Origin of the sequence: Pseudalkalibacillus sp. SCS-8 (assembly GCF_040126055.1) — a bacterium.
Classification (GTDB): Bacteria; Bacillota; Bacilli; order Bacillales; family Fictibacillaceae; genus Pseudalkalibacillus; species Pseudalkalibacillus nanhaiensis.
Window position 1 is genome coordinate 115,343 of sequence record NZ_CP143541.1, and the last position, 922,746, is coordinate 1,038,088.

The 922,746-nt window shown below is 43.7% G+C and carries 892 protein-coding genes, 41 tRNA genes, 12 rRNA genes, 2 pseudogenes, 8 riboswitches and 4 other annotated features (2 of these 959 only partly in view); of the genes and pseudogenes, 727 read left to right on the forward strand and 220 right to left on the reverse strand.

Features of this window, described 5'->3' with window-relative positions:
* The 69 genes from V1497_RS00615 to V1497_RS00955 form a co-directional block, all read left to right on the forward strand.
* Nucleotides 1-741, forward strand: partial view of a protein arginine kinase gene (locus V1497_RS00615; RefSeq protein WP_349409098.1) — the 3' portion only. Its footprint begins 333 nt before the window's first position; only the last 741 of its 1,074 coding nucleotides appear in the window; its start codon lies off the left edge, out of view; its stop codon occupies nt 739-741.
* A 13-nt stretch (nt 742-754) separates the two neighbouring features.
* Complete coding sequence (gene clpC / locus V1497_RS00620) at nt 755-3,187, forward strand: ATP-dependent protease ATP-binding subunit ClpC (protein ID WP_349409099.1); 2,433 nt, start codon at nt 755-757, stop codon at nt 3,185-3,187.
* 261 nt (nt 3,188-3,448) lie between these two features.
* The gene (gene radA, locus V1497_RS00625) at nt 3,449-4,819 is read left to right on the forward strand and encodes a DNA repair protein RadA (RefSeq protein ID WP_349409100.1); all 1,371 of its coding nucleotides are present in this window, start codon (nt 3,449-3,451) and stop codon (nt 4,817-4,819) included.
* 3 nt (nt 4,820-4,822) lie between these two features.
* On the forward strand, nt 4,823-5,896 hold the full coding sequence (gene disA / locus V1497_RS00630; RefSeq protein WP_349409101.1) for a DNA integrity scanning diadenylate cyclase DisA: 1,074 nt from the start codon (nt 4,823-4,825) through the stop codon (nt 5,894-5,896).
* 134 nt (nt 5,897-6,030) lie between these two features.
* Entirely contained in the window at nt 6,031-7,146 is a 1,116-nt protein-coding gene (locus V1497_RS00635; RefSeq protein WP_349409102.1) for a PIN/TRAM domain-containing protein, read from the forward strand.
* Between the two features lie 27 nt (nt 7,147-7,173).
* The gene (gene ispD, locus V1497_RS00640) at nt 7,174-7,872 is read left to right on the forward strand and encodes a 2-C-methyl-D-erythritol 4-phosphate cytidylyltransferase (protein WP_349409103.1); all 699 of its coding nucleotides are present in this window, start codon (nt 7,174-7,176) and stop codon (nt 7,870-7,872) included.
* Entirely contained in the window at nt 7,865-8,338 is a 474-nt protein-coding gene (gene ispF, locus V1497_RS00645) for a 2-C-methyl-D-erythritol 2,4-cyclodiphosphate synthase (RefSeq protein WP_349409104.1), read from the forward strand. Before ispD ends, ispF begins: the two co-directional genes overlap by 8 nt.
* A gap of 78 nt (nt 8,339-8,416) precedes the next feature.
* Nucleotides 8,417-9,886: a glutamate--tRNA ligase gene (gene gltX, locus V1497_RS00650; protein WP_349409105.1), complete on the forward strand. Its 1,470-nt coding sequence runs from the start codon at nt 8,417-8,419 to the stop codon at nt 9,884-9,886.
* Between the two features lie 48 nt (nt 9,887-9,934).
* Nucleotides 9,935-10,159: a binding site (T-box leader), on the forward strand.
* 74 nt (nt 10,160-10,233) lie between these two features.
* Nucleotides 10,234-10,881 (forward strand): serine O-acetyltransferase EpsC, encoded by a 648-nt coding sequence (epsC, locus tag V1497_RS00655; RefSeq protein WP_349409106.1) that lies wholly within the window; start codon nt 10,234-10,236, stop codon nt 10,879-10,881.
* A complete protein-coding gene (cysS, locus tag V1497_RS00660) occupies nt 10,878-12,281 on the forward strand; it encodes a cysteine--tRNA ligase (RefSeq protein ID WP_349409107.1) in 1,404 nt (467 codons plus the stop codon). The genes epsC and cysS overlap by 4 nt, the downstream gene beginning before the upstream one ends.
* Nucleotides 12,278-12,703 carry a Mini-ribonuclease 3 gene (locus V1497_RS00665; RefSeq protein ID WP_349410713.1) on the forward strand — a complete coding sequence of 142 codons (426 nt, stop codon included), beginning with the start codon at nt 12,278-12,280 and terminating at the stop codon, nt 12,701-12,703. Before cysS ends, V1497_RS00665 begins: the two co-directional genes overlap by 4 nt.
* A 4-nt stretch (nt 12,704-12,707) precedes the next feature.
* A complete protein-coding gene (gene rlmB, locus V1497_RS00670; RefSeq protein ID WP_349409108.1) occupies nt 12,708-13,454 on the forward strand; it encodes a 23S rRNA (guanosine(2251)-2'-O)-methyltransferase RlmB in 747 nt (248 codons plus the stop codon).
* A 2-nt stretch (nt 13,455-13,456) separates the two neighbouring features.
* Complete coding sequence (locus V1497_RS00675; protein WP_349409109.1) at nt 13,457-13,966, forward strand: NYN domain-containing protein; 510 nt, start codon at nt 13,457-13,459, stop codon at nt 13,964-13,966.
* A gap of 72 nt (nt 13,967-14,038) precedes the next feature.
* Nucleotides 14,039-14,689 carry an RNA polymerase sporulation sigma factor SigH gene (gene sigH, locus V1497_RS00680; protein WP_349409110.1) on the forward strand — a complete coding sequence of 217 codons (651 nt, stop codon included), beginning with the start codon at nt 14,039-14,041 and terminating at the stop codon, nt 14,687-14,689.
* 253 nt (nt 14,690-14,942) lie between these two features.
* Nucleotides 14,943-15,092 (forward strand): 50S ribosomal protein L33, encoded by a 150-nt coding sequence (gene rpmG / locus V1497_RS00685; RefSeq protein WP_349409111.1) that lies wholly within the window; start codon nt 14,943-14,945, stop codon nt 15,090-15,092.
* A 164-nt stretch (nt 15,093-15,256) separates the two neighbouring features.
* The gene (gene secE, locus V1497_RS00690) at nt 15,257-15,454 is read left to right on the forward strand and encodes a preprotein translocase subunit SecE (protein WP_349410714.1); all 198 of its coding nucleotides are present in this window, start codon (nt 15,257-15,259) and stop codon (nt 15,452-15,454) included.
* Nucleotides 15,455-15,542: 88 nt separating this feature from the next.
* Nucleotides 15,543-16,079: a transcription termination/antitermination protein NusG gene (nusG, locus tag V1497_RS00695; RefSeq protein ID WP_349410715.1), complete on the forward strand. Its 537-nt coding sequence runs from the start codon at nt 15,543-15,545 to the stop codon at nt 16,077-16,079.
* Between the two features lie 170 nt (nt 16,080-16,249).
* A complete protein-coding gene (gene rplK / locus V1497_RS00700; protein WP_349409112.1) occupies nt 16,250-16,675 on the forward strand; it encodes a 50S ribosomal protein L11 in 426 nt (141 codons plus the stop codon).
* A 110-nt stretch (nt 16,676-16,785) separates the two neighbouring features.
* Nucleotides 16,786-17,484 (forward strand): 50S ribosomal protein L1, encoded by a 699-nt coding sequence (rplA, locus tag V1497_RS00705; protein ID WP_349409113.1) that lies wholly within the window; start codon nt 16,786-16,788, stop codon nt 17,482-17,484.
* Nucleotides 17,485-17,525: 41 nt separating this feature from the next.
* Nucleotides 17,526-17,673: a sequence feature (ribosomal protein L10 leader region), on the forward strand.
* Between the two features lie 39 nt (nt 17,674-17,712).
* Nucleotides 17,713-18,210, forward strand: coding sequence for a 50S ribosomal protein L10 (rplJ, locus tag V1497_RS00710; RefSeq protein ID WP_349409114.1), 498 nt, complete (start codon nt 17,713-17,715; stop codon nt 18,208-18,210).
* 73 nt (nt 18,211-18,283) lie between these two features.
* Nucleotides 18,284-18,646 (forward strand): 50S ribosomal protein L7/L12, encoded by a 363-nt coding sequence (gene rplL, locus V1497_RS00715; RefSeq protein ID WP_349409115.1) that lies wholly within the window; start codon nt 18,284-18,286, stop codon nt 18,644-18,646.
* Between the two features lie 408 nt (nt 18,647-19,054).
* On the forward strand, nt 19,055-19,657 hold the full coding sequence (locus V1497_RS00720) for a class I SAM-dependent methyltransferase (protein WP_349409116.1): 603 nt from the start codon (nt 19,055-19,057) through the stop codon (nt 19,655-19,657).
* A gap of 473 nt (nt 19,658-20,130) precedes the next feature.
* Nucleotides 20,131-23,673 (forward strand): DNA-directed RNA polymerase subunit beta, encoded by a 3,543-nt coding sequence (rpoB, locus tag V1497_RS00725; RefSeq protein WP_349409117.1) that lies wholly within the window; start codon nt 20,131-20,133, stop codon nt 23,671-23,673.
* Nucleotides 23,674-23,708: 35 nt separating this feature from the next.
* A complete protein-coding gene (gene rpoC, locus V1497_RS00730; RefSeq protein ID WP_349409118.1) occupies nt 23,709-27,332 on the forward strand; it encodes a DNA-directed RNA polymerase subunit beta' in 3,624 nt (1,207 codons plus the stop codon).
* Nucleotides 27,333-27,421: 89 nt separating this feature from the next.
* Entirely contained in the window at nt 27,422-27,670 is a 249-nt protein-coding gene (locus V1497_RS00735; RefSeq protein WP_349409119.1) for a 50S ribosomal protein L7ae-like protein, read from the forward strand.
* A 112-nt stretch (nt 27,671-27,782) separates the two neighbouring features.
* Complete coding sequence (rpsL, locus tag V1497_RS00740; protein WP_349409120.1) at nt 27,783-28,205, forward strand: 30S ribosomal protein S12; 423 nt, start codon at nt 27,783-27,785, stop codon at nt 28,203-28,205.
* 78 nt (nt 28,206-28,283) lie between these two features.
* Complete coding sequence (rpsG, locus tag V1497_RS00745; RefSeq protein ID WP_349409121.1) at nt 28,284-28,754, forward strand: 30S ribosomal protein S7; 471 nt, start codon at nt 28,284-28,286, stop codon at nt 28,752-28,754.
* 57 nt (nt 28,755-28,811) lie between these two features.
* Nucleotides 28,812-30,896: an elongation factor G gene (fusA, locus tag V1497_RS00750; RefSeq protein WP_349409122.1), complete on the forward strand. Its 2,085-nt coding sequence runs from the start codon at nt 28,812-28,814 to the stop codon at nt 30,894-30,896.
* 122 nt (nt 30,897-31,018) lie between these two features.
* Complete coding sequence (gene tuf, locus V1497_RS00755) at nt 31,019-32,209, forward strand: elongation factor Tu (protein ID WP_349409123.1); 1,191 nt, start codon at nt 31,019-31,021, stop codon at nt 32,207-32,209.
* Nucleotides 32,210-32,719: 510 nt separating this feature from the next.
* Nucleotides 32,720-33,028: a 30S ribosomal protein S10 gene (gene rpsJ, locus V1497_RS00760; protein WP_221569190.1), complete on the forward strand. Its 309-nt coding sequence runs from the start codon at nt 32,720-32,722 to the stop codon at nt 33,026-33,028.
* A 38-nt stretch (nt 33,029-33,066) separates the two neighbouring features.
* On the forward strand, nt 33,067-33,705 hold the full coding sequence (gene rplC, locus V1497_RS00765; RefSeq protein ID WP_349409124.1) for a 50S ribosomal protein L3: 639 nt from the start codon (nt 33,067-33,069) through the stop codon (nt 33,703-33,705).
* A 17-nt stretch (nt 33,706-33,722) separates the two neighbouring features.
* Nucleotides 33,723-34,346, forward strand: a complete 624-nt coding sequence (gene rplD / locus V1497_RS00770) for a 50S ribosomal protein L4 (protein ID WP_349409125.1) — start codon at nt 33,723-33,725, stop codon at nt 34,344-34,346.
* On the forward strand, nt 34,346-34,636 hold the full coding sequence (rplW, locus tag V1497_RS00775; RefSeq protein WP_349409126.1) for a 50S ribosomal protein L23: 291 nt from the start codon (nt 34,346-34,348) through the stop codon (nt 34,634-34,636). Before rplD ends, rplW begins: the two co-directional genes overlap by 1 nt.
* 28 nt (nt 34,637-34,664) lie before the next feature.
* The gene (gene rplB / locus V1497_RS00780; RefSeq protein WP_349409127.1) at nt 34,665-35,495 is read left to right on the forward strand and encodes a 50S ribosomal protein L2; all 831 of its coding nucleotides are present in this window, start codon (nt 34,665-34,667) and stop codon (nt 35,493-35,495) included.
* Between the two features lie 57 nt (nt 35,496-35,552).
* Nucleotides 35,553-35,831 (forward strand): 30S ribosomal protein S19, encoded by a 279-nt coding sequence (gene rpsS / locus V1497_RS00785; protein ID WP_349409128.1) that lies wholly within the window; start codon nt 35,553-35,555, stop codon nt 35,829-35,831.
* A gap of 20 nt (nt 35,832-35,851) precedes the next feature.
* The gene (gene rplV / locus V1497_RS00790; protein WP_349409129.1) at nt 35,852-36,193 is read left to right on the forward strand and encodes a 50S ribosomal protein L22; all 342 of its coding nucleotides are present in this window, start codon (nt 35,852-35,854) and stop codon (nt 36,191-36,193) included.
* Nucleotides 36,194-36,196: 3 nt separating this feature from the next.
* The gene (gene rpsC / locus V1497_RS00795) at nt 36,197-36,856 is read left to right on the forward strand and encodes a 30S ribosomal protein S3 (protein ID WP_226552413.1); all 660 of its coding nucleotides are present in this window, start codon (nt 36,197-36,199) and stop codon (nt 36,854-36,856) included.
* Between the two features lie 2 nt (nt 36,857-36,858).
* Nucleotides 36,859-37,293 carry a 50S ribosomal protein L16 gene (rplP, locus tag V1497_RS00800; protein WP_226552415.1) on the forward strand — a complete coding sequence of 145 codons (435 nt, stop codon included), beginning with the start codon at nt 36,859-36,861 and terminating at the stop codon, nt 37,291-37,293.
* Entirely contained in the window at nt 37,283-37,486 is a 204-nt protein-coding gene (rpmC, locus tag V1497_RS00805; protein WP_225067063.1) for a 50S ribosomal protein L29, read from the forward strand. Before rplP ends, rpmC begins: the two co-directional genes overlap by 11 nt.
* 21 nt (nt 37,487-37,507) lie before the next feature.
* A complete protein-coding gene (rpsQ, locus tag V1497_RS00810) occupies nt 37,508-37,771 on the forward strand; it encodes a 30S ribosomal protein S17 (protein ID WP_349409130.1) in 264 nt (87 codons plus the stop codon).
* Between the two features lie 45 nt (nt 37,772-37,816).
* Nucleotides 37,817-38,185: a 50S ribosomal protein L14 gene (gene rplN, locus V1497_RS00815; RefSeq protein WP_349409131.1), complete on the forward strand. Its 369-nt coding sequence runs from the start codon at nt 37,817-37,819 to the stop codon at nt 38,183-38,185.
* 54 nt (nt 38,186-38,239) lie between these two features.
* A complete protein-coding gene (gene rplX, locus V1497_RS00820; protein ID WP_349410716.1) occupies nt 38,240-38,551 on the forward strand; it encodes a 50S ribosomal protein L24 in 312 nt (103 codons plus the stop codon).
* A 26-nt stretch (nt 38,552-38,577) separates the two neighbouring features.
* Entirely contained in the window at nt 38,578-39,117 is a 540-nt protein-coding gene (gene rplE / locus V1497_RS00825) for a 50S ribosomal protein L5 (RefSeq protein ID WP_349409132.1), read from the forward strand.
* Between the two features lie 21 nt (nt 39,118-39,138).
* Entirely contained in the window at nt 39,139-39,324 is a 186-nt protein-coding gene (gene rpsN / locus V1497_RS00830) for a 30S ribosomal protein S14 (protein ID WP_225067067.1), read from the forward strand.
* 30 nt (nt 39,325-39,354) lie between these two features.
* On the forward strand, nt 39,355-39,753 hold the full coding sequence (gene rpsH, locus V1497_RS00835; protein WP_349409133.1) for a 30S ribosomal protein S8: 399 nt from the start codon (nt 39,355-39,357) through the stop codon (nt 39,751-39,753).
* A 31-nt stretch (nt 39,754-39,784) separates the two neighbouring features.
* Nucleotides 39,785-40,324, forward strand: coding sequence for a 50S ribosomal protein L6 (gene rplF / locus V1497_RS00840; protein ID WP_349409134.1), 540 nt, complete (start codon nt 39,785-39,787; stop codon nt 40,322-40,324).
* A 32-nt stretch (nt 40,325-40,356) separates the two neighbouring features.
* Nucleotides 40,357-40,719, forward strand: a complete 363-nt coding sequence (gene rplR, locus V1497_RS00845) for a 50S ribosomal protein L18 (RefSeq protein WP_349409135.1) — start codon at nt 40,357-40,359, stop codon at nt 40,717-40,719.
* Nucleotides 40,720-40,740: 21 nt separating this feature from the next.
* Nucleotides 40,741-41,241: a 30S ribosomal protein S5 gene (rpsE, locus tag V1497_RS00850; RefSeq protein ID WP_349409136.1), complete on the forward strand. Its 501-nt coding sequence runs from the start codon at nt 40,741-40,743 to the stop codon at nt 41,239-41,241.
* Between the two features lie 13 nt (nt 41,242-41,254).
* Complete coding sequence (rpmD, locus tag V1497_RS00855) at nt 41,255-41,443, forward strand: 50S ribosomal protein L30 (protein ID WP_226552433.1); 189 nt, start codon at nt 41,255-41,257, stop codon at nt 41,441-41,443.
* Between the two features lie 33 nt (nt 41,444-41,476).
* The gene (rplO, locus tag V1497_RS00860) at nt 41,477-41,917 is read left to right on the forward strand and encodes a 50S ribosomal protein L15 (protein ID WP_349409137.1); all 441 of its coding nucleotides are present in this window, start codon (nt 41,477-41,479) and stop codon (nt 41,915-41,917) included.
* A complete protein-coding gene (secY, locus tag V1497_RS00865) occupies nt 41,917-43,206 on the forward strand; it encodes a preprotein translocase subunit SecY (protein ID WP_349409138.1) in 1,290 nt (429 codons plus the stop codon). The genes rplO and secY overlap by 1 nt, the downstream gene beginning before the upstream one ends.
* Nucleotides 43,207-43,276: 70 nt before the next feature.
* Nucleotides 43,277-43,927, forward strand: a complete 651-nt coding sequence (locus V1497_RS00870) for an adenylate kinase (RefSeq protein WP_349409139.1) — start codon at nt 43,277-43,279, stop codon at nt 43,925-43,927.
* Nucleotides 43,927-44,673: a type I methionyl aminopeptidase gene (gene map, locus V1497_RS00875; protein ID WP_349409140.1), complete on the forward strand. Its 747-nt coding sequence runs from the start codon at nt 43,927-43,929 to the stop codon at nt 44,671-44,673. The genes V1497_RS00870 and map overlap by 1 nt, the downstream gene beginning before the upstream one ends.
* A 16-nt stretch (nt 44,674-44,689) precedes the next feature.
* Nucleotides 44,690-45,010 carry a KOW domain-containing RNA-binding protein gene (locus V1497_RS00880; protein ID WP_349410717.1) on the forward strand — a complete coding sequence of 107 codons (321 nt, stop codon included), beginning with the start codon at nt 44,690-44,692 and terminating at the stop codon, nt 45,008-45,010.
* The gene (gene infA / locus V1497_RS00885; RefSeq protein ID WP_093073147.1) at nt 45,003-45,221 is read left to right on the forward strand and encodes a translation initiation factor IF-1; all 219 of its coding nucleotides are present in this window, start codon (nt 45,003-45,005) and stop codon (nt 45,219-45,221) included. Before V1497_RS00880 ends, infA begins: the two co-directional genes overlap by 8 nt.
* A 171-nt stretch (nt 45,222-45,392) precedes the next feature.
* Complete coding sequence (gene rpmJ / locus V1497_RS00890) at nt 45,393-45,506, forward strand: 50S ribosomal protein L36 (protein WP_003322638.1); 114 nt, start codon at nt 45,393-45,395, stop codon at nt 45,504-45,506.
* A gap of 20 nt (nt 45,507-45,526) precedes the next feature.
* The gene (gene rpsM, locus V1497_RS00895; protein ID WP_349409141.1) at nt 45,527-45,892 is read left to right on the forward strand and encodes a 30S ribosomal protein S13; all 366 of its coding nucleotides are present in this window, start codon (nt 45,527-45,529) and stop codon (nt 45,890-45,892) included.
* 18 nt (nt 45,893-45,910) lie between these two features.
* Nucleotides 45,911-46,306 carry a 30S ribosomal protein S11 gene (rpsK, locus tag V1497_RS00900; protein WP_349409142.1) on the forward strand — a complete coding sequence of 132 codons (396 nt, stop codon included), beginning with the start codon at nt 45,911-45,913 and terminating at the stop codon, nt 46,304-46,306.
* Between the two features lie 181 nt (nt 46,307-46,487).
* Nucleotides 46,488-47,432 carry a DNA-directed RNA polymerase subunit alpha gene (locus tag V1497_RS00905; protein ID WP_349409143.1) on the forward strand — a complete coding sequence of 315 codons (945 nt, stop codon included), beginning with the start codon at nt 46,488-46,490 and terminating at the stop codon, nt 47,430-47,432.
* Nucleotides 47,433-47,476: 44 nt separating this feature from the next.
* Nucleotides 47,477-47,839, forward strand: a complete 363-nt coding sequence (gene rplQ / locus V1497_RS00910) for a 50S ribosomal protein L17 (protein WP_349409144.1) — start codon at nt 47,477-47,479, stop codon at nt 47,837-47,839.
* Nucleotides 47,840-48,419: 580 nt separating this feature from the next.
* On the forward strand, nt 48,420-49,259 hold the full coding sequence (locus tag V1497_RS00915; RefSeq protein WP_349409145.1) for an energy-coupling factor ABC transporter ATP-binding protein: 840 nt from the start codon (nt 48,420-48,422) through the stop codon (nt 49,257-49,259).
* On the forward strand, nt 49,235-50,101 hold the full coding sequence (locus tag V1497_RS00920; protein WP_349409146.1) for an energy-coupling factor ABC transporter ATP-binding protein: 867 nt from the start codon (nt 49,235-49,237) through the stop codon (nt 50,099-50,101). The genes V1497_RS00915 and V1497_RS00920 overlap by 25 nt, the downstream gene beginning before the upstream one ends.
* Entirely contained in the window at nt 50,098-50,895 is a 798-nt protein-coding gene (locus V1497_RS00925) for an energy-coupling factor transporter transmembrane protein EcfT (protein WP_349409147.1), read from the forward strand. The genes V1497_RS00920 and V1497_RS00925 overlap by 4 nt, the downstream gene beginning before the upstream one ends.
* Nucleotides 50,896-50,907: 12 nt before the next feature.
* Nucleotides 50,908-51,657: a tRNA pseudouridine(38-40) synthase TruA gene (gene truA, locus V1497_RS00930; RefSeq protein ID WP_349409148.1), complete on the forward strand. Its 750-nt coding sequence runs from the start codon at nt 50,908-50,910 to the stop codon at nt 51,655-51,657.
* 183 nt (nt 51,658-51,840) lie between these two features.
* Complete coding sequence (gene rplM, locus V1497_RS00935) at nt 51,841-52,263, forward strand: 50S ribosomal protein L13 (protein WP_414703619.1); 423 nt, start codon at nt 51,841-51,843, stop codon at nt 52,261-52,263.
* An 18-nt stretch (nt 52,264-52,281) separates the two neighbouring features.
* On the forward strand, nt 52,282-52,674 hold the full coding sequence (gene rpsI, locus V1497_RS00940) for a 30S ribosomal protein S9 (protein ID WP_349409150.1): 393 nt from the start codon (nt 52,282-52,284) through the stop codon (nt 52,672-52,674).
* 302 nt (nt 52,675-52,976) lie between these two features.
* The gene (locus V1497_RS00945; RefSeq protein WP_349409151.1) at nt 52,977-53,414 is read left to right on the forward strand and encodes a DUF2521 family protein; all 438 of its coding nucleotides are present in this window, start codon (nt 52,977-52,979) and stop codon (nt 53,412-53,414) included.
* Between the two features lie 98 nt (nt 53,415-53,512).
* Nucleotides 53,513-54,208 (forward strand): N-acetylmuramoyl-L-alanine amidase CwlD, encoded by a 696-nt coding sequence (cwlD, locus tag V1497_RS00950; protein WP_349410718.1) that lies wholly within the window; start codon nt 53,513-53,515, stop codon nt 54,206-54,208.
* 115 nt (nt 54,209-54,323) lie between these two features.
* Complete coding sequence (locus tag V1497_RS00955; RefSeq protein ID WP_349409152.1) at nt 54,324-55,352, forward strand: Mrp/NBP35 family ATP-binding protein; 1,029 nt, start codon at nt 54,324-54,326, stop codon at nt 55,350-55,352.
* Between the two features lie 56 nt (nt 55,353-55,408).
* Here the strand turns inward: V1497_RS00955 and gerD are convergent, their stop codons facing one another.
* Nucleotides 55,409-56,032 (reverse strand): spore germination lipoprotein GerD, encoded by a 624-nt coding sequence (gene gerD, locus V1497_RS00960; RefSeq protein WP_349409153.1) that lies wholly within the window; start codon nt 56,030-56,032, stop codon nt 55,409-55,411.
* Between the two features lie 143 nt (nt 56,033-56,175).
* On the opposite strand from gerD, the gene V1497_RS00965 reads away from it, so the two are divergent.
* Entirely contained in the window at nt 56,176-56,763 is a 588-nt protein-coding gene (locus tag V1497_RS00965) for a KinB-signaling pathway activation protein (protein ID WP_349409154.1), read from the forward strand.
* Nucleotides 56,764-56,781: 18 nt separating this feature from the next.
* Here V1497_RS00965 and pdaB read toward each other — a convergent pair whose 3' ends face one another.
* Nucleotides 56,782-57,546, reverse strand: a complete 765-nt coding sequence (pdaB, locus tag V1497_RS00970; RefSeq protein ID WP_349409155.1) for a polysaccharide deacetylase family sporulation protein PdaB — start codon at nt 57,544-57,546, stop codon at nt 56,782-56,784.
* A gap of 135 nt (nt 57,547-57,681) precedes the next feature.
* Between pdaB and V1497_RS00975 the strand changes: the two genes are divergently transcribed.
* The 14 genes from V1497_RS00975 to rocF all read left to right on the forward strand — a co-directional run bounded on the left by V1497_RS00975 (nt 57,682) and on the right by rocF (nt 65,508).
* A complete protein-coding gene (locus V1497_RS00975; protein ID WP_349409156.1) occupies nt 57,682-57,906 on the forward strand; it encodes a hypothetical protein in 225 nt (74 codons plus the stop codon).
* Nucleotides 57,907-58,241: 335 nt separating this feature from the next.
* Nucleotides 58,242-59,793: ribosomal RNA gene (locus V1497_RS00980) — 16S ribosomal RNA — on the forward strand.
* Nucleotides 59,794-59,965: 172 nt separating this feature from the next.
* Nucleotides 59,966-62,902: ribosomal RNA gene (locus V1497_RS00985) — 23S ribosomal RNA — on the forward strand.
* A 200-nt stretch (nt 62,903-63,102) separates the two neighbouring features.
* Nucleotides 63,103-63,218, forward strand: a 5S ribosomal RNA gene (gene rrf, locus V1497_RS00990).
* The 16S, 23S and 5S rRNA genes sit together here with 9 tRNA genes alongside, the layout of an rRNA operon.
* 25 nt (nt 63,219-63,243) lie before the next feature.
* Nucleotides 63,244-63,318, forward strand: a tRNA-Asn gene (locus tag V1497_RS00995).
* A 3-nt stretch (nt 63,319-63,321) separates the two neighbouring features.
* Nucleotides 63,322-63,397 (forward strand) — tRNA-Thr (locus tag V1497_RS01000).
* Nucleotides 63,398-63,411: 14 nt separating this feature from the next.
* Nucleotides 63,412-63,486, forward strand: a tRNA-Glu gene (locus V1497_RS01005).
* A gap of 6 nt (nt 63,487-63,492) precedes the next feature.
* Nucleotides 63,493-63,568, forward strand: a tRNA-Val gene (locus V1497_RS01010).
* Nucleotides 63,569-63,588: 20 nt separating this feature from the next.
* Nucleotides 63,589-63,664 (forward strand) — tRNA-Thr (locus tag V1497_RS01015).
* Nucleotides 63,665-63,702: 38 nt separating this feature from the next.
* Nucleotides 63,703-63,787 (forward strand) — tRNA-Tyr (locus V1497_RS01020).
* 290 nt (nt 63,788-64,077) lie between these two features.
* A tRNA-Lys gene (locus V1497_RS01025) sits at nt 64,078-64,153 on the forward strand.
* Nucleotides 64,154-64,205: 52 nt separating this feature from the next.
* Nucleotides 64,206-64,279, forward strand: a tRNA-Gly gene (locus V1497_RS01030).
* Between the two features lies 1 nt (nt 64,280).
* A tRNA-Ala gene (locus tag V1497_RS01035) sits at nt 64,281-64,356 on the forward strand.
* A 252-nt stretch (nt 64,357-64,608) separates the two neighbouring features.
* Entirely contained in the window at nt 64,609-65,508 is a 900-nt protein-coding gene (gene rocF, locus V1497_RS01040) for an arginase (protein WP_349409157.1), read from the forward strand.
* Between the two features lie 202 nt (nt 65,509-65,710).
* On the opposite strand, the gene V1497_RS01045 is transcribed toward rocF, so the two are convergent.
* On the reverse strand, nt 65,711-65,890 hold the full coding sequence (locus V1497_RS01045) for an aspartyl-phosphate phosphatase Spo0E family protein (RefSeq protein ID WP_349409158.1): 180 nt from the start codon (nt 65,888-65,890) through the stop codon (nt 65,711-65,713).
* A 179-nt stretch (nt 65,891-66,069) separates the two neighbouring features.
* Between V1497_RS01045 and sigW the strand changes: the two genes are divergently transcribed.
* From sigW to V1497_RS01090, 9 genes are all read left to right on the forward strand, one after another.
* Nucleotides 66,070-66,636, forward strand: coding sequence for an RNA polymerase sigma factor SigW (gene sigW / locus V1497_RS01050; protein WP_349409159.1), 567 nt, complete (start codon nt 66,070-66,072; stop codon nt 66,634-66,636).
* 14 nt (nt 66,637-66,650) lie between these two features.
* A complete protein-coding gene (locus V1497_RS01055; RefSeq protein ID WP_349409160.1) occupies nt 66,651-67,283 on the forward strand; it encodes an anti-sigma factor in 633 nt (210 codons plus the stop codon).
* Nucleotides 67,284-67,521: 238 nt separating this feature from the next.
* A complete protein-coding gene (cdaA, locus tag V1497_RS01060) occupies nt 67,522-68,349 on the forward strand; it encodes a diadenylate cyclase CdaA (RefSeq protein WP_349409161.1) in 828 nt (275 codons plus the stop codon).
* Complete coding sequence (locus V1497_RS01065) at nt 68,342-69,649, forward strand: YbbR-like domain-containing protein (RefSeq protein WP_349409162.1); 1,308 nt, start codon at nt 68,342-68,344, stop codon at nt 69,647-69,649. Before cdaA ends, V1497_RS01065 begins: the two co-directional genes overlap by 8 nt.
* Nucleotides 69,650-69,680: 31 nt before the next feature.
* Entirely contained in the window at nt 69,681-71,033 is a 1,353-nt protein-coding gene (gene glmM, locus V1497_RS01070; RefSeq protein WP_349409163.1) for a phosphoglucosamine mutase, read from the forward strand.
* 464 nt (nt 71,034-71,497) lie between these two features.
* Nucleotides 71,498-73,300, forward strand: coding sequence for a glutamine--fructose-6-phosphate transaminase (isomerizing) (glmS, locus tag V1497_RS01075; protein WP_349409164.1), 1,803 nt, complete (start codon nt 71,498-71,500; stop codon nt 73,298-73,300).
* 241 nt (nt 73,301-73,541) lie between these two features.
* Complete coding sequence (locus V1497_RS01080; RefSeq protein ID WP_349409165.1) at nt 73,542-74,885, forward strand: FAD-binding oxidoreductase; 1,344 nt, start codon at nt 73,542-73,544, stop codon at nt 74,883-74,885.
* Between the two features lie 139 nt (nt 74,886-75,024).
* On the forward strand, nt 75,025-76,296 hold the full coding sequence (locus V1497_RS01085) for an MFS transporter (RefSeq protein ID WP_349409166.1): 1,272 nt from the start codon (nt 75,025-75,027) through the stop codon (nt 76,294-76,296).
* An 84-nt stretch (nt 76,297-76,380) separates the two neighbouring features.
* Nucleotides 76,381-76,518 (forward strand): hypothetical protein, encoded by a 138-nt coding sequence (locus tag V1497_RS01090; protein WP_349409167.1) that lies wholly within the window; start codon nt 76,381-76,383, stop codon nt 76,516-76,518.
* Between the two features lie 48 nt (nt 76,519-76,566).
* On the opposite strand, the gene V1497_RS01095 is transcribed toward V1497_RS01090, so the two are convergent.
* On the reverse strand, nt 76,567-77,154 hold the full coding sequence (locus V1497_RS01095; protein ID WP_349409168.1) for a DUF6944 family repetitive protein: 588 nt from the start codon (nt 77,152-77,154) through the stop codon (nt 76,567-76,569).
* A gap of 95 nt (nt 77,155-77,249) precedes the next feature.
* Between V1497_RS01095 and V1497_RS01100 the strand changes: the two genes are divergently transcribed.
* The 8 genes from V1497_RS01100 to V1497_RS01135 all read left to right on the forward strand — a co-directional run bounded on the left by V1497_RS01100 (nt 77,250) and on the right by V1497_RS01135 (nt 83,274).
* Complete coding sequence (locus V1497_RS01100; RefSeq protein WP_349409169.1) at nt 77,250-78,032, forward strand: VOC family protein; 783 nt, start codon at nt 77,250-77,252, stop codon at nt 78,030-78,032.
* 83 nt (nt 78,033-78,115) lie between these two features.
* The gene (locus V1497_RS01105) at nt 78,116-79,060 is read left to right on the forward strand and encodes a hypothetical protein (RefSeq protein ID WP_349409170.1); all 945 of its coding nucleotides are present in this window, start codon (nt 78,116-78,118) and stop codon (nt 79,058-79,060) included.
* Nucleotides 79,061-79,090: 30 nt separating this feature from the next.
* Nucleotides 79,091-79,228 carry a hypothetical protein gene (locus V1497_RS01110; RefSeq protein ID WP_349409171.1) on the forward strand — a complete coding sequence of 46 codons (138 nt, stop codon included), beginning with the start codon at nt 79,091-79,093 and terminating at the stop codon, nt 79,226-79,228.
* Complete coding sequence (locus V1497_RS01115; RefSeq protein ID WP_349409172.1) at nt 79,225-80,739, forward strand: sodium/proline symporter; 1,515 nt, start codon at nt 79,225-79,227, stop codon at nt 80,737-80,739. Before V1497_RS01110 ends, V1497_RS01115 begins: the two co-directional genes overlap by 4 nt.
* A 67-nt stretch (nt 80,740-80,806) precedes the next feature.
* A complete protein-coding gene (locus tag V1497_RS01120) occupies nt 80,807-80,986 on the forward strand; it encodes a hypothetical protein (protein ID WP_349409173.1) in 180 nt (59 codons plus the stop codon).
* A 352-nt stretch (nt 80,987-81,338) separates the two neighbouring features.
* Nucleotides 81,339-81,713, forward strand: a complete 375-nt coding sequence (locus V1497_RS01125) for a GntR family transcriptional regulator (protein WP_349409174.1) — start codon at nt 81,339-81,341, stop codon at nt 81,711-81,713.
* The gene (locus tag V1497_RS01130) at nt 81,710-82,585 is read left to right on the forward strand and encodes an ABC transporter ATP-binding protein (protein WP_349409175.1); all 876 of its coding nucleotides are present in this window, start codon (nt 81,710-81,712) and stop codon (nt 82,583-82,585) included. Before V1497_RS01125 ends, V1497_RS01130 begins: the two co-directional genes overlap by 4 nt.
* Complete coding sequence (locus tag V1497_RS01135; protein ID WP_349409176.1) at nt 82,582-83,274, forward strand: hypothetical protein; 693 nt, start codon at nt 82,582-82,584, stop codon at nt 83,272-83,274. The genes V1497_RS01130 and V1497_RS01135 overlap by 4 nt, the downstream gene beginning before the upstream one ends.
* A 41-nt stretch (nt 83,275-83,315) precedes the next feature.
* On the opposite strand, the gene V1497_RS01140 is transcribed toward V1497_RS01135, so the two are convergent.
* A complete protein-coding gene (locus tag V1497_RS01140) occupies nt 83,316-84,284 on the reverse strand; it encodes an iron-siderophore ABC transporter substrate-binding protein (RefSeq protein ID WP_349409177.1) in 969 nt (322 codons plus the stop codon).
* A gap of 179 nt (nt 84,285-84,463) precedes the next feature.
* On the opposite strand from V1497_RS01140, the gene V1497_RS01145 reads away from it, so the two are divergent.
* Nucleotides 84,464-85,474: an iron ABC transporter permease gene (locus tag V1497_RS01145; protein WP_349409178.1), complete on the forward strand. Its 1,011-nt coding sequence runs from the start codon at nt 84,464-84,466 to the stop codon at nt 85,472-85,474.
* The gene (locus V1497_RS01150) at nt 85,471-86,520 is read left to right on the forward strand and encodes an iron ABC transporter permease (protein WP_349409179.1); all 1,050 of its coding nucleotides are present in this window, start codon (nt 85,471-85,473) and stop codon (nt 86,518-86,520) included. Before V1497_RS01145 ends, V1497_RS01150 begins: the two co-directional genes overlap by 4 nt.
* Before the next feature lie 46 nt (nt 86,521-86,566).
* Here the strand turns inward: V1497_RS01150 and V1497_RS01155 are convergent, their stop codons facing one another.
* The gene (locus V1497_RS01155) at nt 86,567-87,328 is read right to left on the reverse strand and encodes a SurA N-terminal domain-containing protein (RefSeq protein WP_349409180.1); all 762 of its coding nucleotides are present in this window, start codon (nt 87,326-87,328) and stop codon (nt 86,567-86,569) included.
* Nucleotides 87,329-87,559: 231 nt separating this feature from the next.
* On the reverse strand, nt 87,560-88,432 hold the full coding sequence (locus tag V1497_RS01160) for an SDR family oxidoreductase (RefSeq protein ID WP_349409181.1): 873 nt from the start codon (nt 88,430-88,432) through the stop codon (nt 87,560-87,562).
* 140 nt (nt 88,433-88,572) lie between these two features.
* On the opposite strand from V1497_RS01160, the gene V1497_RS01165 reads away from it, so the two are divergent.
* From V1497_RS01165 to V1497_RS01220, 12 genes are all read left to right on the forward strand, one after another.
* A complete protein-coding gene (locus V1497_RS01165) occupies nt 88,573-89,808 on the forward strand; it encodes an argininosuccinate synthase (protein ID WP_349409182.1) in 1,236 nt (411 codons plus the stop codon).
* Nucleotides 89,801-91,195: an argininosuccinate lyase gene (gene argH, locus V1497_RS01170; RefSeq protein WP_349409183.1), complete on the forward strand. Its 1,395-nt coding sequence runs from the start codon at nt 89,801-89,803 to the stop codon at nt 91,193-91,195. The genes V1497_RS01165 and argH overlap by 8 nt, the downstream gene beginning before the upstream one ends.
* Nucleotides 91,196-91,438: 243 nt before the next feature.
* Nucleotides 91,439-91,813, forward strand: a complete 375-nt coding sequence (locus V1497_RS01175) for a metalloregulator ArsR/SmtB family transcription factor (protein ID WP_349409184.1) — start codon at nt 91,439-91,441, stop codon at nt 91,811-91,813.
* Nucleotides 91,800-93,938: a heavy metal translocating P-type ATPase gene (locus tag V1497_RS01180; protein ID WP_349409185.1), complete on the forward strand. Its 2,139-nt coding sequence runs from the start codon at nt 91,800-91,802 to the stop codon at nt 93,936-93,938. The genes V1497_RS01175 and V1497_RS01180 overlap by 14 nt, the downstream gene beginning before the upstream one ends.
* Nucleotides 93,939-94,143: 205 nt before the next feature.
* Nucleotides 94,144-94,404 carry a metal-sensitive transcriptional regulator gene (locus tag V1497_RS01185; RefSeq protein WP_349409186.1) on the forward strand — a complete coding sequence of 87 codons (261 nt, stop codon included), beginning with the start codon at nt 94,144-94,146 and terminating at the stop codon, nt 94,402-94,404.
* Between the two features lie 149 nt (nt 94,405-94,553).
* A complete protein-coding gene (locus tag V1497_RS01190; protein WP_349409187.1) occupies nt 94,554-95,039 on the forward strand; it encodes a DsrE/DsrF/DrsH-like family protein in 486 nt (161 codons plus the stop codon).
* A gap of 67 nt (nt 95,040-95,106) precedes the next feature.
* Nucleotides 95,107-95,415, forward strand: coding sequence for a rhodanese-like domain-containing protein (locus V1497_RS01195; protein ID WP_349409188.1), 309 nt, complete (start codon nt 95,107-95,109; stop codon nt 95,413-95,415).
* Between the two features lie 24 nt (nt 95,416-95,439).
* On the forward strand, nt 95,440-96,006 hold the full coding sequence (locus V1497_RS01200; protein WP_349409189.1) for a sulfurtransferase TusA family protein: 567 nt from the start codon (nt 95,440-95,442) through the stop codon (nt 96,004-96,006).
* Nucleotides 96,007-96,030: 24 nt separating this feature from the next.
* Nucleotides 96,031-96,426 (forward strand): DsrE/DsrF/DrsH-like family protein, encoded by a 396-nt coding sequence (locus tag V1497_RS01205; RefSeq protein ID WP_349409190.1) that lies wholly within the window; start codon nt 96,031-96,033, stop codon nt 96,424-96,426.
* Between the two features lie 20 nt (nt 96,427-96,446).
* Nucleotides 96,447-97,580: an MBL fold metallo-hydrolase gene (locus tag V1497_RS01210; RefSeq protein ID WP_349409191.1), complete on the forward strand. Its 1,134-nt coding sequence runs from the start codon at nt 96,447-96,449 to the stop codon at nt 97,578-97,580.
* Nucleotides 97,581-97,617: 37 nt separating this feature from the next.
* Entirely contained in the window at nt 97,618-97,845 is a 228-nt protein-coding gene (locus V1497_RS01215) for a sulfurtransferase TusA family protein (protein WP_349409192.1), read from the forward strand.
* A gap of 102 nt (nt 97,846-97,947) precedes the next feature.
* Complete coding sequence (locus tag V1497_RS01220) at nt 97,948-98,727, forward strand: sulfite exporter TauE/SafE family protein (RefSeq protein WP_349409193.1); 780 nt, start codon at nt 97,948-97,950, stop codon at nt 98,725-98,727.
* Here the strand turns inward: V1497_RS01220 and V1497_RS01225 are convergent.
* On the reverse strand, nt 98,720-98,884 hold the full coding sequence (locus V1497_RS01225) for a hypothetical protein (protein ID WP_349409194.1): 165 nt from the start codon (nt 98,882-98,884) through the stop codon (nt 98,720-98,722). The two genes, V1497_RS01220 and V1497_RS01225, sit on opposite strands and share 8 nt — an antisense overlap.
* Nucleotides 98,885-98,980: 96 nt before the next feature.
* On the opposite strand from V1497_RS01225, the gene V1497_RS01230 reads away from it, so the two are divergent.
* From V1497_RS01230 to V1497_RS01240, 3 genes are all read left to right on the forward strand, one after another.
* The gene (locus V1497_RS01230) at nt 98,981-99,550 is read left to right on the forward strand and encodes a class I SAM-dependent methyltransferase (RefSeq protein WP_349409195.1); all 570 of its coding nucleotides are present in this window, start codon (nt 98,981-98,983) and stop codon (nt 99,548-99,550) included.
* Nucleotides 99,551-99,607: 57 nt separating this feature from the next.
* Nucleotides 99,608-100,657: a TlpA disulfide reductase family protein gene (locus V1497_RS01235; protein WP_349409196.1), complete on the forward strand. Its 1,050-nt coding sequence runs from the start codon at nt 99,608-99,610 to the stop codon at nt 100,655-100,657.
* An 83-nt stretch (nt 100,658-100,740) separates the two neighbouring features.
* Entirely contained in the window at nt 100,741-101,124 is a 384-nt protein-coding gene (locus V1497_RS01240) for a DUF302 domain-containing protein (protein ID WP_349409197.1), read from the forward strand.
* A 291-nt stretch (nt 101,125-101,415) separates the two neighbouring features.
* On the opposite strand, the gene V1497_RS18680 is transcribed toward V1497_RS01240, so the two are convergent.
* Nucleotides 101,416-101,499, reverse strand: coding sequence for a putative holin-like toxin (locus tag V1497_RS18680; protein ID WP_369010071.1), 84 nt, complete (start codon nt 101,497-101,499; stop codon nt 101,416-101,418).
* Nucleotides 101,500-101,770: 271 nt separating this feature from the next.
* Between V1497_RS18680 and nadE the strand changes: the two genes are divergently transcribed.
* Nucleotides 101,771-102,610 carry an ammonia-dependent NAD(+) synthetase gene (gene nadE / locus V1497_RS01245; protein WP_414703620.1) on the forward strand — a complete coding sequence of 280 codons (840 nt, stop codon included), beginning with the start codon at nt 101,771-101,773 and terminating at the stop codon, nt 102,608-102,610.
* 280 nt (nt 102,611-102,890) lie between these two features.
* On the opposite strand, the gene V1497_RS01250 is transcribed toward nadE, so the two are convergent.
* The gene (locus tag V1497_RS01250; RefSeq protein ID WP_349409199.1) at nt 102,891-103,394 is read right to left on the reverse strand and encodes a hypothetical protein; all 504 of its coding nucleotides are present in this window, start codon (nt 103,392-103,394) and stop codon (nt 102,891-102,893) included.
* 336 nt (nt 103,395-103,730) lie between these two features.
* Between V1497_RS01250 and V1497_RS01255 the strand changes: the two genes are divergently transcribed.
* The 3 genes from V1497_RS01255 to V1497_RS01265 all read left to right on the forward strand — a co-directional run bounded on the left by V1497_RS01255 (nt 103,731) and on the right by V1497_RS01265 (nt 108,122).
* On the forward strand, nt 103,731-104,558 hold the full coding sequence (locus V1497_RS01255; protein ID WP_349409200.1) for a cyanophycinase: 828 nt from the start codon (nt 103,731-103,733) through the stop codon (nt 104,556-104,558).
* Nucleotides 104,555-107,194 carry a cyanophycin synthetase gene (cphA, locus tag V1497_RS01260; RefSeq protein ID WP_349409201.1) on the forward strand — a complete coding sequence of 880 codons (2,640 nt, stop codon included), beginning with the start codon at nt 104,555-104,557 and terminating at the stop codon, nt 107,192-107,194. Before V1497_RS01255 ends, cphA begins: the two co-directional genes overlap by 4 nt.
* A 154-nt stretch (nt 107,195-107,348) precedes the next feature.
* Nucleotides 107,349-108,122, forward strand: a complete 774-nt coding sequence (locus V1497_RS01265; RefSeq protein ID WP_349409202.1) for a glucose 1-dehydrogenase — start codon at nt 107,349-107,351, stop codon at nt 108,120-108,122.
* A 228-nt stretch (nt 108,123-108,350) separates the two neighbouring features.
* Here the strand turns inward: V1497_RS01265 and V1497_RS01270 are convergent, their stop codons facing one another.
* The 7 genes from V1497_RS01270 to motA form a co-directional block, all read right to left on the reverse strand.
* Nucleotides 108,351-108,680: a DUF3905 domain-containing protein gene (locus V1497_RS01270; RefSeq protein ID WP_349409203.1), complete on the reverse strand. Its 330-nt coding sequence runs from the start codon at nt 108,678-108,680 to the stop codon at nt 108,351-108,353.
* Between the two features lie 73 nt (nt 108,681-108,753).
* Nucleotides 108,754-109,833 carry a Ger(x)C family spore germination protein gene (locus tag V1497_RS01275; protein ID WP_349409204.1) on the reverse strand — a complete coding sequence of 360 codons (1,080 nt, stop codon included), beginning with the start codon at nt 109,831-109,833 and terminating at the stop codon, nt 108,754-108,756.
* Nucleotides 109,830-110,921 (reverse strand): GerAB/ArcD/ProY family transporter, encoded by a 1,092-nt coding sequence (locus tag V1497_RS01280; RefSeq protein WP_349409205.1) that lies wholly within the window; start codon nt 110,919-110,921, stop codon nt 109,830-109,832. The genes V1497_RS01275 and V1497_RS01280 overlap by 4 nt, the downstream gene beginning before the upstream one ends.
* A 17-nt stretch (nt 110,922-110,938) precedes the next feature.
* A complete protein-coding gene (locus V1497_RS01285; protein WP_349410719.1) occupies nt 110,939-112,444 on the reverse strand; it encodes a spore germination protein in 1,506 nt (501 codons plus the stop codon).
* A gap of 160 nt (nt 112,445-112,604) precedes the next feature.
* Nucleotides 112,605-113,942, reverse strand: coding sequence for a methyl-accepting chemotaxis protein (locus V1497_RS01290; protein ID WP_349409206.1), 1,338 nt, complete (start codon nt 113,940-113,942; stop codon nt 112,605-112,607).
* A gap of 32 nt (nt 113,943-113,974) precedes the next feature.
* Entirely contained in the window at nt 113,975-114,739 is a 765-nt protein-coding gene (gene motB, locus V1497_RS01295; RefSeq protein WP_349409207.1) for a flagellar motor protein MotB, read from the reverse strand.
* Nucleotides 114,732-115,532 carry a flagellar motor stator protein MotA gene (gene motA / locus V1497_RS01300; protein ID WP_349409208.1) on the reverse strand — a complete coding sequence of 267 codons (801 nt, stop codon included), beginning with the start codon at nt 115,530-115,532 and terminating at the stop codon, nt 114,732-114,734. Before motA ends, motB begins: the two co-directional genes overlap by 8 nt.
* A 291-nt stretch (nt 115,533-115,823) precedes the next feature.
* Between motA and V1497_RS01305 the strand changes: the two genes are divergently transcribed.
* Complete coding sequence (locus V1497_RS01305; RefSeq protein ID WP_349409209.1) at nt 115,824-117,218, forward strand: Glu/Leu/Phe/Val dehydrogenase; 1,395 nt, start codon at nt 115,824-115,826, stop codon at nt 117,216-117,218.
* Between the two features lie 62 nt (nt 117,219-117,280).
* Here V1497_RS01305 and V1497_RS01310 read toward each other — a convergent pair whose 3' ends face one another.
* The gene (locus V1497_RS01310; protein WP_349409210.1) at nt 117,281-119,131 is read right to left on the reverse strand and encodes an LTA synthase family protein; all 1,851 of its coding nucleotides are present in this window, start codon (nt 119,129-119,131) and stop codon (nt 117,281-117,283) included.
* A gap of 298 nt (nt 119,132-119,429) precedes the next feature.
* Here V1497_RS01310 and V1497_RS01315 point away from each other — a divergent pair, with 298 nt between their 5' ends.
* Entirely contained in the window at nt 119,430-119,843 is a 414-nt protein-coding gene (locus tag V1497_RS01315) for a VOC family protein (protein ID WP_349409211.1), read from the forward strand.
* 48 nt (nt 119,844-119,891) lie between these two features.
* Here the strand turns inward: V1497_RS01315 and V1497_RS01320 are convergent, their stop codons facing one another.
* Together V1497_RS01320 and V1497_RS01325 are read right to left on the reverse strand one after the other, a co-directional pair.
* Complete coding sequence (locus V1497_RS01320) at nt 119,892-120,764, reverse strand: hypothetical protein (protein ID WP_349409212.1); 873 nt, start codon at nt 120,762-120,764, stop codon at nt 119,892-119,894.
* Nucleotides 120,745-121,335: a sigma-70 family RNA polymerase sigma factor gene (locus V1497_RS01325; RefSeq protein WP_349409213.1), complete on the reverse strand. Its 591-nt coding sequence runs from the start codon at nt 121,333-121,335 to the stop codon at nt 120,745-120,747. Before V1497_RS01325 ends, V1497_RS01320 begins: the two co-directional genes overlap by 20 nt.
* Nucleotides 121,336-121,496: 161 nt before the next feature.
* On the opposite strand from V1497_RS01325, the gene V1497_RS01330 reads away from it, so the two are divergent.
* Nucleotides 121,497-122,009 carry a DNA-3-methyladenine glycosylase I gene (locus V1497_RS01330; protein ID WP_349409214.1) on the forward strand — a complete coding sequence of 171 codons (513 nt, stop codon included), beginning with the start codon at nt 121,497-121,499 and terminating at the stop codon, nt 122,007-122,009.
* Between the two features lie 35 nt (nt 122,010-122,044).
* Here the strand turns inward: V1497_RS01330 and V1497_RS01335 are convergent, their stop codons facing one another.
* Together V1497_RS01335 and V1497_RS01340 are read right to left on the reverse strand one after the other, a co-directional pair.
* Nucleotides 122,045-122,272, reverse strand: coding sequence for a hypothetical protein (locus V1497_RS01335; RefSeq protein ID WP_349409215.1), 228 nt, complete (start codon nt 122,270-122,272; stop codon nt 122,045-122,047).
* Between the two features lie 23 nt (nt 122,273-122,295).
* Nucleotides 122,296-123,561, reverse strand: coding sequence for a helix-turn-helix domain-containing protein (locus V1497_RS01340; RefSeq protein ID WP_349409216.1), 1,266 nt, complete (start codon nt 123,559-123,561; stop codon nt 122,296-122,298).
* Nucleotides 123,562-123,797: 236 nt separating this feature from the next.
* Between V1497_RS01340 and V1497_RS01345 the strand changes: the two genes are divergently transcribed.
* From V1497_RS01345 to V1497_RS01380, 8 genes are all read left to right on the forward strand, one after another.
* Nucleotides 123,798-124,598, forward strand: a complete 801-nt coding sequence (locus V1497_RS01345) for a hypothetical protein (protein WP_349409217.1) — start codon at nt 123,798-123,800, stop codon at nt 124,596-124,598.
* Nucleotides 124,599-124,841: 243 nt separating this feature from the next.
* Nucleotides 124,842-126,077: a D-alanyl-D-alanine carboxypeptidase family protein gene (locus tag V1497_RS01350; RefSeq protein ID WP_349409218.1), complete on the forward strand. Its 1,236-nt coding sequence runs from the start codon at nt 124,842-124,844 to the stop codon at nt 126,075-126,077.
* A 175-nt stretch (nt 126,078-126,252) separates the two neighbouring features.
* Nucleotides 126,253-126,732 carry a PH domain-containing protein gene (locus tag V1497_RS01355; protein WP_349409219.1) on the forward strand — a complete coding sequence of 160 codons (480 nt, stop codon included), beginning with the start codon at nt 126,253-126,255 and terminating at the stop codon, nt 126,730-126,732.
* Entirely contained in the window at nt 126,725-128,143 is a 1,419-nt protein-coding gene (locus V1497_RS01360) for a PH domain-containing protein (protein WP_349409220.1), read from the forward strand. The genes V1497_RS01355 and V1497_RS01360 overlap by 8 nt, the downstream gene beginning before the upstream one ends.
* A gap of 163 nt (nt 128,144-128,306) precedes the next feature.
* Nucleotides 128,307-128,612, forward strand: a complete 306-nt coding sequence (locus tag V1497_RS01365; protein ID WP_349409221.1) for an antibiotic biosynthesis monooxygenase family protein — start codon at nt 128,307-128,309, stop codon at nt 128,610-128,612.
* On the forward strand, nt 128,609-128,962 hold the full coding sequence (locus V1497_RS01370; protein ID WP_349409222.1) for a hypothetical protein: 354 nt from the start codon (nt 128,609-128,611) through the stop codon (nt 128,960-128,962). The genes V1497_RS01365 and V1497_RS01370 overlap by 4 nt, the downstream gene beginning before the upstream one ends.
* A gap of 35 nt (nt 128,963-128,997) precedes the next feature.
* The gene (locus tag V1497_RS01375) at nt 128,998-129,690 is read left to right on the forward strand and encodes a B12-binding domain-containing protein (RefSeq protein ID WP_349409223.1); all 693 of its coding nucleotides are present in this window, start codon (nt 128,998-129,000) and stop codon (nt 129,688-129,690) included.
* Nucleotides 129,644-130,420 carry a hypothetical protein gene (locus V1497_RS01380; protein WP_349409224.1) on the forward strand — a complete coding sequence of 259 codons (777 nt, stop codon included), beginning with the start codon at nt 129,644-129,646 and terminating at the stop codon, nt 130,418-130,420. Before V1497_RS01375 ends, V1497_RS01380 begins: the two co-directional genes overlap by 47 nt.
* Nucleotides 130,421-130,483: 63 nt before the next feature.
* Here V1497_RS01380 and V1497_RS01385 read toward each other — a convergent pair whose 3' ends face one another.
* A complete protein-coding gene (locus V1497_RS01385; RefSeq protein ID WP_349409225.1) occupies nt 130,484-131,071 on the reverse strand; it encodes a rhomboid family intramembrane serine protease in 588 nt (195 codons plus the stop codon).
* A 137-nt stretch (nt 131,072-131,208) separates the two neighbouring features.
* Between V1497_RS01385 and acpS the strand changes: the two genes are divergently transcribed.
* From acpS to V1497_RS01455, 14 genes are all read left to right on the forward strand, one after another.
* Entirely contained in the window at nt 131,209-131,568 is a 360-nt protein-coding gene (gene acpS / locus V1497_RS01390) for a holo-ACP synthase (protein ID WP_349409226.1), read from the forward strand.
* Nucleotides 131,569-131,850: 282 nt separating this feature from the next.
* Complete coding sequence (locus tag V1497_RS01395) at nt 131,851-132,861, forward strand: outer membrane lipoprotein carrier protein LolA (RefSeq protein WP_349409227.1); 1,011 nt, start codon at nt 131,851-131,853, stop codon at nt 132,859-132,861.
* Nucleotides 132,862-133,208: 347 nt separating this feature from the next.
* Nucleotides 133,209-134,366: an alanine racemase gene (gene alr, locus V1497_RS01400; RefSeq protein ID WP_349409228.1), complete on the forward strand. Its 1,158-nt coding sequence runs from the start codon at nt 133,209-133,211 to the stop codon at nt 134,364-134,366.
* A gap of 141 nt (nt 134,367-134,507) precedes the next feature.
* Nucleotides 134,508-134,777 carry a CopG family ribbon-helix-helix protein gene (locus V1497_RS01405; RefSeq protein WP_414703621.1) on the forward strand — a complete coding sequence of 90 codons (270 nt, stop codon included), beginning with the start codon at nt 134,508-134,510 and terminating at the stop codon, nt 134,775-134,777.
* Between the two features lie 4 nt (nt 134,778-134,781).
* On the forward strand, nt 134,782-135,132 hold the full coding sequence (locus V1497_RS01410; RefSeq protein ID WP_221569017.1) for a type II toxin-antitoxin system PemK/MazF family toxin: 351 nt from the start codon (nt 134,782-134,784) through the stop codon (nt 135,130-135,132).
* 262 nt (nt 135,133-135,394) lie between these two features.
* A complete protein-coding gene (locus V1497_RS01415) occupies nt 135,395-136,219 on the forward strand; it encodes an STAS domain-containing protein (RefSeq protein ID WP_349409230.1) in 825 nt (274 codons plus the stop codon).
* Nucleotides 136,220-136,232: 13 nt separating this feature from the next.
* Nucleotides 136,233-136,589 carry an STAS domain-containing protein gene (locus V1497_RS01420; protein WP_349409231.1) on the forward strand — a complete coding sequence of 119 codons (357 nt, stop codon included), beginning with the start codon at nt 136,233-136,235 and terminating at the stop codon, nt 136,587-136,589.
* Nucleotides 136,590-136,591: 2 nt separating this feature from the next.
* Nucleotides 136,592-136,993, forward strand: coding sequence for an anti-sigma regulatory factor (locus V1497_RS01425; RefSeq protein ID WP_349409232.1), 402 nt, complete (start codon nt 136,592-136,594; stop codon nt 136,991-136,993).
* An 8-nt stretch (nt 136,994-137,001) separates the two neighbouring features.
* Nucleotides 137,002-138,018, forward strand: a complete 1,017-nt coding sequence (locus V1497_RS01430; protein ID WP_414703592.1) for a PP2C family protein-serine/threonine phosphatase — start codon at nt 137,002-137,004, stop codon at nt 138,016-138,018.
* A 65-nt stretch (nt 138,019-138,083) separates the two neighbouring features.
* Nucleotides 138,084-138,419 carry an STAS domain-containing protein gene (locus tag V1497_RS01435; RefSeq protein ID WP_349409233.1) on the forward strand — a complete coding sequence of 112 codons (336 nt, stop codon included), beginning with the start codon at nt 138,084-138,086 and terminating at the stop codon, nt 138,417-138,419.
* Nucleotides 138,416-138,886 carry an anti-sigma B factor RsbW gene (gene rsbW, locus V1497_RS01440; RefSeq protein ID WP_349409234.1) on the forward strand — a complete coding sequence of 157 codons (471 nt, stop codon included), beginning with the start codon at nt 138,416-138,418 and terminating at the stop codon, nt 138,884-138,886. The genes V1497_RS01435 and rsbW overlap by 4 nt, the downstream gene beginning before the upstream one ends.
* A 16-nt stretch (nt 138,887-138,902) precedes the next feature.
* Nucleotides 138,903-139,646, forward strand: a complete 744-nt coding sequence (sigB, locus tag V1497_RS01445; RefSeq protein ID WP_414703622.1) for an RNA polymerase sigma factor SigB — start codon at nt 138,903-138,905, stop codon at nt 139,644-139,646.
* On the forward strand, nt 139,639-140,241 hold the full coding sequence (locus V1497_RS01450; protein WP_349409236.1) for a protein phosphatase 2C domain-containing protein: 603 nt from the start codon (nt 139,639-139,641) through the stop codon (nt 140,239-140,241). The genes sigB and V1497_RS01450 overlap by 8 nt, the downstream gene beginning before the upstream one ends.
* A 173-nt stretch (nt 140,242-140,414) precedes the next feature.
* The gene (locus V1497_RS01455; protein WP_349409237.1) at nt 140,415-142,577 is read left to right on the forward strand and encodes a Tex family protein; all 2,163 of its coding nucleotides are present in this window, start codon (nt 140,415-140,417) and stop codon (nt 142,575-142,577) included.
* A gap of 20 nt (nt 142,578-142,597) precedes the next feature.
* Here the strand turns inward: V1497_RS01455 and cmpA are convergent, their stop codons facing one another.
* A complete protein-coding gene (gene cmpA, locus V1497_RS01460) occupies nt 142,598-142,711 on the reverse strand; it encodes a cortex morphogenetic protein CmpA (RefSeq protein WP_349409238.1) in 114 nt (37 codons plus the stop codon).
* A 136-nt stretch (nt 142,712-142,847) separates the two neighbouring features.
* Here cmpA and V1497_RS01465 point away from each other — a divergent pair, with 136 nt between their 5' ends.
* The 42 genes from V1497_RS01465 (at nt 142,848) to tsaD (ending at nt 179,601) form a co-directional block, all read left to right on the forward strand.
* Nucleotides 142,848-143,297, forward strand: a complete 450-nt coding sequence (locus tag V1497_RS01465) for a SprT family protein (protein WP_349409239.1) — start codon at nt 142,848-142,850, stop codon at nt 143,295-143,297.
* A 171-nt stretch (nt 143,298-143,468) separates the two neighbouring features.
* Nucleotides 143,469-143,543: transfer RNA gene (locus tag V1497_RS01470), tRNA-Asn, on the forward strand.
* Between the two features lie 3 nt (nt 143,544-143,546).
* Nucleotides 143,547-143,637, forward strand: a tRNA-Ser gene (locus V1497_RS01475).
* Between the two features lie 26 nt (nt 143,638-143,663).
* A tRNA-Glu gene (locus V1497_RS01480) sits at nt 143,664-143,738 on the forward strand.
* Between the two features lie 30 nt (nt 143,739-143,768).
* A tRNA-Asp gene (locus V1497_RS01485) sits at nt 143,769-143,844 on the forward strand.
* A 30-nt stretch (nt 143,845-143,874) separates the two neighbouring features.
* A tRNA-Gln gene (locus V1497_RS01490) sits at nt 143,875-143,949 on the forward strand.
* A 6-nt stretch (nt 143,950-143,955) separates the two neighbouring features.
* Nucleotides 143,956-144,031, forward strand: a tRNA-Lys gene (locus tag V1497_RS01495).
* A gap of 8 nt (nt 144,032-144,039) precedes the next feature.
* Nucleotides 144,040-144,125, forward strand: a tRNA-Leu gene (locus V1497_RS01500).
* A gap of 64 nt (nt 144,126-144,189) precedes the next feature.
* Nucleotides 144,190-144,275: transfer RNA gene (locus V1497_RS01505), tRNA-Leu, on the forward strand.
* Between the two features lie 26 nt (nt 144,276-144,301).
* Nucleotides 144,302-144,378, forward strand: a tRNA-Arg gene (locus tag V1497_RS01510).
* Between the two features lie 8 nt (nt 144,379-144,386).
* Nucleotides 144,387-144,463: transfer RNA gene (locus V1497_RS01515), tRNA-Pro, on the forward strand.
* 8 nt (nt 144,464-144,471) lie between these two features.
* Nucleotides 144,472-144,545 (forward strand) — tRNA-Gly (locus V1497_RS01520).
* A 4-nt stretch (nt 144,546-144,549) separates the two neighbouring features.
* A tRNA-Ile gene (locus tag V1497_RS01525) sits at nt 144,550-144,626 on the forward strand.
* 279 nt (nt 144,627-144,905) lie between these two features.
* Nucleotides 144,906-146,457: ribosomal RNA gene (locus V1497_RS01530) — 16S ribosomal RNA — on the forward strand.
* Between the two features lie 299 nt (nt 146,458-146,756).
* Nucleotides 146,757-149,693: ribosomal RNA gene (locus tag V1497_RS01535) — 23S ribosomal RNA — on the forward strand.
* 68 nt (nt 149,694-149,761) lie between these two features.
* Nucleotides 149,762-149,877 (forward strand): 5S ribosomal RNA (gene rrf / locus V1497_RS01540).
* Between the two features lie 661 nt (nt 149,878-150,538).
* On the forward strand, nt 150,539-151,546 hold the full coding sequence (locus tag V1497_RS01545; protein ID WP_349409240.1) for a LacI family DNA-binding transcriptional regulator: 1,008 nt from the start codon (nt 150,539-150,541) through the stop codon (nt 151,544-151,546).
* Between the two features lie 148 nt (nt 151,547-151,694).
* Nucleotides 151,695-153,008, forward strand: coding sequence for an ABC transporter substrate-binding protein (locus V1497_RS01550; protein WP_349409241.1), 1,314 nt, complete (start codon nt 151,695-151,697; stop codon nt 153,006-153,008).
* A 57-nt stretch (nt 153,009-153,065) separates the two neighbouring features.
* On the forward strand, nt 153,066-153,965 hold the full coding sequence (locus tag V1497_RS01555) for a sugar ABC transporter permease (RefSeq protein WP_349409242.1): 900 nt from the start codon (nt 153,066-153,068) through the stop codon (nt 153,963-153,965).
* Nucleotides 153,966-154,012: 47 nt separating this feature from the next.
* A complete protein-coding gene (locus V1497_RS01560) occupies nt 154,013-154,879 on the forward strand; it encodes a carbohydrate ABC transporter permease (protein ID WP_349410721.1) in 867 nt (288 codons plus the stop codon).
* Between the two features lie 14 nt (nt 154,880-154,893).
* Nucleotides 154,894-156,240, forward strand: a complete 1,347-nt coding sequence (locus V1497_RS01565) for a GH1 family beta-glucosidase (protein ID WP_349409243.1) — start codon at nt 154,894-154,896, stop codon at nt 156,238-156,240.
* Nucleotides 156,241-156,259: 19 nt separating this feature from the next.
* The gene (locus V1497_RS01570; RefSeq protein ID WP_349409244.1) at nt 156,260-157,600 is read left to right on the forward strand and encodes a glycoside hydrolase family 30 protein; all 1,341 of its coding nucleotides are present in this window, start codon (nt 156,260-156,262) and stop codon (nt 157,598-157,600) included.
* A gap of 30 nt (nt 157,601-157,630) precedes the next feature.
* On the forward strand, nt 157,631-160,702 hold the full coding sequence (locus V1497_RS01575; RefSeq protein WP_349409245.1) for a carbohydrate binding domain-containing protein: 3,072 nt from the start codon (nt 157,631-157,633) through the stop codon (nt 160,700-160,702).
* A 140-nt stretch (nt 160,703-160,842) separates the two neighbouring features.
* Nucleotides 160,843-161,982 (forward strand): PLP-dependent aspartate aminotransferase family protein, encoded by a 1,140-nt coding sequence (locus V1497_RS01580; protein ID WP_349409246.1) that lies wholly within the window; start codon nt 160,843-160,845, stop codon nt 161,980-161,982.
* Nucleotides 161,983-162,266: 284 nt separating this feature from the next.
* A tRNA-Met gene (locus V1497_RS01585) sits at nt 162,267-162,343 on the forward strand.
* Nucleotides 162,344-162,529: 186 nt separating this feature from the next.
* A tRNA-Asp gene (locus tag V1497_RS01590) sits at nt 162,530-162,605 on the forward strand.
* A 115-nt stretch (nt 162,606-162,720) separates the two neighbouring features.
* Nucleotides 162,721-163,515, forward strand: coding sequence for a hypothetical protein (locus V1497_RS01595; RefSeq protein WP_349409247.1), 795 nt, complete (start codon nt 162,721-162,723; stop codon nt 163,513-163,515).
* 323 nt (nt 163,516-163,838) lie between these two features.
* Nucleotides 163,839-164,741, forward strand: a complete 903-nt coding sequence (ilvE, locus tag V1497_RS01600; protein ID WP_349409248.1) for a branched-chain-amino-acid transaminase — start codon at nt 163,839-163,841, stop codon at nt 164,739-164,741.
* Between the two features lie 18 nt (nt 164,742-164,759).
* Nucleotides 164,760-166,427, forward strand: a complete 1,668-nt coding sequence (gene ilvD / locus V1497_RS01605; RefSeq protein WP_349409249.1) for a dihydroxy-acid dehydratase — start codon at nt 164,760-164,762, stop codon at nt 166,425-166,427.
* Between the two features lie 382 nt (nt 166,428-166,809).
* Nucleotides 166,810-168,519, forward strand: a complete 1,710-nt coding sequence (gene ilvB, locus V1497_RS01610) for an acetolactate synthase large subunit (RefSeq protein ID WP_349409250.1) — start codon at nt 166,810-166,812, stop codon at nt 168,517-168,519.
* Nucleotides 168,516-169,040: an acetolactate synthase small subunit gene (gene ilvN / locus V1497_RS01615; RefSeq protein WP_349409251.1), complete on the forward strand. Its 525-nt coding sequence runs from the start codon at nt 168,516-168,518 to the stop codon at nt 169,038-169,040. Before ilvB ends, ilvN begins: the two co-directional genes overlap by 4 nt.
* 22 nt (nt 169,041-169,062) lie before the next feature.
* A complete protein-coding gene (ilvC, locus tag V1497_RS01620) occupies nt 169,063-170,088 on the forward strand; it encodes a ketol-acid reductoisomerase (protein WP_349409252.1) in 1,026 nt (341 codons plus the stop codon).
* Nucleotides 170,075-171,616 (forward strand): 2-isopropylmalate synthase, encoded by a 1,542-nt coding sequence (locus tag V1497_RS01625; RefSeq protein WP_349409253.1) that lies wholly within the window; start codon nt 170,075-170,077, stop codon nt 171,614-171,616. The genes ilvC and V1497_RS01625 overlap by 14 nt, the downstream gene beginning before the upstream one ends.
* A gap of 33 nt (nt 171,617-171,649) precedes the next feature.
* Nucleotides 171,650-172,765: a 3-isopropylmalate dehydrogenase gene (leuB, locus tag V1497_RS01630; protein ID WP_349410722.1), complete on the forward strand. Its 1,116-nt coding sequence runs from the start codon at nt 171,650-171,652 to the stop codon at nt 172,763-172,765.
* A 95-nt stretch (nt 172,766-172,860) separates the two neighbouring features.
* Nucleotides 172,861-174,273, forward strand: coding sequence for a 3-isopropylmalate dehydratase large subunit (gene leuC / locus V1497_RS01635; RefSeq protein ID WP_349409254.1), 1,413 nt, complete (start codon nt 172,861-172,863; stop codon nt 174,271-174,273).
* Nucleotides 174,274-174,288: 15 nt separating this feature from the next.
* On the forward strand, nt 174,289-174,876 hold the full coding sequence (leuD, locus tag V1497_RS01640) for a 3-isopropylmalate dehydratase small subunit (RefSeq protein ID WP_349409255.1): 588 nt from the start codon (nt 174,289-174,291) through the stop codon (nt 174,874-174,876).
* A gap of 55 nt (nt 174,877-174,931) precedes the next feature.
* Entirely contained in the window at nt 174,932-175,882 is a 951-nt protein-coding gene (gene ilvA, locus V1497_RS01645) for a threonine ammonia-lyase (protein ID WP_349409256.1), read from the forward strand.
* A gap of 106 nt (nt 175,883-175,988) precedes the next feature.
* On the forward strand, nt 175,989-176,963 hold the full coding sequence (thiL, locus tag V1497_RS01650) for a thiamine-phosphate kinase (protein ID WP_349409257.1): 975 nt from the start codon (nt 175,989-175,991) through the stop codon (nt 176,961-176,963).
* A gap of 19 nt (nt 176,964-176,982) precedes the next feature.
* Nucleotides 176,983-177,453: a tRNA (adenosine(37)-N6)-threonylcarbamoyltransferase complex ATPase subunit type 1 TsaE gene (tsaE, locus tag V1497_RS01655; protein ID WP_349409258.1), complete on the forward strand. Its 471-nt coding sequence runs from the start codon at nt 176,983-176,985 to the stop codon at nt 177,451-177,453.
* On the forward strand, nt 177,434-178,126 hold the full coding sequence (gene tsaB / locus V1497_RS01660; protein WP_349409259.1) for a tRNA (adenosine(37)-N6)-threonylcarbamoyltransferase complex dimerization subunit type 1 TsaB: 693 nt from the start codon (nt 177,434-177,436) through the stop codon (nt 178,124-178,126). The genes tsaE and tsaB overlap by 20 nt, the downstream gene beginning before the upstream one ends.
* Nucleotides 178,127-178,135: 9 nt before the next feature.
* Nucleotides 178,136-178,585 carry a ribosomal protein S18-alanine N-acetyltransferase gene (gene rimI / locus V1497_RS01665; RefSeq protein WP_349409260.1) on the forward strand — a complete coding sequence of 150 codons (450 nt, stop codon included), beginning with the start codon at nt 178,136-178,138 and terminating at the stop codon, nt 178,583-178,585.
* Nucleotides 178,585-179,601, forward strand: coding sequence for a tRNA (adenosine(37)-N6)-threonylcarbamoyltransferase complex transferase subunit TsaD (gene tsaD, locus V1497_RS01670; RefSeq protein WP_349409261.1), 1,017 nt, complete (start codon nt 178,585-178,587; stop codon nt 179,599-179,601). Before rimI ends, tsaD begins: the two co-directional genes overlap by 1 nt.
* A gap of 720 nt (nt 179,602-180,321) precedes the next feature.
* Here tsaD and V1497_RS01675 read toward each other — a convergent pair.
* The gene (locus tag V1497_RS01675; protein ID WP_349409262.1) at nt 180,322-182,253 is read right to left on the reverse strand and encodes an ABC-F family ATP-binding cassette domain-containing protein; all 1,932 of its coding nucleotides are present in this window, start codon (nt 182,251-182,253) and stop codon (nt 180,322-180,324) included.
* Nucleotides 182,254-182,414: 161 nt separating this feature from the next.
* On the opposite strand from V1497_RS01675, the gene moaC reads away from it, so the two are divergent.
* From moaC to V1497_RS01705, 6 genes are all read left to right on the forward strand, one after another.
* On the forward strand, nt 182,415-182,894 hold the full coding sequence (gene moaC, locus V1497_RS01680) for a cyclic pyranopterin monophosphate synthase MoaC (RefSeq protein ID WP_349409263.1): 480 nt from the start codon (nt 182,415-182,417) through the stop codon (nt 182,892-182,894).
* A 38-nt stretch (nt 182,895-182,932) separates the two neighbouring features.
* Complete coding sequence (locus tag V1497_RS01685) at nt 182,933-183,577, forward strand: redox-sensing transcriptional repressor Rex (RefSeq protein ID WP_349409264.1); 645 nt, start codon at nt 182,933-182,935, stop codon at nt 183,575-183,577.
* Nucleotides 183,578-183,607: 30 nt separating this feature from the next.
* Complete coding sequence (locus tag V1497_RS01690) at nt 183,608-183,802, forward strand: twin-arginine translocase TatA/TatE family subunit (RefSeq protein WP_349409265.1); 195 nt, start codon at nt 183,608-183,610, stop codon at nt 183,800-183,802.
* Nucleotides 183,803-183,820: 18 nt separating this feature from the next.
* On the forward strand, nt 183,821-184,570 hold the full coding sequence (gene tatC, locus V1497_RS01695; RefSeq protein ID WP_349409266.1) for a twin-arginine translocase subunit TatC: 750 nt from the start codon (nt 183,821-183,823) through the stop codon (nt 184,568-184,570).
* Nucleotides 184,571-185,158: 588 nt separating this feature from the next.
* Entirely contained in the window at nt 185,159-185,659 is a 501-nt protein-coding gene (locus V1497_RS01700) for an RNA polymerase sigma factor (RefSeq protein ID WP_349409267.1), read from the forward strand.
* Nucleotides 185,656-187,188: an anti-sigma factor gene (locus V1497_RS01705; RefSeq protein ID WP_349409268.1), complete on the forward strand. Its 1,533-nt coding sequence runs from the start codon at nt 185,656-185,658 to the stop codon at nt 187,186-187,188. Before V1497_RS01700 ends, V1497_RS01705 begins: the two co-directional genes overlap by 4 nt.
* Nucleotides 187,189-187,224: 36 nt before the next feature.
* Here V1497_RS01705 and V1497_RS01710 read toward each other — a convergent pair whose 3' ends face one another.
* Nucleotides 187,225-187,428, reverse strand: a complete 204-nt coding sequence (locus V1497_RS01710) for a DUF4305 domain-containing protein (RefSeq protein ID WP_349409269.1) — start codon at nt 187,426-187,428, stop codon at nt 187,225-187,227.
* 2 nt (nt 187,429-187,430) lie between these two features.
* The gene (locus V1497_RS01715; protein ID WP_349409270.1) at nt 187,431-188,138 is read right to left on the reverse strand and encodes a CPBP family intramembrane glutamic endopeptidase; all 708 of its coding nucleotides are present in this window, start codon (nt 188,136-188,138) and stop codon (nt 187,431-187,433) included.
* Between the two features lie 271 nt (nt 188,139-188,409).
* Between V1497_RS01715 and groES the strand changes: the two genes are divergently transcribed.
* The 4 genes from groES (at nt 188,410) to V1497_RS01735 (ending at nt 192,113) form a co-directional block, all read left to right on the forward strand.
* Nucleotides 188,410-188,694, forward strand: coding sequence for a co-chaperone GroES (gene groES / locus V1497_RS01720; protein ID WP_349409271.1), 285 nt, complete (start codon nt 188,410-188,412; stop codon nt 188,692-188,694).
* Nucleotides 188,695-188,777: 83 nt separating this feature from the next.
* On the forward strand, nt 188,778-190,421 hold the full coding sequence (groL, locus tag V1497_RS01725; RefSeq protein WP_349409272.1) for a chaperonin GroEL: 1,644 nt from the start codon (nt 188,778-188,780) through the stop codon (nt 190,419-190,421).
* 140 nt (nt 190,422-190,561) lie between these two features.
* Nucleotides 190,562-191,302, forward strand: a complete 741-nt coding sequence (locus V1497_RS01730) for a hypothetical protein (RefSeq protein ID WP_349409273.1) — start codon at nt 190,562-190,564, stop codon at nt 191,300-191,302.
* Between the two features lie 526 nt (nt 191,303-191,828).
* Nucleotides 191,829-192,113 (forward strand): CGEA protein, encoded by a 285-nt coding sequence (locus V1497_RS01735; RefSeq protein WP_349409274.1) that lies wholly within the window; start codon nt 191,829-191,831, stop codon nt 192,111-192,113.
* A gap of 18 nt (nt 192,114-192,131) precedes the next feature.
* Here the strand turns inward: V1497_RS01735 and V1497_RS01740 are convergent, their stop codons facing one another.
* Entirely contained in the window at nt 192,132-192,848 is a 717-nt protein-coding gene (locus tag V1497_RS01740) for a glycosyltransferase (RefSeq protein WP_349409275.1), read from the reverse strand.
* A 161-nt stretch (nt 192,849-193,009) separates the two neighbouring features.
* Here V1497_RS01740 and V1497_RS01745 point away from each other — a divergent pair, with 161 nt between their 5' ends.
* The 28 genes from V1497_RS01745 (at nt 193,010) to purD (ending at nt 226,500) form a co-directional block, all read left to right on the forward strand.
* On the forward strand, nt 193,010-194,092 hold the full coding sequence (locus tag V1497_RS01745; protein WP_349409276.1) for a glycosyltransferase family 2 protein: 1,083 nt from the start codon (nt 193,010-193,012) through the stop codon (nt 194,090-194,092).
* 10 nt (nt 194,093-194,102) lie between these two features.
* Nucleotides 194,103-194,894, forward strand: a complete 792-nt coding sequence (locus tag V1497_RS01750) for a sugar phosphate nucleotidyltransferase (RefSeq protein WP_349409277.1) — start codon at nt 194,103-194,105, stop codon at nt 194,892-194,894.
* Nucleotides 194,884-196,068, forward strand: a complete 1,185-nt coding sequence (locus V1497_RS01755; RefSeq protein WP_349409278.1) for a glycosyltransferase family 2 protein — start codon at nt 194,884-194,886, stop codon at nt 196,066-196,068. The genes V1497_RS01750 and V1497_RS01755 overlap by 11 nt, the downstream gene beginning before the upstream one ends.
* Nucleotides 196,069-196,090: 22 nt before the next feature.
* Complete coding sequence (locus tag V1497_RS01760) at nt 196,091-197,284, forward strand: glycosyltransferase family 2 protein (protein ID WP_349409279.1); 1,194 nt, start codon at nt 196,091-196,093, stop codon at nt 197,282-197,284.
* Nucleotides 197,285-197,514: 230 nt separating this feature from the next.
* The gene (locus V1497_RS01765; RefSeq protein ID WP_349409280.1) at nt 197,515-198,489 is read left to right on the forward strand and encodes a MoxR family ATPase; all 975 of its coding nucleotides are present in this window, start codon (nt 197,515-197,517) and stop codon (nt 198,487-198,489) included.
* A complete protein-coding gene (locus V1497_RS01770) occupies nt 198,486-199,754 on the forward strand; it encodes a DUF58 domain-containing protein (protein ID WP_349409281.1) in 1,269 nt (422 codons plus the stop codon). Before V1497_RS01765 ends, V1497_RS01770 begins: the two co-directional genes overlap by 4 nt.
* Nucleotides 199,738-201,951: a transglutaminase domain-containing protein gene (locus tag V1497_RS01775; RefSeq protein ID WP_349409282.1), complete on the forward strand. Its 2,214-nt coding sequence runs from the start codon at nt 199,738-199,740 to the stop codon at nt 201,949-201,951. Before V1497_RS01770 ends, V1497_RS01775 begins: the two co-directional genes overlap by 17 nt.
* Nucleotides 201,952-201,998: 47 nt before the next feature.
* Nucleotides 201,999-202,100, forward strand: a riboswitch (purine riboswitch).
* Nucleotides 202,101-202,201: 101 nt separating this feature from the next.
* Nucleotides 202,202-203,740: a glutamine-hydrolyzing GMP synthase gene (gene guaA / locus V1497_RS01780; protein WP_349409283.1), complete on the forward strand. Its 1,539-nt coding sequence runs from the start codon at nt 202,202-202,204 to the stop codon at nt 203,738-203,740.
* Between the two features lie 79 nt (nt 203,741-203,819).
* A riboswitch (purine riboswitch) is annotated at nt 203,820-203,921 on the forward strand.
* Nucleotides 203,922-204,131: 210 nt separating this feature from the next.
* Nucleotides 204,132-205,427 carry an NCS2 family permease gene (locus V1497_RS01785; protein WP_349409284.1) on the forward strand — a complete coding sequence of 432 codons (1,296 nt, stop codon included), beginning with the start codon at nt 204,132-204,134 and terminating at the stop codon, nt 205,425-205,427.
* A 632-nt stretch (nt 205,428-206,059) separates the two neighbouring features.
* Nucleotides 206,060-207,611: ribosomal RNA gene (locus V1497_RS01790) — 16S ribosomal RNA — on the forward strand.
* A gap of 155 nt (nt 207,612-207,766) precedes the next feature.
* Nucleotides 207,767-207,843 (forward strand) — tRNA-Ile (locus V1497_RS01795).
* A 21-nt stretch (nt 207,844-207,864) separates the two neighbouring features.
* Nucleotides 207,865-207,940: transfer RNA gene (locus V1497_RS01800), tRNA-Ala, on the forward strand.
* Between the two features lie 167 nt (nt 207,941-208,107).
* Nucleotides 208,108-211,044: ribosomal RNA gene (locus V1497_RS01805) — 23S ribosomal RNA — on the forward strand.
* A 77-nt stretch (nt 211,045-211,121) separates the two neighbouring features.
* Nucleotides 211,122-211,237 (forward strand): 5S ribosomal RNA (gene rrf / locus V1497_RS01810).
* An 828-nt stretch (nt 211,238-212,065) separates the two neighbouring features.
* Nucleotides 212,066-212,593 (forward strand): DUF2179 domain-containing protein, encoded by a 528-nt coding sequence (locus tag V1497_RS01815; protein ID WP_349409285.1) that lies wholly within the window; start codon nt 212,066-212,068, stop codon nt 212,591-212,593.
* 6 nt (nt 212,594-212,599) lie between these two features.
* Nucleotides 212,600-212,803, forward strand: coding sequence for an NETI motif-containing protein (locus V1497_RS01820; RefSeq protein ID WP_349409286.1), 204 nt, complete (start codon nt 212,600-212,602; stop codon nt 212,801-212,803).
* A 76-nt stretch (nt 212,804-212,879) separates the two neighbouring features.
* Nucleotides 212,880-212,981: riboswitch (purine riboswitch) on the forward strand.
* 129 nt (nt 212,982-213,110) lie between these two features.
* The gene (gene purE / locus V1497_RS01825) at nt 213,111-213,599 is read left to right on the forward strand and encodes a 5-(carboxyamino)imidazole ribonucleotide mutase (RefSeq protein WP_349409287.1); all 489 of its coding nucleotides are present in this window, start codon (nt 213,111-213,113) and stop codon (nt 213,597-213,599) included.
* Nucleotides 213,596-214,750 (forward strand): 5-(carboxyamino)imidazole ribonucleotide synthase, encoded by a 1,155-nt coding sequence (gene purK, locus V1497_RS01830; RefSeq protein ID WP_349409288.1) that lies wholly within the window; start codon nt 213,596-213,598, stop codon nt 214,748-214,750. The genes purE and purK overlap by 4 nt, the downstream gene beginning before the upstream one ends.
* Nucleotides 214,747-216,042, forward strand: coding sequence for an adenylosuccinate lyase (gene purB / locus V1497_RS01835; RefSeq protein ID WP_349409289.1), 1,296 nt, complete (start codon nt 214,747-214,749; stop codon nt 216,040-216,042). The genes purK and purB overlap by 4 nt, the downstream gene beginning before the upstream one ends.
* 19 nt (nt 216,043-216,061) lie before the next feature.
* Nucleotides 216,062-216,775, forward strand: coding sequence for a phosphoribosylaminoimidazolesuccinocarboxamide synthase (purC, locus tag V1497_RS01840; protein WP_349409290.1), 714 nt, complete (start codon nt 216,062-216,064; stop codon nt 216,773-216,775).
* A 246-nt stretch (nt 216,776-217,021) separates the two neighbouring features.
* Nucleotides 217,022-217,276: a phosphoribosylformylglycinamidine synthase subunit PurS gene (gene purS, locus V1497_RS01845; RefSeq protein ID WP_349409291.1), complete on the forward strand. Its 255-nt coding sequence runs from the start codon at nt 217,022-217,024 to the stop codon at nt 217,274-217,276.
* Nucleotides 217,273-217,956, forward strand: coding sequence for a phosphoribosylformylglycinamidine synthase subunit PurQ (gene purQ, locus V1497_RS01850; protein WP_349409292.1), 684 nt, complete (start codon nt 217,273-217,275; stop codon nt 217,954-217,956). The genes purS and purQ overlap by 4 nt, the downstream gene beginning before the upstream one ends.
* Complete coding sequence (gene purL, locus V1497_RS01855; RefSeq protein WP_349409293.1) at nt 217,940-220,165, forward strand: phosphoribosylformylglycinamidine synthase subunit PurL; 2,226 nt, start codon at nt 217,940-217,942, stop codon at nt 220,163-220,165. Before purQ ends, purL begins: the two co-directional genes overlap by 17 nt.
* Nucleotides 220,141-221,565: an amidophosphoribosyltransferase gene (purF, locus tag V1497_RS01860; protein WP_349409294.1), complete on the forward strand. Its 1,425-nt coding sequence runs from the start codon at nt 220,141-220,143 to the stop codon at nt 221,563-221,565. The genes purL and purF overlap by 25 nt, the downstream gene beginning before the upstream one ends.
* A 471-nt stretch (nt 221,566-222,036) precedes the next feature.
* A complete protein-coding gene (gene purM / locus V1497_RS01865; RefSeq protein ID WP_349409295.1) occupies nt 222,037-223,074 on the forward strand; it encodes a phosphoribosylformylglycinamidine cyclo-ligase in 1,038 nt (345 codons plus the stop codon).
* Complete coding sequence (gene purN / locus V1497_RS01870) at nt 223,074-223,658, forward strand: phosphoribosylglycinamide formyltransferase (RefSeq protein WP_349409296.1); 585 nt, start codon at nt 223,074-223,076, stop codon at nt 223,656-223,658. Before purM ends, purN begins: the two co-directional genes overlap by 1 nt.
* Before the next feature lie 15 nt (nt 223,659-223,673).
* Nucleotides 223,674-225,209 carry a bifunctional phosphoribosylaminoimidazolecarboxamide formyltransferase/IMP cyclohydrolase gene (gene purH, locus V1497_RS01875; protein ID WP_349409297.1) on the forward strand — a complete coding sequence of 512 codons (1,536 nt, stop codon included), beginning with the start codon at nt 223,674-223,676 and terminating at the stop codon, nt 225,207-225,209.
* Nucleotides 225,210-225,225: 16 nt separating this feature from the next.
* The gene (gene purD, locus V1497_RS01880) at nt 225,226-226,500 is read left to right on the forward strand and encodes a phosphoribosylamine--glycine ligase (RefSeq protein WP_349409298.1); all 1,275 of its coding nucleotides are present in this window, start codon (nt 225,226-225,228) and stop codon (nt 226,498-226,500) included.
* On the opposite strand, the gene V1497_RS01885 is transcribed toward purD, so the two are convergent.
* Nucleotides 226,478-226,585 (reverse strand): EYxxD motif small membrane protein, encoded by a 108-nt coding sequence (locus V1497_RS01885; RefSeq protein WP_349409299.1) that lies wholly within the window; start codon nt 226,583-226,585, stop codon nt 226,478-226,480. The two genes, purD and V1497_RS01885, sit on opposite strands and share 23 nt — an antisense overlap.
* Nucleotides 226,586-226,800: 215 nt before the next feature.
* Nucleotides 226,801-227,061 carry a DUF2892 domain-containing protein gene (locus tag V1497_RS01890; protein ID WP_349409300.1) on the reverse strand — a complete coding sequence of 87 codons (261 nt, stop codon included), beginning with the start codon at nt 227,059-227,061 and terminating at the stop codon, nt 226,801-226,803.
* Nucleotides 227,062-227,199: 138 nt separating this feature from the next.
* Between V1497_RS01890 and V1497_RS01895 the strand changes: the two genes are divergently transcribed.
* From V1497_RS01895 to V1497_RS01925, 7 genes are all read left to right on the forward strand, one after another.
* Complete coding sequence (locus tag V1497_RS01895; protein ID WP_349409301.1) at nt 227,200-228,909, forward strand: adenine deaminase C-terminal domain-containing protein; 1,710 nt, start codon at nt 227,200-227,202, stop codon at nt 228,907-228,909.
* A 46-nt stretch (nt 228,910-228,955) separates the two neighbouring features.
* Nucleotides 228,956-230,050, forward strand: coding sequence for a DUF3048 domain-containing protein (locus V1497_RS01900; RefSeq protein WP_349409302.1), 1,095 nt, complete (start codon nt 228,956-228,958; stop codon nt 230,048-230,050).
* 18 nt (nt 230,051-230,068) lie between these two features.
* Nucleotides 230,069-230,368 carry a YerC/YecD family TrpR-related protein gene (locus tag V1497_RS01905; RefSeq protein WP_349409303.1) on the forward strand — a complete coding sequence of 100 codons (300 nt, stop codon included), beginning with the start codon at nt 230,069-230,071 and terminating at the stop codon, nt 230,366-230,368.
* A 514-nt stretch (nt 230,369-230,882) separates the two neighbouring features.
* Nucleotides 230,883-231,569, forward strand: a complete 687-nt coding sequence (locus tag V1497_RS01910) for a heptaprenylglyceryl phosphate synthase (protein ID WP_349409304.1) — start codon at nt 230,883-230,885, stop codon at nt 231,567-231,569.
* Nucleotides 231,570-231,638: 69 nt separating this feature from the next.
* Entirely contained in the window at nt 231,639-233,864 is a 2,226-nt protein-coding gene (gene pcrA / locus V1497_RS01915; protein WP_349409305.1) for a DNA helicase PcrA, read from the forward strand.
* A gap of 282 nt (nt 233,865-234,146) precedes the next feature.
* Nucleotides 234,147-236,153: an NAD-dependent DNA ligase LigA gene (gene ligA / locus V1497_RS01920; RefSeq protein WP_349409306.1), complete on the forward strand. Its 2,007-nt coding sequence runs from the start codon at nt 234,147-234,149 to the stop codon at nt 236,151-236,153.
* 19 nt (nt 236,154-236,172) lie between these two features.
* Nucleotides 236,173-237,369 (forward strand): CamS family sex pheromone protein, encoded by a 1,197-nt coding sequence (locus V1497_RS01925; protein ID WP_349409307.1) that lies wholly within the window; start codon nt 236,173-236,175, stop codon nt 237,367-237,369.
* A 38-nt stretch (nt 237,370-237,407) separates the two neighbouring features.
* Here the strand turns inward: V1497_RS01925 and V1497_RS01930 are convergent, their stop codons facing one another.
* The gene (locus tag V1497_RS01930) at nt 237,408-237,716 is read right to left on the reverse strand and encodes a hypothetical protein (protein WP_349409308.1); all 309 of its coding nucleotides are present in this window, start codon (nt 237,714-237,716) and stop codon (nt 237,408-237,410) included.
* A gap of 250 nt (nt 237,717-237,966) precedes the next feature.
* Between V1497_RS01930 and pruA the strand changes: the two genes are divergently transcribed.
* The 4 genes from pruA (at nt 237,967) to putP (ending at nt 242,791) form a co-directional block, all read left to right on the forward strand.
* Entirely contained in the window at nt 237,967-239,517 is a 1,551-nt protein-coding gene (gene pruA / locus V1497_RS01935) for an L-glutamate gamma-semialdehyde dehydrogenase (RefSeq protein WP_349409309.1), read from the forward strand.
* 200 nt (nt 239,518-239,717) lie between these two features.
* Entirely contained in the window at nt 239,718-240,197 is a 480-nt protein-coding gene (locus tag V1497_RS01940; protein WP_349409310.1) for a DUF2306 domain-containing protein, read from the forward strand.
* 126 nt (nt 240,198-240,323) lie between these two features.
* Complete coding sequence (locus tag V1497_RS01945; RefSeq protein WP_349409311.1) at nt 240,324-240,494, forward strand: hypothetical protein; 171 nt, start codon at nt 240,324-240,326, stop codon at nt 240,492-240,494.
* Between the two features lie 788 nt (nt 240,495-241,282).
* Nucleotides 241,283-242,791: a sodium/proline symporter PutP gene (gene putP / locus V1497_RS01950; RefSeq protein ID WP_349409312.1), complete on the forward strand. Its 1,509-nt coding sequence runs from the start codon at nt 241,283-241,285 to the stop codon at nt 242,789-242,791.
* Between the two features lie 199 nt (nt 242,792-242,990).
* On the opposite strand, the gene V1497_RS01955 is transcribed toward putP, so the two are convergent.
* Nucleotides 242,991-243,911, reverse strand: a complete 921-nt coding sequence (locus V1497_RS01955; protein ID WP_349409313.1) for a DMT family transporter — start codon at nt 243,909-243,911, stop codon at nt 242,991-242,993.
* A 149-nt stretch (nt 243,912-244,060) separates the two neighbouring features.
* On the opposite strand from V1497_RS01955, the gene V1497_RS01960 reads away from it, so the two are divergent.
* The 6 genes from V1497_RS01960 (at nt 244,061) to V1497_RS01985 (ending at nt 250,806) form a co-directional block, all read left to right on the forward strand.
* Nucleotides 244,061-245,494: a PLP-dependent aminotransferase family protein gene (locus V1497_RS01960; RefSeq protein ID WP_349409314.1), complete on the forward strand. Its 1,434-nt coding sequence runs from the start codon at nt 244,061-244,063 to the stop codon at nt 245,492-245,494.
* Between the two features lie 298 nt (nt 245,495-245,792).
* Nucleotides 245,793-246,083 (forward strand): Asp-tRNA(Asn)/Glu-tRNA(Gln) amidotransferase subunit GatC, encoded by a 291-nt coding sequence (gatC, locus tag V1497_RS01965; protein WP_349409315.1) that lies wholly within the window; start codon nt 245,793-245,795, stop codon nt 246,081-246,083.
* A gap of 18 nt (nt 246,084-246,101) precedes the next feature.
* Entirely contained in the window at nt 246,102-247,559 is a 1,458-nt protein-coding gene (gene gatA / locus V1497_RS01970) for an Asp-tRNA(Asn)/Glu-tRNA(Gln) amidotransferase subunit GatA (RefSeq protein ID WP_349409316.1), read from the forward strand.
* 15 nt (nt 247,560-247,574) lie between these two features.
* The gene (gene gatB / locus V1497_RS01975; protein WP_349409317.1) at nt 247,575-249,008 is read left to right on the forward strand and encodes an Asp-tRNA(Asn)/Glu-tRNA(Gln) amidotransferase subunit GatB; all 1,434 of its coding nucleotides are present in this window, start codon (nt 247,575-247,577) and stop codon (nt 249,006-249,008) included.
* A 229-nt stretch (nt 249,009-249,237) separates the two neighbouring features.
* The gene (locus tag V1497_RS01980; RefSeq protein WP_349409318.1) at nt 249,238-250,146 is read left to right on the forward strand and encodes a diacylglycerol kinase; all 909 of its coding nucleotides are present in this window, start codon (nt 249,238-249,240) and stop codon (nt 250,144-250,146) included.
* A 102-nt stretch (nt 250,147-250,248) separates the two neighbouring features.
* Nucleotides 250,249-250,806 carry an NAD(P)H-dependent oxidoreductase gene (locus V1497_RS01985; protein WP_349409319.1) on the forward strand — a complete coding sequence of 186 codons (558 nt, stop codon included), beginning with the start codon at nt 250,249-250,251 and terminating at the stop codon, nt 250,804-250,806.
* A gap of 24 nt (nt 250,807-250,830) precedes the next feature.
* Here V1497_RS01985 and V1497_RS01990 read toward each other — a convergent pair whose 3' ends face one another.
* On the reverse strand, nt 250,831-251,103 hold the full coding sequence (locus V1497_RS01990) for a hypothetical protein (protein ID WP_349409320.1): 273 nt from the start codon (nt 251,101-251,103) through the stop codon (nt 250,831-250,833).
* A 125-nt stretch (nt 251,104-251,228) separates the two neighbouring features.
* On the opposite strand from V1497_RS01990, the gene V1497_RS01995 reads away from it, so the two are divergent.
* From V1497_RS01995 to V1497_RS02050, 12 genes are all read left to right on the forward strand, one after another.
* Nucleotides 251,229-251,924 carry a DUF421 domain-containing protein gene (locus tag V1497_RS01995; protein WP_349409321.1) on the forward strand — a complete coding sequence of 232 codons (696 nt, stop codon included), beginning with the start codon at nt 251,229-251,231 and terminating at the stop codon, nt 251,922-251,924.
* Between the two features lie 110 nt (nt 251,925-252,034).
* A complete protein-coding gene (locus V1497_RS02000) occupies nt 252,035-253,051 on the forward strand; it encodes a C45 family peptidase (RefSeq protein ID WP_349409322.1) in 1,017 nt (338 codons plus the stop codon).
* Nucleotides 253,052-253,305: 254 nt separating this feature from the next.
* Nucleotides 253,306-253,734: a tripartite tricarboxylate transporter TctB family protein gene (locus V1497_RS02005; RefSeq protein WP_349409323.1), complete on the forward strand. Its 429-nt coding sequence runs from the start codon at nt 253,306-253,308 to the stop codon at nt 253,732-253,734.
* Between the two features lie 133 nt (nt 253,735-253,867).
* Complete coding sequence (locus V1497_RS02010; RefSeq protein ID WP_349410723.1) at nt 253,868-254,380, forward strand: RNA polymerase sigma factor; 513 nt, start codon at nt 253,868-253,870, stop codon at nt 254,378-254,380.
* The gene (locus V1497_RS02015) at nt 254,377-255,657 is read left to right on the forward strand and encodes a DUF4179 domain-containing protein (protein WP_349409324.1); all 1,281 of its coding nucleotides are present in this window, start codon (nt 254,377-254,379) and stop codon (nt 255,655-255,657) included. The genes V1497_RS02010 and V1497_RS02015 overlap by 4 nt, the downstream gene beginning before the upstream one ends.
* A gap of 76 nt (nt 255,658-255,733) precedes the next feature.
* Complete coding sequence (locus V1497_RS02020; RefSeq protein ID WP_349409325.1) at nt 255,734-256,264, forward strand: GrpB family protein; 531 nt, start codon at nt 255,734-255,736, stop codon at nt 256,262-256,264.
* Between the two features lie 18 nt (nt 256,265-256,282).
* Nucleotides 256,283-256,639: a hypothetical protein gene (locus tag V1497_RS02025; RefSeq protein WP_349409326.1), complete on the forward strand. Its 357-nt coding sequence runs from the start codon at nt 256,283-256,285 to the stop codon at nt 256,637-256,639.
* Nucleotides 256,640-256,687: 48 nt separating this feature from the next.
* Nucleotides 256,688-257,209 (forward strand): hypothetical protein, encoded by a 522-nt coding sequence (locus V1497_RS02030; protein ID WP_349409327.1) that lies wholly within the window; start codon nt 256,688-256,690, stop codon nt 257,207-257,209.
* Nucleotides 257,210-257,285: 76 nt separating this feature from the next.
* Nucleotides 257,286-257,912 (forward strand): flavodoxin family protein, encoded by a 627-nt coding sequence (locus V1497_RS02035; RefSeq protein WP_349409328.1) that lies wholly within the window; start codon nt 257,286-257,288, stop codon nt 257,910-257,912.
* Nucleotides 257,913-258,177: 265 nt separating this feature from the next.
* A complete protein-coding gene (locus V1497_RS02040; RefSeq protein WP_349409329.1) occupies nt 258,178-258,498 on the forward strand; it encodes a hypothetical protein in 321 nt (106 codons plus the stop codon).
* A 186-nt stretch (nt 258,499-258,684) separates the two neighbouring features.
* Nucleotides 258,685-259,089 (forward strand): hypothetical protein, encoded by a 405-nt coding sequence (locus tag V1497_RS02045; RefSeq protein WP_349409330.1) that lies wholly within the window; start codon nt 258,685-258,687, stop codon nt 259,087-259,089.
* A 143-nt stretch (nt 259,090-259,232) separates the two neighbouring features.
* The gene (locus V1497_RS02050) at nt 259,233-259,778 is read left to right on the forward strand and encodes a hypothetical protein (protein WP_349409331.1); all 546 of its coding nucleotides are present in this window, start codon (nt 259,233-259,235) and stop codon (nt 259,776-259,778) included.
* A 986-nt stretch (nt 259,779-260,764) separates the two neighbouring features.
* Here the strand turns inward: V1497_RS02050 and V1497_RS02055 are convergent.
* Nucleotides 260,765-260,944 carry a hypothetical protein gene (locus V1497_RS02055; protein ID WP_349409332.1) on the reverse strand — a complete coding sequence of 60 codons (180 nt, stop codon included), beginning with the start codon at nt 260,942-260,944 and terminating at the stop codon, nt 260,765-260,767.
* Between the two features lie 139 nt (nt 260,945-261,083).
* Here V1497_RS02055 and rlmD (V1497_RS02060) point away from each other — a divergent pair, with 139 nt between their 5' ends.
* From rlmD (V1497_RS02060) to V1497_RS02080, 5 genes are all read left to right on the forward strand, one after another.
* The gene (gene rlmD, locus V1497_RS02060) at nt 261,084-262,463 is read left to right on the forward strand and encodes a 23S rRNA (uracil(1939)-C(5))-methyltransferase RlmD (RefSeq protein ID WP_349409333.1); all 1,380 of its coding nucleotides are present in this window, start codon (nt 261,084-261,086) and stop codon (nt 262,461-262,463) included.
* Nucleotides 262,464-262,735: 272 nt separating this feature from the next.
* On the forward strand, nt 262,736-263,776 hold the full coding sequence (locus V1497_RS02065) for a nucleotidyltransferase (protein ID WP_349409334.1): 1,041 nt from the start codon (nt 262,736-262,738) through the stop codon (nt 263,774-263,776).
* Nucleotides 263,777-265,600: a ThiF family adenylyltransferase gene (locus V1497_RS02070; protein WP_349409335.1), complete on the forward strand. Its 1,824-nt coding sequence runs from the start codon at nt 263,777-263,779 to the stop codon at nt 265,598-265,600.
* A 67-nt stretch (nt 265,601-265,667) separates the two neighbouring features.
* The gene (locus tag V1497_RS02075) at nt 265,668-266,078 is read left to right on the forward strand and encodes a Mov34/MPN/PAD-1 family protein (RefSeq protein WP_349409336.1); all 411 of its coding nucleotides are present in this window, start codon (nt 265,668-265,670) and stop codon (nt 266,076-266,078) included.
* Nucleotide 266,079: 1 nt separating this feature from the next.
* Nucleotides 266,080-267,189: an SAVED domain-containing protein gene (locus tag V1497_RS02080; protein ID WP_349409337.1), complete on the forward strand. Its 1,110-nt coding sequence runs from the start codon at nt 266,080-266,082 to the stop codon at nt 267,187-267,189.
* A gap of 320 nt (nt 267,190-267,509) precedes the next feature.
* Here V1497_RS02080 and V1497_RS02085 read toward each other — a convergent pair whose 3' ends face one another.
* Nucleotides 267,510-268,175 carry a hypothetical protein gene (locus V1497_RS02085; RefSeq protein WP_349409338.1) on the reverse strand — a complete coding sequence of 222 codons (666 nt, stop codon included), beginning with the start codon at nt 268,173-268,175 and terminating at the stop codon, nt 267,510-267,512.
* Nucleotides 268,175-269,479: a class I SAM-dependent DNA methyltransferase gene (locus V1497_RS02090; protein WP_349409339.1), complete on the reverse strand. Its 1,305-nt coding sequence runs from the start codon at nt 269,477-269,479 to the stop codon at nt 268,175-268,177. Before V1497_RS02090 ends, V1497_RS02085 begins: the two co-directional genes overlap by 1 nt.
* A gap of 89 nt (nt 269,480-269,568) precedes the next feature.
* Here V1497_RS02090 and V1497_RS02095 point away from each other — a divergent pair, with 89 nt between their 5' ends.
* Together V1497_RS02095 and V1497_RS02100 are read left to right on the forward strand one after the other, a co-directional pair.
* Nucleotides 269,569-269,838, forward strand: coding sequence for a helix-turn-helix transcriptional regulator (locus V1497_RS02095; RefSeq protein WP_349409340.1), 270 nt, complete (start codon nt 269,569-269,571; stop codon nt 269,836-269,838).
* A complete protein-coding gene (locus tag V1497_RS02100) occupies nt 269,816-270,607 on the forward strand; it encodes a hypothetical protein (RefSeq protein ID WP_349409341.1) in 792 nt (263 codons plus the stop codon). Before V1497_RS02095 ends, V1497_RS02100 begins: the two co-directional genes overlap by 23 nt.
* Nucleotides 270,608-271,287: 680 nt before the next feature.
* On the opposite strand, the gene V1497_RS02105 is transcribed toward V1497_RS02100, so the two are convergent.
* Together V1497_RS02105 and katG are read right to left on the reverse strand one after the other, a co-directional pair.
* Nucleotides 271,288-271,653 carry a hypothetical protein gene (locus V1497_RS02105; protein ID WP_349409342.1) on the reverse strand — a complete coding sequence of 122 codons (366 nt, stop codon included), beginning with the start codon at nt 271,651-271,653 and terminating at the stop codon, nt 271,288-271,290.
* 372 nt (nt 271,654-272,025) lie between these two features.
* Entirely contained in the window at nt 272,026-274,266 is a 2,241-nt protein-coding gene (gene katG, locus V1497_RS02110) for a catalase/peroxidase HPI (RefSeq protein WP_349409343.1), read from the reverse strand.
* A 401-nt stretch (nt 274,267-274,667) separates the two neighbouring features.
* On the opposite strand from katG, the gene V1497_RS02115 reads away from it, so the two are divergent.
* A complete protein-coding gene (locus V1497_RS02115; protein ID WP_349409344.1) occupies nt 274,668-275,891 on the forward strand; it encodes an MFS transporter in 1,224 nt (407 codons plus the stop codon).
* Nucleotides 275,892-276,005: 114 nt separating this feature from the next.
* Nucleotides 276,006-276,374, forward strand: a complete 369-nt coding sequence (locus V1497_RS02120; RefSeq protein WP_349409345.1) for a hypothetical protein — start codon at nt 276,006-276,008, stop codon at nt 276,372-276,374.
* Between the two features lie 85 nt (nt 276,375-276,459).
* Here the strand turns inward: V1497_RS02120 and V1497_RS02125 are convergent, their stop codons facing one another.
* Nucleotides 276,460-277,626 carry a DUF4317 domain-containing protein gene (locus V1497_RS02125; RefSeq protein WP_349409346.1) on the reverse strand — a complete coding sequence of 389 codons (1,167 nt, stop codon included), beginning with the start codon at nt 277,624-277,626 and terminating at the stop codon, nt 276,460-276,462.
* 153 nt (nt 277,627-277,779) lie between these two features.
* Between V1497_RS02125 and V1497_RS02130 the strand changes: the two genes are divergently transcribed.
* Nucleotides 277,780-279,831 (forward strand): nitrous oxide reductase family maturation protein NosD, encoded by a 2,052-nt coding sequence (locus V1497_RS02130; protein WP_349409347.1) that lies wholly within the window; start codon nt 277,780-277,782, stop codon nt 279,829-279,831.
* A gap of 54 nt (nt 279,832-279,885) precedes the next feature.
* Here V1497_RS02130 and V1497_RS02135 read toward each other — a convergent pair whose 3' ends face one another.
* Together V1497_RS02135 and V1497_RS02140 are read right to left on the reverse strand one after the other, a co-directional pair.
* Complete coding sequence (locus V1497_RS02135) at nt 279,886-280,818, reverse strand: tetratricopeptide repeat protein (protein ID WP_349409348.1); 933 nt, start codon at nt 280,816-280,818, stop codon at nt 279,886-279,888.
* A gap of 133 nt (nt 280,819-280,951) precedes the next feature.
* Nucleotides 280,952-282,307: a sodium-dependent transporter gene (locus V1497_RS02140; protein ID WP_349409349.1), complete on the reverse strand. Its 1,356-nt coding sequence runs from the start codon at nt 282,305-282,307 to the stop codon at nt 280,952-280,954.
* A gap of 254 nt (nt 282,308-282,561) precedes the next feature.
* Here V1497_RS02140 and V1497_RS02145 point away from each other — a divergent pair, with 254 nt between their 5' ends.
* From V1497_RS02145 to V1497_RS02190, 10 genes are all read left to right on the forward strand, one after another.
* Nucleotides 282,562-282,960, forward strand: coding sequence for a DUF6526 family protein (locus tag V1497_RS02145; RefSeq protein ID WP_349409350.1), 399 nt, complete (start codon nt 282,562-282,564; stop codon nt 282,958-282,960).
* An 83-nt stretch (nt 282,961-283,043) separates the two neighbouring features.
* Complete coding sequence (locus V1497_RS02150) at nt 283,044-283,970, forward strand: ABC transporter ATP-binding protein (RefSeq protein ID WP_349409351.1); 927 nt, start codon at nt 283,044-283,046, stop codon at nt 283,968-283,970.
* A complete protein-coding gene (locus tag V1497_RS02155; protein WP_349409352.1) occupies nt 283,967-285,058 on the forward strand; it encodes an ABC transporter permease in 1,092 nt (363 codons plus the stop codon). Before V1497_RS02150 ends, V1497_RS02155 begins: the two co-directional genes overlap by 4 nt.
* Nucleotides 285,059-285,163: 105 nt before the next feature.
* Nucleotides 285,164-286,648 carry a protein adenylyltransferase SelO gene (locus V1497_RS02160; protein WP_349409353.1) on the forward strand — a complete coding sequence of 495 codons (1,485 nt, stop codon included), beginning with the start codon at nt 285,164-285,166 and terminating at the stop codon, nt 286,646-286,648.
* A gap of 73 nt (nt 286,649-286,721) precedes the next feature.
* On the forward strand, nt 286,722-287,837 hold the full coding sequence (locus tag V1497_RS02165) for a DUF262 domain-containing protein (protein WP_349409354.1): 1,116 nt from the start codon (nt 286,722-286,724) through the stop codon (nt 287,835-287,837).
* The gene (locus tag V1497_RS02170) at nt 287,834-288,484 is read left to right on the forward strand and encodes an MAE_28990/MAE_18760 family HEPN-like nuclease (protein WP_349409355.1); all 651 of its coding nucleotides are present in this window, start codon (nt 287,834-287,836) and stop codon (nt 288,482-288,484) included. The genes V1497_RS02165 and V1497_RS02170 overlap by 4 nt, the downstream gene beginning before the upstream one ends.
* 78 nt (nt 288,485-288,562) lie before the next feature.
* Nucleotides 288,563-291,715, forward strand: a complete 3,153-nt coding sequence (locus tag V1497_RS02175) for a DEAD/DEAH box helicase (RefSeq protein ID WP_349409356.1) — start codon at nt 288,563-288,565, stop codon at nt 291,713-291,715.
* Between the two features lie 50 nt (nt 291,716-291,765).
* A complete protein-coding gene (locus V1497_RS02180) occupies nt 291,766-292,188 on the forward strand; it encodes a DUF6884 domain-containing protein (RefSeq protein WP_349409357.1) in 423 nt (140 codons plus the stop codon).
* Nucleotides 292,181-292,807 (forward strand): hypothetical protein, encoded by a 627-nt coding sequence (locus V1497_RS02185; protein WP_349409358.1) that lies wholly within the window; start codon nt 292,181-292,183, stop codon nt 292,805-292,807. The genes V1497_RS02180 and V1497_RS02185 overlap by 8 nt, the downstream gene beginning before the upstream one ends.
* 86 nt (nt 292,808-292,893) lie before the next feature.
* Nucleotides 292,894-294,060 carry an MFS transporter gene (locus tag V1497_RS02190; RefSeq protein ID WP_349409359.1) on the forward strand — a complete coding sequence of 389 codons (1,167 nt, stop codon included), beginning with the start codon at nt 292,894-292,896 and terminating at the stop codon, nt 294,058-294,060.
* A 76-nt stretch (nt 294,061-294,136) separates the two neighbouring features.
* Here V1497_RS02190 and V1497_RS02195 read toward each other — a convergent pair whose 3' ends face one another.
* The 5 genes from V1497_RS02195 to V1497_RS02215 form a co-directional block, all read right to left on the reverse strand.
* A complete protein-coding gene (locus V1497_RS02195) occupies nt 294,137-294,400 on the reverse strand; it encodes a hypothetical protein (protein WP_349409360.1) in 264 nt (87 codons plus the stop codon).
* A gap of 231 nt (nt 294,401-294,631) precedes the next feature.
* A complete protein-coding gene (locus tag V1497_RS02200) occupies nt 294,632-295,906 on the reverse strand; it encodes an MFS transporter (RefSeq protein WP_349409361.1) in 1,275 nt (424 codons plus the stop codon).
* Nucleotides 295,907-295,910: 4 nt separating this feature from the next.
* Nucleotides 295,911-296,414 carry a winged helix-turn-helix domain-containing protein gene (locus tag V1497_RS02205; RefSeq protein WP_349409362.1) on the reverse strand — a complete coding sequence of 168 codons (504 nt, stop codon included), beginning with the start codon at nt 296,412-296,414 and terminating at the stop codon, nt 295,911-295,913.
* Nucleotides 296,415-296,598: 184 nt separating this feature from the next.
* Nucleotides 296,599-296,856, reverse strand: coding sequence for a hypothetical protein (locus tag V1497_RS02210; protein WP_349409363.1), 258 nt, complete (start codon nt 296,854-296,856; stop codon nt 296,599-296,601).
* 17 nt (nt 296,857-296,873) lie between these two features.
* Nucleotides 296,874-297,584 carry an SgrR family transcriptional regulator gene (locus V1497_RS02215; protein ID WP_349409364.1) on the reverse strand — a complete coding sequence of 237 codons (711 nt, stop codon included), beginning with the start codon at nt 297,582-297,584 and terminating at the stop codon, nt 296,874-296,876.
* A 172-nt stretch (nt 297,585-297,756) separates the two neighbouring features.
* Here V1497_RS02215 and V1497_RS02220 point away from each other — a divergent pair, with 172 nt between their 5' ends.
* Nucleotides 297,757-298,803, forward strand: coding sequence for an alpha/beta hydrolase (locus V1497_RS02220; RefSeq protein ID WP_349409365.1), 1,047 nt, complete (start codon nt 297,757-297,759; stop codon nt 298,801-298,803).
* A 237-nt stretch (nt 298,804-299,040) separates the two neighbouring features.
* Nucleotides 299,041-299,556, forward strand: a complete 516-nt coding sequence (locus tag V1497_RS02225) for a hypothetical protein (RefSeq protein WP_349409366.1) — start codon at nt 299,041-299,043, stop codon at nt 299,554-299,556.
* A gap of 90 nt (nt 299,557-299,646) precedes the next feature.
* On the opposite strand, the gene V1497_RS02230 is transcribed toward V1497_RS02225, so the two are convergent.
* A complete protein-coding gene (locus V1497_RS02230) occupies nt 299,647-300,081 on the reverse strand; it encodes a CHRD domain-containing protein (RefSeq protein WP_349409367.1) in 435 nt (144 codons plus the stop codon).
* A gap of 165 nt (nt 300,082-300,246) precedes the next feature.
* On the opposite strand from V1497_RS02230, the gene V1497_RS02235 reads away from it, so the two are divergent.
* The 3 genes from V1497_RS02235 to V1497_RS02245 all read left to right on the forward strand — a co-directional run bounded on the left by V1497_RS02235 (nt 300,247) and on the right by V1497_RS02245 (nt 302,639).
* Entirely contained in the window at nt 300,247-300,720 is a 474-nt protein-coding gene (locus tag V1497_RS02235; RefSeq protein WP_349409368.1) for a hypothetical protein, read from the forward strand.
* Nucleotides 300,721-300,835: 115 nt separating this feature from the next.
* Nucleotides 300,836-301,753, forward strand: a complete 918-nt coding sequence (locus V1497_RS02240; RefSeq protein ID WP_349409369.1) for an aldo/keto reductase — start codon at nt 300,836-300,838, stop codon at nt 301,751-301,753.
* A gap of 112 nt (nt 301,754-301,865) precedes the next feature.
* Complete coding sequence (locus tag V1497_RS02245; RefSeq protein ID WP_349409370.1) at nt 301,866-302,639, forward strand: DUF1385 domain-containing protein; 774 nt, start codon at nt 301,866-301,868, stop codon at nt 302,637-302,639.
* A gap of 26 nt (nt 302,640-302,665) precedes the next feature.
* Here V1497_RS02245 and V1497_RS02250 read toward each other — a convergent pair whose 3' ends face one another.
* The 4 genes from V1497_RS02250 to V1497_RS02265 all read right to left on the reverse strand — a co-directional run bounded on the left by V1497_RS02250 (nt 302,666) and on the right by V1497_RS02265 (nt 308,223).
* Nucleotides 302,666-302,881 carry a hypothetical protein gene (locus V1497_RS02250; RefSeq protein WP_349409371.1) on the reverse strand — a complete coding sequence of 72 codons (216 nt, stop codon included), beginning with the start codon at nt 302,879-302,881 and terminating at the stop codon, nt 302,666-302,668.
* 455 nt (nt 302,882-303,336) lie between these two features.
* The gene (locus V1497_RS02255; protein ID WP_349409372.1) at nt 303,337-304,263 is read right to left on the reverse strand and encodes an arginine deiminase family protein; all 927 of its coding nucleotides are present in this window, start codon (nt 304,261-304,263) and stop codon (nt 303,337-303,339) included.
* A 665-nt stretch (nt 304,264-304,928) separates the two neighbouring features.
* Complete coding sequence (locus V1497_RS02260) at nt 304,929-306,908, reverse strand: hypothetical protein (RefSeq protein WP_349409373.1); 1,980 nt, start codon at nt 306,906-306,908, stop codon at nt 304,929-304,931.
* Between the two features lie 46 nt (nt 306,909-306,954).
* Nucleotides 306,955-308,223 (reverse strand): ATP-grasp domain-containing protein, encoded by a 1,269-nt coding sequence (locus V1497_RS02265; RefSeq protein WP_349409374.1) that lies wholly within the window; start codon nt 308,221-308,223, stop codon nt 306,955-306,957.
* Between the two features lie 234 nt (nt 308,224-308,457).
* Between V1497_RS02265 and V1497_RS02270 the strand changes: the two genes are divergently transcribed.
* Nucleotides 308,458-309,258, forward strand: coding sequence for a peptidoglycan-binding protein (locus V1497_RS02270; RefSeq protein ID WP_349409375.1), 801 nt, complete (start codon nt 308,458-308,460; stop codon nt 309,256-309,258).
* 95 nt (nt 309,259-309,353) lie between these two features.
* Complete coding sequence (locus V1497_RS02275) at nt 309,354-309,908, forward strand: hypothetical protein (RefSeq protein ID WP_349409376.1); 555 nt, start codon at nt 309,354-309,356, stop codon at nt 309,906-309,908.
* Between the two features lie 244 nt (nt 309,909-310,152).
* On the opposite strand, the gene V1497_RS02280 is transcribed toward V1497_RS02275, so the two are convergent.
* Complete coding sequence (locus V1497_RS02280) at nt 310,153-311,061, reverse strand: zinc-dependent metalloprotease (RefSeq protein ID WP_349409377.1); 909 nt, start codon at nt 311,059-311,061, stop codon at nt 310,153-310,155.
* A 286-nt stretch (nt 311,062-311,347) separates the two neighbouring features.
* Between V1497_RS02280 and V1497_RS02285 the strand changes: the two genes are divergently transcribed.
* On the forward strand, nt 311,348-311,905 hold the full coding sequence (locus V1497_RS02285) for a hypothetical protein (RefSeq protein WP_349409378.1): 558 nt from the start codon (nt 311,348-311,350) through the stop codon (nt 311,903-311,905).
* Nucleotides 311,906-311,936: 31 nt separating this feature from the next.
* On the opposite strand, the gene V1497_RS02290 is transcribed toward V1497_RS02285, so the two are convergent.
* Nucleotides 311,937-313,448 carry a flavin monoamine oxidase family protein gene (locus V1497_RS02290; RefSeq protein WP_349409379.1) on the reverse strand — a complete coding sequence of 504 codons (1,512 nt, stop codon included), beginning with the start codon at nt 313,446-313,448 and terminating at the stop codon, nt 311,937-311,939.
* A 462-nt stretch (nt 313,449-313,910) separates the two neighbouring features.
* Between V1497_RS02290 and V1497_RS02295 the strand changes: the two genes are divergently transcribed.
* Both V1497_RS02295 and V1497_RS02300 read left to right on the forward strand, forming a co-directional pair.
* Entirely contained in the window at nt 313,911-315,116 is a 1,206-nt protein-coding gene (locus V1497_RS02295; RefSeq protein ID WP_349409380.1) for a S8 family peptidase, read from the forward strand.
* A gap of 355 nt (nt 315,117-315,471) precedes the next feature.
* Nucleotides 315,472-318,528 (forward strand): efflux RND transporter permease subunit, encoded by a 3,057-nt coding sequence (locus V1497_RS02300; RefSeq protein WP_349409381.1) that lies wholly within the window; start codon nt 315,472-315,474, stop codon nt 318,526-318,528.
* Between the two features lie 209 nt (nt 318,529-318,737).
* Here the strand turns inward: V1497_RS02300 and V1497_RS02305 are convergent, their stop codons facing one another.
* A complete protein-coding gene (locus V1497_RS02305) occupies nt 318,738-319,448 on the reverse strand; it encodes a DUF1287 domain-containing protein (RefSeq protein ID WP_349409382.1) in 711 nt (236 codons plus the stop codon).
* A gap of 383 nt (nt 319,449-319,831) precedes the next feature.
* Between V1497_RS02305 and V1497_RS02310 the strand changes: the two genes are divergently transcribed.
* The 12 genes from V1497_RS02310 (at nt 319,832) to V1497_RS02365 (ending at nt 332,467) form a co-directional block, all read left to right on the forward strand.
* Nucleotides 319,832-320,080: a hypothetical protein gene (locus V1497_RS02310; protein ID WP_349409383.1), complete on the forward strand. Its 249-nt coding sequence runs from the start codon at nt 319,832-319,834 to the stop codon at nt 320,078-320,080.
* A 99-nt stretch (nt 320,081-320,179) separates the two neighbouring features.
* Nucleotides 320,180-320,458, forward strand: coding sequence for a hypothetical protein (locus V1497_RS02315; protein ID WP_349409384.1), 279 nt, complete (start codon nt 320,180-320,182; stop codon nt 320,456-320,458).
* Between the two features lie 203 nt (nt 320,459-320,661).
* Nucleotides 320,662-321,555: an alpha/beta fold hydrolase gene (locus V1497_RS02320; RefSeq protein WP_349410724.1), complete on the forward strand. Its 894-nt coding sequence runs from the start codon at nt 320,662-320,664 to the stop codon at nt 321,553-321,555.
* 88 nt (nt 321,556-321,643) lie between these two features.
* Nucleotides 321,644-322,918 carry an ATP-binding protein gene (locus V1497_RS02325; protein WP_349409385.1) on the forward strand — a complete coding sequence of 425 codons (1,275 nt, stop codon included), beginning with the start codon at nt 321,644-321,646 and terminating at the stop codon, nt 322,916-322,918.
* 36 nt (nt 322,919-322,954) lie between these two features.
* Nucleotides 322,955-323,734, forward strand: coding sequence for a Na-translocating system protein MpsC family protein (locus tag V1497_RS02330; RefSeq protein WP_349409386.1), 780 nt, complete (start codon nt 322,955-322,957; stop codon nt 323,732-323,734).
* A gap of 192 nt (nt 323,735-323,926) precedes the next feature.
* Nucleotides 323,927-324,124 carry a hypothetical protein gene (locus V1497_RS02335; RefSeq protein ID WP_349409387.1) on the forward strand — a complete coding sequence of 66 codons (198 nt, stop codon included), beginning with the start codon at nt 323,927-323,929 and terminating at the stop codon, nt 324,122-324,124.
* A 98-nt stretch (nt 324,125-324,222) separates the two neighbouring features.
* Complete coding sequence (locus V1497_RS02340) at nt 324,223-326,361, forward strand: ATP-dependent DNA helicase (protein ID WP_349409388.1); 2,139 nt, start codon at nt 324,223-324,225, stop codon at nt 326,359-326,361.
* A gap of 62 nt (nt 326,362-326,423) precedes the next feature.
* On the forward strand, nt 326,424-326,591 hold the full coding sequence (locus V1497_RS02345; RefSeq protein ID WP_349409389.1) for a hypothetical protein: 168 nt from the start codon (nt 326,424-326,426) through the stop codon (nt 326,589-326,591).
* A gap of 209 nt (nt 326,592-326,800) precedes the next feature.
* The gene (locus V1497_RS02350; RefSeq protein ID WP_349409390.1) at nt 326,801-328,117 is read left to right on the forward strand and encodes an S-layer homology domain-containing protein; all 1,317 of its coding nucleotides are present in this window, start codon (nt 326,801-326,803) and stop codon (nt 328,115-328,117) included.
* Between the two features lie 104 nt (nt 328,118-328,221).
* Nucleotides 328,222-329,295, forward strand: a complete 1,074-nt coding sequence (locus tag V1497_RS02355) for an acyltransferase family protein (RefSeq protein WP_349409391.1) — start codon at nt 328,222-328,224, stop codon at nt 329,293-329,295.
* Nucleotides 329,296-329,383: 88 nt separating this feature from the next.
* The gene (locus V1497_RS02360) at nt 329,384-331,351 is read left to right on the forward strand and encodes an LTA synthase family protein (RefSeq protein ID WP_349409392.1); all 1,968 of its coding nucleotides are present in this window, start codon (nt 329,384-329,386) and stop codon (nt 331,349-331,351) included.
* 114 nt (nt 331,352-331,465) lie between these two features.
* Nucleotides 331,466-332,467 carry an S-layer homology domain-containing protein gene (locus tag V1497_RS02365; protein WP_349409393.1) on the forward strand — a complete coding sequence of 334 codons (1,002 nt, stop codon included), beginning with the start codon at nt 331,466-331,468 and terminating at the stop codon, nt 332,465-332,467.
* Nucleotides 332,468-332,523: 56 nt separating this feature from the next.
* On the opposite strand, the gene V1497_RS02370 is transcribed toward V1497_RS02365, so the two are convergent.
* From V1497_RS02370 to V1497_RS02385, 4 genes are all read right to left on the reverse strand, one after another.
* Nucleotides 332,524-332,982: a hypothetical protein gene (locus V1497_RS02370; RefSeq protein ID WP_349409394.1), complete on the reverse strand. Its 459-nt coding sequence runs from the start codon at nt 332,980-332,982 to the stop codon at nt 332,524-332,526.
* A 241-nt stretch (nt 332,983-333,223) separates the two neighbouring features.
* Nucleotides 333,224-333,532, reverse strand: a complete 309-nt coding sequence (locus V1497_RS02375) for a hypothetical protein (protein ID WP_349409395.1) — start codon at nt 333,530-333,532, stop codon at nt 333,224-333,226.
* A gap of 291 nt (nt 333,533-333,823) precedes the next feature.
* Nucleotides 333,824-334,396, reverse strand: coding sequence for a hypothetical protein (locus V1497_RS02380; RefSeq protein ID WP_349409396.1), 573 nt, complete (start codon nt 334,394-334,396; stop codon nt 333,824-333,826).
* 91 nt (nt 334,397-334,487) lie between these two features.
* Nucleotides 334,488-335,906, reverse strand: coding sequence for a sodium:alanine symporter family protein (locus tag V1497_RS02385; RefSeq protein ID WP_349409397.1), 1,419 nt, complete (start codon nt 335,904-335,906; stop codon nt 334,488-334,490).
* 351 nt (nt 335,907-336,257) lie between these two features.
* Between V1497_RS02385 and V1497_RS02390 the strand changes: the two genes are divergently transcribed.
* Nucleotides 336,258-336,389, forward strand: coding sequence for a hypothetical protein (locus V1497_RS02390; RefSeq protein WP_349409398.1), 132 nt, complete (start codon nt 336,258-336,260; stop codon nt 336,387-336,389).
* A 121-nt stretch (nt 336,390-336,510) separates the two neighbouring features.
* Here the strand turns inward: V1497_RS02390 and V1497_RS02395 are convergent, their stop codons facing one another.
* On the reverse strand, nt 336,511-337,095 hold the full coding sequence (locus V1497_RS02395) for an MEDS domain-containing protein (protein ID WP_349409399.1): 585 nt from the start codon (nt 337,093-337,095) through the stop codon (nt 336,511-336,513).
* Between the two features lie 146 nt (nt 337,096-337,241).
* Nucleotides 337,242-338,165: a ketopantoate reductase family protein gene (locus tag V1497_RS02400; RefSeq protein ID WP_349409400.1), complete on the reverse strand. Its 924-nt coding sequence runs from the start codon at nt 338,163-338,165 to the stop codon at nt 337,242-337,244.
* Between the two features lie 230 nt (nt 338,166-338,395).
* On the opposite strand from V1497_RS02400, the gene V1497_RS02405 reads away from it, so the two are divergent.
* The gene (locus V1497_RS02405; RefSeq protein ID WP_349409401.1) at nt 338,396-339,535 is read left to right on the forward strand and encodes a DEAD/DEAH box helicase; all 1,140 of its coding nucleotides are present in this window, start codon (nt 338,396-338,398) and stop codon (nt 339,533-339,535) included.
* A 17-nt stretch (nt 339,536-339,552) separates the two neighbouring features.
* The gene (locus tag V1497_RS02410; RefSeq protein ID WP_349409402.1) at nt 339,553-340,296 is read left to right on the forward strand and encodes a class I SAM-dependent methyltransferase; all 744 of its coding nucleotides are present in this window, start codon (nt 339,553-339,555) and stop codon (nt 340,294-340,296) included.
* Nucleotides 340,297-340,315: 19 nt separating this feature from the next.
* On the opposite strand, the gene V1497_RS02415 is transcribed toward V1497_RS02410, so the two are convergent.
* Both V1497_RS02415 and V1497_RS02420 read right to left on the reverse strand, forming a co-directional pair.
* Nucleotides 340,316-340,525 carry a YwbE family protein gene (locus V1497_RS02415; protein WP_349409403.1) on the reverse strand — a complete coding sequence of 70 codons (210 nt, stop codon included), beginning with the start codon at nt 340,523-340,525 and terminating at the stop codon, nt 340,316-340,318.
* A 62-nt stretch (nt 340,526-340,587) separates the two neighbouring features.
* Nucleotides 340,588-340,965 carry a nuclear transport factor 2 family protein gene (locus V1497_RS02420; protein ID WP_349409404.1) on the reverse strand — a complete coding sequence of 126 codons (378 nt, stop codon included), beginning with the start codon at nt 340,963-340,965 and terminating at the stop codon, nt 340,588-340,590.
* A 158-nt stretch (nt 340,966-341,123) separates the two neighbouring features.
* Here V1497_RS02420 and V1497_RS02425 point away from each other — a divergent pair, with 158 nt between their 5' ends.
* The 21 genes from V1497_RS02425 (at nt 341,124) to V1497_RS02525 (ending at nt 358,782) form a co-directional block, all read left to right on the forward strand.
* Nucleotides 341,124-342,254, forward strand: a complete 1,131-nt coding sequence (locus tag V1497_RS02425; RefSeq protein WP_414703593.1) for a nitric oxide synthase oxygenase — start codon at nt 341,124-341,126, stop codon at nt 342,252-342,254.
* Nucleotides 342,255-342,498: 244 nt separating this feature from the next.
* Complete coding sequence (locus tag V1497_RS02430) at nt 342,499-343,257, forward strand: C40 family peptidase (protein ID WP_349409406.1); 759 nt, start codon at nt 342,499-342,501, stop codon at nt 343,255-343,257.
* Between the two features lie 266 nt (nt 343,258-343,523).
* A complete protein-coding gene (locus V1497_RS02435; RefSeq protein ID WP_349409407.1) occupies nt 343,524-343,871 on the forward strand; it encodes a flagellar basal body rod protein in 348 nt (115 codons plus the stop codon).
* Between the two features lie 24 nt (nt 343,872-343,895).
* The gene (locus V1497_RS02440; protein WP_349409408.1) at nt 343,896-344,543 is read left to right on the forward strand and encodes a PspA/IM30 family protein; all 648 of its coding nucleotides are present in this window, start codon (nt 343,896-343,898) and stop codon (nt 344,541-344,543) included.
* A 100-nt stretch (nt 344,544-344,643) separates the two neighbouring features.
* On the forward strand, nt 344,644-345,375 hold the full coding sequence (gene liaF, locus V1497_RS02445) for a cell wall-active antibiotics response protein LiaF (RefSeq protein WP_349409409.1): 732 nt from the start codon (nt 344,644-344,646) through the stop codon (nt 345,373-345,375).
* Nucleotides 345,372-346,415, forward strand: coding sequence for a sensor histidine kinase (locus V1497_RS02450; RefSeq protein WP_349409410.1), 1,044 nt, complete (start codon nt 345,372-345,374; stop codon nt 346,413-346,415). The genes liaF and V1497_RS02450 overlap by 4 nt, the downstream gene beginning before the upstream one ends.
* A complete protein-coding gene (locus tag V1497_RS02455) occupies nt 346,408-347,040 on the forward strand; it encodes a response regulator transcription factor (RefSeq protein ID WP_349410725.1) in 633 nt (210 codons plus the stop codon). The genes V1497_RS02450 and V1497_RS02455 overlap by 8 nt, the downstream gene beginning before the upstream one ends.
* Before the next feature lie 384 nt (nt 347,041-347,424).
* Nucleotides 347,425-347,532: riboswitch (TPP riboswitch) on the forward strand.
* A gap of 125 nt (nt 347,533-347,657) precedes the next feature.
* Nucleotides 347,658-348,356, forward strand: coding sequence for a thiaminase II (gene tenA, locus V1497_RS02460; RefSeq protein ID WP_349409411.1), 699 nt, complete (start codon nt 347,658-347,660; stop codon nt 348,354-348,356).
* Between the two features lie 2 nt (nt 348,357-348,358).
* Nucleotides 348,359-348,940: an ECF transporter S component gene (locus tag V1497_RS02465; RefSeq protein ID WP_349409412.1), complete on the forward strand. Its 582-nt coding sequence runs from the start codon at nt 348,359-348,361 to the stop codon at nt 348,938-348,940.
* Nucleotides 348,941-348,955: 15 nt separating this feature from the next.
* The gene (locus V1497_RS02470) at nt 348,956-350,395 is read left to right on the forward strand and encodes an ABC transporter ATP-binding protein (RefSeq protein WP_349409413.1); all 1,440 of its coding nucleotides are present in this window, start codon (nt 348,956-348,958) and stop codon (nt 350,393-350,395) included.
* The gene (locus V1497_RS02475; protein WP_349409414.1) at nt 350,396-351,187 is read left to right on the forward strand and encodes an energy-coupling factor transporter transmembrane component T; all 792 of its coding nucleotides are present in this window, start codon (nt 350,396-350,398) and stop codon (nt 351,185-351,187) included. It abuts the gene before it with no gap.
* Nucleotides 351,188-351,239: 52 nt separating this feature from the next.
* Nucleotides 351,240-351,342: riboswitch (TPP riboswitch) on the forward strand.
* 82 nt (nt 351,343-351,424) lie between these two features.
* A complete protein-coding gene (gene tenI / locus V1497_RS02480) occupies nt 351,425-352,048 on the forward strand; it encodes a thiazole tautomerase TenI (RefSeq protein WP_349409415.1) in 624 nt (207 codons plus the stop codon).
* The gene (gene thiO, locus V1497_RS02485; RefSeq protein WP_349409416.1) at nt 352,032-353,156 is read left to right on the forward strand and encodes a glycine oxidase ThiO; all 1,125 of its coding nucleotides are present in this window, start codon (nt 352,032-352,034) and stop codon (nt 353,154-353,156) included. Before tenI ends, thiO begins: the two co-directional genes overlap by 17 nt.
* A gap of 16 nt (nt 353,157-353,172) precedes the next feature.
* Nucleotides 353,173-353,376: a sulfur carrier protein ThiS gene (gene thiS / locus V1497_RS02490; protein WP_349409417.1), complete on the forward strand. Its 204-nt coding sequence runs from the start codon at nt 353,173-353,175 to the stop codon at nt 353,374-353,376.
* Between the two features lies 1 nt (nt 353,377).
* Entirely contained in the window at nt 353,378-354,145 is a 768-nt protein-coding gene (locus tag V1497_RS02495) for a thiazole synthase (RefSeq protein WP_349409418.1), read from the forward strand.
* A complete protein-coding gene (locus V1497_RS02500) occupies nt 354,142-355,161 on the forward strand; it encodes a thiazole biosynthesis adenylyltransferase ThiF (RefSeq protein ID WP_349409419.1) in 1,020 nt (339 codons plus the stop codon). Before V1497_RS02495 ends, V1497_RS02500 begins: the two co-directional genes overlap by 4 nt.
* 16 nt (nt 355,162-355,177) lie before the next feature.
* Nucleotides 355,178-355,987 carry a bifunctional hydroxymethylpyrimidine kinase/phosphomethylpyrimidine kinase gene (gene thiD / locus V1497_RS02505; protein ID WP_349409420.1) on the forward strand — a complete coding sequence of 270 codons (810 nt, stop codon included), beginning with the start codon at nt 355,178-355,180 and terminating at the stop codon, nt 355,985-355,987.
* Nucleotides 355,984-356,661, forward strand: a complete 678-nt coding sequence (gene thiE, locus V1497_RS02510) for a thiamine phosphate synthase (RefSeq protein WP_349409421.1) — start codon at nt 355,984-355,986, stop codon at nt 356,659-356,661. The genes thiD and thiE overlap by 4 nt, the downstream gene beginning before the upstream one ends.
* A 263-nt stretch (nt 356,662-356,924) precedes the next feature.
* Nucleotides 356,925-357,128, forward strand: a complete 204-nt coding sequence (locus V1497_RS02515; protein WP_349410726.1) for a YuzF family protein — start codon at nt 356,925-356,927, stop codon at nt 357,126-357,128.
* An 18-nt stretch (nt 357,129-357,146) separates the two neighbouring features.
* Nucleotides 357,147-358,037 carry a manganese catalase family protein gene (locus tag V1497_RS02520; RefSeq protein ID WP_349409422.1) on the forward strand — a complete coding sequence of 297 codons (891 nt, stop codon included), beginning with the start codon at nt 357,147-357,149 and terminating at the stop codon, nt 358,035-358,037.
* 91 nt (nt 358,038-358,128) lie between these two features.
* The gene (locus V1497_RS02525; RefSeq protein WP_349409423.1) at nt 358,129-358,782 is read left to right on the forward strand and encodes a hypothetical protein; all 654 of its coding nucleotides are present in this window, start codon (nt 358,129-358,131) and stop codon (nt 358,780-358,782) included.
* A gap of 69 nt (nt 358,783-358,851) precedes the next feature.
* On the opposite strand, the gene rarD is transcribed toward V1497_RS02525, so the two are convergent.
* The gene (gene rarD, locus V1497_RS02530; protein WP_349409424.1) at nt 358,852-359,826 is read right to left on the reverse strand and encodes an EamA family transporter RarD; all 975 of its coding nucleotides are present in this window, start codon (nt 359,824-359,826) and stop codon (nt 358,852-358,854) included.
* An 88-nt stretch (nt 359,827-359,914) separates the two neighbouring features.
* On the reverse strand, nt 359,915-360,649 hold the full coding sequence (locus V1497_RS02535; RefSeq protein WP_349409425.1) for a TIGR02206 family membrane protein: 735 nt from the start codon (nt 360,647-360,649) through the stop codon (nt 359,915-359,917).
* 111 nt (nt 360,650-360,760) lie between these two features.
* On the opposite strand from V1497_RS02535, the gene V1497_RS02540 reads away from it, so the two are divergent.
* The 7 genes from V1497_RS02540 to V1497_RS02570 all read left to right on the forward strand — a co-directional run bounded on the left by V1497_RS02540 (nt 360,761) and on the right by V1497_RS02570 (nt 365,012).
* A complete protein-coding gene (locus V1497_RS02540) occupies nt 360,761-361,474 on the forward strand; it encodes a 5-formyltetrahydrofolate cyclo-ligase (RefSeq protein ID WP_349409426.1) in 714 nt (237 codons plus the stop codon).
* Nucleotides 361,475-361,525: 51 nt separating this feature from the next.
* Nucleotides 361,526-361,966: a pyridoxamine 5'-phosphate oxidase family protein gene (locus V1497_RS02545; RefSeq protein ID WP_414703594.1), complete on the forward strand. Its 441-nt coding sequence runs from the start codon at nt 361,526-361,528 to the stop codon at nt 361,964-361,966.
* 102 nt (nt 361,967-362,068) lie between these two features.
* Complete coding sequence (locus V1497_RS02550; RefSeq protein ID WP_349409427.1) at nt 362,069-362,440, forward strand: DUF1992 domain-containing protein; 372 nt, start codon at nt 362,069-362,071, stop codon at nt 362,438-362,440.
* Between the two features lie 458 nt (nt 362,441-362,898).
* Complete coding sequence (locus V1497_RS02555) at nt 362,899-363,876, forward strand: NAD(P)-dependent alcohol dehydrogenase (RefSeq protein ID WP_349409428.1); 978 nt, start codon at nt 362,899-362,901, stop codon at nt 363,874-363,876.
* A 96-nt stretch (nt 363,877-363,972) separates the two neighbouring features.
* Nucleotides 363,973-364,536, forward strand: coding sequence for an HAD-IIIA family hydrolase (locus tag V1497_RS02560; RefSeq protein ID WP_349409429.1), 564 nt, complete (start codon nt 363,973-363,975; stop codon nt 364,534-364,536).
* A complete protein-coding gene (locus V1497_RS02565; RefSeq protein ID WP_349409430.1) occupies nt 364,521-364,760 on the forward strand; it encodes a hypothetical protein in 240 nt (79 codons plus the stop codon). Before V1497_RS02560 ends, V1497_RS02565 begins: the two co-directional genes overlap by 16 nt.
* A 21-nt stretch (nt 364,761-364,781) precedes the next feature.
* Nucleotides 364,782-365,012, forward strand: coding sequence for a hypothetical protein (locus tag V1497_RS02570; protein WP_349409431.1), 231 nt, complete (start codon nt 364,782-364,784; stop codon nt 365,010-365,012).
* On the opposite strand, the gene V1497_RS02575 is transcribed toward V1497_RS02570, so the two are convergent.
* On the reverse strand, nt 364,992-365,213 hold the full coding sequence (locus V1497_RS02575) for a hypothetical protein (RefSeq protein WP_349409432.1): 222 nt from the start codon (nt 365,211-365,213) through the stop codon (nt 364,992-364,994). The two genes, V1497_RS02570 and V1497_RS02575, sit on opposite strands and share 21 nt — an antisense overlap.
* Before the next feature lie 310 nt (nt 365,214-365,523).
* Between V1497_RS02575 and V1497_RS02580 the strand changes: the two genes are divergently transcribed.
* The 6 genes from V1497_RS02580 (at nt 365,524) to V1497_RS02605 (ending at nt 373,836) form a co-directional block, all read left to right on the forward strand.
* Complete coding sequence (locus V1497_RS02580) at nt 365,524-366,300, forward strand: alpha/beta hydrolase (RefSeq protein WP_349409433.1); 777 nt, start codon at nt 365,524-365,526, stop codon at nt 366,298-366,300.
* On the forward strand, nt 366,293-367,882 hold the full coding sequence (locus V1497_RS02585; RefSeq protein WP_349409434.1) for a UDP-N-acetylmuramoyl-tripeptide--D-alanyl-D-alanine ligase: 1,590 nt from the start codon (nt 366,293-366,295) through the stop codon (nt 367,880-367,882). Before V1497_RS02580 ends, V1497_RS02585 begins: the two co-directional genes overlap by 8 nt.
* A 13-nt stretch (nt 367,883-367,895) precedes the next feature.
* Nucleotides 367,896-369,110, forward strand: a complete 1,215-nt coding sequence (locus V1497_RS02590; protein WP_349409435.1) for a D-alanine--D-alanine ligase family protein — start codon at nt 367,896-367,898, stop codon at nt 369,108-369,110.
* Nucleotides 369,111-369,267: 157 nt separating this feature from the next.
* Complete coding sequence (locus V1497_RS02595; RefSeq protein WP_349409436.1) at nt 369,268-369,993, forward strand: M15 family metallopeptidase; 726 nt, start codon at nt 369,268-369,270, stop codon at nt 369,991-369,993.
* A gap of 146 nt (nt 369,994-370,139) precedes the next feature.
* A complete protein-coding gene (locus V1497_RS02600) occupies nt 370,140-372,257 on the forward strand; it encodes a penicillin-binding protein 2 (protein ID WP_349409437.1) in 2,118 nt (705 codons plus the stop codon).
* A 259-nt stretch (nt 372,258-372,516) separates the two neighbouring features.
* Nucleotides 372,517-373,836 carry a lysine N(6)-hydroxylase/L-ornithine N(5)-oxygenase family protein gene (locus V1497_RS02605; RefSeq protein ID WP_349409438.1) on the forward strand — a complete coding sequence of 440 codons (1,320 nt, stop codon included), beginning with the start codon at nt 372,517-372,519 and terminating at the stop codon, nt 373,834-373,836.
* Between the two features lie 38 nt (nt 373,837-373,874).
* On the opposite strand, the gene V1497_RS02610 is transcribed toward V1497_RS02605, so the two are convergent.
* Nucleotides 373,875-374,246, reverse strand: a complete 372-nt coding sequence (locus tag V1497_RS02610; protein ID WP_349409439.1) for a cbb3-type cytochrome c oxidase subunit I — start codon at nt 374,244-374,246, stop codon at nt 373,875-373,877.
* Nucleotides 374,247-374,421: 175 nt separating this feature from the next.
* On the opposite strand from V1497_RS02610, the gene V1497_RS02615 reads away from it, so the two are divergent.
* Together V1497_RS02615 and V1497_RS02620 are read left to right on the forward strand one after the other, a co-directional pair.
* Nucleotides 374,422-374,892 carry a redoxin domain-containing protein gene (locus V1497_RS02615; RefSeq protein ID WP_349409440.1) on the forward strand — a complete coding sequence of 157 codons (471 nt, stop codon included), beginning with the start codon at nt 374,422-374,424 and terminating at the stop codon, nt 374,890-374,892.
* 37 nt (nt 374,893-374,929) lie between these two features.
* Nucleotides 374,930-375,520 (forward strand): HD domain-containing protein, encoded by a 591-nt coding sequence (locus V1497_RS02620; RefSeq protein WP_349409441.1) that lies wholly within the window; start codon nt 374,930-374,932, stop codon nt 375,518-375,520.
* Between the two features lie 463 nt (nt 375,521-375,983).
* On the opposite strand, the gene V1497_RS02625 is transcribed toward V1497_RS02620, so the two are convergent.
* The 4 genes from V1497_RS02625 to V1497_RS02640 all read right to left on the reverse strand — a co-directional run bounded on the left by V1497_RS02625 (nt 375,984) and on the right by V1497_RS02640 (nt 380,744).
* Nucleotides 375,984-376,931, reverse strand: coding sequence for a metal ABC transporter solute-binding protein, Zn/Mn family (locus V1497_RS02625; protein ID WP_414703595.1), 948 nt, complete (start codon nt 376,929-376,931; stop codon nt 375,984-375,986).
* 22 nt (nt 376,932-376,953) lie between these two features.
* Nucleotides 376,954-377,811: a metal ABC transporter permease gene (locus tag V1497_RS02630; RefSeq protein WP_349409442.1), complete on the reverse strand. Its 858-nt coding sequence runs from the start codon at nt 377,809-377,811 to the stop codon at nt 376,954-376,956.
* Nucleotides 377,808-378,554: a metal ABC transporter ATP-binding protein gene (locus tag V1497_RS02635; protein WP_349409443.1), complete on the reverse strand. Its 747-nt coding sequence runs from the start codon at nt 378,552-378,554 to the stop codon at nt 377,808-377,810. The genes V1497_RS02630 and V1497_RS02635 overlap by 4 nt, the downstream gene beginning before the upstream one ends.
* 420 nt (nt 378,555-378,974) lie before the next feature.
* Nucleotides 378,975-380,744 carry a metallophosphoesterase family protein gene (locus V1497_RS02640; RefSeq protein WP_349409444.1) on the reverse strand — a complete coding sequence of 590 codons (1,770 nt, stop codon included), beginning with the start codon at nt 380,742-380,744 and terminating at the stop codon, nt 378,975-378,977.
* A 114-nt stretch (nt 380,745-380,858) separates the two neighbouring features.
* Between V1497_RS02640 and V1497_RS02645 the strand changes: the two genes are divergently transcribed.
* The 16 genes from V1497_RS02645 to V1497_RS02720 all read left to right on the forward strand — a co-directional run bounded on the left by V1497_RS02645 (nt 380,859) and on the right by V1497_RS02720 (nt 392,226).
* The gene (locus V1497_RS02645; protein WP_349409445.1) at nt 380,859-381,407 is read left to right on the forward strand and encodes a hypothetical protein; all 549 of its coding nucleotides are present in this window, start codon (nt 380,859-380,861) and stop codon (nt 381,405-381,407) included.
* A 24-nt stretch (nt 381,408-381,431) separates the two neighbouring features.
* The gene (locus V1497_RS02650) at nt 381,432-381,635 is read left to right on the forward strand and encodes a hypothetical protein (protein WP_349409446.1); all 204 of its coding nucleotides are present in this window, start codon (nt 381,432-381,434) and stop codon (nt 381,633-381,635) included.
* Nucleotides 381,616-381,933, forward strand: a complete 318-nt coding sequence (locus V1497_RS02655) for a YbjQ family protein (protein WP_349409447.1) — start codon at nt 381,616-381,618, stop codon at nt 381,931-381,933. The genes V1497_RS02650 and V1497_RS02655 overlap by 20 nt, the downstream gene beginning before the upstream one ends.
* A 15-nt stretch (nt 381,934-381,948) precedes the next feature.
* Nucleotides 381,949-382,458 (forward strand): GNAT family N-acetyltransferase, encoded by a 510-nt coding sequence (locus V1497_RS02660; protein ID WP_349409448.1) that lies wholly within the window; start codon nt 381,949-381,951, stop codon nt 382,456-382,458.
* Nucleotides 382,459-382,928: 470 nt separating this feature from the next.
* A riboswitch (cyclic di-GMP riboswitch) is annotated at nt 382,929-383,021 on the forward strand.
* 80 nt (nt 383,022-383,101) lie between these two features.
* Nucleotides 383,102-383,467, forward strand: coding sequence for a DUF192 domain-containing protein (locus tag V1497_RS02665; protein WP_349409449.1), 366 nt, complete (start codon nt 383,102-383,104; stop codon nt 383,465-383,467).
* Nucleotides 383,464-383,670 (forward strand): Flp family type IVb pilin, encoded by a 207-nt coding sequence (locus tag V1497_RS02670; RefSeq protein ID WP_349409450.1) that lies wholly within the window; start codon nt 383,464-383,466, stop codon nt 383,668-383,670. Before V1497_RS02665 ends, V1497_RS02670 begins: the two co-directional genes overlap by 4 nt.
* Nucleotides 383,671-383,753: 83 nt before the next feature.
* Nucleotides 383,754-384,269 carry a prepilin peptidase gene (locus tag V1497_RS02675; protein ID WP_349409451.1) on the forward strand — a complete coding sequence of 172 codons (516 nt, stop codon included), beginning with the start codon at nt 383,754-383,756 and terminating at the stop codon, nt 384,267-384,269.
* Entirely contained in the window at nt 384,266-384,649 is a 384-nt protein-coding gene (locus V1497_RS02680; protein ID WP_349409452.1) for a TadE/TadG family type IV pilus assembly protein, read from the forward strand. Before V1497_RS02675 ends, V1497_RS02680 begins: the two co-directional genes overlap by 4 nt.
* 15 nt (nt 384,650-384,664) lie before the next feature.
* Nucleotides 384,665-385,591, forward strand: coding sequence for a pilus assembly protein TadG-related protein (locus V1497_RS02685; RefSeq protein ID WP_349409453.1), 927 nt, complete (start codon nt 384,665-384,667; stop codon nt 385,589-385,591).
* Nucleotides 385,592-385,600: 9 nt separating this feature from the next.
* Entirely contained in the window at nt 385,601-386,281 is a 681-nt protein-coding gene (gene cpaB / locus V1497_RS02690) for a Flp pilus assembly protein CpaB (protein WP_349409454.1), read from the forward strand.
* Nucleotides 386,271-387,110 carry an AAA family ATPase gene (locus V1497_RS02695; protein ID WP_349409455.1) on the forward strand — a complete coding sequence of 280 codons (840 nt, stop codon included), beginning with the start codon at nt 386,271-386,273 and terminating at the stop codon, nt 387,108-387,110. The genes cpaB and V1497_RS02695 overlap by 11 nt, the downstream gene beginning before the upstream one ends.
* 14 nt (nt 387,111-387,124) lie before the next feature.
* On the forward strand, nt 387,125-388,555 hold the full coding sequence (locus V1497_RS02700; protein ID WP_349409456.1) for a CpaF family protein: 1,431 nt from the start codon (nt 387,125-387,127) through the stop codon (nt 388,553-388,555).
* Complete coding sequence (locus V1497_RS02705) at nt 388,552-389,511, forward strand: type II secretion system F family protein (RefSeq protein WP_349409457.1); 960 nt, start codon at nt 388,552-388,554, stop codon at nt 389,509-389,511. The genes V1497_RS02700 and V1497_RS02705 overlap by 4 nt, the downstream gene beginning before the upstream one ends.
* 4 nt (nt 389,512-389,515) lie before the next feature.
* Nucleotides 389,516-390,436, forward strand: a complete 921-nt coding sequence (locus V1497_RS02710) for a type II secretion system F family protein (protein WP_349409458.1) — start codon at nt 389,516-389,518, stop codon at nt 390,434-390,436.
* A gap of 339 nt (nt 390,437-390,775) precedes the next feature.
* The gene (gene rsgA / locus V1497_RS02715) at nt 390,776-391,822 is read left to right on the forward strand and encodes a ribosome small subunit-dependent GTPase A (protein ID WP_349409459.1); all 1,047 of its coding nucleotides are present in this window, start codon (nt 390,776-390,778) and stop codon (nt 391,820-391,822) included.
* A gap of 2 nt (nt 391,823-391,824) precedes the next feature.
* Nucleotides 391,825-392,226: a secondary thiamine-phosphate synthase enzyme YjbQ gene (locus V1497_RS02720; RefSeq protein ID WP_349409460.1), complete on the forward strand. Its 402-nt coding sequence runs from the start codon at nt 391,825-391,827 to the stop codon at nt 392,224-392,226.
* A gap of 547 nt (nt 392,227-392,773) precedes the next feature.
* On the opposite strand, the gene V1497_RS02725 is transcribed toward V1497_RS02720, so the two are convergent.
* From V1497_RS02725 to V1497_RS02740, 4 genes are all read right to left on the reverse strand, one after another.
* Nucleotides 392,774-394,132: a sodium:alanine symporter family protein gene (locus V1497_RS02725; protein WP_349409461.1), complete on the reverse strand. Its 1,359-nt coding sequence runs from the start codon at nt 394,130-394,132 to the stop codon at nt 392,774-392,776.
* 126 nt (nt 394,133-394,258) lie between these two features.
* A complete protein-coding gene (locus tag V1497_RS02730) occupies nt 394,259-395,146 on the reverse strand; it encodes an ABC transporter permease (protein WP_349409462.1) in 888 nt (295 codons plus the stop codon).
* Between the two features lie 4 nt (nt 395,147-395,150).
* On the reverse strand, nt 395,151-396,080 hold the full coding sequence (locus V1497_RS02735; protein WP_349409463.1) for an ABC transporter permease: 930 nt from the start codon (nt 396,078-396,080) through the stop codon (nt 395,151-395,153).
* Nucleotides 396,081-396,231: 151 nt separating this feature from the next.
* Nucleotides 396,232-396,489, reverse strand: a complete 258-nt coding sequence (locus tag V1497_RS02740) for a GlsB/YeaQ/YmgE family stress response membrane protein (RefSeq protein WP_349409464.1) — start codon at nt 396,487-396,489, stop codon at nt 396,232-396,234.
* Nucleotides 396,490-396,644: 155 nt separating this feature from the next.
* On the opposite strand from V1497_RS02740, the gene V1497_RS02745 reads away from it, so the two are divergent.
* The 4 genes from V1497_RS02745 (at nt 396,645) to V1497_RS02760 (ending at nt 400,885) form a co-directional block, all read left to right on the forward strand.
* Nucleotides 396,645-397,112: a YtxH domain-containing protein gene (locus V1497_RS02745; RefSeq protein WP_349409465.1), complete on the forward strand. Its 468-nt coding sequence runs from the start codon at nt 396,645-396,647 to the stop codon at nt 397,110-397,112.
* Between the two features lie 39 nt (nt 397,113-397,151).
* Nucleotides 397,152-397,976, forward strand: a complete 825-nt coding sequence (locus tag V1497_RS02750; RefSeq protein WP_349409466.1) for a YihY/virulence factor BrkB family protein — start codon at nt 397,152-397,154, stop codon at nt 397,974-397,976.
* A gap of 322 nt (nt 397,977-398,298) precedes the next feature.
* A complete protein-coding gene (locus V1497_RS02755) occupies nt 398,299-399,939 on the forward strand; it encodes an acetolactate synthase large subunit (RefSeq protein WP_349409467.1) in 1,641 nt (546 codons plus the stop codon).
* A gap of 481 nt (nt 399,940-400,420) precedes the next feature.
* The gene (locus V1497_RS02760) at nt 400,421-400,885 is read left to right on the forward strand and encodes a VanZ family protein (RefSeq protein ID WP_349409468.1); all 465 of its coding nucleotides are present in this window, start codon (nt 400,421-400,423) and stop codon (nt 400,883-400,885) included.
* A 65-nt stretch (nt 400,886-400,950) separates the two neighbouring features.
* Here the strand turns inward: V1497_RS02760 and V1497_RS02765 are convergent, their stop codons facing one another.
* Both V1497_RS02765 and V1497_RS02770 read right to left on the reverse strand, forming a co-directional pair.
* Nucleotides 400,951-401,391 (reverse strand): redoxin domain-containing protein, encoded by a 441-nt coding sequence (locus V1497_RS02765; RefSeq protein ID WP_349409469.1) that lies wholly within the window; start codon nt 401,389-401,391, stop codon nt 400,951-400,953.
* 125 nt (nt 401,392-401,516) lie between these two features.
* On the reverse strand, nt 401,517-402,686 hold the full coding sequence (locus tag V1497_RS02770) for an MFS transporter (RefSeq protein ID WP_349409470.1): 1,170 nt from the start codon (nt 402,684-402,686) through the stop codon (nt 401,517-401,519).
* Between the two features lie 130 nt (nt 402,687-402,816).
* Between V1497_RS02770 and V1497_RS02775 the strand changes: the two genes are divergently transcribed.
* The 5 genes from V1497_RS02775 to V1497_RS02795 all read left to right on the forward strand — a co-directional run bounded on the left by V1497_RS02775 (nt 402,817) and on the right by V1497_RS02795 (nt 406,849).
* Nucleotides 402,817-403,203 carry an OsmC family protein gene (locus V1497_RS02775; RefSeq protein ID WP_349409471.1) on the forward strand — a complete coding sequence of 129 codons (387 nt, stop codon included), beginning with the start codon at nt 402,817-402,819 and terminating at the stop codon, nt 403,201-403,203.
* Nucleotides 403,188-403,799 (forward strand): YitT family protein, encoded by a 612-nt coding sequence (locus tag V1497_RS02780; protein WP_349409472.1) that lies wholly within the window; start codon nt 403,188-403,190, stop codon nt 403,797-403,799. The genes V1497_RS02775 and V1497_RS02780 overlap by 16 nt, the downstream gene beginning before the upstream one ends.
* A gap of 49 nt (nt 403,800-403,848) precedes the next feature.
* Complete coding sequence (locus V1497_RS02785) at nt 403,849-405,198, forward strand: MATE family efflux transporter (protein WP_349409473.1); 1,350 nt, start codon at nt 403,849-403,851, stop codon at nt 405,196-405,198.
* A gap of 71 nt (nt 405,199-405,269) precedes the next feature.
* Nucleotides 405,270-405,875: an abortive infection system antitoxin AbiGi family protein gene (locus V1497_RS02790; RefSeq protein ID WP_349409474.1), complete on the forward strand. Its 606-nt coding sequence runs from the start codon at nt 405,270-405,272 to the stop codon at nt 405,873-405,875.
* A gap of 182 nt (nt 405,876-406,057) precedes the next feature.
* Nucleotides 406,058-406,849 (forward strand): YfkD family protein, encoded by a 792-nt coding sequence (locus V1497_RS02795; protein WP_349409475.1) that lies wholly within the window; start codon nt 406,058-406,060, stop codon nt 406,847-406,849.
* A 55-nt stretch (nt 406,850-406,904) separates the two neighbouring features.
* On the opposite strand, the gene V1497_RS02800 is transcribed toward V1497_RS02795, so the two are convergent.
* Nucleotides 406,905-407,234: a helix-turn-helix domain-containing protein gene (locus V1497_RS02800; RefSeq protein ID WP_349410729.1), complete on the reverse strand. Its 330-nt coding sequence runs from the start codon at nt 407,232-407,234 to the stop codon at nt 406,905-406,907.
* Nucleotides 407,235-407,456: 222 nt separating this feature from the next.
* Here V1497_RS02800 and V1497_RS02805 point away from each other — a divergent pair, with 222 nt between their 5' ends.
* From V1497_RS02805 to rlmD (V1497_RS02820), 4 genes are all read left to right on the forward strand, one after another.
* Nucleotides 407,457-407,645: an SE1561 family protein gene (locus tag V1497_RS02805; protein ID WP_349409476.1), complete on the forward strand. Its 189-nt coding sequence runs from the start codon at nt 407,457-407,459 to the stop codon at nt 407,643-407,645.
* A 142-nt stretch (nt 407,646-407,787) separates the two neighbouring features.
* A complete protein-coding gene (locus V1497_RS02810) occupies nt 407,788-409,338 on the forward strand; it encodes a fumarate hydratase (protein ID WP_349409477.1) in 1,551 nt (516 codons plus the stop codon).
* A gap of 196 nt (nt 409,339-409,534) precedes the next feature.
* Entirely contained in the window at nt 409,535-410,332 is a 798-nt protein-coding gene (pdaA, locus tag V1497_RS02815; protein ID WP_349409478.1) for a delta-lactam-biosynthetic de-N-acetylase, read from the forward strand.
* An 87-nt stretch (nt 410,333-410,419) separates the two neighbouring features.
* A complete protein-coding gene (rlmD, locus tag V1497_RS02820) occupies nt 410,420-411,799 on the forward strand; it encodes a 23S rRNA (uracil(1939)-C(5))-methyltransferase RlmD (protein ID WP_414703623.1) in 1,380 nt (459 codons plus the stop codon).
* Between the two features lie 253 nt (nt 411,800-412,052).
* Here rlmD (V1497_RS02820) and V1497_RS02825 read toward each other — a convergent pair whose 3' ends face one another.
* The 4 genes from V1497_RS02825 to V1497_RS02840 all read right to left on the reverse strand — a co-directional run bounded on the left by V1497_RS02825 (nt 412,053) and on the right by V1497_RS02840 (nt 415,675).
* The gene (locus V1497_RS02825) at nt 412,053-412,214 is read right to left on the reverse strand and encodes a YfhD family protein (RefSeq protein ID WP_226551670.1); all 162 of its coding nucleotides are present in this window, start codon (nt 412,212-412,214) and stop codon (nt 412,053-412,055) included.
* A gap of 217 nt (nt 412,215-412,431) precedes the next feature.
* Nucleotides 412,432-412,989, reverse strand: a complete 558-nt coding sequence (locus V1497_RS02830; RefSeq protein WP_349409480.1) for a GNAT family N-acetyltransferase — start codon at nt 412,987-412,989, stop codon at nt 412,432-412,434.
* Between the two features lie 321 nt (nt 412,990-413,310).
* Nucleotides 413,311-414,435 carry an amidohydrolase gene (locus V1497_RS02835; RefSeq protein WP_349409481.1) on the reverse strand — a complete coding sequence of 375 codons (1,125 nt, stop codon included), beginning with the start codon at nt 414,433-414,435 and terminating at the stop codon, nt 413,311-413,313.
* A gap of 337 nt (nt 414,436-414,772) precedes the next feature.
* Complete coding sequence (locus V1497_RS02840; protein ID WP_349409482.1) at nt 414,773-415,675, reverse strand: TIGR01777 family oxidoreductase; 903 nt, start codon at nt 415,673-415,675, stop codon at nt 414,773-414,775.
* Nucleotides 415,676-415,830: 155 nt separating this feature from the next.
* On the opposite strand from V1497_RS02840, the gene recX reads away from it, so the two are divergent.
* The gene (gene recX / locus V1497_RS02845) at nt 415,831-416,646 is read left to right on the forward strand and encodes a recombination regulator RecX (RefSeq protein WP_349409483.1); all 816 of its coding nucleotides are present in this window, start codon (nt 415,831-415,833) and stop codon (nt 416,644-416,646) included.
* Here recX and V1497_RS02850 read toward each other — a convergent pair.
* Complete coding sequence (locus V1497_RS02850; RefSeq protein ID WP_349409484.1) at nt 416,633-417,307, reverse strand: SDR family oxidoreductase; 675 nt, start codon at nt 417,305-417,307, stop codon at nt 416,633-416,635. The two genes, recX and V1497_RS02850, sit on opposite strands and share 14 nt — an antisense overlap.
* A gap of 93 nt (nt 417,308-417,400) precedes the next feature.
* Here V1497_RS02850 and V1497_RS02855 point away from each other — a divergent pair, with 93 nt between their 5' ends.
* Entirely contained in the window at nt 417,401-417,712 is a 312-nt protein-coding gene (locus V1497_RS02855; protein ID WP_349410730.1) for a YfhH family protein, read from the forward strand.
* A 100-nt stretch (nt 417,713-417,812) separates the two neighbouring features.
* Here the strand turns inward: V1497_RS02855 and V1497_RS02860 are convergent, their stop codons facing one another.
* Complete coding sequence (locus V1497_RS02860) at nt 417,813-417,971, reverse strand: YpzG family protein (protein ID WP_349409485.1); 159 nt, start codon at nt 417,969-417,971, stop codon at nt 417,813-417,815.
* A gap of 22 nt (nt 417,972-417,993) precedes the next feature.
* Nucleotides 417,994-418,143, reverse strand: a complete 150-nt coding sequence (gene sspK, locus V1497_RS02865; RefSeq protein WP_349409486.1) for a small, acid-soluble spore protein K — start codon at nt 418,141-418,143, stop codon at nt 417,994-417,996.
* A 94-nt stretch (nt 418,144-418,237) separates the two neighbouring features.
* Here sspK and V1497_RS02870 point away from each other — a divergent pair, with 94 nt between their 5' ends.
* On the forward strand, nt 418,238-418,501 hold the full coding sequence (locus V1497_RS02870; RefSeq protein ID WP_349409487.1) for a YfhJ family protein: 264 nt from the start codon (nt 418,238-418,240) through the stop codon (nt 418,499-418,501).
* Nucleotides 418,502-418,595: 94 nt separating this feature from the next.
* Here V1497_RS02870 and V1497_RS02875 read toward each other — a convergent pair whose 3' ends face one another.
* The gene (locus V1497_RS02875) at nt 418,596-419,579 is read right to left on the reverse strand and encodes a metal-dependent hydrolase (protein ID WP_349409488.1); all 984 of its coding nucleotides are present in this window, start codon (nt 419,577-419,579) and stop codon (nt 418,596-418,598) included.
* Between the two features lie 236 nt (nt 419,580-419,815).
* On the opposite strand from V1497_RS02875, the gene mutY reads away from it, so the two are divergent.
* Together mutY and V1497_RS02885 are read left to right on the forward strand one after the other, a co-directional pair.
* Nucleotides 419,816-420,898 carry an A/G-specific adenine glycosylase gene (gene mutY / locus V1497_RS02880; protein WP_349410731.1) on the forward strand — a complete coding sequence of 361 codons (1,083 nt, stop codon included), beginning with the start codon at nt 419,816-419,818 and terminating at the stop codon, nt 420,896-420,898.
* A gap of 3 nt (nt 420,899-420,901) precedes the next feature.
* Nucleotides 420,902-421,660 carry an SDR family oxidoreductase gene (locus tag V1497_RS02885; RefSeq protein ID WP_349409489.1) on the forward strand — a complete coding sequence of 253 codons (759 nt, stop codon included), beginning with the start codon at nt 420,902-420,904 and terminating at the stop codon, nt 421,658-421,660.
* A gap of 211 nt (nt 421,661-421,871) precedes the next feature.
* Here V1497_RS02885 and V1497_RS02890 read toward each other — a convergent pair whose 3' ends face one another.
* Nucleotides 421,872-422,096, reverse strand: a complete 225-nt coding sequence (locus tag V1497_RS02890) for a hypothetical protein (protein ID WP_349409490.1) — start codon at nt 422,094-422,096, stop codon at nt 421,872-421,874.
* Nucleotides 422,097-422,274: 178 nt separating this feature from the next.
* Between V1497_RS02890 and V1497_RS02895 the strand changes: the two genes are divergently transcribed.
* The 9 genes from V1497_RS02895 (at nt 422,275) to V1497_RS02935 (ending at nt 431,979) form a co-directional block, all read left to right on the forward strand.
* The gene (locus V1497_RS02895; RefSeq protein WP_349409491.1) at nt 422,275-422,508 is read left to right on the forward strand and encodes a gamma-type small acid-soluble spore protein; all 234 of its coding nucleotides are present in this window, start codon (nt 422,275-422,277) and stop codon (nt 422,506-422,508) included.
* Between the two features lie 291 nt (nt 422,509-422,799).
* On the forward strand, nt 422,800-423,471 hold the full coding sequence (locus tag V1497_RS02900; protein ID WP_349409492.1) for an SOS response-associated peptidase: 672 nt from the start codon (nt 422,800-422,802) through the stop codon (nt 423,469-423,471).
* Nucleotides 423,472-423,557: 86 nt separating this feature from the next.
* Nucleotides 423,558-424,085, forward strand: a complete 528-nt coding sequence (locus V1497_RS02905) for a DUF402 domain-containing protein (protein WP_349409493.1) — start codon at nt 423,558-423,560, stop codon at nt 424,083-424,085.
* Nucleotides 424,086-424,120: 35 nt separating this feature from the next.
* Nucleotides 424,121-425,920 carry an ABC transporter ATP-binding protein gene (locus V1497_RS02910; RefSeq protein ID WP_349409494.1) on the forward strand — a complete coding sequence of 600 codons (1,800 nt, stop codon included), beginning with the start codon at nt 424,121-424,123 and terminating at the stop codon, nt 425,918-425,920.
* Nucleotides 425,921-426,195: 275 nt separating this feature from the next.
* A complete protein-coding gene (locus tag V1497_RS02915) occupies nt 426,196-427,167 on the forward strand; it encodes an ABC transporter ATP-binding protein (RefSeq protein ID WP_349409495.1) in 972 nt (323 codons plus the stop codon).
* Nucleotides 427,168-427,181: 14 nt separating this feature from the next.
* The gene (locus tag V1497_RS02920) at nt 427,182-428,168 is read left to right on the forward strand and encodes a dipeptide ABC transporter ATP-binding protein (protein WP_349409496.1); all 987 of its coding nucleotides are present in this window, start codon (nt 427,182-427,184) and stop codon (nt 428,166-428,168) included.
* Between the two features lie 27 nt (nt 428,169-428,195).
* Nucleotides 428,196-429,785 (forward strand): ABC transporter substrate-binding protein, encoded by a 1,590-nt coding sequence (locus tag V1497_RS02925; RefSeq protein WP_414703624.1) that lies wholly within the window; start codon nt 428,196-428,198, stop codon nt 429,783-429,785.
* A gap of 242 nt (nt 429,786-430,027) precedes the next feature.
* Nucleotides 430,028-431,002, forward strand: a complete 975-nt coding sequence (locus tag V1497_RS02930; protein WP_414703625.1) for an ABC transporter permease — start codon at nt 430,028-430,030, stop codon at nt 431,000-431,002.
* Between the two features lie 68 nt (nt 431,003-431,070).
* Nucleotides 431,071-431,979, forward strand: a complete 909-nt coding sequence (locus tag V1497_RS02935) for an ABC transporter permease (RefSeq protein ID WP_349409499.1) — start codon at nt 431,071-431,073, stop codon at nt 431,977-431,979.
* 236 nt (nt 431,980-432,215) lie between these two features.
* Here V1497_RS02935 and V1497_RS02940 read toward each other — a convergent pair whose 3' ends face one another.
* Together V1497_RS02940 and V1497_RS02945 are read right to left on the reverse strand one after the other, a co-directional pair.
* Nucleotides 432,216-433,304 (reverse strand): FUSC family protein, encoded by a 1,089-nt coding sequence (locus V1497_RS02940; RefSeq protein WP_349409500.1) that lies wholly within the window; start codon nt 433,302-433,304, stop codon nt 432,216-432,218.
* A 152-nt stretch (nt 433,305-433,456) separates the two neighbouring features.
* Complete coding sequence (locus V1497_RS02945) at nt 433,457-434,746, reverse strand: glutamate-1-semialdehyde 2,1-aminomutase (protein ID WP_349409501.1); 1,290 nt, start codon at nt 434,744-434,746, stop codon at nt 433,457-433,459.
* Nucleotides 434,747-435,072: 326 nt separating this feature from the next.
* Here V1497_RS02945 and V1497_RS02950 point away from each other — a divergent pair, with 326 nt between their 5' ends.
* The 9 genes from V1497_RS02950 to perR all read left to right on the forward strand — a co-directional run bounded on the left by V1497_RS02950 (nt 435,073) and on the right by perR (nt 442,324).
* Nucleotides 435,073-436,086 (forward strand): ATP-binding cassette domain-containing protein, encoded by a 1,014-nt coding sequence (locus V1497_RS02950; RefSeq protein ID WP_349409502.1) that lies wholly within the window; start codon nt 435,073-435,075, stop codon nt 436,084-436,086.
* Entirely contained in the window at nt 436,079-436,870 is a 792-nt protein-coding gene (locus V1497_RS02955) for a daunorubicin ABC transporter permease (RefSeq protein ID WP_349409503.1), read from the forward strand. Before V1497_RS02950 ends, V1497_RS02955 begins: the two co-directional genes overlap by 8 nt.
* A gap of 6 nt (nt 436,871-436,876) precedes the next feature.
* Complete coding sequence (locus V1497_RS02960; RefSeq protein WP_349409504.1) at nt 436,877-437,662, forward strand: ABC transporter permease; 786 nt, start codon at nt 436,877-436,879, stop codon at nt 437,660-437,662.
* Between the two features lie 90 nt (nt 437,663-437,752).
* A complete protein-coding gene (locus tag V1497_RS02965; RefSeq protein ID WP_349409505.1) occupies nt 437,753-439,036 on the forward strand; it encodes a hemolysin family protein in 1,284 nt (427 codons plus the stop codon).
* A 56-nt stretch (nt 439,037-439,092) separates the two neighbouring features.
* A complete protein-coding gene (locus V1497_RS02970; protein ID WP_349409506.1) occupies nt 439,093-439,515 on the forward strand; it encodes an ion channel in 423 nt (140 codons plus the stop codon).
* Nucleotides 439,516-439,614: 99 nt separating this feature from the next.
* Nucleotides 439,615-440,082 (forward strand): thioredoxin-dependent thiol peroxidase, encoded by a 468-nt coding sequence (bcp, locus tag V1497_RS02975; protein ID WP_349409507.1) that lies wholly within the window; start codon nt 439,615-439,617, stop codon nt 440,080-440,082.
* 192 nt (nt 440,083-440,274) lie between these two features.
* Nucleotides 440,275-441,225 (forward strand): D-2-hydroxyacid dehydrogenase, encoded by a 951-nt coding sequence (locus V1497_RS02980; protein WP_349409508.1) that lies wholly within the window; start codon nt 440,275-440,277, stop codon nt 441,223-441,225.
* Between the two features lie 2 nt (nt 441,226-441,227).
* The gene (locus V1497_RS02985; RefSeq protein ID WP_349409509.1) at nt 441,228-441,779 is read left to right on the forward strand and encodes a cob(I)yrinic acid a,c-diamide adenosyltransferase; all 552 of its coding nucleotides are present in this window, start codon (nt 441,228-441,230) and stop codon (nt 441,777-441,779) included.
* Between the two features lie 107 nt (nt 441,780-441,886).
* A complete protein-coding gene (perR, locus tag V1497_RS02990; RefSeq protein WP_349409510.1) occupies nt 441,887-442,324 on the forward strand; it encodes a peroxide-responsive transcriptional repressor PerR in 438 nt (145 codons plus the stop codon).
* 35 nt (nt 442,325-442,359) lie between these two features.
* Here the strand turns inward: perR and V1497_RS02995 are convergent, their stop codons facing one another.
* On the reverse strand, nt 442,360-442,728 hold the full coding sequence (locus tag V1497_RS02995) for a YgzB family protein (RefSeq protein WP_349409511.1): 369 nt from the start codon (nt 442,726-442,728) through the stop codon (nt 442,360-442,362).
* Nucleotides 442,729-442,885: 157 nt separating this feature from the next.
* Between V1497_RS02995 and V1497_RS03000 the strand changes: the two genes are divergently transcribed.
* From V1497_RS03000 to V1497_RS03175, 36 genes are all read left to right on the forward strand, one after another.
* Complete coding sequence (locus V1497_RS03000) at nt 442,886-443,755, forward strand: nucleotidyltransferase-like protein (RefSeq protein WP_349409512.1); 870 nt, start codon at nt 442,886-442,888, stop codon at nt 443,753-443,755.
* 442 nt (nt 443,756-444,197) lie between these two features.
* A 16S ribosomal RNA gene (locus V1497_RS03005) occupies nt 444,198-445,749 on the forward strand.
* 172 nt (nt 445,750-445,921) lie between these two features.
* Nucleotides 445,922-448,858, forward strand: a 23S ribosomal RNA gene (locus V1497_RS03010).
* Nucleotides 448,859-448,982: 124 nt separating this feature from the next.
* Nucleotides 448,983-449,098 (forward strand): 5S ribosomal RNA (gene rrf, locus V1497_RS03015).
* Nucleotides 449,099-449,111: 13 nt separating this feature from the next.
* A tRNA-Asn gene (locus V1497_RS03020) sits at nt 449,112-449,186 on the forward strand.
* 1 nt (nt 449,187) lies between these two features.
* Nucleotides 449,188-449,280: transfer RNA gene (locus V1497_RS03025), tRNA-Ser, on the forward strand.
* Nucleotides 449,281-449,311: 31 nt separating this feature from the next.
* Nucleotides 449,312-449,386: transfer RNA gene (locus tag V1497_RS03030), tRNA-Glu, on the forward strand.
* 6 nt (nt 449,387-449,392) lie between these two features.
* Nucleotides 449,393-449,468: transfer RNA gene (locus V1497_RS03035), tRNA-Val, on the forward strand.
* Nucleotides 449,469-449,474: 6 nt separating this feature from the next.
* Nucleotides 449,475-449,551: transfer RNA gene (locus V1497_RS03040), tRNA-Met, on the forward strand.
* 169 nt (nt 449,552-449,720) lie between these two features.
* Nucleotides 449,721-449,796: transfer RNA gene (locus V1497_RS03045), tRNA-Asp, on the forward strand.
* 4 nt (nt 449,797-449,800) lie between these two features.
* Nucleotides 449,801-449,876, forward strand: a tRNA-Phe gene (locus V1497_RS03050).
* Between the two features lie 7 nt (nt 449,877-449,883).
* A tRNA-Thr gene (locus V1497_RS03055) sits at nt 449,884-449,959 on the forward strand.
* Nucleotides 449,960-450,048: 89 nt separating this feature from the next.
* Nucleotides 450,049-450,133, forward strand: a tRNA-Tyr gene (locus tag V1497_RS03060).
* 3 nt (nt 450,134-450,136) lie between these two features.
* Nucleotides 450,137-450,210 (forward strand) — tRNA-Trp (locus V1497_RS03065).
* A gap of 21 nt (nt 450,211-450,231) precedes the next feature.
* A tRNA-His gene (locus V1497_RS03070) sits at nt 450,232-450,307 on the forward strand.
* Between the two features lie 6 nt (nt 450,308-450,313).
* Nucleotides 450,314-450,388: transfer RNA gene (locus V1497_RS03075), tRNA-Gln, on the forward strand.
* Between the two features lie 5 nt (nt 450,389-450,393).
* Nucleotides 450,394-450,468 (forward strand) — tRNA-Gly (locus tag V1497_RS03080).
* 69 nt (nt 450,469-450,537) lie between these two features.
* Nucleotides 450,538-450,612: transfer RNA gene (locus V1497_RS03085), tRNA-Cys, on the forward strand.
* 11 nt (nt 450,613-450,623) lie between these two features.
* A tRNA-Leu gene (locus V1497_RS03090) sits at nt 450,624-450,712 on the forward strand.
* Nucleotides 450,713-450,741: 29 nt separating this feature from the next.
* Nucleotides 450,742-450,826: transfer RNA gene (locus tag V1497_RS03095), tRNA-Leu, on the forward strand.
* A 1,113-nt stretch (nt 450,827-451,939) separates the two neighbouring features.
* Nucleotides 451,940-456,718 carry an amino acid adenylation domain-containing protein gene (locus V1497_RS03100; RefSeq protein ID WP_349409513.1) on the forward strand — a complete coding sequence of 1,593 codons (4,779 nt, stop codon included), beginning with the start codon at nt 451,940-451,942 and terminating at the stop codon, nt 456,716-456,718.
* 63 nt (nt 456,719-456,781) lie between these two features.
* Nucleotides 456,782-467,548 (forward strand): amino acid adenylation domain-containing protein, encoded by a 10,767-nt coding sequence (locus V1497_RS03105; protein WP_349409514.1) that lies wholly within the window; start codon nt 456,782-456,784, stop codon nt 467,546-467,548.
* 50 nt (nt 467,549-467,598) lie between these two features.
* Entirely contained in the window at nt 467,599-473,286 is a 5,688-nt protein-coding gene (locus tag V1497_RS03110) for an amino acid adenylation domain-containing protein (protein WP_349409515.1), read from the forward strand.
* A gap of 44 nt (nt 473,287-473,330) precedes the next feature.
* Nucleotides 473,331-474,575: an ACP S-malonyltransferase gene (locus V1497_RS03115; protein ID WP_349409516.1), complete on the forward strand. Its 1,245-nt coding sequence runs from the start codon at nt 473,331-473,333 to the stop codon at nt 474,573-474,575.
* Nucleotides 474,576-474,611: 36 nt separating this feature from the next.
* Nucleotides 474,612-479,168 (forward strand): SDR family NAD(P)-dependent oxidoreductase, encoded by a 4,557-nt coding sequence (locus V1497_RS03120; RefSeq protein ID WP_349409517.1) that lies wholly within the window; start codon nt 474,612-474,614, stop codon nt 479,166-479,168.
* A gap of 19 nt (nt 479,169-479,187) precedes the next feature.
* The gene (locus V1497_RS03125) at nt 479,188-483,921 is read left to right on the forward strand and encodes an SDR family NAD(P)-dependent oxidoreductase (RefSeq protein ID WP_349409518.1); all 4,734 of its coding nucleotides are present in this window, start codon (nt 479,188-479,190) and stop codon (nt 483,919-483,921) included.
* Between the two features lie 97 nt (nt 483,922-484,018).
* Entirely contained in the window at nt 484,019-484,954 is a 936-nt protein-coding gene (locus tag V1497_RS03130) for an ABC transporter ATP-binding protein (protein ID WP_349409519.1), read from the forward strand.
* Between the two features lie 11 nt (nt 484,955-484,965).
* Nucleotides 484,966-486,105: an ABC transporter permease gene (locus V1497_RS03135; protein WP_349409520.1), complete on the forward strand. Its 1,140-nt coding sequence runs from the start codon at nt 484,966-484,968 to the stop codon at nt 486,103-486,105.
* Entirely contained in the window at nt 486,102-487,241 is a 1,140-nt protein-coding gene (locus V1497_RS03140) for an ABC transporter permease (protein ID WP_349409521.1), read from the forward strand. The genes V1497_RS03135 and V1497_RS03140 overlap by 4 nt, the downstream gene beginning before the upstream one ends.
* 334 nt (nt 487,242-487,575) lie before the next feature.
* Entirely contained in the window at nt 487,576-488,127 is a 552-nt protein-coding gene (locus V1497_RS03145) for a hypothetical protein (RefSeq protein ID WP_349409522.1), read from the forward strand.
* Nucleotides 488,128-488,145: 18 nt separating this feature from the next.
* Nucleotides 488,146-488,874: a thioesterase II family protein gene (locus V1497_RS03150; protein WP_349409523.1), complete on the forward strand. Its 729-nt coding sequence runs from the start codon at nt 488,146-488,148 to the stop codon at nt 488,872-488,874.
* A gap of 23 nt (nt 488,875-488,897) precedes the next feature.
* Nucleotides 488,898-489,602, forward strand: coding sequence for a 4'-phosphopantetheinyl transferase family protein (locus V1497_RS03155; RefSeq protein WP_349409524.1), 705 nt, complete (start codon nt 488,898-488,900; stop codon nt 489,600-489,602).
* Nucleotides 489,603-489,806: 204 nt separating this feature from the next.
* Nucleotides 489,807-490,532 carry a DUF421 domain-containing protein gene (locus V1497_RS03160; RefSeq protein ID WP_349409525.1) on the forward strand — a complete coding sequence of 242 codons (726 nt, stop codon included), beginning with the start codon at nt 489,807-489,809 and terminating at the stop codon, nt 490,530-490,532.
* A 258-nt stretch (nt 490,533-490,790) separates the two neighbouring features.
* Nucleotides 490,791-499,091 (forward strand): Ig-like domain-containing protein, encoded by an 8,301-nt coding sequence (locus V1497_RS03165; protein ID WP_349409526.1) that lies wholly within the window; start codon nt 490,791-490,793, stop codon nt 499,089-499,091.
* A gap of 39 nt (nt 499,092-499,130) precedes the next feature.
* A complete protein-coding gene (locus tag V1497_RS03170) occupies nt 499,131-499,724 on the forward strand; it encodes a class D sortase (RefSeq protein ID WP_349409527.1) in 594 nt (197 codons plus the stop codon).
* 115 nt (nt 499,725-499,839) lie between these two features.
* Nucleotides 499,840-500,022: a YqaE/Pmp3 family membrane protein gene (locus tag V1497_RS03175; RefSeq protein ID WP_349409528.1), complete on the forward strand. Its 183-nt coding sequence runs from the start codon at nt 499,840-499,842 to the stop codon at nt 500,020-500,022.
* Between the two features lie 118 nt (nt 500,023-500,140).
* Here the strand turns inward: V1497_RS03175 and V1497_RS03180 are convergent, their stop codons facing one another.
* A complete protein-coding gene (locus V1497_RS03180) occupies nt 500,141-500,806 on the reverse strand; it encodes a B3/4 domain-containing protein (RefSeq protein ID WP_349409529.1) in 666 nt (221 codons plus the stop codon).
* Between the two features lie 80 nt (nt 500,807-500,886).
* Between V1497_RS03180 and V1497_RS03185 the strand changes: the two genes are divergently transcribed.
* The 6 genes from V1497_RS03185 to V1497_RS03210 all read left to right on the forward strand — a co-directional run bounded on the left by V1497_RS03185 (nt 500,887) and on the right by V1497_RS03210 (nt 507,026).
* Nucleotides 500,887-502,593 (forward strand): ABC-ATPase domain-containing protein, encoded by a 1,707-nt coding sequence (locus V1497_RS03185; protein WP_349409530.1) that lies wholly within the window; start codon nt 500,887-500,889, stop codon nt 502,591-502,593.
* Nucleotides 502,594-502,627: 34 nt separating this feature from the next.
* The gene (queG, locus tag V1497_RS03190; protein ID WP_349409531.1) at nt 502,628-503,773 is read left to right on the forward strand and encodes a tRNA epoxyqueuosine(34) reductase QueG; all 1,146 of its coding nucleotides are present in this window, start codon (nt 502,628-502,630) and stop codon (nt 503,771-503,773) included.
* Between the two features lie 57 nt (nt 503,774-503,830).
* A complete protein-coding gene (locus V1497_RS03195; protein WP_349409532.1) occupies nt 503,831-504,367 on the forward strand; it encodes a methylated-DNA--[protein]-cysteine S-methyltransferase in 537 nt (178 codons plus the stop codon).
* A 204-nt stretch (nt 504,368-504,571) separates the two neighbouring features.
* Entirely contained in the window at nt 504,572-505,462 is an 891-nt protein-coding gene (locus V1497_RS03200) for an amidase domain-containing protein (RefSeq protein WP_349409533.1), read from the forward strand.
* A gap of 222 nt (nt 505,463-505,684) precedes the next feature.
* Nucleotides 505,685-506,161, forward strand: coding sequence for a tRNA (uridine(34)/cytosine(34)/5-carboxymethylaminomethyluridine(34)-2'-O)-methyltransferase TrmL (gene trmL / locus V1497_RS03205; RefSeq protein WP_349409534.1), 477 nt, complete (start codon nt 505,685-505,687; stop codon nt 506,159-506,161).
* A 301-nt stretch (nt 506,162-506,462) separates the two neighbouring features.
* Nucleotides 506,463-507,026: a DUF5366 family protein gene (locus V1497_RS03210; RefSeq protein WP_349409535.1), complete on the forward strand. Its 564-nt coding sequence runs from the start codon at nt 506,463-506,465 to the stop codon at nt 507,024-507,026.
* 40 nt (nt 507,027-507,066) lie between these two features.
* Here V1497_RS03210 and V1497_RS03215 read toward each other — a convergent pair whose 3' ends face one another.
* Nucleotides 507,067-508,926 carry a transglycosylase domain-containing protein gene (locus tag V1497_RS03215; protein ID WP_349409536.1) on the reverse strand — a complete coding sequence of 620 codons (1,860 nt, stop codon included), beginning with the start codon at nt 508,924-508,926 and terminating at the stop codon, nt 507,067-507,069.
* Between the two features lie 341 nt (nt 508,927-509,267).
* On the opposite strand from V1497_RS03215, the gene V1497_RS03220 reads away from it, so the two are divergent.
* From V1497_RS03220 to V1497_RS03240, 5 genes are all read left to right on the forward strand, one after another.
* Nucleotides 509,268-511,163 carry a PrkA family serine protein kinase gene (locus tag V1497_RS03220; RefSeq protein ID WP_349409537.1) on the forward strand — a complete coding sequence of 632 codons (1,896 nt, stop codon included), beginning with the start codon at nt 509,268-509,270 and terminating at the stop codon, nt 511,161-511,163.
* 241 nt (nt 511,164-511,404) lie between these two features.
* On the forward strand, nt 511,405-511,959 hold the full coding sequence (lepB, locus tag V1497_RS03225; RefSeq protein ID WP_349409538.1) for a signal peptidase I: 555 nt from the start codon (nt 511,405-511,407) through the stop codon (nt 511,957-511,959).
* Nucleotides 511,960-512,013: 54 nt separating this feature from the next.
* Nucleotides 512,014-512,193: a hypothetical protein gene (locus V1497_RS03230; RefSeq protein ID WP_349409539.1), complete on the forward strand. Its 180-nt coding sequence runs from the start codon at nt 512,014-512,016 to the stop codon at nt 512,191-512,193.
* A 254-nt stretch (nt 512,194-512,447) separates the two neighbouring features.
* Nucleotides 512,448-513,617: a sporulation protein YhbH gene (yhbH, locus tag V1497_RS03235; protein WP_349409540.1), complete on the forward strand. Its 1,170-nt coding sequence runs from the start codon at nt 512,448-512,450 to the stop codon at nt 513,615-513,617.
* 109 nt (nt 513,618-513,726) lie between these two features.
* Nucleotides 513,727-514,566: a ComEC/Rec2 family competence protein gene (locus tag V1497_RS03240; RefSeq protein ID WP_349409541.1), complete on the forward strand. Its 840-nt coding sequence runs from the start codon at nt 513,727-513,729 to the stop codon at nt 514,564-514,566.
* Here the strand turns inward: V1497_RS03240 and V1497_RS03245 are convergent.
* Nucleotides 514,557-514,835, reverse strand: a complete 279-nt coding sequence (locus tag V1497_RS03245) for a late competence development ComFB family protein (protein ID WP_349409542.1) — start codon at nt 514,833-514,835, stop codon at nt 514,557-514,559. The genes V1497_RS03240 and V1497_RS03245 overlap by 10 nt on opposite strands.
* Nucleotides 514,836-514,988: 153 nt before the next feature.
* Between V1497_RS03245 and V1497_RS03250 the strand changes: the two are divergent.
* The 6 genes and pseudogenes from V1497_RS03250 to V1497_RS03275 form a co-directional block, all read left to right on the forward strand.
* A pseudogene (locus tag V1497_RS03250) lies at nt 514,989-515,399 on the forward strand (CBS domain-containing protein); the annotation flags it as partial.
* A 227-nt stretch (nt 515,400-515,626) separates the two neighbouring features.
* Complete coding sequence (locus V1497_RS03255) at nt 515,627-516,289, forward strand: HAD family hydrolase (protein WP_349409544.1); 663 nt, start codon at nt 515,627-515,629, stop codon at nt 516,287-516,289.
* Between the two features lie 12 nt (nt 516,290-516,301).
* Complete coding sequence (locus V1497_RS03260; RefSeq protein ID WP_349410732.1) at nt 516,302-516,697, forward strand: VOC family protein; 396 nt, start codon at nt 516,302-516,304, stop codon at nt 516,695-516,697.
* A gap of 16 nt (nt 516,698-516,713) precedes the next feature.
* On the forward strand, nt 516,714-518,261 hold the full coding sequence (locus V1497_RS03265) for a GNAT family N-acetyltransferase (protein WP_349409545.1): 1,548 nt from the start codon (nt 516,714-516,716) through the stop codon (nt 518,259-518,261).
* 273 nt (nt 518,262-518,534) lie between these two features.
* The gene (locus V1497_RS03270; RefSeq protein WP_349409546.1) at nt 518,535-520,271 is read left to right on the forward strand and encodes a phospho-sugar mutase; all 1,737 of its coding nucleotides are present in this window, start codon (nt 518,535-518,537) and stop codon (nt 520,269-520,271) included.
* A gap of 488 nt (nt 520,272-520,759) precedes the next feature.
* The gene (locus V1497_RS03275) at nt 520,760-521,089 is read left to right on the forward strand and encodes a YnfA family protein (protein ID WP_349409547.1); all 330 of its coding nucleotides are present in this window, start codon (nt 520,760-520,762) and stop codon (nt 521,087-521,089) included.
* Here V1497_RS03275 and V1497_RS03280 read toward each other — a convergent pair.
* Nucleotides 521,086-521,664: a YitT family protein gene (locus V1497_RS03280; protein ID WP_349409548.1), complete on the reverse strand. Its 579-nt coding sequence runs from the start codon at nt 521,662-521,664 to the stop codon at nt 521,086-521,088. The two genes, V1497_RS03275 and V1497_RS03280, sit on opposite strands and share 4 nt — an antisense overlap.
* A 76-nt stretch (nt 521,665-521,740) precedes the next feature.
* Between V1497_RS03280 and V1497_RS03285 the strand changes: the two genes are divergently transcribed.
* Nucleotides 521,741-522,244 carry an N-acetyltransferase family protein gene (locus V1497_RS03285; protein ID WP_349409549.1) on the forward strand — a complete coding sequence of 168 codons (504 nt, stop codon included), beginning with the start codon at nt 521,741-521,743 and terminating at the stop codon, nt 522,242-522,244.
* Between the two features lie 314 nt (nt 522,245-522,558).
* Here V1497_RS03285 and V1497_RS03290 read toward each other — a convergent pair whose 3' ends face one another.
* From V1497_RS03290 to proC, 3 genes are all read right to left on the reverse strand, one after another.
* Nucleotides 522,559-523,821, reverse strand: coding sequence for a glutamate-5-semialdehyde dehydrogenase (locus V1497_RS03290; protein ID WP_349409550.1), 1,263 nt, complete (start codon nt 523,819-523,821; stop codon nt 522,559-522,561).
* A gap of 270 nt (nt 523,822-524,091) precedes the next feature.
* Entirely contained in the window at nt 524,092-525,213 is a 1,122-nt protein-coding gene (proB, locus tag V1497_RS03295; RefSeq protein WP_349409551.1) for a glutamate 5-kinase, read from the reverse strand.
* A gap of 248 nt (nt 525,214-525,461) precedes the next feature.
* Nucleotides 525,462-526,265 (reverse strand): pyrroline-5-carboxylate reductase, encoded by an 804-nt coding sequence (proC, locus tag V1497_RS03300; protein WP_414703626.1) that lies wholly within the window; start codon nt 526,263-526,265, stop codon nt 525,462-525,464.
* Between the two features lie 413 nt (nt 526,266-526,678).
* Here proC and V1497_RS03305 point away from each other — a divergent pair, with 413 nt between their 5' ends.
* Entirely contained in the window at nt 526,679-528,091 is a 1,413-nt protein-coding gene (locus V1497_RS03305; RefSeq protein ID WP_349409553.1) for a SpoVR family protein, read from the forward strand.
* Between the two features lie 207 nt (nt 528,092-528,298).
* On the opposite strand, the gene V1497_RS03310 is transcribed toward V1497_RS03305, so the two are convergent.
* A complete protein-coding gene (locus V1497_RS03310) occupies nt 528,299-529,636 on the reverse strand; it encodes a hypothetical protein (RefSeq protein WP_349409554.1) in 1,338 nt (445 codons plus the stop codon).
* A gap of 195 nt (nt 529,637-529,831) precedes the next feature.
* Here V1497_RS03310 and V1497_RS03315 point away from each other — a divergent pair, with 195 nt between their 5' ends.
* The 4 genes from V1497_RS03315 to V1497_RS03330 all read left to right on the forward strand — a co-directional run bounded on the left by V1497_RS03315 (nt 529,832) and on the right by V1497_RS03330 (nt 536,565).
* Nucleotides 529,832-530,599 carry a DUF2087 domain-containing protein gene (locus tag V1497_RS03315; protein ID WP_349409555.1) on the forward strand — a complete coding sequence of 256 codons (768 nt, stop codon included), beginning with the start codon at nt 529,832-529,834 and terminating at the stop codon, nt 530,597-530,599.
* Between the two features lie 564 nt (nt 530,600-531,163).
* On the forward strand, nt 531,164-532,918 hold the full coding sequence (locus tag V1497_RS03320; protein WP_349409556.1) for an ABC transporter ATP-binding protein: 1,755 nt from the start codon (nt 531,164-531,166) through the stop codon (nt 532,916-532,918).
* 2 nt (nt 532,919-532,920) lie between these two features.
* Entirely contained in the window at nt 532,921-534,942 is a 2,022-nt protein-coding gene (locus tag V1497_RS03325) for an ABC transporter ATP-binding protein (RefSeq protein ID WP_349409557.1), read from the forward strand.
* A 342-nt stretch (nt 534,943-535,284) separates the two neighbouring features.
* The gene (locus V1497_RS03330) at nt 535,285-536,565 is read left to right on the forward strand and encodes an MFS transporter (protein ID WP_349409558.1); all 1,281 of its coding nucleotides are present in this window, start codon (nt 535,285-535,287) and stop codon (nt 536,563-536,565) included.
* Nucleotides 536,566-536,601: 36 nt separating this feature from the next.
* Here the strand turns inward: V1497_RS03330 and V1497_RS03335 are convergent, their stop codons facing one another.
* Together V1497_RS03335 and asd are read right to left on the reverse strand one after the other, a co-directional pair.
* The gene (locus tag V1497_RS03335) at nt 536,602-537,525 is read right to left on the reverse strand and encodes a zinc dependent phospholipase C family protein (RefSeq protein ID WP_349409559.1); all 924 of its coding nucleotides are present in this window, start codon (nt 537,523-537,525) and stop codon (nt 536,602-536,604) included.
* 61 nt (nt 537,526-537,586) lie between these two features.
* Nucleotides 537,587-538,441: an archaetidylserine decarboxylase gene (asd, locus tag V1497_RS03340; protein WP_349409560.1), complete on the reverse strand. Its 855-nt coding sequence runs from the start codon at nt 538,439-538,441 to the stop codon at nt 537,587-537,589.
* Nucleotides 538,442-538,706: 265 nt separating this feature from the next.
* Here asd and V1497_RS03345 point away from each other — a divergent pair, with 265 nt between their 5' ends.
* The 3 genes from V1497_RS03345 (at nt 538,707) to V1497_RS03355 (ending at nt 540,839) form a co-directional block, all read left to right on the forward strand.
* A complete protein-coding gene (locus V1497_RS03345; RefSeq protein ID WP_349409561.1) occupies nt 538,707-540,056 on the forward strand; it encodes a TrkH family potassium uptake protein in 1,350 nt (449 codons plus the stop codon).
* Nucleotides 540,057-540,274: 218 nt separating this feature from the next.
* Entirely contained in the window at nt 540,275-540,469 is a 195-nt protein-coding gene (locus V1497_RS03350) for an alpha/beta-type small acid-soluble spore protein (RefSeq protein WP_349409562.1), read from the forward strand.
* Between the two features lie 109 nt (nt 540,470-540,578).
* Entirely contained in the window at nt 540,579-540,839 is a 261-nt protein-coding gene (locus V1497_RS03355; RefSeq protein ID WP_349409563.1) for a hypothetical protein, read from the forward strand.
* Nucleotides 540,840-540,927: 88 nt separating this feature from the next.
* Here V1497_RS03355 and V1497_RS03360 read toward each other — a convergent pair whose 3' ends face one another.
* The 8 genes from V1497_RS03360 to V1497_RS03395 form a co-directional block, all read right to left on the reverse strand.
* Entirely contained in the window at nt 540,928-541,584 is a 657-nt protein-coding gene (locus V1497_RS03360) for an amino acid ABC transporter permease (RefSeq protein WP_349409564.1), read from the reverse strand.
* Nucleotides 541,577-542,353, reverse strand: coding sequence for a transporter substrate-binding domain-containing protein (locus V1497_RS03365; protein WP_349409565.1), 777 nt, complete (start codon nt 542,351-542,353; stop codon nt 541,577-541,579). The genes V1497_RS03360 and V1497_RS03365 overlap by 8 nt, the downstream gene beginning before the upstream one ends.
* Nucleotides 542,354-542,564: 211 nt before the next feature.
* Nucleotides 542,565-543,665 (reverse strand): sn-glycerol-3-phosphate ABC transporter ATP-binding protein UgpC, encoded by a 1,101-nt coding sequence (locus V1497_RS03370; protein WP_349409566.1) that lies wholly within the window; start codon nt 543,663-543,665, stop codon nt 542,565-542,567.
* 129 nt (nt 543,666-543,794) lie between these two features.
* Nucleotides 543,795-544,682: a PucR family transcriptional regulator gene (locus V1497_RS03375; RefSeq protein WP_349409567.1), complete on the reverse strand. Its 888-nt coding sequence runs from the start codon at nt 544,680-544,682 to the stop codon at nt 543,795-543,797.
* A 160-nt stretch (nt 544,683-544,842) separates the two neighbouring features.
* Nucleotides 544,843-545,046: a hypothetical protein gene (locus V1497_RS03380; RefSeq protein ID WP_349409568.1), complete on the reverse strand. Its 204-nt coding sequence runs from the start codon at nt 545,044-545,046 to the stop codon at nt 544,843-544,845.
* 13 nt (nt 545,047-545,059) lie between these two features.
* A complete protein-coding gene (locus V1497_RS03385; protein WP_349409569.1) occupies nt 545,060-546,247 on the reverse strand; it encodes a YheC/YheD family protein in 1,188 nt (395 codons plus the stop codon).
* Between the two features lie 23 nt (nt 546,248-546,270).
* A complete protein-coding gene (locus V1497_RS03390) occupies nt 546,271-547,641 on the reverse strand; it encodes a YheC/YheD family protein (protein ID WP_349409570.1) in 1,371 nt (456 codons plus the stop codon).
* 22 nt (nt 547,642-547,663) lie between these two features.
* A complete protein-coding gene (locus tag V1497_RS03395; protein ID WP_349409571.1) occupies nt 547,664-549,034 on the reverse strand; it encodes a YheC/YheD family protein in 1,371 nt (456 codons plus the stop codon).
* A 100-nt stretch (nt 549,035-549,134) separates the two neighbouring features.
* Here V1497_RS03395 and V1497_RS03400 point away from each other — a divergent pair, with 100 nt between their 5' ends.
* A complete protein-coding gene (locus tag V1497_RS03400) occupies nt 549,135-550,274 on the forward strand; it encodes a DUF445 domain-containing protein (RefSeq protein WP_349409572.1) in 1,140 nt (379 codons plus the stop codon).
* 65 nt (nt 550,275-550,339) lie between these two features.
* Nucleotides 550,340-550,702, forward strand: coding sequence for a YlbF family regulator (locus V1497_RS03405; protein ID WP_349409573.1), 363 nt, complete (start codon nt 550,340-550,342; stop codon nt 550,700-550,702).
* 187 nt (nt 550,703-550,889) lie between these two features.
* Here the strand turns inward: V1497_RS03405 and V1497_RS03410 are convergent, their stop codons facing one another.
* A complete protein-coding gene (locus V1497_RS03410; RefSeq protein ID WP_349409574.1) occupies nt 550,890-551,696 on the reverse strand; it encodes an AAC(3) family N-acetyltransferase in 807 nt (268 codons plus the stop codon).
* A 136-nt stretch (nt 551,697-551,832) separates the two neighbouring features.
* Between V1497_RS03410 and V1497_RS03415 the strand changes: the two genes are divergently transcribed.
* From V1497_RS03415 to cccB, 3 genes are all read left to right on the forward strand, one after another.
* Complete coding sequence (locus V1497_RS03415; protein ID WP_349410733.1) at nt 551,833-552,693, forward strand: Cof-type HAD-IIB family hydrolase; 861 nt, start codon at nt 551,833-551,835, stop codon at nt 552,691-552,693.
* 775 nt (nt 552,694-553,468) lie between these two features.
* Nucleotides 553,469-554,956, forward strand: a complete 1,488-nt coding sequence (locus V1497_RS03420; protein ID WP_349410734.1) for an aldehyde dehydrogenase family protein — start codon at nt 553,469-553,471, stop codon at nt 554,954-554,956.
* A 132-nt stretch (nt 554,957-555,088) separates the two neighbouring features.
* Nucleotides 555,089-555,442, forward strand: coding sequence for a cytochrome c551 (cccB, locus tag V1497_RS03425; protein WP_349409575.1), 354 nt, complete (start codon nt 555,089-555,091; stop codon nt 555,440-555,442).
* 50 nt (nt 555,443-555,492) lie between these two features.
* Here the strand turns inward: cccB and V1497_RS03430 are convergent, their stop codons facing one another.
* Entirely contained in the window at nt 555,493-555,999 is a 507-nt protein-coding gene (locus V1497_RS03430; protein ID WP_349409576.1) for an NUDIX hydrolase, read from the reverse strand.
* A 67-nt stretch (nt 556,000-556,066) separates the two neighbouring features.
* Nucleotides 556,067-556,252, reverse strand: a complete 186-nt coding sequence (locus V1497_RS03435; RefSeq protein WP_349409577.1) for a YhzD family protein — start codon at nt 556,250-556,252, stop codon at nt 556,067-556,069.
* A 147-nt stretch (nt 556,253-556,399) separates the two neighbouring features.
* Here V1497_RS03435 and V1497_RS03440 point away from each other — a divergent pair, with 147 nt between their 5' ends.
* The 9 genes from V1497_RS03440 (at nt 556,400) to V1497_RS03480 (ending at nt 567,582) form a co-directional block, all read left to right on the forward strand.
* The gene (locus V1497_RS03440) at nt 556,400-557,299 is read left to right on the forward strand and encodes an ABC transporter ATP-binding protein (RefSeq protein ID WP_349409578.1); all 900 of its coding nucleotides are present in this window, start codon (nt 556,400-556,402) and stop codon (nt 557,297-557,299) included.
* Nucleotides 557,292-558,551 (forward strand): ABC transporter permease, encoded by a 1,260-nt coding sequence (locus tag V1497_RS03445; RefSeq protein ID WP_349409579.1) that lies wholly within the window; start codon nt 557,292-557,294, stop codon nt 558,549-558,551. The genes V1497_RS03440 and V1497_RS03445 overlap by 8 nt, the downstream gene beginning before the upstream one ends.
* Nucleotides 558,552-558,755: 204 nt before the next feature.
* Entirely contained in the window at nt 558,756-560,000 is a 1,245-nt protein-coding gene (locus V1497_RS03450; RefSeq protein ID WP_349409580.1) for a DNA repair exonuclease, read from the forward strand.
* A complete protein-coding gene (locus tag V1497_RS03455) occupies nt 559,997-562,963 on the forward strand; it encodes an ATP-binding protein (RefSeq protein WP_349409581.1) in 2,967 nt (988 codons plus the stop codon). Before V1497_RS03450 ends, V1497_RS03455 begins: the two co-directional genes overlap by 4 nt.
* 12 nt (nt 562,964-562,975) lie before the next feature.
* The gene (locus tag V1497_RS03460; RefSeq protein WP_349409582.1) at nt 562,976-563,647 is read left to right on the forward strand and encodes a response regulator transcription factor; all 672 of its coding nucleotides are present in this window, start codon (nt 562,976-562,978) and stop codon (nt 563,645-563,647) included.
* Nucleotides 563,644-564,978 carry a HAMP domain-containing sensor histidine kinase gene (locus V1497_RS03465; protein WP_349409583.1) on the forward strand — a complete coding sequence of 445 codons (1,335 nt, stop codon included), beginning with the start codon at nt 563,644-563,646 and terminating at the stop codon, nt 564,976-564,978. Before V1497_RS03460 ends, V1497_RS03465 begins: the two co-directional genes overlap by 4 nt.
* 32 nt (nt 564,979-565,010) lie before the next feature.
* Entirely contained in the window at nt 565,011-566,210 is a 1,200-nt protein-coding gene (locus V1497_RS03470) for an MFS transporter (RefSeq protein ID WP_349409584.1), read from the forward strand.
* A 41-nt stretch (nt 566,211-566,251) separates the two neighbouring features.
* Complete coding sequence (yhaM, locus tag V1497_RS03475; protein ID WP_349409585.1) at nt 566,252-567,220, forward strand: 3'-5' exoribonuclease YhaM; 969 nt, start codon at nt 566,252-566,254, stop codon at nt 567,218-567,220.
* 86 nt (nt 567,221-567,306) lie between these two features.
* A complete protein-coding gene (locus V1497_RS03480) occupies nt 567,307-567,582 on the forward strand; it encodes a sporulation YhaL family protein (RefSeq protein WP_349409586.1) in 276 nt (91 codons plus the stop codon).
* A 257-nt stretch (nt 567,583-567,839) separates the two neighbouring features.
* Here the strand turns inward: V1497_RS03480 and V1497_RS03485 are convergent, their stop codons facing one another.
* Nucleotides 567,840-568,745 (reverse strand): peptidylprolyl isomerase, encoded by a 906-nt coding sequence (locus V1497_RS03485; protein WP_349409587.1) that lies wholly within the window; start codon nt 568,743-568,745, stop codon nt 567,840-567,842.
* Nucleotides 568,746-568,961: 216 nt separating this feature from the next.
* On the opposite strand from V1497_RS03485, the gene V1497_RS03490 reads away from it, so the two are divergent.
* Complete coding sequence (locus V1497_RS03490; RefSeq protein WP_349410735.1) at nt 568,962-569,048, forward strand: YjcZ family sporulation protein; 87 nt, start codon at nt 568,962-568,964, stop codon at nt 569,046-569,048.
* Between the two features lie 95 nt (nt 569,049-569,143).
* Complete coding sequence (locus tag V1497_RS03495) at nt 569,144-569,233, forward strand: YjcZ family sporulation protein (RefSeq protein ID WP_349409588.1); 90 nt, start codon at nt 569,144-569,146, stop codon at nt 569,231-569,233.
* A gap of 132 nt (nt 569,234-569,365) precedes the next feature.
* Here V1497_RS03495 and V1497_RS03500 read toward each other — a convergent pair whose 3' ends face one another.
* Entirely contained in the window at nt 569,366-569,551 is a 186-nt protein-coding gene (locus V1497_RS03500; RefSeq protein WP_414703627.1) for a hypothetical protein, read from the reverse strand.
* Between the two features lie 108 nt (nt 569,552-569,659).
* Between V1497_RS03500 and V1497_RS03505 the strand changes: the two genes are divergently transcribed.
* Complete coding sequence (locus V1497_RS03505) at nt 569,660-570,244, forward strand: YpmS family protein (protein ID WP_349409589.1); 585 nt, start codon at nt 569,660-569,662, stop codon at nt 570,242-570,244.
* Nucleotides 570,245-570,293: 49 nt separating this feature from the next.
* Here V1497_RS03505 and V1497_RS03510 read toward each other — a convergent pair whose 3' ends face one another.
* Nucleotides 570,294-570,830, reverse strand: coding sequence for a DUF3267 domain-containing protein (locus V1497_RS03510; RefSeq protein ID WP_349409590.1), 537 nt, complete (start codon nt 570,828-570,830; stop codon nt 570,294-570,296).
* A 226-nt stretch (nt 570,831-571,056) separates the two neighbouring features.
* Between V1497_RS03510 and V1497_RS03515 the strand changes: the two genes are divergently transcribed.
* The gene (locus tag V1497_RS03515) at nt 571,057-571,416 is read left to right on the forward strand and encodes a DUF1878 family protein (RefSeq protein ID WP_349409591.1); all 360 of its coding nucleotides are present in this window, start codon (nt 571,057-571,059) and stop codon (nt 571,414-571,416) included.
* Here V1497_RS03515 and V1497_RS03520 read toward each other — a convergent pair.
* Both V1497_RS03520 and V1497_RS03525 read right to left on the reverse strand, forming a co-directional pair.
* Entirely contained in the window at nt 571,409-572,032 is a 624-nt protein-coding gene (locus V1497_RS03520; protein ID WP_349409592.1) for an HTH-type transcriptional regulator Hpr, read from the reverse strand. The two genes, V1497_RS03515 and V1497_RS03520, sit on opposite strands and share 8 nt — an antisense overlap.
* Before the next feature lie 328 nt (nt 572,033-572,360).
* On the reverse strand, nt 572,361-572,732 hold the full coding sequence (locus V1497_RS03525) for a YtxH domain-containing protein (RefSeq protein ID WP_349409593.1): 372 nt from the start codon (nt 572,730-572,732) through the stop codon (nt 572,361-572,363).
* 221 nt (nt 572,733-572,953) lie between these two features.
* Here V1497_RS03525 and V1497_RS03530 point away from each other — a divergent pair, with 221 nt between their 5' ends.
* Both V1497_RS03530 and V1497_RS03535 read left to right on the forward strand, forming a co-directional pair.
* Complete coding sequence (locus tag V1497_RS03530; RefSeq protein WP_349409594.1) at nt 572,954-573,151, forward strand: hypothetical protein; 198 nt, start codon at nt 572,954-572,956, stop codon at nt 573,149-573,151.
* A gap of 119 nt (nt 573,152-573,270) precedes the next feature.
* Nucleotides 573,271-573,693 carry a YkvA family protein gene (locus tag V1497_RS03535; RefSeq protein WP_349409595.1) on the forward strand — a complete coding sequence of 141 codons (423 nt, stop codon included), beginning with the start codon at nt 573,271-573,273 and terminating at the stop codon, nt 573,691-573,693.
* 26 nt (nt 573,694-573,719) lie between these two features.
* Here the strand turns inward: V1497_RS03535 and V1497_RS03540 are convergent, their stop codons facing one another.
* Both V1497_RS03540 and serC read right to left on the reverse strand, forming a co-directional pair.
* A complete protein-coding gene (locus V1497_RS03540) occupies nt 573,720-574,241 on the reverse strand; it encodes a tryptophan transporter (protein WP_349409596.1) in 522 nt (173 codons plus the stop codon).
* Between the two features lie 150 nt (nt 574,242-574,391).
* Nucleotides 574,392-575,480: a 3-phosphoserine/phosphohydroxythreonine transaminase gene (serC, locus tag V1497_RS03545; protein ID WP_349409597.1), complete on the reverse strand. Its 1,089-nt coding sequence runs from the start codon at nt 575,478-575,480 to the stop codon at nt 574,392-574,394.
* 104 nt (nt 575,481-575,584) lie between these two features.
* Between serC and V1497_RS03550 the strand changes: the two genes are divergently transcribed.
* Nucleotides 575,585-576,517 (forward strand): hypothetical protein, encoded by a 933-nt coding sequence (locus V1497_RS03550; protein WP_349409598.1) that lies wholly within the window; start codon nt 575,585-575,587, stop codon nt 576,515-576,517.
* Nucleotides 576,518-576,591: 74 nt separating this feature from the next.
* On the opposite strand, the gene V1497_RS03555 is transcribed toward V1497_RS03550, so the two are convergent.
* Nucleotides 576,592-577,014, reverse strand: a complete 423-nt coding sequence (locus V1497_RS03555; protein ID WP_349409599.1) for an HIT family protein — start codon at nt 577,012-577,014, stop codon at nt 576,592-576,594.
* Nucleotides 577,015-577,431: 417 nt separating this feature from the next.
* Here V1497_RS03555 and V1497_RS03560 point away from each other — a divergent pair, with 417 nt between their 5' ends.
* From V1497_RS03560 to V1497_RS03570, 3 genes are read left to right on the forward strand one after another with little or no spacing between them, the layout of a single operon-like run.
* Nucleotides 577,432-578,169, forward strand: a complete 738-nt coding sequence (locus V1497_RS03560) for an ABC transporter ATP-binding protein (protein ID WP_349409600.1) — start codon at nt 577,432-577,434, stop codon at nt 578,167-578,169.
* A gap of 3 nt (nt 578,170-578,172) precedes the next feature.
* Nucleotides 578,173-579,435 (forward strand): ABC transporter permease, encoded by a 1,263-nt coding sequence (locus V1497_RS03565; protein WP_349409601.1) that lies wholly within the window; start codon nt 578,173-578,175, stop codon nt 579,433-579,435.
* A 1-nt stretch (nt 579,436) separates the two neighbouring features.
* Complete coding sequence (locus tag V1497_RS03570; RefSeq protein ID WP_349409602.1) at nt 579,437-580,153, forward strand: EcsC family protein; 717 nt, start codon at nt 579,437-579,439, stop codon at nt 580,151-580,153.
* A gap of 50 nt (nt 580,154-580,203) precedes the next feature.
* Here the strand turns inward: V1497_RS03570 and V1497_RS03575 are convergent, their stop codons facing one another.
* Complete coding sequence (locus V1497_RS03575; protein WP_349409603.1) at nt 580,204-581,403, reverse strand: M20 family metallopeptidase; 1,200 nt, start codon at nt 581,401-581,403, stop codon at nt 580,204-580,206.
* A gap of 151 nt (nt 581,404-581,554) precedes the next feature.
* Nucleotides 581,555-581,989 carry a ferritin-like domain-containing protein gene (locus V1497_RS03580; protein WP_349409604.1) on the reverse strand — a complete coding sequence of 145 codons (435 nt, stop codon included), beginning with the start codon at nt 581,987-581,989 and terminating at the stop codon, nt 581,555-581,557.
* Between the two features lie 170 nt (nt 581,990-582,159).
* Between V1497_RS03580 and V1497_RS03585 the strand changes: the two genes are divergently transcribed.
* Nucleotides 582,160-582,690 carry a type 1 glutamine amidotransferase domain-containing protein gene (locus V1497_RS03585; protein ID WP_349409605.1) on the forward strand — a complete coding sequence of 177 codons (531 nt, stop codon included), beginning with the start codon at nt 582,160-582,162 and terminating at the stop codon, nt 582,688-582,690.
* Nucleotides 582,683-583,018, forward strand: coding sequence for a DUF3243 family protein (locus V1497_RS03590; protein ID WP_349409606.1), 336 nt, complete (start codon nt 582,683-582,685; stop codon nt 583,016-583,018). The genes V1497_RS03585 and V1497_RS03590 overlap by 8 nt, the downstream gene beginning before the upstream one ends.
* Before the next feature lie 390 nt (nt 583,019-583,408).
* On the opposite strand, the gene V1497_RS03595 is transcribed toward V1497_RS03590, so the two are convergent.
* The 3 genes from V1497_RS03595 to V1497_RS03605 all read right to left on the reverse strand — a co-directional run bounded on the left by V1497_RS03595 (nt 583,409) and on the right by V1497_RS03605 (nt 585,589).
* Nucleotides 583,409-584,008 (reverse strand): class I SAM-dependent methyltransferase, encoded by a 600-nt coding sequence (locus V1497_RS03595; protein ID WP_349409607.1) that lies wholly within the window; start codon nt 584,006-584,008, stop codon nt 583,409-583,411.
* Between the two features lie 82 nt (nt 584,009-584,090).
* Nucleotides 584,091-585,002 (reverse strand): diacylglycerol/lipid kinase family protein, encoded by a 912-nt coding sequence (locus V1497_RS03600; protein ID WP_414703596.1) that lies wholly within the window; start codon nt 585,000-585,002, stop codon nt 584,091-584,093.
* 71 nt (nt 585,003-585,073) lie between these two features.
* A complete protein-coding gene (locus V1497_RS03605) occupies nt 585,074-585,589 on the reverse strand; it encodes an antibiotic biosynthesis monooxygenase (RefSeq protein WP_349409609.1) in 516 nt (171 codons plus the stop codon).
* 199 nt (nt 585,590-585,788) lie between these two features.
* Between V1497_RS03605 and V1497_RS03610 the strand changes: the two genes are divergently transcribed.
* Both V1497_RS03610 and V1497_RS03615 read left to right on the forward strand, forming a co-directional pair.
* Entirely contained in the window at nt 585,789-587,924 is a 2,136-nt protein-coding gene (locus V1497_RS03610; RefSeq protein WP_349409610.1) for a PBP1A family penicillin-binding protein, read from the forward strand.
* 144 nt (nt 587,925-588,068) lie between these two features.
* The gene (locus V1497_RS03615; RefSeq protein WP_349409611.1) at nt 588,069-590,105 is read left to right on the forward strand and encodes a methyl-accepting chemotaxis protein; all 2,037 of its coding nucleotides are present in this window, start codon (nt 588,069-588,071) and stop codon (nt 590,103-590,105) included.
* 152 nt (nt 590,106-590,257) lie between these two features.
* Here V1497_RS03615 and V1497_RS03620 read toward each other — a convergent pair whose 3' ends face one another.
* The gene (locus tag V1497_RS03620; protein WP_349409612.1) at nt 590,258-590,935 is read right to left on the reverse strand and encodes a hypothetical protein; all 678 of its coding nucleotides are present in this window, start codon (nt 590,933-590,935) and stop codon (nt 590,258-590,260) included.
* Nucleotides 590,936-591,239: 304 nt separating this feature from the next.
* Between V1497_RS03620 and hemE the strand changes: the two genes are divergently transcribed.
* The 4 genes from hemE (at nt 591,240) to V1497_RS03640 (ending at nt 596,064) form a co-directional block, all read left to right on the forward strand.
* Nucleotides 591,240-592,271 (forward strand): uroporphyrinogen decarboxylase, encoded by a 1,032-nt coding sequence (gene hemE / locus V1497_RS03625; protein WP_349410737.1) that lies wholly within the window; start codon nt 591,240-591,242, stop codon nt 592,269-592,271.
* A 19-nt stretch (nt 592,272-592,290) separates the two neighbouring features.
* A complete protein-coding gene (gene hemH, locus V1497_RS03630; RefSeq protein ID WP_349409613.1) occupies nt 592,291-593,229 on the forward strand; it encodes a ferrochelatase in 939 nt (312 codons plus the stop codon).
* Nucleotides 593,230-593,231: 2 nt separating this feature from the next.
* Nucleotides 593,232-594,626 (forward strand): protoporphyrinogen oxidase, encoded by a 1,395-nt coding sequence (hemY, locus tag V1497_RS03635; RefSeq protein WP_349409614.1) that lies wholly within the window; start codon nt 593,232-593,234, stop codon nt 594,624-594,626.
* Between the two features lie 193 nt (nt 594,627-594,819).
* Entirely contained in the window at nt 594,820-596,064 is a 1,245-nt protein-coding gene (locus V1497_RS03640; RefSeq protein ID WP_349409615.1) for an ATP-binding protein, read from the forward strand.
* Nucleotides 596,065-596,133: 69 nt separating this feature from the next.
* On the opposite strand, the gene V1497_RS03645 is transcribed toward V1497_RS03640, so the two are convergent.
* The gene (locus V1497_RS03645; protein ID WP_349409616.1) at nt 596,134-598,875 is read right to left on the reverse strand and encodes a PBP1A family penicillin-binding protein; all 2,742 of its coding nucleotides are present in this window, start codon (nt 598,873-598,875) and stop codon (nt 596,134-596,136) included.
* Between the two features lie 180 nt (nt 598,876-599,055).
* Here V1497_RS03645 and V1497_RS03650 point away from each other — a divergent pair, with 180 nt between their 5' ends.
* The 16 genes from V1497_RS03650 to V1497_RS03725 all read left to right on the forward strand — a co-directional run bounded on the left by V1497_RS03650 (nt 599,056) and on the right by V1497_RS03725 (nt 613,912).
* Nucleotides 599,056-600,174: a betaine/proline/choline family ABC transporter ATP-binding protein gene (locus tag V1497_RS03650; protein WP_349409617.1), complete on the forward strand. Its 1,119-nt coding sequence runs from the start codon at nt 599,056-599,058 to the stop codon at nt 600,172-600,174.
* A 75-nt stretch (nt 600,175-600,249) separates the two neighbouring features.
* A complete protein-coding gene (locus V1497_RS03655) occupies nt 600,250-600,840 on the forward strand; it encodes an ABC transporter permease (protein ID WP_349410738.1) in 591 nt (196 codons plus the stop codon).
* A 9-nt stretch (nt 600,841-600,849) separates the two neighbouring features.
* Nucleotides 600,850-601,749, forward strand: a complete 900-nt coding sequence (locus V1497_RS03660; protein WP_349409618.1) for a glycine betaine ABC transporter substrate-binding protein — start codon at nt 600,850-600,852, stop codon at nt 601,747-601,749.
* Nucleotides 601,750-602,025: 276 nt separating this feature from the next.
* Nucleotides 602,026-603,357: a S8 family serine peptidase gene (locus tag V1497_RS03665; protein ID WP_349409619.1), complete on the forward strand. Its 1,332-nt coding sequence runs from the start codon at nt 602,026-602,028 to the stop codon at nt 603,355-603,357.
* Between the two features lie 276 nt (nt 603,358-603,633).
* The gene (locus tag V1497_RS03670) at nt 603,634-605,376 is read left to right on the forward strand and encodes a carbon starvation protein A (protein ID WP_349409620.1); all 1,743 of its coding nucleotides are present in this window, start codon (nt 603,634-603,636) and stop codon (nt 605,374-605,376) included.
* Between the two features lie 204 nt (nt 605,377-605,580).
* Complete coding sequence (locus tag V1497_RS03675; RefSeq protein ID WP_349409621.1) at nt 605,581-605,892, forward strand: hypothetical protein; 312 nt, start codon at nt 605,581-605,583, stop codon at nt 605,890-605,892.
* The gene (locus V1497_RS03680) at nt 605,889-606,155 is read left to right on the forward strand and encodes a cory-CC-star protein (protein ID WP_349409622.1); all 267 of its coding nucleotides are present in this window, start codon (nt 605,889-605,891) and stop codon (nt 606,153-606,155) included. Before V1497_RS03675 ends, V1497_RS03680 begins: the two co-directional genes overlap by 4 nt.
* A gap of 33 nt (nt 606,156-606,188) precedes the next feature.
* Entirely contained in the window at nt 606,189-607,124 is a 936-nt protein-coding gene (locus V1497_RS03685) for an ArsA family ATPase (RefSeq protein ID WP_414703628.1), read from the forward strand.
* A 59-nt stretch (nt 607,125-607,183) separates the two neighbouring features.
* Entirely contained in the window at nt 607,184-607,840 is a 657-nt protein-coding gene (locus V1497_RS03690; protein ID WP_414703629.1) for an HAD family hydrolase, read from the forward strand.
* A gap of 72 nt (nt 607,841-607,912) precedes the next feature.
* Nucleotides 607,913-608,449: a GNAT family N-acetyltransferase gene (locus tag V1497_RS03695; protein ID WP_349409625.1), complete on the forward strand. Its 537-nt coding sequence runs from the start codon at nt 607,913-607,915 to the stop codon at nt 608,447-608,449.
* A complete protein-coding gene (locus tag V1497_RS03700) occupies nt 608,446-608,865 on the forward strand; it encodes a hypothetical protein (protein WP_349409626.1) in 420 nt (139 codons plus the stop codon). The genes V1497_RS03695 and V1497_RS03700 overlap by 4 nt, the downstream gene beginning before the upstream one ends.
* Before the next feature lie 106 nt (nt 608,866-608,971).
* Entirely contained in the window at nt 608,972-609,508 is a 537-nt protein-coding gene (locus V1497_RS03705) for a sigma-70 family RNA polymerase sigma factor (protein WP_349410739.1), read from the forward strand.
* Nucleotides 609,509-609,513: 5 nt separating this feature from the next.
* Nucleotides 609,514-610,503, forward strand: a complete 990-nt coding sequence (locus tag V1497_RS03710; protein ID WP_349409627.1) for a DUF4179 domain-containing protein — start codon at nt 609,514-609,516, stop codon at nt 610,501-610,503.
* 174 nt (nt 610,504-610,677) lie between these two features.
* The gene (locus V1497_RS03715) at nt 610,678-611,118 is read left to right on the forward strand and encodes a PH domain-containing protein (protein ID WP_349409628.1); all 441 of its coding nucleotides are present in this window, start codon (nt 610,678-610,680) and stop codon (nt 611,116-611,118) included.
* A 3-nt stretch (nt 611,119-611,121) separates the two neighbouring features.
* Complete coding sequence (locus V1497_RS03720; protein ID WP_349409629.1) at nt 611,122-611,637, forward strand: GNAT family N-acetyltransferase; 516 nt, start codon at nt 611,122-611,124, stop codon at nt 611,635-611,637.
* Between the two features lie 166 nt (nt 611,638-611,803).
* Nucleotides 611,804-613,912: a HelD family protein gene (locus V1497_RS03725; protein ID WP_349410740.1), complete on the forward strand. Its 2,109-nt coding sequence runs from the start codon at nt 611,804-611,806 to the stop codon at nt 613,910-613,912.
* A 75-nt stretch (nt 613,913-613,987) separates the two neighbouring features.
* Here V1497_RS03725 and V1497_RS03730 read toward each other — a convergent pair whose 3' ends face one another.
* The 5 genes from V1497_RS03730 to V1497_RS03750 form a co-directional block, all read right to left on the reverse strand.
* Nucleotides 613,988-614,812 carry a carbohydrate ABC transporter permease gene (locus tag V1497_RS03730; protein ID WP_349409630.1) on the reverse strand — a complete coding sequence of 275 codons (825 nt, stop codon included), beginning with the start codon at nt 614,810-614,812 and terminating at the stop codon, nt 613,988-613,990.
* A gap of 13 nt (nt 614,813-614,825) precedes the next feature.
* Nucleotides 614,826-615,731, reverse strand: coding sequence for a sugar ABC transporter permease (locus V1497_RS03735; protein ID WP_349409631.1), 906 nt, complete (start codon nt 615,729-615,731; stop codon nt 614,826-614,828).
* A 55-nt stretch (nt 615,732-615,786) separates the two neighbouring features.
* Entirely contained in the window at nt 615,787-617,040 is a 1,254-nt protein-coding gene (locus tag V1497_RS03740; protein WP_349409632.1) for an ABC transporter substrate-binding protein, read from the reverse strand.
* A gap of 29 nt (nt 617,041-617,069) precedes the next feature.
* The gene (locus tag V1497_RS03745) at nt 617,070-619,166 is read right to left on the reverse strand and encodes an amylo-alpha-1,6-glucosidase (protein ID WP_349409633.1); all 2,097 of its coding nucleotides are present in this window, start codon (nt 619,164-619,166) and stop codon (nt 617,070-617,072) included.
* Nucleotides 619,167-619,296: 130 nt separating this feature from the next.
* The gene (locus V1497_RS03750) at nt 619,297-620,316 is read right to left on the reverse strand and encodes a LacI family DNA-binding transcriptional regulator (protein ID WP_349409634.1); all 1,020 of its coding nucleotides are present in this window, start codon (nt 620,314-620,316) and stop codon (nt 619,297-619,299) included.
* A 327-nt stretch (nt 620,317-620,643) separates the two neighbouring features.
* Between V1497_RS03750 and V1497_RS03755 the strand changes: the two genes are divergently transcribed.
* From V1497_RS03755 to V1497_RS03780, 6 genes are all read left to right on the forward strand, one after another.
* Nucleotides 620,644-621,630, forward strand: coding sequence for a LacI family DNA-binding transcriptional regulator (locus tag V1497_RS03755; RefSeq protein ID WP_349409635.1), 987 nt, complete (start codon nt 620,644-620,646; stop codon nt 621,628-621,630).
* A gap of 135 nt (nt 621,631-621,765) precedes the next feature.
* A complete protein-coding gene (locus tag V1497_RS03760; RefSeq protein ID WP_349409636.1) occupies nt 621,766-623,061 on the forward strand; it encodes an ABC transporter substrate-binding protein in 1,296 nt (431 codons plus the stop codon).
* A 105-nt stretch (nt 623,062-623,166) separates the two neighbouring features.
* Complete coding sequence (locus tag V1497_RS03765) at nt 623,167-624,477, forward strand: carbohydrate ABC transporter permease (protein WP_349409637.1); 1,311 nt, start codon at nt 623,167-623,169, stop codon at nt 624,475-624,477.
* A gap of 22 nt (nt 624,478-624,499) precedes the next feature.
* Entirely contained in the window at nt 624,500-625,327 is an 828-nt protein-coding gene (locus tag V1497_RS03770) for a carbohydrate ABC transporter permease (RefSeq protein WP_349409638.1), read from the forward strand.
* A gap of 197 nt (nt 625,328-625,524) precedes the next feature.
* Complete coding sequence (locus V1497_RS03775) at nt 625,525-627,219, forward strand: alpha-glucosidase (protein ID WP_349409639.1); 1,695 nt, start codon at nt 625,525-625,527, stop codon at nt 627,217-627,219.
* Nucleotides 627,220-627,350: 131 nt separating this feature from the next.
* On the forward strand, nt 627,351-627,521 hold the full coding sequence (locus V1497_RS03780; protein ID WP_349409640.1) for a hypothetical protein: 171 nt from the start codon (nt 627,351-627,353) through the stop codon (nt 627,519-627,521).
* Between the two features lie 40 nt (nt 627,522-627,561).
* On the opposite strand, the gene V1497_RS03785 is transcribed toward V1497_RS03780, so the two are convergent.
* A complete protein-coding gene (locus tag V1497_RS03785; RefSeq protein WP_349409641.1) occupies nt 627,562-628,203 on the reverse strand; it encodes an SDR family oxidoreductase in 642 nt (213 codons plus the stop codon).
* Nucleotides 628,204-628,350: 147 nt separating this feature from the next.
* Here V1497_RS03785 and V1497_RS03790 point away from each other — a divergent pair, with 147 nt between their 5' ends.
* From V1497_RS03790 to paaX, 16 genes are all read left to right on the forward strand, one after another.
* Nucleotides 628,351-629,088 carry an MBL fold metallo-hydrolase gene (locus V1497_RS03790; RefSeq protein WP_349409642.1) on the forward strand — a complete coding sequence of 246 codons (738 nt, stop codon included), beginning with the start codon at nt 628,351-628,353 and terminating at the stop codon, nt 629,086-629,088.
* A 19-nt stretch (nt 629,089-629,107) separates the two neighbouring features.
* Complete coding sequence (locus V1497_RS03795; protein ID WP_349409643.1) at nt 629,108-630,103, forward strand: lipoate--protein ligase; 996 nt, start codon at nt 629,108-629,110, stop codon at nt 630,101-630,103.
* A 133-nt stretch (nt 630,104-630,236) separates the two neighbouring features.
* Entirely contained in the window at nt 630,237-630,629 is a 393-nt protein-coding gene (locus V1497_RS03800) for a hypothetical protein (RefSeq protein WP_349409644.1), read from the forward strand.
* A 274-nt stretch (nt 630,630-630,903) separates the two neighbouring features.
* Nucleotides 630,904-632,235, forward strand: a complete 1,332-nt coding sequence (gene paaK / locus V1497_RS03805) for a phenylacetate--CoA ligase PaaK (RefSeq protein WP_349409645.1) — start codon at nt 630,904-630,906, stop codon at nt 632,233-632,235.
* 95 nt (nt 632,236-632,330) lie between these two features.
* Entirely contained in the window at nt 632,331-633,299 is a 969-nt protein-coding gene (gene paaA, locus V1497_RS03810) for a 1,2-phenylacetyl-CoA epoxidase subunit PaaA (RefSeq protein ID WP_349409646.1), read from the forward strand.
* Between the two features lie 20 nt (nt 633,300-633,319).
* Nucleotides 633,320-633,694 (forward strand): 1,2-phenylacetyl-CoA epoxidase subunit PaaB, encoded by a 375-nt coding sequence (gene paaB, locus V1497_RS03815; RefSeq protein ID WP_349409647.1) that lies wholly within the window; start codon nt 633,320-633,322, stop codon nt 633,692-633,694.
* A complete protein-coding gene (gene paaC, locus V1497_RS03820; protein ID WP_349409648.1) occupies nt 633,694-634,479 on the forward strand; it encodes a 1,2-phenylacetyl-CoA epoxidase subunit PaaC in 786 nt (261 codons plus the stop codon). The genes paaB and paaC overlap by 1 nt, the downstream gene beginning before the upstream one ends.
* 234 nt (nt 634,480-634,713) lie before the next feature.
* Nucleotides 634,714-635,223 (forward strand): 1,2-phenylacetyl-CoA epoxidase subunit PaaD, encoded by a 510-nt coding sequence (gene paaD, locus V1497_RS03825; protein WP_349409649.1) that lies wholly within the window; start codon nt 634,714-634,716, stop codon nt 635,221-635,223.
* Nucleotides 635,224-635,240: 17 nt separating this feature from the next.
* Nucleotides 635,241-635,549 (forward strand): EthD family reductase, encoded by a 309-nt coding sequence (locus V1497_RS03830; RefSeq protein ID WP_349409650.1) that lies wholly within the window; start codon nt 635,241-635,243, stop codon nt 635,547-635,549.
* Complete coding sequence (locus tag V1497_RS03835) at nt 635,539-636,315, forward strand: enoyl-CoA hydratase-related protein (RefSeq protein WP_349409651.1); 777 nt, start codon at nt 635,539-635,541, stop codon at nt 636,313-636,315. Before V1497_RS03830 ends, V1497_RS03835 begins: the two co-directional genes overlap by 11 nt.
* A gap of 13 nt (nt 636,316-636,328) precedes the next feature.
* A complete protein-coding gene (locus tag V1497_RS03840) occupies nt 636,329-637,102 on the forward strand; it encodes an enoyl-CoA hydratase-related protein (protein WP_349409652.1) in 774 nt (257 codons plus the stop codon).
* A gap of 62 nt (nt 637,103-637,164) precedes the next feature.
* Entirely contained in the window at nt 637,165-638,682 is a 1,518-nt protein-coding gene (locus tag V1497_RS03845; protein ID WP_349409653.1) for an aldehyde dehydrogenase family protein, read from the forward strand.
* A 123-nt stretch (nt 638,683-638,805) separates the two neighbouring features.
* Nucleotides 638,806-639,669, forward strand: coding sequence for a 3-hydroxyacyl-CoA dehydrogenase (locus tag V1497_RS03850; RefSeq protein ID WP_349409654.1), 864 nt, complete (start codon nt 638,806-638,808; stop codon nt 639,667-639,669).
* 2 nt (nt 639,670-639,671) lie between these two features.
* The gene (locus V1497_RS03855) at nt 639,672-640,877 is read left to right on the forward strand and encodes an acetyl-CoA C-acyltransferase (RefSeq protein ID WP_349409655.1); all 1,206 of its coding nucleotides are present in this window, start codon (nt 639,672-639,674) and stop codon (nt 640,875-640,877) included.
* A 20-nt stretch (nt 640,878-640,897) separates the two neighbouring features.
* A complete protein-coding gene (locus tag V1497_RS03860; protein WP_349409656.1) occupies nt 640,898-641,674 on the forward strand; it encodes an enoyl-CoA hydratase-related protein in 777 nt (258 codons plus the stop codon).
* Nucleotides 641,675-641,818: 144 nt separating this feature from the next.
* Complete coding sequence (gene paaX, locus V1497_RS03865; RefSeq protein WP_349410741.1) at nt 641,819-642,691, forward strand: phenylacetic acid degradation operon negative regulatory protein PaaX; 873 nt, start codon at nt 641,819-641,821, stop codon at nt 642,689-642,691.
* Between the two features lie 259 nt (nt 642,692-642,950).
* Here paaX and V1497_RS03870 read toward each other — a convergent pair whose 3' ends face one another.
* Nucleotides 642,951-643,475 (reverse strand): gamma carbonic anhydrase family protein, encoded by a 525-nt coding sequence (locus V1497_RS03870; protein WP_349409657.1) that lies wholly within the window; start codon nt 643,473-643,475, stop codon nt 642,951-642,953.
* Between the two features lie 177 nt (nt 643,476-643,652).
* Here V1497_RS03870 and V1497_RS03875 point away from each other — a divergent pair, with 177 nt between their 5' ends.
* From V1497_RS03875 to lpdA, 9 genes are all read left to right on the forward strand, one after another.
* Nucleotides 643,653-644,600: an NAD(P)H-dependent flavin oxidoreductase gene (locus tag V1497_RS03875; protein ID WP_349409658.1), complete on the forward strand. Its 948-nt coding sequence runs from the start codon at nt 643,653-643,655 to the stop codon at nt 644,598-644,600.
* 153 nt (nt 644,601-644,753) lie between these two features.
* On the forward strand, nt 644,754-646,091 hold the full coding sequence (locus tag V1497_RS03880) for a sodium-dependent transporter (RefSeq protein WP_349409659.1): 1,338 nt from the start codon (nt 644,754-644,756) through the stop codon (nt 646,089-646,091).
* A gap of 309 nt (nt 646,092-646,400) precedes the next feature.
* Nucleotides 646,401-647,120: an SDR family oxidoreductase gene (locus tag V1497_RS03885; RefSeq protein WP_349409660.1), complete on the forward strand. Its 720-nt coding sequence runs from the start codon at nt 646,401-646,403 to the stop codon at nt 647,118-647,120.
* A gap of 235 nt (nt 647,121-647,355) precedes the next feature.
* Complete coding sequence (locus tag V1497_RS03890; protein WP_349409661.1) at nt 647,356-647,751, forward strand: thioesterase family protein; 396 nt, start codon at nt 647,356-647,358, stop codon at nt 647,749-647,751.
* A gap of 81 nt (nt 647,752-647,832) precedes the next feature.
* Nucleotides 647,833-648,933 carry a Glu/Leu/Phe/Val dehydrogenase dimerization domain-containing protein gene (locus tag V1497_RS03895; RefSeq protein ID WP_349409662.1) on the forward strand — a complete coding sequence of 367 codons (1,101 nt, stop codon included), beginning with the start codon at nt 647,833-647,835 and terminating at the stop codon, nt 648,931-648,933.
* An 11-nt stretch (nt 648,934-648,944) separates the two neighbouring features.
* On the forward strand, nt 648,945-650,012 hold the full coding sequence (pdhA, locus tag V1497_RS03900; RefSeq protein WP_349409663.1) for a pyruvate dehydrogenase (acetyl-transferring) E1 component subunit alpha: 1,068 nt from the start codon (nt 648,945-648,947) through the stop codon (nt 650,010-650,012).
* Complete coding sequence (locus tag V1497_RS03905) at nt 650,013-651,011, forward strand: alpha-ketoacid dehydrogenase subunit beta (RefSeq protein ID WP_349409664.1); 999 nt, start codon at nt 650,013-650,015, stop codon at nt 651,009-651,011.
* 15 nt (nt 651,012-651,026) lie between these two features.
* The gene (locus tag V1497_RS03910; protein ID WP_349409665.1) at nt 651,027-652,313 is read left to right on the forward strand and encodes a dihydrolipoamide acetyltransferase family protein; all 1,287 of its coding nucleotides are present in this window, start codon (nt 651,027-651,029) and stop codon (nt 652,311-652,313) included.
* Nucleotides 652,314-653,759 carry a dihydrolipoyl dehydrogenase gene (gene lpdA, locus V1497_RS03915; protein ID WP_349409666.1) on the forward strand — a complete coding sequence of 482 codons (1,446 nt, stop codon included), beginning with the start codon at nt 652,314-652,316 and terminating at the stop codon, nt 653,757-653,759.
* A 194-nt stretch (nt 653,760-653,953) separates the two neighbouring features.
* On the opposite strand, the gene V1497_RS03920 is transcribed toward lpdA, so the two are convergent.
* Entirely contained in the window at nt 653,954-654,508 is a 555-nt protein-coding gene (locus V1497_RS03920; protein ID WP_349409667.1) for a helix-turn-helix domain-containing protein, read from the reverse strand.
* 100 nt (nt 654,509-654,608) lie between these two features.
* Here V1497_RS03920 and V1497_RS03925 point away from each other — a divergent pair, with 100 nt between their 5' ends.
* The 3 genes from V1497_RS03925 (at nt 654,609) to V1497_RS03935 (ending at nt 656,780) form a co-directional block, all read left to right on the forward strand.
* Nucleotides 654,609-655,325: an AzlC family ABC transporter permease gene (locus tag V1497_RS03925; protein ID WP_349409668.1), complete on the forward strand. Its 717-nt coding sequence runs from the start codon at nt 654,609-654,611 to the stop codon at nt 655,323-655,325.
* A complete protein-coding gene (locus V1497_RS03930; protein WP_349409669.1) occupies nt 655,318-655,626 on the forward strand; it encodes an AzlD domain-containing protein in 309 nt (102 codons plus the stop codon). The genes V1497_RS03925 and V1497_RS03930 overlap by 8 nt, the downstream gene beginning before the upstream one ends.
* Before the next feature lie 281 nt (nt 655,627-655,907).
* On the forward strand, nt 655,908-656,780 hold the full coding sequence (locus tag V1497_RS03935) for a Cof-type HAD-IIB family hydrolase (RefSeq protein ID WP_349409670.1): 873 nt from the start codon (nt 655,908-655,910) through the stop codon (nt 656,778-656,780).
* A gap of 33 nt (nt 656,781-656,813) precedes the next feature.
* On the opposite strand, the gene phnE (V1497_RS03940) is transcribed toward V1497_RS03935, so the two are convergent.
* The 4 genes from phnE (V1497_RS03940) to V1497_RS03955 form a co-directional block, all read right to left on the reverse strand.
* Nucleotides 656,814-657,614, reverse strand: a complete 801-nt coding sequence (phnE, locus tag V1497_RS03940) for a phosphonate ABC transporter, permease protein PhnE (protein ID WP_349409671.1) — start codon at nt 657,612-657,614, stop codon at nt 656,814-656,816.
* Complete coding sequence (gene phnE / locus V1497_RS03945; protein WP_349409672.1) at nt 657,614-658,420, reverse strand: phosphonate ABC transporter, permease protein PhnE; 807 nt, start codon at nt 658,418-658,420, stop codon at nt 657,614-657,616. The genes phnE (V1497_RS03940) and phnE (V1497_RS03945) overlap by 1 nt, the downstream gene beginning before the upstream one ends.
* Complete coding sequence (gene phnC / locus V1497_RS03950) at nt 658,404-659,192, reverse strand: phosphonate ABC transporter ATP-binding protein (protein WP_349409673.1); 789 nt, start codon at nt 659,190-659,192, stop codon at nt 658,404-658,406. Before phnC ends, phnE (V1497_RS03945) begins: the two co-directional genes overlap by 17 nt.
* A 135-nt stretch (nt 659,193-659,327) precedes the next feature.
* On the reverse strand, nt 659,328-660,239 hold the full coding sequence (locus tag V1497_RS03955; RefSeq protein ID WP_349409674.1) for a phosphate/phosphite/phosphonate ABC transporter substrate-binding protein: 912 nt from the start codon (nt 660,237-660,239) through the stop codon (nt 659,328-659,330).
* 210 nt (nt 660,240-660,449) lie between these two features.
* On the opposite strand from V1497_RS03955, the gene V1497_RS03960 reads away from it, so the two are divergent.
* The 7 genes from V1497_RS03960 to V1497_RS03990 all read left to right on the forward strand — a co-directional run bounded on the left by V1497_RS03960 (nt 660,450) and on the right by V1497_RS03990 (nt 666,861).
* Nucleotides 660,450-661,289, forward strand: a complete 840-nt coding sequence (locus tag V1497_RS03960) for an HAD family hydrolase (RefSeq protein WP_349409675.1) — start codon at nt 660,450-660,452, stop codon at nt 661,287-661,289.
* A gap of 164 nt (nt 661,290-661,453) precedes the next feature.
* On the forward strand, nt 661,454-662,272 hold the full coding sequence (locus V1497_RS03965; protein WP_349409676.1) for an ABC transporter ATP-binding protein: 819 nt from the start codon (nt 661,454-661,456) through the stop codon (nt 662,270-662,272).
* Nucleotides 662,247-663,020, forward strand: a complete 774-nt coding sequence (locus tag V1497_RS03970; protein ID WP_349409677.1) for an IucA/IucC family C-terminal-domain containing protein — start codon at nt 662,247-662,249, stop codon at nt 663,018-663,020. Before V1497_RS03965 ends, V1497_RS03970 begins: the two co-directional genes overlap by 26 nt.
* A gap of 367 nt (nt 663,021-663,387) precedes the next feature.
* On the forward strand, nt 663,388-663,738 hold the full coding sequence (locus tag V1497_RS03975; RefSeq protein ID WP_349409678.1) for a DUF2200 domain-containing protein: 351 nt from the start codon (nt 663,388-663,390) through the stop codon (nt 663,736-663,738).
* A 209-nt stretch (nt 663,739-663,947) separates the two neighbouring features.
* Nucleotides 663,948-664,207 (forward strand) — a binding site (T-box leader).
* Between the two features lie 60 nt (nt 664,208-664,267).
* A complete protein-coding gene (locus V1497_RS03980) occupies nt 664,268-665,509 on the forward strand; it encodes an MFS transporter (RefSeq protein WP_349409679.1) in 1,242 nt (413 codons plus the stop codon).
* A 129-nt stretch (nt 665,510-665,638) separates the two neighbouring features.
* On the forward strand, nt 665,639-666,085 hold the full coding sequence (locus V1497_RS03985) for a hypothetical protein (RefSeq protein WP_349409680.1): 447 nt from the start codon (nt 665,639-665,641) through the stop codon (nt 666,083-666,085).
* A 383-nt stretch (nt 666,086-666,468) separates the two neighbouring features.
* Nucleotides 666,469-666,861, forward strand: a complete 393-nt coding sequence (locus V1497_RS03990) for a VOC family protein (protein ID WP_349409681.1) — start codon at nt 666,469-666,471, stop codon at nt 666,859-666,861.
* Between the two features lie 78 nt (nt 666,862-666,939).
* On the opposite strand, the gene V1497_RS03995 is transcribed toward V1497_RS03990, so the two are convergent.
* Nucleotides 666,940-667,371 (reverse strand): Lrp/AsnC family transcriptional regulator, encoded by a 432-nt coding sequence (locus V1497_RS03995; protein WP_349409682.1) that lies wholly within the window; start codon nt 667,369-667,371, stop codon nt 666,940-666,942.
* Between the two features lie 117 nt (nt 667,372-667,488).
* On the opposite strand from V1497_RS03995, the gene V1497_RS04000 reads away from it, so the two are divergent.
* Entirely contained in the window at nt 667,489-667,902 is a 414-nt protein-coding gene (locus V1497_RS04000; RefSeq protein ID WP_349409683.1) for a carboxymuconolactone decarboxylase family protein, read from the forward strand.
* A gap of 226 nt (nt 667,903-668,128) precedes the next feature.
* Here V1497_RS04000 and V1497_RS04005 read toward each other — a convergent pair whose 3' ends face one another.
* Entirely contained in the window at nt 668,129-668,677 is a 549-nt protein-coding gene (locus V1497_RS04005) for a cysteine hydrolase family protein (protein WP_349409684.1), read from the reverse strand.
* Entirely contained in the window at nt 668,674-668,880 is a 207-nt protein-coding gene (locus tag V1497_RS04010; RefSeq protein ID WP_349409685.1) for a DUF1272 domain-containing protein, read from the reverse strand. The genes V1497_RS04005 and V1497_RS04010 overlap by 4 nt, the downstream gene beginning before the upstream one ends.
* A gap of 142 nt (nt 668,881-669,022) precedes the next feature.
* Here V1497_RS04010 and V1497_RS04015 point away from each other — a divergent pair, with 142 nt between their 5' ends.
* Nucleotides 669,023-669,442 carry an Lrp/AsnC family transcriptional regulator gene (locus V1497_RS04015; RefSeq protein ID WP_349409686.1) on the forward strand — a complete coding sequence of 140 codons (420 nt, stop codon included), beginning with the start codon at nt 669,023-669,025 and terminating at the stop codon, nt 669,440-669,442.
* 230 nt (nt 669,443-669,672) lie between these two features.
* Nucleotides 669,673-669,834 (forward strand): YfhE family protein, encoded by a 162-nt coding sequence (locus tag V1497_RS04020; RefSeq protein ID WP_414703597.1) that lies wholly within the window; start codon nt 669,673-669,675, stop codon nt 669,832-669,834.
* 10 nt (nt 669,835-669,844) lie between these two features.
* Here the strand turns inward: V1497_RS04020 and V1497_RS04025 are convergent, their stop codons facing one another.
* Together V1497_RS04025 and V1497_RS04030 are read right to left on the reverse strand one after the other, a co-directional pair.
* Nucleotides 669,845-670,177 (reverse strand): hypothetical protein, encoded by a 333-nt coding sequence (locus V1497_RS04025; protein WP_349409687.1) that lies wholly within the window; start codon nt 670,175-670,177, stop codon nt 669,845-669,847.
* A gap of 29 nt (nt 670,178-670,206) precedes the next feature.
* Entirely contained in the window at nt 670,207-670,797 is a 591-nt protein-coding gene (locus V1497_RS04030; protein ID WP_349409688.1) for a hypothetical protein, read from the reverse strand.
* Between the two features lie 185 nt (nt 670,798-670,982).
* Here V1497_RS04030 and V1497_RS04035 point away from each other — a divergent pair, with 185 nt between their 5' ends.
* From V1497_RS04035 to V1497_RS04055, 5 genes are read left to right on the forward strand one after another with little or no spacing between them, the layout of a single operon-like run.
* Entirely contained in the window at nt 670,983-671,633 is a 651-nt protein-coding gene (locus tag V1497_RS04035; RefSeq protein WP_349409689.1) for an RNA polymerase sigma factor, read from the forward strand.
* Nucleotides 671,634-671,690: 57 nt separating this feature from the next.
* Nucleotides 671,691-672,080, forward strand: coding sequence for a VOC family protein (locus tag V1497_RS04040; RefSeq protein WP_349409690.1), 390 nt, complete (start codon nt 671,691-671,693; stop codon nt 672,078-672,080).
* 18 nt (nt 672,081-672,098) lie between these two features.
* Nucleotides 672,099-672,509 carry a VOC family protein gene (locus V1497_RS04045; protein ID WP_349409691.1) on the forward strand — a complete coding sequence of 137 codons (411 nt, stop codon included), beginning with the start codon at nt 672,099-672,101 and terminating at the stop codon, nt 672,507-672,509.
* A 21-nt stretch (nt 672,510-672,530) separates the two neighbouring features.
* The gene (locus V1497_RS04050; RefSeq protein ID WP_349409692.1) at nt 672,531-673,340 is read left to right on the forward strand and encodes a serine hydrolase; all 810 of its coding nucleotides are present in this window, start codon (nt 672,531-672,533) and stop codon (nt 673,338-673,340) included.
* Between the two features lie 21 nt (nt 673,341-673,361).
* A complete protein-coding gene (locus V1497_RS04055) occupies nt 673,362-673,898 on the forward strand; it encodes a GNAT family N-acetyltransferase (protein ID WP_349409693.1) in 537 nt (178 codons plus the stop codon).
* Between the two features lie 21 nt (nt 673,899-673,919).
* On the opposite strand, the gene V1497_RS04060 is transcribed toward V1497_RS04055, so the two are convergent.
* Entirely contained in the window at nt 673,920-674,489 is a 570-nt protein-coding gene (locus V1497_RS04060) for an MEDS domain-containing protein (RefSeq protein WP_349409694.1), read from the reverse strand.
* A 151-nt stretch (nt 674,490-674,640) separates the two neighbouring features.
* Here V1497_RS04060 and V1497_RS04065 point away from each other — a divergent pair, with 151 nt between their 5' ends.
* The 3 genes from V1497_RS04065 to V1497_RS04075 all read left to right on the forward strand — a co-directional run bounded on the left by V1497_RS04065 (nt 674,641) and on the right by V1497_RS04075 (nt 676,516).
* Nucleotides 674,641-674,814: a hypothetical protein gene (locus tag V1497_RS04065; protein ID WP_349409695.1), complete on the forward strand. Its 174-nt coding sequence runs from the start codon at nt 674,641-674,643 to the stop codon at nt 674,812-674,814.
* 174 nt (nt 674,815-674,988) lie between these two features.
* On the forward strand, nt 674,989-676,278 hold the full coding sequence (locus V1497_RS04070) for a M48 family metallopeptidase (RefSeq protein WP_349409696.1): 1,290 nt from the start codon (nt 674,989-674,991) through the stop codon (nt 676,276-676,278).
* A 79-nt stretch (nt 676,279-676,357) separates the two neighbouring features.
* Nucleotides 676,358-676,516, forward strand: coding sequence for a hypothetical protein (locus tag V1497_RS04075; protein ID WP_349409697.1), 159 nt, complete (start codon nt 676,358-676,360; stop codon nt 676,514-676,516).
* A 41-nt stretch (nt 676,517-676,557) separates the two neighbouring features.
* Here the strand turns inward: V1497_RS04075 and proS are convergent, their stop codons facing one another.
* Nucleotides 676,558-677,988, reverse strand: a complete 1,431-nt coding sequence (gene proS / locus V1497_RS04080) for a proline--tRNA ligase (protein ID WP_349409698.1) — start codon at nt 677,986-677,988, stop codon at nt 676,558-676,560.
* Nucleotides 677,989-678,248: 260 nt separating this feature from the next.
* Nucleotides 678,249-678,468 (reverse strand) — a binding site (T-box leader).
* 161 nt (nt 678,469-678,629) lie between these two features.
* Here proS and V1497_RS04085 point away from each other — a divergent pair.
* Entirely contained in the window at nt 678,630-679,196 is a 567-nt protein-coding gene (locus tag V1497_RS04085) for a peroxiredoxin family protein (RefSeq protein WP_349409699.1), read from the forward strand.
* A gap of 130 nt (nt 679,197-679,326) precedes the next feature.
* Here V1497_RS04085 and V1497_RS04090 read toward each other — a convergent pair whose 3' ends face one another.
* From V1497_RS04090 to V1497_RS04100, 3 genes are all read right to left on the reverse strand, one after another.
* A complete protein-coding gene (locus V1497_RS04090; protein WP_349409700.1) occupies nt 679,327-680,658 on the reverse strand; it encodes a DUF2254 domain-containing protein in 1,332 nt (443 codons plus the stop codon).
* A 79-nt stretch (nt 680,659-680,737) separates the two neighbouring features.
* Nucleotides 680,738-682,078: a DUF2254 domain-containing protein gene (locus V1497_RS04095; RefSeq protein WP_349409701.1), complete on the reverse strand. Its 1,341-nt coding sequence runs from the start codon at nt 682,076-682,078 to the stop codon at nt 680,738-680,740.
* Nucleotides 682,079-682,169: 91 nt separating this feature from the next.
* Nucleotides 682,170-682,994 carry a CAP domain-containing protein gene (locus tag V1497_RS04100; protein ID WP_349409702.1) on the reverse strand — a complete coding sequence of 275 codons (825 nt, stop codon included), beginning with the start codon at nt 682,992-682,994 and terminating at the stop codon, nt 682,170-682,172.
* Between the two features lie 272 nt (nt 682,995-683,266).
* Between V1497_RS04100 and V1497_RS04105 the strand changes: the two genes are divergently transcribed.
* Nucleotides 683,267-683,908, forward strand: coding sequence for a hypothetical protein (locus V1497_RS04105; RefSeq protein ID WP_349409703.1), 642 nt, complete (start codon nt 683,267-683,269; stop codon nt 683,906-683,908).
* Nucleotides 683,909-683,997: 89 nt separating this feature from the next.
* Here V1497_RS04105 and V1497_RS04110 read toward each other — a convergent pair whose 3' ends face one another.
* A complete protein-coding gene (locus tag V1497_RS04110; protein ID WP_349410743.1) occupies nt 683,998-684,084 on the reverse strand; it encodes a YjcZ family sporulation protein in 87 nt (28 codons plus the stop codon).
* Nucleotides 684,085-684,388: 304 nt separating this feature from the next.
* Between V1497_RS04110 and V1497_RS04115 the strand changes: the two genes are divergently transcribed.
* Nucleotides 684,389-684,619: a hypothetical protein gene (locus V1497_RS04115; protein ID WP_349409704.1), complete on the forward strand. Its 231-nt coding sequence runs from the start codon at nt 684,389-684,391 to the stop codon at nt 684,617-684,619.
* 213 nt (nt 684,620-684,832) lie between these two features.
* Nucleotides 684,833-685,567: a C39 family peptidase gene (locus V1497_RS04120; protein ID WP_349409705.1), complete on the forward strand. Its 735-nt coding sequence runs from the start codon at nt 684,833-684,835 to the stop codon at nt 685,565-685,567.
* Between the two features lie 70 nt (nt 685,568-685,637).
* On the opposite strand, the gene V1497_RS04125 is transcribed toward V1497_RS04120, so the two are convergent.
* Nucleotides 685,638-686,108: a hypothetical protein gene (locus tag V1497_RS04125; protein ID WP_349409706.1), complete on the reverse strand. Its 471-nt coding sequence runs from the start codon at nt 686,106-686,108 to the stop codon at nt 685,638-685,640.
* 353 nt (nt 686,109-686,461) lie between these two features.
* Here V1497_RS04125 and hutH point away from each other — a divergent pair, with 353 nt between their 5' ends.
* The 4 genes from hutH to hutG are packed head-to-tail and all read left to right on the forward strand — an operon-like array spanning nt 686,462 to nt 691,873.
* Complete coding sequence (gene hutH, locus V1497_RS04130; protein WP_349409707.1) at nt 686,462-687,967, forward strand: histidine ammonia-lyase; 1,506 nt, start codon at nt 686,462-686,464, stop codon at nt 687,965-687,967.
* 19 nt (nt 687,968-687,986) lie between these two features.
* Entirely contained in the window at nt 687,987-689,669 is a 1,683-nt protein-coding gene (gene hutU / locus V1497_RS04135; RefSeq protein ID WP_414703598.1) for a urocanate hydratase, read from the forward strand.
* A gap of 46 nt (nt 689,670-689,715) precedes the next feature.
* A complete protein-coding gene (gene hutI / locus V1497_RS04140; RefSeq protein WP_349410744.1) occupies nt 689,716-690,945 on the forward strand; it encodes an imidazolonepropionase in 1,230 nt (409 codons plus the stop codon).
* Entirely contained in the window at nt 690,923-691,873 is a 951-nt protein-coding gene (gene hutG, locus V1497_RS04145) for a formimidoylglutamase (RefSeq protein ID WP_414703599.1), read from the forward strand. The genes hutI and hutG overlap by 23 nt, the downstream gene beginning before the upstream one ends.
* A 263-nt stretch (nt 691,874-692,136) precedes the next feature.
* Here hutG and V1497_RS04150 read toward each other — a convergent pair whose 3' ends face one another.
* Entirely contained in the window at nt 692,137-692,538 is a 402-nt protein-coding gene (locus V1497_RS04150; RefSeq protein WP_349409709.1) for a PepSY domain-containing protein, read from the reverse strand.
* A gap of 190 nt (nt 692,539-692,728) precedes the next feature.
* On the opposite strand from V1497_RS04150, the gene V1497_RS04155 reads away from it, so the two are divergent.
* Together V1497_RS04155 and V1497_RS04160 are read left to right on the forward strand one after the other, a co-directional pair.
* Nucleotides 692,729-693,439: a response regulator transcription factor gene (locus V1497_RS04155; RefSeq protein WP_349409710.1), complete on the forward strand. Its 711-nt coding sequence runs from the start codon at nt 692,729-692,731 to the stop codon at nt 693,437-693,439.
* A 13-nt stretch (nt 693,440-693,452) separates the two neighbouring features.
* Nucleotides 693,453-694,847, forward strand: coding sequence for a sensor histidine kinase (locus V1497_RS04160; RefSeq protein ID WP_349409711.1), 1,395 nt, complete (start codon nt 693,453-693,455; stop codon nt 694,845-694,847).
* A gap of 49 nt (nt 694,848-694,896) precedes the next feature.
* Here the strand turns inward: V1497_RS04160 and V1497_RS04165 are convergent, their stop codons facing one another.
* A complete protein-coding gene (locus V1497_RS04165) occupies nt 694,897-696,276 on the reverse strand; it encodes a Glu/Leu/Phe/Val dehydrogenase (RefSeq protein ID WP_349409712.1) in 1,380 nt (459 codons plus the stop codon).
* 277 nt (nt 696,277-696,553) lie between these two features.
* Here V1497_RS04165 and V1497_RS04170 point away from each other — a divergent pair, with 277 nt between their 5' ends.
* Nucleotides 696,554-698,269 carry a S8 family serine peptidase gene (locus V1497_RS04170; protein WP_349409713.1) on the forward strand — a complete coding sequence of 572 codons (1,716 nt, stop codon included), beginning with the start codon at nt 696,554-696,556 and terminating at the stop codon, nt 698,267-698,269.
* 98 nt (nt 698,270-698,367) lie between these two features.
* Here V1497_RS04170 and V1497_RS04175 read toward each other — a convergent pair whose 3' ends face one another.
* On the reverse strand, nt 698,368-699,387 hold the full coding sequence (locus V1497_RS04175) for an acyltransferase family protein (RefSeq protein ID WP_349409714.1): 1,020 nt from the start codon (nt 699,385-699,387) through the stop codon (nt 698,368-698,370).
* 201 nt (nt 699,388-699,588) lie between these two features.
* On the opposite strand from V1497_RS04175, the gene V1497_RS04180 reads away from it, so the two are divergent.
* Nucleotides 699,589-700,509: a DNA-3-methyladenine glycosylase gene (locus V1497_RS04180; RefSeq protein ID WP_349409715.1), complete on the forward strand. Its 921-nt coding sequence runs from the start codon at nt 699,589-699,591 to the stop codon at nt 700,507-700,509.
* Nucleotides 700,510-700,796: 287 nt separating this feature from the next.
* Here the strand turns inward: V1497_RS04180 and V1497_RS04185 are convergent, their stop codons facing one another.
* Complete coding sequence (locus V1497_RS04185) at nt 700,797-701,696, reverse strand: peptidoglycan-binding protein (protein ID WP_349409716.1); 900 nt, start codon at nt 701,694-701,696, stop codon at nt 700,797-700,799.
* Between the two features lie 255 nt (nt 701,697-701,951).
* Here V1497_RS04185 and V1497_RS04190 point away from each other — a divergent pair, with 255 nt between their 5' ends.
* The 4 genes from V1497_RS04190 to V1497_RS04205 all read left to right on the forward strand — a co-directional run bounded on the left by V1497_RS04190 (nt 701,952) and on the right by V1497_RS04205 (nt 705,695).
* A complete protein-coding gene (locus V1497_RS04190) occupies nt 701,952-702,443 on the forward strand; it encodes a hypothetical protein (RefSeq protein WP_349409717.1) in 492 nt (163 codons plus the stop codon).
* A gap of 80 nt (nt 702,444-702,523) precedes the next feature.
* Nucleotides 702,524-702,685 (forward strand): YtzI protein, encoded by a 162-nt coding sequence (ytzI, locus tag V1497_RS04195; protein WP_349409718.1) that lies wholly within the window; start codon nt 702,524-702,526, stop codon nt 702,683-702,685.
* 138 nt (nt 702,686-702,823) lie between these two features.
* The gene (locus V1497_RS04200; protein WP_349409719.1) at nt 702,824-704,239 is read left to right on the forward strand and encodes an N-acetylmuramoyl-L-alanine amidase; all 1,416 of its coding nucleotides are present in this window, start codon (nt 702,824-702,826) and stop codon (nt 704,237-704,239) included.
* Between the two features lie 283 nt (nt 704,240-704,522).
* Complete coding sequence (locus V1497_RS04205; RefSeq protein ID WP_349409720.1) at nt 704,523-705,695, forward strand: MFS transporter; 1,173 nt, start codon at nt 704,523-704,525, stop codon at nt 705,693-705,695.
* A 63-nt stretch (nt 705,696-705,758) separates the two neighbouring features.
* On the opposite strand, the gene V1497_RS04210 is transcribed toward V1497_RS04205, so the two are convergent.
* From V1497_RS04210 to htpX, 4 genes are all read right to left on the reverse strand, one after another.
* Nucleotides 705,759-706,223 (reverse strand): BsuPI-related putative proteinase inhibitor, encoded by a 465-nt coding sequence (locus V1497_RS04210; protein ID WP_349409721.1) that lies wholly within the window; start codon nt 706,221-706,223, stop codon nt 705,759-705,761.
* A gap of 66 nt (nt 706,224-706,289) precedes the next feature.
* A complete protein-coding gene (locus V1497_RS04215; protein WP_349409722.1) occupies nt 706,290-706,628 on the reverse strand; it encodes a metalloregulator ArsR/SmtB family transcription factor in 339 nt (112 codons plus the stop codon).
* A gap of 134 nt (nt 706,629-706,762) precedes the next feature.
* Nucleotides 706,763-707,011, reverse strand: a complete 249-nt coding sequence (locus V1497_RS04220) for a zinc ribbon domain-containing protein (RefSeq protein ID WP_349409723.1) — start codon at nt 707,009-707,011, stop codon at nt 706,763-706,765.
* Between the two features lie 101 nt (nt 707,012-707,112).
* Nucleotides 707,113-707,994 carry a protease HtpX gene (htpX, locus tag V1497_RS04225; protein ID WP_349409724.1) on the reverse strand — a complete coding sequence of 294 codons (882 nt, stop codon included), beginning with the start codon at nt 707,992-707,994 and terminating at the stop codon, nt 707,113-707,115.
* A 213-nt stretch (nt 707,995-708,207) separates the two neighbouring features.
* On the opposite strand from htpX, the gene V1497_RS04230 reads away from it, so the two are divergent.
* The 5 genes from V1497_RS04230 to V1497_RS04250 all read left to right on the forward strand — a co-directional run bounded on the left by V1497_RS04230 (nt 708,208) and on the right by V1497_RS04250 (nt 712,564).
* Nucleotides 708,208-708,954 (forward strand): DUF1836 domain-containing protein, encoded by a 747-nt coding sequence (locus tag V1497_RS04230; RefSeq protein WP_349409725.1) that lies wholly within the window; start codon nt 708,208-708,210, stop codon nt 708,952-708,954.
* 119 nt (nt 708,955-709,073) lie between these two features.
* On the forward strand, nt 709,074-710,288 hold the full coding sequence (locus V1497_RS04235; RefSeq protein WP_349409726.1) for a DUF2157 domain-containing protein: 1,215 nt from the start codon (nt 709,074-709,076) through the stop codon (nt 710,286-710,288).
* Nucleotides 710,281-710,787 (forward strand): GDYXXLXY domain-containing protein, encoded by a 507-nt coding sequence (locus tag V1497_RS04240; RefSeq protein WP_349409727.1) that lies wholly within the window; start codon nt 710,281-710,283, stop codon nt 710,785-710,787. Before V1497_RS04235 ends, V1497_RS04240 begins: the two co-directional genes overlap by 8 nt.
* Nucleotides 710,788-710,867: 80 nt before the next feature.
* Nucleotides 710,868-711,209: a cyclic-phosphate processing receiver domain-containing protein gene (locus tag V1497_RS04245; protein ID WP_349409728.1), complete on the forward strand. Its 342-nt coding sequence runs from the start codon at nt 710,868-710,870 to the stop codon at nt 711,207-711,209.
* A gap of 128 nt (nt 711,210-711,337) precedes the next feature.
* Entirely contained in the window at nt 711,338-712,564 is a 1,227-nt protein-coding gene (locus tag V1497_RS04250; RefSeq protein ID WP_349409729.1) for an MFS transporter, read from the forward strand.
* Between the two features lie 23 nt (nt 712,565-712,587).
* On the opposite strand, the gene rnz is transcribed toward V1497_RS04250, so the two are convergent.
* A complete protein-coding gene (gene rnz, locus V1497_RS04255; protein WP_349410746.1) occupies nt 712,588-713,526 on the reverse strand; it encodes a ribonuclease Z in 939 nt (312 codons plus the stop codon).
* Between the two features lie 285 nt (nt 713,527-713,811).
* On the opposite strand from rnz, the gene V1497_RS04260 reads away from it, so the two are divergent.
* The gene (locus tag V1497_RS04260) at nt 713,812-716,190 is read left to right on the forward strand and encodes an immune inhibitor A domain-containing protein (RefSeq protein WP_349409730.1); all 2,379 of its coding nucleotides are present in this window, start codon (nt 713,812-713,814) and stop codon (nt 716,188-716,190) included.
* Between the two features lie 366 nt (nt 716,191-716,556).
* Here V1497_RS04260 and yfkAB read toward each other — a convergent pair whose 3' ends face one another.
* Nucleotides 716,557-717,675 carry a radical SAM/CxCxxxxC motif protein YfkAB gene (yfkAB, locus tag V1497_RS04265; protein ID WP_349409731.1) on the reverse strand — a complete coding sequence of 373 codons (1,119 nt, stop codon included), beginning with the start codon at nt 717,673-717,675 and terminating at the stop codon, nt 716,557-716,559.
* A gap of 205 nt (nt 717,676-717,880) precedes the next feature.
* On the opposite strand from yfkAB, the gene V1497_RS04270 reads away from it, so the two are divergent.
* From V1497_RS04270 to V1497_RS04305, 8 genes are all read left to right on the forward strand, one after another.
* Nucleotides 717,881-718,867 carry a zinc-binding dehydrogenase gene (locus tag V1497_RS04270; RefSeq protein WP_349409732.1) on the forward strand — a complete coding sequence of 329 codons (987 nt, stop codon included), beginning with the start codon at nt 717,881-717,883 and terminating at the stop codon, nt 718,865-718,867.
* 446 nt (nt 718,868-719,313) lie between these two features.
* Entirely contained in the window at nt 719,314-719,505 is a 192-nt protein-coding gene (locus V1497_RS04275; RefSeq protein WP_349409733.1) for a hypothetical protein, read from the forward strand.
* Nucleotides 719,506-719,645: 140 nt separating this feature from the next.
* Nucleotides 719,646-720,533 carry a patatin family protein gene (locus tag V1497_RS04280; protein ID WP_349409734.1) on the forward strand — a complete coding sequence of 296 codons (888 nt, stop codon included), beginning with the start codon at nt 719,646-719,648 and terminating at the stop codon, nt 720,531-720,533.
* 111 nt (nt 720,534-720,644) lie between these two features.
* Nucleotides 720,645-721,586, forward strand: coding sequence for an STAS domain-containing protein (locus V1497_RS04285; RefSeq protein ID WP_349409735.1), 942 nt, complete (start codon nt 720,645-720,647; stop codon nt 721,584-721,586).
* Between the two features lie 248 nt (nt 721,587-721,834).
* Nucleotides 721,835-722,548 (forward strand): DsbA family protein, encoded by a 714-nt coding sequence (locus tag V1497_RS04290; protein ID WP_349409736.1) that lies wholly within the window; start codon nt 721,835-721,837, stop codon nt 722,546-722,548.
* On the forward strand, nt 722,538-722,945 hold the full coding sequence (locus tag V1497_RS04295; RefSeq protein ID WP_349409737.1) for a disulfide oxidoreductase: 408 nt from the start codon (nt 722,538-722,540) through the stop codon (nt 722,943-722,945). The genes V1497_RS04290 and V1497_RS04295 overlap by 11 nt, the downstream gene beginning before the upstream one ends.
* A gap of 282 nt (nt 722,946-723,227) precedes the next feature.
* Complete coding sequence (nfsA, locus tag V1497_RS04300) at nt 723,228-723,986, forward strand: oxygen-insensitive NADPH nitroreductase (protein WP_349409738.1); 759 nt, start codon at nt 723,228-723,230, stop codon at nt 723,984-723,986.
* Between the two features lie 70 nt (nt 723,987-724,056).
* Nucleotides 724,057-724,212, forward strand: a complete 156-nt coding sequence (locus tag V1497_RS04305; protein ID WP_349409739.1) for a hypothetical protein — start codon at nt 724,057-724,059, stop codon at nt 724,210-724,212.
* Nucleotides 724,213-724,245: 33 nt separating this feature from the next.
* Here V1497_RS04305 and V1497_RS04310 read toward each other — a convergent pair whose 3' ends face one another.
* Nucleotides 724,246-724,788, reverse strand: a complete 543-nt coding sequence (locus tag V1497_RS04310) for an NAD(P)H-dependent oxidoreductase (protein ID WP_349409740.1) — start codon at nt 724,786-724,788, stop codon at nt 724,246-724,248.
* A gap of 295 nt (nt 724,789-725,083) precedes the next feature.
* On the opposite strand from V1497_RS04310, the gene V1497_RS04315 reads away from it, so the two are divergent.
* Nucleotides 725,084-727,204 (forward strand): ATP-dependent Clp protease ATP-binding subunit, encoded by a 2,121-nt coding sequence (locus V1497_RS04315; RefSeq protein WP_349409741.1) that lies wholly within the window; start codon nt 725,084-725,086, stop codon nt 727,202-727,204.
* Between the two features lie 46 nt (nt 727,205-727,250).
* Here V1497_RS04315 and V1497_RS04320 read toward each other — a convergent pair whose 3' ends face one another.
* From V1497_RS04320 to V1497_RS04330, 3 genes are all read right to left on the reverse strand, one after another.
* Nucleotides 727,251-727,991 carry an ABC transporter permease gene (locus V1497_RS04320; protein WP_349409742.1) on the reverse strand — a complete coding sequence of 247 codons (741 nt, stop codon included), beginning with the start codon at nt 727,989-727,991 and terminating at the stop codon, nt 727,251-727,253.
* Entirely contained in the window at nt 727,988-728,899 is a 912-nt protein-coding gene (locus V1497_RS04325; protein ID WP_349409743.1) for an ABC transporter ATP-binding protein, read from the reverse strand. Before V1497_RS04325 ends, V1497_RS04320 begins: the two co-directional genes overlap by 4 nt.
* 112 nt (nt 728,900-729,011) lie before the next feature.
* Nucleotides 729,012-730,535 carry a sodium:solute symporter family protein gene (locus tag V1497_RS04330; protein WP_349410747.1) on the reverse strand — a complete coding sequence of 508 codons (1,524 nt, stop codon included), beginning with the start codon at nt 730,533-730,535 and terminating at the stop codon, nt 729,012-729,014.
* 400 nt (nt 730,536-730,935) lie between these two features.
* Between V1497_RS04330 and V1497_RS04335 the strand changes: the two genes are divergently transcribed.
* Nucleotides 730,936-731,835: an EamA family transporter gene (locus V1497_RS04335; protein WP_349409744.1), complete on the forward strand. Its 900-nt coding sequence runs from the start codon at nt 730,936-730,938 to the stop codon at nt 731,833-731,835.
* Nucleotides 731,836-732,095: 260 nt separating this feature from the next.
* On the opposite strand, the gene hpaB is transcribed toward V1497_RS04335, so the two are convergent.
* From hpaB to V1497_RS04350, 3 genes are all read right to left on the reverse strand, one after another.
* Nucleotides 732,096-733,556, reverse strand: coding sequence for a 4-hydroxyphenylacetate 3-monooxygenase, oxygenase component (gene hpaB / locus V1497_RS04340; RefSeq protein WP_349409745.1), 1,461 nt, complete (start codon nt 733,554-733,556; stop codon nt 732,096-732,098).
* A 168-nt stretch (nt 733,557-733,724) separates the two neighbouring features.
* Nucleotides 733,725-734,324 (reverse strand): GNAT family protein, encoded by a 600-nt coding sequence (locus V1497_RS04345; protein WP_349409746.1) that lies wholly within the window; start codon nt 734,322-734,324, stop codon nt 733,725-733,727.
* 274 nt (nt 734,325-734,598) lie between these two features.
* Entirely contained in the window at nt 734,599-735,273 is a 675-nt protein-coding gene (locus V1497_RS04350) for a hypothetical protein (protein WP_349409747.1), read from the reverse strand.
* A gap of 174 nt (nt 735,274-735,447) precedes the next feature.
* Between V1497_RS04350 and V1497_RS04355 the strand changes: the two genes are divergently transcribed.
* From V1497_RS04355 to V1497_RS04370, 4 genes are all read left to right on the forward strand, one after another.
* The gene (locus tag V1497_RS04355) at nt 735,448-736,146 is read left to right on the forward strand and encodes a response regulator transcription factor (RefSeq protein WP_349409748.1); all 699 of its coding nucleotides are present in this window, start codon (nt 735,448-735,450) and stop codon (nt 736,144-736,146) included.
* Nucleotides 736,136-737,548: a HAMP domain-containing sensor histidine kinase gene (locus tag V1497_RS04360; protein WP_349409749.1), complete on the forward strand. Its 1,413-nt coding sequence runs from the start codon at nt 736,136-736,138 to the stop codon at nt 737,546-737,548. Before V1497_RS04355 ends, V1497_RS04360 begins: the two co-directional genes overlap by 11 nt.
* 98 nt (nt 737,549-737,646) lie before the next feature.
* Nucleotides 737,647-738,258, forward strand: coding sequence for a TetR/AcrR family transcriptional regulator (locus V1497_RS04365; protein ID WP_349409750.1), 612 nt, complete (start codon nt 737,647-737,649; stop codon nt 738,256-738,258).
* A gap of 18 nt (nt 738,259-738,276) precedes the next feature.
* A complete protein-coding gene (locus tag V1497_RS04370; protein ID WP_349409751.1) occupies nt 738,277-739,551 on the forward strand; it encodes an MFS transporter in 1,275 nt (424 codons plus the stop codon).
* A 51-nt stretch (nt 739,552-739,602) separates the two neighbouring features.
* On the opposite strand, the gene V1497_RS04375 is transcribed toward V1497_RS04370, so the two are convergent.
* Together V1497_RS04375 and V1497_RS04380 are read right to left on the reverse strand one after the other, a co-directional pair.
* Nucleotides 739,603-739,806 (reverse strand): hypothetical protein, encoded by a 204-nt coding sequence (locus V1497_RS04375; RefSeq protein WP_349409752.1) that lies wholly within the window; start codon nt 739,804-739,806, stop codon nt 739,603-739,605.
* A 63-nt stretch (nt 739,807-739,869) separates the two neighbouring features.
* Nucleotides 739,870-740,553, reverse strand: coding sequence for a hypothetical protein (locus tag V1497_RS04380; RefSeq protein ID WP_349409753.1), 684 nt, complete (start codon nt 740,551-740,553; stop codon nt 739,870-739,872).
* A 138-nt stretch (nt 740,554-740,691) separates the two neighbouring features.
* Between V1497_RS04380 and V1497_RS04385 the strand changes: the two genes are divergently transcribed.
* The 4 genes from V1497_RS04385 (at nt 740,692) to V1497_RS04400 (ending at nt 746,028) form a co-directional block, all read left to right on the forward strand.
* The gene (locus tag V1497_RS04385; RefSeq protein ID WP_349409754.1) at nt 740,692-742,059 is read left to right on the forward strand and encodes a sigma-54 interaction domain-containing protein; all 1,368 of its coding nucleotides are present in this window, start codon (nt 740,692-740,694) and stop codon (nt 742,057-742,059) included.
* Between the two features lie 323 nt (nt 742,060-742,382).
* The gene (locus tag V1497_RS04390; protein WP_349409755.1) at nt 742,383-743,702 is read left to right on the forward strand and encodes a GntP family permease; all 1,320 of its coding nucleotides are present in this window, start codon (nt 742,383-742,385) and stop codon (nt 743,700-743,702) included.
* A 28-nt stretch (nt 743,703-743,730) separates the two neighbouring features.
* Nucleotides 743,731-744,507 (forward strand): 3-hydroxybutyrate dehydrogenase, encoded by a 777-nt coding sequence (locus V1497_RS04395; protein WP_349409756.1) that lies wholly within the window; start codon nt 743,731-743,733, stop codon nt 744,505-744,507.
* Nucleotides 744,508-744,840: 333 nt separating this feature from the next.
* On the forward strand, nt 744,841-746,028 hold the full coding sequence (locus V1497_RS04400) for a DUF6843 domain-containing protein (protein ID WP_349409757.1): 1,188 nt from the start codon (nt 744,841-744,843) through the stop codon (nt 746,026-746,028).
* A 133-nt stretch (nt 746,029-746,161) separates the two neighbouring features.
* On the opposite strand, the gene V1497_RS04405 is transcribed toward V1497_RS04400, so the two are convergent.
* A complete protein-coding gene (locus tag V1497_RS04405; protein ID WP_349409758.1) occupies nt 746,162-746,428 on the reverse strand; it encodes a DUF2524 family protein in 267 nt (88 codons plus the stop codon).
* Nucleotides 746,429-746,602: 174 nt separating this feature from the next.
* On the opposite strand from V1497_RS04405, the gene V1497_RS04410 reads away from it, so the two are divergent.
* The 3 genes from V1497_RS04410 (at nt 746,603) to V1497_RS04420 (ending at nt 747,905) form a co-directional block, all read left to right on the forward strand.
* Nucleotides 746,603-746,776, forward strand: a complete 174-nt coding sequence (locus tag V1497_RS04410; RefSeq protein WP_349409759.1) for a YjcZ family sporulation protein — start codon at nt 746,603-746,605, stop codon at nt 746,774-746,776.
* A 136-nt stretch (nt 746,777-746,912) separates the two neighbouring features.
* Nucleotides 746,913-747,641: an NAD-dependent deacylase gene (locus V1497_RS04415; protein WP_349409760.1), complete on the forward strand. Its 729-nt coding sequence runs from the start codon at nt 746,913-746,915 to the stop codon at nt 747,639-747,641.
* Nucleotides 747,642-747,644: 3 nt separating this feature from the next.
* Nucleotides 747,645-747,905 (forward strand): DUF2164 domain-containing protein, encoded by a 261-nt coding sequence (locus tag V1497_RS04420; protein WP_349409761.1) that lies wholly within the window; start codon nt 747,645-747,647, stop codon nt 747,903-747,905.
* A gap of 92 nt (nt 747,906-747,997) precedes the next feature.
* Here V1497_RS04420 and V1497_RS04425 read toward each other — a convergent pair whose 3' ends face one another.
* Nucleotides 747,998-748,294, reverse strand: a complete 297-nt coding sequence (locus tag V1497_RS04425; RefSeq protein WP_349409762.1) for a hypothetical protein — start codon at nt 748,292-748,294, stop codon at nt 747,998-748,000.
* 226 nt (nt 748,295-748,520) lie between these two features.
* A riboswitch (SAM riboswitch) is annotated at nt 748,521-748,622 on the forward strand.
* 65 nt (nt 748,623-748,687) lie between these two features.
* Between V1497_RS04425 and V1497_RS04430 the strand changes: the two genes are divergently transcribed.
* Nucleotides 748,688-748,849: a hypothetical protein gene (locus V1497_RS04430; RefSeq protein WP_349409763.1), complete on the forward strand. Its 162-nt coding sequence runs from the start codon at nt 748,688-748,690 to the stop codon at nt 748,847-748,849.
* Between the two features lie 10 nt (nt 748,850-748,859).
* Nucleotides 748,860-749,264, forward strand: coding sequence for a gamma-glutamylcyclotransferase family protein (locus V1497_RS04435; RefSeq protein WP_349409764.1), 405 nt, complete (start codon nt 748,860-748,862; stop codon nt 749,262-749,264).
* Here the strand turns inward: V1497_RS04435 and V1497_RS04440 are convergent.
* Entirely contained in the window at nt 749,240-749,761 is a 522-nt protein-coding gene (locus V1497_RS04440) for a GNAT family N-acetyltransferase (RefSeq protein WP_349409765.1), read from the reverse strand. The genes V1497_RS04435 and V1497_RS04440 overlap by 25 nt on opposite strands.
* Nucleotides 749,762-750,035: 274 nt before the next feature.
* Between V1497_RS04440 and V1497_RS04445 the strand changes: the two genes are divergently transcribed.
* The 12 genes from V1497_RS04445 to V1497_RS04500 all read left to right on the forward strand — a co-directional run bounded on the left by V1497_RS04445 (nt 750,036) and on the right by V1497_RS04500 (nt 759,732).
* Nucleotides 750,036-750,599: a GNAT family protein gene (locus tag V1497_RS04445; RefSeq protein WP_349409766.1), complete on the forward strand. Its 564-nt coding sequence runs from the start codon at nt 750,036-750,038 to the stop codon at nt 750,597-750,599.
* Between the two features lie 275 nt (nt 750,600-750,874).
* Nucleotides 750,875-751,252: a VOC family protein gene (locus tag V1497_RS04450; protein ID WP_349409767.1), complete on the forward strand. Its 378-nt coding sequence runs from the start codon at nt 750,875-750,877 to the stop codon at nt 751,250-751,252.
* 156 nt (nt 751,253-751,408) lie between these two features.
* On the forward strand, nt 751,409-751,825 hold the full coding sequence (locus tag V1497_RS04455; RefSeq protein WP_349409768.1) for a hypothetical protein: 417 nt from the start codon (nt 751,409-751,411) through the stop codon (nt 751,823-751,825).
* Nucleotides 751,826-751,842: 17 nt separating this feature from the next.
* On the forward strand, nt 751,843-752,391 hold the full coding sequence (locus tag V1497_RS04460) for a GNAT family protein (RefSeq protein WP_349409769.1): 549 nt from the start codon (nt 751,843-751,845) through the stop codon (nt 752,389-752,391).
* 108 nt (nt 752,392-752,499) lie between these two features.
* On the forward strand, nt 752,500-752,985 hold the full coding sequence (locus tag V1497_RS04465) for a DinB family protein (RefSeq protein WP_349409770.1): 486 nt from the start codon (nt 752,500-752,502) through the stop codon (nt 752,983-752,985).
* A 163-nt stretch (nt 752,986-753,148) separates the two neighbouring features.
* Nucleotides 753,149-753,931 carry an IclR family transcriptional regulator gene (locus tag V1497_RS04470; RefSeq protein ID WP_349409771.1) on the forward strand — a complete coding sequence of 261 codons (783 nt, stop codon included), beginning with the start codon at nt 753,149-753,151 and terminating at the stop codon, nt 753,929-753,931.
* A complete protein-coding gene (pxpB, locus tag V1497_RS04475) occupies nt 753,928-754,653 on the forward strand; it encodes a 5-oxoprolinase subunit PxpB (RefSeq protein WP_349409772.1) in 726 nt (241 codons plus the stop codon). The genes V1497_RS04470 and pxpB overlap by 4 nt, the downstream gene beginning before the upstream one ends.
* On the forward strand, nt 754,650-755,660 hold the full coding sequence (locus V1497_RS04480; RefSeq protein WP_349409773.1) for a biotin-dependent carboxyltransferase family protein: 1,011 nt from the start codon (nt 754,650-754,652) through the stop codon (nt 755,658-755,660). The genes pxpB and V1497_RS04480 overlap by 4 nt, the downstream gene beginning before the upstream one ends.
* Entirely contained in the window at nt 755,657-756,427 is a 771-nt protein-coding gene (locus V1497_RS04485; RefSeq protein WP_349409774.1) for a 5-oxoprolinase subunit PxpA, read from the forward strand. Before V1497_RS04480 ends, V1497_RS04485 begins: the two co-directional genes overlap by 4 nt.
* An 8-nt stretch (nt 756,428-756,435) precedes the next feature.
* Nucleotides 756,436-757,626, forward strand: a complete 1,191-nt coding sequence (locus tag V1497_RS04490) for an NRAMP family divalent metal transporter (RefSeq protein WP_349409775.1) — start codon at nt 756,436-756,438, stop codon at nt 757,624-757,626.
* Nucleotides 757,627-757,653: 27 nt separating this feature from the next.
* Nucleotides 757,654-758,445, forward strand: a complete 792-nt coding sequence (locus V1497_RS04495; RefSeq protein WP_349410748.1) for a putative hydro-lyase — start codon at nt 757,654-757,656, stop codon at nt 758,443-758,445.
* Nucleotides 758,446-759,732 carry a purine/pyrimidine permease gene (locus V1497_RS04500; protein WP_349409776.1) on the forward strand — a complete coding sequence of 429 codons (1,287 nt, stop codon included), beginning with the start codon at nt 758,446-758,448 and terminating at the stop codon, nt 759,730-759,732. It abuts the gene before it with no gap.
* Between the two features lie 43 nt (nt 759,733-759,775).
* Here V1497_RS04500 and modB read toward each other — a convergent pair whose 3' ends face one another.
* The 3 genes from modB to V1497_RS04515 all read right to left on the reverse strand — a co-directional run bounded on the left by modB (nt 759,776) and on the right by V1497_RS04515 (nt 763,190).
* Nucleotides 759,776-760,441 (reverse strand): molybdate ABC transporter permease subunit, encoded by a 666-nt coding sequence (gene modB, locus V1497_RS04505; protein ID WP_349409777.1) that lies wholly within the window; start codon nt 760,439-760,441, stop codon nt 759,776-759,778.
* A gap of 10 nt (nt 760,442-760,451) precedes the next feature.
* Nucleotides 760,452-761,243: a molybdate ABC transporter substrate-binding protein gene (gene modA / locus V1497_RS04510; protein WP_349409778.1), complete on the reverse strand. Its 792-nt coding sequence runs from the start codon at nt 761,241-761,243 to the stop codon at nt 760,452-760,454.
* 414 nt (nt 761,244-761,657) lie between these two features.
* Nucleotides 761,658-763,190: a carboxypeptidase M32 gene (locus V1497_RS04515; RefSeq protein WP_349409779.1), complete on the reverse strand. Its 1,533-nt coding sequence runs from the start codon at nt 763,188-763,190 to the stop codon at nt 761,658-761,660.
* A 138-nt stretch (nt 763,191-763,328) separates the two neighbouring features.
* On the opposite strand from V1497_RS04515, the gene V1497_RS04520 reads away from it, so the two are divergent.
* A complete protein-coding gene (locus tag V1497_RS04520) occupies nt 763,329-763,892 on the forward strand; it encodes a hypothetical protein (RefSeq protein ID WP_349409780.1) in 564 nt (187 codons plus the stop codon).
* Nucleotides 763,893-763,941: 49 nt separating this feature from the next.
* On the opposite strand, the gene V1497_RS04525 is transcribed toward V1497_RS04520, so the two are convergent.
* Genes V1497_RS04525 through V1497_RS04535 form a run of 3 tightly spaced genes read right to left on the reverse strand, consistent with a single transcriptional unit; the run spans nt 763,942 to nt 766,722 of the window.
* Nucleotides 763,942-764,214, reverse strand: coding sequence for an alpha/beta-type small acid-soluble spore protein (locus V1497_RS04525; protein ID WP_349409781.1), 273 nt, complete (start codon nt 764,212-764,214; stop codon nt 763,942-763,944).
* Between the two features lie 54 nt (nt 764,215-764,268).
* Nucleotides 764,269-765,141, reverse strand: coding sequence for an aminoglycoside phosphotransferase family protein (locus V1497_RS04530; protein WP_349409782.1), 873 nt, complete (start codon nt 765,139-765,141; stop codon nt 764,269-764,271).
* Nucleotides 765,142-765,201: 60 nt separating this feature from the next.
* A complete protein-coding gene (locus V1497_RS04535) occupies nt 765,202-766,722 on the reverse strand; it encodes a glycine betaine uptake BCCT transporter (protein ID WP_349409783.1) in 1,521 nt (506 codons plus the stop codon).
* Between the two features lie 369 nt (nt 766,723-767,091).
* On the opposite strand from V1497_RS04535, the gene V1497_RS04540 reads away from it, so the two are divergent.
* The 6 genes from V1497_RS04540 to V1497_RS04565 all read left to right on the forward strand — a co-directional run bounded on the left by V1497_RS04540 (nt 767,092) and on the right by V1497_RS04565 (nt 772,928).
* Nucleotides 767,092-767,301 carry a hypothetical protein gene (locus tag V1497_RS04540; RefSeq protein WP_349409784.1) on the forward strand — a complete coding sequence of 70 codons (210 nt, stop codon included), beginning with the start codon at nt 767,092-767,094 and terminating at the stop codon, nt 767,299-767,301.
* A 786-nt stretch (nt 767,302-768,087) separates the two neighbouring features.
* Nucleotides 768,088-769,746 (forward strand): PhoX family protein, encoded by a 1,659-nt coding sequence (locus V1497_RS04545; protein WP_349409785.1) that lies wholly within the window; start codon nt 768,088-768,090, stop codon nt 769,744-769,746.
* 16 nt (nt 769,747-769,762) lie between these two features.
* Nucleotides 769,763-769,969 (forward strand): twin-arginine translocase TatA/TatE family subunit, encoded by a 207-nt coding sequence (locus tag V1497_RS04550; protein ID WP_349409786.1) that lies wholly within the window; start codon nt 769,763-769,765, stop codon nt 769,967-769,969.
* Between the two features lie 84 nt (nt 769,970-770,053).
* On the forward strand, nt 770,054-770,797 hold the full coding sequence (tatC, locus tag V1497_RS04555) for a twin-arginine translocase subunit TatC (RefSeq protein ID WP_414703600.1): 744 nt from the start codon (nt 770,054-770,056) through the stop codon (nt 770,795-770,797).
* Nucleotides 770,798-770,871: 74 nt separating this feature from the next.
* Nucleotides 770,872-771,021: riboswitch (FMN riboswitch) on the forward strand.
* Between the two features lie 199 nt (nt 771,022-771,220).
* On the forward strand, nt 771,221-771,802 hold the full coding sequence (locus tag V1497_RS04560; RefSeq protein ID WP_349409787.1) for an ECF transporter S component: 582 nt from the start codon (nt 771,221-771,223) through the stop codon (nt 771,800-771,802).
* A gap of 208 nt (nt 771,803-772,010) precedes the next feature.
* The gene (locus tag V1497_RS04565) at nt 772,011-772,928 is read left to right on the forward strand and encodes a DUF6454 family protein (RefSeq protein ID WP_349409788.1); all 918 of its coding nucleotides are present in this window, start codon (nt 772,011-772,013) and stop codon (nt 772,926-772,928) included.
* Nucleotides 772,929-773,020: 92 nt separating this feature from the next.
* On the opposite strand, the gene V1497_RS04570 is transcribed toward V1497_RS04565, so the two are convergent.
* Together V1497_RS04570 and ytvI are read right to left on the reverse strand one after the other, a co-directional pair.
* Nucleotides 773,021-775,222 carry a PAS domain S-box protein gene (locus V1497_RS04570; protein ID WP_349409789.1) on the reverse strand — a complete coding sequence of 734 codons (2,202 nt, stop codon included), beginning with the start codon at nt 775,220-775,222 and terminating at the stop codon, nt 773,021-773,023.
* A 138-nt stretch (nt 775,223-775,360) separates the two neighbouring features.
* Entirely contained in the window at nt 775,361-776,392 is a 1,032-nt protein-coding gene (gene ytvI / locus V1497_RS04575) for a sporulation integral membrane protein YtvI (protein WP_349409790.1), read from the reverse strand.
* Nucleotides 776,393-776,747: 355 nt separating this feature from the next.
* Between ytvI and V1497_RS04580 the strand changes: the two genes are divergently transcribed.
* Nucleotides 776,748-777,032, forward strand: a complete 285-nt coding sequence (locus V1497_RS04580; protein WP_349409791.1) for a hypothetical protein — start codon at nt 776,748-776,750, stop codon at nt 777,030-777,032.
* A gap of 87 nt (nt 777,033-777,119) precedes the next feature.
* Here the strand turns inward: V1497_RS04580 and V1497_RS04585 are convergent, their stop codons facing one another.
* Entirely contained in the window at nt 777,120-777,881 is a 762-nt protein-coding gene (locus V1497_RS04585) for a sulfotransferase domain-containing protein (protein WP_349409792.1), read from the reverse strand.
* A 201-nt stretch (nt 777,882-778,082) separates the two neighbouring features.
* On the opposite strand from V1497_RS04585, the gene V1497_RS04590 reads away from it, so the two are divergent.
* Nucleotides 778,083-780,047 (forward strand): phospholipase D-like domain-containing protein, encoded by a 1,965-nt coding sequence (locus tag V1497_RS04590; RefSeq protein ID WP_349409793.1) that lies wholly within the window; start codon nt 778,083-778,085, stop codon nt 780,045-780,047.
* Between the two features lie 341 nt (nt 780,048-780,388).
* On the opposite strand, the gene V1497_RS04595 is transcribed toward V1497_RS04590, so the two are convergent.
* The 4 genes and pseudogenes from V1497_RS04595 to V1497_RS04610 form a co-directional block, all read right to left on the reverse strand.
* Entirely contained in the window at nt 780,389-781,384 is a 996-nt protein-coding gene (locus V1497_RS04595) for a class I SAM-dependent methyltransferase (protein WP_349409794.1), read from the reverse strand.
* A gap of 15 nt (nt 781,385-781,399) precedes the next feature.
* Nucleotides 781,400-782,722 carry an NAD(P)/FAD-dependent oxidoreductase gene (locus tag V1497_RS04600; protein ID WP_349409795.1) on the reverse strand — a complete coding sequence of 441 codons (1,323 nt, stop codon included), beginning with the start codon at nt 782,720-782,722 and terminating at the stop codon, nt 781,400-781,402.
* A 130-nt stretch (nt 782,723-782,852) separates the two neighbouring features.
* A complete protein-coding gene (locus V1497_RS04605) occupies nt 782,853-783,215 on the reverse strand; it encodes a hypothetical protein (RefSeq protein ID WP_349409796.1) in 363 nt (120 codons plus the stop codon).
* A 190-nt stretch (nt 783,216-783,405) separates the two neighbouring features.
* Nucleotides 783,406-784,552 (reverse strand): annotated as a pseudogene (locus tag V1497_RS04610) (IscS subfamily cysteine desulfurase).
* Between the two features lie 115 nt (nt 784,553-784,667).
* On the opposite strand from V1497_RS04610, the gene nadB reads away from it, so the two are divergent.
* The 9 genes from nadB to V1497_RS04655 all read left to right on the forward strand — a co-directional run bounded on the left by nadB (nt 784,668) and on the right by V1497_RS04655 (nt 794,544).
* Complete coding sequence (nadB, locus tag V1497_RS04615; protein ID WP_349409797.1) at nt 784,668-786,218, forward strand: L-aspartate oxidase; 1,551 nt, start codon at nt 784,668-784,670, stop codon at nt 786,216-786,218.
* Nucleotides 786,187-787,029 carry a carboxylating nicotinate-nucleotide diphosphorylase gene (gene nadC / locus V1497_RS04620; RefSeq protein WP_349409798.1) on the forward strand — a complete coding sequence of 281 codons (843 nt, stop codon included), beginning with the start codon at nt 786,187-786,189 and terminating at the stop codon, nt 787,027-787,029. Before nadB ends, nadC begins: the two co-directional genes overlap by 32 nt.
* Nucleotides 787,026-788,135 (forward strand): quinolinate synthase NadA, encoded by a 1,110-nt coding sequence (gene nadA, locus V1497_RS04625; RefSeq protein WP_349409799.1) that lies wholly within the window; start codon nt 787,026-787,028, stop codon nt 788,133-788,135. The genes nadC and nadA overlap by 4 nt, the downstream gene beginning before the upstream one ends.
* A gap of 341 nt (nt 788,136-788,476) precedes the next feature.
* Nucleotides 788,477-789,103, forward strand: a complete 627-nt coding sequence (locus tag V1497_RS04630; RefSeq protein ID WP_349409800.1) for a membrane protein — start codon at nt 788,477-788,479, stop codon at nt 789,101-789,103.
* Between the two features lie 34 nt (nt 789,104-789,137).
* Complete coding sequence (locus V1497_RS04635) at nt 789,138-789,653, forward strand: DM13 domain-containing protein (protein WP_349409801.1); 516 nt, start codon at nt 789,138-789,140, stop codon at nt 789,651-789,653.
* A gap of 36 nt (nt 789,654-789,689) precedes the next feature.
* The gene (locus V1497_RS04640) at nt 789,690-790,874 is read left to right on the forward strand and encodes a molybdopterin-dependent oxidoreductase (protein ID WP_349409802.1); all 1,185 of its coding nucleotides are present in this window, start codon (nt 789,690-789,692) and stop codon (nt 790,872-790,874) included.
* Between the two features lie 172 nt (nt 790,875-791,046).
* Nucleotides 791,047-791,979: a prenyltransferase/squalene oxidase repeat-containing protein gene (locus tag V1497_RS04645; RefSeq protein WP_349409803.1), complete on the forward strand. Its 933-nt coding sequence runs from the start codon at nt 791,047-791,049 to the stop codon at nt 791,977-791,979.
* Between the two features lie 98 nt (nt 791,980-792,077).
* On the forward strand, nt 792,078-793,115 hold the full coding sequence (locus V1497_RS04650) for an NAD-dependent epimerase/dehydratase family protein (RefSeq protein WP_349409804.1): 1,038 nt from the start codon (nt 792,078-792,080) through the stop codon (nt 793,113-793,115).
* 157 nt (nt 793,116-793,272) lie between these two features.
* Nucleotides 793,273-794,544 carry an MFS transporter gene (locus V1497_RS04655; RefSeq protein ID WP_349409805.1) on the forward strand — a complete coding sequence of 424 codons (1,272 nt, stop codon included), beginning with the start codon at nt 793,273-793,275 and terminating at the stop codon, nt 794,542-794,544.
* Nucleotides 794,545-794,583: 39 nt separating this feature from the next.
* On the opposite strand, the gene V1497_RS04660 is transcribed toward V1497_RS04655, so the two are convergent.
* Nucleotides 794,584-795,597 (reverse strand): S8 family peptidase, encoded by a 1,014-nt coding sequence (locus V1497_RS04660; RefSeq protein WP_349409806.1) that lies wholly within the window; start codon nt 795,595-795,597, stop codon nt 794,584-794,586.
* 184 nt (nt 795,598-795,781) lie between these two features.
* Here V1497_RS04660 and V1497_RS04665 point away from each other — a divergent pair, with 184 nt between their 5' ends.
* Complete coding sequence (locus tag V1497_RS04665) at nt 795,782-796,666, forward strand: hypothetical protein (protein ID WP_349409807.1); 885 nt, start codon at nt 795,782-795,784, stop codon at nt 796,664-796,666.
* Nucleotides 796,663-797,250 carry a hypothetical protein gene (locus tag V1497_RS04670; protein WP_349409808.1) on the forward strand — a complete coding sequence of 196 codons (588 nt, stop codon included), beginning with the start codon at nt 796,663-796,665 and terminating at the stop codon, nt 797,248-797,250. Before V1497_RS04665 ends, V1497_RS04670 begins: the two co-directional genes overlap by 4 nt.
* Nucleotides 797,251-797,801: 551 nt before the next feature.
* Here the strand turns inward: V1497_RS04670 and V1497_RS04675 are convergent.
* Complete coding sequence (locus V1497_RS04675) at nt 797,802-799,136, reverse strand: helix-turn-helix domain-containing protein (RefSeq protein ID WP_349409809.1); 1,335 nt, start codon at nt 799,134-799,136, stop codon at nt 797,802-797,804.
* A gap of 153 nt (nt 799,137-799,289) precedes the next feature.
* On the opposite strand from V1497_RS04675, the gene V1497_RS04680 reads away from it, so the two are divergent.
* Nucleotides 799,290-799,709: a hypothetical protein gene (locus V1497_RS04680; RefSeq protein ID WP_349409810.1), complete on the forward strand. Its 420-nt coding sequence runs from the start codon at nt 799,290-799,292 to the stop codon at nt 799,707-799,709.
* Between the two features lie 231 nt (nt 799,710-799,940).
* Here V1497_RS04680 and V1497_RS04685 read toward each other — a convergent pair whose 3' ends face one another.
* Nucleotides 799,941-800,762 carry a YihY/virulence factor BrkB family protein gene (locus V1497_RS04685; RefSeq protein WP_349409811.1) on the reverse strand — a complete coding sequence of 274 codons (822 nt, stop codon included), beginning with the start codon at nt 800,760-800,762 and terminating at the stop codon, nt 799,941-799,943.
* 131 nt (nt 800,763-800,893) lie between these two features.
* Nucleotides 800,894-801,211, reverse strand: coding sequence for a DUF3870 domain-containing protein (locus tag V1497_RS04690; RefSeq protein WP_349409812.1), 318 nt, complete (start codon nt 801,209-801,211; stop codon nt 800,894-800,896).
* A gap of 161 nt (nt 801,212-801,372) precedes the next feature.
* Here V1497_RS04690 and V1497_RS04695 point away from each other — a divergent pair, with 161 nt between their 5' ends.
* Together V1497_RS04695 and V1497_RS04700 are read left to right on the forward strand one after the other, a co-directional pair.
* Nucleotides 801,373-802,164 (forward strand): SDR family oxidoreductase, encoded by a 792-nt coding sequence (locus V1497_RS04695; RefSeq protein ID WP_349409813.1) that lies wholly within the window; start codon nt 801,373-801,375, stop codon nt 802,162-802,164.
* A 131-nt stretch (nt 802,165-802,295) separates the two neighbouring features.
* On the forward strand, nt 802,296-803,300 hold the full coding sequence (locus V1497_RS04700) for an NADP-dependent oxidoreductase (protein WP_349409814.1): 1,005 nt from the start codon (nt 802,296-802,298) through the stop codon (nt 803,298-803,300).
* Nucleotides 803,301-803,340: 40 nt separating this feature from the next.
* Here the strand turns inward: V1497_RS04700 and V1497_RS04705 are convergent, their stop codons facing one another.
* On the reverse strand, nt 803,341-804,507 hold the full coding sequence (locus tag V1497_RS04705) for a lamin tail domain-containing protein (protein WP_349409815.1): 1,167 nt from the start codon (nt 804,505-804,507) through the stop codon (nt 803,341-803,343).
* A gap of 59 nt (nt 804,508-804,566) precedes the next feature.
* Here V1497_RS04705 and V1497_RS04710 point away from each other — a divergent pair, with 59 nt between their 5' ends.
* The 8 genes from V1497_RS04710 (at nt 804,567) to merA (ending at nt 809,962) form a co-directional block, all read left to right on the forward strand.
* Complete coding sequence (locus V1497_RS04710; RefSeq protein WP_349409816.1) at nt 804,567-804,758, forward strand: hypothetical protein; 192 nt, start codon at nt 804,567-804,569, stop codon at nt 804,756-804,758.
* Between the two features lie 174 nt (nt 804,759-804,932).
* Complete coding sequence (locus tag V1497_RS04715) at nt 804,933-805,133, forward strand: cold-shock protein (protein WP_349409817.1); 201 nt, start codon at nt 804,933-804,935, stop codon at nt 805,131-805,133.
* A 238-nt stretch (nt 805,134-805,371) separates the two neighbouring features.
* Nucleotides 805,372-805,698, forward strand: coding sequence for a four-helix bundle copper-binding protein (locus V1497_RS04720; protein WP_349409818.1), 327 nt, complete (start codon nt 805,372-805,374; stop codon nt 805,696-805,698).
* A 527-nt stretch (nt 805,699-806,225) separates the two neighbouring features.
* Nucleotides 806,226-806,759 (forward strand): RNA polymerase sigma factor, encoded by a 534-nt coding sequence (locus V1497_RS04725; protein WP_349409819.1) that lies wholly within the window; start codon nt 806,226-806,228, stop codon nt 806,757-806,759.
* Nucleotides 806,746-807,792: a hypothetical protein gene (locus V1497_RS04730; protein WP_349409820.1), complete on the forward strand. Its 1,047-nt coding sequence runs from the start codon at nt 806,746-806,748 to the stop codon at nt 807,790-807,792. Before V1497_RS04725 ends, V1497_RS04730 begins: the two co-directional genes overlap by 14 nt.
* Nucleotides 807,793-807,923: 131 nt before the next feature.
* Nucleotides 807,924-808,319, forward strand: a complete 396-nt coding sequence (gene merR / locus V1497_RS04735) for an Hg(II)-responsive transcriptional regulator (RefSeq protein ID WP_349409821.1) — start codon at nt 807,924-807,926, stop codon at nt 808,317-808,319.
* Nucleotides 808,320-808,335: 16 nt separating this feature from the next.
* Nucleotides 808,336-808,554: a mercury resistance system transport protein MerF gene (merF, locus tag V1497_RS04740; RefSeq protein WP_349409822.1), complete on the forward strand. Its 219-nt coding sequence runs from the start codon at nt 808,336-808,338 to the stop codon at nt 808,552-808,554.
* A 4-nt stretch (nt 808,555-808,558) separates the two neighbouring features.
* Nucleotides 808,559-809,962 (forward strand): mercury(II) reductase, encoded by a 1,404-nt coding sequence (gene merA / locus V1497_RS04745; protein ID WP_349409823.1) that lies wholly within the window; start codon nt 808,559-808,561, stop codon nt 809,960-809,962.
* 65 nt (nt 809,963-810,027) lie between these two features.
* On the opposite strand, the gene V1497_RS04750 is transcribed toward merA, so the two are convergent.
* Nucleotides 810,028-810,486, reverse strand: a complete 459-nt coding sequence (locus V1497_RS04750) for an SRPBCC family protein (protein ID WP_349409824.1) — start codon at nt 810,484-810,486, stop codon at nt 810,028-810,030.
* A complete protein-coding gene (locus V1497_RS04755; protein WP_349409825.1) occupies nt 810,479-810,796 on the reverse strand; it encodes a helix-turn-helix domain-containing protein in 318 nt (105 codons plus the stop codon). The genes V1497_RS04750 and V1497_RS04755 overlap by 8 nt, the downstream gene beginning before the upstream one ends.
* Before the next feature lie 188 nt (nt 810,797-810,984).
* Between V1497_RS04755 and V1497_RS04760 the strand changes: the two genes are divergently transcribed.
* From V1497_RS04760 to V1497_RS04815, 12 genes are all read left to right on the forward strand, one after another.
* Nucleotides 810,985-812,472, forward strand: a complete 1,488-nt coding sequence (locus tag V1497_RS04760) for a hypothetical protein (RefSeq protein WP_349409826.1) — start codon at nt 810,985-810,987, stop codon at nt 812,470-812,472.
* Between the two features lie 293 nt (nt 812,473-812,765).
* A complete protein-coding gene (locus V1497_RS04765; RefSeq protein WP_349409827.1) occupies nt 812,766-814,730 on the forward strand; it encodes an IucA/IucC family protein in 1,965 nt (654 codons plus the stop codon).
* Nucleotides 814,727-816,751, forward strand: coding sequence for an IucA/IucC family protein (locus V1497_RS04770; RefSeq protein ID WP_349409828.1), 2,025 nt, complete (start codon nt 814,727-814,729; stop codon nt 816,749-816,751). The genes V1497_RS04765 and V1497_RS04770 overlap by 4 nt, the downstream gene beginning before the upstream one ends.
* Nucleotides 816,744-817,973 carry an MFS transporter gene (locus V1497_RS04775; protein ID WP_349409829.1) on the forward strand — a complete coding sequence of 410 codons (1,230 nt, stop codon included), beginning with the start codon at nt 816,744-816,746 and terminating at the stop codon, nt 817,971-817,973. Before V1497_RS04770 ends, V1497_RS04775 begins: the two co-directional genes overlap by 8 nt.
* Nucleotides 817,974-817,989: 16 nt before the next feature.
* A complete protein-coding gene (locus tag V1497_RS04780; protein WP_349409830.1) occupies nt 817,990-819,204 on the forward strand; it encodes a type III PLP-dependent enzyme in 1,215 nt (404 codons plus the stop codon).
* A gap of 330 nt (nt 819,205-819,534) precedes the next feature.
* The gene (locus V1497_RS04785) at nt 819,535-820,713 is read left to right on the forward strand and encodes an MFS transporter (RefSeq protein WP_349409831.1); all 1,179 of its coding nucleotides are present in this window, start codon (nt 819,535-819,537) and stop codon (nt 820,711-820,713) included.
* A 340-nt stretch (nt 820,714-821,053) separates the two neighbouring features.
* Nucleotides 821,054-822,616 (forward strand): AbgT family transporter, encoded by a 1,563-nt coding sequence (locus V1497_RS04790; RefSeq protein WP_349409832.1) that lies wholly within the window; start codon nt 821,054-821,056, stop codon nt 822,614-822,616.
* Between the two features lie 728 nt (nt 822,617-823,344).
* Nucleotides 823,345-823,905, forward strand: a complete 561-nt coding sequence (locus V1497_RS04795; RefSeq protein ID WP_349409833.1) for a glycerol-3-phosphate responsive antiterminator — start codon at nt 823,345-823,347, stop codon at nt 823,903-823,905.
* A 236-nt stretch (nt 823,906-824,141) separates the two neighbouring features.
* Entirely contained in the window at nt 824,142-824,984 is an 843-nt protein-coding gene (locus V1497_RS04800; RefSeq protein ID WP_349409834.1) for an MIP/aquaporin family protein, read from the forward strand.
* A 25-nt stretch (nt 824,985-825,009) separates the two neighbouring features.
* Nucleotides 825,010-826,500 (forward strand): glycerol kinase GlpK, encoded by a 1,491-nt coding sequence (glpK, locus tag V1497_RS04805; protein ID WP_349409835.1) that lies wholly within the window; start codon nt 825,010-825,012, stop codon nt 826,498-826,500.
* Nucleotides 826,501-826,747: 247 nt separating this feature from the next.
* Nucleotides 826,748-828,421 (forward strand): glycerol-3-phosphate dehydrogenase/oxidase, encoded by a 1,674-nt coding sequence (locus V1497_RS04810; RefSeq protein WP_349409836.1) that lies wholly within the window; start codon nt 826,748-826,750, stop codon nt 828,419-828,421.
* Nucleotides 828,422-828,544: 123 nt separating this feature from the next.
* Complete coding sequence (locus V1497_RS04815; protein WP_349409837.1) at nt 828,545-829,417, forward strand: immunoglobulin-like domain-containing protein; 873 nt, start codon at nt 828,545-828,547, stop codon at nt 829,415-829,417.
* Nucleotides 829,418-829,461: 44 nt separating this feature from the next.
* Here the strand turns inward: V1497_RS04815 and V1497_RS04820 are convergent, their stop codons facing one another.
* Nucleotides 829,462-830,406, reverse strand: a complete 945-nt coding sequence (locus V1497_RS04820) for an arginine deiminase family protein (protein ID WP_349409838.1) — start codon at nt 830,404-830,406, stop codon at nt 829,462-829,464.
* Nucleotides 830,407-830,550: 144 nt separating this feature from the next.
* Here V1497_RS04820 and V1497_RS04825 point away from each other — a divergent pair, with 144 nt between their 5' ends.
* Complete coding sequence (locus tag V1497_RS04825) at nt 830,551-831,870, forward strand: amino acid permease (RefSeq protein WP_349409839.1); 1,320 nt, start codon at nt 830,551-830,553, stop codon at nt 831,868-831,870.
* 11 nt (nt 831,871-831,881) lie between these two features.
* Here the strand turns inward: V1497_RS04825 and V1497_RS04830 are convergent, their stop codons facing one another.
* From V1497_RS04830 to V1497_RS04840, 3 genes are all read right to left on the reverse strand, one after another.
* Complete coding sequence (locus V1497_RS04830; RefSeq protein ID WP_349409840.1) at nt 831,882-832,643, reverse strand: YqcI/YcgG family protein; 762 nt, start codon at nt 832,641-832,643, stop codon at nt 831,882-831,884.
* Between the two features lie 204 nt (nt 832,644-832,847).
* Nucleotides 832,848-833,471 (reverse strand): LysE family transporter, encoded by a 624-nt coding sequence (locus V1497_RS04835; RefSeq protein WP_349409841.1) that lies wholly within the window; start codon nt 833,469-833,471, stop codon nt 832,848-832,850.
* A 258-nt stretch (nt 833,472-833,729) separates the two neighbouring features.
* Nucleotides 833,730-834,359, reverse strand: coding sequence for a peroxiredoxin (locus V1497_RS04840; RefSeq protein WP_349409842.1), 630 nt, complete (start codon nt 834,357-834,359; stop codon nt 833,730-833,732).
* Nucleotides 834,360-834,652: 293 nt separating this feature from the next.
* Between V1497_RS04840 and V1497_RS04845 the strand changes: the two genes are divergently transcribed.
* The 6 genes from V1497_RS04845 (at nt 834,653) to V1497_RS04870 (ending at nt 841,923) form a co-directional block, all read left to right on the forward strand.
* A complete protein-coding gene (locus V1497_RS04845; RefSeq protein ID WP_349409843.1) occupies nt 834,653-836,506 on the forward strand; it encodes a GAF domain-containing sensor histidine kinase in 1,854 nt (617 codons plus the stop codon).
* A complete protein-coding gene (locus V1497_RS04850; RefSeq protein WP_349409844.1) occupies nt 836,481-837,119 on the forward strand; it encodes a response regulator transcription factor in 639 nt (212 codons plus the stop codon). Before V1497_RS04845 ends, V1497_RS04850 begins: the two co-directional genes overlap by 26 nt.
* A 249-nt stretch (nt 837,120-837,368) precedes the next feature.
* On the forward strand, nt 837,369-838,001 hold the full coding sequence (locus tag V1497_RS04855) for a hypothetical protein (RefSeq protein ID WP_349409845.1): 633 nt from the start codon (nt 837,369-837,371) through the stop codon (nt 837,999-838,001).
* A 253-nt stretch (nt 838,002-838,254) separates the two neighbouring features.
* Nucleotides 838,255-840,723 carry a S8 family serine peptidase gene (locus V1497_RS04860; protein ID WP_349409846.1) on the forward strand — a complete coding sequence of 823 codons (2,469 nt, stop codon included), beginning with the start codon at nt 838,255-838,257 and terminating at the stop codon, nt 840,721-840,723.
* A gap of 110 nt (nt 840,724-840,833) precedes the next feature.
* Complete coding sequence (locus V1497_RS04865; protein WP_349409847.1) at nt 840,834-841,373, forward strand: hypothetical protein; 540 nt, start codon at nt 840,834-840,836, stop codon at nt 841,371-841,373.
* A 13-nt stretch (nt 841,374-841,386) separates the two neighbouring features.
* Nucleotides 841,387-841,923: a histidine phosphatase family protein gene (locus V1497_RS04870; RefSeq protein ID WP_349409848.1), complete on the forward strand. Its 537-nt coding sequence runs from the start codon at nt 841,387-841,389 to the stop codon at nt 841,921-841,923.
* 388 nt (nt 841,924-842,311) lie between these two features.
* Here the strand turns inward: V1497_RS04870 and V1497_RS04875 are convergent, their stop codons facing one another.
* From V1497_RS04875 to V1497_RS04885, 3 genes are all read right to left on the reverse strand, one after another.
* Nucleotides 842,312-845,530, reverse strand: a complete 3,219-nt coding sequence (locus tag V1497_RS04875; RefSeq protein WP_349409849.1) for a M36 family metallopeptidase — start codon at nt 845,528-845,530, stop codon at nt 842,312-842,314.
* A gap of 218 nt (nt 845,531-845,748) precedes the next feature.
* Nucleotides 845,749-847,002, reverse strand: coding sequence for an MFS transporter (locus V1497_RS04880; protein WP_349409850.1), 1,254 nt, complete (start codon nt 847,000-847,002; stop codon nt 845,749-845,751).
* A gap of 204 nt (nt 847,003-847,206) precedes the next feature.
* Nucleotides 847,207-847,854 (reverse strand): TetR/AcrR family transcriptional regulator C-terminal domain-containing protein, encoded by a 648-nt coding sequence (locus V1497_RS04885; protein ID WP_349409851.1) that lies wholly within the window; start codon nt 847,852-847,854, stop codon nt 847,207-847,209.
* A gap of 152 nt (nt 847,855-848,006) precedes the next feature.
* On the opposite strand from V1497_RS04885, the gene V1497_RS04890 reads away from it, so the two are divergent.
* Together V1497_RS04890 and V1497_RS04895 are read left to right on the forward strand one after the other, a co-directional pair.
* Nucleotides 848,007-848,639, forward strand: a complete 633-nt coding sequence (locus V1497_RS04890) for a DUF2269 family protein (RefSeq protein WP_349409852.1) — start codon at nt 848,007-848,009, stop codon at nt 848,637-848,639.
* Complete coding sequence (locus tag V1497_RS04895; RefSeq protein WP_349409853.1) at nt 848,636-848,785, forward strand: hypothetical protein; 150 nt, start codon at nt 848,636-848,638, stop codon at nt 848,783-848,785. The genes V1497_RS04890 and V1497_RS04895 overlap by 4 nt, the downstream gene beginning before the upstream one ends.
* Before the next feature lie 172 nt (nt 848,786-848,957).
* Here V1497_RS04895 and V1497_RS04900 read toward each other — a convergent pair whose 3' ends face one another.
* Nucleotides 848,958-849,563: a spore coat protein gene (locus tag V1497_RS04900; RefSeq protein WP_349410750.1), complete on the reverse strand. Its 606-nt coding sequence runs from the start codon at nt 849,561-849,563 to the stop codon at nt 848,958-848,960.
* A gap of 382 nt (nt 849,564-849,945) precedes the next feature.
* Between V1497_RS04900 and V1497_RS04905 the strand changes: the two genes are divergently transcribed.
* A complete protein-coding gene (locus V1497_RS04905) occupies nt 849,946-851,997 on the forward strand; it encodes a catalase (RefSeq protein WP_349409854.1) in 2,052 nt (683 codons plus the stop codon).
* A gap of 40 nt (nt 851,998-852,037) precedes the next feature.
* Here the strand turns inward: V1497_RS04905 and V1497_RS04910 are convergent, their stop codons facing one another.
* Nucleotides 852,038-852,772 carry a hypothetical protein gene (locus V1497_RS04910; RefSeq protein ID WP_349409855.1) on the reverse strand — a complete coding sequence of 245 codons (735 nt, stop codon included), beginning with the start codon at nt 852,770-852,772 and terminating at the stop codon, nt 852,038-852,040.
* Between the two features lie 151 nt (nt 852,773-852,923).
* On the opposite strand from V1497_RS04910, the gene V1497_RS04915 reads away from it, so the two are divergent.
* From V1497_RS04915 to V1497_RS04955, 9 genes are all read left to right on the forward strand, one after another.
* Entirely contained in the window at nt 852,924-853,889 is a 966-nt protein-coding gene (locus tag V1497_RS04915) for a nucleoside hydrolase (protein ID WP_349409856.1), read from the forward strand.
* A gap of 145 nt (nt 853,890-854,034) precedes the next feature.
* Entirely contained in the window at nt 854,035-854,769 is a 735-nt protein-coding gene (locus V1497_RS04920; protein WP_349409857.1) for a 5'-methylthioadenosine/adenosylhomocysteine nucleosidase, read from the forward strand.
* Between the two features lie 163 nt (nt 854,770-854,932).
* Entirely contained in the window at nt 854,933-855,346 is a 414-nt protein-coding gene (locus V1497_RS04925) for a VOC family protein (RefSeq protein ID WP_349409858.1), read from the forward strand.
* 339 nt (nt 855,347-855,685) lie between these two features.
* A complete protein-coding gene (locus tag V1497_RS04930) occupies nt 855,686-856,345 on the forward strand; it encodes a DJ-1/PfpI family protein (protein WP_349409859.1) in 660 nt (219 codons plus the stop codon).
* Between the two features lie 180 nt (nt 856,346-856,525).
* Nucleotides 856,526-857,140, forward strand: a complete 615-nt coding sequence (locus V1497_RS04935) for an HD domain-containing protein (protein ID WP_349409860.1) — start codon at nt 856,526-856,528, stop codon at nt 857,138-857,140.
* Nucleotides 857,137-857,784, forward strand: coding sequence for an SMI1/KNR4 family protein (locus V1497_RS04940; protein WP_349409861.1), 648 nt, complete (start codon nt 857,137-857,139; stop codon nt 857,782-857,784). The genes V1497_RS04935 and V1497_RS04940 overlap by 4 nt, the downstream gene beginning before the upstream one ends.
* Before the next feature lie 114 nt (nt 857,785-857,898).
* Nucleotides 857,899-858,765 carry a GNAT family N-acetyltransferase gene (locus tag V1497_RS04945; RefSeq protein ID WP_349409862.1) on the forward strand — a complete coding sequence of 289 codons (867 nt, stop codon included), beginning with the start codon at nt 857,899-857,901 and terminating at the stop codon, nt 858,763-858,765.
* A gap of 32 nt (nt 858,766-858,797) precedes the next feature.
* Nucleotides 858,798-859,577: a class I SAM-dependent methyltransferase gene (locus V1497_RS04950; RefSeq protein ID WP_349409863.1), complete on the forward strand. Its 780-nt coding sequence runs from the start codon at nt 858,798-858,800 to the stop codon at nt 859,575-859,577.
* Nucleotides 859,578-859,629: 52 nt separating this feature from the next.
* The gene (locus tag V1497_RS04955) at nt 859,630-860,625 is read left to right on the forward strand and encodes an aminoglycoside phosphotransferase family protein (RefSeq protein ID WP_349409864.1); all 996 of its coding nucleotides are present in this window, start codon (nt 859,630-859,632) and stop codon (nt 860,623-860,625) included.
* Between the two features lie 13 nt (nt 860,626-860,638).
* On the opposite strand, the gene V1497_RS04960 is transcribed toward V1497_RS04955, so the two are convergent.
* Nucleotides 860,639-861,055: a DUF1284 domain-containing protein gene (locus V1497_RS04960; protein ID WP_349409865.1), complete on the reverse strand. Its 417-nt coding sequence runs from the start codon at nt 861,053-861,055 to the stop codon at nt 860,639-860,641.
* 136 nt (nt 861,056-861,191) lie between these two features.
* Between V1497_RS04960 and V1497_RS04965 the strand changes: the two genes are divergently transcribed.
* From V1497_RS04965 to V1497_RS04990, 6 genes are all read left to right on the forward strand, one after another.
* Nucleotides 861,192-861,998, forward strand: a complete 807-nt coding sequence (locus tag V1497_RS04965) for an inositol monophosphatase family protein (protein ID WP_349409866.1) — start codon at nt 861,192-861,194, stop codon at nt 861,996-861,998.
* Nucleotides 861,999-862,235: 237 nt separating this feature from the next.
* A complete protein-coding gene (locus V1497_RS04970; protein WP_349409867.1) occupies nt 862,236-862,802 on the forward strand; it encodes a sigma-70 family RNA polymerase sigma factor in 567 nt (188 codons plus the stop codon).
* Nucleotides 862,795-863,553, forward strand: coding sequence for a hypothetical protein (locus V1497_RS04975; protein WP_349409868.1), 759 nt, complete (start codon nt 862,795-862,797; stop codon nt 863,551-863,553). Before V1497_RS04970 ends, V1497_RS04975 begins: the two co-directional genes overlap by 8 nt.
* On the forward strand, nt 863,554-864,441 hold the full coding sequence (locus tag V1497_RS04980; RefSeq protein WP_349409869.1) for an ABC transporter ATP-binding protein: 888 nt from the start codon (nt 863,554-863,556) through the stop codon (nt 864,439-864,441).
* Entirely contained in the window at nt 864,438-865,688 is a 1,251-nt protein-coding gene (locus V1497_RS04985) for a hypothetical protein (RefSeq protein ID WP_349409870.1), read from the forward strand. The genes V1497_RS04980 and V1497_RS04985 overlap by 4 nt, the downstream gene beginning before the upstream one ends.
* Nucleotides 865,689-865,701: 13 nt before the next feature.
* Nucleotides 865,702-866,835, forward strand: coding sequence for a hypothetical protein (locus V1497_RS04990; protein ID WP_349409871.1), 1,134 nt, complete (start codon nt 865,702-865,704; stop codon nt 866,833-866,835).
* A gap of 28 nt (nt 866,836-866,863) precedes the next feature.
* Here V1497_RS04990 and V1497_RS04995 read toward each other — a convergent pair whose 3' ends face one another.
* Nucleotides 866,864-867,349, reverse strand: a complete 486-nt coding sequence (locus tag V1497_RS04995) for a GNAT family N-acetyltransferase (protein ID WP_349409872.1) — start codon at nt 867,347-867,349, stop codon at nt 866,864-866,866.
* Nucleotides 867,350-867,523: 174 nt separating this feature from the next.
* Between V1497_RS04995 and V1497_RS05000 the strand changes: the two genes are divergently transcribed.
* From V1497_RS05000 to V1497_RS05030, 7 genes are all read left to right on the forward strand, one after another.
* Nucleotides 867,524-867,964 carry a nuclear transport factor 2 family protein gene (locus V1497_RS05000; RefSeq protein ID WP_349409873.1) on the forward strand — a complete coding sequence of 147 codons (441 nt, stop codon included), beginning with the start codon at nt 867,524-867,526 and terminating at the stop codon, nt 867,962-867,964.
* Between the two features lie 6 nt (nt 867,965-867,970).
* On the forward strand, nt 867,971-868,636 hold the full coding sequence (locus V1497_RS05005) for a cyclase family protein (protein WP_349409874.1): 666 nt from the start codon (nt 867,971-867,973) through the stop codon (nt 868,634-868,636).
* 74 nt (nt 868,637-868,710) lie between these two features.
* Nucleotides 868,711-869,007 carry a hypothetical protein gene (locus tag V1497_RS05010; protein ID WP_349409875.1) on the forward strand — a complete coding sequence of 99 codons (297 nt, stop codon included), beginning with the start codon at nt 868,711-868,713 and terminating at the stop codon, nt 869,005-869,007.
* Between the two features lie 48 nt (nt 869,008-869,055).
* Nucleotides 869,056-869,697: an MFS transporter gene (locus V1497_RS05015; protein WP_349409876.1), complete on the forward strand. Its 642-nt coding sequence runs from the start codon at nt 869,056-869,058 to the stop codon at nt 869,695-869,697.
* Nucleotides 869,698-869,708: 11 nt separating this feature from the next.
* Nucleotides 869,709-870,260: an MFS transporter gene (locus V1497_RS05020; RefSeq protein ID WP_349409877.1), complete on the forward strand. Its 552-nt coding sequence runs from the start codon at nt 869,709-869,711 to the stop codon at nt 870,258-870,260.
* A gap of 81 nt (nt 870,261-870,341) precedes the next feature.
* Complete coding sequence (locus V1497_RS05025) at nt 870,342-870,533, forward strand: hypothetical protein (RefSeq protein ID WP_349409878.1); 192 nt, start codon at nt 870,342-870,344, stop codon at nt 870,531-870,533.
* A 114-nt stretch (nt 870,534-870,647) separates the two neighbouring features.
* On the forward strand, nt 870,648-871,433 hold the full coding sequence (locus tag V1497_RS05030; protein WP_349409879.1) for a GNAT family N-acetyltransferase: 786 nt from the start codon (nt 870,648-870,650) through the stop codon (nt 871,431-871,433).
* Nucleotides 871,434-871,893: 460 nt separating this feature from the next.
* Here V1497_RS05030 and V1497_RS05035 read toward each other — a convergent pair whose 3' ends face one another.
* Nucleotides 871,894-875,595 (reverse strand): FtsX-like permease family protein, encoded by a 3,702-nt coding sequence (locus tag V1497_RS05035; protein ID WP_349409880.1) that lies wholly within the window; start codon nt 875,593-875,595, stop codon nt 871,894-871,896.
* On the reverse strand, nt 875,588-876,280 hold the full coding sequence (locus tag V1497_RS05040) for an ABC transporter ATP-binding protein (RefSeq protein WP_349409881.1): 693 nt from the start codon (nt 876,278-876,280) through the stop codon (nt 875,588-875,590). Before V1497_RS05040 ends, V1497_RS05035 begins: the two co-directional genes overlap by 8 nt.
* Before the next feature lie 235 nt (nt 876,281-876,515).
* On the opposite strand from V1497_RS05040, the gene V1497_RS05045 reads away from it, so the two are divergent.
* The 3 genes from V1497_RS05045 to V1497_RS05055 all read left to right on the forward strand — a co-directional run bounded on the left by V1497_RS05045 (nt 876,516) and on the right by V1497_RS05055 (nt 878,924).
* On the forward strand, nt 876,516-877,382 hold the full coding sequence (locus V1497_RS05045) for an ABC transporter permease subunit (protein ID WP_349409882.1): 867 nt from the start codon (nt 876,516-876,518) through the stop codon (nt 877,380-877,382).
* Nucleotides 877,382-878,305, forward strand: a complete 924-nt coding sequence (locus V1497_RS05050) for an ABC transporter permease subunit (RefSeq protein ID WP_349409883.1) — start codon at nt 877,382-877,384, stop codon at nt 878,303-878,305. The genes V1497_RS05045 and V1497_RS05050 overlap by 1 nt, the downstream gene beginning before the upstream one ends.
* Nucleotides 878,306-878,369: 64 nt before the next feature.
* The gene (locus tag V1497_RS05055) at nt 878,370-878,924 is read left to right on the forward strand and encodes a GNAT family protein (RefSeq protein ID WP_349409884.1); all 555 of its coding nucleotides are present in this window, start codon (nt 878,370-878,372) and stop codon (nt 878,922-878,924) included.
* A 50-nt stretch (nt 878,925-878,974) separates the two neighbouring features.
* Here V1497_RS05055 and V1497_RS05060 read toward each other — a convergent pair whose 3' ends face one another.
* Nucleotides 878,975-879,277, reverse strand: a complete 303-nt coding sequence (locus V1497_RS05060; RefSeq protein WP_349409885.1) for a DUF3243 domain-containing protein — start codon at nt 879,275-879,277, stop codon at nt 878,975-878,977.
* A 273-nt stretch (nt 879,278-879,550) separates the two neighbouring features.
* Here V1497_RS05060 and V1497_RS05065 point away from each other — a divergent pair, with 273 nt between their 5' ends.
* The gene (locus V1497_RS05065; RefSeq protein WP_349409886.1) at nt 879,551-879,895 is read left to right on the forward strand and encodes a hypothetical protein; all 345 of its coding nucleotides are present in this window, start codon (nt 879,551-879,553) and stop codon (nt 879,893-879,895) included.
* A 15-nt stretch (nt 879,896-879,910) separates the two neighbouring features.
* On the opposite strand, the gene V1497_RS05070 is transcribed toward V1497_RS05065, so the two are convergent.
* Both V1497_RS05070 and V1497_RS05075 read right to left on the reverse strand, forming a co-directional pair.
* Nucleotides 879,911-880,915 (reverse strand): oxidoreductase, encoded by a 1,005-nt coding sequence (locus tag V1497_RS05070; protein ID WP_349409887.1) that lies wholly within the window; start codon nt 880,913-880,915, stop codon nt 879,911-879,913.
* 86 nt (nt 880,916-881,001) lie between these two features.
* Nucleotides 881,002-882,165, reverse strand: coding sequence for a glycoside hydrolase family 18 protein (locus V1497_RS05075; RefSeq protein ID WP_349409888.1), 1,164 nt, complete (start codon nt 882,163-882,165; stop codon nt 881,002-881,004).
* 170 nt (nt 882,166-882,335) lie between these two features.
* Here V1497_RS05075 and V1497_RS05080 point away from each other — a divergent pair, with 170 nt between their 5' ends.
* From V1497_RS05080 to V1497_RS05090, 3 genes are all read left to right on the forward strand, one after another.
* A complete protein-coding gene (locus tag V1497_RS05080; protein ID WP_349409889.1) occupies nt 882,336-882,728 on the forward strand; it encodes a hypothetical protein in 393 nt (130 codons plus the stop codon).
* An 82-nt stretch (nt 882,729-882,810) separates the two neighbouring features.
* Nucleotides 882,811-884,274 (forward strand): methyl-accepting chemotaxis protein, encoded by a 1,464-nt coding sequence (locus V1497_RS05085; RefSeq protein WP_349409890.1) that lies wholly within the window; start codon nt 882,811-882,813, stop codon nt 884,272-884,274.
* 138 nt (nt 884,275-884,412) lie between these two features.
* The gene (locus V1497_RS05090) at nt 884,413-885,420 is read left to right on the forward strand and encodes a vanadium-dependent haloperoxidase (RefSeq protein ID WP_349409891.1); all 1,008 of its coding nucleotides are present in this window, start codon (nt 884,413-884,415) and stop codon (nt 885,418-885,420) included.
* Between the two features lie 845 nt (nt 885,421-886,265).
* Here V1497_RS05090 and V1497_RS05095 read toward each other — a convergent pair.
* From V1497_RS05095 to V1497_RS05105, 3 genes are all read right to left on the reverse strand, one after another.
* Nucleotides 886,266-886,715 carry a helix-turn-helix transcriptional regulator gene (locus tag V1497_RS05095; protein ID WP_349409892.1) on the reverse strand — a complete coding sequence of 150 codons (450 nt, stop codon included), beginning with the start codon at nt 886,713-886,715 and terminating at the stop codon, nt 886,266-886,268.
* Nucleotides 886,716-886,839: 124 nt separating this feature from the next.
* A complete protein-coding gene (locus V1497_RS05100; RefSeq protein ID WP_349409893.1) occupies nt 886,840-887,586 on the reverse strand; it encodes an alpha/beta hydrolase in 747 nt (248 codons plus the stop codon).
* Nucleotides 887,573-888,562 carry an acetamidase/formamidase family protein gene (locus V1497_RS05105; RefSeq protein ID WP_349409894.1) on the reverse strand — a complete coding sequence of 330 codons (990 nt, stop codon included), beginning with the start codon at nt 888,560-888,562 and terminating at the stop codon, nt 887,573-887,575. The genes V1497_RS05100 and V1497_RS05105 overlap by 14 nt, the downstream gene beginning before the upstream one ends.
* A gap of 218 nt (nt 888,563-888,780) precedes the next feature.
* Between V1497_RS05105 and V1497_RS05110 the strand changes: the two genes are divergently transcribed.
* From V1497_RS05110 to V1497_RS05155, 10 genes are all read left to right on the forward strand, one after another.
* Nucleotides 888,781-889,224 (forward strand): hypothetical protein, encoded by a 444-nt coding sequence (locus V1497_RS05110; RefSeq protein ID WP_349409895.1) that lies wholly within the window; start codon nt 888,781-888,783, stop codon nt 889,222-889,224.
* An 18-nt stretch (nt 889,225-889,242) separates the two neighbouring features.
* Nucleotides 889,243-889,551, forward strand: coding sequence for a TIGR04104 family putative zinc finger protein (locus tag V1497_RS05115; RefSeq protein WP_349409896.1), 309 nt, complete (start codon nt 889,243-889,245; stop codon nt 889,549-889,551).
* Nucleotides 889,552-889,629: 78 nt separating this feature from the next.
* Nucleotides 889,630-889,794: a hypothetical protein gene (locus tag V1497_RS05120; protein ID WP_349409897.1), complete on the forward strand. Its 165-nt coding sequence runs from the start codon at nt 889,630-889,632 to the stop codon at nt 889,792-889,794.
* An 11-nt stretch (nt 889,795-889,805) separates the two neighbouring features.
* Nucleotides 889,806-890,852, forward strand: a complete 1,047-nt coding sequence (locus V1497_RS05125) for a DUF2332 domain-containing protein (protein ID WP_349409898.1) — start codon at nt 889,806-889,808, stop codon at nt 890,850-890,852.
* A 5-nt stretch (nt 890,853-890,857) separates the two neighbouring features.
* Nucleotides 890,858-891,865 (forward strand): S66 peptidase family protein, encoded by a 1,008-nt coding sequence (locus V1497_RS05130; protein WP_349409899.1) that lies wholly within the window; start codon nt 890,858-890,860, stop codon nt 891,863-891,865.
* Nucleotides 891,866-891,890: 25 nt separating this feature from the next.
* Nucleotides 891,891-892,511 (forward strand): nucleotidyltransferase domain-containing protein, encoded by a 621-nt coding sequence (locus V1497_RS05135; protein WP_349409900.1) that lies wholly within the window; start codon nt 891,891-891,893, stop codon nt 892,509-892,511.
* 335 nt (nt 892,512-892,846) lie between these two features.
* Nucleotides 892,847-893,314, forward strand: a complete 468-nt coding sequence (locus V1497_RS05140) for a LytTR family DNA-binding domain-containing protein (protein ID WP_349409901.1) — start codon at nt 892,847-892,849, stop codon at nt 893,312-893,314.
* Complete coding sequence (locus V1497_RS05145; RefSeq protein ID WP_349409902.1) at nt 893,301-893,705, forward strand: DUF3021 family protein; 405 nt, start codon at nt 893,301-893,303, stop codon at nt 893,703-893,705. Before V1497_RS05140 ends, V1497_RS05145 begins: the two co-directional genes overlap by 14 nt.
* 137 nt (nt 893,706-893,842) lie before the next feature.
* On the forward strand, nt 893,843-894,535 hold the full coding sequence (locus tag V1497_RS05150; protein ID WP_349409903.1) for a hypothetical protein: 693 nt from the start codon (nt 893,843-893,845) through the stop codon (nt 894,533-894,535).
* Nucleotides 894,536-894,618: 83 nt separating this feature from the next.
* On the forward strand, nt 894,619-894,888 hold the full coding sequence (locus V1497_RS05155) for a hypothetical protein (protein ID WP_349409904.1): 270 nt from the start codon (nt 894,619-894,621) through the stop codon (nt 894,886-894,888).
* 25 nt (nt 894,889-894,913) lie between these two features.
* On the opposite strand, the gene V1497_RS05160 is transcribed toward V1497_RS05155, so the two are convergent.
* Entirely contained in the window at nt 894,914-895,096 is a 183-nt protein-coding gene (locus V1497_RS05160; protein ID WP_349409905.1) for a hypothetical protein, read from the reverse strand.
* 255 nt (nt 895,097-895,351) lie between these two features.
* Between V1497_RS05160 and V1497_RS05165 the strand changes: the two genes are divergently transcribed.
* Nucleotides 895,352-895,864, forward strand: coding sequence for a hypothetical protein (locus tag V1497_RS05165; protein ID WP_349409906.1), 513 nt, complete (start codon nt 895,352-895,354; stop codon nt 895,862-895,864).
* A gap of 144 nt (nt 895,865-896,008) precedes the next feature.
* Nucleotides 896,009-898,048, forward strand: a complete 2,040-nt coding sequence (locus V1497_RS05170; protein WP_349409907.1) for a hypothetical protein — start codon at nt 896,009-896,011, stop codon at nt 898,046-898,048.
* Nucleotides 898,049-898,089: 41 nt separating this feature from the next.
* Here the strand turns inward: V1497_RS05170 and V1497_RS05175 are convergent, their stop codons facing one another.
* Nucleotides 898,090-898,254, reverse strand: a complete 165-nt coding sequence (locus tag V1497_RS05175) for a hypothetical protein (protein WP_349409908.1) — start codon at nt 898,252-898,254, stop codon at nt 898,090-898,092.
* Between the two features lie 22 nt (nt 898,255-898,276).
* A complete protein-coding gene (locus tag V1497_RS05180; protein ID WP_349409909.1) occupies nt 898,277-898,792 on the reverse strand; it encodes a CPBP family intramembrane glutamic endopeptidase in 516 nt (171 codons plus the stop codon).
* Nucleotides 898,793-899,025: 233 nt separating this feature from the next.
* On the opposite strand from V1497_RS05180, the gene V1497_RS05185 reads away from it, so the two are divergent.
* From V1497_RS05185 to V1497_RS05205, 5 genes are all read left to right on the forward strand, one after another.
* Nucleotides 899,026-899,352: a PadR family transcriptional regulator gene (locus tag V1497_RS05185; protein WP_349409910.1), complete on the forward strand. Its 327-nt coding sequence runs from the start codon at nt 899,026-899,028 to the stop codon at nt 899,350-899,352.
* 2 nt (nt 899,353-899,354) lie between these two features.
* Nucleotides 899,355-900,116, forward strand: a complete 762-nt coding sequence (locus tag V1497_RS05190; RefSeq protein WP_349409911.1) for an HAAS domain-containing protein — start codon at nt 899,355-899,357, stop codon at nt 900,114-900,116.
* Between the two features lie 7 nt (nt 900,117-900,123).
* Nucleotides 900,124-900,534, forward strand: a complete 411-nt coding sequence (locus V1497_RS05195; RefSeq protein ID WP_349409912.1) for a hypothetical protein — start codon at nt 900,124-900,126, stop codon at nt 900,532-900,534.
* A gap of 88 nt (nt 900,535-900,622) precedes the next feature.
* Nucleotides 900,623-900,811, forward strand: a complete 189-nt coding sequence (locus V1497_RS05200) for a short-chain dehydrogenase (RefSeq protein ID WP_349409913.1) — start codon at nt 900,623-900,625, stop codon at nt 900,809-900,811.
* Between the two features lie 47 nt (nt 900,812-900,858).
* Entirely contained in the window at nt 900,859-901,107 is a 249-nt protein-coding gene (locus tag V1497_RS05205) for a hypothetical protein (RefSeq protein WP_349409914.1), read from the forward strand.
* A gap of 122 nt (nt 901,108-901,229) precedes the next feature.
* Here V1497_RS05205 and V1497_RS05210 read toward each other — a convergent pair whose 3' ends face one another.
* Nucleotides 901,230-901,358: an FbpB family small basic protein gene (locus tag V1497_RS05210; protein ID WP_349409915.1), complete on the reverse strand. Its 129-nt coding sequence runs from the start codon at nt 901,356-901,358 to the stop codon at nt 901,230-901,232.
* Between the two features lie 342 nt (nt 901,359-901,700).
* On the opposite strand from V1497_RS05210, the gene V1497_RS05215 reads away from it, so the two are divergent.
* The 8 genes from V1497_RS05215 (at nt 901,701) to V1497_RS05250 (ending at nt 907,270) form a co-directional block, all read left to right on the forward strand.
* On the forward strand, nt 901,701-902,879 hold the full coding sequence (locus V1497_RS05215; protein WP_349409916.1) for a S8 family peptidase: 1,179 nt from the start codon (nt 901,701-901,703) through the stop codon (nt 902,877-902,879).
* Between the two features lie 182 nt (nt 902,880-903,061).
* Complete coding sequence (locus tag V1497_RS05220; RefSeq protein ID WP_349409917.1) at nt 903,062-903,901, forward strand: hypothetical protein; 840 nt, start codon at nt 903,062-903,064, stop codon at nt 903,899-903,901.
* Nucleotides 903,902-904,103: 202 nt separating this feature from the next.
* Nucleotides 904,104-904,508: a GNAT family N-acetyltransferase gene (locus V1497_RS05225; RefSeq protein WP_349409918.1), complete on the forward strand. Its 405-nt coding sequence runs from the start codon at nt 904,104-904,106 to the stop codon at nt 904,506-904,508.
* Nucleotides 904,509-904,524: 16 nt separating this feature from the next.
* Nucleotides 904,525-904,962, forward strand: a complete 438-nt coding sequence (locus V1497_RS05230; protein WP_349409919.1) for a hypothetical protein — start codon at nt 904,525-904,527, stop codon at nt 904,960-904,962.
* A 105-nt stretch (nt 904,963-905,067) separates the two neighbouring features.
* Entirely contained in the window at nt 905,068-905,589 is a 522-nt protein-coding gene (locus V1497_RS05235) for an SRPBCC domain-containing protein (protein ID WP_349409920.1), read from the forward strand.
* A 98-nt stretch (nt 905,590-905,687) separates the two neighbouring features.
* Nucleotides 905,688-906,140 (forward strand): hypothetical protein, encoded by a 453-nt coding sequence (locus V1497_RS05240; RefSeq protein WP_349409921.1) that lies wholly within the window; start codon nt 905,688-905,690, stop codon nt 906,138-906,140.
* 35 nt (nt 906,141-906,175) lie between these two features.
* A complete protein-coding gene (locus V1497_RS05245) occupies nt 906,176-906,985 on the forward strand; it encodes a YwqG family protein (RefSeq protein WP_349409922.1) in 810 nt (269 codons plus the stop codon).
* Nucleotides 906,986-907,123: 138 nt separating this feature from the next.
* Nucleotides 907,124-907,270: a YjcZ family sporulation protein gene (locus V1497_RS05250; RefSeq protein ID WP_349409923.1), complete on the forward strand. Its 147-nt coding sequence runs from the start codon at nt 907,124-907,126 to the stop codon at nt 907,268-907,270.
* A gap of 65 nt (nt 907,271-907,335) precedes the next feature.
* On the opposite strand, the gene V1497_RS05255 is transcribed toward V1497_RS05250, so the two are convergent.
* Both V1497_RS05255 and V1497_RS05260 read right to left on the reverse strand, forming a co-directional pair.
* Nucleotides 907,336-907,506, reverse strand: a complete 171-nt coding sequence (locus V1497_RS05255) for a hypothetical protein (RefSeq protein ID WP_349409924.1) — start codon at nt 907,504-907,506, stop codon at nt 907,336-907,338.
* An 81-nt stretch (nt 907,507-907,587) separates the two neighbouring features.
* Nucleotides 907,588-907,785, reverse strand: coding sequence for a DUF2188 domain-containing protein (locus V1497_RS05260; protein ID WP_349409925.1), 198 nt, complete (start codon nt 907,783-907,785; stop codon nt 907,588-907,590).
* Nucleotides 907,786-907,921: 136 nt separating this feature from the next.
* Here V1497_RS05260 and V1497_RS05265 point away from each other — a divergent pair, with 136 nt between their 5' ends.
* From V1497_RS05265 to V1497_RS05275, 3 genes are all read left to right on the forward strand, one after another.
* Nucleotides 907,922-908,098 (forward strand): hypothetical protein, encoded by a 177-nt coding sequence (locus tag V1497_RS05265; RefSeq protein WP_349409926.1) that lies wholly within the window; start codon nt 907,922-907,924, stop codon nt 908,096-908,098.
* Nucleotides 908,099-908,234: 136 nt separating this feature from the next.
* Complete coding sequence (locus tag V1497_RS05270; protein ID WP_349409927.1) at nt 908,235-908,879, forward strand: hypothetical protein; 645 nt, start codon at nt 908,235-908,237, stop codon at nt 908,877-908,879.
* 191 nt (nt 908,880-909,070) lie between these two features.
* Entirely contained in the window at nt 909,071-909,373 is a 303-nt protein-coding gene (locus V1497_RS05275) for a hypothetical protein (protein WP_349409928.1), read from the forward strand.
* A 49-nt stretch (nt 909,374-909,422) separates the two neighbouring features.
* Here V1497_RS05275 and V1497_RS05280 read toward each other — a convergent pair whose 3' ends face one another.
* Nucleotides 909,423-910,559 carry a DUF5050 domain-containing protein gene (locus tag V1497_RS05280; protein ID WP_349409929.1) on the reverse strand — a complete coding sequence of 379 codons (1,137 nt, stop codon included), beginning with the start codon at nt 910,557-910,559 and terminating at the stop codon, nt 909,423-909,425.
* Nucleotides 910,560-910,821: 262 nt separating this feature from the next.
* On the opposite strand from V1497_RS05280, the gene rpsN (V1497_RS05285) reads away from it, so the two are divergent.
* From rpsN (V1497_RS05285) to V1497_RS05315, 7 genes are all read left to right on the forward strand, one after another.
* On the forward strand, nt 910,822-911,091 hold the full coding sequence (gene rpsN / locus V1497_RS05285; RefSeq protein WP_349409930.1) for a 30S ribosomal protein S14: 270 nt from the start codon (nt 910,822-910,824) through the stop codon (nt 911,089-911,091).
* Nucleotides 911,092-911,127: 36 nt separating this feature from the next.
* Nucleotides 911,128-911,379, forward strand: coding sequence for a type B 50S ribosomal protein L31 (locus tag V1497_RS05290; RefSeq protein WP_349409931.1), 252 nt, complete (start codon nt 911,128-911,130; stop codon nt 911,377-911,379).
* 41 nt (nt 911,380-911,420) lie between these two features.
* The gene (locus V1497_RS05295) at nt 911,421-911,801 is read left to right on the forward strand and encodes a hypothetical protein (protein ID WP_349409932.1); all 381 of its coding nucleotides are present in this window, start codon (nt 911,421-911,423) and stop codon (nt 911,799-911,801) included.
* 31 nt (nt 911,802-911,832) lie between these two features.
* Nucleotides 911,833-913,005: an FAD/NAD(P)-binding protein gene (locus tag V1497_RS05300; protein WP_349409933.1), complete on the forward strand. Its 1,173-nt coding sequence runs from the start codon at nt 911,833-911,835 to the stop codon at nt 913,003-913,005.
* Nucleotides 913,006-913,253: 248 nt separating this feature from the next.
* Complete coding sequence (locus V1497_RS05305; protein ID WP_349409934.1) at nt 913,254-915,068, forward strand: putative thiazole-containing bacteriocin maturation protein; 1,815 nt, start codon at nt 913,254-913,256, stop codon at nt 915,066-915,068.
* A complete protein-coding gene (locus V1497_RS05310; RefSeq protein WP_349409935.1) occupies nt 915,065-916,990 on the forward strand; it encodes a TOMM precursor leader peptide-binding protein in 1,926 nt (641 codons plus the stop codon). The genes V1497_RS05305 and V1497_RS05310 overlap by 4 nt, the downstream gene beginning before the upstream one ends.
* 12 nt (nt 916,991-917,002) lie before the next feature.
* Nucleotides 917,003-918,490 carry a SagB family peptide dehydrogenase gene (locus tag V1497_RS05315; protein WP_349409936.1) on the forward strand — a complete coding sequence of 496 codons (1,488 nt, stop codon included), beginning with the start codon at nt 917,003-917,005 and terminating at the stop codon, nt 918,488-918,490.
* On the opposite strand, the gene V1497_RS05320 is transcribed toward V1497_RS05315, so the two are convergent.
* Nucleotides 918,470-919,051 carry a biotin transporter BioY gene (locus V1497_RS05320; RefSeq protein WP_349410751.1) on the reverse strand — a complete coding sequence of 194 codons (582 nt, stop codon included), beginning with the start codon at nt 919,049-919,051 and terminating at the stop codon, nt 918,470-918,472. The two genes, V1497_RS05315 and V1497_RS05320, sit on opposite strands and share 21 nt — an antisense overlap.
* A 125-nt stretch (nt 919,052-919,176) precedes the next feature.
* Here V1497_RS05320 and V1497_RS05325 point away from each other — a divergent pair, with 125 nt between their 5' ends.
* Together V1497_RS05325 and V1497_RS05330 are read left to right on the forward strand one after the other, a co-directional pair.
* The gene (locus V1497_RS05325) at nt 919,177-919,980 is read left to right on the forward strand and encodes an alpha/beta hydrolase (RefSeq protein WP_349409937.1); all 804 of its coding nucleotides are present in this window, start codon (nt 919,177-919,179) and stop codon (nt 919,978-919,980) included.
* A gap of 214 nt (nt 919,981-920,194) precedes the next feature.
* Nucleotides 920,195-921,364, forward strand: coding sequence for an MFS transporter (locus tag V1497_RS05330; RefSeq protein WP_349409938.1), 1,170 nt, complete (start codon nt 920,195-920,197; stop codon nt 921,362-921,364).
* A gap of 49 nt (nt 921,365-921,413) precedes the next feature.
* Here the strand turns inward: V1497_RS05330 and V1497_RS05335 are convergent, their stop codons facing one another.
* Nucleotides 921,414-921,644, reverse strand: a complete 231-nt coding sequence (locus V1497_RS05335) for a hypothetical protein (protein ID WP_349409939.1) — start codon at nt 921,642-921,644, stop codon at nt 921,414-921,416.
* 316 nt (nt 921,645-921,960) lie between these two features.
* Nucleotides 921,961-922,746: the 3' portion of an MFS transporter gene (locus V1497_RS05340; protein WP_349409940.1), read on the reverse strand. The gene runs 375 nt beyond the window's last position; only the last 786 of its 1,161 coding nucleotides appear in the window; the start codon falls outside the window, past its right edge — the gene reads right to left on this strand; its stop codon occupies nt 921,961-921,963.

Here is a 922,746-nt window from a genome sequence, read left to right on the forward strand (position 1 = left end):
GATGAATCAATCAGTATCATGATCAATGAGGAAGATCATATTCGAATCCAATGTCTATTCCCAGGCTTCCAATTGTCAGAAGCACTGACGTTGGCAAGTGGAATCGACGATTGGTTCGAGGAAAAAGTGAACTACGCCTTTGATGAAAAGCACGGCTATCTGACCAGCTGTCCGACGAACGTTGGAACAGGTATGAGAGCTTCGGTCATGATGCATCTCCCGGCCCTCGTCATGACACAGAAAATGCACCGGATCGTGCCGGCCATCAATCAGCTCGGTCTCGTCGTCAGAGGAATTTATGGAGAAGGCAGCGAAGCGCAAGGGAATGTATTCCAAGTTTCCAACCAGATGACACTCGGAAAGTCAGAACAGGATATTGTCGAAGATTTGAGGGGGGTCGTTCTACAGTTGATTGAAGAGGAACGCTCTGCAAGGAAGAACCTCTTCGAAACTTCAAAAATCCAGTTGGAGGACCGTGTCCATCGCTCACTGGGTATCCTGTCAAACAGTCGAATCATACAATCTAAAGAGGCGACGAAATGTTTGTCGGATGTTAGGCTTGGTATTGATTTAAAAATTATAGAAGGTATTTCACGGAAAATATTGAATGAACTAATGATACTCACTCAACCTGGTTTTTTACAACAGTACGCTGGAAAACCATTATCCCCCGATGAAAGAGATATCCGTCGGGCCACATTGATCCGTGAGAGAATGAAGTTAGAGAAGAACAACGAATAGGAAGGTGATCACGATGATGTTTGGACGTTTTACAGAACGAGCTCAAAAAGTACTGGCACTTGCGCAAGAAGAAGCGATCAGGTTGGGGCATAACAATGTGGGTACAGAGCATATCCTGCTCGGTCTAGTTCGTGAGGGTGAGGGTATCGCAGCAAAAGCCCTTTCTGTACTTGGTCTAAGTCCTGAAAAAATCCAGAAGGAAGTTGAAAGCCTTATTGGTAAAGGGCAAGAATCGGTACAAACGATCCACTATACACCTCGTGCAAAGAAAGTCATCGAACTATCGATGGATGAAGCAAGAAAACTTGGCCACTCTTATGTGGGTACTGAACATATACTACTTGGTTTGATCCGTGAAGGAGAGGGTGTTGCTGCTCGCGTGCTCAACAACCTCGGAGTAAGCTTGAATAAAGCTCGTCAACAAGTCCTGCAGCTACTTGGAAGTAATGAGTCTTCCTCATCGGCAGGGGGGTCATCTGTCAATGCCAACACACCTACCCTCGACAGCCTTGCGAGAGATTTGACAGCAGTAGCCCGGGACGGAAGCTTGGATCCTGTTATCGGACGAAGCAAGGAAATCGAACGTGTTATTGAGGTATTGAGCCGTCGTACAAAGAACAACCCGGTCCTTATCGGGGAGCCTGGGGTAGGTAAGACCGCGATTGCAGAAGGTCTTGCTCAGCAAATCATCAACAATGAGGTTCCAGAAACGCTCCGTGATAAGCGTGTCATGACTCTCGATATGGGTACTGTCGTAGCCGGAACGAAATACCGTGGTGAATTTGAAGACCGTCTGAAGAAGGTTATGGATGAGATCCGTCAGGCAGGGAACATCATCCTCTTCATCGATGAGCTTCATACATTGATTGGAGCAGGAGGGGCGGAAGGTGCCATTGATGCATCCAACATCCTGAAGCCAGCTCTAGCCCGCGGTGAACTCCAATGTATCGGTGCTACGACATTGGATGAATACCGTAAATACATTGAAAAAGATGCTGCATTAGAACGACGCTTCCAGCCAATCAGAGTGAACGAACCGACGAATGATGAATCAATGCAGATTTTGAAAGGACTTCGTGACCGGTATGAAGCTCACCATCGGGTGACGATCACGGATGATGCCATTGATGCCGCTGTTAAGCTATCTGACCGGTATATTTCCGATCGTTTCCTACCTGATAAAGCGATTGACTTAATTGATGAAGCGGCATCTAAAGTACGCCTTCGCTCTTACACAGCTCCACCGAATTTGAAGGAGCTCGAACAGAAGCTCGAAAGTGTCCGTAAAGAAAAGGACGCTGCTGTTCAAAGCCAGGAATTTGAAAAAGCAGCATCACTACGGGATTCTGAACAGAAATTGAGAGAAGAGCTTGAAACGACGAAAAACAGCTGGAAAGAAAAGCAAGGGCAGGAGAATACAGAAGTGACTCCTGAAGACATTGCACTCGTGGTTGCGAATTGGACCGGTATTCCGGTATCGAAGTTGAAACAAGAAGAAACAGAGCGTCTGTTGAACATGGAATCCATTCTTCATGATCGTGTCATTGGGCAAGATGAAGCGGTCAAGGCAATTTCCAAAGCAATCCGAAGAGCCCGTGCAGGTTTGAAGGATCCAAAACGCCCAATCGGCTCATTCATTTTCCTCGGGCCTACAGGGGTAGGTAAGACCGAGCTTGCTCGTGCACTTGCAGAAGCATTATTCGGTGACGAAGATTCCATCATCCGGATTGATATGTCCGAATATATGGAGAAGCATACGACCAGCCGACTTGTTGGTTCACCTCCAGGATATGTCGGACATGAGGAAGGCGGACAGCTTACAGAAAAAGTACGCCGCAATCCATACTCAGTCATTTTGCTGGATGAAATTGAAAAGGCTCACCCTGAAGTCTTCAACATTCTGCTTCAAGTTCTGGAAGATGGCCGTTTGACCGATTCCAAAGGACGGACAGTCGATTTCCGTAACACGGTCGTCATCATGACATCCAACGTAGGGGCGAGCACGTTGAAGCGGAACAAGAGTCTTGGTTTCACAGCACAATCTGAAAACCAAGAGTATGAAAATATGAAATCAAAAGTCATGGATGAAATGAAGAAAGCATTCCGTCCAGAATTCTTGAACCGGATCGATGAAACGATTGTGTTCCATACACTTGAGAAGGAACACCTCAAGCACATCATCAGCTTGATGTCGAACCAGCTTCAGAAACGCCTTTCTGAACAGGGTATTGATATTGAACTGACAGAGGCTGCTCTTGATAAGATCGCAGAAGAAGGATATGACCCAGACTACGGTGCAAGACCGTTGAGACGTGCATTGCAACGTCAAATTGAGGATCGTTTATCAGAAGAACTATTGAGAGGGACGATTTCGAAGGGTCAAACTGTCAAAATCGATGTAGAAAACAACGACTTTACCGTTCACACGGTTGGAGCCGGAACGTAAGTCTCGTTTATGTAAAGAAACAAAATGGGTGTCAGGTCCCTTCCAATTTGGAAGGTTACTTGGCACCTTTTTATTATGTATGATTTTTCAGCTTGGAAGTTCGACATCATGTTTTGAAATTATTACAAATGACTTGTTTCACCCATAAGCTTAAGGGTATTGAATACAATAGTTATAAGAGGTGTTCCCTGAGCGGTTTGTGATATGATGACAGTAACTGAGACGATACGGAAACTGTCGGGGAAATGGGGAATAGTAGTAATGGCGAAGAAAAAAACAAAGTTCTTATGTCAGGATTGTGGATATGATTCACCTAAATGGATGGGAAAGTGCCCAGGGTGTAATAAGTGGAATACGATGGTCGAAGAAATCATCCAGCCAGATAAAGGACATAGACGCTCGTTTCAAACTGGCGGTTCCAGTCAGAAGCCCGAACCGATCACAAAGATCAAAAGTGAAAAGGAACCAAGAATTGATACGAAAATCAATGAATTGAATCGTGTTTTAGGTGGAGGCGTCGTGCCGGGATCCCTTGTCCTGGTCGGAGGTGATCCGGGTATCGGAAAATCGACCCTCTTACTTCAAGCCTCTGCAAAATTAGCCCAATCAGATCAGACGGTTTTATATATATCAGGTGAAGAATCGATCAAACAGACGAAATTGAGAGCCGAGAGGTTAGGGATCAATCATGATCGGTTGTATGTCCATGCAGAAACAGACATGGATTTGATTGAAAAAGCTGTACAGGAAGTCAATCCATCACTCTTGATCATCGATTCGATTCAAACCGTATATCGATCGGAAATCGCTTCTGCACCCGGCAGTGTTTCACAAGTACGGGAATGTACGTCCCAATTCATGCGGATCTCGAAAACGAATGGAATTGCCACTTTCATTGTCGGACACGTTACGAAGGAAGGATCCATAGCAGGACCAAGACTCCTTGAACATATGGTAGATGCTGTCCTGTATTTTGAAGGAGAGCGGCATCATACGTATCGAATTCTGCGGGCAGTGAAAAACCGTTTCGGATCGACAAATGAAATCGGTGTTTTCGAAATGAAGGAAGAAGGCCTTGATGAGGTGCAGAATCCTTCTGAAGTCTTTTTGGAAGAACGATCAAACGGGGCAGCTGGTTCTGCTATCGTGGCATCGATGGAAGGCACACGTCCTGTTCTCGTTGAGATTCAAGCATTGGTTTCCCCTACGAGCTTCGGTAACCCGAGACGAATGGGAAATGGAATCGATCATAACCGGGTATCCTTATTAATGGCTGTCCTGGAAAAAAGGGTCGGGTTATTGATGCAGAATCAGGATGCTTATGTGAATGTCGCAGGAGGGGTCCGCCTCGATGAACCAGCGATTGATTTAGCGATTGCTGTCAGCATCGCATCAAGCTTCCGTGACCAACCGACAAATCCGACAGATGTCTATATCGGAGAAATCGGATTGACCGGCGAGGTACGCAGAGTGTCTCGGGTTGAACAGCGTGTACATGAAGTCGCGAAACTAGGATTCAAACGGGTCATACTTCCAGAGAAGAACCTCGGAGGCTGGTCAGCGCCGAAAGGAATTGAAATCGTAGGTGTATCATCTGTCCAAGAAACCCTACGTCACACATTAGGAGGATAACGTATGGACGCTGCAATGAAAGAATTGATCGTGAGTCGAATGCTCCAGTATGTCGCACCTGGCACGCCCTTACGTGATGGGATCGATAATGTTCTACGTGCCGAAACGGGAGGATTGATCGTACTTGGGTTCAATGAAAAGGTCCAAAAGCTAGTAGATGGAGGTTTTTACATCAATTGCAGGTTCTCTCCAGCTTATTTGTATGAGCTTGCGAAGATGGATGGAGCGATTATTCTCAACGATGAGGGGAATAAGATCCTATATGCCAACACGCAGCTGATTCCAGATACCTCTATTCCATCCAAAGAGACCGGAATCCGCCACCGTACAGCAGAGCGAGTAGCGAAGCAGACCGGTAATCTCGTCATTTCCATTTCACAAAGAAGACGTGTCATAACCTTGTATCAAGGAAATATCCGTTATTCCCTTCAAGATATCGGTGTTATTTTGACAAAGGCGAACCAGGCCTTACAAACGCTTGAGAAATATAAGTCTGTCCTTGATCAGAGTATGACTGATTTGGGTGCACTCGAATTTGAAGAGCTGGTCACTTTCCAGGAGGTAACTCAGGTCATCCATCGAATTGAAATGGTACTCAGAATCCGGAATGAAATCGTCAAATACGTCAACGAGCTAGGATCTGAAGGACGCCTGATCAGTATGCAAATGGAAGAACTTGTTTCCAATATTGAGGCGGAAGCGGCCTTGATCATCAAGGATTATGCGAAAGATCCAAAAGTGGATCCTTTCTACATTCTCAATGAACTGAAAAAGCTGACAAGTGAAGAACTTTTAGAAGAAAATGCAATCGTGCGGTTATTAGGTTACCTCCCTTCGACGAATATATATGAAGAACCGGTGAAACCAAGGGGATACAGAATCCTGCACAAGATTCCTCGTTTACCGTCATTAATCATCGAGAATTTGGTCAATCATTTCGATCACCTTCAAAAAACATTGAAGGCATCAATTGAAGAGCTTGATGAAGTAGAAGGGATCGGGGAAATCCGTGCCAAAAAAATCAAGGATGGGTTGAAACGCATCCAAGAACAATTATTTCTCGACCGTCACATTTAATCCTTATGAAATTGGAAAATGACACTATATCCTGAAAACGACTGTATTTTACTTGTTATTTTATGTAAAATTGAAGATAAGCAGGTTTCAAAATCGTTCAAATGTCTATAATGATGAGAAGGAGGTGAACAATTTTGTTGAAGCGAATTGTTCAATTATTTTTTATAATCGTTGGTGGAACACTAGGTTATTTATATATACCTGATCTCATTCTAATATTAAATAATCTGATTAATCTTGGAGAATTACCTGGGTTCATCACATCACCTTATATCGGAATCATCATCGGTGCTGGTCTTTTCTATGTAAGCACCTTCTGGTTGGCGGATTATATTGTCGGCTTTATCCAGTGGATGGAAGAGTCATTGATGAAAGCGCCTGTTGCAGATGTTTTATTCGGTTCTTTTGGACTTATATTTGGTTTGTTCGTCGCTTATTTAGCCATGTTTGCTTTGAACAGCATGGAGCTCAGTATCCTCGTTAATGTAATTGGTTTCTTCTGTACAGCGCTATTAGGTTATATCGGCTTTCGTTTTGGATTCAAGAAACGCGAAGAGCTCGTCAACGTCTTCACGTCAGCTAGATTCGCAAACAAGAAGAAAGAAGCAGAGGCAGAAGCGGAGAGCAAGTCTGGAAGCGGAACTGTATTGAAAATCCTTGATACGAGTGTCATAATTGACGGTAGAATCGCAGATGTTTGTCAGACAGGATTCTTAGAAGGTCCGATCGTCATTCCGCAATTCGTTCTGGAAGAGCTCCAGCATATCGCTGACTCATCGGATGTATTGAAGCGTAACCGTGGACGAAGAGGTCTTGATATCCTCAACAGGATCCAGAAGGATTTAGCAGTGAAGGTGGAGATCTACGAAGGGGACTTCGAAGATATCCATGAAGTTGACAGTAAGCTAGTCAAGCTTGGTAAGCTGGTATCTGGCATGGTTGTAACCAATGATTACAACTTGAATAAGGTTTGTGAATTCCAAGGAGTACCCGTCCTGAATATCAATGACCTTGCCAATGCTGTCAAACCGGTTGTCCTTCCTGGAGAAGAGCTGAATGTACAGGTGATTAAAGACGGAAAAGAACAGAATCAAGGTGTCGGTTACCTTGATGATGGTACGATGATTGTCGTAGAAGATGGACGAGATTATATTGGTAAGACAATTGAAGTCCTCGTCACGAGTGTCTTGCAAACATCTGCTGGACGAATGATCTTTGCCAAACCTAAGCTATTGGAAAAGGCATTGTAATCCTATCGTGAAAGTAGATGAAAAGCTGTGGATTATGTTGTAGTTATACCTGCTGCTGGTCAAGGCAAAAGGATGCAAGCGGGTAAGAATAAACAATTTCTGATGTTACAAGGAATACCACTTATCGTTCATACCTTGAGAATTTTTGAAAAGGATGATTGGTGCAGTGGTATTATCCTTGTTGGTAACAAGAACGAACTGAATGAACTTGAACAGGTTGTACGACAGTATGATGTGCAAAAGGTGCAGAAAATCGTCCCTGGTGGAAAAGAACGCCAACATAGTGTTTATGAAGGGTTGAATGCGGTAGAGGGAGCGGATCTCGTCTTGATCCATGATGGGGCAAGACCGTTCGTATCTCAAGAATCAATCCATCAGCTTGTCAGGGAAACGAGTGTAAGCGGGGCAGCCGTTCTTGGGGTACCAATAAAAGATACGGTTAAACAAATCAAAGGGAAGAAGGTCGTCAAGACCGTCGATCGAAACAGCTTGTGGGCGGTGCAAACCCCACAAGCTTTTCATCTTCCCCTTATTTTGCAGGCCCATAAAACCGCTATGGAGAAGGGCTGGTTAGGAACGGACGATGCCAGTCTTATGGAGCTTGTCCATCAAGGTGTTTCCATAGTAGAAGGGGATTATCTGAATATTAAATTGACGACACAGGAAGATTTGTTGTTTGCTAAAGCGATCATCCTAGAGAGGGAGGAGCAGCAGAACAATGTTTAGAATTGGACAAGGCTTTGATGTACATCAATTGGTTGAGGGGAGACCCTTGATTGTCGGAGGAGTGACCATTCCTTATGAGAAAGGGCTACTCGGCCATTCAGATGCAGATGTCCTTTTACACGTCATAACCGACGCTCTGCTCGGGGCGATCGGGGAAGGGGACTTAGGCAAGCACTTCCCTGACACAAGTGACGATTTCAAGGATATCGATTCGAAAATCCTATTGGAAAGAGCCTATACGTTAGCAAAAGAAAAGGGTTTTTCCCTCGGAAATGTCGATGCCACGGTCATTGCACAAAAACCGAAAATGGCACCGTACATCGAAGAGATGCGTAAGGTGATAGCTGAACAATTAGATGCTGACATCGAGCAGGTGAACGTCAAGGCTACAACTACAGAGAAGCTTGGCTTCACGGGCAGAGGGGAAGGCATCGCAGCTCAAGCCGTCATTTTGATGGAAAAATAATCCCTGCCATAAGGATAGGAACGCTGATTTTAATTATGATAGAATGATGAAAGAATAAGTGGAAGGTGAGATGAACAAATGTCTGACAAAGTAAGAGTACGTTATGCGCCTAGTCCGACAGGCCATTTACATATCGGGAATGCTCGGGCTGCGCTTTTCAACTATTTATTTGCTCGAAGCCATAATGGAACCTTCGTCATCCGGATCGAGGATACAGATCAGAAGCGGAATGTCGAGGGTGGAGAGTACAGCCAGCTCAATTACTTGAAGTGGCTCGGAATCGACTGGGATGAAAGTGTTGATGTCGGAGGAGATTACGGTCCATATCGCCAAATGGAACGTCTCGACATTTACAAAGAGCATTATACCGACTTGCTTGAGCGCGGTCTTGCTTACAAGTGTTATTGTACGGAAGAAGAATTGGAACAAGAAAGAGAAGCCCAGCAAGCGAAAGGTGAAATGCCTCGTTATTCAGGAAAGTGTCGCCACTTGACAGTAGAGGAACAAGAAAGGCTTGCAGCAGAAGGCAGAAAGCCAAGTATCCGTTTCGCCGTACCACGTGATAAAGAGTATTCATTCATTGATATGGTAAAAGACCGGGTAACATTCGAATCAAACGGTATCGGGGATTGGGTCATCGTGAAGAAGGATGGCATTCCAACTTACAACTTTGCCGTTGCGGTCGATGATCATCATATGGCAATCACCCATGTCCTGCGTGGAGATGATCACATTTCCAATACACCGAAGCAATTGATGATCTATGAGGCATTAGGATGGGAAGCGCCGAAATTCGGCCACATGACGCTGATTGTAAACGAACAGCGCAAGAAGCTCAGTAAGCGAGATGAGCAAACAATCCAGTTCATCGAGCAATATGAAGACTTAGGTTATCTTCCGGAAGCATTGTTCAATTTCATCGCCCTGTTAGGCTGGTCTCCGAAAGGCGAAGACGAGTTGTTCTCAAGGGAGCAATTCATTGAAATGTTCGACCCGGATCGATTATCGAAAGCAGCAGCTGTCTTCGATACGAAGAAATTGGAATGGATGAACAACCAATACATGAAAGCGGCTGATCTTGAGCGTGTCATGGAATTGACAGTGCCACACCTCGAAAGAGCTGGACGAATTCCAGAAGATCGTTCACCAGAGCAGCAGGAATGGGTAAGAAAGCTTGTCTCTCTTTATCAAGAGCAGCTCTCTCATGGTGCAGAAATCGTAGCTTTGACAGACTTGTTCTTTAACAAATCGATTGAATACGATGAGGCAGCAGCGGAAATTTTAAGTGAGGAGCAGGTTCCAGAGGTTCTCAATGGTCTTAAGGATCAAATCAAGGGCATGGAAACTTTCGAACCAGCAGAGATTAAAGCTGCCATTAAAGCGACGCAAAAGGAAACGGGTCATAAAGGGAAAAAACTCTTCATGCCGATCCGTGTCGCTGCCTCGGGACAAACTCACGGGCCTGAACTGCCGGATTCCTTATCCTTGTTAGGAAAAGAAACGGTTCTTTCAAGGCTGGAGGAAGCTGTCCAGCAATTTGGAAAGTAAATGATACACATTTTGCAAAAAATATAATATAGTAAAGAAAACATGAGTGATAAATCGTTGAAGAGGAGAAGTAAGGAACCCCTTTTTCTTTTTAGAGAGGACCATCATCGGCTGAAAGTGGTCTAAGAAGAGGATCCTGAAATGCACCTCTGAGACCCTTGTTGAATACGAGTAGATAAGGGCGGTTCTTCCACCGTTAGAGGAAGCCTGAGGGAGAAGAACGCTTGTAGGTTCTTCTAAACAGAGTGGGACCGCGCTGAAAGCGTCTCTGTGAGTAATCACAGAGGCGTTTTTTTATGTTTTAAAAAGCTGAAATAAAAAAGCATTTGAGAGGAGGAGTGGCGTATATGTTCAAGACCTTGAAGGAAGATATTGATGTCGTATTCGATCAGGACCCAGCTGCCCGCAGTTATTTTGAAGTCATTTTGACGTACTCGGGCTTACATGCGATATGGGCGCATCGGTTTGCGCATTTGTTTTGGAAAAAGAAGCTTTTCTTTTTGGCACGTGTCATATCTCAGATCAGCAGATTTTTGACAGGAATTGAAATCCATCCCGGAGCGAAGGTGGGCAGGCGTTGTTTCATCGACCATGGAATGGGAGTCGTAATCGGGGAGACATGTGAAATCGGTGATAATGTCACCCTGTTTCAGGGAGTGACATTAGGAGGGACCGGCAAAGAAAAAGGGAAGCGTCACCCGACCTTGGAAGACCATACGTTGGTTGCAACAGGTGCGAAGGTGTTAGGGTCCATAACGATTGGACGGAATTCTAAGATTGGCGCAGGCTCGGTCGTCTTGCAGGATGTACCGCAAAACTCCACAGTCGTAGGGATTCCAGGTAAGGTTGTCGTCCAGGACGGCGTTAAGGTAAGAGGAGATCTTGACCACCGAAACCTGCCTGACCCTGTTTCTGATAAATTTAAAATAATGGAAAAAGAGATTGAGCGTTTGAGGGAAGAAGTTGAGAAATTGAAAAGGAGTGGGCTCAGTTGAGTATTCAAATCTACAATACATTGACTCGACAAAAGGAACCGTTTAAACCGATTGAAGAGGGCAAAGTGAAGATGTATGTGTGCGGACCGACAGTTTATAATTACATCCATATTGGAAATGCCAGGCCCCCGATCGTATTTGATACGGTTCGCCGGTACCTTCAGTATCGAGGCTATGAGGTTCATTTCGTCTCAAACTTCACCGATGTAGACGATAAGATCATCAAGGCTGCCAACGAACTCGGGGAAGAGGTTCCAGTGTTAGCGAATCGATTCATCCAAGCTTATCATGAAGATACATCAGCCCTGAATGTGCAGAAAGCGGATCTCCATCCAACCGTCACAGATACAATGGATGATATTATTCGTTTCATCGAAACCTTGATTGAAAAGGGATACGCGTATGAAGCAGGGGGAGATGTCTACTTCCGTACGAAGAAGTTCGAAGGGTACGGGAAACTGTCCCATCAATCGATTGAAGAGCTTCGTTTAGGCTCCCGCATACAGGTCGGAGAAAAGAAAGAGGATCCTCTCGATTTTGTGCTGTGGAAATCAGCGAAAGAAGGAGAGATTTTCTGGAAGAGTCCCTGGGGAGAAGGAAGACCCGGGTGGCATATTGAATGCTCGGCAATGGTAAAGAAATATTTGGGAGATACGATTGATATTCATGCAGGCGGTCAAGATCTATCCTTCCCGCATCATGAAAACGAGATTGCCCAATCCGAAGCACTTAATGAACAGACGATGGCTAATTATTGGATGCACAATGGCTATATCAATATCAATAATGAAAAGATGTCGAAGTCATTAGGGAATTTTATTCTTCTGCATGACTTGATTCAGAAATACGATCCACAAGCGTTCCGCTTCTTCATGCTCAATGTGCATTATCGTCATCCGATTAACTTTACGGATGAATTGCTCGAGAGTGCGAAAACAAGTCTCGAGCGGATCCGTACAACAGTCGAAAATCTTGAACACCGCCTTTCCCATAGTGTAGACCTTGGGACCGACAATGAGATGTGGCTGGATAAAATCAATGCTCATAAAGACAGGTTCATTCGTGATATGGATGATGATTTCAATACATCGAATGCGATTGCGACATTATTTGATCTTTCGAAAGATGCAAACGTCTACCTGCAAGGGGAAAACACCACCGTTGAAGTTTTGGAGCGGTTCGTTGCCCTATTTGAAGAAATCGGTCATGTGCTCGGGTTGGATCTGAAGCAGACAAAGGAACTGCTTGATGAGGAGATCGAGTCGTTGATTGAAGAACGAAATCAAGCGCGTAAAGAAAAGAATTTCCAGCGAGCAGATGAAATTCGTGATCAGCTTGCTGATGAAGGGATCATCCTTGAAGATACACCTCAAGGAGTCAGGTGGAAAAGAAAATCATGATTGAGCCTTTCAGCCAGGTCGTTACACAACCAAAATTGTTAAAATCTGCAGCACTTGCTTATATTGGCGATGCTGTATACGAAGTCTATATCCGCTCTTACCTTCTTGGAAAAGGTGAAGTGAAACCGCATCAGCTTCATAAGCAAGCTACCCGTTACGTTTCTGCTAAGGCTCAAGCAACGGCTGTGAGATCGTTGCTTGAGCAGCAGGAAATTGATGAGGACGAGCAAGGGGTCGTCAGGCGGGGGAGAAATAGCAAAATGGGGGCAGTACCCAAAAATACCGATATCCAGACTTATCGATATGGGACGGCCTTTGAAGCCTTGGTCGGTTACCTATACTTGTCAGGAAATCAGGAGCGTTTGAATGCGATTGTCGATAAATCCATCAAAATCATAGAACAATCAGAAGGAGGGAAATGAGAGAATGAGCAATGATATCGTTGTTGGACGGAATCCGGTACTGGAAGCCATGCGATCAGGACGTGATATCAACAAAATCATGATTGCAGAAGGTGCCCAGAAGGGTTCAATCGGACAGGTCATCAGTATGGCGAAAAAAGAACGTATACAAATCCAATATGTACCGAAGAAAAAAATTGACGCGTTGGCGGACGGAGCAAACCATCAGGGTGTCGTGGCTCACGTTGCAGCATACGAATATGCCGACATTGAGGATATCTTCAAGCTTGCAGCTGATCGGAATGAAGAGCCATTCTTCCTCGTACTGGATGAAATAGAAGACCCGCATAATTTAGGGTCCATTTTAAGAACGGCGGATGCGACAGGTGCCCACGGAGTCATCATTCCGAAACGAAGAGCGGTCGGACTGACATCAGCGGTTGCAAAGTCTTCTACAGGAGCCATTGAATATATCCCAGTCGTCAGGGTAACGAATCTCGCCCGCACAATTGAAGATTTAAAGGGAAGAGGTGTCTGGTTCGTCGCGACAGATGCGAAGGGTGATCAGGACTATACCCAGGCGCAATACGACATGCCGATCGGTCTGGTCATCGGCAGTGAAGGGAAAGGTATCGGGAGACTGGTGAAAGAGAAGTGTGATTTTCTCGTTTCCTTGCCGATGAAAGGTAAGGTTACATCACTCAATGCCTCCGTCGCTGCAGGCTTACTTATGTATGAGGTATACCGACAACGTCATCCTAAAGGGGTTTGACGATGGAAATACTTCTTGTAGATGGGTACAACATGATCGGGGATTGGCCAGACCTGAAAGTGTTGAGAGATCACGATCTTTCTGCTGCACGAGACCTTTTAGTCGAAAAGATGGCAGAATACCAAGCATATACAGGCATGAGGGTTATCGTCGTATTTGATGCGCATTTCGTTCCTGGGACAGAGACGAAATTCAAAAATTATCGCATTGAAGTCATCTATACGAAAGAAAACGAATCTGCGGATGAAAGAATTGAAAAACTCGCGAAAGAATTGAAGGATATCCGTACGAAGGTCCATGTCGCGACCTCCGATTTCCTCGAGCAATGGGTCACGTTCGGGCTCGGCGCATTGAGGAAATCCGCACGAGAGCTGGCGATTGAGGTCAATCAGATCGAAAAACGGATCACTCGGAAAGTCGATGATATAAAAAAACAAAAACGCCACTCAACGTTGACATTGAGCGATGAAGTTGCTGAAATTTTTGAAAAATGGCGCAGAGGGGACCGTTGAGCGGTTGACGCTTGTCGAATGGGTGCTGTATAATATTTCTATATATAGGTCGCCATGGTCGGAGGGATTCTCGTGAGCACAGAACTCAAAGAGATTGTACACCCGGAATTTGACGAGCTTGAAGATGAGTCGATAGTGGAGCAGGTTCACGAAGGACAGAGTGCCGCACTTGAATACTTAATCAACAAGTATAAGAATTTCGTCCGCGCAAAAGCCCGGTCTTATTTTTTGATTGGAGCAGATCGCGAAGACATCATTCAAGAAGGTATGATCGGATTATATAAAGCGATCCGTGATTTTAAAGAGGACAAGCTATCTTCTTTCAAAGCTTTCGCTGAACTCTGTATCACCCGCCAGATGATCACCGCCATCAAAACCGCAACCCGACAAAAACACATTCCACTTAATTCCTATGTTTCACTGGATAAACCGATTTATGATGAAGAGTCTGATCGGACGCTATTGGATGTCATATGTGGATCAAGGGTTACAGACCCTGAAGAGCTTATCATCAACCAGGAAGAATTTGATGATATCGAGCTTAAGATGGGAGAACTGTTAAGTGATCTGGAACGGAAAGTGCTGATGCTCTACCTTGATGGAAGGTCTTATCAGGAGATATCAGTGGATTTGAACCGTCATGTCAAATCAATCGACAATGCCCTTCAAAGGGTGAAACGTAAGCTTGAACGATACCTAGAATTAAGAGAAATAGGTTTGTAGGCGCTTTAAAAAAACAGAAGAAAATGTTGGAACATTCGACAGGGAATCCTTCCCTGTTTTTTTCTTGCATCCGTTCCGAAGTGAAGGATCAATCATTCCGAAACAGGAGCAGAATCCTTTTGTTACAAGGCTGTGGCGCGTTGACAGGACTATACCCCTGTGATAAAGTGAATAGCATAAAATGGACAAAGTATGGATAAAACTCGAAAAATGTGGATTCGGGTTCCAATGGTATTTCTGGAGATGGTCACCAATGCGCACAAAGGTCGTATTAGCATGTGAACAATGCAAACAACGCAACTATTCTACGATGAAGAACAAACAACAAGATGAAAATCGAATCGAAATGAAGAAGTTCTGCAAGCATTGTCAATCACACACCGTACACCGGGAAACAAAATAATCCGATTAAATAAATAGAACCGTGTTGCCTGTATTCAGCAAAAAATCAATGGAGATTATTCTTCTGACCTGTTATTTCATAACGCGACATCATGTAACGATGAAAGGCAAAACGGCAAGTTTCATGAGTTTTTATCATAACCAATTTATTCTGGGGGTAAAATGATGGCTGGAATTGTACAAAAGACAGGTAGATTTTTCTCAAATGTAGGAAAGGAATTGAAGCGTGTCTCATGGCCGAACCGTAAAGAGTTGACACGCTACACGATCACAGTCCTTACGACGGTGTTGTTCATCGTCTTGTTCTTTACAGTGATCGATCTAGGTTTGTCCTGGGTGATTGAAACATTCCTGGAAAACTAAAACAAGCTGATTAAGCTGAAATACAAATGGCTACAATGGTAAAGTAAATCCGTTTGGGAGGGAAAGGACGACCATGTCCTCACAAGTTATGGAAAAAAGATGGTATGTTGTACACACGTATTCTGGATACGAAAACAAAGTGAAAACGAATCTGGAAAAACGCGTTGAGTCAATGGGTATGGAGGACAAGATCTTCCGGGTGCTCGTCCCTCAAGAGGAAGAGACTGAAATCAAGAACGGCAAAAAGAAAACCGCAATGAAGAAAGTCTTTCCGGGCTATGTCTTGGCTGAAATGGTCATGACAGATGATTCGTGGTATGTAGTAAGAAACACACCAGGTGTGACCGGGTTCGTCGGATCGACAGGATCAGGTTCCAAACCGACACCGTTACTACCTGAAGAAGTGGATCGGATCCTTTACAGTATGGGACTCGAAAAACCGAAGGCAGACGTGGACTTCGAAATTAAAGAAAGCGTCAAAATCAAGGAAGGTCCTTTTGCGAATTTCGTAGGTTCTGTGGAAGACATCGATGTCGACAAGCAGAAGCTGAAAGTTCATGTCAACATGTTTGGACGTGAGACCCCTGTCGAGGTCGGTTTCACACAAGTTGATAAGCTAACTTAACAAAACTTTCGCGAACCCATTGAAAAAGCAATAAAGAAATGATAGAATTTTAATGTTTGAAATAACCCGATAAACAAAACGGGGAGCTTTCACACGTGGAAGCTCGTTTTAATGAGTGGGAGGGCCAAGGTGCCCAATATACCACATCACGGACTAAGGAGGTGTGTCACGTGGCTAAAAAGGTAATTAAGGTTGTTAAATTGCAGATTCCTGCAGGGAAAGCTAACCCAGCACCACCAGTTGGACCGGCTTTGGGTCAAGCAGGTGTAAACATCATGGGATTCTGTAAAGAATTTAACGCTCGTACTTCAGATCAAGCTGGTATGATTATTCCGGTTGAAATCACGGTTTTTGAAGACCGTTCATTTACATTCATTACAAAAACTCCACCGGCTGCTGTATTGTTGAAAAAAGCGGCAGGAATCGAGTCAGGTTCTGGTGAACCGAACCGTAACAAGGTTGCGACGGTTAAGCGTGATAAGGTGAAAGAAATCGCTGAAACGAAAATGCCAGACCTTAATGCTGCCGATGTTGACTCTGCTATGCGCATGGTAGAGGGAACAGCTCGCAGCATGGGTATTGTAATCGAAGACTAATCATGCATAGCATATAAGGTTGCGATCTTCGCAACCTTTCTTATGGCGCTGGCAACGGCGCAAAAGTGGGAGGATATTCCGTAAAAACCACATTTAAGGAGGAAATTAAATTGGCTAAAAAGGGAAAGAAGTATCAAGAAGCTGCGAAGCTTGTTGATCGTTCCGTTCAATATGATGCAAACGAAGCAATCGAACTTGTGAAAAAAGCAGCTCCAGCAAACTTTGATGAAACAGTTGAAGTTGCTGTACGTCTTGGGGTAGACCCTAAGAAAGCTGACCAACAAGTACGTGGAGCAGTTGTACTTCCTAACGGAACTGGTAAGACACAACGTGTTCTTGTATTCGCAAAAGGTGAAAAAGCGAAGGAAGCAGAAGCTGCAGGAGCTGACTATGTTGGAGACTCAGATTACATCAACAAGATCAACCAAGGTTGGTTCGAGTTTGACGTAATTGTTGCTACACCTGACATGATGGGTGAAGTAGGGAAGCTTGGACGTGTCCTTGGACCGAAAGGCTTAATGCCGAACCCGAAAACTGGAACAGTAACTTTCGAAGTTGAAAAAGCTGTTCAAGAAATCAAAGCAGGTAAAGTTGAATACCGTGTAGACAAGCAAAGTAATGTTCACGTACCAATCGGTAAAGTATCTTTCGAAAACGACAAGCTTGTAGAAAACTTGACTACGATCATTGATACGTTGGTTAAAGTGAAGCCGTCTGCTGCGAAAGGAACGTATATCAAGAACATTGCGATCGCTTCTACAATGGGACCTGGAATCAAAGTTACACCAAACAGCTTCAACGTAAAATAAGCTGTTGACTTTCTCACACACTCGGGTTATAATTACTTTTGGAAATTTAATAGGTCATACCGTAGACAGTAGGTGCGAACACTAATCGCTTAATTTCCTGCCGAGGTGTGTTGGGATTTCATACATTGCTATGAGTTTATAACACAAAGCCTTCATGTCTACAAACATGAGGGCTTTTTTCTTGAGTTATGAAAATAACTACGGTATGAAATAACAGGAGGTGTAGAAATGAGCGTACTTGAGCAAAAGAAACAGTTGGTTTCAACAATTGCTGATCAATTCAAAAACAGCAAGACGTCAATCCTTGTTGACTACCGTGGTCTTGACGTATCTGAAGTTACTGAACTTCGTAAGCAGCTTCGTGAAGCTGGCGTCACTTTCAAGGTATACAAGAACACAATGACTCGTCGTGCTGCTGAAGAAGCTGGTCTTGCTGAGTTGAACGAAACTCTAGTTGGTCCTACAGCGATCGCTTTCAGTGAAGACGAAGTTGTAGCTCCAGCGAAGATCTTGAACAACTTTGCAAAAGAGCACGAAGCACTTGTGATCAAGGCTGGTGTGGTTGAAGGTCAAATCACATCTGTTGAAAACATCAAAGCACTTGCAGAACTTCCATCTCGCGAAGGACTTCTTTCCATGTTGCTTAGCGTACTTCAAGCACCGATGCGAAACTTCGCATTGGCTACGAAGGCTGTTGCTGATCAAAAAGAAGAGCAAGGTGCTTAATCTGAATCTCAGATTAACCGTATCGTTTGTTTAAATAAAATCTCAAAAACAATTAATAGGGAGGATTTTCACAATGAGTAAAGAGCAAATCATTGATGCAATCAAAGAAATGTCTGTACTAGAACTTAACGATCTAGTAAAAGCAATCGAAGAAGAATTCGGAGTAACTGCTGCTGCACCAGTAGCTGTTGCTGGCGGCGCTGCTGAAGGCGGAGCTGAAGAAAAATCTGAATTTGACGTAATCCTTGAAAGTGCTGGATCTTCTAAGATCAAAGTTATCAAGGTTGTTCGTGAAATCACAGGTCTTGGACTTAAGGACGCTAAAGAACTAGTTGACGGAGCTCCTAAGCCACTTAAAGAAGGCGTAGCGAAAGAAGAAGCTGAAGAAATGAAAGCTAAGCTTGAAGAAGTTGGAGCAACGATCGAACTTAAGTAATTGTACAATTACTTTACAAAAGAAGCTCGCGTGATACGCGGGCTTTTTTCATGTAAAAGAATAAGAGCCTATAGTTGTTGATTTTTGCGGAGCTCACTCCCTTTCCGCGGGCATTAGAAAAGCGCATGCGACCCGTTTAGTCACGTAGGTCACTGGAAGACTGACGAGGAGGCTGTTGCCGCCACAGGAAGTTTGAAGTGATCCAAGTGACTGGGAGCTGAGCTAGACATTGCTTCCTCGGTCTCCCCTGGCTCGCTTTTCCTGCAGGGCTGTCGTGAACTCCGCTACAAAGTCAACTTCTGGTTCAAGAATGTTTTACTATGCTTCTTTTACGAGGTATATGAAACCTTGAAAAGAGTTATAAAGAATATAGAAGATTATGATCGAATTGTCTAAGGAGATGGCAATATGGGAGATCATTACTACTCGAGTAAACCGACATCTGAACGGGATGTCAGAGATTGGTCCTTTACCTTGAAGGGACGATCTTTCCGCTTTTACTCAGATGCAGGTGTGTTCTCGAAGGACGAAGTCGATTTTGGAAGCAGGTTATTGATTGAAGCGTTCCGAAAGCCTGCTGTCGAAGGACCGATTCTCGATATGGGTTGTGGGTATGGTCCGATCGGCATTTCGGTGGCTGCGGCATTTCCAGAGTCAAAGGTGACGATGGTGGATGTGAACGAACGTGCAGTCGAATTATCGAAGAAAAATGCTGAGCGAAATAAGATCGACAACGTAGAAATCTATCAGAGCAACCTGTTTGAAGAGGTAAAGGAAAGAGGTTTTTCTGCGATTCTGACAAATCCTCCGATAAGAGCTGGAAAAAGCGTCGTCCATACGATTTTCGAGAAAGCGTATGAACACCTGAAGCCTGAAGGAGAGTTGTGGATCGTTATCCAAAAGAAGCAAGGAGCTCCATCAGCAATGGAGAAACTCCAATCTATATTCCAAGAAGTCGAACTTGTTGAACGAAAAAAAGGTTATCATATTATTCGTTCTATTAAATGTTGACTCGAATTTGGGTCTATGGTAATATTATAAAATGCCAAAGATACGTGTATTTTCACCGAGCTGATTTTTTGTGTTTTTTACCACGTATAAAACCTTTCGGTGAGGGAAAAATAGTATAATCATTTGTTATTTTGGAAAAAATGTGGTTATGTGACCCTTTTTTTCTTTTTGCACTATATGAAAGTAGTGAGAAACTATTTTCAAAAATTACGTGCAAGAGCCTTTAGGATAAGCCTTTAGGAGTCAAGGCTATTGCCGCTTTTTAAGCTTGGCACTAGCCAAGTTTTTCTTTTTTTGCTCTGGTACATAAGTTCGTTTCGGATATCAATAAATCCTTTCAGGACTTCATGGACTAGAGTGGAAGATAGATGGAGCCGATCACCAACATATAAATGGGTGCTTTGCTCTAGTTTTAATCTAGTTGTTTAACTAGATGTATTACGATACTATGCTGGATTTGAGGGGTGAATCAGTTGACAGGTCAACTCATTCAGTTTGGACGCCACCGCCAACGGAGAAGCTATGCAAGAATTAATGAAGTTTTGGAACTTCCAAACCTCATTGAAATCCAAACTTCCTCCTATCAATGGTTTCTTGATGAGGGTTTGAGAGAGATGTTCCACGACATTTCTCCAATTGAGGATTTCACAGGTAACTTAGTGCTTGAATTCATTGATTATAGTTTAGGAGAGCCTAAGTATTCTGTCGAGGAGTCCAAAGAAAGAGACGTAACGTATGCGGCACCACTCCGTGTCAAAGTCCGCCTGATCAATAAAGAGACAGGTGAAGTGAAAGAACAAGAAGTCTTCATGGGTGATTTCCCATTGATGACGGATACGGGTACTTTCATCATTAACGGAGCAGAACGCGTCATCGTCTCACAGCTCGTTCGTTCACCGAGCGTGTATTACAATAAAAAATTGGACAAAAACGGCAAGAGAGGTTTCACAGCTACGGTAATTCCAAACCGCGGCGCATGGTTAGAACTTGAAACAGATGCTAAGGATGTCGTGCATGTTCGGATCGACCGTACTCGTAAAATACCAGTAACGGTCTTGTTGCGTGCATTAGGGTTCGGTTCTGATCAAGAAATCATCGATTTGCTAGGGGAAGATGAATACCTTCGTAACTCTCTTGAAAAAGACAATACTGAAGGTACAGAAAAAGCGCTTCTTGAAATATATGAGCGTTTACGTCCAGGAGAGCCCCCTACCGTTGATAATGCAAAGAGTCTATTAGAATCTCGCTTCTTTGATCCGAAACGATATGACCTTGCAAATGTCGGTCGTTACAAAATCAATAAGAAGCTTAACATTAAAAACCGGCTCTTCAATCAGCGCCTGGCTGAATCAATTGCAGATCCGGAAACAGGCGAGGTTATCGCAGAAGAAGGTACGGTCCTTGATCGTCGCTTGCTTGAGCGTATCCTGCCAATCATCGAAAACAAAAATACATTTAAAGAAGTAACGCCGGCTGGAGGCGTGATTGAAGATGAAACGATTGGTCTTCAATCCATCAAAATCTATTCTCCAGTTGAAGGTGAAACCGACCAGGTGATCAATGTAATCGGAAACGGTGAGGTTGATCGTTCTATAAAGAACATTACACCTGCAGATATCATCTCGGCAATCAACTACTTCTTCAACTTGCTGCATGGAGTCGGCTTGACAGATGATATCGATCATCTCGGTAACCGTCGTCTTCGTTCAGTCGGAGAATTGCTGCAAAACCAATTCCGTATCGGATTATCCCGAATGGAGCGTGTGGTCCGCGAGAGAATGTCCATCCAGGACACGAACTCCATCACACCACAGGCGCTCATTAATATCCGTCCGGTAATTGCATCAATTAAAGAGTTCTTTGGAAGCTCACAGCTCTCACAATTTATGGATCAGACGAATCCATTGGCAGAGCTGACGCATAAACGTCGTCTGTCAGCATTAGGACCAGGTGGTTTGACGCGTGAACGTGCTGGATTCGAAGTACGTGACGTCCACTATTCCCACTATGGTCGTATGTGTCCGATTGAAACACCGGAAGGTCCGAACATCGGGCTGATCAACTCGCTTTCCAGTTATGCGAAAGTGAATGAATATGGATTCATCGAGACACCTTACCGTCGTGTTGATCCGGAAACAGGTAAAGTAACCGAACAAATCGATTACTTGACGGCTGATGAACAAGATAACTATGTTGTTGCACAGGCAAACGCGAAGCTGGGTGAAGATGGTTCATTCCTTGATGAAGAAGTCATTGCACGTTACCGTGATCAGAACACGATTGCAAAACGTGACAAAATCGACTATATGGACGTATCACCTAAGCAGGTCGTATCAGCAGCAACTGCATGTATCCCATTCCTTGAAAATGACGACTCAAACCGTGCATTGATGGGTGCGAACATGCAGCGACAAGCCGTACCATTGATGGTGCCTGAAGCTCCGATCGTCGGTACAGGAATGGAGCACGTTTCTGCGAAGGACTCCGGTGCTGCAGTCATCTGTAAGCATGAAGGGATCGTCGAGAAAGTATCAGCTGCGACAGTGTATGTACGTCGTATCGAAACAGTAGATGGTAAAGAGATCAAAGGTGATCTCGACCGCTACAACCTGATGAAGTTCATACGTTCCAACCAAGGAACTTGTTATAATCAAAAACCAATTGTAAGCCAGGGCGATCGTGTAACGAAAGGCGAAATCCTTGCAGACGGACCTTCTATGGAAAAAGGAGAGCTTGCACTTGGCCGTAACGTTCTTGTAGGGTTCATGACCTGGGATGGTTATAACTATGAGGATGCGGTCATCATGAGCGAGCGCCTTGTGAAGGATGATGTATATACTTCGATTCACATCGAGGAATACGAGTCTGAAGCACGAGACACGAAACTTGGACCAGAAGAAATCACAAGAGACATTCCAAACGTCGGAGAAGACGCACTTAAAAATCTTGACGAGCGCGGAATCATCCGGGTCGGTGCTGAAGTGAAAGACGGAGATATCCTTGTCGGTAAAGTAACGCCTAAGGGTGTAACAGAACTTACTGCAGAGGAGCGTCTCTTGCACGCGATCTTCGGTGAGAAGGCCCGTGAAGTAAGAGATACTTCACTCCGTGTACCACACGGTGGAGATGGAATCGTCCATGATGTGAAAGTATTCAATCGTGAAGATGGGGATGAATTACCTCCAGGCGTCAACCAGCTCGTACGTGCATATATCGTGCAGAAGCGTAAGATCCATGAAGGAGATAAGATGGCTGGCCGTCACGGAAACAAAGGTGTTATCTCAAGAATCCTTCCTGAAGAAGATATGCCATATCTTCCAGATGGTACACCGATCGACATCATGTTGAACCCTCTAGGGGTTCCATCACGTATGAATATCGGTCAGGTATTGGAACTTCACCTTGGAATGGCAGCAAGAGAATTGAACCTTCACATGGCTACGCCAGTATTCGATGGAGCACGTGAAGAAGATGTTTGGGAAACATTAGACGAAGCCGGTCTATCAAGAGACGGTAAGACAGTCTTGTACGATGGTCGAACAGGGGAACCGTTCGATAACCGTATTTCGGTTGGAGTCATGTACATGATCAAGCTTGCTCACATGGTAGACGATAAGCTACACGCACGTTCTACTGGACCTTACTCGCTTGTAACGCAGCAGCCACTTGGTGGTAAAGCGCAGTTCGGTGGACAACGTTTCGGTGAGATGGAGGTTTGGGCGCTTGAAGCATACGGTGCAGCCTACACACTTCAAGAGATCCTCACAGTCAAGTCAGATGATGTTGTCGGCCGTGTGAAGACTTACGAAGCGATTGTCAAAGGTGAAAACGTTCCTGAGCCTGGTGTTCCTGAGTCATTCAAAGTCTTGATCAAAGAGCTTCAAAGTCTCGGTATGGATGTCAAGATGCTCACAAGTGACGAACAAGAAATCGAAATGCGTGAGATTGATGAAGACGAGGAAAACCCGAACGATAAATTGAACTTGAACGTAGAAACCCAAACCGTCGGTGAATAAGGGTATAGCAGCATATCATAAGGGAGGTAGACCCCTTGATCGATGTAAATAACTTTGAGTATATGAAAATAGGTCTTGCTTCACCAGACAAGATCCGCTCTTGGTCACGCGGTGAAGTCAAGAAGCCGGAAACGATCAACTATCGTACGTTGAAGCCTGAGAAAGACGGGCTATTCTGTGAAAGAATCTTCGGTCCTCAAAAAGACTGGGAATGCCACTGTGGAAAATACAAACGCGTCCGCTATAAGGGCGTCGTTTGTGACCGCTGTGGAGTAGAGGTAACTAGAGCGAAAGTTCGACGTGAGCGCATGGGACACATCGAACTTGCCGCTCCTGTTTCTCATATTTGGTATTTTAAAGGTATTCCAAGCCGTATGGGTCTCGTATTGGATATGTCGCCGAGAGCGTTGGAAGAAGTCATCTATTTCGCTTCTTGGGTCGTAACAGATCCTGGTGAGACACCACTTGAAAAGAAACAATTGTTGTCTGAGAAGGAATACCGTTCCTACCGTGAAAAATACGGTCAAGGATTCACGGCACAAATGGGTGCGGAATCCATCAAGAAGCTTCTTCAAGATATCGATCTTGATAAAGAAGTCGACATGCTAAAAGAAGAGTTGAAGACCGCTCAAGGTCAAAGAAGAACACGTGCGATCAAGCGTCTTGAAGTTTTAGAAGCTTTCCGTCACTCCGGAAACTTGACTTCTTGGATGATTCTGGATGTACTTCCTGTCATCCCTCCAGAGTTGCGACCTATGGTCCAGCTGGATGGTGGACGTTTCGCTACGTCTGACCTGAACGACCTGTACCGTCGTGTCATCAACCGTAATAACCGTTTGAAGCGTCTCTTGGACCTTGGTGCACCGAACATCATCGTCCAGAACGAAAAGCGTATGCTGCAGGAAGCTGTAGATGCACTGATCGACAATGGTCGTCGTGGTCGCCCAGTCACTGGGCCAGGAAACCGTCCATTGAAGTCTCTTTCCCATATGTTGAAAGGGAAGCAAGGACGTTTCCGTCAGAACCTTCTCGGTAAACGTGTCGACTACTCTGGTCGTTCCGTTATCGTTGTAGGTCCGAACCTGAAAATGTATCAATGTGGATTACCGAAAGAGATGGCTCTTGAATTGTTCAAGCCATTCGTCATGAAAGAATTGGTAAGCAAAGGCCTGGCACATAACATCAAGAGTGCCAAGCGTAAAGTTGAACGTGTTCAGCCTGAAGTCTGGGATGTCCTTGAAGAGGTCATCAAAGAGCACCCGGTTCTATTGAACCGTGCGCCAACACTTCACCGTCTTGGTATCCAAGCATTTGAACCTACGTTGGTGGAAGGACGTGCAATCCGTCTTCACCCACTCGTATGTACAGCTTACAACGCGGACTTTGACGGTGACCAAATGGCCGTCCACGTTCCATTATCTGCTGAAGCACAAGCAGAGGCACGATTACTGATGCTTGCTGCTCAGAACATCCTGAATCCTAAGGATGGAAAACCAGTCGTAACACCTTCCCAGGATATGGTACTAGGTAACTATTACCTGACTCTGGAACGAGAAGGCGCGATTGGTGAAGGTATGATCGTCAATGATACGAATGAAGCATTGACTGCGTATCAAAATGGCTATGTACACCTTCATACGCGTGTTGCCATTCCGGCTAAGGCGCTTGGAAAAGGCTCCTTTACGGAAGAGCAGAACCGTAAATTGTTGATTACAACGGTAGGTAAATTGATTTTCAATGAAATCCTGCCTCCGTCATTCCCATATATCAATGAACCGACTGAATACAATCTGGAAGTAGCAACACCAGAGAAGTATTTCGTTGATCCAACTGTTGATGTGAAGGAAGAAATCAAAAATAGAGAAGTCATCACGCCATTCAAGAAAGGCATCCTTGGTAAGATCATCGCAGAGGTCTTCAAGCGATTTAAGATCACTGAAACCTCCAAGATGCTTGACCGTATGAAGGATCTCGGATTCAAGTATGCAACCAAGGCGGGTATCACTGTTGGTGTATCTGACATCGTTGTCCTTTCCGAAAAGAAAGAGATCCTTGAGGAAGCGGAAGAAAAAGTAACGAAGGTTATGAAGCAATTCCGTAGAGGTCTCATTACAGAAGAAGAACGCTATGACCGCATCATTGCGATTTGGAGTAATGCGAAGGATGTCATCCAAGAAAAACTGATGGTTTCCTTGGATCCGCATAACCCAATTTACATGATGAGTGATTCCGGAGCGCGTGGTAACGCCTCAAACTTCACTCAGCTTGCCGGTATGCGTGGACTAATGGCCAACCCGGCTGGACGAATCATCGAACTACCGATCAAGTCCAGTTTCCGTGAAGGTCTGACAGTACTCGAGTACTTTATTTCAACGCACGGTGCACGTAAAGGTCTAGCGGATACAGCCCTTAAGACGGCTGACTCAGGTTATCTGACCCGTCGTCTGGTCGATGTCGCACAAGACGTTATCGTACGTGAAAAAGATTGCGGCACAGACCGTGGACTTACTGTAAAAGCGATCAAAGAAGGTAACGAAGTCATCGAACCACTTGATGAGCGTTTGATTGGACGTGTGGCGTTTAAGACGATCCACCATCCGGAAAACGGTTCTGTCATCGTTGGTCGAAACGACTTGATCACTGAAGATATCGCGAAAGAAATCATCGACCTTGGTATCGAAGAAGTCGTCATCCGTTCTGCGTTTACATGTAACACACGCCACGGAGTATGTAAGCTTTGTTACGGACGTAACCTAGCTACTGGTTCAGAGGTTGAAGTTGGTGAAGCAGTTGGAATCATCGCTGCTCAATCAATTGGTGAGCCTGGTACACAGCTTACGATGCGTACGTTCCATACAGGCGGAGTTGCCGGAGACGATATCACACAAGGTTTACCGCGTATCCAAGAATTGTTCGAAGCTCGTAATCCGAAAGGTCAAGCGGTCATTTCTGAACTTGACGGAACGGTTACAGCAATTAACGAAGTTCGCGAGAAACGCGAAATCACTGTTCAAGGTGAAGCTGAATCGCGTAACTATACAATTCCATATGGCGCACGTATCAAAGTGAAAGTAGACGACCAAATCGTTGCTGGTCAAGAACTCACGGAAGGTTCCATCGATCCGAAAGAATTGATGAAAGTTTCCGGTGTCGATGCCGTTCAAAACTACTTGCTACGTGAAGTACAAAAGGTATACCGTATGCAGGGTGTTGAAATCGGCGACAAGCACGTTGAGGTAATGGTTCGTCAAATGATGCGCAAGATCCGTGTGATTGAAGCTGGAGATACGAGTGTCCTTCCAGGATCCCTTATCGATATCAACCAGTTCACGGATGTCAACACGAATGTACTCCTGCAAGGTGGTCAACCTGCAACAGGCCGACCGATCCTGCTTGGAATCACAAAAGCATCACTTGAAACAGAATCATTCTTGTCTGCTGCATCCTTCCAGGAAACGACACGAGTACTTACAGACGCAGCTATCAAAGGTAAGCGTGATGAATTACTCGGATTGAAAGAAAATGTCATCATCGGTAAACTAGTCCCTGCAGGAACAGGAATGTCGCGATACCGCAACATTGTTCCGACCGGTGAAAGTGCCGAAGTGGAAGCGAATGAAGAAGCAGTCGTTGCAGAAGAACTCGTAACACAAGATTAAAAAAGTCTTGTTGACAACGTTATACGATTTTGATACTATTACGTAGTGCTTCCATCAAAAACCTGTAGCTTTGGAGGATATCCACTGAAATGTCTTATGAAAAAGTAATGCAGGCGACAAATATTATTGTTGGCACAAAGCAAACAATAAAAGCCCTTCAGAATGGGGAAGTGAAAGAGCTAATCGTTGCAGATGATGCAGATCAGCGTGTAACGAATAAAGTCGTTCACATCGCAAAAGAAAAAAGCGTTCCTGTCTCGAATGTCGAATCTATGAAAAAGCTTGGAAAAGCTTGTGGAATCGATGTAGGGGCTGCAACGGTTGCGATAATAGGATAAAATGTTTTTGCCAGGGCGTTTTCGCCCTGAGCAAAAACTTTATTTTGTCCAAAAATGAACCACCTGGATGTGTGGGCTAGGAAGATTACGCAAGAAGGGAGGAAAACAAAAGATGCCTACTATTAACCAATTAGTACGTAAAGGACGTCATTCAAAAGGTAAAAAGTCTGACTCACCAGCATTGAACAAAGGTTACAACAGCTTCAAGAAAGCTCATACTGACCTTTCTTCTCCGCAAAAACGCGGTGTTTGTACTCGTGTTGGTACGATGACGCCTAAGAAACCGAACTCTGCACTTCGTAAGTATGCGCGTGTTCGTTTGACTAACCAGATTGAAGTTACAGCTTACATTCCTGGTATCGGTCACAACTTGCAAGAACACAGCGTTGTACTAATCCGTGGAGGTCGTGTTAAGGACTTACCAGGGGTACGTTACCACATCGTTCGTGGTGCGCTTGACACTGCTGGAGTCAATGACCGTCGTCAAGGTCGTTCCAAGTATGGAACGAAGAAACCTAAAGATGAGAAAAAGTAATAGAGCCCTTTCAAAAGTAACGGCTAACTTTTGAAGCTCTGACATAAGATACAACAACTTTGGAAAGGAGGGGACCACATGCCTCGTAAAGGACCTGTAGAACGTCGTGATGTATTACCTGATCCGATTTATAAATCTAAGCTTGTGACACGCCTAATCAACAAAATCATGGTTGATGGAAAAAGAGGTGTCGCACAGAAGCTTCTATATAATGCATTCAACATCGTTCAAGAGAAAACAAACCAAGATCCAATGGAAGTACTTGACCAAGCACTTAAGAACATCATGCCAGTTCTTGAAGTAAGAGCTCGTCGTGTTGGTGGTGCAAACTACCAAGTACCAGTCGAAGTACGCCCTGAGCGTCGTACGACACTTGGACTTCGTTGGTTGGTAAACTATTCTCGTCTTCGTGGTGAAAAGACCATGGAGGAGCGCTTGGCTTACGAAATCATGGATGCAGCAAACAACACTGGTGCATCTGTTAAGAAGCGTGAAGACATGCACAAAATGGCAGAAGCGAACAAAGCATTCGCTCACTACCGTTGGTAATTTCCAAACAGCGAAATTTAATCTATCAATCACAATTTGAGGAAGGAGAAAGACCCAATGGCAAGAGAGTTCTCCTTGAAAGAAACACGTAACATTGGAATCATGGCTCACATCGATGCTGGTAAAACAACTACGACTGAGCGTATTCTATTCTATACAGGACGTATCCACAAAATTGGTGAAACTCACGAAGGAGCTTCACAAATGGACTGGATGGAGCAGGAACAGGAGCGCGGAATCACAATCACTTCCGCTGCGACTACTGCTCAATGGAAAGGTCACCGTGTTAACATCATCGATACACCTGGACACGTAGACTTCACAGTTGAAGTTGAACGTTCATTGCGTGTATTGGATGGCGCGGTAGCAGTATTGGATGCACAATCCGGAGTTGAGCCTCAAACTGAAACAGTTTGGCGCCAGGCTACAACTTATCATGTACCTCGTATCGTATTCATCAACAAGATGGATAAAATCGGAGCAGACTTCATCTACTCACTTGGAACACTACGTGAACGCCTAGGTGCTAACGCACATGCGATCCAGCTTCCAATCGGTGCTGAAGACAACTTCGAAGGAATCATCGATCTTGTTGAAATGAAGGCTTACTTCTATGAAGATGACCTTGGTACACGTACAAAAGCTGGTGAAATTCCAGACGAGTACAAAGAGCTCGCTGAGGAATATCACGGCAAGCTAGTTGAAGCTGTTGCTGAACTAGATGAAGATCTCATGATGAAGTATCTTGAAGGTGAAGAGCTTACAGTCGACGAACTGAAAGCTGGAATCCGTAAGGGTACAGTAAACGTTGAGTTCTATCCTGTTCTTTGCGGTTCTGCATTTAAGAACAAGGGTGTTCAACTCGTACTAGACGCAACACTCGACTATCTACCATCTCCATTGGATGTACCTGCAATCAAAGGTTTCATCCCTGGTGATGACGAAGATGAAGAAGTAACGCGTGAAGCTGACGATAACGGTCCATTCTCTGCCTTAGCATTTAAGGTTATGACAGACCCTTACGTTGGTAAGCTGACGTTCTTCCGTGTGTACTCTGGTACACTTGATTCTGGTTCTTATATCAAGAACTCTACGAAGAACAAGCGTGAACGTGTAGGTCGTATCCTTCAAATGCACGCGAACTCCCGTGAAGAGATTTCAACTGTTTACGCTGGAGACATCGCTGCTGCAGTAGGACTTAAGGATACGTCAACTGGTGACACGCTTTGTGATGAGGGCGACCTTGTAATCCTTGAGTCTATGGATTTCCCTGAACCAGTTATCTCCTTGTCTGTTGAGCCTAAATCCAAGGCTGACCAAGACAAGATGGCAATCGCTCTTGCGAAATTAGCTGAAGAGGATCCAACTTTCAAAACTGAAACGAACCAAGAAACTGGACAAACGATCATCTCTGGTATGGGTGAACTTCACCTGGACATCATCGTTGACCGTTTGAAGCGTGAGTTCAAGGTTGAAGCAAACGTTGGTGCTCCTCAGGTTGCTTACCGTGAGACGATTCGCAAAGGTGCGAAGGTTGAAGGAAAATTCGTGCGTCAATCTGGTGGTCGTGGACAATACGGTCACGTTTGGATCGAGTTCGAACCAAACGAAGAGGGCGCAGGATTCGAATTTGAAAACAAGATCGTCGGTGGTGTTGTACCACGTGAATACATTCCAGCGGTACAAAACGGAATCGAAGAAGCTATGCAAAACGGTATGATTGCAGGATACCCTGTCATCGACGTTAAAGCTACAATCTTCGACGGTTCTTACCACGATGTCGACTCCAATGAAATGGCGTTTAAGATTGCTGGATCCATGGCATTGAAGAACGCTAAACAACATTGTAGCCCAGTTCTTCTTGAGCCGATGATGAAGGTTGAAGTCGTCGTTCCTGAAGAATACATGGGAGACATCATGGGGGATGTTACATCCCGCCGTGGTCGAGTAGAAGGTATGGAAGCACGCGGTAACGCTCAAGTAATCCGTGCAATGGTACCTCTTTCTGAGATGTTTGGTTACGCTACGACTCTACGTTCTAGAACGCAAGGTCGTGGAACGTACACAATGCACTTTGAAAAGTACGAAGAAGTACCGAAGTCGATTTCTGAAGAAATCATCAAAAAAGTAAGCGGCGCTTAATCGCTTGCGACTTGTACAAGCAAGTACATTTATTGTAAGCTAAGATAGGTGACAGTAAATCTATCACCTATCTTACAAATAAAAAAATCCAAATTTCTTATATTTAAAGGAGGAACATACTCATGGCAAAAGAAAAATTCGATCGTTCCAAAGCCCACGTCAACATTGGTACAATTGGACACGTTGACCATGGTAAAACTACACTAACTGCAGCAATCACTACAGTACTTCACAAGAAGTCTGGTAAAGGTGAAGCTCGTGCATACGACCAAATCGATGGTGCACCAGAAGAGCGTGAGCGTGGAATCACAATCGCGACAGCACACGTTGAGTACGAAACTGACAACCGTCACTATGCTCACGTTGACTGCCCTGGACACGCTGACTACGTTAAGAACATGATCACAGGTGCTGCACAAATGGACGGCGGAATCCTAGTTGTTTCTGCTGCTGATGGTCCAATGCCACAAACTCGTGAGCACATTCTACTTTCTCGTCAGGTAGGTGTACCTTACCTTGTTGTATTCATGAACAAGTGTGACATGGTAGACGACGAAGAACTACTTGAACTAGTAGAAATGGAAGTACGTGACCTTCTTTCTGAGTACGACTTCCCTGGTGACGATGTACCAGTAATCAAAGGTTCTGCTCTTAAAGCTCTTGAAGGAGATGCTGATTGGGAAGCTAAAATCTTTGAACTTATGGACGCTGTCGATGAGTACATCCCAACTCCAGAGCGTGACCACGACAAGCCATTCATGATGCCTGTTGAGGACGTATTCTCAATCACAGGTCGTGGAACAGTTGCTACTGGTCGTGTTGAGCGTGGTAAAGTTAAAGTTGGAGACGAAATCGAAATCCTTGGTTTAACTGAAGAGCCTAAGAAAACAACTGTAACTGGTGTTGAAATGTTCCGTAAGCTTCTTGACTATGCTGAAGCTGGTGACAACATCGGAGCACTACTTCGTGGTGTATCCCGTGACGACATCGAGCGTGGACAAGTTCTTGTTCAACCAGGAACTGTTAAAGCACACACTAAGTTCAAGGCAGAAGTTTATGTTCTATCTAAAGAAGAAGGTGGACGTCATACTCCATTCTTCGCTAACTACCGTCCTCAGTTCTACTTCCGTACTACGGACGTAACTGGAACAATTGCACTTCCAGAAGGAACTGAAATGGTTATGCCTGGTGACAACATCGAAATGACAGTTGAATTGATTTCACCAATCGCGATCGAAGATGGTACTAAGTTCTCTATCCGTGAGGGTGGACGTACTGTAGGTGCTGGTGTCGTAGCATCTATCATCGAATAGTCGATTGATTATCAATTAAAACACCCCGTTTTTACGGGGTGTTTTTTATTTAGGCTTTGTTAGCTATTAGGGTAAAGAAACACTGTTTAAATGCCCTGAAAACTTGTCCATAGTAAAATGAGGGTAAAGAAACCAGAGACATTAGTACACGCTGCCTGCGAAAAATTCTGTCGCATCTGTCCAAACGATAAAACCATCTATCTGTCCTCACGATCTATATAAGAAATTTCTCGCTTAAAAAATCCACTATCAACAAATTTTAATCCTATCCAAAAATCCCTTGCAAAACATAGGCGAAACCTTTATAATAGATCAAGTGTGGCTGAGTACTGATCATTGCTTGAGGCATTGCAAAACCCTTGCGTCTCTAGTATAATCAGTAATGTTGGTCATCGAAATGCGATGAAGTAGAAGGTTGCGGACACACCCGGCCCCTTTGCCATGGCGGGTACGTTCGGTAAATTTCTACTGAGAATTGTCTATATTAATGGACGAGAAGGAGGGGAAATAATGGCAAAGCAAAAGATTCGTATTCGTTTAAAGGCTTATGATCACCGTATTCTAGACCAATCCGGTGAAAAGATCGTTGAAACTGCAAAGCGATCTGGTGCAAAGGTATCGGGACCAATCCCACTACCAACTGAAAAGTCTGTATACACAATCTTGCGAGCTGTACACAAGTACAAAGATTCTCGTGAGCAATTCGAAATGCGTACGCACAAGCGTTTGATCGACATCATCGAGCCAACGCCTCAAACTGTTGATTCGCTAATGCGTTTGGATCTACCGTCTGGCGTTGACATCGAAATTAAGCTATAAAACAAATTAAATTTTTCATATTTTAGGAGGTGTGACGAATGACCAAAGGAATCTTAGGTAAAAAGATCGGTATGACACAAATCTTTGCAGAAAACGGTGAAGTGATTCCAGTAACTGTTGTTGAAGCTAGTCCGAACGTTGTTCTACAAGTAAAGACTGCTGAAAACGATGGCTACGAGGCGATCCAGATCGGTTATGCTGACAAGAAAGAATCTCGTACCAATAAACCTGCAAAGGGCCATGCTGAAAAAGCAAACACAAACCCTAAGCGCTACGTTAAAGAACTTCGCGGAGCAGAGCTCGGAAGTTATGAAGTTGGTCAGGAAGTCAAAGTAGATATTTTCCAGGAAGGCGATACAGTAGACGTCACTGGAACATCAAAAGGTAAAGGGTTCCAAGGTGCAATCAAGCGCCACGGACAATCACGCGGACCAATGACTCACGGTTCTCGTTACCACCGTCGCCCTGGTTCTATGGGTGCTGTTGACCCAATGCGCGTATTCAAAGGTAAAAAGCTACCTGGACGCATGGGCGGAAAGCAAGTTACTGTACAAAACCTTGAAGTCGTCAAGGTCGATGCAGAACGCAATCTACTAATGATCAAAGGTAACGTACCTGGAGCGAAGAAGAGCTACGTTACTGTTCAATCTGGTATCAAAGCAAAAGAAGCTAAGTAAGAAAGGAGGATACACCGGTGCCAAAAGTAACGCTATACAATCAATCCGGTTCTGAAATCGGAGAAATCGAATTAAATGACAACGTATTTGGAATTGAGCCAAATAACCACGTACTTTTTGAAGCAGTTGTGATGCAACAATCATCAACTCGTCAAGGAACACACGCTGTTAAGAACCGTTCTGCGGTAAGAGGCGGAGGACGTAAGCCTTGGCGTCAAAAAGGAACTGGACGTGCTCGTCAAGGATCAATCCGTTCACCACAATGGGTAGGCGGTGGAACTGTCTTCGGTCCTACACCAAGAAGCTACAGCTACAAGCTTCCGAAGAAAGTACGTCGTTTGGCTATCAAGTCTGCACTTTCTTCTAAAGTGCAAGAAAACAACATGATTGTCTTGGAAGATCTTAAATTTGATGCTCCAAAGACAAAAGAAATGGCTAGTGTATTAGCAAACTTCTCTTCAGCATCTAAAGCTCTTATCGTTACAGCTGACTATAACGAATTTGCTGCTTTATCTGCTCGCAACATCCCTGGAGTTACACTGATCACTGCTGACGGTGTAAACGTCTTGGATGTGTTGGATCATGACAAGGTATTCATGACGAAAGATGCTGTAGAAAAGGTAGAGGAGGTGCTCGCATAATGGCAGACGCACGTGAAATTATCAAGCGCCCCGTTATCACTGAACGTACTACAGAAATCATGGGTGATAGAAAGTACACGTTCGAGGTTGACCCTCGCGCGAACAAAACCCAGATCAAAAACGCAGTTGAAGAAATTTTCGGTGTGAAAGTCGAAAATGTAAACACTCAAAACTATAAAGGAAAGAAGAAACGTGTAGGTCGTTACTTCGGATTCACTGCAAAGCGCAAAAAAGCGATTGTCCAGTTGACTTCCGATAGTAAAGAACTCGATTTCTTCGAAGGAGTATAAAGCTTACTCGTAAAGGAGGGACCGTAAAATGGCTATCAAAAAGTATAAACCAACATCAAATGGCCGTCGTCACATGACGTCATCTGATTTTAGTGAAATTACAACAGACCAGCCCGAAAAGTCGTTGCTAGCTCCATTGAACAAGAAAGCTGGCCGAAACAACCACGGGCGTATTACTACTCGTCACCAAGGTGGAGGCCACAAGCGTAAGTATCGTATCATCGACTTCAAACGTGATAAAGATGGTATACCAGGACGCGTTGCTACGATCGAATATGATCCAAACCGTTCTGCAAACATTGCGCTAGTCCACTATGCTGACGGAGAAAAGCGTTACATCCTTGCTACTAAAGGCATGGAAGTTGGACAAGAAGTAATGTCAGGACCAGATGCGGACATCAAGAATGGTAACGCAATGGCTCTAAAAGACATTCCAGTGGGTACAACAATCCACAATATCGAAATGAAGCCTGGACGCGGAGGACAGCTTGTACGTTCTGCAGGTGCTGAAGCACAACTTCTTGGTAAAGAAGAACGTTACGCGCTTGTACGTCTTCGTTCTGGAGAAACTCGTCGTATCCTATTGACTTGCCGTGCAACAATCGGTCAAGTAGGAAACCTGGAGCACGAACTTATCAACATCGGTAAAGCTGGACGCTCTCGCTGGTTAGGTAAGCGCCCTACAGTCCGTGGTTCTGTTATGAACCCTAGTGATCACCCACACGGTGGTGGTGAAGGACGCGCGCCAATCGGACGTAAATCACCAATGTCACCTTGGGGCAAACCGACTCTTGGATACAAGACTCGTAAGAAGAACAAGCCAAGTGACAAGTATATCGTACGTCGTCGTAAAAAATAACGGGATTGAACTACGGTTCAAACGAACCGTAGCGCAATCGCGAAGGGAGGTACTAGAATGGGTCGTAGTTTGAAAAAGGGACCTTTCGTAGATGAGCATCTAATGAAAAAAGTTGAAGCACAAGGTGAAAGCAACGACAAGAAAGTCATCAAGACTTGGTCTCGTCGCTCTACTATTTTTCCACAGTTCATCGGACACACAATTGCCGTTTATGACGGACGCAAGCATGTGCCAGTGTACGTAACTGAAGACATGGTCGGACACAAGTTGGGTGAATTTGCACCAACACGTACGTACAAAGGCCACGCTGCTGACGATAAGAAAACAAGACGTTAACAAGAGAGGAGGTACTCCGAATGGAAGCTAAAGCTGTTGCAAAACAGGTTCGAATTGCTCCTCGTAAAGCTCGCCTAGTCGTCGATCTCATTCGAGGAAAGGAAGTTGGAGAAGCGATTGCGATCTTGCGTCATACGCATAAAGGTGCATCTCCAATTGTAGAAAAAGTGTTGAACTCTGCGATCGCAAATGCAGAACACAACTACGAAATGGAGCCAAACAACCTAGTGATCAAATCTGCTTATGTTGATGAAGGTGTAACAATGAAACGATTCCGCCCACGTGCTATGGGTCGTGCAAGCCGTATCAACAAGCGCACAAGCCACATTACAATCGTGGTATCAGAAAAGAAGGAGGGATAAATCGTGGGTCAAAAAGTAAATCCAGTAGGACTTCGTGTCGGTGTCATCCGTGACTGGGAATCAAAATGGTACGCGGACAAAGACTACGCAGACCTATTACATGAAGATATTAAAATTCGTGAATATATTGAAACTCGATTGAAGGATGCTGCTGTATCTGCAGTTGAAATCGAGCGTGCGGCAAACCGTGTGAACATTACTGTTAAAACTGCTAAGCCAGGTATGGTCATCGGTAAAGGTGGTTCTGAAGTTGAAGCACTTCGTAAATCCCTTAACGATCTAACTGGCAAGCGTGTACACGTAAACATTTTCGAAATCAAGCAAGCTGATCTTGATTCCAAGCTTGTTGCAGAAAACATTGCTCGCCAACTTGAAAACCGTATTTCGTTCCGTCGTGCAATGAAACAAACAATCCAACGTGCAATGCGCGCAGGTGCGAAAGGTATTAAAACGGAAGTATCAGGACGTCTTGGCGGCGCTGATATCGCTCGTTCTGAATCATACAGCGAAGGAACTGTTCCGCTTCACACGCTTCGTGCAGACATCGACTATGGAACTGCAGAAGCAGACACAACTTACGGTAAATTGGGAGTTAAAGTCTGGATCTATCGTGGTGAAGTCCTTCCAACGAAAGGAACGAAACAAGAGGAAGGAGGAAAATAATTATGTTGATGCCAAAACGTGTTAAATATCGTAGAGAACACCGTGGTAAAATGCGCGGACGCGCTAAAGGCGGCCAAGAAGTCGCATTCGGTGAATACGGTCTACAAGCAGTAGAAGCGTCATGGATCACAAACCGCCAGATTGAAGCAGCACGTATCGCGATGACGCGTTACATGAAGCGTGGCGGTAAAGTATGGATTAAAATTTTCCCTTCTAAGCCTTACACAGCGAAGCCTCTAGAAGTCCGAATGGGTTCTGGTAAAGGTGCTCCTGAAGGATGGGTAGCAGTTGTAAAGCCTGGGAAAATCATGTTTGAGGTAGCTGGAGTATCTGAGGAAGTAGCTCGTGAAGCTCTTCGTCTTGCATCTCACAAGCTTCCAATCAAAACGAAATTTGTAAAACGCGAAGAAGTGGGTGGTGACACAAATGAAAGCTAATGATTTCCGTAACTTAACCACTGCAGAAATCGAACAGAACGTTAAGACTCTTAAAGAAGAGCTATTCAACCTTCGCTTTCAATTAGCAACTGGCCAATTAGAAAACCCTGCCCGCATTCGTGAAGTCCGCAAAGCCATTGCACGTGCAAAGACTGTATTGCGCGAACGTGAGCTCGGAATTACGAACGCTTAAATTGAAGGGAGGACTTAAAAAATGAGCGAACGCAACCAACGTAAGGTATATGTAGGTCGTGTAGTATCCGACAAAATGGATAAGACGATCACTGTACTAGTTGAAACTTATAAAAATGATCAATTGTACGGAAAGCGCGTTAAGTACTCTAAGAAGTTCAAAGCGCACGATGAGAACAACACTGCTAAAATGAACGACATCGTTCGAATCATGGAAACTCGTCCATTGTCTAAAGACAAGCGTTTCCGTTTAGTAGAAGTTGTTGAAGAATCTATCATTATCTAATAAAAGTTCGGATCGATATCTTCAGTCCGAAAGGAGGTACACGTAATGATTCAACAAGAATCACGTTTAAAAGTTGCTGACAACTCTGGAGCTCGTGAACTACTAGCTATCAAGGTCCTAGGTGGATCTGGACGTAAGTATGCAAACATCGGTGATATGGTAGTGTGTTCTGTTAAATCTGCAACACCAGGCGGCGTTGTTAAGAAGGGTGAAGTTGTTCGTGCGGTCGTAGTACGTTCTAAGCGTGGTGTGCGTCGTCCGGACGGTTCATACATCCGTTTCGACGAGAACGCTGCAGTCATCGTACGTGATGACAAGAGCCCGAGAGGAACTCGTATTTTCGGACCAGTTGCACGTGAACTACGTGACAACCAGTTCATGAAAATCGTTTCACTAGCGCCAGAAGTTCTTTAAAAATAGAATTCAAGCTATGTCTTGTAAGGAGGTGCGCAAGTCGCTATGCCTAAAATGCACGTGAAAAAAGGCGATAAAGTTCAAGTTATTTCAGGTAAGGATAAAGGGAAGCAAGGTGTCGTCCTTCAAGCATTACCAAAGGAAAACCGTGTAATCGTTGAAGGAGTGAACGTTGTTAAGAAGCACGCTAAACCTTCTCAAGATAATCCACAAGGTGGAATCCTTAACGTTGAAGCTTCCATCCATGCTTCTAACGTTTTGCCGATTGACCCTAAGTCTGGAGAACCTACTCGTGTAGGTTATGAAGAAAAGGACGGAAAGAAAGTACGTATTGCTAAGAAGTCAGGAGAAGCTCTTGACAAATAAGCAAAGGTGAAAGGAGGTTACCTAGAATGAATCGTCTACAAGAAAGATACAAAGAAGAAATCGTTCCTTCTCTCCAAGAGAAGTTCGAATATAGCTCAGTAATGCAAGTACCAAAAATCGAAAAGATCGTTATCAACATGGGATTAGGAGATGCTGTTTCCAACGCGAAAGCACTTGATGTTGCAGTTGATGAATTGACTCAGATCGCAGGTCAAAAGCCGGTTGTAACAAAAGCGAAGAAATCCATCGCTGGATTCAAGCTTCGTGAAGGAATGCCGATCGGTGCGAAGGTTACATTACGCGGTGAGCGTATGTATGATTTCCTTGACAAGCTAATCAGTGTTTCTCTTCCACGTGTGCGTGACTTCCGCGGTATTTCTAAGAAATCATTCGACGGTCGTGGAAACTACACACTTGGTGTGAAAGAACAGCTAATTTTCCCAGAGATCGATTATGATAAGGTCAACAAAGTGCGCGGTATGGATATCGTTATCGTAACTACTGCAAACTCAGACGAAGAGGCTCGTGAACTACTTACTCAAGTAGGTATGCCATTCCAAAAATAATGAGCCAAAGGAGGGAAAACTGTGGCGAAAAAATCAATGATCGCTAAACAAAAGCGTAAGCAGAAGTTCAAAGTACAAGAATACACACGTTGTGAACGCTGCGGACGTCCGCATTCCGTAATTCGTAAATTCAAGCTTTGCAGAATTTGTTTCCGCGAACTTGCATATAAAGGTCAAATCCCTGGCGTCAAAAAAGCTAGTTGGTAAACCCCATTGACGGGAAGGAGGTAATTAGTAATGGTCATGACAGATCCAATTGCAGATATGTTAACTCGCATTCGTAATGCGAACACTGTAGGTCACGATAAACTTGAGGTTCCTGCATCCAAGTTGAAAAAGGAGATCGCAGAAATCTTGAAGAACGAAGGTTTCGTACGTGACGTAGAGTTCATCGAAGATAACAAGCAAGGTGTTATTCGTATTTTCTTAAAATATGGTCCGAACAACGAACGTGTTATTACAGGCCTTAAGAGAATCAGTAAGCCTGGCTTGCGTGTCTATGCGAAAGCATACGAAGTACCACGTGTACTTGGTGGACTAGGAATTGCACTAGTTTCAACATCTAGAGGAATTATGACAGACAAAGATGCTCGCAACCAACAAGTGGGCGGAGAAGTCTTAGCATACGTTTGGTAATAAAAGAAAGAAAGAATGGAGGTGCAGCTGAATGTCTCGTATTGGTAACAGAAGATTACAAATCCCTAACGGCGTAACTGTCGAGAACAAAGGTAACAACGTCGTTACTGTTAAAGGACAAAAAGGTGAATTGACTCGCTCTTTCAGTCCTGATATGAAAATCAACATCGAAGAGAATGAAGTGACGGTTGAGCGTCCAAGTGAGCACAAAGAACACAAATCTCTTCACGGAACTACTGTAAGCCTGATCGACAACATGATTCATGGTGTTTCCAACGGTTACGAAAAGTCTCTTGAACTAGTCGGTGTCGGATACCGTGCAAACAAGTCTGGTAACAAACTAGTCTTGAACGTAGGTTACTCCCACCCAGTTGAGATCGTACCTGAAGAAGGAATTGATATCGAAGTTCCTGCGAATACGAAAGTAGTCGTTAAAGGTATCGATAAAGAACGTGTTGGTGCTGTTGCAGCGAATATTCGCTCTGTTCGTCTTCCTGAACCGTATAAAGGGAAAGGTATCCGTTACGAAGGAGAATATGTTCGTCGTAAGGAAGGTAAGACTGGTAAATAGTAACGTAAGATTACGGAAAGGAGTGGCGTAGGATGATTACAAAGCCAGATAAGAATGTTGCGCGCAAAAAACGACATGCACGTGTACGCCGTAATATTTTCGGTACAGCAGAACGTCCTCGCTTGAACGTATTCCGTTCATCAAAACACATCTACGCTCAGTTGATTGATGATGAAAACGGAGTAACGTTAGCGTCTGCTTCTACACTTGACAATGATGTAGAAGTTGAGCAAGGCGGAAATGTTGAAGCTGCTAAAAAAGTCGGCGAAACAATCGCTAAGCGCGCAGTTGAAGCTGGGCACAAAGTAGTTGTATTCGACCGCGGTGGATATATCTATCACGGACGCGTAAAAGCATTAGCTGACGCAGCTCGTGAATCAGGACTACAATTTTAATAAAAGGAGGGAAACTCAATCATGCGTGGAATCGATCCAAACAAACTAGAACTTGAAGAACGTGTTGTTACCGTAAACCGCGTAGCGAAGGTTGTAAAAGGTGGACGTCGCTTCCGCTTTGCTGCGGTTGTGGTAGTAGGAGATAAGAACGGTCATGTTGGATTCGGTACTGGTAAAGCACAAGAGGTACCAGAAGCGATCCGCAAGGCTATCGAAGATGCGAAAAAGAATCTTGTAAGTGTACCGATCGTCGGTACGACAGTTCCTCACCAAATCAACGGACGATATGGAGCAGGAAACGTATTGTTGAAGCCTGCATCTGAGGGTACAGGAGTTATCGCTGGTGGACCTGTACGTGCTGTACTAGAGTTGGCTGGAGTTGGTGACATCCTTTCAAAATCATTAGGATCTAACAACCCAATCAACATGGTACGTGCTACAATCGAAGGATTAAAAAATCTAAAGCGTGCTGAGGACGTTGCGAAATTGCGCGGCAAATCAGTAGAAGATCTTTTAGGTTAAGGAGGGATTTTGAATGGCTAAGAAATTAGAAGTCACCCTCACTCGTAGTTTAATTGGTCGTCCTGAAAACCAACGTGTTACAGTTAAAACACTTGGTCTTCGCAAGATGCACCAGACAGTCGTACACGAAGATAATGAAGCAATTCGTGGTATGGTGAACAAGGTGTCTCATCTTGTAACAGTAAAAGAAATCAATGCGTAACAAGACGATATAAATCATGAGGAGGTGCCGATAATGAAACTTCATGAACTAAAACCATCTGAAGGTTCTCGTCGCGAACGCAACCGCGTTGGACGTGGAATTGGTTCAGGTAACGGTAAGACAAGTGGACGTGGTCACAAAGGGCAAAACGCTCGTTCTGGCGGTGGAGTAAGACCAGGATTTGAAGGTGGACAAAATCCACTTGCACGTCGTTTGCCGAAACGTGGATTCACAAACCCGACTCGCGTTGAGTATGCGGTAGTGAACCTTGAAACATTGAACCGTTTTGAAGAGGGAACAGAAGTAACTCCTGAACTTCTTCTTGAAACTGGCGTGATCAGCAAGTTGAAAAACGGAGTCAAAATTCTGGGTAACGGTAAACTTGAAACGAAGCTAACTGTTAAAGCTCATAAGTTTTCTGCTTCTGCCAAGGAAGCGATTGAAGCAGCAGGCGGAAAAACTGAGGTGATGTAATGTTCCGTACAATCTCCAATATTATGCGCGTAAGTGATATAAGAAACAAAGTGTTGTTTACACTAGCAATGCTTGTCATCTTTCGAATTGGAACATTCATTCCAGTTCCGAACGTAGACAAAACAGCAATGGATATTCAAAACCAAATGAACGTATTCGGATTCTTGAATACGTTTGGTGGCGGAGCCCTGCAAAACTATTCCATTTTTGCAATGGGAATCATGCCATACATCACAGCATCAATCATCGTACAGTTACTACAGATGGATGTTGTGCCAAAGTTCACCGAATGGTCCAAGCAAGGTGAAGCTGGGCGACGTAAGCTCACTCAATTCACCCGTTACGGTACGATCGTACTTGGATTCATCCAAGCGATTGGGATGTCGATCGGTTTCAACAACTTGTTCCCTGGACTCATTCCAAATCCAAGTATTCCGACGTATCTCATGATCGCCCTCATTCTTACTGCTGGAACTGCATTCTTGATGTGGTTAGGTGAGCAGATCACTGCTCATGGTGTAGGAAACGGTATTTCAATCCTGATTTTCGCTGGTATCGTAGCCGCGGTTCCAGGTGCGGTGAACCAATTCTATGCCCAACAGTTTGAGGGAACGGATCAGTCAATCTTCATCGGAGTTGTGAAAGTTCTCTTGCTAGTACTCGCTGTTATTGCATTGACGGTCTTCGTAATCTTCGTTCAGCAAGGTTTACGTAAGATACCAATCCAATACGCAAAGCGTGTGGTCAACAACAAGCCGGTTGGAGGACAACAAACACATCTTCCGATCAAGGTGAACGCTGCAGGGGTAATTCCGGTCATCTTCGCAATCTCTCTGATCATTGCACCGCCAACAATTGCGGGATTCTTTGATGAGAATGCAGTGACCCGATTTATCAATGAAACTTTTGATTATACGACGCCGGTGGGAATGATCGTTTACTCGGCCTTGATCATCGGATTCACGTATTTCTATACATTTATTCAGGTCAATCCTGAGCAAATGGCAGAGAACTTGAAGAAACAAGGCGGATACATTCCGGGAATCCGTCCAGGAAAGAACACGGAAACGTACATTGTACGTATCCTGTATCGCCTGACATTCGTCGGTGCAATTTTCTTGGCGCTTGTTTCGATTCTGCCGATCTTCTTCATCAAGTTCGCCAATCTTCCACAAGCACTTCAAATCGGCGGTACCAGCCTTTTGATTGTGGTCGGTGTAGCACTTGATTCAATGAAACAAATCGAAAGCCAATTAATTAAACGTCATTATAAAGGCTTCATTAAATAAAGAGAATAGGGGATACCAGTCATTCCCGTTCTCTTGACAATGTACGTTTGTGACCGTATGGAGGGATTAGATGAATCTAGTACTCATGGGTCTGCCAGGTGCCGGAAAGGGAACCCAGGCTGCCAAGATCGTTGATAAATATGGTATCCCCCATATCTCAACAGGTGACATGTTCCGAGCTGCAATTAAAGAAGGAACCGATTTAGGTATGAAAGCCAAGTCCTATATGGATGCGGGCAACCTAGTACCTGATGAGGTCACGATTGGGATCGTCGACGAGCGATTAAGCAAGGATGACTGTCAAAAAGGGTTCCTGCTTGATGGTTTTCCAAGGACAGTTGCACAGGCTGAAGCGCTTGAAAACATCCTTTCCAAAAGCGACCGTTCAATCGACTATGTCCTGAACATCGATGTCGATAAGGAACAGTTGATGGAACGATTGACTGGCCGCAGAATTTGCAAACAGTGTGGAGCGACGTATCATGTGATCTTCAATCCACCGTCTGAAGAAGGCGTTTGTGATAAATGTGGCGGGGAACTTTATCAGCGTGAAGATGATAATGAAGAAACAGTCAAAACACGGCTTGAAGTTAATATCGAACAATCGAAGCCACTGCTCGGATTCTACGAACAGAAGGGCTATCTCCGTAACATCGACGGAAATCAGGATATCAACAAGGTATTCGAAGATATCGATCGACTGCTCGGAGGGTTGAAGTAATGATCATCTCAAAGACACCGCGAGAAATAGAGATCATGCGGGAAGCTGGGAAGATTGTTGCCTTGACGCATAAGGAGCTCCAGAAACACATCAAGCCAGGGGTGACGACCAAAGAACTCGACGCCATCGCCGAAGAGTTTATTCGTAAGCACGATGCAATTCCTTCTTTTAAAGGCTATAATGGTTTTACAGGAAGTATATGTGCATCCGTAAACGAAGAGCTGGTACATGGCATCCCGGGTAAGAAAGTGTTGAAAGATGGAGACATCATTTCCATCGATATCGGTGCGAAATACAACGGATATCATGGAGATTCAGCTTGGACTTACGGTGTCGGGGAAATTTCCGACGAGAACCAACATCTTTTAGAGGTAACCGAACAATCGTTATATAAAGGTCTTGCGGAGGCGAAACCTGGAGAAAGACTTACGAACATCTCCCATGCGATCCAATCGTATGTTGAAGCTGAAGGCTTTTCCGTTGTACGTGAATACGTCGGCCACGGAGTCGGACAGAATCTTCACGAGGATCCGCAAATCCCGCATTTTGGACCGCCAGGAAAAGGACCGAGGTTAAAACCAGGAATGGTTCTAGCCATTGAACCGATGGTAAACGCAGGATCACGATATGTTCGAACATTAGCAGATAACTGGACCGTCGTAACGCAGGATGGTAAGAACTGTGCGCATTTCGAGCATACCATTGCCATTCTTGAAGATGGTTATGAAATCTTAACAAAAGCCTAAGTGAAGGTGATAAATGGTGAGTGAATCCGAGCCGATACCGCAAATTGGACAATTCGTTCATATCTTGCGGGGGCGGGACGCTGGTCAAATCAATGTAATTGTGGGAATCGTGGACGAGAAATTTGTCCTCATTGCTGACGGTGATAAACGAAAATATGACCGAGCTAAAAAGAAGAACATCAATCATCTTGAGCTGTTTCAATATATTTCGCCCGAAGTTAAGCGAAGCATCGATGAAACAGGACGTGTAACAAACGGTAAATTGCGTTTCGCCGTGTCGAAATTCTTGAATGATCAAGCGAATATGCTTGAGAAGGGAGAACAAATCGATGGCTAAAGAAGATGTAATCGAGGTTGAAGGTACCGTTATCGAGCCACTGCCGAACGCTATGTTCCGAGTAGAGCTTGAAAATGGTCACAAAATCTTAGCTCACGTTTCTGGTAAGATTCGTATGCATTATATTCGCATTCTGCCAGGCGATAAAGTTACCGTAGAATTGTCTCCGTACGATCTATCTCGTGGACGTATCACGTATCGATATAAGTAAGACAATTATAGGTAATCGCCTAGCGCTTGTTTGAAGGCGTATGAATTAGTCCACACTGAAGTGAGTGAAACGGTTTAGCGAATTGAAGTGCCTCGCTCAATAGGATTTTCGATTATTGTCGTCGAAGTCAGCACATTTTGTGCAAGTCCGTGGCATAAGGAGGTATTTAGGATGAAGGTAAGACCATCAGTCAAACCAATCTGCGAAAAATGTAAAGTTATTCGTCGTAAAGGAACCGTAATGGTAATTTGCGAAAACCCGAAGCATAAACAAAAACAAGGTTAAAGAACAGGAGGTGCACATACATGGCACGTATTGCAGGAATTGATATCCCTCGTGACAAACGAGTTGTGATTTCACTAACGTATATCTATGGCATCGGAAAATCTACTGCTCAGGACATTCTTGCTGAAGCTGGTGTTTCTGAAGAAACGCGCGTAAGAGACCTGACAGAAGAAGAATTGACAAAGATCCGTGATATCGTTGACCGCTTCAAAGTTGAAGGTGACCTTCGTCGTGAAGTATCCCTTAACATCAAGCGTCTAATCGAGATCGGAAGCTACAGAGGTATCCGTCACCGTCGTGGTCTTCCAGTTCGCGGACAAAAAACGAAAAACAACTCTCGTACGCGTAAAGGCCCACGTCGTACAGTTGCGAATAAGAAGAAATAGTAAGGGAGGTATACTCACATGGCTAAGCAACGTAAAACAAACACTCGTAAGAAAAAAGTGAAAAAGAATATTGAGAGTGGAATTGCACACATCCGTTCCACTTTCAACAACACGATCGTTACAATCACTGACACTCACGGGAATGCAGTTTCTTGGGCTTCTTCCGGCAACCTTGGATTCAAAGGCTCTCGTAAATCCACTCCATTTGCTGCGCAAATGGCAGCCGAAACAGCTGGGAAAACTGCACAGGAACACGGTATGAAAACCCTCGAAGTTACAGTTAAAGGCCCTGGTGCTGGACGTGAAGCGGCTATCCGTGCACTTCAAGCTGTAGGTCTTGAGGTAACAGCGATCCGTGACGTAACACCAGTTCCTCATAATGGATGCCGTCCACCAAAACGTCGTCGTGTCTAATGCTTGAGGTTTAATTCCTTAAGTATTACAATTTGGAAACCTGTCTATAATGGTTATGTATGAACGATATTTGATCATTGCATAATAATAGGTTACTGATAAGAAACACCTATTTATGGGAATTTCGGTTAGATCGACGGGGTCTAGCCGAGGTTCGACGTTTTGAAGGAGGGTTTGTTGAATGATTGAAATCGAAAAGCCAAGGATTGAAACGGTAGAGCTCAGTGACGATGCAACGTATGGGAAATTTGTTGTTGAACCTCTCGAGCGTGGATACGGGATCACGTTGGGCAACTCGTTACGCCGTATTCTTTTGTCTTCCCTACCAGGGGCAGCAGTAACCTCCGTACAAATCAACGGAGTATTGCATGAATTCTCAACGATTGATGGTGTCGTCGAAGACGTTACAACTGTCATCCTGAGCCTTAAGAAGCTTGCGTTGAAAATCTACTCTGAAGAAGAGAAGACCCTTGAAATTGATGTTCAAGGACCAGGAACCGTTACTGCAGCAGATATTACGCATGATAGTGATGTAGAAGTGTTGAACCCTGATCTTCATATCGCTACTCTTTCTGAGGACGCACATCTTCAGATGAAAATCACTGCTGTACGTGGACGTGGCTATGTACCTGCTGAAGGAAATAAGAGTGAAGAACAAGCTATCGGAGTCATTCCGATCGACTCGATCTTTACACCTGTTTCCCGCGTGAACTATCAGGTTGAGAATACCCGTATCGGCCAAGTCACAAACTATGACAAACTAACCCTCGATGTTTGGACAGATGGTAGTATTCGACCTGAAGAAGCTGTTTCGCTTGGAGCTAAGATCGTTACTGAACATTTGAATATTTTCGTAGGATTGACAGATCAAGCGCAAAAAGCAGAAATCATGGTTGAAAAAGAAGAAGACCAGAAGGAAAAAGTTCTCGAGATGACGATTGAGGAACTCGATCTTTCCGTACGCTCTTACAACTGTCTAAAGCGTGCTGGCATCAACACGGTTCAAGAGCTTACACAGAAGTCTGAAGAAGACATGATGAAAGTTCGAAACCTCGGTAAGAAGTCATTGGAAGAAGTCCAGGAGAAGTTAGAAGAGCTTGGACTTGGTTTGCGTAACGAAGAATAAGAGCGAAGAGATATAAAGAATATTAAAAGAAGGAGGGACCTCTCATGGCTTACCAAAAGTTAGGTCGTGTATCATCAGCACGAAAAGCTTTACTCCGTGATCTAGCAACAGATCTAATCATCAACGAACGTATTGAAACAACTGAAGCTAAAGCGAAAGAGCTTCGTTCAGTCGTTGAGAAGATGATTACACTTGGCAAACGTGGTGACCTTCATGCTCGCCGTCAAGCTGCTGCATTCGTACGTAATGAAGTAGCGAACGAAGAGTCTGGAGAAGGTGCAATCCAGAAGCTGTTTACAGACATCGCTTCTCGCTATGAAGAACGCCAAGGTGGTTATACTCGCATTCAGAAGATTGGTCCTCGCCGCGGCGATGGTGCACCAATGGTTATTATTGAACTTGTTTAATCAACAACAAATTCATGTGCAATAACATCGACGAAAAGGGCGGGACAGAATCGACTTAAGATGCTGCTTCTATGCCCTTTTTTTCGTACCTTTAAAATATTGGCTTTGTTAATGAATGTTGAGAATCTTTTTAATCGCTACAGGCGGACGCTTTCCGCGGGCAACACTTCAGCCTCACTTCCACAGGATGTGGTGACTTCGACGTTCACCATAGGACGTGGTGGCTTTTAGTCGAAGATCCTTAATGCCTAGCCCGGCGGGGTCTTCAGTTGTTGCTTTTCCCGCAGGAGTCGCCGCCCTACGCTCTTAAATATTCTCTGTAGTGTAACCGAGCCAATATATTATTGAAACGTTCAAAGCGACAAAGGTTCCATTCCGCTTGGCATTCCCTTGCAAAGGCATGGTGAATGCCTTGTTTTCTTTAATAGATAGACTTGAAATCAAATAATTTTAAGATAAATTTCAGAAGACATCTCATGGGATGAAACGGTTTAGATCCTTGAGGTCGATTGAACAAAGATACAGCAAGAGATGAGTGGAGGGCGCGTTCTTTGTGACGGGCTAAGAGGAGGATTCAGCAATGAAAGAATTGATTCGCGTCCAGGATGTTTCTTTCCAATACGATGCGGATGGACCATACCAGTTAAAGGATATCAATTTGACCATTCAACGTGGCGAATGGGTTTCAATCGTCGGCCATAATGGATCAGGGAAGTCTACACTGGCTAAACTCCTGAATGGTTTATTGATTCCAAGGCAAGGCAAAGTGACAATTGAAGATAAAGCAACTGATCAAGAAGAGCTCCTATGGGAGATTCGAAAAGAGGTCGGGATGGTCTTCCAAAATCCAGACAATCAATTCGTCGGAACAACCGTCAAGGATGATGTAGCATTCGGTTTAGAAAACAACGGCATTCCGCGCGAAGAAATGATTGAGAGGATTGAAAAGGCCCTTCGTAAAGTACAGATGACTGGGTATGAAAACCAAGAGCCTCATCAATTATCTGGTGGGCAAAAGCAAAGAGTGGCGATTGCAGGGGTACTCGCACAGAAACCATCTGTCATCATTCTGGATGAGGCAACCAGCATGTTGGATCCGAGAGGACGTCGTGAAGTCCATGAAACGATCCGTGAGTTAAACGAGAAGGATGGGATAACTGTCCTTGCCATCACTCACGACTTGGAGGAAGCGATCCAGTCTGACCGGATCATTGTCATGAAGCAAGGGGAAATCATCTCGACTGGTGAACCTCGGAAAGTTTTCCGAGACACAGACTTATTGATGGATGCTGGTCTTGAATTGCCATTTTCATTAAAGGTCCAGGAGAAATTGTTGGAGAAAGGGATCCGATTACCTGAACCAACGTTAACTCAATCAGAATTGGTGGATGCATTATGGAACTATCGACAAAGCAATTAGCACATATCTACAGTGAAGGTACCCCGAAAGAGCACCGAGCCTTGTATGATGTTTCAATTGATGTTCCACCTGGAAGCTTTTACGCGATCATCGGTCATACTGGATCCGGTAAATCGACACTGATCCAGCATTTGAACGGACTGTTGAAGCCAACCGCTGGGTCCGTTCACATTGGGAAAACAACCATCAGAGCAAATGAAAAAGCCAGTCGGTTGAAGGATGTCCGTAAGCGTGTAGGGATGGTATTCCAATACCCTGAACACCAGCTTTTTGAAGAAACGATAGAAAAGGATATCTGCTTTGGACCATTGAACTTCGGTGTAGGAGAGAAGGAAGCAAAACGTCGGGCGAAGGAAACTCTTGAGCTCGTTGGACTCAACGAAGAGTTTCTCCAGCGTTCTCCCTTTGAATTGAGCGGCGGTCAAATGCGACGCGTCGCGATTGCAGGAGTCCTTGCGATGAATCCGGAGGTATTGATCCTGGATGAGCCGACAGCTGGTCTTGATCCAAGCGGGCAACGTGAAATGATGGAACTGTTCATCGGCCTACAAAGAGAAAAGAATATCACGATCATACTCGTGACACACAGCATGGAGGATGCGGCAAGATATGCCGATCATTTGATTGTCATGGCAAGCGGAACGATATACATGCAGGGAACACCAGCAAAAATCTTCCGTCAAGGGGACAAGCTCCATGAAATCGGTCTCGACATTCCAGAATCGACCTTATTCATAAAAAAACTTCAAGAGCGTTTCGGTACCACATTTGATGAAGGCTACACACTTGAAGAAGCGGTCGATCTAGTGGATCGTGTTTTGAAGGCGGGGACACCATCATGATGGAAAACGTAATCATTGGTCAATATATTCCTGGACAATCCTTGATTCATCGAATGGATCCGAGAGCAAAGCTTATTGCGGTATTCTTTTATGTCATCATCGTATTTCTTGCGAACAATTGGCTCACTTATGGCTTATTAGGTGCTTTTACAATCGGGACGGCACTTCTATCACGTGTACCGATCTCTTTTTTGATTAAAGGCTTGAAGCCGATATTATGGATCATTCTCTTTACGATGATTCTCCATTTATTCATGACGAAAGAGGGTCCTGTCTTATTCGACCTCGGATGGACGACCATTCATGAAGGGGGAGTCGTTCAAGGTGTTTATATTGCAATGAGGCTATTATTCCTTATTATTCTTACATCGTTACTAACCTTGACGACGACACCGATTGATATCACGGATGGTATTGAGAGTGTCCTGTCTCCATTGAAAAAGCTGAAGTTCCCGGTACATGAATTTGCATTGATGATGTCGATTTCCTTGCGGTTCATCCCTACTCTTCTTCAGGAAACCGAGAAAATCATGAAAGCCCAATCAGCAAGAGGGGCTGAATTTTCAAGTGGACCGATTAAGGAAAGGGTGAAGGCTTTTGTGCCTTTGCTGGTGCCTTTATTCGTCAGTGCATTTAAACGGGCTGAGGACCTGGCACTAGCTATGGAAGCAAGAGGATACCGTGGAGGAGAAGGACGGACGAAGCTCAGGCTGCTCCAGTGGCAGTCAATTGATACACTCGGTCTCGCAAGCATAGGATTATTGATTATCCTTTTATTCATATTTCGATCATAGAAGGTGACAGTATTGAAACGAATGAGCGGCATCCTCAGTTATGATGGAACGAATTTTTCAGGCTATCAGGTCCAGCCGGATCAACGAACGGTTCAAGGAGAATTGGAGCAAGTCCTGCAACGTATGCATAAAGGGCAGATTGTGAAAACAACTGCCTCCGGGAGGACGGATACGGGCGTCCACGCGATGGGACAGGTCTTCCATTTCGATACGCCGTTGTCAATTGAACCCGATGGTTGGAAACGTGCTTTGAATACGTTGCTTCCGAGTGATATCCGTCTCGTTTCAATACAGGAAGTCAGCCCGGATTTCCATGCCCGGTTCGATGTGGATGCAAAAGAATACCGTTATCGGATTTTACGATCATTGGACGAAGATGTATTCCGCAGAAATCAGACGTACCATTATCCTTATCCGTTAGATGTAGGGAACATGAGGACCGCTGCCTTGGAGTTAATCGGTGAACATGATTTTACGTCTTTTTGCTCAGCTAAAACTGAAGTTGCGGATAAGGTCAGGAAGATCTTTGAACTGGAGCTTATAGAATCCGGAGATGAGCTCATTTTACGTATCAAGGGAAACGGCTTTCTCTACAACATGGTCCGTATTATCGTCGGTACATTGTTGGAGATCGGGAATGGACACCGTCCACCTGATGAGGTCGTCGAAATACTTGAAGCGAAGGATCGAGATGCCGCTGGAAAGACTGCACCTGGACATGGATTGTATCTTTGGAAAGTCTTTTACAAAAAAGATGAATAATTTAGGAACAAATAAAAAGGACACACTTGACATCGTTGTCTAATTATTATAAGATATTCTTTGGTATTTCTGAAATCCACTAGCCCCGGATGAGGAAATCGTCGAAATGAAAACACGAATCGTAAATCAAATAGATTGATTAGCAAGCGAACGAAACAGGAGGGAAATGAATTGCGTACCTATATGGCAAAGCCTAAAGAAGTAGAACGTAAATGGTATGTAGTAGATGCTGCTGGTAAGACTCTTGGTCGTCTTTCTACAGAAGTAGCTTCTATCCTACGCGGTAAGCATAAGCCGACTTACACACCACATGTTGACACTGGTGACCACGTAATTGTATTGAATGCAAGCAAGATCGAATTGACTGGTAAAAAGATGTCTGACAAGCTTTACCACCGTCATACTGGCCACCCAGGTGGACTACGTACAAGAACTGCACAGGAAATGCGTGACACGCGTCCTGAGCAAATGCTCGAGCTAGCGATTAAAGGAATGCTTCCTAAGAACAGCCTTGGTCGTAAGATGAGCAAAAAGCTTCATGTGTATGCTGGAAACGAACATCCACATCAAGCACAAAATCCTGAACAATACGAACTACGCGGATAATAATAAGGAGGGTTTAACTTGGCTCAAGTACAATATTACGGAACCGGCCGTCGTAAGCATTCTGTTGCTCGTGTACGTCTTGTACCTGGTGACGGACGTTTCATGGTAAACGGTCGCGACCTTGACGAATTTTTCGGACTTGAAACATTAAAAGTTATCGCTAAACAACCGTTAGTTGAAACGGAAACAGAAGGCAAGTACGATGTACTTGTAAACGTTGATGGCGGTGGATACACTGGACAAGCTGGTGCAATCCGTCACGGTGTTGCTCGTGCACTTCTAGAAGTGGACCCTGAGTTCCGTCCAGCTCTTAAGAGCGCTGGATTCCTAACTCGTGACGCACGTATGAAAGAGCGTAAGAAGTACGGACTTAAAGGCGCTCGTCGTGCACCACAATTCTCAAAGCGTTAATTTCATTTATACGCACACAAGACTCTCAACCATTTATGGTTGGGGGTCTTTTTTTGCAGAAGTTGTGGAGGTGTGGAAGTGTCAGGCACCACTTCAAAACCGTTGGTACATAAGGGTGCCGCTGAAGTGTCAGGCACTGATTTGGAACCGTTGGTACATAAGGGTTTCACCGACGTGTCAGGCACCATCTCATTATTAGCTTTGCTTTGTTTCATTTGCCTATACATACTGTCTTTTACCAAAGTTCCCATGGTATGTTTCACTTTTGTGGTCGAACACTATTGGTAAAGGAGGCGAAACCAATGAATGTAATCACCACCTTTAGAGACAGACAATATAAGAAGCGCGTTACATTCGAACGAAAAGTCCTGCGGGAACTTTCTTTAAATGGAATCAAAACGGAATTCCAACGCTTGTTCTTTCCGTTTTTTCAATATAGTTTATTGTTTCAGGATGAAATTCAAGATACGTGTATCGATATTGCGATTGAAGCCTTTCTCCTCGGAGCGGAATACAGCAAATTCGGATACCACGGTGAATCCCTTGAGAGTATTAAAGAACGAAGTGCCGAAACTGAGAAAAGGTTGACTGACACACTTTTTGAGTACTGGCAATTCTGGAGTTATACACCCGATCACGTGCTTGAGTCCCTTCACATGTGTTGTGATGCATTCGTCCAACGCTGGTGGCGGGAAGGATACGAAAAGGGACAACGCCGTTACAAGATGAGACTTCATTAAATCTGTCATGGCATATTTTCTTCCCTTGTCCCATACATATATACAAGTGATGGGAAGCGGGAGGGAAGAGCGTGTTACGGAAAAAATGGCTCTTATGGATGCTTATCGGGTTTTGTGCTGCACTTTTATTATATGTAATCAATCAACAGATCCTTTCGAATAACTCATGGTCAACGTGGAACCTTCCCTTGACAGGTAAAATCATCGTACTTGATGCAGGTCATGGTGGTGTAGATGGTGGAGCTGTCGGTGAAGGGAATGTCCATGAAAAAGAAATTGCCCTCAATATATCTTTGATGCTGAGGGATTACTTACAGCAAGCTGGTGCACTTGTTATCATGACGCGGGAGACGGATAAGGATCTTGCGGGTGAGGAAACGAAGAGAATCCGTCATCGGAAAACAGAGGATCTGCTGAAACGGACGGAAATCGTCAACAACTCAGGAGCAGATATGTTCATCAGTATACATTTGAACGCCATACCTTCTTCAAGATGGTATGGAGCCCAAGTGTTTTATAATCCAGCGTATGACGAAAATGAAAAAGTGGCGAAGCTGATTCAACATCAAATCCGATCGAATCTGGAGAATACGACACGAAAAGCAAAGCCGATCGGGAATGTGTATATGATCCGGAAAGCAGAAATACCAGGTGCATTAGTAGAGGTCGGATTCTTATCCAACCCGAATGAACGTGAACTGCTGAAGACGAAGCTGTATCAAACTAAACTTGCTGCCTCTATTTATCAAGGCATACTACGTTTTTACGCAAATGAACCTGCTCCGAAAGATTGAGGAGCAGGTTTTTCTTCATGCGCTACACCTTAACCAAGTGGTTTGTTTCAAAACCTTGAATTCAGTGTGTTATACTAAGGAATGAAAGCGATTAAAAAGGATGGTGACGTCATTTATGATGACTGAAGAACAAGTTCTCGAATTGCTAAAGCCCATACAAGAACCTTTTTTACATAAAAGCATTGTTGATGCGGATAGCATAAAAGAAATTAAGGTGAAGGAGAATTATGTAAGCTTAAAGATCGCCATTACACAAGCGAATTCTCCTGAACAAATGCAGCTTCAACAAGAAATCGTCAACACCTTGAAAAGTGCAGGTGTCGAATCAGTCGGCCTACGATTCGAGCAACGACAGGAACAAGGCCAACAAGGCCAGCCCCAACAAACTGCAGAAAAAGGTGTGTCTAATCAAACGACCTTTATTTCTGTTGCGAGTGGAAAGGGAGGCGTTGGGAAGTCAACGGTTTCAGTGAACCTTGCGACCAGTCTTGCACGTGAAGGAAAGCGTGTTGGTCTAATTGATGCTGACATATACGGTTTTAGTGTTCCGGATATGATGGGAATTGCGGAAAGACCGAAAGTTGCAGGCGAGCAGATCTTCCCGGTTGAACGATTTGGAGTCAAGGTCATTTCGATGGCATTTTTTGTAGAGGATAACGCACCTGTCATTTGGCGTGGGCCGATGCTAGGGAAGATGCTGACGAACTTCTTCAACGACATCGAATGGGGCGATCTCGATTACATGATCCTAGACCTGCCTCCAGGAACAGGAGATGTCGCGTTGGATGTCCATAAAATGCTACCGCAAAGTAAGGAAATCATCGTAACGACACCTCATCCTACGGCTGCATTCGTCGCAGCGCGTGCTGGAGCGATGGCATTGAAAACCGACCATGATATTTTAGGCGTGGTTGAAAATATGGCGTATTACGAAAGCAAAAAGACAGGAGAAAAGGAATATGTCTTTGGCCAAGGTGGAGCGGATAAATTGACGGAAGAACTTCAAACAGAAGTGCTCGGTCGCATACCTCTGGGTCAGCCTGAAATGCGTGAAGATGATTTTGCACCATCCGTATACTTGGAAGATTCAAAAATCGGGAAGATCTACCAAGAAATCGCCCGTAAAGTTATCCAAAAAACATAAACGTAACCAAAAATGTCTGACAGACCTAAAAGGTTCTTGTCAGACATTTTCTTTCGTTAACCTTGACTACCTTGTGATCCTCCACCTTCGGAGCCTTCTTCAGATTCTCCATCCTTCTTCAAAGAATCACCGCTCTTGATTTCTTCTTGTACCGCTTTTTTAATCATGTCAGCAATCTGAGCTTTCATCAAAGGACTCTCAAACGTCTCCATTAACACTTTCTTTTGTTGCTCGCGATATTTCTGGGAGGTGAACAGGTCCATGACGTCCTTTTCAATTTCAGGATCTTTCATCAGTTCAATCATTTTCTTTCGGTAATCTGGATCATCCATCATTTTTTTAAGCAATTCTTCATTTTGCTTTTTCATACCCTTGGCTAGTGCTTCAGCTGCCTTCGGGTCCTTAATCATCTCTTTCCAGAACTCTTGTCCCTTTTTCGATGTCAGCGTCTCTTCAATCGTTTTCTTGACGAATGCTTGATCCATGATGATTTCTTGTTTTATTTTTTCATCAGTCAATACCTCTTTAATGGCTTTCTTTCCATCATCTGTTTTCAAGAGGTCCATCAACATCTTCTTCGTTTCTTCATATGAGCCTTTATCTTCAGCAGCCGCCGGCGTACATCCCTGCAAGTATAAAAATCCTAAGGAAATAATAAGGACGAACATCCAGTTTCTCATCCAGAGTGCCCCTTTCAGTATTCAATCTTACCCTTAGCGTTCGAGAAAGTTGTGACAAATATGCGGACTAAATAAAGGAAACTAGCTTTTTTTGAGGTGAATTTGATACAATCGATAAGAGCAAATTTAAAGGGGATCATCACGTGAATATAAAGAAATGGATTTATTTGTTTTTTACAACTTTATTTATAGGTGGATTGAGTTCGGTCGTTGTCGGATTACTTTTACGTTGGCAGGATATTAATGATGCATCGAGCTTTTTCGTCATGATCGCTTGGCTGATGGGATTCGGTTTCATTTTCAGCATCATCAGTCAAATGGGATATTTCGCTTATTTGACCATCCATCGCTTCGGGTTAGGTATTTTTAAGTCTGTAAAGCTTTGGAGCTGGGTCCAACTACTCGTGCTTGCTTTTGTCGTATTTGATTTGTTTTATTTACGCTATATCGCATTCAAGGATAGTGGCCTGCCATTCTGGAATTACCTATTCGTTCCGCTTGCCCTGCTTGCTATAGGTGCTTTAGTCGCTTATATCAAAATGAAGGAGACCAATAAAGCAGCATTCGTCCCAACCTTATTCTTCATGGTTGCTGTCACGACAATCGAATGGATTCCAGTATTAAAGCAAGGTGAGCCACTATGGTTATGGTTATCCATCGTACCATTATTAGCTTGTAACGCATGGCAAATATTAATTCTGCACCGATTGATCGATAAGAAAAAAAGTTGAGCGATTCGCTCAACTTTTTTATTTGATTTCATTCTTTTTACTGTCGGTGTTTGCAATCAACTGTCCAACTGAAGTGAAGGTATAACCGTCATCCTTCAACTCTCTAAGGATATCCTGGAGTGCATCCCTTGTTTGTTTCACTGAATCAGATGCATGGAGCAGTACAATGTCTCCGCCACCTGCTTTTGAAAGGACGGTTTCTGTAATCCTGTCAGCTCCTGGATTTTTCCAATCATCCGGGTTGATGCTCCACTGGACGATTGTATGATTCATCCTTTCAGCAATCTTTAGAGTGTTCTTATTAAAGCTGCCATTCGGTGGCCTTAACAATTCAGTTGATTTTCCTGAAACCTTCCTGATGGCCTCCTGCGCTCTCGCGATATCGCGTCGTATTTCATTATCTTCAAGCTCGGTATAGCTTTTGTGCCGATAACCGAGACTTCCGATTTCATGACCATTCTTAACAATCTTTTCAACGATATCCGGATGACGTTCAGCCCATTCTCCTGATAAGAAGAAGGTCGTATCTTTCACTTTTTCCTTTTCAAGCAGGTCAAGTATTTCATGGATCCGCTTTTCTCCCCAGCTCACGTCGAATGTCAACGCAATCTTCTTCCCTTGCTTCTCACCTTTATAGATCGCTCTCGGTTCTCCTTCTTTCGTTTTGAACACCTCTAAATCCTTGCCTTCAACAAATGCAATCAGTGCAGCGAAGAAAGATGCGATGAGAATAATTAAATATTGTTTAAAACGCTTCCCATTAATCACCCAGAAAAAATTCACGAATGCCGCCTCCCGTCCATTACTCGCTATTACATATATATGAAAGCTTGGACAAGATAGAACAGCGTTGACAGATTGAATAGAAAATGGAAAAAGAAGGGATAATGGTAGAAAAAACATGAAGGATTTGATTCCATGCTTGGTTTTGTTCTGAATGATAAAGAAGTGAAAGAAATGGAATACCTTTTGAAGAAGGAACTTGAAGAACTATTGCATGATTTAGAAGATCATCGAATCGATGGGATCATCAAGCGCGCGATGGAAGAGCGGTATCAGCTCATCTTTAAAATCTTTCAGCGCTTTTCAAACCCAGCAGATTGCGTCAAATATATGCGTCATCGCATATCCAATCAAAAATAAAAATGTTATTGACAGAAAACCTGAAGCTTGATATTATATTTTCTGTTGCCGCAAAAAACGGCATCAAAACACAACATAAACATGTGAAAAAAGTTATTGACATAAAATTTTGAGCATGTTAAATTGTTTAAGTCGCTTCAAAACGACAAAACAAAAAACGAGTCGCATTATGCGGTTCGAAAGCTCTTTGAAAACTGAACAAAAGCCAAGCGTGAAACGGACCTACATGGTTATGTTCTTCGACTAAGAACGTCACGTCCTGTGACGACGTCGAAGTTAGCACATCCATGTGCGTCAAATTTCGATTTACATTTATGAGCAAGACAAACTTTACTTTATTGGAGAGTTTGATCCTGGCTCAGGACGAACGCTGGCGGCGTGCCTAATACATGCAAGTCGAGCGGATCAATGGGGAGCTTGCTCCCCTGAGATCAGCGGCGGACGGGTGAGTAACACGTGGGCAACCTACCTGTAAGACTGGGATAACTCCGGGAAACCGGGGCTAATACCGGGTAACACCTACCTCCGCATGGAGGAAGGTTAAAAGATGGCTTCTTGCTATCACTTACAGATGGGCCCGCGGCGCATTAGCTAGTTGGTGGGGTAAGAGCTTACCAAGGCGACGATGCGTAGCCGACCTGAGAGGGTGATCGGCCACACTGGGACTGAGACACGGCCCAGACTCCTACGGGAGGCAGCAGTAGGGAATCTTCGGCAATGGGCGAAAGCCTGACCGAGCAACGCCGCGTGAGCGATGAAGGCCTTCGGGTCGTAAAGCTCTGTTGTTAGGGAAGAACAAGTACCGTTCGAATAGGGCGGTACCTTGACGGTACCTAACCAGAAAGCCACGGCTAACTACGTGCCAGCAGCCGCGGTAATACGTAGGTGGCAAGCGTTGTCCGGAATTATTGGGCGTAAAGCGCGCGCAGGCGGTCTCTTAAGTCTGATGTGAAAGCCCACGGCTCAACCGTGGAGGGCCATTGGAAACTGGGGGACTTGAGTACTGGAGAGGAGAGTGGAATTCCATGTGTAGCGGTGAAATGCGTAGATATATGGAGGAACACCAGTGGCGAAGGCGGCTCTCTGGCCAGTAACTGACGCTGAGGCGCGAAAGCGTGGGGAGCAAACAGGATTAGATACCCTGGTAGTCCACGCCGTAAACGATGAGTGCTAGGTGTTGGGGGGTTCCACCCTCAGTGCTGACGTTAACACATTAAGCACTCCGCCTGGGGAGTACGGCCGCAAGGCTGAAACTCAAAGGAATTGACGGGGGCCCGCACAAGCAGTGGAGCATGTGGTTTAATTCGAAGCAACGCGAAGAACCTTACCAGGTCTTGACATCCTTCGCTACTTCCAGAGATGGAAGGTTCCCCTTCGGGGGACGAAGTGACAGGTGGTGCATGGTTGTCGTCAGCTCGTGTCGTGAGATGTTGGGTTAAGTCCCGCAACGAGCGCAACCCTTGATCTTAGTTGCCAGCATTCAGTTGGGCACTCTAAGGTGACTGCCGGTGACAAACCGGAGGAAGGTGGGGATGACGTCAAATCATCATGCCCCTTATGACCTGGGCTACACACGTGCTACAATGGATGGTACAAAGGGCAGCAAAACCGCGAGGTTGAGCGAATCCCATAAAGCCATTCTCAGTTCGGATTGCAGGCTGCAACTCGCCTGCATGAAGCCGGAATTGCTAGTAATCGCGGATCAGCATGCCGCGGTGAATACGTTCCCGGGCCTTGTACACACCGCCCGTCACACCACGAGAGTTTGTAACACCCGAAGTCGGTGAGGTAACCTTTTGGAACCAGCCGCCGAAGGTGGGACAGATGATTGGGGTGAAGTCGTAACAAGGTAGCCGTATCGGAAGGTGCGGCTGGATCACCTCCTTTCTAAGGAGTCCTTTATGGACATAACACGCTTTGGCTTTTGTTTAGTTTTGAAAGAGCTGAACCTCTTTCAAACACCATGTTCCTTGAAAACTAGATAACGAAAATCTTGAAAACAAGACATCGAAACGTCATTTTAAATGACAAGAAATAAGTGTAAGTTCATTCATAACGTGGTTAAGTTATGAAGGGCGCACGGTGGATGCCTTGGCACTAGGAGCCGAAGAAGGACGGGACGAACACCGATATGCCTCGGGGAGCTGTAAGTAAGCTTCGATCCGGGGATTTCCGAATGGGGGAACCCACTATCCGTAATGGGATAGTATCCATACCTGAATACATAGGGTATGAGAAGGCAGACCTGGGGAACTGAAACATCTTAGTACCCAGAGGAAGAGAAAGCAATCGCGATTTCCTGAGTAGCGGCGAGCGAAACGGAATCAGCCCAAACCAAGAGGCTTGCCTCTTGGGGTTGTAGGACACTCTATACGGAGTAAGAAAGGAACGGCGTAGGCGAAGCGGTCTGGAAAGGCCCGCTAGAAGAGGTAACAGCCCTGTAGCCAAAATGTCGTTCCCTCCAGAGTGGATCCTGAGTACGGCGGGACACGTGAAACCCCGTCGGAATCTGGGAGGACCATCTCCCAAGGCTAAATACTCCCTAGTGACCGATAGTGAACCAGTACCGTGAGGGAAAGGTGAAAAGCACCCCGGAAGGGGAGTGAAAGAGATCCTGAAACCGTGTGCCTACAAGTAGTCGGAGCCCATTAACGGGTGACGGCGTGCCTTTTGTAGAATGAACCGGCGAGTTACGATAACGTGCAAGGTTAAGTTGAAAAGACGGAGCCGCAGCGAAAGCGAGTCTGAATAGGGCGAAGGAGTACGTTGTCGTAGACCCGAAACCGAGTGATCTACCCATGTCCAGGGTGAAGTTCAGGTAACACTGAATGGAGGCCCGAACCCACGCACGTTGAAAAGTGCGGGGATGAGGTGTGGGTAGGGGTGAAATGCCAATCGAACTCGGAGATAGCTGGTTCTCCCCGAAATAGCTTTAGGGCTAGCCTCGTGGTGAGAGTTCTGGAGGTAGAGCACTGATTGGACTAGGGGTCCCCACAGGATTACCGAATTCAGTCAAACTCCGAATGCCAGGAACTTGTCCACGGGAGTCAGACTGCGAGTGATAAGATCCGTAGTCGAGAGGGAAACAGCCCAGACCATCAGCTAAGGTCCCCAAGTATACGTTAAGTGGAAAAGGATGTGGAGTTGCTTAGACAACCAGGATGTTGGCTTAGAAGCAGCCACCATTTAAAGAGTGCGTAATAGCTCACTGGTCGAGTGACTCTGCGCCGAAAATGTACCGGGGCTAAACGTATCACCGAAGCTATGGATTGTACCGTTGGTACAGTGGTAGGGGAGCGTTCGAAGGGCTGAGAAGCGAGACCGGAAGGACTCGTGGAGCGCTTTGAAGTGAGAATGCCGGTATGAGTAGCGAAAAGAGAAGTGAGAATCTTCTCCATCGAAAGCCCAAGGTTTCCTGAGGAAGGCTCGTCCGCTCAGGGTTAGTCGGGACCTAAGCCGAGGCCGAAAGGCGTAGGCGATGGATAACAGGTTGATATTCCTGTACCACCTCCTTTCCGTTTGAGCAACGGGGGGACGCAGGAAGGTAGGGAGAGCGCGCTGATGGATATGCGCGTCCAAGCAGTCAAGGCCGGTGGATAGGTAAATCCGTCCACCATACGGCGGAGCTGTGATGGCGAGGGAATTAAAGTACCGAAGTCCCTGATCCTACACTGCCAAGAAAAGCCTCTAGCGAGGAAAGAGGTGCCCGTACCGTAAACCGACACAGGTAGGCGAGGAGAGAATCCTAAGATGCTCGGGAGAACTCTCGTTAAGGAACTCGGCAAAATGACCCCGTAACTTCGGGAGAAGGGGTGCTCTGATAGGGTGTATGCCCGAGAGAGCCGCAGTGAAAAGATCCAAGCGACTGTTTAGCAAAAACACAGGTCTCTGCGAAGCCGTAAGGCGAAGTATAGGGGCTGACACCTGCCCGGTGCTGGAAGGTTAAGAGGAGGGGTTATCCCTTACGGGAGAAGCTCTGAATCGAAGCCCCAGTAAACGGCGGCCGTAACTATAACGGTCCTAAGGTAGCGAAATTCCTTGTCGGGTAAGTTCCGACCCGCACGAAAGGTGCAACGACTTGGATACTGTCTCAACGAGAGACCCGGTGAAATTATAGTACCTGTGAAGATGCAGGTTACCCGCGACAGGACGGAAAGACCCCATGGAGCTTTACTGTAGCCTGATATTGGATTTTGGTATCGTTTGTACAGGATAGGTAGGAGCCTTAGAAGCCGGACCGCCAGGTTCGGTGGAGGCGTCGGTGGGATACTACCCTGACGGTATTGAAATTCTAACCCAGAACCGTGATCCGGTTCGGAGACAGTGTCAGGTGGGCAGTTTGACTGGGGCGGTCGCCTCCTAAAGTGTAACGGAGGCGCCCAAAGGTTCCCTCAGAATGGTTGGAAATCATTCGCAGAGTGTAAAGGCACAAGGGAGCTTGACTGCGAGACCTACAAGTCGAGCAGGGACGAAAGTCGGGCTTAGTGATCCGGTGGTTCCGCATGGAAGGGCCATCGCTCAACGGATAAAAGCTACCCTGGGGATAACAGGCTTATCTCCCCCAAGAGTCCACATCGACGGGGAGGTTTGGCACCTCGATGTCGGCTCATCGCATCCTGGGGCTGAAGTAGGTCCCAAGGGTTGGGCTGTTCGCCCATTAAAGCGGTACGCGAGCTGGGTTCAGAACGTCGTGAGACAGTTCGGTCCCTATCCGTCGCGGGCGCAGGAAATTTGAGAGGAGCTGTCCTTAGTACGAGAGGACCGGGATGGACACACCGCTGGTGTACCAGTTGTTCCGCCAGGAGCATCGCTGGGTAGCTACGTGTGGACGGGATAAGTGCTGAAAGCATCTAAGCATGAAGCCCCCCTCAAGATGAGATTTCCCATCGCGTCAAGCGAGTAAGATCCCTCAGAGATGATGAGGTTGATAGGTCTGGTGTGGAAGCGTGGTGACACGTGAAGCTGACAGATACTAATCGATCGAGGACTTAACCACAAATTAATGAACGCTGACTAACAACGTCACGTCCTGTGACAACGTCAGCACTAGCACATCCTGTGCGTCGTGTTTTCAAGAAACGTTATCTAGTTTTGAGGGAATATTTATTAAAAAAAGCCCTTGAAATTCTGTTTAGAATTTAGTATTATATATCTTGTCCTTACTAAGGATTGTGATTGTGGATCATTTTGAAATGGTCTGGTGATGATGGCGAAGAGGTCACACCCGTTCCCATGCCGAACACGGAAGTTAAGCTCTTCAGCGCCAATGGTAATTGGGGGCTTCCCCCTGTGAGAGTAGGACGTCGCCGGGCCAACCTATTTTATTTCAATGAATATTCCACAGTAGCTCAGTGGTAGAGCTATCGGCTGTTAACCGATCGGTCGCAGGTTCGAGTCCTGCCTGTGGAGCCATATGCTTCCATAGCTCAGCAGGTAGAGCACTTCCATGGTAAGGAAGAGGTCAGCGGTTCGAACCCGCTTGGAAGCTCCATCATATTAAATAATGGCCCCTTGGTCAAGTGGTTAAGACACCGCCCTTTCACGGCGGTAACACGGGTTCGAATCCCGTAGGGGTCACCATCTATCGGAGGATTAGCTCAGCTGGGAGAGCACCTGCCTTACAAGCAGGGGGTCGGCGGTTCGATCCCGTCATCCTCCACCATTGAAACACATGAATATTACGCTGGCCTAGCTCAATTGGTAGAGCAACTGACTTGTAATCAGTAGGTTGGGGGTTCAAGTCCTCTGGCCAGCACCATCTTTACTTGAAAACAGACTATTTAGTCTTTTTTTATTGGAGGGGTAGCGAAGTGGCTAAACGCGGCGGACTGTAAATCCGCTCCCTCCGGGTTCGGCGGTTCGAATCCGTCCCCCTCCACCATTTTTATTACAATACATCGATGAGTAAGATTCATTCATAACATGAGCCATTAGCTATGAACGATACAACGTTGAGCTAACGGTGAATTGTCCTGACGCAGCCTACTACGATAGTATAGATTGTAGAGGAAAGGACACAGTTTGAATAATCTACGGGAGCCATTAGCTCAGTCGGTAGAGCAACGAACATAACTTCATTGACTTAGCTATGAGTTGTCGCGACACAGCCTTCTACCATGTGTTGCTTGTAGAGGAAGGGACATAAAGGTAAGTAAACTTCATTCATAACATGAGCCATTAGCTCAGTCGGTAGAGCATCTGACTTTTAATCAGAGGGTCGAAGGTTCGAGTCCTTCATGGCTCACCAGTTTAATCCTTCTGAGTTTAGAAAAGATGCGTTTGGTTATAATTGAAAATATGCGGGTGTAGTTTAGTGGTAAAACAAGAGCCTTCCAAGCTCTGGTCGTGAGTTCGATTCTCATCACCCGCTCCATGGGGCCTTAGCTCAGCTGGGAGAGCGCCTGCCTTGCACGCAGGAGGTCAGCGGTTCGATCCCGCTAGGCTCCACCATTACATATCATACACAACTCTTTGACATTAAACGTCAAAGAGTTTTTTGTTTATAAGATCAATCGAGATTGAAAGTACAAATCCTGAATAATGGTTACCCTATATTCAAATAAATGTAAGCGCTTAATAATTATCCATGATTCAATTTAAAAAGCCAGATATGTCGCATAAGTATACAGGTTTTTGTCCAGTTGAACCACTTGGAAGGAAACCCTACAATTATAGGTAGAGTGAAAAATGAGGAGGAAAAGTATGAACAAGAATATCGGAATATTAGGAGTCCCAATGGACCTTGGGCAAATGCGCCGCGGGGTAGACATGGGACCTAGTGCAATGAGATATGCTGGTCTGATTGAACGCCTCGAAAGCATCGGTTATGAGGTAGAGGACCATGGTGATGTTGAAATTCCTCAAAGAGAAAAAGTAGGAAGTCCTGATACGAACTTAAAAAACCTGCAAGGTGTTATTGAAGCAAGTACACGTCTTGCTGAGGGTGTGGACAAGATTATCCAGGACGGACATTTCCCGCTTGTATTAGGAGGCGACCATAGTATTGCCATCGGAACGCTTGCAGGTGTATCGAAGCATTATGAGAACTTAGGTGTCATCTGGTATGATGCCCATGGTGATTTGAATACAGGGGATACTTCTCCTAGTGGTAATATCCACGGCATGCCATTAGCAGTAAGTCTCGGCATTGGTCATGAGAAGCTGAAAGACATCGGAGGATATGGCCCGAAGGTTAAGCCTGAAAACATCGTCATCATCGGCGCCCGTTCTCTTGATGAAGGTGAGCGTGTATTGATTCGGGAGAAGGGAATCAAGGTCTATACGATGCATGAGATTGATCGTATGGGTATGTCCAAAGTTATGGAAGAAGCGATCGAGTATGTTTCTAATGGAACAGATGGTGTTCACTTGAGCTTGGACCTGGATGGACTCGATCCTTCTGAGGCACCTGGTGTCGGGACACCAGTGCTAGGCGGTATCAGCTATCGTGAGAGCCATCTGGCAATGGAGATGCTTGAAGAAGCGAAAATCATCACCTCAGCGGAGTTCGTTGAAGTGAATCCGATTCTTGATGATAAGAATAAAACAGCTACTTGTGCAGTAGGTTTAGTCGGCTCACTGTTCGGCGAGAAATTGATTTAACAATTTGGCTCTGTTTAAAAAGAATGTTGTTGATTTTGAACAGCTTCAGGCGGACGCTTTCCGCGGGCAACGCTTCAGTTTTTCTTAATAAAAGCTAACAGAGCCAACAATTTATAAAGGGTGATCATTTATTTGGTCATCCTCTTTTTTGTTTTCCCAACCTAACAAAAAGACAGCCCCCTTATGAGAGCTGTCCTTCTACCTACGAAACCTCTTTTATCATTTCACTCTTGATTCCATCGTAACGGTTCAGTAAATCATCAAGGTATTGACTAATTTCAACTACTTCTGATGAGAACAACGGTTTTTCTTTTGCCAGTGACAACATTTTCTTTCTGGAAGTTTCAATTTCACTTAAAAGGAACTGCTCTTCAGCTGACAAAACGCCCACCCGCTTTCGCTCGTAATAGTTGTTAATCATAATACCCGTTATATGAAATCATAAACCTATTTTTAACAAATTTATTCATCACTTGGGAGAATTCCCGTGTTAGAATAAACAAGGGGTATATAACTTTAGTAGTATATCGCTTGTAAAAACGCAAAATCGGGGGTTCCTATATGGATATAACGGTGAAACGTTTGGTCCGATTAGTGAAAAAAGGGGATCAAAAGGCTTTTGAAGAATTAGTCGAGATTTATAAAGACAAAGTGTATTACATCGTCTTCAGGATGTTAGGTAATACACATGAAGCGGAAGATATCGCTCAAGAAGCATTTGTAAGAGCGTATGTACATATCGAAAAATTCAATGAGAAACATAAATTTTCAACTTGGCTGTATCGTATTGCAACCAATTTGACAATTGATCGTATACGTAAGAAGAAACCTGATTTTTACCTGGATGCAGAGGTGCCGGGTGGAGATGGATTGACACTTTATTCACAAGTTGCCGTTGCAGAACAATTACCTGAAGAAAAAATTGAAACCTTTGAGCTTCAAGAACGTATACAAAATGAGATTCTGCAACTTCCTCCCAAATATCGTTCTGTGATTACGCTGAAATATTTGGAGGAATTATCTCTAAAAGAAATCAGTGAGATCTTGCAAATACCTGTTTCAACAGTCAAGACACGCATACACCGAGGGCGGGAAGCCTTAAGGAAACGGTTGAAGGATCTGGATTGATAGGGGGATATGACATGAAATGTGATGAAAAATATTCATCCTATATGCATAAATGGCTAGATGAATCGATTGAACCACTTGAAAAGATCGAATTATTTCATCATATAAAAGAGTGTACAGGTTGCCACCAAAAGTTTGAAGAATTGAAAAAGACCGATCGGATGCTGCAAAGTCATCATTCGATCAAGGCGCCCAATGGTTTTAGTTCAAAAGTGATGGACCGATTACCGAGAGAGAAATCCTCTTCAAAGATGCGCAGATGGTTTAAACATCATCCTCTCCTGACAGCAGCTGTCGTGTTTCTGATTCTCATGTCCAGCTCCATCTATAGTGAGTGGGGGAGCAATATGAGTGATCCGATTTCCGTCACAGCTAGCGGCGCCCATGTGAAGATCGATCAAGAAAGCAAGAAGGTGATTGTACCTGAAGGGGAAACGGTCAAAGGGGACCTGGTCGTTCGGAATGGTGATGTAGAGATCGCCGGTAAGGTGGAAGGGAATGTAACGGTCATCAATGGGAAGCATTACCTCGCTTCAGCTGGACATGTTGCAGGAGAGAGTGAGGAAATCCATAAGATCACGGAATGGGTTTGGTACCGGTTGAAGGAAGGGCTGAACAGCATTAAGAATCTATTCATATCTGAATAAAAAAATTCAGGATATATGCGAGCCGGAGAGTGAGAAAGCGTCCATACCTGTATGATAGGACGGGTTTTTTTCCTTCCGGCTTTTTCATTCGTTTCCGAACGGACGGAGACATTTAGACAGCTGATGTCGAAAAATAGAAATAGCAACAAATTATGATATAATAAAGAAGTTACACAAGTAACAAACTGACCATTGTTGGAAACAATGATTCTAAGTTGATCAGTTTGGAGGATGCTGCATGTTTCCCGTAGGAGACTTTAATGTAAATGTACTCAACTACATAAATGACATCATTGATATCCTCTTAGTCACCTATGTGATTTATAAGCTCATCATGCTTATAAAGGGCACTAAGGCGATTCAGTTGTTAAAAGGGATTACAGTCATTGTCGCTGTCTGGTTCTTCAGTGGAATTTTCGAATTGAACACGTTGAACCGATTGATGAATGAGGCGATTACATACGGAATCCTGGCTATTATCATCATTTTTCAACCTGAATTGCGTCGAGCACTTGAACAGCTCGGTCGAGGCAGGTTTTTCTCGCGTGGCATGATTGCGGAAGAAGAAAAGAAAAAGCAAACCATTGAGGCGTTGTTGAAAGCGACGAACTACATGGCGAAACGACGAATTGGTGCGCTGATTACAATTGAACGAGAAACAGGGCTTGAGGATTACGTTGAAACAGGAATACCGATCAATGCAAATCTAAGCTCTGAGCTTCTCATTAATATATTCATACCGAATACGCCGTTACATGACGGTGCTGTCATCATCAATGACAATCAAATTCTTGCGGCAGCGAGTTACTTGCCGTTATCCGAAAGTCCTTTTATCTCGAAAGAGCTTGGAACACGGCATAGAGCGGCATTGGGAATTTCAGAGGTTACAGACGGTTTGACTCTCGTCGTTTCTGAAGAAACAGGCCATGTTTCACTTACGAAAAACGGGGAATTATACCGTAATTTAGATGAAGAAATGCTGCGCAAGCTTTTAGAGGCTGAAATTATGAACAAATCAAAAGAAACTTCCTCGAAGTGGAATTGGAGGGGGAAGAAGGATGGATAAACTGCTTAGAAGTCCATGGTTTGTGAAGATCACAGCGTTTTTGATTGCCTTGATGATGTATACAAGCGTCAATATCACCAATCAAGATGCTGAACAACAGGATGAAGGTTTTCGGACAGACAGTGGCACGTACTATAAAACCGTTTCCCTTGAAGCTGAATATGATGATGATAAATATGTTTTGATGGGTAAACCGGATACAGTGGATGTGAGGATTATCGGTTCACAAGCCGACATTACCAATATGAATCTACAGCGAGCAAGAAACGCATACATCGATCTTTCTGGGAAAGGTCCCGGACAGTATGAGGTTCCGGTAAGAATGGATAATGTCCCAAGAGGTGTAGAACTGAAATTCGAACAGGAAACCGTAACGGTCACGCTGCATGAAAAGAAAACGGAGACGTTCCCTGTCACTGTCCAGTTGCTGGATGAGGAAAGCTTACCTGAAGGATATGTCGTCGGGACTCCGAAAGTACAGCAAGAGGAAATTGAAATTACCGGAGCTAAAGAAATCATTGATGAAATTGCCTACGTCAGGGCTTTTGTGAATGTCGGAGAAGCGAAGAAGACCTTTACAAGAGAAGTGAAAATCCAAGCACTGAATAAGAGTTACGATCCAATTGATATTGCAATCGATCCACCTACTACAGAAGTGACAGTACCGATTGAGAATCCCAGTAAGAAGATCTCGCTTTCCCTAAAGGAAAGAGGATCTTTGCCGGATGGGTTTGAACTGAAAGAGATTAAAGCAAATACAGATGAAATTACAATCCATGCTCCGAAGGATATATTGGATAGGCTCAACACAGTCGACATTCCGGTAGATTTAAGCAACATTACCGAGGATGAAGAAATAGAAATAGATGTACCACTGCCAGACGGAGCTTTCTATTCAACTCCCGATAAAGTGAAGGTCAAAATCGATGTCGAACAAGTGGAGGACTCCTCAGGAGAACCGTCGAGTGAGACCGCAACGAAACCGGAAGAAGAAAATGAAAGCAAAGAGGCAACAAGTACGAAAACATTTAAAGATTTACCGATCGCCATTCGAGGACTTGGTGAAAACCAACAAGCCAGCTTCGATTCACCAGTAAATGGTGTAATGGATGTGACGATCAAAGGGCCTAAGGAAAATGTAGAGGATTTGTCAGAAGAAAAAGTCACGGCGTTCATAGATGCAGAGGGCTTATCAGAAGGAACACACGATGTTGAAATCAACGTGGATGTACCTGAAGCCGTTACATATGAACGTAACATTACGAAAGCGACCTTAACCATCAGCGAAGGAACTGCTTAATGTGAAAAGGGAAGAAGGAGCGAATAAATCAATGGGTAAATATTTTGGAACAGATGGAGTCAGAGGTGTAGCCAACACTGAACTAACACCTGAATTAGCATTTAGACTAGGACGTTTCGGCGGATATGTTCTGACTAAAGAAACCCAAAAACCGAAAATCATCATCGGACGTGATACACGTATATCCGGGCATATGCTTGAAGGAGCACTGGTAGCTGGACTGTTGTCGATCGGTGCAGAAGTCATGCGGTTAGGTGTGATTTCAACTCCTGGTGTTGCCTATTTGACGAAAGCACTCGGAGCACAAGCAGGAGTTATGATTTCAGCCTCCCACAACCCTGTAGGAGATAATGGAATCAAATTCTTCGGCTCAGATGGATTCAAGCTTCTGGATAAGCAAGAACAAGAGATTGAAGAGCTTCTTGATCTTGGAAAAGATGAACTGCCTAGACCGACAGGAACAGATCTCGGTCTTGTAAGCGACTACTTCGAAGGCGGTCAGAAATATTTACAGTTCTTGAAACAAACGATTGATGAAGATTTCTCAGGCTTACGGATTGCGCTTGATTGTGCGCACGGTGCAGTCTCATCATTGGCACCTCATTTGTTTGCGGATCTCGATGCAGATATCACAACGATCGGTTCTTCACCAAACGGATTGAATATCAACGATGGAGTCGGATCCACACATCCTGAAAAGCTGGTTGAGCTCGTCAAAGAAAAAGGAGCGGATATCGGTCTTGCTTTTGATGGTGACGGAGACCGTTTGATTGCAGTTGATGAAAACGGTTCAATCATCGACGGTGACCAGATCATGTATATTTGTGCGAAACATATGGCCAGTGAAGGACGTCTGAAGCACGACACGGTCGTTTCGACTGTAATGAGTAACCTCGGATTTTATAAAGGGCTTGAAGAAGCGAACATCGCTTCTGAACAGACAGCTGTAGGCGACCGTTATGTTATGGAGCGTATGCGTGAGGGAGATTTCAACCTTGGTGGAGAGCAATCCGGTCATATTATCTTCCTGGATCACAGTACGACAGGAGACGGTCTTTTATCCGCGTTACAGCTTGTCAATATCCTGAAGCTGACGAAAAAGCCATTATCGGAGCTTGCTGGTGAAATGAAGAAATTCCCGCAATGCTTGAAAAATGTAAAAGTGACCGACAAACATAAAGTAATGGAAAACCCGAATGTGAAGGAAGCGATCGAAACAGTGGAGGAAGAGACAAACGGCAACGGGCGTGTACTTGTACGTCCATCTGGTACAGAACCTCTTGTCCGTGTTATGGTCGAAGCTCCGACGGAAGAACTTTGCGAAGAATATGCCAATCAAATTGCACGTGTAGTAGAAAGTGAAATGGGGTATATCCAACAATAAGGGACAGAAATGGTAAAACGGTACGAATACTATGCAGGGCAGCTCGCACACACGATCCGAGCTGCTTTTGCATAAATTTGAATATAGATTTTTTAGCATTTAGGAAAAGCTAGTAGTAAGAAAGTTTTAGATTGACGCTACTTCTTTTCTGGTGTATGATATTTCCATTCGATTAAAGGAAGGAGGATAGCAAGAGAAAGATTGCAACAAAAAAAAGCGCCTGGACTATTTCATTCGGTATAATCCGACACCGCGGCGGTGATAGAAATAGTTGACGAGGAAAGAGGTTTATCGAATCTGATCGGCGGATGCCTCTCGGTTTACATCGACCGGAAGATTCATATTTAAACCACTGAGGTGACTTGGTGAACAAAAATATGAATCGGATGTAACAAAAAATATAGACGTTGGGGGCTCGAGAACCCCTATTGGCGATTCGCCCCCCAACAGGGAGGTTTATTTCAATGTGTGGAATTGTTGGTTATATTGGAAATGAAGATACGAAAGAGATTTTATTAAAAGGGCTTGAAAAGCTTGAATACCGTGGTTATGATTCAGCTGGTATCGCTGTTATGAACGATGATGGTGTTCATGTTTTCAAGGAAAAGGGACGTATCGCGACATTGCGTGAAAACGTCGATGAGAATGTACCAGCATCAATCGGGATCGGTCATACACGCTGGGCAACACATGGTGCACCTAGCAAGATTAATGCACACCCTCATCAAAGTGCGTCCAAGCGTTTTACACTCGTCCACAACGGTGTTATCGAAAACTTTACGCAAGTACGAAAAGAGTTTTTGAAAGATGTGGAATTGGTCAGTGAAACCGATACAGAAATCATCGTCCAGCTGATTGAACACTTTGTAAAAGAAGGACTGGAAGTGGAAGCGGCTTTCCGCGAAACACTCTCCTTATTGAAAGGTTCATATGCACTGGCGTTACTTGATAATGAAAACCCGGATGTCATCTATGTCGGGAAAAATAAGAGCCCGTTGCTTGTCGGACTAGGAAACGGCTATAACGTCGTAGCGAGTGACTCAATGGCAATGCTTCAAAAGACAGATCAATTTGTTGAACTGATGGATGAAGAGATCGTAATCGTGACGAAAGAAGACGTAACAATTAAAAATCTCGATGGCGAAGTGATGGAACGTGATCCGTTTACAGCCGAGCTTGATGCTTCAGACATTGAAAAAGGAACGTATCCACATTACATGCTCAAAGAAATTGATGAGCAGCCGATCGTCATCCGTAACATCATCAATGAGTACCAGGATAAGGATGATAAACTGAAGCTGGATGACGACATCCGTAAAGCGATGAAGAAAACGGATCGTATCTATATCATCGCATGTGGAACATCTTATCACGCTGGCCTTGTCGGCAAGGAATTGATTGAGAAGGTCGCTCAAGTGCCTGTCGAGGTACACATCGCAAGTGAGTTCTCTTACAACATGCCAATGCTTTCTGAAAAGCCATTATTCATCTTTATTTCACAAAGTGGTGAGACAGCAGACAGCCGTTCAGTACTCGTACAAATCAAGAAGCTTGGCCACAAGGCGCTGACGATCACAAACGTTGCTGGTTCGACACTGTCCCGTGAAGCGGATTACACATTGCTTCTCCATGCTGGACCGGAAATTGCAGTAGCATCGACGAAAGCTTACACAGCTCAAATCGCAGTATTAGCTATTCTTGCTGCGGATACTGCGAACTCGAAGGGCATTGATATGGACTTCGACCTGATTAAAGAGTTGAGTGTCGTCTCCAATGCTATTGAAGCGCTTTGCGACCAGAAAGAAGAGTTTGAAAAGATTACACGCGAATATCTATCTGTCACGCGCAACTGCTTCTTCATCGGACGTGGCATGGACTACCATGTTGTCCTCGAAGGTGCATTGAAGCTGAAGGAGATTTCCTACATCCAGGCAGAAGGATTTGCTGGCGGAGAGCTGAAGCACGGTACAATTGCGTTGATTGAGGAAGGCACACCGGTCATTGCTCTAGCGACACAAGAACACGTGAACCTGAGCATCCGCGGAAACGTGAAAGAGGTCGCTGCACGCGGCGCTTACACTTGCACAATCAGTACAGAAAGCTTATCGGATGAAGAGGATCGCATTGTCATTCCAGATGTGCATCCACTTCTAACACCACTTGTAAGTGTCATCCCGATGCAGCTAATTTCCTATTATGCTGCACTACACCGTGACTGCGACGTCGACAAGCCACGTAACCTTGCGAAGTCAGTAACGGTTGAATAAGATCGAATTAATAGAAATAAATAGAAACGATAACAAACCAGTAATAGCGAAATACCGCTATTGCTGGTTTTTTGTATATAACGAAGCTCATACGTCCTCGAAAACGAGGAAAACGCCAAATGGAGGACGCATAATGAGCATCAGAAGCCTTTCCATAACCCAACTACAGGTGTATAAGTTCCATCAACCCTGTCTCTCCAATAAGATATAGTAATTTTTCATGTTGTTAGGAGATGAACAGATGCCATCAAGAACTGGATTGACGGGTAAGGTAATCTTTCAAGGGGAGCCGGGGTATGAGGAAGCGCGTAAGAACTGGAATCCTTATGTAGATACATTCCCACTCGTCTTTGTTTTTGCACAACGTACGTATGATATACAAAATGCGATATTATGGGCTCGGAAACATGATGTTCCGATTCGCTTTCGAAGTGGCAGACATGCTCTCGATAAAAGCCTTTCTGAAGTAAAAGGCGGCATTGTCATTGATGTAAGCGATATGAAACGGATCAAAGTTTATGATAAGAAAGGCATAGCACTTGTTGAAACCGGGAATAACGTAGGTCCTCTTGTCAAAACATTAGCGAGCCAGGGTTTCATGGCCCCATTTGGAGATAGTCCGACTGTCGGGGTCGGTGGGATTACGATGGGCGGAGGAATTGGACTTCTTCAACGCTCTATCGGGCTCATCAGTGACAATCTTGTAGGTCTTCAAATGGTCGATGCAAATGGAAGGATCGTAACAGCTGATCATCAAAGGAATTCTGATTTACTTTGGGCTTCGCGTGGTGGGGGTGGGGGTAATTTCGGCATTAATACCCATTATGTATATAAATTGCACCGTGCCCCGAAAGAAGCGACTGTATATAAGATAACGTGGCCTTGGAATCAGTTGGAGGAAGTATTCAAAACGTGGCAGAAATGGGCTCCTGATGTAGATCGTCGATTAGGGTCTATTCTCGAGATTTTCAGCAGAAGGAATGGATTGCTTCAGTCAACAGGTCTGTTTCTCGGTTCAAAGAGAGAGCTGGAGCAATTATTAAAGCCACTAAAGAGTACAGGAACCCCGACGGAAATCTTCGTCAAAACCTTTACTTACCTGGGGGCGGTCAATTATTTGATTCCATCTCAACCGATACCCGGGCGATCGGATGATAATAAGAAGTTCTCTTCCAATTGGGCACCTCACCTCCTTCCAGAGGAAGCCATTCGAATTATGCGGCGATTTCTGGAAGTATCGCCGGGTATGAGTTCGAATTTCTTCTTCCTGAACAGTGGAGGAGCACTCAATCAGCCTCAACCGAATGAAACGGCTTTTTACTGGCGGAACTCGAAGTTTTATCTTGAATGGAATGCATCCTGGAATAGTCCTTTTGAGGAACAGATTAATCTTGCACTGGTCGAAAAAACGCGCAAACGATTATTGCCGTTTGTTGAAGGCTCTTATGTCAACGTTCCAGACCAGAACATCAAAGATTTCGGAGCAGCTTATTATGGCACGAATTTTGAGAGACTTAAGCAAGTGAAAGCGATGTATGACCCGAACAATGTGTTTCACTTTCCACAAAGCATCCCGCCTGCTTAATACAGTGTGCACGGCCTCTTGCTATTGTTTGCAAGGGGCTTTCTTCTTGGTAAAAGAACATTCTTATTGCCGTTTGATTTATCGGTGTGAAATAATCATTTTATGAAAGACAATCATGTCATAAATTACGGGTGAGGAATTGAAACGCGTTCACTATAGTTGGATAATCCTGATCGTTACGTTCTTTTCGATCATCGTAGCGGGCATCATTCGATCTTCATCGGGGGTTTTCATTGATCCGTTTGAGAATGAGTTCGGTTGGAACCGTTCCATCATTTCGCTTTCGTTTGCGATCAGTTTATTTCTATATGGGATCTCAGGTCCTTTCATGGCTGCATTAATCGAAGTGCTAGGCTTGAAGAAGATGATGGTCATTTCCATGTCGACCCTCCTCACAGGAATTCTGTTGACCTATTTGATGCAGGATTCCTGGCAGCTGATCCTGATTTGGGGGATCATCATCGGATTAGGTTCGGGGTTGTTTCTGACGGTATTGAGTCCATATGTTGCTAATCGTTGGTTCGAGAAACGGAGGGGGCTAGCTGTTGGGATTTTGACGGCGAGTACGGCAACCGGACAGCTGATCCTACTGCCGGTTCTCGCCGTTGTGATTGAGAATTACTCATGGCGCTGGGCCGTCGGTCTCATTTTCGTTTTGTGCTCGATCATGCTGGTCATCATTATGTTCTTCATGAAAAACAGTCCTGAAGAAGTCGGAGCTCTGCCATACGGTCTTGAGGAAGCCGAGGATCAGCCGGAAATCATACATAAACGTAATCCGATAACAATTGCCTTTCAAGGACTTTTTGAGGCGGTCAAGGTGAAGGAATTCTGGTTATTGGCAGGCAGTTTTTTCATCTGTGGACTGTCGACGAGCGGGTTGATTGGGACCCATTTCGTCTCCTATTGCCTCAGCTATGGGATACCACTTGTCACTGCAGCCTGGATGCTTTCCTTCATGGGGGTCTTTGATCTGGTCGGTACAACCATTTCAGGGTGGTTGTCCGATCGGTTCGACAACCGCTGGCTGCTGTTCTGGTACTATGCTTTGAGAGGCGGCTCCCTCGTTTTGCTGCCTTACGCACTAGCAGAAGGATCGCTCATGCTGCTCGCGATTTTTTCAATCTTTTATGGTTTGGATTGGATCGCAACCGTTCCACCGACGATCAGTATTTCAAGACAAGTCTTCGGTGTTCAGAAGAGCGGTATCGTATATGGCTGGATTTTTGCTTCCCACCAGGCAGGAGCGGCAGTGGCTGCTTTCAGTGGTGGAGTCATCTATAATATCTTCAACTCTTATACGTGGGCCTTTTTCCTGGCAGGCATTTTCTGTCTCGTTGCGAGCCTGTTCGTCATCATCATCAAAAAGCAGCCAGCACAAGTGCCAGTGACAATGAATTACAATTCTTGATTATTTTTTTGAAAAAAAGGTTTAACTGAGTAGAAAAAAGGGTATTAAAGAGATTACTAAATTAGGGTAAGGAGGCGAGCGGGTATGAAAGTGAAACAATATGAGGAAAAAGCCAACAAATCCATGTACTCATCAAATCCCCACCACAAAAACAAGCCAACGATCGAAACGGCAACAAACAAGAAGCGTGAATTCAAACAGACGTTTCTCAATCCGTGTTAATCTGCTTAACAACTTCATAAACACTTGATTTTGACCTGGACAACCAGGTCAATTTTTCTTTTCAGAGTGGATCCATTCTTTCGTAAAGGCGATTGCTGTGATGGTTGCACCAGCCAATTGGGCATAGCTTCCGAAGGCTTGTATCTGGATACCTTCCTCCATCTCATCATTCAATATGTATAGAACACCAATCGCCTCAATCATTGCACCAAAAGATTGGAGAAGTTGTCCTTTTGAGGCAAGGTCAGCAAACTCGGAATGGTCAGTTGAAGAAGAAGCTGCCTCAAAGAAAGCCCCAATCGATTGGATGGAATCCCCGATTACATCAAGTCGAAGCCCGTCTTCTTCAAATCCTCTAATCATAAGGTAGGACGCTTTGGCGTTTGTTATATTTCCACCAGCTTGGAACCATGCGCCTAAAATGCCATCGACCTGGCTATCTTCCTGTTTCGTTTTGCCGATTGCTTGCACGGAATTTCCGAAAGCTTCGACACTGTTTCCGGTCAATGCTAAGGCATTCCCTTCGAAGCTGTTTTCATTGTTTTGGAGGACGATGATGGTTTGTCCGGAGGCATTGATGAACGTACCTAATGTTTGTATCCATGTGCCTGCAGCTTCCAAGAACTTTGATAGCATCTTCATCGACCTCCATTCATGGCCTTTTATACTATATACACCGACGTTTCATAGTGTTCAATAATGCAAGGAAATAAGAAAAGGAAGTGGTGCTTTTGATTACAGAATTCGATCATCTTGTACATTTGACAAAGAATCCTGAAGAAGCGAAAAACACATTCATCGAGAATGGATTCAATGCGGTCAAAGGAGGTAGACATCCGAATTGGGGAACACACAATTGTTTGAGCTTCTATCGAAGGTTACGATATATCGAGTGGATCGGGTTGGAGGATCTCGATAAGGCTGAAGAGTCAAACAATCCGTTGATTCAACAGATTGTCCATGATGCTGGTGAGGAAGGTCTATCGCAGGTCGCCCTCCGTGTCGATGATTTGACTTCATTTTCCGATAGGTTAAACGAAAAGGGACTCCGAACAATTGGTCCGTTAAAAGGTGAAAGGAAGAAGGAAGACGGTTCGTTATTACAATGGGCGATGCTCTTTATTGATGAAACGGAGGAAGGTCCTGTACGTTATCCGTTCTTTATCCAGTGGGGTAATTCAGACCACGAGCGTGAAAAGGAGATGGCTTCATTGATGGAGCACTCTGTCGGAAAACCTTCGCTTTCGTATATCGGATATAATGTGAGAAATCCTGAAGTGGCATTTCAGAGATTTGCGGCATTGTTCCATAAAAGTGTTACAAAAAGGCAGGATACAAATGAATTCGGCTTTTATCTCGAGCTGCCGATCGGTGATTTCGCCTTCCGTTTCTATGATCATGCGACATCACATTTCGAGGATATTTCGCGAAAACCGGTAATCTGTGGCATTAGGGGCTACAGGGAGAAAAAAGCGGAGACCATCAAGGGCGGCGTGTATCAATTTACGCGTTAAGGCATAAAAGAACAAAAATAGACTTAATTGTTTGAAAAATCGAGCACCTTTTTATAAGATGGTGAAACAGAAAGGAGGGTATCATGAACTTTTTAAGTGGTGAAGACATTAGCAAACAAGTCACAGCTGGCTCACTCATTCAAGAGCTGGAACGCTTTTTTCTCGAAAAGCAGAATGTGAAAATGCCGGAACGGATCCACATCGACGATGAAAAGAACACGGTCCTAATCATGCCTGCATTTGATGCTGATTATTATGCGATCAAGCTTGCTGGCGTTGCACTGGATAACAAAACTGTGGGCAAACCGACGATTCATGCCAACGTCATTCTTCATGACAGGAAAACACTAGAGCCACTAGCCTACATGGATGGGAACACCGTCACAGCCATGCGGACCGGGGCAATCGGAGGCTTGAGCATGAAGTGGCTTGCAGATGAATCCGCCCGAAGCATCGGGATTATCGGGACTGGAATTCAGGGGTGGAGTCATTTGGAAGCGGCCATGTCGGTCCGAGATATACGGACAGTCTATTTACATAACCGAAGTCCTCAGAAATTAGAGGTCTTCAAAGAACGGGTCGAAACGACTTATCCTCAACTGAAAGTCGTATCTGCAAGTGTAGATCAACTCGTGGAAGCATCCGACATCATCGTTACGACGACAACTTCTCCAACACCCGTCTTACCTGATAAAGGGCGAGAGGATTGGAACGGCAAACACATCGTAGCGGTCGGGTCGTTCAAGCCGGATATGCAGGAGCTGCCAGATACGTTGCTGAAGGAAACGAATCCAATTTTCGTCGATACGCCGACAGCGTTGACTGAATCTGGTGACATGCTTAGAGCGAAAGAGCTCCAGGGTGAAGATGCTCGATTCATGACCTTGGAGGAGATTGTCGGGCATTCAAGCATTTCAGATAAACAGCGCTACACCGTATTCAAGTCCGTCGGTATGGCATTATTCGATCTGATTGCGGCTAAGACCATTTACGAGAAAAATATTCGGAATTTTCAGCACGCAAAATAACTAGAAGAATGCAAAAAGGGGTTGTCATGATTGAATGTAGAAATTTTCATGGGATTGATTGGCGTACCGTCAGGGATCATCTTGACGGCGATCATTTGTTACATCGTATTAGGAAAAAAGGATAAAGCAGAAGTTGATGTGAAGCACAAAGGGGGGATCTCCCAATGACCGCACATCCTATGACGATTACGGTGCTCGTCATCTATTTATTGCTCTTGCTCCTCATCGGGGTCGTGAGCTCGAAGAAAAGCTCGGGCGGATTGACGGATTTCTTCCTTGCTGGACGGGGTCTCGGTAAATGGACGGTCGCCTTAAGTGCAGTTAGCTCAGGACGGAGTGGATGGCTCGTTCTTGGTGTGACAGGGATGGCCTATGCCAGCGGCCTGCTCGCTGTTTGGGCATTGGCAGGCTTCATTACGGTCGAAGTGTTCATGTTCTTCTTTGTGGCACGAAGGTTTCGAAAGTATAGTGAAAGTACTGACAGCATAACCGTTCCGGATATCCTTGAAACCCGTTATCAGGATAAGACGAACATTTTACGTGTAACGAGTGCACTGATCATCGCATTTTTCATGGTTGCGTATGTAGGGAGTCAAGTTGTTGCAGGGGGAACAGCCTTCTCATCAACCTTAGGGTTCTCAACGACTGGCGGGATGTGGTTTACCGCGATTATCCTGTTGGCTTATACCGTATTAGGTGGCTTCCATGCTGTAAGTAAAACAGATGTCCTTCAAGCGGGCTTCATGTTTTTATCTCTCGTCGTTCTTCCGATCGTCGCGATTATCGGACTAGGCGGATTCGGTCCCATCTTGGATGCGTTAAATGCGCAAGGCCCGTCTTACTATGGCATCTTCAGCTTCGGTTTCGGGGTTGCAATGAGCCTGGTCGGAATCGGATTCGGAAGTCCAGGAAACCCGCATATCCTCGTCCGTTATATGTCGTTGAAAAATATTAAAGAGATGAGACAAGCTGCTCTCATCGGATCCATCTGGAATGTTGTGATGGGTTGGGGTGCGATCATGGTCGGTTTAGCGGGCCGTGCATACTTCCCGAACATTTCTGATCTTCCGAACGAGAATCAGGAAGCAGTGTTCACGACACTTGGAAGCGAATTGCTGAATCCTTTCTTCATGGGGATCCTGCTTGTCGCGATCTTAGCTGCGATCATGTCGAGCGCAGACAGTCAGCTCCTCGTCGGTTCAAGCTCCCTTGTCCGTGATGTCTATGACCGGTTGCTTGGTAAAGGGAAGACGCTGGATGGAAAGAGACTGGTCCTGTATAGTCGTATATCAATTGGTATTCTTATGCTTCTTGCAGTGTGGCTTGCCTTTTCTGCACAAGAATTCGTCTTCTGGATGGTGCTTTTTGCATGGGGAGGTCTAGGTGCCTGCTTCGGACCCGCACTCCTTCTGTCCTTTTACTGGAAAGGGACAACAAAGTGGGGCGTGTTCTCAGGCATGATCGTCGGCTTGATTACGGTCATCCTCGTTAAACAGCAGCCAGAATGGACACTGAAGTACATTCCTGACATGAAGGCACTTTTCTCTGATTTGTTGTTCGGCATCACGTATGAGGCAGTCCCAGGCTTTCTCATGTCGTTGATCGTAACCGTTGGAGTCAGCCTGTTTACGAAAAAACCTTCAAATGCTGAAGAAACGTTGGAAGATTTAGCGTCCTGAGGTTTACAAACATGATTGAAACAGCTTGTCTGTCGTGTCACACTGTCTGATAGGGAGTGTGAAGAAAGTGAAAATGACAGGACGCATGTGGTTGAGCGCTGTGCTAGGGTCAATCATGCTGTTCAGCATCGTATCTCTCCTTTTAGGAGAGATCCATTGGTATTTGCTGAACATCTTTTGGATCACTGCGCTGCTCATCAACTTCACCATATCGTACAAAGCACATAGAGATGCGAAAAAGAACTGACCTATCGTCAGTTCTTTTTTTGCCCTCTTTTAACCATGATATTTAAAGAAGCGTAAGGCGGCGACTCCAGCGGGAAAAGCAACAGCTGAAGACCCCGCAGATCCGAGGAATTAAGGTTCTTCGACTAGAAACCACCACGTCCTGTGGTGAACGTCGAAGCCACCACATCCTGTGGAAGTGAGGAGGCTGAAGCGTTGCCCGCGGAAAGCGTCCGCCTGAAGCTGGTCAAAAAGCTTTTTTACAAAAAAGCTTTACTTTTTATGGAAAAGGTAGTATGGTTAGTTACATAAGTAACCAACCAACTAGCATATGCATATAAATACATCAGCAGTATTTGAAAGGAGGTTGCGGGTTGAAGCCTACATTAGATGAATCTCAACCCATTTTTCATCAAATCGCTTCCATGATCAAAAATGATATCATCGATGGACGATTGCAGGAGGGAGAACGCGTACCTTCTACAAATGACTTGTCCCGCTTCTACAACATCAATCCTGCCACTGCCCGGAAAGGCCTGCAATCCCTTGTGGATGCAAACATCATTTATAAACAAAGAGGTGTCGGTATGTTTGTGAAAGAAGGAGCTAGACATCAATTGCTTGATCAGCGGAAAAAAGAGTTTTATTCAGAGTATGTGGCACCTTTGCTGCAAGAAGCAAAGCGAATCAACTTAAGCACGGAAACGGTCATTGAATTGATTTCAAAACATAAGGGGGAAGAAGGATGATTGAGCTAAGGCATGTAAGCTATGGATATAATGCAGAGCCAGTATTGAAAGAGATTGATTTTAAAGAATCAGAGCCGATCATTACGTGTTTATGGGGGCGGAACGGTGCGGGAAAAACGACGTTGATGAAGCTCCTCGCCGGACTTTATGCCCCAAATGAGGGAGACATTTCTGTCATGGGAGAATCCCCATACAACAATGATCGTGCACAGAAGCACATTTGCTTCATGCAGGAGAATCACCCACTGAATCCCGATTGGAAGGTACCGATGGCTTTGAAAATCGCGGAGGCTTATCATCCGAACTGGGATCAGGAAACGGCAGACCGACTGCTCAGCCTTTTCCAACTGCCTCACAACAAGAAAATCAAAGCACTCTCTAAAGGAATGAAAACGGGTCTTCAGCTCATCATCGGGTTATCAAGTCATGCGGACGTGACGATTTTGGATGAACCGACCAATGGATTGGATGCGGTCATCCGGAAAAAGTTTTATAAATTCCTTTTGGAAAGCTATGAAAATCATCCTCGCCTCATTTTACTTTCAACCCATCATATCAATGAAATCCAGCCTTTGTGTGAATCCATCGCAGTAATCGACAACAAGAAAATGATGCTCCATGAGCCTATGGAAGTGTTACGGGAACGAGGAATCCTGCTGACTGGAGATAAAGAAACGGTCGAGATGCTCACGAAACAGACGGAGGTATTGGAAAGAGAAGAGCTCGGGCATGTTGTCAGGGTCATGATCGATGACATGTACACCGAAGAATGGCAGAGGAAAGCGGTACAACATCATGTAACCATTGAAAAAGCAGATCTCCAAGATTATTTGATCAATCGGACGAGTGAAAAGGAGGAGGTGCTCCAATGAGTACGTTTCGCGGAACAGCAAGGCTGATTTACTTTGATATTTATGCCATTGCGAAGATCATGTGGCTTGTGACGTTATTGATTGCTGTTGGATGGGTCATCTTGGGCTTGGCCTTCGATCTTTCAGGCTTTGAAACAACGATCGCAGGTCCCTTGTATGTCGGATTGTTCGTCGTTTATCCAATCTTGGCTGTGTCGACCAGCTTCCGTTATGCGACAGGCTTCGGGAGCACGCGGGTTCAATTTTTGAAGGTATTTTATCTCAGTGGAGTCGTGATGGTCATTGCCAACGTGGTCTTGTTCAATCTCCTTTATCGTGTTTTGGATGCGTTGACTGCAAATGGAATTCTGGGCTTCGGTTTCATGCATACTGCTGACATGACTTCATATGACTCTCTACTAGCCTATGTATGGATTGATTTGATGGCGGGACTTTTCCTATTCGGAATCAGCTTCCTTATCGCTTCCATTTGGTTCCGATTTGGATTCATACGTTTCCTCGTAGGCAGCACTGCAATTGGCTTTATCTTTTATTTCCTCCACGTCACAGGGGGATTAAAGACGTTCTACGAATGGACCTTGACCCTGTCAGGGCTGACAGGATTCACATTGCTTGGTGGCATAGGGAGCATCCTATTACTTGCGACTTTCCCAGTTATGCGCCATGCACCGTTGAAAGAGAATACATGAGTATAAAAAAGACGTGCAGCCTCGTTGCACGTCTTCTTGCATTATTTGATTCCGAAATACTTTTCAATGTCGTCTAGTGTAAGGTTTGCTGCACGTACGCCGCCTGCTGTATTCCAGATTGCGTCACTTACGCGGTGTGCATTTCCTTCTTTCACAACCTCAAGGTTCTTCCATAGTGAATCGTTCGTCCATTCTTTTTCAGTTTGCGTCGCGTCACCTTCGCCTGTTTCAAATGTGAAGTAGAAGAGGATATCGCCATTCATATCCGGAATACGTTCCTTCGTCACTTCATCAGCGAATTTAGCTTGGTCCTGAGATTCAGGTCGTTTGAAGCCGATTTGCTCAAGGATGACACCCGAGAACGAATCCTTCATGTACATACGGACTTTTCCAGGGAGGAAGCGGACAACAGATACTTCCTGGTTCACTTTGTCGCCAAGCTCACCTTTGATGTCTTCAACACGCTGGTCGAAGTCTGCCATGACCTTGTTTCCTTCTTCTTCTTTATTCAACGCTTTTGCGTAAAGCTTGAAGTTTTCTTTCCAATCGCCCTTCAACGTTTCAGAAAATACAGTTGGTGCAATTTCGTTTAACTGATCATAGAACTTCTCCTGGCGGAGCTTGTTCCCGATGATAAGGTCTGGTTTTAATGCTGCAATCGCTTCAAGATTGATGTCGGTTTCCGTTCCGACAACCTTCACATCTTTCATATCCTCTTTAATGTGATCGTACCAAGGATCACCTAACCAGGATTGGACAGCGCCGACTGGTGTTACGCCCATTGAAAGGAGCGCTTCAGTCCCTTCATTCGTCAGGATGACGACTTTCTCAGGTGTTTCAGGAATCTCAGTCGTACCCATTGCATGGTCAACCGTATAAGCAGTTGATTCCCCATTATCCTTTTCTTTCTCTTTATCGGATCCTTCATCCGTGGATCCACCACAAGCTGCAAGTGCAATGACAAGTGCAAGCATCAGTGCAGCGAAACGGAAGCCTTTCCATTTGTGCATGTTTGTTCCTCCTCATTTATGTATGATTGATAATGAATCTCATTCACAATTAGTAGTGTATAACCGATTTCGGCCATTGTCAACGATAAATTGATAATGATTCTCATTGACAGTTAGTGGTTACACTTATAGACTTGAATAGGAAACGTATATTTGGAGAAAGTGAAAGGTCCTTACATATGAAAGAGCTATTGAATACTAACGCAAAAAAAACAGCGGGAATTGTCCTCGGTTTCCTTCTCGTCATCGTTTTCATCGGAGCCAGTATTGTATATGGCTATACGAAGGTAGACTGGGGGATGGTCTTGGACGCCTTCCAACGCTTTGATGGATCGAATGAACATATCATCATATTAGAAAGCCGCGTGCCGCGAGCGTTCATCGGGGCTGCAGTCGGTGCAAGCCTTGCAGTTGCAGGTGCATTGATGCAGGGGATCACACGTAACCCGCTCGCATCTCCGAGTATTTTCGGAATCAATGCAGGGGCAGGCTTCTTCATTGTCTTAGCGGTTACGTTCTTTTCGGTATCTTCCATTCACCAATTTGCATGGATTGCGTTTTTCGGTGCGATGCTGACGTCACTTCTTGTTTATTTCTTAGGTACGCTTGGCAGGGACGGTCTGACCCCCGTCAAACTGACGCTGGCTGGAGCGGCAATGGCGGCTATGTTCGCTTCCTTGACGCAAGGTATGCTGGCTCTCAATGAAAAAGCATTGGATGAAGTCCTGTTCTGGCTGACCGGTTCTGTAGAGGGAAGAAAGCTTGAAATCCTGACTGCAATGCTGCCGTATCTCCTCATTGGGTGGATCGGTTCATTGCTTCTTGCTCGTCAAATGAACATTTTATCGATGGGAGAAGAGGTTGCAGTAGGTCTTGGTCAAAAGACAGCACTTGTAAAAATAGGGGCTGCAGTGGTCATCGTCCTGCTCGCTGGATCGTCTGTTGCCATCGCGGGTCCTGTCGGCTTCATCGGAATCGTCATCCCACATATCGCAAGGGGTCTCGTCGGTATCGATTATCGATGGGTCATCCCTTACAGTGCGCTGTTAGGGGCAATTTTACTGCTCATTGCAGACATTGGTGCCCGTTACATCATCATGCCAAAGGAGGTTCCGGTCGGCGTCATGACTGCCTTGATCGGAACACCATTCTTTATCTATATTGCGAGAAGGGGGTTGAATAAACTGTGAGACATTATCACCCCTTACGTACAAAATGGTTTTCGTATCTCGTCGATCAAAAAGCAGTACTCAGCATACTCGGTCTTCTTGTCGCAGCATTTGCGCTGCTCGTGATCAGTGTGGGTATCGGTGAGATGAAAATCCATCCTGTTGACGTTGTAAAAACATTTGTCGGTATGGGGACTGAAATGAATGAGCTCGTCATCATGTCTTTCCGTTTGCCGAGAATCATATTAGCCCTGTTGGCGGGGATTGCACTGGCCGTATCAGGAGCGATCCTTCAAGGAATCATACGGAATCCGCTTGCTTCACCTGATATCATCGGTATTACAGGAGGAGCGTCATTAGCAGTCGTAACCTTCCTGACTGTGTTCAGTGCACGAGGAACTGCACTGACTGTCAGTATCAAGTGGCTCCCGGTTGCTGCATTTCTCGGAGCATTATTACTTGGTGTACTCGTCTATCTATTATCTTGGCGAAATGGCGTCACACCTGTACGACTCGTTTTAATCGGGATCGGTCTTGCAGCGGCTATGCAGGCCCTTACGAACATGATGATCCTGTTCGGTCCGTTGTATCTTGCATCACAAGCTCATATTTGGATTACAGGCAGTGTGAACGGGGCCAATTGGAGCCAGATCTCGACGCTTGCTCCTTGGGTGTTGCTGCTGTTGTTCCTCGTATGGATATATGCCCGCCGGTTGAACATACAGGAATTAGGAGAAGAAGTCGCGAAAGGCTTCGGCAGTATCGTCCAGCGAGATCGTATGATCCTTCTCCTGTTTAGTACCGCACTTGCTGGTGGCGCAGTCGCCTTCGTTGGTGGAATCGGATTTGTCGGTCTGATTGCGCCTCATATATCCCGTAAACTTGTCGGCTCGTCGTTTGGGGCATTGATCCCTGCCTCGGCTTTGGTTGGCGGTATCCTCGTAATGGGAGCGGATCTCATCGCAAGGACGGCCTTTTCACCTTTAGAGATCCCAGCCGGTGTGTTCACTTCGGCAATTGGTGCACCATACTTCATTTATCTCCTGTACCGGTCAAGGAATCAATAAAAAGAAGCAGCCTGCGAGGGCTGCTTCTTTTGCTGTCGTGAAGGTCTTAAATGTGCACTTTGATGTCTGCATCCTTTTTCAATTCTTTCACGACTTTTTTCAGTTTTTCTTGTTTTTTCTGGTCTTCTAGTTGAGTTTTGATGTGTCCTTTGACCTCTTCGTATTTCGGTGCTTTATCACCTTGAGCTTGTTTCAGATTGTCGTAGAACTCCTTGATTTCTTTCTCTGAAGCTTCTTCGACACTGATTTCTTTTTCGACATATGTCGTATAGAGGATGCCTTTTGCAATCTCTTTCTTCAATTCTTCTTCAGTCAGATCATATTGCTTAAGTGCTTCTTGATACTTCTTGTCGTCTTTGAAGTTACCTTTGAAATCTTTGAACTGTTTGTCCACTTTTTCAGCAGATGCTTCATAGCCTTTCTTTTCTGCTTCCTGAAGGATGATTTCATATTCTACCATACTGTTTATGACCTGATCCTTCAGCTTTTTCGCTGTTTCCTCTTTGGTAGGATCCTGTCCCATTTGCTGATATTGCATTTGAGAACGCTCTAGAAGTCGATTGTAATCAGTACCTTTAATTTCAGTGTCATTAACGGTAACGACAACTTTATCCTTCTCAACATGCTGTTCTTCAAGCTTCTTTTTCATTTTTTCAGGATCTTGCTGCTGGGGTTGTTCCGTTTTTTCACCAGCATTTTGCTTGTTTTCTGTATCTTTACCTTTATCTTTGCTTTCTTCTTCACCGCCACATGCAGTCAATGCAATAGCGAATAGGGCAGCGATCAGCCCATACATGATTTTTCTCAAGGAAATTCTCCTTTCGAGTTTTGTATTGTCGAGCATCATGCATCATGTGATGTCGATGCTTCTGCCTAAACCTTTCGAAAGAAGGTATAGGGTTTGCTTCCATATGGTAGATTTTACAACTCAAGGTGTGTAACCCCAATTAGTCATTAATGGTAATACAAATACGATCATACGTAAACCCCGGCACCAAAAAAGAAAACAGCGTCTACCGTTAGACGCTGTCCCTGGTGGTTAGATCAGGTTCATTTTCTCGATATATTTACCCCAGTCGGGCTTTCGGCCATCAATGTCAGTGAAAGGATATTCTCTCGAAAGTTCCCAAGAACTAAGCGCTTTTCCCGTTTTCTCATGAACACTCGGATCACCTGCAAGAGCTGCAATCGCCCGCCCGATATAAAAGGGCGTTTCTGAAGCGATGAAGTGCGGGTCCTGGTCAGCGCCTTCACGCCAGTTTTCTTCCGTTACACCGAAATGATCGAGCATGGCTTCTGAGCGGAGGAAGCCTGGACTGACGGCTACACAGGTGACACCATGTTTTTGTAGATCTTTTGCCATTGCTTCGGCTAGGTGGATGGCAGAAATTTTTGCGAGGCTGTAATAAAGGTTTCCTCTGTAACGGTAATCCACCCCATCTGTCACTTCAACGATCAATCCCTTTTTGTTCTTGACCATAAGAGGGGCACCATAGAAGCTTGTGATCATATGTGATTGGACAGCTTGCTTTTGGATTTTGAGCCCGTTCTCCAGGCTGTGTTCCCAGAAGGGTACTTCCCAATCGGTTAGAGGATCACCGCCCCAGATGTCATTCACGAGGATATCAAGCTGACCCTTTTGCTCACGCTCAACTTGCTCGAACAGAGCACGTACGTCGTCTTCGACTGTGTGATCCACTCGGACAGGTATGCCCGTACCGCCTTGTTCGGTGACGAGTTCAGCGGTTTCTTCAATTGTTTCAGGGCGATCCATTTCGGATCGGGCTTTTCGTGTGCTCCGTCCTGTCACATAAACCGTTGCCCCAGCCTCACCCAACATCATGGCGATTCCTCTTCCTGCACCACGAGTCGCACCTGTGACCACCGCAATCTTACCTTCTAATGGCTTCATGCTCATTCCCTCCAATTTTTCAGTTCGATTCATTATAACTTTTTGTAAAATGTGTTGACAATGCAGTGGGATTGAAGTAACTTATTTGAATAAACATACAATACAATAAATAAAAATACACAAAGGGAGAGTGGAGTGGAATGAGTAAAGGGAAAGTGGTTCTAGCCTATTCAGGTGGTTTGGACACGTCGGTGTCGATTAAATGGATACAGGAAAAATACGGTTATGATGTCATTGCGCTCGGTCTGGATGTCGGGGAAGGTAAGAACCTTGAACAGATCAAACAGAAAGCACTGGACGTTGGAGCGGTCAAATCAATCGCAATTGATGCAAAGGAGATCCTTGCAAAGGACTATCTTCTTCCGGCTTTAAAGGCGAATTGTCTATATGAAGGGAAATATCCTCTTTCTTCTGCGCTCTCACGCCCTCTTATCTCAAAGCTTTTAGTAGAGGTTGCTGAGCAGGAAGGGGCTGTGGCAGTTGCTCATGGATGTACGGGCAAAGGGAATGACCAAGTTCGTTTCGAGGTATCGATCCAGGCGTTGAATCCGGAGCTTCAAGTCATCGCTCCCGTACGTGAATGGGGGATGACAAGGGACGAGGAAATTGCCTATGCTTCTGAAAAAGGAATCCCAATCCCTGTCGACCTCGATAATCCTTTTTCCATAGATGCAAACATTTGGGGACGTGCCTGTGAGGCAGGAGTGCTTGAGGATCCATGGGGAGAAGCACCTGAAAATGCATTCGCGTGGACGAATCCGATTCACCTTACCCCAGATGATGCTCAGTACATTGAAATCGATTTTGTGGAAGGTGTCCCAGTATCATTGGATGGTGAACCTATGCCGCTTGTCGCGCTGATTGAGAAATTGAATGAACTGGGAGGCATCCATGGCTTTGGCCGAATCGATCACATTGAGAACCGACTAGTTGGTATCAAATCACGTGAGGTGTATGAAAATCCGGCTGCCCTCATGCTCATCCAGGCTCATAAGGAGCTAGAATTTCTGACGCTTACTCGCGAGGTGACGCAGTTCAAACAGCAGGTTGAGCAGCAAATGACGAAGCTCATCTATGAAGGATTATGGTTTTCACCATTACGTTCCTCATTAGAAGCGTTCGTTGATGAAACCCAAAAGTCCGTTACAGGTACCATTCGAATGAAGCTGCATAAGGGGAATGCGACCGTCGTTGGGCGTAAGTCAACGTACAGCCTCTATAATGAAGAGCTGGCGACATACTCGAAAGGTGACCTTTTCGACCATCATGCTGCGGTCGGTTTTATAAAGCTGTGGGGTCTTTCAACAAAGGTTCATGCAGAAGTGGTGAAGAAAGGACAGAAACAACAAACAAATGAGGAGAAACAGCATGTCTAAGCTTTGGGGCGGACGTTTTACGAAGGACACGGATAAACTGGTGGAGGAATTCACAGCATCCATTGAATTCGATCAGCAGCTGGCGTTAGAAGATATTGAGGGCAGCCTCGCGCATGTCCAAATGCTAGGGGAATGCGAAATCATCTCGTTGGAGGATGCCAAGACAATCACGAGCGGCTTGTATACCTTGAAAAAGAAAATTGAAGCTGGGGAGCTTTCGTATACCGTCGAGGACGAAGACATTCATATGAATTTAGAAAAGCATTTGATTGAAGAAATTGGTCCAGTCGGTGGGAAGCTGCATACAGGCCGAAGCCGGAATGATCAAGTAGCGACAGATATGCATCTTTATTTAAAAAGAAAGACAATCGAAATGATTGGATTGATCGAGGACGCTCAAATCGCCATCCTTACACAATCCAAAGAGAATGTAGATACAGTGATTCCAGGCTATACACACCTTCAAAGAGCTCAGCCGATTTCATTTGCCCATCATTTGATGGCGTATTTCTGGATGCTTGAACGCGATAAAGAACGAATGATAGATAGCTTAAAAAGGGTGGATGTTTTGCCACTCGGTGCAGGTGCTTTGGCAGGAACGACGTTTGCGATCAACAGAGAAAGAGTGGCAGAACTACTTGGATTCGACTCGATTTATCCGAACAGCATGGATGCTGTCAGTGATCGTGATTTCATATTGGAATTCCTTTCAGCGGCATCGATTTTGATGACACACATCTCCCGGCTCTCTGAAGAATTGGTGATCTGGTCGAGTCAGGAATTCGGATTCATCGAGCTGGATGATTCCTTCTGTACAGGTTCAAGCATCATGCCTCAGAAGAAGAACCCGGATGTACCGGAATTGCTTCGTGCGAAAACTGGCCGGGTCTATGGAAATCTGATCGGACTGCTTACGGTTCTGAAAGGACTGCCGCTCGCCTACAACAAGGATATGCAAGAAGATAAGGAAGGAATGTTCGATACGGTCAAAACGCTGGAAGGTACATTGAAATTACTTGCTCCAATGATTGGATCGATGACCATAAATGAAGCAGCGATGAAAAAAGCGGTCACGCAAGATTATTCCAATGCAACCGACCTTGCGGATTACCTCGTGACAAAGGGTATGCCGTTCCGTGAAGCGCACGCTGTCGTCGGCCAAATCGTGCTGCATGCCATCCAACAGAAACAATACTTACTCGACCTGGAATTTTCGGTCTATCAGCAATACAGCAGTTTATTCGAAACTGATCTCTATGACGTGCTAGCACCTGAAAATGTAGTAGCTACCCGTGCGAGCACCGGAGGAACCGCACAAACCCAGGTCAGGAAACAAATCGAGATGGCCGAATCAAAACTCCTCAAAAAACAAACCCTAACAAAGTAAAGAAGAAGAGCTCGGATGCCCGAGCTCTTCTTTATTGTCGAAATTGTCGCAGTGTCAGGCACCATTACAAAACGTTGATATACCGGGCTTCTCTGGAAGTGTCAGACACCCTCAAAAAATGCTGTCATACTGCGTTTCTTTGAAAGTGCCTGACACTTCAGACACTTTCTCTTTGACAGAAGGTTTGTCTAGTCTTTATACTAATATTCAAATGAACGTTTGAATGAATAGAGGTGTTCGGAATTGGCGAAAGAAGATGTTTGTAAAGTAACGTGTGTGCATGAAGATAAGGTTGAACGGATAAAAGCGGATTTGGTTCAGAAAGATACGATGTCTGCGGCGAAGATCTTTAAAGCTCTATCGGAAGATACACGGATCAAGATCGCTTACGCATTATCGATTGAAGAGGAGCTTTGCGTATGTGATGTTTCCAACATTGTCGATTGTACCGTCGCGACGGCTTCCCATCATTTGAGACTTTTACGCAACATGGGTCTTGCGAAATATAGAAAAGAAGGAAAACTCGTATACTACTCATTAGATGATGATCACGTCAGACAAATCATCCAGACCGCATTTTCCCACTTGGAGGAGGGGAAGCACATTGCAACAAGTTAAGGCTATTGAACCGAAGCAGCATGTCTATCGCATATCGGGTTTCACCTGAGCGAACTGTGCGAAAAAGTTCGAAACGAACGTTAAGCACCTGGATGGTGTTTATGATGCAAAAGTAAATTTTACAGCCTCGAAACTTACGGTTACAGGCGAAGCGGATATCAAAGAGATTGAGAAAGCAGGCGCATTCGAAAATCTGAAAGTACGGCCTGAACACGAAGAGGAAGAAGAAACGAAAGTGCCGTTCTGGAAAAAGCACTTCAATGTGATTTTATCCGCCGTTCTTCTCCTTCTAGGTTGGTCAGTCGTACTCGCGAATGGGGAGGATTCATTCCTTTCAAATGGTCTCTATGCCGGCTCAATTCTAATCGGTGGATACCGGCTGTTCCAGACGGGGCTAAAGAACCTCAGCCGACTGGATTTTGACATGAGAACCCTGATGACGATCGCGATCATCGGTGCTGCAATTATCGGCGAATGGGGCGAAGGTGCGATGGTCGTCATCCTATTCGCCATCAGCGAGATTCTCGAAGCATACTCCATGGATAAAGCCCGCCGTTCCATCAGAGGGTTGATGGAGATTGCACCGAAGGAAGCGACGATCCGTCGAAACAATACAGAAATGACGATTCCCGTGGATGAAGTCCAGATTGGAGATACGATGATTGTCCGTCCAGGTCAAAAGCTAGCGATGGATGGAATCGTGACGAGCGGAGCATCCTCGGTCAATCAATCGGCCATTACCGGAGAGTCCGTCCCAGTAAGTTTATCAACAGGTGATGAAGCATTTGCCGGTACCCTGAATGAAGAAGGGTACTTGGAAGTGGAAGTCACAAAACGTGTAGAAGATACGACATTGGCTAAAATCATTCACTTGGTCGAAGAGGCACAGGAAGAACGTGCCCCTTCCCAATCGTTCGTCGATACGTTTGCAAAATACTATACGCCGATCATTATCCTTGTCGCTATTGGAGTTGCGACAATTCCTCCATTGTTAGGAGCGAGCTGGGGAGAATGGATTTACCAGGGCTTGGCTGTGCTTGTTGTCGGTTGCCCGTGTGCACTCGTCATATCAACACCGGTTTCAATCGTTACTGCGGTTGGGAATGCAGCCCGAAATGGTGTTCTTGTAAAAGGCGGCGTCTACCTTGAGGAAGCTGGCAAGCTGAAGTCCATCGCTTTTGATAAAACAGGAACGTTAACAAAGGGCATCCCAGAAGTGACCGATTTCGTGAACCTATCGGATATGCCAGATGAGCATGTGCTCCGAAGGTTATCTCTTCTGGAGAGTCGATCCCAGCACCCTCTCGCGTCTGCCATACTGAACAAAGCAAAACATGCTGGAATTCATACGGACGTGGATGAATTGGTCGACTTCCAATCGATTACCGGTAAGGGTATCAAAGGGACAATCGATGACAAACAATGGTATGCAGGAAGTCTCGGTTTATTTAAGGAAGAACTGCGTATAGACATCTCTGATGAAACTGAAAAAACAATCGATCAACTCCGTGAAGAAGGTAAAACCGTCCTTGCCGTAGGAACTAACGAACAGATCTTCGCGATCGTCGCAGTGGCAGATACGATCCGGGACGAAAGTGCTGCTGTCGTCAAAGCGCTCCATTCCATGGGGATTAAAAATACGATCATGCTGACAGGCGACCATGAACGGACCGCCCAAAGCATTGCAAAACAAATGAACCTTACTACGGTAAAGGCTGAGCTTTTACCTGAGGAGAAATTGAAGTATATCAAGGAATATGAGCAACGGTACGGAAAAGTTGCGATGATTGGCGATGGGGTCAATGATGCCCCTGCCCTTGCAGCATCAACAGTAGGCATCGCCATGGGTGGTGCCGGTACCGATACAGCCATTGAAACAGCAGATATCGCTTTAATGGGCGATGACCTCAGAAAACTTCCATATACAATCAAGCTCAGTCGCAAAACGCTGAATATTATCAAGCAGAACATCAGCTTTGCGATCGGGATTAAAATTTTAGCACTATTGCTTGTCGTTCCCGGCTGGCTGACGTTATGGATTGCGATTTTTGCGGATATGGGCGCTACACTACTTGTTACATTGAATGGTTTACGCTTATTAGGCGTTAAATCTGAAGAAAATTAAGTGGACCGATTTTGCGGATAAGAAAGCTTAGATGGGGAGCTGCAAATACAGCTCCTCTCCTTTTTTTATTTAGATTGGAATAGTTGCTTTAAATAAATTCACGCTTTAAAATCGAAATAAGAAGAGATGGATTTGCATAAAACTGAAATCTGTTGTATTATACCCATAGGGGTATTAAGAGTAAGCAAAAAGGAGGGACATCCTCATGGAATATACAGATCAAATGAAGAACCGCATGAAGCGGATTGAAGGACAAGTCCGAGGCGTTCTTAAGATGATGGAAGAAGAAAAGGACTGTAAGGATATTGTGACACAAATGTCTGCGATCCGTACTGCGCTTGACCGTACGATTGGTCTGGTTGTAGGAACCAACCTTGAACAATGTGTACGAGAGCAAATGGATAAAGGCGAAAAAACAGAAGATGTTATCCAAGAAGCCGTCAATCTTCTTGTGAAAAGCCGATAACAAAAAATATAAATCAAAGGTGTTGACATATTCGTCAATGTGTCATAGTATACCCATAGGGGTATCGAAAAGAACACCTTTTTATTTTTAAAAACTTTAATACCCATAGGGGTATGAGTATACAATAAAAACATTAGGAGGTAGTCGACATGACTGAACAAAAGAAAGACAAAACAACGATCGTCCTTTTCAGTGGGGACTTAGACAAAGCAATCGCAGCGTACATCATTGCAAATGGTGCTGCTGCTTATGACCACGAGGTGACAATCTTCCATACATTCTGGGGATTGAACACACTCCGTAAAGACGAGCAAGTTCCAGTGAAAAAAGGAATGCTCGAAAAAATGTTCGGACGAATGATGCCACGCGGAACGAACAAACTCGGTTTGTCTAAGATGAACATGGCTGGTATGGGTCCGAAAATGATTAAGAAAGTCATGAAAAAACACAATGTATCTACACTTCCAGAACTTGTGGAAATGGCCCAAATGCAAGGCGTTAACCTCGTCGCATGTACGATGACGATGGATCTACTCGGTCTTCAAAAAGAAGAACTTCTGGATGACATCGACTATGCTGGTGTTGCAGCATACCTTGGGGAAGCAAACGAAGGCAAAGTAAACTTATTCATTTAATTTTACGTTTAAAAATATACCCTAGGGGCTATTGTAAAAATGTAATTCCAACAAGGAGGATTTACGAATGGTTAAAACAATCGAACCGAAAAAAGTTGAAGAAAAATTAGCAAATAGCGAAAAGCTAAGCATCATTGATGTTCGTAAAGATGAGGAAGTTGCAAAAGGGATGATTCCTGGCGCTGCTCACATTCCTCTAGACGAGATTCCAGAGCGATTCAATGAAATTCCGAAAGATGAAGAGCACGTGATGGTTTGCCGTTCAGGCGGCCGCAGTGGGAAAGCTGCTCAGTTTTTACAAGAAAAAGGCTATTCCGTCCTTAACATGTCAGGCGGCATGTTGGAATGGAACGGTCAAACAGAACCTAAAAAATAACCTGCTAAAAGGAGGCACATTCTCATGATCAAAACAGACAAAGTATTAGATGCAAAAGGGCTTGCATGCCCAATGCCAATCGTAAAAACGAAAAAAGCAATTGGTGAAGTAGAGCCTGGTCAAGTACTGGAAATTCAGGCAACTGACAAGGGATCTACTGCAGACCTTCAAGCTTGGGCAAAATCTACAGGTCATCAATATCTTGGAACAAAAGAAGAAGGAGATGTATTGAAGCATTACCTTCGTAAAGCAAGTGAGGCAGAAACGAAAGAAGAATCAAGCTATCCGCATACTGTCAATAACGATGAATTGAAAGCTAAGCTTGAAGGAAACGAAGACATCGTCGTACTTGACGTACGTGAACCAGCAGAATATGCGTTCAGCCGTATTCCTGGAGCGAAATCGATCCCTCTAGGTGAGCTTGAAGAACGTATGAGTGAATTGAATGAGGAAGACAATATCCATGTTGTCTGCCGAACAGGAAACCGCAGTGACCGCGCTGCTCAAATCCTTTCAGATAAAGGATTCAAGAATGTATTGAATGTTGTCCCTGGCATGTCCGGTTGGGAAGGCGAAACAGAAAACGACTAATTTAAAAATCAGGAGGTTTTTCAAATGGCAAGAAAAGTAGCAATCATTGCAAGTAACGGAAGTCTATTCGACGCTTATAAAGTTTTCAACGTAGCAACAGCTGCGGCAGCATCTGACTCAGACGTTGCGATCTTCTTTACATTTGAAGGATTGAATTTGATTCATAAGGAAGGGCACAAGCAATTGCCGATTCCAGAAGGGAAAGAGCATTACGAGGAAGGCTTCAAGAATTCCAATGTACCTTCCATTCCTGAGCTTGTTGAAATGGCGAAAGAATTGAACGTTAAATTGATTGGATGCCAAATGACGATGGATGTCATGGGACTAGAGAAAGAACACTTTGTAGATGGAATTGATGTTGGTGGAGCTGTGACATTCCTTGACTATGCAGAAGACGCTGATGTCACACTCACCTTTTAATAAAGGAGGAGAGAGAAATTATGGCACTTAAAGAAATGACGGCAAAAGAAGTTGCACAAAAAGTAATCAACAATGAAAAACTATTCATTCTTGATGTTCGTAACGAAGAAGCTCACCAAGACTGGAAAATTGAAGGTGAGTCTATCGAGATCATAAACGTACCGTATTTTGACCTACTTGAAGGAGTCGATTCGATCCTCGATCAACTCCCTGATGATACTGAAAAACTCGTTGTCTGTGCGAAAGAAGGTTCATCCAAGTTCGTTGGTGAACAGCTCGTAGAAGCAGGTGTAGAAAATGTTTCTTATCTCCAAGGCGGAATGAAGACGTGGAGTGAACACCTAGAACCGGTTAAAATCGGTGACCTTAAAGATGGCGGTGCGATTTATCAATTCGTCCGCATCGGTAAAGGGTGCTTGTCATACCTGGTTGAATCCAATGGAGAAGCAATGATCATCGATTCAAACCGTATGACTGAACCGTATGAAGCATTTGTGAAGGAAAAAGGATTGAACGTGAAGCATATTGCAGATACGCATCTTCACGCAGACCATATCTCTGGTGGCCGTGCGCTTGCGGAAACCTTCGGAGCAGACTACTATCTACCACCGAAAGACGCAACGGAAGTCACTTTTGACTATAAGCCACTTGAAGAAGGAAATGATTTGACGGTCGGAAATACGAAGATCCAAGTACAACCGATCTACTCACCTGGACACACAATCGGAAGTACGTCTTTCATTGTCGATGATCAATATCTACTGACAGGAGACATCCTGTTCGTAAAATCAATCGGTCGTCCAGACCTTGCTGGTAAAGCAGAGGACTGGGTCGGTGACTTGAGAGATACACTTTATCGCAAGTACAAGGAGCTTTCAGACGAACTCGTCGTTCTTCCAGCACACTTCTCTAAGATGGAAGAATTGAACGAAGATGGTTCTGTCAAAGCGAAACTTGGCGATCTATATGCGAAAAACTCTGGATTGAATGTGGAAGATGAAGGAGAGTTCCGTAAGCTCGTTACAGAAAACCTTCCACCACAACCAAACGCGTATCAAGAAATCCGTGAAACGAACATGGGTAAAATCAACCCGGAAGATGAAGAACAACGTGAAATGGAAATTGGACCAAACCGCTGTGCGGTAGAAGGATAAATCGAATTTCACAAAATATATTCAGGAGGTCATAACTATGAATTCAGATAAAGTATTAGACGCAAAAGGACTAGCTTGTCCAATGCCAATCGTAAAAACGAAGAAAGCAATCGATGAGATCAACTCTGGTGAAGTACTAGAAATCCATGCAACGGATAAAGGTGCAAAAAGCGACCTTACAGCATGGGTGAAATCCGGAGGACATGAACTTCTTCAAGATACAGAAGAAGACGGCGTGTTCAAATTCTGGATCAAAAAAGCGTAACGAACAACTAAAGGGGCTGTGAAATGCAGTCCCTTTTCAATTAAAATTTTTTCGAATTCATTAAGCAATTTTTTATCAGCAATGCAGAAGGAGATGTAGACCATGGATATTGCATTTATTATAACCATTTTCATGATCGGGTTCGTCGGGTCATTTGTTTCCGGTATGGTCGGGATCGGCGGATCGATTATTAAATATCCGATGCTCTTGTATATCCCCGCACTACTTGGTTTCTCTGCCTTTACTGCCCATGAAGTTTCAGGCATCAGTGCCGTGCAAGTGTTCTTTGCGACCATCGGCGGTGTCTGGGCATATCGAAAAGGCGGATACCTGAACAAAACACTCATCATTTATATGGGTACAAGTGTATTAATCGGTAGTTTCATCGGCGCATACGGTTCAAGATTCCTATCCGAAAGCGGTATTAACATCGTATATGGAATCCTAGCAACCATAGCTGCAGTAATGATGTTCATTCCTAAAAAGGGATTGGATGATCAGAACTTAGATGACGTAACCTTCAACAAGTGGTTAGCAGCGGGCCTTGCATTTGCGGTCGGAGTAGGGGCAGGAATTGTCGGTGCAGCCGGTGCATTCATTCTTGTGCCAATCATGCTCGTTGTATTGAAAATCCCGACGCGGATGACAATTGCGTCATCTCTAGCAATCACTTTTATTTCATCAATCGGAGCCACGGTCGGGAAAATTTCAACAGGTCAGGTTCTGTTAGTACCAGCTATCATCATGGTTATTGCAAGCTTAATCGCATCACCACTGGGTGCACATGCAGGTAAAAGAGTAAATACGAAAATCTTGCAATGGATATTGGCCTTGTTGATCGTAGCTACATCCATTAAGATCTGGCTGGATATCTTCAGCTAACCTTATACGTTTCAATATACGTCTCGAGGGCAGGGTGGAATTCTTTTTCGAAGTGTTGATCAGGACATTGCTTGATCGTCTTCAGATTAAAGAACCCCTGTCCTTTTATATTTAATGGTTTGGCGCATACTGGGCATTTATCTTTAAGAAGGCTCATTAAAGTACACCTCCACAAATTTATTAATTCCCATCTGATTACTATGAATTATAACATGAGGAATGGCACGTTTCCAACAAAAAGGAGTGGTATAATATGACAGACAAACGTTTCAATCCAGAGCTAGCACAAAAATTATTTAGTGACGAAAGACAAAAGATGTTGCGAGCCAATGAAATTATTGAGGCGATCGGAGTCGATCAAAATGATGTCATTGCAGACCTCGGGGCTGGGAACGGATACTTCACCATCCCTTTTGCAAAGACTGCTAGACACGTATATGCTGTCGATATTGAGCCGAAAATGCTTGCGTTATCGGAAGACTATGCAAAAAAAGAAAAGGTTACTAATATAGAGTATGTCGTTAGCGATCTATTGGATATTCAATTGGACAGCGGACAGGCAGATGTTGCGTTTGTAGCATTTGTCATTCATGAGGTCGAGCCAATGAAAAATGCTTTAGAGGAAATCTCCCGGATTTTAAAGCCTGGAGGTAAATTGGTGCTACTAGAATGGAAGCCTGAAGATCATCCGGATATGGGACCACCTTCCCTCGAGCGGATTGCACCTGATAAGCTACAAGACATCCTGCAGCAACACGGGTTTGAAACGACGCTTTTCTATGAAAATGAGAAGATGTATGGTATCTCAGCACATATTACGTAGAAATAAGGGGGGGCGTTGTCCTTCCACCTAACTTACATATCGATGAGGAGAGAAACGATGAGTTATTTTCAAATTGGCTCCATCATTATCCGGACGGAGTGGATTATTCTTTTCGTTGCAGTCATCCTCGGCTTCATAGCTGCAAGGTATCGCTTACGTACATTTGCAGAGAGGAAAATGCTGCTTGATTTATTGTTCAATGCCTTTTTAATTGGGTTGATTGTGTGGAAATTAAGCGTTTTCCTCTTCCAGCCGTTGGCTGTCATCGAATATCCGATGTCATTGTTGTATTTTACAGGCGGCAGTAAAGGGGTTGGATTAGGATTGATTGTGGCAATCCTCTACCTCTTTTATCAAACGAAGAAAAAGCAACTGGACTGGTTTGTTGTCGTAGACATTGCTTTGATCGGATTTTTGACGTCAATGGTCTCGATCATTTTCTTTACACTGGTCATAGGGAAAGACGTATCCAACATGATGCTCTTGTTCTTATTAATCGGGTTCATTAGCTTTATAGCTATTATTTTCTTTAAAAAGGGAGGAGCACAAGCCGGTAAGGTGTTCGCTATTCTTCTTGTGATCGGGTTAGCAGGCTGGTCGGTCTATGACCATGTCTTACAAAAGGATGCAGAACAAGTTGAGGCTCCAGACGTAGAGAACATCCCGATCGGTACAAGTGTAGGAGAGAAAGCTCCGAGCTTTGGCCTTGAAAGGCTTGATGGACAGGAAGTCGAATTGGCTGATTATCAAGGCAAGGTCGTCGTGCTTAACATTTGGGCGACATGGTGTCCGCCTTGCCGCGCAGAAATGCCGGAGATGGTGCATTTCTATGAAAAATATGCTGAAGACAATATTGAAATCCTCGCTGTAAATATGACGAATTCAGAGAAAAGCGCGGAGGACGTTGCAAATTTTAAAAAAGATTATAAGATTAATTTTCCGATATTATTAGATGTGAATGGGGAAGTTGCAACGACTTACCAAGCCTTCACGATTCCGACGACTTACGTAATCGATGAAAATGGCATCATCGTTGAAAAAATCGCCGGACCGATGTCATTCGAATGGATGGAAAATCACATCCTTGAATACGCGTTTAAGAAATAACTGAGGCGGGAATGCAAGAATACGTAGCAGGGTATATCTATGTTAGAGTATAAATAGAACATTACCAAAGGAGATGATTTTACATGTTTCACTACACGGTCATGACGGACAAGGATATCAACGAAGCTTGCGAAACGCTTGAGGCGCAATTGAAGGAAGAACAGTTCGGCGTACTTTGGGATTTTGACCTGAAGAGTAAATTGAATGAAAAAGGTCTCGATTTCAACAAGGAATTTCGAGTGTTAGAGGTCTGTAATCCAAAGGAAGCGCAACGTGTATTGAATCAAAATCTGATGGTAGGTTATTTCCTGCCTTGTAAAATGGTTGTCTATAAAGATGGCGATCAAACGAAAATCGGAATGCCTAAGCCGACTTCCCTGGTAACAATGGTTGATGATCAAGAGATCACAGCGATGGCAGAGGATATTGAGAAGCGCTTAGTTGCTTGTATGGATAAAAGCGTCTAAACATTCATTTTAAAGCATAGGATGGAGGGTAGGGGATGTCATATTACAGTAACATGACATTTCCTTACCAGCGTTTGACTTGATAAACAGCAGGGAAAAGATATATTACAAATTTCAACTTGTGAGGATTTTTACAATGACATCATTCGCCGGTGGTGTTATAATAAAAAAAGATTTCAATTAAAAACGCAGGTGCGGCAACACCTGCGATTCATACGATAAGCTTATCCCCGTTGGGATCGGCTAGGACGTATTTTAGACCGTGACCTAAGTGCTCAGCTCAAGGACGGTCTATTTTTTATACGGGAATGACAATACGCTGATAATCAACGTGGCAAACGAGATGGTAACCATCAACGTTTGAAAGACTGTCATCTTTAACACCACCCCTCTCGAGTGTAGTGCCGACCGCCCTTGAAGGGAAACTCATCGTATTTATACAATTTTATCACTTATGGAAAAAATTCTCATGATACATATGGACCACTTATACAAGCTCCAACTGCCTGTTGTCCTGTTTATCGGTTCGTTTCATCCCGTTAAATGTGATAAAAGTAACAGGTTTGGTGTACACACGAAAAATTGGGGTACAGTAGATATAGATTATTTTTAATGAGGATGGAGGGGAATTATGAGCTTACAAACGTTGCAAAACGAAATTATTCGAAAATTACATGTCGAACCGGAAATATCACCGCAAGAAGAAATCCGCAAACGTGTCGACCTCTTAAAAGATTATGCCAAAACGACTGGAATGAAAGGGTTTGTCCTTGGTATCAGCGGTGGACAAGACTCCAGCCTGGCAGGGAAGTTAGGTCAATTGGCAGCAGAAGAACTTCGCGAAGAATCAGGAGAGGAATATACATTTATAGCGGTTCGTCTTCCATATGGCGTCCAGAAAGATGAGGATGATGCTAAGAAGGCGTTGGCGTTCATCGACCCGGACCGGACACTGACGGTAAATGTAAAAGATGCTGTCGACGCTTCGTATCAAGCATTCCGCGAAGCGACCGGGGAAGATTTGAGTGATTTCTTGAAGGGGAACACGAAAGCCCGCGAACGTATGAAAGTTCAATATGACATAGCTGCACATTACAATCTGCTTGTCATCGGTACCGACCATGCAGCCGAAGCGGTCACTGGGTTCTACACGAAACATGGAGATGGTGCTTGTGATATCGCACCGTTATTCGGATTGAACAAACGCCAGGGGAAAACGCTTCTGAAGGAGCTGGGTGCCCCGGAATCCTTATATACGAAGGTTCCGACCGCAGATTTGGAGGACGATCGTCCGGGTCTACCTGATGAAGAAGCCCTCGGCGTGACCTATGATGATATTGACGCTTATCTCGAAGGAAAAGACGTCGATTCTGATGCGAAAGAGAAGATCGAGAACCACTATATGAAGACGCGTCACAAGCGTGAAAGTGAAATTACACTCTATGATGACTGGTGGAAAACACAAGAAGAACATGACGATATGTAAATATAAGCGAGAGCTGCCCTGCTGAAGGACAGCTCTTTTTGTGTGGAATGGGCGGTTCGGCAGCGTCGCCGGCGTTTGTTCGTGAAATTGTGAACTGGGTTCATAATTTGTGAACTAGGTTCATAAATCGCAAACTGGGTTCATAATTTGTGGAATTGGTTCATTATTTCTGATCTAGGTTCATAATCGGCTGAGACGATAAAACTGAGGACCTTCCTGAAAGAATTCAATGCTTCAATACGGAAAAAAGAGCTGGATCACACAGCTCTTTCCTTATTAATCACATAAAAACATGGAAAAATACGATGATGAGAAAAAGGTAAGCGGTATATCGATGGAATCTTCGTCGTCTTCCCGAAGATTTCCTCTTCCGTAAGTAGCCGGTGAAGAGAAGGGCGGCTAACGCTATCAGTGCAACCATGCCCGTCTTACCAGTGAGCGTAGCTGCCCAGCCGGTTGATAACATATAGCCTGCATGCATGAGGAGTGCCCCGACGCCAAGTATGGCAGATGCGACATGAAAACGGATATATACCCTCGTAAAAATCACAAGTCTTCTTCGTGCTTCCGATCTCCCTAACCGTCCGATCAATCTCAGAAAAAGATAAAGGATGAATGCAAGAATGAAATACACGAGCGCAGTGTTAGCCCATAGAATGGCCGTCGCATGATCCATCGGCCGCCAAAGTAGATATAACAACCACGGAGATGACACAGCAAGGGCAATCCCTGTACTCTTGCGCACATCCAACCGAAATAAAAATCGTAAAATCCGCTTTCTCATCACCACATCACCACCCCTATTGTATCAGTGTCAGGCACTTTCAGAGAAGCCCGCCGCATCACGGTTCGTGGGAAGTGTCAGACACCTCCAGAGAAGCCCGCCGCATCAAGGCTCGTCAAAAGTGTCAGGCACTCACACAAAACCCCGCTGTAACAGCTTCGCTGGTGAGTGCCTGACACTTACCTCACACTCCCTCTGACACTTCCTGTATAATTTTCACACTTTCTGAATAAAATAGTAAAAATCACTCATTTTAAAAAGTGGGTGATTTTTCGGTTTTGAACCTGGAAAAGTTGGGTAAAAGATATCACTTCATGTTAAAGGGTGAGATAGAGCGTGACGAACATCGGTAGCGGAGATTTATTCATCATCGGTGGGAATGAAGATAAAGAAGGCGATCTAGAGGTCCTCTCGATATTTGTGGACGATGCGAAAGCCAGAGGTGGAAACATCGGTGTGCTTACGACTGCGACTGGTTATCCGGAAGAAGTCGGCGGAGAGTATCGGGATCTATTCCTGAAGCTAGGGGCCTCCAAGGTAGAACTGTTACATATTGATACCCGTTTGAAAGCGGAAGAGGAAACATTCACACAAGTCGTTGGGTCATTGTCTGCCCTCTTTATAACTGGAGGCGATCAGAACCGGCTCTCTAGCATCATCGGAGGTACGACTTTCTTCAAGGAAGTACAGAAGGCCTGGCAAAACGGCTTGATCATAGCGGGTACGAGTGCAGGGGCAGCCATCATGAGCAGACATATGATTGTCTCAGGAAAGACGAAAGTGAAGCATGACAAGATCAACGTCGAAATCGGAGTAGGTTTTGGATTTTTGGAGGACGTCGTCATCGACCAACACTTTTCGCAGCGAGCCCGCTTCGGAAGACTTTTGTATGCAATCGCACAGAACCCTCAGATCATAGGTGTCGGGATTGATGAAAACACAGCGATTTGGGTGAAAGAAGGCGGAAGATACTTCGAAGTGATCGGAGAACATTCCGTAACCGTCATTGATGGATGTAAGCTTTCATTTGTGGATATTGCTGATGAAGCCGAAAGTGACGAGGTCACGATCGCAGGTGTACAGCTTCATTCCATTGCTAAAGGCTACCAATTTGACATGGAGAATCGGCAGTTGATTATGAAGGAGAAGGGAACAGCCCAATGAAAATTAACAAAGTGAAATATCTTACCGGGCCGAATTACTACAGTTACAAACCGACCATCTGGCTCGAGTTGGACATTGAACATTTTGAGGAATTACCTTCCAATAAAATTCCGCATTTTACAGACCGATTGTTAGAAGTCATGCCATCCTTATATACGCATACGTGCTCACGAGGGTATGAAGGTGGATTTGTCGAGCGGTTGAAAGAAGGAACGTGGATGGGGCATATCCTCGAGCATATGGCGATTGAACTCCAATCGCTTGCAGGAATTGATGTAAAAAGAGGAAAGACGATCACCAGTGAACGTAAAGGCATTTATTATGTCACCTATCGTTTTGAGGAAAAGAAGTCTGGCATTTTTGCATTTGAAGCTGCAATGGAAATAGTAGAAGCAATCGTTGATGGACAAGCCATTTCAATCGATCCTTACGTTGAAAAAGTCGAACAACTTTACTATAAAAATAAATTAGGTCCAAGCACTGAGGCTGTCTATAAAGCAGCTTATGAACGAAAAATCCCTGTTGAACAAATCGGCGATGACAGTATTCTTCGTCTAGGAACAGGCCGCAAGCAAAAACGGATGGAAGCGACAATGTCGAGTCAGACAAGCTTTCTCGCTGTCGAGTATGCGTGTGATAAGGAAATGACAAAATCCATGCTTCAAGCTGTCAGCATTCCTGTACCAGAAGGAAGTGTTATTTCCAATGAAAAAGAACTTCTGGAAGAGGCGAAGCGTTTAGGCTTCCCATTGGTTATCAAACCGGTCAATGGCAGACAGGGACAGGGTGTTTCGACCAATATCACCTCGACGAAAGGGTTGCTGGATGCGTATCGACAACATGTTGATACAGATAAGCTCATCCTCGAACGTTACTATGCGGGTGACGACTATCGATTTACAGTCATCGACGGGGAATTAGTTGCCGCGAGCTTACGCTTACCATCTTACGTAATTGGAAACGGCAGCGATACGATCCTTGATTTGATCGAAATCGAAAACCAGAACCCGTTACGTGGTGACGGACATGAAAAGCCGATGACGAAAATTCCAGTCAATGATCATGTACGCCACTACCTAAAACAAAGCGGGCTTGAATTGGAGACGGTCGTCCAATATGGACAAATCATTCCGCTTTTAGGAAATGCGAATCTTTCCACTGGTGGTTTGGCGATTGATGTGACTGATCAGGTCCACCGTTCCTATCGTGAAATTGCAGAAGGGGCAGCGAAAGCAATAGGCCTCGATATCGCTGGAATCGATATGATCATTGACGATATCACGGCGGAATATAAACCGGAACGAGCAGCTGTATTAGAAGTGAATGCAGCTCCGGGTATCCGCATGCATCATTACCCGAGCTCAGGAACACCACGAGATGTTGGAGGGGCAATTGTCGATTACCTTTTCAAGGATTACCGCGAGGCAGCGATACCGACTGTTGCCGTTACAGGAACGAATGGAAAGACGACCACCGTCAGACTGATCTCCCACTTTCTGCAGGAACAAGGGAAAACAATCGGTATGGCCCATTCCGATGGAGTATATATCGGAAATCGCTGTATCGACAAAGGTGATTGCAGCGGACCGGTCAGTGCGAGGAAAGTTTTGCATCACCCAGAAGTAGATGCAGCGGTCTTAGAAACCGCACGAGGCGGGATGCTAAGAGAAGGGACAGCTTTCCGTTATTGCGATGTTGGCATTGTAACCAACGTATCAGAAGACCACTTAGGGTTGGATGGCATTGAAACAATGGAGGAATTGATCAAATTGAAACGATTGATTCCAGAAATCGTCCATCCTGAAGGCTCGTGTGTCTTGAATGCAGATGATGAGGCTGTAGCTGAAATGGCGGGGTATACGAAAGGATCTGTCGTTTTCACTTCCCTTCAAGCAGATAATCCGATCATCGAGAAGCACCAATCACGCAATCAGGAGTGCTGGTTCGTCCAGGATGAATGGATCATTCATGCAAAAGATGGCCGAACAGAACGGTTCATGCAATATGCGGATATTCCGATCACGTTTAATGGGTACGCCCAGCATAACGTAAGTAACCTATTACAGGCGTTAGCGTCAGCGCACAAGCTTGGCGTTTCGATTGACGTATTGCGGAAAAAGGCGCTCACATTCTTCCCTGATTTCCTGCAAAGTCCAGGGAGGTTCAACAAGGTCGATCAAGACGGCAGGACGATCGTCGTAGACTATGCTCACAATACGGCAGGTCTGAAGGCAATCTACAATACAATTCGTGCAATTCCATGTGATCGCCTCATTACAGCCGTTTCCGCACCAGGAGATAGGCTTGATGAGGACATCCGGAATATTGCGGACATCGTCGGGAAAGAAACAGATATCGTCATCATCAAGGAAGATGAAAATTTACGGGGAAGAAAGAAGATGGAGGTTGCCTCCATGCTGGATGAAGTGCTTGCAAACCAGCTTCCTTCGAAAAACCGATTCATCGAGCTGGATGAGCGTAAGGCCTTCCAGGTAGCATGGGAGCTTTCCCAGCCAGGTGACCTTCTGTTATTCCTTTACGATTCCTTCAGCTCAGTCGAAAGTTTCTTCAAGGATAATAAAAAGAAAAAACGATCTGTACTGGACCGAAAGTATCGCAGAACGTCTTCGCTATAAAAAGCATAAAGAAAAACGAAAGCCGGGATATCTTATCCAATGGATATACACCAGGAATCACTTGGTGTAACCTTGAAGTAAGATGCACCTGGCTTTTTTAATTTGGCCCAGTTAGCTTTTATTGTTGATATACATAAGAATGGAGGAATGGAGAATGAATGTACTACCTAGCTTTCGTTTAGATGGAAAATTGGCGGTTATTACAGGGGCAGGAAGAGGGATTGGAGAAGCGATTGCAATCGGGTTTGCCGAAGCCGGAGCAGATGTCGTCCTTCTGTCGCGCACCGAATCCGACCTTCACAATACTGCAGAAACCATTCATTCATTAGGTCAAAAAGCTTATGTCTACCCGACGGATGTAACAGAATCCAAACAGATGGATGATACCATCAATAAAATCATCTCAGATCATGGCCAAATCGATGTTCTCGTCAACAATGCTGGAATGAACATACGTACACCAGCCTTTGAAGTGACTGAGGAAGAATGGCAGTCGATTATGGACACGAATTTGCGGTCTGCTTTTTACCTTTCACAGAAGGTAGGAAAACAGATGAAGGAAAACGGTGGGGGAAGGATCATCAACATTGCTTCGGTAGCAGGAACGACTGCACTACGTACAGGTGTCGTCTATGCTGCTACAAAAGCCGCAATGGTACAAATGACGAAGAATCTTGCTGTAGAATGGGGCGAGCATGGCATCCAGGTCAATTCAATCGGACCGTGGTACTTCAGGACACCACTGACTGAAAAGCTGCTTTCGGATGAAGCCTACCTGAATGATATCCTTGCACGTACGCCATTAAAGCGGGTAGGAGAATTGCCTGAGCTTGTCGGACCTGCAGTTTTCTTGGCATCCGACGCATCATCCTATGTTACAGGTCAAACGTTATTCGTAGACGGGGGCATGACCGTATACGGCTTTTAGAAAAGAAGAGTGATCTGAAGCGTACATGACTGTACATCAGATCACTCTTTTTTATTGGCTCTGTTAAAGAATGTTCTTGATTTTGAACAGCTTCAGGCGGACGCTTTCCGCGGGCAACGCTTCAGCCTCCTCGACCCTCAGTCTGCGGGGTCTTCAGCTGTTGCTTTTCCCGCTGGAGTCGCCGCCTTACGCTTTTGTCTTTAAGAGCTAACAGAGCCTGTTTATTGATCAGTCACGAGCGTAACTGACATCCTTCGACGGATGCATGAATTGGCTTTTCGGAGCTTGATTTTTCTCAGCGAGCTCCCTGTTCTCAGAAGAGTTCCAACCGATATCGTTGTAAGGATGAACCCACTGATCACCTGCCATGATAGCAGGGTCGACTTCATCGCTCCAATTTTCCAACGGGGAATTTTTTGATTCGTAGTGGCTATCCCCGATCGTCACGCCACATTGATTGACGAAAGGCTGGCGTTTATCTTCGTCAACATTTTTAAAGACAGGCGCATTCGCTTGGTGCGGCAGCGTCCCTTCCATTGATGGATTATTTGAATCCATGCGTTTTCACCTCCAAGAGAGGATACTCTTAGTTTGAACGTTTCCACCGTTGTTTATGTCAGTAACATCGGACTTATCGTGTTACGCCCGATTCCAGGATGTCGGCCTTCACTGCTACTTTGATGTCAAGATCAGGATAGATCTCCTGCCATTTCTTTTTATCCCAATTACGGATATGAGCCTTCGTTGATTTACCAAACCCTACTGGATCGATACCCTGCTCTTGGAATGAGCGGATCATCTCTTCTAATTCCTCGGTCACTTGTTTGTTGATCGCTTTTTCAAGCTTTGTGATTCGTTTTTCAATTCCTTTCACATCTCCATAGAATTCATTGATGACCCCTTTTAATTTCAAATTGAGTTTAATTTCAGGGGCTTCCATCGTACCTGATATGTTCATGTACCTTTTTGAAGCGATATGAGCCATTGAAACGCCAGCATTCATTTCCTTCAGTTTGATGATCAACTGGCCATTCGAGATCGGGTGTCGGAGCATGGTGAATCGATAGATGTTATCTTCATCAATCTCATCTACAAATTTGTCACCTTTGAACAGGGCAAGACCTTTCATTTTTATTTTCCCGTTCTGGATTGTGAACAATGGCAGAAACGGATCCATCCCTTCAGCATAAAACGATTGGAAGAACAAATGGATGTTCGTTCGAGGGATGGTTTCAGTCATGATGTTCTGTTCAATGATTTTTGAGACATAAATACCAAGGTCTTGATTTTGTACATTTTGAAGCTCCGTAAACTCTTTCACTTTTCCATCATAAACAGCCAATTTCAGGTTGGAGCTTATACTTGGATCACGCTGAGCGACATCCAGTGGCTCTTTAATGCCTTTTTCAGCAAATTTGGTTCCGAACACGGTGACTTCGAGTTTCCCATTCCCTAATGGTTTAGGGGTATTCAGCATGAAATTCTTCTCTAAGTCCTTTCCGAATTCTCCAGTCGATGTAAAAAACTCATTGCGGATATTACCCTGAGCTTCAAAGATTGGCACAGCGATTGTCGCCTCAATCTCTTCGTCGTTTTCCGCTAAGTCATATCCGACAAAGGTGACTAACGTAATATCATCAAGAATTTTTCGGCTGACCGAACACCCTGATATGAGAAGAATACAAAGAAAAACAACGAAAAATCGTCTCATCGTAATTGACTCCTTCTATAACGCAGGTGATAAAGGATAAAGAGTATGGGTATATAAACATACAGCGTGTAAAGCCCCATTTGAGAAACCGAATTAATAAACAAGTCAATGTATTTACGATCCTGGAAGGTCATGTTGATGATGAAGCATAGCAAAAGCATCCAGATCAGGCTCCACCTCTGACTCAGAGGAAAGATCCGTTTAACAGTCCTGCTCGCACACCAGAAAGCAATACAGATATTCGGAAAAATGATTAAAGCCCAGGTTGCGATTGCGATATATTCGAATCGTTCGACAAAAGGAAACTCTACAATTTTGAACATGCTTAAGGTGGACCAGATCGTCCGTTGTAGTTGTTCTTCACTGAAATACACAAATGCAGCAAGGGCGACGGCAACATAGATGAACGTCGAGAAAAAGATTCCGAGATGGGCCCACTTTTGCGATTTCTCTCCGTTCTTAATAAAAGGATAAATGATCAAAAGGACTTCAAATCCAACGTATTCAAGTACAGCAACTTTGGAGGAAAGTAAAATTTCTTTTATCGAATGGTTCATGACGGGTTGAAGGAAGTCCCAATCCCCATATCGGAAAGGAAAGTATAGAAAAAATATTAAAAAAAGAGGGATCAGTACGCCGAAGTAGGCAACACCTGCGACGACCCGGAATCCTGCAGAAACCGTGTAATACGTCAGTAAGAGGAAGACGATCAGGAAAATCGCCAAGTTCAAGTTCGGAAACATCCATACTTGGACGACTTCTACGTAGCTCCTTAATACAGTAATACCCAATGCAAGGAAATAGAGGATGAAAAAGAAGCTGAATAAATTGCCTAATTTCTCACCAAACACTCTTTTGTGAATGCTGAGCAGATCACCTTTCTCCTTGTTCAACATGCTGTACATCATCCAAAGCAAGATATGAATGGTGATGCCCGTAATAATGATGGAAATCCATGAATCATATCCGGCGTCCCGTGAGATATACCGTTCATATCCAAGGACGCCGATACCGATCTGCATCGTATGTGTCAGATAGAATGCAAGGCCTGCAGAGACGAGGAATCGGTCTTTTATCGGTGTACCCATACGATGCTCCTTTCTACTTATTCATCAATGTCCTTTTTCTGTTTCGCTTTCTGCTTTTTAAACCGTTCTGTCTTTTTCGTTTGTAGATTTAACGGGCGAAGGGACTGAGTTGAAAATGGCAAGCGAATAACAGTGTCTTTGAAATCTGCAACCCTGGGCGGATAGAGGGGTTGTAAATACGGACGCCCGAGAGATTCAAGCCTCAATAGGTGAACGAGCACAAATGAAAAGCAAATGATGATGCCCATCATTCCCCATAACTGAGCGAAGAACAGAAAAGGAAACCGGATGAGGCGGATCGTGTTACCCATTTTATAGACGGGCGTCGTAAATGAGGCGAGAGCGGATAAGGCGACGATGATGAGTAGGACGTTACTCGTCAATCCAGCTTCTACGGAGGCGGTTCCGATAACGATACCTCCAACGATACCGATCGTCTGACCGACCTTTGTCGGCAGGCGGGCTCCGGCCTCGCGTAACAATTCAATGGTCAATTCTAATATAAGAGCTTCTAAAATCGGTGGAAAGGGGACTGTGCTTCTTGATGTAATCAACGTACTAAGAAGATCCTTCGGAATCAGTTCATAATGAAAGGTCATCACCGCAACATAGATCGGTGTGGCAAGAACTGAGAAAAAAACAGAAAACATCCGGATCAACCGAAATGTTGTCGCGATATGCCAATTTAAGAAGTAATCTTCAAATGCAGAAAAGAACTCAAGTAAGTTGGTAGGTCCGATCAATACTTGAGGTGAACCGTCCACAAGTATTGCGACTTTCCCTTCACCTAAGACGGAAGCAACACGGTCAGGTCTTTCAGTATCGATAAGCTGAGGGAAAGGTGAATTTTGATTGTCTGCAATTAGTTGGGTAATGAACGAGCTGTCACTGATCTGATCGAATTCAATATTTTCGATGCGTTGGATGACTGTCTGGACATTTTCCTCATTCGCAATATTGTCCATGTATAACACGTTAATCCGTGTTTTGCTCGTTGAACCGATTCTCATCTCCTTCGTGTTCAAGTGGATACTCGGTAATTTCTTACGGATGAGATGGATGTTCGTATCCAGTGATTCGACAAAGGCTTCTTTAGGACCAAGTACGCTGAATTCAATCTCCGGGGCAGCTACTTCACGGCCAGTGCTGGATAACGCTTTTATCAATAAGCATTCATCATCCTTTTTGTCCAGCTGAATGATGATGTAACCCTTGAGGAACTTGTCCATGATGAGATCGAAATCTTTTGTAATAGTAAGCTTTTCAATCGGAATGATCCCTTTGATTTCTTTTAAGGAATATTTCTGGCATTTCTGTAAAAAAGGAAGCACATCCCGGTGCAATGTTTCCATATCGACGAGTGTCTTAAAGTAAGAAATCCACAATGAACCATGACTGTTGACGAGCTCGTAGTGGATAAAGTCCTCAGATTTCTGAGCAGAATCGAAAAGTTCAGTAATGTTCTGTGGTTCTTCCTTGGATTTCTTAGAGGAATCACGCCACTTTTTCAGCCATTTTTTCATCATACGAACTTTCCTTTCAGAGCAAGACCTGTTTTGTTTTACGGTTACCATTTCTAGTAGTAAGTATGCGAAACTAAGTAAATAATTGGTAGGTTGACAAAAAAAGATGGCTCCATCCGGAACCATCTTTAGTGTTTACCTCTTTATTAAAGAAACTACGTTATTTACTTTGCTTGTATGTGAAGGATTGGACTGACTTCAATAACGCTCCTGCTGTGTTCGTCAGCTTGGCAGCGTGTGCATTCACTTCGTCCATCGTATTCAGCTGTTTATCTGTCGTCGCAGCTACCTGTGTTGTCCGTTCAGCTGATTCCCTCGCAATTTTGGCTGTGTCCATTGTAGAAGAATGGACCTGCTCAGAGCTAGCAGAGATTTCTTCAACTGAGGCGGAGACATCCTGAATTTGTCCTGCAACCTCCTCAATAAGGTCCGCAATTTTTTCAAAGGCTTTTTCAGCATCACCAATGACGATCGTTCCGTTGTGGACTTCCTTCTTTCCATCCTTCATAACCGATACAGTCTGGGCTGTATGGGAGTGAATGCGTTTCACAAGAGACGAGATTTGTAAGGCGGATTGCTCAGACTGCTCTGCAAGCTTTTGAACTTCCTTAGCTACAACCGCAAAACCTTTGCCATGCTCTCCAGCACGAGCAGCTTCTATTGAGGCATTCAGAGCGAGAAGGTTGGTTTGATTCGCGATTTCGGTGATCACATTGACAATTTGATTGATTTCCTTGGACTGGTTACTTAAGTCTTGGATTTCAGCTGCCACGTGATCGGTAACGCGATCAATCGACTCCATCTGTATACGGGCTTTCTGGATGAAGGTCTTCCCATCATCGACTTCTTCTGTTGCTTTATTCGACATCTCGGCGACCATTGATGCAGATTCAGCAATACGCTGGATACCGACCGTCATTTCGTCCATGATCTGTGCTGTTTGTTCTGTGCCAGTCAATTGCGTATCAGCTCCGCTTGCAACTTCACGTAACATCATGCTGATTTCCTTTGAAGATGCACTCGTTGTTTGGACGTGATTGATGAAGAGCTTTGAGGTATCTGCCACATGCTCTCCGTTCATTTTAATGTCGTGTATAAGAGCTCTTAAGTTCGTTGTCATCTGATTGAATGCTTCCGCTAATTGGCCGAATTCATCCTTCCGATCAATCTCCAGCTTGGCATCCAGGTCACCTTTTGCTACACTCTTCAGAGCTCCCACAGTTTTGTGAAGGGGACGAAGGATGATGAAGCGGATGGAGACCATTGTCAAAGCGGTTGTAATGAGAAGCGAAACGATTGTATTTATAGCAACAGACATGAATTGATTTGATTGTAGGCTGCTAGAAATCAAATTACTTAGAAAAGCGGATATCGGTGAACTGATTAACAAGGATAAGATGATGACAATGATCAGCTTCGTCCAAACCTTCTTAATACTGCTGAAAATTGTCGACTGTCTTGCTGGTTGGTCTGTTTTGACGGTCTTCATGTTCGACATCGAAGAGAGCCTCCATTCTTCTTTACACTAATTTAATTTACATCGTTGAATGGAAGGATCTTAACTTCCACACGTCTATTCTTCGCCCGACCTTCACGCGTATCGTTAGATGCTACCGGTTGATACTCACCGAAACCTGCCTGACTGAACTTTGTCGGATCCAGCTTCTTATTTTGCAGCAGCAGCTCCATGAAGTTAATTGAACGGTGGGCACTCAGTTCCCAGTTGGAACGGAACGCTGCATTCTTGATTGGTACATTATCTGTGTGACCCGCGATGACAATCTGTCTCGGAGGGTCAGTGACGAGAAGCTGTGAGATTTCCTTCGCAAGTCCAACAGCTTCTTTTTTAACGTGGGCGCTTCCCGAATCGAATAAGGCTTTATCAAGTATCGTGATAATCAGTCCACTTTCCGTCAATTGCGTCTTCAAGCTTTTGTTCAGGTTATTCTTATCAATATAATCGTCGATCTTTTCTTGTAACGCCTTCAATTGCAGGCGATCGAGCTCCCCGTTATCTTTCTTTTCATCATCAATTGGAATCAGGGCATTTTCACTTGTCGGGATGCTTGTTTGCTCAATAATGCTTTCCGGACTTGTATATTCCAACGGTCCTGTACCGCCATTCAACGCAGTCTTGAACGAATTCGCCATATTTTCGAATTTCGCTGCATCAACCGTACTGACCGCAAACAAAACGATGAAGAGCGCCAGTAATAGTGTCAACATATCGGCATAAGGAATGAGCCATGTTTCGTCTATATGCTCCTCTTTCTTCTTTCTCCTTGTTTTAAGCATTTAACCCCTCTCCTTCCTGTACGACAGGAGGCTCAGCATTTCTTTGGTTAGCTGGGATGTATATTTTCAATTTATCTTCAATGACTCTCGGAGAAGCACCGTCTTGGATGGATAAGATTCCTTCCACCATCACTTGCTTTACCATCATTTCTTGTTTCGATTTCCGCTTCAATTTATTAGCGAACGGATGCCAGAGGACATACCCCGTGAAGATACCGAACAATGTAGCGATGAAGGCTGCAGCAATGGCATGACCAAGGGCTTCGATATCTTCCAGGTTCCCTAGTGCTGCTATCAGTCCGACAACCGCACCGAGAACACCTAACGTCGGAGCGTAGGTTCCTGCCTGTGTGAAAATAGCAGCTGAGCTTTCATGACGTTCTTCCATTGCGACAAGATCTTCCACCATGACATCTCTTATGAATTCAGGCGTTTGGCCATCAATGACCATCTTCATTCCATTTTTCAAGAAAGGATCATCAATCTCCTCTGCATGGGCTTCAAGGGCTAGAAGACCTTCCTTTCGAGCGATGGTCGCCCAATCTGTAAAGATGGGTACCAATTCTTCGACTGTCGTCACTTTTCGATCTGTAAACAGAATTTTGAACAGTTTAGGTAATTTTTTGATTTCGTCAAGCGGAAAGGCGATGAGAATCGAAGCCGCCGTTCCTGCAAAAATGATTAATAACGCCGCTGGATTGAATAGGGACATAGGATTGACCCCTTTCAAAAACATACCGACGCCAATCGCAATAATACCGAGAAAAATCCCGATTACTGAAGCTTTATCCATATAAAGGTCATCCTCACTTTTGTCATTCTAAGTCATTCATTTTACTGATTTGACGTATGTTTCCGTTATTATTCATATCGACATACTGCACCTGATTGTTTAATAGGTAATTGGAATTAATGCATACTGCTTTGGTATGAGGAAAGGTCATCCTCACCTCATCCTGGTAAGAGACGATTAGAAATCCTTTTTTGAAGGACATACTAAGCAATAGTTGGCAAATAGAGGTTTCATGGAAAAGGGGAACAGGAATCATAGGTATTAAGTACTGTCGAAATGGGAGGTTGTCAGATGTCAGCAAACAAAAGCATCGAAGAAATTGAAGATCTAAAAGATTTAGTAGATGAAGATTTGGTCAAAGAAATGGCCGGGAAAATCAAGTCTGAAATGCCCGCAAAGGAAGAGAAGGATGGAGAGGAGATTACGAATCCATACCATATTGCCCAGCGTCTGATTGAACGTGCAACGAAGACACTGGACCTTCAAGAGGGTGTTTACGATATCTTGAAAAAGCCAAAAAGAGTCATGAAGGTTTCCATACCTGTTCGAAGAGATAATGGGGATGTCGTGAACTATACGGGAATTCGTGCTCAGCATACGGATATTCTCGGTCCGACGAAAGGCGGGGTCCGCTTCCATTCGAATGTCAATGAAGATGAAGTGATCGCCCTTTCAATGTGGATGTCCTTGAAAACTGCGATTGTCGGAATTCCATTCGGTGGTGGAAAGGGAGGAATCATCGTCGACCCTGAGGATCTGTCTGAACGTGAAATTGAAGAATTGAGCAGAGGGTTTATCAGGGAATTGGAACCGATTATGGGTCCGGAAAAAGACATCCCGGCACCAGATGTAAACACGAGTCCTAAAATCATGGGATGGATGCTTGATGAATTTGACCGGTTGAGAGGGCATAATGTCCCAGGATTCATTACAGGAAAACCGTTGATCATAGGGGGTTCTGAAGGTCGGGTGGAAGCGACTGGCCGAGGAGTCGTCATAACGATTCGCGAAGCAGCGAGACGACTTGATCTTGACCTATCGAAAATGACCGCCGTAATTCAAGGGTTCGGAAATGTCGGCTCCATCACTGCGAAATACTTGGAAGAAAGCGGCGTGAAAGTAATTGGTGTAACCGATGCAAAGGGTGGCGTTTATAATGCCAACGGTCTTAACATAAAGGAATTGATTGACTATGTGAACGAAAAGGGAACAGTGAAAGGCTTCCCTGATAGTGAGCATTTATCTAATGATGATTTGTTTTCACTGGAATGTGATATCCTCGTCCCGGCTGCCCTTGAAAACCAAATCACAGGAAACAATGCAGACAGTATTAAAGCGAAAATCGTCGCGGAGGCTGCAAATGGACCGACTACGCCTCAAGGCAATGAGATTTTAGAGAAGAAAGGTGTTTTTGTCATTCCAGATATTCTCTGTAATGCCGGTGGGGTGACAGTTTCTTACTTCGAATGGGTGCAAAATGCGATGCATTATTCCTGGAAAGAAAAAGAAGTCATGGAAAAGCTGGAAGAAAAGATGAAAGAAGCCTTCAAAGCGGTTTACGATATGCGAGATGCTAAAGATGTAAAAATGAGAGAGGCAGCTTACCTTGTAGGAGTCGGTCGACTAGCAAAAGGGATGATTGCCAGAGGTTGGATAAAGAATTGGGAAATGCCGATTGATTGTTGAAGGAGCATATAGAAAGTGTGACCTGAAGGACAACAAGTCCTTTCAGGTCACTTTTTGTTTAGCTATTCATTTTCCTTCGCATAAGGAGAGAAACGAAGTAAATCTCCGTAGATGACACTATCAGACAAATCTAATTCCATCTGATATTTTCGAGCTTCCTCACAAGATTCTACTGGAATTTCGTTTCCTGTTTTCCGATCGTAACAGGTATCAGAGGTGTACACATACTTGTCTGTGACAACACTCCGGTCTCTAAAGACAACGACATTCTTGTGCTCTTTGGAGAAGAGGTCCGTACCAAAGTGAATGCCTTCCGTTTTAATACCAAGCAGGTGAAGGATCGTTGGCTTCAAGTCGATTTGCCCACCGACCTTGGATATCGTCTTCCCACCTTGACCAGGTATGTGGATGACGAGAGGTACTCGCTGTAACTGTACATTCTCAAAGGGTGTAATTTCCTTTCCTAGCACTTCGGCCATAGCATCATTGTGGCGCTCTGAAATGCCATAATGATCGCCATAAATGATAATGATGGAATCCTCATAAAGGCCTTCAGCTTTTAAACCTTCAATGAATTCTTTAATTGCTTCATCTGTATATCGGACTGTCACAGGATAACGATCGACAATTGGGTCTCCCGTTTCAAATGTGTTGATCATCTGATCATCAAGAGTGTACTTATACGGGTGATGATTCGTGAGTGTAATGAAGCGCGCATAGAAGGGCTGAGGCATTTTATTCAAGTGATCCATCGATTGCTTAAAGAAGGGACGATCCTTCAGCCCATAATTGATTTGATTGTCTTCGGTAATCGTATAATAGGCCTCTGAAATAAAGTCATCGTAACCCAGTGTATTGTACATGATGTCTCGATTCCAAAAGCTCTTATTATTCCCGTGGAAGACGACGTTATGATAACCCTCACCCTTCAAAATTTCTGGTGTAGCATAGAACTCGTTCAACGCATGAGTCTGGAAAACGGCTCCACGAGGAAGAGGGTATAATGAGTTGTCGAGCAGGAATTCAGAATCGGATGTCTTACCTTGACCTGTTTGGTGGTAGAAGTTATCAAAATAATAACTTTCCTCAATCAAGTCATTCAGATACGGTGTGATTTCTTTTCCATCTACTTTCTCCCCGACGACGAACTGCTGTGTCGATTCCATCGAGATGAGGATGACATTCTTACCTTTTGCAATGCCAAACAGTTCCTCATTCACAGGAACATCATTTTCTTTCACATACTCATTTACTTCCACGATATCGACATTATCCGCTAAGGCTTTTTGTGCAGTTGTCTTTGATTGCAGTAATAAATCATAGAGATGGAAGTTATAGGTTCCGAGATTTTTAACGAGCAGTTCTCTGTCGAATGTACGTGTCAGAAGTTGAGGACGCTCGGATTCCGCAAGACCAAGGTTGATGACCAGCACGGAAGTCGCCACGATTAAGAATTTCGTCAAATCACGTTTCGTATAAGTTGCAGCTTTAAGAAATCCTCGCTTAACAAGATAACCGATCAATAGAATATCAAGGAAAAAGAAAATGTCATACCAATACGTTTGAGCAATCAGACTGTGTCCGATATCACCGACGTTATTGGTCTGGAACAAGACAGGGACAGTGATGAAATCATTGAAGAATCGATAGTAGAGTGTGTTGGAATACAATAGAATAGAGAAGAGCAGGGCAACAATCCACGTCATCCGGTTGTGGAACCGTTTCGGGAAGAAGTAAATAAAGGCAAGCGTAAATAAAACGGAACTTAACGGATTGATGACCAGGATCAATTCTTGTTTCCAGTTTGAAACAGGTAGATTGAAGCTTAATTTATATACAAGATAGGTTTTGATCCATAGTAATATGGCGGTGATGATGATGGTATTCTTTACGAAGCTTTCTCGCTCTTTCATGCAAGCTACCCTCCCGGTTGACGGAAATACATATAAACATGTGGTAAACACATATATTTTATAGACGATAGAAGTTAAGAAAAGTTCCATTTTAATTTATAAACGTCAATTGAACATTCAATATATTAGCAAATTATTGAAAGAAGAGGAAGCTGCAAATGCGGTAAACATCCTTCCTTCCTACTCTTTACCCGTTGCTTCAAGCATTTACTCAAGTTGACAGGTTTATGATTAAATTTTACCAGTAAATAGAGAAGGGCGTACTTCTCCGTACAAAAATGGAAAGAAGGTGTAGAGAATGAAAAAGAGGAAGGGTCTTATCCATCATATTGAACTCTATGTATCCGATTTACAGAAATCCTTGCATTTGTGGGAATGGTTGCTCACTGAGCTGGGGTATAGTGAATATCATAAGTGGGAGAAGGGAAGAAGCTATAAGCTCCTTGACTCCTATATCGTAATCGTTCAAACCGAAAGGAAGTATCTCGATGTGCCGTATCACCGATGTCGAGTGGGATTGAATCATCTTGCCTTTCATGCAGAGTCTCGTAAACAAGTGGATGAATTGACGAGAACGCTGAAGAAAAGAGGCGTTTCAATCCTTTATCCGGAGCGACATCCCTATGCAGGTGGCATGAATCATTATGCTGTTTACTTCGAGGATCCAGACCGGATCAAAGTGGAAATTGTAGCACCTAGCATCTCAGAATAAAAAGGTTGACCTGCAGGGCAACAACCTGTCAGGGTCAACCTGATGAATTTATTGGTTTGCTTGATAGGATACAGTCCATATCTTTTGCTGAGGATCTTTGATCAACCGGAAGAATTTCATATCTTCTCCAGTTCCTCCCCAAGTCACATACGCTTGCTGTATACCGCTGATATCTTCTTCATACGTGACCTCAAAAGAATCAACCGATTTCAGCTCTCTCATTTTCTTTTCCTTAACAGCAGGGCTCACTGGGTTCGATTCAACCTGATCCAAATACATCTTCTTGCTTGGCATTGAACCCGCGGGATTCTGATAGTACATCATATACTGTGTTTCATGGTCTCCCAGCTGCTCAGCATGATAATAAATTTGCATGACCTGAAAGGGCTGAAGATTTGCCAGTGCCTTTTGATTTCCGGTCTCCTTCAAATTTTCATAGACCGATTTCAGTGCATCATCAATTGGTAAGACAGGTTCATTGATTTGAGCCTTCACCACGTCTTTATCTAGAGGAGGAGTGATATTTTCATGTCCACTTCCATTGGTGCTATCCTGATGGAGTTTTTCTTCTGGGACACTTGCATCAGCACCTTCATCCGATTCAGCGTCTTCTAATTGACTTTTTTCTACTGTTAATCCAGCACTTTCTCCTGATTCTGCTTTATCTGCACTTTCACTCGACATCGAGTAATCAGATTTCATATTATCCATCGCAATCTGTACGATGGCGAGAATGAGAAGCAGACTGACGGCTGTACTGAGCACCGGTTTCCAATTCGCTCGTAAGGAAGCGGGATTTTTAATTCGTTGCTTCGCTATTTTTTGACGGATCGCTTGGCGGTGCTTTTCAGTAAACCGTTCTTCACCGTCCATCATCTGATTCATTGAGTTGTTGAGTTCCTTAAGTCGTTCTTCCACCATCGTCACTCCTTTCTGATGAAATGACATCTTTCAGTAGCTGCCTGCCACGATGAAGACGTGTTTTAACGGTCGATTCATTAATGAGCAGCATCACACTGATTTCCTGGACAGACAATTCTTCAAAGTAATAAAGGAGAAGCATTTCTCTGTATTTTATCGGTAACGAAAGCACTTGCTTTGCCACCATCTGCTTTTCATCCTTCGCAATAAGATCGCTCTCAGGAGTGTGCAAATCTCCTTTCATCATACGGGAAATCTTATCGGTAAAAAGGAGGTTCCGAAAAGACCAGGTTCTATGGTAATCATGGCAACGATTTATTGTAATACGATAGATCCAAGTCTTCACTGAGGATTCTCCACGGAATGTATCCAGCTTTGTATAACATGTGACGAACACCTCTTGGACGATGTCCTCTGCTTTCCCCCAATCCTTTACATACGTGTAGGCAAGGCGTGTCAATTTTTCACCGTATTGGTCCATGAGAAGTTCAATGACTTCGTCTTTCGGATAACGTCCAATCACATTATCAAGCTGAATTTTGGACCGTTGCCTGGGTTTCTGTTCTTCCAACCTGTCGACCTCCTTTTATTTGTCTTTATCTTTTCGACGTAAGACATCGATATTACGTTTCATTTACCATGGATTTTATTTGATGGAGTCAGTAAAGTAGTAAGTAACAAAGTATCGCTACACCCATTATATATGGGAATGGGCATGAGAGGAGCCGGAAAATGGAAACGACAAAAAAGGTGACACGATGCAAGTGGTGTGAAGAGGATCCCTTATTGATTACCTATCATGACAAGGAATGGGGACAGCCTGTATATGGAGATGACGACCTGTTTGAAGCGTTGACACTCGAAATCTTTCAAGCAGGGTTGAGCTGGAGAACGATTTTACATAAGCGGGAGAACTTCCGAAAGGCGTTTGATTCCTTTTCCATTTCGTCTGTAAAAAACTATGATCAGGAAAAAGTTGAGCGGCTTTTAGATGATGCAGGGATCGTTAGACACCGAAGGAAGATTGAAGCGACCATCCATAATGCGCAGGTAGCAGAGGAGCTCATCCAACAATACGGCAGTTTGAAAAGGTATTTCGATACTTTGCCTGACGAAATACTGGACAAGCAGAAACAAATCAAGAAGACCTTTAAACACGTCGGGCTCACAACAGCCGAAAGCTTCTTAATGGCAGCAGGATTCATACAGCCAGATCATAGCGAAGAGTGTTATATGGGGAAATAAAAAAAAGAGAAGATTACTCTTCTCTTTTTTTAGGTTTAAAGTTCAGGTCTGTCATCGATGTTTGGCTTTGGAGCAGGCTCAGGTCTGTCGTCAATGGCTAACAGATTATTTGAAGAGTTTAATTCTGGACGGTCATCAATTGCAAAACCATCATATGTAGGAGATGGTTCAGGTCTATCATCTATTGCATTAAAATTTTGTGCAGAAGCAAAACCTGAAACCAACAAACCTACTAAAGCTAATGAGAACATGATTTTTTTCATTTAAAACAACTCCTTATTTTAATTTAACTGAAATTACTTCCGGCTTGTAAAGCCAGCTTATAATATTCACTTGAATTCTTATATTGTGAGTTTTCATAATAATACTCGGCTAATAATGTAGCGTACTTACAAACAAACTCCATGATATTCTTATCTTGGAAATATGGTATGACCTCCTTTTTAAGAAAAGACTCATATTCCTTTCCTGTTGCATTGTTAAGTCGCATTTTTAGAACATTATAATGAATTAAATTGTCCTTTTGTCTAAGTTGTTGGATGGTCTCAAGGTGTTTATCCATTTTTTCCAACCAGGATCTCGACTCTTCAAATTTGTTTAAATTGAAAAACTCCATGGCTAACAAATAATAGGTAATAAAAATCGTTTTATCTTCTGAACCTTCTTTGATAGAGGTGCTTTTCAAGTAACACTCTATCGCTTTTTCAGATTCTTTTTTGTTTGAGAAAACTAACCCTAAGTTATGATAAATGATACCCAGTGTGCGCTTATCATTAAATGACTCTGCAAATTTCAGAGCTTGTTTGAAGTGGTGAACCGCTTGTGAGTAGTTGTTAATTCTTCTATTTACAATCCCTAGTAATATCTGACAGTCCGCACTTCTCGTATAATTGTACTCTTTATCGAATATTGTAAGGGATTTATAAGCATAGTTAATTACTGATGTATTGTGATAAAGAGCTGTATGAGTTAATGCAAGGCTGTAATAATAGGTTGCAAGCTCTAGTTGGGTTAATGGTGTATATTGCACAAAATGTTCGGCTTCCTCAAAGTATTTTAATGATTCATTGTACTCGTTGATTATATAGTTATATAAGCCTTTTATAAGGTTATAATAAAATTTTAAGGGGCCATCAAAATGTGTTTTATCGAGTTGATCGAGCTTCTTAATAATCTCGTTTGCCTCTTCAATCTTCTTGTGGGTTATATAATATCGGGCCAAAAACAAATCGTACCGAATTAACAATTGGGGATCTTCAATAATCGGTAGATAATCATCTATTTTTTCTTTCATAACGGTTACTTCATCATGTTTTCTTTCAACCATCAGATGATTCCATTCATTGAGCATCCCTATGATATTCACATCTATTTGTTTATCCTTCGGAGAAATCCCGAGGCGTTCACAAAGTAGTTCGATCACATCTTCACTAGATTTCGCGTCTCCGTTTTCAATTTTACTAAGGTAGGAAACCGAGCAAATTCCCCTGGCTAATTCTTCTTGAGTGAGGCCATTTGTCTTTCTGTAATATCTTATTCGCTGTCCTATCAAAATATCCCCCCTCCCAAACTTGGGAAAATTGACCCGAAAAACCCTCAAATATTGTCTATCAAAACTACCATTTTTCCCAATACAGGACCATATGTTCCTTTGATAAAATTAATATAACACAAAAAGGAAATCTCAGTTAGTCTTTTAAACTAGATTTTCATTCAATTGAGAATATTGCCATATCGGAAGTAGTAAGAAGTTCTTGTTTATTATGACATGAATGGGAGGATAGAATAATGGGAAATAAGAACAGTTTATTTCAGCACACCTACGAATCGAAAGACCCGCTATTTGCTCCTGGTGGATGGCTTCAGGATGTTACAACGAGGACTACAGATCGAAAAACGCATCCAATGACCCAAACAAAGAAAAAGCTTCTGACAGACGATGCGAACAATAAATGGTACTATTATCCGATCGATAAAAATGACAGATATGATCTCATTGCTGTAAACGATAAGACAGGCATCATCATGAAGAAGAGAATACATGGTACGCCGAATATATATGAATTTGAAGAACATATCATCATCGCGTGTGAAGGCGATGGGGAAGAAGGGTTTGTTTATCAATTTTCCAAACAACATTTAGAAATATTGAATGAATGGGAGATTGACGGGTTCATCTGGGACGTCAATGAATTCAACGGTGCGGTTTGTGTATCTGCGTATGTCGTGGACCTAGATATAGCACGCTTGTATATTCTAAATGGTAAATCCATTGATTTTGAAGAGCTTGGCACGCATTTTGCCCCTGCTGACCTCCTCGTCATCCAAAACAAACTGTACATTTCCGCCTATCCACTTACAGAGAACAGTCCAAAGAAGATCCTGATGCTGGACGAGCGGTTTGTGGTTGACCGGGAGTATGAGGTGAGTATTTGTCCGAGATTCCTTTATGAAAATGGAAAGGATATCTTAATTCAAGAGCTCGATGTGAAGACGGGGAGATCGGATCGTTACGTTTCTCTCAATCTTCAAAACGGAAAAGAAGTCATCACCCAACGAAAGAAACCAGTTAGAAGTGTGAACTTTTAAAATAGAAGAGATGTAATGAAGAAGGCTGTTCCATCTGTCAGTTCTGACAGGAATGGGGCAGTCTTTTTATTGTTGTAACTCAATCAACGAAAGGAATTATGGAAATAAGGTCTTATATGGGAAATAATGTTTTGCATTACTGCCGTTCTTTCTTAGAAAATGGGATTAGGTCAATAATCCTGTCAAATTGCCCACACTTTACGAATAATATAGATACAACATAACGAATTAGGGGCTAAGAAAATGAAACAAAAAAAGATTTTTTTACTTACACCCTTCCTGATTGTCTTCCTCTTGCTGATGCCGCTTCATTCCTTTGCTGAATCTGAAAGGCCTGATGATCTTTACAGTGAAACGTTTGTAATCATGGATGCTGTAACTGGAAAAGTGTTAGCAGAAAATGATGCAGATCGGCGTATGTATCCTGCGAGTATAACGAAAATCGTCACAGGAATCCTTGCCATCGAATCCGGGAGAATGGATGAACAGGTAACGATATCGGGAAACGCCGTAAGAGTGGATGGAACCCGCGTTTATCTCGTTGAAGGTGAACAGATGTCATTGAGACAGCTTGTCCAGGGCCTGATGATCAACTCTGGAAACGATGCGGCGATTGCAATTGCTGAACACTTATCAGGTAGTGTGGAAGAATTCTCTAAAGAAATGAACGCACTTGTGAAAGATCGATTAGGATTAGAAGGAACCCACTTCGTTAATCCGAGTGGCCTTTATGAAGATGATCATTATACGACTGCAGCAGACATGGCTCGTATTACGCAATACGCGCTCGAAAATAAAGAATTCCGAGAGATCGTCGGTACGAAGAAAATGGATTGGATAGGGAAGAGTTGGGAGACGACCCTTTATAACCACCATAAACTTCTTTGGCGATATGATGGCACCTTCGGTGTGAAGAACGGGTATACCAATCAGTCGCAGCATACTCTGGTGACGGCTGCAACCAAAGAAGACACATCACTCATCGTCGTCACAATGAAAAGTGACACTTCCGAACAAGCGTACAGCGATACAACCGAGCTACTGAATTATGGTTTCGATCATTTTGAAACGAAAAAGCTTGAAAAAGGAACGGTGTATGTTGATGAAAATGGCAATGAATACACCTTAAAAGAAGATAAGTTCTTTACGGTGAAAATTGGAGAAACGTATGAAACGATGGTCAATGAAGAAGGGACCCTGCTCGTTCATACGGATACAGACGAAGAAATCGCTTCATTCCCATTGTTACCTGATACCAAGCAAGTAATGGATGAAGAGCCTGCTGAAGCGGTGATGGGAAAAGTGGAGGTCGATGAAACGGAAAAGAACGGCTTCTCATGGGTATCCATCCTTTTCGGTGGATTAATCATTCTGTTCCTTTTAGCTGTAATAAGATGGTATAGAGTGAAAAAGAAGCGAAAACAGAAGAGGCTTCGAATGGAACGGATGAAGGATGAAATTCACCGTTTCAGGAGATAAAGAGGATGAATACACCGTCCCATACTTCCTATAGGTGGAAGTACAGGCGGGGTGTTCATCTTTTTTTCTAGATGCTCTTCGTTCTAAAGGTTGACGGAAGTAGGAAATAAAAGGGAGATGCGATATAATACATGAAGAGTAAAAGCCAATACAGCTCGGAAAGGATAAATCATTTATGCGCGATGAACCATCACAACAAATTGCACCACGAGCGCTGACCGTTTGGCGCATATACGGAGCATTGAACAGTTTGTTCCTCGTTATTCTTACAATTGTAAGCTTTGTCATAGCGTTTTTAACGCCAATCCCGTTATGGATTTCGTTTGTAATTTTATTGATTGCCATCATAATCATTTACCTTCTCGTCTATTTGCTGCCCAAGATTCGATATCGAGTATGGCGGTATGAAGTACGTGAGTTTGAAATTGAATTGAAATATGGTCTCTTCATAATTCGAAAAGTGTTGATCCCAATGGTCAGGGTGCAGCATGTCGATACGAAACAAGGACCTATACTGCGACACTTTGATTTATCTTCCGTAACGATATCCACTGCTGCAACGGTTCATGAGATCCCAGCTTTGGATAATGAAACGGCAGACCAGGTAAGAGATTACATATCCAAAATGGCCAGGGTGACTGAAGAAGATGTTTGAACCGACTCGATTACACCCATTAGCTGCAGGATTATCTTTTTTGAAGATGTTGAAAGAATGGCTGGTTCCGTTGGTTATCTTCTTTTTCGTTGGGCCCGGGAATGAAGGCGGACTGGTATGGATGAGAATCGCTCCATTCCTTTTCATTCTTTTATTAGGGATATATGGGATCATCCATTGGCTTCGCTTCACCTACCACGTTGAGGGTGAGGAATTGAAAATTGAATATGGTGTATTTGTCCGAAAGAAACGATATATACCGAAAAAAAGGATTCAATCCATCGATTATACACAAGGAATCTTCCACCGTTTCTTCAATGTCGTCAAAGTGAGCATTGAAACAGCGGGTGGTGCAGGTGGAGGCGCAGAAGCATCGTTAGCGGCAATACGAAAATCAGATGCAGATGAACTTGCTTCCATATTGCGTGAGGATAAAGAGACAGAGCAGGGAGAGAGTGAAAAGGGAGAGGAACCGATTTATACGTATTCCCTGCCCTTAAAAGATCTGGTCATCGCTGCTTCTACCTCAGGAGGTCTTGGTGTGCTTTTACCGCTTGCGGGTACATTCGGGTCGCAATTCGATACCTTCATTCCGGAGGATTTCTATGTTCTAGCATTCAACTGGTTAAGCGGATTCAGTTGGGTCATTATCGCGGCGATGGCGTTCATTTCTGTTTTCATCGCCTGGTTCATTTCCTTTATAGGCGTCATTTTCAAGTATGCGAACTTCCGGTTGAAACGCTATGAGGATCGGATCGTCATAACGAGAGGTCTGTTGGAAAAGAGGGAACTTACTTTTCCGTTGCAACGGGTGCAAGGGTTGAGGGTCGTTGAAAACATTCTTCGGCAACCGTTCGGCTATGGAACCGTCCACGTCGAAAGCGCAGGTGGGGCTGGTCCGGAGCTTGGGGTGTCAGCTATGCTCTTTCCAATCATTAAGAAGTCGCGGTTGAATGAAGAATTGAAGCATATCCTGCCTGGTTATGAATTACCTGAGGATATGCATGCTTTACCAAAGCGCTCGTTAAGAAGATATATCCTTCGAGCTTTATTACCTGGGCTTCTTCTTATTCCGACTTTTTGGCTTGTGCCATCGAGCTTTTGGTTCCTCTATCTGGTTCCAATCATTGTACTGATCTTTTGGGGAGTCATCCGCTTTAAGGACAGCAAATGGTTGATCGAAGGTAAATCCTTTTTTATGCAAGACCGTTTCATTTCAAGGACGTTATTGATAACCGAGAAGAGACGTATGCAGGACTTTGAAGTTCAACAGTCCATTTTTCAAAGGCGCTACGATTTGGTAACGATGAAAACCGCCATACTCTCTGGAGGAGTCGGAAGAACATACGAACTGAAAGACATTGATCGGAATGCAGGTAAAGACAATTTCCATTGGTTTATTCGAAGTTAGTGAAAGGAAATGATATTATAGAAGAAAAGCACCCTGAACAGGGGGCTTTTTTATTTTGGTCATCATTCATTATTGATTTTAATATAAATATTTCCTATTAAAACAGGAAACCGCCAACGAACGACGAAAATTGTAAAGACTATGATTTGAAATGGGGAATAGCATGTTCATTGTTCATTCAACGGTACAGGTCCCGACGGAAAAAGCTGATGAAGTCATCGATATCTATCGGAATCGTTCGCGATCAGTTGATCAAGCAGAAGGATTCTTATCCTTTGAGCTCCTACAGAACGATAAATCACCTGAAGAGCTTACCGTCCAGATTAAATTCGAGGATAAGCAGAGCTATTTGAACTGGGTCAGAAGTGACGACTTTAAACGGATTCATGAATTGGAGAAGAAATATCCAGATAAAGAATTAGCTGGAATCATCCCGAAAGTCCAGATGTACAGTGTGGTCGCTACATGAATGAGGCCATGACCAATCAACAGATGATTGATGAAGTTGTACATAAGATTTATGAGAAATATCCTCAATTAAAAGAACAATTCGGTGAAAAAGGCCTCCGGAAGTGCAGAGAGGATAATGTCCATCACTTCAGGCACCTGGACACAGCTTTTGAATTGACTGACGTCCAATTCTTTGTCGATTACGCTCATTGGCTCAATGGGATTCTGCAGAAACACGGCATGACGGTTGACCATTTATGCGTCAACTTCGAAATCATCCAGCAAGTAGTGGATAATTGGATCGATGCTGATCGTAAGGTCTTTTATGATAAGGCGATTGATCAAGCTGTCCTAGAATTGAGGGCATAACCCGAAGACACAAATAGACATGGGTGGGTGAAGCTATGAAAGAGGACATACAAAAGTTCACGCATTATTTGCTTGAGGGTGATGAAGTAAGCTGTGAATCATTTATTAATGAAATGCCTGATAAAGAGGATGTTATCAAGGTGTTTCACTTCCTTACAACAGCGATGCAGCATATAGGTGAGCTATGGGAGAATAATGAGATTACCGTTGCGGATGAACATCTTGCTACAGCTACCTGTGATTATGTCCTATCGCAGTATAAGTACAACCATATTACGCGTAAAAAAGGAAAGTCCAATGGTCTGAAAGCCATGTTTTTCTGCCTTGAGAATGAACAGCATTATCTCGGTACAAAAATCGTATCTAGTATCTTCGAGTACTACGGTTGGGAAACACGATTATTCGGAGCAAACCTGCCCTTGGAATATGCCGAGTCTCAAGCAAAAGAGTGGAAGCCGCAATTGATTGGCATTTCTGTTGCGATTTTATATCATTTACCTAAACTAAAGGGTTATCTCGATGCACTCAGTCGAATTCCAAATGCACCGATCATGATGGTTGGAGGGCGACTAAGTGGATTGTACGACCTTCGACAGTATAGTACTGAAGAGACGATCATCCTTAAGAGCATACAAGATGTCCAACGCTGGATAATGGAGCATCGTACTGAGGGGAATAAATATGGTGAAAACAACAAACATTCCAGTTCCTTATTTTCAAATCAATAAGGACTATGAAATTATAACGCGCTCCAAGCATACAGAAGAACAGTTTCCACAGGTGGATAACTTCTTGGAGCTTGTTGATGGAGACAGCATGGTAAAAGCGGAACGGAACCTGGGGAAAAAGCATGGGACAGCAGTCTTTGAGCTGGTCATGAAGACGTTTCAAAACCCATTTTCTTTATATGAGGTACATGTCTCTTGGAATTTGGATCGTTCAGCGGAGATTGTTTGCGTGGAAAAGAGTACGGCGAATGAGAAATTGTTCAATCAAATTGATCGCCTAAGAGGAAGGCTTGAAAACACGAATTTCGAGTTGTTGGAAAAAAAGAATGAACTAGAAGCAGCGATGCATAAAATTAATGAGCTATCTGGCCCATTCATTTCTCTGACTGACGATACTGCCCTCGTTCCATTGTTCGGGGATCTTACAGAAGAGAAAATGATGTTGATTTCGAAGAAGATCCTAGACAATGCACATCACAAAAATCAAGACCGTCTGTATTTTGATTTTACAGGTGTGAGTGAAATAAATGAGGATGGATTCAAAGAACTGCAGCAATTATTCAAGACCTTATGGTATATGGGAGAAATTGAAGCCATCATCATCGGTATTTCACCTCAACAGGCCGTCACTCTGAACAATCTGGATACGGAATACCACTTGAAATTTGTCTCGACTCTGAAGGAAGCACTCAAAGGTTTATATACGAAGAAAACAGGAGTTGACCCTTGATGTCCACGCTCTGAATGAGAGTTGTGGTAAAGCGGGTCCTCCTGTTTTTTGTATTGAGGTATTTCAATAACGTTTTCCTATTCCCATCAAGAGGATGGGTCCAAGTGCAGCTCCCCCAACCAAGCCGAAAAGGTGGCCAAGAATATTAATTCTAGGAGTGACGAATGTCATGACTAAGCTCAGTACCAGTATGGTCATAACAATTTGGGTATTCTGTTGATCAATGAGGTCTCTTCGTGCATAAATCAAGTACACATATAAGCCGAATAATCCAAAGATTGCACCCGACGCACCGATGTGCGAATAACCCGGCCCTTGTAAAAAGAGTGTCGCCACATTCGCAATCACCCCTGCACCGAGATAGCCGATGATGAATCTGAACTTACCGAGCATCCTCTCTAAAGCAGGTCCGAATAGATATAATGAAAAGGAATTGAACAACATATGTGGAAATGCTTCGTGTATGAAGATCGGTGTTAACAATCTCCAATATTCTCCTGCAAGGATATAGATGTTGATTCCTGCTGTGAGCCGTAACAAATCAGGAATGACATTTACTCCAATGAAAAGGAGGATGTGTATGGCGATAATTGTGGTGATAATAGGATAGAGACGGATGAATGAACGAAGGCTTTCCGTTCGTACAAACACTTGGATTCCCCCTTTGTAAACTGTCTTCAATAAGAAGTATGATATGTTTCTAATACTTCTATAGTTTACCATATTCGGTTGAGGCAGTATGAATGTTTGGCTTAAGTTCCATAGTATAACGAGGAGTTGAGATAGAAGTGATTACGGGTATTGGAATTGACATCGTAGAAATAGAAAGGATAAGAAAGACGCATGAGCGCCAGCCGAAATTTGCGCAACGGGTGTTAACCCGCCTGGAGCTGGATCGGTTTCAATCTTTTAAAGGAAGAAAGAGCATGGAATTCCTCGCAGGGAGATTTGCCGCGAAGGAGGCTTATGCGAAAGCGGTGGGAACGGGTATCGGAAAGCATTTAAGCTGGCAGGATATCGAAATCATGTCCGATGAAAACGGCAAACCGACCATACATAGTCAGTATGATGGCGTTATTCACGTCTCCATTTCACATAGTAACGAGTATGCAGTAGCCCAAGTCATTCTCGAAAGCTCGTCAAGCTAGTCTGCATATTGCAAGAAGTTGTCTCATATATTTGTAGTGCGGTTAGAGGGAATGCTGATGCATATGTACGGATGGTCGTGTGGATGCAACCGCTGAAGGTTTCTTAACAAGGGGGTGTAGATATACAAAGAAATGCTTGCATTCACGGTATCTAAAAAGGGTGTCGATTCATTTTTTCGTATATTCTTGTAAATCCATCCCGTGGCCGGAAACAGCCGCATAGACCATCCTTCCATTACGTATGTGACGTCCCTCTTTTGTCATCTATATGAGGCAAAGGAGATGAAAAATTTGAAAAGAACAATCTCGCTTCTTGTTATCGCGCTTTTAGTTATTTCTTTGACAGCTTGTGGCTCCAAAAGCCAAAAGGACGTCCTTTCCGATCTGGATAAGACGATGAGCAAGATGTCCAGCTATAGGGCTGAAGCAACCATGACTTTGCAGACAGGCGAACAACCGATCACTTATGAAATTGAAGTGTGGCATAAAAAGCCGAGCTTCTACCGTGTTAGCCTGAAAAACGCTGAGAAAGACCAAAGCCAGATGATTCTAAGAAACAGTGACGGTGTGTTCGTACTGACCCCGGCATTGAACAAGAGCTTCCGTTTCCAAAGTGAATGGCCGGAAAACAGCAGCCAGGTCTACTTGATTCAATCGTTGATCAAGGATATTCTGATGGACGACGATCGAAACTTCAAAGCCGGTGAAAAAGGATACGTATTCAACACGAAAACCAATTATCAGAACAAGAATCTATACCAGCAGGAAATCACACTCGACAAATCCAACCTGATGCCGACCAAAGTGAAGGTCATGGATAAGGATATGAAGGTATTGGTTGACGTGAAATTCAAGAATACGAAGCTGAATTCCAAATTTGACGATGGTGCTTTCGATATGGAGCGTAACATGGAAGGGGCTCAACTCGAGGTTCCGACCATGGCGACAGGAGATAAAGGCTTCAAGCCTGTATTCCCGAGCGTCGTCCCTGAAGGTACGACATTACTTAACCAGCAAGCTAATGAAGAAGGCGATCAAATCATCCTCACTTATGCAGGGGAGGACAAATCATTCACGATCATTCAGCGCCAGGCTGAAGTTACACCTGCAACCAAGATGTTGACCATGGACCAAGGTGAGCTGGTCGATCTAGGTTTCGCCGTAGGTGTCCTGAATGGAAAGACATTGAATTGGTCCGCAAACGGTGTGGATTACTTCCTGGCATCCCATGATCTGACGCCAGAAGAAATGGCAACCATTGCATCATCCATGAGTACCACGCAAGGCAAATAGCAAGAAGTGAGGCTGGGAGAATAAGCACGCTATTCTTTTCAGCCTTTCTTGAGTGTCAGGCACTTTTCATAGATGCAGTGATGCCAAGGGTTGTGGGGGAGTGTCAGGCACTTTTCATAGAAGCAGAGCTGGTAAGGGTTGTGGGGGAGTGTCAGGCACTTTTCATAGAAGCAGAGCTGGTAAGGGTTGTGGGGGAGTGCCTGACACCACTCATAGATGCAGCACTAGCAAGGGGTTTGGAAAAGTGTCAGGCACTTAAGCTGACACTCCGCCACGAGGTTTCATGTTTACCCTCTCGGATGCGTTCATGTACAATAGAAGGAAAAGAACGTTTGGGAGTCGTTTTCATGCAATATTTCAGAGATACCTGGGTTGAAGTAGATTTAGATCATATTGTGGATAACTACCTTCAGATACAGAACCATCTGACAGGTGGTACGAAAGTAATGGCGATTGTCAAAGCCGATGGGTATGGACATGGAGCTTACCAAGTTGCAAAGGAACTCGTTGACAATGGAGTAGATTATCTCGGTGTAGCCCTTCTGGATGAGGCGATCGCTTTGAGGCGTAATGGCATAGAGGTTCCGATCCTGGTTCTAGGATGGGTATCTCCAGAATATGCTTCAATAGCTGTGAGATATGGCATTACGTTGACGGTTTTCCAAAAAGAATGGCTTCAAGCCCTCGGAAACCTGGAGCAACCATTAGCCATCCATATCAAATTTGATACGGGTATGGGACGATTAGGTATAAATGATCCAAATGAGGCAAAGCTAATCATTAATCATATTAAACAAAATGAAAGTCTGAAGTTAGAAGGAGCTTTTTCCCATTTCGCAACTGCAGATGAACTAGATTCTGAACTTGTGACGAAGCAAATGAATCGTTTCTCTCATTACCTTGCATTATTGGAGGAGGAAGGCATAAAGCCTGATGTGATCCATTTCGGGAACAGCGCAGGTGCCATTCGCTTTCCGGATTATGACCAACATTATGTAAGAGTGGGGATATCCATGTATGGCCTAGCCCCGTCAGAGGAAATGAAACAAGTTCTGCCCTTCCCTCTTAAGCAAGCTTTCTCGTTGCATAGCAAACTGTCCCATGTGAAACAGATCCAACCTGGGGATACTGTAAGTTACGGTGCAACCTACCGAACAACCGAGAAGGAATGGATCGGGACGGTCCCGATTGGTTATGCAGACGGCTGGATACGAAGATACGCCGAAAAAGGTTCCGTCTTAGTCGACGGCCGATTCGCTAAAATCGTAGGCCGAATCTGTATGGACCAACTGCTCATAAAGCTGCCTTATCAAGTGGATATCGGCACGAAGGTGACGCTGCTCGGCCGGCAGGATAATCAGGAAATAACCATTGATGAAGTTGCGATGCAAAATGATACGATCAATTATGAAATACCCTGCTTGATCTCTTCCAGAGTACCGAGAATTTATAAAAAAAATGATGCAATCATCGAAACCATGAATCAAATATTAAATAAATCGTAAATTATTAAAGGATTTCCACTAATTTTGACGAATGGATTATACGAAGATAGCTTTGCAATATTCTGTCTGTATGATACTATTAATAGGGGATTTTTCAGAGAGATCGTAGCAGTTAGCTGGAGGTGGATTTTTGTGTCCGACATGCACAAAAAACGTATCGTTATTAGCTTGCCAGAGCAACTGATAAAAGAGGTGGACGGAGCGATTATGAACGAGAACTTGAATAGAAGCGAGTTTATTCATCAAGCAACCGAAATGTATCTGCGAGAACGGGAAAGTCGTCATATCCGTGAATCTATGCGACAAGGTTACATGGAAATGGCTAAAATCAATTTGAACATTGCATCAGAAGCCTTTCTTGCTGAGGAGGAAGCTGATCTAACTTTGGACCGCTTAGTAAGCGGGGTGTAATGATTTGATAGTCAAGCGTGGCGACGTTTACTTTGCAGATCTTTCTCCAGTAGTAGGGTCGGAGCAAGGCGGTATCCGTCCAGTATTAATCATACAAAATGATATCGGAAACCGGTTTAGTCCAACAGTGATCGTCGCGGCCATTACAGCCCAGATTCAAAAGGCTAAACTACCTACTCATGTTGAAATCAGTGCGAAGAAATATAAATTTGAACGTGACTCAGTGATCTTACTGGAGCAAATTCGTACAATTGATAAACAACGACTAACAGATAAAATTACACATTTGGATGATGAAATGATGAAGAAAGTCGATGACGCTCTACAAATCAGTTTAGGGCTCATTGATTTTTAATATCCATATGTGAAAATGAGCAAGCTGCTGAAATTAAGCGGCTTTTTTTATTGTCCAAAAAGGATTGGTTTTTATTAGGAGCACGACCGTTTTTCACAAGAGTGCATCGAAAATATATATAAGTCCAATCATGCACCACCAATACTTTGAAATGGCATATAATCTGTAAAAATGTGGCTAAGAAACCAAAACCATTGAAAGATTTGGATAATAATGAAATAATATTTCTATGTATGACTATCGAAGGAACGGAGGCACACGGATGATATCAACCGTATATGAAGTGATGAAGGAGAATCGGTCTTCCATAGAAGAGCAATGGCAAGATCGGATGCTCAACTTCAGAGAAGAAGAACGTGAATTGACGACGGTTACGAAAGATGTATTTCTAAATTCAAATACAGAATTTATAGATAGCCTATTGAATCATGTTATCGAACAACGGGATGACATTGGTCCTGATTTGCAAGATTTTTTCGAAAGGACTGTGCAAATCGGTTGGCCGTTGAGTTATGTAACGAAAGGGCTACAAGTTTTCCGTCGGGTAGGTTTGAAGACGATCATCAATGAAAAGGAAGACTTAGATGATGCGATGGACACGTTTGAGTACTTTGATCATTCGATAGACAAGCTTTTAGAAGCGGTCGTGTCCTATTCAACACAAAATTGGCGGAATACCGTATCCGTCCAGAAGAAAGCATTGCTGGAGTTGTCCGCACCACTGATTCCTGTTTTTGAGCACATAAGTGTCATGCCATTGATCGGTACGATTGATACGGAAAGAGCCAAGCTGATCATGGAAAATTTATTGGATGGTGTTATCGAGAACCGCTCCCAGGTGGTATTGATTGATATTACGGGTGTACCAGTTGTAGATACGATGGTTGCACACCATATCATTCAAGCAGCCGAAGCAGTTCGTTTGATCGGTTCGAAATGTATTCTGGTTGGTATCCGTCCCGAAATTGCACAAACCATTGTCAATCTAGGCATCGACTTGAGTGAATTCCCTACAAGAAGTACGTTGCTTAAGGGTGTTGAGTCGGCATTAGAGCTTACGAACAAAAAAATTGAATCCTTATCCTAGGAGGGCAGCACGGATGAGAATACCAATTCTTAAGCTTCATGAATATTTATTGATTTCAATACAAGTTGAATTAGATGATAAAACTGCGCTGGAATTTCAAGAAGACTTATTGAGCAAAATCCACGATACAGGTGCAAAGGGAATCGTCATCGATCTAACATCCGTAGATATGGTCGATTCCTTCATCGCTAAAGTGTTGGGTGACGTTGTGAAGATGTCAAATCTAATGGGTGCTAAAGTTGTGCTGACAGGTATTCAGCCACCGGTTGCGATTACACTAATTGATTTAGGCATCAACATGCGGGATGTACCTACAGCTTTAGATTTAGAACAGGGGTTAGATAAATTACGACTGGATTTGGAGGGATGAACATGGCCGTCCAATCCTGTGTAGACGTTCGAAATGAATGGGATATTGTCAGCGCAAGACAACTTGGAAGAGATTTAGCGAAGGAGCTAGGCTTTTCAAGTGTTGATCAGGCAAGAATTACAACAGCGATATCCGAACTAGCGCGTAACATATATTTATATGCAGGGAACGGAAGAATTTGCATCGAACCGATTGAAGAGGGAAACCGTAAAGGACTCCGAATCAGTGCTAACGATACAGGACCAGGCATACAGGATATTCGTAAAGTAATGGAAGATGGATACACGACATCTGGTGGACTAGGAGCTGGTCTACCGGGAGTGAAACGACTTATGGATGAATTTAATATTCAATCTACAGTTAATGTGGGAACTGAGATCATGATTACGAAATGGCTCCGTTAGGAGGATAGATGATGTTGGGGGATAGAGGAATACTGGTAGAACGATACGAACAATTCCTCTCCGCCTATTTAAGCGGAAGGACAGAACAAGCATTATATAAAGCACAACAGTTCAGTAGAAAAATGATTGAGCAAAATATCTCCCCTGAAGAGGTAATCAATATCCACTCTACAGTTTTAGAATCCCTTAATGGTGATATACCTGAGCAAGTCAGGGATTCTTTTGACTTTTTAATTGAAGTCATGATGGGTTACGGAATGGCATATCGTGAACATCAGATCTTGAGGGATAAACAGATGGCCCTTGAATCTGAGATTGAAGTGGCAGCAAGCATGCAGCAAACACTCCTTCAAGGGGAGATTCCGAACATTGAAGGATTAGAGATCGGGGTCATAAGTAAAGCAGCAAAGAAAATGAGCGGGGACTATTATCACTTTGTTCAGAACGGTCCTGATTCAATCAGCGTAGCCGTAGCGGATGTCATTGGTAAAGGAGTGCCGGCAGCTCTTTGTATGTCCATGATCAAATATGCAATGGACAGTTTGCCCGAACAACAGAATAACCCGAGTGTCGTGCTGGAGAATCTCAACCGCGTTGTAGAGCAGAACGTCGATCCTACAATGTTTATAACGATGTTCTATGGTCATTATAACAGGACCCATAATCGGTTCTTCTATGCTGGGGCAGGCCATGAGCCTGGCTTTTATTATAATGCGAAATCAGATAGCTTTGATGAATTCATGGCTAAAGGTCTTGTGTTAGGGGTATCGAGAAGTACGAAGTATATCCAATATGAAAAAACCGTAGAGCCGGATGACATGATCATCCTGCTTTCAGATGGTGTAACAGAGTGCAGGACGAGCAGCGGCTTTGTCTCAAGAGATGAAGTAATTTCATTAATACGATCCTATATGCATTTGCCACCTCAGGAAATCGTCAATCATGTATACGCTGACCTTGAGCAATTACAAGAATTTGAACTTAGGGATGATTTTACCTTAATTATATTGAAAAGGTCGGTTTAACATTTAAGCGTCTGTGGTATGGATATAATATAATGCACGCCTATTTATCCAAGGGGGAAAGAGCGATGAACTTACAGATTCATAAAGAAGATGTCGAAAACAATACAGAACGATTGGTGCTGAACGGTGAAGTTGATGCCTATACAGCTCCTAAATTGAAAGAAACTTTGATTCAAATGACCCAAAAAGAAGGCCATGAAGTCTTAGTGGACTTAAGTGGTGTTGATTATATGGATAGCACTGGACTAGGAGTATTTGTCGGTGCCTTGAAATCCTCTCAGCAGCATGGAAGCAAGCTTACTCTGACAGGTATGACGGACCGTGTTCAACGTCTATTTGAAATCACTGGGTTGACGGATGTCATGAACATTGAGCATACCACAGAGGAGGGGGCGCGATGAGTGATCTTATCGAAATGGTGATCCCTGCGAAACCGGATTATGTTGGTGTCGCTCGTTTGACTGTATCCGGTATCGCCTCTCGAATGGGATATACGTTTGACGAAATTGAAGATATCAAGATCGCGGTTTCAGAGGCGATTACGAATGCAGTGAATCATGCGTATGGTGAAGATGAAGGTGAGATCCGTTTATCATATGGCATGTACGATGATAAACTTGAAATTACAGTCATGGATAAAGGTAAGAGCTTCGACGTCGAGGAAATCAAGCACACAACCGGCCCCGTTAATGGTAAACCTGTTGAGCAGATCAACGAAGGAGGGTTGGGGTTATTCTTGATCGAAACGCTGATGGATAAAGTCGATATCAGCGATGATGCTGGAGTGGTAGTCATGATGACGAAATACCTGAATAGAGATGGGGTGGATGAGAGTGTCGACCAATACAAGCCAGCCCCCTCACAATAAAGACTACATTTACGAATTGCTTGAGCAATTAAGAGATGATCCAGAAAATCAAGAAATCCAAACCATTCTCGTGGAGCATTATCAGGATTTGGTCCATTCTCTCGCTCGTAAGTTTTCAAAAGGGAAAAGCATCCACGATGACTTAGTGCAGGTTGGCATGATTGGTCTGCTGGCTGCTTTTCGTCGTTATGACCCGGAGTTCGGGAGAAGCTTTGAATCATTCGCTGTCCCGACGATCATTGGTGAAATCAAACGATTCATCCGAGATAAGACATGGAGTGTCCATGTCCCGAGAAGAATCAAAGAATTAAGCCCTAGAATCAAAAAGGCGGTCGAAGTACTGACGAATGACTTGCAACGCTCACCTAAGGTTGCAGAGATTGCGGATTATCTGGAATCAACAGAAGAAGAAGTTTTGGAAACGATGGAAATGGGCAAGAGTTATCAGGCATTATCCGTCGACAGTTCCATCGAGGCAGATCAAGAAGGCAGTACGGTAACCTTGTTAGACTTGGTCGGAAGTACAGAAAGTGGCTATGAACAAACTGACCAACGAATGCTCCTGCAAAAAGCATTCAGTGTCCTTTCAGAACGGGAGCAGGAGATCCTTCAATGCACGTATTTCGAAAACCTGAGTCAGAAGGAAACAGGGAAACGGTTGAATATATCCCAAATGCATGTGTCACGATTGCAACGTAGAGCGCTTGAAAAATTAAAAGATGCGATACGCGTCGATCCTGCGGAGGCTTTTAATGATTGAAAAATATGTACATCAACGAGTGGACTTGAGTACATTTCAACGATCAAAAATTGAAGGTCAGTGCAACGGCGACAGCTATTTCACAAAGGAGACGAAGGACTATTTCGTTTGCCTCGTAGCTGATGGTCTGGGTAGCGGTCAAGCTGCTCATGACGCATCCGCTAAAGCTGTCAAAGTCGTAGAAGACAACCACCATGAGGACGTCGATACGTTGATCCAGCTATGTAATGATGCTCTCTTCAATACACGTGGTGCTGTTTTGACCTTGTTTAAAGTATACTTCAAGGATCAGATTTTGGAATATTGTGGTGTAGGGAATATTCGACTGATTATTGGACTACCATCCGGTAAGATCGTCCATGCCATTCCTAAGTCCGGATTCCTTTCAGGAAAACCCATGAAATTTGATGTTCGACAAGTTTCCATTCAAGAAGGCTCTATGTTTATCGCCTATTCGGATGGTGTCGAGCTTAGTTCTCCTGATAAACGGAATGTCATGCGTGCAAAAAGTCCAAGAGTCGCATCCAGCTACTTAAAGCAAAAATGCCTCCAGGCAGTAGATGATATGACATGTGTAATTGGAAAGGTAACATAGAAGAAGGTGACTTTTATTATCCAGTCACCTTCTTTTTTATGGAATCCATTCATAGCCTATGGAATCACAAGCCTGGAGCGATCCTTCTCGACAACCTTCCTCTGCAGATTTCATCGACTACGTTTATTTGGTAAACTTGAGTCTATAGCGTAAAAGTATGAGGAGGAACATAATTGGAATTGAATAATGAACTCATAAAGCAAGTATCCACTGAAACAAAGCTATCTATAAAGAACGTAACCAATATCATCAATCTTCTTGAAGAAGGAAATACCGTCCCCTTTATTGCACGTTACCGAAAAGAGCTGACGGGTGCAGCTGATGAAGTGCAGATCCGTGACGTCTCAGATGCGTGGGAATATAAACGCAACTTGGAAAAGCGGAAGGAAGAAGTCCTTCGACTGATCGAGGAACAAGATAAATTGACGGATAACCTGAAAGAGGAAATACATAAAGCGACGAAACTTCAACAAGTGGAGGATCTCTATCGTCCATATAAACAGAAGAAGCGGACACGAGCGACGACAGCGAAAGAAAAAGGACTCGAACCTCTTGCCGATTTGTTGATGGAGCAGCGGAAGAATATTGAAGTAGCCTCGGAAGCCGAGAAGTTCCTATCTGAAGAAAAAGAAGTTCACTCGATTGAAGACGCTCTTCAAGGCGCAGAGGATATCATCGCAGAGCGAGTCTCTGACGATTCCGACAACCGGACATGGATTCGAACGCTCACCTTTCAAGAAGGGATCGTCGAAACGAAAATAAAAACAAAAGAAGTTGAGGGAGAAGACGCAAAGACGTACGAAATGTACCATGACTATCAAGAACCGGTGAAAAAAATCGTCCCTCATCGTACACTAGCCGTTAATCGCGGGGAAAAGGAAGGTGTATTAAGAGTAGCCATTACAGCTCCCGTGGATAAAATCCTAAGGAAGTTGAGAGAAAAATACATCAAGCTTGATACGCCTTCAAGTGAATACATCGAACGAGCAATCCAGGACGGGTATAAACGTTTGATCGCACCGTCCATTGAACGGGATATTCGTAACGAATTAACGGAGCGTGCTGACGAGCAAGCCATTCGTATATTCTCTGAAAATCTACGCCACCTTCTTCTTCAGCCTCCATTGAAAGGGAAAATTGCTCTTGGAATCGATCCTGGATATCGGACGGGTTGTAAAATTGCAGTCGTGGATGACACGGGTAAAACCTTGGATATTGATGTCATGTATCCGACGCCGCCACGATCTGACATCGAAAACTCGAAAGCGATCCTAAAAAGGATGATTGAAAAACACGATGTCGAAATCATTGCAATCGGTAACGGAACAGGCTCTCGTGAAACAGAACAATTCGTTTCAGACCTGATTAAAGAACTTGACCGTAAGTTAGCCTATATTATCGTGAATGAAGCTGGTGCAAGTGTGTATTCCGCATCTGAGATTGCACGTCAGGAATTCCCTGACCTTAAGGTTGAAGAGAGAAGTGCTGTCTCAATTGCAAGAAGACTGCAGGATCCTTTGGCCGAGCTGGTCAAAATCGATCCGAAATCCATCGGAGTCGGCCAGTACCAGCACGACGTCTCGCAGAAGGAACTGAATGATTCGCTGACATTCGTCGTAGAAACGGTCGTTAACCAAGTCGGTGTTAACGTAAATACAGCTTCACCATCCTTGCTGCAATATGTCGCTGGTCTTTCCAAGACGGTTGCCAATAACATCGTGAAACAACGAGAGGAAGAAGGAAAATTCACGAGCAGGATACAACTAAAAAAAATACCGCGTCTCGGAGCGAAAACGTATGAGCAATGTATCGGATTCCTCAGAATCATGGAAGGGAAGACGCCGTTGGATCAAACACCGATTCATCCGGAAAGCTATTCGGATACACGTAAGCTCTTGGATTCATTAGGGGCGTCGGAGCAGGAAATCGGAACGGATGAAATGAGAGCGAAGCTGCAATCATTAAATCTATCTGAAACAGCTGAGGCGCTTGGTATCGGGGAATTGACACTCAAGGATATCGTTGATGCACTCGTCAAGCCATCAAGAGATCCCCGTGATGAAGTAACCAAACCTCTATTAAAAACAGATGTATTGAAGATGGAAGATCTCGAAGAAGGGATGGAACTTGAAGGGACAGTCAGGAATGTCGTTGATTTTGGAGCCTTTGTCGATATCGGAGTGAAACAGGATGGACTAGTCCACATTTCCAAGCTGAGTAAAAACTACGTCAAACACCCGATGGATGTTGTACACGTTGGCGAGGTAGTCAAAGTGTGGGTGGAGCAAGTTGATTTGAATAAACAACGGATTGCGCTGACAATGGTAAATCGATAAGACATAAAAAGCACTGCTTGCTAAGAGCAGTGTTTTTTTCTGTAAAAGAACCAACATTGGTTAAGAAGTTTGATTTGGTATCTGTCTTTATTGAGATAAGCATTCCTCAGCTGTTTTTTGAACCAGTAAGGCATGATGAGCCTCTCCTCACTTTCCTTAATGGTGGTTATTAGTCTATGTGTGATGGCTTGCCCTTGTTCGTGATATACCGATAACTTTTCTTTTCATTGTAAATTTGGCAAAATAGATTAGGGAGATAGGTGAGGATAAATGAAACAAAGCGAGCTGCAAAAACTCGTCGAAAGCATATCATTGGAATACTTCCACCGACCGTTCAAGCATTCGGCAAGCTTCAATAATCGCTTAAGAACGACAGGCGGCAGATATCTCTTAAAAAGCCACAATCTCGAATTCAATCCGAAACAATTGGAAGTTCATGGGATGGAATCCTTCATTGGCATCATTAAGCACGAATTGTGCCACTACCATCTTCACCTTCTAAAGAAGGGTTATCGGCATCGGGACCAAGATTTCAAACAGCTGTTACAGAAGGTTGGAGGAAGCAGGTATTGCCAGATGATCCCTGGACAGCGAAGGGAAGAAACAATAAAGTATCTTTATCAATGCAAAGTGTGCGGACAGACCTATCCGCGAAAGCGGAAGGTAAATATAAAGAAGTATGGATGCGGCAAATGTAGAGGGAAGTTAATTCTGAAATAATTGTTGACTAAAACGATGGTGTGTGTTACTTTAATAAAGTCGCTAAGGGGACGAGCGCTCCTGCGATAACAGGAAACAAAAACAGATAAAATTATTTCGAAAAAGATATTGACTTCACTTTTTATCTGTTGTAAGATACTTATTGTCGCTAAAAAACGAATCACACTTTATTCCACAGTAGCTCAGTGGTAGAGCTATCGGCTGTTAACCGATCGGTCGCAGGTTCGAGTCCTGCCTGTGGAGCCATACGGAGAAGTACCCAAGTGGCTGAAGGGGCGCCCCTGCTAAGGGTGTAGGTCGTGTAAGCGGCGCGAGGGTTCAAATCCCTCCTTCTCCGCCATTTAAACAAACTTTTACTTTTTATCTGGCCCCTTGGTCAAGTGGTTAAGACACCGCCCTTTCACGGCGGTAACACGGGTTCGAATCCCGTAGGGGTCACCACTTTTTATTGAAGAAACACATAGATAAGATGGACCCGTGGTGTAGGGGTTAACATGCCTGCCTGTCACGCAGGAGATCGCCGGTTCGAATCCGGTCGGGTCCGCCATTTAATCTGAATATTACCCAGTTAAAACGATGGGCTATAGCCAAGCGGTAAGGCAACGGACTTTGACTCCGTCATGCGTTGGTTCGAATCCAGCTAGCCCAGCCATTTAACGAGCCATTAGCTCAGTCGGTAGAGCATCTGACTTTTAATCAGAGGGTCGAAGGTTCGAGTCCTTCATGGCTCACCACTTTCTTTGCGGGTGTGGCGGAATTGGCAGACGCGCTAGACTTAGGATCTAGTGTCCTTGCGACGTGGGGGTTCAAGTCCCTCCACCCGCACCATTATTAAAATAATTGGTGCAACACGGATTAACGGAAGTGCATCGCTAGTTTAAATATCCATTTAGCGGTCGTGGCGGAATGGCAGACGCGCTAGCTTGAGGGGCTAGTGGGTGTATACCCGTGGAGGTTCGAGTCCTCTCGACCGCACCATAAAATAAATACTTCATTATTACTTTGCGCCCGTAGCTCAATTGGATAGAGCGTCTGACTACGGATCAGAAGGTTAGGGGTTCGACTCCTCTCGGGCGCGCCATTCATTTACGGGAAGTGGCTCAGCTTGGTAGAGCACCTGGTTTGGGACCAGGGGGTCGCAGGTTCAAATCCTGTCTTCCCGACCATCACATATGCGGGTGTAGTTTAGTGGTAAAACAAGAGCCTTCCAAGCTCTGGTCGTGAGTTCGATTCTCATCACCCGCTCCATTATGGGCCTATAGCTCAGCTGGTTAGAGCGCACGCCTGATAAGCGTGAGGTCGGTGGTTCGAGTCCACTTAGGCCCACCATTTATACAACTCCTTCGAAACATAGAGCCTTTCAATTCACGTTGATTCTCTTTATGATCGATTACAAAACAAGACAAAAACTTTCTCAAATAAGTTATTGACATTGTTGTTGTGAAGATGGTACATTGTTTAAGTCGCTTCAAAACGACAAACAAAAAACGAGTCGCATTATGCGGTTCGAAAGCTCTTTGAAAACTGAACAAAAGCCAAGCGTGAAACGGGTTTTTAATAACCCTGAATCAATTTCGATTTACATTTATGAGCAAGACAAACTTTACTTTATTGGAGAGTTTGATCCTGGCTCAGGACGAACGCTGGCGGCGTGCCTAATACATGCAAGTCGAGCGGATCAATGGGGAGCTTGCTCCCCTGAGATCAGCGGCGGACGGGTGAGTAACACGTGGGCAACCTACCTGTAAGACTGGGATAACTCCGGGAAACCGGGGCTAATACCGGGTAACACCTACCTCCGCATGGAGGAAGGTTAAAAGATGGCTTCTTGCTATCACTTACAGATGGGCCCGCGGCGCATTAGCTAGTTGGTGGGGTAAGAGCTTACCAAGGCGACGATGCGTAGCCGACCTGAGAGGGTGATCGGCCACACTGGGACTGAGACACGGCCCAGACTCCTACGGGAGGCAGCAGTAGGGAATCTTCGGCAATGGGCGAAAGCCTGACCGAGCAACGCCGCGTGAGCGATGAAGGCCTTCGGGTCGTAAAGCTCTGTTGTTAGGGAAGAACAAGTACCGTTCGAATAGGGCGGTACCTTGACGGTACCTAACCAGAAAGCCACGGCTAACTACGTGCCAGCAGCCGCGGTAATACGTAGGTGGCAAGCGTTGTCCGGAATTATTGGGCGTAAAGCGCGCGCAGGCGGTCTCTTAAGTCTGATGTGAAAGCCCACGGCTCAACCGTGGAGGGCCATTGGAAACTGGGGGACTTGAGTACTGGAGAGGAGAGTGGAATTCCATGTGTAGCGGTGAAATGCGTAGATATATGGAGGAACACCAGTGGCGAAGGCGGCTCTCTGGCCAGTAACTGACGCTGAGGCGCGAAAGCGTGGGGAGCAAACAGGATTAGATACCCTGGTAGTCCACGCCGTAAACGATGAGTGCTAGGTGTTGGGGGGTTCCACCCTCAGTGCTGACGTTAACACATTAAGCACTCCGCCTGGGGAGTACGGCCGCAAGGCTGAAACTCAAAGGAATTGACGGGGGCCCGCACAAGCAGTGGAGCATGTGGTTTAATTCGAAGCAACGCGAAGAACCTTACCAGGTCTTGACATCCTTCGCTACTTCCAGAGATGGAAGGTTCCCCTTCGGGGGACGAAGTGACAGGTGGTGCATGGTTGTCGTCAGCTCGTGTCGTGAGATGTTGGGTTAAGTCCCGCAACGAGCGCAACCCTTGATCTTAGTTGCCAGCATTCAGTTGGGCACTCTAAGGTGACTGCCGGTGACAAACCGGAGGAAGGTGGGGATGACGTCAAATCATCATGCCCCTTATGACCTGGGCTACACACGTGCTACAATGGATGGTACAAAGGGCAGCAAAACCGCGAGGTTGAGCGAATCCCATAAAGCCATTCTCAGTTCGGATTGCAGGCTGCAACTCGCCTGCATGAAGCCGGAATTGCTAGTAATCGCGGATCAGCATGCCGCGGTGAATACGTTCCCGGGCCTTGTACACACCGCCCGTCACACCACGAGAGTTTGTAACACCCGAAGTCGGTGAGGTAACCTTTTGGAACCAGCCGCCGAAGGTGGGACAGATGATTGGGGTGAAGTCGTAACAAGGTAGCCGTATCGGAAGGTGCGGCTGGATCACCTCCTTTCTAAGGAGTCCTTTAAGGACATAACACGCTTGAGTTTTTGTTCGGTTTTGAATGAGCTTAACCTCATTCAATTCTATTGGCCTTTGCGCCTGCGTCTACTAGAGAACGCTTTGTAGAAAGCTTCCTCGGCGCATGGCAGCAATGATGCTACTTCGTGTAGTGGCCATGTTTAGTTTTGAAAGAGCTGAATCTCTTTCACCACCATGTTCCTTGAAAACTAGATAACGAAAATCTTGAAAACAAGACATCGAAACGTCATTTTAAATGACAAGAAATAAGTGTAAGTTCATTCATAACGTGGTTAAGTTATGAAGGGCGCACGGTGGATGCCTTGGCACTAGGAGCCGAAGAAGGACGGGACGAACACCGATATGCCTCGGGGAGCTGTAAGTAAGCTTCGATCCGGGGATTTCCGAATGGGGGAACCCACTATCCGTAATGGGATAGTATCCATACCTGAATACATAGGGTATGAGAAGGCAGACCTGGGGAACTGAAACATCTTAGTACCCAGAGGAAGAGAAAGCAATCGCGATTTCCTGAGTAGCGGCGAGCGAAACGGAAACAGCCCAAACCAAGAGGCTTGCCTCTTGGGGTTGTAGGACACTCTATACGGAGTAAGAAAGGAACGGCGTAGGCGAAGCGGTCTGGAAAGGCCCGCTAGAAGAGGTAACAGCCCTGTAGCCAAAATGTCGTTCCCTCCAGAGTGGATCCTGAGTACGGCGGGACACGTGAAACCCCGTCGGAATCTGGGAGGACCATCTCCCAAGGCTAAATACTCCCTAGTGACCGATAGTGAACCAGTACCGTGAGGGAAAGGTGAAAAGCACCCCGGAAGGGGAGTGAAAGAGATCCTGAAACCGTGTGCCTACAAGTAGTCGGAGCCCATTAACGGGTGACGGCGTGCCTTTTGTAGAATGAACCGGCGAGTTACGATAACGTGCAAGGTTAAGTTGAAAAGACGGAGCCGCAGCGAAAGCGAGTCTGAATAGGGCGAAGGAGTACGTTGTCGTAGACCCGAAACCGAGTGATCTACCCATGTCCAGGGTGAAGTTCAGGTAACACTGAATGGAGGCCCGAACCCACGCACGTTGAAAAGTGCGGGGATGAGGTGTGGGTAGGGGTGAAATGCCAATCGAACTCGGAGATAGCTGGTTCTCCCCGAAATAGCTTTAGGGCTAGCCTCGTGGTGAGAGTTCTGGAGGTAGAGCACTGATTGGACTAGGGGTCCCCACAGGATTACCGAATTCAGTCAAACTCCGAATGCCAGGAACTTGTCCACGGGAGTCAGACTGCGAGTGATAAGATCCGTAGTCGAGAGGGAAACAGCCCAGACCATCAGCTAAGGTCCCCAAGTATACGTTAAGTGGAAAAGGATGTGGAGTTGCTTAGACAACCAGGATGTTGGCTTAGAAGCAGCCACCATTTAAAGAGTGCGTAATAGCTCACTGGTCGAGTGACTCTGCGCCGAAAATGTACCGGGGCTAAACGTATCACCGAAGCTATGGATTGTACCGTTGGTACAGTGGTAGGGGAGCGTTCGAAGGGCTGAGAAGCGAGACCGGAAGGACTCGTGGAGCGCTTTGAAGTGAGAATGCCGGTATGAGTAGCGAAAAGAGAAGTGAGAATCTTCTCCATCGAAAGCCCAAGGTTTCCTGAGGAAGGCTCGTCCGCTCAGGGTTAGTCGGGACCTAAGCCGAGGCCGAAAGGCGTAGGCGATGGATAACAGGTTGATATTCCTGTACCACCTCCTTTCCGTTTGAGCAACGGGGGGACGCAGGAAGGTAGGGAGAGCGCGCTGATGGATATGCGCGTCCAAGCAGTCAAGGCCGGTGGATAGGTAAATCCGTCCACCATACGGCGGAGCTGTGATGGCGAGGGAATTAAAGTACCGAAGTCCCTGATCCTACACTGCCAAGAAAAGCCTCTAGCGAGGAAAGAGGTGCCCGTACCGTAAACCGACACAGGTAGGCGAGGAGAGAATCCTAAGATGCTCGGGAGAACTCTCGTTAAGGAACTCGGCAAAATGACCCCGTAACTTCGGGAGAAGGGGTGCTCTGATAGGGTGTATGCCCGAGAGAGCCGCAGTGAAAAGATCCAAGCGACTGTTTAGCAAAAACACAGGTCTCTGCGAAGCCGTAAGGCGAAGTATAGGGGCTGACACCTGCCCGGTGCTGGAAGGTTAAGAGGAGGGGTTATCCCTTACGGGAGAAGCTCTGAATCGAAGCCCCAGTAAACGGCGGCCGTAACTATAACGGTCCTAAGGTAGCGAAATTCCTTGTCGGGTAAGTTCCGACCCGCACGAAAGGTGCAACGACTTGGATACTGTCTCAACGAGAGACCCGGTGAAATTATAGTACCTGTGAAGATGCAGGTTACCCGCGACAGGACGGAAAGACCCCATGGAGCTTTACTGTAGCCTGATATTGGATTTTGGTATCGTTTGTACAGGATAGGTAGGAGCCTTAGAAGCCGGACCGCCAGGTTCGGTGGAGGCGTCGGTGGGATACTACCCTGACGGTATTGAAATTCTAACCCAGAACCGTGATCCGGTTCGGAGACAGTGTCAGGTGGGCAGTTTGACTGGGGCGGTCGCCTCCTAAAGTGTAACGGAGGCGCCCAAAGGTTCCCTCAGAATGGTTGGAAATCATTCGCAGAGTGTAAAGGCACAAGGGAGCTTGACTGCGAGACCTACAAGTCGAGCAGGGACGAAAGTCGGGCTTAGTGATCCGGTGGTTCCGCATGGAAGGGCCATCGCTCAACGGATAAAAGCTACCCTGGGGATAACAGGCTTATCTCCCCCAAGAGTCCACATCGACGGGGAGGTTTGGCACCTCGATGTCGGCTCATCGCATCCTGGGGCTGAAGTAGGTCCCAAGGGTTGGGCTGTTCGCCCATTAAAGCGGTACGCGAGCTGGGTTCAGAACGTCGTGAGACAGTTCGGTCCCTATCCGTCGCGGGCGCAGGAAATTTGAGAGGAGCTGTCCTTAGTACGAGAGGACCGGGATGGACACACCGCTGGTGTACCAGTTGTTCCGCCAGGAGCATCGCTGGGTAGCTACGTGTGGACGGGATAAGTGCTGAAAGCATCTAAGCATGAAGCCCCCCTCAAGATGAGATTTCCCATCGCGTCAAGCGAGTAAGATCCCTCAGAGATGATGAGGTTGATAGGTCTGGTGTGGAAGCGTGGTGACACGTGAAGCTGACAGATACTAATCGATCGAGGACTTAACCACAATACTTAAATGTCTACTTCAAGAAACGTTATCTAGTTTTGAGGGAATAGGATTCCCTAACAAAATAGTCTGGTGATGATGGCGAAGAGGTCACACCCGTTCCCATGCCGAACACGGAAGTTAAGCTCTTCAGCGCCAATGGTAATTGGGGGCTTCCCCCTGTGAGAGTAGGACGTCGCCGGGCAAACGAAAGAGTAGTCGAAAGACTACTCTTTTTTGTGTTCAAGTAAATGTCCGTAAGGGGGCTTCCAGCAAGCTTTTTTCATTACGGATAACGGCGGGAATCCTTTTTTTGTAGATAATTACTGTGTTTTCGTAGATAATTCGTCGTTTTTGTAGATAAATTCTAATTTCCGTAGATAATCGCTCATTTTTGCAGATAATTTCTGATTTTTCGTAGATAATCATAAATTATCTTTGATTTCTGCAGATTCTTATTACATAATCGAAAAAAGACGTTTATTTTTTCCAAAAAAGAACATCCACACCCTATTTTTCGTTTCAAAGTGCACGTTTTTACTGATATAGAGTCGTCAGCCTGAGAACAGTCGAAAGACTGTTCTTTTTTGTGTTTAAACATATGGGAGTGGAGGGAAGCAGACGATGAGATCCGTCATTCATTGTAAAAATAGGGGTAAAATACTACTAACTTCCACAAGTAAGCATGAAAGTTCCCCAAGTGAACAGGTAAGTTCCACAAGAGAGAACCAACATCTTCTTACGAAGGAATTTCGAAGATATCATTTTAATTCAGAAATTTTCCATGTAAAAAAGTGTTGCCAAGCAAATTTAGGTCATATATAATTAGCATCAACGAAAGCGCTTTCGATTCAGAGGAGATACGAATGATTACAATCTATGACCTAGCAAAAAAAACAGGATTTTCGAGTACGACAGTCTCTAAAGCACTGAATAATTACCCTGATGTTAGTGAGAAGACGAAAAAAGCGATTCTTCAGACAGCTGCAGACATGGGGTACTTACCAAATTCACATGCTCAATCTCTTTCCACGAAGAAATCTTGGACAATCGGCGTCATGTTTTCAGAAGACAATGAAGTCGGGATGAAGCATCCATTCTTCAACGCAATTATTGAAAGTTTCCGTAAGCATGTCGAGAAAGAAGGTTATGATCTTATCATCGCCTCAAGAAACCTTCGTAACAGAGACACGAGTTACCTTGAACACTTTCTTTATCGCGGGGTCGATGGAATTATCGTCATTTGTTCAGATCCGAAAGATCCACAAGTACAAGAAATGACCAAAGGTAACATTCCAATTGTCGTAATCGACATGAGCAATCAGAATTGCAGTGTTGTCCTTTCTGACAACCTTTCTGGAGCTGAACAAGCTATCAATTACTTATACTCACTAGGGCATACAAAGATTGCTCACATATCAGGAGACCCGACAACCCATGCTGGAAAGGTAAGAATTGAAGGATACATACAGGCTATGGAAAAACTAGGATTACCTTTTAATGAAGCCTACCTTGTGAATGGTGGATTATTCTCCATTCAGGAAGGTAAAGTCGCAATGGGAAAACTGCTTGATTTAAATGATCCGCCTACCGCTGTATTCATAGCAGGGGACCATATGGCAATAGGAGCGATGGAAGCTGCTAAATCAAGAGGAATCAGAATCCCGGAAGACATTTCAATTGTAGGGTACGATGATATTGAAATGGCTAGATATGTCACTCCAAAACTGACAACGGTTCGACAAGATACGGATGTCCTTGGAGTACGTTCAGCCAAGATGTTGATTAAACAAATTGTTCAAGGCAAGAAAATTGTCACTGAGGAAGTTATTCCAGTGAAACTGATAGAGAGAGAATCTTGTAAAGCTCTATAAAGGAAATTCATTTTACAACCTAAAATGAAACCGCTTTCGATTTCGAATTTATTTTTTTGGAGTTATACGAAACCGGTTTCGAAATATCTTTTGAGGTTTTCGAAACCGGTTTCGGGATACTAATAAAATCCTTTGAAAGGGGAAAATCATGAAAAAAATAGCAGGTCTATTAATGTCACTTGTTTTAGTAATTGGGGTGTTTGCAGGTTGTTCCAATAAGGAAACGTCTGGAGACGGTAAAGACGGTAAGAAAGTGGACTTGAAGGTTTGGTCCTTTACGGACGAATTGAAAAAGCCGATTAAGACGTTCGAAGAAAAAAATGGAGTAAAGGTTGAACTGACCATTGTCCCTATTGCCGATTATCCTACAAAACTGAAGCCTGTATTGGAAAGCGGAGTGGGTGCACCGGACGTTTTTACTGGAGAAATTGCGTTTCTGAAACAGTGGGTTGATGCAGGATACTGGGAAAACCTATCGGAAAAACCTTATAACGTGGATGAGTTAGCAGAGAACTATGTGCCTTACGTATTCGATTTAGGAAAAGACAAGGATGGGAATGTCAGAGCATTGTCATGGCAAACCACTCCTGGTGGACTTTACTACAAGCGAAGCATCGCGAAGGAAGTACTAGGTACGGATGATCCTGACGAAGTAGGTAACATGCTTTCTTCAATGGATAAGGTCTTTGACGTAGCAGAAAAGATGAAAGAAAAAGGTTACCGAATGTTCCCGGATGAGGGATCAATCAGATGGTTCTCACAAGGCGACAATCCGAAGCCATGGGTAAACGAGAATAACGAAATTCAGCTTACGGAACAGAAGATTGCGTTCTTAGATACTGCTAAGAAACTACGTGAAAGCAGTTATACCGCTCTAGCTCCTGAATGGTCTCCTTCATGGTTTGAGGCGATGGATAAGCCGATCACTGTAAAGGAAAATGGAAAGGAAACCAAAACAGAAGTATTCTCATATGTTCTTCCAACTTGGGGTCTTCACAGTGTACTTAAAACAAATGTAGAAGATTCTTCTGGAGACTGGGCTGTAACAAATGGTCCGAGTCCTTACTTCTGGGGTGGTACATGGCTAGGTGTTTATAACAAATCGAAGAATAAAGAGCTTGCTTACGATTTCGTGAAGATGATGACCCAAGACGATGAATTCTTGACAGATTGGGCGAAAGAGACAGGAGATGTCCTTTCTTACCTGCCTGTAACAAATGAAATCAAAGATGACTTCAGTGATGAATTCCTTGGTGGTCAGAACAATTATAAATTCTTCCTTGATCAAGCGAAGAGTATCGAGCCAGGTATTGTTACGAAGTACGACCAACAGCTTGATACCTTCTATGGAAATGCAGTTCAAGAATATGTAGATGGAAAGAAAACGAAAGAAGAAGCCATCAAAGAATTTTACAGAAAAGCACAAAATGCTTACCCGGATTTGAAAATCCCTAATAAGTAATAAACACGTAAGCGGTATAAGTCTTATACCGCTTATTCTTTTGAAAGGAGCGAGGAAATGAAGAAACTGGATCGTTATGGATATTTTTTCATCGCACCATTCTGGGTGATCTTTCTCGTTTTTAGTATATATCCTGTCATTCTTACACTTTATTATAGCTTTACGAATTATAGCGGTAGTGGGACCGCCGAAGTGGTGGGACTTGCGAATTATAAGCGTCTTATTACAGATACGTATTTTGTAGAAGCTTTCGTCAACACCTGGAAGATTTGGGGGATCAACTTTGCACTCCAAATCACCGTCGCGTTAATATTGGCAGCCATCTTTTCTGATATGAGAGTGAAAATGAAGGGTCTGGCATTCTTCCGATCCATCTTTTACCTTCCGAATTTGATTACAGTTAGTTCTGTTGCGCTCTTGTTCGGTATATTGCTTGATTGGCAGCATGGATCCCTCAATATGGTCCTACTGAAGATCGGCCTGATCTCTGAACCGATCAATTGGTTGAATGAACCGGCTACTGCTCAACTTTCTGTTTCCTTGATTCTTACATGGATGTGGTTCGGTCACTCATTCATTGTTGTTATGGCAGGAGTATCAGGTATCTCCAAGGACTATTACGAAGCTGCTCTGATTGATGGTGCGAGCCGCGTGCAGACATTTTTCAAGATTACTCTTCCATTACTTAAGCCGATCCTTTTATACATTATGATTACATCGTTAATTGGAGGGCTTCAGCTCTTTGACCTACCAATGCTACTGACCGATGGAATCGGATCGCCTGAAGGCTCACTTAATACGATGGTTTTATATTTATACAACCAAGCTTTCAAGTATAGCAACTATGGATATGCTTCTGCTGTTGCTTATGGTTTGTTCCTTATCACCGTGATATTCTCAGCAATCGTATTCAAATCCATGTATCGCAACGAGCGTAAACAAGCGAGGCAGGTGTAGTTATGTTAGATAGAACTGAAATTGAAAAAGGTGTCTCAAAAGAACGAATGGTCCGAAAGAAAGCTGTGCCTGAGAAATCAGATAGTAAAAAACGCCGCACAATCGTTAAGGGAGTCATCTATGCCCTTCTCATCCTGTTGGCGATTGTCTGTTTCATCCCTTTCTTGATGATGCTTGTGAATGCGACTCGTACGAATGATGTAATCTTGACCGGTTTTACTTTGATACCTGGCAGTGCATTGATCGAAAACTACAATACGATGATGGAATATGTGAACATATGGAACGGATTTAAAAACAGCTTATTCATATCCGTTCTCGTGACCGTATTGTCAGGCTACATATCTGCCCTGACGGCTTATGGTTTCGCTTTTTATACCTTTAAGGGCAAGAACTTTCTGTTTGTATTCATGCTTGTGATGATGATGGTCCCAGGCCAACTTGGTTTGATCGGTTTCTATGAGTTGAGCAAGGTACTTGGGATACTGGATACATTCATTCCTCTAATTGTGCCTGCGGCAGCAAGTCCATTTGTCGTGTTCTTCTTGCGGCAGTATATTAAATCGACACTCCATCCTAGCTTAATCGAAGCTGCAAGAATTGATGGGGCAAGTGAGTGGAAAATCTTCCACACCGTTGCGATTCCAATCATGATGCCGGCTGTGGCAACAATGTCGATTTTTACGTTCATAGGTTCTTGGAACAATTACATCATGCCATTAGTCATCCTATTCTCACCTGAGAAGTATACCTTGCCTGTTTTGATGGGCTTCTTGAAGGGCTCCCAGGTGGCTCAGAACCTAGGATCGATGTATCTAGGCATCGCCATTTCTGTTGTTCCGATCATGATCGCCTTTTTGTTCTTCTCTAAATACATCGTTAATAGCATCTCAGCTGGAGCAGTTAAAGAATAAAGGAGTGGAAGTTTATGAAATTCGATAAAACATTTACGTTTGGTACCGCAACATCTTCTTATCAAATCGAAGGGGCTCATAATGAAGGTGGAAGAACCCCTTCCATTTGGGACGTGTTCTGTGATGAGCCGGGAAAAGTACATGAACAACATAATGGGAATGTCGCATGTGATCATTACAATCGCTACGAAGAAGACATTCAAATTATAAAAAAGCTCGGGGTTGATTCTTATCGCTTTTCAATCGCCTGGCCTCGTATTTTCCCTGCAAAGGGTGAGTATAATCCGGAAGGAATGGCGTTCTATAAAACGCTGGCAAGAAGGTTGAAGGAAGAAGGAATCAAGCCAGCTGTCACGTTGTATCACTGGGATCTCCCAATGTGGGCACATGAAGAAGGGGGTTGGGTGAACCGGGATTCAGTGGACTGGTTCCTTGAGTATGCAGAAACTTGCTTCCGTGAGCTTGATGGGCTGGTTGACTCTTGGATCACCCATAACGAACCGTGGTGTGCAGGTTTCTTAGGATATCATCAGGGGGTTCATGCACCAGGTCATACGAACCTTGATGAAGCTGTCCGGGCAGTCCATCATATGCTCCTTTCACATGGCAGAGCTGTTAATATGCTAAAGCAAGATTTCAATTCGAAGACACCGATCGGGATTACATTGAACCTAGCCCCGATCTATCCGAAAACGGATTCAGTCAATGATCAACTTGCCGCAAACAATGCTGATGGTTATTCGAATCGATGGTTCCTCGATCCAGTGTTCAAGGGTAGCTATCCTGTCGATATGATGAATTTGTTTTCTAAATATGTGCACTCCTATGATTTCATCCAAAAAGGTGACCTAGAAATCATTTCAACGGAGTGTGACTTCTTTGGAATCAATTATTACAGCCGTGGAATCGTCGAATTTAGTGCAGCTAATGACTTTTTGACAAAAGGAGCTCATTCCGATTATGAAAAGACGGGTATGGGCTGGGATATCGCACCAGATGAATTTAAAGACCTGATTAGACGATTAAGAAACGAGTATACGAACCTCCCTATTTTCATCACGGAAAATGGAGCGGCGTATGATGATCAACTCGTAGAAGGTAAAGTGCATGACGAAAAGAGAACTGAGTATATCGAAAAGCACCTTCAAGCGGTTTATGAGTTGAATGAAGAAGGAATGAACATCCAAGGTTATTTCCTTTGGTCTCTCCTTGATAATTTCGAGTGGAGCTTTGGGTATGATAAACGGTTCGGAATCATTTATGTGAATTATGAAACCCAAGAACGAATCTGGAAAGATAGTGCGCTATGGTATGCCGATGTCGTCAAGAATAGAGGGACAGTCCTTCCCATTGATGCATAATCCGAAAGGAGGAGACGCGATGTTAACGAAAACCGTTACGCACATCCAGACGGCAAAAGACACGGGGGACAGGCTGCAAGTGAAAAGCCCGTCTCCTGTTGAATCCGGTTCAAGAACGATAGAGGTCCAGATCAATCCAGATCGGACCTTTCAAAAAATCCTAGGGTTTGGCGGTGCTTTTACAGAGGCGGCCGCTTATTCCCTTTCACTGATCAGTAAAGAGAAGAGGGATGAAATCATCCATCGCTATTTTCATCCTGATGAGGGACTTGGCTATAATTTCGGCCGGACCCATATCAACAGCTGTGATTTTTCCTTAGGAAACTATACGTATGTTGAAGATGGAGATATGACGTTGGACAGTTTCTCAATTGAGCGAGAGAAAGAGCTTGTTATTCCGCTTATTAAATATGCGGAAAAAGTAGCTGGCCAAAGCCTGAAGATCGTTTCTTCGCCATGGAGTCCCCCTCATTGGATGAAGAGCAATAACGAAATGAATCATGGTGGTAAACTGTTGGAGGAGTACCAACCCGTCTGGGCGGAGTACTACTTAAGATACATTGATGCGATGGAAGCAGAAGGGATTCCAATCTGGGGAATCACGATTCAGAATGAACCAGAAGCAAAACAAGTTTGGGACTCATGTCTTTATACAGCAGAAGAAGAACGCGATTTCATCAAAAATCATCTCGGACCATTATTACATACAAGAGGGAAAAGCGATCTCAAGGTCATCATCTGGGATCATAATCGAGACGTGGTTTACGAACGTGCAAAAACTGTACTTTCTGACCCGGAAGCAAGCAAGTATGTTTGGGGTACTGGCTTGCATTGGTATGTGTCTGAAGAATTCGAGAATCTCTCAAAAGTTCATCACGAGTTTCCAGATAAGCATTTGATTTTTACAGAAGGTTGTATTGAAGGCGGTGTTCAGCTGGGTGCATGGCATACAGGTGAGCGATATGCCCGCAACATCATTGGAGACTTGAACAATTACTTGGAGGCCTGGATTGACTGGAATCTGGTCCTAAACGAGCAGGGTGGACCGAATCATGTCGGAAATTACTGTGATGCCCCGGTAATTGTAGATACGAAGAAGGATGAGATTCATTATAATAGCTCCTATTTTTACATTGGCCATTTCAGTAGATATATCAAACCTGGTGCGGTAAAAGTGGAATGTAATGCCTCGGATGACCGTCTTCAAACGACAGCCTTTCGAAACCCGACTGGAGAGGTCGTTCTTGTACTGCTGAACGAGCATGAAGAGTCATTATCAGTACAATCAAATGTCCTTGGTCAGATGATAACGATTGAAATGCCCCCTCACTCAATTTCGACCTTGCTTATTGGAGAATAACTGCCAAATAAAAGGAGGATCACATTCGATATGCGTAAAGCCTTGTTTGTATTTTTAACTGGTCTGCTTGTGCTTAGTTCTGCTGTAACCGTCACTGCCGAAAGTAGAGAAAGCAAGAAGGAAAACAGGAGTGAAAACGTGAAACATGTGCCTTTCAATCCAGTCGCCACAAAAGGAAAGATACATGGTACAACGAGGATCAAAGCAAACGTTCCGGATGGATTGCATCTTGCAGCAAAGATCTCACATCAACCGATAAAAGCTGAAGTCGGACAAGCTGTACCCGAAGATCGAACCGTAACCAACCCCTATAAATCTGGAATGAATCTATCAGGGGTAGATGCGGGAGTAAATAAATATGTCATGGTTTATTTGGTGAATGAAAATCAAGAGATCATTGATTTTCAGCAATTGGTTTTAACCAAAAACGACATTCGAGAAGAAAGCTGGAACATCGTCTGGGAAGATGATTTCAACGGAGATGAGATCAACCGCGATAAATGGAACTTTGTTCAGGGTGGTGGCGGCTACGGAAATAATGAGCTGCAGAACTATACAGACAGGGAGAAAAACGCACGAGTGAGCAATGGTTCTTTAGTGATTGAAGCCCATAAAGAAAGCTATGGAGGCAATGAATATACGTCAGCGAAGCTCACCACTCAAAATAAGGGTGATTGGACGTATGGCCGTTACGAGATACGTGCAAAGCTTCCAAAGGGTCAGGGAATGTGGCCGGCGATTTGGATGATGCCGACGGATTATGATCTTTATTCGGGTTGGCCGGCTTCTGGTGAGATCGACATCATGGAGCTTTTGGGTCATGACCCTGATACCGTTTATGGAACATTACATTATGGCACGCCATGGAAGAACACCGGCGCCTCTTATGACCTTCCAAAAGGAGATTTTTCTGAGGAGTTCCACACATTCACGCTGGATTGGGAGCCTGGGGAGTTCCGCTGGTATGTAGATGGCATCCTCTTCGCAAAACAAAATGATTGGTATACGAAAAATGAGAACGAGGCTGCTCCATACACGTATCCAGCTCCTTTTGATCGGGATTTTTACTTGCAGTTGAATTTGGCTGTGGGAGGGAATTGGCCAGGATATCCGGATGAGACGACCGTCTTCCCGAACCAGATGATGGTGGATTATGTGAAAGTCTATGAGCTTGACGGTGAATACCGTGAAGCAGGGACTCGTCCAGTAAAAGAGGAAGCGGTCAGTAATTTAAGACCGCCAATCGATGGAAACTACGTCTACAATGGAACATTTGATTCTGGTCTCGACTATTGGGATTTCCAACCTTTTGAACCGGAAAACTTATTTGGTGGAGAAGGAACGGCAACGGTACAAAATGGTGAAGTGAAGATCGAAATTCAAAAACCTGGTGATCAGCCATGGGCGGTCCAGTTCGTCCAACCATCCATTCCAATGGAACAAGGTGAGCGATATAAGCTTTCTTTTGAGGCACGATCTAGTGGGGACCGTGATATGAGCATCAATATTTCAGGGCCTGATCGTGGGTATTCAAGGTACTTATCTGACAAAAATGTTTCTCTTTCATCCGTTGATAAAACCTACACCTTCGAATTTGAAATGGAGAATAACACAGATCCAAATGCTCGAATCGAATTCAACATGGGGCAAGGATCGGATCTTCCGATTTGGATTGATAATGTCACCCTTGTTAAGCTGCCGAAGGATCCGAACGCATCCAAAAAAGTGTTGCCATCAGGTAATTACATTTACAATGGGACATTTGACCAGGGTGAAAACCGCATGATTTTCTGGAACCTGGATCTCGAAGATAAGGTGAAAGCGAACGCATCTGTAAACGAAGAGGTTTATATGCGTGAAGTGAAAGTGGACATCAAGAAATCTTTCAAATTGGAAGACGTCCGTCTTACCCAGGATAAGCTGGATATGGAGAAGGGTGTCTATGTTCTTACCTTTGACGCAAAATCCTCGGAGGATCGTGATATGGGTGTCCGTGTACGAAATGAAAGTGGGAATGCAAATTTAGCTTATGAAGACAACATAGCGTTGACTACAGAGATGAAAACGTATCAACTGACACTACGGATGAATGATTCAGATCCGAAGAGTGTCTTCGAGTTTCTGTTAGGCGGCTCTCGTTCTGCTGTAACCATCGACAATGTCAAAATGAAGCGTGTTTCTCCTCCAGTTGTCTTGGATGGAATGACGAAGATTGAGGCAGAAGATTTTCAGGATATGTATGGTGTACAAGTAGGTGGAGATGGCAGCAGTGTTGGTTGGATTGATGAAGGTGATTGGCTACAGTACGCAGTCGATGTGAAGGAAGGCGGTACTTATGTCGTCCATTACAATGTGGCATCAGGACGAGATGGTGGGAGCGTAACGCTGTTAAGTAAGATGGGGAATATATACAACGGTACCCTTGGCACGGGAGTAATTCCTCTTGAAGAGGCAGATGAACGGACTACTATCAACGTACCTCAAACAGGTGGCTGGGGTACATGGAAGACGTTCACCGATACGATTGAATTAAGTGAGGGGCTGCAAACCCTCCAAATCTATGCCCCTAATGTGAATTTGGATTGGATCACGTTCGTTCCCGAAAGCGAAGCAAAAGACTCAATCGTGAAAAATGGAGATTTTTCAAATGGTGATATCCACTGGGCAACTTGGTGGGGAGATCAATGGAGCGGTGTAGCTGAAGGTGACGCGAAGGTTGTAGATGGAAAGATGCAGATCGATGTTCTGAAAACAGGATATCAACCATACAGCCCTCAACTTTTTCAGGAAAACCTATTTTTGGAGCAAGGAAAAACATATGAGATTTCGTTTGATGCAAAATCTACTACGGCGAGACCTATGAATCTCCAGATTGGAGAACCACTGACTTCAGACCCGTGGTTCATTCCATTTGCTGATACGAGTACGTTTTTCATAGGAGAAGAGATGGATTCCTATACGGTTCGTTTTGTCATGAATCATCAGACTTCGATGAATGGAAAGCTTGTATTTGAATTAGGTGCGATCAACGGTGAGTCTGTACCAGCGACGATCACATTCGATAATGTGAAAATAACAGCCGTAGATCCTACAGTAAAATAATACGAGAACGAAGACAAGGAAAGTGTTTCTCTTGATATCGATCAAGTGCACTTTCTTTTTCTTTTTTCCAGATACCTATCCGTATAGTCATTCATTTATCTGAAGATTTATTCGTGGTATATTTACTGATAATGGAGGCGATGAGTGTGGAAAATTTCCGTTTTGATTCCAAAGCAGTACATTTTCATAATAGGCTAAAATCAGAGTCAACGAGTAAAGCACAGCCGATCTACCAAACTTCTGCTTTCAAGTTCGAGAACTTGGAGGAGCTGGAAGGTTTTTTTGAAGGCAAGTCCCCATACATCTATTCGAGGGTGAGTAACCCCAATACGGATGACCTTGGAACAGGTGTCGCTCAACTAGAAGGCGCCCCGAAAGGGATTGCAACCTCTTCAGGGATCTCAGCCATACTCGCAGGAATCTTAGCAGTTGCCGAGCAAGGTTCACATATTGTCGCTTGTGAAGACCTATATGGTGGTACATATCAGTTACTCGCAAAAGAGCTGCCATCTCTGGGGATAGAAGTTTCATTCGTTTCTTTTGCTTCAGAAGAGGCGATTCGAGAAGCGATTCAATCGAACACGGTTCTACTTTACACGGAGTCCGTAACGAATCCGTTCTTACGTGTTGAAGACATTGAACGAGTCGTGGAGATCGGCAGAGAGTTTAATGTGAAGACAATGATTGATAATACATTTGCGACCCCATATCTTGTCCAACCGTATTTAAAAGGTGTTAATATCGTGGCACATAGTGCGACCAAATATATTGGCGGACATTCAGACATAACAGCAGGTGTTGTAGTCGGAGATCTGCCGCTGATCGAAAAAGCGAAGAGTAAAGTGATGAACTTCGGGAGCAACTTGAGTCCGTTTGAAGCGTGGCTTACTTGTAGAGGACTGAAAACCCTAAGTGTAAGGATGGAAAGGCACACGAATAATGCTCAGAAATTAGCAAACTATTTGTCCGAGCATCCGTCGATCGAGAAAGTATATTATCCTGAATTCGTGTCGAAAAAAGGGAATGGTGCGATTGTGTCGATTCTTCTGAGTGAAGAGGTGGATCCGAACGCGTTTTGTGAAAAATTAGATTGGATCGGTGTCGTTCCTACACTTGCAGGAGTGGAAACCACCGTGTCCTATCCAATCGGAACATCCCATCGGGCACTTCCTCCGGCCGAACAGGAACGATTAGGAATAACGAAACATCTTATCCGTATTTCGGTCGGGATTGAAGACTATGAAGATATTTTAGAAGCGTTTGAAAATGCGTTAAATTAAGAGGGGGTGCTGCCTATCATTTGGCGGCACTTTCCTATATTAGAAAAAAGATCAGAAAAGGGTTGCATGTCATATTCAAGCATGGTATATTAGTAATTGTCCGATTGAAACGGGACAAGCCGAAACATCGGCGACATAATTATATCGGCGCGGGGTGGAGCAAGGAGCATAAGCTTCTAGTGAAATCACGTCGACTTGTCCTGACGCAGCTAGCAACGATCAGCATTAGCTAGTAGAGGAAAGGACGACAAACAGGACGATCATCGTCCATAAACTAATATCGGCGCGGGGTGGAGCAGTCTGGTAGCTCGTCGGGCTCATAACCCGAAGGTCGTAGGTTCAAATCCTATCCCCGCAACCAATTTAAAACTAACAACGTCGAATAAACATCGAAGCTAGTTTTAGATCGTGGTGCTATGGTGCAACCAAATTAATTTCATTGTACGACGTCGAATTGACTTCTTGCTCAATGAATATATGGAGTACCCGAAGGGGTGCAACCAAACTTACAAATTAAATTTATTGGACTACATAACTATACATAAAAGGACCCGTGGTGTAGGGGTTAACATGCCTGCCTGTCACGCAGGAGATCGCCGGTTCGAATCCGGTCGGGTCCGCCATTTTACATGAAACAGAAGGTTTCGTGTTTTTTTTTATGTCTAAAAACAGTTCTACAAATTACCGTTTTCATATAAAATAAAGCCATTAAAAGTAAATCAGGATGGAAGTGTGTCTATGAAAAAAGGGTTTGTGGTAATACTCGCATTCATGCTTCTTGCTGCTTGTAGCGCTAAGCCGTCAAATCAACCAGAAACCGAAAAACCAAAGTCGGAAATCACAGACAAGGGCAATGCTACAGATAATGAGTCTGAGGTTGATAGTAGCCAGGAAGAAAATACAACTGACACAACAGAGGAAAATACGGAATCCACTGAAGAAACAGATAACGAAACAGACTCGGAAGGTGAAGAGCCTCAAGAAGGAGAAGAGGGAGCGGCGATCCACATTGATTTCGAGCCCTACACCGAGTCTTTTAGTGTAAATGGTGTTCTTGTTGGTGATACAAGAAAGCATGTGATTGAAACACTAGGAGAGCCTTTCAAAAAATACGAAGGTGACGTTCGGTATGATTATACGTTCCAGGATGTGTGGTATGGGGAGACGCTTTCCATCGATTTTGATGATCCTGGTGTAAATTACATCCAAGTAGAATCCATTACTGAAAAAGGGAAGTTACTTGAAGATGCTTTTATTCAGTCTTTCGCTCAAGATTTCAACGGGCAGATTTTCAAAGCTACAGATCAAATGTTGAAGGATTTCGGCGCAACTTCATTGTTTGTCTTCTTTGTTCATGAAGATTCCATTCTGGTCGCTTTGAAAAGAGCAGACGATAATTATGGCGTTGCTCGCACCTATATGGTGACACATATTCACCGTTGGGCTTGGTCAAGAGGGTGGAACATGGAAATGTTCGAGAATGATACCCTCTTTACGAAAGTCACTGCGGACATCGCAATTGCTGACCAATAACATAAGCTTAAAGACCCGATTCGTTCGGGTCTTTTTTATTGTCTTTAAGTTGAGTCGTAGGACCTATACCACCAAGCCAGTCTTACCATTTCAAATTCTTCAATTTCCTCCCTGAAAAAAATTTTTAAAACGTGAAGATGCTTGTTCCAAATATCATGTAAGCGTTTACGAATAAACTGATTAGTCGGAATTGTCAAAAAACATGGTTGACCTTTTCAAAGAACGGGCGTAATATTGTCGTCAACCAAAACAAAACGGTGCTGTGACGCGGTCTAGCTTTACAGTACTAACCTATCAAATTTAACGAGAAGGGAGCGATCGACATGAGCGAACAATGGATTTACCTGAATGGCCGCTATGTCAATAAAAAGGATGCGGTTGTATCTGTGTATGATCATGGATTTCTATACGGAGATGGGGTGTTCGAAGGTATTCGTATGTATGACGGTAATGTGTTCCGACTGAAAGAGCATGTTGATCGCTTATACGATTCAGCGAAATCCATCATGCTTGAAGTACCGTACATGAAGGAAGAGCTGACTGAGATTATTGCAGAAACGTTAAGACGGAACGAACTGACGGATGCATACGTACGTGTCGTTGTTTCGCGAGGTGTAGGAAACCTCGGATTGGATCCAACGCATTGCAGGGAACCACAAGTGATCGTCATCGCAGAACAGCTTGCCCTCTTTCCAGAGAAGCTGTATGAAACCGGAATCGAGATCGCGACGGTTGCAAGCAGAAGGAATCGCGCAGATGTTTTATCACCTAAAGTAAAATCATTGAATTATTTAAATAATATCCTCGTCAAAATCGAGGCAAACCTCGCTGGTGTAAGTGAGGCTCTGATGCTGAATGATCAAGGGTATGTCGCAGAAGGATCGGCAGACAATGTGTTCATCATCAAAGGGAACGTCATCAAAACACCACCTGGCTATGTTGGTGCCCTGGAAGGCGTTACACGTAATGCCATCATGGAAATCGCCCGGCTGTTAGGATACGAAATGCGTGAAGAAGTGTTTACGAGACATGATGTATACACTGCGGATGAGGTGTTCCTGACAGGGACAGCAGCTGAAGTCATCGGAGTCGTAAAGGTAGACGGAAGGCAAATCGGTGAAGGGAAACCTGGTGAACTGACGAATCAGCTCCTCGAAGCGTTCCGTAAGACCGTGACAGAAGATGGCTATAAAGTTTACACACATGAAAAAGTCCAAGCAGGGTAAGCGATAGGTGGTGAGAAAATGCGAAGTGACATGATCAAGAAAGGAATCGACCGTGCGCCGCATAGAAGCTTGTTGCGGGCGACGGGCGTAAAAACACGAGATATTGAAAAACCATTCATTGGCGTATGCAACTCTTATATCGACATCATCCCGGGTCACATGCACCTGAATAAATTTGCTGAAGTGGTAAAGGAAGCGATACGTGAAGCAGGAGGAATCCCGTTTGAATTCAACACGATTGGGGTGGATGACGGAATTGCGATGGGACATATCGGGATGCGGTATTCCTTGCCAAGCAGAGAAATCATTGCAGATTCAGCCGAGACCGTTATCAACGCACATTGGTTCGATGGGGTCTTCTTCATACCGAATTGTGACAAGATCACACCGGGGATGCTGATGGCAGCAGCACGGACGAACGTTCCATCGGTGTTTGTCTCAGGTGGCCCGATGGAAGGCGGAACGTCGAAGGACGGAAAGCCTCTGTCCCTCGTTTCTGTGTTCGAAGGAGTCGGTGCGCACCAATCGGGTACGATGACAGCTGAAGCGCTGCTTGATATCGAACAGAATGCATGCCCGACATGTGGATCGTGTTCAGGGATGTTTACAGCGAATTCAATGAACTCGATGATGGAGATGGTCGGATTAGCCCTGCCAGGGAATGGGACGATCGTGGCCACATCCGATGAACGACATCGATTGATTCGTGAAGCAGCCCATCACCTCGTAGACATGATTAAAAAGGACATCAAACCGAGGGACATCATCACGAAAGAAGCGATTGACGATGCTTTTGCGTTGGACATGGCGATGGGCGGATCAACGAATACGGTTCTTCACACACTTGCCATCGCAAATGAGGCAGAAGTCGAGTATGACCTGAACAGGATCAATGAAATTGCGGAGAAGACACCTTACTTGGCGAAAATAAGTCCAGCTTCCGACTATACGATGGATGATGTCCATAAAGCAGGTGGGATCAGCGCGATCATTAAAGAGCTCTGTCAAATTGACGGGCTGGTCAACAAGGAAAGGATAACCGTCACAGGCAAGTCGCTCTATGAAACGGTTGAACCGTATGACATCAAAAATGACCAGGTCATCCGAAGAAAGGATAACCCTTATAGCAAAGTCGGAGGACTCTCTATCCTGAACGGGAACATCGCTCCAGAAGGCGGCGTCATAAAAGTAGGCGCAGTCGATCCATCGATTAAGACATTCCTTGGAAGGGCTGTCTGTTTCGACTCACAGGATGAAGCCCAAAAAGGCATAGATGACGGAACTGTTCAAGCGGGAGACGTGGTAGTCATCCGATATGAGGGACCAAAGGGTGGTCCTGGAATGCCGGAGATGCTCGCTCCAACCGCCGCGATCGCGGGACGGGGATTGGATAAAGAAGTTGCTCTCATCACCGATGGTCGCTTTTCGGGAGCATCGCGAGGAATTTCGGTCGGACATATCTCTCCAGAAGCAGCCGAAGGAGGTCCGATTGCATTCGTCGAGGATGGTGACTCGATTTTCATCGATCTTGAAAATCGCTCTATCAACCTGATGGTATCTGAAGAAGAGCTGGAGGAACGTAGACGGAACTTCGAGCAGCCTCCACCTAAAATCAAAAAAGGGTATTTAGCCCGCTATGCGAAGCTCGTTACCTCTGCGAGTACAGGTGGAATCATGAAAGTCTAAATTTAATATAGCAAAGCGTCGACGAGGCAAAAGCGGATGGAAGACGTATTCCCAGAGAGCCGGTAATGGTGGAAGCCGGTAATGCATCTATTCGTGACATCCCCTCCGAGTACTGCTCTGAACGAACCTTTAGTAGGTGTGGTCGGGTGTTGCTAATACCCGTTATCAAATCAAGAGTTTTGAGAAATTGATTTGCCTCGAAACTCAGTGAGAATGCATCTGCGAAGGTGCGTTGAACGAAGGTGGTACCGTGAAAAGCAGCTTTTCAGCCTTTTCACCCTTACGAAACGATTCTAGTGTCGTAGTGGGTGAAAGGGCTTTTCTTTTTGCAGTTTAGTTAAAAGTATTCTGAAGAAATTTCACAAACAGGGAGGAGATTGAAATGAAGGCTAAAGTAAAGGCTGAACCTCAAGAGCAACGGCGGACAGGAGCCGAAACTCTTATTCATGCCTTGAAGCAGGAAAACGTCGAAGTTGTATTCGGTTATCCAGGAGGGGCAGTATTACCAATCTACGATGCACTGTACCGAAACCCGATCAAACACGTCCTTGCCCGCCATGAACAAGGCGCGATCCACGCAGCAGAAGGCTATGCGAGAATTTCTGGAAATGCTGGCGTTGTTATCGCAACTTCTGGGCCTGGAGCGACAAACCTGATTACTGGCATTGCTGACGCGATGATGGATTCCTTGCCACTCGTCATTTTTACCGGGCAGGTCGCCTCCGGTGTCATCGGCACTGACGCCTTCCAGGAGGCAGATGTAACCGGCATTACGATGCCGATTACGAAACACAATTACCAGGTTCGAGATGTGAAAGACCTCCCTAGAATTGTGAAAGAAGCTTTTCATATTGCGACAACGGGACGTCCCGGACCCGTTCTCGTCGATATCCCGAAGGATGTTTCAGCGCTTGCAGGAGATGTCCGGTTCGACGAAGAGGTTCACCTGCCTGGCTTTCAGCCGACGAAGTCACCGAATTTGCTACAAGTCAAGAAGCTGAACGAAGCCATTGCGGCCGCAAAAAAGCCTGTCATTTTGGCAGGGGCAGGTGTCCTGCATGCGAGGGCATCGGATCAGTTGCAGGTTTTCGCGGAAAAGAAAAACATCCCGGTTGTCCACACCCTTCTCGGGTTAGGTGGTTTTCCTGCTGACCACCCATTATACCTCGGTATGGGTGGCATGCACGGATGTTACGCAGCCAACATGAGCTTGTATGAGAGCGACTTGCTTATCAGCATCGGTGCGCGTTTTGATGATCGGCTTACCGGTAATCTGAAGAACTTTGCTCCACACGCGACCGTCGCCCACATCGATATCGATCCTGCTGAAATCGGTAAAAATGTGGAGACCCATATTCCGATTGTTGCAGACGCGAAAGAAGCGCTGCACAAGCTGATTGATGAACCAGGTGAAAGCTCCATGTGTGATGAGTGGCTGATGCATCTTCATCGCTATAAGGAAGAGTTTCCTTATTGGAGCAACGAGGTAGGCGGTTCCATCTCCCCCCAAAAGCTGATTGCGGAAATTCATAAGCTGACAGATGGAGATGCGATTGTGACGACAGACGTCGGGCAGCATCAAATGTGGGCCGCACAGTATTACACGTTCAAAAATCCGCACAGCTGGGTCACCTCAGGTGGACTCGGGACGATGGGATTCGGCTTCCCGGCTTCGATTGGCGCCCAGCTTGCAAAACCGGATAAGCGGGTCGTCAGCATCGTGGGAGATGGTGGATTCCAGATGACCTCTGAAGAGCTGATTCTTTTAAAAGAGATGGAACTTCCAATCAAAATCGTCATCGTCAATAACGGTTCACTCGGAATGGTGAGGCAGTGGCAGGAATCGTTTTACGAAAAAAGGTATTCGCAATCGGTGTTCATGACGCAGCCCGATTTCGTCAAATTGGCGGAATCTTATGGTGTCAAAGGCTATAAGGTCTCGACGATGGAGGAGGCACGCTTCCTTTTATCTCAGGTGTTGAACGATGAGGAACCGGCGTTGATCGATTGCCGGGTGTGTGCTGAGGAGAATGTTTATCCGATGGTGGTACCAGGTACCGGACTTCATGAAATGATCGGGGTGAGACCATGAAACGGAGGATTGTAACCGCAACGGTTCTGAATCATAGCGGAGTGTTAAACCGGGTTACCGGGTTGTTTACGAAACGACATTTCAACATTGAAAGCATTACGGTCGGTCACACCGAATCAGAAGGGGTCTCCAAAATGACCTTTGTCGTCAATGTCGAGGACGATCGCCAAATTGAACAGCTGTTGAAGCAGTTGAATAAACAGATTGATGTGCTGAAGGTGTCGGACATCACGAACCAGGCGATTGTCGCACGAGAGCTGGCTTTGATCAAAGTACTGGCAACGGGGCAGACGCGATCAGAAATCAATGGAATCGTTGAACCGTTTCGGGCTCTGATCATCGATATGTCAAGAGATACACTGACGGTTCAAGTGACAGGCGACACGGAAAAAGTGGAAGCCCTCATTGAGCTTTTGAAGCCTTATGGCATAAAAGAACTCGCTCGGACAGGTTTGACTGCTTTTACCCGCGGATTCCAAAAGTCCGTCACCGATCTGAAGCAATATACGTTATTAAAATAAAAACCAGGAAGGATGATGAAAGATGGTCAAAGTCTACTACAACGATGATGTGAAGGATGAGGTTCTAAAAGGGAGGAAAGTGGCAGTTGTGGGATACGGTTCGCAAGGTCATGCCCATGCGCAGAACTTGAGGGAGAGCGGATTTGACGTTGTTGTCGGCCTTCGGAAAGGGAAGTCTTGGGATCAGGCAGAAGCAGATGGTTTTCAGGTCAAATCGGTGAAAGAAGCGAGTGCCGAAGCGGATGTTGTCATGGTCCTTTTGCCGGATGGATGGCAGCCGAAGGTATACAAAGAGGAAATCAAGCCAGGGCTGACACCAGGCAAAGCGCTCGCTTTCGCTCATGGGTTCAATGTCCATTTCCATCAAGTCGTTCCCCCGGCGGATGTCGATGTGTTTCTTGTCGCTCCGAAAGGACCAGGTCATCTTGTAAGACGGACGTTTGAGAGTGGTGCAGGTGTTCCGGCATTGTTCGGTGTCCATCAGAATGTTACAGGTCGGGCAGATGAACTGGCACTTGCCTATGCGAAAGGAATCGGCGCAGGTCAAGCAGGAATTCTCCAAACAACGTTCCAGGAGGAAACAGAAACGGATTTGTTCGGTGAACAGGCGGTCCTTTGCGGAGGACTCACTTCTCTAGTGAAAGCAGGGTTTGAAACGCTCGTTGAAGCCGGATATCAGCCTGAAGTCGCCTATTTTGAATGTCTCCATGAGCTGAAGCTGATCGTCGACCTCATGTATGAAGGTGGCATCGAAGGAATGAGATATTCCGTTTCGGATACCGCACAATGGGGCGACTTCGTTTCAGGACCGCGCGTCGTAAACGAAGAGACGAAGGCAAGGATGAAAGAGGTGCTTGAAGACATCCAATCCGGTTCATTTGCAAAAGGATGGATCCTTGAAAACCAGACGAACCGACCTGTTTACAATGCGACGAACGAACGGGACAAGAACCATGAGATCGAGGTGGTCGGACGCAGGTTGAGAGAGTTGATGCCGTTCATCAAGAAAGACGAAAAAAAGGAAGTGGTGTTCAGTGGCAAAGATTGATGTCTTCGATACGACGCTTAGAGACGGTGAACAATCGGCTGGTGTGAACTTGAATCTATTAGAAAAGCTGGAGATTGCCCATCAACTGGATAGACTGAATGTCGACATTATCGAAGCGGGTTTTCCAGCAGCCTCCAAAGGCGATTTGCTATCGGTCAAACGAATTGCGGAAGCTGTAAAAGGAAGTTCAGTCACAGGTCTCTCTAGAGCGAATGAGAAAGACATCGATGCAGCGTGGGAAGCGCTGAAAGGGTCGACGGAGCCGAGGATTCACGTTTTCCTCGCGACGTCACCGATCCATATGACCTACAAGCTGAAAATGACGACCGATCAAGTGCTGGACACAGCAGTACAATCGGTGAAATATGCGAAAAAGAGGTTCCCTCATGTTCAATGGTCCGCAGAAGATGCTTGCCGATCTGACCGACATTTTCTCGTAAAGATCATCCAGGAGGTGATTAATGCGGGCGCGACGGTCATCAATCTTCCGGATACAGTGGGATATATGACGCCAGAGCAATACGGCGACCTTTTTCGGTACGTAAAGCAACATGTGCCGAACATCAATCGAGTCAAACTGTCTGCCCATTGTCATAACGATCTTGGGATGGCGACCGCCAATACACTCGCAGCGATTGAAAACGGTGCAGATCAAGTTGAAGGGACGATCAATGCAATCGGTGAACGGGCAGGTAATACAGGTCTTGAGGAAATCGCTGTCGCGCTTCACATTCGGGAGGATTTTTATGGAGCGAAAACCAGACTCAAGCTGGATGAATTGAAGCGTACGAGCAATCTGGTCAGCAAATTGACCGGGATGAGCGTACCCGCGAATAAAGCCGTTGTCGGGAACAATGCGTTCGCACATGAATCCGGTATTCACCAGGACGGTGTGTTGAAGGAGAAGTCCACCTACGAAATTATCAGTCCTGAACTGATCGGTGTTCAAACGAACCGCCTCGTTCTCGGAAAACATTCCGGACGCCACGCCTTCAAGATGAAGGTGAAGGACATGGGCTTCAAATTCACCGATCAGAAGCTGAATGACGCATTCCAGATGTTCAAAGATCTAGCCGACAAAAAGAAAGAGGTTTCAGATGAAGACATTTTCGCAATCCTTATGGAGAAACAGACCGAAGCTGAGGGGCTGCCGGTTTACCAGTTGAAGAGTCTACAAGTCCAGTATGGAATGGACAACATTCCAACTGCGACGATTGCGGTTGTTCGGCCGGATGGTATCTACTCGCAGGAAGCAGCAACCGGTTTTGGTAGTGTCGAAGCCATCTACAATACGATTGAGAAGCTCGTAGAAGATTCGGTGGTCCTTTTAGATTACAAGATTCATTCGGTCGGTGGAGGAAGAGATGCATTGGCAGAAGTGTACGTTCAGGTGAAGTGCAACGAGGTTCAATCAAGTGGAAGAGGGACCGCTCAAGACGTATTGGAAGCTTCGGCGCGAGCTTACCTTGACGCTGTCAATCGGGTTCGTAGCGTCCGCCAGCATGATCAACAGAAAGCAACAGTTTAACGTACATTTTTCTTATAAATTGGAGGGATTATGATGAAAAAGCAAGTGGCAGTACTACCTGGAGATGGCATCGGACAAGAAGTGATGAACGCAGCATTGGATGTATTGAAAGCCGTCGAAGAACAATTCGGACATCAATTCAAGGTTGTCCAAGGGGACATTGGTGGTGTTGCCATTGATCGTCAGGGCACTCCATTACCTGAAGAAACCCTTGAGCTTTGCAAATCGAGCGATGCTGTCCTGCTTGGGGCAGTTGGAGGCCCGAAGTGGAACGACAATCCTGTCCATTTGAGACCTGAAAAGGGCTTGCTCGGGGTCCGGAAAGAACTTGGACTCTTTGCCAATTATCGACCGATTAAAACCTTTGAAGCGCTGAGGGATGCTTCGCCATTAAAGCGCTCTGTCGTGGATGGTGTGGATTTTGTCATCGTACGGGAGCTTACGGGTGGATTGTATTTCGGCGAACCTCGCGAAAGAAGAGGAAAGCATCAAGAAGTCGCCGTTGATACCCTTCAATATGAGAAAAAAGAGATCGAAAATGTTGTACGCAAGGCGTTCGAACTTGCAGCTACACGTAGGAAGAAAGTGACGTCCGTCGATAAAGCGAATGTACTGGAATCGAGCCGGATGTGGAGAGAGGTTGTCGAGCAGGTGGCTGAAGAGTATCCGGAGGTTGAAGTGGAGCATTTGCTCGTAGACGTAGCGGCTATGAAACTCGTTTATCAGCCGAAGCAGTTCGACGTCATCGTCACAGAGAATATGTTCGGCGACATCTTGAGTGATGAAGCGTCCATGTTAACTGGATCTCTTGGAATGCTGCCCTCTGCAAGCCTTCGGGCAGACAGCTTTGGATTATATGAGCCGGTGCACGGGTCCGCTCCGGATATTGAAGGTCAAAATCGGGCGAACCCACTCGGTATGGTGTTGTCTGTCGCGATGATGCTCCGCCATTCCTTCGGTTTGGAAGAAGAAGCTGCTCAGGTGGAGCGTGCAGTTCAAGATGTGCTCAACGCCGGCTATCGAACCGGTGACCTGGAGGGGCTTGAGAAAATCGGCCCAGTATGTACGACGAGGGAGATGAGCGAAAATCTGGTGGAGCATTTCAAACCGAATCACGCCATGTCTGGAATCCTAGCAGCCTATATGTGAGGTATCTGAGGTTGTATGAGTGCACGAAACAGCGGAAACCGGAAAATGGTGCACTCATAAAGTTCATCCAATAAATCGAAGTGGAGGGAACCGTCATGAAGCCGAACAATATCATAGAAAAGCTTTGGGATCAGCATGTTGTCTATCAAGAAAAAGGGAAGCCAGATTTGTTGTACATCGACCTCCACCTTGTACATGAAGTAACGTCTCCTCAAGCGTTTGAGGGATTACGGATGAAAGGGAGAAAGGTGAGGCGGCCTGACCTCACTTATGCCACGATGGATCATAATGTGCCGACCATCAACCGATTGGTCATCAATGATCACGTATCTAAAACCCAAATGACGAGGCTTCAGCAAAATTGCGAGGAATTCGGAATCGAGCTGGCGGACATCCATCATCCAGATCAAGGAATCGTCCACGTCATCGGACCTGAGCTAGGATTGACCCAGCCTGGAAAGACCATCGTATGCGGGGATAGTCATACGTCTACACATGGTGCCTTTGGGGCACTCGCATTCGGTATTGGCACGAGCGAAGTGGAACATGTCCTTGCGACGCAAACGCTCTGGCAATCCAAACCGAAAACCTTACAGATCCATGTGGAAGGTAGGCTCGGTTACGGCGTAAATGCAAAAGATCTCATTTTAGCGATCATCGCCAAATTCGGCGTCAATATCGGTGCTGGTCATGTTATCGAATTTACCGGGGAGGGAATCCGGAACCTCACAATGGAAGAGCGGATGACGGTATGCAATATGTCGATTGAGGCAGGGGCTCGTGCTGGAATCATCAGTCCTGATGAAGTCACAATCAATTATTTGAAAAAGAAACGTCACGTACCAGATGGAGAGGAATTTCAAGCGTCTACTGAAAAATGGCGGGCCCTCGCTTCTGATCCAGGAGCAGTGTACGACAAAACGCTGACGATTAACGGAACAGAGATCGAGCCTCAAGTGACGTGGGGGACGAATCCTTCGATGGGCATCGGAATCAGTGAGACGGTTCCATCCCCTGAACAATACGAGAACAGCACTGAAAGAGACGGCATTCAACGAGCTTTAGCTTATATGGATATTCCAGGGGGTACGAAAATCTCCGATGTCACTGTCGATTATGTGTTCATCGGTTCGTGCACCAATTCCAGGCTCAGTGATTTACGGGCTGCGGCCGAAGTTTTAATAGGGAAGAAAGTGAAGGAGAAGGTTACCGCACTCGTCGTTCCGGGCTCCCAATCGGTCAAGCGGCAGGCGGAGCAAGAAGGATTGCATCACATTTTCCAAGAGGCTGGTTTTGAATGGCGGGAGTCAGGTTGCAGCATGTGTCTGGCAATGAATGAAGATATCGTTCCTCCTGGTAAACGATGTGCTTCCACTTCCAACCGGAACTTTGAAGGACGTCAGGGAAATGGTGCCCGTACGCATCTCGTCAGTCCGGCAATGGCTGCAGCGGCTGCGGTGGAAGGACGTTTTACAGATGTGCGCGAACTGATGGCAGTACCAAACTAGAGGAGGGGGTACCGAATGAACGGAATCCAACAAATTGCGGGTCGGGTTTTCCCACTTGAACGGGATCATGTGGATACCGATCAGATCATTCCGAAGCAATATTTGAAAAAGATCGACCGTCAGGGGTTCGGTAAGTACCTCTTTTATCATTGGCGCTTTGATGATGACGGTCTGCCGAGAAAAGACTTTCCTCTGAACGAATCGCAGTATGAACAAGCCGTCATTTTGGTCGGTGGAGAGAATTTCGGATGCGGTTCTTCAAGGGAACATGCCCCTTGGGCGTTGCAGGACTTTGGCTTCCAGGTCATCATAGCTCCGAGTTTTGCAGATATCTTTTACAACAATTGTTTGAAAAACGGCATGTTACCAATCCAGCTGTCCGAGGAGAGCGTAAAGCAGCTGCAAAAGAAAGCTCAACAAAAGCCATACGATTTGAAAGTAGATTTACAACAGCAAACGGTTCAAGACGCAGGAGGATTTGAGTCCACCTTTGATATCGATCCTTATTGGAAGCAGATGTTATTGAATGGCTGGGATGAGATTTCAATTACTTTAACGTATGAAAATCAAATTGAACAATATGAAAAAATGAGACAGGAGTGAGTGTGTTGGGAATTTTTTAAAAGGTCATAAGGTCGTTGAAGCCGCGGAGAATTTGATGCACGATGTCCACCGTACGCCGCTAAAACAATCAAGCACGTTGAATCATGTAACAGGACATGAAGTGTTTTTGAAAATGGAAAATCAACAGCGGACGGGTTCTTTCAAACTGAGAGGGGCACTAAATAAAATTTGTTCGTTAACAGAAGAGGAGGCGGCAAAAGGCATCGTTTGTGCATCAGCCGGCAATCACGCTCAAGGCGTGGCGTTCGGGGCTTCTCAACGGTCGATCACGGCCAAGATTTTCATGCCGAAGAAGACACCTCAAGCGAAAGTTCAAGCCACGGAATCCTACGGTGCTCAGGTCGTCTTGACAGGTGAAACGTATCAGGAGGCATACACGGCTGCAACCGAAGAGATGCTTGCGACAGGAGCGACCTTCGTCCATGCCTTTGATGATGAAGAGGTTATTGCGGGTCAAGGGACGGTCGCGCTTGAAATGCTGCAGCAATGTTCCGATCTTGATACGATCGTGGTCCCCGTTGGCGGAGGGGGATTGATATCCGGAACCCTGATGGCGGTCAAAACGTTCAGCCCCCATGTAAAAGTGATCGGCGTGCAAGCGAGTGGTGCTCCTGCTACTTATGACCGCTTTAAAGGAACAGATACAGTTCCGCTAAGCGGTGTGAAAAGCATTGCTGATGGAATTCTCGTGAAAAAACCAGGGAAACGGACGTATCCAATCATTGAACGACTTGTCGATGATATCGTCACGGTAAGTGAGCAAGAGATTGCTTCGTCCATCCTGTTCTTATTGGAACGTGAGAAAACGTTGGCAGAAGGAGCAGGGGCGGCGGCCGTTGCATCTGTGCTAGCCGGGAAGTTGACAGGACTTCGCAAAAAAATCGGCTGTATCGTCAGCGGAGGGAACGTGGATGTCAGCCGCTTAGCGGAATATCAGAAATTGAGCGAACAGACGGAAGGGAAGCAGTCGATCGCTTCTGGGTGAGTAGAGTGGGATTTTTCATGAAAATAGGATAAAATATGAAGAAGAAAAACCTTAGGGATAGACCTAAGGTTTTTATATATGAAACCGAGATTAAGGGGGTCGTACGATGAAGGATGAATTCGATTGGATCAAGAGCATAACGCCGAGCAAACATTTCCAATCCTCATTAATAGAAGGGATCGGAGACGATGCGGCGCTTGTCAGAACTGAAGCGGGTATGGATGATATCCTCTGTGTCGATACGATGGTTGAGTCGGTTCATTTTTCTCGTCAGACGATGACCCCATACCATATTGGATACAAGGCACTCGCGGTCAATATTAGTGATGTGGCAGCCATGGGCGGGGCTCCTAAATTCTACCTCGTCTCCATCGGCATTCCTGACAAATGGTCAGAATCCGAACTACAACAGATTTATCAAGGGATGGCTGCCATTGCAGAGACGTATGAGGTCGATTTGATCGGTGGTGACACCGTTTCGACTAAAGGACCTTTAGTCATCTCTGTCACAATAGTCGGTCGTGTCCAGGAAGACAGGAAGCTGCTGAGAAAGAATGCCCGTCCCGGCGATATCGTGTTCCTCACCGGACCTGTCGGTGTGTCTGCTGCCGGCCTCGAATGTCTGTTGAACGATGAACAGCCTTCCCGTATAAACAAAAAGTTGATCCGAGCGCATCAAATGCCTATGCCCCAAGTCGAAGCGGGGTTGCTTCTCTCTGAGAGTGGGTATAGAATTGCGTTAAATGACATAAGTGATGGACTTGCAAGCGAAGCGCATGAAATAGCAGAAGCGAGTCAAGTCGGTATCAAGATCGATGCGGAACGACTTCCGACGATTCAAGAGTTTAGATCTTTTTCAAAAGCACAAGTACTCGATTGGATGCTGTATGGCGGCGAGGATTTCCAGCTGGTCGGTACGGTTTCCTCAAAGGATTGGCAGTCATTGAAAAAGTTATTTGATGAAAATGATCAGTCGATCTATCGAATCGGTGAGGTTATAGAGGGTCCTTCCATGGTCAAACTGATAAGAGGGAAGGAAGTCTATGAGATTGAAAAGAAAGGATTCAACCATTTCAAGTGATTGTGATAGGTGAGCGCAAATGAAACAATACCAAATGATACTGAATAGTCCTGAAGAAACGATGGATACAGCCGCACGATTGGCTGATTACCTGAAGCCTGGGGACGTGATTACGTTAGAAGGCGACCTCGGTGCAGGGAAGACAACGTTTACGAAGGGACTCGCAAAAGGATTACAGATCAATCGGGTCGTCAAAAGCCCGACGTTCACAATTATTCGTGAGTATCAAGGTCGACTTCCTCTTTACCATATGGACGTCTATCGATTAGAGGATAGTGATGAGGACCTTGGTTTTGACGAGTATTTTGAAGGGGAGGGTGTGACGGTCGTCGAATGGGCACATCTGATCGAGGAGTTCCTCCCGGAAGAACGATTGGCCATAACAATCCGCCGTCAGGGTGATGACGTGCGTGAATTGACACTTGAACCAAGTGGTGAACGATTTAACAGGTTATGTGAGGAGTTTATGTATGAAAGCACTGGCAATTGATACGTCCAATCTCGTAATGGGGATTGCGGTGATCGAGGATGATAAGATCGTAGGCGAATTGACGACGAATATGAAGAAAAATCATTCGGTCCGGCTGATGCCAGCAATCCAAAGCCTTTTAAAAGAAGTCGATATTGAGCCGAAGGAGTTGGACCGGATCATCGTTGCGAAGGGGCCAGGTTCCTATACGGGTGTACGGATCGGTGTCTCTGTCGCGAAAACGATGTCATGGTCGCTGAACATTCCGATTACCGGGGTTTCGAGCCTTGAGGTTGTCGCGCAGAACGGAAAGTACTTCGATGGCCTCGTCTGTCCGTTGTTTGATGGTCGAAGAGGACAAGTTTACACCGGTTTATATGGAAAGGTTGGAGACAGCTTTCAATTGGTACAAGATGAGCGGATCATCCAACTCACAGAATGGCTTGGTATGCTGAAGGAAGATTCCAAAAAGGTTTTATTCCTCGGTAACGATTTGCCGTTACATCGTGAAAAGATTGAAGAACTGATGGGTGAGAGGGCTGTTTTCGGTCAAATTGCGGATCACAGTCCTCGACCAGCTGAGCTTGCAGCCCTTGGAGTGATCGGTGAAGAAGAGGATCCCCATACGTTTACCCCAAGCTATTTGCGTTTGGCTGAAGCAGAGGCGAAATGGATCGCCAACCAGGAAAAGTAGGTGCCAGACATGGTGGAAAATTTAATGTTCCGGATTATGACCTTGCATGACATTGATGATGTGATGCAAATCGAAGAAGCTTCTTTTCCGAATCCTTGGAGCAAGACAGCTTTTTATAATGAGATCGTGAACAATCAATTTGCGACCTATCTGATCCTTGAAGTGGATGGTAAGCCGGTTGGCTATTGCGGCCTGTGGGTGATCATTGATGAAGCCCATGTGACGAATATTGCCATCATCCCTTCATATCGTGGCAAAAAGTATGGCGACGCCTTGATGAAAAAGGCGATGGAGCAGGCACGGATCATGGGTGCCAAGACGATGACCCTCGAGGTAAGGATCAGTAACGAAGTCGCACAACGCATGTATCGGAAATACGGTTTTGAAAATGGCGGAATCAGAAGAAATTATTACACGGACAACGGAGAAGATGCTTTAGTAATGTGGGTGAATTTGTAATGAAATCAGATGAAATCATACTAGGAATTGAAACGAGCTGTGATGAAACAGCAGCGGCAATCGTCAAAAATGGAACGGAATTGCTTTCGAATGTCGTTGCCTCACAAATCGAGAGTCATAAACGTTTCGGAGGGGTCGTACCTGAAATCGCTTCACGTCATCATGTGGAGCAAATTACGATCGTAATAGAAGAGGCGATGGATCAAGCAGGTGTAACCTTTGAAGATCTTTCAGCCATTGCGGTAACGGAAGGACCGGGACTCGTCGGCGCATTGCTTGTCGGGGTGAATTCTGCGAAAGCCCTGGCACTTGCCCATGACATCCCGTTGATTGCCGTCCACCATATCGCAGGTCACATTTATGCGAACCGATTGATGACGCCGATGGAATTCCCGCTGCTCTCATTGGTCGTATCAGGCGGACATACCGAGCTCATCTACATGAAAGAGCACGGTTCGTATGAAGTAATTGGCGAAACACGGGATGATGCGGCTGGAGAAGCCTATGATAAGGTTGCCCGAACGTTGAAGCTCCCTTATCCGGGTGGTCCGCATATTGATAAAATGGCGCAGGAAGGAAGCTCGTCCATCGAGCTTCCACGCGCTTGGCTCGAGCCGGATTCCCTGGACTTCAGCTTCAGCGGGTTGAAATCGGCCGTCATCAACACATTGCACAACGCGAAACAACGGGGAGAAGAGATCAACCCGAATGACCTGGCTGCCAGCTTTCAGGAAAGTGTCATCGACGTATTGGTCGAGAAGACGTATCGAGCAGCAGAGGCTTATGAGGTGAAGCAGGTTGTCGTCGCAGGCGGTGTAGCGGCTAATAAAGGGCTTCGTGCCAGGTTGACGGAGCGTTTTGACGGGACAGGCATTCAGCTGGCGATTCCACCGTTATGGCTTTGTACAGATAATGCGGCGATGATTGCTGCAGCCGGATCGATTGAATACAACAAGGGGAAACGTGCAACGATGAAACTGAACGGAAACCCTGGGCTTGATTTGGAAGCATTTTAAAATGGAGAAAGCTGATTCTGAAGTGGACGACACTTCGGGATCAGCTTTTTTTGTAGCTAATCAGGCGTACAGACCAGTAGATTCGAATTATGAACCTAGATGTGAAAAAACGAACCAATTTTGAGATTTATGAACCCAGATGAGAAATTATGAACCTAGTTTGAGATTTTTGCACCAAATGCGACTCAACGATTTTTAATAACTGTCGAAAAATGAAAGCGGACTATAGTCTTTCTGCACCCGAACCGTGTCACCAAACGTCTGGTGTAAAGTGTAGCGCAGTGAATGGAATCGTCGAAAGGAATAGAAAAAGAAAAGCCTGCGTCGTACATGTCCAAGCATGTACGTGCAGGCGATTAACGCGAATTATCCCGTTTGCATATCAAGCAGAATACCTTATATAAAAACGTTCCTTTTGGTAAAAAGTCGAACTTAGTCGAAACATGGTGTGGAAAACCTATTATCCACAAGATGTGAACAGTGTGGATAACATTAGCACACAGTCAAAAAATCTGTATTTGTGGATGTGTATAAAAATCTGTGGATAACTTCGGGTTAAACTGTGGATATTGTGGAAAATACGACAATAAAGCCGAAAAACTCCCATTTTTCGTGTGTATAACTCTGTGGAAACTGTGAATATGTCGCTTATTTCCATAAAAAAGTGGGTTGACATCCACAAAGTGTCAGACACTTGCGGTCAACCCATAGATACCCCACTTAATTTATTTGTAAACTTTCCCATTCTTCAAGAAGGCCTTCAAGCTCACTGTTCGCAGCTTCAAGCTCCTGATTGAACGACTGGCTCTTTTCGTAGTCCTGAAAAACTTCCGGTTTGCTCAGTTCGTTTTCGATCTCTTCAATACGGTTTTCAGTGGCCTCGATCTTTTCCTCGAGATCGTCAATCCGTCGGAGACGTTTCCGTTCGTCCTTCTTTGCTTGTTTATCTTGTTGGAATTGCTCTTTCTGATCCGTAGACGTTTTAACGGATGAACGTTGCTCTCTTTCCTCACGTTCAAGTCGTTCAAATTCGGCTTGCTCTGCCTTTTTATCAAGGTAGTAATCATAATCGCCTAAGTAATTTTCCAATCCAGATGTGGATAACTCAATTACTCGAGTGGCGATTCGGTTGATAAAGTAACGGTCGTGAGAAATGAAGAGGATGGTCCCCGGAAAATCGATCAACGCATTCTCGAGCACTTCTTTACTGTCCAGGTCCAGATGGTTCGTCGGCTCGTCCATTACAAGGACATTGGCTTTCTTCAGCATCAATTTCGCAAGAGCCAGGCGCGCCTTCTGTCCACCGCTCAGCTCATTAACACCCTTCAATACATCATCCCCGCTGAACAAGAAGTTACCGAGGACGGTACGGATGTCTTTTTCCTGATGGTTCGGGAATTCATCCCATAGCTCATGAAGGACGGTTTTGTTGCTGTTCAGATCAGCTTGCTCCTGATCGTAATAACCAATCTGGACATTGGATCCGAATTGAATGGTACCGTCCAGCTTCCGATCTGGGTGCATGATCGTCTTGATCAGCGTGGACTTCCCAATTCCGTTCGGTCCTACGAGCGCAATGCTTTCCTCCCGCTGGACATGGAGGTCGATGCCATCAATCAACACCTGATCATCGTAACCGATCGCAAGTCGATTGAGCTTTAAAACATCATTTCCTGTCTGACGGTCGATCCTGAAGCCGAACTGCGCGGATTTTTCACTGCCATCAGGCTTCTCCAGCTTTGTCATTCGATTCAGCTGCTTCCGTTTACTTTGAGCACGTTTCGTTGTAGAAGCACGTGCAATATTCCGTTGGACGAAATCTTGGAGTTTCGCAATTTCGGATTGCTGCTTCTCATATTCTTTCATTTCCTGCTCGTATAACTCCGCCTTCTGCTCAAGGTACTTGGAATAGTTTCCAAGGAACTTCTTACTCTTCGTCCTCGAGATTTCATAGACTTGATTGACCACCTTATCCAGGAAGTAACGGTCATGCGAAACGATGAGCAAAGCACCCGGATAGCCCTGCAAGTAGTTTTCCAACCAATTCAAAGTCTCGATATCCAAATGGTTGGTCGGCTCGTCCAGAATCAATAAGTCTGGCTGGGTCAATAACAGCTTAACGAGTGCGAGTCTCGTCTTCTGACCACCGCTTAGAGAGGAGACAGCTTTTCCATAGTCTTCTTCATAGAAACGGAAGCCGTGGAGAACAGATCGGATATCATTCTCGTATTTATATCCACCTTCTAATTCGAACTTCTGCTGAAGTGCATCGTATTCGGCGAGAACTTTGGAATAAAGGGTTTCATCGTTAAGGACGTGTTCCTTGCCCATTTTTTCTTCAAGAGCACGGATGTCTGCTTCCATCTCACGCAGGTGAGAAAAGACACTGAGCATCTCATCCCAAATGGTATTCTCTGTTTCAAGACCAGCATCCTGAGCCAGATAACCGATTTCAATCTCGTTTGGCTTCATGATTGCACCTGAATCATAGGAAAGATCACCGCTGATGATCTTTAACAGTGTCGATTTACCGGCTCCGTTTCTTCCAACGAGAGCAATTCGGTCCCGGGATTGTACTTCAAGTTTAATATTCGATAAAATAAGGTCAGCACCATAGTATTTTGTTATGTCTTGAGCTTGTAAAACAATCATGTCGTCACACCTCATAATTTACACATTATTATAAGTGTAGCCTATGAGGGAAAGGTCAAGCAACAGTGCAATCGTCAACGTTTTGTGATAATTTCACCGCAATAACGCCTTACTTTTAAACAAAAATGGTGTATAGTCTCTCTTAGGTGGTGTTTGTAGCAATGGGGAAGTTTACACACTTCAATGAACAAGGCCGTGCACGGATGGTCGATATCTCTGAAAAAGAAGAAACGGTGAGATCGGCACGCGTACGGAGCAGTGTTCAAGTAACGAAAGATATATATGAAGCGATTCAAGGGAATCATATTAAAAAAGGCGATGTATTATCTGTCGCTCAAGTGGCCGGGATCATGGCCGCAAAGAAAACACCAGAAATCGTCCCGATGTGTCACCCATTGCCACTTAAAGCAGTCGACATTTCCTTTGACTGGAATGTGGAAGACGATAACTATGAGCTGATGATTGATGTAATTGTGAAAACGAAAGGGAACACTGGTGTTGAAATGGAAGCATTGACAGCAGCATCAGCGACCGCCCTTACGATCTATGATATGTGTAAAGCGATTGATAAAGGAATGGTGATCGGGCCGACTTACCTGTTGGAAAAGACAGGTGGGAAAAGCGGCGATTACCGTAAATGATTTAAAGAAAGTTGTTCAATCCTGAGGGGAGGGACTTTATGAGCGTTGATGATCAGAAAATACCACAAGCCACCGCTAAACGGCTGCCCTTGTATTACAGGTTCCTGAAGAACCTATCTACTTCCGGAAAGCTTCGCGTTTCTTCCTCAGAGCTGAGCGAAGCGGTTAAAGTCGATTCTGCAACGATACGAAGAGATTTTTCCTATTTCGGTGCTTTAGGTAAGAAGGGGTACGGTTACAACGTGAATTATCTTCTGACCTTTTTCCGTAAAACGCTCGACCAGGATGAAGTGACGAAGGTCATGCTTGTCGGGGTCGGAAATTTAGGGACAGCCCTTCTGAACTACAACTTTTTGAAAAACGATAATACACGCATTGAACTGGCTTTTGATGTGGATAAAAATAAAGTAGGAACAGAAATTAGTGGTGTGCCGATCTATCACCTGGATAATCTGAAGGATTACGCAAACAAGGTCGTTTCCGTAGCAATCCTCACAGTCCCTGCCCAGACGGCACAGTCCGTTGCAGACCGGCTTGTGGAAATCGGAGTGAACGGGATTTTGAACTTTACACCTGCCCGTTTGACAGTACCCGACCATGTCCGGATCCATCACATTGATTTGGCAGTTGAACTGCAATCCCTGATCTATTTTTTGAAGAATTACCCGCTCGACCAGGAATAGAACATTCATGTTATTGAGGAGGTGACCAGTATGCTTGGTCCAGGAAGTTGGATTATTATCGGTGTCGTAGCTTTGTTGATCTTCGGTCCGAAGAAATTGCCTGAGCTCGGTAAAGCAGCCGGTAAAACATTACGCGAATTCAAGAACGCGACAAGCGGTCTTGTAGACGACGATGACAACAATGATAAAGATAAGAAAAACAAGAAGAATACGGATGAGGACTAGATAGAAAGGTAGTTTCGTATGACGGATAGACAAATGACGCTTCAAAAACATATCGAAGAGCTTCGAAAGAGGATTTTCATCGTCATATTGGTTTTCGTTGGAGCGTTCATCGCCGGTTTCTTCCTCGCCATGCCGTTGATTCAATATTTGAAGCAAACACCTGAGGCAGCAGGGTTGGAGTTGAATGTTTTCAACCTGACAGACCCACTCAGGGTTTTTCTTGATTTTGCCTTTCTAATCGGCATATTGATTACGTCACCGGTTGCCCTTTATCAGGTATGGGCTTTCATCAGTCCAGGTCTTTATGAAAAGGAACGTAAGGTGACATTGATGTATATTCCACTCACTTTTATTTTGTTCGTGGGTGGCTTATCGTTCTCATACTTCATTTTGTTTCCTTTCGTCATTGATTTCATGAATGGCTTATCGGACATGCTAGGGGTCGAAGAAGAGTACGGCATCAACGAATATTTTCATTTCCTTTTCCGGCTGACGTTGCCGTTCGGGATTCTGTTCCAATTTCCAGTTGTTATCATGTTTTTGACGAGACTAGGATTGGTGACACCGGATGTGCTACGTAAAATCCGGAAATACTCGTATTTCGTGCTCCTTGTGTTGGCGGGTCTGATTACACCGCCAGAATTGATTTCACACTTGATGGTGACCGTACCATTGATTATCCTATATGAGGTCAGCATCTTCATTTCACGATTTGCCTACAAGAAAGCGATGAAAACAGCTGAAGAAGCGGAAGAAATAGAAGATTGATTTGATAAAATGAAGCGACTGGAGCCCAGTCGCTTTTTTTGCGTAGGTGGAGGAGATGGGATCGGTTATCGTGCCCTCAAAAGAGCAGATCTCTGTTTTTGGGGTAGGATAGAGCGGTTATCGTGCCCTCAAAAGAGCGGATTTCTGTTTTTGGGGCAGGATAGATCGTTTATCGTGCCCTCAAAAGAGCGGTTTTCTGTTTTTGGGGCAGGATAGAGCGGTTATCGTGCCCTCAAAATGAGCGGATCTCTGTTTTTGGGGTAGGATAGAGTGCTTATCGTGCCCTCAAAAGAGCAGATTTCTGTTTTTGGGGTAGGATAGAGCGTTTATCTTGCCCTCAAAAGAGCGGATTTCTGTTTTTGGGGTAGGATAGAGCGGTTATCTTGCCCTCAAAATGAGCGGAACACTGTTTTGGGGGGAGGATAGAGTGCTTATCGTGCCCTCAAAAGAGCAGATTTCTGTTTTTAGTGTAGGATTAGCAACTTACACTTCATGATCAAGAAGAAAACCCAAAGGAATTTTTTCCATACTTGTAACTTTCTCCGGCTTCATCAGTCTACATATTTAGGAAGGGGGGATGAATGGAGCATGTCGGAGCCGTTCAGTGATATATATGAAACATACAAAACAGCGATCTATACCTATCTTTACCGCAGTACATACGATACTCATATTGCCGAAGAGTTGACCCATGACACCTTTATGAAGGCGTTCAAGAACATCCGATCCTTCCGGCAAGAAAGCTCACTAAAAACCTGGTTGTTCACAATCGCCAGGAATACATACCTTTCCTATAAGGAAAAAAGCGCGACCAAATACGAAACAAGTGACGAGTGGCATGAACGCTGGGAGAGTGGCACCAACGATGTTGAAGCAATGATTGAACGGGACAGCGTTCTGTTCGTCCTTTCCACACTTACGGAGAAGGAACGGACCTATATCATACTCAGGGATCAACAAGACATGACCTATCAAGAAATCAGTGAGATTTTAGATGAAAAAACAGGAACCGTAAAGGTCGGGATTTTTCGAGCACGGAAAAAGTTCAAGGAAACGTATCGTGATGAGTTTGGGGGGATTCAGAAGTGAAGGACAATTGTCGGTTGATAGAAGACCTGTATCCGTTATACATAGAAGGAGAGCTCAGCCCGTCCGTCAAAAAAATGGTGGAAGAGCATCTCGCAAGCTGTCCGTCCTGCGCGGCCATTTATGAAAGCGGCGAAGGGTTTAGTGAAGAAGTGGAAAGCAACGCAACAATGGAAGAAGTACCGAAATCGCTTGATGATCGGGTGAAAATGAAGATCAAGCTCAGAAGGGTCAGTTACATTGCCGCAATTCTTGGCGTCATCCTTGCCATGATGCTCTTGAACAAATATGAGAATTCGAGACAAGAAGTGTTCAAATGGAGCGATCAAATGTATGGTGAAGCGGAGGCTCTCATTGATTTAGTCGAAAAAGCGAAGTATGCAGATATTGATTCACTACGATTTAATAATCAAATGTACGTAGCGCGCTGGGACACGGATACGGAAGCATTCAATTGGTTCGAAAGAGAGCGGTTGGATGACACCGGGTCGCACCTGATTATACAAAAAGGGTCCTTATACACCACGCTTGAAACGTTACAAAAAAGGCAAAAGGATGACCGGTGGGACGATGTAGACCAAGAGGTTTACAGGAAACTGAAGGAATATAGTTATCAATACTCAAATGTAGTAGGAGATGAATATCAAAAGTTTCACCACGGTTATAGTTCCTATTTCCAGCTTGTCGATTTCAAGGCGCTTGATCGACCTGTTGAATCGATCAACGAGCTTACTTATCATTACAACCGATTCCACAAGCTCCCGGAGAATGTCAAACGTCTATCCACTGACGAGATAAAGGAACGGATTGGATCAATGTTAAAAGTCAAAAGCTCAGAGATCCAGGTTGAGACACACCATCGGTTCGAGGATATGGGCATGTACCCTTTCCATGTGAATCGAGATATCTCAGGTGAAATCGACATTTACACCGGTAATCTTGTTTCATACCGTTATCATGATGGTGGGAAACGAGAAAGCGAACAGGAAGGCGAGCGGATCAGTGAAGACGAAGCAAGAGAACAGCTAACCACTTTCCTGAAAACCGCTTATGGGAAAGGTGCTGAACTGTCCCTTGAATACAAAGGGATGAATCGATATGGAACGTCAGGCCATGCGTTTGTATTTACCCTAATGAATGACGGATACCCGTTGTTAAGTGGAGAGCATGAAAATTTCATAGCAGAAGTCAATGCGTTTACTGGACGTGTGGAAAACATCAACGTTAATCGCACATATATTGCTGATTCATTCTTCACAAAAGACTTTAAGGAAAACCTTTCACCGGAAGAAGGCCTCAAGCTACTCCACAAACGGGTAGAAGAAGAGGATGGCATCTTCACGGTTAAACGACGATACGAGCACACAGGAACCTTTGTTATACCGAGTACGACAACCGGGGATTATGAGCTTGTTCATGAGTACGACCTCGTGAATGAGGAAGAGGTCAACCATAAGAATCGAGACAGAAGCAGACGCTATATTAACGCTGAAAACGGTGAGGAAGAGTATCGCTACGAACCTATGCATTAATAACCATTAAAAAAGGATTGACGCTCACGTCAATCCTTACTTCTTTTTCATCTTTTTTACTTTCTTACGCAGCTCGTACATCCGATAGGCGTTGAAGAAGTCGTAGGCTGCGAGTGCCATGTTGAGGATCGGCCAGAATGACCAGACACCATCCTCTCTTGCATAGAAAATCGCTAAATACGTAAAGATGACGCCTAGTATCAAATAGGCAAATATCCAAAAAGTTGGTGAAAATCTCATAGTTATCCTCCAATAATGAGTTCGATGCTCTTCAGTTGTTTTTCCAGCTCCTGAATCTCGTCTCTAAAGACGACTTGGACGAGCATGACCGTCGAGTTTACAGCCACGTGAGCGATTATCGGAACAATCAATCGTTTCGTCTTTACATATAGGAAACTGAGCGTAAAGCCGATTGCTGTATAGACGAGTATATGGCTGAAGTCCCGATGGACGATAGCGAATATGACGGAACTGATCAGTGCTGCTATTACAAAATTCGTACGTTTATATAATGTGCCAAAGATGATTTTACGAAAGATAATCTCCTCTAATATCGGACCAATCACGGACACGACGAGAATAAGAAGCGGTACCGAAAGCGTCAGCTCCACGATCATCTTCGTATTTTTTGATCCAGGCTCTACACCTAAATACTGCATTTCAATGGTTGCAGCTATAATTTGTGCAATGAAGACGAGCGGTATCCCGATAATGGACCATCCGAGTGTACGGGAGAAATTCGCCCTCTCTTCGCGATGCGCCGGGTTACGGAATTCCGGCAACAGAATCCATAGGATGATGATCAATCCGATTGAAAAGCTGATGACGTTCCACAAGCCAGGAATTTTGTCCCGTGGAACATCGAGCGCAATCAATAACGGTCCACCGATGACTCCTGAAAGAAGGGTTGCTATATACGTTATTAAAATCCAACCATATCGTTTATTCAAACTTTTCTCCTCTTTCGTGAAAGAATCTTCATTTTACTCAATGTCCCATTTTAACATACAATGCCCTGAAAAACCTTTCTTATGATTCGGATAAGAGCCTACAGTTTGTATGGAATAGACCATAACTCACATTTACATATTCATAACAAAAAAATTTCGAGATAAGTCTTGCAAAAAAAATGAAACTTGATTAATATTATAAATGGAATTAGCACTCACCTGATAAGAGTGCTAATAATTAAAACATAATTCCTTGAGGAGGGTGTTTCACTTGTTAAAGCCGTTAGGTGATCGTATTGTAGTTGAGCTTGTAGAAAGCGAAGAAAAAACCGCAAGCGGAATCGTACTTCCAGACTCTGCGAAGGAGAAGCCGCAAGAAGGGAAAATCGTTGCAGTAGGTACAGGCCGAGTAACAGATAACGGAGAAAAAGTTGCGCTTGAAGTATCAGAAGGCGACACTGTTATCTATTCTAAATACGCTGGTACTGAAGTGAAATATCAAGGTAAAGAATACTTAATCTTACGCGAATCTGATGTACTAGCAATCGTAGGCTAATTAAATCAAGATTCTTTTAAACGATTCAATCGATAGGGAAATCTTTTCCCTACATATAACCATTCAAGGAGGTTCTTTATACAATGGCTAAAGATATCAAGTTTAGTGAAAATGCACGTCGCTCCATGCTTCGTGGTGTTGATGCACTTGCAGATGCTGTAAAAGTAACTCTTGGACCAAAAGGACGTAACGTGGTTCTTGAGAAGAAATTCGGTTCTCCACTTATCACGAACGACGGTGTGACAATCGCAAAAGAAATCGAACTTGAAGATGCATTCGAAAACATGGGTGCAAAGCTTGTAGCAGAAGTAGCAAGCAAGACGAACGACGTTGCTGGTGACGGTACGACTACAGCGACAGTTCTTGCTCAAGCAATGATCCGTGAAGGATTGAAGAACGTAACATCTGGTGCGAACCCAATGGGTATCCGTAAAGGGATCGAAAAAGCGACTGCAGCTGCAGTTGAAGAGCTTAAGAACATTTCTAAGCCAATCGAAGGCCGCGACTCAATCGCACAGGTTGCTTCCATTTCTGCTGCTGACGAAGAAGTCGGTCAATTGATTGCTGAAGCAATGGAGCGCGTTGGTAACGACGGCGTTATCACAATCGAAGAGTCTAAAGGATTCGCTACAGAGCTAGAAGTCGTTGAAGGTATGCAATTCGACCGCGGATATGCTTCTCCTTACATGGTTTCTGACTCTGACAAGATGGAAGCAGTCCTTGAAAACCCTTATATCCTTGTAACTGACAAGAAGATCTCAAACATCCAAGAAGTACTTCCTGTTCTTGAGCAAGTGGTACAACAAGGTAAGCCGATCTTGATCATCGCTGAAGATGTTGAAGGTGAAGCTCTTGCAACACTTGTTGTGAACAAACTTCGCGGTACATTCAATGCAGTAGCTGTTAAAGCTCCTGGATTCGGTGACCGTCGTAAAGCGATGCTTGAAGATATCGCAACATTGACTGGTGCAGAAGTAATCACTGAAGACCTCGGTCTTGATCTTAAATCTGCAAACATCGGTCAACTAGGTACAGCTTCTAAAGTTGTCGTAACGAAAGAAAACACAACAATTGTTGAAGGTGCTGGAGACACTGAGAAGATTGCTTCTCGTGTAAACACACTTCGTGCACAATTAGAAGAAACAACTTCTGAATTTGATAAAGAAAAATTACAAGAGCGTCTTGCGAAGCTTGCTGGTGGCGTAGCTGTCATCAAAGTCGGAGCTGCGACTGAAACAGAATTGAAAGAGCGTAAACTTCGTATCGAAGACGCATTGAACTCAACTCGTGCAGCAGTTGAAGAAGGAATCGTTTCTGGTGGTGGAACTGCACTTGTAAACGTGTTGAAAGCTGTGAAAGGTGTTCAAGCTACAGGTGACGAAGCTACTGGTGTCAACATCGTCCTTCGCGCACTTGAAGAGCCGATCCGTCAAATCGCACACAACGCTGGTCTCGAAGGATCTGTTGTTGTTGAGCGCTTGAAAGGCGAAGATCTTGGAGTTGGATTCAACGCTGCAACTGGCGAGTGGGTCAACATGATCGAAGCTGGAATCGTAGACCCTACAAAAGTTACACGTTCTGCACTACAAAACGCTGCATCCGTATCTGCAATGCTTCTTACAACAGAAGCAGTCATCGCAGATAAGCCGGAAGAAAACAACGGCGGCGGTGGCATGCCTGACATGGGCGGCATGGGCGGAATGGGTGGAATGGGCGGCATGATGTAATTCATGCGCCCCACCCTTAAAAGACTACTCCTAACGGGAGTAGTCTTTTTTTATGCGATATTACAATTATGTATCGCTTGCCGATATGTCTTGCATTTAATGTCGAATACCCTCATATTTAATAATAGAGGAGGGCCGATATGCGACGCGATATACAACCGAATGAAAGAGCATTTACAACGAAGGAAGTAGCAGAAGAGGTGGGAATCGCCACCCCTACTGTAAGAAAGTATGGTCAAATATTAGAGCGGAACGGTTATGAGTTTTTGAAAGATGGCGATCGACGTATCTTTGTCCAGACAGACATCATAGCGCTCATAGCGCTACGCGATACGGACAAGCCCCTTGACGATACAGCGAAGTCCCTTGTGGATCAACAAAAAGAGAGATTGAAAGTCCCCGATGAAACAGACATAGCGCTACCCGATACATATGAAAATCTCCCATTCGATCCGAATCAATTAAAAGAGGTATTACGAGCTGTAGTCAATGAGCTTGCAGCTACCCGAGAAATGAATGTCCAACTGAAAAACGATATGTCCCAGCTTCGATCGACTGTTTCCCAGCTTCAACAGGATCATCATGCGATCAGTTCGAGTATTGGAAATGCTGCGCAAAAAACGAATATTAAGATCGAAAACCTGACGAAACAGCAAAGGACGCAATACGAAGAATTGCTGCAGCAGGAAAAAGAAAACTATGAGAAATTACTGCAACAAGAGAAGCAAAGAAGTGAACAATTGCAAAAAGAAATGAAAAGCATGAGGGAAGAGCAAATAAAAGAGTGGCGCTCACAAAATGATTTCAATAAGCGCCTAGAAGAAGCGATACAAAAACCTAAGGGCAAATGGAGCGGGCTTCTTTCCTTGTTCAGAAAATAAGGTGCTACATAGCGGATATCTCTCAAAGCGATATGAGTTAAAAGCAGTAACTGTACAAATAGAATAAATCGTTCACGAGCTGGTCAAAGAAACAATTGATCGGTTCTTTTTTTAGAGTCATATCGCCTGGCGATATGAAGGACAAAACGACATGAAAAAGTACTTCAGATGTTTTTCATCCGACCCGATATATCTGCCATACGGTATAGCGCTACCCGATACACCCGACAAATAAATTGCACAATGTTTCAAATCTCAACAATTTCCCGAGGAATATCTACAAATTTTTCATGATCGATGACTATGAGAAATCATTAATTTTATAAGAACTGAGTTTTATTTAAAAAGGTTTCCTTTAAGTTAAAGCCCTTATTGGAAGTCTTTTTTCTTTGTACCGATTCGGTTTTTGATAAATGTGGATGAATATCCCTTTTTTTCAATTGGGCGAATATCCATATCAAAATTCTTGTTTTTAAATATAGTGTAAAGGAATGGGTAAAACACCTTATAGGGGAGGATGGATTACTTGAGCTTATTTGAAGATGGTTGCTGTGAAAAAGATGTGGAAAAGACGGAAGATAGATGCAGGGGTTGTATTTGTGAGCAATTAAAGAAATTGGATCCAGGTACTCAAGTCGAGATAACCGGAAAATCAGGGAACATTTTAGATGGTAAATTCATTGAGCTTGATAAAAAAACATGCTGTGTGAAGTTACTTGCTTCTGAAGTTGTTTCCCCATTTGAGCCTGAGATGTTCGTTATCATTTCTTGTGAAGATATCGAAAGTCTAGGATTCCCAAGAACAAGCTGATTTTTCAGCTTGTTCTTTTTATATCAATCCGTGGTCCAGTATCGTTCTGAAGTCTTTATTACGATAAACAATTTTACAACGTGATAGCAGTCGTTTATTGGAGGCATCAGAAGTATGGTATTTCGGCTGTTCATTTCTAAAATATACATAATTACTTCTCGAGCCTGAGTAAATTGGAATATTACGATTGAGGCATGAATGGACAAACCCTGTATCCTCTCCAAGGTTTAAGTGAGGGAACTGTATGTGCGGGAATATAGATTTATTGAAAACAAGGGTAGATCCAGCTACAACGCGGTTTTTAATACTGACCTGATGGTTGATGAATCTGTTTTCACAGTTTGGCATATAGATGCCAAGCAGGTTTCGGGACGTGAAATAGATGTAAATGGATCTTTTCCCAACAACTTGTGCATTTGTTGTGGCAAGGATTGTTAGTGATTCAGTCAAATAATCCGGTCCGTAGTAATCGTCATCATCGAACTTCGCAATGATATCGTATTTGGCTTTTTGTAGGGCGAAATTCAAACATTCCCCTAACGACGTAGCCTCAGAAAGCTGGTAAATGATAACGTCCTCATACTTTTTTGCTTCTTCTTCCCATTTCTCTTTATTCATTTCATCTTTATTCAACACAATGATGAGTTCCTTCTCTTCAACTTTTTGTTGCTCATAATTCTGAAAGATGTTGGCCATACAGTGATCCCTGAAGGTACAGGTGATAACTGAAACCATATGAATGACCTCCCTGAATTTACAAGTCACAGGACATTAAGGGGCTCCATATCATGTAAAAGTATATATGAAGGATATGCCAGACAGGGGAAATAAGTACGATTGTTCAGGTGTTTTGGATATTTTTCGGAGTCTCAACATGGTAAGGGGTTAATTGACTTATGGAAAGTAACCAGAAAAAAGTGAGCGTCGTTCTCACCACTTATAATGCGAAAGAGCGGCTGATCATGGCGCTTACTTCATACAAGTATCAACGTTATCCGAAAGAAAAATTTGAAATTGTCGTAGTAGATGATGGCTCCACAGATGGGACATATGAGCATATTAATGCGTTGTCCTTTGATATAAATTTAAAATTGGTCCGTAGTGATAAAAATCTCGGAAGAGCTGCTGCAAGAAACCGCGGCATAACTGAAGCAGCAGGGGAAATAATCATCTTCAGCGATAGTGATATGATTGCTGATCCATTCTTTATAGAGAAGCATGTACAACATCATGATGAACATGACAATGTTTTTGTCGGTGGATGCTTCTGGAATCGGATTGATAAAAATTATGATTACGAAAAGAACATCTACAACCCACCGATTAAGACAGAAGACGTTGAAACGGGAAGTGTCTTTCAAGAGACCTCCAGACAAATATTTGCAGATTTTTATGAGCAATTTCTAAGTTACTTTGGAAATGAACTCGAGGGATTCCAGTTCCCCTGGATGTACTTTGTCGTAATGAATTGTTCGGTCAAATCCATTCATTTGAAGGAAGCAGGTCTATTTGATGAACAATTACAAGGGTATGGCGGGGAAGATGAAGAGATGGGTTATCGATTATGGAAACGTGGGCTTAAAGGAATCGTAGATCCTACGATCAAGAATTTTCATCAAGAACATGCCCGCTCAAATAAACAGCGTAATGAAAGTGCACAAAATATCAATTACATCATTCAAAAGCACCAGGATATCAACCTCATCATGTATTACTATATAAATTTTGTTAATCAGCTTTCGAAGAGTAAATTATTGAGGGATATCCAACGTGCCTTTGAAGAGGAAATCATTTCACCTTCATTCCACCAGGAGTGTTTAAATGAAATATTCCATTATTGGAAAAAGCCTCAAAAAAGGAATAGAAAAGATAGGGTCCACCGTTATTTTATAAAAGAAATCAGAAGCTTGAACAGAACAGATCAGTATCGACAACTTGCGTTTTTCCTTAATCGTTTAGTACTTAACAACAGAAGGTAAGGGGAACGATATGAAACGTTATGGAATCATACCTTCCGCCGGTTTGGGATCGAGATTATCACCACTGGCATTCTCGAAAGAAATGTTTCCGATTGGATACCAGATACATGAAGGGGAGCTTAGACCTTGTCCTCTTTCTCAATATTTGGTGGAGTCAATGATGAAGGCGGATATACGGAATGTCTTTATGATCATAAGCCCTTCTAAGACCGATATCCTTTCTTATTATCAAAATGGCGACCGATTCAATATGGATCTCTCTTATTTGATTCAACCTCACCCTAAGGGAATGGTGGACGCACTTGCTCAAGCGACGCCGTGGCTTCCTGAAGAGGAAACATTTATGATCACATTCGGTATGCCGGATACTTTCTTTCAACCATCTACGTTATACAGTTCATTGATCCATTATATGGAAAACCATTCAAATGTTGATATTGTGCTCGGTGTTTTCCCGACGAAGTCATGGCATAAGCTCGGAATGGTCATGTTGAACGAGGAAAAGGAACGTATACAGGTTACCGATATCATAGATAAGCCGAAGATCAAACCTGATACGGACTATGCCTGGGGAGCGGCGGTTTGGAACGCAAACTTCCAACAATTCCTTACAGCGTATTCCAAGGACTATTCTGATGAAAAAGAGTTAGCGTTAGGAAACGTTTTTTTAGCAGCTATGGAAAAAGGGTATGAAATCGATGCAATTAAAGGGGAATTATACTACGACCTAGGAACAGTGGAGGATTTGTCGGAAGCAATCAATCTACTGAATCAAGGTAAGGGGGAAGCGTATGGGGATTGAAGTTAGTATCATCATTCCATCATTCAATAAGTACCCCCAAAATCTCCTCACACTCCAATCGCTCCAAAGCCAGGATTTTGATCATGAAGCGATGGAGGTCATTCTGGTGGATGATGGATCTACGGACAATACAAATGAAATTCCAAATGAATTCACAGCGAAGTTTCAATTTAAATACATCCGATTAGAGGAAAATATGGGACGCTCAAAAACAAGGAACATCGGTATTCGTGAAGCTGAAGGGGAACTTCTCATATTTCTCGATGCTGAAATGGTTGTGAATCCGGATTTCACTCAGAGACATTATATGTATCATAAAATGCATGAAAAAGCCGTCTTAACAGGGGGACTCGGATTTTACAACTTGTATTCCTTTGTTTATCCGGATTTTGATAAGTACACGATAAACAAGATTGCTAAACTTGTACGTAATGACAGAGTGTTGAAAAGACGTTTCCGAAGCTTTACTCGAACAAAGCAACCAACGCAACTGATCTACCCGGAAGACATTGCTTCTGGACGATACAAAAAACTGTCCTATTTTTCTCAAATTCCACTTGATAAAAGGACGATCGAGTTGTTTGGTGAAGACTTATCGGAATTTCAGACCCCTTGGATGGCCTTCCTTACCGGGAATGTTTCTGTAAAGAAGGATGATTTAGAGAAAGTGGGTTATTTTGAGGAATCATTCGAAGGATGGGGATTTGAAGATTGGGAGCTTGGTTATCGTCTCTACAAGTCCGGTGTTACTTTTGCATACAAGCAAGAAGCAGCCAGCTTTCATCAAGAGCACCTCACAAATGGGAAAAGCAAATCAACAGAGGCGTACAGAAACTTTCATTTATTCCAACAAAAACATATGACGATGGATGTATTGGTTGTTGTATTTATCCTAACTGGAAAATACAACCGGATCGGATGTCATGAGATTCTGAAGCAATACCGGAAATTAGAAACAGATTATCCTGATCGATTTGAAGCATTCAAAGCTTCGTTTCCACTTCTATTACAGAACGTTTCTCAAGCATTGGCAGAAGGAAAACCAATTGACAAGATACAGGTTTATTCAGATGATCAGCGTATGGAAAAGCTTATATGTGACCGGGAGTGTATTCAATCTTTGGGGGGGTTCCAATCCTTGACCGAGGCATTTGATTACCTGATTGATAGTTAAAATGGTTGGAAGGATGATGATAATGAGAAAGGAGATCAGCATCATAATTCCTTCGTATAATCGATATCCCCAAAACTTACTTACACTCTATTCACTGCAAAATCAAACCTATGATCCTGATAAGTTTGAGGTCATCTTCATCGATGATTGTTCCTCCGACAAGACTCCGATTATTCAGCATACATTCCAACCTCCTTTTTCATTTAACTATATACGGAATGAAGAGAATCTAGGACGTTCAAAATCAAGGAACTTAGGAATAAACGAAGCGACTGGAAGGATCATCATCTTCTTAGATGCTGAAATGATTGTAGAACCCGATTTTGTACAAAATCATGCCAATCATCATGATACGGAGAGTAATAAAGTCGTATCGGGCGCTCTCTTTCTGAAGAGAGTATATACAATTTCAAACAAGCTATTCACAAAGCAGCAACGCCTTCATATGGATTATTTATTGAAGATGAATCGAAAAATATTCAAAATAAAAAGGTCGCAAATAAGAAGGGGATATCCAGAAGTTCAGTTTATTACTAAGGAGGATATCCTGAATGGTCATTACAAGCTGTTGTCGTATGATTCTCCTTATTTCCAGGATGTAAAGAATCATTACGGTGCGGAATTGAATGGGCATCATTTGCCTTGGATTCTCTTTATAAGTGGAATTGTCTCAGTCCCCAAACAATTGCTTCTAAAGAGTGGAGGATTCGACGAGAGCTTTGTTGGTTGGGGGTTTGAGGATTGGGAGCTAGGATATCGCCTTTATCAAAATGGAGCGGAATTCATATCCGCCTCGGACGTCACAGGCTACCATCAAGAACATCCGATTTCGGTTATTGATATTGATCAATCAATGTTTGAGAATTATCTGAGATACCAAAGGAAACATCCCAACTATGAAACGTGTATTCATACCTTATTCTTGATGGGCGAAATTACACGAGTAGAAGAAAGTATCATAGTTGGTGAATATAAATCCCTCTTATGTGAACATCCGGATCGTTTCAACCAGTTTAAAGAAGGTTATCTAGCGCTCTTACAACAATGTGCTGTTCTTCTATCTGAGAATAAGGCTATAGAAGATTTGTGGATCGGAATGGATTTGAAGGATCCGACCAGCCTGAAGGAATTAATACGTTCTGAGAGGGATGAGGTCGCTTCTCTGAACCAGTACCCTCAACTTATTAGGTCGATGAACATCTTGCTTGAGAAATGATGAAGATATATGGGTCAGTAAAACGTTACAGGCATACCTGTAACGTTTTTATTTTGTTATGCCGTTCCTTCCTATAATTATTAAAACCTTCTCACAATCGTATCGATCACCTTGCCAGTTTGTTACAATATGAGTGAATATTGCAAATTAACAAGGAAACTGTCAATTTAGTTCGAATTAATAAAGGATTAGGGTTGTTCGTGTCAGGGATTATAATGGGGGGAATTGTAATGGCAGCTAATGATATCAGATATGAAACCTATCATTCACAGTTGGAGAAAATCATAGAAAATGTCGAAAAGGTCATGGTTGGAAAGCGTGAAGCAACAGAGCTGAGTGTCGTTGCTTTGTTAACTGGGGGACATATTTTACTTGAGGATGTACCTGGAGTCGGTAAAACAATGATGGTCCGTTCCATCGCCCAGTCCGTTGGAGCGAAGTTCAATAGAATCCAATTCACACCAGACTTGCTACCATCCGATTTGACGGGTGTATCGATCTACAATCAGAAAACGATGGAGTTTGAGTTTCGTCCAGGCCCGTTGATGGGGAACATCGTGCTTGCGGATGAAATCAACCGGACCTCACCAAAGACGCAATCCGCGTTACTTGAAGCAATGGAAGAAAACAGCATTACCGTTGATGGTATCACGCATCAATTACCGGAGCCGTTCTTTGTCATGGCGACGCAGAACCCGATTGAATATGAAGGGACGTACCCGTTACCAGAAGCACAGCTTGACCGTTTTTTGCTGAAAATCAAAATGGGGTACCCGACAGCAAATGAAGAGATGCAAGTGTTATCTCGTAACGAGAAACAGCATCCGATTCATGAGCTGACGAGCGTCTTGACGATTGAAGACTTACTCGAACTCCAATCGAAGGTAAAATCCGTTTATGTCGAGGAGTCTGTCAAACAGTACATCATCGACCTCGTACTACGAACTCGAACACATAGTGGAATCCACCTTGGAGTGAGCCCGCGTGGATCACTCGCGCTGATGAAGACCGCTCAAGCCTATGCACTTTTACTCGACAGGGACTACGTGATTCCTGATGACATCAAATACTTAGCGAAATCCGTGCTTTGCCACCGGATGATCCTGAAGCCGGAAGCCCGTTTTGACGGATACACCCAAGAAAAGATCGTTGATGAAATATTGAAACGGACCCCAGTGCCGGTCCTTAGGAAAGAAAACGTATGATCAAGAAACAGCTTGCTCGATACCGGACAGCGTTGGGGATCATCGGCGTCATCCTGCTGATGGCCAGTACGTTTTCCTATGCGATGTTCCAGGGTGGTTTCGTCAGCTGGTTCTTGTTCTATTCCGTCGTTCCGCTTGCGCTATATACCTTTTTCATCTTTATTGTGCCGTTGTCTAGATTGACCGTAGAACGTCATATCGAAAAAAACACCTTCATCGCAGGGGAACGGGTCGAAGTGAAGGTCACTGTGAAAAGCAGGATTCCGCTTCCGTTGTTCTATTTGGTCGTCTATGATCATTTGCCGAAACGGTTTGCTCAATTTACAAGGGAAAAAGAGCCGGAATATCAAAATCAAGCGAAAGCGTTGCTGTTCCCTTTATTTAGGAAAAGCGCATCTTACTCGTATGTGATTGACCCGATTCCGAGAGGTATTCATACATTTCAATCCGTTACGGTGGAAACGGGAGATTTATTCGGATTTCTTGCAAAATCTACAGAGATTCCATTAGAAAAATCGATTCAGGTTTATCCAAGGACGCAGCCTCTTTCCGGGTGGAATATGTTTGATACTCACCCATCAGGTGTGAAAAAAATAGGAAAGCAAGCTCAACAGGACTTTACCTCAGCGGTCAGCATCCGCGATTATACACCAGGAGATAAGCTGTCATGGTTGCACTGGAAAGCGACCGCGCGTTCAAACAAGCTGGTCACGAAGGTGTTCGAGACGCAACGGAACGATGATTTCCTGGTTTTCTTGGATGGGAGTCACCCCGGTTTTCAACGGAATGGACAAGAGATGTTTGAGCGAGCGGTATCACTTGGTGCCTCTCTTTTGAAGCATGCCGTCAGCAGTGGAACAACGGTGGAATTCCATACGGTCGCGAACCAGCATACGAAGCTGACCTTCCAATCCGGTCAAAACTTCGAGGCAAAGTGGATGCACCATCTGGCACGGATTGAGCCAGATACCAGTTCTTCTTTAACGGGTGTTTTGAAACATGAAGTCCACGAGATGGGGAAGGGCGTTTCGGTTCTGATCATTACATCGGATCTTTCCGACTCTTTCATCCATACGATTGAGCGGATGGCTGCAAACAAGATCCAGACCATGTTCTTTTACATGATGAACAAGAAAATTCTTACAAGCGAAGAACAGTATGTGATTACGAGATTAAGAGCTCGGAACATAGTTGTCTATCCAGTGAATATGGACGACTTCAGCGAGGTCGTCAAGGCAGGTGCACAAAATGCCACAAGCTCATGACAAACAGAAATTCACGATGGGTTCATTTTTGCTATACATGCTAGGGTTCCTATTATTCTGGGAATGGCTGCGGCCACTTTCGACGTTTACCGATACGCATTACTTATCGATTTTCGTTCTATTTGCGGCCTTTTTATTTACCATTTCTTATTTCGAACTGCCAATCTGGTTATCCTTCCCGCTCAAACTGCTCGCACTCGCTTATGCGATCCATACGATCTACTTCCCAGTCTCATTTTTTGATCTGGAGTGGGTAAGTTATCTCATAAACGATTTAATTGCAGGCTTTGACAGGGCCTTGGCGAGAGATTGGAACGGTCTGAGTAACTTAAGCCGTACATTCTTATTTTTAGTCCTGTTATGGCTGATCAGCTACTTGATGCATTACTGGCTGATCCAGGCACGACGAATATTCTTATTTTTCCTCATTACCGTCCTGTATGTGACGGTTGTTGATACATTTACGCCTTACGATGCTTCTGCATCCATCATCAGAACGGTCATTATCGGCTTTGTCCTGTTAGGCATACTCCAGTTCATCCGGATCATTGAATTGAAGGGATTCAACGTCTATCGGAACAAGTTCCCGTTGATGTGGATCATACCGCTCGTCCTGCTCATTTCTTTTTCATCCGTTCTAGGCTATCTTGCTCCTAAAGCTGCCCCGCAGTGGCCGGATCCTGTTCCTTTCTTTACCGCAACAGGTAGTCAAATCGGAGAAGGTGAAGGAGATGCGCCGGGTAGAGGCGGAGGGGTACAAAGAATCGGGTATGGGACGAATGACAGCCGCTTAGGTGGACCTTTCATTTCTGATGAAACACCTATATTTAAAACGACCATCGAAGAATTGCATTACTGGCGCGTGGAATCCAAAGAAATCTATACAGGACTTGGTTGGGAGACGGCAACCGGAAATCCGAACGAGCAGGTGGACCCTGACAATATTCCGAAGGATTCAATTCATGCAATGCAATTTAGTGAGAAGGTCAAAGCCGAACAATTGAGTGCGAAGGTCGAAGTGTTGAAAAAAGGGCTCTACCCGTTCATCGTGTATCCTGGTCAGCTTGATGCCGTACAAGCAGAAGAACCACGGGACTATGAGATGAATACGATCACGAGGAAATTGATGACGCTTGAACAAGGAAGAGAATCCGGACTTAAGGAATATTCATTGGATTATACGTATCCGGAGTTCTCAGAGGCGATGCTTGCTAAGTCGAGCATGAATTATCCGGAAGAGATCACGAGCCGCTATCTCCAGCTTCCGAAAGATCTTCCACAGCGTGTTCAAGATCTATCCGAAGAGATTACGGCTGAGGCAACGAATCCATATGAAATGGCGAAAGCAGTTGAAGAATACTTTGCGAAAGCCGGTTTTTCCTATAACACGAGAGATACAGCCGTGCCCGGTAAGAATGATGATTATGTCGATCAATTCCTTTTCGACACTCAACTTGGCTATTGTGATAACTTCTCAACGTCGATGGCAGTTATGCTCAGAACCGTCGGAATCCCGACACGTTGGGTAAAGGGTTTCACACGTGGAGAATATGAAGATACGCTTGAAGACGGCGTTCGTGAATATGTTATTACAAATTCCAATGCTCACTCTTGGGTTGAAGTCTATTTTGAAGGAGTAGGCTGGGTCCCGTTCGAGCCGACTCGTGGCTTCCAGGCACCGGATCAATTTGTCGACAACTATCAGGATGAGACGGAAGAGGATGTACCTGTTGAGCAAAACGACCAGGATCAACAAAAGACGGATAAGGATGCAGGTGAGAAAAAGTCCTCCTTCACGTTGCCATTTGATGTTGATAAGGTCCTTAACTGGGTAAAGTGGATCTCCATTACAATCCTTTCCGTTGCGTTGGTCGTTCTCATCACAGCTTATTTGACCCGGAAGAAATGGTTGAATAAATTTTTCTTATGGAAGTTCAGGAAAAGAAAGGATGACCATGCTTTTCAGGATGCTTACCATCGATTGCTCTGGTTATTGGAGCAATACGGGATTGAAAAGCAGCCGCAACAAACGTTAAGGGAATATGCCGTCGATGTCGATCGCTCGCTCGATACGGGCGATATGAAGCTGTTGACGAAGAAGTATGAAAAGGCGAGATACAGCCCAGGTCATCAACCTGTCGATTGGCAGGATACAAAGGAATTGTGGGAAAATTTAATTAAAAGGATACGTCCTTGACCGCTTAATAGGCTATTGGTAGAATAAGTCCATTAAATCGATTCGTAAATGGATTATTCGACTTCCTTCATATATGTTTGGGAATATGGCCCGAATGTTTCTACCAGATCACCGTAAATGATCTGACTATGAAGGCAGGAGCTGTTATGCATAAAACAGGACCCTGCCTTCTATAGGTATGGGTTCTGTTTTCTTTTTTGTAAATGGAAGATTAATCCAAGGGATAGAATATAGAGAGGTGGCTGACAGAATGAATGCGACGGAAGAAATGATTATCGTCCTGGACTTTGGTGGGCAGTACAATCAATTGATTACACGACGAATTCGGGACTTGGGCGTGTATAGTGAACTCCACTCCCATAAGATTACGGCTGAGAAAATCAAGGAACTGAATCCTACAGGGATCATCTTCTCTGGAGGTCCGAACAGTGCGTATGCAGAGGATTCTCCGAAATGTGATGAGCGGATCTTTGAATTGGGCATTCCGATCTTAGGGATCTGCTATGGTATGCAGCTGATGACCCATCACTTTGGTGGGAAGGTCGAAAAGGCAAACCACCGGGAGTATGGGAAGGCGACTGTAGCCGTCCGACATATGAACGACCTTTATAAGGAATTGCCAGAAGAGCAGACGGTATGGATGAGTCATGGTGATTTGGTTGTTGAACCTCCTGAAGGCTTCCAAACTGATGTAACGAGTCCATCTTGCCCAGTGGCGGGGATGAGTGATCCATCTCGTAACCTCTACGGCGTTCAATTCCATCCGGAAGTTCGTCATAGTGAATATGGAAACGAGCTGTTGAAGAACTTTGTTAGGAACATCTGTCAATGTAAAGCGACCTGGTCGATGGAAAACTTCATTGAAGAGGAAGTCGAAAAGATCCGTAATATGGTCGGAGATGAGAAAGTCCTCTGTGCGTTGAGCGGTGGAGTCGACTCTTCTGTCGTCGCAGCACTGCTCCATAAAGCCATTGGGGATCAGCTCGTCTGCATGTTCGTCGACCATGGTCTCTTGCGTCAAGGGGAAGCGGACAGCGTCATGAAAACGTTTGGTGATGAATTCGACATGAATGTTATCAAGATTGATGCGAAGGATCGTTTCCTCGGTAAGCTTGAAGGGGTGACCGACCCTGAACAGAAGCGAAAAATCATCGGTAACGAGTTCATCTATGTGTTTGATGAAGAAGCTGCAAAGCTACAAGGGATCAAATACCTTGCTCAAGGCACCTTATATACCGATATCATCGAAAGTGGAACAGATACAGCGCAAACCATCAAGTCTCACCATAATGTCGGCGGTCTTCCAGAGGACATGCAGTTCGAATTGATTGAACCGTTGAACGCCTTGTTCAAGGATGAGGTCCGTAAAGTTGGAACTGAGCTTGGATTGCCAGATGAGATCGTGTGGCGTCAGCCGTTCCCAGGACCAGGACTCGGTATCCGTGTACTTGGTGAAGTGACGGAAGAGAAGCTGAAGATCGTGCGTGAGTCCGATGCAATTCTACGAGAAGAAATCAAAAATGCTGGACTCGATCGAGATATCTGGCAATACTTTACCGCGCTTCCGAACATGCGGAGTGTTGGCGTCATGGGAGATGCACGTACGTATGATTACACAGTTGGTATCCGGGCAGTGACGTCCATTGACGGGATGACATCCGATTGGGCAAGAATCCCGTGGGATGTATTGGAACGGATTTCTACTCGAATCGTAAACGAGGTCGATCACGTTAATCGAATCGTGTATGACATCACTTCTAAGCCACCTTCCACAATCGAGTGGGAATAACACGAACATTAGATTGATTTATAATAATAATGTTCGGAAAAACCATTGACAAATTTCGTCAATACACGTACACTTTAGAAAAATAACAGCACAGAACCATCGTATAATGTCGAGAATATGGCTCGAAAGTTTCTACCAGGCTACCGTAAATGGCTTGACTACGAGGGGGATCTAAGAAAGAACGCACGTCCATCTCTTTTTGTAGATGTTCCGTTTTCATTCGTTCTTTTCCCTATATTCGTTGTCAAAAGCTCCAGGTGACCTGCCTGGAGCTTTTTCTGTTCAATTCTTTTCAGGCAGCCTAGATGTTGAATGAAAGGAAGACGGTAGGCATTATTCACGATACTCAGCACCGTTTAATAGATTCAGAGAATAATAGGAGTGAGAAGGAATGGAACGATTTTTCGGCTTCAAAGAGTATGGAACAACTTATCGTAAGGAATTCATAGCAGGTCTTACAACGTTTTTATCTATGGCTTATATTTTATTCGTCAACCCGGCAATCCTAGGCGACGCAGGGATGGACAAGGGAGCGGTGTTCGTTGCGACAGCACTTGCTGCAGCAATCGGTACATTAATCATGGGGCTTCTTGCCAACTATCCGATCGCACTTGCACCAGGAATGGGGCTTAACGCCTTCTTCACATACTCGGTCGTCATGGTCATGGGTATTCCATGGCAAACGGCTCTTGCCGGTGTTCTCGTTTCCGGTCTTGTGTTCATCGTTATCACGTTATTGAAAATCCGCGAAACAATCATTAATGCGATCCCGCAGGAACTGAAATACGCTGCGGCAAGTGGTATCGGGCTTTTCATTGCATTCATTGGACTGCAGAATGCCGGAATTGTTGAAAACAACGATGCTACACTCGTCCAATTGGGGAATCTGACGAACGGATCAACATTGCTTGCAATTTTTGGATTAATCATCATCGTCCTTTTCATGGTCCGTGGCGTGAAAGGCGGTATTTTCTACGGGATGCTCATTACGGCTATCGTCGGTATGGTGTTCAAGCTGATCCCGCTTCCAAACGGTATCGTTGGTGCTGTTCCAAGCTTGGAGCCGACGTTCGGAGCTGCCCTTACACATTTGGACCAGATTACGACCATCGACATGCTCGTCGTCGTTTTGACATTCTTGTTTGTCGATTTCTTTGATACAGCAGGCACGTTGATGGCAGTTGCCTCCCAAGCTGGTTTGATGAAAGACAACAAGCTCCCAAGGGCAGGTCGTGCGTTAGTAGCTGACTCATCAGCAACAGTCATCGGTGCAGTACTAGGTACATCAACGACTACAGCCTACATTGAATCATCCTCAGGAGTTGCAGCTGGGGGACGTACAGGGTTCAGCTCGGTTGTCACAGCAGGATTCTTCCTGCTCGCCTTGCTTTTCTCTCCGTTACTAGGGGTCATCACCCCGTCCGTAACTGCACCTGTTCTTATCATCGTCGGTGTACTCATGGTTGGTGTGCTAGGGAAAATTGAATGGCACCGATTTGAGATTGCAGCACCAGCTTTCTTGACGATCATTGCCATGCCGCTAACGTATAGCATCGCAACAGGTATTGCGCTCGGTTTCATCCTATATCCCATCACGATGATTGTAAAAGGGGAAGGAAAGCGCGTCCATCCAATCATGTACGGAATGTTTTTCATCTTCATCTTGTATTTTGTGTTTTTGACTTAACCTACAATAATAGAAGAAACCAAAAAATCAGCCGAATAAAACGGCTGATTTTTTGTACATTATTATTGTTAGTTATCAAATTTATGTCTTCTATGGTGCGATTATTCTTCTTTCCCTCTGATAGGAATGAGCCATCCGGCAATCATCGATGCGAAAGGAACGCCCATAACGATGGCCAAGCAGATATGTACAATATCAGCAAATGCACTATAAGGAATAAAGACGTGGAAAACCAACTTTATTAATTGTAAAAACCCATAAAAGGAAAGTAGAAAAATAATGAAATAGAGGATTCTGTACACGATTGATCACCGTCCTTTACAGCACTTTCTTACTATATAGAATAGATTCACTAAGGCAGTTTAAATTCCTTTTAAAACTTTTTTGGAATTATCCTTGACCGACTATTGTATGGATGGTATATTAGAAAAGTCGCTTCGGAGAGAGGCGAAAAACAAGCCCGCAAGTCGGGTTATACAGCTCTTTGAAAACTGAACAAAAGCCAAGCGTGAAACGGACCTACATGGTTATGTTCTTCGACTAAGAACGTCACGTCCTGTGACGACGTCGAAGTTAGCACATCCATGTGCGTCAAATTTCGATTTACATTTATGAGCAAGACAAACTTTACTTTATTGGAGAGTTTGATCCTGGCTCAGGACGAACGCTGGCGGCGTGCCTAATACATGCAAGTCGAGCGGATCAATGGGGAGCTTGCTCCCCTGAGATCAGCGGCGGACGGGTGAGTAACACGTGGGCAACCTACCTGTAAGACTGGGATAACTCCGGGAAACCGGGGCTAATACCGGGTAACACCTACCTCCGCATGGAGGAAGGTTAAAAGATGGCTTCTCGCTATCACTTACAGATGGGCCCGCGGCGCATTAGCTAGTTGGTGGGGTAAGAGCTTACCAAGGCGACGATGCGTAGCCGACCTGAGAGGGTGATCGGCCACACTGGGACTGAGACACGGCCCAGACTCCTACGGGAGGCAGCAGTAGGGAATCTTCGGCAATGGGCGAAAGCCTGACCGAGCAACGCCGCGTGAGCGATGAAGGCCTTCGGGTCGTAAAGCTCTGTTGTTAGGGAAGAACAAGTACCGTTCGAACAGGGCGGTACCTTGACGGTACCTAACCAGAAAGCCACGGCTAACTACGTGCCAGCAGCCGCGGTAATACGTAGGTGGCAAGCGTTGTCCGGAATTATTGGGCGTAAAGCGCGCGCAGGCGGTCTCTTAAGTCTGATGTGAAAGCCCACGGCTCAACCGTGGAGGGCCATTGGAAACTGGGGGACTTGAGTACTGGAGAGGAGAGTGGAATTCCATGTGTAGCGGTGAAATGCGTAGATATATGGAGGAACACCAGTGGCGAAGGCGGCTCTCTGGCCAGTAACTGACGCTGAGGCGCGAAAGCGTGGGGAGCAAACAGGATTAGATACCCTGGTAGTCCACGCCGTAAACGATGAGTGCTAGGTGTTGGGGGGTTCCACCCTCAGTGCTGACGTTAACACATTAAGCACTCCGCCTGGGGAGTACGGCCGCAAGGCTGAAACTCAAAGGAATTGACGGGGGCCCGCACAAGCAGTGGAGCATGTGGTTTAATTCGAAGCAACGCGAAGAACCTTACCAGGTCTTGACATCCTTCGCTACTTCCAGAGATGGAAGGTTCCCCTTCGGGGGACGAAGTGACAGGTGGTGCATGGTTGTCGTCAGCTCGTGTCGTGAGATGTTGGGTTAAGTCCCGCAACGAGCGCAACCCTTGATCTTAGTTGCCAGCATTCAGTTGGGCACTCTAAGGTGACTGCCGGTGACAAACCGGAGGAAGGTGGGGATGACGTCAAATCATCATGCCCCTTATGACCTGGGCTACACACGTGCTACAATGGATGGTACAAAGGGCAGCAAAACCGCGAGGTTGAGCGAATCCCATAAAGCCATTCTCAGTTCGGATTGCAGGCTGCAACTCGCCTGCATGAAGCCGGAATTGCTAGTAATCGCGGATCAGCATGCCGCGGTGAATACGTTCCCGGGCCTTGTACACACCGCCCGTCACACCACGAGAGTTTGTAACACCCGAAGTCGGTGAGGTAACCTTTTGGAACCAGCCGCCGAAGGTGGGACAGATGATTGGGGTGAAGTCGTAACAAGGTAGCCGTATCGGAAGGTGCGGCTGGATCACCTCCTTTCTAAGGAGTCCTTTAAGGACATACACGCTTTGGCTTTTGTTTAGTTTTGAATGAGCTGAACCTCTTTCAATTTTATTGGCTTTTGCGCATACATGTTGCATATTGCAATTGTGTGAATGCAAACAGCTTATTTTTATACAACAATATGGTTGTTTGGGCCTATAGCTCAGCTGGTTAGAGCGCACGCCTGATAAGCGTGAGGTCGGTGGTTCGAGTCCACTTAGGCCCACCATTCAACATCATAATTCCATCCGGGGCCTTAGCTCAGCTGGGAGAGCGCCTGCCTTGCACGCAGGAGGTCAGCGGTTCGATCCCGCTAGGCTCCACCATTATCCTATTGACATAATGTTGGTAGGGTTTTATAATCCAAAAATATCACCCTTTACTAGAGTGATAGACTGTTCCTTGAAAACTAGATAACGAAAATTCTTGAAGACAAGACATCGAAACGTCATTTTAAATGACAAGAAGTAAAGTGTAAGTTCATTCATAACGTGGTTAAGTTATGAAGGGCGCACGGTGGATGCCTTGGCACTAGGAGCCGAAGAAGGACGGGACGAACACCGATATGCCTCGGGGAGCTGTAAGTAAGCTTCGATCCGGGGATTTCCGAATGGGGGAACCCACTATCCGTAATGGGATAGTATCCATACCTGAATACATAGGGTATGAGAAGGCAGACCTGGGGAACTGAAACATCTTAGTACCCAGAGGAAGAGAAAGCAATCGCGATTTCCTGAGTAGCGGCGAGCGAAACGGAAACAGCCCAAACCAAGAGGCTTGCCTCTTGGGGTTGTAGGACACTCTATACGGAGTAAGAAAGGAACGGCGTAGGCGAAGCGGTCTGGAAAGGCCCGCTAGAAGAGGTAACAGCCCTGTAGCCAAAACGTCGTTCCCTCCAGAGTGGATCCTGAGTACGGCGGGACACGTGAAACCCCGTCGGAATCTGGGAGGACCATCTCCCAAGGCTAAATACTCCCTAGTGACCGATAGTGAACCAGTACCGTGAGGGAAAGGTGAAAAGCACCCCGGAAGGGGAGTGAAAGAGATCCTGAAACCGTGTGCCTACAAGTAGTCGGAGCCCATTAACGGGTGACGGCGTGCCTTTTGTAGAATGAACCGGCGAGTTACGATAACGTGCAAGGTTAAGTTGAAAAGACGGAGCCGCAGCGAAAGCGAGTCTGAATAGGGCGAAGGAGTACGTTGTCGTAGACCCGAAACCGAGTGATCTACCCATGTCCAGGGTGAAGTTCAGGTAACACTGAATGGAGGCCCGAACCCACGCACGTTGAAAAGTGCGGGGATGAGGTGTGGGTAGGGGTGAAATGCCAATCGAACTCGGAGATAGCTGGTTCTCCCCGAAATAGCTTTAGGGCTAGCCTCGTGGTGAGAGTTCTGGAGGTAGAGCACTGATTGGACTAGGGGTCCCCACAGGATTACCGAATTCAGTCAAACTCCGAATGCCAGGAACTTGTCCACGGGAGTCAGACTGCGAGTGATAAGATCCGTAGTCGAGAGGGAAACAGCCCAGACCATCAGCTAAGGTCCCCAAGTATACGTTAAGTGGAAAAGGATGTGGAGTTGCTTAGACAACCAGGATGTTGGCTTAGAAGCAGCCACCATTTAAAGAGTGCGTAATAGCTCACTGGTCGAGTGACTCTGCGCCGAAAATGTACCGGGGCTAAACGTATCACCGAAGCTATGGATTGTACCGTTGGTACAGTGGTAGGGGAGCGTTCGAAGGGCTGAGAAGCGAGACCGGAAGGACTCGTGGAGCGCTTTGAAGTGAGAATGCCGGTATGAGTAGCGAAAAGAGAAGTGAGAATCTTCTCCATCGAAAGCCCAAGGTTTCCTGAGGAAGGCTCGTCCGCTCAGGGTTAGTCGGGACCTAAGCCGAGGCCGAAAGGCGTAGGCGATGGATAACAGGTTGATATTCCTGTACCACCTCCTTTCCGTTTGAGCAACGGGGGGACGCAGGAAGGTAGGGAGAGCGCGCTGATGGATATGCGCGTCCAAGCAGTCAAGGCCGGTGGATAGGTAAATCCGTCCACCATACGGCGGAGCTGTGATGGCGAGGGAATTAAAGTACCGAAGTCCCTGATCCTACACTGCCAAGAAAAGCCTCTAGCGAGGAAAGAGGTGCCCGTACCGTAAACCGACACAGGTAGGCGAGGAGAGAATCCTAAGATGCTCGGGAGAACTCTCGTTAAGGAACTCGGCAAAATGACCCCGTAACTTCGGGAGAAGGGGTGCTCTGATAGGGTGTATGCCCGAGAGAGCCGCAGTGAAAAGATCCAAGCGACTGTTTAGCAAAAACACAGGTCTCTGCGAAGCCGTAAGGCGAAGTATAGGGGCTGACACCTGCCCGGTGCTGGAAGGTTAAGAGGAGGGGTTATCCCTTACGGGAGAAGCTCTGAATCGAAGCCCCAGTAAACGGCGGCCGTAACTATAACGGTCCTAAGGTAGCGAAATTCCTTGTCGGGTAAGTTCCGACCCGCACGAAAGGTGCAACGACTTGGATACTGTCTCAACGAGAGACCCGGTGAAATTATAGTACCTGTGAAGATGCAGGTTACCCGCGACAGGACGGAAAGACCCCATGGAGCTTTACTGTAGCCTGATATTGGATTTTGGTATCGTTTGTACAGGATAGGTAGGAGCCTTAGAAGCCGGACCGCCAGGTTCGGTGGAGGCGTCGGTGGGATACTACCCTGACGGTATTGAAATTCTAACCCAGAACCGTGATCCGGTTCGGAGACAGTGTCAGGTGGGCAGTTTGACTGGGGCGGTCGCCTCCTAAAGTGTAACGGAGGCGCCCAAAGGTTCCCTCAGAATGGTTGGAAATCATTCGCAGAGTGTAAAGGCACAAGGGAGCTTGACTGCGAGACCTACAAGTCGAGCAGGGACGAAAGTCGGGCTTAGTGATCCGGTGGTTCCGCATGGAAGGGCCATCGCTCAACGGATAAAAGCTACCCTGGGGATAACAGGCTTATCTCCCCCAAGAGTCCACATCGACGGGGAGGTTTGGCACCTCGATGTCGGCTCATCGCATCCTGGGGCTGAAGTAGGTCCCAAGGGTTGGGCTGTTCGCCCATTAAAGCGGTACGCGAGCTGGGTTCAGAACGTCGTGAGACAGTTCGGTCCCTATCCGTCGCGGGCGCAGGAAATTTGAGAGGAGCTGTCCTTAGTACGAGAGGACCGGGATGGACACACCGCTGGTGTACCAGTTGTTCCGCCAGGAGCATCGCTGGGTAGCTACGTGTGGACGGGATAAGTGCTGAAAGCATCTAAGCATGAAGCCCCCCTCAAGATGAGATTTCCCATCGCGTCAAGCGAGTAAGATCCCTCAGAGATGATGAGGTTGATAGGTCTGGTGTGGAAGCGTGGCGACACGTGAAGCTGACAGATACTAATCGATCGAGGACTTAACCACAATACTTAACATCGAAGATGTTTTCAAGAACGTTATCTAGTTTTGAGGGAATGGAAAATTCCTTTAAAATTACATAGTCTGGTGATGATGGCGAAGAGGTCACACCCGTTCTCATGCCGAACACGGAAGTTAAGCTCTTCAGCGCCAATGGTAATTGGGGGCTTCCCCCTGTGAGAGTAGGACATCGCCGGGCGTAAAAAGGTGAAACGTACAACATGTCGTTTCATCTTTTTTTTGTGTTTTTGAAGGTGTTTTGGAATGCATCAAAGTGAAATACTTCCTGTTAAAGTTGATTTTTGTAGAAATTCACGACACTCCTGCGGGAAAAGCGAGCCAGGCGAGACCCCACAGCTACTTAAATTAAGGTTCTTCGACTAAAAGCCACCACGTCCTGTGGTGAACGTCGAAGTCACCACATCCTGTGGAAGTGAGGCTCGCGGAGATGTCTAGCTCATCGCCTAGTTGCTCGAGGTCGCTTCAATTCCTTTTAAACACAAAGAACGTGTTTTTAAAGGAATCTCCAGCGCTTGCACTACAAGCATAAGGGCAACTAAGGCTCAGCCTTCGCTAAGGCTTGTCATCGCCAAGTTTTCTTTATCGCACCTGTTCAGGCGATTCCGCTTTTCTTCAGCCCGCGGAAAGGGAGTGAATTTCGGAAGAAATCAACTTTTACTACCTAAAACAGAGCATTTACTATCCACAACAGAGCATTTACTATCTAAATTTCCCCCATTACTATCCAAAACCTAGCATTTACTATCCAAAACTCCTCATTTACTATCCGAAACCCCTCATTTACTATCCAAAATGACGGTTTTACTATCCAAACCCCCAGAACACTCCCACCAAACGAAGATTTTTGTCCCAAAAATCAACTCAATCACCATCCCGATCATCCTGCACAATCAATTTTTCCTCAAAATCCTAGCTTCTTAGGCTTTTCCTCTTTTTCTTTCACAATCATTCGTGCTATCCTAAGAGTTACAAAAAATGAAAACTCGATTTTTGGAGGTATTACATCGTGCTTGAAAACAGCTATACATTAATTGCGATCATACTTGTCATCAACATCGTATATGTAACCTTCTTCACCTTACGTATGATCCTTACCTTGAAAAACCAGCGCTATCTCGCAGCTGCGACAAGTGTAATCGAAGTCCTGATTTACGTGATCGGGCTCGGAATCGTACTTGAAAATCTCAATGAAATCCAAAACCTGATCGCCTATGCAGTCGGTTATGGAATTGGTGTCATTGTCGGAATGAAGATTGAGGAAAAGCTTGCGTTAGGCTACATTACCGTAAACGTGATTACGAAAGAATTCGACTCGGACATTCCGTCAGCCCTTCGTAATAAAGGATACGGCGTTACGAACTGGCTTGCAGATGGACGAGATGGTCCACGTCTGATGATGCAGATTCTGACTTCTCGAAAATCGGAATTTGATCTCTATGAAACAGTAAAGAAGATGGACCAGAAAGCGTTTATTATTTCACATGAACCAAAAGCCTTTCATGGAGGGTTCTGGGTCAAGGCTGTACGGAGGTAACCGAAAATGGATAAGAAGAAGCCGAAAAAGAAGAAATTCGAAGTTCAGGAAAATGAGAGTATCGCTGACTGCCTCGATCGTATGAAGGAAGAGGGGTACATGCCGGTGAGGCGGATGGAAGAGCCCGTTTTCCAAGAATCGAAACAAAAAGGTAAAAAAGACGTAGAATATTTGCGTCAAAAAGTCGTATTTGAAGGAAAATTACAGTAAAATCCGAACGATTAAAACGTAAAATATTACAATGTTCGATTTTTCGTTGACATTCGTGAATTTACGTTGTTACAATATAACTGAATCAAACAGCTCTCATATAATCTTGGGGATATGGCCCATAAGTTTCTACCCGGTAACCGTAAATTGCCGGACTATGAGGGAAAGCGAATGGTATGCTGAATGAGCAATAGACGTATGCCCAGGATTTCTGTGCTTTCTCACATTAAAGAGAAACAGATAAGATCCTGGGCTTTTTTACGGTCAAAAAACAGATTTTACATAAAACGAAAGGGTTGGTGAATCCATGCAGCCGTTAGTTGGTGTCATAATGGGAAGCACATCCGATTGGGAAACGATGAAACATACGTGTGAGATTTTAGATGAGCTTGACGTTCCGTATGAAAAGCGAGTCGTATCCGCTCATCGTACGCCAGATCTCATGTTCGAGTACGCTGAAGAAGCACGTGATCGCGGAATCAATGTGATTGTGGCAGGTGCTGGTGGAGCGGCCCATCTGCCTGGGATGGTCGCAGCGAAAACGACCTTGCCTGTTATCGGTGTTCCAGTTCAATCGAAAGCTTTGAACGGATTGGATTCCTTACTATCGATCGTACAGATGCCTGGTGGTGTTCCTGTTGCCACGGTGGCAATCGGGAAAGCGGGAGCAACGAACGCTGGACTTTTAGCGGCACAAATAATCGGTACGACTTCAGAGAAAGTCGCAGCTCGGCTTGAAGCTCGTCGGGAGCAAACGAAGGAAAAAGTACTGGAAAGCAGTGGTGAGCTCGTATGACAAAACCAATCGTACCCCCGCAAACCATCGGGATCCTTGGAGGCGGACAGCTTGGCCGGATGATGGCGATCGCTGCAAAAGAGATGGGATTCAAAGTCGCTACCGTCGATCCGACAGAAGGTTCACCGTGTGGACTGATTGCAGATATTGAAATTGTCGGTGATTATGCGAGTGAGGAAGCTCGTTCGAAATTGGCAGAAGTAAGTGACATCATTACGTACGAATTTGAAAACGTCGACTTGAAAACAGCGCAATGGCTCGAGGAGAATCATCATCTTCCGCAGGGCAGCAATCTACTAAGGGTGACTCAGGACAGAGCGGAAGAAAAACGGACACTTGAGGCAATCGGCGTAAAAGTCGCTCCTTATGAGCTTGTTTCCGATCTGGATGAGCTTGAACCGAAGCTCGACATCATCGGCTACCCGGCGATTTTGAAAACGACGCGTGGCGGTTATGACGGGAAAGGTCAGGTCATGATTGAAGCACCTGAAGATTTAGAAGCTGCGCAAAAATTGCTTGCCAACGGAAACCAATGTGTATTGGAAAAGAAGATCGATTTTGCAAAAGAGATTTCAGTCATTGTGGCTCGGAACGCAGGTGGGGACACAGAAACGTTCCCGGTCGCGGAGAATATCCATAAGGATCATATTTTATATCAATCAATCGTACCGGCGCGCATATCGGATGTTAGCTTGGAGAAGGCAGAAAACCTGGCACGGCAGATTGCAAGCGGCTTGGAGCTTGTTGGCACCTTGGCGGTCGAAATGTTCCTGACGAATGACGAGGGCATCTATATTAACGAATTGGCACCTCGTCCGCACAACTCAGGACACTACACGATTGAGGGCTGTAGCTTCTCGCAATTCCAGCAGCATATCCGTGCAATTTGCGGCTGGAAGCTCGGGAAACCGGCCTTGCTGAAGCCGAGCGTGATGGTAAACCTGCTTGGAGAGGATGCTAAATCAATTCTTGAAGTCGCACCACTGTTTGACGATGTCCACCTTCACCTTTATGAGAAAAAAGAGATCAAGGCGCAGCGGAAGATGGGGCATTTTACGCTCATAGATGATTCATTAGAGGATGCAGTTGATAAAGCCGAAACAATCGTAGCAAACTTACAACAAAAGGACAGCTTGGAGGAAGTAAAATGATTGAACGTTATACACGACCTGAAATGGGCGCAATTTGGACAGAGGAGAATAAATTCAAGGCATGGCTTGAGGTGGAGATCCTTGCTTGTGAAGCATGGGCTGAGCTCGGTGACATTCCGAAGCAGGACGTTGTTAAGCTTCGGGAGAATGCCGGCTTTGACGTCAACCGGATCCATGAAATCGAAGCGGAAACACGACACGATGTCGTTGCATTTACCAGAGCGGTTTCTGAAACGCTTGGGGAAGAGCGTAAATGGGTCCATTACGGACTGACTTCAACAGATGTCGTCGACACGGCGCTTTCCTATTTGATTAAGCAGGCGAATGAAATTTTACTAGCGGATGTGGAACGGTTCATTAACATATTGAAGGAAAAAGCATTGGAGCATAAGCACACGGTGATGATGGGCAGAACCCATGGTGTCCATGCTGAGCCAACAACGTTCGGATTGAAGCTTGCACTTTGGTACGAAGAGATGAAACGGAACAAGGAACGTCTTGAGCAGGCGGTGGAAGGGATCCGTTTCGGAAAGCTTTCGGGCGCAGTCGGCACGTATGCGAACATCCCTCCATTCGTTGAGGAGTATGTGTGCGAGAAGCTTGGCTTGAACCGAGCGCCTGTCTCGACTCAGACGTTGCAGCGTGATCGTCATGCGCATTATATTTCTACGCTTGCGTTAGTGGCCACATCAATCGAAAAGTTTGCAACAGAAATCCGCGGTTTACAAAAGAGTGAAACGCGAGAAGTGGAAGAGTTTTTCGCAAAAGGTCAAAAAGGATCCTCCGCGATGCCGCACAAGCGTAATCCGGTCGGCTCCGAAAACATGACAGGACTTGCGCGTGTCATCCGAGGTCATATGGTAACAGCGATGGAGAACGTGTCGTTATGGCACGAGCGTGATATTTCGCATTCTTCCGCTGAGCGGGTGATCATTCCCGACAGCACGATCTTGCTTAATTACATGCTGAACCGGTTCTCGAATATCGTGAAGAACTTGACGGTGTTCCCGGAGAACATGAAGCGCAATATGACGAGGACGTATGGATTGATCTACTCCCAGCGCGTATTGCTTTTCTTGATTGATAAGGGCATGAACCGTGAAGAAGCATACGATCTTGTACAGCCGAAAGCAATGGAAGCTTGGGAGAAGGGAATTCAGTTCAGAGAGTTGATTGAATCGGAGCCGCGTGTAACGGACATGCTTTCTCCAGAAGAGATCGACGATTGTTTCGACTACAACTATCACTTGAAGGAAGTTGACAACATTTTCAAACGCGTTGGACTTGAATAAAAGGTGAGGAGGAACGAGGATGGAAAAACGGTCATTGCTGTATGAAGGGAAAGCGAAGCGGATCTATGAAACAGATACTCCTGAAGTCGTCTGGATCGAATATAAGGATGAAGCGACAGCCTTCAATGGAGAAAAGAAGTCGACGATTGCTGGAAAAGGGAAGCTGAACAATGAGATATCTGCTTTATTGTTTGAAAAACTTCGTGAGAACGGAATTGAATCGCATTTTATCAAGAAGCTTTCAGAGACAGAGCAGCTCGTGAAAAATGTACAGATCATTCCACTAGAGGTCGTCGTTCGGAACATTGCAGCTGGCTCCCTTGCAAACCGATTGGGGATGGACGAGGGAGAAGTGCTGCAGGAGACGATTGTCGAGTTTTATTACAAAAATGATGATCTCGGAGATCCTTTGCTTACACGTGACCACATCCGAATTCTTGGGCTTGCCGAAGAGACAGAGCTGAAGCTTTTACGTGAAAAAGCGATTGCTGTAAACGAAGTCCTCGTTCCTTACTTCAAATCTTTGGGTATCGCTCTCGTTGATTTCAAGCTTGAGTTCGGGATCGGTCCTGAAGGGGATGTGTTGCTGGCCGATGAGATTTCACCGGACACATGCCGATTATGGGATGCTGAAACGGGAGAAAAGCTCGACAAAGACGTGTTCCGACGCGATATCGGCAGCCTGACAGAAGCGTATGCGAAGCTGCTGGAACGATTGACGATTGCACCTTAAGGTTTGTTTAGGGGCGTTTTGTAGATAAAATCTCATTTTTGTAGATAATTTCAGATTTTCGTAGATAAGTCCGTATTTTCGTAGATAATTTCAAATTTTCGTAGATAAATTCACTTTTTGGGTAGATAAAGAGGGTTCCGGACCATTTCCGGAACCTCTCATAACTCAAATTTTAAGAATGTTGTGTTTTTTCACAGAAAAAGCATTCGATTTTCATAAAAACAACCACTCGGGGAGGCCGATTTCATGTATAACGTTAAGGTTTTCATCACTTTGAAGGAAAGTGTCCTGGATCCACAAGGAGCTGCTGTGAAAGACTCGCTCCACCGTCTTACGTACAACACTGTTGAAGATGTCCGCGTAGGAAAATACATCGAATTGACGCTGAAAAAGGAAGACGGCGACATCGATCAGCAAGTCCGTGAAATGTGCGAAAAGCTCCTAGCCAACACCGTCATTGAAGATTACACGTATGAAATCGAGGAGGTCATCCCTCAATGAAGTTTGCGGTAGTCGTTTTCCCAGGATCCAACTGTGACATCGACATGTACCATGCGATCAAGGACGAGCTTGGCGAAGAAGTCGAGTACGTCTGGCATGACGACAAAGAGTTAAAGCAATTTGACGGCATCCTCATCCCCGGTGGATTTTCTTACGGAGACTATTTACGAAGCGGATCCATCGCCCGTTTCTCGAACGTGATGGAGTCCATTTACGAAGCGAACCAGGCTGATAAGCCGATTCTGGGCGTCTGCAACGGGTTCCAGATTTTACTCGAAGCAGGACTGCTTCCAGGAGCGATGCAACGGAATGAAAAATTGAAATTCATCTGTAAGCAGGTCGAGCTTGAAGTAGCCAACAATGAAACGATGTTCACCTCTCTATATGAAAAAGGGGAAAAGATTACGATTCCGGTCGCGCACGGCGAAGGGAACTACTATTGCGATGAAGCGACGTACGCAAAGCTCGCAGAAAACAACCAGATCGCCTTCACCTACACGACAAACATCAACGGCTCGAGACACGGAATCGCCGGCATTACGAACGAAAGAGGGAACGTCCTCGGAATGATGCCGCATCCAGAGCGGGCGGTCGACGAGTTGCTCGGAAGCGCTGACGGACTGAAGCTGTTTCAATCAATCGTGAAATCTTGGAGGGAAGCACATGTCGTATCTTCATGAACCAACCGCAGAAATGATCAAGGAACAGAAGCTGTATCAGGAAATGGGCTTGAACGACGACGAATTCGCGATGGTCGAGTCGATCTTGGGACGCCTTCCGAACTATACGGAAACCGGTCTGTTTTCCGTCATGTGGTCCGAGCATTGCAGCTATAAAAACTCGAAGCCTGTCCTACGAAAGTTTCCGACAGACGGCGAACGTGTCCTTCAGGGTCCTGGAGAAGGAGCGGGAATCGTTGATATCGGTGACGATCAAGCGGTTGTTTTTAAAATTGAAAGCCACAATCATCCCTCCGCAATCGAGCCATACCAGGGGGCAGCAACAGGTGTCGGCGGAATCATCCGTGACGTGTTCTCAATGGGTGCCCGCCCAGTCGCGTTGCTCAACTCGCTCCGTTTCGGAGAGTTGACATCTGACCGTGTGAAGTATTTGTTCGAGGAGGTCGTCGCCGGAATCGCAGGCTACGGGAACTGTATCGGAATCCCGACGGTCGGCGGTGAAGTGCAGTTCGATGCGTCTTACGAGGGCAATCCACTTGTGAACGCGATGTGTGTCGGTGTCATCGACCATAAGGATATCCAAAAGGGTCAGGCGAACGGAATCGGCAACTCGGTCATGTACGTTGGGGCAAAGACGGGCCGTGACGGGATCCATGGTGCGACGTTCGCGTCCGAGGAGCTGAACGATGCGTCCGAGGAAAAACGTCCAGCTGTCCAGGTCGGCGACCCGTTTATGGAAAAACTTTTACTAGAAGCGTGTTTGGAGCTCGTCCAATCAGATGCACTTGTCGGTATTCAGGACATGGGGGCAGCAGGTCTGACTTCGTCCTCAAGCGAAATGGCGAGTAAGTCAGGTGTCGGAATTGAAATGAACCTTGACCTGGTGCCTCAGCGTGAAACGAATATGACAGCATATGAAATGATGCTTTCAGAGTCCCAGGAGCGTATGTTGATCGTCGTAAAAAAAGGACGAGAAGACGAAATCAAGAAGATTTTTGAGAAGTGGGGATTAGAGGCTGTGACGATCGGTCAGGTTATCGAGGAAAAAGAACTCCGCTTGCTTCACAACGGTGAGGTCGTCGCAAACGTGCCGGTTGATGCGCTAGCAGAAGAAGCACCGGTATACCATAAGCCGAGCGCTGTGCCTGCCTATTACGAAGCCTTCCAATCACAAAATCCATACGTGCCACAACTTACCGATTACAAAGAGACATTGTTGAAGCTGTTGGCTCAACCGACAATTGCAAGCAAGTCATGGGTATTTGATCAGTACGATCATATGGTCCGCACGAGCACGGTCGTATCTCCTGGTTCTGACGCAGCTGTCGTCCGAATCCGTGGTACACGAAAAGCGCTAGCAATGACAACAGATTGTAATTCGCGCTATCTGTACCTAGATCCTGAGGTCGGCGGAAAAATCGCAGTCGCTGAAGCGGCACGGAACATCGTCTGTTCAGGTGCTGAGCCTCTTGCGATTACAGATTGCTTGAATTTCGGAAACCCTGAGAAGCCGGAGATTTTCTGGCAGCTAGAAAAAGCGGTTGAGGGGATGAGTGAAGCGTGTCGTACACTTTCGACACCTGTCATCAGCGGAAACGTGTCCTTATACAACGAAACGAAAGGCGTAGCGGTCTATCCGACACCTGTAGTCGGGATGGTCGGGCTTGTCCATGACCTTGACCACGTGACGACTCAGGTCTTCAAGGCGGCTGGCGACGTCATTTACATGATCGGTGAAACAAAGCCTGAATTTTCCGGAAGTGAGCTTCAGAAACTACTACAGGGATCGATTTCAGGGAAAGCGCCAGAGCTTGATTTGGAAAAAGAAGCCCGCTATCAATCTCAGCTTTTAAAAGCGATTCAGAAAGGGTTTGTCCAATCTGCCCATGACATTGCAGAGGGCGGTTTGGCGGTCGCACTTGCTGAGTCGATGATGGACGCTGAACTAGGCGCATCCGTCACGCTGGCTGGAGATGAAGCAGCTGCTTTATTCAGTGAATCGCAATCTCGTTTTCTCGTATCTGTGAAGCCTGAGAAGGCCGAGCATTTTGAAAGTCTCGTAGATGCGACGAAAATCGGTGTCGTACTTCCTCGCCCGATTTTACGCATCGATACACCAGAAGGGAAAGAGCTCCTTTCAGCTACGAAAGAAGAGCTCGAGACAGCCTGGAAGGGAGCTATTCCATGTTTGCTGACATCAAAGGTTTAAACGAAGAATGTGGCGTGTTTGCGATTTGGGGACACGAAGACTCCTCCCAGCTTACGTATTACGGGCTCCACAGCCTTCAGCATCGCGGGCAGGAGGGTGCTGGTATCGCGGTGACAGACGGTGAAAAGGTGAAGTTTCATAAAAACAGCGGGCTCGTGACCGAGGTGTTCAGCCGAGGCGAATTGTCTTCGCTTACGGGTAAAGGGGCGATTGGACACGTACGCTATTCGACGGCCGGTGGGACGGAGTACGCAAACGTCCAGCCCCTCGTCTTCCAATCCCAGCGTGGCGGCCTTGCCCTCGCGCATAACGGAAATCTCGTGAACGCGAATATGCTCAAGCAACAGCTCGAGGCACAGGGGAGTATTTTTCAGACGACCTCTGATACGGAAGTGCTCGCGCATCTGATCAAGCGCAGCGGTTTGTATAACCTGCGTGACCAGGTGAAGAACGCCTTGTCGATGATCAAAGGGGCTTACGCATTCGTAATCATGACGGAAAACGGCATCATGGCAGCTCAGGATCCGAACGGATTACGTCCATTGTCAGTTGGTAAAATCGGCGACGCGTATGTCGTCGCCTCAGAAACGTGTGCATTTGATGTCATCGGAGCAGAGTATATCCGTGACGTACGTCCTGGCGAGCTGTTGATCATCAATGACGACGGGATCGAGAGTGATTCGTTCACCTCTTCGACGAACCGGGCAATCTGCAGCATGGAGTACATTTATTTTTCCCGTCCAGACAGCCATATTGATGACATTAATGTGCATACAGCTCGTAAAAATTTAGGAAAACGCCTGGCGGCAGAAGCGTTTGTGGAAGCGGACGTTGTCACCGGTGTTCCAGATTCAAGCATCTCAGCGGCCATCGGTTATGCCGAAGCAGCAGGCATTCCGTATGAGCTCGGATTGATCAAGAACCGGTACGTAGGCCGGACGTTCATCCAGCCGTCCCAGGCCTTACGTGAACAAGGGGTCAAGATGAAGCTGTCTCCTGTGCGCGGGATTGTGGAAGGGAAGCGCGTCGTGATGGTGGATGACTCGATCGTCCGTGGAACGACGAGCAGACGTATCGTGCAGATGCTGCGTGACGCGGGTGCGACCGAAGTCCATGTCCGCATCAGCTCACCGCCGATCGCCCATCCATGCTATTACGGCATCGACATTTCATCGACGGACGAGCTCATCGCATCAAATTACTCAGTGGAAGAGATCCGTGAGATCATTGGCGCCGATTCTTTGGAGTATTTGAGTGTGAACGGGATGCTGGAGTCGATTGGACGCAATCAGGACGAACCGAATTACGGACAATGCCTCGGGTGCTTTACAGGCAAATACCCGACGGAGATTTACCCAGATACGGTTTTACCACACGAAAAAGAGCTCGTTTTTAAGTAAAAGTACGAGGTATGAGTGGTTGAAAACGGTGATGTGGCGAAATGAGCACCTTATAGAGGACGTATGAGTGCACGAAAACGGTGGAGTGGTGAGATGAGCACCTCATGGAGGGTGTATGAGTGCATGAAAATGCTGAAATCGCGAAAAGAGCACCTCATAGAGGGGGAATGAGTGCCCGAAAATGATGAAATCGCAAAATGAGCACCTCATAGAGGGCGTATGAGTGTACGAAAATGATGAAATTGCAAAATGAGCACCTCATAGAGGGCGTATGAGTGCACGAAAATGCTGAAATGGCGAAAAGAACACCTCATAGAGGGTTTTAAATGCCCCGAAATCGCTGAAAACGTAAAATGAGGGTAAAGAAAAGGGTTTTAAATGCCCTGAAAACCCCGAAAACGCAAAAATGAGGGCAAAAAGGGGCTCTATCTGAAAAAGGTTTTTCATTCGTACCATTAGGGAGGCAATAGGATGGCACAAGCATACAAGCAAGCTGGAGTCGATGTTGAAGCGGGATATGAGGCGGTCAAGCGCATGAAAAAGCATGTGGAGGGAACGACGCGCCCAGAGGTACTGGGGGGTATCGGAGCGTTCGGTGGCATGTTCGATCTTTCCAAGATGGATATCAAAGAGCCTGTCCTTATTTCAGGAACAGATGGAGTCGGGACGAAGCTGATGCTCGCTTTTCAAATGGACAAGCATGATACGATCGGGATCGACGCAGTCGCCATGTGTGTGAACGATATCGTTGCACAAGGTGCGGAGCCTCTCTATTTTCTCGATTATATCGCCTGCGGAAAGCTCACACCCGAAAAAATCGAGCAGATCGTAAAAGGGATTGCGGAAGGCTGTAAGCAGGCTGGTGCTGCTCTCATTGGAGGCGAAACCGCTGAAATGCCAGGAATGTATGACCCAGCGGAGTATGATCTTGCCGGCTTTACAGTCGGAGTCGCGGAGAAATCCAAGCTGATTACACCAGATAAAGTCCAAAAGGATGACGTGTTGATTGGCATCGCTTCAAGCGGAATCCATAGCAACGGCTACTCGTTGGTCCGTAAAATTTTACTGGAGAATCAAGGGTATGAGCTTAATCAAACGCTTGATCAACTCGGAAAAACGCTTGGAGAAGAGCTTTTGACACCGACGAAAATCTATGTGAAGCCTGTCCTTGAAGTCATCAAGAAATACGACGTACATGGTATCGCCCACATTACAGGCGGCGGGTTCATTGAAAATATACCGCGCATGCTACCAGAAAGTCTAAAGGCTGAGGTGGATTTAGGCTCATGGCCGGTCCATTCCATTTTCAACCTCTTGCAGGAAAAAGGGGATCTAACCCTGGAGGACATGCTGGGAACGTTCAACATGGGAATCGGGATGGTGCTCGCTGTAAAAGAAGAAGAGGCGACGAAGGTCATCCGTACCTTGATTGAGCAAGGCGAAAGAGCATATCAAATCGGACGAGTGAAAGAAGGGGAAGGCATCACGTTTGAAGGGAGCGAGCTTTAGTGAAGAATATCGCTGTATTTGCATCAGGTTCAGGCACGAACTTTCAAGCGATCATAGACGCGGTCGAATCCGGCGAGCTTCAAGCCGAGATTTCCTTGCTCGTTTGCGACAAACCGGGAGCGATGGCGGTCGAAAGGGCCGAAAAGCATGGCATCCCGACCTTCGTTTTTTCACCTAAAAGCTACATAAATAAAGAGGCGTTTGAAGCAGAGATTTTAAAGGAGCTGGAAGAGGCAGATGTGTCGTTCATCGCGCTTGCCGGATATATGCGATTGATCGGGCCGACTCTCCTTTTCAAATATGAAGGGAAAATGGTGAATATCCATCCTTCTTTATTACCGGCGTTTCCAGGAAAGGATGCAATCGGGCAAGCGATTGCGGCGGGGGTTACGGAAACAGGCGTTACCATCCATTTCGTTGATGATGGCATGGACACAGGGCCGATCATCGAGCAGGTTCCGGTTCCCATTGAAGAAAACGATACAGCAAATCACATCCGGAGGAAAATCCATGACGTCGAGCATGCGCTTTATCCAAGGGTGCTTCAGAAATTACTACACGAGACAAAAATCGAAACATACTGAGAAAGGAGCAGGTTCATGAAACGCGCATTAGTGAGTGTATCCAACAAAGAAGGATTGATCCCGTTCGTCCAAGGGTTGATTGAGCAAGACATCGAAATCGTCTCAACAGGAGGGACGAAGAAAGCGATTGAGGAAGCAGGACTACAGGTGACGGGCATTTCAGAGGTGACAGGGTTTCCTGAAATCCTTGATGGTCGTGTAAAAACTCTTCATCCGAATATCCATGGCGGGCTGCTTGCCGTGCGAGCGAACGAAGACCACCAACGTCAAATCGCTGAACACGACATCAAGCCGATCGATTTCGTCATCGTCAATCTTTATCCGTTCAAGGAAACGATCTCCAAACCGAATGTTGCGTTTGCAGATGCAATCGAGAACATTGATATTGGCGGGCCGAGCATGCTCCGTTCCGCTGCGAAAAATCATGCATCCGTAACCGTAGCAGTCGATCCAGCGGATTATGGACCGATTCTTGAAGAGCTCCAGACGAAAGGTGACGTATCCGATGAAACGAAACGCCGATTGGCGGCGAAGGTGTTCCGTCATACCGCGGCGTACGATGCGTTGATCGCCCAGTATTTGACCGAACAGACGGAAGAGGAATTCCCGGAATCCTACACGGTCACCTATACGAAAAAGCAAGCTCTGCGCTACGGGGAGAACCCGCATCAAAAGGCTGCTTTTTACGAGGTGCCGATCGGAAACCCTTCTACAGTTGCAAAAGCGAAGCAATTGCACGGGAAGGAGCTTTCCTACAACAACATCAATGATGCAGATGCAGCGCTTCAAATCATCCATGAATTCGACGAGCCAGCGGTTGTGGTGGTCAAGCATACGAATCCGTGTGGTGTCGGCGTCGGAAAAACATTAGCGGAGGCATACAAGCTTGCTTATGAGGCAGACCCAATCTCCATCTTCGGCGGAATCGTCGCGACGAACGAGGAAGTGGATGCAGAAACGGCTCAAATGATGCGTGAGATTTTCCTTGAGATTATCATCGCGCCATCCTTCTCAGAGGAAGCACGTTCGATTCTCACACAGAAAAAGAATTTGCGTTTACTCCAGGTCGAGCCGAAAACGATCGCAACGGATGTGGCGAAGCGAATCCAATCCGTCTCAGGTGGGGCATTGATTCAGGAAGAGGACCACTTCGGTTTCGATCATGCGGAGCTGAAGGTCGTTACGAAGCGCGAACCGACTGAAGCGGAATGGGCAGACCTGAAGCTAGGCTGGCAGATCGTCAAGCACGTCAAATCGAACGCAATCGTCCTAGCGAAGGAAAACCGGACAATCGGAATCGGTGCTGGTCAAATGAACCGGGTCGGAGCGGCGAAGATCGCCCTCGAACAAGCGGGTGAACACGTTCAAGGATCTGCGATGGCGTCTGATGCGTTTTTCCCGATGAGCGATACGGTAGAAGCGGCAGCAAAAGCAGGGGTCACGGCAATCATCCAGCCAGGTGGATCGATCCGCGACCAGGAGTCAATCGATAAAGCGGATGAGTATGGAATCACGATGGTCATGACAAGCGTACGTCATTTTAAACACTAAAAAGCGGAGGGATTCGATGAAGGTTCTCATTGTTGGAAAAGGTGGCAGGGAGCACGCAATCGCCTGGAAGATGGCCCAATCAGAGCGTGTGACACAGGTTTACGCAGCACCGGGGAACATCGGGATGACAGACGTTGCAGAGTGTGTCGCCATTCCTGAAACAGATCACGAAGCACTCATCCAATTCGCAAATGATCAGGACATCGCTTTGACGGTGATTGGACCGGAACAGCCGTTGCTTGATGGTCTCGTCGATCGCTTCCAAAAAGCCGGGCTGCGAGCGTTCGGGCCGACGAAGGCAGCAGCGTTGATTGAGGGAAGTAAAACGTATGCGAACGAGCTGATGGAGAAGTACCAGATTCCGACCGCTTTTTCCGCCTCCTTTACGGATTATCGCGAGGCAAGGGATTACTTGATGAAACGAGGCGCACCGATCGTCATAAAAGCCGATGGCCTTGCGGCGGGTAAAGGTGTGGTCGTCGCGATGACGATCGAGGAAGCAGAGGAAGCCCTTCATGCGATGATGGTGGAGACGAGGTTCGGTGAAGCAAGTCAACGTGTGGTCATTGAGGAATTTTTACAAGGTGAAGAATTCTCGTTGATGGCGTTCGTGAACGGGTCAACAGTATTGCCAATGGTCATCTCGCAAGACCATAAACGGGCGTTCGATGGAGACCTCGGACCGAATACAGGTGGCATGGGGGCTTATTCGCCTGTCCCACACATCTCCGATTCAATTGTGCAGAAAGCGACGGAGACGATCCTCCAGCCGATGGCCGAAGCGCTCGTCCAAGAGGGGGCATCCTTTACCGGTATTTTATATGCAGGGTTGATGCTGACAGCGGAAGGGCCGAAAGTGATTGAATTCAATGCACGATTCGGGGATCCGGAAACTCAGGTCGTCCTGCCACGCCTCCAATCGGACCTCTTCGATGTAATGGATGGGCTGTTGGATGGTAAGGAGCTGGAGCTTGAATGGTCGAACAACGCCTATGTCGGGGTCGTCCTTGCTTCGGGCGGTTATCCGAATGCGTATGATAAAGGTGTTCCAATCAAAGGATTAGAAGCGGTTTCGAGTGAAACGCTCACCTTTTTTGCAGGTGTAAAAAAAGACAGCGAAGGTGAACTCGTGACCGATGGCGGGCGGATCCTATTGCTTGCTAGCGAGGCTTCAGACATTGAAGCGGCGCAGCGTCTCGTTTATAAAGAGATGAACCAGATCCATTGCGAGCAAAGCTTTTATCGGTTGGATATCGCAGATAAAGCGATCAAGTCCGTTTCTTCTTCGTAAGGAAGTAGATGAAGGCAACGATTGCGCCAATAATCATGACCAGGACGAACAGCATGTCTGTCATGTACTCCATTAGGACGTTCATTTGAAAATCACCTCGATTTTGGTGGGTTATTTTAAAGGGTGCTCGCTTTCCACGGGCGGTTCGGGAGCCTCCTCACAAAAGAGTTGCGGGGTCTCCCCTGACCCGCTTTTCCCGTAGGAGTCTCGCACCCTTCGTCACAATCAAAAAATATGGATGATAAAACGATAGTGCAAAAGCTCCCAGGATCGGGAGCTTTTTTGTTTTGTGGCAGTGGTCTATGATGGGTTGATTGGAGAGCCTTCTTTCGTCATGGATGCAAGGTCCATATGCTGAAGCTCCTGACCACGCTTGTAGAGATCGGTCATCGGGCAGTATTTTGTGATGCCTTCTCCGACCTTCATCGAGCCGAGCAGCATCATCCATAAATAGTTCTGGCGGTGTGGCTTACGACCGAGACGGGCAGCTGACCACGCAATCATCGTCAAACCGACCGTTATACGGATCAACGCATTGGCAGTACCGATATTCGGCTTCATAGCTTGGTTCCTCCTTGTTATAAGTACTGTTGGGATGTGTTGGATTATGGTAAGATTGAATTTACGTATTGTACAAAAAATCTGACTTTTCAATTTGATGAATACATACAAGACTACATACTCCGGGGTGATGAAATCATGAAATGGACGAAGCAGCAGCTCCGTACACATATCGATGTTATACAGGGTGAAACACCACCCACGCTCGTACTGAAAAACGCGACGTATCTCAACAATGTATTGAAAAAATGGATGACCGCGAATATTTGGGTTTATCAGGATCGGATCGTTTATGTCGGCAGTAAAATGCCGAACAACAAGGATGGCTGTGAGATCCTCGATTGCGAAGGTAAATCAATCGTTCCTGGCTATATCGAGCCTCATGTCCATCCATTTCAACTATATAATCCCCAGACGTTTGCTTCTTATGCAGGAAAACGAGGGACGACGACGTTCATCAGCGACAACCTGATGCTTTTACCATTGCCATTAGAGAAAGCGCTTTCTTTCATGACTGAAATCAATGAATTGCCATACTCCTTTTTCTGGTGGTGTCGATACGACTCGCAGACGAAGCTGCAAAATGAGGCAGAGGTGTTCTCGGACAAGATGTTCGACCAATTCCTCGATCACCCGTACGTCCTGCAAGGAGGGGAGCTGACGAACTGGCCGCAGGTGCTGAAAGGGGACGATCACACGCTTCATTGGATGCAGGAAACGAAGCGACGCGGCTTGAAGGTCGAAGGGCATATGCCGGGGGCTTCTGAGCGTACGTTGACGAAAATGGCAGCTTTTGGCGTTGACTGCGATCATGAAGCGATGACCGGAGAGGAAGCGGTCCTTCGCATGTCACTCGGGTATACAACATCGCTCAGGTATTCATCGATCAGGCCGGACCTTCCGGAAATCCTTGAGGAGATGCTTGCGCTTGGGGTCGAAAGCTTTGACCGGGTGCTCATGACGACGGATGGCTCGACACCAACTTTTTATAAAAACGGTGTCACGGACGAAGTGATCCGGATCGCCCTTGAAAAAGGTGTGCCGGTCGAAGATGCATATGCGATGGTGACCTACAATGTCGCACGCCACTATGGGTTCGATCATTTGTATGGCATGGTCGCGCCTGGTCGTTTCGCCAACTTGAACATATTATCGGATCCGCAAAATCCAACACCTGAAGCTGTCCTCTCGAAAGGCGTGTGGGTGACGGACGAGCCGAAGACTGAAGTGGATTGGGAAAGGTACGACATTAAGCCGTATACGTTTGACTGGTCCTTGAATGAGGAAGATTTGAGTTTGACGGCACGTGCGAGCATCGATATGGTGAACGCGGTCATTACAAAACCGTACGGGTCTGAAGTTGATTTTTCGACCGACGAGCTATCCACGGACCATGATGAATGCTTTTTCGCATTGATCGATAAGGATGGGAAGTGGCGGATCAGTACGATGCTGAAGGGCTTCGCCACCCATGTATCCGGGTTTGCGAGCTCTTACTCCAACAGTGGAGACATCCTCTTAATCGGAAAAAGGAAGAAGGACATGATTGCCGCATTCAATCGCATGAAGGAGCTTGGAGGTGGAATCGTCCTTACCGAAAACGGGAATGTCGTCACGGAAATTCCGTTGAGCTTGAATGGTGGATTTTCCACCGAACCGATGGAGACGGTCATGGAGCAGCAGGAACAGCTCGTCGAGGCTTTGAAAGCGAGAGGCTACACATTCGTAGACCCGATCTACAGTCTATTGTTCTTTTCATCAACTCACCTACCGTATATCCGGATTACACCGAGCGGGATGGTCGATGTGTTAAAAAATGAGGTACTCTTTCCTGTCGTAATGCGTTAAACTATAAAAGAGAGGGAATTTGGGAAAACTAGGGGTGTTAGTACGAATGCATAAAAAAGGATGGCTTGTTACGTTGCTCGTAGCACTTTTCCTGATTTTAGCCGCTTGCCAGGCGAAAGAAACGGCAACGGATGAGAAGAAACCGGAAGAAACGGAACAAAAGGATGAGAGGCCCGTAGAGGAAGAACCTGAGGAGCCTGAAAAGCCAGAGGAACCGGAGCCTGCTTACACATTTCCGCTGACGGGTATAGGTACGGATGAAGCGCTGCACCCGAGGGTGATCGGCGTCATGATCAATAATGCACCTGAAGCTCGTCCTCAATCCGGACTCCATAAGGCGGATCTCGTTTATGAAGTGCTTGCGGAAGGACGGATTACGAGAATGCTTGCTTTGTTCCAGAGCGAACAGCCAGATCAGATCGGTCCTGTCAGGAGTGCTCGTGATTATTACGTCCGCCTGAACAACGCTTTCGATGCAATTTACGTATTCCATGGCTGGAGCCCATCGGCAAAATCGATGCTCACATCAGGCAATATTGACTCATTGAACGGGTTGTATTACGATGGGTCATTGTTCAAGCGTGTAGGCTTCCGAAAAGCACCGCATAACTCATATATCACGTATGACAACATTATAAAAGGCGCGAAAAAGAACAATTTCGAGCTGAAGCAGGAAATCAAACCGTTCAGCTTCATGCCGGAAGAGGATATTACGAATATCGAGGGTGATCCTGCGACAAAGATGACCGTTACATACGGCAAATACCAGGTCACCTACCGTTATGATTCAGAAAAAGGCATTTATCATCGTTATACAGGAAATCAACAGTCGGTCGATCGGGAAACAGGAACACCGATCGAATTGGAAAACGTCTTTGTGGTCGTCGCTGATCACCGAATCATCGATAGTGCAGGCCGACGCAACATCAACCTGACGAGCGGCGGAGAAGCGCTTCTTTTCCAGGAAGGGAAAGTACAGAAGATCGCCTGGATGAATGACAACGGCCGGATCATACCCGTTGAGGCGGTTATGAATCCTACGAAGGATGCTAAACCGGCAGAAGTCCCGTTGGTTCCGGGAAAAACGTGGGTCAACGTTGTGCCATCATCTGAATACAGTTCGAATGTAAATTGGGAGTAGTTTTGAAGGAGTGATAGGATGCAAATCGATAAACTAAGAGGGAAAACGCTCGATCAACTTTTCGACGCGATCCTCACGTTGAAAGACCGCGAAGAATGCTACCGGTTCTTTGATGATCTCGCAACGATCAACGAGATCCAGTCATTGGCTCAGCGGCTGGAGGTAGCGCGAATGCTTCGTGAAGGGTATACGTATCATAAGATCGAAAACGAAACAGGCGCAAGCACCGCGACGATTTCGCGCGTGAAGCGTTGCTTGAATTACGGCAATGACACCTATGAAATGGCGCTGGATCGTCTAAAAGAAAAACAAGATTAATAAGGAGAACGTCTGCAGCTGCAGACGTTTTTTCTGTATGAGGTGGTGGAAATGGAGAAGTCGCGAAATGAGCACCTTAAACGAGCATTATGAGGTGCTGAAATAGAAGAAACAACGGAATGAGCACCTCAAACAAGCGCTATGAGGTGCCAAAAATGGAGAAGCGGCGAAATGAGCACCTCAAACGATAGCTATGAGGTGGTGAAAATGGATAAGCGGAGGAATGGGCACCTCATTGGAGCGCTATGAGGTGGTGAAAATGGATAAGCGGAGGAATGGGCACCTCATTGGAGCGCTATGAGGTGCTGAAAAAGAAGATACAGCGAAATGAGCACCTCATACGAGCGCTATGAGGTGCCCAAAATCGAGTTGTGACAAAATGAGCAACGCAATCCACTGAACAATGCTCCATCCGTCATCATTTTGTCAACATACACCAATGTGTCCTTTGTTTTTCCGCCTTACCATTTCTGTTATAATCCTTAAAGGAAGTGTAAATTGAGGAGGACACACGATGTTCGAATATAAAGAGTGGAAGCACGTCTTCAAGCTCGATCCGAATAAAGAAATCACGCCGGAAGCATTGGATCAGATTTGTGAATCTGGTACAGATGCCGTTATTGTCGGCGGCAGTGATGGGGTCACAATCGAGAACACGATCGACCTTCTTTCACGCATACGGAAATATACGGTGCCTTGTGTGTTGGAGGTTTCAAACATCGAATCGATCACACCAGGATTCGATTTTTATTTTGTACCGAGTGTGATGAACAGTAAAAACCCTGACTGGATCGTCGGTCTGCACAGAAAAGCGCTGAAGGAGTATGGTCATCTCATCAATTGGGAGGAGCTCGTAACCGAGGGCTACTGTATCGTCAACGGTGATTCGAAGGTTGCCCAGCTGACCGAAGCGGATACAGACCTGGACCATGAGGATGTCCTTGCCTATGCGCAATTGGCGGAGAATATGTTCCACCTGCCGATTTTCTATCTTGAGTACAGCGGTACATACGGAGATGTCGATCTTGTAAAAGATATCAGTACAGTACTCGATAAGACGCATTTCTTTTATGGCGGGGGAATCAAGGATCAGGAGCAGGCCCGTGAAATGGCGCAATTCGCCAATACGATCGTCGTCGGAAATGTCATTTATGAAGACCTGGACGCAGCATTACGAACGGTGAAAGTCGTCAAAGGTTAAATTGTATTTCAGGAACCGATAAGGTAGAATAAAAAGTAAGAACATACGTTTGCTTAGGTGGTGTTGAACTTGCAACAAATCGTTGAAAGGCTGCTCTCAGGTCTAAATCCTGAGCAGAAGAGAGCCGTCAAACATACAGAAGGACCATTATTGATTATGGCAGGAGCGGGAAGTGGAAAGACCCGTGTGCTTACGCATCGGATTGCGTACCTGCTCATCGAAAAAGGAGTCGCGCCGTGGAACATCCTTGCGATCACCTTTACGAACAAAGCCGCACGAGAAATGCAGAACAGGGTGGCATCCATAACAGGACCGGCTGCGGACAACATCTGGATTTCGACGTTCCACTCGATGTGCGTACGGATTTTACGTAGAGATTCCGACCGGATCGGAATTAACCGGAACTTCACGATTCTCGATTCGACGGATCAGCTGTCTGTCATCAAACAGGCGTTGAAGGACTTGAATCTCGACACGAAAAAGTTCGATGCGAGAAGCATCCTCGGAACGATCAGCTCTGCGAAGAACGAACTGAAAACAGCATCGGATTTCAAAAAGACCGCGGCAGGCATGTATGAAGAAGTGGCTGCAGACGTGTACGAGGTGTACGAAAAACAGCTTCGTAAAAACCATGCGCTCGACTTCGACGACCTGATTATGTCGACGATCAAGCTGTTCCAGCGTGTGCCGGAAGTGCTGGAGCATTATCAGCGCAAATTCCAATACATCCATGTCGATGAGTACCAGGATACGAACCGTGCCCAGTACGTGCTCGTCAACATGCTTGCGGACAAGTACCGCAACCTTTGCGTCGTCGGTGACTCGGATCAGTCAATCTATCGCTGGCGTGGAGCCGACATTACGAACATCCTTTCATTTGAAGAGGACTATTCGGATGCGGAAGTCATTTTGCTTGAGCAAAATTACCGCTCGACGCAACGGATTCTACAAGCGGCGAACGAGGTCATCCAGAACAATACAGGCCGGAAGCCGAAGAACCTTTGGACGGAAAATACAGAAGGTAAGAATATCCACTACTATCAAGGGGATAGTGAACATACAGAGAGTTATTTCGTCGTCGGTAAAATGAAGGAGATGCTCCAGGAAGGACGCAAGCCTTCAGATATGGCGGTCCTGTACCGAACGAATGCCCAATCCCGTGTCATTGAGGAAGCGCTTCTCAAATCGAACATTACGTACCAGATCGTCGGAGGCACAAAGTTCTACGACAGAAAAGAAATCAAGGACATCCTCGCATACTTGCGTCTGATTTCTAATCCGGATGACGACATCAGCCTAAGCCGGATCATCAATGTACCGAGACGTGGAATTGGATCAACTACGCTCGATAAAATTGTCCAATACGCAGCGATGCATGACCTTTCCGTTATGGAAGCTTTGGGTGAAGTCGAGCAGATGGGTTTGAGCGCACGTTTCGTGAACCGTCTCACGGAGTTCCGCGATCAAGTGATGAATTGGTCAAAAATGCAGGAGTACCTGTCTGTTACGGAATTGACAGAAGAGGTGCTTGAGAAGACCGGTTATAAGGATGAGTTGAAAAAAGAGAAAACGATTGAATCACAAAGCCGTCTCGAAAACCTGGATGAATTCCTATCGGTTACACAGGAATTCGAAAAGCAGAACGAAGACAAGAGCCTTGTGTCGTTCTTGACGGACCTCGCCCTCGTTGCTGACATCGATAAGATGGATGATGACGAAGAGGACAAGAAGAAGGACGGCGTCGTGCTGATGACGCTCCACTCTGCGAAGGGTCTTGAGTTCCCGGTCGTCTTTTTGATGGGATTAGAAGAAGGCATCTTTCCGCATAGCCGTTCCATTTTCGATGACGATGAGATGGAGGAGGAACGCCGGCTTGCCTACGTCGGGATCACCCGTGCTGAGGAAGAGCTCTATTTGACGAACGCGAAAATGCGGACGTTATACGGGAAAACGACGATGAATCCACCGTCCCGTTTTATCAACGAAATTCCGGAAGAACTCATCGAAACGCTGAACGAGGAAAAGGAGACGCTTCCTTGGATGCAGACGTCTGGTGGTGGCGCAGCGCCTCGAGCTGGAGCACCACAACGTGCGCATCGTAAAACGCCTGTCCGAAAAGGCGGCGAAGGGCTTGATTGGAGCGTCGGTGATAAAGCGAAGCACGGCAAATGGGGTGTCGGAACGGTTGTGAGCACGAAGGGTGAAGGCGATTCCCTCGAGCTCGACATCGCATTCCCACAGCCGACAGGCATCAAGCGCCTGCTCGCGAAATTCGCCCCGATTGAGAAGGCATAAGATAAAACCTTAAGACGATTGGCTTTGTTTACGATTTGAAAATTTCAAGGAAATACACGACACTCCTGCGGGAATAGCGAGCCAGGCGAGACTGAGGAAGTGATGTCTAGCTCAGCTCCCAGTCACTCGGATCACTTCAGACTTCCTGCGGCGGCGACAGCCTCCTCGTCAGTCTTACAGTGACCTGCGTGACTAAACGGGTCGCTTGCGCTTTTCTTTAGCCCGCGGAAAGGGAGTGTATTTCATAGAAATTTTTATCAGATATAGAAAAGAGGTAAAGCGATGACCGAGGAACAAGCGAAGACCAAGATTGAAGAACTGAGTACAGTCTTGAACCAATATAATTATGAATATCATGTATTGGATAAACCATCCGTACCTGACGCGGAGTATGATCAGAAGCTGCATGAACTCATGAAGCTTGAACAGGAATACCCGCATCTGCGCACGGAGGATTCACCGACCCAGCGTGTTGGAGGCGAACCGATCGATGCATTCCAGAAGGTCGAACACCGTACTCCGATGCTCAGTCTCGGCAACGCGTTCAACGAACAGGACCTTCGGGATTTCGATCGACGCGTCCGTGAAGGGGTCGGTGGAGAAGTCCGTTACGTGTGTGAGCTGAAGATCGATGGTCTCGCTGTTTCACTCCTTTATGAAGAGGGTCGTTTCGTCAGAGGGGCAACCCGTGGCGACGGCACAATAGGAGAAGACATCACGAATAATTTAAAGACGATCCGTTCCATTCCACTTTGCTTGAAGGAAAATGCGACGTTAGAGGTGCGAGGCGAGGCGTTCATGCCGAAAGCATCGTTTACGAAGCTGAATGAGGCTCGGGAGGAAGAGGGCGTCGAGCAATTCGCCAACCCTCGGAATGCCGCAGCCGGTTCATTGCGTCAGCTTGATCCGAAGATCGCCGCAAGCCGTAACCTGGATATTTTTGTATACGGTGCCGGCCAGTACGATGGTGTGAACATCGACTCACACAGTGAAAGTCTTGACTATTTGAGCAAGCTCGGTTTCAAAACGAATCCGGAATGGAAGCGGTGCGAGACGATTGAAGATGTGATTGAATACGTGAATGGCTGGGTTGAGAAGCGCCCAGACCTTAACTATGAAATCGACGGGATTGTCATCAAGGTCGATTCACTCGATCAACAGGATGAACTCGGCACAACGGTGAAAAGCCCTCGCTGGGCCGTGGCGTACAAATTCCCGGCTGAAGAGGTCGTGACAAGGCTCAATGACATCGAGCTCACTGTTGGACGGACAGGTGTCGTCACACCGACCGCCATCCTCGAGCCTGTACAAGTTGCTGGTACGACTGTGAAACGTGCTTCCCTTCATAATGAGGATCTGATTCGTGAGAAGGATATCAAGATTGGGGACTATGTAATCGTCAAAAAAGCAGGCGACATCATCCCTGAAGTCGTGAATGTCATTGAAGAGAAGCGTACAGGTGAAGAAAAGGATTTCCATATGCCGACGCACTGTCCGGAATGTGAAAGTGAACTCGTCCGCATTGAGGATGAGGTAGCGTTACGCTGTATTAATCCGACCTGTCCTGCCCAAATCCGTGAAGGATTGATCCACTTCGTTTCACGGAATGCGATGAATATCGACGGACTCGGCGAGAAGGTCATTACACAGCTTTTCAATGAAAACCTGATTAAGGATGTAGCAGACCTTTATGAATTGAAGCGCGAGGAGCTGCTTCAGCTTGAACGGATGGGTGAGAAGTCCGTTGATAACCTGTTGAAAGCGATTGAAGCATCCAAGGATAATTCATTGGAGAAGCTTTTGTTCGGTCTCGGGATCCGGAATGTCGGTGCGAAGGCAGCGAGGACGCTTGCCGAGCATTTTGAAACGATGGAGAACCTTCAGAAGGCGACACGTGAAGACATTACGTCCATTCATGAATTCGGCGAAATCATGGCGGATTCGGTAGTCCTCTATTTTGAAAAACCTGAAGTATCCGATTTACTTGACCACCTTCGCCGTGTAGGGGTCAACATGGAATACAAAGGGCTGAAGCGCAGTGAAACGGAAAACATCGATTCCCCGTTCAGCGGGAAGACGATCGTTTTGACGGGTAAACTGTACCAGCTCTCACGGAACGATGCGAAAGCAGAAATCGAACGGCTTGGTGGGAAAGTGACCGGCAGCGTCAGTAAGAGTACGGACCTGTTGATTGTCGGAGAGGATGCAGGTTCTAAGCTTACGAAAGCGGAAAAACTCGGAATCGACATCTGGGACGAGGAAACTTTCGTCAGTAAGCTCAAAAATTAAGGAGTGTGCAGATTAGGGGATGTTAAAAAAGCTTTTAGTAATTGTGAGTGCCTCTTTAATCCTGTTGTCTGGCTGTCTTCCATTCGACAATCTGAAAAAGGATCCCGTCGTGGAAGAAGAAAATAATGATAATGAAAAAGCGATTCCGTTACAGAACATCAACACAACGGAAGATAAATACTATAAATCCCTGAAGAACTATGAACCGGGGGCAGCACGTGGAGAGATCAATTACGGTGTCGATAACCGGATTGATATCGATGAGATGGAATTAGGTTTGATGCGTCTTTCAAAAAAGACGTTCGACGTTGATGAGTACTACTTCCAAGAAGGGCAGTACATTTCAAAGGATACGATCCGTAACTGGTTGAAGCGTACCAGCCAGGATGTCGGGAAGGGGAAGGATGCCTTCTTGCAGGAAGGCTTAAACCCTGGGTTGGATGAGAAGGCGTATGAGAATGCCGATGTCAAAAAGAAGATCGACATGCTGAAGAAGGATCCGAAAATCCTTTCCTATATCCTTGAGCAGAACTATTTGAAGGATAGCGGAAAGGACAGCGTCAAGCTTGGCGGGATTTCCATCGCGCTCGCCTTCAATTCGACGTATTATTTTACCGTCAAGGATGAGAAAGGCCGCCTTCATCCGGGTGAAGAGGATCTTACCGCAAGTGAGGTCAAAAAATACGCTGCGAAAACCGGGCAGGAGGTCATTAACCGCCTCCGACAGCATCCTGAGCTGAAGGATGTTCCGATCGTTATCGGACTTTATCTGGAAGAAAAGCATGGTTCAGTCGTTCCGGGTAATTATTTCGGAAAGGCTGTCGTGAAACCAGGTGAGACGAAGGTGGATTGGGAGGACGTGAATGAGAAGTACTATTTCTTCCCGTCCAAGGAAGCAGAAGAGGATCATCGCGAGGACTACAATACGTTCATCCAGTTTGAATCGAAGATCAAGGAGTACTTCCCGAATTACATTGGTGTGATTGGTGAAGCGATTTATCGTGAAGACCAACTGTCGAAGCTGTCGATAGAAATTCCGATGCAATTCCAGGGTAAGGCTGAAGTGATATCGTTCACGCAATATGTGAACTATCTCGTGAAGCAGTACTTCCCTGACGAAGTCGTTGAGGTGAATATCAAATCCTCACTCGATCAGATTGAAAGCTTGATTGTCTCTGATCCATCGAAGGAAGATTCGATTGTTCATATTTATTGATGATATGTTAAAACCCCTAAAAGCGTATTACGCGCTTTTCAGGGGTTTTCTTTATGATCTCGGTTCAGTTGTCTGCGTCTGATTAGGAACGTGGTGAGTAGGATGATAAGGCCGAGGACGATGCCGATCAGACCGATATAGGTCCAGAGAATCGCGAAAATACCACTTCCGATCGGAAAAGCGAGCTTGAAGAAGATGGCGATGATGATCGCCTCTTCAATGACGAATAACGTACAGATCAACCACGCAGATACTGTGGGCCTTTTTATGACGTAAAGAAGGGAAAGACCGAAAACCATCAGGAAGATGAAGATATAAGCTGGAATTAAGATATCGACATTTGACACAGTGACCCCCTCCTGAACCAATGGATGATGTACGGTATCTTATTCCCTATTTTGCGTGATTATGAACATCGGATCGTTGCCTGAAAATGGTTGAAAAACAAGGGATTCCTGTTGTTTGTTAAAGGGAATATTCTGACTATTGCTCAATGTTTGAAAGCGGAGATTTTATAGGTTAGAATGAGGTTGTAATTGAAAACTATGTATGCGTTTTCAATACTACTCTATTGGGAAATTGGAGGGGTTCATACTTATGGTAGTACCTTACAAACACGAGCCATTTACCGATTTTTCCGTTAAGGAAAATCGTGAAGCTTTTGAAGAAGCTTTGAAAAAAGTCGAGAAAGAACTATTAGGTAAAGACTATGACCTAATCATCAACGGAGAATATGTCTCTACTGATGAAAAGATTGTTTCGTACAATCCAGCGAACAAAGAAGAGGTCATCGGTCGTGTTTCGAAAGCGAACCAAGAGCTTGCTGAAAAAGCAATGCAATCTGCGGACAAAGCTTTTGAAACTTGGCGCAAGGTAGACCCTGAGGAGCGCGCGAACGTATTATTCCGTGCTGCTGCAGAAATCCGCCGCCGTAAGCATGAATTCTCTGCTTTGATGGTGAAAGAAGCAGGTAAGCCGTGGAAGGAAGCAGACGCTGACACAGCTGAAGCAATCGACTTCCTCGAGTATTATGGACGTCAAATGCTCGAAATCAAAGACGGTAAACAGATCCAAAGTCGTCCAATTGAGCACAACCAATACAAGTACATTCCATTAGGAGTCGGCATTACGATCTCTCCATGGAACTTCCCATTTGCGATCATGGCTGGAACGACTGTTGCACCGATCGTAACGGGTAACACAGTCATCCTTAAGCCGGCAAGTGCGACACCAGTTGTTGCGGCTTGGTTTGCTGATGTGATGTTGAAAGCTGGAACACCAGCAGGCGTATTGAACTACTTGCCTGGTAGCGGTTCTGAAGTGGGAGACTATCTCGTCGATCACCCTAGAACGCGTTTCATCAGCTTCACAGGATCACGCGACGTCGGTACACGTATTTGGGAACGTGCTGCAAAAATTCAAGACGGTCAGAAATGGCTGAAGCGTGTCATCGTTGAAATGGGTGGTAAAGATACAGTATGTGTCGACGCAGACGCTGACCTTGATCTAGCTGCTCAATCCATCGTATACTCTGCATTCGGATTCGCTGGACAAAAATGTTCTGCCGGTTCCCGTGCAGTCGTCCATCAGGACATCTACGATGAAGTCTTGGATCGCGCAGTCAAGTTGACGAAAGAGCTTGTTACTGGTGAACCAACAGACCATAACACGTATATGGGACCAGTTATCGATAAAGGCGCATTTGACAAGATCATGAGCTACATCGAAATCGGTAAAGAAGAAGGCCGACTCATGGCAGGTGGAGAAGGTGACGATTCCAAAGGTTACTTCATCCAACCTACGATCTTTGCTGATCTTGATCCGAAAGCTCGTATCATGCAAGAAGAAATCTTCGGACCAGTTGTTGCATTCAGTAAAGCGCGTGACTTCGATCACATGCTTGAAATTGCAAACAACACAGAATACGGTCTTACAGGTGCACTTCTTACGAACGACCGTGAGAAGATCAAGCGTGCGAAGGAAGACTTCCACGTTGGTAACCTTTACTTCAACCGCGGTTGTACAGGTGCAATCGTTGGATACCAACCATTCGGTGGATTCAACATGTCAGGTACAGACTCCAAAGCTGGAGGACCAGACTACCTCGTACAACACATGCAACCGAAGACAACATCTGAAGGATTGTAAGAAGAATCGATTTAGGTGCAGAACCCCCTCACTGGTTGAGGGGGTTTTTTATATTGGAGCGTGTTTTTGGTTGTTCTTTAAGAAACAAGAGTAGCTGAACCTTTTTTATGTAAAATTCTGTTTTACAGGTCGCACAACGCTTATAGTATGGTAATGTAAAAACATTCCATGAATGCATGGGTGAAGGGTTGTGAGGGTTGATGGACTATTTCTTGATTGTACATATCATCACGGGGATCATCTGTATCATTGTAGGCGGACTGGCAGCAGGTGTGCGAAAAAGGAAAGGGAAACACACGCTGTACGGTGAAATCTACCACGGTTCGTATGTGTTGGTTTTTATCACCGCAGTCGTCATGTCGATCTGGAATTGGAATGAAAGCGCGTATCTGTTTTATATCGCACTGTTTTCATACGGGTTAGCTCTGATGGGGTACTTAGCGCGTAAACGGATGTGGAAAAATTGGATGAGAATGCACATTGGGGGAATGCTCGGTTCTTACATCGGCATCATCACAGCGACCATCGTCGTGAATATAAGCAAAGTTCCCGTGTTGAACGAATTGCCTGTTTTGATTTTCTGGTTCTTACCGACGATTATCGGTACACCAATAATCGCTGCAGTCAGCCGAAAGTACATTCCAAAGAAGAAAAAAGCAGGACCAGACGTCGTTTCCTGAAGGCCGACAAATGCATACCACATGCAATTGGAGAAACACCGCTTACCGCGGTGTTTTTTTATTGGTGTCATTTCTTTGGTGTCAGGCACTTTCAGAGAAGCCTTGCTGGAGAAGAGGTCGAGAGAGGTGTCAGGTACTTTCAGAGAGGCCTTGATGGAGAGGGAGTTGAAAGAGGTGTCAGGCACTTTCAGAGAAGCCTTGCTGGAGAAGGGATCGAAAGATGTGTCAGGCACTTCCGAAGGAGGCTGTGATGCCAAGGGTTGGGGGAAGTGTCTGACACTGGATGAGGTTTTGTAGATAAAATCGCGTTTTTGTAGATAATCCTGAATTTTCGTAGATAATTTCTTTTTTTCGTAGATAAATCCAAATTTTCGTAGATCATTCCTCATTTTTGTAGATAATGGCCTCGTCGGACCACAATTATCGTTTCATTACAGCTCTTCCACTCAAAAAAGAGAGGATAATCCGCTTTTTCAGTGAGATCTACCCCGATTTTTCCGTCTTCCTATTCATTTTGGACTGCAAAAGCTATGATCAAGACGAAAAACACCGCCGTGACGGTGTTTTTTTCATTATTTAAAGAGTTGTAGAGGTTTATTTTGGGTATAAGATTTATAGTGCGTTATCTAGGTCTAAAGAACGTTTCGTGCATAATATTTTTTGCGCCTGGGGCAAAATATAGGAGGGATGACATGCTGTAAAAATAACCAAATGGTAAAAATATCCTTAAATTAATCTTCATAAATTTTTTTGAATAGATATTATTTTATTACCGAGAAAAGGCTTTCATTTCCAATATATACGCATAAATATACATTCCACTTGTAATTTAATAATTATCACAATGTTCTTAACATTATATTATGTTATCCTCTTTAACGGTGGCAACAAGTGCGGAGTATCGCGGAAAGCGAGTAAGATTTCAATTTGCATAATGATTGTATATAAACGTACAGGAGGTGCTCATGTGGAAGAATTCAGTCTATCAGCAGCAACATGGTTTTGGTTGCTTGTACCTATGCCATTAGTCGTCATACTATCAGTCATATCATTTTTCGTAGAATCGAAGGGAGAGAAATAATTCAATGGATTTACCTACGTTAATAACGTTTATAATCTATCTAGTCGTTATGTTGACGATCGGGATCATCTCGTATCGTCTGACAAGTAATTTATCTGATTATGTTCTTGGTGGAAGAAGCCTAACTCCAGGAGTTGCAGCATTAAGTGCCGGAGCCTCTGATATGAGTGGTTGGCTCTTACTCGGATTGCCGGGTGCTATGTATGCAAGTGGTATGAGTGCAGCATGGATCGGTATCGGTCTATCTGTCGGTGCATATCTGAACTGGCAATTTGTTGCGAAACGTCTTCGTACGTATACCGAAGTATCAAAGGATTCCATCACGATCCCGGATTACTTCGAAAACCGTTTCCGCGACAACTCAAAAGTTTTACGTGTCATTTCAGCGATTGTTATCCTATTCTTCTTTACCGTTTATACGGCTTCAGGACTTGTAGGAGGAGCAAAACTATTCCAATCTTCATTTGATATGACGTACACGTCCGCATTGTGGATTGGCGCAATTGTCATTATCTCTTACACGTTCCTAGGTGGTTTCCTAGCGGTAAGTTGGACAGACTTCATTCAAGGTATCTTGATGTTCTTAGCCTTAATCATCGTACCAATCGTTGCAATCAACGAGCTTGGTGGTTGGAATGAAACAATCAACCAAGTTGGTAACATGGACCCTGCATATGTTGATATCATGGCAGGTATGGGTGGTGCTGCAGGATTCTTCGCAATCGTGTCATCACTCGCTTGGGGACTTGGTTACTTTGGACAACCACATATCCTTACTCGTTTTATGGCAGTAAAATCTCCACAAGACATTCCGAAAGCACGTGTGATCGGAATCGGTTGGATGGTTATTTCCCTATTCGGTGCGATTTTCACTGGTCTAGCAGGTATCGCATACTTTGCGGATAACCCACTTCAAGGTGCAGACACGGAAACAGTCTTCATCTTGTTCACTCAAGTATTGTTCAACCCTTGGGTATCAGGAATCTTACTTGCAGCAATCCTGGCAGCGATCATGAGTACTGTCGACTCTCAGCTACTTGTTTCATCAAGTGCTCTTGCAGAAGACTTTTACAAAGCGATCCTACGTAAAGATGCAAGTGAAAAAGAACTTGTATGGATCGGTCGTTTCGCTGTACTTGGAATCGCATTGATTGCACTCTTCATCGCATCCGACCCAGAAAGCCAAGTACTGACACTTGTTAGTTATGCTTGGGCAGGATTCGGTGCCGCATTCGGACCTGTTGTCATCTTGTCACTATTCTGGAAGCGCATGACGCGTAACGGTGCGCTTGCTGGAATCATCACAGGTGCTGTAACAGTTGTCGTTTGGAAGCTGCTATCTACTCCACCAGAAGGAGCAGAGCAATCTGCAGCAGTCATTCCATTCAGCCTTTACGAAATCGTACCTGGATTCATCCTTGCTACGATTGCCATCTTGATCGTAAGTATGATGGGTAATGGACCGAAAGACGCTGTCGAAACTGAATTCGACGAAGTTGCTGACGAAATTTAAATAGCATTGATTAAGTGACTGAAGGACTGGCCTCATTGAGGGGCCGGTCCTTTTTTTGTTTTACTATCCGATTTGTGCGATTTACTATCCGAGTTTCGTGATTTACTATCCGTTTTTTGCACAATACTATCCGGTTTTCCTGATTTACTATCCGAATTCAGCAAAATACTATCCGAATCGCCCGAAATACGATCCAAAGCTAAAAATCCGAGCGTGTCACTTGGCCGTTCCGCACGAGCTTCAAAATTGAATGGCGGTTTGAGAGCAGTACGCCGAATATGATGAAAAACGCACCAAGAATCATGATCGGTGAAACCATTTCTTTTAAAAAGAGATAGCCGACAGTGATTGCGATGAGCGGTGATACATACAGCCAGGTCGAAGGGAAGACAGGATTCGTCTTCGAAATGAGCCAGTAATAAAGCCCGTGCCCACCGATAGAACCGACGAAAATTAAATAAACCATCGCCACCTGAGCATTTGTGTTTGCGATGAGTGAAGAGAAGCTAGGATCCTCAACAATCATCGAAAAAGCGATTAGCATTAGTCCGCCGTAAAACATTTGCACCCCGTTCATGAGAAAAGGAGAAAACCGTTGTTCCGTAGCAAAATACCGCTTGGAAAAAACGGAGCCGTACCCGTAGCCGAATTCACCGATCAACACAACGATACAGCCAATTACCCACATGTAGGACAGCGCGCTGCTAAACCCGGGTAACGAGATGAAAACGACACCGGCAAGCGCAATCAGCAGGCCGAGAATCTGGACTGAATCCAATGAAGCTTCCTTCCTTTGCCGCTGAATCAAGAGAATCATCAATGGTCCTGTTGCGGAAAGGACAGCCGCCAGCCCCGACGTGATGTACTGCTCTGCCCAATACAAGGTCGAGAATGTCATGAACGTGATACAGAAACCGACGACGACCAGCGGTTTGGACAGGAGCGCTTGCTTGACCTGTTCCCGTTTAATTGCGAAATAAACGAGAACGAGTAAGCCGGCGATCGTGAACCGGACACCGCCTGAAAGAATCGGCGTCGCACCAGCCTCGATACCGATTTTTATGAACAAAAAAGTCGTGCCGAATATAACACATACGAGCAAGTAGTTTAGAAAAATCATATGCAAACCTCCTTCTATGCTTAAGAGGAGTATAAGGCGTGATATGTATAACAGTTGCGCGTAGTGTATAACACTTCTTCTTGAAAAAGGATGTAGGGTGCGGTTTACTTAGAGTATATGAGAGACGACGAAAAAGGAGGTGCACATTCGTGAAGCTCGTACTGCAAAAGGAATCCGCCACGCCGATCCACCAGCAGATCTATCATCAAATTCTGAACCGGATCCAGACCGGGGCACTTCCGGACGGTGAAAAGATGCCCTCGCTACGGAAGCTGTCCACTGAATTGAAGGTCAATTACCTGACCGTCAACAAGGTGTATCAGCGGCTGGAGGAGGAAGGCCATATCGAGGTCTTTCAAGGAAAGGGTGCATTCGTAAAAAGTAAGCATAAAACGAAGCCTTTTACGGAAGAGGAAGCTGAGCAAGAGGTGTTTTCAACACTTCTTCAGCGCTCGCAATATCTCGTAAACCGTTCGAAGTATCATTACGATTTTTCAAAAGCAGTCGTGTCACCCGGCCTGCTGCCGAGCCATTTCCTTGCTCAGCAGACAAAAGCGATTTTAGATGAAAATCCGATGATCCTGACAACCTACGGGCCTGTCGAAGGGGATGAGGAACTCAGAGAAGAGGTATCAACGTATGTGGAACAGCAGCTCGGCTATCAGACGTCAGCGGATAACATCCTGATCACGAGCGGCGTCCAGCAAGGGATCAACATTGTCGCGAATACGTTTTTGACACCAACGGACACGGTAGCAGTGGAGAGTCCTTGCTACGGAGCGGCGATTGACACATTCATGAACCGTGGAAATGCGATTGTGCCGATTCCGATCGACGAAGAAGGGATGCGGATGGACGTTTTGGAGGAGCAATGCCGAACCGCACCTCCTAAGCTCGTGTACGTAAATCCGACGTTTCACAACCCGACGGGCGGGACGATGAGTGAAAAGCGACGGAAAGAGCTGTTGGAGTTAGCGGAGACATATGGCTTCTTGATCGTTGAGGATGATTCGTTCAGTGAGATTTACTTTGATGGCGTGCTGCCGCCGAAGCCGATTAAGTACTTCGATGACGCGGGTCATTGCATCTATTTGAAGGGCTTCAGCAAGACGATGGCACCCGGAATCCGCCTTGGGGCGTTGATCGCCGATGACTCGCTTTATGAATCGCTCTACATCTCGAAAGCGTCGATGGACGTAGGTAGTCCGCTCTTGAACCAGAAAGCGCTGTTGCCGTTCATGCGGACGAAGCGAATGAAGGACCACCTCGAGAAACTGCGGATCGCCCTGCAGATCCGTCGGGACATCACATCTGAAATCCTCGATGTCTACTTGAGCGGGAATGTCCGGTACACACTACCGAAAGGCGGACTGAACCTCTGGGTCGAGCTGCCTGAGGGGATCGACATCGATGAGCTTCGGAAACGCGCCAACGAACGGTCCATCAGCTTCCTGCCAGGCAGCGCCTGCTTCGTCGGTGACGCACCGACGCCAGCAATCCGACTCAGCTTCTCAACGCTCAGTGACCGCGAAAACACCGAAGGCATCACCCATCTCGCCCAGCTGATCGCATCGTTGGTGTAGACTATCAGTAGTGTCAGGCACCATTTCGCATCCTAAGGGGCGCAACGGTTCTTAGGAAGTGTCTGACACCAACCAGCAACCCTTGCCCTGCAACGGGTCGCAGTTGGTGTCAGACACCCTCACAAACCCCAACAGCCCCAACGGTTGATGAGAAGTGTCAGGCACCGACACAGAACCCGCTCTGCCGTTGACTTCTCGGTCGGTGCCTGACACCTCCGTGGCTTTTGTTGATTTGGCGGGGGGCTTTTTGGTATCATCAGTATATTGCAATACGTACGATTTTTTGGAGGTGGATGATTTGTCTCGAATTTCGAAAGAAGAAGTGAAGCACGTTGCCAAGCTTGCGCGCTTGAACATGACGGACGAAGAAGCGGACATGTTCTCTAAGCAGCTTGACGACATCATCGGCTATGCCGAACAGCTGAATGAACTCGATACAGATAATGTGGAACCGACCACACACGTTTTAGATATGAAGAATGTTCTTCGTGAGGACGAAGTGAAGCCATGGCTTTCCAACGAAGAAGCGCTCAAGAATACACCAGACAAGCAGAACGGCCTGATCAAGGTCCCAGCTGTTTTAGAGTAGGGAGGGAGAAAACGGACGATGTCTTTATTTGATAAGAAGATTTCAGAGCTACACGAGCTCTTACATAAAAAAGAGATGAAAGTAAGTGAACTCGTAGATGCTTCCTTCTCTCGCATCCAACAGGTGGACGAGAAAGTGAAAGCATTTTTGACGTTGAATGAAGAAGAGGCACGCGAACAAGCGAAGTACCTCGACAGCAAAATGGGGACCGACGAAATGCGCGGACTCCTATTCGGTCTGCCAATCGGGATTAAGGACAACATCTCGACGAAAGGCCTCCGCACGACGAACGGAAGTAAGCTTCAAGAGAATTTCGTGCCGGTTTACGATGCAACGGTCATCCAAAAGCTGAAAGAAGCGGAAACGATCACAGTCGGAAAACTTAACATGGACGAATTCGCGATGGGCTCCTCCAACGAGAACTCCGGCTTTTTCCAAACACGTAACCCATGGAACACAGACCACGTACCAGGCGGTTCCTCTGGTGGATCAGCTGCATCCGTCGCTGCTGGAGAAGTCTTGTTCTCATTAGGATCTGACACAGGCGGTTCCATCCGTCAGCCAGCGGCATTCTGTGGCGTCGTCGGTCTAAAGCCGACGTACGGCCGCGTGTCCCGTTTCGGACTCACAGCATTCGCTTCATCCCTTGACCAGATCGGACCAATCACGAACACGGTCGAAGACAACGCGTACTTGCTACAAGCGATCGCAGGTCACGACCCAATGGACTCGACGTCTGCAAACGTAGACAAGCAAGACTATACAGCAGCTCTTACTGGCGACGTCAAAGGTCTCAAGATCGCCGTGCCAAAAGAATACATCGGCGAAGGGGTAGACGAAGACGTCAAGAACCGCGTCATGGAAGCCCTCAAAGTGCTTGAAGGCATGGGGGCTGAGTGGGAAGAAGTATCCCTTCCACACTCCAAATATGGTGTAGCGACGTATTACCTGCTTGCATCATCGGAAGCATCCTCTAACCTCGCACGCTTCGACGGTGTCCGTTACGGCGTAAGAGCAGATGACGCGAAGAACCTGCTTGAGCTTTACAACAAAACACGTAGCGAAGGGTTCGGAGACGAAGTGAAACGCCGTATCATGCTTGGTACATTCGCGTTGAGCTCCGGATTTTACGATGCGTATTATAAGAAAGCCCAGAAAGTACGGACGTTGATCAAGAACGACTTCGATCAAGTCCTCGACAAATATGATGTGATCCTTGGACCGACAACACCGACACCAGCGTTCAAAATCGGAGAGAAGACGGACGATCCACTCACGATGTATGCAAACGACATCCTGACGATCCCTGTGAACCTTGCAGGCGTACCAGCGATCTCTGTACCATGCGGCCTTTCAAACGGCCTGCCAGTCGGACTACAAATCATCGGAAAAGCGTTTGATGAAAGCACAATCTATCGCGTTGCCCACGCCTATGAGCAAGCGACAGACCATCATCAAAACAAGCCGAACTTGTAAAGGGGGGACGAAAAGATGCATTTTGAAACGATCATTGGACTTGAAGTCCACGCTGAACTGAAAACAAACTCGAAGATCTTCTGCAGCTGCTCCACGGAATTCGGAGCACCGCCGAACACGAATGTGTGCCCGATTTGTCTCGGTCACCCAGGTGTCCTGCCTGTCGTGAACAAGCAAGCGGTTGATTTTGCGATGCGTGCTGCCATGGCACTCAACTGTGAAATCACACGCGAAACGAAATTTGACCGTAAAAACTACTTCTATCCGGATAACCCGAAGGCGTACCAAATCTCGCAATTCGATAAGCCGATCGGACAAAACGGCTGGATCGAAATCGAGGTCGACGGATACAAGAAGAAAATCGGCATCACCCGTCTCCATATGGAGGAGGACGCTGGTAAATCGATGCACGCCGACGACGGAACCCACTCGCTCGTGGACTTGAACCGTCAAGGAACGCCACTCGTCGAAATCGTATCCGAGCCGGACATCCGTACACCGCAAGAAGCGTATGCTTACTTAGAAAAATTGAAAGCAATCCTTCAATATACTGAGGTTTCCGACTGTAAAATGGAAGAGGGATCGTTGCGTTGCGACGCGAATATCTCACTCCGCCCGGTCGGACAGGAGAAATTCGGAACGAAGGCTGAGCTTAAGAACCTGAACTCATTTGCCAATGTGCAAAAAGGTCTCGAACACGAAGAAGTCCGTCAGGAGAAAGAACTCCTCAGTGGTGGAGAAATTCTTCAGGAAACACGCCGTTTTGACGAACAGACGAAAAAGACGATCCTTATGCGTGTTAAGGAAGGATCGGATGACTACCGTTACTTCCCAGAGCCGGATCTCGTCGGTCTTTCCATCGACGAAGAATGGATCGAACGCGTTCGCTCCGAAATCCCTGAGCTACCAGACATACGGAAGCAGCGCTATATCGAAGACCTGAAGCTGCCAGCGTATGACGCGATGGTTTTAACCCAGTCGAAGAAAATGTCCGATTTCTTTGAGGAAGTGCTCGCACAAGGTGCTGATGCGAAAGCGGCATCGAACTGGATGATGGGTGAAGTGTCTGCGTACCTGAACGCAGAATACAAAGAGATTGATGAAGTCGCCCTCACGCCGGAAGGCCTTGCGAAAATGATCGACCTCATCGAAAAAGGCACGATCTCCTCGAAGATTGCGAAGAAGGTGTTCAAGGAACTCATCGAAAAAGGCGGCGATCCGGAAGTTATCGTCAAAGAGAAAGGACTCGTCCAAATCTCTGACGAAGGTGAGCTTCGCAAGATCGTGACCGGCATTTTAGATGAAAACGAACAATCAATCGAAGACTACAAGAACGGAAAAGACCGCGCGCTCGGTTTCCTCGTCGGCCAGGTGATGAAGGCGACGAAAGGAAAAGCGAACCCGCCGATGGTCAACAAATTGCTCGTCGAAGAAATGGATAAACGATAGAGAAGCTAGAAGGAAGCCCGTGAGATGGGCTTCCTTTCTGCATGGGTCCAGGATTTTGATCAGATTAGATAGTTAGGACTTTGCATTTTGCATTTAAGGTCTCTATAATAAGATGAGCTAGAAAAATTTACAATTCAACTTTGTCTAAAATGATGCACATGACAACGGACGACGAATGCATATAATAATACGTATTACCAATTTGAACGTTAGATAAAAGGTGATTTATATGAAACGAGCACGATTGATTTATAACCCGACATCAGGGCGGGAGCTAGTGAAACGTCAATTGCCTTACATATTGGAGAAGCTCGAAAAAGCAGGCTATGAAACGTCTGCCCATGCCACATGCGCAGACGAAGGCGATGCAACCCGAGCAGCACGACACGCCGTGGACCGGGAGTTCGACCTCGTCATTGCCGCTGGTGGAGACGGAACGATCTATGAGGTCATCAACGGAATCGCGGAGCAGCCGAACCGCCCGAAAATGGGAATCATCCCAGCCGGGACGACGAACGATTTTGCCCGCGCTCTTGGCGTGCCACGTACCATTGAAAAAGCGGTCGACGTGCTATGCGAAGGTATCGATATACCCGTCGATATCGGACGCGTAAACGGGAAGTACTTCGTCAACATCGCTGGCGGCGGGAAGCTTACGGAGCTTACTTACGCCGTACCAAGCCAACTGAAGACGATGATCGGCCAGCTCGCTTATTATTTAAAAGGGGTAGAAATGCTGCCGTCGATCCGCCCGACGAACGTCAAGATCGAGTACGATGACAAGGTGTTTGAAGGCGACGTCATGCTTTTCCTTGTGGCGAACACGAACTCCGTCGGAGGCTTTGAAAAACTCGCACCACTCTCTGAATTCAACGACGGCTACTTCGACCTCGTCATCCTGAAAAAGACGAACCTCGCTGAGTTTATCCGCATCGCGACTCTTGCGCTCAAAGGGGACCACATCCGAGATGAACACATCATTTATGAAAAAGCGAGACGCGTGAAGATTCATACAGATGAAAAAATGCAGCTGAACCTCGACGGGGAATACGGTGGACTGCTTCCAGGCGAGTTCGTCAACCTAAGACACCACCTGCAAATGATCGTCCCGAAAGAACGCTTTGAACACGACCGATAAAACGCAATAGGACCAACCCTTAAGAGGGATTGGTTCTTTTCTTTTGTTGCAAGCTAAGAGGAACAACTGGTACAATCCGATTTTAAGAGAGGAGTGGAGGCTTTGGAGAAAATTCTTGTCATCAATGGACACGAATACTATGAACATTCAAGAGGCGAGCTCAATAAGACTCTTTTTAATGAAATCGTGGAAAAGCTATCCCCTCAATACGAGGTAAAAACGACCGTACTTGCGGACGGATATGAGAAAAGTGAAGAACAGGAGAAGGTAAAATGGGCCGATGCGGTCATTTATCAGACGCCGATCTACAATTACAGCGTCCCAGCCCTTTTCAAGCGCTATTTCGACGAGACGCATGAGCATGGCGTTTACTTCCGCGGGAATACACCAGAGTACGGAACAGGCGGAGGACTGCTGACCGGTAAAACGTACATGTTCTCGACCACATGGAATGCGCCTTATGAGGCGTTCAACGACCGAAACAAGTTCTTCGAAGGACGGAATGTCGAGGATGTCCTTTTCCCGTTACACCTCGTCCATAAATACGTCGGTATGAAAGGGTTGAAGACCTTTTCCTGCTTTGATGTAAAGAAGAATCCGGACATTGATTACTACCGGAGCTCCTTGCATCAGCATCTTGCACGTTATTTTCATGTATAAAAAAACGCTTGGGGCCAGCAGACCTCAAGCGTTTTTCGTATGGTTGTTGTGTTTGTTTACCTTTACGATCACAAGGAGGAAGATTGAAAGTCCGATGAGGGCGACTCCAAGACTGCCATACCCGATATTCTCCCAACCCGATACAAAAACGACACTGTAAACAATCAGCGTCTGTCCGAGCTGGAACACGAAATAGGGAAGCAAATACCAACGCACCTTTTTCGGATAATAGATGGCGATCCAGCTGAAAATGATCCAGCTGAAGCTGAGCAATGTCAATAAAACGATGGGTAACATGGACGGCGCCTCCTCTTATAACCATTATATACCCGATTTTCCTACATAGCACTAGCCCAATTGGAATGATAAAAGAAAAAATTGGGAACCAATAGGAAGACGAGTGTGAAAGGGTTGAGACAGGCATGAACTATACAGATTTGACGATTCGATTGGCATTATCATTCATTGCGCTATTGGTGCTCACTAGGGTGATGGGACGGAAGGAACTGAGTCAAATCACGTTCCACAACTTCGTTTCCGCCGTTGCGATCGGAAACATCGGAGGCTCGTTGGCGACGGAGGGTAAACTGAGCATCGCACAAGGCCTCTATGCGTTAGCCGGATGGTCCCTGTTCACGATCGCGCTGGGATTAATCGACCTCAAATCCAAAAAGGCACGAAAGCTGATCAACGGAGATGCCCTGATTGTGATAAAAGGCGGTAAGATCATGGAGCGTGCGTTACGAAAAGCCCGGCTGGATATGGACTCCCTCAACCTGATGCTCCGGAAAAAGAACGTGTTTTCGTTGGCGGACGTCGATTACGCCATCTTTGAAACCGATGGCACGCTCTCGGTCATGAAAAAAGAACCGAAACAAACGGTAACGAAGGAAGACGTCGGGTTGTACAAGCTCGGTGGGATCATTCCAATCGGCACCGAAGTCATATCAGACGGGAAAATCAATTATAAGAACCTCCAGCTCTTAGACTTGAAGCCGATCTGGCTCGAGCAGCAGCTACGTAAGGCCGGTGTAGGCTCAGCAGCAGAGGTTTTCTTCGCAGAAGTCCAAAAAGACGGCTCCCTCTATATCGACCGAAAAGACGACCAAATCCATTGAAAAGTGTCAGGCACCATTTTCAAGCCCTTGCGGCTCTAAGAAGAAAAAATGGTGCCTGACACTTCTTTATTTGTTATGCTTATGGAAAAGAATGTAAGAGGGGATTCGGGATGGAAGCGTTCAAGGTGAAGGTGCTGGAATTACGGGGCAGCACTTATGAAATTGGCAGACAGCAGGGAGAGCAGCTAAATCGTAAACATATGCGTTGGATGGAGGACATGCTCACAGAGGAAATCGATGTGAATGAAGCAACCGCTGTGTTCAAAGCCTTTGCACCGCATCTTCTCGAGGAGATGGAAGGCTTGGCGGACGCGCTTGAGCTGCCGATTGAAAAGGCGATGCGTTATTTCAGTGGCTATGGGCTACCGAAGCTCGAAACGATGGGGTGCTCCTCAGTTGTGACGAAGGAGTACATCGTACGGAATTATGATCTTTCTCCAATCATCTATGACCACCAGTTGGTGTTCTCACAGCCTGAGGAAGCGTTCGCAAGTGTAGGATACAGTTTGCATCAGCTTGGTCGTCATGAAAGTGTGAATGAACATGGTGTGGCGATAGCGTTACACTTCGTGAATAACGCCCATCAAGTGACAGGGTTGATCAGCACAACGATTACCCGAATGATGGCTGACATGTGCAAAACAACCGATGATTGTATCCAATTGTTAAAGGAGTTGCCTCATGCCTGCTCCTACAATTATTCGATTGGAGACAGTAGCGGTCATCACGTCGTTGTTGAAGCATCACCAACGAAGGTAGAAGTTCGTTCTGCCGAAACACCAATCTCCTGCACGAATCACTTCCAGGCTCCACATATGAACGAATTTAATCGGGAGCGACTTGGATCCTCATTAGATCGTAAGGAAGCGATTGAAACGAAAAAGGCAGACGGAGAAGAATTGTTCAACTGGTTCAGTGATTCGACCTCTCCGATGTTCTATGAAGATTACGAGATGTTGTTCGGAACCTTACATACCTTTGCTTATTTCTTTGAAGAGGACCGATTCATTACGAAGGTGGCGAACGGTACAGAAACGATGGACCTCAAATTCTCAGATTGGGTGAACGGAAAGACAAACTTAGCAGGAGAATTAAAAGGCTCTTTGAACATGAAGAGAAGTGTTTGAGTGCATCGACAAATTTCACAAATTATCAAACAAACATTTGATTAAACGGGCTAAACACCTGATATAACAACGATTATCTTTTCAAACAAACGTTTGAACAAAAGCAGAAGTGTCAGACACCAATTCAACTTTCAGTCATACCAACGGTTCTGAATTGGTGTCTGACACCATCTCAAACGCGTTGGGGGAGAACGGTTTATTTTCAGTGCCTGACACTTCAAAAAGAAGCGGCACTTCAATAAAGGGGGATGCGTGTGGAGCCGGTATTGGTTACGGAGATTTTGATGGCGGTTGGGGTTGTTGCAATTCCGCTGGCTATCATGTTGTTTGTTCCGAAGCATAGGAAGAAGAAGTGGCTGATTGTTGCCATTGCAGTCGCAACATCTGTATTTCTATTCTTCACAGTGAGACCGTTTTGGGACGACTATCAAACAGAGAAAAGCATGGCGCAGTTGAGAGAGCACCTGAAAGAAACGTATCCGAACGAAGAATGGCAGATTGAGAGACGGGCGCCAAGGCATCACTCACCTTACCAGTTAAATGTGAGCTTCAAGAATGATGAAGGCTACACGTATACGTATCTCGTCGACGGAGAACGAATCTGCCAGGTCGCATGGATGACAGATAACGATCTGCCGCCAAGCAGCGGCAAGCATTATCATAATCATTGCGAAGAATCGTAAACTGGTAATAGTCGTTAGGACTTCCTTTATGGAAGTCCTTTTCAACATGAATAAATTTTTTCAAAAAAAGATGTGAACCTTTCGGGGTGCTCATGACTCTAACAGATAGATAAAGGGGGGACTTCCATTGCAGATGAAGAAGCGGGTGCGCCAAGCACAGCGTGGAGATAAGGAAGCATTACTGCAGCTCGTTTTCGAGCGGAAGGACGAATATTTCAGGCTGGCATACAGCTACTTACGACATGAAGAGGATGCAATGGACGTCCTCGAGGACATGATCGTGATTCTATACGAGAAGATCGACAGGCTGAAAAAGCCTGAATCGTTTTACAGCTGGAGCAAAACGATTCTCGTCAACCAGTGCCATGATATGTTGCGAAAACGGAAGAAACTGACCGTCACCGATGAGATCCATGAACAATCTGACGATCAAGAGGGTGCCAACACCGTCCATAAACTCGATGTGCAAAAACATCTCGATCAGCTCAACAACGAGCAACGAGAAGCGATTCAACTGCGATATTGGCTCGATTATGATTATGTAACAATTGCGCAGCTCACAAAGGTACCGATCGGAACCGTCAAATCGAGAATCTCATTCGGCTTGAAGAAGCTGAAAAGCTACCTTGGGGGTGAATACCTATGAGAGATATCGAGAAAGACTTGAAGGAATACGCAAAAAAGATGCAGACGAAGAAAGCACCAGCCAATTTTGAAGACCGAATGAGAAACAGGCTCTACAACCAACCGCCGAAACGAAAAGGCCCTAACAAGAAATTCATGCTAATCGCGGCTTCTTTCATGGTGTTTTTCTTATTCGCATACCAGTTTGATACGATCGCTTATTACGGGAAGAAAATCCTCGGGTATGACACCGTCCTTACCGATTCCATGGCTGAGCTTAATAACGAGGGAAAGGGTCAAGTCATCGGGAGAAGTGTGGATCTGCCTGATGGAGGAACCATGACCGTCGATGGGCTGATGCTTGATGATAATCAGCTTGTGATTCTTTACACCTTATATGACCCGGATCAAAAGGTTGAGGACCTCCATTTGAACACGAGTGTATCGTTACACAGCTTTTTCGGTGAAATTCATATGGACTCAGGGAGAGGGAGCACGAGCGAAGATGGAACGACCATGACAAAAGCTTATTCGTTTGAACCGCCTAATCCTTTCGTGAAGGAGCTGACTCTTCAATTAACGTACGATAACGACCCGGAAAAGTTTGCAGAAGTAAGCTTTCAGCTAGACCGTTCAAAGGCATTAATGACGAAATACAAACAGAAGATCAATCAGACGATTAAAACGAACACGGCCGATTATATCGTAAAAGAATTGGTCGCTACACCGACCCAAACCGTCTTCAAAGGAAAGATCCATGTGAAAGATCGCAGCGCATGGCAATCTGAAATGGTGACTTCTATGTTCGAATTTTCGTTAAAAGCAGATGATGAGCCTGTCCAACAACAAGGGCTAGGCTATGGAACAGAAATGCTGCATTACTACTTCGAGGTCGAATTCGATGCGTTGAAAGGAAACCCTGAGGAACTCACCCTGAAACTTGAAAAAGGACTTGAAACCCATCAAGCAGACAGTAAAACCGATCTTGATCAGGAAAAAATCAATCTCGCCAATCAAACGATCGCGATCACCAATGTCACCGAGAGCAAAGGAAAAACCGAAATCACACTAAATGCTGAAAATGAATTCGATATTTTAGAAGCGGAATTGATTGGTTCAAACATCTTTGCCAAGCTCGAAAAGGCCTATATAGGTGACTATTTCAAAGCAGAAGATGGCATGCGGAAGGAGCTCGTCCTTGTATTTGACGGCACCATAGAAGGAAAGCGTACGCTCCATATCACCAAATACGTAACGATAGATCCGGTGGATAAAACGATTACGATTCCGGTTAAATAAGGATTGAAGGAAGGAGATTTGGACCACACCAAGAAATGGATGAGGATGCCAATTATACTTTTTATGGAGGGATTCTGTGCTTGGAGTGAATAAAGGGCGAGTCGTTCTTGCCAGCCACGAACAAGATTGGAAACGATTATTTGAAGAGGAGAAACACTTGCTGGAATCAATCATTGGTGACCACATCATCGACATACAGCATATCGGAAGTACCGCCATCAACGGCATTCAAGCGAAACCGATTATTGATATCCTTGTTGGCGTATCAGACATGGAGGACGTCGAATCATTCGACCTTGAAAAATTGAAAGCACAAGGCATTTATCGGTTGAAGGTCAAGAGGGAGGGAAAGGTCGTCTTCGCGAAGTTCTCAAGCCTAGAGGACAAGACGAAGACCCACATCCTTCATGTTGTGGAGCATGGCGGTACCTGGTGGCAGGAGCATACCTTTTTCAGAGATTATTTGATTCAGCATACAGACACTGCACACGAATACGAACGATATAAAGTACAGCTCGCAAACAAATACCCAACCGATGAAAAAACGTATACAGACGAAAAGAAAGCATTCGTCGACCAAATCTTAAAGAAAAGAGTATCGAGCTAAATGTCGGGATATTGGAAGTTGAACAAGAAATTGAGCGTGTTACTCTTTGGTGTAGTCGTCATCCTAGGATTTATATATTTCGTTTATTCAGCCTTCAATGAGATCTCAGAAGAAGATGCGATTCAAATTGCCACAGATAATTATATAAACTTTGAAGGGAAGTCGATTCAAGTAAGAAAATACGAGAGTAATAGACCTGAGCTCCAGTTTTTCTTTCAGGATAAGACACCCATCTATTCCGTTATTTTTTACAGTCATACCGAATTGAAAAACTGGGAGGGCTGGGTGATGATTAATACGCAGATTAATGCAAGAAATGGAGAAATCATATTAACTGAGGTCCAAAGTAGAGACCCGGAAAAAGTGAAATGGTAAAACGACAGTTACTTTGAATGGAATAGATTTTAGCGAGAAGGAGTACCGATGAAAAATAAAAACACGATCCTGATTCTATTAAGCATTTTGTTAACCATCTCGGCGGGATTTCATATCTATCAGCAACAACAAATCAGGCAGCTAAACCACCAGATGATGCAGCAAGCCCATCAGTTCCCAGTTATGATGAATCATTTGGTAGAGGTTAACGAACGAATAAATCGACTAACTGTGGAGAACGCAACAAGTGACGACATTGAGGATCTTTATCTATATCTCAGGCAATGTATTGCCATGAATGAACAAGCGCTACACGCCGTTTCCTATTATTACGAAGTAGATACCCAAATACTCAATCATGTGTTGCTTCAGGATGTATTTGAAATGATCAATCTTTTGCCGCATAACAAACAACTCGATGATGAGACCCTCTCATCATTAAAAGAAAAGAATCAAAGGTTGTCGCTCATACTCAATACGGTCTACAAGGCTGGTGGAGAACCTTATTACCAGAATAAATTTGATCAGATACAACGCTATTTCGAAGAGCTGAATAAGCAAGAGCTATAATACCAAAGCTTGCCAAGGTTAACGTTCCTCTTTTTAGGGAATGAACCCTATACGAACAAATTGAAGGAGGAGAACCATGGCAAACTTACACGCACTAGTCTTGAACTGTTCATTGAAATCGAGTGATGAGACATCCAATACGCAAGCGCTGATCGACCGGTCGCTTGAGATCCTGAAAAGTAAAGACGTGACAGTCGATATCGTCCGTCTAGCTGACTATAACATCGAGTACGGCATCACCGATGATGCCGGAGAAGGAGACGACTGGCCGCAAATCTTTGAAAAAGTGAAAGCCGCGGACATCGTGATTTTCGGGACTCCTCTATGGCTCGGTGAAAAAAGCAGTGTTGCAGCTCTTGCGATTGAACGCCTATATGGAGCAAGTGGATTCACGAACGACAAAGGACAATCCATTTTCTATAACAAAGTGGCAGGTGTCGTCATCACAGGAAACGAGGACGGTGCGAAAAATGCGGCATGCTCCATCCTTTATGCCCTTTCCCATATCGGATTCACCATCCCGCCGAACGTCGATCCATACTGGGTAGGAGAGGCTGGACCAGGACCATCCTACATAGAAGCAGGCGGTGAAGATCATGAATTCACGCAGAAAAACATCAAAACAATGAGCCACAACCTCGTCCATTTCGCCCGCATGCTGAGAGAACACCCAATTCCAGCAGAAGGCAATACGATGGAATAACGAACAAACCATAAGAGTCTACTGCAAAAAAATATCGAAGCAAAACGCACTGGATTTCACAAAGAAATTCACAGTGCGTTTTTTCATTGTTAAATATAGATGTTAATAAGCATATGGATTCATATCGTGTTGTGATTTTGTCGGATGTCCCAAGAGAACTAGAAATATATGTTAAAATTCAGGTGTGCTATATTGATGATTGTTATTCAACAAAAGGTCAGTTTCGTTGAATAAGAAAAGATGAAAAACGAAAGGAACATATATTATGGATTACGGTTGGCTTAACATTGCTAGTCTCATACTTGGACTTATTGCTTGGATACTTCCTGTTATTAACCTCATAAGTGATAATAAACAGGAGAATAAGAGATGGATAGTTTTTACTTTTACAAGCATTAGTGCTTGTGCTGGTTCAATATTTTTTCAACTCTACTATAATTATCATCTGGTAAGAATTGAGGATTGGTCTGCACTGATGGATACAACTGGTGCTGTTGTTTTCATTTCAGCATTACTACTTATTGTTACGATCATATCCAATGCAATTACTTTAGTCGTATATCGTCGCAAAGCGGTTACGAAATAGAGGGATCATAAATATCATCGAACATAGAAAAACCATAGGGATAGATAGCACCAAAATTAATGTTCATTGCGATTGCCCTCATATCGTTACCAGTGAAGTTTTGGTATGGGCAAACAATAGTTAAATATTATCCTTTTGATATCTTTCTTTACTCCTCAACAGAGACAAATTTGGGAGGTGTATTACATGTTAAAAAAGAAAGTTAGAACATTAGAATATAAACAAATGGACTTTAACAATCCAAGAAATAATCACCAAAAATTCTTTATTAGATATATGAAATTTATGCATATATTTTCATTCTTTACTAGAGGAATTACTCAGTCGGTTGCAAGAGGCGACCACACTTATACATTATTGTTCTTTTTTCAGAGAGAAGATTATGCAAATGGGAACTTTATTGAAATTACCAATGTTGAAGGGAATGGAAAAGACTCTTATATTTACTATCAAATAAAGAAAGTTGAGGATTGTGAAAAGGGTATATTAAAAATTAAAAATACTAGATATGTTTATGGACTTATTGAATATGATCAAGGCGTTAACATGAACGGTGTATACGATTTATGTGATATTAGAGAAGATAACTAATAAAAATATTGTTGATTACTCTAGAAACGGGGCGTATCCAGAATAGGATGTGTCTTTTTTTTCTTATTAAATTAATGATTGAGTTAGGTCTAATATTTTGAAATAATTGGTATTAAGTAAAGGGAAGTTTTATGGGGGCTTGTATGCTTATAAAGAATAAAAAATTGGTTGTCATTATAGTTACTGTGTCTTTATTAGGGGTTATATTTCTTTATATTTATTTGAATAGTTCATTTTATCTCAATGGTAATGATAAAGAATCTATAATCAAAACAATACAATCTATAGATATGCATAAGAATTCAACTATTGAATTAATAGAGATTAAAGATATAGGGGAGCAAAGGATAGTTCCATTTGTAGATAATGGAAGACCTGGTTACATTCACTTTGTAAAAAATAAATATGGAAATTACGAGTGGAAGGGTACCGAAAGAAGTGGAGGACCTCTTTCTGATTTTTTAATTCACAATAGAAATGGCGAAGAAGGTAAATTCAACTTATTACTTCTTATAGTAACTACCAAAGAAAATAAAGTTGCTAAAATGGAATTAAATGTTAATGGTTATGTTTTTGTGGAACAATTTGATATGAATAAGAACTCGGCAACATGGATTGAGTTACCAAAGGAAAAAGAAATGAGATTTACTTATAATTACTACGATGAGAACGGCAACTCAATAGAATAACACAAATTCTTTGCTGCTCATTCCATAATAAGAGGCGATAATCCAGGAAGAAAGTTTAAGGGGCTTAAGCCGGTATTAAAAAGTAATAAGGAGTGTTTATTATTGACTTTCTTCAACGAATTTTTAATCTGGACGTTTTTAGCTTTTATTCTATTATTTTTAACAGTAATCGTATTATTTAGGGGGATTTCCCAGAGGTATAGTGAACCCAATAAAGAATTGAAAGAACGTGTTCGTAATTTAGAAAGACAGGTTAATGAACTAGATAATAATAAAAAATAGTAATCCATAATCGGAGCATTGTAAGTTAGCATCGAAAATAACTGGAAATTAAGGGGACAACAACGATATATGCACTACAAACGATACCATTAATATATTTTGCTATTATGCTAGGGATAATCGCGCTATATAGAATCGTAATGCTATTTTTGAGCAGATCAAAATCAGATAAGATTACTGAATGGCTTGTTATTACTTTATGTATATTCTACTCGATAACTTTCTTCTTAATCGATTTAGAAATCTTTGAAGCATCTGTACACTTATTTTGGGGAGTAGTTTTATTAGTTGTAGGTGGAATTTTTAAACAAATATATCTGTTTAGTAACGGAGCACATGATCAGCGTGTAGATGCAGGTAAAAGACTGATAAGTGTAGTAGTTATAGTCGCTGCAGCATTGCTTGTCATTGGACTTGTTGCATTAACTGCATAATGAGATTGAACAGCTTTTACAAATATCCGAAGTTCACTAAAATTCTTTTCTACCGCTTAGTGTCCTTATTTTTAGAAGTCAGATAATATCCGAAATATCCTCCTGCTAACATGCCAAGTCCTGACAAAATGCCGCTTCCAAGACCGCTGAAAAAATATGCGACGATAAAAGCGGTAACGGACATTATAACGGGGAACCAAACGAGCGCATCACATCACCTCAAAAGGAATCATCATACTTCCATGATACCAAAAAACAAGCCCTGAGCGACTAACGCTTAGGGCTGACGTTTTTCACGTTTTGAACAATCAGATGACGAAGTACTCTGTACAGAAACCCGCCAATGAAAAAGCCGATTCCATAGCTGAGGGCAGTTGGAAGACCTCCCTGGACAAAACCTGCAAAGAACCCGACGACTGCCATCATGAACGGCGCTGCAACAAATTGCATGCTTACCACCTCTTCTCCTATCGTTACGATTCAGTATGCCCAAAAACATCCATGGAAAAATCATCAGCCAATTTTGTTTGCAGACCGCTATTTGTGCTACAATCAGATAAGAATTTTACGAGCGGAAGAAGGAAAAAACATGTCCAAGAAAGCATTACCCGTCCAAAAAAACGATATCGTGAACGTCACGTTCCAGGATCTCTCCCATGATGGCGCAGGTGTAGCGAAGGTCGACGGCTATACCCTTTTCGTACCAAGAGGCTTACCAGGGGAAGAAGCGAAAGTGAAGGTCATCAAGACGAAGAAAGGCTTCGGGTTCGGCAAGCTGCTGGAGGTGACGAAGGAAAGCGAGCACCGTACAACACCACCATGCCCAATTTACAAGCAATGTGGTGGCTGTCAGCTTCAGCACCTGACGTACGAAGGACAGCTCGAATACAAGCGCAAGCAAGTCCAAGACGTATTGGAACGGATCGGGAAGCTGAAGGACGTGAATGTACTGCCGGTCTTAGGTATGGACGACCCGTGGCGCTACCGGAACAAAGCGCAAGTCCCGGTCGGTGAGGAAGAAGGCGGACTGATCACTGGTTTCTATCAAAAAGGAAGCCACCGCATCATCGACATGAAGGAATGCCTCATCCAGCAGGAAGCGAACGACCTTGTCGTCCAGACGGTAAAAGAGATCGCCAACCACTACGGCATCCGGGCATATGACGAACGCTCCCATAAAGGAACGCTCCGTCACGTCGTCGCGAAATACGGCCAAAACACCGGACAGATTATGGTCGTGCTCGTTACGAAAGGAAAAGAACTACCGAATAAGAAGAACATTGTCGCAGACATCGTCGAGCGCATTCCGAATGTGAAATCGATCGTACAAAACATCAATCCGAAGAAAACGAACGTCATTTTCGGAGACAAAACCGAAGTCCTTTGGGGCGATGAGTATATTTACGACACGATTGGGGACATCAAATTCGCGATTTCTGCCCGTTCCTTCTATCAAGTAAACCCGACCCAAACGAAAGTACTTTATGACAAAGCACTAGAATACGCACAGCTCGAAGGAAATGAAACGGTCATCGATGCCTATTGCGGCATTGGTACAATTTCGTTGTTCCTCGCGCAAAAAGCGAACAAAGTGTACGGAGTCGAAATCGTTCCAGAAGCGATTGAAGATGCAAGACGAAATGCAGAACTGAACGGAATGGAAAACGTGGAATTTGAAGTAGGGGAAGCGGAAACCGTCATCCCAGCCTGGTATGGAAAAGGAATAAAAGCCGACACCATCGTCGTCGACCCACCACGAAAAGGCTGTGAAGAATCTCTGCTCAACACTATTCTCGACATGAAACCGAACCGCGTCGTCTACGTATCCTGCAACCCAGCAACCTTAGCCCGGGACCTCGCCATTCTAGAAGAAGGCGGATACGAAACCCAACAAGTTCAACCTGTTGATATGTTTCCACATACTACGCATGTGGAATGTGTAGCGCAAATCATAAGAAAAGTCAACTAAATATATAGGTATTATTTTATTGTTTGTTATTAGGACTTTTAAAATACTTTATAATCTTATTAAGTAATTGAGTTGGCAGTGGGGATTAATAAACCCGCTGCCTTTTAATTAGAAAAATAAGGAGATCTTTCCTATATTAATTCACATTTTATACTTTTATATATTCCTCCTTATTAACATTTCTCATTGAAATATTACAATAAAATCTCTAATTCGAATAAAAGTTGTGTTACAATATAGAAAATTATGTAAATTTTAGGAGGGTGTTCCATATGGTGTTATGTAAAACCCAATTCAATGAATTTCACAACAAAATTAGGTTAAAAGAAGAAAATGAATTACTTAAGAGTAAACGAGATATAATCATAAAACGTATTAAGGAACATATGCCAGAAGGAAACTATAAGTCTTTTGAAATCTTTAACCAAGGATCGTATGCAATGCATACCGGTATTAAACCAATTGATGACGATTATGATATTGATGTTGGATTATATTTTGATATGTCAAAAGATGACATAACACCTCTAGAAGCAAAACAATTGGTGTTTGATGCTATTGGTGATCATACAAACAATGTGAAAATTAAAAAGCCTTGTGTTACAGTCACTTATTCAGCAGGATATCACGTTGATATTGCAATATATGCAGCATCTAACAGTGATGGAAAAACATATCTTGCAAAAGGAAAGCCTACTAGTAATGAAGATGATATCTTTTGGGATTTATCTAATCCTAAAGATCTGATCAAAGAGATAAGAGACCATCTTTCTGATGTAGATGACCGCAAACAATTTCGCCGTATAGTAAGGTATTTAAAAAGGTGGAAAGATGAAAAATTCACAAAAGGAAATGGTATGCCTACTGGGATTGCCCTTACATCCTGTATATATCATTGGTTATGTATTCAAAAAGATGTCGATCCATTTACCGGAGCAAAATCTTATAGAGATCTAGATGCATTAATTAATGTTGTGGATCAAATACTTTCTCGGTTCACGTATGATTTTGTGGAGATTGATGGAGAATATGTTTCTATGCCTAGGCTATACGTAAATCTACCAGTTGAACCTTGGCCAGAATTATTTGAGAAAATGACCTATAAACAAATGACTACTTTTAAGAAGAAGTTAGAAAATCTTTTAGAAGCACTGAAAGAAGCAAGAGGGAAGTCAGATCCTACAGATGCTGCAGAAATTTTACAGCAGCAGTTTGGTAATGATTTTCCTGTCCCCCCAAGACCTGCTACAGGAAAAAGATCAGCAGCAAAAGCAGTGATACCAAGTTCAGAATCTGCGAAAGAGTGGGAATAGATGCCTTGTTTAATTCAAAAGATAAAAGAAGAGTTAGAGTACATTGACCAAAGTATTATAAATAATATTGATTTGATAAGTAATATTGATCCTGGAAAGTATAGGGGATGTGAAACTGTAGCTAATTTATCAATAGAAGTAAATGGCGAGCCCACTGTAATAAAGGTGGGTTTTCCTAATTCATTTCCAAATATGCTTCCGATGTTCTTTGATAAAGAAGACCATTTTGGCATAATACCTCACAAGGAACTAGATGGTTTCCTTTGCTTTACAAGAAGCGAAACATTAATTATTGATGAAAGGTATCCTGCATCAATTCTATTAAACTGCTTAGAGAAGGTAATTAGTGTAGTCGAAGACGGTGTAAGAGGTGACAATAAAATAGATTTTCTCCTGGAATTTGAAGAATATTGGAAGAGAGGCGTACCCACAGTTCTATATAGTCATATAGATACAAAAAACCAAACCGTACGAATGCTGGAACTTTGGTGGAACAAGTTAAAAGAGGATAGTTCTTTATTGATTGCAGGAGAAAAAAATCAACCTTTAAAGCAAGTAATTAAAAAAGTATTTCATATAGATATTGATAAAGCAGACAGATACCGTTGTATTTACTTTCCTTTAAATCCTGAGACCTTTTTGAAACCACCAATTAAAGAAGAATGGAATTTTAAAACACTTAAGGATATAATTTTTGATAATTTAACACCGTGTAATGAAAGGATCTTTCGAAAAATTCTCAAAAGTCCTGATAATAATGTTAAAGCTGGAATAGATTTTATTGTAATAGGCTTGCCTCTTCCTAATGAGAATACAGCATTGTTTGGTTACGTAATTAGTGGACATCTGCCTAATGCCAAAAATAAAGTTATGGGAAAAATACATCCTTTTACATTAAAGCCCAAAGACCCAAAGCTGTTAAAATTAAAAATACATCGATGGCACCCCAATCATATGATAAATCGAACCGGAGGAAATACATTATTATCTAACAAACACGTCCTTATAGTAGGTGCCGGTTCAATTGGTAGTGAAGTTGCAATTAGATTTGCAAAATCCGGTGTAGGAAAAATCTCTCTAATTGATGATGATGTACTTGAATTGAACAATATACACAGACACGCATTAGGTTGTGATCAAGTATTTGATGTGGATGAAAAATTAGGTTTTTATAACAAACCTAAAGTACAAGGTATTAAGGAAGAAATAAATCGGAAATATCCTTTTACACTTGTTAAATCCTTTCCAAACGAATATATGAAAGTATGGGAAGAAGGAAAGATTGATTTAAATGAAATAGATTTAGTAGTAGTAGCCATAGGTGCTCCAAATCAAGAAATGCTTATTAATCGAAAAATGATACAACAAAATAACCCACCTCCTGTACTATACACTTGGGTCGAACCATTAGGAATAGGGGGACATACGCTTGTTACGTTAAATTCTGTAAAAGAAGGTTGTTATCAATGCTTGTTTAAGGCGGATGGAGAACAACCTATTTTCAATAGATCTGCCTTCGCTAAACCATTTCAAGAGTTTTCGAAAACTGTAACCGGATGTGGATCGGTATTTACTCCTTATAATTTTATGGATAGTGAACGTACAGCGATGTTAACTGTAGATACGGGGATTAAAGTGTTATTGGGAAAATTAGATGATAATCCGTTACTCTCCTGGAAAGGGGAAATTGTAACATTTAAAGAACAGGGATTTGAAACAACCACTCGTTATTCATTTAGTCTAGAAGATTTGTATAAATCAAGATATCTCTACAAGGACGAAAATTGTATAGTCTGTTCAATAGAAAGGAAGGATTCACATTAAGGAGGAGCTATTATATAAACTACCAGATGGACGAATCTTATTTATCCGACCTGAAGCAGAAGCAAAAATGCAGAGGTACCGACAACTCAGTCAACTTGACAAAGAAGCCGGAGGAATCCTAATTGGAAGGATTCTTTTGGAGAATGAAAACTTTATTATAGATGATACTTCAGAACCTATGCCTACCGACACAAGAAAAAGATATCGTTTTATACGGACTCCAGAAGGTCACCAAGAATATTTTAATAATATTTGGCAAAAGGCAGAAGGTCGATGCTTCTACTTGGGAGAGTGGCATACTCACCCGGAAAGAATACCTACCCCTTCTTCTATTGATAAAAAAGATTGGATGAGAATATTAAAATTAGATTTTGAGTCGGATATTTTATTCTTTTTAATTGTTGGAACTAAGGAAATAAAAGTTTGGTATGGTCAAAAAAAGAATAAAAGAATAGTAGAGTTACCTAGGAGGGACTAATTTGAGTAGGAGACAATTAACAAGTGCAGAAAATTATCACTTATGGATGGTTTCTGGTGGAATATGTTCATTTGAAGGTTGCTCAAAAAGGTTAATTGAAAATACAAATGGTTCATTAACTAACATAGGAATTAAAGCCCACATAATTGGTCACGCTAAAAACTCTGCTCGACATCAATATATGGAGGAATACGGTTACACACAAGCAACCTTAGAAGATGTATCTAACCTTATGCTTATGTGCTATTATCATTCAAAATTAATAGACGATGAACGTACTAGAGATCAATTTCCACCTGATCGATTATTTCAGATGAAAAAAAACCACGAAGAATGGGTGTCGTCTTGGTCAGCGGCAGAAAAGAAAAAAAGTGTTGCATTAATTTATAAAAAATTAGGAAATCCGATAACTGAAATAAGATACGACGGAGAAATCCCATACCTATTGGTTGAAGCCTTAGAGGATCAAATCGAGTTCGTAGATTCATCTACTGAAGGTTGGAATAATGCCAAAAGAAATAATGAAGAATTACTGGATGACTTTATGGAACTCGTAAGAGAAAGAGATGTGGATGTAGCGGAAGTATTTCCATTGTCTCCGATTCCATTATTGATACATATGGGCTTCCTTCTTACAGATACTATCTCCCTTTGTGTTTATCAATTTGATAGGGAAAATGAAGTTTGGGTGATGAATAAACCAGAAGAAACTAAGAATGAAGAAATAAAAGTAGAGCAAGAATCAAAAATAAATGGGGTAGAAGACCTAGCTGTTTTGGTATCAATAAGTGGAAAAGTCAAAGTGAAAGATGTAGAAGAGGCTATAAGCAATAACTTTGATTATCTATCTTTTACTATTAATAACCCTGGTGTAAAACGAGTACTATATCGTAATGATGTTAAATCAATTCAATCAATAGTAAAGGAGCAAGTTGAATCCTTAATACAAGATCTGGACTATGAGAGAATTCATTTGTTTTTAGCTGGTCCAGCTGGATTAGCTCTAGAAATTGGTAGAGGTATAAACCCAAGAATTTGGGGAGAGGTACGGTTATATCAGTTTGATAGAAGGGTAAAGCCTCGATATCAATATGCCTTTTCATTAAATTAAGTTGTAAATCGTTAGAAGAAAATAATCTGGAGTAAATTATAAATATACTAAATGTTTCTGACTATATAGGAGAAAAAAGTTATTAACATCATTATTTATTATTAAAAAGAATTGGGGGTTTAGAAAGAATACATGAAAATGTTGTAATGTGATACTAAAACTACTCCGTTTTTTGTTACTTCAATTTTCTTAATTAACTTGTGAAGCGTCTAGCAAAAAGTTCTTCGTCAGTTAGTTCTTTGGAAATATTTATTAACTTCATGTTGAAAAGAATCTAAAAAAGAAACCTAAATTAATTAGGTTTCTTTTTTAGAACTAACTTATCTAAGATAACAGGAAACAGAGTGGATTAATGCACTGCTTTTTCTTTCATATTCTCTATATTTTTTGGTAGCATTTATTACTCCATTCGATATGGAGTCCTGTTCGTTAATTAAATGAACAGGAATATTCAAAGACATAAGAACATCTTCATTAAATCTAGGGTGCTGGCTACCTTCAACAGCGTTGGAGAGAACTTGTTGAACTTGCGGTGATAGCAAATAAGGAACTAAAAATGCGATTGACTCTTTAGTGTCAATTGGTGAAAGTACATAAAACTCAGTTGAACAAACATTGGTAATCTCATCCATATTTTCATGTATATTATCCACATAAGCAACTTGCCTTAGGTAAGGCCTTAATCGGGATATTATTATATCCCCCTGTTTTATAATTTTTTTTGTACTATTAATGTTATTTGTTAAAGGTTTGTTACCGATAATTTTTCCATCAACTACATCTCCTGTATTTATTAAATACAATTTACTTTGGAGGTTTTTTAAATTCTTTTTACTAAAAAGCTCATTTGATATTTTGGCCACCTTATTTAGTGGTATATACTCTGATGCTTTAATGGTTATATTTCTTCCAGGATGGTATCTCTCAGCAGAAAGGATAAAACCATTATCTAAATTAGATACCTGTATTGTTGTGGAAATTGCCATTATTCGTTCACCCAACTTGAATAATTTTGACTAATGAATTGTTTAAAGTCTTTATATATCTCATCAAGATCATGATCAACATTTTCAAAAGCTTGGTCATCAGTTTTATATTGAAGATTACCTCTACTATCTTTTCCGGCTAGTTCACTGATACCGAAGAAAATCTCTTCGTTAGGAATATTTGTTACTGAATTCTTTCTCTTCTGAAGGAAGAGTATCCCTGTTTTAACTGGAGTATGTGGCATAAACACATTTCTTGGTAGTCCGATTACTCCAACGATCTTTGCATGATGAAGAATCCACTTACGTAAATAAGCCCAATTATTAGATCCAAACTTATTGTTTGGTAATATTATAGCCATCCTACCACCAGGGTTTAGCAACTCTATACAACGTTCAATAAATAACGCATCTCGTTGAATTCTACTTTTCCCTTTTGCTACTACATAATTGTCAAGGAATTTACTTTCATTAATTTCGCCCGCAAATGGGGGATTGGTAACAATTATATCAAATTTTTTAAAGCCACATTTATTTATTCTTAAACAATCCTCTATAGATGTTATACTGGCAACATTCTCTATAAATAAATTCTCTTGTAACTCAGGAAGGATCAGGCTATTAATTTTATGCACATTAGCTTGTGAAACACCTGAAATATACATAAGTGCTTTAGAAACACGTACGGCTTTTTCATCAAAATCAAATCCCCATAAGTTATGCCCTGTTGAATTATGGTGGTCATTATAATAGTTATAGGAGTGAAGAAGAAATGCGCCTGAACCGCTTGCAGGATCTAAAATATTTTCATGGTAACGTGGTGCTATAATCTTAATACAAAAATCTATTATGTATCGTGGAGTGAAAAATTGTCCTTTCGATCCCTTAGAGGTTCTTGAAACAATAAATTCGAAAAAAGCATCTAAGGCTTGAAAGCTATATTCAGACAACTTATAGTTATTTAATAGTTTTACGCAGACATCAACATGTCCAGGGCTTAATTTTGTTCTATCTTCATGTAATACACCTTTCCAATGTTTATTCATCTCAAATAACAATTTATTTACTCTAGCTACGGTGTCATCTGATGTGCCAGAATCAATATAATCTTCAGTTTCATTTTTTTCACACCAAAGCTTTGCCATGATAAGCTTTAGAATTTCTTCGAAATCATTCTCACCAGAATTCGCTAGAACAATCTCCTCTAACCTAATGAAGAGTCCTTCTAATTTATCAGGAAGGGTAACATGTCTTTTCCCCAATAGTATCACCTCAAAAACATCATAGCATGCTTCCAAATCCATTTCAAGACCACGGTCTAAATTAATGAGAATATTCGATTTTTGAATATCGGAGTATGAGAAATAACATAAATAATGAGGGGATGGAAAATATGAACAATATCCATAATGAAGATTACATAGAAATAATTACACGCTTACGCTTAGCTAGGATTTCAGCTGGCATAACTCAAAAAGAATTGTCAGAGAAACTTAATATAAACCAATCCATTATTTCAAAGGTGGAAAATTGCGAGCGAAAAATTGATGTTCTGGAATTTTTTATATGGACAAATCAATTAAATATTTCATGGAAGAGTATTATTCCAAATAAATACTTAAAATTAGGAGATGATAATTGTGAAAGCGGAATCAATGAATGATTCAAAAACAGTAACACAAGAAGAATTAGCCGAACTTAGAAAGATGTTAGACCCCCTAATAGGGGTGCAATTTGACATATTAGCAGTACCTGAATCTGTTCTTTTAGGATTAGAGCCATCTCAAGTTGGTACTATGGTTGGTACTTTAATGGATTCATGTATCCCGGTACTTCATACTATTCCAACAACCGAACAAGGCAAGGAATTCCCTAATATTGGAATAACGAAACATGATGGAATCCTAGGCAATAGAGAGGGGTATCCAGATTTTTTACATGAATCAGGAAAGAGGTTGGAGTTGAAACTATTGTTTGTTGATAACCCAGAGGTGAAAATGAAAAAGCCACCAACTCCAAGAGAGCCCTCTGCTAGATTAACACAAAAGGTCACTGTGAAAAATGTAATCCCTGATAGAGATGTATTACTAGTTCTTGCCTACCAGCTGGAAGAAAATAAACAAAGGAAAGGGTATTACTCTCCTACAATTATGGATATAGGGTTGTTTCCAGTAATAGAATGTATTAATGCAAGAGATAAAAGGATGGAGGATTGTGGGGGCAGATGGTTTGGAAATTACGATACGCCTACTATACTCAGTAGAATTGGTAAGGAGAAGTTAAAGAAGAACGAAAAACTTAATTTCTCTACTTACGGTAGAAAAGAAGAGGAAGGTTTAGATTTCAATGAGGATACAAATTTCGGTAAATTGAAACGAATTCCTTATCTTCCGCTACAAAAATTTATAGCACTTCATAAACAGAAAAACTGAACCAATTAACCTTATTTAGATATACAGTGGTTTGTAGCTTAATAGATTAGCTTTTTAGTAAGGCTTTATTTGATATGAAGAAGTGTAAATAAGAGAACTTATAATAAGCAAAATAAAAATTTCGAAAAAACATTGGTCAAATTACAGATCGAGTTATGTCAAAATCACATAGAATACTAAGTTAGTTGCAACAGGTTTTCATAGCGTCAATTATAATAAACAGTGTCATATCGGATTTTTATTAATATAAAGCTGGGATATTTCTAACCCAGCTTTTCTATAATAATAGAACATATTATTATTTGTCCTTTATTTAATCAAAAAACATACTGACTTTGATAATCAGTTCCTCTTCCTCAAACATAGGTTTAAAATCATCATAATTATGTAAAAAACATGATGGGACTCTTCGGCAAGGATTAATCACCTTTAATGATAAAATATGGAATATTCATTGCTATAGAAGAGTAGATAAATGCTTTTTAGATACTATGTTATTGTGAAGTTCAAGAACAAAAAAATTATTAAAATCTAGCAAACAAATCAGGATATGTCCATTAATACAGATAGATTAAAAATATTTGTGGCTGCATTATTATTCCTTATTTGGAAGATATAAAGTGCTCAAAACCCTCATGGTGTGAGAGTAAAGTGAACCACTAAATACTAAGTCATACCTATCATGTTTTTATAAACTTTTTACGTTTAACGATAGGTTGCTTAATTACAAATTTATAGCATTTCTTTAAGAGTTCGTAATCAGTTTGAGATATTAAATGAGTATGGGCGATTTTATTTCTTATGGGAGTTAATTGCTGAAGCAATATTAATTGTTCTGTTTTAAAATGTGATAGTACTTGAGGGTATCTTCCGAAAAAAGCTACAAGTTCGTGGAAGTAAGAATTATGTTCATCTCGTTTTTCGCAGAGTATGGAGACCCAATGGTAGCCATACTGTTTTTGCATATTTGTTTTTACAATTATACGTAAGTGATTTTCGATTTCATACAGCATTGAATAAGCTTCTTTCATTACAGGTGTATTCATTTTAGGAGTACTCCTTTCGAGGTTGATATTGGGGATGTAATAAATTTCTACCTTAATACATAATACCCTTTAAATCTTTTTGTAAAAAAATAAATAGGGCACAATATGCCACCCTGTAAGGGTAGTTAATTGTGCGTTTACATGCCTTGGATTTAAATAACTATGTGTAATACTTTAGGTATACCTATTATCGAAAAATTGTATAACTAAAAATTAAAGAGGTATATATTAATGGTAGCCTTGTAATTACGAAGGAGGTTCCTTGAGACTATAATGGATGAGGTATTTCTAAAAGAGTATAGCTGAAAAAACACCTTACCTAATGCCTTTTAGGCATCCCTGGAAAGGTGTTTTTTAACATTAGTTTATATCTTACGCATACATCTCCGAAGACTTCTTAGCTTTCAAATCAAATCTATCTGCATTCATAACCTTGGTCCATGCTTTCACAAAGTCTTTCACAAACTTCTCTTTGTTATCATCTTGTGCATAAACTTCTGCTAGGGCGCGGAGTTCGGAGTTCGATCCGAATACAAGGTCGACGCGTGTTGCGGTGCGTTTGACTTCGCCTGTTTTGCGGTCGCGTCCTTCGTAATGGTTGTAGCCTGCTGGCTTCCACTCGATGTTCATATCAAGCAGGTTGACGAAGAAGTCGTTTGAGAGTGTGCCGACCCGGTCTGTGAATACGCCGTGTTCTGTGCCTTTGTAGTTGGTACCGAGTACACGCATACCACCGATCAAGACGGTCATTTCCGGTGCTGTCAGTCCGAGCAACTGAGACTTGTCCACTAACAGTTCCTCTGGGCTCAACGTGTATTCCTTTTTCTCATAGTTACGGAATCCGTCTGCCATTGGCTCAAGTACTTCAAAGCTTTCGACGTCGGTTTGCTCTTGTGATGCATCACCACGTCCAGCTGCGAATGGAACAGTTACGTTAACGCCTGCATCTGCTGCTGCTTTTTCGATAGCGGCACTTCCACCAAGCACAATTAAATCAGCAAGACTTACTTTTTTATCAAGCTGGCTTTGGATTTCTTCATACACTGAAAGCACTTTAGCCAGGTGCTCTGGCTCGTTTACTTCCCAATCTTTTTGAGGAGCAAGACGGATACGTGCACCGTTTGCACCACCGCGCATGTCTGATCCACGGTATGTGCTTGCTGAAGCCCAAGCCGTTTTCACGAGCTCACTTACGGATAGGTCAGAATCTAAAATCTTCGTTTTTAGTTCTTCTACTTCAGCCTCTGACAATTCATAATCCACTTCTGGAATCGTATCCTGCCAGATCAATTCCTCTTCCGGTACTTCAGGTCCGAGGTATCTTGACTTAGGCCCCATGTCACGATGAAGAAGCTTGAACCATGCACGAGCGAAGGCATCTGCGAACTCATCAGGATTCTCATGGAATCGGCGGGAGATTTTTTCATAATCAGGGAACATGCGTAATGCCATGTCGGCTGTCGTCATAAACGTCGGAACTTTTATAGAAGGATTCTCAGCATCTGGCGCAAGATGCTCTTCTTTCGGGTTGATAGGTTTCCATTGGTTCGCACCTGCTGGACTTTTCGTCAATTCCCATTCGTAGCCGAACAACATGTCGAAATAACCATTGTCCCATTGCGTCGGATTCGCCGTCCAAGCACCTTCAACACCACTCGTTATCGTGTCACGGCCTTTACCGCTTCCGTAAGTGCTCTTCCAGCCGAAGCCTTGATCTTCAATATCGGCAGCTTCCGGGTCTGGTCCGACATGGGCTTCCGCATCGCCAGCACCGTGCGCTTTACCGAATGTGTGTCCACCGGCAATCAGGGCAACCGTCTCCTCATCGTTCATTCCCATGCGGGCGAACGTTTCACGGATGTCGTGCCCACTGGCAACTGGATCCGGGTTTCCGTTCGGTCCTTCAGGGTTTACATAGATAAGCCCCATCTGAACGGCAGCAAGCGGACTTTCAAGCTCGCGGTCGCCAGAGTAACGGTTGTCACCGAGCCATTCAGTTTCATTACCCCAGTAGACGTCTTCTTCCGGTTGCCAAACGTCTTCACGTCCACCACCGAAACCAAACGTTTTCAAGCCCATCGATTCAATCGCGACGTTACCTGCTAGGACAAGTAGATCGGCCCATGAAATCTTGTTTCCGTATTTTTGCTTGATCGGCCATAGCAAACGGCGAGCCTTATCAAGGTTCGCGTTATCCGGCCAGCTGTTCAGCGGTGCGAAACGCTGTTGTCCTTTTGCGCCACCACCGCGTCCGTCGCCTGTACGGTATGTACCGGCTGCGTGCCAAGACATGCGGATAAAGAGGGGACCATAGTGTCCATAGTCAGCAGGCCACCAGTCCTGGCTGTCCGTCATCAGGTCATGAAGATCCTGCTTCAATGCGTCATAGTCCAGCTTTTGGAACGCTTCTGCATAATCGAAGTCTTCTCCGAGAGGATTCGACTTCTTGTCATGCTGGCGAAGGATGTTCAAGTTCAACTGATTTGGCCACCAGTCCTTGTTCGTCGTACCAACCTTAGTCGTCGTGACGGCAGTTTCTTCCTTCGTTTTCGCGCCAGTGAATGGACATTGACCAGCACCCGCTTTACTGTCATGCATTTCATTCTTATCCATCTAGCATGCTCCTCTCATATAGTGAAATTCATTATAATTTATATTACATTATAATAATACTAAAGTAGGAATCATTTGAAAAGAAAAATGTTTTTCATCTATTTCCTATTATAGTAAAAATTTTCAGAAAAATAAAATGATAGATTAAAACATTCAGAGAAAATAATCCACTCTAGGTTAACCGTGTGATTTATGTTGACGAAAAACGAAGGACGTTGGAAAAATTTGTTGAAATAGAGATGTAGAACCTTAATTGTTTTTTAAAAAGAAGCCGTAGATGAATGCCCTGATAGATGACCTGACCTAAAAATGATAGAGGATGGTAAAGCGATGTAATTTAATCGGTTGGTTTAAGTAACTTCATAAACGTTTAGCAGGAATCTTCGTAAGAGGTGTTAGCAATGTTCAAAGAAAGAAACTTCCTTATTTTATGGTTAGGTCAACTTGTTTCAATTTTTGGAGGTCGGTTTAGTGATCTCGTTATTCCGTGGGTTGTTCTACAAGTCACGGATTCACCGCTAAAAGCAGCTATTGTCGCAATAAGCACGCAAATTGCCCCATTATTGTTTTCTTTACCAGCTGGTGTTTGGATAGAGAACAGATCTAAGAAGAAGATAGCAATGTTATCAGAAATGATCCGTACAATCATGATGACCTTGCTTGTTGTAGTTATTTTATTCGGTGAATTCAATCTCTTAGTTATCTGCTCTATTCTATTTGTAACGAGTTTAGCAGGATTATTTTTTCGCATTTCACTTAACGCTTTATTGCCAGGGATAACAGGTAGAAAACGTCTTGTTGATGCACACAATTATTTAGAAGCTGCTGATGCTGTTAGTACGTTAATAGGGCCGATCCTGGCAGGATTCCTACTCTCAGCAATCGGTGCTGCTGCAACGCTAGGGATTGATGCTTTTACATTCCTATTATCCTTTGCGAGTATTGGGTTATTAAAATTAGGGGAAAAGTCCTTCTCTAAAAGCAAAGAACGTAAAATCGACAAGAAACAATCCCTGCAAGACGGATTAGAAGGGGTAAAGCTTCTATTTTCCACGAAAATACAACGCTTTATTTCTTTCAACCATTCTGTTCTGAACTTTTCTACCCATGCAGTAACACTACTTGTGGTTATAACAGCCAAACAGGAATTAGGCTTGTCCGCTTTTCAAACAGGCATATTACTTTCTGGAGCAGGTATTGGAAACTTGATTGCTATATTTGTGATGGCACGACTGAAAGAAGCTCATTGGAACAAACTCTATGGTTCAATAATGCTTTGCTCTGGTATGGGCGTATTTCTAATCGCTATTTCTTCTACGATGTGGGGAGCATTTGTAGGCATGATCTTGTTTGATGGAGCACTTTCAATGGCCTTTGTGGTAAACGGTGCAGCAAGGCAAACGGTTACGACAAATCAATTTTTAGCGAGGATAAGTAGTGGAGGGATCCTGTTAAGTGGAATTGTTGTGATACTAGCTAATGGATTTGCGGGATTGATATCGGAAGGGTTCAATCCAATCCTCGGCTTACTGTTTTGTGCAGGTCTATTGTTGATTAATAGTGGCATTTCATTTGCTCAACTACACTTGAAAAGATCGATTTCTTCATTAGGTTTTGAGGAATAAAAATTTCATATCTTCATAGAGGCGTTGATCTTTGAAGGATTACGCCTCTTTTTGTTTAATACCTTACTAGGAAGTATTTGGGATAAATTGCTATGTTGTACTGGGGGATTTAAAGTGAAATATGCAATAAACCTATTAATGATTTCTCTTCTATTCGTATCGGGGTGTTCAAATTCACTCTCAAGCTCGTTGCCAGAAACACAAATCATTGCAGAAGAACCGATCATAATCGGACATATAACGAGGATTAATAATGAAGACCAGGTTTTTCAAGTCGTTGAAAACATATCGAAAAAGAAAGCTCTAAATGGTGTAGCAAAAGATGAAGGCTATTGGGTACAGTTAAACGGCATAACCATTGATCAAAAACTTGCTATCGGAAACAAAGTAGCCGTTTGGGACTCTCCGACTGATAAAAGTCACAGTATAGAAGAAAGAAAAGCAGCACCAATAGGGAAGCATATTGTGCTGTTGGAGAAATAGCCTAAAAGCTATTAGTAGAGTTTAATGAAGAGAAAAAAGCTTAAAGGAAGTTTCCTTTAAGCTTTTTTGATGTTCCATCTGTTACTTATTCCCCAAACGCCTCCGGCAGCATTTTGAACCCTTCGATCTCTGCATCTTCCTCAATTTCGATCATGATGCAGCGTTTTCCTTTGTAGTTGACTTGTCTTACGTATTCGAGGTCTTGCGGGCTGATGGAGATGTTCGCGACTTTCGTTTGGATTTTGATAGACTTCGATTTATATTTCGGTACGACGCTGCTTGCTTTCAGCTCATATGATTCGTTAGCGGTAATCCGTTCAAAAGCGGCTTTTACTTTTTCCGATTCGACTTTCTCGCTGCCGCCGCTTTGATTCAGGACGCGTTCGACGTTCTTGTAATCGAGCTTCGGTTCTTCATCCTCTTCGTTTTCCTCGACCATCGTGTTGATTTCCCGGTAGACGTTCGCGAGGGTAGAAGGGGTGAGCTGGTCGCCCATCACATCCTTGATTACTTCCTCAAACACCTCTTTGTCCTCTTTCGCGGTGATCGTATGTTCACTGTTCAACACGTCTTCGGTAAAACGATGATCCGGTTCATTCGCTTTCTTTGCCGAATATAAAACATGGTTCACATCCGATGCGCCATTCGAAAAGCAAGGGAAGAGGAAACCGGTCATCGGGGTGTCGAGGTCAATGACGGAGTCGACGTCGATGTTGTACTTGAACGCCTTTTCCACATAGTCGAACACCAACTCCCGTTTCGCTTCTTGTGTTTTATTAATGCTGCACAGGATGAAGGGGTGGGAGTAAACCGCGTCCCGTTCACTTTCCTCGGCTTCATCATTGCGCTTTTTCATCGGCTTCAGGTATTCGGCCTTAATGAAGGTGATCACGACATCCTTTTCATACGGATTGTCCTTGATCATTTTTTCCGTCATCAGAAGCATTTGATCCATCCAATCCTCAACACCGCTGCTCAATAAGCCTTTATGTAAAATGAGCTGGCTTTCGGCTTCACGCTTGAACTTCAGCTCAAACAGCTTCTCGTTCAACTGACCGGTAAGCAGCTTTTTGAAATTCTTGATGAAAAGCTCCTGCTGGTCCCGATCGAGCATTTCAAACGGCTGGCTCTGGTAGTGATAGATGTCTGTTGTTTCCTTCATGATATATACGTTAAAGATGTCTGAGATCTTCAATAAATCGTTATCGACTTTCAGTTGTCGGCGAAGGCCGGCAATGTCTTTTTTGTTCATCAACCATCCACTCCTATAATGCATTCTCATAAACAACGATTCTTCTATTTTAACACCGTAGAGCTGTTTTAGGTATAGACACAAACATGTGAGCGTTCAGGACATACACTGGTACAAGTATAATGAAAATACTTTGAGAAGGTGCGAAAAAATATGTCCGATGCAAAGCTAGACCCGAGCTTAAGGAAGCTGTTCAATGACTGGAACGCTTCAGTATTAGACTATCGAAACAGCATTCCAACAAAAACAAAGAATAGTACCGAAACGAATCAAGTGCGCGTCATCCGTGTGCCGAAGGATTTTACGACAATTATGGGGGCGGTAGAGGAAGCTTCATCCGGTGATACGATTCTAGTATCCGATGGCACGTATCATGAAAGCATTTCTGTTCCCTCGACGAAAACGTCCCTACGAATCATCGCGGTGGGAAGCGAAGTCATCCTGGATGGGAAGAGCCGATTGGATACAGGCTTCACCTTATCGGCTAACAACATTGAAGTGAACGGCTTCTCAATCCGAAACTTCGTAAAAGCTGGGATTGAAGTCGCGGGTGTTTATGGTGTGAAGCTGATTGGCAATACCATTTCGAAAGTAATTGAAGGTCACGGCATCCAACTGGATCAGCGGACGTTCTCTAATTTGATATGGAAAAATCATGTTACACATGCACGGCTGGACGGGATTAATCTCCAATCGAAAAACGTGTGGGTCGTTGACAATGAATTCAGCCATAACGGTCAAAACGGTGTTCATATCCAAACGATCGGCAATCATATCGTTGGGAATCGGATACGGAACAACAAAGAGAATGGTGTGCTAGAGGACCAAGGCTTCAACCTTGTTTTTAATAATAAAATTGAAGGGAACGGGAAAGAGGGCCTCAGTCTACCATCCGGTATTGGGGGTTCGATGTCGATCGGCAATCAGCTTGATCGGAATAAACGAAATGGCGTGCATGTTAAGACGATCGGAAACACGCTTCTCGACACTTATGTCACGGAAAATAGCAAGGCTGGGGTACGGATCGATTCAGGTTTTAATGTGATGACGTTGAACGACGTGAACCGAAATCAAAATAACGGAGTCGTACTTTCAGAGGATGCGATGAAAAACCTCCTTTTACGGAACCTGTTCAAAGGGAACCGACCAGAGGACATAGTCGTTAAAAATCCAAACAATACCCTTCTCCAGAACCATATCATCACCTCGCCATTTCTTCCTGCTGAAAAGTATACATCCCGCAAGGTAGGTGTCCTTCATGTCCCGAAAGACTTCACAACGATTTCGGATGCGGTGAATGCTGCAGCTCCAGGGGATACAATCCTTGTGGAAAATGGGACCTATCGAGAAGAAATTACGATCCCGTTAGCGAAGTCAGGCATCAACATCATCGCCAATGGGGACAGGGTTATTCTCGATGGGGAAGGGAAGCTGAAAACGGCGCTCGACATTTCCTCCAATCTCATACAAATCCAAGGATTGAAGATCCAAAATTACACGCAAACCGGAATCAGTGTAAAAGGAATCGGGATATCCCTTGCGGAGAATACGATTCATAATATAACGAACGGGAACGGAATCGAGCTGTCACTCGCGTTTTCAACGTTAATGTGGAAAAACCGCATCAGCAAAGCGAAAAGTCACGGGATCACGATCAAAGCGATGAACACGTGGATTGTCGACAATGATATATCGGCGAATGGCGGGAATGGCATTAACTTTGAAGGGAGTACGACCGTCGGCAGCACGATCACGCATAACCGGATCCAAAACAATGCTCAGAGTGGAATCGCCGACAATGCCGGCTTCAATTTTATCTATAACAATGAAATGATCGGGAATAGACAGAACGGGGTGTATGAAGTAGCGGGTCTAGGGTCTGGTGCGATCATTGAGAATCTGTTGTATGCGAACGGAAATGGCGTCCGACTTGATAATGATGGAGCGGAGGTAGCGGGGAATACAATCCGCTCGAACTCGAAGTCCGGTGTTCTCATGAATAGCGATTTCAATAATCTTCAGAAAAACACGCTCGCACAAAATAACGGCAGCGGAGTGAAGTTGACTGTGGAAGCGACCGGCAACCTCGTTTCCAACAATACGATCGTGGAAAATAGTCCGGTCGACATTAAAGCGGAAAACCCGAACAACACGTTTCTTGATAATCGCTGTATGAAAAGCGATCCGCCTGACATATGTAAGTAAGAAAAAACGGTCCTCCTGCTCATTGGCAAGAGAACCGTTTTCGTATTTTGTACGTCATTCTGTGTATTCAGCTACAAGCTCTCGGAAGCCTTTGCTTGCTTCAATCGATTCGAATAATGGATCCGAAAACGCATATTTGCTGTACTCAGGACCATAGAAGAAAGAATATCGCAAATTGGTCAGGGCTTCTGCCGTTTTGTTTTGTACCGATAGAACCTGTGCTTTTCCGTAATAACCATGAGGCGTTTCCGGATAAAGATCAATGATGTCTTCGAAAGCCTCTATTGCAGACTGATAGGCTTGCTTTTCAAGAAGTAATTCACCTTTATAAGCCATAGCTTCAATGTCGGTTTGATCCGATTGAATGAGATCATCAAGTGTCATAATTGCACTTTGAATATCACCGTTGCGCTCGTGGGCAATTGCAACATACCACAGGGCGGCAGGATCATTAGGATAATAGTCAAGATACTTGTTGAAATTCTCTATTGAAGGTTCGTAAAATTCTTGCATGAATGTGGTGAGACCTAATCCATAATAAGCATCTGCTGTTTCATGTGTGATTTCATATTGGATCGCTTGTTTGTATGAGATCATGGCTTCTACATATTCCTCCAACCAAAGGTGAGCATCCCCAAGGATGATATATTCAAAGGCATCGTTTGGTTGGATCTTGATACTCTTTTCCATTACTTCAATGGTCTCTTCAAAACGTTCCAATTGATTGAGGGCAAAACCTTTATTAACTAAAGCTGCGTTATTGTCCGGGTCTTTTTCAAGGATCACTTCTACAAGCTCTAATCCTGCTTCATAATCCTCATTGTCCAGCATAGCAACAGCTTCCTCGTTCAGACTCACTAAGTCATCCCCGTCCGAAGAAAGAGCATTGAAACTTACAAGGACGAAAATAATAAATAACGGAATAATCGTAGAGTTTAATTGATAATTTCTAATCACATTGCTGCGATTTTTTATCGGATTCTTCATCTTGGACTCCTTTATCGGCTGATAGTACTTATTTCGGTAAAGGAGAAAGGATTTTTAGTGAAATTCGAAAACTGCTATAAAAGTAAAAAACGGTCCTCCTGCCCAAGGCAAGAGAACCGTACTTTTTTGTTGGTTAAATAAGCTTCAATGCATTTAGCATGACAATGATGATAAGGACTGGAGCGACGAATCGCAAACCTAAAATCCAGAGCTTACCCCAAATGCTAGCTTCGCTAAGTCCGCCGATTTCAAGGGACTTCTTCTTGCCAAGTGCCCATCCGACAAATAGAGCAGTCAACAATCCACCAAGTGGAAGGAGGATGTTGGATGCTAAGTAGTCGACAGCATCGAAGAATCCTAAACCGCCGATCGTGAATCCGCTCCATGCTCCAAGTGAAAGAGAGGATGGAATTCCGAACAACGTGATGATGATTCCAAGAATCCATGTTGCCTTCTTACGTGACCACTCGAATTTGCGCATGAAGTATGCGACTGGAACTTCAAGGATCGAGATGGCAGATGTTAATGCTGCCATTGAAATCAACAAGAAGAACAAGACAGAGAAGAATTGACCAAACGGCATCATTTCAAATACAGCTGGTAGTGTGATAAAGATCAACCCTGGTCCATCGCCTGGGTTCATTCCGAAGGCGAACACTGCAGGGAAAATCGCCAATCCAGCTAACAATGCAAATCCTGTATCGGCCAAGGAGATGCCTACTGCCGCTGTCGGAAGCTTAACGTCTTTCGGTACATAACTTCCGTACGTGATCATCGTACCCATCCCTAAACTGAGAGAGAAGAATGCGTGCCCTAAAGCGACCAGGATCGCACTGGCAGTCAGTGATGAGAAGTCAGGTGAGAATAGGAAGGAGATCCCTTCACCTGCACCAGGTAATGTGACGGAACGAATCACTAGGATAAGTAAGAGAACACCTAGTGTCGGCATCAAGATCTTATTCCACTTCTCAATACCTTGTTTAATTCCTTTTACAACGACGATGATGACAATCGCCATGAACAACAGCTGCCACAAAATCGGACTCAGTGCTGTACTGATGAACCCGACGAAATGATCAGCCATCTGATCAGCAGGTACGGCTAGTAAATCCCCGCTCATCGCTTTTGTCGTATACGATAATGCCCAACCTGCAACGACCCCATAGAAGGAAAGAATGAAGAATGCAGCTGCGACACCAAAAATACCGGTGATGAACCATGGTTTACCAGGAGTCAATTCCCTGAATGATCCTACAGCATCCTTTTGTGTATTTCGACCTACTGCAAATTCTGCGAGCATGATCGGAATACCGATAAGTGCGATACAAATTAAATAAACGATAATAAATGCGGCACCGCCATTTTCCCCCGTGATGTAAGGGAACTTCCAGATGTTACCCAACCCGATTGCGGAACCCATCGCTGCTAGCATAAAGCCAGAACGCGTTTTCCATTGTTCACGAGATTGTTGCTCTAACCCTTGACCCATTACAAATCCCCCTTTACATAGAATGCATTTAGTAGATTTCTACTATTTATATAATACATTAACTTAATAGGAATATGACACAATTTTCTTAACTTTTAAAAATTTTGTTTGAAATCCTCTTTTTAAAGGGGTTTCTGCTATTTTTTTCGTTCTATTTTCCTGGCATGGACAATATACTTATAATTGGGTTAAACAAGCATTCAACACTAGAGGAGGTCTTCACTATCAAACCACAAAACTATCAAAACCATGCCATGATCGATCCGAAGTACCATGTTGTCTTAACACTACTCGTTCTAACATCCCTTATCTTATCGATTGCGTTCGTTGTTCAGAACATTGGCAGTCAGCTTCTGCTTAGCCTTGTCGTTATTTTTATGGTCCTTACAGTCGTCTTAATCGCCGCAATCGTCCGGATCTATGCGTTAAAGCTTCAAGACCGGATCATACGGAGCGAGGAAAATTTCCGCTACTACCGGTTAACAGGGGAGCTATTAGACCCAAATCTGAAGATCAATCAAATCATCGCGCTACGCTTTGCGGAGGATGAGGAATATGTGGAACTCGTTGAGCGCGCGAAGCAAGAAAACCTCTCCACAAAGGATATTAAAAAAGCAGTGCGAAATTGGCGTGCCGACCACCATCGCGTATAATAAAAGTAGAACCCAACAGCTCGACGAGGGCTGTTTCTTTTTTTCGTTATAAAATGATTGGAACGGCTAGTAGGAGGATAGACATGCAAAATGAAACAATGGTAGATGTGAAAGGGCTTGTGAAGCGCTACGGGTCTTTTGTCGCAGTGAACGGCGTTGAGTTTCAAGTACATAAAGGTGAGATTTTCGGTCTGCTCGGACCAAACGGGGCCGGTAAAACGACGACGATCGAGATGCTCGTCGGTCTCCGAAAGCCGGATGAAGGAACGGCATCGCTTGCTGGCTTTGACGTACGAAAGCAAGTGAATCAGGTGAAAGAAGTCATCGGCGTTCAGCTTCAGTCCACCTCTTTATTTGAGCTGTTGAAGGTGGACGAGATTTTACACATGTATGCGAGCTTTTATCCGAAGAATGTAGACATTGATGAATTGGTCAGCGATATGCTTTTAACGGAAAAAAGGAGAGATCGGATCAAGGGGCTTTCTGGCGGACAAAAGCAGCGCCTCGCGATAGCGCTCGCGCTCATTCATGATCCTGAAATCGTGTTCCTTGATGAGCCGACGACGGGTCTCGATCCGCAAGCGAGAAGAACGCTCTGGGATATTGTCCTGCGCTTGAAGGAACGGGGGAAAACGGTCATCCTTTCGACGCATTATATGGATGAAGCCCATGTACTTTGTGACCGGATCGGCATCATGGATCAAGGCGAATTGATTGCGCTCGATACGCCGACCAATCTTGTGAAAAAGTTGCAGTCGACAAGCACGGTAGAATTCCGTCTGAGCAATCCACCGGAAAAAGCGTGGTTCATGGAGATGGATGGGGTAGAGGAAGTGGCGATCCGAGATACGCTCGTACAGCTTTACACCGATAATCTCCAGCTCGCACTCACTTCGCTCATTCAAGTATCCGCTGAACACGATTTAAACATTGAAGACTTGCAAACACGAACGGCGACATTAGAGGACGTGTTCATCCATATGACAGGAAGGAGTTTACGTGAATCATGAGAGCATATTGGCAGCTAACATTGGCGCAGCTCCGGATTTTCGGGCGTAACCGCCAAGTCTTGTTCTTCACGCTCATCTTTCCGGTCATCTTAATGCTTGCCCTCGGATCGTTTGTCGGCGGCGGAAACTCCCTCTCGTTAACGGTCGGAATCGTGGACCTCGATCAGACCGATGGATCGAAGACGTTAACCGGATTGTTTGAGGAAAATGAAGGCGTCCAAACGGAACCATTTGAAAAAGTAGCGAGTGGAAAAGATGCAGTGGAAAGCGGCGACATCCAGCTTTTGATCGAAATTCCTAAAGGCTATGAAGCGAGTCTGGACAACCCTGATCAAGCCTTTTCCATCCCGGTTTATTATAATGAGAAAAACCTGACGACCGCCGAGCTCGGGATGACGGTCGTAAACGGGATCATCGATCAATACAGCAAAGAGCTTGTCGACTATCAACCATTAGTGATGGTCGAAAAAGTCGGCATTGAAGCACTCAACATCCGCTACATCGATTTCCTCGTACCGGGAATCGTCGCAATGATGATCATGAGCAACAACATGAACGGGGTCGCAGGCCAAATTTCTGCCTGGCGTGAGCGCGGCATTTTACGAAGGATGCAGGGAACGAGACTGAAAGCTTCTACGTTTATCGCTGCTCAGATTACCGCACGGTTGTTTTTGAACGGGACACAAGCGTTGTTGGTCGTCCTTATCGCGGACCTTATTTTTGATATCAATGTGGTCGGCTCCTGGCTTGCCGTCATCTTTTTCATCACGTTAGGAACGCTCGCCTTCATGGCGATCGGATTCATTATCGCCGGAATTGCGAAAAACCCGGAGAGCGCTGGGCCAATCGCTGGATTCGCATCCTTCCCGATGCTGTTCCTCGGAGGCGTGTTCTTCCCAATTAGCAACATGCCGGACTGGATCCAACCGATCGTGAAAACCTTGCCGATCGCGCACTTAAGCTCCGCGTTACGTGAAACGATGAACATCGGAACACCGATTTTTCAGCTGGGTATTGAAACCCTGATCCTTGGTGCCTGGCTTATAGGTGGTTTTGCACTCGCGAGCTATGTTTTTAAATGGGAATAGAACGAAGACTGAGTTGAGCAATCAACTCAGTTTTTTTAAATGTGTTAGAGTATAGGCAAACGGTAAAAAGTAACACTAAAGACGTTCTCATAAAATGATTGAATAATGAAAGGAGAGATGGAAGTGACAAATGCAGGATGGAACTTTGATAACAGTTACGCGAAACTGCCGGAATCCTTCTACTCCAAGATAGAACCGAACCCTGTACGCGACCCAAAATTAATCCTTTTTAATGAAAAATTAGCAGAATCACTCGGACTTGATAAAGAAGCGCTCCAAAAGGAAGAGGGAGTTGCGGTGTTTGCCGGAAACGAAACACCTGAAGGAGCATTGCCACTCGCACAAGCTTATGCTGGCCACCAGTTCGGAAACTTCACGATGCTTGGCGACGGACGAGCGATGATGATCGGTGAACAGATCACCCCAAACGGCAAACGATTCGACATCCAGCTGAAAGGCTCAGGTCGAACGCCTTATTCTCGTGGAGGAGATGGGCGAGCAGCACTTGGACCGATGCTACGCGAATACATCATCAGTGAGGCGATGCATGCGCTTGGAATCCGGACAACCCGTAGCTTAGCCGTCGTAACAACGGGAGAACCGGTCTATCGGGAGACAGCACTACAAGGCGCGATTTTAACCCGAGTGGCGGCGAGCCATATTCGTGTCGGAACATTCCAGTACGTTGCCGGAAAAGGCGATGATGTGGATGAGTTGAAAGAACTTGCAGATTATACGATTAAACGCCATTACCCGTATATTAAAGGGGAGGGCGGAGATCGCTACCTTACCTTATTGAAGGAAGTAATCAAAAAACAAGCGGAGCTCATCGCCAAATGGCAGCTCGTCGGCTTCATCCATGGCGTCATGAACACGGACAACATGACCCTCAGCGGTGAAACAATCGACTACGGACCTTGTGCGTTCATGGACACATTCAACATGGCAACCGTCTTCAGCTCCATCGATACTCAGGGACGCTATGCGTATCAAAACCAACCAGCAATCGGCGCCTGGAACCTGGCACGATTTGCGGAAACCCTGCTGCCGCTTCTGCATGACGAGCAGAAGGAAGCGATCAAGATTGCGGAAAAGGAAATCGGCCACTTTGCCGACTTTTACTATGCACACTGGCTCGATGGAATGAGGAAAAAGCTCGGTTTGTATAATGAAGAAAAAGAAGACGAAAAACTGTTTGAAGACCTGCTGAAGCTCATGCAAGAGAATGAAGCCGACTATACAAACACATTCCTGTCATTGACATTTGATAAGGAATTTGAAGGTACAGAGGAACTGCTGAAAAGCGCCCAATTTGATGAATGGAAAAAACGCTGGAATGAAAGACTCGAACGCCAAGAAAAGTCCAAGGAAGACGCACATCAACTCATGAAAAACAACAACCCAGCAGTCATACCACGTAACCATAGAGTGGAAGATGCGTTAAAAGCAGCTGTGGAACAAGGTGACTATAGCGTTATGGAGAAATTACTTGATGCTCTATCAAATCCATACGCTCATACAAAGGAACAGGAAGCGTATTGTACACTACCAGAAAAGGTAACGCCATACGTGACGTATTGTGGGACCTGAAAAATTAGTGGGTAACAGAAAAATTTGGTAAAATATTTAATTAAGAATTCAAATGTATTTGGGAGGAAATCTAATGAGTTTACAGGAAGAAATAGATGCTAAATCCAAAGAAATTTTTTCTGATGGATACCCTATGTCAATAGGAGAAATAATCAGTTTATATAAAGAAGGTGATATAGATATTCATCCAGAGTTTCAACGATTTTATAGATGGAATCATCTTCAGAAGACTAAATTAATTGAATCTATATTATTGGGCATTCCTATTCCATCAATTTTCGTATCCCAAAGAGAAGATGGTGTTTGGGACGTGATTGATGGTCTTCAACGTCTTTCAACCATTTTTGAATTCCTAGGAATATTAAAAAATGAAAAAGGTGAGACTCTGCCACCTTTGGAATTATTAGAAACTGATTATTTACCTTCATTAAAAGAAAAATTATGGGAGAGTGAAAACGAAGAGAAATCGTTTACCAATATACAAAGAAGACTTTTTAAACGCCAAAAGATAGATATTAAGATAGTTAATAAGGAGAGTGACAAAGATACAAAGTATGAATTATTTCAAAGATTAAATACTGGCGGAACTGCCTTAAGTAGCCAGGAAGTAAGAAATTGTTTATTAGTGATGATTAATAAAGAATTCTATTATTGGATTAAAGAGCTTGGGGAGTACCAGCCATTTTTAAATTGCATTTCCATTTCTGAAAAATTAAAAGATGAACAATTTCATTTAGAATTATTACTGAGATTTTTTGCATACAAAAATTCAAGCTCTGAAGAATTAAAACGATTTAAAGACTTAGATGATTTTATTACTAGTAAGATGATTGAATTTACCAAGGAAGGTAGATTTAATAAAGAGAAAGAAGAAAAAATTTTCAAAAATACTTTTAACATGTTAAATAATACTTTAGGAGAAGATTCTTTTAAAAGGTATAATTCAGATATTAAAAGATTTCAGGGTCAATTTTTGATTTCGGCTTTTGAAGTAATAGCCATAGGTATTGGGTGTAACTTAGGAGGAGATTCAAAAGCATATTCTCAATCATATACAGATAAACTAACCAATAAAATAAAGAACTTATGGACAAACAAAACATTTAGAAATAATTCTGGGAGCGGGAGTAACGCAAAAAATCGTCTTCCTAAACTAATTCCTCTAGGTAAAGAGTTGTTTAAACTATGAGGAAAATAAGAACCATAGAGGAATTGGAACAAGCTCTAGATGAAGATTTTGCTTGGAGAAGAAAAGAACTAACATCATTAAAAAATGAAGTTAAAAAATCAAAAGATCCAATATTAAAAACTAAGATTAGAACAGGTATAACACTTCTTTATGCTCACTGGGAAGGGTTTATTAAGAATTCAGCTGATTTATATTTACAGTATGTTTCTTTAAGAAGATTATCCTACCAAGAATTAAATACTAGTTTAATGGCCTTATCACTTAAAAAGAAAATGAACGAGTTTGTTGAAACAAATCAATCATCAATTCATTCTCAATTTATTGATTATATATTAAATAACTTAAATGAACGAGCACATCTTCCTCACCAAGATATTATTAATACTCAATCAAACTTAAGTTCAAAGGTACTGAAAGAGATTATGCATACAATTGGATTAGATTATACTGAATTTAAACTAAAAGAGAATTTAATAGATTACAAACTGCTGAATTCTAGAAACAACATAGCCCATGGTCAGTATTTAGTTATAGGTAAAGATGACTATTTAAACTTGCATGATGAAATAGTCTCTCTATTAGTCTTATTTAAGAACAAGATAAACAATTGTGCAATTAACAAATTATATTTAAATAAATCAAGTTAAATTATAATCAACAAATACGCAAAACCTATTAATTCGGTATAATTACCAATAATAGGTTTTTCTTTTGGGGTGATGTGTTTGTTTAAAGAGGGTTTGTATGAAGAGGTTATTAGTCAGAAGTTAAGGGAAAGTTTAACGGAGCTCGAACGGGAGCAGTTTGATATCGGTACGGAACTGATGGATGTTGAGGAAGCACGTAAAAAGCTGGCAGCCTATATTTCCTACATAACAAGGAAAGCATTAAAATTGGCTCGTGATACTGAATCAGATGATCAAGAGGCGCTGCTTCGGCAAATTCGGGTTTGTAACGAAATCATTTCTTATCTCAGTACATATTTAGATGATCAAGAGTTTCAATCCTTACAAATTGCGGAGGAAGGGGAGATCCTGACTTCCGTTTATTCAAAATTGAACACTATTAAAAGCTTGAAAAAGGACAAACCGTTACGGCCTGTGACGCCTTTGTCGGAAAGCTCTTTGTTTACGGGTTCCAACTATGAACCCAATATGCTCAATGAATTGAAGAAAGAGATTTTGACATCCAATGAGATTAACATGCTTGTGTCGTTCATCAAGTGGAGCGGGCTTCGTTGCATTATGGAGGAGCTTCGGGATTTTACAACTCGAAAAAATGGTCGGCTTCGTGTTATCACAACTTCTTACATGGAAGCGACCGATTTTAAAGCGATTATGGAGCTCAGCAAGTTACCGAATACAGAAATCAAGATCTCCTATGATATCAAGCGGACGAGACTGCATGCAAAAGCGTACATGTTCAAGCGTGATACAAAATTCAGCACGGCTTATATCGGCTCCTCTAATCTATCGAATCCTGCTTTGACTTCCGGGCTAGAATGGAATGTGAAGATTACCGAGAAAGATTCATTTGACGTCATGAAGAAGGTCGATGCTACCTTTGAAACGTATTGGAATGATGAAGAGTTCGTCACCTTTAATCCAGAGGATGAGAACGACCGAAACCACCTTAGAACCACACTGAAAAAGTCTACGAAAGAAGAAACACCCATCCATTTTTCTTTTGAAATCAGACCTTACCATTATCAAAAAGAAATACTCGAAAACCTTCAGGTCGAACGAGAAGTATATGGCCGTAACAAAAATCTTCTTGTTGCTGCGACAGGTGTTGGAAAGACGGTCATCTCAGCTTTCGATTACCGGCGTTTTGTAAAAGAGCACGGGCATCCGCAGAGGCTTCTGTTTGTTGCCCACCGGGAGGAAATTTTAAAGCAGAGTCGTGATACGTTCAGGGCGATTCTTCAGGACTTGAATTTCGGGGATTTGCTCGTTGGAAAAGAAAAACCTGAGGATCTCGACCATCTTTTTATCAGTATTCAAAGCTTTAATAGTACTAAGCTGTATGAAAAGACGACGCCTGATTATTATGACTTCATCATAGTCGATGAGTTTCACCATGCTGCAGCAAGTTCCTATCAAAAGCTACTGGATTATTACGAGCCGAAGATTTTACTAGGATTGACGGCGACCCCAGAGCGTATGGATGGGAAAAGTGTGCTGTCCAATTTCGACGATCGAATTGCCGCTGAAATGAGATTGACTGAAGCGATTAACCGGAAGTTACTCAGTCCTTTCCAATATTTCTGTGTGACTGATGAAGTAGACCTATCAAAGCTGAAGTGGAGCCGAAGAGGGTATGACTTGCGTGAGCTTGAGAATGTGTATACCCACAATACGAAGCGTAGCTATCAAGTTTTGAAGAGCATCTATAAATACGTGACCGATATGGATGATGTGAAAGGACTTGGCTTCTGTGTCGGAGTAGACCATGCAAAGTATATGGCGAAGTTTTTCAATGAACAAGATGTACCTTCTATTGCTTTGCACGGGGGAACGGATACGGAAACAAGACAATCTGCGAAACATCGGTTGTTGTCTGGGGAAATCCGGTTTATCTTTGTCGCTGATTTATATAATGAAGGTGTCGACTTACCTGAAGTAAATACGGTCTTGTTTCTGCGACCGACAGAAAGTTTGACGGTATTTTTGCAACAGCTAGGGCGGGGGTTACGTTTAGCAGAAGATAAAGAGTGCTTAACGGTGCTCGATTTTATCGGACAAGCGCATAAAAATTACAACTTTGAAGAAAAGTTCCGTGCATTGATGGGGAAAACAAAACATTCAGTAAAGCATTATGTTGAGAATGGCTTTTCGAATTTGCCGAAGGGCTCTTTCATCCAGCTTGAAAAGCAAGCGAAGGAATACATCCTACGGAACATCAAATCTACTGCGAATACCCGGTCGAACCTTATTCAAAAGATGAAATACTTTCAGGAAGACACAGGGGTGGAGCTAACACTAGAAAACTTCCTCAATCATTACAACCTGACACTGTATGATTTTTACGGGAAAAGTGGAGATCGATCCTTTTTCCGAATGAAAGCAGAAGCTGGATTAACAGATGAACGAGTAATTGAAAATGAAGCAATCTGGACGAAACGATTTCCAAATCTCTTCCACTTGGATTCCAAGAGGTTGTTGGAATTCTACTTACGGTATATAGATGGGTTCAGGCCACAAAGTGAAGAAGAGAAGCTGATGGTCAATATGCTGTACTATTCGTTTTACAATGGCCACCCTGAAAAGGAAGGATTACATTCGATAGAAGAGGGATTGGTGAAGATTTTCGCAATTCCAGTGATAAAAGAAGAAATCCGAACCATCCTTATCTACAACTATAATCTCATCAAGTTACTAGAATACGAGCATGACTTTCCGTTTGCCAATCCATTAGGTGTGCACAGCAATTATACAACTGCTCAGGTTATGGCATCTTTCGGCTATTTTAACGAAGAGAAAAGTCCTGCATTCAGAGAAGGTGTGAAGCATTTTCAAGAAAAGAATCTCGATATCTTCTTTATCACGCTGAACAAGTCTGAAAAGGATTTCTCACCGTCTACACTTTATGAAGATTATGCGATTAATGAGAGGCTGTTCCATTGGCAATCTCAAAGTACAGTGTCTGCTACGAGTAAAACGGCACAACGTTACATCCACCACAGAGAAAACGGTCACCAAATCGCGTTATTTATCAGAGAGTACAAAAAAGAGAACGGCTATACTTCTCCATTTACTTTCCTTGGTACAGCGGACTATGTCCAACACTCAGGAAGCAAGCCAATGAGCATCACCTGGAGACTAAGACGCGAAATGCCACCAATGTTAGTACCGAAAGCGAATAAGAATGTGTTGTAATCCGACATGAATTTCAAAGCAATCACTCTAATGGGAATGGGGGAAAGTATATGAAAAAGGTGGTTCTACTTTCATGTGTAAGTAAGAAAAAGGATACAGCAACCAACGCTGAAAATATGTATGATAGTACTCTTTTTAAATATGCATTAAAGTACGCTCAATCTCACAACCCAGACAAAATATTTATATTGTCTGCACAATATGGATTATTAGAAACTTCAGATGTGATAAAACCCTATAATAAAACATTGAATAAAATGAAGAAAAATGAACAGCTAGAATGGAGTAACTTAGTTCTAAGACAAATGATCGTTAAGAAGTTGGATTTAAAAAAAGATCATTTCATTATTCTTGCTGGAAACCGTTATCGAAAATATCTCTTAGATTACATTACACATTATGAATTACCGTTAGAAGGAAAAAGAATAGGTGAACAGTTGTCTTTTCTAAAGGGAGCTGTTATCAATGAGTAATAAATGTAAGGATCTACATTATTATTTTAACGAATTGAAAAGACTTCATTTTCCTTATAAGGAAGAGCAACTTCCTGATAACGGTATTTATATTCTGTTTGAAAAAGGTGAAAGTGCTCATAACGTAGATCGAGTTGTAAGGGTTGGTACACATACCGGTGTAGGTAAGCTTAGGTCAAGACTGAATGAACATTTTCTTGTTGAAAACAAAAACAGAAGTATCTTTAGAAAGAATATTGGTCGTGCAATCCTGAATAAACAAGAAGACCCATATCTGAAGTTATGGGAATTAGATACAACAACAAGGAAAAACAAAGAACGATATCAAAAACTGCTTGATATGGAGTATCAAAAAGAAATAGAAAAAGAGATAACCAGGATAATACAGAATAACTTCTCGTTTGTTGTTTTGGAGTTGACCGATAAACAGGTGAGATTAAATTTAGAAGCAAAAATTATTTCAGAAATATCGAACTGCAAGATATGTAACTCTAGCAAATCTTGGTTAGGAAATTATTCGCCGAAAGAAAAGATACGTGAAAGTGGCTTGTGGCAAGTAAATAACTTGTATAAACAAGGGCTATCAACTGGAGATTTAAACATCTTAGAGAGTTGTTAAAAATATAGGACACTATATTTATTTTTAGATTTCAGCATGTCTCAATCCCACCCTCACCTCATACACTTTAGGTGGGGGTGTTTTGTTTGGGTGAGAGGCGGAGGGGCATTGTAGCGATTTACGTTGTGTTGTTTTTGTTGTCGTTGAGTTTACATATACAGTTTCCGATCTTTACGCCTTATGCGGTGGCGCTTGGGGCGACGAGTTTTTTCATTAGTATCTTGATGAGTGTGTCTTCATTCGCAAACCTTTGTGGCAACCTGATTGCTGGTCCGCTCATCGATATGTTCGGCAAGAAACAGTTTATCGTCGTACCGCTATTTATCTCAGGGATTCTAATGGCGGGCCATGGATTTGCGACGGGGCCTGACGGTTTGTTGGTGCTGCGCTTGGTCAATGGTTTGGTGCTTGCTTTTATGACGCCTGCTTGTTTTGCGCTTTTATCGGGATATGCACGGAACAGCCATGAACAGGGGAAGAACATGGCGTTCAATGGGCTGCTCATTACGATTGCGAACATTTTAGCACCTTTAATTGGCGGCCATTTGGTTGAGCACGTGGACTTTCGTGGGGCGTACTTCGTCATTGGATCGGCCCTTTTATTGACTGCGGTTTTCGCGCTTCTCTTTATTAAGGAATTTGAACCGATTACGGTCCATCGTAAAAAGGTGGAGAGTGGAGGGAGATTCAGGTTTGACCAACAGCTGGTTGCAGTATATTTTGTCAGCTTCACCTTGATGTATGTGCATGGCACCCTGATGTATGAGCTGCCTTTTTTAATGGTTGAAGAAGGGGTGTCGATGAGTCATGGGGGGAAGTTGTTCAGCATCATCGGGTTAGGCACGCTTGTGGTGGTATGTATGACGTGGATCCACCGCATATCCGCCTCGATTCGGACGATGGTGGGAATGCTCGTGTTAGGGTTTTCCTTCTATCAAATGGTTATGCCACTCGTTCCGATCACCTTCCATCAGCTGTTGTTCCTGATTGGCATGGGACTCGGAGTATTGTTTCCAGCCGTTACGACCTTACTCACAGAGAACACGGATAAAAGCAAACACGGCACAGCTTTCGGCATCCTGTCAGCCGTTTTCTCACTCGGTATGATTACGAGCTCACTGATCGCAGGTGCCTTCAGAGATATGATTTCGCCTTATTTCATTACCTTTGTGGTCATTGGTATAGCCGTCACGGTCATCGGAATGAGCCTGATTCATGTGAGGTGGAAGCCTGTACTGCATAAGAAACACTAGCAAACTCGTTTATCGTTTTTTCGGTAGGCTCTTTTCGCATAGATTGTTGCTATTTTGACCATCCTTGTTTTACCTTTTAAAAAACCAGCTTCAGCAAGGAATATAGCCCCAGTTCAGACTGAAATAACCAACTTTTCCTTTTCATAATGCTTTTATTTGATTGTACTTGTTTTATAGCACGGAAAGGTCCCCCAGGAACGACTATTACATCAAATTCGGGTGCGTTTTCGAAAAAGAAATCTGGTTGGATTATTAAACCGTTATGTACCCTTATGGCTCCAGTTTGTTCTGACACAGTATTAACTAAAAACGGCTTATCTTTAATGTCTAATTGATTCATAAAACGTCTTCATCTGTATTAGTAGACAAGTTAAACACTTCATAGGGACCTGCAAAGTCTAATGCATCTCCATCATCAAACAACAATATACCAATGTGATATTACTTCATATCAACCCCCTCCTTTTTTCTCAGATTATACCAGTAGTGGGTATTTATAAAGAGGATTTACCAGTTAGACTAATTTACCGATAAAGATTTCTATAGTTAATCAATGAGCCACCATCATTTTTTAATTTCCTATAGCTTTTGGTATTGGTTTAATAAATGTTGTTTCTGTAACATCTTCTGACTTAGGTAGTGATTGGGTAACTTTATCAAACATCCAAAAGATTCCAACTAAGAAAACAACTATACCACTAATTAAAATGACATATACACTTCCAATAATAACTCCTAATAAACCACCTAATAGTGAACCTAACGGCATTGCAATACCACTTATGCTGAAAGATGCTGAAAATACTCTCCCCAATAAATGCTTTGGTATTCCTCTTTGCATACAAGTATTTATCAATATGTTTGTAACCCCGCCTGGAAACCAAGCTAGACCGTAAATCGTTATCAATAACCAAGTCCAAGGACTAAATACGGATATAGCCCATAATAGTCCGCTAATGAAAAATGCAGTAGCATATACCTTTCCTATTCCAAATCTTTCTAGACTTAAATATGGAGCTAATAGCGCTCCTGCAAGACTCCCCAATGCCTGTGCCATTAATAAGAAACCAAATACTTCTGCTCCTCCTTGTTGTTTACTAAATTCAGGGAGTACAACAAAAGTAGCTCCACCAGCCAGATTAATGGCAATCACACCCAATAATAGTCTAGAGAAAGTCTTATTCAGAAGAATGCTAAAGCCTTCTTTTAAATCAACTCCATACTTTTTGACGTAAGCTAAAATTGATTCCATATCCGTTACTTTTTCTTTTCTAGATTGCTTGGGTAAAATTATCAGTGAAAAAAGTAATGCGCCTATCAGAAACATAACTGAGTTTAAAAGGTAAATAGAAATTGGACCTATAGTTACCAGTAAAATCCCAGCAATTGCATTACATCCCGTTTCGATACCCTGATAAGCAAAGGTGAATAAAGAATTTGCTTTTGTTAATTCTTTTTCATCAACAAACGTAGGTAAAGCAGCCATTTGTGCAGGGTAAACTAACATATTAAAGGTTGTAATAATCGGTGATATGATTAAAACGAGTGAGACACTTAACAAGTCGAAGTAGTATGCTATCGGAATTATTAGTAACATAAAGGACTGAATGCATTGGGTGATAATTAACAAAGGACGAATTGGAATTCTGTCAATTAATGGTCCTCCAAAGAATTGAATAAATCTTGGTATAATTGTGAGGAATCCTGCTAATCCCGTATAAAAAGTTGAGCCACCTAAATCAGAAACCAACCACATGGCAGCAACAGCATATAACGTGTCACCAATATTTGTAACAATCCTTCCTAAAAACATATATAAGAAATTCTTGTTAAAGAATATGGTCATAACTTCACTCCTGCTCATCTTCTGTCTTTTGTTTAGCTGAGACAATTTTTACACCAATACTGAATTCATCTGCTTCGGAATAATCACTAACAGATGTTTTAACAACCCATTTTTCAAGAAACTTTCTAAATTCTTCTTTTATCTCCTCTTGTTGGTCAGGAGTTAAATTTAATCGAAGGCTTAATAAGGTTGAATCTCTAGAAGGAAAATCATCATTTAATACTGGATCAATGGATGTGTCGCCTTCAGAGTTAAACCACTTTGCTTTTGATTTATAATACTTTTCTGTAACTCCTCCAAATTGTCTTTCTTCAACTAACTCAATTAGTCCACCATCATATAACTTTTTTATATGATAATGAACATTCCCAGGTGACTGACCTAATAGTTCTGCTACTTGCTTTGATGTTTTTGGTTTATCGATTAGCTGACTAATAATTTTTATTCTTAATGAATTTCCGAGTAGTTTTGCTTGTTCAACCGAAACATTTAAAGGTTTGTCGTACATTGAGTATTCTCCTTTTTATGGCAATCTATTTTTTTAGATTATCAATCTGTAAAATTAGATTATCACATCCGTCTGTATTTGTATATAACTTCCAATATATTTATGCCAAAGAAAAAAAGCCACCATTCAGCAGCTTTTAAACCTTTATCCAACTAGCTTCTAAAATTCTTATTCCCAAAGAGCCTTACGGTAAAAAGAAGAAATTGAGCAGCATGAGGACGAGAAAGGTTGTCAGGAACAAGGCAGGAACCATGATGAGTGATCCGCCATCTTTCGCTAGCTCGCCAAATAGGCTGCCGATTACGGCTGAAACAATAAACTCTCCGATTAGGATGGGGATGAGCAAGAGGATCGATAAGCTGGTTCGTAAACGGAAGAGGATTGCCAGGACAATACAAATAATTAATGGAATTACGATATATATGGGGTCTACAATACTCATCAATGCATGCTCCTCATCTAATTAGCGATCTCATTCAAATAGGCCTCTGCCTTATCTCGACTTGCGAACGTTTGATGTGGTCCCATTTCCTCAAGGCGTGATTCCATATAAGTTTTCAGATAAGGAGAACTCGTATAGGTGGCGATGGCTTTCAGGTCTTTTTCGGCAATCAGTTTACGAAGCTCCTGCATATCGCTTTCGACATCAGGCGTGTTCACTTGTTCGTCGGTCATGTCCATTAGGATGGTGAAGCCAGGTCTCGTTTTGGAAAGGTTCTCTATAATCATACTCTTATAGATCTCGACGTTTTCTTTTGTGATGAGTTCCCGAAGCCGGATGTGGATCCGGTTTTTTTCTTGGTCGTAATGGACGAGGAATTTGGATTGATAATACCAGTCGGAGAGTGCCATCTTTATCGAAGGGGCCTCTGTATCGACTCGGATGAACGCTTCGTTTTCTTTCCCCTGAAGGATCATTGACTTGAAAAGCTCTAGCTGGATGTCCTCTACGTTTTTATGAAAGGTGATGGACGAAGTATTGCCGCGGCCCTTCCCAGGTTTCCACGTAATCCAGCCGAGGGTCTCCATTTTCTTGATTACAAGGCGTAGGCTGCGCATCGTGTAAAAGGAAATATCCGCTAAGTCCTGAAGCTGGATGTCGATCGGTTTTTCATTCGGTTGCTCCGAAAAATGCGTACGGATCCGGATATACAGTTCCTCAAGCTTCATCCTTGTCACCTCCGAAAACAGGAAATCTCCACTCGTTACTTTTTCCTCTTTAAATCACATCGACCCTGCTATACTTTTCTTAACTTCATCATAATGTTGATGGTGGATATTACTCACAATTATACCATAGGACGGCTGTTGTCTTGGTCTAGAGGAAGAGGAGGAAGAAGAGATGGATGTACTTGAAACGAACATTGAGTTGGATGGTGAGATGAGAGTTTGTGGCACATTGGCCGTACCGAAAGCAAAATTGCGTGAAAAGAGTCCGGCGATTCTCATCATTGCTGGAAGTGGACCTCTGGACCGGAATGGGAACGGTCCGAAAGGGAAATATCCGACCAACTTGTATAAAGACTTGTCCGATTTCTTCACTTCTCTCGGATATATCGCGTTCCGATATGACAAGCGCGGCACGGGTGAAAGTGAGGGCAATTGGCGGAGCACAGGTTTTGTCGATTTAGTCTGTGACGCGAAACGGGCTGTTGATTATTTGAAAACGAGAGATGAAGTTGATGCAGATAAAATCATCGTTGCTGGACACAGTGAAGGGGTAACGATTGCGACCAAGCTGGCTGAGGATGTGCGTGTTGCTGGGCTGATGTTCCTGTCCGGAGGTGCGGATAATTTGGAACAGTCGTTAAAGCATCAGCGTGAAAATGCGTATGAAGAGCTGCTTTCTCAGAAGGGCTTCAAGGGCTGGTTGTATAAAAAGTTGAAAGTGGATGAAAAAGGCGAAAAGCAAGTGAACAAGATGATGAAGAAAATCTTTTTATCGGATAAAGATGTGATCAGGTACCAGTTTGCGAAGGTGAACGCCCGCTGGTTCAGGGAGCACTTTACGTTTGATACGCGAAAAGCGCTTCGTACGATTGACATACCGATTCTCGCGCTCGTTGGCGATAAAGATCCGCTCGTAAACTCGGAAACATTGCCTGAATTGGAACACCTCGTGAAAGGCGAGTGTGAAACGTATGTGATTGAGGATATGGAGCACGGCTTGAAACAACAGGGGGCGGACAAATCGATTTTAAATAGTAAAAAGCTGCTGAAAGAAAGCATGGGGAAACCGATCCACGAGCATGCTCAGCTAATCATGCAGAACTGGCTCGCTCGGGTGACCCATCCAAAAAAGGGAGTGGAACGGCATGGCAGAAGACAAGAATATGAAGAACCGGACAGTACGTCAAATCCTCTTCACGCTTCGATTCCGACATTATAAATTCATTTTTGCCAGTATGTTCGTTTTGAAGCGGGTGGATGAGGATGAGCGTGAAAGGGAAAAAGCAAAAAAACGGGTAGTGAGGTGGAATCCGATTGGTTTTTTCAGACGGGATGCTCGAAGTAATTCTGGAGATTATCTAAGCTTTCTCAACATTCGACATTAGGTTCCTACAAAGTCTTCTCTCTTTTTGTGGTAAAATAAACGTCAAACTTCTGTTGCGAAAAGAGGGTTGCCATGTACGATCCAACGATTTTTGAGAATTTGAAGGTTGCGGTTGAAAATTACGTGTATGATCTGGATAACCTTGCGAGTGAAATCACGATTACGAACCGTGTAGACAATATGGAGATGGCAACGATGTCGAGGTCATTCCAGCTGCAGTTCGTGTTGGCGGATGAGCCGGGTGTCGAAGCGGAGGTTGTATTGGAAGCGTCGCTTAAAGATCTTGCTGCTGAGCTGTTGGAAGTGGAGGGAGAGAATCCTGGCTGTACGTTACTCGTCCGCTTTTACATGCAGATCGATGACGTGGAGGTCGAGTGTGCGCAGATTGAAGAGCTGCTTCATTCGATTTGGGACCAGGAGAAGCCGCCGACCCAAACGATTTCATATGTATACGGGCAAGGGAGCAACGTCCTAATGAATAAGATTGAAGTCACGTTCAACCAGCGGATCAATGAGGATCAGATGGAGGATATCCCGAGCTTGATTGACCATGTGATTGAATCGCTCCAGCATTTGAATGATCTATAAAAAAGACACCTCCTGCCGGGTGGATAGCAGGGGGTGTTTCTATTTGGTCGTGCTGCATACAACTTGTCCTTCATTTATCAAGATGACTTCCTACAACAGTACAGGCTTGATTTGCCCGCGGATTTCTCCAGCAGGGTTTTGCTCTGTATGGACGTTGACGTAAGTCTTCTTTTTTGACATCAGTCTAAGGAGGTCTTGTACATTCCTTACACCGACATTGTTTGGAACGATGTCATCATCCGTAATTTTACCAGTCACGACACCACGACGCGTCGAGATCCCGTTTTGCTCAGCAAGTGTTGCCAGGTCAGCCCCGAATAAAAAGGCTAACACCGGACCGTTCACACCACGCTCTCCAAAATGGATATGGGCTTGGACGAAGTCACGGATGTCGTTGACTGTCATTTCGAATTTGATGCAGTTTCCATAGTCATCTGCAACGAACTTCGCCATTCCATTTGCATTCGTTCTGACCGGGGGAACTTCTTGACCGCCTGTTAAATCAGCCACAAAAAATTTATACATACCTTCACCTCCTCGCACGTAACTATAGTAGTTTATTCAAGTAGAGTAGGATTGGTATAGATGAAAAACTAGAATCGATGCTAGATTTCAAAAACTAGATTTGTCACAACCGCCCAGATTGCTCATATATTGTTTGAAAGGCTATTGGAACGGGGGAGAGTAACGGTGAAATTCACGGTCCAGTACATTCCGTTGAGCAAAATCAAACCCGGTCAGTCCGTTAAAATGACAGAGCGTTTGAAGCGCCTGCAAGGAATTGTTTGGGATTGCATGTATTTGCTTGTCGTCAAAGAGCAGCGGAAGGACGGCACGTACGTCCTCGTAAGTGGTTTGGAGCGCTTCGAGTATTTGAAAAATTTCACAAAGCATGTGTATGCCCCGTGTCTTGTCGATGAGAGTGAGCCGAAAGGTTGGAAGGGCTGGGTGAAGCGGATGCGGAACAATCAGCCGGTGGACGATTATCCGTTGATCCCGAAGAGCTGGTCGATCGTACGCACGTTTTTGAAAAAGGAGCCCCGTTTCAAGGAGCTGTCCCGCTTCCAGCAAATCAAAGTCCTCTATTTGGGCGCCCGCTATAAACGAACCGTCATCCTATCCATGCAAAACCGCGTCAACCAACTGATGAAAGAAAATCCGTAACCGATGGTAAGTGTCAGGCACCGATTTGGAACTCAGCTGTACCAAGGGTTCTGAATCGGTGCCTGACACTTTTTCATGTTAGTATATTGGTAGCTTGCGGGAAGAGGTGTTGGACGTGAAGAAGATCAAACTTGGAAATAGTGGGATAGAGGCAGGCGAGATTGCGCTCGGTTGCATGCGGATGAGCGGTCTTTCGACGAAGGAAGCTGCGGAAGTGATTGAAAATGCGTTGGAGCAAGGTGTTACGTTATTTGACCATGCGGACATTTATGGCGGGGGTGCGTCTGAGGAGCGCTTTGCTGAAGCGGTCGACATGAACTCTTCTCTCCGTGAAAAGATGATCATCCAGACGAAGTGTGGAATCCGTAAAGGCTTTTATGACTTTTCGAAGGAACATATCCTTCAATCTGCTGAACAGAGCTTGAAGCGGTTGAACACGGATTACATAGACATTTTCATGCTGCATCGACCGGATGCGTTGATGGAGCCGGATGAGGTGGCGGAAGCGTTCAATGAGTTGAAGGAGAGCGGAAAGGTCCGTCATTTTGGTGTGAGCAACCATAACCCGATGCAAATTGAGCTGTTGAAACGCAGTCTGGATCAGGAGCTGATCATCAACCAGATGCAGTTCAGTATCATGCATACACCCATGATTGATGCTGGCGTGAACGTGAACATGCAGCACGAAGGAGCGAATATGCGGGACGGCAGTATGCTCGAGTACAGCCGGTTGAACAACTTGACGATCCAAGCGTGGTCGCCGTTCCAGTATGGCATGATTGAAGGAGCTTTTGTCGGAAATGACGATTACCCAGAAGTGAACGCGAAGCTGCAGGAATTTGCCGATAAATATAGCGTGACAGATTCAGCGATTGCGATTGCCTGGATTCTCCGTCATCCAGCGAATATCCAACCGGTCGTCGGAACGATGAACCCGAAGCGGATGACTGACATTGCCAAAGCTTCTGACATCAAACTGACACGCCAGGAATGGTATGAGCTATATAGAGCGGCGGGGAATGATCTGCCTTAACTTTTGTTAGAGTGGATTCTTATGAATCTACTCTTTTTAAATTGTTAAAATATTCGGAATATGTGGTATGATAGAAGAATAACATGTCGGTAGTATCGAGAGGAGGAGTTGGGTGAGTAGTATTCAAGGTGGTATGGCCGGGCTGAATTCGGTCATGTATTTTGGAAAGTCCAAGAAAGTGAAGGCGTCGCGGGATAAGAAAGGAGAAATCGTACTTAAGGTCGAAAAATTCATCCCGGATCGTCTGATGAAGTGGAAGCAAAAGATCGAGAAGATTCCTTTTCTTCGTGGCATCTGGATGATGGTGAGAACGGTGTTGATGAACTGGAAGGCGTATTTGGGCATCCTTCTCATTTTCATGCTGCCTAAAGTGACGGGCGGTAAGGTGGATGTGTTCAACAACGCGCAGGCCAATGGCTTTTTACAGAAGGTCTTGGCGATTTTTCCTGAACAGGTTCAACACATTGTCGTATTCGGTTCATTCTTTCTTCTTTTCGCATTGATCGTTAAGCTGACGCCACTCGGGAAGTATCATGGGGCCGAGCATATGGTGGATAATGCGTATGCTGCTTCTCGAAATCTATCAACAGAGAACGTCATGCAATACACGAGAATACATAAGAACTGTGGGACGAACCTGGTTGTGTTCATCTTCTTGTTCTACTCTGTTCTTTATCTCATGTTTGGCGGATTGTTGGCGGTATTACTTGCATTCTTACTCGGGTATGAAGTGTTCATCCTCCGGAACAAAACGGTGAACAAGCTGTTGAAGCCGATTTATCTCGTGGGATATGCGTGTCAATATTTATTGTTCACATCTCAACCGAGCGAACAGCACATTGAAGTTGCGGTCGCTGCGTACGATGGTGTTTTATCTGGAAACTAAAAAAAGCAGGCGGGAAGCCTGCTTTTTTATTTTGCCGTTAATGATTGAACAAGCTTGACGGTTGTGATCAGGGAAATGAGGAACCATAGGATGACAATCGTCCCCATGTAAACGAGCTGGACGGCTGTTGGATTCGGAAACCATAGCGGGACGACGTACGTTTCTAATAATGTGAAAATTTGATAGTACACGAACAAAATGATGACAAACATTCCCCAAAACAAAATTCTACTCCGGTTCATCTTCTAACCTCCGAATTCCGACCTTCTTTCCTTTAACTATCATATCATGAAAAAAGAACCAATCTCTTACATATAGTCAAAGGATTTGGAAGGTGTCATCGATGGTTATTGGACATTCTAAGAAGAGTAAGAGGCAGCAAAAGTTGAGGAGAAGATGAATCGGGTGATCCTTTCTGAGGAAAGGATCTTTTTTTGTATGTGGGGAGGACTGTGGGAGAGTCGGAGGATGATTATGAACCTAGATCAGGAGTTATGAACCTATTTTGAGATTTATGAACCCAGATTAGAAATTTTGAACCTAGATCAGAAATTATGAACCTATATGGTCAAAAGATGAACCTGTTTCGATTTTCCGCTCCTACCATAAGTAAGATTTTTGTCCAAAAATCGTCGTCCACCAATCGCAACAAAAAAAGATCCAAAGGCGCGCGAAGTCACACCTTCGGATCATTCGATTAATCCTCCCGTACAATCGGCAGGGTCATGCAACGGATGCTACCTGCACCGTTTTGGAGTTCATCAACATTCGCACCGATGAAATCGTGTTCTGGGAACCATTTTTCGAATTGTGCTCGCGCATTTTCGTTAATGAGCGCTGTATTTTTGTCCAGATTAATGAAATTGGTATAGTCGAGCAAATACGGTTGATCCGGTAACCAAAAGGTTTCAAAGCCATATCTGCCGACAAACTGATCAACCGTCTCGAAATGAGGGTCCACAGCATTCTGTTTCACTACTTCCACAGGGAAAAACTTCATGGCTGGCGCTGCTAAGAATCGGTTTTCACCTAAGATGTTACACATCACATCAAGGTGCAGGGATTCCACCGATTGTGGCAATGAAACGAAGCCGATTTCCTTAACACCAAGGTCAAGCAGGTATTCCGCAAGCTTCTCTTTATTTTGAGAACGATGACCGACATTGACTAGAACACAATCTTGATTCAGGATCATGAAATCGCCGAATTCAAGGGCAACGGATTCAGGCAACGAGCTGAGATCCTTCGTCTCGAACAGTTCCTTCATGTAAGATTGCGAGCATTGGAAGTCTGGACTCCTGATCTCGGCTTCAGATTTACCTAAGATGATTTTATTGCCGAACACTCCTGCGATATCTCGGACAAAGATCCGGTTTACCAGGCGCCCCCATATCTCTTCATCGCACCCTGAGCTTATATCATGAACATGACAGCCGAATGCTTGAAGCTTGGATTTCAGCTCTTCGTGTTGGGCATGTGCTTCCTCACTATGATACTCGTTTACGAATCCGACAGCGTCTGCTGCAGATTCCGGAACATCATACGAAGTAGGTGCACACACGATTACTTCTCTCAGTGTTTTATTCTCTGAATCACAAAATGGCATCAGCTTATTCTTTAACAAGGCCCAACATCCTCCTTTATATATGTACATTGTGATAATTAAACGTAAGGGTGTTTTTCCCGAATTTGTTGCTGTTAAACCTACCATTTGTAAATAAATAGAAACGGGAGTGTCAGACACCATCTCGGACGCCTTGTGACACGTGCATTTGCAGATGGTGTCTGACACTTTTCAGAACCGTTGGGCCCCAGGGGGTGAATTGAAGTGCCTGACACTTATTTTTCTAAATCTAGTAGATGGGTCTATGCATTTTGTGTGCGAGTTTAATAGAATATAGTATTCCCTTTTAGAAAGGAGGGAATACGAATATGAGTTGTTCATGTTCTCAGTCTTATTCGTGCTCATGTTCTTGCAAAAAATCTAGCTGTAATTCTTGTTCCAATTCCCACCGTCACTCCAAGTGTAATAAATGTACAGGCTGTGCGTGTGATACGTTCCGTAAATTGACGCCTGGGACTCAGGTGACTGTCATGTTCAATGGCTCGTCAGTAACAGGGAAATTTTTGTGCTTCGATCCTAAGACGTGTTGTGTAACGATTTATCAGACAATTGGTACGTCAGTTATGACGATTGACTGCCGTGACGTAACTGCCATCAGCTTCTCATAGCTTTTGCACGAAATAAGAAAAGGACTGTCCGTTCTAAACGGACAGTCCTTGTTGATTTTATAGGTTCACCCACGTATATTCAGCTCCCCAGCTTTCTCGTGCCAGGTTTTCAATCCGAGCGACGATTTCATCTTCAACCGCGAATGCATCCCCTTGTTCGTACGGGTTGTAATGGAACGCATACAACCGGGAGACGAACTGGTCGAATGGAAGGGAGGATTCCCCTTCGCGTTCGCCGTTTCCAGAGACACTTGGCTCGATGCCCTGGCCCCAGTTTTGCGAGCCATCGTTATTCGGGTTGTAGAAGTAGATCCGATAATCGCCGGTCGGAACCTGTGCGATGCGTAAGATCGACACGGCGTGGAAGCCGAGCAATTTACCGTGTACATTCGTAATGAAAATGCCGACTGGGTTCGGATAGATCAACTCGTAATCGTCATTGTAATCCGGGTGGTGCGTCGCATAGAACAGGCGGACATACCCTTGATAATCGGTCACGGTGCCGGTCACAGGTTCAATGACGGAGCTGAATCCACGCTGGACCCATGTTCCGTAAAACTCCGGGTTCACCCATTTATGACCGTCTTCGCCTCGTAAGGCGACACGTGTCATCATCTCGTTATAAATCCGATCAAGATGTGGAACGAGCACGAGCGAAACTGGATCGAGCTCCTTGTGGAGTTCTGGTGCCAATCCACCCTTCAAGTCCTTCGAATGGATTGCCGTTCCTTCAAATGTCAGATCGATATCCCCATCACGTGCAGCACGCGGGATCAACTCTAGGAGATAACCTGGTGCGTGCTGAGCCCAAAGGCTTATGCCCCTTGCGGACTGACAGGTCGGGTTCAAACCTTGGCCGACGCCGAGCGGCTGACCTAACACGCTGATCACTCCGGAAACGAGGATCGAGTTGGCTGTCAGGCCACTCCGATACTCATACGCATTGAAAAGTTCTTTGCGAACTTCCGGTCGGATATCAAGTTCGACGAGGCGCCGCAATCCAGGAGCAACGGGTGTTGATGACAACACACCACGGTCGAGCATTTTTGCGAGTCCATAAATGGTCTGTGCTGTCGCTGGGTAGATCGCCACTTTGATCAGTTGTTTGACGAGCTCGATATGCTCCTCAAGATTCGCTTTCCCTTTGTCTGTCACCTTCAACGCGACCGGAAGCAACTCAGGCTTTGTTTTATTCAATGCACGCAAAAGGATTGCGTGGTGCGGAGCGACGATTCCAGTCCGTTGCATTGAATCGGCAAGTGCCTCTGCTTCGGTGACAAGGTCATCACCATAGACGTTTTTCAGCTCTTTCCGGTAGTCGTTCAAGTTCGGAAACTTTTTACTTAATGGAGAGGGCCCTTCAACAGCTTCGACATATTGCTGAAGATCCTCCGGTTTATTTTCAGGTCCTTCCGTTTCCAACAATCGCTTTGCTGTCCGGATCATGGATATGATCCGTTTTACGATAATCGGGCGTTGGGCGGTCAACTGGTCAATTTCGACTAGAAGTGTCTTTGATAACGAGATGGAAGAGAGCTGCGTGAACAGGAACTGGAAGAAACGCTGGGCACGATCGTATTGCTCGGCATTTTCAGCCTGTTCGATCCGTGATTCCTCTGAACCGCTCGGAAAGAGCAGGTCAAGATTCAGTGCCATCACTTCGTTCAAGAATTCTTCAGCATCCTGTTGGGTAACGGCAGGGTGGCTCACTCTTCCTTTTGCGATGGCGAGCATCCGCATATCACTCATCACTTCGATGATCGAAGCGAGTCCCTTGGATTTCAAAGATCCGCTTACGAGAGGAGCCTGCAATTTAGCGGCTTCTTCCCACGGACCTGAAGAGAAGACGCCGGCCTCATCAAAACGGTCGGCGAATCCGTATAAGGTTTCCATGCCATCCACCGTTTCCATCAGACGCCCAGCCTCCTGGTAAACGTCGGTCTGGTACATGGACTTGGCGAAGGTTGCGGATTTTTCCAAATCGTCCAGTGCTTTGGCGAAACGTTCAACTTTCTTTTCGGTCAATTCTGAAGTCATTGTCCAACTCCTTTTCTAGTAAAATGGCATCACTCCGTACCAGGTTTTATCGATAGAAATCGTACTTCTCATACTGTTTGAGAAGGCCGCGCATTTCTTCGCTATCTTTTCCGTAAAAGAAAATCGTACCGTAATGGTTTCCGAAACCGACCCGCTCGGATACCTTTCCTTGTTCTGGGGTGAACATATCATGTTTTTCAAAGTACGGGTGTTCTTCAAGTTCTTCTGGAACGTTCAAGTCTTGGATGTAGTTGATGTGAGGGTGGACCATTAAGCAGCCGGCATATCCTTCTGGTTCCCGTTCATCGGAAGGGAAAAAGTTGCGGAGTTCTTCTTCGGTTGTGTTCGGATCGCTGCAGAGAATCTGAGCTTGATAGGCATTGAAGCCGTGTGCGCGTTCAATCAAATCGAAAATGTGGCCTCCAGGGACACGGGCAGCAACTTCACCGAAATGGAGTGTGCCGTCTGGGGTGATGAAATATTCAGGGTGGATGACCCCGTACTCGATTTCAAAGGCATTAATCAGTTGTTCAATCGCTTTACGGATTTGTGGGCGTTTTTCTTCGAGGCTTGGTGAAGCAGGGACGAAGTTTGAATAACCGAGCTTCACGTATTCGGTGATGTTCAAGAATTGGATTTTACCATTATGGACGAAGACTTCACAGGAAAATTCCTGACCGTCCAAATGACTCTCCATCAGTAGTGGGAAATCGTTATCCGTCAACGCATCAATTTCTTCCGGGTCCTCAATGGCACGGTGACCGACAGAGCCAGCTTTATCGAGCGGTTTCACGTGAATCGGGTCGTTTTTATCACCTTCAACCTTCAATAACGCTTCGTTTACGCGTTTTAAAAATCGTTTTACATCATCTTTACTGTGAGCTTCTTCAAATACACCAACCTTGATGCCGGCGATTTGTGCTTTACGTTTCATCATCCCTTTATCTCTAAGGAGTAGGGAACGGTTGAATACCCTTGGTTCTTGTCGGAAGCGGGAATTTAAAGCACCAGCCCATTCAACACATTCTTCATATAAAGGGACGGCGACTTCAGCTCCGAGCGCCTTCAATTTTTTGAAGAGCAAGTCCGAGCCTTCATTCAAACGATCGAAATTCCATCCGATGAATGTGATGTCGTTCTTTTCTGCAAAATGTTCAAAGTCCGGGGGTCCAACGACGACAAACGGCTTATCCAGCTTGGCACAAGCCTCAATCGCTGGGAGACTCCAACCGATCAGAGCGGTTAGATACGGTTTCGTTTGGTCATCTCCATCTTTCTCCAAAGTTTGTGGAAGATCCATCTGTTCCAATTCCAAAGTCATCGCTCCTTTACTAGTTTGGTAGTTTTTTCCTCGTAAAACCACCTTTCAAACCCATTATCACAGTAAAATTCTGAAAATTCAAATGTAAGCTTGTGAGGGTCCTAGTACAAAAACCATTATATGGTCGAATCGTGGTCTAAACGTTGTGAATTCATCTATTATCCTCGAATAACATCATTTTCCCCCGAATCCATTTTAGGTAAGCACATGAAAGGGGAGGAATAAATCATGAAACATAAAATGAAAGCGTTAATGATGGTCTTTGTTGCGGCAGTTGTATTGATTGCAACACCATCATTCGCATCCGCAGAACTTGGAGATCGTACGTTGAGCGAAGGCGATCGAGGTTCTGATGTTGTAGAATTACAAGATTACTTGATGACTAAAGGAAAGTTTCCTTATCATACGTCAACAGGCTATTACGGACCAATTACTGAAGAAGCGGTCAAGGATTTCCAAGCATCCCGAAACCTGAAGCAGGATGGGATTGCAGGACCGAACACGAATCACGCAATCCAGGTGCTCCGTTACGGGGACATCGGAAAGCAAGTCATACATATCCAGAGTCAATTGAAGAAGACAGGCCATTTCAGCGGCAATCTGGATGGAATTTATGGAAGCAATACGAAGAGTGCCGTCAAGAGCTTCCAACGTGCTTATGGACTGACAGTAGACGGGATTGCAGGCCCGAATACACGCGCGAAGTTGGATAGTAAAGCGTCGAAAAGTACAGCTGCAGGTAAGACTCTGACCGTTGAAAGTACAGCGTATACAGCAAATTGCGAGGGCTGTTCAGGCGTTACGAAAATGGGGCTTGACCTGAAAAAGTATCCGGATGCGAAGGTCATTGCGGTAGACCCTCAAGTGATTCCACTTGGATCCATCGTAAAAGTTGAAGGCTATGGCACAGCGATTGCCGCTGACGTGGGTGGAGCTGTGAAAGGTAACCGCATCGACGTTTTCATCCCGAACCAAGATGACGCGATGCAATGGGGCCGTCGTGACGTAAAAGTAACAGTTGTAGAATAAATATGGAAACTCCCACAGCTGATGAAGGCTGTGGGAGATTTGATTACTTATTTCGCCTTCCTTCTATATAATGGAAAAAGAGAGGGAGGAGCGAAATGAAAAAGAAGAAGGTTTTAATCGTTGCCATTGTCGTGTCGATGGTCTGGCTCTTCTATGAGGCTTTTTATCCGATTTCAGATATTGAGCAGTTTGCTGAAGAATTAAATGGACCGGGTGGAGTGGCTGAGGCGGCTGAGTATATTCAAACGGTACATATTGAAGGGACCAATCGTTATCTTGTTTTCTTAAGGACGATTGAGGGGTCTTCACGTATCCAATATTCTACGTTCAAAAAAGCTCCGCTGCTGAACCGCTATGAATATAAAGGTACATATTCGGGATCTAACCCAATCACACACCAACCGGTTCAAACCGATCAAGGGGAGTACACGGTTCTAGTCGGTGAAAATATCAATCGGAAACTCGATCATATCGAGTTCACCTTATATGATGAAGTTTACCAAATTGATGTAGCAGACGAAGATTTCTTCGTTTGGTATCAAAAAGAGCCTGGAATCGAAGAAAAACGCACAAAAATGTGGGATAACGTGTATGAAATGAAGCTTTTTGATCGTAATGATGAAGAATTGAAGTACGAGGATTTTGAGTGAAGGGCTAGAAAAACCTCCTAAATACTTCGGAAAACGTCTCATTTACTTAGAAAAATCGCAAAATACTTCGAAAAACACCCCAAATACTTAGAAAACCATCCCAAATACTTTGAAATCAGTAAAATCCTACTACCGGTGCCTGACACTTAGGAGCGTTCCAGTCATACCAAGGGGTTGAAAACAGTGCCTGACACCGACAAAAAAGAGCGACCTGCAATTGGGTCGCTCTTTTCCTTATATATTCTTAATTTCCGTACCAGCCTTTATTTGATTGGATCTGGTCGTCGTGGCTTTGGTGCCAATAGTCGACACTGTAAGAGTAGTCATAGTTCATGATGCACTTGACGCCACTTCCTTGTTGAACGTGACCGAGACCGTAGTTGTGAGAGAACTCATGTTGTGCTGCGTGCCATGTGTTCGTCGCACCTTGATCAAGGTTGACGGAAACCGCACTACCGTATGGGGAAGAGCTGTATACGTACGCAATTCCACCTGCGTTGAAGTTCGAATCCTTCGTGAAACCGACAAGGAAGTCATGTCCTGTACCGTTCCAGTCACGGTCTAAGTCTTGTAGGATTTCAGAAGCATTTGCACCTTGAGAAGACCATTCACCGAATGCTTTCACCTGAAAGTCGATGTTGTGGTCACGTTGGAAGCCGTTGTCTGCATTCTCAACGATATTTTGGGTCAATGTCTGCCAGTCGCTGTGAGCCGCACGATATTCTTCGTCTACTGCAACGAATACAGTTACGACACGAGCTGCACCTGGATCGGTACCGCCGTCTCCATCGCCAGGGTCACCGCCTCCACCACAGAAGAGGATGCAAAGTTCGCCTTCTTCATTTTTCTTGTTTTTCTGCTTATCTTTTTTCTCAGCCTTATTCTTCTGTTCTACGTTTTTCTCAAACTTCTTTTGCCCGATCTTTTTACCCTTTTCATTGAAAACGTCTGCGACAGTCGTGTTTTCAATTTCTGCTGGCTGATCGAATGTTTCTTTTCCTTTTGTTTTTGCTTTCGGAAGTTCGTGACCGAAGCTCACTTCATTTCCTTGTGAGTCAACCATTGTCTTCTCGGAATTGGCTGCATCCGTTAGTCCTGGAGCTAATGTTAATGATAATGCTAGAGTGAGCGCTGCAAAGCGTTTACCTTTCATTCCTTTTACCCCCTAAGGTTTTTTATTGTGCGTCTATTAATCTAGCACAACATTGACTCTCATTTCGGGGGGCTTTTGGTTGATTTTTGTCAATTTATGTCTGAGAGAAAAGGACTTAGTTTCTTAACAAAAAATTTATAAAGCCAGAAGAGAATGGTGATTAAAGGGACAACCACAATGTTGAATAGGTCTGAAGTTGTGGATTTATCGTAAATGATAAAAGGGATTCCAGAGCTTGGAAGAGAAATAGTGAAACAGCATATCGACATTGGAAAGAGGGGAGTCTATGAAACCAAAAGGTAACCTCAAGAGGATGAAAAAGCCTGACTTTTGGCCTAAGTACGGCGCGAAGGTTCCATCAAAGATCAAAGAGCAAATTTATCAACAGTATTATAGTAGGGATACGCTATATGTTTACTGTGACATGTCGATGCTTGCAGGTAACAGTTCAATGGCGGTAGCTTGCTCGTACGTTTCGAATGCTTCAGTTATCGTTAAACGGCAGTTCGTCTACCCACTGAAGGATAGTCTGATGGTGAATCTTTATGGAGAACTGAAGGCTGTGACTTTCGCATTGACACATTTTGAAAAATATATCGGCTTCAACCAAAACGTGGTGATTTATTCCGATGTGAATTATATTGATGAGGTGATAAAGGAAGGGATGAATTTCAAAAAAAGACCTTCCTTAAGAAAAGCGCAGGAAGAGTTAAGTGTCCTATATAAAACACAACAAAGGAACCATCCAGGATTGATCACGGTCGAGTATCTACCTAGTGACCTAAAGAGTTTCAATCCATTTTATAAAAGTGCACATAATGCAGCTAAGAAAATGTTTCACTAAACAGGCTTCCGTTGCAGGGGCTTTTTTCGAATTAGGGTCGCTCGTTAACCTCGTATGCGGCTCTCACTCCTGATTGGACGGCACCTTCAATCCACCCGTGGAAGTCTGATGTGTGTTCTCCGGCAAAATGGATACGTCCTTCAGGTCTCCGGATGACTTCAGGAAATACGGATGCTTGATTTGGTTTATATAAAGTGAAACAACCGCCTGAAAAAGGATTTTGACTCCAGCTGAATGATGTACCGTTTATAAATTCATCATAGACTTGATTTCCATGGACTTTTGCTAAATCCTGAAGGGCCTGGCGAATACGCTCCTCATTCGTTAAACTATTCCAGAGCTTCGCATTATCGCCCCAGCTATAACTTGCAAGTACGACACCCGTCTGTTTCTTCTTATTTAGGCTGGGTGTGTAGGTGAACCGATTTGGAAAATCCGTAATAAGGTTGGCACCCTCCAAGCCTTCCTCTTCCCAAAATTTCTTTTTGAATTCAACACCTACTTTAACAGAAGCGACATAATGCAATTCTCTAATTACCTTCCACTTATCAAATGAAAAGGTATGATAAGGGATTACCTCTATAAATTGAAACACCGAAAATGGGATGGCCACAATCAACAGGTCTCCGGAAAAGAGATGGATTTCTTCATCTTTCATATTCAGTGTTTCAACTGTAACCTCATCTTTTCCATGAGTGATGGACTCAACCTTTTCGTTATAGTGAATATCGTCGCTGAGTTCCTTTAAAAAAGCTTTCGGTAATTGATCATTCCCACCTGTGATTTCATAAAATTGCAGATCCTCATTAAATACATTGTTAATGATGTCAAAAAGAATATCCGTAAAGGAAAGCTCTGCGAACCCTTCAAAACCCAGCATGACTTTTACCATACGTATGGCATTTGGGGATAAAGATGGTCCAATCGGATTGAATCGTAAAAAATTTTCCATCGAGTAACGATCGAACTGTCTGAGGATTACTTTACGTTGTTCAGGGCTGCTGTTTTGAAAGAGGGTCAAGAATGGAGTAACGGCCATCATCATTAATTCTGTGGCTGTTTTTCCTTTTTCATGAGGCTCAACAGGGAATCGGAGGATATCCGGATTTTTTTTGTATTCCCCTCGGGTGGTCTTCACCCCATTGGTATAGATGATATCTTTTTCAGTGGTATTTATAAACGTATTGATAGGAAGGTTGAATTTTCTTATAAGCTCATTCACAAGGTAATGGTTTTCCGGGATTCTCATGGCACCCATGTCTAGATAATTCTCTTCTGTAAAAGGCTCACGAACCGTATATACTCTCCCGCCTACACGGTCATTCCCTTCAAGGATCGTTACTTGATGGCCGGCTTTTTTTAATAGATACCCTGTAACAAGGCCTGCCATTCCCGCGCCGAGGATGATTACGTGTTTAGGATTTTTCGTAGTCGACAGTCCGTTCTGTAGGATGGAAAGCATATCTTCGGGATACTTAGGCGAACGGTAAGAATACGATCGGTAAAATCTTGGATAGTACCTTCCATAGGGCAGATATCTCATGAGATCCCTCCATTGAGTTACATGCTACAACTAAAGTATTAGGGGGATATAAAAGATATGTGGGTTGGTTATATGTGGAAGTTAAGGGGGTTTATATTTTTTTGGCGGATTACCCAAAAAAATAGATGAATCATTAACGGAACATAGAAAGCAGACTATAGTCTGTTTCCTGACAGGTTTTGTCGCTTCTTTAGCGCACGGAAGACAGAATCATGGTGAATTTTGGAGAGTATTCCAGAAATAGAACCTTGATACCAGAAAATTCAGTCAATAAGGTAAAGGATTAATTATACATGGAGACAATGTAAAAAGAAACGTTTAACGGGTTGGGAAATTTGGCGTGTCGAATGGGGCCAAAAACCCACCCCTTTTTCTAGAAGTTTCCCAATATCCCATTAGCAGGAAAATCCCTCCGAATCACTGAATCTGTTAAGTAATCTTTGTGAGGGAGGAATTTGTAGGATGAAATTCAAGAAGCTTGCTACACTGTCACTGGCTGCAACAATGGCACTGTTTCCAATGGTAGGTGAGGCTGCGACCAGTAACCAATTGGAAGGGCCGAAGAAAGTCGCAAATCTGGATGCGCCTAGCATCGCAGGAGATTATGTGAAAGGGGAAGTCATCGTCAAGTTCAAAGACGGTGTCGGGAATTCTCAAAAAGAGAATGCTCTTAATAAAGTAGGGGCAAAAGAGGTTGCGGATACCGATGCTGTCAAATCGAAGTTCAAGGTTCTGAAGGTAGGAAACGTAGAAGCAGCTGTTAAAGCTCTATCGAAAAATCCAAATGTAGAATATGCAGAGCCGAATTACAAGTTTCAATCCACCTGGACACCGAACGATACGTATTATAACGGTTATCAATATGGATTGAAGACAACATATACGAACTTGGCTTGGGATATTACAAAAGGTAGTAGCGGACAGGAAATCGCGATTCTCGATTCCGGTGTTGATTACAACCATCCTGATCTTGATGGAAAAACGATCCTTGGATATGACTTTGTCGATAACGATTGGTACCCGATGGACTTGAATGGTCACGGAACACACGTTGCAGGAACAGCGGCTGCTGAAACAAACAATGCTCGTGGTATTGCAGGAATGGCTCCGAATACGTACATTCTTGCTGTCCGTGTATTGAATGCTCAAGGTAGCGGATCTCTAGCAGACATTGCTGATGGTATCGAATATGCCGCAGACGCAGGTGCAGAAGTCATCAACTTGTCTCTTGGATGTGACTGTAATACGACGACCCTTAAGAATGCCGTCGACTATGCATGGAACAAAGGTGTAGTCGTTGTCGCAGCTGCAGGTAACGATGGTGTGAGCACGACGTTTGAACCTGCATCTTACACGAACGCGATTGCTGTTGGTGCGGTCGATAGCAATGACCAAAAGGCATCCTTCTCGAACTGGGGATCCTGGGTTGATGTAGCGGCCCCTGGTGTTAGTATCGCCTCCACTTATCCTGGTAACCGTTATGTATACATGGATGGTACATCCATGGCCTCACCTCACGTAGCTGGACTTGCAGCATTGTTAGCAGCACAAGGACGTAGCGCTTCACAAATCCGCGCAGCGATCGAAAACACAGCTGACCCAACTAGCGGAACAGGAACATACTGGACGCACGGACGCATCAACTCCTACGATGCAGTGAACTACTAATATCGTAGAAGGCTAGAAAAATAGAAAACACGTAAATGAAAATAAGAAAGAGGCTGATGACAGAGGAATTGACTCCTCCTCCTGTCATCAGCCTCTTTTTCGCTTTAAAGAAATGCTGGAGTGTCAGGCACTTCCACGGAAGCCTTGCGGGGGAAGGGATTCAGATTGGTGTCAGGCACCGACAAAGAACCGTTGGTGCCCAACGGGTTCATTTCGGTGCCTGACACTTTAAAAAGAATATCTTTATTTTTCTGTAAATATACTACTTAAGGTTGTGGGGTCTAATACAAAAGTATTACAATGGAGTTGGGGTAAACATGGAAAAATATGAAAAACGTGATAAGGGGGAAACGATATGAGGTTGTTGCAGTTATTTTTGAAACGGAAGATCATTGTTGGACTGCTATTCGTATTCGTCTTGATTACCGGAACGTTCGCAACGATGAAGCTGGACAAAGAATTGATGCCACCCGTTGATTTTGATGGAGCATTCATCGACATCAAGGCAGGGGAGATGAATGCTGCTGAAGTGGAGCGGCTCGTCACCAATCCAGTTGAACAAAAGCTGGCAGGGATTGAAGGTGTAGAGAACGTCAATTCCCAAACGAACATTGGTCGAGTAAGTATGGACCTCTCCTTCGAAAGCGGTCGTGGAGATGAAGTGTATCGAGAGGTCGAGTCTGCTGTAAAGGGGATGCAGCCTGAACTGACGGGTGTCGAGGATATCTTTACATATAAAATGTCCACGAACCAACCGTTTGAATTCTACATGGACCTTTCAAACGGGTCTATGGAAGAAATGACAGCATTTGCTGAGGATGTGTTAAAGCCACGGCTTGAGGCATTACCAGAGGTTCGTGAAGTCGACTTCATGGGGCTTGAGAAAAACGAAGTCGTAGTCGAATTAAACCGGGATAAATTGCTGGAATACCAGCTGAATCCTAGTCAGATCATTGGTTTGATTCAAAATGAAAATGCCGAATCCTCACTTGGGACATTATCTGGTGAGGAAAATGAACCGACTCTACGTTGGGACACAACCCTGACAAATGTAGAGGAGCTTAAAGATTTACGTATCGCGACATCTAATGGTGTGGAAACGCTCGATACGTTTGCAGATATCAGCTTACAACCGGCTGAAAATAATTCTTCCGTCTGGAAGGATGGCTCGAAAGACTTCCTTTTCATCCAAATCGGTCGTGTTTCCGATGCGACACAAATTGAAATGGCAGAGGCCGTTCGTGCCGAGGTCGAAGAAATTCGTAAGGACAATCTCATAAAAGGTTTTGAACTGAATGAAGTGGTTGCACAAGCGGATTATGTTGAGGACGCCATCAGCGGTGTATCAGACAACATTTTGATTGGGGCAGTGGTTGCCCTGGCGATTCTGTTGATCTTCCTCCGCAACTTGAGGGCGACAATCATTATCGGACTATCCATTCCAACATCCGTCCTATTGACCTTCTTGTCCATGTGGCTCCTGGACTACAGCTTTAATATGCTGAGCCTCATCGCGCTAGGTCTCGGTATCGGGATGATGGTCGATTCATCCATCGTCATACTTGAATCGATATATCGGAAAAAGGAACAAGGCTTAGAGAATGTGAAGGCAGTATTAGAAGGAACGAGAGAAGTTGCGACTGCAGTATTCGCATCTATGCTGACCACAATCGTCGTCTTCCTTCCAGTCGGTCTTATGGGTGGCGAAGTAGGGAAGTTTATGATCATCCTATCCGTCGTCATCGCTGTAACGCTCATAAGCTCCGTCTTGATCGCGTTTACACTCATCCCGACCCTTTCTGAAAACTTTTTACGATTGAAAAAGTCGAAGGTTGGGAAGAAAGAGAGCGGACTTGTTCGAGGGTATGGTAAGACCGTTTCCTGGATGGGCCGAAAGAAACGGAATCGCTTTGCTATGCTCGGGCTGTTCTTCGTCGTACTTGTCGGTTCAATGTTCCTCGTGACAAAAATTCCGATGACGATCATGCCGGATATGTATAACCGTTATACAGAGCTCATGGTCAACCTTGAACCGGGGATTTCAACGGATGATCGTGAAGCCATTGTACAAAGTACGAATGAGCGACTTGAAACCGTAAAAGATGTGAAAAGCCACTTTGTCATTGATAATGGCAGCTTCTTCTTCATTCTGATCAATATGACAAAAGGGGAAGAGATAACTCGTGAGCAAGCTCAAGTAAACGAGGATATCATGAAGGTTCTCCGTGGTTTATCCGATGATCTCCCGGTCAAAAGTGTAAGTGGAATGATGGGGGCAGGTGCCGGATCACCCGTTCAAATCAATGTCAAAGGGGAAGAATTTGGTGAACTACAAGCGATCTCTGATGATTTGATCAAGAAATTGAACGAGATTGAAGGCATTGTGGGAGTCACAAGCACGAATGAACGTCAATCACTCGAACAACAAGTTGTATTAAAAGATGAGGCAATTGAAGAGGATGGATTGACCTCACAACAGATCAAACAATCCATCGAACAGCTGTCCATGGCACTCCCGATTGGACAGATGACCGTAGACGGGGAGAATGTTCCGATTAAACTTAGTCTGGATGAAAAGCTTACGACCACAGAAAAGTTGTCAGACTTAGAAATCCTGACACCAAAAGGATTACAAAAGCTTTCAAACTATGTTGAATTCAAACAAGCAGAAGTACCGAATCAGATCTCACATAAAGACGGCGAACGATATATCACCATTTCTGCCGATATAGAAGAACGTGATTTAGGATCAATTAACCGGGATGTTCAGAAAGTCCTGGAATCGTATGAGGCACCTGCAGGCTACACGGTGTCCACAGCTGGAGATTTGGAACAGCAACAAGAGTTGATCCAGGAAATGCTGATGATTCTGTTCATCGCGATTTTCCTTGTGTATGTCGTTATGGCTGTTCAGTTCAACAGCCTCGTTCATCCGTTAGTCGTCATGTCGGTCATTCCGATGACAGTCGTAGGGGTCATCATCGGATTGTTCATCACCCAAAGCGAGCTCAGTACGATGTCCGGTATGGGTGTTATCATGCTAATCGGGATCGTCCTGAACAACGCAATCCTATTGATCGACCGTACGAAACAATTGCGTAACACAGGCTATTCGGCATCTGAAGCACTTGTTGAAGCCGGTAAAAACCGTATGCGTCCGATCTTCATGACAACATTGACAACAGCAGGAGCGATGCTTCCGTTAGCATTCGCATCCGGAGCATCCGGAAACTACCAAGCACCACTGGCGATCGTCGTTATTTCTGGTCTCTTGTTTGCAACGATGATTACGCTCGTCCTGATTCCTGCCGTTTATATGCTGTTTGCAGATATCGGAAGAGGTTTCAAACGAATCTTCAGAAGAAAAAAGAAGAAAAAACAATCTGAAACGCTTGAAGAACAAGCAAGCTGATCCAAACAACAAAGCTGGTCGAAACCAAACCTCGGCCAGCTTTTTCTTTTTCCAAATTGTGTTAAGATGTTGAGGGAAGGTCACATAAATTGGAGGGGATCGTACATGGTATTTGAAATGACGACGCAGTTTCGGGTTTCGAGCCTGGAAGACATAAGAAAGGGGGAGTCGAGTTAGTCGATTTCCCCTCTCTTAAATACATCAGCTAATCAACTACCGCCTCCGAAGTTCCACCGATAATGACCAGCAATTGGCGTACGGAAGGAGGAGAGCTTCACTTCTGCAGCAAACGGATAATTGTTATGAATCACATAAGGTGTTCCGTCTTTGGCGCGCTTATCAGAAACCAGCGCCACATGATGGAAGCCGTCCAGGAACACGACGATATCACCAGGCTGCCATTCCTTTAAATTTTCAACGTCACCAGGGATGAGTTCTGTGGTCAGCGATTGGGTAAACCGTTGGAAGTAGACGTTCTGGTTCGGAACACGTCTGAAGTCGATGTTTGGATCCGGCTTTCCATTCACCCGTGGATAAAGGTCCGTATTCGCTTCAATATCTTCGTCCATCAAATCTTTCAATGATATGTCTGCACCTAATAATCCTCGCCAAATGACATCTGTACAGACGCCTTCCTCGTCAGGAGGATAGCCGCCAGCATAATACGTACTTTTATAAGCGGTACGGTTCTCGACCTCTACTCTTGCCGCATGAACGACATCAAGCGGATCGGCTACTCCATTTTTGTTTCGATCCACTTTTGCATATAACTCCGGGACTTCCACCTTGTTCATGAACGGTACGCTAAAATGAAGACCCAACGTATCAAAGATCAATCCATCACGAAACAAAAGTACAAAGGAAAGAAGCCCGACAAGAACGACACAGAACATAACCGTCAATCTCTTAAACCACTTCACCCAATCCCACCCCTGACAACCACGTTTGTTCCATTATAATCCAAATTGGAAGATTTCACTCGTAATCTTTTATTGTTAAAGAATCTTGTTGATATTGAACAGCTTCAGGCGGACGCTTTCCGCGGGCAACGCTTCAGCCTCCTCGATTTCGTGCCTCAATCTGCGGGGTCTTCAGCTGTTGCTTTTCCCGCTGGAGTCGCCGCCTTACGCTTCTGTCTTCTTTAAATAGCAACACTAAAGGCTAACAGACCCTTAAGAGCCCTATGTAAATAAATCCTCACAAATCTAGCAAAAATAATCTATTAATCTAGTGTTTCTGCCGTTCCCATATCTTATCTCGCAACTATACTAATACTAGTCAGGACATAAAGGAGGCTTGAAGTATGAGTCATGGGTATCATAAGGATGAAGTCCGTGCTGTCATCGATCGTGCGGTAGACGAGGCGATGGAATCCATAAAAAAGGGGTCCAACACGTCTGCGGCTGCGGTTCAAGAAGAAAATATCACAGCGGCAGTATCTGTGGGTATCGGTGTCGATGCAAGTGCTGCAGCTGCTGCGGCAGCAGCGAATGGAACGATTCCACCATATTGTCTTAATGTCAGAAGGCTCACCGCGCCCCCTCGTCTCTAAGAAATCTATCAAATAAAAGACCATTTTTGGTAGCTTTGGACAAGCGCCGTTTCTATTAAATTTCCCTTCAATATACTAATAGAGCAAGGAGGTGATTGTATGGGTTACCGAAACAATATGGATCAAGTTGCTGGAGAAATGACGAACAACAATAACAACAACAGACGTAAAGGTGCAGCAGCAGCGGCGGCAGCGGCAGCAGCAGCAGGTAAAGGTGCAGCAGCAGCGGCAGCGGCGGCGGCAGCAGCAGGTAAAGGTGCAGCAGCATCTGCTTCAGCAGCGGCAGCAGCAGGTGGTCGTCGTAGAATGATGGAAGATGAAGAAGATTCTTTGGATATGGATATGCTGACAGCTGAAGATTTTGATTTTGACGCTTAATATAAATGTACAGTAAGGACTGGCTCTCTATGAGTCAGCCTTTTTTGTTTAGGTAGTCTTGCTAAATTTCTGCCTGTCTGAAAGGTTTTTTTCAATACGATCGGCATACTGTTTAAAGATGACAATATTTGAGGAGGCACAATGTGAACCCCCATTCTCTTAAGAAGACTCCGCTTGTGTTCGTCCCAGGCTTGTTTGGATCGATGAGTAAAGTAATCATACCTGGGACTGGCAGTTGGGGCTTTGGATTGGCAGGTATGGTTTACGAGCCTTTTGTTTTGATGCTGGAGACGATGGGCTACAGACGGAATCAGAATTTATTCATCTGCTTCTATGATTGGAGCGATCGAATTGAACATTCTGCACGTTATCATTTAATAAAAACGATTCAGGAAGCAAAATTATCTACAGGTGAAACGAAGGTGAATATCGTGTCCCACAGCATGGGAGGCCTTGTTGCGCGGGCTTATGCACAAAGTAAGGAGTATGAGGATGATATTGATCAGCTTGTCATCCTTTGTACACCAAACGCAGGCTCGCCACCGAATTACAGTTACTGGACAGGGGGAGAGCTGCCGATTGTCTCCCCGAGCAAATTCAATTTTGTCCATTTTTATATGAAAATGTACATTGCCTATTTGACGAAACGGTACAAAGGAAACAAGATTGATGTCATTCATCAGCATTTCAGAGGACTGCAGGATATTCTGCCGGGTAAGGACTATGGGAACTATCTGATCATGAACAACGGTGGTTCTCGGTCATTCGTTGAGTACCAGACGATGAATGCCCAGAATTCTTGGCTCGATCAGTTAAATGCGAACCGGTCGATCATTGGTGAGCGGAACATCCGAACGACGGTAATTGCAGGTACGGAGGAAGAATCTATTAAGTACCTTGAAGTGCTCCCATCTCAATCCATCATCCAGTGGTCCGATGGGAAGGTGAAAGGAGCCGCTTATACGAACAGTGGAGATGGGGATGCCGTTGAAGAGAGTGTCTTTCTTTTAGCAGGAAATCACTATACGGTAGCGGGTACCCACATCGAAACCTTGTATAAAAGTGAAGCCATTCTAAGGAGTACATTGCGAGGATAAATTGGTATAATTTCCTAATTTCCGAGAGAGGAAAATCATGACCTATGTCGTAATTATAGTTGGATGTACATTTTTTTAGGAGGTTTCCATGCTTGCCGAGAAACTGTTACTTCATGTCTTGATTTTTCTCGCTCCTGTCTTGATTTATGGTGTTTTGTTTGAAAAACGACGCAATGAACATATGCCCTATATATATGGTGTTTTGCATGGTATCGCTGCTTGCTTATGTATGGTTTTTGCCTATGACAGCTACGGTCTTTTTTGGGATTTCCGGTACGTTCCACTTGTTCTTGCTTGTTTGTATGGTGGACCGATTGCAGGATCGATCGTCTTTGTCGTCATCATGGTCACACGAACCGTTTTGGGTGGGGATGCCCTTGTCTTCGGATACATAAGCGGAACAGCTGCAGCATTGGTTCCGTTTCTATTCTCAATGAAATTCAGGCAGTATAAACCCAAAAAAAGAGTGCGTATGGCACTCCTGATCGGAAGCTGGCCTGCGTTTGTTATGCTGTGCATTTTACTTTCTTATCTATTTACAGTGGGCTTCTCAACGAATAAAGAAATCTGGGTAAACATTACGTTGTTCGGTGTGATCCAAATTCTTGGCATTGGTCTCGCGGCACGATTATATGAAATGGTCATTGAGAGGAATTTGATGAAGGCGGAAATACAACGTTCGGAAAAAATGAACACGTTAGGTGAATTAGCGGCTTCGATTGCACATGAAATCCGCAATCCGTTGACTGTCGTAAAAGGCTTCCTCCAGCTTATGAGAAATGAAAAACAGGGAGATGACAGCTATGAATACATCCCTCTCGTTTTGAGTGAACTTGGACGAGCTGAAGCGATCATCAGTGACTATTTGAATTTTGCCAAACCAGAATTCAAGAAGATCGAGGAGTGCAAGCTATCGGATGTCATTTATGAAGTGCTGTTCCTTATGGAACCTCTCGCATTGAAGCAGGGGATCATCCTTGAAACAGATTTGAATACGAAGAGCACGATTCGGACAGACCGGAACCAGCTGAAGCAAGCGATCGTAAATTTTGTCAAAAACGCAATCGAAGCGACGGAAGACGGTGGTACCGTTACGATTAAGCTAACGCCTTATACGGACTATGCCGTGTTGACGGTAAAAGATACGGGAAAAGGGATGACGAAGGAACAGCTTGATCGGATCGGCACGTTATTTTATACCACTAAGGATCGCGGAACAGGTCTAGGGACGACGGTTTCGTTACGGATCATTGAATCAATGGAAGGGACAGTCAATTACGAGAGCGAACCGAATGTCGGCACGAAAGTCACCGTCTATCTTCCAATCGTCAATAAAATGAATATGTCAGTTTCTGTTAATTGATCGGTTTTTAATTGTTCCAAACAGGGTATGGTATATATGGACAAGTCGATGAAATCCACTCAAGGTCTTTTCAAATCCATACATAGCCTTTACACTGTAGAAAGGATGGAGGAAATGACGCTTCCGTCTTCAAATGAAATGAAAACAAAACAATCCGAAATATCCAGTTATGTCGGCAAGGTCCTCCGGGATCACTTCGGAAAAGGACCAGGGTCGGTCTACGTATCGATTGCCGAGCCATTCGTAACGATTTATGTGAAAGACTTCTTGTCAGCTACTGAGCGTGTTCTTTATAGCGGGAACCATGAGAAGACGCTGAAAAAGACGAGAGAATTCGTTATGGATGAAATCAGCGATCAAATCATGACCTTCATTAAGAAGACGACTGAAATCGATATTGAGAAGCTGTATTATGATTGGTCATTTAAAAACCAATCAGGTGTTTTCCTTGGTGTCGGTCCGATTTCACAAACGAAGCAGCTTGAACCTTATAAAGGGCAAGACACTGTTCATGATGAAGTCATCATAATGAGTGAACGGGTTGAGAAGAAACCGGAGAAAATAACTTCAGCAAGGATCAATTCGAGGACATTGATTGTGGTCCGAGATGGTATTTTGGTTGAAATTGAAAAACAGCTTATTGATGATGGGCATCAAGAAATCTTACGTAAAGCAAAAGGAAAGCTGGAAAAACGTTTATTGAACGTAGAGAATATTTCCTCACATATCGAGGGCGAAATCGATGAGTATTTCATTGATTGGGACTTTGATCGAGATCGAAGCTTTACAATTTTCATATTGAATCCGAACGAATAAATGGTGGAAATGAGCTAGACAATAGAGCTAGACATAAGCCGGAAAGGATTAATCCTTCCCCGGCTTTTTTTATTTGTTCAAATACGTCAACATCCACACTGTTGAAGGGAGTGGTTTGATGAAAGATAACACAACGCGAGAAGGAGAACGGCAATAGATAGGAAGATTAACAATTGAAAAAAGGGGGATATTATGGCGAAATATTTAATTGACCATAAACACCGAAGAATTCACCGCAGTGCATTCGTAGGGGATAAATGTGATCTGCCTCGAATACCATTGAATGAACGATCAGGTGAAACATTCGATAAAAATATCGAACGACTGATAAGTGAAGGATATCGTCGCTGTCAGTTCTGTTATGACGGTCCATCCCTTCCAATCAGATAAATAAGGAGACCAAGTGTATGTTAGGGGCGATACACTTGGTTTTTTTATTGACCGTTGGACGAACGTTTGTTTTCAGGTAAACTGAAGATAATTGGAAAATGATCGGTAAGGAGTATGCTCATGACCAGACAGATTCGCATGTCGGTGCGTCCAGATGTGACGGACTTTTAAAAACAAAAGACGGGCTCACCACGGTTGACGAAATCAAATCAACCCGGGGTGATCTGGCTGATATCCAGGAACAGAGCTATCCTGTCCACTGGACCCAGGCGAAGTTTTACGCGTATATGTATGCGATGGAGCATGAGATGGACGAAATCAATGTCCAGCTGACGTATGTTCACGTTGAAACGGAGGAAAGGAAGCAGTTCGTTCAAACGTGTACGTTCGAGGTCTTGCAAAACTTTATCATGGAGGTCATCGGGGCATTTGAGCCGTATGCTTCTTTACTTTTGGATAAAAAAGAAAAGCGTAATCAAAGCATCAAGCAGCTGGAATTTCCTTTTCAATCGTACCGCGCGGGACAACGGAAATTTGCGGGAACGGTCTATAAATCGATCCTTGATAAACGGGATCTGTTTGCGAATGCGCCGACTGGGACAGGTAAAACGGTTTCGACGATGTTTCCTACCATAAAAGCGATCGGTGAGGGGCATATCGAGCGGATGTTTTATCTGACGGCCAAGACGATTACCCGTACGGCAGCAGAGGATACCTTAAGGCTGATGAAAGAACAAGGGCTGGAACTCAGCTCAGTCACCATTACAGCCAAGGATAAAGTATGCTTCAAGGAGAAGACCATCTGTCAGAAGGAATACTGCGAATATGCGGATGGTTACTATGACCGCTTGAACGGCGGCATTCTGGATATCCTGGCCAACGAAACGTTGATGGATCGAACGACAATCGAGACGTATGCACGAAAGCATAAGCTTTGTCCATTCGAGTTTTCGCTCGATTTGTCTTATACAGCAGATGCGATGATCGGGGACTATAATTACATTTTCGACCCACGGGTTTCGTTGAAACGGCTGCTTGATGAACAGAAGAAGCAGACGGTTCTGCTCGTTGATGAAGCCCATAACCTGGTTGATCGAGCCCGGACGATGTTTTCAGCTGAGCTGTTCAAGTCCGATTTCCTGAAATTGACGCGTACGTTCAAAACGATGAATACAGGAATTCACCAAACGGCAAAAGCCATCAATGATGAAATGCTTGCGATGAAAAAACGATGCAAGGAAGGTGATCGCTCGTTGGTTGAAAAGGAGCTTCCTGAGGATTTCATCGTTCAGCTTGATTCGTTCGTGTCGGAAGCAGAAAAGGAACTGCTCGAACAGAAAACGGGGGAAGAGCAGGGTAAGTTGCTTGAGGCCTATTTCAATGCGAAAAATCTTGTGCGGATTGCCGAGCTCTATGATGAGCGGTATGTCACGTTTATCGAATATCAGCAAAGTGAAGTGAAGCTGAAGCTCTTTTGTCTGGATCCTTCCCACTTACTCAAGCAGTTCGGAAAGGGCTACCGGTCGAAGGTCTATTTTTCAGCGACCTTATTACCATTAGCGTACTTCAAGGATATGCTTGGGGCGAAGGAGGAGGATTACGCGGTTTCGATCCCATCCCCTTTTGCGAAGGAAAATGCGGAGGTGTTCATTCAGCCGCTGTCAACGCGATACCGCGATCGTGACCGTTCGGTAAAACCCATTCTCGCTATGCTGAAAAATTTAATTGAAACAAGACCTGGGAATTATCTTGTGTTCTTTCCTTCCTATGCGTATATGCGCCTCGTTTTGGAACAGCTGGAAGAGGATGAGATTGAGGCAGATGTTCTCACCCAGGAGGGGAATATGGCGGAAGAAGAGCGTGAAGAGTTCCTCTCGAGGTTTGAGGAAGGGCTGAAAAGAGCGTTGATTGGATTTGCGGTGATGGGGGGAATCTTTTCAGAAGGCATTGATCTGAAAGGGAACCGGTTGAACGGTGTCGTCGTTGTCGGTGTCGGCCTGCCTCAGCTGAACGATGAACGGAATATCATCAAGGATCATTTTTCGGAACAAAACAAGAATGGATATGATTATGCCTATGTCTATCCGGGGATGAACAAGGTCCTGCAGGCGGGTGGCAGACTAATTCGGACCGAAGAGGATCATGGGACGATCGTGCTTGTCGATGACCGGTTCCTCACCCCAAAATACCAGAAGCTTTTACCGCCGGAGTGGATGGATTATAAAGTAATCCGATAAAGGAATTTTGAAACGGATGGAAAATTATATAAGGAAATAGGTTCGTTGAAGGGGGACATTCAGTGCTGAACATCTTTCAAGTCCTGATCATTGGTGGAGCGGTCTATGTGGCCTACTTAATCATCATGTATCTTCGGGATATCAAGGAACTGTTGACTGAACAGAACGAGCAGAACGACCAGATCATCGAATTGTTGGAAGAGAAGATCGGTGCTGAAGAAAAATGGTAGCGCTAAAGTGGGATTTCCCGCTTTAGTGCTTTTTTGTTGAAATTCAGTTCAAGGGTATAGGAGGAGAGGATCACGCATATCCTAAGTTGTTCACTTTTATTCATTTTAGATTTGCAAGTTTTTCTCCATTTCGTTTACAGGAAATTACATATCTAGGTCGAATTACATAAAGGCAGTACATATAAAAAAGCGGAAGGAATGGTAAATGGATGGTGTTCAGTAAGGTGCGGGTTGTCCTTTTGATGTTGGTTGTTCTCTTGCTCGGTTCAACACCTCTTGCACCCCTCGTACAGGCACAAGGAACGGAGAAGCTGGACTATGTCGCGTTAGGTGATTCGTTAGCAGCAGGCGTCGACTATAAGGGTGATATTGGGAAAGGATACGCTGATTTTTTAGCGATGCAGCTCTTCCAGACCGAATATTTAGGGGATTACACGAAGCAGTATTCGTATCCCGGTTATACAACCACTGACGTATTAGCGGATCTTCAGAACAATGTATTCAAGCCGAATATGGATGGCAGCGAGGATAAGGTTGGCATTCAACAAACGGTAAGCAATGCGGAAATCATCACACTTGATGCAGGGGCAAATGACCTACTCGCAGTCATCAAAGTTGATGAAAAGACAGGTGTTGTATCCTATGACCAGAAGGAATTCGCACAAGCAATCGCTACTGTCGGTGCGAATCTTGGAAAGACGATCGGGATCATCAAAACGCTGAACCCGGATGCAGATGTTTATGTGATGGGCTACTACAACGCTTTTCCCTATCTGCCTGATACCGAGCAGCCGAAGCTTCTCGGTGCATTGGATACATTGAACCAGGCGATCCAGTCAGCTGCACTCGCGACAGGTGCAACATACGTACCAACAGCCGATACCTTCAATCCGAACGGAAAAACGTATTTACCAAATCCAAAAAATATCCATCCGAACGAAGCCGGCTACCTTGTCCTTGCCAATGCTTTCTGGCGTCAGATGAAAGTGAAGGATGCTCGGTCATTTAACGATGTAAATGACGATATGTATTCGTTTGAGGCGATTCATGTCCTTGTGACTAAGGGCATTATCCAGGGATACGGCGATGGGACATTCGGTCCTGAGGATGCTGTAAGACGTGACCATGCGGCTCAAATGCTGACCAGAAGTATCGTCTATAATCCAGAGGTACCACCAGCGTCATTCACTGATTTGCCACCGAATTACCCGGGATTTGTAGAAATATCAATTCTTGCTCATAATGGGGTTTTGGACGGTTACAAAGATGGAAGCTTCCAGCCTAAGAAGGAACTGACACGTGCGGAAATGGCGAAGATCATCGTCACGGCTTTCGATCTGAAAGGAACAGGCAAACACTACTTTGACGATAATACGAATTGGGCTAAGGATTACATCAATATTTTAGCTGAAAATGGTATTACAATTGGTGTCGGGGACAATAAATACGCCCCAGAACGTAATGTCGAACGTGAAGAATTCGCGATGTTCATCTATCGTGTTCTTCAAATGCAATCGGGTAAATAATCCATTCAAGCTGGTAAAACGGGGAAACCTGGTTTATCAGCTTTTTTGTATGCTTACGTACACGTTCCGCATACTAAGCTGTAAAAAGGGAAAAGGACTGGCTTATGAAGGCATCGAAGCGGGTTTTCATCAATGAAATATTTCTGATCAGAGCAGTGGCGTGTATCGCAGTCGTGGTCATCCATACATTGACGGTTTCGGTCATGAATTATGATCTTCCATCCACGACGGAAGGGCCGATCCGGTATGTCCAGCTTCTCCTCATGTTTGCGACACCGACCTTCATTTTAATATCAGAAATCCTCGTTTCCCATTCGTATCGGGAAGGGACGCCGAAAGGTTTTCTCGTAAAAAGGATGAAATATATCCTCCTTCCTTATCTTTTCATGGGGACGGTGTATGCGCTATATGACCTGATCGTCTATTCCATGACAGCTGCCGACTTTTTCAACCATTTGAAGGATATCCTTCTTCTTGGAAGGTGGCACGGGTACTTCATTTTGATCATTATGCAGTTCTATCTGCTTCATTTGTTTTTTCAGCGTTTTCTATTGAACTTCTCACCCGGGATCGTCTTGTTCGTTGCGGCAATCCTCAATTTTTCATATCTTGGTATCGTCAATTTCGTCAAACCATTCGGCTTTTCGAATGCCTTTTATATTTGGTATGACTTTTCCCGCATTCCATTTCTCGGATGGATCCTCTATTTCACTGTCGCCTTTTACATTGGACGAGATATCGAACGATTCCGGCACATCTTATCAAGATGGAAAATTCCAGTATTGATCGGAACGATTTTCATGGGAAGTTTGCTTCTTTATTTCAGACGAGAGAAAATCTTGACGATGATTTCATCAAATCGGGTAGATGTGATCGTCTATACGATCCTCGTCTTATTGCTTCTATTTGTGATCGGAACATGGTTGGAGCGGATCCCTCGGATCATTGTCCTTATCAGTCAATATTCATTCGGCATCTATCTCCTTCATCCGTTCTTCCTTCAGCTCCTTAATCTTTATTACAGTAAAACAGGTGAAGTGAGCTTGTTAACATACAGCATTACAAGCTTCATTGCAGGAGTCGCCGGACCGATCGTCGTCACCTTTTTATTGAATTTGACCCCGGTCGGTGCATTTACAGTCGGTAAAATCGGTGTAAAGCCAAGGCCGGCGAATTGACAGAGATTTTGGATAATCGTTCTCGAAATGTAAATTTTATGTTACGTTTACATAAAGATTGTAAATTACGTCGGGGAGCGCTTATTTCATGCAGTTTGATTCATGGTTAGACAAGGGGAAGTTGATACTTGAAAAGGTCTGGTATTATACGGACTACATTATTTTCGTACTATTATTGATGTTCAAAACCTATTTGTTAGCAGACCTCACAGGAACGGTTTTTTACAAAGAAGGGGTCGGCGGATACATAAAAAATCTATTTGCCTTTCTATTTGATGGCGGGAGCTTTAACGCAATAAGGGGCGGTTTATTGATGATCAGCCTCGGTTATATCCTCGTGCTCTCGTTCTGGACATTGTTCTTGACGAGGCGTAAACGGATCTATGCGCTAATCATTCTGAATGCGATCGTGTCATTTGTCCTGTTTGCGGATGTTGTGCATTACAGATATTTCGAGGGCTTCATTTCGGTCGCTTTACTTTTACAGGCTGGGCAGGTAGGCAACTTGACCGACAGCATCATCAGCCTGTTACGGGTGAAAGACCTCCTATTCTGGATTGATGTTTTCCTCAGTATTCCGCTTTTCATCTTTATATGGAGGAACAAATGGTTCAAGGAAAAGAAGCGGGCGATTATAGCTGGACTGCTTGCCTTCGTTGTTGGATGGTTCTGTATCATGCAGCCTTTGCATGTGTTCTATCAGTACGGGGGAAAGAAGATTCTTGAAAAAATGATTGCCAGTGAAAGCATTTATAAGTTCACGGGGATTTATGGCTATCATTTCTTTGATATGAAACGAAATTTCGAGGATTATGTGTTGAATAAGAAAAGAGTTTCAAAGGAACGGGCAGAAGAAATCCAACAATGGTTCGAGGTCAATACGGGTAAGACGAATCCAGATACCTTTGGCGTAGCTGAGGGCAAGAATTTGATCGTCGTCCAGCTTGAAGCGATTCAGGACTTCGTCATCAATCGGGAAGTGGATGGTCAAGAAATTACGCCATACTTGAATGAGTTGATCAAAGACAGTGCGTACTTCCCGAATTTCTATCACCAGGCGGCACAAGGGAGGACGGCGGATGCGGATCTGCTCGTCAACACATCGCTCTATCCGTTGGCGACAGGGTCTGCGTTCATCCGTTACAGCCCAAATGAATATGACAGCATTTCAAAAACATTGAAGGATGAAGGCTATAAGGCTACTGCCCATCACGCGTTTAAAGGGAGCTTTTGGAACAGGAACTCGATGTACAGCTCACTTGAATATGATGAATTTTACACGAAAGAGGATTATAAACCAGAAGAGTCAATCGGATGGGGGGCTTCTGATCTCGATTTCTTCAGGCAATCGGTCACGTTCATGCCTGAGGAAGAGCCCTTCTATTCCTTCCTAATTTCATTGACGAGCCACCATCCATATCCGATGCCTGAAAAGCATAAGGTGCTCGATTTGGACAGTGTGGAGCATGACTTGATGGAAAATTACCTGCATTCCGTTCACTATGTGGACCAGTCGATTAAAGTGCTTGTCGAGGACTTGAAGCAGAAAGGACTGTGGGACGATTCAGTCATCGTCTTCTACGGAGATCATGATGCGAAGGTGATGGAGAAGGGGACGAATGCAGAAACATTCGTCACAGGCGATAAAAATGACTTTGAGTACTACAAGGAGTATGATCAGGTACCCCTCATCATCCATCTACCGGAAGGGAAGCTCGCTGGAACGTATGAAAAGACAGGTGGACAGCTTCATCTCGCACCGACATTGTTACATTTGCTCGGAGTTGATACGAAGGATGAATACTTTATGGGCACCGATCTGTTCGTTGAGGGGAATCGACTTGTGGCAATGAGGAAAGGAAGCGCCACAAACGGTGAAGTTTGGTATCAACAGGCGAAGGATGGTATTTTCAGTAACGGCTCGTGCTACGATTTCAAAACAGGTGCCCCGCTAGCCATCAACGATTGCAGTCAGGTTCATAAAGAAGCTCAAGAGCATTACCGCATTTCAGACGATATCATATTCGGAAATCTGATCGAGAAATTCAACGATTGATATTTAGGGATCATTTCATCTTGTGGGTGAAAATGGTCCCTTTTTCCTGTTTTCTTCCTCATTCGACAAAAGGTAAGATGGTAGATGTAGGAAAAAGAGAGGGGATAAAAGAGAATGAAAAAGATCTTAACAGGACTGCTTGCCATTGTTATTGCGATGACAGGACAGTCTACGTTTGCGGCCGAGGGAGCCTTCGAAGATTTAGTGACGGTTCCATGGGCTGAAGAGCACATCTATTATTTGACGGACCGTTCAATTATCCGTGGCTACAGCGACACAGAGTTTGGCCCGAACGACAAAGTGACGCGTGAACAAGCGGCCGCTATGATTGTAAGGGAGCATTTTCCGAATGAACAATACTCAAAGCTCGACTATGTCGACGTATCGAAAAATAATTACTTCTATAATGATATTGCAGTAGCGACCAAGCACGGTATCCTTACAGGTTATCCAGATAATACGTTCCGACCAAAAGATCACCTGACAAGGGCGGAAGCGACGAAAATTCTTGCGAATACATATTATCCTGGTACGGTGGAAACGGCACCTTATTTCCAGGACTTGAGTAAAGCACCATGGGCGGAGGATAAAATTAACACACTTGCTCTCACTGGAATCATTGCCGGCTATCAAGACGGTACATTCAAGCCGAATAGCCCAGTAACAAGAGCTGAATTCGCTGTGTTGCTTGCAAGAGCGATCCACGATCCATTCAAGCTGAAAGCGCATGGTGATGAAGAACTTCAGGTCATCCAGCTGGTCAATGAGGAGCGTACAAAACGCGGATTGAAGCCGCTAAAAGCTGACCCATTGCTTGGCCATGTCGCAGGAATCAAATCAATGGACATGATTTACAACCGCTATTTCGCTCATGATTCACCGAAGTACGGATCTCCATTCACGATGATGCAGGATTTCGGTGTCGAGTATTATGGCGCGGGAGAAAACATTGCAGCCGGCTACTTTTATCCTGAGGATGTGATGGACGCATGGATGGAAAGCCCGGGCCACAAAGCGAATATCCTATCTGAATCGTACACCCATATCGCTGTTGGTTTGGCGAACGGTGGAGCTTATGAGTACTACTGGACACAAATGTTCATTACAAAGAAATAAAGAAAAGAAAGAGGAGCAAGCCCACTGAGGCTTGCTCCTTTAACATGATAAATTAATTAATGCTTTCGTGGATCCTTTAACTGGAGATCCATCCGCTCTTCTTTTCCATTCCACTTGATGATAGCATATACAGACTCAATTTCTTCAATACTGGGTACTTCATTCTTCTTTCCACCAAAAACTTCATTCCTTATTCCGCCTAAATGTCCTTGCGATTCAAAGGTAGAACCTTTACTGCTAAAATACGATTTGTTCTGCTTATCATAGAAAGTAACTTCATATAGGATGTTCATAGCTCCATTGGAATCTTTTGTATAGGTTAGAATGCCATCACCCTCTGACATTTCCTCCGGCGAATAGAATACATGATGATCATCAAGCTTCCAATGCTCCGATTCCCCTTCGAGATATGCATACAAATAAGACGAATGGTCATCTTCATCAGTCCAAATAAAATAAACAGCAAGCAAATTAGTGAGTAGCAAGAGAATAATGATTCCATTTCTTAGTTTCAAGGCAATTTTCACTTCATTTTTTTATTTAATTTCCATGCGGTATCGGTCGTAAAAAGTGGTAAGAGGTCGACTGTGAATATAGTTGTACCTAAAATCATTTTATAAAAGACTTCCTTATAACTACCCCACGATCTTTCACTCCATAATAACATAATATGGAAAATAAATAAGAGAACAAAAAAGACTGTCGAAAAAGTTTCGACAGCCTAAAAAATTCAAATAAATATTTTGCATATAACTATTAATTATAGATGTAGTATGGTGAATAAGTTACGTCTTTTACATAACCATATGTAGTTGTAACTCTTCTTTCGATTACTTGATACCATTTACACGTATAACTATAGCTGCTAGAAATAGAACTACCATAGTCGTATACCGCATTTTTGCACTTATATGCTAGGGTACCCCAATTGGCAGAAGTCAGCTCATACCCTTTAAAAGTAGTATAGTATGGGCCATATGTGTGTGGATTATCAGATGCACTTGCGTAGTTGGTTCCTGTAAAAAGTAGACCAATAAGTACAAATGCCATAATCAATTTTCTCATGTAGTTTCCCCCCTTTATTACACAAATAATTGGAACTACCTCACTCTACCATAAGTTAACAAACAGTTGTTACCTAAAATTAGAAAAAAAGGGTGTGTAATACAAATTGACTCGTAATACCCAATTAGTAGTAGTTTTGATTAGGTAAAAAATTCTATTTTCATCACAGATATATAGTTCTATTTGCTTAGTTAACGACTTTTAGTTCCTAATAAGAAATCCGACACTCTCAAAAAACAGTGTCTTTAATAAGAAATAATGACAAAGATAAAAGACCTCAATCGAGGTCTTTTATCTTTGCCCAGAATAGGTTTCGAAAAACGTTGTAAAGAGATTAAAATTACTTATGAAACTCATATGAACGTTGCCCATTACATTATCAAGTTCTTGTCTCGTATGGTGTTCAGAGTGAATAAGGTAGCTGATTCGCTTTTCTAAATCCAGAGTGTCTTCTAAAAGAATTTTTAAAAACATCTTGGTTTCTTTATCATAGGACTCCTCAAATGTGAGTTGAATCAAGAGTCTTCGTGCTTCCTGGACTTCAGACAGTATTCCATCCAAATCAAGTTTAGATAGACTCATTGATTCCTTACTCAACAACCATTCCTGCTCATACATTTGGAGAATATATTGGATACGATCTGTCGTCAAGTCTTGATGGAGCCCTCCCTCGTCGACATGATTTTGATACTTTTTCTTGAACTCTTTTAGGCCCTTATTATACTGCTCCACTACAATCGGATCCGATTTATATGGAACTGAGCCTGTCACACTCAATGCGGAATATGGATATATCCAATTAAAGAACAATATGAAGACTAAAAAGAGTGCAAAGCTCAAGCCTATGAGTTTCTTTTTTTTCATTCAAATCCCCCTAATCTCATCTAATCTACTAGTTTTATAATAACATAATATGGAAATAGGAGGGCGGAAAAAGAGCCTGCAGTAGCAGACTCTATTGACTGATATCTTTCTCTTGATCTGAGAAAAGCTGAACAGACGGCTTTCCTTTTTTGTTGTGGTAAATCCGTTCGATGTAGTCATCTGTCATTGCACGGATTTCTTTGTGGAGGAAGAGCAGTGGGATGATGTTGCAGACGAGTACGAAGGCAAGCAGGAGATCAAGGAATTGCCACACGAACTGCAGGCCACCGAGTGCACCGACATATATGGCGCCGATATAGACGAATCTCATAATCTTTGAAAACTTTAGGCCGAAAAGGTACTCGGCTTGTTTCTCCCCGAAGAAGATGAGTACGCCAACTGTCGTAATGACGAAGAAGAAGAGGAAGATCGCAATGAAGCCTCCACCGAGGGAATCGCCCAAAATCGTTCCGAACGCGTTTCCAATCATGTTTGAAGCATTGTCAGGCTTTACTTCGGTCCACGTTCCTGTAACGAGCACGGCGAGACCGGAAATCGTACATATGACGATCGTATCAACAAATACACTGAAGATGCCCCATAAACCTTGGCGGGACGGATGGTCTGTCTGTGCTGCCGCATGTGTAATCGGCGCTGTCCCTAATCCGGCTTCATTTGAATACAATCCACGGGCAATCCCCCAACGGAGGGCTTGAGCGAGTCCTGCACCAGCAAATCCACCAGTTGCTGAGACAGGTGTAAAGGCGTGTGTGAAAATCAACCCAAACACGCTCGGGATCTGTTCGACGTGTGCAAAAATGACGACCAAAGCAACAGAAAGATATGTAAGAACCATGAAGGGTACCATTTTGTCCGTTACTTTCGCAATCCGTTGGATACCACCGAATACGACGAGTGCGACCAGCACAGCCATGATGATTCCAGTGATTTCAGTCGGCCAGCCGAAGGCGCCTTCGACTTGTGTCGTAATGGAGTTCGATTGCACCATCAAGCTTGGAATCGCCTCAATCATAAGGAACAGGGCGAAGGCGAATGCAACTTTGTCCCATCCAAGTGCCTTCTTGATGTAATACTGTGGCCCTCCGACCCAGGTCCCTTTTTTGTTCTTTTCACGGTATTTGACCCCAAGCATGATTTCCGAGTATTTGGTCGACATCCCAATCAGGGCGACGATCCACATCCAAAACAATGCACCAGGTCCTCCTAAGGCGATCGCGACAGGGACTCCGACGATGTTTGTTGCGCCGGCAGTAGAAGCGAGTGCAGAGGTGAATGCCTGGAAGGGTGTAATGGTCCCCTCATGTTTATCCTTCTTGAAGATCTGCCCAACGGTTTGACTGAGTACATGCCCGAAAAAGCGAAATTGGAAGAATCTCAGTCTGACAGTAAAAAAGATTCCAGCTCCGATCAAGAGAGCTGCTAGTAAATAAGTCCAGAGGAAATTGGAAATGTTCGCAACCCATTCCTCAATGAATGCTAAGATATCCATTATTTCTCTCCTTTCAAACCTTTTATGTAAAATAGCTTTTTAATCCATACCCATTTTAGTTCTAGTTAAAAAGTCAAATAAATTAACTCCCATAAAATAGTAAATATGTATGAATTGTCGTTTTGGAACAAAAACGGCTAAGAAAATTCGAATGCATTGGTGTATGATAAAATTAGAGAAAAGTTGAAACTTTTATGATGTGTTGGACGTATGTAAGAGAGAAGAAAAAATAAGAAACATCAAAAAAGCAGGGTTAATGAACAGGATTTAGGGAATAGAACCACTAGAAGGTAAATTCGGACGACAAAGACGACAGATCTGATAAAAAATTGATTGGAGTGTTTGAGTGGCATGACGAGTACAGACATTCATATCGAAAACCTGCGGAAAAAGGGAATTGATGTTCAAAAGGTCATCTCGAAGACAGTCAAATTTGCGAAAGAGTATTCGGAGAAACGGAAGAAAGAGAAGCCTCAAACATAATCGAATAAAAGAAGCTGTCCAAGGTCGGAGCGATAAGAAGAACTATCGTCCAACTCGGTCAGCTTTTTTTGTTGTCATTAATAGACAGGTGATTCGTCCCAACGAAAAAGAAAGAACCTTCTCATTTACGAGAAGGTTCTTTTTCCATTGTTCCTTTATATTGGTCGGAAACGACTACATCATCCTCCAGCAATATATAGGGGTGTGTCTCCATTAAGATCCTTCGAAGGTAGTCAGGCATTCTTTCACCCTGATAAGCACAGATCAATGGAAATGAAATTTGCTTTACAGCTTCATCGACTGGTTTCTCCAAATCTTCGATGATATGCAGAGGTTCACTCATGGTTGCCCACTCAACATGGGCCCATGCCCGGAACGAGAGCTTTTTTTCTAGATAAGGTTGAATCATTTTACTGAAATACTCGATTATGGCTGGTGGATGGTAGCTGCCACTTGAAAAATAAAAGTCGAAGCTGTTTACCCAATGAACATATTCCATTTCCTTTTCTGACAATCGTTTGTTCAATTCTTTCTCGATCTTCTTGTAAACAGGGTCATTTTCAATAAGAATGACGTAATCACCATCACGAATGCCGTCCTGGGTATACTTCACAACCATGTTGACGTAATTCTCCAGGCCATAATACTTGTACAAGATGTGCACACTCTTCTGATCCCGGAATAAATCGTTCAAAACAATTTTCAAGCCCATCACCCCTTTATCCTAATCCTTAATTAATAGGTTCGAGGGGGATGTCGAAAAACCTTTAAAATGCAGGGGGTCAATAAAGTGGCTCTTAGTCAACAAAAATACGGTTTAAAGATGAGTTTGCGTCAACCACACCCTTCAAGTTATTTCATTTCCAGCTCATACGGTTTGACGAGCGCATAAAGGGTTTCAATATGAGGGAGCTTCAAGCCTTCTTTTTCAGCGAGTCGTATAGCTCCTCCCAGTAAGTGGTCAGCCTCGATCTGCATGCCTTTTCGTCGATCCTGATTCATTGAGGACGTCGCTTCATCAGGGAATTGACTTAATAACTCTTTCGCTTTTTCGACATGTCCATTATTGAGATTGACCCCTTGAGCGATGGCCAGGAGCTTCATTTCATGTAAAACTTCCTCAGCAAGCTTCATCGTGTTCGATGTTTCCTGAATCGTACCAAGTGTCAGGTTCCCGGCAGTCGTCACTCCGGCAAAAGCTGTGATGATCATGTATTTATTCCATAGCCCAAGCAAAATGTTGCTGCTCAATACACCTGCCATATTCGCTTCGTCGAATAGATCCTCCAGCTCGTTGCATACCTTTTCTTGGGACGGGTGAAGCGGTCCGAAGATCAGGTCATGCTGGTGGCTATTGTGGATGACGTGCCCATTTTCGTCCAAGGTGGAAATGATGTAGCACAAACCACCCATCACATGCTCTTCACCCAGTTCATCCTGAAGTGCCTCAATATGTTCAATACCGTTCAATAGTGGAAGGATCATCGCGCCTTTTTCGACCAATACTTTCAAGTCGTCCATCAATTCCGATGTAAGGTGATACCCTTTAACAGCGAGAATGACGACATCGACTTGTTCAATCTCTTCTGGACGTTCTGCTAAATGAAGGTTCTGTATTTCATAATCGCCACATGGACTATACAATTTCAATCCGTTGTTCCGTAATTGCTCTGCCCTCCCTGAACGGACGAGAAATTGTACGGAATGGCCGGCTTCTTCACATCTTCCTCCGAAATAAGCTCCAATTGCACCTGCGCCTAAAACAACGATATTCATAGCCTTCCCTCCTTTTGGTTTACATGTACCCGATGTGTGATTCCTTGAAAACTCATTTCATTTTTGTTGAAATGGAGTGCTTAGAATCGGCGGAAGATGAAAACTCGACAGAATGGACACTATTCAATGACAATGTCATGGTGTAGGCTAGTAGAGAGAGTTGTTGTATGTGAACGTACATAACTGACGACACTAAAAACTGGAACGAATCCTTTCAAAGGAGAATGATGATGACAACTACATTAGATACATTGAATATAACGAAGCCTTTCTTACAAAAGGCTTGGGAAAAATCCCAATTTGAACATCCCACGCCGATTCAGACGGATGCGATTCCTGCAATCCTGGATGGAGAGGATGTTATCGCAGAATCACCGACCGGTACAGGGAAAACGTTAGCCTATCTTTTGCCGATCCTCGAAAAGGTTGATCCAGCGAAAAAAGATCCACAGGCTTTGATCATGGCGTCCTCGCGTGAGCTTGTTATGCAAATTTTCGAAGAGGTCCAGAAATGGGGAGAAGGAAGCGGCATTAGCGGTGCAGCACTGATTGGCGGTGCGAACGTAAAGCGCCAAATCGAAAAGCTGAAGAAGAAGAGCCCGCAAGTAATTCTTGGTACACCTGGTCGTGTCGAAGAGCTGATTAAAATGAAAAAGCTTAAGATGCACGAGGTGAAAACGATCGTTTTAGATGAAGGGGATCAGCTTCTCGTAAAGGAGCACATCCAGACAGTGCAATCTATCATCCAATCAACGTTAGCAGATAGACAGGTCCTTCTTTTCTCAGCGACCATGCCGGAGAATACGGTGGAGATCGGTCGTACGCTCATGAAAGATCCACAAGTTTTGAAGGTAGGACGTACACCACAAAAGCAATCAAAGGTCGATCATGTTTATGTCGTGAGTGACCGCAGAGATAAAGTGAAGAATCTTGAAAAACTATCCCGGATCAAAGGGGTGAAAGGTCTCGCATTCGGCAAGGATATCGGTGAACTCGCGGTGTTGACAGATAAGCTCGAATACAATCGTATTCCGGTCGGATTGCTCCATAGTGAACTGAATAAGAGTGAGCGGCAGGCGGCATTGAAACAGTTCAGAGAAGGGAAGTCGAACCTTCTCTTGGCGACCGATGTGGCAGCCCGTGGTTTGGATGTGACCGGTCTTTCCCACGTCATCCAAGTTAATATTGCAGAGGATGAGAACCAATACCTTCATCGTGCTGGTCGTACAGGACGAGCGGGTGCAAGCGGTACAGTCGTATCCCTCGTCACACCTTCTGAGGAGAAGGCGTTGATCCGAATCGCGAACAAGCTTAACATCAAGCTGTCTAAGAAAACCTTTTATGCAGGAGAAATGGTTGACGCAGAATAAGGACCAGGGGGATGGAGATGGAAAATAAGTTTTCGGTTATCGCACATCGAAACCACCAGATCTGTAATCCGTTCAGCATGGAAAAGCTGATGCGTGTTCTCACACAGATTCCTTGGAGGAAGGGCAATCGTGTACTGGACATTGGAGCGGGGAAGTGTGAGGTATTAATCGAGCTGATCAATCGATTTGAGGTCGAAGGAACTGCAATCGAGCTCGAAAAAGCCTTTGTGGAAGATGCTTGGCAGAATGCGGAAGGCAGGATCCCCTTCGAGCATCTGTCGGTGATAAATGAAGATGCGAAAAAAGTGCTGCCGCGCTATGACCAGTCCTTTGATGTCGTCATGTGTCTCGGGGCGAGTCATGCTATCGGAGATTATCGTACAACATTAGCGGCGATGAGCAAGGCGGTGAAGCCGGGCGGCTACCTTCTGGTCGGTGAAGGGTACTGGAAACGGAAGCCTGATGAGGCGTATTTAGAAGCTCTCGGTGCGAAGGAAGAGGAATTGCTGACCCATGCTGAAAACATCAAGGAGGGGGAAGCGCAAGGATTGATTCCGATGTGGGCGACCGTCACGAACGAGGATGAATGGGATAATTACGAGTGGCTCTACTCTTCTTCGATGGAAACGTATTGCCTCGAAAACCCGGATGATCCTGACGTCGCTTGGATGCGGGAGCGGATCCGAAAGTGGCGCACAACCTATCTCCGCTGGGGAAGAGACACTCTCGGTTTTGGACTTTATCTGTTTTATAGAAAGTAAAAAAAGCTGGCCCTGAGGGTCAGCTTTCCTTGTTAGAAGTGATGATCTCTTGTACACGGCCGACTTGCCCGTCCTGGAGACGTACTTTGATTCCATGTGGGTGGAAGCTTGAATTTGTCAGGATATCTTTTACCACGCCTCGCGTTCTTTTACCTGACCGTTGATCCTTTTTCAAAACGATCTCGACTTCTAGACCAGACCGTATATCCTTTCGATTTTGCCCGTTCATATCAATGGCACCTTTCTTTTTCCAATTGAAAATATGTAAATTCTCTAGGAACAGTATATCATTTATCGCTCCAATTCGATAAATTCTCGTTGTAAGTGCCAATCACCCTCTGATTTCCGCCAAACGAACATGCATTTTGCCGGGTGAGGCACATCGTTTATGACATTGACTTCCGTTCCGATGACAAGATATTCCTCATTCGACTTCCGTTCTGTAATCGACATTGGCTCGAAATGTTTTTCCGCATGGTCATATTGCTTAAGTACACTCTCAATATCATAAAAGCTATCGTACACCATCGGTTGTTGAATATCTGAATGCCCCCAATAGCCGATAAAATCTTCAGATAAAAACTCTCTAATTTTCTTTCCGTCCTTCGTTTTGAAGCCTTCATTCCAGCATTTGAAATAGTCATCCATCACCTTGTGAATCGTATCCATCTCGCTTTCGCCTCCTTCTTTAGGTACGCTTCGATACAGCGGGACGGTTTCCTCCAATGCTTTTAAAAAGTAAGGCAGAGGTAGAGGGGTAAATTTTCCAACTCCTCCCTAAGTCCTGTCAAAGGATGATGGACCAATGTTCGTGATATACTGAAACAATGACTGACTGGGTCGATGGACCTGCATCATTGGAGGGTACATTCGTGGAAAATACGTTGAAACAGGAAGCAATCACGTTTATTACGACGTGTTATACAGAGCTCGGCAAACCGGAAGAGGTCATGCAGGAGCGGATAAATGACGTTACGAAGGAAATAGATGCGACAGGACATTACGAGCATACATATGAAGAGCTTGAATACGGAGCACGTGTAGCGTGGCGGAACAGCAACCGGTGCATCGGCCGTTTGTTTTGGGAAAGCCTGAAGGTGCTCGATGAGCGCGAGGCCGAGACGGCTGGACAGGTTCGCGATGCGTTGTTCAACCATATCGATTATGCGACGAATGACGGGCGAATTCGGTCGACGATCACCATTTTTAAGCCTCGAAAAAACGGTGAGAATCCTGTCAGGGTGTGGAATCATCAGCTGATCCGATATGCCGGATATGAAACCGAACACGGTATCATCGGTGATCCAGATTCGATTGATTTCACGAAAAAATGTAAGGAGCTTGGCTGGGATGGTGAAGGAACTCACTTTGATGTTCTCCCTCTCGTTATTCAGGTGAATGGGGAAGAGCCGAAATGGTATGAAATTCCGAAGGAGAAGGTGCTCGAGGTACCGATTCGCCACCCTCTTCATGAGGCATTTGAGGACCTGCATATCAAATGGTATGCGGTTCCGATGATTTCGGACATGAAGCTCGAGATTGGAGGCATTGAATATGTCGCTGCACCGTTCAACGGCTGGTACATGGGGACAGAGATCGGTGCGAGGAATCTCGCCGACCAGAATCGATATGACTTATTGCCGAAAGTCGCTTCCATTCTCGATCTCGATGTGAGCACGAATACGACGCTCTGGAAGGATAAAGCCTTGGTAGAGCTGAACGTAGCCGTCCTACACTCTTATAAAACGGATGGCGTAAGCATTGTCGACCACCATACGGCAGCTCAACAGTTCAAGAAGTTTGAAGAAAAAGAAGCAGCAAGCGGCCGAGATGTGACAGGGAACTGGGTTTGGCTCATCCCGCCAATGTCTCCAGCGACGACCCATATTTTCCATAAACCGTATAAGAACAGAACTGTCAAACCGAACTATTTTTATCAGGAAAAGCCATATATATGACAAAATGCGAACCCATCACATACTGTGATGGGTGTTTTTTATATGTGAAAGAGAGCCCTTAACTCGATTTTACCTAGTAGAAATGGGCTTTTTCTTGTGTAAACAGAATATCAAGCTCCTTTAATACACGTGCAACCTCTTTACAGAGCGTGTCTGGTAGACTGGATGCATGCTTGAAGGAACAGAGTTTTTTCAGGCAGGTACAGCACGATTGTGAAACAAAGATTCACTGAGGAGGAATGAAATGTTTACATCAAGAGTGTCTGCACGAAAGTATGTGATTTCATCGGCTCTGGTAACGTCATTAGCCCTTTCGCCGGTCATGAGTGACGGTGCACTGGCGAATGCCGATTCGAAGCCGGTGGAACAAAGTGATTCTACTAATCACCAAGTAGAGGGTCTGCTTGAAATAGGAGATCGGGGCCAAGAAGTAGAAATGCTGCAAACGGAGCTAGAAAAGCTGGGTTATTATACATATAACCTCGATGGCATTTTCGGACCGATTACAGAACAAGCGGTGGAAGATTTTCAGGCGGATAAAGGTCTGACGACTGACGGCATTGCAGGGCCTAAAACGCTTGAAGCACTGTCCGAAACAACGAATTCCGTGGAGCTCCAACCTAGCTCGGATGAAGAAGGATCGGAATCCAATGTCGTGGAGATTGCAGAAAGTTTGATCGGAACACCTTATGTTTGGGGAGGCACAACACCAGACGGCTTTGATAGCAGCGGTTTCATCCAGTATGTGTTTGGTGAAGTCGGTGTTGATTTACACCGAAAAGAGAGCGACATGTGGAAATACGATGGGGAACAAGTCGATTCTCCTGAAGTCGGAGATGTCGTCTTCTTCGAAGGCACGTATGACACGGAAGGGGCTTCTCACAGCGGAATCTACATCGGCGACAATAAGATGATCCATGCCGGATCTGACGGTGTAGAAGTGAGCGACCTGACCATTGATTATTGGCAAGACCATTATTTAGGCGTGAAGTCGTTTAAATAAAGTAAAACCTTACAATTAAAATCAACCCATATGATCCCCCTAATATATACCCACCCGCCACAAATTGTGGCGGGTGTTTTTTTATTGAGAAGTGCCTGACACCATTTCAAAACCCTTGCTGGACAAGGATTCGAAAATGGTGTCAGGCACCGTGCGCATTTGTTACTACGTCTCAGGTCTGAGTGAAAGTTAAAGCTGAGGCTCCTTATAGGGAAACGGGATTACAGGTACGATAGAAACATGAAACAGAAGGAGGGAAAGAAACGATGAAAAAGATTGGACTCTTCATCCTGGGAGCAATCGCAGCGATCATCGCGATTGCGAATCTCGGACCAATGATTGGACTTGCGATCAGTCTGGTCATCCTCTACTACTCAGTCAAGCAGTTCACCAAGACGGATCAGACATCTAAGAAAGTGCTCTGGGCGGTAGTCGGATTCATTGCACTCAGCATTGCAGCTTCAAACGTTCCAGCCATCCTCGGTATAGCTGCCCTGTACATTTTATATATCGTGTACAAGGAATGGAAAAAGGACGACTCAGTCGAGGAACCGAAAGACGATGATCCGTTCACGAACTTTGAGCGTGAATGGGCTGAACTGAACCGAAACTAATTTTTCAAAAGGAGAGAATGAACGATGGCAAAGCTTTTCAGACGAATCAAAGATACGATTGAAGCGGATTTCCATGAAATCCTGGATGAGAAAGAACGGAAAAACCCGATTAGTCTGCTGAATCAGTACCTTCGGGAATGTGAGAAGGAGGTTGAAAAGGTAAGGAAGCTTGTTGAACGTCAATACTTGTTGAGTGAAGAGTTCACCCGTGAGTATGATAAGGCAGCGAAACTCACTGAGAAGCGCAAATATCAAGCAGAAGTGGCATCGAAAGCTGGAGAAGAGGAGCTTCATCAATTCGCTCTTCAGGAATACGAGCAATATCAGGCTCGTGCCTCTCGACTGAAAGCATCCAAAGAGCAGGCGACGAAACAGCTTGAGGAATTGGAGCAGAAATATGAGGCCATGAAGCACAAGCTGAAGGACATGTATATCAAGCGGATGGAGCTGATGGGTCGTGAGAACATGACTCGCGCGCATCACCGCATGGATAAGGTGATGACGTCGAACACCTTCTCGGATAAGACATTCAACCGTTTTGATGAAATGGAGAAGTACCTCGACCGTCTCGAGCATCAGGTCAATACCGGATACCACCGCCAAACAATTGATGCTCGGATTGCCCAGCTTGAAAAAGAAATGGAAAATCAGGAAAAGTCTACGACGGTCTAAGCGAATAATGGTATCCTAGTAAAAAAGGCGTGGTCCAGCTGCGCCTTTTCACCATCTGAAAAAATAGAATTAGAGTTGTAAGGGGAGGGGGACTTGTCATATGAATCGTTCAAAAACAGACCACGTCAGCTGGTTGATCATCATCGGGGTTATTTTGCTGTTGCTTGAAATTTCATTTCATGGACCAGGTCCCATCTTCCTTTTAGCCATAGAGGCCGCTGCCATCTATATCGGCCGGAAAAAATATACGAAAACGATCGGCAAGCTGTTGTTCTGGTTCGGGACGATCGGGTTCATCGTAACGATCCTGAACACAATGGCATTCAAGTTCCTACTTTTTGCTGTGTTGATTTATGCGGTCATCCGGTTTGCCCAGTCGAAGCAGGTGCCGAACTATATTGAGCCGGATTTTTACGAAAGCCAAACGGTTGCGAACGATGGACCGACGCTCAAGCGTCAACCATTCTTGAAAAATACCTTGTTCGGAAGGCAGACGACACCAGACCATACGTATGAATGGAACGACGTGAACATCCAGGGGGGAATTGGGGATACTGTCATCGACCTCGGTAATACGGTGTTACCGAAAGGCGAATCCGTAATCGTCATCCGAAGCTTCATCGGAAACGTCAAAATTCTTGTCCCGTATGAAATGGAGGTCAGTGTCAGCCATTCGGTTTTGGCAGGTACGGGTAAAATCTTCGAGCATCATGAACCGAAAATGATGAATCAGACCGTTTCGTTCCAATCGGAAGGCTATGACCAAGCCCAGCAAAAGGTGAAAATCATCACCTCGATGATTGTCGGAGATCTTGAGGTGAAGCGGACATGAATACTGTAAACCGTCAAATCGTACTCGGAATTGCCCTTTCGATAACGGTATTCATCAGCATGTTGAGCCTGTTTTTACTCGCCTATCCGCTAGATAGCTGGTCTTTACTGTGGAAGCGGAAAATCCTCGACTTGCCGTTCATTCTTTTTGCCCCTGCAGTCAGCATTTTGATCGGTGTTGCATTCGGCTTCATTTCAGGGTTGTTTTGGCGGAAACAGCTGGAAGGCGTGATGGATGCGCTCAGCCAAATGGGACAAGGTCGACCGTTTGAGGAGCAACAAGCTGCAACCACGCAGGAAATCCAAACGATTTGGACACACCTTGAAAAAGCTCAACAGCATCTCACAGAACAGACGAAATTGTCACAGAAGCTCGCGAATGAACGAGCAGAAGATCAGGAAAAGAGGATCCAGAAAGTCGTAAGTGAAGAGCGGAACCGTCTTGCGCGTGAGCTACATGATTCGGTAAGCCAACAGCTGTTCGCCGCATCGATGCTCATGTCGGCTGTCAATGAATCGGAAACCGAGAAAAGTGAAGGGGAACGAAGACAGCTCCAGCTTGTGGAGGAAATGATCCATCAATCCCAGCTCGAGATGCGTGCCCTGCTTTTACATTTGCGACCAGTCGCCTTGAAAGGGAAAACACTGGAAGAGGGCATTCAGGAGCTGTTGGGGGAACTGGTGCAAAAGGTTCCGCTCGAGATCAAATGGAAGGTCGAATCGATTCCATTGCAAAAAGGCGTGGAAGACCATCTTTTCCGGATTTTACAGGAATCGGTCTCGAACACGCTTCGTCATGCGAAAGCAACGTCCTTGGAGGTGCTTTGCCTCGAGCGTGAAGGTACGGTGCTTTTACGAGTGGTGGATGATGGCGTCGGTTTTGATGTTGAAAAAAGTAAAACGGGTTCATACGGACTGCAAAACATGCACGAGCGGGCTTTGGAGCTTGGCGGAACGTTAAAAATCGTCAGTGTACCGGGCAAAGGCACACGTCTTGAGGTGCGGATACCTGTCATTCGGGAGGAGGAGAATGATGATTAGAGTTGTGTTTGCGGATGATCATGAAATGGTGCGGATTGGGGTGTCTTCCTATTTGTCCAATCAGCCGGATATTGAAGTAGTGGGTGAAGCTAGCGACGGGGCAGATGCGGTCGACCTCGTATTGGAGCTGCGGCCGGATGTCATTCTGATGGATCTCGTAATGAAAGAGATGGACGGGATCGAGGCGACGAAACGCATTATTGAAGCATGGCCGGAAGCGAAGATCATCATCGTGACGAGTTTCCTTGATGATGAGAAGGTGTACCCAGCCCTTGAGAGCGGTGCGACAAGCTATATGTTGAAAACGTCGAAGGCGAGCGAAATCGCCGATGCTGTGCGCGCTACTTTTAATGGAGAAATGGTGCTGGAGCCCGAGGTCACGGGAAAAATGATGACGAAGATGCGACGCGGCAATGCGCGGCCTCCACATGAGGAGCTGACGAACCGTGAGCGCGAAATCCTCATGCTCATGACGGAAGGAAAGACGAATCAAGAAATTGCTGACGAGCTCGTCATCGCTTTGAAAACCGTAAAAACCCACGTGAGTAACATTCTCGAAAAGCTCGAGGTCCAGGACCGGACCCAGGCCGTCATTTACGCATTCAAAAATTCATTAGTGAAATGATAAGATCTGCTCGAGAGGCGGGTCTTTTTTTTAGTAAAAAAGGATTGAATTCCCCAAGTAGGAGCGGAAATTCCCCAAGTCGGAGCAAAATTTCCACCAGCTGTTGCAAAAATTCCACAAGCTCGCGCGAATTCTCTTTCAAGTACAAAATCGGTAGAAAATGTTTTAACATTTTCTCTTCGTTATTTCCGTAGTAATTAAGACCCGAATTCCAAGAAAAGAGGGCAACTTTCCGGAAATGGCTACGAGGTTTCCAAAATTATGAGCGGCTTTTCTAGGATTACATGAATTTTTTCCGCGAAAAATTGGTCCTGCTCCACTTTCTGTTTGACATTCAGAATAAACGTGTTACGATAACATCGAAATCATAAAAAAATTCAATAGACGATCCACTAGGGGTGCCTTCTCAAAGGCTGAGATTAAAGTGTAGCTTTAAGACCCTTGGAACCTGATCTGGTTGATACCAGCGTAGGGAAGTGGTGGTTGGAAGTTACATAAACCGACTATGTGCCGATGCATACGACCACTTTCCTCAATGGAAAGTGGTTTTTTTATTTACTGGGAGCGATTTTGCTCCGGTAATAGTGGGTCGTCTGGAAAAGGAGAGGATTGACACGATGACTTTTTCTAAGCACGTAAGGGAAGCGGCGGACCCGATCTGGGAGGCAAGCTTCAATCATCCATTCGTAACAGGCATTGCAGACGGCTCATTACCGCTTGAGAATTTCCGCTATTACGTTCTGCAAGACGCATACTACCTGTCTCATTTTGCAAAAGTGCAGGCGCTGGGTGCAGCGAAATCCCACGACATGGCGACGACCGCAAGCATGGCAGCCCATGCGCAAGGGACGTACGAAGCAGAGCTCTCCCTTCATGAGAACTTTTCAAAACAACTCGGCATCACAGAAGAGGAGCGCCGAAATTTCAAACCTGCACCAACCGCATACGCGTACACGTCCCACATGTATCGCGCAGCTTATAACGGACATCTCGGTGACATCATCGCAGCGATTTTACCATGTTATTGGTTGTACTATGAAATTGGTCAGCAGCTGAAGGGCTCTCAACCGGATGAGCCAATCTATCAAGAATGGATTGAAGCGTATGGCGGTGATTGGTTTGAAACGCTCGTCAAAGAACAGATCGACCGACTCGATGAGCTCGCTGAAACGGTCACTGCTGAAGACCGGGACCGGATGAAGGAGCATTTCCTCATCAGCAGCCAGTATGAATATGATTTTTGGGAGATGGCTTATACGCTCGAACAATGGCCGATTGATATCAAAAAACGAGTTCCACTAGGAAAAGGAGAATGAACATGAACAAAGGATTAAAGCTGACTGATATTCTAGTAACAATCGTCATTGCCATCGGTTTCGGTATCATCTACAAGCTCTGGGGACCGCTCTACTATTTCGTCAAACCGTTCGGACTGCACCTCGACCAGCTTATCTACGGCATGTGGTTCATGGCAGCAACCGTTGCATTCTTAATTATCCGAAAGCCTGGTGTCGCCTTTCTTGCAGAAGTAGCAGCTGCCTCAGGTGAATTCCTCGTCGGTTCGGAATGGGGGCTGGAGGTTCTCCTCTTCGGTGTCATTCAAGGGCTTTTTGCTGAGCTCGTGTTCATGGCGTTCCGTTATAAGCGGTTTGACGTTACTGTTGTCAGTCTTGCCGCGGTCGGGTCAGCAATCGGCTCGATCATCATGGATTTCTACAAAGGCTACATCGATGATCTTGCACTTTGGAACCTGTCGCTATTTCTCGGATTCAGGATCATCGGATCGATCCTGATTGCTGGAGTCGCTGCTTACCTCTTGGTAAAAGCGCTTGAAAAGACCGGGGTGACAAACCAGCTAAGACCTGCAGCTGAAGAGGATTATGAGGCATTGAACCAATAAATGAGGTGATGAAGGATGCTTCAACTTGATAAGCTACGTTTAAAGTTTCCGGGTAATGCTGAGTTATTGTTCAAGGACCTTTCCATCCAGATTGAAAAAGGGGAAAAGGTCCTGCTCCTTGGTCCCTCGGGCTGTGGGAAATCGACGCTTCTCCAAGTCCTTTCTGGAATCATTCCGGATTCAATCGAAGTTCCGATTAAAGCAGAAGTGATCGAGCGGCCCGATTCCTGGGGCTATGTGTTCCAGGATCCTGATACGCAGTTCTGTATGCCTTATGTCGATGAGGAGCTTGCATTCGTCCTTGAAAACAGGAGGATTCCGCGGCATGAAATGAGAGGCGAAATTCATCGGCTCCTTCAGCTTGTCGGGCTTGAGCTTCAAGACATCCATACAAGCCTCAACACGTTATCCGGCGGGATGAAGCAGCGGCTTGCGATCGCTTCCGTTTTGGCCCTCGAGCCAGAAGTCCTTTTTCTCGATGAACCGACGGCACTTCTCGACGATCAAGGGACGGAACAGGTTTGGGACACGGTCAAAGAGATCAGTGACGACAAAACGCTCATCATTGTAGAGCATAAGCTGGAGCATGTTCTCGACATCATCGACCGGATCATCCTTTTTGATGAGAAAGGGGTGGTCCTGGCTGATGGGGATAAGGAAAAGATTTTCGCTGACTATAAAAAAGTCATGAGAGAGCAGGGCATCTGGTATCCGGGTGTTTGGGATGACTATATCGAAGCAAAAGCGAATGAAAAGCTCCCTACGTCGATTGGTGAAGAGATCCTCCAGCTCGAGGGATTTCGCGGATATCGGAAAAAAGAGATGAAAATCGAGGTCGAGGAGGCGACCGTCCATCGTGGCGAGTGGATTGCCATCACCGGCGAAAATGGAGCAGGAAAGTCGACACTCTTACATGCCCTGATGCAGTTCATCAAGACAAGAGGGACGTATGTGCTTCAAGGTAAAGCGGTAAAAAGAATGCCTCAGGAGCTCACCTTCGTTTTTCAAAATCCCGAGTTCCAGTTCGTGACCAATTCCGTCTATGATGAAATCGCCTTTGGGTTGAAGTTGGCGCAGCACTCGGAAGAAGAAGTGAACGAGAAAGTGGAGGAGCTGTTATCGCGCTTCCACCTGAAAGCGTTCAGGAACCACCATCCTTACCAGCTTTCGATGGGACAGAAACGTCGCTTAAGTGTTGCTACATCGCTTGTGAATGACCATCGGATCCTGTTGCTCGATGAGCCCACATTCGGTCAGGACTCGAGGAATACGTTCGCCCTTCTTGAAATGCTGCAGGCGTATCAACAGGAAGGAACGACGATTCTGATGGTGACGCATGACCAGAAGATTGTGGAGCATTTTGCAACAAGGGTGTGGAAAATTGAAGATGGCTCATTGGTGGGGGATCACCTCGTTGAGCAGGAAAACCGTGAGCCGGTTTTGGAGTGTTTATAGATGAATCTGTCGTTTGATTTTCAGGAGACGTGGCTGCACAAAACCAACCCAACCTTCAAATTGTTCATCATGGTCGGGATGTTCATTTTCGTGTTGTTCGTCCATCGTCTGAATTGGATGATCTACCTGACAACAGGAGCGTTTCTCTTATTCTGGTTTTTTAGCGGCCATCCGAAGAAGCGGCTCATGTTGATCCTAATCCCGTTTCTGCTCGTCTTCGTTTCGACGGGGACGTCGATGATCTTTTTCGGGAAAGGTGAGACGACATGGTTCAAGTGGGGTCTGGTGCATATAACGGAAGAAAGCTTTTACAGAGGCATCCACCTCGGGTTCAGGGCGCTGATTTTCGCGATACTCGGTCTTACGTTTACGTTGACGACACGGCCTGTGTACTTATTCTATTCATTGATGCAGCAGGTGAAGCTGAAACCAAAGTACGCATACAGCTTCATGGCGGGCATGCGTTTAATTCCAATCATGGTGGAGGAATTTTTCACGATTCGGAACGCCATGCGTGTCCGAGGTGTCGGAAAGCAGTCCTTATACTTCAAGCTGAAATCGTATACCATCCCACTCTTATCGCAAAGCATCCGTCGGGCGCACCGGATCGCCATCGCGATGGAGGCAAAGCGCTTTTCAGGAGACGGAGAAAGGACGTATTATTACCAAATCGGGTATTCGGTTAAAGATGGGTTCTTTCTTCTCACAATTTTGAGCCTTATCCTTTTAACCTACTATTCTGCTAGTTGGTGGCCATTGTTCCCGGTGGAGGATGTTCGATTTGGCGTTTGAGTTTAGGAGAATCAAGTGTTACATTAGGTATAACAAGTAAATTAAGGAAATTATGATTCACTAGGGGAGTCGACCGACTGAGATGGAAGCTGCATTCCAGACCCTTTGAACCTGATCTGGTTGGAACCAGCGTAGGGAAGTGGCTTGAGGTAACGTATATCCGAAGACCACTCTCTAGGCATAGGGTGGTCTTCTTTTTGTTTATTTAATGGCTCTTTTTGAAAGGTGTGATGCGCTTTGCAGCCACAGATCCATGTCATTTCAACTGGAACACAGACGATTGAGCATTTTACAAAAGTGATCGGGAGGATCCATCAAGAGGTCGATTTCATTCATATACGTGAAAAAGACCGCCCTGCTCGCGAATTGGTAGAAATGGTCAAGCAATTAGCTGAACATGAGGTCCCACTTGAGAAGATCATCATCAATGACAGGGTGGATGTTGCAGCAGTCTCAGAAGCTAGCGGTGTCCAGCTGGCCCATCATAGTTTACAAGTTTCAGAAGTTAAGAAAGCGTTTCCGGACCTGCTTATCGGTAAATCCGTTCACTCCATTGATGAAGCGCGAGCTGCTCAACAGCAGGGAGCGGACTACCTCCTTTACGGGCATATCTTCGAGACAGCCTCCAAGCCAGGACTCGAGCCGAGGGGGTTGGATGGTTTAAAGGAGCTGACCCGAAGTATTGATCTTCCCGTTGTCGCAATTGGCGGAATCGCTCCTGAGAACACGAAGGAAGTGATCCGTGCAGGTGCGAGCGGGGTCGCTGTCATGTCAGGCATTTTAAAAGCGAAAGATCCACAGGTCGCGGCAGAAAAATACAGGAAACGGATCAAGGAGGTACACAATGCATACACAGTATGATGCAATCATCGTCGGTGCAGGTGTTATCGGATGTTCCATCGCGTACAACCTCTCGAAAAGAGGGCGGAAGGTCATCGTCCTGGAGAGAGGGAAAATCGCTGGAAAGGCATCGAGTGCAGCGGCTGGCATGCTTGGGGCTCAAACGGAGCTCGAAGAAGACAGTCCGTTATTTCAGTTCGCAAAAGCAAGTCGTGCCATGTTTCCTCAGCTTGAAAAAGACTTGAAAGGGCTGAGCGGAATCGACATTGAATTTCAGCAAAACGGCATCTATAAAGTGGCCATGACCGAAGAGGAAGTGTCCCGGATTCAAAGATTGATCCCGGCGCAACAAGAGCTCGGTGAAATGTCAGAATGGATTCCGGCTGCTGAACTTCATGTGAAGGAACCGGCTTTATCCAAGGACACGCTCGGTGCGATGTTCATCCGGAATGACGGTCAAGTATCCTCTCCAGCTTTAACGATGGCATTTGCAACCGCTGCAACTACTTTAGGCGCAGAAATCCATGAATATACAGATGTCCATCATCTCATAGAGGAGAATGAGCGGATAACCGGTGTGAAAACGAATCAAGGCAGCTTCCATGCCGACCATGTCATTGTCGCAGGCGGAGCATGGAGTGAGCAGCTGCTGCAGGAAGCGGGTGTGGAACTTCCTACATACCCGGTGAAAGGTGAGTGCTTTTCTCTTAAAACGAAACGACGTCTCGTAAATGGAACCATTTTTTCAAATGAGGTTTATATCGTACCGAAACCCGGTAACCAGCTGATCATCGGTGCGACTGAGAAGCCGGGAACGTTCGATGAAAGTGTAACAGTCGAAGGGATCTCCAGCTTGATGGAAAAAATGCAACAGGTCGTACCGGCGATTAAAGAGGCTGCTTGGGAACGGGCATGGGCTGGAATCCGCCCACAATCGGCAGACAGCCTGCCCTACATGGGCACTCATCCGGATAAAGAAGGGTTATATATCGCCACAGGGCATTACCGGAACGGAATCCTGCTTGCACCGAAAACAGGTGAACTTATCGCGGATCTAATCGATGGGAAGCAGGTCCAGGACGATTGGTTTTCTGCTTTTCAGACGAAGCGTACCTCTCTTCATGTATGATAGGAGTTGATAAACAATGAAGCTGATTATAAATGGTGAACGTGTGACCGTGCCTGAAACGGTCAATTCGATTACAGATCTTATTGCGCATTTCCAATTGGACAAGCGGGTAGTCATGGTGGAGCATAATGAAGAAATCTTGGAGAAGGACACTCATGGTGATCGGAAAGTTGAGGACGGCGACAAAATTGAAATTGTACAATTTGTAGGAGGCGGTTGAGATGTTGAAAATCGGAAAATATGAATTCCAGTCAAGACTGTTGTTAGGAACAGGAAAATACCCGAACTTTGATATACAAAAGCAAGCTGTCGAAGTGTCAGATACTGAAATTCTGACGTTCACAGTACGCCGCATGAATATTTTCGAGCCGAGCCAGCCGAATTTTTTAGAAAAACTGGACCTTGAACGGTATTCCTTGCTGCCGAACACAGCAGGGGCAAAAACGGCTGAGGAAGCGGTGCGTCATGCGAAGCTCGCTAAAGCATCGGGATTATGTGACATGGTCAAGGTCGAGGTGATCGGCTGTGACAAGACGTTGCTGCCTGACCCGGTTGAAACGTTGAAGGCGACAGAGGAGCTTTTGAAAGAAGGATTCACGGTCTTGCCGTATACATCAGATGACGTCGTGCTTGCAAGAAAGCTTGAGGAGCTCGGTGCGCACGCAATCATGCCTGGTGCATCACCGATCGGTTCCGGCCAAGGAATCATCAACCCGTTGAACCTGAGCTTTATCATCGAGCAATCCAGTGTACCGGTCATTGTGGATGCAGGAATCGGATCACCGGCTGATGCCGCACGCGCCATGGAGCTTGGCGCAGATGGCGTTCTTCTGAACACGGCCGTTTCTGCAGCTGAAGATCCAGTGAAAATGGCAGAGGCGATGAAACTAGCGATTGAAGCTGGACGACTCGGCTATGAAGCGGGACGGATTCCGAAAAAACGGTATGCGACAGCAAGCAGTCCGATGGAAGGAATGAGCATAGGGTGAGTGACCGTTATTCCCGCCAAACTCTCTTTGCACCGATCGGAGAGGAAGGACAACAGAAGATCAGTCAGAAGCATGTCCTCATCATCGGCGCTGGTGCGCTCGGGACAGGTAATGCAGAAGCGCTTGTACGTGCGGGTATCGGTACGCTTACAATCGTGGACCGTGATTATGTGGAGTGGAGTAACCTCCAACGCCAACAGCTTTACACCGAAAAGGATGCGGATGAACGGATTCCGAAAGCGGTGGCGGCGCAAAACCGATTGCGAGATGTGAATTCAGATGTCGAGGTTCGTGCTCACATTTTGGATGCAACACCACAAGAGCTTGAGCAGCTTGTTGATGGGGTCGATCTCATTCTTGATGCGACGGATAATTTTGATACCCGGATGATGATCAATGATGTTTCACAAAAGCATGGCATTCCATGGATCTACGGGGCATGTGTAAGCAGCTATGGCATCAGCCTGACGGTCATTCCAGACGAAACACCATGTCTCAATTGTCTGCTCGAGACGGTGCCAATCGGAGGCCTGACATGCGACACGGCTGGGATTATCAGTCCGACGGTGCAAATGGTTGTCGCATACCAGACAGCAGAAGCGTTGAAGATTTTAGTGGAGGACTGGTCAGCACTGCGGACAAAGCTTGTTTCCTTTGATTTGTGGCGCAATCAGCATACGTCTATTAATGTGATGAAGGCGAAAAAAGAGGATTGCCTGTCGTGTGGAAAGGAGCCGACGTACCCTTATCTGTCTTATGAAAACCAGACAAAGACAGCGGTGTTGTGCGGTCGGGATTCCGTTCAAATCAGGCCTCCGAAACGCCAGGAATGGAATCTGGAAGAGATTGCAAAGCGTTTATCAACTCAGGGCGGTAAAGTCGAGCAAAATCCTTACCTTTTGTCGTTCAGGATTGGCGAGCATCGAATGGTCCTGTTCAAGGATGGACGCGCCCTCATACACGGAACGAAGGACATTGCAGAAGCAAAAACGTTGTATCATCGCTATTTAGGCTAATGGAGGTGGACGAACGATGACGTACAAAGCATTGACGATTGCAGGATCGGATAGCGGAGGCGGCGCTGGGATCCAGGCAGATCTGAAGACGTTTCAGGAGCTTGAAGTATATGGGATGTCTGTCATTACAGCTGTTACTGCCCAAAACACACTTGGTGTACAAGGCGTGTACCCGATGACCGTTGAAGCGGTAAGGGAGCAACTGAAGTCGATTGCGACCGATCTTGAACCGGATGCAGTGAAGACCGGCATGCTGTTCAGCCCAGAAATCATTGAAAGTGTTGCGGAAGCGATTGAAATATACGGATGGCGGAAAATTGTCGTCGATCCGGTCATGATTGCAAAAGGTGGGGCTTCTCTTTTACAAGAGGAAGCGGTTGAAGCATTGAAATTGAAATTGCTGCCACACGCATTCGTAGTGACCCCGAATATTCCGGAGGCAGAAGCTCTGACCGGTATTACGATCGAATCTGTCGAGGACAGGATGAGAGTAGCAGAAATGCTTCATGGGATGGGAGCACGGAATGTTGTCATCAAGGGCGGCCATTCCGACGACCCAAAGTGTGCCAATGACCTTTTATATGATGGGGATCAGTTTTACGAGTACAAAGGGGTCCGGAAGCAGACCGAAAATACCCATGGAACAGGTTGTACGTTTGCAGCAGCAATAACAGCCGAACTGGCTAAAGGAAGAACGGTTCAGGAAGCGGTGCGTGTCGCCAAAAAATTTATCACAGCTGCTATTGATGATAATCTCAGAATCGGCTCTGGACATGGACCGACGAATCATTGGGCGTTCCGTCATGCTGGAGTTTCAATCCAATGAAGAACGTGAAGAAGGCGATGAAGCTTTACCTAGTCATGGGGAGTCTGAATTGTGAGCGTGATCCGCGAGAAGTATTGAAGGAAGCGATTGAAGGAGGAGTAACCCTTTTTCAATTCCGGGAAAAAGGGTCAGGGTGTTTGAGTGGGGCTGCAAAACGTGAGCTTGCCCTGGATCTCAAAGCAATTTGCCATGCATCAGGCATCCCCTTCATCGTGAACGATGATGTCGCACTCGCACTTGAGCTAGACGCAGATGGGGTTCATATCGGCCAAGAGGACGGTTCAATTGAGGAGATCAGACATCGGGTCGGAGATAAAATCCTTGGCGTCTCAACTCATGATGTAGTGGAAGCGGAAGCTGCTGTCAGGGCTGGAGCTGATTATATCGGCGTCGGTCCGATGTTCATGACGAAAACGAAAACCGACATCCAGGAAGTAAGGGGTCCTATCGTTATTGAAGAGATTTGTAGAGGTGGTCTTGAGGTCCCCCTTGTCGGTATCGGCGGGATCAATACATCCAATGTAGAACAAGTTATGGAAGCCGGAGCTGATGGAGTAGCGGTCATTTCAGCGATCAGTCAGGCTGACAACCCACGTGAGCGCGCACAACAATTTTTTAACATCGTAAAACGTTCTAAACAGATGTATCCCAGTCATAAAATAAACCATTCATGAGTAACTCCTGGAAAGAACTGTAACGGTCGTCCGTTACAGTTCTTTTTTTATTGTTTTAGTGTCAGGCACTTTCAACGATGCCACGTCTGATGCGGGTTCGGAGAAGGTGTCAGGCACCAATCAAAACCCCTTGCTGCGCGCGGGTTCCAGATTGGTGCCTGACACTTCGAATTCTTCTCGTCTATGACAACCTCTGGCGTGCGTACGCTAGTATAGTGAGAGTTTTCATGCGAAAGGAGAGGTGTCGAGTGGTAGATGAAAGGATGCCACAATTGTTCAGCCTCATTGATCCATACGTGTATCAAACGTTGTGTACAGTCGTGGGGAAAATGTTGACGGTGGAGACGACTCGGGGTTCGTTGAGAGGTAAGCTGACCGATGTCCAGCCGGATCATATCGTCCTTCAAGTCAATGGCACGATGTTTTTCGTACGGATCCAACAAATCGTCTGGGTATTCCCAAACTAGACAGGCGGGAGGACGACTATGTTTAAACGGATCAATCAACAATTAATCGAGCTCCCTATACCTGAACACGGCGATGCGAATGCTGCAGCTGCTGTCCAGGCGTTACTCGGGGGGCGTTTTGGCGAGATGTCGACGCTGAACAATTATATGTTCCAATCCTTCAATTTCCGCGAAAAGAAGAAGCTGAAGCCTTTTTATGATTTGGTGGCAAGTATCACCGCCGAAGAATTCGGCCACGTTGAGCTTGTATCAACCTCGATCAATCTGTTGACGAAAGGAAGCTCGTTCCCGGCACCACCCGATCTTACACCACTCCAGAATGGAAAGGACGCCCGAAACGCCGATCAATTCATCGCAACGGCCCAAACAGCGCTCGGTGCAGATGCGATGGGCAACCCATGGCGGGGTGATTATGTATTCAATAGTGGTAATCTCGTCGTCGACCTTATCCATAACTTCTTCCTGGAAGTTGGAGCGAGGACGCACAAAATGCGGGTGTATGAAATGACAGACCACCCGACAGCAAGGGAAATGATCGGATATTTACTCGTCAGAGGCGGGACGCATATCCTCGCCTATGCGAAAGCGATCTATATTGCGACGGGGACCGACCTGACCAAGATGCTCCCTGTTCCGAATCTATCGAACACGAAATTCGATTATGCCCGAAAATTTGAAGAGAGAGGACTCGCAAACGTGCTTTATACGTGGAGTGATGGCGAGTATCAAGGCATCAGGCAAATATGGAAAGGGACGAATCCGGAAAACGGGCAGCCATTACGTGTGGTGGAAGGTGCTCCTCAAGGGGCGAAAATCCCGGATTTGGATGGTCTCCCTGAAGAATTCGCTCCTGGCATTACGAAAGACCATTATGAACAGATCATGAAACGGCTTTTGCGTGACTTATAAAATAAGCACCAGAACTCTGTAGAGGAGTCTGGTGCTTTTTACCATATTATTGATAAGATAGAGAGGAGTGTTTTCAAAGGGGGAATTGAGGTTGTTCAAAAAACAATGGATGATCGTCGTTTTCGCATGCTTAATGCTAGCCGCATGTTCACAAGGTGAAGCAGTAAAAAGCACGAGCGGAAAAATGACGCTGGAGGCTGCTGATTTAAGTGCGAAAGAAAAAGGACTGTTGGGAGCCACAGGTGTATCGCATTCTTTTATCTATGATTTAACCGAGCTTGATGAGTCCGTCAAGTTCATGAGGCTCTATATCGATCATTATGAAAAAGGAATCAAAAAAGAAGAAGCGTCGAGTGTAGGCGTAGGTATCATGGAAGATGAAGAAGAGGGCGATTTGCATCGCATCGCTTTTTTGATGACAGATGGAACGAACGCTGCTGATGAAAAAAACTTCAATATATCGTACATATATGATACGGGAAACAGTACCGGTCACCATAAGCTCAAGCTTGGTACTTCATCTATCGCATCCATGTCCCTTCCTATCGATGAAAAGCACGAAATTCAGATTGGGAAGCCGATTACGGTCGGGGCAATGGTTGCAGATGAAGGAGATGGAGTCCATTTATCTGGGGACTTGTTCCAAAATGAGGAACAAGCGATAAAAGATGGGATGGCAGATTATGACCATGTATACCTCTTCAAAGTGGAGCTGTTAACGGAAGACCCACATAAAGTGAATTAACTAAAATTAGGGCGATGAAGGACAAAACAGCACAAAAAGCAAGCAGAAATGTCTTTCATAAAAGCCGGATCATCCCGCATGGGAGTCCGGCTTTTTGTTTGCATGTTCATACGCTTTCGCTTTTTTCGAAAGCCTTGGTTCGAAGCGTGCTAGAAGCTTCGTGTTGGCTAATGTGAAAATGCTCAAAGCAATCCAGATGAAGATGAACGAAATCATATGGACCTGAGAAAACGGTTCGTTGTAAAGGAAAACACCGATCACGAGCATGATGGTCGGTGCAATGTATTGCAGGAACCCGATCATCGTTAACGAAATGCGGTTGGCACCAGTTGCGAACAGTAACAATGGTACAGCAGTAGCGACTCCTGCTCCGAACAAGAGCAATGCTGTATTCGGATCAGCCATGACGAATGAATTCGATCCATCGTTGACGAGAAAACTCACGTAAATCAATGCGATCGGTGTAATGAACATCGTCTCAATCGTCAAACCGGTCAATGCCCCTAGTGCTGTCATTTTCTTCAGCAAACCGTAAAGCCCGAAGCTTAGCGCCAATGAGATCGCAACCCACGGAATCGACCCGAAGTGGAGGGTCAGATTCAACACACCGATTGTGGCGAGAAGAAACGAGATGATTTGCCAAAATGAGAGTCGTTCCTTCAAAACGATAATACCGAGCAACACGCTGACAAGCGGATTGATGTAATACCCGAGACTCGCTTCAACGACATGGTTGTTGTTGACCGCCCAGATGTACGTGTACCAGTTTATTGTGATGAAGATTGATGCGAAAATCAAACCGAGCAGCTTTTTCTTGTTGGTGAACAATTCCTTCAATTCACGGATAAACTTATTGATCCGCTTCATCACCATCAAGACGCCTAACATGAAAACGAACGACCAAATCATACGGTGGGCAAGGATTTCTTCGGATGGCACGTGCTGAATCAGCTTCCAATAAAGCGGCAGGATTCCCCATAGGATGTAAGCGCCAGCGCCAGCTGCGACACCGGCAAGATGTTCTTTTCGTTGTGCTTCAGTCATTCATAAGGACCTCGATTCAGGATTCAGATAGAACAATTTTAGTACCATTCACGTGAAAAGACAATCGGAACGTCTTCCTTTTATCCCATTACATTTCGACTTCTTTTTTTGCCTTTATTTTTCCGCTCATAAAAGGTAAATAGGTAATCAAGAACGCGACAAACATGACAATTTCAAGGTTGATGATATACCAGTACCCGGTTCCGAACCAGCTCAACAACGTGTCACTTGCAGGAGGCCCTTCAAGGAACAAATAATTGGAACCGATCGAACGATTGAGATAATGCAGCGGCAGCGCCAGGATATTGATGAAAAAAACAGCTTTGAAAATGGAAGCGAATTTCGGACGTAAACGTAAAATCAGAATGGCATAAAAGACGGTCACCACAAGTGTCATGTGATGGATGAAAAACTGGAAAAAACGATAATGAGGATAGCCATACAACAAGTCTGGCGTCACTATCGCAAGTACCGGTGGTAAAAAGGCGATGAAATAGACGAGCTGAAAACGGGATTCGTTCGGCTTCAATAAAAAGTAGAGGATCGCAAGCGAACTGATCGAGCAGAGGTGGAATGGAAGATGGATGCGTAAATCCCACACGCCATTCATCAGACTCCACAGCTGATAGCTTAATTCCGACAACACTAAAACTGTAAAGAGCGTCCATCGAATGTGGTGCTGGTACTTCGTGTTTTTCCGGATCCTACTCCCAAAAAGAAAAAGGGTCACAATGAGAATCGTGAGGACGCTGATCATGATGAAATGGCTCGTGGAAAACAGCGTGAAGTTTCTATAAAGCTCCGGATAAAAAAATGTACCCATCTTCATCTCCCCTTATCTGGCATTCGTCTATCCAATCAATGTCTGCTATAATGTTTCCATATTTTAGAACCGGAGTAAAGAGCGATTTTTATTGAAAGAGGTGTCGGTATCGTGAAGAACAAACAAGAAATTCGAGAACGTGTATGGGAGACGATGACGGAAGAGAAGGTAGGGCGTTTCCCTTTTCCATTGAAGGGAAGGATTCCGAACTTTAAAGGGGCCGAGAAAGCTGCAGCGTTCGTGACAGAAATGGACACGTACAAGAACGCGAAGGTCATCAAGGTCAATCCCGACTCGCCGCAGCTTCCAATACGAAAACAAATCTTGATTGATGGAAAAACGTTGCTTGTCCCGACACCACGATTGAAGGACGGCTTCATCATGGTCAAGCCGGAATGGGTGCCTGATGGAGAGGAGAAGAAAGCTGCTAGCCTAAGCCACATCCATTCCTACGGAAAAGTTATCCCACTTTCTGAAATGCCGACGATTGACTTGATCGTCGTCGGGTCAGTCGCAATTCATCGTGACGGTCGGAGGCTCGGAAAAGGAGAGGGGTATGCGGACCGGGAGTATGCGATTATCCGTGAGCTTGGAAATCCAGCTGTCCCCGTGATTACTTCCATTCATTCAGTCCAGCTGGTTGACGATGATTTGCCACGAGACGCCTATGATTTAACGGTAGATTACATCGCAACAGAAAAGGAACTGATCCAGACAAAAAATGATTATGAGAAGCCGACAGGCATACTCTGGGACCAAGTGACCGATGAAGAACGAGAAGAGATGCCAGTATTGGAAGAAATCTATCGTCTCACACATTCTTAAACACAAAGTGCTTTGTTTAATTTCAACTTCTATAAGGAATATTACTAAAGGATGCCGATTAAGGAGTTGATCTTCGTGAAAGATTTGAAGGAAAAAGTACTGAACGTTTTAGATGATAGTAAATATGGAACACTTGCGACCGTGAAAAATAACAAGCCTCATTCACGCTACATGACATTTCACCATGAAGGTTTGACGATGTATACCCCGACGGATAAGGATACGCATAAGACGGAAGAAATCGATGCAAACCCGAACGTCCATATCTTATTAGGCTATGATGGAGACGGACTTGGGGATGCATACGTGGAAGTCGAAGGAACGGCTGCCATCAAGGATGACCCTGAGTTGAAAAAGAAAATCTGGAACAAGCATATGGAGAAATGGTTCAAAGGGCCAGATGATCCTGATTACATCGTATTAGAGATTCAGCCAACTCTGTTCAGGCTCATGAACAGTGGCTCGGAATCACCACAAGTGTTAGAAGTATAAATAGAAGGTGAGGGCAGCTGCTCTCACCTTTTTCGATATTGCCACAAATCTACCATACATTATCTGGTAAAATGAACATAACAATGACAATGGGGTGATGGAATGGATTTTTCAGCCGGTATTGCGGAGGAACGGATTCGAGCAGCACTGGAGAAAGGGACGTTTGATAACCTTCCTGGGAAAGGAAAGCCGTTACCAAAGGACGAAATGGCTGGTGTGCCTGATGAGCTTCGTCTGAGCTATAAAATCCTCAAAAACGGAGGCTTTGTGCCACCCGAAGTTCAGCTGAAAAAGGAAATGGTCACGCTTGAAGAACTGATCAGCTGCTGTAAGGATGAAAAAGAACGTTCAGAGCTAAACAAACGTTTGAATGAAAAAATCATCCGGTTCAATCAGTTGATGGAAAAGCGGAAAATAAGTCATTCCTCAGCCTATCGTTCTTATCAACACAAAATTTTTAACAAATTGTATTAAAAAACTTGTTTTAGCAATAAAAATAAAGGAATTTCGACACATTTAGGGAATAGTAACAATAGCTTGTAAATCCATTGTTAGGTGGTGACGAGATTGAGGCTTGTCAAACACTTAAATGATTTTCAACACCTTAAGAGACAAGGAACAGGATACTTCATTGTCTTGGATCATCAATCAACCAAAATTCATTCTGTGCGTTGTGCTTGGATTAGGGAAGAAAGCTTTATTCAGAAAGTCATCACGAACAAAGGAACGAACGGAAGCTATTACTGGGTCCAGATGTGGAATTCGCTTGAACCGACCTTTGATGAAACACCCTGTCAAAAATGCATGTGCTAACACGTTTGACCTCTCGTAAAACGGGAGGTTTTTATTTTCCCTATTTTTCGTATGGATTCTTACGTTTTTTCGTATAGATGAATTGTGCAGTTATTTACAACGAACGGAGGAGAAAATTCATGAAGACTGTTACGTGTCCAAAATATGGGCCACCAGAGGTGCTGCAATTTCAAGAGGTGGATAAGCCTGTTTTGAAGGAAGATGAACTTTTGATCAGAGTCCATGCGACGACTGTGTCATCAGGGGATTCACGAATACGGAACGGTTCGAGAAAATCATTGCCCTTGTGGCCGATTTCCAAGATGGCCCTTGGACTAAGGAAGCCTAAAAAATCAATATTGGGAATGGATTTCGCAGGAGAAGTAGAATCCGTCGGTGATGCTGTTACCAGCTTCAAGAAAGGGGATCAGGTATACGGATTTTGCGGCAAAGGTACATATGCAGAATATATAACGATGCGTGCAGAAGGTTCTGTTACATTGATGCCTGCCAATTTGACCTTTGAAGAAGCTGCATCCGTCCCCTTTGGAGCAGTATCGGCATTGGACTTTCTTCGAAAAGGGAAGATCAAAAGCGGACAAAAAGTATTGATATATGGTGCGTCTGGTAGTGTAGGAACCTATGCCGTCCAGCTAGCAAAGTACTATGGTGCAGAAGTGACAGGTGTCTGCAGTACTGGAAATGTCGATCTGATCCAGTCATTGGGGGCAGACCGTGTCATTGATTACACAAGAGAGGATTTTACGGAGAATGGGGAAACATACGATATCATTTTTGATACAGTCGGAAAAACCTCGTTCTCACGTTGCAAACGTTCTTTAAACGAGAACGGTCATTATCTGTTAGCCGTGTTTGATTATCCTCAGATCGTTCAAATGCTTTGGACGTCAAAGGTTGGCACGAAGAAAGTCATTGGCGGGATAGCAGGCGAAGATTCGAAAGACTTGCTGTTCTTAAAAGAAATCATTGAAGCAGGAAAAATCAGAACCGTCATCGACCGACGATACCCGATGGCAGAAATTGCGGAAGCCCACCGTTATGTAGACCTGGGTCACAAAAAGGGAAATGTCGTCATTAACTGGGTAAACAAATCATAGCAAGACGCTTTCCTGTAAAGCGTCTTTTTTTCACGCCAAAAATATTTTCCAAAGTAAAAGGATAGCGTAAATCCTTATCGAATAGGATGATGGAAGATGTTGGAGAAAGTGGGGGATACAATCAAAGTCGCTTTTTTCGATCGGGACGGGACGATCATAAAGGATTATCCAGACCATGACTGGAGTGAAGTCGATCAACCGGAGTTTATAGAAGGGGCCTTTGACACACTGAAGGAAGTCCAAGCAAGGGGTTATGCAATCATCATCGTGACGAATCAATATCTGATTAATGAAGGCTTCATCAGCTTTGAACGTTATCAAAGCCTATCAGACCAGATGCTGAAAAGATTAGCTGAAAATGGCATAGAAGTGAAGGATATTTTCTATTGTCCTCATCGCCGGGATGAAGGATGTCGTTGTATGAAACCGAACCTGGGGATGATTGAACAAGCCATCGAGAAATACCCGGATATCGATTTGAACCGTTCCTTCATGGTTGGTGATTCAGCGTGTGACATGGAGCTTGCTGAACGGACCGGCATGGCAGGGTATTGGATTACCGAGGAACATACATGCAAATTCAACAATGTGAAAACAGTGAAATCAATCATTGAAATAACAGATATCGTAAAGGGGGAATTTGTTTGGAGAAAATCATGAAAATGACGATGCAAGCTGGTTTATTCAGCTTTATTCTGTCGTTCTGTGTCCTGTTTGCCGCGTATCCAGTCGGGTACATGCGTTATTCTGATCTGTTATATACGATCACACGCTACAGTAGTATCGTGTTTATTATTGTGACAGTAGCGGTCGGGTTATATTTATTTCAAGAGCAGCGTGATAAGGCCGAAACTGAGCAAGAAGATGAGAATCAGGCAAGCTGAAGCGTATTAGGGGGAAAACACGTGGAGAAGATCCTATTGAAAACCGCACTTTATAGTTTTGTCCTTTCTTTTGTTGTGTCCTTTATTTTCTACCCGAGAGAAGTCCCTTTAGGGTCTGGTGCATCAGAGATGATTCCTTACACCGAATACTTTTTTATTATTGCCAGGTATTCTGCAATCAGCATGTCGGTTTCATTACTTGTCGTGTTTGCATACCTGATGGTGTTGCGGTCAAACAAACAGAGTGTTTAAACAGAAAAGGCCCTTATCATGATCGTTATTCCAATCTGATAAGCGGCCTTTATGTTTGTGCTGGTCGAGTCTGTCTTTTTTCGTTTTGGTCTTACGGGTTTGCAGGTCAATCATTGCATATTGGCTTCTGTTCAATACAGGGTTACGTCTTCCTTCACGCTCAAGTTTCTTTCGCTTTTTCCAAGCGTTGCTTTTGCTCATTTGAATCACTCCTCATATTGATATACTACTATTATAGCATTCCCTTCATATTTGTTGAAAAAGTGTCAACCTATACTCCTTGAAATGATCAGTGAAATACGAACATTATAGAATGGAATACAATCAATAGGTTTTGTTGTAGCGAATTTAGGCTATTGAAATATATTGGGGATGAGGCGGAAATTCGCGCCAGGGTTGTCCTTAAAAGCTTCAGGTATGATAATATGTATTAAGTATATGTATAACGTTAGAGGATTTATTTTTATAGATTAACAAAACCATTTTGTCATTGTAAGGAGCGTTAGAATCAATGAAGATTGATATTGGGGGCATAAGCGTCAATTATCGTGTTTCTGGCGAGGGCCGGAGCATTTTGCTGTTGCACGGCTGGGGCACAAGCCTTAAGAGCTTTGAACCAGTCCATAACTTTTTAGAGAAAAATTTCAAGGTGTATTCGATTGATCTTCCGGGGTTCGGGGAAAGCGAAGAACCTCCTGAAGCCTGGGATGTAGAAGCGTTTACGAATATGCTTCGTGAATTCATTACAAAATTGAACATAAAAGATCCAATACTGATGGGACATTCTAATGGTGGTAGGGTGTCCATTCGTTATGCAGCGCATTATCCTGTGCACAAGCTTGTCTTAATTGATAGTGCAGGGGTGAAGCCGAAACGTACGATGAAGTATTATACGAAGGTGTATACGTACAAAACGATCAAAAATGTATTGAACCTTCCGGTATTACGAAACTATAAAGAGGATATCCTCACAAAGGTGAAAGGGAAGGTCGGCTCTGCGGATTATAAAAACGCATCAGGGGTCATGCAGCAGACGATGGTCAAGGTGGTCAATGAAGACCTGCAGCACTTGATGCCGGAAATCAAAGCTCCGACACTCCTTATTTGGGGAGAGAATGACACAGCAACACCGGTATCGGATGCCAAGATCATGGAACAAGCGATCCCGAACGCCGGTCTGGTCGTCCTCGATGGTGTCGGCCACTATTCCTACTTGGAGAAATTGAACCAATTCCTCGTAATTATTGATAACTTCCTTGAAAAAGATAAGGAGTGGAAAGATGCTTAGTCTCTTATTTGCTATCGGAATCGTATTTTGGGGGCTTTATACGTGGTCAAGACTTCGTAAGGCCATTCATATGCTTCAACAGAACTCATATCGAAACGAACGTTTCACGAGATGGATGAAAGAAAACCTTGGGAAAGTATTCAAGAAGCGCGATTTTATCCCGCTCATTACAGCACTGATCGCGTTCATCGAGAACCTGGATAACGTCGCAATTTTGTTATTCATCGGCCTTTATTTGATCTTATATCTTCTACGTGAAACAGGAAAAGAAAAGAAGAAGCTGGTCGTAACCGCACGGGTAAAGCGGCTTATGGGGACGGTCATCATTCTTGTTGCGGTCATCGCAGGCTTCAGTTTCTATTTTGAATTGATCAATACTTATGCACTTGTACCACTGTTATTTACGTATGTCGGTCTGACGATTCTTTCCTATTTTGTTGTTCTCGTTGCCAACACGATCAACCTGCCGATTGAAAAAAGGATTGCGCAAGGGTACTTCAATGATGCTGAGCGTATCATCAATGAGGCGAAGCATACTGAAGTAATCGGTATTACTGGCAGCTACGGGAAAACAAGCGTCAAACATATCCTGCATACGATCTTGTCATCGCATAAAAACGTTCTGATGACTCCGGAAAGCTATAATACAAAGCTCGGCGTAACGATTACAGTCAGAAATATGCTCCGTCCTTTCCACGATTATTTCATTGCGGAGATGGGAGCGAAGCAAGAAAACGATATTCAGGAGATCTGTGACCTTGTGCACCAGAAGTATGGGATTCTGACAGCCATCGGTGAACAGCACTTGGATACGTTCAAAACATTGGAAAACATTAAAAAGACGAAATATGAAATCATCGACAGTCTTCCGGATGATGGAATCGGTTTCCTGAACAAGGACGATAAGAACATCATGTCCCGCAAGCCTCAAAGTAACGCACGAATCGTGTATTACGGTATCTATGCGGATGATCTCGATTACCGAGCTGAAAACATAAGCTTTTCCAACAAGGGGACAAAGTTTGATGTCGTGACCAAAGATGGAACGAGGATCGAAATCCAGACGAAGCTGTTAGGTGAACATAACATTTATAATATCGTTGCAGCAGTCGCGACAGCTTATGAGCTTGGCGTTCCTGCGAAACGGATTTCCACAGCGGCGAAGAAGATCCAGCCTGTCGAGCACCGTATGGAGATCAAAAAGCATTCCGACAAGATTACAATCATTGATGACGCGTTCAACTCGAATCCGGTCGGTTCAAAAATGGCACTTGAGGTGCTCAGTCAGATGGATGGCTATAAAGTGCTGATTACACCAGGAATGATCGAGCTTGGTGACGAAGAGTACGACTTGAACAAGAGACTCGGTCAGCATGCTGCGAAAGTCTGTGATTATGTCATCCTTGTCGGGAAGAAGCAGACTGTGCCGTTGCAGGATGGATTGGCAGAGGAAAAGTATCCAGAAGACCAATATTATGTCGCTCGTAATCTTGACGATGCGCTAGCGAAAATGAACGAAATCGCAAAGGAAAAAACGGTCGTCCTGATCGAAAACGACCTGCCTGATACATTTAACGAATAGGGGTTGGAAATAGATGAAGGTAAAAGTTGGCGTCTTTTTTGGCGGTGTATCGGTCGAACACGAAGTATCCGTCATATCCGCATTACAAGCAATCAAAGCGATGGATCGCGATCAATATGAACCGATTCCAATCTATATCAGTAAAAACAAAAACTGGTATACCGGGGAAGCGTTGTTGGATATCGAGAATTACAAGGATACCGATGAGCTGTTGAAGCAATGCGAACGGATCATCATTACGACGAATGACCAGGGTCGTCCGGTCATCCATCGTCACACGACAGGTATGTTCGGCAAGAAGCTCGTTTCTGAGATTGATGTGGCATTCCCTGTCATCCATGGTACGTATGGTGAGGATGGTATTTTACAAGGATTCTTTGAATTGCATGATATTCCGTACGTAGGTTGTGACGTCTTTTCATCAGCGGTAGGCATGGACAAAGTGATGATGAAACAAATCCTGCGTGATTCTGGTGTTCCGATCCTTGATTATGTTTGGTTCTATGCGTCCAAGTGGTTGAACGATCAAGATGCGCTCGTTGAAAAAATCGAGAATGACCTCAGCTATCCAGTCATCGTCAAACCTGCGAACCTCGGATCCAGTGTTGGTATAAGCAAGGCGACAAACCGTGAAGAGCTGGAAGAGGCGGTTGAACTAGCGACCGAATTCGCAATCAAAATCGTAGCAGAAAAGATGGTCACGGACTTGAAAGAGGTCAACTGTTCTGTACTCGGCGATTATGAAGAAGCGGAAAGCTCGGTCTGTGAAGAAGTGTTGAGCAGCACCGATATTTTGACCTATCAGGATAAGTATCAAAGTGGAGGCGGCTCAAAAGGCGGTGGTGCGTCCAAAGGTATGGAAAGCACCAACCGGAAGATTCCAGCGGAAATGTCTGACGAGATGACCACCCAAGTCCAACAGCTTGCCAAGGATACGTTCCAGATCCTCGGTTGTGCCGGTGTGTCTCGTATCGACTTCTTGATTGATAAAAGCACGAATCAAGTGTATGTGAACGAAATCAACACGATTCCTGGCTCTCTTTCCTTCTACCTGTGGGAGCCGACAGGAAAATCATTTAAAGAGCTGACGTCAGATATGATTAAAATTGCTCTGAAGCGCAAGCGTGAAAGAGAATCACTCACGTTCTCTGTCGACACGAACCTATTCGCTATGCACAGCGGTGGTGCTAAAGGTGGAACGAAAAGTAAATTAGGATCGAATTCATAATGATAGAGGAGCCTGGCTAGATGCCGGGCTCTTTTTGCAGAATAGAATGTGCAAGCATTCCAGTGATTTCCTTAATCCAGGGTTTACGAACAAGTTCAGACACGATTCATCGAATACTTTACTAAGATGACTTTATTTTAAGAATGGAGGCTTTTCAATGAACCGAAATGACTATCCGTTACCCTATATCCATCCCATCAAGGATTGGAAGGAGATTCCGATTCAAGAGAACAAGGAAGAGCTCGTGTCCATCCAGAGCATGAACACGGCTTTGTTAGTCGTGAAACCTCGTTATTATGCGATGGGCCTTCCGGGTGCCATGAGTGATTGTTATGTGCGAAGAGAGGTGGCACTTAAACTTGTGGAAGCAGCTCGTAAACTGCCAGATGGGTATAAGCTGTTGATCTGGGATGGGTGGAGACCCTTTTCGGTTCAGAAACTCCTCTATGAAACGTATTTGAACGAGTTGAAAGACGAACATCCGTATTGGTCTGAGGAACGTCTGCATGAAGGGGCGCGCCAGTTCGTCTCTTACCCTACTGTTGACGAGGATGCTCCCCCGCCACACAGTACTGGCGGTGCAGTGGATCTCACCATTCTTGATGAAAACGACGAACCGCTTGACATGGGAACAGGATTCGATGAGTTTTCGGATCGGGCGTGGACCCGTTATTTCGATGAGAAGAAAAAGAACGAAGGGACGCTCAACGAGAAAGAAGAAACGTACCTGCAGAACCGCAGACTTCTCGTTCATGTTATGACAACCTCGGGCTTTACCAATTACTCTGCAGAATGGTGGCATTTCGACTATGGCAACCAATGGTGGGCGAAGCAAAGCGACGAACCCGCCGCCAAATACGGACTTGTAAACCTGGAAGTCTAGTAAAATCCCCTTCCCCCCAACCGACTCAAATTTGTTAAAAACTGCTCGGAAAGAGCAGTTTCTTTTATGCATAACATATGAAATAATTGGAATAGATAACAAATTCTTTATGTGGGGCATCAGGAGTTAAAAAGGGGAGAAGTACTATGGATAACACGGAGCATAAGAAACAACAACGGAGGTCTTTGGCAAGCAGAATGAATCTATTGTTTTTGTCTGTGTTTCTGTTATTCACGCTGCTGATCATCAGGTTGGGCTTCGTACAAATCGTCCACGGAGAACACTTCCGCTCCCAATCTGAACTGACGAAGAATGTCGTCGCTTCTGTACAGACCGAACGCGGGAAAATGTTCGATCGAAATGGAAAGCTGATCGTCAGTAATATTCCTTCCTTTGCACTGACCTACATCCGTGTTCAAGGTGCGGGCCATGAGGAACACTTAAGGTATGCGAAAAAAATCACCTCGCTCATCGAAATGAATACAAAAAGAATCACTGAGCGGGATCTGCAGGATTATTGGATTCTGAAACAAGGCATGGAAGAAGCTTATAAAATGAAGCTGACCGAAGAAGAAATCAATTCGGAAGAGTTAGATGATAAGGAGCTCTACCGTCTGTTGCTTGATCGGATTACAGAGGAGGACCTCCAACCGATTAAAGAAAGCGAAGAAGACATGCAGATCCTCGCTGTCAAAAGGGAGCTCGACTCAGCTACAAACATGGATGTTACCTTCATCAAGAAGGGCTTGACTGAAAAAGAGGTGGCGATCATCGGCGAGCATCTGGATGAGCTCGAAGGTCGCTTCGGTATTTCATCGACAGCTGAAAGGAGCTATCCCGAGGGAGGACAGTTCTATTTCGGGAACACAGGTCAAATCCCTGAAGAACAATTGCGCAGTTACTTGCTTAAGGGGTACGCACGAAATGATTTTGTCGGAGTATCCAATCTCGAGCAGCAGTATGAAGGAGTTTTAAGCGGTAAGGATAAAACCTACACCTTTACGACAAAAGGAGGGACGCCGGTCGGTTCACCACGTATCCATCAAGGAGCACGCGGGCATGATCTCGTCCTGTCAGTTGACATTGATCTAAACAAAAAAATCGGTGAAATCCTCGAGGAGAACATCTTGAAGGCCCGTAGTAACGGGGATGGACCAGTCACAAGTGCTTATGCAGTCATGATGGAGCCGTATTCCGGTGAAGTGTTGGCCATGGTCGGCAGAGAACTCGACGGTGGCAAATTCATGGACCGGTCGTACCGGACACTTCAAAGCTCGTTTGAAATGGGTTCGACAGTAAAGGGAGCTACGATCCTTGCCGTCCACCAAATGGGAGAAGCACCTTGGATCAATGATATGCCGATCGTATTGAGGGGAAGCGGGGTCAACCTGACGTTCAGTTCCTTCGACAGAAACCGGATTGGTACCGTTAATGACATCCAAGCACTGGAGCAATCGTCAAACATTTATATGGGTATGGCCATTGGCCAATTCGCTGGATTCCGGTTCGTCAATAATGGAAGCTCCTATCAAGCAATCGTGACGAATGGGCAGCAATTCCAACAAACGTTCCAGAAGCTGAGAGATGTGTACAGCTCAGTGGGACTTGGCGTGAAGACCGAGATCGATCTTCCGAATGAAGCGCTTGGTTATCGTGGAGGTATGCCGATAACGGCTCCTGGTATGCTGCTTTACTATACAATCGGCCAGTTTGATACCTATACGCCGATTCAGATGGCGCAATACGCTTCGTTGATTGCGAATGGCGGCTACAGGGTCCAGCCTCATCTGTTGAAGGAAGTCCGCTATTCAACAGGTACAGATAAGCTGGGACCGCTCGTTTCCAAGTATAAAACGAATGTCATCAACCGTGTAGATAACACAGCTGACGAAATCGAGCGTGTACAAAAAGGATTTTATGAAGTTACGCATGGTCGTAACGGTACAGCTACGTATTATTTGCAAGATACGAAGATTGCAGGGAAAACAGGTACAGCCCAGATTAGCGGACCTGGAAAGTACAACCTGACATTCGTTGGTTATGCACCATACGATAATCCAGAAATCGCGTTTTCTGTAGTCGTGCCGAATGTAAATGGGGGATCGATCAACAAAGAAATCGTTAAACAGATGGTCGAAGCCTATAATGACCGGCATAAGCCTGAAGAGAAGCCGGAGGATGAAGAAGAAGGTACAGGAGAAGGTGCAGAAGGCGACGAGGTACCCGAAGAAGAATCAGCAGACGAAAATGCTGCAGGTAACTAAATCGTGTATGAACAGATCGACCCTGGTTGAGAAAGGATCGATCTTTTTTTGATGTGACCTGCCCAGACCTTTTTGTTTAACAGTGTCATTTTAGGTGAAAGTAGATAAGAGGATAAGCAACGTCAACATGATACGAAATGGATCAATTAAACGTTTGTTTTAAAAGTGAAATCCAGTATCGGTAAGCATTCAGAGTGATTAATCAAACATTTGATTGAACAAATGAAAAACTTGTCGACGAGGGAAAGGACGAAGTTGGATGAGTGATGAGAGGATTTATGATGTCATTGGAGTTGGAATTGGACCATTTAATCTAAGCCTTGCCGCCTTACTCGATCAGGTGGAAGAGCTTGATGCGTTATTTTTCGATCAGACTTCGAAATTTGAATGGCACCCAGGTATGCTGATTGAAGGAAGCGACCTGCAGGTGCCTTTCCTTGCCGATCTGGTTACATTGGCAGACCCGACCAATCCGCACTCCTTTTTGAATTTTCTACGTGCTCAGAACCGTTTGTACAAATTCTACTTCTTCAATCGGTTCGATATTCCGAGAAGAGAGTATAGTGACTATGGTGCATGGGTTGCAAACCGCCTGGACAACTGTTTGTTCGGAAAAAGGGTCGTCGATGTGACGTATTTTGCCGAGGAGGACGTACCGGTCTATGAAGTGGTGGTTCATGATACGGAAACGCAGGCAATGGAAACGTTCTACACGAAACACCTCGTTATGGGAACGGGGAGTGTTCCGCTCGTCCCTATGGATACAGAAGGGTGTGCGGCAGAAGATGTATTTCACTCGAGCCAGTTCCGCTTTTATGAAAAGAATGCGAAAGATTCAAAGTCAATTACGGTAATTGGATCAGGCCAAAGTGCTGCAGAATTGTTTTATGAATTGCTTGAAGATCAACCCGACTATGATTATGAGCTGACTTGGTATACAAGGTCAGCAGGCTTCTTACAATTGGAGTCCGCCAAGCTGGGCCAGGAAGTATTTTCTCCGGATTATGTCGCGTATTTTCATCAACTATCCTTCGAGGAGAGGAAGGATGCGTTATCCACCTTAGGACAGCTTCGCAAAGGTATTGATCCTGAAACGCTGAAACAGATTTATGACCTATTGTATCATCGTTCTGTTGATGCGAATGCGAAGAAAGTGACGATTCAGCCGTTGACGGAAGTGAAAAAGGTTAAGCTTGTTGAAGGAAATAATGTGTATGAATTGGATTGTCACCAATGGCAGAAAGGGGAATCGTTCAAGCATTATTCTGAGAAAGTCGTATTGGCAACTGGGTACAAGCCACATATCCCCGATTGGTTCGAGAACTTTAGCTCTGATATTGAATGGGAGGACGAAAAGCGTTTCAAAGTGAGCATGGATTACCAGCTTTGCTTTAAAGATGACCGGAAAAATCACATTTTCACATTGACGAATCTCGAGCATTCACACGGTGCTGGAGCGACGAACCTGGGGTTGTCCGTCTATCGGAACCAACAAATCATCAATAAGATCGCTGGGAAGGAAATCTATCCAGTAAGTGAACAGACGGTATTCCAACAATTCCAACCGAAGAACGATTAATAAGAAAAGGTTGATCCCCCTGGATCAACCTTCATTTTTTATTCAGGTGCATTAACATTTTTCAGGATGTTGATGACGAATAAGAGGATGCTGATGACTGTAATTGTGGCACCGATACTAATGCAGAGTAAAAACTGTTCATGTCCATACACGACGAGCACGAGTGCAAGCATCATGATTGGAAGTCCGATGTTATGTCCCCAGAAGTGAATTTTCGCTAACGTCGATTCAGCCGCCTTCGGGAATAAATGATAGATGATACCTGCCAAAGTCAGTGCAGTCCAGCCGAGCAAGTTCAAGTGAGCATGAACTGGTGTAAGGCTGAAATTATGAGTCATTGACATGAACATTCCCATCAGAGCTCCAATTCCAAAATACACCGCAGAAATTTTAATTAATTTAATGCTCATAAATGCGCTCCCCTCCATTCAAATTCAGTGCATTATAGTAATCTATACGTCTTAGTGGAAACATTTAGCACATATGACTCATAACAAAAGCAAGAGTTTGTACATATCCTATGTTTAGTGGACAACTTATGAAGAAATACTTTAAACATGACATGATGATAAGGAGGTTGTAAGAGTGGATGTAAAGCTTGAAGTAGGACAAGAAGCACCTGATTTTTTGTTATCCTCGACTTTTGGAGATAAAATCCGGCTTTCCGATTACAGGGGGAAAAAGCATGTTCTCGTCGCCTTTTACCCGTTGGATTTCACCCCTGGTTGAATTAAGGAAATCACCTCTTGGAAAGAGGATTTCAAAACCTTTGAAGATAATGAAACAGCCGTTTTGGCTATTAGTGTCGATCATATCTATGCACATAATGTGTTTGCCGCAAGTTTAGGTATGCTGCCATACCCATTGCTATCGGATTGGCATAAAACAACCGCAAAGGATTATGGTGTGCTAAATGAGGAGGACCAGGTAGCGGAGCGCTCTGTTTTCCTTATCGATAAAGATGGCATCATCCGTTATATGAATACGACTTTTGATGCGAATGACCGTGACCAATATCTCGATGTATTCAAGCAATGTAAAGACCTTTGTGTATAATAGGGATGAATATGTAGTACAAAGGGGATTATGAAGCTTGGACATTAAACGGTTGCAAAAACAGATGGCTTTCCTGCTGGAAGTCGACGAATTGAAGAACGTATTGCGTCAAACCTATGTGACGAATGGTTCGCGGCAAGAAAACGATGCTGAGCATTCCTGGCACTTGGCAATGATGGCGATCATTCTGGAGGAGTATGCGAATGAGAAACAGATCAATACTCTTCATGTCATTAAAATGCTCCTCATTCACGATTTAGTGGAAATCGATGCCGGAGATACGTTCGCTTACGATGAAATAGGCCACGCTGATAAAGCGCAGCGCGAAGAAGAAGCTGCTGAACGTATCTTCTCGATGCTGCCTGAGGATCAAGCGGATATGATCTATCAGTTGTGGCGGGAATTTGAAGAGCGGAAGACACCTGAAGCACGGTTTGCTGCGGCACTTGATCGTCTTCACCCGATGCTGCTGAATCATCAAGCGAAAGGGAAGACATGGAAAAAGCATGATATCCGTCGCGAGCAAGTGTTGAAGCGGAATGAAACGATTGCCGAGGGATCTGAGGACTTATGGGAATACGCCCAGGCAATTATTGAAGATGCTGTGGAAAGTGGTTATTTGCGGTAAAAGAGCCAGGTGAGGTGCTGAAAACACGGTAACGCGGAAATGAGCACCTTAAAGAGCCGGAATGAGGTGCTGAAAACACGGTAACGCGGAAATGAACACCTCAAAGAGGCGGTATGAGGTGCTGAAAACACGACAACGCGGAAATGAACACCTCAAAGAGGCGGTATGAGGTGCTGAAAACACGGCAACGCGGAAATGAGCACCTCAAAGAGCCGGAATGAGGTGCCGAAAACACGACAACGCGGAAATGAGCACCTCAAAGAGCCGGAATGAGGTGCTGAAAACGCAGGAACATGGAAATGAGCACCTTATAGACACTATTATGTGCCCTGAAAAGAGCAGAACCGCAAAATGAGGGCAAAGAAAGGTATTGGATTTGTCCCTAGAAACACTGCTCTACCATAACCACCCCACCCAAATCAGAAAAGGGATGACCAGAACCTGGTCATCCCTTCCTTATTATTTATTTTGCGTGTTTTTGGAGTTGTTCTTTAATGATATTGATGTTCCACTCCATCATCTTGATGTAAGTGTCTCCATCTTCACCAGGAGCACCTAGGGAGTCAGTGAAGACTTTTCCTCCGATTGGTACACCAGTTTCACGAGATACCGTTTCCATACTACGTGGGTCGATACTTGTTTCGAGGAACAGTACCTTAATATCTTTTTCGCGGATCAAGTCGACCACTTGGCGGACTTGGTCAGGAGTACCTTGGTTCTCGGCGTTGATTTCCCAAATGTAACCTGCTTCAATGTCATAAGCATCACTGAAGTATTTGAAGGCACCTTCACTTGTGATAAGGTAACGGTCTTCTTTCGGAATTTCACTGAAGCTGTTTTTCGCTTCTTCATGCAGTTCAGTCAGCTTTGCGATATATTCCTCTGCATTCTTTTCATACGTTTCTTTGTTATCCGGGTCGACCTTAATCAAGCCGTCACGGACATTCTCAACATATTTGATGCCGTTTGCTACGTTCAACCAAGCGTGAGGATCTTCTTCACCCTCTTTGCCTTTCGTCGTTAAGTATTTTGGTTCTACGCCTTCACTTAGACGAAAGACAGGTGCATCTTCTCCATCTTTGCCAGTTGTGCCTAGTAATTTTTCAAACCATGAGTTACCAGCTTCTAAGTTCAAGCCGTTATAAAATACTGCGTCAGCGTCTGCTGTCTTTTTCACATCTTCAGGTAGTGGATCATATTCGTGCGGGTTGTTTCCGATTTTAACCATGCTGTGAACCTCGACTTTGTCTCCACCAACGTTTTTGATCATATCATACAAAATCGAATACGTTGTGACGACTTGAAGCTTTTCGCCGTCTTTCTTTTCTTGTGCTTCTCCGTCGGTATTACAAGCGGCAAGCAAGAATACCATCAACACCCCTATGAATAAAGCGTACATCTTTTTAAACATCTCTTACATTTCCCCTCTCTTGTTAGTTAGCTATTGTTGCTCTTTTTCTGGATTTAACAACTTTTCGTACGAAACCGTGTTTTGGTGAAAACAAGAACACAGCAATGAACAAAATGGTAGACGTCAATACGATCGTCGCTCCTGATGGGAGGTTATACGTAAAGCTGTAATAGAGCCCGATCACGGAAGCGACGGAACCGAATCCCGCAGCGAGATAGATCATCACCCAGAGTCGGTCGGTCAGCAAGTAAGCTGTTGCTGCCGGTGTAATCAGCATCGCAACGACAAGGACGATTCCTACGGTTTGTAGGGAGGCTACGGTTACCATCGTCAACAACGTCATCAACAGGTAATGAATGATCTTTGTCGATAAACCGTAAGCTTGCGCCATTGTCGAGTCGAAGGAGGTGACAAGCAGTTCTTTGTAAAAGAAGTAGACCCCTGCAATGACAAGGATTCCAATCGCCAATGTCACCCACATATCGGATGGGCGGACCGCTAAGACATTCCCGAACAGGATGTGGTACAAGTCGGTACTGCTTTTCATGAATGTTATCAGGATGATCCCTGCGGCGAATGCTGACGTGAACAATATGCCGATGGAGGTATCATTCTTCAAGCGGCTGTTCTGACTGACGAATCCGATTCCAATCGCTGTCAGCACCCCGGTGAAAACCGCACCGAAAAAGAAATTGATGCCGAGAAAATAGGATATGGCGACACCTGGCAGAACGGCGTGTGAAATGGCGTCTCCCATCAAAGCCATTCCCCTGAGGATGATGAAGCATCCGATGACCCCGCAGATGATTCCGACCATGACGGACGTAATCAATGCTTTCTGTAAAAATTCATATTGAATGATCGCTTCTATGAAGTTCATGCCTGATTCACTCCCATATCATTCATGAAGGCAAGTGGATTTCCGTAAGCTTTCTGGATGGTTTGTGAATCCAAGACTTGACGCACCTCACCCTTTGCAATGAGCTCTTTGTTCAATAGAATCAATTCATCGAAATAAACATTCGCTTTACTCAAGTCATGGTGGACGACAAGGATCGTCTTCCCTTCCTTTTGCATTTCCTTAAGGATCTGAATGATCGTGTTTTCACTGGAGACATCCACTCCGACAAACGGTTCATCCAAGAAAAAAATGTCGGCCTGTTGGGCGAGCGCTCTTGCAAGGAATACACGCTGCTGTTGACCACCGGATAATTCGCCGATCTGTCGCTTACTGAAGTCCTCCATCCCGACACGTTTCAAGCATTCATATGCCCATTCCCGATGTTTTTTCTTCGGTCTTTTGAACAAGCCTAAGTGTGGATACGTACCGATCAGGACGGCGTCCAAAACTTGAATCGGGAAATCCCAATCTATGTCATTCCGTTGTGGAACGTAGGCAATTTTCTTCCGAACCTTTTTGACAGGGCTGCCAAGGATTTCAACTTTCCCTGCTTCTGATGGGATGAGATCCATCAATGCTTTGATCAGTGTCGATTTCCCGGCGCCGTTCGGACCGATGATGCCGACCAGACTGCCTTGTTGCACTTGAAACGAGACATTCGTCAAGGCCACGTTGCCGAGATATGACACGTTCAGATTATTGACGGATAATACGTCCGACATTCTATACACTCCTTTCCATATGCATTTTGTAAGTAGTATTCACCTTATAAACAAAAGTTGTACATGCGCAACATTTATTTAAAAAGAAAATGACCTTTTTAGTAACAGTCATAATATATGCCCAGTTATAAAAATGTTTCCTATAGACAAAACTTAAATCATTCCATCTTTTTTGTCAATAAGAAATGACTGTTCTTTAAAGGTTTTTTTATTGGATTTACCTTTCTGTTTTACCCGTTATAGGAGGGGACTATGCGTGAAAAAGAGGCGGAATAGGAAAGGACCATGAAATAATTACCAGTGGATTTTCTTTAAAATGGTGCTTGCTTTCCCGCAAGAAATTCGCACCTTTACACTAATCATCACGATCAGCTTCCATAAAAAAGCCCCTAGCGAATTATCGCCAGGGGCTATTTACAATTATTTAACTGTAATGTTTTTCGTGCTTTTTGCAGGAACGGTCAGTTCAACTTCGATATATTGCTTATCGCCAGACGTGACATTCTGCTTAACAGTTCCTTCTGATACGTCATAGTCACCTTTTACGAGGTAAACAGGCACAGTGACCGTCATCGGCTTGTTCAAACGGTTGTGGATCGTGACCGTTTGTTCACTTGCATGTCCGTCATTTGCATTCTTATATTGAGATTCGAGGGACATGACGCCGCTTTCTGTATCGCCGTTCTCATAAACAGGAACGGAGCGTCCAGGTTCTTCATAATTGTAAGCTGTCACTTTTCCGTCCTTCACTTGTAGTGGACGGAATCCGACCCAAGGCTTACCGCTAAGCTCGACGGAAGTTGTTGTCGTATAAAGGATGCCGTCTTTTTCAGTGACATTATCAATGTGCGTGTGGCCATGCAAGCTCAAGTCAACGTCGTGTTGTTTCATGACGTCAATCAATGCATGTGCATTTTCACCGTGCCATTGTTGGTCGTACTGAATACCAAGCTTCTCTCCAAGGATGAGTGTTTCAAGACGTCGTGGGTTGTGCTGTTCATCATATTGCTTCCAATACTTCTGAACATCAGGGTCATCCTGTGGCCAGATGTCGCGGTCACGCCAGAGTGGATTATGGTGTGAGAACAAGCCTCTCACTTGATCTGGCTGAGCTGTTTTCGCATTTTCAGCGAGGTCTTTCTTGACCCAGTTCAGTTGTTCTTCACGGATTTGTCCTCCCCAGGTCGGGACGGAAACGGTTCCGTGTCCGCTGCGGTCGAACTTATGCCAGTCGAAGGAGTTGTATCCGATGAAGTGAGCATAAGGACCGTAATCAAATGAGAAGTATTGTGGGCCGAAATACTGTTCCCAATACTTCGCACCATCCGCTAGTGTCGCGTCCTGTGCATAATAATCATGGTTTCCTGGTACAAGGTAAACAGGTACATCAAGCTTTTGCAGCATTCGATATGTTTCTTCATACTCGTAAATATATTCTTGCGGGTTCATTTGACCATACATAAGGTCTCCTGTGACAACGACGAAATCAGGGTTCTTCAGGTTGACTTCCTTGATTGCTTTTTGAAGGTAGAGCCAACGTTTTTCAGGATCAGCATCCCACATGCCGGCTTCTTTTAGACGGCCAGGATCGATCGTCGATACCTCATCATGGTTACCGAGGTTACGAGGTGAACCAACGTGTGTATCTGTTAGATGAAGAAATTCGAAATCCTTCTTGTATTCGTCCAATACTTTGACAGAATGAGGCTGTTCGTCTGTTTTGCGTTGTCCATTTGCTGTATATGAAACTTCAAGGTCATATAATTCCTCTGGTATATGTTCAGGGATTTGAACGGTTACATCATAAATTTTCTCAGCATCCTTCCAATGAGAATCTCCCATTGAAACCTTTTGAACAGGTAAATCGTATGTTTCAGTAAAAGCTGAATGGTTTGTCGGCTTGAGTTTGACGTCCCATCCCGCTGCTTCTTTTCCTTGACTGTCAATCTGAACAGTCAATGATTCGCTTTTTTTCTTGATTGCTGGAGTTGCAAATAGAGGATAGATGATGTCGTTCACTTTCGGGTCAACAGAAATGTTCGGAGCTTCATCTGTATAGTGGGTCGTATTTCCGATTCCACCATCTTGTTTACCGGTTGTATTCAACGGTCCATTAACAGCGAATGCTGAAAAAGGAACGATCATAACAGCAGCTAACACTGCAGCGATTGCTTTTTTACGATGCTTCAATTCAGTCTCCTCCTTTGAAGTAGTCAAGTACATCCTACCAGCCGAATGTAAAACCGTTGTTAATTTTTAATTACAAAACGAATCTGGAAAAAGTTGCAAAGGGAGGCGAGAACCATGCAATCTCATGTCTTATTTGAAATTGCTGAACAGTTTAACGCACTTGGAATACGATGGGGCGTCGGGGGATCGAATGTACTTGCCCATCACGGAATCATTGATTCTCCTAGGGATCTGGATCTGATTGTTCATCTCTACGATGCAAAACCTGCGTTGGAAAGGTTAGAACAGTATGGGACCCGGACACGTGCTGAAACGTCTTATCCTTTTCGTACCAAGGTATTTCAAACATATATCAAGGACGATACATCCATTGATTTCATGAGTGGATTCGCTATTGAACACGATCAAGGAATCTATACCTTCCTTTTAGACGAACACGCAACCATGGAATCTGTAAGAAAGGATGGAAGAGTGATCCCATACACCTCCCTTGAAGATTGGTATGTGCTTTATCAATTGATTCCGAATAAAGGAAGAAAAGCTGATCTTATCGAATCTTACTGGTTAACAAATGGAATTGATCAACCTGAACTTCTTTCTCGGGCTGCTAATCAACCATTACCTTCAGAAGTCCGTTCACGTATCAATCGTTTTATCTTATAAGTCGTTTTTGATTGGAGGGATTGGATGGGGAAATATAAAAGCTTCGTCTTATTACTGACTGTCATTTCTCAAGGGGCTGCCATCGTTTTTCTTTTCATTAACTTCTGGGTATCCATTTTCCTGTTCATTGTATATGGTCTAACCATTGTGGGGTTGTTCGTATTGTTGATTGTGGAACGAATCAAAGAAAAAGAGGAGGAGAAGGACAATGATTATCGTGACTACTGATGCTGTACCAGGTAAAGAGATTTTAGAGTTAAAAGGGTTTGTGAAGGGGAGTACGATCCAATCCAAGCATGTCGGTAAGGATATTCTTGCAAGCTTAAAGACGATTGTTGGAGGAGAAATCCAGGAATATAACGAAATGATGGAGAAGGCAAGAAAAATTGCAATTTCCAGAATGGTAGAGGATGCAAAAGCGAAAGGCGCAAATGCAATCGTAGCATGTCGATTGCAAACCTCGTCAGTGATGGCAAGTGCATCCGAGATTGTTGCATATGGAACGGCGGTGACCATTAACGAATAGAGAGGAGAAACTGGCATGATCGAAATTCGGAAACTCAGACCAGAAGATGCATCAGAATACCAGCGGATCCGCGTAGAAGGGTTGAAAGAATTTCCGGAGGCGTTCGCTTCCTCCTATGACGAGGAGGCTGACCGTTCGATTGAAGATGTCAGCAAGCGCTTGGATCATAAGCAACCATATACCCTATTCACTGCAGGGGCCTATTATGGAAGAGAACTCGTTGGAATTGGAACCTTTGTCCAGCATTCCAAAAGAAAGACGAAACATAAAGGTGAGATTTTCGGTGTATATGTCACACCTCATGTCCAACGGAATGGGATCGGCTTCAAGCTGATGGAATACCTTGTCGAGGAGTCAAAAAAGGTAGAAGGTCTCGAACAAATCCAATTGACGGTCATGACTGAGAATCGATCCGCAATCCGGACGTATGAAAAGCTAGGCTTTGAATCTTACGGGGTAGATAAACAATCCCTCAAGGTCAATCACTATTATTATGATGAACTGTTGATGAAGCTTTTCCTATAAGGGATGCCTCACCAAGGGTAGTAAAACGTTCCAGCATCCGAATGGACTAGGAACGTTTTTTTGTATGGTTTTTGATGCTTGATCGGATTACCATAACCCAATTTAGTCACGGTAAAATGGAAAAATATATCTGATGAAAGGTCGCTGGTAATGGGTCTTTGGACCTTTATTCTGTATATGGGGGTGTCTTAGTGCCTGATATCAGATTGATTATCGGCTTGGCTCTGAGAAAGTTTAACTTGAAGTTGAATAAATAGGACTTTAATAAGCCGAAGGTCCCTGAAACGTTTAAAATTTTAACTTAAAACCTTTAACACGCAAAGGCTATGGACCCATTATTTTTAATGCGATAGTTCCAATTATTCACTAAATATTCAGAAAAATATAATAATAACGACTGATGTCTAATACTCTTGTATTACGTATGATGGAACTACAAGATATCGGATTCAACGACAATCTTTGCTGAATCTCGATAAAGGCAAACCTGGTGAAAGCCAGCGGCGCAAAGCTAAAGGGGCTAAGGTGCACGATTCAATGCACTAAGCCAGCCAGTTACCGAAAGATCCGGGGCATGGTCGTTCTTTAATTGTACCCTCCTTTCGGTAAAGGCAGGGTATTTTTTGTTGAAAAAGGAGGTGTCATGTTGGAACTGATTAACCTTTCAACCGGAAAAAGCATCGCCCATACCGTTATTCCAGCTTACTCATTCTTTAAACGTTTGAAAGGCCTCATGTTTACTTCTTATTTTTCGGAAGGTTATGCGGTTCATATTCGACCCTGCCGTTCGATCCATACGTATTTCATGAACTATGAGATTGACATCCTGTACTTGAATCAGGCAAATCAAATCATCGCAGTCGACTGCAGCGTCCCTCCTAAAACGATTGGAAAGCATTACAAGGGGACCCATTCCGTCATCGAGTTGCCTGCAGGTACGATCCAAAGGACGAATACTGAAATCGGACAAGCTGTCCAAATTCAAAAAACAAAGGAGCGAGTATCATGATGGAAAAAGTTAAAGGACTTATCGTTGAAGAGCAAGGTCAAGGGATGACTGAGTACGGCTTGGTATTAGGTGTCATTGCTGTAGCGGCAGTTGGTGCACTTGCATTGTTACGTGATGAAATCGTCTCGATGTTTGACACAGTAAAGGATATGGTCATCAATCGTGAGAATGGTGGAACATCATCAGGATCTACGGGTGGTTAAGCAGAAATAAATCTAGAAGGCTGATTCAGGGGGTGTACTTCTGAGTCAGCCTCGTATTTTCAAGGGGAAGGAGGTAATGCGGGTTGGTCTTCAATGTCATCCTTTTAATCGTATTAGCTATTTGTGTCATAACGGACCTGAAAAGTCGACTCATATATAATAAAGTTATTTTTCCTGCACTCCTTCTTTCCATCCTCTTACATATTTTCTTTGACGGTTTATCAGGCTTAGGCTTTTCATTACTTGGATTTTTAGTCGGCTTCTCAATCTTACTGATTCCCTACTTTTTAGGAGGGATGGGAGCAGGGGATGTGAAGCTGCTTGCGTTGATCGGGGCTGCCAAAGGACCAATGTTCGTTTTGCATACATCCATTTACATGGCATTGATTGGTGGCGTTCTTGCCCTTTTCATCCTAATTTTCAGCGGGGGAGCGTTTAAACGTTTCAAGTATTATGTGTATTGCTTATTCGTGCGGAAAAACGGCGTCTATGTACCGTTCGCTCTTACAAAGGAATCGATGAAAAAGACGTATCCATATGGCGTGGCGATTGCTGGGGGCGCAGTCATCAGTTTGATCGGAAAGGCTTGGATTTTATGATCAAGAATGAGAAAGGACAATCTCTCGTTGAAATGGCGCTGGCGCTTCCCGTGCTTTTACTCCTATTGATGGGGATTTTCGATATCGGACGCATCATGTATACCTACATGCATCTTCAACTTGCGACACAGGAAACGGTGCGATTAGGTGGCTTAGGGCGGGATGATGCTGCCATAACAGAGTTTGCACGTGATTACATCCATGTCGGTGACCCTGACCTTTTGGAAGTATCCATTACTCCAGGGGATACAACGAGACGTTCGGGTGATTATTTACAAGTCACGCTTGTTTATCCACTTGAATACGTTACCCCTTTCATTTCAAAAGTTTTGCCTTCCCCCGTACGGGTGAAAACCGAGTCGACAATTCGAGTAGAGTGATAAGGAGACGGTCTCATGTACGGACGTGTTCATCGTTTAAGTGAAGAAAAAGGAAGTGCCATCGTCATGATTGGATTAGCAATGGTTGCATTACTGGCAATCCTTGGACTGGTCATTGACGGTGGTTCCTTGTATATGACGAAAAGTCATCTGCAAAAGGTGGCCAATGCTGCAGTGCTGTCAGGGGCACAAGAATTGACCACAACTGAGAATGAAGTACGCCAAGTTGTGCAGTCGATTCTTACGGATCATGATGAAGGGGAAAGTCTCGAAACGATGACGATCAAAATGGGAGATGAAGTAAGAGTAAACCTCCACAAAAATGTCCCATTATTCTTCTCAGCGTTATTCGGTGTCGATACCACCCCGGTTGAAGTGGAGGCTGCAGCTGAAATCAAGGAAATGGGGGAAGCTGTTGGAGCGGCGCCTTTAGGCATCGATGATTCGGTCCCGCTAGAATTTTACAAGGAATACAAATTGAAGGTGGGTCCTCATGAGAATGAATCAGGTGTTTTCGGCATTCTTGCCCTAGGGGGAACAGGCGCGAAGACTTATGAAGAGAACCTGAGAAACGGGTATCAATCCTCCATAAAGATCGGTGATATTATTGATACCCAGACTGGTAATATTGCTGGGAAAACAAGGTCGGTCGTCAACGAATTGGTGAATGCTTGTACGATATCAGAAGAAGAAATGAAGGCAGGAGCGAACCCGCGTAGCTGTGAACGAATCTTGCTCGTACCCGTGTATACCCCGTATGATGCAGATCAAAATCAGATGAAATCCATCAAGGTGACTGGATTCGCCTATTTCTATCTCAATGAACCGATGGATAAGAAAAGTACTGAAATATCAGGCATGTTCATCCGTAGGGCTGGGACGGGATTTGTAGATGAATCACTTGAGAATAATGGCGCTTATGCAATCAGATTAACAGAGTAGGTGAACAGGGTGAGGTCAAAACTTGTATTGACATTGGCAATTGTGATGGGTTTGATAACAACGTTCTTATTCTTCGATTATATGAAACAATTCAATGCTGAAACAGTTGCCACGAAAACGAAAATGGAGGTTGTTGTCGCAGCTCAGGAGATCGAGCGGAATACGGCGATTACAGAGGACATGCTGGAAATCAGGTTGTTACCCGAAGAAGGGGTTCATGAAAACGCCGTGACAGATATCAAGCTTGCTATCAATCAGTATTCAACTGCTGATCTAGCAAGTGGGGAACCGGTCCTCTCCCACCATCTGCAAAATGGAAAGGAAGAGACACTGTTCGTCTCACGGAAAATCAGAGACGGGTACCGAGCCGTTTCCATCGGTTTGAACTTCCCACAATCCGTCTCAAATCTCATCGAGCCAGATGACCAAGTCGATGTCATTGCAACAAAGAAAAATGGCGAAAAAATCGAAACGGAATTTGCGGTCGAAAATGTAAGGATTCTCGCTGTTGGAAGAAGAATGATCGAAACGACGGAGGGTGAGCCTTATGTCGAATATACCTCCGCAACAGTCGAAGTGCAGCCGCATCAAGCAGTCGAGCTTGTGAATGCCATGGAATCGGGAACGGTCCATATTGCACTACGGACTCGCGTCCAGTCTAAAGAGGAGGCGGATTCCGATGACAAGTAGGCTCGAACAACATGAGACCAAGGAAACCGATCGACGGGGAGAAATGATTTGCATAGCGAGTGCAAAAGGTGGAGTTGGCCGTACAATTATGACGGTCAACTTAGCCGTTGCTTTATGTAAGAAGAATATGAAAATCGCCATTGTGGATGGCGATTACATGTTCGGTGATGTCGGGTTAGCAATGGATTTGCATGCTTCATTCACGATGAAGAATGTGATGGAGGATATCGATGACTTGGATGAAGTAACCCTCCCCAGTTATCTAAGCTCGCATGAAAGCGGGGTGAAGGTCCTTGTCGCTCCCGATCGTCCCGAGTATGCCGAGCTTGTTACAAAAGAGCATATCCATAGGGTTTTGGATTTGATGCTTACCCAATTTGATTATGTCATCGTCGACACAGGGGTCGGTCTCCATGAACAGACGCTTCCCTTGATTGAAAAAGCGGATCAGATTCTTATGCTGACGAATCTGGAAATGGCTACACTCAAGAACACAAAGCTTATGCTTGAGACGCTTGAAACACTCGATTTAAGAAGGAAAGTGACCACACTCATCAATCGGTCCACAATGGATAGTGTCATCAAAGCATCCGATGTCCCTGAGATCCTTGGCGATTTTGAACCGCATTTCATCCCGAATGATTTTCAAGTCGCCTCCCAATCTCTCAACATAGGAATTCCATTTGTCGTCAATCAGGGCAAGACTGAGCTTGCAAAATCCATATACAAGATGGCAGAACAATTAACGTCCAGGCGAAATATTAAAGTCTTTGAATCTGAACAGCCATCATTCCTTTCGAAATTATTCCAAAGGTCAAAACGTAGTTAGGAGGGACGAATGAAATGAGTTTACTCGAGAAGGTCAATGCGAAAAATCAGGAAAAGCAACAAACGAGTTTACCTGAAAATCCAAAGGACGAAACAGCCAGCAAGGACGATATCCTGACGAATTTCCGGCCGAAGAAGAAGCCTGTTGAATCCGAGCCACATACTGAAAAGGAACAAGAGAAGTTCAATAAACACCTTGAATTGAAGAATCTATTACATAAAAAGATATTGGAAGATATGAAAGATAAGGAAGACTTGGACGAAATCATCTCTCAATTGGATCCGATGGCGATCGATATCATTAAAGGGGACGAGCGGTTTCGAGGGGCCATTGATCGTAAGAAGGTCATAGAGGAGCTTATCCATGATTTGACCGGCTTCGGCCCGATCAATCCGCTTCTCATGGATCCTGAAGTGACGGAAGTGATGGTCAATGGACCTGATATGGTGTACATCGAACGTAAAGGCAAGCTGATGATGTCCGGAGTCCGTTTTCGAGATGATGATCACGTCATGAACATCATCGAGAAAATCGTCTCCCCGATCGGCAGACGGATTGACGAAAGCTCGCCGATGGTCGATGCTCGATTACCGGATGGGTCTCGTGTCAACGCGATCATTCCCCCCCTTGCTTTGAATGGACCGACGATTACAATTCGGAAATTCTCTAAAGATCCTTTTAAGATTGAGGATCTGATCGGCTTCGGCACATTAACGGAGGAAATGGCTGTTTTTATTGAAGCTTGTGTTAAAGCCCGTTTGAACATATTCGTCTCCGGTGGGACAGGTTCAGGTAAGACCACGACTTTGAACGTCCTCTCCTCCTTCATTTTCGAGGATGAGCGGATCGTTACGATTGAAGATGCTGCCGAATTGCAGCTTAGCCAGCCTCATGTCATATCACTCGAATCCCGCCCGCCGAATATCGAAGGGAAGGGTGCGATTACGATCAGGGATCTTGTCCGGAACTCCCTTCGGATGAGACCAGACCGGATTGTCATTGGTGAGGTACGTGGAGCGGAGGCATTGGATATGCTTCAGGCGATGAACACGGGGCATGATGGATCACTTGCTACCGGACACTCGAACAGTCCGCGGGACATGATCTCCCGACTTGAAACGATGGTGCTCCTTGCCGGTGTCGAGCTTCCAGTTAAAGCGATCCGTGAACAAATCGCCGGGGCAATCGACTTGATCATTCAACAATCAAGGCTGAAGGATGGCACCCGAAAAATCACGAAGATTACGGAAGTTCAAGGGTTGGAAGGAGATGTTATCGTTCTTCAGGATATTTTCGAGTTCAGACAGGAGGGGACCGACTCAGAAGGACGGATCATCGGCAAGCTTGTTCCTACAGGCGTCAGACCTAAATTTTATGAGCGGCTCGAACGTTCTGGATTGAACATCCCTCCAAGCGTGTTCGTATCAGAGGAGGATTGGCGATGACGCAATATTACTTGGGGATCATGGTAGCCATCAGCTCCTTCTTGCTTTTTTATGCGATTCTACAGCTCACCCTGTTGTCCGATAAACGGTTGAACAAGCGCATGAATTACTATCTTTTCAAAAATAGCGACAAGCTGGACAAAAGGAAATTCAATCTCGTCCTTCATATCCAACTCTATAAACAGCGAGTAAGAGCAAGGCTTTCCAAAAAGAAAAGCCGAAAGCTTGAACAATTGCTTCGCAGGTCCGGAGTGCCATTGACAACAGAGGAATTCATTCTCTTCCGATGGATTCTTACGGCCCTCGCAGCATCGTTTCTCTATCTTATCTTCGGAAAGATCCTCATGGTTTACATCGGAGCTTGTTTCGGTTACTTTTTCCCGATCATGTGGTTGAAGAAAAAGGAGAAGAAACGGATTCAAAAGTTCAATGATGGTTTAGCGGATATGATTTCAACTGTCGTCGGATCCCTGCGAGCCGGTTTCAGCTTCCCTCAAGCACTCAAGACTGTCGTTGAGGAGTCGGATGATCCGATTCGGACGGAGATTGGTCATGTTTTGAGAGAAATGCAATACGGAAGTTCATTAGAGGACGCGCTGAATGAGTTGTATGAACGAATGCCGAGTGAAGACCTGGAATTGATGATTCAAGCGATTCTCATACAGAGACAGGTTGGAGGGAACTTAGCAACTGTGCTGGACAAAATTGTTCTGACGATCCGTGATCGAACGAAAATTCAACGCCAAATCACTACGCTGACAGCCCAAGGGAGATTGTCTGGTATCGTCATCGGCCTGCTGCCGATCATCCTCGCATTCGTACTCTATGTAATTGAACCTGAGTATATCGGGACATTATTCACGAGCGCAATCGGTATGGCTTTACTTGGTGCGGGCCTCGTATCTGGTTTCATTGGTTTCGTCCTGATCCGAAAAGTCACGACGATCGAGGTGTAAGAAAATGATGTATATCAGTTTTTTTGCAAGTATTACGCTATTCATTTATTTCATATACGTCTTTAGAGGTGAACGGAAGCAACGTCTTAAAAGAAGAATCGATTCCTTTGTCCATCAGAGTAGTGAGGGGATGGACACCTTCAGAAAGGATGAAACGTCCAAATCCCTTATGAAACGGATGCTTTTACCGCTATGGAAGGAATTTCGCAAAGGGTTCAATAAGAAGATGGAAGGCGGGAAACAAGCGAAACTTGCGGTGAAGCTGTTGCAGGCTGGAAGTCCATTCGGTATGACGACATTCGAATACCGGATGATCCAGTTAGCCTTATTTGTCGTCGTGCCTCTCCTGGTTGGTGGGTGGGGTGCGCTGATGGAATTCCAACTCGGCGGCATTCTCTTTTCAAGCTTTGTTGGTTTCATCGTAACGCTCATCCTGCCGCCGTTTTATATCAAAAGCAAAATAAAAGCACGCTCCAAGTCTGCTTTAAGAGAGTTGCCGGATGTACTCGATCTATTGACCGTCAGCCTGGAGGCGGGTCTCGGTTTTGATGGGGCATTGAGTAAAGTCGTTTCCAAAAAAGAAGGGGTCCTATCGAGGGAGTTTCACCGTTGTCTAGAGGAGATCCGTTTGGGGAAGACACGTAGGGAAGCCCTTCGCGGTGTGCGGGAACGTCTTGTTGTTGATGAAATCAATATCGTCATCAGCAGCATTCTTCAGGCGGAAAAACTCGGAATCGGACTCGTCAATGTCCTTCGTGTCCAATCAGAGGAGGTGCGCGATCAACGGAAGCAGCGTGCAGAACAAGAGGCGATGAAAGCCCCGGTCAAGATGCTGTTCCCACTCGTCCTGTTCATTTTTCCAAGCCTATTCATCGTCCTATTAGGACCTGCAATCATACAATTTGTTGAAAGCTTCAGCAAATGATATTTACAATCCAAACACGTTAGCATATAATGGTAACAAATCAAAGCATCTTAAAGGAGGTCATGCATTATGTACGCATTCAACTACACATTCGATACGTTAATTGTATATCATGCACAGCCCTTTAAGATGAGCGGGAATTAAGAAAGACGGCATCATCTGATTTTGAATTCAATCGTTCGTGAATTCCATGGGCTGTGCAACACATGCCTATGGTTTTTTATTTTAGATATTTGTTAATTTTTTCAATGTCTAATAAGAGTCTATTGTACTGAAAAGACCGTTGGTTGATACCGGTGGTCTTTTTTATTATTGAATTCAAAATTGGAGGAAACAAGATTGAATATACAACAATTAGGTTTTGATCGTAACAGGAAAGAAGAAGCAAGAGAGTGGTTAGCGTCAGGGTTTGTACCTGCTCGTGTGGCCCAGGAGCATAAAGGGATGTACACGTTGTTGACCGAACATGGAGACATGTACGGCACAATCTCTGGCAAGATGAATTTCGAGTCTTATAAGCGGGAGGATTACCCTGCTGTCGGGGATTGGGTAATGTGTCAGGCTCGTCCGACGGAAGCAAGGGCGACGATCCATCATATTTTACAGCGGACGAGTAAATTTTCTCGAAAAATGGCCGGTGTAACCACAGAGGAGCAGATCATTGCAACGAACATTGATACGGTCTTTCTAGTGAATGCCTTGAATAACGATTTCAACACGCGACGGATTGAACGCTATCTCCTGATGGCATGGGAAAGCGGCGCCAACCCTGTCATTGTTTTGAGTAAAGCAGACTTGTGTGAAAAGGTTGAGGAACGGGTAAAGGAAGTAGAAAACGTTGCTTTAGGAGTTCCGATCATCGTTATCAGCTCAGAAACCGGTGCCGGACTCGAGCAGCTTTCTCCATATCTTAGGGAAGGTACGACTGTTGCATTGCTCGGTTCATCTGGAGCTGGCAAATCAACGCTGGTCAACCGTCTCTATGGGAAGGAGATCCAGAAGGTTAAAGAAATTCGTGAAGGGGATGACAAAGGAAAGCATACGACGACGCATAGAGAACTCTTTCTGCTTCCACATGGTGGGGCTTTAATCGACACGCCAGGTATGAGAGAACTGCAATTGTGGAATACGAATGATGGGTTATCTGAAAGCTTTCAGGATATTGAAGCATTAACAGATCGCTGTAAATTCCGTGATTGCCAGCACGAAGATGAGCCTGGCTGCGCTGTCAAAGCGGCTATGGATTCAGGTGAGCTGGCGGAGGAACGTTTCGAGTCGTACAGGAAATTACAAAGAGAGCTCGCTTATCTCGAACGAAAAAGTGATCAGAAAGCGAAACTGGAAGAAAAGAAAAAGTGGAAAACGATTTCGAAAAGTAGGAGGTAAGAATGCTTTATAAACAATCCATCCAAACAAATGACCATGATGAGATGATTGATGTGACGTCAACAGTGAAAGAGCTGATCAAGAAGAGTGGCGTAGCAAACGGCGTTGCTTACGTTTATTGCGCACATACGACAGCAGGCATTACGATCAATGAAAATGCGGATCCAGATGTTAAGCATGACATGCTGATGAGGCTTGATGAAGTCTATCCTTGGAACCATGTAAAATACAAGCATGCTGAAGGAAATTCTGCTTCCCACTTGAAAGCGAGTACGGTCGGAAGTTCTCAAGTGCTGATCATTGAGCACGGTGAAGTGATTCTCGGCACATGGCAGGGCGTGTATTTCTGTGAGTTCGATGGACCACGCACACGTAACTACTATGTAAAAGTGATTGAAGGGTAAGATGAAGAAAGGAAAGGGTGCAGCGGCACCCTTTTGAGCTGTCGAGAAACGTCTCGACAGCTTTTATTTTAGGCTCTGTTTAAGAATGTAGTTGATTTTGAACAGCTTCAGGCGGACGCTTTCCGCGGGCAACGCTTCAGCCTCACTTCCACAGGATGTGGTGACTTCGACGTTCACCATAGGACGTGGTGGTTTTTAGTCGAAGAACCTTAATTCCTTGGTCTGCGGGGTCTTCAGCTGTTGCTTTTCCCGCTGGAGTCGCCGCCTTACGCTTCTTATTTTCTTCCGTATCAACAATAAAAGCTAACAGAGCCTTATTTAAGGAGATCTGAGGAAAGCATGTGGATGATTCATTTTTGTAGATAATTTGAAGTTTTTGTAGCTAATCTCATTTTTTCGTAGATCAATCTTCGTTTTTGTATGAATTCTTTAATTTTTGTAGATAAATCTCATTTTTTCGTAGATATGCACGTTTCTAACGACCTTACTTTCATTTACAAAAGGGAAAACCTCCAAATACATGGAGGTTTTTCGATTTCATATGAAATTAAGCCGAAAACGAGTTGTCTTTTTGCTGTTCAGCCTTTTTTGCTTCAAGGAAACGCTTCGTTTCTGCCACGACCACTCCGGAAAGACCAAGGAGTCCGATCAAGTTCGGCACAGCCATCAATCCATTGAAGATATCAGCGAGGGTCCACACAACGTTTAGGGAAACCGTTGTTCCGACAAACACTGCCAGGACGAACATGATGCGATAAAGCTTCACCGATTTGTCACCGAACAGGTAGGAGAAGCATTTTTCCCCATAATAGGACCAGCCAAGTACGGTGGAGTATGCGAACAGGATAATTCCGATTGTGACGATCAATGCACCCGGATCCCCAAGGAAGCTCCGGAATGTTTCCGTCGTCAAGGCAGCACCGTTCAGGTCCCCCTTATACATGTCTCCCATGACCAAGGTGATTCCAGTGATCGAACAGACAATAATTGTATCAATGAAAACCTGTGTCATCGAAACAAGGGCTTGTCGCGCAGGATAATCTGTCTTCGCCGCAGCTGCAGCAATCGGTGCTGAACCGAGACCGGCCTCGTTCGAGAATACACCACGCGCAACACCCCAACGGATGACTGCACCTAAAGCACCCCCTGCAACAGCTTCACCAGTGAAGGCATCACTGAAAATCAATCCGACTGCATCAGGGACCAGATTGAAATTCATAACGAGAATGACCAATCCACCGACAACATAGAAGAGGGCCATGAATGGAACGAGGTAGGCTGTGACACGCCCGATACTCTTGATTCCACCTAAGATAACGAGTCCTGTCAATATCATCAAGACGAGACCAGTCGCCCATTCAGGAATCGCGAACGTCGTTTCAACCGCATCAGCAACGGAATTGGACTGGACCATGTTACCGATACCGAAGGCGGCAAAAGCGCCAAAGAAGGCGAACAAGACGCCGAGCCATTTGGCATTCAATCCTTTGTCCAAGTAATACATCGGTCCGCCGGACATTTCTCCGTCTTTGTTCTTCACACGATATTTCACGGCTAGGATCGCTTCCGCATATTTCGTCGCCATACCGAAAAGGGCACTGAGCCACATCCAAAGAACGGCTCCAGGTCCACCTATGAAAACAGCTGTCGCGACCCCTGCAATATTACCTGTTCCAATCGTCGCAGCCAATGCTGTCATCAGAGCCTGGAAGTGGGAGATATCACCTTCTGATTTCTTATCCTGTTTCTTCGTGAACGCTAACTTTAAAGAGTAAGGAAGTAATGAAAACTGTAAAAAGCCAATACGGATGGTCAGGAAAATACCCGTTCCAACGAGCAAAATGAGCAACCAGGGTCCCCACACCCAACCACTGATCGTTCCTAGAACATCTTCAAAACCCTTCATCTCCATTCCTCCAATCAAAGAGTGTTCACTAAACTAAATATTCGATTTGTCCCCAAACATGCTTCTTTCTTTTCGGGAAAGGATGATAAAAGACTCGACAAAGGTAAGAAATGACCGATTGATGAATCAGATGGATCGGTGATGAAACCATCTTCTGAGGCCTTCACCAGTCAGGTTGAATGCAATGATGGTCAAGGTAATTGCCGCAGCAGCAAATAACGGAATCCATGGTGCAGTCAACAAATCGCCTCGTGCTTCTCCTAATAGGGTCGCCCAATTCAAGCTCGTATTCTTTATCACCCCCACAGTAAAATCGGTTTGGATCCATGCTTGAGAAATGAAAATGCTCAACATCCCAAGCTGACCGATCAACAATGCGACTCTTCCAAGATCGATGAAAAACATGACAATCAATTCCGGAAGTAAATTCGGGAGGTAATCCCGGGAATAACTCTGAAGTGGTGTGAAGCCCATCGTTTTTCCAGCTTCAACGTATAGTTCCTTAGAAAGGGAATAGGATTGCTCCTGGACGATTTCGGCTACTCGTCCGACCTCAATAAGGGCAATCAGAAGGATGGACCACAAGAGTCGGTTTTCGCTGAAAATCAAGAAAGGTAAATTCAATAAAATGATGGCAGAGAACAAGGTAGGAATGGATGTGAACACTTTGTTCCATATGTTTACGATCCAGGATGTGCCTCCGACTTTCCTAGAAGCAGCAAAGCCTAACGGGACGGCAAATATGTATCGAATGACGGTGACTGCAAAAATGATGAGCATCGTATCCTTCGTCCCTAGGACAATCAAACTCAGTAAATCTTTACCGCGATGATCTGATCCTAATAGGTTTTTCTCTGAAGGGGGATAAGGTGGTGCTTCAATTGTTCCAGTTTCCATGCGGATCAGTTCTTCTTGCAGGTTTGAATCGACGAAAGGCAAATAAGGGCCGATCGTCATGGCCACAATAATTAACATGAGTATTGAAAATCCAATGAATAATGACTGTTGTTTCAATATGCTACCTCCTACGCGGGTCCACATAAACTTTCACGATTTGGCTGAACCATAAGGACAAGGTGACAAGGATCATGAAACAGGTTGCAATCGCGATGATCAGTTCAGCTTCAAACTTCGCTTCGTAACTTGCTGAGATACTGTTTGTATAATTGAATGCTTTAAAGAGCCGGTATGCTGCTCCCTTATAATCTAGAAGGTATTCCACAATCAACAAGTTAGATAGGATATACAGCATAACTGTTGAGACATGGCCTAAAATCGTTGGCCAGCAATTCTTGAGAACATGCTTATAAAAAACCATTTTCTTCGTCAATCCCTTTGCTCTCGCAAAATGTGTGTACGGTTGGGATTCCTGGTTTGAAATGGTGAGGGATGTGATTCGGGCGATATACATCATCGGGTAGATCGAAACGAGAATTGAAGGAAGTAAAAAACTATACCAATGATCATACCCGAACACGTTGATAACCGGTAAATGGAAAATAATGATCCACTGTAGACATAGGATGATGAAGAAATCCGGTATGGAAAGCATAAAAGATGTAAGGCCTTGTCCTAAGATGGAACGTTTGCGGAATTTTGCTTGAAAGTCGAATATGCCTTTCAAAATTCCGAAAATTAAACTAAGGAATAATGAAGTAACGATGATGGTTAAGCTTCGAGGGAAATATTCATGGATGATCTGTGACACAGGCACGCCCGTTAAGGATTCTCCAAGACTTTTTTCGACAAAAAGGGTTTGAAGGTAGGTTGAAATATTGACATAATATTGAGTCCAATCGAAACCATATTCAAATTCGATATTGGCTCCAATCGTTTTACCTACGTCGACGGCCTCCATATTTCGAGGAAACAAGACGATAAGTACGATAACGATCAGAACGATCAGATTAATGAAAAAAGCCTTTAATAGTGCATGAAAGAACAGCATGTCACTCTCCTTGAAGGATTAGAGGATAAGAATACAGAATATTAAGTAAATAGTAGTACGGAAGTAAAAAATTGTCAAATATTGAAAGGGATCTTTTTTACACAAAAAGATCCAGCCGATTTGGCTGGATCTCAGAAAGCTTAATTGAAAATTAAGTACGTGTTCTGCGCATGTTTTTCATGATGAAGCTGATAATGAGTACGACGAGGATTGCACCAATCAATGCTGGTACAAGTGCCATGCCTCCGAGGGATGGTCCCCATGATCCTAGGAGTGCGGTACCGAGCCATGCACCGATGATACCGGCAATGATATTACCTATGATTCCACCTGGTACGTCACGTCCGACAATGAGACCTGCAAGCCAACCAATAATTCCGCCAATAATGATTGTCCATAAAATACCCATATCTGATTTCCTCCTCGTTTTTTTGATTTATTTGAAATGTATTTCTGTGATACCCGAACAAAATCAATCGTAAACAAATGTCGTAAAATGTTTTGGTTTTTTAATAACAGGGGAAATTAACTACTATTAAACGAACGAATAAAGGAGAGATTCAAATGACACAAGCTGTACACACACCTGAAAAACAAGCTCAACGAACACCGACAAATATCAATGCCCATAGACAAAGGGAAGGCTCGTTTCTTTGGAAAGGGATTGTGATTGGAGCACTCGTCGGAGGACTGGCAGCGATGATTGACAAGAATACACGACGCAATATCCAGCAACGTTCAATGAAATTGAAAGATCAAACGTCTTCTCTTTATAGCACTGTAAGAGAAGATCCTTCTGTCATTATCAATACAGTCAAGCATACAATGGATACGACATCAAAAGCGTTGAACGAGCTTTCTCGTGAGGTGAAGGAAGTCGTCAGCAAAATTGATGAAGTGAAACAAAACTCGCTTGAAACGTATTCCAGTGTACGTGAAGTGGGCGGAGAACTGAAGGATGTTTCCAGTAAGCTGAGGGAAGCAGGCAGAGAAATCACTGACCTGGATTATGAGGACGATGAGCATAAATAAGTAAGCTGTTCAATCTGAGGGAGAGAGGTGAGAGTGACCGTGGGGAGACTTAAAGAACCTTCGAAAAAAGCATTTTGGAAAGAGCTGATTGATCGGATAAAAGACGACAGAGTAACCGGATTAGCTGCACAATTAGCTTACTATTTTCTACTGTCACTTTTTCCTTTTCTGATTGTTGCTGTCACCATTGCAACGGCTGTCGTGGATCAAGGTGAGATGTTCACTTTGTTGCAAAGATATGCTCCAGGTGAAGTGATGAACGTAATCAATGAGAATTCAGATCTGATCAATAATCAAGGCGGTGCCATCCTATCGTTAGGGATCATCGGGACGTTGTGGACCGCCTCAAATGGTATGAATGCTGTCATCAAGGCTTTGAACGAGGCTTATGATGTCGGGCAGAGCAGAAACTTCCTTAAAGCGAGAGGAATTGCGATTTCTCTTACGTTAGGGATGCTCTTAATCATCATGGTCGCCATGGTATTGCCGATTTTCGGAAAGATAATCGGAGACATCTTCGCCTATATCGGATTACCGAATGCTGAGATGGTCTGGAATGTTCTTCGGTGGGTGTTAAGTACATTCATCATTGCTTTGGTGATTGCAATCATTTATTACATTGCTCCGAATAAGAAGCTAAGGATGAAGGATGTATGGATTGGAGCAATTGTGGCGACGGTCGGCTGGCAACTCGCTTCATTGGCTTTCTCATTCTATATCAATAATTTTGCCAATTACAATGAAACATATGGCAGCCTTGGGGGCGTCATTGTGTTGATGCTTTGGTTCTATGTTTCAGGATTGATGCTGATCATCGGCGGTGAGGTCAATGCAACCTTCAAAAAGATGGAAAAGGCCGCATAGTCTTGGTTTTTGCATGGAATAGATAAGGGCTCCAAGGTAAAACTAAGGATACTCTTCTTGAAAAGGAGCCTTCTAATGAGCAATAACAAACAGAACCACAATGTGAAGAACCACAAAAAGCATACAAGCGATAGTAAACATAAGACGAGCAGTTCAGCAAATAAGAAAAACCAATATCATTAATCTTCAAATGCCATCCATTACGGGTGGCTTTTCCATCTTTATAAAGTGTGTTTGTCGTTGATTCACGTTTGAAGACCGCTCGGAAAAAGGTATTACTATAATAGTCCTACTTGTAGATCGAAAAATTGGAGGGATACATGTGCGCGTTTCTGAACTATTTGTAAAGTGTCTAGAGAATGAAGGGGTCGAGTACATTTTCGGGGTTCCTGGAGAGGAAAACATCGACTTCCTTGACGCCTTGAAGGAGTCCTCAATCACGTTCATCACAACCCGACATGAAACAGGGGCAGCATTCATGGCAGGTCATTATGGCAAGCTGACAGGGAAACCAGGCGTATGTCTTACAACACTTGGACCTGGTGCGACGAATATGGTCACAGGTGTTGCGGATGCCAATATGGATCTGGCTCCGTTGATTGCGATAACCGGGCAGGCAAGCATGGATCGACAGCACAAGCTTTCCCATCAATATTATGATCTTGTATCCATGTTCAAGCCAGTGACCAAATGGAATGCTTCGATTCGGGATAAAGACATTGTGCCTGAAGTTGTTCGGAAAGCTTTTCAACAGGCAACGAGTGAAAAACCTGGTGCCGTCCATATTGAACTCCCCGAAGATATTGCTGCCATGGACGTAGATGGCGAGCCGTTGGAGGCGATGGCCAATGAATTACTTCCGAGAGCGGTGGAACAAACCGTCCAAAATGCAGCTTCCTTGATTAATGACGCGAAGCGCCCGATCGTACTTGTCGGGAACGGAGTGACCAGAATGAAAGCTTCAGAAGCGCTGCAACGGTTCGTCGAGAAATTAAATGTTCCTTTTACAAGTACCTTCATGGGAAAAGGGGCTATTACGTGGGAACATCCGTTGAACTTGCAAACCACTGGACTACAGGATAAAGATCATATCGCATGCGGAATCGATCAAGCCGATCTAATCATCACGGTTGGATATGATTTTACAGAGTATCCTCCTTCAGCATGGAATCCAGATGGGTCGAAGCCGATTGTTCATATCGACACACAAGCGGTCGAGGTCGATGCCCATTATCCGATGAAAGTCAGCTTGATCGGTGATATAGAAGAAAACCTTTCACAGTTGACGGAAAAAGTGGAACAGCGGGAAGCGATGGATGAGGAATACCAGAATCTCAGAGAGAAGCTTATGGCGGATCTTCACGAGAAAGAAGACGATGAGTCTTATCCAATGAAGCCGCAAAGGATCTTAGCGGATTTAAGGGAGATTTTATCGGATGACGATATTCTTATTTCAGACGTCGGGGCCCATAAAATGTGGATTGCACGTCACTATCATTCCGTAAAACCGAATACGTGCTTGATTTCCAACGGATTTGCCTCAATGGGGATAGCAATGCCTGGGGCAATCGGAGCAAAAATTGCTGAGCCCGAAAAAAGGGTCGTCGCTGTTGCAGGAGATGGCGGTTTCCTTATGACTGTTCAAGAGCTGGAAACGATGGTGAGATTGAATTTACCGATCGTAGTCATCGTCTGGACCGACAACCGTTATGGCTTGATTGAGTGGAAGCAGATGAATGAATTTGACCGGAGTGCCAACATAACCTTCTCTAATCCAGACTTGGTCCAGCTGGCTAAATCATTTGGAGCAGAAGGCTTGAAGGTGCTCCGTACTGAGGAATTTAAGCCGATCGTCGAACGTGCTCTTGAAATGAACAAGCCGGTCGTCATTGATTGTCCTGTCGACTATAAAGAGAACATACGGATGACAGAACGACTCGGGAATATCATTTGCAGCAACTGATGAGCAACTAACTGGCAGAGAAGACGGTCATAACACGAATGCCGAGCCGAACGATATGATAAAGGGGTGTCTCTCTCAATGGCCGAGAGATGCCTCTTTTTTGTCTTTTTTATATGGAATGGTTCGGGCAGAGAGGCGTTTGGTTTATAAATTTGTGAAATTGGTCTATAAATTCATAAATCGGGCTATAAAATTTAAAATCTGTTTATAATTTTCGAAAATAAACGGATTATCGCTAAAATCTGTTTATAATGGAACATTTCCACCAAACGAACTTTTCTCAGAATGAATCCATAATTGGAAATCATAGACTAGTACTGTATGGACAACCGATATGGTACACTAAGGTGTCTGACACTTTCCACGACGTCAGCCGTACCAACGGTTGTTGGAAAGTGTCAGACACCATCAACAACCTCAGACAGCTCAACACTTTTATAAAAGTGTCAGACACTAAATCAAAAGAAGGAGTACAACGTGTATGGAGATTCAGAAGGCACCTGGAGATCAAAAGCATAGAAATGTAAAATGGCTTGGCACGATTCTCTTCGTCGCTTATTTAGCTGTGCTCATCTATACAACGTTGTTCACATACAATTATTACGTCTATGGAAAATCGTTCAACCTTGTATTGTTCGACAGCATCCAGCTGATGTGGCGAAGCGGGGATTATTGGCTCATCTTCAAAAATGTAATCGGCAATATCCTATTGTTCATGCCTTTAGGGTTTTTATTGCCATTGATTTCACGGAGGCTGGCATCTTTCAGAGGGATGTTCTTCATTTCATACGGGATGAGTACAATGATTGAATTGCTTCAATTCAACTATGCCAACCGGATTTTTGATATTGATGATATTTTCTTGAATGGATTAGGCGGTCTCGTCGGGTTGATCATGTATAAGATCATTGCATTCGTTTACCGTCTCTATCGACGTAACAAATAACCATAACTATGAGCATATAAAAAAGACGGATTCCAAAATGGAATCCGTCTTTTCTCTACTTATTCTTATTTGCCTAGCACGCGATTTACACGCTTTGTCAACATTTTCATGCCGTCTCCGCCAGCCTGGAAGTGACGAAGCTTACCTTCTGCATCAAATACATAGTAAGCTGGAACATATTGATTTTCATAAGCATCTGTCAGCTTGTGCTTGTTATCCACGAAAATCGGTTGTGTAATCCCGTGTTCAGCTGCGACTTCTTTCACTTGATCCACATCAAGATCTTTTTCAGAACGTGGCATATGAACAGCGATGACATTCAACTCATCTTTATAGTCATCACGGAATTGATTGATGTTCGGCATCGCATCTTTACAAAGCTGGCAGCTGACCGACCAGAAATGGACAAGTGTCGGTTTGTCTCCAACGAGATCATCCTTCGAAACCTCACCATTCAACCATTCTGTAGCACCTTCAAATTCAGGCATTTCGGTACGTAAGCGCATGTTAGATCGACTCCTTATACGTTAATTTTATTTAAAATTATTATTATCTAATTGTGATTTTAAAATTTATGGACAAAAACGTCAATTAATCTGTCTCAATATAGTATACCTTTACCTTAGAACGGTTAAACGTTACCAGATCGGACTTCAGCCCTCTTAGGGTTGAAGAAGGAAACGCTAATGAACAAGACGAGCATCATACCGCCAATCGTGTAAAAAATACTCCCTTCAGCAAATACCTGGATGGCCAAACCTCCGATAAGCGGTCCGAAAATACTGCCGAGACTGAAGCAGATCCCCGCCAGGATGTTGCCAGCTGGTAAATGCTCTTTCGGAAGCAGGTCGGCCATGAATGTGATTCCCATTGAAAAGAGTGAGCCTAGGAAAAGTCCGGCAATCAAGAACATGACTGCTAAGAAAACGAGGGACGAGCTTAACGTCATCAAAAGAAAACAGATCCCCCCGATTAAGAGAGAGCCTACTAAGATCGGTTTTCGTCCTAATCGGTCACTTAATAGGCCGAGAGGAACCTGGAATACAAGTGCTCCGACTGCGAAGGCCGGTAATAGGATCGACACAGCATCAACGCCGAGCCCTTGACGGACCGCATAGACCGGAAAATTACTATGGACAGTTGTTTCAATAAATCCATAACCGAATGTGCCGAGAAGACCCGGCCAGGACAAACGGAAGACCTTTCCGTATCTTTGCCACGTACTCTGAACGTCTGCCGTGTGGATATTTTCAGGATACGCATTATCAATGCGAATAAGAAGAAGCAGCGCCAATACGCATAATAGGGCTGCGACCGCGAATGGCAGTGCATCATGTATTTCAATCAATCTTGTCATGATCGGACCGACTCCGAAGCCTAGACCGAAAGAGACGCCATAAATGGAGATGTTCCGCCCTCGATTTCCTTCCACACTCATTGATGTCAGCCATACTTGTGTAGCAAAGTGGAAAATATGGTCACCAATACCGATAATTAATCTGAGGATGAACCAAAACCAGATGGCCTGCCATAGGGGAAAGACGATCAGTGAGACGGCTGTCAGAGCGATCCCCGCAACAATCATCCGCTTATAACCAAAATTATGTAACGGTTTTTCAATGAATGGTGAAATGACTAGAATTCCGATATAAAAAGCAGATGCACTCAAGCCATTGATACTTGATGAGACACCAGCATCTTCTAAAAGAATCGCCAGAAGGGGAAGAAGCATCCCTTGGGCAAATCCTGAAACGAAAACGACTGCGATCAGGACGTTGAAACGATAACGGGCGGAGCGCATAACTTGTACTTCCTTTCATTAGTTGATACATTTTACTATATCTGTTACTACTGAAATCTTACTTATTCTTATCCATCTCAAAAATCTTCATCCATTATAACAGAGCATAATCATTCAAGGAGTGACGAAAATGGAATTTAAAATGAATGACGGTGGATTCACAGCTGAATTCGAATACGGAACATTGAACATTTCTGGAAACGAGGAATATGGATTCCGTCCATATCAATTATTAGTGTCTTCCGTAGCGGTTTGCAGCGGCGGCGTGTTAAGAAAAGTACTAGAAAAAATGCGATACCCATTCGAAGATATCAAGGTGAACGCAGAAATTGTACGAAATGAAGAAGAAGCGAACCGGGTTGAGAAGATCGAGCTCACCTTCCATATTGAAACGGATGAGTGGGATGAAAAGAAAATCGAGAAAGCGATGCAATTGACCCGTAAAAATTGCTCCATGGTACAATCGGTGAAAGACAGCATAGAGGTTGTGGAAAAAGCCGAATGGGTCAAACGATAAAAACGCTCCTGACACTCGCATTCGGAGCAATCATTCAGGGGTTGGGAATGGGATTGTTTCTATTCCCGCATCATATTCCTTCTGGGGGCGCAGCAGGAATTGCTGTCCTTAATGAATTTTTCTGGAATATACCGCATGGGTGGTCTTTATGGCTCGTCAATGTCCCACTGTTGATTGTTGCCGTCAAATTCCTTGGAGCAGGATCAGCAGGGAAGACGATTTTTTCCGTAACGGTGACTTCCATAACGGTTGATGTCATTGCCTTGATTTTACCAGGACCTGTTTCAATTCCATGGATTGACCTCTTGTTTGGGGCTTGTCTATTTGGAATCGGTGTCGGTATCCTGTTCAGGCATGGCGCTTCATCAGGTGGGATGGCGATCCTTGCACAGATTTTCGCTAAGATTTTCAATCGTCCACCGGGTAAAATCATGTTCTGGATTAACGGCGTCATCTTTTTTATAACGGCTTTTGTAATTGGTTGGTGGATCTTCTTATTCGCCATTTGTACACAATGGATCGGTACAAAAGTGCTGGATCAGGTTTATAATGGACAGCTCACTATAGTGAAACTCCGGAAAGCACTCCATATGTAAGGGGTGTTTTTCTTAAACTTCATTTTGACGAGAGAGGGAGGTGGAGAAGATGGCCCAACAAATGGACTTTACAACGGGATCTGTACCGAAACAGATGATCACCTTTTCTGTTCCGATTTTCCTGACGAACATTTTGCAAACCTCGTTCCAATTCATCGATAGTGTTTGGGTAGGAAATTTGTTGGGATCTGCTTCCCTTGGGGCCATCTCGATATCTGCTACCCTGATTTTCACAATCCTTTCGTTCATCATCGGCGTGAATAGTGCTTCCCTTACTGTCCTTTCACAGAAAAAAGGGGCAAACGATGAACAAGGGTTGAAGGAATCGTTGAATGCGTTCGTGTTTGTGCTCGGAGTACTAGCGATCAGCCTCGGACTCGTCGGGTTCTTTTTAGCTGATTGGTTATTAAAAATACTTGGAACTCCTGCAGAAATCTTTCCGCTTGCCAAGTCGTACTTGCAGGTCAACTTTCTTGGAATCGTATTTTTATTCGGATACAACTTTATCGGAACTGTTTTACGTGCTTTAGGAGATAGTAAAACCCCGATCCGCTTTGTTTTCATTGCGGTCGTATTGAATACGATTCTTGACCCGATCTTCATCAGCTGGTTTGACATGGGAATTGTCGGAGCTGCTTATGCGACCATTGTTTCGCAAGGCTTTGCATTCGTTTACGGAATCTTTTACTCGGTATGGAAAGCCGGTGTTCCGTTTTCTGTACCGTATCTGCCGCCTCGCTTTTATTTCATGACGTTATTCAAGCTCGGGGTTCCGGCGGGACTTCAGATGATGGCAATCTCAGGTGGAATTGCAGCAATCATGGGGATTGTCGCATATTTCGGTACGGATGTTGTCGCAGGATTCGGCGCTGCACAACGGATCGACAGCATCATCATGCTGCCGGCTTTTACGTTAGGGTCTGCAGTGAACAGCATGGCAGGTCAAAATATCGGGATTCGTTCATGGGATCGTGTCGAGGCCATTTCCCGGAATGGGATCTATCTGATTCTGCTCGTCTCCTTTTCAATCAGTACAATTGCTTATTTCACGGCGGAATCCTTAATCAGGCTATTTGTGAATGACGAAGAGACAATTGAATTCGGTGCGACATATTTAAAAAGTGTTGCCTTCTTCTACCCGTTCCTCGGCATCAATTTCGTATTGAACGGGATTGTGAGAGCAGCAGGTGCAATGGTACAGGTACTTATTCTGAATCTCATTTCGTTCTGGGTGCTGCGTGTCCCACTGACCTATTTATTCTCGAGGTGGCTCGGTGAAGAAGGAATCGCTTTTGGAATTGGAACAAGCTTCATCATCAGCAGTATCATTGCATACGGATATTATAAATTCGGCAGGTGGCGCGAGATCGAAATCTTCAAGGAAGAAAACGAGTCTTGAGGAGGACACATAATTGAACAGACGCTTGTACACCCTTTCTGTTAGGAAGAGCTGACAGAAGGGTGTTTTTTATGCAACGATATTATTCTCGTATTTATTGGCATTTCACAGGGTCTCCTAAGGGCGGTCATGAGCCGGCTTCCAGTCCGGATGAGCTTTTGAAGAAAAGCAACCCGAAACCAGAAGCCGAATCGGTCGAAATCCTACTGTCGATTCTCGGCTCTAGGGTCCTCGAAGCGACCAGTACGGAGAAGGTCGGGGCGTATGAAACGAAGGCTTTTTGCAGTACGACGGATATTCCCTTCAAGGATCTGTTGGATCACGCAGATTATTATGGTAAAGCAGCAATTGGATTCAAGGCAGAAGCAGTTCATGATGTTTTCCTTCCTGTCCTCTATCTCTCCGCTACACATCAATTGAGGAATGAGCTTATTGATGGAAAAAAGCATCCTTTGATGGATTTCATCAAGATTACGGATTTTCATCCTGAGGAAGGTCATACCTTTTATCGGGAAAGGGAGTGGCGGAGCACAGGGGATTTCAAATTCACCAAAGAGCAAGTGGCGGCGATTGTCGTGCCGAATCAAGCAGTGAAGGACGTCCGGAGCTTTCTGATGGAGCATGCTTATCCTGAGGATATTTCGATCCTTTCATGGCGGCTGATTGAAGAAGCCTGAGCTCAAATGTAGTTCGACATTCTTTTCATTTTGTCAATCAAACATTTGTTTAACACGGTGAATCAGGCATCCTTTCAGGCTTTTGCCTTTCAATCAAACATTTGTTTTAACAATATGAAAAATTTGGCATGTAGATTTTATCTGTACTAGAAAAAAATAAAGGAAAGAAAGGAGCATGTCCGATGAGAAAGTTGGGAATTTTGATTGCCTGCATAGGTCTCTTGATTTGGCCGGACCAGGCGTATTCAGCAGAGAAATCGAAAAAATCCGAAAGAATTTCCATTCCGGATTCAACTGTGTCCATTTCAAAGGAAAATACGTACCCGAATGCGACACAAGACTTACCTGATTTACAGCCGAGTGAATTGACAAGAGAGATGTTTTCAACAACTGATATCAAAATTGAAAATCCGGAACTTATCCGCCTCTTTAATGAATCACATATTTCACCCACGAAAACCGCAATCGGTTATCGTGCAAGCATCTTTTTAGGACAATGGCCATTGAACTATGAATCATCAGAAACAAATGTGAACTGGGAATATCATAAGATCAACGTGAATCAATTGAACAATCGAGGCGGAACAGCCATTCAGCAATTGAGGTACCTTCAAGAGAATGAACAAAAGGTTTCCGGTGGTTTGACTGCAAAAATCGAGAGCAGTGATGATGTCCAGAAGATGATGATGATCAAGGCTTCTGAAAAGACAATGCTGCCACTCTCCTTCACTACAGTCATCGGAAGAGGGACGAAGAAGGAGAACGTCTACAACATTCCTCCGAAAAAAGTCGGTTACTTGTCAGGATATGTACCTGCAGTCAATGAAAAAGGCCGCGTCACTTACGGCGAGGTATATATCGTACTAAAGGGGAATAAGAAACGCATCGAAGTGCGAAACGTGACACACCAAGGAATCGGTGCTTGGATCCCCGTCCAGGATTACATTACATTCCGGTTCAATATGACGAACTAACGATAAGGAAGACACGAAAAAAGGACTGACACCTTGTTGTCAGTCCTTCTATCATTCATCGCCTTGATTGATCGAGCTCGATCCAATGGTCACTCCATCGCTGAATTTCACCAATCACTTCTTTCAGGGATTTCCCTTTGTCGGTTAACGCATACTCGATTCTTACCGGGGTTTCCGGATATACATCACGTTTGACGATTCCGACGGATTCAAGTTCTTTCATACGTTCTGTTAGCATTCGGTCACTCATATCAGGAATTTGTTTTTTTATATCTTTAAACCGTTTCGGTCCAGACAACAGTACGCGAATAATCAGACCTGTCCACTTCTTGCCGATGATTTCAATGGCAACCTCATATTTCGGGCACATGTTTTCATAATTCATGCTCATGTTTCTTCACCTCAACTCTTTCCTTTCGGATCAACCTTAAGGACTAAAGTCAAGCCAGTCATATCGTGGCTTTTGTTCGTTTTTTATGATTGTCTCTTACATTAAGTGTAAAGTTTAAGCTTACTTTTGTAAAGCAATACCAAAATCCATTAGTTCCAATAATCGTTTGAAATCTGTTATGATATTAGAGGAGAAAGAAAGGAGACTAACTCTATTATGGGTAATGACATCAATGATAAGTCGACACAAATGAATTATATTCAAAATCGCATTGATATGCTGCTGAAAGTCTTAGATACGATCGATCCTGAAACAGCAGGAGTCGAGGAAATCGATCGGATCATCGAAATGCTTGATGAACTTGAGGAGAAATGCAAGCAATTCCGCTACAATTGGGAGGAGTAGTAAGCTCTTTCTGAGAGGCGATTATGCTAGCTGCTTCAGGTAAGCAGATATGTTTGCGCTTACACGATTTTTTATATAGATGAGCCTGGACATGGTAAGGGAGCACTGTGTTCAAAAATTTTCATATAAAGGGGTCGGGGAAATGGAGAAACTGAAAGAAAGCATGTATCAACTGATTGTTGAAACGTCCACAAACTTACCGAAGGACGTTCGCCGTGCGATTGCGAAAGCGAAAGCACAGGAAAATGCCGGAACGAGAGCAGCGATGTCTTTGGACACGATCAGCGAGAACATTTTGAAAGCAGATGAGAATGTATCGCCGATCTGCCAGGATACAGGACTTCCTACTTTTAAAATCAAAACACCGGTCGGAGTCAACCAATTGAAAATTAAAGATGCGATTATCGCTGCAATCAAGGAAGCGACGGACAATACGAAACTAAGACCAAATTCTGTTGACTCCATCACAGGAGCGAACAGTGGGGATAACCTGGGACCTGGAACTCCAGTCATCAAATTCGAGCAATGGGAAGAGGATTATATCGATGCACGCCTGATTTTGAAAGGCGGCGGATGTGAAAATAAAAACATCCAATATAGCCTGCCGACAGAGCTGGAAGGTTTAGGACGCGCGGGCCGTGATTTGGACGGGATCCGTAAGTGTATCATGCATTCGGTGTATCAAGCACAAGGACAAGGCTGCAGTGCCGGTGTTATCGGTGTCGGGATCGGTGGCGATCGTACATCCGGTTATGAACTAGCGAAAGAGCAATTGTTCCGCACACTGGAAGACACGAATCCGAATGAAGATCTCCGTAAGTTAGAAGAGTATGTGATGGAGAATGCGAATAAGCTTGGAATAGGTACGATGGGCTTTGGTGGAGAGGCGACGCTTCTCGGATGTAAAGTCGGCGTTATGAACCGTATTCCTGCGAGCTTTTTCGTATCGGTCGCCTACAACTGCTGGGCATATCGCCGCCTTGGAATCAAAATGGATCCGAATACAGGTGAGATTACCGAATGGTTGTACCAAGAGGGTGAGAAAATCGACTTCAAAAAGGAAATGGAAAAAGCGGCAGCTTCCCTCGACGAAGAAGTGAAGGATGAAGTGCGTGAAGTCGTATTGGAAGCACCGATCACTGAAGAACAAATCCGTGAGCTGCGCGTTGGAGATGTTGTTCGAATCAACGGAGTCATGCATACAGGAAGAGATGCAATCCACAAGCACTTGATGAGTAACGATGCACCGGTCGACTTGAATGGACAAATCATCTATCACTGTGGACCGGTCATGATGAAGGACGCAAACGGCGAATATCACGTCAAGGCTGCAGGGCCGACGACGAGTATCCGTGAAGAGCCTTACCAGGGCGATATCATGAAGAAGTTCGGAATTCGAGCTGTCATCGGTAAGGGCGGCATGGGACCGAAAACGTTGAAAGCTTTGGAAGAACATGGTGGGGTCTACTTGAACGCCATCGGTGGAGCGGCACAATACTACGCTGAATGTATCAAGAAAGTGGACGGTGTCGATCTACTGGAATTTGGAATTCCAGAAGCGATGTGGCACCTTCAAGTGGAAGGATTCACAGCAGTCGTGACAATGGACTCACACGGAAACAGCCTTCATCACGACGTTGAGAAATCATCCCTCGAAAAGCTCGCTCAATTCAAAGACCCAGTATTCAAATAAAGAAAAACGCGGAAAGCCGGGAGCAAATCCCGGCTTTTTTGAATTGTAGAGAATTGTTGGAGTGTCAGGCACCTTTAAGGAACCCTTGCTGGACAAGGGTTCCAAAATGGTGCCTGACACTGGTAATCGATTCCTTGTATGGATAAGATCCTAGGTTTCAAACTAATACTAAGGTTACGTAAAGGAGTCGATTTCGATGTGGAAGAGAATCGCCATCTACCTGCTGGTCATCAGCTTTGCTCTGTCGATACCGGTTGCAGGTCAAGCTTACTCGAATGAAAAACACAATTGGTTTTTCAAACGAAGTAAAGACCACCAACCTGCGACAACTGAACCTGAATTCATCGAGCTATTAAAAAAATACAACGGCTATTTCATCGGTGATACAAGTGAAAAGAACCTGTATCTGACTTTCGATAACGGGTATGAGAACGGATATACCATTAAGGTACTGGATGTTCTCAAGGATCGTAAGGTTCCGGCAGCCTTTTTCGTTACGGGACACTACCTGGAAGATAAGCCAGAGCTCGTCAAACGGATGGTCAAGGAAGGCCATATTGTCGGGAACCACTCGTGGCATCATCCTGATTTGACTACTGTAAGTGAAGAGCGTTTGAAGAGAGAGCTTTCCAGGGTGAAAGTGAAATATGAAGAGCTGACTGGTCGTAAGGATATGATCTACTTACGTCCTCCGCGAGGCATCTTTAGTGAAAGAACCCTTGCCTTATCCGAAAAGGAAGGCTACATCAATGTGTTTTGGTCGTTGGCCTATATGGACTGGGTGACGGATAAACAACGCGGTGCAGATTACGCATACAACAGCATCATGAAACAAATCCACCCTGGATCAATCCTGTTGCTGCATTCCGTTTCAAAGGATAACGCTGATGCTCTCGGACGTGTTATCGATGATTTAAGAAAACAAGGATATACGTTCAAAAGCTTGGATGATCTCGTCGCAAACGAACGAATCCCGAATCCCTTGTCACGATAAAGTCTTAAAAGACAGCCGGTCAGGTTGTCTTTTTCCTTTTAAAGCGTGATATAATGGAAGCCGATTCTATTAGGACGGAGTGTAATGATGAAGACGAAAGCAACAGAGCTAAAATCAGGAGACACCATTCGAGTCACCATCAAAAGGCTTGGCATAAATGGGGAAGGTATCGGTTTTTTTAATAAAAAAGTGACGTTCGTGAACGGCGCCCTCCCAGGTGAAACCGTCATAGCGAAAGTGACGAAGCCTTTACCGAATCGTATTGAAGCTGAGCTCGTATCCATCAAGGAAAAATCAAAGGATCGCGTGAAACCGCCTTGTCCGATCTACGATAAATGTGGCGGGTGTCAGTTACAGCATTTAAGCTATGAAGCACAGTTGCGTGAGAAGAAGGACATTGTCCGCCAAGCGTTCGACCGCTATACGTCCTATGACTCGCACCATCTCCCACTCAAGGATACGATCGGCATGGAGGATCCTTGGTATTATCGGAATAAGAGTCAGTTTCAGGTTGCAAAAAAGGGCGCCAGCGTCATAGCAGGCTTGTACGGAATTGGATCCCACAAGCTGATCGACCTGACAAATTGTATGGTGCAGCATCCGAAAACAACGTCGATCACGAACACCGTTAAATCCATTCTGGAGGATTTGAATATCTCCATCTACAATGAACGGAAGCGCACCGGGCTCATCAGGACGATTGTGACACGTGTAAGCTTTGAAACGGAAAAGGTACAGCTCGTGTTGATTACAACGCAAAAAGAACTGCCGAAAAAGGAATTGCTTTTGGCTGAAATTAAAAAGCGCCTTCCAGAAGTGACCTCGATTTTACAAAACGTGAATGGTAGAAAGACCTCCGTCATATTTGGAGAGGAAACCATCCACTTAGAGGGTGAACATACCATTCAAGAAACACTCGGCGATTTGTCATTCGAATTGAGCGCACGGGCATTTTTCCAGTTGAATCCTGTCCAAACCGTGAAACTATACAATGAAGTAAGGCGCGCCGCTAAGCTGACTGGAAAAGAGAAGGTCGTGGATGCCTATTGTGGCGTTGGAACAATTGGTTTATGGCTCGCTAAAAAAGCAGGAGAAATCAGAGGCATGGACGTCATTGAGGACGCCATCAAGGATGCAAAAGATAATGCCGCCCGTCATCGGATAAAAAATGCTCATTATTGGAGTGGGAAAGCAGAGCACCTACTTCCAAAGTGGCTGAAGGAAGGCTGGAAACCGGATGTCATCGTCGTCGATCCACCAAGAACCGGCTGTGATCAAACATTCCTTTCGACCGTCAAAGACATCCAGCCTGAACGTATGGTTTACGTATCCTGTAATCCATCCACATTAGCCAAGGATATCGAGTATCTCTCCAAGCACGGATTCAAAATAGAACGACTACAACCTGTGGATATGTTCCCGCACACATCCCACGTTGAAGTCGTCGCAACGCTAGTAAGAAAGTAATATGGTGTCAGGCACCGTTAAAGAAGCCGCTTCTCCGTAGGCGCTTCAAACGGTGCCTGACACTTTTCATCCCCAGGATATCCACAGAACCGGTGGATAGTAAGGTTGGGCAAAACAAGTTATCCAAGTTATTGTCCACATTATCAACAACCCTGTGTATAAGTTATACACATATCCACATTCATCCACAAATCAATATGTAAAGGAGACTTGCCGGGGAAGGGACAAGTCTCCTTGTTCAGTCTTACAGAGGTTACTTACGTCGTGCGCGACGATCAGCTGCTCGTGCTCTTTCCTGCGCTTGCAGATCCTCAGAGTCGGCAAGCTCTTGGGAAAATTCGACGTCACGGCCGTCAGAAGGGGCCATGTTTTGTTTGTTCTTTGCTTGTTTGCGCGAACGATTGTCTTTTCCCATGAGTGAACCCTCCTTAGACATTAAGTGAGAGGATGACCTCTCGTTTATTATGATGTACAAAATGGTTTGAACTATAAGAGGAAAGAATGGGTAATCAAGTGAAAAAGTGGCCTGAAATTCTTTATCCACATGTGAATAACTTGCCTGCGCAGTTTAACCTTCACAGAACAGAAAATGCCCACCCCAGTTAAAAGGCAGGCATTGATATCGTTTTTTGTTAAGCTTCCAGAATTTCTTCCACAGGTGTATGAGCCATTTCGCGGACAGTATGCATGTAATAGCTGTCTCGCTCGATTTGGAATAGGTTATAAATGTCTTCGTTCGCGTTCAATTGTTGGTAAATGTCTGGACGTGTTTCGTTTGCCAGTGAGACATATGGAATTTTCAACGCAGCGCGTTCTGAACGTACATTCGTTTTACGAATCCGCATGAAGATCGTCTGAATGTCCTTTTCGAAAAAGAGTTCATTGAAGAACGCTTCTTTTGCCGGCTGATTGTACCCTTTACCGTGATAAGGCTTTCCGATCCAAGTACCTAGGAAGCCGCAGCCATCCTGGACATCGAATAAGTTGATCGTTCCGATCGGGTTGCCCCATTCATCTAAAATCGTTCTGGAAATCAGCTCGCCATTTTCTTCGGCTTCCATCGTCTGTTTCGTAAGGAAAATGAATTCCTCAACAGAATAGGCTTTATGACGCACAAAAGGAAAGACCGCTGGATCCACCATTAATTCATAAAGAACATGACATTCTGTAAGATCACGTTTCTTTAGCATAATATACATCCTCCCAAAGAGGGCAGTACGATTCCTACCCTCGAATTAAAAGTTCTAATTCGGGGTGGGAATCGAACCCACTAAGACCAGATGTACTGGTGGCGCACCAATTGCCTTCCCTTAATACCATTGATTTTATTTAATTGGTCAATTCTTCTTTATCATAATCGATTTTGTTCCAAAAGGGAACGAACATTTTTTGTCAAAAAGTACTATTTTTTCTATCCTCAAAAATGGGTCTCAAATAATGATTTGTCCAAAAATCTTCATCCCCATATCATATGTGGTAAGCACTCGAAAAGTGCATCTTCATCCGCTCTTTTAGTTGAATTTTTTATAAACAATTTCTCCACCGATCATCGTCAAATTCGGCAATGCAGAGAATTGGAAGGGGTGGTCATTCCATAGCGTCAGATCCGCCTCTTTACCGATTTCAAGACTTCCGACACGGTCGTCAATTCCGAGGTTTCTAGCCGGATTAATCGTAATGCCTTCCAGCGCTTGTTCCACTGATAGTCCTTCCCGGATCGCAATGGCTGCACAGACATTCAAATACTGGATCGGGATATATGGGTGATCGGTTGTTATGGAAACTGACACACCATGATCGTTCAATACTTTATAGGTCTGCCAGGTCTTGTTCTTCAGCTCGATTTTCGATTTACGCGTGAGAGTCGGGCCGACGGAAACCTGAAGATCTCTTCCTTCAAGTTCTGAAGCAATCAGGTGTCCTTCTGTACAATGTTCGATTCGCAAATCAAGGTTGAATTCATCAGCAAAGCGAACAGCAGACAATATATCATCAGCTCTGTGGGCATGGATCCTCACGGGCATTTCCCGTTTCAACACAGATAGAATCGGTGCAGTCCGTAAGCATTCTGGATTGTCGGTATTCAACGCTTTGTAAAACTCTTCACGGAGCATTCCCATAATCCCCATACGTGTAATGGAGTCGTTATGGCGCCCACTGTGGATCCGCTTCGGATTTTCCCCAAGGGCAATTTTTAGTCCCGCCTTCTGCTTCATGATCATCTTCTGGATGTTTTGTCCATATGTTTTGATGACTGAGGTTTGACCGCCGATTACATTAGCACTTCCTGGCATAACGTGGGCGGTGGTGATCCCGAATTTAATTGCATCATTGAAGGCGATATCCAATGGATGGACACCATCAATCGCCCGTATATGGGGAGTCAACGGCTCGTGCGTCTCATTGGCATCGTTACCGGCCCAGCCTGTTCCTTCATCATATAATCCCAGATGAGTGTGGACATCAATGAACCCGGGCAGCAAGTGCATACCTGAGGCCTCAATCACTTCCATTTCATCATTTCGCTGAATTTCTGTTGAAATATTTATGATTTTACCTTCACTGATCAGAAGATCACCTTTAAATGGTTCTGATGTGACAGGGTAAAGTGTGGCATTTTTAAATAACGTTTTCATTCCATACCTCTTCCTCTTTATTTCAAGATAAGTATAGCTTTGCCAGGGTGAAAAAGGAAGTTTATTTTTAAAAAGGATTTGTTCAGCTTTAGGCGGACGCTTTCCGCGGGCAACGCTTCAGCCTCACTTTCACAGGATGTGGTGGCTTCGACGTTCACCATAGGACGTGGTGGTTTTTAGTCGAAGATCCTTAATGCTCAATCTGCGGGGTCTTCAGCTGTTGCTTTTCCCGCTGGAGTCGCCGCCTTACGCTTCCATTTTCTTAATCCACAACATTCTTTAACAGAGCCTTTAAATAAAAATCATTCTAAACTTTTCCCATTAAGAAACAAAAACTTCATCGTTCATAAATAGCTGTCAGGGCTGAATTTAATGTTGGGTAAGTGAACTTATAGCCATGCTTCAATGCTTTTTCAGGAAACACCTTCTGTCCATCCAGAATCAAGGTGCTCATTTCCCCGAGTGCGGTCCGTAAAACAAATCCAGGGAGTGGAAGCCAGTGAGGCCGTCCAAGTGCTTTTCCGAGGATCCGTCCGAAATCGTCCATCTGGACAGGGTGTGGGGACGTCGCATTCACAGGTCCTTCAATCGTTTCTTGATGCAGGATATAGTCCATCAATCCGACTACATCGCGTATATGTATCCAAGAGTACCATTGATCACCTGACCCTAATGGTCCTCCGGCATAAAGCTTATAAGGTAAAGCCATGCGGGGAAGTGCTCCTTCGTCTTTATCCAGGATGATTCCGAAACGGGTAAGCACGACTCGTACACCATATTGTTCAGCTTTCTGTGCTTCACTTTCCCACTCTTCCGTTACTTTGGCGAGAAAATCGTCGCCGGACCTCGTTGTATTTTCATCGAATTTTTCGCTTTCCGAAGTACCATAATAACCGATTGCTGATGCATTTATGAGGGTGTGGGGCTTTGATTCCATGCTTTCAATAATCTTCAGGATTTCACGGGTGGCTTGAATTCGGCTGGAGAGGATTTTCTCCTTCTTTTCTTCCGTCCAGCGCCCGTTGATCGTTTCACCCGCCAGGTTTATGATTGCGTCGATTCCAGTAAGCTGATCGGTTTCTGCATCATCTGTCAGCCACTTCACATAGGTGACATGCTCCTTAACTGGCTTTCCAGATGGATTCCGTGTCAAAATGAATACGTGATGACCCTGGCTCGTAAAATGGTCAGTCAATGCTTCGCCTACAAATCCTGTTCCCCCTGAAATCGCGATTTTCATACCAATTCCTCCTCAGCAAGGTTACTTACACTATTCTTCCTTTTATAGGGCATTCCCTTTTTGTCAATTAAAGAACCGTAACTTTTTCAGTGGTAAAGTTTCCTATTAAAATCGAGGCCAGTGGTTGTGCTAAAATGGGGAGAGAGGTGATCCAATTGAAAATTACGAAGATCACAGTCCAGAAAAAGAACAAAAGCCGCTTTAATGTATTCATAGATCGTGGCAATGGGGAAGAGTTCGGCTTTGCCATCCATGAAGAGGTTTATATAAAATCCGGTATTCGAAAAGGCATGGAGCTGACAAACGAAGAGATGGAAGAAATGAAGCTTGAGGATCAGTTCCAAAAAGGGCTGAGCCAGGCGATGAATTTCCTATCCTATCGGATGAGGTCAGCCGAGGAAATAAGGGCTTATCTCCTCAAAAAAGAAATCGAGCCTTCAACGATCAAAGCGATCATCCAGCGATTAGAGGAAAACGGATATGTGAACGATCTTGAGTTCGCTAAAATGTTCATCCGAAGCAAAATCACAACGACCAAGAAGGGTCCATTGGCATTGAAGCAGGAACTGAAAAAGAAAGGCGTTTCTGATTCACTCATTGAACAAGCGATTGAAACGTATTCAGTTGAAGAGCAGGTAGAAGAAGCAACGAAACTTGCAACAAAGAAAGCGAAGCAGGATAAGAAATTGAGTGAGAATGCACGTAAGCAGAAGGTTGCTCAGTTTCTGCAGCAAAAAGGGTTTCCATGGGGTGTGGTGGAACAAGCGATAGAAAATGCCTCCCTCGAAAAGGATGAAGATGAAGAGAGGGAGGCTTTGGATATTCAAGCTATAAAAGCTCATAGAAAGTATCAGAAATACGAGGGCTGGGAATACAAACAGAAAATGAAACAATTCCTCTATAGGAAAGGTTTCCCGATTACGCTCATTGAAGAATGGTTGGATGAGAACGCTGAACTCATCGATCGATGAAGATTTCCGCTTGTCCTACATTTTGTTCAACAATCATACGGGCAACCGTTTCTGAGCTCTTAAGGCGGGAGCGGTCCTTGATATGGTCGGTTTCATTCCAGAATGGGGTATCCATTCCACCCATGTAGACAGCAGTGATTTTGATGGACGTGCCCTCAAGCTCTTTAATGAGACTTTCGGTAAAACCACGGACAGCAAACTTGCTTGCTACATAAACGGATTCGTTTTTCTTTCCTCGCAGTCCGGCAGTCGAGATGATGTTCATGATTTGTCCGTTGCCTTGTTCAACAAGTGAAGGCAGAGCAGCACGGGTCATGTTAATGGTCCCTTTGACATTGGTTGCAAGGACTTGATCGATTTCGTCATCACCATAGCTTTCTAGAGGTCCGAAAACACCCGTCCCAGCATTATTGATGATGAGATCAAGTGAGATATCTTCAAGCTTCTTCGTAAAAAGGTGTTGTTTTACATCTTCATAATCGGTGATGTCACATGTAATAGGTGTCGCTTGTCCTCCAGCTTCTTGAATCTCCTGAGCGACTTTTTCAAGCGGTTCAAGACGACGGCCGATCAGATAGACATGATTACCGTCTTTTCCATATTGGAGTGCAAGACTTCTTCCTAATCCTGTGCCAGCTCCGGTTATCAGAACATTTTTCATGATGTAACACTCCTTATCGTGGATTCGTATTCATGCTAGCACAACTTGTACGCCATTTCGAGAAAACATAAGCTACGCTAGGAGGTATGTATGATGAGCAGATTGTATAGTGAAATGTCAGAGCACGAGATTAACCAAGAGATCAGGGAAATGACGGAAAAAGCGAGAAAAGCTGAACAGCTCGGAATTGTAAACGAAGTAGCTGTCTATCAACGGAAAATTATGATGGCGAAAAGTTATTTATTGGATCCGGCGGATTATAAGCCGGATGAAGTGTATGAATTAGAAGGGGACCCTGGCAGCCGTTTCAAGATTTCTTATATGAATGGCATTTTTGCATGGGGTTACCGTAATGAATCAGATGAAATGGAAGCATTCCCGATTTCTATGTTGATTAAGTTTTAAAGGTTAATCAGAAATTCATTAACTATTCCACATGAATTATAAAAAGGATGTCCTGCGGTCCGTGAAGGACGTTAGGACATACCTCTCGGATTGAATGAAACTAGGAGCGTTTCCGTGTTTCGACCTTTAGAACATGGTTGTGTAAGCTCCGTTGTGTTTCACCATTTACCTGGTTGAAGCTATGCTTCGGGTTCGCACGAGGCGATTGGAAAGGATCTTCATAGTTAGGATGCATTTTATCTCGATTATCTTTGCCCAAGAGTCGGCACCTCCTAACAAGGTTATCCCTGGGTACGGTTGGAGCGACTCATCCGTTCTTGAGGGTGAGTCTGGGTCGTACCATTTGCACGTTTAGACGCATATTCATCCTTCGCACGGGCTTCGCCGTTTGGAGACATGCGATTAGGAAAGTTCTTTGCTTTATTACGCATCGGTAAGCACTCCTTTCTAAACGATACTCTTAGTATGAGATGAACCAAGAAACGATATGTTGTGAAATTATTGACAAGGAAGGAGAGAAATACAATGGAAGAAACGTTTCATAAATTAGCCCTGAAATTGCAGGAAAAGAACCCTTCATTGAGCTACGAGGAAGCACGTAATTGGGTAGAGGCACTTTGGGAAGATTTCGAGTCGACCAGAGCACGTGCCGGAAGAAGTTATAAAGGGCAAGAAGTGACCGAACGGATCGTTACCGAGTGGGTCAATCGTTTTGGAGACAAGCTTCATGAGTATTTCAGTTCCAATCCCAAATTTCAGCATTTACTCAAAAAAGGACCGAAGCATTGATTTTATCGTGAGCAAAATCGATTCATGGACTGAAAAGCATCTCCTTTATCCCATAAAAAAGGGTGCCCGTTCTCATGAACAGGCACCCTTCAACTTAGTTGGATGTTGCGACTTCCAATTTACGACGTAACGTTTTTTCGCTGTAAACCCATCCTGTATATGAGCTGATGACATTCAGTTCGTCATCCAGCTTCACCACTGCGACGAATGGGTAATGACCTTTTGAACGATAACGCAAATCAATGAAACGGACTTCGTAGCCTTCCTCCGCTTCTTCCACTTCCCAACGATAAACGGGGGAGAAGGAGAGGAATGCTGCGAGATTGTCATCTTTTACCGCCTCATTCAAAATCGGATTGTTCGGAACAGGCTTCCGGTCGTACACGTCATGAATGGTCAAGGAATTTCCTTTTACTTCAATGACGTGGAATTGTCCTGGACTCATGACAGCGACATGCTTTTGGCTCCACCTGATCGTCGGGCAAATGATGACCTTGGTCGCATCAGGCACTTCCTTTTTAACGAGCTTGATGGTCTGGTGTTTATCGATGTACCGCCAAATATAGTATCCGATCAATATCAGGTAGATGCCCAGGAAAGTGTATCCTGGATGGAATCCTTGATACCAAAGGATGAAACCGATGATATGGGCGGTGAAAATGAACGGGTCAAAAATATTGATCATGCCGAGCGCAACCCACTTTTTGGAGAAAGGGTGCACGGCTTGTGTCCCATAGGCATTGAAAATATCGACAAACACATGCAGGAACACAGCTAAGAAGGTCCATAACCAAACATGGAGCATTTTCGCTGCAGGTATGAACAACTCCAATCCACCGGCTATCAGAATCGGCCAAAGCAACACAGCAGGGATGGAGTGGGTAATACCCCGGTGATTCCGTATATAGACAGCATTATTTCTTAATTTGAGTACCGTATCAAAGTCAGGCGCATTCGATCCGATGATTGTCCCGATCAATACAGTCTGCGTCGTGATGGGATCCTGTGCAATGACTGGATCCAAGGTGGCAAGCCCACCTAAAGCGATACCCATAACAATATGTGTACCCGTATCCATTAATTGTCAAGGCCTCCTCAATTAAGCATTTTTCATAGTCCGGATTCGGATCTTTCTAACCATAGTGTATCCAATTATGTCAGGTTCGATGGGTAGACAACCCATAAATATCGTTTTTTAATACACATCCGTTATAGTATAGTGTTAAACGAGTTCAGTCATTTTGAAACAAAATAGCACGTTTCAAACAGATTATCAAAGTATTGAAACATGTTGGAGGATTTATTGTCATGTCAATGCCATTACATACAGAACAACGAGTTGATATTGAAACGTTCCAGTCTGATCTGATCTCATGGTTCGAACGAGAAAAAAGAGATCTTCCGTGGAGAAAGGAACGAGATCCATATAAAATCTGGGTTTCAGAAATCATGCTACAACAGACACGTGTGGATACTGTTATTCCATATTTTGAACGCTTTATGGAGCAATTTCCCACCGTCAGTGCGCTAGCTGAAGCTGAGGAAGAAAAAGTACTAAAAGCGTGGGAAGGTTTGGGCTATTATTCACGAGCTCGCAACCTCCATGCTGCTGTAAAAGAAGTAAAAGAGAAATATGAAGGGATCGTACCCGATCGCCCGAAAGAAATTCAATCCTTAAAAGGTGTAGGACCTTATACAGCAGGTGCTATTGCGAGTATCGCTTTCAGCCTTCCTGAGCCAGCAGTCGATGGAAATGTCATGCGAGTACTCTCGAGAATCCTTTTGATTGATGATGATATTGCCAAGCCTCAAACCCGTAAAAAGTTTGAAGAAGCAGTGCGACAATTGATTTCTGAAAAAAATCCATCGTATTTCAATCAAGGGCTCATGGAGCTCGGTGCGACGATTTGTACACCGAAAAATCCCTCCTGTATGTTATGCCCAGTGCAGCGACATTGTGCTGCGTTTGACGAGGGTCTACAGACTGAGCTGCCAGTGAAAAAGAAAAAAGGGAAAAATAAAATCGTGCCGATGGCCGTTGCCCTTCTCCAGAATGAAAAAGGCGAGACGATTATCGAAAAACGACCTGAAACGGGTCTACTGGCAAACCTGTGGCAATTCCCGAATGTAGAAGTTAATGAAGCAAACGGGAAGCATAAGGAACAATTGAAAACCTACTTAGAAGAAAAATACCCTATCCATGTTGAATTAAACGAGCATCTTCTTGATTTTCGGCATATCTTTTCTCATTTAACCTGGGAAATCGCTGTTTATCATGGGAGCTTTACGGTTAAGGAACAAATGGATGCTGGAAAAGTCGTTCAATTGCAAGAGTTGGAAGCCTATCCTTTGCCGGTTCCGCACCAAAAAGTAGCAGCTCTCTTGAAAGGAGAATAAATCATGGATTTGAATTTGAAAGGGAAACATGCTCTTGTTACAGGAGCTTCCAGAGGAATTGGAAAAGCTATCGCTTTAGGATTGAAAGAAGAAGGTGTAACAGTAGGTGTTTGTGCAAGAGGCGCAGCGGACTTGGAGAAATTGAAGCATACGTATCCTGAAATCTCCATCTATCAAGGAGATTTGATGAAGGATTATGATCGTGAAGCGATTTTCAATCAATTCATTCAAGATCACGGGTCCATCGATATACTCGTGAATAACGCTGGAGGAAGTCACGGTGGGGTTGTAGAAGAAACCTCTCTTGATCAATTCAGGGAGGCAATGGAGCTGAACTTTCATGCTGCTGTACACTTCAGCAAATTAGCTGTTGAACAGATGAAGTTGAACCAGAATGGCTCAATCATTAACATTTCAAGCATTTATGGAAGAGAATCTGGTGGAAAGCCGACCTATAACAGTTCTAAATCTGCATTGATCAGCTTTATCAAGTCTCTTGCAGGAGAAGTGATTTCCTCTGGCATTCGAGTCAATGGTGTAGCTCCTGGAGCAATTCTACACCCACAAGGAAGCTGGCAGCGCCGATTAGATGAAAATCCGGAGAAAATCGAACAATTTGTAGAAGAGGAAATTCCAGCAGGCCGATTCGGGAAACCAGAGGAAATTGCCGATGTCGTGACCTTCCTAGCATCTGAGCGTTCAAATTGGGTCGTAGGAGCGACCTTGAATGTCGACGGTGGACAATCCTATTCGAATTTTTAAAAATGGAAGAGGCTGTTCAAGCAGCCTCTATTTGTTTTGGCTGATTTCTACTTATGGACCGATTTGGGACAGAATCGTATAAAATTTAGAAATTATAGCCCGATTTGAGAAATTATAAACCAATTCGGCCAAATTATAGCCCAATTTCCGATTTTATAGCTCGATTTCAAATTTAAAATAAAAAAAGCTGACCCTAAGGCCAGCTTTTCCCTCATTCGTAATTCGGTCTTGTCCCATGACTCCAGTCTGCTTCATCTCGGTGCAATCCACCGCGGTCTTCGATTTCCTTGATAATCTCCTTATGCATGGAAACACCTTCAGAATTGAGAAACTGAGTCATCTGTTGTAAGCCGTGGTGGAAATAGGCAAGTTCTTTATCAGTCCATTCATCCATTGAAAGGGTTGCGAGTTCAGTCATATCTCTACCAACATACATGGTTTGAAAACCTCCTTGCTAAACAGGCTTTTTGATTCTTCATCATTGTTTTACCCTGTGTATATTGAATTTAATCTTTCCTTTTGAAACATCATTATGTCTGGTAAATGGTACATCTGAATTTGTCGGATAACACCTTTGCATGGTGGTTAAATTAACTCATGTGGAGGTGAGACTCATGGCAAAACAACAAAAGCCAGGACAACAACAAGCTGGTGCTAACATGGCGCAACAGCAAAATGCTCAAGCTCAACGACAAGCACAACAACAGCAACCTGCTCAAGCTGGTCAATACCAAGCAGAATTCGGTCAAGAATATGCACAAGAGGTACGCCAGCAAAATCAGCAATCGCAACAAGCGATGCGTGCGAAGCAGGGACAACAACAGCAACAACAAAACAACCAGCAGTAACTCCACAAACACTCTCGACTTCATAGTCGAGGGTGTTTTTTTATACAGCCTCCTCGTCGGTCTTCCAGTGACCTGCGAAGCTAGCCAGGGCGATTCCGCTTTTCTTGATTGTCCAGCTCCATCACCCAGCTTCTTGGATCACTTCAGACCTCCTGTGGCGGCGACAGCCTCCTCGTCGGTCTTCCAGTGACCTGTGAAGCTAGAGAAGGCGATTCCGCTTTTCTTCTTATGTTATGATTAAAAGAAGATGTTGTAAGGTTACACTAGTACGGACGGAAGGATTGAATTCGTATGTGTGGAAGATTTACACTGACTGCAGAAATTGATTTATTGATGGATTGGTTCGAGATTGATGAATGGGCATCAGATTTAGAATTCCAGCCTCGCTATAACATTGCACCCTCTCAGGATATCCTTGCAATTGTCGGCTATGAGGGCAAGCGAAGAGCTGGTTTCCTGAAATGGGGACTGGTTCCATTCTGGGCAAAGGATCCATCAATCGGTAATAAAATGATTAATGCACGAGCGGAAACGGTACCTGAAAAACCGAGTTTCAAGCATGCATTCCAAAAAAGAAGATGCATCATCCCTGCTGACGGATTTTATGAATGGAAGAAGGAAGGGAAACAGAAACAGCCGAAATACATAAGAATGAAGGACGCTCAGCCATTCGGCCTCGCAGGGTTATGGGAAAAATGGAAAAACGAGAACGGAAATACAATCCATACATGTACGATCCTCACGACAGAACCGAATGAACTGATGGAAGACATCCACAACCGGATGCCAGTCATTCTACAGAAAGAGGATTATTCGAAGTGGCTTGAATGGGAGGGTGAACAGGACGTGTTGAAGGATATGATGAAGCCTTTCGACCCTGCTGTAATGGAAGCGTATGATGTCTCCACGATTGTCAATTCGCCAAAGAACGATACCCCTGAATGTATCGAGGGACTTGCATGATGGAGATGCACATCCTTTTTCATTTACATGGAGAAAGGATATAATAGATAGAGAAATTTTTTAGTCGTTTATGAAAGGAGTCTCGTATGTCTTTTCCGACCACTGGAAGTTCGATTCAAATACAAAGCTATAAACATAATGGCCAGCTTCACCGTGTATGGGAAGAAACCATCATACTAAAAGGAACTTCCTCAGTAGTAATCGGCGGAAATGACCGGATCATCGTTACGGAATCTGATGGAAGACAATGGCGTACAAGAGAACCTGCTATTTGTTATTTCAATTCAGAACAATGGTTTAATGTCATTGGTATGTTAAGAGAACAAGGGATCCATTACTACTGTAATCTTGGCACTCCTTTTACATATGATGGGGAAGCATTGAAATATATCGATTATGATCTGGATGTGAAAGTCTTTCCAGATATGACGTATACAATACTGGACGAAGATGAATTTGCTCTTCACAAAAAAGAAATGGATTATCCGAAGGAAATCGGAGAAATCCTTCAGCGGAATTTAGATGAATTATGTTCGATGATCAACCAGCGCAAAGGCCCATTTGAGCCATATTTTGTGGAAAACTGGTACGAAAGATTTTTAGAATATCGTTAGTGATTCTTTGAAAAGTTCGACTGGGGTCGGGCTTTTTGTTTACTTTTCACCTGGGAACGGTATTCTCACTCTTGGAGGTGAGTATTACGGATAGTATCAAGCGTTATCTGCATTTTGTAAGGCCTTATACCAAACAGATTGTCTTCACGGTCATCATTGGAATTTTCAAATTCGGAATTCCGTTGTTGGTTCCGTTGATCTTAAAATATGTCATTGATGATGTCATCAACGCAGAAATCAGCATGGATGAAAAGTTCAGCCGCTTAAGCTGGGTTTTGGGCGGTGCTTTTTTTGTGTTTGTCGTATTGAGACCGCCTATTGAATATTATCGTCAATATTACGCGCAATGGACAGCGAGTAAAATTCTTTTTGATATTCGGGATTACCTGTTCAGTCATATCCAAAAGCTGAGTCTCAAATATTATTCGAATACAAAAGTCGGGGAGATCATTTCGCGTGTCATCCATGATGTGGAACAGACGAAATCCTTCGTCGTGACAGGGCTGATGAATGTCTGGCTCGACATGATCACCATCCTCATCGCTATCGGTATCATGTTTACAATGGATGGCTGGCTTACTCTTGTAGCGATATCACTTCTTCCCTTTTATGGTCTGTCGGTCAAATACTTCTACAGCCGGCTGAGACAGCTGACGAAGGACCGTTCTCAAGCCCTTGCTGAGGTACAGGGACATTTGCATGAGCGAGTCCAAGGGGTAAGTGTCATCAGGAGTTTTGCTCTTGAGGATTATGAACAAGACCAATTCAATGTTCGTAACTCCCATTTCTTGAACCGTGCGTTAGATCATACGTCCTGGAATGCCAAAACCTTTTCGGTGGTGAACACAATCACCGACATCGCTCCGATGCTCGTAATCGGTGTGGCAGGTTATTTCGCGATTACAGGAAAAATAACAGTCGGTGCGATGGTTGCTTTCGTCGCTTATATGGACAGGCTGTACAACCCGTTGCGAAGACTTGTCAACTCCTCAACGACATTGACCCAGGCGATTGCCTCGATGGATCGTGTATTCGATTTTATGGACGAAGCCTATGATATCGAGGATAAGCCTGGTTCGAAGAAGTTGAAGCATGTGGATGGAAAAGTTACGTTCGATCGAGTTTCATTCCGATATGATGACGAAGAAGAAGAGGTGCTCAAGGATATCCGTTTGGATGTGAAGGCGGGAGAAACGATCGCTCTTGTCGGGATGAGCGGAGGAGGAAAGTCTTCGCTAGTCAGTTTGATCCCACGCTTTTATGATGTCACGAGTGGCCGTATCCTTTTAGATGGAAGAGATATCCGAGAATACCAGGTCAGATCCTTGAGAGATCAAATCGGCATGGTTTTGCAGGATAATATCTTGTTCAGTGAATCGGTTGAAATGAACATCAAAATGGGTAATCCTCATGCAACGGAGGAGGAAATGATTGCGGCTGCAAAAGCGGCCAATGCACATGACTTCATCATGAAGCTTCCGCAAGGCTATCAAACGAAAATCGGAGAACGCGGCGTCAAGCTGTCGGGAGGCCAGAAGCAACGTGTTGCGATCGCTAGAGTATTTTTGAAAAACCCGCCATTATTGGTACTGGATGAGGCGACATCCGCTTTAGACTTAGAGAGTGAACAGTTGATCCAAGATTCGCTTGAAAAGCTTGCGAAGGAGCGGACAACCTTTGTGGTAGCGCACAGACTGGCTACGATCACGCATGCCGATCGAATCGTCGTTGTGGAAGACGGAAGAATAACAGAGGTTGGATCCCACGCTGAATTGATGGAGAAGAAGGGCAGTTATTACAATCTGTTTACAGTACAAGCATTAGATGAAATATAATAAATTTGCAGAGAGTGACATTGTTCACTCTCTTTTTTATTGGAAAAGAGATGTCGAAAAAGATGGTCGACTGTGAAAAAAGAATGGGAAAAAAGCAGGTATTTCGGGCTTTTAAGCGAATTAGTACATAAGTTGTATATTTAAAACTTTCTAAATATTTCGTGTTGTCAAACACCGACAACGATGGCATAATAATGAACAAACGTTCAGATTCGTAACAATTTTGTAAAAAATATAACATCAGGGATAACTAGACAGGAAGAGAGGTGGGGCGAATGGATGCTCCAGTACTGGACGTTAAGGGATTAAAGACCTATTTTTTCACTGACGATGGTGAGGTACCCGCTGTAAATGATGTCGATTTTCATGTAAAACGCGGTGAAGTCCTCGGAATCGTAGGTGAATCAGGCTGCGGAAAGAGTGTAACTTCACTATCCGTTATGGGACTCGTCCCCAACCCTCCTGGGAAGATCGTCGGAGGAGAGATCCTTTACAAAGGTGAAGATTTAACAAAAGCGACGGATAAAAGGATGAGGCAAATCAGAGGGAACGATATCGCGATGATTTTCCAAGAACCGATGACATCCTTGAATCCGGTTTATAAAATCGGAAACCAGTTGATTGAAGCCATTCGATTACATAATAAATGGGATAAAAAGAAGGCCTGGAAGCGAGCTGTAGAAATCATGAAGCTTGTCGGTCTTCCACGTGCGGAAGAGCTTATGGAGAGTTATCCCCATCAGCTGTCAGGCGGTATGAGACAGCGTGTAATGATTGCAATGGCTATGGTATGTGAGCCGGAAGTCCTCATTGCCGACGAGCCAACGACGGCACTTGATGTCACAATCCAAGCTCAAATTCTCGATTTGATGAAACGTCTGAACAAAGAAACGGATACATCGATCATCATGATTACGCACGACCTCGGTGTCGTTGCGGAAATGTGTGAACGGATCGTCGTCATGTACGCCGGTAAGGTGATTGAAGAAGCAAGCGTTGCAACAATCTTCAAGGAGCCAAAACACCCTTACACGGTAGGATTGATCCAATCTGTTCCTGACATGAGAACAAAGAAAGAAAAATTATATTCCATCCCAGGTACTGTACCCAAGCCTGGGTCCATTCAAAACGGGTGTCAATTCGCGCCCCGCTGTGAACACGCCTTTGACCGCTGTTTCTCCGAAACGCCAGAACTCGAAACTCAAGAAGACGGAAGCCGCGTAAGATGCTGGCTTCATCACAGCTAGGAAGGGGTCAGAGCATGTCACAACCATTATTAGAAGTAAAAGATTTGAAGAAGCACTTTCCGATTACAGGTGGTGTGTTCGGCAAGAAAGTCGGATCTGTAAAAGCTGTCGATGGTGTTTCCTTCAGCGTTAACGAAGGTGAAACACTCGGTTTGGTTGGTGAGAGTGGTTGCGGGAAATCCACGACCGGACGTATGCTCTTACGTCTATTGGAACCGACTGAAGGTGAAGTGCATTTCAATGGAAAAGACCTTACGAAGCTTTCTGCTTCAGAGATGCGGAAAATGCGCCGTGATATCCAAATGGTCTTCCAGGATCCATATGCTTCACTTAATCCGAGACATACAGTTGAAAAAATCATCGAAGAACCGATGATTGTCCATAACATTGAGAAAGACAGCAAGAAAAGGAAAGAACGTGTCCGCGAGTTATTAGAAACCGTTGGACTAAGCAGCTATCACGCAAAGCGTTATCCCCACCAATTCAGTGGTGGACAACGTCAGAGGATCGGTATTGCCAGAGCTTTGGCAGTGAAACCGAAGCTGATTGTTGCTGACGAACCCGTTTCAGCCTTGGATGTTTCTGTACAGGCACAGGTTCTTAATTTGCTGCAGGATTTACAGAAACAGTTTGACTTGACGTTCCTTTTCATCGCCCATGATTTAGGCGTTGTCCGGCATATCAGTGATCGTGTCGGGGTCATGTACTTAGGAAGGATCGTCGAATTGGCGAACAGTGAGAAGCTTTATGAAAAGCCGCTGCATCCTTATACACAAGCACTATTATCCGCAGTACCAATTCCGGATGTCGATTATAAGAAGGATCGGATCATGTTGGAAGGGGATGTGCCAAGTCCATCCAATCCGCCGTCAGGCTGTCCGTTCCATACGAGATGTCCAGAAGCGATGGATGTATGCAAGCAGGTTGTTCCGAAGTTCCAAGAAATCGAAGAAGGTCATTATGTCGCTTGTCACCTTTATGAGGATGACAAGTCCATATAAAATTTATCAAATCAATAGGGGGAGTAACTGATGAAAAAAGGTTTTCTATTAGCTCTAACCTTTATTATGCTTTTGTCTACCGCCCTTGTCGGATGTAATTCCAATTCCGACAGTGGAGACGGAGATGGAGACAACAAAGAACAAGCGTTAGTATTTGGACGCGGTGGTGACTCTGTCGCCCTTGACCCTGCAATCGTCACAGATGGTGAATCGTTCAAGGTCATTAAAAATTTGTATGACACGCTTGTAGAGTATGGTGAGCAGGATACAGAAATCAACCCGAGTCTTGCTGAAGATTGGAAGGTTTCTGATGATGGATTGACTTATACGTTCATGTTGCGTGAAGGAGTCAAATTCCATAACGGTGAAGAGTTCAACGCTGAAGCAGTTGTGAAGAACTTCGAGCGTTGGATGACGAGTGGAGATTCTGGTAAATTCGCTTACTATGCATCCATGTTCGGTGGATTTAAAGGTGACGAAGGACACGTTATCAAGAGTGTTGAAGCGAAGGATGACATGACTGTCGTGTTCACATTGAACCGTCCACAAGCACCATTCTTGAAGAACTTGGCTATGACGCCATTCTCAATTGCAGCGCCTGGCGAATGGGACAAGCTTGAAACAGAACCTGTAGGTACTGGACCATTCAAATTCGTCGACTGGAAGCGTAACGACCGAATTACTCTTGAAAAGAACGAAAACTACTGGAAAGAAGGACTTCCAAAGCTTGATAAAGTCATCTTCCGTGCAATTCCAGACAACTCCAACCGTCTGAATGCATTGAAGACTGGTGAGATTCACTTGATGGATGGCGTGAACCCAAGTGATGTTGAAGAAATCAAGCAAAATGAAGATCTTCAAGCATTCTTCCGTCCTTCCATGAACGTTGGATACCTTGGTTTCAACACTGAGATGGAGCCATTCAACGACAAGAAAGTACGTCAAGCATTGAACCATGCTGTTGATAAAGAATCTCTAATCAAAGCGTTCTACGAAGGACAAGCTGAGCCTGCGAAGAACCCGATGCCTCCAGTAATCGCTGGATACAATGAAGAAATCGATGCATATCCGTTTGACCTTGAAAAGGCGAAGCAACTATTGGCTGAAGCTGGCTATCCAGATGGATTCAAAACGGAACTTTGGGCTATGCCAGTTCCACGTCCATACATGCCAGACGGTAAGAAAGCTGCTGAAGCAATCGCTGCAAACTTTGAAAAGATTGGCGTAGAAGCTGAAATCGTATCGTATGAGTGGGGTACTTACCTCGAAAAAGCACAAAAAGGTGAAGCACCTATGTTCCTATTAGGTTGGACTGGAGACAATGGTGACGCTGACAACTTCCTTTACACGTTGCTTGATAAAGATACGATCGGATCAAACAACTATTCTCGTTTCTCAAATGATGAGTTGCACAAAATCCTAGTTGAAGCTCAATCTACTCCAGATCAGGATAAGCGTGCTGAACTTTACAAGGAAGCGCAAGTCATCCTTCACGAAGAGGCTCCATGGGTACCACTCGTTCACTCTGAGCCAGCACTAGCAGGTGTGAAGACAATTGAAGGATTCAAGCCGCATCCGACTGGATCTGACAAGCTGACTAACGTTTCTTTCAAGTAATGATGGAAAAGTAATGAAGTAGGGGGAGTGTACTGCTCCCCTTTTCTTTTAGGCTTTTAAATTTGAAAGAATACTGTGAACCGGATCCATTCGAGTAAATCTTGTTCGCAAACAGCAATAGCACAGCCGGTTTGCATAGCATTGGCTTATCTAGACGAATAAGCAGCTATGAACAACGAATTAAGCCAGTATGCTGAAGAGGTGAGAGAACAGTGTTTGCATATACAATACGAAGAATCCTGATGCTGATTCCTGTATTGATTGGAATGTCCTTGATTGTGTTCTTCCTGATTCGTGCCATTCCAGGGGATCCAGCTCAGATCATTTTAGGGCAACAAGCTTCGGAAGAGGCCGTTGCACAATTACGAGATACGTTAGGTTTGGATGAACCTTGGTATGTCCAGTATTTCATCTACATGAAGGATCTCTTGACTGGAGATCTTGGGAATTCGATCCGAACTCATGCGCCAATCAGTGAAGAGATTTGGCCATATTTTGCTGCGACATTAGAGCTTTCCATGTTCGCAATGATTATCGCAGTCGTAATCGGTGTCAACGCTGGTATCATCAGTGCATGGTTCCAGAACTCTTGGTTCGACTACGTTGCGATGCTTGGAGCGCTTATCGGAGTTTCCATGCCGATTTTCTGGTTAGGTTTGATGGAGCAGTGGGCATTTGCGGTCGAGTGGAGACTTTTCCCGACTTCAGGTCGAGAAAGCATCTTGAACCCTGTGGAGTCGATAACCAATCTTTATGTCATCGATACGATCATACAAGGTCGGTTCGATCAGCTTCAAATGGTGCTGCGCCACCTGACATTGCCGGGGGTTGCACTAGCGACGATTCCTATGGCGATCATTGCCAGGATGACAAGGTCCAGTATGCTTGAAGTCATGCGCTCCGACTATATTCGTACGGCCCGTGCAAAAGGGCTGCGTATGTTCTGGGTCGTGTACAAGCACTCCTTGAAAAATGCGTTCATCCCAGTCTTGACGGTCATCGGTCTACAAATGGGCTTATTGCTCGGTGGAGCGATCTTGACAGAGACGATCTTCAGTTGGCCTGGTATCGGTCGATATATCTATGATGCAATCGGATTCCGTGACTATCCGGTCATCCAATCTGGTATCCTTGTCATCGCCTTGGTTTTTGTAACGATTAATCTTCTAGTGGATCTCTTATATGCTGCAATCGATCCTAGGATTAAATATCAATAAAAGCTGATGTTCAAATAGCTTATTAAATTGGGCATTTGGACGCTTATTGTAAAAGGAGAGAGTATATTATGGCGGAACTAGCACGAAATGAAAAACCGATTGAGCCAAAGCAGCAAGAAAAGCCTGCTTCGCCATGGAGAGATGCCTGGAAGAACTTTCGCAAAAACAAATTGGCGCTGTTAGGGCTTGGAATCGTCAGCTTCTTCATATTCTTAGCTGTTTTTGCTCCACTCATTGCTCCGGAAGGAATTAACGAGCAGAAGATTTCATCTGATAATTATGTGAAGCTTGAAGCACCTTCTTCAGAATATTGGTTAGGTACAGATGATTTTGGTAGAGACGTGTTAAGTAGAATCATATATGGATCTAGAATCTCATTAACTGTAGGATTCTTTGCTGTTCTTGGTTCAATTATCATCGGATCGACACTTGGCATTTTAGCTGGGTATTACGGAAGATGGGTCGATACGATCATCTCTCGTCTGTTCGATATCATGCTTGCATTCCCTAGTATTCTTTTAGCAATCGCGATTGTGGCTGTGTTAGGGCCATCCTTGAAGAATGCTTTGATAGCAATTGCGATTATCAATGTTCCAAACTTCGGGCGACTAGTCCGATCAAAGGTATTGAGTATTAAAGAGGAAGAATATATCATGGCTGCAAAAGCCGTTGGTATGAAGGATCGGAGAATCTTGTTCCAGCACATCCTGCCGAACAGCTTTGCTCCTATCATCGTTCAAGGAACCTTGCTGATTGCGACGGCGATCATTGAAACAGCAGCCCTAGGATTCCTTGGTCTTGGTGCGAAAGCGCCGACTCCGGAATGGGGTACAATGCTTGCGGATGCTCGTTCCTACATTACGGACGCACCGTGGACAATGATCTTCCCAGGTCTTGCGATCATGCTGACAGTCCTCGGGTTCAACCTGATGGGTGATGGTTTACGTGACGCACTGGATCCGAAGATGAAGAGTTAAATTAAGTATAAGGAAATCGTGAGTGACCATGTTAGGTCACTTGCGATTTTTTTGTGCTCAAAATCTTGAAGGACGGATTGAAGCGGAGTGGGGTGAAATGTATTTTTCTAGTTAGAAAGTTTTTGATTATTAGTTTGTATTTATCTAAATCTATGTTATTTCCCATTAAGCGCCTCTCCCCTTTTTAAATATTATATAAGCAAAAAACTGCCCTTTATCCAAAAGGGCAGCTTTCATTATTCATCCTGCGCATAGGCGTCTGTAATTTTAACTTCATTTTCTGATGTGTGATACGTATGGAAGCTTTCAACCAATTTATCGAGGTGGACGAGATGGTGATTATAATCAATAATCAGACCGATTAACGGGAAGACGTTCATCCACTGATCTCGTTCCACTTGGTTATGGTCATAAAGCTCCATGAAGTATTCCGTCAATTCCTTTTCGTCTTGCTCAAGCTGATCAACAACCTCATCTGGTGATTGATAACGAACCTTACCGATATATTTCATCAAAATACGTTGGTGATAGTTTGTTAAATGATCCAATTGATCTTGTATCAAGCGCTGGATCGTTTCCGGCATTTGATAGATTTTATGATCGTGTTGATCAAGGCTCTTCAGAATCGCTAAAGCTTTATACGTGGTTGAAATCATATTTCGGAATAATACCAGTTTGCGGTTCTTGGTGTACTCGGATCCTTTGAAATAACTTCGCTCTTCCTTGAACATCAAATAATAATTATCCGCCTTGATCATGCTTTCATTGATCTTCAAAAGGTCATCCTTCAATATTTTACGTTCTGCATCATTTCTTGTTGCGAGACGGATCCACTGAGAGATCTGTTCCATATTCTTGACGTTTTTATGATACAGCCTTGTTTCATATTTCGGCGGTAAAAAGGCAAGGTTTACAAGGAATGCACAGAATACCCCGATCATGATGACTGAAAAGCGTGTAATGGCGAATGTCAAATAGTCATCCCCTGGGTTGACCATGAGGACAATCATCGTGACGATTGCTAACGGAATGGTGGATTCGATCTTCAATTTGATATTGATCGCGATGATCAGCACACTGACTAGTCCGATTACAATCGGTGCGTTACCGAGTGTTTGTACTGCTACGATTGCGAGTGTCGCCCCGATTAAATTGGATTGAACCTGTTCAATGATCGTTTGATAGGAACGATAGATCGTCGGTTGAATGGCGAATAGGGCAGCAATCGCTGCGAATGATGCCGATTCTAGATTTAGAAACAATGTGATATATAATGCAAGTGCAATTGCAACTCCGGTTTTTATGATACGTGCACCGAATTTCATTGGGAATTCAAAACACCTTTCATTGTGCATTGATTAATGATGAACGTACTATACACCCAAACTGGTAAGAAAGCAATAGAAATCCTGAATTTGTAATTTGACGAAATAATGAAGTAATTCAAGCTTTACAATAACGAAATAAAAGACTCTGTTTATAGCTGTTTGAAGGCTGATTCGACAGCCTTAAGCGTATCCTCAATATCTTCCTCTGTGTGCGCAGTCGTCAAGAACCAGGCTTCATATTTTGAAGGCGCAAGGTTGATGCCTTGATCGAGCATCAGGTTGAAGAAACGGGCAAACATTTCTCCATCACTCTGTTCAGCTTGATCATAGTTGGTAACCTCCTCATCGGAACCGAAGTAAAGGGTAAGTGCGCCTTTCAAACGGTTGAGAGAAAGAGGGACCTCATATTGGGAAGCGAGCTTACGGATGCCGGCTTCTAATTTTTCGCCTAATGCATCGAGTTGGTCATATACTCCGTCCTGCTTCAATACTTCAAGGCATGCTATTCCAGCTGCAATCGATGCAGGATTCCCTGCCATTGTTCCTGCTTGATAAGCTGGGCCTAATGGAGCGACCTTCTCCATAATTTCTTTCTTTCCACCGTATGCCCCGATAGGTAGTCCACCACCGATGATTTTACCGAGAGCGGTCATATCCGGTTCGACGTTCAACAGATTTTGAGCGCCTCCATACATGAAACGGAACGCGGTGATCACTTCATCATAAATGACGAGTGCACCAGCCTCATGTGCAATTTCGTTGACTGCTTCCAGGAAGCCTTCCTTCGGTTCGACGATTCCGAAGTTGCCTACAATCGGCTCAACGAGAATACCCGCAACCTCATGACCCCATTTGTCGATTGCTTCTCTGAAGGCTTCAACATCGTTGAACGGGACGGTGATGACTTCCTGGGCGATGCTCTTCGGTACACCAGCTGAATCCGGGGTTCCGAGTGTAGATGGACCGGAACCTGCAGCGACCAAGACGAGATCGGAGTGACCATGATAGCAGCCGGCGAATTTGATAATCTTGTCACGTCCTGTAAAGGCACGAGCTACACGGATCGTCGTCATGACAGCTTCTGTACCAGAGTTGACGAAACGGACCTTCTCCAGTGAAGGAATCGCCTCTTTAAGCATGACCGCGAACTCGTTCTCAAGGCGAGTCGGCGTACCATAAAGGACCCCAGTTTCGGCTGCCCGAGTGATCGCCTTTGTAATGTGAGGGTGGGCGTGTCCAGTAATGATTGGACCGTAAGCAGCAAGATAGTCGATGTAGCGATTGCCATCAACATCCCAGAAGTACGCTCCTTCAGCCTTTTCCATGAAGACCGGTGCGCCGCCTCCAACGGCCTTGAAGGAACGGGAAGGGCTGTTCACCCCTCCTACAATATGCTCAAGTGCCTCATTATATAACGAAGTAGATTGATCTCGATTCATAACAACAATACCTCCTGATTGTGAGTGGAAGTGTCAGTCGAAGTGTCAGGCACCGTTCCGGAAGCCAACTGTACCAGGGTGTCCTGAACGGTGCCTGACACCACCTCATCCTGGGGGGTGCCTGACACCATTTCAGAATCGTTATGTACCAATGCTTCGTAGGAAGTGCCTGACACCAGGACAATTGACACCACGACAATTTCATCCCATATTGTAGCAAAGATTCGTCGTGAGCGCAGAATTATAGGGGGGAGAGGAAACACTAGAGTTGAGTTTTCCAGCTTGGGTTGTATACACTGTTAATGGTGTAAATGGAGGGAACATATATGAATAAGATGATACATGTAGAAAATCTGACGAAAGAATTCAAGTCATACTCGAGTCGTTCAGGCCTGAAAGGGGCTTTCAGAGACCTGCTGACACGTAATTATAAAATCCATCGTGCGGTTGATTCGATTTCATTGGATGTTAAGCCTGGTGAAATGATCGGGTATATCGGAGAGAACGGTGCAGGTAAGTCGACTACGATTAAAATGTTGACCGGAATCCTCACCCCGACATCTGGCGAGCTGTCGATCAATGGAATGAATCCGCATAAGGAAAGGGAACGGTTCGTCAAGACCATCGGGGTCGTATTCGGTCAACGGTCCCAGCTCTGGTGGGATATCGCTGTACAGGAATCCTTCAGGCTGTTGAAGAAGGTGTATAACGTTTCCGATGAAGACTATAACGAGCATATGTCGATGGTGATTGAAGCGCTCGACATCGCTCCCCTACTGGACAAGCCCGTGCGGAAGCTATCCCTTGGGCAAAGGATGAGGTGTGAACTAGCAGCTGCACTGATCCATAATCCACCGCTCCTATTCTTGGATGAACCGACGATCGGATTGGATGTGCTCGTCAAGCTTAAAATCAGAGAGTTTTTGAAGGAGCTCAATCAGCGCTACAACACGACCGTCATGCTGACGACACATGATTTATCTGACATTGAAGCGTTGTGTGAACGGGTCGTTATGCTGGATGAAGGGAAAATCATTTACGACGGTGCATTGAACCAGCTGAAAACGAGCTGGGGAGAAGGGAAGCAGATCGAGTTCCATTTCAAAACGGCGAAGTCAAGAGAAGAGCTAAACGCCGCTACCGGCAAACAATTGGTCGTCTGGGAGCCTGGGGAAAACGCGAATACATGGACTGCGAATGTAACGAACGATGAAGACATCATATCTCAAGTCATCGGCGATGTCGTCTCCAACCATCAAATCCTTGACCTGAAGATTCTGGAAACGTCGACGGAGGAAATCATCCGTAATATTTACGAAGAAGGCGTTATCCATGGCTAAGTACATTGAAATGATTCGTATTCGATTTTTGATGATGCTCGCTTACAGGACGAATTACTACAGTGGCATCATCATCTACAGCATCAATATTGCTGCTTATTACTTTTTATGGAGTGCAATTTACGGTGGGAAAGAGGATATCCAGGGACTTTCAGTCATCCAGATGACGACATACATAGCCGTTGCTTGGATGGCGAGAGCGTTTTACTTCAACAACATCGATCGTGAAATTGCGCTCGAAATAAAAGAGGGAAAAGTAGCAGTCGAACTCATTCGACCTTATCAGTATCTGAATATGAAAACGATGGCGGCGCTCGGTGAAGGGATTTTCAGGCTGTTCTTCTTTTCCGTACCCGGTATGTTCATCGTCTCGCTCATCTTTCCGATGGAATTTTCAGCGAACCTTTCCACTTGGGGTTTTTTCGGCATTTCAATTTTATTCAGCTTCATCATCAACACGCAAATCAATTTAATGACCGGAATCATCACTTTCTTCCTATTTAACAATGATGGATTGATGCGTGCAAAGAGAGTCGTCATCGACCTATTTTCTGGATTGATCCTGCCGATCAGTTTCTATCCAGGCTGGGCCCAAGCCGCTATGGAGTGGTTTCCGTTCCAATATATTTCCTACGTTCCAAGCATGATCTTTTCCGAAGGGTTTGTCGGAAGTGAGGTCTGGAACGCCATCATGATGCAGGCGATCTGGTGTTTGATCCTACTCATACCGATTCAGGTCTTATGGGGACTAGCGAAAAAACAAATGGTCATACAAGGAGGTTGATTGATCATGAGACATCTATCCATATTTCTTCAATATGTCGGTCAATATATGAAGACACGATTGACCTATCGTTCTGACATGGTCGTCGAGCTCTTGTCTGACCTGCTTTTCCAGGCGGTCAATTTGATTTTCATACTGGTCGTTTTCGGTCATACCGACTTGCTGAGTGGATGGTCACGGGATGAAATCATCTTCATTTATGGATTCTTTCTAGTCCCATTCGCTTTCTTCTCGACTTTCTTCAATATATGGGATTTCAATGAACGCTATATCGTAAAAGGTGAACTTGACCGGATCCTTACCCGTCCGATTCACAGCCTGTTCCAGGTAATCTTAGAGCGGATGGAACTGGAATCGATGTTCGGTGTCATTACCGGTCTCGCTATCATGTTTTACGCGGGAAGCAACCTCGGTTTAACGATTGAATGGTACGACCCGATTCTTTTCATCCTGTTTGTGATCGGAGGCGCGCTCGTCTACGCCGGAATCTTTATCAGTTTGGCAACCGTCAGCTTCTGGTCGGACAGCCGTACGGCGATCATGCCGATGATGTATAATATAGGGAACTTCGGACGTTACCCCGTGGATATATACAACCAGGTCATCCGGTACGTCCTTACATGGATCTTGCCATTCGCGTTCGTCGGCGTTTATCCGGCAGCTTTTTTCCTCAACAAAACAGAATGGTACGGCTATGCATTCTTGACGCCCTTCATGGGAATGCTGTTCTTCACTCTGTCGATTTTCCTGTGGAATGTTGGAGTGACGAAGTATCGAGGAGCTGGAAGTTAATTTGATGTTATGAATTGCCCCGTTCGAGGGAACATACTAATAAATCATTTTGTATCGGAGGTGAAGCCTTCCAAATAGGGAAGGCGAACCGTGGCCATCATTAATCTTATTTTAGTCGCTATTTTAATTGCAGCTACTGCTTTTTTCGTCGCAGCCGAATTTGCAATTGTAAAAGTAAGATCCACAAAGATTGACAAGCTTGTAGAAGAAGGAAACAAACGGGCGAAAGCCGCTCGGAAAGTACTCGATAATCTGGATGGGTACCTTTCCGCTTGTCAGCTCGGAATCACCATCACTGCGCTCGGCCTTGGTTGGTTAGGGGAACCGACGGTTGAAGAACTGCTGCATCCTGTATTTGTGCAGTTCGAAATATCACCGACCCTTGCAAGTACACTATCGTTCATCATAGCGTTCTCTTTGATCACATTTTTACACGTCGTGTTAGGGGAGCTGGCACCAAAGACCGTTGCCATCCAGAAAGCGGAAGCCATCAGTTTACTTTTAGCAAGACCATTGATTTGGTTTGCAAAAATTATGTATCCATTCATATGGTCCTTGAACGGTTCTGCTCGTTTAATTATCAGGATGCTCGGATTCAGCCAAGCTAACGAGCATGACATGGCGCACTCGGAAGAGGAACTGCGCATCATTTTATCGGAAAGCTATAAGAGTGGAGAAATCAACCAATCCGAGCTCCATTACGTTAACAAGATTTTCGAATTCGATGATCGTACCGCTAAAGAAATCATGGTACCTCGTACTGAAATGGTCTGTATGTTCACGGATGATCAGATGGATGAGAACGTAGAGGTCATGAGCCGCGAAAAGTATACGCGTTATCCTGTAGCTGACGGGGATAAAGATCACATTGTCGGAATCGTCAATATTAAAGAAGTGTTCAATTCGTTGTTGAAAAAAGAGGACAGACCGATTGAGGATTTCATTCGTCCTGTTTCAAAAGTGATTGAAACGACCCCAATCAAGAAGCTGCTCGTCCAAATGCAGAAGGAACGGATCCATATGATGATTCTAGTGGACGAATACGGTGGAACAGCTGGTCTCGTAACCGTAGAAGACATCCTGGAAGAGATCGTCGGAGAAATCCGTGATGAATTCGATGTCGAAGAACAACCATTGATTAAGAAGGTGGATGGGAACCAGGCAATTTTGGACGGGAAAGCACTGATCGCAGATGTCAACGAGCTTTTCAGCATTGATATTGATGATACAGAGCTGGATACGATCGGTGGCTGGATTCTTTCTCAAGCATCCGACATCTCAATTAATGATCAATATGAGTATGAAAATGTAACCTTTGAAGTTACAGATGTAGAAGACCAACAGATTAAACGAATAAAGGCGACAGCCCAGTAAATTCATCTTGTCCTATCTCTGCACACTTCTGCATAAAGTGTGTTGAGGTGGATAAGATGGATTTTCTTTTTGTCATTTTCGTCATAACAACCGTTTTCTTCATAGTACAGAAGAGCATTCGGTCATTCTTCCTAAGTCCTCGTCATAAAGCGAAAAAATCTCGGGCATTCATTTCATTTGATGACTTGATTGCCTTATTCGTCGTATACTCCATCATTATCCTCGGATTCGGTTCAATATATTTCAGTCTTACAATTACAGGGGTCCCCGTTCTGATGGAGGGGGGAGCACCGATTACGGGTACGTTCATACAGTTAGGTGAAGCGGTCTCTTATTTCAGTGCCGTCACCCTCCTTTCAGTTGGATATGGGGACATTACCCCAGTGGGGCTCGGAAGGTGGATTTCAATCATTGAAGCATTAGTCGGATATCTTCTACCTGCAGCTTTTGTCCTTTCGACTGTCGTGGATAACGAATAGGAATCGTATCGGTTGTAACAGATGGGAAGATTGGGTACCCTTACATTAGAAGTAGTCCAAAACGGACTCGTGGAATTTTCTGTAGGAGGGTATTGAATCATGACTGTTCAAACAGGTGAGAAAGCACCAGATTTCACATTGGAAGCGAATACTGGAGAGAAAGTAAGCCTTTCTGATTTTAAAGGGAAGAATGTCGTATTATATTTCTACCCAAAAGACATGACTCCGGGATGTACGACTGAAGCATGTGACTTTAGAGACCGGCACAGTGAATTCAGTGATCAGAATACGATCATTCTTGGCGTTAGTCCAGATCCAGTGGAACGGCATAAGAAGTTCATTGAAAAACACGACCTTCCGTTCTTGCTGTTGGCAGATGAAGATCATAAAGTTGCAGAACAATATGGTGTTTGGCAATTGAAGAAGAACTTCGGGAAAGAATACATGGGAATCGTCAGATCGACGTTCATCATTGATAAAAATGGTGAGCTCGTGAAGGAATGGCGAAAGGTCCGCGTCAAAGACCATGTAGAAGAAGCGTTAACCTATATTAAAGAGAACATGTAACAGCAAAATCCTGCCCGAAAGATCGGGCGGGGTTTTCTTTATATGCTGTTGAATATTATTGTTGATTTCCTCTTTAAAAGTGCTCGCTTAACGCTACAATCAACAATGAATATACCATTGGGCTTTCACTAAGCCATATTTTTAATACTGTGATAAAATCGAAATGTCAGATTATTCAGAGGTGGCGTTTACATGTACATATTATCTTCAGCAAAACTTAAGACGAGAATAAAAGAAGAGTTGCAAAATGAATATCCAGAAATCGAGTTTCAATTTTGCCAAAATATCAATGAGGCTGAAGGCTTTTTACATAAGGCTGATGTGCTTTTGTCTTATGGAGAAGATCTCACGCCTCAACTTATCCACCAAGCAGAAAGACTGAAATGGATCCATATCCTGTCTGCGGGGCTGGACAAAATGCCATTCGAAGCAATCGGTGAACGAGGCATTCTCGTTACGAACGCCCGTGGAATCCATCAAGTGCCTATGGCCGAATATACAATCGGTATGATGCTCCAAGTGATCCGTAACCTTGCATTGGTCCAACAAAATCAAAAGGATAAAGTATGGGACCGTAGGATAAAGATGGATGAACTGCATGGTAAAACAATTGGCGTACTGGGTGCAGGAGCAATTGGGCAGGAAATCGGGAGGCTCGCGAAAGCATTTCAAATGAAAACGATCGGGATGAACAGGAGCGGAAGCCCAGTCGAGCACTTCGATGAAATGTTCACTCAAAATGAGTTGGAAGACAATTTAGATCGTGTCGACTTCCTCGTAAATGTATTACCGAAAACGGATGAGACGAGCCAACTGTTGAAAAAAGAGCATTTCGAACGGATGCAGGATCATGCAGTATTCATCAACATCGGGCGTGGGACGACTGTAGATGAAAAAGGTTTGATTGAGGCATTGAAGGAAAACCAAATTGCTCACGCTGTATTGGACGTTATGGAGACAGAGCCTCTTCCTGAAGAAAGTGTTCTTTGGAACATGGAAAACGTAACAATCACGCCTCATATTTCGGGCATTACACCAAAGTATCAGGACCGCGCGATTGAACAGTTTGAAGCGAATCTGCACGTATTTCAGACCGGAGAAGGAAACTATATGAATAAAATCGACGTTAATAGGGGGTATTAAGAATGAAGATTTATACGAAAACAGGAGATAAAGGAACGACTTCCTTAGTGTATGGTGACCGCGTCCAGAAAAACGATCCAAGAGTAGAGGCATACGGAACGTGCGATGAAGCGAATTCCATGATCGGTCTCGCAATAAGTCATCTACAGGCCAATGATCGGGAGTGGAAGGTGGAATTTGAAAAGACCTTACGACGTGTCCAGACCGTACTCTTCCATGTCGGAGCTGAACTAGCGACACCAGCTGGGAAAAAGGTAGGATGGACGCTGGAGGAAAGTGATATTTCTTTTTTGGAACAAGCGATTGATCGCTGGGACGAGAAGCTGACACCATTGAAGCAATTTGTTTTACCTGGGGGATCTGCAGCTGCCTCTGCCTTGCATGTTGCACGAACGGTTTCGCGAAGAGCGGAACGTCAAGCCGTAGCGATCGAAAAGGTCAATCCTTTAGTCCTTTCCTATTTGAATCGACTATCCGATTTTCTTTTCGTAGCAGCAAGATATGCAAATCATCAAATGGAAGTCGCAGAACCGATACTGCATGAAGAAGAGTGAAGTCAAGCATGGTAAGGGTTTGCATTGACAAAAATCAGCTCTTCCGTGTACACTAATTATAAATATTATAAAGTAAGAATGTCTTTTCGGAAGAGAGGTGCATGACGATGTCACAAGAAGAAAACCGATTACAAACAGCGGTTGAAACATTGAAAGATGCGGGAGTTCGCATAACGCCCCAACGTCATGCGATTTTAGAATACCTGATTCAAACGCTGTCTCATCCTACAGCAGATGAGATTTATAAAGCACTTGAGGACAAATTCCCAAATATGAGTGTTGCAACGGTTTATAACAACCTCCGAGTTTTTAAAAACGCAGGACTGGTCAAGGAACTGACCTATGGAGATGCATCCAGCCGGTTTGATTGCGTCACGACAGATCACTATCATGTTATCTGTGAAGAATGCGGCAAAATCGTCGACTTTTCATACCCTGGTCTCGACGAAGTTGAACATGTTGCTGAACATGTTACCGGGTTCCGGGTCAACAATCACCGGATGGAAGTATACGGTACTTGTCCAGATTGTCAAAAAGTCCATTAAAAAAGCTGAGGTGGCTGCCTCAGCGTTTTTTATGTTCAATTTTCCTCATCTGTGCTTTTCTTCTTATGATTGTATTTCTCATCAAATTCAACACCTTCAAGCGATGGATCGAGCGTAAGTGGCTGCTTACAAAACATACATGCGTCTACACGTCCTAACACTTTCGTAACCTTGTGGCAATTTGGACATTCTACCTGAACTGCCTTGGTGGAAAGCATTCCAATCCATATGTAGACAGCTGCACTTGATAAAGTCGCTAGAAAACCAATCAACATGAAGATCGTCATCACAAGAAAGCTTGCTTTGAAATAGAGACCAAGATACATGATGATGATCCCGATAAAAACGAGACTTAGTGCAAATGTCCTGATTTTATTTATTTTACTTGTATATTTTAGTTCCATAATATACATTCCTCCTGCACACAGTATAGCAAAGAACAAATTCGAAATCATGAACATTCTTTTAACTTTCTATATTGTTAAAGGAAAAACAGTTGGAACATGGAATAGATTACATTGAAGAAGTACGACGGAGATTCATACAGGAGATGATTGTACGATGGAAGATATATTACGGCCTCTATATCAGGAGAGGGCAAGCCGCGAGGAGACATTGGGTGTATTATTGGTAGAGAAGCATAAAGCATTCAGTCCATCTACCGACCATTTTGATGTCATCCTGTTCATAATTGTAGAGAAAGCAGAGTCATCCTGGCAGGTGAAACATTATGAATTTGAAAATAAAAAAGCAGCCTTACATGTTGTTGACCTTCAACAATTAAATGAATGGCTTATGCTCGGTTCCCACAGACGTGTAGTGGATTGGGTCGTGAACGGCAAAGTGTTGTTCGACCGAAATGAATTTGTTGATGCATTGAAGAAGCGCATTAATGATTTTCCGATTGCGGAACGAAAAAAGAAGATCGGTATCGAATTTGCCAAGCTCGTCCGTAGGTTTTCAGATGGAAAAGAACTCTATTATGCTGGTCACTTTTTGGATGCTTACAATAACATCATACATGCACTTCATCATTTGGCCCGGCTATCTGTCATTGAGCATGGTTTCTATCCGGAAGTGACGGTATGGAATCAAGTGAAGCAAATTGAACCAGAGATCTACAAGTTATATGAAGAATTGACCTCAAGTGATGAACCAATTAATAAAAGGATTGAATTGCTCATTCTCGCAAACGAGTTCTCATTGTCTTCAAAAACTGCCCTTGGTTCTCGTCACCTGAAAGATGTAATGGAGACAAAAGCAGAATCCTGGTCCTTTTATGAATTGATGCAGCATCCAGAAATGGCTGATTATAAAATTGATCTAGGAGCGGTCATTGAACATCTCATTGAAAAAGAATACATTCAAGTCGTCCGACACGAAACGAAAGGGAAGGGGATTTTCCACAGGACTTATTCATTTAGAAAATAGAACGACGTTAACGCGCATGTTCAAGTGAGGGTCACGGTGAAGTGGAGTAAATGTTGAAAGAATAAACAAAGATGTCCTCTATATAAGTGAAATCTCGGTTCTTTAAAGTGAGAGAAAATTAATTGCAAAATCATGTTGACACTTCTTTTCGAACCATGGTATATTATATCTCGTCGCTGCGAAAGCGGCGGGATGTTTTGTTTAAAACGACAACGAAATTCAACAAAAAAGTTGTTGACAGCAAAACGTTCAAATGATATTCTATAAAAGTCGCTGTTAAGACAACAGCAAACAAAAAACTTCGATAACAGACAACGCATTTTGTTGATTCTGATCGAAAGAACCAGTTCTTTGAAAACTGAACAAAAGCCAAGCGTGAAACGGGTTTTTAATAACCCTGAATCAATTTCGATTTACATTTATGAGCAAGACAAACTTTACTTTATTGGAGAGTTTGATCCTGGCTCAGGACGAACGCTGGCGGCGTGCCTAATACATGCAAGTCGAGCGGATCAATGGGGAGCTTGCTCCCCTGAGATCAGCGGCGGACGGGTGAGTAACACGTGGGCAACCTACCTGTAAGACTGGGATAACTCCGGGAAACCGGGGCTAATACCGGGTAACACCTACCTCCGCATGGAGGAAGGTTAAAAGATGGCTTCTCGCTATCACTTACAGATGGGCCCGCGGCGCATTAGCTAGTTGGTGGGGTAAGAGCTTACCAAGGCGACGATGCGTAGCCGACCTGAGAGGGTGATCGGCCACACTGGGACTGAGACACGGCCCAGACTCCTACGGGAGGCAGCAGTAGGGAATCTTCGGCAATGGGCGAAAGCCTGACCGAGCAACGCCGCGTGAGCGATGAAGGCCTTCGGGTCGTAAAGCTCTGTTGTTAGGGAAGAACAAGTACCGTTCGAATAGGGCGGTACCTTGACGGTACCTAACCAGAAAGCCACGGCTAACTACGTGCCAGCAGCCGCGGTAATACGTAGGTGGCAAGCGTTGTCCGGAATTATTGGGCGTAAAGCGCGCGCAGGCGGTCTCTTAAGTCTGATGTGAAAGCCCACGGCTCAACCGTGGAGGGCCATTGGAAACTGGGGGACTTGAGTACTGGAGAGGAGAGTGGAATTCCATGTGTAGCGGTGAAATGCGTAGATATATGGAGGAACACCAGTGGCGAAGGCGGCTCTCTGGCCAGTAACTGACGCTGAGGCGCGAAAGCGTGGGGAGCAAACAGGATTAGATACCCTGGTAGTCCACGCCGTAAACGATGAGTGCTAGGTGTTGGGGGGTTCCACCCTCAGTGCTGACGTTAACACATTAAGCACTCCGCCTGGGGAGTACGGCCGCAAGGCTGAAACTCAAAGGAATTGACGGGGGCCCGCACAAGCAGTGGAGCATGTGGTTTAATTCGAAGCAACGCGAAGAACCTTACCAGGTCTTGACATCCTTCGCTACTTCCAGAGATGGAAGGTTCCCCTTCGGGGGACGAAGTGACAGGTGGTGCATGGTTGTCGTCAGCTCGTGTCGTGAGATGTTGGGTTAAGTCCCGCAACGAGCGCAACCCTTGATCTTAGTTGCCAGCATTCAGTTGGGCACTCTAAGGTGACTGCCGGTGACAAACCGGAGGAAGGTGGGGATGACGTCAAATCATCATGCCCCTTATGACCTGGGCTACACACGTGCTACAATGGATGGTACAAAGGGCAGCAAAACCGCGAGGTTGAGCGAATCCCATAAAGCCATTCTCAGTTCGGATTGCAGGCTGCAACTCGCCTGCATGAAGCCGGAATTGCTAGTAATCGCGGATCAGCATGCCGCGGTGAATACGTTCCCGGGCCTTGTACACACCGCCCGTCACACCACGAGAGTTTGTAACACCCGAAGTCGGTGAGGTAACCTTTTGGAACCAGCCGCCGAAGGTGGGACAGATGATTGGGGTGAAGTCGTAACAAGGTAGCCGTATCGGAAGGTGCGGCTGGATCACCTCCTTTCTAAGGAGTCCTTTAAGGACATAACACGCTTTGGCTTTTGTTTAGTTTTGAAAGAGCTGAATCTCTTTCAAACACCATGTTCCTTGAAAACTAGATAACGAAAATCTTGAAAACAAGACATCGAAACGTCATTTTAAATGACAAGAAATAAGTGTAAGTTCATTCATAACGTGGTTAAGTTATGAAGGGCGCACGGTGGATGCCTTGGCACTAGGAGCCGAAGAAGGACGGGACGAACACCGATATGCCTCGGGGAGCTGTAAGTAAGCTTCGATCCGGGGATTTCCGAATGGGGGAACCCACTATCCGTAATGGGATAGTATCCATACCTGAATACATAGGGTATGAGAAGGCAGACCTGGGGAACTGAAACATCTTAGTACCCAGAGGAAGAGAAAGCAATCGCGATTTCCTGAGTAGCGGCGAGCGAAACGGAAACAGCCCAAACCAAGAGGCTTGCCTCTTGGGGTTGTAGGACACTCTATACGGAGTAAGAAAGGAACGGCGTAGGCGAAGCGGTCTGGAAAGGCCCGCTAGAAGAGGTAACAGCCCTGTAGCCAAAACGTCGTTCCCTCCAGAGTGGATCCTGAGTACGGCGGGACACGTGAAACCCCGTCGGAATCTGGGAGGACCATCTCCCAAGGCTAAATACTCCCTAGTGACCGATAGTGAACCAGTACCGTGAGGGAAAGGTGAAAAGCACCCCGGAAGGGGAGTGAAAGAGATCCTGAAACCGTGTGCCTACAAGTAGTCGGAGCCCATTAACGGGTGACGGCGTGCCTTTTGTAGAATGAACCGGCGAGTTACGATAACGTGCAAGGTTAAGTTGAAAAGACGGAGCCGCAGCGAAAGCGAGTCTGAATAGGGCGAAGGAGTACGTTGTCGTAGACCCGAAACCGAGTGATCTACCCATGTCCAGGGTGAAGTTCAGGTAACACTGAATGGAGGCCCGAACCCACGCACGTTGAAAAGTGCGGGGATGAGGTGTGGGTAGGGGTGAAATGCCAATCGAACTCGGAGATAGCTGGTTCTCCCCGAAATAGCTTTAGGGCTAGCCTCGTGGTGAGAGTTCTGGAGGTAGAGCACTGATTGGACTAGGGGTCCCCACAGGATTACCGAATTCAGTCAAACTCCGAATGCCAGGAACTTGTCCACGGGAGTCAGACTGCGAGTGATAAGATCCGTAGTCGAGAGGGAAACAGCCCAGACCATCAGCTAAGGTCCCCAAGTATACGTTAAGTGGAAAAGGATGTGGAGTTGCTTAGACAACCAGGATGTTGGCTTAGAAGCAGCCACCATTTAAAGAGTGCGTAATAGCTCACTGGTCGAGTGACTCTGCGCCGAAAATGTACCGGGGCTAAACGTATCACCGAAGCTATGGATTGTACCGTTGGTACAGTGGTAGGGGAGCGTTCGAAGGGCTGAGAAGCGAGACCGGAAGGACTCGTGGAGCGCTTTGAAGTGAGAATGCCGGTATGAGTAGCGAAAAGAGAAGTGAGAATCTTCTCCATCGAAAGCCCAAGGTTTCCTGAGGAAGGCTCGTCCGCTCAGGGTTAGTCGGGACCTAAGCCGAGGCCGAAAGGCGTAGGCGATGGATAACAGGTTGATATTCCTGTACCACCTCCTTTCCGTTTGAGCAACGGGGGGACGCAGGAAGGTAGGGAGAGCGCGCTGATGGATATGCGCGTCCAAGCAGTCAAGGCCGGTGGATAGGTAAATCCGTCCACCATACGGCGGAGCTGTGATGGCGAGGGAATTAAAGTACCGAAGTCCCTGATCCTACACTGCCAAGAAAAGCCTCTAGCGAGGAAAGAGGTGCCCGTACCGTAAACCGACACAGGTAGGCGAGGAGAGAATCCTAAGATGCTCGGGAGAACTCTCGTTAAGGAACTCGGCAAAATGACCCCGTAACTTCGGGAGAAGGGGTGCTCTGATAGGGTGTATGCCCGAGAGAGCCGCAGTGAAAAGATCCAAGCGACTGTTTAGCAAAAACACAGGTCTCTGCGAAGCCGTAAGGCGAAGTATAGGGGCTGACACCTGCCCGGTGCTGGAAGGTTAAGAGGAGGGGTTATCCCTTACGGGAGAAGCTCTGAATCGAAGCCCCAGTAAACGGCGGCCGTAACTATAACGGTCCTAAGGTAGCGAAATTCCTTGTCGGGTAAGTTCCGACCCGCACGAAAGGTGCAACGACTTGGATACTGTCTCAACGAGAGACCCGGTGAAATTATAGTACCTGTGAAGATGCAGGTTACCCGCGACAGGACGGAAAGACCCCATGGAGCTTTACTGTAGCCTGATATTGGATTTTGGTATCGTTTGTACAGGATAGGTAGGAGCCTTAGAAGCCGGACCGCCAGGTTCGGTGGAGGCGTCGGTGGGATACTACCCTGACGGTATTGAAATTCTAACCCAGAACCGTGATCCGGTTCGGAGACAGTGTCAGGTGGGCAGTTTGACTGGGGCGGTCGCCTCCTAAAGTGTAACGGAGGCGCCCAAAGGTTCCCTCAGAATGGTTGGAAATCATTCGCAGAGTGTAAAGGCACAAGGGAGCTTGACTGCGAGACCTACAAGTCGAGCAGGGACGAAAGTCGGGCTTAGTGATCCGGTGGTTCCGCATGGAAGGGCCATCGCTCAACGGATAAAAGCTACCCTGGGGATAACAGGCTTATCTCCCCCAAGAGTCCACATCGACGGGGAGGTTTGGCACCTCGATGTCGGCTCATCGCATCCTGGGGCTGAAGTAGGTCCCAAGGGTTGGGCTGTTCGCCCATTAAAGCGGTACGCGAGCTGGGTTCAGAACGTCGTGAGACAGTTCGGTCCCTATCCGTCGCGGGCGCAGGAAATTTGAGAGGAGCTGTCCTTAGTACGAGAGGACCGGGATGGACACACCGCTGGTGTACCAGTTGTTCCGCCAGGAGCATCGCTGGGTAGCTACGTGTGGACGGGATAAGTGCTGAAAGCATCTAAGCATGAAGCCCCCCTCAAGATGAGATTTCCCATCGCGTCAAGCGAGTAAGATCCCTCAGAGATGATGAGGTTGATAGGTCTGGTGTGGAAGCGTGGCGACACGTGAAGCTGACAGATACTAATCGATCGAGGACTTAACCACAATCAATGAACGCTGACTAACAACGTCACGTCCTGTGACAACGTCAGCACTAGCACATCCTGTGCGTCGTGTTTTCAAGAAACGTTATCTAGTTTTGAGGGAATAGGATTCCCCAACAAAATAGTCTGGTGATGATGGCGAAGAGGTCACACCCGTTCCCATGCCGAACACGGAAGTTAAGCTCTTCAGCGCCAATGGTAATTGGGGGCTTCCCCCTGTGAGAGTAGGACGTCGCCGGGCTATTTTATAACGATCCGCAGTAGCTCAGTGGTAGAGCTATCGGCTGTTAACCGATCGGTCGCAGGTTCGAGTCCTGCCTGCGGAGCCACGGAGAGCTGTCCGAGAGGTCGAAGGAGCACGATTGGAAATCGTGTGTACGGTTTTAACCCGTACCGAGGGTTCGAATCCCTCGCTCTCCGCCATTAAAGAAATTATGTTACATAAATTTATATCGGCCCCTTGGTCAAGTGGTTAAGACACCGCCCTTTCACGGCGGTAACACGGGTTCGAATCCCGTAGGGGTCACCATCTATCGGAGGATTAGCTCAGCTGGGAGAGCACCTGCCTTACAAGCAGGGGGTCGGCGGTTCGATCCCGTCATCCTCCACCATATCGTCGCGGGGTGGAGCAGACTGGTAGCTCGTCGGGCTCATAACCCGAAGGTCGTAGGTTCAAATCCTATCCCCGCAACCAATTTAAGTTCATTGCACAACATCGATTTAACATCCTAGTTCAATGAACATATGGAGTACCCGAAGGGGTGCAACCAAATTAAAACTTACAACGACGAATAAACTTCATTGTTAGTTTTAGATCCTGGTACCCGTAAGGGTGCAACCAAATCAAACCTTAATTCTAAGATGGACCCGTGGTGTAGGGGTTAACATGCCTGCCTGTCACGCAGGAGATCGCCGGTTCGAATCCGGTCGGGTCCGCCATCTTGGCTCGATAGCTCAGTCGGTAGAGCAGAGGACTGAAAATCCTCGTGTCGGCGGTTCGATTCCGTCTCGAGCCACCATTGGTTTGCTGGCCTAGCTCAATTGGTAGAGCAACTGACTTGTAATCAGTAGGTTGGGGGTTCAAGTCCTCTGGCCAGCACCATTTTCTCTTTTAGGAATAGATTGGTTATGATTCCTGAATTTACACTTGAAACAGAGTGAAATCTGTACTACAATATTAATTGTCTCTTTGGAGGGGTAGCGAAGTGGCTAAACGCGGCGGACTGTAAATCCGCTCCCTCAGGGTTCGGCGGTTCGAATCCGTCCCCCTCCACCATTTAGGGGTATAGTTTAACGGTAGAACAGAGGTCTCCAAAACCTCCAGTGTGGGTTCGATTCCTACTACCCCTGCCAATTTTTAAAATTCATGTGATGGCGATTGTGGCGAAGTGGTTAACGCACCGGATTGTGGTTCCGGCATTCGTGGGTTCGATTCCCATCAGTCGCCCCATTGCGTTGGGCTATAGCCAAGCGGTAAGGCAACGGACTTTGACTCCGTCATGCGTTGGTTCGAATCCAGCTAGCCCAGCCAATTTTGCGGAAGTAGTTCAGTGGTAGAACACCACCTTGCCAAGGTGGGGGTCGCGGGTTCGAATCCCGTCTTCCGCTCCATTAAGTTTCCAAAAAAGAACTGCCGAAAAGTGGTACTCGAATTAGCCTATAAAACATAAAGTAGAGTACGGCGGCATAGCCAAGTGGTAAGGCACGGGTCTGCAAAACCCTTATCCCCCGGTTCGAATCCGGGTGCCGCCTCCATTAACTACCCAGCCGGGGTGGTGGAATTGGCAGACACACAGGACTTAAAATCCTGCGGTAGGTGACTACCGTGCCGGTTCAAGTCCGGCCCTCGGCACCATAAAAACTTGATATCATTTTTAGACACATGCCGGTGTGGCGGAATTGGCAGACGCGCACGACTCAAAATCGTGTTCCTCACGGAGTGTCGGTTCGACCCCGACCACCGGTACCATTACATATTATATTGACAAGGAATTTCACAAGAAATTGTGAAGTTCCTTTTTTTGTGAAAAAGTTTAAGCTAGGACTAGGTTTAGATAATATCTACGTACAAAAGTATGTGTAAATTTCATTTAAAATTAAGTGTCTCTTATACTGAAGGATGATGAGATCATCTCAGCTACACTAAACCAGTCACAGGTAAAGAGTTAAGAAAAAACGAATGAGGTAGGGCTAGTAATATTAGTACACCAGCTGAAACGCCCAGGATGCCTATAGATCTCAGGCTGCATAAAAGATAAAAAGTCTCAGAAAAAAATCACCCGTTCATATGGGTGATTTTTTGACTTTAAAATACAATTTCATTTTATATATTGAAATAAAACATAGGTAACTCACCTGAAAGTTTAGGAAAATATTTTATATTCGGTATGTATCTTCAAAAATATACTTAAAACTTTGAAAGATAGGCATAAACTTAGTATTAAAAATCCATAAATAATGTTGAATTTAGAAAGATGTTTGAAGCTTATAGGATTTGAAGGATATTTTTAAATTGCATTTGAATTTATATCATATTCGTGTATATAGGCGTTAAGATGTATAAAGGAGTGATACTCAGTCCTTATTTCCTTTAACAAGCTTCATAAAATGAACTTCTAAAGAAAGCTAGATGATTAGTTAGTGGTTCTATCATGTCAGGTTAAAGCCTGGCTTTTTGTATGGGTTTTAAATGTATTTTTGATTTACTATAACGACAAACTTTCACAAAGGAAAAATCATTATTCCACTAAAGTTCATGATAAACCATCTCTAGGATACATATTTCAAGCGAAAACGTCGAAAAACCTTTAATTGGTTCATTAGACTTACAAATGACCTTTAGTCTGGTTATATAGAACTAAATTACCAAAAATGGATTTACTTTACAGTTTATAGTTAATATAATGGGTTCAAAGTTAGACAATTTGGTAAATTATTCATCTTTATTCAACAAAATATTAGTTAAATATCCTTATTTACGCACTTAAAGTCCTATAAAAGGCAATTTATTTACTACTTTGGGACCTACGAAATGATTAGTTAATATATATTACAACTTGTTGAAGTCTATTGGGAGGTTTGTATGAGTAATCCTTATATGATGAGCATAATAAATAAGACAAAAAGTGATTATCCAGCTCATAAAACAATTACTGAACTATTTGAAGATCAAGTGGCGTTAAACTTTCATAAAACAGCTCTGGTTCATAAGGATAGAAAGGTATCATATGGACTACTCAACAAAATGGCTAATCGCGTTGCCAGATATTTATCAAAGAGAGGAATTGGTCCAGAAAAAGTAGCAGCATTTATGCTGGATCAAGGTATAGATAGGATTGTTACCATACTAGGAATACTGAAGGCGGGAGGCGCTTATCTGCCCATAGATAAGACTTACCCTAAAGAACGGATCGAGTACATGCTTCAAGACAGCGGGGCACAATTCCTGTTGACTGATGAAGCTCTCTCAAATGAATTTACTACAGAGTATATAAGGATTGATGAGGTAGACTTTAGTCTTTATGAAGATTCTGACCTTCACTTAATGTCGAATAGCCAACAACTAATGTATGTAATCTATACCTCGGGATCAACTGGAACACCTAAGGGGGTTATGGTCGAACACAGAAGTGTAATCAGGTTGGTTAAGTCAACTAATTATATTGACTTCCTTAAGGATGACAGGATGCTACAAGGTTGTTCAATACAATTTGATGTTTCCATCTTTGAAATTTGGGGTGCACTCTTAAATGGAATTGAGCTTCATTTAGTTGAGAAAGATTTGTTAATTGAAGCAGATTCCTTAAGTGAATATTTGAGGTCTGAACAAATCACAATTGTCTGGATGACGACACCACTGTTCAACAATGTGGTTGAACAAAACCCTCAACTGTTTTCTAATCTAAGATGTTTGTTAATCGGTGGCGATGCTTTATCACCAAAACATATCGAATTAGTTCGAAGAAATTGCCCGGATGTAACACTGATTAATGGATATGGTCCAACTGAAAATACGACGTTCTCTACATTTTTTGTAATTGACAAAGAATATAAGAATAATATTCCTATCGGAAAGCCAATAAGTAACTCAACTACATACATAATGAATGATGAACTAGAAGTTTTACCAGTAGGTACAATAGGAGAATTATGCGTAGGTGGAGATGGTGTAAGTAGAGGTTACATAAATAAACCTGAATTAAATGCAGAAAAATTCAAGTACATATCTGATGAGATCGGTAGGGTTTACAGAACAGGAGACCTTGCCAGAATGCTTCCAGATGGGAATATTGAGTTTTTAGGTCGAGCTGACAACCAAGTGAAAATAAGAGGTTTTAGAATTGAATTAAATGAGGTAGAAAGAGCAGTTGCAAGTCACAAAGACATTTTGGAAACGTTGGTAATGGTTAAAGGGGATAAAACCAAACAATTATACTGCTTTTACAAGCCTTTAAAGGAATTAGGCACGAAAGAGCTTAGAAAATACCTCCAAGAGAAACTACCTGAGCATATGATTCCCACCAAAATGATACAGATTTCCCAGTTTCCATATAATGCAAGTGGTAAAATTGACAGGAAAAAGTTAATGGATTATACCGAAAACAGAAAAGACAGAGATGAAAAAATCACTCCTATACAGAAAGAACTCACTGATATTTGTAAAGAAGCAATGGAAATTGCTTCGATTTCTATTCATGATAATTTTTACGATGTGGGACTGGATTCCCTATCAGCGGCAAAAGTGCTTAACAAGATCCGAACGAATTTTAAAGTTGATATAAAACTCAGAGACGTTTTGGAAAATTATACAATTGAATCGCTTGGTCACATCGTTGAAAACTCTTCACCAAGGGTGGTCGAAGCAGACATTATACCTACAATAAATCAAGACTACCACGAAATTTCTTCTGCTCAGAAACGGATGTATTTATCTAGTTTAGTTAAAGGTGATTTAACCTACAATATTCCAATAATTGTTTATTTCACCACCAAAATAGATATTTCTAAATTAAAACAAGCTCTAGTCAAATTAATGGAAAGGCATGAGTCGCTAAGAACCACTTTTCATTTTGTTGATAATTCAATTTACCAAAGAATACACGATCGAGTTGACATTGAAATTGAATCTTTAACAGAAAACAATTATGAGTTAGTTGATTACGACGTCTATAAATACTTAGAGCAATTCGAATTAGAAAAAGCACCACTATTCAGTGTCAAAGTCATTTCATTGCTTAATAACAAGGATGCACTCTTACTCAACATCCATCACTCGATATTTGATGGATTATCTGCACAAATTTTTCTGGATGAATTAATGGCACTTTATCATGGAAGAGAATTAAGGAAGTTACCTTATCAATATAAAGACTTTGCAAAGTGGCATAATGAACACAGTTCAAATGAAGCTCAAAGAATGATTATTGAAAGAGTGTGGAGTAATAAATATCAAACGTTACCTCAGCCAGCTGTACTTCCATATCGAGAAAGCGAAAAAGAAGATGAAACGGAAGAAAACTTTGTAGATGTAATTGTTGATAAACAGACAATTGAGGCTGTTAAAAGTCATATTAAAGAAAACCAATGTAGCATATATATGTTTTTTATTTCAATTCTCGGTGTACAGTTAGCAAAATACGCAGATGATGGCGACGTGGTCATCACTTCGGTGTCAGATAATCGATCATTGGAAGAGTTCCGGAACATTATAGGGATGTTCGTTGAGACATACCCAATTCGTTTCAATGTAAAAGAATCACAAACGTTTCATGACTTACTCCGAGTTGTACGTCAAACACTATATGAAGTGCGTGAACATCCCTACCCATTTGATGAACTAATGAGCTTCTTATCTCAACAATCAGGAAAAAATCATAGTGAAGTGTCAAAGTTATTCAATATCTTGATGGTATTGGATACTCCAATTGAAGTAGATCAGGAAGAGATCTACGAGGTCAATAGCCTAATTTCTACGAAAACTTCTAAATTCGATCTCACTTTGACTGCAATGGAAACTGAGGCGGGGTATAAGTTCAGAGTTGAGTTCGATAATAAGTTATTTAGTAAATCATCGATGAAGAAATTTATCAATCATTATACAGAAATGCTTTCTCATTTTGCACATAACCCATATGACAGGATAGCTGATTATATGCTGATGGATCTTCATGAAATGGGTCTTACCCAACAGGAAGGTTCACAAAGAAAGCAATCTGATTATCAATCGCCAAGCAGCAACATTGAAAAGATCCTTGTGGACGTTTGGAGAGAGGTCCTAAACGAAGAGAACATTGGAACGAATAATCGCTTTTTTGAAATGGGTGGAGATTCAATCAAGGCAATCCAAATTGCATCCCGATTACAAAAGAGAGGATTCAAACTAAAGGTTAATCACATTCTGATGCACCAGACTATTTCAAAAATTAGTAAGCATGTGGTTGAGAAAAACGTAACAAAAAACAATAACTTGGTCACAGGAGAAGTTCCGTTAACCCCCGTACAAAAATGGTTTTTCAATAAAGACATGAAGAATATGAATCATTTTAATCAATCAGTGGTTTGGAAAAGTAAAACAAATCTTGAGTTGAAGCATGTAAAACATGTTTTTGACAAGCTTGTAGAGCATCATGACGTGCTAAGAGCTACTATCACTGAAATAGATGGTAACTTTACGAAACGTATCACAGGAATTAGAAATGACGCTTTTACCATTAATCAAGTATCTATTAGTGAAGTTGAAGATATTACCTCCAAAATATATGAAATAGGCAATCAATATCAAGAACAACTAGATATTACTAAAGGAAAGTTGATGCATGTGGTAGTCGTCAATCATGGCTCGGAGAATTATCTTATAGTAATCATACATCATCTTGTGATCGATGAAGTTTCCTGGCATGTATTATTGGAAGATTTCACAATCGGTTATGATCAGTTGATTAACGGTCAGCAGATTTCATTTGGGGATAAGACAGATTCGTACAAGTCGTATAGTGAACAATTAATTAAATATGGATCAGATTGCAAAGTACGCTCTGAAAGAGAGTATTGGACAGATGTAATTAACAAAATCAATGATAACAGTTCTAGTGATAGACAGCCTTTGGAACTTACATATGAGAAAAATTTCAATAACCATTTCAGTATAGGTGAAAATCACACGAATTCCCTTCTCAACAAGGCAAACCAAGCGTACAACACACAGATACAAGAATTATTACTCACAGCATTAGCTATGACTATGAACAGCCGTGATCATAAATGTGTTTTTTCATGTGATATGGAAAGTCATGGACGAGAATCTCTATTTGAAGATACGGATGTCACTAGAACAGTGGGATGGTTTACGTCAATTTATCCGGTAGCGATACCGATGGATCCGAAGGATGATGTGAAGAAGAACATTATTCAGGTAAAGGAGACTCTCAGACGTATACCAAGTAACGGTATCGGATACGGACTATTCAGATATGGGCATAAAGATCCTTCTTTCCAACATCCAAGACCAAAGATATGTTTTAACTATCTCGGTGTTATAAACGACGTTGGGCAGGACAAGAACCGCTTTGTCATTTCCTCTTTACAAGCAGGAAATGAAATCGGGATCGATTATAAAACAGATTATAAACTCGAAATGAATTGCAGAGTTATAAATAACCGCTTAGACGTTATTTTTAGTTTTAATGAGTCGGTATTTACAAAAACAGAAGGCGCGCTTCTTACAGAGAATTATAAAGATAATTTATTGAGCATTATAGACCACTGTTTAACAAAAGAGCAAACTGAAATAACCCCTAGCGATTTAAGTACTGAATCAATTGATAGTGATTTTATGGAAGAAATTTATGAGGCTCTAAAATAATGAGAGCGTGTTTTCGATTACTTTCTTCTGAAGAATAAGGTTGCAAATGGGAAGGGTGAAGAGATGTTTTCGAAAGATGAAATTCAGGATATGTGCTTACTTACTCCAATGCAAGAAAGCATGATTTATTACAAAAGAAGAGCGGAGTCAGATAACAATCATGCTTACTACCAACAAATTCATTGTACTTTGGAAGGTCAGTTGAATATTGACCGATTTAGGGAAACTGTTAATCATATCGTAAATAAATATGATATTTTAAGAACTGCTTTCTTATATAAGAATGTAAGTAAACCTGTTCAGATTATTTTGAAGCAACGGAATATTGATGTCATGTATGAAGATTTGACGAATTCTAAAATTAACATTTCGAAACGTTTAAATAATTATAAATGTGAAGATAAGGAAAAAGGTTTCGATTTGTTGAAAGATCCATTAGTGAGAATCTCAATTTTCAAAGAGAGCATGAATACCTTTTCAATAATTTTTTCTTTCCATCATATTATCTTAGACGGTTGGAGCCTATCGAACCTCCTATCGGAATTGAAGAGCGTATATACAGATCTCACTCTATATAATCGAATTACTTTTAAGGATGTTGAACCGTTTACAAAGTTTTTGAAATGGCAGGAAAAACAAGACAAAGATACTGCGTTGAATTTTTGGAAGGAATATCTTGATGGTTATAGTAAAAAAGCTTCCATCTTCCAAAAAAATCAACTTGAAGAGACAGATAGCAACAAATATCAAAAAGTGGTTCATATCATTGGAAGAGACAAAACAAAAAAAATGGGTGCTATAGCTAATCGTTTGGGCGTTACCCCGGCATCTATGTTTAATACAATGTGGGGAATTGTATTACAAAAATATAACCAAACGGATGATGTGGTTTTCGCAAATGTTACATCAGGTCGAACAGCTGATATAGATGGAATTGAAGAAATTGTTGGTATGTTCATCAATTCAATACCGGTACGGATAAGATCTGAAAAAGATATGTCATTAAAGAATTTATTGTTGAAAATCAATGAAGAAAGCTTGATTCGTACAGAGAATAGTCACGTATCCCTATCTGAGATACAATCTCTTACAGAAATGAAAAACAATTTGATTGATAATGTGGTCGTGTTTGAGAATTATCCATTCAATAAAGATATGTTTGAAAGCACGGATGATAGACTTCGTTTTACCGTAAAGAACTTTGAAGTAACCGGCCATTCCAACTATGATTTTAACCTGACAATTTATTCAGGAGAAGAAATTAAACTCTCTGCCAATGTGAATACAACTTTATATGATCCAATCTATATAGAAAATGTGCTTAACAGTTTTGAACGCATAGCAGACGCAATGATAGAAGATTTAAACCAGCATGTAGAGGAGATTGATTTATTATCTGGTGAACATAAAGATTTATTGTTGGAATATTCATGTTTTTCCAATATACAAAGAACACAAAGAGAGAAAGATGATGCAACTTTTAATCAACTCTTTGAAACTGTGGTCGAAAAAAATCAATTCAGACAAGCAGTATCTTATAAGGGAAGATCCATTACGTATGACCAATTAGATAAGTATGCGAATCAGTTAGCATCAAGAATGATACAGTCCGGGTGTAAGCCAGGGAATGTGATTGGTGTATATGCAGAACGTTCAGTAGAAATGATTATTGCAACTGTAGCAATTATAAAAGCTGGAGGCGTATATTTACCTCTTAACCGTTATTACCCTGATGAGGTGCTGCAAAACATCTTAGAGGAGAACAAAGTCCAACAAATCTTAGTATACGATGATATACAGGATACATTTAAGAATGAACATCACACGAAAGTAGTTAATATAAGTCTAGAGAATAATGAACTTTATTCTGATCAAAATGTACAATGTGTTCCCAATATCAACAAAAGTTCGAGCCTCCTTTATATGCTCTATACTTCTGGTACTACTGGAAAGCCAAAAGGCGTTGCAGTAGAGCATAATCAGTTGATTAATACAATAAGAGGATTGGAAGAAGAAATTTACAGGAATTATGCTTCCCATTTGCGAGTAGGCTTAGTTGCACCGAATTTCTTCGATGCCTCAATTAAACAAATCTTTGCATCATTATTGCTCGGACATACTTTGTATATTGTGGATGAGGAAACAAGATTTAATGGACAGAAATTGCTTGAATACATCATTAATGAACAAATTGAAATAATTGATGGAACACCTGCCCATTTAAAAATGATGAGTGCTGCTATAGAAAATTCTCAAGAGGAAACATTGTCAGGACTGTTTTTGAAAGGAATGTTGGTAGGAGGAGAAAAGTTAATTGCAGAAGATGCACGCGACTTTCTACATAAGTATGAAAACGATGATTTCAATCTATATAATGTGTATGGATTAACGGAATGTGCGGTTGATACAACAACTTTTAAAATTAATCGAAAAAATATAGATCAATTTAAACAAGTTCCAATTGGTAAGCCTCTACAAAATCAATCTGTTCTTATATTGGATAAGAATCAAAGACTTGTACCAGTTGGAGTAGAGGGTGAAATATATATAGGTGGGAAGTCCGTAGCTAGAGGATATATCCATGATTCTACCCTACAAGCAGAACGCTTCGTTTCACTCCCAGACTTTGATGCAAACCTATTCTATAAAACTGGGGACCTTGGACTGTGGGGAGATGATGGAAATATTCTTTACCGCGGCAGATCTGATTTCCAGGTGAATATAAGAGGATATCGAATTGAGTTACAGGAAATTGAACATGCGATTCAAGGCTTTGATGGCATTCGTGATGTGGTTGTTTTGGACGTAGACAAAGAAGATACAGAACATTTGTGTGCTTTTTTTGTAGCTGAGGAGAGTATAGATGTTTATAGGCTAAGAAATTTCTTGATTGAAAAGCTGCCACAATATATGGTGCCTTCTTTTTTCAGTCAGATAGATCAAATTCCTCTGAAGACTAACGGTAAAGTTGATGCCATCAAGCTCAAGAAAAGGGTTGGAGATTCTCATCGGATATTTGATTTTGTAGCACCTAGAAATCAAACAGAAGCGAAATTGGCTGATTTATGGAAGAATACACTTAAATTAAATAAAGCAGGTGTGAAAGATAATTTCTTTAGTATGGGTGGACACTCTCTAAAGGCAATGGAATTAATCATGCAGATTGCAAAAATATTTCGAGTAGATATTTCTTTCAAGTATTTCTTTGGACACCCAACGATACATGAATTGGCAGATTATATAACGAGAAGCCAAAAAAGCCACATAGAAATCAATAAAGTTGGCAAAAAAGATTATTATCATGTTTCTACTCAACAAAAACGTATGTATACCTTCTTCAAATATGATCCAAATAGCACGGTATACAACATAATAGATATTTACAAAATAAAAGGTGAAATTAATCGTCTGAAATTCCAAAATGCCTTAAATCAGTTGGTTGAAAGGTATGAAATACTGAGAACGATTTATGATGAAGTTGATGGTAAAGTTGTACAACGAGTCTTAGACCAAACTCAACTTCAAATCAAACATGAAAAAGTCGAAATGTTCAACGCCAAAAAATACTCAGAGATAACCAATAAAGTTGTAAGACCTTTTAATTTGAATGAAGAAATCCCATTTGAAATACATTTAGTTGAAAGCCCGCTAAATGAGAGTGTGCTAATACTGAATATGCATCATATCAGCTTCGATGGAATTTCAATTTCTGTATTTTTAGAAGAACTCTTCTCGCTGTATTTAGACAAAAAGCTTCCACCAGTATCTATAAATTATAAAGATTATGCAGAATGGGAAATAGAAAACGTAGATAGGGGACGAACGCAGGTCCTTGAAGAATATTGGCTTGAAATGTTCAAAGGTGAAATACCTACATTAAATTTTCCTCTCGACAATGCTAGACCACCTTTAAGAGATTATAGTGGTGATCATATTGATTTCGAGTTGGATCAAGATACACTTGCAGCTTTAAAAAAAATAACGAACGAGACAGAAACCACTGTATATACCGTATTGTATAGTTTGTTCAATCTTTTGCTCTACAAATATACAGGACAAAAAGATATTGTTACTGGGACGATAACGTCTGGTAGGTTCCATCCAGATATCAAGCGGGCGTTGGGCATGTTTGTGAATACGTGCGCCATGAGGACATCAATTGATACAAACCACAATTTAGAGACCTTTTTCAGGAATCAGCGTGATACCATACTAGAAATGTTTGAATACCAAGATTATTCTTTTGAAGCTTTAATTGAGCTGCTTGATATTCAATCGGAAAAGAATCGAAATCCTTTGTTTGATGTTCTGTTTTCCATGAATAATTATGACGAATTCGAATTACCGAATTCAGATAAGGATCTCTCTATAGAACCTGTAGAGATCGAGTTTCCAATATCAAAGTTTGATTTAGCCTTAATTGGAGCAGAAAAAAAGGACACCATTTCATTTAGGCTGGAATATAGTAATATCCTTTTCAAGCGTGATTCAATGGTTGCATTTATTGATCATTTTATAAACCTAATAAAGAATTCAGCAAGCGGTCTTCGTAATCAATTATCAGAAATAGAAATCATTACAAAACAGGAAAGAAACTTAATTCTAAATGAATTTAACGCTACAACCACCTTATATCCAAGAGAAAAAACGTTGAAAGATCTATTTGAAGAACAATGCGTTATCAAACCTGATAAAAAAGCATTGGTCTACAATAACCAAAGTATGACTTACAAAGCTCTCAATGAAAGGGCCAATCAAGTTGCTAGATATCTAATCGATGAAGGCGTTAAACATGAGACGGTTGTGGGAATTTCCATGATTCAAGGTTTTGATAGAGTTGCCGCTATTTTGGGCGTCATTAAAGCCGGAGGAGCCTTTCTACCGATTGATGAAACTTACCCTGATGAACGAATTGATTTCATGTTAAAGGATAGTAATGCAAGAATCGTTGTATCTGATACCAGTCTGACAAACCTTGATTATACGGGTAAGGTTGTGAACATCCAATCTCAGGATATCTATAAGAGGGAGATTTCAGATGTGCACACACTTTCAGTATCTCCAGAAAGCCTAGCCTATATCATGTACACATCAGGATCGACCGGAAATCCGAAAGGGGTTATGGTTGAACACAAGAACGTTATCAGACTTGTAAAGGAAACCAATTATATTGATTTTTTAGAATCAGATAGGATCCTTCAGGGTAGCACGATTGTGTTCGATGCTTCCACATTTGAGATTTGGGGAGCCCTGCTAAATGGTATTCAGTTACATCTTGTAGATAAGGAAACTATTCTTCATCCTGAAAAATTAAAACGAGTGATTGAAAAAGAAGATATAACAATTATGTGGATGACTGCACCACACTTTAATGTAGTTAGTCAAGGTGATCCTGAGATTTTCAAAAATCTTCGGTACCTCCTGGTTGGTGGGGATGTCCTTGCACCAGGTCCAATTGAAAAGGTTAGAAAGGCATGTAAGGGTGTAAAACTATTAAATGGGTATGGGCCGACGGAGAATACCACTTTTTCAACAATACATCCTATTGAAGATAAGTATTCAAGAAATATACCTATCGGAAAGCCGATCTCCAACTCTACAGTCTACATACTAGATAGTCATCGACAACTCCAAGCAATTGGGGCAGTAGGTGAAATTTATGTTGGGGGAGAAGGCGTAACACGAGGTTATCTAAATAATGACGAATTAACAGAACAAAAATTCGTCGACAATCCATTTATACCGGGCGAACGACTGTATAGGACAGGAGATTTCGGAAGATGGTTATCGAATGGTGCTGTTGAATACTTAGGTAGAGCAGACCAGCAAGTAAAAGTACGTGGATTTAGAATTGAGACAGGAGAAATCATCAACACTATTCTGGATCATCCGCTTGTAAATGAGGCAACAGTACTTATTAAAGAAAACGATGAATCAGAAAAATACATCGCGGCTTATGTTGTATTGAAGCAAACGAATCAATCTTATCTCCTTAATTCAATTAAACAATTCGTCATAGATAAATTGCCGGAGTATATGCAGCCTGCTTTCATTTTTGAAGTCAAAAAAATTCCTTTAACTCTGAATGGAAAGGTTGATAAGAAATCTCTATTAAGCATATCTGAGAGTACAGTGACAGAATATCATTGTGAAACACCTTCAAACCGGACTGAAGAGAAGTTGTTGTCGGTTTGGAAAGAGGTGTTCGGAAGAAATGATATCAGAACTACCGATGGATTCTTTGACCTTGGAGGAAATTCGTTGCTAGCCATAAAGCTGCTGGCAAAGATAAAAGATGAATTTGGAGCCGATGTATCAATCAAGGAATTATTTGTTCAATCTTCTATAAAAAACTTAGCGAACTATATACAGAACAATCAAGGAGTCTTATTACAGAAAATATCTAAATCAACTGAAAAAGAGTTTTATGCCGTGACTCTAGCACAAGAAAGGCTTTACGCGTTATCTATCGTTGATGAGCATAATCTTGCATATAATATGCCGCGTGTGTTTATTGTAAAGGGCAACTTAGACATTCAAAGACTAAAAGAATCATTCATGAAATTACACGAACGACATGAGGCGTTCCGAACTTCATTCCATACGATGAAGAACAAGATCGTACAAAAGGTCAATAAATATACTGAAATTGATTTTGAGTATGTGAAATTGCTAAACGGGAATTTACAGGAACAATTGCAAGCCAGCATCCAACCTTTCAACCTTAGAACAGCTCCTTTAGTAAGAATGAAAGTTATTCAGTACGATGAGACGGAATATGCAGTATTCATTGACATGCATCATATTGTTAGTGATGGTGAATCACTAAATCTCTTTTTGGAGGAACTTTTCAAGCTATATTCAATTGACAAAGATAAAAAGCTTGAAGACATTGAAATACATCAAAAAGATTTTGCTGAATGGCAAAAATCATTATATGAAAAGCCTGAAATGGTAGAGAAAGAATTGTACTGGTCTGAATTCATTAATGATTTCCCATTGTTCACTTTTCCTTATGATTACTTGAAACCTGACAACAAGAAATTTAATGGTGCTACAGTTGAATGTCAATTAGGTGAAGGTTCTGGACAGAAAATAAAGGATCTAGCCATAGCATTTGAATGCACACCATATGTCGTTTTACTTACCATTTTCAAGATCATCCTATCTAAAAATACACAACAGGAAAACATTGTAGTTGGTACATCTCTCAATGGAAGGAAATATAAAGAAATACAAAATACAATCGGGATGTTTACAAGGACAGTTCCACTTCAAGCAAGTGTCCATCATGATAAAACTGTTGAACAATTAATGAAGGAAGTAAAAGAGGATATCTTTAATGCCATAGACCATCAGGAATATGAGACTGAAAATCTATCTGATAAGATTGAGGCTTCTACTGATGGGCCTAATAACTCCTTATTCAATGTCGTATTTACGTTTGATCATAAAGAAAAGCTCCCAGAATATGTAGAAGGTTTGAAAATGAGTGAATATCCGATTCGGTTTGATTATTCCAAGTTCGACCTTGTGTTCTCCGTAATCGAAATGGATGGGGAATTTTCTTTAAATCTTCAATATAACGGAGACCTCTTCAGGGATCGTACAGCTCATCAAATCGTTACCTCCTTTACAAATGTTTTTAATCGTATACAGAGTAACCAAACGATTGGTGAGATTGAACTCATAACTGAAGAAGAGCGAAAGAAAATCTTAGAAGATTTCAATCGTACCACTGTCAACTATCCATTTAAGAATTCACTGATGGATCATATTGCAGAATCAGTTCGAAAATTTCCAGATAAGAATGCTGCTGTTTTCAAAAATCATGTATTGACCTACAAACAGCTTGATGACAAAGCAGCTGATCTAGCGGTTGAGCTGATGGATCGAGGCATCGGTAAAAATGATATCGTGGCGATATTAATGGAGTCAGAGTTGGATCTTCTTGTTGCCATGTTAGGAACAATGAAAGCAGGTGCCGCCTTTTTGCCGATTGATCCAAACTACCCGGATAAACGGATACAATACTTGCTTGAAGATAGTCGAAGTAAATTGCTTATAACCAAACGTAATTGGATCAAAGAATTCCAACCTTTGACTTCGTATCTATTGCTGGATGAGAGGTTAGTAAATCGTAAGAGGAAAAACATCGTTTTCCCATCATTACAAAAAACGGATTTAGCTTATGTGATTTATACGTCAGGAACCTCAGGTAAACCCAAGGGAGTAATGGTTGAACACCATGCATTGATGAATCTATGTTTCTGGCATAACGAACAATTTGATGTGAGCGAGAATGATCATGCATCGAAGTATGCAGGAGTTGGGTTTGATGCCACTATTTGGGAAGTATTCCCATACCTAATTAAAGGTTCCACGATTTATTTTATTGAAGACAAAGATAAATTAGATACGTATCGAATCAATGAATTCTTTGAAAGAAATAACATTACTATCGGTTTCTTACCAACACAGATCGGAGAACAATTCATTAAGTTGAAAAATGACTCTCTTAGGATGCTCTTACTTGGTGGAGATAGGCTAAAAGAATTTATTCCGAAGCCATACAGCATTGTAAATAATTACGGACCAACTGAAAATACTGTCGTAACTACAAGCCATTTTGTAGAAGAAAAGTCTGCTAACATACCAATTGGTAAACCTGTAGCAAACAGCAAAGTTTATATTTTGGATGACAATCGAAAGGTTGTACCTATTGGTCTTCCGGGCGAATTGTGCATTGCAGGCAAAAGTCTTTCAGCAGGTTATTTGTACAATCCTCAACTGACAGCCGAAAAGTTCGTGGAAAGTCCATTTGATAAGTTTGAGAGGATGTATAGGACCGGAGATATCGCTAAATGGAATGAAGATGGAACCATTACATTCCTTGGTAGAAAGGATAACCAAATAAAAATTCGTGGAAATCGTGTAGAAATATCCGAAATTGAGGCAGCTCTCTTAGGGCATGAGGATATTGGATCAGCTATTGTCGTTCCGAAGGATGATGTTCAGAGGGATTTGGTAGCCTATATCACTACGAATAAGGAAATAGATGTGATGGAGTTAAGAAATGAACTTAAGCTGGATCTTCCACTATTTATGGTTCCTTCTCATATCATTGTCATTGATAGATTCATATTGAATGCTAACGGCAAAATCGATTTGGACAAGCTGCCTAAGGTGAGTGGGAGTAAAGAGATCGGAAACCAACCAATACGCTCTAGATCATCTTCTGCTATTGAACAGCAGGTCTATGATATGTGGAGTAAAGTTTTGAACAGAGAAGATTTTAATTTTGATGATGATTTCTTTGAATTAGGTGGGGATTCATTAAAGTGGGTTTATTTGCTTAGTGATATAAGAGAGAAAATGAACCTTGACTGTACATTTACAGAAATCTATGAAAATAGCACTTTGGAAGCCTTCGCAAAAGTATTAGAGACAAAGCAGCCCGTGGAGATTTCAACAGATAGTTATGAAAGACTCAATGATATTTACCCACTAGGCACAGCTCAGAAACGAATTTTCATAGTGGATTATTTTAAAGAAAATTCAACTCTTTATAATATGCCAACGATATATGAAATAAAAGGTCAATTAGATGTTGATCGGGTCAATAAAGTAATGAACCAATTGGTTAAAAGACACGAAAGCTTACGAGCATCTTTTTCATTTGTTGATAATGAACCTGTACAAAAGATACAAGATGAAATTGAATTTCAAGTGGATTATATCCAATTGAAAAATACGGATGAGAAATCCCTCATTCAATCATTAATCAAACCATTTGATTTACGAACGGCACCATTAATTAGAACAACCGTGATTGAAAAGACTGATGGTGAATTCCTTTTGTTCTTAGATATGCATCATATCGTATGTGATGGGGTGTCTCTGGAGGTTCTTTTACAGGAATTCTTAGAATTGTATCACGGCCAGACGCTACCTGATTTAAACCGGAGTTATACAGACTATATTTCCTGGCAGAATCATAACTACAGTACAACATCAGTGATCAGGCAAAGAGAGTTCTGGAGTGAGAAACTGGCTGGTTATCATAATCAAGATGTCTTACCAGTAGATTTTCCAAGAGACAAGCAAGAAATAGTGGAATCTAATGTTGTAGAATTTTCGTTACCTTCTGAACTTCATGAGCAATTGACCGTGTTGACAAAGAAATTCAAGTGTACAATATCTGTTTTATTGACAGCCATTTATGCTGTCCTGCTCCATAAATATTCGAATCGTAATGACATAATTGTAGGGTGTGTATCTGCAGGAAGACAATATCCAAATGTTAAACAGATTGTCGGAATGTTTACGAATACACTTCCAATCCGGTATTCCATCGATAAAGAGCTTGAATTCAATGAATTTTTATATTCAGTAAATCAAGAGATGATGCGTGCTTTTGATAACCAAGACTTCCAATTTGATGACATGATTGACACACTGAATTTTGATCGGGTTATTGGGAAGACGCCTTTGATTGATTCACTATTTCAATTCCAAGGTCTCCATTTAGAAAATAGAACTTATCGTCATTTACAAATGGAACCATATCAAGTTGGGGTAACAAGTTCGAAGTTTGATCTTGAGATATATGTACAGCAGAAAAATCATACTCTGGAGTTTTCTATCAATTATCGTAAAAGCCTTTTTACAGAAGATACAATTTCCAATCTGGTTCAAGATTACCAACGACTAGCAGAATCTATAACATGTAATCCTTTTACAAGAATTAAAAATCTAGATCTCCTTGATTCTGAGGAAGTGGAAAAAAATACGGAAAATTTATTTGAAATTGTTGATCTCGACGTTTAAGGATGTTCCATTAAGGCTTGAAAATTGTGAAACGAGGATGATGAAAATATATGGGCTTAAGTACATCAAGAAAGAACTTATTGTTAAGCAGTGAACGTTATGGTGAGGAGAAGAACTTTTGGAAGGATTACCTAATAGAATCAGAAAACTTGAACACCCATTTACCATACGACGAGAACAACGATAGCAATAAAGCTTATAGTAAATCTTCTATAGAGTTCACAGTGCCTGCAAATACGGATCGTAGTATACAAAAAATCGTTAGTAATTCGCAAATGGGCTACTATATGATTCTAGTTTCAGTCGTTAACATGATTTTAGAAAATCATGTTAACGGCGAGCATATTGGATTAGGTATTCCAGTCGTAACCAAAGGGACTGGTAACCAAGAATACTTAAGTAAAATGTTACCGATGGTGAATCCAGTATTAAGGTTTAAGGAAAAACGCTACATTGAATATCTTAAAGAGTTGATGTCTAATCTAAGATCTATTGATCAAAACAAAAATATCCCGTTTGCGTATATTACTGAATGTTTGGGCGAATATGGAACAAAAACATATCGTGATGTTTATGGTGCTGCAGTAGTCTTAGATGGGATTCAAGATAAGAATGAAATAGAGAAATTACAATTAGACAGCATCTTCTCAATAGATACAAATGAGCGTTCTACAAAGATAAAAATCACATATAATTCAAAACTTTATAAGAAATCGTCGATACAAAATATAGGAGAGAAAATTCTGAATATATTGGAGCAGGTCTCTTCTCATCCAAAGAAAAAAATCTCTGAAATTGATTTTTTAAATTCAAAGGAAAAGGAAATCATACTGAATCAATTCAATGACACGACCAGAGAATATCCAAAAGAGAAATCAGTCAAGGATCTTTTCGAGGAACAATGTCGACTTGTTCCTGGGAAACGGGCACTCGTCTATAACGGAAAAAGCATCAGCTACCAGGAATTGAACGAAAAATCGAACCAAGCAGCTCATTTACTAAGAAAGGAAGGCGTACAGGAAGGGACTGTCGTCGGTCTTTCACTGAAGCAAGGGTTCGATCGGTTCGTCGGTATTCTAGGAATTATAAAAGCCGGTGGCGTGTTCCTTCCAATTGATGACGAATATCCAGCTGCACGAAAAGCATTCATGTTAAAGGATAGTGCAGCCCAACTCCTTATCTCTGACACTGAGAACCGAGAAACCCTCAACTTTGATGGGAAGATCATCAGTCTTACAGATGAAAGATTGGAAGCGGAAAATAAAGCAGATCTTAAAACCGCCCTGGAAGCGAAGAATCTAATCTATATCATGTACACGTCAGGGTCTACAGGTACCCCGAAAGGGGTTATGGTGGAACATCGGAATGTTGTAAGGCTTGTCAAAGATACGGAATTCATCCGGTTTCAAGACAGGGACAAAATGCTCCAAGGGAGCACGGTTGTATTTGATGCTTCCACATTTGAAATCTGGGGGGCATTGCTGAACGGACTGGAGCTTCACCTCGTCGATAAAGAGACGATGCTTGATGCACGGAAATTGGAAGAAAAGTTGAGACAAAACCAGATTACCATCATGTGGATGACGGCACCTCTCTTCAATCAAATCAGTAAAAACGAGCCATCGATGTTTCAAGGTCTGAATTATTTACTTGTTGGTGGAGATGCCCTTTCGTTGGAACCGATTGAGAAGGTCCGGTCAGCTTGTCCAGATTTGAAAATATTGAACGGTTACGGTCCAACGGAAAACACGACTTTCTCTACGACACATTTAATTGAAAAGGGATATACAAAAACCATCCCGATTGGTAAACCCATTACGAACTCAAAAGCCTATATCGTTGACAAGGACATGAACCTACAGTCTATTGGAGCAGTTGGCGAGATATATGTCGGAGGAGACGGTGTCTCCAGAGGGTATATCAACAATGATGAGCTAAGCCGGGAAAGATTTATAGACAGCCCATTTATAGAAGGGGAAAGGTTGTATCGGACAGGCGATCTCGGGAGATGGTTAGAGGATGGAAGCATCGAGTTTCTGGGAAGAACCGATCATCAAGTAAAGGTTAGAGGATATCGGATTGAGGTTGGAGAGATAGAAAACGTGTTGAACTCCCACCCGCTTGTCAAGGAAGCTACAGTGCTTATCAGGGAGAGGGGGGAAAATGAAAAATATATCAGTGCTTATGTCGTACTGAATGGAGATGATACGGACGGTATAACTTCTGTAACGGATTATGTTTGGAGGACGCTTCCGGACTACATGCAACCCTCCTTCATCGTACCAGTGGATAGGATACCATTGACGATTAACGGGAAGATCGATAAGTCTGCACTGATAAATAAAGAGAACGAAATAATAGCAAATAATTTTGAAGAACCTAAAAACGAATTAGAAATGAATCTATCAGAAATCTGGAAAGATTTATTTCAAAGAAAGAAAATCAGTATCAATCATAGTTTCTTTGATTTAGGTGGTAACTCATTAATTGCAATAAAACTGATTAATATGATCAGGAACCAATTCAAGTGTAATCTCGAATTGGCAGATATATTGAGTAATGTCACCATTAAGACACTTGCTAAACATATTAATAAGCAAAGGAACAAAGGTATTACGGAGAAGCTGGAGTCTCCAATAATCCATGATAGCTCATTACCTACCCTATATGAGGCATCTCCCTTACAACGCAGGATCTATATGGCAGATGTGATGACTAAAGCCAGTGTAAGCTATAATATTCCAATCTTCCTGAAATCAAAAGGTATTATGGATGTATCTTTATTAGAAAAGGCAGCAAATCTTCTAGTGAAGCGACACGAGTCACTAAGAACAAGATTTAAATTTAAAGAAGACAAGTTATATCAAGTAATTGATCCTTATAAGAGCTTCTTACTCAATGTTAAACATGTCCTAACTTCTGAAGCTGAAGAGTTAATGAAGGCGTTCATTCGACCATTTGAAATCGAAACAGGTGGAAATTTATTTAGAATAGAAGTGCTCCAAGTATCCAACAAAGAAACGATTATTATGATGGATGCACATCATAGCATATCAGATGGTCGATCGACAGAAATATTAATCGATGAACTTATTAAAGCCTATCAAGGCCTTACTCTACCAGAATTGAAGTATCAGTATAAAGATTTTTCGAACGTTCAGAATGATTATTTGACGACACATCGTAACCTTTCTTGCGAGGAGTATTGGGAAAATCAATTGAAACACGGGGATACTTTAATTGAACTTCCCTTCGATTACGAAGTGAATACCCAATTGGAGGGTGCTGAACTGAGGCAACCTCTAGGTAATCAATTGGCCGTAAAAGTGGAGGAAATCAGTAAAGAATTGAATGTCACCAACTACGTCACATTCTTAACTATATTGAAAATCCTATTTGCCAAGTACACTCAAAAGGATAATGTCACGATAGCATCTCCTGTCACTCATAGAGATATTACAGAATGGGAACATGTGGTAGGAATGTTCGTTAACATGTTACCAATAACTAGTAAAGTTAATCCAAATAGTAGCTTTGTGGAGCTCGTAAAAACAGTGAGTGAGAGAGTACTCGATGCGCATAAGAATAAAGATTATCAATTCGATAAGCTTGTAGAAAAACTGAAGCTTACTAGAAACTCTAAGGATAACCCAATCTTCAATGTAACTTTCGATATGCATCATCATGAAATTGGACATGACCTGCATAATTCTAAAGACATTACTTTTGAAATTTTGGAAAGTGAAAGTGGTATTTCAAAATTCGATTTAAGTATTGTGGCCATAAAAAAAGGAACAGGAATTAGCTTGGTGTTCCAATATAATACAAAAGCGTTTAAACATGAATCAATTAAAAGAATTGCAAAATCTTTTGTAAACATTCTTAAACAAATCATTATCGACCCTGAAGTAAAGTTATCCAAGATAACCTTGAACAATATTGAAGATAAGGAAATCATACTGAATCAATTCAATGACACGACCAGAGAATATCCAAAAGAAAAATCAGTCAAGGATCTTTTCGAGGAACAATGTCGACTTGTCCCTGGGAAACGGGCACTTGTCTATAACGGAAAAAGCATCAGCTACCAGGAATTGAACGAAAAATCGAACCAAGCAGCTCATTTACTAAGAAAGGAAGGCGTACAGGAAGGGACTGTCGTCGGTCTTTCACTGAAGCAAGGGTTCGATCGGTTCGTCGGTATTCTAGGAATTATAAAAGCCGGTGGCGTGTTCCTTCCAATTGATGACGAATATCCAGCTGCACGAAAAGCATTCATGTTAAAGGATAGTGCAGCCCAACTCCTTATCTCTGACACTGAGAACCGAGAAGCCCTCAACTTTAATGGGAAGATCATCAGTCTTACAGATGAAAGATTGGAAGCGGAAAATAAAGCAGATCTTAAAACCGCCCTGGAAGCGAAGAATCTAATCTATATCATGTACACGTCAGGGTCTACAGGTACCCCGAAAGGGGTTATGGTGGAACACCGGAATGTTGTAAGGCTTGTCAAAGAGACGGAATTCATCCGGTTTCAAGACACGGACAAAATGCTCCAAGGGAGCACGGTTGTATTTGATGCTTCCACATTTGAAATCTGGGGGGCATTGCTGAACGGACTGGAGCTTCACCTCGTCGATAAAGAGACGATGCTTGATGCACGGAAATTGGAAGAAAAGTTGAGACAAAACCAGATTACCATCATGTGGATGACGGCACCTCTCTTCAATCAAATCAGTAAAAACGAGCCATCGATGTTTCAAGGTCTGAATTATTTACTTGTTGGTGGAGATGCCCTTTCGTTGGAACCGATTGAGAAGGTCCGGTCAGCTTGTCCAGATTTGAAAATATTGAACGGTTACGGTCCAACGGAAAACACGACTTTCTCTACGACACATTTAATTGAAAAGGGATATACAAAAACCATCCCGATTGGTAAACCCATTACGAACTCAAAAGCCTATATCGTTGACAAGGACATGAACCTACAGTCTATTGGAGCAGTTGGCGAGATATATGTCGGAGGAGACGGTGTCTCCAGAGGGTATATCAACAATGATGAGCTAAGCCGGGAAAGATTTATAGACAGCCCATTTATAGAAGGGGAAAGGTTGTATCGGACAGGCGATCTCGGGAGATGGTTAGAGGATGGAAGCATCGAGTTTCTGGGAAGAACCGATCATCAAGTAAAGGTTAGAGGATATCGGATTGAGGTTGGAGAGATAGAAAACGTGTTGAACTCCCACCCGCTTGTCAAGGAAGCTACAGTGCTTATCAGGGAGAGGGGGGAAAATGAAAAATATATCAGTGCTTATGTCGTACTGAATGGAGATGATACGGACGGTATAACTTCTGTAACGGATTATGTTTGGAGGACGCTTCCGGACTACATGCAACCCTCCTTCATCGTACCAGTGGATAGGATACCATTGACGATTAACGGGAAGATCGATAAGTCTGCACTGATTAATTCAGAGTCATCGTTTCTTAAAGATCCTGATTTGGAAGAGCCAAGTAGTGAAGTCGAAGAAAAGTTATATGAGATTTGGCAAGAAGTACTAAAAACATCAAGCATCGGAGTAGATGATAACTTCTTTGAAGTAGGTGGAAATTCTATATTGTTAGTCTCCCTGCATCAAAAATTAACAGAAGCTTTTGAAAAAGATATTGAGATAGCGGACTTATTTTCCAATCCATCCATAAGTAGCCTAGCTCAATTTATTGAAGAACTAGCATAAGTTGATTCAGCAGAAGTCAAATAAAATGTTGAGGAGTGAACATAATGCAAAAAGTGTTTTTCTTAATGCCGGGTCAAGGTGCCCAATATGTAGAAATGGGTAAGGACATATGTGAGAAATATCCAGAGGTTGAGCGCATTTATGATACGGCTAATCGTGTTCTAGGAGAAGATATTAAAAGAATGTGTTTTGAAGCTGATATTGACGAATTGACGAGAACAGAAAATACACAAATAGCAGTGTTTTTGAACAGTGTGGCAATGTATAAAGCGTTGTCAAATCGTTACAACCTAGAACCTGTAGGATTTGCAGGACATAGTCTAGGTGAATTTTCAGCTTTAGTATGTGCTGAAAGCTTGGACCTCGAGTCAGCTATTCGATTGGTTCGGAAAAGAGGACAGTTCATGCAGGAAACGAGTGAACAGTTCCCAAGTAAAATGGTAGCTCTCCGTAATATTTCCGTTCAAGAAATAGAAAATCATTGCAGAATGATTTCTGAAAAGGGCTCACATGTTGCAATTGCCAACTATAATTCACCTAATCAAGTTGTCATTACAGGTTATAAGAACGCTGTTGATGAGGTAGTCGAAAAGTTGACGAAGCTCGGAGCAGATGAAATTGTTGTAAATGTAAAGACACCTTTTCATACTGAATTAATGCAATCTTCCGCAGATCAATTCATGAAAGAAATTGAAAACGTTGAGATCAAGCATCCAAAATATGAGGTGATCGCAAATTTAACTGGGGAACCTTATCTTAAGTCTGACGACATATCAGACATGCTTGTCAAACAAATTATTAGCCCTGTCAAATGGATCCAAACAATGGAATATGTCAAGAGCTTAAATGTTGATCTAGTGATTGATATCGGACCTAAAGATATTGTTAAGAAACTGGCTAAACAAAATGGTATCAAGACTCCGACGTTTGCAGCTTCAGTGAATGACGACATGAAGACGTTGACACAAAAGTTTTTATCCCCTAAAACTGTTGTGAGCTTTTTATCTAAGGCTTTGGGGCTGGTTGTATCCTTGAAAAATTACAATGACAATATTGAGGAATATAACGAAGGCGTTGTTAAACCGTATAAAAGAATAGAAGAGATGAAACGTACATTCCAGAACCAATCGTATGAGCTATCGGAAATGGAAGTGAATGAAGTTCTTTCCTTACTAAATACAATCTTTGAAACGAAGAAAACACCTCTACATGAACGAGAAAAAAGAATTCAAGATTTAATGAAAGTTGCTCCTTCACCTCAAGAAAACAAAGATTTAATAACGCAATAATCCATTTATGAATGAAGAGGTGAAAGGAGTGAAAATGTGCATAACGAAGATATTGCAATCATAGGCATGAGTGGGAAATTAGGAAACTATGAGACGATTGATGACTTTTGGGAAGGCTTGATAAAAGAAGAGAGAATTGTAGAAGATGTCTCAGAAGAACGGAAAAATATGATCAGCCCCTATTTGAAGTATCTATTGGGCGACCGTTCTGAGAGTGTTGAGTTTATTAAAGGGGCTTATTTGAAAGAGATTGATCAATTCGACCATCAATTATTTAAGCTATCCAAGAAAGAAGCCTCACTGATGGATCCTATTCAAAGGTTATTTGTCGAGGTAGCCTGGAGCACTTTAGAGGATGCAGGATATGGGGGGGCAAAGCTTCGCGGTAGCAACACAGGTATTTATTTAGGACTTAGTAATACAAATGGTATCGACTATATTGATCTGATAGAAAGATATGCCCAGGACGATAAAGATATTGCCACTGCTGGGAATTTAAAATCAATCACTGCGAGCAGAATCAGTTATTTACTAGACTTGAAGGGTCCAAGTATGTTGCTCGATACAGCTTGTTCGTCTTCATTATCTGCCGTTCATGTAGCATGCGAAGCATTACGTAGCGGAGATTGCGATTATGCGCTAGCAGGAGGGGTAAAAGTCAACATCATCCCTGGAGTGAAACAAGAAACTTCAGACCTTGAAATCACATCAGGGGATGGTTTTACAAAAACCTTTGATCAATCAGCAGATGGCACAGGTCTAGGTGAAGGAGTTGCGGCAATATTACTGAAACCTGTTAAAAAGGCTGTAGAAGATAATGACAACATCTATGCTGTTATAAAAGGGAGCGCAATTAATCAAGACGGTGCTTCATTGGGCATTACAGCTCCTAACTCGAAAGCACAAGAAGAAGTGATTTTAAAAGCTTGGAAGAAAGCTGAAATAACACCCGAATCGATTTCTTATATCGAGGCACATGGGACAGCAACCAAGTTGGGAGATCCAGTAGAAATAAAGGGAATTACAAATTCATTCAGAAAGTACACTGATAAAAAGCAGTTTTGTGGGATTGGCTCATTAAAGAGTAATATTGGTCATTTAGATGCAGCAGCTGGCATTGCTGGAGTCATAAAGACCGCACTCGCAGTCAAGAAAGAATTAATACCAGCTACGGTGAACTTTGTCGAACCAAATAGTATGATTAATTTTATTCAGTCACCAGTATTTGTCAATAATCAAATGTCCAGATGGAATGGAAATGATACACCAAGAAGAAGTGGTGTTAGCTCTTTCGGATTAAGTGGCACAAATGTCCATGTGATTATTGAGGACGCTGATCGCCTGAACCAGGATATTTCAGAAACAACTGATGATATGAAAATATTGACTTTATCAGCTTTATCTGAACGAGGTGTTAGAAAATTACTTGAAGATTACCAGTTATTATTGAGGGGTAGTACGGATATCCGAATGGATGATCTATGTTATACCGCTAATACAGGAAGAGGAATGTATTCTCATCGTCTAGCTATCATTTTTAAGTCTGTGACTGAACTTAAAGAACTGATTGAAAAGCTAATACATAAGGATACGTGGAATCATTCTGGCTCCTCATTTTATAACACGATTAAAGTAGTCAGGTCTGAAAGGGATAGGACATCCAAACAGGATTTGACAACAGGTCAGCAAAAGAAATTAACAAAAACTGTCAAAAATTTAATAACCACGATGAACGACTCATCAACAGAAAAGAAAAAAGAATTAATTATGCAGCTTGCAGAATTATATGTAAATGGAGCCGAGGTAGATTGGGAGCTCTACTACAGTGAAAGTGTCTATCGGAAAATCAGCCTGCCTGTCTATCCGTTCCAGAAAGGTTCATGTTGGATTGACATGGATGAATGTAAAGAAGAAAAGAACCGTATTCATCCACTCATTGACAAGAGCCATGTAAAATCATTGAAAACAGATATATACACTTCCAAGTTAACTACGGATCATTGGGAAATCGGAGAGCATATGCTTAGAGATAAATTCTTGTTGGTCGGTATGGCATATGTTGAAATTGCAGCTTCTTTGGCAAAAATATACTGTAATACATCCGAGGTTCGGCTAATGGACCTGGTTTGTGAGTCACCTCTATTTCTAAACCAGACTGAAGAAAAAGATATTCAGATTGTAATCAATAAACATTCTGAAGACTTTGAATTCGTGATACTTGGAACAAATAAAGAAATGAATCAGTTCGAGGTTTACAGTAGAGGTAGCTTTAAACCGGTCAATAAAAAAAGACCACAGATGGAAGAAAGTATAAATGATGTCATAGAACGTTGCGATCATATTCGTGTTAAACCCGAATCCTATTTATATGGGAACATTAGAACGAGCGAAAGGTGGATGAACCTACAAGAACTCCATATCGGGGAAAAAGAGGTTGTAGGAAAAATTCAACTTCAACAAAAATATAAATCAGACAAGGAAAACTATACGCTATACCCTGCATTGCTGGATTCAGCTTTGAACGCTGCTAATAGTATAACGGGAGAAGGAACTTTTCTACCATGGTATTATAAGCGAATTAATATATACGATAGTCTTCCAGATTCATTTACGAGCTATATCAAGTTAAAAAAGGTGATCGACGAGAAAGAAAAAGTATTGACCTTTGATATCCTTCTCATTGATGAACATGGAAATACAGTGGTAGAAGTTGAAGACTATGCAGTAAAACAAATTGATGTCATTTCAAAGTATTTTAATACGAGCAAACGTAATAATTTATTTGAATTGACATGGAAAAAAGAAGAACTTAAATCAGTTTCCATTCCTTTTGATAAAGAAAGAATCATGCTCCTTAGAAATGATGATAGATTAACGGACAGCATTATGAGAGAGCTTAGATCCAAGGGCGCAGAAGTAATAGAGATCCAGGTAGGAGACAAGTTTGAAAAAGTAGATAATCATTGCTACCTGATCGACCAGTCGGAAGATTCTTATAATGATTTGCTTGAAGAAATGGTTTCATTCAATCCGACTCATATCATTCATTGTTTATCCATTATTGATTCTGACAATACTCACCTAAGTCAATACGACGAACATATGGATAGAGCCATAAACAGTATGTTCTTTTTGATGAAAGAAATTATGAAGAGAAAAGAATATGTGAACTCTCAAATATCCGTTATTTCTAATAATGTTAATGAAATATATGAAGAAAGGTTTTTTAACACATTTGGCTCTGCTTTGTTTGGAATGGCCAAGTCTATATATAAAGAGTATAAAAAGATGGATTTAATTTGCGTGGATACTGATGAATTCACCCAGGTCTCCCAATTGATTGAAGAACTTTACAGAAAAGATAAGAATGTATCGGTGGCTTTTAGACAAAATCTTAGATATGTCCAACAACTTAAACCAGTAAATATAAACGATGTAAACACTATAACTACCCCTAATAAAGAAGCCGTCGTTTTGATTACTGGGGGGGCTGGAGGAATAGGACTTACTTTAGCAAAATACTTGGCTTCAAAGGGGTATAGGAACATTGCTCTTACTGGTCGTAGTAAAACGATACCTCCTAGTGTCCAACAACAAATAGATGAGCTTGAATCAGAAGATGTCAATATGGACTATTACCCTGTGGATGTTACCAACAAATTGAAGCTTCAAGATTTACTCATAAAATTGAGAGAAACATATGGAGAGATTGAAGGAGTCATCCACAGTGCTGGGGTTGCGGGCAGTGGCTTACTAATAACAAAGGACAAAGCTGATTTTGAGAAAGTGATTGATCCGAAAATTTCAGGAACTTTACTTCTTGATGAATTATTGAAAAACGATGATTTAAAGTTTTTTATAACTTGTTCATCATTGACAGCTGAATTCAGTTCCGTCGGCCAAGCTGATTATGCAGCTGGAAATGCTTTCTTGGATGCATTCACCTATCAATTGAATCAAAGAGGCGTGAAGGCACTTACCATTGATTGGTGCGGATGGAATGAATCGGGTATGGCACTTAAGTACGGGATTAATGAGAAAGATAATCTTTTTAAAACAATCAACGACGCTGAAGCAGTAGAGATATTTGACTCCCTATTTCTTAAAGATTTAAAGAGGGTCTTGATAATAGAGCCGAATAATAATATTTCCCATGATGAGCTACTCCTTTCTTTAAATTATAGATCGAAACAACCACCAATAGAGAAAGAGACCGCACTTACTACCTCTAATCAGAGGAAGGATGTCGTTTTGACAGGCAAAAGGGAAGAAGATATTACAGAAACAGAACGAGAAGTCGCATATATCTGGTATAAGACATTAGGCGAGGCAGAAATCAATGTCCATGACAAATTCTTTGAAATCGGTGGGGATTCCATCCTTTCAACATATTTACTAAGAAAAATTAACCACAAGTGGCCAGAGGTTATGGATATTACGGATATATTCAATTACTCAACAATTGCAGAAATGGCCCAATTTATTGAAGAAAAGACAAACCCAGTTGAAATGAAAGATGAATTCCAAGATACGTTAAGTAAGTTAGCAAGTGGAAAAATCAGCATTGAAGAGGCTCTATTAAACCTAAAGTAAATGAGAAATTAGGAGGAAGATGATGGATAAATTAAAAAAGTACATTTTAGAGCAAGTTGCTAATAATGATATACCAATTACTGATGCAGAAGAGTATCTAAAACAGATGAATAAAGAAAAGAACAAGGATATTGCTGTTATTGGATTAGATTGTAGGCTTCCAAAAAGTAACAATGCCCAAGAATTTTGGAATAACCTAATTGAAAGAAGAAATTGTCTGGGTGCGTTCCCTGAAAGCCGCTACGAATATGCTGAAACCTTCCAAAAGCATCTTGGTGGTGCGAATGACGACGCTGATTTAGAAAGCTTGAGAAAGAATTATCCATTTAAAGCGGGGTATCTGGATGATATCGATAAATTCGATGCGAATTTCTTTAATATACCTCCTCGAGAAGCGAAGCATATGGATCCTAGGCAGCGGTTCTTCCTTGAAGTTGCTTGGTCTGCGATAGAGGACGCTGGATATAATAAAGAGACATTTTATGGTTCAAAAACTGGGGTGTTTGTTGGCGAAGATAAGACCGGATCCACTTTTTACCGAATGATTGTAGAGGATGATCCACTAATTTATACCGGTACTTGGGAAGGGATTTTAGCTAGTCGATTATCCTATATATTCAATTTGAGAGGACCTGCTCTTGTTGTTGATACTGCATGTTCGGCAGGGTTAGCAGCCCTTCATCAAGCCGTTAAATCTATTAGAAATGGCGAATGTGAAATGGCTGTTGCTGGTGGTGTTGCTATGGGAACAGTACCACAAAGACAGTCCAGTGAATCAGATGATGTAATTGCATCTGTACAATCCATTGATAACAATGTCCGTACATTCGATAAAGATGCTTCCGGTACAATCTTTGGTGAAGGTGTGGCGGCTGTATTGGTCAAAACGCTAGATAAAGCAATTGAAGATGGAGACAATATCTATGGAGTAATTAAAGGTACAGCTATTAATAATGACGGTGCTTCCAATGGTATTACTGCACCTAGTGTTAAAGCACAGGAAGAAGTTATTATAAATGCCCTGAAGGATGCTGAACTTCAACCAGAAGATATTGATTATATTGAAGCTCACGGTACAGGAACATTATTAGGAGATCCGATTGAGATAAAAGGTATTACACAAGCATTCTCTAAATTCACAAATAAAAAACAGTTTTGTGGTGTTGGAACTGCTAAGACCAATATCGGGCACACAGTAGGAACGTCGGGGATTGCCGGATTGATTAAAGTTCTACTTTCAATGCGTAAGGAAAAAATTCCACCGATGCGGGAATTCAATGAAGCGAATCCACATATCGATTTCGTCAATTCTCCTCTATATATGGCATCTGAGGCCATTGATTGGTCTAAAGGGAAAAATAATAAAAAAAGGACCGCAGCTGTTAGTGCATTTGGATTCAGTGGAACAAATGTACATGTAATTGTAGAAGAACCACCTGAGCTCGAAAGTGCATCTTTAAATCGAGGAACAGAGGCTATTACATTCTCTGCAAAAACTGAACAGTCTCTTTGGAAGAACTTACAGAATTTCAAAGGTTTCCTGGAGAGAGAAAAGGATATCAATCTATCACAATTAGCCTATACGATGAATGTGTGTAAAGGCCATTATGAATATAGATTAGCTATGATCGTATCTAGTATTGACGAAATTAAAGAAAAAATAGATTCCATATTGCACACTGGATTGGATCTAATTGAAGAAGATCGTGTATATTATGGAATCCATAAAGTAGTGTCTGACAAGAAACAATCCAAGCAACAACATGATTTAACAGAGAGTGAGAGAAGAGACCTAACTACAGCTGCAAATGAAGGAATTGGAAAATGGAAAGAAGAAGTTGAAGGTGTTCCGTTTAATGTAATAATTGGTATCTGTAAACGATATGTAAAAGGAGGAACAGTAGATTGGGCTGAATTATACAAAGAAGAGAAGCTGCGTAAAATCAGTGTTCCGACATACGCATATGAAAAGAAATATTATTGGGGGAAACCTAAGGAAAAACGATCTGCTAAAAAGGCATATGAAAAATCATATGATCATCCATTTATCGAGAACTTAGTAATTAGTACATCTGAGGTAGACATTTATTCTGTTAAACTCAGTATAGAATCTCATTGGGCTGTAAAAGATCATGCAATCTTAGGGAAGAATATGATGTCAGGTACTAGTTTTGTAGAAATGATCAGAGCTGTCGGTGCTTTGTATTACAAAAACGAGAGTATCGCCATTAACGATGTTATGTTCCAGGTACCTTTGATTGTGGAAGAGGATGAAGTGAAGGAAGCACGTGTCCTTGTAAAGAAATTAGTGGATCATCATGAAATTAAAGTAGAAACAAGAGTTGGCGATTCAGAGTGGATTACACATGCTACAGGATCTGTGTCTGAGTTTGAGAGCGCGAGTAAGCGTATCAATGTATCCTCATTGTTAGGACGAAACGATTTCAAGCACTTAGAAGTCGAAGAAGGTTTTATGCAGGCTTCGTCAATGGGTGTTATTGGATTTGGTGAAAGATGGGATGTAGTTAAAGGAGTCAGAAAGAATGAAAAGGAAGCGATTGCAGAAGTCGAGTTGGATAATAAATTCCGCGATGATCTAAAGATGTTCCACTTACATCCATCGTTATTAGATAATGCAGTTAATAATCTAGGTACAGTAACATTTGGAGAAGGAATGTTTTTACCGTTTTCTTATAAAAAGATTCGCTTCTATCGACCAATGACAAAGGAAATCATCAGTCATGCAATACTAGCAGATGATCATATTGAAAAATCAAAAAGAGAAATGCTCACATTTAATATTACCCTTATGGATACAGAAGGAAACATCATCGCTGAAATTGAAGAATATCGCACTAAAAAAGTTAAGAAACCAAGTGAGATCAGCGGTAAAACCACACAATACCATAAAGTAAGATGGGTGAAAGGCGAACAAGAAAGCTTTCCAATTTGGAATGGCAAGACAGCACTAATCTTTACTGATGGAACGGGTGAATACCAAAAAATAGTTAAGAAAATTCAGGATTTTAACGGAGAAGTAATTGAAGTCCACGAAGGCGATTCCTTCAAACAATTAGATGACAATGTGTTTACTATCGATAAATCTGAGGCTTCATTCACTCAACTTGCAACAAACATCAATGTTTCTGCAATTACACATGTCATCCATATGGCCTCAATAACAGACCGATCTGACTATCTTGACATGGAACAATTCCAAGACGAGAAAGTGAAAAGTGTCGATTCAATCTTCAATCTAACAAAAGCACTGATTAATAACGGTATGCGAAATAAGGTGGAATACAATCTAATTACGAAGAATGCATATGACATAACTGGAGAGGAAAAGTATATTTCACCACTAGCAACTGCTATGGCATCCCTAGGGAAAGTCATACCGTTAGAGTACCCGAATATTGTTTGTAAAGGGATAGACATTTCACATAATGTACCAACAGATTCAATATTTAATGAAATTTGTAAAGAATTAAATGGTGATGATGAGTTACAACACATTTATCGTGTTGCTTTGAGAAATGAAGAACGGTATTTTGAGAAAGTTTATAAGTTAGATAAAATCCAAGATTTTAAGAAGCTTGAAACAGATATAAAAGAAGAAGGCACATACATCATTACTGGAGGAACTGGGGCGATCGGAGTACAAGCTTCAAAATATCTAGCGAGCGAAGCAAATGTAAATCTATCCTTCCTTGTTCGATCGAAGTTGCCTGATAGAGTCGAATGGGACGCTATTGTAGAAGCAGGAATAGATAAGAAAACAATTGGTATCATCAATAACATTCGTGATATTGAAAGTACAGGATCAAAAGTTCAAACGTACTCTTGTGACATTTCATCTTATGATGATGTAAAACGAGTAATAGATGAAATCAAGCAGACACAGGGGAAAATTAATGGCATCGTCCACTGTGCTGGGGTCCCTGGAGAAGGATATATAGTCCGCAAAGATAAGAAGATCTTTGACAGTGTAATCAGTCCAAAAGTTGAAGGGACATGGATTTTGGATAGCTTGACTAAAGATCAGGATTTAGACTTCATGGTCTTATGTTCATCAATGATGACTTTTATTGGAGCGCCAGGGCAAGCTGATTATGTCGTCGGAAATACCTTTTTAGATGGCTATGCGCAAAAACGTAATAAGGAAGGCAGACGCACGATTACCATCAATTGGACTGCTTGGTCTGATGCTGGTATGGCAGCTGCCAAAGATATAAGAGGAGGAAAAAGCCTGTTTACACCTTTAACCTCAGAAGAGGGACGGGAAGTATTTGGGGAAATCATCCAAAGTGATATAACGAACTTGGTAACAGGTGATCTAAACCATGACATCGCCTTACAAACAGGATTGCATTATGAATACATGATGAAATTGTCTGACGAGGTGAAAGCACCGATCCAAAGGTTAATTAGAAAAATGGAAAATGAAAGTCATAAAGAAGAAGTTAAGGAAAATAGTGAAATTTTAATCGTCGGAAAGAACGATGGTAATTACACTGAGATTGAAAAGAAACTGGCCATCATCTATGGCAGCGTTTTAAATCTCGATGAGATTGATATCTATGACAGCTTTAGTGATATGGGAGGAGACTCCATTGTCGCTACCCAATTATTGAAAGGAATTGATCATGAATATCCAGGAATAGTCGACATTACGGATATTTTTTCAAAAGCGACAGTAATTGAAATGGCACATCATGTGGAAGAAAGAACCGTCGAATCCGTAAACGCTTAGTATGCAACCAGGGATTTGGAGCTGTCCAGAAACTTGTAACCAGGTTTACATGGACAGCCCCATTACCTTAAATCATTTAATACTGGAGGGATAAAGGTTGGCTATTCAAATAGATCGATTAACAAAAAGGTATAAAGATAAAGTAGCGGTCAATGAAGTCAGTTTACATATTAAAGAAGGGGAAATGTACGGAATCATTGGACCCAACGGTGCAGGGAAGACAAGCACCATCAAAGCGATTTGTGGTATTTCCAATTTTGATTCTGGAGAAATCAAAATTTTTGATAAAGACATTCAAAAGAATGGTAGAGAAATCAAGAAGTTAATAGGGGTCGTTCCCCAAGAGATCGCACTCTTTGAAGATTTAACTGCATATGAGAATGTACAATTCTTCGGAAAGTTATATGGCGTACCAGCTGATCAACTTAAGGAAAAAATCAAACAGGCTCTTGAATTTACAGGACTTTTTGAAAAAAGAAAGCATTTACCTAAAACCTTTTCAGGCGGAATGAAAAGAAGGTTAAATATTGCTTGTTCCATTGTTCATGAACCCAAATTGTTAGTGATGGATGAACCAACGGTAGGTATTGATGCACAATCCAGAAATCATATACTGAATTCAATCAGAAAGTTGAATGAAAAAGGCACTACCATTATTTACACCTCCCATTATATGAAGGAAGTAGAAGAGATCTGTAATAGAATCTGCATTTTAGACCACGGTGTTGTTAAATTGGAAGGTAGTTATGACGAAATTAGAAATGATGTGTTTCTTGGGCAGAAAATCATTCTCACCTTATCAAAAGTGAATGATGACATCTTGAAAGATATCAATAATATTCCAAGTGTAGAGTCCTCTGAATTTAAAGGAAATACCTTAACTGTAGCATGTAATAGAACTGATGGTGAAATTCTAGGGAATATCATTGGAGTTGTAAAAAGCCATAACTCTGACATTACAAATGTAGACATAGAAGAAGTTTCTCTAGAAGGGGTCTACCTGAAAATCACTGGAGAAGGAATCAGGGACTAGGAGGAAATTGAATGACTAATATTCTTACTATAGCGTGGAATAACATTAAACGAAATGCTAAAGAAAAACGAGTCATTATTATGATGGTTATCTTCCCGATTGTGCTCATCCTAATTCTTGGCAATGCACTTAAAACTTCGTTTGAACCAACCAGCATGGGAGAAATTAATGTAGGGTTTTTAAATAATGACAATGAAGAAATCTCAAAACAATTTGAAGAGTTCTTATATAGTGATGAAGTAACCGACATTGTTGATATTAAAAAGGTAAGTTCATTCGAGGATGGAAAAAGCCAATTAGATGAAAATAAAATCGATTCCTTTATTTATATCAGCGAGGGCTATACAAGTGCTGTGGGATCTAGTGATAAAAAAGCAGAAATCGAAGTTGTAAGTTCTGATGTAGCCGGTTATAAATCAACAGTGGTAACAAGTATCGTAGATTCCTTTATTAATGGTGCAAATGTGACCAGCGCACTGAATCAGTTAACAAATGAGGGTAGTACTGTTTCAAGGTATGAGGGAGAAGATGTCGTCAAGGATGTTGTCATCACGGCATCGGGTAATAAACCTAGAGCTATAGATTACTATGCTATCACCATGTTCGTCATGATTTTGATGTATGGAATAGCATTTGTTTCTGAAAGTCTAAGTGAAGAAATGTTTGGTACTATGAAAGAACGATTTAGAAGTCTACCTGTGAAAACGCATGAAATGTTTATAGGGAAGACCCTGGGATCCCTCGTGTTATTATTCATGCAAGGGCTGATAATCTTTGGAATAACGAAATATGGATTCAATGTTGATTGGGGAAATAATTTTGGGTTTGTATTGTTAATGCTCTTGATTATCAGTTTATTCGCAACAGCTTTTGGAATCATGTTGTGTACAGTTGCTAAAAATGTCGACCAAATACGTGGTCTGATCAATATGCTGGTTCCTCTGTTCACTTTTATTGGCGGAGGCTATTTTACAATCGACCTTGGGTTTTTGAAATATCTGTCACCAAATTACTTGATGCAGTCTGCATTCTTTAACAATATATACGGCGGAAATGCAGGAACTACACTGACTTACATTCTTGTATTAGTTGGATTAATTGGAGTAATCAGTCTATTATCCGTCATTCAAGGAAGGAGGAAACTCGCTTGATTTTGCTTCGTAATAATTTTAAAAGGATACTAAAGAAGAGAAGCAACTGGTTTTTCATCATCGCTTTGCCTATTGTTTTGATGACGGTTTTGGTGATGTCAGGAACAGTATCAAACACCTATTACTTAGGAGTTAGTGATAATGATGAAACGAAATTCACACAAACATTCATCAATGAACTAAGTAATAAATATGACATTGTAGAATTAAAGGAAAATGAGGTAAGAGATGCTGTCATTAATTCAGAAGTCGATTATGCTCTCGTCATAAAGGAAGGGACTACTGAAAGTATCATCAATGGTAAGCTACAAGAAGTTGAAGCCTATAGTATCCAGGAATCTAATATTTCTGTACCGTTAAGGATATTTGTAAATAGCTACTTATCTGCTGCAAGGGGCATCGGAATGGAAGTTGCAGGAGATGAAAAAAAGTTCTATGAAGGTATGAACTTCTATCTGGATGGAAAATTCGAGATGAATGATTCGACGGTTTCATCTGATTCTGCGAAAAAAGAAGATATCATGAGAAGTTTAGGGTTCTTGGTGTTATCCATGGTCATACTATTAACCTTTTCAACTACAAGCACTTTAAAGGATAAGATGTCCGGCTTATACACAAGAATACACACTGGTCCCATCACAAAAGCAAGTTATGAAATCCAGACGTTTCTAAGCTATGTATTCATAGCGGTGTTTCAGTTGTTCATCGTATTTTTGATAATGATGTATGGTTTGGGTATGGACATCGTAGATATCTTTGTTCCACTATTCCTAGTCATGCTTTTGTTTGCAATAGGTTGTGTTGCATTGGGTACCTTTGTTACAAGCATATCGAATAATCCCACACAAGCAGGTGCGGTCTTAAATGTCGTTAATATACCGATGTGTATGTTAGGTGGAGCTTTATGGCCGGTAGAGATAATGCCGGAAGTGTTAAGAAACATTTCTGTGTTATTTCCTACAACCTGGGTTCTACAAGCATCTGAGAAGATTCTTGAAGGTGAAGCCCTTAGCTCACTCGGTATAGAAATTTCTATATTATCTGGATTCATATTGGTATTTTTAGCTTTAAGCATCATTGAGTTCAAGCTGCCGAAAGTCATGCGTACAGCGAAAGTAAAGAGTGTTGATATGTAACCTCTGACGGTACGGTAGCATCTATCCGTCTGATGAATCAGTTGGGGATGAATAGGTCTCCAACTGATTATCGGATTGGGAATAATTTTAATCGAGGTGCAATATGCCGAAAAAAGTAAGTAATACCTATCATTCTTGGTTGCAAGGAAATCAAAAGAATCATAGTTTCACTGATTATTTTATTCGATACAGTTTAATTATTTGTGCAATAATTTTAGGGATTACTTTATTTGCAAGTATTTTTAAAGTGGACATTTACATATTTCCTCTGTTTTATTTTGGTAAACTTACTATTCTTTCTTTTATCATAGGTATTCTTGCTGTATGGGTCCATTTGAGAATCTATACAATCAACAATGATATAAATCGGTTGATTTGGGTTCGAAGAAGAACGACTCGAAAGATAGATCGAAAAGGAAACATGATTGGAATTATTTTTTTATTGGCTTTAATGTTCTCAATTATTTACATGTATACAAAACATGGAACCTTGTTTTTCTTTGGATTGAAGCAAGGGGATGGAAGCTATCAGATATCTAGTTGGTTAGATCGGGATGTCGAGAAAAGTATATTTATACTTGTGATTGTACTGATTCTTATTGCTATCTTTGATTTACTCGTTCAAGCTTTCTTAAAGAGTTACAGTTTAATGGCATTGATGTCCTGTGTTCAAATTATTATCCTTTTTCTCATCAATAATCGTGTATTTACTGAGCCAGTCGTGATGGATTTCTCTCATTATTCCATTGAAGACTATGTGTACATAGGTCTATTTATATTGTTCATTTTCATTATGCTTCAATTAATCATTACGCTTATCATTCGTTTAATTAATTTCATGCTGTTCATACATGACAGAATGTTAAAAGAAGACATGCAACTCTAAGTAGGAAGGGTGAGAGCTATGAGTAAAATCAAGTTTTTTTGTTTACCACATGCAGGAGGATCTGCATCTGTTTATTTACCTTGGTCAAAAACAATTACACACAATGTTGAATTCAAACCTATTGAATACCCTGGGAGAGGGTACTTGGCAAAAGAGCATTTATGTTCCACGATTAATGAGATTGTAGATGCTGTATTTGAAACAATTATCAGTATGCTGGATAAAGACGAAGAATATGTTATATACGGACATAGCATGGGAAGTTTAGTGACATACGAATTAACTTATAAACTGATGGAAAATGGTTTTAAGAAACCCTTGCATTTAATCTTATCAGGTGGGAAAGCTCCTCAGAGGAGAACAAAAAAGAAAGACGGTCATGCTCTCCCTCTTGATGAATTTGAAGAATTTGTCTCACAGTATGGTGGAAAACAAATCGATATGATATTTCAGAATGAAGAGTTGAAAAATTATTTCATTCCCATCTTAAGGTCGGATATTAAAATCGTAGAGGAATACATTTATCAACCACCTGAGTATCTGTTAAATACGAATATATCTATATTAATTGGTGAAGATGATGAAAGTACATCTTGGGAAGACATAAAAGAATGGAGTGATATAACCACAGGTGAGTGTCAATTCTATTATTTTAAAGGCGGACACTTTTTTGTCCAGGAGTACAAAAGTGATGTATTAAAAGAAATCAATAACATTATAGACTCAATAACGGAATATTCTTATTAAGTAAATAATCATTGGAGGACTTAATGACCCCAGGAGTGTACGCTGTAAAGATCCCTAATAAGTTGGAAGAAAAACAGTTTTCTGCACTTTTATCTTTTGTAGATAAAGATAAGAACAAACGCATTAATAAGTTTATGAATAGGAAGGACAAAATCCGATCGTTGATTGGGGATACTTTAATTCGCTGTTTAATATCTAAACATTTAAACATTCCGAACAAAGCAATTAATTTTGAAGTTAATGAGTATGGTAAGCCGAGTTTAAAAGCTTGGAATCAATTTCACTTCAACATATCTCATTCTGGAGATTGGGTGGTAGCAGCAATTGATAATAAACCCATTGGAATTGATGTTGAAACTATGGGCTCAATCGAATACATAGAGATTGCAAAAAGTTTTTTTAGTCAGAAAGAATATCAATGGTTACTTTCTCAGGATGATAAAAGGAGAAAAAAGTGTTTTTACAAGCTTTGGACTTCGAAAGAAAGTTACATAAAACTAATGGGAAAAGGTTTGTCCATACCATTAGAGTCGTTTTCAGTTCTATTTGAGGGCGATGATCTATACGTAAATATAGATAATGATCTAGATATGAAAAAAAACCATAGGTTAAGGGTGTTTTCTATCGATTCTGATCATTTATTAGCTGTTTGCTCCAATAAAGATCTGTCTCAAATTAAAGTAGTATTTAAAGACTATAAAGAGTTATTTTCTTGTTTAGGAAGCTGAAAAAGCATTCCAAAAACAATAACATAAAGATGTACGCACCTTACTTTTTTACACACAATGTTAAGAGACTTCCAAATACTTAGAGAGGTCTCTTTTTTGTGTGTTGTAAAACCTAAATGTCCAGTCTCTTCTTACTTTGTTTGCTTGTATAGGAACTCTTGGGTTTGTAAACGCTAAGTTATCATGTATGTGACGGAGGAATGAATGTTGGAGCTGGCAAGAGACTTACTCATCTTAGTTGGGAGAGTCATCACGATTCTTCCTTTGCTATTAGTGGTGGCCTTGTTCATGGGGAAGCGTTCCATAGGCGAACTCCCTGTATTTGATCTACTGATCTTACTAACATTAGGTTCAGTTGTCGGAGCAGATATAGCGGAGCCGGACGTAATACATATTCATACGATTGTAGCGATTATCCTAATTGGATTACTTCAAAAGCTTGTGGCGAAATGGAAAATCATGAACCGGAAGTTCGGGAAACTGGTGACATTCGAACCGACAGTCGTCATTCAAGATGGATCCTTCATCATCGAAAACCTGAAAAACATGCAGTATTCCATCGACAATATTCTTCTCATGTTACGAGAGAAAGATGTTTTTGATATATCAAACGTAAAACTAGGAATCATTGAGGCAAACGGACAATTGACCGTACTGAGGAAGCCTGAAAAATCACCGGTCACCATTGAAGACTTGCAATTGTATAAATCGAAGGTCGATTTGGCTTACCCCTTAATTGTCGAGGGAAACCTCTATCGAGAGGTGTTTGAGGTCGTCAATATAAATGAAAGATGGTTGAAAACAAAGCTCAAAAACCTTGGATTTACAGATTATGAGGAGGTCTTCTTTGCATCCATTGATGAAAGGAAAAACCTTCATGTATCTAAGAGGAACATGGATGCCACACAAGTCCCACCTATCTATCATTGAATATTTACTCGAATGTGAAAATACCCCTCTGAGACTGGGGGTATTTTTTTGTTGTAGATAAAATGCATCTTTAGGTACCGAGGTTATATATCGAAAGTAGTATTCGACACGAAAAGAGGTAAATACCTTCAAATTCTCCCTCGCTTCGACGATAAAACCAGTAGTACGGAGCCATTCATGTAATGTTTTTATCGAAGTAATTCAGCTATTTGAGAGCCTAGAAAGATATTGAACTGTGAATGGTAAAGGAGAGAATTGATGAGTAAAAAAAGATTGGCAACAATCACGAAAGCAGGAATTGTCTCAAGCTTACTGATTACCCCTTACAACAATATCGGAAATGCTGCAGAACATAGCGGATCTCCAGTTGTAAATTGGGAATCAGTTTCATTTGTCCCTTATAAAAAGAGTGATGGGACATTGCTATTCGATCCTGCAAATGAACCTGGAATCAGTCCAGATGAAGTGGATTTTGTAAGTGGTTATTCAAAGGGATCTGGAGAGATGCCTTCTTTCTATGTAGGCAGTGATGGATCTCATATGTTCTTTCGAATGAGATTACTTGAAAGCCCTTATGATCGAAAAGGTGGATTCCTATCTTCTGTTTGGTTTGTCCAAATTGCTGAAAACGGTGTCCATAAAGCAACTGTTGGTATTAATGGGAAGTCACCGCATGAGGATTATATTTATGTATCAAATGAGAAAGGGACTGTTGTAAATAAAGTGAATTCGACAGATGGTTCAGGAAACAATGTGCCAGGCACACGGATTGTCGAAGCTGAGAACGGTCAATTCTTTTTGGATTTTCAAGTGCCAATCAGCAAAGTGAATGAGGTGGCACCATCCATTACGGCAAATTCGAATGTCCAGTTTTTCTTTGGAACGTCTAAGGCAGCTAACCTATCTGTTATTAACAAGGATTATATGGGACCTAATGATGGTGGATCCTTCGAGGATTCTGCAAGCGTCACTTTAAGTCCAGAATTATCTTTTGTCATACCTTCTGTAGAAATTACAAGTCCTGCTGGTTTTGATACGAATACGTTAACGTTTACTGGTACAACAACAAAAGCAGCTGACGGAAGTACAGTTGAAATGACGATCAATGGTCAAACGTATGAAACGACAGTTGTGAACAACACGTGGAGCTATACTTTGCCTGAACCGTTGAATGACGGGAGCTATACGCTGACGGTTAAGGTAAAGAATGAACACAATAATATTGCGACGACCAAGCAAGGAATCCAGGTCGGTAATCCGATTTCCATTGACGGGGGATCTACGATTCAAGTGAGTTCATTCCCAACAACAATCTCTGGGACGTTTTCAAATGAAAATGGCGGCAGTAAGAAAATCGAATTGTTCATCAAAGACGAGGCTGGGAACGTACTTCATAATATTAGGAATATCCAGGTGAATTCTACGACTCAGAAGTGGAGTAAGGATGTTTCTTTTAGTTTGGGAAAAGGCACTTATACGATTGAAGCCGTAGAAGATGTTAAGAATAATGCCGGTTTGCCGAGAGCAGCCCAAACAGTCATAATCGATAATCAAATCGATGTATCGATCTCAAGTCCAAGTAACAATACGAGCTCAGAAGATCCAATGCCGACGATAACGGGTAGCGCTGACCCCCATGCAAAAGTGGTCGTTTTTATTGATGAGGTTTTTTATCGTGAAGTAACTGCGGATTCAACTGGGAATTGGACGTTGGAAATAGGGAAGGCTTTATCACCTGGTACCCACACGTTCAAAGCGAGAGCAACAGATGAAATTGGAAATACAAAAGAAACATCATCAATAAATTACACCGTAACCTCTTTAGATATCAGCATAGCCAATGGGAGTAACGTTCAATTGAATGATAATATCCCAACGATTCGAGGCCGTACGACTGCACCAGATGGGAGCGTTGTGGATGTTCAAATCGGTACGCGAGAGACCATGAAAGCCACTGTTAAAAATGGCAGATGGTCAGCCGACGTACTGAATCCGTTAGACGATGGGCCACATACGATTACTGCGAATGTGTCCAGTGGAGGAATGACAGCAACAGCTACTCAACAACTGACGATTGATTCCTCAACCTTCGTCACCATTACCACACCGGAAAACCAAAAGGTGACGGAGAATAAACGAGAACCGATCCAAGGTACAGCAGAACCGAATGCCACCATCGGGATCAATCTAAATGATGGTGAGATTGTACGGACAGCATTTGCAGATGGAACTGGAAATTGGTCATTTGTGCCTTCCGAAGATTTGGAAGTGGGGCAATACGATGCGAGGATTACCGCTTCAGACGTAAATGGGAATGTTGCGACAGAATCGACTTCTTTTTCCGTAAATGCCCCTGGAAACCAACTCCCGTCAACACAAAACTACACCCTGACAACGGTTAAAAATGAGTTGCTTAGCGGTACGGTTGAAGGAACGGATCCAGATAATGATCCACTATCCTTTAACCTTGGAACAGAGGCAGCCAACGGGACAGTCAATGTAAACGTAGACGGAACATGGACATATACACCAGACACAGACTATACAGGAAGCGATCAATTTACGGTAAAAGTATCAGATGGTAAGGGTGGTGTCGCTTATTCCACGGTTGTGATTGAGGTGACAGAACCACCGAATCAACCACCTACGACCGTAGACTATGAGATAGAGACTTTAATGAATACGCCTGTAAGCGGAATAATCTCTGCTGAGGATCCAGATGGAGATGTACTCACATATAGATTGAAAACAACTGCAACGAAAGGGACAGCTACCGTCACTTCTGAAGGGAATTGGGAATATACCCCTAATGAAGGTTATGTAGGGCCCGATCATTTTGTGGTAGAGATTGATGATGGAAACGGTGGAATAACCACTTCTACTGTCTCAATTACAATCAAAGAACCGCCTAATCAGCTCCCTGAAGTCGGTAATTACAATGAATCCACTGTTAAAAATACGCCTGTAAGTGGAAAAGTGTCGGGTACGGATGCTGATGGGGACACGTTGACATATAGTATGAAAACTAGTCCAAATCATGGAAGTGTAGAATTTCAATCAGATGGAAATTGGACATACACACCTGGAGCAGATTATGTCGGTCCAGACAGCTTCACGGTGGAGGTTTCAGACGGAAAGGCTAGTGTCATTTCAGAAATATCCTTAAATGTGATAGAACCTGAAAATAAACTACCTATCGTAGACAATTACAATGTTAAAACTGAGCAAAACCAAGCTGTGGATGGGGCTGTGGAAGCAACCGATCCAGATGGAGATCCATTAACGTACACGATCGGTGAAGTACCAGCACATGGGACGGCGACCGTTAATGAAACAGGAAACTGGACGTACACTCCAGCTACCGATTACATCGGAACAGACCAGTTCACAATCGAGGTAGCTGATGGAAATGGTGGTACAGTTACTTCGACCATTTCCGTGAATGTGACGGAACCGATCAATCAGTTGCCTGTAGTTGACAATGCCAGTGTGGAAACCGAGCAAAACCAAGCTGTGGATGGTGTTGTGGAAGCAACCGATCCAGATGGAGATCCATTAACGTACGCGATCGGTGAAGTTCCAGCACATGGGACTGCTACCGTAAACGAATCCGGACACTGGACCTACACTCCAAATGACGATTATATCGGTACAGACTATTTTTCTGTAGAGGTATCAGATGGAAAAGGTGGTATAGTTACCTCAACCATTTCTGTGAATGTAATGGAACCAGTCAATCAGTTGCCTGTTGTCGACAATGCCAGTGTAGAAACGGAACAAAATAAAGCTGTCGCAGGTCTCGTTAAAGCTTCGGATCCAAATGGCGATCCATTAACGTACGCGATCGGTGAAGTTCCCGTTCATGGAACGGCTACCGTAAACGACTCCGGAAACTGGACGTACACTCCAGATGCCGACTATATCGGTATGGACCAGTTTTCAGTAAAGGTATCAGATGGGAAAGGTGGGACAGTAGCTTCAACCATTTCTGTTAATGTGACGGAACCGGTCAATCACCTTCCAACAGTGAGTAATTACAGTGAAGAAACTGAAATGAACCAATCTGTTGGTGGGAAAGTAATCGGAAATGATCCGGATAACGATGCGCTTTCCTACAGAATGAAGGAAGCACCAACAAACGGGACAGCTACTGTAAATGCAGATGGGAGCTGGACGTATACACCAGCGACGGATTTTACTGGAGCAGATCAATTTTCAGTAGAGGTATCGGATGGTCGAGGCGGTACAGTTACATCCACCATATCCATCAATGTCCTTGAACCAGTGAACCATATTCCAACAGTGGACAACTACAATGAAAAGACCGAACAGAATACGATGGTTAGTGGCAGAATAACTGGAGCGGATCCGGACGGGGACTCATTAAGTTATATGAAAAATAGTGATCCGAGTAATGGAACTGCCACAGTAGATTCGGATGGAAACTGGTCATATACACCGCATACAGATTTCACTGGTATGGATCAGTTCACTGTACAAGTGTCGGATGGTCGAGGTGGTACAGCCATTTCAACTGTATCCATCAATGTGGCGAAGTCCAATCAATTACCTGTAGCGGACAACTACAATGAACAGATCGAACAAAATACTTCCATCAGTGGAAAAGTAGTTGCAACAGATCCGGATGGGGATAGTCTGATTTACAGCATAAATCGTGCAGCAAGTCATGGTACAGCAGTCGTTAAGGCTGATGGAACTTGGACCTATACACCTAACACAGGTTATGTTGGAACAGATCAATTCACTGTAAAAGTTTCCGATGAAAAAGGCGGAGAAGTAATCTCGACAATCTCCATCAATGTACTTGAGCCAGTGAACCAGTTACCGACAGTCGAAAACGAAAATGTCCAAACGGAACACAATCAGCCTGTAGAGGGGAAAGTAATCGGCCATGATGAAGATGGCGACACACTGACGTATAGCAAAGAAAGTGAACCTGCTCACGGGACAGCCGTCTTGTATGCAGATGGAACTTGGAGCTATACACCAGAGACAGGATACGTTGGAACAGATCAGTTCACTGTAAAAGTCACCGATGGAAAAGGCGGGGAAGCTATTTCCACAATCTCCATCAATGTTCTCGAGCCAGTGAACCAATTACCGACTGTAGACAACTATAATGTGAAAACAGACCATAATATGCCTGTAGAGGGGAAAGTAATCGGCCATGATGAAGATGGCGACACACTAACGTATAGCAAAGAAAGTGAACCTACTCACGGGACAGCCATCTTGAATGCAGATGGAACATGGTCTTATACACCTAACACTGGTTACGTAGGGACGGACCAATTCACAGTAAACGTTTCCGACGGAAAAGGCGGGGAAGCCATTTCCACAATTTCGATCAACGTTCTGGAGCCAGTGAATGAGCTGCCAGTAGTAGATAACTATAATATACAGACGGAACTAAATAGATCTGTTGAGGGTGTTGTAAAAGGAACGGACCCAGATGGAGATCCAATATTCTATAAAAAAGGAAGCGATTCTGTACATGGAATGGTTGAAGTCGGTGAAGACGGCAGTTGGATTTATACACCGAATACCGGATACATCGGTACAGATAGCTTTACAGTAGAGCTATCAGATGGTCGCGGGGGCTTGGCCACATCAACGATCTCGATAAACGTGATGGAACCTGTCAACCAGCTTCCTGCTGTTGACAACTACAATGTGGAAACCGAGCAAAACGTAGCGGTTGAAGGCCGGGTAATGGGAGAAGATCCGGATGGGGACACAGTAACCTACACGATTGGGACAAATCCTGCTCATGGAAAGGTTTCTTTGAACACAGATGGAACGTGGTCGTATACCCCAGAATTTGATTATATCGGCTATGACAGCTTTACTGTTGAAGTTGCGGATGGAAAAGGCGGCGTTGTGATCTCAACAATCTCCATCAACGTGAAAGAACTGGTAAACCATGCTCCGACGGTAGGAAACTATACCGAGACGACTGAAGAAGATACGCCGCTTACAGGTAAGGTTACAGGTGAAGATCCAGATGACGATACGTTGACATATAGTATGGATCATCCACCAGTCCACGGGACTGTCGAAGTGAAAGAAGACGGAACATGGACGTATACACCTGAAGCCGACTATGTCGGTGTCGATCATTTCCGCGTGCTTGTTACGGATGAACAAGGTGCCACAGCTGTATCAACGGTCACAGTAGAAATTACAGAGATGGTCACCAACATCAACATTGATGGCGGGGATGAGCGTAAAACAGTTGACCGTACACCATTAATTGTAGGAGAAGCGGATGCCCAGGAGTTCTCAGATGTATCTGTACAAATTGTCGATGAAAGTGGAAATGTCATTGAAGAAGGTAAGACAAGCCTTGTGGATGGCCGTTGGAGTTATCAGGTCACGCAAGTATTGAAACCTGGCACATTTAAAATTGTTGCAATATTAAAGGGGAAGAATCAAGAAAAGCTGAATCGTGATGAACAAATTCTTGAAATCGAAGCTGCGGAACTGAACCTCGAACTTGTTTCAAGTCCTGCTACTATTGTCGGTGACGGAAAGACAAGGGCGATCTTGACAGCGGTCATTAAGGACTCGAATGGAAAGCCGATCAAGGGAGAAAAGGTTTCATTCTCTACGGAAGCTGGAACACTTGCTTCCAGTGAGTCCTATACGAACGAGAAAGGTGAAGCAATTGTAGAACTTATTTCACCGGATATGAGCGGAACAATCGAAGGACAACGGAAAGTGATCAAGGCTTCGGTTTCCAACCCAGATAAGAACCTTTTCGGAGAAAGTGAAATTGTGGTCCATTTCGTCCCTGCATCTGTGAACGGAGTCATTATGGATTCCAATTTGAATGAACCGATACCAGGCGCGTTGATTGAAATTGAAGAAGATTTCAATCAAGATGGGATCATTGATTTTTCCATTCAAACCTATACCGATGAAAATGGAGCGTATGATATTGCAGTACCATATGCAAATTGGGATTATACGTTGAACGTAACAGCTACGTCCACAGTGGAAGGTCACACCTTCCCGATTGAATATAGCATGACGGCTAAAGTGGGCGAAATCTCAGGAGTCGGCGAAAAGATCAAATCTCAAAAAACAGTATCCGGCCAATTGTATATTTTCGATCAGGTTACCAACTTACCAGAAGGAATCAGCTCGTTTGCAAATGGAGCGAAAGTGAAGCCTGTTGTACTGAATGATGGTTCTGGCAACTTGAAAGTGGATGTAGACGATTCAGGTAAATATACGATTACTGGCGGAGAAGCAGGCCAAACCTACGATATCCTTTTGAACGTAGAAGTAACGGATAAGAATGGAGCTTCCCACTTACTTGTAGGGAAAAAAATCAGTGTCAAGGTTCCGGAAGATGGCGTGTCAGAAGTTCAAACAACATTGATTGATCCATATGGGATCATCATCGATGATGAAACAGGCTTACCGATTGAAGGCGTCAACGTACAGTTATACTGGGCTGATACAGAACTGAACAGGAATAAAGGGAGAACACCTCATACCTTAGTAAATTTGCCGATTCTTGAGGGCTTTGCACCAAATGATAATCGGGTTCCTCAATTTTCTACTGCTGGAGGAGCTTATGCATGGATGGTCTTTCCAGATGGCGATTATTACATTGTTGCTGAGAAAGACGGCTATGTGACCTATGACAGCCGCACTGAAGGCAGAGACCGGGAAGCGGGGCCTGGTGAAGACAGCTATATCCGAGAGGGAATCATTCATGTGGGACAAACGATCGTCGAATATGATTTCTCGATGACAGCAATCAATGATTCAGAGGAGCCGGCTAATCAGGCACCTACGATTCGGGATTATCAGTTCAAGGTGAAACAAGATACCGTATTGAGCGAGAAAGTGACTGGAAACGACTTGGATGGTGACGCCCTTACTTACAGATTGCTTACTCTACCGAACAACGGTACGATAACGGTTCAACCAGATGGATCGTTCACTTACACACCATTGCCAGGTTTTAAAGGTAATGATCAGTTTACGATTGAAGTATCAGATGAACATGGAGAGACAGCTCGTTCCACAATCAATATCATCGTTGAGGAAAATGCCACAGATGACAGTACGACCAATTTCTTGGTCGAAACGTTTGAAAACCGTTCCATCAGTGGAAATCTAAAAGACTTGAATGTTGTGAATCCGAAGGATATTCAAGTGAAGTCTCCGGATAACGGGAAGGTAGATGTCGACCTGAACAACCTGAACTGGGTCTATACACCGGATAAGGACTTTACAGGTAAGGATCGCTTTACAATCCTGTATCATGACGAAGCGGGTGTGCTTTATACCATTTATGTAGATGTTGTCGTTCATGAAAGCAATGTACCTATCGGCCATGACCCAGGTGAAGACAATTCGAACGATCCGGCTCCAAAGGTAGGAGAGGATTTGACAGAGTTACCGAAAACGGGGTCTCTTCTCGATCGTAATCTATTAGTAAGCCTGGCTAGCCTGTTGGGAGTTTCAGGACTATTAATGAGAAGATTTGGTCGACGAAATGAGGATGAAGAAACAAGGTAACAGCTAGCGTTGATTTGACTCTAAAAATGGGGAATAGCAATGAAATTGATGGGGAATCTGTTGATCGGCCTAGCACTTCTGATTGGCGGTTATGTAGCTTATGAACAAATACATGCGTTTTATTTAGAGAAGAAATTAATCGCCAATACAGAGGAGCTTTCGGAGAGCTTACGTACGGAAATTGTAAATCGGAATGATGGAATAGTTGAGGAAGGAATGAAAGAAACCGTTCCTTTAAAGAATCTCCACATATCCATTCCGAAAATCAATTTGAAAACGAAGGTTCTGGAAGGATCGAGTACGGACATCCTAAAAGTTGCAGTAGGCCACTTGGAGGGGACAGGTCGACTTGGTGTAGAAGGGGAGAACTTTGTTGCCTTAGGGCACCGGTCTCATGTGACCGGAAAGTTTTTCAATAGATTGGATGAGCTGTCGGTAGGCGACCAAATCGACTTCATTGCGGACAATCAAGGCTTCCACTATAAAGTGATCGATAAGAAGATCATCGAACCGACTCAATTGGAAGTGCTGGAGCCTGTGAAAAACAAATCTATTGTTACCCTTATTACGTGTCATCCGATGTATTCCAATAAACAAAGACTCGTAGTTGTTGGAGAGAAAGTTCCCAATTAACTTGATTTAATGAGACATCCATTGTTGTGGATGTCTCTCTTTCATTTAAAGTGAGTTTTGTTTAAACACTGATTCATGCGGGTATGTCTAGTATTACACCAGACAAAGGAGGAAGATGAGAACAATGATGTATCTATTAGGCCTTTTACTTCCGCCTCTTGCAGTATTTTTATCAGGGAGTAAAACGCAAACACTCATCAATATCATTTTGACGATGATCGGATGGCTTCCTGGTGTCATCCATGCGTTCTTCATCATTCACCAGAAGCGTTCGGTCGGTAAAGGAAGCCTCGCGTAACAGAAAAAACCTCCAAGTGGAGGTTTTGTACATAATTTTCTCTGAATCATCCTATAATGATAGAAACTTATTTAACGCAGTGCTTCGTTTCAGGAAAACGGAGTGTTGCGTTTTTTATTTACTTTATAAGCTTTAACTCTGCCTCGCCACCATGGATTTGGATGAACATCTTTTCAATCGCTTGCAGCATTTCTAGAGCATGTTCATCGGTTAAGGAAGGCTGGAAGTAGACGATATGGAGAGCCTGTGTTGTATTCTCAGTGACCATCGTCCGTTTTGAATCGACGATCGGGCTTCCAAAAGCACCTTGTCCATCCCGGGTTAGTATTTTATTGCTCATGTCCATTTCTCGACCGTTGATTCCTTCATAGGAATCTTCAGCCGAACCGATATCTACAATCACATCTCCCGTAATTTGAAATGTGTCATATATCCCAAGTGGAATCTGGTATTGAAGAGAAAAGAAATTGTTCGTATCAACGGCGGAGTGTACTGAGCCAAGTGCGGAACCTTTATATATCCGGCGTAATAACGCCTCAGAGGATGGACGGTATCTCGAAGGGTCTGTTCCGACCAGCTTGAACAATTTGCGCCATTCTTGGATGGGCTCAATAGCTGAGATCGGCTTCTCGTCAGCCTCAAGCATTAATGATTCCTGAAACAACTGTAGTCGCCCTGCTAACATTTTAGGTGGCTCAGCAACCGTGATATCATGATAGTGGATAGCTCCGACCTTGAATTCGGGGATCGATTGTTTAAGTTTTTCTGAAATGGTGATATTCATAATGTCACCTCTTGTAATAAGGTATTTGAACTTAGTTTACCATATCAAAATCAATAACTGGAAAGGGAGTGCTTACGTATATGGACAAGCTCAGGGACATATTGAAACGGATTGATGGAAAAGGGTATAAAGCGTATAAGGATATCCGGGGAAAGTATCATTTTAATGAATTCACCCTTCACATCGATCATGTACAAGGAGATCCGTTTGCAGCTCCTTCTAAAATAAGGGTAGAGGTTCCAAAATCAAAAACGATTTTACAGTCTGATTGGGAGTCGACACCTTCACGTAAAATCAGGGTTGAGGACACGATTGCTCGAAGTGTCGCAAAAGCGATCCGTCAAAGTGACGATCGTGCAGGAGGTTCTGGTAAAAGTGGTGTCATTACGATTGATAAGCCAGCTCAGGAAATTCTTGAAAGGACAGCTGTTCAGTTGACTGACAGCTCTGTTATCATCTGCTTATCAGTCGGTCTACCTGCAAGAGGCAGAAAAGTGCTGGGTAGACAAGCGGAAAAGATGCTGATGTCGATCATCCCTCAAATTTTAAAGGATTCCATATTCGCCATCGAAGAGGAAACGATTGTCGCTGCAGTCGAGTTGTGCGATCAACAGGATGCGATTCGCGAATTCATGGCAGGGAACAGCCTCGTTGCATTTATCGCGAATGGTTCGGTTTTACCGAGGGAGAGTGGGATCAGTGACCGTCCTCTTCAATCCGATGATGTGGTCTCATTTGAAGCCCCACAGTCGTTGAGTGTTTCCATTCCCGTCCCTCATCGAAAAGAACCTATTCAAGGGATGGGGATTCAGAAAGGCATTACGTTGATCGTCGGTGGTGGATACCATGGGAAAAGTACGATGCTCGAAGCGATTGAACGCGGCGTTTATGATCATATCAGTGGGGACGGCCGCGAGTTTGTGTTGACCGATCCGAATGCGATGAAGGTACGTGCAGAAGATGGCCGGAAAATCACGAATGTCGATATTTCTCCTTTCATTCAAAACCTGCCGTTCGGCAAGGCTACGACCAACTTTACATCAGAGGATGCAAGTGGTAGTACGTCTCAGGCGGCAACAATCATTGAATCGCTTGAAGCGGGGGCAAGTGCTTTGTTGATTGATGAGGATACAAGTGCTACGAACTTCATGATTCGTGATGAACGAATGCAACAGCTCGTTTCGAAAGAGAAGGAACCGATCACGCCTTTTATTGATAAAGTGAGACAGTTGAAGGAAGAGCATGATGTCTCGACCTTGCTTGTCATGGGCGGCTCTGGAGACTATTTTGACGTTGCGGATACGGTTATTTTAATGGACCAGTACGGTCCGTTTGATGTGACGAGTGAAGCGAAAGACATTGCACAGCATGCCGTTTCGAACCGTCAAAGGGAAGGCGGAGAACGGTTCGGAGATATCCAGTCAAGGAAGCCACAACCATCCAGTCTCGACAGCCGAAAAGGGAAACATTCGAAAGTAGCAGCGAGAGGGCTTCATACAATCCAGTATGGAACGACAGATATAAGGATTGACTTTGTCGAGCAGCTGACCGATGCAAGCCAGACGAGGGCGATTGCAGAAATCCTCCATTATATAGAAAAGAAGAAGTGGCTTGGGTCATTACCTGTATCAGAATTGCTCTCAAAAGTTGAGCGACAATTGGATGAGAAAGGGCTTGCATCATTTACAGAATTTCCTAACCAGCATCCTGGTGACTTGGCACGGCCCCGTGTGTTAGAATTAGCTTCAGCATTGAACCGTTTACGTACGTTGAAGATTGAACAGTGATTAAACCACATTTTAAAAGAAAGGGGGTCAAACGATGACAGGTGCCCAGTTGAAAGAAAAGGTCATTGCATATAGTAAATCAATCGGCATTGATAAAATTGGGTTTACGACGGCAGATCCTTTTACAGAATTGAAGGAACGCCTTCGTACTCAACAAGAATTGCAGTATCAATCGGGTTTTGAAGAACCCGATATCGATAAGCGGACAGAACCGGATCGGTTGTTACCGAATGCAAGATCCATCATTTCAATAGCGCTTGCCTATCCGTCCAAAATGAAGGATGCACCTCGGAGCACGAAAGAGGAGCGAAGAGGAATCTTCTGCAGAGCTTCCTGGGGGAAGGATTACCATGATGTCCTTCGCGATCGTATGGAAAAGCTTGAAGCCTATATTGCAGAGCTTGTGCCGGAAGCGAAAGTTGTATCAATGGTCGACACCGGAGAATTATCCGACCGTGCTGTAGCTGAAAGAGCTGGAATCGGATGGAGCGGAAAGAACTGTGCAACGATTACACCTGAGTTTGGCTCCTATGTTTATTTAGGGGAATTGATCACCACAGTTCCCTTTCCGCCTGATCAACCGATGACAGATCAGTGTGGTTCATGTAACAAATGTGTGGATGCCTGTCCGACAGGTGCTTTAGTTACCGGAGGACAGCTTGATTCGAATAAATGTATCGCATTTTTGACTCAGACGAAAGGGTTTTTACCAGAACGTTACCGTGAAAAGCTAGGTAACCGTTTGTATGGTTGTGATACGTGCCAGCAAGTTTGTCCTGAAAATAAAGGGAAGGATTTTCACATCCATCCTGAGATGGAACCGGATCCGGAAATTGCAAAACCGAAGCTTAAGCCATTGCTCTCCATAAGTAACAGGGAGTTCAAGGAGAAGTTCGGCCCTATCGCAGGTTCATGGAGAGGGAAAAAACCAATTCAAAGAAATGCGATCATTGCATTAGGTAATTTTAAGGATAAAACAGCCCTACCGGATTTGATTCGTGTGTTGAATGAAGATCCTCGTCCAGTCATCCGTGGGACGGCGGCTTGGGCACTTGGAAAAATCGGTGGTTCAGAAGCTGAAAAATCCCTTAAATCAGCGAAAGAGAGAGAAAATGACGCAAATGTCCTATATGAAATTGAGAGAAGCTTGAATATGGCTGATAATCACGTGAAATCGTGATGGTTAAATTAATTTACGTTAAGTATGATAATGCAAAAGGGTAAAAGAAGGGATAAGATGGAGACGACACTTGTTGTACAATATGGGGAGATGGAAAGTCCAGTCGGTCCCCTGACGTTACTGAAAACTGAAAAGGGATTATGCCGGATTGATTTCGGATCGGCAGAGGAAAATCTTCCTCTTATCAATGCCTGGTTGAAGAAACAAGCTCTAAAAGCTGAATTGACCTTCGATCATGCGTCGTTTCAACCTTTTATCGAACAGATTAATGAATACTTCAATCGAGAACGGACGCACTTTGACATTCCGATCGCACTCTTCGGTTCTACTTTCCAAAAGAAGGTGTGGGAAGGACTGGTGAAAATTCCTTATGGAGAAACTTACTCCTATAAGGATGTGGCGACGATGATTGGTTCCCCTAAAGCAGTAAGGGCAATTGGAAGTGCGAACAACAAAAACCCGCTCCCAATCATCATACCTTGCCACCGAGTCATCGGAAGCAATGGCTCACTTGTCGGTTACGGTGGTGGACTTGATAAGAAAGAGATTCTTTTGAATCTTGAACAAGAAGAGCCATCTCAGATCTGTTCATAACTATAATTAATTGAAAAACCTACGAGCATGTAGGTTTTTTTCGTGCTTAGAACTCTGTGTACAGGGTTCTTTTTTTTTATGTCCAGCCATAGACATGAAAGGAGAATGTGATGGAAGTGTCAGGCACTTTTTCAAACCTGTTGGTATGTCTGGATTGTGAAAAAGTGCCTGACACCATCTGCGATGAATAGGGGAGGTTGTGGAATGGATTGGCTGACGACCTTACAGAAATTTATTGAAGAACATAATGCCTCCTTCACTACAGACTATATGAGAGATGAACGGATCAATACGCTCGAAAGTGAAGCATTGGTGCGGAGAGCGAAAAGCATGAAAGAGCGTAACGCCGTCATCGTCAATGCACAGGTGAAGGCGAAAATACTCGATAAGACGACGGTTGATGATACTGAAGAAGTCATCTATTTGATACAACGTTCTTATTTGATCAAACAGACAATGAAATTCTATGTGGAAGAATGTCTTGAAAAGCGGAAAGCGACCATCGGGAACGGTGAGATCACAAGAGACGTTTCCTTGGTCATGGAGGGAAGGGAAAAATCGGATCCTCCATCAATTGAGCGGGACGAAGAAATCATATCGATGCCGAGGTATCGTTATAATCGATTGGAAGCGGTGAAGTACGCTGAACGTTGGTGGAATTCGCACAACCCAGCCTATCGTCTATTTGAAAATGATTGTACGAACTTCGTATCTCAATGCATGCATGCAGGAGGAGCACCGATGAGGGGGTACCCGAATCGGTCTAAAGGCTGGTGGTACCGTAGCAATAATTGGAGTTACAGCTGGGCTGTCGCTAATACACTGCGCTGGCATTTAAGTGGATCAAAGCAAGGGTTGCGTGGCCAGGAAGTGCGATCACCCGAGCAGCTTATCCCAGGTGATGTCATCTGTTACGATTTCGATGGAGATGGGCGCTGGCAGCATAACACGATTGTCGTAGCCAAGGATGAGATGGGGATGCCGCTGGTGAACGCCCATACTCATAATAGCAGGATGCGGTATTGGGATTATACAGACTCAACAGCTTATACCCCAAAAATCAAATACAAATTCTTCCGCATTGTGGACGGGTGAATTGAGGAAGTGTCAGGCACTCTTTATGAAGCCTTGGTAGAGTGGGCTTCATGGGAAGTGCCTGACACCATTTCAGGAGCGTTGGGAGAGTAAGCGCTGTGGCAAGTGTCAGACACTGTTCCGGAAGCCTACATAGAGTAAGCTTCTTTGAAAGTGCCTGGCACTTTGGGACATGCTATAATGGATGGTGGATTTGTATTATGATTTAGAAGTTAGAGGTGAATGGTTTTGTCGGTACACATCGTTTTGTTTCAACCTGAAATTCCAGCTAATACAGGAAACATTGCAAGGACTTGTGCGGCTACAGATACGTCGTTACATCTGATCCGTCCTCTAGGGTTTTCAACTGATGATAAGATGTTAAAAAGAGCAGGACTGGATTATTGGGAGCATGTCAACATATCCTATTATGATTCGATAGATGAGTTCTTCGAGAAGACGGAGGGGGAGTATTTCTACCTGACGAAATACGGTAAGAAGCCTCATACAACATTTGATTACAGCAATCCTGAAGAAGATTATTATTTCGTATTCGGTAAGGAGACGACCGGTCTTCCGGATGAAATCATCGAAGCGAACATGGATCGGTGTCTTCGGATTCCAATGACCGATAATGTGCGTTCATTAAATTTGTCGAATACCGCGGCAATTCTCGTTTACGAGGCGCTGAGACAGCAAGACTTTCTACATTTGGAATAGAACATAAACATACAAAAAAACGACTGATTCTCGAGAATCAGTCGTTTTCCGATTGTGGTATGTAAGCCACTGTTATTTTCTTGTACCGGGACGATCATTGTATCCGGCAGTGAAAATTGCTGTTAAAAAGGCCAAAATAACACCTAAAATGAGGATAAAGCTCATATGACATCCTCCTTTAAAGCATAGTATATCCATTCATACATACCATTATAGCAAATCATACAAAAATGTGTATGAAAAACTGTGACAAAAATGTAATAATAGACAAATAAACACTAAGAATTGGGAGTTTGTCATCTTGGGGAAAAATACATATTTGACTGGCTATTTTCCGTTGTTTTCGATTATCTTGTTCAGTTCGTCTTTTGGATTTTATACGGAAGTCTATCTCGTTGAGCAGTTAGAAAGACTTGGGATCTATCGTGGTATGACGGAGCTTTTTTCTGTCATACAAATACAGCTGGCTCTATGGTTCGTCTGTACATTGTTGTTTTTCATGTTGTTCGCTGCCTTGAAATTGATTTCAGACACGCTGATTGAATTGTCGTTATACTTCTTTTCCAAAGAGAGCGAGGGGGAGACACTTCAGAGGGTCCGTTCAGGCAGTTGGATTTTCCTGATCGGAAGCCTTTGTTCAATCATCGTTGTGAAATCAAGCTTCCTTTTACCGTTCATCTTTTTATTATCCTGTTTTGTCTATTTCTTCTACTTCGTATTCAAAGCTAGTGAAACATTAAGTACTGCTGGAATGTTCGGCTTGATCTTCATGCACATCCTCTTTTGGATTTGCTTTTTCATCGGTGTATCCTATGCCGTTTTGAAAGTATATAAAGCCTTCATGTCTGGAATCATGCCGACCTGAAACATACAAAAAAGAGACGCCTTACGAGGCGTCCTTTTTGTTAGGGCTGCGCTTTTTGCATGATATCCTTCCAAATTTTCAAATGCAGGAGTTGACTGGCTTGGATAGGGGCTGGTTTGTCCTTGCCCATCCAAATACCTGCTGTGTAGCGGTCTGTTATGCCGACAAACCATAAATCTTTGATTGCATTCGACGTACCTGTCTTTCCGCCAATATATGGCGTTGGTAAAGTGGCTACTCGACCGGTACCGTTCGTCATCACATAATTTAAAAGGGTACGCATTTTGATATTCGTATTTTTCGACCAGACACGTGTAGGTTTGTCTTCCCATTCATAAAGGATTTCACCTTTATGGGAAAGAACGCGTTTAATCGCTCTCGATGGCTGGTAATTCCCATTATTACTGAATGTTGTATAAGCATTGGTCAGCTCTAAAGGTGTCATACCATAATCGAAGCCTCCTAAAACCGATGGGAGGTGGCGATCATTGTCAGACACTTTCTGAAACGAGAAAGGTTTGAGATATTCAAATGCTTTATCAATCCCGATCTGCGATGTAAGGCGAACGGCTGCCGTATTGATGGATTTGCCGATCGCACTCTTCATGGAAACGGTATTGAAGATTGCATTCCCGTAATTTTGTGGACAGTAGTCCTGTTTACAAAGCGGGGATGCATTCACCGGAACACTGATGGATGAACCTGTCACTTCTAGATAAGGAGCAAATGAAAGTAATGGCTTGATCGTGGATCCTGGTTGACGATATGCCTGGTAGGCACGATTGAACTCATTGGCTTTCATCTGTTTTCCACCAATAAGCGCTTTGATCTTATGATGATTATGATCGATGATGACGAATGCCCCTTCAACTTTATGAGGGATTCGTTGGATATTCTTCTGTGCATGTTTTTGAAGATCGGTATCTAAAAACGTTTCGATTTTGACTCCCTTATCGTAAATCAAGTTATAGACGACTTCATTCAGCTGAGCGTGAATGTTCTCTTTTTCTTCAGCAGTTGCAGCCTTCGCTATTTTTTCATCAAAGCCATCCCTCACCTTCACTAGTTCTTTTAGTTCGTGGATGACGTATGAGGTATAGTCTGGATATAACTGTTTCGTTCGTGTCACTTTTAACCGGATAGGCTTGGCTTTTGCCTTGTCGAATTCCGCTTGTGTTATGTATTGGTTATCAAGCATTTTTTTAAGAACATACTGCTGGCGTTTTTGTGCAGTGTCCATGTTTTTGATTGGATCATATTTGTTCGGGCTGTTTGGAATTCCGCACAATAGTGCGATTTCAGCCAGCGTCAGATCGGAAACTGATTTTCCAAAATAAAACTGGCTCGCCGTTTCGATCCCATAGACGCCATTTCCAAAATAAATGGCATTGCTATATAGCTCCAGTATCTTTTCCTTAGAGAACTCTTTCTCAAGCTGGTATGAAAAGAGCGCTTCATTCAGCTTCCGTTTATACGTCTTTTCATGGTTCAAAAATAAGTTTCGGGCCAGTTGCTGGGTGATGGTACTCCCACCTTGTTCAGTGGATTGGGACCGTGCATTCACAAGGAAAGCACGAATGATAGCAGAACCATCAATACCTGTATGTTCAAAGAAATGATTATCCTCTGCTGCGACAAACGCATGGATAACAGAAGGGGGCAATTGTTCAAAGGTTATATAAGTGCGGTGTTCAGTTCCGTGTAACGTTTGAATCTTTTTCCCATTTTCGTCATGGATCGTTGAACTTTGGACGAGCTCGTAAGTATCAAGGGTCACTTGCTTTTCGATCAATTCAGAAGGCGTCTGTACCTGTTGGATATCCGCCCAGACATTGTCAGCAAGAAAACAAATCGCCAACAGCATTGCGGCTGAAATGATAAAACCTGTAATCAGTTTCAAAATAAATCCTATCCTTATGTAATCTTCTGTGTTTGCACTTTCAGTATAAGTGCGACTAGGATTCGGACTTCGCTTTCGCTTGTCTTCATCAAGTCTTCTTTACACTTCCAGTATAAGTGCGACTAGGATTCAGACTTCGCTTTCGCTTGTCTTCATCAAGTCTTCTTTACACTTCCAGTATAAGTGCGACTAAAGTTCAGACTTCGCTTTGCTTGTCTTCACTAAGTCTTCTTTATTTTACCATGTTTGTGAGTGTTTGGGTTTAAAAGAACATCGAATGTTACGGAATGTCCGAGCATACGATGTATTACATGTACGATTATTCCTTGGAGGGGGTACTCATGGATATTTTAGGTAAATTGCAACGGCATAGGGAAGAAGAAAAAAGATTGGCTTGGGAAGGTACCTTCGCTGAATATTTGGAGATTTTACGAGAGCGTCCTGAAGTTGCTCAGTCTGCCCATTCTCGTGTATATAATATGATTAAAAGTCACGGAATTGATGAAGTGAATGGTAAGAAACGATTCAACTTCTTTTCAAATCAGATTTTCGGGCTAGAAGATGCAGTGGAGCGGCTTGTAGAAGAATACTTCCATCCATCAGCTAAACGTCTTGATGTACGGAAGCGGATCCTTTTATTGATGGGACCGGTCAGTGGAGGTAAATCTACAATCGTAACGATGCTGAAAAGAGGTTTAGAGGAGTATTCGAAGACGGACGAAGGTGCGGTATACGCTATTAAAGGATGCCCAATGCATGAAGATCCATTGCATTTGATTCCGCATCACATCAGAGAGGATTTCTATAATGATTATGGAATCCGGGTGGAAGGCTCGTTATCCCCATTGAATATGATGCGTCTCGAACAAGAGTACGATGGACGTATTGAAGATGTCATGATTGAGCGTATCTTTTTCAGTGAGGATAAACGAACGGGTATTGGTACGTTCAGCCCATCCGATCCGAAGTCGCAGGATATTGCGGATTTGACGGGAAGCATCGACTTCTCGACAATCGCCGAATTCGGCTCTGAATCGGATCCGCGTGCTTATCGTTTTGACGGAGAACTGAATAAGGCGAATCGTGGGATGATGGAGTTCCAGGAAATGCTGAAGTGTGATGAAAAATTCCTATGGCATTTACTTTCGTTGACGCAGGAAGGGAACTTCAAGGCTGGAAGGTTTGCTTTAATCAGTGCGGATGAGTTGATTGTTGCTCATACGAACGAAGCTGAGTACAAATCTTTCATTTCGAATAAAAAGAATGAGGCACTGCATTCAAGGATCATTGTCATGCCGATCCCTTACAACCTAAAAGTTTCTGAAGAAGAGAAAATTTATGAGAAGATGATCAAGGACAGTGACATTGGAGATATCCATGTTGCGCCACATGCATTGCGGGTCGCTGCAATCTTCTCCGTATTGACGAGATTGAAGGAATCCTCGAAGCAAGGCGTCGATGTGGTTAAGAAGATGCGCCTATACGATGGAGAGAATGTCGAAGGCTTCAATACAGCGGATGTAGAGGAAATGAAGAAGGAATTCAACGATGAAGGGATGAGCGGGATTGATCCGCGTTATGTCATCAACCGGATTTCATCTGCCATCATCCGTAAAGAAGTTCCAGCCATCAGTCCGCTTGACGTCTTGCGGTCATTGAAGGACGGTCTGGACCAACACGCTTCCATTTCGAAGGAAGATCGTGACAAGTACATTAATTTCATCTCAATTGCTCGAAAAGAATACGATGATATTGCGAAGAAGGAAGTTCAGAAGGCATTCGTGTATTCGTATGAAGAGTCGGCGAAAACATTGATGGACAATTATCTGGATAATGTTGAAGCTTATTGTAACAAGAACAAACTACGCGATCCGCTTACAGGTGACGAAATGAACCCAGATGAAAAACTGATGCGTTCGATCGAGGAGCAAATCGGAATTTCTGAGAATGCGAAGAAAGCCTTCCGTGAAGAAATCCTTATCCGTATTTCGGCGTATGCCCGTAAAGGGAAGAAGTTTGATTATAATTCACATGAGCGGTTGCGCGAAGCGATTCAGAAGAAGTTGTTCGCTGACTTGAAGGATGTTGTCAAGATTACGACTTCTACGAAGACGCCAGACGAGTCCCAGCTTAAGAAGGTGAATGAGGTCATCGCCCGCTTGATCGATGAGCATGGCTATAACTCGATTTCGGCAAACGAGCTGCTCCGTTATGTCGGCAGTCTGCTCAACCGTTGATCCAAAATCATTAGAAACAAACAAAACAAGGCGTCCTCCAACGCCTTGTTTTTTGTGGTTCCAAACGTAATGAACTGCTTACTGAAGTGCCTGACACTTCCGCAGAGTGTTGATATACGGCGCTCGGGAAGAAGTGTCAGGCACTTTGTAACAAAAGTTTAACTGCTTGTATACTTGCGGGGAAATTGTATAAAATGGTAGATTAAACATAACAAAGAAGAAAAAGGGTGTGTAAGTGTACATGGCCAAAACGAAGAACAGCTTTTTGGAATGGGTGAAAGCAATCGGAATTGCTTTGCTCATTGCATTCGTTGTACGGCATTTTCTCTTTACGAACTATGTCGTCTACGGTGAATCAATGATGCCCACGATTCAAGAAGGGAATCGTTTAATCGTAAATAAAATCAACTATGACATTTCTAAGCCGAATCGTTTTGATTTGATTGTATTCAGAGCGAATGAGGAAGAGGATTACATCAAGCGGATCATCGGTCTTCCGGGGGATAAGGTCGAGTACCGGGATGATAAGCTCTTTATCAATGGAGAGCCTGTCCCTGAGCCTTACCTTGAGCGTTTCCGAGATGAGCTGCAGCAGGGCTCCCAATTGACCGGAGACTTTACTTTGAAGGATATAACGAAGAAAGAGAGAGTTCCTGAGGGAACGGTATTCGTTCTCGGGGATAACCGTCTTCACAGTATCGACAGCCGTCACATCGGCTTTGTACCATTTGAAAATATCGTAGGTGAAGTGAACCTGCGCTATTGGCCAGTATCTGAGTTCAAAGTCATCCAGTGATGTTTACGACTCACAATTTCTGGGTAAGACTACTTTCAGAAAGGGTGGTTACCAATGGCTAAAGGTAAAAATGCCGATCCAAAGAACAGTTCAATGGTAAGCAATGAAAAGGAACTGAAAGAACATAGCAAGGTTATGGAAAATGTATCTCCCAACGAAGATGTGAAGAAAAGCGGAAAAGTACCGGACCCTGTCCAGCATGAACGTGAAGAAGACGATAAAGATAACGAATAATGATACAGAAGGAAGCTTGCTACCAAGGGCAGGCTTCTTTTTTTTACCTAATTGTCCCGTTAATGAACAGGTTAATTGGTTGTCCCCTCCTATATCAAGAAATCAATCACAGTGATAGTGCGGAATTTGCAGACAAGCATCTTTTTGTTCGAATTTATTAGCAATTCTGAACATTTACTGCATAGGATAAAGTAATCCCCAAAAGTAAACGTGCTCTACTACTGAAGGGGAAATCAAATAAGGAGGGGAACACAATGACCGTCAACAAAAAAAATAATTTCGTCGTGTCACAGGAGAACTGGTCCCTCCACCGTAAAGGTTATCAAGACCAACAACGTCACATGGAAAAAGTACAAGAAGCGTTAAAAAACAATCTACCGGACTTGATCAGTGAGGAAAGCATCATTTTATCCAATGGTCACGATGTTATCAAAATACCGATCCGTTCCCTGGATGAATATAAAATCCGTTACAATTATGATAAATCTAAACATGTCGGGCAGGGAGACGGAGACAGCCAAGTCGGTGATGTCATTGCACGAGAAGGAAAGTCGAATGGCAAAAAGGGAGCAGGCAAAGGTAAAGGAGCCGGCGACCAAGCAGGTGATGATTATTATGAAGCAGAGGTTTCATTATTAGAGCTTGAAGAATTACTGTTCAAAGAATTGGAACTGCCGAACCTGCAACAAAAGGAACAAGACAACATCATTCGTGAAAAAGTGGAATTCAACGATATTCGAAAAACAGGTTTGATGGGGAATATCGACAAAAAGAAAACGATTCTGACAGCGTATAAACGGAATGCACTGAAAGGCGACCCTGCGATCACTCCGATTTTTCCTGAGGACCTAAGATTCAAGACGTGGAACCAAATTGAAAAGCCCGAATCCAAAGCAGTCGTCCTTGCAATGATGGACACCTCAGGATCAATGGGGATTTGGGAGAAGTATATGGCGAGAAGCTTTTTCTTCTGGATGACACGATTCCTTCGCTCCAAATATGAAACTGTAGAAATTGAATTCATTGCACATCATACAGAAGCGAAAGTTGTATCTGAAGAAGACTTTTTCTCTAAAGGCGAAAGCGGCGGTACAATCTGTTCATCAGCCTATCGTAAAGCACTTGAACTTATCGAACATAAATACCCACCAAGCCGATATAACATCTATCCGTTCCATTTCTCGGATGGCGATAACCTCACAAGTGACAACGCACGTTGCATCAAACTCGTAAACCAAATCATGGAAGTATCCAACATGTTCGGCTATGGCGAAGTGAATCCATACAATCGACATTCCACTTTGATGAGTGTTTATAAAAACATCAAGAATCCGAAGTTCTATCACTACATTTTAAAAGAAAAACGAGATGTGTATCATTCGATGAGAAGCTTTTTCAATAAAGGCGAAAAAAATCTGGCATAGCCTGATTTACCCTTCATCAATGGATGGAGGGATTTTTATGGAAAAATAATCTCCCCGTGCCTACATAAACTAATTCCAAACAAAAGAAAGGGGAGGCTCATGAATAAGGATGCGACAACTCATTATACTCTTTATTGTTCTTGTGCTCTTTCCACAGCCTGCCGAAGCCCTTTGGAAAACGAACCTCGAGATGCATGTGATCGATGTCGGGCAGGCGGACAGCATCTATATCGAAACATCGAACGGGAAACACGTATTAATTGATTCAGGTGATGAACACGATGGACATAAAGTCGTTTCCTATCTCCAAAAACGAGGAATCCATCAAATCGACTATTTAATCGCCACTCACCCTCACCATGATCATATCGGGAGTATGGAGGACATTTTCAAAGCATTTGAAATTGAGACAGTTTACATGCCAGACGTGAAATATCACACGACCTACTATAAAAAGCTGATGAAATCGATATCCAAATCGGGTGTGGAACGTAAAGAAGCGAAAGCGGGGGTCAAAGTCAAACTGGCAAGGAACATTTCAATGGAATTTATTGCCCCGGGGAAACAGCATTATAAGTCGTTGAACGATTATTCTGCAGTGGTCCGACTCGAGCATGGCAAGAAACGTTTTCTCTTGATGGCCGATGCTGGCATAACATCTGAAAATGAACTGTTGAAAAGAATCGACCAGGAGAAAGTAGATGTATTGAAGGTGGCCCATCATGGTGCTAATACCGGGACAGGTCATGCTTTGTTGAAAAAGACTGATCCGGATTACGCCATCATATCAGTCGGTCGGAAAAATAAATATGGCTATCCATCCAAAGATGTTCTGAAAAGGTTGAAAGCCCATGATATACGTGTGTTCCGTACCGACAAACTCGGGACGATCATTACAAAAAGTGACGGAAAATCTGTAAGGTTCTTTACCGAATTCCCTCAATCGTGATTAGGGTTCTTACGGACGATATGTATGGCGCTGATGATATGTTTGTTCAACATTGTACGCATGAAGTTCTGATTAAAAAGACGGAAGACGATTTCACGCTTCTCCGGTGATGTAATGTAGCGGGGCGGGATGCTGTTCAAAGTCAGTGCAATGATATCCGTGGTGCAGGTGCGACAACGACAGACAGTTTGGTAATCCGGGCTGTTCAGCAGGACATTCACGACAGTGGGGACAATTTCCTCGAGGACGTTGTAATATTCTTTAGCCATGGCTTTTCCCTCAACTTGGTCATTTTTTTCTTGCTCCTCTCAGTGTAGATGATTCAAATGCAAATTGAAATACTATTCTGGCCTGAAAATAAAGGAAAAATAATCTTTTATGTGGTCGGCTAAACTATGAGGGAAAGGAGGAATATGCTTATTATGAATGAACAACAATTACGCTCAATCATGTCCAATAATGTCGCATCTGTCTCTCCTCAGCAATCCTTACGTGAGGCAGCTGCTTTAATGAATCAATACAATGTCGGTGCAATTCCAGTTGTAGAGAACGGCCAAGTCCGAGGAATCATTACGGACCGTGACATTACTTTGCGTTCTACTGCTCAAGGGTTGGATGGAAATACTCAAGTAGGCCAATGTATGTCATCCAACATCATAGCTGGAAACCCGAATATGAGTGCTCAGGAAGCTGCCCAGTTGATGTCGCAAAACCAAATCCGTCGTTTACCGGTTGTTGAAAACAATCAGATGGTCGGAATGGTTTCACTTGGTGACCTTGCAACGAAGGACGGCGACCCGAATAACGCTGGTCAAGCTCTTTCAAGCATTTCTTCTCCTTCTGCACCAGCTGCAGGTGCAGGTGCTCAACAAGCGCAACCGACCATGCAACAAAATGCGCAGCAGCAATATCCACAACAATAACGTGTCAAGCACCTCATTCGGGGTGCTTGTTTTTTTATGAGTCCATTACATATACAGCCTTTTATCATGGATTGTGCTTGCCAATGAACCGATTTTCTGCATATAGTGAGTTTAGAGTCTATAAAGGATGTGAGCGAATGATAAAAGCGGTAGTATTTGATTTTGATGGCACGATTTTAGATACGGAATCGTGTGAGTATGATGTTCTCCAGAAGATCTACAAGGAACATGGAGCTGAGCTTCCGATTGAAGTGTGGGGAGAATGTATCGGAACACACTCGAATTTCTTTGATGCGCATGAGTATCTTGAAAAACAGATCGGCAAAAAGCTCGACCGCGATACGATCAAGCAACAACGCTTGAACCTATTCCAAGAATTGATCAAGGACCGTGACGCACTTCCGGGTGTAATTGAATACTTGGAAGCTGCACGCCATCTCGGCTTGAAAATCGGGCTTGCATCGAGTTCATCCTATAAATGGGTATCGAAGCATTTGAAAAATCTAGGGATCGAGGAATACTTCGAATGTATCCGAACCTCAGATGATGTAGAAACGGTAAAGCCGGACCCGGCTCTGTTTTTGAAAACCGTGGACTGCCTTGGTGTAAAACCAGAGGAAGCCATTGCATTCGAGGACTCCGTCAACGGCGCAAAATCAGCTAAGCGAGCAGGTCTTCACACGGTCGTCATCCCGAACATGGTAACCCGCCATCTTACCTTCGAGGACTTTGACTTGAAGCTGGAATCATTGGCTGAGCTTGAATTACAAGAAATGATCGATCGGTTTACAGACCAATAAGGAACGGGAATGATGGAGATAACGGGATTCAACCATGTTACGTTGAATGTAAAGAGTCTCGATGAATCTTTGGCCTTTTATGAAGGTGTTCTGAATATGAAAAAGGTCCATCATGGAAATACCGATGCTTATTTGGAGAGTGGTTCGGTCTGGATTTGTCTCCTCGAAAAAGGGAATGATGAAAAAGAAATCAATGAGAAATCTCGAGGAGTCGACCATATCGCTTTTTCAATCAACGAACGAGGTTTTCATGAAATGGTAGACGTACTGAAACGACATCAAGTCCCGATCGTCCGTGGACCGATCGAGCGAGGTGGCGGATTGGTCGTCAACTTCTTGGACCCGAATGGGATTCAATTCGAACTCAATACGTCTGATTTAAAGACAAGGATGAAAGATTGGCAATGAAGAAAGGTGATAATGGATGTCCATGATAGACGAGTCTAAATTTGAAAAGAAGATCATCCTTCGTAATATCGAACATCAAGATATTGACGAGATACTTGCTCTACAGAAGATTTGTTTTCCGAATATGGACCCTTGGAAAAGGGAGCACCTTGAAAGTCATCTTGAGATTTTCCCTGAAGGTCAATTCTGTGTTGAATACGATGGACAAGTCATTGGAACTTGCTCAAGTCTGATCGTGAACTTCGACGAGTATGATGAGAAGCATACGTGGGATGAAATAACAGACGAAGGATACATCACAAACCATGACCCTGAGGGCTACAATCTATATGGGATTGAAGTGATGGTCCACCCAGATTTCCGACGTATGAAGATTGGACGTCGATTATACGAGGCACGTAAAGAACTTGCTGAAAAGTTGAACCTGAAAAGCATCATCATCGGTGGCCGGATTCCCAACTATCATAAGTATGCTGATCAGATGACGCCTCGTGAATACGTCAAGGAGGTCGTCCATCATAACATTTATGACCCGGTATTGACGTTCCAATTGATGAATGGATTCACGCTGATGCGAATCAATCCAGATTATCTTCCAGACGACAAAGCTTCCAATGCCCATGCCACGTTGATGGAGTGGAACAATATCGATTACCGGGCGACATCGAAGCGTCATTTCAAAACGTCGTTCCCTGTCAGGATCACGACAATCCAATACATGATGAAGCAGATTCATTCGTTTGATGAATTTGCTAATCAAGTGGAGTACTACACAGATGTCGCATCGGACTACGGATCAGACTTCGTCGTGTTCCCGGAAATTTTCACGACCCAATTGATGTCCTATTTGGATGAAAAAAGTCCAAGCCAGGCGGTTCGTAGACTGACCCAATATACAGAGGACTACATTGAATTGTTTACAGAATTAGCTGTCCGATATAATGTGAACATCATAGGAGGTTCCCATTTCGTTGAAGAGGAAGGAACGATCTATAATATCGCCTATCTCTTCCGTAGAGATGGAACGATCGAAAAACAATATAAGCTTCATATTACCCCGAATGAACGCAAATGGTGGGGAGTAAGTCCAGGAGACAAGGTGAATGTCTTTGACACAGACTGTGGGAAGATCGCCATCCTCATTTGTTATGACATCGAGTTCCCTGAGCTTGCCCGCTATGTGACGGATAAGGGTGCCCGGATCATCTTCACACCATTCTGCACAGATGACCGCCAAGGGTATTTGAGAGTCCGGTACTGTTCACAAGCGAGAGCGGTGGAAAATCAGGTCTACACTGTATTGTCGGGTACAGTTGGGAATTTGCCTCAGACTGAAAACATGGATATCCAGTATGCCCAGTCAGGCATTTTCACCCCGTCTGATTTCACTTTCCCGAGAGATGGAATTGTCGGAGAATGTAATCCGAATATTGAAACTGTCGTAGTCGGAGATGTCGATTTAGAGATTTTAAGAAGACATCGACGCTCAGGAAGTGTCATGCAGCTTAGGGACCGTAGACGGGATCTTTACGAAGTGACGATGAAAAAACAGGATGAGCAATGATTCTACAAGGGAAAGGCAGGAATTCGACCTGCCTTTTTCCTTTGGTCATTATTTTCCAGGGAATAATGACAGTAAACGGGAGCATTTTTTGTTAAAAGGCGGAATCGACAGCATGTAAGAGGATCGGGCAATTTCTATACGGCGAGGGAAGGAAAAAGAGGAAAATCTGTTGAATGAAAAGATAGGGTCGATATAAGAATGGATATAGTGGAAAGATCAGACTTCATATACAATGGGAGATAGAGACAGAAAATATGGATTGAGGAGGCAACTATGAGTTGGAAAAATAGTTATGAGCGTTGGGTAGCATTCGAGGATTTGGAGCCTGAGTTGAAAGAGCAGCTCCAGTCGATTGAAGGGCATGAAGAAAAGCTGGAGGACAGCTTCTATAAGAACCTTGAATTCGGTACTGGGGGCATGCGAGGGGAAATCGGACCTGGAACCAATCGGATGAACACATATACGATCAGAAAAGCCTCAGAAGGGCTTGCACGATACATAGAACAATTTGGTGAACAAGCGAAGCAGCGAGGGGTTGTCATCGCTTTCGATTCACGTCACAAATCTCCTGAATTCGCTATGGAAGCAGCAAAGACATTAGGGAATCATGGTATCCAAACCTATGTCTTTGAGGAATTACGACCAACCCCAGAGCTTTCATTTGCAGTACGCTATTTGCATGCTTTCTCAGGCATTGTCATTACAGCCAGCCATAATCCTCCGGAGTACAATGGGTTTAAAGTTTATGGCGAAGATGGCGGGCAATTGCCGCCACAAGCAGCAAATGAAGTCATTGAATATGTGAATGCGGTGGAGAACGAGTTGTCCGTCTCAGTCGGTGATGAAGAAGAGTTGAAGGCGGAAGGATTGCTGAAAATGATTGGCGAAAGGGTTGATCAGGCATACCTTGATAAGCTGACAAGCATTGCTGTTAATAAAGAATTGATTAAGGAACAGCGTGATTTGAAGATCGTCTTCACTCCTTTACATGGAACAGCAAACAAGCCAGTAAGAGAAGGTTTGGCAGCCCTAGGGTTCAACAATGTAACGGTTGTCAGTGAACAGGAATTGCCAGACCCAGAGTTTTCTACAGTACAATCACCGAACCCTGAAGAACATGCGGCCTTTGAACGTGCAATCGCCTATGGCGAGCGGGAGAATGCTGATGTATTGATGGCGACGGACCCTGATGCCGATCGCGTAGGGATAGCCGTGAAAAACCTTGAAGGAGATTACGTCGTTTTAACCGGGAACCAGACCGGAGCCCTTATGCTTGACTATTTGTTGAGCCAAAAGCAGAAACAAAACGAGCTTCCTGAAAACGGAGTCATTCTGAAAACGATCGTTACCTCTGAAATCGGAAGAACAATTGCAGAAAAGTATGGTTTGGAGACAGTCGATACATTGACAGGCTTCAAGTTCATCGGTGAAAAGATGAAGGAATACGAGGAATCCGGGCAATACAAATTCTTATTCGGTTATGAGGAAAGCTATGGCTACCTCATCGGTGACTTTGTCAGGGACAAGGACGCCGTTCAAGCTTGTCTCATGGCAGCGGAAGTCGCAGCGTATTATAAATCCCAAGGGAAGACCCTTTATGAAGGCCTGATGGATCTATTCGAAACATATGGCTATTACCTAGAAGGATTAGAGTCGTTAACGTTAAAAGGGAAAAAAGGAGCAGAAGAGATACAAGAAATCCTTTCTACCTTCCGTTCCCAAGCGCCTTCAGAATTTGCCGGAATTCCTGTCACAATCATTGAGGATTACTTGAGCCGTGAACGCTCTTTCATCAATCAGACGGGCATCGAAGAAATCACCCTGCCGCCTTCCAATGTCATCAAGTATACGCTTGAGGATGGTTCTTGGGTGTGCCTTCGCCCTTCAGGTACAGAGCCGAAGATCAAATTTTATTTCGGTGTACAAGCGACAACTTATGAATGGAGCCAAGAGCAATTGAAATTGTTGAAAGAGGACGTCATGAGTAAAGTCAAGCATATAAAAGTATAATGAAGGAGGGGGGACATGAAGGGACCGATAGAAGGTCCTGAAACGTCTCCCTTTATTTGGATGGAAAGCGTTAAAAACAAAAGGCTCAGTTAGCTTTTAGAGGTGTTTAAGAAAAATAGAGAAGCGTATGGCGGCGAATCTTAAACAGCCATACAAAAAAGAACTACCCCGCTTACTGTTGACCTTCTTGGGGAAGTTCCTTCCTGATAATTCGTTTTGACTTGATTTTACCGGAGCCGTTGCAGGATGGGCATTTCCTTTTTTTTAGTGAAAAGATGGAGGAGATGTTGCCAGAGCCTTTGCATTTGGGGCATAGAATCAGAATCGCCATCAGGATCCCCCACCCAGATGGAAGCATACGAGAAAGTGCACGTTCGTCACCGCTCCTTTCGCCAAAAGGGGTTTATTCATATAAATCTATTCTATGTTTTTAACTTCCAACTTAAACGTAGGAATGACCACGACTTATCTATTCAGGAGGATTTTACATGATACAAGCGATCGTTCTTTTTATAGTTGCAGGTTTAGCCGAAATAGGAGGAGGATATCTCTTCTGGTTATGGTTGAGGGAAGGGGCTCCCTACTGGTTTGGAATTGCTGGCGGGTTTGTTCTGCTTATCTACGGAATTGTACCGACATTCCAGACCTTCCCTACGTTCGGTCGAGTCTTTGCCGCATATGGTGGTGTCTTCATCGTTCTTGCACTATTATGGGGGTGGCTCATCGATAAGAAGACCCCTGATCAGTATGATATCATCGGAGCCGTCATCTGCTTAATTGGTGTATCCGTAATGATTTGGGCCCCGAGAATGAATTAAAGAGCATGGGAAGGCCGTTTCGTGATCGTGATGAAGGTCGTGGTGATGCCGACAGCTATGATTGTAATCAAAGAATAGAGGAAAGACTCTCCACCTAGAAGGAGACCTCCAAAGAGGATGACGAGACCATCAATGAAGAAGATGATGATTCCTACATTCACACGCGTCATTTTCGATAGCATTTGTGCGAGCAAATCCGTTCCACCCGTACTCGTCTCCTGTTGGAGCATGATCCCGATTCCTGTCCCTACTAGAAAACCTCCTACCAATGCACAGAGGAGGAGCGGAGGGTGTGTCCATTGCCTGATTGGAGAAAACGCATCAATCGCAAACGATGAAATCAGCATCCCGTGCAGGCTGTTATAAAAATAGGAGCGATGAAAAAACCAGGCCAGTCCATAAAGTGGCAAGCTTAATAGAATGATGACAAGTCCGGGCTGAAGTCCCCACGTATAGTTGGCGATCAGGCTGATTCCGATCATCCCACCATCGAGTAGATGATGAGGTGCTAGAAGCCCATTTATTCCGACTCCGATAAATATGCTGCCGATTATGATAGCCCACCACTTTTTCATTTCGTCCACTCCTTGCAAAAGCACATGTAATACAACATATGTACAAGTCTAACGTTATATGAGAAAGGATCTTGCCATGAAAGTTCGTATCCGGAATGCAAACGAAGGAGATCTTATTGCGATATTAGAAATTTATAATGAAGTCGTTCGAACATCACCTGTAACGTTTGATACGAGTGAACAGACGTTAATAGAACGGAAAAAGTGGTTCGACCAGTTTGATGAACACGATCCACTCCTTGTCGCAGAAAACGATGGAGAAATACTGGGTTATGCTTGTCTCACCAGGTTTCGCCCAAAGCCTGCTTATGCTTTTACGGGGGAGGATTCAATCTACATAAAAAAGAAGGCACGTGGGAACGGAATAGGTTCAATGCTGTTAGCCAAACTGATCCGTCATGCGAAGGATTACAACTATCACTCGATCGTTGCCGTGATTGCAAATGATGATCCATCAAGTGTGAAGCTTCACAAGAAACATGGATTCGAAAAAACAGGAACCATCTACGAGGCAGGCTTCAAGTTTGAAAAATGGCATGATATTCATTTTTATCAATTGAAGCTGGATGCGGACGGGTGATGGAGGACTTTTTGATCTGAGAAGAAACAGGTGGGGTGGGGGATTCGTTTTTGTAGATAAATCTTCATTTTTGTAGATAATTCTTCGTTTTCGTAGATAAAATTTTATTTTCGTAGATAATTTTCAATTTTTGTATGAAAATCTTCATTTTTTGTAGATAAACACTGCTTTAACCTATTTTTAATGCCAGAAAGGGCTCATGAACAGGATATTGCACGCTATAATCAATAAAAATTCAAGAAAATGATCAAAAATAGCGCAGAATGATCAAAAAAGAAGAGGAACAGCGTTTAGCTCTTCCTCTTTCCGTTTATTTATCGGATTTGGCCTGTTCCAGTCATTTGATATTTCACGGTTGTAAGGGCTGGTAGACCCATAGGTCCGCGTGCATGCAATTTCTGAGTAGAGATTCCGATTTCTGCACCGAATCCGAGAGCACTACCATCGGTGAATCGGGTAGAAGCATTGTGATAGACAGCAGCTGCATCGACTAGTCCTAAGAATGTTTTTGCCGCCGTATCATCTTCGGTGATGATGGATTCAGAGTGCTTCGTTCCATACGTTTCAATGTGCTCGACAGCCTCTGTAACATCTTGTACTGTTTTGACAGCAATATGCTTCGAAAGATATTCATTCGCCCAATCCTCTTCACCCGCAGGAGTAGCACCAGGGATAACAGAGACAGCATATTCATCGCCATGTGGCGTAATTCCATGCTCTTCGAATGCTGCAATCAATTGATCTTTGTTGGCATCGAGCCACTCTTTATGAATGATAACGGTCTCTGCGGCATTACAAACCGCTGGACGATCGGTTTTCGCATTCACAAGAATATTGAGTGCTTTCTCCACTTCAGCAGCTTTATCGATATAGATGTGGCAGTTTCCTACACCCGTTTCAAGAACAGGAACAGTTGCGTTATTTACGACTGCTGCAATCAATGAGCCGCCTCCACGAGGAATCAATACATCAATGTGCTCTTTCATCGTGAACAGTTCCTGGGTTGCAGAACGGTCTGTACTTGCGATGAATTGTACAGCTTCTTTCGGTATTTTTGTCTTTTCAAGGCCACGGTGCATAACTTCGACAATCGTTTCGTTAGAAGAAAGGGCAGAAGAGCCACCTTTCAAGACGATTGCATTTCCGGATTTCAAAGCAAGTCCTGTAGCATCGACGGTCACGTTGGGACGAGCTTCATAGATCATTCCGATGACACCTAGTGGTACCGTTACTTGCTTCACATTCAATCCATTATCAAGATCCCAGTCGGACTTCACGATTCCAGTCGGGTCTTCAAGCTCTGCTACTTCTCGTAGGCCTTGAGCAAATTCGAATACGCGTTCCTTAGAAAGGGCCAAACGATCCATGAATGCATCGTCATAACCTTTCTCTTTTCCTTTTTCAAGGTCTTTCTCATTCGCTTTTAAAATCAGTTCGTATTCGGTTTCAAGCATTTCTGCAACAGTAAGAAGAGCTTCGTTCTTTTCTTCTGTTGTCAGCATGGATAATGTTTTTGCGGCTTTCTTTGCTTTAATCGCTTGTTCTTCGACGTTCGTTTTTTCAACTGTTAACGTCATTGTATCCCTCCAGTAATATAATTGAGTGTCGTTCATTTATCATTGTGAGACTTTAAACCTTGAAAGTCATTGATTTCCGCTCCAGGATGCTCGCTTTCCGCGGGGCGTGCGGTGAGCCCACTCGTCGCTTTGCGACATTGATTGGTCTCACCTGTCACGCTGATCCCGCAGGAGTCTCGCACCTTGCTCTCCAATCAACTTGCACAAGGTAAGTTTTTAAAGTGACTCAAGAGCAACAAACTTCATTAAATAGCCCAATGAAAAATCTTATTAAACGCCAACCGGTACGGCTACATCGAGGTGACAGACAAGGTCTTCACTTTCGACAGCCGCTGTTTGGAAATCTTGCAGCTTGATTTCTTTTTGATTGATCAGTCGTTTCAATTCGTTAGCCGAATAATTCATTACACCAAGGCCGATATCTTCGCCGCTGATGTTTTTGATACGGATGACCGCACCTTTGTCGAAGCGTCCGCGCACGCTGTGCACATCGAGTGGTGAAAGGCTCTTGTTGTTTTCTTGGATTGATGCACCAATCTTATCGTTGATGGTCACTTCACCTTCAGGTCCAGAGTTGAACGCAATCCATTGCTTCTTCTGGTTCAAGTTTTCATTTTCACTTTTCGGTTCGAAGTACGTTCCTGTCGCTTCATGATTGACTGCATCATAAACGATATTCGGTGTACTTGCTTTCCCTAAGAAAGATGAAATGCCGGATGCTAGTGAAATCTTGAATGCATCAATCTTCGACTTCATACCACCTGTACCGACCGCGCTGCCAGGATCTCCGGCTACCGCTTCAATTTCAGGAGTAATTTCGTGAACCTGATTGAGAAGCTGTGCATTTTCGTTCTTTCGAGGGTCATCGTCGTACAATCCGTCGATATCGGATAGTATGATGAGCTGATCTGCGTTGACGAGACCTGCAACTTTTGCAGAAAGTGTATCGTTGTCTCCGAACTTCAAGAAATCCATCGTGATTGTATCGTTTTCGTTCACAATCGGGATGATTCCGCGTTCTAATAGTACGGTCAATGTGCTTCTCGCATTGTTGTATCGGTTCTCATCAGAGAAATCATCACGGGTGATCAGGATTTGAGATCCGACGTAACCGTGAGAGATGAAGAGATCCGAGTACGTTTCAATAAGAAGTCCTTGGCCGATTGACGCGGCCGCTTGTTTTTCTGGCAACGTATCTGGTCGGGAAATGAACCCGAGCTTTCGGTAGCCCGCTGCAACGGCTCCGGATGATACGAGCAATACTTCATGCCCATCGTCTTTCAGTCGGACGACTTCATCGACCAGCTTTTCAATTTTTCTACGACTCAATTCTCCGTGTAAGCTTGTTAATGAACTGCTTCCTATTTTGATGACAATTCGTTTTTTATCCATATCAGGTGTCACATTCACTCCTATAATTTAACGTTTTTTGAAGATTTCTTTTGAAATTTACTCCCTTTCCGCGGGCAAACCGCAAGCCTCCTTGTTCACTTGCACAGGATGTGCTGGCTTAGACGTTCACCACAGGACGTGGTGGTATTTAGTCGAAGTTCCTTAATCACTGTGGGGTCTTGCCTGGCTCGCTATTCCCGCAGGAGTGTCGTAAATTTCAGGCGTAAAATAACAATTTAAATTACCAGTTACTGCTGTACTGCGAATACTTTTTCGAGTTCTTCGCGTAGTTCTTTTGAACGGGATGCTGCACCTTTTACGGCTTCGGCGATTGCTTCGCCTCCTCCGTTTTCATTAAGGGCTTCAAGTCCTGCAGCAGTTGTTCCGTTCGGGGAAGTGACGTTCTTTCTAAGCTGAGTTGGTGTTTCTTCGCGCTCAAGCATCATCGTTGCTGCGCCTAAGATCGTCTGTGCACCGATTTTCCGTGCCATTTCACGATCCATTCCACCTTCTACACCAGCTTGCTCGATGTGTTCCATCAAGTTGTAGAAATATGCTGGGCCACTTCCTGCAATACCGGTGAAAATATCCATCTGATCTTCTTCAATGAGGTAAGCTTCTCCGATGCATTGCATCAATTCTTTTGTGAAGACCACTTGATCCATCGTCACATGCTTACCAGGTGAGATTGCCGTCGCGGACTCACGAAGCATGCTAGATGTGTTCGGCATCACTCGAATGACTTGTTGATCTTCATTCAGGTTTTCTTCCATATAAGAAGTAGAGATGCCAGCCAAGACTGAAATGAGTACTTGGTCAGGTCGCAAACGGTCTTTCAAGTCTTCCAATACTGATTCGATGTCTTTCGGTTTCATAGCAAGAATGAAAACATCAACTTCATTAAAGTCCAATTCATTTTTCTTTATTGCTTCAATTCCATATTTCACTTTCATTTCATTTAAACGTTCTTGGTTACTACGGTTGGTGACGATGATTTGATCAGAATCCAATTTTCCTGATTCGACGATTCCTGAAATCATCGCTTCAGCCATATTACCAGCGCCTAAAAAGGCAACACGTTGTTTTAACAAAGTAACCACTCCTATATGCCGTCCTTTTTTCAACGTTTTTAATCGTAACATCCAGGCAAATTAATTCAACAGTATAACCCAAATAGGTTGAATAAGGTCGAAAAACCCTAAGTAAGCGTTTACATTAAGTTTTATATGTTTCAAATCCCTTCTAAGGATGTGTCATCTGGATACAGGGTGTTATATGCTAGCTGGAATTTTCGAAAAATGAATTTATCAAATAAATCGGAAAATTCCGTTATATCAATATTCATAAGGACGAGCATGAGTAAGACGATGAGATACAGCTCCAAGGTTTACGCTTTCGTATCATGAAAACCGAATTGCGACATACATTGTCTTATACAATCCTTTTTGATTTGGGAGGGGCCGGAATGAGCATCGACGAACATAAAGAGTTGATCAATGCCATACATGAAATCACGGAAATTGCTGAAGGGTTCGGTCTTGATTTCTATGAGATGCGATATGAAATCTGTCCTGCTGATATCATTTATACATTTGGTGCTTACGGTATGCCGACACGTTTTTCACATTGGAGCTTCGGTAAACAGTTCCATAAGATGAAGCTTCAGTACGATCTAGGTTTGAGTAAAATCTATGAGCTCGTCATCAATTCAGATCCTTGCTATGCCTTTTTGTTGGACAGCAATACCTTGATCCAAAATAAACTGATCATTGCGCACGTGCTTGCCCATTGTGATTTCTTCAAGAACAACATACGGTTCTCGAATACACGCCGGGATATGGTCGAAAGCATGACATCAACTGCAGAACGGGTTGCACATTATGAGCATTTATATGGGAAGAAAGAGGTCGAGCATTTCCTGGATGCAATCTTGTCCATCCAGGAGCATATTGATCCATCCATCATGAGACCGAAGCTCAATTACCATTTGGATGCAGATGAGACGGAGCTAGAGAAGAAGGCAACACCTTACGATGATTTATGGGATATCGATGGGTCTAATGAAAAGAAGGCTAAACCAAAGCCGTCATCAAAACGGAAGATTCCGCCACAGCCTGAAAAAGATATTCTATTATTCATCGAAGAATATAGCCGGGAGCTGGACGATTGGCAGCGGGACATCCTTTCCATGATGCGGGAAGAGATGCTTTATTTCTGGCCGCAGCTCGAAACCAAGATAATGAATGAAGGATGGGCTTCCTACTGGCACGCACGTATTTTGAGAGAGATGGATTTGACGACTGACGAAGTGATTGAATTTGCAAAACTGAATGCGGGCGTGGTCCAGCCATCACGCACATCCATCAATCCGTATTACCTTGGGTTGAAAATCTTTGAAAACATAGAGGAATGTTATAACGATCCATCTGAAGAGTTGATCAAGCAAGGTGTTAAGAAAGGAGATGGACGTAGCAAGATTTTCGAAGTGCGTGAAATTGAATCGGATATCTCGTTCATCCGTAACTACCTGACGAAGGATCTTTGTGAGAAGGAGGATTTATACCTTTTCCAAAAGCAAGGGAAGGATTACCGGATCACAACGAAGCAATGGGAGGAAGTCCGGGACCAATTAGTGAGCAGCAGGGTGAACGGAGGGTTTCCATACATCACGGTAAATGATGGGGATTATTTAAAGAATGGTGAGCTTTATCTTGAGCATCACTTTGAAGATATTGAGCTGGACTTGAAATACCTCGAAAAAGTACTTCCTTATATCTACGATTTATGGGGAAGAGCTATACACATGGAAACAGTGGTTGAAAGCAAGCCTGTTGTCTACACCTATGATGGAAAAGGAATTCATAAACGGAACCTATAAGAAAAACCGCTCAGATGAGCGGTTTTTTTAATTGTTTATTGTAGCGTAAAGGTGCGAGACTCCTGCGGAATCAGCGAGCCAGGCAAGACCCCACAGTGAGCCAAAAGCGAACGAGGAGGCTTGCGGATCGCCCGCGGAAAGCGAGCAACCTTGAAGCGAAAATCAACACCTATTTTATAACAAAAACCGCTCAGATGAGCGGTTTTTTTAGCCTTCATAATAGTAGTAGGATGGGTCGTTTACCCATTGGTCATAGATTTGATTGCCGGTTGGACTGGCTATTTGATGATACGATTCGACCGATAGTGTTTCGCTTGGTGAATGGTACCGAAAATCATCAATATACCAAGTACCATCAGCATTGGAATAATTGAACGTTTGAATCAATGAATCATCGAATACTTTTATGCCGTTTTCTACGAAGTAGAGTTCGCCATATTCTGAATCGACGTTCCTCACAGCTTGGATCTTACCGTTCTGAATATGATAAAGATTGCCGGATCGGACATTACTTGACTCCACACTGCTGATCAGGAGCCAGCGATTCGACAGCATGCGTACATCATTACGATTAAGGTTGAATTCGTGTGTGCCAATGATAAGCTGGTCGAGCTGCTCGTCAGTGGCGAGATTGACCAGAATGAGTTTATATTTGCCGTGTGTAATGAGATCCCCGGCATCAGCACCTGCCCATCCGTTTTCTTCTCTATGTATGCCTTCTTTTATTGCGTACACCAACAAGCGATAGTCCGTATTCCCTTCTTTTGCTAGAAACTCAAAGGTAATATTGTCTTCATTAATGGGTGGTTGGGTTTTCTTTGGTTCCTGTTTTTTCGTTTCTGGTTCCTTTTTCTTTTCGACAACCTTCTTTTCTGATGAAGCTTTTTCTGCTGTACTCTTTTCCGGTTTTTCCTGTGTATCGTTTTTACTCTTATCTTTTTTTCCATCTGCGAGAAGGACAGCTTCCAGCTCTTGATCAATCTCTTTTTTCAGTTTGGAGATCTCTTGTTCGATTTCCTTGATCGTCGCGAGAAAATCCTCTTCTTCTGAATAGATGTAATTCCGATGATGATCAAATAAGAGAAAGTAGGCTTTCGAATAGGCCGTCAATGTATCCTGGAAAGCGTTGAATCTTTCAGGCTCTACCGTATTATACTGATCTGTCAGAACTGCTGTTAAACTCATTTCTTCTGCCTGATTGGGATCCGTTTCAATTATGTCTTCGATCGTTTTCAATAACTCCTCAGAATTCAATCCGTACTTTTTGGCCTGTTCAAGCTGAATATGATAATCCCGGAGGCGCTCAAGCGACTTCTTGACAAAGGATTGATAGTCTTTATCGTTTGACCTGTCTTCCGGAATGGCGTTTGCCTCAATCACCACTAATTGATTTTGCGTCGCCTCATTTAAATACGTGAAACAATCATCGATTGCAGCACAGAGAGGATTACGATTCTTCTGATTCGCCACATCTTCCTTAACATTCCCAAGTGAACAACCTGTTGTCATCAATAGAATGCTGACAAAGCATCCCCATTTTTTCATTTTGCAATTTCCCCCTTACTTACAGTATAAACGTTCTCTGGGCAAAAATGGATAAAAAAGTTAATGATGTTATTCTACAACATTTCTTCAAGATGTCCGCTTATTTACGAACAAAAGTAAAAGTTGTTGATATTATTTAAACATTTCTATAAAATGTTCCTTAGAGGATAAACAAAATGATGGAGGGTTTATAAAATGTCTGGTCAAGATGTGTTTTGGGAAGCAAATATCGAAGAGCTGAAGCAAGGTTATCGATACGAGGAATTGAATGAGCAATACGTTTGTCTGATATGCAATAAAACCTATCAAAAGGGCTACATATATCCGTGTACAGAGGAAAGGCTGATGGAGGCTGAACGGGCAATCCAAGCTCATATCGTGAATGAACACGGTTCAATGCTTGATTACCTGCTGAACATGAATAAAAAGTATACAGGTCTTACCGATGCGCAAAGGAATATTCTCGCTGGAACGAAAGAAGGAAGATCGGACAAAGAACTTGCCAAGCAAATTGATGTTGGAAGTACATCGACGATCCGGACCCACCGTTTCAAGCTGAGGGAAAAAGAAAAGCAAGCAAGGGTATTCCTTGCGATCATGGAGCTGATGAAAAATTCAATTCCAAAGGAAAAGGATGAATTTGTCCAAATTCATAAGGGGGCGACGCAAGTGGACGAACGGTATGCTGTCACAACGCAAGAACGGGAGAAGGTTTTAACGACTTATTTTAAAAAAGGATTGGATGGTCCGTTATCACAGTTTCCAAGCAAGGAAAAACGCAAAATCATCGTCCTTCAGCAAATTGCAAGTCGTTTTGACCCGGAGAAAGTGTATAAGGAAAAGGAAATAAACGATGTGCTGAAACCGATCATCGAGGATTATGTCACGATCAGGCGCTACCTGATCGAATATGGATTTCTCGATCGGAACAAAGATTGCAGTGAATATTGGATAAAAAAATAAGCTTTAACAGAAAAAAGTAGGCATATTGATTTAAATTGTAAAAAAATTTAAAAAATAGGCAAAAGTCTATTGCCAAATGGAAACCCTTGGTATAAACTTTTTAGAGAAATCATAAACCAATGAAAAGGAGGTAGCGTCATGCAAAACATTGTAGGAATCATTAAACAAGCAGGCATCGTTTCAAATGCATCTAACTTCATACAGCATGGCGTGAACCGTTAACCACCTTTTCACATTCGACTTTTGAAGTCACCTCTTTGTCATTTCAGCTCACGCCGTACATTGCGCGTGGGCTTTTTATATTTCACTCCATATTTCCTGGAAGAAGTATGCCGTTTACGTGCGGCATACTTTTTTTGTTCGAAAAAAGACTTTTATCACAACTGGATAAAGACAGACCGGGTGCCAAAGCGCTCGGACTGCTTTATATAAAAATGAATGTGCATGCATGAAGGGAGTAATGTAGATGTTTGTAAAACAGAAAATGAACATTAAGACGCTGGATCGGAAAGAAGGCGGCTGACAGCTCGAACGAAATAGCTTCATCAGGAGAGGAGATATAGCATGTTTTCAGTATTAGTCAAACTAGGTTGGTTTTTTAAGAAGCATTGGAAAAGATATGCGATCGCCATTTTCTTATTGCAGATCGTGAATATTATTGAAGTCGTCCCTCCGAAATTGATCGGGATGGCGATTGATGAAATGGCCATCGGTTCACTGACGAAAGAGCGTTTGTTTCAATTCGTCGGAATTTATGTCGTGTTATTAATTACGAATTATGGTCTCAATTACGTGTGGATGTACCAGCTTTTCGGGGGTGCATTCCTCGTTGAACGCACAATGCGCTCAAGCTTCATGCGGCATTTGCTCAAAATGACTCCGACCTTTTATGAAAAGCATCGGACGGGTGACTTGATGGCTCGGGCGACCAATGACTTGAAGGCGATTTCGATGACTGCCGGGTTCGGTATCCTGACATTGATCGATTCGACGTTCTTCCTGATTACGATTCTGTTCGTAATGGGCTTTCTTATCAGCTGGAAGCTTACACTGGCAGCTCTGTTGCCATTACCGATCATGGCAATTTTGATGAACCGGTACGGTAAGCTGATGCATAAGCGTTTTACGACAGCTCAGGATTCATTCGGTGAGCTGAATGACCAGGTGCTGGAGTCTGTTTCGGGGGTAAGGGTCATCCGGGCTTATGTGCAGGAGAAGTCCGATCACAAGCGATTTGAGGATCTTGCTCATGATGTTTATAAGAAGAACGTTTCGGTTGCACGTGTCGATTCTTTGTTTGAACCGACGATCAAAGTATTAGTCGGAATCAGTTACATGATCGGTTTAGGGTATGGGGCATATCTTGTGTTCCATAAGACGATCACTCTCGGGGAATTGATCTCCTTCAACGTCTATCTCGGGATGCTGATCTGGCCGATGTTTGCAATCGGAGAATTGATCAACATCATGCAACGGGGGAACGCCTCGTTGGATCGTGTCAACAATACACTTGATTATGAGCCGGATGTGAAGGATAAAGAAGGGGTTCAACCAATCGATCGTCCGACGGAAATCAAGTTCGACAACGTCACGTTCCGTTATCCTAGCTCTCAAGTGGATAATCTGAAAGGGATCTCCTTCACTTTAAAACAAGGGCAAACTCTTGGAATTGTCGGGAAAACAGGAAGTGGGAAGACGACCCTCATCAAACAGCTGTTACGTGAATATCCTTCTGGGGACGGTTCAATCACCATTTCTGGAACGGAAATCGACAACATTCCGATGGATCAACTGCAAAGCTGGCTGGGCTATGTACCTCAGCAGCAGATTCTTTTTTCCAGATCCGTCAAGGAAAATATCCTTTTCGGGGTAAACGATACGAGCCAAAAACGATTGGATGATGTGGTTGATCTTTCCTCGCTTAAAAATGACATTGAAAACCTGCCACAAGGAATGCAGACCCTCGTCGGAGAGAAAGGCGTGGCCCTCTCAGGTGGTCAGAAGCAACGGATCTCGATTGCACGAGCACTTCTTGTGAATCCTGAAATCCTGTTGTTGGATGATGCGATGTCTGCAGTCGATGGAAAAACCGAGGCGAAGATCATTCAGAGCATCCGTAACGAGCGGGCAGGGAAGACGACGTTCATTACGACTCATCGTCTGTCTGCTGTACAGCATGCGGATTGGATTCTCGTCATGGATGAGGGACGCGTGATTGAAGAGGGTACACATGATGAATTATTGGAAAACGGAGGCTGGTACAAAGAGCAATATGAAAGACAACAATTAGAAGACGGCCTCTCAGAAGGTGTGGTGTAAGTATGAGCGTAGGTAGAAGATTGGTTGATTACGCATTGCGATATAAAAAGATGATCATATTTGCGCTTGCGATGTTGACGGTTGCAATTACGGCTGAATTGACCGGCCCGTTCATCGCAAAGAAAATGATCGATAATCATATTCTCGGGATTGAAAACCCTTGGATCCAAGTAGAGGAGCCAGGTGAAGATACCGTTGAGTATAAAGGAGAGCATTATGTCCGGACCGCTTATTTTGAAGGGGATGCATCAGCATATCCTGAGGTCCGGATCCTCCAGGTGGAACGTGAGTATTATTTTATTGATGAAGCCGTTGCCTTTGATGGAAAACGTTCGATTGAAGGAAATACGCTTGTTATCAAGAAAGGCGATCAGACCGCTACTTATGGTGCAGAAAAATTGACCACGGACCATTTGTTAGCGTTCTATCGTCCTGAAGTGAAATGGCTCATCTATTTGAGTGCATTTTATCTAGGCTTGTTGCTCGTATCCGCTTTCTTCACATATTGGCAAAAATACTTGCTGCAAAAGTCAGCGAACAGGATCATACAGGATATGAGAACGGATGTCTTTGGTCAGATTCAAAGGTTGCCTGTGAATTACTTTGATAACCTTCCAGCAGGGAAAGTCGTCTCAAGGATCACCAATGATACGGAAGCGATTCGGGAGCTGTACGTCACGGTATTGGCGCAGTTTTTCACCGGAATCATTTATATCATAGGGATCTTGACGGCACTCTTTTTCCTGGATGCCCGGCTAGCGTTGATTTGCTCGGTCATCATCCCGATCATGTTCGTTTGGATCATCATGTATCGGAAATATGCATCGAATTATAATCACCTGATCCGTCAACGCCTTAGTGATTTGAATGCGATGATCAACGAATCGATTCAAGGGATGCCGATCATTCAAGCTTTTCGTAGACAGAAGCAAACAACTCAAGAGTTTGAAGCGATCAATGAAGAATATTTTCAACATCGGAATAAGCTGTTGAGCTTGGATGCTCTCATGTCCCATAATCTAGTCGGCTTACTTCGAAATGTGGCATTCGTTGTGCTGATCTGGTATTTCGGTGGTGCCTCTCTTACGGCTACAACCGCAGTAACTGTCGGTGTGCTTTATGCATTCGTCGATTATCTAAACCGTTTGTTCCAGCCGATAACAGGTATCGTGACACAGCTTGCGAACCTAGAGCAGGCGCTTGTTTCAGGAGAGCGCGTATTCAAGCTCCTTGACCGTGAAGGGGAGGATGTTTCTGACACCACTGTTCCAAGGTACGATGGGAACGTCGTTTTTGATGATGTGACCTTCGCGTATAAAGAGGACGAATACGTGTTGAAAAACATTTCCTTTGAAGCGAAGCAAGGTGAGACGGTCGCATTGGTCGGTCATACCGGATCCGGAAAAAGCTCGATCATGAATTTGTTGTTCCGTTTTTATGACATTGAACATGGGAAGATCATGATTGACGGTCAGGATATCCAGAAGATGACCCGACAGGACTTGAGAAAACATATGGGCATCGTCCTTCAGGATCCATTCCTGTTCTCGGGTACGATTGCGTCCAATGTAAGCCTGGATGATCCGTCCATCACGCGTGAGCAAGTTGAAAAAGCACTGAAGGATGTCGGTGCTGAGCCGTTCATTCAACAGCTTCCGAAAGGCTATGATGAGCCTGTCATCGAGAAAGGGAGCACATTGTCAGCTGGCCAGCGGCAGTTGATTTCTTTCGCAAGAGCACTTGCTTACAATCCAGCGATATTAATCTTGGATGAAGCGACTGCGAATATTGACACTGAAACGGAAGCGATCATCCAGAAGGCTCTCGACGTGTTGAAGAAAGGGCGAACGACATTCATCATTGCCCATCGTCTTTCAACGATCAAAAATGCCGATCAGATACTCGTCCTAGACCGCGGACGAATCGTGGAGCGAGGCTCACACGATGAATTAATGGAAGTGAAAGGTAAGTACTATCAGATGTACCAGATGCAACAAGGAACAAAACAATCTCAAGCTGTTTGAAGGATTGGAGAGGACTGACCTACCCAGGTCAGTCCTTTGATCTTTTATGGTAAAAAAGGACTGAATTCCGGAATTCGCTGTTGATATTCAGGAATTATGATCATCAATTCCGGAATTAAGCTTCAAATTTCCGGAATAATGCTCAAAAATCAGGAAACAGCACCAAAAATTCCGGAATTCACACAAAAGAGTCCACAAACCACGCTCAAAACGCCAGGAGCTTTTACAAAAAATCAAAAAAGGTCTCCCCACAACCGAAAGCGAATATAGAACTGTAAGTAAAATGGCGGACATACAATGAATATAGAGCGTTTATCTGTCTTTAAAAAGAGGGGGCTCGTTATGAAGAAAAAAGAGGTCTATGCATGGACGATGTACGATTGGGCGAATTCAGCCTTTGCGACGACGATCATGGCTGCGGTGCTGCCGATCTTTTATTATGATGTTGCAGCAAAGAATCTTGATAAGACGACAGCAACGGCCTACTGGGGGTATTCGCAATCAATCGCTGTATTGCTTGTTGCATTACTGGCTCCGATCTTAGGTGCAATTGCCGATCATTCGAGCTCCAAAAAGAAATTTCTACGCTTTTTCGCGTACATGGGGATCATCGCAAGTATCCTACTTGCTTTTGTTGGAGAGGGAGACTATATCCTTGCCTCGGTATTATTAATTTTCGGGACGATCGGTTTTTCAGGAGGAAATGCCTTTTATGATGCGTTTCTGCCAGAGATCGCACCAAAGGATGAGATCGATCGGATCTCTGCACGTGGATATGCGTTTGGTTACATAGGAGGAGGACTCCTTTTACTTGTCAATCTGATGATGATCATGAACCCTTCATGGTTCTTCCTCCCGAATTCATTGATTGCGACGCAGCTCTCGTTCGTCACTGTCGGAATATGGTGGTTCGTCTTCTCGCTTCCATTATTCAAGCACGTCAAAGACCGGAAGCATGAACAACCACCACTGAAGGGGTCATATGTTGCGATTGGCTTCAAACGGGTGAAGACGACCTTCAAAGAAATCAATCAGTTCAAACAGCTCTTACTTTTTCTCGTGGCTTTCTGGTTGTTCAATGATGGAATCTCAACGATCATCAAGATGGCAACGATCTATGGGCGTGATATCGGAATTGGATCGAACGATTTGATTGCTGCCTTATTGATTACTCAATTCGTCGGCATACCTTTCGCCTTTTTGTTCGGTTTCCTCGCGAAGAAGATTCAAGCGAAACGCGCGTTATACATCGCACTATGGACGTATGTCGTCATTGTCATGCTCGGCTACTTCATGGAAACGGCCGTCCACTTTTACGCTCTGGCAATCATGGTCGGCTTTGTTCAGGGTGGGGCACAGGCCTTGAGCCGATCCATTTTCGGCAGTATGGTACCTGACCACAAGCATGCTGAATTCTTTGGATTTTATGGAATTTCCGCAAAGTTCTCTGCTATTTTTGGTCCGTTCGTGTTTGGAATCGTCGGACAGTTAACGGGATCAACTCGCATGGGAATCATATCGTTGGTCTTGTTCTTCCTTGCAGGCATTTTCTTATTATCAAGAGTGGATGTAGAAAAAGGAAAGAAAGAGGCGACCACAGCGAGTCAAGAATTGATGATGTAAAAAGAAAAGCGACCTGCGAGGTCGCTTTTTTTTCGCCTATAATATCGGATCAAAGTGTCTATTCTCTAAGCCGAGAGCAAGGTCTTTTCCGGTATCATAACAGATGTTTCCGAGTTTTTCTTTCAAGTTTTCAAATGCCTCGTTGTCATCCTTAAACCAATAGGCGCCCAGGTCTTGTAAAAGTGAAACGCCTTCTTCCTCAGCCTGCTCCATCAATTCCAGGAACGTTTCTTCATGACGCTCATCTGGCTGTGCTGGGTGGTACCAGGCGGTTTTTTCCTCGTTCAAATAATCGGCTGGTGCAATCTCTTTTTGATAAGAAAATGGATGAATACGGTGCTTCAACAGTTTATTTTTCCAGCCGGAGGGATCATAAAGGACTTTCAGGGCTTTTTGCATATGCTGATAAGATTGTTGTACATATCCGGATGGCATTTCTTTATGTAAGTCTGGGAAGATCGTATCTACCGCTTTTTCGAGCATGGTTTCGATCGGCTTGTGCAAGGTCTTACCAATCGCCAGTTCTTTATAAACCGGGGTTTTCCAGGTTTCTATGGACTTGAATCGTTTCATCAACAAGGTGTCGATGATGATTTCAAGCTTCTGATGTCGATTGTCTTCCGTCCCTGAACGGTAATTGATATAAGGGTGCGTGTTCCGATCAAGGATATGATGGGTGATGAAACCTGTCGTAAAAGCGACTAATCGTTCATCCTGGAGATGTTCTTTCGTATAGTTGATCAATTCAAGCAGAAAAGCGCCGCATGAAGCGTGATGGATCCGATCTCCGACTTCTGTAACTTTAGAAGATTTCCAGGGCCAGAAATTATGATAAAAGAATGGATCCGGTCCCTGGGTTCCGAAGTTGAAATAGGGCGTGGTCTCTTCCGTCAGTTCAATGATCCCCGTCTTGTCTAATACGCGTTCACCGAAAAGAATGTGTGTCCAAACGTTAGGCATACCAAATCCCCCTCTTGTTCTACTTCCATTATTCCATATCGACCTGGATTGTCGGCATCATCTATTCGACCTTACGCTTCAGCTGCTCCATTTTGTACCCGATCGGCTCGCCCACTTTGATGTCCGTTCCTGGTTGGATCGATTGAAGAAGGTCAATCTGGTCCTCTTCAAATAGAAGGATAACCGTCGAGCCAAATTCAAAGTGTCCCATTTCTGTTCCCTTATGAATAAAGGGAGAGCCCTCTAATGCTTCTGCATACTGCTTCCCTTTATGGACACGTTCAATCTGTTTTTTGTAAGCTAATTGAACACTCCCGACGATCAAAGCTCCGACCTTTACGACTGCGACTTGTCCCACTGGTGTACGCATGAAGGTTGTCAAACGTTCGTTTTTTGAATAAACGCCTTCAATCGACTCTACACCATGGTCATTCACAGGGTAGAGGCGTCCTGGGATATAGGAGAAGTCGGTAATTGTACCATCAATCGGAGCATGGATACGATGATAATCTTTCGGACTCAGATAAATCGTCATGTATGTGCCATTCTGAAAGAATTTTGCTCTTTCTTCATCGGCAAGCAATTGGTCAACCGAATAGGAGACACCCTTTGCCTGTATGATTTGGCCATTATCAATACGTCCGACCTGCTTGATTAGACCATCGGCAGGGCTAATGAAGGTATCGTTATTTTGATCAATGGGTCTTGCATATGGTATAAGTTTCCGCTTAAAAAACTCGTTAAGGCTTCTATATTGTTCAACCGGTTTTTCGACGTGTGACAAATCGATGTTGTACCACTTTACATAAGCGGGAATCGCAAAACGGCTTATTTTCGACTTCATGAACAAACTGACCAGATTTGTGATTGCATGGTGTGGCAGGCACTTTAATACGTATTTCATCATTACATTCATAATCTTCATTCCAATCGAGAGTAGACACGGACTCTTTATAAGTGTAGTTCCGTATCGGTTTTTAGTTGCTTAATGAATTTTTGAAAACAATACCAATATTATACTTCTTATTTCTCATTGTGTTAATACTAAGAACAGGACTATTTCTACACCCAAGTTTTGCAAAAGAAGGGTAAACTATTTTAAGAATTAGGGTTTTCAGTTATGTTTAAATTAGGTACGATAGATTCATTCGAAATACACTCTGACTAAAGGTTGTTAGACGATGAAAAAAAATCGACGTTATCGTAAAATACGCTTAACATCCGTACAATTGATCATCTTGTTTTATTTAGGGGCTGTCGTCATGGCAACCTCCTTATTAAGCTTGCCATACGCCCATAGGGATGGAATGGAGTGGTCGTTCATCGATGCCTTGTTCACAGCTGTAAGTGCGATCAGTGTGACGGGTCTGACCGTCGTGAATACAGCGGAAACCTTCAATGAATTCGGTTACTTCCTGTTGGCTTTCGTCTTGCAATTCGGTGGTATCGGCATCATGACGCTCGGTACATTCATCTGGCTATTGGTCGGGAAACGGATCGGTCTGAGGGAAAGGCAATTGATCATGACAGACCAGAACCTTTCAACACTTCAAGGTCTTGTCCGATTGATGATTCAAATTCTCTATCTGATCTTACTTATTGAAGCAATCGGTACAGTGATCCTCGGGGTCTACTTCCTAAATTACTTCGATACATGGCAGGAGGCCTTCATGCAAGGTTTCTTCGCAGCTGTCAGTGCCACGACGAATGGTGGTTTCGACATTACCGGTCGGTCACTTCATCCTTTTGCTGCAGATTATTTCGTCCAATTCATCAACATTCTATTGATGATCCTTGGAGCAATCGGGTTCCCAGTGTTATTGGAGGTAAAAGAGTATATCGCCTCCAAGAAAGGGAAGTATCAATTCTCTTTGTTCACGAAGCTGACGACGGTTACGTTCTTTTTCCTGGTCGTTCTGGGGACATTTTTAATCATTTTACTCGAATTCAACCTGTTTTATGAAGATAAAAAATGGCATCAAATCTTGTTCTATTCCTTGTTCCAATCTGTTACGACCCGGAGTGGCGGATTGTCGACGATGGATATCAACCTGTTTTCAGAGCCGACCCAGTTGCTCATGTCTGCTTTAATGTTCATTGGTGCCTCCCCAAGCTCCGTCGGTGGAGGGATCCGTACGACGACGTTCGCCATTGTCGTATTGGCGATCATATCGTTCGCAAAAGGGAATCAGACCATTAAAGTCTTTAAACGTGAGCTTTTGGTGGAAGATGTCCAAAAGGCGTTTGTCGTACTGAGTGTCGCTTTCATGATGTTCGGTACTTCAGTCATCATACTGATGTTTACAGAGTCAGCACCATTGATGACGGTCATTTTCGAGGTTGCCTCTGCGTTCGGTACCTGCGGGTTATCCATGGGACTGACGCCGGATTTGAGTACACCTGGAAAGGTCCTCGTCATTTTGCTCATGTTCATCGGTCGAGTAGGAATCTTATCCTTCCTGTTCATCATCCGAGGAAAGATCGTCAAAGAAACGTATCGCTATCCAAAAGAACAAGTCATTATCGGTTAAAACGATTGAGCCTAGCGCTCAGTCGTTTTTTTATTTGGCTTAGTTTATGCAGCTTCAGGCGGGCGCTTTCCGCGGGTATCGCTTCTATTTACTTGATATAGCTAACAAAGTCTTTTATTAAAACAATTTTTCATTCGTGAAATTATTTCCATGATATTTATATGAATAACGCATTCTCAATAACGCAAACTATGTGTACCAAGGAGGAGGTGAGATACATGGCTCAAAACAACAGCAATCAATTAGTAGTACCTGGTGCTCAAGCAGCATTGGATCAAATGAAGACTGAAATCGCTTCTGAATTTGGAGTACAACTAGGACCAGACACAACTTCTCGTGCTAACGGATCAGTTGGTGGAGAAATCACTAAGCGTCTTGTTCAACAAGCTCAATCACAGCTTGGTGGAAGATAATAATTATAATAATGGCTTTGAGGGGGTGGACTTGTTCCACTCCTTCTTTTCACGTTTTTCAGTAGCTTACACAATCAATCGAGATTTTTGACAAAAGGAGAGAGGTTTTATGTCAATTTGCCCTGTTTGTAATCAATTGAGTGCTACCCAATATCGATGTCCGTCTTGCTTAGGGATGATGGAGGATAGTGGCAGGGTAATGGATTACTATGATGATTATAGTCCTTACCTCGAAATTGATTCGTTGAAAATGGAGGATGGGTACCCAGATGATGAGCGGGATAAGCAATGTCCGCATGTTTTCTATTGTACGTCCTGTCGTGCTGAAAATGTGTTATTGATTCATGAGTGGCGGTCCGAATGCAATTAATCTGTCGACTGACGCAGAAAGGTATTTTATATCAGTCACATCCCCTATAAAAAAAAAGCAACAGCTGTAAAGCCATTGCTCATGAACACTATGCGCCTACGTCTAATTTTCTTTCCAGATAGGTCTGGACCCAGCTTAACATTGTCGTAAGTGCCCAGTACATAAAGAGGACGACGATAAAGATGACAAGGACATCGAGGTTCAAGGCGGCAATCTGTTCCGCTCTTCCTGTAAGTTCTTCTACGGCAAGAACCGAAGCGAGGGAGGATGCCTTCACGATATCAATCAACGAATTCCAGACGGGTGGAATCGAACGTCTCCACGCCTGGGGGAGGATCACTTCCTTCATGACCTGGGCGGTGTTCATGCCTAGAGAATACCCCGCCTCCCATTGGCCCTTCGAAATGGAATGAATCGCTGCCCGATAGGATTCCGAAATATAGGCACTAAAATGTAAGGTAAGTCCTAGAATGGCAGCTTGCCATCCTTCGAACGTATATAGCCACGTCAATCCATAATAAAGGAGCAACAATTGTGTCAGCAACGGAGTCCCTCGAAAGAACGATACATAGAACCGTGCGATTCCGGAAAGGATCTTCGAGTTCGAAATCCGCATCAACACGATGATCAGTCCTAGGATCAAGGACAGAAATATAGCTGCGACACTCAAATAGACCGTCATTTTGGCTCCCTCGAGTAGAAAAGGGAGCCAGTTAAGGATGTATTCTAACGTTTCATTATTCACTTACATCTTCCCCAAAGTATTTTTGGGAAATTTCCTCGAGAGTGCCATCTTTCTCCATTTCCTTCAACGCTTTATTGACTTCCTCGATGAGTTTCTCCTGGTCTTTACGGAAAGCGAATCCCATTTTCGTCTCGTTAAAAGGATCACCGACTGCTTTTACATTATAGTTGTCACCTTTCAATTCTTGTTGGATGAAAAGGCGATCGTTAAGTGCTGCATCAATACGTTTAACATTCAAATCGGTCAGGGCTTGAGCAATCCCTTTATAGAATTTAAGGTTTGCACCCGCTTCTTTTGCTGCTTCAGCATAATTACTGCCCTGCGTTGTTCCTACAGTCTTACCTTCCAGATCCTCAAGGCTTTTGATGTCATCGTTGTCTTTATGGACGATGACCTGACCACCAGAAACGGTATAAGGTTCAGAAAACGAGTACTTTTTCTTACGATCATCCGTTATCGTTACCTGATTGGCAATCATATCGATACGCTCTGAATCAAGCGCTCCGAACATCCCTTTCCATTCAGTCGGAATGAATTCCGCTTTCATACCGATACGCTTTGCGACTTCTCTTGCGATTTCAACATCATAGCCTGTCACGTCATTTGTTTCAGAGTCACGGAAGCTGAATGGGGGATAAGTCGCCTCTGTTCCAATCTTCAATACCTCACGTTCATCACCAGTTGTTTTTTCTTTATCATCCGTTCCACATGCTGCGAGCAGTCCGACTGTCAGAACGAGAATAAAGGAATAAATCCATGTTTTTTTCATGTATGACCCTCCTGATAGGTTATGTTTATTTGGTTTAATCCCGACAAAATCAATGGGATAACTTAGCCACTTATTCATTGTAGTGAGCAGCACATGTAAAGTCAATCATGAACTATTATGTGCTTTTTTTGCCAAAACATTACACCTCTGGTAAAGAGCTGAACGAAACAAAAAAAGAGCCGCCACAATGGCGACTCTTGAAAATCCTATTTTACGCACGAATGCGTTTTTCATTTTCTGCATCAAAGAAATGACATTTGTTCATGTCGAATGCAAGTTCAAGCTTTTGTCCGTTTTGGATATCAGTTCGAGAATCAACACGGGCAATGAAGCTTTGCTCGGCAACCGTCGAGTAAAGGTAGGTTTCCGCACCCATAAGCTCAGCAACATCAATGGAAGCCGTGATTTTCGTTCCTTCAGAAGCTTCTGTAAAGACCGGCTCATCATGGATGTCTTCAGGACGGATTCCAAGGATGATATCCTTTCCGGCATATCCTTGGTCACGAAGGAGCTTCATTTTTCCTTCCGGGACACTGAGACGGATGTTATCCATGACAAAATAATTATCCTCAAGCTTTCCGTGTAAGAAGTTCATCGCAGGAGATCCGATGAATCCACCAACGAACACATTTTCAGGCGTATCATAGACTTCTTTCGGTGAACCGACCTGTTGGATGACACCATCCTTCATAACGACGATCCGTGTTGCCATCGTCATCGCTTCTGTCTGGTCGTGTGTAACATAGATCGTAGTCGTTTGGAGACGTTGATGCAATTTCGAGATTTCCGCACGCATTTGTACACGTAGCTTTGCGTCAAGGTTGGACAATGGCTCGTCCATCAAGAACACCTGAGGATCCCGTACGATGGCTCTTCCGAGTGCGACCCTTTGACGCTGACCACCAGATAACGCCTTCGGTTTACGATCCAAATAGTTCTCAAGTCCGAGGATTCGGGCCGCTTCATTTACGCGTCGTTCGATCTCGTTCTTATCAAATTTACGTAGCTTCAATCCGAAAGCCATATTGTCATAGACGTTCATATGCGGATAGAGGGCATAGTTCTGGAAAACCATCGCAATGTCTCGATCTTTCGGTGCAACATCATTGACACGTTTCTCGCCGATGACCAAGTCACCCTCTGAAATTTCTTCAAGTCCTGCAATCATACGTAACGTAGTGGACTTTCCACAACCGGATGGTCCGACAAACACGATGAATTCTTTGTCCTTGATGTTTAAATTGAAATCCTGTACAGCAGTAACCTTATTATCATAGCGCTTCACAATATTTTTCATTTGAATATCAGCCATGAACCTTTTACCCCTCTCTGTATGTAAACGTTTTCGTAATACTTACAAGTGTAGTTGGAAAGGGAGGCACAGTAAATTGGAGAGATGCACAAAGATTCAGGCATTTTTTATAAATCTTGTACAAAACGTCTATTCATTGTTCGAAATCAGCAAATGACATGTTACGGCATCGGAGAAAGTTTTCGGATCAAGACCTGTAAGATCTGTGAACTTTTCAATTCGATATTGTAGGCTGTTGCGATGGATGAACAGGCTTTTAGCAGCAACCGTATAGTTCAAATCACTTTCAAGGAAGGTCTTAATTGTCCTTACAAGTTCAGGGTCCACATCTTTCATGATCCGTTCGTGAATATAGAGGAGGTCCTCATGATTCGCCTGGTGCAAGAGCAGTGAAGGCAATGCAGAAGCGATTGTATGGATTCTGCTTTTGCTCGGGTTTTCCGAACTGATTTTATAATAGGCAGATTCTTTGTCAAACTGTTTCTTAGCCTGAGGGATCGATGTGAATGTTGAACCGATAAATACTGAGGATTTCATGTAAAAGTCACTTTCTATCGTATGAATCAACTCGTCCAATTGGTTCTTGCTTACGTAATCATAATCTGCAGGTTCGACAAACACACCCGAATAGCGATCCTTCCAGACTGGGATGATATGCGGGGATAACATATTTTTAAAGGCTTCTACATAAAGTTCATGCTCGACATCCTGGCTGTTGATTTGAAAATGCAGCAGTCTGCCTTCTTGTACGCTAAAATGTTCGGAGGTGCGATCCTTGAACAACAGCTCATACCATGCGTGCTGTTCTTGATCTTCTTTCATCGGTCGGGCGGATAGAGGCGTTAGAAAGACTTCGAGTAACTTTCTTGTATCTTCATTCAAGATTGTTTTCCGAATGCCGAATTCTTCACCATTTGCATTCCGGTACCAAGTATAATCGTTTACATCATGTTCTTCATCATGCTGGATGACATGATCCTTGCCGAAAAATTTCTGTAGCTTTTTCAATTCTGACATGAGAGGATGATCCTTTCGTTCTGGTGTTAGTAGTATTATAACAATTCCTTGTTTTAGACCCGAGGGATAATGCCTGTAAATGAAAATAGACCGTTCCCACCTCAATGGTGCCGTCATCATAAGACGGTAAAACCGAGCGGGAGCAGTCTATAGGAAGGCTTTAATGTTGAGGACGTCGTTGAACCGTTTCTTCTTTTACATATTCAATGGGCGGTTCTTCTTCGTCAAGCGGCAGGCTTTCACTGATTTGTTCATGGTCATAACGACCTGTCACTGTTCCTCCAGCCATACCTTCGTTGATCATCCGGTCTATATCCATATAGGACTGATCTCGTCCTTCATACTGTGACCCTTTATCTCTCATGACATGACCCTCCTTACTGGATAGTATGGGTGAAGGGAAAGGGATTTATGTCTTGAGAGGTGTATCCAGAGATTTCTAAAACATGAAGGAACCATCGTTTTTCCGCTTCTATACGAATATGATCCTCGTCAAATACCATCGGCTTCGAATTCACTTCGAAAATCCAATACTGATTGTCATCGTCGACACCCAAATCAATGGAGAATTCAGAAACCGGTCCTAATGCTTCGTCAACGGTCGTACCGATCTCGTGCGCAATCACATCAAGACGGTTCTCGTCCAATGGTGCAATTTGTGGAGAAAGGAGGCTCCCGCCGGAAGGAACATGGGTAGTAAGCATGTCAGGACCAGAGCAACGGATGCCGTATCCGGTGACAGACCAACTTTCCTTCACCTTCTGCACAAGAATTCGATAATCAAAAGGTTTCGATTTGTAGGCCTTTCTTGAGACATAGGGCTGTATGATGAAGGAATATGGCTTTAAAGCCAATGCATGCCATGCTTCATAAACATGGTTGAATGTGTTTTGCTGTTTATTGGAGAAAGCGTTGATGGTATGCTGCTCATTCTGTTCCAGCAAAGTGACTCCGGATCCTTTAGAGCTTAAAATCGGTTTGATGATGATACGGTTGAAGTCTTTAAGCAAGTCTTTAAGCATGTAAGGAGAAGAGATCAGCCTTGTTTCCGGCAGAAAGGATTTGATGAGAGGATTGTCATTTAAGAGCAGGTAAACGTCCCATTTTGAAAAGAAGCTTCTGTTGAAAAAGGGGATACCCTCACTTTCCAGCCTTTCAATCATCTGTGCGTATTCCCTGGTCGCTTCCATTTCTGGACTTGGGATTCGGTTATAGACGACATCCGGAAGGGGTGCTTTTATCGCAAACCAACAGTCACGTTTATAATCATATGTGAAACCATTCATCACGGAGGTATCGTTTTGAGGGCAGAAGACGTAGGCAAAACCGGCTCTTTCATGCACGTAGCGAATCAACCTGGTGAATGTCTCCATATTGCCGATGAAAGGAAGACCTTTTCGGGTGGAAGTCAAGATGCCGATTACTGGGCCTACATTGTTTTTGTCTCCAGGTAAAACAGATATCGAAAAAGGCATATTCGATTTCTCAGCCGAATAGGGGATCGGTTGATTGCTCCGTCCCCATTTGTAGGTTTGATTCTTTTCATGATGGTGCCATTGCTTCAATATTGGATCCCAACAAATAGAAATCATTGTTTCATCGGAACCTGCCTTTGGACGATGTTCTCAAATAAGTAAAGACAAAATTCAAAAGGCATAATGACAGTTTTTTTATCATACGCATTCAGGTTCGGATTACTGAAAATGCTTCTTCCGGGTTTTGCATTGGCCTCAAACATCCATATATCCCCTTGTTCATCAACGCCAAGATCAAATCCGATCTCTCCGATGATGCCTTCCATCTGTCCGGTCAATGCCTTGCTGATCTTTATCGCAGCTTCCTTCAATTGAAGGACCATCGTGCTCGACTTTCCTAAATCGTGGATGAGCTCTGAGAGACTCAATGTCTTGCCGCCGCTCGTAATGTGGGTCGTTATGCTATTTGATCCTGCCAATTTCGCCGCTAACGCACTGACTTCCCACTCGCCTTCCCTGTTTCGATTCGTATGAACTCTGAAATCGATAGGATCTCCATTCCAGCTGAGGAGTTGGATGCCTTGCTGGGCCAAATAATCTTCTAAACCTGCAGGGAATTGTTTACGGATCAGTCTTTTCAAACTGGAGTACCGACGCAAGCGGTTCGTATCCTCTTTTCTGAAACGGATGTAGTAGTAAGGGTCGTTCCTCCGTTTGATGATTTGCTGGATACCGTTGCCCAGACTGCCATCCTTCGGTTTAAGATAAATGCTCTGGTACCGTTTCAGAAGGGTCTCCAATTCATCCATCCCAGGCGATTGGATTGTCATAGGCAGATAATGTTTGACGGAGGGGTCTGTTTTTAACATTTCATGAATAGTCCCTTTGTCGAAAAAACCTGGATTGAACCAGATGACGTTTTCAGCTTGCAGTTTGCTTTTCGTTTCGACTGAGAGAGCTAACCTTTCGATTCTCCGATTCGGAAGGCGATCGTAGACAATTGCAGGGAAGGGGAAGTCATGTCGTTTCCATCCGCTATCATCATACACATACCCAGAAATGCTCTTCCTGTCCCAGTCGATATGATGAGAGCCAAAGACATAACAGGTCACGCCTGTGCGGCGGGCTGCCTTCAACATCTTGGCGAACATTTTTGTGCGGTCGCCGAAAGGGTGATGTTGATTGCTCGTGAATCCTGCAGTGTATATCCCCACTACCGGACCGATTTGTATTTCTTGATCGCCCTCAATGATATGATGAGATTGTTTTTTCAATAGCCCAAGCTGATGGTAAAGCCCCTTGGTCATCATATAATACTCTTCCTGATCCGGATGAGGTTGGATAGAGAGTGGAATCACCTTCTGTCCATACCTGATCTTCGTCGGGAAAGATCGGTTCTGCACCCATGCACGAAACTGGGAAACAGGGGCAAATAAAACGGTCCCCGCCTCATCTCTGATTGGAATGAGCTGAGCTGTACCCATGTTCATTCTCCTCCCACACAATTTATTCTGGAATTGAAGCCGTATATAAGTAATTCAAAAACGCAAATACGCGTTTTGCAGACGGACGGATATCGGATGGACAAGGGGAAAGTAGAGCCTTAGAGGGCTTTGTGTTGACCTCAAGGATCCAAGGATGACCTTCACCGTCCACACCAAAATCGATACCAAATTCCCCATAAAGCCCATCAAGATTGGATGCAATCCATTCACACACTTCAATGGACAAATCATATAGCATGGAAAGGATGAGCTTCGCCTTCATTCGGTCGAACCTGCTTTCAAGGACATCTATCGGAGAAGAGGTCGTCGCTCCTTTTGATACATTCGTAACGATGTGTTCTTCCTTCCCGATCCTTGCCAGGCTTGAGGTGATACACCATATACCGTATTCGTTGCGATTGCAAAGTATACGGAAATCAACATTTCCTCCCCGGTATTGAATTAAATCGATGCCTTGCTGCAAAATATAGTGATCAGATGGAACATATTCGTCGATAAACTGGATCAACCCTTTGTCAGTGAGAGAAGGTAATGGGGGCTCAATTCTGTCCGATGCTTCAAGCTTAAGTTTTTCGTCCAGTTGTTTCGTGATCCTGACGATTCCCCTTCCTTCGTGTCCGTCAATGGGTTTCAAATAGAGAACAGTGAAGCGGTAAATCGTTTCAAGTAAGGCTTCTTTATCACTTATCCGGACCGTTTTCGGCAAATGGGCAGCAACAGCATCGTTTTCTAACAGAAGGGAAAAGACCTCCCATTTGGAAAGATACCGGTCATTGAAAAACTGGATCCCCCAATCGTGACAATGGTTGAAAAAACGAGTGTATGCTTCGGTCCGCTCCAGTCTTCGATTCGTTATCCGGTTGTAAATGACATCCGGATAGGGAAGCGGCTCTTGAATCCACTTCCCCTCGACATACGTGTATCCATTTATGCCATCCGGTTCGACATCTTCATATGAAAACACGTAAAACACGATGTTGAACTTTCGACTTAACTCATTCAGTTCAACCGCAAACTGGGTCATATTCCCGAATGTACCTTGGTGTTTTTCGTGTCGATCTACAAATAAAGAGAGGATGGGTCCGATTCTGATTTCGTTCTTTTCAATTGAATATAGAAGCGAATGGTATTGGTTGGTTGGTGGTAGGCGATGACTGTTTTTAAGCGAATCAGGTATTTCCACCATTCCGTATGTGTCGTCCAACTTGACCTCACACTTGACGAGGAAACGCTCATTCCCATAACGGAACCATACCTTCTCCTTAGGCTGGAGTCGGAAACGTGTCATCAGGTGATTGCTGAGCCAAACGACATACGGGTTAGAGGAAGAAGCAAGTATATACTTGATTTGGACGGTCTCTCTCGTGTTCATTTGACTCCCTCTTTTGTATTGCTTTTATAGGCAATAGCGGATATCGTATACTATGGTAAGAAACAAAATTTGGTGACATCAGTATGGAAGGTTGAGATTGATGGAAGTGTTATGGGTGCTCGTGTTGATGGTCGTGATTGGAGCTGCAATCGGAGGTTTTACGAACTCACTTGCAATCAAGATGCTCTTCAGACCTTACAATCCAATATATATAGGACGTTTCCGGATTCCTTTTACACCCGGTTTAATCCCGAAACGAAGGGAAGAATTGGCTATACAGCTTGGAGAGATGACGGTTAATCATCTCATTACCAAGGAAGGTCTCCAGAAGAAACTGAATCAAACCGAATTCAAGAATGAATTGGTTGAATGGTTGAAAAAGGGCCTTCATACGCAATTGGAGAAAGAACAATCTATAAATGATTTGGCAGCAGACCTATTAAAGAATGACGCCTTAGACAAGGCGGTCGAAGGAAAGCTGAAGCAATTCCTTAACGAAAAAGTGACAGAAAAAATCGGGAAGGCGAAAGGACAGCCTCTTAAAGAACTGATTCCTGAAAAGCTGGATACCCGGATAGAAGCTGAGATTCCTGCTACGACCAGGTTCATCCAAAATCGGTTGATTGCTTTCATACATAGTCCAGAGGGAAAAATGCAGTTGAAACAGCTGATCGACGATTTTCTCGCTGAGCGTGGCATGCTTGGAAACATGATTAATATGTTCCTTGGAAATGAGAGCCTGATCGATAAAGTGCAATCTGAACTCATCAAGCTTCTTCAAAGGGGTACCGTCTCAACGATGCTGGAGAAGATCCTCAAAAAAGAGTGGACGGCTATGAAAGAAAAGCCCGCTTCGGATATCATTGCACAACTGGGAGTAGAGGACAGCCAGGAAGCCATGATCGATTGGGTGATCGATCAACTTGATGTAAAGGTAATCCTCAATAAACCGATTCATGAGTGGGCAGCTCCTTACATACCTTATATGGAAGATGAGCTGATCCCTCGTATGACGGACCATGCACTTGATTGGCTGGGCTCAAATGTTGAACAGATCATGGAAAAGATGAGGCTGTCCGAGCTCGTACGTCAGCAGGTCCAGACGTTTTCTGTACAACGGTTGGAAGAAATGGTGCTTTCAATTTCAAGAAGGGAATTGAAGATGATCACGTACCTTGGTGCCTTGTTAGGTGGGATGATCGGCTTCATTCAAGGGCTGTTGGTTTACTTCATCACCTGATTCTTGTTATAGTGGAAGAGGTGCTTAATAGTAACGGCATGAATGTAAATTTTAGGAGGCTAAATATGAGTAAAAATGTCCATGATGCGGCATACAATCTAGAAACAGCGTTGCGTGAAAGTGACGACTTCCAGGAGCTTAAGAGCTTGTATGATCAAGTGAATGCGGATGAGAACGTCAAGCAGATGTTCGACAACTTCCGTAACTTGCAGGTTGAACTTCAACAAAAGCAAATGCAAGGTCAACAAATCACTGAGGAAGAAGCTCAAAAAGCACAGCAAACGTTTGAACTTGTTCAACAGAACGAAGTGATCTCTAAGCTAATGAATGCTGAGCAACGCGTAAGCATGCTTATCCAGGACATCAACAAGATTGTTACGAAGCCTTTGGAAGAATTGTACGGCAATCCAGAGGAACAACAACAATAACTCATGATAAAAAGCTGACACTCCGGTGTCAGCTTTTTTTATTGCGTACTAAGTGGAATTTTTGCCATTTGGATAGTAAACGTGTGAGTTTGGATAGTAAATCAACAATTTCGGATAGTAAATGTACAACTTCGGATAGTAAATCCTAAATATCGGCAAGTAATCTCTAATCCTAGCCAACTTGACTTTACTTGGATTTATGCTCCTTCAACCACTGTACCCCGAAGTCGACAGATGGCCGTAGCTTGAACAGTTTACTGGTTGCAGAACCGATCTTTCCAATCCTGACATCATGCTTTCCTTCAAAAGCTTTTCCGATCTCACCGAAACACTCATCATCATAATCGATTTCTAGATAGTTCCGCCATACCCTTTTCCCGTCCATGAGAATCGGAGCTCCTTTTGCAACGGTATTACGCACGCCTGCACGATGCTCGGAGAGATGGAATGAAGTATGAGAGTCAAAGTCCGTTCCTAAGAATAATACATCTGCATCCAGTTCATAGGCCTTGGCAATCGGAGAACGCTCACCGAGACCATTGTCTAAAGAATGGTTCTCTGTAATGTATGCAGCATGCTTTCCCCATGCTGCCATGGACATGTTCGGATGATTACTCCTATATACGCCTGGATAGGATCTGAATCTTTCCGGAATCAAGCCCACTCCCCAAGTCGGTGTGGTCGTAGGATTGAAAGGGGGCATCGATTCCTTGATCGGCTCCCACCAATCTTTCGGAACAGGGGGGTTCTGCCAATCGGCAGGGTCAGAGAGGACAGCCGAATGGGCAGGCAGGATCAATGTCCCTTCCTCCGTGACAGCATCCATCAACGCCTGGATGACTGCCTCACTCTCCCCACATACCCACCCTAGTGATTTAAGGGAGGAGTGGACGAGCAATGTCATGCCTTGCTCGACACCTAGTGCACGGAGGTCCGCCATTAGCGTTTTCGTCGTTCTTGGTTGATCTGTTCCTTGGATGATACTTTTCTTCATAAGAAGTCCTCCTATTTATAATCACCAAGGTTCCTATTCGATATTGGAGTGGGAAATCCTGTTTCAGGGTGGTTCTATCTTAAAGGGACTGCTCATAAAGTTGATATGAGGAGAACTCTAGATTGGGGGGATTATCCTGGTTTATCGACTACTAGCTTTGGACATCGATGGGACCTTGCTGAAAAGCAACTTTAAAATCGATCGGTCCACAAGAGAAGCCATTCGATACGTAAAGAAAAAGGGTGTATATGTTACATTGGCAACGGGCCGTAACTTTCCGTCTGCCAAAAAGATCGCGAAGGAACTGAAGCTTGATAGCATTCTGATTACCCATAATGGAGCGTTGATTGCCTCTTCAATTGATGAACCGCTCTATGAAAGAAGGATTTCAGCTGAGCAGGTAAGACGGATCGTGGAGGTCATCGAGCCGTATGATGCCCATATCCGGTTGCTTCATGAACGTTATGCGTTGGGGAATCAGGTTCAGCAAAAGTCTCAGCTTATTGCAAAAATGACGATGGGCGTTGGGGACCCGCTTTTTTATCCGGTTACGTTCACTGATCATCTAAGTGATCATCTCGAAACGAAACCGATGTCTGTACCGAAAATCGATGTACAATTCTTCAATGCTGAAGAACAGGAAGAAGCCTATCATCAATTGATGGATGAAGTTGAAGACATTGATGTGACGGCATCCACACGCTGTGGATTCGAAATCATCCCCAAATCGGTGAATAAGGCGTCAGGGCTCCAATTCCTTGGCAAGCATTTAGGCATATCCATGAAGGAAATGGTCGCAGTAGGTGACTTCGTGAACGATCTGGAAATGATCCGCCATGCCGGACTAGGTGTAGCAATGGGGAATGCACCTGAAGAGGTACAACAGGCAGCAGATTGGGTAACCAGGTCCAATGATCAGCATGGACTTGAATACATGGTTCGGGAAGTATTCCGTAAACAGATGAAAATGCAAATTGAACTTCCAGTCGAACGATAAATCATCCTAAGGGAAAGCCGCTCATCTTTGGGCGGTTTTTTATTAGGAAGGCTCTGTTAGCTTTTTTTTGTTGATTGCTTAAAGAAGACAGAAGCGTAAGGCGGCGACTCCAGCGGGAAAAGCAACAGCTGAAGACCCCACAGAACGAGGAATTAAGGATCTTCGACTAAAAACTACCACGTCCTATGGTGAACGTCGAAGCCACCACATCCTGTGGAAGTGAGGAGGCTGAAGCGTCTGTCCAGCTCCATCGCCTAGGTGCTCGAGGTCGCTTCGATTCCTTCAAAACACGAAAGGTGTTTTTTATAAGGAATCTCCAGCGCTTGTCGCCCCTGAACAAGGCGATTCCGCATTTCTTAACCCGCGGAAAGCGCCCGCCTGGAGCTGTTCAAATTCAACAACGTTCCTTAACAGAGTCATTAATAAAAAGTGCTCAGTAAAGTCCCACAAGAACTGAAAGGAGTTTCTCGAACAGCCCCAAAAGTAAGCCCCTTCCGTCAGCGTAATGTTACAATTGTTACAAAATTTGAAAACCCTTTCATTTTTTTAAAATTCTTCAGATGAAGTTCTGACAAAATGTGAGACGAATCGAGGGGTCCTTAAAGGTGAAAATCCCCGTAATTACAGCAAATTTTTATATGGAAAATGCAGGGTCCGCGATTTTTGTAGAGAGAACTCGATAGAAAGAATGTTAAAAGAATGTTAAGCGGTAGGGAAAATCATTCTCCTTCGAGAAATAGTGACATGCATCTTAAAATTTGAAGGAGGATTTATGATGGAAAAAGTAATGGACACTCAATTGAAGCCGAAAGTCGCTGAATTCTTGAATGGTACGAAGAAGTTGTATATTAACGGGAAGTGGCAGCCGTCAGTTTCCGGCAAAACATTCAACACATTGAATCCTTCCAATGGAGAAGTCCTAGCAGTTGTAAGTGAAGCTGGACACGAAGATGTAGATCGCGCTGTAAAAGCTGCCCGCAAAGCATTTGACGATGGACCTTGGTCAAAGATGAGTGCAGCATCCAGAAGCCGACTGATTTATAAGCTTGCTGATTTGATGGAAGAACATAAAGAAGAATTAGCGCAATTGGACACGTTAGACAACGGAAAACCGATCCGTGAAACGACAAATGCTGACGTACCACTTGCAATCGAGCATTTCCGCTATTATGCAGGTTGGGCGACAAAAATCGTAGGACAAACAATCCCTGTTTCAGGTAAGTTCTTCAACTACACCCGTCATGAAGCGCTCGGAGTCGTTGGACAGATCATTCCTTGGAACTTCCCGCTCCTCATGGCAGCTTGGAAGATGGGAGCTGCTCTCGCAAGCGGATGTACAATTGTATTGAAGCCAGCAGAGCAAACACCACTTTCAGCATTATACTTAGCGGAACTGATTGAAGAAGCAGGATTCCCAGAAGGTGTCGTCAATATCGTAACTGGATATGGCGAAACAACTGGAGGACCATTACTCGAGCATAAACTTGTCGATAAGATTGCATTCACTGGTTCGACGGAAGTCGGAAAGCATATCATGCGTACAGCTTCAAATGACTTGAAGCGAGTTACGCTTGAGCTTGGTGGTAAATCACCGAACATTATCCTTCCGGATGCGGACATGTCCAAAGCGATTCCAGGAGCGTTCTCAGGAATCATGTTCAACCAAGGACAGGTTTGCTGTGCAGGATCACGTCTTTATATCCAGAAAAAGGCGTTCGACAATGTTGTCGCTGACCTTGTCTCCCACTCTGAAAAGCTGAAGCAAGGACCTGGATTGAATCCAGATTCAGAAATGGGACCACTTGTTTCTGAGGAACAACATAACCGAGTATTGAATTATATTGAAAAAGGAAAGAGCGAAGGTGCTGAGCTGTTGACAGGAGGCACTAAGCCTTACGATCAAGGTTACTTCGTATCACCGACGATCTTTGCTGACGTGAATGATTCAATGACAATCGCGAAGGAAGAAATCTTCGGCCCGGTTGTATCGGCTATGCCATTCGATGATTTGGATGAAGTAATCGATCGTGCGAACGATTCCGATTATGGTCTGGCTGCAGGTCTTTGGACAGAGAATCTGAAGAGTGCACACTATGTGGCGAACCGAATTAAAGCAGGTACGGTTTGGGTGAACTGCTACAACGCTTTTGATGCTGCTTCACCATTCGGAGGATACAAGCAATCCGGTATCGGACGCGAAATGGGATCCTATGCGCTAGATAACTACACGGAAGTCAAGAGCGTCTGGATCAACATGGGATAATTGGTATAAAGAAAAGCAGGCTAGCTGAGCTAGCCTGTTTTTTTGTTCATACGGAGTGCAAATTCATGTTTTTATAACGAATGAGCAGGGAAAATAATGGTATCATAAGAAAAAAGCTGAAGAGGTGTAAACATGTTACGTAGCTTATCTGTACTTGTACTTTCACTATTGCTTATTGTCGGCCTTGCCGCTTGTGGAGGCGGCAGTGATGAAGGCCAGGATGGACAGAGTGCGGAAGAAAATGGTGGTTCAAACGGGACAGTTGATGTCGCTGCTGCTGAAAAAACGTTCGAACAAAACTGTGCCAACTGTCATGGCCAAAACCTCGAGGGAAGAAACGGTCCTAAGCTTGAGAACATCGGATCCAAGCTCAGTAAAGAAGAAATTCTCACAATGATAAAAAAGGGTGGCGGTGGAATGCCCGGAGGCCTCATCCGTGGTGAGGAAGCAGAAAACGTCGCCGCATGGCTTGCGACAATGGAATGATTAAAAAAAGCTGACGAAAGAGAATGCTTTCTGTCAGCTTTTCCTATTCTTTAAGTAGGTTTTATCAATCCTCGTACGATGCAGAGGAATAGCGCATACCCCAATTCTCCATCCTTATAGTGGCCCGCCCTTATTGAATCCAGTACTTCTTTAACGGGCATCATCATAACTGAAATGTCTTCATCCTCATCCAAGCATTGATCACCTGTTGAAGCCGTATCAGTCGTAAAAAACAGATGAGAAAACCGATTGGTGAAATAAGGCTGTGGATGAAAGCTTCCTATATAAGTCATCGTGTCCGCCTTTATCCCCGTTTCCTCCAGAAGTTCTCTTTTTGCCCCCATTTCCGGGTCTTCATCATCCTCCAAACCACCACCAGGAAGCTCGATTGTTTCTCCTTTAAGCTGATGACGGAATTGCCGGACAAGAACAAGATGCTCTCCACGGATTGCGACGACGGCTACCGAAGTTGGATTCTGCTCTTCAATATACAAAGAACCAGTCTCTGTCTCGAGAACCTTTGTATTTTTGTGAATCAATCTTGGATTGCTATCCATGAAAAGCCTCCTCGTTTTTTACTTATAGAATAGGAAAACAAAAACGGCGCCATTATGGCGGCCGTTCTTATCGATGGAACAGGACTAGTTCACCTGCAGGGGATGTTACCCGGCTTGTATGATTCTCGTAGTCGTTTTCCTCAAGGATGCTTTGTCCGATTTTCTTTGCCTCATCGTTATTAGGTGCTTCAAAGGATTCTTCATATAATTTGGAGCCTTTTTTATCAAATACTGTAATAATGTACATTTTCATGTCGTTTTTCAGCCTCCCTTTCCATGGTTATATTCTAGAGGTGTCCACAAAGTCCTTCTTTTTAAAAAAGTTGGATTTTTCTTCAAAACATTGAAACCTTCACCTCCTCTATCCGTTAGTACTAAAGGAGAGGGAAGGGGAGATACCATGACGCTACATATTGAACATGTATCAAAGAGATTCGGGAATTTTACAGCAGTGGATGATGTGTCATTCCAAATACCTGAGCAGCAAATATTCGGTCTGCTCGGTGCAAACGGAGCGGGTAAAACAACAACATTCCGTATGATGATCGGCTTGCTGACACCAACTGGCGGCCAAATCAAATGGAATAATGCACCACTCTCGCAAAACGATTCCGAATTGATCGGGTATTTGCCGGAGGAGCGTGGGCTATATCCTAGCTTGAAGGTATCGGATCAATTGTTATACCTTGGACGCTTGAAAGGTATGAAGAAACCGGAAATTATTTCAGAAATGAAAAAGTGGCTGGAACGGTTCAATGTTCCAGAGTATGAGAATAAAAAAGTTGAAGAATTGTCCAAAGGAAATCAACAAAAAATTCAATTCATTGCCGCCGTTCTTCATAAGCCAAAAATCTTGATCCTTGATGAACCATTCAGCGGCTTGGATCCAGTAAATGTTGAGATGCTGAAGGATGCCGTGATCGAGCTGAAAAAGCAAGGGACGACGATCGTCTTCTCAAGTCATCGTATGGAGCATGTCGAGGAGCTTTGTGAGAACTTATGTATTCTTCATAAAGGAAGACCTGTCGTACACGGATCATTAAAGGAAGTTAAGCGATCCTTCGGCAGGAAGAACGTTACCGTCCACGCTTCATTCGACTTATCCTTTCTCAACGACGTCCCTGGTGTCGTGAAATATAAGGAAACGATGGAAGGGGTCACACTCCAGGTTGAGAGTGAGGAAACGTCACAAAAGATCTTCGAGATGATCACTGGCAAAGGCTTCGTCCGAAAATTTGAACTGGAAGAGCCATCCTTGAATGACATCTTTATTGAGAAAGTAGGTGCATCTTATGTCTAAATTGTGGATCGTCATGGCCCATACTTATAAATCCAGAATCCGGACGAAAGCATTCATCATCACAACGTTGGTTTCCCTACTGTTAGTGGTAGGTCTTGCAAATATGCAAACGATTCTTTCTGTTTTTGATGAAGAAGAAGCGAAACAGGTAGCCGTTCTAGATTCTTCAAATAAATTTTATGAACCATTGAAGCAACAGACAGAGTCGCAATCCGATGAGGTAGAGCTTGTTAAAGTGACCGATTCGGAAAAGTCTGTTGAAGGAGAGCTGCGAGAAGGAAAGTACGATGGCATGTTGATCATTTCTGAGACAGACGATGGGTTACCAGCTGCTGTCTTTAAGGCGGAGAGTGTCTCAGATGCTGGTTGGATCGGAAAGATCGAGCGGGGTTTACAGCAGACTAAGGTTATGACTGCCACAGCGAATCTAGGTGTCGATCCTTCTGAGCTGTCGGAGCTGTATGCGCCTGTTTCTTTTGAGAAGGAAGCTTTGAAGGAAAACGCGAAGACAGCTGAGGAATTGAACCAGGCACGGGCTGTGGTTTATGTGATCCTGTTTATGATTTATTTTGCGGTCTTATTCTATGGTTCAATGATTGCAACAGAGGTTGCGACTGAGAAATCGTCCAGGGTCATGGAAATTTTGATTTCGAGTGTTTCCCCGGTTAAGCAGATGTTCGGTAAGATTTTCGGAATTGCACTGCTCGGGTTGACCCAATTTGTTCTGATTTTCGTTGTCGGGTACATTTCGTTTAAAAATGCACCCGATCGTCCATCCCCTACAACCATTAACGACTTTTCAGATTTTATCCAGATCGATCAACTGCCACTATCGACCATTATTTACGCATTGATCTTTTTCCTGTTAGGGTTCATGTTATATGCGACCTTGTTGGCGATGCTCGGTTCACTCGTCAATAAAGTCGAAGAAGCGAGCCAGGTCATCACACCTGTCATTCTGATCATAGTCGTTGCCTTCATGATTGCGATGTCCGGGTTAGGGAACCCCGATGCTGGGTTCATCACGGTGACGTCTTACATTCCGTTCTTCACACCGATGATCATGTTCCTTCGAGCGGGGATGTTGAATATTCCGATGTGGGAAGTACTTCTTGGTATCCTTATCATGCTGGCGACAATCGCTTTATTCGCTATCATTGCAGCAAAGGTATATCGTGGAGGCGTCCTCATGTATGGCAATGCAACGTCATTGAAGAATTTCAAAAAAGCATTGATGTTTGCGAAAAAATAGATGTTTAATAGAGTGTTGAATTCTTAGCGGATTCAGCACTCTATTTTTTCGTGAATAGGAGTTAAAAAGGGAAAAAGAAGGTGTTAGGACGTTTCCTCAAGAAAGAATCTTCTTCCATGAGGCAAAACGAACAAACGCTCGTATGGATATGATAAAATGCCTATAAGGATACTAGAGAGCGGATTCGCAGAAAGGGGAGAGGTTATGCAAAAACTCACTTTCATCCATACAGCTGACTTACATATTGATACACCTTTTAAAGGATTGGGACACTTGCCGGGTTCGATTTTCCGACAAATACAAGACAGTACCTTTCAGTCCTTTGAACGAATTGTCACTGTTGCAATCAATCATCAGGTCGACTTTGTCTTGATTGCAGGGGACCTCTATGATGGAGCAAATCGTAGTTTGAAAGCACAATTGTTCCTTAGGAACCAGTTTCAGAGATTAGATGAAGTGGGGATTGAGGTGTTTGCCATTCACGGGAATCATGATCACCTCGGTGGTGAATTCGTTTCGTTAACATGGCCGGAGAATGTCCATTTTTTCGATGGAGAGAAGCCTGGTATGATCCCTTTTACCAAAGAAGGAGAAACCCTCGCTCACATCTATGGATACAGTTACCCAAGACAGGCTGTGACGGAAAATGTCGCTGCAACCTATTCCAAGATAGAAGGAGCCCCTTTCCATATCGCACTTCTTCATGGGACGAACGGCACTCACCATGCTCATGATACATATGCTCCTTTCTCTCTTAGCGATTTAAAAGCGAAATCATTTGACTATTGGGCGCTTGGGCACATCCATAAACGAAGTGAACTGGCTATGGATCCTCCAATCATCTATTCAGGAAATATACAAGGATTGAACAGAAAAGAAAGTGGGGCAAAGGGCTGTTACATGGTGGATATGTCTGCCTCTACACCGGAGCTTACTTTTATTGAAACAGCGCCAGTCCGTTGGGAAACCGTCACTGTTGAAGGTGAGAGTCTGAATCAAGCAAATGACTTGATCCATCATCTGGAAGCGTTGAAAGAGAAATACCGAAAAGAAGGTGTCCATACGCTTTTAACCATCAAGCTGACGCTGGAGGGTTCTGTTGGCAATGAAATGCAACAGGATGCTGTGATGGAGGATATTTTGCTCCATCTGCAGGACGGGGAAGAGGAGGAGGAACCGTTCATTTGGATCGATCGTATCGACCTCGATTGGAAGCAGGAAGCGTTACTTGAAGAGCTGGGTGACGCCCATTTTGTTAAGGAAATTCTTCACGTATTCGATGATTTGGATGACCTGATACCGGTACTGGAGCCTTTATTGAACCATCGAACCAGCAGACGTTTCATTCCGAAAGAAATGTCAAAGGATCAAGACATCATCGAGGCTGCTGAAAAGCTGCTGGTCGAGCTGATGATGGAAGGACCGGAAAGGCAGGGATCGGTCAAATGATCATTAAACGCCTACATATATATGGATTCGGACGTTTTGAAAATTACGTAATGGAGCTTGAAGACAATGGTGTCCAGGTGATTCTTGGTGAAAATGAATCTGGTAAATCAACAATAATGGCGTTCATCGAATATATGCTGTTCGGCTTTCCGAAGAAAAGTGAGAAGCGGCTGCGATATGAACCGAAAACGACCCAGGCATACGGAGGTAAGCTGCAATTGCAAACATCCGAGCATGGGCTCCTTACAATTGAACGAAAAGGAGGCGCTTCAGGCACAGTTGATTTGTATAACGATAACGGCGAAAAAGTGGATCCAGGCTTTTTACGTAAAATCCTTGCTGAAGTGAATGTAAGTACCTTCCGAAATGTGTTTTCCTTCAACTTAGACGGACTTCAGAAGGTTGGAGAAATCAAATCTGAAGAGCTGGGAGAGTACCTTTTCAATGCAGGTTTGACCGGAGCCCAGCAATTGAATGTCATTTCAGATCGCCTGGAAGAAGAACAACAAAAGCTTTTCAAGCCAAACGGAAAGAACCCGCTGATCAACCAGAAAGCGAAAACGTTAGTGGAATTGGATCGCCAGGTCAAGCAGTGGGGCAAAAAGCTGGATGACTACAATACCATGAAAGCCGATCTTGAACAGAAAAAGGTCAGCATGCTTCAGTACGAAGAGAGAAAAAGGGAGGTTCGAGAAAGGCTTACCGCCCTTCAACACTATCAATCAATCAGACCATTGGTGGAAAAGGAAAAAATGCTAAAGACACAGCTAGATGAGCTGCCGACGGCCCTTCCTTTTCCAGAAGAAGGGTTGGAAAGGTACCGTCGTTTGAAGGACCGTTTGGTTGATCTTGAAAGCGAACATCAACATATAGCAGATCTCATCCAAGAAAACGAAGAATCACAGAAATCGATTGAGATCGATGAATCATTGCTTGCTAAATCAAAGGAAATTCGAGAGACGGATTCCTCCCTCCGGTTGTTCAAAGCTAGACAGGCGGACCTCAATCGTCTTCGAGAACGTGCAGCAAATGTCCGTCAAGAAATTGAAGCAGAAAGAGAATCAATTGGTACAGAGTGGACAGGGGAGAAAATTCGATCGACAAACACGGATCTGGTGACGAAACAGCAGCTGCTGGCGATAACCAAACAGCTGGATGAGCTTGAAGGTGAACAAAAACGTTTGGATCGTGAGCTTGAGCAAGCTCGAATGAAACTCGAAGAGAATGAGAAGAAGCTGGAAAAAATGGAGAAGCAACGATTACCTGAGGAAGAAATCCAAGCTTACCGTGAGAAGTTAACCAGGTTATCTCATCAGTCACCACAGCAAATCCGTGAACAGATCCAGGCATTGAAGGATATTCAAAAGACCACAACACAATCGTCTAACAAGTGGATAGGCTGGTCCATGATCAGTCTAGGAATGGTTGTCGCGCTCATGATGATGATCTTGGGTGATCGGCTGATCGGTCTTGTCATCGGGGTCAGTCTCATTGGCCTCGGATTTATCCTGCAGACCAGGAAAGAGACGAAGGATGATGGAATCAGCGGTCGAATACGTGACCTGAACAAACAACTGGATCAAGTTGATGAGATGGACGTTGAGGAAGAATCGAAAAAGTTGAATGACTTGCTATTGAACCAGCAACAGATTACGTTGCAAATAAGATACGCAGATGACCAAACGGAAGAACTTGAACGGAACTACCAACAAATTGCTCGACGTTATGATCAATGGGAACTGGATTATCATCGCACACAGGATCAATTGAATGAATGGCGAGAGCGTTTCTCTATGCCAAAGCATGTCCCCTATCACATGCTGGTTGAAATTTTCGAGCGGATCGACCGTATAAAGCAACGGTATAAAGAAAAGCAGAAGTTGGAAGCAGAAATGCGTCAAATCGAACAATCAAATCTACATTTTATAAAAACCCTAGAACAATTACTCGGATATGATCTTGAGGGAAGTGAATCGATTGAGGTTGAAGTTGCTCAACTGACTGCAAGGCTTGACAAGGAAATGGAACACCAGAAAAATCTTCTTCAACTTCAACACGATCATGAGGAGCTATGTAGACGAGAAGAGGCGATGAAGAAGAAGCTGGAGCATTATTTAGAAGAAGCTGACCGATTGTTCAAAACAGCTGAGGTAGATGATGAAGAAGCTTATTGGGCAAAAGGGAAAGCAAATGTAACCTATCACAAATTAATGGAAGAACTGAGAACAGTACAAATTCAACTGGACCAAATGTCTTCTGATCGTTTTCAAGTGGATGCGTTTCTTGGGCAGGGTGTAAATGAAATCCAATCTGAAATCGAGGAACTTGCAGAAGAGCTCGAGAAGGTGGAAGCCAATGTTGATCAGTTGCGGGATGAAAGTTCTACGTTACAAGCGAACCTTGCCTTTCTAGAGGAAGACGGAACCTATTCTGAACAGCTTCATCAATTGGAAGCGGCGAAAAGTGAATTTGCTCAGCTTACGAGAAAATGGTCAATATATCGGACAGCGCAATATGCCTTGAATAAAGCGAAGCAAAACTACCAAGCAGAAAGGCAGCCGAAGGTCATCCAACGAGCCGAAACCTATTTTAGCAACCTAACAGAAGGACGATATAGCCACTTAATTCCCCCAAATGGAGAGGAAAGCTTCCTTGTCGAAAGGAAGGATACCCTCCTGTTCAATCCGGAAGAGCTGAGCCGGGCGACGAAAGAGCAGCTCTATTTAGCTCTACGCTTCGCTCTTGCTCAAGAGTATGAATCACAAGGGGTCTTTCCATTTGTTCTTGATGACATACTCGTAAACTTCGATGTGAAAAGAAGAACGCTTGCAGCCAGGTTGATAGAGGGTATAGGGAAAGAGAGACAAATCCTGTATTTCACTTGTCATGAGGAAACGGCAGGACACCTCACAAACCACCCCTACCGGTTAAAAGCGGTCATACAGGAGACACAACCGAATTAGGAGTTGATTGCTTTGGGTTCTTACAAGATTTATATCGTAGAAGATGAAGAAGACATGTCTCTATTATTGAAGGCTTATATGGAAAAGGAAGGCTGGCAGGTTGAGATTTTCCATGACGGTGAAAGTGCCTTGAAGGCAATGGAAAAACCGCCGCATCTTTGGGTGCTTGATATTATGCTCCCGGATATTGATGGGTATGAGATTTTGCAGAGGATCAAGAAAACAGCAGAGACACCTGTCATATTCGCTTCAGCTCGTGATCAAGATCTCGATCGCGTCCGGGGTCTTGAATTAGGAAGTGATGATTATCTTTCAAAACCGTTCCTGCCGAAGGAACTGGTGATTCGTGCAAGGAAGCTTCTTGAAAGGGTGTATGAAGGTCCGACCGGTAAATATCAACCACGGATGATCAATGAATATGAGCTTCTCCCGATCGAACGGAAGGTTTTTCATAAGGATGAAGCAATCGACCTGACGACAAAAGAGTTCGATGTGCTTTTATATTTAAGTGAACACCTCAATGAAACACGTTCACGGGCTGAAATCCTTGAGGGCGTATGGGGTTCGGACTACTTCGGTTCAGACCGGGCAGTTGATGATGTCATACGGCGGATCCGTAAGAAAATGCCGCGCTTGAACCTTGAAACATTATATGGAGGCGGCTATAGGATTGAACATCCATGAAAAAGTTAAGCATCGCCCAACGGATATGGCTTTCGTTCTTTTTACTCGTATTTGTCGTTGGCGTGTCTGTCCTCATTATTTATCCGTTGTCCATGCGTGAGGCGTTGACGGAGGAGACGTATCGATTGATTGAGGAGCAGCAAATGAGGATCATGGCAGGATCAAGCCCTGAAGAAGACCTTCCTGAATCGGACCTTAACTTCATTGAAAGAAGGGAAGCGACGAGATCCGTAGGTCATCTTCTTCTTAGAGAGCAGGCTTTTTTGTTAAAAGGGGATGATGTACCTGACCCGGTATTGAACCGCTTCTGGGAAAAGGCGATCTCTTTTCGAGGTGAGAAGGGTGAGTTCCAGCTCACATACAGGGATGCTTCCCTTTTCTATATCATTCGTCAGGTTGAAGTCAATGGAACGCAAACATTCTTGGTCTCCTATATGTGGGATACGTACCGTGATCAACTCGTACAAAGGCTTTGGGAACGCTTGATCTGGATATTCATGATCGGGATGTTGATCAGTATCATCCCAGCGATCTGGTTATCAAATTATTTGAGAAAACCCCTTCAGGTACTCGGGGAGCGTTTTGAACAAATCGGAAACCGGAACTGGCAGGAACCGCTCCAACTGAAAGGGGACCAGGATTTCGAGTTATTATCTAACCAGTTTGAACGGATGCGACAAAATCTCATCCGTAACGACCAGACCCAGAAATCCTTCATCCAGCATGCCTCTCATGAGCTGAAGACGCCGATCATGACGATCAAAAGCTATGCACAATCAGTCAAAGATGGCGTCTTACCTGAAAAGGACTTGGAAGAAATGATGGATGTTATCCTCAACCAATCCTCCAGAATGGAAGAACGGGTCAAGGATATGATTTATTTTTCAAAGCTCGATACATTACAGGATATAGACCCTCATACAGAGCCAATCCGATTCGGTACACTGATGGACGAGGTGTTGGATCGTTTCCGTTACCAACGGGAGGACTTGGCTATCCTGTTAAAGGGAGAAGAAGTGATTTTCCAAGGTGATCGAAAACAATGGGAAGTCGTTTATGAGAACTTGATTCAAAATGCCCTCCGTTATGCAGAATCGTATATTGAAGTGAACGCATATGAAAAGGATGGCAAAACCATCATGGACGTCAAGAACGATGGAGAGCCGATCCCTGATGAAGACCTTGAGCATGTATTCGAACCGTTCCAGCGGAGCCATAAAGGTCAATTCGGACTTGGTCTGGCTATTGTCAAACGTATCGTGGAACTTCATAATGGTACTGTAGAGGTCCAGAATCAAAAAGATGGCGTCATCATCAGGATGATCATCTGATTCGGGCCAGACGTCGGTAGAAGGATGATTGGATGGAAGAAGTTAAAAAAAATAAAACAGCGCCATTACTTTTATTGATGATCAATTTATTCATCATCATGGTCGGAATCGGATTGGTCATTCCGATTCTTCCTTATTATGTCGAGGCATTTAACGCGACAGGAAGGGATCTGGGTCTCCTTGTAGCTTCGTATGCGTTCATGCAGTTTTTACTTGCCCCAGTGTGGGGAAGGTTATCAGATCGAATCGGTCGTAAGCCTCTGATCACATTAGGTATGTTCGGATTCGCAGTCGCAGAGTTCATTTTCGCATTTGCAACGGATCTATGGATGCTCTATGCATCGAGAATCCTTGCAGGAACTTTCGGGTCTGCGATCATGCCGACAGCCATGGCTTATGTGGCTGATGTGACCTCTGAAGAAAACCGAGGAAAAGGGATGGGGATGTTAGGCGCAGCCATGGCATTAGGAATCGTCATCGGACCCGGTATCGGAGGATGGCTTGCAGAGATTGAATTATCCCTCCCATTTTTGATTGCAGGTTTTGCAGGGACTGGTGCAGCGATCGTTTCGGTTTTCTTATTGAAGGAAACCCTTTCCGATGAAGCAAAAGAGGAAGCGAAGCGCGAGGAGAAGATGAATCATTTCGTCCGCATGTGGAGGGCATTGAAGAGCCCCGTCGGTTTTCTGCTCATACTTGTATTTGTGATGAGTTTCGCGCTTGCGAATTTCACCTCCATCTTCGGTTTCTATGCACTGAAACGTTACGGATATGACCCGGCAGAAGTGGGGATCATCGTGGCTGTAACGGGAATCATCGGCGCAGTCGCTCAAGGGACGCTTGTCGGGCGATTGACGAAGCGGTTTGGTGAGAACAAAGTTGTAACAGGCGCTTTATTGTGGAGTGCCATCGGCTTTGTATTGATGGTCTTTGCGTTCAATTATGTGACGGTCATGCTCACGGTCTCCATCTTCTTTTTAGGGAATTCGTTGTTACGACCATCCCTTAACGCATTCATTTCAAAATTAGCAGGTAGGCAACAAGGGACGATTATGGGGATGAATAACTCGTTCCTCAGTCTCGGTAATGCAGTGGGACCGGTCCTTGCGGGGTTTTTATTTGAAGTCAACATACATATCCCCTATTTGCTCGGAGCAGTCGTGTTGGTGCTGGCACTTGTAGCACTGAAAATATGGACAAAAACGAGTGCACAATTGACAGATGCAACTTGATGAAAGTTTTTTGGCACGTTTAATTAAGAGGAGGTAAAGAGATGAAAAGAGGAATCCAGCAATATGATGTCGGTGATGTGTTTGATGATTATCTATTGATCAAGTCGGCTTCCAAGGGAATGACGAGTACAGGCAAACCCTTCATGACACTCATCCTTCAGGATCATACAGGAGATATCGAAGCGAAGCTGTGGGACTCTTCACCAGAAGATGAAAGGCTCTATCTGCCGGAACACATCGTTAAAGTGACGGGTGACATCACAAGCTACAGAGGAAAAAGTCAGCTGAAGGTGAAGCAGATCAGGCTTACCAATGACCAAGATGGTGTGAACGTCCATGATTTTGTCGAAACAGCACCGATTCCCCAAGAAGAGATGATTGAAGTCATCACTCAAGCGATGTTTGAAATGGAAAACCCGAATATCCAACGAATTACAAGACACTTGGTGAAGAAGCACCAGAGGGCTTTCTTGGATTATCCAGCTGCAACGAAAAATCATCATGACTTTGTTTCGGGACTCGCGTATCATGTCGTTTCCATGCTTCGTTTGGCAAAGTCGATCGCTCAATTATATCCAACTCTTGATAAGGACCTCTTGTATGCAGGTGTGATTTTACACGATCTCGGAAAAACGAGGGAATTGTCGGGTCCGGTAGCACCGAGCTATACGATTGAAGGCAATCTGCTCGGACACATTACGATGATGGTCGAAGAAATTAAAGAAGCCGCTCAAGAACTCGGGATCGAAGGGGAGGAAGTCGTCATCCTGCAGCATATGGTGTTGAGCCATCATTCGAAAGCAGAATGGGGAAGCCCGAAGCCACCACTTGTAAGGGAAGCTGAAATCCTCCATTACATCGACAATATCGATGCGAAAATGAACATGATGGACAGGGCCTTAAGTAAAGTAGCACCGGGTGAGTATACGGAACGCGTTTTCGCATTGGACAACCGTTCATTCTACAAGCCGCTATTTGAAAAGAGCGAATCAGTCCAATCGAATTCATAAGAAATCCAACATGTTCTGAATAGGCATAAACAACCGTTCTCTTACATACTTTGTAATATCTATGCTTGTCTACAGAGGAGGAAGAGATGATGCGTCGCCTTTACGTAGTCGCAACGGTTGTTTTATTTTTTGTCTTGTTACAGTGGACGGGTATGTATAGCAGTCTCCAGCCAGTCCTTTCGGATGTACCGTGGTGGATGTATTTCGTGTTAGCCGGAATCGGATACTCGGGATATCGAGCCTGGTACTATACGATGGAGGATCGAAAGCTAGACCGGGTCCACATTGAAGAAGAAGGTAAGATCTACATGGAACGGATTGAGGAAGAAAAGAAGCGGAGAGATCAAGCCTCTGGTGAATAAGAAGAAAGCTGATTCTGACAATCAACATCTGTTGATGCAGAATCAGCTTTTTTTCGTTGGGGGATGTGTTGTGGAATCGGTGCTGAGCGTGTTATAGACGTATTCAGATGATTATCACATTAATTCATAAAAATATGCTCATATTTCAGAAATTATACGTATATTCCCAGAATTATAGCTCGATTTTAGAAATTATAGCTCAAAACACGTTGCCAAAACAAAAAGCTGACTCAATTTCTTGAGTCAGCTTCACTTTATTACTTATCTTCGCCTTCTTCAGTCTTGAACAAGTCCTTGTATTCTTCAGCCTTCACGTCAATGTTGGCATCTTTCATAGCATCTTGAATTGGATTCATATCCGGATTCTTCTGTTGACGCTCTTGTACCTTTTGCTGAAGGATTGCTTTCTTGATTTGATATTTAGCTTCTTCATAAGATTGTTTCTTCTGGTTCAATACTTCGATGATGTGGTAACCGTGCTGGGATTTGACTGGCTCAGAGATTTTTCCTGGTTCAAGCGTGAATGCAGCATCTTCAAATTCAGGTACCATTTGTCCGCGCTTGAATGTGCCAAGGTCTCCGCCACTGTCTTTTGATCCAGGGTCTTGAGAGTATTCTTTCGCTAATTTAGCGAAGTCTCCACCGTCTTCGAGCTTCTGTTTCACTTCTTTGGCTGTTTTTTCATCTTTTACGAGGATGTGGCGAGCTTCTACTTCCTCGACCTTGTATTCTTCTTCATACTTTTTCTTCATTTCCTTTTCGGAAACTTCAAGACCCTCAGATTGGGCTTTGAAGAATACGAGATTACGCTTTACAACTTCGCGTAGTTCTTCTTCACCTTTAATTCCGCTTTGTTCGAGTGCTTTCTTAAAGCCATCTTCGCCGCCGAATTGCTTTTTGAGGTATTCGATTTCTTTATCCAGTTCTTTGTCAGTCACTTCGTATTTCTCAGAAAGAACTTTATATTGAACGAGATCTTTTAGGATTTGTTCTGATTGAGGTTGATTTTTCAACTCTTGGTAAAAGTCCTCTTGTGTGACTTTTCCTGCACTGGTTTCAACTAGGACTTCGCTATCTCCTGATGCGCCGCCATCATCATTACTGCAAGCAGCAACACCGAAAATAGTCGTAGCTGCAGCAATGGATAGAATCCACTTTTTCATCGACATACACTCCTATGATGTAGAAATTTTTTCACATGTTCTACTATAGCATATCCCTCCTCCAAAAATACACTCTGTACCTTAAATATGAGAAAAAATACACATTTATTGGAATTGTGTGTGCAGGAGCCCGTTTTCAAAAATAAGGGCATCTGTCTAATCAAACTTTGCATTGGACTTATACACTATATTGTACACCAAAGGAGGGGGTTGCAAATGGGCTACGGTTATGGAACCGGTTTTGCAATAATCGTCGTACTGTTCCTTTTGTTGATCATCGTAGGAGCATGCTGTGCTTACTAAGCAAAAAAGGAATTTTTAGAGATTGAGGATAGCAGCCTATGCTTCGACTGAACTCGATGCATAGGATAAAGCAACACCGGATAGGGGGTGACATCATGGGTGGATACGGATATGGTAAAGGATTTGCGATCATCGTTGTATTGTTCATCCTATTGATTATCGTAGGCGCAGCTTGCTTCTGCTAATACGTAATAAAGGAGAATGACAAGAGGCTGACCCCCGAGGGTCAGCCTCTTTTTACAAACATAATTCCTATTCCTGATGATTTCTCGCACCTTCATGTTTTTTTCATATCTTCTCTGGGGAATAATGAGTTATTATGATACATAGATGACTTCAATGTATGAACTTACGAGTAGAATCGTAATCATGATATTAATCCAACGAAAGACGTTCACTTGCTTTTCCGCAGGAATGTTTTTCTGAATGCACAAGCGATTGGTCAATGTATTGAACAAGAAAAGGATAACGCTTGCGAATGCTATATAGTAGATTGCGATCATTGTCATAAATGAACCTCCAACATTTAGAGATTGTATATTAAACATACCAAAAGATGAGGGAAATGAACAGTAACAACCATTATAGAAGAGTAAGAGAGGGAGAGAATCATGAATAAAAGGTGGAAATCAGCTTTCTTCATATTGCTCACGATCATGATCATCGTGCCGATTGTGGTCGTTGCCTTGATCTTTGCAGAAAATGATTCCATTGATGATATAACACAACAAAAGCCAAAGCAAGGTAAGCCGATTTTCGATATCGAATCTTCAAAAGAACAGTTGAATTTCTTAATTAAAGAACAATTGGAACAGCTTAAATCGGACAAGAACTCGAAATTCGATTATCATGTGCGCCTGAAGGATAACGTTCAAGTAACCGGCTATTTTACTTTTTTCTCTAATAAAGTGGATTTTACAATGGATTTCGAACCTCAGGTGTTGGAAAACGGGAACCTTCTCCTGAAAGAGGAATCCATCAAGTTAGGAGCATTGAAGCTGCCCGGTGAAAAGATCCTGGAATTCATCAAGGGAAGTACGAAATTGCCACCTTGGGTCGAGATTGATGATGAAGAAGAAACGATTCTTGTCAAGCTTCCAGAATACAAGTTCCAGGATCAATTGTTCCTCAAGGCAGAATCATTCGATTTGGAAAAAGACAATATTCGTTTCAAGGTCTATTATGTAACGGAATGAACAAGAAAAGGGTGCCATTATCAAGGCACCCTTTTTTACAATATCACCATTAGAAGGTTCGACGAACGATGATTTGGAATCCGTTAGGACTATCTTCCAGATAAGAATCCCTTGGAGAATTCCAGAGATGGAAAATGTAGATCATGTCCTTTAGGCAAAGATACATGTTCAACGTTGAGATAATGGCAAATACATGGAGATACTCTGGGAAAAACAACGGTCCTGCAAAAGCGATACCGGTAATGACGACCATCGGAAAAGCAACCGCAATTAGGGCTGTCCGCTTCGGCAAGATCCCAGGTATCCGGCAAAAAAATGAAAAACGATTGTCCGCCAAGATCATCCAGGCTTTATGACCTGAAAGCCAAATCGGGATACAATGCAAAAGTGTGTGCATTGGAATCACCAAAATGGATAACAGAACAATCGGTACTAATCCTGTTTGCATATAGATCGTCTCTGGATGGAACATGCGAAAAAGCATAAAATAAACGATAAAGTACGTGAGGCTGAATAGAACAGATAACAACCCAAGGCGTAGTTTACCGTAATCCTTCGTTAAATTTATTGACTTAAAGCAATTCATGATGGATCACCTTCTTTGACAAAATGTGATGAACATGTGGAAAAAGGTGAAAAGCTTACTTTTCGAAAACCACGTACATACATTACGATTTTTTCTCGGAAAAATCAATAGGTTTTACAAAAAAATAATAAAGCATTTCTAATGGATTTCCATTACGATGCAGAGAAGGTACAATGTTGTTGAAGAGCTGGGGTTGTAAGATTTGAATGAGACAGGAAGTGGTAGCATGAATAGCGTTGAATCTTCCAAACGAATAGACCGTCTTTCCTTTTACCAGGAAATCCTGTTGGATACGATCAATCCCATCCGTTTTCCGTGGTATCGGATCATTATTGAAAAGGGGATGGAACGAGCAGAGGTAGAGGAAGTGTACGCGCTTTTTGAACAGCTGGAGGAAAGAAAAGAAAATATAAGAGAAGCCGGTATGCTAGATATGACTCCTCTTCTTTTTCATTATGTAGGTATGTTAAATTCTGATCTGGATCCGTTCATGACGGCAAAAGCCCTTCACGATCAAGGAATCCATAAGAGCTTAACGGCAGAGTTGATTGAACTTATGAAAGAGAAGGAAGGGGCATTTAAGTAGTTGCCAATTCTTCTTCTGATTCAAGACCATCTTGTTGTATTTCTTCCGTATCTTTGTTCTTTCGAATCGGTTGTAGCTGACCATCAACTTCTACGAACTCTTGATCAATCTTTGTGACTGTCGTATCAAGGATCGACATGAATTCATCGCCATAAACACTTCGAATGACCGCCATCAGTTCATCAAATTCCGGGAACTTTCCATACAGATCACGAATTTTTAAAGATGCGCCGAAAATGCCATATTGCTCAGGCTCATAAGATTCCATCGTTCTAAGTAACAGATTTTCGCCAGTTTCTGTAAGCTTGACATACGTATTCCGCTTGTCATTTTCCTTTTTTGAGAACGTGAGGTAACCTTGCTCTTCCAGCTTCTTGGAAAAATTGAACGCTGTCGAGACGTGCATCACACCATATTTGGAGATATCAGATATTGATGCGCCCTCCAGGTGAAAAGCGATCCAAAGAATATGATGCTCATTGATATTCAGACCAAATGGTTTGATCCATCCCTGCCAATCTTTTTCGACACATTTCCACATGGCTTTGCTGATCTGAGCAACTTTGTGACTAAACATCATTGCTTCTTTCATTGAAAAATCTTTCTTATTTTCCATATCGAGCCTCCATTCTTATTTTATTATGACAGGAAATGTTAGAATTATAAAGCTAAATATCCAACTGTTTAAAACTTCTTAACAGTAAGAATGGGCTAAATATTCCTATCATGAATAGGGCAATTTTCTTCAAGGCTTGCAAAACGAAATTTCCAAGAAAATCAATGTGCTTCAGAATAACGCTCCTATTCTATTATTGTACGATAATATGTAAATCACCTTATTATTATCGACAACTTGCTCAATATGTTTAGGGTGTGGCACACGATTGCCACAAAAAGTCAAAAAGAAAGAAGCTTGGACAACATCCAGCTTCTTTCGTAGTTGTTTATTCTTCTTTTGGTTTTTTTGTTTCTTCTTGCATTTCTGTAACCGTATTTTGGAGGGTATCCACATCTGTCTTGATGTTCTCGATATTCGGCTCGATGTCTTTTCTCCAGGATTTGATATCTTCTTTCAAATCCGTCGCTACTTCTTTAAATGCTTCGACACCTTCTTTAGACACTTGGACAATCTGCTCTTTCAAGCTGATTCCTTCTTTCTTGACATCCATCATCGTATCCTTCAATTTATTGGTCGAATCCTTGATATCTGAACGGAGTTCTCGACCTGATTTAGGTGTTGTCAATAAAGTTGCTGCTGCAGTGACGATACTTCCTACCGCAAAGCCGATCAATACTGATTTTTGAGTGCTTTTCATAATGGATAACCTTCTCCTTTCGTGATCTTTCTTATTTGCCATTGGAATGCCTAGACAAACAAGATAAGTCTGTTAATACATAATTCGAGAGCGACTCTCATAAACCTCTAAAAAACTTTCGACGTATTCTTCAAAACATTCCCATGAAATCGACATATTCAAACAAAAGACGGTGAATAAATTGGTTATGCCATTCATAGGATGGTATGGGGTGATGAGAGATGATCTATGGAATTATCGTACTGGCTCTGCTTGGATTATTAATGTTATGGATCATGACCAGGATGTTTCTGGATACGAAGAGGTATTCGTTCAGAAATGTAAGTGTGCATAAGAAGCGGGCCCTTGGACGGTTATTAGGTCTGGCGGGAAGTCTTTGCCTCTTATTTGTCGTTCTTTTCTTCGTCTTCAATTATTAACGTCATTATTCTAGTTTCTCCAATTTTTCATTTGTATTCGAAAAACCGCTTGGCAAGCCTCCCTTATCGGATTAAGATGAAGGAAGATGTGGAAAATAGGTAAGAAGGAGGCGGTCAAGATGTGGAAAAAGGTAAAAGCATTCATTTACTTCAGAAAGATGCTTAGACGAGCACGTACTTTAATCGGTAACCGTGAACAAAGCGGTGAGATGGTCCAAAACGTCCGTGCCAAGCTCCAAAAAGACGATATACAGGAATCATTAAGAGGTTTCTTGGATAAAATCCAGGCCTTAGTCCGGCTTGTTGATCGCTATCGTCTCGGAGAGTATCGGGAAATCTCAAAGAAATCCATGGTGACCGTATTGGCTGGTTTGCTATACTTTCTGAGCCCTGTCGATGCCATACCTGATTTTATCGCTGGACTTGGCTTGATTGATGATATGGCGATAATCGGTTATATATGGAAGACGGTAGATGAAGAGCTGCAGCAATTCTTGAAATGGGAGAAACACGATACAAAGAAAACCGATACCATTGGATAGGCATCGGTTTTTTTCATTCTATATATTCATGTTTGTTGATAAACGAAATTGGATCGTTTCGTGACGGTCTTTACGATCGGAAATAAAACAGTCATGGCAATAGTGTTGATGACGGCTGTCGGCAAGACGACGGTCAGGAATAATGCCACAAATGATCCGGGCAAGTCGATCACGAACGATGCGGAAGCTAAGAAAATCGCACCACTGATGATGGTTCCGACTGCTGTCAGTCCTGATGCAAGGATCACATTTCCTTTATACTTTTTCAAAGTAATGTATAGACCGAAAACGATGAAAGCTGTGATCGGTTTGTCAATCAGATTAGCGATCTGTCCCCCAGGAAACGTCGTTGTCAATGCAGCGATGACACCTGTTGCAAGTGCTGTTACCGTTACGCTTTTCACGTTCGGGAACAGGATGATCGCCAAGAACATCATCGTCAGAAGCATATCAATCTTCATCGGTCCCAAAATTCCCGGGATCACGGCATGGAGAACGAACCCCGCTGCCAGTAGTACACCAATTAATGCTAACTGAATCGATTTCATATAAAATCTCTCCTCTTCTCAACTCTTCTCGTCTACTCCAATAGTGCACTTTTGCCTATTGCGAGTAAAAACGGATGTGATTATCTTATCAAGAAATCGAAGAGATGGGAAGGGATTCAGCTTATACACTTTTTGGCAACATCATAATCATCAGGAGTAGTTTCGCTTGAATGCCTGCATAAAATCGACAAGACGTTCACAAGCTTCGATTCCAATGCCGTTATAAAGCGATACACGGCATCCACCCATGGAACGATGGCCATTGATTCCGATGATCCCGGCTTCGTTCGCTTTCGAAAGGAACACCTTCGTTAATTCTTCATCTTGTAAACGGAAAGTTACATTCATCGTTGAGCGGCTGCTCCTCTCCGCATGACCGATATAGAAGTCATCACTGCGATCAATAACGTCATAAAGGCGTTTGGACTTATCGAGACTCCGTGCTTCAAATGCCTGCAACCCGCCTTGATCATTCAACCATTGCACCATTAATTGAAGGACAAAGATATTGAAAGTCGGCGGGGTATTGTAAAGTGACCCTTTCTCCGCATGTACACGATAATCAAGCATCGCAGGTAAGCCAGTCGAATCACCGGTCAAGAGATCCTTTCGAATCACCACGACTGTCACACCGGCTGCACCTAAATTTTTCTGTGCACCAGCATAAGCGATGTCAACGTTTTCCCAAGGAATCGGTTTTGTTCCGATGTCGCTTGACATATCAACAACAAGTGGCAAAGAAGACACATGAGGGAGCTCTCGCCATTGGGTTCCGTAAATCGTGTTGTTGCTGGTAATATGAAGATAGCCTTGGGCGCTTTCAGGCACAGGCTTCCACTCTGATTCCGGAGGGATATATGCGAAATCTCTTTCCTTGCTGCTTGCGAGTATTTCAGTTGGGCCGATCTTCTTTGACTCCTTGTAGGCTTTTTTACTCCATGAACCTGTTACGATATGGTAAGCGGTTTTCTTCTGTCCTAGGAGATTCATCGGGACCATCGTGAATTGCAGGCTTGCTCCGCCTTGGAGCAAGAGGATGTCATGGCTGTCGGGTATATTCAAATAAGCAGCGAGGGACTTCGTTGCATTGTCATGTATAGATTGATACGCTTGACTACGGTGACTGAGCTCCAAAATGGAGAAGCCGGTATCGGCAAAATTGCTCAAGCCTTCCTTCGCTTTCTGTAGGACTTCCAAAGGAAGCGCGGTTGGACCTGGGTTGAAATTCAGTTTTCCCATTTCGGACATCACTCCTTTCATCCATTGGTTTGGAGATAAAGTTCGTTTTACGTCTGAAAATTCATTATACTTTACTTGCAGCATAGATTTAAGGGGATGAAGTTATGTATAAAGAAAATAAACCTGTTGATGTCAGTCCTTATGATCATCCAGATATTTATCCTGGACCTCGACCTGATTCATCTTTCATCTATTTTGAAGGAAAAGCACACCGCATTATCGAGCAAAAAGGTGTGTCGTTAGAGGATTTAAAGGTGGAATACTCAGATGCAGACTCTTTGCAAGGATCCTTTAAAGAGCCGTCTGATTACATCCTCTCGATCGGAGATTTTTTACACGAGAACGAGTTGCTCCCTTTAGAAGAAAGGGTTCCGTTGATTGCATATGGTTCAAACATATGTCTCGCTCAGCTGCGTTATAAGTTCAACCTGAATAAAAATTTGAACGATTTCGTATTATGTGTTCGAGGTTCGATGCTTGATTCGGATATCGTATACGGATCGTTCTTGGCTCCATATGGCTCATTACCTGCAATCGTTGCGCCGGTTAAAGGCGCAATGACTGAAATTTGGCTGACCTTTGTCGATCCGGAACAATTGGAGCATATGAACCGAACAGAAGGTGGATATGTGTTGCGTGAACATGCTGGGCAGAAATTCGTCACAATGAACGGGGAACGATTTGAGTCGGTTTACGCCTATTACTATCCGCATGCTCTCAGCATCAATCAGGAATGGTTCAGATTCATGGATATTAAAGGAGAATCGTGTTTGTCAGCAGTATGGCAAGCGGAAATCCTCAACAGAATGAAGGATCTATATAAGTTCCAGGGGACTCGTGAGGAATTCATCCATCATCTCCGTTGGAACATTCCCTTCTATAAAGAGTTTCAACAGTGGCTGAAGCAATTTGATGCTGAATTCGATCATCCTGATTGGACGGAACCAAAAGTGATTCGGAAGGTCGGTGAGATGAAGCGGTCTGTCTCAAAACATCTCGATCCGGAAATTGAGAAGCTGTTATCCATCTATCTATGAAAAGTGAAGTTGTGAAAAAAGGATTGACCAAATTGGTCAATCCTTTTTGATTGATTAGCCAGGTAAAGTCAAGATTACAATATCGGCTCACCGATCTTATTTGCGATTTCTTGAAGTTCCTCGGAGCTGTATTCACTTTCGTGGGTTTTCCAAACTGCGCCGAATCCATCACCTTTCCCATAGCGGGGAAGGATATGTACATGGTAGTGGAATACCGATTGACCAGCAGGCTCTTCATTGTTATTCAATAGGTTCATCCCGATTGGCTGATAAGCCTCCTTGATGGAGTTTGCAATCTTCGGGACCACAGAGAAGACTTTCTCAGCTGCCTCTTCGGGTAGTTCATAAAGGTTTTTGTGATGTTCTTTCGGAATGACGAGGGTGTGCCCCTTTGTCACCTGGCTTATATCCAGGAATGCAAGTACATGCTCATCTTCATACACCTTCGCTGCCGGGATATCCCCGTTTACGATTTTACAAAAGATACAATCTTCCATGGATGGTCCACACCTTTCAAATTGATTTATTGTTGTCATTGTATCATAGCTTTATTTCCTCTTAGAAAAATGAAGCACAAAAAATAGGAAGAGCCCCATCCAATTGATAGGGCTCTCCGGAGAGGTCAGAGAAGAAAAGAGAAACAAGAGATCATAACAATGGCTTGGGAAAGTGGTCATTGTCAGGAGAGTTGTCCGAAAACTTGAAATGGCATCCCGCCAATCTACTCTCCAATGAAGTTGGATTAAACAACAGAAATCTCTTTCTCTTTTCTTTTGAAGAAGAGGGGATACCTTCTTCACTACCATCTTAGCCAAAAGTCTATGGAAACATACTACTTCTGTCGATTTTAGGCGTTGGCAGCAGGAATCTGATATGATAGGAAAAAAAGAGATACAAAGAGAAAGGGGTCCAGTATGAATCGCGTATTAGATGTAGAAAAACTTACTGGAGGATACAGCCAACAGCAGCCCGTCCTTCACGGGGTCGATTTTCACGTGAATGAAAAGGAAATCGTCGGGCTTATCGGATTGAACGGAGCAGGAAAAAGTACATCAATCAAGCATATTTTAGGTTTGATGGAGCCGATTTCCGGTTCAATCCAAGTAAAGGGAAAGACCATTCACGAAGGGCCTGATACGTACCGTTCACAAATTGCCTACATACCTGAGACACCGATCCTTTATGATGAACTGACATTACGAGAGCATCTTGAACTGACAGCGATGGCATATGGAATAAAGAAAGATGAACTGGATGCCAGGGTTCAACCATTATTGAAGGAATTCAGAATGGAAAATAAATTGAAGTGGTACCCGAGCCAGTTTTCAAAAGGGATGAAGCAGAAGGTGATGATCATGTGTGCCTTTTTGATACAGCCTTCTCTCTTTGTCGTGGACGAGCCTTTCGTCGGTCTTGATCCTTTAGGCATCCAATCCTTCCTTGATTTATTGATACAAGTACGGGAGAAAGGGACAGGCATCTTACTTTCCACCCATATTCTTTCGACGGCAGAAAGGTACTGTAATCGATTCATCATTCTGCACGAGGGACGCGTTCTTCAACAAGGTACCTTGTCTGAGATTCAACAAAGGATGGATATGCCAAATGCGACATTGGACGAAATTTATGTTCACATCACTAGAGGTGCTTGATGTATGAATGTACAAACTCTTTGGAAACAACGTGCAAATGACTACTGGAGTATGGCGATCAGGTATTTGCGGTACATCGGGAACAGCGGCTTCCTTTTCACCGTGTATGTAGCGATTCTCGTAGGAAGCTTCTATTATGGTAAACTCCTTAAAATCTTGCCTGAAGTGTTCCCGGCTGCTGAAGTGATTACGATCCTATTATTTCTCCTCGTTGGAAGAGGAAAGATTCGGACGTTTATGAAAACGGCTGATGCTAACTTTCTTCTTCCAATGGAGGATCGGTTACGGTCCTATATCCAAAAATCGTTGATGTACAGCTTTGTTACCCAAAGCTTCAATGTCGTGCTCATCATGCTCGTGTTGGGACCTTTGTATTTTGCGCGGATTTCGTCAGATCGGGTCACCTTTCTTGCTGTTCTCGTGCTGCTCATCCTGATGGTCGGCTGGAACTTGATCGTAAAATGGGAAGAACTTCGAGTGCCGAACGGTATGAAGCGTAACCTATTGCCAGTCATCCGCCTTCTGATGATCCTTTTCACCATCTATTCACTCGTCTCGCAACAATGGATTCTGGCAGGTCTTTTCATTCTTGGCTGTGCTGTCCTTTATCTTGTCGTTTATCGACCTCTTGCAACGAGACATACGATGAAGTGGGAACGGTTGATTGAGCTCGAAAACAATGCACTAATGCACTTTTATCGAGTAGCGAATATGTTCGTAGAAGTGCCCCAGTTGAATCGGAAGGTAAGAAAGAGGACATGGGCATCGCCTTTAATCAATCTCCTATCCAAGGACAAGGAGAATGTTTACGGTTATATGTATTCAAGAGCGTTCATACGTTCCAATGATTACTTCGGTATTTTCATGAGACTGACGATCATTGGCATTGTCCTGTTGCTCTTCTTACCAGAAGGAATGGTGCTGTGGATCGCCAATTTGCTCCTTCTTTATATGACCGTGATTCAATTGACGACCTTGTGGCCGCACTATGACTTGAAGGTATGGGTCGATCTTTATCCAGTCCCAAGAGAAAACCGGTTCAAGATTTTTCAGCTGTTGCTGTTGAGGATCATGCTTTTACAAGTCGGGCTGTTCACGGCTGCGAGCTTCCTAAATCACTTTTCCGTCTTCCAGTCCGGTGTTGTTCTGATTACGGGCACCCTGTTCGTTTTCCTTTTCAACAACGTGATGCTTTATAAACAATTAAGTAAACGGTTCAACGTCATAAAGCTTGATCCCCTGAAAAGTGGAGGAGAGGGAAGATAGGATGAAACCAAAGATCGAGGAAGAATTGAAAGCGTGGGAAAGACGGATCCTTAAACGCTCACCTCTTTATAAAAGAGCCGCAAATAAAGTGCAGCAACGCATTAATGAACGGATTCCTGCAAAGGTCCATGATGTGGTTACAAACAGTATCCGCCATATGATCCGAGCCACACTTACAGGATCGGAATATACAACGAACAGACCGCCGCTTCTAGGCCGGACGATCGAGGAGCGGGATGACTTGCTTCGTGAAAAATTGAAAGCTTATAAACGGACAGCAATGGCTGAAGGAGCAGGGACAGGCGCTGGTGGCATATTGCTAGGGTTAGCTGATTTCCCGTTGCTGCTCGGCATTAAAATGCGGTTCTTATTTGAAGCGGCTCGGATCTACGGATATGATACGAGGAACGTCCAGGAACGTATTTTCCTGTTGCATGTATTTCTTTTGGCTTTTTCAAATGATGAAGTTCGTAAAGAAACCTATATGGTTATCAAAAATTGGGATGAGGAAAAAAAGAAATGGGGTTCCTATGAGGATTACGATTGGAAGACCTTCCAGATTACGTATCGGGATCACATCGATTTAGCGAAAATGCTCCAGATGATTCCGGGTTTCGGGGCGATCGTAGGTGCGTATGCGAATTACCACTTCCTCGATCAACTTGGTGAAACCGTAATGAATGGCTATAGGCTGAGGTATCTCCAAGAAAAGAAATAGGGGAATAAAGCAAAGGAGGGTGACCGTATCAATGGTCATCCTCCCGTTTTTTATTTTGATTCAACCTTTGAGTCTACAGAAAAATTCAGATGAGACAAAGTCGCTTCCCCGAGTAGTTTTGCGGCAATTGGAAGAGAGCGCTCGTCGATCATGAATTTAGGATGATGATGTGGAGCGACATCGGACGCATCCGGATCCTTCGCGCCGACGAATGCGAAGCTTCCTGGCACGTGCTGGAGGAAATAACCGAAGTCCTCTCCGCCCATTTGAGCAGCCTTTTCGCTGACACCGAGTACACCAGGGATTCTTGAAGCTACTTCCTTCAAGTGCTCGGTTTGCTCCTTATGGTTCACCAGTGGCGGATATCCTCGTGTGTAGTTGAATTCATAATCAGTGCCACACGACATGCAGATCCCTTTGACGATTTCCTCCATCCTTGCAATCACTTTTTCCCGGACAGATTCCTTAAAGGTACGAACCGTCCCGCTGAGCTGAGCAGTGTCGGCAATCACATTGAAAGCATTGTTCGCGACAAAGTTTCCGACAGACAGGACCGCTGATTCGAGTGGATCGACGTTTCGGCTTACAACCTGTTGCAGTGCGACAACCAGCTGGGAAGCGGTCAGAATCGAGTCTCTCGTCAGGTGAGGCTGCGCACCGTGCCCACCTTTGCCGACGATCTTGATCTGGAACTGGTCTGCAGCAGCCATGAATGGACCTTCACGGTAATAGACCTCACCGACATTATCTGTCGCCCAGAGATGGACGCCATAGATATAATCGACTCCATCAAGACAGCCATCTTCAATCATTGAAATGGCTCCTCCTGGTACGAGCTCCTCTGCGTGTTGATGAATCAAAACGACATTTCCTTCCAACTCATCCTTCAGTTGATTCAACACTTTCCCCAGTACAAGTAATGTTGCTGTATGACCGTCATGTCCACAAGCATGCATCACACCGTCATTTTTAGAGCGGAACGGCACATCTGCTTCCTCTTTTATCGGCAACGCATCGAAATCTGCACGGAGAGCGACTGTTTTGCCAGGTTTTTTCCCTTTAATCGTAGCAACAACGCCATTGCCACCAACGTTTTTCCGATAAGGTATCCCTAATTTCTCATAATACTCGGCTATGTATGCGGACGTTTCGACCTCTTCAAACGATAATTCTGGATACTGATGAAGATAACGGCGGATTTCCACCATTTCCTCGTAGTGCTGATCAATGAGCTCATAAAAACGGTTCATTTCGCTCCTCCTCATAGGTTAAATGTTTGAATTGTCTGTCTTTTACACAGTATAGCACGATACCTGGCGACATGCATTCAGGAGAACCCGCGTAACAAAAATAAAAAAGGACATCTCCCGGAGGCGATGTCCTTCCATGTATTTATTCAGTTTAGGAAAGGCGTGGGTCACTTAACAGACGATCCATTTCTTCCATATGGTGCGTTTCGTCAGCAATTAAATCTTCCAATTTGACGACGAGTTCCGTCATATTCAACTCTGCCGCTTGTTTTTTACGCTTTTCGTAGCGTTCAATCGTATCCTTTTCCGCTCTTCTCGCTTCTTCAAGCATTTCACGGACATCAGTCAGCTGCTTGACTTCAGCAGGCGTTGTCGTTGGTGTCCCTCCGAGCGTGCTGATTTTTTCAGAAAGGTACATAGCGTGCCCCTGCTCATCAGTGATTTCCGATTCGAAGAAAGGCTTTAGGATTTGTCGATACATACCAGAAACGACTGCAGCATTGTATGTGTACATGATGACAGCTGCATATTCATTTGCAAGGTCTTCATTTAGTCCATCAATTAGTTCTTGGCGTTGTTGGTCCATTAGTCAATCATCCTTTCAATGAAATTCTGATACATCATTCACTTGTTTAATGTACCCTTTGACTTCCATAATTAAACTTCTTAATGCAGGACCTTTATGTTTAAACGTGACGATAACGGGAATAAAAAAACCAGTCTAGTCAAGAATGAGAGAAAGGTTGTGAATACGAAATGAGTAAGATCGCAGTATTAATGACCGACATGTTTGAAGATGTGGAATACACGGACCCTGCAAAGGCGTTTAAAGAGGATGGACATGAACTGAGCGTCATCAGCACAGATAAAAAAGAACTTAAAGGTAAACAAGGGGAGGCCACTGTACAGGTTGACCAACTAATCAACCAAGTGGATCCTGACGATTACGATGCCTTATTCATTCCAGGTGGTTTTTCACCAGACATATTGAGAGCTGACGAACGGATCGTAGAGTTTGCCAAGAAAATGGTTTATCGTCAAAAGCCAGTGTTTGCAATTTGTCACGGTCCACAAATTCTCATTACTGCAGATGTCCTTAAGGGAAGAAACATAACAGGCTTTAAATCCATTCAAATGGACTTGAAGCTTGCCGGTGCCAATGTATTCGATGAGCCGGTCGTCGTATGTGGCGGGACACTCGTTACGAGCCGTCAGCCTGATGATATCCCGGTATTCATAGAAGAATCCAAAAAATTACTAAAACAAGGAGTGACCTCGAATGTCTGAACGACATCACATGGTTGATAAGAATGAACGTCTTCATGAAGAGGAAGTCAAATCGACAGTGGACAGGATTCCAGAAGAAGAGCGCGATCAAATTTTACAAAATTTCGATGTCTTCAAGGAGTACCTCGGAAAGCGTGTCCGAATTGGTGAAAAGATGGGAATGTCTGAAGAGCAGTTAGCGAAAACGGCAGAGAAGGTAGCCGATTATCTTGCGGAAAATGAAGAGCCTCGGAACCGTGAAGAAAAACTCCTGAAAGAGCTATGGAGTGCCGGGACACAAGAGCAGCAACATATGCTTGCTCACATGCTCGTAAGAATGGTCGATTAATGTGAAATTGAAAAAAGACAGCCTCCAGGGCTGTCTTTTTTAGTTTGTTTAGAACGTTTTGGCCATATGGGAGCTCTAAATGAGTAAAAACGTTCATTTTGAGAAGAGAAAATAGGATGTAGAGGTTCATTTTTGAAAAAATGAACGTCATTATACGATTATTTACTAAAAATCTGCAGGAATCATTGATGCTCGAATGATTATCTACGAAAAATAAGAAATTATCTACAAAAATAAGCGATTATCTACGGAAATTCAAGATTATCTACGAAAATAACGAATTATCTACAAAAAACAGAAATTATCTACAAAAACGAAATTCCGCACCGTTATGCTTAATGAAAAAAGCTTGCTGAGAAACACAAGGTTTCTCAACAAGCTATCCCTGAATCACGGCTTGGCCCATATGTAATAGAGAGCACCTGCTAAAGCTCTTTCCACCTTTTCGCATTTTAGGTTTGATTCAGCCAGGTACCCTTGGATGTCACGATCCTGATGGCAGCCGATCAACCTGAAAGCTAGTGGGTCCACTTGTTTTTGCAACCATGCGATGGTTTTGACGGAACTCACGCCGTGTTCCATTAAAAGAATCTGTCCATTGGGTTTGCACCATTTCTGGAAACGGTTCAATAGGTCCACGGGATTGTTGTACGAACAAAATGACAAAGTGGAAACAACCGTATCAAAGCTACCCGCTTCAAACTCTATCGTTTCCACATCCGCTTGTTTGAGGTTGACCGGGAAGGGAGAATAATCAGCCATTTTTCTGGCACCCTTCAGCATTTCTGGACTGAAATCGATGCCGACCAATTCTGTGACATTTTGATAATGAGGCAGGTTCAATCCTGTGCCGATCGCCACCTCTAATATACTTCCTGAAGCATAAGGAATGATTTTTCTTCGAAATCGCCTGGTAGGATCCTTTCTCTGCATTCGTTCATACTTCTTCGCCTGTTTATCGAACATTCGAATATGGGATTGCTGATCCATTAAATTCCTCCTGCGAAGACCATCGTTCAATGAACATATTCCACTGCCTTATGATGATTCCTGCAAGAACGAGTGACCGCTCCTAAGGTTTGACAGGATAGTCTCCTACTGCAACCTTTATATGACCCGGTAAAACGGTGATTGTAGAGGGCGTTTCAAAATCCCTTTCTCCATCACAATCGATTGTCTGATCAGGTTCGGTCTCGATGGAAATGTGATCGGACTGAAAATAGAGGATATCCTCACTGTTCGGAACATTATCCATCACTTTTGCCCGGAGCATATCCCAAAATGTTTGGAATCGGTTGCTTTCAATCACAAGAACCTCTAGTTTTCCGTCCTCAAGATTCGATTCAGGAAAAAACGCTCGTACCCCTCCAGTGAAAGGACCATTCCCAATCAGTACCATTGCGGCATTCCCTTCGTAAGCGCATTCATCAGATTCAATTTTAAGCTGGAAGTGCCGTTCCTGACTGATGGTTTGGAGCGTACTCAAATAATAGGAGAGGCGACCGAAGCTCTCCTTCATTTTTGGATTAATATTGGATGAAACTTCCGTAATCAGACCGATGCCCCAGAAATTCAAAAAGTATTGATGATTGCATTTTCCAACATCAATGGAACGGAAATTCTTTTCACAGATCTGTTCGGCTGCCTGTAGCGGATTTTGTGATATACCTATCGCGCGCGAGAAATCATTGCAGGTTCCGCCAGGGATGATTCCGAAAGCAGGCCGTTCCTCTAACGGGCCAAGAGCATTGATGATTTCATAAATGGTTCCGTCGCCACCTCCTCCGATGATCAGATGAGGCTGTTCTTCCTTCATTGAGTGGATATAATCGGATGCGTCTCCTGGTTTTTCGGTTTGAAAAACGTTCACTGTGTCAAATTGATCCTCTAGTATTGTGACGATGTTCGGTAATTGTTGCTTAAGACGGCCATTTCCGGCCTTGGGATTTACAATCAATTCCACTCGATCGATTTCCAAAGTCATTCTCCTTTCTACAGGTTAAGAAAGCCATCATGTCAAAATTGCTCTGATTTACGCCTCAGATAACTGATGGATTAACCCATTTGATGCTGGAGATGGTAGGACTTGATGTACGGTTTTCCGGTGAAAATGGTTTGAGAGAGACCTTCACTGGTTCCGCGGTCTTTATGAGCTTTTTCATATGAGGAGGATTCCTTCCAATTCTCAAAATCACGTTCATCCTTCCACATGCTAGAAACGATATAGGTTTCTTTATCCTTTGGTCGGAGGATGAGGATTCCTACGCAGCCTGGCTCATGCTCGACAAGTCCTGCTCGTTGTTTGAAGCGGTCCTCGAAAACAGGACGGCCTTCTGAAGAAACAGGAATGTTATTGAATACGATGAAACCTGCTCCATCAAAACCACCCGTTTCTTCAATTGCTTCATAGGAGTTGGCTGTCTCGAACAAGCTCTCACCAGAAGTTTTATGTATGAGAACAGAATCTTCAGCACCTTCCAGCAAATAAAAGCTGCCATCCTCATCTTTATGCTTTTCCATTAGGCTTTCCAGATAGTCTGTAGTCCCATAGGCGAGATGATAATTCATCATAGATCATCCTTTCCATAGTAAAAAGTATTTGAAAGACGAACGTGCAAAGGTTTCGTTATCTTTACATTATGGACAAAAATAGTTTTATTCATGATTTACCCTGGCTGGAGAGATACTAAACGAAACGAATAAGTGGAAAAACACGTAAAGATTGGGTACATTGGAAAAGGATTTCAACTTAGTGAGGAGTTGATGCGTTGTGTGGAAAAAAGCAACGCGCATTTCGCTTTGGGCAGCAGCTGTCGTCTTGTGTTCCTTGCTCGTCTTCATCGCGATTGTGTTTGCCGGCAACTATGTAATCGATGAAAAGGATCTGGTAATGAGTTCGGCATCCTCTCTTGTGGATGAGGAGGGCAATACGATCACGAAGCTCTATGCCCAAAATCGTGAATTAGTCGATATAAAAGACATTCCGGATCACGTGCAAAAAGCATTCGTAGCTGTGGAGGATCGCCGTTTCTACAGCCATCCCGGGATCGATTTTCAAGCCATTCTACGTGCTCTATATAAAGATATTTTATCAGGAAGTAAAGTTGAAGGTGGAAGTACAATTACGCAACAATTAGCCAAAAACATCTTCCTTTCGCATGAAAAAACCTGGCTGAGAAAAACGAAAGAAGCCACAATCGCCATCAACCTGGAACGAAAATATACGAAACAGAAGATCTTGGAGATGTACTTGAACCAAATCTATTTTGGACATGGGGCATATGGGATCCAGGCTGCTTCTAAGCTTTATTTCAATAAGGAAGTCAATGAGTTGACTGTGGAAGAAGGGGCGTTGCTAGCAGGTCTACCAAAAGCGCCGAGTCGCTATTCTCCGATCGAGAATCCTGAGGGGAGCAAAGAACGCAGAAACACAGTGTTGTCCTTGATGGAGCGACTCGATTATCTGACACCTGAGGAAGCGGTCCGAGCACAAGGCAGAACAATTGCGCTTGATGTCAACCGGTTGGAAAAGAACCCTGCCTATTCCACGTACATCGATATGGTACTGGAAGAAATCAGGGAGGAGTATGCACTCTCTACGATGGAGGTCCTTCAGGGAGGGTATGAAATCGTCGTACCAATGAGCCCTGAAGCCCAAGAGGCGTCATACGAAGCGATCCAGAACGACATCTATTTCAAAGGGTCAGACCCATCTCATTCACCCCAAGGAGCATTCGTCTTGATGGATTCCAAAACTGGCGGTGTTATGGCTGTCCAGGGTGGAAGAGATTATGTGCGACAGGGCTTCAACAGGGTGAACGCGAAACGACAGCCGGGCTCGACCTTCAAGCCGCTTGCGGTTTACGGTCCTGCAATGGAGTCTGAGGAATGGGAACCTTATTCCCTCTTAGTCGATGAACGCCTTAAGTATAATGGCTATACACCTGAAAATTATGATGGTCAATACCAGGGGACAGTGTCCATGTATGAAGCGATCGAGGACTCGTTGAATGCGCCTGCTGTTTGGCTCTTAAATGAAATCGGATTATCAAAATCTCTTTCCTTCATCAAAGAATTAGGCATGGACGTAGAGGAACGGAAGCTAGGTATTGCGCTAGGCGGGCTTGATGAGGGAGTAACCCCGCTTGAGATTACCAGGGCATTCTCAGCTTTTGCTAACGACGGTAAGATGGTTGAACCATATTTTGTCAAAGCGATTTATGATCGTGAAGGGAAGCTGATCGGCAAGTCGAAGGTGGAGACCAACAAAGTCTTTTCAAAACAAAATGCATGGTTTATGACGAGAATGCTTCAAGCGGTGGTAGAACAAGGGACTGGCCGGAAAGGCTCGGTGAATACCGCGTTAGCCGGCAAAACCGGAACGACAACCTATGATGAAGTTAGCGGTGGAAACAAGGATCTCTGGTTTGCAGGGTACACCCCGGATGCAGTAGGTGCGGTTTGGATCGGCTATGACCGTACGACTAAACAGCGTCATATTGTCGGGACAAGCTCGGATGCAACCTTGATGTTCAAGGATATCATTAATAAGATTCCAGACCTTCACAACAAAACGTTTAAAAAACCAAAGGGTGTCAAGGATCTCGAACCTCCAATCGACTTGATTAAGATTGATGATCTGCAGGCGCAGTATGCGTTTGGCCGGTTTGGTGTACCAGGCGTCAAACTGTCCTGGACTCCTTCAGAAGATGAACGCTTAATGTATAAAGTCTATATGCGGACGGATAATGGAGTTGAGAAGGTGGATACAGTTGTTGGCAAAGGTACGTATACCGTCGTATCACCGAAGCTCTTCACATTTCCTGATTTCTTCATCGTTCCCTACGACCCACTTACAAAGAGAGATGGAGAACGCTCCAATATCATTTCAACATCGATCTTCTAAATCAGTGATTGACCGGACATATGTCCGGTCAATTTTCGTTAAATGAGACTATTTTATTATTTGGATTTTAAATATAAACATTTATAGGTGGGAGGTCGATATTGAATATGGACAGATGGTCATATACACACAGGGGGTAAAACGATGTTTAAGAAATTACAAACCAAGCTTATGCTCATCATGGCTTTGATTCTTTTTGTTTCCCTTTTCTCAGTCGCTTTCTTAACCTATGATCGCGTAAAAGGGACGATGGAAACAAATGTCGAAGCTCAAACAGAAGCGAAAGTAGAACAAATGTCAAGCTATATAAGCACGTATTTAAGTGGCATTGAGGAGACGTTGAAACGGTATAGTCAGGATGAGCGGGTCATTACTGCTCTGGAGTCCGCAAATGAAGAGGCCGAAAATGAAGACAGCACCTGGAAGGTTGTCGATGAAGACTTCGCCAACTACCTTGAGCTGAACAAAAACGTGGCCTATCTTTACATCGCGAGTCCAAATAAAAAAATGAAGATTACACCAACTCTTGAGCTGCCGGAGGATTATGATCCGACCTCACGTCCTTGGTATCAAAGCGCTACCAAGGATAAACAATCGGTCATCTGGACAGACCCTTATGAAGATGCAGCAACAGGAGAATATGTCTTAACAGTAGCAAAGACGGTTCTAGATCCAAAGACAGAAGAGGTTTTAGGCGTATTGGCGATGGACATGAGCCTGAATAATCTCGCAAATGTCGTATTGAACACGAATGTGGATTATGATGGATTCCCATTTTTATTCGATAGCACCGGATTAGCGATGGTCCATCCAACTGCTAAAGGGGAAAAGCTGAGCGAATCGGAAGCTTATGTCAAAGAAATGTATGAAGGCGATCAAAATGTAGTTAAGGATAACGGAAACGATCACTTCGTCAATTACGATACAATTGAACTTACAGGCTGGAAGGTCGGAACCTCGACACCTAATGAGGCACTGACGAAAGATGCGGGTGAAATCCGGAATGCGATCCTATTCACAGCTCTCGTTATCGTTTTGATTTCAATCATCATTACTTATTTCGTGGCGAGAGGCATTACAAGACCGGTCAAACAGCTAAGGGATCAGCTTACGATGGTTGCATCAGGAGATCTGACCGTCAAGGCGGAAACGAACGCCAAAGATGAAATCGGAGAGCTGACGAACCATTTCAATTCAATGGTTGATAAGATGCGTTCCCTGATTCAATCTGTACAAAGCTCTTCTTATCAAGTGACGGAGTCTGCTGAGAGCCTAAGTGCAGTCGCCGAAGAAACGATTGCTTCGAGTGAGGAAGTGGCACGCGCCGTTACTGACATTGCAAAAGGCTCCAGTCAACAGGCGACGGATGTCGAATCCACCCATCTACGTGCAATCAACTTATCAGAAGATATTGAGCGCATTAACGAACAGACGAGATCAATGCTGAAATTATCAGAAGGTGCCAATGAAGCCAACCAAAAAGGCATGGATCAAGTGAAAACGCTTCGTACAAAAAATGAAGAATCGAACGAAGTATTAGAATCGGTTGGATCTGTAATCAAGGACCTGAACAATAAAATAAAAGAAGTAGAGGAAGTCATTTCAACGATTACCGAAATATCCGAAAAGACCAATTTACTTGCATTGAATGCAGGTATTGAGGCAGCACGAGCCGGAGAAAGTGGCAGAGGCTTTGCGGTCGTAGCGACTGAAGTGCGAAAGCTAGCTGAGCAGTCCGCTGTAGCGACAGAACGTGTGAAGGATATTTTAAAAGGGATTGAAACCGAGTCGAAGCGTGTAGGGGTTGAAATGAATCATACGAAAGCGATCTCCGCAGAGCAAAACAAAGTGGTCGAAGGTACGGAAGAAGCGTTTACTTTATTGGCGGATTCCTTGAACAGTATGATTACCTCCATATCTTCCATCGGAAACGATGTCACCAACCTGAACAGTCATAAAGAAGCTGTAATGGAATCGATTCAAAGCATATCAGCTGTCGCTCAACAAGCAGCTGCCTCTTCGGAAGAAGTGAGTGCTTCGACAGATGAACAGCAACGAGCATTAGAAACGGTCGGTGATTCAGCAGAAGCTCTGAATACAGCGAGCAGTGCGTTGATTGAACTTGTTAAACAGTTCAAGGTTGAAGCAGCAAACCAACAAGAAATCGAAAAAGAGGATTAAACAAAGAATGACCTGCCAATGATTCATCAATGGCAGGTCATTTATCCTTTTTGGATGCTTAGCTTTTATTGTTGATCGTTATTGAAAATAGAAACGTCCGCCTGAAGCTGTTCAAAATAACAACATTCTTTAACAAAGCCAAATGAAAGAAATTACTCTTCGTCTTCGTCTTCTTCTTCTTCAGTAGCTTTCTTATTGCGATGCGATTGATATCGTTCGACGAGCAGCAATCCGAACATTAGCATCACCAACCCGTTCCCGATGAACTGGAAGACAAGCTGATAGGCCGGTTGGAATTTGAATACGATCAACACACCGATATAAAACAGGATGAACGGCAGGAAGATCAATTGTTTCGTTCTCGTACGGGTGATCAAGAAGAAGCTTGCAAGTCGATCAACAGTCAAAAAAGCCACTGCCCAATAAAATAATGAATAGGATAAATTCAGTGAGCCACCTGTATGCTTAATGAATAGGGTCGTGAAGATCAGATGGATGCCTAGAAGCGTTAAGATGATCATGAAATAGATGAACGTATAAAGGATCATCCGCAGCATGAACAGGTTTGGAAGCTGATTGAACAAAAGCCTTTTCTTATGTCGTAATTGTAGCTTCGTGTACGTGAACATAAAAATGATCGTACCGGCAATGATACTGAATATGAACGATGCATCCAGATCGTGTAAATAAAGCCGGGATATGTCTTCAATCGATAAAGATGAAAAGAATAATTTCTTGATGAAGACCAACAGATAAACGATCCCATATCCGATGAAAAAGATAGAGGCGAATTTGTACCACTGTGGTCCACTCATTTCTTTCTGACGCATTGTCTTTCTCTCCTTACGTAATGAACTCATCGCAGGATCCTCACTTTCAACCCTTCGAACACACGAAAGGAAATTTGGGTCAGTTTTCAAGTATACCCTACATTTGTACTATTGAAACCGTAGGTCAATTTTACGACTAATTTATGACAGTTCCTTTAACACCCTATACATCTTGAAGCATAATAAGTATAGTTATAATGGTTATAAAATGACAATGTTTTTATTTTCTTTTACAATGAGGGTAATTCATTGACAATAAACGGACGACTGAAATTATAGGTTTCTTGATGAAAGGTGATAGATGATGACGAAGCAATTCAACGACCAGTTTCTAAGAGCGTGCAGAGGGGAAGAAGTCGACCATGTACCGGTTTGGTATATGAGACAGGCTGGACGTTCTCAACCAGAATACCGAAAGATCAAAGAAAAATATTCTCTATTTGAAATTACTCATCGCCCGGAACTTTGTGCAGAAGTGACGCGTCTTCCTGTGGAACAATACAATGTAGATGCAGCGATTCTCTATAAAGACATCATGACTCCATTACCTGCTATTGGTGTAGACGTGGAAATCAAATCAGGCATTGGACCTGTAATCGACAATCCGGTTCGAACAAGAGGAGATGTCGATCGACTTGGTGAAATCGATCCAACACAGGATGTCCCTTATGTCCTTGATACGATCAAGCTATTGCGTGAGCAGCTTTCAGTTCCTTTAATCAGCTTCAGTGGAGCTCCTTTCACCCTTGCAAGCTATATGATTGAAGGAGGACCTTCTAAAAACTATTATAAGACGAAAGCGTTCATGTATTCTGATCCTGAAGCGTGGTTCAAATTGATGGACAAGCTCGCAGATACGACGATTCGATACGTGAAAGCTCAAATTGCTGCAGGAGCACAAGCAATCCAAATATTCGATTCCTGGGTTGGCGCATTGAATGTAGCGGATTACCGTACATTTATCAAGCCGGTTATGGAAAGAATCTTTACTGAGTTGAAAGAAGAAAACGTACCATTGATCATGTTCGGAGTCGGGGCAAGTCATCTTGCTAAAGATTGGAATGACCTGCCACTGGACGTCGTTGGTCTGGATTGGCGACTTCCAATCAAGGAAGCGAGAGCCCTAGGTATCGACAAGACTGTTCAAGGTAATCTTGAACCGGCATTGTTATTGGCGCCATGGGATGTTATAAAGGAACGGACGAAGGAAATCCTTGACCAAGGAATGGACTCTTCTAAGTTCATCTTCAACCTTGGACATGGTGTGTTCCCTGATGTGAACCCAGAGACATTGAAGAGATTGACAGCATTTGTTCATGAATACACTTCGAAATAATTGAGACGGGGTGAATGTTTTGCAAAAGAAAAAAATTGGAGTCCTCGTAATGGCTTACGGTACACCGAGGCATCCAGACGAAATCGAATCTTACTACACGCATATCAGACGCGGGAAAAAACCACCCCGAGAAGACCTACAGGATTTGGTTAATCGTTATGAAGCGATTGGAGGCGTTTCGCCCCTCGCGAAAATTACGAATGACCAAAAGGAAAAGCTTGAGGAAAAGTTGAACGAATGGCATGACGATATCGAATTCAAGACATACTTAGGTCTGAAGCATATCGATCCTTTTGTCGAGGATGCTGTGCAACAGATGAAGAAAGATGGCATTGAGGAAGCGGTCAGTATCGTCCTTGCTCCACACTATTCGACTTTCTCGGTTAAATCCTACAATGGTCGTGCGATAGAAGAGGCTGAAAGAATTGGAGGACCTTCCATTACACCTGTCGATTCGTGGTATGACGAACCTGGCTACATCCAGTATTGGGCCGAACAGGTTAAAAAGACGTATGAGCAGATACCTGAAAATGAACATAAATGTACGATTGTGATTTTCTCTGCGCATAGCCTTCCACAGCGGATCATTTCAATGGGAGATCCATATCCAGAACAGCTTGAAGAGACAGCACGCCTGATTGCAGAAGCCGCAGGAATCCAAAATTATACGACAGGCTGGCAAAGTGCAGGAAACACACCTGAACCGTGGATCGGTCCAGATGTACAAGATTTGACGCGCGACTTGTTCGAGCAAGAAGGCTTCAATCATTTCATTTATTGCCCTGTCGGATTCGTCGCAGAACATTTGGAAGTACTCTATGACAACGATTATGAGTGTAAGGTCGTAACGGATCAGCTCGGTGCAAATTACTATCGTCCTGAAATGCCGAATGCGAAGCCTGAATTCATCGAGACATTAGCGAGAGTCGTTTCTAAAAAGCTAGAAAGCCGGGATTGAATATGAAGCGCGTTGTTATCATTGGCGGAGGGATCACTGGTCTTTCTGCCGCTTTTTCTTTACAAAATAAAATAGATGAAGAACAATTGCCAGCAAGTGTGACGCTTGTTGAAGCAAGTGAGCGGTTGGGTGGTAAGATTGAAACGATTCATCGCGATGGTTTCGTTATCGAAAGAGGACCAGACTCCTATTTAGGACGAAAGAAATCGATGACAAAGTTGATCGAGCAGCTAGGAATGGAAGATAATCTTGTTCATAACCATACTGGACAAGCCTATATCCTTCACGGCCGAAAGCTCCATCCTATGCCAGAAGGTGCGGTCATGGGGATACCGACGAAGTTGACCCCATTTATTTCGAGTGGGCTTTTTTCTATGCGGGGTAAAGCCCGTGCAGGACTCGATCTCATTCTTCCAAAAAGTGATGCACAAGGCGATCAGTCAGTAGGTGCTTTCTTTAAACGGAGGTTAGGGAATGAAGTGGTCGAAAACCTGATCGAACCGTTGTTATCAGGTATTTACGCAGGTAACATCGATCGGATCAGTCTTCAATCGACTTTTCCTCAGTTCAAGAATATCGAGTCCGAGTATCGAAGCTTGATTCTTGGGATGAAACAGACACGTCCTCCGAAAAAGAAGAATCATTCATCCAAGGGTGTCTTCATGACATTGAAAACCGGTCTCTCTTCCTTAGTTGAAGAGCTTGAAAGAAATCTTGGAAAGCGAATGGAAATCAAGAAGGGGACGGCTGTTACTCATCTTCAAAAGGGAGAAAATGATTATTTGCTACAATTGGAGGACGGTTCCTCGATACAGGCAGATCAAGTGATCGTCGCTGCTCCAGGAAGAAAAGCAGGCAGCTTCTTCAAGAAGGAAATTCGTGAGCGGATCGGAAACGTGCCAGCTACATCTGTAGCGACGATCGCGATGGCTTTTCCGGCTTCAGCAATCCCGCATGATCTGAACGGCACTGGTTTTGTCGTTTCCAAAAAGTCTCCCTATACGATTACAGCCTGTACATGGACCCATCAAAAGTGGCCTCATACGACCCCGACAGGCTCTGTCCTGTTACGGTGTTATGTCGGTCGGGAGCACGAGCAAGCGATTGTGGAGGAATCCGATGCGTTCATCCTGTCTAAGGTGCTCGATGATTTAAATCAAATCATGGGCGTCCAAGGAAAGCCGGACTTTTATTATGTTACAAGATGGAGAAAGGCGATGCCTCAATATATCGTCGGACATCAAGAAAACATCGCGCATGTCCAATCATTGCTTGAAAAGGATTATCCAGGCGTCCAATTAATTGGCGCATCATTCGATGGAATCGGTCTGCCGGATTGTGTCGTAGCAGGAGAGAAAGCGGCAGAACGTGCCGTTAAGATGATCCGGACATGTTGAAGATTAAATACACACGAAAGAGAAGGTTCCTCAACTCTTGCTGACATCCAATTGCTATACATTGGAGGCGAGCAGTTGAGGGACTTTTTTTGTGGAGGAGCTACTGAACAACTATAAGGAATGATGTAGTTCTGCTATAATGACAAATGGGAGATTTCGGACTATTGGAAGTCAGAATGCAGAGGGATAGTAGATGTCAGAGCTTATTAGACCAATCTTTGTAAACGTTTCAATTATCGTATCATTAACGTTCTTAGCAAACATGATTTTTCCTTTCAATCACAAGAGACCGAGAACATTGAAGGAGAATTTGTTTTTTGGACTGATTGGTTCGATTGCAGCGATTTTATGTATGATCTATCCCATCGAGGCTCTTCGATCCACGGTTTTTGATCTGAGGACGGTACCATTAATGGTGATTACACTCTATGCAGGACTGATTCCTGGGAGCATGTGTGCTTTGGTCATCATCCTCGCACGTCTATGGATCGGTGGAGAATATGCCTGGGTTGGTGTATTACTTACAATCATCGCGTTATTGACGGCTTTCAGTTATGCAAGTCTGTTCAGGGAAGCCTCGAAGAAATGGAAGCCCGCCCTGGTAGCAGGACTTTTATATTTCCTTTTCTATATCATGATTATTAATATGTACGTCGATTTTCTACCTAATTCCTTTTATGTGGCGTACTTCGTCCCATTTTACATAACGTATTTTCTGGTTCTGTTTCTTATTGACCGTTTGATTCAAATAAACATGCAGTTGGATGAAACGATTTATCTTGGAAAACTATCGATTCTTGGACAAATGGCTGCATCCATCGCTCATGAGATCCGTAATCCATTGACGACCGTAAGGGGAATGATCCAATTCATTTCCGACGATACCGAGGATCGCCAACTGAAACAATACGCTCCTCTCCTTATTGAGGAGATGGATCGGAGCAACAAGATCATCTCTGATTATCTCGCTCTTATTAAACCGAATGAAATGACCTTGAATCAGATCAATTTGAAAAAAGTGGTTGAAGATACCCTCGCTCTATTATCGCCTCTTGGTGTCTATCATAATGTCATCATCACCTCTGAAGTGAGTCATGACAAGTACGTAAAGGCGGATGAACATCATCTGAAGCAATGTCTGATCAATTTGATCAAAAATGGTATAGAAGCGATTGAAGAGGGTGGCACAATTTCCATCAAAGAAAAGCTCTCTTCACCCGGACATATCGACCTGATCATAACAGACGATGGAAAAGGGATGACAACAAAAGAATTGGAGCAGATCGGTCTACCGTTCTATACGACGAAAACAAAAGGGACGGGTTTAGGCACAATGATCACGTACAAGCTGATACAGAATATGAAAGGCTCCATATTCTACAAGAGTTTTCCTGAAAAGGGAACCACTGTTACGTTAAGGCTCCCACTTATGAAATGAGGCTCAAATATAAAAATCAGCTGACCAATGCACAATTTGATTGTGTTAGGTCAGCTGATTTTTATCGGATTAGTCGTCCCCTTTTTCTTCTGAATCACCATCGTCATCTCCTGAACCAGATCCTGATTGATTTCCATCACCACTACCTGAACCACTTCCGCTCTTATTATCGGAGCCATCACTACCGGAGTCCCCGGAACCGGACCCGCCGGAGCCATCGCTTCCGGAATCACCGGAACCGGACCCGCCGGAGCCATCGCTTCCGGAATCACCGGAACCAGATCCGCCGGAGCCATCGCTTCCGGAATCACCGGAACCGGACCCGTCGGAGCCATCGCCTCCGGAATCACCGGAACCGGAGTCACCAGAGCCATCGCCGCCGGAGTCACCCGAACCGGAGTCACCAGAGCCATCGCCGCCGGAGTCACCGGAACCGGAGTCACCAGAGCCATCACCGCCGGAATCCCCGGAGCCGGAGTCACCAGAGCCATCGCCGCCGGAATCATCAGAGCCGGAATCTCCAGAACCATCGCCGCCGGAATCATCAGAGCCGGAATCTCCAGAACCATCGCCGCCGGAATCATCGGAGCCGGAATCTCCAGAACCATCGCCACCGGAGTCACCCGAACCTGAATCCCCTGAGTTATCGGAGTCAGATCCATCGGATTCGTCATCTGAATCGGATTCTTTTTTATCATCCGATTCTTGCTTCCGTTTCTTCTCTTTTTCTTTTTTCGAATCGTCATCTTTTCGTTCTTTTTTCTTATTGGAGTCATTCTTAGATTTATTTGTTTCTGGTTTATACGCACTTGGAATATCTGTACCTTTAACGAACAATTCCGTAATGATGCTTGAGGAAGGCGTATAACTGGATGCTTTTTGACCGTTACGTTTGTCGATTTTCACCTCTTTAACGGTGGATGGCTTTTCAAAATCCTTTACGTCTTGACCTTTTGAGACATGTTCCATAATGGATTTGAAAAGAAGCTTGGATATCTTCGAATCTTCCTTGGTCACATATTGTTCTGTGGTTGTTTTCTCGTATCCTGTCCAGACTGCTGCCGTATATTGGGTTGTATAGCCCACAAACCAGGCATCCATCGATCCATCTTCAACGCCTTCAGGAGGGTTTGTCGTGCCTGTCTTACCAGCTACAGGCAAACCTTCAATGTTTGCTAGAGTACCCGTTCCTTCTCGAAGGACATCCTTCAACATATCTGTAATCATGTATGCTGTATATTGATTCATGACTTCCTTCGGTTCTGATTTGAACGTTTTGGTTTCGCCATTCGGATATTCGATTTTCTTCAACGTATAAGGTTTATTGTATACGCCTTTGTTTCCGAACGCCGCGTAGGCACCTGCCATATGGAGAGGGGATACGCCACTTTCAAAGCCACCGATCGCATAAGCAGGGTAGGCGTGGTCAACAGGGACACCAAGCTGGTTTGCGAATTTTACAGCTCGATCGCCTCCGATTTCCATGAACGTTTTGATTGCTGGGATGTTATAGGAATGGATGAGCGCTTCCCTCATCGATACCATACCATGGAATTCCTCATCCCAGTTCTGAAATTCCTTTCCGTCGATTTCCAGCTCTTCATCTTCAATCTGGTGATACGTCGACCATTTTTCGTATTCAATAGCTGGAGCATAATCCAGTATGGGCTTGATCGTTGAACCAGGTTGGCGCTTAATATCCGTTGCATAGTTGAAGCCACGCTTGACTTGTTCACCCTCGGACTTGCGGTTTCCTCCGATTGCACGAATCGCACCTGTTTTCGTATCCAATAAAACGATCCCTGCTTTGAATTGATCATTAGGGTATGGAATCTGTTCATTCTCTTCAAGCATTTTCTCTGTGAAGGCTTGTGCGTCTGGATCTAGGGTTGTATAAATTTTCAATCCACCAGTATAGAGCTGGTCTTCTTGAATACCCTTTGCTGTAAGTTCTTCGATGACATGATCGATGAACGATTGATAGATCGGTTCCTCTGAAGGCGTGTAAAGGAGGTTTTCCAGTTTTGTAGCTTCTGCTTTCTTTTCTTCCTTTTTCGAAATGAACCCATGCTTTTCCATGAGAGATAGGACAATATTACGGCGTTCAAGAGCTTTGTCAGGATATTTCTTAGGGTCATAACCGCTTGGGCGTTGAGGGAGGCCCGCAAGCAATGCTGCTTCTGCAATGGTAAGTTCATCGACACGTTTATTGAAATACACGTCAGCTGCTGCACCTATCCCATAAGCACCATTACCGAAATAAATTTTGTTCAGATACATTTCGAGAATTTCGTCTTTTGTATATTTGCGTTCCATTTTAATAGAAAGGTAAGCTTCTTGGATCTTCCGTTTGATCGTTTTTTCAGGGGATAAATATGTATTCTTCACAACCTGCTGGGTGATCGTACTTCCACCCTCTGCTCCCCAACCTTCTTTAATATTCGCGAGTGCAGCACCAGCAATCCGTTTAATGTCGATGCCGCTATGTTCGTGAAAACGAGCATCCTCTACGGCAATGAATGCTTTTTTTACATGCTCAGGTACATCTTCAATCTGCACCGGGATCCGATGTTCACTCCCAGCCAAATCTGCAATCTTTTCTCCGTTCATATCATAGATTGCCGACGAATGTGCATTCTTCAGCTGTTCCTCGGATAAATTTGGTGCATCTTGTATGAAAGCGAATCCTGTCACTCCACCAGTTACGAGTATCATTAAAAAGACTAAGAACGTTGCCAGGACAACCTTTATATAGCCGCCTTGTCTACTTGTGTTCTTAGATGTATCTGGATTTTTCGTTTTCTTTTTCATCAGACTCAACCCCTCTTTATACTTCGACATATTTTCAATTGAAAAGTACCCGCGAAAACCCTTTTGTAAACATGGATAAGCAGTTTGCTTGATTTTAATGGTCATGGTTTATTTAATAGAACAGAGGGTATTCTAAGATGGCGGTAGTAAAAAAGACGCAAGTATAAAGGGGGGAAAGCAATGATTGAATTCAAGCAAGTGAATAAAACTTTTGCTGATGGTTTTCAAGCTTTGAAGAATATCAATCTACATGTACATAAAGGGGAGCTCGTGACGTTGATTGGTCCAAGTGGATGCGGCAAGACGACAACGATGAAGATGATCAATCGTCTTTTGGAGCCAAGCAGCGGAGAAATCTTGGTAGATGGAGAGAATATCAAGAATCATAATCCTGTCGAGCTTAGAAGAAATATTGGGTATGTCATCCAACAGATCGGTCTTTTCCCACATATGACGATAGAGGATAATGTCGCACTTGTCCCGAAGCTCAAGGGCTGGTCGAAACAAAAATATATGAAGCGGGTCGACGAATTATTGGACCTGGTCGGATTAGAACCGGATGTGTTTAAGAAAAGATATCCCTCTGAATTGAGTGGAGGACAGCAACAACGGATCGGCGTCATCCGAGCACTGGCAGCAGAACCGCCTGTCGTTCTAATGGACGAACCCTTCAGTGCCCTGGATCCGATCAGCCGAGAGCAGCTGCAGGATGAATTGGTTGCGCTTCAAGACAGCATCCAGAAGACCATCGTATTCGTGACCCATGATATGGATGAAGCGCTTAAGATTGCCGATCGAATTGCGATCATGAATCAAGGTGAAATTGTCCAACTGGACACACCTGACCAAATCCTAAGACATCCAAAAAATCAGTTCGTAGAAGACTTCATCGGGGAAGAACGGATGAACAAAGAAACGGATATGAAGACTGCGAAAATGCTGATGATGGCGAAGGTTGCGACTGTGAAAGCCAATCGTGGACTTGCGGAAGCCTTGAAGATCATGAAAGGGTACACCGTGGATAGCTTGATGGTGACCAATAGTAGTGGCGAATTAGAAGGCGTCTTGGAGCTTGTCGATCTCGAAGAACATTATGGTGATGAAACTCGGAAGGTGAAGGACATCATGAATGAGGTGAAACATCCAGTAAAGACTGAGACACCTTATACAGAGATTGCTGAAATTTTCGCCAAGCATGATATTAAAACCATTCCTGTTGTTGATGATGGAAAACTCGTCGGTCTCATTACTCGATCGAGCATGATGCGAGGACTTGCGGGGATGAAACAGACCGTGTAGAAAGGGGGAGATGTAGTGGATTGGAATAAAGTCATAGATACGTTCATACTAAGATGGCCGACAATACTCGAAGCAATGCAGGAGCACTTGTATCTTTCCTTTATCTCGATCTTGTTCGGCATATTGATTTCTGTACCATTAGGCATTTTCATATCACGATTGAAGAAAATCGCTGAATTTGTAATCGGTGTCACGGCCGTATTCCAAACGATTCCCAGCCTGGCATTATTCGGTTTCTTGCTTCCTGTGTTAGGTATTGGAAGTAAACCAGCGATTATTGCACTGATGGTCTATGCATTATTACCGATATTAAGAAATACATATACCGGAATTGTCGGAGTGGATGATGCTTTGATCCAGGCCGGCAAAGGGATGGGCATGACCTCGGCTCAAATCCTTTGGAAAATTGAACTTCCTCTCGCATTACCGGTCATCATGGCAGGAATCAGGACCGCTACTGTCTTGACGATCGGGGTCGCCACACTGGCAACCTTCATCGGTGCAGGTGGTCTGGGCGATATCATCTATCGAGGACTTAGTACATTGAATAATGAATTGGTGTTGGCAGGAGCTGTTCCCGCCGCGTTATTGGCAATCTTCTTCGATTCAATCTTGAAAGTGATTGAGCGGATTGCGACACCTAAAGGACTTAAAAAAACCGACTAGGAGGCAGTTATGTTAAAGAAAACGCTTATACCCCTATTAACGTTGATGCTATTGATTGCTGGATGTGGAGGAGCTGACGGAGATGGAGGCGACACGCTCGTCATTTCAGGTAAGAAGTGGACCGAGCAATACATCCTACCTCATCTTCTTGCTGAATACATCAAAGGGAATACCGATTATGATGTGAAAGTGAAAGAAGGTCTAGGAGAAGTTGATGTTTTGACGAAAGCGATGCAGAACGGTGATATCGATATGTACGTGGAATATTCAGGAACAGGATATCTCGCTGTGTTGAAAAGAGAATATAACCCGGACCAGACTGCTGAAGAAATTTATGAAGCAACGAAAGAAGGCTATAAGGAAGAAATGGATCTCGTTTGGCTTTCACCGCTAGGGTTCGAGAACAACTACGCTCTTGCAATGACTGAAGAAACGTACAAGGAGGTTGGTGCTGAAACGACTTCCGAGTTGGCGGAAAAGTCCAGTGAACTCGTCTTCGCTGCACCACCTGAATTTTATGAAAGACCAGACGGATTTGATCCATATGCAGAAAAATACGGTTTCAATTTTAAGAGCAAGGAAAGCCTTGACCCGAACTTGATGTATCGAGCTGTAAAGGACGGAGAGGTTGACCTGATCACTGCATTTACAACTGATGGACGTATCCCGCGCTTCAATTTAAAAACGGTTGAGGATGATAAGAACTTCTTCCCGCCATATTATGCTGCACCAGTCATTCGACAGGAAGCATTGGACAAGTTCCCTGAAATCGAAAAGGTGATGAAAGAGTTGGAAGGAAAAATCTCCTCTGAGGAAATGGCACAGATGAATGCAAAAGTCGATATCGACAATATGGAACCAAAGCAAGTTGCGATTGAATTTCTTAAAGAAAAAGGCTTGATTGACTAATCATCGATAGCGTGAGCCCCCTGAATATACTTTCAGGGGGCTTTTTTCTATGAAGTATGAGGTAGTTTCTATTGGCCAGTTTTTATCGAGGACCTATTTATAATAGAAGGAACTAAGTATTTTATCGTATAGGATATATCGTTGGTACTAGGTTTTTCGTGTTTGGACCTACTTAAAATATGTGTCGAAGGCTTGATTGTTATCAGCTTGCTTTTCCTTGAAAATGGGAATTGTAAGAAAAGTTAGACATTAGACAACTTTGGGGAGGAAACGAACATGAAGAAACTAAGCTCCATCATTTTAAGCTTATCGCTCATTGTCGGCTTGTTCTTTGCAGCGCAAACCAACAACCGAGCAGAAGCTTCTTCAATTGAAGTAGGCGAAACATTAAGCACTGTACTGGATTCAGCTGGAGATAAATTCCAAGTCGAAGCGGTCGTAACCTATCCGACAAAGCCGACCAGCACTCAAGTACAGGATTTGAAAGATCTTGGGTTATTGACGAAGACGTACAAGCATCTACCAATGGTAGCTGTGCAAGGGACTGCCGTAGAAGTTGAATCAATCCTGTCTTCTGGGATCAATGCGACATCCCTTTACTACAATAAAGAGCTTGAGTTCAAACTTCGTGACTCCAGACAATTGATCGGAGTCGAGAAGGTTTGGAACGAATTGGGCTATACAGGAAAAGGAACGACAGTCGCGGTTATTGATAGCGGAATCGATGCAACACACCAGGATCTTCCTTTCGGTGATAAAGTTGTACAAAACGTTAAATTCATCGCTGGAAGCATCTTTTCTGGTGGCGGGACATCGTTGTATGAAGAGAATGTATTGAATACGGATACGTCCTCTGGACACGGTACGCATGTAGCGGGCACGATTGCAGGACTTGGAACAGCAAGTGACGGGCTCTATAAAGGTGTAGCGCCTGACGCCAAGCTTGTTGGTTTAGGTACTGGAGAAGCAATCAGTGTACTATGGGCTCTTGAAGCATTTGATTATGTACTTGAGCACCAAGACGAATATGGAATTGATGTTATCAGCAATAGCTGGGGAACGACAGGAGATTATTCTCCAAACGACCCGATCAATGTAGCGAGTAAGAAAGCACATGATGCAGGTATGTTCGTTTCATTTGCTGCGGGTAATGAAGGTCCTGACAATGATACGTTGAACCCTTATTCTGCAGCGCCATGGGTCATTTCTGTAGCAGCGGGTACGAAGGATAAGAAATTGGCGGACTTCTCTTCTAGAGGAATTCCGGGAGATAGCCTAGTCCACCCTGATATCACAGCACCTGGAGTGGATATCGTGGCGACGAAATCTTCTACAGGACTTGTGATGAATACACTAGGTACGACGAAGGATGTCAATTACATCGCGCTTGAGCACCTGCCTTTCTATACGACGGCAAGTGGTACAAGCATGGCTACCCCACATATCTCTGGTGTAGCAGCGTTGATGCTTGAAGCCAATCCATCGTTGACGCCAGACGACATTTTGAACACAATGGTCAACACGGCAGATCCGATGCCTGGATATGAGCTTCATGAAGTCGGTGCAGGATATGTAAACGCATATGAAGCTGTGAATACAGTCAAATAAGGTTGATTCGATAAGTATTCAACCGAAATGAGGGGCTGACTCAAAAGGGCGATCATCCACCCTTTTGAAGTTAGCCCCTTTTTAAGTGCCTGACACTTCTAAGAAACGTTGATATAGCAATGATTGTAATAAGTGTCTGACACTTCCAAAGAAACCCGGTACAACAGCCTTCGGAAAAAGTGTCAGACACCACTTAACATTCTGAATTTTCTTGACAGCATATTTCGGATTCCGTATATTGATGTTAACTAGTCGAATTGGAGGGGTTAGGTCGAAATGAATAGTCTCGTGTTAGCATTAGTTGGACTTTCTATCTTTTTCTTAGGTTATCGCTTTTATTCGAAGTTTATTGCGGAGAAAATCTACCGCTTAGATCCGAATTATGTGACCCCAGCTCACAAATACAAGGATGGTGTCGATTTCGTCCCGACAAACCGTTTTGTGTTATGGGGACACCATTATAGCTCTGTTGCAGGTGCTGCACCGATCATCGGTCCGGCCATCGCGGTTTACTGGGGCTGGCTGCCAGCTGTACTTTGGGTCATTTTAGGTACGGTTTTCGCGGCGGGTGTACATGATTTTGGAACACTGGTCTTATCGGTCCGTAACAAGGGACAATCAGTTGGTACGATCGCCAGCAGGCTGATTGGAAAAAGGGCCAAGGTCTTGTTCTTATTCATCATTCTTATTCTGGTCCTCATGGTCAACGCTGTCTTTGCTTGGGCGATCGCGAAGTTGTTCGTATCATTCCCGGCATCGGTGTTGTCGATTTTCATCCAGATTCCACTCGCGATCTGGATCGGTTACTCGGTTTATAAAAAGAAAGGCAGCATGCTGTTGCCATCCATCATCGCTTTGGCGTTCATGTATGGAGCAGCTGTAGTAGCATCCAAAGTACCTGCCCTTCAAGTCGACCTCGTCAAATGGTTCGGGGGAGAAGAAAACACTGTCATGTTCGGACTCAACGGTGTTTCGATGGCATTCTTTGTATGGATCGTCGTTTTGATGGTGTATGTGTATATCGCTTCAACACTCCCAGTTTGGAAGCTATTACAGCCGAGGGATTACATCAACTCGCATCAGCTTGTGATCGGATTATTGATGCTTTATGCAGGGGTATTGTTTGCTGCACCTACAATTACAGCACCAGCAACGAATCCGGATGCATCGATGTCAATCTTCCCGTTATTGTTCATTACGATTGCGTGCGGCGCGATCTCAGGCTTCCACGGGCTCGTTTCATCCGGAACATCGTCCAAGCAGCTCGATAAAGAGACAGATGCCCGCTTTGTCGGTTATGCCGGTGCGGTAGGAGAAGGGATGCTTGCGCTTCTTTCCATTATCGCCGTAACGACATTATTTTCTACTGGTGCTGATTTTAAAAATGCGTACAGCAGTTTCGCGGCAGCGAGCAGTGGCGGTTTAGGGAACTTCATCAACGGAGCAGCTCAGCTTGCAGCAGGGATCGGAATTCCAGCAGAAATCGCAGCAACGATCGTTGCGGTCATCGTCATCAGCTTCGCTGCAACATCCCTTGATACATCCGTCCGTTTGATGCGTTATATCATTTCCGAGCTCGGAACGGAATATAACGTCCCAGCTTTGACAAAAGCACACGTGGCAACGACGATTGCAGTCGGATCAAGTGCAGCGCTCGTCTTGTTACCGGAAGGACCGAATGGATTCGGTTCCGGTGGATACCTGCTCTGGCCTCTGTTTGGAACATCAAACCAATTGTTAGCCGGAATCAGCTTATTGCTTGTATCCATCTGGTTGAAACGACAAGGTAGAAACTTCATGCCGACCTTCCTTCCGATGGTCTTCCTGTTATTCATGACCATCTGGGCAATGACGAAGCAAGTCGTGTTCGAATGGTCAGGATTAGGTGAAGCAGATGCAAACATGCTGTTGTTCATCTTCGGTGCAGCGATTCTCGGATTTGCCATTTGGATCATCCTGGAGGCATTCAGCGTCCTTTCCAAGAAAACATCACCTGAAGACCTGGACAAGTCAGCTTAATCAACAATCACCTTTACTAGAATGAACAATCAAAGAAGGTCGGGCGTCCGGCCTTCTTTTTATACAAAGGAAGGGGAACCTGAACGAATATTGTTATTTTGAAAAGGAGGCACTAAGATGAGGAAAGAATTGATGATCATCCGTGTTTGGCCTGAAGTCGGTGGAGGTTGATGTGGCGGCGTTTCTGGTGACGGGTTCATCAGCATGAAGGAACAATTTGAAGACGATTTGGACGAAATGCGTGAAACGGGTAAGATTTATCAGCTGGTCGGAGAACGTTTCGGTGACCGGGTAAACGTGACATTCGTCGATCCTCGAAATATCCTCACTATCATGAGCTTTATGTTCCGGCATTTGATGAAAAGGGAAATTGGAATCGGTGCAATGCTCAAAAATACGTTTTGGGGATCGAGAAGAGGTGCAATGTTCCTGAACGGTCATTGGATTAATCAAAATACACAAACCGACGAAGAGATCATCAATACGTTACAACAGGAATTAGGTGTAGATGAATGAGTGATAAAAAATGGTCAATCAAAAAACTGATTGAATTGTATGATGAGATATTGAGCCATCCTCACAAGACGGAGATCAAGAGGGAGCTGAGGGATGAGGATGATCTGTTCCTCCTTTTATGTCTTTCGGAGTTACTCGGTATTCCGAATCCGGTCTCGTATTACACGTTAGAAATCTACCCCGTCGTCATTGAGCGATTCCATGAATGGCATTTGAGGATGGGGATGGAAAAGTCACCGTTAGAAGGCATACGTTGTTGCTAAACAGAAGGGTTGTGGTCTCACATGAAAAAAATTATGAATAAGAAAATCGTCTTTTTCGGAGGAAAAGGCGGAGTCGGAAAATCTACTTCTGCTTCGGCTTTTGCACTCACTCTCGCAAGACAAGGTAAGCGAACTTTACTCGTATCAACGGACCCTGCACATAATGTAGGCGATATCTTCCATAAAAAGCTAACAGGTAAGCCGAAGACGTTGACGGACAATCTCTGGGCTGTGGAAATCGATCCAGATGAAGAAACGAAGCGGTATTTGGACGTGGTGAAGAAGAATCTGAAAGGGCTCGTCAAATCCAAAATGATTGAAGAAGTCCATCGGCAGATCGACTTGGCGGCTGGGTCACCAGGTGCTGATGAAGCAGCCCTGTTTGACAGGCTTGTCTCAATCATCCTTGATGAAAAGGATGCCTACGATACGATCGTGTTTGATACTGCCCCGACAGGTCATACGATTCGACTTCTTACATTGCCTGAATTGATGGGTGCATGGATTGATGGAATGCTGAAACGTCGTGAGAGTATGAACGAGAACTACTCCGAATGGATGGGGGATGGCGAACCAATCGAGGATCCGATCTATGACATCCTCCATAAACGGAAAGAACGGTTTGCTGCTGTCCGCAAAGTCTTGCTGGATGATCAACAATCCGAATATGTTTTCGTCCTGAATCCTGAACGTCTTCCGATCGTTGAAACGGAAAAAGCAGTGGAAACGCTAAGAAAGCATGATATCCATGTGAGAACATTGGTTGTGAATAAGCTGCTTCCAAAGGGTGAGGCCAGCTCCTTTTTCCAGAAGCGAATCGAGCAGGAGAAAGAATACCTACGTTGGATTGAAGACACATTCAAGCAAGAGAAAATCCTTATTCCGCTCCTTGATGGAGACGTTTCCTCACTTGAAGCCCTCCATCAAATCAGTGAAAAGATGGAGAAGGAGCTCTATGTCGAAAAATAGAATTTATCTAAGAATCTTTTATTAAAAGGCTGTGGAACTAGTTGAGAGAGTATGAGGCAATCCTATTTGATTTAGATGATACCTTACTTGATAGGGGCAAGGCAGTAGAAACGATGTTTTCACTTATTTTAGAAAAGTGTTATGAGGATAGTAAGCCTTTAGCCAAAAGAGATATGCTGCACAAATTCAAAGAATACGATAAAAGAAGCTATGGCATTCGTGATAAAACAAAAGTCTTGGAATCATTTTTTGATGACTTCCCACCTAAATACAGATTGCCTCGCAAGAGTATCCAGGATTTTTGGAATACTCATTTCCCTAATTGTTTTTCGATTAACCAAAATACTATAGAGATCCTCCATACGATAAAGAGGCAAGTTAAAGTTGCAATTATTACAAACGGCACAACTCATAGACAAAAAGCTAAAATAATGAACACGCATTTAAATCGTTGCTTTGATACAATCATTATCTCTGAAGAAGTGGGAGTATGGAAACCTGACAAACGCATTTTTGAATTAGCATTAAAAAAGCTTAATGTACAACCGGAAGCCACACTATTCGTAGGAGATGACTTGGAAAAGGATATCCATGGTTGTCAAAGTGCAAATATAAAGGGGATCTGGTTCAACCCTCATCGGATTGAGAATGATACAGAAATAAGACCACATTCCGAGATTCATTCTTTTGAGAGGTTATTACGTTATACTACATAATAAGCAAAATAAGAGTTGCTCAATATACGATTAATCGGTTTCGGATTAATCAACAGAAAATGGTGGATGGTAATGGGAATAAGGATTGAGAAGTTAAAAACGACGGATGCTGAAGAATTATATACGTTTGAACTGGAAAATCGAGCTTTCTTTGAAGAAATGGTACCGACTCGAGGAGAGGACTATTATAAGCCAGCGTTTTTCCAAGAAAGGCATACTAGCTTGATCGAGGAACAGGAGCAATCGAGTTCTCGTTTCTATTTGATTAAAGACCAAGCCGGGTCAATTCTGGGTAGAATAAATGTTGTATTGGATGAATCACGAATGAACGCGGATATCGGCTATCGAATTGGACGAGCCCATACAGGTAAAGGGATTGCAAAACAAGCTTTGAACTTAGTATTGCAAGATCTGATTCCAAATGACGTAAAACATGTTCATGCTAAAACGACCTCTACGAACATCGCTTCTCAGAAAATTTTGGAGAAGAATGGGTTTGAGTACGTTGGTATGGATGATAAGTGTTTTGAAATGAATGGCCAAGAGATGAAGTTCGTTACCTACACTTGGAAGAATGGAGCTTCCGTTTCAAAGGAAGGATTGATTTGAAAGGGTGTCTATGTGTCCAAAAAAGCATGACAGCGTTGTTGATTTTTACTTTATCCCTCTTCATGTTAATAGGTTGTGAAATGAAAGAGGCTGCTAAAGGGCCAACCACAAAGGGTGAATATATTCATACATATCAGAAACTGATTAATGAAGGCTATGCGATCCATATGTTTATCAAGAACGACCGTGTACCTGAAGTTGTCGATGAGGTTTTTATGGATTTACATAAGTATGAAGGCTTTCATTCATTTTCCCTGCATCGTAGTATGGTGGAGGGGAACGATAAAGTAATTGATTATAAAGGAATATTTGGAGAGGAAAACTATCCATTTTTTCTCGTCATATCGAAAGACGGGATTGCATTACAAACAGATTCAGCTGTTGAAGTGGAACAATACCTCGATCAAACAGGGTGACCAGCAAGTAGGCAATGGTCACTCTTTTTTTAGTGAATGATAGGAATGGCGAAGAACGGACGTATTACTAAATAGATCGCGGTTAAAGGGGGGAAGAGGTTTGGCATTGGGAATAACAGAAAAGAATGTGGTCGAACAGATCAAGCTGAGAAATGAAGAGAGCCTTTCTTTCATACTGAAAAGCTATGGAGGCTTGCTACACGCCGTCATCCGGAAATATCTTCAGGGTAACCAACAGGATATAGAGGAATGCTTAGCAGATGTGCTTGTCTCGATTTGGTACAACATACAATCTTTTGATCATGAAAAAAACGAGTTCAAACAATGGATGGCTGCAATCGCAAAGTATAGGGCGATCGATTATGTGCGAAAGTCTGAAAAAGAAAGACGACGGTTGAAAAAGTATGAATTGAATGAAAGAGCCTCTGTTCAAGGCGGGTCCGAGCAATCCTTGGTTGATTTCTCTGACGTGTTTAAGGACCTATCCGATGTCGAGCGTGCAATTTTTGAAAAATATTATGTCGAAGGTGTGCCCTCTAAAGAAATTGCGACTCAATTTGATGCAAAGGATTCATGGGTGCATAACAAGCTTTCGAGAGGTAGAAAGAAATTGAAGCGTATCCTTTTACGAAACGAGGTGTAGCCGGAATGTCATTATATAAAGAGTTGAATGATGTAAAGATGGATTTAAGCGAATTTGAACAAGCCGAACTCTCTGACCATGAACAGAAAAGAGTATTAAAGCGAGTGAAAAAACAGATCTCGTCCAAAAAACACACGACAAACTGGTATAGAGCAGGTATCGCGACTGCACTCATATGTGTAATCAGTGTCGCACTTACACTGGATAAAGATCGAGGCACGATCGCCAGTATGCCTTTTATCGGAGAAGCGATTGAGAAATATATCAGTCAAATTGAAACGCTTGATTATTCCTCCTACAAAACGGCGATTGGTGAATCCGCTGAGAATGCCTACGGGAAATTGACATTAAATGAAATCATGATGGACGACCGACGGATTTATTTAAGTGCGACCTATGAGCCGGCAGACCATATTGATTTCGATTACAGAACATACCTTGCACCTACCGTCAAAATCAATGGCGTCGATTATACGGATACAATGGGGGGGCAATCCATCGAATTAAACAGCAGCATGTTTACAATCTATAATGAATTGGTTCTGAAGGAAGAGCTGGATGAAGAGAACCTCCAGTTGGAAATCAGCTATGATACGTGGGATTTTGACGAAATGATTGACCAACCGTGGACGTTTGATGTGGATGTATCACAAACGGAACTCATAAAAGATAAAAAAGTATTTGAAATGAATCAAAACGTTACGCTGATTGACGGAAACATGGTTACGATTTTAGAGGTGGTCGTCACACCGATTTCAACAACCGTTTACTATGACTTATCAAAAAGTAAAAGCGAAAGCGTTGGTTTCCAGATTCAATCCGAGGACGGTCGTATTATCAAGGATGGAGGACAATCGTTCAGGAGCACGGAGACGGGAGAGATCTCCTATGTCCAGTTTAATAAGGGATTGACCTTTGAGAGCGAGGACTTTTACCTGGTTCCGGTCGATTCAGACGGAAAGCAATTGAATGACGAGCGGATCAAAATCAAATAAACGGTTGAGGAGTAGAAGGTAATTTGAAATAATTGGAATAGAGGTATGGTATGGAAAGAGAGCTTGAGCAGGATTTAAAAACAGGGTCTGTGTTTAATAGCCAGGCCCTTTACTTCATTATCGTTATTTCTTTTTCCATAACCGAGTATAAGAAAGCAAAAGGAGGGGATGATTTTGTATTTTCCTTCTAGGAAAGATTGGTGGGTTACAGTTCTAATTTGGGGATTAGTAGGAATCAGTTTACTAGACATATCATTAGGTTTAGGCTGGGGAGTCATGATGGTGCCGTTTTTAGGAGACTTTTATTTCTTCCGACTGGTCGTACTTGCCCTTTTCAGCAGTCTTCTCTTGTGGATTTGGTTCAGGACAGGTTACCGGATTGAAAAAACTACATTAACAATCTTTTACGGACCTTTTAGAAAGTCTCTTGAATTAGAAGACTTGAATTCTGTGAAAGAGGTGAAAGACCCGTTTGTCGCTCCAGCCCTTTCCATCCATCGGTTGGAGTTGAATTATGGTACCCATCATACCGTAAGAATTTCGCCAGTGGATCAAGATGAGTTTATTACATACTTACAATTAAATTCTAAGATAAACAGAAAGAGTGGAGGATAACGATTGGTTATACCTTATACGATAAGATCAGCCCAACAATCAGATGCGAAATGCTTGGCTGAGGTAAGGATGCAAATTGATGGCGAAACCGAAAATTTAGATCGGGAAAAAGGGGAGGCCTACCTCGACGAATCTGGCTTCAAGGAGATTATTAAGATAGATACAGAGCGACGTACAAACCTATTCCTGGTAGCTGAAGTTAACGGTGAAATAGCAGGATTTGCAAGATGTGAAGGGTCTGAGCTGAAAAGGATGGCTCATAAAGTTGAGTTCGGAGTAGGTGTACGAAAAGAATATTGGGGATATGGAATTGGTAAAGCATTTTTAGAAGAAGTTGTACAATGGGCAGATACCAACAACATCACGAAGATCTCATTGAAGGTATTAGAAACGAATGAAATAGCGATCGTACTTTATAAGAGGTATGGCTTTGAAGTTGAAGGGCTTTTAAGAAAGGACAAAAGGCTTTCAGACGGGCGTTACTACAATACGATCGTGATGGGCCGAATAAAAGAATAATCAAAACCCATGTGGCGCACTCTATGTATTTTTAAGGGTGCGCTTTTTACATTTAAAAAGATATGATTTGTGATTGCTTAAAGTTACAAACTTTGGTAAAATCAATATTCTGTCTTATTTTTCTGAAAATTAAACGATGAGGAGGTAACTGAACTTGAAGAATGAGATTCAAAGTGCCTTTGAAGAGGAGAAGCAGCAACTCAAAAAAATCGCTGCGGAAATTGAAGGTCAGCTGGAAAGGTTAGAAAAAATTCCTCGCTACTATGGGGACGATATTACGGAACAAGCGATTGATGATAGCAGGGAACAAACACGGAGCAATTTGAGGATTGCAAAGGATGAGCCATTTTTTGGGCGATTGGACTTTCATGAAGACGGTAAGGGGTCACCTGATGAACTTTATATCGGTAAAGTCGGTATCTCCAAGGACTTGACCAATGATGTGATGGTGATTGACTGGCGTGCACCTGTTGCAAGCTTATTTTATTCTTACAGTGGTGGTGAAGAAGACATTTATTATGCTTCCCCTGATGGTATAGTCGAGGGCGATATTCATCTGAAACGGAATGTGGTCATCAGGAATCAAAAGCTCCAACGGGTTGTGGATACGTATGTGAAGGGAAGCGATGAAACTGCGGGTACCGACGAATTTCTTCTCTACAGGCTCGGTGATAAGAAAGACAATCGGTTAAGGGATATCGTCTCGACAATCCAAGCGGAGCAGAACCACATCATTCGTGCAGAAAAAAATAGGCCGCTCATCATCCAAGGTGTTGCGGGGTCAGGGAAAACGACTGTCGCCCTCCACCGACTGGCCTATCTCCTTTATCACTATCGTGATCAATTGAGTGCGAGTCAAATGGTTATTTTTGCGCCGAATCGGATGTTTTTGGATTATATCTCAAATGTTCTGCCAGAACTGGGAGTCGGCGGCATCCAACAGACAACGTTCACGGAATGGGCGAAAGAAATCCTTGGTACAAAGATGACCGTTCTGGAAGAAGATCATGACTTGGATGCTTATTTCTCTAATGGACCTGAAGGGATCAATGGTGAGCTAGAACCTGGAAAAATAAAAGGTGCTCTAGCTTATAAAGATGCGATAGATGAGGCGATCCAGCGCTTTGAGAATGATGTTGTTCCAAATCAGGACCTTATTTTGTGGGAGGATTGTAAGTTAAGTGCAGCTTCAATTAGAAGCTGGGATAAGGGACAGATGCATTTTCCGATCTCCGTCCGACGAAACCGGATGATGAAGAAGTTGAAAAAATGGGTGAAGGAACGGGTTGATGAAACGTTACCCCATGAGCGGAAGAATCGGAAAAAACAAGCCGATCAGAAGCTGAAGCAGTTTATGAAGGCCTGGCCTGATCATAATGCGTCCACCTTTTATAAAGAATTGTTCCGGAAGACGGAAATTCCAAAGTTTGCAGAGGGAATTCAGGAATATCTGCCTGATGATGTGGTTTCTGATACAAGAAAATTCTTGAGCAAAAAGAAGGTGAGAGCGGAAGATTTACCGGCATTGTTGTGGATCCATCAGAGGCTTGTAGGAAAGGATAAGCACTTCACCTATCAGCATATTGTCATCGATGAAGCCCAGGATTTCTCACCATTCCATATTGCTGTGTTGAAATCAAATGCACTGGAGGACTCCTTTACGATCTTAGGCGATATCTCCCAAGGGATCCATTCCTATAAAGGAATCGACAGCTGGGAGGAATTCGAAAACGTGTTTGAAGAGCGGAAAAGCAAGTACGTCCAGTTGGAGAAAAGCTATCGATCCACGTATGAAATCATTGAATATGCGAACCGGATCCTTGAAACGATGAAGCACACAGGCGGTCTTGCAAAGCCTGTTTTCAGAAGTGGAGAGCCAGTAAAGGAAGTCAGCTACAGCGGACAGGACCGCATAGAAAAGATCGTGAATGTGTTAGAGAAAGTGATGGATTCAGAGTTTGAGAGTGTCGCTCTAGTCGGAAGGACAGCGGAGGATTGCAGAAGACTTCATGACGAATTAGTCAAAAGAGGAATTGACGCCAAGCTTATAACAGCGGATCAATCCGAGTACGAAGGCGGATTATCCGTCATTCCTGTGTATCTGACGAAGGGTCTTGAATTCGATGCGGTATTGATGATTGATGCAGATCCAACCCGTTACCGGTTGAACGATCACGATGCCAAACTCATGTATGTCGGATGCACACGTGCCCTTCACCAGCTATGGGTCATGTATGAAGATACGCTAACCCCGCTTGTTCATAAAGCTGAATAATCATAAAACAAAAGTGTCAGACACTTTCCAGAACCCGCTCGGGATGAGGGGGATTGGAAAGTGCCTGACACTTCTTCATTTTCCACCAGTGAAGGAGATTCCTTTAATGAAGAATCTGTTGAAGAACATGTAGATCACCAGCACCGGGAGTGTAAAGACCATTGAAGCGGCCATGATGTAATTCCAATAGCTGATAAACTGTCCTTTAAAAGAATTCAATCCCAGTGGAAGAGTGAACATCTCAGGACTAGAAAGAATGATTAATGGACGCATGAAATCATTCCATAACGCCATGAAAACAAAGATCGCTTGAGCAGCTAATGCTGGTTTGGCGAGCGGTAGTACGATTCTGAAGAAAATACCGAAACGGCTTAAACCATCGAGCGCGGCAGATTCTTCGAGCTCTTTTGGAAAGTTGATGAAGAATTGTCTCATCATGAATATAAACGTTGCATTCACCATCGCAGGTATGATCATGCCATGATACGTATCGAGCCACCCTAGGGATTTCAAAATCAAATAATTTGGTATCATTGTCACTTGCATCGGGATCATCAAGACGGCCAGAATGATCAAGAAAAGACTTTTTCTCCCTGGAAAACGGAGACGGGCGAGAGCGTAACCAGCCATCGAATTGAATAACAGGTTCAAAGCTGTTCCAATTACGCCTATGATGACACTGTTTAGCAACCACCTCGGAAAGAGTTCTTGATTGACGAAGATTTCCTTATAATTATTGAGCGTAAAGTTTTCCGGTATAAAAGATATTGTCCCTCTTACAATTTCTTCTAACGTTTTGAAGGAGGAGGACAAAGCCCATAAAAAGGGTACCAAGGTTATGACCGCATAAATACAGAGCACGACATACAGCAAAGTTTTCTTAAAATTGAAGGAGCGCAAGTAAAATCACCACCTAATAAAGAGATTCTTCTTTATCGAATTTCCGCTGTATAATAGTAGCGACGAAAATGACGATTGCAAGAGCGATGGCTAATGCAGCGGCATATCCCATCGTACCTAAAGATTTGAATGCATATTGGTAAATCAATAGCACGACTGTAAGTGTGGAGTTGTTCGGTCCACCATCGCCTCCAGAGAAGATGTAAGATTGGTCAAATAATTGGAAGGTACCGATGATTCCCATGATCACGACAAACGAAGTGACTGGTTTCAAATAGGGAACGGTAATGAACCAGAATTTTTGAATCGCATTCGCCCCATCAAGTTCAGCAGCCTCGTAGAGTGATTCAGGAATATCCTGAAGGGCTGCTAAATAGATGACCATGAAAAAGGGAGCAGTAGCCCAAATGTTCATAATCATGATTGCTTTCAAGGCAATGGCCGGATCCCCAATCCAATTGTAAGTCGGAAGTCCTACAATCTTCAGAAGTTGATTGATCAGTCCATTTTGGTTATACATCCACATGAAGATCAATGTAAGGACAGCGGATGATGTTAAGGTCGGCAAGAAATAGACGATACGGAAAAATTTTTGTCCCTTCAATCCAGCATTCAACGTTGCTGCTAGAACCAGGGCGAGGATTGTTTGAGATGGCACAACAATGGCCACATAGAAAATCGTATTCTTTAGTGAAACTTGTGCACGATAATCAGAAAAAATTTCTTTGAAGTTCTCGAGACCTACGAATTCATAGCTTGTTCCACCTAATAGTTGAACATCGTTAAACGAGAGGTAGATGGCATAGAGAATGGGTCCGATGACAAATAGGCCCAGAGTGAAAATGACTGGAAACATGAAAGTATAACCTTGACCGGCTTCTCTCAACATCCTTTTGCTAAATTTCCGTGAATTCCTCATTCAAAAGTCCCCTCCAAATTGCTTTAAAAGAATAAAGGGAGCGAAATCGCTCACCTTAATTCTTTTTTATTTCTTTGTTCGCCTGTTTTTGTGCATCTTTTAATGCTTCATCCAATGGGCGCTCTCCTAAATAAGCTGAAATGAACTGGTTGTTGAAATTGTTCGTGATGATTGGCAGGTTAGGGCTGTCTTGCCAAACTGTCGCATAAGGAGCACCAGCAACCAGTGCAGAACGAAGAGGGTCCTCATCATAGCCAAGTTTTTCAGCGACGGATTTACGTGTAGGGAGTGCAAATCCTTTGCTTGTCCAAGTTTCCATACCTTCCTTACCTGTCAAATAGGAAATCAATTCCCAGGCAGCTTCTTTATGTTCAGATTGCTTGTTCATCACATATGCCACTGTGTAAGCCATCGTGGATTGCTTTCCGTTGATTTGGGGGACTTCTGCTGTGCCATACTCCAATTCAGGGAAGGTATCCTCTAAATAAGGAATCGCCCAGTTCCCTTCAATGACCATAGCCGCTTTTCCTTGACCGAACATTTCTCCTCCCCAAGAAGCGCCCACTTCTGAAGGTTCAGCTAACGTTTTATCTTCCAAGTGCTGGTCGACAATTGGTTGAAGGGCATCGATGACCGGTTCAGTTGCAAAATTGGCTTTCCCTTCCTTCACGACATCTCCGCCATCTGATTCTGCGATATATTGGAGACGTGCAAGCTCAGGCGCTACTCCAAATCCAAAGCGATCTGTTCCATCCGTTAATTGCTTAGAAACCTGGCGTAATTCTTCCCATGTTTTTGGAGGTTCGGAGATCCCAGCTTCTTCAAACATTTTTTTGTTATAAAAGAGAGCGAGGGTAGAGTAGTCCTTTGGAAAACCGTAATACGTCTCGTCCTTCTTAAAGGCTTCCAGCATCGGTTTTTCAAAATCCTCTATATCAAACTCATCCGTAACATACTCGTTAAGTGGTTCGAGCACTCCAGTTTTGATTAGACCTGGAGCTTCAAATGCGTCTAGATAAAACACATCGGCCGCTTCGCCACCGATTAAACGTGTTTTCATTACATCCATGTATTGATCCGAAATGATGTCCAGTTTGACATCAATATTCGGATGCTTTTCTTCAAAGTCATCAAGAGTCTGCTGGAGAAGTTTTTTCTCGGAAGGATTTCCGCCCCAGCCGCTAAGTGTGATTTCAACTTTCTCTCCATCATCACTGCTGTTTTTATCGTTACTGCTGCAACCTACTAACACACTGCTGAATACAATTGCGGTGATACTTAATGTACTGACCCACTTTTTTGCTTTCATTATGATTTACCCCTTTCAAATTTTTGAATTCAGTTATTGATGATGATCTCCAGACCGGTTGTATTTTGTAGAATGTGGACATTGTTTTTGCCTTCAGCTTTCTCAGCCCTTAATGAAAGAACACCTCCTGCTATCGATAAGTCTTCAATCAATATGGAATTCAATGAATCTGGTAAAGCTACATTAAGACTGATATGGCCGCTCAGGCTATCCGGGAATAGGCCAAGCATAGATTGGATGAACGTTAGTGGTGTCCCAGCAGCCCAAGCTTGTGGTGAGCAAGCGACAGGATACTTGATCGGCTTGCCGCGCCCATTGTCATAGCCACAAAATAGTTCTGGTAAACGATGATATTCAAATGATCTTGAAGCATCCATCAGACCTTCGATGACCTTATTGAACGGGTCTATATTTTTGGTTTTGCTCATACCTAAAATGACTAAGCTATTATCATGTGGCCAAACACTGCCATCATGGTAGCTCATCGGATTATAGGCTGCTTCGCCTTCTCCCATGGTACGGATGCCGTAACCACTAAACATCGAAGGGGAGACGAGCTTTTCGCTGACGAGATGAGCTTTATCAGTATCCAGGATACCTGTTAACAAGAGGTGCCCTGGATTGGATGTTATGGTACCGACTTGTTTTTTATCTTTATCTAAGGCGATGGCGAAAAATTGGACATCCTCCATCCAAAACGCACGGTTGAAGTTCTCTTTGAGCAAAGCTGCTTCTTTTTCTAATCGGTTTGCTGTTTCTTCATCATTTTGATAACGGAATAGTCTAGCAATCTCGGTCTTTGCTTGATAAACATAGCCCTGCACTTCAGCCAATGCGATCGGCGATTGTGCAAAAGTTCCGTCTCGATGGACAACGGAATCTGCAGAATCTTTCCACCCTTGATTGGCGATCCCTTTTGAAGATTCTTGGTGATATTCCACGAATCCGTCCCCGTCCCGATCACCGTACTCATCAATCCATGTTAATGCCGCTTTCACATTCGGAAGTAATTCCTTGAAGGTATCGATGTCCTTCGTCCATTTCACATAATCTGCAAGTAATACAAGAAAGAGTGGTGTCGAGTCAATGGATCCATAATAAGGTGTGAATGGAACCTGATTCGTATTAGCGAGCTCACCTTTCCGTAATTCATGCATGATCTTACCCGGTTGCTCATCACGCCATTGATCATGATTTTCACCTTGGAAAGCTGCCATGGTCTTTAGAGTTCCTTTAGCCACCTTAGGTTCATAAGGCAACATTTGAAGAGCTGTAATTAAACTATCCCGACCGAAAGGAACTCCAAACCATGGTAAGCCGGCAACAGGGAATGACCCATATCCGATATCGTTCAATAAAACTCTTAAATCTTTCAAACTACGGTCTAGTAGATTTTGAAGTTCACTATTGTCAGTAGTCACTTTAGTCGTCGATTCGTCCCACGATTGGTACGAAGACTCTAGTTGGCTCAATGCTTGTTCAGGATTAATTGGCTGAACGTTTTCATTTCCAGTAATCGGGCAAACCGTTAACTGGATCGATTCACTTTCACTATGGGAGAGTGTGAAATCAAAATGGATATCTCCAGCTTGGTGCACTTTAGATGGTTTTTTGTCCCACATGACTTTCGTCTTTCTCTTTATGGAATCGGCTCCTTCATACGCGATTGATAAGGAGTGGTCGTCTGCCATGTATTCTGAGATACTGCCGACTTCTCCATGCTGGAAGCCCCGAACGATGAACATATCCTTGAAATCAGCATCCATATGTAAGCTTAATTGGAAGGTGACAGTCTGTGGATTATAATTTTTCACCACGATGTTCTCATAAAGCACACCATCAAAAATAAAGCGTTTACGCATAATCTCAATGGACTCTCTCCATAATTCGACCTCTCCATCATTTTCGATATGAGGATTGGTTAGGAGTAGAGTTGAAACGTAGTTCTCATTGGCATCGGAAGAGAGGAGAATGGGATCCATGCCATTGATTTTCATTGAATATTGACTTAAGAAACGTGTGTCTTTCGTATATAACCCTAGACCATAAGGGTGGTCTGTGGGGATGTTTCCGCTTTCATTTGTTAGTAGAAATAAATCGTTTTCTTTAATCACGCGATAATCCATCTGTGACCTCCTGTTGTTGGTTAATCTTTACGGAAAGCTACTGTACCGAAACCGAAACGTTTTGGAAGAAGTGTTCAAGAGATGTCCCGAAACGTTTCGGATAACGTGGTAAATAACAGGGATCCTCCTGTTATCGTGATGATGCGATATCAGTTGATTCCCTTTTGATAAGTTTAGTCGGTAATATGCGTTGTTGGGGCGATGATTGGCGATCCAGCATATCAACTAAAAGACTGGCCGCTTCATAGCCCATTTGGTAGATATCCTGAGATACCGTTGTCAGTGAAGGGGTTGCATAGTTGGCCAAGATGATATCATCATACCCAGCCACCGACAGGTCGGTGGGAACATTTAGTTCCAATTCTTTAGCAGCACGTAGTACACCTAAAGCCATCAAGTCACTAGCACAGAAGATGGCGGTGATTTCAGGATACTTCTTCAACAGCTCAATGGTTTTCTCTTTGGCAATATCCTCGTCGAACTGCCCATTTATGACCCATTCATCCTTGTAGGGTATGGATGCATTGTCTAATGCATTTTTATAGCCTGTTAATCGTTCTTGGCTGACAAAAGCTTGACCATGCCCGTTAATCATAGCGATGTTTCGGTGTTTTAGTTGAATTAAGTGTTCAGTTGCGGATTTTGCACCATAACGATTATCAGTCGTAATAGAGCCTACACGATCATGTCGAATCGGGATGTCAATCAGCACACATGGTATATCACTTTCCAACACTTCCTCTAGATAAGGATCGTCTGTCTTGATTCCCTGAAGAATGACCCCATCTACCTGACGTTCCCTGCAAAGCTGGGTGTATGTCTTCAGCTTCTGTTCGGCTGAGCTTGTACTGAATAAAACCAAGTCATAACCAGATTTGCTTGAGAAATCATTGATTCCACACAGGATTTCAAAAGTGAAGTTGTCCTTCGACCCTTGCCGATTCAACTCAGAGACGAGTAAACCGATTGTATGGGTGCGGTTCATTACTAAGCTTCTGGCGACACCATTTGGACTATAAGAAAGTTCATTTGCGATTTGTTTGATTTTTGCTCTTGTTTTTTCACTTACATCTGAATAACCATTTAAAGCCCTCGATACTGTAGTTACAGATACTCCGGCAGACTTTGCAATGTCTTTAATCGTCGCCAATTGTAAAACCTCCAAAACGTTTCGGATAATGCGTTAGTTAAAACCATAACTGAAAATGAAAACGATTACAATACATTTTTGAAATGCATTTCCTAAGGAGGTGTCAGGCACCAATAATAAATGTTGATGTACTAAGGCCTTTTAGAAGTGTCAGACACCGTCAAAAAATCCCGATATAACAGGGGTTTGAAAAAGTGTCTGACACTTTCGCGTTTAGGGGTTGTCATTATTCTGACATTTCACTATAATCGCAGTATGAAAACGATTTCATAAATCGTTCATCTGCAACATTTTGAAAGGGGGCATATCCTATACGTAGGAGATGATATGGCGACGATATCAGATGTAGCCAAGCTAGCTGGGCTTTCACGGACGACTGTATCGAGGGTGATCAATCAGCATCCTTATGTCAGTGAGAAGAAAAAGAAACTTGTGGAGCAGGCGATGCTCGAATTGAAGTATGTTCCGAATTCGAATGCACAGAAGCTACGTAAGCAAAGTACAGAAACCATTGCTGTTTATGTACCGAGACTTACTAATCCTTTCTTCAGTCAATTGGTTGAAAGAATGGAAGAGGTTGCAGTCGAAAAAGGTTTTCAGCTTTTATTATGTCAGACAAGATACAATAAACTGCAAGAATTGAACTATTTGCAGATCCTGAAAGGGAAACAGATCGATGGATTGATTCTTACATCGATGGAAAACGATTGGAAGGAAATTGAACCATATTTGGTATATGGACCGATTGTCCTTTGTAATGATTATGATTATTCAGCCAAGGTTCCGACAGCTCATCTTGATCAAGTGATGGGAGGCTACATCGGAACAAAGCACCTGATCGACCGAGGTCACACATCGATTGTTTTTTGTAGTTCTGAGCCGGGTGTCAGTCGTGTCTCAAAAGACCGCGAAGAAGGATACATAAAAGCGATGCAGCAGGCAAACCTGAAGATTCAGCCAGAATGGATGTTTTCAAATCAATTCTCTATCGAGGGTGGTAAAAGACTTTTTTACCGGATCATTCATCAGAAGGATCGACCGACTGCAGTATTTACGGGTAGTGATGAAGTGGCAGCCGGTTTGATTCATGAAGCAAGGAAGAACGGTTATAAGGTTCCAGAAGACCTTGCTGTCATTGGGTTCGATGATCAACCGATTGCTGAACTGATGGGCATTACAACTGTGAAACAGCCTATCAATCTACTTGGCAAAACCGCAATGGAGCTGATGATCGATCAGATCCAATCAAAAGACTTCACAAAATACCGTCGAGTGGAGCTGCCATTCGAATTAATCATCCGACAATCGACATGACTTGGAATCTATCATTTTGATTAAAACGAACAAAATTCATATACAAACTTGGGCAGCCAAGTTTCTTTTAAAACCGGATGTGGAATCGATTCCATTTCATCCATACGATGAAACAAATCAAGGGGAGGATTCGTAATGCGTAAATCTAAATGGACTAGCTTGTTTTCACTGATGCTCGTCTTTGTGCTCGTTCTTGCAGCATGTTCTGGGGATGAGTCCGGAGAAGATGGAGCTGACGAGAAGGATTCAGATGAAAAGGTGAAAATCGTATATGCAAGAGGTAAGGATGCTACAAAGGCAACTGACAAGATCATCGAAGCATTCGAAAAGAAGTATCCGAATATTGATGTTGAATTCCGTGACATGCCATCCGATTCCGGTGCGCAACACGATGCATATGTCACTGCACTAAACGGAAAATCAAGCGAAATCGATGTGATGGACCTGGATGTCGTTTGGCCGGCTGAATTTGCACAAGCCGGGTATGTCATGGCATTGGATCGCTTCATCCAAAAGGATAATATCAATCTGGATGATTACAACCAGGGTGCTCTAAGCGCAGCAAACTTCAATGCAAAGCAATGGGCACTGCCTAAGTTCATCGATGCGGGTATGTTGTTTTATAGAACCGATATTGTGGAAGAAGGTAATGTACCACAAACCTGGGATGAATTGATCACAAAGGCTGACGAGCTCCAAGGTGAAAAAGGAACGAAGTTCGGCTATTTGATGCAAGCCAAGCAATATGAAGGACTTGTTACAAATGCTGTTGAGTTCATCGCCTCTTACGGTGGAGAAATCGTCAATGAGAACGGTGAAGTCGTGGTCGATAGCGAAGAGGCTATCCAAGGAATCAAGAAAATGGTTGAAGTGGCGAACGCTGATTTCGTTCCAGAAAACATTACAACCTTCACAGAACCAGAATCGCATACTTCTTTCATTGAAGGTGAATCTCCTTTCATCCGTAACTGGCCATATCAATATGCATTGGCGAATGACGAAGATCAATCTGAAATCGTCGGCAATGTAGGTGTCGCACCACTACCGAAGGGTGATGCTGGATCAGCTGCAGCTCTTGGCGGATGGATGACAGCAATCAATGCATACACAGAGCACCCTCGAGAAGCTTGGGAATTCTTGAAATTTATGACGGGACCAGAAGGGCAGAAGATTTCTGCGATTCATGGTGGACTAGCTCCTACACTTCCATCCTTGTTTGAGGACGAAGAAGTACTTGAAGCAAATCCGTTCTTTAAAGAAGAAGGATTCGTGAATGCACTGAACAATGCGGTTTCTCGTCCGGTTGTACCGAACTATCCTGAAATCTCCGAAATCATCCAGATCGAAATTTCGAAAGCAATTACAGGTAAAGTGACAGCTGAAGAAGCAGCAAAGAACATGCAGAAGAAAATTGATGCAGCCATGCAATAATGAAATTTGAGAGGTTGACTCCATGTCGTATCACACGTTCTTTATTCAAAGGAACGCACAGATCCGATAGAGTCAGCCTCTATCTTTGAAAGGTGTGAAGGTCGGTTGAGTGAGAACACTTCAAAGCCGAAGAAGAAAAGAAAATTATCGGAAAAAACGATCGCCTATCTGTTGATTGCACCTTCTCTGTTATTGATCCTTACCATCGCCATTTGGCCGGTGCTGCAATCCTTCTATTTTTCCATGTTTGATATGAGATTGAACGACCCGACCAAATCAGAGGTACATACGAGTTATACGCTTGATTTGAAGCGGTACCTGGATAACTATCCTTTTCTGCAAGGTGCGTTGGATAAAGAACTGAATCAAGTGAGTGGGGAAGAAGCAGAGAAACTGAAATCTGTCCAAGAAGATTTGAATCAATTGGATGCAACACTTCTTAAAGATAAAGAAATTGCAGCGAGATATGAAGCTATTGACGAAAAGCTCATGAACTTTGAAAAGGTCGGTTCAGATGAACGGATGATTGATGTTAAAAAGGAAAGGGCCATTGAAATTCAACAGATCTTGAATTCCGTCAAAAAGGAATTGAAAACACTGGATGATCTTGAGGATGCAAATGCAGTCCAGGGGTTGAGTTCTGCTCTTTCAGAATCCGTCATACAACCGAACTTCATCGGATTCGATCACTATGCGAAAAATCTGACCGATAAACGGATGTGGCTTTCGATTTGGAATACGGTCGTTTTTACCGTTGTATCGGTTGCGTTTGAGCTTGTCCTCGGTCTTATGATTGCTCTATTGATTAACAAAGCCTTCTTCGGAAGAGGTCTGGTCAGAGCGTCAATTCTCATTCCGTGGGCCATTCCAACCGTCGTAGCGGCCCTCATGTGGAAATTCCTCTATGACGGACAAAACGGTATTGTCGCAAAAATATTTGAAGAAATCGGGATCATTGAACGTATGGCGACACTACTGACGAATGATACCGGAGCGATGTTCTCGGTGATCTTCGCAGATGTTTGGAAAACGACACCATATATGGCGCTTTTACTTCTCGCAGGTCTTCAGACGATTCCAAAGAGCATGTATGAAGCAGCTGCGATCGATGGTGCCGGGAAGCTGAAGCAGTTTTTCACGATTACGTTGCCGTTATTGAAGACAAGTATCCTAGTTGCTTTGTTGTTCCGTACGTTGGATGCCTTCCGGGTATTCGATTTGATTTTTGTATTGACAGGTGGAGGACCAGCCAATTCAACGGAAACCATCTCCCTCCTTGCCTATAAGGTCATGATCGCACAATCGAACTTCGGAGAAGGTTCTGCACTTTCTGTCATCGTGTTCATTTGTGTCGCGATCATCTCGATCATCTACATTTCGTTACTTGGTAAAGACCTGTTGGATGATAGGAAATAAAGGAAGGGAAAGGGTGAGTTGAATGCAGAAGAAAGCTGGACCATTATTTTATATAGGATTGTTCGTGTTCATTTTTCTGGTCATGTTTCCGTTCTTATGGATCCTGATCAGTTCGTTCAAGCCGGTATCTGAATTATTCGGTGAGAAAGCATTCATACCCTATACTTCAGATCCGACTCTGGAAAACTATCGATCTGTTTTCGTGAACCATCCATTTCTGGTTTATTTGAAAAACAGTTTGATTGTTTCGGGTGTGACGACGATTTATACCGTGTTCATCGCATCCTTTGCAGCCTATGCGATTGCGCGGATGCAATTCAAAGGGAAAACGATCATATTGGGCCTTGTCCTATCCGTATCGATGTTCCCTCAGGTTGCGACAATTTCACCGATTTATATTATTTTGAAAAACCTTGGTCTGACCAATAGTTATATTGGTTTGATCATTCCATATACAACCATCACACTCCCATTATCCATCTGGATTCTGGTTACATTCTTCCGGAAGATTCCATTTGATCTTGAGGAAGCAGCAAGGATTGATGGTGCGAGCATCATGCAGACGTACTGGAGGGTCATCCTTCCTTTAGCGGTTCCTGGAATTTTCACAACAGCGATTCTCGTCTTCATTGCGGCATGGAACGAATTCCTATTTGCGCTCGTTTTGAATACGGAAGAGGCGTATAAAACCGTCCCTGTCGGTATCGCGATGTTCCAAGGACAATTCACGATCCCTTGGGGAGAAATTTCGGCAGCTACAGTCGTCGTTACGATTCCATTAGTAATCATGGTACTCATGTTCCAACGACGAATCGTATCCGGATTAACATCTGGAGCGGTGAAGGAATAGTTACTCTTTTTAACAGTAAAAGTTTTTTTTGAAATTTACGACACTCCAGCGGGAAAAGCGAGCCAGGCGAGACCCCGCAGCGAACATTTACATGTAGCGCTGCTCTGTAAGCGAGGAGGCTCGCGGTTCGCCCGCGGAAAGGGAGTGAATTTCATTTCGAAAATAGGAAGAACAGCTTTACAACTTAGGAGGCAATTATGGCGAAACAATGGTGGAAAGAAAGTGTCGTATATCAAATCTATCCTCGCAGCTTTAATGACAGTAACAATGATGGAATCGGGGATTTGAACGGCATTATTGAAAAGTTGGATTATTTGAAGGACTTAGGCATCGATGTTGTCTGGTTATCGCCTGTCTATGAATCTCCTAATGATGATAACGGGTACGATATTTCGAATTACCGGGCGATCATGGATGAATTCGGGACGATGGAAGATTGGGACCGGTTGCTCGAAGAAATGCATAAGCGTGGCTTGAAGCTTGTCATGGATCTTGTCGTCAATCATTCCTCAGATGAGCATGCCTGGTTCGTTGAATCGAGAAAATCGAAAGATAATCCGTATCGTGATTACTACATCTGGCGTCCAGGCAAGGATGGCAAGGAACCGAACAACTGGGTATCCTTTTTCAGCGGCTCAGCTTGGCAATATGATGAAGCGACTGATGAATATTACTTGCACCTTTTTACGAAGAAGCAGCCTGACTTGAACTGGGAAAATCCGAAGCTTCGTGAAGAAGTGTATGACCTTATGAAATTCTGGCTTGATAAAGGGATTGATGGTTTCCGGATGGACGTCATCAATGTTATTTCAAAAACACCTGGATTACCGGATGCCGAAGTGACAACGGATAGCAAGTATCAGTGGGGTGGCGAGCACTTCGTCAACGGACCGCGTTTCATGGAATTCATGAAGGAAATGAACGAGAAGGTGCTCGATCATTATGACGTTATGACGGTCGGTGAAACACCGATGGTAACGCCAGAGGATGGCGTCCGTTTTACAAATGAAGAAGACGGGATCTGCAGCATGCTGTTCCAATTCGAGCACATGGATGTGGACAGTATCCCAGGAAGCCATCTTGGGAAATGGAAGATCAACCCGGATTGGAAACTGACTGATCTGAAGAAAATCATGACGAAGTGGCAAGTTTCCATGCAAGAGGGGAACGGATGGAACAGCCTCTACCTGGAGAACCATGACCAGCCACGTTCCGTCTCTCGCTTTGGGGATGATGGGAAGTACCATGAAGAATCAGCCAAAATGCTTGCGACCTGGCTCCATATGATGCAAGGTACACCTTACGTCTATCAAGGGCAGGAGCTTGGGATGACGAACGTTACATTTGAGCGTCTCGAGGATTATAAGGACGTTGAGATTCATAATTTCTATCGTGATGTCGTTGAGAACGGGAATGAAGATCCGGATATGATCATGGAAGCGATTCGTGCGAAAGGCCGCGACAATGCACGTACACCGATGCAATGGAACACCGATACGAATGCTGGTTTCAGTAACGCAGAGCCATGGATCAAGGTGAATCCAAACCATACGGAAATCAATGCCGCGAATCAAGTGAACGACCCGAATTCGGTTTACTCGTACTATAAGCAGCTCATCCAGCTGAGAAAAGAGCATGAAATCATCGTTTATGGTGACTACGAGCTGATTTTGGAAGAGGACGAGCAAATCTATGCCTACACGAGAACGCTAGGAGATGAGAAGCTTCTGGTCATCACGAACTTTAGTGGTGAGAAGCCTGTATTCGAACTTCCTGCCAGTCTTGATGGTGATCGACCAGATTTGTTGATCTCAAACTATGAGGTTCGCGACCACAACCTGGAAAGATTGACCTTGAAGCCATATGAGGCGCGTGTTTATAAGTTGGGATAACATCATGGAACAGAGAGTGACCGGGGGTCTCCGGTCACTCTTTTTGTAGATAATTTCTTGTTTTCGTAGACATATAACAAGTTTTAAAACCTCCAAGAACGGATATGAGGTCTTAAAAGGAGGTTTTATCCATGCCGAATGATAAAAAGAAGAATAAAGAGCCTGATCATACACTTCATGAAGACGAAACGACAGATCCGATACCGTTAGAGGATCATAGGGAAGAATTAAAGGAAGAAGAAAAGAAGGAAAAGTCGAAAGACGATTCTTCCAGTGAGCGTAAATACCGGAAAGGCGAATAAAAGAAGCGGCCTCTCAGAAGGCCGCTTTCATTATTTTCAATTAAATCGTTTTCAATGCATCCGGTATGCTTTGATCTCCGGATAGAATCTCGAAAGACTTACCGTAAGTGTTCTTAAGGTTCAATGTCTCGACCATGACTTTCGCGACATCTTCACGTGGGATGTCTCCTTCATAATTGTCGAGCTTTTCAGCAGCGCGGATTTGTCCGTTTCCAGCATCATAGGAGAGTCGTCCTGGTCTGACGATGGTATAATTGAGGGAACTGTTACGCAGAGCATCGTCTGCTTTTCCTTTTGCCTCGAAATAATGCTTCATTTCATCAGAACCGTATTCAGGGTTATCCGCACCGACAGTACTTAGCATGATGAAGCGTTTTACGCCAAGTCGTTCAGCACTCTCAATCAAATTGATTGCGCCTTCCTGATCAACGGAGATCGTTTTATCAGGTCCAGTTTTGGAGCCGGAACCTGCTGCGAATATGATTGCATCACAACCTTTGACTGCATGATCCACTTCATCCTCCAAATCAGCAAGCGCTGTTTCCTTTGCGCCTAATTGTTCTAACTCTGCTGACTGGGTGATGTCTCGGATCATCGCCACCGGTTCATGACCATTTTCTGATAAAAGTTGTATTATGCTGCGGCCAGTACCGCCATTTGCTCCTGCTACGAGTACTTTCATGTTTATTCCATCTCCCTTCTGAAAACATAATTATTATGTTCCACAATAACAAAGAATATAAACGATTTCGAATATGACGCAGCGGTATACTAGAAGATGTGTACAATGTCCTATACAATAGGAGTAAAGTCGAGAAGGGTGATATTTGTGAAAGTGACAGTGGTTGGCTGTTGGGGCGGTTTTCCAAAGAAACTGGAAGCAACCTCAGGCTATTTGATACAAGAGGACGGGTTCAACTTATTGGTGGATTGCGGCAGCGGCGTGCTTTCTCAGCTCCAAGCTTACATAGAAGTCGAAGACCTGGATGCCGTCATTCTATCGCATTATCATCATGATCATATTGCGGATATTGGTCCACTTCAGTTCGCAAGGCTCGTGAAATCACATACAGGTACAACCATGCCTGAACTTCCGATATACGGACATCGGTTCAATGAAACGGAATTCAAAAGACTGACCTATAAGAATCATACGGTCGGTCAAGAATACAACCCAGCTGTACCGATTACAGTAGGTCCTTTTAAAATATCGTTCTTACAAACGATGCACCCGGTTCCTTGCTATGCCATGCGGATCGAGGGGAAAGACAAGACTGTCGTTTACTCGGCAGATACAAGTCATCAAGAGGGCTTTTATGACTTTTTCCGTGGTGCCGATCTCCTGCTGATGGAGTCAAACCTCTATAAGGGAATGGATGGTGCAAGCATCGGTCATACGACGAGTGAAGAAGCTGGTCTGATTGCGAAAGAATCGAATGTCGGCCATCTTGTATTGACTCATCTTCCTCATTTCGGGGAGCTTGAGCAGCTCGTTACAGAAGCGAAGGAGCAATTCGATGGACCAATAACCCTGGCAAAGAGCGGTTTTGTCTGGGAAGAAGAATAAATTAAGAGGAGGAATATATGTGCTATTATTCATCGATAACAACAACATTACAGATCCAAGAATTAATCTGGCTATAGAGGAATACGCGTTGAAACACCTCGATATCAACGATACGTATCTGCTGTTTTACATTAATGAACCATCGATCATCATTGGAAAGAACCAGAATACAGTAGAAGAAATCAACTCGGATTATGTAAAGGAGCATGGAATACACGTTGTCCGTCGTCTTTCAGGTGGCGGAGCGGTTTATCATGATTTAGGAAACTTGAATTTCAGCTTCATTACGAAGGACGATGGAAACAGTTTTCATGATTTCAAGAAATTCACCGAACCCGTGATTAAGGCGCTCCATCGTTTAGGTGTACCAGCTGAACTTAGTGGGCGAAATGATATTTTAGTGAATGGGAAGAAGATTTCCGGAAATGCACAGTTTTCAACAAAAGGAAGAATGTTCAGCCACGGCACGCTCATGTTCGACTCTGAAATTGAGAATGTCGTATCTGCCTTGAACGTGAACATGGATAAGATCAAGTCGAAGGGGATCAAATCGATCAGAAGTCGCGTGACGAATATCCGAGAGCACTTGAATGAAGACATGACAACGGAACAATTCAGGGAGACACTGTTGAACTATTTATTTGAAGGGCAAGAGGAAATCCCTTATTATACGCTGACGGACGAAGATTGGGAGAACATCCATAAGATTTCCGAGGAGCGCTATCAGAATTGGGACTGGAATTACGGGAAGTCTCCTAAATTCAACGTCAAGCATTCCCATCGATTTGAAGGAGCAGGACAACTCGATGTACGGTTGGATGTAGTGAAGAATACCATTGAACACTGTAAAATTTATGGTGATTTCTTCGGTGTTGGTGACGTCGAGGATATTGAGAAGCGTCTCATTGGGGTCCGATATGACCGTGATGAAATTGAGAAAGCAATCAGCGACCTTGATATCAGTCACTATCTCGGCAAAATTACAAGAGAACAGTTTCTGGATTTAGTACATTAATCGATTTTAGAGTGGAGGCGACCGATTTTCAGGTCGTCTTCTTTTTGTAGTGTAAATGACTGGTCCAAGAAAAAAGTAGGCACATCACTCCACTGGGTGAATATCATGGTTATGGGAGAAAGGAGTGATGATGATGTCTGAACAAAAAAGGCCAACGAACTCGATGAATTCTGCCGGCAGCCAGGCTAGCGGTGCACGAGAAGATGAGCGAGCGAAGCATATGTATAACAAGTGTAAGGAATATATGAAATACCATGTGTTTATTGAAACGAAAGATGGAAAGAAATTCGACGCCATCATTATGGACGTGAAAAAGGATAAAGTGGAATTGCTTGTCCCGGAGATGATGGAACCGGAATCCTATGGACAGATGGAAGATCGAGGATACCGACAGCCACGGTATAGAAGATTCGGTGGATTACTGCTCCCGCTTGCAGCCATAACCGCCTTATCGCTCATCCCTTATTACCGGCCATACCCGTATTACCCGTACCCATACCCTTATCCATATCCATACCCGTACTAAAAAAACTCCCTTAGGCAGGGAGCTTTTTTTATGGAAGTGTCAGGCACTTTTTCTGAACCGTTGGTAATACAGCATTGTGAAAAAGTGCCTGACACTGCCTTCAGCGTTAAAGTGCCTGACACCATCTGCCATTCCGCTGCTGGCAAGGCTTCTTTGAGAGTGCCTGACACTTCCAACCCCTGAATTGACAAGAAAGCGCTTTCCTTATAAGCTTTTTATATATCATATTTCTAGGAGCTCGATTTATTTTCGTTATATCCAAGGAGGGGAAGCAGTGATTTACAATGTCGAGAAAGAAACGTTGGGTGTTCGTGAAAAGGAGCAGTTGCAGCTCGAACGATTGAAGAGAACTGTTCAGACAGTGTATGAGAAGGTCCCTTACTACAAAAAGAAGTTTGAAGATTCGAACATTGGTCCAAATGATATTAACAGCTTAGAAGATGTGAAGAAGCTTCCGTTTACAAAAAAGCAGGACTTGCGTGACCATTATCCATTTGGTCTCTTTGCGGTAGAGCAAAAGGACATCGTACGTCTCCATGCTTCATCTGGGACGAGTGGAAAGCCGACCGTTGTAGGATATACGAAGGGTGATATCAAGGTTTTCAGTGAGGTTGTCGCACGTTCGATTGCAGCTGCTGGCGGGGAACCTGGACAGGTGCTCCATAATGCATACGGGTATGGTCTTTTCACTGGTGGCCTTGGGCTTCATTATGGTTCGGAGCAGCTTGGTATGGCGACCGTTCCGGTTTCAGGCGGAAACACGCAACGACAGATCCTCCTTATTGAAGACTTTAAGCCTCAAGTGATTTGCGGAACACCATCTTACATCCTCAACATTGCCGAAACGATGGAAAAGATGGGGAAAGATCCGAGAAATACTAGCCTAAAGTACGGAATCTTCGGTGCCGAGCCATGGTCGGAGGAAATGAGACAGACGCTAGAAGAGAAGCTCAATATCAAGGCAGTCGACATCTACGGCTTAAGTGAGATCATCGGACCCGGTGTTTCAATTGAATGTCATGAAGCTCAAGATGGACTACATATCGCAGACGATCACTTTTTCGCCGAGGTCATCAATCCTGAAACACTCCAACCACTTCCAGACGGAGAATACGGTGAACTCGTATTCACAAGCTTGACGAAAGAAGCGTTCCCGATCATCCGCTATCGAACAGGCGATATTGCAGCAATCAACCGTGGAACGTGTCAATGCGGACGCACATCCATCCGGATGACACGCGTGAAAGGGCGGATTGATGACATGCTCATCATCCGTGGGGTGAACGTATTCCCATCTGAAATTGAAAATTGCCTTTTACAGCTAGAAGAAATCGTCCCGCATTACCAGATCCAATTAAAAAGAAACGGCACGATGGATCAGGTCGTTTTGCAAGTTGAAGTAAGTGAAAAAGTTTTTGAAGAATGTGCACAGGACTTGTCTCATCTAATGATGGAGGGCTTGAAGAGCAAGATTCAGCATACGATCAAAACGAATTGCCTCGTTTCCATTGACGTTGACATACAAAAGCCGAATTCCGTTCCTCGTTCGGAAGGAAAAGCAGTCCGTGTCGTCGATCTGAGGAAAGAAGAAGCACTACAGAAGTAACACTTTCTACCTGATTCGGTAAAAAAGATTGAATTAATTATAACGATATTCTATAATGACGTTAAATAAACGTAATACTCGGAAGGTGATAATAGATGACTATCGAAACATCGTTCGATCAGTTGACAGAGGAAGAGAAATACGAACATTTCCTTGCCCGTATTGATGCTGGTGAGAAGATTGAGCCTAACGATTGGATGCCTGATGATTACCGTCAATCGCTTATCCGTCTGATCTCCATGCATGGAATCAGCGAAATTATGGGAGCGCTTCCAGAAAAGGAATGGGTCCCGAAGGCACCGACATTGCACCGTAAGCTGGCGATCATGGCGAAGGTTCAAGATGAGATGGGACATGGACAGCTGCTTTTACGTGTTGCAGAAGACCTGATGGAACCGCTTGGAATGAACCGTGAAGACATCATGCAAAACCTGTTCTCAGGAAAGCTCAAGTTCCACAACGTGTTTCATATGAAAGCGCCTACATGGGGCGACGCTGGCATCATCGCGTGGCTCGTCGACGGCGCAGCGATCATTTCACAAAGCATGATGCTGAATTCTTCTTACGGCCCATATGCAAGAGCATTGAAGCGAATTTGTGCAGAGGAAGTCTTCCACGCACAGCACGGTGAGAGCATCATCATGGCTTTAGCGGAAGGTACACCTGAGCAGCGCGAACTTTTACAGGATGCACTGAATCGCTGGTGGACGGCACTTCTCATGTTCTTCGGTCCGAAAAGCAAAGAGAACGCATCCACTTCTCACGTTGATAAGAACATGCGCTATAAGATCCGTGAAAAAACGAATGAAGAACTCCGTCAGGAATTCTTTACGAAATATGTACCGAGAATCTGGTCGCTCGGCCTGACGATTCCGGATGAGACGATCCACTTCGACGAAGAACAAGGCCTGTGGATCTATCAGGATCCGGATTGGAATGAATTCAAGGAAATCGTTACAGGGAACGGACCACAATCAAAAGAACGTCTCGAGCTTCGTAAGACTTCATATGAAAACAACCGTTGGGTACGCGAAGCATTGAATCCTGCAGCAAAAGCGATTTAACCGGAGGAGGAGGGAAATCATTGAGTGAAAAAGGAAAAGACGGCTTCTACAGCGTCTACGAAGTATTCAGTAAAAAGACAGACAAAAGTCCGCTACAACATCAATTCAGTCTATTAGCACCAAATGAAGAAATGGCACTCATCATGGCCCGTGAAAACTTCTTCCGCCGTGAGCCTGTCGCCGACATCTGGGTCGCAAAGCGTGACAATATCCGTGTCATGACACAAGAAGAAAAGGAAATGCTGAAGCGACTGGACGATAAAGAATACCGTGAAACGAAAGGTTACGGTTACTTGAAGAAAAAGTGGCGTAAATACCAGCAAGAGCAATTCACTGAAAAAAACCTGCTCAGCAACAGTAGCAGTAAGAGTAAGAGCAAGGGAGGATCCAAGTAATGGCACAAGACAAAGCATTGGTTGAGCTTCTCTACACACTTGCTGATGATGATTTCATTTTGGCTTACCGCGGCTCTGAGTGGCTCGGTCTGGCACCGCACATCGAAGAGGATGTTGCATACTCTTCGATCAATCAGGACATGATGGGACACGCAGCAAAGTATTATCACCTTTTAGAAGAGTTGGGCGAAGGGGACGCAGACGAGTTGTCGCACTTGAGAGCACCGGAGAAGTTCCGGAACGCTGTCCTTTTAGAGGAAAAGAACGGAGAAGGGACGTACCTCGAGCAGCCTCAATACGATTGGGCATTCGCGGTTGTGCGTAACTACTTCTATTCCATCCATAAAAAGTACCGCATGGACTCTCTCAGACAATCAAGCTATGAACCTCTCAGTGACACAGCTAAGAAAGTGAGCATCGAGCTTCAGTATCATCTCATGCATTGGGAAACTTGGTTCAAGCAACTGATGACAAGTACAGACGAAGCGAAGCGTCGTATGACAGCTGCAATTGAACGCTGTTGGAACGAGATGGGTGGAGTGCTTTCTCTCGGACCGATGGCAGATGAAATGGCTGAAAAAGGCTATATCGCGAGCGAAGAAACGATGCGCACGAAATGGCTCGACCATATGAAAAAGACATTTGAGCAAATCGGCGCTGACTTCCCAGGAGAGATCGGCATGACTAAAGGAAACGGCCGTCAGGGAGAGCATACAGAAGACCTGACACAAGCTTTGGAAACACTATCAGAAGTGTACGAAACAAATCCAAAGGTAGCTTGGTAGACGAACGATAAACTTCGAATTACTGCGTTATTTGGTTTTTGGCGGTCCTCCGACGTACAGGATGTACTAGGATCGGCGTTGTCACAGGACGTGACGCTCTTAGCCGATTTCAATGTATAAGGAGTGTCCGGTCCGAAAAAACCTGCATGCCTTGTACTTCTCGTTTCTAGTTCGTCTACCAGGATGTAATTAGTACGAAAATTCGTAGATTTTAAGATTGAAAGGAGGATTACGATGACCGGAATCGAATCGAAACAATTGGTAGAGACGGTTTATCAAGTGCTTCAAGATGTCACTGACCCTGAAATTGATTCTGTCAGCATCCGTGATCTTGGAATGGTGGAGAAGGTCGATGTGGACGGTTCAAAAGCAACGGTTTCGGTTTTACCGACGTTTACCGGCTGCCCGGCACTTGACATCATCCAACGCGACATCGTCAATGCGGTCATTGAAGTGGACGGCATCGAGGAAGTCGAAGTGATTTTCCCATCCAAACCGATCTGGACGACAGACCGGATCACCGATCAAGGGAAAGAGCAACTGAAGCAATTCGGCATATCGCCTCCTCCGGCCAATCATACATCAGGAGAACCGTGGGAGATCCCGTGCCCGTATTGCGGGTCGGTCTATACCACGATGGAGAATCTGTTCGGCCCGACAGCGTGCCGCTGCATTCTCTATTGCAGAAGCTGTAAAAATCCATTTGAAGCTATGAAACCCGTTGCCAACATCGGTGACGAATAAGAAAGGGTGTTTATTTAATGGTAAAATTAATCGCACTTTACAGAAATCCTGAAAACAAAGAAGAATTCGACGAGCACTATTTCAACACACATTCACCAATTACAGCTAAGATACCCGGACTTCGTAAAATGGAAGTGACGAAAATCGTAGGTTCACCAATGGGAGCAAGTGACTATCACCTTCTATGTGAAATGTACTACGACGATCACGATGCTTTGAAAGCAGCAATGAAAACAGATGAAGCAAAAGCTTCTGGAAAGGACCTCATGGGATTTGCAGGTGACTTGGTAACACTGATGATCGGTGAGGAAGTCGATGGTGAGTAAAGAAACGATTAAAACGTGGACAGAAGCTGGTGTTGGTGTCATCCAACTGGATCGTCCAAAGGTTTTAAACGCACTGAACCGCAAGATGGTAACCGAAATCCTCGAAACGATGGAAGCGTGGGATCGTGACGATGACGTCGCAGTCATGATCGTTACTGGCGGCCCGAGAGTGTTTGCGGCAGGCGCCGATATTGATGAAATGGCAGAAGACGATGCCATTTCACTCGAGCTGTTGAACCAGTTTGCTGAGTGGGACCGCCTTGCCTGGGTAAAAAAGCCAATCATCGCTGCTGTTAACGGCTATTGTCTCGGTGGAGCATTTGAACTAGCGCTCAGCTGTGACCTGATTGTGGCAGCCGAAAATGCTCAGTTCGGCTTTCCGGAGATCAACCTCGGCGTCATGCCGGGTGCAGGAGGAACGGTTCGACTGACGAAATTGATGGGCCGTGCCAAAGCACTTGAGTGGCTCTGGACAGGGGACTACATGACGGCGGAATTTGCAAAAGCGAATGGCGTCGTCAACCGAACGGTTGCACCAGAGCTCGTTTTTGAAGAAGCGATGAAGCTTGCTCAAAAAATTGCGAAGCAGGCACCATTGTCTGTCCGCATGATAAAAGAAGCGGTCAACAAGTCCGTTGATCATTCCGTTTATGAAGCGATGCAGTTCGAGCGTAAGAACTTCTACATGCTATTCGCTTCAGAGGATCAGAAGGAAGGCATGCGAGCATTCGTCGAGAAACGGAAACCACAATTCAAAGGGAAATAAGGAGCGGTTTAGTATGTTTGAAACGATCGAATATAGTACGGAAAACAATGTCGCTTGGCTTCGACTGAACCGCCCGGATAAATTTAATGCATTCACCGAACAGATGAACCTTGAAATTACCAAAGCATTAAAAGAGGCGGAAAGAGACCAAGAAGTCCGCTGCCTCGTCATCACCGGTAACGGAAAAGCATTTTGTTCAGGAGAAGACCTAGCGGGGGTCAAAGAGGATACGGATCATGCGGAGATTTTGAGAAAGAGATATAACCCGATGGTTGAGAAGCTGGCAAGCTTCGAAAAACCAGTCGTCGCAGCAGTCAATGGTGTTGCTGCTGGAGCAGGAATGAGTCTCGCGCTTGCGTGCGATTTCCGGTTGATGTCAGAGAAAGCGAGTTTCATAGAAGCGTTCATCAACGTCGGACTTGTACCGGACTCAGGTAACCTGTTCTATCTCCCGAGGCTCGTAGGACATGCGAAAGCACTTGAGCTTGCGATCATGGGAGACAAGGTGTCAGCTGAAGAAGCGAAGGACCTTGGCCTTGCGAACAAGGTGATTCCATTGGACAGTTGGGAAGAGGAAGTAACCGCTTACGCGGAAAACCTGGCGAAGAAACCGACGAAGGCGATCGGTCTGATCAAGCGCTATTTGCGTAAAAGCTGGGATGCAGACTTGAGTGAGATGCTCGAAAATGAAGCATACGCTCAACGAACAGCTGGAATGACAGAAGACCACGCTGAAGGAGTCAAAGCTTTTATCGAAAAAAGAAAGCCTGAATTCAAAGGGCGCTAATTTAGAAAAGCAGAAGACGCATCAATGATTGACCTAAATTTACTAGAAGGAGTGACTGAACAATGAGTACAACAAAGGAACAACAACAAACAGCTACAGAAATGAAGCGTGACGCATATAAGATGATCATCAACGGTGAGCAAGTCGACAGCGTATCTGGTGAAACGTTCACGACATACAACCCAGCGACAGGCGACGTACTAGCTCAAGTTGCAAAAGCTGGCACCGAAGATGTTGACAAAGCGGTAGAGGCAGCACGTAACGCTTTCGAAAAAGGAAAATGGCCGAAGTATCCGGTTGGAAAGCGTGCACGCGTATTGAACAAAATTGCATCCATCATGCGCAGCCGTTTCAACGAACTTGTCGAGCTTGAAGTATTGAACAGCGGTAAATCATTGTCAGCTGCTCAAGGACAAGTCATGCAAGCCGTTGAGAACTTTGAATTCTACGCAGGTGCAATTGTAGGTCACCGCGGTCATGTGAACAATATGCCTGGACCTTTTACAAATACAGAAACGAAAGAACCACTAGGCGTTTGCGCACAGATCATCCCTTGGAACTATCCAATGATGATGGCTTCCTGGAAGGTTGCTCCGGCAATCGCTGCAGGTAACTCGATCGTATTGAAGCCAGCAAGCTTGACGCCACTTACTGCAATCATTTTGACAGAAATCTGCCACGAAGCAGGCGTTCCTGAAGGTGTCGTAAACATCGTGACTGGACCTGGTTCTACAGTCGGAAACCACTTGGTGGAGCATCCTGGAGTCGATAAAGTCGCATTCACTGGTGAAACTGGCACTGGTAAAGACATCATGGCAAAAGCTTCTGAAACGTTGAAGCGCGTAACGCTTGAGCTTGGAGGAAAATCTCCTAACATCGTATTTGAAGATGCGAACATGGACGCTGCTGTTGACGGCTCCCTTTTCGGAATCTTCTACAACACAGGTCAATCCTGTGAGGCACGTTCTCGTCTCTTCGTCCACGAAAACATCTATGATGAGTTCATGGAAAAGTTCGTTGAAAAGACGAAGAAGCTTGTACTTGGAAACCCGTTGGATCAAGGCACGCACATCGGCTCCATCATCAGTGAGAGCCAGGTCGAAGTGATCGACGGATATGTAAAAGAAGCTGAAAAGCAAGGTGCGAAGGTACTTGTCGGTGGTGGACGTGCTCAAGTTGAAGGGTATGAAAACGGACACTGGTACCTGCCGACTGTCATCACAAACGTAACGAACGATATGAAAATTGCACAAGAAGAAATTTTCGGACCGGTAGTCGTTGTTATGAAGTATAGCGACGAGAAAGAAGTGCTGAAGCTTGCGAACGATACGGTATTCGGACTTGCAGCTGCAATCTGGACAACGGATCATGCGCGTGCGAACCGCGTCGCTACTAAGTTGAAAGCAGGAACAGTCATGGTGAACTCACCATTCTCAGCATTCCCTGGAACGCCGTTCGGTGGTTACAAGCAATCTGGATTCGGAAGAGAGCTTTGCATCGAAACACTTGATCTCTATACTGAAACAAAAAGTGTCATCTCCTATGTTGGAGGCAAGCCGCTGAATCCTTTCGGAGTGTAACCATAATCATCAAATAGGCGAGCACCTTTTCAGGTAGCTCGCCTTCAAATTTACAAACAAGCCAATACGAAAATGAACGTGAAAAACATACCATTACATATCCATTTAAGGGAGTGGAAGAGCATGATCAACCATATTACAGTCATCGGTTCAGGTGTCATGGGAAGAGGAATCGCCTATGTCGCTGCTGTTGGAGGATACAAAACGACGCTAGTAGACATATCCGAGCAAGCGCTCGCTAGCGCAGAAACAGAGATTCATTCAATATTCAAGAAGGGGATTCAGCGTAATAAAATCACCGAAAATGATGCGAATGAAAGCATGGAGCGTATGAGCTTCTCTCCGAACCTTGAGGAAACCGTAGCGAGCACCGACTTGGTCATTGAAGCCGTCCCTGAGAACATTGAAATCAAAAAGAACGTCTTCGAAACGATCGACAAGCATGCACCGGACCATTGCTATTTTGCAACGAATACGTCTACAATGAGCCCGACCGAGATCGCTTCCTTCACAAACCGACCAGGAAAAGTCATTGCAATGCACTTTTTCAATCCGGTCCATAAGATGCCACTCATTGAAATCGTCAAGGGTCTTGATACAGAGGATGAGACGGTGAAGGTGGCAAATGAGGTTGCTGCAAAAATGGGGAAAGAAACCGTTACGGTCAATGAATTCCCTGGCTTCGTTACGAGCCGTATCAGTGCTCTTGTCGGAAATGAAGCGTTCTACATGCTTCAAGAAGGCGTAGGCTCACCAGAAGATATCGACAAAGCGATCAAGCTAGGTCTTAACTATCCGATGGGACCATTCGAGCTTGGCGATCTTGTCGGTCTCGATACGCGATTGAACAATCTGAAATACCTTCATGAAACACTTGGTGAGAAATATCGCCCTTGCCCGCTGCTTGTCAAATACGTAAAGGCAGGACGACTGGGACGCAAATCAGGCATGGGTGTTTATGATTACAGCGAACGAGGAGGAAAATGAACATGCGTGAAGTCGTCATAGTTGATGCAGTACGCACACCGATCGGTCGATATAAAGGAGCACTGAAAGAGGTCCGTCCGGACGACCTCGGAAGCATCGTCATAAAATCATTGCTTGAACGTAATCCTGGTTTACCTAAGGAACAAATTGAAGAGGTCGTTTTCGGCAACGCAAATGGGGCTGGTGAAGAAAACCGAAACGTCGCCCGTATGTCGGCGTTGCTAGCTGACCTACCTGTTGAAGTCGGCGGTACAACCATCAACCGTCTGTGTGGATCGGGTCTTGACGCTGTCACTTACGCGGCACGTGCCATCATGGCTAATGAAGGGGATATCTTCATCGCTGGCGGTACAGAAAGCATGACGCGGGCACCTTACGTAATGGCAAAGCCGGAGAAGGAGTTCCCGCGTGGCAACATGGAAATGTTCGACACGACGATCGGCTGGCGCTTTGTAAATCCGGCTTTGGAAGAAAAGTTTGGTACAGACAGCATGCCGGAAACAGCTGAAAATGTAGCGCAAGACTACGGTATTACACGTGAGGAACAGGATCAGTTTGCGTATGAAAGCCAAATGAAAGCGAAACGCGCAATGGAAGAAGGACGATTAAAGGATGAAATTGTTCCGGTTGTTTACAAGGATCGCAGAGGAAACGAAATCGTCGTCGATACAGATGAGCACCCTCGTCCGAACAGCTCTTTGGAAAAGCTCAGTACATTAAAGCCGCTATTTAAAGATGGTACCATTACAGCCGGAAATGCTTCAGGCATAAACGACGGTGCATCGGCCCTGCTCATCATGAGCAAGGAAAAAGCAGAGGAACTCGGTTTGAAGCCGATGGCGAAATACGTCACTTCTGCAACAGCTGGCCTTGAGCCTCGTGTTATGGGTCTTGGACCGATTCATGCTTCCCGTAAAGCATTGAAGCGTGCGGGACTTTCTTCAAGCGATCTTGGACTCATTGAGTTGAACGAGGCATTCGCTTCACAGTCTCTCGAATGTATCCGTCAGCTTGAATTGAATCCATCCAGGGTGAACATCAATGGTGGAGCGATTGCCTACGGTCACCCGCTGGGAGCGAGCGGCGCACGAATACTCACAACGCTTTTACATGAGATGCGTAAACAGAAAACCCAATATGGACTGGCTACGATGTGTATTGGCGTCGGTCAAGGAATCGCAGCAATCGTAGAAGGATACAACGACTAATCATACTAGGAGGCGTTAGGATGTCATCGATTTTATATGAAGTGAAAAATCATATCGCATACGTAACTTTGAACCGACCGGATGTGTTGAACTGTTTTAATTACGAAACGTTGAAGCAGCTTGGTGAGATCGTAGAAGAGATCCATCATAACCCTGAAGCACGTGTCGTCATTTTCACTGGTGCTGGAGAGAAGGCATTCAGTGCAGGTGCTGATTTGAAAGAGCGTAAAACATTGACTGAAAATGAAGTGCGACGTAATGTCTCGAAAATCAGAGACGTGTTTACGGCTGTCGATAAGCTGCCTCAACCGACGATTGCCGCAATGAACGGTTATGCATTCGGTGGTGGCTTCGAGCTTGCGCTTGCATGTGACTTCCGTATCGCAGTCGAGGATACGAAGATGGGCTTGACGGAGCTTGGCTGGGCGATCATCCCAGGAGCTGGCGGTACACAGCGTTTGCCGCGTTTGATCGGACAAGCGAAGGCGATGGAACTGATTTTGACAGCGAAAAAGCTCTCTTCAGAAGAAGCATTACAATACGGAATTTTGAATGAGGTCGTTTCTTCCGATAAATTGATTGAAACGGCTGAACAATGGGCAGAAAGAATGTTAAGCAATGGTCCGATTGCCTTGAAACAAGCGAAGTTTGCTATCAAGCAAGGCATGAACGTCGATTTGGAAACAGGGTTGAACTTAGAAGCGAAAGCATACGAGGTGACGATCCCTACAAAGGACCGTGTTGAGGCGTTAGTTGCATTCGGTGAAAAGCGTCCGCCTGAATTCAAGGGAGAATAACACGAACAGAATGGCCATCCTTTTCACCGTTATAGAGAGAAAGATTGAGAGGGTACATGATATTTAGTATCATAAAGGGATGATTTTGTTAGATTGAACCGGAAAAGGATGAGCACAGTGCAGAACAGTTTGAACACACGTTCGATGATTTTTACGTTATATGGAGATTATATACGCCATTACGGCAATGACATATGGATTGGTAGCTTGATTCGGCTGTTAAAAGAGTTCGGTCATAACGAGCAGTCTGTCCGTGCTGCGATTTCACGCATGAACAAGCAGGGCTGGGTGACAGCTGAACGGAAAGGGAATAAGAGCTACTACCGCTTGACGGAACCTGGCGTTGCTCGGATTGAAGAAGCGGCGAAGCGTATTTTCAAGCTTCAGCCTGAGAGCTGGGACGGGCAGTGGAGGATGTTTACGTATACGATTCCTGAAGAAAAAAGGCACATCCGGGACGAACTGAGGAAAGAACTCGTGTGGAGCGGGTTCGGACTTTTGTCCAATAGCTTCTGGATCTCTCCGAACAAGCAGGAGAAGCAAGTGAAGCAGATGATCGAGAAGTATGAAATCGGGGATTATGTGCATTTCTTCGTTTCTGAATACAAGGGACCGCATGAAAGCGAGAAGCTCGTTGAAGAATGCTGGGACCTGAATGAGATCAATGCGAAGTACGATGAGTTCATCAAAACGTACAGCCAGAAATATGTGATGGATAAGAACAAGATTGAAAAAGGTGAGATGTCGGACGGTGAATGCTTTGTCGAGCGGACGAAGCTTGTCCATGAATACCGTAAATTCTTGTTCGTCGATCCAGGACTGCCTGAAGAATTGTTGCCGAAAAAATGGCTCGGGGATTATGCGGCTAGCCTGTTCAGTGATTATTACAAGGCACTCGCCCAACCAGCCAGCCGTTTCTTTGAGGATGTATTCAGTGAAGGAAACGAAGTGAAAAACCGTGATAAAAAATATGATGCGTTGAACCACCCGTTAATCATTGATCATACCAACAAATGAGGGACTGACAATTGTCAGCCCCTCATCTATGAAACTAGGGTTACCAGTATAAGTGCACAAGCTTGAAGCTTCGAAAGCATTTACATCGCACGAAGCAAAAGTTCCCTTTTTCGAGGAACTAAGGCTCAATCGCTTATAGATTGATTTCGCCTAAGTTTTCTTTACACTGGTTATCCGATTCCTTTTCAGCAGGTTGTCATGTCGACGTTGTTGAAAAGGGTGGATACCAGTATAAGCGCAACTAAGGTTCGATCGGCGCTTACAGCTTGATCTCACCTAAGTTTTCTTTAAATTCTTTGCCCTTTTGTTCGTACGTATCAATTGTTAGTTGGATGAGTTCCAAGTCTTTGTCTGTCAGCTCCCGGATGACTTTGCCTGGTGAACCCATGACCATCGTCCGCGGGGGGATTTTTTTGCCTGGAGGAATCAATGTATTCGCTCCAATGAAGGCAGATTCTCCGATTTCAGCACCATCGAGGATCGTCGCACCCATCCCGATCAGGGCACCTTTACGAATCGTGCAACCGTGGAGGATGACATTGTGCCCGACAGATACTTCGTCTTCCAGGATGAGCGGGAATTCTTCGTAGAGATGACACGTGCAATTATCCTGGATGTTGCACCGTTCCCCGATGATGATCGGAGCTTCGTCTCCACGGACGACAGTGTTGAACCAAACACTCGAATTCTTGCCGATTGTTACATCACCAATAATATGTACTCCAGGCGCGATAAAGACGGAATCATCGACTTTCGGATTTTTACCGTTATATGGGTAAAGCATAATAAACCTCCTTGAAAACGTTTTCTAAAGTATAACATAAGTGACAGAAGTGTCAGACACCTTAACAAAACGTAGATGGATCAAGGGTTTCTAAAAAGTGTCAGGCACCATTTTCAACCCCTTGAGGGGACTGCGTTTTGAAATGGTGCCTGACACCATAGAAAGGATTTTCATTTTATGAACCGATTATATGATTTGCTTAAGATTAAGTATCCGATCATCCAAGGCGGGATGGGGAACGTTTCGAATGCACCGCTGACAGCTGCGATATCTGAAGCTGGCGGGCTTGGTACATTAGGTATTGGAACGATGCTGCCCGACGAAATTGAAGGACTGATCAAAGACACGAAAGAGCGGACCGACAAGCCTTTTGCGGTGAACATCCCGTTGAGTGTTTCGCCTGCTGTGAAGGAGACGGCAATGCTGCTGTTCGAATATGAAATTCCTGTCGTCGTTCTGTCAGCAGGGAATCCAGCACCGTTCATTCCGAAGTTCAAGGAAAGAGGGCTGACGGTCATTTGTGTTGTTGCATCAGTCAAGCATGCAAAAAAGGCTGAACAAGCTGGGGCTGATATCGTTGTTGCCGAAGGGTATGAAGCAGCAGGGATCAATGCAACCGAGGAGTCGACGACTATGACGTTGATTCCACAGATTGTCGATGCTGTTGATATCCCTGTCATTGCGGCTGGTGGAATCGGTGACGGAAGAGGCCTGGCGGCTGCTCTCTCACTAGGAGCTTCCGGAGTCCAAATGGGGACACGTTTCATTGCAACGCAGGAAGGTGCGTTCCATGAAAACTACAAACAAAAGTTGATTGAGGCGACAGATACAGAAACGACGATTGTTGGTCGTTCTTACGGAAAAATCCGCCGCCTTATGAAAACACCTTATGCATTGGAATTGTTGAAAGAGGAAGCCTCAGGAGCGGATGTGGAAGTATTCATCAACAAGACGACAGAGGATTATCACCGTAAAGGCGCTGTTGAGGGTGATTTTGACAAAGGCTTCATCAATTCCGGTCAAATCGCAGGCCTGATCAACGACATCCCGACTGTGGAAGAGTTACTCGAGCGCATGAAGAAGCAAGCGAAGGAAACGCTCAACAAGACGCAACAGTTGCTTTAATCCTGTTGAAAAAGATCGTTATCGTTGTTTGAAAGAAATCACTTTAACACTTGAAAGCTTTGGTGCGAAAAAATTTCCTCTTGCCTTATAAAGAATTGTTTGTTACAACTAAACATTAACTGAAACTCTTTTACTTAGAACCTGGAGGTACTTATGGCACAACAAGAGCAATGGACATCTAAACTCACATTCATACTAGCTGCAGCAGGATCCGCAATCGGACTCGGCGCCATTTGGAAATTCCCTTATGTTGCTGGGACAAGCGGGGGAGGAGCCTTTTTCCTTGTATTCTTACTCTTTACATTCCTTGTTGGTTTCCCACTGTTGCTCGCTGAATTTGTGATTGGACGAAGTACACAGAAAGAAGCCATATCTGCCTATCGATCCATAGCCCCTGGTTGGGAATTCATCGGTCGTATCGGCGTTTTCACTGCATTCATTCTATTATCGTTTTATAGCGTCATCGGAGGTTGGATCCTCCTCTACTTCGGTGCCAGTATCACGGGATACGTTTCTGGTGTCGACAATTATGAACAATTATTCGGAACCATCATTTCCAACCCATGGACGGCTGTGGGTTCTCAGCTTGCATTTATCCTTTTGACAATTTTCGTGGTTGCCAAAGGCATTAAACAAGGTATTGAAAAAGCAAGCAAATGGATGATGCCAGCCTTATTCATTCTTTTCATCATCCTCATTGCACGCTCTCTGACATTGGAGGGAGCAATGGAAGGGGTCCAATTCTTCCTTCAGCCAGACTTCTCGAAGCTGACGTCTGAAGGAGTGTTGTTCGCACTTGGACAATCCTTCTTCTCTCTGAGCCTTGGTGTCTCAGTGATGGTGACATACAGCTCGTACTTGTCTAAGACGGAAAGTCTCGGTCGATCAGCAACATCCATTGTTCTTATGAACATATTCATTACGGTCCTTTCCGGACTTGCGATCTTCCCGGCAGTCTTCTCATTTGGATTTGAGCCAACTGAAGGACCAGGACTGTTGTTCATCGTACTTCCATCGGTCTTTTCGGAAATGCCAGGAGGGACACTCTTCTTCATTGTATTCTTGGCTCTGTTCCTTTTCGCGACATTGACATCAGCGTTCTCGATGCTTGAAATCATTGTTGCATCCGTATCGAAAAACGCAGGTCAACGCCGTTCGAAGTCTTCCTGGATTGTCGGTCTGACGATTTTTGCCGTAGGTATCCCTTCTGCACTTTCTTATGGATTACTTGCAGATGTGAAACTGTTCGACAAGACGATCTTCGATTTAATGGACTACCTGGTCAGTAACATCATGCTACCGATTGGTGCATTATTGATTTCCATCTTCGTACCATTGAAGATGAAGCGTGAAGTATTGATTGAAGAATTGACTGACGGCAGCAGCCGCGGCAAGAAGCTTCTTGCGCTATGGCTCCTCGTCCTTAAATATTTCGTGCCGTTCTTGATCATCATCGTCTTCCTGGATGCACTCGGTGTATTCGGAGGATAATTGAAGATTGGATGTGTAAAAAGCAGCTGGCGATCAGCTGCTTTTTTCTTTTATGAGAGTAGTAAATAGGTACTGAATTCAGGAATTATCTGCACTGTTTCAGGAATTCGTACAAAAATTCAGGAATCCCATGCACGTTTTCAGGAATCCCGACCAAAATTTCAGGAATCCGCTCCATATTTTCAGGAATTCACAGCCACAGGCCGGGTTGCACCTCCAAATTTAGCTCAGGATTCGAATGTTTGGGTAGACTTGTAGTACAATAAGGGCGACAACATAGAATGTAGCCCGAGAAAGGAGAATTCATTGATGCTAAATGAAAAGGTAGCCGTTGTAACTGGTGCATCAAGAGGTGCTGGTAAGGCCATCGCAACAAGATTCATGTCAGAAGGTGCGAAGCTTGCGATCATCGGCTCTTCCGAACAAATCCATGAAACCGGAAAAGAGCTTGAGGAGAACGGTGCAGAAGTACTCAGCCTCCAGGCAGATGTTTCAGATGAACAACAAGTCGAACAAGCGATGAAACAAACGATTGAGAAATACGGAAAAATAGATATTCTCGTAAACAATGCTGGAATTGGATTCTTCAAAACCGTCGAGGAAACGACTGTAGAGGAATGGGACAAGGTGTTTGCCGTTAATACGAAAGGGGTCTTCCTTACAACCCGTGCTGTACTCCCATACATGAAAAAGGAGAAAGCAGGTACGATTGTTACGATTTCATCGGATGTTGGAAGAAGAGCGATAGCGAACGGCTCCGCCTATACGGCGACAAAATATGCGGTCCAAGGCTTCATCGGATCGGTCGCTCAGGAAGTGAAGGAGTATGGCATCCGAATGGGAACGGTCAATCCAGGAGCAATCGACACCTATTTTGGCGGTTCTAAACAAGGTGAGACCCATAAGGAAGATTGGTTGAAGGTTGATGACATCGCAGAGGCTGTTTGTTATATGGCATCTGCCGGGAAGCATATGGTCGTTGACGAGATCATGCTCCACCCACTCTCCCAGGAATATCCAAGAGCATAACGGAAGAATTTCATACACATCAAGGGATGACCCAAGCTGTACGTTACGTACGTTCAGGGTCATCTTTTTTTATGGCAATCCTTTCATGACAAGGGCTCAAACGCCTGGGGCAGCCTTTCGTTACATTGCTTTTTATTTAACAAAATGATATTATATCGTTAAATAAACGTCATATTGTATAAGAATGATACGCGTGAAATAAAACGATGGAATGAAGCAAAAGGGGGCGGAAAATTTGAAGCCAGGAATGGAAGTCGGGCAAAAAGCGACAATAACCGCTAAAGTGACACCGGAAATGTTTGCGCAGTTTGAAGGTAACGTTGTCCATCCAGCTTATTCGACGGTCTCGATGGTTTATCACATGGAATGGGCGGCGCGACAGATCATCCTTCCGTATCTTGAAGATCATGAAGAAGGAATCGGTGGGGGCGTTTCAGCGAGACATCTGAATCCGACACCGGAGGGCAGTGAAATCACGGTAACAGCGACTCTACGAGAACTAAAGGGTAAAGCTGTCATTTGTGACCTCGAGGTCCGAAACGAGAAAGAAAAAATCGGTGAAGGGGAAGTTACACAATACATCCTGCCGCGAGAGATGATCCAGGGAAAAATCGAATCCATGAAAGTTTGATCCACGTTTTTTATTTGTGATTTTATGAAAGCGTTTACTAGTTAGAAATTTTGAAAGATTAATAGTATTGGGGGATGCAGCATGTTTGAACGCATTAATGAGCATGAGCAATTGCTGTTTTGTAATGATGAACATACAGGGTTGAAGGCGATCATCGCCATACATAATACGACACTCGGTCCGGCATTGGGCGGTTGCCGGATGCGCCCGTATAAATCCACGGATGAGGCGATTGAAGATGTCTTGCGTCTGTCAAAAGGGATGACGTACAAGTGTGCGGCAGCAGACGTCGATTTTGGAGGCGGTAAAGCGGTCATTATCGGTGATCCTCTCAAAGAACGTTCACCGGAATTGTTCCGTGCGTTCGGTCAATTCGTCGACTCGCTGAATGGACGCTTTTATACAGGAACGGACATGGGGACAACGCCGAATGATTTCGTTCATGCGTTAAAAGAAACGAACTGCATCGTCGGTGTTCCTGAGGAGTATGGTGGGAGCGGAGATTCTTCTGTCCCGACAGCTGAAGGGGTTTTATATGGTCTGAAAGCGACGAACAACGTGTTGTTCGGGTCTGAGGACCTTTCAGGTAAGACGTACTCCATCCAGGGTCTCGGAAAGGTCGGCTTCAAGGTTGCTGAACAGCTTCTAGAAGCGGGAGCAGATATCTACGTGACTGACATCAATGAAAAAGCGATCCAGCAGATCGTTGATAAAGCCGAGCTCATGAAAGGCAACGTGAAAGTCGTTGAAGGAGACGAGATTTACAGTGTTCCAGCAGATGTCTTCATTCCGTGCGCGTTGGGCGGGATCATTAATGATGAAACGATCGAACATCTGAAAGTGAAAGCTGTTGTCGGATCAGCGAACAACCAGCTGCTGCGAAACGAACACGGGACATTTTTACAAGAAAGAGGCATTCTTTATGCGCCTGACTATATCGTAAATGCGGGTGGACTCATTCAGGTATCGGATGAGCTTTATACGCCGAATAAAGCCCGTGTCCTGGCAAAAACGAGAGCAATCTATGACACGCTTTTGGAAATCTATCAACAGTCCAGGGAAAAATCCATTTCCACTGCGGATGCAGCTGATGAGTTTTGTAAGAATCGAATCGAGAGCAGACGTAAGCGAAACAGCTTCTTCAGTCATGATAAACGACCAAAATGGAACGTACGTTACTAAGGAGGGGTCTTATGGAAACGCAATTTCCGATGAAGCAGATCTTAAATGAAGATGGAATCGTCGTCAATTCCGAGTATGAAAGCCAAATGACGGAGGAACTGACGAAAGAGCTTTATGTCATGATGTTACGAGCACGTATGTTTGACCGAAAAAGTGTCAACCTGCAGCGTCAAGGACGGATCGGTACGTATGTCCCGTTCGAGGGTCAAGAGGCAGCACAAGTCGGAAGTTCACTCGTCCTGGAAGAAGGCGACTGGATGTTCCCGACATACCGTGACCACGGAGCAACGTTGACTTACGGTCACTCTGCGCGAAATCTGTTTTTATACTGGAAGGGCTATCCGATGGGCTGTGTGCCGCCGGAAGGAAAGAACATCTTCCCGCCAGCTGTACCGATCGCTTCCCAGCTCCTTCATGCGACAGGTGCGGCATGGGCAGAGCAAATGAAAGGAACAGATCGCGGCTCGATCGTCTATTTTGGTGACGGAGCGACTTCCGAAGGAGACTTCCATGAAGGGCTCAATTTTGCAAGCGTATACAATGCCCCGGTCGTCTTTTTCAACCAAAACAACGGGTTTGCAATTTCAGTACCAACCGAAAAGCAAATGAAATCGAAGACGATTGCACAAAAAGCAGTCGCATATGATATCCCAGGTGTCCGCCTCGACGGCAACGATATCTTTGTCGTTTATTTTGAAACGAAGAAAGCGATGGATCGTGCACGACGCGGTGAAGGGCCGACGTTGATCGAAGCGGTGACATACCGTTACGGCGCGCATACGACAGCGGACGATCCAAGCAAATACCGTGACCAGGAAGAAAGCAAGCGTCGTCGGGAAACGACAGATCCACTTCTTCGTCTCGAGCGCTATTTGCAAAACAAAGGATACTTCGAGGAGTCATGGAAAGCACAAGTGGAAGAAGAGATTACGAAAGAAATCGAGAAAGCGGTCGAGGATATGGAAGCATACGGACCAGCAGAACCGTCCGATATGTTCACCCATGTGTTCGAAACGCCTACTTGGTCGGTTCAGGATCAGTATGATGCATTCAAGGCTCGCGTAAAGGAGGAAGTATAGATGAGTACAGCCGTTAAAACTCAGAAACTGACAATGGTACAAGCGATTACGGATGCGATGGCGACGATGATGCGTGAGCACGATGACATCCTTGTCCTCGGTGAAGACGTCGGAAAGAACGGAGGCGTATTCCGTGCAACAGATGGACTGGAAGCTGAATTCGGTGAAAAGCGTGTCATCGATACACCACTCGCTGAATCCGGAATCATCGGTACGTCAATCGGCCTTGCGATGAATGGCTTCCGTCCGATAGCGGAAATGCAGTTCCTTGGATTCATCTATCCTGCATTCAATCAGATTATGACGCATGCTTCACGAATTCGATCTCGTACGCTAGGGACTTTTACGGTACCTATGGTCATTCGTGCGCCATTCGGAGCTGGTGTACGTGCACCTGAAATCCACTCAGACAGTGTTGAAGCACTTTTCACACATATGCCAGGTATCAAGGTCGTTATTCCATCCAACGCATATGATGCGAAGGGCCTTCTCATTGCGAGTATTGAGGATCCTGATCCAGTGCTGTTCCTTGAGCCGATGCGCTGCTACCGTTCTCACAAGCTGGAAGTTCCGGAAGAGAAGTATACCGTTGAAATCGGTAAAGGTGCTCGTCTACAGGAAGGTGACGATATCACGTTGATTGCCTGGGGAGCGATGGTCGACGTGATCAAGAAGGCAGCGAAGGAAATTGAAGAGGAAGAAGGCATCCACTGTGACGTCCTCGACCTGCGCACACTTTATCCGATGGACCGAGATCTGATTGCCGAATCCGTTCAAAAGACGGGACGAGCAGTCATCGTACACGAAGCGCCAGGCACAGGCGGTGTCGGGAACGACGTTGTTTCGCTCATCAACGATACGTCATTCTTATACATGCGCGCACCGATCAAGCGTGTAACCGGACACGATACACCCGTACCGATGTGTGCGATTGAAGATGACTATTTACCGAATGCAGACCGAGTCAAGCAAGCGATTATCGAAACTGTACGTTTCTAAGATAGGAGGAAGAAAATGATTGAAGTAAAGCTCCACGACATTGGCGAAGGAATTACGGAAGGGGAGATTACACACTTTCATGTTTCTCCGGGGGATGCTGTCAAGATCGACCAACCACTCGTCGAGGTCCAAACGGACAAAGTGACAGCAGAACTGCCGTCTCCTGTCGCAGGTACGGTAAAAGAAATCAAAGCTTCGGAAGGAGAAGTCGTCACAGTCGGAACGACGATCATCCTTATTGAAAAAGAGGGTAGTGTCTCTGGCGGAGGTGGATCTTCTGATGCTCCTAAGGCGGAAGAAAAGCCGAAGAGCACGCATGCTGAAGAAGTGAAAAAGCAGCGTACCCATACAGCTGTCCAAACGATGGAACGCCTGACACGTCGTGTGCTGGCGGCTCCATATACACGAAAAATCGCAAGGGACAATAACGTCGATATCGAGCAGATTGAAGGAACAGGCCCAGGAGGACGCGTGACCGAACAGGACGTATACACGTTCATCGACGGTGGCAGCAAGTCACAGCCTGTGTCTGAACCAGTGGCGGAAGAAACGGGCGGAAATTCAGTGGCTCAACAGCCTGTCTATAAGTCGCTTGAAGCGAAGGAAATTCCGTTCAAAGGCCGCCGCAAACAGATTGCGCAGAAAATGACCCAATCCTTGTATACGATTCCGCACGTCTCTCATTTTGACGAGGTCGACCTTACGAATCTATTAGACTTGAAAAAATCGCTAAAAGCAGCGGATCCAGATGGATCAAAAGGCATGAACGTCTCTCTTGCAGCGTTTTTCGTAAAAGCCCTTCAATTGGCGTTGCGTGACTATCCGATCTTCAATGCGAAGCTCGATGAAGAGAACGAAGTCATCCGACTGGAAGGCGAAGTGAACATGGGTATTGCAACAGATGCAGATGATGGTCTGATCGTTCCAGTCGTGAAAAACGTCGAGCAAAAGTCGATTGCGACAATCAACAGTGAAATGAAGGATTTGATCCAGAAAGCGAAGACGAATAAGCTGAAGCCTTCTGAAATGAAAGGCGGAACGTTCACGATCAGTAATGTCGGACCGCTTGGCAGTACTGGAGCGACGCCGATCATCAATCATCCTGAAGTCGGCTTGATGGCCTTCCATAAAACGAAAAAGATGCCAGTCGTCATCAATGATGAAATCGTGATCCGTTCAATCATGAATGTCTCAATGACGTTCGACCACCGAGTAGCGGACGGTGCGACTGCTGTCGCCTTCACGAACCGTTTCATGCACTATATTGAGAACCCTGCAGCAATGACATTGGAGCTGATATAGATGGTTGTAGGTGAAGTGATTCAAGAACGCGAGCTAATCATCGTGGGAGGCGGACCTGGTGGCTATAACGCCGCCATCCGTGCCGCACAGCTCGGTTTGGAAGTGACATTGATTGAAAAAGGAGAACTCGGTGGCATCTGTTTGAGTAAGGGATGCATTCCGTCCAAGCTATTCGCTCATACAGCGGATAAGCTTTCGGATTGGAAGCATATGCAGCAGCTCGGAATTGAAGCCGGCGAGCCGAACTTCAACATGGAACAGCACCGGAAATATATGAACCAGACGGTCTCTGGCTTGCAAAAAGGCGTCGAGGCGCTCTGCAAAGCGAACAAAATTGAAGTCATCAACGGTTCGGCATCTTTTATGACGGGTAACCGTATCGGAGTCGAATCCGGTGATACGTTCGAAATGTACAAATATGAGAAGGCGATCGTTGCAACAGGTGCATCTGTCCATGTTCCTGATGGAGTCGATTTGAGTGAAGAACGAGTCTACACCGCCCAAGACATCTACTCGATTGAAGCAATTCCGGAGCATCTCGTCATTTATGGGTCTGACTACATTGCGCTTGAAGCGGCAACGAGCTTCAATGCACTTGGCGCAAAAGTGACGATTGTGCTGGATGGTGAAAGTGATCTCGGATTTGATCCGGACATCAACAAAGAGCTTAACCGTGTCTTGAAAAAGTCCAAAGTGAAGGTTGTTAAAGACAGCAGTTTGGATTCAGTGGAATCAAATGCAGATCAAGTCACACTCCACCTCATAAAAGGGGAGGAAAAAGTGACATTGGAAGGCAGCCACCTCCTCGTATCCGCTGGCTTCAGACCGAATACGAAGGAGTTAGGACTGGACGCATTGAAGGTTGAGACCGATGACAACGGATTCCTTGTCGTGAACGAGCATAGTGAAACGAGTGCGCAAGGTGTATATGCAGTTGGGGATGTCACGATCGGACCTGCTTTAGCGGTCAAAGCGATCAAGCAAGGGAAAGTAGCAGCAGAACACGCAGCTGGTCAGTCAACAGAATTGAATCTCCGCTATCTTCCGACTGTCGTCCACACGTCGACACCGATTGCTTATGCTGGTTTGACGGAAGAGGAAGCAAAGGCTGAAGGATTCGACGTGACTGCCGGTCAGTTCTCGATGTCCGGAAATGGTTTTGCGAGTATAACAGGTAAAAAAGAAGGCCTCGTCAAGATCATCAAAGACAGTAAGACGGATCTCTTGCTTGGGGTTCATATGATCGGGCAAGGTGCGGTAGAAATGATTTCATCTGGCGTTACAGCATTAGAAATGGCAGCACGGGACGAAGACATCCTGTATCCATTCTACCCGCATCCAAGCTTCAACGAAGGATGGTTGGAAGCGCTCGAAAGCATGACTGGAACCGCAATCCACGTACCACCGAACAAACAACAGAAAAAAGACGCTCAACCGGTTGGATGAGTTGAAAAAGAGGGTGGCGCAGGCCACCCTCTTCATATTTAAAATGTAATTGGTCTATATTTTAGCGAATATACGTATAATTCTCGAAATATACGTATAAATCTCAGAATATGTTTATAATTTCTGTATTTTAATGGATTATCGTCAAAATAGGCTCATATTTGCGCAGCTCCATTAAATGATACTGTACTCCATTACGAATAATGAACGATCAGGAACAAATTACATGGATCCGCTGATGAATTCTTATATGTATGTTCATAATCGGCTGAGAAACGGAATGCTTCCCCGGCTTTTAGATGGTGGACGGAGCCTTCAATCTCTACCGTCATCTCCCCTTCATGCAAAAAAAGATATTCCTCGACGCCATTGATGTGAGCTGGGCTCGTGTACTTGCAGCCAGGCTCCATCGTTACGGCATAGACCTCAAAATTCCGCTTCGGTTCAGTCGGAAACAACGTATGAACGAGATAGCGGCCTTCATCCTCAAGCAAAGGATTCACTTCATCAATCTTCACTTTTGAAAATTTCGGTGTATCTTCCTCAACGAACGAGGAAAATGAAATGCCAAGGCCGGTAGCAATTTTCCAGAGTGTACTGATGGTCGGACTTGAGGTTCCCCGTTCAATCTGCCCTAGCATCGCTTTACTCACCTGTGTTATTTTCGACAATTCATCCAAGCTCAGTTTACGTTCAGTGCGGATTGCTTTTAATTTATCACCGATCATTTGATTCACATCATGGGCCATAAGAAATTCTCCTTGACTAGAAATATGTTATAACATACAATACATACAATATATCATACATAACGTGCCACGTACAAAAGAAGCGGAAGGTGAGGATCCCATGAACATCGCTATAGCAGAGCGGCTTACATCATCGGTTTTCAGGCGAGGACTGCAGAAGGGGAGCAGTATTGCAATCGGCTATATGCCAGTCGCCTTCACATTTGGCCTGTTAGCCAAAAGCTCTGGTCTGAACCTATTCGAAACAATCAGCATGAGTGTTTTTGTCTTTGCAGGTGCAGCACAGTATATTTCGTTGACTTTGTTTGCAGCAGGAATAAGTGGCTTTGAAATCATCCTTACCACCTTCATCGTCAACATCCGTCATTTATTGATGAGTGCATCAGTCGGTGAGCAGTCTGCTGATGAACCCAAATGGAAAAAAGCGATCTATAGCTTTTTCATCACAGATGAAACCTTTGCATTAGCGTCTATCCAAAAAGATAAAATTCAATCAGCGTTTATGATTGGACTTGGTCTCAATGTGTGGACCAGCTGGGTCGTCTTTTCTGGTATAGGCTTCATGATTGGTTCAGGATTGCCATCGATTTTACAAAATAGTATGGGCATCGCCTTATATGCGTTGTTCATCGGACTACTCGTCCCGACTGCGAGAAAGTCTGTGAAAGTGATCCTGTTAGCTTCTATCGCTGCGGTGTTGAATAGTATTTTAACCTTTACAACTGGCTTGTCAACCGGCTGGACGATCATCCTTTCCACGTTGATTGCTTCAATTGTCGTAGAGGTTATATGGAAAGGGGAGAAGGCTGATGAGTGAAACCTATATTTGGATCATCCTTGGTATGGCGATTGTAACCTACATTCCAAGAATGCTTCCACTAGTCGCCTTAAACACGGAGTCCATCCCGCCATTTTTACGTGGCGTATTGAAGAATGTACCGTTTGCAATACTGGGTGCGCTGATCTTTCCAGGCATCCTTACGTTCAACGGGGACATGTGGATGGGTGTCGTCGGGGCAGTGACCGCCTTCATAGCAGCTTATTTTGGAGCGAGTCTGATCGTCATCGTCATTTGTTCCATTAGTGTTCTCAGTGTATTGAGCCTTCTTTTCACATAACAATAACTTAACTTTCAAATCCTTGGAAATCGTGCTATAGTGGACCTACTCCAATGACTGAGGTGAAGGAATAGATGAACGCAATTCAGATTTTATCTGAAAAAGGAATCGATACGACCAAATCACTTCCAGTTAAGTGGAGAAAAGAATACAATAAAGCGTTTTCATAAAAAGAGCTGACATCGAAGCTCTTTTTCTTTTTGCCTTGTTTTAGACAACGGTGTTTCCATCTTGTTAAAATGGGAAAAATATTAAAAAAACATAGAAAAGGACTAGATAGAATGAAATTGATTGCAATCGATATGGACGGGACATTAGTAAATAACAATACGACGATTAATGAAGAAAATGTAGAAGCGATCAAAAAAGCGCAGAAAGCCGGCATTCATGTCGTTGTAGCTACTGGACGCTCTTTTGAAGAAGCGGTCAATCCGATTGAAGAAGCTGGATTGAATCTTCCAATCATCGCGATCAACGGCGCACAATTCCGAAATAAAGAAGGCGAAATTAAAAACAGTATCACACTCTCTAAAGAGACGTACTATAAAGTGGATGAATTGCTGAATCATTATTCCATGTATTATGAGCTTTATACGAATAAAGGGACCTACAGCAACGATTTAGAAATGGCCATTGATATTATCGTCGACATCATCAAGAGTGCGAATCCCGAAGTAACCGATTCTCATGCACATAAACTGGCGGACTATCGTGTGAAAAACGGACGTATTCATTACGTAGAGGATTACCACGATATTGTGAAGGATCCTGAGGTGGAAATCTACAAACTATTGAGCTTCTCCCGCAATGAAAAGAACCGAACAGATGCGATGAACGATTTCCTCACGTTCAACGATTTAGCGGTGAGCCGTTCGGCTGAAGCAAACCTCGAAATAACACATAGGGACGCACAAAAAGGGATCGCTGTGAAAAATTATGCCGATCAACTCGGTATTCCAATGAAAGAAGTTATGGCGATCGGAGATAATTATAACGATGTGTCCATGTTTGAGCTCGCAGGTATCAGTGTGGCGATGGGCAACGCTGAGGAAGATATCAAGCGTTTGTGTTCTTTTACAACAAAAACGAATGATGAAAGCGGCGTAGCACATGCCATTCATACGTTCATGCGTAAAATTGAAGTAAGCAAATAAAGAAAAGGAGTGACGGCGAGTCACTCCTTTTTTCTATACGATTCGTTTACGAATTGCAGTACTGATGTAGTCGATGATGCTGACGAAGATGATAATGACAAGCAGGATCATACCAACTTCATCCCAGTTACGGTTTCGGGATGAAATGACGAGCAACGTTCCGATACCACCGGCACCGATGATCCCTAGGATCGTGGAAGCACGTACGTCGATTTCAAACCGATAGATCGCATAGGACATGAACTCAGGAATGACCTGAGGCATGATGCCGTAGAAGAAGATCTGGATCTTGTTGGCCCCGTTCGCTTCCATCGCTTCCACCACATGCATATCAATCGACTCGATCACCTCGGAATAAAGCTTACCAAGCATTCCAATCGAGTGGATGGCAATGGCAAGGACCCCTGCAAAAGCACCAGGCCCGATTGCGACGACGAAAATCAATGCAAGAAGGATCTCAGGGAATGTACGGTCTGCATTCAGAATCCATTTCCCCATCGTGTTCAAAAACGGATTGCGATTGATGTTCGATGCTGCAAAGAAGCCGAACGGCACAGCAAGAATCGCTGCCATGAAGGAACCTGTAAACGCGATGAATAACGTTTCCATCATATAATCCAACACTTTCTCAGCAAACGTGAAATCCGGACTGAACAGCTTCGGGATAACACGGTCGAAGTTTGCAATCGTCTTTTCGCTGAAAATCCGCGCCCATGGGATCTCGATCGTCGCAAATGCCCACACATACAAGGCGATAAGACCGATCCCGATTCCGATGTTGCGGACAATGATCATCGGTTTACGATTTGTTTTAGGAGGTACTTGTGTGTTCATTAAACGAGTCGCCCCCTTAGTTTATTACTGATATAGTCGATGATGACGACGACTACGAACGTAATGACGATGATCGTGCTGACATTTTGGTAGCTCAAGAAACTCATCTGTTGACGCAGAATCAATCCGATTCCACCAGCACCGACGAAACCGAGTACGACAGAAGCACGTACGTTGATTTCAAATACGTACAAAGTAAAAGAAACAAACTGAGGAAGCACCTGTGGAACGACCGCATACCAGATAACCTGTAACGTATTCCCGCCGGATGCACGGATTGCCTCTAACGGATTCATATCGATTGCTTCAATCGTTTCACTGATCAACTTCGCAAGAATACCGAGTGAGAAGATGATCAAGGCAAGGATCCCCGCGAAAACACCGATTCCGAATAGACCGACAAAAACGACTGCCAAAATGAGCTCAGGAATGGTACGCATGATATTCAAAAACATTTTTGTCGCATTATACAACACTTTATTTTGAACGATGTTGTTTGCTGCAAGCAGACAGAAGGGGATACAAAGGATCCCGGCGATCGTGGTAGCGATGAGCGCCATCTTGATCGTTTCCAGCAGCTTCTCCCAAACAACTCCGGTATAGCCCCAGTTAGGTGGAAATAGTTGAACGACCATTTCCCAAACGTTTATAAAAAAGGCACTATCAAAACGAGTTATTGAAGATTGCGTCATGAAGGAGCTGAATAAATAAAATCCTAAAACAACGAGCATGATGATGTTCATCCGAACCTTGGCTTTACGGGATACCAAGCTAGTAGGAACTTCTGAATTAAGGGGTTTGGTCATTATCTTCCTTGCCCCCTCGGATATCGTCTTCTTTAATCGGACGTCCGTAGATTTGTTCGAAGGTCTGTTCATTCACTTCGCTTGCAGGACCATCAAATACGATTTCACCTGCTCGCATGCCGATGATACGATCCGCATACTCCATCGCCATATCGATGAAATGCAGATTGACGATCGTTGTAATGTTGTCTTCCCGATTGATTTTCTTCAAGTATTTCATGACTTGATGGGAGGTTGGCGGATCAAGACTTGCAACTGGTTCATCCGCTAAGACGACAGAAGGCTGCTGAGTCAGAACACGTGCAATTGATACACGTTGCTGCTGACCACCACTCAATTGGTCTGCACGGGAATACACTTTTTCTTCAATATTGACACGCTTCAAGCTTTCATAAGCGAGTGCCATATCCTTCTTCGGATAAAGGTTTAAGATACTTCTCAATGTCCCTGTGTGACCAAGTCGGCCTGAAATGACATTTTTCATGACGGTCGAACGTTTCACCAGGTTATAGTTCTGGAAGATCATCCCGATTTTCGTACGAAGCTTCCGCAAATCTTTTCCTTTATAATCCAGGATATTTTCATCGTCAACCAGGAGTTCACCGTGGGTAGGTGTAACAAGACGGTTGATGCTGCGGATGAAGGTGGATTTACCTGCACCGGAAAGACCGACGATGACGACGAATTCTCCTTCGTTGATTTTTACATTTACGTTTTTCAAGCCTTGTGTCCCGTTCGGGTAGACAAGTGATAAATCTTTGAATTCAATCATAGTAATTCCCCTTACTATTCAATAGAGTTATATGCCAGTAGATTAAGAGGATCGTTCTCTTCTACCTGAATCGTTTTATATAGAAAAAAAGGGAGAAGGCCAGCTTCCCCCGAGAAGTTTCTGTTGTTACTCTAATTAATTGTCTAGCAAGTTTTGATCCTTGAATTTCTCATAAGTACTACGAACGACGTCATATTCGCTATCTTCTGCTTCAATAATTGCATCCCAGCTATAGACATCCTTCATGATTTGGATCATTTCTTCATCATCGTTGAACGAAAGGAATGTTTCTTTGATTTTCTGTTTCCATTCATCAGAAAGCTCTTCCGTTACAGAGATTGTATCGTTTGGAATATCAGACGTGTATTCAATTACTTTCAACTTATCTTTTACATCAGGGTAGTCATCTTCAATCGTGTTACGTGCATCATCAAATGTCGTTGCTACATCAGCATTTCCGTCGTATACAGAAATCAATGCGTTATCGTGACCACCTGCTTCGATCGTGTTGCTGAAGAAACCGGATTGGACATCTTCCACGTTGAACTTGTCCATGATTTGAGCTGCAGGGAATAAGAACCCACTCGTAGATGCTAGGTCAGGAATCGCCCAAGTCTTACCTTTCATATCTTCAAGGGACTCGATGCCGGAATCTGCACGGACGACATATTGTGCACGATATGTACCACTGCCGTAACGCTCAGACTTAAGGATGACTTCAACATTGTGTTTTTCGTTTGCAAGAACATAACCGAATGCTGGTAAGAAACCGATTTGTACTTTGTTGCTTCCCATTGCTTCAACAAGAGCGGAGTAGTCTGTCATAAGCTGTCCTTCGACTTCAATCCCAAGCTCTTCACTCAATTTGTCAGCAAGAGGCTTGACCGTATCTGCAATTTCATCAGAGTCTTGTGATGGAACAAACCCCATGATGAGCTTTTCTGGATCTCCGTCTTTCCCATTACTTCCAGAATCACTGCTTGTACCACAAGCTGTCAGCCCGACTGCAAGAAGGGCAACAAGCAATAACGATAAAACTTTTTTCATTCCTATTTCCCCCTAAAAAAGTTTTTGTTCAACCTCTATATTATCCTATAAATCTACAATCTTTTCCATACTCATTTACAAAATATTTGTTATATTTACATATTATTTACATCGGGACCCCTTTACACCTTTTGCCAAAGGGGAGAGGAACATTTATAATGACAGATAGTTCTAGCGTTGATAAATATTAGTTTGAGAGGGATGCCATATATGAAACAGTTCTATCCGGATTGTAAATTAGTCATCTTCGATTTGGACGGTACGTTGTATGAAGATACTGACCACTTTGACCACTATGCCTCTTTATTAAAAGAACGGGTTGCACCAGAGCATCAGGCAGATTTTCTGAATGATTACGAAGCGATGAAGAAGGGTGATCATACCGTAAGTATCGGAAAAGCATACGATGCTGACCATGATGCGATTCTCACACTCGATCCTTTGACATTGAAAGTGACCCATGTACAGCAGTGGGACGGGAAAGAATGGGACCATACCCGCATTCAAGGTACATATTCGGAGGATATTACGTTCGACTTCGAAAAGATCATCGCGATCGGTGATGGCTGGTGGCTTCCTTATACAGCGGCACGCCATCATGGGGTTTCCATTGAAGAAACCTATCAATGTTATACAGAAACGAAGGAGTACATGGTAACGGATGCGTTTGAACTGACGAAAACGCCAGGACTTAGGGATGGACTTCTGAAGCTGAAGGAAGAAGCTGAAGTGGTTCTCGTTACGAATAGTGAGGAGGATGACGTTCAAAGGCTTTTGAAAGAGCTGGAGCTTGATGATATTTTTCCTGAAATCGTTCCGTTAGCCCAAAAACCGGTCCAGACGAAGAAAATCTTCCTGGATTTAATGAAGAAGTACAACGCAAAGCCTGAAGAGACCGTATCGATCGGGGATAACCTGATCAATGAGATTGCGCCAGCACTCGTGTTGGGAATGAGGACCATTTACATCCAGCCGACAGGAATCGAAATGGAACATGAGAATTTGAAGGTTGTCACAGGCCTCGCGGAAGTATTCAATACACAGAAATAAACCATGCTGCTTACCCATAAACATGATAGAGAATGTTGCGGGTAAGCTTCTTTTTTGCAATTTAGTGATAATGATTCTCAAAATCATTGACACTCATTCTCACTTGCCATAAAATTAAGGAAGTGACTCTTACCGTGTATCGGTACAAAAAGGGAGAGAAATCGATGTTTTCTCTTGAAACGAAGAATATTACATTAGCTTATCAAGATACACCAATCATAGAAAATTTAGATTTTAAAATACCTAAAGGAAAAATCACGGTCCTGATCGGAAGTAACGGTTCAGGAAAATCAACATTGTTGAAAGCGCTTGCCCGATTATTGAAACCGAAATCAGGCAACATCCTCATCAACGGGAAGGATATCCATCAATCCTCTACGAAAAAGGTTGCAAGACAGCTGGCGATTTTACCCCAGTCCCCAGTAACCCCAGAAGGATTGACGGTCATCCAGCTCGTCAAGCAAGGGCGCTATCCTTATCAAAGCTGGCTCCAGCAATGGTCAGCGAAGGATGAAGAGGCGGTCCGTTCTGCACTGGAAGCGACAAACCTGATCGACCTGCAGGATCGTCAAGTTGACTCGTTATCAGGTGGACAGAGGCAACGTGCCTGGATCGCGATGTCACTCGCTCAGAATACGGAAACCATTCTGTTGGATGAGCCGACGACGTATCTGGATCTTGCACACCAAATTGAAGTGCTCGATCTGTTATATGATTTGAATCAAAATGAACAACGTACGATTGTCATGGTACTACATGATTTGAACCTTGCATGCCGCTATGCTGATCATATCGTTGCGGTGCATAATAAAGGGATCTATGCGGAAGGACCTCCTGAACAGATTGTAAGTCCACAAATGGTGCATGATGTTTTCGGCTTGCAGGCACAGATTTCTTACGACCCGATGTTCGGTACACCAATGTGCATCCCGTGCGGGAAAGGCAGGAAGATAAACCATGATTTACGACGTGCAAATGCCTAACTATATCGATTTCATACAACAAAATTATCGGCTTGCAGAAAAAGGATCTTCTGATGAATCTTTCCTTTCCTCAGAAGATCTGTTGGATACATATGCCACAGAAAAGTTCGTCAATGAGCAGCTTAAACCGTTGTTGAATGCGCCGAACGGATTGGTAACAGCTTCTCAATTCTCAAAGCGCTATGCGTTTTCCGTCATCACCCCTTTTTTTGCAAGCCTGACATTGTTTGATCGTGTCTTGAATATGAATCCTGATAACTGCGAACTGCATCGAGACCCGGATAAAGGGATACTTTTGCCGCGACTCAGCTTGAAGGATGAAACGACTGATATAGTAGGAAGTAATCGAGAGGCTGAAATTCATCGAGCACTTGAAGCTGTGTTCAAAGGCCATATAAAAAAGGTGTGGCAGACGTTGAATGCTTCTGCATCAGCACCTCTTCCAGTGTTATGGGAGAACACGGCCATATATTTCTACTGGTTGTATGAAACGAACTTTTACAATCATGAATTGAATGTGGCGGATGACAAGATCGAACAGGATTTTGAAATCATCCTTAACGCACCGGGAGAATGTTTTGGTGAGAATGACAACCCATTAGCGAAATTCCATCACCCGAAACAAACGCTATTACAAAGCAATCCACCAGTACGCGTTCGGAAAACATGCTGTCTATATTACGAAGTGAACCAAGAGCGAAACTTCTGCAAAACCTGCCCAAGATGCCTATCAGGCTATACAGAATAAAAACAAGTGACTTTCAAAGGAAAGTCGCTTGTTTTTTGATTTTGGCTAGGTTAAAGAATGTTGTTGATTTTGAACAGCTTCAGGCGGACGCTTTCCGCGGGTAACGCTTCAGTCTCCTCACTTCCACAGGATGTGGTGGCTTCGACCGTTCACCATAGGACGTGGTGGTTTTTAGTCGAAGAACCTTTATCACTCGCTCTGTGGGGTCTTCAGCTGTTGCTTCTCCCGCTGGAGTCGCCGCCTTACGCTTCTGTATTCTTTAAATATCAACAATAAAAGCTTGATTTTAGATGTGCCAGCTTTTTAAGAAGAAAAAAGGATTTTAGGCAAGAGTATTGAATGCCTAACGAAAAAAGGAGGATGTGTCATGACGAAACATAAAATATATACAATGAGCTTTGCAAACGTCTATCCCCATTACATTACGAAAGCAGAGAAAAAAGGACGAACAAAGGCAGAAGTTGATGAAATTATCCGTTGGTTGACAGGCTATAGCCAGGAGGAGTTAGAAGATCAACTTGAAAACCAGACAGACTTTGAGACCTTCTTTGCGGAAGCTCCCCAAAAGAATCCTTCAAGGAATCTAATCAAAGGTGTAGTATGCGGTGTCCGAGTGGAAGATATCGAAGAACCAACGATGCAAGAAATCCGTTATTTGGATAAGTTGATTGATGAGCTGGCAAAAGGTAAGACGATGGAGAAGATTTTGCGGAAATAAAAGAAAAGATATTAAGAAGGCTTATCTGTAATCAAAATAAGCTTTTTTCATTCAATTGGTTTGAGTTTGGTTTTAGAGTTGTATGTGCAGGAGAGAAAAACATAGAAGAAATTCATAAAGCAGTAAAGGTGTTAGAAGCACGGAAAGATTAAATTATTTCATTTAAGTATTTACAAGATTGGTAACAATATGGATAATGGTAAGAAATATAAACTGCGTTGAAGAGAAGAGTACGTAAACATTAATTCTTGTCAGAGAGCTCCGGTTGGTGAAAAGGAGTAAGAATTGGTTTACTGAACCAAGCCTCAGAGCATCGCATTGGAACCTTAACAGGGGATAGTGTGACGGGTTCTCCCGTTATTGAGATAAGGTATAAACAAACATGGTTTGGCGTACCTGATAAGATTAATATGGTGACATATTAATAAACTGGGGTGGCACCGCGATGAAAGTGAATCTCGCCCCCAAGACAACAGTCTTGGGGGTGGGATTTTTTTATTTTCTAGGCACTGATTAGGGAGGATAACTGATGGAGTTTAGAAGAAACGATCACTCGTGGAAAAACCCAACGCTTTTATTATCTGCAATTGGTCTTTCAACCATAGGGGATTGGATCTACTTGATTGCACTGAATCTAATTGTATTGGATATGACGGGATCACCTTTGGCCGTTGCGGCTCTTTATATTTTAAAACCTGTATCAACCTTATTCACCAATTTTTGGGCAGGATCAATAATTGACCGGTTGAATTTAAGGAATTTTATGGTAGTCTTGGATGTGTTCAGGGCGGCTCTAATTCTCATTGTGCCTTCATTATCTTCAATCTGGCTTATATACTTGGTTGTGTTTTTCATTAATATGGGTAGCTCCGTCTTTGAGCCTGCTTCTATGACTTATATCACAAAATTGCTTCCTCCTGCGAGAAGACAAAGGTTTAATGCCTTGCGAGGTCTGGTCGATTCTGGAGGCTTCCTTCTCGGTCCTGCGGTAGCTGGAATCCTATTCATGATAGGAACACCTTATACAGCCATCTATGTTAATGCCTTTACATTTCTCGGTTCTGGATTAATAATGATGTGTTTACCTCAATTTAATAAAAGTGCATACAAGATAGATGGTGGTTTTTCAATCGGACTTTTGAAAAAGGATTGGCAAGTGGTTCTTCAATTTACCCGTGTCCATACTCACATCATTACAATTTATTTTCTATTTAGTCTCATGATGGTAATGGCAACAGCACTAGATTCGTTAGAAGCTGCTTTCTCAAAAGAGGTATTAAAGTTATCCGATACAGAGTACGGGTTTCTTGTAAGCATTGCAGGAGCAGGAATCGCTGTGGGGTCCATTTTTAATGCGTTATATTCTAAGAAGTTACCTGTTACATTTCTTATCGGTGTGGGCTCTCTTTTCGTTTCTGCTGGTTATATCATTTATGCTTTTTCCAGTAATTTTACGATTGCTGCATTAGGGTTCAGTGTGCTCTCTTTTTCCCTAGCTTTTGCAAATACAGGTTTTTATACCTTTTACCAGGACAATATACCAGTTGATGTGATGGGGAGAGTAGGAAGTTTTTTTAGCTTCATAGAAGCGATTTTCATCATTGCAGCCACAATTATCATTGGAATAGCTGCTCAAGTATTTACCATAAAGGGGTCTGTTATAGTTGGCTCATTCTTCATGTTACTTATTACGGTTGTTCTAGGCGCTATGAGTTATTTACACAATGAAAAAATTCACAACCCAGCACATAAAGAAGGTGTTATACCTTAACTAACTTAGGAACAGATTGAGAAACTTAGGTCTAACATTACAAACCCAAGCCAATGCCTTTAAATTGTGGTTAACAAAAGATATTCTTAAAATGCAGAAGTCTCATTTTTAAAATTAAAGGATGATACAATGAGTAAATTTCGTAAAATATTGCTTTCCATCGCTGCCATTTTCACCATTGTTGCTCTATTTTTGTATGGGGTTTATGGGGGTACGAAGATGGAACGGAATTTTGCAAAGTATAAAGATGAACGACTAGAGATGATCGAAATGCTGAAGAATGGTGAGATCAAAAAAGAGGGAAGTCTATTTTATCCAACACCTCCGGAATATAGAGGTGCCAATGTAGATCCATATATTCATGCCAAGATGTATGAAAATCGACATTTTGTTTTTTTTCAATGGGTGGATTCACCGAACTTTGGACCTGGCTTGATAGAGGGATTCCTCTATACGTCGACAGGAGAACCGCCGACCATTAAAGAATTCTCTTATTTAGCTGGCTGCGAGTTCAAAAAGATTGAAGGAGAAGAAAATTGGTATTTTGCTTCGGATGACAGTGGATATTATGATTAATTATTAATGTCGGTTTTGGTGTGATAAAAATGAATTTTGATGGATTGTATGAATTCTTCTTTCCTTTTCTACTATTAAGCCTTATCGTCTTTACTACGATCTATTTAAGGGATAAAGAGGATTTTAAAAGACAACTGCAAATGATAAAGGCACATAAGTGGAAAATTACACTAACAATTTTGCTTGTTTTACTGATTCCACTTGGCACTTTATTAGTAGTTTATTTGCTTAAAAACATAGCTGAGTTGTTAAATATATAACGATGTAGGCTTGTCCGATTTAATTGGACAAGCCCTTTTTTATGAAAGTTCGTATTGAATTACAAATGGTAATTTGAAATAATTGGAAGTAGGTTTATGAAACGTGAAAAGAGGAGGGGTATAATGAGTAAATCCGTTTCTAAGAGTAAATCGTATTTGAATCAGGTACATTACATCCGTATTCCAGTCCGTGATAGTGATCAATCTGTTAAATGGTACACTGAAATCCTAGGATTGGAATTGCTTACAATCACTGAGGAGAGCTATGCAGTTCTAAAGATGAATGAAGGACCGATGTTGCTCGTATTAGTACCAACTGAGGATGATACATACGCCCATTTCTCAGTGAAAGACGAATCTGCATTCAGTATTGGATTCACAAGTCCTTTACTGAAAGAATTCCATCAATATCTCATCGAGAATGATGTTAAAGTAGATGAGATTACAGAAGACCACGGTCACTATTACTTCCACTTCTATGATCCTAGTGGGAATAAATTGCAGGTTCATTGGTAGAACCATATGTGAATAGAGGAGAGTTGGATGGAAGATTGTCCGTAGCATCCATCTCTCCATATCTATATTAAGAAATGCTTATAACGTTTGATTTGTCTCTACGTTTGAAAAAATGATATGAGTGACTGTATGTGCCAGGTCTGAAAAATCATTTATGAATATTTCTATTTCAGCTAGACTTCTAAAGTGTAATTTCAGGATAAAACAAGCTTGGCCTGCGATACGGTGACAATATTCCACATTGCCCTGATTTTCAATTTTCTTTTTAAAGCGTTCGTATTGGCCATTTTTTATAGTGGCTTCAATCATACAACTTATCGGATAACCCGCTTTCTCATAATCAATCTCTACTGTATACCCTTTAATGACCCCGAATGATTCCATTTGTCTTACCCTTTCAGTAACAGCAGGTGCAGACATATCTACCAACCTACCTAATTCCCTCATGGAGACTCGGCTATTTTGAAGTAAATGGTTGAGGATTCTTATATCTTTTTCATCTAATTGCATATGTAAGGTTTCCTTTCAGTTTTCCTTTATACTGACATGTATTTCTTTGTGTCCCTTTACATTCGCTATGTGTAAAAACATAAACACCTATTATGATTATGACAAGGGGGGAGAGGAATGCCAAGAATAACTTTTTCACAAAATGGCAACAGTCCATTCCAACAACTGCTTGGACATAATCAGGAGATCATGGAAAATTGGAATAGACTCGGGGACGTGTTGGGTTCAGACGGAGTGTTATCCAATCAATTAAAAGAACAAGTGAGAAGAACACTCGCACAACATAATGGGTGTGAGTATTGCAAAGCGAAGGGACGTCCTTCAGATGATCAGTTTGATGAAAAAACATCAGTCGCAGTAGGTTTTGCTGAAGCGTTTTTGAAATATAAGGGCGAGTTTCCTTCCAATGTATTTGCGGTTTTGCATGATACATTCGATGACAAAGAAATTAGTGAGCTTTGTGCGTTTATCTGTTTTACAACAGCATCCCAGTATTTTGGTGCGATTACAGACCTGAAACCTATAGAATAAAGGAAAAAGGGGGAGAATTATCCCTTTTTTTAATGCAATTTTACCTTTTGAGGGTTAAAAATAGATTGTAGTAGTCGTTATCTACGAAAAATTAGGATTTTCATACAAAAATTTAAAATTATCTACGAAAATATCAGATTATCTACGAAAATAAGAAATTATCTACAAAACTAAAGAATTATCTACAAAAACGAAAGGAGCGATTACGGTTAATCGCTCCATGCCATCAAAAGTACTTTTCCAGATAATCTTCGGTTGAACAGACCGTTGCGAACTCATTATGGATCGTAGCCAGTGAAACATCATGAATGGTTTGGGGATCGACAGCTTTTCCATTGTGATCGGTTAATTCGAATGCTGCCGTTGCATCAGAAATCAAGAAGGTGTGAAAGCCTAAATTTCCACTCATTCTTGTGGTAGTAGAAACGCAATGTTGGGTGGTCAATCCTGTTATGACAACCTCCTTAATTCCCTGATCGTGTAAAAAGTGCTCAAGGGATGTACCGATAAACGCGCTGTTAACTTCTTTTCGAATCACCATTTCATCATCCAGTGGCTTTACAATTTCTTTGATACGGTATCCAGGGTGATCGGGATGGAAAACCGAGTCATGATTTTGAGATTGATGTTGGATGAAAATAACCTCTTGTTGCTTTTTTCTCCATTCCGTTAGCAAACGTTTGATATTCTCTTCTGCATCATGGTTATTCCGTTCTCCCCATTTCGGGTCGTTGAATGCGTCCTGCACATCGACAATTAGAAGAGCCTTTTTCATAATACATTCCCCCTAACGGTTATTGGGCATGCTCCCTTGGTGGCTCTTGGTCTTCTGACAAGCTCACCACTGCAGTTGGGACAACGATTTGACATCGCACTAGTGCAACCCTTACAAAAGGTACATTCATGTACACAGATATAAGCCTCGTCATAGACCTTTGATTCGCATCTTTCGCATACCGTTTTCATTTCCAACCCCATATATGTAACCTCCTTCTTTTCTTAACGTTAAGTTTATTTGAAAGAAACAAAGGAACCCATACTTTTTTTAAGGTGTTCATACTGGTATTCTTTAAGATGGAAGGAAATAACTGGCGTTAGAATAAAATATGAAGGTGGAATCATGGACCCTATCAATCGAAAAATTTTAGAGGTTTTACAAGTGGAAGGACGAGTCTCAATGACTGAACTAGGAAAGAAGATTTCAATGTCTGTACCTGCAGTGACAGAGCGGGTGAGAAAGCTTGAGGAGCAGGGTGTTATTCAGGGATACAAAGCTCAGATCAATCCCGATAAGATCGATAAATCGGTCAAAGCTTTTGTCTTGGTGAAAACCCATCGATGCAAGGCATTCAGAGAATTTTGCAAAGAAAATCCTCTTGTCATTGAGTGTCATCGTCTAACAGGTGAATATAGTTATCTCGTAAAAGTCATAACCGAATCCTACGAACTGCTGGAGGAATTCATTGATGCCACGATGGAATATGGAGAGCCGTACACGATGATGAATCTCTCTTCGCCTGTTTTGAACAAGATTATTTAAACTTAAGGGGTCATGTCCTGGAATACTTTACGTCGATCAGTGGAAAAGAGGATTTAAACGTTTCCAAAAGGCGGAGAGTCCATTGGGCTAATGTGAAAACACCTTACGACCTTGTGTTGGTGGACCGTGAGTTTTGGGAGATATCGTTCTGATTCACGGTCATGTTTATCAAGTTTCGTGAGTGGGTACGGCATAACTATAACCCAATTCCAATTGAAAGGATGATTACTTTGAGTAAAAATACACAGTATCAACCGATCCGAGGAATGGAGTTATCCGATGCTCAAGAAGTCGCTTATGCCAAAGAATTCAAGAAAGCGGACATGGCCGGCGGATACCGAAAGCCTAAAGTAAAAAAAGCGAAAAAAGAAAATCCAGATTTATTGAAATAGTTAGCGTCAACTAAAAGCAGCCATGTGGCTGCTTTTTTACATTTTTGTAGAGAAGGAAAGCCCACCATAACAATAAAAACAAATAGCCTATGATGGTGAAAATCGACCACACAGCACCTTGCTGCAATTGACTTACGAAATGCTCGAACTCATTTATTCCTTCGGCTCTTCCAATACTATTAATAAGGCTAATTATTGGAATTGTAACAGTGAATAAAATAGCTACAACTGACAAAAACATAACCTTCTTTTTCGCTACATTAACGATAGCAGTTCCTAATGTTGCAAATAATAGAAAGTAATAGATTAGCCAAAACCAATTAGGCAGCGGTTCCCAATGCATAATCCCACACCGTCTCATTTTTAATACGTTCAATGATTTTCTTTTGTATATTCTCTAAAAAAAATAGTTAAATGGTTAAAATGGAGCATTACACTCACGTGTATATCCTTGTATTTCGTACTTAATGTTTCTCTTGAGTAAAAAGTAGGTTTTTTTAATTCTTCAATTTTTTCTTCTATTCCTATTGTACTTTCCAACAATATTTGTAACCTTCTTTTATTGCTAATCGAATAATTTTCTTGAAAAGATAATTCTATCACAAGCTCTCTAATTTCCTCGACACGGAAAAGGAGCGTATCTAAATCTTCAATGCTAATCGTTGTAGGTTCTTTACTTATGAAAGATGGTTGATCGTATAATCTCAGTATGTATTGGATTCGATCAGTAGTTAAGTCCATTTTTTTGGTGCCATTAAGAGAGTTATAGATGTCTTCGTATTCACTTTTGAACTGAGTTAATTTACCTTTATACTGATCAACCACCTTATTATTCGCATCATATGAAAATGATTTCACAAAGCTAAAGTATGAGTAAGGATAAATAAGGTTATTACCAATAAAGATTGTAACGAATATAAGTATAAAAAGTATAAAAAACTTCTTTTTTAGCGTTATCTTCACTTCAGTCCCCCTCCAGTTTTTTCCGATAATTAAATAATATCACAAATAAATTGATTATTTTCAAAAAAATGGAAAAAGTGCAACTATGTGAAGGAGTTGTCTTTTTTCATCCAACTCAAGGAAGGATAATGACTCTATTTTGGAGTAGTCTTTACGTAGTGATGATGAAAAGAAGAAGGGATTCCATGCTACATCCAATGGTCGATACATATTTATCTGACTTGAAGAAGTATTGCTACCATCTGACAGGTACGCCCTGGGATGGCGATGACCTGTTTCAGGATACAATCGTAAATCTTATGAAGCGATCTGCTCAATTGAACGAGCATCCTAATCCCAAAGGATATCTGTTTCTTACGGCCACCAATCAGTGGCGGGATACGCTCCGTAAAAAGGGGCGTGACGGAAAGCCCTTATCTGGAGATTTGGACGTCCCCATAACCGATTTAAGTTTATTCGATTCCATCGAGGTCCTCATTGCCTTACTTCCTTTTAAGCAAGCAGCAGTTATCTTGCTTACAGAATATTATGGGTTCACCTCGAAAGAGATTGCTGCAATGCTGGGGATGACAAGTGGTGGTGTGAAGGCAGCTTTAAGTAGAGGGAGAACCACCTTAAAAGCCATGCACAATGGAAAAACAGAACGTATAGAAGCCTTACCCGTACTAGTCGATCGTCTGTTGTCAGCTCTTAGAAAAGATGATCCCCGTACCATCATAACGACATATCACATTTTGGTCTCTCGAGGTGTTCGAATTAATCGGGACGAGCAGTTTTTTATTTTTGAGTTGAAAGACCCTGACGGTCATATTTATCAAGTCAAAGAAAAAATATAACAATTTCGTATCCTTTTTCGTTCTAGTTTCGTTAGTTTAGTGAGGAGGCGATAATTTATGAAATCTGTTAAACGAATTGATTCTGTATTTGTTCCGGTAACCGATATGGAAAGATCGGAGAAATGGTATAAGGAGGTCTTCCCTTTCGAAGTGGTTTATCGCAGTAGTGATGGGCAATATGTTGGTTTCAGGTTTGCTGAAAAAGGCGAATTGAAGACGGCGTTAACAATCTATAAAGTTGAAAAACTACCAGAACGCAATCATATGGCATTCAATTTTTATGCGGAAGATGTGGATGCTTTTCATTCTTACCTCACCAGTAATGGATATGAGGCGAGCGAAATCCATGCAGCGGATGGTATGCGGTTCTTTGATTTTTACGATCCCGACCAAAACGAACTCGGTGTCGTCACCTTTGAAGAAGTTCCGATGGATCAAATCAAGTAACCAACCTAGGAGGATAGTATGACGATAGCGATTCAACGAGTAGGGACGACCTATATCCCTGTTTCAGACCCAGAAAAGGCGTCAAAATGGTACCAAGAGAAGCTCGGAGCAATTGAGAATTATTTCGATCAAGACAAGGCGATTTTAGATTATGCGAATCAAAGCTTTTTCCTTGTTAAGGCGAAAGAGGGGGAGCGTTCAGGTTTTGTTGATTATAAAGGTGACGAGCAATTTTCGATGACCTTTGAGGTGGACGGCCTCGAGCAACTCGAAGAGCTTCATACATTTTTAAAAGAAAAGGGAGTCAAAGTCGGAAAGATCGAGGACCGTGGACACCCTGGTAAAAACTTTGTTTTCAGTGACCTTGATGGAAATCGATTTGATGTATGGAGTGAGCTGAGTCCATCCTTTAAGGAAAAGACGCTATAATATTGAGGGGAGGCGTTAAGGATGGAATTTCTTAAACTTAAAGATGAAATTGAAAATATGGCAGACAATGTCACTGGTCGGTTATCGTATTATATAGAATATAATGGAGAGACCTTATATAAGAACCCACAAGTAAAAATGAATCCCGCCAGCATCATTAAAATTCCTATTGCGGTAGCCGCTCTCTTGCAAATTCAGAACGGTGAAATTGATGCTAACAAAGTCATTACGGTCACTGAGACTGAAAAGATTGGCGGTACAGGCATTATTCACTGTATGAAGGGTGAAGTAGCGTTTTCGTTTCAGAATTTAATCCCCATAATGATTAGTGTTTCAGATAACACAGCAACAAATAAGATCATCCAAGAAATAGGGATTCCGACGATCAACAAGGTGATTGAATCTTTAGGGTGTGTAAATAGTGCGGTCAATAGAGAGATCATGGATGTTGATCCAAACCTTGTTGAATTGAACAATCATATGACCGCTCAAGATGTAAATACCCTATTAAAGGACATCAACAGCGGAGATCGATTAACGAAAGAACATAAAAACTTTCTCTTGGGTTGCTTAGAAAAACAACAATTCAACCACAAACTTCCTTTATTCATCAAGGATACCTTGTACTCCCCATATGCACATAAGACAGGCGATGATATCGGAATGGAGCACGATGTCGGAATTCTAAATATCAATGGTGAGACCTTATACGTATCTATCATGTCAAACGAGGTACATAACAATTTGGATGCACAAATGTTTATCAGTGGTGTGGGAAAGCTGTTATATGACTTTGCAACCGCTTCTTCTCTCTCAAATTCGAATGCTTGAACGATTAAGGGGAAACGGATTATGGCTCAAGTTCAACTGGTTAAACATAAATTAGAATACAGTGAAAGGATCTACGAACTGTCCTCAGCACCTCAGGTGAAAGATGCTTTAGCGCTTCCTGATGGGACGGTAGCGGATACGAAACGATTCATTGCCTCGATCCTCCAGGAAGAGGACGAAGGGAAGACGGTTTCAAGATTGATTCTTGATGAAGAGCAGCGTGTCATCGGAATTACGACATTAATGTTTATAGACCGGGAAAACAAATCATGCCATATCGGTACATGGATCGGTCACGAATACTGGGGAAAAGGGTATAACCAAGTCTCAAAGGTTGCGATGTTACGTATCGCCTTTCAGGAGTTGGGGCTGCAATATGTCTTTGCTGGTGCGAGAAAGACAAATACACGTTCTCAAAAAGCCCAGGAGAAATTACCTTTTATCAAGCTCCATGTTGAAGAGGAGTTTCCTGAGGAGCATCTGGCTTTAGAGAAAAAGGAACAACAGCCGTGTGTACTGCATGTATTCAAGAAAGAGGATTTCCAACAATACTTTTAATAGAAAACACGCCTAGAATCTTTAGGCGTGTTTTTTGGGTCGGTATTGTTGCGACTCAATGAATTCATCTTCGGATAGTACATAAGGGTGGGTTTCCATTAATAGCGTTTTTAGATGATTAGGCATCAGTTTTTTCTCATAAGCGCAAATCAATGGGAACGAATATTGATGCACAGCTTTATCCACAATACGTTCAAAATCCTCTATGATATGGAGTGGACCTTCCAATGATGACCATTCCACGTGTGCCCAGGATCGGAATGGTAACTCTTTATCTACGTAGGGCTGAACCACTTTATTGAAGTACTGTACAATGGCTGGCGGGTGATAACTGCCGCTTGAAAAATAGAAATCGAAATTGTTTACGCGATGGACGTATTCCAACTGGTCATTCGTCAACCGGTTGTCCAATTCCTTTTTAATCATATGATATACAGGGTCATTTTCAATAAGGATCACGAAATCTCCAACAGATATCCCCTCTTCAATAAAACGGACGACTTGTTCAATATAGTTCTGCATATTTTCATATTCATAGAGCACATGAACGGTTCTTTTTTCCTCAAATAACTGGCTCATCTTCCTTGTCAATTTCATCACCCCTTTGATCTGAAAATCCCCCTATAACAAACATTCTAGGAAAGAAGTATAATTCCTTTATTAATTTAAAGCGATGCGGACCTGGTGAATCTTTTCCATAATAAAATCGTATGTAATAGTGAGATCAGAATCAGGGAGGTTAATGTTGGATACCAAAAAACTTCATTACATAATTGCAATCGTTACATACCCGATCACCATGCTGCATTTCTTGTTTACCCCTTACACAACAGAGGATCGAATATCTGGAATCGTGTTTTATACGGTTGCTTTTGCAGTGTATGTAGGACTCGTCCGATTGTTCTGCAAGAAATGATCTGTTGCTCTGAAGCAGCAGATTTTTTTATGGAGGAGTGTTTTCTGCAGGGTCTTCTAAATTTTTTAGGTAAAGCTTATGTGGCTAAATAGGATAAACTTAAGAGTAGAACGGTTCTAAACGTGGACAACGCTCATTACAATAATAATGGACAAATCCGAGAGGGGTGAAGATATGAAAAAATCAATGTGGATCGGAGCGGGGTTCATATTGTATGCCGCCTTGATATCATGGTATCTATTCCTGGGTGCGGACACATCGATTCCAACTCAATACGAAGGGACTGAAGCCGATCCATCGGTATTCATGACGGAACGCCAATTAGAGCTGAGCCATGATTTCTCGCGCATAAAACAATGGTTATACTTCCTATCTGTTCCATTTGAGTGGCTCATTTATCTTATTGTATTGGGTGTTGGACTTTCGAAGTGGTTCAGAAATCGTGCCAGTGAGGTTACGCGTTTCCGAATCGTCCATAATGCGATTTATGTTGTGCTGCTTTCGTTGATCGCTTTCCTATTGACCTTACCAATAAATTATTACAGTTATACGGTTTCACTCGATTATGCAATCTCAGTCCAACCGTTTGCTGATTGGATGAGGGATAAAGTCATTTCCTTCTGGGTCAATGTGTTATTCTTGTTCGTTATCGTACAAACCTTGTATTGGCTAATGAACAAATCGGAAAAACGCTGGTGGTTGTATGGCTGGCTGTTATCCGTTCCGTTTACGTTATTCATCTATTTCATCCAGCCGGTTTGGATCGATCCCCTTTACAATGATTTCTACCGTTTAGAAGATAAAGCTTTGGAAGAGAAAATCTTAGCGTTAGCAGACAAAGCGGACATTGAAGCAGACCGGGTCTATGAAGTGAATATGTCGGAAAAGACGAATGCTTTGAATGCATATGTGAATGGCATCGGCTCGAACCTGCGCATCGTTCTCTGGGATACGACCCTCGAAAAGCTGAGTGATGAAGAGGTCCTCTTCGTCATGGCGCATGAGATGGGGCACTTCGTCAAACACCACCTGTACTGGAATCTGATCGGATCGATCGTATCCTCCTTTTTTGGACTATGGATCGGATCGAAGCTTTTTGCCGCGATGATTAGGCGATGGGGAAAACAGTGGGGTGTAGAGAAGCCGACGGACATAGCATCACTACCAGCCCTTTTGCTCGTATTCTCCGTGTTGGCATTCCTGGCGAGTCCTGTAGAGAATGCCATATCAAGGAACGCTGAGCGTTCTGCAGATGATTACGCAATCCAGATGACAAAGGATCCCGAGGCGGCAGTCGGGTCTTTCCAGCAGCTTGCTGTATCTGGACTTAGTGAAGTTCATCCACCTTGGCTCGTAAAAATTTTCTTGTATGGGCACCCGACGATGCTTGAACGGATCACGTTCCTGGATCAATGGGAGGAAAGGGTAATCAATGATGAACAGGATATGGATGAGGAGAAATAGAAAAGAATCCTTCACATGTTTTCAGGTTCAGAAAGAGGGGAATATCCACATGTAAGAACCTGATGAGAGGGGTGATCCTATGGATCGTCACGATGAAATGGATGTGCGCGAGAGGAAGGTTGAGAAGAAAGAGGATTCCAGTATGGTTGCATCAACCTTTATCAAGTACGCGACTTACTTGATCATCTTTTTCGGCATACTGTATTTCCTCATCAACTATATACTTCCGAAGTTCTAATAAAGAAGGCACCCGATCGGGTGCCTTTTTTAGTGGGGCAATTAATACGCCTTTGCCCAGTAGACCATGTGCTCTGCTTTTTCTTTACAGCAGACACATTCATCAGATAAATGCTCTTGTTCAAATGGGATGCAGCGGGAGGTTGCAGATGTCTTCTCCTTGATTTGATCTTCGCAGGAGGTTTTGCCACACCACATAGCCTTGATGAAGCCTTGTTGCTCATTCAGCTTCTCTTCAAATTCTTCGAAGGTCAGGGCGACGGACGTGCGTTCATTACGGAGCTCCACCGCTTTGTTGAACAAGTTCTGATGGATGTCCTCTAACAATTGGGATAGCGTCTGATCAAGCTCCGCCATCGGCACGAATTGCTTTTCTCCTGTATCACGTCTAACGAGTACAACCTGTTCTTTTTCGATATCTTTCGGACCGACTTCAAGACGGACTGGGATTCCCTTCATTTCATATTCGTTGAACTTCCAGCCCGGCTTTTTGTCACTAGCATCGATGCCGACACGGAAAGATTCTGCAAGTTTCTCTTTCAAGTCATAAGCAAAATCAAGGACCCCTTCCTTATGCTGAGCGATTGGGACAATCATCACTTGTGTTGGTGCGACCTTTGGTGGGATGACAAGCCCGCGGTTATCGCCGTGGACCATAATCATTGCCCCGATGATACGAGTGGTCAATCCCCAGGATGTTTGATGGACATACTGGAGATCGCCGTTTTGATCGGAATATTGAATGCCGAATGCCTTCGCGAAACCATCACCAAGATAGTGGGAGGTACCGGACTGGAGTGCTTTCCCGTCATGCATGAGGCTTTCAATCGTGTACGTGAAATCAGCACCTGCAAACTTCTCTTTTTCAGTCTTTTTCCCTTTGATGACTGGGATCGCTAAGGTGTTTTCGCACAATTCGGCGTAGACGTCCAGCATCTGGGTCGTTTCTTTCTGAGCATCTTCGGCATCAGCATGGCACGTGTGTCCTTCTTGCCAAAGGAATTCAAGCGTTCTCAGGAAAGGACGGGTCGTTTTTTCCCATCGGACGACATTCGCCCACTGGTTGTAAAGCTTAGGTAGATCCCGATAGGAATGGATGATGTTTTTATAGTGTTCACAAAACAGGATTTCGGATGTTGGACGAACACAAAGGCGTTCTGTCAACTCCTCCTCACCACCATGGGTGACCCAAGCAACCTCAGGCGCGAACCCTTCAATATGATCCTTCTCTCGTTGGAGCAGACTTTCCGGTATGAAAAGTGGCATATAAACATTTTCATGACCCGTTTCCTTGATGCGTCGGTCCAATTCATTCTTGATATTTTCCCATAATGCATACCCGTATGGACGGATAATCATCGATCCACGAACGCTCGAATAGTCAATCAGATCTGCCTTCTTGACGACATCGGTATACCACTGCGCAAAATCCTCTTCCATTGCGGTAACATCTTGAACAAATCCTTTACCCATTATCATCACCTCATCATTTTTATTAAAAAGAGTGCGTTTTTTGTCAAGCTCTTAAAACAAGGCTCTTTTAAAGAGCAGTGCTGATGAACAGCTTCAGGCGGACGCTTTCCGCGGGCAACGCTTCAGCCTCCTCGAACTCGTTCTGCGGGGTCTTCAGCTGTTGCTTTTCCCGCTGGAGTCGCCGCCTTACGCTTCTGTTTTCTTTGAATATCAATACTAAATGCTAACTGAGCCAAAATAAAAAAGCCTTGATCCCCTAAAAAAGGGACCAAGGCTTGGCGGTACCACCCTACATTCATGAAGCGTTCAATGCTTCATGCTCTCAAACGGATAACGGTCCGGCAACCGCTGTATCTTAGTATGTAATCGATACAGAACTCGAAGGCAGGTTCAAATGGCGGTCAATGGAAGCCTTGCACCAGATGGCTTCCTCTCTAAAAATGACTTCTCCATTTTACTAGTCCTTTTCATCGCTTCAGTTTTGATATGTAATATATGATGCTTTTTCCTTTTTGTCAAGAGAATATCTACAGGATGCCCATGAAGAAAGAAATTTATAAGAATTCGGGGAGCTTGTTCATTTTTGTGACGTTTACGACCTATATATAGTAATGGAGTAGGAAAAAAGGGGAGGATGTATCGTGCAACGTCGGTTGAAATTTACCGTGCTTATCGGACTGATTATGATCCTGGGGGCATTGGCGTGGGTGGTTCCGAGTAAGACCGAGCAATCAAAACAACGAGTGGATGCCATCAACGCGTCTGCTGATGCAGTGCCAGTCATTGCGCAGATGGGGAAGCAGGCCCCTGATTTCAAGCTGAAGGATTTGTCCGGCAAGGATGTCCAATTATCTGACTTCAAGGGGAAGACGGTCGTCTTGAATTTCTGGACTACTTGGTGTTCGTATTGTAAGAAAGAGATTCCTGAGCTGATCAATTTTCATCTTTTGCACCAGAAAGAAAATGTGGTCGTCCTCGCGGTCAATTTAAGTTCGGAAGAGGAAAATGTTGAGCAGGTTTCGTTTTTTGCCGAAGAATTTCAAATCCCGTTTACGGTTCCATTGGATCAGGAAGGAACAGTAGGTGAGGCGTATCAGGTATTCATGATTCCGACTACCTACATCATCGGACCGGATGGCTTGATTCAAAACAAGATTATGGGACCAGTAAAACTCGATCAGCTTGAGCAGCAGCTGAAATCGGAGTAACGAAATGACCATTGGCGAGTAAATCGACCATTTCGGATAGTGAATGCCGAAGATCGGATAGTAAATACTCAATTTTGGATAGTAAACACAAAAGTTCGGATAGTAAATGCCCGATTTCGGACAGTAAACGTCACAAATGATAGTTCTCTTTTGTATGTCCAGTTTGTTTTGCAAGTTCATCGAGCTTGCTGTTCAAATAGATGTAATCGAGATCAATGAGGGCTGAACGATCGATTCCGGAGCCGACAGCTTTAGCGAACTTCCAAACAGCCTCCTTCAATGGACCTTCACTCTTCTCGGCGATCATTGTCAAAGCATCAATAATCGTAGCGATGACTGAAACGTCCTGCCTGCTGTAAAAGCGGATCTGATAAAAGGTTTTGTAAAGCACATGGGCGAATGTCGTGGTTTTCAAGATGACCCTCAAATTCTTCTCACGGTCATAAAGGTAGGGTTCTTCCATTGAGCGTTCGGCAAGGCGAGCAAGGATTTTCCCAAGCCTCTGGATACAATTGATTGCTGTTTGAGGATCATTGATACCAGGTGAAATCGCACGTAAGGCGATTTCCGTCAGCTTTTGGATGCCGAATTCAAGATCCTGTTCGGTTGTCCGCTGGCCCCCGATTTGGATGTGCTCGATGTACTCATCAATGTGATAGGAACCGTCACTGAGAGACCAATAGGTAAATAAGCCGGTTCCTTCATCCACATAATCACCGATCTTTTTGTCCAGACGGATGAGGAGATCGTCCTCTGCCGCTTTTTTCACAAAAGCATCAATGTCAATGAATTGGATGAAGCCTGAACGTTTGGAGGAAGCAACGCGATGGACACTCATCTTCAGCTCGTCGCTTTCCCAGCTTGACCAAGGCGAAGTTTCAGATGCATTCAAGTGGGCTTTGCCTGCTTCCTTCGTTTGTAAAATGGCTAAACAGTTATCCGTAATGTCCTGGATCAGGTTGCTCACTTGGATCCAATTCCCGACATGATGAATGAAATAGACGAAAAATCCTAAACAAATCGCAGAGAGCAGGACAGATAAAGTAGGGACAAGCATGAACATCGGCTGATCCGAAATGTTCATCCATAACAGTACAAGCACGAAATACAAGAAAGAGCCGATGAATATGCCGAGCACCCTTCTTGTCACCGTGTCGCTGATGAAGTTCGTTAGCGTTCGTGGAGAATATTGGGACAGGTAAGTGGATAGCAAGACCATGATGGATGAGAAAGTGATCGCCGTCATCGTTAAAATCGAGGTTGCTAAAGCACTTAAAATAACCCTTGTGTTCTCACGGTCCGTCACCATGAACCGAGGAAATTGATCTTGAGCACCGACGCCAGCAAGAAAATGATCCATTTCAACGGAGGCGTACGCAAGCAACAGGGCGAAAACACTGTAAAATGCCGGGAGATACCAAAAGCTTTTGTGGATTTTACGGAACATCGGTTTGATATACATCGTCTCGCCACCTGTTGATTATTGTCCATATTCTTCCACGTTATGTCCCATTCTATTACGCACTACAATCCAGGTGACCTTATATTTTAATCTGTTCAAAATCCTCCTCACAGCCGACTGAACTGGCGATCCGTTTGATTTTTTCGTTGATGAAATCCTTGTCCCACTCGAGAAGGACACTTTTCTCGATACCGTCGATGAAGTATAACGTAAAATCCCAAATCGCTTTATGGATGGCACGGTCATCCGTCCGTTCAATGATTCCATGTAAAACAGATAAGGTCGATGCACAGACAGAAACATCCTCTTTGGCATAATGGCGCAGCTGGTAGAACGCTTTATATAAAAGCTCTCGATAAGTCTGGATATCAATGATGGCCCTGAGTTTGTCGTCCTTATCATAATAATAGGGGCGAGGGAATGAAATGGCTCCCAATTCGGCAAGGATGGAACCGATTCGATTGATGCTGTTGATGGCCGTGTGTGGATCATTGATGCCGGGCGAAATCGCACGCAATGCAATTTCAACGAGCTTCTGGATGCCGAATTCCACGTCTTGGACTGTGTTCCGTTCTGTACCGATGACGAAATATTCATTGTATCGTTCTTGATACGTTTCCTCTTTATCTTTTGCACCGATGATGGAATATAACGGTGTATCCTTCAGGATGTAGTCTCCGATCCGTCTTTCCGCTTTTATGACGTCATCATTTTCTTGAGCCTTTTCAAGGATGGATGGGAGCTTGATCATTTGCAGGTATCCTGCAGAATCTGCCGTAATGGTCAATTTTTCAGACTGATCCATTTCATCAGCTTCGTAACGCCCTTGGAATTTTTCACTCTTCGTACTGTTATCGAGTAGATGAAAGCTTTCATTAACAGTCTTTAATGTACGTTCCAGAATTTTATCAATCAGGTTATTCACTTGGGTCCATGTGGCGACATGATGAATGAAGAAAACGAAGAACCCGAGTGAAACGATCGCCCAAATTACCGCAATACCGGGGGCGATGAAGAGCTTCTTATCACTTACATCCTTTAAAAATAACAGGATGAGTAATGCATAAATGAATGCGCCAGTAAATACGCCGAGTACACGCTGGGTGACCACATCGCTGATGAAATCCTGTAACGTCCTTGGCGAGAACTGGGAGGAGTAGGTAGTGAGTACGACCATGATGGATGAGAAGGTGATGGTCGTCATCGTCAACACCGATACTGCGATGGCATTCAATAATGTTTGGCCCAGTTTGACGTCCGTAAGCAAGGCATCTGGTACGTACTGGCTGATCATCTCGATTGTCACGTTCTTTTCGATTACGATGCTTACGATGGAAAGTAAGAGTGCGAGGGTTCCGTAGAAGGATGGAAGGAACCAAAAGCTGTGTCTGAATTTTATCCAATATTCATTGATTTTCATGTGCTTCATCCTTTGCGTTCTATATCCTTCTTATTCCCAAAAAGAAGAAGCATCAACCCAAATGGGTGATGCTTCTTCGTGAACATTCAACTTACCCTGTGAAAGCTTGTGTGAACATTTTGCCGTATGGTCCGCCATCAACGATACCAATACCGATCTTCGTATATTGGCTGCCAAGGATGTTGGCACGGTGACCATCAGAGTTCATCAGGGATGTGTGTGCGCCTTGAACAGAGCTGTTTCCAGCAATGTTCTCTCCAGCCGTATTATATTCGATTCCGAATTGGTCCATCATTTCGAAAGGAGAACCATATGTCGGTGAATTATGGCTGAAGTAATTGTTGTCAATCATGTCTTGTGATTTGACACGCGCCATTTTCGTCAACTCAGGATCTGCCTTCAACGGCGCAAGACCTGCTTTTTGACGCTCTTCATTGACGAGATTCAGCATTTGCTGTTCATCTGCAGTCAATTGGAATTCAGCTTTAGAAGATGTTTCATTTGTTTGCTTTTGTTCAGGCTGTGGTTGTGGCTGAGGTGCAGCCTTCTGCTCTGGAGCAGGTTGCTCTGCTTTCGGTTGCTCTTCTTTTGGTGCTGGAGCAGGCTGCTCAGCTTTCGGCTTTTCAGCTTCTTCTTTCGGAGCTGGCTCTTTCACTTTTGGTTGTTCAGCCTGTTTCTCTTGTTGCTGCTGATCCATGTTTGTATTTTGAATGTCTGTATTCAGTTGGATGTTGTATTTCTTAAGGATGTCCTGGATGAACGTATTCACTTGCTCCTGGTCAATTTGGCCTTGACCGTATTGTTTATAGACATGTACTTGTGCATCTGCTTGCGCTGTTGAAGCTTCACTGATTCCAGCGTTTGCTCCAATAATTGAAGCAGATAGTAGAGAAGTAACAAGAATTTTCTTAATCAATGTTCCTACCTCCTAATTTGTGGTTACATAAACACGTTTCGGCTTAATCGCCATTCAGGTGGGGGTTAGGAAACATTTGGAAGGTATAAGGAGGGACACTTTATTACATAGGGAGAAGAGGTCAAACCAAAATCGAGGTTTTGCAAACTCCAAATGATTTTTACGAACCTGTAGCCCTTATTGAGGTATCATTATATTGATTTATGAAACGAAAACAGGAATCTTGGTACGAAGACTATATGTAAGATGGTGAATTAGAGGAGGGGTTCAGTTTGTATCCTGAACTTATGAAATATAAACAAATCAAGAAACAATACGAGGACCAATTGAACAAGTTGAAGTTGGAGCAAAAGGACTTGGAAGAAGAAAAGGAAACCATGCTCGAGGAGTATGAGAAGCTTTTATCACAGATCACTTCGCATCAGAAGGCGAATTCACCGGAACGTGTCAGCTTGACTGGGTTGAAATCCGAAATTCAGCAATTGACGGAAGAGCTTGGTGATGTGATGGAGGAAAGCTCACATCTCTCCAGATCCCAAAAGGAACGACTGCATGAATGGATGAAGCCATTACGTGAAGGGATGGATCGTGAGGTGATGGCGGCTAAACAGCACCTGAGACTTAAAAAAGAGGAATTTCAGCGATATCGGATGGAATTGTTATTGCTCTTGCAGCAGGTATATGAAATGGAGGACTATATCCAGGACATCCATTATTCCTATACAGAGGCTTGTAACGAATACCTTTCCGAGCAGGATAAAAAGACCCTGCAGCTGCAAGCCATCAATGTAAGACGGGAAGCGAAGCATATGCTCTCAGAGCTTCAACAGGATCTTGATTATGTAATGAAGAATGGGAAGACCCCTGAATGGTTCCAGGAAAAAGTGAAAGCCACAACTGGGGGGGAGTTGTGACTTTCGTCCGTACAGGATTGGAAGGGTAATAGTGAATTACTTGTAGCGTTCGCAATTAACTATTTAGACATAGGGGAAGTACAATAGGATTAACATACAAACGCTGTACCTACTATTAATAACAAGATAAACAATACTACGATTAACGCAAATCCGGCATCGTAAGAGTAACCCATGTTAACCCCCCCATCGAAACATGTCTCCAGTGAGAGTTTCCTCACAATACTACAATATGCGTCGGAAGTGGGGTTGTATGGACAAGTGAATTAGGACAATAATGGAATTTTCGCTTAGGAAAAGCCTAGTTCTTGAATTCGCGTATCGAGCTGACTTGGAGAACCCTATGAACGAGGCTTCTTATGTACTATAGCAATATATCGATGTCTAGGCCTATATGCCCTTTTTGCTTAAAAATGTTTCGTTTTCTTCTTATACGTGAATAGTTATACTAACAAACATTTCACAAAGGGGAGACATCTAATGAAACAAATCATTACTGGAATTGCATTGATTGCTTTAAGTTTTGTCAGCTTTAACTGGTGGGACGCAGTAGTGGGGTCAGCTAGTATCGCGGAAGCGCAATCTTCTCTTTTCGTATACATATTGCCTTATGCACTATCGTTCGTTTCAGGGATGATCGGAATCACATTCGTGCTCAATGGAATAAATGAAGTCCGAGCAAATCAATCGAAATTCGAAGAAACAGCCTGATAAAAAGGGCTGTTTTTATTTTGTGTTAGAAAGAAGAATTCATTCAATTCCCTTTTGCCAATTTTGGCTTATGACTAAAGAAATGGGAGAAGCGGTCGATATAAAGGATAACAAAACAGAAGGTTATTGGCGTATTTACCAGTAAGACATACGATTCGTCTTCTCTGACTACGGTTACGCTAAACATACATCCCAAGAAAATGGGGTATGATAATGAAGAAAACGTCGACAATTTTAGTCATTGCCGCACTTCTCACAGGATGTTCAGATTCAATAACGGTTTCGAAAAAGTCGTTCGAATCGGCTTCGTACGTCAATTATTCAGAAACACAATCCACGGTAAAAAGCCAAATGAAGCTGAATGCACCTTTGGTCAAACAGCTGCCTGAGTTGCCAAGAGGTTGTGAAGTGACCAGTCTTTCCATGCTGTTGCAGCATGCAGGGGTCAATGTGGATAAGATGACATTAGCGAAGCAGGTCAAGAAGGATCCGACTCCTTTTACGAGAAAAAATGGGCAAGTTTACTTCGGAAATCCAAACCATGGATTCGTTGGAGATATGTACACGAAGAGAAATCCTGGATATGGTGTCTATGATCAGCCGATTGCTGAACTCGCAGAGAAATACCTGCCAGGTAGAATCATCAACTTGACAGGCTCTTCATTCGAAGATGTCATGAAGCATGTGGAAAATGGAAAGCCGGTCTGGGTAATCAATAATACAACCTTCTCCCGTTTACCTGATAAGTATTGGGAAGAGTGGAACACACCACAAGGGAAGGTGAAAATCACGTATAAGGAGCATTCGGTCCTTATTACGGGATATGATGAGCGTTACATTTATTTCAACGACCCTCTTCTAGGGATCAAAAATCATAAAATTCCAAAGCAACAATTCCAGCAAGGCTGGGAGCAGATGGGAAAAAGGGCCGTCACGTACAAGGATTGATTCTGTCATGTCGGTTCATAAAAAATAAGAAGGCTGTCCGTTCATTAAAGTAACGGGCAGCCTTTTTTGGTTAGTGGTTGTTTGTCTGTCTGCTGAATCGAGAAAGTTGGACCCTTATAGATTCCTTCACTTCTTCAGATTCCGCGGTTGCATAGGAATCAAGAAGCTCGTTGATCTGATCCTGCCGGATACCATTGCTCCACATCACATAGGATCGGTATTCGGTACTCTTCAAATATCTTCGCAGCATGTTGTATTCCGGTCCGAAATAATAAGTGAGATCGCAATGGAACTCGTTGAAGTCCTTCAGATCGACAGCAAGGATGGTGTCATCGAGCAGATACATGCTGGATTGCTTCTTCCTCATAAGGATCGGTACGGCATAAAGTTCGTTATCTTCTAATACACCATGAGCAGTCGGTAAGAATAAGTAGGGTGTGTGATCGATATCGAACCCTACGAAAAAGTCAGCAGCGGATTCCTGAAGAGTAGGCTGTCGCAACATTGTACATTGAACCATTAATCGTTGAGTATCAATCATTTCGGTTCCCCCTCAATTTTTCGATTAAGTATCAACAGAATGTCCACATACACGGCCTTTTATACACACAATTGGAAGTTTAATAGAATTCAGATACAGGGCTTGTCCGACTTTGGATTGACATTGACAAATGATTGAAAGAACCTTTACACTAAAGATACTATTAAAGAATTAAGAAAATTATGAAAGAAGTTGACCAATATGCGAGATTTATTTTTGCATTGGATTCCGACATTCATGAGACAAATGATGGATATAGAGCCGTTGTCCTTACAGCAGTAAGGGGCAACGGCTTTTTTAATTGTGGATTTTATCTCGCTAAATTGGTAGTGCATTAGGAAGGGGGAATCATCTTGATAACGTTGACAGGAAATACACTCACCCTGAAAGACATCTATCACGTTCTATATGAAGGGGAAGAAGTCCAAGCCTCAAAAGATAGTCTTGAAAATGTAAAGGTGAGCAGGAGGTCGGTCGAAAAGATCGTATCCGAAAACCAGGTTGTTTATGGCATTACCACTGGTTTTGGAAAAATGAGCGATGTCTGGATTGATCATTCGGAGGTGGAAGCACTTCAGCTTAACCTGATCAGAAGCCATGCCTGTGGCGTAGGGGAGCCATTTCCAGAGGTCGTAAGCCGAGCGATGTTGCTTTTACGAGTAAACGCATTATTGAAAGGGTTTTCAGGCGTAAGAGTGGAAGTCATTCAGCAATTGATTGACTGTCTCAATAAAAAGATCCACCCGATCGTCCCGCAGCAGGGTTCTCTCGGAGCAAGCGGAGATTTGGCGCCATTGTCCCATCTCGCCCTCGTTTTGATTGGGGAAGGAGAAGCCTATTACAAAGGAAGCCGCATGTCAGGGAAAGAGGTCCTTGAAAAAGAAGGCTTAGACCCGATTGTACTGAGTGCAAAGGAAGGCCTGGCTTTGATAAACGGTACACAGGCGATGACAGCGATGGGAGTCGTTGCATACCTGGAAGCCGAGAAGCTCGCCTATCAGAGTGAACTCATATCGGCTATGACCTTGGAAGGATTGAGGGGGATCTCCGATGCCTTTGATGAAGATATCCACTTTGCTCGGGGGTATCCAGAGCAAGTCGGTGTCGCCCAACGGATCCGCATGTACATCAAGCAAAGCGGGCTTGTGACGAGCCAAGGGGAAATCCGCGTCCAGGATGCCTATTCGTTAAGGTGTATCCCGCAGGTACATGGGGCGACGTGGCAAACGTTGAATTATGTAAAAGAAAAGCTTGAGATTGAAATGAATGCGGCGACGGATAACCCGTTAATCTTCGACCTTGGAAAGAAGGTCATCTCGGGTGGTAACTTCCACGGTCAGCCGATCGCGCTGGCGATGGATTTCCTAGGAATCGCCATTGCTGAGCTTGCCAACATATCGGAACGGCGGATCGAGCGGATGGTGAATCCACAGCTAAGTGACTTGCCTGCCTTCCTTTGTGCCAACCCAGGTGTCGAGTCAGGCGCGATGATTCTACAATACTCGGCTGCGTCTCTCGTTTCAGAGAACAAGACGTTAGCTCACCCGGCGTCAGTCGATTCGATTCCATCCTCCGCAAATCAGGAGGATCATGTGAGCATGGGGACAATCGGCTCAAGACATGCGTATCAAATCATCCAAAATACAAGGAATGTGCTTGCAATCGAGTGGTTTTGCGCGATGCAGGCCGTCGACATCAGAGGAGTCGACAAGATGGCACCTCGCACAAAGAAAGCCTATGAGCTGGGCAGAAAACATGCCGAAAGCATTACAGGCGATCGAGTATTCTCGACGGATATCGTAACCCTTTCAAATCAAATGAAAGAAGGTTCATGGAACGGAATTTTGATTGAACAATAAAATTCTACAAATTGGAGGAATGAACATGAAGAAAATCCAAGCGCCAAGAGGAACCGAATTGAATACGAAAGGATGGATCCAGGAAGCGGCCCTGCGTATGTTGATGAACAACCTCGATCCGGAGGTTGCTGAGAATCCGGATGAACTGGTCGTTTACGGGGGGATCGGGAAAGCCGCACGAAATTGGGAAAGCTTTGATGCAATCGTGGAATCATTGAAAACTTTGGAGAACGATGAAACATTGATGGTCCAATCCGGTAAACCGGTCGCGATCTTCAAATCTCATGAAAATGCGCCACGCGTGTTGATCGCCAACTCCAACCTCGTTCCTGCTTGGTCGAATTGGGAAACATTCCGTGAGCTCGAGAAAAAGGGGCTTATGATGTATGGCCAGATGACAGCAGGAAGCTGGATTTACATCGGTACACAAGGCATCTTACAGGGAACGTATGAAACGTTTGCCGAAGCTGCCAGAAAGCATTTCAACGGGTCCCTCGCTGGTACGTTGACTGTCACAGCAGGTCTTGGCGGCATGGGAGGCGCTCAACCTCTCGCTGTTACGATGAACGGAGGCGTTGTCATCGCAATTGAATGCGACCCGCACCGTATCCAGCGCCGGATTGAAACGCGCTACTGCGATACGAAGGCCGATTCTCTCGATGAAGCGTTGAAACTTGCAAAAGAGGCAATGGAGAAGAAGGAACCGTTATCGATCGCATTGCTAGGAAATGCAGCTGAACTTTTACCAGAACTCGTGAAACGGAACGAAATCCCGGATCTTGTTACGGATCAGACTTCAGCACATGATGTGTTGAACGGGTACTTGCCGGTCGGCTTCACGTTGGAAGAAGGAGCAGAGCTGAGGAAGCGAGATGCGGACGCTTATATCGCGAAATCTAAAGAAAGCATCAAACAGCATGTTGAAGCGATGGTTGATTTACAAAAAGCTGGAGCAGTCGTTTTTGATTATGGAAACAACATCCGACAAGTCGCGAAGGATGAAGGATTTGAAGATGCATTCGCATTTCCTGGCTTCGTTCCGGCGTTCATCCGACCGATGTTCTGTGAAGGGAAGGGACCATTCCGCTGGGCAGCCTTATCTGGTGATCCAGAGGACATTTATGCAATCGATGAAGCGATTCTCAAGGAATTTTCACACGATGAGCATTTGTGCAAATGGATCAAAATGGCTCAAGAGAAAGTCGCGTTCCAGGGCCTTCCTTCCCGTATTTGCTGGCTAGGCTATGGCGATCGTGCTAAGCTCGGAAAAATCATCAACGACATGGTCGAAAGTGGAAAAGTGAGTGCACCGATCGTTATAGGTCGTGATCACCTTGACTGCGGATCGGTTGCATCACCGAACCGAGAAACGGAAGCGATGAAGGATGGAAGTGATGCCATAAGCGACTGGCCGATCTTGAATGCGATGATCAACGGCGTGAACGGTGCGAGCTGGGTATCGGTCCACCATGGCGGTGGTGTCGGCATGGGTTATTCACAGCATGCTGGGATGGTAATCGTAGCCGATGGAACGAAAGAAGCAGCAGCACGGCTTGAACGCGTATTGGCTTCCGACCCGGGCATGGGTGTTGCCCGCCACGCCGACGCAGGCTACGAGCTCGCTATCGAAACAGCAAAGGAAAAAGGAGTTCGCATTCCGATGCTAGAAGTGGAAAGTGTGAGTGAAAGGAGTGGCAAATAAAGTGAAAGCAGAATTAGTATTGAAAAATATCGGACAATTATTGACGATGGACGGTTCAGACGGAATCCGAAAAGGCGAGGCGATGAAGGAAATCGGCCTTGTTGAAGATGCTTTAGTCGCTGTAGATGGAGGAAAAGTGGTGTATGCCGGACCTGCTGATGGCGCACCTTCCATCGAAGCTGCTGAAGTCATCGACTGCGAAGGGAAGCTGGTGACTCCTGGTTTGGTTGATCCACATACCCATCTCGTATTCGGTGGATCCCGTGAGCATGAGCTGGCGCTTAAACAGCAGGGTGTACCCTACCTTGAGATTTTGAAGCAAGGTGGCGGAATCCTATCGACTGTCCAAGCAACACGTGAAGCGGATGAAGAAGAACTGTTCGAAAAAGCCTCCTTCCACCTGGATCGCATGCTCAGTTACGGAATCACCACTATGGAAGCGAAAAGTGGCTACGGCTTGGACGCCGATACAGAACTGAAGCAATTGCGAGTGATTAAACGCTTGAATGAGACGAAGAATGCCGATATCGTCTCCACTTACCTTGGTGCTCATGCAATTCCAAATGAATATAAAGGACGTTCCCAAGCGTTTTTGGACGAAATGCTTGAATTGATGGAAACCGTCAAAGAGCAGGAATTAGCTGAATTCGTCGATATTTTTTGTGAAACAGGTGTGTTTACCGTTGAGGAGTCCCGCGAGTATTTGACGAAAGCTAAGGAAATGGGCTTTGACGTCAAAATCCATGCGGATGAAATTGATCCGTTGGGAGGGACTGAAATGGCATGTGAGGTCGGGGCAATCTCCGCAGACCATCTCGTCGGTACGTCTGAAGAGGGAATCCGTAAGCTAGGTGAAACGGATACGATTGCCGTACTGCTCCCAGGAACAACCTTCTACTTGAATAAAAATGAATTTGCGAAAGCTCGAGAGATGATTGAAGGGAATGCGGCTGTCGCGCTGGCCACCGACTTTAACCCTGGCAGCTCGCCGACAGAGAACCTCCAGCTGATCATGAACCTGGCAGCCCTTAAGCTGCGAATGACGCCAGAGGAAATCTGGAATGCGGTCACCGTCAATTCAGCCTATTCAATCGGACGAGGGGAGCAGGCTGGTAAAATCCGAGAAGGTCGAAAGGCAGATCTTCTTGTCTGGGATGCTCCGAACTACTTATACGTCCCTTATCATTACGGTGTGAACCACGTTCGTACAGTGATCAAAAATGGAAAGACCCTTTTTGAAAGGGGAGAGCGGGTTGGTAAAGTTTCCGTATCTTAAGCCGTCAGGTGAAGCAGGGTTCAAAGACAGCTACGTCGTGAAAGCACATGAAATCGTAAAAAAGTGGGATGGGGAAGAAAAGGTGAAGGGCATCGGATTACTCGGTGCCCCTTTATCCAAGCCATCCATCAGTTTATCTGGAGCCTCGCAGTCTCCAGGAGTCATCCGGTCGATGTTTTCTTCACTTTCGACATACGCGATCGAAGAGGAGCGTGATCTGGAGACTGAACGGATCACCGACTTTGGTGATGTGGAAATGCATTTGACGGATATTCCGGAGTGTCATAAGCGGATTTATGAAACGTTCTCGGAGGTTTTGAAAGGACAGCCTGAGATGATACCGGTCGTACTTGGTGGGGACCATTCAATCAGTTATCCAAGTATCAAAGCCTTTTCTGAACAGAAGGAAAAGGTCGGCATCATCCAGTTCGACGCCCATCACGATCTCCGTAACCGTGAGGACGGAGGGACAGGAAACGGTACACCTTTCCGCGCGTTGATTGAGGAAGGCATCATTAAGGGAGACCAGCTGATCCAAATCGGAATCCGGAATTTCTCGAACAGCCGACCTTACCATGATTATGGAAAAGAGCATGGAGTAACGGTTTATACGATGAAGGATGTGCGGCAGCAAGGAATCGAGGAGCTGATCCAGAAGTCGATTGCGCAGCTGAAAGAGCATGTCGATGTCATATATGTATCGCTTGATATGGATGTGCTGGATCAAGCGTTTGCTCCAGGGTGTCCTGCAATCGGACCAGGAGGCATGTCGAGTGATGATCTTCTTGAAGGAATTCGCATGCTAAGCAGCGAACCGATCGTGAAAGGAATGGATATCGTAGAAATCGATCCGAGCGTCGATTTCCGCAATATGACGACAAAACTAGCAGCCTTCGTCATTCTGACGTTCATGCTGCACCGTCAATAAGTGATGTTTGACCTGAGAATGGGGCTTCAGCAGCCTTTTTCTTGGGTCTTTTTTTATGGGAGCGGACGTTGTTGGCAGATTATGAACCTAGTTTGCATCGTTTCGCACCATTTTTTGAAATTATGAACCCAGATTGAAAATTATGAACCCAGATCGAAAATTATGAACCTAGATGAAAAATTATGCGTCATATCATAAGAAGCATAGCTAGAACGAAAAAAACCTGACTTGATGGTCAACCCATCAAATCAGGAAGTTCGCTCTTATTGCTTTTCTTTCTCTTCATCATCGTCGTCTTCAGATTCATTCTCATCATCGTCATCATCATCTTCATCGTCCTCAGCTTCTACCTCGAGGATTTCGCCAGTATTCGCATCCAGTTCAACTTCTTTCAAACTTTGATCTGATTCAGATTTGATCGTGACCTCATAGACGAGCTTTCCGTCTTCTTTTTCAATTTCTGTTTTCCCTGTCACTTTACCGGGAACTTCTTCAAGAGCAGCCTTTTCTGCTTCTTCAATCGTTAGATCCGCTTGTTTGATCAACTCACTCTGGTTGGAGTTTGCAAAGGCATCCAATCCTTGAGTGCCAAAGAAAATGCCTCCACCTAGTAATAAAATCGCGAGACCGCTTATGAAGAGTGTTTTCTTACTGAACCGTTTCATAATGATTTACCTCCTTGAAAAGTATTGATCTTATGATTCAAGTCTATCAATTCAAAATGAAAAAATAAGAAAAGCAAAATGAGAATTTGATGAGAGATTTATCATCGATTTCTAATAAGTATAATCCAAACATTGCTAGGAATAAAAGGTTAAACTAGGGAGTAGAAAGAGTTGATTGGGAGGGAAGAACATGCCGGTTGCAGAAAAAATGTTGATTGTAGAGGATGATTTCCATGTTGCGCAATTCATACAGCTTGAGATGGAGCACGAAGGGTATACGGTAGATCTTTCAACCGATGGAGAAGAAGCGTTGAAGAAAGTAAGAGAAGACAGCTTTGACCTGATCATATTGGATTGGATGCTTCCGAGCTTGAGCGGATTGGAGGTATGCAGGAGGATTCGTAAATCGAGTCAAATTCCGATTATTCTCTTAACAGCTCGTGAAGATATTGGTGACAAAATCGCAGGTCTTGATACGGGTGCAGATGATTACATCACGAAGCCGTTCGAGATAGAAGAATTACTGGCACGGATCCGCGCTCTTTTAAGGAGGCACTCTTATAGTCGAGATGCAGAAGTGCAAGAGGATCATACACTTTCCATAGAAGGTTTGAGCATTGATATAAAGAAGCGGATGGTAAAACGGGAAGGAAAGGCAATCGAATTGACACAACGGGAATTCGACTTGCTCGTTTATATGATGCGTCACGAAGGGGAAGTATTGAATCGCGAGCAAATCCTTTCAGCGGTTTGGGGCTATGATTTTGTCGGTGAAACCAATGTCGTTGATGTGTATATCCGATACTTACGGAACAAACTGGATCGGAATTATGAACGACCTCTTATTCATACTGTGCGTGGAGTCGGATACACCCTTAGGTCTCCTGAAGAATCAAGTTAGGAAGTGATGGAAGATGAATTTTTTCAAGAAAACAGAGCGGAACGCTTCCATCGTCTTTCAATTTACATTATGGCATGTGGTGGCCGTTACATCGTTGATCTTCGTACTCGCTACCGCTATTTTCATCTTTGCTGGCTACTTCCTGATGGAAAACTCGAAGCAAGAGATACTTCATGTTCAAAACAAGATCCTTGCAACAGTTGAAGAGAAGGACCCTTCCATCCAGGAAAATTTGGATGATACGCTTTATCCTGATTATCCAAATTACTTTGTGAAGATATTGGATGAAGAGGGAGAAACGCTAGCGAAAACACGCGGGTGGAGTAAAGAGTTTGAAGAAGAAGTGGAAGAGGACATCACCATTTTTGGATTTCCTCATTTTATGTGGAACGATGACAGAGGATTATTTTATCGGGATCAGCTTAGCTGGAAAGGACCTGAAGAGAACGGAGTCATATTCTATGAAGTCGAGCTGAATCATATCAATCAATTTATGATTCTGCTTCTTAAAATTTTTCTCATTACGTCACTGCTGAGTCTTATTGCGACACCGCTCATCATCTATCAGGTGACCAGGCGGAAAATGAGGCCTCTTTTAGAAATTATCCAATCTGTGAACAAAGTGAAGTCCTATTCAGATTTGAAAGAAACGATAGCTGTGCCGCATTCTCCGAAAGAGTTGACGGATTTAGCTGAATCAATCAACATTCTTCTCCATCGACTGGAAAAACAGCTAGAGCGTGAAAAACATTTCATCGCTAATGCTAGCCATGAGCTCAGGACACCGTTGACCTCCTTCAATGGATATATCAATCTCATGAAACGATGGGGTAAGAATCAACCGGATGTGCTAGAAAAGTCCATTTCAGCACTAGATTCAGAGAATCGAAGGATGCAGCGGTTGATCGATCAATTGATGATGCTAGCTAAGTCTGAACAATCGGACCTTCAATTTGAAAAAGTAGATGTAATCGAAGTGTGTAAGACTGCAGTCCAACAGGTGTGGAAGGCTGATGGACATATTTCCCTAATAGAGGAATACGAGGACCAAGTGATAGTCCAAGGTGAGGAAGGCTACTTGACACAAGTGCTAGTCATCCTATTAGACAATGCCCAACGGTACTCGAAAGACGGGGGCACCGTCCTATTACAGGTTGTTGAAGAAGATGGAAAAGCAAGAATTCGTGTTAAGGATACTGGGCCAGGAATTCCTGTGGAGGATCAGGCAAAAGTGTTCGATCGATTTTATCGGGTGGATAAAGCGAGGTCTCGGGAAACCGGTGGAACAGGCCTGGGGCTTGCAATCGCAAAGGAATTGGTGGAATTGCACGGTGGAGAAATCGTGTTGGAAAGTGAAGTCGGGAAAGGCAGTACATTCACTGTTGAACTCCCTATTCTGAAGCGATGATGAGCAAACGAAAAAACGCTTGGCGAACCAAGCGTTTCTTTCTGCGTTCTTAATACAGCTTTCCTTGTCGATAAAGGATGGTGGAGAGCTTCATGACGGCATGGATGTAGCAATTTTGTCTCAGTGGAAAAGGGTCTCCGAAAAATTGCGGCAGGATTGTATCCATCGTCCCTTTCATCTTCTTAAGCAGAAGCTTGTTTACTTCTTCTTCGGTGTAAAACTGTGTTTCACGTCCTTGCAGCCATTCAAAGTAAGAGACGATGACGCCCCCAGCGTTTGCCAGAATGTCAGGAACGATGATGACCCCGCGGTCGCTCAAATATTTGTCCGCCTCTCCTGTTACAGGCGCATTCGCCCCTTCTACAATGACGTTCGCTTTTATTTTATCGACATTGTCTTGATGGATCTGATCCTCTAAAGCGGCAAGCACAAGCACATCGACATCCAGATACAAAACCTGTTCCCTGTCTAAGATCTGTGCTTTAACATTCGCCTCACTCAGCTGTTTTTCATCTACCGGTAAGTCCCCTTGGTTTTTCGAGGTGTATTGGATCAATGCAGGGATATCAAGACCGTCTTCATGATAAAGCGTAACATTACGATCACTCACCGCTACGACCTTATTGTTCAGATGCTTACATTCAAAGGCTTCGAGAGCAGCGATGGATCCTACATTACCAAACCCTTGCACGGAAAGGGTCAACGGGCGATTCCGATAACCTAGAGCGGTTTTTGCAAATACATTATCGACCGTACGCAGCCAATTCTTCTGTTCGTTCAAGAAATCATAAAGCATATAACGCAGCGTGAAGTAGACGCCCTTCCCAGTAGCTTTGCGCCTGCCTAGCGAACCTCCGTTTACGACACTTTTCCCCGTAAAACTTCCACGATAGGGCATGCCAGGACGGATGCTTTTGTATTCCGCCATCATCCAATCCATTTCGCGATCGCCAGTGCCAACGTCAGGAGCAGGGATATCCTTATCTGGTCCGATGACATCACTGAAATAATGCACATATTTTTCACAGATAAGATGCAGCTCCTTGACCGAGTAATCTCTCGGATTCATCACGACACCGCCCTTACCGCCGCCGAATGGAACTTCGTGTAGGGCATTTTTGAGTGTCATCAGAGCGGCCAGGTTTGCCACCTCTTCTTCGTTGACGGATTCATGAAAACGGATGCCTCCTTTATAAGGACCTAAGGCATTATTGTGTTGCACCCGGAATGCAGGGATCCTTACGACTCTACCATTTTCCAGCGCGATCCTTAGAAACGACTTATGTATTTGATTCGGTGTTGATAGAAGCGCGGCTAATGAAGTGAATGCTTGTTTACGGGTCTGATCTTTTAAATCGGGTAGGAAGGATGAGTCCTCCAATAAAGCATCTAATGAATGTTGTACGATTTCTCCAGTCTGACTTGCCATAACAAACGACCTCCTCGGACGATAGTTTTTTCCTTCTCTCCATTATAACAAGAAGTTCGGAATCATCAGAAAAATACGGTTTGGACTGTCGAAACTTTAGTAGGGACGCCATCTTCAAAATACTTTTATAACTAAATAAATAGGTCGTTGTACTCGAATTAGAAAGAAGGTTAGATGGCTCCTTCTGCTCATTCCAACCTAGTACGTTTGTATTACGATAAATATACAGAAAAATTTAAACATTCAAAATGTAACAAAAAATGAGGGAGGAAAAGGAATGAAAAAGAAACAAATTGTCGCTTCAACAGTATTGGCGACGAGTATGCTGCTCGCATCATTCGGAGGCGCAAGTGGTGCGGACTTTGAGAAAAAGGCGTCTAAAAACATCGAAATGGCTCCTGCCATGGTGAATTTGAACCATAACAAGGTGTTTGACAACCTGGAGTCGATCATGAAGGATAAGGCAGAATCTGAGACGATCGATGTCATCGTCCAGTTCGATAAATCCATGGCGAGTGAAAAAGCTCATAAAGCAGTGATGAAGCACCTTGGAAAATTCAAAACAAAGCATGTTTTTTCCAACGCATTGAATGGTGTTGCAGCAACTCTTACGAAGAAACAAATTCAAAAGCTCGAAAAGCTTCCTTTCGTTAAAACGATTGAATATGATGCAGAAGTCAAAACGTTGAACGGAACGGCAAATTATTGGTTCGGAACAGAGAAAGCTCGGGGTGACTTCGGGCTTACCGGAAATAGTGATGGTAACGAAAATACGTACTCAAAAGATGACCAGGTCGTCGCGGTCATTGATACAGGAATCGATGGAAGCCACGTCGACTTGGACGAAGGGAAAGTCATCGGTTGGAAGGACTTGGTGAACAACAGAACGACACCTTATGATGACAACGGACACGGTACCCACGTAGCAAGTACGGTTGCAGGGGATGGAGATGGAAATCCAACTCATAAAGGAGTAGCTCCTGGTGCAGCGCTTGTTGGGATAAAAGTTTTGGATGCCCAAGGTAGCGGAAGCATGAGTAACGTTACGGCTGGTATCGACTGGGCAGTAGCGAACAAAGATGTTTATGGTATTGAAATATTGAGCTTGAGCTTAGGAACTTCTGGAAGCTCAGATGGGACAGACTCTACTTCCGTTGCAGTCAATAATGCTGTTAATGCTGGTCTTGTCGTAACGGTTGCTGCTGGAAACGACGGCCCAGGTAAAAAGACGATCGGATCTCCTGGTGCTGCTGAAAAGGCGATTACAGTTGGAGCAGGTGCTGACCTTGGTGAAGGTGGTTTCTTCCTGGCAGACTTCTCAAGCCGTGGAACAACTGCAGATGGTCGAATCAAGCCGGATATCTTTGCACCAGGCTACAATATCACTGCTGCACAAACAAATACAACTAGCGGATATGTTACCTACAGTGGGACAAGTATGGCGACTCCATTCACGGCAGGGACGATTGCATTGATGCTTGATGCAAATCCAAGCCTGACACCGACTGATGTGAGTAACATCCTTACGAATACGGCGGAGGACTGGGGTCCAGCTGGTAAGGATATCGATTACGGACATGGTCGCTTGGACGGTTATGAAGCGGTCAAGAGCGCTGGCAACTTCAGCGGCACAAACATTGCAACGCCAAATCACTTTGCTAAACAAGATTCACTTGCGGGCACTGGTAGCGAAGACACATTCCAGTTCACAGTCGACAATACTAGCTATCCTACTGCTGTGACAATGATCATTGCAGATTGGAAGTCCAGCTGGTGGTTCGGTGGATCTCCTGACTTTGATGTCTACTTGTATGACCCATCCGGTGTACAAGTTGCAAAGGCTGAAGGTACAAAGCGTCAAGAGACGATCACCTTCACACCAACATCAACGGGTACGTACACGCTTAAAGTATCTTCATACAGTGGAAGCGGAAACTACTACCTGGATCTCAGTGCTGGAACGAACAGCCTGACACGTACCTCTAATCAATAAAAACGAACAAAAAGAGATGATCCTGAAAGACGGATCATCTCTTTTTCTATGTCGAACGACACATTATTTCCCAGGTAATTGACGAATTTCGTCATCCGTTATGACGCATCTGCAGTATTCCGTGAACGTGCCATATATTTTTGCAGGAGGCTCGTTCTCAATTCAATGAGAGGTTGAGCTACCGTCATAATCGGTTTTGAAGCTAATAATAACGTTACACCTGCTGCGAGACCAAGAAAGAGGATGTAGTTTCCTGTTTCTTGAATGGCGTCGTAGAACGGTGTGATTGAGAACAGTTTTACGACGAAACCGTGCAATAGATAGACATAGAGGGTACGGGACCCCATGTGTGTAAAGAAAAGCTCGCGTTTTGGTACTAATGCCATAAAGCTGAATGTTGCGATGAACATTAAACCATACATCAACAGGCGGATAAAGACCGCTTGTTCAACTTCCACTCCTAGTTCTTCATACGAAGACGATGCGAGTAACCATTCTTTTGCAGTTTCCGGGAAAAAGAAGTAATAACTGATTAGCATCGCTCCGAATACCACACTTGCGGCAATACGGATATTCGGTCGAAGTAATGCGTAAAAGTGTTCCTTTTTCAAATAATAGCCTAATAGGAAAACCGGGAAGAATACGAATGTCCTTGAAAGACTGAGAAAAGTCCCGATATCTTGTACATAACCGGCAATCAAGCCTAAAACGAGTGCAATCACCAAAGGATATTTCATTCTTGCAAAGACGAACAGCAGGACATTCCATAGAACGAGACTCAGCAAGAACCACAATGTCCAGTAAGGATCAAATAACGTAAAGGTTTCACTGCCATTTTTGACTGTATAGAAAGCAAAATAGATCAACTGGAAAATGAAATACGGAATCAGGATTTTCTTGAAGATCTTTTTAAGATAGCCTTCCTTCAGGATACTCTTCGAGAAGAAACCGGCAATCATGATGAACGCTGGCATATGGAACGTATAGATAAAGTTGTATACTGTATATAATACATCGCTGTTTGACTTATGCGGACTGATGAAATGTCCGAATACCACTAGGAAAATCAGAATGAATTTTGCATTATCAAAATAAAACTCGCGCTTTTGCTTACTCATAACCTTGGCCTCCAAGTTGTCTCGATTAATTTGTATGATTGAAAACGAGGTGTTCTGGGAACTAACATACCCCGTAAGATTATGAATAAATCATAAGTCATCTAATTTATTCGAAATTGTCATCTGTTTTTGGAGGTTTGTAAATCACTTTTAACATCAACGGTCATTTTGTAATAAATGTTATGGAAAGAGAGGGAAACAATGGAAAAGTCATATCATCTACTTACGATTGAAGGACCATTTTCATTTGAACATACGTTTCAAAGACATCACCGTACAACGGATACTTTGAAATCCATGATTGTGGACCATGAAGAAAACCGGTTCATCAAGTGGATTTATGTCGGAGAGACACCGTACCTGTTGGATGCCACGATACGTACTGACAATGAAAAGACCGAGGTCCACTTGAATGGAAGTGTTGATGAACACCTGAAAGCAGATCTGCGGCATTACGTCCGTCGAATGTTCGGGGTGGACAATCCGTTACCTGAGTTTTATGAGCATATGGAAACCATCCCCAGAATCAAGCAGCTGCTGGAACGTTTCCATGGGATGAGGATTATCACAAACCCTGATTTGTTTGAGACGATGGTGGATACGATTATCGGCCAGCAGGTTAACCTAAAATTTGCAGCCACGTTAAAAGAACGTCTTGTACGTTTTGCAGGTGAGATCAAGAAGCATGACGGGGCCGATCTGTATCTTTTCCCTACAGCTGAAAAGGTGGCGAAGCTTGAGTATGAACAACTTCGGGAGCTTTCGTTCAGCCAAAGGAAATCCGAATATATCATTGATTTTGCTCGGATGGTTGAGAGGGAGGAAGTCGATCTGAATGCGCTATGGTCAATGTCGAATCAGGAAATCATTGACCGGTTGTTGCCACTGAGAGGAATTGGTGTGTGGACGATCGAATGCCTCATGTTATTCGGGCTGAATCGTCGGGACGTGCTTCCAGCTGCTGATATCGGCTTACGGAATGCAGTAAAATCGTTATATGAGCTTGAAGAGCAGCCACAAACAGACGAAATCCGAGCCCTGGCAAGTGAAGAAGGATGGCACCCATGGGAAAGCTACATCACCTTTTACATGTGGCAATATTTGAATACATTAGGGAAGTAGGTTTATGGGACAGAAAGGGTACCTTTCTGTCCTTTATATTTTGGAAAAATTCAAATGAGGGACAGAAAGAAGCCGATTCTGTCCTCTGTGCTTCCAATTATACGACTTGAAATATTAACTAATAGGCTCTATTAGCTATTAATGTTGCTATTTAAAGAAATTAGAAGCGTAAGGCGGCGACTCCAGCGTTGCCCGCGGAAAGCGTCCGCCTGAAGCTGTACAACATCAACAGCTTTCTTTAACAGAAAAAAGAAAGAACAGCTTAAATAAGCTGTTCTCTCAATCGATTAATCAATGATTGTCACTTCAACGTCTTGTCGTCCGAATTCGATTGCTTGTTGTTTAGACTGCATGTAAATGTCGATTCGGTCACCGTTAATGGCACCACCTGTATCGCCAGCAATTGCACGACCATAACCTTCTACGTAAACCTCAGTTCCGAGAGGGATGACATTCGGGTCGACTGCAATGACTTTCTGATCAGGATTTTCATTCAAATCAATACCTGTAGCGGTAACACCTGAGCAACCATCACAATTTGCCGTGTAAGCCGTAGCTTCCATTGTCATTGTCTTTCCTTCAGCTTCTGGAGCTTCTTCGGCTTCATCTTCTTTTTCTGCTTGCTTCGGTTCTGCTTCTTGTTCCGTTTCTTCTTTTACAGGTTCTTCAGCTTTCTTTTCTTCCGTTTCTTTCAAGTTAAACAACTCTGCCTTCGTTTCAGGACCTGCTATACCATCAACTTGCAAATTGTTTTCTTGTTGGAACTTTTTGACGGCCTTTTCAGTCAATGGACCAAAAATTCCATCAACCTGATAGGAGTAAAGCTTCAATTCAGCTAAATGCTTTTGGAGATGCTCAACAGCTTTTCCTCGATCGCCTCGTTGGATAAGCTCTGTTGCTTCTTCCAATACATCAGCTGTCTTTTCGTCTACTTTTCCAGTAGGTGTAAGGCCGTAGTCTTTTTGGAAGGCTTTGACACCTTTATGGGTAATATCACCGAAATAACCGGTTGATTTATGGTAATCGAAAAATCCTAGTTCCTTCAGGTCCTTTTGGATGGAGTGGACATCTTCATGCCACATTTTCTTCTTCAACGGCGTTTCTACTTCAGCCGCTTGGGTTGCTGCTGTAGGTGCGAGGACCGCTGATCCTGCCAGCGCTACAGTAAGTGCTACTTTCTTGAACATATAGAAGGTTCCCTCCTTTTTAATTAGGACGTTCTACCTTTATCACGTCCTAATTGCACATTGTACTAGCCTAATATGACATGAGAATAATAGACCAGTTACAAGGAGATTACGATTTAAATACAGAGGGGGTCTTTTTTGTCATCATTCCTAAAATAAGTTAAAATAAGATATAATTTACCAGATAAATCCATGTCATTCCTTGGAGGGATTACCCTGAAGATATCCAAGCGGTCTTTAAAGTGGATCGTCGTCATGGCATTGATCAGTCTAGTCGTAGTTGGGACAAGCAGTTTTATAGGGATTTATGTGCTAAGCGAAGCGGATGAAGGTCCTTTAACACTAGGGGAAGCAAGACAGAATGGCTCAGTGCGGCTGGTGGCGAATGAAAGCCTTCTCGTCAATGAACGGAAGGAAGAGGAATTGATGAGAGAGGTCCATGCGATGCATATGTACTGGAATGAGTTACTCGGCTGGGGTGCATGGAAAACCTTTAAACCATCTGAAAAAAAGGATGCTTTGGAGAGTAAAATGAAGTACATCCGAACCATCCTCGTACCAGAGACACAAGGGAGTTTGAAAAAGGATTTGAACCGTGCAGCTGATATGATCGAGGAGGCATTGAAGGAAGACCACACTGAGAAACTTCGAACCACCCATCGAATCTTCCATGACCTTGATGTCGTCATGAATGATATTGTCGTAGATGTCGTTTGGGGTGTGACGGAAACGTACGGGAAGCAATAATGGAAGCAGCCTGTCATATTCAGCTAGATTCCCATCTTCATTTTATGATAAATTGGTAGTTGGAAGGATGGGATTTCAACATGTTCAAAGTAATGATTGCCTCCGTTCTCATCATCATTTTCGTTCTAGTCATCTTTACAATAGCGATAACAAAGGGATACTCTTACAAACATACAATTGATCCAATAGAAAACAACCCTAACCTTAAGGGAAATGATGAAGACGAGGAAGAAACAAACTAATAAATGCTCCATTTCACAAGTTTTCGGCTTGTCAGGTTGACTGTATAATTCAGTCAACCTTTTTAATTTGTACAAGCAAAATCTGGAAATCTGCATAGGTTGTAGTAAGGAACGAAAACTTATGAAAGTGGTGAATTAATGGTTACTGTTGTATTAGATCCAGGTCATGGTGGTTCTGACAGTGGAGCCGTTTATAAGCAGTATCGAGAAAAAGATTTCAACCTGAAAGTGGCATTGATGGTAAGAGAGTTTCTTCTTGAATCGTATGTTGTCAAAGTGTTGATGACGAGAGCAAAAGATGAAACGGTCAGTCTTAAAGAACGGACTGATTTTGCAAACAAGAAGAACGCAGACTACTTCTTTTCCATCCACCACAATGCTGCTGGAGGAAGTGGATTTGAAAGTTTTATTTATAACGGAAACATAAATAATTCAACAAAAGTCATCCAAGGAATCATCCACAAGGAAATCGTCTTTACGATGGACAAGTATAACGTATTCAATCGAGGGCAAAAACGAGCAAACTTCTATGTATTACGGAATACAAGAATGAACGCAATGCTCATAGAGGTTCTTTTTATTGATAATGAAAAGGATCTTAAACTCATGTTGAATGATAAATTCCTGAGAGATGTTGCAATGGCAACAGCGACTGGTATCGCTAAAGCACTCAACCTACCGCGTAAGGAGAAGCCGAAACCGAAGCCAGAGCCTGTTCCAGGAACCATTTATAAAGTAATTGCTGGTTCATTTAAAGAGGAAGAGAATGCAAAAGACCGAGCAGAGATGTTAGCTTCTAAAAAGATTGATTCTTATATCTATCCGGTGAAAATTAATGGGACAACATTCTATCGTGTACAAGCAGGTGCATACTCGGAAAGAAAAAATGCAGAAGAACAAGTCGAAATGCTAGTGAAGCTAGGAATCAGTGGAGCTTTCATCGTAATAGAAGGGCCGAGTGAACCTGAGAAGCCTGAAAAACCGGAAGAACCTACTCCAGAGCCGATTAAAGGTTTCACGATTCAGGGTGAAAGTGTCCTGACAGCGGATACGATGAATCAGTTTGTCAGAAATGTTAATCCGAAAGCTCCAGCATTGGCACAGCTTTATTTGAACATCGGTAAACTTTATGGCATTCGAGGAGATACAGCTTTTGCTCAAGCAATCCATGAAACGAACTACTTCAAATTCACAGGAACTGTAAAACCTGAGCAGAATAACTATGCTGGAATTGGGACGACGGGACCATCCGTACCTGGTGCTAGTTTCAAAACACCTCGAGAAGGGGTTCTCGCTCATATCCAACATCTATATGCCTATGCGACAAAAGCGAAATTACCTGATGGACAAGTATTGGTTGATCCTCGCTTCAATCTGGTGGCGCGTGGTTCCGCACCAACATGGGTGATGTTGAACGGAAAGTGGGCAGTACCGGGTACGACTTATGGCCAAATGATCCTTTCCATCTATGAGAAGATGATCAATCTTGAGGTTGAGAACGTAAATAAGCTGTTAGATGATTTAGAGAAGACCAAGCAACAGCTTGATGAGTAAAAAAGCTCCATGGCCGGAGCTTTTTTTGTGTGAGGAGAGAGTGCAGTGCATATTAGAGGTGTTTCTTTGCCCTCAAAACCAGGTATTTCGCGATTTGAGGGCAGATAAAAGGAGTTTCTTTGCCCTCAAATCAGGTATTTCGTAATTTGAGGGCATATAAAAGGAGTTTCTTTACCCTCAAAAGAGCAATCATCCAACAAGCAGGATCTGAAAGGTTTTTCGCTCAAAGTGTTACAATAATGGATAGCTCAATAGCGATACTCATGAATTAGGATGAAACGTTATGAAGAATTGGAAGAGAAGTGCGCGCTTTCTCTGGCTTTGTAATTTCATAATTGTAGCTGCGATGACGATGATTCTCCCGTTCCTCCCCTTATATTTGGAGGTGCTTGGTGTAACGGATGAAAAGGCACTGAGTCTCTGGACGGGTGCAATTTTTTCAGCGGCATTCCTATCGGGAGCGTTTATGGCCCCGATCTGGGGAATCTTTGCGGATAAGTTCGGTCAGAAAGCGAACCTAATTCGTGCAGGAATCGGTATGGGAATCCTGACCTTCTCGATGGCCTTTGTGACTGGCCCCTGGATGCTTCTCGCCTTGCGCTTTTTCATGGGATTCTTTTCTGGCTTCATCACCGTTTCCTTTTCGTATTTATCGAGGATAACACCTAAGGAACATACTGGAGCCGCACTCGGTTTCCTGCAAACAGGAGGAATTTCAGGCGGAATCATTGGACCGTTAATCGGCGGTGCATTATCTGATTGGTTCGGCTTCAGACCTGTTTTTGCGATGACCGGTATCAGCATTTTCCTTACGTTGATTCTTGTCATCCAGTTCATTCCGAAAGATGCTCCCATGCAGGAGACAGTGGAAAAGCAGGGGACATTTAAAGATGTGTTGATGAATAAACAGCTTCTTGTTTTGTTCATTGCTACCTTTTTATTGCAAGCAGCGATGTTGAGTACGAATTCAATGATGACGATCTTCGTTAAGACCTTCGTCGACAACCCGGAAAACCTCGCCCTGTTAGCAGGATTTGCAGCGTCGATCCTCGGTATCGCCACGATCATCGGTTCACCTTATTTAGGAAAGTTAGGAGATCGAATCGGCCATTTAAGGATGTTGCCTGTCGTCATGTTCGCAAGCGGTGTCTTATTTTTACCGCAATTATTCACGGACAACATTTATGAATTGTATGTATGGCGATTTATTCAAGGGCTTGTTTTAGGCGGTGTTTGGCCGGCAATCCAGACATTGATCCATAAAAAAACACCTGCCGATATTCAGGGCAGGGCATTTGGTGTGACTGCAAGCTGCCGGTTCCTTGGTAACCTGACCGGTCCGATCATCGGAGGGTGGATTTCCGGAAGCTTTGCGACAGCCTATGTTTTTGGATTTGCAGGTGCCATACTGATGGCTGGTGGAATATTAGTCAGACTGGGCGTACAAAACCGATGAGTTTCAGACAATAATAGAGGGATAAACCCGTTACGGGTTTATCCCTTATCTTATTTATCTCGTTTAGATCGTTTGTTTGAACGTCGTTTCGAATGATGGAACGGATGTCACTTTGAAACGGACGTTGTAGGTTCCAGGATCTAATTCCGGTATGGCAACGGTAAATGTACGTTTACCGCCCGGTTCGATCGTCTCCTTTTTCAATGCTTGGGTGAACATTTTGCCCTCACCCCAGTGAAAGACGGTTTCTCCACTTTCATTCTTGATCCACATGTCATATTGCTGGCCGCTCGTAAACTCTAGTTCTAAGGGTTTTTCTGTTTGGTTTTGCAGTTCGATCACTGCCTGATCATTTGTAAAAGAAACGACCTTCAGTTCAACTTCACCTGCCACATTCTCATTCCCTTCTGATTTCTCTTCTTGCGCTTGTCCATTAACCGGTTCAGCAGACGGCGATTTCGTTTGTTCACCAGACCCACAAGCTGAAAGTATGATGACCAATCCAATAATGGTTGCTATCCGTACCATATAAAAGCCCTCCTAACGCTAGCACTGTTGTTTTGTAGTATAGACGTAATCAACTGGGCTTATGTTTCATTCCTCATCAGCTGTTTCAAAAATGCACTCTGATTCAATCACCTTCACGAGTTCCTTCAACTGTTCGAGTGGCCGTTCCACTTCCAGCCGATAATAATTTTGTGTCCCTTTCTTTTCAGAAGTGACAAGATGCACTTGCTTCAAAATTTTCAAGTGATGGGAAATGGTCGGACGAGACATTGGCGAGTACTCGGCAATTTCATTTACATTTAAACGTTCATTTTCAGCTAATAAAAGAATTAGTTCTTGTCTGACGGGGTCAGCTAGCGCTTGAAATAATGGAGTTGCATTACGGAACGATTCCAGAAAGCGCTCTTTTTCATTTGATTTTGTCATCTCTATCACCATTCGTTCAATAGTTTAAACCTATATGTATATAGTATATCAGCAATTGGAAGTTGGCAAATTCAGATAAAGGGGAAATCTCCACAAAAAAGACTGGCTTCACCCAATGTGCCAGTCCAATCGAATCATCCACCGAAAAAGATATCGAGAAAAGTACTTAATTCTTTGCGTTTTCCTTCGAGGATCTCTGGGTCAAAGACTTCTACATATCCACAATTCATGCAGCTGACAAAAAGAAATTCAGTATGCTGGACATCGAACATTTTACTGAATCCTGTTCCAGTCATTGCGCCTTTTTTCGTCATGCAGTACTCATGCTTACACTTTACACACGTGAATTTCTCTCGAATCGAGTCTTCAATTGAGACTTTCAAACAATCAACCTCCTTATATGTACATACGGACGACTCATACATACGTTTCAACAATCTAATAAAAAAAGGAACAGACGCTGTGGTCTGTTCCTTCAGTCTCATTATTTTGCATGCAGACGACGAATTCGCTCATCAATGTCAGGGTGAGTAGAGAAAATCATTTTCTTCTTCTTACCGCCACTGATTTTCATCGTTGCCAATGTGTCTTGACGTGTATCAACGCGATTGATATACGCGCGTAGTGCTTCTAGAGCGTGAATCATCTTATCCTTACCAGCGAGGTCTGCGCCTCCACGGTCTGCATGGAATTCACGATGACGTGAGTATGCCATGATGACGATGCTTCCTAAGATGGAGAACGCAATCTGGAATACAATGATTGAAATCAGGTGGACGATGGCCGCCTTGTCTTCATCAACAAGTTGAGCGACTGCCCACGCAGCAATTCTTGATAGGAATACGACGAATGTGTTGACGATACCTTGAAGTAAAGTCATCGTTACCATATCCCCATTGGCAATATGGGCGACTTCGTGTGCGATGACGCCTTCAATTGCATCATCATCCATATTTTCAAGTAATCCCGTCGAAACAGCGACAAGAGAACGACGTTTCGATGGACCCGTAGCGAATGCATTGACCTCAGGGGAGTCGTAGATCCCTACTTGTGGCATTGCAGAAAGTCCTGCAGCACGGGACAAGCGGTGTACACGTTCAACAACATCCTGTTCAACTGCTGATCCAGGACGGTCAGGATCAATGACTTTCACACGCATGATCGTCTTTGCCATCCAACGGGAAATCGCTAATGAAATGAATGCACCAGTGAAACCGATGACAGCACTAAATGCAAGCAGCGTTCCAAATTGGATGTTTCCACCTGGTCCGATATACGTATTCAGGTTCAACAACGACAATACGATCATGATTGTCGTAAGGACCAAAACGTTGGTTAAGATAAATAGAAAAATCCGTTTTGCCATTTTTCATACCTCATTTCAAGTTCATTTGAACTTAATATTGTATAAGCTGAGTATAAATTATCCGAAAGTTTTTATCAAGACAGTTGCTTAACAACTTTATGAATTATTTCTCTTTTTTGAATTTCGAAAGGACGCATCACTAAAATTAAATTGACGCAGGGAATTTTGTTGCGTATGATAAGTTCAAATGAACGGATGAATTGAGGTGAAATCATGCCTTTATTGACGTTAAGCCGAAAACAGATGGCAGAGCTCTTGTTAGCCTTGCATTCAAATGAAGGAGATAAGCCTGCTCTGATTTTGAAGGAAGCTTGGCTCGAACTAAATGATATTGAAGATGAATCCTTGATCAAGGGGTTAGGAGAGGGATCTCTTCCTGGCATTTTTGAAAAGATCATGAAAGGGACAAACAAGGAGCTGGGCTTTTCCATCAATGAGATTGTCTCTTTAGGCAACCAGATCGAATATAGCAGCTTCTCGACGACTGCGGTCCAAAATTGGGTGAAGCGTGATGTGCGCAACTTGATTGGATCTCCCCATAAAGGGAAAAAATACTCCCTTGAACAGGCGGCTATTCTTTTCATTGTAGAGGATTTGAAAAGCACGCTTGATTTCGTTTCCATCCGCAACTTATTAATGTTGATTTTCAATAACATTGAAGATCGGCATGATGATTTGATTGATCCTATCCATTTCTATCATACATACGCAACAGTATTTGAAGAATTGGACTTGAACGACGACAATGTGGTGGACGTCGACTTCAGGGTGAAGGATGGCAAAAAGGCGGAGTCATTGATCTATCAAAAAGCGGATGAGAAAATCACCGAGTTCAACACTTTGACAGAAAAGCAGAGATCGATCGTCAAGAATGCGCTCGTCATCGCGACACTGTCTGTCCAAACCTCCTATTTCCAGTCCGTATCCCGGCAATTCTTGAACTCGACCTTATTCATTTAATACTGCAAAAAGTTCAAAACGACCAAAGAACAGTGCTCAGCACTGTTCTTTTTTTATGAGTGAAAGGATAGGAAAGAGGATTGTAGAATAAAGTTTTTATAGGTGGAAGGGGGATTTACATGAATGAGCGGAAGTGGCTGAGAAAAGAAGGACCGAAATGGGTAGAACAAGGTTATATTCAAAAGGAACAGCTGGAAGGCATTTATTCAATGTATGAAAAGAAAAGGAACAATCTGTTACCGATCCTTGCAAGTATCTTGATCGGTCTCGGAATCCTTACGTTTATCGCTTCGAATTGGGGGCAAATGAGTGATTGGTTCAGATTGACCTTGATCTGGGTAGCAATTGCAGGCTTCCATTTAACAGGTGGTCATTATATCCAGAAGGGGTCTGAGCATTTAGGGAGTGCCTTGATCGGAATCGGGACAATTACCTTCGGAGCAGGGATCTTTCTGGTTGCGCAAATGTTCCATATTGTTAGTTATAATGCTACTGCGTTCATTTTATGGACGGCTTCAGCAATCCTCACGTATTTTGTATTTCCAAACCGTTATTTCTATCTGTTGTCACTTTTCATCGGAACCTCCGGAATCCTTTACAGCTTCATTTCTTTTCAAGCTTTCAGTCATGTGCTTGCGTTTCTTGTCATTGTTGGTATTGGATACCTCACCTTCAAGGAAGATAGCAGGCTCCTTTATTATCTCTACTCAGCCGCTATCATCATAACGAGTATCACGTTCATCGTCGTTTACGAATACTCTTACTTCTGGATGACAATCGTATTCTTGATCCTATATGGGATAAATGAGCTTATGAAGAGCGAAAAAGCGCACCATAGCTTTAAGGATATCGGTATTCTTGGGATTCTTGCTGTTACGTTCATCCATGTTTTTATAATGGAAGAATACCTCCGTTACAATGATCTTCTGGTTGAATCTGTTCCTTATTTGATTGTCCTTTTCGTTCTGGTCAGCTTGATCGGAATGATGAAGAAAATGAAATCTTCAGGGGGCTGGACGGATTTGATTCTGTTTACACCACTGTATTTGCTTGGTGAGACAGCAGATGTCTTATACTTGCTGCTAGCCTTCGGTTACTCTCTTTATGTACTCATTCAAGGTTATCAAAGGGAAGAGCCTTCCATGATCAACCGAGGGACACTCTTATTCCTAATCAGCACGTTAGTGGCCTATATTCAGCTCGCATGGGCATTCTTGCCGAAGTCTCTATTCTTCTTAGCAGGCGGGATTTTGTTGTTCCTCTTAAGCTGGTATTTGGAAAAAAGAAGGCGAGTTATGATTCATAACGCGAAAGGAGGCCGCCACGATGCGTAAGGGATTATTATATTTCGTTTTGGTTCTTCAAGTCTTTGTGCTCGGCGGAATAGCGGCTTCCCACTATATGACGCTTCAGTTAGGGGAACGGATCGTTCTGGAAACGGAACCGATTGATCCAAGAGATCTTTTTCATGGGGATTATGTCATTTTGAATTATGATGTTTCCACTTTATCTACCAATCTGATCGAAGAAGGAACTGAATTGGATGAAAGAGATCGAATCTATGTTATTCTCGAGCAATCCGATTCGGTCTCGAAAGCCGTCCGTATTGTTAAAACGAAACCAGAGCTGAAGGATGGACAGGTCGCTCTTAAAGGAATCGTCCGATATATTGATTCTTATCAAAGGAATGTCCGAATCGATTATGGACTGGAGAGGTATTACATTGAAGAAGGGACCGGAGCGTCTTATGAACGTGATCCGGCAGACAAGGTTGCGATCCGGGTTTCTTCGTGGGGACAATCGACGATTGAAGAACTCATTTATTCCCAGTAGAACCATATATTTTAAAAGGTGTGGGGTTTATATCCTTTCCGTGTTATACTCGTAATAAGCCAGCGGGAAGGAGACAAATATTGTCAAAAATTAATGTTTTTCTAGACGATGTCCGTCCATGTCCCGATGATTATTTTTTGGCTAGTGATATGGAAGAATGCATTCAATTCTTACGCAGAGGAAATATCAAGCATCTGTCACTAGATCATGATTTAGAGAACAAAGCCCGAAATGGTTTCATGGTCGTTGAATACATGGTAAGACATAAACTTTTTGCGGAGACCATTACGGTCCATTCTGCCAACGCTGGGGCTGGCAAAAAGATGTTTTACTATTTGAAAGATGCTCAAGAACAATTCATTATTCCACAGACTGTTGAAATTTATTATCATCCATTGCCGTTGAATATATATAAGAGATAAAGCATCCACTGGGTGCTTTTTTCTTATGCATTCATTTTGAAGCGAGATTGGATGGTGAAGAGGAATTCCTTTAGAAAATCTTACGAAGGACGTATAATAGATGGGGTTTAGAAAGGATGCGATCCCCCATGACTACGTTGAAACAACCGTTATGGACAAGTAAATTCATATTGCTATGCGCGAGTAATTTCTTGTTCTTCATGAGCTTTTTTCTTTTGTTGCCTACACTACCGGTCTACTTGGTTGAAAACCTTGGTGCAAGTGAAGATCAGGTAGGTTTAATCATGGGGATTTTTACGATTGCGGCCGTTTTCGCAAGGCCCATCACAGGTTATTTGATGGATATGAAAAATCAGAAAGCCCTCTTCCTGATTGCAATAATCGTTTTTGTCGTCGCAACTTTCGGTTATTTGATCGCTCAAACGGTATTGATGATCTTTCTGATTAGGTTCATTTATGGATTCGGATTCGGGATGTCAACCACGGCCGGAGGGACGATGGCAGCCGAATGGATACCGGAGGAACGTAGAGGAGAGGGGTTAGGGTATTATGGCACATTCATCATGGTAGCCATGAGTATCGGACCCATTGTCGGGGTTTTTGTCGCGGACTATACAAGCTACCAGGGCATGTTCTGGTTTTGCTTCTTTTTATCTCTCATAGGACTGATTATGGCGAGCTTTCTTCCAAACTATAAAACAACGAGGAAAGCCCCTGAAAATCAACGGAAATTTTCAATTAAACATAAAGAAGATCTGGCGTATTGGTTCAATGAATTGATTGAAAGAAAAGCCCTCCCCGTTTCCATAGCGATGAGCATGATTGCCATCGTATTTGGGGGGGTCATCAGTTTCGTGTCACTATATGCAAAAGAACTTGGTGATGCCTCAATCGCCGGAACGTATTTCACCTTATATGCCATTGCGATCGTGATCAGTCGTCCTTTTGCAGGAAAGTGGTTTGATAGGAAAGGTCCAAACCAACTTATCGCTTTCGGTACGTCCCTTTATTTCATCGGTATGATCGTGCTTGGCCTGGCAGCTTCCAGCTGGATGGTGTATATCGCTGCATTAATCATTGGATTCGGCTATGGGATACTTCAGCCAAGTTACCAAGCACTTTCCATTCAAATGTCACCTAAACATCGAAGAGGGGCAGCGACGGCAACGTTCTTTACGCTATTCGATATCGGTGTTGGCGTAGGATCGTTCTTCTTAGGTTGGGTCGTCGTCCAGATCGGTTACGGAAACATGTACTTATTGTCGTCCTTGTTTCTGCTCGTCTCTTATTATGTGTATTACCGTACTGCAAAGCCAAAAATGCGCGTATCACAGCATGTCCAACAGAATTATTGATAGAAAAAAGGTGTGACTGCATGTCACACCTTTTTCGTGTTCTTCTTTGTCAATTGAAAAATGGCGAAATCCTCAGCAAGTTCCGTGTTCGGAAATATGTTCACGGCACTTTCTGTTAATTCATCTGCTTTATCGTAATAGCGGGAGCTGATATGAGTGAGAATCAACCGTTTTGCTCCGGCTTGTTTCGCAAGCTCTGCCGCTTGGTTCGTTGTAGAATGAAAATATTCGATTGCCCGCTCATCCATTCCCTCTGCAAATGTGGCTTCGTGGACGAGTAGGTCGGCATCCCTTGCAAGTTCGATAGTTTTTTTTGTAGGACGGGTATCTCCGCAAATCGTCACGACCCGACCAGGTTGAGGTGGAGTGGTGAAATCTTCTCCACAAATGGTTCGACCATCTTCAAGCGTGACGGTTTCTCCAGCCTTCAGTCTACTGTAAACTGGACCTGGTGAGACGCCGATTTCCTTCAATCGCTCCACTTGAAGCCGACCCGGTTGTTCAGGCTCTGTAATCCTGAAACCGTATGAGGGGATGACATGCTCCAATAAAGCAGCTTCAATTTGATAGCCTTCGTCCAGCTCATGAAATCCATCCTCGATCTCAATGATTTCAAGTGGATATTTCAAGTAGGTCCTGCTCGTCTCAAGCGCAACAGTAATGAATTCTTTGATTCCTTTTGGTCCATATACTGTTAAAGTATCTTCAGCACCCTGGAAGGATCGGCTGCCAAGTACCCCTGGCAAACCGTAGATATGATCGCCATGCATGTGTGTGATGAATATTTTCCTGACCTGCCATAGCTTGATCGTAGTATGTAAGATTTGATGCTGGGTCGCTTCACCGCAATCAAATAACCAAATTTCCCCTTGACGGTTCGTCATGAAACGGAGTGCCATTGATGAAACGTTTCTTCCCTTTGACGGTATTCCCGCACCTGTACCTAGAAAATGAAACTCCATATGATTCATCCTTTCCTCCCTAGTATACCATCCATAGGTTTTCCTAAAACCATATCGTAACCACTTCTACTGACAGTCAGACCCCCTCAAGAAAACCGAGACTTAAGTCACGAATAACGTTATGCTGAAAAAATGTTATTTGGGTCAAAAATCCCCTTTTTCCGTCAAACAGGCGATAAAAAGGAACTTTTTTCACCATAATATTTACAATTTTCAGTCATATTGGTAGTATTGTAAAAGTATTGCAAACTAATTTTTTACAGGAGAAGGGGAGGACATCAATAGATGAATAAGAGAAAAATAACATCTACTGCTTTTGCAGTCATGATGGGATTGAGTACACTTACATATGGCGCAATTGCTACTCCACAGATGGCAGATGCAGAAAAAGCACGTGAAAGTGTCACTCATCAATATGCCGGTACACCAGTTGACTTGGGTATCGCGAATGATGAGCGATTAATCGAGATGCTCAAGAAGGAAGGGAAAATCAGCCCGAATACGAGTGCAGCTGAAGCGGAGAAAGCATTGAACAACTACCTGAATGAAAAGGCTGCTGCTTCTGCCCATGCGCATGATGAGGGGGCCCTGCATGAGCAGGAAAAAGAAGCGAAGAAACAGCTTCAAAAGGATATGAAGAAAAACAGCCTGACTTCAGGAAAAGGGAATAAAGTAGGACAATCCGAAACAGTAAATGGGGTAGAAGAGGAAGCCTGGAACGGCGGAACAAGAACCGATAAAGTGCTTGTCCTTTTGATTGAATACCCTGACAAGCCACATAATTCGATGTCAGCTGATGAGACGGATATGTATTATGAAGGTGAAAATGCCTATTCTCGTGCCCATTATCAGGACATGCTTTTCGGTAACGGAGGCTGGACTGGTCCAGACGGGAAAAACTACGTCTCTATGAAACAATATTATGAAAAGCAATCTGGCGGAAGCTATTCCGTAGAAGGTGAAGTAGTAGGCTGGTACCAAGCCAAACATAACGCTGCTTATTATGGTGGAAATGATCCTGTGTATGACAGCGATGTCAATGCTCGTGCACTTGTTAAAGAAGCGTTAAATGCAGCGGCAGCCGATCCATCTGTAAACCTTGGTGAGTATGATGAGTGGGATCGTTACGACCTAGATGGTGATGGAAACTATCTTGAGCCGGACGGTCTCGTCGACCACTTGATGATCATCCACTCTGGTGTTGGTGAAGAAGCTGGTGGCGGATCCCTTGGCTCGGATGCGATCTGGTCCCACCGCTGGAACCTGGGCTTACCTGTATTCTCGATTGAGGGTTCTCCAGAACCAGCAGTCGATTATTGGGGAGCTGGAACTATGTATGCCTATGACTATACGATTGAGCCTGAAGATGGTGCAGTCGGTGTTATGGCACATGAATTTGGACATGATCTCGGTCTACCGGATGAGTATGACACGCAGTATTCAGGAGCAGGAGAACCGGTCAGCTACTGGTCCATCATGTCAAGCGGAAGCTGGGCTGGTAAAATCCCTGGGACGATGCCGACTGGATTCAGTCCTTATATGAAGGAAATGCTTCAAGCATCTGTAGGCGGGAACTGGCAAACAGGAACGCAGATCGATGTGAGTGAAGTGGATGAAAACGGTTATGAAGTTTTACTTGATGAAGCTGTTACAAAGGGAACGAATAATGATGTCGTGAAAGTGACGCTTCCTTTGAAAGAGACTGTCGTCAATACACCAGCTAGCGGGAAGTCCGAGTATTTCTCAGGAAGTGCAGATGATCTGCACAACGTGATGACGAAAACAGTTGACTTGACGAATGCTACGACAGCATCCTTCAACTTCAAAACATGGTATGACATTGAAACGGATTGGGATTATGCCTATGTAACCGTAAATGGTAGCCCGATCCCAAGCGATATCACAACAAATGAAGATCCTCATAAAAGCAATGCGGGTAATGGGATCACTGGCTCTTCGAATGGTTGGATCGATGCTTCCTTCGACCTGAGCGACTACGTTGGTCAAGAGGTTGAAATCGCGATTGAATATGTAACAGATGTCGCTGTTTCAAACCCAGGATTGTATGCAGACGATCTTTCTGTCGTCGTTGATGGACAGCAAGTATTCTTTGATGATGCAGAAGCTGAATCTATATTCACATTGAATGGATTTACGAAAAGTGACGGAATTAAACGGTCTGAGCACTATTACCTGCTTGAATGGCGCAGCCACAACGATGTTGACCGAGGTCTTGAAAATATCCGTCGTGGTGCAAGCTTGATGGAATTCGACGAAGGTCTAGTCGTTTGGTATGTGGATGAGAAGTACAGTGAAAACTGGACAGGTGCCCACCCTGGAGATGGTTTTGTCGGAGTCGTCGATGCGGATCAGCATATCAACACGTGGAGTGATGGTTCGGTCGCTTCTACCCGATTCCAGGTACACGACGCAGCATTCAGCTTGAATAAGACTGAGAAGATGTTCCTTGATTACAGTGAATTATTAGGAAAAACGTTAGAAGACAACCATACAGCACGTAACCCATTGTTTGACGACAGTGCAAATTACATGAACGAAGGACTTGAAGATGCTGGACGTAACGTTCCGAACTACGGTCTGAAATTCCGTGTAATTGGACAAAGTGCTGATGGTACAGTTGGTAAAGTATTAATCTTCAAATAATCGTTAATGAAGGATGACCCATTGAGAAAATGGGTCATCTTTTTCTTTTACTAAAGCAGCTCACCTGTAGTTTTTGTACTCACAAGCTGTCGAGACGTCTCGACAGCCTCCTTTTTAGAAGATTTTCCTTGATTTTCGTGTTGATTTTCTCAAAAACAGCTCGAAATCGTGCCGTTCGAGGGATGAAAATCGACTGTCGAGGTGTTTATCTACAAAAAATGAAAATTATCTACGAAAATGCAAAATTATCTACAAAAATGCGAAATTATCTACAAAAACGATTGAGCTGCTAATCCGAACAAGAGATGACACTCAATAAAGAAAGCGTCGAGTCAAAACTAAAGGTGCCCTCAACAGGGCACCTTCCTATATGTTCGTTTTCCTTTTTGTAAAATCAATTTCAGGGTAATACGCATCTTTTACAAGTAAGTTCGGGCCGAGGCACTTCACTGCCGGGCAGTGACAGTTTACCGTGCTTGCTAGTTTACTAGTCATCCAGCGTTCGTAAACCTCTTCAAGCCGGTCTTTCTGAATGTTACCTAGAGCCCCGTCATCGCCAAAGTCCGTTACGATGACATTTCCATCGAAGATATTGACGTTCAAGCGGGACCGCCCATCCGGATCATTTCGCACGGTGACATTCTTCTCTTGATAAAGCCGTTTCAACAGCGTCAAATCATCTTCGTTATCACTGCACGGATAAAAAGGCAATGTACCAAATAACATCCAGGTTTCTGCATTCTTCGCATCCAATAAACGATGGATCCCCTCGCGAATTTCAGGAAGTGTTGCCACTTCTAAACCACTTGCAAAATCGCTCGGGTACATCGGATGAACTTCGTGGCGCTGACAGCCCATTTGCACGATTTGTTCATGGATTGCTTCCAGATGTGGAAGCGTCCTTTTGTTCAACATCGTTTCAGCTGAGACGATCACGCCTTCAGCTGTCAGAGCTTTTGCATTTTCCACCATTCGATCGAAATAATGCTTCCGTTGATCAAGTGTCGGTTTTCGCTCCATCATGGCGAATCCGATTTCTGTAAAATCTTCAACTGAACCGTAATTATGAGAAATATGTAAAACGTCTAAATAAGGGGTGATCATCTCATACCTTTTTAGATCCAATGTCAGGTTCGAGTTGATTTGCGTCCGTACGCCACGTTCATGTGCATATTTGAGAAGAGGGACCACATATTGCTTAACGGATTTGAGGGAGAGCATCGGCTCGCCACCTGTGATGCTGATCGAGCGTAAATGAGGAATCTCTTCTAGTCTTTGGATCATCAAATCAACGGGGAGTGCATCCGGGTCCTTTGGCTGCAGCGTGTATCCGACTGCGCAATGCTCACATCTCATGTTGCAAAGGGTTGTCGTGGTAAACTCGATGTTACTCAGCACCATCCTTCCGTGCTCTTCAACATCCATATATGCTTCCCACGGATCATATTGTGGGGTGATTTTTCGTAGATTTGTTTCTTTTATCATAGGAAACTCCTTTATTTTAGAGCTGTGTATAAGTTTGAGTGTTTTCCTTTCCTACTATAACATGAACGAAAGTGGGAAACCGCGGTATCATAATTTTCTTTTAATTAACCATTCGATTTCGTAAGGTATTTGAATATTCAGAAGCAATATATGTGAATGAGCCTGATGGTTATGCCATAATAAGAGCAAAAAGGAGGAGAATACGATGAAAGCATTAATACATACGAGCCCGAAAGGCAAGGAAGGATTGAAGCTTCAGACAGTTGATTCGCCGAACGTCAATGGTGGGGAAGTCAAAGTCCAGCTGAAAACAGCAGGCCTTAATCATCGGGATTTATTCGTACTTCACCGGCATGAAAATGAACCACCGTTCGTCGTCGGATCCGATGGGGCAGGAGTCATCATCGAAGTTGGAGAAGGTGTGCAGAATGTAAAGGTCGGAGATGAGGTCATCATAAATCCTGGATTGAATTGGCCGGAGAAATCGGCTGCACCTCCTGAAGGCTTTGATATTCTCGGTTTCCCTTCGAACGGAACGTTTGCGGAAGAAGTGGTCGTTTCAGCAAACCAAGTTGAACCGAAACCAGAACACTTGGATTGGATTGAAGCGGGTGTCTTGCCTTTAGCTGCCCTGACAGCTTACCGGGCACTGTTCACGAGAGGGAATTTGCAGGAAGGACAGCATGTCTTACTGCCTGGAGTCGGTAGTGGCGTCATCACGTTCATTCTTCAATATGCAAAAGCTGCTGGAGCGAAAGTGACGGTCACTTCCCGGAGTGAGGAAAAGCGGAAGGCAGCTTTGGAATTAGGAGCTGACCACGCCATCGATAGTGATGGAGATTGGGAAGAGGCCATGAACGGCGAAAAAGTCGATCTCGTCATTGAAAGTGTCGGAGCGGCAACCTTCCAGAAATCACTAGGCGCTGTGAAAAAAGGTGGGACGATCGTGACTTTCGGTGCTTCTGCAGGAGATGAAGTATCAATCAACATCAGGCAATTCTTCTACGGTCAGTATAACCTTCTAGGAACGACGATGGGCAGTCATGAAGAGTTTCGTGAGATGTTGGCATTCATACGTAAATATGAAATCAAGCCGGTCATCGACCAAACCTTCACTCTTGAAGACGCACACGAGGCCTTTAACCGGATGGAGGAAGCGAAACAGTTCGGTAAGATCGCTTTTACAATATAAAAAAAGGATTGATTCGCATCAATCCTTTTTAGGAGACCATATTCCAAAGCGATAAGACAACGAAGAGAAACGCGACAATGGCAATTGTCCCTGCCAGCAACGGACGAAGTAAATTCATGAATGTGTTCATATGGAATTCCCCCTTGAATAGTACTGTTACTTATATAGACGAATGAATCGTTTGAAAGTTTCATATCTATTACAAATATTACACAAATATTACGGAAGAACTAGATAAAAAATACCTATATTTTTTAAATTTTTATGTTTAAAAAAGATAGAGGCGGGTATCCTTATACTAACAACCTTTTATCCCCCTAACCCCTAAACCCTAAGAAAAAACCTTTCCCGAATTCGGGTAGGGTTTTTTCGTGTTTTACGATCCTTACTCGGTTAGAAAGGAGCAAAAACGGGTATGAGGAGGTCAAGAGGGAGGTGTTACTGGAATGTGGATGCTGATGCTCGTTCCTCTGTTAATCGTTTTAGCAATCGCAATTTATTTTGAGTACCAACATAAAAAGAAGTCCGATGTTCATATGAATTCCAACGAATATAAAGAAAGACAATCACAGTCCCAACAATCCCGAAGTTATCAAAGTCAGGCCGGTCAAGAAGGCAGTCAACCTCCACCGACATGACGATTGTGATAAGAATCATGAAAGGCTACCCAATGAGTTCTCATCTATGGGTAGCTTTTTTCATGTCCACGATTTATTACTGCAGACTCTTGCGAATATTTGATAAACTGGAAATAAGCTGTAAAAAAAGAGGTGTTTCAATGTTGAACCGTACTGGACTGGTACTGGAAGGCGGGGGAATGCGAGGAGTCTACACCGCTGGAGTACTGGAATACTTTCTGGAGAAGGATTTCTATTTACCGTATGTGATCGGTGTATCAGCAGGAGCATGTAATGCAACCTCCTATTTAGCAAGACAACGTGGTAGAAATAAGAAAGTGACGATTGGCTTTTCTAAGCATCCAGATTACATATCCTTCAAAAACCTTTGGAAAAAGCGGCAGTTGTTCGGAATGGATTTGATATTTGATGAAATTCCGAACAAACTAGTACCTTTCGATTATCATACCTTTCATGAAGCGAAGGAAAGGTTCGTGATTGGAACAACCGACTGTCTGACAGGAGAACCGGTTTATTACGACAAATCCTCCAGTCCTGAAGAGATTCTTTCTGTTCTTAGAGCTTCGAGTTCCTTACCTTTCATGGCCCCTATCATTGAATTGGAGAACCGTTTTCTGATGGATGGAGGCATTTCAGATCCTATCCCAATCCGTAAATCCGAGTTGGATGGAAACCGAAGAAACATCCTGATCTTGACGCGTAATGACGGATATATCAAAAAACGTTCACGAATGAACTGGCTTACGAGGAAAGTCTATCCGAAATATAACGGTCTCGTCGAAAGCATGGACAAACGTTACCAGGTTTATAACGAAACGATGGCTTATATCAAAGAGAAAGAAAAAGCAGGTGATGTGTTCGTCATACGCCCCATGGAACCGCTTGAAGTCGGTCGGGTCGAACGAGATCCTGCGAAGCTGACAGCCTTATATGAGCAAGGGTACCAAGATGCAGCCCATCGATTTGAAGCATTGCAAGAATGGCTTACAATGGCACCCGAAAAGGAAGAAACAATTTCCAATTTATGATCTGGATTTCATCTGAATAAAAATTTCGACATTTTTTTCAAAAAACAGGTTTAAATTATTTTTTTTAGGGTATTCAAGTTATGTTAAACATAATCCCAGGGGGGGAAGGTCATGAGTATTCAAACAGTTGCTGAACGAATCGATGTTGAAAAGGAAGCCATTGCTCAGAAGACCGCCGATGTACTGTCTGAAACGACGGGAGAACAGACAAATAGTCGAATTCTTGAAGTACATGCCATGTTAGCAAAGTATGTTAGCAAGGGATTGATTGCTGAAAGTGAAGACGACGCGAAACGCTTGATCATTGAATGGGCTGAAAAAACGAGCTCCAATGCGATTGATGAAAAGCGTCCTTTCAACCAATCATTTAAAGCTTTTCAGTTTTTTAAAGAGCAGCTCATCGACATTGTCGAGCTTCAATCTGAAACAGATCCCGTTTCCAATAAGGAGCTTCTCACAATCATCCGAAAGATCGAGTCAATGATGGACCATGCGGCATATCGATATGTACGCTCATTAATTGAAAGCTTTGAAGGCCGGATTGATGAATCAGAGCAGACGATGAAAAAAGATAAGAAATTGATAGCAGATTTGTCGGTTCCGATCATTCCTTCCATTGTGCCAAATACGATTCTGGTTCCAATCGTAGGAATGCTTACCAATGAACGCTTTGAAATTACGAGGGATAAACTGCTGCATAACCTCACCGTCCAAGATGCCGAATCGATTGTTTGCGATTTTACGGGAGCGATTTTACCTGATAATGGTCATTTCCAAATGGATGATATGGCCCATCAAATTGAACAATTGACCAAATCGGTATCCTTGATGGGGGTTGAGATCATCTATGTAGGCTTTTCTTCTCGACTTGTACAGGAAATCGTCCGAGCTGGAGTTAAAATTGAAGCAGAAACCTTTTCGACGTTCCGGACAGGTCTCCGATATCTCGCTAACAAGAAGAATTGGGATTTAAGCCATGAAATCTATGAAGCTCCAGAGTCTGAAAAGGTCTTAGGCGCCGCCGGGCTTTCGATCCCTTCCGAGAACCTATAGGGGCATGACGTAAACTTCATAACAAGGCAATAATAAATTCATACCTTTTGTAAATTTTCCAAAAGGAGGACCTGGTGAACCCAGGTCCTTTTTATTGTAGCTTAATGTTGATTTTAAGGAAAAAAGCATCATTAAATAGGTCTATCGTTGTGGTTAATGGCTTTTACCAAAATGTTCAAACCAGTTGATTGACATGAGCTTTATGATTGATGAAAATGAGAGGTAGTACATATTTAGGAGGACCACATATGGGAAAGAAAAAGAAAACGGTCTATAAGCCGCCGAAAAAGAACAACAAAGGATTCATCATCTTGATTGGTGTCATTTTCGTAGTAGCAGCAGTATTGTTATTCATCATCAGTAACCAAGAAGCTGGGAAGCAGGATACAGCATCAGGAGGCGAAGGTACGCAAATTGATGTGAGTTATGAAGGTCAACCGACCATTGGAGAAGAAGATGCACCCGTCAAGCTAGTCGAATTCTTCGATTTCCAATGTCCGCACTGTGCTTCCTTTGCACAACAGGTTTATCCGATGATCAAGAAAGACTTCATCGATACAGGTAAAGCGAGCATGACACTCATCAACAAGCCATTCCTTGGCCCGGATTCGAAAACGGCCGCATTAATCGGAGAAGCTGTCTATGCTCAGAAACCTGAGGCTTTCTTTGCGTATTATGACGCTGTCCTAGCTAACCAGGGAGAAATGAATTCAGGTTGGGCGAACGAAGAATCCTTGCTTGCTCTTGTAGAAAGTGAAGTGGATGGTATTGATCTCGACCAACTGAAAAAAGACCTCGATTCTGATGCAATCAAGCAGGCTGTGGAACAAGATGTAGAAATGAGCGCTCCAATCGAAAGTACGCCGACCATTCTCGTGAATGGCAAGCTAGTTGGATTGGAATATGAAACAAGTATCAAGCCAGCGATTGAAGAGGCGCTAGAGGAAGCGAATGAGCAGTAAACGAATGATTGCAGCATGGCTCGTTGCGCTGACCGCTGTACTGGGTAGTCTTTATTTCAGTGAAATTGCAGGCTATGTTCCGTGTCAGTTGTGCTGGTATCAACGGATATTGATGTATCCATTAGCAATTGTGATTGGTGTCGGTCTTTACCTGGAGGATGAAAAGCTTCCGTGGTACGTACTCCCGTTCAGTGTGACGGGGATCTTCGTGTCCAGCTATCATTACTTGCATCAGAAGACAGACTTGTTTTCGAAATCTGCCGCATGTTCACAAGGAGTGCCATGTTCAGGCGAGTACATCAATTGGCTTGGATTCATCACGATACCATTTTTGGCGCTAACAGCCTTTGTTGTCATCACCCTTTTGATGATCAGTCGATTGAAAAGCGGAAAATAAGCTTTATAAGAGCGTTGTCCCCAGTTGGGCGACGCTCTTTTTTTGTGTAGAGGGAAGGTAGTGTCGGCTGTGGGAGGGGAAGATACACACATTTTCCGAATTTCACATAAAATAAAAAATTTATGGACCGATTTCGGAAATTATACACATATTTTAGAAATTATACGTCTATTTCACAAAATTATAGCTCAAACGATTCAAAGCACAATAGTTGTCCTTGCACCTCACGTTGGATACGATAAAAATAGTACAACTGAAACTTACAGAGTAAGGGTGAAGGAAATGAACGAAACCATTGAAACGATACTGAATCATCGAAGCATCCGAGCCTTTAAGGATGAACCGTTGACAGAGGATCAGATTACAACGATTGTCAAAAGTGCTCAAGCTGCAGCAACTTCAAGCTACCTGCAAGTCTATACCATTATCGGTGTTAAGGATCCGGCTAAGAAGAAGAAGCTTGCAGAGCTCGCTGGGAATCAGGAATATGTAGAGAAGAACGGGCATTTTTTCGTCTTTTGTGCTGATCTCAATCGTCATAAGATCGCTGCCGAAATGGAAGGGCTGACTGAGGATGAAGTCGTCGAGTCGCTCGAATCTACCGAAAAATTCATGGTTGGAACAATCGATGCGGCACTTGCAGCTCAAAATGCCGCGCTGGCAGCAGAATCAATGGGTCTTGGGATTTGTTACATCGGTGGATTACGGAACAATCTTGAGGAAGTATCCGAGGTACTGAAGACGCCTGATCGGGTCATTCCATTGTTCGGAATGTGTGTCGGTGTTCCAGATCAGAATCCGGATAAAAAGCAACGTCTGCCAATGGAAAACATTTATCACGTAGACGAGTACCAGCAGGATGAAACAGAGTTCATCGAGCAGCTGGCCCGCTATAATGAAGATATCGCAGACTACTATCGAGTACGGACACAAGGAGAGCGCACACACACATGGACGCAGATCATCGCGAATAAGATGAGCAAACCGATGAGGCTCTATATGAAAGATTTCTTGAAAAGCATCAAGATCCCGTTGAAATAATTTCAGGTGCATACAGTCGGCGCGCTCCGTTCAAACTATAAACAGAGTGAAAAAACAGGAGGGCGTTCCGATGACAAAGCGTAAGCAATTGAATGATAAGACGAAGCATCATAACCAGACACCTAAGGAAAGTTTGCCGGACATCGAGATAGCAGAGGAATTGGCAAAGGGTGCAAACAAGTTGCGAGATGAAGACTTACCTGATCGAGAAAAACAGGAATTCTAAATAAGGAAAGGACAGCCAAATGGCTGTCCTTTTTTACGTCTGCTTCAATTGTTTATTTAGCTCTAGGGCTTGCTGGTTTGCGAGATTGTCTTCAGATATTTCACCAGGCTTGACTGCTTTCCCGATGATATAACCGCCGAATTCCAAATCGATGAAATCAAAAATGTAATTGAACTGTTGGATGAGTGGCAAGGCTTTGATTTTTGGGTCGTCCCCTCCACAACAAATGACATATGCCTTCTTTTTTCGTAATTCAGCTTTAAAATCGTAGCGTTCGTCCCGCAAATTCTGAGAGAACCGATCGACGAGGTCCTTCATCAAACCGGACATCCCATACCAGTAAACAGGCGTTGAGAAGACGATGACATCGTGGTCAAAAATCATATCGACAATCTTATCATTATCGTCATCAACCGGTTGGAACCCACCAGGCTCATGGCGGAGGTCATCAATCGGTTGGATCGTGTAATCCCTTAAGTGGATGTGTGTCGCGTCCAATCCTTCCAACGCTTTTTGTGTAAGCTGTTCTGTATTTCCGTTCGGTCTTGCACTACCGTGTATCGCTAAAACCTTCATATTATGTACCTCCTAAAAAGCGATTCTGCTCTTTCACTATATCGAAGACCCTAGGTCATTGCGAGTAACTAGCCTCGGATAAGCACGTTCTTTGCATACATCCCATACATCTTGTTACCATCAAAAAACCATCAAAAATTGGCAAAAAAAAGTGAAACAAAATACTTGAAAGTCAAAGAAGGTCAAACTATACTATAGACAAAGGTCAAAGATAGTCAAAGTCAATTTTTGATAAAAGTTAAGGGTTCATAAAAACTTCAATCAAAAACTCTACATGAACAAGGAGGTCATTATTATGCGTTGCCAACACTGTCAAGTAAACGAAGCCAATGTACGAATGACTCTTCACATAAATGGAATTACGAAGCAGATCAGACTCTGCCCGAAATGTTATAAAGAAATCCAAAATGAAATGAAGCAGCCTAGCAATATGAATCCTTTCATGGGCAATAACATGGGCGGATTCAATATGAATGATTTCATGGGACATCAGGAACAAGCTGGACAAGCTTCACCTGGTAAAGGTCAAAATGGAGGCGGTCTACTAGACGACCTTGGCCGTAATCTGACAGATGCAGCAAAAGCTGGTCTCATCGATCCGGTCATCGGTCGTGACAAGGAAGTAGAACGCGTCACAGAGATATTGAACCGCCGAAACAAGAACAACCCTGTTCTAATCGGTGAACCGGGTGTAGGTAAAACAGCGATTGCAGAAGGACTTGCGTTGAAAATCGCAAACCAAGAGGCACCGAAGAAGCTGTTGAACAAGCAAGTCTATATCCTGGACGTTTCTTCACTCGTTGCCAACACTGGAATTCGAGGTCAATTCGAAGAACGTATGAAACAGCTCATTTCAGAAGTAAAAGAACGCAAGAACGTGATCCTTTTCGTAGATGAAATCCATCTCCTAGTTGGTGCTGGATCTGCGGAAGGTTCCATGGACGCAGGAAACATCCTGAAACCTGCGCTTGCACGTGGAGAGCTGCAAGTCGTTGGTGCAACAACGCTTAAAGAATATCGTCAAATCGAAAAAGATGCAGCTCTTGAACGTCGTTTCCAACCTGTAATGGTCAAGGAGCCGACAGAAGATGAAGCTGTGGAAATCCTACAAGGGTTGAAAGAGAAGTATGAAAAGTACCACGAAATCCGTTACACAGATGAAGCGCTCAGAGCTTGTGTAACGCTATCAAAACGCTACATCCAGGATCGCTTCCTACCAGACAAAGCGATCGACCTCATGGATGAAGCAGGTTCTAAAATGAACCTAAAACATTCAGGTACAAGTGAAGATGAAGTGGAAGAACGTCTCGCAGAAATCGCGAAAGAAAAAGAAGAAGCAACCCAACAAGAAGATTATGAGCGAGCTGCAAAACTGCGTGATGAAGAACTGAAGCTTCAAAAACAAACAACGACAAAGCCGGAGGATATGCCTGAAATCACTGTGGAAGATGTGCAATACATCGTCGAAGAAAAAACAGGTATTCCAGTCCGCAAGCTCCAAAACGATGAGCAGAACAAGCTGAAGAACTTTGCACAACGTCTTGAATCCAGTGTCATCGGTCAAGACGAAGCCGTACAAAAGGTGGCGAAAGCGATCCGCCGAAGCCGTGCGGGGCTGAAGTCCAAGGTTCGACCAATCGGTGCATTCCTGTTCGTCGGACCGACTGGGGTCGGTAAGACCGAACTGACAAAAACGCTGGCGAAAGAACTGTTCGGTTCCAAGGATGCGATGATTCGACTCGACATGAGTGAGTATATGGAAAAACACTCAGTCTCTAAGCTTATCGGTTCACCACCAGGATATGTCGGTCACGATGAAGCAGGACAGCTCACAGAGCGTGTGCGCCGTAATCCTTACAGCATCATCTTGCTTGATGAGATTGAAAAAGCACACCCGGATGTCCAGCACATGTTCCTTCAAATTATGGAGGATGGTCGACTTACAGATAGTCAAGGACGTACGGTAAGTTTTAAAGATACAGTCATCATCATGACAAGTAACGCTGGAACAGGCGACAAGAAGATTAAAGTCGGATTCGAAAACCACGGATCTGAAGCAGTATCCGTACTTGAAAGCTTAAGTGCTTACTTCAAGCCTGAATTCTTGAACCGTTTTGACGCAATCATTCCATTCAACGAGCTGTCTCAAGAACACCTTGTACAAATCGTTGACCTCATGCTGGATGATATCCGTGAAATGGTGAAGGATGAAGGTCGAGAAATTGAAGTGACAGAAGAAGCGAAGAAACAGATCGCTTCAATCGGATACGATCCGCGATTCGGTGCCCGACCAATCCGTCGCGTTCTTCAAGAAAAAGTAGAGGACGGCATCGCCGATCTACTGCTTGATGAAGACGACGTAACGAAAATCAAAGTGGATTTCGTGGATGACGAAATTGTCGTAACAAGAGGATAATTCAAGAAAAAGACCCAGAACTCTTTCTGGGTCTTTCTTACATATCTTATTTCTCACTCCATCGAAAAAATCGGGAGGCGAGGATGATAGAGACCACAGCTATTCCGAGCAAGACGCCAACTTCGAGTGGGTAGTCAGTAATTGGTGCTTCATTCCAGGTGCCACGCAACAATTGGATCACATAGTAAAGGGGCAAGACTTTCGCGACATATTGTAAAATCGTCGGCATGAAATCAAGCGGAAAGGTGGCTCCCGATAAAAATAACATCAAGTTCAGGAACAAAGAACTGATCGCTGCTGCAGCTTGTGTGTTTTTCGCAAGAGAAGTCAAAAACAGCGCAAAAGGGAAAAAGGCGAGAATGCTGATCAATAAAGCGAGTAACGTACTACCGATGTAACTGGGTAGCGTGAGGCCATACATCAACATGCCGAACACCATCAAGAGGACTGCTGAAATCAAAAAGATGACCGTTCCCTGGAACGTGTGAGCGGCAAGGATTTTCCAGGGCTGTAAAGGAGTAGATTGATAGCGGCGCAGCACACCGGTCTCGCGGTAGCCTGCCAACACCGTTCCGAGAGTGAAGAACGAGGTTGTCACGATATTGACCCCGATCCAAGAAGGGACGTATAACTCAGCAAAGGTCATACCGTTCATGTCATTGCCGTCGAACATGGAACCAAACAGCCAGATCATCAGCACAGGGAATAAGAATGTCCAAAATACACTCAAGCGATCCCTGAAGAACATTTTCGTCTCTAGACTAGCAAGCTTCACCATCGCCGTCATGCGGATCGCTCCTTTTCCAGGTAGTGGACGAACAGATCGTCAAGCGAGCCTTTTTCAAATTTGAAGTCTTTTAAGGTGAGGCCTCTTTCGTGACAATAGTTGAAGATATGATAAGCGGTGTTCTGCTGGTCATCGCTGAACACTTTGTAGGTAGGTTGATCTCGCTCAACCCTAATGACATTAGGAAGGGACAGCAAATAATCATATTCCAATCCATCACATTCGAACGCCAGATAGTGGACCGCCATTTCATCCAAGAGCTCTTCTGGTGTGTTGAGTGCTTTCAATTGACCTCCATAAATCATAGCCACCCGGTCACAAAGCTTTTCTGCTTCTTCCATGTAGTGCGTCGTAATGACGATGGTACAGCCCTGGTCTTTCAGGAGTCGAATCATCGACCACATTTCCCTTCGTGCATGGGGATCGAGCCCCATGCTGGGTTCATCCAGAAACAGGATTTCGGGATGATGAAGCGTAGCAAGCGCCAAGGTTACTCTTTGCTTCCAACCACCGGATAAATCTTCAAAATGAGCATTCAGCTTTTCGCCTAATCCTAATAAATCGATCAGGTAATCTTTTTGGGTCGGTTTGTTGTAAAAAGATGAGAACAGGTCCAGCGCTTCCTTCACTTTCATTTTCTTCTGAATGGAAGTCGCCTGGAACTGGACACCAATCCGTTTGTTCAACTCTCTCAGTTGTTTGCTTGGAACGAGCCCTAGAACATCGATCGTTCCGCTGTCTGGCTTTCTGATGCCTTCTAGCATCTCGATTGTTGTTGTTTTTCCAGCACCGTTCGGTCCGATGATCCCGAAAATTTCCCCTTTACGCACGGAAAAAGAAATTTCCTGAACAGCCTGTACCTCTCCGTACTTTTTCGATAAGCCTTCAACCGTAATGACGTGATCCATAATTTCCCCTCCTCTAGATCATGCTTTCATAAGTTATACGTTATGATGATGGATTAGTTTCATAAAAAAAGTACGAACTTTTTTGCAAAGTTCGTACGAAGTAAGAAGGGATTTAGCGTTCTTCCGGTTTTAGGAGCGGTTGTGGTGGTGATGCTTTCTGTGTCAATTCCGATACGATGAAGATGGTGATGAACCCAGCGACCATAGCAAGTGTCCGGAACGGGAATAGAACAACCCCTTCTTCTACCATCGGATAAGGCAGGAATTTCGGTAGACCGATAATCGGTTCGCCGCCTCCGATTCGTAAGAAGAACGATACGATCAGCCCTGCAATCGAGCCGTATTTTGTCGCCCGCTTATAAAAGAGGGCCAGCGTCAATTGAGGGAACAGGATGACATAGACCAGATCGGCCGCCAAATACCAGAGGGCATAGACGCTTTTGATACTCAGTGCGATGATGGTTGCTGCAACTCCGACCAGGATAATGGTCCGTTTGATAACCTTCTTCAATTCTTCTCCAGAAGCTTTCGGTTTGAACAAAGGACGATAGACGTTCCAGGATGCCATTGATGAAGCTGATAATATTGAAGAATCCATGGACGACATGACCGCTGCTGCCAATGCGCCGAGACCGATGGCCGCGACGATCGGCGGGGTCATGTATCGTAGAACATAAGGTAAAATCATCGCCGGATTTTCAGGTTCTGCAACCCCAAGACTCGCCCAATCGACTGCAAATCCTGCCATGCCGATCAACACGGCTGGAACTGCTGCAATGATACAGATGAAGCCTGCAGTGATGGATAGCCACATCGCCGTTCGAGGTGTGTTTGCTGATAAGACCCGTTGGAAGTACACCTGCCAAGGAATACCTCCAAAAATCAAGAGAAGGGCATAGTCCCACCAATTCCAGTAGTAGTTCCCCCAGTCAGGGTGATTCCATCCATCGATGGGAGGAAAGAGATTCGCCAACGTGCCCATCTCTTCTTTATATGTGTCCCAGGTCGCATCCAATCCACCAGCATGGCCTAAGGCAAATGGGATGACGACGAACAATCCGAGGAGTACGATACTCATCTGGATGACATCCGTGAAAGCGACCGACCACATTCCACCGACAACGGTGTAGGCGATTGCGATTGCTGCCGAAACAATGATCGACGTCTGAAAATCAAGCCCAAGGATCGTTCCGAATGTCGTTCCGAGTGCTGTAAGTATCGCGCCACTCCAGAAGACTTCACCAAGAAGGGCAGGGATGTAGAGTACGCCGGCTACTCTTTTACCGAAACGCTGTTCGATCGGATCGATCATTGTCATGAATTCATAGCGTCTCATTTTTCGGGCAAAGAAGATACCACCGATGATCAAGCTGAGCGCATATCCCCAAGGAGCTTGAGCCCAAGCGATCCCGGAAGAGTAGGTGTATTCCGCCGTTCCTGCTATGTAACCTCCACCTACCCAGGTTGCTGCCATCGTGAACATGGCAATCCATAAAGGGAGGGATCTTTTTGCTACCATCATATCGGACATGGACTCGGATTTCTTAGCTGCCGAATAGGCGCCGATATAATAAATGATTGCATAGAAAATGATCATCGAAATGAAGCCGCCCCAGTGGATATTTGGATTGGTCATCGCTAAATAGATGAAGACGATCAGAACCAGGGTTGCAAATATGCCTTGTTTAAAAAAACGATGCTTTGTAATGTTTGCCACGCTTCAACCTCCATTCAAAATCGTATTTTAAATAGAAATTTGGTGTTATTTTACTGCTAATGAGTTCAGGGATGTAAAGCTTCTTTTAGTTTGGCTTAAAGTAGAGGAACTAATCATTTGGGACACATTTTTCACAGGGAGGTAGGTACATTGATTACATAGCCTCAATATTTGGAAGTTAAACATAATCGGTGACGATGGCCGTCTTCACGTACAAAATGTTAGAGTGGCAAAAGGCATATCATTTTAAAAAAGGAATTTCAGAGAGCTTCTCGAAGTTTAGGGGAGAATTCAACATAAAACGTTAGGAGACATATATGTGAAGACATCGGCTTATGTATTCATTGCAATGGGGGCAGCCCTATGGGGATTGATCGCCATCTTTGTTGAAGGGCTCTATACTTACGGATTCACAGCACTACAGATCGTTGCCATCCGTGTGATCGTCGCTGCTGCTCTACTCATCCTGTTTGTCTTGCTCAAAGACCCGAAGCTGTTGCGGATTCATTGGCGAGATAGTAAATATTTCATTGGAACCGGCATACTCAGCATAGTCTTTTTCAATTGGTGTCTGTTTACTGCAATTAAAGAAACGTCAATTGCAGTGGCAGCGATTTTACTCTATACCGCGCCGGCAATCGTGACGATTCTTTCGCGCTTCCTGTTCCACGAATGGTTTACCAAGCGTAAAATGATTGCTTTAGGTATGACCTTCATCGGATGTATGTTCGTAATTGGAATCGTACCAGGAGGGGCAAGTGCTTTTTCGTTATTTGGTGTCTTAACAGGTCTCGGTTCAGGGCTAGGTTATGCGCTGTACAGTATTTTTGGGAAGTACGCCCTGGCGAAATACTCTTCACTGACAGTCATCACATATACTTTTATCATAGCGTCTATTGCGCTCATTCCGTTTACAGGTCTTTGGCAAATGACGGATCAGTTGCTTGAAACGGGGGTGCTGATCAATGCAGGAGGGATCGGATTCGTTTCGACAGTCCTTGCTTATATGCTTTACACAATCGGTTTGCAGTTCGTCGAGTCCAGCCGAGCATCCATCACAGCAACAGTCGAACCGGTCGTGGCGACGCTTGTCGGTGTCACGTTATTCCATGAAAACCTCACGATGTGGCAGATCATTGGCATTCTTCTCGTCATGAGTGCGGTCATCATCGTGCAAGAATCAAAGAAATGGAAGGTACAGCAATCCTTAGCGCAATAGGACGGAAGACACGCGTTCTGGGTTCTAGTCTGAGATGAAAATCAATCCGGAGACTGAAGAAAATCCAATCTGCTGACCGTTAAGAAAGAACGTTGAAAATCGTACACTGATAGTACCTTAAAACTTGAAGGAGCGATTTTCATGTATAACTATTATGAAATCGAAAGAATCATCATCGAAAATGTTAAAAAGCCCAATCGCAAATAGAATAGCTGGAAACGAAATTCCATGCTTTCATTACAAAAAGGCAGCTGTCCGATTCAGCTGCCTTCTTCTTTCTTCTCGTTTTCCAGTTTCAAGAAATCTCTGACCCTGTTCATTTGGTTATCTCGTCGATAGCCCATATATAATCGTTTGGATAAACTTAAAGGACCACCGAAGAAATATTGTTCATAGAGAGATTGTCTCGTGCCGAAAGCACTCATGGATAAATCCCATGCGAGCCGGAAGATTTTCACGCGATCCTCCGCACTTGCATTTGCACCTTGGAGATACTTGTCGATGTCCTCACGAATCGGTGAATCGAAATCCTTTTCCCCTGGAATCGATACAAGTCCGCTTGCGCCAAGCTTTTGAATGATATCATTGAACATTGGATAGATCTTTGCATAATAGGTGAGAGCTGCATGAAGTGGCTCTCTCGCAGGTGTCATTGTACCCCATCGATCCTCTTTCGCTTGGATTTCTGATGAAAGGACAAAGGCTTTCATTGCTTCCAATGCGATGATGACATCAGCCACTTTTTCCTGCACATGGTCATATCCTCCAATATTGATTGCTTCGACCATGAGTTGAATCGTACCGAGCAGAAATTCTGTTTTGACGATGCAACGGTTGGCGACCTGGTGGACCGTATGCTGGAAGAAGCTTGATTTATCGTATATAGCCCTTGATAGCTCCAGGTTCTCATAAAAGAAGATTTTCTCCCATGGGACGAGGACATCATCAAATACGACAATCGAGTCCAATTCGTCGAACCTGGATCCGAGCGGGTGATCGAATTGGGATTTCCCATAGTCAAATGACTCCCTTGCTATGAAACGGAGTCCTGGTGTATTTGCTGGAATCGAGAAGCCGTTAGCGACACTGAACTCGGTTATGCCACCCTGTGGAAAGACCAATATTTCATCTGTCAATCCGCCTTGGGTAGCCAACAAGCGAGCTCCTCGAATGATGATCCCGTCTGTCGTCTTTTTCGTAATATGGGCGGCAACCCTCTCATCAGCAAATTCAATATGAAAACGCGCTCTGTTCGTTTGTGGATGTACGAATGTATGTGTAAAAGATAAATCCTCTTTTGTCGCTTTTTCGTATAAATCAAGCATGTTCTGGCAAAATCTCGGGTCCTGTGATTTCAGCATATCTGCAGCCTGGGTGAAGGTCATCAGAATGGTGTTCAAATAATCAGGCGATCGACCCAGCAACCCTCCGCACGTGCGTGCCCACTCTTGAACCGCAACTCTTCTTCTCGCCAGATCCTCTTTCGTCTTTGGAGGAAGGAAAGCCATCCCTGCGCGTTCACCGGGTGCCAATTCAAACGACATCTTTTCAATCTTATCCTTCTGGTTCTGAAAGTCATATAGAGCAGCCTTGCTTTTCATGATTCCTTTTAAAGCAGGGTGATCTGACAAATTCCCCTTCACTTGTCCGCCATCGACCCAAATTTCCGGTTTCAAGTTGTTGATGCGATCAATGTATTGTTGCCCATTGATAAGTGCCATAGACTAAACCCCTTTAGTAAAACCGATCATACTTTTACCATATGCAGGAAGGGACATGAAGGTACGGAAACTAGTACCAATTCATGGCCCATATGAACGAGCTGAAAGCTCCTCCCAGACACATGTAATTGTATAACCGGTTTTATTTGGGGTTACAGTTATGACGTTTTACAAGGACATTCGATAATCAAGCATCGTACGTTCCAGCTTTTCCTTCACCTTCGGCCATTCTTCCTCAAGGATGCTGTAATACACGGTATCTCGCATATGGCCATCCGGCATCATAACGACCTTGCGCAAAACGCCTTCACGAATACCACCAATGCGATCAATGGCATTTTGCGATCGGATATTCCGAGCATCTGTTTTTAATTGTACCCTTACAGCAGCAAGGTTTTCGAAGCAATGCTTCATCAATAAGTATTTACATTGTGTATTGACACTCGTTCGCCAAACGGACGGGGATAACCATGTCCAGCCAATTTCGAGATGTCGGTCTTTCTCAGAGATATCAAGAAAACGGGTGCTGCCGACCAGCATTTCCTGCTTGTGATCGTAGATGACGAACGGGAATTCAGAGCCTTGTGCTTTTCGTTTCAAAGCCTCATCGACAAGCATTTCCATATCTTTTAAAGACTGAATATTCCTCGGCATGTAAGTCCAAATTTGAGGGTCTCGTCCTGCTTCGTACAAGTCCTTAACGTCTTCAGCTTCCATCGGTCGAATGGTTACACGCTCACCTTCAAGTGTGACGGGTTGTCCCCACATTTTCTTACCCCTCCATGGAATTCAATTTTCATTCTACTTACATATTCCATCTGGATGTTAGGATTCCTCTCGATATTCAGCTGAAGCTTTGTTTGATTTTTCACTAAAAAGGAAAGCTTTTTTCGCATTTATTGGAACAGAAGCGTAAGGAGGCGACTCCAGCGTTGCCCGCGGAAGGTGCCCGCCTGAAGCTGTTCAACTTCAACACTTTTCTTCTACAGTGCACAAAAGAACCCTTGCGGAAATGGCAAGGGTCTTCATCTGATAAAATTGCTCAGTTTATCCGTTCTTTGATGTCAGAATGGACTTTTTTCATTTCGGCTTTGAACTCTTCTTTGTCGAGGTTGAAGTGTTCAGCAAACTCTTCACGGGTATGACCTTCTTTCTTATAATTCAAGACTTCTGTGAGGTCTGTACCACTTACTTTCGAAATGACGGCCGCTCCAATCAAATGCCGAAGTCCGATTTCGTCTACCAAATAACCGTTCAATTCCTGGACCTCTTTACCTGTATACGCACTCAAGTATTCCAAGATTTCTCCTTTATGGGCATCCAGCTCCGCCTGCCATTTTTTCCACTTATGCTTATGCTTGTGCTTCCTCACCTTTTCTTCATCGACGCCGAAGTGCTCCGCGGTTTCTGTCCATGAGCTTGTTTCCTTATAAATGTTCAGTACATCTTCGATTGGTTTCTCTGCCAGGTGGGAAATATGAAGACCCTTGAAAATCTCTCTTTTCGTATAACCGTCATCTAACAATGCTTGGAATTCTTCTTTAATGAAATGTTTTTTGAAATGGTGATGACCAAACCGGTTCATCTCACCGTCATGTTCTTCCATTACGATTGTCGGTGTATCTCCTGAATCAGATGAGGCTCCTGCCCATTGAGGTAAAACCATGCTTAATGCAGCAATTCCGATTACACCTGCCCATACTCCTTTTTTCTTCATATCCAACTCACTCCTTATCGGTTCGTTACAAATAGCTTATCCATCAATTATGAACAAATTATGAACGAACCTTGATGAAACCATTAATAATTTAGAAATCTTTACAAAATCCCCAAAAAGGCTTGTGCAACCAGTAAGATAGACATAAGTATCTTTGACGAAGATGGTGAAAAGGTGAACATATTAGTGATCGAGGACAACGACAGTGTCTGTTCCATGCTTGAGATGTTTTTTTCAAAAGAGGGATATAATGGCGAATTCATCCAGGATGGTTCAAAGGGTTATGCACGCTTTCAACAAGGTGATTGGGACCTTGTCATTCTGGATTGGATGCTTCCTGGTATGGATGGTGTGACGATCTGCAGGAAAATCAGAGAAGAGAGCAGGGTTCCCGTTATCATGCTTACTGCAAAGGACAGTGAATCCGATCAGGTGCTTGGATTGGAACTAGGGGCTGATGATTATGTTACGAAACCGTTCAGTCCGCTTGCACTGATGGCAAGAATTAAAGCAGTTGCCCGCAGGTACCAGATGAAGACTGAGCCAAATCATCTCCATATCATCGAAACGAACCATCTCTCCATCAATAAGGATACACGGGATGTTTTCCTCGATGGGGTGCGGGTTGACGATCTTACTCCAAAAGAGTTCGAACTCCTCTATTATCTAGCTAAAAATCACCGACAAGTTTTCTCGAGGGAACAGCTGCTCGAGCGAGTGTGGGGCTATCAATTTTACGGTGACGAACGGACAGTGGATGTCCATATCAAGCGCTTGAGGAAAAAGGTCGGTTCTAAGGCTAATCCTGTCATTCATACCGTTTGGGGGGTTGGTTACAAATTCGATGAGACGGTGAGTTCAAATGAGGATTAAGTACTTCCACCAGCTCCTTGGAAGCCATATCAGCATATTGATCATTGCGTTTTTACTGCTTAGTATCCTTTTTACTCGTTTTGTGGAAGGGTACGTGTTTCAGAACAAAGTGAATGAATTGAAAAGCTATGGGAACCAAATTGTGTATGAGAGCCCAGTCTTTGATGAGAAACCAGGGGCGAAAATGGCTTTTGCAGCGTATGTGGAATTATTACGTGCAAGAGACGTACGGTTTGTGAAGTTCGATCAAAAGGGAGCCATCCTTTCTCCGAACAAAGCGATTTCAGGCTTGAGACTTTCGGGCGCAGAGTGGGCAAAGCTTCATGAGGGAGAGGTCGTGTCTGTAAAACAAGATTTAAGACGTTTCGATCAGGACGTGACGATGGTCGCGTTCCCGAAAATGAATGGGGACGAGCTCGTGGGTGGAGTACTGCTTATATCACCAATTAGTGGAACGAGGCAGTTCATCCAACAGTTGAATAAGTATCTTACCGTTACGATGGTTGTTTCGTTAGGCGTTGCGTTCCTGATAAGCTGGTTCTTATCCAAGTATCACGGCAGAAGAATTCTACGGTTACGGAATGCAGCTTCTGAAATTGCTGCAGGCAACTATGAGGTTGAAGTCCCCTATAAAAAGTCAGATGAAATCGGTGAGTTGACGAAGGATTTCAATGCAATGACGAAGCAATTGAAGGCGTCCAATGAAGAAATCTTGCGACTGGAAGCACGAAGGAGAAAATTCCTGAGCGATGTATCCCATGAAATGCGGACTCCTTTGACGACGATTCGTGGCGTGATTGAAGGGATCCGAAACGAAATGATACCGGATAAAGATCGGGATAAGTCGATGGAGCTTGTGGAAAAGGAAACGAGAAGGCTGATCCGGCTCGTTAATGAAAACCTTGATTATGAAAAAATCCGTTCAAGTCAGGTCGTCCTTGAAAAGGAATCGATCCCTTTACGCGAGGTTTTTGAAGTCATTAAAGAACAGCTGTCTTTTCAGGCGGATGATAAAAAAAATGAAGTCGTGTTATCGGTGGCTGGTGATTTGACGGTATTCGCGGATTACGATCGGCTTGTCCAGATTTTATTGAACATCACCCAGAACAGTATGCAATTTACGACGGACGGTAGGATTGAATTGCGTGGGAAGAAAGGCAATGGGGAAACGGTCATTGAAATTGAAGACACAGGCATTGGTATCGACGCAAAAGACATCGAATCGATCTGGGATCGGTTTTATAAAGCGGATTTGTCTCGTAAGAATAATCCTTTAGGGGAATTCGGACTTGGATTATCCATCGTGAAGCAGCTCGTCGAATTGCATGATGGGACAATCGACGTTGAAAGCTCGAAAGGGAAGGGGACGAAATTCAAGATCATCCTACCAGACTCGAATTAAAGAAGCGGTTCATCCGCTTCTTTTTTTAAACTTTACAAATGGAAAATAGTGACGTAAAATATTGATTGATTAATCAATCATTTTTTGAGGTGATAGAAATGACAGCACAAATAGGAAAGAGAGAAGCAGCTAAGCAAGCGAAACGAAAACGTATTTTGGAGGAAGCGACCTACTTATTTTCTAGCAGAGGATATAAAGAAACGACCATACAAAAGATTGCAGAGGCTTCAGAAATCAGTTTCGGAAGTGTGTTCACCTATTTCGAGACAAAGGAAAAGCTACTGGAAGCGGCTATCTTGGAACCCCTTGAAGAAGTCAGAAACCATCTGCTTGTCATTGACTATGAAACAGAAGATGTATTAGGCGAGCTCAGACGTTTAATATCGAGGAACATTCAATTGTTTTCTACAAATCGAGTCTATCTCCAGCTCATCCAGCAAGTGTTGGGAAGACCTGAAAGTCATGAAGAATACGAAGAAATTGCGAGGGTATTGGATAACTTTTTCAATGAATTTGTACAAAAAGTGATTCCTCTCATTGAGAAAGGTCAACAACAAGGACGATTGAAAACACAAGATCCCGAGGTGATCGCCATGGCTTATTTCGGTTTTCTCAATGGAATCCGGTTAACGATGGGACTCGATGAAGATCACATTCTATGGGAAAAGTTCATTGAGCCAGCCTACCAATTATTTGGTCCGATTGAATAGGAAGGAGTTTTTCTTTAAATGAAATTCCGTGAGCTACATCCGAATATCCAATTGAGGATCATCGTACAATTTCTTTCAATGCTAGCTACTACGTCCATCATTCCCTTTCTAGCCATTTACTTTGCCAAGACGATTGGTGAAACGTTGACAGGAATCTTTTACGTCGTGGTAATTCTATCTGGAGTTATCGGAGGTTTGATCGGAGGACACCTGTCGGATCAGATCGGACGTAAGAAATTGATGGTGGTTTCAGAATTGATGGTAATGCTCACCTATATAGGGATAACGATGGTGAACGCTCCCTGGCTTGAGAGTCCTTATGCTACCATCGCCCTCTTTATCGTGAATATGTTTTTCAGCGGTATATTCATTCCTGCTGCTCAAGCGATGATCATTGATGTAAGCTCGACGGAAAATCGAAAATACATCTATGCGATCTCTTATTGGGCAACAAACGTAGCGACTGCACTAGGTGGAATGATCGGAGCCTTCCTTTTTGCGGATTATAAATTTTATCTGTTCATATTCATCTCAACTGTTACTGGACTTTCATTTTTAACGACCCTATTATTCATCAAGGAAACACATACCCCCAGAAGAATCCAACCTCATGAACGGAAGCCTGTACAAAAGCCTTCCATTTTACACACCTATTCCCGGGTATTCAAAGATAAAGTTTTTTTACTATACATCACAGCTAGTATTTTTATCTTATCGATTGAATTGCATTTAACGAATTATATTGGCGTCCGACTGGAAAAGCAGATGAACGTACAGACTTTGTTTTCTTTTCAGGATTGGGAGTTTGCAGTAGACGGAATTCGAATGCTCGGCTTTCTTAAGACGGAAAATACAGTCCTCGTTGCTTTATTCGCTGGTGCTGTGACGCTCATCATCAAACGATACCACGATCGGTTGAATTTTAACCTTGGAGCTTCTTTATTCGTGGGTGGCTTTACAGTAGCGAGCTTCAGTTTAAACCCATGGGTGCTATTATTGGCGATCGGTCTTGCCTCCTTTGGAGAGCTGATGTACATTCCGATCAAGCAGTCTTCGTTAGCCAATCTGGCACCTGATAACGCGCGGAGCTCTTATATGGCGATTGATGGATTCACCTATTATTTCGCTTCCATTATTGGAGCGTTGTTCATCACACTCAGTACATTCGTCAGTCCTGTCATGATGTCACTCATCATTTTCACTTCCGGCCTCGCAGGAATGTATTTCTTCAACAAGGTCATAACGCAAGTGCAACTTAAAACAAATACAAGTAGTCAGGAGAAGGCGGTTTAATAAAAGCTGTCATATAACGTAAAAGAGGCTTTCAAGCTTGGAGCCTCTTTTCTACACATTCCGGAATGGTACGTATGGATAACCGATATATTGGATGTTGAGTGTGCCGTTCTCGTAGGTTGTCGGTCCGAGGTTTCCGACAACCGTAATCGGATTTGAAGGGTTTGGTGCAGATTCCTTGAACATCGCCGACTGAAATATAATGATCAGTAACAAATACAAGACCAAGATGATATAGATCGACGACGCTTTCATTCCGAAAACCCCCATTCGTCTGTTATAAGCCAATGTATGAGGTGAAGTCGGGAAAAGTGTCTGTCAATATCCACTATAATCCATAACCGCTCCATCCTTTATTAATTTGATAGGGATGGACTGGCTTCCACCACTTTGAATATATTGATCCTGTTTCAAATCCCTGACATCGATTTTTGCTTTGATTTGAAAGGTTTTACTCATATGAGGTTCCAAGACGAGCGTGTACGGTCCTTCCATATTCATCAGGCCATCGGTCAAAGAGTGGTTATCGTTCTGATCAATGAATTCCAAATCGAATTGAACTTCATCATTACTATGGTTCGTTAAAGGAATGAAACACTCTGCATCTATAGTTTTTGTTTTCTCGTCCAGCTGATAGGTACACTCACTGTCTTCCTTGTTGTAGGTGATTGCGTGAAGACCACCAGCAATCGTAGTTTGATAGGCTTGAACGAGCATAGTAGGTCCCGATGTAAAGAATAGGAACGAGATAAGTAATGCCCTCAACCGGAATTTCTCTAGAGCATAGAAGAGGCAGGTGATGCCGCATGTTAGAATCACAATCAATCCAAGGTTTGCATAATGAAGGCCTGTTTCCGTCTCAGGGTTGGAATGCGCAGGTATTCCGAGTGCGTGGAGCAACTGCTCACCTAATGGCTTTCCATATGGAAAAGATAAGCCTAGTAAAAAGCATAGTGATAGTAGCATGATTGAAATATAGAATAAACGTTTATGTCGAATCATTTTCATCCACCTTCCCAACTCCCATTATATAGTAATTTTACCGATAGTAGGTTATTGATTTGCGTCAGAATTATCTTAAAACTCTCCTTGTGCTTATGGTAAAGTGGAAAGAGACAAAGGACGAGAGGACGAACAATCATGCTGGAAACGGACTTTCAAATCGAAAATCAAATTCTTGAAGCAATCATCGATAATGCTTTTGAATGGGTCGTCGTCGTCGATAAAGATGGCTTCATTCGTTTTATGAACAAAACCTATTGTGCGTTCCTTGAAGTTGATCCGGAAGCCGTTATCGGAATGCATGTGACAGATGTCATCGAAAACACAAGGATGCACATTGTCGCCCGAACAGGAGAAAAGGAAATTGCGGATTTGCAATTCATCAAAGGGAATTATATGATTGCGAATCGCATTCCAATTCATCATGATGGGAAAGTCGTCGCTGCACTCGGAACGGTCATCTTCAGAGATACTGAGCAATGGAAAAAGATGAACAGCCATATAAAGAGCCTTTTTTCAGAGCTGGACTATTACCGTAAGGAGTGGTCGGCAAACAATGGCGCAAAGTACTCCCTTTCAGATTTGGTCGGAACCTCTGACTCGATGCTTGAATTGAAAAGCAGGGTGAAGCAGATCTCTTCAGGAGACATCTCAATTCTGATTAGAGGTGAAAGTGGAACGGGAAAGGAGCTGTTTGCTCATAGCATTCATCAGCTTAGTGAACGTAGTAACGCTCCGTTTGTTAAGGTGAACTGTGCTGCCATCCCTGATCACTTACTGGAGTCTGAGCTGTTCGGCTATGTCGAAGGGGCGTTTACCGGTGCGAAGAAAGGCGGTAAGGTCGGCAAGTTCATCCTGGCGAATGGCGGTACGTTGTTTTTGGATGAAGTAGGGGACATGCCTTTGAGTATGCAGGCGAAATTACTCCGAGTACTGCAGGAGAAGGAAATTGAACCGATTGGTGCAACTGAAACGGAAAAAGTCAACGTGCGGATCATTGCAGCAACGAACCGTCCTTTAGAAAAAATGGTGCAGGAAAAGCTGTTTCGTGAAGATCTCTTTTACAGGATCAATGGGTTCCAGCTGTACATTCCATCCTTAAGAGAACGGAAATCGGATGTAGAGCCTTTAATTGAACATTTCCTCGAAAAAGTGACCCGAAGGACGGGCAAGCGAATCCATGCGATTGAAGAGAGCGTAATGCAAGTGATGTTGAAGCATAACTGGCCAGGTAATATAAGGGAGCTCGAAAATGTGATTGAAGCTGCTGTGCATCTAACCAATGATGAAACAATCCGTTCGGATTCACTTCCCGATTATTTGACGGACGAAGAAATGCTCCCGATCCGGAACAAATCACTAAAGCAGCTAGTTGAACAGACTGAACGCCGAGCGATTGTGGAAGCCCTTGATCGGCATGATGGGAACAAAATCGCAGCATCGCAGGCGTTAGGCATTGGCAAGTCCAGCCTTTATGAAAAATTAAATAAATATGATTTGTTATGATCGTTGATCGATTCCAGATATCCGGAAAACCGTCCGGAAACCTGGAATTTTTCTTTTTTTAGGATAAGGTGATTGAGGAGAACTGGCATAATGTTGCCTCACGTGGTGGATACGAAGAAACATGAACAGCAATGTAAGCTGGATAGAAGAGAGGAAGACATTCCGGAATTCTGGAAAAGCGGAAGAGGCATGTGATGGGGAGTGTAGAGCCTGTCAGCATTTTTGAGGTTGGCATGATCCTTGCAATATTAAAAGGAAATGCTGGAATCCCGCTTATTTTGTAAGCGGTTCCAACTACGTGTCAACGAAAGGGAGGATAAAAGATGTTAAGCATGATTGGTTTGCTAGGGGGCCTCGTCTTATTGATCATCCTTACGATGAGAGGGATGAATTTGTTGGTCGTTGCTCCGTTCTGTGCATTATTGGTTGCCGTGCTAAGTGGACTTCCACTTTTTCCGCAGCTTGCTGGCGAAAATGAAGCGAATCTCGTCAGTAATTACATGGGAGGATTTTCAGGTTTTGTCGCTGCCTGGTTCTTAATGTTCCTTCTCGGTGCAATTTTCGGGAAGGTGATGGAGGATAGCGGAGCAGCAGATAGCGTTTCGAAATGGATCGTGGAGAAGCTTGGCATGAAGCAAGCTGTTCTCGCCATCGTATTAGCTTGTGCGATTTTGACATATGGCGGAGTTAGCTTGTTCGTCGTCGCGTTTTCGGTCTATCCGATGGCAGTAGGGCTTTTCAAGCAGGCAAATCTTCCGCGACGGTTCATTCCGGCGGCACTCGCGTTCGGCTCTGTCACATTTACGATGACGTCCGCAGGCTCTCCGGAAATCCAGAACTGGATTCCGATCGAATATTTGGGTACGAGTCCATATGCCGGCTGGGAGGTCAGCGCAATCGTAGCTTTATTCATGGCCGGCTTTGGTTACTGGTGGCTGAGAAAAATGATATCAAGGGCAGTTGCCAAAGGGGAAGTGTTCGAAGCTAGGGAAGACGATCCGAAAGTCGCAGAAAAGGAGCTGCCTCATCCGGTTGCAGGGATGCTCCCGCTTGTCGTCGTCCTGATCATTTCATACCTTTTCCACGATTCGCTTGAGCAGTCCGCATTGATTGTCGCCCTGCTCGGTGGAGTCGTTGCCGCTTTCCTGTTAAACCGGAAATATTTCACGGATTTCTGGGAAGCGGTTTCTGCAGGTACGCTCGGTGCATTGATTGCTATTGGAAACACGGCCGCTGTCGTCGGATTTGGCGGTGTTGCGAAAGTCGTCCCGGCCTTCGATACAGCGGTGGAAGCGATGACGAACATTCCGGGAAGTCCGCTCATCGGTGGAGCGATTGCTGTCAGTGTGATTGCTGGTATGACGGGCTCGGCTTCCGGTGGACAGGCGATTGCGTTGCCGATACTAGCACCGCATTACATTGATGCGGGTGTCAATGCCGAAGCGCTCCATCGAACCGTAGCGATTTCATCCGGTGCACTTGATTCATTACCGCACAATGGTTATGTCGTGACGACGATCCGTGCGATTTGTGGGGAAACACATCAGGCAGCTTATGGGGCAGTTGGTGCATTGACCGTAATCGTACCCCTACTCGGGCTTGCTTTAGCGGTCATTTTATTCTCAGTCGGTCTCGGTATTTAAGTTTAGTTAGGTTGAAGGAGGTTTTATCGTGGTTCAAGAGAAAGTCGTTTATATCACAGGAGCTGCTAGCGGCATCGGTTATGAGCTGGCAAAGTCTTTTGCAGAACAAGGCGCAAAGATGGTGTTGACCGATCTGAACGAAGAAGGTGTGTTGAAGGCTGCAGAAGAGCTTGTTGGGAAAGGATATCAGGCAGTCGGCATGAAATGTGATGTGACGAAAGAGGATGAAGTGAAATCAACAATCGAGAAGACCGTCGAGGAGTTTGGTCGGATTGATATTCTCGTCAACAATGCGGGTCTTCAGCATATTGCTTCGGTTGAGGATTTCCCGACCGAAAAATTTGAATTGCTTACGCGTGTGATGCTCGTCGCTCCTTTCCTGGCGACGAAACATGCGCTCCCATATATGAAAAAACAGAAGTTCGGGCGCATTTTGAACATGTCTTCCATTAATGGATTGGTTGGTTTTGCTGGAAAAGCGGCCTATAACAGTGCGAAGCATGGCGTCATTGGTCTGACGAAGGTGACGGCACTCGAAGCGGCAGAGTATGGTGTGACGGTGAATGCGATTTGTCCAGGATATATCGATACGCCGCTTGTCCAGAATCAATTGGCGGATTTAGCGGAGAACCGCGGTGTATCCAAGGAACAAGTGATGGAGGATGTCATTTATCCGCTCGTGCCGCAAAAACGGCTGCTATCTGTGAAAGAAATTGCTGATTACACGTTATTCCTGGCAAGTGACCAGGCAAAAGGTGTTACAGGCCAGGCTGTCGTAATCGACGGGGGTTACACTGCACAATAACAGATGTTCAGTTTAAAGCTGCCCTTTTGGTCGAGGTGGAACTCGACTTCGACCGGAGGGCAGCTTTTCGTTGTTTGAGGCTCGATTTTGTGCAGTTTGGTGCATAAATGTAGCATCTAGGTTCATAAATCTGCATCTAGGTTCATAATTTCTGGATTTGGTTCGAAATCCGCTCAACTAGGTTCATAATCGAGTCGCTCAAATTACCAGGCTTCAATGGAAGTGTCAGGCACCGTTCAGAAACCGTTTATTCCCAACGGTTCTGTAACGGTGCCTGACACTCACACAATTATGGTAAAATTAAGGGAGTTCTTTTTAGGGGTTGTTGCGCTCATGTTTGCGATGTTTTGGAGAAAAATTGTTGTAGGTATTGTGACGACTTTTGCGACGTTATTAGTTTTAACGCCTTTTATTATTGCGGCTCCGATTACATTTGTTATCTTTTTTTATGTGTTGCTTGGTATTGGGGTTTATGGATTGTGGGTCTCGATTTTTTCAGACGTCGTCGTACCGGAGGAATCCAAGCTAAATGCGCTTTACACATTCTTGGTCCATGTAGGTTTTGTCATCATGCCTGTCTTCATCCTTCAAATCATTGAGCCGAGGACAGAGCTTCCTTTTTATTTTTACTTCGCAATTCCAATTTCGATCTTGTTCTGGATGTTTGACGAAACGTTAAGACGACAAAGGAAAATGAAATGGTCACCGGTATTGAATCAAAAAGAGAAATGGATTTGCGGAAGCATTAGTATAACGATACTGATTGTAGTGTTAAGCTGGTTCAGCTATGGGACGCTCGATAAGGTCACTCCTTTGACAAGGCACTATATACCGGAAGGATACGAAGGTTGGACATATGTTTTTTACGATGTGGAAGATTACCCTGCATTAACAAAAGAGGGTGACTACCGCGTCATAAAGTATAATTCGGAGGGTGTAGCATGGACATCATCTTCTTATGAGGGCTCAAGCGTTGACGACAATGAATTCTATTACATAAGTGAAAGTGGCGATAAAAGGATTATCCCAATGGATCATGTTCATTTCGGTAATCTATCAAGTTTTTCTTATATGGATACTGATGAAAGCAGGGTTATCCATTATGATGCCATTGATCTGATTTTCATCGGAACAGAAGAAGAATTTCGTAATAGTCCGGAACCCGATTACAAGAAGTTTATTCCTGATTATGATCCAGCAAGAGCCGAATTTAAGTTTGAAATCCCAAATGAGTATACAGGGTGGGTTAAGCTAGACCTCACTGCTCATTCAGGCGAATTGACTGACCGAACAATACGCGTCGATCAGAACGGGGAAGCAACTTTTTCTTATCCGAACGTCTCCTTTGATAAGGATTATGACGACTTCCATTACGTAACGGATGATGAGGAGAAACGGGCGATACCCCAAGAGCTTCTTTCCGACTTTTACTATTATCCAGATTTGATCGTTTTTTACATAGGACATCGGGAAGATGAGGACTTATTTCCATACCAAGAGTACAAAAAGAAAAACGAATGAAAGTGTCAGGCACCGTTCAGAAACCGTTCATTCCCAACGGTTCTGAAACGGTGCCTGACACTCATACAATTAATGAAAAAGACCCGTCGATGCTCTGGTTGAGCCGTAATACGGGTCTTTTTTTATCTGATTCTTAGTGGTCGTTGATGATCATGTCACTTTGCAGCTGCAGGATTTGTGCCATGACGCGCTGAATTTCTTCGCGTTGCTGGGGAGTTGCACTGTTGGAAACCTTCTGTAGATCGATATAAGCCTCTTCGAGTTGTTGTTGGGCACTGGAATAGACCTCTTGATCAATCTGCGGTTCTTGTCGGTTATAGAGCTCATTCTGCTCAGTTGCATAGTCGATGACTTGATGGGCACGATTCAGGAACATTTGCAGGGATTCATGTTCAGTCATGTCGTGTTTCCTCCTCATGAAGTTGTGCTTATAGTGTGGCATAGCTCACGAAATAGTATGTGTAAAATGGGGGAGGACATCCGCATAATTTTCTGGACTTCCATATTTGTCCCTATCATGGTTTTTCGTACATACATAGAGTATTAGTGACCAGACAAAAAGGAGGATGAAAACATGAGTGATGGATACAAGAAGAAGCGTGGAAGTGGGTTTACGCTGATTGTTGTTTTGTTTATCCTGCTAATTATCGTAGGAGCAGCTTGCTTCTGTGGTGACGATTACGGCTATGGCTATGGCGGAGGATGCTGTGACGGCGGATACGGCGGATATGGCGGGTACGGCTGGTAATAGATGAGGAAACAGATGGGGGGATGCCGCCATCTGTTTTTATATAAACGATGAGTCTGTTTTGACATGCGGTCTCCATTTTCATCATATATGCTATAATGTAACCACTTCTCGGAACGGATAAAAGGAGGAGTCTATGATGGAAAGACAGAATGTAGAACAGTTGGCAGAATGGATGAGGGAATCGGAAAAAACAGTCGTGTTGACAGGTGCTGGAATGTCTACGGAAAGCGGAATTCCGGATTTTCGGTCTAAAAAAGGCTGGTGGAAGAAAATCGATCCAATGTCGGTTTCCACGACAGAGGCATTGGAGAACGAATATGAATTGTTCCACGACTTTTACCAAGTGCGTCTGACCGATTTAAATGCTTGTCGGCCTCATTCCGGTCACCATGTACTAGCTGATTGGGAAAAGCAAGGACTGTTATCTGCGATCGTGACTCAGAACGTCGATGGATTCCACCATGCTGCAGGGAATGAAAAGGTGTTTGAATTACATGGCTCACTACGCTCCATTTTGTGCTCCGAGTGCGGCAGAGGAGCCGATGAAGAGTCGTTTCTTAATCATAAAGCATGCCTAAGCTGTGAAGGGAACTTGCGGCCTGACATCGTCCTGTTCGGCGAGATGCTACCACAGGATGTATGGGGAGAAGCCATCCGTGAAATTGAGCAGTCGGACCTGTTGATTGTAATCGGTTCAAGCTTGAAAGTAGCCCCAGCGAATGAACTTCCATTTTTAAGTACAGGGAAGAAAGTCATCATCAACAATGAAGAAACGTATTTACATAATGCCTTTGATTTGCACGTTGATGGGAATGCTGGGACGGTTTTAGAAACGTTACAAGAATTAGTTAAGGAGGGTTAGTGTATGAAAGTGATAAAAATTTCAAAGGAAGATCGTGAACAGCTCATTGAAAACATACAAGGCTATTTTGTCGATGAACGTGGAGAAGAAATTGGGGAATTGGCAGCTGGGTTGTTGTTGGATTTCTTCCTAAGCGAAGCGGGGCCATTTGTCTATAATCAAGGTGTTCAGGACGCTAAGCGATTGATGTTCGACAAAATGGAAAACATGGGAGAAGATCTCGATGCTCTGCAACGCCCCATCCAATTACATAGACGCTATTAGACCGACCACTCTAATGGTTCGGTCTTTTTTATATCGTTATAAAAAAGAAAGGCTGATCCCAATGAGTGATGGGGTCAGCTACATTACCAATTTTAAGGTTTCACTTCACGCAAAAATGCAATCTTTTCGCATGGAATCCAAACTGGTTCAACAAAAGGCTGTCCGGTGTTCGGAATACGGTCGAAAAATTGTGCGCAACATTCTTCTTCATCTAAGCAAGTAAAAACAAGACGAATATTCTCATCAGCTGGTGTACCCGAAAATTTTACATCGACCGGTGTACCAGGTTCCATTTTTTTTAACACATTGCATATACATCCACAATTGCATTTTCGCTTCTTGTTTGTATCTTCAAATTCAACATTAACCTGATCCTCAAATAAGCTCATCTATCCATCCTCCTTTTTAATAATTGACACATTAATAAAGTGTTTGTCCAATAGTATATTGTCCTTGTGGGACAAAGGCATAGGTAAGTAACCTGAATCCACATAAATTTGGGGATTGTCCTATAAAAGGCGGGATTAGGGCGAAAGGAAAATAGGTGAAAAGTATGGACGGAAGTGTATTGACTTCACCTTCTTCCCGTCATATAATTGCGTAAATTTAATAAACATTCTATCAAGAGTGGACGAAAGAACTGGCTTAATGACTCCACAGCAACCTGATGAACGACAAGGTGCTCCAACCAGCAAAGGGAACTTTGGGTGATAAGGGTCGATGGTGGAACTCTTTTTTTGCATCAAAGCAGAAGGGTTTTTTTATTAGAGGAGGGACGAAGATTGGTAAAAAAGCAGTCCAATCAATCACAGAACGCCGTGCCAAGTGACCAAGAGCATATTCGCGCAATGTCTGAAGAAGAAATCAAAGCATTTCATCGTAAGACGTATGAAAAATATATCCGCAGCTACGTGCGTGAGCGTAACCGGATGAGGAAGAAGTAGGGGCATTGCTATGAACGTGGTATTCGTATATGGAACACTTCGAATAGGGGAAAAGAATCACCATTTGCTGAAAAATGCGAAGAGGGTGTCCGATCAAGCGTGGATTGGGGGAAAGCTGTTCGATACAGGATTGGGCTATCCAGCACTATCCTTACAGCAGTTTGGAAAGGTTTACGGAGAACTGTATGAAGTGGATGATGAAATGCTGAAAAGCTTGGATTTATTAGAAGGGTACACGGTTGGTCGCCAAGACAATTTGTATGAGCGGGAAGTCAGGACAATTACAACTGTCAAAGGATCGTGTGAAGCATACATCTACACAGTCGATCATAATCTCTCCTTATGTAAAGAATGCATTCCGAATGGTGATTGGGTGAAGCGGGCTGAAACCTATGATGATTTTTCCATTTCATGAAGGGAAGTGCTGTATACATCAATCCGTTTACCCCATTTTTCAATATGCTCATTCTTCTTCATACCGATCCTCGTTGCTACAGCAATGGAGGGTAAATTATCCGGAGTAATCAGAGAAATCATCTTAGGATATCGACAAGTATGTAATCCATAATTCAGACACGCAGACGCCGCCTCTGTTGCAAAGCCATGTCCCCAATAGTCTCTTATGAACAAATAACCGATCTCCATCATCATTTCGCCATTGACCTTTTGGGGGACGATCCCACATTGACCAATGAAGGTCCCATCCTGCTTTAATTCCACTGCCCAAAGGCCGACATTGAATGCATCGTAATTCGCAATGTTCCAATCGATCCATTCTACAGCTTCATCCTCTGACTTCGTGCCAGGATAATAATTCATAGCCACCGGATCACCGAATATTTTCATCAAATTCGTGACGTCGGTTCGGCGTAAAGGTCGAAGCCTCAAACGTTCCGTCTGTATCTCAAACAATCCTCATCACTTCCTTTTCTTTCTACCCTTACATTCTATCCTATGATGCAACCTCGAATCTCATCCAAGTGTCAGACACCATTTACAATCCCAATCGTACCATGGGTTTGAGGTAAGTGTCAGACACTTCAAAGGAATGCAGATGTACCAACGGTTCGTGAAAAGTGCCTGACACTTAAAAAAGGCACTAGAGGAGTTTGGGGAATAGTCGAGAATATAGAAACTGAAATGATGCAGACTGAACTTTGATTTTTGCAGCAGAGGAGACCAGTACATGGCCTATGATTTGAAGGTTGAAACAGAGCGGCTAACCATACGCCCATATCATCAAAGAGACTATTCGAATTGGTTGCATGAGCACAAAAGGCGACAGCCGGCTCAGCATAAGTATGATCAAGGTTCCACCGATATGAGTGAATGCACGGAAATTTGGTTCCATCAGATGGTGGAGAGTCAGCAGGAATTGATCGCCAAGGATGATTGCTATATCTTTGGGGTGTTTCATAAACAGACGGGTGTTCATATTGGGACAATCGATCTTTCTACACTAATGCGTTATGACTTCCAATGGGGCAGGATTGGCTATATGATCCACAATCATCAATGGAGGAAAGGATTCGGTCGGGAAGCAGTCCAAGCGTCGTTAAGCCTTGCTTTCAAAAAGCTGGATTTCCATCGGATCGAGGCACATATCAATTTAGACAATGAGGCTTCAATCAAATTAGCTGAAAGCGTCGGAATGCAATTTGAATGTATCCGGAAAGGATTCATATTTGAGTTCGGAGAATGGACAGATAACTTGATTTATTACATAACCGCTGACACCCCTCTAAAATAAGAATCGGGATCTACCAAACCATCCGAACCAAGCAAAAAAAAGAGGGTGACCTCAGCCTATCAAATACAGGCAGATCACACCTCAATGTAAGGGGAGGTAGGAAATTTGCAGGAGAACTAAGAAGTTTCACCTTTAAGATTCCTCCTACTCTTATAGACGAATGAATTTGAAAAAGGTTGCAGGTTTTCGTCAATTTTTCGCGAAAAAAGGAAAAACATTCCTTTTTAAAGGGGGGCAGTAAAACTATTCGATAAAATGACGTAAGGAGGAAGAAAGTGAAGGGAACAAAGAGTCCGATTAACCGTGTAGGCACGCCATTCGTCCATGTCAAGGATCTGCAGAAATCAGCTGCTTGGTATGCAGAATTACTGGGGAAAGAGTCCCCGAAAGTCGACCCTGACCATCCCGTACATTATTACGAATTAGAGGGAGGCGGTGGTTTCCTCCTGGATGATGATCGCAACAACGCTCCGGGTACGGAAGCCTCCATCATGCTTCATACAGAAGATATAGATGCAGCTTATTCCTTTGTGAAGGAAAAAGGCGGCATCATCGTCAGGGAGATTGAAAGACATCCGGATGTCTCCTTCTTCAATTTCAAGGACCCAGATGGAAACGTCCTCATGATTTGTGAGCAGCACGAAAATAGCTGATTTTCATCGATCAGGTGGACAAAGGTTCCACATTCATGGTGAATGAATGGAAGGAAGAATAGGTTGAAAGGGAATTGCACACAAATGCAATTCCCTTTTTCGTTGAATTTGTGGTAGTATACGAACAGATTATACATAGAAAGCAGGTGCAGGCCTATGAATAAAAAGCTCATCATGATTTTCGTCAGCGCCTTCATTACAGGGATAATATTGGTCGTCGTCGCTTCCATATTAATCAAGACCCCTGAGGAGCATGCGAATGAATTCGTTGAACAATTAAAAGCAGGAGAAGTAAAGGATGACTCAGTCAAAGACAAGGCAGATGATCTGAAACAATTCATCGAATTCCCCACCGTCAAAAAACTGGATCAGACCAGGATGATCATTGATTCAGCAGAGAATCTAGACAATGCCTATGAAGTCCGCGTACGTTTTCAAGCTTATGAATACAAGGATGAAAAGGATAGCGAAGACGTGATCGAATCCTATGACGGCAGTCTCTACATCAAGATGAAAAAAATCGGATTTCGTGATTGGGACATCATAGATGTAAGAATCGATCCTTATCAGTAAAACAAGGAGGTTTTGGAATGTTCATCTTTCCGATTGATCAAGATCTGTCACTGAAGCTACTAGAAAAAAAGGATATTCCAGAGCTGTTTGCTCTTGTCGATCAGTCCAGGAATCACTTAAGAAAATGGCTGCCCTGGGTCGATGGAATGGAAAAGGAGGAAGACTATGAGCCGATCATTGAGATGTGGTTGAAGCAATTTGCTGCCAATGACGGTTTTCAAGTCGGAATTCTTTATCAAAATCAATTGGCAGGAATGATCGGTTTTCATCAGATCGACCATGCAAACCGAAAAACTTCAATTGGTTATTGGTTAGCAGATCACTATCAAGGTAAAGGCATCATGACAAAAGCAACGGAAGCACTAGTTGACTATGCATTCCACACACTTCATCTGAACAGGGTGGAAATACAATGTGGTACCGAAAATAAGAAAAGTGCCGCCATACCAAAACGATTGGGCTTCAAAAAAGAAGGGATCATAAGGGATGCGGAATACTTATATGACCACTATCACGATTGTGCGTTGTACAGTATGTTGAGAAAAGAATACATAAAGGAAGGGTGACCTGACATAGCAGGTTCACCCTTTTTTTAGTTTAAGGGAAATTCGACTATTAATTCATAGAAAAATAGGGAACAGCATATATAACAAGCAAAAGGTGGAGGAGGAACAATGACTAAAACAGAAATTACATTGCGGTTCGTCCGTTTCAGCCAGTGGGTACAGAGTCTCGAATCCCTCAGTGATGATGAATGGTTCCAGCCGCTCCGACATGGAAAGTGGTCCGTTTCCGAAATCATCGCTCATCTGACTTATTGGGACAGATACTTCCTTAAGGAAAGATACCCTAAGATGAAAGCAGGTGCGAAGCTCCCTCGAGCGATTGATGTCGATGTCATGAATCAGCGCGCTTCCCTTTATGCAAAGAGTGGCGTTAAGAAGGATGACCTTATCAAGGAGTTTCTGGAAACAAGAGATTTGATCGTAAAAGCCATCAATGCCCGCTCCGAAGAGGATATGGATACGGTGTTTTTCAATCGAGGGCATGAAGAAACGTTAAGGGATTACTTAATCAATCTATGTGAGCATGACAGGCATCATAAGCTTCAAATTGAAGAATTCCTCAATCGAAAATATGAAACAGAAGAGATGAATTAATTTGTAAAAAGCATATGGCAATTGCCGTGTGCTTTTTTTATTGGAGAAAAGGACTGGATAATATAGACATTGTAAATTCAGTCTATTCCCACTACACTGAATGTAAGCGTTTAAATTCGGAATGACCGTTCCGAATATCGGAACAAATGATGGAGGTGAAGGTATGAGAGAAAAGAATATTACAGTCATCAAAGCGATGGAAATTCTAACATTCTTTAAAGAGCATCAATCTCTATCATTGAAAGAACTGACACGATTGACAAGAACACCAAAGACTACGGTTTATCGGATGATTCTGTCTTTAGAAGATGCGGGCTTTCTTCGGAAAAATCAGGATGGTGAGTATGAGTTAGGATTCTCGTTTCTCGAGTACGGTCAACTCGTCAAGTCGCGGTTAGATATCAGAAGAATGGCACTGCCCATTATGAAACGACTGAAGGATGAGCTTGGGGAAGCGGTGAACCTGATTGTTCGTGAAGGGGAGGAAGCCATCTATGTGGAGAAGATCGATACCGATAAACCCGTCCGGGTATACACAGGAATCGGTCGGACAGCCCCATTATATGCTGGAGCTTGCCCTAGGATTTTACTAGCTTACATGTCACCAGAAGAACAAGAATCCTACTTGGAAAACGTGTTTCTGAAACCGTTTGCAAGGGGAACGATTACAGATAAGAATCGATTGATTACGAGATTGGAAGAGTGCAAGGAAAGCGGATATACCATCAGTCATTCAGAACTGCATGACGATTCTTCTGCAATAGCAGCACCGATCTTTGATCACGAAAATGAGGTTTATGCGGCCATCAGTATTGTCGGCCCAGAGACACGCTTCCGGGACATGGAAGCATTACCTTATCTGATTGAAAAAGTGAAACAAGCGGCAGAAGAGATATCAAAAGCGCTTGGATGGAACCGAAATACGATATTTGAGGTGATCTCTTGAATTATGAATTAAGCCCATTAGGGGACGCAGCAGTCATCATCCAGCTTGGTACGGATATCTCATTGGATACACACCATGCTGTAAGAAGCTTGACTCGTTACTTGGAAGACCACCCGATTCCAGGGACATTGGATCTGGTTCCTGCATTCACGTCGGTTACATTGTATTACAACCCGATTCAGGTCCAGGACCATAACGATCATGATAGCCAAGGAGAACACTCTCCATATGAAAGCATGTGTAAAAAGCTGCACAATATCTTGGAACGATTTGAGCCTTCGTCTGAAAAAGAGGCACGGACCATTGAAATCCCAGTCTGCTATGGGGGAGAGTTGGGGCCAGACCTGGAAGAGGTCGCAGATCATAATCAATTGAGTGTGGACGAAGTGATCGACATTCATTCCAACGGAGATTACCTGGTGTACATGCTTGGATTTGCACCTGGCTTCCCTTATATAGGAGGAATGTCTGAAAAGATCGCAACACCAAGGAGGGATGATCCACGCACATCCATACCTGCAGGATCAGTCGGGATAGCGGGATCGCAAACAGGTGTATATCCAATCGAGACACCTGGCGGTTGGCAGCTGATCGGCCAAACTCCTCTCAAGCTGTTTGACCTTGATCAAGACCCGCCGACATTGCTTGAAGCAGGGGACAAGATCCGTTTCAAGCCGATTTCCCTGTCCGAATTCAAGGAACTGAAGGAGGGGCAATCATGAGAATCATCAAATCAGGATTACAAACGACCATCCAGGATGCTGGCCGCTATGGTTATCAGCGCTTCGGTGTCATTGTCAGTGGTGTTATGGATCAAATGGCGTATCGAATCGGGAACATACTCGTCGGAAATCAAGGGAATGAAGCGTCGATTGAAATGACGATGAAGGGTCCTGAGATCGAATTCGAGGAAGATGCATTGATTACCATTACAGGTGGCAACCTCTCCCCGACTATAGATGGTAACCTGATCAAGCTATGGAGACCGATCTATGTTAGGGCTGGTACTGTACTGAAGTTCGGTGGATGTACCTCAGGGTGCCGCGCTTATCTCGCAGTAGGGGGAGGAATCGATGTCCCGGAGGTCATGGACAGCCGATCTACTTATATGCGCGCTGGAATTGGAGGCCATGAAGGAAGGGCATTGAAGGATGACGATTGCCTCAAGCTCTGTAAACCAGGTGAAAGGTCAAACGAAATTCTCAAATTGTTAAAGGATCCGGATCAACCTTATGTCGAATCGGATTGGTCCTCAGCTTCGGAATGGAGTACGGAAGAGAGCGATGAGAACATAATACGCTTCATTCCTGGAAGAGAATGGTCACTGTTCACTCAAGAAAGCCAGGAAGCGTTTACTGGGGAGGAATTTCAGCTGACCCCCCAATCAGATCGAATGGGATTCCGATTCAAAGGTGCACAACTCCAATTATCTGAGAAGATCGACATGATATCTGAGGCTGTTGCGTTCGGGACGGTACAGGTCCCTTCTGAAGGGAACCCGATCATCCTTTTAGCAGATCGTCAAACGGCGGGAGGTTACCCGAAAATCGCCCAGATTGCGACCGCTGATTTCTCTAAGGTTGTCCAGCTGAAGCCGGGGGAAAAGGTCCGCTTCAAGAAGATCACACACAAAGAAGCTGAAAAATTGTTCATTGAACAAGAAGAACACGTACAACAGATCGAGCAAGGCATTTCATTGAAACTGAGAGAAGGAGGCTATAACGGATGAAAAAGGTCGATTTGAATTGTGATCTCGGGGAAAGTTTCGGGACCTATCAGAAAGGAAGAGATGAAGAGATTCTTGATTTCGTTACGTCCGCAAACATTGCTTGTGGCTATCACGCTGGAGATCCCTCTGTCATGCGGAAGACGGTGAAGCTCGCTTTGGAAAAAGAGGTAGGGATTGGTGCACATCCGGGCCTTCCAGATCTGATGGGATTCGGTCGACGTCCGATGCAAATCTCACCAGAGGAAGCGTATGAAATGGTCGTTTATCAAGTCGGTGCACTGTATGGGTTCGTAAAGGCAGAAGGTGGGACGATGCAGCATGTGAAGCCGCATGGTGGTCTGTATAATATGGCTGCAAAGGATGGAAAGATTGCAGATGCCATCGCTGAAGCCGTCTACGATATAAATCCAGACTTGATTCTATTCGGTTTGTCAGGAAGTGAATTGGTAAAGGCGGGAGAGCGAGCGGGTCTTCGGACAGCTAGTGAGGTTTTTTCGGATCGGACGTATCAAGAGGACGGCTCATTAACATCCCGGACACTTCCGAATGCGCTGATTGAGGAAGAGGAACAGTCAGTCGAACAGGTCGTGAGGATGGTTCTAGAAGGGAAAGTGAAATGCCTTCAAGGAATGGACATTCCAATCAAAGCCGACACAATTTGTATCCATGGTGATGGACCACACGCACTTCAATTTGCCCGGACCATCCAGAATGGATTGAAGGCATCAGACATCAAGATCGAACAGATTCGTAATATAGAGGGGTAAGGTGGGATATGATGAAACAGTCTAATCGCAGTATTTTATTAGGCGCGGCGTTCCTTATGGCAACGTCCGCAATCGGACCAGGATTCCTGACACAAACAACTTATTTTACAGAGGCCTTATTGGCGAGCTTCGGTTTCGTCATCTTGATCTCGATCATCATCGACATTGGTGCACAATTGAATATCTGGCGAATCATTGCGGTCGCTGAACGACGGACCCAGGATATTGCAAATATGGTACTTCCAGGGCTCGGGTACTTCGTCGCATTCTTGATAGTTCTTGGCGGACTAGCGTTCAACATCGGGAACATCGCCGGTGCAGGCCTAGGCTCCAACGTCATCTTCGGGGTCTCTCCGGAAATGGGTGCGTTCTTGAGCGGACTCATCGCGATCGGTATTTTCCTGTTACGTGAAGCGAACAAAATCATGGATCGTTTCACACAGGTGCTAGGGTTCGTGATGATTGCGCTCACGGTATACGTTATGTTCGCTTCGACACCTCCGGTAGGAGAAGCGGTGCAGAAGACGTTCATCCCTGATACGATTGACGTCATGGCGATCATTACACTTGTCGGTGGTACAGTCGGAGGGTACATCACGTTCTCCGGTGGACACAGATTACTTGATGCAGGTGTAAAAGGGGTCGACTCCTTACCGGAAGTGACGAAAAGCTCCGTCTCAGCAATCGGTATCGCATCCATCATGCGTATTTTCCTTTTCTTAGCGACATTAGGTGTTGTCGCCCAGGGATTGACACTCGATCCTTCCAACCCACCTGCTTCTGTATTCCAGCTGGCAGCAGGAAATATCGGGTATAAGATGTTCGGGGTCATCATGTGGTCTGCAGCGATCACCTCCGTCATCGGTGCAGCGTATACGTCTGTGTCATTCATACGGACAATCAATCCGAAGCTTGAGCAATATCACAAATATTTAATCATTGCTTTCATCGCATTATCGACACTTGTCTTCGTATCCATCGGTAAACCGGTCAACGTCTTGATTCTTGTGGGAGCATTGAACGGATTGATTTTACCGATTTCATTAGGTGTAATGCTTATTGCTGCTCACAAACCGAAAATTGTCGGGGACTACAAGCATCCGATCTGGCTGACGGTATTCGGAGGGATCATTGTCGTTGCGATGTCCTATATGGGCGTACTCACGATGATTGATCAGATTCCGAAGCTGTTCCAATAGTTCAAGGGGTAACAAGGAGGAGTAATGATGGCGAGCTATGGTGATTTGAAGCCTGCTGAAGCAAGAGAATTGTGTCGGTTGAATGAATGGAACAAACCGACATCAGGGATGGCAAATGGCTATACACAGACCAATCTTGTAGTCCTACCGAAGGAACTCGCGTTTGATTTCATGTTATTTTGCCAGCGTAATCCGAAGCCCTGCCCAGTATTGGATGTGACAGAGCCGGGTTCGCCGATTCCTATCATGGCGGCACCTCAAGCTGATTTACTGACTGATCTGCCTAAGTATCATGTGTATGAAAAAGGTGTCCTTACCGAAAAAAAGATGGATATCACCTCTCTTTGGAAAGACGATATGGTCGGATTCTTGCTTGGTTGCAGTTTTACATTTGAAAAAGCTCTTCTCGATAAAGGGGTGCCAGTCCGACAGATCGAAGAAGGTAAGAATGTTCCGATGTACCAAACGAACATCCCATGTGAGAAGGCGGGTCCTTTTGAAGGAGAAATGGTTGTCAGTATGAGACCGATCCCAGCCAAGGATGTCGCGAAAGCTGTCCAGATTACTTCGAAATATCCTTCCGTCCATGGTGCTCCAGTTCACATTGGTAGTCCAGAGCAGCTTGGTATCAAGAACCTGGATCAGCCTGACTTCGGGGATGCCGTGACGATTAGAGAAGGGGAAGTGCCAGTGTTCTGGGCATGTGGGGTCACACCACAGTCGGTGGCAATGAAGGTCAAACCTGATCTGATGATTACGCACGCCCCTGGACACATGTTCATTACAGATTGGACCGATGCCCAGTTCGAGGTCCTTTAAGTGGGGTTATTGTTAGCTTCTTTCCAATGGTTCGTATTCATCCTTGCCGGTAGTATCGTCGCCCCTCTCACAATTGGGGCGGCATTCGGAATGTCAGTTGAGGAAATCTCCAGCTTCGTACAAAGGACATTCTTCGTCATCGGGATCGTTTCCCTCTTGCAAGGGATTTTCGGACACCGAAAACCGATTGTTGAGGGTCCTGCCGTATTATGGTGGAGCGTCTTCCTGCTTTTTGCAGGTTTAGAGTCGGTGACGCCAGAGGGTGCCGTCAAAACATTGAGAAGCATTGAAATGGGACTCATAATCAGTGGAATCCTGTTTTTGATGCTAAGTTTCTTACGGGTGATCCATTATGTCAAAAGGCTCTTCACCCCGGTTGTCACTGGGACGTACTTCATTCTGTTAGTCGCCCAGATCAGCGGTCCATTCATGAAAGGGATAACGGGTGTGGGATATCGCACAAATGAGGTAGATGGGCCAGTTGCTCTTGCAGCTCTTTTAACGGCGCTCATCACGATCCTGTTCACACGAGGAAAATCGGTTTTCCTACGAAGTTATTCAGTCCTGTTCGGAATTGCGGTAGGATGGCTGATGTTCCAGGTGTTCGGATTGACGAAGCCGGTCTCTTCTCCAACAACCAATTGGATAACGTATCCCGAAATTTGGGTATGGGGTACGCCGGTGTTTGATCTTGGAATCGTCATCACCTCAGTTGTCGTAACGTTGCTGTTGATGATCAATTTCGTGGCAAGCATTGATGTTGTCGGAAATGTAGTAGGGGAGAAAGGCGATGGTAGATATGAACAATCCGGTGTGGTCATGGGCTTCAGTCAACTCTTCTCAAGCTTGTTCTCGACCGTCGGAATGGTGCCCTTATCGTATACAGCAGGCTTTCTTTTGGCCACGAAGCTGACAGAACGTCTGCCTTATTTGATCGGAAGTGCCATCATTTTGTTGTTAAGCTTCTTTCCAAGCATTACGATGTTCGTTGCAGCCATACCCGCTCCGGTCGGATATGCGAGTATGCTTCTCGCCTTTTCCAATATGCTCATCATCGGTTTCAAAGCCTATAAAGAAGCAGGGGATCATGAGGCGAACATGTTCATCATCAGTCTTTCTTTAATGATTGGATTAGGGGCGATGTTCTTGACACCAGCATCATTATCCGGTGTTCATCCGGCCGTGGCGTCGCTCATGAATAACGGCCTGATCATCGGTGTCATCCTGTGTATCTTACTTGAACAGACTATAAAAGGAAATAAAAAGAGAAGAGGGCTACCTGGTTGATAGCAGGTACCCTCTTTTTATACGTTTATCTCTTAATTGACGTTTACGTTGTCTGACGCGAAAGGCGGTAAATGAGAAACAACAGACCATAGGAAAGCAATATGATGGACCCGACCCATAACCAAGCCAATTCCTTCTGTCCAGTATCGAAGGCGATATAAATGGCAGTCGGCACAGTTTGCGTCTTCCCCGGTATATTCCCAGCAAACATGAGTGTGGCACCGAATTCACCGAGAGCGCGTGTGAAACTGAGAACCAATCCTGTAATAAGCGCCTGGCTCGCCAATGGGATGGATATCTTCATAAAAACGTCAAAGGATTTGGCGCCATCCATTTTCGCAGCATCTTCAATTTCGGAGTTCACAGAGGCGAATCCTGTTTTCGCAGATTGATACATGAGTGGAAACGAAACGACGACAGCAGCAACGACTGCAGCCCACCATGTAAAGATGAGTGTCTGGTTGAACAGAGCTTCAATAAGTCTGCCGACCGGGCTGTTTATTCCGAAAAGAACAATTAGAAGAAACCCGACCACAGTAGGGGGAAGGACCAGGGGAAGCATCAGGAACGTCTCGATCGCCGTTTTTCCCCGAAAAGATCGTCGTGCCATTAAACGTCCGATAAGAATTCCGATGACCCCCACGATACATCCAGCTGTAATCGCGATTGTCAGAGATAAATAAATAGGAGACCAAAAGGAATCGATCATATATAAAACCTCAATCTATAGGCGTGAAGCCAAAATCTTGAAAGATTGCTCTTGCATTTGAACCTTGAAGATATTGATAAAAACGTTCCGCTTGTTCAAGGTGTTTGGTTCCTTTCAGTATGCCAGCAGGATAAATGATGGCAGTATGTAAGGTTGGATCGATTTTGTGAAGAACCGTGATATCTGAAGCGTGTTTGACATCCGTCGCATAGACAAACCCGATATCGGCATTGCCTGTTTCTACATAAGCTAACACTTGACGGACATCCTTTGCATAGACGATCCGGTCTTCGATATTCGACCAAAGGCTGCTTTCTTGCAGGGCTTCTTTCGCATACTGCCCAGCAGGTACTGAATCTGGAACCCCGATTGAAAAACGCTTGATGTCCTTTTTTTGCAAGGAAGAAAGCGTTTGAGTGGAGGAAAGGTCAATCGCGCTCTTCTTTCCCGTAATCACGACAAGCTCATTTTGTAGCAGGTCAGTAGTGAAATCAGGGTGCAACATATCTTTCTGTTGCAGCTTTTTGAACTTCGCTTCTGAGGCGGATATGAACAGATCAGCTGGTGCCCCTTGCTCAATTTGTCGTTGAAGGGTACCAGAGGCCGCAAAATTCAAGATGATATTGATTTGGGGATGCTCTTTTTCAAATTGAAGCTCCAATTCTTTCAAGGCATCACTGAGGCTGATAGCTGCCATCACGTGCAGTTCCTTTTTAGCATGCCCGTCGTTTTCGGTTGAGGAACAACCAGCCAGCACGAGAACACACAAAGAAAAAAGTGCCGATAACATCCTGAAACCCATCAAGCGAATCACATCCTCATTCCTATCTCTCACAAGTCTACTATACCCGAATTCCTGTTGGGTGTCAGGCACCTCCACCTGTTATACACTGCGTTTCCTTGGCCTGACTTCCGAAAATCTGTTTTATCCTCACCGAAAAACAGCGAAACCCGGATTTGAGGGCAGGATAACGGCTCTATCCTCACCGAAAAACAGTGAAACTGGGATTTGAGGGCAGGATAACGGCTCTATCCTCACCGAAAAACAGTGAAACTGGGATTTGAGGGCAGGATAACGGGTCTATCCTCACCGAAAAACAGCGAAAGCTTGAATTGAGGTCAAGATAACGACGACCCCTCCTTCCGCGCCTTTTAAAAACAAAATGTCCTGTGGCAATCCACAGGACATCCGATATTATCTTTCATTCAAGATTGATTACAAATCATACAGCTTACTGAATTTTTCCTCTAAATAGTTGACGAGGTATTTGGAATTCAGCTCTTCGCCTGTTACTTTCTTGATCAATTCACCAGGGGTATAGAGCTTGCCATACTGGTGGATATTTTCGCGTGACCATTCACGGATCTTCATGAACTCGCCTTTCTCGATATTCGAATAGAAATCAGGCATATCCTCTAGAACCTTGTTGAGTATCTGTGCTCCGTAAAGGTTTCCGAGGGAATAGGAAGGGAAGTACCCGACGCCGCCGTGAGACCAATGGACATCCTGTAAAACACCAAGACGGTTGGACGGTGGAGTAATACCGAGATAATCCTCCATTTTCTCATTCCAGATTTCAGGCAAGTCCTTCACTTCGATATCTCCTGCGATCAATCCTTTTTCGATTTCATAGCGCAGCATAATATGCAGATTATACGTCAGCTCGTCCGCCTCGACCCTGATGAGGGATGGTTCCACAGCATTGACCGCACGATAGAATTCATCCAAGGAAACACCGCTTAACTGATGGGGGAAATGTCTTTGGATATCATCATAAAAATACGTCCAGAATTCCTTCGTACGCCCTACGATATTCTCAAGGAAACGTGATTGCGATTCATGGATACCGAATGAAGCGCCTCGACGGATAACACGTCCTTCATAGTCAGGATTCACACCTTGTTCGTACAAAGCATGTCCTGTTTCGTGAATCGTACCGAATATCGCCATACGTGGATTGTTGTCTTCATAACGGGTGGTAATCCTTACATCACCTGTGTTGATCCCCATCGCGAATGGATGAGTCGTTTCATCCAAACGACCAGCTTCAAGATCATAGCCTAGCTTCTCGATAATGAAATGTGCAAATTCCTTCTGCTTCTCGATATCATAAGTTTGCTCGAAAATATCCTTTCTAGGCTGCTTAGGTGAATTTTGAATACGTTTCAATAAATCGATACTCGTTTTACGTAAATCGGCAAACAACGGATCGAGTTTTTCTACCGTTAATCCAGGTTCAAATTCATCTAACAATGCATCATACGGATGCTTCTCGTAACCGTAATACTCCGCAAAACGCTTCTTCATATCGATCATTTTTTCCAGATAAGGCTGGAAATGACCGAAATCATCATTTGCGCGTGCTTCTTCCCATGCATCATTCGCATTGGAAGATAGGACGACATATTCGTTATAAACGTCTGAAGGGATTTGCTTTGATTTATCATACTCGCTTTTCCGTTCGCGGACACATGCCCGGGTTGCCGGATCGAGCTGTTCATATACATCAGGCTTCGTCAAGGTTTCCAGACATTCACCCATCTCTTTGGAAATGGATAGTTTGAACGTCTCCGTCCAAAGAGTGCCTTTCGCTTTTGCGAAAATCGGTTTCCCTTTCTTTGGAGCATATGTACGGGAATCCCATCCAAGAAGTCCAAGGATATTCGAAAAATGACTGATCTTCTCGTCCAATGCCGTAAATTGCTTCACGGCTTGTTGTACCGTTTCATCTAAAACTTGCTGTGCCATGAAATGAACCCTCCTAAAATGTATTCATCTTTCCTACTAAAGATATTCTTGGTCAAAACCGGAAATCCTTCGAGTAACGAAATAAAAATACGAAACTTTCTGTTCAATAAAACGTAAGAAAGTAGAGGAGGGGATAATATGAAGAAGATCATTTTATTGATGTTTGCAATCGTGCTAATTACAGGTTGTCAAAACAAGGACGTATTGGATACATCTGAGCTTGAAATTGAAGAATCCATCGGAAACGATGGAGAGGACATCTCAGTAAAACAATTGAAAGAAATGAATTTGCCGATTATGTACAAAGCCCCATCCGTCGAAGCAGGTCTTGAAGCGATTCCATTCGAGATGACGTTGCCAGAAACGTTGCCATTTGAAACGGAAGGCTTCCGACCACCTAAAATCGTCGATTATACGTATGAAGGTAAAATGATCGAGATTGAATTTAACGCTACTCCGAAACAAAAGGATAAGAGGATCTTTATTACCATAAAGGCAGAAAATTTTGGTGAGTATGAAGGGCATGGGGAAGGAGTGAAAATCAACGATAAAGTAAATGGAGCAATTGAGAATAATTCTCTAACATTCCAAACTGATGGAATCCTATACTATATATCCTATATAAACAAAGAAATAAGCGAGGAAAAACACGAGCAAGAGCTCATTCAGCTTGCGCTTCAAATGTTGGAGAAATCTTCCTAATCTATACAAAAAAGATCAACTCCTCAAATTGAGAGTCAATCCTTCACCTTTACTGCTTATTCAGTTGGTCTTTTGCTCGCTTGATCAGTTCGTGGACCATACTGCCGCCGATTTGTCCGCCGATCCGTCCCGCATCATATGAACTCAAGTCTTTATTCCCTTTCTCTTTTAGCGGGATGCCCATTTCTTTGGCTACTTCAAACTTGGTCTTCTCGGGATGATTCGCGTCAACATTATATCCTTTTTCCTTCATGACCTCGACTTTAAGCTGATCCAATTTTTCTCTCGCTTCAGGGACGAGGGGTCTTCGCTGTCTTGCCATGGTGATCGCCTCCTTCAGCTTTAGTATGCACATAGGAGCTTAGTTTACATGCACTTAAACGTATTCCTTCAAACTGTTTGAGAGGATTTCGCGATTTTGGGTATGGAAGCCGTGTAAGGCCCTTTGCAAAGAAAATGCCCCTGCGTAAAACTGGATCCGCGGCATCATTTCTTCGATACCGGGATAGAATGACGCAATCCGTTTTACGAGATCTACTCCATATCTTTTGTAAAGTCCCGCAAAATCAATGGCAGGATCCCCAATGTAACTTTTCCCAAAATCAATGACCCCGCTAAGCTGTTGTTCTTGTTCGTCAAATAAGATGTTCGAATTTGCAAAGTCTCCATGAATGATCGTAGGTTTGAATGAAAAGTTGGACTGATTGTTCAAGTAGACCGTAAAATGATTGACGATTTCTTCTTGCTTCTCAACCCGGATATATGAAAAAAGTGTCCCTGTAATCCTTTCAAACATGTTCGTCCAGAAGTGATGTGCATCATTATTTGCGATTACTTTCCCTGGCGCACCGACAACAGGAATCGAGTGAAGTTCATAAAGGAAAGTGGCAAGGTCATGAATCAACGTCTCTTCTACTGATGGAGAGAGAGATTGTACCGTTTCCCGATAAAGAGGAATTCCAGGAATCAATGGGTAACCGAAAAAGGCTTGCCCGAGAATATTCGTGTCAGTATTGATGAAAACAGGTTCAGGTATGGGAAGGCTTATATAGGGATTGATATACAGGAGCTGTTCATACTCCGTTTGTAGGTTGTTTTTCGCTTCTTCATGCTTTGGAAACCGGAAAACCCACTTCTTGTTCAAAAAAAGGATATCATTGTTTTCTCCGAAATGATTCCATTGGACAGACTCGATATTAAGTGAAGGATAGAATGATTGAATGCATTTCAAATATTGTTCCAAGTACATAAAAAAATCCCTCCCTACGAAAAAAATTCGACTAGGGAGGTGCAATCTCCTTTTTCGACACTATTTCTTTTTATTTGAAGAAAGAGGCGGCTCGTTCCGAACCAATTTAATGATGGATAAGCACATGATAACCAATATCACAGTGAAAGGGAGGGCTGCAATTAAAGATGCGGTTTGTAGTCCTTGCAAACCACTACTGATAATGAGAACGGCAGCGATAGCAGCCATTAAAATCCCCCAAATGAGCTTGACGAAGCGTCCAGGGTTCAAATTGCCGTCGGTTGTCATGATGCCGAGTACGAATGTTGCAGAGTCGGCTGAAGTGATCAAGAATGTAAAGATCAAAAGGATCGACAGCAGTGAAAATAAAAATGTTAACGGTAACTGAGCATACGTGACAAATAAAGCTGTCGTCACATCTTCATTCACCAATTCGGCTATATTCGTCCCCTGAGTCAGGTCAAGATGAAGGGCTGTACCACCAAATATCGCAATCCATAAAATGGCGATGAATGGAGGGACGATCAGTACGCCAAAAACAAATTCTCTGATGGTTCGTCCTCTTGACACTCTCGCCACAAAGGATCCGACGAATGGGGACCATGCGATGACCCATGCCCAATAGAAGACTGTCCAATCTCTGACCCATGTGCCGCCCTTATAAGGGGTGAGTCGGAAGCTCATTTCAAAGAAATTCGAAATGTAATCGCCGATTCCTAAAGTCATACTATTTAAAATGAAAACAGTCGGACCCATGAATAATACCGCTACCATCAACGCTAATGCCAGTCCAAGGTTCAGGTTACTCAACCATTTGATCCCTTTATCCAATCCGGTCATTGCGGAAGTAAGGTACAAGATGAGCAGGACGCCTGTAATCGTCAATTGCATAAGGGCATTATTCGGCAGTTCGAAAACGGTTTTCAAACCACCATTAATTTGCAGGATACCAAACCCTAAAGACGTGGCCACTCCCGTAATAGTGGCAATGACAGCCAGTATATCTACCGTCCTTCTTAGCGGTGTTTTACCACCTTGGCCAATTATCGGGTTGAAGGTCGTACTGATCAACCCTTTTTCTTTCTTTCGATATTGAAAATATCCTAAAGCAAGACCGACAACAGTGAAAACAGACCATTGGTGGATTCCCCAATGGAAAAAAGAATAACGCATGGATGTACGTGCGGCTTCTTCAGACTGTCCTTCGATTCCCATCGGGGGTTCAAAGAAATGGCTCATGGGTTCAGCCACGCCCCAGAAGACAAGTCCTACTCCGAATCCTGCACTGAACAACATGCCAATCCATGTGAAAAACGGATAATCAGGCTTTGAATCGTCACCACCGAGTCGAATTTTACCGTACCGGCTAATAGCCAATACTAAACAGAATATCGTGAAAAAGAACACGGCGATAAGATAAAACCAGCCGAATGCATATGTAGTGAAATCAAATACAGCAGCCGCATTGTTCCCTAATGAATCTGGAGAAATAGCCGCCCAGATGACAAAGAGCGTAACGATGATGGATGATACCCAAAATACGATGTTCCAATGTGGAGCTTTTCCTTTTTCGTCAGCCACAATGAACCTCCTTTACAAAAATGAAATCATGTACATAAAGAGATGTGTCTCATTAACCTATACCCATCTAGAGAGATATCTAACTTTTTAAAAGAAAACACCTTTCCTATGACGGGGGATATTATCTATTAAAAACTTTTAAATACAAATCATTTTGTAAGTCGATTTGTTTAACGTATTATATGGCTGGTCATACTAGTGAAAATGCAATAAAATTAATTTAACATTTTACTCATCTTACAAAAAATCTCTTTTTTTGAAACATATCCAAAGTCTATGCGTATAATATAGTAGAATAAGCTTTTGAATGTTGGGAAGGAACATTATTTTTACATAGTAATGTTAGATTCATTAAGGAGTGTGAAAGGTGTGGGCTTAACGGCAAAGATCTCGATTGATTTTTCTGTGAATGGTTCGAAGGAGTTTTACGTGGAATTGTTGGACATTCCTGAAGAAGTATCAGCTGGTGAACTTCAGGAACTCGTGGATAAACGTGTCGAGAAAGTAAGAAGTATGAAATGCGCAGAAATTCTGAATGCTTTCATTAAAATAAATAAAGCTGATCAATTCAGCCGGTAATGCTTCTTTAAAACATGTAATCGATGAAATCTGGAAAAATGACCATAGGGTTAGGTTTCCGGATTTTTCATGCTGGTCATTTCTTTCTCTTTTGGAGCTTGCGATTGATTCCAAAAGTAATCAATGTAAACAGAAAGACAGTTGCAGCCCATGTAACAGCACCAAACTGTTTGAATATCTTCAGCATGTTCTAACCTCCAACGCACTTTTACAAATTATACCACTCCCAGTCCGTTTGAGTAAACGATTCTTATACAAAAACAAAAGAAGGATGATTGTTCATCATCCTTCATCAAATGGACGCACTAGCCTGGTCATGGAGAGGATCATTGGAGGTTGTTCCGAAAACGTTCCAATACTTAGGGGAGGTTCTCTCCAATCAAGGCCATTCATGCAGCTTCTTTTCTTGTTACAGCGGAATTTGTTCCGCTTGTCTATACTATTCTTGCCCTCATGCGAAAGGATGGGGGCCGTTTTTTTGACTATTTTGTGGCAAAGACCATCGCCACGTATTAAGAAAAGGTAAATTCTAAACAAAACCTTAACAATCTCCTTGTTGGAGGTAGGATTACTTGATTTGGATACATACGTTCTCTCGATGTAATGCGTTTTTATGGTAATAATGTACTATAAAAATGGCAAACAAATTAGGCTTTTCCAACTAATATTTTCGAAAAACATAGCTATATCAAGATTGTAATCATTTCTCAACGATTCCTTAAAATTTGTATCCTACCATTTGTTGTGTAGTACTTTTAACTCAACATTTTTAAGGAGTGAAGGGTCATGGGTAAAGTCAATCGAAGAAAATTCTTAACATATTTAGGAACAGGGGCTACAGCACTAGCTGCATCAAGCACGGGACTTAACGTGCTGACAAAACCTGCTCAAGCAGGTGGTTTTCACAAAGAAGGACAAAAGAAACCTAAAATCGGTCAAATGAAATTCAAGCCGATTGAGCCTTCTTCTAAAGATGATCTGGTGCTTCCACATGGCTATCAATATAACGTTGTGGCGGCTTATGGAGACAAAATCAATTCAAAAGGCGATACATTCGGTTTTAATAATGACTTCACTTTATACTTCCCGATCAATGAACGGACTGGGGAGTGGGATGACGATGACGATGATAAACGTAAAGGCGAACGTGGGTTGCTCTGGGTAAACCATGAGTATGTGTCGGACCTGTTCGTTTACGGACAAGAGGTTGACAAGTATTCAAAGGAACAAATCCAAACACTTCTATATAACCAAGGCGGTTCAATCATTGAAGTTTACCGCGAAGGTGACACATGGAAAATGGATACGACTTCAAAATATGCGCGTCGCGTTACGGGATTGACAAAGATTAATTTGACTGGACCAGCAGCAGGATCAAAGGCTGTTAATGGCGCAACAACCGTTCAAGGAACGTTTGCCAACTGTTCTGGCGGTAAGACGTTATGGGGCACACTATTGACTTGCGAAGAAAATTACGAGTATACAGCGGAAGATGCAGGGCTAGACGAAACACATTACGGCTGGGTTGTAGAAGTGGATCCATTTGATGCCAACTTCCAAGTCCGTAAACATACTGCACTTGGACGTTTCAACCATGAAAATGCATCTATGGGACTCGCAAAAGATGGACGCGTAGTCGTTTACATGGGCGATGACAAGAAGGATGCATGTGTCTACAAGTTTGTAAGTGAAGGAAAGTACAACGAGAAGCTAGGAAAGAAAAATTCTGAGCTTCTAAACAAAGGGACGCTTTATGCCGCTGACTTAAGTAGTGGCGAGTGGATTGCTTTGACAGTAGAAGCGGTCCGAGAAGCAGCAAAAGGAAAGCAAGAAATCCTTGATAAATTCCAAACGCAAGCAGATGTGGTTGTTCATGCACATGATGCTGCAATCTTGCTAGGTGCAACGCCTACAGATCGTCCGGAAGATGTTGAAATCAGCCCATTTGATGGAACCATCTTCGTTGCACATACAAACAATGACAAGCACGGTAACATCCATGGTCATATCACGCGTTTCTTTGAAGAGAACGATGATCACGGGGCTATGAACTTCCAATTTTCCATCTTCGTAGCAGGTGGGATCCAAAGCGGATTCAGTGCACCTGATAACCTGACATTCGACCAATATGGAACATTGTGGACGGTAACGGATATCTCTAGCAGCAAGTTGAACGATAAGGTTTGGAAACCTTTCAAGAACAATGGAATGTTCGCGATTCCGACTTCCGGCAAACAAGAAGGGGAAGCGTTCCAATTTGCATCTGCACCTGTTGAAGCAGAGTTGACCGGCCCGTCGTTCACTCCGGATGAGAAGACGTTGTTCTTATCTGTCCAACACCCGGGTGAAGAGACAGAAGACTTATCACAACCGACAAGCATGTGGCCACACAGAGCAGGCGATCGTATGCCTCGACCAGCCGTTGTCGCAATCAGAGGATTTTAAGAAGGAGGAATGACTTATGCCATTTGGACAAATCGGTATTCCAGGTTTGATTTTGATTCTGGTTATCGCGTTGATCATCTTCGGACCATCAAAACTTCCGGAGCTTGGCCGAGCTGCAGGTAGTACTTTAAAAGAATTCAAAAATTCTACCAAAGATCTGATATCTTCGGATGATGACGATAAATCGGAGAATAAAGCAACAGCTCAGAACGAAAAGCAGTAAATGGATGGGGGTTGGCTTAATCGATGTATGAACCGATTGAGTCAGCCTCTTTCTACTAAATAAATAAGAAAGGCGGTGAATGCTATGCGCGAAGTGGATGAAGAGTTGGAAGTCACAGAACATCTAGAAGAATTAAGAAAAAGAATCATCTGGACATTGGTTGTGTTCATCCTGTTCCTGGTCGGATCCTTCGTTTTTGTTGAGGAGATTTATGAATGGCTGATTCGGGACCTTGACCAAAAGCTTGTCATTCTTGGACCTTCAGATATCCTGTGGGTTTATGTCATGATCTCGGGGATCTGTGCAATTGCCATGACCATACCTTTTGCCGCTTTTCAAATCTATCGTTACATTAAACCAGCACTGAACTTGAAAGAACGGAAGGCAACGCTCTCCTATATTCCAGTATTATTCCTATTATTCTTGGTCGGCATATCATTCGGTTATTTCATTGTCTTCCCGATGGTCCTTTCCTTTATGGAAGGTCTATCAGCTAATCATTTCCAAGAAATGTACACAACAGAGAAGTATTTCAGATTCATGATGCAGATGACCCTTCCTTTCGGGTTGTTGTTTGAATTACCAGTAGTCATCCTATTCTTGACGACCATCGGCTTATTGAACCCTACGCATCTGATCAAAGCAAGGAAGGTTTCTTACTTCGTTCTCGTTGTAGTCGCGGTTTCGGTTACACCGCCAGATTTCATTTCTGACTTCCTTGTAACGATACCGTTGCTGTTGTTGTATGAGATCAGTATATCTCTATCTAAAATGGTCTATAAGAAAAAACAGAAGAAAGAAAGACCGGACCTGAAAAGTGTCAGTTGATGGGAAATAAGCATTCCTATTGCCCAATCAAGCTATTTAGCGATATACTGTATATGTAAAAACAACAACATAAACACCATCTTCGGGGCAGGGTGAAATTCCCGACCGGCGGTAGATGAAGTCCCCCTTCATGAGCCCGCGAGCTTTGTTCTTCGTTCGAAGAGCTTTGCTGATCTGGTTTAAAGCCAGAGCCGACAGTATAGTCTGGATGGGAGAAGATGTTTGCACGGTTTCTTTTGTCATATACAACAAAGAGGCTTGATTTCTAATGGTCTAAAAAACCTGTCATAGAATGCGCAAATACTCCCTAAAGCTGCGAATAGCTTTAGGGTTTTTTGTGTAAAGGACTGGGTCTGTATATGATTCTCGAGAGGTGCAATGCATTGGAAGCAAGATGGCGTTTAGGAAAAGGAGAGGTTTCCTATGCAACAAAAGGGGAAATTGTATCGCATGATTGCTGTCTCACTTATGAGCAGCATCGCGTATGTACTGATGCTCCTGGATTTTCCGTTTCCAGGACTGCCGCCATTTCTTAAAATCGATTTAAGTGATGTTCCGGCATTATTAAGCGGAATCGTATTCGGTCCCGTGGCAGGGATCACGGTAGAAGCGATTAAAAATCTTCTACACTACGGTGTGCAAGGAAGCATGACAGGCGTTCCAGTAGGCCAGTTCGCCAACTTCCTAGCGGGCAGCTTTTTCATCGTACCAGCATCCATCTTATTCCGAAAATATCGTAGTAAAAAAGGAATGACGTTTGGATTGTTGACAGGTACGTTAACGATGACATTGATGATGGCGCTGTTGAATTATGTGCTTATCCTGCCAGCGTATACATGGTTCCTTAACTATGATCCGATGACGTCAGATATGATGACAAACCTCATCCTGACAGGTATCACGCCGTTCAATCTAATCAAGAGTACGATTGTCGCTTCTTTATTTATCGTAATCTACTACAAGTTGGCTCCATATCTGAAACGTATGGAACAGCTCGCTTCATAAACGAAAGCAAGAGGCAGATCTGAAACCAGGTCTGCCTCTTTTTTTATGATCTGTTAGACATATTGTTTAGGTTACATTTTGTTAAAGAAGCTTAAGCGTAATTAAATTCCTCGTAAATTGTCTAAAGATGAGCGAGAAACACTTCTTTTTACGTTCCTTTTATATTATGTTGATAGGCGATGACAACAATGAAGGAGGCACGAACATCATGCGCTTATATGCTATGCTCCTATCAGCCATAATACTCATCGCCATGGCTTCGAGCGGATTTGCAACAGCTGAAAAAGAAGGACTGTCCAGTGAGGTCAAAAAGCTTTCCCGGAATACAGAATGGAATAAAGTTGAACAACTAGACTTGGATTTCAATATCCATCATCCGCAAGGAATGACAAAAATTGATGATCGCTATTACATATCATCGGTCGAAATCATTGAAAAACCGGAAAAATATGATGAGCCGAAGAATGGATATGACCGTACGGCTGGTAAAGGTGTCGGACATTTATACATCGTGGATCAAAATGGGCAATTGATAAAGGATATTAAACTTGGTGAAGGTGACATGTATCATCCAGGCGGAATCGACTTCGATGGAGAAAACATATGGGTACCAGTAGCCGAGTATCGCCCTGATAGTAAATCGATCATGTATAAAGTGGATGCTGAAACACACAACGTTACAAAAGTATTTGAAGTGGACGATCATATTGGAGGTGTCGTGAGTGATGAAAAGACTCATGAGCTTCAAGGCGTTAGCTGGGGATCGAGAAAATTTTACGAATGGAATGAGAAAGGAAAACAGAAATCGGTCGAATTCAATTCCAGTCATTTCATCGATTATCAAGATTGTGAAGGGGTAGATGAAGGGAACATGATCTGCACCGGTCTAGCGGGCTTGTCAACGGAAGATGGCGGTACGTATGAGCTTGGAGGCCTGGCCTTATTAGACAAGAAAACAAAAGAGATCCATCATGAAATTCCGATTCCAGTCTTTTCCCCTCAACATCATACAATTACTCGTAACCCTGTCTTTCTGGAAACGGACGAGGACGGGATTAAACTTTATGCTGTCCCGGATGATGATCATGCGTCTCTCTTGATCTATGAGACAAATAATGAAGGATAGAAAGATGAATTTGTCCTTACACATAATGAAATAGACCAAAGAAGGGCTGACCTGAAGGACGATATAACGTCCTCAAGAGTCAGCCTCTTCCTTTAATAACTCGGTATTTTTTGATGTTCAACGTGCGTGGTGGAAAGAGGGAGGACGATGCAGATGGTGGTGCCCTTCAGATATTCCGATTCGATGGAGAGCCTTCCGCCATGTTCACGTATGATTTTACGGCTCATCATCAGTCCTAGACCGATCCCTTTTTCTTTCGTGGAATAAAAAGGTTCACCGATGTACTTCAACCTCTCCTTTTCAATGCCTATACCAGAATCGCTGAAATAGAGGTCTACATAATTCTCTCTTCTCTTTACGGTTATGGCTAATGTACCGCCTTTATCCATCGCTTCCATCGCATTTTTCATAATATTGATGAATACCCGCTTCAAAGCGCTCTTTTGCCCATTGACGACAATATCTTCATTACTTATGTCGTCCACATATATATGGATTCCTTTGAGGAAAGCCGTACCCTCGAATAACCGGACACAACTCTCGACAATCTCCTTTAACTCTGTATTTTCCACATTCACAACATGAGGCTTCGCGAGATCCATAAATTCATCGGCTATCCGTTCGATTCCATCCAATTCTTTTCGGATGATCTCAAGATAATTTTGATGCAACGGGTCTCGGAGCTCGTCACCAATCATATGAATGAACCCTTTCACACTCGTAAGTGGATTCCGAAGCTCATGAGCAATGCCAGCAGCGAGCTGACCGACAGTCGACATTTTTTCGTGCTGCATGGATACATGTTCATCTTCGAGTCTTTTTGTGATATCGCGTGCTATGAGTAGGATCATATCTTCTGAATGGGAGTTATAATCATTGGCTGCCAAAGGTGTCAGTACTGTGTCGAAGGTAAATCGATGTTCACCAACTTCAAGTGTGATGGTACTTTGTTCCGGCTCTTTTTTGGAGAAGACGGAATGGATGATTTCATATAGATGATTGAAATCTTCTGCGACTACATACTGCGCCATGAATTCGTATATGTTTGTAAGTGGTTTATGATCCAACCATGTCTGAAGGGAGGGCGAAACGAAATCGACATCCCCAAAAGGATTGAACATGACAACGAGATCCGACGTTTTCTCCAGTATAAGTCGGTACTTCTTTTCGCTTTCCTGTAAGGCTTCTTCTGCCCGTTTTCTGTGTGTTATATCCCTGCCGACAACGACAAACTTTTCAAATTGTGATTGTCCCTCCAATAGTGGAGATGCAATCCATTCAATCCAAATGTAGCCTTTGCTGGCATGCTTGTATCTGATTTCGGCTTTGGCAGACCGACCTGCATAGACGAGTTTCTTGATCTGTTCGAATACATGTCTCCGATCATTGGGATGGATGTACCGGAAGACTTTCCGATTTAGATAAGACTCAGCGGAGTACCCTGTTATTTCAACATGGGACGGTGAGGCATATACCACCTTTCCGGAGAAGTCTGAGATGGCGACAAGGTCTTTCATGTTCTCTGTAATCAGCTGGAGTGAATTTCTTTGTTCAAGATATTTTGTATGAAAGAGTGTTTGTTTAGAAATATCAATGTATAACCTTGCTACTGCAGTGCGCTCTCTCAGGTGATTGTAGATGTTCATGTAACAGATGGACACGTCTTTGACCGAACCATCCTTATGAACACGTTTCGTATTCGGAATGATATACACTTCTTTTTTCTGTAATTGGCGAACGATCTCCTCATGCTCTTTTTCAAATCCACAAGGGAAGAGTGAGATACCTTTTCCGATGATTTCATAGTCTTTCCACCCGAACATCTCAGTGAATGACGGATTGATTTTAAAGACTTCGCCATCAATACTTTGGATGAGCATGGCGTTTGGTGAAGACATGAAAATGGATTCCACCATCCGATCATCCGTCATATTCTTGACGGCTGTATAAGGGGTGTCAAGAATAAGTCCACAATATTGGACGCCACTTGGAGAAGAGATGGGAACAAATTTAACAAACTCGAACACTGTATTTGAATCGGATATGGAAATATGCTCAAGGGAATGATGATCCTGCGTAACAATCGCTTTTTTGCATGTTTGGACAATCTGATCAGGATTCAAAAACACTTCCTCAATCGGCTTACCGATACAATCTTTTTCCAGATGCAAGGCTTCCCTTGCGGCTTGATTGACATAGTTGATATGACCGTGATCAGGATGATCGTTTGAAAACACAAACAACACATAGGGTTCCGGATAACTATCCAATAGTGCATGCTCAAATGGCTTCAAAGAAATTGCCCTCGCTTCCTCCGTGCATGATTCTCTGTTGTTATCAATTCTTCCTTAAGAAGAAACATTCCTTCTTTTAATAGGGGTGCATTTATGTTAATTGTCATAAAAAAAGAGCAGCCGAATTGGCAGCTCTTCTTAAAAATCAATTTTTACATTCAAGAAGCCAGCTTTTACAAGTGACTTGATGATAATGACGAGGGCAGGACCGATGATCAATCCGACGACTCCTAATGTCGCAAATCCGATATACAAACTCGCTAGGGCGGCTAAAGCACTGATGCCGAGACTTGAGCCGAGGATTTTTGGTTCAATGATCCTTCTGAAAATCGTAATAAGGAAGAACAAGACGAGTAACCCGACCGCTAGTCTCTGATCTCCTGCATAAAAGTTGTAAAGGGCCCATGGTACAAGGAATGAGCCTGTACCAAGAATAGGTAGAATATCGACAATGACGATCAGCAACGAAAAGATGAGGGCGTATTTGACATCAAGGATAAGTAACCCAATCCAGGCAATGATGAACGTCAGAAAGCTTAGAATCAATTGAGCACGTAGAAATCCGACAAACGCAAATGAAAGCTGCTGAAGGACAAGCTGTACTTTTTCCTTTGCTTTTTCTGAAAACAGATTCAAAAATCCACTATGAAGTCTCGGTAGATCAAGACTAAATAGGAAAAGGCTGACGAGGTAGATCAATAATTGGATGAGCAGAATCGGTACAGCAGTCACAAATCCGACAAGGCCGTTTGCGATGCCTGATAAGAAATCAAGTGAAAACTTTCGAAGATCCTCAAGTGCTTCCTGTATTGTAGAGAGGTACTCAGGAGGGACCTCTTGATAATATTCTTCGATTTGTATGACGAACTCTTCCACGCGTTCAAACGTATATTGGGCATATTCCGGCAGTTGTTCTGTAAATTCAATTGCCTGTACGACTAATGAGGTGACAGCCCAATAGCAACCGATAAGCAGCATCGCCAAGAAGAGGGTGAATGCAATCGTCACACTCCAGATCCGTTTAATGGAGAACGTACGATTCAACATTTTGACGAATGGTTCAAGCAGAACCGCAGTTAATAATGCTAATACCAACGGAATGCTATACGGGATGAGAAAGATGATGATGCCAATGAGTAATACGAACGGTATGTACTTCTTTAATTCCAACTTCGAGTCTCCTCCGTGATAGAAACGTCTCAGTTTCTGTCAAAATCTAAATTATCCTCATTATACCTTTTCTACGTAAAAAGAGCATCTTTTCTGACAGGTTTGCACTCGAAATATTTTATTCTTATAGAAAAATGATTGATGAATGAAGCTTGAAGAATTCACTTTATGGCGTTTTCAACCTTGGGCTTTATAGTAATATAGTTACGAAGTGGTGATTCACATCGTCAGAAAATGATAACAAAGAACTGTTTCATTAAAACTATTTATGAAAATATAGAAGATTTTTGTAAAAATGTAGACGAAATTCATCTGAAAATCTGTTATTCTACTAGTATAGCAAGAAGGGGGGAGAATGTTGAACATTGGGTTCGATCGTTTTGCCGAAATAGACCAAAATATATTCGAAAGCCAAAACAAAACCTATATTCAATCATTCGAAGATTTGTGTACGTGTGTTAATGATGGTAAGACCGTATATTTTACGACAGATGACATATACGGAACGATTGAAATGAATGAAGAGGCAAAGTTCTTGATAACTGTTGCTTCAGAAAAAGAAGTTGACCGTATCGAAGGCACAAAACTTAAACTTCAAAATGTGTATTTCTATTTGAAGAAAGGGATGTTTCTCGTTTAAGTCAACCAGAAATCAAATTGCTTACAAAGAAAGAGGCTGCCCAGATAAGGGGAAGGCCTCCTTTTTACATATAAATGGGTTATGACTTTACCAATTCAGGTCTTTTTCATACCCTAACTCGATCAACAAATCACCAGCTACTGCTTTGAACCGCTCTTTCACTTCCTCATCAAATTCCTGTCTCCAGTTACCTGATTGTCCTTTTCGATAAGTAGGGGATTTTTCAGGATTGACATTCCTTTTCATCATCCTTACTAAATCATCCTGCTTCCCAGGGTCCTGTTCAATTCCCGTAAATGACAGGATTCTTTTCAAAACCTCTGTTTGAGATTCAGGAGAACCGACAAGGTCTTCGTAACGGACAGGGAGGACGTTCTCTTCATTAAACCAACCTGTGAACTTTCGATACCATGTGCCGATATCGGGACGCCTGACCGGATAATGGTCAATTCCGTTAATGATTTCTAAACACCTTGCTTTTACGTCCATTCCTCTTTCCATAAAATAGCGGCGATAAGGATGGTCAGGAAATTTCATGAAAAAGTAAGCGTAAGAAACGACGATATCCCTCGGGTCCCTATATTGGAATACTTGCTTCAATTTCAGAAGTTGAAAGAGGGTTTTATATTCAGGATTATAAAAAATGTGTCCATTGGCAAATTCATTCGTTTTCATCGAGGAAAGCTTGTTCATATGGTCGGTCACTTGATTGGGGTGGCCTGGAAAAATGAAAGCATGGTGAGTTAGTGCAGGTACACCTTGGAGCAAGGGCTTCATCAAATGCGTACCGCTTTTGGGGATCGAGTTGACAAAAAACGGTGGAATTGTTGTATGGGATTGGCTTGACATCGTTCTATCCTTTCTCCTTGTTATTCATTCCTTTATTTACATACTATTCCGAATGCTGGATGTGGTTTGGACAACCATGTAGTAGGAAACGCCTATCTTTACAAAGACTTCATCTAATCCTGTTGAAGCGTTTACAAGTTTCTGTTTTTAATAGAAAAGTAAGCTTTTCCACAAAAACATTGAAAAAGGAGCATCAAGAGGATGAAGAGATGGTTGAAGATTACGTTAATGACAGCGCTTACACTTTCGTTTATGAATCCGGTTACACAGACGAGTGAAGCAGAAGCGGCAGCAGCAAATGATGTTGTCATCAATGAAATTGCTTGGATGGGTACGACAGCAAGCTATGCAGATGAATGGATCGAATTACATAATCCCACCTCTAGCAGTATCTCGATAGATGGTTGGACATTGAATGCGGTAGACGGTGATCCAGCAATTTCCCTCTCTGGTACAATTCCAGCTGGCGGTCATTATTTGTTGGAGCGGACAGATGATTCGACAGTACCGAATGTTTCAGCAAACCAGATCTACAGCGGGTCGATGAGCAATACGAGTGAAACGCTTGAATTGAAGGATTCTACTGGCACTCTGATTGATTCTGTCGATCAATGGTACGCAGGTGACAATAATACGAAAGCCACGATGGAGCGTATTGATCCTGCAGCGAGTGGGACAACATCTTCCAGCTGGAGTACTGCAACCGCGACGTATGATGTCGGTTACGGTACACCTATGCAAAGCTCGAGTGGAGGGAGCTCTTCTTCCTGTGACACGACGGCTGAGCAACTGAATCAGGTTTCCGAAACAGCAGGATCAATCAATGTATATTTTAATAAATGTGCACTGACTGGTTATGCTGACACAGGCAATGAAGCAAACTACAATGTGAATTTAGAAGATCGCTTGATCGATCGAATCAACCAGGCTACTACGACTATCGATTTCGCTACCTATGAAATCAATTTACCTAGAGTCGTAGATGCCTTGATCAATAAAGCGGCACAAGGTGTGGATGTGCGTGTTGTAGCTGATGCGAAGGATGCGACCGATCCACATTATATCGAACGTTTTGAAACGATGCGTTTGTATTTGGAAGAAATGGTACGCGGGCAAGACATGACATTAGGTACAGCTGATGATATTACAGTTTTCTCAGACTCACCAATGTATGCAGTAGAGGATCAGACGAAACGAGGAGATCACGGTCTACCTGCTACACCTGATGATTTCCCTTACGAAACTCGCACAGTTGGGTCGACTGCTACAACTGGCTACTGGTTCGTAGAAGGGGAGCAAAAGACAGATGGGACATATTATTCACCAGGAAACCAAATGCACAACAAATTTGCCATTGTCGATGATACGTGGGTTTTCACAGGAAGCTGGAACTTTACGGTGACAGGTCTTTATGGAAGCGATGAAAACATGGCAAATGGCGTACTGGATGGCAATCAGCAACATGTTGTGGACATACACTCTTCAGATTTAGCAGGCATTTATGAGACAGAATTCAACGAGATGTGGGGAAGCGCGACAATGACACCTTCACCTCAAAATGCTAATCTCGGACCACGTAAAACGGACAACACGCCGCATGTCGTCAATATCGGTGGCAAGACCGTAGAAGTATACTTTTCCTCTGGTGACGATGCGGTCGGTAAACTGGCTGAGCTTGTAAAGAACGAAGCGGATATCAATACGTATTTCACAATCTTTGCTTGGTCCGATCAAGCTTTGGTTGATGAATTGAAGTATAAGTGGGAAGGATCCTATAACGATCTGGAAGGAACACTTACTGGTTTTGATGTAAAAGGGGTGTTCGCGAGCGACTTCTGGAATCAATGGTGGTCTGCTAGTATTGAAATGACTGGACGTACGGCATCCCAAACGAGTGCGAACAATCCAAACATCCGTTGGAATAACCCAGCACCTGTTTATATTGATGCGGAAACAAGAAAGCTTCATAGTAAGACGATGTTGATTGACGCAGAAACAACAAGTGATCCGACAGTCGTAGTCGGTTCGACGAACTGGAGCACAAACGGAAATGAAAACAATGATGAAAACATGCTGATCATCCATGATGACGGCATTACCAACCAGTTCGTTCAAGAATTCTATGCACGATATTCACAAGCAGGCGGCACGATTCCGCCCCAATAAGAATTAGGAAATGAAGAACGGAGCTGCCTGCTGCAGCTCCGTTTTCGTCATTTTTCTGGGTGCGATAATGCCAAGTTAGCATTTTCGCGGTACGAAAGAGCCCTATTCGGGGTGCGATAAAGGCGATTTAGCCGTTTCGCGGTGCGAAAGAGCCTCATTCGGGGTGCGATAATGGCGATTTAGCCGTTTCGCGGTGCGAAAGAGCCTCATTCGGGGTGCGATAATGGCGATTTAGCCTTTTCGCGGTACGAAAGAGCCTCATTCGGGGTGCGATATTGCCGATTTAGCCTTTTCGCGGTGCGAAAGCCCCCATTCATGATGCAATCTCACACCCGAGGTATCTATTTCTTTTTGAACGCCATGAAATACCAGGCACCCTCTTTGATGACCGGTTTTATTTTGTTTAGCTTAAAACCGTTTTCTTTTGCGTTTTGGCTTATTTCGTTCTTAGAGGGCAGTGTGAAAAGGTTATCGTGTGCGCTCATGAAACTATTGAAAGCTGTCGAAAACGCATGACCATGATCCGGTTCCCGAAGTGGTGAGATAATGACGAGTGTCCCTTTCTTATTTGTCATTTCATAAGCCTTACGGAATAAAGAAGCTCGTTCCTCTGGTGAAAAGTAATAAAGAAGATTATTCATCATCACCAAGTCAAAAGGCTTACCATTCCACATCCAGCTCCTCACGTCTCCTTGATGGATCGTCGTGTTTTTGGTGTTTACTCGTTTTAACCTGGAAACAGCTTCGTTACAAACATCAGCGTTCATTTCTACTCCATGTAAGTCGAACCTTTTATTCTTTTGGCTAAGTCTTGCAATGTAGCCAGCGTGACCACAGCCTAAATCGAGCAGCCGTTTTGCCCGATGCTTTTTCATCCATTTATATAATTTGGGGAAGGCGAACTTTTCAATGAATGTGGATGTTTCAGCAACAGTTGCTGCAAAATCCTTATCCTGGTATTGAGTCTTCGGATGTTTTTGCAAAAGATGTGGATAGTCGAGCAGTATCGGAATATGAAGCTCCATCATCTCCTTCAATAATGCCCCAACAGAGCTGGGACTTCGCTTGGACGTATATTTTGTCAGTGTACGATCAGATGTCAATTTCCCATCTGGGTGGCCTTTCAAATGCCCGATCGCAACACCGACCTCTGCCCAACGCAAGAGGAGGAGCTTGTCCATATCAAACCTAGCTGCAACATCTTCAACCATTGCTCCATTTTCAAAACGATCGAATAAATCCAGCTCATACCCTACATATGCGTGCCAGGCATACAAAAATGGCTCATTGCTTTTCATCCATTTCCGTGCCCTTAGTAACTTCATCCATTCATTCATCTGTTTCTGCCTCCTTTACTTCATCCACGGGTAATCGTCCTCTTTTGTGAAGAAATGCGTCAATTGCTCTGAATCCGAAATGGTATTCCCGCCAATAAAAGATGGGACGAAACCAGCTTGTTTCATCCGGTCAAAGAGTGAGAACCTCCAAATCCCTAGGCCCGATGTGTTTAACATCTGTTTAAAGTGCAGCTTTTTGTTTCTTTCTGTATTGGAAATGCCTTTCATACGTAATTTTTGAAAGGTTGAAGTGGAGAATGAATACATCAATGCAGCCTGGTGGCTGAGCCTGGATACAAACTCAGCCCTGGGCTTGCGAACCTGCTCAAACCCTTTCAGGTGATCGAATTCCAACTGGCCGGTTTCATACATCCAACAGAGCAATTCACCTAGTACGTCAGCATCTTGGATGGCAAGGTTCATTCCCTCACCTGCCATCGGATGGACACTATGAGCCGCATCACCGACAAGAATACAATTGTCTTCTACATAACGGGATGCATTATGTCTTAAAGGAATCATCAATTGGATTTGTTTCCAAGATTGAATTTGATTCACGAAACCTTCCAATTCTGGCATTAAATCAATATAAGCTTGATAAAAAGAGTCGAGTCCCTGCTTCCTCATCAGCTTGTATTCACCAGGCTTGATAAGTAAAACGCTCCGGACCTGGTTGTCTGGCAATGGAAATAACCCAAGGAATTTTTCTTGGGTTGTAATGATTTTGGAGGATTTTAATGAAGCCGGGCGAGGGAAGGAGACAGTGAGGAAATGATGGTTATAGGAATGTTTTTTCAGCGTAACCTTCATTTCATTTCGAACAGGGGAAACTCTTCCTTCCGCACCGACATAAAACTTGGCGCTAACGAGCTGTTCCCGATCAGGCAATGCCACCCTGGCCTTCCTTTTTCCTTTTGCATATGTAAAACCAGTGAATCGAGCTGGCTTCAAATGTACGAATGTAGGATGTTTACGTGCTTCACGGAATAAGATTTCTTTTAATTTTTCATGTGGAATCATGACAGATGTGTTAAACCTAGAGTTGAGGATGTCATAACGAAATTCATTACGACCAAGCAGCTCCAGACCTTTTTCATCTTGGTGATATTCAATCATTTCAATGGAAGGAAGAGCTTCTCCGTGTTGTTTGATCTGATCGTAAACGCCTAATTGATTTAAGATTTCTAAACTCTTAGGTTGTAAGAGCTCTCCCTTATAAATTGTTCCGCTCTTTTCGTCTTTTTCGACAAGCAAGACATCGATATTACAGGAGGCAAGCTTTACAGCTAATGTCAATCCAGCAATTCCACCGCCAACAATCATCACTTCATGTTCCATGCGCTTACCTCCTTACGTGATAGAGGTTGTTTTCCACTATCTTGTAAGGAGTAAACGTTCAACAGTTATCCAACGTATAGGTAGTCCAAAAGGTTTAATATGTTAACATAAAGCTTTTAAGATAAAAATATTAGGCGGACTCTGATCCGACATACTCGCAATATTGGATGACTTTATGATTTTCCATGGTGATCACCTGGGCAACAGGGATTTCTTTTCGTAAGTTCGAGGATTTCGAAATACATGAATAGCGGCTGAAAACGATGATGTGTTCACCTGCGTCAATGAACTTTTCCGGAATCACTTGAAACAACGTGTAGTCCTTATGCAGTTTGTTGAAGATGTTTTTCGATACTTCATCACGACCGATGATGACGAGATTCTTCTCAGCTTCAATCCACTGGACATCCTGCGCAAGGTTCGAAAGAATTGCAGAAAAATTTCCGTTCGCAAAATGTGAGTAAGCCTCTTTTACAATGTCCAAGTTAGACATACCAGCACACCCCTTCATCCAATTTTGAATGGCACATCATTATTATAGTTCGGAGGAAATAATTTAGACTAACGAAATACTTGAAATAAAACCCATATCTATATGGATTTGGATAAAGGACAAAACAACATGAAAAGGGCACGGTTATGTCCTTCAAGTAGGACATCCGTACCCTTCACCGCACCAACTCTTAAACCGTTCGATAGGTTACGTTCATTTTTTCTAAACTTTCTTCCAGAGCAAGGAGGAAGGCGTCGATATCGTCTAGTGTCGTGTGGATTCCTAATGAAACTCTTATCAATCCCCTTGCTTCATCAGGAGACCTGCCGATTGCGAGCATCGTTTTTGAGGGTGACTGTTTTCCAGCAGCACAAGCAGATCCTGTCGATACTGCAAAGCCTCTGCGATTCAGTTCAAGCATCAAGTACTGCCCTTCAATTCCACGAACCCGGAATCCAATGATGGATGGAAGACCATCTAGAGGACGGCCTTCAACAATGACCTGTTCATTTCTTTCAAGATTGACCAGCAAGCGGTCACGCAGCTTCCAGTAATGCTTCGTATGATTTTCCATCTCTTTTATAGAATCCTCGGCAGCGGTCACGAAGGCAGCTATGGCCGGAACATTGACTGTGCCTGCTCGGAAGCCTCTTTCATGGGTCGTTCCTGGGATACATGCTTCCCATGAAACATTTGGTGAGATATAACAAGCTCCCACACCTTTAGGTCCGTATAATTTATGGCTTGAAATAGAAAGACTATCCAATCCCAATTCCTCAACATCAATCGGTATTTTCCCGAACGTTTGGACACAGTCACTGTGAAAAAGGATTCCATGTTTTTTAAGCAACGTTCCGATTTCTTTGAGAGGCTGCAGCGTTCCGATTTCGCTATTGGCATGACCGATACTCACAAGAATTGTCCGATCTGTGATCGCTTGCTTGAGTTCATCGACCTTCACTTTTTACTGAACGGTCGACCTGTAGTTCCGTCACCTTAAACCCTTCCTTTTCCAGCAGCCGGAATGTATTGGTGATGGAAGGATGTTCAGTAGCTGTCGTAATCAAATGATCTCCTTTTTTTACATAGGCACGCGCCAAGGACACAAGACACAAATGGTTACTTTCTGAGCCTCCACTTGTAAAATAAATGCCTTGTGGCGCTCCATTCAGATTTCGAGCCAGTTGTGTACGGCATTCCTCAAGCAAAGTTTGGACATCTCCTGCACAATCGTGAAGACTTGAAGAGTTGGCATAGAATTTCGTCGATACTTCTGAGAAGACGTGAAGAGATGATGGAGACATCGGTGTTGATGCTGCATAGTCCAAATAAATCATGGCAACCTCCTAAATTTACGTGCGATAAGAAACCCTTGCTAATAGTTTAGTTTTATGTAAATATAGGTGTCAAGACACATGTAAAATATGAAAGTGAACCAGAATGGAGGTCCACATGAACATTCGTCAAACGGATGTCCTCATTGTTGGAAGCGGGTTGTCAGGTTTGGTGGCAGCCGAGCTTCTTTCTACGCATAAGAATGTGATGATTTTCACAAAGGGTAGATTGGAAGACAGCAATTCATACTTGGCCCAAGGTGGTATTGCAGCTTCTACACATAAAGAGGACCAGTGGCAAGACCATCTATTCGATACGATACATGCTGGGTGTGAACATAATCATCTTCAGGCTACAGAGGTGCTTGTGAAAAAAGGTCCCGCTATGATCAAGAGATTGATTGATTTAGGGGTGGAATTCGACCGTTCGGAGGACGGATCGTATCAATACGGCAGAGAAGGCGCACACAGGCGCTCTCGTATTCTACATATATGCGGGGACGCCACTGGTAAACACCTTATCAATACCGTGAAAAAGAGAATCCTAGATAAACAGATTGTTGTAGAAGGGGAGACCGTCTTCAAGCTCATCATTCGAGATGGACGATGTATTGGTGTTTGGAGTTTGGATGAGAGAGGGGAAATGAGTGCGACATACGCTGCATCGGTTGTACTTGCGACAGGAGGCTTATCCGGCTTATATCCGTTCAACTCGAATGCCGCTACCGTGACAGGAGATGGGATGGCATTGGCATATGAGGCTGGAGCCGTCCTTACAGATATGGAATTCATTCAGTTTCACCCGACCCTTCTCCTTCGAGGAAGAGAAAGTGTGGGGCTCGTCACAGAGGCGGTCCGAGGGGAAGGTGGAATTCTGGTAGATGAATACGGCAATCGTTTGATGCAAGGAGTCCATCCATTAGGGGACCTTGCACCTCGGGATATCGTTTCACGTGAGCTCTATCGGGCTCGTCAACAAGGGAAAAAGACGTATCTGGACATCCGACGCATCCCTCGATTCTCTGAGCGTTTTCCGACCGTCACCGAGCTATGTAGGAAGAATGGCATACCGTGGGAAAATGGCTTTCTTCAGGTTGCTCCTGGTGCTCACTTTTCCATGGGAGGAATCGAGGTAGATGCTTCTGCACGTACGAGTATACCTGGGCTTTTTGCAATTGGTGAAACAGCACATACGGGTGTTCATGGGGCAAACCGGTTAGCGAGCAACTCATTGTTGGAAGGGATGGTTACAGCGGAGCAAGTCGCTCAAACGATTCTGTATGAACCGAAACAAAGGCTTTACCCACCAGTGTCCTGGCTTGGTGTAAAGGTGCTGAAATATGCACCGCAATTAGAGCAAATCAGGACAATCCTGGACACATGCGTCGGCATTGAACGAAACGAGCAGCAGCTCGTTAAAGCGATCAATTGGTTCGAAAGTTACCTTGACCAGCAGGTCTACACGAAAACACCTCATTTAGAGGAGGTCCAAATTAAAAACCAATTGCTTGTTGCATGGCTTGTAGCCAAATCGAGCCTTGAACGAACAGAAAGCAGAGGAAGCCATTATCGATCGGATTACCCCTACCAGGTGGAAGAGTGGCGGCAAAAGCGGATTAAGAGGAGGAAATGGTCGCATGAACCGTTTGAAATTACGACACATGCTTGAAGGTTTTTTCATGGAGGATATTGGCTCCTTCGATGTTACGAGCCAGCTGATGTTTGACAAAGCACAAACAGGTCAGGGTCGGATTTACATGAAAGAGGACGGTGTCTTCTCCGGGGAACAAGTGATTCGTGAAGGATTTCATTTGATCGATGAGGATATCGAAATCCGCATGGCCGTTCGTGACGGCGAAACGTTAGGTGCGGGTGAAACGATTGCTACCGTCACAGGTCCAATTCCCTCCATTTTGGAAGGTGAGCGAGTCATTCTGAACCTTATCCAACGAATGAGCGGGATTGCAACCCTTACTCGTCGAGCTGTCAATCAGCTTGAAGGATCCCCAATCAAGATTTGCGATACACGAAAAACGACGCCCGGTCTTCGGATGTTTGAGAAATATGCGGTTCGATGCGGTGGCGGTGTCAATCACCGTCTCACTCTAGATGGAGGGGTGATGATAAAGGATAACCACATCTCCATGTTCGGAAATATTCTTCATGCGGTCGATCATGTACGTAACTCATTAGGACCGATGACGAAAATTGAAGTCGAGACGGAATCCATTGATCAGGTGAAAGAGGCAGTGGAAGCGGGGGCGGATGTCATCATGTTCGATAACCGAACGCCAGATGAGATTCGTGACATGGTCAAACATGTACCTGCTCACATCCTTACAGAAGCATCTGGTGGAATCACCCCGGACAATATAGGATCCTATCGATCATGTGGGGTGCAGTTCATTTCTCTTGGATCCTTGACGCACTCAGTCAAAAGCGTGGATATCAGTCTAGAATTGGAGGTTGGCGTGGAATGAGCCTTTTAGAACGGTTGAGTGTAAAGCGAAACACCCTGCCAGAAAAATATATGACCATGAGTGAACAGGAAATGGTTTCCCGTATTCAAGAAATTAAAGATACATTAGGGGAAAGTCTCTATCTTCCAGGACACCATTACCAAAAGGATGAAGTGATCCAATTTGCAGATGATACAGGAGACTCGTTGAAATTAGCGCAGCTTTCGGCCGCAAATACGAAAGCGAAGTATATCGTTTTCTGCGGTGTCCACTTTATGGCTGAAACAGCGGACATACTTTCCAATGAGGAGCAAATCGTCATCCTTCCGGATATGAGAGCGGGTTGTTCCATGGCAGACATGGCAGATATCTACCAAACAGAAAGAGCCTGGAACAGCTTGCAAGAGGTCTTCGGAGATACCATTCTGCCTTTGACTTATGTGAACTCGACTGCAAGCATCAAGAGCTTTGTCGGGAAAAATGGTGGAGCAACTGTCACCTCTTCGAATGCGAAAGCCATGGTGGAATGGGCGCTTCAACAAAAGGAACGTATCCTCTTTTTGCCTGATCAGCACCTTGGAAGGAATACCGCTTATGACCTTGGAATCCCGCTTGAAGAGATGGCGATATGGGACCCGATTTCGAATGAATTGGTGTATGAAGGGAACCTGGATGATTTACGAATCATCTTATGGAAAGGGCACTGCTCTGTCCATGAAAAATTCACTATCAAGAATATTGAAGACGTTCGGGCGGAAATGCCAGGGGTGAATGTGATCGTCCATCCGGAATGTACCTTCGACGTTGTGCAGGCGTCAGATCTTAATGGATCGACCAAGAAGATCATTGAAACGATTGAACAGGCTCCATCAGGGACATCATGGGCGATCGGGACCGAAATGAATCTTGTCAATCGGATTATCAAGACACACCCTGACAAACGGATTGTTTCGTTGAACCCGAATATGTGTCCTTGCTTGACGATGAACCGGATTGACCTTCCTCATCTCCTGTGGGCATTGGAATCAATCATGGAGGGCGAAATCATCAATTTGATCAAGGTTGATGAAGAAACAACACATTTTGCTAAAACTGCCCTCGAACGTATGCTGAATAAATCCATATAATGATTACAAAGAGGCTGGCTCTTCAAGAGCGTAACTCCGACATACAACATAAGCTCATTAATTCATTGTATTTTTCTCATGTTGTGTGGAGCGGAGACGCATGATGGGTCAGCTTCTTTTACATATTGGCATGGTTTGTGGTTTTTGTTAAAGGCTCTGTTCGCTTTTATTGATTTTAAAGGAAATAAAAGCGTCCGCCTGAAGCTGGTCATGATCAACCTTATTCTTTAACAGAGCCTCAACGAAAAATAAATGGGATTCCGGATCGGTTAACTCGCTGGATCGTTCACTCTTACGTTAAACTGGAACTAGAACAACATCATCATGAAGGAGGGAGAGGCTTGAAACAATCCCTTGAAAACATCAGTTTTTACGTGATCGGATTATTCATCATGACCTTAGGAATAAGTGCAACCATCGTATCAGGATTGGGGGCATCCCCATTGGATGCACTCAATGTCGGATTGACAGAGCAATTCGGGCTCACGGTCGGAAGCTGGGAGTTTATCGGCGGGATTGTCCTCGTTTTCCTGAATGCTTGGATCCAGAAGGGAAAGCCTTCCTACTTCAGCATAGTGACTGCCCTGATTACCGGTATATGTATCGACTTTTGGTTATTTACCTTATGGCAGGTGTGGGAGCCGTCAACATTGTTTCTTGAAGGGATCATTCTCTGTGCTGGGCTTGTCTTATTAGGTCTAGGCATTTCAATCTATCTCCATTCCAATCTGGCCCTCATCCCGGTTGATGGACTGATGATTGCCTTGCATGAACGGTTCGGTTTAAGGCTTGCCCTTGCAAAGACGTTGGCAGGGACATTCATCTTAATGCTTGCTTTGATTGCTGGAGGACCTGTCGGAATCGGAACGTTCATTGTCGTTCTTCTCGTCGGGCCTGTAATTGCCTTTTTCCATCGATACATCCGTCAGTTGAAGCAAAAAATCGACCGTTATGTGTACTCCACTTGAATGAAGCCGAAAATCGGATAGGGAGAGGGAAGAAATGAAAAAAACGTTGATTGTCGTATTTGCATGTGCCCTGTTAGGGGCCAGCTGGTGGCTTGTCTCCCCGCTCTTTTTGGACAAGGAAGTGAGCGAGGGACTTCCACCAGTAGAGGAAAATCAAGAGCCATCAGAGAATGCAAAGGATGAAGCAGAAAATAAAGAAAGTGGAACGGAACCCACTGAAATGGCCTCAAAAATGTTTGCTGGCAAATTTAAAGGAGCCGATGCTAAACATCAGGCTGCAGGGAAGGTCATTACCGTTGAAGCGGAAGAAGGTCTCTTTATCCGGTTCGAAGAGTTTGAAGTGACGAATGGACCGGATCTTTATGTTTATCTGGTCAAACAAGATGAAGAAACGAAAGAGGGTATTGAGCTCGGAAAATTGAAAGGTAATAAAGGAAGTCAAAATTACCTTATACCTGAAGGAATCGACCTGGAGGTTTATCAGAAGGTTGTCATCTGGTGTAAAGCGTTCGATGAGGACTTCGGTTACGCTTCTTTGGAACGACAATGATCGGACAAGCCTATACCGGACGGGAGGGATCTTATCATGTGGAAGAAGCTGAAGGCATTACACACATGGAACGGTTGGATCATCACGTTCTTATTTGTGAGTGGAATTTTATTGTTTCTCCCAGCTGCAAGGGGGATCTTAGCACCCGTTCGCGTAGGGCTGAAACAAATACATATCGGGGTCGGCATCGCATCTGTCATCGTTTTGTTGCTGTACTTACCCTATTTAAGAAAGCATTATAAGAGTCGAAAGCAAACCGGTAAACGCCTTAATCTAATTACGGTCATCGTTTTCATCCTCATTTGGACAGTAAGCGGCTTGATTTTGACATTTGAACGATCCGTAACCGCGCAAATGGCCGAATCAGCCTTGTTCGTACACGATCTTTTCACTTGGATCGGACTTCCGATCATTCTCTATCATTCCATATCACGATTAAGTTGGGTCCGAAAACAACAAGCTCCTTTGATCCAAACAGAGGAGGCAGACGGAAAATTAAAAATCCCCTTGTCTCGGAGGGGGTTCATCCAAATGGTCGCAGGTACGGCTTTTGTCGTGTTTATCGGTCCTTCTTTTTTCAAATGGTTGAAGCAGCTTATGGATGATGGCGGTCAATCTTTAAAGAGCGTCATTGCGAATGACCGAAATCAAATGACACCGCCACCTACTCCACTACCTGCTTCCAGTCCTCCTAAGGGCGGAGGTTATGAGGGGGATTTTCGCATTTACACGGTAACGGAAATCCCGGAGTTCACGAACGAAAATTGGTCTTTCACAATCGACGGGCTGGTAGACAATCCCTTGACGTACAAATGGGAAGAATTCGTAAAACTGAAGCGTAAGGTGCAGGTCAGTGATTTCCATTGTGTAACAGGATGGTCCGTCAAAAAAGTCACTTATGAGGGTATCCCATTGAAAAAGATCCTTGAAGAAGCTGGTGTCCAACGGGTAGCGAAGTATGTAAAATTTTATTCCGGTGATGGTGTCTATACCGATGCGCTTACCCTTGATCAGGCAGCCATGGATGATGTCATGGTAGCGATGCTCATGGACGGGGAATTGATTCCTTCAGACTATGGAGGTCCTGTCCGGCTCATCGTTCCGAGGATGTATGCCTATAAGGCGGTCAAGTGGCTAGTCAGGATTGAATTGATCGACTCACCGCATCTAGGATATTGGCAAGTACGGGGGTATGACACGGACGCCTGGGTAAGGAAATAAACGCGAGGTTGAACCAAAGGTAAAGTGGTCAGCCTCGTTTTTTTGTTGGATAAAATGAGAAATCGGCATAAGACGAGATCGAGCCCATAAACCTTTGGACAAATGAAGGAGAATAGCTGAGCTTCACGAATGTTACTATCAGGATAGTAGAACGTCGAATAGGAGGAAAACGATGAAACGGTTAGAAGCTGATTCGTTCGACAAAGCAAGGAATTTCCTGATGACGAATGGCCGTAATCTCGAGAAAGAGTTGTATCGCTTTGAATTCGAGGCCGGCAGTAAAGAAGAGGTGTTGGAAGCACTTAAGGCTTACCAGAATGAGGATGGCGGATTCGGAAAGAAGATGGAAGCGGATTTTCAGCTCGATTGCTCTTCCCCGATGGCAACCTCTCATGCCTTTCAAATTTTCAAAGCACTTGATGTGAGCGGTGAGCATGCCATGGTGAAGGATGCAATAGGGTATCTGATAGATAGCTATGATGATGTAAATGGAAGATGGCATGCCGTTCCGCCTGAAGTGAATGACGTTCCACATGCTCCATGGTGGCATTATGATCACGAGCACAAAAGGGTGATGGTAGAGGCAGCCTGGGGAAATCCGAATGCTGAGCTGACGGGATATCTGCTCCGTTATTCAGAGCTGGTTCCCAAGGAGCTGCGAGAGAACTTGAAGTCTCGCTCCCTTTCCCACTTTCAAGAGCTCGATACGCTGGATATGCATGAAACATTCTGTTATTTAAGACTTGCAGATGAACTGGATACAGAAGAAAAGACCCTGATTGTTGAAAAAGTGAAAGAACATATTCCAGAGCTTGTCAATATGGATCGTGAGCAATGGAAGCATTACGGCATGCAGCCTGTCCAGTTGGCGACGCATCCTCAATCAGAGTTTTACAGTCTCTTAGAAAAGCAGGTAGAAGAAAACCTGGATTACATCATAAGCAGTCAGCAACCAGATGGTTCATGGCTTCCTAACTGGGAATGGGGCCAATACGAGGAAGATTGGTTGAAAGCAAGGGAACAATGGAAAGGCATTCTTACCTATCAAAATCTGAAACTGTTAAAAGCATATGACCGGATTAACCATCAGCTTATAAATACTTAAGGTTGAAATGCCGTCAGGGGGGCTTCCTCTGGCGGATTTTACGTATACTTATGTGTTTGGTACCACAGACCATTTATTAAAACCTTGGAGGTGCAAGAGTGGATATTTTAGTGATTGGTGGGACGAAGTTCGTCGGACGGCACATCGTGGAAGCTGCAATTGAACGAGGTCATAATGTAACCCTTTTTAACAGAGGGACGAATGCCCATGTCTTTCCTGATTTGGAGTTGATTTTGGGGGATCGTACAAAAGACATGGACGCTCTTGAAGGCCGGAAATGGGATGCTGTCATTGATACATGCGGCTATCACCCGAAAACGGTGGAAAAGTCTGTACGAGCGGTGAAGGGGAATACCGATGTGTACACCTTTATTTCAACCGCATCCGTTTATAAGAACTTTACGAGTCAAGATATGGTGAATGAGGAATCAGCTGTTTGGACGCTGACGGAGGAAGAAGTTCGTTCGATTGATGAAACAGCAGAACGAACACCAGAGACCTACGGACCACTGAAATATCAATGTGAACAAGTCGTCTATGATGAGATGGAAGGGAAAGGGCTTGTCATCCGGCCAGGATTAATCGTCGGTCCTTATGACCCGACAGACCGTTTCACCTATTGGGCGGTACGATTGGCTGAGAACCGAGAAATCCTGGCTCCGGGGCGTCCGGATCGGAAAATCCAATTCATTGATGCCCGCGATTTAGCAGAATGGACGATCCGGATGGTCGAGCGGAAAACCGTCGGCACCTTTAACGCAGTTGGCCCAGCTATTAAGTTAACAATGGACACGTTCTTGGAAAAAGGAAAGCTTCTGTTCAACAACCGTACGGACATCACTTGGGTATCAGAATCTTTCTTGAAAAAACATCAGATTGGTCCTTGGATGGAGCTTCCGCTTTGGATCCCAGAGACCTATTCGATTGCTCCAGGAATTCCAGCTCCCCAAGGGGACATCGGTCTCGATAATTTCAAAGCCATTCAAGAGGGGCTGACGTTCCGCCGATTTGAAGAAACATTGAAGGATACTCATGATTGGTTCAAGCAGGAAAATCGTCCGCTTTCCGAAGCGAGTTTACAGGCTGATAAAGAAAACCAAGTTCTTTACAAGTGGATCCAGGCTGCTAGCGTATAACCGAAAAAGCTGTACAGTCCAGAGAGACTGTGCGGCTTTTTAATTTCGCAACGTCTCCTTTTCATCACATCAAGCCTGTTGTTTAGGATTACCGACTGAACTTTGATACAATGATTCAGGTAATCATTTACAACGAATTGAGGTGACAGGTTACACCATGAATCGCCCATCGCAATACATACAATCACGGTTTTCTTTTTTCTATGGCTGGATCATCGTGTTTTTGGGAGGGCTGGGTCTCTTTTTTTCAGGACCTGGTCAAACCTATGGTGTATCCGTGTTCATTGATTCATATATTGAAGAGTTTGATTGGAGCCGTTCCCTTGTGTCAGGTATTTATTCTGGAGCGACTCTTTTATCGGGGTCTTTATTATTCCTCATGGGGCGGGCTGTCGACCGTTTCGGGCAGAGGCGAATGTCACTCGTCGTAGGGATTTCGCTGGCAGTCGCCTGTTTCTGGAACAGCTTCGTTTTCACTCCAGTCATGTTATTCTTCGGCTTCTTCCTATTGCGTTTCTTCGGACAAGGATCAATGACACTTGTACCGAACACATTAGTTCCTCAGTGGTTCATTAAAAAGCGGGGAAGAGCACTGAGTTTCATGGCGATTGGCGGATTTTTGAGCTCTGCATTGATACCTCCTGTCAATGCCTGGTTGATTGAAACATTCAGTTGGGAAATCGCCTTCCGTATTCTCGGGATTTCCATTCTCGTCGTATTTGTCCCGATGGTCTACTTCTTCATGAGAGATCGACCTGAAGACCTTGGTCTGAGACCGGACAACTTGGTGTATAAACCTACAGGTGATGAAGGGGATGACAATGAAGAGAGTGAGTATGATGTTTCCTGGACGTTAAAGGAAGCGATGCGTACAAGGCAGTTTTGGCTCATTCTCATATGTGTCAGTATCCCCGCCCTGGTCAATACCGGCATCACGTTTCATCTCGTTTCAATTTTTGAAGAAGGAGACCTGGGCAGAGGGATGGCCGCATTTATTCTGAGCTTGATGGCAATCATCGGATTCCCGATCACAATGGTATCCGGTTTTATTCTGGAAAGAGTAAGAGTCCATGTCGTCCTTGCGATTAGTTTTCTAGGACAACTTGCATTTGTCATCATTCTCCTTTTTACTCAATCTTACTGGATGGCCATCCTATTTGGTGTCGTTTGGGGAATCGTCAACGGTCTTGAACGGATTACGCTTTCCATCATCTGGCCGGATTACTTTGGAAGGAAATACTTAGGCAGTATTAAAGGCTTGGCGATGACGACGATGGTCATCGGTTCCGCATTTGGTCCACTTCCTTATGGATTTGCCTATGACTTGTTCGGTGGGTATTCAGAAATCCTACTGCTAACGATGATTTTCCCAATCATCGGTTTCATCTTTTCCATCATCTCACCAAAACCTAACAAGATAAGTGAATAAAAATAACGGGCCGATTGGCCCGTTATTTTAATAGATTGTCTATCTTTGTGCAGATAATATCTCTGAATCTTTTTTCAATTCATTCTCGTAGATAGCTGTATAAGGGTGGAACAAGGTTTCAAGTTTATCCGGTAAACCGAGTGTAAGGAGTCCGTTACCGACACCACGTTTACTGAAACCGAGCGGAATCGTACGTTTGATCAGTTGTGCGTAGAGCTCAGCCTCTGTCAGGTTCCGGTTGAATTCCTTCTGGGTTAAGTTATTCAATAAGGCGAGTGCACCGGATACGTGTGGTGTAGCCATTGATGTTCCTGATAATTTGGCATATTTGTTGTCTGGATAGGTTGAGAGGATATTGACTCCAGGCGCGACCAGGTCGATTTCTGCATTCGTATTCGTGAATCGGGCCATCTTACGCTGGAAATTCATCGCCCCGACCTGGATGACTTCATTGTAAGCACCAGGATAAGAAAATTCATCCGTACTTTCCTCATTGTCTCCTTCGTTTCCAGCTGCACAAACAACGGAAACATTTTGTGCTACCGCATATTTGATTGATTCATGCAGTTCATTGGTACCTTGTGGCCCACCTAAAGACATCGAAATGACACGTACTTTTTCTCCGTCTGGTCCTTCCCAATCGACAGCGTAACGGATTGCTTCTACAATCCAGTCCATTCTGCCGCGGCCTTGTCCGGTCAACACCTTCAGGATGAGAAGTTTCGTTTCTGGAGCTACCCCAGCAATGTGGTTTTCACCACCAATAGCTGCAATGGTTCCGGCAACATGTGTCCCATGCCCGTTGTTATCTAAATAATTATTTTCATCACCATTGTAGTCAGTGGTGAAGTTACGTCCGTCTATAATGCGATCCTTCAAATCAGGATGAGACGTTTGACACCCTGTATCAATGACAGCAACAACATTTCCTTCACCTTTTTCCGACTTGTCCCATACAATCGGTGCCTCGATCATCTGTACACCAATTGGGACGGTTTTCATGTCTTCCAGAATTTCTTCAATATGATAGGGAATCAATCTCACTTCACTCATGTTCATCCTCCTTTTTCAGTTCGGATTCATCTGCAAGTGGTCAAAATAATGTCTGAATTATGAAAATAATAACGGACTGAAGCATTAAATTCAATAGGGTGAAGTACCTGATTATGAACGGGATGAAGTAGTGGGGACTAACATATGGTAGAATAAGCAGATATGTACAGTCAGGGGGGAGAGGATGAAAGAGAAGCATTTTTGGATGGTGATCGCCGTAATCGTGTTCATATGGATCGGAAATTTTACATACTTACACTCACAACAGCTCGAGAAGCCAATCGTGCTGAAGCATTATTATGACCTGCCATTAGAGGAACAGACGAACATGAGGATCTACTATCTGACCAACAAGGATCAGACAAGGTTGGACAGTGCGGACATTAATGGGACTTCAATTACCATCAGTGATCGTTCAACACAAGTCATCCAAGAATTTCGTCATCATTATTTAAAAATGAGTTATCTGGAAATAGACAAGGAAGCCTTGCCATTAAAGATTGGGGAAAATGGTACATGGACATTCAACCAAATCATCCCGAGTTTTTGGACAGGAACCTCTGAAATCCAAAGATTGAAAGCCGTTGATATTGGGCTGATCACGATAACATCTCCTAACCGGGGTAAACGGGCATTTGAGTATCAAATGATGAGTAGCAGCAGTCGGAATCGCACGTATACAACCAATCGCGCATCAGAAGCGGTCACAATAAATGAAATCACAATTCCCTTTTCAGAACAGTTTTCCAATACATTGAAGGTGAAGGTCGACCTAGGATTAGTATCCTACAATCCTGGGGGTGAACAACTTGATTGGGGAGAGGTCCCTGGTACACCTCTAGACGACATCGCTTTTCCAATTCAATTGGATAAAGGTGACTCTTTCAGTGTGTATACGCAGCTGAATGAAAATCAAAAAACATCTCTCCTTGGAAGAATGAAAGTGAGAGGGGTCACCAAAGCAGGAGAATCGTTTGAATTTCCATTCATCATCCAAGCACAGCCACGATTCACTCAACAAGAAATCGATCAGATGATCAAGGAGCATAAAGGAGGTGATAAGCCATGAGAGTAGCCTTTTTACAGTTGTTTTGGGGATTTTTATTCATCATGGTCGAAATACATATCATTATCGATATTTTTGCCGATCCGATCGGTTATTATATGATTTTTCATGGGTTGAACCTGATTGCTAAAGAATATGGTAAAACCAATCCTGCCAGGCCGATTTCTGTCGTTTTGCTTTTCTTATCGATTCCTACAGTTTTCATCATGAATACCTCAAGCGCATTTGTAGATCTCTCGGTGCAGATGACAGCATGGTCCATTTATGAACACGCAATGGGATTGGCTCAACTCGTTTTGACGTTCTATGTTTTTAAAATCATGCTTCACGTTGCTGATGCGATTGGAAATCGGGAGCTTTATTCTTCTACGAACCTCTTTTTTAAATGGTACATCGGCATTAGCTTAGCCACACAGGTTATGTCGCCTTTTTTAATGAATCTCTATCATGATGTTGCCATGGGATTCGTAATCGGAACTGTCCTTATCAGCCTTATCATCAATATCATTTTCTTGATCTATCTGTATCGATTCAAGAAAAGCGGACAAGAGAATAGATTACCAGGAAACGAAAATGCGAAAATATAGAAAGTACTGTCTGATTCGGGGTGCACTATTAGGATTTTCGCAGTATCGGGGTGCGAAAGAGCCTGTTACGGGGTGCAATATTAGGATTTTCGCAGTATCGGGGTGCGAAAGAGCCTGTTACGGGGTGCAATGTTGGGATTTTCGCAGTATCGGGGTGCGAAAGAGCTTCTTACGGGGTGCAATGTTGGGATTTTCGCTGTATTGGGGTGCGAAAGAGCTTCTTACGGGGTGCAATGTTGGGATTTTCGCTGTATTGGGGTGCGAAAGAGCCTCTCGCGTGGAATATTCACAACTGAATCCTCGGCAATGAGCTTGGTCAGTTTTAAAATAGCTTGTTAAGAAACGCTGGGTTCCTTAACAAGCTATGACTGGATTTTTAATCACTTTATATATTTAACGTCATTTTCGTGAACAAGGTAAATTCTGAAGTCGCCTTTTAGTTCAAGATAACCAGAATCATATCTCCAGATCACGGTGTACGTTTTTCCTCGGTAGACCACTTTATTACCTTTGTTCACCCAGAGGTAACCTCCCCTCAAACGTTGTTGGCGTTAGCTCATGACTGGAAGTTCTGTGCTGATTAGCTTCAGATCTTGTTTAAGTAATTTCTGATTCGCTTCAAGAAGGTTCTTGAATGCTTTCTCATGATCTTCCAAGGTTTCGAAGCAGATGCCTTTCTCCGACTTTACGAGAGCAATCCAGGATTCGTTCTGAAGAAAGTGGAAAATGGTTTCAGCCATATCAAATTCGTGAATGGCATCTTCATGTTGACCACGTTTCATCAAGACTTTCCCAAGGACATAATGACACTGTGCATGTAGATGGGAATTTGGATCTGCAAGCTTTAATCCGTTTTTAATGTACTGTTCGGATCGGTCAAAATCTTCGAGATACAAATAGGAAAGTGATAATTCATAATACGTATTCACAATGAGATTCTTATTTCCCATTTTCAATGCATCTTCTAAACAATCATGAAGTTGTTCCAATGATTGATTGACTTTATTTTGCTTCCGCAACAAAATTCCAAGATTGATCCGAGAGCCCAAGTATTTGTATGGATCCTCATTTTTATCTTGTAAAAAACGGATCGCAGCACGCGTCGAGACGATTCCTTCTGCAAATTTTCTCATATACATTTCTGCTAGACCCTTGAGCATGTAGAAATGGCCATTGGAAAAAGTGATATCATTCTTTTCCATGATGGAAATGGCTTGATTGATCACATCGAGACCTTTTTGAAATTCTTTGATGCGACAATAACAAAGGGCCAGGTTGTACAGGATATTGATTTGAAGCAGGCAATCCACCTCAGCATGATACGTATTGATTAAAGCAGAAGCTTTTAGTGCTGCCTCTATTCCTTCTTTATAATTTTCGAGCTTACGGTTGGTCAAGGTTATGTAATAATAGGCTTCGACCATTTCATTCGTATCTGTGGAAGATAGGTAATAGAGGGATTCCTTGAAGTGGGCCAGTGCGTTTTCGTTCTTATCTAACTTTTCATAAATTTGCCCTAGTAATTTATATGCAAGCCATTTCTCCGGGAAAGGAACATTGTCAATTTTGACCAACTCTTGTAAACGAGTTTCTGCTTCGGCATATTTTCCGACCTTCAGCAACGTTTTACAAATATTGAGCCCTTTTTTGACATCTTCCGCAGTAGCGATCGGTAAAGAAGAATCCCGTACTTCGCCAAGCAAATCCCCGACTGAAACGCCCAATTTCATTGATAGATACTCAATCGTGCGTAGGGAGGGGGTAGTAAGATCCCGTTCAATAAGACTTAACATGGCACGGCTCAATTGATCCCCAGCTAAATCTCCCTGTGTAAGTCCCAACTCTTTTCTTAAACCTTTAATCCGTTTTCCAACACTACTTTCCATTTCATCGCCTCCCACTACTATTTTACCATTATAGTAAATTTAATAACACAATTTTTAAATAATTAAATATATTACACAGAAAAGTATTGACAAAGGAAAATGTAAAAATTAAGATAAAAATGTAAAAAAATTCTAAAAATTTGGAGGTGCTTTATGACAAAAAGCTACAAAAAAATTCTAATGGCTGTTGGTGCCGGAGCTCTTGCATTAGGGATTACACTATCTGGCCAGGTTGCTGAAACACATTTTGGCAACATGGAAAACGATGAGGTCAAAGCGGTCATCGTAAACATTGAGCCGGATGGAGATCCAATTTGGCCAGACGATCCAATTTGGCCGGACGGTGGAACAGCAGATGGAGACCCGGTATGGCCGGATGACGGCATTGCAGATGGAGACCCGGTATGGCCAGATGACGGCGTAGCAGATGGAGACCCTGTATGGCCAGATGACGGCGTAGCAGGTGGAGACCCTGTATGGCCAGATGACGGCCTAGCAAATGGTGATCCGATTTGGCCAGACGATGGAACAGCTCATGGAGATCCGATTTGGCCGGATGATGGAACAGCGTAGGGTGATCCGATTTGACCAGATAAGAAAGATTTCTTCCCTTCTTTAATAAAGATGACTTCTTTTCCCCTCTACTTTACATTCACTTCACAACTTGTCGAGGTTGTTCTTACAACCTCAAATGTAGATTCCTTCAAAACACCTTTTCTCTTTGTCCAGTCTATGAATGAAATCCACATCAATTAAAAAATATTGAACTGAAAAAGGACTGGCAAAATCTTCTTATGCCAGTCCTTACTCTATTTCATATTTTCGTTTATAAAGCAGGGCATTCATCGTCCCACCTATGATTAATGTTTGTGCAGTCAAATAAAGCCAAATCATCAGAATGATAAGAGTTTTTACGTTGCCATAAATCAATGAGTATTGACTATATCTTACATATATGGAGAACCCGACAGATATGAGCTGCCACAGTAACGTTGCTGTAATGGCACCGGGCAACACCTCAATAAACTTCAATCTCGCCTTTGGAACAAAATGATAAAGGACATAAAAGAAAATGAATAGAATCATACTTCCTATAACCCATTTAATTGGATTCCAAAATGTTATGATAAACGTATACAACCAGGCATCCTTATCAATGAAACTGAGAACAATACGTTCAGCAACAGGGACGAGGACAGAAATGACGACAACACTGATAAAGGCGAAGGTCAGTAATAATCCCTCCAGTAATTGGAGGAAGAAGGACCTCTTCGTCTTCTGGGGGTAGCTTTCATTCAATATCCGTGAGAACGATTGGATCGCAATGGACGATAACCAAATGGATGCTAGAAACCCGAAAGTCATCAGGCTTTCTTCCTGGTTTGCAAAGATACCTGTCAGCGTTTCACGCAAGAAATAAATCGTCTTTTCAGGGGCGTAAGGTTCAACAATGCCAAGAACTGAACCTGTATCGATCGGAAGTCGACCGACTAGAGTGATGACGACGATCAAAAAAGGAAAAAGGGACAACAGAAAATAATACGACATTTGCGCTGCAAGGTCGTATATTTTACGATTGAAAAACTCCTTGTATAGTGCTTTGATCAACCATATGACAGTCGTCACGCTTCATCCCTCACTTCGGTCGCTATGATTGGTATAACCAAATGAGGGATTTTCATGCGAGTGGTGCGAATGAGAAAAACGAGTATAAGGATGAAAAACAGCCGGCACATGCAGGCAGTCCATCAGTCCCCTTATCTCACAACATGAGGCTTTTTGTATTGTCTGTAGGCATCCATAACGGCAGCAGTAAGGGCGGTTTGGGCATTTCCATAGTAATGATTTTCAATCTCTTTATTAATCAAATCGATACCATCACGTAAACTTAAACCTTTAATCATATCACCGAAAAATGCTTGTGAATGCTCTGTAGCCAATGTACAATCAGCCCAAATGATGACTCCGTACATTTTATCCACTTCGATTGTGACAGTCAGGGTTTCATGCGGTTCATTTATCGACACACCGTTAGGTATCCGGGCATGCCCTGCAATGATAATCGTATTCGGCATAGATCTTCCCTCCTAAGATTGGGTCTCTTACGGCTCGTTTATATATTTGACACGCATCGATTTTGTCCTTCTGTAAACCGGTCCAAATCAGTGAGGGACAGTTAAAATTCAACTCAAACAGAATGGGTTCAACAAAAATAAAGAAAGGGATGAGGCTTTTTATGGATTTACAGTTAAAGGGTAAAAGTGTCCTTGTTTCGGCTGGAAGCAAAGGGCTTGGAAAAGCGACTGCAATGGAGTTTGCGAGAGAAGGCGCACATGTGTTGATCGCTAGCCGAAATGAAGAACAGCTTATCCAAGCGGTCACCGAAATCTCCAAAGAAACGAAAAATGATCACGTAAATTATTGTATTTGTGATATCACCGATGCCGCTCAAATTGATTATCTTGTGGAGTATGCCGTCAAGACATTTGGGACCGTCGATGTGTTGATAAACAATGCAGGAGGACCACCTGCTGGGCGTTTTGAGGATATGCGGGATGAGGATTGGCAGAATGCATTTGAACTGAATCTATTGAGTTTCGTCCGTTTGACCCGTAAAGTGATTCCTTATATGCAGAAGCAGCAAAGTGGCAGAATTATCAATTTCGCATCTTCCTCCATTAAAGAGCCTTTAGATAATTTGATTCTATCCAACACCTTCCGAGCTGGAATCGTCGGTTTGGCAAAGAGTTTATCCCAGGAGCTTGCAGAATACCAGATCCTTGTTAATACGATAGGGCCTGGGAGGATTGCGACAGATCGTTTGACACAATTGGATGAAATCCGTTCAAACCAACTTGGCATTGCTTATGAAGAGCACGTCCAGAATACAGAGCAGAAAATCCCTCTGCAACGATATGGGACACCGGAAGAGTTTGCGAAAATGGTCGTTTTTCTTGGTTCTGGTGCCAATACTTATATTACCGGACAATCCCTATTGATTGATGGAGGGAAAGTGAAAGCACTTTAATCGCGGTGGTAAAAGAGCTGATCTAAGTGTAGTTCCTTTACCTCCACAGTGGGGATGCCTTATGATCGGATGTAAACTCCCAGAGATTTATGAACATACTACGGAAAGGACCCTATGTAGAGGTGAAGAACATGAAAGCGATGATGATCAATAAGTATGGCAAGAATGAGTTGTTACATATGAAAGAGATTGAAAAACCATCGGTAGGGGCGAATGATGTTCTCGTCGAAATCCACGCTGCCAGTGTAAATCCAATTGATTTTAAAATCCGTAACGGTGGAGCCTTGAGGTTGGTTTTGAAGTTCAATATGCCGTTGATCCTAGGAAATGATTTTGCAGGCAAGATTGTGGAGATCGGCTCGAATGTTCGGAAGTTTAAAGTAGGCGACTATGTCTATGGCCGACCTAGCAAGGAACGGATCGGGACGTTTGCGGAATATATCTCCATTCATCAAGACGAAATTGCGTTGATGCCAAACGGTCTTACCTTTGAAGAAGCAGCATCGATACCACTCGTCGGTCTTACGGTATGGCAAGCCTTTCATGAATATTTCCACTTGAAGGAAGGACAGAAGATTCTGATCCATGCTGGTGCAGGTGGAGTGGGATCGTTTGCGATTCAGCTGGCGAAGGAGATGGGGGCTTATGTTGCCACCACAGCAAGTGAGAATGGCTATGAGCTTGTCCAAACCTTAGGTGCAGATAAAGTGATCAATTATCGGAAAGAGAATTTTGAAGAAGTTCTGGATGGTTATGATGCTGTTTTTGATACATTAGGCGGACCCTCACTTGAAAAATCATTTGAAATTTTGAAGCCTGGTGGGAAAATCGTCTCCATATCTGCCGTTCCAACTAAAAAGTTTGCAGAACAGACCTACCAGGGGTTGATGAAAAAGACTTTATTCATGTTGATTAGTAACAAGCTGATGCGAATGGCTAAAAAGCACCAGGTGGAGTACGATTTTCTCCTTATGCGCCCAAATGGAGAACAGCTTGAACAGATTACTCATCTCATAGAAGAAGGGAAAATCAAACCAGTCATTGATCGGATCTATGACCTGGAAGAAGCTCAAGGGGCGATGAATTACTTGGAAACAGGTCGTGCAAAAGGAAAAGTCATCATAAAAGTGAAATAAAAAAGAAGGTATGCGCCCGTAGGCAGCATACCTTTTTTTCTTACTTACCAGGAAGCGGTGTTCCAACGTTCCAGTCATTCACAGAATCTGTATCGTTGTTTACGTCATAACGATAGATCGCTTGTCCAGTGTTTGCTCTGATGTTCCATCCAGAAACATAATTTTCATATGCGACGAAATCGATCTCAGCTCCAGACGGATTTTGTAATGAAACCTGGTCCCCTGAATTCCCTAAGGCAAGAGTCATACCTGAAACATCAGGATCAAAGCCGAAGAGACTACGGAATCCAGCAGCATCGCGGGCCACGACAAGGTGTTGTCCTGGATCGATCATCGTGCCAGCTGGCAGTGTATAGGTGTCGTAGTTATCCTTAAGGATATAGCCACTGATATCGAGCGTGTTCGTCGATGTATTGTAGATTTCCAAATACTCTCCCACACTGTCAGAGCCTTCCGCATCATAATAGACTTCTTGGATCAACAGTTCATCAGATGCAGGGCCACCGCCAGAACAGTTACACGTATAGCCGGCAGATTGTGCGTCTTGCTCTGTAAAGAAGAATACGCGATCTTCAATTGGAACCTGAGTGTAATTTAAAGGAGTAACATATTCTTTCGTAAAGTAATTCCCGACATATTTGTCTGGCTGATCATTGAACATGCGGTCACGGTATTCAAATGGCAGTTCTTCAAGAGGATTTGTCGTATCCCAAATGCCGATGTTGCCGTTCATAGCTGTAAGCATCGCACCACGATAGTCTTCGAATTTCGCATCTTCAAATGGCCAGATGAAGTAAGATACAGCATGTCCATTTTCAAGGATGGAACGATTGACGTCCATGTTCCCTTTGAATACATAGGCTAAAAGGCGTCCGAATCCATCTACTTCCTCTTGACCTGTAACAAGGGTGATTTCTGTACCACTTGGCAAGACAGATTTCAAATAGTTTGTAGCTGCATTTCCGTGCGGGTCGATCTGGTTTCCAGGATCCTTCCCACCTGAGACGAACGTTTCAGGCGTATCGATTCCTAGAAAGCGTACCTCATCAGCGCCTTTGACTGGATTTGTCAGCATGATGGTATCGCCATCTTTAACATAGTCGACCGTTGCTGTATATGTACCTGCAGCTGAAGCCTCGTGCTCAAATGAAGTGATTGGCACAACCAATACAGCAATCAACATCCAAATGCTCATGATTCTTTTCAAAACAATTCCTCCCCGAAATAATTTGGTACTGCGAGATTTAATGTAACAGAAGGATGTAAATGCTGTATAAAGCAACTGTAAAAGTGGAAAATCCATACTTTGGTCACGGGATTCGACAAAACCATAAGTTCTGGATGGAAAAAGAGATGGATAATCAGGAAGTAGGCATGACCTACTTCACCCTTTACGTGACGTGGAAAGAGATACAGAGTCCAAAGGCTTATTTAGTTGAAAATTTACAAAGCAGGTAAAAGAGTGATTTTACATGGTGGGGAAATTTGCAGGATTTTGTAGGAATGTTTTGGTTGTTTTCATCTGGACATACTGGTAGTATAAAGAGGAATTATTTTTGTTCAGATAGATGCAAGTTTATTGGAGCAAGAATAGTAAAACAATGTGCTTTAAATGCACTAGGAGGCAACATAATGGAACAAGGTAAAGTAAAATGGTTCAACGCTGAAAAAGGTTTTGGTTTCATCGAGCGTGAAGGTGCTGACGATGTATTCGTACACTTCTCTGCTATCCAAGGTGAAGGATTCAAGACATTAGAAGAAGGTCAAGACGTTTCTTTCGACATCGAAGAAGGTCAACGCGGACCTCAAGCTGCTAACGTACAAAAGGTTTAATCTGACTAAACCAACAAACAGGCTCCTCAACGGAGCCTGTTTTTTTGTTGTCTTATATGAATTAGAGAAACCCAATACTTGTGGGACGTGTGTGTTTAGTTGGTCAATGCCAACTCCTTAGTAAGATTGAATCATTATTGGCAATGAATGGGATAAATATGTCCAATGACGTTTAAATCTAATGTTTTTAGGAAAATACAAGCAATGTACAAGAATTCAGAAGGAGGCGTTTCAGAATATGTCACATGAAAAATATCAATCAGTCGTAAATGCACTTCATGAGTGTATGGAAGCGTGCAACCATTGTTACGATGCTTGCTTGCAGGAAGACGATGTCAAAATGATGGCAGAGTGCATTCGTTTGGATCGAGAATGTGCGGACATCTGCTCATACTTAGAACAGGCCCTAGTACGAAACACTCCATTTGCTTCCGAACTTGCTTCCGTATGTGCGAAGATTTGTGAAGCTTGCGGAAACGAATGTAAAAAGCATGATCATGACCACTGCCAAAAATGTGCAGAAGCATGCTTCAAATGTGCAGAAGAATGCAAGAAGATTTCTTAAGGATAACATAACAGGGAAGCCTGACACCTACACATGGTGTCAGGCTTTTTTTTATGTACACTGTGATGGTTTTAAGAAGGGGATGGAAGAAAACTGTTGAAAAGAACTACGTACAGAATCTTATTTATGTTTTTGGGGGATTTCGGGTACTCAAAGAGCGCTTATGAGTCCTTCATTTTCCGTTTTTCACAATTTCGGGTACTCAAAGACGGCCTATGAGTCCTTCATCTTTCGTTTTTCGCGATTTCGGGTACTCAAAGACCGCCTATGAGTCCTCCATTTTCTGTTTTTCGCGATTTCGGGTACTCAAAGACCGCCTATGAGTCCTCCATTTTCCGTTTTTCGCGATTTCGGGTACTCAAAGACTACTTATGAGTCCTCCATTTTCCGTTTTTCGCAATTTCGGGTACTCAAAGACCGGTCTGGCCGCCCGATAACTTTCGGGTCAGCTTTTTTCTGTTTTTTATATAAATTTGAAACAAATGGAAATGATTCACGTCTTATTGGTAGATGAGGGGGGAGAGGGCATGGAAGCAGAAGAAATGACCATTGAGGACATTTATGAAAAATACTATAAGGATGTTTATCACTTTGCGATTTACTTTACGAACAATCGAAATGAAGCGGAGGATATTACACAAGACACGTTCATCAAAGCCATGCGGACAATAAAGACCGTAAAGGATCCAGGAAAGGTTAAAGTTTGGATTCTCATGATTGCGAAAAATACGGCCATCGATTATTCAAGGAAAGCAGGCAGCCGTACGATCTTTCCGAGCATTTGGAAAGAGGAGAGATCAACAGAACGAACACCGGAGGAGGAGATGGTACATAAGGATTCGTGGGAGGTCGTGCAAAGAGCGTTGCTCAAACTGAAACCGAAGTATCGAAGTGTCATCATCCTGAGGGGGATAAAAGAATACACGATTATGGAAACGGCGCAAGTACTGGGAATACCGGAATTGAAGGTTCGTGTCGATTATCATCGCGCTATGAAGCTACTTAAAAAAGAAGTGGATTTCATTGAGGTGGAAGGGGTGTTGTGTAATGAACAATCATAACAAAGTAGATCAGGAATTGATTTCAAGATTACGAGAACACCCTCATAAAGACCCCCGTCCGCAGTTTGTTGAGGAGCTCCGTAATCAACTGGAGCGTCACGAATCCAAACCGGGTGGAATGTGGAATGGACATTTGCGTGCTGTCCTTTCAATCTGTGCTTCCATTCTGATTGTCCTTGTCTTGATTTCTTCCCAATTTACAAAGGAACAAAATGCTGTTGAAAATCCAGCCACAAATACAACTAGTGAGGAAGATGAATTGAAGACTTTACTGTCCTCAAATGAAGTTTATCAACCTATTTATGAAAATCTTGTTGAAAAAACAGGCTGGCAGAAACAGAGTGAATCAGTCATATCTTTTCTAGAAAGTGCACGTACAGGTGATGAAGAACAATTGCATAAAATCATTAAACAGAAAGACAAGGAAAACATACAACAAAGTATCGTGTTTTTTCAGCAAATCACTCTTGATGAGCTTAAAATTCAATCCATTCAAAAAAATCATGATAGCTATGCGATTGAATTTTTATTTTCGTTAAAAGATTCCACTCACCAAATCGTCGCACCTTTCAGATTGTTTGAAAGTGGAGAGGTTGGATTCAACCATTCATTCCAGTTAGTTGACGGTACGTCCGAAGAATTCAAATTGACAGAAGAGGAAGCCAACGTGTACAAGAAGTTCCAAGAGGATCAAGATGTTGTCCATTTAAAAGATCTAAGCCCGATCAGTATTGCAAAGCTTTATGTACAGTCTAGTATGGATGGAGATTCCGTCACAGAATACATGTTATATACGACACGTACTCAATATGTACAGTGGACACTCAAAACTCATTTGGAACAAGCGAAAAACGTGAACCCAAATCCAGAGGCTATCCGTCGCGCATTCAATGGTCTAGGAAACGGTGTATTTATCAAGCGTAATGAAAATGAAGGATCGATCATCTATGAACATGAAGGGCGGCCAATGAGCTTTCAAATGGTCAAGGATGAGAACGGCATTTGGAAGGTAGCCTTCATGCCTATCCAATAATGAATGAAGAGCTGAAGCAGACGATGCTTCAGCTTTCTTATTTTATAACCAAATTTTCTTGTATAAAATATCTTCCTATGTTGACCCTGTAGTATAGTACAGGGTTTATGATAATTAGAGAGGTGATGTTTATGGGCTATAAAACAACTGAATTAGCAAAATTGACAGGTGTGAATAAAGAGACGCTCCGTTATTATGAAAAGATCGGGATCCTGCCTGCCCCTCCTAGAACAGCATCAGGCTACCGGTTATACCCTGAGGAAACAGTGAAAAGGATAAAATTTGTCCGGAAGGCCCAGGAATTAGGATTCACCCTTCAGGAGGTTGACCGATTACTTGGTGTGGTCGACCAAGATGAGAGGCGATGTAAGGATATGTATACCTTCACCTCGGTGAAACTTGATGAGATTGAACGGAAAATAAATGATTTGAAAAAGATGAAATCGATCCTGGAGGAATTAAAGAACTGCTGTCACGACAATGATGATCTCTATGATTGTCCAATCATAGACCGCTTAGAAAATTGATAATGAGGTGGAGAGCATGGAGAGGAAGAAAAGTAAAAGGCTGCTTACTGGAGGCATTATTGGTACGATCACCATCCTGATATGTTGTTTTACACCAGTTCTCGTCATCTTGTTTGGAGCAGTCGGTTTAAGTTTTCTTATTGGATATTTGGATTTGATCGTATTTCCAGCCCTCGGCATCTTTATTGGACTGACGATTTTTGCCTATTCGAAATATAAAAAAGGGGAGCGATAATAAGATGGAGAAAGAGAAATATGATTTTGTCGTAATCGGTTCAGGAGCAGCGGCATTTTCTGCAGCGATCCAGGGAGTGGAAAGAGGATTGAAGGTCGCTATGATTGAAAAAGGGACTGTTGGAGGGACTTGTGTCAACGTTGGATGTATCCCTTCCAAAACGATGATTAGAGCAGCTGAAATCAATAGCCTTGCCATTCATCAACCTTTCAATGGATTGACCATTAAAAGCGAGCACCCTGATTTATCAAATTTGAACCGTCAGAAAAATGAGCTTGTAAATCGATTGCGGAAAGAAAAATATGAGGACTTGATCGAGGAGTATGATTTTGACTTGATAAAAGGGGAAGCACACTTCAAGGACAAATACTCCATATCAGTAGGTGAACGGATATTGAGTGCTGAGCATTTTCTCATCGCCACTGGGGCAACTCCATTCATCCCTGATATTCCGGGGTTGAAATCGATTGATTTCCTTACTAGTACAACTGCACTCCAGCTAGAAAAGGTTCCAGAGCGTATTGCCGTCATTGGAGCAGGTTACATCGCAATGGAGTTAGGTCAACTCCTTCATCATTTAGGAGCACAGGTAACATTGATGCAACGAAGTGATCGTCTGGTTAAGCATCTTGATTCCGAAGTGAGTGAAGTCGTTGAACAATCATTATCAGATCAAGGTATGAACTTGCAACTAGGTATTACATTTACAAGAGTGGAAGAAATAAATGGGGTAAAACGGATCTATTTCGAAAAGAATGGTGAAGAACATTATGTGGAAGCAGAAGAGATATTGGTCGCAGCTGGCCGAAAACCCAATACTACTTCACTTCAATTGGATCAGGCCGGGGTTGAGACAGGAGAGGCAGGGGAGGTAAAGATCAATGACGATCTCCAAACGAACATCCCTCACATTTATGCTGCTGGTGATGTAACATTAGGCCCTCAATATGTCTATGTGGCAGCCTATGAAGGTGGACTGGTCGCTAAAAATCTCGGACTCCCGGATAAACAAAAGTTGAATTTATCTACAGTCCCTTCAGTCATTTTCACAAATCCGTCCATTGCATCGGTAGGATTGACTGAGCAGGAAGCGCGGACACAAGGCTATGAGGTGCAAGCAGTTGTAATACCACTTGCTGCTGTGCCACGAGCGTTAGCGAATCATGAAACGACAGGCTTGTTTAAGCTTGTGGTTGATGCACAATCAAAGGTTTTACTTGGTGCACAAATCGTCGCAGAAAATGCCGGTGAAGTTATCTATGCGGCCACGCTAGCGGTAAAGTTCCAGCTTACCATTGATGAAATCAAGGATACGATGGCTCCGTACCTGACAATGGCAGAAGGAATCAAGCTGGCAAGCTTATCCTTAGATCGTGATGTCTCCAAGCTATCGTGTTGTGCAGAATAAATGAAGAGTGTGAGCGAACAAGGCTCACACTCTTTTTTTAATTCCGGGCTTACCTGTTACATAACTTATACTCGGATGGCTGAAAGCGTCATATCCGTCTCGAGCAGGCTCTTCAAATTACTCATGATCGCTGGCCAGCCGTTGTTTACACCCATGAAGGTATTTCGGTCATCACTGTAATCAGTTTCCAAAAGATTTTCGTGGATCACTGTCAGTTTCACTGTATCGTCCATCTGCTTAATTTCAAAAGTGACGATTGTCGGTTCTGTACGGTCAGTCGGGTCATCAGGAGACTTCCAGGTGAATTTCAACAATTCGTATCGTTTACTTTCCAGGACTACTCCTTGTATATCCACTTCATCCTGCTCTCTGTAATAGATAACCTCAGCCCCTTCTGTCCAATCTGACTCAACTCTCCGGCCGAAAAAATACTTCGAAGTGAACTCTCCGGATGTAAGAGCTCGCCATAGCTTCTCTGGTGTAGTTGCAATATAGGTTGCATAAACAAAAGTACGGTCAGTCATCCTTTTCCTCCTCTAACTGAATTTTCATTTCTTTGAGTGCCTCAATGCGATGCCGGTCATATTTTGAGATCCATCTTTCATAAATCTCACTGATCGGAGCTGTATTGAGATAGTGGAGCCTTGTGCGTCCCTGCCTTAATACTTTAATGAGATCGGCTTCTTCTAAAATGTGAAGGTGTTTGGTCACGGCCTGTCTGGACATATCTAGGTGTTCACACAACTCACTCAATGTTTGTCCATTTTGAGTGTAAAGCTGATCAAGCAATTGTCTTCGGCTTCCATCTGCGAGCGCTTTAAATACGTTATCCATATGTGTATTATATGCAACCTTATAGTTGCGTGTCAATCGAATAAACAGCGTGGGACCCACGTCGGAATACCTGTTTTTAGATAAGAAATTAGACAACAAGTCGTAGTGTGAATTCAAACTTTTGTACGTAGGAACATGGCTTCACTGTATGGAACCCTTTAACGAACACGAAAAAGGAGGACATCTGGATGAAACAAGCATTATCGATTTGTACGTCAATCATTCTGTTGCTTGCCATCAGCACCACTTCTGTTAAAGCGAGTGACGTCGATGTTGATGGGAAAGCGAGTATACCCGTTTTATCGAGTGAAAGTGTACGACTAGTCAATAATCTGCCGCATCTCTCGATTATATCTGCTGCCTTTTCAAAGGATGAGCCGTATATGTATGCCAATACGCTGTCCGGTATCGCCATTTATGACATCACAGACCCTACTCAACCCACACTCTTAGGTGATTTACCAGAGGCACATTTTGAAAATGAGGACATGACTTTCGGTGAACGAGAGGATGGAACGAAATTTGTATTGATCGGGTATGACCCGGCAGGCATAACACCGACTTACGAGAACAAAGAACTTTCAACCGGAAATGAAATTGCTGTCGTAGACGTCTCCGATCCGACGGCCCCGTATATTGCATCACGTGTAAAAACGACCACACGGACACACACCGTGACGTGTGTAAATGATGAATGTACGTATGCCTACACGTCAGGCAGTAAGGACAAGGATGGAAACCCAGCCTTTTCAATCATCAACCTGGAGGATCCTGCCCAGCCTTTTGAAGAAAAAGTATTCCCTAGTTCGGTGGACGCGACCGGGCATGATTGGGACATTGATTCAGCGGGAATTGCCTGGCACACTGGATTAGGTGGAACGGTAGGCTACGATATTTCCGACCCAGTTAACCCAGTGGTCCTGAATTCGACAGATGAGCGCGGATTGAACGGGACGAAATGGAACAACTTCATTCACCACAATACGTTGAGACCGAATGGTGAGCAGTTCGAGAGCCGAGTATCTGGGGATTTTGAAACAAATGAAAGCACGGAACGAACGGGTGATCAAGTTCGCCCTGGAGAAGTTGTCATGGTGACAGAAGAGGACTATCTACACCCAGGTACGTGTGAGGATGAAGGCTCCTTCCAAACATGGCATCTGCAAAGCTTGAATGAATTCGAAGGTACAGGAGGAGGAACGATTGAGCCTGGCAGTGGGTCAATTGAGCCGCTGGATTCATGGAACTCGAAGATTTTAGGCACTGAGGAACAAACAAAAGCAGGATTCATTTGTTCTGCGCATTATTCCTCCTATCATGAGGAAGGTTTCGTTTCGATCGGTTACTATCAACAAGGTGTAAGGATCCTTGATGTCCGAGATCCGACCGATATCAAACAGGTCGGCTACTGGTTCACCGGCGTCCAAGAAGTATGGGGCGCACAGTGGATTGGCGCACGTGATATCGATGGTCAAATGACAGGTGAACATACGAAATATGTGTACGCTTACGATCCGACAAGAGGTTTGGATATTTTAGAGGTGACCTTCCCGGATGAAGAGCCAAAGAACACACTGGATCTTGAAGCGAATATCCACTTAGACATGATAAAGGTCCCGGCGACAGACCTTTCCGATGCGTTACAGGAGAAAATGTCCCATGATCATTCCCACTGATTATTTTCAGCATAAAATCACCCATTAACTAAGAAGAGGCTGACCTAAACTCAGGTCAGCCTCTTCTTTTTATATCCAAGTCAGGACTATCTTCCTAATGACGGGTATGGATGTCCTTGTTTAGATACAAGAAAAACCATTGGCAGCGGTTACAACTGAACCAAATGAACGTATTTTTAATTTTCAATTGACATTGAGAATCAATATCAATTACTATTAGTCATGCATAAATGATAATCATTTTCAATCAGATAGATGGAAACAAATTCGATAGACTGCAGGAGGGAAGGAAAGTGGAAGCCGCAACCATCAACGCTAATAATAACGTCACAGATTACAAGTCACAGGTCATCGCTCATTTGAAACAAGCATACCCCCATCTCGTAAACAGCTATGAAGAGAAATTGAAAGAAGCTGATTCAGCAATCCTTCATCAGCTTGTCCAGGCAATCTTACGTGAAAGAATTGTAGATTTCGAGTGGATAACGAGAAATGAATGTCAGATTGCGCTTATCAAGCTGGATACGCATGAAACGGTTGAAGTGCCAATCAGAACCACGTACATATTGGACCATATCGACCTTGATGGAGAGATCCTCCATACCGACAGCCGCGGAGGAGTGACCGTGATTTCCAGACCAGCACAGCTCTTGGACCGGTTGTTTGAAGCTTTTCATGCAGACTCGTTTGACAATATCGATCAATTTTATAAAGAAATCGAGAACAGCATGTATAACTATGCGCTTGCCCTTACGATTGCAGAGGAACGCCAAATGAAAATCAAAGCGGATGCAATAAGTCTCCAAAGTGAAGGGACGTTTGATTATCTCGTAAAGAAAAAGAAGCACGATGCGTCATTCAGTCCGCTCACTTTCTTAGAGCAGTGGGTCATACAGGGACATTCAATCCATCCTTGTTCGAGGACGAGATTAGGATTGTCGCCAGCATCCATTTCAGAATATGCACCTGAATGGGAGGGCCGTCCTTCGGTCATCCCCGTAGCTGTTCACAAAGATTATTGTAAGCTGACCCATTTTGAAGATCGCTCCGTATCAAACCTGCTGAAGCAAGAATACCCGGAGCTTGCGGTACGATTGAATGAAACGCTGACAGCACGCAATTTGAACCCGCATGACTATGAAATCATACCGGTTCACCCGTGGCAGCTCGAACATACGATTCAGCAAAATTATCGTGATGAGCTGGAAAGTCAAAAGGTGGTGCCGATTACGGAAGCTTCCATCGACACAGCGGCACTGATTTCTTTCCGGTCTTTAGCTCCAGTGGGAGACCAAAACAAGCATCATATCAAAACCGCAATCAACGTACAGATGACGAGTGCGATCCGGACCGTGTCAGCAGCTTCCACACAGAATGGCCCTAAGGTATCTTCTGTCTTAGAAAAAATCCATTCAGAAGATGCATTCCTGGCGAATTCAATGAGCTTCATGAAAGAAAGCGCTGGTATTCATTTTGAACCAGTGAATCCTGAAGATGATGAAGAGCGTCATTTCCTACAGAAGAATCTTGCGGCAATCATGCGTGAAAACCCAGAAAAATCGCTTGCTGATGACGAAATCGCTCTTCCGGCTGCTGCCTTCATTGCAAAATCACCTGTCACCGATCAACTTTTGATCGAAGAACTGGTAAAGAATCATGCAATCAAAGGAGGATTCGATACGCTTACTGATGCGGCAGCGGACTTCATCGAGAAGTATGTAAGTGTCCTCCTTCCAGGTGTTCTTACGTTAATGAGCAAGTATGGGGTCAGTATGGAAGTCCACATGCAAAACTGTGTATGTGTGTTCAAGAATGGCTCGCCAGAGAAAATCGTCGTCCGGGACAACGGTGGAATCCGGATTATGGAATCCAGATTGAATGAGTTCTTCAAGATTCCTGAGCTCAATAACAGTACGAACCTGATGACGTCCAATCGTCAAGATCTTCTGGATATTTTCTTCCATGCCATCGTCCATAACCATTTGGGTGAGATGATCGTTGCATTGTCACGAAAGTTGGGCATGGACGAAGAACAGCTATGGCGCCCAGTAAGGCATGTGGTAGAACAAGTCTATGCTTCCTTACAACACGATGCCCGGGTACCTGCCGAAAATCTGACGGACAAGGATGATCTCTTCTCAGAAGAATCACGCTTGAAGGCGCTCGTTCGAATGAGATTGACAAACAAGTATACAGAGAATGCTTATGTGAATGTAACCAACCCGTTATATCCGAAAAAAGAGGAGTGTGCCAAATGACGATCCAATTGATTCAAAGACCGGCCCAGCTGAAGTCTAATCAAACCTCCATGATTACTGAAGAGATCGCGTGTATGCGATTTGTTATGAAAAAGATGCCTTCTTATGTCAATCACTTTATCGGATCCCTTGAAAAAGGACGTAAGGGGATTCTCCATAAGCTTGCATCGTCCATATTACGCGAGAACATCAACAACATTTATTCAGATGCCATTGATTTGAAGAAAATCGGGTCTGTATTTGTCATGAACTTGAACGTAGCAGATGAGAGTTGGCGTCCATTCTTCAATCACATCCAAACGTATCCGATTCGTGAGGATATAACGTATAAGGTTGTCCCAATTGACAATTCGGTCATGGTCTTTCCGATAGCTAACACATATGCTTATCAACGGATTGAGACAACAGATGAGATTTTATATGTCGATGAGGAGGGCATCACGCCAATCACACTCGCTTCTGATTTGTTGAAAAAGTTATTTTCAGCGACAGCGAATCGTTGGAACATGGATACCTTTATAAAAGAACTAGATAATGGTACGGCAAACCTCACCCTGGCGTATATGTATGAACAAGCTTGGAAGGAAACGATCCAGGACGAAGCAAAACGTCTCGGTTCTATGGATACGTTGGACTATCTTCTGAAAAAGAAGGATGAAAATGAAAGCTTCTCGGCAAGCCTGTTCTTTGAACAGCTCGTATTAGAAGGGCATCACTTGCATCCAGGCTCGAAAACGAAAATTGGATTAACGCATGAAGATGTCTTCCGTTACTCTCCTGAATTCCATCAAGTGTTCCAGGTTGGCTTTGTTGCGGTTAAAAAGGATTGCCTGCTTACGACGACTGGGAATAAGGGTGTGCTTGAAGAACACTACCCTGAGGAATTAGAGCTTTGTTTAGAGGAATTGGACGGAAGAGGGTATGACAGTGCTGAATATGACATCCTCCCTGTTCATCAATGGCAATATGAGCATGTCATTCCAAAGCTCTACGCTGATGAAGTCAAAAATGCGGATGTTGTTTTCATAAAGGATGTCAAGGTCGGGGTGGAGGCAACGTCCTCATTCCGGACTGTCTATCCACAAAAAGGACAAGCTCCTGCATTGAAGCTGGCTGTGAATAGTCAAATGACGTCTACCGTCAGATCGATTTCCACACAAACAGCCTTGAACTCGACATTATTTACTGAAATGATGCAATCCGTCATGGAAAAAGAAGCGCAATTAGAGAATTTCCAGCCATTGAATGAAATTGTCGGCGCAGCCTTCAAATCCGAAGAAGAAGGAAAGAGTCGTAACCTGACGATGCTTATGCGGGAGAACATCGATGAAAAGCTTCAGAACGGGGAACTCGCAATTGCAGGCCCGGCCTTGTATGCCCAATCGCCTGTAAGTGGGGAGACAGTCCTGGCTGAGCTTGTGAACCAATATGCCGAGGCCAACAACCTATCTAAAAGCAGAGCAGCGTTCCCATTTTTCGATGACTATATCGCGGCTGTCATTCCAGGATACCTGACTCTGATGGTCAAGTACGGAATCGCTCTTGAAGGACATCTTCAAAACAGCATCCCAGTATTCAAGGACGGCAAACTGTCCAGATTCTTTTTCAGGGACTGGGGAGGCGCCCGGATCTACAAGGAGAGACTTACACAGCAAGGAATCGCCATCCAATTCACACCTGGCTCTATGTCGGTCACGGACGATCTTGGTGAGATGCATAACAAGCTCTATTATACGGTGTTCCAAAACCATCTCGGAGAAATCATCCGGCAGCTTGTCCTATACTCCGGTATAAAGGAAGAAGATTTCTGGAGCAGAGTCAAAATGGTTTGTGAAGAGACGCTTCAATCCTTATCGCTGCAGAAGGACTTAGTAGGCAATATAGAAGAGGATCGTGCATTCCTTTTCCAACCGGTCGTCAAGCATAAATCACTCACGACGATGCGGTTGACAGGCGGGAAGGGCTATTGCTACAGCGAGGTGCCCAATCCGTTAACTGATGCGGGAGAGCTCCATGATTGAAAAACTCGCTAAACCATTCACCCTGAATGGGGCGATGAAATCTTCTTCCTTCAGGCATTTTCTTTTTGGGAGCTTTGTGGTCCGAACAACAGACTGGATGGACCTGACGCTGTTGAATTGGCTCGTCTATCAATGGACCCAATCTCCTCTCGCCTTAGGAATTTTGAATGCATGCCGTTTACTACCGATATTCATTTTCGGATTACAAGCAGGTGTATTAGCTGATCGATATGACAGGAAAAAGGTGTTGGTGGCCAGCTATCTCGGAATATTCGTCACGACATTGCTGTTGGCGTATATCGTTTATGCCGATTTCTCGATGATATGGCTTTATCTCGTCGTTTTCGGAAGGTCCTTGTTCATGACGGTAGAGGTACCAGTACGTAATGCTTTCCTATCTGATCTTGTCGATGCAAACCACCTTCCATCGGCCATCTCATTGCAAACAACCATCATCAATATCGCAAGAATGATCGGTCCGGCGCTTGCAGGGTGGTTGCTACTCAAGTTGAGTACACCGAGCCTTTTCATTCTGATTGCATTAGGAACGCTTGTGATTATCGTTTCTTTGAATGGACTGAAAGGGACAGAAACGAAGCGGAAGCCGAATGAACGCTCGGTCACCAAACACTCTGAAGATTTAAAGGAAACCTTCCAATACATCAAGGAAAACCATTTGATCGTCTCCATCCTGTTGATTGCCGTAGCACCAATGGTATTCGGCTTTCCATATACGACGATGCTGCCGTTGTTCGTTGAAGAGCTGATGGGCATGGGCCCTGATGGATTCGGCTTGCTGCTTTCGGTCTCTTCCGTCGGGGCAATCTTAGCTACGATGGTATTATCCATGAAACCACCTCGCCATCAAGGGAAAATCTTGATCTTTTCCGCTCTCGGTTTCGGGTTGTTTCTCGGATTATTCATCCTCTTTAATGGCAGCTACCTTGTTTCGCTCTTCCTTATGCTGAGTGTCGGGTTCTCAAGTCAGCTTTATCGTACGACCAGTCGGATCACGTTACAGATGCAGGTGGCTGATGCGCTGAGAGGAAGGGTGTTGAGCATCGCCTTGATGGACAGGGCCTATATTCCGTTCGGGGCGCTCGTCATCGGCGTCATTGCAAGTGAATTTGGTGCCCTCGCGGCCGGACTGTTCATGGGCTTCGGATGTTTCATTACGACACTCATTATCGTCTGGAGACGTCCAGACCTTTGGAATACGTAAGATGGAGGAATCACACATGCTAACAATTGAAAAGAAAACCGCTGTCGAAACTTATATCGCGGAAAAAATAGAGAAGCGGGATACAGGGGAGCCAATCTGTGCCTATGTCTATGATCTGGATTATTTGGAGAACCATGCGGAAAAGATCAAACAGAGCCTTCCACCTTTTTGTCGGTTGTATTACGCGGTAAAAGCGAATCCGGAAAAACCGATACTAGAGACGTTAGAACCGATTGTAGATGGATTTGAGGTTGCCTCGTATGGGGAAATGCAGAAAGTAAGCGGGCTAACTGAAAAAGCGATGCTGTTCGGTGGTCCTGGGAAAAAGGACAAGGAGATTGCGTCCGCACTTGAATCAAATGTCGATTATTTGAATGTGGAAAGCTTTCATGAATTGAACCGGATGATCTATATAGCCGAGCAGAAAGGCGTTAAAATACCTGTCTTGCTTCGGGTCAACCTGAAAGATAATGTTTCCGACAGCCATATCCGGATGTCTGGTGTTCCGACACAATTTGGCGTGGATGAACGAGACATCCCGGTGATTCTCCTGGAAGCACTGGCATCTCCTCATATCGAAGTGAAGGGGTTCCATTTCCATGCCATGTCCAATAATCTTGATGCTCAAGCCCATCTTCAGTTTATCGGAACATGTATTGAGAAATCACTCGCCTGGCAGAATGAATTCGGAATGGAAGCGCCGATCGTCAACGTTGGCGGTGGAATCGGCATTAATTATTTGAACCCTGATCAACCGTTTGAGTGGGAAGTGCTTGCAAAGGGATTGGAGGACTTTTATCACATTTACCAACACCAATCTCTTACCTTATTCTTGGAAATTGGCCGGTATATGACAGCTGAATGCGGTTCTTACGTAACAGAAGTATTGGATGTCAAAACGAATCATGGAGAGCATTTCGCGGTAATACGGGGAGGATCGCATCACCTTCGTCTGCCCGCAGCATGGAAAATGAGCCATCCATTTCATGTGCACTCGATCGACGAATGGCGTTACCCTTTTGAGCGTCCAGGGATTTTCGACGAAGCTGTAACCGTAGCTGGTGAGCTATGCACGCCGAATGATGTCCTCGTCCGTAAGGAGAATGTGAAGGAGCTACGGGCAGGAGATGTGATGATTTTCCGTTTTGCAGGAGCATACGGATGGACGATTTCCCACCATGATTTCTTGAGTCATCCACATCCGGAACACATTTTTGTGAAAAAAGATTGAAAATGGACACGAACTCGATTACGATGGATTTAACTTGAATGGAGAAGGAGGGTGACATGATGTTTGAAATGGGAATGGGCTGTATGAAACGTTTTATCGCATTCATGAGTACCATTTTTGGGATTTTGCACTTTAACGGGACCAGTGTGTCCTTTTTTAGGCAAATTCCATAACCATTTCATCAACATCAAATAAGTTACCTTTCATCGGATTTATTCTAAAGAGAGAAGGTGCTGCCTTTTCTCTTTTTTTATTATATTTGGAAAAACAAATCCACCACGAACACAGGTAAAGCTTATTTACCTGTGTTTTTTATGTTCAGGAGGAATTATGATGCTTCGTAATCGAAATATCAACATGATTTACTTATATATCTTCTTCGGTCAGCTTTTCTTTGACCGGGCGCTATGGGTCATTTACTTGAGTGATTCAGGACTATCTCTTGGTGAAATCGGCATCATTGAAGCGATTTTACACTTAAGCATTGTCTTATTCGAGCTTCCCACAGGTATGATTGCAGACCTTTATGGGAGAAAGATCAGCATACTCCTCGGAAGTGTGTTGAGTATCGGCTATGGGGCATTCATGCTGATCAGTGATTCGCTCACATTATTCAGCTTGGCGTTTGTTTCGCTAGGTGTAGGTTTGACGTTCCATTCCGGTGCACAACAAGCACTTGCCTATGACACGTTGAGGGAATTGAACAAGGAGAAGGACTACACGAAAGTGTTCGGCAACATGACAGCACTTGCTCTGTTGTCTTTGAGTTTTGCTAAATTGGCGGGGGGATTGATGGCAGAAGTAAGCTGGGAATGGGTATATGGCGCAATGGTTGTCATGCAGATGCTCGCCCTGATTCCAGTTCTTTTGCTTCATGAACCTGAACAGGAAATGAGAGTTGTTGAACGGAAAAGTATCTTGCAAACATGGAGAGATCAGTTTATCAGCGGCCTCATCGTTTGGAAGCGCAATCCGCCTGTCCGCATTCCCATCATTCTGTTCATCTCGGTCAGTACTGTGCTCGTCATCTTGACGTTTTATGGACAGGAATACTTCACGAGATTGGGGTATTCCTCATTCGTAATTGGTCTCATTTTTACAATAGACGGATTGTTAGGTGTAGTCATGGCCAAGCTGGCCTATCGTCTTGAAAAGAAATGGTCATTCTTTTCAATCGTCAAATACGGTTATGCATTTTATCTGCTCTTTTTCGTAATGTTCATCGTATCACCACGTCTTGGAATCGTGTTGTCTTTCCTGGCACTCGCGCAGCTCGTAACGCTATTTGAACCTGTTTTCTCGAACTTCATCCAAAACATACTAAGCAGCGATGTACGTTCAACCTTCTTTTCGTTGATCAGCTTAGTGGAAAGCTTCGTCATTATGGTTGGCTTTCCGGCATTCGGCTACGCAATTGAGCATATCGGGTTTGAAAAAGGCTTTTTCGTGCTGCTTATCCTTCTTGTTTTGGTTTATGTTGGAACTCTTTTAAAATCGAGGCTCTGTTAGCTTTTATTGTTGATATTCTAAAAAACCACCACCGGATTCAAAAAACTAGTACATCCATACTGTTTTTATTTTTTCTTCAATAAAAAGTTTAAAGTGGTAAGAATCAGCAATAATGTGGGGGTTTTCTAGGTTTTTCGCAATCAGGGTCAAATTGTACGGACCACTTTAATACAGGAGATTCGCATCAACATTTTGGAAATGTCAGCCCTTTCAGAAATTCATTTTTAGTTTAAAAGAACTAGCATTCAGTTCTATAATCACGCTCATACCAAGTTGTATCCGTACGAACCTATCTGTACAATAATACGAAATATTCAGAAATTGGTTGAGGAGGGGTTCAATGAGCGTTCCACAGCAAAAGCTCGAAGAAAAGAAGCAGCACTACGAAGAACGGGGATTCTTCAATCGTTTTCTCGATTGGATTGAGAAATATGGGAACAGACTTCCAGATGTTCTCACCTTATTTGTCATTTTTACTGGTATCATACTCTTTGCTTCGTTCATTGCAGCAAAATTGAACTGGAGCGCGGTTAATCCAGCAACGAATGAAACGGTCAACGCCGTGAACCTACTGGATGGAAAAGGAATTGTAAGGATCCTCACCGAGATGGTCAATAACTTCATGGCATTCCCTCCGTTGGGATTAGTTCTTGTCGTCATGTTAGGTGTAGGGTTAGCAGAGTCGACAGGACTCGTTTCGGCCTTTATGCGCAAGGTCGTACTCGCTTCACCGAGAGCATTGATTTTACCGATCATCGTTTTCATCGGGATTTTCGGTAATGCTGCGGCAGATGCAGCCTTGATCGTCTTACCGCCGATTGCTGCATTTGTTTTCATGACGATGGGGAGACATCCACTAGCAGGACTAGCCCTCGGCTATGCATCGGTTGCTGGAGGGTTCAGCGCCAATCTGATTTTAAGTATGCTTGATGTGTTACTTGCCGGGTTTACCGAATCCAGTGCACAAATACTCGATAAATCGTACAAAGCGAACCCAGCAATGAATTATTATTTCTTGATTGCATCGACCTTTGTTCTTGTCCCAGTCGCGGTATTTATTTGTTCAAAGATCGTTGAACCTCGACTTGGCGCTTACACATTGAATGCAAAGGTCGAAACGGAATCGGAGCTGAACAATAAGGAACGAAGAGGGCTTGTGTGGGCTGGTATCGGTACACTGTTGTTTGCGGTTCTTCTCTGTGTGCTCACGATACCCGAAGGCGCTCTATTGAGAAATGCAGAAACAGGCTCGCTTGTTGAAGATTCCCCGTTCATGAACGGTATCGTTCCAATCATGCTGTTCTTTTTCTTCATACCTGCGTTGCTTTATGGAATCGGTTCGAAAGTCATCAAATCGGATAAGGATGTGGCAGAGCACCTGACAAAAGCGATGTCGGGAATGGGCTATTATATCGTTCTTGCCTTTGTTGCAGCACAGATGATCACGTACTTCAATTGGAGCAACCTCGGAACAATCATCGCGATTAAGGGAGCGGGTTTCCTTGAAGCATCAGGTATGAAGGGTCTTCCGTTGCTTCTGGCGTTCATTTTGTTCTGTGCACTGGTCAACTTGTTGATTGCTAGCTCTTCAGCCAAATGGGCGCTGCTTGGACCTGTTTTCGTTCCGATGTTCATGCTAATGGGATACAGCCCGGCGTTTACGCAAATGGCCTATCGAATCGGTGATTCCATAACGAATGCTGTGACGCCGATGCTTGCCTATTTTGCGATACTATTGACCTTTGCCAAGAAATACGATCCGAAGATGGGTGTCGGGACGTTGATATCCATTCTCTTGCCATACTCCATCGGCTTCGCAATTTTTTGGATCATACTCTTTGCAGTATGGTATTTGTTAGGATTGCCCCTCGGTCCAGGGGAATATATCCACTTGGAAAAATAATGGGATTGTAACAAGACTCTATTAGCTTTTAGTTTTGAGATTTAAAGAAAACAGAAGCGTAAGGCGGCGACTCCAGCGGGAAAAGCAACATCTGAAGACCCCGCAGAGTGAGGAATTAAGGTTCTTCGACTAAAAACCACCACGTCCTATGGTGAACGTCGAAGTCACCACATCCTGTGGAAGTGAGGCTGAAGCGTTGCCCGCGGAAAGCGTCCGCCTGAAGCTGTCCATAATAATCAATATACTTTCAAATAAGCTATCGGTTTTTATTAGGGAAGCCCTTTCCCTGTCGCCTACTTATAAATGAGAAGTGTTTTTGAATAATGGAACCGATTTGGAGCATTAGGTGGACGTCCAAACTCAAGAGATTCCAAAATGTTCTCGACGGAATAACCGGTGATTTCAGAAATTCGTTGGATTACCGGGCTTTTTTTTGTAAACTTGAATTCGCGTGTAATGGCGACATGACAGTGATTGTACACCATCTGATATTGACCCTGAAAGCTGAAGAAAGGTTGATCCACGGTTCCTTATCCCCTTTCTATTCATCTAATCGTGTAGGGAGGGAAATGGGCTTAATGACCCATTACCCGAGGAGTTGAAACATAAAACCGGTTGGGAAGGTTTCTTTCTGGAATTTGCGGGAAAATAAATAGGTGAAAAGTAAGGGGACAAGAAGCTCCAACATGTCGAACATTCACCCAATGGAATGAAAAGGATGGAAAGAGATGCCCATTGATCAAAAAATATTGCCTGCTGTACGGAATATGAAAGACTTTGAAAAACTATTGGAAAGCCCCTATGAGTATTTGGTTTTATTGGACAGCCACGTCAGCCAATTGAAAAGCATTGTTCAAATCGCAACGAGACATAATAAGAAAGTGTTAATCCATGTCGATTTGATACAAGGACTGAGCAATGATGAATATGCTGCAGAATTCCTTTGCCAAGACATCAAAGCAGCTGGGCTGATATCTACAAGGACAAGTGTGATCCAGACAGCGAAGAAGAAAGGGGTACTTGCCATACAACGTCTCTTCTTGCTCGATTCAAGCGCACTCAACAAGAGTTACGCCTTATTGAAGAAGACGATGCCGGACTACATTGAAGTATTGCCAGGTCTTATGCCTGATATTATCCAAGAGGTCCACGAGGAGACAAAGATCCAGATATTGGCAGGTGGACTTATCCGGACGGTAGAAGATGTCGATTCAGCCCTGAAGGCAGGGGCTAAGGCTGTCACAACATCACGAACTGAGTTGTGGAAACATTATGTCAAAAACCGGTAATGGGATTTTACCTTGACAGCGCTTTCCGGAACGTGTAACTTGGTAGACAAGTTAATAACACGTGACGGAGAAACGGAGATCCACACTTATCACCATTATTGGGGCGATTTGTGTGGTTTTTTGTATTTTAGGGCGGGTTAATGGTTTCCGCTACCAGAAAATTTCCTGTAAAAGGAAGAGTTTTTCTCTGTCAATTATGAAAAGGGTTACAAAAATCATATAGGGAGGAAACAGTCATGTCATTATTCATGGCCGAAATAATCGGTACGATGATTCTGATCATCCTTGGAGGAGGAGTCGTAGGAGGCGTCGTATTAAATAAAACGAAAGCACAAGATTCAGGTTGGATCGTCATCACGATGGGATGGGGTCTTGCTGTTGCGATCGCGGTCTACGCGGTTGGCGGCATCAGTGGTGCCCACATCAATCCGGCAGTTACCCTCGGTTTAGCTTCAATCGGTGAGTTTCCGTGGGACAAGGTTCCGATGTACATTACTGCACAGATGATTGGAGCATTCATTGGAGCAATCATCGTTTACTTCCATTACTTGCCTCATTGGAAGGAAACGGAAGATCCGAACTTGAAGCTGGCGGTTTTCTCGACAGACCCAGCGATCCGCCATACATTTTCTAATCTGTTGAGTGAGGTCATTGGAACATTCGTGTTGCTTCTCGGGCTGCTTGCCATAGGTGCTAACGAGTTCACCGAAGGCTTGAACCCACTTATCGTCGGATTTCTCATTGTCGCAATCGGTATGTCTCTCGGTGGTACAACAGGTTACGCAATTAATCCTGCCCGTGATTTAGGCCCACGTATCGCGCACTTCATCCTTCCGATACCTGGGAAGAAACCATCGGATTGGGGTTATTCCTGGATTCCGGTCGTCGGACCAATTCTCGGAGGTGTGTTCGGGGCACTCTTTTACCAGAAATTCTTTACGGGAGTCGATACACTCGCTTTCTGGATTGTCGGGGTCCTCGTCTTAGGGGTATTAGTCATCGCCTATGTAACGAGCGAAAAGGAAGTCCCTGAAAAGGGGAAAAAGAAAGTTTCCAAGCTAGGCTTATCAAATCAATAAACCATAAAAGGGAGAGTGAAAATTGATGGAAAAATACATTTTATCATTGGACCAAGGAACAACAAGCTCTAGAGCCATCCTTTTCAACAAGGAAGGGGAAATCGTAGAAACGGCACAAAAGGAATTCACTCAGCATTTCCCAAAATCAGGTTGGGTTGAGCACAACGCAAGTGAAATATGGGGATCTGTCCTGTCGGTCATTGCCCAGGTGTTGTCCCATTCCGATACGAGCCCTGAACAAATTGCAGGAATCGGGATTACGAACCAGCGTGAAACGACTGTCGTATGGGATAAGAAGACAGAAAAACCGATTTACAACGCAATCGTTTGGCAATCTCGCCAGACTGCAGAAATTTGTGAAGAACTGAAATCCCAGGGATATAATGATAAGTTCAGAGAGAAAACAGGTCTGTTGATTGATGCGTACTTCTCAGGAACGAAAGTGAAATGGATCCTTGACAATGTTGAAGGTGCAAGAGAAAAAGCAGAAGCAGGAGATCTCCTATTCGGGACGATCGATACGTGGTTGATCTGGAAGCTTACGGGCGGAAAAGCACACGTAACGGATTACTCCAATGCGTCACGTACACTGATGTATAACATACATGAGTTGAAGTGGGATGAAGAACTGCTTGATATCCTTGGGGTTCCGAAATCCATGCTTCCAGAGGTCAAACCATCGTCAGAAGTGTACGGCCATACAGTTGAGCATCATTTCTTCGGTCATTCCATTCCGATTGCAGGAGCAGCCGGGGATCAGCAAGCTGCTTTGTTCGGTCAAGCCTGCTATGAAAAAGGTATGGCGAAGAATACGTACGGTACGGGATGCTTTATGCTCATGAATACAGGTGAACAAGCGGTGAAATCGGATCACGGATTATTGACGACCATTGCTTGGGGAGTCGATGGAAAGGTCGAATATGCCCTTGAAGGTAGCATTTTCGTAGCAGGTTCTGCAATCCAGTGGTTACGCGATGGCTTGCGGATGTTCGCGGACGCTGCGGATAGTGAAAAATATGCAGAACGTGTGGAGTCGACAGAAGGCGTATATGTGGTTCCAGCTTTCGTCGGGCTCGGAACGCCATATTGGGACAGTGATGTACGAGGTGCAGTCTTCGGTTTGACGCGAGGTACATCAAAAGAACATTTCGTCCGTGCTACGCTAGAATCCCTCGCTTATCAGACGAAGGATGTCCTGACCGCAATGGAAGCGGACTCTGGCATCTCTCTGAAGACATTGCGTGTCGATGGAGGAGCAGTGAAGAATAACTTCCTTTCCCAGTTCCAGAGTGATGTTCTCGGTGTTCCGGTTGAACGTCCGGTCATCAATGAAACGACCGCACTCGGTGCTGCATACCTTGCAGGTCTGGCAGTCGGATACTGGAATGATCGTGAAGAGATCGCGAACCAGTGGAAGATCGATCGCACGTTTGAAAATGAGATGAGTGAAAAAGAGCGGGAAGAGCTCTATGAAGGATGGAAGAAAGCTGTTCATGCAACAATGGCTTTTAAATAAATCCGAGTTATGATACGATGAAACCAAGTTAATAAACGGTAGGAGAAACGGAGAGACCACGACTGCGTATAAGCAACGGCTTATACGTCCCAGTTGTGGTCTCTTTTTTTATTGCTTAAGGTCTTAACGACTCTTCAACTTCTACCACGCCTAATTTTGGAAAAAGACAACACATAAGAAAACTTCCGAATAGAGTATAAGCAGCATAGGTTTTCGGGTAAGTTTTCTATATAGGAGGAGAGAGATCATGAGCGGAACATTTTCAGGAACAGAACGAACGGATCGTTTAGAACAAATGCAAAAAGAAGAGCATGATATATTGGTCATCGGAGGTGGAATCACTGGAGCAGGTATTTCACTTGATGCTACGACACGCGGAATGAAAACGGCATTAGTTGAAATGCAAGACTTTGCCGCAGGAACATCCAGTCGTTCCACAAAACTCGTACACGGTGGCCTTCGCTATCTGAAGCAATTTGAAGTGAAAATGGTTGCCGAGGTCGGTAAAGAACGTGCCATCGTATACGAGAATGGCCCCCATGTTACGACCCCAGAATGGATGCTTTTACCGATTTTTGAAGACGGATCCTTTGGAAAGTTCAGTACCTCAATCGGATTGCGTGTTTATGATTTTCTCGCAGGCGTGAAAAGAGGCGAACGACGTGAGATGCTGAACCGAAAGGAAACGTTAGAAAAAGAACCGATATTGAAAAAGGATGGCTTGAAAGGTGGCGGCTATTACGTCGAATATCGGACAGATGATGCGCGTCTTACCATTGAAGTCATGAAGAAAGCTGTGGAAAATGGGGTCAATGCGGTCAACTATGCGAAAGTCGTGGACTTCATCTATGAAGATGGCAAAGCTGTCGGTGCGGTCATCCGTGATGAGATCAAAGGTGAAACGTATGAGGTCCGCGCTAAGAAGATCGTCAATGCAGCTGGACCTTGGGTCGACGAACTACGTGAGCAGGATGGCTCGAAGCATGGTAAAACCTTGCATCTGACAAAAGGTGTCCACCTTGTATTCGATCAATCCCGCTTCCCACTAAAACAGGCCGTATATTTTGATACACCGGATGGCCGGATGGTCTTTGCGATCCCACGCGAAGGAAAAACGTACGTGGGCACAACGGATACGACCTATAAGGCGGATATCGCTCATCCACGGATGACGATCGAGGACCGCGATTACCTATTAAAAGCGATCCACTTCATGTTCCCGGACCTTGACGTGACCGTTGACGATGTTGAATCCAGCTGGGCTGGTCTGCGTCCTCTTATCCATGAAGAAGGGAAGGATCCATCTGAAATTTCACGTAGGGATGAAATCTTCATTTCTGATTCCGGATTGATCACCATTGCAGGTGGAAAGCTGACGGGATACCGGAAAATGGCTGAAAGCATCGTCGACCTTGTCAGCAACGAATTGAAGGAGGATGGACACGGGTCTTATCCGAACTGTAAAACGAAGCATATGCCGATTTCTGGTGGTGATGTAGGTGGTTCCAAGGGATTGCCTGACTTTGTGGAAAAGAAGGCTCAAGAAGGTATTGAACTAGGACTTGATGCGGATGTCGCAAAAATCCTTGCAAGACGTTATGGATCCAACATCGACCAAGTGTTTGAGTTGATGAGGAGCAGTGAGGCAGAGCATATGCCAGCATACGTCCAAGCGATGCTGGATTATGGAATTGATGAAGAAATGGTCAGTAAACCGGTGGATTTCTTTATCCGACGTACAGGTGCTCTTTTCTTCGACATAGGCTGGGTCCATCAATGGAAGAATCCTGTGATCGACCGGATGGCAACTCGGTTCGGTTGGACAGAAGAAGAGAAGAGGAAGCATACAGCTGAACTGGAAACACATCTCCACGATGCTGTTGTGCCACTTGATGATCGACATACCGATAAAGCAATTTAACTTGATAATAGAACGGAAAGCGACGAACATTGAGTTCGTCGCTTTTTCAATTTAAAGGAAATGATGTTATGGAAGTATGTTACACTTAATATGACAAAAATTTCCGTAGAACGGGGGCTAATTGTGAAAATTAAATTGATCGTGTTTTCGGTTGTACTCCTGATCCTTGCTGGATGTAGTTCTGCAAGTGGCAGTGGTGTTTCTTCTGGTGGTGGTCAGGATGACGCTAGCAATGAGAAATCGTCGGATACGCAAAAATTGAATACCGAGGAACAGGTCGGGGAACAGAACGACAAGCCGAGCATCAATGATCCGTTGCAATGGACAAAAGAAGACATCTATGAAAAAACAGGCTACGAGCCTTTTACAGGTAAAGCCTTCAAAGGACTTTTCCTTCATAATACGTACTTCCAGGCAGATCCCGGGGAAGAGATTGGATCATACGAAGCATTCCCAAATCAGAAAGTAAGGGTTCAGCTCGTGGAACGAACGATGGACTTAGAGAAGGTCAAGATGATTGAAGAAAAAATTTTGACGAATGGTGAGAAATTGTGGGTCAAGCTTCCTGAAAAATCAGGGGTCTTTTATACATACAGCCAGGAGTTGCTGGATGAAAACAACAACGTCCTTGATACGGATGTCGTCGTTGTTCATGTTCCTGAAAGGGAGCTTAATGCGAAAATGTCAATCGAGCGTGCACAATATGCACCTGACGATACGTTGGAGCTTACTGTTGAAAACTTCGGGCCAACCTGGATCAGTTTCGGCAGTGGGTATACCATTGAAGAGCTGAAAAACGGAAAGTGGAAAGAAATGAGACTCGATCTCGTTGTCACCTCAAACCTATATAATGTACGCCCGGATGAGGCCCAAACGTTGGAGATTAATTTGGAATATTTGAAATTGGGGCAAGGAATATATCGGCTTACAAAAGAAATACAAGCGAATCATACCGATATTACCTATGATCTATCGGTCGAATTCAAAATCGAATAGCTAAATGCTCCATTTAAGAGCGAACAATACTGCCATTGGGATGTCTACTCACGTCTCAATGGCAGTGTCATGCAACGGATGCCTCCACCGCCTTTTTCAAGCTCCGATACATCCACTTCAATATACTTCAGTTTTTTCAATGCTGGATGGTCTCTGAATATGCTTTTCCTTCGTTGATTGCTGATCAGAATCGTTTCAGGGTTGATATTCAGAAAGTTGATATCGGCAACTGTGTCTGTCACTTTATTCGTCCAATGAACGTCAAAGCCATGTCTTCCCAAGAAGTGATGGAACATCTCATAACGGGAGTCTTTTTCGGTAAGTGTGAAGACCGGTAAAAATTTAACGTAGCTTTTGGATAAGACCATGTTTTGTCCTGCTACATTCAGATTCATATCTAGATGCAAGGTATCTGCGCGCCTGGGAAGGTCAATGATCCCGATCTCCGAAAATCCAGCCTCATGGATGTGATCTTTTATTTTTTCAATGCTTAAGATGCTTGTCCGTAAGCCGACATTCACGACGATCGCATCACGGTTGAGGATGATCACATCCCCGTATTCGAGGGCTTTCATGCCGTTATTTGCTTCTAACTTGAACGACTCTCTAAACCACTGCTCCATCAGGTTATGCGAGTGAACATACTCCGGCTTTCGCATCGTTATACCCGGTTCCCCAGGAATGATGGTTTCCCCGAAAACACACGCCAAATCTCTTACAAATACACGGTTGATCAACTGTTTATTCACATGCAAATCATCCTCAGGTAAATGGTCACCGTAATTGATGACCTGCACCCCCTCGGATTCCAATGCCTCGCAAAGCTCTTCATGATTTTCAGCAGCCTTCTTCTGGTTAACGGGCTTTTCCCAAAGTACATCTTTAGCTGTTTGTTTATCTGGGACGTCCATAGTTGATGGAGAACAGACCATGACTGTTTTCAATGTGTCGGTTTCCGACCAGCAGCTCGGTATGATGTTCGGTTTCATAGAAAAATACCTCTCCATTCTAACTTCATCTTGTTATAGCCTGTCCAGCTCCGTGTTATTACATCCGATTTTCACCTCATACATAATGCAGAAATCTTCTTCTCAAACTAAAAGCAAAAGAACAGGAAGAGAGGAGGGTTTCAGTTGAAGAAGACGACCCAGCATACCGAATTGACATGGTGGAAGCTGTCTCTGATTGGAATAGGCTGTATCATCGGAACGGGATTTTTCCTCGGCTCATCAATTGCTATTCAAAAAAGCGGTCCAGCTGTCATTCTTGCTTTTTTGGCAGCAGCTGTCGGCACTTATATCGTGTTTGATGCCATGGCGAGGATGACCGTCGAGTATCCGGAAAAAGGCTCGTTCCGTACGTTTGCCAAAAAAGCATTCGGCAGCGCTGCGGGATTCGGGACGGGATGGGTTTTCTGGACGTCCGAAATGCTGATCATGGGAAGTCAATTGACTGCACTGGCGATTTTCACCCAGTTTTGGTTTCCTTCGCTCCCATTATGGCTTTTAGCTTCCATCTATGCCGTAATCGGCTTGGGAATCATTCTGATGGGGGTAGATGACTTTGAACGTGTTGAAAATCTCTTTGGCATCATAAAAGTCGCAGCCATCGTTATGTTCATCATCATTGCCTTCCTGGCTCTTTTCGGACTACTGGATGCAGAAGGCGGAGGAAGGAGTAGCGCTTCGATTGCGGGTGGTTTTTTTGAGAAAGGGATGGTTGGCCTTTGGACGGCTCTCATCTATGCGTATTATGCGTTCGGTGGAATTGAAGTGATGGGCTTGATGGCGACTGAACTCAAGGATACGAATGAAGCGCCGAAGTCCGGAAAGCTCATGTTGATCGGCCTTTCGATTTTGTATGTTCTTTCCATCGGGCTTGTCCTCTTATTGGTATCATGGCAAACGATATCGAAGGATGAAAGTCCATTCATGACAGCTCTGAACGATTATAACCTTCCGTTTGTCCCGCATATCTTCAATGCCATGCTCATCATAGCAGGTTTTTCGACCATGGTGGCCGCTCTTTATGCTGTCACAACAATCATCGTGACGCTGGCAAAGGATGGGGATGCCCCGAAAGCTTTTGCGAAAAAAGGAAAATTGAGTGTACCGGGTCCAGCATTGATGTTGACTGCAGGAGGATTGGTTGCATCCATCGTCATTTCATTGATTTTTCCGAATCGCATCTACGAATACATTACAACGGCAGCAGGGATCATGCTTCTTTATACATGGATCATCATCTTGGTGTCTTTTTTAAAGCTGATGAAGGTGAGCACCTGGGACGGTATCAAGATTTCGATTGGTGGGATGTTGATTCTGCTGGCCATCAGCGGAACGTTATGGAATGGAAATAGCAGACCCGGATTTTATGTGAGTCTGCTGTTCCTTGTCTTAATCGTCATCGCTGCTGGTTATCGTCATTTTAAAAGAAAAGCTGCGTCAGATTGAGATGTGTAGGTTTATCGACGGAGCTTTTTCAGCTTGTTTTTCATGTAGGTGTAAGGACATTTTGACGGTCTACGCTCATCATCACTCAGGAAATATTGCTTCCATTCATGATTGTCGGTTTGACCATACCATTTGAGATCAGGGTGGATTGGTACATCGTCATAGGCCGCCAAACGTTTACGGATCGCCTTTTTCATTTTTCGGCCAAACAATGTGGAATCATTAATTTCATCGAACACCCACCGTGGCTGGAAAGCGAGCATGAAGCAAGGAAAACGCCGGCTTTTTCTGAACGTATGCGCAGGCGTTGCACAGAATGCAAAATACGGCTCCCCGTGGAAACAATATTCCCATTCATGATGGGCAGGGTCCGTCGGAATATCTGCAGGCCATTCCATTTCATCGATTTCACTTACACGATTCAGGACGGACCAGAACAACGTTTCATACTGTTCCACAGAATAGGTATCTAACATATCAATCGGTGTTTCAAAGAAAACGACGAGGGAAGCATATTTTCCAGTATCCTTGGAAATTTCCCCATATGATTTCAATAAGCTGGCGACATCCCTGATGGCATCCTGCCCTCTCGGATCCTTTACGAAACCGAATCGGAGGTTATCCGAAAGAAATCCCTGGCGTCCCGGGATACAAGGATACGTATTTTCCTTATCCGCAATCATGTCTCCGAAATGCTTAAAGGCTGATTGTTTCCAATCTTCCATGGATGCTAGATTTGCATCCAGCCAACTTTTTGTTTGAAGATCACCCATCTACATCCCTCCTAGCTACATGACATAGTATTAGAAGACATGAACATGGGTGAATGTCCACCGATGGAAAGATGAAATGAACTTCGCTGGAAGTGTCAGGCACCTTCCGCAACCATAAGCAGCTCAAGGGTTCTGTTTAGGTGTCAGACACCGTCACAGAACCCTTGAGCAGTAAGGACTTATCAGAAGTGCCTGACACCTCGATTAGAAGAGGAGGGTGAAGGCTTGGTAGCCGAAGTAGCAGCCGAACCCGATGAGAAATAATCCAGCGGTGATGGAGATCCCTTGAAGCATTCGAGGAGTCAGAAATTTTCTGAAGCCACTGGCCATGCTCGCCATGATGAAATCCCAGATCAAAATACCGATGAAGATTCCGGAGCTGTAGATGATGAGCTGGTGCTGACTAAACGAGTCGGCGGTCTTAGCGAGCACGGATCCGTAAATGCCAAGCCAGAAAAGGATGTTAAGCGGGTTGGATAAAGCCATGAAAAAACCGGTGCGAAAGGATTTCATCGGACTTTCTCTTACAACATCCGTATTCGTTGGATCATGATTCGATCGGATGATGCTTTCGACTCCAGTGTATATGAGAACGAAACAACCAAACGACCAGAGGAAGGTTTTGATGATCGGGACGTCCAGAAACTGGGCAACCCCGAAATAAATCAAAAGCATGAACAGCATATCCGCGACCATAGCACCCAATCCGACCACCCATGCGTGAAGGAACCCGAATTTGATGCCCTTGTCCACTTGGGCTGCATTAATCGGTCCGATAGGAGCGGATAATGATAATCCCAACAATATGTAACTGAAGAATGGAACCAAACAATCACCTCCATAACCAGTCTATTCATGCTAGTCCTACTGTAATACTTGTCCGGCATTATAAAACCATTAACAAGTGACTTTTGATGTTATGAAGATCTTTTTAGCGTAGAAATGAAGTGGTAAAGATCTTCATCGGTCTTATGAAGATCTTTTCAGTGTAGAAATGAAGTGGTAAAGATCTTCATCACGCTCATGAAGGACATTTCCACATCCATTCACACATGTTTTGTCCTTCATCGCTCCCAAAATCACGAGCTAGATCCGTCCAATCATTCTCGTGTTCATTTGGATTCCTGGCTGTCCGGGCAGCCAATTTGCGGGCACGCCTTCGCCTGTTTTCCGCCCATACTGGATCGCCTGAAGCAGTCTCAAGATCTCATACGCATTACGCCCAACCTCTAACGGGTTTACGAGCTTTGAAACGATTGTCCCTTCCGGATCGATGATAATCGTAGCCCTGAGTGCAGCTCCAGCCTTTTCGTTCAACACCCGGTAGCTCCTGCAGATCTCCTGTGTCCGGTCACTTACAAGCGGGTACTGGACTTTCGCTGCCATCGGTGATACTTCGGTAAAAACTTTATGTGCATAAGCGCTGTCGGTGCTTATGGCAAGGACTTCAGCATCCAACGCTTGCAATTTAGGATAAATGGCAGCGACCGCCGCCAGTTCAGTCGGTCAAACAAACGTGAAATCAGACCCATAAAAAAAGAGGATCACCCATTTGCCTAAATAATCATCCAATGACACGTCGATGATTTTCTTATCTTGATTAGAGTAAGCTTCAGCAGAAAATGAAGGCGCAGTATCCTTGGTTTGAGCGCAAAACGGCTGTTCACATTCCTCATGATTCTGATTCACATCATCACCTCTACATATGTCTTCCATTCATATGTATTTAGGGTTCTCATAAGTTATACACTGGAAATTATGATGGAGATACGACCTATGTACTATCAGGAATTATATCTTTGGTTGAATTGGTTAAGGGCAAGATGTTTGCCATAATGTAAGACAACGAATCCTACATAATGGTAGGAGACGTCCCGGAATTGGTTAGTGGTTTTCCATTCTACCAGTTCCGGTTTTATTTTTGTCTAAATTCAGTAGTTCTTTATTAATTACTGGTTTCAAGGTAAAATAAAAGTTAACAGAAAATTAAGATGAACAAGGGGGATGAGATGAAACAAGATGGACAACTTCAGAGAAAAGAAAAACTTTCGAACCTTTACCTTATGATGATTTCCATCATAGGATGGGGTTCGGTCGGCGCTGCAGCTTTTTTCCTCAAGGTACCAGATAACATCGTTGTATGGCTCTTATTTACCCTCTTCCTATTCATAACTGAATTTTTCCCGATGGCTGTCTGGAAGGGACATAGTTCACTGAGTTTTCCAGTCGTTTTTACGACTTATCTATTATTTGGTTTGCCATGGATCGTGGTAACCTATGCGATCGTCGTCTTTTTCGTCAATTTCATTCAACGACGACCATTACGCATTCTGTTCTTCAACCCTGCTTTGCTGGTATTAAGCTTCATTGCAGCTGAAGCATTAACACGGGTGTTGCATGAGACGGTTTTTCAAGCCTACCCATTCAACCCAGGTTCGTTCATCACCATGCTCTTGATCACCTCCCTGTTCTATATCGTCAATAATCTATTGGTGGATATCGTCCTGTTGATTCGTCCACAGCCATATACGTTGAAAATATGGAAAAAGAAATTCTACTCGGAATCCATCAGTGCCATCATTTCCTTCATCTATATCGGAATCATGTTCTATCTCGGAAACCAGAACAGAGGGGTCATTGATGTCTTTGCGTATTTCTTCTTTTTCTCACCACTTGTAGGATTAGCCTTGCTCAGTTCCATTATTGCCAGACTCCAAACCGAGCGGAACCGATTGAATGCGTTGTTTGACATTTCCACTGAGCTGAACAGGTGGCTGCCTTCCAAGCAATGGATCGAATCAATCCGGTCAAGCTTACGTAACTTCGTCGACGCAGATGCAAGTATTTTGTGGGTCAACGAAAATGGACATTGGAAGGTTCGCTTTCAGAATGGACAGGTTTCAAAAAGTGAGGATCCCCGTGAGGTACGTGGGTTCGATCAGGTGAAGGAATTGGTCGTCTTCCATGATCGGAAGAAGGATCCTGGCTATGCACCGTCTTACTTTGACAAAGCGTTGAAATCCTTCATCTATGCCCCGATCATCCTTGAGGATCAATGCCTCGGAATGTTTGCAGTCGGAAAAAGCAGGAGTAACAGCTTCCGTCCGGAAGAGATTCAATCTGTTGCGACGCTCGCCAATCAGCTTGCAGTCGTCATCAAGACAAGGACGCTCATTTCCGAACAGGAAAAACGGACAGTGCTTGAGGAGCGGAACCGGATTGCAAGGGAAATCCATGATGGCGTCGCCCAGTCGTTGGCAGGAGCAGTCATGAAGCTTGAAACCGCCGACCGGAAGTTTTACCAGAAGCCGCCTGAAGCTCATCGTCTCGTAACCGACAGTCTAAGTAAACTGCGGATGAGCTTGAAGGAAATCCGCGAATCCATCTATGCGTTGCGACCATATGAAACTGAACGCGTCGGATTGAAGCAGGCTGTTCTCAAGCGGATCGATGTCATCAAGAAGGAATCTGGACTCGACATCCAATTCGAGGAACGCGGTGAGCCGGTAATCTTAAGCACCATGGTTGAGAAAGTGATGTTCGACATTTTCCAGGAAAGTGTCCAGAATATCATCAAGCATGCTCAAGCATCTAAGATCGATGTCTTGCTAAGCTATCAAAAAGAACATGTCTTATTGAAGGTATCTGATGATGGGATCGGTTTTTCGTTGCTTGATGCGATGATCAAAGCGAAAAACCAGCCGCATTTTGGTATCCTGAGCATGAATGAACAGGCGGAAAAAATCGAAGCTGTACTTCAAATCGATAGTAAAGAGAACAAGGGCACAGAGATTAATTTGACTGTACCGAAGCTTGGTATGGAAGGAGGAATGGGTCATGATCAACGTCATGTTAGTGGATGATCATGCCGTTTTACGAGACGGATTGTCCAACATATTTGAAATGGAAGAAGATATCAATGTCGTGGGAGAAGCGGTAAGCGGGAATGAGGCCCTGGAATCAATCGGAGAGATCAAGCCGGATGTCGTGTTGCTCGACATCAATCTCCCGGATAAAAACGGGGTGGAATTGACCGCCATCCTCAAAAGGGATTATCCGGATATCAAAATACTGATTCTTACAATGCACAGCATGGATGAATATTTCATGGCTGCCATCCGTGAAGGGGCAGACGGATACTTGCTTAAAGACGCGCCCTCGGTCCAAGTCGTCGAGGCGATCCGAACCGTCGCGAAAGGGGAATCCGTCATCGATCCGTCTCTTACCAAAAAACTACTCGGCTTCTATAACCAGAAAAATGAATCATCCGATAAGAATGAATTGACCGACCGGGAAAAGGAAGTCTTAATCTGTCTCGTCGAAGGACTGAGCAACAAAGAGATCGGGGAGAAGCTCTTCATCAGTGATAAGACCGTCAAGATCCACGTAAGCAAGATTTTCAAGAAAATCAATGTGAAAAGCCGGTCCCAGGCAGTCATCTATGCCGTCCAAAATCAGCTCGTCCCATTGCCATAAAGGAATTCAATAAACGAATATGGACTGACCCTTGCAGCAGCATGCTATAGGGTCAGTTTTTTCATTCTCACCCATTCTTTTTGTCCAACGTCAAAAGTGCGGTTAATTGGAAATAAACACCACTTACTTGTACCTTTGGGAATGTTTATTCCTGGAATAGAAACCTCAGTACGTTTTTCATTTCATTATGGTACGATGTTTTCCGTAATGGCCATTACAACCATACTTAACGCAAAAGGGAGATTCTTGATGAAAACAATAATGAGTGTAATCATGACAGTTACCTTGCTAGTCTCTGGATTTGCTGTACATTCCTATGCCGAATCGACGAGTGAGCTTCCGAAAGGCGATTTTTATAACCTGAAACTCATCGGTGTACCGAAGGACAAAAAGGCTCCTATGAAAAATAATGACGGAACACGAATCTTCGTGCCGTTGTATGGTGAATCGAACATCTGGCTCCGTGAAGGAGATTTCCAGGTTCTTGATGCGAATGGGACAGATGAAGACGACGCTGAATTCCAACTGCCGAACCCTGATCCAAACAATGATGGAACGACTGAATACACGGTTTATGTCCGAGCACTCGGAAAGCCGGGCGGTGAAGCGACGATGAACACATGTGGCACAGATGCCGACACAGGGGAAACCTACTGTTCCGACCAGAAGCTGGTTGTTACTCGAACTGCGGGTCAAAGCCCATGGACGAATGCTTCAGGAGAACTCTTCTATATCTACACGGATACAGATGGTGATGGTGAACCCGAACGCTACAATCTGTTCAACGACCAATTCGAGGATTACTATTGGGAGTATGACAACAATGGCTTGAAAGTGGCACAGCTTCGTTTTTACAGAGGCGTATCCACGCAAGTCCAATAAAGACAAAAACTCGGAATCCAATTCAAGGGTTCCGTTTTTTGTTACAGCTCGAGGGAAGCTAGACAGCGGTCGATCGGGCTGAAATAAATTACTTTTTACATAAAAATAGGACCGTCTATAACTTTTGTACGACCGTCCCATAGTGCTTATGCAAAAAGATTTACGCCATTAGCGTAATAGTCAGAACCCTTCTTAACCAGGATAATAGAGATAGAGAATCTTTATAATATTCTGACGGGGAGGATTTATGATAATGAAGAAAGTTTTTTCTTTACTGATGGTTGCTGCGCTCATCGTTCCTTTGCTTTTTGCACAAGGTCCGAGTGTCAAAGCGCAATCCAGCGCATCAATCGATCCATTGCTTACTGAAAAACTGGCAAATACGACAGAAGCGGTTCAAGTCATCGTCACGTTCAAAGGCGACGGGAAACCGACGACAGCACAGCTGGATCTCTTAAAGGATGTAGGTGTGAAAACAGGGATCACGATGAATGCGTTGCCGATTGCAGGTGTATTGGCGACAAAGGCACAGGTAGATGAGCTAGCAGCAAACCCTGAAGTTCGATCACTTTATCTGAATGAAAAAGTAAAGTTTTTCAACGCAGATTCTACAGAAATAACAGGCGTTGATAAAGCACGTACAGATGCACGAATGACGAAGGAAAACGGTGGTATGCCTGTCTCTGGTAAAGGAGTCGGCGTTGTCGTCAATGACAGCGGTGTCGATGGGACCCATAAGGACCACCAGTTAGGTAAAAATCTTGTTCAGAACGTTTTAGGAACGACAAACCTGAACAGCCTCGTATCCGGCATCATCCCGATTACATACACAGAGGATGTTGCGAATACCGATACGAACTCCGGTCACGGGACTCACGTAGCGGGTACAGTCGGTGGTACTGGTGCGATGTCAGGTGGCAAGTATGAAGGAGCGGCACCAGGAGCAGATATGATCGGTTACGGTTCAGGCGGAGCCTTGTTCATTCTTGATGGAATCGGTGGTTTCGACTATGCGATTTCTCATAAGGAAAAATACAACATCGGACTCATTACGAACTCTTGGGGATCATCCGGTGGATTCGATCCGGATCACCCGGTGAACGTAGCGAGTAAAAAAGCGTACGATCATGGAATCACGACACTGTTTGCAGCAGGAAATGAAGGACCTGGCGAGGATACACATAATCCATATGCGAAAGCACCATGGGTTATCTCGGTTGCTGCTGGTGTGAAAGATGGATCACTCGCTGACTTCTCCTCTCGTGGAACAAAAGGTGTCGGCGGAACATTCACTGTCGATGGTGAAGAGTGGACGTGGGTCGATCGTCCAACGGTTACAGCACCAGGTGTGGATATCATTTCAACCCGTGTCATCGCTCCAGTTTCTTCTCTATCCCTGGATGCGGATGCAGAAGAGATTGAAACAGCGTACCTTCCTTATTACACGTTGATGAGCGGAACATCCATGGCGACACCACACGTTGCAGGAATCGTCGCATTGATGCTTGAAGCGAATCCGAACCTGACACCAGATGAAATCAAAGCGATTTTAGAAGATACTGCAACGAACATGCCTGGCTATGAGCCTTGGGAAGTCGGAGCAGGGTATGTGAATGCTTATAACGCAGTGGATGCTGCAATGTTTGGCACGAATTATGGCGCAACGACGAACATGAATCAGGACTTCAATAGTTCAGTAGATTCAAGTGTCGATCGCGAAGAATTTACTGTAGACTACAACCCAGCAACACTTGTGTCGGATAACCAACATGAGTTTACTGTTGAGGAAGGGTTGACGAGTTTAGTAGCGAAGGTGAACGGTAAAGGAATCCTCGAAGAAACAGGAAACCCGATCAACCTTGTATTGATAGCGCCGGACGGAACAGAGTATAGCTCTGGAATCAGCTTGCTGTTCACGCTTTATACCGATCGAACAGTATCGGTGAACGCTCCAATGGCAGGTACGTGGAAAGCAGAAATCCGCGGCTTGCGTGGCCATGAAGCGAACCCGAACGGAACAGCAGCACCGGAAAATGTAAAAGGAACTCTAACCTACAAATCTGTCAGTGGTTTTACTGGATTGAATGATATTGAAGGTCACCCGGCAGCAGCAGGTATCAAGACAGCTGTAAGTGAAAGATTGGTAGACGGGTTTGCGGATGGCACTTTCAAGCCGGATGCGAATCTGTTACGAAAAGATATGGCGAAATACCTTGTCATGGGTGCAGAAGTACGTCAACAGCTACCAGCAGGTGGAGCAACTTTTTCAGATGTTAAGCTTGAGGACCTACCTTTGGTAGAAGCAGTTGCAGCGAAAGGCGCAGCATTCAAGGGTGAAACATACAAGACTGACGCGGTAATGAAGGCAGTATCTGAAGGGAAGTTCAACCCTGAGGGGACCGTTTCCAAAGCAGAAGTTGCGTATTCACTCGTTCAAAGCTTAGGCTTGCAGGAAGAAGCTCAAGCACATGAGGGCGATGTAACGGTTCAATACGGAGATGAGCGTCTGTTGATTGAAGACCAGGCTGACATCCCAGCCGAATTGAAAGGCTACGTACAGCTGGCACTGGACTTGAACATCCTGAACGCGAAGTTCAGCGTGACTCAAGGACCATACGATCATGAGCCGACTGTACATGCTACGTTCGCACCGAACGAAACTGTGAAGCGTGGAGATTTCGCGGTCGCAATCTCACGCTACTACAACGCTTATCATCAATAATGAGCTAGGCTATACCCAGTCCTTTTCAGGGCTGGGTTTTTTCTTATTTCAAAAGGAAATCATGATTCTCATATGGAAGTAGAAGGACGGGTAAACGAAGGGGGTACATAATGAGAATGAAATGGTTCATCATAATTACGATCGTGTTGTTGGGCGGCTGTTCCAACGAAGAGAGCTTCAACAAGATTTTACAGGATGACCGTATTGAAACACTCGTCCATCAAGAAGAGGTAGATCACGGAGTCGTGCTGTTCTACGTTCCGGCTATTACGAGTGAGGAAGAGCCAGCAGCCAGATTTGAAGCCAGATTCATTAAGAAGACTCTATTTGGGTGGGAAGCGACGTTCGATCGAGGAGGTACATCTTCCGGGGTAGACGATACGAAACTCTTCAGTCAGTACATTCAAGGCGATGAAGGAGATTCGCCATTTCCGTTGCTGTTTGGTGAAGTTACCGATTTGACGATAAAAAGGATCGTCATACAATATTCTGATGGCGTTGAAACTGAAGCGAAAACGGTACAAAATAATGGGGAGCATTTCTGGTTTGCCTTTGTGGATGAACCGACTGAGAAAATGAAGTATACGATAACAGGATTTTCAGAAGACGGGGAGGTCGTAGAAACGATCGAAGAGGAATCCATTCATTAAGGAGGAATAGAAGATGGCAACGAACATCTACATCGTCAGACATTGCAAGGCGGAGGGGCAACCGCCCGAGGCTCCGCTTACTCAAGAGGGCTTTGAACAGGCGGACGAATTGGCCCGCTTTTTTACCGATAAAAAGATTCAGCGGATTATCTCAAGTCCGTTCACACGGGCGCAACAATCCATCAAACCGACCGCACAACAGCTAGGAGTCCAGGTGGAACTCGACGATCGACTTGCTGAACGTATATTGAGCTCACAGCCACTGGATGATTGGATGGACAAGCTGGCAGCGTCCTATGAAGACATGCATCTCAAATTCGAGGGCGGAGAATCCAGTCAGGAAGCACTAAGGAGGGCGCTTGCTGTCATCGACGAGGTGAAAGGTGGGGACGAGGACGCAATCATCGTCACACATGGTAACCTCATGTCATTAATCCTGCAGCATTATGATGATGTGAGTGGTTTTGAAAAATGGAAGGAACTGAGTAATCCAGATGTCTATCATTTGTCTTTTGATGAGGGGAGCAACCTTCAACGGATTTGGCGATGAAAGGGTTTCATGCGTCCCCGAAATTGAGAAATACGTGAAATGAGGGACGCAAAGGAGGCTCATGCGTCCTCGAAAACGAGAAAAAAGGAATATTGGGGTGCGAAAGAGGCGTATTCGTTACCCAAAAACGAGAAAAACGCAATATTAGGGTGCGAAAGAGGCGTATTCGTTACCCAAAAACGAGAAAAACGCAATATTAGGGTGCGAAAGAGGCGTATTCGTTACCCAAAAACGAGAAAAACGCAATATTGGGGTGCGAAAGAGGCGTATTCGTTACCCAAAAACGAGAAAAATGCAATATTGGGGTGCGAAAGATCAGTCCCACATTATGAATCACTCATCAAATGAAAAAAGAGGCGCGAAACCGCGCCTCTTTTCCTATTACACCTTAATATGGGCTTGTTGCTGTAAGGGTGAATGGTACGCTAGCGCCTGTATAAAGACCAACGTAGACGTATTTCGTACCACCTGGGATGACGCCGGATTCGTTCGCTCCAGCTGTCGCAACCCCACCGATCAACTCAAAGTTCTTGTTGTAGAAGTACACATCATAATCGTAATCTCCTGCAGTCTCTGCACCTTCCAACGTGAAGTTGTGGATGCCATCTCCATATTGTTCAGGAAGTGTGACAACATAACCATCTGCACCTTGGGAAGCAGGCTCTGGATTCTGAGTCGTAACGAACTCATTCTCCGTTACAGCGAGGGTTGCAGGTACGCCAGCAAGACTACCGATACCCGTACCAGGGTTTCCAGCTTGAACCGTGCCTTCAGCTACGAATGGCTGCGCAGGTTCAATGGTGATTGGAGAGATCTTTGATTTGCCAGCTGCAAAAGCCTGAACCTCAGCAACTTGGACATAGCCTTTCGAATTGTCTTGCGCATCATGTGCGATGAACTTCAAATACTTCGCCTTGACTGGCTCAGCCAGGTCATAGCCGCGATAGTGCAAGTCAGCGACTGTCGGGCGTGGTTTTGCCTCCTCAAACTTCTCACGGACAACTGTCGTCCAGTTCTCGCCGTCTTCAGACACTTGAACACTGAAGTTTTTCAATGTTGCAAAGCGGGACTTCGAAACATCCTTCATTCCACTCACTTGGATATGTGACACATCTACTGCTTTATCACCAGCAAGATCGACTACGAATTCAGATCCTTTGAATCCATTTTCTTGCGTGTCAGAAGCATAGACGCTTGCTTCTGTATCATCAATCGTGAACTTGACAGGGTTGCTGTCGGATTCACCGGATACGCTCTGAATCGAAGCGCCGTTGAAGGAAGAAGCGACGTTCGGCTCTAATTCAAACTTCAGCTTGTTCTTCTTACCAGGCTCAATCGTTACGTCACGGATCGTTCTCGAACCGAATCCACGAGCCTGGATGGTAATGTCATACGTACCACCTACCATGTATGTTGCAAAACCGCCGCTGTTCGTCGTTGTTGAAACAGGCGTCGTTCGAGCTTCGAATTCACCAATCATGATACGAGCGTCTTCAATCGGCTTGTTCGTCGCAGCGTTGATGACCTTACCGACGAGCTGACCGTTGAACTTACCATCTGGATGGTTGAAGCCAGGAATCGGATCTGTGTCGTCACCGCCATTAGAGTAAGCATTTGCACCTAGACCGCGTTGAGCGAAAGCTGTCCATAGCGCATCATAGTGGGCACCGTCATAACGCTCGAAGTCAGCCGCGATGATTGCTGTTCTCATATCTTCCATTGATGGATCCGGAACAGAAATCGGCATCGCATCCATGACGAGGTGTTCCGCGATCGATTCACCTTCACTTTTCCCAAATTGCTTGATCAATTCATCTCTTACATGCCATAAAATTGCAGCCCAGATATCTCCGTCTGAGTGGACTTCAGGTCCGCCGACATCATAACCGACATCGCCATAGTTGTATGGCGCCTCGTCTAGAGAATAGCTTCGGATTCCGCGCTCATCGTTACCCGTTACGTAAGCACCGACAACCGGTTTCTCTTGCTTACCGTTCTTGATGAGGTGATGCATTGCAAACCAGTCACTCCAACCTTCTCCCATGGAACCGGATTGGTGGCTACCAAGTGCTTCTCCACCGGCTACATAACGGTTGGTTAGTGCGTGAGAATACTCGTGATAGATGATTCCTGCATCATAGTCACCATCTGCATATTCTCCTTCAAATGCTCCCGGAATCGGTTCCCATAAGAACATTCCGCTCCATGCTGGAATTCCGTCTGGTAATGTAAGCATGTAGGCATTGTCACGACCTGTGTATGTCGGAGCGCCACCAGAAACAGCACCTGCTTGGACAAGTCCTAGGATCGGGTCGCCTTCTAGACCGCCTTTACCGAAGTTGGATACCTGCATGTTTCCAGCTGGTTCTGTCCATCCGAGATTGTATAAGTAATCATGGAACAAGTTGTGATGGTAAAAGAGGTTCGTCGTTGCACTGTGAACATCCTCTGCATACGATGGAGGCACCGTCGCACCTTGCGTCTCTTGCCATGCATTGTTGAAGTTGTATTTGAACTTACCAGTCGGAGCGACAGGGCGTACCGCTTCGTCTGCTGGCACTAAGAAGTTACTCCAGTTTGCGTAAGAGTTGGCATTGTTACCGAACGTGGTCACACCTAGATTCGTACCTGGCGTCAACCATCCGTAAGGGGAGGCATTCGGGTCACCTTTGAAGGATTTCACGACTTGCGTTCCGCCTTGTTTGGCACCAGGATAGTTTTCAAAGATCAATCCTTCAGGATCGGTCACATAGTCGACGAGAGAACGCTTGTAAAGCTGTTCGCCTGTTTCTGCGTCGATCACCATCTCATAACCTTCGTTCAGCTCTTCAATAAAGAGGACACGGTATGCTGGACGAACGCCATCTTTCGTAATGAACGTCGCTTTTTTCACGCGTTGTTTCGTCGGTAGGACGTCACCGCCGTCAAATACGTCCCATCCTTTTTCCGTACCGGTCAATTTCGGTGTATATTGCAAGCTCTTCGCTTCAAGGTCGATCGCTTTATTCAAAGCGTCTGTCGACGAAAGGACGAAATCACCAGCGAGCGATTTCGAGCGGCTTGAATTTCCTGTTACCGATAAAATCTTTCCTTCTTTGTTTACCGCGACGATGATTCTACCGCCGTAAACGGACTCGATGCCGTCAAACGTCTGTTGGAACGTCACTGGATGAAGTCCGGTGTCTTTCATCGCATAGTCACGAATCACTTTCAACGAGTCGATTTCAGAAGCCGATAAGCCGAAGAGGGCTGCGTTGTCTTTCAGCCAGTTTCGAGCAACGGTCTCCGCATTCAGGTTGGATGCCTCTGTGAGGTAACCCTTCTCTTTTACAATGGTAGAAGGTGTACCAAACAGGCTGTTCCACTTAATCTTTGTGCCTGCTCCGGCTTCTTGGATAAGTGCATCTGCAGCATCCAATTGCAGGTTCGTCGGCACGACTTGATTGACGACGTTCCGCACATCGTAAAAGGCGGAAGCATCATGTTCATGTAAAATATTCTCCACGTTCGGGCCAGCGGCAGTTTCAGCGTTACCACCTGAACTTACCAAGACTTGACCAGCAAGTAAGCTGACACTCAACGCGGTAAGTATACTTTTCTTTTTCACGTAAAGTCCTCCCCATATAATTAGCATTACTAGCTTCTTTCGCCACTCTATTCCTGTCACCTTTACGAGATGCTACAAATACTGACAACAGGCTATACACTTTATTTGTAAGCACTAGAGCCTGATAATACTAAGGATATAGAGCGCTTTGGAGCACCTGGTTGGAAAGTACTAGTTATGGGGATTTGAAATTTTGGGACTGTAGTCAGTAGAAATGTTCAACCTACTTGTTTCAGTTCTGACAAAGCCTTCCTCTCATCCAACCGGGGTGTAATGAAAAAGTAGATGGACGTTCCAATCAGCCCTATGAACGTAATGATTATGGTCATAACAAGTGAAGGAAGGACGGCTCCGACTGTAACCGTGACCGATGCTACCAGCATGGCGAGGTTGTATTGCAAACCACTGAATGCCATGTAGGAGCTTCTCGCATCATCAGGAGGAATAGCGGCCATATAAGACTGCTCGACTGGCACACGTAGTACTTCCCCGACTGTCAAAATCGCCATCATGAAAAACAAGAGGACCAGGTTATTGGAGTAGGCAATGACGCCATAACCCATTGTAAAGAAGAAGCAGCTCCAAACCAGGATCGACCTATCCTTGAATGCGTTGGTGAACCTCGTTGCGAATAGCATCAAAATGGCGACAATGACCGTATTCTCACTACGGAGGAATCCCATTGCCTGGACACCGTCGATCTCCCACAACAAAAAGTGCTGAATCGGCATTTCATGACTCAATCGGATCCCGATATAATTCGTCAATTGGAATTCCATTGATAAAATGAGCACGCCTGCAATGGTAAACAAGACAAACAGGCGGTCTTGGAGAACAACTTTATACGTAGAGAAAAGCTGTAAGACATGCCCGGAAGCTGTTAGCTCTGAATTGACAGGTGCATAGCTCTCATCGATGAAAAAGATGACAAGTGTTACGACAATTGCTGCAGCAATACTCAATGCCACAAAGAGCTCAAAAAGATAGTCCTGAAATAAAAATGCACCAATGATTCCACCAATCGCAATCGACAGGTTGTTCGCCCAATACGTGATGGAATACATCAGCTTTCGTTCGGGTGGACGACTTACGTCGATCAACATAGCCTGATTGGCAGGGCCTGCTAATCCCCAACAAATACTGTTCACCGTCATCATTGCAAACGTAATGCCAGGTGACTGGAACCATGGGGAGTTGCAGATCATCATTGTGATAAATGCAAGGAACCGAAGTGCCTCCGCAATCAACATGATCTTTTTTCGTCCAAATTGATCGGCAAAGTAACCTCCTACGAAATTGATCGCTATTCCGACAAACACGTTGACCAACAAAAGTAATCCGGCTACCTTCGCACCGAAATGGACAGCTAAATAAATGGACATGAATGGGAAGATCATGCTTCCTATGAACTTGCTGATGAAAGATTCGATAATCCGAACCTTGATATTTTTGTGAAAGTCTCTGAATCTCACCGTATCCCTTCTCTCTTAAGTGATACGTTTAGTGTACGTTTTTCAGCGACTTTACGAATCCTGTCATGGTATCAACATTCATACAACTTTGGACGTACGTCATTTTCCCGAAGTGTCAGGCACTTTCCAGGAACCGTTGATACGTAAGGATTGAATAGTGGTGTCAGACACTCCGAAAGGACCCTTGCCGCACAAGGGTTCTTTTTAGGTGTCTGACACTTCTCTCCGTTTTGCCTTTAATCCTTCCAAGAATACATCCAGACCAAATTGGAATTGTACTTCAGTATTTTCTTTTCCTACGCTTCTGTTTACGTCCATGAAGAGTGAATATCTCTCTATGTCTATTGAAGAGAAAGGATTCTCATCCTCTTCAAGGTGATTTGAGACGCGAATCTCATCTTGGACGAACGACAAGATGAAGTTATTGTACAAGGACGCGATGTAAGGCACGCTTTGTTTTGGAAATCCTGCTGCAAGCAGCTGCTGGTAGACGTGTTCAATCAACCGGATTCTTTGAGGTGTAAGTGGCACGGTATCTTCCATGATTTCAGCAGAATCACGAATGGAATGAAGTACCTTCCGATATTGCACTGCAATCTGCTTCAACTGTTCATCCCAAGAACCTGATGAAGGGAGGTCGACCTCGGATGTAATCTTCTCCGCAATGAGTTGTAAAAGATCGGATTTGTTTTTCACATGCCAATAAAGGGAGGCAGCTTTCACACCTAAAGCATCTGCCAGCTTTCGCATCGACAAACCGTGTATACCATCCTTTTGTAATAAGTTAATCGCTGATCGGACAATCTGATCCTTATTTAGTTGGACTTTTTTTTCATTGGTTGATTTTGTCACAAAGTTCACTCCCTTACTTGACAATTATACCATTTTCACAATAAACTAACAGTGTTAGTTAAAAATCTAACAGTGTTAGTTTAGTTGCAGAGGAGGTGAAACCAGCAAGCTGTTTGTGAGCCTTAGGTAAACTTAAGGAAAGGAACGGTACGATGTTAGTTGTATTGAATTTGCTTGCTTTACCTCTAGGGTTTTTGCTCATTCTTTACGTTATGATGAAACTGGGCAATCGGAAAAAGAAAAAGTTCAAGCCTAAGCAAAAAAACAATTGGCTCATCGCCCACATTCTTTCCATCATCGTGTATTTCAGTGGACTGCTTGGCACATTACTGATGGCGTTGACGACCAATTTTACGGAACAACGTGAAATGATTTATGCAGCCCATCTGTTCATTCAATACTTTGACTGGTTCTTAATTATTCCAGGAGGAGTTGCTGCATTCATTACAGGTGTTTGGTTATCGGTTCGTACACACTGGGGAGTCACCAGATACTACTGGATCATTGCGAAGTGGGTAGGGACAATCGGTGCAATTTTCTTCGGAGCAAACTTTATGAGGGTTTGGCTTCACGACAATTTTTCAGAGATTTTTTCAAGTCCCACTCATCCCTTAGAAAATGCTTTTTATCTTTCAAACAGACTCTGGATTTACTTCGGCTTGGGCCTCAGCTTTACCATCTTAATCTTTCTCGTTATCATTTCTTACTTGAAGCCATGGGGAAAAAGAGTATCAACACAACAGCAGCCCACTGAAAAAATATCGCAAAAGGAGAGGGTTCAATGAAGGTCTGGTCGTTCATTGCGTTTGTCCTTTTAGGTTTCAGCTTCGGTCTATACATCGACAACCCATTCCCAGGGATCTTAGGAGGAATAGGAATTGGTCTCCTCTCCGTCATCACCCTGAAATACATTGACCAACAAAAAACGTGAAGTGTCAGGCACTTTCCAGGAAACGTTGATACGTAAGGATTGAATAGTGGTGTCAGACACTCCGAAAGGACCCTTGCGGCACAAGGGTTCTTTTTGAGTGCCTGACACTTCCACCACTCCCAACAAAAGAAAGGGTGGCCCACACAGTGGTGGGCCACCCTTCTCTTAGGCGTTAATGTCTGAAGAGATTCGGTTGTTGGGCAGGTGCGAAGCTTTGCAGCATTTGGGACATGTCCTGTTGCGCTAGCTGTGGAACCTGATAGTAATGACGCTTGTTTTGATAAAGGAAGATTTCATACGCCATTTCAATGAAGTTCGGAACACTGTCAGCTATAACTCGGCGCAACACTGGGTTTGTCATTTCCAATGCGGTCATAGCAAGCAATGAGCCTGTTGATTTGATTAGACCGAGCATATAGCCGGAAACTCCTTGGTCGTTCACTTGGTTGGCTGATGTGAACGGCTTCTTCGGTTGACCAGGTGTTAACCCGTAAACCGTATGGTTGTTCTGCTGCATTTTATACACTCGAGTTGAGTGCGAAGGCTTTTCTCCGGTCGAAAAAGCTTCAACAGCTGTGTTGTAAAGATCGGTGATGAACGCATGCTGGCGATACAAAATCGTACGCAGCTCCTGATCCTTGATGTACTGGTCGAAGATCAAGTACTGATCCAATACGCTGATAAAAGAGGCCAACACCTCATGGCTATCGAACATCTCATGTCCACCATGGTTCATATTCGGTGGTGTTGGGGCTGGATTCGGCTGGAATCCAGGCATCGCATTTCCTTGTGGTGGCTGAGCTCCAGCTGGAGGTGCTCCGAACTGATTCATCTTCGGTTGCGCGTTCATTCCTTGTGGTTGCTGCATGCCTTGAGGTTGTTGCATTCCCTGTGGCTGTTGATTACCGTGACCATTTGGATTCATTGGGTTGTTCATATCATATCCTCCTATACAATTCTTGCTACGTAGTTAGTGTTTCTATTGCGTAGGAAATCATGTATCCTTCTCAAATTCGAAAAACGATCCATAAAAAGCCTTCCGTTGGTACGATTTTCCTAATTACCTATCGTTTGTTTTTCTAAATCAAAGTTAGGGAATCCCTTCAGTATGTAATGGTGATTACATAATCGGAAAAGAAGCATGAAGGAGGATTACCTAAATGAGCAAAGACGACCGTAAGGATTTCCAAAACAAGAAAGATGAACAGCTTGAACAGAATCGAGTGGATGACAGTGATAAAAAAATGACGACCAATCAAGGCGTCAAGGTATCTGAGGACGAGTTCTCCTTAAAGGCTGGCGAACGAGGACCTACCTTAATGGAGGATTTTCATTTTCGTGAAAAAATGACCCACTTCGACCATGAACGTATTCCTGAGCGGATCGTCCATGCGCGTGGGTTTTCGGCGCACGGAGAATTTGAAGTGTATGAATCAATGAAAGAATATACGAAAGCTCATTTCCTCTCAGATCCGTCTGTCAAAACCCCGGTCTTCGTCCGTTTCTCGACGGTTGCTGGATCGAAGGGTTCCTTCGATACGGCTCGTGATGTACGTGGATTTGCGACTAAATTTTATACACAAGAAGGGAACTTCGACCTCGTCGGCAACAACATTCCCGTCTTCTTCATTCAAGACGCAATGAAGTTTCCAGATCTCGTTCATGCGGTAAAACCTGAACCCCACAATGGAATGCCACAGGCTGCATCTGCCCATGACACGTTCTGGGATTTTATCGCCAATAACCAGGAATCCGCACATATGATTATGTGGGCGATGTCAGACCGTGCCATCCCTCGGAGCTTCAGAATGATGGAAGGGTTCGGTGTTCACACATTCCGTTTTGTTAATGAAGAAGGGAAAGCGCATTTCATCAAATTCCATTGGAAGCCGGTACTTGGTACTCATGGACTTGTTTGGGATGAAGCGCAAAAGATTTCTGGGAAAAACCCGGACTTTCATCGTGCTGATTTGTATGAAACCATTGAAAACGGAGACTACCCAGAGTACGAGTTGGGTGTGCAAATCATTGCAGAAGAGGATGAGTTCAACTACGATTTCGATATCCTCGATCCAACAAAGCTTTGGCCGGAAGAAGAAGTACCAGTGAAAATCATCGGAAAAATGACCCTCAACCGAAACGTCGATAATGTTTTCGCTGAGAATGAACAGGTCGCGTTCCACCCGGGTCACGTTGTCCCAGGAATCGATTTTTCGAATGATCCGTTATTGCAAGGCCGCTTGTTCTCGTATACCGATACCCAGCTATCCCGACTTGGCGGGCCGAACTTCCACGAGCTTCCCGTCAACAAGCCAGTCTGCCCGTTCCATAATAATCAAAGGGATGGGATCAGCCGCCATACAATCAACACCGGTCAGGTGAGCTATCATAAAAACTCGCTTGCTGACAACACGCCATCTCCAGCTAGTGAGGAAGAGGGCGGATACAAACACTACCAGGAGAAAGTGGAAGGACGTAAGATCCGTGCGCGAAGCGAAAGCTTCAAGGATCATTTCTCCCAGGCCACCCTTTTCTGGAACAGCATGAGCGACCATGAAAAGGAGCATATCAAAAAAGCATTCAGCTTCGAGCTTGGAAAAGTGGAAAGCAAATCTGTCCAGCAACAGGTGGTCGACATGATTGCAAATATCAGCAGTGAGCTGGCTTCAGAAGTAGCGGAGAACATCGGGGTGAACCGACCGGAAGGCGGAGGATCAAATTACACCAAGTCTTCTCCAGCACTTAGCATGGCGAACAGGACCCATTCGGTAAGATCCCGTAAAATCGGCGTCATCGTCGGGGATGAATTCAATGGGCAAGACCTCACACATATCCTCTCTGAATTAAAAGCAGAAGGGGCAATGCCAGAGATTATCAGCAGCAAACTGGGTACTCTTCAAGGGACAAACGACCATGAGCTCGAAGTGGACCACACGTTCCTGACCTGTGACTCCGTCCTATTCGATGCGATTTATGCAGTAGGTGGAAAAAAGGTCGACTCAGCTTTTGAGCAGCATGCGCAGCAATTCATCCAGGAAGCCTTCATACATTTCAAGCCGATCGGTGCTACACATGAAGGGAAGAAATGGATTGAAGGTATGAAAGAGCACGACGGAGTGATTCTAGAGGATGACGCCAACGTCTTCACAGACAAATTCCTTGAATCAGTCGCAGCACACCGCCACTGGAATCGCCAGCTTGTTCACGCATAAAAATAAGAAGGTTGGACCAACCGAATGGTCCAACCTTTTTTTATGGCTTAGCCGCTTTAATCAGTTTTTCGTGTGTTTTCAAAGCCTCAATCGAGGTCAATCCTTCAAATGCATCTTTTGGGATCGTATAGGTGTAGTAGAAGTACATTTTTTCTGTTTCAAGTGTGAAGTTCGCTCTCAAATCCTTATGCGGGATATCCTCATCATTAAGAAATTGAATCATCGACTGCATCTTAAGAAGAATTTTCTCACGGTCAACCTCATCCTCCGTCAGCCTTCCAGATAATTTGAAGCTAGGGCTTACCGGTAGATCTGTAAGCTCCGGAAACCCGTCTTTGAAATCAAATTTCTCATTACGGAGCGCTTTATGATTGAAGAAGGCATGTACATCGACTTTACCGTTCAATTCAGGATAATCGCTTAATCGTTTTTTTATTTCCGGTTTATATTTGTTTTCATACAAAGCATCAAAAAAATAATCGGTATATGTATCTTCGTACTTATTTACTTCAAAAGTATAGGATGACTTATTAAGTGGATATGCTGAAATATCTGTGCCTACAAAAGTTCTAACATCAACCTCCACCTTAAAGTGCAGGTTATATTTTTCTTCAAGTAACTCCCTAACTTCCTTCTTCGTGCTTCTCTCTTCCAGTATCTCATTACCTGACGCTAAGAAACTCAACGAATAGAATCCAAGAAAGGGTAGTGCTGTTAATAAGACAGCTATCGCTGCAAGAACACCAATTATGGTGAGCCAAAATTTCTTAGTCATTTCCATCTCCTTTATTTGACCTCAATTCCAGATTATAGCATAAAAGCGGTGTTTATGGTTTTACAAGTAGTAGAGGTTATTGCAAGTACAACATTGTAATAAAATGGAAAGTAGAATGTGAGTGCGGCATTAAAAGGGGATGGGTGGTCTTATGAAAAATGTATTGATTCTTGGAGATCCCGGAATTGATGATTCACTAGCCTTACTCTATGCCATATTACATCCCGATATCAACTTGGTAGGCGTTGTGGCTTGTTATGGAAACATCAATAAAGAACAAGCCGTCAAGAATGTAAGGTATCTGCTAGAAATGGGCAATGAAAAACAGGTCCCTGTCATTCGAGGTGCAGAAGGCCCATTGGATGGAAATTTTACAGTCTTTTATCCCGAAATCCATGGACCTGAAGGATTAGGACCTATCCAACCAGGAATCCACACTTCCACAGATTTCAATTCCTTCAATGAGATTTTTGAAATCGTCAATCAACTGGAGGATGACCTCATTGTCGTCAATTTAGGCAGAGGGACTACTTTGTCTGTGGCGTTGATCTGTGAACCGGATATTATGAAAAAAGTCTCTGCTTTTTATTTGATGGGCGGCGCGTTCTTGGTTCCTGGTAACGTTTCACCGGTAGCTGAAGCGAATATTCATGGAGATCCGATTGCTGCTCAAAATATCCTAACGAAAGCAGAGAATACATATTTGTATCCACTCAATGTGACGAACGCGGCATACGTGACCGATGAAACGGCTAAACGCATTAAAAGATACGGGAAAAATGCTTATAAAGATCTTATCCCGAAAATCATCCACTATTATATCCGTGCCTATAAAAAAATGCACCCGTGGATTCCAGGCGCACCCATGCATGACGTCCTTACGCTTGCTGCTCTAACGAATCCGGATCTGTGCCAGTATGTAACAAAGACAGTAGATGTTCAAATCCATGGACCTGCGAAAGGACATACGATCGCTGATTTCAGAAACCCTCCAGACGAGCAAAATGGAAACCCGATCAATATTGCCCTGCAACTGAATTACAATCTTTTCTACCAGGATTTTTTAACAACCATGACACGTCCTTTGGTAAAGAAAAATCATTCACCTTTAAACTGAAACATAGATTATGACTTTCACGGCTCATCCTCTTCGTTTATCTGTAAAAAACGACGATAAGTATACAAAAATGATTGTACATTTAGTACATTTCACCTCCTTTTTCATACACTTTCATATGGACTTGAAAAAGGGGATGGACTGTTTGGCGATTGGGATAATGAGTGCTTTAGTTGAAGAAATTTCATACCTATTGGAAAAAATAGAGATTAGGCGAAAAGAAACCTTTGCTGAGAAGAGCTTTTATATCGGCACGATTGCAAAGGAAGAGGTGATCCTTTGTCACTCCGGAGTGGGGAAAGTGAATGCGGCGATGACCACCCAGATTCTTATCGATCATTTTCATGTGAGATCTATTATGTTAACCGGGACATCCGGTCTATTGGACACGAACTTGAAAACAGGGGATATTGTCGTTTCAAAGGACACTGTTGAACATGACGTGAACTTTACCCATCTGGGAGATAAACTGGGAGAAATCCCTGGAATGAGCGTATACGTATATGAAGCAAATCCTTTACTGAAGAAAATAGCCCTTCAAGCTGGCAAGGGGATGAAAGGGATCAAGGTGGTAGAAGGCCGGATCTTATCCGGAGATCAATTCATTGCCAGTGAAGATGCCAAACTTAATTTGCGCGAAAGGTTTCAAGGAACTGCAGTAGAGGCTGAAGGAGCTGCCGTCGGGCATGTGTGTTACTTAAATAAGGTTCCTTTTGTTATCATCAGAGTGATTTCGGATGAAGCGGATGACACAGCACCTACTGATTTTCGAGCTCATCTTGAAGTCGTCGCCGTCCATTCGCAATTACTTATTTTAAGGATCCTGAAAGGAATTGCAGCACTTAAATCAAAAAAACGAATCAATAACCAATCTCATTAAATTGAGATTGTTTTTTATTAAAGAGGTTTTTCTATAACAGCAAGAGAATGAAAATAGGGAGAGAAGTTTTTTATATTAATAGGAACATTTGTTCTTGTTATTGTTCAGATCTTGTATTATGATAAAAAAGAAATGTTTACTTAAATCGAGGAGAGTGAATGGAATGAAACATCAAGCAACACCTTATTTAACATTTGATGGTCATGCAAGAGACGCCCTTGAGTATTACAAAAACATTTTTGATGGCGAAGTTCTGAATGTACAAACGTTTGGTGAGGCTGACTTCCCGACGCCACCTGAAGCGGATGAACGCATCATGCACGCACAGTTCAAGAAAGGTGAGCTGTTCTTGATGATGTCTGATACGTTTCCAGGACAAGATGTCGAAAGAGGAAGCAACATTTCTTTAGCACTTGATATGGAAAGTGAAGAACAAACTCAATCGCTTTATGATAAATTGAGCGAAAAGGGAACGGTTCTGATGGAATTGCAGGATACGTTCTGGGGTGCGAAATATGGAAAAGTAAAAGATGCATTCGGTGTCACATGGGATTTAAACTTTCAAAAGAATAAATAACTACGATTAAACAGCGATTCCTCGAATGGGGGATCGCGCTTTTAATGAACAGAATTTTTCCCATTTAAAAAGGAGGAGTCTCCCGGCTACCACCCCGGGAGACTGGCAAAATACATGAAAGGCTTCGCATGACTGCAACATTCACCACTAACAAAAATGTTGCATATATACAACTTATCTTAATTTCTTGTTATCGTCAACGATCAACTCTTCTTATCCTGTGAGCTTTTCAGTTCGGCCACGAGTACATGAATTAATCAGCATCCATCTTTTTTATTGAAAGGGATTTCTGTAAATATCCAGAATATGTATGGGAGTGACGTATTCAGGAGGGAAACGATGAATCAAATCCATGTAGGCATTTTACTATTTGATGATGTGGACGCATTGGACTTTGCGGGCCCATATGAGGTGTTCAATTTATCGACGCATTGCCTTGAAGATGTTCAAAAGCTATTTACGAATCGATTGGAAGAAAAGGACAAGCCGTTCCGGGTCAATACGGTTTCGGAGAAGGGGAGCATGATAACCGTACACAATGGCCTTAAAGTCCAACCGGATTACAGCTTCGAAAACGCACCGGAATTCGATCTGATCGTAGTGCCAGGAGGGCCAGCAAGTGCGATAACGAGCGTCATGTCGAACCGATCAATTATTGAATGGATTGCGAGTTACGGGGCAAAGGATAAACATGTCATTTCCGTCTGTACCGGAGCACTTTTTCTTGCTGAAGCAGGTCTATTGAATGGGCAGAGAGCGACGACAAACAGAGCGGCAATAACAATGATGCAAGCAACATATCCATCAGTAACCGTGGTCGAAGACGTGAAATTCGTTGATGAAGGAAGAGTCGTCACAGCTGCAGGAGTCTCCGCCGGTATAAACATGGCTCTACATGTTGTAGGAAAGATGTTCGACGAAGGGATGGCAAAGCGTACGGCAGAAACGATTGAGTTTTCAACAGAAACGACCAGCGCCCATAATGCTTCGTTGAAATAAGACGGGAAAACGTCCTAGTGATCTAGGGCGTTTTTAATTTTACCACTGGCGTTTTAATTATATATTTTAAGAGAAGAGCTATTTAATTGTAATAGAAGGGATCTTTTCTTTTCTTTCTCTTTAGAAGGATCAATGCTAAAGTAAAAATGGACATTATTTAATAGAATTAGGTGGGTTAAGATGGAAGAACAAATATCGAAAATCATGAAAGTAATCGGATTAGCTGAAAGATTGAAATATGAAATGCGCCACAGCTGGCTTTCTAATGGAAGACAAGAAAGTGTAGCGGAACATACTTGGAGGATGTCCTTAATGGCCATTCTCGTTCACCCCTATCTCGATGCCAAGGTAGATTTGGAGAAGTTGTTAAAAATGATCGTGATCCATGATTTAATTGAAGCAGAAGCAGGGGATGTTCCTGCTTTTGAAGCGATGAATGATCCGGATGTCAAAAAGCTCAAAGAGGAAAAAGAGTATGCAGCCATTGTAAACTTGAAAAAGAACCTCCCTGAAGAATTGGGAAAAGATATCTTTGATCTTTGGATGGAATTTGAAGAAAAAGCTACATATGTAGCGAAAGTGGCGAATGCTCTAGATAAGCTCGAAGTCCAAATCCAGCACAATGAAGCTGATCTTTCAACGTGGTTAGATGTTGAAAAAGAGATGACTTTCAAAATGGGGAAACATGTTGAATTCGATTCGTTTTTGACAAAACTAAAGGATCGGATTGAACAAGTAGGAGAAGAGAAAATGGTTGCTGCAGGGGTGGCGTTCGAAAAGGAGTGTACGAAATGAGCAAATTTGAAGAGCTGACAACTAAATGGGAGAATCTAATAGATGAATTGGAGGAGGCGGAACTAGAGGTCGAGGTGATTGAGTCTGAGGGGCCTGCTAGTCCAGAAGAAATTCTTGAAGCAGAAAAGAAGCTGAATATGAAACTTCCTCCTTCTTATAAAGACTTCATTCTGAATGTATCCAAGCGGCTCCATTTTGCCTGGTATTTACCAGAGGAAGACATGGAATTGGTCCCGGAAGAACTTGGCGAAATCTATCAGGGGGAAATACATATCGATTTTGATGTGCTGGAAGATCTGACTCATTTTGCCGACGATTGGTATGAGGATGGCGTAGATCACGGTGTTCATTGGAGAAACAAGATTGCATTCGCCCATGCTTCGAACGGAGATCTCTATACATTTGATGGATCCAATGAAAGAGAAGAGAAACCTGTTTATTATTTGGAGCATGAAGGGGAAGATGCACAATTCCTGGCTGAATCGTTTATTGACTACCTTGAGAGAATCACTGAGTTATTCGTTGTAGGGACTGAGCTCTGGCATTTTGAAGCATTCCTTGACGAAACAGGGATCAACACAAAATCCGCCAATGCGGAAAAGTGGAAAAAATGGTTCACGACCTATATCGAAGAGAATTCATAACGCCTTTTATCAAGGCGTTTTTCTTTTGGATTATAAAAAGCAAAAGGAATTATATATCACGTTTACGAACTATGTAGAGTGACAAAAATTTCTAAACGATCAGGAGACATCTAGATGAATACCACCAATCAATCAGAACTACAGCACGTACAACTCTTTGAAAGTGATATCCCGGGCTTGATAGCTTTATCTGAATCTGTCGGATGGGATTATGCAGAAGAGGAAATCAGGACTGTTTTATATTCGGGACAAATTTTCGGACACAAAAATGAAGAGGGTGCTATCGTTTCAAGTGCTGCTATTCTTCCATATGAAGGACAGCTTGCTTCTATTGGCATGGTGATCGTCCATGAATCCTATCGAGGGTTAGGGCTTGGTAGAAAAGCGACCGAGGCATGCATGCAATCTCTACCTGAAGGAACAACCTCCATGCTGATTGCGACACATGAAGGCATTCCATTATATCGTAAGATGGGCTTTAAAGAAGTAGACCATGTTCATAAGTTCATCTGTAACCGGTTCGTGTCCAAACCCTTGGATTTAGAGGGTTTCCAAATAAGAGCATTCAGAGATGAGGACATTAATCAAATTATCCTCTTGGACGTGCATGCATTTGGTCACTCAAGAGAAACGTTCCTGAAAAGACGAATTCAACAATCAAAAGACTGCCTGGTTGTCATCGATCGAGAAGAGAGCGTTATAGGATTCGGTCTCTCGATACCCGGTCCAGTCAATCTCATTCTCGGTCCGATTGTTGCCCCAGATTCTCATCTAGCGGCTTGTCTCATCCACCAGTTAGCTGCGAATCACGATGGAAAACTAAGAATTGATGTCCCTTCTGGGCAGGAGCCATTCATGAACACAATCTGGAAATGGGGCTTTGAAGAAGTGAAGCAGCCCCCTGTCATGATTCATAATGGAGACCTAATGCCTCCTAGAAATGGAACATTATTCGGAATCGCTGCCCAAATTTTCGGGTGATGTCAAGAAGCGATCTTACAAGGAGAGGTCTTATGAAAGAATACACCGTAATAACCAATCTAGAAACCTATGATGACCCAGTATTATATGACAAAGAAAATGACGGCTACGAAGAAGACATAACGTTCCTAGCCAAACGGGCTGCCAGAGCGAAAGGACCGATTGTTGACTTAGCATGCGGGACAGGCAGAGTGACGATTCCTTTAGCGAAGCATGGACATCGATTAATTGGAGTCGATCTACATAATGGCATGCTAGCTGAAGCAGAGAGAAAATCCTCCGCATCAAAGCTGGACATTGAATGGCTTGAACAGGATTGTTGTGAGCTTGACTTGAACATCAAAAGTCCACTTATCTACATGGTGGGGAATTCGTTTCAACATTTTCTGACGAATGAAGCGCAGGATGCGTTTTTGCAGTCCGTTCAAAAACACCTGACAGCAGAAGGGATCTTCATTTTCGGTACACGTTATCCGAGCGAAGAAGAATTATCGGATACAAGTGAAGAATTTTGGCGCAGCTACGAGGACCCTGAAGATGGACTGCGGGTGGACATGTTTAACACGTGTACATATCATCCATTGGAACAAATCCAATACAACACGACCATTCGTAGAAAAAAAGACGATGCCGGTACGATCATTGATGAACGTCGTGCTGATATCCAGCTTAGATTTGTATACCCGAAAGAAATGGAACGTCTTCTTCATTACAATGGTTACGAAATCGTGAATTCTTATGGGGACTGGCAGGAAAATCCACTTACCAATCGAAGCAGTCAAATGATCTATGTGTGCAGGAAGACGAAATAATTCTCACCAAAATCGTCTCGTTTTTACATGAAGATTAAAAAGGAGAGATTCGATGACGACGAAAATCCTGTTTTCAACGAATAAGCTTGGTGCCATTTCGAATGAACAGTTGCAATGGATGCTCGATCGCTTCAACCTGGGTAAGTTGATTTCCTCTGCCAAAACGAGGGAAGGGGTGATGAGTCAGACGATGTTCGTCACCTCTACAGAAGGACAGTTTGTATTAAAAGGAAACCCGCTCTATCCGGGGCAGCTGCAAGAGGAGAAATATTTCGTCGACAATCTCAATCAAAACCCTTCCATACATGTGCCCCATCCTTATCAGATTGATGAACAAGAGGACATTTTCGGATGGAGCTATGCGTTAATGCCATGTTTGAGTGGCGAGCATTTGCAACCAGATTGGCCGAAGCAGGACAAGTTGATGGTTGCCGAAGCTCTTGCAGAGACGTTAAAGGAAATGCACAGCTGGAAGGTCGAGCAATTTGGTGAGCTTGAACCTTCTGATTTTCAAATAAAATCATTTGAAGGGTCCTACAAGAAGTGGCTTTATGATCGTATCCGTTACTGGTTGAACGATGCGAAGAAATATTCCGTCATCACCCGAGAGGATTTCGACTGGGTTGAGCAAGTGCTTAGAAGTGCAGAAGAATCCTTCCAAGAACTATCGACACCAGCATTTGTGATGGGCGATTTCAAACCAGCGAATGTCCTCCTCCAAAAAGGAAGTAAGGGCTGGACTGTTAGTGGTGTATTCGACTTTACAAATGCGTACTTCGGAGATCCAGTGGCAGATTTGGTGAAGATGTTGACGATTTATATTGATCAGAACCAACTTGAAATCGCAGAACGTTTTCTCTCCGTCTATCTAGAAACACCAGAGGACAAGGAAGCATACGTCAACCGGATCTGCGTCCATATGCTTCAACAACGAATCCTCGATTGGGGATGCTTCAAAGCGATCGGTCAAGTAACGTGGGACGATGACCTGCCGTTTTCAAAGTGGGCAGCTCCATATATCCAAGCGGCAACCGAGCTGACAAAGTAAAATGGATACAAAATCATTTAAGTTCTCTCAAGCCCTGTCCGTCCAGAATCTCTTGAACGCCTTCTTCACAAACGCCATATAGGCGCCAGGAACAATCTTTACACATTACTTGAATATCGGAGGGCACGACAGATTTTCGGATACGAGACTCGATGTCCTCCCAATACAGAATTTGTCCGACCTTAAGCCCCAATTTTTCTAACATAACAGCATCTCTCTCATAAATATGTTGGTCCTTGCAGTGGTAATCACCTGAGTTTGGATACTTTTCGCACAGCTGGTCAGGCCCTTTGACAAGATGAATGAAAGTCTTTGGGTTGTTTTTCAAATCCTGATGCAATCGTGTCATATTTTCAATATATTCCTTTGAATAGCCCATTCCGCGATAACCCAATAGGCAAAAAATATGATGACCCCGTAGTCTATACATAATTTCCCCCTGTTTTAAAAATAAGATGTTAACCGATACATGAGATAAAGTTGACGTATCGGTTCATTATAACATTCTATTAGTAGATGACAATTCGATTGACAATAAAGAACTTTAAATACAAAAGGAGCCAACCATGGAGAAAACATTATCAAAAGCTACTCGATTAGCGGAAACGGTTATTCGTGAAGCAGGCAGCATTGCAAAAGAGAACTTTGATCGTATTCTTGAATTTAATTTTAAAGACGAAAACGGTGATATCGTTACGGAAATCGATATCAAAATCGAAAAGTTCATCACGGAGAGAATCGCCGAATCTTTTCCGGATCATACCATCCAAGGCGAAGAATCAGGTAGTAACGGAGTGGATAGTGACTGGATCTGGCAAATCGATCCTCTGGACGGTACGAATAATTTTGTGATCGGTCTCCCGATTTTCTCAAGTTCAATCACACTCATTTACAAACACGAACCGGTACTTGGGGTGATTTATGAACCGATGGTGGATCGACTTTATCTCACTATAAAAAACGAGGGTTCATTTTGTAATGGGAAGAAAATGCATCTAAAAGAGAGTAACAACAAGAATTTAAACATTGGTTGGATCCAAGGTCATCATGTGAAAAATGAACAGGCAGCTGTTAGCTTGAGACAGCATATCGATCTCAATTGTAAGCGGATGATGAGGCTTTGGGCACCAACACTTCATTGGACAATGCTAGCCAAAGGCGAAATTGATGGGATCGTTTTATACAATTCTGTAGGAGAAGATCTATATTCAGGATTACTAATGGTGAAAGAAGCAGGCTATCTGGTAACTGATTTTGAAGGAAATGAATTCACAGGAATGTCGGATGAACCTTATTTAATCGCATGCCATCCAAACAATAAAGAGACGTTTCTGTCCCTCGTTCATGAAGGACTCAAATCATATGCAAGGTAAGAGCTCCATAAATGATAGAATAAAAGCTTACCTGAAGAAGTAAGGAAAATCGATACATTACAGGGATCTTAAATGCAAAGGGAACTTCTAAATGAGAAGTTCCTTTGTTTTTGTCCTAAAACTCTCATTATCAGTTAACATAGTCCTTATAAAAAAATTTTCGAAATCTCTAAAACTATTTTGCTCTTTGTTACGAATATACGTATAGCCGAGGAAATAGACAGCTGGGGAACGGATGTGATCGCGAACGATATGGATCAAGATTTGAAATGGATAAAAGCGATTAAGAAAAAGTCGGATAAGCGAGCAGCAGATAAGCTCATCCAGAAGTATTACCGCGAGATGTTCGCCTTCGTCTATAAACAGACGTTGGATCAAGAGCTCTCAAAGGACCTTACACAAGAAATCTTCATCAGTATGCTGCGCACGATTCACGGTTTTGATGGACGAGCTTCCTTCAGAACCTGGCTCTACAAGGTGGCGAATTCAAGGATCATCGATTTTTACAGGTCGAAGCACTATAAGCAGAACAAACAGACCGAAACGATTGAGGAGAAAGTCATCCATGATCCGGTTGAATTTACGGCTGACGTCGAGACGAAGGAAGAAGCAGCACAAATCCTCTCGGTCCTTGCTCAATTCGATTATGACGCCCAGACGATTGTCCGATTGAAGATTTACGGAGAGTATACGTTCCCAGAGATTGCAGCAAGTGTAAGCTTGACGGAATCGACAGTCAAGACGAAATATTATGCGACGATCCGCAAGCTTAAGAAACGGTTGAAGGAGGATGGACATGGATAAACAACGTTTTGAAATCCCCTATCCAGATGAGAAAGAAATGCAAATGGAAATCAGCATGATCCTAGAGAAAGGCTTGGATCCGAAAACGTCATTCGGTACCTACTTGATGAACATGTACCGAAATATCGGTCTCCGCCACCTGTTTCATGACTGGACAGAAATCCTTTATACGTTGGTGATTGCACTGTTCCTATTAGGTGCTATGGGTATTGGAGTGATGGAGTGGGTCCCTGCTGACCAACTGAACATCTATACGTTCATTTTCATCGGATCTCCTTTGACCTATTTTACATTCGCCTATCTATTCTTCCTTAACCAAAAGCAAAAGGCGACGTATGAGGTTGAGATGACGTGTAAATACAATCTTCACCAGCTGGCTGCTTTCCGGATGCTCGTGTTCAGTCTGTTCAGTCTGATGGTGAACGGTGTCATCATCCTCCTGATCGCAGCCCAAAAGGAAATCAATGTCCTATATGCATTCTTGATATCAAGCTCAGCATTGTTCCTTTTTGCCATGGCATTCTTGTATGTCCAGCTCCACATGAAGTCTCGCCAGGCGAAATGGACGGTCGCTTGCGTTTGGGTAGTCGGGAATGTCACGGCTGCTTTCTACAGCAAGGATGTGTACCAGCTCCTTCTCCAGCACATCCCGTTCTATCTATACGGGATCATTACAGTGGGAGCGGCGATCCTGTATATACGTTCCTTGAAAGGTCTATTGTTCTCGACACGAATGAAAGGGTTGATTTAGATGCTCGTCATGAATCAAGTAAGTAAACAATTCGGCAGCTTCACAGCTTTGAAAGACATTACACTCGAGTTTGAAAATGGCATTTACGGGCTGTTAGCACCGAACGGGGCAGGGAAGACGACGATGATCAAAATGCTCGTCACCCTTATTTTCCCGACGAAAGGTGAAATCCTCTACAACGGTACAGAGGTGACAAAGCTCGATGAAGATTATCGGAACGTGCTCGGATACCTTCCACAGGAGTTCGGCTATTACAAGAATTACTCCCCGGAAAAATATTTGATGTACCTCGCCGCGTTGAAAGGGATTGAAAAACAGACTGCAAAGGGAAAAATCCAAGAGCTGTTGAAGCTGGTCGGATTAGAGGATGTCACGCGCAAGAAGATGAAGAAGTTTTCAGGCGGGATGATCCAACGGGTCGGAATCGCCCAGGCGATGTTGAATGACCCGAAGATCCTCATTCTCGATGAACCGACAGCAGGGCTTGACCCGAAGGAACGGGCCCGCTTCAGGAAGCTGTTGACGGAACTCGCACAGGACCGGATCATCATCCTTTCCACCCATATCGTGTCAGACGTCGAGTCGATTGCAAATGAAATCATCATGATCAAAGACAAGCAACTTTTATATAAAGATACGATTTCAAACATCTGTGGAATTTTAGACGGTAAAATCTTTGAAACAGAGGTACCGATGGCGGAGGCTGATGCCTTTAGAGAAAGGTATCAATCGATTTCGGAACGACAAGATAGTGGAAAAATGACGATTCGTTTTATAGCCAAGGATGAAACGCCAGAACCTGAGTGGAGGGAAGTAAGACCGAACCTTGAGGACGTATTTCTACATATCTATGAGGATGATTCGACGTTAGCAGGTAGTATGGCATGATCATCAAGCAGGAACTCTTAAAGATTATTAGAATGCCGATTATTTGGGGCCTCATCGTATTCTTTCTCGGGCTTAATATCTTGATTACGATGAATAATACCGATTTTAAAGAGGATATGGCCGTATTGAGTAATCTAGTAGATGATTATGGTCATGAAATCAATGAAGAGACACTTGTTAAAATAGAAAACGACTATGAAAAAGTGGTCGCCTCTGTTAATGGACTTGCAGAAGATAAGAATAAAACGTATGACCATCCTTCGGAATTGCTCGAGGACTATAAGGTGCAAAATCCATTAACGGAAGAAGAAATGCGGAAGCTTTGGAATCATCATTACTTCGAAGTGTACTACCGGACCTCCAAGGATATCGATGGAATCTATGAAAATATCAATCTGGCGGGAATCGCGGATACTGTCATTCGAATGTATGGAATGGAAGCCGGAGCCGCGGAAACCGTGCGTACGCAATTTCAGAAGCTAGATGAGCGCCTTGATGAATTGATGGACAACGGCGAGCATAAGCATCTGTTCTTCAACAATATGTTGTACGAAATGCATGAGCTTTTATTTGAGAAGCTCGGTCGTGCTTTTCTATTTGAACTGATGATTTTAGTTGTGCTCATTACGGCCGCTGTTACGAACTATGAATTCGAAAACCGGACGGCATCGATCAGCTACACGACGATAAGTGGGCGAAACCTTGTCCTTAAGAAGCTAGGTGCATCTGCAATCGCTACATCAGCCGTTACCCTGGTCGTTGTTGGAGGAACATTCACTGCTTACTTTCTGACTTATGATTATACTGGGCTTTGGAATGTGCCGATCAGTGCTTATTTCAACGCAGAGACACCGTTGCCGTATATTTCATGGTGGAACTTGACCTTTTTGGAATACATGGGATTCTTTGTACTCTTCATCCTGATCTCACAGTATCTGTTCATGGGTCTGTCGTACATTTTGTCCATCTATTTGAAAAATACCTATCTCGTATTCTTCGCTTTTTTGATCTTAGTCGGAAGCGGAATCTTACTACCAGGAAAGGTTCCATTGACTACGGATCTTGTATTTTACCTTCATTACAATCCATTCACGCTGATCCTGAATCCGCATGAATGGCTGATGGGCAATGGACCATTTACAATCTACAAACATTATGAGGCCGTCACGTTCGGTATATGGGCGGTATTGCTTGCACTAATCAGTATCACAAGCATCCACTACTTCAAACGGCAGCAGTTGCACTAGAAAGGAGAAACCCATGAGAATCATTCTTTACGAGCTGAGAAAGCTGTTGAACTGGAAATTGATCGGCTTTCTCGTCCTGTTGAGTTTTCTGTTCTACCATATGTTCTTAAGCACTGGGTTTGAATATTTTCCCAATGGGCGCCCAAGTGGCGATCATTTTAAGGTATCAAAACAAATGATTGCTGAGTATGGCCCGGAAATGGACAAAAAGGAATTTGAAGATTTCAAAGTAACGTATCAGGAGGAAGTAGAAAAAGCAGGCGAATACTTGAAATCGCATGAGGGTTTTTCAGAAGCAGGAATCGCCACATATGAGGAATTTAGGAGTTTTGATCGCTCTTCAAACCCAGAAGTTAACGAATTACTTGGTAAAGTCATGTTTGAAGAAGGGGTTGATATCTTCTGGGAGCTGCAGGCTAGGGAAGGGATCATCGATTTCTATGCACACAACGATGAAAGAATCTTTATCAGTGATAACATACAAGATGAGGAATGGAAAAAGGAATATGTGAAAAATCCATCCAGACATGCCATCCTACCTAACTTTGTAGTCGAGAATTTCTCGAATCTGATCACAATGGTCGCGATCCTCATCGTGTTGAGTGTGATGATTATCGTCGGACGGGTCCATATCATCGACCGTAAAAATAATGCCATAACTCTTCAGTATACAACGAAAGAAGGGCGAAACTTATTCAAAAAGAAAATGGCAGCGTCCATGGTGATGGCGACTATCATTACGACAGTTTATTTATTTGTTTTCTTTCTCATGTATGCACAAAACGAAACGAGTGAATTCTTCGCATCCAGCTTGTATGCATTTGAAACAAACTATTTCTGGATTGATATGACGTTTCTACAATACATCATCATTTCTGTAATCGGGGTATATTTGCTGAGTCTTGTTGCAGCAGCTATCGCGACCTTAATTTCAAGAATCGCAGTCAACTATATTTCGTTGATAGGAGCGCATATTCCAATTGCTGTTCTTCTGATTTTGTTAATGACGCAATATTTGATCACACGTATATTCAGTCACCAATATCCTGTACTTTTAACAATCTCTACGTATGTCGCCTTACTCGTGTTAGCTGGGTCCATCCTTTTCTTCAGATGGAAAAAGGAACAGAAAGTCGATATCGTGTAAAAGCAAAAAAGCTCGCTTTGGCGAGCTTTTATACATTCAGTACCATTCTGGTCGTTTTTAAGATGTGACCATCAAAGTCATCATCGAATTCAGAGACGACCTCAAATCCTTTCGCATCGTAGAAGTTCTTTCCGACAAGGTTTTCTTTTTCCACATTGATGAAGATGGCTTTTACACCAAGTGATTTTTCAATGCCCTTCTCTAACAGCATTGTCCCGATACCTTTACCTTGGGCTTCCGGATAGAGATAGATCGCTGCAAGTTCCACTTTCCCTTCTTCACGTACTGGCGAGAAATTAGCGAAACCGACGATTTTGTCGTCTTCCACGGCAACAATGATCAAGGAATGCTCCAAGCGCTTCTGCATCATCTCATCATTATAAGCGGCTTTCAAAAAGTTTTCCTGAATCTCAAAAGGTATGATTCCGTCATACGTGTGATGCCAGCTCGTCTTTGCTACATGCTGGACTTGCGCGATATCTTCCATCTGCATTTCTCTAATTATTAGCGACATCCTCCATCCTCCTTATTTCCAATGATTTCAAATAGTTTACCATACGAAAAAGAAATGTGAAGCCTATTACGGAAAATTCGTTCTCACAATTGTCACTTTTTTCCGATTTATGGTGGCAGGAACTTCTGGAATCAGAAAGGAAGTTGTTACCAGAATCAGAAAGGAGTGTGGCTTATGGATAAGAAGCATCTAATCGAACGGTGGTTTAACGAGGTTTTTACGAAAGGTGACAAAGACGCGCTCAAAGAAATAACGGCACCTGATTTTGTCAGCCACGTGCCTGGTCATGATTTCAAAGGACATGAAGAATACATAAGGGACTTCATGGATTGGTACCGAAACGTGTTCACTGATGATGTGTGGACGATTAATGATTATTTTGAGAATGGAGAGAAGGCCGCCGTCCGATATACTGGTGAAATGAATTACCAGGGAGGTTGGTTCAACGTTCCATCACAAAATCAAAGAGTAAAAGAAACCGGTATGATGATCGTCCGTTTTCAAGAAGGACTCATCCAGGAAATGTGGTGTGAAATGAGCGACCTCCACCTTTTGGATCAGTTACAACCGTTGTCTGAAGTAGATTTTGATGTGAAATCAAAAATAAGGAGCTAAGGTAAAATGCCAAAGAAGCGATATATCGACCTCAGCCATACGATTGAAAATGGACTGATCACCTATAAAGGGCTACCGGCACCTGTGATTTGTGACTATTTAAGTCACGAAGCGTCCCGTGAACAGTATGAAGAGGGAACAGAATTCCAGATTGGTAAAATCGAAATGGTATCGAATACCAGCACGTATGTCGATGTACCCTTTCATCGGTACAAGGATGGTAAAGATCTGAATGACGTTATGATTGAACGCTTTGCGGGATTAGACGGTGTATTGATTTCAATTGATAAAGGTACGAAAGAGATCGATGAACATCATTTTCATGGTGCAGATGTGGAAGGGAAAGCCGTTCTTGTCCATACAGACTGGGACCGGCACTGGAATACAGAGCAGTATTTCGAGGGTCATCCGTACTTAACGGAAAAAGCCGCACAGTATTTGCGAGATAAGAATGTCGCTTTGGTCGGAATCGATTCGATGAACATCGATAATACCTCAGGAAACAATCGTCCTGTCCATAGTACGTTGTTAGGGTCCGAAATCCTCATTGTCGAGCACTTGTGTCATTTGAATGAACTTGTGGATCAGAAATTTCGCTTCTACGCCGTGCCGCCAAAGATAAAAGGGATGGGAACGTTCGCTGTCAGGGCTTTTGCAGAAATAATGGAATGAAAGCTATCCTCCAACAAAGGGACATTGCCACGTTAAAGAGAAAGTAGTTAATCAAAACTACTGGGAGGATTAGTATGAGTGGACTTTCTGAGGATCGAACTGTTAATCAAACTTTTGTAGCCAAAGAGTTAGAAGACCGATATGAGATTATCGATAACGTTTTTCAGGTTAGAGACTATGCTGTTTATCTTGTCATGCAGAAAGACCATTCCTCTTATTATGAACTCATCGAGGTGAAAGTCAATCAATCTGGGGAAGTCAGTTTGCAACTATGGCACGAGCGAATCAGTCTTGAAGCCGATCAATTCGAAATCTCCAAAGAAGTGGAGAAGGCTGTTCAAGCAGGATTTCTAAAGAAGGTAAATCTGTAACCATCATCAACTAGAAGGGGGACCATTGCCATAAAAAATAAAAATGCAATGTTGCTGTTAAGTGGCATCGGGATTTCAACGTTAGGTGATTTCATCTATCTCGTCGCCATCAATGTCCTTGTGCTGAAGATGACAGGATCTGCTGCAGCAGTTGCAGGCTTGTGGATCATGGGTCCGATCGCCTCGATACTGACGAAGTTCTGGTCAGGCAGTCTGATTGACCGGTTGAACAAGCGGAATCTGATGATTATGACCGACATTGTCAGAGCAGTGCTCGTCGCAACAATTCCATTTCTCCATTCCGTCTGGCTCATTTACGTATGCTTGTTCTTCCTTTCTTTTACGAAGGCTTTCTTTGATCCGACTTCCCTTACGTACATCACGAGTCTCGTGCCTCAAAAAGACCGGAAACGATTCAACTCGGTCAGAAGCCTTATCACATCTGGTGCCTTCCTGGTCGGTCCAGCGATCGCCGGTGCATTACTCCTCATTACCACGGTCAACATCGCGATTTGGATCAATGCAGTTTCATTTCTTGTATCGGCACTCATTTTGTCGTTGCTTCCTCATGTGAAAGCGGAAGAGAGCTTTGGCGGACGTAAAATGAATGTGGCCGTTTTACGCAAGGATTGGAGCGAAGTCATCCGTTTCAGTCGTAAAATACATACATCGTTTCAATCTATTTCCTAGCGCAATTCATCATGATCGTTGCTCTCGGAATGGATGCCCAAGAAGTGGTCTTCACCCAACAGGTCTTGGGACTATCAGAAACGGATTACGGGCTTTTAATCAGCATCACAGGTATTGGATCGATCGTCGGGGCATTTACAGTATCAATCCTGGCGAACAAACTATCCATTAAAATGTTAATGGGTATCGGCTACATGATGGTCGCAGTCGGCTATTTGATCTATGCCTTTTCGTTTTCTTTTTGGTCCGTTGCAATCGGCTTCATCATCTTGGGCTTCTTTAACGCCTATTCCAACACAGGATTCATGACATTTTACCAAAACAATGTGCCAGTCAAGATGATGGGGAGGATTACAAGTGTTTATGGCTCGATCCAAAGTGTGTTCCAAATCCTATTCATCCTGATGATCGGTTTTACGGGAGAATTGATTCCACTCCGTTACAGCATTATCGGAGCTGCTGGTTTGATGCTCATCCTTACCATTTGGCAAATTTATCTGGTGAATAAGCCATCAAGGAAGGAATATTTTACCGAACAACCAGAAGCAATCACAACCCCTTGATACAGTACTGGCCAATATATTGAAACTTATTTGAATGTCAATCGTATCCATTAGTAGGAAGGAAAAAGAGGAGGGGATACGATGATTTGGTTTTACTTTTTAGCTCCTATTGGACTCCTGTTACTTGCAGCATTCATTTATGACAGGCGACATAAGCTGATGCACGGACCGAATAAAAGCAAACAAGGTCACCCATATCGAGAAAACCTACATCATAGCAACCACGTCGATTTTCATGTAGGCAGTGGCGATGATGGAGGAGGCTCCTTCTAATAAAATCAATTCAGGGAACATCCACGAGGGTGTTCTTTGTTTAACTTAAGATGACAGCAAGAAGCATTAATGGAAGATTTAACAACCATATTCTAAATTTCGCAGGTGAATAACATGATAACAGCTTTGGCTAGAGAGAAGTACATACGAGTAAAAGAATGGATTGATGATAAGAGCATCCTAGCACCAACACTTGCTTATGCGGTGTTGGATGGATACGTAGATGGAGAGGTTTATGCTGATTCCACTGAGCCGAATAATGTCTTGATTGGAACCGAGTCCGGCATTTATTTCGTTGCTGGTGTAGGGGACAATGATTTATTTAACACTCATCTCGTGTCCCTTTTTAAAGAAAGGAAGCAAAACGGATCACGCTTCACGTTGTTTTCGGCGTCTCAACAATGGGACGAGGTTCTACAAAAAGAGCTACGTGATGAAATCAAACTTATGAAACGCTATCATTTCACATTCAACAGCCAACGGGAACCGAATACACGGGACCTGCCCGCTGGATACACATTACAACAGATTAATCAAACGACAATCCAACAAAGCTCAGAGTTTGATGAAGCGTACTACAAGGAATATTGGAGCTCCATGTCAAACTTTCTTGAGAATGGCTTTGGATATTGTATCGTATATGATGGGAAAGTGATTTGCGAATGCACGTCCATTTTTGCATCTGACAAATATGCGGAAATTGACATCGTCACTGATGAAGAACATAGGGGGAAAGGACTTGCAGCTATCGCAGCTGAAGCATTCATCCTCCATTGCCAAGAGAGTGGAAGAACACCTAGATGGGACTGTTTTGTCTCTAATACCGCTTCGATCAGAATGGCGGAAAAAATGGACTTTGAAAATCCACTCGAGTATTCCATCATCGTGAAAAACGTTTAGTACGAAAGGAGATCAATGTACTAGCTGGGTTTGATGATATCGGGATATCGACGTTCGGTGCCCGGCTTGTCCCGAGAGAAGAGTTAAGTTCCACTCTCGCCATGGGGAGCAAGCTATCCCATAGTGTTGCCGTATTCGTTCCAATAGTTGGAGCGGTAATCTGGTCTTCATACGGAGCTATTTACGTCTTTCTTTTAGGTGCTCTGATTACTACAACAGCTGCAGTTTACTCGTTAAAAAGTCTTCATTAGTAGGAGGGGACCACCATCATAGATATTATTGTTGCTTTAATAATCTTAATCCTCGTGCTTTCTGCTCGATGGATCCGAATCGTAAAATCAAATACCGATCAAATGATCAAACAAAACGAAAAGATGATCCAGCTGTTAGAGGAACTCAATCATAATGTTAAAAACAATAAAGAACGAGAAGATGCGTAAGCAGCATCTTCTCGTTTGTTTTAATTCGAAGGAATTTGAACATCTATGATAATTCCTCTTGGGAAACTGTCGGTTTCAATAACAAATGCGACTCTTTGAATGTCACGAGGTATTTCATAAGTCAATAGAACGTCGGCAATCCCACCAGCTTTTAAAAATTTCTTTTCTGCCCAGTCTTTATTCTCAATAACGGTCATATTTAACGGCTTGTATTCATTCCCTTCAGCATCGACGACAATGTTTTGATATTGTGGCATGTAATTTATACCCCCAGATGCTCTTTGATCAAAATGTTCCATTTTGACCGGTATTGTTAGTAAACGATTTTTATTGTTTTCTAGATTAACATCATTGGGAGGGTCTGTTAATTCACCGACAGTTAATGTGGTTCCTGAGCCAAATGTATCACCAGGTCTTCCTGTTTCATGAGCAGTTTTAAGTAATTCGTCTATAACGGTTTCTTTATCTTGGTTTGATTCACCATTCACAACTGTCGATTTTTCCATAGGAATCTCGATGATCATATCCCCAGGCAAATCACTGACCTTGAAAATCATTACGAGCTGATTAACATTTTTCGGAACTTCATACGTCAAAAGGACGTGGGCTAGTCCTCCGCCTTCTAAAGAAGATTGAAATTTCCAGTTTCTTTCCTCCACGATTTCCATATGCTTGGCTTTGTAATGATTTCCTGCTTCATCCATCAGTTTATGAAAACGAGCTTTGTACAAAAGTTGTATAGTGTCAGTATTTTCAACGAGGACGGGTACGGTGAGCAACATATTTTCTGGGTCACCCAACTTTACATCGTTTGGTGCATCTGTTAGTTCTCCAAATGTAATTATTTCTTGCTCTTCATCAAAAGTTTGTCCTAATGTTCCGGTCCTCCAGGCTGTTTCCATCAGCTTATCAATTGGTCCGTCCTCACCTTTTTTCTTTCCTTCACCTTTAGCTTCATCTTCATCATCTGGCACGGCAGATGTACTCAACACTTCACCGGATGTTTTATCCTGGTCAGAAGGACTCGTGTACTTTGCAACAGATTCTTTGACTTCTGGAATGGCGTTTGCAAGCAATACGATAATTCCTACAAACAAAGCAGCACCTACAGCACCTAGACCGTACTTGAATTGCTTTTCTGTTTTCTTCGAATTTGTCATGCCACCACTGATGCCTTGATATGGCTGGATTTTAACTGCTTTCTCAGCAGGGAGGATAGCACCTAATAATCCTGTTACAATCGGAATGAGTAGGGTCGTAAGTAGGAAAAGGAGCTCACTGACAGGAACCCCGCCATACATTCTCCAAATGAGGAGGAACGCTAAACTTAACCCTAAAATACCAGCTAATAAACCACTTAATCCACCTTCTAGTAAAACCAAAGTACGGACGTTTTTGTTTTGCCATCCTAAAGCTTTCAAAACGGCGATCTCTCCTTGCCGTTCAGAAACGTTTTGCCAAATGATCTCAGCCGTAGTAAGAATGGCGATTAGTATGGCAACTCCCATTGCAATATAGTGCATGGTTCCAACTTCCATCGCGACGAATTCACCTAGCCAAGTCGCATACATGACGCCTTTTAAACGGAAAGTCACGAATAAGAAGAAAACCAGAAGTCCGGTAGGAAAAGCGATGGAAAGTATCGATAGCACTGTCCTGTTAAGCTTCGTGGATAAGTAATTGAAGCTCATTCCGATGACAGACTCTGACTTGACGATTCGTTTTGACTTATTCGAGATTTCACCGGACTTCATCGTTTCATACGGTTTGATTTTTCTGACCAATAGTGCAGGAACGAGGGACCCGAACCAATAAATCAGGAGTCCGAACAATCCGATTAACAGAATTCTTATTCCAGAGGTTTCCACGCTGCTGGTCAGGAAGTAGAAGCCGAGAATGACCCAGCTCATCAAGGCGACGAAGCTTCCTAATAAAGTTGATTCTAAGAATAATAGTTTTGATAGTTGGTTCGGTCTCCAGCCTATGGATAAGAGAACCGCGAATTCTTTCTTACGTGCAAACATCATGATGAGGTTGGATGAAAATACATACACGATCGCAACCAAGATGACACTCGCAATCAACCCGGTAAAACCAACCTTGGCTTCCTGGAAGATCGTGATGGATGAGCCGAGTTTGATCCAAGGCTGTTGCACCCATCCAAGGCTTTCCTTCCCTTTGATAGCTGGAATATGGGTAAGAGCTGGTTGAGGAGAAGATCCAAGCGTAATGTCTGTAATTAAACCTGTTTCCTGTTCAATCTGTTCCGCAACAGATTGTAAAACTTTCTCACTTTCGTCATTCAATTCCTCGACGCCTTTTACGTTGACCCGAATCGCAGAAATTGGTTTATCACCAGCAATCTCTTCTGCTGCTTCAAGGGTCGTAAGAAGCATTGGTGGTTTTGTAAGAAAACCATATGGGTTGTTCAAAGGTTTCATTTCCTTTGGAGGATTGACTGGATTGTTTTCAGGGTCTATAACCCACTGCGCTTTAGATGGGAAATAGGTTTCCATTGGAAGCTCTGTTAAGGGATCCTTTGAGATGTTCAATTTAGTAGGATCAAATATACCCTTAAAATCCAACTTAATTCTCGGCCAATCTTTACTATCTTCTCCATAAGTATTAAGGGGACGGTATGTTTCATCCACTGCCAGACGAGAGTCTTCAGGCAGGGTATATGGTGTCACTTCATATGCAAATGGCCATCTGTCAGAAAATGGACTTGATACTGGACGATAATCAATTGGAGAAGGTTTAAATCGCATAAACTTCATGTGATTTTGAATATATCTTCCATTTGTAATATCATCGATAATTTTGTCGTGGGCTTCTTGGGTGGAATACGTATAATCCTTTACCACTTCTCCTTTTTGCTTTTCGAGAAAATCTTTTCCACCTTTATCTTTGATTTCTTCCATCATTTCTTCTTGTTGTGCTAGGCCTTCAAAGGGAATATCCAACTTTTCAACAACATATGAAATACTTCCGTCAACAAAATTATGATTACTAAGTAAAACAGGAATCTTGATGTCTTCGAGGTTTTCGTCGACTTTTATACGCTCAGGTTGATCATCTTCATTTAAATAGCGATTATTTTTTTTATCCAAAATGGCTTGATCCAGTCCGACAAGTTCAGCTTCAGCTTCAGGATCGATTCCCGCAACCATAATATCGGTGCCGTTTGATAGTTCTCCATGAAAGTATGCTACACCGTATTCCTGACCGTGATTTCTTGCATCCCATCCTCCTACAGGAAAGTAAATTGAACCGCTATCCGTATCAATAGCAGCTCCTGTATTTGTTTTATAAATGATTTTCATACGATAGATACCGGGAGTCAGACTGCTTTTATCCACTTGGCCCAACACCGTGTTGTTATAGATCATGCCGATCATTGCGATAGGAGCAGCGATATCAACTTCATCCATAGCTTTGATCTTTTCGTATTGTTCGATTGATATACCGCCATCAATTCCACTAAGGTAGTTCGGCTCCAGGAGATTCTTTTCTTCTGTCACACTTCTTGAATCAGGAGGACGTACAACAATATGGTAAGATGATTTCCAACGCTTTTGCAGCTCATCGACGATTGTCCCGTTCGTTGCCTGTGTTATCCCGACAAGATAGCTCAACCCGATACTTAGTATGAGCACACCGACAATCAGTAAAATAAACCGTTCTTTGTTCCGCCACCAGGAATTCCATATAAATCTAAGCATGGGCTGTCAGCCTTTTCTGTTCGATGATTTCCGCGTCCTTCATTTTGATTTGGACCGATGCCCTTTCAGCAAGATCAGGATCATGTGTGACGAATATAACACCACAGCCTTTTTCCTGATTCAGTCTTGTGAGGAGGGTGAAAATGATTTCACCAGTCTCTGTGTCAAGGTTTCCGGTCGGTTCATCAGCAAGCAACCACTGGGGTTCATGAACGAGTGCACGTGCAATTGCAACCCGCTGTTGTTGACCACCGGATAACTGGGAAGGTAAGGAGTTCATTTTGTCACTTAAACCAACCTCTTTCAGCATTTCTTCGGCACGTTGTTTTTTATTGTATGGAACTTTCCTACCGAATAAAGGAGCCATGACATTTTCTAGGGCTGTCAGTGTTGGAATGAGATGAAACTGCTGGAAGATGAACCCGATGTGTTCGAAGCGGAAATCAGCGAGGTCTTTACTTTTCATTAAATTGATTTTTTCTTTTCCAAAGTGAATTTCACCAGTTGAGGGGAGATCCAACGTTCCAAGTAAGCTTAACAGTGTCGATTTACCAGACCCCGAAGGCCCAACAATAGATACGAAGTCTCCCTGTTCGATGGAAAGGTTGATATTGTTCAGTGCATACGTGCTGATGCCATCGCCTTCAAAAACTTTGCTAATATTTTTGCAAACTAGATTCTCCAAAAAATTTACCCCCATTTGCATTTTCGGCATTTTTTATATATTTTAAATATAACAAAAATTAACAATAATACATATAAATTCTAGTAAAATTTCTAAAAAAGATGGACAAGCTTTGTGCTTGTTCATCTTTTTTTAGGTTCTCTGCGCATATATGTAAAAATGAGGAATATTTCGACAAAATGTGTTACGATTTTTTATAGATAAATTTTCCAGAAAGAGAAAATGAGGGGTCTTCATGTTTGTAATTTTACGAAACGTTTCAACTGTACTTTTTCTGTTCATCCTTGCAGCAATGCCGTTAGGGATACATGATCAACAAGGGAAGATTGTCTTTGATTGGAACGTGATGTTTTCAACAATTCGGCAATTTTTTGAGGGCTTAAGCACCGGGGAAGCATGGACATATCGGCAAGGGGATCGGAATCCATCCATTATGGAAGATCTAGTGTCACCTTATTTTACGTCTTTTTCGTATCTACTAGTCTCAGCCATCATCGTCATCCTTCTTTCCATCTGGCTCGGGATTTTTCTTTCAAAAAGAACGAGAAGCTGGGTGGATGGGATTGTAGGATTAGCGGGGATTATTCCTGATTTCATCGTCGTCCTGCTTTTACAGCTGTTGGTCGTGTTCATCTATCAATCTACTGGTGTAAAAACGTTCAAGGTTGCTTCGTCTTCTGCTGGGGAGCCGGCCGTATTCCTTCCGATCTTGACGCTTGTTATCATTCCGTTATTCTACTTGGTTCGTAGTCTAGGAAATGCGACATCTGACGTCACGTCTGAAGATTATATCCTCATGGCGAAGTCGAAAGGGTTCAGCAAACGCTATATCAATTTCTACCACGTAACCTCGAATGTGCTTCCTACATTGAAAGCGGATTTACATAAAGTGATGAGCATCATGATCGGCAACCTTTTTATCGTCGAGTATTTGTACAATACACGTGGCATGACGACGCTGCTGTTTTTGACAATGTTCAGATTCGGCTATCAGTATAATCTCGTCATCTTCTGTTTGCTTGCGTTCATGACGCTATATTTTGTTTGTTTCTTCGTGTTAAGGCTGTTTATTGCCGCATTGGAAAGAAAGGTGTCATTCTAATGAAGAAAACGCCTAATTTATTTTTGATCACTGGACTTGTTTTGCTGTCCTTTTTCGTCCTTCTATCACTGTTTGGTCCGATGTTTGCTCCGTATGATCTCGATGATCGAGAGGAAGTGGAGTATACATCGACTGAGGACGGGGACTATGAATTGAATGTCGCACCTCATCCGCCATCTGCTAAGCATCCATTCGGCTCTGATAAATGGGGTTATGATATCCTTACGAAAATGCTTCATGGGGCTAAGTATACGGTTTTTACCGTGTTAGTCGTAGCTTCAATCCGTGTCGTCTTTGGGACGGCTTTCGGGGTGATGAATGCGGTACGCTCGAAACGGAATCAAATGAAAAAGACGAATTTTTCGTTGTTCAACGGCATTCCGATTTTCATCATCATTTATTTTGCGTTATTCGGAATCACTTTCAATTCGGATCTCTCAACCCTCACGTTGGTCATTCTAGAAGGGAGTTTGCTAGCTGTTCTAGGGATTCCTGGTGTTTATCATGTGATATACAATAAAACGATTGAATTGAAGAAGAAAACGTATGTAAGTGTAGCAAAGACCCTTGGTGGTAGCTCGATCCATTTGTCCAGAAAGCATATCTTCCCGGGACTGAAAGGGAATTTGATCATCCTTGTCGTAAGTGAAAGCATTCAAGTGCTGCATGTCATCGGCCAATTAGGGATTTTCAATCTTTTCCTTGGTGGAACGTATTATCAGACTAATCCGTTGCTCTTTTTTTCAATAACGAATGAATGGTCAGGGTTGATTGGTCAGTCACGGTCCTTCATATACAGCACACAATGGGTCATTCTTTATCCATTAGCGGCTTATTTATTATTCCTGCTTTCCTTCTATTTACTTTCTAAGGGATTGAATACACGAATGGAGGAGCAGCTGCGAAGAACGAGCCATATGTAGGAAAGGGAATCAAGCCTTTTATATCGAAGGTAGTTGTATAGTAAATACATTTGGAGGGCTTGCTATGACAAAATCAAACAGGACGATCAAGTTTTTGGAAACCGAACGGCTCTATTTAAGACCAGTGGAGGAAGAGGATCTTGATTTCATTTACACCCATGCTCTCTGGGATAAAGAGGGGCGGCGACTTACTGGAACACAATCGGTCTTCAGCAGGAAAGTCGTCTATGATTGGTTTGAACGGGTATCAACGGACAGTAGCAGGATCGACCTGTTGATTTGCATGCAGGACACGGACCAGGTCATTGGTGATATTTCGATGTTGGAAATTGATCATCAAAACCGGAATGCTGAAATGAGGGTATCGATCTTTGATCAGGCGTTCTGGGGTAATGGATATGGAACTGAAGCGATGGCTTTGTTCGTCAATTACGGTTTCAAGATGTTGAATCTCCATCGGATCAGTCTGGATGTGTTCGCCTATAATGAACGGGCAATCAAGTCCTATCAAAAGCTCGGATTTGTACAAGAAGGCATTAAGAGAGATCAACTCTTTTATGATGGGGAGTATCATGACTCGATCATGATGAGTGTGCTGGCAGACGAATTCATCAAGTAGTGTATACATGAAAATCTCGCACCAGCGATTGATGCGAGATTTTTTTTCGTCTATTTGTTTGTCGTATCTGCAAGTCTGACGAGTACGCGAGCCATATGGTGGCGTTCTTCATCATTCGCGACATTCCAGAGCTCGTTTAATACTTTTTCTTCGCGGTTACGTGGTTCTTCATGCTTGGCTAAGTAATCACCTACACGCTTTGCGCCTTTACGGAGACCTTCCTCATCCAGTCCAAGCTTTTCACCTTTATGAACTTGGTCACCTAAGTAATCTTTGAATGTTTCAAAGCTTTCCATGATATGGTCTTTCTTGTCTTCCGTCATCTGAGCTGCAGCATTTTTTGGATCATTCATTCTATCCACTCCTTTTGCTGTGTTAATGAACTAGTACCACAAAATGAAGGAAGAAAAACATTTTAGGAATATAATGGAGGAAAAAAGTTCTATGAAAAAGGTATACCTATTGTTCATGATGCTTTTCGCATTAGTCGGATGTACACCAGAAACCCAGAATTAGAACCTTATAAGGGAACCTCTTTGAAGATTTCTGTTGTGGGAGAAATACCTGAAATAAGGGAATCAGAGAAGATTCGTTTTCACACGATAGCATTCGATGAGTTAAGTAACGTGGAAGCAAAAGAAACGGATGCCGTGTTCATCATGCCTGAACACTTAAAAGAGGCAGCGGGACACCGGTTTGCTGAAGTGTACAATTCATTAAAAATTCCGATCTTCTTCATCGGTTCAGAAAAACACTTAGTTGCATTTACGTCAGGTGGATTGTCTTATGAGGATGCTTATGATCTGGAGAACAACGAGTATGCTTTCGGCAATTTATCCACTGAAAACGGGGAGAAGAGAATTTGGGAATTTGGACTCTATAATGATGAAGAAACGAAAGCGCATGTGCAACGCGTGTATACCCGAATATTTAAAGCGGTTGAGGAGATTAAGATAGGAAAAGAGGGATGACATTCGTCCTCCCTCTTATTTACATGCTTCGATTATTCGGATAACATCTGTTCCTTGTTGGGCTGTGACAGGAAGGGGAGCGCCGTTACGAATCGATTCAAAAATCTGTTCATAATACGCTTCATACTGCCCCGTTTCGGTCATGATGCGTTTGCCATCAGTGTATTCATCATTCGTGAGGATTCCGTACGTTTGCTCCTGATCCAGTCCCCAGCCTGTACTGCGAGGCATCTTCCCTTCACGGAGCTGGCTTTCCTGAGGGTCGGTTCCATACTTCACGAAACTCCCCTTCGTCCCGTGGACTTGAAAACGCGGTCCTGGCGAACGAACAAGAGCACTTGAATGGAGAATGACCTGAAGAGGATCATAATCAAGACGGAGATGGAAGTAATCATCGACTGTTGCATCTTCACGTTGTGCCTTCACATCAGCACCAACATGCTTCGGTTTATTCCCGAAGAGTTGAAGCGCTTGATCAATCAAGTGTGATCCGAGGTCGAAGAGGATGCCTCCACCTGGAACTGGTTTTTCGCGCCACCGGTCCCGTACATTTGGTCGGTATCGATCAAAGTGGGCTTCATAGCTCATCACTTCACCGAGTGCTCCTGATTCAATCAGTTTCCGTACGGTCAAGAAGTCGTTATCCCAACGTCTGTTGTGGTAGGGACTTAACACAAGCCCTTTTTCTTCGGCCAATTTCATTAATGCTTCGCCTTCTTCTGAATGAACGACGAAGGGCTTTTCGATGACAACGTGCTTTCCGGCTTCCAAAGCCTGTTTTCCTAACGAAAAATGATATTCATTCGGGGCTGTTATGACGACCAATTCAACCTGATCCGAATCAATCACTTCTTCGGGAGTCGGAACCACTTTGACATTTTCCATATCAGCATGGACATTTTCAGGCTTGGAAGTGGATACGAGCTGAAGCTCATACTCGGGTAAGGTACGGAAAAAAGGGGCATGGAAGACCTTCCCGGATAATCCGTAACCAATCAATCCAACTTTAACTGGGTTCATCGTGCTGCCTCCATTCTTGAAACAATTTCACGTTTCTACTGTAGCACACCCCAGTGTGGATTTTTACCTAAATGAATCAACAGGGTTTACTCTGGCTGTAGTCCATCATAGACTGCTTTCAAAAGCACGCCCTTTCTGTCGTGGCTCAGCTCCCAAACCATAGCGCCTCCCAAATTCTCAGTCTGGATGTAATCCGTTTTATGTTGGATTGATTCAGGGTCTTCATAGCTGATGAAGGATGTCCCGTTCCAGAGATAAGGAACCTTCGTTTCGTCATCCATGAACCGTTTATATCCTTCTTTGTTGAGATGCTTGTCCTTAATGCCATCATACGTCACACTTCCGCCGTCCAATACGAAGGGCTGGTGGAGACCGTTGTTCAACGGGGTGACAGCGTCATACTTCCGCCCGTAAAAAGGAATGCCTAGTACCATTTTTTCTTTCGGTACACCCGCATTGAAATATGCATTGACCGTATCTTCCGCACTCCATTTGTTCGGTGCATCTCCTGAAGTGGTATAGAGCGGTGCATTATGGCCTGTTTTCTTGTACCACTGACCGTTGATGTCATACGTCATGAGGTTGATGAAATCGACATGGCTGACGAGCTGGGCCATTTCCGTCTTTTCAAGGAAACTTGTACTCGCAGCGCCTGCGATGGTCAGCGTGTACTTTTTACCAGTCTGTTGTTCGTGCTGATCCAACTGTTTTCGGATTTCCTCCATCAACTTCGTGAAATTCTCCTTGTCTTCAGGTCGGTGTTTGTTATCGGACTCACCGCCGCTCACCGGATATTCCCAGTCGATGTCAATTCCGTCAAAACCATGCTCCTCGATAAAGGTGACTGTGCTGTCAGCGAAAGCTTTACGAGATGCTTCCGTAGCAGCGACATCCGAAAAATTTTCAGAATGACTCCAGCCACCTACTGAAATCAATGTTCGTAAATCAGGATGCTGGGCTTTCAATTTTTGGAGTTGTTTCAAGTTTTCAACGTCAACCTCGGGGTTCCCGAGTGCAACTTTCCCATCATCGGAAATTTTAGCGAATGCATAATTCAAATGCGTAAGCTTCTCCGCTTCAATATCCAGAACATCGAAACCTGAATAAGCGGCCCAGCCACCGTAATAGCCGACAACTTTCTTTTCAGAAACGCTTTTTGTATCAGAATCAGCTGCAGTCACGGTAAACACGGCTACAATTAATGCGAGGACACCTGCCATTACCATCAGTAAAAGTTTCTGGTTCTTCAAACTTACAGCCCCTTCACGTGAATAGAAATCTATTAAAGAAATTCGCTCGGAAATCATGCCGTACAGGGGTGCAGAGTGGTTTTGTCGTTTGGGATATTTTACTAGATACAGAGAAGGAGTCCATCCCTCGTAGGAGAAGAATAAAGATAGTAGATTTGGAGGGACTGGACATGAAAAAAATTCTGCTCACCGTGTTATTCATTTTCCTTATAGAGGGATGCAGTCAAAAAACGGTCGTACATAATGTCACGCTTGAAGAACATATATTATCTACGTTGGAAGATGGGGATGAAATTGACTTGAATGAGTTAACCGATTTCACATGGGATACGGCATACCTTTTCACGCCTTATACAACTCAGGAGTCGATCAACAAGCACCTTGGTGTAACGTTTAAAGACCCTTCTAACATAGACCACAGAGATGATATCTTCTTACTGATCTTTATGGAGGGCGGGGACGTAATCCAATACGCTGAAATCAGTCGCGAGCACGGTGATCTATCCGTTGTTGATGGGATGGAGATAAAGCCGGAGAAAGCCATGTTAAAGGTAGAAAATTAAAATGAAAACTATATGTTAAAAGTTTTGTTTCAATCAGCCGATATATAGGATAGATGAACTATATAAATCAGAGGTGACGGTGTTGAAACAAAACGAGCTGCAATTTAACGCATTACTGCAAAAGAACAAAATCATGTTGATCATGTCTGTCGTTTGTACCCTTTTAGCCACAGGGATTGATATTGGCTTGAAGGCGCCTTTATTGAACATTCTTGTCATATTCTTTGGTGGAGCTGCTCTAAGTGGGATTCTTGCATTCTCGTATATAAAGAAACGGTTTGTAACGAAAGCCCCTTACATTGCAATCATCGGGTTAGGTAGCATTTTAGCGACGATCATGCACACCTCACCTTCTGACCAGAATGCGTTTTTAGTCTATTTCCTGTTAGCATGCTCCATCCTTTACCTCGACCGAAAGATGTTTTTTATCGGTACCGCTTTTGGAATCAGTCTCGTCGTATCCTATTATTTGATGTACGGTGACAGGCTGGAAACCACGTTAGGTAAGACGATGCTGGTGATGCTGCTTGTCCTTGTCGTCTTTTACCTGCAAATGCTGATTGCAAAACGATTGAGTGATCAGATGGAATCCTTGCAGCAGAAGGTCGAGACCCAGCTTGAAACGGAAAAAGAACAGCGCAAACGATTGGATGCAAACACGAAAACGATTGCCGGAGACCTGCAAAACCTTACTGAAAATAGTGAGCAGAATCAGCATTCCTTCATTGAGATGAACCATGCCATCCAAGAAATTGCGTCCGGTACCCAGTCGCAAAGTGATTCCTTGAACAGTATCATGAACGCGATTGAAAATACGAACAAGCTCGTTTCACGGTTACAGGAGAATGCAGATCACCTTCTAAATCAAACGACTTACACAGGTGAGAGGTCCGAGCAAGGGACTGAGCGAATCGAGCAGTTGCACAAGCAGATCAACAATTTCAAAGAGCTCGTGAGCAAAATGTCAGATGATATGAATACACTATCGAAGCATATTGGTGAATCGGTTACATTCATCAATTCGATTCAAGAAATCACTGCTCAGACGAACCTGCTTGCCTTGAACGCATCCATTGAGGCGGCAAGAGCAGGGGAGGCTGGACGAGGGTTTGCGGTAGTCGCTGATGAAATCCGGAAGCTTGCGGATACGACAGAAAAAGCAGCTCTCGCCATTTCCAACAATTTGACCGAGATCCATAACAGTAATGGTCGGACACAAGCTCAAATGAAGAGCATCGCGGTGGAGATGGAAGAAAACATCCGAGAAACCGAAGAAACGAGCAAGGTTTTCAAGGATATCAACGAATCGGTACGGTTGTTGAAGGGTGAAATGGGCGAATTCCAAACGGTTGCTGGACACGTTAGTAAGGATATGTCCGATGTAGAAGGAGCCGTCAATAACTTCGCAGCTGTTCTTGAAGAGTCGACAGCGACGACAGAAGAGATTTCAGCATCCATCCACCAGCACACAGAACAAAATCAGCAAGTCGTCAAACAGATCGAGAAAATCAATAAACAGGTTGCAAGTCTTACAACAAAGGGCTAAATCACCAAGGCACTCTCTAAAGAGGGTGTCTTTTTCATATTCAGGGATAATCGATCTCCACGCCTGTCCAAACCATACTCACTTGTCCGCATACACTGGTAAAAGATTGACGAAGAAAATAACAATAAAGGTGATAAAATGAGTAAAGATTATTTGAAGTGGTCGAAGCTGCCGTACGGGGGAGAGGAATTTCCACCAGATAACCCGATCGATCCCATGGCGATCTCTTGGCCGACGTATTACATCAAACGGAGAGGGAAGCGTTTTTTCAGTCCAAAAGGTCTGATCAGATTTGATCTGAAGAAGCCAGAAGAGATTGATTGGGATCATGAATTGACACTCGTCAAGCGTACTCTTGAAAACGTGACGGATGAACAAGTAAAAATTGCGAAATACTGGGGGGCTGGCGCTGCGACGAAACAATGGACACCGATCATCGATAAATTGATCGACACGTATGGGTGTACGGCACCTTATGCGGCACGACTGCTCGCAGCTGTCCAAGCTGGGGTGAATGATACGTTCGTTGTTTGCTGGCATTACAAATATTTGTGGGATGTGGCCCGTCCTGTCCAGTACGATATCGAAATGCTGCCGATTCTATGCTCACCACGATTCCCGACGTATCCTTCCGGTCATGCAGCCGTTTCAGGATGTGTTGAAGTCATCCTAAGTTACTTTTTCCCTGGAGAGGCCGTCAGATTGCGTGAACTAGCTGAGGAAAATGCGATGTCCAGACTGTATGCAGGTGTTCATTTCCCGATCGATAATGACGAAGGGTTGAAGCTGGGAAGACGTGTCGGCGAAATCGTCGTTTCCCGTCTACAAGAGCAACGGGATCAACAGTATGCGAAAATCGATCATCCATTTACAGAATATATTGGCGCTGATCTTCTTCCGCCGCCGTATGAACAAGCGATGCCATATCCATTCAAGGATACGTGCACATCCAACAAAGTATGTGACGAAACCCGATCAGAAGAAGAAGCTTCTGAAGAAAACTCTTTTGAAGAAGAACTCGAATATGTTGCTAAGAAAGAATTGGTATCGGAAAAAGTATTGGATGAACGGCTCCTTGAAGCAATTCCGCATTCCCGCTCAATGCCACATCCGGTTCTATATATACCGAAACCAAGGAAAAGATAAAAGGAAACGCTCAGGCTGCTGAGCGTTTTTTTTCGTTATTTGGGTTTTCGGGGGGCGATATTCCGTTTTTGCTGTTATTGGTGTGCGAAAAAGGCTCTTTTGGGGTGCGATATTCCGTATTTGCTGTTATTGGGGTGCGAAAGAGGCTCTTTCGGGGTGTGATATTCCGTTTTTGCTGTTATTGGGGTGCGAAAGAGACTCTTGCGGGGTGCAATATTCCGTATTTGCTGTTATTGGGGTGCGAAAAAGGCTCTTGCGGGGTGTGATATTCCGTTTTTGCTGTTATTGGGGTGCGAAAGAGACTCTTTCGGGGTGTGATATTTTGTTTTTGCTGTTATTGGGGTACGAAAGAGGCTCTTGCGGGGTGTAATATTCCGTTTTTGCTGTTTTCACGGTGCGAAAGAGGCTCTTTCGGGGTGTAATATTCCGTTTTTGCTGTTTTCACGGTGCGAAAGAGACTCTTGCGGGGTGTGATATTCCTTATTTGCTGTTTTTACGGTACGAAAGAGGCTCCTGCGGGGTGTGACGTGCCCGCTGTCTCCACTTCCTAAACGATTTCTTTATTCCGTTAATGATGGAATCAAATAGAATACCATAAAACAGTCCAGTCAAGATTCGTAAGATGTATCCAAACCAGGATATGTCTCCACTCTCAGTCAGCATCCAACTTCTAAATGGTTCAGTGTATATAGCTTTCATTAAAATCGGTTCGATACCAAACAGAAAAAATATGAGCCCTTTATCATCGTACCCTAAATAATTATGTACACTGACAAGTATGCTTATTAGGGTCATCCAGAAGGTAAAAACCATATAATCCTCTCCTTATAAACATATTAACGATCTTATGAGTTCAACTCATGAAGACGTTCTACTGCTTCATCTTTATTGAACGAACTGAAATACCAGTAGTTCAAATCATCAATGATGCGATAATGTTGGCTTATCAGGTTTTGTTGTAATCGATATGATCCCCGTTTCTCCACTTCATTCCACCATACTTTTCCACCCATCGTTTTTTGAGTTGGTCTTTCAATTCGGTGTAGAGCAACCAAACGTATGACGTCGAGTGGTTCATCTCCTAAGCTATTTCGTAGCACTTCACTTTGTTCAAAAATGGCCACAACTGCAATGACAATGTTCCAACTGGCGTTTGTACGACCTTTCTCGATTTGGACTAATGTTTTCTTTGAAATTCCCAAAATATTAGCCATGGCATCTTGGGAAAAGCCTTGTTCTACACGTATCAGTCGAACTTTCTCAGATACTAATTGAATGACATCGACCCTGTCCATATGATGACCCCCTCCTGGTTACAAATAATACTTTTAGTGTAATATTACACTAAAAGTGTCGAATGTCAACTAACACCCAGCAAAAAAGAATCCAAATCAATGATTTGGATTCTTTCATGTCGACTTATTTCACTTGTGAAGCGTTACAGGTCTGGAAAAATGATTGGGCGGTTTGAATGAATGTGTTCAAGTCTGGTTCGAAAAGGTTATGGTCGGAATCTTCAAAGACGACGACTTCGGCGTGAGGGAGCGTTGTTTTATAGTTTTCAATCAACTCTTCTCTCAAAACAGCACCTTGTTTTCCACCTGCTATGATGAGTACCGGGCAGGTAATAACAGATAAGTCATCCCAGAACGTTACCAGGCTGGATTCCTTCTGCAAACCATGTAATGCTTCAGGTTTCATTCGCTCTGATAACGATTTCCCTCTCCAAGGCGGTAACTTTGAAAAGAAATCGACCCACCCATCAGGGAGCTGTGTATGGATGGCAGGGTAATCTCCAATGATCAGTCCGTCTAGTAAACTCGGATTTTTAACAGCATAACCAATCGTATAAGATACACCTCTTGAATACCCCATCAGGATAAAACGCTTCAAGCCCAACTCCTTGATGACAGCATCAATGTCGCTGATATGGTCATCTAACGTATACCCTTTGGCTGGTGTATCACTTTGACCGCGTCCGCGCAACGTAATGGTGACACAATGTCTTGGAGACAGTTTTTCCATGATCGGTATGTAATCTTCAACGGATTCGGAAAGCCCGGGTATGATGACGAATGGGGTTTCGGAGTTGTTTCCGCGATTCATCTCCCCGACATGTAAACGTACTCCGTTGTTATCAATCCAACGCTCATCATAATTTTTCATTCAACAACACTCCATTCGTATTTTTTAATGCATCAAAGGCCAGGAAAGCATGGACCCCTTTAGCAGAGTTCACAATCTGTGTAATGCGGAGGTCGACCACAAGTGATGCGTAAGCATAAGCTTCCGTGCGAGAAATTTTATAGATGGAAGACATCAGGTCCAGCATTTCCGATAAGGCGATCCACATCGCTTCATCCAGATCTTCATGAAACCCCATCGTCACCCACCCAGAATTTGTTTTTGCGCGAGGCATTTGGACATCAAGATCTTTTCGGACGTTGAATGTCATACTGACCTTCTCCATGGGGCATTCCAGTGCAGGACCGCTCACTTCACCATCACCCTGCGCAGCATGCCCATCCCCCGTAGAAAAGAGTCCACCTTTTACAGGGACAGGAAGATATAAGGTACTGCCAGCCTGAAGCTCTTTACAGTCGATGTTTCCACCATAAGCCCGCGGAATGAAGGTGGTATGTTCGCCGGCTTCAGGAGGAGGCATCCCCATAATGCCCATAAAAGGTGAAAGGGGGACACTAAAGTCGAAATTGCCGAACTGGCTTGTCGCTAACATTCTCTTTGAATCGAGACAAAAGTCATACAGGATTTCCTTTTCGTGAGTGACATTCATCCGGTCATTCCAATAGCTCGGAAAACCACCTGCCGATGTCCAGCCCCACTCACCGGGTATTGCTTCATTCACCTTGATTTCTAACGTGTCTCCCGGCTCCGCCTGTTTAATATAGACGGGACCGATCAGTGCGTGACCGAATCCTTGTCCTTTTCTATGGGGTTTTACCGAATCAAATTTTTTCCGAGGCATACCCAAGCCCTCTCGCTTTTCCACCCCCCAGCCTGCGTCCAACGTTTGAAAAATGACTGTATCTCCAGAATCAATCTCTAAACAGGAATCTAGGTTTTTGCTGAAAAAACCATGCAACGTATCTGCGTGTGGCGATAAATGATGAACCTTACCCAAATCATCCCTCCACTCTATTGGTTTTTATTACCTTATAAAGTAATATAAATTACCTTTTAATTAAAATCAACTACTTTTTACTCTTTGATATAAAAAAATTACTCTTTAAAGTAATGATTACCTTGAAGCACGTAACGTCATAATATGGTACAATTTTCCTTAAATAAGAGATTAGTAGATGAATGTCCTTATTGCCTAACAGACCAGAGGTGAGATAAGTGAACCATGCTCATTTTATAATTCCGAGTGAAACCGAGGAACATGAAGTGTTCCCTAAACCTAAGGATTACTTGTATTGGAAACCGTTGATGTCTTACTTTTTGAAACATAGTGATACAGTTGAGTTCCAGTGTTGGATGGACGAACAAGCGGTAGTACGTGAGGTTGAGAGCACTGTTAAAGACGGGGAAAGATCCGTTGATGGTTCAATGGTTATCGTGAAAACGGCTATTACACATGAAATAGAAGCTTACATAGTGAATCAATTCGTGTCAGCAGAAGGGAAGCTGAAATGGTTTTCTGTTTTCTTAAGTAGAGAGGACAGACCTTGCTTTCATGGAGAGCACTGGGGAACGGAATTCACAGCTTTCAATTATTCGAAAGAAGACATGGCATTCGTCCAATCTGTCGTTCCATCAGACACACAATTCATAGATTGGTAGGAGAGGGGGGACAGTACTTTGGCAAGAAACACATGTGAATCTTCCGGTGAGAAATTACCGCGCTGGTCCATCTTTAAAAGGACATTGATCAAAAAGCGCTATCCGATTGAATGTCCTCATTGTGGAAATGAACTCTATTTCACCGCTAAATCACTGAAGCTTTCATTTTTATTGATACCAATCATCCCTATTTTGTTCACGCTCTTATACTTATGGGACGTTCCTGAAAAGGTACTCGGCATCACGATATTTGCAGTCACGCTATCTTTATTGATTTTCTTTCCGTTCCTGGTGAAGTTGACCGACAAAGAAGAAAGTCTTTACTAATGAAACGGAACCCTTGTTCATCCGTAGAAAAGAGTAACAAATAAAGGGAAAAGCCTATATGTAGAGAAGGAGATTTTTATGACAGCAGGATTCTTAGCATACTTTATTATTTATTTTATTGTAGCAAGGTTGATCAGCTTTTCGAGTTACATTAGTTGGATGCCGACAAAGCGGACGAGTTGGATCCATGACGTCATCATTGCTGCAGTTTTTGCGTTCATCAGCTTACTTTTGTTGGGTTAGGAGGTTATTAAATGACAATTGAACAATTATCGAATCGATTTGTGACTTTCTCAAAAAAGGAATGCGCTGGGTCCAGTGATCTATACGAGTACCTCGCCATGAACATTTCAGAGGATGACGAGTTATTGAGGTTGTGTACGTATGCGCGAGAGGGACAGCCTGTTCCAAACCTTTTATTCAGTGCTGTGCATTATTTGTTGTTGAAAGGAACGGAGCATCCGCTGAGAGACTATTATCCGAGCATTGTCGCAGAACCGAAGCCGGTTGAATTCTCTTATCCAGCCTTCAAGGATTTCTGTAAGATACATAGAGATGCAATCACCCATCTTTTACAAAACAAGCTCGTTCAAACGAATGAAGTCCGCCGTTGCGCTTACCTGTTTCCGCTTTTCAGCCATATCTATGATCGGGTGAATAAGCCGTTATCGCTAATTGAGATCGGGACAAGTGCGGGGCTTCAGCTTTTATGGGATAAGTATCGTTATTCGTATGGAACGGGTGAGGGCTTTGGTAATGAAAAATCGAATGTCCATATTCACTCTGAAATAAAAGGAGACGTTCAGCTTCAATCGATGAACATTCCGCCTGTTGCAACGCGAGTCGGACTTGATCTTCATGTCAGTGACTTGCGCGATCCAGAAGACCATCTATGGTTGAAAGCGCTGATCTGGCCTGAGCATGATGAGAGAATTGAGCTTTTCGAGCAGGCTTCCCAATGCATTCAAGAAAACCAAGTCGATCTTATGGAAGGAGATGGAGTCGCTCTGTTAAATGAGGTGGTGGAAGAACTTCCGAAAGATACAGCCATTTGTATCTTTCACACCCATGTCGCCAATCAAATCCCTGAAGAGATGAAACGGACACTTCTTGAAAAGATAAGAAAGATTGGTGAGAAACGGGATGTTTTCCACATCTACAACAACATGTGGGACCGAAAATTACATCTAGATTCCTTCATAAATGGGACAGAGTACAACGAAATTATCGGTGACACAGACGGTCATGGCCGCTGGTTTGAGTGGAATTTGAATACCGCATATGTAGGAACGAGTAGGTGAAAGGTTTGCTGAAGGCTAAGAAATTATCAATAGGGGATAAAATCGGGGTCATTACACCCTCTACACCTGCTCCTGTAAACTTTCAAGAACGATATCGAAGAGGTTTAAACCAATTGGAGAAGATGGGTTTTGAAGTAATCGAGGGGAGATGCTCCAATCGATCCCAATCATACCGGTCGGCCTCCATAAAGGAACGTGTAAATGAGATAAATGATTTCATCCATAATGATGAAATTAAAGCAATCATCAGCACGATGGGGGGAATGAATTCAAACTCATTACTTCCTTATCTTGATTATGAACATTTGAAAAAGAATCCGAAGATCATTATGGGTTACAGCGATGTGACCGCCATTCTTCTAGCAATCTACGAAAAGACAGGTTTAACGACTTTTTATGGTCCTGCAATCGTCCCTTCTTTTGGTGAATATCCCTCCATGTTCCCTAAAGGGATGGAGTACTTCCATGATGTGATGTGTTTAACCAAGAAAGCCCCATATCAATTGGATGTCCCTGGCTACTGGACGGATGAAATGCTAGATTGGAAGACTCAAAATCGTGAGAAGGAGATGTATATAAATGAAGGGTGGACGAGTATAACCTCAGGAAAAGCGAAGGGAAGACTGATTGGTGGTAATCTAAACACGATGTCAGGGTTCATGTCTTCTGAATACTTTCCTTCAAAATTGGAGGGAGCCATTCTCTTTATCGAAGATTCTTTCAAAAACATGGCTACACAAGAGAGATTGTTCAGTATGTTGAAAGTAGCTGGAGTTTTTGACCAGATTGCAGGGTTGATTGTTGGTAAGCATGAACAATTCGATGATCAGAATGCGCCATTTAACCATGATGAATTACTCATAGAAGTAATCGGAGATTGCCAGTTTCCTATTCTAACGAACGTGGATGTTGGTCATACCTTCCCTGCGCATGTTTTTCCGATTGGTGTTGAAGTTGAATTGGATGCTACAAATAAACAAATCACATTTTTAGAAAATGGAGTTAGGGCTTAACTGTTTTTTGAAAGCAGGTGTAAAAATGGACTTGGTGAATTTCAAAAAGGATTTGGTTACATATATAACAGAGAAACACAGCGTACATACCATCATTTTATATGGTTCTTACAGTACCGGGGATTTCACTGAAGACAGTGATATTGATGTTCTCTGTTTTACCGATGTGGGGGAAGAAAAGAATGACACCGGTTTGTTCGAGGGCAAGCGATTGGATGTCTGGATTTATCCTGATGAAAAATTGCAGCAACCAGACCAATTCCTCCATGTGCATAAAGGAGAAATCCTGTTAGATGAAAAAGGTTTAGCTGGACCATTCTTGGAGGAAGTTGAGAGGATTTATGAGGAAGGACCATCTCAAATGAGCGAATCCGAAAAGGACTTTCTGAAAAACTGGCTAAGGAAGATGAACGAAAGGTCCAAACAGGATGATTTTGAAGGGAACTATCGCTATCACTGGATGCTGCGAGACAGTCTCGGAATTTATTTTGAGCTGAAAGGTGTCTGGTATCCAGGTTCGAAAAAAGCAGTTAGGTGGCTGGAGGAACACGACCCGACTGCCTATGCTCTTTTTACGGAAGTCTATAAGAAAGAGGTCGATCATCAGGCCATTGATCAGCTGTTGGATTATCTGGAAAAGCTCTGAAACCATTGAGGGGGAAATGAGTTGGAAAAATTGAATATGTCCATATTAAATCGTATTATGATCGGACTGTTTATGGTGTTGTTATTGATTATTTTAGGATATATAGCAGTTCAATTGGCTGTAATTGCGGAAGCACTCTTAACAATTAGAAATCACCTTTTTGCAATACGTCAATCTTTATAAAACATAAAAATGCGCATTCCCAATTATGGAATGCGTTTTTAGTTCAGGACATGAGCATTTCGTCTTCCATATAGAGCCTTTCGTCTAAAATGTGTATTAGTGTGAGTACCATCCTTGTATAGTAGGGTTAACAGAAAAGAGGGGGTTGAGACATGCGACTGAAAATTGAATATGATGCCAGGCTACCGGATGATTTGATGGTTTTACGGAGCAAAGAAGACAATGCCTACATACCAAAAGTGAATCAGATTCTTGCCGAGCCAATGGGGTTAGACATGATAATCAGTCAACAGGATACCAGCTTTTACCCCATTCAGACGGAAAAGGTGTACTTCTTTTTCACTGAAAAAAAAGGTGTATTTCTTAAAACCGAACAAGGTATTTTCAAGACAGATGAGAGACTTTATGAATTAGAGGAACGATTGCCTGATCACTTCGTCCGCATATCCAGGTTCGAGATCATCAACCTGCATTTTCTGAATCGATTCGAATTTACATTCGGAGGGAAATTCGTCCTTCACATGAGTAATGGGGAAAAGCTGTTCACAACAAAGACATACACAAAGGCGATCAAACAATTGTTATTCAAAAAAGGAGGTATGGTGGATGGAAAAAAATAAATGGAACCAACTTATACTTGCCGTCTCGCTCGCAGCTAATGTGATGGTAATCGTAACATGGGCCATTACAAAGCAACTCGGTAACTCCATCATTGATCCGGCTTATTTATTCAAGAATATGATAGCAGCAGCCGTAATCGTCGGAGGGAACATCGCTTTAGGATGGCTATATCATCGTCGGAGAAACCACTTTTTCATAGGAAGCGTTCATTTCATTGTTGCATTGATGTCATTTATCGGGGTTGGTGTATGGGCGAAGTGGTTTCCTGCAGATCTTTCGATTATCATTACTTCCGTGATCATGTTTATCTTCATTTTCGCGATCATATGGATTGCCCACTATTTCTATTGGAAAAACCAAATTAAAAAAATGAATGAGAAACTAAGCTAGAGGACTGCAGATGCAGTCCTTTTCCTATAATATTTAAACAAGAAGTGGTCGTTTGAAAGAGGAAATTATTATCTGTATATAGAAAAAAGTAACTGTAGATAAATGTCATGTCATAGCAGTTTTTAGGAGGCTCAACATTGAGAAGAATTTTACCAGGATCGATCCTTTCCTATACGCAATACGGTTACTTGAAGGTAGCAAAGAACGTGAAGACGAAATGCCCTCATTGCAGCAAAACAGGCGAATTTACCTTGAAGGCCAACTTTTATCAAGTGAGAAAGACGGGGCTATTTGCCGAGGGGGTATGCTCATTATGTAAGAAACCTTCTGAGTTTGTCATCATGCTTAAGGAACACCCCAATGAATCGATGAAGGAAGCGGATATTTATATTTATGACCCGATGGCATCTCAGGGGAGGCTTGAAAAACTGGAGCGGAATAAAAGCATGCCGATCGACCTTGTAAGATCGTACAGCTCAGCCTTGAATGTCAGTCAATCCCATGATAATTCAGCGACCGCTGTCATGTCGAAGCGGGTTCTTGAAAGTGTGCTGAAAAATTTCCTCGGGGAACGGACGCGTGATCAATCGTTATCCGAAAGGTTTGAACAATTACCCGAATACGTAGATTTGACCAAGCCGATCCAATCACTCAGTCACCTCGTCCATCCAGATAGTCCCTTTAATGAGATGCTTGAACTTGAGAGGGATGTGGACGACGAAACAGCCGTCCTATTGATGGAACTGTTGGAGGGCTTGATTGAATACTTGTTTGTCCTGCCTGAAAAGCTCGAATCTGTCCAGGATGAGATTGAGAAGAAGCTAAGGTAGCCAGTCAAGAGCCTTAGGTTCATGAGATGGTTTGGCTGATCGTATAATGTATGAAGTCAAAGAGGGAGCGGGGTGGCAGTACGTTGAAAAGAAAGCTTTTCATATTTGGCATTGCTTTTTTGGTCATCGTCATTGGTGTCTTCGGAAGCATGAACTCATTCTTTGTAAATGAGGCTGTTTTCTTTGGGTCCATCATTCTAGTACTGATCGGTATACTGATGCTCCTTTATTTGTTGGGTACGCTTTTTAAAGAGAAGTTTGAAACAGCCAACACCACCGGAAAAATGATGCTTATATCGACTGTTGCTGTTCTAATCATTGTAGTAGCTATGGTCGTGCAGGAATTCATTTGATATGAAAGAACGTCTAGGGGGAATCCTAGACGTTCTTTTGTTTATTTCGTTGTTGACTAATTCCAAACACCACCATCGCTAAGAAAAATAGTATGGATGAAAGCATAAGGGCGATGCCGTTCCATTCCCCGTTAAAAATCGTAATGTTTACGAGCGTAATCAGCTGCATCCAAATAATAATAATCACTAGTATGACAGAAGTATTCAATCTGCCCCCTCCAATCTCATTCAGTTCATCTATGTACCCCTTCTACCATATAATTGAAAAACAGATCAATCAAGTCGTAGTAGAGACCTTGAATTTAAAACTTTATAGTACCAACTTTGTTTTAGTTATGGTAAAATATATTGCATAAAGGCAAAACCTCTATTTTATTAGAGGTCATTTTTTCACCCTTATGTTTCCTTAGGGAAACATTTTTAGCATAGAGACACTTTAAGTGATAGGAGGTGTAAAAAGAAAGTGCTACAATCAATAAAAATAAATGGAGAAACTCTGCTTACATACTTGGTCATAAGTATGCGTGTCCTGTTTGGAGCGGGGTGGTCTTTAGCAGGAATTACCAAGATAACAGGTAAAGGATGGTTTGCTGAGCCAGGTGTCTTTTTACGTCAATACTTGGTGGATGTTCTAGGGAAGCCAGAAGTCCCTCTTTTTTACAAATGGTTTGTAGAGGAAGTTGCTTTGGAGTCTGTAATGGTATTGAATTACCTCATCCCGATTGCTCAAATCATTCTTGGTGTATTCATCATCATGGGATTCTTGACAATACCGTCGGTCATTATATGCCTTGTTATGCACGTGAACTTCTTACTGTCTGGCAATCTTAACCTGATCAGTATTGTCTTGTATACGAGTGGATTCTTGTTGATCATCTTCAGAGCACAATTGTATAAATTCAGTATCGATTATTATTTAAAAAAGGTGCTCATTCCGACACTCGACCGCACCTATCATGAGCCCTCTGTTCATTAAAGAGTACATCCCAAGGATGTGCTCTTTTTAATAAACTCGTAGATTGACCTAAAGAACAAAAACCGTTAAATAAGTAAAAAGTTGGAAGGTCAAAAGGATTTCATTGAAGAAGCGAGTCAGTGAAATTCAAATTAGGAGGTTATCATGAAAAAAGGAATAACGATCTTATCAGCATCACTTCTTTTTTGTTCACTGATCTCTCCAACAATGAATGCGAGTGCGGAAGCACCAGAGATGGCGGAAACACCAGGGATGAAGCAAGGGAAAGGCATCAACAGCTCCATCATGTACGAGCCGGAAAAGGATTATGACGGTGATGGATTGACGAACCAGCAAGAGGATGACTTAGGCCTCAACATCCTTGAAGAGGATACGGATTATGACCAGATTATTGATGGTATCGAGGTGGACAGATATGGAACAGACCCTGCTATTGCCGACACGGACGGTGACCATCTCGATGACGGAGATGAAATCTTTGAGTTAGGGCTCGATCCTCTTGATTCCGATGAAAATCAAAACGGAGTAAAGGATGGAATGGAGACAAGAACCGTTCCATTGATTGAAAATACGTTCGGTATCACGGGTGATGTGACCGGAGTCGGCTCGATCTATGGTCAGTATACGATTGAAGATAACCCAATCATCATTCTGAATAAAATGGATGCTGCTGAGACGTTTTACTTTGATACCCTCAACAAAGGATTGACCTTCAACCTCCAAATCCCAGTCCCACAAAGCATGAAAAGCCCAGTTCTATTGATGTATCGGATCAAATCAGGAAAGCTAGAGAAAATCGATCAACAGAAATTTGATCGCAAAAAAGGTTTGATTGAAACAGAATTCATGGGTGGCGGTACAGTTGTCCTTGCTGAAAGGGGAGCGGTCATGAAAGCTGTCATGCCATCAGATGTCGCATTGACGAAGCTTGAGAATCTCCCTCTCCATCAACCGATTCAAATTGCCAATATGCCGGGATTACGTATCAATAAAACAAAAATAAATGAAGTCATCAAAGACCGTAAAGGCAAAATCATCACAGAACCGAACGTCATCGTATTTGAAGAAATAAGGGAATTTGTGAATGAGCAGGTAGAAGGTACAGACGATGTAAAAAAGGCGTACTACAAAATCGACAAGGTGTTTACAAACGGAAAGAAGTCGTTTGCGACGATTTCCTCTGTCTCGACAGAATCAGGGAACCAGCCGACGATCATGCTTCACGGGTTGAACTCAAATACAGCCAGATGGGGCTTTGATAAGCTATGGGAAAATAGCGGCAGCAAACCGAAGGCGGACGAATATATTAACAGCTATGAAAGTTTTACAGGAACGGAATATGCGCTAGGGTACACATCCTCCTATGGCAACCATGATGTCCATTATTTGTACGATGGAGGAAACACCGCGCAACTAGGCTGGCAGTTGAATGTCGACTTCAATTATACTCCGAATGTCGATTTGTTCGGCTTCAACTATGAGCATAACGGGCACGTAGCTGAAGGAGCGGATTGGCTGAAGCACTATATCGGTGATCTCGAAAGCTTAGGATACATCAATTCATACGACGACATCAATCTAATCGGGCATAGTAAAGGCGGCTTGGTATCACGGTATCTCATAGAAAATCTCGGTTACGATTGGTATATCGACCGCTTGATGACTTTCGGAACGCCACATTTCGGCTCCGATAAATCATTTTTTGGAACGGACCTGGATCGCTTTGGCAGCGACCTTTGGGGAGCCGATCATGACGATCCATATTGTGCTGAGTTTACGAATGATCATACGTTCACCTTATATTTTGCTGTAGGGGCGTGGGATAAAGCGAGTATCCCGGACGCCATCGAAAACAAATGGATTGTTGCACCGAACCTGAATGGTACGCCGAATGATGTCAATTACAGCTACCATCAAGAGGTGACGGATTTATTCAATCAACATGGCATGTACTTCAGCTCGACTCCTGAAATTGACGACGTGTGGGTGAACATGGATTCCGCTCTCGGTTCTGACGATGATAAGATGGACAACAACGGCATCAGCCCGGGGACCCATCCGAAAGTGACCATGCATAAACGGTGGTACATTTTTGATGACGTATATGGAGACCACGGAAAAATGACCGAGCATGCCGATGCAGACAACGAAACCTACAAGGTTCTGTCTGGCCAATACGACTAATGAAAAACGGGGGGCCTGATCGCCTCCCGTTTTTTATGTATTTATCTCGCTCTCGTAAACCACCAGATGAAAAAGAGGATGACACCGATGATGAACCAGATCAAGAGCTTCACATGACGCTTTTCGGTTTTTTTATTAACAGAATTCGCTGCGATAAAAGACCCAACCAATACTACGGCAATCGCCATCCATGTCCAAAAGCCCACAACATACTCTCCTTTCTATACTTTATAAAATCCATCCATTGAATACCATGCCTACATTGATGATGAAGTGAAAGAGGATCGCAGGATAAATGCTCTTTGTCTTCAAAACGACAAAAGCATAAAAGAGACCTCCGAAAGCACTCAGCAAACTTAACAATATCGACATTCCAATGGAAAGATGCAGCAACCCGAAGCCGACACTCGTAATGATTACGGCATAGATTGTGGTTGTATGCTTCTTAATGCTTGATAACATGATCCCTCTCCAGATCAGCTCTTCAAGGACAGCATTGATAAGAGCGAAGGAGAATCCAAATAGAATAAGAGATTTAATGTAACTGTACTCTTGCAAAAAGAACACAGGAATGAAGATGGTCAAGGATCCAATTAGACCGTGTAACAGGAAAAAAGGTAGCTTAATTGTGTGCGATGGCATTGCTATCCGAGCGTTCCATTTCGGTAGGTAGGAAAAGATCCTCACCCGTTTCTTGTAGATGTAATGGGTAAGAACGAGTCCCATGATAATGATGATGAGCAAGCTCCTGTTTAGAGTCATGATTGTTAGCTAACTGGTAAATTATGATAATGAAACAAGCTTATCACAAGAACCCGATTATGGGAACGGATGCTACTTTTTACAAAATTTAGATTGTATCATCTGGAATTAACTGTTAAACTAAACCTATCTTGTTATGCAATATTGAGGTTCGTTCACATTACTATCTTGTTTTACAAGATAGTGAATCCTTAACAACGATAGGGGGATGGTTCTTGTCATCAAGCCAACTGTTAAAAGGTATTTTAGAGGGGTGTCTCTTAGCGATTATCGGTAAAGGGGAAACGTATGGGTATGAAATGATTGAGAAATTGAATGCATATGGTTTTTCGATGGTGAAAGAGGGAAGTATCTATCCGCTTTTACTCCGGATGAAGAAGGAAGGGCTTGTTACAACGACGCAAAAGTCACTTCCGTCAGGTGGTCCTAAGCGGAAGTACTATGCACTAACTCCTGAGGGGGAAAAAGAACTAGCGGAATTTCGTTCGAGATGGAAGACCATCTCAACCAGTGTTGACGATCTATTAGGGGAGGAAAAGTGAGTATGGAATTATCAGAGAAAAGTAGAACCTTTTTGGAAAATTTGAGGCTATACCTTGTAACGAGCGGAAAGAAAGAAGAAGAAATCGAGGACATCATCAGTGAGCTTGAAGATCATTTATCAGAAGCAGAAAAAGAAGGGAAAAATGTAGATGATATTGTGGGCCGATCTCCAAAAGAATATATGAAGTCGCTTGCGGATGAGCTCCCTATTGACCCAAAGGGGATCTTGAAATATGGCTTTCTTATTTTACTTGGTGCCTCCGCCTACATCTTGTTAGGTGATGTCATTCGCGGCGGCATAGAGTATTCCATGCTTGAAATGATCGGCTATCCGTTTGTTGTCCTGTTTTATATAGGGGTCATAGCTGTTACCTTCCGTCATATCGCAAGCTCCCAAGCGGATAAAGTAAAACAGTGGGGCTTATATAGCCTACTTGGTGTGACCCCGATAGCCTTGTTCCTCGGAATCATGTACCTGTCTGAAAACTTTACCATGCCGATGATTAAATTGAATGATGTCGGTAATACAATTGTAGCTGCTTTATCTATAGCAGTGTTCCTGTTCATTACGATTTGGACAAGGTCCTACATTTCTATCGTTGTTCCGATCATACTCTTCGTGCCTGAGCTGCTGTTGAAATGGAGTGGTCTCCCCGAAAAGACACAATTGATTTCATCAAGCATCATCATGTTCGTCGGGATTGGTGTTTTACTATTCTTTGAATGGAAAAAGCTGAATCGAACAGCTCGGAAGGTAGGCTGAATCCGTTATGAAAAAGCTTGTTAGACTATCGTTCATCTTACTTGCTGCTATCATTCTCGTAACAGGTTGTAATTCATATGTTTCTGATGATTATCAGGTTTTAGAGTTGTCACAGGTGGAGGATCTTCCTGATGTTTATCGTTATGTAATGGATTTGCAGGAAAGCACTCCTGAAGTAAAAGGTTATAAAATCTTTGAAGGTGATGGTGAGAGGAAAATCATCGTGATTGCTTCTGGTCAAGATGAAAAAGCGATTAAAATCCGAAGCTTCCATCAATCAAGTAAGGATACAGCTATTACCTTTCGACAGGTCAATCTTCCAACCGAACAACAGAATGCTTATCTAATCGTGCAACTAGAAGAGATTATCGGCGCATTTTTTGTAAAAGAAGAAGTGGACTATGATGAAATAAAATAAAGAAACTCCTGATAATGGTAGGAGTTTACCGGTTCATAGGAGAAAGAAGTAAAGGGAAATTCAGACTGGTTAAGTAAAAGGAGGAAACATGAAGCGACGACTTCCTTATTTTGCTGCACTTATCGTTCTGTCATTTTTATTGTTTTTTATTGTGGCCGGATTCTTCAAGACCGATAATGCCACAGACTCATTCCTGTTAGCAATGATCGTCAGCCATCTCATTATCGGTAAAAATCCCTGGTTGATTGAACTATTCCGTTTCAACATTTCGGATTGAGGTGAGGTTGTTTAGGGACCTCCCTATAAAAGAAAGGAAGAATTGATATGAAGTGGAAGCTGAGAATTCCTTTATTTATTTTTGTATGTGGGCTATTATCTGGCATCTATCAATATTTCCCTAGCATAACCCTGTTTCAATCCAATGATTTTCTCAGAAGCATGCAGTTCATTGGAAGCATTGTCGTCGTATTTTTCCTTCTAGAAAAGCTTGCAATCAATGAGAAGGTCGTACATGCGTCAGTGGGGATTGCAATTATTTTTGCAGGAGTGATGATTGATTACTTTTTAATATAGCATGGTGAAAGAAGATGCATTGTTTTGACTCATGGAAATTTAGAATTGTTGATCCCGTACATACACGATTAATCACGACATAATGCAAAACGCCAGCCCTCAGGCTGGCGCTTTTTACGTATTTAGGAGGATTTCTCGAGACGTTTTTGTTCAATTTTCTTCTCGATCTTTTCCATTTCTTTCGGGTTGTTGATGAGATTTTCACGGTTTTTTATGATTAATTCTTCGAAAGAAGCCTTACGTTTTCTCATTGGTATCAACTCCTTTAAAGATATTGTACCACTTAATCTTTTTTAATAATCAAAATAAATATTACAATTATATGAAAATTCACTCTTTATATTCATATTTCCTTAATGTTATTTCGGAATAATTGGTCGGGCTTTGAGGGTAGCGGGGTTAGACATTGTGTACTAGTCCCCCTCTCGAATTAGTACTATGTAGGGCTCAGTTAACAACGCTTACATTTTCTTAAAATAGTAAATTTTCTTCAATTAAAGGGTTTTTGAAAGGAGATTGTAGAATGATGTTGAATCCTCTGCCTAACCCGCCGAGTATGTCTCGGTCGGGAACTACATCAGAGGAGTGATTCAATGTTTAAGCGTTTCGCAGCACTTGCTGCATCAGCAACCCTACTCGTGTCCGCAGCTGCTCCAGCATCAGCAGCAAACTTTGAAGGAAAGGAAACGCCTTTCAACTATTCAAGTGAGCAACAGCTAGCTCCCCAAGAATTAATCGTCCATTTTAATGAATCGGTTACTTCTACATATGCGAAGGAGATCGTTTCCCAGTTTGGCGGAGATATTGTAGAGACGACTGAAGATTTTGTAGTGGTAAAAGTGAACGGCCAAGTCAGTGAAGCTGTCAAAGCATTCGAAGGACACAGCTCTGTTGAGTTTGCCGAGCCGAACGCAACGTTCCATGCAAGCTACACACCGAATGATCCATTTTACGCTTCAGAACAATATGCACCGCAAAAAGTAGAAGCAGACAAAGCTTGGGATATCACCCAAAGTGCTTCTTCTGTAAAAATCGCGGTCATTGATACGGGCGTCGATTACAACCACCCAGACCTGTCTGGAAAAGTCATCAAAGGATACGATTACGTCCAAGATGATAACGACCCGATGGATGAGCATTATCATGGGACGCATGTAGCTGGAATTGCAGCAGCAAATACCGATAACGGCATCGGAATTGCTGGGAATGCACCGAACGCGTCCATTTTAGCAATTCGTGTATTGGATGAAGGTGGTAGTGGTACATTGGATGATGTCGCACAAGGTATCCGTTATGCGGCTGATCAAGGTGCACAGGTCATCAACCTGAGTTTGGGTGGATTGCTTGGTACACAAACATTGAAGGAAGCCGTTGATTATGCATGGAACAAAGGATCTGTCGTCGTAGCTGCAGCTGGAAACGAAAGCTCAACAAAGCCTAGCTATCCAGCTTACTACTCGAATGCAATCGCAGTAGCGGCAACGGATCAAAATGATAATCTTGCATACTTCTCCAATTATGGAACGTGGGTCGATATCGCTGCTCCTGGTGTAAGCATTTACTCTACTATGCCAGGAAACGCTTATGACAACCTTTCCGGAACATCTATGGCAGCACCAGTTGTTGCAGGTGTTGCCGGACTACTTGCTTCCCAAGGTCGAAGTGCAGCTGAAATCCGCACAGCACTTGAAGAAACAGCTGATAACGTAACAGGAACAGGTGTCTTTTTCCAAAACGGACGCGTGAACGCATTTAAAGCCGTACAGCATTAATTGAAATATGAAGAAAACTCCCCTCTTTGTAGGGGAGTTTTTTATATAGAAAGCCTTTCATCTTTTTGGAAAAAGGGTTATGATGAATATGTGAAACATTTCACAAACTGTCTAAGGGGGTGAGGGTCATTCTTAATCGTCATATTTTGTCATCCATTATAGCCGCTATGATATCCGTCGTTTTGTTGCCTGTCTTTTTTCCGATCGAATTGTTTTTTGCTGAATGGAGAGGAGAAGGATGGCGCGCTTTTATCGATAGTATTTATTTTGGGACGATGGTGTACGCAACATATGGTGGTATAATCATTGGTTTATTCGTTATTCCAGTCTCTATTGTTGTGAAACAGATGACCAATAAATTGAGCACATCTCAACGTTTATGGAGCTCGTTCTTTTTACATAACGGATTTGCAGCGATCCCAGCTTTTTTCTTGTTTTATGAGTGGATGAGTTTAGCACCATTCTTTGTTGCTACCATCTTTTTTATCGTAAGTGAAGTGATCCATCATCTACATAAAATTGAGCGGCTCAGTCGTAAAGCAATCAGTATTGCGATTCTCCTTCCCATCGTTGTATGGGGGGCTTCTGGCATCCCGACATTAATTGAGGGCTATGAGGCTGATAAGGAATTAGCTCGGTTAAAAAAAGAAGGATACCCACAAGCTGTCATCTTGGTAGATGGCGAAGAATATTCTGGCTTCGAGCAACAGTCATGTTGGACGAACGTAGGGCCACCCACGTGTCGTGACGATTTCGAAGTCATGACCAAAACCAATCTTCAAGGCTTTGAAGGAGATGTACGTGCAGAACCTGGCAGTAATTTACGCATCCACTATACAAATCGTCCAGCAAAAACAGAAGTAAAGCTAATTTATTGGGATGAAGGCATGAAACAGGAGGAAATTCTAAGTGATTCTGAAGTTAGTCTGCCAAATCAGCCTGGTTTGTATCACTACTGGTTTGTCGGGACTTGGGAGAAGATGAGGACAAGCCTCTCTATCATTGTTGAGATTAAAGAATAATGCGAGATGCTTCAATTATGAACCTATTTGAGGCCGAAACGAACCAAAATGAAAATTTATGAACCTAGATCAGAAATTATGAACCTAGATTAAAAATTATGCACCGATTTGCAAGATTTATAGCCCAAAATAAGGAAGCTGACTCGTAAAAGAGTCAGCTTTCTTCTATTATATAAGTATTAGAGAAGGAGGGTTCAATAGGATGGAATATACGACGTCGTTGGAAGGAATCAAGCCGGAAATGCTGAAAGGGTTCTTTGTAGACTGGCCTTCACCGCCATCTGCTGAAACACATTTGGACATTTTGAACGGAAGTTATACAAGGGTGCTGGCTGTGGATCAAGAGAACAACCAAGTAGTAGGGTTCATAACCGCTGTCAGTGATGGTATACTATCAGCCTACATCCCTTTATTGGAAGTTTTACCAGACTATCAAAACAGAGGGATCGGCAGGGAGCTCGTTCAGAGAATGCTGAAAGAGTTAGAAGATTTCTATATGATCGATCTCCTCTGTGATAAAAATCTACAACCCTATTATGAAAAACTCGGTATGACAAAAGTCCAGGGCATGTGCGTCCGAAACTATGAACATCAATCAGGGCGATGACAGAAAGGGGTTTACCTTGAGAAAAAGAACGAAACTAGTTTCAGCAATCATCATTGGTATCATTGTAATCAGCGCGATTTATGGCATCAATCATTTTAGCAAGACGTGGCCGGCGAACGTGCTGAAGTTGCAAGAATCGGACTTTCCATTAGATGAAAAAGATGCGATCCGAGTGGCTGACAAATCGATCGAGGGATTTTTCAATCATCATTTCACGCGCAGTGTTGATGATTCGCCGTGGGATCCTATATCTGAAATAAAGACCGCTGAAGGTGAGGATGTCATCACTATTCAAGTCGCCCAGGATATGGGCGATCATTACCGCATCGAGTTCCGACACCGTGGATACATATGCAGACAACTTTTTATTAAAGTAAGCAAAGAAAACGGCCATATACTCGACAAGTCAAAAGGAACGAGTGACAGTGCTTTTTGCAAAGAAAAACGAAATTGAAGTCTTGATATGTAAAAAGTTCTATTTTCACTCGACCTTGAAGGAAAAGCGTCCGCCTAGGCGAAAAAGATAGTGATGTTAAATCTCGTTTGGGGAGGAAAACGAATGGCGGATGTAACGAATCTCATTCAGACTAAGGTAGAGGATCGGGAACTCATTATTGAACGAATTTTTGACGCTCCTCGTGAACTCGTTTTCAATGCGTATAAAGTGCCTGAGTATCTGAAGCAGTGGTGGGGTCCTAAAGGCTGGAGCCTGCCGGTTTGCGAAATGGACTTCAAGCCTGGTGGTGTATGGTTCTACTGCATGAAATGCGAGGATGAAGCACAGGGAGAGTACTATGGAATGGAGTCGTGTGGAAAGGCGTATTTTGAAGAGATTGAAGAACCTGAAAAAATCGTCGTCATTGATCGTTTTGCAGACTCAGAAGGAAATCTTGCAGAAAATATGCCTGCAGCCCATATCACGTATCAATTTGAGGACTATGATGGAAAGACAAAACTGATCAGCCGTACCCAATACGAGACGAAGGAAGCGCTGAAAACGGTCCTCGATATGGGAGTAATTGAAGGCATGACCCAGACGCTTAATCGACTTGAAGAGCTTCTCATGGAATTGAAAAAATAAATACGTAAGCGGAAGGAGTTGTTTCGGCAACTCCTTCTTTTTGTAGCGGAGCGTAACCCCTATATAAGCATAATCGTCTATAGTGAAAGGGGGGTGCCATGATGATAAGAAACAGGATACTCATGGTGATCGTATTCATAGTGATAATGACGGGGTGTGGGATGGATCTGGATAAAGATGGTCCTCCACAGGCAAACGTACAAGTGAAAGGTGAAAAAGTTGAAGCCATAACAGGGGTATTTCATTGGGAAACCGAAGGGTGGTTCTCGACGAGAGCAGTTGTGGTAGATGCTCCTTCATCATGGCAAATGGGAGAAAAGATGGAAGGGACGATGGTTGGGGAAGGGGACATTGCGACGATTTCATTTAGCGATGACTCAAATCCAAGGGTAACAGCGTTTGTATGGAAAGATGCCGAGCATGGTAAACGATTACCGATAACAGGTAACGAACTGAAGCTACCGACGGAAAGCGGAAAACATGTCATCGAGCTTACTGCCATATGGGAAAACGGAGAAGCTTCATACACCATAGTCGTCGACGTGAAGTAAATTTTACAAGAATAAACCTAAAAGGAGAGCCCATCATGAGCAGAGTGCCAGCATTAACTTTACCGAAGGAATTAGAACCACACCGGAAACAGATTTCACAAACCGTCGCACCTTACATAAGCGTAATCGCAAAAAATGAAAAGGCAAACATCCATCAAAGTAAATTCGGAGGCCATCCTTATCTTCCTAAGGAGGTTGAACATCCGAAAGATAGAAACGGAAAGCCGATGCTGTTATTGGCACAGATTAATTTTAAAGAGTTACCGAAATTAGATGATATGCCAGAAAAGGGGCTCTTACAGTTCTTTATCACAGCTGAAGATGACTTGATGGGGCTGGATTTTGACAATATGACGAAGCAATCGAACTTCAAAATTCTCTATCATCCAACGATATCGAGTGATCCATCCGGGTTAATCAGCGATTTTTCTTATTTGGAGCAGTTGAACACAGAGTTCTTTCCAATTGAGCGGGAGTCATCGTTATCATTCCAAATCGCCTATGATCCTGTATCGATTGAGGATTTCAGAGCGAGTACGCTGTTAGGTAAATCGATTGATTTTTCGTTTGATGCCAGTGAAGAAGATGAAGAATTGTGGGAGGCATATGCGGGAGCCTTTAGGGGGGAAGGACATAAAATCGGCGGCTATCCATTCTTCACCCAAACCGATCCAAGGGATGATGAAAAGTATAAGGAGCATGAAATTCTCTTGTTACAAATTGATACAGATGACGAAAACGGAATCATGTGGGGAGATGCTGGGGTGGCGAATTTCTTCATCAAAAAAGAGGATTTGCTGAATCTTCATTTCGAAAATGTACTTTATAATTGGGACTGCCATTGAAGGCATGTTCCTAAAAATAGACGAGTATCCATAAAGCGCGTCTATTTTTCATATTTTGGCAAAGTTTTTACCGATACGCCCGCTCGTTTCATCAAGATGGACATATTGTATGACTAACAACGAATAGGGGGTGTTATCATGTCAGGATATGGTTACGGCTATGGATATGGTTGCGGTAAAGGAGGATGGGAATCGGGCTTTGCACTGATTGTGGTCCTGTTCCTTCTATTGATTATCGTCGGAATCGCCTTTGTTGGCGGAGACAAAAAGGACGACGATTGCTAGATTAGATCTGAAGCAGTACGCTCTTTTGGATGTAACAAGCTGGAGAAAGCCCACTCCAGCTTATATTATTTATGAATAATATAGTCGAGCTTTAAGAAGATCATGAACAAGAGCCCGATGATCAAGCCGTTGTTGATTTGATTGGCGATATAAAATTCTCCAATCGTGACGGTGACGATTGCATATGTAATGACAAAGATCATGAGATAAGCGAATGATTTCCCTTTCAGGTCCATACATACCAGCCTTTCTTTAATGGAGTATTCTACCATTATACCAAAAGGAGGGAGACCGGTTTCGGTCTCCCTCTTCGTTATTTAAAACTCACGCTTTTCGACTACTTCTCGGTCCTGATCGAGAATGATCAGCTTACTCGGTTTGTTTTCTTTCGCCATCTTTTCAGCAAATTCAATTGCATCGGATTTCATTTCGAAGTGATCGACTGGGGCTGTATCTTCCAGAGTCACGTCCCAGCCTGTAACGTCGCGATCAGGTACAACTGTATATTCTTTCATGGTAAAACAACCCTCCAATTTGAGTGATTATATGACCATTCCCATGACGAATTGGAATAAAACATGTCCGAAAAAAGTATGGGTTGGGGAGGTTAAGGTTAGAATGGGGACTAACCAACCCAAGGGAGGAATGACGATGGAAGCGAGTATGAGCCTTGAAGAAGTTGTCCAGCAGATTTCTAACTTAGCAAGCGATGGAGAACCACCACGAAAAAAGCAGGTGAAAAAATCTAATCCAGAGCTGATGAGAAACGCGTTGTATTATTTTCCAAACTGGGATGCAGCGCTTGAGCAGAGCGCAAAGCAGGCCTAAAGATCCTCCAGACGAACTTAACAAAAATGAACACCATCCGATATGAAGGAAGGTGTTCATTTTTTTGTTTTTGAAACATGATTCATTTTAAAACGTAGGCATGAATAAGAGATTTTATAAAGGAAAGGAAGTTTTTATGGATTCGTTAATGACTTTAAGTTTATTAGTAGCAGTCGGTTCATTCTTTTTCCGGAAGAAAAACGAGAAAGCGAAGAAGGTTTTCAAATGGTCGGGCATTGCATTTCTTGTCTTTTTCTTCATAAACAGTGCGTTTTTCACAGATTATGAAAAATTAGAAGCAGAACAGGAGAAGAAAGAACAAGCAAAGATCCAAGCGGAAGAGGAGAAGAAAGCGGAAGAGGAAAGAAAAAAGAAAGCAAAAAAGAAGAAGCTGGAACAGGATAAAGATGAAGTGAAAAAGTTTGGTGGAAAAACAAAGGAATTACTTGCTGATGAAGAGCTGGTTACAGATGTGAAAGTGAGTTCGAAACTGACAAAAAATCTCGATGGCGAGTATGAAGTAGACGTCGATCTAGACGTTTCAGAAGAAATGTGGTCCGACATGAGTAAAAGTAAAAAGGATTCTAAAGTAAGGGTAATTGAGAAGAAGATCCTGGAAATAAATGATAAGAATTATGATATCAGCTTAACATTTTATAGTAATGAGATCGAGGATGTCGTGGCGGAAAAAGAGTATGTGGAGGAAGATGGAGAGATTGCCGATGACGTAGAAGACATCGTCATGGATGGAGCAGAGCTGAAATGGGTCATTTGGAGGTAACAATTTGAAAAACGGAGTATGACATATTTTGCATGCTCCGTTTTTTTGTTTGCCCACAAACAACCATATGGAAACTTCCGTTTTGTAACAATGCCCAACCTTCGTTCATATTTTGTTGAGGAGAGTTGTTGTAGGGAATTGGTCTCTTCAAATAGGTCATCAAGATCAACAATGATGGAGGTTATGGGGATATGACGGATTTTCATAAGGATATCAAGGATCTGAATGTTGGGAACTACAAGGCGAGCGAAATGGTACCGAGTGAACAACATCAAGATCCGAATGATGAACGAATCATCGTCGGTGCCTGTGTCGGCTGCTTCGGTTGCTTCGGCTGTTTCCGATGTTTCGGCTGTTTCCGTTGTGGTGGATGCGGACGTTGTGGCGGATGTGGCGGTTGCGCACGCTGTGGGGGATGTGCCCGATGCGGAGGCTGCGGTGGCGGTAGATGCGGCGGTTGCGGCGGCTGTGCTGGTGGAGGATCAGAGGAGTAAACGGATGAATAGAAAAGGAACCCCTCCAATAGTATGGATGGGGTTCCTTTTAACTTTGCTGCCAAACAGGGGATGTATTGAAGTTTGAATCACCAGCCGTGATGTTATGTTTATTTGTACCGTCTACATTGATGATGAAGATGTTCGAATCAGATCCGAGGCGCGATTCGTAAGCGATTTGAGTCCCATCAGGTGACCAGGTAGGACTGGCATCAAAAACGGTGTCGTTGGTTAAATTCATCTTATTTGACCCATCTGCATTCATGATGAAAATGTCGAAACTACCATCTTGATCGGTTGCAAAAGCGATTTTTGATCCGTCCGGAGACCAGCTTGCGGTACGGTTCGTTGAACTGTTATTCGTCAAATTGGTTTGGTTCGATCCATCACGGTCCATCACAAAGAATTCTCGAAAACCAGCTACAATTGATAGGAACAAAATTTTCGAGCCGTCTGGAGACCAGATTGGTGTACGGTTTGATGTGCCGTTGTTCGTAAGCCTAGTAACATTCGAACCATCAGGATCCATGGTGTAAATATTAAAATCCCCATCACGATTGGAGCTGAAAGCAATCTTCTTTCCATCTGGTGACCAGGTAGGTTCACGATCTGTTGCAGGATTCATCGAGATATTCGTCTGATTGGATCCATCTGCATTCATCTTAAAGATGTTGATACTCCCACCTCGATTTGATGTAAAAACGACTTTGGATCCATCCGGGGACCAGGAAGCGTCAAAGTCTAGAGACGGATTATTTGTCAGGTTGGTCTGTCCTGATCCATCCGAATTCACAACAAAGATATCTGAATTTCCTGCTACAATAGAAGTATACAAAATTTTCGATGCTACAGGGGACCAAACAGGATTTCGGTTGTTGTTTGAGTTGTTCGTCACATTCTTCTTTCCAGTCCCGTCTGGTCTGATCACATAAATCTGTTGAGAGTCCTCGTTTCTACTTTCATAAGCAATCAGTTTAACTTTTTCACCAATTCTAAACGAAACGATCTTGCAACAGTCTACTACAATTAATTGTCCTAGCCGATTAATTCCTCTTACACAGCACGTGAGGGCGTCTACACAAGCTAATTTGAGCACGAGCGGGTCTGGAAGAAACAATGTCACAGTTGTACCCGGCATCAAATGAGCAAGTTGTTCGCAAATACATCCCTTACATTTTCTTTTCATGAAATTCTCTCCTAATACTTATTCTTTTTTATCATATGGTATTTATTTACATAAGGCTTGTACGCTTGTCCTCACGAGCACTAATTTACCTGGAAAAATAAATACATTGACAGGATGAACCTATAAGAGTAATATACAAAACGTAATGATTACGATTTACACCTGAAATGTAATCGTTATTATTTTTTTTATTTGATAAATCGTAATGATTACGAATTGTATGAGACTTTATAAAACTATAAAAATAATGGAGGCGTAGAATATGGCTAAAAAATCTAAAATCGCAAAAGAAAAAAAGAGACAAGAACAAGTAGAGAAATATGCAGCTCTACGCAAAGAATTAAAGGAAAAAGGAGATTATGAAGCGTTAAGGAAACTTCCGAGAGATTCATCCCCCACACGTCTGCACAACCGTTGTCAAATTGATGGGAGACCACGAGGGTTTATGAGGAAGTTTAAAATGTCTCGGATCTCCTTTCGTGAATTGGCACATAAAGGGCAGATTCCTGGCGTTAAAAAATCAAGTTGGTAAACGAAGAGCACAAAAAAGTATGGAGGTTATTTATAAATGAAGAGCAACATTCACCCTGAATATCGCAAAGTCGTTTTTATGGATACAACCAGTGGATTTAAATTTCTATCAGGATCAACAAAGACCACATCAGAGACAATCGAATGGGAGGATGGGAATGTCTATCCTTTATTGAAAGTGGAAATCAGCTCAGATACCCACCCGTTCTACACAGGCAAACAGAAGTTTTCAGATCGTGGTGGCCGTGCAGACCGGTTCATGAAAAAGTACAACTTAAATAAAAAATAAGAAAGACCCTTTTACAGGAAAGAAGGGATGGTAATTCAATAATGAATGAACACCTTTTAGAAATGTTTGCAAGAGATGCGGTAGCTCAACTGCCAATTCAGCAACAGCACCTTTACCATTACATTGTTCAGCTAGAGGATCAGTTGGCTCAACAATCGGACACGGCAGAGCAATTCTTGGAATTGTTGAAAAAGGATTCACCTTACCTTCAGGCTGCAGAACACTTTGGTTTATCTCAAAAAGCGATCGTCGAATGTATGAAAGAGATTGAAGAAGAAATTGATTCCCATATAAAAATGAAGTCGAAATCTTTTCGATTATTGGACTGTACCGACTTGTTACAAAAGAGTGCCGAACAAACCGGAAAGCAAAAAGCTTTTCTCTTAGCTACGAGCAAATTGCCGAAAAATCAAATTCAATAACGACCATAAGAAAGATTTGGAGAGAGAGTTTATGAAAGAGTGGCTCATTGTAGGGGGAGGAGTACATGGATGTACAATTGCTACCGCTCTATTAAAGAGTAATAGAGTGAACAATGATCAAATTCAAATCATTGATCCATCTCTCAGACCGATGAACAGGTGGAAAGTACTTACAGAACGTATTTCTATGGAACATCTACGGTCGCCTGTTGTCCATCATATCGATACAAAACCATCTAGTCTCGAAGCGTATGCAAAGCAAACGAATCGAAAGAGGGCATTGCACGGCTATTATCAGAAGCCTTGCCTGGAATTGTTTAATGACCATTGCGATCATGTGTTGAAGGAAGTTGATTTAAAAAGCGTCTGGAAGTCAGCAACGGTAAAAGGGTTGGGTTTCAAGAATCATACGTGGAAAGTGACGACGGAGGAAGATGAACAAATCGTCTCAAAAAAGGTGGTCTTAGCAATTGGAGTGAATGACCAACCTAATTATCCAGGATGGGCAATCCCATTACGAGAACAACTGCCTGAAAGGGTTTTTCACATTTTCAAACAACCCATCCCTCCATCTATTTCAGGAGATCGACTTCCACCTGTCATAGTTGGCGGTGGAATTACAGCTGCTCATTTAACCGTTAAGCTATGTTCTGAAAGCAAACAGCCTGTGGTATTAATTAAACGTCATCCATTCCGTATCCATGAGTTTGATAGTGATCCAGGTTGGAATGGTCCCAAAAAGTTACGGAATTTCGATAAAGTAGAAGATCCAAATCAGCGAAGAAGCATCATTCAAAAGGAACGTTATAAAGGATCGATTCCGCGACACTTGTATATGAAACTCTTACATTTACAAAGAAAAGGAAAATTGAACATCATTACCGATGACATATATGAGGCTGCAGTAACGAGTAAAGAAGAGATTACCATACAGTTGAAAGCTCATCCTTCCATTACAACTTCAAGGGTCGTTCTTGCTACAGGGGCAAAAAGGTGTTTACCAGGCAAAAGCTGGCTGCTTCGAACTATACAGGCTCAAAACCTCCGTTGTGCTGAGTGCGGATTTCCGATTGTCAATTACAACCTGGAATGGGGAAAGGATTTATATGTTGCAGGAGCTTTAGCTGAACTTGAAATCGGTCCTGTTTCACGAAACATTTCTGGTGCCAGAAAAGTCGCGGAAAGAATTATTGGAAACTTATGAACCAAGATGAATGGATACGCACTCAATAACAGAGAACACTTTTTCCCCTGTACATATCCCATCCGAACATCCTCTTACACTCACCATCTTCCTAATCGAATCATTCTAGCAAATACATACACTCCCCTCATCCTGGCGGTAAAGTTCCGCCATTTTTCTTATCATATAAGACAAATTCTCGCTCATACAATCAGTAAGAATGAGGTTTTTGTAGGATAGGACAGCTCTCACAGTGAGGAGGAGCGCGTATGACCAAAATGACACCGACAATGCGTTTGAAAGTGAACCGTGATACGTTCTTTCTGCCGGATATGGCGGGTCGGGTGTATTTCCGAAACAACGCAGGATCTTTTCATATGGAGGGAGACTCGATCGATCGCTGGATTGAAAAACTAGTGCCGATGTTTAATGGAAACTATACGATGGAGGAGCTAACCGCCGGCCTCCCGGAACCTTATAAAAGGAGAGTTTACGAGATTGCGGAAGCTCTCCATCAAAACGGGTTCGTCCAGGACATCAGCAGCTACAAACAACATGGCTTGAAGGAGGACACCCTCACCAAATATGCGTCTCAAATCGGGTTCCTGAACAGTTTCGGCGGTTCAGGCGCTTATCGTTTTGAACAATATCGGAAGGAAAAAGTGCTCGCCATCGGCTCGGGGCCGTTCTTCCTTTCGCTCATAAATGCGCTTCTCGAGTCCGGACTTCCGACGTTCCATGTGCTCGTGAACGAGGAAGTCGCGACGAATCGGAAGCGCCTCGCTGAATTGACTTCCCATGCGCGAAAAACCGACCCGGAAGTGGCGATCGAGGTCGTTACGAAGGCGGAAGCGGTCCGCTCGTGGCGGGAAGTGATCGATCCTTTTGATACCGTCTATTATGTATCCCAAACGGGCGAGGTGGAGGAACTCCGAGTCCTTCACGCTGTCTGTCGGGATGAGAAGAAACGATTCATTCCGGCGGTCTGTTTTGAAAAAGTAGGAATGGCAGGTCCGTTCGTTGATCCGGAATCCGATGCGTGCTGGGAATCGGCATGGCGAAGCCTGCATCAAAGCGCATTCGTAAATGAGCACCCGGCCGGTCCGTATTCTTCCACAGTCGGTGCGTTGCTCGCGAACCTATGTGTGTTCGAAGGCTTCAAGACGATGACAGGCGTCAGCACTACCCCTAACCAACTGTATACACTGGACCTTTTTACATTGACCGGAAAATGGCACACCGTCAGACCCCATCCTAGAGTGACGGACTGCACCTCGATTGTAAAAGTCGAACAGTTGGATTGGAAGAGGAATGAAGATAGCGACTTGTTCCTCGCGTTTGGAAAGCTGACATCAGAGGTGACGGGAATCTTTCATCGATGGGAAGAAGGGGATCTCAATCAGATACCTCTGTCGCAATGTGCCGTTCAGGTGGTAGACCCGATCAGCGATGGACCGGCGGACCTTTTACCGGTGAAAAATTGCAGCGGACTCACACACGAAGAAGCCAGAAAAGAAGCAGGGCTAGTCGGCGTGGAAGACTATTGCGGAAGACTGATCGATTCGTTCCAACCTTCATATACCAGTGTCGGGGCAGGAGAGACAGCGGAAGAAGGCATCAGCCGTGGACTACAGAAATGTCTCCTGGAAAAATTGAATGGACACGATGAGCATTCCGTTGTCCCAGTAAAACTGGGTGATGTCACCGATGACCATTGTAGGTTTTACCTGAATGTGTTGGAGGAAACACGGGTATTCCTGGGTGAAGATTTGAGCGGGTACCCTGTGACATGGGTGAACGTCGGAGATAGTTGGTACGGAAGTGCAGGGATCAATGAGACGCAAGCACTCAGAAGCTGTCTTCAAAAAGCCATCTTAATGGATTGCCATGCGAATGCGATTTGTGCGGTAAACGTAACGGTAAACGAGGCTGATCCCCGAACGCTCGATGTACCACAACTGGAGATCGACCTTTCGAAGCTCAACGAAACGTGTGATGTGTACGAATTGAAGATGGAAGCTCTTTTCAAACAGGGTGAACTTGGTGTTTACGGTGTCCTCTTGCGAGAGGAGGCGGTTGAATGATGGGGACGGTTCTCGTGATTGGGCACGGCGTGCTTGCGGAATATGTGTGCAACCAGCTGGCAGGGCAATGTGAAGTGATCAGAAGGACTGAAGTGGAAAAAGAACGACCACAAGCAGATTTCGCCCTCGTTTTACATGACACATGGGTGCCGGCGGTTCATCAACAGACTGAAGAGATGCTCGACATCCCGTGGCTGAGAGGGTTCGTCGCGTTCGGGGAAGGCGTCATCGGTCCTCTTGTCCGACCGGGGGAAGCAGGTTGTTCCCAGTGCGCCGATACGCGGATGTTGATGGCGAGTCGCGACAGGAAAGAAATGTGGGACCTACGGCAGCAACAAATCTCCATGCAAGACCGGAACCCCGACGCCTGGGCCTCGAACTCAGGGTTGCTGCAAATGGCACACGTTATCTGTTCAGATGTGCAGAAGAGCATAAAAGGAGAGAAACCACATTCTGAAAACCATGTGTGCCTATTCAGTTTAAAAACGTTTGAAAGTTCATGGCGGTTCATCTTGCCAGATGCGATGTGTCCGAATTGCTCAGAAATTCCGGAGGATGCTCCGGAAGAGATGACTCTTGAACCGAGCTTGAAAGTGAACCTGGACACATACCGGTGCCGGCCGATGGGGGAATTGAAGGGAGCGCTCTCGAAAGAGTACGTCGACAACCGCACTGGGATGTTGAACTCGAAAGCGTATGATCCGCAGACGATATTCGCGGACGTAATTGTCAATCTGCCACTTTTCAACGGAAACGAGGGGACGGCTGGAAGGACGCATTCGTATGAACTGAGCACATCAACAGCGATCCTAGAAGCACTCGAACGATCATGTGGAATCGGAGCAAGAGGCAAACGGAGCGTGGTTCATGAATCATACCGGAACCTTTCAGACGAGGCTCTTCATCCCTTGTCCGTCGGGGTCCATTCTGATGAACAATATGAGTTGCCGAATTATTCCTTTAAAAAGTTCGATCCTGACCGAAAGATGAATTGGGTGTGGGGCTACTCGTTTTTACAAGAAAAACCGATTCTCGTTCCAGAGCTGCTCGCCTATTACAGCATGGGGTGCGGAGGCGGATTCGTGTTTGAAACGTCTAATGGCTGTGCGCTCGGTGGCAGTCGGGAGGAAGCGATCTTTTACGGAATCATGGAGGTCGTCGAGCGGGATGCATTCCTCCTCACCTGGTACGGGAATTTGAAGCTACCGAGGCTAGATCCGTACTCGGCGGACGATGAAGAGCTGAAGCTGATGGTCGACCGGATGCGTGAGGTTGCGGGCTATGACCTTTATCTGTACAACGCAACGATGGAGCATGGCATCCCTGGTGTTTGGGCGATGGCGAAGAACCGGAAAGAGAAAGGCATGAACATCATCTGTGCGGCCGGTGCTCATCTCGATCCGATCCGTGCGACCAAAAGCGCTGTTTATGAACTGGCTGGCATGGTGCTAACCTTGGATGAAAAGTTTGAAACGAACATAGCGGAGCATAGAAAGATGCTTTACGATGATTCTCTCGTACGTCGGATGGATGACCACGGCATGCTGTATGGACTGAAGGAAGCGGAGGAACGCCTGCACTTTTTACTGAAAAATGAAGAACCGATACAGACCTTCAAGGAAGCCTTTCCTCCCCGTCAGAAGTATTCCGATCTGACGGAGGAATTGAAAGAGGTAATGCGGACGTTCCACGAGCAAGGGCTCGATGTGATCACCGTCGATCAAACGTCCCCGGAAATCAGGCGGAACGGACTTTCTTGCATGAAGGTGCTCATCCCAGGGATGCTGCCGATGACATTCGGGCATCACCAGACACGAATTAAAGGGCTGGAGCGCGTGTTGAAGGTGCCAATGGAGCTTGGGTTTACGAAGGAACCGCTGACGTATGATGAGCTGAATCCGTTTCCGCATCCATTCCCATAAGGAGGTCAGCCCGTGAATCTCGATGAATTCCTTTACAAGCTCCATTATGACATCGATCACGTGAGCCCGCCCGACTGGGAAGTGGATTGGAACGACGCACCGCTCCCTTATAAGCTTTATCAAAACCTTCCTACCATTCCGCTTTCATCCGAGGTTCCCTTAAAATTGGAGCCTTCAGAAAAAGAACTGACGCTTGAGGATTTTGGGGCATTTCTCTGGTATGTGTATGGATTGAATCATGTCTCACAAACGGTTTATCCAGAAACGGAAGGGGTGATGCAAGCTCTCCGCCGGTTCGTCCCGTCCGGTGGAGGGCTCTACCCGAATGAACTGTATGTGTATGTGAAAATGGAATGTCTGGCAAGAGGTATTTACCATTACGATGTCGCTCATCACAGACTCGTGCTGTTGCGGGAAGGGAACTTTGACGACTATCTGGAAAAAGCGCTCGGTAATCAATGTGACCTATCGAGCTGTTTCGGAACGGTCTTCATCTCGACGATGTTCTGGAAGAACTTTTTCAAATACAACAACTTCAGTTACCGCCTTCAGGGGCTTGATGCTGGGGCAATCATCGGTCAGATAGAGGAAGCGGCAAAAAGGTGCAGGTACGAAACGAAGGTTTGCTATCAGTATCTTGACCGTGCTGTGAACCACTTGCTCGGATTAAACGAACAGGAAGAAAGCGTGTATGCGGTCATTCCAATTGGAAATGAGCCGATTGCACCTTCTTCAGGCGATGAACACATCACAGCCAATAGGTTGTGTCAGGAGCTTGAACCGATTGCACCTGAACATTACATCCATTCCAAAACCGTTCTCGAATTTCCGAAAATCACAAAAATGAATGAGGCTGCGATGCTGGAGGAGCATATCGTGCAGCCGTCAGATGAAAAAAGAGAACCCAATCACGAAGGTGGTCTCCCTTTACCTCATGTTGAACGGCTGGATTATGATTTTGCAGAAGCTTGTCATAATCGTCATTCCCCTGGAATGGATTTTACAATGGGAACGGTGACGCAAGACCAGCTGGGTACTCTTTTCAAAGGTGTCATCCATTCATCCAATCTCTCTATCTATGGCTGTTTTTATAACGTGGAAGGGTTGGAGGATGGCACGTATAAGTATGAACCCGAAACGCATTCGTTACACCAAATAAAAAAGGGCGACTTCCGGACGCATTTGCAATCCGGCATGTCAGCCCATAACTTGAATCTCTATCAAACCCCAATTTGCCTGCATATTGTCGGCAGCAAGCACGCCCATAAAGATGCGCTCGGATATAGAGGCTATCGCATCCAACAGATGGAAGCAGGCATCATTCTGCAAAAGATGTTGCTTCGAGCCTCAGCATTACGAATGAACGGTCACCCGTTACTAGGGTTCAACGTCAAACTGTGTGATGAATTGTATGGCTTTCAAAAGGATGAAACGTGTCTCATCCAAGTGCCGATTGGACCATCGCAGGCCCGAATTTCCTTACGAGGTAGCCTTCTCTAACTGTGAACCACTGTTGTTGACCCTTAACAGTTTCGCCTGAATCAAGCGGTTACGGACTGTAACCCCGATGCTGCTTGCTAGGAATGCTTTGATGAGTCCTACTGCGATAAAAGGATACACGCCAGCATAAAACGCTTCTGTCCAACTCATATCAAGAACAAACTTCAGCTGAACACAGCCCATGAGCAATGTAATGATCATACCTATCGTGTTCGCAACAAGAGCCCAAGTAAGATTGAATTTCGTACGCTCAAGAATCCAGCCTGTCACATAAGCAGTTACAATGAACCCGAAGATGTAACCGCCAGTTGGTCCGACCAAGACTTGGGCGCCACCTTTTGCTTCAGCGAAAACAGGTAACCCAATTGCTCCAAGCGCAACATAACAGATCATTGCAATTGCACCGTAACGACTTCCTAATATGGTAGCTGTCAGTCCGACCGCCAACGTCTGTCCACTAATTGGGACGACCGGAATGGGTATCGTAATTTGCGCGAAGATAGCCGTAACTGCAGCGAACATCGCGCATAGTGTAATCATTCTTACACGATCCAGCTTCAATGATGTTTGCAAAATAGTAACCTCCCCGATATGTTTACTAAATCCTATTAAAGGTTAACATAAAATTCTGTTTTCGTGTAGATGGTCTGTCATAGAACGATGGATATTATAAAGGAGGTCATCCTATGCCTTACTGTCATGTGGAAGAGAATGTCGCGTTGTATTACGAGGATGTCGGGGAGGGGGCGCCGGTCATCTTCATCCATGGCGTCTGGATGAGCAGCAAGTTCTTCAAGGAACAGAAGGATTACTTCAGCAACGACCATCGTGCAATTTTGCTCGATCTCAGAGGACACGGCGAATCCTCCAAATGTCATCATGGTCACACAGTCGCAAGCTATGCGAGGGATGTGCACACGTTCATTGAAAAGCTTGAGCTGAAGGATGTCGTGCTCGTCGGCTGGTCGATGGGAGCATTCGTCGTCTGGGATTACCTTGAGCAGTTTGGCGATGACAATGTGAAAGGGACTGTCATCGTTGATGAGCTGCCATCCGACTACAAATGGGATGACTTCCCGATGGGGGCCTTCGACTTCCCGACACTCATCCACCTCATGCGCGAAGTCCAGAACAACCGCACAGGGTTCCTGACTGAATTCATACCGCTTATGTTCAAAAATGACCTTTCCCAACAAGACTTCGACTGGATGCTTGAAGAGACGACGAAACTGCCTGAAGCAGTCGCAAGCGCCATCCTGTTCGACCAGACCGTCGTAGACTACCGTGAAAAATTTGAAAACATTAAAACACCCACGCTCCTCTGTTTCGGAAAGGAAGAAAAGCTGATCCCTGTCGCAGCAGGCGAGTACATCCAGGAACGGATGGAAAACGCCCAACTGACCATCTTCGAAAACAGCTGCCACTGCCCGTTTTTAGAAGAAGCAGATGAGTTCAACAAAACGGTGGCAGACTATATCCGAACCCTGTAAAACCGTGGGCATGTATTTACGAGTAGAGGTGAGAACAAGTATATAACATTATGAAACGCACGGGATTTCAAGACGAAATTCTTCGTGCGTTTTTTATCGTTAAACAATATGTACTGTAAATTGTTTGATCACTCATTTTTAAAAAAGTTTTACCCCATATTAGTAAGGGTAGAGCTTTTTGAAGTAGTTTATTTTTAATTGAGGAGATGACTTTGTGGGAAAATTAAAGATTGAAATACCAACGATATCTATTATTGGTTTACTAGCCCTATCCATTATTTTTGGGTGGTTTCGATATGGTTACGGACTATTATTACCCAAATTTGAAAAGGATTTTAACTTATCTGCCTCTACTTTAGGGGTCATTTCGAGTTTAACGTTCTTTACTTTTTTAATCGGAGCTCTTTGTGTAATCTTTTTCATTTCGAGAACAGGCTCACGTCCTGTGATTCTCGCAGGTATTTTTACAGGATCTGCAGGGTTGTTAATGGCTGGACTTACAAATAGCAGTATTCTCTTTACTCTTGGCTGTGCCATTGCCGGATTGAGCCCCGGTTTAACTTGGGCGTCTTTTTCAGAGAGTGTAAGCCAGCACGTGAAACAGAGGGTTCAGAACAGAGCTTTAGCCATCATTAGTACGGGCTCCACTCTAGGTTTAGTATTGATTACGACGTTCTACATTTTATCAAATGGAGATTGGAGACTCATCTGGATCAGTGGGGGTTTAATCGGATTTGCGGTCTTTCTATGGGCATTTAAATCTCTGCCGGGCTCTAAAAAGAAACCTAATCCACAGAGCGGAGAGAAAATAAATCTTAAACCTTTGCTTACCGAAGAAACAAAGCCGCTGTACATAGCATCTATTTTATTCGGAATCACTGAAGCCACCTATTGGACATATTCAGCAGATTTTGTGCAAGAACAATTTTCAATCAGTGGTGCAAATGCCATTCTCTTTTTGATTGTTGGTATAGGAGGATTTGCTGGTTTATGGGCTGGGGACTTCGTCAATAAGTTCGGATTTAAGGTAAGTTTTATTTTCACAATCCTTCTTTATTCACTCAGTATCGCGATCTTATTTACATCTCAAGCTTGGCTTCTTGTGTGTTTTTCTGGGTTATTATTTGGAGGCTCATTTATGTTATATGCTGCGTTCTTACCGATATGGAGTGCCAAGGCTTTTCCTGATACACCTGCGATTGGATTCGGTATCAGTATTATCCTCTTAAATATCGGAGCGATTATAGGACCCGCAGTATTCGGTGGGTTGTTAACGCTTCTAGAATATAAATGGATTTTTCTATTCACTGGAATAATCGCTTGTCTTAAAGTATTTGTATTACCTTCTACTAAGCAGAGTGGAAGAGCTATTCAACCCGAATGATACCTCGGAGGAAGAAACTGAGTAAGTACCTAATTTTAATAAATCGAGCTCATTCATCATCCATTGCGAAACCCATGAAGACTTCGACTGGATGCTTGAAGAGACGTTGAAACTGCCGGAAGCAGTCGCAAGTGCCATCCTGTTCGACTAGACCGTCGTCGACTACCGTGAAAAATTCGAAAGCATCAAAACACCGACGCTCTTCTGTTTCGGAAGGGAAGAAAAGCTGATTCCTGTCGCAGCAGGCGAATACATCCAGGAGCGGATGGATAACGCCCAACTGCCCATCTTCGAAAACAGCTGTCACTGTCCGTTTTTAGAAGAAGCAGATGAGTTCAACAAAACGGTGGGGGCTTTTATTCGAACCCTCTGAAACCAAAATTCGTGGGTGGTTTTAACTGGTGTAAAAAAATAGCATATAACATTTCTAGTGAGTAAGCTAAGGTGAAAAATGATACTGTCCCAACTATTAAATTAATTTTAACTTCCACTTCCTTCTAAGTGGAAAGGCAATGATAAGAAAAAGATTCAAAAAGTGAAGGAAACCGATAGCAAAACAATGGGAACTTTTTATGAAAAGTTCCCATTGTTGTTTGTTAAGTTTCAGTGAATTCTTTTTTCTCTTGAATTCTGTTCAAAGCTCCAAACAATAAAAAACCTATCAAACCGATCATGCCATATATTAACCATGGTAGAGAGGATAGATTAGGTATTTCCATGAGCCAGGTCCCGAGATAATTACCTATAGTTCCTCCAATAGCATATGAGAGACTAAATACTCCAAAGAAAGCACCGGTATCTTGGTACATACTAAACTCTGCTATAGCAATATCAGCGCCAGGTAAAACAAATGTTTCTCCTATGGTAAAAATAATGACACATAAAATCAACCACCCTAATGATGGTTCTAGGGGTATTAGAAAAAAGCTCAGTGCCATAATTAACATTCCAATTTGAATCATCTTTTTTGATTGTATAGAGTTGAAAAGGTTTCTAATAAAATACATTAATAAAAATCCTATACTTCCATTTGTTATGATTACCATACTAACCAGCTGTTTGTTATGTATTACATCAAAGAATTGTAAAGGCAAAGAAACGGTAAGTTGTGTATATAAAACCCAAAATAAAGTCATTAATGACAAAAAAAGCAAAAATGATTTGTGGACGTAAATTTTTTTGATGCTACTAAGTGCTTTTTCAGACGAATTTCCACTTGGTAGATAACGAAGATATAGTGAGATAAATATAGTGAGTATGAAATAACATAATGCTCCAAATAACAAAGGGATATTATCTCCAACTGGTATCAGGAGTCCCCCTGCAAGCGCTCCTATTACAGCTCCACTATTTAATGCTTGATTGAATAATGTAAAAGTGTG

Coding starts and splice junctions, on each gene's coding strand:
- V1497_RS01345 (WP_349409217.1), top strand. CDS start 123,798: ATGGGAAATAAGAACAGTTTATTTCAGCACACCTACGAATCGAAAGAC.
- V1497_RS02220 (WP_349409365.1), top strand. CDS start 297,757: ATGGATGTACTTGAAACGAACATTGAGTTGGATGGTGAGATGAGAGTT.
- V1497_RS04960 (WP_349409865.1), bottom strand. CDS start 861,055: ATGTATAGACTACGGGGTCATCATATTTTTTGCCTATTGGGTTATCGC.
- V1497_RS03685 (WP_414703628.1), top strand. CDS start 606,189: ATGAATAAGAAAATCGTCTTTTTCGGAGGAAAAGGCGGAGTCGGAAAA.
- V1497_RS02115 (WP_349409344.1), top strand. CDS start 274,668: ATGTTCAAAGAAAGAAACTTCCTTATTTTATGGTTAGGTCAACTTGTT.
- V1497_RS03525 (WP_349409593.1), bottom strand. CDS start 572,732: ATGAAAAGCACTCAAAAATCAGTATTGATCGGCTTTGCGGTAGGAAGT.
- V1497_RS04895 (WP_349409853.1), top strand. CDS start 848,636: ATGAAGGTCTGGTCGTTCATTGCGTTTGTCCTTTTAGGTTTCAGCTTC.
- V1497_RS04075 (WP_349409697.1), top strand. CDS start 676,358: ATGGATCGTCACGATGAAATGGATGTGCGCGAGAGGAAGGTTGAGAAG.
- V1497_RS04055 (WP_349409693.1), top strand. CDS start 673,362: ATGGCTCAAGTTCAACTGGTTAAACATAAATTAGAATACAGTGAAAGG.
- groL (WP_349409272.1), top strand. CDS start 188,778: ATGGCTAAAGATATCAAGTTTAGTGAAAATGCACGTCGCTCCATGCTT.
- V1497_RS03615 (WP_349409611.1), top strand. CDS start 588,069: ATGTTTAAGAAATTACAAACCAAGCTTATGCTCATCATGGCTTTGATT.
- V1497_RS04260 (WP_349409730.1), top strand. CDS start 713,812: ATGAATAAGAGAAAAATAACATCTACTGCTTTTGCAGTCATGATGGGA.
- V1497_RS04235 (WP_349409726.1), top strand. CDS start 709,074: ATGAATGAGCGGAAGTGGCTGAGAAAAGAAGGACCGAAATGGGTAGAA.
- V1497_RS05030 (WP_349409879.1), top strand. CDS start 870,648: ATGATAACAGCTTTGGCTAGAGAGAAGTACATACGAGTAAAAGAATGG.
- V1497_RS02425 (WP_414703593.1), top strand. CDS start 341,124: ATGACTGACTGGGTCGATGGACCTGCATCATTGGAGGGTACATTCGTG.
- V1497_RS03105 (WP_349409514.1), top strand. CDS start 456,782: ATGTTTTCGAAAGATGAAATTCAGGATATGTGCTTACTTACTCCAATG.
- V1497_RS01105 (WP_349409170.1), top strand. CDS start 78,116: ATGAACTTTTTAAGTGGTGAAGACATTAGCAAACAAGTCACAGCTGGC.
- V1497_RS04820 (WP_349409838.1), bottom strand. CDS start 830,406: ATGAAACCGAACATCATACCGAGCTGCTGGTCGGAAACCGACACATTG.
- V1497_RS03695 (WP_349409625.1), top strand. CDS start 607,913: ATGGGAATAAGGATTGAGAAGTTAAAAACGACGGATGCTGAAGAATTA.
- V1497_RS03435 (WP_349409577.1), bottom strand. CDS start 556,252: ATGAAAATGTACATTATTACAGTATTTGATAAAAAAGGCTCCAAATTA.
- V1497_RS04015 (WP_349409686.1), top strand. CDS start 669,023: ATGGACCCTATCAATCGAAAAATTTTAGAGGTTTTACAAGTGGAAGGA.
- V1497_RS01395 (WP_349409227.1), top strand. CDS start 131,851: ATGAAAAATTTGAAAAGAACAATCTCGCTTCTTGTTATCGCGCTTTTA.
- V1497_RS04345 (WP_349409746.1), bottom strand. CDS start 734,324: ATGTGGGGACAACCCGTCACACTTGAAGGTGAGCGTGTAACCATTCGA.
- V1497_RS02785 (WP_349409473.1), top strand. CDS start 403,849: ATGGCCCAACAAATGGACTTTACAACGGGATCTGTACCGAAACAGATG.
- V1497_RS04590 (WP_349409793.1), top strand. CDS start 778,083: ATGAAGAGATGGTTGAAGATTACGTTAATGACAGCGCTTACACTTTCG.
- V1497_RS00925 (WP_349409147.1), top strand. CDS start 50,098: ATGATGGAAAACGTAATCATTGGTCAATATATTCCTGGACAATCCTTG.
- V1497_RS04480 (WP_349409773.1), top strand. CDS start 754,650: ATGAGAATCATCAAATCAGGATTACAAACGACCATCCAGGATGCTGGC.
- pruA (WP_349409309.1), top strand. CDS start 237,967: ATGGTAGTACCTTACAAACACGAGCCATTTACCGATTTTTCCGTTAAG.
- putP (WP_349409312.1), top strand. CDS start 241,283: ATGGATTTACCTACGTTAATAACGTTTATAATCTATCTAGTCGTTATG.
- V1497_RS01160 (WP_349409181.1), bottom strand. CDS start 88,432: ATGAAGCCATTAGAAGGTAAGATTGCGGTGGTCACAGGTGCGACTCGT.
- V1497_RS03305 (WP_349409553.1), top strand. CDS start 526,679: ATGAGCATCGACGAACATAAAGAGTTGATCAATGCCATACATGAAATC.
- V1497_RS03645 (WP_349409616.1), bottom strand. CDS start 598,875: ATGAAAAAGAAAACGAAAAATCCAGATACATCTAAGAACACAAGTAGA.
- tsaB (WP_349409259.1), top strand. CDS start 177,434: ATGAAAGCACTGGCAATTGATACGTCCAATCTCGTAATGGGGATTGCG.
- V1497_RS04790 (WP_349409832.1), top strand. CDS start 821,054: ATGAGCGTTCCACAGCAAAAGCTCGAAGAAAAGAAGCAGCACTACGAA.
- V1497_RS03465 (WP_349409583.1), top strand. CDS start 563,644: ATGAAAAAGTTAAGCATCGCCCAACGGATATGGCTTTCGTTCTTTTTA.
- V1497_RS01225 (WP_349409194.1), bottom strand. CDS start 98,884: ATGAGCCTTCTTAAAGATAAATGCCCAGTATGCGCCAAACCATTAAAT.
- V1497_RS04095 (WP_349409701.1), bottom strand. CDS start 682,078: ATGAAAATCAATGAATATTGGATAAAATTCAGACACAGCTTTTGGTTC.
- V1497_RS01955 (WP_349409313.1), bottom strand. CDS start 243,911: ATGATTTTTCTAAACTACTTGCTCGTATGTGTTATATTCGGCACGACT.
- V1497_RS04275 (WP_349409733.1), top strand. CDS start 719,314: ATGTGGATGCTGATGCTCGTTCCTCTGTTAATCGTTTTAGCAATCGCA.
- V1497_RS03570 (WP_349409602.1), top strand. CDS start 579,437: ATGAAACCAAAGATCGAGGAAGAATTGAAAGCGTGGGAAAGACGGATC.
- V1497_RS05100 (WP_349409893.1), bottom strand. CDS start 887,586: ATGAAAAATTATGATGAGCGTTGGATTGATAACAACGGAGTACGTTTA.
- V1497_RS04350 (WP_349409747.1), bottom strand. CDS start 735,273: ATGAAGAAAAAAGGAGTATGGGCAGGTGTAATCGGAATTGCTGCATTA.
- V1497_RS04595 (WP_349409794.1), bottom strand. CDS start 781,384: ATGAATGAATGGATGAAGTTACTAAGGGCACGGAAATGGATGAAAAGC.
- V1497_RS04600 (WP_349409795.1), bottom strand. CDS start 782,722: ATGGAACATGAAGTGATGATTGTTGGCGGTGGAATTGCTGGATTGACA.
- mutY (WP_349410731.1), top strand. CDS start 419,816: ATGCCATTACATACAGAACAACGAGTTGATATTGAAACGTTCCAGTCT.
- thiD (WP_349409420.1), top strand. CDS start 355,178: ATGACGTACAAAGCATTGACGATTGCAGGATCGGATAGCGGAGGCGGC.
- V1497_RS02385 (WP_349409397.1), bottom strand. CDS start 335,906: ATGGATATCTTAGCATTCATTGAGGAATGGGTTGCGAACATTTCCAAT.
- V1497_RS04290 (WP_349409736.1), top strand. CDS start 721,835: ATGGGAAAGAAAAAGAAAACGGTCTATAAGCCGCCGAAAAAGAACAAC.
- V1497_RS03910 (WP_349409665.1), top strand. CDS start 651,027: ATGATTGAAGTAAAGCTCCACGACATTGGCGAAGGAATTACGGAAGGG.
- V1497_RS03990 (WP_349409681.1), top strand. CDS start 666,469: ATGAGTAAATCCGTTTCTAAGAGTAAATCGTATTTGAATCAGGTACAT.
- clpC (WP_349409099.1), top strand. CDS start 755: ATGATGTTTGGACGTTTTACAGAACGAGCTCAAAAAGTACTGGCACTT.
- V1497_RS05095 (WP_349409892.1), bottom strand. CDS start 886,715: ATGGACAGGGTCGATGTCATTCAATTAGTATCTGAGAAAGTTCGACTG.
- V1497_RS02665 (WP_349409449.1), top strand. CDS start 383,102: ATGTTGGAACTGATTAACCTTTCAACCGGAAAAAGCATCGCCCATACC.
- V1497_RS03160 (WP_349409525.1), top strand. CDS start 489,807: ATGTTGGAGCTGGCAAGAGACTTACTCATCTTAGTTGGGAGAGTCATC.
- rpsG (WP_349409121.1), top strand. CDS start 28,284: ATGCCTCGTAAAGGACCTGTAGAACGTCGTGATGTATTACCTGATCCG.
- leuB (WP_349410722.1), top strand. CDS start 171,650: ATGAAAAAGCAAGTGGCAGTACTACCTGGAGATGGCATCGGACAAGAA.
- V1497_RS03100 (WP_349409513.1), top strand. CDS start 451,940: ATGAGTAATCCTTATATGATGAGCATAATAAATAAGACAAAAAGTGAT.
- V1497_RS02725 (WP_349409461.1), bottom strand. CDS start 394,132: ATGAAGGGTTTTGAAGATGTTCTAGGAACGATCAGTGGTTGGGTGTGG.
- V1497_RS04670 (WP_349409808.1), top strand. CDS start 796,663: ATGAGAGTAGCCTTTTTACAGTTGTTTTGGGGATTTTTATTCATCATG.
- V1497_RS01090 (WP_349409167.1), top strand. CDS start 76,381: ATGAAAGTGAAACAATATGAGGAAAAAGCCAACAAATCCATGTACTCA.
- V1497_RS02125 (WP_349409346.1), bottom strand. CDS start 277,626: ATGAACAAAAAAGACATTGCCGGCCTTCGCCGACAACTGAAAGTCGAT.
- V1497_RS04560 (WP_349409787.1), top strand. CDS start 771,221: ATGCAACAAAAGGGGAAATTGTATCGCATGATTGCTGTCTCACTTATG.
- V1497_RS02970 (WP_349409506.1), top strand. CDS start 439,093: ATGGATTTTCTTTTTGTCATTTTCGTCATAACAACCGTTTTCTTCATA.
- purS (WP_349409291.1), top strand. CDS start 217,022: ATGTATAACGTTAAGGTTTTCATCACTTTGAAGGAAAGTGTCCTGGAT.
- V1497_RS03330 (WP_349409558.1), top strand. CDS start 535,285: ATGAAGAAAAAAGAGGTCTATGCATGGACGATGTACGATTGGGCGAAT.
- V1497_RS02935 (WP_349409499.1), top strand. CDS start 431,071: ATGGCGGAACTAGCACGAAATGAAAAACCGATTGAGCCAAAGCAGCAA.
- V1497_RS04800 (WP_349409834.1), top strand. CDS start 824,142: ATGTCATTATTCATGGCCGAAATAATCGGTACGATGATTCTGATCATC.
- V1497_RS05300 (WP_349409933.1), top strand. CDS start 911,833: ATGAAAGAGTGGCTCATTGTAGGGGGAGGAGTACATGGATGTACAATT.
- V1497_RS04090 (WP_349409700.1), bottom strand. CDS start 680,658: ATGTATATCAAACCGATGTTCCGTAAAATCCACAAAAGCTTTTGGTAT.
- V1497_RS05140 (WP_349409901.1), top strand. CDS start 892,847: ATGCGACTGAAAATTGAATATGATGCCAGGCTACCGGATGATTTGATG.
- V1497_RS02920 (WP_349409496.1), top strand. CDS start 427,182: ATGTCACAACCATTATTAGAAGTAAAAGATTTGAAGAAGCACTTTCCG.
- V1497_RS01700 (WP_349409267.1), top strand. CDS start 185,159: ATGTCGGAGCCGTTCAGTGATATATATGAAACATACAAAACAGCGATC.
- V1497_RS05145 (WP_349409902.1), top strand. CDS start 893,301: ATGGAAAAAAATAAATGGAACCAACTTATACTTGCCGTCTCGCTCGCA.
- purK (WP_349409288.1), top strand. CDS start 213,596: ATGACAAAACCAATCGTACCCCCGCAAACCATCGGGATCCTTGGAGGC.
- V1497_RS04040 (WP_349409690.1), top strand. CDS start 671,691: ATGAAATCTGTTAAACGAATTGATTCTGTATTTGTTCCGGTAACCGAT.
- V1497_RS00870 (WP_349409139.1), top strand. CDS start 43,277: ATGAATCTAGTACTCATGGGTCTGCCAGGTGCCGGAAAGGGAACCCAG.
- V1497_RS02280 (WP_349409377.1), bottom strand. CDS start 311,061: ATGAAAGGTAAACGCTTTGCAGCGCTCACTCTAGCATTATCATTAACA.
- V1497_RS00975 (WP_349409156.1), top strand. CDS start 57,682: ATGCTTGGTTTTGTTCTGAATGATAAAGAAGTGAAAGAAATGGAATAC.
- V1497_RS01370 (WP_349409222.1), top strand. CDS start 128,609: ATGAATGAGGCCATGACCAATCAACAGATGATTGATGAAGTTGTACAT.
- modB (WP_349409777.1), bottom strand. CDS start 760,441: ATGATCGATTCCTTTTGGTCTCCTATTTATTTATCTCTGACAATCGCG.
- V1497_RS03395 (WP_349409571.1), bottom strand. CDS start 549,034: ATGAACACGAGAGAGACCGTCCAAATCAAGTATATACTTGCTTCTTCC.
- V1497_RS04120 (WP_349409705.1), top strand. CDS start 684,833: ATGAAGAAAACGTCGACAATTTTAGTCATTGCCGCACTTCTCACAGGA.
- V1497_RS04795 (WP_349409833.1), top strand. CDS start 823,345: ATGCCCATTGATCAAAAAATATTGCCTGCTGTACGGAATATGAAAGAC.
- V1497_RS02895 (WP_349409491.1), top strand. CDS start 422,275: ATGGCAAAACAACAAAAGCCAGGACAACAACAAGCTGGTGCTAACATG.
- V1497_RS02360 (WP_349409392.1), top strand. CDS start 329,384: ATGCAGTTTGATTCATGGTTAGACAAGGGGAAGTTGATACTTGAAAAG.
- V1497_RS03350 (WP_349409562.1), top strand. CDS start 540,275: ATGGCTCAAAACAACAGCAATCAATTAGTAGTACCTGGTGCTCAAGCA.
- paaX (WP_349410741.1), top strand. CDS start 641,819: ATGATTTTTACGTTATATGGAGATTATATACGCCATTACGGCAATGAC.
- pdaA (WP_349409478.1), top strand. CDS start 409,535: ATGTGGAAGAGAATCGCCATCTACCTGCTGGTCATCAGCTTTGCTCTG.
- tenA (WP_349409411.1), top strand. CDS start 347,658: ATGACTTTTTCTAAGCACGTAAGGGAAGCGGCGGACCCGATCTGGGAG.
- V1497_RS01315 (WP_349409211.1), top strand. CDS start 119,430: ATGAAAAAGAGGAAGGGTCTTATCCATCATATTGAACTCTATGTATCC.
- V1497_RS03930 (WP_349409669.1), top strand. CDS start 655,318: ATGAGTGAAACCTATATTTGGATCATCCTTGGTATGGCGATTGTAACC.
- V1497_RS02030 (WP_349409327.1), top strand. CDS start 256,688: ATGAAAAATAAAAACACGATCCTGATTCTATTAAGCATTTTGTTAACC.
- thiL (WP_349409257.1), top strand. CDS start 175,989: ATGAAGGATGAATTCGATTGGATCAAGAGCATAACGCCGAGCAAACAT.
- V1497_RS03965 (WP_349409676.1), top strand. CDS start 661,454: ATGTTTTCTCTTGAAACGAAGAATATTACATTAGCTTATCAAGATACA.
- V1497_RS04785 (WP_349409831.1), top strand. CDS start 819,535: ATGATGCTTCGTAATCGAAATATCAACATGATTTACTTATATATCTTC.
- V1497_RS01570 (WP_349409244.1), top strand. CDS start 156,260: ATGTTAACGAAAACCGTTACGCACATCCAGACGGCAAAAGACACGGGG.
- purB (WP_349409289.1), top strand. CDS start 214,747: ATGATTGAACGTTATACACGACCTGAAATGGGCGCAATTTGGACAGAG.
- gatA (WP_349409316.1), top strand. CDS start 246,102: ATGTCTTTATTTGATAAGAAGATTTCAGAGCTACACGAGCTCTTACAT.
- V1497_RS03270 (WP_349409546.1), top strand. CDS start 518,535: ATGAGTTGGAAAAATAGTTATGAGCGTTGGGTAGCATTCGAGGATTTG.
- V1497_RS03770 (WP_349409638.1), top strand. CDS start 624,500: ATGCAGAAGAAAGCTGGACCATTATTTTATATAGGATTGTTCGTGTTC.
- V1497_RS01405 (WP_414703621.1), top strand. CDS start 134,508: ATGCACAAAAAACGTATCGTTATTAGCTTGCCAGAGCAACTGATAAAA.
- rpsL (WP_349409120.1), top strand. CDS start 27,783: ATGCCTACTATTAACCAATTAGTACGTAAAGGACGTCATTCAAAAGGT.
- sspK (WP_349409486.1), bottom strand. CDS start 418,143: ATGCGTAATAAAGCAAAGAACTTTCCTAATCGCATGTCTCCAAACGGC.
- V1497_RS01785 (WP_349409284.1), top strand. CDS start 204,132: ATGGAACGATTTTTCGGCTTCAAAGAGTATGGAACAACTTATCGTAAG.
- V1497_RS05010 (WP_349409875.1), top strand. CDS start 868,711: ATGAGTGGACTTTCTGAGGATCGAACTGTTAATCAAACTTTTGTAGCC.
- V1497_RS02635 (WP_349409443.1), bottom strand. CDS start 378,554: ATGTCGGACGTATTATCCGTCAATAATCTGAACGTGTCATATCTCGGC.
- rlmD (WP_414703623.1), top strand. CDS start 410,420: ATGAAGACGAAAGCAACAGAGCTAAAATCAGGAGACACCATTCGAGTC.
- motA (WP_349409208.1), bottom strand. CDS start 115,532: ATGGATAAAGCTTCAGTAATCGGGATTTTTCTCGGTATTATTGCGATT.
- V1497_RS04810 (WP_349409836.1), top strand. CDS start 826,748: ATGAGCGGAACATTTTCAGGAACAGAACGAACGGATCGTTTAGAACAA.
- V1497_RS01580 (WP_349409246.1), top strand. CDS start 160,843: ATGAGTGTGGAAAATTTCCGTTTTGATTCCAAAGCAGTACATTTTCAT.
- paaD (WP_349409649.1), top strand. CDS start 634,714: ATGACCGGAATCGAATCGAAACAATTGGTAGAGACGGTTTATCAAGTG.
- queG (WP_349409531.1), top strand. CDS start 502,628: ATGACAGGTGCCCAGTTGAAAGAAAAGGTCATTGCATATAGTAAATCA.
- disA (WP_349409101.1), top strand. CDS start 4,823: ATGGACGCTGCAATGAAAGAATTGATCGTGAGTCGAATGCTCCAGTAT.
- V1497_RS05305 (WP_349409934.1), top strand. CDS start 913,254: ATGACCAAAATGACACCGACAATGCGTTTGAAAGTGAACCGTGATACG.
- thiS (WP_349409417.1), top strand. CDS start 353,173: ATGAAGCTGATTATAAATGGTGAACGTGTGACCGTGCCTGAAACGGTC.
- V1497_RS05280 (WP_349409929.1), bottom strand. CDS start 910,559: ATGAAAAGAAAATGTAAGGGATGTATTTGCGAACAACTTGCTCATTTG.
- V1497_RS04580 (WP_349409791.1), top strand. CDS start 776,748: ATGTTGAACATTGGGTTCGATCGTTTTGCCGAAATAGACCAAAATATA.
- V1497_RS04125 (WP_349409706.1), bottom strand. CDS start 686,108: ATGATTGATACTCAACGATTAATGGTTCAATGTACAATGTTGCGACAG.
- V1497_RS04955 (WP_349409864.1), top strand. CDS start 859,630: ATGACGACGAAAATCCTGTTTTCAACGAATAAGCTTGGTGCCATTTCG.
- V1497_RS00905 (WP_349409143.1), top strand. CDS start 46,488: ATGATTGAAATCGAAAAGCCAAGGATTGAAACGGTAGAGCTCAGTGAC.
- V1497_RS01980 (WP_349409318.1), top strand. CDS start 249,238: ATGAAACGAGCACGATTGATTTATAACCCGACATCAGGGCGGGAGCTA.
- perR (WP_349409510.1), top strand. CDS start 441,887: ATGTCACAAGAAGAAAACCGATTACAAACAGCGGTTGAAACATTGAAA.
- V1497_RS03310 (WP_349409554.1), bottom strand. CDS start 529,636: ATGAAAAAATGGGGATGCTTTGTCAGCATTCTATTGATGACAACAGGT.
- tatC (WP_349409266.1), top strand. CDS start 183,821: ATGACGGATAGACAAATGACGCTTCAAAAACATATCGAAGAGCTTCGA.
- V1497_RS05080 (WP_349409889.1), top strand. CDS start 882,336: ATGAAAAAAATTCTGCTCACCGTGTTATTCATTTTCCTTATAGAGGGA.
- V1497_RS03555 (WP_349409599.1), bottom strand. CDS start 577,014: ATGGAAGATTGTATCTTTTGTAAAATCGTAAACGGGGATATCCCGGCA.
- V1497_RS02160 (WP_349409353.1), top strand. CDS start 285,164: ATGAAAGGAGAGATGGAAGTGACAAATGCAGGATGGAACTTTGATAAC.
- rplP (WP_226552415.1), top strand. CDS start 36,859: ATGTTGATGCCAAAACGTGTTAAATATCGTAGAGAACACCGTGGTAAA.
- V1497_RS05290 (WP_349409931.1), top strand. CDS start 911,128: ATGAAGAGCAACATTCACCCTGAATATCGCAAAGTCGTTTTTATGGAT.
- V1497_RS01055 (WP_349409160.1), top strand. CDS start 66,651: ATGAAATGTGATGAAAAATATTCATCCTATATGCATAAATGGCTAGAT.
- V1497_RS02420 (WP_349409404.1), bottom strand. CDS start 340,965: ATGGATACGATTCACAAGGTGATGGATGACTATTTCAAATGCTGGAAT.
- V1497_RS02390 (WP_349409398.1), top strand. CDS start 336,258: ATGACGAGTACAGACATTCATATCGAAAACCTGCGGAAAAAGGGAATT.
- paaC (WP_349409648.1), top strand. CDS start 633,694: ATGGCACAAGACAAAGCATTGGTTGAGCTTCTCTACACACTTGCTGAT.
- V1497_RS02660 (WP_349409448.1), top strand. CDS start 381,949: ATGATCGAAATTCGGAAACTCAGACCAGAAGATGCATCAGAATACCAG.
- V1497_RS01995 (WP_349409321.1), top strand. CDS start 251,229: ATGAACTATACAGATTTGACGATTCGATTGGCATTATCATTCATTGCG.
- V1497_RS02350 (WP_349409390.1), top strand. CDS start 326,801: ATGGTGTTCAGTAAGGTGCGGGTTGTCCTTTTGATGTTGGTTGTTCTC.
- V1497_RS03760 (WP_349409636.1), top strand. CDS start 621,766: ATGCGTAAATCTAAATGGACTAGCTTGTTTTCACTGATGCTCGTCTTT.
- motB (WP_349409207.1), bottom strand. CDS start 114,739: ATGCTTAAAACAAGGAGAAAGAAGAAAGAGGAGCATATAGACGAAACA.
- V1497_RS03905 (WP_349409664.1), top strand. CDS start 650,013: ATGAGTACAGCCGTTAAAACTCAGAAACTGACAATGGTACAAGCGATT.
- V1497_RS02515 (WP_349410726.1), top strand. CDS start 356,925: ATGCCACAATTGTTCAGCCTCATTGATCCATACGTGTATCAAACGTTG.
- V1497_RS05265 (WP_349409926.1), top strand. CDS start 907,922: ATGGAAGCGAGTATGAGCCTTGAAGAAGTTGTCCAGCAGATTTCTAAC.
- V1497_RS03135 (WP_349409520.1), top strand. CDS start 484,966: ATGACTAATATTCTTACTATAGCGTGGAATAACATTAAACGAAATGCT.
- V1497_RS02400 (WP_349409400.1), bottom strand. CDS start 338,165: ATGAATATCGTTGTTTTAGGCGCAGGTGCAATTGGAGCTTATTTCGGA.
- V1497_RS02870 (WP_349409487.1), top strand. CDS start 418,238: ATGGAAGAAACGTTTCATAAATTAGCCCTGAAATTGCAGGAAAAGAAC.
- purH (WP_349409297.1), top strand. CDS start 223,674: ATGAAACGCGCATTAGTGAGTGTATCCAACAAAGAAGGATTGATCCCG.
- rplX (WP_349410716.1), top strand. CDS start 38,240: ATGCACGTGAAAAAAGGCGATAAAGTTCAAGTTATTTCAGGTAAGGAT.
- V1497_RS04845 (WP_349409843.1), top strand. CDS start 834,653: ATGAAACAAGATGGACAACTTCAGAGAAAAGAAAAACTTTCGAACCTT.
- V1497_RS01285 (WP_349410719.1), bottom strand. CDS start 112,444: ATGAAAAAATGGCTGAAAAAGTGGCGTGATTCCTCTAAGAAATCCAAG.
- V1497_RS01235 (WP_349409196.1), top strand. CDS start 99,608: ATGAGTTATTTTCAAATTGGCTCCATCATTATCCGGACGGAGTGGATT.
- V1497_RS04665 (WP_349409807.1), top strand. CDS start 795,782: ATGAAAGAGAAGCATTTTTGGATGGTGATCGCCGTAATCGTGTTCATA.
- V1497_RS05055 (WP_349409884.1), top strand. CDS start 878,370: ATGACAAAATCAAACAGGACGATCAAGTTTTTGGAAACCGAACGGCTC.
- V1497_RS02185 (WP_349409358.1), top strand. CDS start 292,181: ATGAGTAATAAATGTAAGGATCTACATTATTATTTTAACGAATTGAAA.
- V1497_RS02180 (WP_349409357.1), top strand. CDS start 291,766: ATGAAAAAGGTGGTTCTACTTTCATGTGTAAGTAAGAAAAAGGATACA.
- glmS (WP_349409164.1), top strand. CDS start 71,498: ATGTGTGGAATTGTTGGTTATATTGGAAATGAAGATACGAAAGAGATT.
- V1497_RS04995 (WP_349409872.1), bottom strand. CDS start 867,349: ATGTCGCTAATAATTAGAGAAATGCAGATGGAAGATATCGCGCAAGTC.
- V1497_RS00665 (WP_349410713.1), top strand. CDS start 12,278: ATGATTGAGCCTTTCAGCCAGGTCGTTACACAACCAAAATTGTTAAAA.
- V1497_RS04490 (WP_349409775.1), top strand. CDS start 756,436: ATGATGAAACAGTCTAATCGCAGTATTTTATTAGGCGCGGCGTTCCTT.
- V1497_RS04385 (WP_349409754.1), top strand. CDS start 740,692: ATGCTGGAAACGGACTTTCAAATCGAAAATCAAATTCTTGAAGCAATC.
- V1497_RS03590 (WP_349409606.1), top strand. CDS start 582,683: ATGTCTGAACGACATCACATGGTTGATAAGAATGAACGTCTTCATGAA.
- epsC (WP_349409106.1), top strand. CDS start 10,234: ATGTTCAAGACCTTGAAGGAAGATATTGATGTCGTATTCGATCAGGAC.
- V1497_RS03885 (WP_349409660.1), top strand. CDS start 646,401: ATGCTAAATGAAAAGGTAGCCGTTGTAACTGGTGCATCAAGAGGTGCT.
- V1497_RS03175 (WP_349409528.1), top strand. CDS start 499,840: ATGAGAACAATGATGTATCTATTAGGCCTTTTACTTCCGCCTCTTGCA.
- V1497_RS04890 (WP_349409852.1), top strand. CDS start 848,007: ATGTTAGTTGTATTGAATTTGCTTGCTTTACCTCTAGGGTTTTTGCTC.
- V1497_RS02780 (WP_349409472.1), top strand. CDS start 403,188: ATGGGTCAAACGATAAAAACGCTCCTGACACTCGCATTCGGAGCAATC.
- V1497_RS02555 (WP_349409428.1), top strand. CDS start 362,899: ATGAAGACTGTTACGTGTCCAAAATATGGGCCACCAGAGGTGCTGCAA.
- V1497_RS03600 (WP_414703596.1), bottom strand. CDS start 585,002: ATGACTTTGGAAATCGATCGAGTGGAATTGATTGTAAATCCCAAGGCC.
- secY (WP_349409138.1), top strand. CDS start 41,917: ATGTTCCGTACAATCTCCAATATTATGCGCGTAAGTGATATAAGAAAC.
- V1497_RS02605 (WP_349409438.1), top strand. CDS start 372,517: ATGAGTGATGAGAGGATTTATGATGTCATTGGAGTTGGAATTGGACCA.
- V1497_RS02135 (WP_349409348.1), bottom strand. CDS start 280,818: ATGAAGAATCCGATAAAAAATCGCAGCAATGTGATTAGAAATTATCAA.
- V1497_RS04925 (WP_349409858.1), top strand. CDS start 854,933: ATGAAACATCAAGCAACACCTTATTTAACATTTGATGGTCATGCAAGA.
- V1497_RS04370 (WP_349409751.1), top strand. CDS start 738,277: ATGAAATTCCGTGAGCTACATCCGAATATCCAATTGAGGATCATCGTA.
- rpsE (WP_349409136.1), top strand. CDS start 40,741: ATGCGTGGAATCGATCCAAACAAACTAGAACTTGAAGAACGTGTTGTT.
- V1497_RS02630 (WP_349409442.1), bottom strand. CDS start 377,811: ATGAACTTCATAGAAGCGATCATTCAATATGAATTTTTACAGAAAGCA.
- V1497_RS01760 (WP_349409279.1), top strand. CDS start 196,091: ATGAGAAAGGAGATCAGCATCATAATTCCTTCGTATAATCGATATCCC.
- V1497_RS03165 (WP_349409526.1), top strand. CDS start 490,791: ATGAGTAAAAAAAGATTGGCAACAATCACGAAAGCAGGAATTGTCTCA.
- V1497_RS04180 (WP_349409715.1), top strand. CDS start 699,589: ATGGAAAAGTCATATCATCTACTTACGATTGAAGGACCATTTTCATTT.
- V1497_RS03655 (WP_349410738.1), top strand. CDS start 600,250: ATGCAGGAGCACTTGTATCTTTCCTTTATCTCGATCTTGTTCGGCATA.
- V1497_RS05125 (WP_349409898.1), top strand. CDS start 889,806: ATGACAATTGAACAATTATCGAATCGATTTGTGACTTTCTCAAAAAAG.
- V1497_RS02625 (WP_414703595.1), bottom strand. CDS start 376,931: ATGTTTAAAAAGATGTACGCTTTATTCATAGGGGTGTTGATGGTATTC.
- V1497_RS05295 (WP_349409932.1), top strand. CDS start 911,421: ATGAATGAACACCTTTTAGAAATGTTTGCAAGAGATGCGGTAGCTCAA.
- rpmG (WP_349409111.1), top strand. CDS start 14,943: ATGCGCACAAAGGTCGTATTAGCATGTGAACAATGCAAACAACGCAAC.
- V1497_RS01210 (WP_349409191.1), top strand. CDS start 96,447: ATGGCACTTAAAGAAATGACGGCAAAAGAAGTTGCACAAAAAGTAATC.
- V1497_RS02550 (WP_349409427.1), top strand. CDS start 362,069: ATGGATTTTTCAGCCGGTATTGCGGAGGAACGGATTCGAGCAGCACTG.
- V1497_RS03740 (WP_349409632.1), bottom strand. CDS start 617,040: ATGAAAGCAAAAAAGTGGGTCAGTACATTAAGTATCACCGCAATTGTA.
- lepB (WP_349409538.1), top strand. CDS start 511,405: ATGGCCAAAACGAAGAACAGCTTTTTGGAATGGGTGAAAGCAATCGGA.
- V1497_RS01545 (WP_349409240.1), top strand. CDS start 150,539: ATGATTACAATCTATGACCTAGCAAAAAAAACAGGATTTTCGAGTACG.
- purC (WP_349409290.1), top strand. CDS start 216,062: ATGGAAAAACGGTCATTGCTGTATGAAGGGAAAGCGAAGCGGATCTAT.
- V1497_RS05310 (WP_349409935.1), top strand. CDS start 915,065: ATGATGGGGACGGTTCTCGTGATTGGGCACGGCGTGCTTGCGGAATAT.
- V1497_RS04775 (WP_349409829.1), top strand. CDS start 816,744: ATGATTGAAAAACTCGCTAAACCATTCACCCTGAATGGGGCGATGAAA.
- rplQ (WP_349409144.1), top strand. CDS start 47,477: ATGGCTTACCAAAAGTTAGGTCGTGTATCATCAGCACGAAAAGCTTTA.
- V1497_RS03920 (WP_349409667.1), bottom strand. CDS start 654,508: ATGGCCCATGATGTGAATCAAATGATCGGTGATAAATTAAAAGCAATC.
- V1497_RS04760 (WP_349409826.1), top strand. CDS start 810,985: ATGAAACAAGCATTATCGATTTGTACGTCAATCATTCTGTTGCTTGCC.
- V1497_RS03680 (WP_349409622.1), top strand. CDS start 605,889: ATGAGTGATAAAAAATGGTCAATCAAAAAACTGATTGAATTGTATGAT.
- V1497_RS05015 (WP_349409876.1), top strand. CDS start 869,056: ATGTTGCTGTTAAGTGGCATCGGGATTTCAACGTTAGGTGATTTCATC.
- V1497_RS03560 (WP_349409600.1), top strand. CDS start 577,432: ATGAATCGCGTATTAGATGTAGAAAAACTTACTGGAGGATACAGCCAA.
- hutI (WP_349410744.1), top strand. CDS start 689,716: ATGGACGGTTCAGACGGAATCCGAAAAGGCGAGGCGATGAAGGAAATC.
- serC (WP_349409597.1), bottom strand. CDS start 575,480: ATGGGAAAACTGAATTTCAACCCAGGTCCAACCGCGCTTCCTTTGGAA.
- hemE (WP_349410737.1), top strand. CDS start 591,240: ATGACGAAGCAATTCAACGACCAGTTTCTAAGAGCGTGCAGAGGGGAA.
- V1497_RS03380 (WP_349409568.1), bottom strand. CDS start 545,046: ATGAGAGATAAAGGGTCACAGTATGAAGGACGAGATCAGTCCTATATG.
- V1497_RS03180 (WP_349409529.1), bottom strand. CDS start 500,806: ATGAATATCACCATTTCAGAAAAACTTAAACAATCGATCCCCGAATTC.
- ytzI (WP_349409718.1), top strand. CDS start 702,524: ATGTTCAAAGTAATGATTGCCTCCGTTCTCATCATCATTTTCGTTCTA.
- V1497_RS02720 (WP_349409460.1), top strand. CDS start 391,825: ATGCTTTATAAACAATCCATCCAAACAAATGACCATGATGAGATGATT.
- V1497_RS02790 (WP_349409474.1), top strand. CDS start 405,270: ATGCAACGATATTATTCTCGTATTTATTGGCATTTCACAGGGTCTCCT.
- argH (WP_349409183.1), top strand. CDS start 89,801: ATGTCTAAGCTTTGGGGCGGACGTTTTACGAAGGACACGGATAAACTG.
- V1497_RS03860 (WP_349409656.1), top strand. CDS start 640,898: ATGTCATCGATTTTATATGAAGTGAAAAATCATATCGCATACGTAACT.
- V1497_RS03620 (WP_349409612.1), bottom strand. CDS start 590,935: ATGCGTCAGAAAGAAATGAGTGGACCACAGTGGTACAAATTCGCCTCT.
- V1497_RS01375 (WP_349409223.1), top strand. CDS start 128,998: ATGAAAGAGGACATACAAAAGTTCACGCATTATTTGCTTGAGGGTGAT.
- V1497_RS01890 (WP_349409300.1), bottom strand. CDS start 227,061: ATGAAGCCGAATATCGGTACTGCCAATGCGTTGATCCGTATAACGGTC.
- V1497_RS02230 (WP_349409367.1), bottom strand. CDS start 300,081: ATGTATAAATTTTTTGTGGCTGATTTAACAGGCGGTCAAGAAGTTCCC.
- V1497_RS01200 (WP_349409189.1), top strand. CDS start 95,440: ATGATCAAAACAGACAAAGTATTAGATGCAAAAGGGCTTGCATGCCCA.
- V1497_RS02595 (WP_349409436.1), top strand. CDS start 369,268: ATGAACCGAAATGACTATCCGTTACCCTATATCCATCCCATCAAGGAT.
- V1497_RS04150 (WP_349409709.1), bottom strand. CDS start 692,538: ATGAAACGGTTCAGTAAGAAAACACTCTTCATAAGCGGTCTCGCGATT.
- V1497_RS01730 (WP_349409273.1), top strand. CDS start 190,562: ATGCGACGCGATATACAACCGAATGAAAGAGCATTTACAACGAAGGAA.
- V1497_RS01330 (WP_349409214.1), top strand. CDS start 121,497: ATGGAAACGACAAAAAAGGTGACACGATGCAAGTGGTGTGAAGAGGAT.
- V1497_RS02800 (WP_349410729.1), bottom strand. CDS start 407,234: ATGAATTATGAAAACATGTGCCCGAAATATGAGGTTGCCATTGAAATC.
- V1497_RS02575 (WP_349409432.1), bottom strand. CDS start 365,213: ATGAGCAAAAGCAACGCTTGGAAAAAGCGAAAGAAACTTGAGCGTGAA.
- V1497_RS04655 (WP_349409805.1), top strand. CDS start 793,273: ATGAATCGCCCATCGCAATACATACAATCACGGTTTTCTTTTTTCTAT.
- V1497_RS03255 (WP_349409544.1), top strand. CDS start 515,627: ATGATAAAAGCGGTAGTATTTGATTTTGATGGCACGATTTTAGATACG.
- V1497_RS04035 (WP_349409689.1), top strand. CDS start 670,983: ATGCTACATCCAATGGTCGATACATATTTATCTGACTTGAAGAAGTAT.
- V1497_RS01320 (WP_349409212.1), bottom strand. CDS start 120,764: ATGGTGGAAGAACGACTTAAGGAACTCAACAACTCAATGAATCAGATG.
- V1497_RS05235 (WP_349409920.1), top strand. CDS start 905,068: ATGGCGGATGTAACGAATCTCATTCAGACTAAGGTAGAGGATCGGGAA.
- infA (WP_093073147.1), top strand. CDS start 45,003: ATGGCTAAAGAAGATGTAATCGAGGTTGAAGGTACCGTTATCGAGCCA.
- V1497_RS04515 (WP_349409779.1), bottom strand. CDS start 763,190: ATGGCACAGCAAGTTTTAGATGAAACGGTACAACAAGCCGTGAAGCAA.
- V1497_RS04780 (WP_349409830.1), top strand. CDS start 817,990: ATGCTAACAATTGAAAAGAAAACCGCTGTCGAAACTTATATCGCGGAA.
- V1497_RS02215 (WP_349409364.1), bottom strand. CDS start 297,584: ATGAAGCTTGAGGAACTGTATATCCGGATCCGTACGCATTTTTCGGAG.
- V1497_RS03290 (WP_349409550.1), bottom strand. CDS start 523,821: ATGACGTTAACAGTTGAAAAAACGAACGTCGAAGAACAAGCGATTAAA.
- V1497_RS04975 (WP_349409868.1), top strand. CDS start 862,795: ATGGATAAACAACGTTTTGAAATCCCCTATCCAGATGAGAAAGAAATG.
- V1497_RS02685 (WP_349409453.1), top strand. CDS start 384,665: ATGTACGGACGTGTTCATCGTTTAAGTGAAGAAAAAGGAAGTGCCATC.
- V1497_RS04905 (WP_349409854.1), top strand. CDS start 849,946: ATGAGCAAAGACGACCGTAAGGATTTCCAAAACAAGAAAGATGAACAG.
- V1497_RS01365 (WP_349409221.1), top strand. CDS start 128,307: ATGTTCATTGTTCATTCAACGGTACAGGTCCCGACGGAAAAAGCTGAT.
- V1497_RS05000 (WP_349409873.1), top strand. CDS start 867,524: ATGGATAAGAAGCATCTAATCGAACGGTGGTTTAACGAGGTTTTTACG.
- V1497_RS04750 (WP_349409824.1), bottom strand. CDS start 810,486: ATGACTGACCGTACTTTTGTTTATGCAACCTATATTGCAACTACACCA.
- V1497_RS03970 (WP_349409677.1), top strand. CDS start 662,247: ATGATTTACGACGTGCAAATGCCTAACTATATCGATTTCATACAACAA.
- V1497_RS05205 (WP_349409914.1), top strand. CDS start 900,859: ATGAAGTGGAAGCTGAGAATTCCTTTATTTATTTTTGTATGTGGGCTA.
- rarD (WP_349409424.1), bottom strand. CDS start 359,826: ATGACTGAAGCACAACGAAAAGAACATCTTGCCGGTGTCGCAGCTGGC.
- V1497_RS02470 (WP_349409413.1), top strand. CDS start 348,956: ATGCTTCAACTTGATAAGCTACGTTTAAAGTTTCCGGGTAATGCTGAG.
- nadB (WP_349409797.1), top strand. CDS start 784,668: ATGAACATTCGTCAAACGGATGTCCTCATTGTTGGAAGCGGGTTGTCA.
- V1497_RS04175 (WP_349409714.1), bottom strand. CDS start 699,387: ATGAGTAAGCAAAAGCGCGAGTTTTATTTTGATAATGCAAAATTCATT.
- proS (WP_349409698.1), bottom strand. CDS start 677,988: ATGGGTAAAGGATTTGTTCAAGATGTTACCGCAATGGAAGAGGATTTT.
- V1497_RS04160 (WP_349409711.1), top strand. CDS start 693,453: ATGAATTTTTTCAAGAAAACAGAGCGGAACGCTTCCATCGTCTTTCAA.
- V1497_RS04525 (WP_349409781.1), bottom strand. CDS start 764,214: ATGGCAAGACAGCGAAGACCCCTCGTCCCTGAAGCGAGAGAAAAATTG.
- V1497_RS03260 (WP_349410732.1), top strand. CDS start 516,302: ATGGAGATAACGGGATTCAACCATGTTACGTTGAATGTAAAGAGTCTC.
- V1497_RS03245 (WP_349409542.1), bottom strand. CDS start 514,835: ATGGCTAAAGAATATTACAACGTCCTCGAGGAAATTGTCCCCACTGTC.
- V1497_RS03960 (WP_349409675.1), top strand. CDS start 660,450: ATGAAACAGTTCTATCCGGATTGTAAATTAGTCATCTTCGATTTGGAC.
- V1497_RS03800 (WP_349409644.1), top strand. CDS start 630,237: ATGTCTGAACAAAAAAGGCCAACGAACTCGATGAATTCTGCCGGCAGC.
- V1497_RS05240 (WP_349409921.1), top strand. CDS start 905,688: ATGATGATAAGAAACAGGATACTCATGGTGATCGTATTCATAGTGATA.
- V1497_RS01430 (WP_414703592.1), top strand. CDS start 137,002: ATGATGTTGGGGGATAGAGGAATACTGGTAGAACGATACGAACAATTC.
- V1497_RS04325 (WP_349409743.1), bottom strand. CDS start 728,899: ATGGATCACGTCATTACGGTTGAAGGCTTATCGAAAAAGTACGGAGAG.
- V1497_RS03935 (WP_349409670.1), top strand. CDS start 655,908: ATGAAATTGATTGCAATCGATATGGACGGGACATTAGTAAATAACAAT.
- V1497_RS04700 (WP_349409814.1), top strand. CDS start 802,296: ATGAAAGCGATGATGATCAATAAGTATGGCAAGAATGAGTTGTTACAT.
- merR (WP_349409821.1), top strand. CDS start 807,924: ATGGGCTATAAAACAACTGAATTAGCAAAATTGACAGGTGTGAATAAA.
- V1497_RS05275 (WP_349409928.1), top strand. CDS start 909,071: ATGACGGATTTTCATAAGGATATCAAGGATCTGAATGTTGGGAACTAC.
- rpmD (WP_226552433.1), top strand. CDS start 41,255: ATGGCTAAGAAATTAGAAGTCACCCTCACTCGTAGTTTAATTGGTCGT.
- paaA (WP_349409646.1), top strand. CDS start 632,331: ATGACTATCGAAACATCGTTCGATCAGTTGACAGAGGAAGAGAAATAC.
- V1497_RS02940 (WP_349409500.1), bottom strand. CDS start 433,304: ATGAAATTCGGTGCACGTATCATAAAAACCGGAGTTGCAATTGCACTT.
- V1497_RS04830 (WP_349409840.1), bottom strand. CDS start 832,643: ATGGGTGATCTTCAAACAAAAAGTTGGCTGGATGCAAATCTAGCATCC.
- V1497_RS05120 (WP_349409897.1), top strand. CDS start 889,630: ATGACAGCAGGATTCTTAGCATACTTTATTATTTATTTTATTGTAGCA.
- V1497_RS02405 (WP_349409401.1), top strand. CDS start 338,396: ATGACAACTACATTAGATACATTGAATATAACGAAGCCTTTCTTACAA.
- V1497_RS04240 (WP_349409727.1), top strand. CDS start 710,281: ATGCGTAAGGGATTATTATATTTCGTTTTGGTTCTTCAAGTCTTTGTG.
- V1497_RS04660 (WP_349409806.1), bottom strand. CDS start 795,597: ATGAGTGAAGTGAGATTGATTCCCTATCATATTGAAGAAATTCTGGAA.
- V1497_RS01560 (WP_349410721.1), top strand. CDS start 154,013: ATGGTCCGAAAGAAAGCTGTGCCTGAGAAATCAGATAGTAAAAAACGC.
- V1497_RS03420 (WP_349410734.1), top strand. CDS start 553,469: ATGGAAAAAGTAATGGACACTCAATTGAAGCCGAAAGTCGCTGAATTC.
- V1497_RS04725 (WP_349409819.1), top strand. CDS start 806,226: ATGGAAGCAGAAGAAATGACCATTGAGGACATTTATGAAAAATACTAT.
- V1497_RS01115 (WP_349409172.1), top strand. CDS start 79,225: ATGACCGCACATCCTATGACGATTACGGTGCTCGTCATCTATTTATTG.
- tatC (WP_414703600.1), top strand. CDS start 770,054: ATGCGCGAAGTGGATGAAGAGTTGGAAGTCACAGAACATCTAGAAGAA.
- V1497_RS04420 (WP_349409761.1), top strand. CDS start 747,645: ATGAAAGTGATAAAAATTTCAAAGGAAGATCGTGAACAGCTCATTGAA.
- V1497_RS02285 (WP_349409378.1), top strand. CDS start 311,348: ATGAAACCAAAAGGTAACCTCAAGAGGATGAAAAAGCCTGACTTTTGG.
- V1497_RS02035 (WP_349409328.1), top strand. CDS start 257,286: ATGGCAAACTTACACGCACTAGTCTTGAACTGTTCATTGAAATCGAGT.
- V1497_RS02995 (WP_349409511.1), bottom strand. CDS start 442,728: ATGGAACTAAAATATACAAGTAAAATAAATAAAATCAGGACATTTGCA.
- V1497_RS01905 (WP_349409303.1), top strand. CDS start 230,069: ATGCAAATCGATAAACTAAGAGGGAAAACGCTCGATCAACTTTTCGAC.
- V1497_RS03775 (WP_349409639.1), top strand. CDS start 625,525: ATGGCGAAACAATGGTGGAAAGAAAGTGTCGTATATCAAATCTATCCT.
- V1497_RS03000 (WP_349409512.1), top strand. CDS start 442,886: ATGGAAGATATATTACGGCCTCTATATCAGGAGAGGGCAAGCCGCGAG.
- V1497_RS02325 (WP_349409385.1), top strand. CDS start 321,644: ATGCTTGCCGAGAAACTGTTACTTCATGTCTTGATTTTTCTCGCTCCT.
- V1497_RS04990 (WP_349409871.1), top strand. CDS start 865,702: ATGAGAATCATTCTTTACGAGCTGAGAAAGCTGTTGAACTGGAAATTG.
- V1497_RS01195 (WP_349409188.1), top strand. CDS start 95,107: ATGGTTAAAACAATCGAACCGAAAAAAGTTGAAGAAAAATTAGCAAAT.
- V1497_RS03665 (WP_349409619.1), top strand. CDS start 602,026: ATGAAGAAACTAAGCTCCATCATTTTAAGCTTATCGCTCATTGTCGGC.
- V1497_RS05195 (WP_349409912.1), top strand. CDS start 900,124: ATGAAAAAGCTTGTTAGACTATCGTTCATCTTACTTGCTGCTATCATT.
- cphA (WP_349409201.1), top strand. CDS start 104,555: ATGAAAATTAACAAAGTGAAATATCTTACCGGGCCGAATTACTACAGT.
- V1497_RS03535 (WP_349409595.1), top strand. CDS start 573,271: ATGTGGAAAAAGGTAAAAGCATTCATTTACTTCAGAAAGATGCTTAGA.
- V1497_RS02735 (WP_349409463.1), bottom strand. CDS start 396,080: ATGCTGTTCTTTCATGCACTATTAAAGGCTTTTTTCATTAATCTGATC.
- glmM (WP_349409163.1), top strand. CDS start 69,681: ATGGGTAAATATTTTGGAACAGATGGAGTCAGAGGTGTAGCCAACACT.
- V1497_RS03830 (WP_349409650.1), top strand. CDS start 635,241: ATGGTAAAATTAATCGCACTTTACAGAAATCCTGAAAACAAAGAAGAA.
- V1497_RS05200 (WP_349409913.1), top strand. CDS start 900,623: ATGAAGCGACGACTTCCTTATTTTGCTGCACTTATCGTTCTGTCATTT.
- V1497_RS02905 (WP_349409493.1), top strand. CDS start 423,558: ATGTCTTTTCCGACCACTGGAAGTTCGATTCAAATACAAAGCTATAAA.
- rplE (WP_349409132.1), top strand. CDS start 38,578: ATGAATCGTCTACAAGAAAGATACAAAGAAGAAATCGTTCCTTCTCTC.
- V1497_RS02320 (WP_349410724.1), top strand. CDS start 320,662: ATGAGTAAAGTAATCATACCTGGGACTGGCAGTTGGGGCTTTGGATTG.
- V1497_RS05210 (WP_349409915.1), bottom strand. CDS start 901,358: ATGAGAAAACGTAAGGCTTCTTTCGAAGAATTAATCATAAAAAACCGT.
- V1497_RS03220 (WP_349409537.1), top strand. CDS start 509,268: ATGGATATTTTAGGTAAATTGCAACGGCATAGGGAAGAAGAAAAAAGA.
- rpmJ (WP_003322638.1), top strand. CDS start 45,393: ATGAAGGTAAGACCATCAGTCAAACCAATCTGCGAAAAATGTAAAGTT.
- V1497_RS03265 (WP_349409545.1), top strand. CDS start 516,714: ATGTCCATGATAGACGAGTCTAAATTTGAAAAGAAGATCATCCTTCGT.
- nadA (WP_349409799.1), top strand. CDS start 787,026: ATGAGCCTTTTAGAACGGTTGAGTGTAAAGCGAAACACCCTGCCAGAA.
- V1497_RS02455 (WP_349410725.1), top strand. CDS start 346,408: ATGATTAGAGTTGTGTTTGCGGATGATCATGAAATGGTGCGGATTGGG.
- trmL (WP_349409534.1), top strand. CDS start 505,685: ATGGTTTTGTCGGTACACATCGTTTTGTTTCAACCTGAAATTCCAGCT.
- V1497_RS02535 (WP_349409425.1), bottom strand. CDS start 360,649: ATGGGTACATTTTTTTATCCGGAGCTTTATAGAAACTTCACGCTGTTT.
- V1497_RS02130 (WP_349409347.1), top strand. CDS start 277,780: ATGTCCGATGCAAAGCTAGACCCGAGCTTAAGGAAGCTGTTCAATGAC.
- V1497_RS04755 (WP_349409825.1), bottom strand. CDS start 810,796: ATGGATAACGTATTTAAAGCGCTCGCAGATGGAAGCCGAAGACAATTG.
- V1497_RS04185 (WP_349409716.1), bottom strand. CDS start 701,696: ATGTTCAAGAAAGTAGCACTTACTGTAGCGCTGGCAGGATCAGCGGTC.
- tuf (WP_349409123.1), top strand. CDS start 31,019: ATGGCAAAAGAAAAATTCGATCGTTCCAAAGCCCACGTCAACATTGGT.
- V1497_RS04305 (WP_349409739.1), top strand. CDS start 724,057: ATGACAAAGCGTAAGCAATTGAATGATAAGACGAAGCATCATAACCAG.
- V1497_RS02670 (WP_349409450.1), top strand. CDS start 383,464: ATGATGGAAAAAGTTAAAGGACTTATCGTTGAAGAGCAAGGTCAAGGG.
- V1497_RS04025 (WP_349409687.1), bottom strand. CDS start 670,177: ATGCATTGGGAACCGCTGCCTAATTGGTTTTGGCTAATCTATTACTTT.
- V1497_RS02495 (WP_349409418.1), top strand. CDS start 353,378: ATGTTGAAAATCGGAAAATATGAATTCCAGTCAAGACTGTTGTTAGGA.
- V1497_RS04530 (WP_349409782.1), bottom strand. CDS start 765,141: ATGTACTTGGAACAATATTTGAAATGCATTCAATCATTCTATCCTTCA.
- rpmC (WP_225067063.1), top strand. CDS start 37,283: ATGAAAGCTAATGATTTCCGTAACTTAACCACTGCAGAAATCGAACAG.
- V1497_RS02410 (WP_349409402.1), top strand. CDS start 339,553: ATGGAAAATAAGTTTTCGGTTATCGCACATCGAAACCACCAGATCTGT.
- V1497_RS03445 (WP_349409579.1), top strand. CDS start 557,292: ATGTCTAAATTGTGGATCGTCATGGCCCATACTTATAAATCCAGAATC.
- V1497_RS03315 (WP_349409555.1), top strand. CDS start 529,832: ATGTCTGGTCAAGATGTGTTTTGGGAAGCAAATATCGAAGAGCTGAAG.
- V1497_RS04155 (WP_349409710.1), top strand. CDS start 692,729: ATGCCGGTTGCAGAAAAAATGTTGATTGTAGAGGATGATTTCCATGTT.
- V1497_RS02705 (WP_349409457.1), top strand. CDS start 388,552: ATGACGCAATATTACTTGGGGATCATGGTAGCCATCAGCTCCTTCTTG.
- V1497_RS02760 (WP_349409468.1), top strand. CDS start 400,421: ATGGAGATTCAGAAGGCACCTGGAGATCAAAAGCATAGAAATGTAAAA.
- rpsH (WP_349409133.1), top strand. CDS start 39,355: ATGGTCATGACAGATCCAATTGCAGATATGTTAACTCGCATTCGTAAT.
- V1497_RS01925 (WP_349409307.1), top strand. CDS start 236,173: ATGTTAAAAAAGCTTTTAGTAATTGTGAGTGCCTCTTTAATCCTGTTG.
- V1497_RS04865 (WP_349409847.1), top strand. CDS start 840,834: ATGAGAATGAAATGGTTCATCATAATTACGATCGTGTTGTTGGGCGGC.
- V1497_RS03605 (WP_349409609.1), bottom strand. CDS start 585,589: ATGATGAATTATCATCTCGCCTATGGGACTACAGACTATCTGGAAAGC.
- V1497_RS04050 (WP_349409692.1), top strand. CDS start 672,531: ATGGAATTTCTTAAACTTAAAGATGAAATTGAAAATATGGCAGACAAT.
- V1497_RS01420 (WP_349409231.1), top strand. CDS start 136,233: ATGAGAATACCAATTCTTAAGCTTCATGAATATTTATTGATTTCAATA.
- V1497_RS04720 (WP_349409818.1), top strand. CDS start 805,372: ATGTCACATGAAAAATATCAATCAGTCGTAAATGCACTTCATGAGTGT.
- V1497_RS03540 (WP_349409596.1), bottom strand. CDS start 574,241: ATGAAATCGATTCAGTTAGCATTAATTGGTGTACTACTGGCAGCGGGG.
- V1497_RS03410 (WP_349409574.1), bottom strand. CDS start 551,696: ATGAAGAAAAGTATCATCCAAGGAACAGATCAACCAAGAACGACGAAA.
- V1497_RS02835 (WP_349409481.1), bottom strand. CDS start 414,435: ATGAAAACGTTATTTAAAAATGCCACACTTTACCCTGTCACATCAGAA.
- V1497_RS04950 (WP_349409863.1), top strand. CDS start 858,798: ATGAAAGAATACACCGTAATAACCAATCTAGAAACCTATGATGACCCA.
- V1497_RS04315 (WP_349409741.1), top strand. CDS start 725,084: ATGCGTTGCCAACACTGTCAAGTAAACGAAGCCAATGTACGAATGACT.
- V1497_RS01710 (WP_349409269.1), bottom strand. CDS start 187,428: ATGAGATTTTCACCAACTTTTTGGATATTTGCCTATTTGATACTAGGC.
- V1497_RS02210 (WP_349409363.1), bottom strand. CDS start 296,856: ATGAGTATTGTAGACCCCATATATATCGTAATTCCATTAATTATTTGT.
- V1497_RS01550 (WP_349409241.1), top strand. CDS start 151,695: ATGAAAAAAATAGCAGGTCTATTAATGTCACTTGTTTTAGTAATTGGG.
- V1497_RS00955 (WP_349409152.1), top strand. CDS start 54,324: ATGATGACTGAAGAACAAGTTCTCGAATTGCTAAAGCCCATACAAGAA.
- V1497_RS01145 (WP_349409178.1), top strand. CDS start 84,464: ATGAAAGAGCTATTGAATACTAACGCAAAAAAAACAGCGGGAATTGTC.
- V1497_RS03660 (WP_349409618.1), top strand. CDS start 600,850: ATGTTAAAGAAAACGCTTATACCCCTATTAACGTTGATGCTATTGATT.
- V1497_RS02200 (WP_349409361.1), bottom strand. CDS start 295,906: ATGACCATATTCTTTAACAAGAATTTCTTATATATGTTTTTAGGAAGG.
- leuC (WP_349409254.1), top strand. CDS start 172,861: ATGAAGCCGAACAATATCATAGAAAAGCTTTGGGATCAGCATGTTGTC.
- V1497_RS04910 (WP_349409855.1), bottom strand. CDS start 852,772: ATGACTAAGAAATTTTGGCTCACCATAATTGGTGTTCTTGCAGCGATA.
- V1497_RS02295 (WP_349409380.1), top strand. CDS start 313,911: ATGAAATTCAAGAAGCTTGCTACACTGTCACTGGCTGCAACAATGGCA.
- V1497_RS01450 (WP_349409236.1), top strand. CDS start 139,639: ATGATTGAAAAATATGTACATCAACGAGTGGACTTGAGTACATTTCAA.
- V1497_RS04485 (WP_349409774.1), top strand. CDS start 755,657: ATGAAAAAGGTCGATTTGAATTGTGATCTCGGGGAAAGTTTCGGGACC.
- V1497_RS04710 (WP_349409816.1), top strand. CDS start 804,567: ATGCTGTATAAAGCAACTGTAAAAGTGGAAAATCCATACTTTGGTCAC.
- V1497_RS01220 (WP_349409193.1), top strand. CDS start 97,948: ATGGATATTGCATTTATTATAACCATTTTCATGATCGGGTTCGTCGGG.
- V1497_RS03650 (WP_349409617.1), top strand. CDS start 599,056: ATGATTGAATTCAAGCAAGTGAATAAAACTTTTGCTGATGGTTTTCAA.
- V1497_RS02340 (WP_349409388.1), top strand. CDS start 324,223: ATGATCGGTAAGGAGTATGCTCATGACCAGACAGATTCGCATGTCGGT.
- V1497_RS03670 (WP_349409620.1), top strand. CDS start 603,634: ATGAATAGTCTCGTGTTAGCATTAGTTGGACTTTCTATCTTTTTCTTA.
- gerD (WP_349409153.1), bottom strand. CDS start 56,032: ATGAGAAACTGGATGTTCGTCCTTATTATTTCCTTAGGATTTTTATAC.
- V1497_RS05245 (WP_349409922.1), top strand. CDS start 906,176: ATGAGCAGAGTGCCAGCATTAACTTTACCGAAGGAATTAGAACCACAC.
- V1497_RS03110 (WP_349409515.1), top strand. CDS start 467,599: ATGGGCTTAAGTACATCAAGAAAGAACTTATTGTTAAGCAGTGAACGT.
- V1497_RS04435 (WP_349409764.1), top strand. CDS start 748,860: ATGAACGTGGTATTCGTATATGGAACACTTCGAATAGGGGAAAAGAAT.
- glpK (WP_349409835.1), top strand. CDS start 825,010: ATGGAAAAATACATTTTATCATTGGACCAAGGAACAACAAGCTCTAGA.
- proC (WP_414703626.1), bottom strand. CDS start 526,265: ATGGCTGAAGCGATGATTTCAGGAATCGTCGAATCAGGAAAATTGGAT.
- yfkAB (WP_349409731.1), bottom strand. CDS start 717,675: ATGATAAAAGAAACAAATCTACGAAAAATCACCCCACAATATGATCCG.
- V1497_RS02520 (WP_349409422.1), top strand. CDS start 357,147: ATGTTTAAACGGATCAATCAACAATTAATCGAGCTCCCTATACCTGAA.
- V1497_RS03115 (WP_349409516.1), top strand. CDS start 473,331: ATGCAAAAAGTGTTTTTCTTAATGCCGGGTCAAGGTGCCCAATATGTA.
- V1497_RS01910 (WP_349409304.1), top strand. CDS start 230,883: ATGTTCGAATATAAAGAGTGGAAGCACGTCTTCAAGCTCGATCCGAAT.
- V1497_RS02415 (WP_349409403.1), bottom strand. CDS start 340,525: ATGAACGGGCAAAATCGAAAGGATATACGGTCTGGTCTAGAAGTCGAG.
- V1497_RS02985 (WP_349409509.1), top strand. CDS start 441,228: ATGAAGATTTATACGAAAACAGGAGATAAAGGAACGACTTCCTTAGTG.
- V1497_RS03365 (WP_349409565.1), bottom strand. CDS start 542,353: ATGAAAAAAACATGGATTTATTCCTTTATTCTCGTTCTGACAGTCGGA.
- V1497_RS02960 (WP_349409504.1), top strand. CDS start 436,877: ATGAGACATCTATCCATATTTCTTCAATATGTCGGTCAATATATGAAG.
- thiO (WP_349409416.1), top strand. CDS start 352,032: ATGCATACACAGTATGATGCAATCATCGTCGGTGCAGGTGTTATCGGA.
- V1497_RS02695 (WP_349409455.1), top strand. CDS start 386,271: ATGACAAGTAGGCTCGAACAACATGAGACCAAGGAAACCGATCGACGG.
- V1497_RS02955 (WP_349409503.1), top strand. CDS start 436,079: ATGGCTAAGTACATTGAAATGATTCGTATTCGATTTTTGATGATGCTC.
- V1497_RS04770 (WP_349409828.1), top strand. CDS start 814,727: ATGACGATCCAATTGATTCAAAGACCGGCCCAGCTGAAGTCTAATCAA.
- V1497_RS01360 (WP_349409220.1), top strand. CDS start 126,725: ATGTTTGAACCGACTCGATTACACCCATTAGCTGCAGGATTATCTTTT.
- V1497_RS02075 (WP_349409336.1), top strand. CDS start 265,668: ATGCAGAGGTACCGACAACTCAGTCAACTTGACAAAGAAGCCGGAGGA.
- V1497_RS01595 (WP_349409247.1), top strand. CDS start 162,721: ATGAAAAAAGGGTTTGTGGTAATACTCGCATTCATGCTTCTTGCTGCT.
- V1497_RS02770 (WP_349409470.1), bottom strand. CDS start 402,686: ATGCGCTCCGCCCGTTATCGTTTCAACGTCCTGATCGCAGTCGTTTTC.
- V1497_RS05190 (WP_349409911.1), top strand. CDS start 899,355: ATGGAATTATCAGAGAAAAGTAGAACCTTTTTGGAAAATTTGAGGCTA.
- V1497_RS04455 (WP_349409768.1), top strand. CDS start 751,409: ATGAATAAAAAGCTCATCATGATTTTCGTCAGCGCCTTCATTACAGGG.
- V1497_RS01185 (WP_349409186.1), top strand. CDS start 94,144: ATGGAATATACAGATCAAATGAAGAACCGCATGAAGCGGATTGAAGGA.
- V1497_RS04715 (WP_349409817.1), top strand. CDS start 804,933: ATGGAACAAGGTAAAGTAAAATGGTTCAACGCTGAAAAAGGTTTTGGT.
- rplV (WP_349409129.1), top strand. CDS start 35,852: ATGGAAGCTAAAGCTGTTGCAAAACAGGTTCGAATTGCTCCTCGTAAA.
- V1497_RS02435 (WP_349409407.1), top strand. CDS start 343,524: ATGAAAAAGATTGGACTCTTCATCCTGGGAGCAATCGCAGCGATCATC.
- V1497_RS04375 (WP_349409752.1), bottom strand. CDS start 739,806: ATGAAAGCGTCGTCGATCTATATCATCTTGGTCTTGTATTTGTTACTG.
- V1497_RS04190 (WP_349409717.1), top strand. CDS start 701,952: ATGGCATTGATCAGTCTAGTCGTAGTTGGGACAAGCAGTTTTATAGGG.
- V1497_RS03580 (WP_349409604.1), bottom strand. CDS start 581,989: ATGGACCAACAACGCCAAGAACTAATTGATGGACTAAATGAAGACCTT.
- V1497_RS03785 (WP_349409641.1), bottom strand. CDS start 628,203: ATGAAAGTACTCGTAGCAGGAGCAAATGGCGGTACTGGCCGCAGCATA.
- V1497_RS03400 (WP_349409572.1), top strand. CDS start 549,135: ATGGAAGTGTTATGGGTGCTCGTGTTGATGGTCGTGATTGGAGCTGCA.
- V1497_RS03675 (WP_349409621.1), top strand. CDS start 605,581: ATGAAGGAACAATTTGAAGACGATTTGGACGAAATGCGTGAAACGGGT.
- V1497_RS03510 (WP_349409590.1), bottom strand. CDS start 570,830: ATGAATTGCTTTAAGTCAATAAATTTAACGAAGGATTACGGTAAACTA.
- V1497_RS03755 (WP_349409635.1), top strand. CDS start 620,644: ATGGCGACGATATCAGATGTAGCCAAGCTAGCTGGGCTTTCACGGACG.
- V1497_RS02810 (WP_349409477.1), top strand. CDS start 407,788: ATGGAGAAACTGAAAGAAAGCATGTATCAACTGATTGTTGAAACGTCC.
- V1497_RS04070 (WP_349409696.1), top strand. CDS start 674,989: ATGAAAAAATCAATGTGGATCGGAGCGGGGTTCATATTGTATGCCGCC.
- V1497_RS03550 (WP_349409598.1), top strand. CDS start 575,585: ATGTATAAAGAAAATAAACCTGTTGATGTCAGTCCTTATGATCATCCA.
- V1497_RS02095 (WP_349409340.1), top strand. CDS start 269,569: ATGAACAATATCCATAATGAAGATTACATAGAAATAATTACACGCTTA.
- V1497_RS02365 (WP_349409393.1), top strand. CDS start 331,466: ATGAAAAAGATCTTAACAGGACTGCTTGCCATTGTTATTGCGATGACA.
- V1497_RS02070 (WP_349409335.1), top strand. CDS start 263,777: ATGCCTTGTTTAATTCAAAAGATAAAAGAAGAGTTAGAGTACATTGAC.
- V1497_RS05090 (WP_349409891.1), top strand. CDS start 884,413: ATGAGTAAAGATTATTTGAAGTGGTCGAAGCTGCCGTACGGGGGAGAG.
- V1497_RS03155 (WP_349409524.1), top strand. CDS start 488,898: ATGACCCCAGGAGTGTACGCTGTAAAGATCCCTAATAAGTTGGAAGAA.
- hpaB (WP_349409745.1), bottom strand. CDS start 733,556: ATGGCACTTATCAATGGGCAACAATACATTGATCGCATCAACAACTTG.
- rlmD (WP_349409333.1), top strand. CDS start 261,084: ATGTCCAAGAAAGCATTACCCGTCCAAAAAAACGATATCGTGAACGTC.
- V1497_RS03280 (WP_349409548.1), bottom strand. CDS start 521,664: ATGAAAAAGTGGTGGGCTATCATAATCGGCAGCATATTTATCGGAGTC.
- V1497_RS02765 (WP_349409469.1), bottom strand. CDS start 401,391: ATGCGCTTACGTACCGAAATGCCTGAATTTGAAGGTGCTACAGAATGG.
- V1497_RS05045 (WP_349409882.1), top strand. CDS start 876,516: ATGTTTGTAATTTTACGAAACGTTTCAACTGTACTTTTTCTGTTCATC.
- V1497_RS02855 (WP_349410730.1), top strand. CDS start 417,401: ATGAGCAGATTGTATAGTGAAATGTCAGAGCACGAGATTAACCAAGAG.
- V1497_RS02440 (WP_349409408.1), top strand. CDS start 343,896: ATGGCAAAGCTTTTCAGACGAATCAAAGATACGATTGAAGCGGATTTC.
- V1497_RS02145 (WP_349409350.1), top strand. CDS start 282,562: ATGATCGATCCGAAGTACCATGTTGTCTTAACACTACTCGTTCTAACA.
- V1497_RS04205 (WP_349409720.1), top strand. CDS start 704,523: ATGAAGAATTGGAAGAGAAGTGCGCGCTTTCTCTGGCTTTGTAATTTC.
- V1497_RS04445 (WP_349409766.1), top strand. CDS start 750,036: ATGGCCTATGATTTGAAGGTTGAAACAGAGCGGCTAACCATACGCCCA.
- V1497_RS05325 (WP_349409937.1), top strand. CDS start 919,177: ATGCCTTACTGTCATGTGGAAGAGAATGTCGCGTTGTATTACGAGGAT.
- V1497_RS03835 (WP_349409651.1), top strand. CDS start 635,539: ATGGTGAGTAAAGAAACGATTAAAACGTGGACAGAAGCTGGTGTTGGT.
- purE (WP_349409287.1), top strand. CDS start 213,111: ATGCAGCCGTTAGTTGGTGTCATAATGGGAAGCACATCCGATTGGGAA.
- ispF (WP_349409104.1), top strand. CDS start 7,865: ATGTTTAGAATTGGACAAGGCTTTGATGTACATCAATTGGTTGAGGGG.
- radA (WP_349409100.1), top strand. CDS start 3,449: ATGGCGAAGAAAAAAACAAAGTTCTTATGTCAGGATTGTGGATATGAT.
- V1497_RS02915 (WP_349409495.1), top strand. CDS start 426,196: ATGGATGCTCCAGTACTGGACGTTAAGGGATTAAAGACCTATTTTTTC.
- V1497_RS02710 (WP_349409458.1), top strand. CDS start 389,516: ATGATGTATATCAGTTTTTTTGCAAGTATTACGCTATTCATTTATTTC.
- V1497_RS02950 (WP_349409502.1), top strand. CDS start 435,073: ATGAATAAGATGATACATGTAGAAAATCTGACGAAAGAATTCAAGTCA.
- V1497_RS01990 (WP_349409320.1), bottom strand. CDS start 251,103: ATGTTACCCATCGTTTTATTGACATTGCTCAGCTTCAGCTGGATCATT.
- V1497_RS02645 (WP_349409445.1), top strand. CDS start 380,859: ATGCAATCTCATGTCTTATTTGAAATTGCTGAACAGTTTAACGCACTT.
- V1497_RS04465 (WP_349409770.1), top strand. CDS start 752,500: ATGACTAAAACAGAAATTACATTGCGGTTCGTCCGTTTCAGCCAGTGG.
- phnE (WP_349409672.1), bottom strand. CDS start 658,420: ATGACCAAACCCCTTAATTCAGAAGTTCCTACTAGCTTGGTATCCCGT.
- V1497_RS02610 (WP_349409439.1), bottom strand. CDS start 374,246: ATGAGCATTAAATTAATTAAAATTTCTGCGGTGTATTTTGGAATTGGA.
- katG (WP_349409343.1), bottom strand. CDS start 274,266: ATGGATAAGAATGAAATGCATGACAGTAAAGCGGGTGCTGGTCAATGT.
- V1497_RS04695 (WP_349409813.1), top strand. CDS start 801,373: ATGGATTTACAGTTAAAGGGTAAAAGTGTCCTTGTTTCGGCTGGAAGC.
- V1497_RS02050 (WP_349409331.1), top strand. CDS start 259,233: ATGCTTATAAAGAATAAAAAATTGGTTGTCATTATAGTTACTGTGTCT.
- V1497_RS05050 (WP_349409883.1), top strand. CDS start 877,382: ATGAAGAAAACGCCTAATTTATTTTTGATCACTGGACTTGTTTTGCTG.
- V1497_RS05250 (WP_349409923.1), top strand. CDS start 907,124: ATGTCAGGATATGGTTACGGCTATGGATATGGTTGCGGTAAAGGAGGA.
- sigW (WP_349409159.1), top strand. CDS start 66,070: ATGGATATAACGGTGAAACGTTTGGTCCGATTAGTGAAAAAAGGGGAT.
- V1497_RS02155 (WP_349409352.1), top strand. CDS start 283,967: ATGAGAGCATATTGGCAGCTAACATTGGCGCAGCTCCGGATTTTCGGG.
- V1497_RS01140 (WP_349409177.1), bottom strand. CDS start 84,284: ATGCACAAATGGAAAGGCTTCCGTTTCGCTGCACTGATGCTTGCACTT.
- V1497_RS02775 (WP_349409471.1), top strand. CDS start 402,817: ATGGAATTTAAAATGAATGACGGTGGATTCACAGCTGAATTCGAATAC.
- map (WP_349409140.1), top strand. CDS start 43,927: ATGATCATCTCAAAGACACCGCGAGAAATAGAGATCATGCGGGAAGCT.
- rnz (WP_349410746.1), bottom strand. CDS start 713,526: ATGGAGTTTCATTTTCTAGGTACAGGTGCGGGAATACCGTCAAAGGGA.
- nusG (WP_349410715.1), top strand. CDS start 15,543: ATGGAAAAAAGATGGTATGTTGTACACACGTATTCTGGATACGAAAAC.
- V1497_RS02380 (WP_349409396.1), bottom strand. CDS start 334,396: ATGAAAAAAAAGAAACTCATAGGCTTGAGCTTTGCACTCTTTTTAGTC.
- V1497_RS03390 (WP_349409570.1), bottom strand. CDS start 547,641: ATGGGTACAGCTCAGCTCATTCCAATCAGAGATGAGGCGGGGACCGTT.
- rplW (WP_349409126.1), top strand. CDS start 34,346: ATGGCAGACGCACGTGAAATTATCAAGCGCCCCGTTATCACTGAACGT.
- purQ (WP_349409292.1), top strand. CDS start 217,273: ATGAAGTTTGCGGTAGTCGTTTTCCCAGGATCCAACTGTGACATCGAC.
- V1497_RS03995 (WP_349409682.1), bottom strand. CDS start 667,371: ATGCAATTAGATGAAAAAGATATAAGAATCCTCAACCATTTACTTCAA.
- ilvN (WP_349409251.1), top strand. CDS start 168,516: ATGAAACGGAGGATTGTAACCGCAACGGTTCTGAATCATAGCGGAGTG.
- V1497_RS03735 (WP_349409631.1), bottom strand. CDS start 615,731: ATGAGGAATTCACGGAAATTTAGCAAAAGGATGTTGAGAGAAGCCGGT.
- htpX (WP_349409724.1), bottom strand. CDS start 707,994: ATGGCAAAACGGATTTTTCTATTTATCTTAACCAACGTTTTGGTCCTT.
- V1497_RS04360 (WP_349409749.1), top strand. CDS start 736,136: ATGAGGATTAAGTACTTCCACCAGCTCCTTGGAAGCCATATCAGCATA.
- phnC (WP_349409673.1), bottom strand. CDS start 659,192: ATGATTGAATTCAAAGATTTATCACTTGTCTACCCGAACGGGACACAA.
- V1497_RS04585 (WP_349409792.1), bottom strand. CDS start 777,881: ATGTCAAGCCAATCCCATACAACAATTCCACCGTTTTTTGTCAACTCG.
- V1497_RS03450 (WP_349409580.1), top strand. CDS start 558,756: ATGCAAAAACTCACTTTCATCCATACAGCTGACTTACATATTGATACA.
- thiE (WP_349409421.1), top strand. CDS start 355,984: ATGAAGAACGTGAAGAAGGCGATGAAGCTTTACCTAGTCATGGGGAGT.
- V1497_RS03585 (WP_349409605.1), top strand. CDS start 582,160: ATGAGTAAGATCGCAGTATTAATGACCGACATGTTTGAAGATGTGGAA.
- V1497_RS04985 (WP_349409870.1), top strand. CDS start 864,438: ATGATCATCAAGCAGGAACTCTTAAAGATTATTAGAATGCCGATTATT.
- V1497_RS02045 (WP_349409330.1), top strand. CDS start 258,685: ATGTTAAAAAAGAAAGTTAGAACATTAGAATATAAACAAATGGACTTT.
- V1497_RS01275 (WP_349409204.1), bottom strand. CDS start 109,833: ATGAGACGATTTTTCGTTGTTTTTCTTTGTATTCTTCTCATATCAGGG.
- rlmB (WP_349409108.1), top strand. CDS start 12,708: ATGAGCAATGATATCGTTGTTGGACGGAATCCGGTACTGGAAGCCATG.
- V1497_RS02980 (WP_349409508.1), top strand. CDS start 440,275: ATGTACATATTATCTTCAGCAAAACTTAAGACGAGAATAAAAGAAGAG.
- rsbW (WP_349409234.1), top strand. CDS start 138,416: ATGAGTGATCTTATCGAAATGGTGATCCCTGCGAAACCGGATTATGTT.
- V1497_RS04170 (WP_349409713.1), top strand. CDS start 696,554: ATGAAAAAGAAACAAATTGTCGCTTCAACAGTATTGGCGACGAGTATG.
- V1497_RS00945 (WP_349409151.1), top strand. CDS start 52,977: ATGAATGTAATCACCACCTTTAGAGACAGACAATATAAGAAGCGCGTT.
- V1497_RS02250 (WP_349409371.1), bottom strand. CDS start 302,881: ATGAACCGGAGTAGAATTTTGTTTTGGGGAATGTTTGTCATCATTTTG.
- V1497_RS03485 (WP_349409587.1), bottom strand. CDS start 568,745: ATGAAAAAGTGGATTCTATCCATTGCTGCAGCTACGACTATTTTCGGT.
- V1497_RS04230 (WP_349409725.1), top strand. CDS start 708,208: ATGCCTTTATTGACGTTAAGCCGAAAACAGATGGCAGAGCTCTTGTTA.
- gltX (WP_349409105.1), top strand. CDS start 8,417: ATGTCTGACAAAGTAAGAGTACGTTATGCGCCTAGTCCGACAGGCCAT.
- V1497_RS01425 (WP_349409232.1), top strand. CDS start 136,592: ATGGCCGTCCAATCCTGTGTAGACGTTCGAAATGAATGGGATATTGTC.
- V1497_RS04730 (WP_349409820.1), top strand. CDS start 806,746: ATGAACAATCATAACAAAGTAGATCAGGAATTGATTTCAAGATTACGA.
- V1497_RS01135 (WP_349409176.1), top strand. CDS start 82,582: ATGAGTACGTTTCGCGGAACAGCAAGGCTGATTTACTTTGATATTTAT.
- V1497_RS02875 (WP_349409488.1), bottom strand. CDS start 419,579: ATGGATACGGGTACACATATTGTTATGGGTATCGCTTTAGGTGGGCTT.
- V1497_RS04915 (WP_349409856.1), top strand. CDS start 852,924: ATGAAAAATGTATTGATTCTTGGAGATCCCGGAATTGATGATTCACTA.
- V1497_RS05135 (WP_349409900.1), top strand. CDS start 891,891: ATGGACTTGGTGAATTTCAAAAAGGATTTGGTTACATATATAACAGAG.
- V1497_RS04165 (WP_349409712.1), bottom strand. CDS start 696,276: ATGGCAAGTCAGACTGGAGAAATCGTACAACATTCATTAGATGCTTTA.
- V1497_RS02740 (WP_349409464.1), bottom strand. CDS start 396,489: ATGGGTATTTTATGGACAATCATTATTGGCGGAATTATTGGTTGGCTT.
- V1497_RS03440 (WP_349409578.1), top strand. CDS start 556,400: ATGACGCTACATATTGAACATGTATCAAAGAGATTCGGGAATTTTACA.
- V1497_RS01130 (WP_349409175.1), top strand. CDS start 81,710: ATGATTGAGCTAAGGCATGTAAGCTATGGATATAATGCAGAGCCAGTA.
- V1497_RS03505 (WP_349409589.1), top strand. CDS start 569,660: ATGAATAAAAGGTGGAAATCAGCTTTCTTCATATTGCTCACGATCATG.
- V1497_RS02065 (WP_349409334.1), top strand. CDS start 262,736: ATGGTGTTATGTAAAACCCAATTCAATGAATTTCACAACAAAATTAGG.
- rpsJ (WP_221569190.1), top strand. CDS start 32,720: ATGGCAAAGCAAAAGATTCGTATTCGTTTAAAGGCTTATGATCACCGT.
- V1497_RS04605 (WP_349409796.1), bottom strand. CDS start 783,215: ATGTCTAACTTGGACATTGTAAAAGAGGCTTACTCACATTTTGCGAAC.
- V1497_RS03170 (WP_349409527.1), top strand. CDS start 499,131: ATGAAATTGATGGGGAATCTGTTGATCGGCCTAGCACTTCTGATTGGC.
- V1497_RS03840 (WP_349409652.1), top strand. CDS start 636,329: ATGTTTGAAACGATCGAATATAGTACGGAAAACAATGTCGCTTGGCTT.
- V1497_RS02580 (WP_349409433.1), top strand. CDS start 365,524: ATGAAGATTGATATTGGGGGCATAAGCGTCAATTATCGTGTTTCTGGC.
- bcp (WP_349409507.1), top strand. CDS start 439,615: ATGACTGTTCAAACAGGTGAGAAAGCACCAGATTTCACATTGGAAGCG.
- rplJ (WP_349409114.1), top strand. CDS start 17,713: ATGAGCGTACTTGAGCAAAAGAAACAGTTGGTTTCAACAATTGCTGAT.
- V1497_RS03230 (WP_349409539.1), top strand. CDS start 512,014: ATGGCTAAAGGTAAAAATGCCGATCCAAAGAACAGTTCAATGGTAAGC.
- ligA (WP_349409306.1), top strand. CDS start 234,147: ATGACCGAGGAACAAGCGAAGACCAAGATTGAAGAACTGAGTACAGTC.
- V1497_RS02585 (WP_349409434.1), top strand. CDS start 366,293: ATGCTTAGTCTCTTATTTGCTATCGGAATCGTATTTTGGGGGCTTTAT.
- V1497_RS01165 (WP_349409182.1), top strand. CDS start 88,573: ATGAGTAAAGGGAAAGTGGTTCTAGCCTATTCAGGTGGTTTGGACACG.
- V1497_RS02260 (WP_349409373.1), bottom strand. CDS start 306,908: ATGACTTCAGAATTGACCGAAAAGAAAGTTGAACGTTTCGCCAAAGCA.
- V1497_RS04285 (WP_349409735.1), top strand. CDS start 720,645: ATGAGTATTCAAACAGTTGCTGAACGAATCGATGTTGAAAAGGAAGCC.
- V1497_RS00735 (WP_349409119.1), top strand. CDS start 27,422: ATGTCTTATGAAAAAGTAATGCAGGCGACAAATATTATTGTTGGCACA.
- V1497_RS05025 (WP_349409878.1), top strand. CDS start 870,342: ATGATTTGGTTTTACTTTTTAGCTCCTATTGGACTCCTGTTACTTGCA.
- V1497_RS04115 (WP_349409704.1), top strand. CDS start 684,389: ATGAAACAAATCATTACTGGAATTGCATTGATTGCTTTAAGTTTTGTC.
- ilvE (WP_349409248.1), top strand. CDS start 163,839: ATGAGCGAACAATGGATTTACCTGAATGGCCGCTATGTCAATAAAAAG.
- V1497_RS03895 (WP_349409662.1), top strand. CDS start 647,833: ATGTTTGAACGCATTAATGAGCATGAGCAATTGCTGTTTTGTAATGAT.
- rplC (WP_349409124.1), top strand. CDS start 33,067: ATGACCAAAGGAATCTTAGGTAAAAAGATCGGTATGACACAAATCTTT.
- V1497_RS04065 (WP_349409695.1), top strand. CDS start 674,641: ATGTTGGATACCAAAAAACTTCATTACATAATTGCAATCGTTACATAC.
- V1497_RS04470 (WP_349409771.1), top strand. CDS start 753,149: ATGAGAGAAAAGAATATTACAGTCATCAAAGCGATGGAAATTCTAACA.
- liaF (WP_349409409.1), top strand. CDS start 344,644: ATGAATCGTTCAAAAACAGACCACGTCAGCTGGTTGATCATCATCGGG.
- V1497_RS04965 (WP_349409866.1), top strand. CDS start 861,192: ATGGAGAAAACATTATCAAAAGCTACTCGATTAGCGGAAACGGTTATT.
- V1497_RS02805 (WP_349409476.1), top strand. CDS start 407,457: ATGGGTAATGACATCAATGATAAGTCGACACAAATGAATTATATTCAA.
- V1497_RS03880 (WP_349409659.1), top strand. CDS start 644,754: ATGGCACAACAAGAGCAATGGACATCTAAACTCACATTCATACTAGCT.
- V1497_RS02590 (WP_349409435.1), top strand. CDS start 367,896: ATGAAGGTAAAAGTTGGCGTCTTTTTTGGCGGTGTATCGGTCGAACAC.
- rplO (WP_349409137.1), top strand. CDS start 41,477: ATGAAACTTCATGAACTAAAACCATCTGAAGGTTCTCGTCGCGAACGC.
- V1497_RS02140 (WP_349409349.1), bottom strand. CDS start 282,307: ATGGGTCAAGGGTTAGAGCAACAATCTCGTGAACAATGGAAAACGCGT.
- V1497_RS01435 (WP_349409233.1), top strand. CDS start 138,084: ATGAACTTACAGATTCATAAAGAAGATGTCGAAAACAATACAGAACGA.
- V1497_RS04330 (WP_349410747.1), bottom strand. CDS start 730,535: ATGACCAATCCAAATATCCACTGGGGCGGCTTCATTTCGATGATCATT.
- V1497_RS01745 (WP_349409276.1), top strand. CDS start 193,010: ATGGAAAGTAACCAGAAAAAAGTGAGCGTCGTTCTCACCACTTATAAT.
- V1497_RS01095 (WP_349409168.1), bottom strand. CDS start 77,154: ATGCTATCAAAGTTCTTGGAAGCTGCAGGCACATGGATACAAACATTA.
- V1497_RS03195 (WP_349409532.1), top strand. CDS start 503,831: ATGGAGACGACACTTGTTGTACAATATGGGGAGATGGAAAGTCCAGTC.
- V1497_RS04690 (WP_349409812.1), bottom strand. CDS start 801,211: ATGCCGAATACGATTATCATTGCAGGGCATGCCCGGATACCTAACGGT.
- rplR (WP_349409135.1), top strand. CDS start 40,357: ATGATTACAAAGCCAGATAAGAATGTTGCGCGCAAAAAACGACATGCA.
- V1497_RS02335 (WP_349409387.1), top strand. CDS start 323,927: ATGGCGAAATATTTAATTGACCATAAACACCGAAGAATTCACCGCAGT.
- V1497_RS01900 (WP_349409302.1), top strand. CDS start 228,956: ATGCATAAAAAAGGATGGCTTGTTACGTTGCTCGTAGCACTTTTCCTG.
- V1497_RS04675 (WP_349409809.1), bottom strand. CDS start 799,136: ATGGAAAGTAGTGTTGGAAAACGGATTAAAGGTTTAAGAAAAGAGTTG.
- V1497_RS04545 (WP_349409785.1), top strand. CDS start 768,088: ATGGGTAAAGTCAATCGAAGAAAATTCTTAACATATTTAGGAACAGGG.
- V1497_RS03490 (WP_349410735.1), top strand. CDS start 568,962: ATGGGCTACGGTTATGGAACCGGTTTTGCAATAATCGTCGTACTGTTC.
- V1497_RS03430 (WP_349409576.1), bottom strand. CDS start 555,999: ATGGATAGCAATCCAAGATTGATTCACAAAAATACAAAGGTTCTCGAG.
- V1497_RS02085 (WP_349409338.1), bottom strand. CDS start 268,175: ATGGCAATTTCCACAACAATACAGGTATCTAATTTAGATAATGGTTTT.
- V1497_RS04945 (WP_349409862.1), top strand. CDS start 857,899: ATGAATACCACCAATCAATCAGAACTACAGCACGTACAACTCTTTGAA.
- yhaM (WP_349409585.1), top strand. CDS start 566,252: ATGAAAAGAGGAATCCAGCAATATGATGTCGGTGATGTGTTTGATGAT.
- V1497_RS03985 (WP_349409680.1), top strand. CDS start 665,639: ATGAGTAAATTTCGTAAAATATTGCTTTCCATCGCTGCCATTTTCACC.
- V1497_RS04940 (WP_349409861.1), top strand. CDS start 857,137: ATGAGCAAATTTGAAGAGCTGACAACTAAATGGGAGAATCTAATAGAT.
- V1497_RS04110 (WP_349410743.1), bottom strand. CDS start 684,084: ATGGGTTACTCTTACGATGCCGGATTTGCGTTAATCGTAGTATTGTTT.
- V1497_RS02450 (WP_349409410.1), top strand. CDS start 345,372: ATGAATACTGTAAACCGTCAAATCGTACTCGGAATTGCCCTTTCGATA.
- V1497_RS01465 (WP_349409239.1), top strand. CDS start 142,848: ATGAAACAAAGCGAGCTGCAAAAACTCGTCGAAAGCATATCATTGGAA.
- V1497_RS01755 (WP_349409278.1), top strand. CDS start 194,884: ATGGGGATTGAAGTTAGTATCATCATTCCATCATTCAATAAGTACCCC.
- V1497_RS02945 (WP_349409501.1), bottom strand. CDS start 434,746: ATGAATCGAGATCAATCTACTTCGTTATATAATGAGGCACTTGAGCAT.
- V1497_RS02745 (WP_349409465.1), top strand. CDS start 396,645: ATGACACAAGCTGTACACACACCTGAAAAACAAGCTCAACGAACACCG.
- rplL (WP_349409115.1), top strand. CDS start 18,284: ATGAGTAAAGAGCAAATCATTGATGCAATCAAAGAAATGTCTGTACTA.
- rplF (WP_349409134.1), top strand. CDS start 39,785: ATGTCTCGTATTGGTAACAGAAGATTACAAATCCCTAACGGCGTAACT.
- rpsN (WP_349409930.1), top strand. CDS start 910,822: ATGGCTAAAAAATCTAAAATCGCAAAAGAAAAAAAGAGACAAGAACAA.
- V1497_RS03375 (WP_349409567.1), bottom strand. CDS start 544,682: ATGTCAGAATTGAAAAAGCTACAGAAATTTTTCGGCAAGGATCATGTC.
- V1497_RS03345 (WP_349409561.1), top strand. CDS start 538,707: ATGAAAAAAAATCGACGTTATCGTAAAATACGCTTAACATCCGTACAA.
- V1497_RS05020 (WP_349409877.1), top strand. CDS start 869,709: ATGATCGTTGCTCTCGGAATGGATGCCCAAGAAGTGGTCTTCACCCAA.
- purL (WP_349409293.1), top strand. CDS start 217,940: ATGTCGTATCTTCATGAACCAACCGCAGAAATGATCAAGGAACAGAAG.
- V1497_RS01765 (WP_349409280.1), top strand. CDS start 197,515: ATGGCAGCTAATGATATCAGATATGAAACCTATCATTCACAGTTGGAG.
- leuD (WP_349409255.1), top strand. CDS start 174,289: ATGAACGGAATCCAACAAATTGCGGGTCGGGTTTTCCCACTTGAACGG.
- V1497_RS01240 (WP_349409197.1), top strand. CDS start 100,741: ATGTTTCACTACACGGTCATGACGGACAAGGATATCAACGAAGCTTGC.
- V1497_RS02600 (WP_349409437.1), top strand. CDS start 370,140: ATGGATAACACGGAGCATAAGAAACAACAACGGAGGTCTTTGGCAAGC.
- V1497_RS00920 (WP_349409146.1), top strand. CDS start 49,235: ATGGAACTATCGACAAAGCAATTAGCACATATCTACAGTGAAGGTACC.
- V1497_RS02330 (WP_349409386.1), top strand. CDS start 322,955: ATGGACAAGTCGATGAAATCCACTCAAGGTCTTTTCAAATCCATACAT.
- V1497_RS04210 (WP_349409721.1), bottom strand. CDS start 706,223: ATGGTACGGATAGCAACCATTATTGGATTGGTCATCATACTTTCAGCT.
- V1497_RS03185 (WP_349409530.1), top strand. CDS start 500,887: ATGGACAAGCTCAGGGACATATTGAAACGGATTGATGGAAAAGGGTAT.
- V1497_RS01270 (WP_349409203.1), bottom strand. CDS start 108,680: ATGGATTCAAATAATCCATCAATGGAAGGGACGCTGCCGCACCAAGCG.
- V1497_RS05260 (WP_349409925.1), bottom strand. CDS start 907,785: ATGAAAGAATATACAGTTGTACCTGATCGCGACGTTACAGGCTGGGAC.
- V1497_RS01740 (WP_349409275.1), bottom strand. CDS start 192,848: ATGGTTTCAGTTATCACCTGTACCTTCAGGGATCACTGTATGGCCAAC.
- yhbH (WP_349409540.1), top strand. CDS start 512,448: ATGACCGTCAACAAAAAAAATAATTTCGTCGTGTCACAGGAGAACTGG.
- V1497_RS03470 (WP_349409584.1), top strand. CDS start 565,011: ATGGAAGAAGTTAAAAAAAATAAAACAGCGCCATTACTTTTATTGATG.
- V1497_RS02655 (WP_349409447.1), top strand. CDS start 381,616: ATGATTATCGTGACTACTGATGCTGTACCAGGTAAAGAGATTTTAGAG.
- V1497_RS04640 (WP_349409802.1), top strand. CDS start 789,690: ATGTGGAAGAAGCTGAAGGCATTACACACATGGAACGGTTGGATCATC.
- V1497_RS04645 (WP_349409803.1), top strand. CDS start 791,047: ATGAAACGGTTAGAAGCTGATTCGTTCGACAAAGCAAGGAATTTCCTG.
- V1497_RS04860 (WP_349409846.1), top strand. CDS start 838,255: ATGAAGAAAGTTTTTTCTTTACTGATGGTTGCTGCGCTCATCGTTCCT.
- V1497_RS02560 (WP_349409429.1), top strand. CDS start 363,973: ATGTTGGAGAAAGTGGGGGATACAATCAAAGTCGCTTTTTTCGATCGG.
- V1497_RS02850 (WP_349409484.1), bottom strand. CDS start 417,307: ATGAAAAATGTTCTGATAACCGGAGCTGGCACAGGATTAGGAAGAAGT.
- V1497_RS03320 (WP_349409556.1), top strand. CDS start 531,164: ATGTTTTCAGTATTAGTCAAACTAGGTTGGTTTTTTAAGAAGCATTGG.
- V1497_RS04400 (WP_349409757.1), top strand. CDS start 744,841: ATGTTTGCGATGTTTTGGAGAAAAATTGTTGTAGGTATTGTGACGACT.
- V1497_RS01310 (WP_349409210.1), bottom strand. CDS start 119,131: ATGAAAGAGCGAGAAAGCTTCGTAAAGAATACCATCATCATCACCGCC.
- cmpA (WP_349409238.1), bottom strand. CDS start 142,711: ATGCCTTACTGGTTCAAAAAACAGCTGAGGAATGCTTATCTCAATAAA.
- V1497_RS01675 (WP_349409262.1), bottom strand. CDS start 182,253: ATGATTGTTTTACAAGCTCAAGACATAACAAAATACTATGGTGCTGAC.
- V1497_RS04870 (WP_349409848.1), top strand. CDS start 841,387: ATGGCAACGAACATCTACATCGTCAGACATTGCAAGGCGGAGGGGCAA.
- ilvA (WP_349409256.1), top strand. CDS start 174,932: ATGCACGATGTCCACCGTACGCCGCTAAAACAATCAAGCACGTTGAAT.
- phnE (WP_349409671.1), bottom strand. CDS start 657,614: ATGAACACACAAGTACCTCCTAAAACAAATCGTAAACCGATGATCATT.
- V1497_RS00720 (WP_349409116.1), top strand. CDS start 19,055: ATGGGAGATCATTACTACTCGAGTAAACCGACATCTGAACGGGATGTC.
- V1497_RS01265 (WP_349409202.1), top strand. CDS start 107,349: ATGAATGTACTACCTAGCTTTCGTTTAGATGGAAAATTGGCGGTTATT.
- V1497_RS01190 (WP_349409187.1), top strand. CDS start 94,554: ATGACTGAACAAAAGAAAGACAAAACAACGATCGTCCTTTTCAGTGGG.
- purF (WP_349409294.1), top strand. CDS start 220,141: ATGTTTGCTGACATCAAAGGTTTAAACGAAGAATGTGGCGTGTTTGCG.
- V1497_RS01065 (WP_349409162.1), top strand. CDS start 68,342: ATGGATAAACTGCTTAGAAGTCCATGGTTTGTGAAGATCACAGCGTTT.
- V1497_RS01775 (WP_349409282.1), top strand. CDS start 199,738: ATGCCACAAGCTCATGACAAACAGAAATTCACGATGGGTTCATTTTTG.
- V1497_RS04270 (WP_349409732.1), top strand. CDS start 717,881: ATGAAAGCATTAATACATACGAGCCCGAAAGGCAAGGAAGGATTGAAG.
- V1497_RS03980 (WP_349409679.1), top strand. CDS start 664,268: ATGGAGTTTAGAAGAAACGATCACTCGTGGAAAAACCCAACGCTTTTA.
- V1497_RS04565 (WP_349409788.1), top strand. CDS start 772,011: ATGCGCTTATATGCTATGCTCCTATCAGCCATAATACTCATCGCCATG.
- V1497_RS02430 (WP_349409406.1), top strand. CDS start 342,499: ATGTTTACATCAAGAGTGTCTGCACGAAAGTATGTGATTTCATCGGCT.
- lpdA (WP_349409666.1), top strand. CDS start 652,314: ATGGTTGTAGGTGAAGTGATTCAAGAACGCGAGCTAATCATCGTGGGA.
- nfsA (WP_349409738.1), top strand. CDS start 723,228: ATGAACGAAACCATTGAAACGATACTGAATCATCGAAGCATCCGAGCC.
- hemY (WP_349409614.1), top strand. CDS start 593,232: ATGAAGCGCGTTGTTATCATTGGCGGAGGGATCACTGGTCTTTCTGCC.
- V1497_RS02310 (WP_349409383.1), top strand. CDS start 319,832: ATGAGTCATGGGTATCATAAGGATGAAGTCCGTGCTGTCATCGATCGT.
- V1497_RS03530 (WP_349409594.1), top strand. CDS start 572,954: ATGATCTATGGAATTATCGTACTGGCTCTGCTTGGATTATTAATGTTA.
- V1497_RS01215 (WP_349409192.1), top strand. CDS start 97,618: ATGAATTCAGATAAAGTATTAGACGCAAAAGGACTAGCTTGTCCAATG.
- V1497_RS02015 (WP_349409324.1), top strand. CDS start 254,377: ATGAGAGATATCGAGAAAGACTTGAAGGAATACGCAAAAAAGATGCAG.
- V1497_RS02105 (WP_349409342.1), bottom strand. CDS start 271,653: ATGAATACACCTGTAATGAAAGAAGCTTATTCAATGCTGTATGAAATC.
- rpsS (WP_349409128.1), top strand. CDS start 35,553: ATGGGTCGTAGTTTGAAAAAGGGACCTTTCGTAGATGAGCATCTAATG.
- V1497_RS01770 (WP_349409281.1), top strand. CDS start 198,486: ATGATCAAGAAACAGCTTGCTCGATACCGGACAGCGTTGGGGATCATC.
- V1497_RS04380 (WP_349409753.1), bottom strand. CDS start 740,553: ATGATTCGACATAAACGTTTATTCTATATTTCAATCATGCTACTATCA.
- V1497_RS03565 (WP_349409601.1), top strand. CDS start 578,173: ATGAATGTACAAACTCTTTGGAAACAACGTGCAAATGACTACTGGAGT.
- V1497_RS01080 (WP_349409165.1), top strand. CDS start 73,542: ATGCCATCAAGAACTGGATTGACGGGTAAGGTAATCTTTCAAGGGGAG.
- V1497_RS04415 (WP_349409760.1), top strand. CDS start 746,913: ATGATGGAAAGACAGAATGTAGAACAGTTGGCAGAATGGATGAGGGAA.
- V1497_RS04980 (WP_349409869.1), top strand. CDS start 863,554: ATGCTCGTCATGAATCAAGTAAGTAAACAATTCGGCAGCTTCACAGCT.
- V1497_RS04320 (WP_349409742.1), bottom strand. CDS start 727,991: ATGACGGCGATGGTGAAGCTTGCTAGTCTAGAGACGAAAATGTTCTTC.
- V1497_RS02795 (WP_349409475.1), top strand. CDS start 406,058: ATGAGAAAGTTGGGAATTTTGATTGCCTGCATAGGTCTCTTGATTTGG.
- V1497_RS00675 (WP_349409109.1), top strand. CDS start 13,457: ATGGAAATACTTCTTGTAGATGGGTACAACATGATCGGGGATTGGCCA.
- V1497_RS02900 (WP_349409492.1), top strand. CDS start 422,800: ATGTGTGGAAGATTTACACTGACTGCAGAAATTGATTTATTGATGGAT.
- V1497_RS02890 (WP_349409490.1), bottom strand. CDS start 422,096: ATGTATGTTGGTAGAGATATGACTGAACTCGCAACCCTTTCAATGGAT.
- ilvB (WP_349409250.1), top strand. CDS start 166,810: ATGAAGGCTAAAGTAAAGGCTGAACCTCAAGAGCAACGGCGGACAGGA.
- V1497_RS01820 (WP_349409286.1), top strand. CDS start 212,600: ATGGATAAGAAGAAGCCGAAAAAGAAGAAATTCGAAGTTCAGGAAAAT.
- V1497_RS02885 (WP_349409489.1), top strand. CDS start 420,902: ATGGATTTGAATTTGAAAGGGAAACATGCTCTTGTTACAGGAGCTTCC.
- V1497_RS02840 (WP_349409482.1), bottom strand. CDS start 415,675: ATGAAAATCGCGATTTCAGGGGGAACAGGATTTGTAGGCGAAGCATTG.
- V1497_RS03275 (WP_349409547.1), top strand. CDS start 520,760: ATGATACAAGCGATCGTTCTTTTTATAGTTGCAGGTTTAGCCGAAATA.
- V1497_RS01895 (WP_349409301.1), top strand. CDS start 227,200: ATGAAATGGACGAAGCAGCAGCTCCGTACACATATCGATGTTATACAG.
- asd (WP_349409560.1), bottom strand. CDS start 538,441: ATGAATGTAATGATGAAATACGTATTAAAGTGCCTGCCACACCATGCA.
- V1497_RS01305 (WP_349409209.1), top strand. CDS start 115,824: ATGTCAGCAAACAAAAGCATCGAAGAAATTGAAGATCTAAAAGATTTA.
- V1497_RS01290 (WP_349409206.1), bottom strand. CDS start 113,942: ATGTCGAACATGAAGACCGTCAAAACAGACCAACCAGCAAGACAGTCG.
- V1497_RS02090 (WP_349409339.1), bottom strand. CDS start 269,479: ATGGATTTGGAAGCATGCTATGATGTTTTTGAGGTGATACTATTGGGG.
- V1497_RS02225 (WP_349409366.1), top strand. CDS start 299,041: ATGTACGATCCAACGATTTTTGAGAATTTGAAGGTTGCGGTTGAAAAT.
- V1497_RS02040 (WP_349409329.1), top strand. CDS start 258,178: ATGGATTACGGTTGGCTTAACATTGCTAGTCTCATACTTGGACTTATT.
- ilvC (WP_349409252.1), top strand. CDS start 169,063: ATGGTCAAAGTCTACTACAACGATGATGTGAAGGATGAGGTTCTAAAA.
- V1497_RS01230 (WP_349409195.1), top strand. CDS start 98,981: ATGACAGACAAACGTTTCAATCCAGAGCTAGCACAAAAATTATTTAGT.
- V1497_RS00915 (WP_349409145.1), top strand. CDS start 48,420: ATGAAAGAATTGATTCGCGTCCAGGATGTTTCTTTCCAATACGATGCG.
- V1497_RS01750 (WP_349409277.1), top strand. CDS start 194,103: ATGAAACGTTATGGAATCATACCTTCCGCCGGTTTGGGATCGAGATTA.
- purD (WP_349409298.1), top strand. CDS start 225,226: ATGAAGGTTCTCATTGTTGGAAAAGGTGGCAGGGAGCACGCAATCGCC.
- modA (WP_349409778.1), bottom strand. CDS start 761,243: ATGGGTTTCAGGATGTTATCGGCACTTTTTTCTTTGTGTGTTCTCGTG.
- V1497_RS01940 (WP_349409310.1), top strand. CDS start 239,718: ATGGACTATTTCTTGATTGTACATATCATCACGGGGATCATCTGTATC.
- V1497_RS05255 (WP_349409924.1), bottom strand. CDS start 907,506: ATGGACCTGAAAGGGAAATCATTCGCTTATCTCATGATCTTTGTCATT.
- V1497_RS01565 (WP_349409243.1), top strand. CDS start 154,894: ATGAAATTCGATAAAACATTTACGTTTGGTACCGCAACATCTTCTTAT.
- V1497_RS04365 (WP_349409750.1), top strand. CDS start 737,647: ATGACAGCACAAATAGGAAAGAGAGAAGCAGCTAAGCAAGCGAAACGA.
- V1497_RS03335 (WP_349409559.1), bottom strand. CDS start 537,525: ATGCCTAACGTTTGGACACACATTCTTTTCGGTGAACGCGTATTAGAC.
- pdhA (WP_349409663.1), top strand. CDS start 648,945: ATGGAAACGCAATTTCCGATGAAGCAGATCTTAAATGAAGATGGAATC.
- cccB (WP_349409575.1), top strand. CDS start 555,089: ATGTTACGTAGCTTATCTGTACTTGTACTTTCACTATTGCTTATTGTC.
- V1497_RS02165 (WP_349409354.1), top strand. CDS start 286,722: ATGAGTTTACAGGAAGAAATAGATGCTAAATCCAAAGAAATTTTTTCT.
- rpsM (WP_349409141.1), top strand. CDS start 45,527: ATGGCACGTATTGCAGGAATTGATATCCCTCGTGACAAACGAGTTGTG.
- V1497_RS02290 (WP_349409379.1), bottom strand. CDS start 313,448: ATGAGATATCTGCCCTATGGAAGGTACTATCCAAGATTTTACCGATCG.
- V1497_RS03850 (WP_349409654.1), top strand. CDS start 638,806: ATGATCAACCATATTACAGTCATCGGTTCAGGTGTCATGGGAAGAGGA.
- V1497_RS02315 (WP_349409384.1), top strand. CDS start 320,180: ATGGGTTACCGAAACAATATGGATCAAGTTGCTGGAGAAATGACGAAC.
- moaC (WP_349409263.1), top strand. CDS start 182,415: ATGGGGAAGTTTACACACTTCAATGAACAAGGCCGTGCACGGATGGTC.
- alr (WP_349409228.1), top strand. CDS start 133,209: ATGCAATATTTCAGAGATACCTGGGTTGAAGTAGATTTAGATCATATT.
- V1497_RS05225 (WP_349409918.1), top strand. CDS start 904,104: ATGGAATATACGACGTCGTTGGAAGGAATCAAGCCGGAAATGCTGAAA.
- V1497_RS03975 (WP_349409678.1), top strand. CDS start 663,388: ATGACGAAACATAAAATATATACAATGAGCTTTGCAAACGTCTATCCC.
- V1497_RS04405 (WP_349409758.1), bottom strand. CDS start 746,428: ATGACTGAACATGAATCCCTGCAAATGTTCCTGAATCGTGCCCATCAA.
- V1497_RS04520 (WP_349409780.1), top strand. CDS start 763,329: ATGAAGAAGATCATTTTATTGATGTTTGCAATCGTGCTAATTACAGGT.
- V1497_RS02000 (WP_349409322.1), top strand. CDS start 252,035: ATGGAAGCGTTCAAGGTGAAGGTGCTGGAATTACGGGGCAGCACTTAT.
- V1497_RS01205 (WP_349409190.1), top strand. CDS start 96,031: ATGGCAAGAAAAGTAGCAATCATTGCAAGTAACGGAAGTCTATTCGAC.
- V1497_RS03595 (WP_349409607.1), bottom strand. CDS start 584,008: ATGGATCAGCAATCCCATATTCGAATGTTCGATAAACAGGCGAAGAAG.
- V1497_RS04930 (WP_349409859.1), top strand. CDS start 855,686: ATGAATCAAATCCATGTAGGCATTTTACTATTTGATGATGTGGACGCA.
- V1497_RS03780 (WP_349409640.1), top strand. CDS start 627,351: ATGCCGAATGATAAAAAGAAGAATAAAGAGCCTGATCATACACTTCAT.
- V1497_RS02205 (WP_349409362.1), bottom strand. CDS start 296,414: ATGTACGACAAACCTTTAAATGTTTCGGTTGAACAAGCAAAACTACTC.
- V1497_RS05060 (WP_349409885.1), bottom strand. CDS start 879,277: ATGAATGATCCAAAAAATGCTGCAGCTCAGATGACGGAAGACAAGAAA.
- V1497_RS02650 (WP_349409446.1), top strand. CDS start 381,432: ATGGGGAAATATAAAAGCTTCGTCTTATTACTGACTGTCATTTCTCAA.
- V1497_RS01350 (WP_349409218.1), top strand. CDS start 124,842: ATGAAACAAAAAAAGATTTTTTTACTTACACCCTTCCTGATTGTCTTC.
- rplN (WP_349409131.1), top strand. CDS start 37,817: ATGATTCAACAAGAATCACGTTTAAAAGTTGCTGACAACTCTGGAGCT.
- V1497_RS02700 (WP_349409456.1), top strand. CDS start 387,125: ATGAGTTTACTCGAGAAGGTCAATGCGAAAAATCAGGAAAAGCAACAA.
- V1497_RS04000 (WP_349409683.1), top strand. CDS start 667,489: ATGCCAAGAATAACTTTTTCACAAAATGGCAACAGTCCATTCCAACAA.
- rocF (WP_349409157.1), top strand. CDS start 64,609: ATGAACAAGAATATCGGAATATTAGGAGTCCCAATGGACCTTGGGCAA.
- V1497_RS03855 (WP_349409655.1), top strand. CDS start 639,672: ATGCGTGAAGTCGTCATAGTTGATGCAGTACGCACACCGATCGGTCGA.
- rpsK (WP_349409142.1), top strand. CDS start 45,911: ATGGCTAAGCAACGTAAAACAAACACTCGTAAGAAAAAAGTGAAAAAG.
- V1497_RS03710 (WP_349409627.1), top strand. CDS start 609,514: ATGTCATTATATAAAGAGTTGAATGATGTAAAGATGGATTTAAGCGAA.
- rplB (WP_349409127.1), top strand. CDS start 34,665: ATGGCTATCAAAAAGTATAAACCAACATCAAATGGCCGTCGTCACATG.
- V1497_RS18680 (WP_369010071.1), bottom strand. CDS start 101,499: ATGACAGTCTTTCAAACGTTGATGGTTACCATCTCGTTTGCCACGTTG.
- merA (WP_349409823.1), top strand. CDS start 808,559: ATGGAGAAAGAGAAATATGATTTTGTCGTAATCGGTTCAGGAGCAGCG.
- V1497_RS02010 (WP_349410723.1), top strand. CDS start 253,868: ATGAAGAAGCGGGTGCGCCAAGCACAGCGTGGAGATAAGGAAGCATTA.
- V1497_RS03240 (WP_349409541.1), top strand. CDS start 513,727: ATGCGACAACTCATTATACTCTTTATTGTTCTTGTGCTCTTTCCACAG.
- V1497_RS04680 (WP_349409810.1), top strand. CDS start 799,290: ATGACAAAAAGCTACAAAAAAATTCTAATGGCTGTTGGTGCCGGAGCT.
- V1497_RS01355 (WP_349409219.1), top strand. CDS start 126,253: ATGCGCGATGAACCATCACAACAAATTGCACCACGAGCGCTGACCGTT.
- V1497_RS03955 (WP_349409674.1), bottom strand. CDS start 660,239: ATGAAAAAAGTTTTATCGTTATTGCTTGTTGCCCTTCTTGCAGTCGGG.
- V1497_RS03125 (WP_349409518.1), top strand. CDS start 479,188: ATGATGGATAAATTAAAAAAGTACATTTTAGAGCAAGTTGCTAATAAT.
- gatB (WP_349409317.1), top strand. CDS start 247,575: ATGCATTTTGAAACGATCATTGGACTTGAAGTCCACGCTGAACTGAAA.
- V1497_RS04635 (WP_349409801.1), top strand. CDS start 789,138: ATGAAAAAAACGTTGATTGTCGTATTTGCATGTGCCCTGTTAGGGGCC.
- V1497_RS03745 (WP_349409633.1), bottom strand. CDS start 619,166: ATGGATTATCGCGTGATTAAAGAAAACGATTTATTTCTACTAACAAAT.
- V1497_RS05170 (WP_349409907.1), top strand. CDS start 896,009: ATGAAAAAAGGAATAACGATCTTATCAGCATCACTTCTTTTTTGTTCA.
- V1497_RS02055 (WP_349409332.1), bottom strand. CDS start 260,944: ATGCAATTTGTTGCAGCGCCGTTCATGATGGCAGTCGTCGGGTTCTTT.
- V1497_RS04425 (WP_349409762.1), bottom strand. CDS start 748,294: ATGAGCTTATTTGAGGATCAGGTTAATGTTGAATTTGAAGATACAAAC.
- purM (WP_349409295.1), top strand. CDS start 222,037: ATGGCACAAGCATACAAGCAAGCTGGAGTCGATGTTGAAGCGGGATAT.
- V1497_RS02195 (WP_349409360.1), bottom strand. CDS start 294,400: ATGAATCAATTAGACATTAAAGATAAGCCGTTTTTAGTTAATACTGTG.
- nadC (WP_349409798.1), top strand. CDS start 786,187: ATGAACCGTTTGAAATTACGACACATGCTTGAAGGTTTTTTCATGGAG.
- V1497_RS04850 (WP_349409844.1), top strand. CDS start 836,481: ATGATCAACGTCATGTTAGTGGATGATCATGCCGTTTTACGAGACGGA.
- V1497_RS03870 (WP_349409657.1), bottom strand. CDS start 643,475: ATGCTTTACCCATATAACGGTAAAAATCCGAAAGTCGATGATTCCGTC.
- V1497_RS03355 (WP_349409563.1), top strand. CDS start 540,579: ATGTCAATTTGCCCTGTTTGTAATCAATTGAGTGCTACCCAATATCGA.
- V1497_RS03325 (WP_349409557.1), top strand. CDS start 532,921: ATGAGCGTAGGTAGAAGATTGGTTGATTACGCATTGCGATATAAAAAG.
- tsaE (WP_349409258.1), top strand. CDS start 176,983: ATGAAACAATACCAAATGATACTGAATAGTCCTGAAGAAACGATGGAT.
- V1497_RS01250 (WP_349409199.1), bottom strand. CDS start 103,394: ATGAGAAAGCGGATTTTACGATTTTTATTTCGGTTGGATGTGCGCAAG.
- V1497_RS03845 (WP_349409653.1), top strand. CDS start 637,165: ATGAGTACAACAAAGGAACAACAACAAACAGCTACAGAAATGAAGCGT.
- V1497_RS02545 (WP_414703594.1), top strand. CDS start 361,526: ATGCCGATTAAGGAGTTGATCTTCGTGAAAGATTTGAAGGAAAAAGTA.
- V1497_RS03500 (WP_414703627.1), bottom strand. CDS start 569,551: ATGATCGCAATCTACTATATAGCATTCGCAAGCGTTATCCTTTTCTTG.
- V1497_RS04900 (WP_349410750.1), bottom strand. CDS start 849,563: ATGCCTGGATTCCAGCCGAATCCAGCCCCAACACCACCGAATATGAAC.
- V1497_RS03925 (WP_349409668.1), top strand. CDS start 654,609: ATGAACATCGCTATAGCAGAGCGGCTTACATCATCGGTTTTCAGGCGA.
- V1497_RS03200 (WP_349409533.1), top strand. CDS start 504,572: ATGGATTGGCTGACGACCTTACAGAAATTTATTGAAGAACATAATGCC.
- V1497_RS01555 (WP_349409242.1), top strand. CDS start 153,066: ATGAAGAAACTGGATCGTTATGGATATTTTTTCATCGCACCATTCTGG.
- V1497_RS03875 (WP_349409658.1), top strand. CDS start 643,653: ATGAACCGATTATATGATTTGCTTAAGATTAAGTATCCGATCATCCAA.
- V1497_RS04495 (WP_349410748.1), top strand. CDS start 757,654: ATGGCGAGCTATGGTGATTTGAAGCCTGCTGAAGCAAGAGAATTGTGT.
- V1497_RS03520 (WP_349409592.1), bottom strand. CDS start 572,032: ATGGAAAATAAGAAAGATTTTTCAATGAAAGAAGCAATGATGTTTAGT.
- tsaD (WP_349409261.1), top strand. CDS start 178,585: ATGAAATCAGATGAAATCATACTAGGAATTGAAACGAGCTGTGATGAA.
- V1497_RS03480 (WP_349409586.1), top strand. CDS start 567,307: ATGATGCGTCGCCTTTACGTAGTCGCAACGGTTGTTTTATTTTTTGTC.
- rplM (WP_414703619.1), top strand. CDS start 51,841: ATGGCAAAGCCTAAAGAAGTAGAACGTAAATGGTATGTAGTAGATGCT.
- V1497_RS03150 (WP_349409523.1), top strand. CDS start 488,146: ATGAGTAAAATCAAGTTTTTTTGTTTACCACATGCAGGAGGATCTGCA.
- ilvD (WP_349409249.1), top strand. CDS start 164,760: ATGCGAAGTGACATGATCAAGAAAGGAATCGACCGTGCGCCGCATAGA.
- V1497_RS01885 (WP_349409299.1), bottom strand. CDS start 226,585: ATGAACGTCCTAATGGAGTACATGACAGACATGCTGTTCGTCCTGGTC.
- V1497_RS02275 (WP_349409376.1), top strand. CDS start 309,354: ATGAAAAAGAAGAAGGTTTTAATCGTTGCCATTGTCGTGTCGATGGTC.
- V1497_RS04550 (WP_349409786.1), top strand. CDS start 769,763: ATGCCATTTGGACAAATCGGTATTCCAGGTTTGATTTTGATTCTGGTT.
- V1497_RS04295 (WP_349409737.1), top strand. CDS start 722,538: ATGAGCAGTAAACGAATGATTGCAGCATGGCTCGTTGCGCTGACCGCT.
- rimI (WP_349409260.1), top strand. CDS start 178,136: ATGGTGGAAAATTTAATGTTCCGGATTATGACCTTGCATGACATTGAT.
- rpsQ (WP_349409130.1), top strand. CDS start 37,508: ATGAGCGAACGCAACCAACGTAAGGTATATGTAGGTCGTGTAGTATCC.
- V1497_RS03285 (WP_349409549.1), top strand. CDS start 521,741: ATGAAAGTTCGTATCCGGAATGCAAACGAAGGAGATCTTATTGCGATA.
- hutU (WP_414703598.1), top strand. CDS start 687,987: ATGAACATGAAGAAAATCCAAGCGCCAAGAGGAACCGAATTGAATACG.
- V1497_RS05035 (WP_349409880.1), bottom strand. CDS start 875,595: ATGCTTAGATTTATATGGAATTCCTGGTGGCGGAACAAAGAACGGTTT.
- V1497_RS01575 (WP_349409245.1), top strand. CDS start 157,631: ATGCGTAAAGCCTTGTTTGTATTTTTAACTGGTCTGCTTGTGCTTAGT.
- V1497_RS01280 (WP_349409205.1), bottom strand. CDS start 110,921: ATGGGTACACCGATAAAAGACCGATTCCTCGTCTCTGCAGGCCTTGCA.
- V1497_RS03575 (WP_349409603.1), bottom strand. CDS start 581,403: ATGAACCGTTTTTATGAGCTCATTGATCAGCACTACGAGGAAATGGTG.
- V1497_RS03640 (WP_349409615.1), top strand. CDS start 594,820: ATGTCAGAGCTTATTAGACCAATCTTTGTAAACGTTTCAATTATCGTA.
- V1497_RS02680 (WP_349409452.1), top strand. CDS start 384,266: ATGATCAAGAATGAGAAAGGACAATCTCTCGTTGAAATGGCGCTGGCG.
- V1497_RS04215 (WP_349409722.1), bottom strand. CDS start 706,628: ATGACAAAATCAAATGAAAAAGAGCGCTTTCTGGAATCGTTCCGTAAT.
- guaA (WP_349409283.1), top strand. CDS start 202,202: ATGAATGCGACGGAAGAAATGATTATCGTCCTGGACTTTGGTGGGCAG.
- V1497_RS04855 (WP_349409845.1), top strand. CDS start 837,369: ATGAAAACAATAATGAGTGTAATCATGACAGTTACCTTGCTAGTCTCT.
- V1497_RS01380 (WP_349409224.1), top strand. CDS start 129,644: ATGGTGAAAACAACAAACATTCCAGTTCCTTATTTTCAAATCAATAAG.
- V1497_RS03515 (WP_349409591.1), top strand. CDS start 571,057: ATGAATAGCGTTGAATCTTCCAAACGAATAGACCGTCTTTCCTTTTAC.
- V1497_RS01335 (WP_349409215.1), bottom strand. CDS start 122,272: ATGAAAAAAATCATGTTCTCATTAGCTTTAGTAGGTTTGTTGGTTTCA.
- V1497_RS04390 (WP_349409755.1), top strand. CDS start 742,383: ATGTTAAGCATGATTGGTTTGCTAGGGGGCCTCGTCTTATTGATCATC.
- V1497_RS03495 (WP_349409588.1), top strand. CDS start 569,144: ATGGGTGGATACGGATATGGTAAAGGATTTGCGATCATCGTTGTATTG.
- V1497_RS04460 (WP_349409769.1), top strand. CDS start 751,843: ATGTTCATCTTTCCGATTGATCAAGATCTGTCACTGAAGCTACTAGAA.
- secE (WP_349410714.1), top strand. CDS start 15,257: ATGGCTGGAATTGTACAAAAGACAGGTAGATTTTTCTCAAATGTAGGA.
- V1497_RS03455 (WP_349409581.1), top strand. CDS start 559,997: ATGATCATTAAACGCCTACATATATATGGATTCGGACGTTTTGAAAAT.
- V1497_RS04005 (WP_349409684.1), bottom strand. CDS start 668,677: ATGAAAAAGGCTCTTCTAATTGTCGATGTGCAGGACGCATTCAACGAC.
- cdaA (WP_349409161.1), top strand. CDS start 67,522: ATGTTTCCCGTAGGAGACTTTAATGTAAATGTACTCAACTACATAAAT.
- V1497_RS02300 (WP_349409381.1), top strand. CDS start 315,472: ATGAGGTTGTTGCAGTTATTTTTGAAACGGAAGATCATTGTTGGACTG.
- proB (WP_349409551.1), bottom strand. CDS start 525,213: ATGGATAAAAAACGAATTGTCATCAAAATAGGAAGCAGTTCATTAACA.
- V1497_RS02825 (WP_226551670.1), bottom strand. CDS start 412,214: ATGGGAAAAGACAATCGTTCGCGCAAACAAGCAAAGAACAAACAAAAC.
- V1497_RS04045 (WP_349409691.1), top strand. CDS start 672,099: ATGACGATAGCGATTCAACGAGTAGGGACGACCTATATCCCTGTTTCA.
- V1497_RS04200 (WP_349409719.1), top strand. CDS start 702,824: ATGGTTACTGTTGTATTAGATCCAGGTCATGGTGGTTCTGACAGTGGA.
- V1497_RS02930 (WP_414703625.1), top strand. CDS start 430,028: ATGCTGATTCCTGTATTGATTGGAATGTCCTTGATTGTGTTCTTCCTG.
- V1497_RS02830 (WP_349409480.1), bottom strand. CDS start 412,989: ATGCTAAAGAAACGTGATCTTACAGAATGTCATGTTCTTTATGAATTA.
- V1497_RS02170 (WP_349409355.1), top strand. CDS start 287,834: ATGAGGAAAATAAGAACCATAGAGGAATTGGAACAAGCTCTAGATGAA.
- V1497_RS05270 (WP_349409927.1), top strand. CDS start 908,235: ATGGATTCGTTAATGACTTTAAGTTTATTAGTAGCAGTCGGTTCATTC.
- V1497_RS02270 (WP_349409375.1), top strand. CDS start 308,458: ATGAAACATAAAATGAAAGCGTTAATGATGGTCTTTGTTGCGGCAGTT.
- fusA (WP_349409122.1), top strand. CDS start 28,812: ATGGCAAGAGAGTTCTCCTTGAAAGAAACACGTAACATTGGAATCATG.
- V1497_RS02475 (WP_349409414.1), top strand. CDS start 350,396: ATGAATCTGTCGTTTGATTTTCAGGAGACGTGGCTGCACAAAACCAAC.
- V1497_RS02355 (WP_349409391.1), top strand. CDS start 328,222: ATGAAGGCATCGAAGCGGGTTTTCATCAATGAAATATTTCTGATCAGA.
- V1497_RS04010 (WP_349409685.1), bottom strand. CDS start 668,880: ATGGGGTTGGAAATGAAAACGGTATGCGAAAGATGCGAATCAAAGGTC.
- V1497_RS02375 (WP_349409395.1), bottom strand. CDS start 333,532: ATGAGAAAATTGATTATGGCATTTGTACTTATTGGTCTACTTTTTACA.
- V1497_RS02150 (WP_349409351.1), top strand. CDS start 283,044: ATGCAAAATGAAACAATGGTAGATGTGAAAGGGCTTGTGAAGCGCTAC.
- V1497_RS01415 (WP_349409230.1), top strand. CDS start 135,395: ATGATATCAACCGTATATGAAGTGATGAAGGAGAATCGGTCTTCCATA.
- V1497_RS05005 (WP_349409874.1), top strand. CDS start 867,971: ATGCCAAAGAAGCGATATATCGACCTCAGCCATACGATTGAAAATGGA.
- V1497_RS04280 (WP_349409734.1), top strand. CDS start 719,646: ATGTTGAACCGTACTGGACTGGTACTGGAAGGCGGGGGAATGCGAGGA.
- merF (WP_349409822.1), top strand. CDS start 808,336: ATGGAGAGGAAGAAAAGTAAAAGGCTGCTTACTGGAGGCATTATTGGT.
- V1497_RS05215 (WP_349409916.1), top strand. CDS start 901,701: ATGTTTAAGCGTTTCGCAGCACTTGCTGCATCAGCAACCCTACTCGTG.
- V1497_RS01690 (WP_349409265.1), top strand. CDS start 183,608: ATGCTTGGTCCAGGAAGTTGGATTATTATCGGTGTCGTAGCTTTGTTG.
- V1497_RS04250 (WP_349409729.1), top strand. CDS start 711,338: ATGACTACGTTGAAACAACCGTTATGGACAAGTAAATTCATATTGCTA.
- cwlD (WP_349410718.1), top strand. CDS start 53,513: ATGCTTATCGGGTTTTGTGCTGCACTTTTATTATATGTAATCAATCAA.
- V1497_RS04310 (WP_349409740.1), bottom strand. CDS start 724,788: ATGAAGGTTTTAGCGATACACGGTAGTGCAAGACCGAACGGAAATACA.
- V1497_RS03405 (WP_349409573.1), top strand. CDS start 550,340: ATGAGTAAAAATGTCCATGATGCGGCATACAATCTAGAAACAGCGTTG.
- V1497_RS05070 (WP_349409887.1), bottom strand. CDS start 880,915: ATGAACCCAGTTAAAGTTGGATTGATTGGTTACGGATTATCCGGGAAG.
- V1497_RS04410 (WP_349409759.1), top strand. CDS start 746,603: ATGAGTGATGGATACAAGAAGAAGCGTGGAAGTGGGTTTACGCTGATT.
- V1497_RS03370 (WP_349409566.1), bottom strand. CDS start 543,665: ATGGCTGATATTCAAATGAAAAATATTGTGAAGCGCTATGATAATAAG.
- V1497_RS01685 (WP_349409264.1), top strand. CDS start 182,933: ATGAGCGTTGATGATCAGAAAATACCACAAGCCACCGCTAAACGGCTG.
- V1497_RS04935 (WP_349409860.1), top strand. CDS start 856,526: ATGGAAGAACAAATATCGAAAATCATGAAAGTAATCGGATTAGCTGAA.
- V1497_RS02465 (WP_349409412.1), top strand. CDS start 348,359: ATGAACAAAGGATTAAAGCTGACTGATATTCTAGTAACAATCGTCATT.